The organism is Stenotrophomonas sp. CASM106, from assembly GCF_049384825.1.
Lineage (GTDB): Bacteria > Pseudomonadota > Gammaproteobacteria > Xanthomonadales > Xanthomonadaceae > Stenotrophomonas > Stenotrophomonas muris.
Genome location: NZ_JBMRFS010000001.1, coordinates 56,873 through 800,594, shown reverse-complemented (window position 1 = coordinate 800,594; position 743,722 = coordinate 56,873). Strand labels below are relative to the sequence as shown.

681 protein-coding genes, 2 tRNA genes and 1 pseudogene (1 of these 684 only partly in view) are annotated in these 743,722 nt (G+C 66.3%); 312 read left to right on the top strand and 372 right to left on the bottom strand.

Annotation, left to right across the window (positions count from 1 at the left end; genetic code table 11):
• Positions 1 to 565 precede the first annotated feature (565 nt).
• A complete protein-coding gene (locus VG556_RS03695) occupies positions 566 to 1,102 on the top strand; it encodes an adenine phosphoribosyltransferase (RefSeq protein ID WP_014646837.1) in 537 nt (178 codons plus the stop codon).
• Between the two features lie 174 nt (positions 1,103 to 1,276).
• Here VG556_RS03695 and dbpA read toward each other — a convergent pair whose 3' ends face one another.
• On the bottom strand, positions 1,277 to 2,653 hold the full coding sequence (gene dbpA, locus VG556_RS03690; RefSeq protein ID WP_014646838.1) for an ATP-dependent RNA helicase DbpA: 1,377 nt from the start codon (positions 2,651 to 2,653) through the stop codon (positions 1,277 to 1,279).
• 214 nt (positions 2,654 to 2,867) lie between these two features.
• On the bottom strand, positions 2,868 to 3,947 hold the full coding sequence (locus VG556_RS03685) for a YeiH family protein (RefSeq protein ID WP_032960449.1): 1,080 nt from the start codon (positions 3,945 to 3,947) through the stop codon (positions 2,868 to 2,870).
• Positions 3,948 to 4,048: 101 nt separating this feature from the next.
• On the opposite strand from VG556_RS03685, the gene VG556_RS03680 reads away from it, so the two are divergent.
• Positions 4,049 to 4,924 (top strand): LysR substrate-binding domain-containing protein, encoded by an 876-nt coding sequence (locus VG556_RS03680; protein WP_014646840.1) that lies wholly within the window; start codon positions 4,049 to 4,051, stop codon positions 4,922 to 4,924.
• Positions 4,925 to 5,280: 356 nt separating this feature from the next.
• On the top strand, positions 5,281 to 7,164 hold the full coding sequence (locus VG556_RS03675; RefSeq protein WP_100449891.1) for an ATP-binding cassette domain-containing protein: 1,884 nt from the start codon (positions 5,281 to 5,283) through the stop codon (positions 7,162 to 7,164).
• A gap of 154 nt (positions 7,165 to 7,318) precedes the next feature.
• On the opposite strand, the gene VG556_RS03670 is transcribed toward VG556_RS03675, so the two are convergent.
• Both VG556_RS03670 and VG556_RS03665 read right to left on the bottom strand, forming a co-directional pair.
• Positions 7,319 to 7,780, bottom strand: coding sequence for a c-type cytochrome (locus VG556_RS03670; protein WP_005416218.1), 462 nt, complete (start codon positions 7,778 to 7,780; stop codon positions 7,319 to 7,321).
• Between the two features lie 9 nt (positions 7,781 to 7,789).
• Complete coding sequence (locus VG556_RS03665) at positions 7,790 to 8,179, bottom strand: c-type cytochrome (protein ID WP_014646842.1); 390 nt, start codon at positions 8,177 to 8,179, stop codon at positions 7,790 to 7,792.
• 205 nt (positions 8,180 to 8,384) lie between these two features.
• Here VG556_RS03665 and VG556_RS03660 point away from each other — a divergent pair, with 205 nt between their 5' ends.
• Genes VG556_RS03660 through VG556_RS03650 form a run of 3 tightly spaced genes read left to right on the top strand, consistent with a single transcriptional unit; the run spans position 8,385 to position 16,131 of the window.
• Positions 8,385 to 9,530: an efflux RND transporter periplasmic adaptor subunit gene (locus tag VG556_RS03660; protein ID WP_014036886.1), complete on the top strand. Its 1,146-nt coding sequence runs from the start codon at positions 8,385 to 8,387 to the stop codon at positions 9,528 to 9,530.
• On the top strand, positions 9,527 to 13,048 hold the full coding sequence (locus VG556_RS03655) for an efflux RND transporter permease subunit (protein WP_069117150.1): 3,522 nt from the start codon (positions 9,527 to 9,529) through the stop codon (positions 13,046 to 13,048). The genes VG556_RS03660 and VG556_RS03655 overlap by 4 nt, the downstream gene beginning before the upstream one ends.
• Positions 13,045 to 16,131 carry an efflux RND transporter permease subunit gene (locus tag VG556_RS03650; protein ID WP_100449892.1) on the top strand — a complete coding sequence of 1,029 codons (3,087 nt, stop codon included), beginning with the start codon at positions 13,045 to 13,047 and terminating at the stop codon, positions 16,129 to 16,131. The genes VG556_RS03655 and VG556_RS03650 overlap by 4 nt, the downstream gene beginning before the upstream one ends.
• Positions 16,132 to 16,266: 135 nt before the next feature.
• Here the strand turns inward: VG556_RS03650 and VG556_RS03645 are convergent, their stop codons facing one another.
• The 6 genes from VG556_RS03645 to ykgO form a co-directional block, all read right to left on the bottom strand.
• Positions 16,267 to 17,487, bottom strand: coding sequence for a TraB/GumN family protein (locus VG556_RS03645; protein ID WP_014646845.1), 1,221 nt, complete (start codon positions 17,485 to 17,487; stop codon positions 16,267 to 16,269).
• A gap of 4 nt (positions 17,488 to 17,491) precedes the next feature.
• Complete coding sequence (locus VG556_RS03640; protein ID WP_100449893.1) at positions 17,492 to 18,022, bottom strand: GNAT family N-acetyltransferase; 531 nt, start codon at positions 18,020 to 18,022, stop codon at positions 17,492 to 17,494.
• A gap of 14 nt (positions 18,023 to 18,036) precedes the next feature.
• A complete protein-coding gene (locus VG556_RS03635) occupies positions 18,037 to 18,924 on the bottom strand; it encodes a carbon-nitrogen hydrolase (RefSeq protein WP_032960744.1) in 888 nt (295 codons plus the stop codon).
• 94 nt (positions 18,925 to 19,018) lie between these two features.
• Entirely contained in the window at positions 19,019 to 20,056 is a 1,038-nt protein-coding gene (locus tag VG556_RS03630; RefSeq protein WP_032960746.1) for an agmatine deiminase family protein, read from the bottom strand.
• A gap of 39 nt (positions 20,057 to 20,095) precedes the next feature.
• Complete coding sequence (locus VG556_RS03625; RefSeq protein WP_227837998.1) at positions 20,096 to 20,395, bottom strand: hypothetical protein; 300 nt, start codon at positions 20,393 to 20,395, stop codon at positions 20,096 to 20,098.
• A gap of 175 nt (positions 20,396 to 20,570) precedes the next feature.
• Positions 20,571 to 20,696 carry a type B 50S ribosomal protein L36 gene (gene ykgO / locus VG556_RS03620; protein WP_005409283.1) on the bottom strand — a complete coding sequence of 42 codons (126 nt, stop codon included), beginning with the start codon at positions 20,694 to 20,696 and terminating at the stop codon, positions 20,571 to 20,573.
• A gap of 197 nt (positions 20,697 to 20,893) precedes the next feature.
• Between ykgO and cmk the strand changes: the two genes are divergently transcribed.
• From cmk to galU, 8 genes are all read left to right on the top strand, one after another.
• Entirely contained in the window at positions 20,894 to 21,571 is a 678-nt protein-coding gene (gene cmk, locus VG556_RS03615) for a (d)CMP kinase (RefSeq protein WP_014036894.1), read from the top strand.
• A gap of 198 nt (positions 21,572 to 21,769) precedes the next feature.
• Entirely contained in the window at positions 21,770 to 23,455 is a 1,686-nt protein-coding gene (gene rpsA, locus VG556_RS03610) for a 30S ribosomal protein S1 (RefSeq protein ID WP_005416230.1), read from the top strand.
• 87 nt (positions 23,456 to 23,542) lie between these two features.
• Positions 23,543 to 23,848: an integration host factor subunit beta gene (locus VG556_RS03605; protein ID WP_005409286.1), complete on the top strand. Its 306-nt coding sequence runs from the start codon at positions 23,543 to 23,545 to the stop codon at positions 23,846 to 23,848.
• Positions 23,849 to 23,925: 77 nt separating this feature from the next.
• On the top strand, positions 23,926 to 24,210 hold the full coding sequence (locus VG556_RS03600) for a LapA family protein (RefSeq protein ID WP_014646849.1): 285 nt from the start codon (positions 23,926 to 23,928) through the stop codon (positions 24,208 to 24,210).
• A gap of 6 nt (positions 24,211 to 24,216) precedes the next feature.
• Positions 24,217 to 25,395 (top strand): lipopolysaccharide assembly protein LapB, encoded by a 1,179-nt coding sequence (gene lapB, locus VG556_RS03595; RefSeq protein ID WP_014646850.1) that lies wholly within the window; start codon positions 24,217 to 24,219, stop codon positions 25,393 to 25,395.
• A gap of 3 nt (positions 25,396 to 25,398) precedes the next feature.
• Positions 25,399 to 26,388, top strand: coding sequence for an MraY family glycosyltransferase (locus VG556_RS03590; RefSeq protein WP_046430191.1), 990 nt, complete (start codon positions 25,399 to 25,401; stop codon positions 26,386 to 26,388).
• Positions 26,389 to 26,391: 3 nt separating this feature from the next.
• Positions 26,392 to 28,305, top strand: coding sequence for a polysaccharide biosynthesis protein (locus tag VG556_RS03585; RefSeq protein WP_069117142.1), 1,914 nt, complete (start codon positions 26,392 to 26,394; stop codon positions 28,303 to 28,305).
• Complete coding sequence (gene galU, locus VG556_RS03580; protein ID WP_032960751.1) at positions 28,302 to 29,180, top strand: UTP--glucose-1-phosphate uridylyltransferase GalU; 879 nt, start codon at positions 28,302 to 28,304, stop codon at positions 29,178 to 29,180. The genes VG556_RS03585 and galU overlap by 4 nt, the downstream gene beginning before the upstream one ends.
• A gap of 475 nt (positions 29,181 to 29,655) precedes the next feature.
• On the opposite strand, the gene VG556_RS03575 is transcribed toward galU, so the two are convergent.
• The 3 genes from VG556_RS03575 to VG556_RS03565 form a co-directional block, all read right to left on the bottom strand.
• The gene (locus VG556_RS03575; RefSeq protein WP_019661304.1) at positions 29,656 to 30,864 is read right to left on the bottom strand and encodes an acetyl-CoA C-acyltransferase; all 1,209 of its coding nucleotides are present in this window, start codon (positions 30,862 to 30,864) and stop codon (positions 29,656 to 29,658) included.
• Between the two features lie 74 nt (positions 30,865 to 30,938).
• Complete coding sequence (locus VG556_RS03570; protein ID WP_100449894.1) at positions 30,939 to 33,311, bottom strand: 3-hydroxyacyl-CoA dehydrogenase/enoyl-CoA hydratase family protein; 2,373 nt, start codon at positions 33,309 to 33,311, stop codon at positions 30,939 to 30,941.
• Positions 33,312 to 33,350: 39 nt separating this feature from the next.
• Positions 33,351 to 34,004, bottom strand: coding sequence for a TetR/AcrR family transcriptional regulator (locus VG556_RS03565; RefSeq protein WP_014646856.1), 654 nt, complete (start codon positions 34,002 to 34,004; stop codon positions 33,351 to 33,353).
• Positions 34,005 to 34,364: 360 nt separating this feature from the next.
• Here VG556_RS03565 and ndk point away from each other — a divergent pair, with 360 nt between their 5' ends.
• The 18 genes from ndk (at position 34,365) to VG556_RS03475 (ending at position 60,557) form a co-directional block, all read left to right on the top strand.
• Positions 34,365 to 34,790, top strand: coding sequence for a nucleoside-diphosphate kinase (ndk, locus tag VG556_RS03560; RefSeq protein WP_005409295.1), 426 nt, complete (start codon positions 34,365 to 34,367; stop codon positions 34,788 to 34,790).
• 10 nt (positions 34,791 to 34,800) lie between these two features.
• Positions 34,801 to 36,006 carry a 23S rRNA (adenine(2503)-C(2))-methyltransferase RlmN gene (rlmN, locus tag VG556_RS03555; RefSeq protein WP_005409296.1) on the top strand — a complete coding sequence of 402 codons (1,206 nt, stop codon included), beginning with the start codon at positions 34,801 to 34,803 and terminating at the stop codon, positions 36,004 to 36,006.
• Positions 35,993 to 36,778 carry a type IV pilus biogenesis/stability protein PilW gene (gene pilW, locus VG556_RS03550; protein WP_041863329.1) on the top strand — a complete coding sequence of 262 codons (786 nt, stop codon included), beginning with the start codon at positions 35,993 to 35,995 and terminating at the stop codon, positions 36,776 to 36,778. Before rlmN ends, pilW begins: the two co-directional genes overlap by 14 nt.
• An 18-nt stretch (positions 36,779 to 36,796) precedes the next feature.
• Positions 36,797 to 37,669, top strand: coding sequence for a RodZ domain-containing protein (locus VG556_RS03545; RefSeq protein WP_032960759.1), 873 nt, complete (start codon positions 36,797 to 36,799; stop codon positions 37,667 to 37,669).
• 64 nt (positions 37,670 to 37,733) lie between these two features.
• Positions 37,734 to 38,372, top strand: a complete 639-nt coding sequence (locus VG556_RS03540) for a YfgM family protein (RefSeq protein ID WP_032960761.1) — start codon at positions 37,734 to 37,736, stop codon at positions 38,370 to 38,372.
• On the top strand, positions 38,372 to 39,580 hold the full coding sequence (gene bamB, locus VG556_RS03535) for an outer membrane protein assembly factor BamB (RefSeq protein ID WP_014036904.1): 1,209 nt from the start codon (positions 38,372 to 38,374) through the stop codon (positions 39,578 to 39,580). Before VG556_RS03540 ends, bamB begins: the two co-directional genes overlap by 1 nt.
• Positions 39,581 to 39,597: 17 nt before the next feature.
• The gene (gene der, locus VG556_RS03530; protein WP_014646861.1) at positions 39,598 to 40,995 is read left to right on the top strand and encodes a ribosome biogenesis GTPase Der; all 1,398 of its coding nucleotides are present in this window, start codon (positions 39,598 to 39,600) and stop codon (positions 40,993 to 40,995) included.
• Positions 40,996 to 41,197: 202 nt separating this feature from the next.
• Entirely contained in the window at positions 41,198 to 42,334 is a 1,137-nt protein-coding gene (gene moeB, locus VG556_RS03525) for a molybdopterin-synthase adenylyltransferase MoeB (protein ID WP_100449994.1), read from the top strand.
• A 717-nt stretch (positions 42,335 to 43,051) separates the two neighbouring features.
• A complete protein-coding gene (locus VG556_RS03520; RefSeq protein ID WP_111144249.1) occupies positions 43,052 to 44,884 on the top strand; it encodes a monovalent cation:proton antiporter-2 (CPA2) family protein in 1,833 nt (610 codons plus the stop codon).
• A 177-nt stretch (positions 44,885 to 45,061) separates the two neighbouring features.
• Entirely contained in the window at positions 45,062 to 45,940 is an 879-nt protein-coding gene (gene folD / locus VG556_RS03515) for a bifunctional methylenetetrahydrofolate dehydrogenase/methenyltetrahydrofolate cyclohydrolase FolD (RefSeq protein WP_049402332.1), read from the top strand.
• Positions 45,941 to 46,232: 292 nt separating this feature from the next.
• Positions 46,233 to 47,690: an IMP dehydrogenase gene (gene guaB / locus VG556_RS03510; RefSeq protein WP_005409308.1), complete on the top strand. Its 1,458-nt coding sequence runs from the start codon at positions 46,233 to 46,235 to the stop codon at positions 47,688 to 47,690.
• A 103-nt stretch (positions 47,691 to 47,793) separates the two neighbouring features.
• On the top strand, positions 47,794 to 49,359 hold the full coding sequence (gene guaA, locus VG556_RS03505; RefSeq protein WP_005413109.1) for a glutamine-hydrolyzing GMP synthase: 1,566 nt from the start codon (positions 47,794 to 47,796) through the stop codon (positions 49,357 to 49,359).
• A gap of 456 nt (positions 49,360 to 49,815) precedes the next feature.
• Positions 49,816 to 51,312, top strand: a complete 1,497-nt coding sequence (locus tag VG556_RS03500; protein ID WP_100449896.1) for a type I restriction-modification system subunit M — start codon at positions 49,816 to 49,818, stop codon at positions 51,310 to 51,312.
• Positions 51,309 to 52,832, top strand: coding sequence for a type I restriction-modification system subunit M (locus VG556_RS03495; protein WP_100449897.1), 1,524 nt, complete (start codon positions 51,309 to 51,311; stop codon positions 52,830 to 52,832). Before VG556_RS03500 ends, VG556_RS03495 begins: the two co-directional genes overlap by 4 nt.
• The gene (locus tag VG556_RS03490; RefSeq protein WP_100449898.1) at positions 52,829 to 54,754 is read left to right on the top strand and encodes an ATP-dependent nuclease; all 1,926 of its coding nucleotides are present in this window, start codon (positions 52,829 to 52,831) and stop codon (positions 54,752 to 54,754) included. The genes VG556_RS03495 and VG556_RS03490 overlap by 4 nt, the downstream gene beginning before the upstream one ends.
• Positions 54,751 to 56,427, top strand: a complete 1,677-nt coding sequence (locus VG556_RS03485; protein WP_100449899.1) for a UvrD-helicase domain-containing protein — start codon at positions 54,751 to 54,753, stop codon at positions 56,425 to 56,427. Before VG556_RS03490 ends, VG556_RS03485 begins: the two co-directional genes overlap by 4 nt.
• Positions 56,417 to 57,577 carry a restriction endonuclease subunit S gene (locus tag VG556_RS03480; protein ID WP_100449900.1) on the top strand — a complete coding sequence of 387 codons (1,161 nt, stop codon included), beginning with the start codon at positions 56,417 to 56,419 and terminating at the stop codon, positions 57,575 to 57,577. The genes VG556_RS03485 and VG556_RS03480 overlap by 11 nt, the downstream gene beginning before the upstream one ends.
• Positions 57,570 to 60,557, top strand: coding sequence for a type I restriction endonuclease subunit R (locus VG556_RS03475; RefSeq protein WP_100449901.1), 2,988 nt, complete (start codon positions 57,570 to 57,572; stop codon positions 60,555 to 60,557). Before VG556_RS03480 ends, VG556_RS03475 begins: the two co-directional genes overlap by 8 nt.
• Before the next feature lie 447 nt (positions 60,558 to 61,004).
• Here the strand turns inward: VG556_RS03475 and VG556_RS03470 are convergent, their stop codons facing one another.
• A complete protein-coding gene (locus tag VG556_RS03470) occupies positions 61,005 to 61,361 on the bottom strand; it encodes a hypothetical protein (RefSeq protein ID WP_100449902.1) in 357 nt (118 codons plus the stop codon).
• Positions 61,362 to 61,912: 551 nt separating this feature from the next.
• Positions 61,913 to 62,830: a LysR family transcriptional regulator gene (locus VG556_RS03465; protein WP_423179973.1), complete on the bottom strand. Its 918-nt coding sequence runs from the start codon at positions 62,828 to 62,830 to the stop codon at positions 61,913 to 61,915.
• A gap of 97 nt (positions 62,831 to 62,927) precedes the next feature.
• Here VG556_RS03465 and VG556_RS03460 point away from each other — a divergent pair, with 97 nt between their 5' ends.
• On the top strand, positions 62,928 to 63,767 hold the full coding sequence (locus VG556_RS03460; protein WP_100449904.1) for a type 1 glutamine amidotransferase domain-containing protein: 840 nt from the start codon (positions 62,928 to 62,930) through the stop codon (positions 63,765 to 63,767).
• A gap of 94 nt (positions 63,768 to 63,861) precedes the next feature.
• On the opposite strand, the gene VG556_RS03455 is transcribed toward VG556_RS03460, so the two are convergent.
• Positions 63,862 to 64,437: a 5' nucleotidase, NT5C type gene (locus VG556_RS03455; protein ID WP_423179972.1), complete on the bottom strand. Its 576-nt coding sequence runs from the start codon at positions 64,435 to 64,437 to the stop codon at positions 63,862 to 63,864.
• Between the two features lie 700 nt (positions 64,438 to 65,137).
• Between VG556_RS03455 and VG556_RS03450 the strand changes: the two genes are divergently transcribed.
• The 3 genes from VG556_RS03450 (at position 65,138) to VG556_RS03440 (ending at position 67,297) form a co-directional block, all read left to right on the top strand.
• On the top strand, positions 65,138 to 65,872 hold the full coding sequence (locus VG556_RS03450; RefSeq protein WP_100449906.1) for a hypothetical protein: 735 nt from the start codon (positions 65,138 to 65,140) through the stop codon (positions 65,870 to 65,872).
• A 79-nt stretch (positions 65,873 to 65,951) separates the two neighbouring features.
• Positions 65,952 to 66,431 carry a hypothetical protein gene (locus VG556_RS03445; protein WP_238381437.1) on the top strand — a complete coding sequence of 160 codons (480 nt, stop codon included), beginning with the start codon at positions 65,952 to 65,954 and terminating at the stop codon, positions 66,429 to 66,431.
• An 83-nt stretch (positions 66,432 to 66,514) separates the two neighbouring features.
• Entirely contained in the window at positions 66,515 to 67,297 is a 783-nt protein-coding gene (locus VG556_RS03440; protein WP_100449908.1) for a 3-hydroxybutyrate dehydrogenase, read from the top strand.
• Here the strand turns inward: VG556_RS03440 and VG556_RS03435 are convergent.
• Both VG556_RS03435 and VG556_RS03430 read right to left on the bottom strand, forming a co-directional pair.
• Positions 67,294 to 68,058, bottom strand: a complete 765-nt coding sequence (locus tag VG556_RS03435) for a hypothetical protein (protein ID WP_100449909.1) — start codon at positions 68,056 to 68,058, stop codon at positions 67,294 to 67,296. The genes VG556_RS03440 and VG556_RS03435 overlap by 4 nt on opposite strands.
• Before the next feature lie 97 nt (positions 68,059 to 68,155).
• Positions 68,156 to 68,533 carry a DUF4180 domain-containing protein gene (locus tag VG556_RS03430; protein ID WP_100449910.1) on the bottom strand — a complete coding sequence of 126 codons (378 nt, stop codon included), beginning with the start codon at positions 68,531 to 68,533 and terminating at the stop codon, positions 68,156 to 68,158.
• A gap of 145 nt (positions 68,534 to 68,678) precedes the next feature.
• Here VG556_RS03430 and VG556_RS03425 point away from each other — a divergent pair, with 145 nt between their 5' ends.
• On the top strand, positions 68,679 to 69,965 hold the full coding sequence (locus VG556_RS03425) for an alpha/beta hydrolase family protein (protein WP_100449911.1): 1,287 nt from the start codon (positions 68,679 to 68,681) through the stop codon (positions 69,963 to 69,965).
• Positions 69,966 to 70,019: 54 nt separating this feature from the next.
• Here the strand turns inward: VG556_RS03425 and VG556_RS03420 are convergent, their stop codons facing one another.
• The 4 genes from VG556_RS03420 to VG556_RS03405 form a co-directional block, all read right to left on the bottom strand.
• Positions 70,020 to 70,478 carry an SRPBCC family protein gene (locus VG556_RS03420; protein ID WP_005409329.1) on the bottom strand — a complete coding sequence of 153 codons (459 nt, stop codon included), beginning with the start codon at positions 70,476 to 70,478 and terminating at the stop codon, positions 70,020 to 70,022.
• A 2-nt stretch (positions 70,479 to 70,480) separates the two neighbouring features.
• Positions 70,481 to 70,813 (bottom strand): ArsR/SmtB family transcription factor, encoded by a 333-nt coding sequence (locus VG556_RS03415; protein ID WP_100449912.1) that lies wholly within the window; start codon positions 70,811 to 70,813, stop codon positions 70,481 to 70,483.
• A 10-nt stretch (positions 70,814 to 70,823) separates the two neighbouring features.
• Positions 70,824 to 71,279 (bottom strand): SRPBCC family protein, encoded by a 456-nt coding sequence (locus VG556_RS03410; protein WP_046430242.1) that lies wholly within the window; start codon positions 71,277 to 71,279, stop codon positions 70,824 to 70,826.
• 173 nt (positions 71,280 to 71,452) lie between these two features.
• Positions 71,453 to 71,908 (bottom strand): MarR family winged helix-turn-helix transcriptional regulator, encoded by a 456-nt coding sequence (locus VG556_RS03405; protein WP_100449913.1) that lies wholly within the window; start codon positions 71,906 to 71,908, stop codon positions 71,453 to 71,455.
• Between the two features lie 80 nt (positions 71,909 to 71,988).
• On the opposite strand from VG556_RS03405, the gene VG556_RS03400 reads away from it, so the two are divergent.
• The 3 genes from VG556_RS03400 to VG556_RS03390 all read left to right on the top strand — a co-directional run bounded on the left by VG556_RS03400 (position 71,989) and on the right by VG556_RS03390 (position 75,719).
• Positions 71,989 to 73,083, top strand: coding sequence for an FAD-dependent oxidoreductase (locus VG556_RS03400; protein WP_111144248.1), 1,095 nt, complete (start codon positions 71,989 to 71,991; stop codon positions 73,081 to 73,083).
• Between the two features lie 200 nt (positions 73,084 to 73,283).
• Complete coding sequence (locus VG556_RS03395; RefSeq protein ID WP_100449915.1) at positions 73,284 to 73,808, top strand: GNAT family N-acetyltransferase; 525 nt, start codon at positions 73,284 to 73,286, stop codon at positions 73,806 to 73,808.
• Positions 73,809 to 73,949: 141 nt separating this feature from the next.
• Positions 73,950 to 75,719 carry an oleate hydratase gene (locus VG556_RS03390; protein ID WP_100449916.1) on the top strand — a complete coding sequence of 590 codons (1,770 nt, stop codon included), beginning with the start codon at positions 73,950 to 73,952 and terminating at the stop codon, positions 75,717 to 75,719.
• A 47-nt stretch (positions 75,720 to 75,766) separates the two neighbouring features.
• Here the strand turns inward: VG556_RS03390 and VG556_RS03385 are convergent, their stop codons facing one another.
• Positions 75,767 to 76,606, bottom strand: coding sequence for an oxidoreductase (locus tag VG556_RS03385; RefSeq protein ID WP_075076784.1), 840 nt, complete (start codon positions 76,604 to 76,606; stop codon positions 75,767 to 75,769).
• A 108-nt stretch (positions 76,607 to 76,714) separates the two neighbouring features.
• On the opposite strand from VG556_RS03385, the gene VG556_RS03380 reads away from it, so the two are divergent.
• The 3 genes from VG556_RS03380 (at position 76,715) to VG556_RS03370 (ending at position 78,963) form a co-directional block, all read left to right on the top strand.
• Positions 76,715 to 77,659: an AraC family transcriptional regulator gene (locus tag VG556_RS03380; RefSeq protein ID WP_100449917.1), complete on the top strand. Its 945-nt coding sequence runs from the start codon at positions 76,715 to 76,717 to the stop codon at positions 77,657 to 77,659.
• A 123-nt stretch (positions 77,660 to 77,782) separates the two neighbouring features.
• On the top strand, positions 77,783 to 78,370 hold the full coding sequence (locus VG556_RS03375; RefSeq protein ID WP_049440761.1) for a TetR/AcrR family transcriptional regulator: 588 nt from the start codon (positions 77,783 to 77,785) through the stop codon (positions 78,368 to 78,370).
• A gap of 92 nt (positions 78,371 to 78,462) precedes the next feature.
• A complete protein-coding gene (locus tag VG556_RS03370) occupies positions 78,463 to 78,963 on the top strand; it encodes a hypothetical protein (protein ID WP_100449918.1) in 501 nt (166 codons plus the stop codon).
• Positions 78,964 to 78,974: 11 nt separating this feature from the next.
• On the opposite strand, the gene VG556_RS03365 is transcribed toward VG556_RS03370, so the two are convergent.
• The 3 genes from VG556_RS03365 to VG556_RS03355 form a co-directional block, all read right to left on the bottom strand.
• Complete coding sequence (locus VG556_RS03365; RefSeq protein ID WP_100449919.1) at positions 78,975 to 79,442, bottom strand: chemotaxis protein CheW; 468 nt, start codon at positions 79,440 to 79,442, stop codon at positions 78,975 to 78,977.
• Between the two features lie 107 nt (positions 79,443 to 79,549).
• On the bottom strand, positions 79,550 to 79,984 hold the full coding sequence (locus VG556_RS03360) for a BLUF domain-containing protein (RefSeq protein ID WP_100449920.1): 435 nt from the start codon (positions 79,982 to 79,984) through the stop codon (positions 79,550 to 79,552).
• Positions 79,985 to 80,078: 94 nt separating this feature from the next.
• Positions 80,079 to 81,080, bottom strand: a complete 1,002-nt coding sequence (locus tag VG556_RS03355) for a helix-turn-helix domain-containing protein (RefSeq protein WP_100449921.1) — start codon at positions 81,078 to 81,080, stop codon at positions 80,079 to 80,081.
• Positions 81,081 to 81,410: 330 nt separating this feature from the next.
• Between VG556_RS03355 and VG556_RS03350 the strand changes: the two genes are divergently transcribed.
• From VG556_RS03350 to VG556_RS03310, 9 genes are all read left to right on the top strand, one after another.
• Complete coding sequence (locus VG556_RS03350) at positions 81,411 to 83,987, top strand: TonB-dependent receptor plug domain-containing protein (RefSeq protein ID WP_100449922.1); 2,577 nt, start codon at positions 81,411 to 81,413, stop codon at positions 83,985 to 83,987.
• Between the two features lie 52 nt (positions 83,988 to 84,039).
• A complete protein-coding gene (gene msuE / locus VG556_RS03345; protein ID WP_100449923.1) occupies positions 84,040 to 84,621 on the top strand; it encodes an FMN reductase in 582 nt (193 codons plus the stop codon).
• Positions 84,622 to 84,777: 156 nt separating this feature from the next.
• The gene (locus tag VG556_RS03340) at positions 84,778 to 85,140 is read left to right on the top strand and encodes a DUF3088 family protein (protein ID WP_100449924.1); all 363 of its coding nucleotides are present in this window, start codon (positions 84,778 to 84,780) and stop codon (positions 85,138 to 85,140) included.
• A 14-nt stretch (positions 85,141 to 85,154) separates the two neighbouring features.
• Positions 85,155 to 86,132, top strand: coding sequence for an MsnO8 family LLM class oxidoreductase (locus tag VG556_RS03335; protein ID WP_100449925.1), 978 nt, complete (start codon positions 85,155 to 85,157; stop codon positions 86,130 to 86,132).
• A gap of 18 nt (positions 86,133 to 86,150) precedes the next feature.
• Positions 86,151 to 87,494, top strand: coding sequence for an LLM class flavin-dependent oxidoreductase (locus tag VG556_RS03330; RefSeq protein ID WP_046430278.1), 1,344 nt, complete (start codon positions 86,151 to 86,153; stop codon positions 87,492 to 87,494).
• A gap of 4 nt (positions 87,495 to 87,498) precedes the next feature.
• Entirely contained in the window at positions 87,499 to 88,719 is a 1,221-nt protein-coding gene (locus VG556_RS03325; protein WP_032960006.1) for a M20 aminoacylase family protein, read from the top strand.
• Positions 88,716 to 89,267 carry a GNAT family N-acetyltransferase gene (locus VG556_RS03320; protein ID WP_100449926.1) on the top strand — a complete coding sequence of 184 codons (552 nt, stop codon included), beginning with the start codon at positions 88,716 to 88,718 and terminating at the stop codon, positions 89,265 to 89,267. The genes VG556_RS03325 and VG556_RS03320 overlap by 4 nt, the downstream gene beginning before the upstream one ends.
• A complete protein-coding gene (locus tag VG556_RS03315; protein ID WP_080354525.1) occupies positions 89,264 to 91,009 on the top strand; it encodes an amino acid ABC transporter permease/ATP-binding protein in 1,746 nt (581 codons plus the stop codon). Before VG556_RS03320 ends, VG556_RS03315 begins: the two co-directional genes overlap by 4 nt.
• 16 nt (positions 91,010 to 91,025) lie before the next feature.
• Complete coding sequence (locus VG556_RS03310; RefSeq protein WP_100449927.1) at positions 91,026 to 92,003, top strand: ABC transporter substrate-binding protein; 978 nt, start codon at positions 91,026 to 91,028, stop codon at positions 92,001 to 92,003.
• 59 nt (positions 92,004 to 92,062) lie between these two features.
• Here VG556_RS03310 and VG556_RS03305 read toward each other — a convergent pair whose 3' ends face one another.
• Both VG556_RS03305 and VG556_RS03300 read right to left on the bottom strand, forming a co-directional pair.
• Positions 92,063 to 95,182, bottom strand: coding sequence for a discoidin domain-containing protein (locus VG556_RS03305; RefSeq protein WP_100449928.1), 3,120 nt, complete (start codon positions 95,180 to 95,182; stop codon positions 92,063 to 92,065).
• Between the two features lie 166 nt (positions 95,183 to 95,348).
• Complete coding sequence (locus VG556_RS03300; protein ID WP_100449929.1) at positions 95,349 to 96,425, bottom strand: MBL fold metallo-hydrolase; 1,077 nt, start codon at positions 96,423 to 96,425, stop codon at positions 95,349 to 95,351.
• A gap of 104 nt (positions 96,426 to 96,529) precedes the next feature.
• Between VG556_RS03300 and VG556_RS03295 the strand changes: the two genes are divergently transcribed.
• Positions 96,530 to 97,141, top strand: coding sequence for a TetR/AcrR family transcriptional regulator (locus VG556_RS03295; RefSeq protein ID WP_014646907.1), 612 nt, complete (start codon positions 96,530 to 96,532; stop codon positions 97,139 to 97,141).
• On the opposite strand, the gene VG556_RS03290 is transcribed toward VG556_RS03295, so the two are convergent.
• From VG556_RS03290 to VG556_RS03275, 4 genes are all read right to left on the bottom strand, one after another.
• Positions 97,138 to 99,084 (bottom strand): EAL domain-containing protein, encoded by a 1,947-nt coding sequence (locus tag VG556_RS03290; RefSeq protein ID WP_100449930.1) that lies wholly within the window; start codon positions 99,082 to 99,084, stop codon positions 97,138 to 97,140. The genes VG556_RS03295 and VG556_RS03290 overlap by 4 nt on opposite strands.
• Before the next feature lie 94 nt (positions 99,085 to 99,178).
• Complete coding sequence (locus tag VG556_RS03285) at positions 99,179 to 99,895, bottom strand: SDR family NAD(P)-dependent oxidoreductase (RefSeq protein WP_100449931.1); 717 nt, start codon at positions 99,893 to 99,895, stop codon at positions 99,179 to 99,181.
• Positions 99,896 to 99,923: 28 nt separating this feature from the next.
• Positions 99,924 to 100,652, bottom strand: coding sequence for a GNAT family N-acetyltransferase (locus VG556_RS03280; protein ID WP_046430294.1), 729 nt, complete (start codon positions 100,650 to 100,652; stop codon positions 99,924 to 99,926).
• A 14-nt stretch (positions 100,653 to 100,666) separates the two neighbouring features.
• Positions 100,667 to 101,332, bottom strand: coding sequence for an ArsR/SmtB family transcription factor (locus VG556_RS03275; protein WP_032959997.1), 666 nt, complete (start codon positions 101,330 to 101,332; stop codon positions 100,667 to 100,669).
• A 55-nt stretch (positions 101,333 to 101,387) separates the two neighbouring features.
• Between VG556_RS03275 and VG556_RS03270 the strand changes: the two genes are divergently transcribed.
• The 5 genes from VG556_RS03270 (at position 101,388) to VG556_RS03250 (ending at position 105,561) form a co-directional block, all read left to right on the top strand.
• Positions 101,388 to 101,894, top strand: coding sequence for a DUF2938 domain-containing protein (locus VG556_RS03270; RefSeq protein WP_100449932.1), 507 nt, complete (start codon positions 101,388 to 101,390; stop codon positions 101,892 to 101,894).
• Positions 101,895 to 101,934: 40 nt separating this feature from the next.
• Positions 101,935 to 102,738: an APH(3')-II family aminoglycoside O-phosphotransferase gene (locus VG556_RS03265; protein ID WP_100449933.1), complete on the top strand. Its 804-nt coding sequence runs from the start codon at positions 101,935 to 101,937 to the stop codon at positions 102,736 to 102,738.
• Positions 102,739 to 102,835: 97 nt separating this feature from the next.
• A complete protein-coding gene (locus tag VG556_RS03260; protein WP_100449934.1) occupies positions 102,836 to 103,426 on the top strand; it encodes a TetR/AcrR family transcriptional regulator in 591 nt (196 codons plus the stop codon).
• Positions 103,423 to 104,457 carry a DUF418 domain-containing protein gene (locus VG556_RS03255; protein WP_100449935.1) on the top strand — a complete coding sequence of 345 codons (1,035 nt, stop codon included), beginning with the start codon at positions 103,423 to 103,425 and terminating at the stop codon, positions 104,455 to 104,457. Before VG556_RS03260 ends, VG556_RS03255 begins: the two co-directional genes overlap by 4 nt.
• 99 nt (positions 104,458 to 104,556) lie before the next feature.
• Positions 104,557 to 105,561 (top strand): aminoglycoside phosphotransferase family protein, encoded by a 1,005-nt coding sequence (locus VG556_RS03250; RefSeq protein WP_032959991.1) that lies wholly within the window; start codon positions 104,557 to 104,559, stop codon positions 105,559 to 105,561.
• A 109-nt stretch (positions 105,562 to 105,670) separates the two neighbouring features.
• On the opposite strand, the gene VG556_RS03245 is transcribed toward VG556_RS03250, so the two are convergent.
• The 7 genes from VG556_RS03245 to VG556_RS03215 all read right to left on the bottom strand — a co-directional run bounded on the left by VG556_RS03245 (position 105,671) and on the right by VG556_RS03215 (position 112,416).
• Positions 105,671 to 106,558: a DMT family transporter gene (locus VG556_RS03245; RefSeq protein WP_049406338.1), complete on the bottom strand. Its 888-nt coding sequence runs from the start codon at positions 106,556 to 106,558 to the stop codon at positions 105,671 to 105,673.
• Between the two features lie 32 nt (positions 106,559 to 106,590).
• Positions 106,591 to 107,652: a UDP-N-acetylmuramate dehydrogenase gene (gene murB, locus VG556_RS03240; RefSeq protein WP_100449936.1), complete on the bottom strand. Its 1,062-nt coding sequence runs from the start codon at positions 107,650 to 107,652 to the stop codon at positions 106,591 to 106,593.
• A gap of 8 nt (positions 107,653 to 107,660) precedes the next feature.
• Positions 107,661 to 108,716: a quinone-dependent dihydroorotate dehydrogenase gene (locus VG556_RS03235; RefSeq protein ID WP_100449937.1), complete on the bottom strand. Its 1,056-nt coding sequence runs from the start codon at positions 108,714 to 108,716 to the stop codon at positions 107,661 to 107,663.
• A gap of 8 nt (positions 108,717 to 108,724) precedes the next feature.
• Entirely contained in the window at positions 108,725 to 109,495 is a 771-nt protein-coding gene (locus VG556_RS03230) for a class I SAM-dependent methyltransferase (RefSeq protein ID WP_100449938.1), read from the bottom strand.
• 4 nt (positions 109,496 to 109,499) lie between these two features.
• Positions 109,500 to 109,784: a DUF4190 domain-containing protein gene (locus VG556_RS03225; RefSeq protein ID WP_014646921.1), complete on the bottom strand. Its 285-nt coding sequence runs from the start codon at positions 109,782 to 109,784 to the stop codon at positions 109,500 to 109,502.
• Positions 109,785 to 110,044: 260 nt separating this feature from the next.
• Positions 110,045 to 110,884, bottom strand: a complete 840-nt coding sequence (locus VG556_RS03220; RefSeq protein ID WP_181452940.1) for an SDR family NAD(P)-dependent oxidoreductase — start codon at positions 110,882 to 110,884, stop codon at positions 110,045 to 110,047.
• A complete protein-coding gene (locus tag VG556_RS03215; RefSeq protein WP_014646923.1) occupies positions 110,884 to 112,416 on the bottom strand; it encodes an aldehyde dehydrogenase family protein in 1,533 nt (510 codons plus the stop codon). Before VG556_RS03215 ends, VG556_RS03220 begins: the two co-directional genes overlap by 1 nt.
• Before the next feature lie 183 nt (positions 112,417 to 112,599).
• On the opposite strand from VG556_RS03215, the gene VG556_RS03210 reads away from it, so the two are divergent.
• The 3 genes from VG556_RS03210 to VG556_RS03200 all read left to right on the top strand — a co-directional run bounded on the left by VG556_RS03210 (position 112,600) and on the right by VG556_RS03200 (position 114,545).
• Positions 112,600 to 112,676: transfer RNA gene (locus tag VG556_RS03210), tRNA-Arg, on the top strand.
• 133 nt (positions 112,677 to 112,809) lie between these two features.
• The gene (locus VG556_RS03205; protein WP_100449940.1) at positions 112,810 to 113,748 is read left to right on the top strand and encodes a hypothetical protein; all 939 of its coding nucleotides are present in this window, start codon (positions 112,810 to 112,812) and stop codon (positions 113,746 to 113,748) included.
• Positions 113,745 to 114,545 (top strand): HIRAN domain-containing protein, encoded by an 801-nt coding sequence (locus tag VG556_RS03200; RefSeq protein ID WP_100449941.1) that lies wholly within the window; start codon positions 113,745 to 113,747, stop codon positions 114,543 to 114,545. The genes VG556_RS03205 and VG556_RS03200 overlap by 4 nt, the downstream gene beginning before the upstream one ends.
• On the opposite strand, the gene VG556_RS03195 is transcribed toward VG556_RS03200, so the two are convergent.
• Together VG556_RS03195 and VG556_RS03190 are read right to left on the bottom strand one after the other, a co-directional pair.
• Positions 114,528 to 114,782 carry a site-specific integrase gene (locus VG556_RS03195; RefSeq protein ID WP_238381439.1) on the bottom strand — a complete coding sequence of 85 codons (255 nt, stop codon included), beginning with the start codon at positions 114,780 to 114,782 and terminating at the stop codon, positions 114,528 to 114,530. The genes VG556_RS03200 and VG556_RS03195 overlap by 18 nt on opposite strands.
• Positions 114,783 to 115,068: 286 nt before the next feature.
• On the bottom strand, positions 115,069 to 115,560 hold the full coding sequence (locus VG556_RS03190) for a hypothetical protein (RefSeq protein WP_146257724.1): 492 nt from the start codon (positions 115,558 to 115,560) through the stop codon (positions 115,069 to 115,071).
• A 155-nt stretch (positions 115,561 to 115,715) separates the two neighbouring features.
• Between VG556_RS03190 and VG556_RS03185 the strand changes: the two genes are divergently transcribed.
• The 3 genes from VG556_RS03185 (at position 115,716) to VG556_RS03175 (ending at position 116,365) form a co-directional block, all read left to right on the top strand.
• A tRNA-Arg gene (locus tag VG556_RS03185) sits at positions 115,716 to 115,820 on the top strand.
• Positions 115,821 to 115,898: 78 nt separating this feature from the next.
• On the top strand, positions 115,899 to 116,207 hold the full coding sequence (locus tag VG556_RS03180; RefSeq protein ID WP_321210529.1) for a hypothetical protein: 309 nt from the start codon (positions 115,899 to 115,901) through the stop codon (positions 116,205 to 116,207).
• Positions 116,195 to 116,365, top strand: a complete 171-nt coding sequence (locus VG556_RS03175; protein ID WP_321210530.1) for a GNAT family N-acetyltransferase — start codon at positions 116,195 to 116,197, stop codon at positions 116,363 to 116,365. Before VG556_RS03180 ends, VG556_RS03175 begins: the two co-directional genes overlap by 13 nt.
• Before the next feature lie 26 nt (positions 116,366 to 116,391).
• Here VG556_RS03175 and VG556_RS03170 read toward each other — a convergent pair whose 3' ends face one another.
• Entirely contained in the window at positions 116,392 to 116,751 is a 360-nt protein-coding gene (locus VG556_RS03170) for a response regulator (protein WP_111144246.1), read from the bottom strand.
• Positions 116,741 to 117,904: a two-component system sensor histidine kinase NtrB gene (locus tag VG556_RS03165; protein WP_401733632.1), complete on the bottom strand. Its 1,164-nt coding sequence runs from the start codon at positions 117,902 to 117,904 to the stop codon at positions 116,741 to 116,743. The genes VG556_RS03170 and VG556_RS03165 overlap by 11 nt, the downstream gene beginning before the upstream one ends.
• A 151-nt stretch (positions 117,905 to 118,055) precedes the next feature.
• Between VG556_RS03165 and VG556_RS03160 the strand changes: the two genes are divergently transcribed.
• The 5 genes from VG556_RS03160 to VG556_RS03140 all read left to right on the top strand — a co-directional run bounded on the left by VG556_RS03160 (position 118,056) and on the right by VG556_RS03140 (position 124,207).
• The gene (locus VG556_RS03160) at positions 118,056 to 121,169 is read left to right on the top strand and encodes a response regulator (protein WP_049406526.1); all 3,114 of its coding nucleotides are present in this window, start codon (positions 118,056 to 118,058) and stop codon (positions 121,167 to 121,169) included.
• Positions 121,166 to 121,990, top strand: coding sequence for a CheR family methyltransferase (locus tag VG556_RS03155; RefSeq protein WP_049406524.1), 825 nt, complete (start codon positions 121,166 to 121,168; stop codon positions 121,988 to 121,990). The genes VG556_RS03160 and VG556_RS03155 overlap by 4 nt, the downstream gene beginning before the upstream one ends.
• On the top strand, positions 121,990 to 122,565 hold the full coding sequence (locus VG556_RS03150) for a chemotaxis protein CheB (RefSeq protein ID WP_032957669.1): 576 nt from the start codon (positions 121,990 to 121,992) through the stop codon (positions 122,563 to 122,565). The genes VG556_RS03155 and VG556_RS03150 overlap by 1 nt, the downstream gene beginning before the upstream one ends.
• Positions 122,562 to 123,695, top strand: coding sequence for a hybrid sensor histidine kinase/response regulator (locus VG556_RS03145; protein WP_032957670.1), 1,134 nt, complete (start codon positions 122,562 to 122,564; stop codon positions 123,693 to 123,695). The genes VG556_RS03150 and VG556_RS03145 overlap by 4 nt, the downstream gene beginning before the upstream one ends.
• 83 nt (positions 123,696 to 123,778) lie before the next feature.
• Positions 123,779 to 124,207 carry a BLUF domain-containing protein gene (locus VG556_RS03140; RefSeq protein WP_049406521.1) on the top strand — a complete coding sequence of 143 codons (429 nt, stop codon included), beginning with the start codon at positions 123,779 to 123,781 and terminating at the stop codon, positions 124,205 to 124,207.
• Positions 124,208 to 124,210: 3 nt separating this feature from the next.
• On the opposite strand, the gene VG556_RS03135 is transcribed toward VG556_RS03140, so the two are convergent.
• Positions 124,211 to 124,534, bottom strand: a complete 324-nt coding sequence (locus tag VG556_RS03135) for an ArsR/SmtB family transcription factor (RefSeq protein WP_049406519.1) — start codon at positions 124,532 to 124,534, stop codon at positions 124,211 to 124,213.
• A gap of 86 nt (positions 124,535 to 124,620) precedes the next feature.
• Between VG556_RS03135 and VG556_RS03130 the strand changes: the two genes are divergently transcribed.
• The 3 genes from VG556_RS03130 to VG556_RS03120 all read left to right on the top strand — a co-directional run bounded on the left by VG556_RS03130 (position 124,621) and on the right by VG556_RS03120 (position 126,588).
• Positions 124,621 to 125,058 (top strand): YeeE/YedE family protein, encoded by a 438-nt coding sequence (locus VG556_RS03130; RefSeq protein ID WP_049406518.1) that lies wholly within the window; start codon positions 124,621 to 124,623, stop codon positions 125,056 to 125,058.
• Positions 125,055 to 125,468: a DUF6691 family protein gene (locus tag VG556_RS03125; protein ID WP_014646936.1), complete on the top strand. Its 414-nt coding sequence runs from the start codon at positions 125,055 to 125,057 to the stop codon at positions 125,466 to 125,468. The genes VG556_RS03130 and VG556_RS03125 overlap by 4 nt, the downstream gene beginning before the upstream one ends.
• Positions 125,469 to 125,535: 67 nt before the next feature.
• Positions 125,536 to 126,588, top strand: a complete 1,053-nt coding sequence (locus VG556_RS03120; RefSeq protein ID WP_014646937.1) for a linear amide C-N hydrolase — start codon at positions 125,536 to 125,538, stop codon at positions 126,586 to 126,588.
• Here the strand turns inward: VG556_RS03120 and VG556_RS03115 are convergent.
• Positions 126,585 to 127,391 (bottom strand): DUF6491 family protein, encoded by an 807-nt coding sequence (locus VG556_RS03115; RefSeq protein WP_049406516.1) that lies wholly within the window; start codon positions 127,389 to 127,391, stop codon positions 126,585 to 126,587. The two genes, VG556_RS03120 and VG556_RS03115, sit on opposite strands and share 4 nt — an antisense overlap.
• A 103-nt stretch (positions 127,392 to 127,494) precedes the next feature.
• Here VG556_RS03115 and VG556_RS03110 point away from each other — a divergent pair, with 103 nt between their 5' ends.
• Both VG556_RS03110 and VG556_RS03105 read left to right on the top strand, forming a co-directional pair.
• Positions 127,495 to 128,190, top strand: a complete 696-nt coding sequence (locus VG556_RS03110) for a helix-turn-helix transcriptional regulator (RefSeq protein ID WP_049406514.1) — start codon at positions 127,495 to 127,497, stop codon at positions 128,188 to 128,190.
• A 167-nt stretch (positions 128,191 to 128,357) separates the two neighbouring features.
• On the top strand, positions 128,358 to 129,308 hold the full coding sequence (locus tag VG556_RS03105; RefSeq protein ID WP_032957678.1) for a DMT family transporter: 951 nt from the start codon (positions 128,358 to 128,360) through the stop codon (positions 129,306 to 129,308).
• A gap of 9 nt (positions 129,309 to 129,317) precedes the next feature.
• On the opposite strand, the gene VG556_RS03100 is transcribed toward VG556_RS03105, so the two are convergent.
• The gene (locus VG556_RS03100) at positions 129,318 to 129,638 is read right to left on the bottom strand and encodes a hypothetical protein (protein ID WP_162292848.1); all 321 of its coding nucleotides are present in this window, start codon (positions 129,636 to 129,638) and stop codon (positions 129,318 to 129,320) included.
• A gap of 27 nt (positions 129,639 to 129,665) precedes the next feature.
• Here VG556_RS03100 and thrA point away from each other — a divergent pair, with 27 nt between their 5' ends.
• Genes thrA through thrC form a run of 3 tightly spaced genes read left to right on the top strand, consistent with a single transcriptional unit; the run spans position 129,666 to position 134,397 of the window.
• On the top strand, positions 129,666 to 132,170 hold the full coding sequence (thrA, locus tag VG556_RS03095) for a bifunctional aspartate kinase/homoserine dehydrogenase I (RefSeq protein WP_100449942.1): 2,505 nt from the start codon (positions 129,666 to 129,668) through the stop codon (positions 132,168 to 132,170).
• Positions 132,167 to 133,081 (top strand): homoserine kinase, encoded by a 915-nt coding sequence (locus tag VG556_RS03090; protein ID WP_049406512.1) that lies wholly within the window; start codon positions 132,167 to 132,169, stop codon positions 133,079 to 133,081. Before thrA ends, VG556_RS03090 begins: the two co-directional genes overlap by 4 nt.
• A gap of 29 nt (positions 133,082 to 133,110) precedes the next feature.
• Entirely contained in the window at positions 133,111 to 134,397 is a 1,287-nt protein-coding gene (gene thrC, locus VG556_RS03085; protein ID WP_049406510.1) for a threonine synthase, read from the top strand.
• Positions 134,398 to 134,499: 102 nt separating this feature from the next.
• Here the strand turns inward: thrC and VG556_RS03080 are convergent, their stop codons facing one another.
• A complete protein-coding gene (locus VG556_RS03080; protein ID WP_010482595.1) occupies positions 134,500 to 135,252 on the bottom strand; it encodes a Crp/Fnr family transcriptional regulator in 753 nt (250 codons plus the stop codon).
• A 127-nt stretch (positions 135,253 to 135,379) separates the two neighbouring features.
• Here VG556_RS03080 and hisS point away from each other — a divergent pair, with 127 nt between their 5' ends.
• The 19 genes from hisS to cueR all read left to right on the top strand — a co-directional run bounded on the left by hisS (position 135,380) and on the right by cueR (position 156,091).
• The gene (hisS, locus tag VG556_RS03075; protein ID WP_100449943.1) at positions 135,380 to 136,777 is read left to right on the top strand and encodes a histidine--tRNA ligase; all 1,398 of its coding nucleotides are present in this window, start codon (positions 135,380 to 135,382) and stop codon (positions 136,775 to 136,777) included.
• Complete coding sequence (locus VG556_RS03070; RefSeq protein ID WP_049440823.1) at positions 136,774 to 137,070, top strand: hypothetical protein; 297 nt, start codon at positions 136,774 to 136,776, stop codon at positions 137,068 to 137,070. The genes hisS and VG556_RS03070 overlap by 4 nt, the downstream gene beginning before the upstream one ends.
• A 198-nt stretch (positions 137,071 to 137,268) precedes the next feature.
• A complete protein-coding gene (locus VG556_RS03065) occupies positions 137,269 to 137,577 on the top strand; it encodes a YerC/YecD family TrpR-related protein (protein ID WP_005416326.1) in 309 nt (102 codons plus the stop codon).
• A 34-nt stretch (positions 137,578 to 137,611) separates the two neighbouring features.
• The gene (gene hisG, locus VG556_RS03060; protein WP_049406503.1) at positions 137,612 to 138,523 is read left to right on the top strand and encodes an ATP phosphoribosyltransferase; all 912 of its coding nucleotides are present in this window, start codon (positions 137,612 to 137,614) and stop codon (positions 138,521 to 138,523) included.
• A complete protein-coding gene (hisD, locus tag VG556_RS03055) occupies positions 138,520 to 139,815 on the top strand; it encodes a histidinol dehydrogenase (protein WP_032957995.1) in 1,296 nt (431 codons plus the stop codon). The genes hisG and hisD overlap by 4 nt, the downstream gene beginning before the upstream one ends.
• Complete coding sequence (hisC, locus tag VG556_RS03050) at positions 139,812 to 140,906, top strand: histidinol-phosphate transaminase (RefSeq protein ID WP_100449944.1); 1,095 nt, start codon at positions 139,812 to 139,814, stop codon at positions 140,904 to 140,906. Before hisD ends, hisC begins: the two co-directional genes overlap by 4 nt.
• Entirely contained in the window at positions 140,903 to 141,976 is a 1,074-nt protein-coding gene (gene hisB, locus VG556_RS03045) for a bifunctional histidinol-phosphatase/imidazoleglycerol-phosphate dehydratase HisB (protein ID WP_014646950.1), read from the top strand. The genes hisC and hisB overlap by 4 nt, the downstream gene beginning before the upstream one ends.
• On the top strand, positions 141,973 to 142,575 hold the full coding sequence (gene hisH, locus VG556_RS03040; RefSeq protein ID WP_100449945.1) for an imidazole glycerol phosphate synthase subunit HisH: 603 nt from the start codon (positions 141,973 to 141,975) through the stop codon (positions 142,573 to 142,575). Before hisB ends, hisH begins: the two co-directional genes overlap by 4 nt.
• Complete coding sequence (gene hisA, locus VG556_RS03035) at positions 142,572 to 143,306, top strand: 1-(5-phosphoribosyl)-5-[(5-phosphoribosylamino)methylideneamino]imidazole-4-carboxamide isomerase (RefSeq protein WP_100449946.1); 735 nt, start codon at positions 142,572 to 142,574, stop codon at positions 143,304 to 143,306. Before hisH ends, hisA begins: the two co-directional genes overlap by 4 nt.
• Positions 143,300 to 144,076, top strand: coding sequence for an imidazole glycerol phosphate synthase subunit HisF (hisF, locus tag VG556_RS03030; protein WP_014646953.1), 777 nt, complete (start codon positions 143,300 to 143,302; stop codon positions 144,074 to 144,076). Before hisA ends, hisF begins: the two co-directional genes overlap by 7 nt.
• Positions 144,066 to 144,686: a bifunctional phosphoribosyl-AMP cyclohydrolase/phosphoribosyl-ATP diphosphatase HisIE gene (gene hisIE, locus VG556_RS03025; RefSeq protein WP_100449947.1), complete on the top strand. Its 621-nt coding sequence runs from the start codon at positions 144,066 to 144,068 to the stop codon at positions 144,684 to 144,686. Before hisF ends, hisIE begins: the two co-directional genes overlap by 11 nt.
• A 154-nt stretch (positions 144,687 to 144,840) precedes the next feature.
• A complete protein-coding gene (locus VG556_RS03020; protein ID WP_100449948.1) occupies positions 144,841 to 146,430 on the top strand; it encodes a calcineurin-like phosphoesterase C-terminal domain-containing protein in 1,590 nt (529 codons plus the stop codon).
• 36 nt (positions 146,431 to 146,466) lie between these two features.
• Entirely contained in the window at positions 146,467 to 146,751 is a 285-nt protein-coding gene (locus tag VG556_RS03015; protein WP_005409434.1) for a hypothetical protein, read from the top strand.
• 84 nt (positions 146,752 to 146,835) lie between these two features.
• Positions 146,836 to 147,858 carry a glucokinase gene (locus tag VG556_RS03010; protein WP_100449949.1) on the top strand — a complete coding sequence of 341 codons (1,023 nt, stop codon included), beginning with the start codon at positions 146,836 to 146,838 and terminating at the stop codon, positions 147,856 to 147,858.
• A gap of 51 nt (positions 147,859 to 147,909) precedes the next feature.
• On the top strand, positions 147,910 to 148,908 hold the full coding sequence (locus VG556_RS03005) for a N(4)-(beta-N-acetylglucosaminyl)-L-asparaginase (protein ID WP_100449950.1): 999 nt from the start codon (positions 147,910 to 147,912) through the stop codon (positions 148,906 to 148,908).
• Positions 148,905 to 149,636 (top strand): copper homeostasis protein CutC, encoded by a 732-nt coding sequence (locus VG556_RS03000; RefSeq protein ID WP_100449951.1) that lies wholly within the window; start codon positions 148,905 to 148,907, stop codon positions 149,634 to 149,636. Before VG556_RS03005 ends, VG556_RS03000 begins: the two co-directional genes overlap by 4 nt.
• A 378-nt stretch (positions 149,637 to 150,014) precedes the next feature.
• Positions 150,015 to 152,972 (top strand): TonB-dependent receptor plug domain-containing protein, encoded by a 2,958-nt coding sequence (locus VG556_RS02995; protein ID WP_049404078.1) that lies wholly within the window; start codon positions 150,015 to 150,017, stop codon positions 152,970 to 152,972.
• A 150-nt stretch (positions 152,973 to 153,122) separates the two neighbouring features.
• A complete protein-coding gene (locus tag VG556_RS02990) occupies positions 153,123 to 155,624 on the top strand; it encodes a heavy metal translocating P-type ATPase (protein WP_014646960.1) in 2,502 nt (833 codons plus the stop codon).
• 11 nt (positions 155,625 to 155,635) lie between these two features.
• Positions 155,636 to 156,091 carry a Cu(I)-responsive transcriptional regulator gene (gene cueR / locus VG556_RS02985; RefSeq protein WP_049440847.1) on the top strand — a complete coding sequence of 152 codons (456 nt, stop codon included), beginning with the start codon at positions 155,636 to 155,638 and terminating at the stop codon, positions 156,089 to 156,091.
• 80 nt (positions 156,092 to 156,171) lie between these two features.
• On the opposite strand, the gene VG556_RS02980 is transcribed toward cueR, so the two are convergent.
• Entirely contained in the window at positions 156,172 to 156,366 is a 195-nt protein-coding gene (locus VG556_RS02980; RefSeq protein WP_008267227.1) for a heavy-metal-associated domain-containing protein, read from the bottom strand.
• 201 nt (positions 156,367 to 156,567) lie between these two features.
• Positions 156,568 to 159,645, bottom strand: coding sequence for a TonB-dependent receptor (locus VG556_RS02975; protein WP_053494367.1), 3,078 nt, complete (start codon positions 159,643 to 159,645; stop codon positions 156,568 to 156,570).
• A gap of 1,071 nt (positions 159,646 to 160,716) precedes the next feature.
• Here VG556_RS02975 and VG556_RS02970 point away from each other — a divergent pair.
• The 6 genes from VG556_RS02970 (at position 160,717) to VG556_RS02945 (ending at position 170,624) form a co-directional block, all read left to right on the top strand.
• Positions 160,717 to 163,182: a GH92 family glycosyl hydrolase gene (locus VG556_RS02970; protein ID WP_100449953.1), complete on the top strand. Its 2,466-nt coding sequence runs from the start codon at positions 160,717 to 160,719 to the stop codon at positions 163,180 to 163,182.
• 96 nt (positions 163,183 to 163,278) lie between these two features.
• Positions 163,279 to 164,328: a LacI family DNA-binding transcriptional regulator gene (locus tag VG556_RS02965; RefSeq protein WP_100449954.1), complete on the top strand. Its 1,050-nt coding sequence runs from the start codon at positions 163,279 to 163,281 to the stop codon at positions 164,326 to 164,328.
• Between the two features lie 60 nt (positions 164,329 to 164,388).
• Positions 164,389 to 165,702, top strand: a complete 1,314-nt coding sequence (gene fucP / locus VG556_RS02960) for an L-fucose:H+ symporter permease (RefSeq protein WP_100449955.1) — start codon at positions 164,389 to 164,391, stop codon at positions 165,700 to 165,702.
• A 7-nt stretch (positions 165,703 to 165,709) separates the two neighbouring features.
• Positions 165,710 to 166,705, top strand: a complete 996-nt coding sequence (locus tag VG556_RS02955; protein WP_100449956.1) for a carbohydrate kinase family protein — start codon at positions 165,710 to 165,712, stop codon at positions 166,703 to 166,705.
• The gene (locus VG556_RS02950) at positions 166,702 to 167,928 is read left to right on the top strand and encodes an AGE family epimerase/isomerase (RefSeq protein ID WP_049408762.1); all 1,227 of its coding nucleotides are present in this window, start codon (positions 166,702 to 166,704) and stop codon (positions 167,926 to 167,928) included. Before VG556_RS02955 ends, VG556_RS02950 begins: the two co-directional genes overlap by 4 nt.
• A 77-nt stretch (positions 167,929 to 168,005) precedes the next feature.
• Positions 168,006 to 170,624: a beta-mannosidase gene (locus tag VG556_RS02945; protein ID WP_100449957.1), complete on the top strand. Its 2,619-nt coding sequence runs from the start codon at positions 168,006 to 168,008 to the stop codon at positions 170,622 to 170,624.
• 81 nt (positions 170,625 to 170,705) lie between these two features.
• Here VG556_RS02945 and mtnC read toward each other — a convergent pair whose 3' ends face one another.
• The 5 genes from mtnC to VG556_RS02920 all read right to left on the bottom strand — a co-directional run bounded on the left by mtnC (position 170,706) and on the right by VG556_RS02920 (position 176,236).
• Positions 170,706 to 171,401: an acireductone synthase gene (gene mtnC, locus VG556_RS02940; protein ID WP_100449958.1), complete on the bottom strand. Its 696-nt coding sequence runs from the start codon at positions 171,399 to 171,401 to the stop codon at positions 170,706 to 170,708.
• A 3-nt stretch (positions 171,402 to 171,404) separates the two neighbouring features.
• The gene (locus VG556_RS02935; RefSeq protein WP_005409451.1) at positions 171,405 to 171,962 is read right to left on the bottom strand and encodes a 1,2-dihydroxy-3-keto-5-methylthiopentene dioxygenase; all 558 of its coding nucleotides are present in this window, start codon (positions 171,960 to 171,962) and stop codon (positions 171,405 to 171,407) included.
• A 92-nt stretch (positions 171,963 to 172,054) separates the two neighbouring features.
• A complete protein-coding gene (locus tag VG556_RS02930; protein ID WP_041863375.1) occupies positions 172,055 to 172,696 on the bottom strand; it encodes a methylthioribulose 1-phosphate dehydratase in 642 nt (213 codons plus the stop codon).
• Between the two features lie 555 nt (positions 172,697 to 173,251).
• Positions 173,252 to 174,679 carry an amino acid permease gene (locus VG556_RS02925; RefSeq protein ID WP_014646971.1) on the bottom strand — a complete coding sequence of 476 codons (1,428 nt, stop codon included), beginning with the start codon at positions 174,677 to 174,679 and terminating at the stop codon, positions 173,252 to 173,254.
• An 81-nt stretch (positions 174,680 to 174,760) separates the two neighbouring features.
• A complete protein-coding gene (locus VG556_RS02920) occupies positions 174,761 to 176,236 on the bottom strand; it encodes an amino acid permease (RefSeq protein ID WP_014646972.1) in 1,476 nt (491 codons plus the stop codon).
• A 132-nt stretch (positions 176,237 to 176,368) separates the two neighbouring features.
• On the opposite strand from VG556_RS02920, the gene VG556_RS02915 reads away from it, so the two are divergent.
• Positions 176,369 to 176,983 carry an NUDIX hydrolase gene (locus tag VG556_RS02915; RefSeq protein WP_080354567.1) on the top strand — a complete coding sequence of 205 codons (615 nt, stop codon included), beginning with the start codon at positions 176,369 to 176,371 and terminating at the stop codon, positions 176,981 to 176,983.
• 68 nt (positions 176,984 to 177,051) lie between these two features.
• On the opposite strand, the gene serA is transcribed toward VG556_RS02915, so the two are convergent.
• Positions 177,052 to 178,293, bottom strand: coding sequence for a phosphoglycerate dehydrogenase (gene serA, locus VG556_RS02910; protein ID WP_100449959.1), 1,242 nt, complete (start codon positions 178,291 to 178,293; stop codon positions 177,052 to 177,054).
• A gap of 168 nt (positions 178,294 to 178,461) precedes the next feature.
• Between serA and VG556_RS02905 the strand changes: the two genes are divergently transcribed.
• From VG556_RS02905 to VG556_RS02895, 3 genes are all read left to right on the top strand, one after another.
• Positions 178,462 to 179,850 (top strand): FAD-binding oxidoreductase, encoded by a 1,389-nt coding sequence (locus VG556_RS02905; protein ID WP_423179971.1) that lies wholly within the window; start codon positions 178,462 to 178,464, stop codon positions 179,848 to 179,850.
• Positions 179,851 to 179,912: 62 nt separating this feature from the next.
• Entirely contained in the window at positions 179,913 to 180,212 is a 300-nt protein-coding gene (locus VG556_RS02900; protein WP_100449961.1) for a DUF2388 domain-containing protein, read from the top strand.
• A 145-nt stretch (positions 180,213 to 180,357) separates the two neighbouring features.
• A complete protein-coding gene (locus VG556_RS02895) occupies positions 180,358 to 182,118 on the top strand; it encodes a DUF4105 domain-containing protein (RefSeq protein ID WP_100449962.1) in 1,761 nt (586 codons plus the stop codon).
• On the opposite strand, the gene VG556_RS02890 is transcribed toward VG556_RS02895, so the two are convergent.
• Together VG556_RS02890 and VG556_RS02885 are read right to left on the bottom strand one after the other, a co-directional pair.
• Positions 182,096 to 183,172 (bottom strand): ATP-binding protein, encoded by a 1,077-nt coding sequence (locus VG556_RS02890; RefSeq protein WP_100449963.1) that lies wholly within the window; start codon positions 183,170 to 183,172, stop codon positions 182,096 to 182,098. The genes VG556_RS02895 and VG556_RS02890 overlap by 23 nt on opposite strands.
• Positions 183,172 to 183,888, bottom strand: a complete 717-nt coding sequence (locus tag VG556_RS02885; protein WP_014646978.1) for a response regulator — start codon at positions 183,886 to 183,888, stop codon at positions 183,172 to 183,174. Before VG556_RS02885 ends, VG556_RS02890 begins: the two co-directional genes overlap by 1 nt.
• A gap of 129 nt (positions 183,889 to 184,017) precedes the next feature.
• Between VG556_RS02885 and VG556_RS02880 the strand changes: the two genes are divergently transcribed.
• The 4 genes from VG556_RS02880 to VG556_RS02865 all read left to right on the top strand — a co-directional run bounded on the left by VG556_RS02880 (position 184,018) and on the right by VG556_RS02865 (position 189,510).
• Positions 184,018 to 185,166, top strand: coding sequence for an efflux RND transporter periplasmic adaptor subunit (locus VG556_RS02880; protein ID WP_100449964.1), 1,149 nt, complete (start codon positions 184,018 to 184,020; stop codon positions 185,164 to 185,166).
• 36 nt (positions 185,167 to 185,202) lie between these two features.
• Positions 185,203 to 188,352: a multidrug efflux RND transporter permease subunit gene (locus tag VG556_RS02875; RefSeq protein WP_100449965.1), complete on the top strand. Its 3,150-nt coding sequence runs from the start codon at positions 185,203 to 185,205 to the stop codon at positions 188,350 to 188,352.
• The gene (locus tag VG556_RS02870) at positions 188,333 to 188,725 is read left to right on the top strand and encodes a nuclear transport factor 2 family protein (RefSeq protein ID WP_049408771.1); all 393 of its coding nucleotides are present in this window, start codon (positions 188,333 to 188,335) and stop codon (positions 188,723 to 188,725) included. The genes VG556_RS02875 and VG556_RS02870 overlap by 20 nt, the downstream gene beginning before the upstream one ends.
• Before the next feature lie 83 nt (positions 188,726 to 188,808).
• On the top strand, positions 188,809 to 189,510 hold the full coding sequence (locus VG556_RS02865; RefSeq protein ID WP_111144305.1) for a COG3650 family protein: 702 nt from the start codon (positions 188,809 to 188,811) through the stop codon (positions 189,508 to 189,510).
• Between the two features lie 119 nt (positions 189,511 to 189,629).
• Here VG556_RS02865 and yeiP read toward each other — a convergent pair whose 3' ends face one another.
• The 5 genes from yeiP to VG556_RS02840 all read right to left on the bottom strand — a co-directional run bounded on the left by yeiP (position 189,630) and on the right by VG556_RS02840 (position 193,203).
• Positions 189,630 to 190,196 (bottom strand): elongation factor P-like protein YeiP, encoded by a 567-nt coding sequence (gene yeiP, locus VG556_RS02860; protein ID WP_005409468.1) that lies wholly within the window; start codon positions 190,194 to 190,196, stop codon positions 189,630 to 189,632.
• A 49-nt stretch (positions 190,197 to 190,245) separates the two neighbouring features.
• Positions 190,246 to 191,016, bottom strand: coding sequence for an SDR family oxidoreductase (locus tag VG556_RS02855; protein WP_014646983.1), 771 nt, complete (start codon positions 191,014 to 191,016; stop codon positions 190,246 to 190,248).
• A 101-nt stretch (positions 191,017 to 191,117) separates the two neighbouring features.
• On the bottom strand, positions 191,118 to 192,014 hold the full coding sequence (locus VG556_RS02850) for a hydroxymethylglutaryl-CoA lyase (protein WP_049440083.1): 897 nt from the start codon (positions 192,012 to 192,014) through the stop codon (positions 191,118 to 191,120).
• Positions 192,011 to 192,412 (bottom strand): VOC family protein, encoded by a 402-nt coding sequence (locus VG556_RS02845; RefSeq protein ID WP_014646985.1) that lies wholly within the window; start codon positions 192,410 to 192,412, stop codon positions 192,011 to 192,013. Before VG556_RS02845 ends, VG556_RS02850 begins: the two co-directional genes overlap by 4 nt.
• A 2-nt stretch (positions 192,413 to 192,414) precedes the next feature.
• Positions 192,415 to 193,203: an enoyl-CoA hydratase/isomerase family protein gene (locus tag VG556_RS02840; protein WP_100449967.1), complete on the bottom strand. Its 789-nt coding sequence runs from the start codon at positions 193,201 to 193,203 to the stop codon at positions 192,415 to 192,417.
• 119 nt (positions 193,204 to 193,322) lie between these two features.
• Here VG556_RS02840 and VG556_RS02835 point away from each other — a divergent pair, with 119 nt between their 5' ends.
• The 3 genes from VG556_RS02835 to VG556_RS02825 are packed head-to-tail and all read left to right on the top strand — an operon-like array spanning position 193,323 to position 195,684.
• Positions 193,323 to 193,577, top strand: a complete 255-nt coding sequence (locus tag VG556_RS02835; protein ID WP_005416370.1) for a FeoA family protein — start codon at positions 193,323 to 193,325, stop codon at positions 193,575 to 193,577.
• A complete protein-coding gene (gene feoB, locus VG556_RS02830; RefSeq protein WP_100449968.1) occupies positions 193,574 to 195,439 on the top strand; it encodes a ferrous iron transporter B in 1,866 nt (621 codons plus the stop codon). The genes VG556_RS02835 and feoB overlap by 4 nt, the downstream gene beginning before the upstream one ends.
• Positions 195,439 to 195,684, top strand: a complete 246-nt coding sequence (locus tag VG556_RS02825) for a DUF6587 family protein (protein WP_032959473.1) — start codon at positions 195,439 to 195,441, stop codon at positions 195,682 to 195,684. The genes feoB and VG556_RS02825 overlap by 1 nt, the downstream gene beginning before the upstream one ends.
• Positions 195,685 to 195,811: 127 nt before the next feature.
• Here VG556_RS02825 and VG556_RS02820 read toward each other — a convergent pair whose 3' ends face one another.
• From VG556_RS02820 to VG556_RS02805, 4 genes are all read right to left on the bottom strand, one after another.
• Positions 195,812 to 196,273 (bottom strand): DUF4304 domain-containing protein, encoded by a 462-nt coding sequence (locus VG556_RS02820; protein ID WP_032959471.1) that lies wholly within the window; start codon positions 196,271 to 196,273, stop codon positions 195,812 to 195,814.
• Positions 196,274 to 196,420: 147 nt separating this feature from the next.
• The gene (locus tag VG556_RS02815; protein WP_100449995.1) at positions 196,421 to 197,002 is read right to left on the bottom strand and encodes an NAD(P)H-dependent oxidoreductase; all 582 of its coding nucleotides are present in this window, start codon (positions 197,000 to 197,002) and stop codon (positions 196,421 to 196,423) included.
• A gap of 55 nt (positions 197,003 to 197,057) precedes the next feature.
• Positions 197,058 to 197,453: a MerR family transcriptional regulator gene (locus VG556_RS02810; RefSeq protein ID WP_100449969.1), complete on the bottom strand. Its 396-nt coding sequence runs from the start codon at positions 197,451 to 197,453 to the stop codon at positions 197,058 to 197,060.
• Positions 197,454 to 197,457: 4 nt separating this feature from the next.
• Positions 197,458 to 198,219: a 3-oxoacyl-ACP reductase gene (locus tag VG556_RS02805; protein ID WP_414614088.1), complete on the bottom strand. Its 762-nt coding sequence runs from the start codon at positions 198,217 to 198,219 to the stop codon at positions 197,458 to 197,460.
• A 90-nt stretch (positions 198,220 to 198,309) separates the two neighbouring features.
• Here VG556_RS02805 and dapB point away from each other — a divergent pair, with 90 nt between their 5' ends.
• The 5 genes from dapB (at position 198,310) to VG556_RS02780 (ending at position 205,279) form a co-directional block, all read left to right on the top strand.
• Positions 198,310 to 199,029 carry a 4-hydroxy-tetrahydrodipicolinate reductase gene (gene dapB / locus VG556_RS02800; protein ID WP_100449971.1) on the top strand — a complete coding sequence of 240 codons (720 nt, stop codon included), beginning with the start codon at positions 198,310 to 198,312 and terminating at the stop codon, positions 199,027 to 199,029.
• Between the two features lie 335 nt (positions 199,030 to 199,364).
• Positions 199,365 to 200,492 carry a glutamine-hydrolyzing carbamoyl-phosphate synthase small subunit gene (carA, locus tag VG556_RS02795; protein WP_014646993.1) on the top strand — a complete coding sequence of 376 codons (1,128 nt, stop codon included), beginning with the start codon at positions 199,365 to 199,367 and terminating at the stop codon, positions 200,490 to 200,492.
• Positions 200,493 to 200,641: 149 nt separating this feature from the next.
• A complete protein-coding gene (gene carB, locus VG556_RS02790; RefSeq protein ID WP_014646994.1) occupies positions 200,642 to 203,884 on the top strand; it encodes a carbamoyl-phosphate synthase large subunit in 3,243 nt (1,080 codons plus the stop codon).
• An 8-nt stretch (positions 203,885 to 203,892) separates the two neighbouring features.
• Positions 203,893 to 204,357, top strand: coding sequence for a transcription elongation factor GreA (greA, locus tag VG556_RS02785; RefSeq protein ID WP_026347191.1), 465 nt, complete (start codon positions 203,893 to 203,895; stop codon positions 204,355 to 204,357).
• A 4-nt stretch (positions 204,358 to 204,361) separates the two neighbouring features.
• A complete protein-coding gene (locus VG556_RS02780) occupies positions 204,362 to 205,279 on the top strand; it encodes a Regulatory protein, RpfE type (RefSeq protein ID WP_014646995.1) in 918 nt (305 codons plus the stop codon).
• A gap of 142 nt (positions 205,280 to 205,421) precedes the next feature.
• Here VG556_RS02780 and VG556_RS02775 read toward each other — a convergent pair whose 3' ends face one another.
• Positions 205,422 to 206,462 carry a DUF1176 domain-containing protein gene (locus tag VG556_RS02775; RefSeq protein ID WP_049408778.1) on the bottom strand — a complete coding sequence of 347 codons (1,041 nt, stop codon included), beginning with the start codon at positions 206,460 to 206,462 and terminating at the stop codon, positions 205,422 to 205,424.
• 145 nt (positions 206,463 to 206,607) lie between these two features.
• Here VG556_RS02775 and recJ point away from each other — a divergent pair, with 145 nt between their 5' ends.
• Together recJ and VG556_RS02765 are read left to right on the top strand one after the other, a co-directional pair.
• On the top strand, positions 206,608 to 208,365 hold the full coding sequence (gene recJ / locus VG556_RS02770; protein ID WP_100449996.1) for a single-stranded-DNA-specific exonuclease RecJ: 1,758 nt from the start codon (positions 206,608 to 206,610) through the stop codon (positions 208,363 to 208,365).
• A gap of 142 nt (positions 208,366 to 208,507) precedes the next feature.
• Positions 208,508 to 211,420, top strand: a complete 2,913-nt coding sequence (locus VG556_RS02765) for a VIT domain-containing protein (RefSeq protein WP_100449972.1) — start codon at positions 208,508 to 208,510, stop codon at positions 211,418 to 211,420.
• Positions 211,421 to 211,522: 102 nt separating this feature from the next.
• Here VG556_RS02765 and VG556_RS02760 read toward each other — a convergent pair whose 3' ends face one another.
• Complete coding sequence (locus tag VG556_RS02760) at positions 211,523 to 212,722, bottom strand: acyltransferase family protein (RefSeq protein ID WP_100449973.1); 1,200 nt, start codon at positions 212,720 to 212,722, stop codon at positions 211,523 to 211,525.
• Between the two features lie 175 nt (positions 212,723 to 212,897).
• On the opposite strand from VG556_RS02760, the gene VG556_RS02755 reads away from it, so the two are divergent.
• From VG556_RS02755 to VG556_RS02720, 8 genes are all read left to right on the top strand, one after another.
• On the top strand, positions 212,898 to 213,758 hold the full coding sequence (locus VG556_RS02755) for a LytTR family DNA-binding domain-containing protein (protein ID WP_100449974.1): 861 nt from the start codon (positions 212,898 to 212,900) through the stop codon (positions 213,756 to 213,758).
• 70 nt (positions 213,759 to 213,828) lie between these two features.
• A protein-coding gene (gene prfB / locus VG556_RS02750) for a peptide chain release factor 2 (RefSeq protein ID WP_014037064.1) occupies positions 213,829 to 214,954 on the top strand; the annotation gives its coding sequence in 2 pieces (ribosomal slippage) (positions 213,829 to 213,903 and positions 213,905 to 214,954; 1,125 coding nt in all).
• A 156-nt stretch (positions 214,955 to 215,110) separates the two neighbouring features.
• A complete protein-coding gene (locus tag VG556_RS02745; RefSeq protein ID WP_423179975.1) occupies positions 215,111 to 215,893 on the top strand; it encodes a helix-turn-helix transcriptional regulator in 783 nt (260 codons plus the stop codon).
• 158 nt (positions 215,894 to 216,051) lie between these two features.
• Entirely contained in the window at positions 216,052 to 217,437 is a 1,386-nt protein-coding gene (locus VG556_RS02740) for an NAD-dependent succinate-semialdehyde dehydrogenase (protein WP_049407398.1), read from the top strand.
• Between the two features lie 62 nt (positions 217,438 to 217,499).
• Complete coding sequence (locus VG556_RS02735) at positions 217,500 to 219,140, top strand: acetolactate synthase large subunit (protein WP_014647004.1); 1,641 nt, start codon at positions 217,500 to 217,502, stop codon at positions 219,138 to 219,140.
• A 160-nt stretch (positions 219,141 to 219,300) separates the two neighbouring features.
• The gene (lysS, locus tag VG556_RS02730; protein WP_012480078.1) at positions 219,301 to 220,812 is read left to right on the top strand and encodes a lysine--tRNA ligase; all 1,512 of its coding nucleotides are present in this window, start codon (positions 219,301 to 219,303) and stop codon (positions 220,810 to 220,812) included.
• Between the two features lie 205 nt (positions 220,813 to 221,017).
• Positions 221,018 to 222,163, top strand: coding sequence for a response regulator (locus VG556_RS02725; protein WP_032959453.1), 1,146 nt, complete (start codon positions 221,018 to 221,020; stop codon positions 222,161 to 222,163).
• Positions 222,160 to 224,337, top strand: coding sequence for a response regulator (locus VG556_RS02720; RefSeq protein ID WP_046430396.1), 2,178 nt, complete (start codon positions 222,160 to 222,162; stop codon positions 224,335 to 224,337). The genes VG556_RS02725 and VG556_RS02720 overlap by 4 nt, the downstream gene beginning before the upstream one ends.
• Positions 224,338 to 224,407: 70 nt before the next feature.
• Here VG556_RS02720 and VG556_RS02715 read toward each other — a convergent pair whose 3' ends face one another.
• The 5 genes from VG556_RS02715 to betI form a co-directional block, all read right to left on the bottom strand.
• Positions 224,408 to 225,280 carry a crotonase/enoyl-CoA hydratase family protein gene (locus VG556_RS02715; protein WP_100449975.1) on the bottom strand — a complete coding sequence of 291 codons (873 nt, stop codon included), beginning with the start codon at positions 225,278 to 225,280 and terminating at the stop codon, positions 224,408 to 224,410.
• A gap of 161 nt (positions 225,281 to 225,441) precedes the next feature.
• Positions 225,442 to 227,118 (bottom strand): long-chain fatty acid--CoA ligase, encoded by a 1,677-nt coding sequence (locus VG556_RS02710; RefSeq protein ID WP_100449976.1) that lies wholly within the window; start codon positions 227,116 to 227,118, stop codon positions 225,442 to 225,444.
• 231 nt (positions 227,119 to 227,349) lie between these two features.
• The gene (gene betA, locus VG556_RS02705; protein ID WP_014647009.1) at positions 227,350 to 229,032 is read right to left on the bottom strand and encodes a choline dehydrogenase; all 1,683 of its coding nucleotides are present in this window, start codon (positions 229,030 to 229,032) and stop codon (positions 227,350 to 227,352) included.
• A gap of 101 nt (positions 229,033 to 229,133) precedes the next feature.
• Positions 229,134 to 230,606: a betaine-aldehyde dehydrogenase gene (betB, locus tag VG556_RS02700; protein WP_100449977.1), complete on the bottom strand. Its 1,473-nt coding sequence runs from the start codon at positions 230,604 to 230,606 to the stop codon at positions 229,134 to 229,136.
• Positions 230,607 to 230,644: 38 nt separating this feature from the next.
• The gene (gene betI / locus VG556_RS02695) at positions 230,645 to 231,235 is read right to left on the bottom strand and encodes a transcriptional regulator BetI (RefSeq protein ID WP_014647011.1); all 591 of its coding nucleotides are present in this window, start codon (positions 231,233 to 231,235) and stop codon (positions 230,645 to 230,647) included.
• A gap of 168 nt (positions 231,236 to 231,403) precedes the next feature.
• Here betI and VG556_RS02690 point away from each other — a divergent pair, with 168 nt between their 5' ends.
• Positions 231,404 to 232,954: a BCCT family transporter gene (locus tag VG556_RS02690; protein WP_111144266.1), complete on the top strand. Its 1,551-nt coding sequence runs from the start codon at positions 231,404 to 231,406 to the stop codon at positions 232,952 to 232,954.
• 128 nt (positions 232,955 to 233,082) lie between these two features.
• On the opposite strand, the gene acnA is transcribed toward VG556_RS02690, so the two are convergent.
• A complete protein-coding gene (gene acnA, locus VG556_RS02685) occupies positions 233,083 to 235,836 on the bottom strand; it encodes an aconitate hydratase AcnA (protein WP_049407404.1) in 2,754 nt (917 codons plus the stop codon).
• Between the two features lie 302 nt (positions 235,837 to 236,138).
• Between acnA and VG556_RS02680 the strand changes: the two genes are divergently transcribed.
• The 4 genes from VG556_RS02680 to VG556_RS02665 all read left to right on the top strand — a co-directional run bounded on the left by VG556_RS02680 (position 236,139) and on the right by VG556_RS02665 (position 241,298).
• Positions 236,139 to 236,363 (top strand): AbrB/MazE/SpoVT family DNA-binding domain-containing protein, encoded by a 225-nt coding sequence (locus tag VG556_RS02680; protein WP_005409505.1) that lies wholly within the window; start codon positions 236,139 to 236,141, stop codon positions 236,361 to 236,363.
• A gap of 6 nt (positions 236,364 to 236,369) precedes the next feature.
• The gene (locus VG556_RS02675) at positions 236,370 to 236,768 is read left to right on the top strand and encodes a type II toxin-antitoxin system VapC family toxin (RefSeq protein WP_005416402.1); all 399 of its coding nucleotides are present in this window, start codon (positions 236,370 to 236,372) and stop codon (positions 236,766 to 236,768) included.
• Positions 236,769 to 236,811: 43 nt separating this feature from the next.
• Complete coding sequence (acnB, locus tag VG556_RS02670) at positions 236,812 to 239,403, top strand: bifunctional aconitate hydratase 2/2-methylisocitrate dehydratase (RefSeq protein ID WP_049407406.1); 2,592 nt, start codon at positions 236,812 to 236,814, stop codon at positions 239,401 to 239,403.
• Between the two features lie 146 nt (positions 239,404 to 239,549).
• Positions 239,550 to 241,298: a WG repeat-containing protein gene (locus VG556_RS02665; RefSeq protein ID WP_080354546.1), complete on the top strand. Its 1,749-nt coding sequence runs from the start codon at positions 239,550 to 239,552 to the stop codon at positions 241,296 to 241,298.
• Between the two features lie 96 nt (positions 241,299 to 241,394).
• Here VG556_RS02665 and VG556_RS02660 read toward each other — a convergent pair whose 3' ends face one another.
• The 53 genes from VG556_RS02660 to VG556_RS02400 form a co-directional block, all read right to left on the bottom strand.
• On the bottom strand, positions 241,395 to 241,766 hold the full coding sequence (locus VG556_RS02660; protein WP_049477327.1) for a hypothetical protein: 372 nt from the start codon (positions 241,764 to 241,766) through the stop codon (positions 241,395 to 241,397).
• A 237-nt stretch (positions 241,767 to 242,003) separates the two neighbouring features.
• A complete protein-coding gene (locus tag VG556_RS02655) occupies positions 242,004 to 243,077 on the bottom strand; it encodes a protein-glutamate methylesterase/protein-glutamine glutaminase (protein ID WP_100449978.1) in 1,074 nt (357 codons plus the stop codon).
• On the bottom strand, positions 243,074 to 243,670 hold the full coding sequence (gene cheD / locus VG556_RS02650; protein ID WP_014037083.1) for a chemoreceptor glutamine deamidase CheD: 597 nt from the start codon (positions 243,668 to 243,670) through the stop codon (positions 243,074 to 243,076). The genes VG556_RS02655 and cheD overlap by 4 nt, the downstream gene beginning before the upstream one ends.
• Positions 243,667 to 244,536 (bottom strand): CheR family methyltransferase, encoded by an 870-nt coding sequence (locus tag VG556_RS02645; protein WP_049407415.1) that lies wholly within the window; start codon positions 244,534 to 244,536, stop codon positions 243,667 to 243,669. The genes cheD and VG556_RS02645 overlap by 4 nt, the downstream gene beginning before the upstream one ends.
• 37 nt (positions 244,537 to 244,573) lie before the next feature.
• A complete protein-coding gene (locus tag VG556_RS02640; protein ID WP_100449979.1) occupies positions 244,574 to 246,844 on the bottom strand; it encodes a methyl-accepting chemotaxis protein in 2,271 nt (756 codons plus the stop codon).
• Positions 246,845 to 247,659: 815 nt separating this feature from the next.
• Positions 247,660 to 250,035: a methyl-accepting chemotaxis protein gene (locus VG556_RS02635; RefSeq protein WP_100449980.1), complete on the bottom strand. Its 2,376-nt coding sequence runs from the start codon at positions 250,033 to 250,035 to the stop codon at positions 247,660 to 247,662.
• Positions 250,036 to 250,136: 101 nt separating this feature from the next.
• The gene (locus VG556_RS02630) at positions 250,137 to 250,520 is read right to left on the bottom strand and encodes a hypothetical protein (RefSeq protein WP_014647020.1); all 384 of its coding nucleotides are present in this window, start codon (positions 250,518 to 250,520) and stop codon (positions 250,137 to 250,139) included.
• 135 nt (positions 250,521 to 250,655) lie between these two features.
• Positions 250,656 to 251,147, bottom strand: coding sequence for a chemotaxis protein CheW (locus VG556_RS02625; protein ID WP_014647021.1), 492 nt, complete (start codon positions 251,145 to 251,147; stop codon positions 250,656 to 250,658).
• 183 nt (positions 251,148 to 251,330) lie between these two features.
• The gene (locus VG556_RS02620; RefSeq protein ID WP_100449981.1) at positions 251,331 to 252,104 is read right to left on the bottom strand and encodes a flagellar brake protein; all 774 of its coding nucleotides are present in this window, start codon (positions 252,102 to 252,104) and stop codon (positions 251,331 to 251,333) included.
• A gap of 160 nt (positions 252,105 to 252,264) precedes the next feature.
• Entirely contained in the window at positions 252,265 to 254,514 is a 2,250-nt protein-coding gene (locus tag VG556_RS02615; RefSeq protein ID WP_100449982.1) for a methyl-accepting chemotaxis protein, read from the bottom strand.
• A 372-nt stretch (positions 254,515 to 254,886) separates the two neighbouring features.
• On the bottom strand, positions 254,887 to 256,875 hold the full coding sequence (locus VG556_RS02610) for a chemotaxis protein CheA (protein ID WP_100449997.1): 1,989 nt from the start codon (positions 256,873 to 256,875) through the stop codon (positions 254,887 to 254,889).
• 45 nt (positions 256,876 to 256,920) lie between these two features.
• Positions 256,921 to 257,286, bottom strand: coding sequence for a response regulator (locus VG556_RS02605; RefSeq protein ID WP_005409521.1), 366 nt, complete (start codon positions 257,284 to 257,286; stop codon positions 256,921 to 256,923).
• On the bottom strand, positions 257,283 to 257,591 hold the full coding sequence (locus VG556_RS02600; protein ID WP_014647026.1) for an STAS domain-containing protein: 309 nt from the start codon (positions 257,589 to 257,591) through the stop codon (positions 257,283 to 257,285). The genes VG556_RS02605 and VG556_RS02600 overlap by 4 nt, the downstream gene beginning before the upstream one ends.
• Positions 257,592 to 257,876: 285 nt before the next feature.
• Positions 257,877 to 259,142: a chemotaxis protein CheW gene (locus VG556_RS02595; RefSeq protein ID WP_100449998.1), complete on the bottom strand. Its 1,266-nt coding sequence runs from the start codon at positions 259,140 to 259,142 to the stop codon at positions 257,877 to 257,879.
• On the bottom strand, positions 259,139 to 259,921 hold the full coding sequence (locus VG556_RS02590; protein ID WP_014647028.1) for a ParA family protein: 783 nt from the start codon (positions 259,919 to 259,921) through the stop codon (positions 259,139 to 259,141). The genes VG556_RS02595 and VG556_RS02590 overlap by 4 nt, the downstream gene beginning before the upstream one ends.
• Before the next feature lie 4 nt (positions 259,922 to 259,925).
• The gene (motD, locus tag VG556_RS02585) at positions 259,926 to 260,942 is read right to left on the bottom strand and encodes a flagellar motor protein MotD (RefSeq protein WP_014647029.1); all 1,017 of its coding nucleotides are present in this window, start codon (positions 260,940 to 260,942) and stop codon (positions 259,926 to 259,928) included.
• A gap of 1 nt (position 260,943) precedes the next feature.
• The gene (locus VG556_RS02580) at positions 260,944 to 261,684 is read right to left on the bottom strand and encodes a flagellar motor protein (protein ID WP_005409527.1); all 741 of its coding nucleotides are present in this window, start codon (positions 261,682 to 261,684) and stop codon (positions 260,944 to 260,946) included.
• Between the two features lie 90 nt (positions 261,685 to 261,774).
• A complete protein-coding gene (locus VG556_RS02575; RefSeq protein WP_111144308.1) occupies positions 261,775 to 263,619 on the bottom strand; it encodes a chemotaxis protein CheA in 1,845 nt (614 codons plus the stop codon).
• A gap of 2 nt (positions 263,620 to 263,621) precedes the next feature.
• Complete coding sequence (locus tag VG556_RS02570) at positions 263,622 to 264,227, bottom strand: protein phosphatase CheZ (RefSeq protein WP_100450000.1); 606 nt, start codon at positions 264,225 to 264,227, stop codon at positions 263,622 to 263,624.
• Positions 264,227 to 264,619: a chemotaxis response regulator CheY gene (gene cheY, locus VG556_RS02565; RefSeq protein ID WP_005413247.1), complete on the bottom strand. Its 393-nt coding sequence runs from the start codon at positions 264,617 to 264,619 to the stop codon at positions 264,227 to 264,229. The genes VG556_RS02570 and cheY overlap by 1 nt, the downstream gene beginning before the upstream one ends.
• Positions 264,620 to 264,676: 57 nt before the next feature.
• Entirely contained in the window at positions 264,677 to 265,423 is a 747-nt protein-coding gene (locus VG556_RS02560; protein ID WP_111144307.1) for an RNA polymerase sigma factor FliA, read from the bottom strand.
• Positions 265,420 to 266,307: a MinD/ParA family ATP-binding protein gene (locus tag VG556_RS02555; RefSeq protein WP_005416424.1), complete on the bottom strand. Its 888-nt coding sequence runs from the start codon at positions 266,305 to 266,307 to the stop codon at positions 265,420 to 265,422. Before VG556_RS02555 ends, VG556_RS02560 begins: the two co-directional genes overlap by 4 nt.
• Complete coding sequence (gene flhF, locus VG556_RS02550) at positions 266,294 to 267,910, bottom strand: flagellar biosynthesis protein FlhF (protein ID WP_100450001.1); 1,617 nt, start codon at positions 267,908 to 267,910, stop codon at positions 266,294 to 266,296. Before flhF ends, VG556_RS02555 begins: the two co-directional genes overlap by 14 nt.
• A gap of 145 nt (positions 267,911 to 268,055) precedes the next feature.
• The gene (flhA, locus tag VG556_RS02545) at positions 268,056 to 270,116 is read right to left on the bottom strand and encodes a flagellar biosynthesis protein FlhA (protein ID WP_153643679.1); all 2,061 of its coding nucleotides are present in this window, start codon (positions 270,114 to 270,116) and stop codon (positions 268,056 to 268,058) included.
• Positions 270,117 to 270,160: 44 nt separating this feature from the next.
• Positions 270,161 to 271,291 carry a flagellar biosynthesis protein FlhB gene (gene flhB / locus VG556_RS02540; RefSeq protein WP_014037101.1) on the bottom strand — a complete coding sequence of 377 codons (1,131 nt, stop codon included), beginning with the start codon at positions 271,289 to 271,291 and terminating at the stop codon, positions 270,161 to 270,163.
• A gap of 227 nt (positions 271,292 to 271,518) precedes the next feature.
• The gene (locus VG556_RS02535; RefSeq protein WP_100450002.1) at positions 271,519 to 273,765 is read right to left on the bottom strand and encodes a CocE/NonD family hydrolase; all 2,247 of its coding nucleotides are present in this window, start codon (positions 273,763 to 273,765) and stop codon (positions 271,519 to 271,521) included.
• A 116-nt stretch (positions 273,766 to 273,881) separates the two neighbouring features.
• The gene (locus VG556_RS02530; protein WP_053495135.1) at positions 273,882 to 276,017 is read right to left on the bottom strand and encodes a putative bifunctional diguanylate cyclase/phosphodiesterase; all 2,136 of its coding nucleotides are present in this window, start codon (positions 276,015 to 276,017) and stop codon (positions 273,882 to 273,884) included.
• A 237-nt stretch (positions 276,018 to 276,254) separates the two neighbouring features.
• Positions 276,255 to 277,046 carry a flagellar biosynthetic protein FliR gene (gene fliR / locus VG556_RS02525; protein WP_014037103.1) on the bottom strand — a complete coding sequence of 264 codons (792 nt, stop codon included), beginning with the start codon at positions 277,044 to 277,046 and terminating at the stop codon, positions 276,255 to 276,257.
• A 13-nt stretch (positions 277,047 to 277,059) separates the two neighbouring features.
• Complete coding sequence (locus VG556_RS02520; RefSeq protein WP_005413254.1) at positions 277,060 to 277,329, bottom strand: flagellar biosynthetic protein FliQ; 270 nt, start codon at positions 277,327 to 277,329, stop codon at positions 277,060 to 277,062.
• A 66-nt stretch (positions 277,330 to 277,395) separates the two neighbouring features.
• Positions 277,396 to 278,175 (bottom strand): flagellar type III secretion system pore protein FliP, encoded by a 780-nt coding sequence (gene fliP, locus VG556_RS02515; RefSeq protein WP_032959420.1) that lies wholly within the window; start codon positions 278,173 to 278,175, stop codon positions 277,396 to 277,398.
• Between the two features lies 1 nt (position 278,176).
• Positions 278,177 to 278,596 carry a flagellar biosynthetic protein FliO gene (fliO, locus tag VG556_RS02510; protein WP_100450003.1) on the bottom strand — a complete coding sequence of 140 codons (420 nt, stop codon included), beginning with the start codon at positions 278,594 to 278,596 and terminating at the stop codon, positions 278,177 to 278,179.
• On the bottom strand, positions 278,593 to 278,928 hold the full coding sequence (gene fliN, locus VG556_RS02505) for a flagellar motor switch protein FliN (RefSeq protein WP_005409543.1): 336 nt from the start codon (positions 278,926 to 278,928) through the stop codon (positions 278,593 to 278,595). The genes fliO and fliN overlap by 4 nt, the downstream gene beginning before the upstream one ends.
• Positions 278,925 to 279,929, bottom strand: a complete 1,005-nt coding sequence (gene fliM / locus VG556_RS02500; protein WP_014647040.1) for a flagellar motor switch protein FliM — start codon at positions 279,927 to 279,929, stop codon at positions 278,925 to 278,927. The genes fliN and fliM overlap by 4 nt, the downstream gene beginning before the upstream one ends.
• A gap of 10 nt (positions 279,930 to 279,939) precedes the next feature.
• Positions 279,940 to 280,455: a flagellar basal body-associated FliL family protein gene (locus tag VG556_RS02495; RefSeq protein WP_049441913.1), complete on the bottom strand. Its 516-nt coding sequence runs from the start codon at positions 280,453 to 280,455 to the stop codon at positions 279,940 to 279,942.
• Positions 280,456 to 280,693: 238 nt separating this feature from the next.
• Positions 280,694 to 281,863 carry a flagellar hook-length control protein FliK gene (locus VG556_RS02490; protein ID WP_100450004.1) on the bottom strand — a complete coding sequence of 390 codons (1,170 nt, stop codon included), beginning with the start codon at positions 281,861 to 281,863 and terminating at the stop codon, positions 280,694 to 280,696.
• Complete coding sequence (gene fliJ / locus VG556_RS02485; protein WP_014647043.1) at positions 281,863 to 282,330, bottom strand: flagellar export protein FliJ; 468 nt, start codon at positions 282,328 to 282,330, stop codon at positions 281,863 to 281,865. Before fliJ ends, VG556_RS02490 begins: the two co-directional genes overlap by 1 nt.
• A gap of 3 nt (positions 282,331 to 282,333) precedes the next feature.
• Positions 282,334 to 283,719 (bottom strand): FliI/YscN family ATPase, encoded by a 1,386-nt coding sequence (locus tag VG556_RS02480; RefSeq protein WP_100450005.1) that lies wholly within the window; start codon positions 283,717 to 283,719, stop codon positions 282,334 to 282,336.
• Positions 283,716 to 284,357 carry a FliH/SctL family protein gene (locus tag VG556_RS02475; RefSeq protein ID WP_014647045.1) on the bottom strand — a complete coding sequence of 214 codons (642 nt, stop codon included), beginning with the start codon at positions 284,355 to 284,357 and terminating at the stop codon, positions 283,716 to 283,718. The genes VG556_RS02480 and VG556_RS02475 overlap by 4 nt, the downstream gene beginning before the upstream one ends.
• Positions 284,354 to 285,340 carry a flagellar motor switch protein FliG gene (gene fliG, locus VG556_RS02470; protein ID WP_024958226.1) on the bottom strand — a complete coding sequence of 329 codons (987 nt, stop codon included), beginning with the start codon at positions 285,338 to 285,340 and terminating at the stop codon, positions 284,354 to 284,356. The genes VG556_RS02475 and fliG overlap by 4 nt, the downstream gene beginning before the upstream one ends.
• Before the next feature lie 7 nt (positions 285,341 to 285,347).
• Positions 285,348 to 286,994 (bottom strand): flagellar basal-body MS-ring/collar protein FliF, encoded by a 1,647-nt coding sequence (fliF, locus tag VG556_RS02465; protein WP_014647047.1) that lies wholly within the window; start codon positions 286,992 to 286,994, stop codon positions 285,348 to 285,350.
• A 13-nt stretch (positions 286,995 to 287,007) separates the two neighbouring features.
• Complete coding sequence (fliE, locus tag VG556_RS02460) at positions 287,008 to 287,373, bottom strand: flagellar hook-basal body complex protein FliE (protein ID WP_005409552.1); 366 nt, start codon at positions 287,371 to 287,373, stop codon at positions 287,008 to 287,010.
• Positions 287,374 to 287,868: 495 nt separating this feature from the next.
• A complete protein-coding gene (locus VG556_RS02455) occupies positions 287,869 to 288,285 on the bottom strand; it encodes a hypothetical protein (RefSeq protein ID WP_049407635.1) in 417 nt (138 codons plus the stop codon).
• Between the two features lie 185 nt (positions 288,286 to 288,470).
• Complete coding sequence (locus VG556_RS02450) at positions 288,471 to 289,976, bottom strand: sigma-54 dependent transcriptional regulator (RefSeq protein WP_049407633.1); 1,506 nt, start codon at positions 289,974 to 289,976, stop codon at positions 288,471 to 288,473.
• Positions 289,973 to 290,350 (bottom strand): response regulator, encoded by a 378-nt coding sequence (locus tag VG556_RS02445; RefSeq protein ID WP_010485922.1) that lies wholly within the window; start codon positions 290,348 to 290,350, stop codon positions 289,973 to 289,975. Before VG556_RS02445 ends, VG556_RS02450 begins: the two co-directional genes overlap by 4 nt.
• Before the next feature lie 14 nt (positions 290,351 to 290,364).
• A complete protein-coding gene (gene rpoN, locus VG556_RS02440; protein ID WP_049419501.1) occupies positions 290,365 to 291,774 on the bottom strand; it encodes an RNA polymerase factor sigma-54 in 1,410 nt (469 codons plus the stop codon).
• A gap of 321 nt (positions 291,775 to 292,095) precedes the next feature.
• Positions 292,096 to 292,728 carry a response regulator gene (locus VG556_RS02435; protein WP_032959406.1) on the bottom strand — a complete coding sequence of 211 codons (633 nt, stop codon included), beginning with the start codon at positions 292,726 to 292,728 and terminating at the stop codon, positions 292,096 to 292,098.
• 92 nt (positions 292,729 to 292,820) lie between these two features.
• A complete protein-coding gene (locus VG556_RS02430) occupies positions 292,821 to 293,399 on the bottom strand; it encodes a PilZ domain-containing protein (RefSeq protein ID WP_014647052.1) in 579 nt (192 codons plus the stop codon).
• Positions 293,396 to 293,689, bottom strand: a complete 294-nt coding sequence (locus tag VG556_RS02425) for a hypothetical protein (RefSeq protein WP_100450007.1) — start codon at positions 293,687 to 293,689, stop codon at positions 293,396 to 293,398. Before VG556_RS02425 ends, VG556_RS02430 begins: the two co-directional genes overlap by 4 nt.
• The gene (fliS, locus tag VG556_RS02420) at positions 293,686 to 294,102 is read right to left on the bottom strand and encodes a flagellar export chaperone FliS (protein ID WP_005416447.1); all 417 of its coding nucleotides are present in this window, start codon (positions 294,100 to 294,102) and stop codon (positions 293,686 to 293,688) included. Before fliS ends, VG556_RS02425 begins: the two co-directional genes overlap by 4 nt.
• 127 nt (positions 294,103 to 294,229) lie before the next feature.
• On the bottom strand, positions 294,230 to 295,645 hold the full coding sequence (fliD, locus tag VG556_RS02415) for a flagellar filament capping protein FliD (protein WP_014647054.1): 1,416 nt from the start codon (positions 295,643 to 295,645) through the stop codon (positions 294,230 to 294,232).
• Between the two features lie 441 nt (positions 295,646 to 296,086).
• A complete protein-coding gene (locus VG556_RS02410; protein ID WP_014647055.1) occupies positions 296,087 to 297,265 on the bottom strand; it encodes a flagellin in 1,179 nt (392 codons plus the stop codon).
• Between the two features lie 86 nt (positions 297,266 to 297,351).
• Positions 297,352 to 298,536 (bottom strand): flagellin, encoded by a 1,185-nt coding sequence (locus VG556_RS02405; RefSeq protein ID WP_005413266.1) that lies wholly within the window; start codon positions 298,534 to 298,536, stop codon positions 297,352 to 297,354.
• A 72-nt stretch (positions 298,537 to 298,608) separates the two neighbouring features.
• Positions 298,609 to 299,826: a flagellin gene (locus VG556_RS02400; protein WP_032961916.1), complete on the bottom strand. Its 1,218-nt coding sequence runs from the start codon at positions 299,824 to 299,826 to the stop codon at positions 298,609 to 298,611.
• Positions 299,827 to 300,020: 194 nt separating this feature from the next.
• Between VG556_RS02400 and VG556_RS02395 the strand changes: the two genes are divergently transcribed.
• Positions 300,021 to 300,212: a hypothetical protein gene (locus tag VG556_RS02395; protein WP_032961914.1), complete on the top strand. Its 192-nt coding sequence runs from the start codon at positions 300,021 to 300,023 to the stop codon at positions 300,210 to 300,212.
• Between the two features lie 13 nt (positions 300,213 to 300,225).
• Here VG556_RS02395 and flgL read toward each other — a convergent pair whose 3' ends face one another.
• From flgL to VG556_RS02335, 12 genes are all read right to left on the bottom strand, one after another.
• The gene (gene flgL, locus VG556_RS02390; RefSeq protein WP_014647057.1) at positions 300,226 to 301,428 is read right to left on the bottom strand and encodes a flagellar hook-associated protein FlgL; all 1,203 of its coding nucleotides are present in this window, start codon (positions 301,426 to 301,428) and stop codon (positions 300,226 to 300,228) included.
• On the bottom strand, positions 301,425 to 303,305 hold the full coding sequence (gene flgK, locus VG556_RS02385) for a flagellar hook-associated protein FlgK (protein ID WP_049439354.1): 1,881 nt from the start codon (positions 303,303 to 303,305) through the stop codon (positions 301,425 to 301,427). The genes flgL and flgK overlap by 4 nt, the downstream gene beginning before the upstream one ends.
• Before the next feature lie 8 nt (positions 303,306 to 303,313).
• Positions 303,314 to 304,513 (bottom strand): flagellar assembly peptidoglycan hydrolase FlgJ, encoded by a 1,200-nt coding sequence (gene flgJ / locus VG556_RS02380; RefSeq protein WP_049408312.1) that lies wholly within the window; start codon positions 304,511 to 304,513, stop codon positions 303,314 to 303,316.
• A gap of 1 nt (position 304,514) precedes the next feature.
• Entirely contained in the window at positions 304,515 to 305,651 is a 1,137-nt protein-coding gene (locus VG556_RS02375) for a flagellar basal body P-ring protein FlgI (RefSeq protein WP_100450008.1), read from the bottom strand.
• Positions 305,652 to 305,653: 2 nt separating this feature from the next.
• Positions 305,654 to 306,346 (bottom strand): flagellar basal body L-ring protein FlgH, encoded by a 693-nt coding sequence (flgH, locus tag VG556_RS02370; RefSeq protein WP_014647061.1) that lies wholly within the window; start codon positions 306,344 to 306,346, stop codon positions 305,654 to 305,656.
• Positions 306,347 to 306,368: 22 nt separating this feature from the next.
• Positions 306,369 to 307,154 (bottom strand): flagellar basal-body rod protein FlgG, encoded by a 786-nt coding sequence (gene flgG, locus VG556_RS02365; protein WP_005409571.1) that lies wholly within the window; start codon positions 307,152 to 307,154, stop codon positions 306,369 to 306,371.
• A 103-nt stretch (positions 307,155 to 307,257) separates the two neighbouring features.
• On the bottom strand, positions 307,258 to 308,007 hold the full coding sequence (locus tag VG556_RS02360) for a flagellar basal body rod protein FlgF (RefSeq protein WP_032961905.1): 750 nt from the start codon (positions 308,005 to 308,007) through the stop codon (positions 307,258 to 307,260).
• A gap of 32 nt (positions 308,008 to 308,039) precedes the next feature.
• Positions 308,040 to 309,263: a flagellar hook protein FlgE gene (flgE, locus tag VG556_RS02355; protein ID WP_014647063.1), complete on the bottom strand. Its 1,224-nt coding sequence runs from the start codon at positions 309,261 to 309,263 to the stop codon at positions 308,040 to 308,042.
• Positions 309,264 to 309,295: 32 nt separating this feature from the next.
• On the bottom strand, positions 309,296 to 309,979 hold the full coding sequence (locus tag VG556_RS02350; protein WP_014647064.1) for a flagellar hook capping FlgD N-terminal domain-containing protein: 684 nt from the start codon (positions 309,977 to 309,979) through the stop codon (positions 309,296 to 309,298).
• A gap of 23 nt (positions 309,980 to 310,002) precedes the next feature.
• Positions 310,003 to 310,410, bottom strand: a complete 408-nt coding sequence (gene flgC, locus VG556_RS02345; RefSeq protein WP_005416461.1) for a flagellar basal body rod protein FlgC — start codon at positions 310,408 to 310,410, stop codon at positions 310,003 to 310,005.
• 3 nt (positions 310,411 to 310,413) lie between these two features.
• Entirely contained in the window at positions 310,414 to 310,809 is a 396-nt protein-coding gene (gene flgB / locus VG556_RS02340) for a flagellar basal body rod protein FlgB (RefSeq protein ID WP_005409576.1), read from the bottom strand.
• 151 nt (positions 310,810 to 310,960) lie between these two features.
• Positions 310,961 to 311,905: a chemotaxis protein gene (locus VG556_RS02335; RefSeq protein ID WP_014037130.1), complete on the bottom strand. Its 945-nt coding sequence runs from the start codon at positions 311,903 to 311,905 to the stop codon at positions 310,961 to 310,963.
• A gap of 258 nt (positions 311,906 to 312,163) precedes the next feature.
• On the opposite strand from VG556_RS02335, the gene flgA reads away from it, so the two are divergent.
• From flgA to VG556_RS02315, 4 genes are all read left to right on the top strand, one after another.
• Complete coding sequence (gene flgA / locus VG556_RS02330; protein WP_100450009.1) at positions 312,164 to 312,820, top strand: flagellar basal body P-ring formation chaperone FlgA; 657 nt, start codon at positions 312,164 to 312,166, stop codon at positions 312,818 to 312,820.
• 75 nt (positions 312,821 to 312,895) lie between these two features.
• Complete coding sequence (gene flgM, locus VG556_RS02325; RefSeq protein ID WP_014647067.1) at positions 312,896 to 313,201, top strand: flagellar biosynthesis anti-sigma factor FlgM; 306 nt, start codon at positions 312,896 to 312,898, stop codon at positions 313,199 to 313,201.
• Positions 313,198 to 313,536, top strand: a complete 339-nt coding sequence (locus VG556_RS02320) for a FlgN family protein (RefSeq protein ID WP_014037132.1) — start codon at positions 313,198 to 313,200, stop codon at positions 313,534 to 313,536. The genes flgM and VG556_RS02320 overlap by 4 nt, the downstream gene beginning before the upstream one ends.
• A 91-nt stretch (positions 313,537 to 313,627) precedes the next feature.
• Positions 313,628 to 314,848: an ATP-binding protein gene (locus VG556_RS02315; protein WP_032961902.1), complete on the top strand. Its 1,221-nt coding sequence runs from the start codon at positions 313,628 to 313,630 to the stop codon at positions 314,846 to 314,848.
• A gap of 408 nt (positions 314,849 to 315,256) precedes the next feature.
• On the opposite strand, the gene VG556_RS02310 is transcribed toward VG556_RS02315, so the two are convergent.
• Both VG556_RS02310 and VG556_RS02305 read right to left on the bottom strand, forming a co-directional pair.
• Positions 315,257 to 317,029, bottom strand: a complete 1,773-nt coding sequence (locus VG556_RS02310) for an EAL domain-containing protein (protein WP_014647070.1) — start codon at positions 317,027 to 317,029, stop codon at positions 315,257 to 315,259.
• A 4-nt stretch (positions 317,030 to 317,033) separates the two neighbouring features.
• Entirely contained in the window at positions 317,034 to 319,136 is a 2,103-nt protein-coding gene (locus tag VG556_RS02305) for a PAS domain-containing sensor histidine kinase (RefSeq protein ID WP_100450010.1), read from the bottom strand.
• A 130-nt stretch (positions 319,137 to 319,266) separates the two neighbouring features.
• Here VG556_RS02305 and VG556_RS02300 point away from each other — a divergent pair, with 130 nt between their 5' ends.
• Complete coding sequence (locus tag VG556_RS02300; RefSeq protein ID WP_111144200.1) at positions 319,267 to 322,026, top strand: bifunctional diguanylate cyclase/phosphodiesterase; 2,760 nt, start codon at positions 319,267 to 319,269, stop codon at positions 322,024 to 322,026.
• Positions 322,027 to 322,150: 124 nt separating this feature from the next.
• On the opposite strand, the gene VG556_RS02295 is transcribed toward VG556_RS02300, so the two are convergent.
• The 7 genes from VG556_RS02295 to VG556_RS02265 all read right to left on the bottom strand — a co-directional run bounded on the left by VG556_RS02295 (position 322,151) and on the right by VG556_RS02265 (position 327,135).
• A complete protein-coding gene (locus VG556_RS02295) occupies positions 322,151 to 322,657 on the bottom strand; it encodes a hypothetical protein (RefSeq protein ID WP_111144201.1) in 507 nt (168 codons plus the stop codon).
• Between the two features lie 67 nt (positions 322,658 to 322,724).
• The gene (locus tag VG556_RS02290) at positions 322,725 to 322,940 is read right to left on the bottom strand and encodes a hypothetical protein (protein ID WP_100450013.1); all 216 of its coding nucleotides are present in this window, start codon (positions 322,938 to 322,940) and stop codon (positions 322,725 to 322,727) included.
• A 98-nt stretch (positions 322,941 to 323,038) separates the two neighbouring features.
• Entirely contained in the window at positions 323,039 to 324,229 is a 1,191-nt protein-coding gene (locus tag VG556_RS02285) for a methyl-accepting chemotaxis protein (RefSeq protein ID WP_005416472.1), read from the bottom strand.
• Positions 324,230 to 324,448: 219 nt separating this feature from the next.
• A complete protein-coding gene (hflD, locus tag VG556_RS02280) occupies positions 324,449 to 325,063 on the bottom strand; it encodes a high frequency lysogenization protein HflD (RefSeq protein WP_032961893.1) in 615 nt (204 codons plus the stop codon).
• The gene (gene mnmA / locus VG556_RS02275) at positions 325,060 to 326,202 is read right to left on the bottom strand and encodes a tRNA 2-thiouridine(34) synthase MnmA (RefSeq protein WP_049403980.1); all 1,143 of its coding nucleotides are present in this window, start codon (positions 326,200 to 326,202) and stop codon (positions 325,060 to 325,062) included. The genes hflD and mnmA overlap by 4 nt, the downstream gene beginning before the upstream one ends.
• The gene (locus VG556_RS02270) at positions 326,199 to 326,660 is read right to left on the bottom strand and encodes an NUDIX hydrolase (protein ID WP_053495616.1); all 462 of its coding nucleotides are present in this window, start codon (positions 326,658 to 326,660) and stop codon (positions 326,199 to 326,201) included. The genes mnmA and VG556_RS02270 overlap by 4 nt, the downstream gene beginning before the upstream one ends.
• Before the next feature lies 1 nt (position 326,661).
• Positions 326,662 to 327,135 carry a hypothetical protein gene (locus VG556_RS02265; protein WP_053495614.1) on the bottom strand — a complete coding sequence of 158 codons (474 nt, stop codon included), beginning with the start codon at positions 327,133 to 327,135 and terminating at the stop codon, positions 326,662 to 326,664.
• A 112-nt stretch (positions 327,136 to 327,247) separates the two neighbouring features.
• Between VG556_RS02265 and clpS the strand changes: the two genes are divergently transcribed.
• Positions 327,248 to 327,574 (top strand): ATP-dependent Clp protease adapter ClpS, encoded by a 327-nt coding sequence (gene clpS, locus VG556_RS02260; protein ID WP_005416477.1) that lies wholly within the window; start codon positions 327,248 to 327,250, stop codon positions 327,572 to 327,574.
• 161 nt (positions 327,575 to 327,735) lie between these two features.
• On the opposite strand, the gene VG556_RS02255 is transcribed toward clpS, so the two are convergent.
• Positions 327,736 to 328,548, bottom strand: a complete 813-nt coding sequence (locus VG556_RS02255) for an APH(6) family putative aminoglycoside O-phosphotransferase (protein ID WP_100450014.1) — start codon at positions 328,546 to 328,548, stop codon at positions 327,736 to 327,738.
• A 138-nt stretch (positions 328,549 to 328,686) separates the two neighbouring features.
• Here VG556_RS02255 and clpA point away from each other — a divergent pair, with 138 nt between their 5' ends.
• Entirely contained in the window at positions 328,687 to 330,972 is a 2,286-nt protein-coding gene (clpA, locus tag VG556_RS02250; RefSeq protein WP_423179970.1) for an ATP-dependent Clp protease ATP-binding subunit ClpA, read from the top strand.
• 72 nt (positions 330,973 to 331,044) lie between these two features.
• Here clpA and VG556_RS02245 read toward each other — a convergent pair whose 3' ends face one another.
• Positions 331,045 to 331,419 carry a hypothetical protein gene (locus VG556_RS02245; protein WP_229767389.1) on the bottom strand — a complete coding sequence of 125 codons (375 nt, stop codon included), beginning with the start codon at positions 331,417 to 331,419 and terminating at the stop codon, positions 331,045 to 331,047.
• On the opposite strand from VG556_RS02245, the gene VG556_RS02240 reads away from it, so the two are divergent.
• Positions 331,412 to 331,573 carry a hypothetical protein gene (locus VG556_RS02240; RefSeq protein ID WP_162292851.1) on the top strand — a complete coding sequence of 54 codons (162 nt, stop codon included), beginning with the start codon at positions 331,412 to 331,414 and terminating at the stop codon, positions 331,571 to 331,573. The genes VG556_RS02245 and VG556_RS02240 overlap by 8 nt on opposite strands.
• 55 nt (positions 331,574 to 331,628) lie before the next feature.
• On the opposite strand, the gene infA is transcribed toward VG556_RS02240, so the two are convergent.
• The 3 genes from infA to VG556_RS02225 form a co-directional block, all read right to left on the bottom strand.
• A complete protein-coding gene (gene infA / locus VG556_RS02235) occupies positions 331,629 to 331,847 on the bottom strand; it encodes a translation initiation factor IF-1 (RefSeq protein ID WP_005409596.1) in 219 nt (72 codons plus the stop codon).
• An 86-nt stretch (positions 331,848 to 331,933) separates the two neighbouring features.
• Positions 331,934 to 332,674, bottom strand: a complete 741-nt coding sequence (aat, locus tag VG556_RS02230) for a leucyl/phenylalanyl-tRNA--protein transferase (protein ID WP_014647084.1) — start codon at positions 332,672 to 332,674, stop codon at positions 331,934 to 331,936.
• Between the two features lie 65 nt (positions 332,675 to 332,739).
• Positions 332,740 to 333,864, bottom strand: a complete 1,125-nt coding sequence (locus tag VG556_RS02225; RefSeq protein WP_049406342.1) for a GNAT family N-acetyltransferase — start codon at positions 333,862 to 333,864, stop codon at positions 332,740 to 332,742.
• Positions 333,865 to 334,055: 191 nt separating this feature from the next.
• Between VG556_RS02225 and VG556_RS02220 the strand changes: the two genes are divergently transcribed.
• Positions 334,056 to 335,618, top strand: coding sequence for an N-acetylmuramoyl-L-alanine amidase family protein (locus VG556_RS02220; RefSeq protein ID WP_100450017.1), 1,563 nt, complete (start codon positions 334,056 to 334,058; stop codon positions 335,616 to 335,618).
• Positions 335,619 to 335,696: 78 nt separating this feature from the next.
• Here the strand turns inward: VG556_RS02220 and trxB are convergent, their stop codons facing one another.
• Complete coding sequence (gene trxB / locus VG556_RS02215; RefSeq protein WP_100450018.1) at positions 335,697 to 336,668, bottom strand: thioredoxin-disulfide reductase; 972 nt, start codon at positions 336,666 to 336,668, stop codon at positions 335,697 to 335,699.
• 233 nt (positions 336,669 to 336,901) lie between these two features.
• Between trxB and VG556_RS02210 the strand changes: the two genes are divergently transcribed.
• The 3 genes from VG556_RS02210 (at position 336,902) to lolA (ending at position 341,995) form a co-directional block, all read left to right on the top strand.
• The gene (locus VG556_RS02210; protein ID WP_014647088.1) at positions 336,902 to 339,262 is read left to right on the top strand and encodes a DNA translocase FtsK; all 2,361 of its coding nucleotides are present in this window, start codon (positions 336,902 to 336,904) and stop codon (positions 339,260 to 339,262) included.
• A gap of 39 nt (positions 339,263 to 339,301) precedes the next feature.
• On the top strand, positions 339,302 to 341,245 hold the full coding sequence (locus VG556_RS02205) for a DUF3857 domain-containing protein (protein WP_100450019.1): 1,944 nt from the start codon (positions 339,302 to 339,304) through the stop codon (positions 341,243 to 341,245).
• A 111-nt stretch (positions 341,246 to 341,356) separates the two neighbouring features.
• Positions 341,357 to 341,995, top strand: coding sequence for an outer membrane lipoprotein chaperone LolA (gene lolA / locus VG556_RS02200; RefSeq protein WP_005413289.1), 639 nt, complete (start codon positions 341,357 to 341,359; stop codon positions 341,993 to 341,995).
• Positions 341,996 to 342,306: 311 nt separating this feature from the next.
• Here the strand turns inward: lolA and VG556_RS02195 are convergent, their stop codons facing one another.
• Positions 342,307 to 343,479, bottom strand: a complete 1,173-nt coding sequence (locus tag VG556_RS02195) for a hypothetical protein (RefSeq protein WP_100450020.1) — start codon at positions 343,477 to 343,479, stop codon at positions 342,307 to 342,309.
• 579 nt (positions 343,480 to 344,058) lie between these two features.
• Here VG556_RS02195 and VG556_RS02190 point away from each other — a divergent pair.
• Positions 344,059 to 345,336, top strand: a complete 1,278-nt coding sequence (locus VG556_RS02190; RefSeq protein WP_014037159.1) for a replication-associated recombination protein A — start codon at positions 344,059 to 344,061, stop codon at positions 345,334 to 345,336.
• Between the two features lie 189 nt (positions 345,337 to 345,525).
• A complete protein-coding gene (locus VG556_RS02185) occupies positions 345,526 to 345,897 on the top strand; it encodes a DUF805 domain-containing protein (RefSeq protein ID WP_014647091.1) in 372 nt (123 codons plus the stop codon).
• A 74-nt stretch (positions 345,898 to 345,971) separates the two neighbouring features.
• Here the strand turns inward: VG556_RS02185 and VG556_RS02180 are convergent, their stop codons facing one another.
• Positions 345,972 to 346,346, bottom strand: a complete 375-nt coding sequence (locus VG556_RS02180; RefSeq protein WP_049403897.1) for a hypothetical protein — start codon at positions 346,344 to 346,346, stop codon at positions 345,972 to 345,974.
• A gap of 281 nt (positions 346,347 to 346,627) precedes the next feature.
• Between VG556_RS02180 and VG556_RS02175 the strand changes: the two genes are divergently transcribed.
• The 9 genes from VG556_RS02175 to VG556_RS02135 all read left to right on the top strand — a co-directional run bounded on the left by VG556_RS02175 (position 346,628) and on the right by VG556_RS02135 (position 356,719).
• Positions 346,628 to 347,656: an alpha/beta hydrolase gene (locus VG556_RS02175; protein WP_100450021.1), complete on the top strand. Its 1,029-nt coding sequence runs from the start codon at positions 346,628 to 346,630 to the stop codon at positions 347,654 to 347,656.
• Positions 347,657 to 347,778: 122 nt separating this feature from the next.
• A complete protein-coding gene (locus tag VG556_RS02170; RefSeq protein ID WP_100450022.1) occupies positions 347,779 to 349,155 on the top strand; it encodes a YncE family protein in 1,377 nt (458 codons plus the stop codon).
• Positions 349,156 to 349,206: 51 nt separating this feature from the next.
• The gene (locus VG556_RS02165) at positions 349,207 to 350,253 is read left to right on the top strand and encodes a heme/hemin ABC transporter substrate-binding protein (protein WP_069116867.1); all 1,047 of its coding nucleotides are present in this window, start codon (positions 349,207 to 349,209) and stop codon (positions 350,251 to 350,253) included.
• Positions 350,250 to 351,293 (top strand): FecCD family ABC transporter permease, encoded by a 1,044-nt coding sequence (locus VG556_RS02160; protein ID WP_100450023.1) that lies wholly within the window; start codon positions 350,250 to 350,252, stop codon positions 351,291 to 351,293. Before VG556_RS02165 ends, VG556_RS02160 begins: the two co-directional genes overlap by 4 nt.
• Positions 351,290 to 352,051 (top strand): heme ABC transporter ATP-binding protein, encoded by a 762-nt coding sequence (locus VG556_RS02155; protein ID WP_100450024.1) that lies wholly within the window; start codon positions 351,290 to 351,292, stop codon positions 352,049 to 352,051. The genes VG556_RS02160 and VG556_RS02155 overlap by 4 nt, the downstream gene beginning before the upstream one ends.
• A gap of 63 nt (positions 352,052 to 352,114) precedes the next feature.
• Entirely contained in the window at positions 352,115 to 352,864 is a 750-nt protein-coding gene (locus tag VG556_RS02150) for a hypothetical protein (RefSeq protein ID WP_100450025.1), read from the top strand.
• 428 nt (positions 352,865 to 353,292) lie between these two features.
• Entirely contained in the window at positions 353,293 to 355,329 is a 2,037-nt protein-coding gene (gene fusA, locus VG556_RS02145; RefSeq protein WP_100450026.1) for an elongation factor G, read from the top strand.
• Between the two features lie 251 nt (positions 355,330 to 355,580).
• A complete protein-coding gene (locus tag VG556_RS02140) occupies positions 355,581 to 355,853 on the top strand; it encodes a hypothetical protein (RefSeq protein ID WP_005409616.1) in 273 nt (90 codons plus the stop codon).
• Between the two features lie 110 nt (positions 355,854 to 355,963).
• Positions 355,964 to 356,719 (top strand): SapC family protein, encoded by a 756-nt coding sequence (locus VG556_RS02135; RefSeq protein WP_100450027.1) that lies wholly within the window; start codon positions 355,964 to 355,966, stop codon positions 356,717 to 356,719.
• On the opposite strand, the gene VG556_RS02130 is transcribed toward VG556_RS02135, so the two are convergent.
• From VG556_RS02130 to VG556_RS02075, 12 genes are all read right to left on the bottom strand, one after another.
• Positions 356,720 to 359,047 (bottom strand): ATP-binding protein, encoded by a 2,328-nt coding sequence (locus VG556_RS02130; protein WP_100450028.1) that lies wholly within the window; start codon positions 359,045 to 359,047, stop codon positions 356,720 to 356,722.
• Entirely contained in the window at positions 359,044 to 359,670 is a 627-nt protein-coding gene (locus VG556_RS02125; protein WP_032961138.1) for a response regulator transcription factor, read from the bottom strand. Before VG556_RS02125 ends, VG556_RS02130 begins: the two co-directional genes overlap by 4 nt.
• A 266-nt stretch (positions 359,671 to 359,936) precedes the next feature.
• Positions 359,937 to 363,410 carry a DEAD/DEAH box helicase gene (locus VG556_RS02120; RefSeq protein WP_100450029.1) on the bottom strand — a complete coding sequence of 1,158 codons (3,474 nt, stop codon included), beginning with the start codon at positions 363,408 to 363,410 and terminating at the stop codon, positions 359,937 to 359,939.
• A gap of 310 nt (positions 363,411 to 363,720) precedes the next feature.
• Positions 363,721 to 364,254, bottom strand: coding sequence for a lipocalin family protein (locus VG556_RS02115; protein WP_032961066.1), 534 nt, complete (start codon positions 364,252 to 364,254; stop codon positions 363,721 to 363,723).
• A gap of 8 nt (positions 364,255 to 364,262) precedes the next feature.
• A complete protein-coding gene (locus tag VG556_RS02110; protein ID WP_100450030.1) occupies positions 364,263 to 365,336 on the bottom strand; it encodes an SAM-dependent methyltransferase in 1,074 nt (357 codons plus the stop codon).
• Complete coding sequence (locus VG556_RS02105; RefSeq protein ID WP_100450031.1) at positions 365,333 to 366,118, bottom strand: DUF1295 domain-containing protein; 786 nt, start codon at positions 366,116 to 366,118, stop codon at positions 365,333 to 365,335. Before VG556_RS02105 ends, VG556_RS02110 begins: the two co-directional genes overlap by 4 nt.
• Positions 366,115 to 366,660, bottom strand: a complete 546-nt coding sequence (locus tag VG556_RS02100; protein WP_100450032.1) for a DUF2878 domain-containing protein — start codon at positions 366,658 to 366,660, stop codon at positions 366,115 to 366,117. Before VG556_RS02100 ends, VG556_RS02105 begins: the two co-directional genes overlap by 4 nt.
• Before the next feature lies 1 nt (position 366,661).
• Positions 366,662 to 367,921, bottom strand: a complete 1,260-nt coding sequence (locus VG556_RS02095; RefSeq protein WP_100450033.1) for an SAM-dependent methyltransferase — start codon at positions 367,919 to 367,921, stop codon at positions 366,662 to 366,664.
• Positions 367,918 to 368,685 (bottom strand): DUF1365 domain-containing protein, encoded by a 768-nt coding sequence (locus VG556_RS02090; protein WP_014647127.1) that lies wholly within the window; start codon positions 368,683 to 368,685, stop codon positions 367,918 to 367,920. Before VG556_RS02090 ends, VG556_RS02095 begins: the two co-directional genes overlap by 4 nt.
• Positions 368,682 to 369,959, bottom strand: coding sequence for an NAD(P)/FAD-dependent oxidoreductase (locus VG556_RS02085; protein WP_049405285.1), 1,278 nt, complete (start codon positions 369,957 to 369,959; stop codon positions 368,682 to 368,684). The genes VG556_RS02090 and VG556_RS02085 overlap by 4 nt, the downstream gene beginning before the upstream one ends.
• A gap of 1 nt (position 369,960) precedes the next feature.
• Positions 369,961 to 370,911, bottom strand: coding sequence for an acyl-CoA desaturase (locus VG556_RS02080; RefSeq protein WP_075075970.1), 951 nt, complete (start codon positions 370,909 to 370,911; stop codon positions 369,961 to 369,963).
• 81 nt (positions 370,912 to 370,992) lie between these two features.
• Positions 370,993 to 371,760: a hypothetical protein gene (locus tag VG556_RS02075; protein WP_100450034.1), complete on the bottom strand. Its 768-nt coding sequence runs from the start codon at positions 371,758 to 371,760 to the stop codon at positions 370,993 to 370,995.
• Positions 371,761 to 371,894: 134 nt separating this feature from the next.
• Here VG556_RS02075 and VG556_RS02070 point away from each other — a divergent pair, with 134 nt between their 5' ends.
• From VG556_RS02070 to VG556_RS02060, 3 genes are read left to right on the top strand one after another with little or no spacing between them, the layout of a single operon-like run.
• On the top strand, positions 371,895 to 372,518 hold the full coding sequence (locus VG556_RS02070) for a sigma-70 family RNA polymerase sigma factor (RefSeq protein ID WP_014647131.1): 624 nt from the start codon (positions 371,895 to 371,897) through the stop codon (positions 372,516 to 372,518).
• Complete coding sequence (locus VG556_RS02065; RefSeq protein WP_046430513.1) at positions 372,515 to 373,189, top strand: ChrR family anti-sigma-E factor; 675 nt, start codon at positions 372,515 to 372,517, stop codon at positions 373,187 to 373,189. The genes VG556_RS02070 and VG556_RS02065 overlap by 4 nt, the downstream gene beginning before the upstream one ends.
• 13 nt (positions 373,190 to 373,202) lie before the next feature.
• Positions 373,203 to 373,895, top strand: a complete 693-nt coding sequence (locus VG556_RS02060; protein WP_100450035.1) for an oxidoreductase — start codon at positions 373,203 to 373,205, stop codon at positions 373,893 to 373,895.
• Between the two features lie 2 nt (positions 373,896 to 373,897).
• On the opposite strand, the gene VG556_RS02055 is transcribed toward VG556_RS02060, so the two are convergent.
• The 3 genes from VG556_RS02055 to VG556_RS02045 are packed head-to-tail and all read right to left on the bottom strand — an operon-like array spanning position 373,898 to position 378,991.
• The gene (locus VG556_RS02055; protein WP_100450036.1) at positions 373,898 to 376,297 is read right to left on the bottom strand and encodes a response regulator; all 2,400 of its coding nucleotides are present in this window, start codon (positions 376,295 to 376,297) and stop codon (positions 373,898 to 373,900) included.
• Positions 376,290 to 376,757, bottom strand: coding sequence for a response regulator (locus tag VG556_RS02050; protein WP_100450037.1), 468 nt, complete (start codon positions 376,755 to 376,757; stop codon positions 376,290 to 376,292). The genes VG556_RS02055 and VG556_RS02050 overlap by 8 nt, the downstream gene beginning before the upstream one ends.
• Positions 376,754 to 378,991, bottom strand: a complete 2,238-nt coding sequence (locus tag VG556_RS02045) for an ATP-binding protein (protein WP_111144203.1) — start codon at positions 378,989 to 378,991, stop codon at positions 376,754 to 376,756. Before VG556_RS02045 ends, VG556_RS02050 begins: the two co-directional genes overlap by 4 nt.
• 263 nt (positions 378,992 to 379,254) lie before the next feature.
• On the opposite strand from VG556_RS02045, the gene VG556_RS02040 reads away from it, so the two are divergent.
• Positions 379,255 to 379,548 carry a hypothetical protein gene (locus VG556_RS02040; RefSeq protein WP_014647137.1) on the top strand — a complete coding sequence of 98 codons (294 nt, stop codon included), beginning with the start codon at positions 379,255 to 379,257 and terminating at the stop codon, positions 379,546 to 379,548.
• A gap of 16 nt (positions 379,549 to 379,564) precedes the next feature.
• On the opposite strand, the gene VG556_RS02035 is transcribed toward VG556_RS02040, so the two are convergent.
• Both VG556_RS02035 and VG556_RS02030 read right to left on the bottom strand, forming a co-directional pair.
• Positions 379,565 to 380,050 carry a TspO/MBR family protein gene (locus VG556_RS02035; protein WP_049405294.1) on the bottom strand — a complete coding sequence of 162 codons (486 nt, stop codon included), beginning with the start codon at positions 380,048 to 380,050 and terminating at the stop codon, positions 379,565 to 379,567.
• Positions 380,051 to 380,121: 71 nt separating this feature from the next.
• Positions 380,122 to 382,317 (bottom strand): hypothetical protein, encoded by a 2,196-nt coding sequence (locus VG556_RS02030; RefSeq protein ID WP_100450038.1) that lies wholly within the window; start codon positions 382,315 to 382,317, stop codon positions 380,122 to 380,124.
• Positions 382,318 to 382,450: 133 nt separating this feature from the next.
• Between VG556_RS02030 and VG556_RS02025 the strand changes: the two genes are divergently transcribed.
• Positions 382,451 to 382,930 (top strand): GNAT family N-acetyltransferase, encoded by a 480-nt coding sequence (locus VG556_RS02025; RefSeq protein WP_111144204.1) that lies wholly within the window; start codon positions 382,451 to 382,453, stop codon positions 382,928 to 382,930.
• 22 nt (positions 382,931 to 382,952) lie between these two features.
• Here VG556_RS02025 and VG556_RS02020 read toward each other — a convergent pair whose 3' ends face one another.
• The 3 genes from VG556_RS02020 to VG556_RS02010 all read right to left on the bottom strand — a co-directional run bounded on the left by VG556_RS02020 (position 382,953) and on the right by VG556_RS02010 (position 384,628).
• On the bottom strand, positions 382,953 to 383,282 hold the full coding sequence (locus tag VG556_RS02020) for a sensor histidine kinase (RefSeq protein ID WP_258391313.1): 330 nt from the start codon (positions 383,280 to 383,282) through the stop codon (positions 382,953 to 382,955).
• A complete protein-coding gene (locus tag VG556_RS02015; RefSeq protein WP_238381449.1) occupies positions 383,283 to 384,071 on the bottom strand; it encodes a sensor histidine kinase in 789 nt (262 codons plus the stop codon).
• A 170-nt stretch (positions 384,072 to 384,241) separates the two neighbouring features.
• The gene (locus VG556_RS02010; RefSeq protein ID WP_336324739.1) at positions 384,242 to 384,628 is read right to left on the bottom strand and encodes a DUF3693 domain-containing protein; all 387 of its coding nucleotides are present in this window, start codon (positions 384,626 to 384,628) and stop codon (positions 384,242 to 384,244) included.
• Positions 384,629 to 384,762: 134 nt separating this feature from the next.
• Here VG556_RS02010 and VG556_RS02005 point away from each other — a divergent pair, with 134 nt between their 5' ends.
• The 9 genes from VG556_RS02005 to VG556_RS01965 all read left to right on the top strand — a co-directional run bounded on the left by VG556_RS02005 (position 384,763) and on the right by VG556_RS01965 (position 389,537).
• A complete protein-coding gene (locus tag VG556_RS02005) occupies positions 384,763 to 384,990 on the top strand; it encodes a hypothetical protein (protein WP_423179969.1) in 228 nt (75 codons plus the stop codon).
• Complete coding sequence (locus tag VG556_RS02000) at positions 384,987 to 385,163, top strand: hypothetical protein (RefSeq protein ID WP_423179968.1); 177 nt, start codon at positions 384,987 to 384,989, stop codon at positions 385,161 to 385,163. The genes VG556_RS02005 and VG556_RS02000 overlap by 4 nt, the downstream gene beginning before the upstream one ends.
• Positions 385,153 to 386,259: a replication initiation factor domain-containing protein gene (locus tag VG556_RS01995; protein WP_336324736.1), complete on the top strand. Its 1,107-nt coding sequence runs from the start codon at positions 385,153 to 385,155 to the stop codon at positions 386,257 to 386,259. The genes VG556_RS02000 and VG556_RS01995 overlap by 11 nt, the downstream gene beginning before the upstream one ends.
• Positions 386,260 to 386,263: 4 nt before the next feature.
• The gene (locus VG556_RS01990) at positions 386,264 to 386,563 is read left to right on the top strand and encodes a single-stranded DNA-binding protein (RefSeq protein WP_164072161.1); all 300 of its coding nucleotides are present in this window, start codon (positions 386,264 to 386,266) and stop codon (positions 386,561 to 386,563) included.
• 3 nt (positions 386,564 to 386,566) lie between these two features.
• Positions 386,567 to 386,758, top strand: a complete 192-nt coding sequence (locus tag VG556_RS01985; protein WP_374083037.1) for a hypothetical protein — start codon at positions 386,567 to 386,569, stop codon at positions 386,756 to 386,758.
• Positions 386,759 to 386,775: 17 nt separating this feature from the next.
• Positions 386,776 to 386,913 carry a major capsid protein gene (locus tag VG556_RS01980; RefSeq protein ID WP_374083036.1) on the top strand — a complete coding sequence of 46 codons (138 nt, stop codon included), beginning with the start codon at positions 386,776 to 386,778 and terminating at the stop codon, positions 386,911 to 386,913.
• A gap of 106 nt (positions 386,914 to 387,019) precedes the next feature.
• The gene (locus VG556_RS01975) at positions 387,020 to 388,039 is read left to right on the top strand and encodes a virulence factor TspB C-terminal domain-related protein (protein ID WP_423179974.1); all 1,020 of its coding nucleotides are present in this window, start codon (positions 387,020 to 387,022) and stop codon (positions 388,037 to 388,039) included.
• Complete coding sequence (locus VG556_RS01970; RefSeq protein ID WP_024957393.1) at positions 388,039 to 388,323, top strand: DUF2523 domain-containing protein; 285 nt, start codon at positions 388,039 to 388,041, stop codon at positions 388,321 to 388,323. The genes VG556_RS01975 and VG556_RS01970 overlap by 1 nt, the downstream gene beginning before the upstream one ends.
• Positions 388,320 to 389,537 (top strand): zonular occludens toxin domain-containing protein, encoded by a 1,218-nt coding sequence (locus VG556_RS01965; RefSeq protein ID WP_374083034.1) that lies wholly within the window; start codon positions 388,320 to 388,322, stop codon positions 389,535 to 389,537. Before VG556_RS01970 ends, VG556_RS01965 begins: the two co-directional genes overlap by 4 nt.
• A gap of 111 nt (positions 389,538 to 389,648) precedes the next feature.
• On the opposite strand, the gene VG556_RS01960 is transcribed toward VG556_RS01965, so the two are convergent.
• Complete coding sequence (locus VG556_RS01960) at positions 389,649 to 389,858, bottom strand: hypothetical protein (RefSeq protein WP_423179967.1); 210 nt, start codon at positions 389,856 to 389,858, stop codon at positions 389,649 to 389,651.
• A 180-nt stretch (positions 389,859 to 390,038) separates the two neighbouring features.
• Complete coding sequence (locus VG556_RS01955; protein WP_423179966.1) at positions 390,039 to 390,389, bottom strand: DUF3653 domain-containing protein; 351 nt, start codon at positions 390,387 to 390,389, stop codon at positions 390,039 to 390,041.
• 203 nt (positions 390,390 to 390,592) lie between these two features.
• Between VG556_RS01955 and VG556_RS01950 the strand changes: the two genes are divergently transcribed.
• Positions 390,593 to 390,973, top strand: a complete 381-nt coding sequence (locus VG556_RS01950) for a DUF3653 domain-containing protein (RefSeq protein ID WP_197620881.1) — start codon at positions 390,593 to 390,595, stop codon at positions 390,971 to 390,973.
• An 890-nt stretch (positions 390,974 to 391,863) separates the two neighbouring features.
• Here the strand turns inward: VG556_RS01950 and VG556_RS01945 are convergent.
• From VG556_RS01945 to VG556_RS01900, 10 genes are all read right to left on the bottom strand, one after another.
• The gene (locus VG556_RS01945) at positions 391,864 to 393,153 is read right to left on the bottom strand and encodes a zonular occludens toxin domain-containing protein (RefSeq protein ID WP_423179965.1); all 1,290 of its coding nucleotides are present in this window, start codon (positions 393,151 to 393,153) and stop codon (positions 391,864 to 391,866) included.
• Between the two features lie 4 nt (positions 393,154 to 393,157).
• Positions 393,158 to 393,556 carry a hypothetical protein gene (locus VG556_RS01940; RefSeq protein WP_423179964.1) on the bottom strand — a complete coding sequence of 133 codons (399 nt, stop codon included), beginning with the start codon at positions 393,554 to 393,556 and terminating at the stop codon, positions 393,158 to 393,160.
• Entirely contained in the window at positions 393,553 to 394,638 is a 1,086-nt protein-coding gene (locus tag VG556_RS01935; protein ID WP_423179963.1) for a hypothetical protein, read from the bottom strand. The genes VG556_RS01940 and VG556_RS01935 overlap by 4 nt, the downstream gene beginning before the upstream one ends.
• An 82-nt stretch (positions 394,639 to 394,720) precedes the next feature.
• A complete protein-coding gene (locus VG556_RS01930; RefSeq protein WP_423179962.1) occupies positions 394,721 to 394,990 on the bottom strand; it encodes a hypothetical protein in 270 nt (89 codons plus the stop codon).
• Positions 394,991 to 395,189: 199 nt separating this feature from the next.
• Complete coding sequence (locus VG556_RS01925; protein WP_049396927.1) at positions 395,190 to 395,324, bottom strand: hypothetical protein; 135 nt, start codon at positions 395,322 to 395,324, stop codon at positions 395,190 to 395,192.
• Between the two features lie 46 nt (positions 395,325 to 395,370).
• Complete coding sequence (locus tag VG556_RS01920; RefSeq protein ID WP_049396930.1) at positions 395,371 to 395,628, bottom strand: hypothetical protein; 258 nt, start codon at positions 395,626 to 395,628, stop codon at positions 395,371 to 395,373.
• Positions 395,629 to 395,631: 3 nt separating this feature from the next.
• Positions 395,632 to 395,934, bottom strand: a complete 303-nt coding sequence (locus VG556_RS01915; RefSeq protein WP_423179961.1) for a single-stranded DNA-binding protein — start codon at positions 395,932 to 395,934, stop codon at positions 395,632 to 395,634.
• A 6-nt stretch (positions 395,935 to 395,940) separates the two neighbouring features.
• A complete protein-coding gene (locus VG556_RS01910; RefSeq protein ID WP_423179960.1) occupies positions 395,941 to 397,047 on the bottom strand; it encodes a replication initiation factor domain-containing protein in 1,107 nt (368 codons plus the stop codon).
• Complete coding sequence (locus VG556_RS01905; protein WP_197620877.1) at positions 397,037 to 397,213, bottom strand: hypothetical protein; 177 nt, start codon at positions 397,211 to 397,213, stop codon at positions 397,037 to 397,039. The genes VG556_RS01910 and VG556_RS01905 overlap by 11 nt, the downstream gene beginning before the upstream one ends.
• Complete coding sequence (locus tag VG556_RS01900; RefSeq protein ID WP_139727088.1) at positions 397,210 to 397,437, bottom strand: hypothetical protein; 228 nt, start codon at positions 397,435 to 397,437, stop codon at positions 397,210 to 397,212. The genes VG556_RS01905 and VG556_RS01900 overlap by 4 nt, the downstream gene beginning before the upstream one ends.
• A gap of 159 nt (positions 397,438 to 397,596) precedes the next feature.
• Between VG556_RS01900 and VG556_RS01895 the strand changes: the two genes are divergently transcribed.
• From VG556_RS01895 to VG556_RS01885, 3 genes and pseudogenes are all read left to right on the top strand, one after another.
• Positions 397,597 to 398,202 carry a DUF3693 domain-containing protein gene (locus tag VG556_RS01895; RefSeq protein WP_423179959.1) on the top strand — a complete coding sequence of 202 codons (606 nt, stop codon included), beginning with the start codon at positions 397,597 to 397,599 and terminating at the stop codon, positions 398,200 to 398,202.
• A 40-nt stretch (positions 398,203 to 398,242) separates the two neighbouring features.
• Positions 398,243 to 398,425, top strand: a pseudogene (locus VG556_RS01890) (hypothetical protein); the annotation flags it as partial.
• A 172-nt stretch (positions 398,426 to 398,597) separates the two neighbouring features.
• Entirely contained in the window at positions 398,598 to 399,005 is a 408-nt protein-coding gene (locus VG556_RS01885; protein ID WP_349675278.1) for an HNH endonuclease, read from the top strand.
• Here the strand turns inward: VG556_RS01885 and VG556_RS01880 are convergent.
• Complete coding sequence (locus tag VG556_RS01880) at positions 399,002 to 399,778, bottom strand: hypothetical protein (protein ID WP_032966761.1); 777 nt, start codon at positions 399,776 to 399,778, stop codon at positions 399,002 to 399,004. The genes VG556_RS01885 and VG556_RS01880 overlap by 4 nt on opposite strands.
• Before the next feature lie 538 nt (positions 399,779 to 400,316).
• Between VG556_RS01880 and VG556_RS01875 the strand changes: the two genes are divergently transcribed.
• The gene (locus VG556_RS01875) at positions 400,317 to 400,766 is read left to right on the top strand and encodes a hypothetical protein (RefSeq protein WP_141653545.1); all 450 of its coding nucleotides are present in this window, start codon (positions 400,317 to 400,319) and stop codon (positions 400,764 to 400,766) included.
• A gap of 896 nt (positions 400,767 to 401,662) precedes the next feature.
• Here the strand turns inward: VG556_RS01875 and VG556_RS01870 are convergent.
• Positions 401,663 to 402,277: a hypothetical protein gene (locus tag VG556_RS01870; RefSeq protein WP_033835133.1), complete on the bottom strand. Its 615-nt coding sequence runs from the start codon at positions 402,275 to 402,277 to the stop codon at positions 401,663 to 401,665.
• 61 nt (positions 402,278 to 402,338) lie between these two features.
• Here VG556_RS01870 and VG556_RS01865 point away from each other — a divergent pair, with 61 nt between their 5' ends.
• From VG556_RS01865 to VG556_RS01855, 3 genes are all read left to right on the top strand, one after another.
• Positions 402,339 to 402,599: a hypothetical protein gene (locus tag VG556_RS01865; RefSeq protein ID WP_049401600.1), complete on the top strand. Its 261-nt coding sequence runs from the start codon at positions 402,339 to 402,341 to the stop codon at positions 402,597 to 402,599.
• 379 nt (positions 402,600 to 402,978) lie between these two features.
• Positions 402,979 to 403,563 carry a DUF6988 family protein gene (locus VG556_RS01860; protein ID WP_407073562.1) on the top strand — a complete coding sequence of 195 codons (585 nt, stop codon included), beginning with the start codon at positions 402,979 to 402,981 and terminating at the stop codon, positions 403,561 to 403,563.
• A gap of 242 nt (positions 403,564 to 403,805) precedes the next feature.
• Positions 403,806 to 404,480 carry a helix-turn-helix domain-containing protein gene (locus tag VG556_RS01855; protein WP_005413401.1) on the top strand — a complete coding sequence of 225 codons (675 nt, stop codon included), beginning with the start codon at positions 403,806 to 403,808 and terminating at the stop codon, positions 404,478 to 404,480.
• 314 nt (positions 404,481 to 404,794) lie between these two features.
• On the opposite strand, the gene VG556_RS01850 is transcribed toward VG556_RS01855, so the two are convergent.
• The 5 genes from VG556_RS01850 to VG556_RS01830 form a co-directional block, all read right to left on the bottom strand.
• On the bottom strand, positions 404,795 to 405,253 hold the full coding sequence (locus tag VG556_RS01850; RefSeq protein ID WP_021201830.1) for a cyclin-dependent kinase inhibitor 3 family protein: 459 nt from the start codon (positions 405,251 to 405,253) through the stop codon (positions 404,795 to 404,797).
• A 1,269-nt stretch (positions 405,254 to 406,522) separates the two neighbouring features.
• Positions 406,523 to 406,954, bottom strand: a complete 432-nt coding sequence (locus VG556_RS01845; RefSeq protein ID WP_031269101.1) for an NIF family HAD-type phosphatase — start codon at positions 406,952 to 406,954, stop codon at positions 406,523 to 406,525.
• Between the two features lie 88 nt (positions 406,955 to 407,042).
• A complete protein-coding gene (locus tag VG556_RS01840) occupies positions 407,043 to 407,675 on the bottom strand; it encodes a hypothetical protein (RefSeq protein WP_021201832.1) in 633 nt (210 codons plus the stop codon).
• Between the two features lie 172 nt (positions 407,676 to 407,847).
• A complete protein-coding gene (locus VG556_RS01835) occupies positions 407,848 to 408,789 on the bottom strand; it encodes an SseB family protein (protein WP_049401588.1) in 942 nt (313 codons plus the stop codon).
• A 2-nt stretch (positions 408,790 to 408,791) separates the two neighbouring features.
• Positions 408,792 to 409,064 (bottom strand): BPSL0761 family protein, encoded by a 273-nt coding sequence (locus VG556_RS01830; protein WP_019184714.1) that lies wholly within the window; start codon positions 409,062 to 409,064, stop codon positions 408,792 to 408,794.
• A gap of 315 nt (positions 409,065 to 409,379) precedes the next feature.
• On the opposite strand from VG556_RS01830, the gene VG556_RS01825 reads away from it, so the two are divergent.
• The 5 genes from VG556_RS01825 (at position 409,380) to VG556_RS01805 (ending at position 416,202) form a co-directional block, all read left to right on the top strand.
• Positions 409,380 to 409,643, top strand: a complete 264-nt coding sequence (locus tag VG556_RS01825; RefSeq protein ID WP_021201833.1) for a heavy-metal-associated domain-containing protein — start codon at positions 409,380 to 409,382, stop codon at positions 409,641 to 409,643.
• A 137-nt stretch (positions 409,644 to 409,780) separates the two neighbouring features.
• Positions 409,781 to 410,176 carry a hypothetical protein gene (locus VG556_RS01820; protein WP_005413404.1) on the top strand — a complete coding sequence of 132 codons (396 nt, stop codon included), beginning with the start codon at positions 409,781 to 409,783 and terminating at the stop codon, positions 410,174 to 410,176.
• Between the two features lie 79 nt (positions 410,177 to 410,255).
• Positions 410,256 to 411,554, top strand: a complete 1,299-nt coding sequence (locus tag VG556_RS01815; protein WP_238381452.1) for a TolC family protein — start codon at positions 410,256 to 410,258, stop codon at positions 411,552 to 411,554.
• Positions 411,551 to 413,065, top strand: coding sequence for an efflux RND transporter periplasmic adaptor subunit (locus VG556_RS01810; protein WP_005413406.1), 1,515 nt, complete (start codon positions 411,551 to 411,553; stop codon positions 413,063 to 413,065). The genes VG556_RS01815 and VG556_RS01810 overlap by 4 nt, the downstream gene beginning before the upstream one ends.
• The gene (locus VG556_RS01805; protein ID WP_033835136.1) at positions 413,062 to 416,202 is read left to right on the top strand and encodes an efflux RND transporter permease subunit; all 3,141 of its coding nucleotides are present in this window, start codon (positions 413,062 to 413,064) and stop codon (positions 416,200 to 416,202) included. Before VG556_RS01810 ends, VG556_RS01805 begins: the two co-directional genes overlap by 4 nt.
• Positions 416,203 to 416,306: 104 nt before the next feature.
• Here VG556_RS01805 and VG556_RS01800 read toward each other — a convergent pair whose 3' ends face one another.
• The gene (locus VG556_RS01800; protein WP_033835137.1) at positions 416,307 to 417,137 is read right to left on the bottom strand and encodes a DUF4198 domain-containing protein; all 831 of its coding nucleotides are present in this window, start codon (positions 417,135 to 417,137) and stop codon (positions 416,307 to 416,309) included.
• Between the two features lie 26 nt (positions 417,138 to 417,163).
• Complete coding sequence (locus tag VG556_RS01795; protein WP_005413409.1) at positions 417,164 to 417,451, bottom strand: TonB-dependent receptor; 288 nt, start codon at positions 417,449 to 417,451, stop codon at positions 417,164 to 417,166.
• An 88-nt stretch (positions 417,452 to 417,539) separates the two neighbouring features.
• Here VG556_RS01795 and VG556_RS01790 point away from each other — a divergent pair, with 88 nt between their 5' ends.
• On the top strand, positions 417,540 to 417,728 hold the full coding sequence (locus tag VG556_RS01790) for an arginase family protein (protein WP_187756563.1): 189 nt from the start codon (positions 417,540 to 417,542) through the stop codon (positions 417,726 to 417,728).
• A 29-nt stretch (positions 417,729 to 417,757) separates the two neighbouring features.
• Here VG556_RS01790 and VG556_RS01785 read toward each other — a convergent pair whose 3' ends face one another.
• From VG556_RS01785 to VG556_RS01725, 13 genes are all read right to left on the bottom strand, one after another.
• Positions 417,758 to 418,309, bottom strand: a complete 552-nt coding sequence (locus VG556_RS01785) for a DUF305 domain-containing protein (protein WP_031269107.1) — start codon at positions 418,307 to 418,309, stop codon at positions 417,758 to 417,760.
• A gap of 74 nt (positions 418,310 to 418,383) precedes the next feature.
• On the bottom strand, positions 418,384 to 418,659 hold the full coding sequence (locus VG556_RS01780) for a hypothetical protein (protein ID WP_005413412.1): 276 nt from the start codon (positions 418,657 to 418,659) through the stop codon (positions 418,384 to 418,386).
• A gap of 28 nt (positions 418,660 to 418,687) precedes the next feature.
• A complete protein-coding gene (locus VG556_RS01775; protein ID WP_024957401.1) occupies positions 418,688 to 420,823 on the bottom strand; it encodes a copper-transporting P-type ATPase in 2,136 nt (711 codons plus the stop codon).
• 247 nt (positions 420,824 to 421,070) lie between these two features.
• Positions 421,071 to 422,000, bottom strand: a complete 930-nt coding sequence (gene copD, locus VG556_RS01770) for a copper homeostasis membrane protein CopD (protein WP_017354978.1) — start codon at positions 421,998 to 422,000, stop codon at positions 421,071 to 421,073.
• A 10-nt stretch (positions 422,001 to 422,010) separates the two neighbouring features.
• Positions 422,011 to 422,394 (bottom strand): copper homeostasis periplasmic binding protein CopC, encoded by a 384-nt coding sequence (gene copC, locus VG556_RS01765; protein ID WP_033835139.1) that lies wholly within the window; start codon positions 422,392 to 422,394, stop codon positions 422,011 to 422,013.
• A gap of 178 nt (positions 422,395 to 422,572) precedes the next feature.
• Positions 422,573 to 422,923: a four-helix bundle copper-binding protein gene (locus VG556_RS01760; protein WP_012480213.1), complete on the bottom strand. Its 351-nt coding sequence runs from the start codon at positions 422,921 to 422,923 to the stop codon at positions 422,573 to 422,575.
• A gap of 70 nt (positions 422,924 to 422,993) precedes the next feature.
• Positions 422,994 to 423,518 carry a DUF411 domain-containing protein gene (locus VG556_RS01755; protein WP_012480214.1) on the bottom strand — a complete coding sequence of 175 codons (525 nt, stop codon included), beginning with the start codon at positions 423,516 to 423,518 and terminating at the stop codon, positions 422,994 to 422,996.
• A gap of 14 nt (positions 423,519 to 423,532) precedes the next feature.
• On the bottom strand, positions 423,533 to 424,078 hold the full coding sequence (locus tag VG556_RS01750; protein ID WP_223224792.1) for a nuclear transport factor 2 family protein: 546 nt from the start codon (positions 424,076 to 424,078) through the stop codon (positions 423,533 to 423,535).
• Positions 424,062 to 424,832, bottom strand: a complete 771-nt coding sequence (locus VG556_RS01745) for a c-type cytochrome (protein ID WP_258391314.1) — start codon at positions 424,830 to 424,832, stop codon at positions 424,062 to 424,064. Before VG556_RS01745 ends, VG556_RS01750 begins: the two co-directional genes overlap by 17 nt.
• Before the next feature lie 12 nt (positions 424,833 to 424,844).
• Entirely contained in the window at positions 424,845 to 426,113 is a 1,269-nt protein-coding gene (locus VG556_RS01740; RefSeq protein ID WP_005413421.1) for a copper-binding protein CopB, read from the bottom strand.
• Complete coding sequence (locus VG556_RS01735; protein ID WP_012480217.1) at positions 426,110 to 427,978, bottom strand: copper resistance system multicopper oxidase; 1,869 nt, start codon at positions 427,976 to 427,978, stop codon at positions 426,110 to 426,112. The genes VG556_RS01740 and VG556_RS01735 overlap by 4 nt, the downstream gene beginning before the upstream one ends.
• 113 nt (positions 427,979 to 428,091) lie before the next feature.
• Positions 428,092 to 428,511 (bottom strand): transcriptional regulator CopL, encoded by a 420-nt coding sequence (copL, locus tag VG556_RS01730; RefSeq protein ID WP_012480218.1) that lies wholly within the window; start codon positions 428,509 to 428,511, stop codon positions 428,092 to 428,094.
• Positions 428,512 to 428,685: 174 nt separating this feature from the next.
• The gene (locus VG556_RS01725) at positions 428,686 to 429,036 is read right to left on the bottom strand and encodes a helix-turn-helix domain-containing protein (protein WP_043033515.1); all 351 of its coding nucleotides are present in this window, start codon (positions 429,034 to 429,036) and stop codon (positions 428,686 to 428,688) included.
• A gap of 125 nt (positions 429,037 to 429,161) precedes the next feature.
• Here VG556_RS01725 and VG556_RS01720 point away from each other — a divergent pair, with 125 nt between their 5' ends.
• A complete protein-coding gene (locus VG556_RS01720) occupies positions 429,162 to 429,920 on the top strand; it encodes a hypothetical protein (protein ID WP_223224790.1) in 759 nt (252 codons plus the stop codon).
• 20 nt (positions 429,921 to 429,940) lie between these two features.
• Here the strand turns inward: VG556_RS01720 and VG556_RS01715 are convergent, their stop codons facing one another.
• A complete protein-coding gene (locus VG556_RS01715; protein ID WP_033835653.1) occupies positions 429,941 to 430,993 on the bottom strand; it encodes a DNA-binding protein in 1,053 nt (350 codons plus the stop codon).
• A gap of 274 nt (positions 430,994 to 431,267) precedes the next feature.
• On the opposite strand from VG556_RS01715, the gene VG556_RS01710 reads away from it, so the two are divergent.
• Both VG556_RS01710 and VG556_RS01705 read left to right on the top strand, forming a co-directional pair.
• Positions 431,268 to 432,848, top strand: a complete 1,581-nt coding sequence (locus VG556_RS01710; protein WP_033835654.1) for an ATP-dependent nuclease — start codon at positions 431,268 to 431,270, stop codon at positions 432,846 to 432,848.
• A complete protein-coding gene (locus VG556_RS01705; RefSeq protein ID WP_033835655.1) occupies positions 432,826 to 433,923 on the top strand; it encodes a UvrD-helicase domain-containing protein in 1,098 nt (365 codons plus the stop codon). Before VG556_RS01710 ends, VG556_RS01705 begins: the two co-directional genes overlap by 23 nt.
• A 15-nt stretch (positions 433,924 to 433,938) precedes the next feature.
• Here VG556_RS01705 and VG556_RS01700 read toward each other — a convergent pair whose 3' ends face one another.
• The 7 genes from VG556_RS01700 to VG556_RS01670 are packed head-to-tail and all read right to left on the bottom strand — an operon-like array spanning position 433,939 to position 442,644.
• Positions 433,939 to 434,214 carry a hypothetical protein gene (locus tag VG556_RS01700; protein WP_019184735.1) on the bottom strand — a complete coding sequence of 92 codons (276 nt, stop codon included), beginning with the start codon at positions 434,212 to 434,214 and terminating at the stop codon, positions 433,939 to 433,941.
• Positions 434,211 to 437,402, bottom strand: a complete 3,192-nt coding sequence (locus VG556_RS01695; RefSeq protein WP_033835656.1) for an efflux RND transporter permease subunit — start codon at positions 437,400 to 437,402, stop codon at positions 434,211 to 434,213. The genes VG556_RS01700 and VG556_RS01695 overlap by 4 nt, the downstream gene beginning before the upstream one ends.
• 8 nt (positions 437,403 to 437,410) lie before the next feature.
• A complete protein-coding gene (locus VG556_RS01690) occupies positions 437,411 to 438,361 on the bottom strand; it encodes an efflux RND transporter periplasmic adaptor subunit (RefSeq protein ID WP_111144257.1) in 951 nt (316 codons plus the stop codon).
• On the bottom strand, positions 438,358 to 439,635 hold the full coding sequence (locus VG556_RS01685) for a TolC family protein (protein ID WP_012480227.1): 1,278 nt from the start codon (positions 439,633 to 439,635) through the stop codon (positions 438,358 to 438,360). The genes VG556_RS01690 and VG556_RS01685 overlap by 4 nt, the downstream gene beginning before the upstream one ends.
• Positions 439,636 to 439,690: 55 nt before the next feature.
• Entirely contained in the window at positions 439,691 to 440,047 is a 357-nt protein-coding gene (locus tag VG556_RS01680) for a hypothetical protein (protein ID WP_080240973.1), read from the bottom strand.
• On the bottom strand, positions 440,044 to 440,661 hold the full coding sequence (locus VG556_RS01675) for a cation transporter (RefSeq protein WP_005413376.1): 618 nt from the start codon (positions 440,659 to 440,661) through the stop codon (positions 440,044 to 440,046). Before VG556_RS01675 ends, VG556_RS01680 begins: the two co-directional genes overlap by 4 nt.
• Before the next feature lie 24 nt (positions 440,662 to 440,685).
• Positions 440,686 to 442,644: an FTR1 family protein gene (locus VG556_RS01670; protein ID WP_021201907.1), complete on the bottom strand. Its 1,959-nt coding sequence runs from the start codon at positions 442,642 to 442,644 to the stop codon at positions 440,686 to 440,688.
• Between the two features lie 90 nt (positions 442,645 to 442,734).
• On the opposite strand from VG556_RS01670, the gene VG556_RS01665 reads away from it, so the two are divergent.
• Both VG556_RS01665 and VG556_RS01660 read left to right on the top strand, forming a co-directional pair.
• The gene (locus tag VG556_RS01665) at positions 442,735 to 443,148 is read left to right on the top strand and encodes a MerR family transcriptional regulator (RefSeq protein ID WP_012480230.1); all 414 of its coding nucleotides are present in this window, start codon (positions 442,735 to 442,737) and stop codon (positions 443,146 to 443,148) included.
• On the top strand, positions 443,091 to 446,102 hold the full coding sequence (locus VG556_RS01660; protein WP_229295631.1) for a Tn3 family transposase: 3,012 nt from the start codon (positions 443,091 to 443,093) through the stop codon (positions 446,100 to 446,102). The genes VG556_RS01665 and VG556_RS01660 overlap by 58 nt, the downstream gene beginning before the upstream one ends.
• Before the next feature lie 43 nt (positions 446,103 to 446,145).
• On the opposite strand, the gene VG556_RS01655 is transcribed toward VG556_RS01660, so the two are convergent.
• Positions 446,146 to 446,424, bottom strand: coding sequence for a hypothetical protein (locus VG556_RS01655; protein WP_033835997.1), 279 nt, complete (start codon positions 446,422 to 446,424; stop codon positions 446,146 to 446,148).
• Between the two features lie 94 nt (positions 446,425 to 446,518).
• Between VG556_RS01655 and VG556_RS01650 the strand changes: the two genes are divergently transcribed.
• Both VG556_RS01650 and VG556_RS01645 read left to right on the top strand, forming a co-directional pair.
• Positions 446,519 to 446,764 carry a helix-turn-helix domain-containing protein gene (locus VG556_RS01650; RefSeq protein WP_033835998.1) on the top strand — a complete coding sequence of 82 codons (246 nt, stop codon included), beginning with the start codon at positions 446,519 to 446,521 and terminating at the stop codon, positions 446,762 to 446,764.
• A 320-nt stretch (positions 446,765 to 447,084) separates the two neighbouring features.
• A complete protein-coding gene (locus VG556_RS01645) occupies positions 447,085 to 447,402 on the top strand; it encodes a helix-turn-helix domain-containing protein (protein WP_369333260.1) in 318 nt (105 codons plus the stop codon).
• On the opposite strand, the gene VG556_RS01640 is transcribed toward VG556_RS01645, so the two are convergent.
• The gene (locus tag VG556_RS01640; protein WP_033835999.1) at positions 447,362 to 448,270 is read right to left on the bottom strand and encodes a LysR family transcriptional regulator; all 909 of its coding nucleotides are present in this window, start codon (positions 448,268 to 448,270) and stop codon (positions 447,362 to 447,364) included. The two genes, VG556_RS01645 and VG556_RS01640, sit on opposite strands and share 41 nt — an antisense overlap.
• A 93-nt stretch (positions 448,271 to 448,363) precedes the next feature.
• On the opposite strand from VG556_RS01640, the gene VG556_RS01635 reads away from it, so the two are divergent.
• The gene (locus tag VG556_RS01635; RefSeq protein ID WP_033836000.1) at positions 448,364 to 448,873 is read left to right on the top strand and encodes a lactoylglutathione lyase family protein; all 510 of its coding nucleotides are present in this window, start codon (positions 448,364 to 448,366) and stop codon (positions 448,871 to 448,873) included.
• Positions 448,874 to 449,050: 177 nt separating this feature from the next.
• Positions 449,051 to 449,419: a hypothetical protein gene (locus VG556_RS01630; RefSeq protein ID WP_229295632.1), complete on the top strand. Its 369-nt coding sequence runs from the start codon at positions 449,051 to 449,053 to the stop codon at positions 449,417 to 449,419.
• A gap of 25 nt (positions 449,420 to 449,444) precedes the next feature.
• Here the strand turns inward: VG556_RS01630 and VG556_RS01625 are convergent, their stop codons facing one another.
• A complete protein-coding gene (locus tag VG556_RS01625; protein WP_033836002.1) occupies positions 449,445 to 450,050 on the bottom strand; it encodes a hypothetical protein in 606 nt (201 codons plus the stop codon).
• Between the two features lie 150 nt (positions 450,051 to 450,200).
• Entirely contained in the window at positions 450,201 to 451,175 is a 975-nt protein-coding gene (locus tag VG556_RS01620) for a DNA-binding protein (protein ID WP_049453653.1), read from the bottom strand.
• Positions 451,176 to 451,579: 404 nt separating this feature from the next.
• Between VG556_RS01620 and VG556_RS01615 the strand changes: the two genes are divergently transcribed.
• Positions 451,580 to 452,356, top strand: a complete 777-nt coding sequence (locus VG556_RS01615) for a site-specific integrase (protein ID WP_321210527.1) — start codon at positions 451,580 to 451,582, stop codon at positions 452,354 to 452,356.
• A 101-nt stretch (positions 452,357 to 452,457) separates the two neighbouring features.
• Positions 452,458 to 454,422 carry an AAA family ATPase gene (locus VG556_RS01610; RefSeq protein WP_024956865.1) on the top strand — a complete coding sequence of 655 codons (1,965 nt, stop codon included), beginning with the start codon at positions 452,458 to 452,460 and terminating at the stop codon, positions 454,420 to 454,422.
• 168 nt (positions 454,423 to 454,590) lie between these two features.
• On the opposite strand, the gene VG556_RS01605 is transcribed toward VG556_RS01610, so the two are convergent.
• Together VG556_RS01605 and VG556_RS01600 are read right to left on the bottom strand one after the other, a co-directional pair.
• Positions 454,591 to 455,292, bottom strand: coding sequence for an adenylate/guanylate cyclase domain-containing protein (locus VG556_RS01605; RefSeq protein ID WP_197467664.1), 702 nt, complete (start codon positions 455,290 to 455,292; stop codon positions 454,591 to 454,593).
• Positions 455,293 to 455,294: 2 nt separating this feature from the next.
• Positions 455,295 to 456,215 (bottom strand): TIR domain-containing protein, encoded by a 921-nt coding sequence (locus tag VG556_RS01600; RefSeq protein ID WP_088428977.1) that lies wholly within the window; start codon positions 456,213 to 456,215, stop codon positions 455,295 to 455,297.
• 133 nt (positions 456,216 to 456,348) lie between these two features.
• Between VG556_RS01600 and VG556_RS01595 the strand changes: the two genes are divergently transcribed.
• The 9 genes from VG556_RS01595 (at position 456,349) to VG556_RS01555 (ending at position 466,801) form a co-directional block, all read left to right on the top strand.
• Positions 456,349 to 457,881, top strand: a complete 1,533-nt coding sequence (locus VG556_RS01595) for an adenylate/guanylate cyclase domain-containing protein (protein WP_033836004.1) — start codon at positions 456,349 to 456,351, stop codon at positions 457,879 to 457,881.
• Positions 457,878 to 458,756 (top strand): E2 domain-containing protein, encoded by an 879-nt coding sequence (locus VG556_RS01590; protein WP_353949944.1) that lies wholly within the window; start codon positions 457,878 to 457,880, stop codon positions 458,754 to 458,756. Before VG556_RS01595 ends, VG556_RS01590 begins: the two co-directional genes overlap by 4 nt.
• Positions 458,757 to 458,844: 88 nt before the next feature.
• Positions 458,845 to 459,225: a Pycsar system effector family protein gene (locus tag VG556_RS01585; protein WP_353949956.1), complete on the top strand. Its 381-nt coding sequence runs from the start codon at positions 458,845 to 458,847 to the stop codon at positions 459,223 to 459,225.
• A 916-nt stretch (positions 459,226 to 460,141) separates the two neighbouring features.
• Positions 460,142 to 460,381: a hypothetical protein gene (locus tag VG556_RS01580; protein ID WP_126412177.1), complete on the top strand. Its 240-nt coding sequence runs from the start codon at positions 460,142 to 460,144 to the stop codon at positions 460,379 to 460,381.
• 720 nt (positions 460,382 to 461,101) lie between these two features.
• Positions 461,102 to 461,425 (top strand): hypothetical protein, encoded by a 324-nt coding sequence (locus VG556_RS01575; RefSeq protein WP_024956858.1) that lies wholly within the window; start codon positions 461,102 to 461,104, stop codon positions 461,423 to 461,425.
• A gap of 375 nt (positions 461,426 to 461,800) precedes the next feature.
• Positions 461,801 to 462,517 carry a hypothetical protein gene (locus VG556_RS01570; protein WP_049401583.1) on the top strand — a complete coding sequence of 239 codons (717 nt, stop codon included), beginning with the start codon at positions 461,801 to 461,803 and terminating at the stop codon, positions 462,515 to 462,517.
• Positions 462,510 to 464,360 (top strand): hypothetical protein, encoded by a 1,851-nt coding sequence (locus VG556_RS01565; RefSeq protein ID WP_024956856.1) that lies wholly within the window; start codon positions 462,510 to 462,512, stop codon positions 464,358 to 464,360. The genes VG556_RS01570 and VG556_RS01565 overlap by 8 nt, the downstream gene beginning before the upstream one ends.
• A gap of 22 nt (positions 464,361 to 464,382) precedes the next feature.
• Complete coding sequence (locus tag VG556_RS01560; RefSeq protein ID WP_157806056.1) at positions 464,383 to 465,429, top strand: ATP-binding protein; 1,047 nt, start codon at positions 464,383 to 464,385, stop codon at positions 465,427 to 465,429.
• A gap of 826 nt (positions 465,430 to 466,255) precedes the next feature.
• Positions 466,256 to 466,801, top strand: coding sequence for a hypothetical protein (locus VG556_RS01555; protein WP_126412179.1), 546 nt, complete (start codon positions 466,256 to 466,258; stop codon positions 466,799 to 466,801).
• 591 nt (positions 466,802 to 467,392) lie between these two features.
• On the opposite strand, the gene VG556_RS01550 is transcribed toward VG556_RS01555, so the two are convergent.
• From VG556_RS01550 to VG556_RS01540, 3 genes are all read right to left on the bottom strand, one after another.
• Positions 467,393 to 469,135: a hypothetical protein gene (locus VG556_RS01550; RefSeq protein ID WP_100450050.1), complete on the bottom strand. Its 1,743-nt coding sequence runs from the start codon at positions 469,133 to 469,135 to the stop codon at positions 467,393 to 467,395.
• A gap of 319 nt (positions 469,136 to 469,454) precedes the next feature.
• On the bottom strand, positions 469,455 to 470,051 hold the full coding sequence (locus VG556_RS01545; protein ID WP_202909966.1) for a hypothetical protein: 597 nt from the start codon (positions 470,049 to 470,051) through the stop codon (positions 469,455 to 469,457).
• 129 nt (positions 470,052 to 470,180) lie between these two features.
• Positions 470,181 to 470,897, bottom strand: a complete 717-nt coding sequence (locus tag VG556_RS01540; protein WP_111144259.1) for a hypothetical protein — start codon at positions 470,895 to 470,897, stop codon at positions 470,181 to 470,183.
• Between the two features lie 165 nt (positions 470,898 to 471,062).
• On the opposite strand from VG556_RS01540, the gene VG556_RS01535 reads away from it, so the two are divergent.
• From VG556_RS01535 to VG556_RS01525, 3 genes are all read left to right on the top strand, one after another.
• Positions 471,063 to 471,818, top strand: coding sequence for a tetratricopeptide repeat protein (locus VG556_RS01535; protein ID WP_111144296.1), 756 nt, complete (start codon positions 471,063 to 471,065; stop codon positions 471,816 to 471,818).
• A gap of 455 nt (positions 471,819 to 472,273) precedes the next feature.
• Positions 472,274 to 472,630: a hypothetical protein gene (locus VG556_RS01530; protein ID WP_049439759.1), complete on the top strand. Its 357-nt coding sequence runs from the start codon at positions 472,274 to 472,276 to the stop codon at positions 472,628 to 472,630.
• Positions 472,631 to 473,131 (top strand): hypothetical protein, encoded by a 501-nt coding sequence (locus VG556_RS01525; RefSeq protein ID WP_100450052.1) that lies wholly within the window; start codon positions 472,631 to 472,633, stop codon positions 473,129 to 473,131. It begins immediately after the preceding gene.
• 9 nt (positions 473,132 to 473,140) lie between these two features.
• Here VG556_RS01525 and VG556_RS01520 read toward each other — a convergent pair whose 3' ends face one another.
• The 8 genes from VG556_RS01520 to VG556_RS01485 form a co-directional block, all read right to left on the bottom strand.
• Entirely contained in the window at positions 473,141 to 473,767 is a 627-nt protein-coding gene (locus VG556_RS01520) for a nucleotidyltransferase family protein (RefSeq protein ID WP_100450053.1), read from the bottom strand.
• Complete coding sequence (locus VG556_RS01515; RefSeq protein WP_100450054.1) at positions 473,743 to 474,804, bottom strand: XdhC family protein; 1,062 nt, start codon at positions 474,802 to 474,804, stop codon at positions 473,743 to 473,745. The genes VG556_RS01520 and VG556_RS01515 overlap by 25 nt, the downstream gene beginning before the upstream one ends.
• A gap of 8 nt (positions 474,805 to 474,812) precedes the next feature.
• Positions 474,813 to 477,017, bottom strand: a complete 2,205-nt coding sequence (gene paoC, locus VG556_RS01510; protein ID WP_111144295.1) for an aldehyde oxidoreductase molybdenum-binding subunit PaoC — start codon at positions 477,015 to 477,017, stop codon at positions 474,813 to 474,815.
• Positions 477,017 to 477,967: an FAD binding domain-containing protein gene (locus tag VG556_RS01505; protein WP_100450056.1), complete on the bottom strand. Its 951-nt coding sequence runs from the start codon at positions 477,965 to 477,967 to the stop codon at positions 477,017 to 477,019. Before VG556_RS01505 ends, paoC begins: the two co-directional genes overlap by 1 nt.
• Positions 477,964 to 478,611: an aldehyde dehydrogenase iron-sulfur subunit PaoA gene (gene paoA, locus VG556_RS01500; protein WP_100450057.1), complete on the bottom strand. Its 648-nt coding sequence runs from the start codon at positions 478,609 to 478,611 to the stop codon at positions 477,964 to 477,966. The genes VG556_RS01505 and paoA overlap by 4 nt, the downstream gene beginning before the upstream one ends.
• A 233-nt stretch (positions 478,612 to 478,844) precedes the next feature.
• On the bottom strand, positions 478,845 to 479,573 hold the full coding sequence (locus VG556_RS01495) for a hypothetical protein (RefSeq protein WP_032962412.1): 729 nt from the start codon (positions 479,571 to 479,573) through the stop codon (positions 478,845 to 478,847).
• A 79-nt stretch (positions 479,574 to 479,652) separates the two neighbouring features.
• Positions 479,653 to 480,075, bottom strand: a complete 423-nt coding sequence (locus tag VG556_RS01490) for a DUF1348 family protein (protein WP_219634349.1) — start codon at positions 480,073 to 480,075, stop codon at positions 479,653 to 479,655.
• 116 nt (positions 480,076 to 480,191) lie between these two features.
• A complete protein-coding gene (locus VG556_RS01485; protein WP_100450058.1) occupies positions 480,192 to 480,761 on the bottom strand; it encodes a TetR/AcrR family transcriptional regulator in 570 nt (189 codons plus the stop codon).
• Positions 480,762 to 480,929: 168 nt separating this feature from the next.
• Between VG556_RS01485 and VG556_RS01480 the strand changes: the two genes are divergently transcribed.
• A complete protein-coding gene (locus VG556_RS01480; RefSeq protein ID WP_111144294.1) occupies positions 480,930 to 481,883 on the top strand; it encodes an alpha/beta fold hydrolase in 954 nt (317 codons plus the stop codon).
• A gap of 54 nt (positions 481,884 to 481,937) precedes the next feature.
• On the opposite strand, the gene VG556_RS01475 is transcribed toward VG556_RS01480, so the two are convergent.
• Together VG556_RS01475 and VG556_RS01470 are read right to left on the bottom strand one after the other, a co-directional pair.
• Positions 481,938 to 483,134 (bottom strand): GAF domain-containing sensor histidine kinase, encoded by a 1,197-nt coding sequence (locus tag VG556_RS01475; protein WP_100450060.1) that lies wholly within the window; start codon positions 483,132 to 483,134, stop codon positions 481,938 to 481,940.
• Positions 483,135 to 483,188: 54 nt separating this feature from the next.
• Positions 483,189 to 484,088 carry a GlxA family transcriptional regulator gene (locus VG556_RS01470; protein WP_238381454.1) on the bottom strand — a complete coding sequence of 300 codons (900 nt, stop codon included), beginning with the start codon at positions 484,086 to 484,088 and terminating at the stop codon, positions 483,189 to 483,191.
• 155 nt (positions 484,089 to 484,243) lie between these two features.
• Between VG556_RS01470 and VG556_RS01465 the strand changes: the two genes are divergently transcribed.
• Positions 484,244 to 485,047: an SDR family NAD(P)-dependent oxidoreductase gene (locus tag VG556_RS01465; protein WP_032962419.1), complete on the top strand. Its 804-nt coding sequence runs from the start codon at positions 484,244 to 484,246 to the stop codon at positions 485,045 to 485,047.
• Positions 485,048 to 485,106: 59 nt separating this feature from the next.
• On the opposite strand, the gene VG556_RS01460 is transcribed toward VG556_RS01465, so the two are convergent.
• Positions 485,107 to 487,752, bottom strand: a complete 2,646-nt coding sequence (locus tag VG556_RS01460; protein ID WP_100450062.1) for an excinuclease ABC subunit UvrA — start codon at positions 487,750 to 487,752, stop codon at positions 485,107 to 485,109.
• Between the two features lie 275 nt (positions 487,753 to 488,027).
• On the opposite strand from VG556_RS01460, the gene VG556_RS01455 reads away from it, so the two are divergent.
• Both VG556_RS01455 and VG556_RS01450 read left to right on the top strand, forming a co-directional pair.
• The gene (locus VG556_RS01455) at positions 488,028 to 488,282 is read left to right on the top strand and encodes a hypothetical protein (protein WP_100450063.1); all 255 of its coding nucleotides are present in this window, start codon (positions 488,028 to 488,030) and stop codon (positions 488,280 to 488,282) included.
• On the top strand, positions 488,279 to 488,701 hold the full coding sequence (locus VG556_RS01450; RefSeq protein ID WP_014647164.1) for a low affinity iron permease family protein: 423 nt from the start codon (positions 488,279 to 488,281) through the stop codon (positions 488,699 to 488,701). Before VG556_RS01455 ends, VG556_RS01450 begins: the two co-directional genes overlap by 4 nt.
• A 21-nt stretch (positions 488,702 to 488,722) precedes the next feature.
• Here VG556_RS01450 and VG556_RS01445 read toward each other — a convergent pair whose 3' ends face one another.
• Positions 488,723 to 490,216: an FAD-dependent oxidoreductase gene (locus tag VG556_RS01445; RefSeq protein ID WP_100450064.1), complete on the bottom strand. Its 1,494-nt coding sequence runs from the start codon at positions 490,214 to 490,216 to the stop codon at positions 488,723 to 488,725.
• Positions 490,217 to 490,470: 254 nt separating this feature from the next.
• On the opposite strand from VG556_RS01445, the gene VG556_RS01440 reads away from it, so the two are divergent.
• A complete protein-coding gene (locus VG556_RS01440; RefSeq protein WP_014647166.1) occupies positions 490,471 to 490,701 on the top strand; it encodes a hypothetical protein in 231 nt (76 codons plus the stop codon).
• A 9-nt stretch (positions 490,702 to 490,710) separates the two neighbouring features.
• Here VG556_RS01440 and VG556_RS01435 read toward each other — a convergent pair whose 3' ends face one another.
• From VG556_RS01435 to VG556_RS01425, 3 genes are all read right to left on the bottom strand, one after another.
• Positions 490,711 to 491,160: a BLUF domain-containing protein gene (locus VG556_RS01435; RefSeq protein WP_049407346.1), complete on the bottom strand. Its 450-nt coding sequence runs from the start codon at positions 491,158 to 491,160 to the stop codon at positions 490,711 to 490,713.
• Positions 491,161 to 491,298: 138 nt separating this feature from the next.
• Entirely contained in the window at positions 491,299 to 493,848 is a 2,550-nt protein-coding gene (gene ligD / locus VG556_RS01430; protein ID WP_100450065.1) for a DNA ligase D, read from the bottom strand.
• Positions 493,849 to 493,861: 13 nt separating this feature from the next.
• Entirely contained in the window at positions 493,862 to 494,038 is a 177-nt protein-coding gene (locus VG556_RS01425) for a DUF3606 domain-containing protein (RefSeq protein WP_100450066.1), read from the bottom strand.
• A gap of 247 nt (positions 494,039 to 494,285) precedes the next feature.
• Here VG556_RS01425 and VG556_RS01420 point away from each other — a divergent pair, with 247 nt between their 5' ends.
• Positions 494,286 to 494,783 (top strand): ferritin-like domain-containing protein, encoded by a 498-nt coding sequence (locus tag VG556_RS01420; RefSeq protein ID WP_005416567.1) that lies wholly within the window; start codon positions 494,286 to 494,288, stop codon positions 494,781 to 494,783.
• 31 nt (positions 494,784 to 494,814) lie between these two features.
• On the opposite strand, the gene VG556_RS01415 is transcribed toward VG556_RS01420, so the two are convergent.
• Genes VG556_RS01415 through VG556_RS01405 form a run of 3 tightly spaced genes read right to left on the bottom strand, consistent with a single transcriptional unit; the run spans position 494,815 to position 496,773 of the window.
• Positions 494,815 to 495,549 (bottom strand): DNA-formamidopyrimidine glycosylase family protein, encoded by a 735-nt coding sequence (locus tag VG556_RS01415; RefSeq protein WP_100450067.1) that lies wholly within the window; start codon positions 495,547 to 495,549, stop codon positions 494,815 to 494,817.
• Positions 495,542 to 496,309 (bottom strand): DUF72 domain-containing protein, encoded by a 768-nt coding sequence (locus VG556_RS01410; protein ID WP_100450068.1) that lies wholly within the window; start codon positions 496,307 to 496,309, stop codon positions 495,542 to 495,544. The genes VG556_RS01415 and VG556_RS01410 overlap by 8 nt, the downstream gene beginning before the upstream one ends.
• Positions 496,306 to 496,773: a BLUF domain-containing protein gene (locus VG556_RS01405; RefSeq protein ID WP_100450069.1), complete on the bottom strand. Its 468-nt coding sequence runs from the start codon at positions 496,771 to 496,773 to the stop codon at positions 496,306 to 496,308. Before VG556_RS01405 ends, VG556_RS01410 begins: the two co-directional genes overlap by 4 nt.
• Positions 496,774 to 497,076: 303 nt before the next feature.
• Between VG556_RS01405 and VG556_RS01400 the strand changes: the two genes are divergently transcribed.
• Positions 497,077 to 497,400: a KGG domain-containing protein gene (locus tag VG556_RS01400; protein WP_100450070.1), complete on the top strand. Its 324-nt coding sequence runs from the start codon at positions 497,077 to 497,079 to the stop codon at positions 497,398 to 497,400.
• Positions 497,401 to 497,501: 101 nt separating this feature from the next.
• Here the strand turns inward: VG556_RS01400 and VG556_RS01395 are convergent, their stop codons facing one another.
• From VG556_RS01395 to VG556_RS01385, 3 genes are all read right to left on the bottom strand, one after another.
• A complete protein-coding gene (locus VG556_RS01395; protein ID WP_100450071.1) occupies positions 497,502 to 498,410 on the bottom strand; it encodes a manganese catalase family protein in 909 nt (302 codons plus the stop codon).
• A 36-nt stretch (positions 498,411 to 498,446) separates the two neighbouring features.
• Complete coding sequence (locus tag VG556_RS01390) at positions 498,447 to 498,968, bottom strand: ferritin-like domain-containing protein (RefSeq protein ID WP_100450072.1); 522 nt, start codon at positions 498,966 to 498,968, stop codon at positions 498,447 to 498,449.
• Between the two features lie 159 nt (positions 498,969 to 499,127).
• Positions 499,128 to 499,472, bottom strand: a complete 345-nt coding sequence (locus tag VG556_RS01385; protein ID WP_100450505.1) for a hypothetical protein — start codon at positions 499,470 to 499,472, stop codon at positions 499,128 to 499,130.
• A 203-nt stretch (positions 499,473 to 499,675) separates the two neighbouring features.
• Here VG556_RS01385 and VG556_RS01380 point away from each other — a divergent pair, with 203 nt between their 5' ends.
• Entirely contained in the window at positions 499,676 to 500,068 is a 393-nt protein-coding gene (locus VG556_RS01380) for a response regulator (RefSeq protein WP_100450073.1), read from the top strand.
• Positions 500,069 to 500,084: 16 nt separating this feature from the next.
• On the opposite strand, the gene VG556_RS01375 is transcribed toward VG556_RS01380, so the two are convergent.
• The 8 genes from VG556_RS01375 to VG556_RS01340 all read right to left on the bottom strand — a co-directional run bounded on the left by VG556_RS01375 (position 500,085) and on the right by VG556_RS01340 (position 505,904).
• Positions 500,085 to 500,483 (bottom strand): BLUF domain-containing protein, encoded by a 399-nt coding sequence (locus tag VG556_RS01375; RefSeq protein WP_423179958.1) that lies wholly within the window; start codon positions 500,481 to 500,483, stop codon positions 500,085 to 500,087.
• Between the two features lie 135 nt (positions 500,484 to 500,618).
• Positions 500,619 to 501,047 carry a BLUF domain-containing protein gene (locus VG556_RS01370; RefSeq protein ID WP_049407359.1) on the bottom strand — a complete coding sequence of 143 codons (429 nt, stop codon included), beginning with the start codon at positions 501,045 to 501,047 and terminating at the stop codon, positions 500,619 to 500,621.
• A 77-nt stretch (positions 501,048 to 501,124) separates the two neighbouring features.
• Positions 501,125 to 501,856: a glycosyltransferase gene (locus tag VG556_RS01365; RefSeq protein ID WP_080281816.1), complete on the bottom strand. Its 732-nt coding sequence runs from the start codon at positions 501,854 to 501,856 to the stop codon at positions 501,125 to 501,127.
• Entirely contained in the window at positions 501,853 to 502,440 is a 588-nt protein-coding gene (locus VG556_RS01360; RefSeq protein ID WP_049407363.1) for a class I SAM-dependent DNA methyltransferase, read from the bottom strand. Before VG556_RS01360 ends, VG556_RS01365 begins: the two co-directional genes overlap by 4 nt.
• On the bottom strand, positions 502,437 to 503,195 hold the full coding sequence (locus VG556_RS01355; RefSeq protein WP_032955969.1) for a PIG-L deacetylase family protein: 759 nt from the start codon (positions 503,193 to 503,195) through the stop codon (positions 502,437 to 502,439). Before VG556_RS01355 ends, VG556_RS01360 begins: the two co-directional genes overlap by 4 nt.
• The gene (locus tag VG556_RS01350; protein ID WP_111144291.1) at positions 503,183 to 504,124 is read right to left on the bottom strand and encodes an acyl-CoA dehydrogenase; all 942 of its coding nucleotides are present in this window, start codon (positions 504,122 to 504,124) and stop codon (positions 503,183 to 503,185) included. Before VG556_RS01350 ends, VG556_RS01355 begins: the two co-directional genes overlap by 13 nt.
• 102 nt (positions 504,125 to 504,226) lie before the next feature.
• Positions 504,227 to 504,730 (bottom strand): hypothetical protein, encoded by a 504-nt coding sequence (locus VG556_RS01345; protein ID WP_014647185.1) that lies wholly within the window; start codon positions 504,728 to 504,730, stop codon positions 504,227 to 504,229.
• A gap of 10 nt (positions 504,731 to 504,740) precedes the next feature.
• Entirely contained in the window at positions 504,741 to 505,904 is a 1,164-nt protein-coding gene (locus tag VG556_RS01340; RefSeq protein ID WP_049407369.1) for a zinc-dependent alcohol dehydrogenase, read from the bottom strand.
• 148 nt (positions 505,905 to 506,052) lie between these two features.
• On the opposite strand from VG556_RS01340, the gene VG556_RS01335 reads away from it, so the two are divergent.
• The 3 genes from VG556_RS01335 (at position 506,053) to VG556_RS01325 (ending at position 507,553) form a co-directional block, all read left to right on the top strand.
• Positions 506,053 to 506,241, top strand: coding sequence for a hypothetical protein (locus VG556_RS01335; protein WP_014647187.1), 189 nt, complete (start codon positions 506,053 to 506,055; stop codon positions 506,239 to 506,241).
• Positions 506,242 to 506,341: 100 nt separating this feature from the next.
• Entirely contained in the window at positions 506,342 to 506,980 is a 639-nt protein-coding gene (locus VG556_RS01330; protein WP_111144290.1) for a DUF6766 family protein, read from the top strand.
• 3 nt (positions 506,981 to 506,983) lie between these two features.
• Complete coding sequence (locus VG556_RS01325) at positions 506,984 to 507,553, top strand: cysteine hydrolase family protein (protein WP_111144289.1); 570 nt, start codon at positions 506,984 to 506,986, stop codon at positions 507,551 to 507,553.
• Between the two features lie 7 nt (positions 507,554 to 507,560).
• Here VG556_RS01325 and VG556_RS01320 read toward each other — a convergent pair whose 3' ends face one another.
• The 3 genes from VG556_RS01320 to VG556_RS01310 form a co-directional block, all read right to left on the bottom strand.
• Positions 507,561 to 507,794: a hypothetical protein gene (locus VG556_RS01320; RefSeq protein WP_014647190.1), complete on the bottom strand. Its 234-nt coding sequence runs from the start codon at positions 507,792 to 507,794 to the stop codon at positions 507,561 to 507,563.
• Positions 507,795 to 507,915: 121 nt separating this feature from the next.
• On the bottom strand, positions 507,916 to 508,326 hold the full coding sequence (locus VG556_RS01315; RefSeq protein ID WP_032955980.1) for a Rap1a/Tai family immunity protein: 411 nt from the start codon (positions 508,324 to 508,326) through the stop codon (positions 507,916 to 507,918).
• Positions 508,327 to 508,697: 371 nt separating this feature from the next.
• Positions 508,698 to 509,681: a LacI family DNA-binding transcriptional regulator gene (locus tag VG556_RS01310; protein WP_014647193.1), complete on the bottom strand. Its 984-nt coding sequence runs from the start codon at positions 509,679 to 509,681 to the stop codon at positions 508,698 to 508,700.
• A 157-nt stretch (positions 509,682 to 509,838) separates the two neighbouring features.
• Here VG556_RS01310 and ptsP point away from each other — a divergent pair, with 157 nt between their 5' ends.
• From ptsP to VG556_RS01290, 4 genes are all read left to right on the top strand, one after another.
• Positions 509,839 to 512,349 carry a phosphoenolpyruvate--protein phosphotransferase gene (ptsP, locus tag VG556_RS01305; protein WP_100450074.1) on the top strand — a complete coding sequence of 837 codons (2,511 nt, stop codon included), beginning with the start codon at positions 509,839 to 509,841 and terminating at the stop codon, positions 512,347 to 512,349.
• Entirely contained in the window at positions 512,346 to 513,302 is a 957-nt protein-coding gene (locus tag VG556_RS01300) for a 1-phosphofructokinase family hexose kinase (protein WP_100450075.1), read from the top strand. Before ptsP ends, VG556_RS01300 begins: the two co-directional genes overlap by 4 nt.
• An 86-nt stretch (positions 513,303 to 513,388) precedes the next feature.
• Positions 513,389 to 515,095 carry a PTS fructose transporter subunit IIC gene (locus tag VG556_RS01295; protein ID WP_049407380.1) on the top strand — a complete coding sequence of 569 codons (1,707 nt, stop codon included), beginning with the start codon at positions 513,389 to 513,391 and terminating at the stop codon, positions 515,093 to 515,095.
• Positions 515,096 to 515,108: 13 nt separating this feature from the next.
• Positions 515,109 to 516,362: a carbohydrate porin gene (locus tag VG556_RS01290; RefSeq protein WP_100450077.1), complete on the top strand. Its 1,254-nt coding sequence runs from the start codon at positions 515,109 to 515,111 to the stop codon at positions 516,360 to 516,362.
• Between the two features lie 113 nt (positions 516,363 to 516,475).
• Here VG556_RS01290 and VG556_RS01285 read toward each other — a convergent pair whose 3' ends face one another.
• Genes VG556_RS01285 through VG556_RS01255 form a run of 7 tightly spaced genes read right to left on the bottom strand, consistent with a single transcriptional unit; the run spans position 516,476 to position 528,506 of the window.
• On the bottom strand, positions 516,476 to 517,321 hold the full coding sequence (locus VG556_RS01285; RefSeq protein ID WP_041863456.1) for an aldose epimerase: 846 nt from the start codon (positions 517,319 to 517,321) through the stop codon (positions 516,476 to 516,478).
• Entirely contained in the window at positions 517,311 to 518,348 is a 1,038-nt protein-coding gene (locus VG556_RS01280; RefSeq protein WP_049439693.1) for a glycoside hydrolase family 43 protein, read from the bottom strand. The genes VG556_RS01285 and VG556_RS01280 overlap by 11 nt, the downstream gene beginning before the upstream one ends.
• A 16-nt stretch (positions 518,349 to 518,364) precedes the next feature.
• Positions 518,365 to 519,849 (bottom strand): MFS transporter, encoded by a 1,485-nt coding sequence (locus tag VG556_RS01275; RefSeq protein ID WP_100450078.1) that lies wholly within the window; start codon positions 519,847 to 519,849, stop codon positions 518,365 to 518,367.
• 59 nt (positions 519,850 to 519,908) lie between these two features.
• On the bottom strand, positions 519,909 to 522,602 hold the full coding sequence (locus VG556_RS01270) for a glycoside hydrolase family 3 protein (RefSeq protein WP_100450079.1): 2,694 nt from the start codon (positions 522,600 to 522,602) through the stop codon (positions 519,909 to 519,911).
• Positions 522,599 to 524,293 carry a glycoside hydrolase family 43 protein gene (locus tag VG556_RS01265; protein ID WP_100450080.1) on the bottom strand — a complete coding sequence of 565 codons (1,695 nt, stop codon included), beginning with the start codon at positions 524,291 to 524,293 and terminating at the stop codon, positions 522,599 to 522,601. Before VG556_RS01265 ends, VG556_RS01270 begins: the two co-directional genes overlap by 4 nt.
• Positions 524,294 to 524,346: 53 nt before the next feature.
• Positions 524,347 to 526,335, bottom strand: a complete 1,989-nt coding sequence (locus tag VG556_RS01260; RefSeq protein WP_100450081.1) for a sialate O-acetylesterase — start codon at positions 526,333 to 526,335, stop codon at positions 524,347 to 524,349.
• Entirely contained in the window at positions 526,332 to 528,506 is a 2,175-nt protein-coding gene (locus VG556_RS01255) for an alpha-glucuronidase family glycosyl hydrolase (protein ID WP_242884101.1), read from the bottom strand. Before VG556_RS01255 ends, VG556_RS01260 begins: the two co-directional genes overlap by 4 nt.
• A 92-nt stretch (positions 528,507 to 528,598) precedes the next feature.
• Here VG556_RS01255 and VG556_RS01250 point away from each other — a divergent pair, with 92 nt between their 5' ends.
• A complete protein-coding gene (locus VG556_RS01250) occupies positions 528,599 to 529,657 on the top strand; it encodes a LacI family DNA-binding transcriptional regulator (RefSeq protein WP_181452948.1) in 1,059 nt (352 codons plus the stop codon).
• A 67-nt stretch (positions 529,658 to 529,724) separates the two neighbouring features.
• On the opposite strand, the gene VG556_RS01245 is transcribed toward VG556_RS01250, so the two are convergent.
• From VG556_RS01245 to VG556_RS01200, 10 genes are all read right to left on the bottom strand, one after another.
• The gene (locus VG556_RS01245; protein WP_100450082.1) at positions 529,725 to 532,283 is read right to left on the bottom strand and encodes a glycoside hydrolase family 3 protein; all 2,559 of its coding nucleotides are present in this window, start codon (positions 532,281 to 532,283) and stop codon (positions 529,725 to 529,727) included.
• Positions 532,280 to 533,689, bottom strand: a complete 1,410-nt coding sequence (locus VG556_RS01240; RefSeq protein WP_100450083.1) for a sugar porter family MFS transporter — start codon at positions 533,687 to 533,689, stop codon at positions 532,280 to 532,282. The genes VG556_RS01245 and VG556_RS01240 overlap by 4 nt, the downstream gene beginning before the upstream one ends.
• 31 nt (positions 533,690 to 533,720) lie before the next feature.
• Positions 533,721 to 535,055: a xylose isomerase gene (xylA, locus tag VG556_RS01235; RefSeq protein WP_043395866.1), complete on the bottom strand. Its 1,335-nt coding sequence runs from the start codon at positions 535,053 to 535,055 to the stop codon at positions 533,721 to 533,723.
• Positions 535,056 to 535,098: 43 nt separating this feature from the next.
• A complete protein-coding gene (xylB, locus tag VG556_RS01230; protein WP_111144287.1) occupies positions 535,099 to 536,592 on the bottom strand; it encodes a xylulokinase in 1,494 nt (497 codons plus the stop codon).
• A 164-nt stretch (positions 536,593 to 536,756) separates the two neighbouring features.
• Positions 536,757 to 538,289, bottom strand: coding sequence for a tryptophan halogenase family protein (locus VG556_RS01225; RefSeq protein ID WP_100450085.1), 1,533 nt, complete (start codon positions 538,287 to 538,289; stop codon positions 536,757 to 536,759).
• Positions 538,290 to 538,300: 11 nt separating this feature from the next.
• A complete protein-coding gene (locus tag VG556_RS01220; RefSeq protein ID WP_100450086.1) occupies positions 538,301 to 539,323 on the bottom strand; it encodes a cupin-like domain-containing protein in 1,023 nt (340 codons plus the stop codon).
• A 3-nt stretch (positions 539,324 to 539,326) separates the two neighbouring features.
• The gene (locus VG556_RS01215; protein ID WP_075076931.1) at positions 539,327 to 540,085 is read right to left on the bottom strand and encodes a SapC family protein; all 759 of its coding nucleotides are present in this window, start codon (positions 540,083 to 540,085) and stop codon (positions 539,327 to 539,329) included.
• Positions 540,086 to 540,215: 130 nt separating this feature from the next.
• A complete protein-coding gene (locus VG556_RS01210; protein ID WP_100450087.1) occupies positions 540,216 to 543,344 on the bottom strand; it encodes a TonB-dependent receptor in 3,129 nt (1,042 codons plus the stop codon).
• 574 nt (positions 543,345 to 543,918) lie between these two features.
• Complete coding sequence (locus VG556_RS01205; RefSeq protein ID WP_032957243.1) at positions 543,919 to 544,131, bottom strand: hypothetical protein; 213 nt, start codon at positions 544,129 to 544,131, stop codon at positions 543,919 to 543,921.
• 106 nt (positions 544,132 to 544,237) lie between these two features.
• Complete coding sequence (locus tag VG556_RS01200; protein WP_238381456.1) at positions 544,238 to 545,437, bottom strand: serine hydrolase domain-containing protein; 1,200 nt, start codon at positions 545,435 to 545,437, stop codon at positions 544,238 to 544,240.
• Between the two features lie 275 nt (positions 545,438 to 545,712).
• Between VG556_RS01200 and VG556_RS01195 the strand changes: the two genes are divergently transcribed.
• Positions 545,713 to 546,960 (top strand): arsenic transporter, encoded by a 1,248-nt coding sequence (locus VG556_RS01195; RefSeq protein WP_041863460.1) that lies wholly within the window; start codon positions 545,713 to 545,715, stop codon positions 546,958 to 546,960.
• A gap of 25 nt (positions 546,961 to 546,985) precedes the next feature.
• On the opposite strand, the gene VG556_RS01190 is transcribed toward VG556_RS01195, so the two are convergent.
• The 5 genes from VG556_RS01190 to VG556_RS01170 form a co-directional block, all read right to left on the bottom strand.
• Positions 546,986 to 548,419 carry an OprO/OprP family phosphate-selective porin gene (locus VG556_RS01190; protein WP_100450089.1) on the bottom strand — a complete coding sequence of 478 codons (1,434 nt, stop codon included), beginning with the start codon at positions 548,417 to 548,419 and terminating at the stop codon, positions 546,986 to 546,988.
• 132 nt (positions 548,420 to 548,551) lie between these two features.
• Positions 548,552 to 549,328: an ABC transporter permease gene (locus VG556_RS01185; RefSeq protein WP_005409726.1), complete on the bottom strand. Its 777-nt coding sequence runs from the start codon at positions 549,326 to 549,328 to the stop codon at positions 548,552 to 548,554.
• Positions 549,312 to 550,145, bottom strand: a complete 834-nt coding sequence (locus VG556_RS01180) for an ABC transporter ATP-binding protein (protein WP_014647218.1) — start codon at positions 550,143 to 550,145, stop codon at positions 549,312 to 549,314. Before VG556_RS01180 ends, VG556_RS01185 begins: the two co-directional genes overlap by 17 nt.
• Before the next feature lie 13 nt (positions 550,146 to 550,158).
• Entirely contained in the window at positions 550,159 to 551,217 is a 1,059-nt protein-coding gene (locus tag VG556_RS01175; RefSeq protein WP_041864185.1) for an ABC transporter substrate-binding protein, read from the bottom strand.
• A 75-nt stretch (positions 551,218 to 551,292) separates the two neighbouring features.
• Positions 551,293 to 552,414 (bottom strand): 4-oxalomesaconate tautomerase, encoded by a 1,122-nt coding sequence (locus VG556_RS01170; RefSeq protein ID WP_100450090.1) that lies wholly within the window; start codon positions 552,412 to 552,414, stop codon positions 551,293 to 551,295.
• Between the two features lie 109 nt (positions 552,415 to 552,523).
• Between VG556_RS01170 and VG556_RS01165 the strand changes: the two genes are divergently transcribed.
• Positions 552,524 to 553,426 carry a LysR family transcriptional regulator gene (locus tag VG556_RS01165; protein WP_010485668.1) on the top strand — a complete coding sequence of 301 codons (903 nt, stop codon included), beginning with the start codon at positions 552,524 to 552,526 and terminating at the stop codon, positions 553,424 to 553,426.
• A 13-nt stretch (positions 553,427 to 553,439) separates the two neighbouring features.
• Here the strand turns inward: VG556_RS01165 and VG556_RS01160 are convergent, their stop codons facing one another.
• From VG556_RS01160 to VG556_RS01150, 3 genes are all read right to left on the bottom strand, one after another.
• Entirely contained in the window at positions 553,440 to 554,006 is a 567-nt protein-coding gene (locus VG556_RS01160) for a hypothetical protein (protein WP_423179957.1), read from the bottom strand.
• Between the two features lie 10 nt (positions 554,007 to 554,016).
• Complete coding sequence (locus VG556_RS01155) at positions 554,017 to 554,544, bottom strand: hypothetical protein (RefSeq protein WP_181452947.1); 528 nt, start codon at positions 554,542 to 554,544, stop codon at positions 554,017 to 554,019.
• A gap of 129 nt (positions 554,545 to 554,673) precedes the next feature.
• Complete coding sequence (locus tag VG556_RS01150) at positions 554,674 to 555,201, bottom strand: DUF6622 family protein (protein WP_100450092.1); 528 nt, start codon at positions 555,199 to 555,201, stop codon at positions 554,674 to 554,676.
• A 234-nt stretch (positions 555,202 to 555,435) separates the two neighbouring features.
• Between VG556_RS01150 and VG556_RS01145 the strand changes: the two genes are divergently transcribed.
• Positions 555,436 to 556,587, top strand: a complete 1,152-nt coding sequence (locus VG556_RS01145) for a serine hydrolase domain-containing protein (protein ID WP_100450093.1) — start codon at positions 555,436 to 555,438, stop codon at positions 556,585 to 556,587.
• Positions 556,588 to 556,593: 6 nt separating this feature from the next.
• Here VG556_RS01145 and VG556_RS01140 read toward each other — a convergent pair whose 3' ends face one another.
• Both VG556_RS01140 and VG556_RS01135 read right to left on the bottom strand, forming a co-directional pair.
• A complete protein-coding gene (locus VG556_RS01140) occupies positions 556,594 to 557,466 on the bottom strand; it encodes a methylenetetrahydrofolate reductase (RefSeq protein ID WP_100450094.1) in 873 nt (290 codons plus the stop codon).
• A complete protein-coding gene (locus tag VG556_RS01135; RefSeq protein WP_032958925.1) occupies positions 557,466 to 558,380 on the bottom strand; it encodes a LysR family transcriptional regulator in 915 nt (304 codons plus the stop codon). The genes VG556_RS01140 and VG556_RS01135 overlap by 1 nt, the downstream gene beginning before the upstream one ends.
• A 176-nt stretch (positions 558,381 to 558,556) precedes the next feature.
• On the opposite strand from VG556_RS01135, the gene msuE (VG556_RS01130) reads away from it, so the two are divergent.
• From msuE (VG556_RS01130) to VG556_RS01120, 3 genes are read left to right on the top strand one after another with little or no spacing between them, the layout of a single operon-like run.
• Positions 558,557 to 559,141, top strand: coding sequence for an FMN reductase (gene msuE, locus VG556_RS01130; protein WP_041863466.1), 585 nt, complete (start codon positions 558,557 to 558,559; stop codon positions 559,139 to 559,141).
• A 56-nt stretch (positions 559,142 to 559,197) separates the two neighbouring features.
• A complete protein-coding gene (locus VG556_RS01125) occupies positions 559,198 to 560,175 on the top strand; it encodes a DUF1852 domain-containing protein (protein WP_049406286.1) in 978 nt (325 codons plus the stop codon).
• Between the two features lie 38 nt (positions 560,176 to 560,213).
• Complete coding sequence (locus VG556_RS01120) at positions 560,214 to 561,248, top strand: methionine synthase (RefSeq protein ID WP_100450095.1); 1,035 nt, start codon at positions 560,214 to 560,216, stop codon at positions 561,246 to 561,248.
• On the opposite strand, the gene VG556_RS01115 is transcribed toward VG556_RS01120, so the two are convergent.
• The 3 genes from VG556_RS01115 to VG556_RS01105 all read right to left on the bottom strand — a co-directional run bounded on the left by VG556_RS01115 (position 561,205) and on the right by VG556_RS01105 (position 563,213).
• Positions 561,205 to 561,840, bottom strand: a complete 636-nt coding sequence (locus tag VG556_RS01115) for a hypothetical protein (RefSeq protein ID WP_100450096.1) — start codon at positions 561,838 to 561,840, stop codon at positions 561,205 to 561,207. The two genes, VG556_RS01120 and VG556_RS01115, sit on opposite strands and share 44 nt — an antisense overlap.
• 65 nt (positions 561,841 to 561,905) lie before the next feature.
• A complete protein-coding gene (locus VG556_RS01110; protein ID WP_100450508.1) occupies positions 561,906 to 562,721 on the bottom strand; it encodes a S1 family peptidase in 816 nt (271 codons plus the stop codon).
• A 135-nt stretch (positions 562,722 to 562,856) separates the two neighbouring features.
• Positions 562,857 to 563,213 carry an excalibur calcium-binding domain-containing protein gene (locus VG556_RS01105; protein ID WP_100450097.1) on the bottom strand — a complete coding sequence of 119 codons (357 nt, stop codon included), beginning with the start codon at positions 563,211 to 563,213 and terminating at the stop codon, positions 562,857 to 562,859.
• A 482-nt stretch (positions 563,214 to 563,695) separates the two neighbouring features.
• Here VG556_RS01105 and VG556_RS01100 point away from each other — a divergent pair, with 482 nt between their 5' ends.
• Both VG556_RS01100 and VG556_RS01095 read left to right on the top strand, forming a co-directional pair.
• Positions 563,696 to 564,697 carry an NUDIX hydrolase gene (locus VG556_RS01100; protein WP_100450098.1) on the top strand — a complete coding sequence of 334 codons (1,002 nt, stop codon included), beginning with the start codon at positions 563,696 to 563,698 and terminating at the stop codon, positions 564,695 to 564,697.
• Between the two features lie 51 nt (positions 564,698 to 564,748).
• Complete coding sequence (locus tag VG556_RS01095) at positions 564,749 to 566,596, top strand: hypothetical protein (protein WP_100450099.1); 1,848 nt, start codon at positions 564,749 to 564,751, stop codon at positions 566,594 to 566,596.
• Between the two features lie 45 nt (positions 566,597 to 566,641).
• Here the strand turns inward: VG556_RS01095 and VG556_RS01090 are convergent, their stop codons facing one another.
• Both VG556_RS01090 and VG556_RS01085 read right to left on the bottom strand, forming a co-directional pair.
• On the bottom strand, positions 566,642 to 568,096 hold the full coding sequence (locus VG556_RS01090; RefSeq protein ID WP_100450100.1) for a S41 family peptidase: 1,455 nt from the start codon (positions 568,094 to 568,096) through the stop codon (positions 566,642 to 566,644).
• A gap of 87 nt (positions 568,097 to 568,183) precedes the next feature.
• Positions 568,184 to 569,758 carry an alpha/beta fold hydrolase gene (locus VG556_RS01085; protein ID WP_100450101.1) on the bottom strand — a complete coding sequence of 525 codons (1,575 nt, stop codon included), beginning with the start codon at positions 569,756 to 569,758 and terminating at the stop codon, positions 568,184 to 568,186.
• Between the two features lie 161 nt (positions 569,759 to 569,919).
• Between VG556_RS01085 and VG556_RS01080 the strand changes: the two genes are divergently transcribed.
• Both VG556_RS01080 and VG556_RS01075 read left to right on the top strand, forming a co-directional pair.
• Complete coding sequence (locus tag VG556_RS01080) at positions 569,920 to 570,933, top strand: DUF4034 domain-containing protein (RefSeq protein WP_046430782.1); 1,014 nt, start codon at positions 569,920 to 569,922, stop codon at positions 570,931 to 570,933.
• Between the two features lie 334 nt (positions 570,934 to 571,267).
• A complete protein-coding gene (locus VG556_RS01075) occupies positions 571,268 to 572,008 on the top strand; it encodes a DNA/RNA non-specific endonuclease (protein WP_100450103.1) in 741 nt (246 codons plus the stop codon).
• Between the two features lie 18 nt (positions 572,009 to 572,026).
• Here the strand turns inward: VG556_RS01075 and VG556_RS01070 are convergent, their stop codons facing one another.
• Positions 572,027 to 572,932 carry a hypothetical protein gene (locus VG556_RS01070; protein ID WP_242884145.1) on the bottom strand — a complete coding sequence of 302 codons (906 nt, stop codon included), beginning with the start codon at positions 572,930 to 572,932 and terminating at the stop codon, positions 572,027 to 572,029.
• A gap of 131 nt (positions 572,933 to 573,063) precedes the next feature.
• Here VG556_RS01070 and VG556_RS01065 point away from each other — a divergent pair, with 131 nt between their 5' ends.
• A complete protein-coding gene (locus VG556_RS01065; protein ID WP_014647239.1) occupies positions 573,064 to 573,759 on the top strand; it encodes an HAD family hydrolase in 696 nt (231 codons plus the stop codon).
• A gap of 7 nt (positions 573,760 to 573,766) precedes the next feature.
• On the opposite strand, the gene VG556_RS01060 is transcribed toward VG556_RS01065, so the two are convergent.
• From VG556_RS01060 to VG556_RS01045, 4 genes are read right to left on the bottom strand one after another with little or no spacing between them, the layout of a single operon-like run.
• The gene (locus tag VG556_RS01060) at positions 573,767 to 573,997 is read right to left on the bottom strand and encodes a hypothetical protein (RefSeq protein WP_032957563.1); all 231 of its coding nucleotides are present in this window, start codon (positions 573,995 to 573,997) and stop codon (positions 573,767 to 573,769) included.
• On the bottom strand, positions 573,994 to 574,419 hold the full coding sequence (locus VG556_RS01055; protein ID WP_049403934.1) for a VOC family protein: 426 nt from the start codon (positions 574,417 to 574,419) through the stop codon (positions 573,994 to 573,996). Before VG556_RS01055 ends, VG556_RS01060 begins: the two co-directional genes overlap by 4 nt.
• 10 nt (positions 574,420 to 574,429) lie before the next feature.
• On the bottom strand, positions 574,430 to 574,891 hold the full coding sequence (locus tag VG556_RS01050; protein WP_014647242.1) for a helix-turn-helix domain-containing protein: 462 nt from the start codon (positions 574,889 to 574,891) through the stop codon (positions 574,430 to 574,432).
• Positions 574,888 to 575,814, bottom strand: a complete 927-nt coding sequence (locus VG556_RS01045; protein WP_032957569.1) for a LysR substrate-binding domain-containing protein — start codon at positions 575,812 to 575,814, stop codon at positions 574,888 to 574,890. The genes VG556_RS01050 and VG556_RS01045 overlap by 4 nt, the downstream gene beginning before the upstream one ends.
• 91 nt (positions 575,815 to 575,905) lie before the next feature.
• Between VG556_RS01045 and VG556_RS01040 the strand changes: the two genes are divergently transcribed.
• From VG556_RS01040 to VG556_RS01025, 4 genes are all read left to right on the top strand, one after another.
• Positions 575,906 to 576,946, top strand: coding sequence for a hypothetical protein (locus VG556_RS01040; RefSeq protein ID WP_049403930.1), 1,041 nt, complete (start codon positions 575,906 to 575,908; stop codon positions 576,944 to 576,946).
• On the top strand, positions 576,943 to 577,824 hold the full coding sequence (locus tag VG556_RS01035) for a TolB family protein (RefSeq protein WP_111144286.1): 882 nt from the start codon (positions 576,943 to 576,945) through the stop codon (positions 577,822 to 577,824). Before VG556_RS01040 ends, VG556_RS01035 begins: the two co-directional genes overlap by 4 nt.
• Before the next feature lie 62 nt (positions 577,825 to 577,886).
• The gene (locus VG556_RS01030; RefSeq protein ID WP_049403927.1) at positions 577,887 to 578,429 is read left to right on the top strand and encodes a GFA family protein; all 543 of its coding nucleotides are present in this window, start codon (positions 577,887 to 577,889) and stop codon (positions 578,427 to 578,429) included.
• On the top strand, positions 578,422 to 578,730 hold the full coding sequence (locus VG556_RS01025; protein ID WP_046430794.1) for a DUF6958 family protein: 309 nt from the start codon (positions 578,422 to 578,424) through the stop codon (positions 578,728 to 578,730). Before VG556_RS01030 ends, VG556_RS01025 begins: the two co-directional genes overlap by 8 nt.
• On the opposite strand, the gene VG556_RS01020 is transcribed toward VG556_RS01025, so the two are convergent.
• On the bottom strand, positions 578,731 to 580,086 hold the full coding sequence (locus VG556_RS01020; RefSeq protein ID WP_100450104.1) for a sigma-54 interaction domain-containing protein: 1,356 nt from the start codon (positions 580,084 to 580,086) through the stop codon (positions 578,731 to 578,733).
• 397 nt (positions 580,087 to 580,483) lie between these two features.
• On the opposite strand from VG556_RS01020, the gene VG556_RS01015 reads away from it, so the two are divergent.
• The 15 genes from VG556_RS01015 to VG556_RS00945 all read left to right on the top strand — a co-directional run bounded on the left by VG556_RS01015 (position 580,484) and on the right by VG556_RS00945 (position 590,254).
• Complete coding sequence (locus VG556_RS01015; RefSeq protein ID WP_100450105.1) at positions 580,484 to 581,014, top strand: hypothetical protein; 531 nt, start codon at positions 580,484 to 580,486, stop codon at positions 581,012 to 581,014.
• A 44-nt stretch (positions 581,015 to 581,058) separates the two neighbouring features.
• A complete protein-coding gene (locus VG556_RS01010; protein ID WP_100450510.1) occupies positions 581,059 to 581,628 on the top strand; it encodes a hypothetical protein in 570 nt (189 codons plus the stop codon).
• 43 nt (positions 581,629 to 581,671) lie between these two features.
• Complete coding sequence (locus VG556_RS01005; RefSeq protein ID WP_100450106.1) at positions 581,672 to 582,988, top strand: adhesin; 1,317 nt, start codon at positions 581,672 to 581,674, stop codon at positions 582,986 to 582,988.
• Between the two features lie 99 nt (positions 582,989 to 583,087).
• Complete coding sequence (locus VG556_RS01000; RefSeq protein WP_423179956.1) at positions 583,088 to 583,792, top strand: C39 family peptidase; 705 nt, start codon at positions 583,088 to 583,090, stop codon at positions 583,790 to 583,792.
• A 13-nt stretch (positions 583,793 to 583,805) separates the two neighbouring features.
• Positions 583,806 to 584,555: a hypothetical protein gene (locus tag VG556_RS00995; protein WP_100450107.1), complete on the top strand. Its 750-nt coding sequence runs from the start codon at positions 583,806 to 583,808 to the stop codon at positions 584,553 to 584,555.
• A gap of 49 nt (positions 584,556 to 584,604) precedes the next feature.
• Positions 584,605 to 585,897: a transporter gene (locus VG556_RS00990; RefSeq protein WP_100450108.1), complete on the top strand. Its 1,293-nt coding sequence runs from the start codon at positions 584,605 to 584,607 to the stop codon at positions 585,895 to 585,897.
• Positions 585,898 to 586,198: 301 nt separating this feature from the next.
• A complete protein-coding gene (locus VG556_RS00985; RefSeq protein WP_005416648.1) occupies positions 586,199 to 586,489 on the top strand; it encodes a RebB family R body protein in 291 nt (96 codons plus the stop codon).
• Positions 586,490 to 586,532: 43 nt separating this feature from the next.
• Positions 586,533 to 586,802, top strand: a complete 270-nt coding sequence (locus VG556_RS00980) for a RebB family R body protein (protein WP_005416649.1) — start codon at positions 586,533 to 586,535, stop codon at positions 586,800 to 586,802.
• Between the two features lie 26 nt (positions 586,803 to 586,828).
• Positions 586,829 to 587,095, top strand: coding sequence for a RebB family R body protein (locus VG556_RS00975; protein ID WP_006446865.1), 267 nt, complete (start codon positions 586,829 to 586,831; stop codon positions 587,093 to 587,095).
• Between the two features lie 60 nt (positions 587,096 to 587,155).
• Entirely contained in the window at positions 587,156 to 587,428 is a 273-nt protein-coding gene (locus VG556_RS00970) for a RebB family R body protein (protein WP_005416651.1), read from the top strand.
• A gap of 70 nt (positions 587,429 to 587,498) precedes the next feature.
• A complete protein-coding gene (locus VG556_RS00965; RefSeq protein ID WP_032957589.1) occupies positions 587,499 to 587,735 on the top strand; it encodes a RebB family R body protein in 237 nt (78 codons plus the stop codon).
• Entirely contained in the window at positions 587,732 to 588,316 is a 585-nt protein-coding gene (locus tag VG556_RS00960; RefSeq protein ID WP_049406879.1) for a RebB family R body protein, read from the top strand. Before VG556_RS00965 ends, VG556_RS00960 begins: the two co-directional genes overlap by 4 nt.
• A 47-nt stretch (positions 588,317 to 588,363) precedes the next feature.
• Positions 588,364 to 588,711, top strand: a complete 348-nt coding sequence (locus VG556_RS00955; protein ID WP_046430815.1) for a hypothetical protein — start codon at positions 588,364 to 588,366, stop codon at positions 588,709 to 588,711.
• Between the two features lie 20 nt (positions 588,712 to 588,731).
• On the top strand, positions 588,732 to 589,811 hold the full coding sequence (locus VG556_RS00950) for a hypothetical protein (protein ID WP_100450109.1): 1,080 nt from the start codon (positions 588,732 to 588,734) through the stop codon (positions 589,809 to 589,811).
• Positions 589,808 to 590,254: a hypothetical protein gene (locus tag VG556_RS00945; protein ID WP_229653700.1), complete on the top strand. Its 447-nt coding sequence runs from the start codon at positions 589,808 to 589,810 to the stop codon at positions 590,252 to 590,254. The genes VG556_RS00950 and VG556_RS00945 overlap by 4 nt, the downstream gene beginning before the upstream one ends.
• A 59-nt stretch (positions 590,255 to 590,313) precedes the next feature.
• On the opposite strand, the gene VG556_RS00940 is transcribed toward VG556_RS00945, so the two are convergent.
• A complete protein-coding gene (locus VG556_RS00940) occupies positions 590,314 to 591,801 on the bottom strand; it encodes an AraC family transcriptional regulator (RefSeq protein ID WP_111144285.1) in 1,488 nt (495 codons plus the stop codon).
• 660 nt (positions 591,802 to 592,461) lie between these two features.
• Between VG556_RS00940 and VG556_RS00935 the strand changes: the two genes are divergently transcribed.
• The 9 genes from VG556_RS00935 (at position 592,462) to VG556_RS00895 (ending at position 600,167) form a co-directional block, all read left to right on the top strand.
• Positions 592,462 to 592,725 carry a CD225/dispanin family protein gene (locus VG556_RS00935; protein WP_032956532.1) on the top strand — a complete coding sequence of 88 codons (264 nt, stop codon included), beginning with the start codon at positions 592,462 to 592,464 and terminating at the stop codon, positions 592,723 to 592,725.
• A gap of 132 nt (positions 592,726 to 592,857) precedes the next feature.
• Complete coding sequence (locus tag VG556_RS00930; RefSeq protein WP_014647262.1) at positions 592,858 to 593,997, top strand: SPFH domain-containing protein; 1,140 nt, start codon at positions 592,858 to 592,860, stop codon at positions 593,995 to 593,997.
• Positions 593,998 to 594,017: 20 nt separating this feature from the next.
• Complete coding sequence (locus tag VG556_RS00925; RefSeq protein WP_032956535.1) at positions 594,018 to 595,370, top strand: membrane protein; 1,353 nt, start codon at positions 594,018 to 594,020, stop codon at positions 595,368 to 595,370.
• Positions 595,367 to 595,624, top strand: a complete 258-nt coding sequence (locus VG556_RS00920; protein WP_014647264.1) for a hypothetical protein — start codon at positions 595,367 to 595,369, stop codon at positions 595,622 to 595,624. The genes VG556_RS00925 and VG556_RS00920 overlap by 4 nt, the downstream gene beginning before the upstream one ends.
• Positions 595,625 to 595,813: 189 nt before the next feature.
• Complete coding sequence (locus tag VG556_RS00915; protein WP_423179955.1) at positions 595,814 to 596,398, top strand: AprI/Inh family metalloprotease inhibitor; 585 nt, start codon at positions 595,814 to 595,816, stop codon at positions 596,396 to 596,398.
• Between the two features lie 69 nt (positions 596,399 to 596,467).
• A complete protein-coding gene (locus VG556_RS00910; RefSeq protein ID WP_100450112.1) occupies positions 596,468 to 597,427 on the top strand; it encodes a cation diffusion facilitator family transporter in 960 nt (319 codons plus the stop codon).
• 72 nt (positions 597,428 to 597,499) lie between these two features.
• Positions 597,500 to 598,135: a DNA-3-methyladenine glycosylase gene (locus VG556_RS00905; protein ID WP_100450511.1), complete on the top strand. Its 636-nt coding sequence runs from the start codon at positions 597,500 to 597,502 to the stop codon at positions 598,133 to 598,135.
• Complete coding sequence (locus VG556_RS00900; RefSeq protein ID WP_423179954.1) at positions 598,135 to 598,329, top strand: hypothetical protein; 195 nt, start codon at positions 598,135 to 598,137, stop codon at positions 598,327 to 598,329. Before VG556_RS00905 ends, VG556_RS00900 begins: the two co-directional genes overlap by 1 nt.
• A 119-nt stretch (positions 598,330 to 598,448) precedes the next feature.
• Complete coding sequence (locus tag VG556_RS00895; RefSeq protein WP_100450113.1) at positions 598,449 to 600,167, top strand: sensor domain-containing diguanylate cyclase; 1,719 nt, start codon at positions 598,449 to 598,451, stop codon at positions 600,165 to 600,167.
• Here VG556_RS00895 and xth read toward each other — a convergent pair whose 3' ends face one another.
• Positions 600,168 to 600,962: an exodeoxyribonuclease III gene (gene xth / locus VG556_RS00890; RefSeq protein WP_100450114.1), complete on the bottom strand. Its 795-nt coding sequence runs from the start codon at positions 600,960 to 600,962 to the stop codon at positions 600,168 to 600,170.
• Positions 600,963 to 601,121: 159 nt separating this feature from the next.
• Here xth and VG556_RS00885 point away from each other — a divergent pair, with 159 nt between their 5' ends.
• Positions 601,122 to 602,708 (top strand): alpha-amylase family glycosyl hydrolase, encoded by a 1,587-nt coding sequence (locus VG556_RS00885; protein ID WP_100450115.1) that lies wholly within the window; start codon positions 601,122 to 601,124, stop codon positions 602,706 to 602,708.
• Here the strand turns inward: VG556_RS00885 and VG556_RS00880 are convergent.
• Positions 602,678 to 603,664 carry a TIGR03885 family FMN-dependent LLM class oxidoreductase gene (locus VG556_RS00880; protein WP_100450116.1) on the bottom strand — a complete coding sequence of 329 codons (987 nt, stop codon included), beginning with the start codon at positions 603,662 to 603,664 and terminating at the stop codon, positions 602,678 to 602,680. The genes VG556_RS00885 and VG556_RS00880 overlap by 31 nt on opposite strands.
• 59 nt (positions 603,665 to 603,723) lie before the next feature.
• Between VG556_RS00880 and VG556_RS00875 the strand changes: the two genes are divergently transcribed.
• The 3 genes from VG556_RS00875 to VG556_RS00865 all read left to right on the top strand — a co-directional run bounded on the left by VG556_RS00875 (position 603,724) and on the right by VG556_RS00865 (position 605,675).
• Entirely contained in the window at positions 603,724 to 604,107 is a 384-nt protein-coding gene (locus VG556_RS00875; protein WP_014647273.1) for a sensory rhodopsin transducer, read from the top strand.
• A 101-nt stretch (positions 604,108 to 604,208) separates the two neighbouring features.
• Positions 604,209 to 605,075, top strand: coding sequence for a glucose 1-dehydrogenase (locus VG556_RS00870; RefSeq protein ID WP_012480369.1), 867 nt, complete (start codon positions 604,209 to 604,211; stop codon positions 605,073 to 605,075).
• A gap of 6 nt (positions 605,076 to 605,081) precedes the next feature.
• The gene (locus VG556_RS00865) at positions 605,082 to 605,675 is read left to right on the top strand and encodes a mechanosensitive ion channel domain-containing protein (protein WP_014647275.1); all 594 of its coding nucleotides are present in this window, start codon (positions 605,082 to 605,084) and stop codon (positions 605,673 to 605,675) included.
• Positions 605,676 to 605,790: 115 nt separating this feature from the next.
• Here VG556_RS00865 and VG556_RS00860 read toward each other — a convergent pair whose 3' ends face one another.
• Positions 605,791 to 607,734 carry a MacB family efflux pump subunit gene (locus tag VG556_RS00860; protein WP_100450117.1) on the bottom strand — a complete coding sequence of 648 codons (1,944 nt, stop codon included), beginning with the start codon at positions 607,732 to 607,734 and terminating at the stop codon, positions 605,791 to 605,793.
• Between the two features lie 2 nt (positions 607,735 to 607,736).
• Entirely contained in the window at positions 607,737 to 608,918 is a 1,182-nt protein-coding gene (locus tag VG556_RS00855) for an efflux RND transporter periplasmic adaptor subunit (RefSeq protein ID WP_423179953.1), read from the bottom strand.
• A gap of 237 nt (positions 608,919 to 609,155) precedes the next feature.
• Here VG556_RS00855 and VG556_RS00850 point away from each other — a divergent pair, with 237 nt between their 5' ends.
• The 4 genes from VG556_RS00850 (at position 609,156) to VG556_RS00835 (ending at position 612,688) form a co-directional block, all read left to right on the top strand.
• Positions 609,156 to 609,722 (top strand): hypothetical protein, encoded by a 567-nt coding sequence (locus tag VG556_RS00850; protein ID WP_202909967.1) that lies wholly within the window; start codon positions 609,156 to 609,158, stop codon positions 609,720 to 609,722.
• 52 nt (positions 609,723 to 609,774) lie between these two features.
• Entirely contained in the window at positions 609,775 to 610,491 is a 717-nt protein-coding gene (locus VG556_RS00845; protein WP_100450118.1) for a response regulator, read from the top strand.
• A 3-nt stretch (positions 610,492 to 610,494) separates the two neighbouring features.
• Positions 610,495 to 611,571 carry an ATP-binding protein gene (locus VG556_RS00840; RefSeq protein WP_100450512.1) on the top strand — a complete coding sequence of 359 codons (1,077 nt, stop codon included), beginning with the start codon at positions 610,495 to 610,497 and terminating at the stop codon, positions 611,569 to 611,571.
• 190 nt (positions 611,572 to 611,761) lie between these two features.
• The gene (locus VG556_RS00835; protein ID WP_100450119.1) at positions 611,762 to 612,688 is read left to right on the top strand and encodes an ABC transporter six-transmembrane domain-containing protein; all 927 of its coding nucleotides are present in this window, start codon (positions 611,762 to 611,764) and stop codon (positions 612,686 to 612,688) included.
• Positions 612,689 to 613,278: 590 nt separating this feature from the next.
• Here VG556_RS00835 and VG556_RS00830 read toward each other — a convergent pair.
• Entirely contained in the window at positions 613,279 to 614,367 is a 1,089-nt protein-coding gene (locus VG556_RS00830; RefSeq protein ID WP_100450120.1) for a DNA glycosylase AlkZ-like family protein, read from the bottom strand.
• Between the two features lie 104 nt (positions 614,368 to 614,471).
• Complete coding sequence (locus tag VG556_RS00825) at positions 614,472 to 615,056, bottom strand: TetR/AcrR family transcriptional regulator (RefSeq protein WP_100450121.1); 585 nt, start codon at positions 615,054 to 615,056, stop codon at positions 614,472 to 614,474.
• Positions 615,057 to 615,314: 258 nt separating this feature from the next.
• Between VG556_RS00825 and VG556_RS00820 the strand changes: the two genes are divergently transcribed.
• The gene (locus VG556_RS00820) at positions 615,315 to 617,510 is read left to right on the top strand and encodes a TonB-dependent receptor (protein ID WP_100450122.1); all 2,196 of its coding nucleotides are present in this window, start codon (positions 615,315 to 615,317) and stop codon (positions 617,508 to 617,510) included.
• Positions 617,511 to 617,622: 112 nt separating this feature from the next.
• Positions 617,623 to 619,020, top strand: a complete 1,398-nt coding sequence (locus VG556_RS00815; protein WP_049406608.1) for a phosphatase PAP2 family protein — start codon at positions 617,623 to 617,625, stop codon at positions 619,018 to 619,020.
• Between the two features lie 105 nt (positions 619,021 to 619,125).
• On the opposite strand, the gene VG556_RS00810 is transcribed toward VG556_RS00815, so the two are convergent.
• Positions 619,126 to 619,482, bottom strand: a complete 357-nt coding sequence (locus tag VG556_RS00810; RefSeq protein WP_032962681.1) for a hypothetical protein — start codon at positions 619,480 to 619,482, stop codon at positions 619,126 to 619,128.
• A gap of 465 nt (positions 619,483 to 619,947) precedes the next feature.
• A complete protein-coding gene (locus tag VG556_RS00805; RefSeq protein WP_049406611.1) occupies positions 619,948 to 620,613 on the bottom strand; it encodes a TraX family protein in 666 nt (221 codons plus the stop codon).
• Between the two features lie 114 nt (positions 620,614 to 620,727).
• On the opposite strand from VG556_RS00805, the gene pip reads away from it, so the two are divergent.
• Positions 620,728 to 621,675 (top strand): prolyl aminopeptidase, encoded by a 948-nt coding sequence (gene pip, locus VG556_RS00800; RefSeq protein WP_049406614.1) that lies wholly within the window; start codon positions 620,728 to 620,730, stop codon positions 621,673 to 621,675.
• 57 nt (positions 621,676 to 621,732) lie between these two features.
• Here pip and VG556_RS00795 read toward each other — a convergent pair whose 3' ends face one another.
• The 4 genes from VG556_RS00795 to VG556_RS00780 all read right to left on the bottom strand — a co-directional run bounded on the left by VG556_RS00795 (position 621,733) and on the right by VG556_RS00780 (position 626,891).
• The gene (locus VG556_RS00795; protein WP_146257720.1) at positions 621,733 to 622,944 is read right to left on the bottom strand and encodes a hypothetical protein; all 1,212 of its coding nucleotides are present in this window, start codon (positions 622,942 to 622,944) and stop codon (positions 621,733 to 621,735) included.
• Positions 622,945 to 622,967: 23 nt separating this feature from the next.
• The gene (locus tag VG556_RS00790; RefSeq protein ID WP_111144229.1) at positions 622,968 to 625,472 is read right to left on the bottom strand and encodes a TcfC E-set like domain-containing protein; all 2,505 of its coding nucleotides are present in this window, start codon (positions 625,470 to 625,472) and stop codon (positions 622,968 to 622,970) included.
• Positions 625,473 to 625,530: 58 nt separating this feature from the next.
• Entirely contained in the window at positions 625,531 to 626,031 is a 501-nt protein-coding gene (locus tag VG556_RS00785; RefSeq protein ID WP_049408751.1) for a CS1 type fimbrial major subunit, read from the bottom strand.
• Between the two features lie 125 nt (positions 626,032 to 626,156).
• A complete protein-coding gene (locus tag VG556_RS00780; RefSeq protein WP_049408750.1) occupies positions 626,157 to 626,891 on the bottom strand; it encodes a CS1 fimbrial subunit B flags: Precursor in 735 nt (244 codons plus the stop codon).
• A 358-nt stretch (positions 626,892 to 627,249) separates the two neighbouring features.
• Here VG556_RS00780 and VG556_RS00775 point away from each other — a divergent pair, with 358 nt between their 5' ends.
• From VG556_RS00775 to VG556_RS00745, 7 genes are all read left to right on the top strand, one after another.
• Positions 627,250 to 627,549: a hypothetical protein gene (locus VG556_RS00775; protein WP_049408749.1), complete on the top strand. Its 300-nt coding sequence runs from the start codon at positions 627,250 to 627,252 to the stop codon at positions 627,547 to 627,549.
• A gap of 293 nt (positions 627,550 to 627,842) precedes the next feature.
• Positions 627,843 to 628,142, top strand: coding sequence for a hypothetical protein (locus VG556_RS00770; RefSeq protein ID WP_005413574.1), 300 nt, complete (start codon positions 627,843 to 627,845; stop codon positions 628,140 to 628,142).
• A gap of 63 nt (positions 628,143 to 628,205) precedes the next feature.
• Positions 628,206 to 630,965: a magnesium-translocating P-type ATPase gene (gene mgtA, locus VG556_RS00765; protein WP_100450123.1), complete on the top strand. Its 2,760-nt coding sequence runs from the start codon at positions 628,206 to 628,208 to the stop codon at positions 630,963 to 630,965.
• Between the two features lie 31 nt (positions 630,966 to 630,996).
• The gene (locus tag VG556_RS00760; protein WP_005416700.1) at positions 630,997 to 631,734 is read left to right on the top strand and encodes an MgtC/SapB family protein; all 738 of its coding nucleotides are present in this window, start codon (positions 630,997 to 630,999) and stop codon (positions 631,732 to 631,734) included.
• A 294-nt stretch (positions 631,735 to 632,028) separates the two neighbouring features.
• On the top strand, positions 632,029 to 633,084 hold the full coding sequence (locus VG556_RS00755) for a sensor histidine kinase (protein WP_049408755.1): 1,056 nt from the start codon (positions 632,029 to 632,031) through the stop codon (positions 633,082 to 633,084).
• The gene (locus tag VG556_RS00750) at positions 633,077 to 633,718 is read left to right on the top strand and encodes a response regulator transcription factor (protein ID WP_049408746.1); all 642 of its coding nucleotides are present in this window, start codon (positions 633,077 to 633,079) and stop codon (positions 633,716 to 633,718) included. Before VG556_RS00755 ends, VG556_RS00750 begins: the two co-directional genes overlap by 8 nt.
• Entirely contained in the window at positions 633,715 to 634,230 is a 516-nt protein-coding gene (locus tag VG556_RS00745) for a DUF1697 domain-containing protein (RefSeq protein ID WP_049408745.1), read from the top strand. The genes VG556_RS00750 and VG556_RS00745 overlap by 4 nt, the downstream gene beginning before the upstream one ends.
• Here VG556_RS00745 and VG556_RS00740 read toward each other — a convergent pair.
• Both VG556_RS00740 and VG556_RS00735 read right to left on the bottom strand, forming a co-directional pair.
• Positions 634,227 to 634,619 (bottom strand): DUF3224 domain-containing protein, encoded by a 393-nt coding sequence (locus VG556_RS00740; protein WP_049408744.1) that lies wholly within the window; start codon positions 634,617 to 634,619, stop codon positions 634,227 to 634,229. The two genes, VG556_RS00745 and VG556_RS00740, sit on opposite strands and share 4 nt — an antisense overlap.
• 31 nt (positions 634,620 to 634,650) lie before the next feature.
• The gene (locus VG556_RS00735) at positions 634,651 to 635,085 is read right to left on the bottom strand and encodes an EamA family transporter (RefSeq protein WP_100450124.1); all 435 of its coding nucleotides are present in this window, start codon (positions 635,083 to 635,085) and stop codon (positions 634,651 to 634,653) included.
• Between the two features lie 302 nt (positions 635,086 to 635,387).
• Here VG556_RS00735 and VG556_RS00730 point away from each other — a divergent pair, with 302 nt between their 5' ends.
• The 3 genes from VG556_RS00730 to VG556_RS00720 are packed head-to-tail and all read left to right on the top strand — an operon-like array spanning position 635,388 to position 639,523.
• On the top strand, positions 635,388 to 636,584 hold the full coding sequence (locus VG556_RS00730) for a hypothetical protein (protein ID WP_050483604.1): 1,197 nt from the start codon (positions 635,388 to 635,390) through the stop codon (positions 636,582 to 636,584).
• 13 nt (positions 636,585 to 636,597) lie between these two features.
• Positions 636,598 to 638,085: a DUF6384 family protein gene (locus VG556_RS00725; RefSeq protein ID WP_100450125.1), complete on the top strand. Its 1,488-nt coding sequence runs from the start codon at positions 636,598 to 636,600 to the stop codon at positions 638,083 to 638,085.
• 16 nt (positions 638,086 to 638,101) lie between these two features.
• Complete coding sequence (locus VG556_RS00720) at positions 638,102 to 639,523, top strand: hypothetical protein (RefSeq protein ID WP_100450126.1); 1,422 nt, start codon at positions 638,102 to 638,104, stop codon at positions 639,521 to 639,523.
• On the opposite strand, the gene VG556_RS00715 is transcribed toward VG556_RS00720, so the two are convergent.
• Positions 639,520 to 640,698 carry a low temperature requirement protein A gene (locus tag VG556_RS00715; RefSeq protein ID WP_100450127.1) on the bottom strand — a complete coding sequence of 393 codons (1,179 nt, stop codon included), beginning with the start codon at positions 640,696 to 640,698 and terminating at the stop codon, positions 639,520 to 639,522. The genes VG556_RS00720 and VG556_RS00715 overlap by 4 nt on opposite strands.
• Positions 640,699 to 640,707: 9 nt before the next feature.
• On the bottom strand, positions 640,708 to 640,974 hold the full coding sequence (locus VG556_RS00710; protein ID WP_014647303.1) for a hypothetical protein: 267 nt from the start codon (positions 640,972 to 640,974) through the stop codon (positions 640,708 to 640,710).
• Positions 640,975 to 641,177: 203 nt separating this feature from the next.
• Here VG556_RS00710 and blaL1 point away from each other — a divergent pair, with 203 nt between their 5' ends.
• Positions 641,178 to 642,047 (top strand): L1 family subclass B3 metallo-beta-lactamase, encoded by an 870-nt coding sequence (blaL1, locus tag VG556_RS00705; protein WP_100450128.1) that lies wholly within the window; start codon positions 641,178 to 641,180, stop codon positions 642,045 to 642,047.
• 116 nt (positions 642,048 to 642,163) lie between these two features.
• Here blaL1 and VG556_RS00700 read toward each other — a convergent pair whose 3' ends face one another.
• The 3 genes from VG556_RS00700 to VG556_RS00690 all read right to left on the bottom strand — a co-directional run bounded on the left by VG556_RS00700 (position 642,164) and on the right by VG556_RS00690 (position 645,470).
• On the bottom strand, positions 642,164 to 642,703 hold the full coding sequence (locus VG556_RS00700) for a DUF411 domain-containing protein (RefSeq protein WP_100450129.1): 540 nt from the start codon (positions 642,701 to 642,703) through the stop codon (positions 642,164 to 642,166).
• A gap of 116 nt (positions 642,704 to 642,819) precedes the next feature.
• Positions 642,820 to 643,161 (bottom strand): hypothetical protein, encoded by a 342-nt coding sequence (locus VG556_RS00695; RefSeq protein WP_100450513.1) that lies wholly within the window; start codon positions 643,159 to 643,161, stop codon positions 642,820 to 642,822.
• 23 nt (positions 643,162 to 643,184) lie between these two features.
• Positions 643,185 to 645,470 (bottom strand): FdhF/YdeP family oxidoreductase, encoded by a 2,286-nt coding sequence (locus VG556_RS00690; RefSeq protein ID WP_100450130.1) that lies wholly within the window; start codon positions 645,468 to 645,470, stop codon positions 643,185 to 643,187.
• Positions 645,471 to 645,714: 244 nt separating this feature from the next.
• Here VG556_RS00690 and fdhD point away from each other — a divergent pair, with 244 nt between their 5' ends.
• Positions 645,715 to 646,563, top strand: a complete 849-nt coding sequence (fdhD, locus tag VG556_RS00685; protein ID WP_100450131.1) for a formate dehydrogenase accessory sulfurtransferase FdhD — start codon at positions 645,715 to 645,717, stop codon at positions 646,561 to 646,563.
• A gap of 39 nt (positions 646,564 to 646,602) precedes the next feature.
• On the opposite strand, the gene VG556_RS00680 is transcribed toward fdhD, so the two are convergent.
• A complete protein-coding gene (locus VG556_RS00680; protein WP_100450132.1) occupies positions 646,603 to 647,139 on the bottom strand; it encodes a carboxymuconolactone decarboxylase family protein in 537 nt (178 codons plus the stop codon).
• Between the two features lie 106 nt (positions 647,140 to 647,245).
• On the opposite strand from VG556_RS00680, the gene VG556_RS00675 reads away from it, so the two are divergent.
• The gene (locus tag VG556_RS00675) at positions 647,246 to 648,127 is read left to right on the top strand and encodes an AraC family transcriptional regulator (protein ID WP_111144230.1); all 882 of its coding nucleotides are present in this window, start codon (positions 647,246 to 647,248) and stop codon (positions 648,125 to 648,127) included.
• A 195-nt stretch (positions 648,128 to 648,322) separates the two neighbouring features.
• On the opposite strand, the gene VG556_RS00670 is transcribed toward VG556_RS00675, so the two are convergent.
• The 8 genes from VG556_RS00670 to VG556_RS00635 all read right to left on the bottom strand — a co-directional run bounded on the left by VG556_RS00670 (position 648,323) and on the right by VG556_RS00635 (position 654,949).
• Positions 648,323 to 648,880: a TetR/AcrR family transcriptional regulator gene (locus tag VG556_RS00670; RefSeq protein WP_111144231.1), complete on the bottom strand. Its 558-nt coding sequence runs from the start codon at positions 648,878 to 648,880 to the stop codon at positions 648,323 to 648,325.
• Positions 648,881 to 648,884: 4 nt separating this feature from the next.
• Positions 648,885 to 650,417, bottom strand: a complete 1,533-nt coding sequence (locus VG556_RS00665) for an MFS transporter (protein WP_049407931.1) — start codon at positions 650,415 to 650,417, stop codon at positions 648,885 to 648,887.
• 150 nt (positions 650,418 to 650,567) lie between these two features.
• Positions 650,568 to 651,314, bottom strand: a complete 747-nt coding sequence (locus VG556_RS00660; RefSeq protein WP_100450133.1) for a hypothetical protein — start codon at positions 651,312 to 651,314, stop codon at positions 650,568 to 650,570.
• Positions 651,314 to 651,934 carry a DUF3299 domain-containing protein gene (locus VG556_RS00655; protein ID WP_049407928.1) on the bottom strand — a complete coding sequence of 207 codons (621 nt, stop codon included), beginning with the start codon at positions 651,932 to 651,934 and terminating at the stop codon, positions 651,314 to 651,316. The genes VG556_RS00660 and VG556_RS00655 overlap by 1 nt, the downstream gene beginning before the upstream one ends.
• Positions 651,924 to 652,475 (bottom strand): DUF3299 domain-containing protein, encoded by a 552-nt coding sequence (locus tag VG556_RS00650; protein ID WP_100450134.1) that lies wholly within the window; start codon positions 652,473 to 652,475, stop codon positions 651,924 to 651,926. Before VG556_RS00650 ends, VG556_RS00655 begins: the two co-directional genes overlap by 11 nt.
• 2 nt (positions 652,476 to 652,477) lie before the next feature.
• Complete coding sequence (locus tag VG556_RS00645; protein WP_100450135.1) at positions 652,478 to 653,731, bottom strand: ABC transporter permease; 1,254 nt, start codon at positions 653,729 to 653,731, stop codon at positions 652,478 to 652,480.
• Positions 653,724 to 654,419, bottom strand: coding sequence for an ATP-binding cassette domain-containing protein (locus VG556_RS00640; protein ID WP_100450136.1), 696 nt, complete (start codon positions 654,417 to 654,419; stop codon positions 653,724 to 653,726). Before VG556_RS00640 ends, VG556_RS00645 begins: the two co-directional genes overlap by 8 nt.
• Positions 654,416 to 654,949 carry a ZrgA family zinc uptake protein gene (locus VG556_RS00635; protein WP_100450137.1) on the bottom strand — a complete coding sequence of 178 codons (534 nt, stop codon included), beginning with the start codon at positions 654,947 to 654,949 and terminating at the stop codon, positions 654,416 to 654,418. Before VG556_RS00635 ends, VG556_RS00640 begins: the two co-directional genes overlap by 4 nt.
• 32 nt (positions 654,950 to 654,981) lie before the next feature.
• Between VG556_RS00635 and VG556_RS00630 the strand changes: the two genes are divergently transcribed.
• On the top strand, positions 654,982 to 655,458 hold the full coding sequence (locus VG556_RS00630) for a MerC domain-containing protein (protein ID WP_100450138.1): 477 nt from the start codon (positions 654,982 to 654,984) through the stop codon (positions 655,456 to 655,458).
• A gap of 268 nt (positions 655,459 to 655,726) precedes the next feature.
• On the opposite strand, the gene VG556_RS00625 is transcribed toward VG556_RS00630, so the two are convergent.
• Positions 655,727 to 656,629 carry a LysR family transcriptional regulator gene (locus VG556_RS00625; RefSeq protein ID WP_100450139.1) on the bottom strand — a complete coding sequence of 301 codons (903 nt, stop codon included), beginning with the start codon at positions 656,627 to 656,629 and terminating at the stop codon, positions 655,727 to 655,729.
• A gap of 118 nt (positions 656,630 to 656,747) precedes the next feature.
• Here VG556_RS00625 and dkgB point away from each other — a divergent pair, with 118 nt between their 5' ends.
• The 8 genes from dkgB (at position 656,748) to VG556_RS00585 (ending at position 663,282) form a co-directional block, all read left to right on the top strand.
• A complete protein-coding gene (gene dkgB, locus VG556_RS00620) occupies positions 656,748 to 657,551 on the top strand; it encodes a 2,5-didehydrogluconate reductase DkgB (protein WP_100450140.1) in 804 nt (267 codons plus the stop codon).
• Between the two features lie 11 nt (positions 657,552 to 657,562).
• Positions 657,563 to 658,510: a TIGR03571 family LLM class oxidoreductase gene (locus tag VG556_RS00615; RefSeq protein ID WP_100450141.1), complete on the top strand. Its 948-nt coding sequence runs from the start codon at positions 657,563 to 657,565 to the stop codon at positions 658,508 to 658,510.
• 19 nt (positions 658,511 to 658,529) lie between these two features.
• Positions 658,530 to 659,468 carry a cyclase family protein gene (locus VG556_RS00610; RefSeq protein WP_100450142.1) on the top strand — a complete coding sequence of 313 codons (939 nt, stop codon included), beginning with the start codon at positions 658,530 to 658,532 and terminating at the stop codon, positions 659,466 to 659,468.
• Positions 659,465 to 659,788: a MoaF-related domain-containing protein gene (locus VG556_RS00605; protein WP_032962628.1), complete on the top strand. Its 324-nt coding sequence runs from the start codon at positions 659,465 to 659,467 to the stop codon at positions 659,786 to 659,788. Before VG556_RS00610 ends, VG556_RS00605 begins: the two co-directional genes overlap by 4 nt.
• Positions 659,789 to 659,901: 113 nt before the next feature.
• Positions 659,902 to 660,279, top strand: coding sequence for a copper homeostasis periplasmic binding protein CopC (gene copC / locus VG556_RS00600; protein ID WP_032962626.1), 378 nt, complete (start codon positions 659,902 to 659,904; stop codon positions 660,277 to 660,279).
• A 10-nt stretch (positions 660,280 to 660,289) separates the two neighbouring features.
• Positions 660,290 to 661,174: a copper homeostasis membrane protein CopD gene (copD, locus tag VG556_RS00595; protein WP_423179952.1), complete on the top strand. Its 885-nt coding sequence runs from the start codon at positions 660,290 to 660,292 to the stop codon at positions 661,172 to 661,174.
• A 45-nt stretch (positions 661,175 to 661,219) separates the two neighbouring features.
• Positions 661,220 to 661,918, top strand: a complete 699-nt coding sequence (locus VG556_RS00590) for a heavy metal response regulator transcription factor (RefSeq protein WP_053495177.1) — start codon at positions 661,220 to 661,222, stop codon at positions 661,916 to 661,918.
• The gene (locus tag VG556_RS00585; protein ID WP_100450143.1) at positions 661,915 to 663,282 is read left to right on the top strand and encodes a heavy metal sensor histidine kinase; all 1,368 of its coding nucleotides are present in this window, start codon (positions 661,915 to 661,917) and stop codon (positions 663,280 to 663,282) included. The genes VG556_RS00590 and VG556_RS00585 overlap by 4 nt, the downstream gene beginning before the upstream one ends.
• 67 nt (positions 663,283 to 663,349) lie before the next feature.
• Here the strand turns inward: VG556_RS00585 and VG556_RS00580 are convergent, their stop codons facing one another.
• Entirely contained in the window at positions 663,350 to 664,303 is a 954-nt protein-coding gene (locus tag VG556_RS00580; protein ID WP_100450144.1) for a LysR family transcriptional regulator, read from the bottom strand.
• Positions 664,304 to 664,409: 106 nt separating this feature from the next.
• Between VG556_RS00580 and VG556_RS00575 the strand changes: the two genes are divergently transcribed.
• Positions 664,410 to 665,153, top strand: a complete 744-nt coding sequence (locus tag VG556_RS00575) for an SDR family oxidoreductase (RefSeq protein ID WP_100450145.1) — start codon at positions 664,410 to 664,412, stop codon at positions 665,151 to 665,153.
• A gap of 117 nt (positions 665,154 to 665,270) precedes the next feature.
• Here the strand turns inward: VG556_RS00575 and VG556_RS00570 are convergent, their stop codons facing one another.
• Genes VG556_RS00570 through VG556_RS00560 form a run of 3 tightly spaced genes read right to left on the bottom strand, consistent with a single transcriptional unit; the run spans position 665,271 to position 670,761 of the window.
• On the bottom strand, positions 665,271 to 668,348 hold the full coding sequence (locus VG556_RS00570) for an efflux RND transporter permease subunit (RefSeq protein WP_100450146.1): 3,078 nt from the start codon (positions 668,346 to 668,348) through the stop codon (positions 665,271 to 665,273).
• Entirely contained in the window at positions 668,345 to 669,517 is a 1,173-nt protein-coding gene (locus tag VG556_RS00565; protein ID WP_100450147.1) for an efflux RND transporter periplasmic adaptor subunit, read from the bottom strand. Before VG556_RS00565 ends, VG556_RS00570 begins: the two co-directional genes overlap by 4 nt.
• Positions 669,514 to 670,761 carry a TolC family protein gene (locus VG556_RS00560; protein WP_100450148.1) on the bottom strand — a complete coding sequence of 416 codons (1,248 nt, stop codon included), beginning with the start codon at positions 670,759 to 670,761 and terminating at the stop codon, positions 669,514 to 669,516. Before VG556_RS00560 ends, VG556_RS00565 begins: the two co-directional genes overlap by 4 nt.
• A 62-nt stretch (positions 670,762 to 670,823) precedes the next feature.
• Between VG556_RS00560 and VG556_RS00555 the strand changes: the two genes are divergently transcribed.
• Positions 670,824 to 671,498: a response regulator gene (locus VG556_RS00555; RefSeq protein ID WP_100450149.1), complete on the top strand. Its 675-nt coding sequence runs from the start codon at positions 670,824 to 670,826 to the stop codon at positions 671,496 to 671,498.
• Positions 671,491 to 672,921 (top strand): sensor histidine kinase, encoded by a 1,431-nt coding sequence (locus VG556_RS00550; RefSeq protein WP_100450514.1) that lies wholly within the window; start codon positions 671,491 to 671,493, stop codon positions 672,919 to 672,921. Before VG556_RS00555 ends, VG556_RS00550 begins: the two co-directional genes overlap by 8 nt.
• Before the next feature lie 398 nt (positions 672,922 to 673,319).
• Here VG556_RS00550 and VG556_RS00545 read toward each other — a convergent pair whose 3' ends face one another.
• On the bottom strand, positions 673,320 to 675,671 hold the full coding sequence (locus VG556_RS00545; protein ID WP_100450150.1) for a GH92 family glycosyl hydrolase: 2,352 nt from the start codon (positions 675,669 to 675,671) through the stop codon (positions 673,320 to 673,322).
• A 348-nt stretch (positions 675,672 to 676,019) separates the two neighbouring features.
• On the opposite strand from VG556_RS00545, the gene VG556_RS00540 reads away from it, so the two are divergent.
• Both VG556_RS00540 and VG556_RS00535 read left to right on the top strand, forming a co-directional pair.
• A complete protein-coding gene (locus VG556_RS00540) occupies positions 676,020 to 678,329 on the top strand; it encodes an autotransporter outer membrane beta-barrel domain-containing protein (protein ID WP_100450151.1) in 2,310 nt (769 codons plus the stop codon).
• Between the two features lie 417 nt (positions 678,330 to 678,746).
• A complete protein-coding gene (locus VG556_RS00535; protein WP_032962604.1) occupies positions 678,747 to 678,989 on the top strand; it encodes a hypothetical protein in 243 nt (80 codons plus the stop codon).
• A 59-nt stretch (positions 678,990 to 679,048) separates the two neighbouring features.
• On the opposite strand, the gene VG556_RS00530 is transcribed toward VG556_RS00535, so the two are convergent.
• Positions 679,049 to 679,372 carry a thioredoxin family protein gene (locus tag VG556_RS00530; RefSeq protein ID WP_049407275.1) on the bottom strand — a complete coding sequence of 108 codons (324 nt, stop codon included), beginning with the start codon at positions 679,370 to 679,372 and terminating at the stop codon, positions 679,049 to 679,051.
• Positions 679,373 to 679,377: 5 nt separating this feature from the next.
• Positions 679,378 to 679,794 (bottom strand): host attachment family protein, encoded by a 417-nt coding sequence (locus tag VG556_RS00525; RefSeq protein WP_014037377.1) that lies wholly within the window; start codon positions 679,792 to 679,794, stop codon positions 679,378 to 679,380.
• Positions 679,795 to 680,363: 569 nt separating this feature from the next.
• Here VG556_RS00525 and proP point away from each other — a divergent pair.
• The gene (proP, locus tag VG556_RS00520; protein WP_100450152.1) at positions 680,364 to 681,854 is read left to right on the top strand and encodes a glycine betaine/L-proline transporter ProP; all 1,491 of its coding nucleotides are present in this window, start codon (positions 680,364 to 680,366) and stop codon (positions 681,852 to 681,854) included.
• Between the two features lie 72 nt (positions 681,855 to 681,926).
• Here the strand turns inward: proP and VG556_RS00515 are convergent, their stop codons facing one another.
• From VG556_RS00515 to VG556_RS00470, 10 genes are all read right to left on the bottom strand, one after another.
• The gene (locus VG556_RS00515; protein ID WP_014647342.1) at positions 681,927 to 682,556 is read right to left on the bottom strand and encodes a hypothetical protein; all 630 of its coding nucleotides are present in this window, start codon (positions 682,554 to 682,556) and stop codon (positions 681,927 to 681,929) included.
• 3 nt (positions 682,557 to 682,559) lie between these two features.
• Positions 682,560 to 682,901 carry a type II toxin-antitoxin system prevent-host-death family antitoxin gene (locus VG556_RS00510; protein WP_014647343.1) on the bottom strand — a complete coding sequence of 114 codons (342 nt, stop codon included), beginning with the start codon at positions 682,899 to 682,901 and terminating at the stop codon, positions 682,560 to 682,562.
• Between the two features lie 70 nt (positions 682,902 to 682,971).
• Positions 682,972 to 684,558: a sensor histidine kinase gene (locus VG556_RS00505; protein WP_046430927.1), complete on the bottom strand. Its 1,587-nt coding sequence runs from the start codon at positions 684,556 to 684,558 to the stop codon at positions 682,972 to 682,974.
• A 9-nt stretch (positions 684,559 to 684,567) separates the two neighbouring features.
• The gene (locus tag VG556_RS00500) at positions 684,568 to 684,960 is read right to left on the bottom strand and encodes a response regulator (protein ID WP_100450153.1); all 393 of its coding nucleotides are present in this window, start codon (positions 684,958 to 684,960) and stop codon (positions 684,568 to 684,570) included.
• A 136-nt stretch (positions 684,961 to 685,096) separates the two neighbouring features.
• Positions 685,097 to 686,551 (bottom strand): porin family protein, encoded by a 1,455-nt coding sequence (locus tag VG556_RS00495; protein WP_100450154.1) that lies wholly within the window; start codon positions 686,549 to 686,551, stop codon positions 685,097 to 685,099.
• Between the two features lie 89 nt (positions 686,552 to 686,640).
• A complete protein-coding gene (locus VG556_RS00490; RefSeq protein WP_100450155.1) occupies positions 686,641 to 687,405 on the bottom strand; it encodes a Slam-dependent surface lipoprotein in 765 nt (254 codons plus the stop codon).
• 52 nt (positions 687,406 to 687,457) lie between these two features.
• A complete protein-coding gene (locus VG556_RS00485) occupies positions 687,458 to 690,574 on the bottom strand; it encodes a TonB-dependent receptor (protein ID WP_100450156.1) in 3,117 nt (1,038 codons plus the stop codon).
• Between the two features lie 184 nt (positions 690,575 to 690,758).
• The gene (locus tag VG556_RS00480) at positions 690,759 to 691,715 is read right to left on the bottom strand and encodes a FecR family protein (RefSeq protein ID WP_100450157.1); all 957 of its coding nucleotides are present in this window, start codon (positions 691,713 to 691,715) and stop codon (positions 690,759 to 690,761) included.
• Positions 691,716 to 691,797: 82 nt separating this feature from the next.
• Entirely contained in the window at positions 691,798 to 692,301 is a 504-nt protein-coding gene (locus VG556_RS00475; RefSeq protein ID WP_100450158.1) for an RNA polymerase sigma factor, read from the bottom strand.
• A gap of 130 nt (positions 692,302 to 692,431) precedes the next feature.
• Complete coding sequence (locus VG556_RS00470) at positions 692,432 to 693,358, bottom strand: LysR family transcriptional regulator (protein WP_014647350.1); 927 nt, start codon at positions 693,356 to 693,358, stop codon at positions 692,432 to 692,434.
• A 149-nt stretch (positions 693,359 to 693,507) separates the two neighbouring features.
• On the opposite strand from VG556_RS00470, the gene VG556_RS00465 reads away from it, so the two are divergent.
• From VG556_RS00465 to VG556_RS00450, 4 genes are all read left to right on the top strand, one after another.
• Positions 693,508 to 694,374 carry a pirin family protein gene (locus VG556_RS00465; RefSeq protein WP_423179951.1) on the top strand — a complete coding sequence of 289 codons (867 nt, stop codon included), beginning with the start codon at positions 693,508 to 693,510 and terminating at the stop codon, positions 694,372 to 694,374.
• A 72-nt stretch (positions 694,375 to 694,446) separates the two neighbouring features.
• The gene (locus tag VG556_RS00460) at positions 694,447 to 695,127 is read left to right on the top strand and encodes a hydrolase (RefSeq protein WP_032962579.1); all 681 of its coding nucleotides are present in this window, start codon (positions 694,447 to 694,449) and stop codon (positions 695,125 to 695,127) included.
• A gap of 55 nt (positions 695,128 to 695,182) precedes the next feature.
• Positions 695,183 to 695,824: a hydrolase gene (locus tag VG556_RS00455; RefSeq protein ID WP_100450159.1), complete on the top strand. Its 642-nt coding sequence runs from the start codon at positions 695,183 to 695,185 to the stop codon at positions 695,822 to 695,824.
• A gap of 117 nt (positions 695,825 to 695,941) precedes the next feature.
• Positions 695,942 to 696,340, top strand: a complete 399-nt coding sequence (locus VG556_RS00450) for an OsmC family protein (protein WP_049404363.1) — start codon at positions 695,942 to 695,944, stop codon at positions 696,338 to 696,340.
• 8 nt (positions 696,341 to 696,348) lie between these two features.
• On the opposite strand, the gene VG556_RS00445 is transcribed toward VG556_RS00450, so the two are convergent.
• From VG556_RS00445 to VG556_RS00420, 6 genes are all read right to left on the bottom strand, one after another.
• On the bottom strand, positions 696,349 to 696,678 hold the full coding sequence (locus VG556_RS00445) for a hypothetical protein (protein ID WP_005409871.1): 330 nt from the start codon (positions 696,676 to 696,678) through the stop codon (positions 696,349 to 696,351).
• A gap of 98 nt (positions 696,679 to 696,776) precedes the next feature.
• On the bottom strand, positions 696,777 to 698,522 hold the full coding sequence (locus VG556_RS00440; protein WP_100450160.1) for a putative porin: 1,746 nt from the start codon (positions 698,520 to 698,522) through the stop codon (positions 696,777 to 696,779).
• A gap of 42 nt (positions 698,523 to 698,564) precedes the next feature.
• Entirely contained in the window at positions 698,565 to 699,230 is a 666-nt protein-coding gene (locus VG556_RS00435) for a cell envelope integrity protein TolA (RefSeq protein ID WP_100450161.1), read from the bottom strand.
• Positions 699,231 to 699,269: 39 nt separating this feature from the next.
• Positions 699,270 to 699,683: an ExbD/TolR family protein gene (locus tag VG556_RS00430; protein WP_032956765.1), complete on the bottom strand. Its 414-nt coding sequence runs from the start codon at positions 699,681 to 699,683 to the stop codon at positions 699,270 to 699,272.
• A gap of 10 nt (positions 699,684 to 699,693) precedes the next feature.
• The gene (locus VG556_RS00425) at positions 699,694 to 701,478 is read right to left on the bottom strand and encodes a DUF2341 domain-containing protein (protein WP_111144213.1); all 1,785 of its coding nucleotides are present in this window, start codon (positions 701,476 to 701,478) and stop codon (positions 699,694 to 699,696) included.
• Between the two features lie 38 nt (positions 701,479 to 701,516).
• Positions 701,517 to 703,133: a ShlB/FhaC/HecB family hemolysin secretion/activation protein gene (locus VG556_RS00420; protein ID WP_111144214.1), complete on the bottom strand. Its 1,617-nt coding sequence runs from the start codon at positions 703,131 to 703,133 to the stop codon at positions 701,517 to 701,519.
• A gap of 201 nt (positions 703,134 to 703,334) precedes the next feature.
• Here VG556_RS00420 and VG556_RS00415 point away from each other — a divergent pair, with 201 nt between their 5' ends.
• Positions 703,335 to 703,670, top strand: coding sequence for a hypothetical protein (locus VG556_RS00415; protein ID WP_014647358.1), 336 nt, complete (start codon positions 703,335 to 703,337; stop codon positions 703,668 to 703,670).
• A gap of 90 nt (positions 703,671 to 703,760) precedes the next feature.
• Here the strand turns inward: VG556_RS00415 and VG556_RS00410 are convergent, their stop codons facing one another.
• Positions 703,761 to 704,237 (bottom strand): general secretion pathway protein, encoded by a 477-nt coding sequence (locus tag VG556_RS00410; RefSeq protein WP_181452931.1) that lies wholly within the window; start codon positions 704,235 to 704,237, stop codon positions 703,761 to 703,763.
• A gap of 103 nt (positions 704,238 to 704,340) precedes the next feature.
• On the opposite strand from VG556_RS00410, the gene gspH reads away from it, so the two are divergent.
• The 3 genes from gspH to VG556_RS00395 are packed head-to-tail and all read left to right on the top strand — an operon-like array spanning position 704,341 to position 705,757.
• Positions 704,341 to 704,787 carry a type II secretion system minor pseudopilin GspH gene (gene gspH / locus VG556_RS00405; protein ID WP_014647360.1) on the top strand — a complete coding sequence of 149 codons (447 nt, stop codon included), beginning with the start codon at positions 704,341 to 704,343 and terminating at the stop codon, positions 704,785 to 704,787.
• Positions 704,788 to 704,795: 8 nt separating this feature from the next.
• Positions 704,796 to 705,146 carry a type II secretion system minor pseudopilin GspI gene (gspI, locus tag VG556_RS00400; protein WP_181452932.1) on the top strand — a complete coding sequence of 117 codons (351 nt, stop codon included), beginning with the start codon at positions 704,796 to 704,798 and terminating at the stop codon, positions 705,144 to 705,146.
• Positions 705,143 to 705,757 (top strand): prepilin-type N-terminal cleavage/methylation domain-containing protein, encoded by a 615-nt coding sequence (locus VG556_RS00395; protein ID WP_100450163.1) that lies wholly within the window; start codon positions 705,143 to 705,145, stop codon positions 705,755 to 705,757. The genes gspI and VG556_RS00395 overlap by 4 nt, the downstream gene beginning before the upstream one ends.
• Before the next feature lie 366 nt (positions 705,758 to 706,123).
• Here the strand turns inward: VG556_RS00395 and VG556_RS00390 are convergent, their stop codons facing one another.
• From VG556_RS00390 to VG556_RS00320, 15 genes are all read right to left on the bottom strand, one after another.
• A complete protein-coding gene (locus tag VG556_RS00390) occupies positions 706,124 to 718,507 on the bottom strand; it encodes a filamentous haemagglutinin family protein (RefSeq protein WP_111144215.1) in 12,384 nt (4,127 codons plus the stop codon).
• 199 nt (positions 718,508 to 718,706) lie between these two features.
• Entirely contained in the window at positions 718,707 to 719,882 is a 1,176-nt protein-coding gene (locus VG556_RS00385) for a substrate-binding domain-containing protein (RefSeq protein WP_100450165.1), read from the bottom strand.
• A gap of 300 nt (positions 719,883 to 720,182) precedes the next feature.
• On the bottom strand, positions 720,183 to 721,382 hold the full coding sequence (gene gspF, locus VG556_RS00380; protein ID WP_100450166.1) for a type II secretion system inner membrane protein GspF: 1,200 nt from the start codon (positions 721,380 to 721,382) through the stop codon (positions 720,183 to 720,185).
• Between the two features lie 7 nt (positions 721,383 to 721,389).
• Positions 721,390 to 722,823, bottom strand: a complete 1,434-nt coding sequence (gene gspE, locus VG556_RS00375) for a type II secretion system ATPase GspE (RefSeq protein WP_100450167.1) — start codon at positions 722,821 to 722,823, stop codon at positions 721,390 to 721,392.
• Positions 722,820 to 725,201 (bottom strand): type II secretion system secretin GspD, encoded by a 2,382-nt coding sequence (gene gspD, locus VG556_RS00370; protein ID WP_100450168.1) that lies wholly within the window; start codon positions 725,199 to 725,201, stop codon positions 722,820 to 722,822. Before gspD ends, gspE begins: the two co-directional genes overlap by 4 nt.
• The gene (gspM, locus tag VG556_RS00365) at positions 725,198 to 725,725 is read right to left on the bottom strand and encodes a type II secretion system protein GspM (RefSeq protein ID WP_100450169.1); all 528 of its coding nucleotides are present in this window, start codon (positions 725,723 to 725,725) and stop codon (positions 725,198 to 725,200) included. Before gspM ends, gspD begins: the two co-directional genes overlap by 4 nt.
• A complete protein-coding gene (gene gspL / locus VG556_RS00360) occupies positions 725,722 to 726,885 on the bottom strand; it encodes a type II secretion system protein GspL (protein ID WP_014647369.1) in 1,164 nt (387 codons plus the stop codon). The genes gspM and gspL overlap by 4 nt, the downstream gene beginning before the upstream one ends.
• The gene (gene gspK / locus VG556_RS00355) at positions 726,882 to 727,787 is read right to left on the bottom strand and encodes a type II secretion system minor pseudopilin GspK (protein WP_100450170.1); all 906 of its coding nucleotides are present in this window, start codon (positions 727,785 to 727,787) and stop codon (positions 726,882 to 726,884) included. Before gspK ends, gspL begins: the two co-directional genes overlap by 4 nt.
• Before the next feature lie 9 nt (positions 727,788 to 727,796).
• A complete protein-coding gene (gene gspG / locus VG556_RS00350) occupies positions 727,797 to 728,234 on the bottom strand; it encodes a type II secretion system major pseudopilin GspG (RefSeq protein ID WP_100450171.1) in 438 nt (145 codons plus the stop codon).
• A 57-nt stretch (positions 728,235 to 728,291) separates the two neighbouring features.
• On the bottom strand, positions 728,292 to 728,873 hold the full coding sequence (locus VG556_RS00345; protein WP_041863513.1) for a hypothetical protein: 582 nt from the start codon (positions 728,871 to 728,873) through the stop codon (positions 728,292 to 728,294).
• Between the two features lie 120 nt (positions 728,874 to 728,993).
• Complete coding sequence (locus tag VG556_RS00340; protein ID WP_049404338.1) at positions 728,994 to 729,545, bottom strand: hypothetical protein; 552 nt, start codon at positions 729,543 to 729,545, stop codon at positions 728,994 to 728,996.
• 58 nt (positions 729,546 to 729,603) lie between these two features.
• On the bottom strand, positions 729,604 to 730,584 hold the full coding sequence (locus VG556_RS00335) for a FecR family protein (protein ID WP_032961743.1): 981 nt from the start codon (positions 730,582 to 730,584) through the stop codon (positions 729,604 to 729,606).
• A gap of 69 nt (positions 730,585 to 730,653) precedes the next feature.
• On the bottom strand, positions 730,654 to 731,184 hold the full coding sequence (locus VG556_RS00330) for an RNA polymerase sigma factor (protein WP_032961748.1): 531 nt from the start codon (positions 731,182 to 731,184) through the stop codon (positions 730,654 to 730,656).
• A gap of 16 nt (positions 731,185 to 731,200) precedes the next feature.
• Positions 731,201 to 731,881: a TonB-dependent receptor gene (locus tag VG556_RS00325; RefSeq protein WP_032961746.1), complete on the bottom strand. Its 681-nt coding sequence runs from the start codon at positions 731,879 to 731,881 to the stop codon at positions 731,201 to 731,203.
• Positions 731,882 to 732,407: 526 nt separating this feature from the next.
• Positions 732,408 to 732,872, bottom strand: a complete 465-nt coding sequence (locus VG556_RS00320; protein WP_100450173.1) for an Lrp/AsnC family transcriptional regulator — start codon at positions 732,870 to 732,872, stop codon at positions 732,408 to 732,410.
• A gap of 127 nt (positions 732,873 to 732,999) precedes the next feature.
• On the opposite strand from VG556_RS00320, the gene VG556_RS00315 reads away from it, so the two are divergent.
• Positions 733,000 to 733,731, top strand: coding sequence for an AzlC family ABC transporter permease (locus VG556_RS00315; protein ID WP_049439472.1), 732 nt, complete (start codon positions 733,000 to 733,002; stop codon positions 733,729 to 733,731).
• Positions 733,728 to 734,042 (top strand): AzlD family protein, encoded by a 315-nt coding sequence (locus VG556_RS00310; RefSeq protein WP_100450174.1) that lies wholly within the window; start codon positions 733,728 to 733,730, stop codon positions 734,040 to 734,042. The genes VG556_RS00315 and VG556_RS00310 overlap by 4 nt, the downstream gene beginning before the upstream one ends.
• A 68-nt stretch (positions 734,043 to 734,110) precedes the next feature.
• Here the strand turns inward: VG556_RS00310 and glgX are convergent, their stop codons facing one another.
• The 6 genes in view from glgX to VG556_RS00280 are tightly spaced (each overlapping or abutting the next) and all read right to left on the bottom strand, a layout consistent with a single transcriptional unit that may run on beyond the window.
• Complete coding sequence (glgX, locus tag VG556_RS00305) at positions 734,111 to 736,231, bottom strand: glycogen debranching protein GlgX (protein WP_100450175.1); 2,121 nt, start codon at positions 736,229 to 736,231, stop codon at positions 734,111 to 734,113.
• Positions 736,218 to 736,388: a DUF2934 domain-containing protein gene (locus VG556_RS00300; protein WP_014647380.1), complete on the bottom strand. Its 171-nt coding sequence runs from the start codon at positions 736,386 to 736,388 to the stop codon at positions 736,218 to 736,220. Before VG556_RS00300 ends, glgX begins: the two co-directional genes overlap by 14 nt.
• Positions 736,357 to 738,930 (bottom strand): malto-oligosyltrehalose synthase, encoded by a 2,574-nt coding sequence (gene treY, locus VG556_RS00295; RefSeq protein WP_100450176.1) that lies wholly within the window; start codon positions 738,928 to 738,930, stop codon positions 736,357 to 736,359. Before treY ends, VG556_RS00300 begins: the two co-directional genes overlap by 32 nt.
• Positions 738,927 to 740,771, bottom strand: a complete 1,845-nt coding sequence (locus VG556_RS00290; protein ID WP_111144217.1) for a 4-alpha-glucanotransferase — start codon at positions 740,769 to 740,771, stop codon at positions 738,927 to 738,929. Before VG556_RS00290 ends, treY begins: the two co-directional genes overlap by 4 nt.
• On the bottom strand, positions 740,768 to 742,486 hold the full coding sequence (gene treZ, locus VG556_RS00285) for a malto-oligosyltrehalose trehalohydrolase (protein WP_100450178.1): 1,719 nt from the start codon (positions 742,484 to 742,486) through the stop codon (positions 740,768 to 740,770). Before treZ ends, VG556_RS00290 begins: the two co-directional genes overlap by 4 nt.
• Positions 742,483 to 743,722: the 3' portion of a 1,4-alpha-glucan branching enzyme gene (locus VG556_RS00280; protein ID WP_100450179.1), read on the bottom strand. Its footprint extends 995 nt past the window's final position; only the last 1,240 of its 2,235 coding nucleotides appear in the window; the start codon falls outside the window, past its right edge; it ends in the stop codon at positions 742,483 to 742,485. The genes treZ and VG556_RS00280 overlap by 4 nt, the downstream gene beginning before the upstream one ends.

Below are 743,722 nucleotides of genomic sequence, written 5' to 3'. Positions count from 1 at the left end.
AGCCGCTTGCTCGTGTGCGCTTTCCTGCGCACACGGCAAGACCGGGGTTGGGCGTCCTGCCCAACCCGCCCGAGGCATGCCTCGGGCCCATGCGGCTGACACCCCGCACTCCGACACCGCCCCACCTCCGACAGATTCCCGCGGCTGTGGGTAGGTGTCGACCTTGGTCGACACATCTGTCAGATATCGAATGAAATTCCGGGGTCAGATCCGTTTTCCTTCGTAAAACGGATCTGACCCCATGAGCAATTCCGACAGGTCGCAGGAATCTGTCGAAGGCGGGGTGGGTCCGGTTGCGGGGGCGTGAACGCCATGGATGGCGCGACCGAGCCTACGCGGACGTATCTACGGCGTCCCCCGCAACCGGGCCCGCCCCGCCATCCCTCGGGATGCAGGCAGTTGCAGTTGCAGTTGCAGTTGCAGTTGCAGTTGCTGTTGAGGTTGAGGTTGCCGGCCAGCGGCCGGCACTACCGCAGATGCCGGGCGCAGCCCGGCCGGACACCACCAGCAGGCAGGCGGCGCCCGGAACAGGTACCCTATGCCGCCATCAGATAGCCAATGTGACATGACCGACGCCATCGTCGCTCCGCAGTGGGCCTCCCGCCTGCGCGACATCGCCGACTTCCCCAAGCCCGGCATCCTGTTCAAGGACATCATGCCGCTGCTCGCCCATGGCGAGGATTTCCGCGGCGCGATCACCGCGATGGCCGACCGTTGGCGCGACCAGAAGCTGGACGCAGTGGTCGGCATCGAATCGCGTGGGTTCATCCTCGGTGCCGCGATGGCGCTGGAGCTGGGCGTCGGCTTCGTGCCGGTGCGCAAGCCGGGCAAGCTGCCGGGCCAGGTCCTGCGCGAAGAATACACGCTGGAATACCGCAGCGACTGCATCGAAGTGCATGCCGATGCGCTGCCGGCCGGCGCCCGCGTGGTGATCATCGACGACGTGCTGGCCACTGGCGGCACGCTGGTCGCTGCGCTGTCGCTGGTGCGCCGCCTGGGCGTTGAAGTGGTCGGCGCCGGTGTACTGGTCGAGCTGGACGGCCTCGGTGGCCGTGCGCGCTGGGAAACGGACCTGCCGCTGCACACCGAACTGGTGTTCTGATCGGAGGGCAGGTGCCAACCAAGGTTGGCATCTACCAGAGCGAATGGCCGGGAGCCGGTAGTTGCCAACCTTGGTTGGCAGCACTTTTCGCGACGGGTGCCATGGACGGGCCAACCAAGGTTGGCCGCTACCAGGCCAGATCGTTACCAACCGTGGTTGGCAACGCTGCTTCAATCACATCATCCGCACGCGGAAACGACGGCCCTTGATCTTGCCGGCTTCCAGCTTGGCCACGGCCTTGTTGGCCTGCTCACGCGCGATCGCCACATAGGAGCGGGTCGGGAAGATCGCGATCTTGCCGATGAACTTGCTCGACAGGCCGGCATCACCGGTCAGCGCACCGAGGATGTCGCCCGGGCGCAGCTTGTCGGTCTTGCCACCGTCGATGCGCAGCGTGCGCATCGCGGCCTGCGGCAGTTCGGCCGGGCGCGAGGTTGCCAGCGGCGTCTTCTGCCAGTCCAGCGGCTGCCCCATCTGCGCTTCGATGGCGTCGGCGCGGGTCTTCTCGCGGCCGGCCACCAGGCTGATCGCCAGGCCGCTGGCACCGGCGCGCCCGGTACGGCCCACGCGGTGCTGGTAGCTCTCCACGTCGGTCGGCAGTTCGTAGTTGATCACCGCCGCCAGCTCTTCCACGTCCAGGCCACGTGCGGCCACGTCGCTGGCCACCAGCACGTTGCAGCTGCGGTTGGCCAGCAGCAGCAGCACTTCCTCGCGGTCGCGCTGTTCCATGTCGCCATGCAGGGCCAGTGCGGAGAAGCCGAACTGCTGCAGCGAGTTGGCCACTTCGTCAACATCCTTGCGGGTGTTGCAGAACACGACCGCCGATTCCGGCGTGTACTTCAGCAGCAGGCCGGCCAGCGCCTTCTGGCGATGCGCCGGTTCCACCTCGCAGAACAGGTGGCGGATGGCCGGTGCCTGGTCGGCGCCTTCCACGGTCACTTCCACCGCGTCGCGCAGCAGGTCACGCGCCATGGCGCGGATGCTGTCGGGGAAGGTGGCGGAGAACAGCAGGCTCTGACGGTCCCTATGGGTGCGGCCGGCGATCTCGCGGATCGGCTCCTCGAAGCCCATGTCGAGCATGCGGTCGGCCTCGTCCAGCACCAGCGTGCGCACCGCGCCCAGGTTCAGCGCGCGCTTGCGTGCCAGCTCCTGCACGCGGCCGGGCGTGCCGACCACCACATGCGGATCGTGGCCTTCAAGCGAGGCCAGCTGCGGGCCCAGCGGCACGCCGCCCACCAGCAGCAACAGCTTCAGGTTGGGGATGCCGGTGGCCAGCTTGCGGATCTGCTTGCCGACCTGGTCGGCCAGTTCGCGGGTCGGGCACAGCACCAGCGCCTGCACGCGGATCAGGCTGGGGTCGATGGCCTGCAGCAGGCCCAGGCCGAAGGCGGCGGTCTTGCCGCTGCCGGTGGGTGCCTGTGCGATCACATCACGGCCATCGAGGATGGCCGGCAGGCTCTGCGCCTGCACGGGGGTGAGGGTGGTGTAGCCGAGGGCATCCAGGCCGGGCTGCAGGGCCGGGCTCAGCGGCAGGGTCGAGAAGTCAGTCATGGCGCATTGTACCTGCCTGCGCGGCCGGTCCCGCCTGATCGGATGGGGTCGGAGCCCTTTCCGCAGGAAAGGGCTCCGACCCCATCGGAGTCGTCATCCACGCAGGGCGTGAATACACCGGGGGGCATCCACGCATGGCGTGAATACACCGGGGGGCATCCACGCATGGCGTGGATCTACGGGTGGATGCCGACCTGGGTCGGCACGCTCCTGCTCAGCCAAGCACCGCCAGTACACCCTGATGGATCGCCAGGCCACCGAACAGCAGCCAGGCGAACAGGATCAGCGCCAGCAGCAGCGGCTTCAGCCCGGCCTGGCGCAGCGCCGAGACGTGGGTGGTCAGGCCCAGCGCGGCCATCGCCATCGCCAGCAGCACGGTATCCAGCTGCACCAGCCCCGCCTGCAGGCCCGCCGGCAGCAGATGCAGCGAGTTGAACCCGGCCACCGCCACGAAACCAAAAGCGAACCACGGCACCACGATGCGCGCCTTGCTGCCGTCGGCGCTGGCCTTGCCGCCACGCGCCAGCCACAGCGACAGCGCGACCAGGAACGGCGCCAGCAGCATCACCCGCACCATCTTGGTGATCACCGCCGTGTCGGCCGCTGCTTCGTTGACCGCGCGGCCTGCCGCCACCACCTGTGCCACTTCATGCACCGTCGCACCGGTGAACAGGCCGTACTGCCGCGCGTCCATTGCCAGCCAGCCGTGCGACTGCACCAGTGCATACAACGCCGGGTACAGGAACATCGCCAGCGTGCCGAACACCACCACCGTAGAGACCGCGACGGTGACCTGCGCAGCGCGGCCGCGCACCACCGGCTCGGCGGCCATCACCGCCGCCGCGCCGCAGATCGCGCTGCCGGCGCCGATCAGCATCGCCGCTTCGCGCTCCATCTTGAACACGCGCATGCCCAGCCAGCAGGCCAGCCCGAAGGTGCTGGCGACCACCAGCACGTCCATCAGCACGCCGGCCACGCCGACGTGGCCGATGTCCTGGAAGGTCAGGCGCAGGCCGTACAGCACGATGCCGGCGCGCAACAGCCAGTGCTTGGAGAAGCCGACACCGGCCGCGCTGCTCGGCGCCAGCCGCGGGTAAAGGGTGTTGCCGACCACGATGCCGGCGACGATGGCCACGGTCAGCGCGCTCAGGCCATGCGCCTGGAGCCAGGGAAGCTGGGCCAGGTACAGCGACGCCGCCGCGATCAGGCCCACCAGCAGCAGGCCGGGCAGGCGAGGCTGCCAGCGTTGGCGCAGGGCGGGCAGGGACCAGGAGGAGAGAGCGGTGGCGTTCATGGCGCGACAGGACTGGAGTGATGGGCCAAGCGTGCGCCTGTGTCACTGACCTGTAAAACGAATAATATGGGTGAAACCTACCTATAAAGCGGGTACATTCCGTGCGCCTGACCTTGCGCCAGCTGCAGGTGTTCGTCGCCATCGCCGACCATGGCACCACCACTGCCGCCGGCCAGGCCGTCGCGCTCTCGCAGTCGGCCAGCAGCGCCGCCCTGCAGGAGCTGGAGGCGCACTTCGGCACCCCGCTGTTCGACCGCATCGGCCGCCGCCTGGCGCTGAACGGGCACGGCCGCGCGCTGCTGGAGCCGGCGCGCACCTTGCTGGTCAACGCCGCCGATCTGGAGCGGCAGCTGGCCGCCGGCGGCGACCCGTCGCAGGGCGCACCGCTGCGGCTGGTGCTGGCCGCCAGTACCACCATCGGCAACTACCTGCTGCCGCCACGCATCGCCGAACTGCTGCGGCAGGCGCCGCAGGCCGAGGTCGATCTGCGCATCGACAACAGTGCCGGCGTGGTCGCCGCGGTACAGCGCCTGGACGTCGACGCCGGCCTGATCGAAGGCCCGTGCCATGAGCGTGGCCTGCAGGTGACCGCCTGGCAGCAGGACCCACTGGTGATCGTGGCTGCCGCCGATGCCCGCGCACGCTGGTCGCTGGATGAACTGCGCCGCGCACGCTGGCTGCTGCGTGAGCCTGGCTCCGGCACCCGCGAAGCCGTGGAACAGGCCCTGCTGCCGCACCTGCGTGGCTTCGCGCAGACCCTGCAGCTGGGCAATACCGAAGCGATCAAGCAGGCCGCCATCGCCGGCCTCGGCCTGGCCTGCCTGTCGCGCCACGCGCTGGAAGAGCCGCTGGCCCTGGGCCGCCTGCGCGTGCTCGAGACTCCGCTGCCGGCCCTGCAGCGCACCCTGTGGCTGGTGCGCCACCCCGGCAAGCAATGGCTGCCGGGGTTGCAGGCGTTGCTGGGGGAGGTGGGGTAGCCATCAGATTTCCAGTCGACTCCATCCATCGACCCTTCTTGTAGCGCTCATCCACGCATGGCGTGGATCTACCGTGTCGACCAAGGTCGACACCCACCAGAGCAGAATGTAGTTCCGACAGATTGCAGGAATCTGTCGAAGGTGGGATGGGTCCGGTTGCGGGGGTGTCCGCGGCATGGATGCCGCGGCCAAGCCCCCAGGGACGGGTTTACGGCGTCCCCCGCGACCGGACCCATCCCGCCATCCCACAGGAAACCAGCTTTTGACGTTGCCGTTGAGGTTGCCGGCCAGCGGCCGGCACTACCGCGGGTGCCGGGTGCAACCCGGCCGACGCCCCCAACCCGTACAATATCCGGATGCCTCTGATTACTCTGCAGAACGTCGACTTCAGCGTCGGCGGCCCGTTGTTGCTGGAAAAGGCCGAACTGTCGATCGAGCCGGGCGAACGCATCGCCCTGATCGGCCGCAACGGCGCCGGCAAATCCACCCTGCTCAAGCTGCTGTCCGGCGACCACAAGCCCGATGACGGCGAAGTCCGCGTGCAGCAGGGCGTGCGCGTCACCCGCCTGGAGCAGGAAGTGCCACACGGCGCCGCCGGCTCGGTGTTCGACGTCGTTGCCGATGGTCTCGGTGAACTGGGCCAGTGGCTGGCCGAGTTCCACCATCTCAGCCATGCCGAGGTCTTCGATGGCGAAGCGCTCGGCAACGTGCAGGCCAAGATCGACGCCGCCAACGGCTGGGGCCTGGACCAGCGCGTCAGCGAAACGCTGACCAAGCTCGACCTCGACGGCGATGCCGAATTCGGCCGCCTGTCCGGCGGCATGAAGCGCCGCGTGCTGCTGGCCCGTGCACTGGTCTCCAGCCCGGACGTGCTGCTGCTGGACGAACCGACCAACCACCTGGACATCGAAGCCATCGACTGGCTCGAAGCGTTCCTGAAGGGCTGGAGCGGCAGCGTGGTGTTCGTCACCCATGACCGCCGCTTCCTGCGTGCGCTGGCCACCCGCATCGTCGAGATCGATCGCGGCCAGGTCACCAGCTGGCCGGGCGACTGGGCCAACTACGAGCGCCGCCGCGAGGAACGCCTCAATGCGCAGGCGCAGGAAAATGCCCGCTTCGACAAGCTGCTGGCGCAGGAAGAAGTCTGGATCCGCCAAGGCATCAAGGCCCGTCGTACCCGCGACGAGGGCCGCGTGCGCCGCCTCAAGGCGATGCGCACCGAACGCTCGCAGCGCCGCGACCTCAGCGGTAACGTCAAGATGGAAGCCGCGCAGGGCGTCAGCTCCGGCAAGAAGGTCATCGACGTCAAGGACATTTCGTTCGCCTTCGGCGAGCGCACCATGGTCCGCGATTTCACCACCACCATCCTGCGTGGCGACCGCATCGGCCTGATCGGCCCCAACGGCAGCGGCAAGACCACGCTGCTGAAGCTGCTGCTGGGTGAACTGCAGCCGGCCAAGGGAGAGGTCAATGCGGGCACCAACCTGCAGATCGCCTATTTCGACCAGTACCGCGCGGTGCTGCGCGAAGACTGGAGCGCGATCGAGAACGTGGCCGAAGGCCGCGATTTCCTCGAGTTCAACGGCAAGCGCAAGCACGTGCATGCCTACCTGCAGGACTTCATGTTCACCCCCGAGCGCGCGCGTGCGCCGATCACCCGCCTGTCCGGTGGCGAGCGCAACCGCCTGCTGCTGGCCAAGCTGTTCGCGCAGCCGTCCAACCTGCTGGTGATGGACGAACCGACCAACGACCTCGACGTGGAAACCCTGGAGCTGCTGGAAGAGCTGCTGGGCGAGTACACCGGTACGCTGCTGCTGGTCAGCCACGACCGTGACTTCATCGACAACGTGGTGACCTCCACGCTGGTGATGGAAGGCGACGGCGTGATCGGCGAGTACGTCGGTGGCTACAGCGACTGGCAGCGCTATGCGGCCAGCGTGGCTGCGCCTGCCGCGGCCCCGGCTGCCAAGCCGGCGACTGTTGCACCGGCCGCTGCTGCGGCCGCGACTCCCGCAGCCCCCAAGCGCAAGCTGGCGTACAAGGAAGCGCGCGAGCTGGAGCAGCTGCCAAAGACCATCGAGAAGCTGGAAGGCGATGTCGAAGGGCTGACCTCGGCGATGAACGACCCATCGTTCTACACCCGCAGCAGTGCTGAAGTGACGGCGCACACCCAGCAGCTGGCCAAGGTGCAGGCCGAACTGGATGCCGCTTACGCGCGCTGGGAAGAGCTGGAAGGCTGAGCGTTGACCGGCGCCAGCGATCGCACCGATTGATGTAGAGCCGAGCCCACGCTCGGCTCAGCAGATCCACGCCATGCGTGGATATCCGGAACCTGTGCGGACCAACGGTCCGCACCCACCAACCGACGGTCCGCACCGACCGGGGGGCCGGCCGTCATTTGACCCCGTGCAGATCCCGCAGCTGGCTCGGCCGGCTGCCGAAGTACGCCGCCAGATCGGCGATGTCCTGATCACTCAGGTCCTTCGCCTGCGGCGTCATCAGCGCATGCTGGCGGTCACCGGCGCGGTAGGCCTGCAGCGCGTGCGCCAGGTAGTCACCGTACTGCCCACCCAGCTTCGGATAGGTCGGATCGATCGGCGCATTGCCGTCGGCCCCATGGCAGTCGATGCAGCTCTGGTTGGTGGCTTTGCCCTTCACCTTGGCGCGGGCTTCACCGGCGGCCTCGCGACCTGCCGGCAGGCCGGCGGAGGACGATGAACCGTGCTCGCCGCTGGCATGGCCCGGGTCGGCGGCCGATTTTTCGCTGTTTTCCACCTGCGACTGTGAGCAGGCGGCCAGCAGCAGGGCAACGGACAGGGCGATGGCGTGACGCATCGGATGCGCGGCTTTCGACATGGGCGGGCCTTACTTGACGGTGGACAGGTAAACAGAGAGATCGGCGATCTCCTGTTCGCTGAAACTCATCGACTGCGCCTGCATCGTCGGATGCCGGCGCTTGCCCTGGCGGTACTCGGTCAGGGCCTGGGCCAGGTACTGCTGGGTCTGGCCGCCGATCTTCGGCACCCGGTAACTGGGGTAGGCGTTCTTGTAGCCGGTGATCCCGTGGCAGCCCTGGCAGGTGTAGGCCAGGACGCGGCCATTGTCGAAGTTGCCGGTGGGTGCGGCGGGCGCTGGCGCAACGGCGGGAGCCGGGGCCGGGGCGGGTGTGGCAGGAGCAGGAGCGGGCTGTGCGGCGGCCCCAAGGGGCAGGAGGACGGCCAGAGCGAGACAAGCGGCGAGCGGCTGCGGGCGCATGGTGTCGTTTCCGGGGATTCGGGTCTGGTCGTTCCGGCGTGGGGTACGGAACGACCCGAGTATAGCCTCAGGTTTCATCTAGCTGAAATGGGGTCGGGCCGACCGGCGGCGTGAAGGCACCATGACCTTTGGGATATGGTGTTGCCGTGAAGTGGTGCATTACTTTGCTACCACACCTGTCCACGCATCCTTCAGGGACCCGACGATGTCGCACCCAACCTTCCTGTCCGGCCGTCGCAGCGGAATCTGCGCTGCCGCACTGCTGATCTCCACCTCCCTGCTGCTGGGCGGTTGCGCCGCAGGGCCCAATTCCGAAGCCAAGGCTGCCGAGACCAAGGAGGAGAAGAAGGTCGACGCAGTCCCGGTCGAAGTGGCGGTGGCCAGCCATCGTGCCGTCGCGGCCAGCTACACCGGCACGGCCGCGCTGGAACCACGCGCCGAGTCGCAGGTGGTCGCCAAGACCTCCGGCGTGGCGCTGGCGGTGCTGGTCGAGGAAGGGCAGCGGGTCACCGCCGGCCAACCGCTGGTGCGGCTGGACCCGGATCGTGCACGGCTGGCCGTTGCGCAGAGCGAAGCACAGATGCGCAAGCTGGAAAACAATTACCAGCGCGCACAGAAGCTGGTCGGCCAGCAGATGGTCAGCGCCGCCGATGTCGACCAGCTGCGCTACGACCTGGAAAACGTCCGTGCGCAGTACCGGCTGGCCACGCTGGAGCTGTCCTACACCACGGTGGTGGCGCCGATCTCCGGCGTGATCGCATCGCGCTCGATCAAGACCGGCAACTTCGTGCAGATCAACACGCCGATCTTCCGCATCGTCGACAACTCGCGGCTGGAAGCCACCCTCAACGTGCCCGAGCGTGAACTGGCCACCCTGCGCGCCGGCCAGCCGGTGACGCTGGCGGCCGACGCGTTGCCGGGGCAGAGCTTCACCGGCACCGTTGATCGCATCGCGCCGGTGGTGGATTCGGGCAGCGGCACGTTTCGCGTGGTCAGCGCCTTCGACGGCGCCGCACACGCGCTGCAGCCCGGCATGTTCGGTCGCATCCGCATCGACTACGACCAGCGTGCCGATGCGCTGGTCGTACCGCGCCTGGCGTTGCTCGACGACGGTGAGCCGGCGGTGTTCCGCGTGCGCGAAGGCAAGGTCGCACGCGTTCCGGTCAAGCTGGGTTACGCCGAGGGCCCGTGGGTGGAGATCCGTGATGGCCTGGCGGCCGGTGATCAGGTGGTCACCGCCGGCAAGGTCGCCCTGCGCGACGGCACAACGGTGCAGGTGATTGCCGATCCGAAGGCGAAGACGGTCGCTGCGGCCGCCAAGCCCGCAGACAAGGCCGGGAGCAAGCAATGACCGCCCCGGGCCACGACCACGGTGCCTCGCCGGCGAGCGACGGCGCCGCCGCCGGCATGCGCGGCGGCCTGGTGGAGTTTGCCACCCGCCGCCGCGTGACCATCGCCATGTGCACGGTCACGCTGCTGCTGTTCGGCCTGATCGCGCTGGGCAATCTCAAGGTCAACCTGCTGCCCGACCTGAGCTACCCGACGCTGACCGTGCGCACCGAATACACCGGTGCAGCGCCGACTGAAATCGAAACCCTGATCACCCAGCCGGTCGAAGAAGCGGTCGGCGTGGTCAAGAACCTGCGCAAGCTGAAGTCGGTCTCGCGCACCGGCCAGAGCGACGTGGTGCTGGAATTCGCCTGGGGCACCAACATGGACCAGGCCAGCCTGGAGGTGCGCGACAAGATGGAAGCGCTGAACCTGCCGCTGGAGGCCAAGGCCCCGGTGCTGCTGCGCTTCAATCCGTCAACCGAGCCGATCATGCGCCTGGTGCTGTCGAACAAGACGGCGCCGACCAGCGATGCCGATGCGGTGCGCGAGCTGACCGGCCTGCGCCGCTATGCCGATGAAGACCTCAAGAAGAAGCTGGAGCCGGTCACCGGTGTGGCGGCAGTGAAGGTGGGCGGCGGCCTGGAGGACGAGATCCAGGTCGACATCGACCAGCAGAAGCTTGCCCAGCTGAACCTGCCGATCGACACCGTCATCAAGCGCCTGAAGGACGAGAACATCAACATTTCCGGCGGCCGCCTGGAGGAGGGCTCGCAGCGCTTCCTGGTGCGTACCGTCAACCAGTTCGCCGACCTGGAGGAGATCCGCAACCTGCTGGTGACCACCCAGGCCGCCAATGGCAGCGCCGCGGACTCGGCGCTGCAGCAGATGTTCAACATCGCCGCGTCGACCGGTTCGGCGGCCGCCATCGCGGCGGCGTCGGCGGCACAGAGCGCGTCGTCCGGTGGTGGCTCCAGCGTGGTTGCCAACGGCGTGCCGGTGCGCCTGAAGGACGTGGCCACCGTGCGCCAGGGCTACAAGGAGCGCGAAGCGATCATCCGCCTGGGCGGCAAGGAATCGGTCGAGCTGGCCATCTACAAGGAAGGCGACGCCAACACCGTGTCCACCGCTGAAGCGCTGCGCAAGCGCCTGGAGCAGATCAAGGGCACGTTCCCGTCCGATGTCGAGCTGACCACCATCGAGGACCAGTCGCGCTTCATCGAGCACGCCATCGCCGACGTCAAGAAGGATGCCGTGATCGGCGGCCTGCTGGCGATCCTGATCATCTTCCTGTTCCTGCGCGATGGCTGGAGTACGTTCGTGATCAGCCTGTCGTTGCCGGTCTCGATCATCGCCACGTTCTTCTTCATGGGCCAGCTCGGCCTGAGCTTGAACGTGATGTCGCTGGGTGGCCTGGCATTGGCCACCGGCCTGGTGGTGGATGACTCGATCGTGGTGCTGGAGAGCATCGCCAAGGCCCGTGAGCGTGGCCTGGGCATCCTGCAGGCGGCGATTGCCGGCACCCGTGAAGTGAGCATGGCCGTGGTCGCCTCGACCCTGACCACCATCGCGGTGTTCCTGCCGCTGGTGTTCGTCGATGGCATCGCCGGGCAGCTGTTCCGCGACCAGGCGCTGACCGTGGCGATCGCCATCGCGATCTCGCTGCTGGTGTCGATGACCCTGATCCCGATGCTGAGCTCGCTGAAGGGGCGGCCGCCGCTGGCGTTCCCGGAAGAGGCGCCGAACGCAGCATGGCAGCCGCAGAAGCGTTGGCAGAAGCCGGTTGCACTGGGCCGCCGTGGCGTGCTCGCCAGCGTGCGCTGGAGCTTCTACGCGCTGGCCTGGCTCGTGGTGCGCCTGTGGCGCGGCGTGGTCGCGGTGGTCGGCCCGGTCATGCGCAAGGCCAGCGACCTGGCGATGAAGCCCTATGCAGGCGCCGAGCGAGGCTACCTGCGCCTGCTGCCGAGTGCGCTGGCGCATCCCGGCAAGGTGCTGGGCGTGGCAGCCATCATTTTCGTGGCGACCATGGCGCTGGTGCCGATGCTTGGCGCCGATCTGATCCCGCAGCTGGCGCAGGACCGTTTCGAAATGACGGTGAAGCTGCCGGCCGGCACGCCGCTGAAGCAGACCGATGCGCTGGTGCGCGAGCTGCAGCTGGCGCATGGCAAGGGCGAAGGCGTGGCCTCGCTGTATGGCGTCAGTGGCAGCGGCACCCGGCTGGATGCCAGCCCGACCGAAAGCGGCGAGAACATCGGCAAGCTGACCGTGGTGATGGAAGGTGGCGGCAATGCGCACACTGAAGCGGCGATCACCGAGCGCCTGCGCGGCACCATGAGCCAGCACCCGGGTGCCCAGGTCGACTTCGCGCGGCCGGCGTTGTTCAGCTTTTCCACGCCGCTGGAAATCGAACTGCGCGGGCAGGACATGGCGACCCTGGAAGTGGCCGGCCAGCGCCTGGCGGCGATGCTGCGCGGCAACGCCCACTACGCCGACGTGAAGTCGACGGTGGAAGAGGGCTTCCCGGAAATCCAGATCCGCTTCGACCAGGAGCGCGCCGGTGCACTGGGCCTGACCACCCGCCAGATCGCCGACGTGGTGGTGAAGAAGGTGCGTGGCGACGTCGCCACCCGCTACAGCTTCCGTGACCGCAAGATCGACGTGCTGGTGCGCGCCCAGGAAGGTGACCGCGCCAGCGTGGAGAGCATCCGCCGGCTGATCGTCAATCCGGGCAGCACCCGCCCGGTGACCCTGGACGCGGTGGCCGACGTGGTCGCCACCACCGGCCCCAGCGAGATCCATCGTGCCGATCAGACCCGGGTCGCGGTGGTATCGGCCAACCTGCGCGACATCGACCTCGGCGCCGCCATGCGCGAAGTGCAGCAGATGGTGGCCGAGCAGCCGCTGGGCGCGGGTGTCGGCCTGCACATCGGCGGCCAGGGCGAGGAACTGGCGCAGGCGGCGAAGTCGCTGATCTTCGCCTTCGGCCTGGCGATCTTCCTGGTCTACCTGGTGATGGCCTCGCAGTTCGAATCCCTGCTGCACCCGTTCGTGATCCTGTTCACCATCCCGCTGGCGCTGGTCGGCGCGATCCTGGCGCTGATGCTGACCGGAAAGCCCATCTCGGTGGTGGTGTTCATCGGCCTGATCCTGCTGGTCGGCCTGGTCACCAAGAACGCGATCATCCTGATCGACAAGGTCAACCAGCTGCGCGAGGCCGGCGTGGCCAAGCATGAGGCGCTGGTGGAGGGTGCGCGCTCGCGCCTGCGGCCGATCATCATGACCACGCTGTGCACGCTGTTCGGCTTCCTGCCGCTGGCGGTGGCGATGGGCGAGGGCGCCGAAGTGCGTGCACCGATGGCGATCACCGTGATCGGTGGCCTGCTGGTGTCGACGCTGCTGACGCTGCTGGTGATCCCGGTGGTGTACGACCTGATGGATCGTCGCGGCGACGCCTACTACCGTGAGCGCGGCCGCAAGCACGCCGGTGAGGGCCTGCATGGCGACGAGGGCGGCACAGCGGGTGTGGAGGAACCGGCATGAGTGTTGCCGAGTTCTCCATCCGCCGTCCGGTCACCACCATCATGTGTTTCGTGTCGTTGGTGGTGATCGGCCTGATCGCTTCGTTCCGACTGCCGTTGGAGGCGCTGCCGGACATCTCCGCGCCGTTCCTGTTCGTGCAGATTCCCTACACCGGCTCGACCCCGGAAGAAGTGGAACGGACCATCATCCGTCCGGTCGAGGAATCGCTGGCGACGATGACCGGCATCAAGCGCATGCGCTCGTCGGCCACCTCCGAGGCGGCGCTGATCTACATCGAGTTCAGCGACTGGGACCGCGACATCGCCATTGCCGCGTCGGACGCGCGCGAGCGTATCGACGCGATCCGCAGCGACCTGCCCGACGACCTGCAGCGCTACAACGTGTTCAAGTGGTCCAGCAGCGACCAGCCCGTGCTGAAGGTGCGGCTGGCCAGCACCACCGACCTGACCACCGCCTATGACATGCTCGATCGTGAGTTCAAACGGCGCATCGAGCGTATTCCCGGTGTGGCCCGCGTTGATATCACCGGTGCGCCGCCGAACGAGGTGGAGATCGCCATCGATCCGAACCGGCTCAACGCGCATGGGTTGAGCATCAACGAGCTGAGCGAGCGCCTGCGCACGCTGAACTTCTCGATCTCGGCCGGGCAGATCGACGACAACGGCCAGCGCGTGCGCGTGCAGCCGGTAGGCGAGATCACCGACCTTCAGGAGATGCGCGACCTGGTGATCAACGCCAAGGGACTGCGCCTGGGTGATATCGCCGATGTCCGCCTGAAGCCGGCGCGGATGAACTACGGGCGCCGCCTGGACGGCAACCCGGCGGTGGGCCTGGACATCTTCAAGGAACGCAGCGCCAACCTGGTGGACGTTTCGCGTGCAGCGCTGGCCGAAGTCGAGGCGATCCGCGCGCAGCCGTCGATGCGCGACGTGCAGATCAAGGTGATCGACAACCAGGGCAAGGCAGTGACGTCCTCGCTGCTGGAGCTGGCCGAGGCCGGCGCGGTCGGCCTGATCCTGTCGGTCACCGTGCTGTTCTTCTTCCTGCGCCATTGGCCGTCGACGCTGATGGTGACGCTGGCTATTCCGATCTGCTTCACCATCACCCTCGGCTTCATGTACTTCGTCGGGGTGACACTCAACATCCTGACCATGATGGGCCTGCTGCTGGCCGTCGGCATGCTGGTCGACAACGCGGTGGTGGTGGTGGAGAGCATCTACCAGGAGCGCGAGCGCATGCCGGGGCAGCCACGGCTGGCCTCGATCATCGGCACCCGCAACGTGGCCATCGCGCTCAGCGCCGGCACGCTGTGCCACTGCATCGTGTTCGTGCCGAACCTGTTCGGCGAGACCAACAACATCAGCATCTTCATGGCGCAGATCGCGATCACCATCTCGGTCTCGCTGCTGGCCTCGTGGCTGGTGGCGGTCAGCCTGATCCCGATGCTGTCCGCGCGCATGGCCACGCCCAAGCTGGTGCACTCGCAGACCGGCCTGATCGCGCGCCTGCAGCGACGCTATGCGCAGCTGCTGGACTGGTCACTGCATCACCGCGGTTGGAGCCTGCTCGGCATCCTGCTCGTGGTGCTGGTCAGCCTGGTGCCGATGAAGCTGACCAAGGTCGACATGTTCGGTGGTGAGGGTGGCAAGGACATCTTCATCGGCTACATGTGGAAGGGCGCCTACACCTACCGCCAGATGTCCGAGGAAGTGGCGCGGGTGGAGAACTGGATCGACCAGAACCGCGAGCGCCTGCACGTGAAGCAGGTGTATTCCTGGTACAGCGAGCAGGAAGGCAGCTCCACGGTGGTCACCCTGGACGAAAAGTACGCCAAGGACATCAAGTCGCTGCAGGAGGAACTGCGCAAGGGCCTGCCGAAGTCGGCCCGCACCGATTACTTCGTCGGCAACCAGGGCGGCGATGGCGGTGGCGGCAGCAACCAGGGCGTGCAGGTGCAGCTGGTGGGCGACTCCAGCTCGATGCTGCAGGAGATCGGCCAGGAAGTGGTGCCGTTGCTGGCGCAGCGTGCCGAGCTGCGTGACGTGCGCATCGACAACGGCGACAAGGGCGGCGAGCTGAAGGTGCGCGTCGACCGCGAGCGTGCCGCAGCGTTCGGCTTCAATGCCGAGCAGGTGGCCAGCTTCGTCGGCCTGGCGCTGCGCGGCGCGCCGATGCGCGAGTTCCGCCGCGGTGACAACGAAGTGCCGGTGTGGGTGCGCTTTGCCGGCGCCGAGCAGAGCAGCCCGGAAGACCTGGCCGGTTTCAGCGTGCGCACCGGCGATGGCCGCAGCGTGCCGCTGCTGAGCCTGGTCACCGTGGACGTTGGTTCGTCGGCCACCCAGATCGGCCGCACCAACCGCCAGACCACGTTGACCATCAAGGCCAACCTGGCCGAGAAGGTCACCGCGCCGGACGGGCGCAAGGCGATCGAAGCCGTGCTCAAGCCGATGAACTTCCCGGCCGGCTATGGCTTCACCTTCGACGGCGGCGACTACGGCAACGACGACGAGGCGATGCAGCAGATGGTGTTCAACCTGCTGATCGCACTGGTGATGATCTACGTGGTGATGGCGGCGGTGTTCGAGTCGCTGCTGTTCCCGGCGGCGATCATGAGCGGAGTGCTGTTCTCGATCTTCGGCGTGTTCTGGCTGTTCTGGATCACCGGCACCTCGTTCGGGATCATGTCCTTCATCGGCATCCTGGTGCTGATGGGCGTGGTGGTGAACAACGGCATCGTGATGATCGAGCACATCAACAACCTGCGGCGCAGCGGCATGGGCCGCACCCAGGCGCTGGTGGAAGGCTCACGCGAACGCCTGCGCCCGATCATGATGACCATGGGCACGGCGATCCTGGCGATGATCCCGATCTCGCTGACCGATACGCAGATGTTCGGCAATGGCCCGGAGTATTCGCCGATGGCGCGCGCGATTGCGGGCGGCCTGGCGTTCTCGACGGTGGTCAGCCTGCTGTTCCTGCCGACGATCTATGCGGTGCTCGATGACCTGCGCAATGCCGTGACGCGGTTGATCCGCCGTGCACGCGGGCTGGAGAGGATGGAGCCGGGCGCTGCCCGGCTGTAATGCGCGCCAACGTGTTGTGGTGTGGGGGAGGCCGGTCGTAGTGGGGCGGTCTCCCCCTTTTTTTCTGCTCGCCGCGTCGCCGCGTCGCCCGAGCATGGGCTCGGGCGCTACAGATTCTGTGGCCGGTTGAGAGGCTTACCCCGCCACCTTGCCCCACACCTTGAAGGTGGTCAGCCACAGGCCGAGCATGCTGCCGATGTTGGTCAGCATGAAGGTCAGCACCACGCGGGTAACGCGATTGCGGTACCAGCCCTTCAGGCTCTGCGCATCGTCGCGCAGCTTCAGGAAGTCCTCGTAGGCCGGCTTGCGCAGGCGCGCTTCCACCAGCGCCGAGAATGCGCCGGTCGGGATGCTCAGGCGGAACGGCTTGAACGGGGCCACCGCGATCGCGGTGAGAATGCTCAGCGGGTGACCGCCTGCCAGCAGGCAGCCCAGGCCCGCCAGGCCGCCGGTATACATTGCCCAGGTCGCCAGCAGCTCGGTGCCCACGCCCAGGCCGCCGCGGTAGAAGCCCACACCGATGCCGGTCGCCACGATCGCCAGGATGCCGAGCGTGAACCACGGGATGTTGCGCTTCTTCGGCACCGCCTCCAGCTCGGCGCGCAGCGGCGCCGGTGCCTCGGTATCGGTTTCCAGGTAGCGCGCCAGCCCGGCCAGGTGACCGGCACCGACCACCGCCAGCACTTCACGCTGCTGCGGGGTGTGCTCCTCGCGCAGGCGCGTGGCCATGTAACGGTCGCGCTCACCGATGATGGTCTCGTACAGCGCCGGGCTCTCGCTGGCGAACTCACCAAAGCTCGATTCCAGCATGTCGCCCTGCTTGAGCTTTTCGATCTCGTTCTCGCCCACTTCCTCGGACGAGAACAGGCCGGCGCCCAGCCCGGCAACCAGCTTCAGCTTGCCGAAGAACCCAAGCCGCTGCGACGCCCGGCGGAAGGTCAGGCCGACCTCGCGGTCGATCAGGTGCACCGGCAGGTCGCGTTCGCGCGCCAGTTCCACCGCGCGTTTCAGTTCCGCGCCCGGCTCGATGTCGAGCTGTTCGGCCAGGCGGCGCTGGTAGGCGGACAGGGCCAGGTTGGCGGCGAACAGGGCGACGCGGCCCTTGCGGATCACCTCGACCAGGTCGAGCTTGGCCAGCGTGTCCGGGTCGCTCAGTGCCTGCAGGCGCTGCGGGTCCAGTTCAACGGCCACGGCGTCGAAGCGACCGCTGTCGATGGCTTTCTCCACCGCCTCGACGCTGGCGCGGGAGACATGGGCGGTGCCCAGCAGGGTGTAGCGCACGCCGTCGCGTTCGACGACGCGTACCGGCTGGCCGGCGAACAGGTCGTCGCCGGTCTCGGGAAGGGTTTCGGTCATGGGTTCATTCATTGGAAGGTGCAGTGTCGGCGCCATCGCCGAGCGCGCGCTGCATCTGCACGGTATCCAGCCAGCGGCCATGCTTGCGGCCGAGGCCACGGAACACGCCGACCAGCTCGAAGCCGAAGCGTTCGTGCAGCTTGATTGAAGCGGTATTGGTCGGTTCGCCGATCACCGCCACCATCTGCCGGTAGCCACGCGCCACGCAGGCGTCGATCAACGCCTGCAGCAGGCCGGTGCCGACGCCCTGGCCCTGGAACGCGGCATCGACGTAGACCGAGTTTTCCACGGTCCACTGGTAGGCAACGCGGGTGCGGTAGGTGTTGGCGTAGGCATAGCCGGCCACCTGGCCGTCAATCTCGGCGACCAGGTAGGGGAAGCCGCGGTCGACGATGTCGCGCATGCGGCGCAGCATCTCGGACGCGTCCGGGATGTCGTACTCGTAAGTGTTGACGAAGTCGGTCACTTCCACCGCGTAGATCGCGGTGATCGCGTCGATGTCGGCCGGGCCGGCATCACGGATGAGGACGGCCATGCGCGGGCTCCGGCTCAGTCGATGTAGCGCTTGAGCAGGTCGCCGTAGGCATCGATGCGGCGATCACGCAGGAACGGCCAGATGCGGCGCACGTGCTCGCTGCGCTGCAGGTCGACGTCGCACAGCAGCACGGTGGCCTCGGTGCCGGCCTCGGCCAGGAACTCGCCCTGCGGGCCCAGCACGTGGCTGTTGCCCCAGAACTGGATGCCCGACGCGCCCAGCGGCGAGGCCTCGTGGCCGACGCGGTTGCAGCTCAGCACCGGCAGGCCGTTGGCCACCGCATGGCCGCGATGGCTCAGCACCCAGGCGTCGCGCTGGCGGGTCTTCTCGTCCTGCACGTCGTCCGGATCCCAGCCGATCGCAGTCGGATACAGCAGCAGCTCGGCGCCGGCCAGCGCCATCAGGCGCGCCGCTTCCGGGTACCACTGGTCCCAGCACACCAGCACGCCCAGGCGGCCCACCGAGGTATCGATCGGCTTGAAGCCGATGTCGCCCGGGGTGAAGTAGAACTTCTCGTAGAAGCCCGGGTCGTCCGGGATATGCATCTTGCGGTACTTGCCGAGCAGCGTACCGTCCTTCTCGAACACCACGGCGGTGTTGTGGTACAGCCCGGCAGCGCGGCGCTCGAACAGCGAGCCGACCAGCACCACGCCATGCTGCTTCGCCAGCGCGCCCAGGCGCTCGGTGCTCGGGCCCGGAATCGGCTCGGCCAGGTCGAACTCGTCCACCGATTCGTGCTGGCAGAAGTACGGGCCGTTATGCAGTTCCTGCAGCAGCACCAGCTTGGCACCCTGCGCAGCCGCCTCGGCCACGCGTGCTTCGATCACCGCCAGGTTGGCGGCGGCATCACCGTGGTTGCGCTCCTGGATCAGGGCGACGGTAAGGGGGCTGCGCGAGTTCATGCGGGGCGTTCCTGCGGGGGAAAACCAGCATGTTAGCGCGGATGGGCGGCGACGGCGTGTCGCGCGCTGAATGGCGCAGCGGCCGGCACGACCGTTACGCCTTCAACAGCCCGGCCGGCAGCTGCATGGTGATGCAGTGCAGGCTGCCGTTCTGCCAGATCAGCGAGCGGCAGGGCACCTGCACGATCTCTCGGCCCGGGTGCGCCTGTGCCAGCACGTCGCGGGCCAGGTCATCGGCCGGGTCGCCATAGGCCGGCATCAGCACCGCGCCATTGACGATCAGGTAGTTGGCGTACGAGGCAGCCAGGCGACGGCCTTCGTCGATCACCGGCCGGGCCCACGGCAGCGGGAACAGGCGGTACGGCTGGCCATCCTTGGTGCGTAGCGCGGCCAGCTCATTGCCCATCGCCTGCAGTTCGGCGTAATGCGAGTCGCTCTCGTCGTCGCAGGCCTGGTAGACGATGCTGTCAGCGGAGGCGAAGCGGGCGAGGGTATCGATGTGCGCGTCGGTGTCGTCGCCTTCCAGGTAGCCGTGGTCCAGCCACAGCACGCGGTCCTGCTGCAGCCAGTCGGCCAGGTCGGCGCTCAGGCTGGCGCGGTCGCGGTCCGGGTGGCGCTCGTGCAGGCACTTCCAGGTGGTCAGCAGGGTGCCTTCACCGTCGGTCTCGATGCCGCCGCCTTCCAGCGCGAACGGAATGCTGCGGACCGGCGCATCGTTGAATACGCCGGCCTGGTCGAGCACGCCCACCAGCTGGTCATCCAGGGTGGCGTCGAACTTGCCGCCCCAGCCGGTGAAGCGGAAATCCAGCAGCTGGAAGCCGCCGTCGGCACGGCGCAGGGTGATCGGGCCGGAGTCGCGCAGCCAGGTATCGTCGTAGGCCGCCGTGGTGAAGTGGACCTTGTCCATGTCGATGCGGTTGGAGCGCAGTCGCATCTCGGCGTAGGTCTCCACATCGTCGTCGGCCACGCAGATCAGCACCGGCTGGAAGCGGGTGATGGCCGCGACCAGGGCGATGTAGGTCTCTTCCACCTGGCCCAGGCGGTCAGCCCAGTCGGTATCGGCGGTGGGCCAGGCAATCAGGACGCCGCTCTGGGCTTCCCACTCGGCAGGAAAACGAAGGGTCTGGTTCATGGTCTCGCTACACAGGCCCGCCCACGGCGGGTAATGGGATCAACGGATCGGCGGTTTCGGGCCGATTTCGTTCGGGTCCGCCTGGTTGGCCACCACGTCGATCACCTTCTGCTTCTCGAAGTAGACGGTGAACTGCGGGTACACCCAGCGGTTGATGGTCGGCCATTGCCGTTTCTGCCCGCCACGCGGCTGCAGCTGCTCGCTGGGCGCGCCGAACTGCGCCTGCACCTGCTGCATGCTCTGGCCGCGCACGGGCAGGGCACCGGCCGGCTTCTCGCGGGCGCGGTCGACAAGCAGGGTGTCGGCCAGTGCCGGTGTGGCGGCGGCCAGGGTGGCCATCACGGCCAGGGCGGACAGGTAACGCTTCATCTCGATCTACTCCCCAGTGGTCAAGAAAGGCGATTACAGCAAAAACGGCAGGAAAAAGCCGCATAAACAAAAAACCGCCCGAAGGCGGTTTCTTGCATCGGGTCGGCCCCGCGTAGGGCCAGCCGCAGCCGGAAGGCTGTGAGGCTTAGCGCTGACGCGCCTTGAAACGCGGGTTCGACTTGCAGATGACGAAGATCTTGCCACGACGACGCACGACCTTGCAGTCACGGTGACGGGCCTTCGCCGACTTCAGGGAGGACAGGACTTTCATGGCATACCTCGGCGTAAACAGTAGTTGTTCGGGTGGAGCGTGGCCGCGATATGCGAAAGACAATCGGCAGTTGACGCTCGTTCAAGCCCGCCATTCTACCGGGCTTTTCCTCGTGGTTTCAAGTGGTTGCACAAAAGATCCCGCTGGGGGCGTCTGGCAGGGGCTAGAATGGCCTCTTCACACGCTCTGGGACCCCCATGAATCCACTCGCTCCCGTCCTGACCATCGACGGCCCATCCGGGGCCGGCAAGGGTACCATCAGCCGCATCATCGCGCGCCGGATGGGCTGGCATTACCTGGATTCGGGCGCGCTGTACCGGGCGGTGGGCGTGGCCGCAAGCTGGGCCGACATCGATACCTCCGACGCCTCGGCGCTGGTGCGTTGCACCTTCGACACCCACGTTCAGTTTGTCGAGCAGGGCGATGCCATGCGGGTCATGGTCAACGGCACCGATGCCACCGACGAGCTGCGCCTGGAGACCACCGGTGCGCTGGCCTCGGCCATTGCCGCCATTCCCGAGGTCCGCGCTGCCCTGAAGGAGCGCCAGCGCGCATTCAGGGAGCTGCCGGGCCTGGTCGCCGACGGCCGCGACATGGGCACGGTGATCTTCCCGGACGCCTCCTACAAGGTCTTCCTGACCGCCAGTGCCGAGGAGCGCGCCGAGCGCCGGCATAAGCAGTTGAAAGACAAGGGGGTTTCTGTTAACTTTGATGACCTCCTGCGCGAGATCATGGCCCGCGACGCCCGTGATGCCCAGCGTACCGTGGCGCCCCTGAAGCCGGCAGACGATGCTGTCCTCATCGACACCACAGGCATCGGCATCGATGATGTCGTTGCCAGAGTGATGGATCTGCTTCCGGTTCCGGCTGCCTGATCCGTTCGCGCGGGAGCGCTGCCAGCAGCATCGGCGGTGGTCGCGCATAGCAGTGCTGTACCAGCTCCGTCGCGCAATGATGCGTGGCGGTTTTCCTACTACACACGACCTGCGTTTCCGGGGTCGACCAACAGGCGGGCGGTCGCCATTCCCCTGAAGGGGACGCCACCGACCCATGTGTCCAACAGAGTAAATCTAATGACCGAATCATTTGCCGAACTGTTTGAAGCCAGCCAGGCCAATCTGGCCAAGCTGAAGCCGGGCGCCATCGTCAGCGGTACCGTTGTTGAAGTCCGCGGCGACGTCGTGGTGATCAACGCTGGCCTGAAGTCCGAAGGCATCGTGCCGATCGAACAGTTCCGTAACGACGCTGGCGAAATCGACGTCGCCGAAGGCGACATCGTCAAGGTCGCCCTCGACTCGATCGAGAACGGCTTCGGCGAAACCGTCCTGTCGCGCGAGAAGGCCAAGCGCGCGATGGTGTGGGACGAGCTGGAAGAAGCGTTGGAAAAGAACGAAACCATCACCGGCCGCATCAGCGGCAAGGTCAAGGGTGGTTTCACCGTGGACATCAAGGATGTCCGCGCCTTCCTGCCGGGTTCCCTGGTCGATGTGCGCCCGGTGCGCGATCCGGCCTACCTGGAAGGCAAGGAACTCGAGTTCAAGCTCATCAAGCTGGACCGCAAGCGTAACAACGTCGTGGTCTCGCGCCGCGCTGTCGTCGAAAGCGAGCACTCGGAAGAGCGCGAGCAGCTGATGGACAAGCTGCAGGAAGGCGCGATCCTGAAGGGTGTCGTCAAGAACCTGACCGATTACGGCGCGTTCGTGGACCTGGGCGGTATCGACGGCCTGCTGCACATCACCGACATGGCGTGGAAGCGCGTGCGTCACCCGTCGGAAGTCGTGAACGTCGGCGACGAGCTGGACGTCCGCGTGCTGAAGTTCGACCGCGAGCGCAACCGCGTTTCGCTGGGCCTGAAGCAGCTGGGCGAGGATCCGTGGGACAACATCGGCCGTCGTTACCCGGCCAACAGCCGCGTCTTCGGCAAGGTCTCCAACGTCACCGATTACGGTGCGTTCGTTGAGATCGAGCCGGGCGTCGAAGGCCTGGTGCACGTCTCGGAGATGGATTGGACCAACAAGAACGTCAACCCGTCCAAGGTTGTCCAGGTTGGTGATGAAGTCGAAGTGATGGTGCTGGACGTCGATGAAGAGCGTCGCCGTATCTCGCTGGGCATGAAGCAGGTTGCCGCCAATCCGTGGGAAACCTTCGCTGCCACCCACAAGAAGGGTGACAAGGTGTCGGGCCAGATCAAGTCGATCACCGACTTCGGCATCTTCATCGGCCTGGACGGCGGCATCGACGGCCTGGTCCACCTGTCCGACATCAGCTGGAACACCACCGGCGAAGACGTCGTTCGCAACTTCAAGAAGGGCGATACCCTGGACGCCGTCGTCCTGGCTGTCGATCCGGAGCGCGAGCGCATCTCCCTGGGCGTGAAGCAGCTGGAGCAGGATCCGTTCGGCCAGTACATGGCTGCCAATCCGAAGGGCTCCAAGGTCGAAGGCGTGGTGAAGGAAGTCGACGCCAAGGGCGCGATCATCGAGCTGGCTGACGGCATCGAAGGTTACGTCTCGGCCCGCGACATCGCCAACGAGCGCGTTGACGACGCCACCCAGCACCTGAAGGTCGGCGACAAGGTCGAAGCCAAGTTCGTGGGCATGGACCGCAAGGGCCGTACCCTGCAGCTGTCGATCAAGGCCAAGGACGACGCGGAAATGCGCGAAGTGCTGGAGGAATACCAGTCCTCTTCGGCTTCCAGCGGCACCACCCAGCTGGGCGCGCTGCTGCGTGCACAGCTGAACGGCAACAAGTCCGAGTAATCGGCCTTACGCTGTTCGTTGTTTCCTGGACGGCCCGGGCATTGCCCGGGCCGTTTCAGGCTGAGATGCCCCTGATGTGAGCCGGTAATGACCAAATCCGAACTGATCGAAATCCTTGCGCGCCGCCAGGCGCACCTGAAGGCCGATGATGTCGATCTGGCGGTGAAGTCGTTGCTGGAAATGATGGGCGGATCGCTGTCCGCCGGGGATCGCATCGAAATCCGTGGATTTGGCAGCTTCTCGCTGCACTATCGTCCGCCGCGCCTGGGTCGCAACCCGAAGACCGGCGAATCGGTTGCCCTGCCGGGCAAGCATGTCCCCCATTTCAAGCCGGGCAAGGAACTGCGCGAGCGGGTCAGCAGTGTGCTGCCGCTGGACGCCGATCCGGCCTGAGCCTTCCGTCGCGCCACCGCGTGCGAATCCAGCCGCGAGTCGGATAAGCTACGGACTCCTGCCACTGGAGCTGTCGCATGAAGGTTTTTCGTCTGCTGGTCCTGCTGGCGGTACTCATTCTTGGGTTGATCATCGGTGCCATGAACATGGACGAGATGACCATCAACCTGCTGTTCACCCAGCTTAAGACCTCGGTCGGCGTGGCCATCATTGCCGCGTTGCTGATCGGCGTCATCGTTGGCGCTGGCCTGGTGCTGGTGAGCGTGGTCATTCCGCTCTACAGCCAGCTGCGCCGCGCCAACAAGTCCGCTGCCGCCACGCCGGCACCGGTTGCTTCCCCTCAATCTTTTGATGGACGCTGATCGAAGATGGATTTCGTCACCGAGTGGTTCTGGTTCTTCCTGTTCGTTCCGCTGGCCGCCCTGGCTGGGTGGGTGATCGGGCGGCGCGGTGGTCAACGCCACGGTGACAGCCAGGTCAGCCGCCTGTCGAGCACCTATTTCCGTGGCCTGAACTACCTGCTCAACGAGCAGCCGGACAAGGCCATCGAGCTGTTCCTGCACATCGCCGAGCTGGACAAGGAAACCTTCGAGACCCAGGTCGCGCTGGGCCACCTGTTCCGCCGCCGCGGCGAAGTCGACCGCGCCATCCGCCTGCACCAGGGCCTGGTCAACCGCCACGACCTCAGTGATGCACAGCGCGTGCAGGCCCTGCTGGCGCTGGGCGAGGACTACATGAAGTCCGGCCTGCTGGACCGTGCCGAGACCGTGTTCACCGAGCTGGCGCAGCTGGATCAGCGTGCACCGCAGGCACTCAAGCACCTGATCGGCATCTACCAGGCCGAGCGCGACTGGGAAAAGGCGATCGACAACGCGACCCGTTTCGAGGACGTCACCGGCGAGCCGATGGGCAAGCTGATCGGACAGTTCGAATGCGAACTGGCCGAACGTTTCCGTGGCGCCGGCAAGCTGGAAGAGGCGAGGGCAGCGATCGCCCGCGCCTACCAGGCCGACGCGATGTCGGTGCGCGCCGGCATCATCGAGGGCCGTCTGGAAACCGACGCGGGCAATCCAGAGGCCGCTGTGCGCGCCTTCGAGCGCGCCGCGCGCAACGATCCCGAATACCTGCCGGAACTGCTGCCGGCACTGATGCAGAACTATCGCAGGGTCGGCGATCTGGCAGGTGCACGCGCGTTCCTGTCGGAGATGACCGAGCACTACCGCGGCATCGCCCCGGTACTGGCGCTGACCCGGTTGATGGAAGAGCAGGAAGGCGTGGCGCCGGCCCGTGCCTACCTCGGTCGCCAGCTCAAGGATCGCCCGTCGGTACGTGGCGAATCCGCGCTGATCGACTTGACCCTCGCCGAGGGAGCCGATTCCACCGCCACCCTGCATGACCTCAAGCACATCACCGACCAGCTGCTGGTGCGCAACCCGGCCTATCGCTGCACGCGCTGCGGCTTCGGTGCGCGTACCCACCACTGGCAGTGCCCGAGCTGCAAGGAGTGGGGAACGGTCAAGCCGCTGCTGAACTACGCGGTGCTCTGATCCATGCCCTGGCTTGTGATGGGCGCGCTGCTGGGGCTCGCCCTGCTCAGCGCGTTGCTGACCTGGGCTGCGCGGGGCTATGCACTGCGCCAGCAGTTGATGGACCAGCCGGGCGAGCGTCGCAGCCATAGCGTTGCCACCCCGCGCGGTGGCGGCATCGCCATCGTCATCAGCCTGCTGGTGACCGCCGGCGTGGCCATCTGGGCCTGGCCCGAAAGCACGCCGACGGTGCTGGTGGCCAGCCTTGGGCTGGTGCTGGTGGCCGGTATCGGCTGGTGGGACGACCACAAGCCCCTGCCGGCGATGCGTCGCCTGCTGGTGCATTTCATCGCCGCAGCGCTGTTGGCCGGCCTGGTCAAGGTGAATGGTGGCAGCTGGCTGTTGGCGGTGCTGGTGCTGCTGTTCACCGCGTCGCTGATCAACATCTGGAACTTCATGGACGGCATCAATGGCATCGCCGCCAGCCAGGCTGTCGTGGCGATGCTGGGGCTGGCGCCGGTGCTGCCGTGGCCCTATTCACTGGCCGCCGTGGCCCTGGGCCTGGCATGCCTTGGATTCCTGCCGTTCAACTTCCCTCGCGCCCGGATCTTCATGGGCGATGTCGGAAGCGGTGCGCTGGGGTATGCGGTCGCAGTGGTGCTGGCGATCGCCAGCGTGCGTACCGATATCAACTGGATCCTGCTGCTGGTACCGGTTTCGCCGTTCCTCGTGGACGCGGGCTTCACACTGCTGGCGCGCATCATTTCCGGACAACGCTGGATGGAACCCCATACCCAGCATGTCTACCAGCGCGCGGTGCAGGCAGGAGCCAGTCACCCGCAGGTGACAGGGATGTACTTTGCTTTGGGTCTGTTCAGTATTACAGTGTTCAATGTCTGCTCCAATTTGCAGCCGAGGTGGGAGGCTGTCGTGGCGATCGCGTGGTTCATCGCGCTGAGCGTCCTCTGGCTCCTCCTGCGCAATGGAATGCGCCACCGACAAGGAATTACCTGAATTATGGCTTCACCCTGGCGGGACAGAATCCTCGGCCTGATGCCGCGTTCGGCCATCGTCTGCCACGACCTCTTCATGGTCTGGGCATGCTGGCAGCTGCTCCATGCAGGGCGTTACTCGATCCTGCCCAACGCCCCGGCGCTGCCCCTGTGGAACGTCGATACCACCCTGGTCCTGCTGCTGCAGGGCCTGGTGTTCTGGCGCGTGGGCCTGTACCGCGGCCTGTGGCGGTTTGCCAGCGTCAGCGACCTGCTGAACATCTTCAAGGCCAGCTTCATCGGCATGGTGGCCATCATCCTGGTGCTGATGTGGAAGCGCTTCGACGGCGTACCCATGTCGGTGCTGGTGATCTACCCGTTCGCGCTGTCGGCACTGCTCGGCGCGCCGCGCCTGCTGTACCGCGCCTGGAAGGACTACCAGGCACTGCAGTCCGATTCCAGCGCCCGCCGCGTGCTGATCCTCGGCGCCGGCCAGGCGGCCGAGACCCTGGTGCGCGACCTGCGCCGCTCCGGCAACTTCGAGCCGGTCGGCCTGCTCGACGATGCACCGCACCTGCGTGGCGCCAAGCTGCAGGGCCTGCCGATCCTGGGCACGCTGGATGACGCGCCGACGGTGGTCCGCGAGACCGCTGCCAAGCTGCTGGTCATTGCCATGCCGTCGCTGGACGCCGCAGGCATGCAGCGCGTCGTCGCGATCTGCGAAAGCACCGGCGTGCCGTTCCGTACCGTGCCCAAGCTCAGTGACATCCTGCAGGGCCAGTCGCTGCCGGGCCAGCTGAAGGAAGTGGCGATCGAGGACCTGCTGGGGCGCAAGCCGATCATGCCGGACTGGAACCTGATCCGCGGCTGGTTGGGTGGGCGCACCGTGATGGTTACCGGCGCCGGTGGTTCGATCGGCTCGGAGCTGTGCCGCCAGTGCGCGCGGCATGGTGCCGGTCGCATCATCCTGCTGGAGATCAGCGAGCTGCTGCTGCTGACCATCGAGGGCGAGCTGCGTCGCAGCTTCCCCGATGTCGAGATCGAGGCGGTGCTGGGCGACTGCGGTGACCCAGCGGTGATCCGCCACGCGCTGTCGCTGCACCCCGTCGATACCGCTTTCCATGCGGCCGCCTACAAGCATGTACCGGTGCTGGAACGCCAGCTGCGTGAAGCAGTGCGCAACAACATCCTGGCGACCGAGAACGTCGCGCGCGCCTGCCTGGAAGCCCGCGTGGAGCATTTCGTGTTCATCTCCACCGACAAGGCGGTCGACCCGGTCAATGCGCTGGGCGCGAGCAAGCGCTACGCCGAGATGATCTGCCAGAGCCTGGACCAGAAGTCCACGCATACCCGTTTTGTCACGGTGCGCTTCGGCAACGTGCTGGCGTCGGCCGGCAGCGTGGTGCCGCTGTTCCGCGAGCAGATCCTGCGCGGTGGCCCGGTCACGGTCACCGACCCGGAAGTCAGCCGCTACTTCATGACCATTCCCGAGGCCTGCCAGCTGATCCTGCAGGCGGCCGCATCGGCGTCGCATGGTGCGATCTATACCCTCGACATGGGCGAGCCGGTGCCGATCCGCGTGCTGGCCGAACAGATGATCCGCCTGACCGGCAAGCAGCCGTACAAGGACATCCAGATCATCTATACCGGCCTGCGTCCGGGCGAGAAGCTGCACGAGACGCTGTTCTATTCGGACGAAGATTACCGCTCCACCGCGCACCCGAAGATTCTTGAAGCCGGCGTGCGTACGTTCTCGCGCGACCTGGTGCTGGGCAACATTCCGCGCCTGCGCGAGGCGATTGCCAGCTACGACACCGCCCGCATCCAGGAAATCCTGTTTGCGACGATGCCGGAATTCTCGCCAATCGAACAGGATGCTTACATTTCATCCGCTAAAGTCGTGCCTTTTCCGGCACGTGAGGCCAACAGGCACCAATGAGCAAGCGAATTCGCAAAGCAGTTTTCCCGGTGGCAGGATTGGGGACGCGTTTTTTGCCAGCAACCAAGACTGTGCCGAAGGAGATGCTGCCGATCATTGATCGGCCGCTGATCCAGTACGCGGTGGATGAGGCGATCGAAGCCGGCTGTGACACGCTGGTGTTCATCACCAATCGCTACAAGCACGCCGTTGCCGACTATTTCGACAAGGCGTACGAGCTGGAGCAGAAGCTTGAGCGCGCTGGCAAGCAGGAGCAGCTGGAATTGATCCGGCACGTGCTCCCCAATGGTGTGCGCGCGATCTTCGTGACCCAGGCCGAGGCGCTGGGCCTCGGGCACGCGGTGCTGTGTGCCAGGTCGGTGATCGGTGACGAGCCGTTTGCCGTACTGCTGCCCGACGACCTGATCTGGAACCGCGGTGCGGGCGCGCTGAAGCAGATGGCCGACCTCAACGAAGCCAGTGGCGCCAGCGTGATCGCGGTGGAAGACGTGCCGCACGATAAGACCGCCAGTTACGGCATCGTCGCCACCGACGCGTTCGATGGCCGCAAGGGCCGTATTTCGCAGATCGTCGAGAAGCCGAAGCCGGAGGACGCGCCGAGCGACCTGGCGGTGGTGGGTCGTTACGTGCTCAGCCCGAAGATCTTCGAGCTGCTGGAACAGACCCAGACCGGTGCCGGCGGCGAGATCCAGCTGACCGATGCGATTGCCGAGCTGCTGAAGACCGAAGAAGTCGATGCCTATCGTTTCGAGGGCACCCGCTTCGACTGCGGCACGCACCTGGGCCTGGTGGAGGCGACGATCCGCTTCGCGCTGGACAACCCGAAGCTGGCTGGCCCGGCGCGGGAGAAGCTGGCGGCGATGCTGGCGGAATAAGGGTTTTATCAAGCGCTCCGTGCGGCGCCTTGATTGATACGTGGGGGAGGGGGCGGGTGGCCCTCTCCAAAACACGCCAAAGCCCTTCCATGGTGCTCGATGGCGCCATCCATGGCGCCAACGGTTTTGGAGAGGGCCATCCGCCCCCTCTCGACAGTTTCCGTGTGGCGCGGACGGGAAGGGCGGAATCAAAGGCAGAAGCAAAAGCAAAAAGGCAGCCACTGGCTGCCTTTTTTCGTGGGTTGGGGTCAGATCCCTTTGCGCAGCAAAGGGATCTGACCCCAGCCTTTGACCCTGCCTTTGCTCATCCCTCCGCCGCGGGGAGGCTGGAAGGGCCGGGTTGGCAGGGCTGCCCGGGACCGTTGGCGCCATGGATGGCGCCATCGAGCCCCCATGGAAGGGTTCACGGCGTGTCCCGGGCAGCCCTGCCAACCCGACCCACGCCATGAAGCCCAACGAGGCAACGCCTTGAACCTTACAGCGCCTCGAAAATACCCGCCGCACCCATGCCGGTGCCGATGCACATCGTCACCATGCCGTACTTCTGCTGGCGACGACGCAGGCCGTGCAGCAGGGTTGCGGTACGGATCGCACCGGTCGCACCCAGCGGGTGGCCCAAGGCAATCGCGCCGCCCAGCGGGTTGACCTTGGCCGGGTCCAGGCCGCAATCGCGGATCACCGCCAGCGACTGCGCGGCGAAGGCTTCGTTGAGCTCGATCCAGTCCAGCTGGTCCTGGGTCAGGCCGGCCTGCTTCAGTGCCTTCGGGATCGCGGCGATCGGGCCGATGCCCATCACTTCCGGACGCACGCCGGCTACCGAGAAGCTGACGAAACGCGCCAGCGGGGTCAGGCCGTAATCCTTGATCGCCTGCTCGGAGGCCAGCAGCACGGCGCCGGCGCCATCGCTCATCTGCGACGAGTTGCCAGCGGTGACGGTGCCGCCGAACTGGCCGTTGCGGAACACCGGGCGCAGCTTGGCCAGGCCTTCGGCCGAGGAGTCCGGGCGGGGGCCTTCGTCGGTGTCGGCGATCTTGTTGCGGGTGATGATGCGCTGGCCGTCGGCCAGGTCCGGCAGGTGCGAGACGATCTCGTACGGGCTGATCTCGTCCTTGAACTCGCCGTTCTGGATCGCGGCCATGGCCTTCTGGTGCGAGGCCAGGGCAAAGGCGTCCTGGTCTTCGCGCGAGACCTTCCACTCTTCGGCGACCTTCTCGGCGGTGATGCCCATGCCGTAGGCGATGGCAACGTGGTCGTTGTCGAACACGCTCGGCGCCATGGCGATCTTGTTGCCCATCATCGGCACCATCGACATCGACTCGGTGCCGCCGGCCAGCATCAGGTCGGCGTTGCCCAGGCGGATCGCGTCGGCGGCCTGCGCCACGGCCTGCAGGCCGGAGGAGCAGAAGCGGTTCACGGTCTGTGCGGCGATGGTATTGGGCAGGCCTGCCAGCAGCACGCCGATGCGGGCCACGTTCATGCCCTGCTCGGCTTCCGGCATGGCGCAACCGATGATGGCGTCATCGATGCGGTTGACGTCCACGCCCGGGGCCTGGGCGACGACGCTGCGCAGCACGTGCGCAAGCATGTCGTCGGGGCGGGTGTTGCGGAACATGCCCTTGGGCGCCTTGCCAACCGGGGTACGGGTGGCGGCGACGATGTAGGCGTCCTGGATTTGCTTGGTCATTGCAGTGATCTCTTGAATTTTTTAGCCGGAGTGCCGACCAACGGTCGGCACCCACCGGAAGCAGGGATGGGCGATCAGTTACGCAGCGGCTTGCCGGTCTTCAGCATGTGCGCGATGCGGGCCTGGGTCTTTTCCTGCTGGGCCAGTTCGACGAAGTGCTTGCGCTCCAGGGTCAGCAGCCACTCTTCGTCGACCAGGGTGCCGCGGTCGACCTTGCCACCGCACAGCACGGTAGCGATGCGCTCGGCGATCTCGTAGTCGTACGGGCTGATGAAGCGGCCTTCCAGCATGTTGACCAGCATCATCTTGAAGGTGGCGATACCCACGTCACCGGCCACCTGGATGCGGCGTGCCGGCAGCGGCGGGCGGTAACCCGCTTCGGCCAGGGCGCGTGCTTCGGCCTTGGCGATGTGCAGGGCCTCGTAGCTGTTGAACACCACCTTGTCGGTGCTGCGCAGCAGGCCCAGTTCCTTGGCGTTGACCGCCGAGTTGGACACCTTGGCCATCGCCACGGTCTCGAAGGTCTTCTTCAGTTCGGCGAACACGTCGCCGCCCGGGCCCGCGGCCTGCGAGGCGCGCACGGCCAGTTCCTTCAGGCCACCACCGGCCGGCAGCAGGCCGACGCCGGCCTCGACCAGGCCGATGTAGCTTTCCAGGAAGGCCACGGTCTTGGCGCTGTGCATCTGGAACTCGCAGCCGCCACCCAGGGCCAGGCCGCGCACGGCAGCCACCACTGGCACCAGCGAGTACTTGATGCGCTGGCTGGTGCGCTGGAAGTTGGCAACCATTTCTTCGAACTGGTCGACCTTGCCGGCCTGCAGCAGGCCGAGGGCACCGGCCAGGTCGGCACCGGCGGAGAAGGGTTCCTTCTGCTGCCAGATCACCAGGCCCTGGAAGTCCTTCTCGGCGCGGCTCACGCATTCCTGCAGGCCGTCCAGCACCTGGTCGGACACGGTGTTCATCTTGGTCTTGAAGCTGACCACGGCGATGCCATCACCGTCGTGCCACATGCGCAGGCCGTCGTTCTCGAACACGGTCTCGCCCGGCGCGAACGTTTCGCCCAGCAGCGGATCCGGGAAACGCTGGCGCTGGTACACCGGCAGCGACGAGCGCGGCAGCTTGGCGTTGCGCGACGGGCTGTAGCTGCCCTCGGCGGCGTGCACGCCATCGCGGCCATCGAACACCCAGTCCGGCAGCGGCGCGCTGCTCATGCTCTTGCCGGCCACGATGTCATCGGCGATCCACTGTGCGACCTGCTTCCAGCCGGCAGCCTGCCAGGTCTCGAACGGGCCCAGCGACCAGCCGTAGCCCCAGCGGATGGCCAGGTCGACGTCGCGCGCGGTCTCGGCGATGTCGGCCAGGTGGTAGGCGCTGTAGTGGAACAGGTCGCGGAAGGTCGCCCACAGGAACTGCGCCTGCGGGTGCTGGCTCTCGCGCAGCTTGGCGAACTTCTCGGCCGGGTTCCTGATCTTCAGGATCTCGACCACTTCCGGCGCGGCAGCGCGATCGGCCGGACGGTAGTCCTGCTTCTCCAGGTCCAGCACCACGATGTCCTTGCCGACCTTGCGGAAGATGCCGGCACCGGTCTTCTGGCCCAGTGCGCCCTTGGCGATCAGCGCGTCCAGCCACTTCGGCGACTTGAAGAATTCATGCCACGGGTCGTTCGGCAGGGTATCGCCCATGGTCTTGATGACGTGGGCCATGGTGTCCAGGCCGACCACGTCGGAGGTGCGGTAGGTGGCCGACTTCGGGCGGCCGACCAGCGGACCGGTCAGGCCGTCCACTTCATCGAAGCCCAGGCCGAACTGCTGGGTGTGGTGGATGGTGGACAGGATCGAGAACACGCCGATGCGGTTGCCGATGAAGTTCGGGGTGTCCTTGGCGTACACCACGCCCTTGCCCAGGGTGGTGACCAGGAACTCTTCCAGGCCTTCCAGCACGGCGGCGTCGGTGGTGGTGGCCGGGATCAGCTCGGCCAGGTGCATGTAGCGCGGCGGGTTGAAGAAGTGCACGCCGCAGAAGCGGTGGCGCAGCTGCTCGGGCAGCACGTCGGCCAGCTTGTTGATGCCCAGGCCCGAGGTGTTGGAGGCCAGCACCGCGTGGTCGGCCACGAACGGCGCGATCTTCTTGTACAGGTCCTGCTTCCAGTCCATGCGCTCGGCGATGGCCTCGATGATCAGGTCGCAGTCCTTCAGCTGCTCCAGGCCGGACTGGTAGTTGGCCGGAGTGATGGCTTCGGCCAGCGACTTGCTGGCCAGCGGTGCCGGGCTCAGCTTGCCCAGGTTGGCGATCGCCTTCAGCACGATGCCGTCGGCCGGACCCTCCTTGGCGGGCAGGTCGAACAGCACGGTGTCGACGCCAGCGTTGGTGAGGTGGGCAGCGATCTGGGCACCCATGACGCCGGCACCCAGCACGGCGGCGCGGCGGACTAGCAGGGAATTGGACATGGTGTAGGGCCTTTGTTGGTCAGCAGTTACTGGGTGGAATCAAAGGGAAGCGGGCAGGGCGCTGGCGCGAGCGGCGGCGCGGAACCCGGCTTCGGCGAAATGGATCAGTTCGTGGGCGGCATGGGCACGATGCGCCGCTTCAGTGACACCGGCGGGACGCTTGATCAGCCCGAAGTCGGCCATGGCATAGGTGAGCGAGCCGGCCAGGAAATCCAGGCGCCAGTACAGCTCTTCCTTGCTCAGGTCGGGTACGCACTCGCCGATGGCCTTGCCGAACGCACGCAGCACGTGGCCGTAGTGGTCGGACAGGAACTTGCGCAGGTTGTCGTTCTTCTCGGCGTAGGCGCGGGCGATCACGCGCACGAAGGCACCGCCGTTCTGGCGGTCCTGGGCCAGCGCCAATGCCGGCTCGACGAAGGCGGCCAGCACCGGGCGCAGCTGCCCGGGGTGTTCGCTGCGGGCGCGTTCGAGCTGCGACAGGCGGGCGCCGGTCATCTCGTCCATGCGGCGGCGGAACACCTCGTTGACCAGGTTCTCCTTGGAGCCGAAGTGGTAGTTGACCGCTGCGATGTTGACGTCGGCCTGGCTGGTCACCTGGCGCAGCGAAGTGCCGGCGAAGCCGTGCTGTGCGAACAGCTCCTCGGCCGCGCCGAGAATGCGGTCCTTGGTCGAGAAGTGGGCGGGTTTGGCCATCGGCGGGCGGACCTTAATCAAACGATTGTTTGATACTAGGACCAGACGGTAGCGTATGGCATTTTGCAGTGCAGCAAAAATGGCCCGGACGGTCAGAATCCACTCAGCTGGGTGAATGGGGTAGGGGTCGGATCCCCGCAGGGGCTCCGACCCCGACACTGGGCCGGAATGGGGTCAGAGCCCCTGTGGGGATCTGACCCCTGCCATGAGGGTTTGCCGGCCGGCGACCGGCACTACCATGCCGCCGCTTTATCTTTTACAATTCGCCTACGTTTATCAGGCTAAGCCCGCGTCCCGACGCGGGTTTTTTTCATGTTACCCTTCGGGCCATCAGCGGCCCGATTCCATTGGAGACATCCCATGGCGCTGGAGCGCACCCTTTCGATCATCAAGCCGGACGCCGTTGCCAAGAACGTCATCGGCGAAATCTACGCCCGCTTCGAGAAGGCCGGCCTGAAGGTCGTGGCCGCCAAGTACAAGCAGCTGTCGCGCCGTGAAGCCGAAGGCTTCTACGCCGTGCACCGCGAGCGTCCGTTCTTCAACGCGCTGGTCGAATTCATGATCTCCGGCCCGGTGATGATCCAGGCCCTGGAAGGCGAGAACGCCGTCCTGGCCCACCGCGACCTGCTGGGCGCCACCAACCCGAAGGAAGCCGCGCCGGGCACCATCCGCGCCGACTTCGCCGAATCCATCGATGCCAACGCCGCCCACGGCTCGGACTCGGTCGAGAATGCCGCGATTGAAATCGCCTACTTCTTCGCCGCCACCGAAGTCGTTTCGCGCTGAGAGTAATGCCGTGAACGAGGTCGTACAGTCCCCCGCCATCCAGCCGCTGCCGAAGTCGGCACCCACGGCTGGCAAGCAGAACCTGCTCGACCTCGATCGCGCGGGCTTGGAGAAGTTTTTCGTCGAGGTTCTCGGCGAAAAGAAGTTCCGTGCCCACCAGGTGATGAAGTGGATCCACCATCGCTACGTCACCGATTTCGATGAAATGACCGACCTCGGCAAGGTCCTGCGCGCCAAGCTGCAGGCCCATGCCGAGGTGCTGGTTCCGAACATCGTGTTCGACAAGCCCTCCGCCGACGGCACCCACAAGTGGCTGCTGGCGATGGGCGTGGATGGCAAGAACGCCATCGAGACCGTGTACATCCCGGACAAGACCCGCGGCACGCTGTGCGTGTCCTCGCAGGTCGGTTGCGGCCTGAACTGCACGTTCTGCTCCACCGCCACCCAGGGCTTCAACCGCAACCTGACCACCGCCGAGATCATCGGCCAGGTGTGGGTTGCTGCACGTCACCTGGGCAACGTGCCGCACCAGATGCGCCGCCTCACCAACGTGGTGATGATGGGCATGGGCGAGCCGCTGATGAATTTCGACAACGTCGTGCGCGCCATGAGCGTGATGCGCGACGATCTGGGCTACGGCCTGGCCAACAAGCGCGTGACCCTGTCGACCTCCGGCCTGGTGCCGCAGATCGACCGCTTGTCCGCCGAGAGCGACGTGTCGCTGGCGGTGTCGCTGCATGCGCCGAACGATGCGCTGCGCGAGACCCTGGTGCCGCTCAACAAGAAGTACCCGATCGCCGAGCTGATGGCCTCGTGCGCACGCTACCTGCGCGCCAACAAGCGCCGCGAATCGGTCACCTTCGAATACACCCTGATGAAGGGCATCAACGACAAGCCCGAGCATGCCCGCGAATTGGCCCGCCTGATGCGCCAGTTCGACAACGCGGTGCAGGCCAAGGATTCGGGCAAGGTCAACCTGATTCCCTTCAATCCGTTCCCGGGCACCCGCTACGAGCGTTCGGAAGAAGCGCACATCCGCGCCTTCCAGAAGATCCTGCTCGACAGCAACGTGCTGACCATGGTCCGCCGCACCCGTGGCGACGACATCGACGCCGCCTGTGGCCAGCTCAAGGGCCAGGTGATGGACCGCACCCGCCGCCAGGCGGAGTTCAACAAGACGCTGCAGGCGGGGAAGGGGAGCGATGCCGCGGCCTGACCGCCTCTGGCTGGCGCTTCTCGCAGGCGTGCTGGCCGTTGCGGTCGGCGGCTGCAAATCCCATCCCAAGGCCAAGCTCGGTCCGAGCCAGGCGCCGGTCTATTCGGTAGGTGACCCGGAAAGCGTGCGGCGCGAAGTGCGCTGGCGCGACCTGTTGACGCTGGCGACCCGCGACATGCAGGTCGGCAATCTCGATGCCGCCGAGCGCAAGGTGCGCGAAGCACTGAAGCTGGCGCCCGAGGCGCCCGATGCGCTGGTGCTCCAGGCCGGCATCGATGACCGTCGTGGCCGCACCCGCCAGGCCGGCGAGAACTTCCGCAAGGCCGCCGAACTGGCGCCGCAGCGCGGCGACGTGCTCAACAACTACGGTGCCTGGCTGTGCCAGCAGGGCCAGCCGGCCGAATCGCTGGTCTGGTTCGATCGCGCGTTGCAGGCGCCGGGCTATGCCACCCCGGGCGAAGCCCAGGCCAATGCCGGCAGCTGCGCACTGGATGCGGGCCAGCTTGAACGTGCCGAACGCGACCTGCGTGCGGCGCTCGTGGCGGCCCCGGCCAACCCGGTCGCGCTGGAGTCGATGGCCCAGCTGAGCTACCGCCAGGGCCGCTACATGGAGGCCCGGGCCTTCGCCGAACGTAGGATTGCGGCTGCACCCGCAACGCGTTCCGTGTTACAACTTGCGTCTCAAATCGAAGTGAAGCTGGGCGATCGGGCGGCATCTGATCGTTATCTGCAGCGGATTCGACAGGAATTTCCGCAGGACGCGGGCTCCTAACTCCAGGGTTGATGCATTGTGATTGATGACCAGACTGTGAGCGCTCTCGAGACTGCGGCCGGCTGCGGCACCCGCCTGCGCCAGGCCCGCGAAGCGGCCGGACTGACCCTCGAAGATGTCGGCTCGCGCCTGCGCATGCCGGTCCAGGTGGTCAAGTCGCTGGAAGAGGAACAATGGCAGAAGCTGGGGGCGCCGGTGTTCGTGCGTGGCCAGCTGCGCAGCTATGCGCGCCTGCTCGACGTGGATGTCGGCCAGCTGCTGGAACAGGCCCAGGTCGGCCCGGTGGTTCCGCCCACCCTGGTCAGCCATACCCATACCCCGCGTGCGCGCCGCATCGCCGAGAACCTCGGCCGGCGCGTGCTGTATGTCGGCATCACCGCCGTGCTGGCGGTGCCGGTGTGGTTCGCCACCCGTGGCCACTTCGACGGCAGCGCGACCCCGTCGCCGAGCACCGCCTCGCTGGATGTGATCCCGGCCGCTGTGCCGGTCACCCCGTCCACGGCCGGTGCCGAGGCTGTTGCGCCGGCCGAAGCGGCCACTGCCCCGGCCAGCAAGCCCGCGGCCACCCCGTACGTGGCCTCGCTGGCCCCGGTGCCGCGCCCGGCGCCGGCTCCGGCGGCTGCCGGCAACGCGCTGGAAATGCAGTTCAGCGGCGACAGCTGGGTCGACATCGGCGGCCCGGACGGCAGCACCGTCGAGAAGGCGCTGATCAGATCCGGCGAGACCCGCAGCTTCACGCCGGGCCAGGTGACCCGGGTGACCCTGGGCAACGCCTCGGCGGTCCAGGTTCAGCAGAACGGCGCTATCGTCGATCTGACCCCCTACCAGCGAGCCAACGTGGCACGCTTTCAGGTATCCTCTGAAGGCTCCGTTGTCCCGGTTTCGCACTGAGGCGCGGTTTCACCACCTTCGATAATCCCAATGGTCCCTCCCGACGGGCGGGGCGAGAGTACGCATGGCGATCGACGATCTGCTCGACGAGCACGAACAAAGTGAACGCGTCCGCAGCTGGCTGCGGAAGAATGGCGCCAGCATCCTCGGTGGCGTAGTCATCGCCATCGGTGCCATTGCTGGCTGGCAGTGGTACCAGAAGGATCAGGGCGGCAAGCTGGCCTCGGCCAATGTCGAGTACCAGAAGGCCCTGCAGGGCCTGCAGCAGAACAAGCTTGACGACGCCGCCAAGGCGGTCAAGGCGCTCGAAGCCGGCCCGTCCAGCATCTACGGCGACCTCGCGGCGCTGCAGCTGGCCAAGGCCCAGGTCGACGCCGGCAAGAATGAAGAGGCACTGGCAACCCTGCGCAATGTGAAGGTCGAAGGTGACCTGCAGCGCGTGGTCGACCAGCGTGTGGCCCGCCTGCTGGTGGCCACCGGCAAGAGCGACGAGGCCATCAAGCTGCTGGGCAGCGCGACCGACAGCAGCAGCCTGGAAATCCATGGCGATGCGTTGATGGCGCAGGGCAAGCGCGATGACGCCCGTGCACAGTACGAGAAGGCGCTGAAGACGCTGGACGTGGCAGCGCCGCAGCGGCGCCTGCTGGAAACCAAGGTTATGGACGCCGGCGGCACCGTCGCCGCCCCTGCGGAGTCGGTTTGATGAGTCAGAAGGTCATGATCACCCGCGTCGCCACCGTGCTCCTGATGGGCATGGCCCTGACCGGCTGCAGCACCATGAAGGGCTGGTTCGCCGGCAAGGACGCGGCCGCGAAGAAGGCACAGGAACCGGCTGAGCTGGTCAAGTTCGAGCCGACCCTGAAGGTCAGCAAGGCCTGGTCGGTCAACCTCGGCAAGGGCGAGCGCCGCATCGGCGTGCGCCAAGGCCCGGCGGTGGCCAACGGCCACGTGTTCGCTGCGGCGATCACCGGTGGCGTGCACGCCATCGACCTGCAGACCGGCAAGAAGGTCTGGACCTGGGAGCCGAAGAAGGAGAAGAAGAAGGCGAAGCTGCGCCTGTCCGGCGGCCCGGGTGTCGGTGAGAACCTGGTCGTGATCGGCACGCTGGATGGCCAGGTCATCGCGCTGGATATCAACGATGGCAGCGAGAAGTGGCGCGCCCGTGTTCCGGGTGAAGTCATCGCCGCGCCGGCCGTTGCCCAGGGCATGGTCTACGTGCGCAGCAACGACGGCCGCGTTACCGGCTTCGATGCCGGCAACGGCACCCAGAAGTGGTTCAACCCGAGCGAGCTGCCGGCGCTGACCGTGCGTGGCAACGCGCCGGTGGTGACCGGCCCGGGCGTGCTGTTCATCGGCAAGGACGAGGGCGCGGTTGCGGCCCTGGCCCAGCAGGATGGCCGCACGCTGTGGGAACAGAACCTCGGCAACGGCGAAGGCCGCACCGAGCTGGAGCGCATGGCCGACGTCGACGGCGCTCCGGTGCTGGAGGGCAACACCCTCTACGTGAGCAGCTTCAAGAACCAGACCATGGCCATCGAGGGCCCGACCGGTCGCCCGCTGTGGGCGCGCGACCATGGCGGTGCCGGTGGCGTGGCGGTGTCGTCGGGCAACGTGTTCGTCACCGACAACAAGGGCGGCGTGTTCGGCCTGGACAAGGCCAGCGGCGCGGCCATGTGGTCGCAGACCGCGCTGGCCCGTCGTTCGCTGACCGGCCCGGCGCTGCACGGCGACTACGTGGTGGTCGGCGACTACAAGGGATACGTGCACTGGTTGCAGGCGTCCGATGGTGCGATGGCGGCACGGGCAAAAAGTGGCGGCGACGCCCTGCTGGCCCAGCCGGTCGTCGCAGACGGGGTGCTGCTGGTGCAGAACGTTGATGGCAAGCTGACCGCCTTCCGGTTGGCAAATTAAAAATTGGAGTAATCGCGATGCTGCCTTTGGTCGCCCTGGTTGGACGGCCGAATGTCGGCAAGTCGACTATTTTCAATGCGCTTACGCGCACCCGTGACGCGCTGGTCCATGACCAGCCGGGCGTCACCCGCGACCGCAACTACGGTGTCTGCCGTCTGGACGAGGACAATCATTTCCTTGTCGTCGACACCGGCGGTATCGCGGAAGAGGAAGAGGGGCTGGCAGGGGCTACCACCCGCCAGGCCCGCGCCGCTGCGGCGGAAGCCGACCTGATCCTGTTCGTGGTCGACGCCCGTGAGGGCACCTCGGCGATGGACGATGAGATCCTGGCCTGGCTGCGCAAGCTGTCGCGCCCGACGCTGCTGCTGATCAACAAGATCGACGGCACCGACGAGGACACCGTGCGTTCGGAGTTCGCCCGTTACGGCTTCGGCGAGATGCTGACCGTCTCGGCCGCGCATCGCCAGGGCCTGGACGACCTGCTGGACGAAGTGATCCAGCGCCTGCCGGAAGAAGGCAGCGGCGAAGAGCTGGACAACGATCCGAACCGCATCCGCATCGCCTTCGTCGGCCGCCCGAACGTGGGCAAATCGACCCTGGTCAATCGCATCCTCGGCGAGGAGCGCATGATCGCCTCCGACGTGCCGGGCACCACCCGCGACTCGATCGCGGTGGACCTGGAGCGTGATGGCCGCGAGTACCGCCTGATCGATACCGCCGGCCTGCGCCGTCGGTCGCGCGTGGACGAGGTCGTCGAGAAGTTCTCGGTGGTCAAGACCATGCAGTCGATCGAGCAGTGCCAGGTGGCCGTTCTGATGCTCGACGCCACCGAAGGCGTGACCGACCAGGACGCCACCGTGCTCGGTGCCGTGCTCGATGCCGGCCGCGCGCTGGTGATCGCCATCAACAAGTGGGATGGCCTGACCGAGTACCAGCGCGAGCAGGCCGAAACCATGCTGTCGCTGAAGCTGGGCTTCGTGCCGTGGGCCGAGTCCGTGCGCATCTCGGCCAAGCATGGTTCCGGCCTGCGCGAGCTGTTCCGTGCGGTGCACCGCGCGCACGAATCGGCGAACAAGACCTTCACCACCAGCGAAGTGAACAAGGCGCTGGAAGTGGCTTACGAGACCAACCCGCCGCCGACCATCCGCGGCCATGTCTCCAAGCTGCGCTACGTGCACCCGGCCGGTTCCAACCCGCCGACCTTCATCGTGCACGGCACGCGCCTGAAGGAGCTGCAGGAATCGTACAAGCGCTACCTGGAGAACTTCTTCCGCAAGCGCTTCAAGCTGATCGGCACGCCGGTGAGCTTCATCTTCCGCGAGGGCACCAACCCGTATGAGGGCAAGAAAAACGTCCTCACCGAGCGGCAGGTCAAGGCCAAGCGGCGCTTGATGAAGCACGTCAAGGGCAAGTGATTCAGGAGAAGGCGGCCGCAGGGCCGCCTTTTTCGTTGCGGAGAATGGGGTCAGATCCCATTTCCTCCGGAAAAGGGATCTGACCCCGGGTGCAGGGCGGGCGCTACCGCAGGCCTGCGGTGGATCCGTAGAGCCGAGCATAGGCTCGGCTCTACAGATGCTGGTCAAGGCGGCCTGCCGCCACGTGCGCGATAATGCGGCCATGAGCATCCAAGAGATTTCCCCCGCGCAGGCACGCGAGCGCCTGGCCCATGGCGCGGTGCTGATCGATGTGCGCGAGGCGCACGAACGGGCCGGCGGCATGGCCGAGGGCGCGCGCGGCGTGGCCAAGGGCGAGCTGCAGGCCGACCCGGCCGCGCATCTGCCGCGGCACGACCAGGAAATCCTGCTGATCTGCCAGAGTGGCAAGCGCTCGGCCGATGCCGCGCAGTTCCTGCTGGAGGCCGGCTACACCCACGTGGCTTCCGTGACGGGCGGCACCGTGGCCTGGCGCGAGCAGTCGCTGCCGCTGGTGCAGCCGCTGGCCAGTGCTGCCGACCGTGACTTCTACGATCGCTATTCGCGCCACCTGCTGCTGCCACAGGTGGGCGAGGCCGGCCAGCGCCGGCTGCAGCAGTCGCGCGTGCTGGTGCTGGGCGCGGGTGGGCTGGGCGCACCGGCTGGGTTCTACCTGGCCGCCGCCGGGGTAGGGCACCTGCGTTTTGCCGACCACGACCGCGTGGAGCGCAGCAACCTTCACCGGCAGATCGTGCATACCGAAGCCAGCGTCGGCCAGTTCAAGGTCGATTCGGCGCGCGAGCGGCTGCTGGCGTTGAACCCGTTGATCGACGTCGAGGCGGTGCCTGAGTGGGTCACTTCCGAGAACGTGGATGCGCTGCTGGAGGGCGTGGACGTGGTGCTGGATGGGTCGGACAACTTCCCGCTGCGCTACCTGCTCAACGACGCCTGCATCAAGCACACCACGCCGCTGGTGTATGCCGCCATCGAGCGCTTTGACGGCCAGGTAAGCGTGTTTGACGCTGGCCGCCAGCGCGGCGTGGCGCCGTGCTACCGCTGCCTGTTCCCGGAGCCACCGCCGCCGGAGTTCGCGCCGAACTGTTCCGAGGCCGGTGTGCTGGGCGTGCTGCCCGGCCTGGCGGGCGTGCTGCAGGCCACCGAGGTGCTGAAGCTGCTGCTGGGTATCGGTGAGCCGCTGGTCGGCCGCCTGCTGCGCTTCGACGCGCTGGGCATGCGATTTCGTGAGACCGGCATCCGGCCGGACCCGCAGTGCCCGGTGTGCGCGCCGGGCGTGCCGTTCCCGGGATATATCGATTACGCCGCGTTCTGCCGGGGCGGGTGAGGCTGGCCGGCGAATGCCTTGGTAGATCCGACCTTGGTCGGCGTTTTCGTGCCAACCAAGGTTGGCACCTACCGAAGCGGGGGCATGGGTTCGGGATCCGGCATCCGGCCGGACCCGCATTGCCCGGTGTGTGCGCCGGGCGTGCCGTTCCCGGGGTATATCGATTACGCCGCGTTTTGCCGGGGTGGGTGAGGCTGGCCGGGGAATGCCTTGGTAGATGCCGACCTTGGTCGGCGTTTTCGTGCCAACCAAGGTTGGCACCTACCGAAGGCGGATGCATGGTTGGCAGCTAACGAAGCGGGTGCATGGGTTCGGGATCCGGCATCCGGCCGGACCCGCAGTGCCCGGTGTGCGCGCCGGGCGTGCCGTTCCCCGGATATATCGATTACGCCGCGTTCTGCCGGGGTGGGTGAGGCTGGCCGGCGAATGCCTTGGTAGATGCCGACCTTGGTCGGCGTTTTCGTGCCAACCAAGGTTGGCACCTACCGAAGCGGGTGCACGGTTGGCACCCACCGAAGCGGGTGCATGGTTGGCACCCACCGAAGCGGGTGCATGGTTGGCACCCATTGAGGCGCATACATGGTTTCGGGATGATGCTGGGGGTCACTCCCGGTATCGTTCCATCTCCAAGACAATCCGGCACAACATGCGTGCTATTGCCGTCATCGGCATTGCTCTATTGTTGAACCCGATTCTGGATCTTGGGGAACACACCGCATGGCGGTAGAAGCAGCGACCAGCGAGCTGGTCAAGGTCGTCGCCCTGTTGGGCGCGGCGGTGGTGATGGTGCCTTTGTTCCGTCGGGCCGGCCTGGGCTCGGTGCTGGGCTACTTCGCCGCCGGCCTGGCGATCGGGCCGTTCGGGCTGGGCTGGTTCTCCGACCCGCAGGCCATCCTGCATACCGCCGAGCTTGGCGTGGTGATGTTCCTGTTCGTGATCGGCCTGGAGATGCGGCCCTCGCACCTGTGGAGCCTGCGCAAGGAAATCTTCGGGCTGGGCACGCTGCAGATCGTCACCTGTGCGCTGGTGCTGACCAGCATCGCCAAGCTGTTCGGCCTGCCGTGGCAGGTGGCCTTCATCGGTGCCACCGGCTTTGTGCTCACATCCACCGCAGTGGTGATGCAGCTGCTGGCCGAGCGCGGCGACATCGCACTGCCGTCGGGGCAGAAGATCGTTTCGATCCTGCTGTTCGAAGACCTGCTGATCGTGCCGTTGCTGGCGCTGGTGGCCTGGATGGGCCCGAGCGCGGGCAACGCCGATGGCGAGGGCTCGCGCTGGCTGTCGGTGGCGATCGGCGTCGGTGCCATCGTCGGCCTGGTGCTGGTCGGCCGCTTCCTGCTCAATCCGTTGTTCCGCGTGCTGGCCGAATCGAAGGCGCGCGAGGTGATGACCGCCGCCGCGCTGCTGGTGGTGCTGGGTGCAGCGCTGCTGATGCAGCTGTCCGGCCTGTCGATGGCGATGGGCGCGTTCCTGGCCGGCGTGCTGCTGAGCGAGTCGACCTTCCGTCACCAGATCGAAGCGGACATCGAGCCGTTCCGCGGCATCCTGCTGGGCCTGTTCTTCCTCAGCGTCGGCATGGCGCTGGACCTGGGCGTGGTGGCTGGCAACTGGCAGCTGATCCTCGGGCTGGTGCTGGCGTTGATGGTCGCCAAGGCGCTGTGCATCTACGTGGTCGCGCGCATCATGGGCAGTGACCACGCGCAGGCGCTGGACCGGGGCGTGCTGATGGCGCAGGGCGGCGAGTTCGCCTTCGTGCTGTTCTCTGCCGCGGCATCGGCCGGTGTGATCAACCTGGAGATCAATGCCAACTTCACCGCCGTGGTGGTGTTGTCGATGGCGCTGACCCCGCTGGTGGTGCTGGTCTACAAGCGCATCGCGCCGAAGCCGACGGTGAACATGGACGGCGTGGACGAGGCCGAGGGCCTGTCCGGTAGTGTGCTGCTGATCGGCTTCGGCCGCTTCGGCCAGGTCGCCAGCCAGTCGCTGCTGGCGCGCGACGTGGACGTGACCATCATCGACAACGACGTGGAGATGATCCAGAGCGCCGCGCGTTTCGGTTTCAAGATCTACTACGGCGACGGTACGCGACTGGACGTGCTGCATGCCTCGGGCGCGGCCACCGCGCGTGCGATTGCGGTGTGCGTGGACAAGGCCGAGGCCGCCGACCGCATCGTCGAACTGGTGTCGCACGAGTTCCCGCAGGCCAAGCTGATGGTGCGCTCGTTCGACCGCGAGCATTCGCTGCGGCTGATCCATGCGGGTGTCGATTTCCAGATCCGCGAGACGTTTGAGTCGGCGGTGCTGTTCGGCCAGGCCGCGCTGGTGGAGCTGGGCGCGGACGAGGATGACGCGGTGGAGATTGCCGAGCAGATCCGTCGCCGCGATGCCGAGCGTTTCGAGCTGGAGATTGCCGGTGGTGGCTTGAATGCCGGCGCCAAGATGGTGTTCGGCAACTCCGGCCAGGGCGTGCCGACGCCGACGCCGTTCACCGCGCCGAAGCGGGCGAGCAAGACGTTGAACCCGCAGGACGTGCCGGAAGAGGAAGAATAACGTTTGCGGGTCGGATCCCTTTCCAGCGGAAAGGGCTCTGACCCGCTACGTCGTGCTGGGGTCAGAGCCCTTTGCCTGTGGCAAAGGGATCCGACCCCGTCAGGACCCCATCCTGCGGTGGGCGAGGGGGCCTGAATCAGGGACAATAGCGTCCCCGCCGCCCCACGCCTGCTCCCGATGACCGATTCCGCCCCCCAGCATCCTGCCCGCATCCTTGACGGCCGCCGCATCGCCGAGGACCTGCTCGACAGCCTGAAGGTGCGCGTCGACGCCCGCGTGGCCGCCGGTGGCAGCCGCCCGGGCCTGGCCGTGGTGCTGGTCGGTGGCGACCCGGCCTCGACCGTGTACGTGCGCAACAAGCGCCGTGCCGCCGAGAAGGTCGGCATCGAGGCACACGACTACGATCTGCCGGCCGGTACCACCGAGGCCGAGCTGCTCGACCTGATCGATCAGCTCAACGCCGACCCGAAGATCAACGGCATCCTGATCCAGCTGCCGTTGCCGGGCATCCCCGACGCGCGCCGGCTGATCCAGCGCATCGACCCGCGCAAGGACGTGGACGGCTTCCACCCGGAAAACGTCGGCCACCTGGCCCTGCGCGAGTTCGGCCTGCGCCCGTGCACCCCGCGCGGCATCACCACGCTGCTGGGCCACACCGACCAGCCGGTACGCGGCCGCAACGCCACCATCGTGGGCGTGAGCAACCACGTCGGCCGCCCGATGGGCCTGGAACTGCTGATTGCCGGCTGCACCGTGACCAGCTGCCACAAGTTCACCCCCAAGGACGTACTGGAACAGGCCGTGCGCAACGCCGACATCCTGGTGGTGGCGGTGGGTCGCCCGGGCATCGTGCCGGGCGAATGGGTGAAGCCGGGCGCGGTGGTGATCGACGTGGGTATCAACCGGTTGGACGACGGCCGCCTGGTGGGTGACGTCGGGTTTGAAGCGGCCGCCCAGCGGGCGAGCTGGATCACCCCGGTGCCGGGTGGCGTGGGCCCGATGACCGTGGCTACGTTGATGCAGAACACCCTGGAAGCGGCGGAAGCGCTGAGCTGACCATTTTGGGTGGGTGCCGACCGTTGACCCGCTCCTGGTAGGTGCCAACCTTGGTTGGCACACATTCATCGGGGCCATCGGCCCATCTGGGGTGTCGGTGCCGGACGGATCGTGCCAACCAAGGTTGGCACCTACCAAAGGCGGTTCCGTGGGGGTTCCCAAGCGGCGCGTGGCCCCGGTCCGTCGCCCTGAACCAATCGCCGCCGGCGCGACACTGCGTCGCATCTACCCCCTGCCATGCGACGCGAAAACAGGGTAAAATGTCGCGCTTCCCCACATCTCGGGTATGCCGATGCTGCGCATCCAGGCTGAAGCACTCACTTACGACGACGTCTCGCTCGTCCCCGCCCACTCGACCATCCTGCCCAAGGACGTCAACCTCGAAACGCGGTTGACCCGAGACCTGAAGCTGAAGCTTCCGATCCTGTCCGCCGCGATGGACACCGTCACCGAAGCCCGCCTGGCCATCGCCATGGCCCAGCTCGGCGGCATGGGCATCATCCACAAGAATCTCAGCCTGGAACAGCAGGCCGCGGAAGTGGCCAAGGTCAAGAAGTTCGAGGCCGGTGTCATCCGCGACCCGATCACTGTCGGCCCGGAAACCACCATCCGCGACGTGCTGGCCCTGACCCAGGCGCACAACATCTCCGGCGTGCCGGTGGTGGGCAGCGACGGCCTGCTGGCCGGCATCGTGACCCACCGCGACATGCGCTTCGAGACTGAGCTGGACGATCCGGTCCGCCACATCATGACCAAGAAGGATCGCCTGATCACGGTCAAGGAAGGCGCCGCGTCTGATGAAGTGCTGCAGCTGCTGCACCGCAACCGCATCGAAAAGGTGCTGGTGGTCAATGACTCGTTCGAACTGCGTGGCCTGATCACCGTCAAGGACATCCAGAAGAACACCGACTTCCCGAACGCTGCCAAGGATCTGTCGACCCGCCTACTGGTCGGCGCTGCCGTCGGCGTGGGTGGCGATACCGATCGCCGCGTGGAAGCGCTGGTCGCCGCCGGCGTGGACGTGATCGTGGTCGATACCGCGCACGGCCACTCGCAGGGCGTGCTGGACCGCGTCAGCTGGGTCAAGAAGAACTTCCCGAACGTGCAGGTCATCGGTGGCAACATCTGTACCGGCGAAGCCGCACTGGCGCTGCTGGACAGCGGCGCGGACGCAGTGAAGGTCGGCATCGGCCCGGGCTCGATCTGCACCACCCGCGTCGTCGCCGGCGTCGGCGTGCCGCAGGTCACCGCCATTGATCTGGTGGCCGAAGCGCTGCAGGACCGCATCCCGCTGATCGCCGACGGTGGCATCCGCTACTCGGGCGACATCGGCAAGGCGCTGGCCGCCGGTGCCTCGACCATCATGGTCGGTGGCCTGCTGGCCGGTACCGAGGAATCGCCGGGCGAGACCGAGCTGTACCAGGGCCGTTCGTACAAGAGCTACCGCGGCATGGGGTCGCTGGCTGCCATGGAGAAGGGGTCGAAGGACCGCTACTTCCAGGACGCCGCCACCGCCGACAAGCTGGTGCCGGAAGGCATCGAAGGCCGCGTGCCGTACCGCGGCCCGGTGGGCGGCATCATCCACCAGCTGATGGGCGGCCTGCGCGCCACCATGGGCTACGTGGGCTGCGCCACCATCGAAGACATGCGCAGCAAGCCCAAGTTCGTGAAGATCAGCGGCGCCGGCCAGCGTGAGAGCCACGTCCACGACGTGACGATCACCAAAGAGCCGCCGAACTACCGCGCCTGACGCGGGCCGAGCAAAGAGGAACGGGGAAGCACTTCCCGTTCCTCTTTCTCCATCTGCCGCCGTAAATCTGATTTCGTTTTCCCTACTGCATTGCCGGGGCGCCATGACCAACATCCATAACGACAAGATCCTCATCCTCGATTTCGGCGCGCAGTACACGCAGCTGATCGCCCGCCGCATCCGCGAGCTGGGCGTCTACTGCGAAATCTGGGCGTGGGACCACAACCCGGCCGAGATCGCGGCGTTCGGCGCCAAGGGCATCATCCTGTCCGGTGGCCCGGAATCGACCACGCTGCCGGGTGCCCCGGCCGCGCCGCAGGAAGTGTTCGACAGCGGCCTGCCGATCTTCGGCATCTGCTACGGCATGCAGACCCTGGCCGCGCAGCTGGGCGGTGCCACCGAAGCGGCTGACCAGCGCGAGTTCGGCCACGCCGAAGTGAACGTGATCAACCCCGATGCACTGTTCAAGGGCCTGAGCGACCACGGCGGCGAGCCGAAGCTGAATGTCTGGATGAGCCACGGCGACCACGTCTCCGTTGCGCCGCCGGGCTTCACCATCACCGCCACCACCGACCGCATTCCAGTGGCGGCCATGGCCAACGAAGAAAAGCGCTGGTACGGCGTGCAGTTCCACCCGGAAGTGACCCACACCCTGCAGGGCCAGGCGCTGCTGCGCCGCTTCGTGGTGGACGTGTGCGGCTGCCAGACCCTGTGGACCGCCGCCAACATCATCGACGACCAGATCGCGCGCGTGCGCGAACAGGTGGGCGACGACGAAGTGATCCTGGGCCTGTCCGGCGGCGTCGATTCGTCCGTGGTGGCTGCGCTGCTGCACAAGGCCATCGGCGAGAAGCTGACCTGCGTGTTCGTGGATACCGGCCTGCTGCGCTGGCAGGAAGGCGACCAGGTGATGGCGATGTTCGCCGAGCACATGGGCGTGAAGGTCGTGCGCGTGAATGCCGCCGACCGTTACTTCGCAGCGCTGGAAGGCGTGAGCGACCCGGAAGCCAAGCGCAAGATCATCGGCAACCTGTTCGTTGAGATCTTCGACGAAGAGTCGAACAAGCTGAAGAACGCCAAGTGGCTGGCGCAGGGCACCATCTACCCGGACGTGATCGAGTCGGCCGGCAGCAAGACCGGCAAGGCGCATGTGATCAAGAGCCACCACAACGTGGGCGGCCTGCCGGAGCACATGAAGCTGGGGCTGGTGGAGCCGCTGCGCGAGCTGTTCAAGGACGAAGTGCGCCGCCTGGGCGTGGAGCTGGGCCTGCCGCGCACGATGGTCTACCGCCATCCGTTCCCGGGCCCGGGCCTGGGCGTGCGCATTCTGGGTGAAGTGAAGCGCGAATACGCCGAGCTGCTGGCCAAGGCCGATGCCATCTTCATTGATGAGCTGCGCAAGGCGGATCTGTACGACAAGACCAGCCAGGCGTTTGCCGTGTTCCTGCCGGTGAAGTCGGTGGGCGTGGTGGGCGACGCGCGGGCTTATGAGTGGGTGATCGCGCTGCGGGCCGTGGAGACGATTGACTTCATGACGGCGCATTGGGCGCATCTGCCGTACGAGTTCCTGGGGACGGTGAGCAACCGGATCATCAATGAGCTGCGGGGGGTGTCGCGGGTTGTTTATGACATCTCGGGGAAGCCGCCGGCGACTATTGAGTGGGAATGAGTTGAAAGAACGAGGGCGCCGAGAGGCGCCCTTGTTGGAGAGGGTGAGCCTAGGCTGTTTTCAATTGTAGGATGGCATTTGCCATCCTAGGACATCACAGGGCTTGTCTCACTGGCCTAGAATAAGGGGTAAACCTCCCTGAACTTGAGATTCGCGTGTTCCAGCGCACGGGCGGCTTGGATTTCGCGGCGATTGAAGTAGGCGGGGAGTGGCCGACTGAATTGGGCCCATCATAAGGGCATAGATAGTTCGTCTGGCCACATTAATTTGCTCGTCGCTTCTCTTTGGGAAGTGAGTTTTCAGCGCGCTGGAATCCAGTTGCTCCAGCAGCTGGGGCGTGATTGGAGGAGTTCCTTGACCTCCTGTCTGACTGCGTAATCCCGAGGAGAGCTTCAAGCGCATCATTGTTTTGAATCAGCTATCAAGCTGATGTGCACATCATAAGAAAGGCGCATTGTGAGCGAACAGAAACTCACCCTCAGTCAGCTCGAGGGCCACCTCTGGGAGTCCGCCAACATCCTGCGCGGCCCGGTGGATGCGGCTGACTTCAAGACCTACATCTTCCCGCTGCTGTTCTTCAAGCGCATCTGTGATGTCTGGGATGAGGAGTACCAAGACATCGTGGACGAGACTGGCGACGAGCAACTGGCCTGGTTCCCGGAGTCGCATCGCTTCCAGATCCCGGAAGACAGCCACTGGAACGACATTCGCACTAAGGCCAGCAATGTTGGGACGGCCCTTCAGCGTGCGATGCGCGAAATTGAGAAAGCCAACCCCGAAACCCTGTACGGCGTGTTCGGTGATGCCCAGTGGTCAAACAAGGAGCGGCTGTCCGATGCCTTGCTCAAGGACTTGATCGAGCATTTCTCCAAGCTGCCGTTCGGCAACACTAACGTCAGTTCGGACCTGCTAGGCGATGCGTACGAATATTTGATCAAGAAATTCGCCGACGCCACCAACAAGAAGGCTGGCGAGTTCTATACACCACGCAGCGTCGTGCGGCTGATGATCGACATGCTCGATCCCAAGGAAGCCGAGACCATCTACGACCCGGCTTGTGGTACCGGGGGGATGCTGCTGGCTGCCGTGCAGCACGTGAAGGAGCAGCATGGTGACGTCAAGCGGCTATGGGGCAAGCTCTACGGTCAGGAAAAGAACCTGACCACCTCATCTATCGCCCGGATGAACCTGTTCCTCCACGGCATCGAGGACTTCCAGGTGGTGCGCGGCGACACGCTGCGCAATCCAGCTTTCTTCGAGGGCGACCGACTGGCCACCTTCGACTGCGTGATTGCCAATCCGCCTTTCTCGCTGGAGAAGTGGGGAGAGGATCTCTGGGTAAACGATCCCTACGGGCGCAACTTCGCTGGCCTGCCGCCGGCATCCAGCGGTGACTTTGCATGGGTGCAGCACATGGTCAAGTCCATGGCAGTGGGCAGCGGGCGCATGGCTGTGGTGTTGCCGCAGGGCGCGCTGTTCCGCAAGGGCGCAGAAGGAAACATTCGCCAGGCACTGCTGGAGATGGATCTGGTCGAGGCCGTGATCGGGTTGGCGCCCAACCTTTTCTACGGCACCGTTCTGGCCGCGTGCATCCTGGTCTTGCGCAAGCGAAAGCCGGCCAAACACAGGAAGAAGGTGTTGATCGCCGATGCGTCGCGCCTGTTCCGTCGTGGGCGGGCGCAGAACTATCTGAAACCCGAGCACGCCACCGAGATCCTCGGCTGGTATCGCGGCTTTGCTGACGTGCAGGACGCAGTCCGCGTGGTCAGTGTCAACGAGATCAAGGCCGAGGACTGGACGCTGAACATTTCGCGTTATGTCCTGCCGCCATTGCAAGAAGACATCCCACCCCTGCCCGATGCTATCGCGACATTCAAGGACGCGCTCACCCGCTGCCGTAAAGCCGAAGAGCGGCTCGCGCAGGTCATGACTGAAGGGGGATGGCTGCAATGAGTCACCCAAGCAAACGCATCAGCCAACAAGATCTCGAAAGCTACCTGTGGGGCGCAGCCGTGCTGCTTCGCGGCCTCATCGACGCGGGTGACTACAAGCAGTTCATCTTCCCGTTGCTGTTCTACAAGCGCGTCTCTGACGTTTGGGACGAGGAATACCAGGCGGCGCTGGCCAACTCTAAGGGCGACCTCTCCTACGCCCAGTTCGCCGAGAACCACCGCTTCCAGATCCCCCAAGGTGCTCGCTGGACCGATGTGCGTCAGACGCCGAAGAGTGTGGGCGCAGCCATCAAGAAAGCCATGCGCGCCATCGAGACGGCCAATCCGGATCTGCTCGACGGCATCTTCGGCGATGCCCCCTGGACCAACCGCGAACGTCTGCCCGACGAAACGCTGAAAAACCTGATCGAGCATTTCTCGACCCAGACACTCTCGGTGGCCAACGTCCCCGAGGACGAGTTGGGCAACGCCTACGAGTATCTGATCAAGAAGTTCGCGGACGACTCAGGCCACACGGCGGCCGAGTTCTATACCAACCGCACCGTCGTCCACTTGATGACGCAGCTTCTGGCGCCGCAGACCGGCGAGTCGATCTACGACCCCACCTGCGGTACCGGCGGCATGCTGATCTCGGCGCTGGACGAAGTGAAGCGCTCGGGTGGCGAATACCGCACGCTCAAGCTTTACGGGCAAGAGCGCAATCTCATCACCTCATCCATCGCCCGCATGAACCTGTTCCTGCACGGCGTGGAGGACTTCGAAATCATCCGGGGCGACACCCTGGCCGAACCCAAGCACATCGAAGGCGACCGCTTGCGTCAGTTCGATGTGATCCTGGCCAACCCGCCGTACTCCATCAAGCAGTGGAATCGCGAGGCCTGGAGCAGTGACAAGTGGGGCCGCAACTCGCTTGGCACGCCGCCGCAAGGTCGCGCCGATTACGCCTTCCAGCAGCACATCCTGACCAGCCTCACCGCCAAGGGGCGTAGTGCTGTGCTCTGGCCGCACGGCGTGCTGTTCCGTAACGAAGAACAGGCCATGCGCGCCAAGATGGTCGAGCAAGACTGGGTGGAGGCGGTCATCGGCCTGGGTCCCAACCTGTTCTACAACTCCCCGATGGAGTCGTGCATCGTCATCTGCAACCGCAAGAAGGCCGCCGCTCGCAAGGGCAAGGTGATCTTCATCGACGCGGTGAGCGAGGTCAGCCGGGAGCGGGCGCAGAGCTTTCTGAAGCCCGAGCATCAACAGCGCATCCTGACCGCCTACAAGACCTTTGAAGATGCGCCTGGATTCGCCAAGGTCGCCACCCTGACCGAAATCGGCGCCAATGCGGGCAATCTCTCGATCCCACTGTACGTGAAGCGCGCTGCCGCCATCGTTGCCACTGACAGCAATGGTGACGCGGTTTCGCTGCGTTCAGCCTGGGATCAATGGCAAACCGATGGTCGCATCTTCTGGCAACAGATGGACGCGCTGGTGGAAACGCTGGATAGCCTTTCCAAGGCTGAGGACACCCAATGAAACTCCAAACAATTCGGCTGTCGAACTTCCAGTCATTCGGTGAAGATCCCACTGAAATCACGCTCGAAGACATCACCTACCTGATTGGCCCGAATGGCTCAGGTAAAACGGCTGCACTGCAGGCCTTATGCCGACTCTTCGCCTTCGACCCGTCGCTGCGCAGGATTCTGCGTTCAGATTTCCATGTGCCCAGCAGTGAAGAAGAAGCTCCAGTCGAACGACACCTCTGGATCGAGGCCGACTTCCTTTTTCCTGAGCTGGCAGAAGATGCAGACAACACGACCGTTGCCCCAAATTTTGCGCACATGCGACTGGACGAGCCCGACGGTATTCCGCGCGTTCGTTACCGTCTCAGTGCAACCCTAGGAGCAGATGGCGATATCGAAGAATCCATGGCGTATGTACTGGACCTGAATGCTGACGGTGAGCCACTCAGTACTGCGCACGTCCCGCGCGCCGAGCGTAACCATATCCACGTTCACTATCTTCCGGCACAGCGTGATCCTGCCAGCCACATCGCATACGGTGCCAATGCCCTTCTAGGAAGAATGCTTCGCGCAGTGAAATGGGATGCGGAGCGCGAGGCGATCAGAACGCTGACCGATCAGATCAGTGACAGCTTGGCTGCAAATCCGTCGGTCAATACGCTGAGTGAGAGTCTGAAAACAACGTGGGCCACGCTGCACAAAGGCAAGTTCTTTGCCGATCCGAAGATCACCTTTGCGGCCTCTGAGATCGAAGCCTTGCTTCGCCACATGTCAGTCTCATTTTCGCCTGGGCACGATGAGAGTCTGGTCGATTATTCCAGGCTGAGCGATGGTCAGAAGTCGATGCTTTACCTGTCTCTCGCACTATCGTCTCAAGCCATTGGGCGCGCCGTGCTCGCCGGGCAAGACACTTCGTTTGACCCAGATAAATTACGCCCTCCCATCTTCACGCTTGTAGCTGTTGAAGAGCCCGAAAACAGCCTCTCCCCGTACTACCTGGGACGGATCGTCAGTGCCTTGAACAACATGGTTCAGAACCCGGACGCCCAAGCACTCATCGCTACGCATGCGCCAACAATGCTGCGGCGAGTCGCGCCAGAGTACATCCGCTATCTGCGGCTGAACGAAGTACGGCAATCACGCGTCAATGAAATTCAGTTGCCCGAAAGCACGGACGAAGCGCACAAATTCGTGCGGGAAGCCGTCCAAGCATTTCCGGAAATCTATTTCTCGCGGCTGGTCGTTTTGGGCGAAGGCGATAGCGAAGAGATCGTGCTGCCACGCATGTTGCAGGTCAAAGGCGCTCCAGTAGATGAATCCGCTGTCACGATTGCTCCGCTGGGGGGCAGGCACGTCAATCACTTCTGGCGCCTGCTCTCGGCATTGCAGATTCCGTATCTGACGCTCCTTGATCTGGATGTAGCTCGCTACGCTGCGGGCTGGGGAAGGATCAAGTACGTCAACGATCAGTTTGCAAAATTTGCTCCCGCAGAACGTCTCCCATCCTATTGGAAAATATCTCAATGGGATGACGATGAAGTGCCGGTACGGACTCATCACTTCTTTGAAGACGGGACAAAGAATGTTTTCGAAAGACTCGAAAACAGCAACGTATTTTTCTCGTACCCCATGGATCTCGACTTCGCCATGCTGCTCGCCTTTCCCGAAGCCTACGGCGTCGAAGAAGACGTGCCGGATGACTCAACGATCAAGGCCGTGCTTGGGAAAAGCCACCACGACGCTAGCCAGTACAGCCCTGAGGAACAGAAACTGTTCAACACCTACCACCAGCGCTTCAAGCTGGGTAGCAAACCCGCTGCCCACATTGATGCACTGGCCCAACTGACGGATGCAGAATTGCTGGCAAACATGCCCGCTTCGCTGAGCAGGCTGGCTGATGCCGTTATCGCCAAACTGGCGGAGCTGCCCGAGTGATTGCCGTTGACGCCTGGCAGCCTGCAGATGGGCTGACGCTCGAACCGAATGCGCTGCTTGCCGCGAAAGAGAAGGAGCGTTGCCTTGCACTCACGGCCGGGCCCGGCGCGGGCAAGACCGAAATGCTGGCGCAGCGCGCAGACTTCCTCTTGCGCACAGGCACCTGCAGATATCCCAAACGAATTCTGGCGATTTCGTTCAAGGTTGATGCCAGCAAGAATTTGAAGGACCGCGTACAGCGTCGTTGTGGCGCTGATCTCGCTTCACGCTTTGACAGCTACACCTTCCACGCCTTTGCCAAGCGCATCATTGATCGTTTTCGACCCGTACTGACTGGCAAGGACGCCCTTGAGGCGGGCTACACGCTTGGCAGCCCGAAGGTGACGCATAAACAGATTGATTTCGGCGAATTGATCCCTCTTGCCATCCAGATTCTTCAGAATTCAAAGCTTGCCCGCAACGCTATTCGCCAGACCTACAGTGACGTTTTCCTAGATGAGTTTCAGGACTGCACAGACAAACAATACGAGTTCGTGAAGCTTGCCTTCCAAGGTACCAGCATCCGGCTGACGGCAGTCGGCGATACCAAGCAGAAGATCATGGGCTGGGCCGGTGCACTCGATGGCATCTTCCAGACCTTTGCAGCCGATTTTGCGGCGACTCCGCTCAACTTGTACCGTAACTTTCGCTCGAAGCCGCGACTGCTGCGCTTGCAGAACGAAATCATCCGCGTGCTTGACCCCGGATCGGTCATGCCGGAAGAGCAAATTGCCGGGGATGGAGGACAAGTTCTTGCCCGGGGCTTCGAAGACAGCCGACAAGAAGCTGACTATCTGGCTGAGCAGATCGCCGCGTGGGTCGAGACTGAACAGACACCTCATTCGGAAATCGCTGTACTGATCTCCAAGCAACCGGATCTCTACGCCAACCATCTGATTGCGGCGCTGGAGGCCAAAGGCATCCCCTACCGCAACGAACAACAGCTGCAAGACATCACCACGGAGCCTGCAGCGCGCTTAGTGGTCGATTACTTGTCATGCATCTACGGCAAGCGTGAGCCCAAGTCATGGGTGCAGCTGATGAACTTGCTGGTGCCTTTCGCCGATGACGAAATCCAGGTGAGTACCCGCCGGGACTTTGATCGCCTGATCAAGGCGCAGCGCAAGAGCGCATCACTTCTGGAGTTGATTGATGAGCCCTACTCAGGTTGGTGGGAGTCGGCGCGAGCATTTTTGAACAAAATCCCCCGCGAAACCTTGGTAGCGCTCTCGCCTGACTACGAATCGCCAGATCGGCTCAAAGAGGTAGTGCGCGACACCAAGGCACGTATCGAAGAGCTGCTCAAAACTGAGCCCGAGTTGCCTAAGGCGCTTGAACGCTTTGCGGATGACAAAACGGTGCGCATTCTGACCATCCACAAAAGCAAGGGCCTGGAGTTCGACTCGGTCATCATTCTAGGTGTTGAAAATCAGACTTTTTGGGGCAAACCCGACGAAGAGCGCTGCGGTTTCTTCGTCGGTGTTTCGCGTGCGAAACGGCGGCTGGTTGTCACCATGAGCAAGCGCCGGGAAGCCCCGCCCTCTAATCCAAATCGCTGGCGGGAAATGCGAACTCCACACACGGAGTTCTTCGGTTACGTCATGCCGTTTGTGAGCAAAGAAAATGAAGAATGAATCCCTGAAGCCCGGCTGGAAAGTTTGGCGGTTCGATCAGATAGCGACCAATGTCAATGTCCGTATCGACAACCCGTCCGAGTCCGGGATGGAGCACTACGTTGGCCTCGAACATCTGGATGTTGACTCACTGAAGATTCGTCGCTGGGGTACACCGGGTGACGTGGAAGCAACCAAGCTGATGTTCAAGAAGGGCGATATTATTTTCGGTCGCCGTCGCGCCTACCAGCGCAAGCTTGGCGTTGCCGAGTTTGATGGTATCTGCTCGGCCCATGCAATGGTGCTGCGGGCCAAGCCTGAAGTCGCGCTGCCCGAATTCCTGCCGTTCTTCATGCAGAGTGATCTGTTCATGAACCGGGCGGTGGAAATCTCGGTGGGTTCGCTGTCTCCCACCATCAACTGGAAGACGTTGGCGACCCAGGAGTTTGCTTTGCCTCCTAGGGATGAGCAGGAGCGTGTCGTTTCTGCGATCAAGTCGGCGCTTGAATGCGAACTGGCTTATGAGGAAGCACGCAACGCGGCCTTAGCCTTGTTCCGCTCAGCCTCCGATGAACTTCTCAATCCTGCAGGTACATGGAAACAGACTATGCTGCAGGAGGTGGCAAATGTCGAGCGCGGAAAGTTCAGTCATCGACCTCGAAATCTCCCGGTTTTTTTTGGAGGTCCATACCCCTTCGTGCAGACGGGTGACATCGTTGCATCGACAGGTGATTTACGTGGTGCATCACAGATGCTTAGCGATGAAGGGCTGAAATATAGCAAGTCGTTTCCTAAGGGCTCGATCCTCATAACCATTGCGGCCAACATAGGCTATACGGCGATAACGACGCAGGAGACGTGGTGCCCGGACAGTGTTGTGGGGATCGTTCCAAGAGATGGCACAAATGTTCGCTTCCTTGAGTACGTGCTCCGGACAAAGCAAAAGCACCTTGAAAATCATGTGGCCACCCAAACTGCGCAGAAGAACATCAATCTTCAGGATCTGAGACCACTTCGATTGGACATGCCCGATCCTGTGATCCAGCAGGAGATCGCGGATCAGCTTTGCACATTAGAAAAGGCGGCTGCCGATTTGGACCGCCGCTTTGGAGCGGCGCGCGACTTCCGAGTGAGGCTCGCTAACCAGAGAATCGGAGTTGCTGATGTTTAACGAATCAAACACCGTCGAAGCCTACGTCCGCGACTTGCTCGCCGGCCCGATCACGGCTGTCGCAACCAACGCCGTTCAGGAACCTCAAGCCAGCTACGGTCCGAGTGCCAAGGGCATCGGCTGGCGCTACGCCGCCACGGCTGAGGTGCCGCGCCAGATTCAGGAAGTGCTGGTTGAACCCTGGCTGCGCAATGCGCTTATTCGCATTAACCCCGAGATTGCCGCTCAACCCGACCGCGCCGATGAAGTGCTCTACAAGCTGCGCGCCATCGTGCTCTCGGTGCGTTCAGATGGTTTGATTCGCGCCAACGAAGAAATGACGGCGTGGATGCGTGGCGAGCGCTCGATGCCCTTCGGCGATAACAACGAGCATGTGCCGGTGCGACTGATCGACCTGGACGACCTCGCGCAGAACCAGTACGTCGTCACCCAGCAGTACACCTACCGTGCTGGCCCTACGGAGCGCCGGGCCGATCTGGTGTTGTTGGTCAACGGGTTGCCGCTGGTGCTGATCGAGGCCAAGACGCCGGTCAAGAAATGCATCAGCTGGGTGGATGGCGCGGTGCAGGTGCACGACGACTACGAGAAGTTTGTGCCGGAGCTGTTCGTTTGCAACGTGTTTTCGGTGGCCACCGAGGGCAAGGCCTATCGCTACGGTTCCATCGGTCTGCCGGTTAAGGACTGGGGCCCGTGGCATCTGGATGGTGATGGGGATGATGGTCAGCACCATCCGCTGAAATCGCTCAAGCTGTCTGCCGAGAGCATGCTGCGCCCGCATGTGGTGCTGGACATCCTCGGCAGTTTCACCCTGTTCGCCACCAACAAGAAAAAGCAGCGCATCAAGATCATCTGCCGCTACCAGCAGTTTGAAGCGGCCAACAAGATCGTCGAGCGCGTGCTGATGGGTTACCCCAGGAAAGGGCTGATTTGGCACTTCCAGGGTTCGGGCAAGTCGCTGCTGATGGTGTTTGCCGCGCAGAAGCTGCGCATGCATGCTGGCTTGAAAAATCCCACGGTACTGATCGTGGTGGACCGGGTCGATCTCGACAGCCAGATCACGGGCACTTTCACTGGGGCGGACATTCCCAATTTGGAAAAGGCGGACAGCCGCGAGAAGCTGCAACAGCTGCTCGCGCAGGACGTGCGCAAGATCATCATCACCACGATATTCAAGTTTGGTGAGGCTGCGGGCAGTCTGAACGACCGCAGCAACATCATTGCGCTGGTGGACGAAGCCCACCGCACCCAAGAAGGTGGGCTGGGCCGCAAGATGCGTGAGGCCCTGCCCAATGCGTTTCTGTTCGGCCTGACCGGCACACCGATCAACCGTGCCGACCGCAACACCTTCTATGCCTTTGGTGCCGACGAGGACGAGAAGGGCTACATGAGCCGGTACGGCTTCGAGGAGTCGATCCGCGATGGCGCCACGCTGAAGCTGCACTTCGAGCCCCGGCTGATTGACCTGCACATCGACAAGGCGGCGCTGGATGCCGCTTACAAAGACCTGACCGGCGGCCTGTCGGATCTGGACAAGGACAACCTCGCCAAGACCGCCGCCAAGATGGCCGTGCTGGTCAAGACGCCCGAGCGCATCCACAAGGTGTGCGAGGACATCGTCGAGCATTTCCAGACCAAGGTGGAGCCCAACGGCTTCAAGGGTCAGATCGTTACCTTCGACCGAGAGTCCTGCCTGCTGTTCAAGGCCGAGCTGGACAAACTGCTGCCGCCCGAGGCTACAGACATCGTGATGTCGGTGCGGGCGTCCGACAAGAAGGAGCATCCAGAGTACGCGGCCTACGACCGTTCACGCGATGACGAAGAACGGCTGCTGGACCGCTTCCGCGACCCGGCCGATCCGCTAAAGCTGATCATCGTCACGGCCAAATTGCTGACCGGCTTCGATGCGCCGATCCTTCAGGCCATGTATCTGGACAAGCCGCTGCGCGACCACACGCTGCTGCAGGCCATCTGCCGGGTGAATCGCACCTACTCCGAGCAGAAGACCCACGGACTGATCGTGGACTACCTCGGCATCTTCGATGATGTCGCAGCAGCGCTGGAATTCGACGACCAGAGCGTGAAGCAGGTGGTCAGCAACATCCAGGAATTGAAGGACAAGCTGCCCGAAGCCATGCAGAAATGCCTGGCCTTCTTCGCTGGCTGTGATCGCAGCTTGCAGGGCTATGAGGGCCTGATCGCCGCGCAGCAGTGCCTGCCCAACAACGAGGTGCGAGACAACTTTGCTGCTGAATACAGCGTACTCAACAAGATCTGGGAGGCGCTGTCACCGGACACCGTTCTGGGTTCCTTCGAGAAGGACTACAAGTGGTTGTCGCAGGTGTACCAATCGGTGCAGCCCTCGAGTGGCCACGGCAAGCTGATCTGGCACTCGCTGGGCGCCAAGACCATCGAGCTGATCCACCAGAACGTGCATGTGGACGCGGTGCGGGATGACCTCGACACCCTGGTGCTGGACGCTGATCTGCTGGAAGCGGTGCTGTCGAACCCAGACCCGAAGAAGGCCAGGGAGATCGAGATCAAGCTCAAGCGCCGGCTGCGCGGACATGGCGGCAACCCCAAGTTCAAGAAGCTGTCCGAACGGCTTGATGCGCTGAAGGACCGTTTCGAATCCGGACAGATCAACAGCGTGGAGTTTCTGAAGCAGTTGCTGGAGATCGCCAAGGAGACGCTGCAAGCGGAGAAGGATCTTCAGCCCGAAGAGCACGAGGATCGTGGTAAGGCTGCGCTTACTGAGCTCTTCAACGAGATCAAGACTTCTGAGACGCCCATCATCGTCGAACGCGTTGTCTCGGATATTGACGAGATCGTGCGGCTCGTTCGCTTTCCGGGCTGGCAGAGCACGCAAGCAGGCGAGCGTGAGGTCAAGAAAGTGCTACGAAAGGCTCTCTTCAAGTACAAGTTGCACGTGGATGAAGAGCTGTTCGAGAAAGCGTATAGCTATATCAAGCAGTATTACTAACGTTCACAGATGCGTCGAGTGAAGTCTTGCTGGCATCACTAGTTGGGCTGGCTGCCAGAAAGATCTGCTAGTACAGGTGCGTAGCAATTTGGTTGATTAGGTGATGCCTATTGAGTTTTGGCTAGGATTAGCTACAGCGACTTGCAGCCAATATGCGTTATACGGGGATGTTCGGCCGCTGGGGATTAGGGGATATGGAGGCAGATATCCGCGGCTTTGATGTCCTCAATAATCCTAGCTGCTCATCGATAGCGATTACGCAGGCAGAGGCAGACAGGGGCTTTGGGGCGTGAAACTGGCTGGGATCTGCGCTCCGCCCAGAGGGACACTTACTGACCTCTAGTTCTCCGATAGCGGACCCTGGGCGAGAGTCGCAGCGCAGGTGCCCGGCAACACGCGGCGGCACCTCGGCTGCCATTACGGCATGTGTGTTCGTGCAGTTGGGAGTTACTCTGGCCTCACTTCGTGACAAGCCCACTCAACCAACCCCCGGCAAGCCAGAAACAACCCATCCACAACCCCCTCATCCAAATGCCGCTCTGGCTCCGCTGCCACCCGGCAGCGGTCGGCCGCGTGCAATAGTTCCAGCACTGTCAGCGCCCCGACCATCGCGCGCTCGGTCCTCGCCAGGCTCACGCGGCGGCCGGGTGACACGTCGGTTTCTGGCCAGGGGTGCCCATCCGCCCCCTCGCAGCCGCGCATGCGCTTGAGGATGCCGAGGAGGGAGTTCAGGTCGGGCAGGGGAGTGTCGTCGTTGATGGGCTCAACAACGGTGTACGAGGAGAAGGTGTCGGATTCGTTCATGGCGTCGGCTTCCGTGGCTGTGCTTAACAGCGCCACCGCGTAGCGGGGTGGCGGACGATGCGTGGCTGCAAACCGGGATGAAGCAACGAATGACCGGTGGGTCCGAAGACCCCCACGCACCGCCCGCCAGAAAGGCCGACGGATTGCCCGCCGGCACCGGTTAAGGACGGTGCCGACGGGCAAGCGTAAACAACAGTCGTTGCTCATCGCGGGTTTGCAGACCCGGAGCCACCCGTTGTCGGTGGCACGTCATGGTGTTTACGCCGTCGCTTCGAATGCCAATAGAAATTCGCGAAGGAATCGCTGAATCCGAGAGCGAAGAACTATTGTTGCACGCACCATTCGTGCAGCACGCGACGTCAGCAGACGCATTCGCGCAGCTGCTCTGCGGATGACGAATCAAAGTGGCGCAATCGCCCATGCCACAAGCGAATAGCGCGACGGCCTTCTTTGCAACAGTTCTTACTTCGCCGCAGCCATCAATGGTGCGCGATCAGCTGCATAGCCCGAAAAGCGGTTCAAACCCGACATCGACAGCGCGCGTCGCGGCTTCAACCAACGCCAGCCTCAGCCGCATTCCCCACCAGCAACTCAATCATCGCTCGCGCCGCGGCCGACTGCCGCCGATGCGGCGCATAGATCACCGAGAACGGCCGCGACCGCCCCCGCAGCTGCGGCAGCACTTCCACCAGCTGCCCGCGCTGCAACCGCTCACGCACGATGAACGCATAGCTCTGGCAGATGCCGATGCCCTGTTCGGCCAGCGACACCACGCCCAGCACATCGTCGGAGGTCTCGATGGACAAACGCGGCAGCCAGTCCACGTCGCGCCCACCGTCGCGGAAGATCCATGGCGCCAGCCGCCCGGTGCGCGGCATCACGAACGGCAGGCACAGGTGCTGCTGCAGATCGTCCAGCGTCTGCGGTGTGCCGCGGCGTTGCAGGTAGTCCGGCGCGGCCACCAGCACCAAAGGCGCATCCTCCAGCTTTCGCCCCACCAGCCCGCTGTCCGGCAGCTGGCCCAGGCGGATGGCCAGGTCGAAGCCTTCGGCCACCAGGTCCACGTTGCGGTTGGTGATGTTCAGTTCCACCTGCACCTGCGGGTACTGCTGCGCAAAGCGCGCCAGCACGGGCGGCAGCCGGTAGTGGCCATAGGTGGTGGGTACGCTCAGGCGCACGCGTCCGGCCAGCGCACCGTCCTGGGCCAGTACGTCGCGCTCGGCGTCGTCCAGCAGGCCGAAGGCGGTGCGCACCTGTTCCAGGTAGAGCCGCCCGGCGTCGGTCAGGCCCACGCGGCGGGTGGTCCGCTGCAGCAGTTGCCGGCCCAGTCGCGCTTCCAGACGGGTGACTGCGCGGCTGAGCACCGAGGGCGTGGTGGATAGCGCCACCGCACCGGCCGTGAACGAGCCGTGCTCGACCACCGCCAGGAACACCTCCACATCGCCCAGGTAGTCGAACTTGCGGCTCATTTGGCTCTCCGGGGAACAGATGTTTTGCGATGGGGCCAATTTATCGCCGCTGGGGCGATGAATAAAGTGGGGGCCATTCCCTGATTAGGAGCTCCCCATGAACCTGATGACCCGGCTGGCCGCAGCGCTGGCCCTGACCCTGGCCGCAACCGGCGCGCATGCCGCCAACGTGCTGGTGGTGCTGTCCGACGAAAACCACCTGGACCTGAAGGACGGCAAGATGCTGTCCACCGGCTTCTATCTCAACGAGCTGATGCAGCCGGTCAAGCTGCTGCTGGACGCGGGCCACAAGGTGACCTTCGCCACGCCGCAGGGGCGGGCGCCCACGGTGGATGCGTCCTCGGTGACGCCGGCGTACTTCGGCAACGATGCCGCGCAGCTGACGCTGCACAAGGACCTGCTGGAGAAACTGGCGCTGACCTCGCCGACGGCCTCGCCGGTGGTCAGCCTGGCACGCATCGAGCAGCAGGGCTACGCGCGTTTCGATGCGGTCTACATTCCCGGTGGCCACGCACCGATGCAGGACCTGCTGAAGAGCCCGGCGCTGGGCCGGCTGCTGGCCGACTTCCACCAGCGCAACAAGACCACCGCGCTGGTCTGCCACGGGCCGATCGCGCTGCTGTCCACGCTGCCGGATGCTGCGGGTTTTGTGGCAAAGCTGGAAGCGGGTGCGATGCCGGCCATGCCGAAGTGGATCTACAGCGGCTACCAGATGACGGTGATCAGCAACCAGGAAGAAGAGCAGGCCAAGCCGCTGCTGGGCGGCGGTGAAATGAAGTTCTACCCGCAGACCGCGCTGCAGCAGGCGGGTGCGAAGTTCAGCAGCAATGCCACGCCGTGGACGGGGCATGTGGTGGTGGACCGCGAGCTGATTACCGGGCAGAACCCGGCTTCGGCGCTGGAGGTGGGGCAGCGGTTGGTGGAGCGGTTGAAGTAGGGCAGGGCTGCACAGCAGGTTGCCAGCCTTGGGGCCGAGGGGCCAGCGCCTCGGCCTGTCTATGGAAGTGCCACCGTGGTCGGCAGAGAGGGCATCAGCCCTTCGCGAGCGCTATTCCTGACAGATCTTCAATCTGGGAAAGCGCGCGACGCGTCGCGGCCCAATCGCCGGCATGCCTGATCGCCACGCCTCCGGCCGCTGTCCAGGCATCACAGTTCGCTTCGAAATCGTCGATCAGAACATCGCCCGGCTGGTGCATGAAAAGAGGCTTGTGCCTGCCGCCGAGTACCGGCAACACCAGGCAGGTTGCTGACAGGTGTTCGCGGACCCACTGTCGCTTCTGCATCGCGGCGAGCGGATAGTTCGATTTCGGGCAGGCCGTGAGAATCACCGGGTCCAAGTGGTGGATGCTGTGGAAGAACTCCACTGCACCGTGCATCGGCGGAAGGTCGCGGAAAAATGACGGGTGGTTGTTGATGTGCCCCCACATTTCATCGTCGGCAAGCACGCGGTGGTCCAGGCCAAACAGAGCGGGAAATGCCGCGTCGAATTCGGCCATCACGCCATCAAGATCTACGTAGATGGTGCGTCGGGATGCACTCGATCCACCGGTGTGCCAGTTCGCGAGCGGGTCCATCATCGGTATTGACTTCACATCATCAGCGTTCATTTACGCGCTCTCCTCTCAAGAGTGGGCTTTCATCTTCATCCGTTCCCCAGGAGCGGCGCAAAGTGTTTGGCGATCGCGACAGATATGGCAGCAATCGCGATGCTGCCGGCGTCGGTCCAGAGCGAAAGAGTGATGGCCTGCAACCCCGCCAATGCGGAACGCCAGAGTGACTTTTGAGTCCATCAGGCGCTGCTGCAGCGGGACGGTGCACCGCGCCGTAACAAAACAATATGGGCGCCACCAACCAGAATTGAAACTGAGATGGGCATCGCCTCACGGCGACTCCGGGCGGTTGAAACCGCAACCGGCACGCTTGAAACGCGGTATATATCGCGGCGATTCTTCAAAGGCATGCCGAGTGGCTGCTCTGGCCGTTGGCCAAGACGCATGGCCCCAGCCACTGGTTCATTTCGCCAACCAAGGAGCAATCTGGCGCGCTGGTGATTGGATAATCCCAACGCGCTACGGAAAGGCCGAACGGGGATATGCCTGTGGCGCTCGTTCCAGACTGATCCAGGAACGTCACTGAACATGCATGTCCAGGCGCACTCAATATATCACGCCGACCAGCGCCAGCGGCTTGAACCCGCTCGATCTCCAGCAGTTTGATTGGGCAGGGCAAGGCCGGCATGGCACCATGATGGGCTGGCCTCGTCCTTCCGGGCGGGGCCGGTTTTCCAGGGAAGCCCACCAACACGACATGCGAACGTCCATCCTCTTCACCTTCTCCGCCCTGTGCCTTGGCCTGCTGTCCGGCTGTGCCAGTGGCCCGGAGGAGCACGCCTCAAGCCGCGAGATCACGAGTGCATTCGTGGCCGACGACGGCCAGTTGTACCTGTTGCCGCGCTATGACGAGCCGATGCGCTTCAATGCCGCGCCGTTCCGCGAGTACCGCGCGCTGATGGATAGCCCGCTGCGCGAGGCGGTGGCCTGCGCGCAGATGTACTTCCATGAAGATTGGCGCGACCCGGCCAACAAGGCCAAGGTGCACGGCAGCTATGCGCTGCTGCTGCGGCCGGAGCAGGTAACGGCAGAGCAGGCCGCACAGTTCAGGCTGGAGCGGATTGAGGTCCCCCCGCGTGAGGCAAAGGCCGTGGAGGAGCGGTCGCGCTACTACCTGCCGATGGACCGGACCCGCTACGCGCTGGCGTTTGACCGCGCCTGCAATCTTTCAAGGAAGGGCGGCAGCTATTACAGCGCGCTGTTCGAGGGCGACGGCGAGCGGGTGCAGTTGCCGGATGCTGCGGCACTGGCGGAGAAGGGGAAGCTGGCACAGCCGATCAATGCGCGGGCGCAGCGGATCCTGCCGGAGAGGGAGGACAAGCCGGGTGTGGGTTCGGCGGCGGGCAAGGTGCTCGGCGCGGCGTTGATCCCTGTGGCGGTTCCGGTGTTTGTGTTGAGCCTGCCGTTCCTGGGGCCGGATCACTGGAAGTGAAAGGGCGTTGGGGGAGAGCCATCCACGCGTGACGTGGATCTACTTGGGTATCGCCTGAAAGTTCATCCTGGAGATCTGTGTGCCCAGCACGCTGGAAACTGTTTTGAAGACTGCAGGCTTCATTGTCGTTGCGGCGCTTCCGTTGGTGATCCTTTGGCTCATCCTTCGGCGAATGTCAGCGACCGCGCGTTCTGCATTGGGATCAGGGCTGCGTTTGAAACCTCCTCGCCGGATCTCCGGAACATCCATGACCCTGGTGATGGTGGATGGGAAAGAGGATCGGGAGCACTACCTCTTTGATGCGGCGTCCTTTTACCTACGGCGTGGGCCGGTGCCCACGGCGGTTCCGCTTTCGCAGATCACCTCAGTCACTCGCACCTCCGACAAGATCTACGGGCGCTATGTGTGGCAGGTGTGCTTCAGCAAAGCATCGGGCAGAAAGTGCGTGACATTCACCAACAACCTGACCCTGTTCAACCGCGATTTCCTGCTGTTCCTGGAGGCGGTGCGGAAAGCCAATCCGTTGGCGACCGTTGATCGGGCAGGCATCCGCTTCTAGCTGTGGGCCGACCTGAGGGTTTCAGTTAAAGCGGCGAGCCGGTGACGCTACACTGGCCGCCTGTGCCCAATGGAAGCTCGCGCATGCTCAGTGGAAAGGTTGCAGTAGTCACCGGCTCCACCAGCGGCATCGGTCTTGGCATTGCCACCGCCTTGGCCCGGCAAGGCGCCGATATCGTGCTGAACGGCTTCGGCGATGCGGCGGAGATCGAACGCATCCGTTCCAAACTGGAAGCCGAGTTCGGCGTGCGCGTGGCGCATGACGGCGCCGACCTTTCCCATGGCGAGGCGGTGCGCGGGATGATCGATCGCGCCGTCGCGACGATGGGGCGCATCGACATCCTGGTAAACAACGCGGGCATCCAGCACACCGCGTCGATCGAGGAATTCCCGGTCAAAAAGTGGGATGCGATTCTGGCGCTGAATCTCTCGGCGGTGTTCCATGCAACGGCGGCGGCCTTGCCCCACATGAAGCAGCAGGGCGCCGGCCGCATCATCAACATTGCGTCGGTGCACGGGCTGGTGGGCTCGGTGAACAAGTCGGCCTACGTGGCGGCCAAGCATGGCGTGGTGGGGTTCACCAAGGTGACCGCGCTGGAGAATGCGGGTACGGGCATTACCGCCAATGCGATCTGCCCGGGCTGGGTGCGGACGGCGCTGGTCGAGCAGCAGATCACCGCGTTGGCCGAGCGCGAAGGCACGGATCAGGAGACCGCCGCGCGTGCGCTGTTGGCTGAGAAGCAGCCGTCGTTGCAGTTTGTGACGCCCGAGCAGCTGGGAGAAATGGTGGTGTTCCTGGCTTCGGACGCTGCGGCGCAGATCACCGGCACGGCGCTGCCGGTGGATGGGGGATGGACGGCGCGCTAGCTGGCTAGCTGCGCTTTGCGCTGCAACATCGGCAGTGCCACGAGTGTGGCGAGAATGGTGAACAGCACCAGCGACGAGCCGACTGTGCCGAAGCCCAGGCCTCCCTTTTCCAGCGGTTTGGTGAGCAGGTCGCCGAAGGTGGCGCCGAACGGGCGGGTGAGCACGAAGGCGATCCAGAACAGGATGACCCGGTTGATGCCCTTGATGCGGCTGGCCAGCGCAGTGAGCGCGATGAGGCTGCCGATCAGCAGTGCGCCGCCGGTGAAGCCCAGCCCGGAATCGTCGGCGAGGAAATCACCCAGCGCGGTGCCGAGCGTGTTGGAGAACAGCACGGCGGTCCAGTAGAAGCCTTCGGCGCGGCGCGATGCGATGTTGCTGACCGAGATCGACTTTTCCGACATGCGCCAGGCCAGCAGCACCAGCGCCAGGCAGCCGGCCAGCAGACTGGCGCCGGTGGCGTAGCCCAGGCCGAGCGTGCGGTCGATCAGGTCGGACATGGTGGTGCCAGCGGTGCTGGTCGCCAGCACCACCGACCAGAACAGCACCGGATGGAAGCGCCGCGCCGACAACTGCATGCCCAGCAGGCCGGCAAAGATCGCCAGCAGGATGGCCGAGCTGGCCACGTAGCCGAGGTTGAGCGTCATCGACAGCAGGTCACCCGCAGTCTCGCCGAGGGTGGTGGCGGCGATCTTCATCACCCAGAAACCGAGGGTGACAGCCGCCACTTTGCTGTGCAGGGAATCTGCGTCTGAAGCACGCATCGAACGTCGCCCGGGGAGCCTGCCGGTGATGCTGTGGCGGGCGGCGTCGGAGCGCGGTCGGAACCGGGTTTGGCGAGGATGAGCGTGGGGGCGGCGTTCAGCCGGCGCTGGCGGGGGCCGAAAGGCGCGCCAGCAGGGCGTCCCAGTCGGCCACGAAGCAGCCGTCGCGGCCGCGGTTGCATTCGGTGATCCACGCGTCCAGCGATTCGCTCTGCGCGCGGTAGTCGCTGACATCGCCCAGTACGGCGAAGTGCAGGCGGTAGTTCACCAGCATCTGCAGCCATTGCCCGGCCATGCCGGAGCGCAGCTCGAAGAAGTCTGCCGAAAGGCGCTGCACCGGCACGGCGATCCACTCGGCCTGGTGCCCAAGGGCATCGCCGACCAGGTCGCGTAGGGCGTTGCCATCCAGCAGCGGGCCTGTATCGGCGCTGCGCAGGACGCGGGTGCTGCCGATCTGTTCTACATGTGTGTGCATCGTGCGCTCTGAAGTTCGTATCGTCCGCCTAGTATGGCCATGGGAGAGGCCGACAGTAAGCAGATGCAGCATGAATCTGGCGAACGAACGCGCTAGGCTGCGCCGGGCGCCCGCACGAGGCGGGTTCACGATACCGGGGACGGGCATGGAAGGGTGGAAGAGTCGTTCGTTGTTGAGCGCGGTGCTGGTGTGTTCTGGCCTGCCGGTTGCAGCCGCCGAGCTGTGCACGGTCAGTGCCTACGGTGACGGGCAAGGCAACATCGTGGTGCTGGGCGCACCCGCTGCGGCGCCGGCCACAGGCCAGCGCTATCTGATGCTGGACGGGCGACGTGGCGCCACCGGTGATGCCAACGCGCCGGTGAGCTGCAGCGACGATGTGGTCAGCTTCAGGTCGCCTGCGGGAGCGACGCAGCGCTGGCAGCGACTGCCGACCCGCGATACCGAGACGACCTTCAGCAGTGCCGGAACAAAACTGGTCGGGCAGCTGATCGAACCAGCCGGTCCGGCCGACCCCAAACGGCCGTTGGTGGTGCTGGTGCACGGCTCGGAACGCACGATGGCGGCGGCGGCCATCTACCAGCGCATGCTGGTGGCGCAGGGGATTTCGGTCTTCGCTTACCAGAAGCGTGGGACCGGCGATTCGGAAGGCGAGTACACACAGAACTTCGAACTGCTGGCCGACGACGCGGCGGCGGCGCTTGCCAAGGCGCGCGAACTGGCGAGAGGCCGGTTCGGCCGCGCCGGCTACTTCGGTGGCAGCCAGGGCGGGTGGATCGCACCGCTTGCGGCGACGCGCTCGCAGGCGGATTTCGTGGCGATCGGTTTCGGGCTGGTGGTGTCGCCGATCGAGGAGGACCGCGAGCAGCTGTTCGACGAGGCACGGCGCATGCAGCTGGATGCGGCGGCGTTGGCGCAGGTCGGGCAGCTTTCAGACGCAACCGCGCAGTTGATGCGCACGCATTTCACTGAAGGGTTCGAAGCGCTGGCCAGGGTGCGTAGCCAGATCGGTGCCGCGCCGTGGGCAAAGACGATCAACGGCGAGTACAGCGGCGACATGCTGCGCATGAGTGACGCTGACCTGCGCCGGATCGGTCGCGCGCGCTTCGACAACCTGGAGCTGATCTGGGACTACGACGCCGAAGCCGCGCTGCGCCGCCTGAAGGTGCCGTTGCTGTGGGTGCTGGCCGAGCAGGACCGCGCCGCGCCGATTGCCGCCACGCGTTCGATCCTGTCGCGCCTGCGCGCGTCGGGGCAACCGATCGACACCTACCTGTTCCCGGATACCGACCACGGCATGGTCGAGTTCCGCACCGATGCCGAGGGCAACCGGGTGTCGACACGGATCACCGACGGCTACCTGCGCCTGCTGGCCGATTGGATCAAGCAGGATGTGCGTGGCAGTTATGGGCGTTCGCGCAGATTGAGCGATTGACCGGCCAGGGAGCGCTGGCGGCGGATGGCGCTCCGCCGCCGATTGCGGCACGACTCAGTTCGGCTTCGCAAACACATCCAGCCCCTTGCCGGTCTCCAGCAGCGACTTCAGGCTGGACAGCACGATCGGCCAGCCCTGGCGGATGCCGGTATCCATGCCGCTGCCGGGTTCCAGTTCCTCATGGGTAACCGTCAGCCGCACCATGTCCTGGTAGGGCACGATGTCGAAGGTCACCCGGCTGTAGGCGTCCGGGTTGTCGGCCTGCGAGGCGGCGGCCCAGGTGATGACCAGGCGCGAGGGTGGCGTGCTTTCCACCACTTCGCCGACCAGCTCGACCGAGCGCGTTTCGTTGGCGCGCACGTGCTGCCAGCGCGAGCCCGGTTTCCAGTCCGAGACGTTCTCGTGACCCCAATAGCGACTGGCGATCTCGGGGCGGGTGATGGCCTCGAACACCTTCTGTGGCGTGGACGCGATATAGATCACGTGGATGAAGCGGGTTGACTCTGCAGACATCGTCATTCTCCTTCCAGTTCGCGTTTCAGGTCATGCAGCAGGCTCAGGCGCTGCTGCTCGAACTTGCGTACCCAGCGTTCGTAGACTTCATGCAGCGGCACCGGGTTGATGAAGTGCAGCTTCTCGCGGCCACGGCGAACGGTGCTGATCAGGTTGGCGTCTTCCAGCAGGCCCAGGTGCTGGGTGACCGATTGCCGGGCCATCTCCAGGTGTTCGCACAGCTGGCCCAGCGTCTGCCCGTTGTCCTTGCAGAGCAGATCCAGCAGCGTGCGGCGCGTGGGATCGGCCAGTGCCTTGAACACCTTGTCTGCGTCGCGCACGTGGTCTACCGCCATGGGGATGTCTTCAATTCCAGTTGTCGATCCTGACGTCGTGTGGGTTGGGCTGGCCCTTGCCGGTTTCCAGCAGTGCCTTCAGGCTCATCAGGAACACCGCCCATTTGGTGCTGCAGTGGGAGGTGAACTCGACACGTTCCTTCCAGCCTTCGTGGGTGAACAGCACGATGCAGTAGTCGCCTTCCTGCTTCAGCGCGAAGCGCGCGTGGGTGCCGATCCATTCGGCGGGGCCGGCGAGGAACCGCCACAGCACGAGCTCGCCTGGAACAAGCTGCTCAAGCTTCATTTCCATGGCGCCGATTTCCTGGCCGTTGTTGGTGAAACGGACCTTGACCGTGCCGCCGGCTTCGCGGTCGCCGTGCGCGTCTTCGGCCCACCAGGCGGCCACGCCTTCGGGGGTGGCCAGCGCCTGATACACCTGGCTTGCGGGGGCCTTGATGCCGACCCTGTGTGCGATATCCACCATTGCAGATTCCTCGCGATGGGCCGGCAGGCGCCGCCCTTGAGTGGACTATATGCAGGTAAATGCCTGCATGTCAAACCCCGCCACGAACGCCCGTGCGTGGTAGTGCCGGCATGCCAGTGGCGTTGGGTGACTGCAGTTGCCGGCCAGCGGCCGGCACTACCGGGGGCGATGCTTCAGTTCTCGCCGTCCTGCAGGGCGGCATGCAGTTTGTCGGTGATCCGCTGCAGTGCGGCACGATCATCCGCGGAGAGATGGTCGAGAAAATACCGGCGGACACCGGCGGCGTGTACCGGCCGTGCCGCGCGCAGCTGCGCGTGACCTTCTGTGGTCATGCGGATCACTACGACGTTTTCGCTGTCGGTATCGCGTTCGATCAGGCCACGGCCCGCCATGCGGGTCAGCTGGTGCGAGAGGCGCGTCTTGTCCCATTCCAGGTAGTCCAGCAGTTCGCGCTGGGGGCGGCAGCGATCCTTGGACTGGTTCAGCTCCATCAGCACGATGAAGTCGGCCCTTGAGAGCCCGGTGCTGCGGGTGATGTCCTGGACGATGCGGCCGGAGGTGATTTCTGCCATGCGCCGGAAGCCGCGCCAGGTGGCCCATTCGTCGGGTGTGATGCTGGGGGAGGTCATGGCCGAACGTTGCCGGGCAATGGTTGACATGTCAACCCTTGCGGCATACGGTTGACGTATCAACTAACCTGGATCGCGCCATGCAGCACCCTCCCCGTATTGCCGTCATCGGCGCAGGCCCCGCTGGCCTCACCGCTGCGCTCATCCTGCATCGGGGCGGTCACCGCGTGAGCGTGTACGAGGGCGAAGCATCCGGGCAGCAGCGCACACAGGGCGGCACGCTGGATCTGCACGACGATTCCGGGCAGGTGGCGCTGCAGCGCGCGGGCCTGCTGGAGGCCTTCCGTGCGGTGGCGCGGCATGAGGGGCAGGAGGCGCGGATGGGCGACCCGTGGTCCGGGGAGATCACCACCGGCGGGTTCGGGCCGGAAGGGAGCAAGGACAAGCCGGAGATCGACCGCGGCGACCTGCGCCAGCTGCTGCTGGACGCGCTGCCGGCGGACACGGTGCAGTGGGGCCACAGCCTGACCGCGCTGGTATCTGCACAGGCGAACGGCCACGGCCTGCGATTCGCCAACGGCGTGCAGCGCGAGGCGGACATCGTGATCGGTGCCGATGGTGCGTGGTCGAAAGTGCGCGCGGCCTTGAGTACGTGCCAGCCGCTGCCCACCGGCATTACCTTCTTCGAAGGTTGGATCGCACAGCCTGCTGCGGACATCGCAGCGATGGTCGGGCAGGGCAGCCTGTTCTGCTTTGGCGGCGAGGAGGCCCTGTTCGTGCAACGCAACAGCCGCGATCGGCTCTGCGTGTATGCGGCGCTGAAGCGCTCTTCCGAGTGGCTTGATGCGCAGATCGCGCAGCACGGCATACGGACGCTGGTGACAGGCTGCTATACCGGGTGGGCCACGAACCTTCGGCGCCTGCTGGAGGCCTGCACGGACTTCGTGCGGCGGCCGATCTACAGCCTGCCAGCGGATTTTTGCTGGGCCCCGCGCGATGGCGTGACCTTGATCGGCGATGCGGCGCATCTGATGCCGCCGGTGGGCGTGGGCGTGAACCTGGCGATGCTGGACGCGTCGGATGTGGCGATGGCGTTGTGCGCGCGGCCGGATGCGATCAGCGCGATGCGCGACGCCGAAGTGCTGGTGCGTGAACGCGCCCGCGCCCTGATGCCGGATGCGATCGAGGGGTTCCAGCGCTGGTTCATTACCGGAGGGGATGCTCCACGCGGTTGATGAAGCATCGAGTCTGTACGCACCTGCGACACTGGGAACAGCAGCAGATTCCTGGCGGCGTGCTGGAAGTCACATGGACTTCCGACTGCTTTGGTCCGGTACAGGTGGCCACGCTGGGGCACGCGCTAGACTGGTTGAACCGGCCGACGCTCCCCCTGTTTTCCAGGGTTGGGGAGCGTGGTATGACAGGAGCGGAACGCATGACTGAAACCGGAAAGGACGCCTTGAACATCCGCCGCGCCAGCGCGGCCGATGCCCCCGCAGTGTTGGGGCTCTTTGACGAGGTGATCGAGTGGTTCGTGTCGATCGGCAATGTGCAGCAATGGGGCAGCGAACCGTGGTCGACGATGCCGCGCCGGATTGCCCAGGTCACCGAGGCGTGTGCACTGCCAGGCGCATGGGTGGCGCAGAACGAGCAGGGCGACGTGCGGGCGTTCCTTGCACTGGGCGAGTCGATGCCCTATGTGCCGGCGCCCACCGGGCCGGAGCTGTATGTGCGGGTTCTGGTGGCCTCGCGTGATGTGGGCGTGCGTGGCATCGGCCGCCGCCTGATGGCGTTTGCCGACGAGCAGGCGCGCGCTGCCGGTGTCGACCATCTGCGTGTGGACTGCTACGCCGGAGGCAGCGGCGACCTGGTGCGCTTCTATGAATCCTGCGGGTATACGCGCATCGCGCCGTTCAACGTGGACGGCTGGCCAGGCATGCTGCTGGGAAGGACGCTCTGACGCGGCTGCGTCATTCCGTCGCAGCCTGCGTGCAGGAAACGATACATCGGATCGGCGCTAGAGTAGGGTCATGACCTGCATCGGATGGCTGTGTCATTCCGCTGCCGGTTCCTGATGACCCCCTCCAGGAAGGTGCAACGCATGTATTACAGCAGTGGCAACTACGAAGCTTTCGCGCGCCCGCGCAAGCCGGCCGGTGTGGATGGCAAGCGCGCCTGGTTTGTGGGCTCGGGCCTGGCCTCGCTGGCCGGCGCCGCATTCCTGGTGCGCGACGGGCGCATGGCCGGTGAACGCATCACCATCCTTGAACAGCAGCAGATTCCTGGCGGCGCGCTGGATGGCCTGAAGGTGCCGGAGAAGGGCTTCGTGATCCGCGGCGGCCGCGAGATGGAAGACCACTTCGAGTGCCTGTGGGATCTGTTCCGCTCAATTCCGTCGCTGGAGATTGAAGATGCCAGCGTGCTGGACGAGTTCTACTGGTTGAACAAGGACGACCCGAACTATTCGCTGCAGCGTGCCACCATCAATCGCGGCGAAGATGCGCACACCGATGGCCTGTTCACGCTGACCGAGCAGGCCCAGAAGGACATCATCGCGCTGTTCCTGGCCACCCGGAAGGAGATGGAGAACAAGCGGATCGACGAGGTGCTGGGCCGCGACTTCCTGGACAGCAACTTCTGGCTGTACTGGCGCACCATGTTCGCGTTCGAGGAGTGGCACTCAGCGCTGGAGATGAAGCTGTACCTGCATCGCTTCATCCACCACATTGGCGGCCTGCCGGATTTCTCGGCGTTGAAGTTCACCAAGTACAACCAGTACGAATCGCTGGTGTTGCCGCTGGTGAAGTGGTTGCAGGAGCAGGGTGTGGTGTTCCAGTACGGCACCGAGGTGACCGACGTCGACTTCGATCTGCAGCCGGGCCGCAAGCAGGCCACGCGTATCCACTGGATGCGTGATGGTGTAGCCGATGGCGTGGATCTGGGCGCGGATGATCTTGTTTTCATGACGATCGGTTCGCTGACCGAAAACTCGGATAATGGCGATCACCACACCGCGGCGCGTTTGAACGAAGGACCGGCGCCGGCCTGGGACCTGTGGCGCCGCATCGCCGCGAAGGATGCGGCGTTCGGGCGCCCGGACGTGTTCGGCGCGCATATCCCGCAGACCAAGTGGGAATCGGCGACAGTGACGACGCTGGATGCGCGCATTCCGGCTTACATCCAGAAGATCGCCAAGCGCGACCCGTTCAGTGGCAAGGTAGTGACCGGCGGCATCGTCAGCGTGCGCGACTCGCGCTGGCTGATGAGCTGGACGGTGAACCGCCAGCCGCATTTCAAGAACCAGCCCAAGGACCAGATCGTGGTCTGGGTGTACTCGCTGTTTGTGGATACGCCGGGCGACTATGTGAAAAAGCCGATGCAGGAGTGCACCGGCGAGGAGATCACCCGCGAGTGGCTGTACCACCTGGGCGTGCCGGTGGAAGAGATTGATGCGCTGGCCGCGACCGGTGCGAAGACGGTGCCGGTGATGATGCCGTACATCACGGCGTTCTTCATGCCACGCCAGGCCGGTGACCGCCCGGACGTGGTGCCGGACGGTGCGGTGAACTTCGCCTTCATCGGCCAGTTTGCCGAATCGAAGCAGCGCGACTGCATCTTCACCACCGAATATTCGGTGCGCACGCCGATGGAAGCGGTGTACACCCTGCTGGGGATCGAGCGCGGCGTGCCGGAGGTGTTCAATTCCACGTATGACGTGCGCTCGCTGCTGGCCGCCACCGGTCGCCTGCGCGATGGCAAGGAACTGGATATTCCCGGGCCTGCGTTCCTGCGCAATCTGCTGATGAACAAGCTGGACAAGACCCAGATCGGTGGCCTGCTGCGCGAGTTCAAGCTGGTGCAGGAAGACTGAGCGGGCAGGGGGAGGCCGCCGGTGAGGGCATCGGCGGCCTCAAGATCTCACGCTACGCCGTCGGTCGAACGGCTCAGCTGTTCCCACGCGTCGATGCTACCGGCCATCGATGCCAGCTTTGCCCTCACCAGCTGCAGTGCATCACTGCCCAGCAGCAAGTGGCGGGGAGGAGCGTCGCTGTCGATGACCTGCAGCATGGCCTGCGCAGCCTTCACTGGATCACCGGGCTGGTGGCCACTCTTCGCCTCACGCGCGCTGCGGATGGGATCGAACAATGCGTCGTAGTCGTCAATGCTGCGCGGTGCCCGCACCATCGAGCGGCCTGCCCAGTCGGTGCGGAAGGAACCCGGCGCGACGGCCGTGACGTGGATACCAAACGGCGCGACTTCCTTGTCAAGCACTTCACTGATGCCCTCCAGCGCGAACTTGCTGCCGCAGTACCACGCGATGCCCGGCATCGTGATGAAACCGCCCATGGAGGTGATGTTGAGGATATGGCCGCGGCGCCGGGCGCGCATGTGCGGCAGCACGGCCTTGATCAGCGCGGCCGGAGCGAACACGTTCACCTCGAATTGCTGCCGCAGCTCGGCGAGCGTGGATTCTTCGAGGATGCCTTCGTGGCCGTAGCCAGCGTTGTTGACCAGCACGTCGATGCTTCCGATGTTGGTTTCGATATCGGCGACGAGCGCATTGATGGCGGCGGTATCGGTTACGTCCAGCAGGCGACCGAATGCGCGGCCGGGAGCGAGCGCTTCGAGTACCTGGCGGTCGGTTTCGTTGCGCACGGTGCCGACCACGCGGTGGCCGGCCAGCAGGGCCTGCTGGGCAAGGGCGCGGCCGAATCCACTGCTGACACCGGTGATGAGGAGAAAGCGGGAAGGGGGCATGAGGGGGCGTTCGTGGTGGGCAGGGCTTGCACGTTAGTTCTTGAACGACCGGGGTCACAGGCCTAGGATTCGGCCATTCTTGCCTATTCCTCTGGAGTGCCTGTGCCTGTGGTCGATTCCCTGCAACGGCAGGTGCAGGCGCGCATGGTCGGCCTGCTGAAGACGCTGGCGGTGGAGGAGGGCTATACGCTCACGCGCCTGCCGGGGGTGCGGTTGCTGCGATCGGACCGGCCACTGGCGCGCACGCCGGTGTTGTACGACCCCGGCATCGTGATCGTCTGCCAGGGCGTGAAGCGTGGCTATCTGGGCGGGCAGGTCTACCAGTACGACGCGCAGCACTACCTGGCAGTGTCGGTGCCGGTGCCGTTCACGATGGAAACCGATGCGTCGGCCCAGGCGCCGCTGCTGGCGATCTACCTGCATCTGGATCTGCAGCTGGCGGCGGATCTGCTGATCGAACTGGGTGAACAGGAGGGCACCCCGGCGACACCGGCGCAGGGCATGATGTCCAGCCCGATGCAGGCGCCGATGCAGGCCACGGTGCTGCGCCTGCTGGAGGCACTGGCTGAACCGTTGGAGGCTGCCGTGCTCGGCCCTGCGTTGGTGCGTGAGGTGTACTTCCGCGTGCTGACGGGTGCACAGGGCGGCGCAATGCGCGAGGCGCTGGCCCTGCGCGGGCGCTTCGGCAGCATCGGCAGAGTGCTGCGGACGATCCATGCCGGATATGCCACCGCCCTGGACGTGGGGCAACTGGCCACCGAAGCGGGCATGAGTGTGGCGACCTTCCACGACCACTTCCGCGCGATTACCGGCACGTCGCCGATGCAGTACGTGAAGTCGACCCGCCTGCACCAGGCACGGTTGCTGATGCTGCGGCAGGGGATGACTGCCGAAGCGGCATCGCTGGCGGTGGGGTATGCCAGCCCGTCGCAGTTCAGCCGTGAGTTCAAGCGCCTGTTCGCGTTGCCGCCGGCGGCCGAGGTCGCGCGGATGCGGCGCAGTTTCGCGCTGCCACCTCCGCCAGCCGATGCGGTGTACGTATCTTCGCATTGAGGGGCAATCAAAGGCCGCGTTGCCAGCAAGCCGGCCAGCGGCCGGCTCTACCGGGAATGACGCCTGGCGAGTGCAGCAGAGAGGGGGTTGACAGGATGTCTACCTACTAGTAGGTTTATTGCCATGAAGGAATCGCTCTCGCCCAAGGCCCAGGAAATCCTGGCCCATGCCCGTGCGCTGCTGGAAGCCGGTGGCTACAACGGCTTCAGCTACGCCGACGTGTCGGCGCGGGTGAACATCAGCAAGGCCAGCATCCATCACCACTTCCCCAGCAAGGCGGATCTGGTGCGCACGGTGGTCGAGCTGTACCGGGCCGAAGCGCGCGAAGGCCTGGCGCTGCTGGACCGGCAGTTGGCCGACCCGCTGCAGGAGCTCAACGCCTATGTGGATTACTGGTCCAGCTGCATTGCAGGGGGTACGTCCTCGTTCTGCATCTGCGCGATGCTGGCCGCCGAAGCGCCGATGATTCCGGCAGAGATCGCTGAGGAAGTGCGCGGCCATTTCGAGGACCTGAGCGGCTGGCTGGCAGTGACGCTGGAGAAGGGCGTTTCGATGGGCCAGCTGCAGTTGCAGGGCTCGGCGGCCGATGAGGCCAAGGCGTTCATGTCATCGGTGCACGGCGCGATGCTGGCCGCGCGCGGTTTCGGTGATGCGGCGACCTTCGCGGCACTGGCGCGGTTGGCGATCGCGCGGGTGAGCGCGGCGTCCTGAGAAATGTGTGGTGGGCCTGCGGCGACGCGGGCCTTCTTTTTGAGTCCTATGTCTACCTACTAGTAGGTTCACTCTGTCCCTGGAGATGTCCCATGTCCCACCCTCTGTCCACACTTGGCGTGATCCATACCGCTGTCAGCCTGATCCCGGTGTTGAGTGGCCTGTATGCCTTCATTCGCCATCGCGCAATCGATCCCGCCACGCGCGCGGGCGAGCTGTACCTGGTGGGGTTGGTGCTGTCGGTGGCCACTTCCTTCACCGTGTCCAGCACGGGCGGGATCAACCCCGGCCACGCATTCGGGGTGATCGTGCTGCTGGTGGCATTCGGCGGCGTGCTGGCCGCGCGGCTGCGCTGGCTGGGGCGCGCCGCGCGTTACCTGTCGACCTTCGCACTGTCGTTCAGCTTCCTGCTCTCGTTGGTGCCCGGCGTCAACGAAACGCTGACCCGCCTGCCGGCAGCGCATCCGATTGCGGCGGCACCGATGGCCCCGGTGGTGCTGCACACGCTGCTGGCCTGCCTGGTGGTGTTCGTGATCGGCTTTGCCGCGCAGTGCTGGAGGCTGCGAAACCGTGCTTTTGCAGGACGATCCTGAGACGCCGCCGGTCACCCCGGCGCGGCAAGTGCGCCCAGCAGTGCCGCCGGTTCCATCAGTGCAGCCGAGCGCGCCGGATCGAGTTGAATGTGCCGGCTGCAGAAGCAGAACGATTGGCCCGCTGCAGGCTCGGGGGTGTTCGCGCTCGCGTCCGGCGTCTCGATCTCCAGCACTTCGTCCACGGCCAGCGCCAGGGTTGCGGTGCCGGCGTTGATCAACAGCATGGCCGGGCTGCCACCCTCGAATGCCGGTTGGTCGCTCATGCGGCGCAGGTCGACGACGGGTAACGGTTGCCCACGGACCTCCAGGGTCGGCCTGCCGTTGCGGTCTGCAGGGCCGAATGCCTCCGGACCGCGGATTTCGACCGCCGCCTGGATGTCGATGGCGAACAGGACGGTGCCTGCACGCACGACGACGATCTCGAACAGGTCGGCAGGCGATGCGCGTGTTTCCGTTGCAGGGTGGGCGGGTACGGGCATGCGATGGGCGTGGCGAAGACGATGGGAAAGGAGATCTGGATGATGACGCCGGAACGCAGCGCGCGGCCGCGTCGGCGTGCGCGTGCAAGGCGATGGTTCAGTGTGTATCAGGCGGCTGCGCGTGGCGCGCCGACGCTGCCGACGCGTGGAAAATGCGGACGCAGCAGGCCGACGAGCTGGTCCATGCCCGGAATGGAATGGCCGAACTCGTCCCAGCGCGCATTCACCAGGCCGGACACCACGATCTGCCCGGTCTCGATGTGGGTCATTGCCCAGTACGGAACGGCACGCGCGCTGATGGACATGTCCAGTACCGGCACGACGGCAGCATGCGAGCGGCTGTCATGGATGCGGCGCTTGACTGCTTCCAGGGCGTCGGGCGGGCCTTCGATGTACTGGAAAAACCGCTGCCCGTCGACGATCAGCGCACCGGTAACGTCCACCCGGCGATTGAACGTGGCAGATTGCGAGACGATCTGGTGGAGGGCTTGATTGGACAGCCCAGCCGACATGCGGCTGGAGTAAGCAAATGCATGGAGCATGGAAGGGGCTTCTTGTGACGCACGTCACTATACGCACGCAAGCACGGACCGTCGTGAGGCTTTGCTCACGCCACGCCTGGCTCCGCGCACTGGATCAACAGCCCACCAACCGGTCGGCACCGAGACCGCCGCGATGCTGGCTGCGGTACTCGGTAGGGCTCGCGTCGACCTGACCGCGGAAGTGCCGACGGAACGATTCCTGCGAACCAAAGCCGGCCTGTTCTGCAATCCACTGCAGCGGCCGGTCAGTGGTTTCCAGCAGCTCGCGCGCGAAAGCCACGCGCTCGCGGATCAGCCAGTCGATCGGCGACAGGCCGGTGGCGTCCAGGAACTGCCGCTGCAGCGTGCGTTGGCTGAGCGCGGCCTGCTCGGCGAGGCTGCCCAGTGAGTGGGGCTCGCGCAGGTTGCGGCGCATCCATTCCATCAGCTTTGCCAAGCGGGTGGGCTCGCCGTGGGGAATGGCGCGGCTGACGCGCTGGCTGCGCTCGGCATCACGCCATGGTGCCAGGACCAGCCGTTCGGCCACCAGGTTGGCCACGCGCGCGCCGTAGTCCTTGCGCACCATGTGCAGCATCATGTCCATGCCGGTGGCCGAGCCGGCCGAAGTGATGATGCTGCCGGTATCCACGTACAGCGCATCCTCGCGCACATCGATGCGTGGGAACTCGCGTGCCAGCGCTTCGGTGAGGCGCCAGTGGGTGGTGGCCTGGCGGCCATCGAGCAGCCCGGCCCAGGCGAGTACGAACGCACCGGAGCAGATCGAGGCGATGCGCGCGCCGCGTGCGTGGGCACGGATCAGTGCATCGAGCAGTGCCTGCGGTGGGCGCTCGCTGGGTTCGCGCCAACCGGGGATGACGATGATGTCGGCGTCATCAACCGCGCTGAGATCGTAGGGAAGCTGCACCTGCGCATTGCCGAGCATGCGCAGCGCACCGGGTTCGCCTGCGCACAGCTGGGTGCGGTACCAGGCCACGCCGAGTTCCGGCCGCACCGGCGCGAACAGGCCGACCGCGCAGCCGAATTCGAACAGCCCCTGGCCGTGGCAGGCGACGATGGCAACGAGCGGCGCGGTGGGATCGGCGGGTGGGCTGGGCATGGCTTGATGCTACGGGTGGCGGTGCGGGGCGTTGCGTGATGCGCGGGCATGAGGTGATGCCGGGCGGGCATATGGGAACCGGGGTCGGATCCCTTCCGCAGGAAGGGCTCTGACCCCGTGGTGGGGAGGCGTGCGTGGGGTCAGAGCCCTTTCCTATGGAAAGGGATCCGACCCCGTGGGGGACCCCGTGCGTGTGCGCCGCCTAACGTCATTACCAGCGGTCATGTGGGTGGCCGGATGTTACGGCTGGGTGACGCGATCCCGCCTGTCGCACCAGGTGAACAGGCCCTTGAATGGAAGCGTGTTTCCGGCCCACCCCCACGAGCCCCCATGCCTGCCGCCCACGCCCCTGTCCTGAGCACTCTCGCTGTTCTGATCACAGCCATCCTTGCCGCCTCGCCCAGCCATGCGGCTGAAGCAGACGCAGATCCTGCTGCCACCGCCGCGACGGCCAACGTGGCCGCGTCCACGCTGGATGCGGTGGTGGTGACCGGTTCGCGTACCAGCACGCGCACGGTGAAGAACAGTTCCACGCCCATCGATGTGATCTCTGCAGAGGACCTCGCCGCGACCGGGCAGGGCAACCTGCTGGAAGCGCTGCAGCGCAGCCTGCCGTCGCTGAGCCAGATCGGCGGCTACCAGAGCGACCAGGAGAGCCTGATCCGTGGCTACCAGCTGCGCAACCTGTCACCGGGCTACACGCTGGTGCTGGTGAACGGCAAGCGCCGCAATGCCAGCGCTTACGTGAGTGGCGCAAACGGTGGCGGCTTTCCGGGCCATGCCTGGGCCGACCTGGCGTTGATTCCGGTCTCGGCCATCGACCACGTGGAAGTGTTGCGCGATGGTGCGTCGGCCATCTATGGCTCGGACGCGATCACCGGCGTGGTCAACGTGATCCTGAAATCGCAGGCGCACGGTGGCGATGTGTCGGTGGAGAGCGGGCAGAGCATCGATGGTGATGGTTCGCGTACCAGCGTGCGCGCCAATGTCGGCCTGCCGTGGGGCCAGGATGGCTTCGTCAACCTGTCCGGCGAGAACACGCGGCAGCACCACGCGATCCGCACCCGCCGCTACATCGATGGCTACCTGAGCTATCCGGCAGTAGATGCCAACGGCAACCGGGTCGCACTGCGCCCGAACAATCGCTTGCCGGCGGGTGCATCGCCGAACCCGGCCGAGGCCAACCGCGATGCCGAGGCCAACACCATCCTCAGTTCGCCGTCGTACGCGTTGATGGCTTTCGCAGTGAATGCCGGCCATGGCCTGGGCGAGAGCGCGCAGTTCTACGCCAACGCCACGGCCAGTGACCGCACCGCGCAGGCGATCCAGAACTTCCGCCTGCCGGCGACCATCTTCACCACCTACAAGGCACCCGGCGTGCTGAGCGTGTTTCCCGATGGCTTCCTGCCGGTGCTGGAGACCAAGGAAAAGCAGTACACCGGCACTGCGGGCGTGAAAGGGCAGATCGCGGGCTGGGATTACGACGCCAGCCTGACCGGCAACCGCAGCACGGTGCGCACCTATACCCGCAATTCGGTGAACTACTCGCTGCCGTATCCCGGTTCGCCCACTGACTTCTATGACGGCAAGCTGGACTACCAGCAGGGGATCGCCAACCTGGACCTGCGCCGTGGCTTCGAGGTGGCGGCGTTGGCCTCGCCACTGGAAGTGAGCGCAGGCGCCGAGTACCAGCACGAACAGTACGAACGCGGGGCCGGGCAGTGGGAGTCGTACACCGGCTTCGGTGCAGCCGCGTTCGTGGGCTACTCCACCGCCGATGCGGTGAAGGCGACGCGCAACAGCAAGGCGGTCTATGTGGGCGCGGCCAGCAACATCACCTCGCGCTGGTATCTGGATGCAGCGGCGCGCTGGGAAGATCATTCCGACTTCGGCAGCGTGTCCACTGGCCGCCTGACCACGCGCTTCGACTTCACCGATGCGTTGGGTGTACGCGCGACGGTCAGCAACGGCTTCCATGCGCCCAGCCTGGGCGCACAGTTCTACCAGGCCACGGGCAGCTGCCCGTGCGGGACCACGCTGGTGGCGCAGGTGTCTTCGCCGGCGGCGGTTGCGCTGGGTGCCACGCCGCTGAAGCCCGAGAAAGCCACCAACTACAGCCTGGGCGTGACCTGGGACCCGAGCCCGGCGTTCCATCTTGCCGTGGATGCGTACCAGATCGACATCCGTGGCCAGCTGGGCCAGTCCAGCCAGATCGGCTACAACGCGCAGGATCCGGCGCGCATCACCGACAACAGCGGTACGGTGCTGAGCGCGGCGCAGAAGAACATCATCGATGCGCTGCTGGGTTCCGCCGGCATCAGCATCCTGCCGGGTGATGCGTTCTACGCCAGCTACTTCACCAATGTAGGCAATACCCGCACGCGCGGTGTCGAGCTGACCCTGGAAGCCAACCAGGACACTGCGTGGGGCAAGCTGCGCTGGAGCTACGCGGCCAACGTCGGCCGTACCACCATCCAGAAAGTGAGCGACATTCCGGCGGCGCTGCAGGGGCTGCCGAACATCAACCTGCTGACCAAGAGCAGCGAATACGCGCTGCGCTTCCGCACGCCCAGCTACACCCAGGTAGCCGGGCTGGGCTGGCAGAACGGGCGCTGGCGCTCGAACGTCGATTTCACCTACTACGGCCCGATCAAGCGCCTGAACAACGGCGTGGAGTACAAGCAGCCGCCGGTGCTGGTGACCAACCTGTCCGGCGGCGTGGAGCTGGGGGCGGGCTGGAGCGCGGCGCTGGGGATCAACAACGTGTTCGACAAGCGCACGCGCAAGGTGCCGGAGTACGCGCGCAGTGCTACCGATGTGGCCAGCATCGAGACGACCTGGGACAACGGCGATGTGCTGGGCAACGTCGGGGCGTATTGGTATGGGCGGATCAGTTACCGGTTCTGAGGTTCACGCCAAAGGCAGCCGAGCATGGCTCGGCTCTACACGGGAGCAGTTCATGTCTTCTGCATTGAAGGTGGTTGCATTGGTGGGGTCGCCGACCAGTTCGGCGACATCGCGCACGTTGCTGCTGGTGCGGCATCTGCTGGCGTCGCTGCAGCAACGCGTGCATGCCAGCGTGGAGCTGGTGGAGCTGGCGCCGATCGCGCGCTCGCTGGGCCAGTCGTTGTCGCGCGATGAGGCGGGGCCGGAGGTGGAGCAGGCGCTGCAGAGCATCGAGGCCGCAGAGCTGCTGGTGGTGGCCGCGCCGGTCTATCGCGGCTCGTATCCCGGGTTGTTCAAGCACCTGGTCGACTTCGTCGGGCTGGAGGCGCTGGTGGATACGCCTGTGCTGCTGGCAGCGACCGGTGGCAGCGAGCGCCATGCGCTGGTGATCGACCACCAGTTGCGGCCGTTGTTCAGTTTCCTGCAGGCGCACACGCTGCCGATCGGGGTGTATGCCACGCCTGCCGACTTCGATGGCGAGCAGATCAACAGTGCTGCCTTGCAGGCACGCATCGCGCTGGCAGCCGAGCGTGCGGCCGGCCACCTGGCGACGCAGGCGCTGGCGGTAGCGGCGCCGCTGCGACGCATCGCCTGACGCCATAACCGGCGGCGCTTTGCTTATGGCCACGCCGCATCTGCATGGCCGGATCTGACCGCCGATTGTCGCCAGGCGTCGCTGCCGCAGCCGCCGGCATCTCTAGCATCGATATCGAAGCGGCATCGCATTGCCGCCCCCGATGAGGACGACCCCGTGAGTCTGGACGCAACCGATAAGCCCATCCTGTTCCTGCTCGACCGTGAGTTCGAGGACGGACAGATTCCCGGCCAGCGCTTCTTCTGCCGGCACAGCCTGTTGCTGGAAGGTGCACTGTCGAGCATCGAAGGCCTCGACGCGCAGCTGGACGTACGTCGCATCGGCTTCGCGCGGCCGCGCCGCGAGGTGATCGCCGAGATCGGCGAGCAGGACCAGTCGTTGCCCAAGCTGGTGCTGCCGCAGGGCGTACGCAGCGACCTGGCCAGTGGCGCGCACCAGGACCGGCAGTACATCTCCGGTGCCGAACCGATCCTGGCCGCACTGAACGGATTGCTCGGCATTCCCGTGGCCCACCCCTGAGCGAGGACGCGACCGTGAGCTATCAGATCAGCGTGCTGGACAAGAGCCCGGTAGCCGAGGGCGCTTCGCCGGAGCAGGCGCTGCGCAACAGCCTGCAGCTGGCGCAGCGCGCCGAACAGCTGGGCTATCACCGCTACTGGTTTGCCGAGCACCATGCCGCACCGACGTTGGCCAGCCCTGCACCGGAAGTGCTGGCGGCCTGGGTGCTGGCGCAGACCCGGCGCATCCGCATCGGCAGTGGCGGGGTGATGCTGCGCCACTACGCGCCGTACAAGGTGGCGGAGAACTTCAACCTGCTGGCGGCGCTGGCGCCGGGGCGCGTGGATCTGGGCGTGGGCAAGGCCCCCGGCGGCCTGCCGGCCTCGACCGCCGCGCTGGCAGCCGGGCGTCCGCCTTTCGCCGACTTCGACCAGCAACTGCGCGACCTGGAGGGTTATCTGGCCGGCGCCGAAAGCGAGGCGCTGGCGCGGCCGGTTCCGCAGCAGGCGCCGGAGCGTTTCCTGCTCGGCGCAAGTCCACAGAGCGCAAAGCAGGCGGCCGAACTGGGCTGGCGCTTCGTCTACGCCGCGCACTTCGATGGTGACCCGAAGCACATCGAGGCCGCGTTCGACGCCTATCGCAGCGTCGCCTCGCAGCCACCGCTGCTGGCCACGGTGGCCTTCGCCGCACCGACTGCTGAAACCGCAGCGCGTCACATCGGTGCGCTGCGGGTCTACAAGCTGCACCTCGGTCCCGGGCAGGCGGTGAACCTGCCCAGCGCCGAGGCGGCTGCCGAATACGCGCGCCAGGCGGGCGTGGCCGACTTCCGCATCGAGGAAACGCGCCCCAGCGTGCTGTCCGGCGATGCGCAGCACGTGCGCGGCGAACTGGATGCGCTGCACCGGCGTTTCGGCGTGGGCGAGTTCATCCTCGATGCGCCGGTGGCCGACCTCGACGCACGCCTGACATCCCTTGAACTGCTGTCGCCCGCGCCGCGCGCGGCGGTGGCCTGACCTGCAGGAGCGTTTCCCATGAGCACGACCCCGCGCCACATTCCGTTCGGCATCATGCTGCAGGGCCCCGGCAGCCACATGCATGCCTGGAAGCACCCGTCCAACCCGGCCGATGCCAGCGTCAACCTGCAGTTCTACATCGACATCGCGCGCACCGCCGAAGACAACGGCATCGCCTTCGGCTTCGTGGCCGACGGCCTGTACATCAACGAGAAGTCGATCCCGCATTTCCTCAACCGTTTCGAGCCGATCTCGCTGCTGTCGGCGCTGGCCACGGCCACGAAGAAGATCGGCCTGGCCGGTACGCTGTCGACGTCCTACAGCGATCCGTTCACCGTCGCCCGTCAATTCGCCTCGCTGGATCTGCTCAGCGGCGGCCGCGCCGGCTGGAACGTGGTGACGTCGCCATTGGAGGGCTCGGGTCGCAATTATGGCCGGCCACACCCCGAGCATGCCCTGCGCTACCAGATCGCCGACGAGTACCTGGAGGTGGTGCAGGGGCTGTGGGATTCCTGGGATGACGATGCCTTCGTGCGCGAGCGCGACAGCGGTACGTTCTTCGCGCCGGAAAAGTTCCGCCGCCTCGACCACAAGGGCCGCTTCTTCCAGGTGGAAGGCCCGCTCAACATCCAGCGTTCGCCACAGGGCCAGCCGGTGATCTTCCAGGCCGGTTCGTCCGACGATGGCATCGCGCTGGCCGGCAAGTACGCCGATGCGGTGTTCACCCATTCGCCGTCGCTGGAAGAAACCCGCGCGTTCACCCAGAAGGTGAAGAACTCGGCGATCGCGCATGGCCGCAGCGGCAACGACGTGAAGATCTTCCCGGGCATCGGCCCCATCGTCGGCCGTACTGTCGAAGAGGCCGAAGCCAAGTACCAGGCGATCGCCGCACTGGCCACGCTGGAGGATGCACTGGCCTACCTGGGACGCTTCTTCGACCACCACGATTTCAGCCAGTACGATCCGGATGCTCCCTTCCCGGACCTGGGTGAGATCGGCAGCAACTCGTTCCGTTCCACCACCGACCGCATCAAGCAGGATGCGCGGGAGAAGGGGCTGAGCCTGCGCCAGGTGGCATTGGAAGCCGTGAGCCCACGACCGAACTTCATCGGTACGCCGGAGCGCGTGGCCGATGAGCTGATCCGCTGGTTCGATGCCGGTGCCAGCGACGGCTTCATCCTCGGTTTTGCGGCGCAGCGCGAAGGCCTGGACGATTTCGTGACCCAGGTGCTGCCGATCCTGCAGGCGCGCGGCTACCACCAGCGCGAGCTGGAGGGGCAGACCCTGCGCGAACATCTGGGCCTGCCGTACAAGGCCAGCCGTCATTCGACCGATGCCGAGCCGGCGCGGAAGGCGGGGTAGGGCAATGAGCGGAGAAACTGCGGCAGCACCGGGCCATGTCCGGCGGGATTCCCAAACGACGGGCGTATTGCCCGAGATCGCGGCACGCGCCGAGGCCACCATCGCGATCCGCCATGACCTGCACCGCCACCCGGAGCTGGCCTTCGAGGAGCACCGCACCAGCGCCCGTGTGGCCGAGTTGCTGCAGCAGTGGGGCTATGAGGTGACCACCGGTCTCGGCGGCACCGGCGTGGTCGGCACGTTGCAGCGTGGGCAGGGCGGCCGTCGGCTGGGGCTGCGTGCGGACATCGATGCCTTGCCGATCCACGAAGACTCGGGGCTGGCCTACGCCAGCCAGACCGACGGCCTGATGCATGCCTGCGGCCATGATGGTCACACCGCCATCCTGCTGTCCGCCGCGCATTACCTGGCCCATCACGGCACTATCGACGGCACCTTGCAGCTGGTGTTCCAGCCAGCCGAGGAAACCGGCTCGGGTGCATCGAAGATGATTGCCGACGGCCTGTTCGAGCGCTTCCCGGTGGATGCGATCTATGGGCTGCACAACTGGCCCGGCGTACCGGTCGGCCACTTCGGCTTCGTCGACGGGCCGGCGATGGCGTCGGTCGACTGGGCGCGGCTGAAGGTGATCGGCAAGGGCGGCCACGGTGCCGAGCCGCAGGGCAGCGTGGACCCGATCCTGGTCGCCGCGCACATCATCACTGCATTGCAGAGTGTGGTGTCGCGCAATGTCGACCCGCGGCAGATGGGCGTGGTCACCGTCGGTTCGATCCACGGTGGACAGGCCGCCAATGTGATTCCGGACGTGGTCGAGCTGAAGCTGACCGTGCGCGCCTACCTGCCCGAGGTGCGCGACACGCTGCGCCGCCGGGTGACCGGGATTGCCGAGCAGACCGCTGCCGCTTTCGGGGCACGCGCCGAAATCGAGTTCCCGCGTGGCTTCCCCAGCGTGATCAACCACCCGCAGCAGACTGCCTACATCCGCGACGTGGCCATACAGGGCTTCGGCCACGAACAGGTGGTGCCGGAGTTCGCGCCGCGCACCGCCAGCGAGGACTTCGCTTTCCTGTTGCAGGCACGGCCCGGGAGTTTCGTGTTCGTCGGCAACGGCGACAGCGCACCGTTGCACAGCCCGCGCTATGTGTTCAACGACGCCGCCATTGCACCCGCTGCCAGCCTGTGGGCGCGGCTGGCCGAAGACTATCTGGTGAAGGACGTGGCATGAGCAACAACGAACGCTTCCTCTATACCTCGGTGGATGATCCATTGGCGCGGCCGCTTTTCGATGGCCTGGAGCAGGAGTACGACAGCCGCTATGCCGACGTGCGCCGACGCATCGGCGGCAGCGCCCGCGAGGAGCTGCAACGCTATCCGGCGCAGGCCTTCGCGGCGCCGGTAGGCGCGTTCGTGCTGCTGCTGCGCGATGGTGTGGCGATCTCCGGCGGCGCCTTCATGCCGCACCGCGATCCGGACACCGCCGAATTCAAACGCATCTGGACGCTGCCCGGGCTGCGCCGGCAGGGCATCGCGCGTCGCGTGCTTCAGGAACTGGAAGACCAGGCGGCGCGGCAAGGGTACCGGCGGGTGTTCCTGACCACCGGCTTCCGCCAGCCTGAAGCCGTCGGCCTGTACCTCAGCCACGGCTATACCGCGCTGTTCGACCTGCAGGCCGACCCGGAAACCATCGCGCATCTGCCGTTCGAGAAGCATCTACGTGCGCCGGCGCCAGTGCTTTCGCCGTCGCAGACCGTGTTGCACGGAGCCCACGCATGAGCACGCCTTCGACTGCGCTGGATGGCATTGCCGCACCCCCCGCGCCAGCACCGGCGCTGAAGATCGTGCCGGCCCGGCATCCGCTGCAGGTCTTCGGCACGGTGCTGGCACTGGCGCTGATCCTGATCGGGCTGCAATCCGTGCTGGGCAATCCGCGCTGGGGCTGGGGCACGTTCGCCGAGTGGTTCTTCGCACGGCCTGTACTGGAAGGCCTGGGTCGCACGCTGCTGCTGACCGCGCTCGGTACCGGCCTCGGCTTCGCACTGGGTACCTTGCTGGCGCTGGCCCGCGTGTCCGGCTCGCCGCTGCTGTCGGCGGTGTCGTGGGGCTATGTATGGCTGTTCCGTTCGATCCCGCTGCTGGTGCTGTTGCTGCTGCTGAACAACCTGGGCTACCTGTACAGCACCATCGAACTGGGCGTGCCGTTCACCGGCATCAGCCTGTTCTCGTACCCGACCACGCAGCTGATCGGCGTGTTCACCGCCGCAGTGCTGGGCCTCACCTTGAATCAGGCCGCGTTCTCGGCCGAAGTGATCCGTGGTGGCATCCTCTCGGTCGACCATGGCCAGTACGAGGCGGCAGCGGCACTTGGCCTGCCGCGTGGCCGCCAGGTGCGCCGCATCATCCTGCCGCAGGCGATGCGTTCGATCCTGCCGGCCGCGTTCAACGATGTGATCGGCCTGGCCAAGAGCACCTCGGTGGTCTACGTACTGGCGCTGCCGGAGCTGTTCTACACCGTGCAGGTGATCTACCGCCGCAATCTGGAAGTGGTGCCGCTGCTGATGGTGGCCACGGTCTGGTACCTGGTCATCCTTACCGTGCTGTCGCTGTTGCAGCGGCGCGTGGAGCAACGCTTCGCGCGCGGCCAGCTGCAGCGCGAGCGCTCGGTGTCGCGGGTGTCATCGCCCCCGCGTGTGCAGAGCGAAGCCGCACCGCGCGTAGCAAGCCGCCCGCGTATCGCCCCCCAGGTTGAAGCGGGCGAGGGCGCGGCGGTGTCGCTGCATGGCGTAGGCAAGGTGTTTGGCGACCAGCCGGTGCTGGAAGACGTGAACCTGGACCTGCGCGCCGGCAGCGTGACCGTGCTGATCGGCCCTTCGGGCGCCGGCAAGTCCACGCTGCTGCGGCTGATCAACCACCTGGAACGCGCCGACGGCGGTTACGTGACTGTCGGCGGCCAGCTGATCGGCTACCGCCGCGAGGGCGACACCCTGTACGAGCTGCCCGAGCGCGAGATCCGACGCCGCCGTGCAGAAGTGGGCATGGTGTTCCAGGGCTTCAACCTGTTCCCGCACCTGACCGCGCTGGAGAACATCATCGAGGCACCGATCGCGGTGCGTGGCGTGCCGCGCGCGCAGGCCGAGCAGCAGGCGCGCACGCTGCTGGAACGGGTCGGCCTGGCCGACAAGGCCGATGCCTTCCCGCGCCAGCTGTCCGGTGGCCAGCAGCAGCGCATCGCGATTGCCCGCGCGCTGGCCCTGCAGCCGAAGGTGCTGTTGTTCGATGAACCGACCTCGGCGCTGGACCCGGAGCTGGTAGCCGAGGTGCTGAGCGTGATCGAGGAGCTGGCCCGCTCCGGCACCACGCTGGTGATCGTCACCCATGAGCTGAGCTTCGCCCGCCGCGTAGCCGATCACGTGGTGATGATGGACCAGGGCCGGGTGATCGAGCAGGGCACGCCCGAGGTGCTGTTCGAACGCCCGCGCCAGCAGCGCACCGCCGATTTCCTGGCCAAGACCCTGTAACCGAGAAAGGAACACCATGAGCCCTGCAGCACCGCGTCGTCCCTCGCGCAGCACCCTGTTGATCGTGGGCGTGCTGGTCATCGGCATCACCGGCATCGTCTATTCGCGCGTGCGGCAGGCACCGGATGCCGGCACCGTGGCCGCGACCAGCCTGGCCGGTGCGAACACGGTGGTGTTGAAAGGCACGTTCGATCCAAAGGCGCAGGCATTGATCCCCACGGGGTATCGCTTCGTCACGCCCGGGTCGTTCACCGTGGCCACCCATCCAGGGCAGCTGCCGCTGGCCGATTACGGGGCCGACAGCAAGGACGTTGTGGGCATCGAGCCCGACATCGCGCGCCTGATCGCCGATGCGCTGGGCCTGAAGCTGGTGATCGTGCCGGTGGCCTGGGCCGACTGGCCACTGGGGCTGGAGTCGGGCAAGTACGATGCGGTGCTGTCGAACGTGACGGTTACCGAGGAACGCAAGAAGAAGTTCGATTTCTCCAGCTATCGTTACGACCTGCTGGGCATCTACACGCGCAGCGACGGGCCCATCCAGAAAATCGAAAAGCCCGCCGATGTGGCAGGGCTGAAGGTGGTGGTCGGTGCCAGCACCAACCAGGACCAGATCCTGCGCCAGTGGGACCAGCAGAACATCGCAGCGGGATTGAAGCCCGTGGAATACCAGTACTTCGATGACGCCGTGGTCGGGCGGCTGGCGGTGATCACCGGCCGCGCCGATGTGTCGTTCGAGCCCAACGCCACCGGCGCCTATTCCGCACGCGACGGTAAGGTGCGGCGCGTCGGCCTGTTCCCCGGTGGCTGGCCGAACGCTGCGGCGATCTCGGTGACCACGCGCAAGGGCAGCGGCCTGGCTGATGCAGTGACGCAGGCGCTGAACACCCAGATCGCCAGTGGCACCTACGCGCAGGCGCTGAAACGGTGGAACGTGGCCGAGGAAGCCGTGCCGCAGTCGCAGACCAACCCGCCGGGATTGCCGACGTTGCAATGACACCGGGCGTGGCCCGGCGCGACCTCCGCTTTTGTAGAGCCGAGCCATGCTCGGCTGCTTTACCAACGCGCCTCCAGCGTTCTGAACGGTTTCGCCAGGCGCACGCCCTCGGCGTCGAAGTCGGAAACGCTGCGTCCGTCCACACGCACCGTCTTCGGCATCGTGCGCGCCGGCCACCAGACTTTCACCGCCGTTCCGCCGCGCAGCCCTTTGCCAAGCCCCACCGTCAGCACCCCGTCGCGCTGCCGCGCCTGCATCTGCAACGTGCCATACGCCGTCGGCAGGCGTTCCACCGCCAATCCATTCCCCGCCACCCACGAGGGCGGTGTGCCCGGCAGCAGCGAGAGCGCATCATCGTCTTCGCGCATCAGCATGCCGAACAGGGTGCGGCCGTATTCGGCGCCGATCCAGGTATGCGGCATGTCGCCGAGGTAGCGTGGGAAGCGCAGCCGTGAATGCACTACTTCGGCCAGCACCTGCCATTCAAGCGGGCGCCGGTCATGAAGCAGGCCCTGCAGCAGCTCGTCAGCCACGTCTGGCTGGCCCAGGTGCACATAGCTCAGCACGTTGCGGATCTCGTACGGCGTGTAGGCATACAGCGCACCGGGCTGGCTGCGCTTGCGCACGTCTTCCAGGTAGCGGGCGAAGGTGGTCCGCAACGCATCTGCCGGCAACACGCTCTGCGCGCCGGTCGGGTCCAGGGCGATCGACACGCCCGTGGGGTCACCATCGCCAAGATCGGCCGATGACGGAATGAAGTCGATGCCCTTCCACGCCATCGTTGCGCGGATCGAGGCACGCAATGCGTCGTACAGCGCTTTGTACTGCTCGCGCGCCCAACGGGCGGTTTCGTGGTCGCCCAGCGCCTCGGCCAGCCACGCGCCGTCGTGCCACCCCTTCAGGCCCCAGTAGTCATCCCAATAGCTGTGGGTGGGTGATGGATAGCCCTCATGGCTGATCGATGGTGCAAGGATGCCCGCAAAGCGTTCCGGGGCAGGCTGGTCAGCCTTGTAACCGGGCACCAGCGTGCGCTCGCGCAGTTCCTGCAGGAAGTGCAGCGCGGCCTTCACCTTCGGCAGGTAGTCACGCACCGACTCGGGTCCGCCATCCAGCCGTGCAACGTCGGCGACCAGCGCCACGTACTGGCCCTGGCTGTCGTACTCGATGTCCGAACCGAAGCCGGTGTTGACGCTGCCATCGTCATTGAGGATCGGCGAGACCAGGCCGTTGGCATGTACGCCGTGTTCGCTGTACCAGGCCAGGTAGTCGCGCGCGACCTTGGCCTCGCCCATGCGCAGCAGCACGGCCGAGGTGGCCATGCCGTCGCGGATGAAGGAGCGGTTGTAGTTGCGCGGGCCGGGCTGCATCGCCGGGCCGGTCTGGTTGATCAGCATGTAGGCGGCCTGCGCGCGCAGCATGTCCACCAGTGATGGGTCGGGCAGGCGCAGGCCGACCTGGCCCAGCCGTGCCTGCCAGTCCGCGGACGCCTGCGTGGCCAGTGAATCGAACGCCGCATTGGCATCGCGGGGAAGCGTGGCCAGATCCAGCGCAGGCGCTTCGGGCAGCACGCCATGGGCATCGGCGGCGGTGGTGCCCAACGGGAACGCGACCACGATGGCATCGCTGGTTCCCGGCGCCAACGAGACGCGGTAGTCCAACGCAGCCGAGGCAAGACCCTGGTCATCATGCGCCTGTTGCGCGGAAGGCAGTTGGCCGGCAGCGATGTCCGCGGTGATTTCCGTTGCGCCATCCCTGCCGAACGGCGCCGCGCCGGACGCAGCCACAGGCGTGAGCGAGTGCAGCAGCGTGCGCCCATTGATGCGCACGGATTGCCTGTCGATGGCCACATCGCGGATCGGCGACAGCCCGCCGTTCTGCCATGGCGGGTTCATCTGCATCGGGCGCACGACCAGACTGAGCGTGCCGTCGATCCGGGTTTTTCCGGTGTTGTGCAGGCGATGGCGCAGGAACGTTACCGGCTGGCCGTTGCGCTCGATGGCGAATACCTCGCTGCGCAACTCCAGCCCGGGCTGCGGTGACCACGTAGCGGAGGGCATCGGCTTCCAGCCATCCCGCAGCGCGTGCTGTATCCGCTGTCCTGCCGCGCCAGCGGCGCGGCCGTCAGCACTTCGCCAGATCGGCTGCACCAACGGCGCGCCCTTGAAGGCTTCCAGATTGCCGTATTCGTCGAAGATCGACTTCTGCCGGCCCGCATGCACGCCCACTGCGGTCCAATAGGTCTGCTGCATCTGCAACGACGCCGGGAACAACGCGCGCTGCGCGCCGCTGGCAGCGATCTGGTAGCGCTTCATCGGCGTCATCACGGCTTTCGGGCCGAGCAGGCGCAGGCGTGCCACCGTTGGTGCAGGACCATCCACGCTCAGGCGGAATGCACGCACGGATTGCGCGGTATTGGCCGCGAGCCAGCTCTGCTTGTGATCTGCCGCCTGCGCATCGTGGGCCAGTTCCTGCCAGCGGCCTTGGGCGTCCTGTGCCTGCAGGCGGGCCGCACCGCGTGCGCCATCCGCCCATTCCACCAACAGGCCGGCCGTGGACTGCGCACGTGGCAGGGTGAGTTCGAGCGTGTGGCTGCCACCTCTCCCGGCCGGCAGAGCGACCGCACTGCCGCCTTGCCACAGCGCCGCTGCCTGCGTTGCATCCACACCGCTGATGCGTGCGCTGAGCGTGCTGTCCAGTGGCTCCATCTCGAAGATCGACACGCCCCAATCGGAGGTGCGCTGCGGGCTGGCCAGCCGCAGGTAGCGTGCCTTCCGCGGCGCGAAGTACAGCGTTTCCACGTCGCCCAGCGAATCGGCCATCGTGTACGCGGTCTGCCACTGCGTGCCGTCCAGCGAGGTCTGCAGCGAATAGCCTTCCGGGTTGGAGACATCCCAGGTAAGGCGCGCACCGGCCAGCAGGGTGGGCGCGCCCAGATCGATCTGGAACCAGTGGCCCGGACTGAAGGCGCCGCCGGTGACGGTCTTCGGGTCGCCGTCGATCAGGTGGCCGATCGCCATTGCCGGCACCTGCTGCGAGGAACTGCTGGCCTGCCATTGGCTGCGCGGTGGCAGCGTCTGTGCCTGTGCGCTGGAGGCCAGGGCGGCCAACAGCAGGGCGGCGGCAGATCGCCATGGGATAGCTGAGCGGGAGACCTTGGAGCGTTCGGCGCGCAACGTCATTACAGACAGCCTCGCAGGTTCGACCGGAATCGGGCGAGCGCTACGCTAGCAAGGGATGTAATCGGTTACATGACGCACTGCAGCGCCGCAGGCCGCTTCCGTGGTTGACGCAGCCGAGCATGGCTCGGCTCTACATGGCTTCCGGCAGGTCAAACGGCATCCCCCGCTAAAGCTCCACCGTCTCCCACCATCGCGTACCCGCCTGCGGTGCCTGCATGTCCAGTGCTTCGCCCATCATCGGCGTGGCCACCGGCACATTCTTTGCGGCCGCCAATGCCGTGATGCGCTCGAACGGCTGCTGCCATGCGTGCAGAGCCAAGTCGAAGGTGCCGTTATGGATCGGCAGCAGCCACTTGCCGCGCAGGTCCAGGTGCGCCTGCAGCGTCTGCTCCGGCTGCATGTGCACGAACGCCCAGCGCGGATCATAGGCACCGGTCTCGATCATGGTCAGGTCGAACGGTCCGTACTTCTCGCCGATGGTCTTGAAGCCATCGAAGTAGCCGGTGTCGCCGCTGAAGAAGATGCGGAAGTCGCCGTCCTGGATCACCCATGACGCCCACAGGCTGCGGTCGCTGTCACCCAGCCCGCGGCCGGAGAAGTGCTGGCCCGGGGTCGCGGTCAAGCGCAGGCCACTGGCTTCAGTCGACTGCCACCAGTCCAGCTGTTCCACCTTGCTGGCGTCCACACCCCATGCAATCAGCTGGTCGCCGACGCCGAGCGGTGCGATGAAGCGCGCGGTCTTGCCGGCAAGCTGCATTACCGCGGCATGGTCGAGATGGTCATAGTGGTTGTGCGAGAGGATCACGCCGGCGATGGGCGGCAGTTCGTCGATGCTGATCGGCGGTGCGTGGAAGCGCGCCGGCCCCATCCACTGCACCGGTGAGGCGCGCTCGGAGAACACCGGGTCGGTCAGCCAGTACTGGCCACGCAGCTTCAGCAGGATCGTGGAGTGCCCAAGCCGGAACAGTCTGCGATCCGGCGCAGCATCCAGGGAGGCGCGGTCCAGCGGCTGCACCGGAATCGGGTGGGCGGGCACGGTCCCCTTGGGCTTGTTGAACAGGAACGTCCACCAGATCTCCGCACCGTCGCGCAGGCCCATCGCCGGACGGGGCAGGGCATTGCGGAACTTGCCGTCGCGGTACTGCGGCGAATCGGGGAAGTCGGGGAGGGACCAGGACTTGCAGAAGGTGTAGGCGGTCACGGCGAGGATTCCAAGCAGGAGGACAAGGAGCAGGCGCTTCATGGGTGACGTCCGCTGGGTACACTGCACAGTGTAGTTTCGCATTTTTCAAAAGTACACTACTGGGTGTAAAATGGTGGCGTCCGTTCAGCTATCCGGTCTCCGCCATGCCCCGTGCCCCACAACGCCTGACCGACCGCAAACGCGAGGCCATCGTGCGCGCGGCGGTGGAGGAGTTCCGTGCATCGGGTTACGAGGCGACCAGCATGGACCGCATCGCCGAGGTGGCCGGGGTCTCCAAGCGCACCGTCTACAACCACTTCCCGAGCAAGGAAGCGCTGTTTTCTATGATCCTTGAGGAGCTGTGGGAACGCAGCGTGGCCAGCGACGCACTGCCGTATCGCGCGGACCAGCCGTTGCAGGCGCAGCTGCTGCAGTTGCTGGGCCAGAAGCTGGAACTGCTCAGCGATGCCAACTTCATCGACCTGGCACGGGTGGCGATGGCCGAGGTCATCCACTCACCGGAGCGGGCGCAGGCCATCGTCTGCCGCATGGGCGAGAAGGAAAGTGGCGAGAGTGCGTGGATCCGCGCAGCGATCGCCGATGGCCGGTTGCGAGAGGTTGATCCGGAATTCGCCGGCCACCAGCTGCATGGGCTGGTGAAGAGCTTCGCGTTCTGGCCGCAGGTGACGATGGGGCAGCCACCGTTGACCGCGCAGGAACGTGCACGCGTGGCCGAATCGGCGGTGGCGATGTTCCTGGGTTTCTACGCGGTCTAGCTGGCGGCGAAGCGGCGGAACTCGTCGGCCGGCAGCGCCGCCGAGTACAGATAGCCCTGGCCGACATCCACGCCCAGTGCACGCAGTTGCTGTTCCTGCGCCAGGGTTTCGGTACCTTCGGCCACCACGATGGCACCGCAGCGGTGCGCGACTTCGACGATGAAGCGCACGATCGACTGCGACTTGGCGTCGGACAGCGTGGCGATCAGCGCCTGCTCAATCTTGACCTCGGCGATGGCCAGCTGCGAGAGCAGGATCAGGGTCGAATAGCCCGCGCCGAAATCATCCAGCGACAGGGTGACTCCGGCCGCCAGCAGCTGTGCGATGTTGGCATCGACCAGGTCACGCTCGACGATTTCGGTCCATTCGACGATTTCCAGCCGCAGCATCGCGCCGGGGATGTCGTGCAGCTGCAGCAGTTCCTGCAGGCGCAGGCCGAAGTCGGGCAGGCGCAGGGATTCGGCTGACACATTGACTGCGATGGTCAGCGCCGCGCCGTCCTGCCGGCAGTGCTGCAGGAAGTGCACCGCCGACTGCAGCGTGGCCCATTCCAGGTCTGCCAGCCGGCCCTGCCGGCGCAGCAGCGAGATCACCCGCATCGGTGCGATCGGCCGGCCTTCGCCATCGCGCATGCGCAGCAGCGCTTCGGCGCCCACCAGCTGGCGGTCCTGCAGGCGATGCTTGGGCTGGTAGCACAGCGGTGCGTCGCCCTGCTGCAGCCAGCGTTCGAGGGCGACTTCGATCAGGGCGTCGATCTCGCCGTCGCGCTGGATCGGGTCGTCGAAGAACACGACGCCGGATTCGATCGCGCTCAGTGCCACGGTGATCGCGCGGAACGGAAGATGTCCTTCGTCGACATCAACGGGGGGCTTCAATTCAACCACCGCACAGCGGAACAGCGGCCGGAAGCCAGGCCAATCGCGGCCGACCCGATCGGCCAGGTTGCTGGCCAGCTCGGTGATCTGCGGTTGTATGCGCAGTTCGGACAAGGTCATGCCGCGCACCAGGATCGCCAGCGCGGCATCACCGAACTGGTAGACCTCCACGTCGTCCACCGCCAGCGATGGCAGCAACCGGTGGACGTCGGCCGGTGTATCGCGCTGCCACAGGCCGTTGTCCTGCAATGGCCCGTAGCGCAGGCGCAGATCGCGCAGGTTGCCCATCTCGGCCACGATCAGGCAGGCCTTGCCGATGCCGTCGTTGTCGCGCCAGTACCGCTGCAGGCGTTCACCGAGCGCACGCATGTTGGGCAGGCCGCTGATCGGATCGATGCGCAGCCACGCCTGTTCGCGCTGGCGCTGCGCATCGATCTGGGCATCGTTGTAGACCAGCGCGAACACTGCGCCGAGTACCAGCAGCGAGACCGGCAGTGCCAGCACACGCTGGATCGCCAGTTCGGCCACCGGTAGTTGATCGGCCCCAATGATCGCCACACCCAGCGCCAGGCCCAGAGCGGTCATCCCGATACGCACGGACCACGCCTGCAGGATCATGCGTGGCGAGAGTTCGTTGAGCATGCGCGGGTGCAGGCGCCTGCGCAGCCAGACGCCGGCCACCATCTGCAACACGGCCTCGAGGCTGGCAGGCAGGAAGAACTGGGTGCCGACGAACTGGTAGCGGGCGAGCAGGCCGGCGGCCAGGCAGGCCAAGCCGCCGCGCCAGCCACCGAGCAGGCCACTGACCAGCAGGATGTCGAAGCCGAGGTGCAGCTTGACCACACCCTGGGTGTAACGGGCCACGAACCAGGAATTGAACAGGTAGATCAGGCCCAGCGCTACGCCGACATACAGGCGCCGTCCTTCAATGGCGTGCCCGGCGCGACGGGTGGCGATCAGCAGCACGCCGATCATGCCGATCACCGCCGTGGCCTGCAGCAGGTACAGCGGCAGGCTGGGCAGGGCGCTGTCCAGGACCTGGGCCGAGACCCGTGAAAGCGCATCCATAGCAGGTTCCCGCCTGTGACCGACGGCCAGTGACGAGCAGGGTAAACCACAGGCGCCTGTGCGGCCACCAAGGGCCAGGCCAAGGTCCCTGCGGTCAGTAGCGCGGGTCGGCGATGGCGGGCAGCACCAGTTCGCGCACGAAGGAGGACGGTGACAGCTGCAGCAGGGTGCGTACCATCGCCACGACATCATGGACCGGCACCAGTTCGCCGTCGCCGCGCGCTGCGGCGTCCGCTACCGGCACTGACAGTGCATCGTCGGTGTTGAGGTAGCCCAGCTGCAGGCTGGTTACCGCCAGGCGCCGATCCCGGAAGCCTTCGCGCAGCGCATCGGCGATGCCGTTGAGCGCGAACTTGGATGCGCCGAACGCCACTTCCGGGCGGCCGCTGCGCGGCAGCGCCGAGGTCGAGCCGGTCAGCACCAGCTGTGGACGTACTGCGCCCAGTACCCTCGGCAGCAGGCGCCGCAGCAGCACCAGGGTGGCAGTGATGTTGACGTCGACCAGCTGGGTAAGCGCGGCATCGCTTTCGTCGAGGAAGGCGTACTCGTCGCTGAAGGCCGTCTCTTCCCAGATGCCCAGGTTGTGGATGAGCACATCCAGATCGGCCGGCGCCTGCGCTGCGATGTGATTGGCAGCAAGGGTGGGCTGGGACAGATCCGCTTCGATCCACTGCAGGGTGACGCCCTCGGGGCATTCGAGGTCGTGCGGGCGGCTGCGCGAAACGCCGATGACGGTGTCGCCCGCACTGCACAGGCCTTCGACGAACGCTCGACCGAGGCCCCTGCTGGCGCCGATGACCATCAATTTCATGTGGCTTCCTTGTTGTGCTGCGGCGGCCTCAGTCGGCCGCCAGAATGGTGTCCCAATCGGCGAACGCGCGCAGGCCGCTGCGTCCGGCGGTGATGATCGAGGCGGTGTTGTCGAGCTGGCAACGGTATTGCGGCTGCAGCCCGGACGCCCGCGCGGACACGGCCATGGCGTGTACCAGCTGTCGCGCGTGACCGCGACCGCGGGCCTCGGGCAGGGTCAGTACGCCCATATCGGCGAAGGCTGGATCCAGGCTCCAGGGGTACATGCTTCCCGCAGCGACCAGGCGCTCGCCGTCGAAGGCACCGAACACCTGCCAGTGATCCAGCTCGACCCATGCGGCATCGAGATCGTCCTCGCTGGCGGTGGCCTGGAACGCGTTGAACGCTGCCGCGTCGGTCGCGCCGAGGCGGCGGATATGTGGTGGGGCAGGGTGTTCGGCGAGGGCGGCGAGTGTTGCGGTGGGGAAGTAGAAGACACGATCCGCGCCGTGCGTATGCTGGCCGAGCTGCTGCAAGCGCTGTTGCAGCTGCGCCAGTGTCCAGTGCGGTTGCGCACGCAGTTGCAGGCGAGCGGCCAGGGCAGGACGCAACAGCGCTCGGGCGGGGCCCGCGACCGGCTGTAACAGCATGCCGTCCTCACCCTCATCGACATCATCGCTGCACGCCAGGTGCAGCTGCGGCCCCTGCTGCAACGTGCGCTGGCCGGCGAACACGCGCTGCCAGGCAGCATCGATCAACGGGGAAATCGCATCATCCATGACAAACGGTTCGCTCAGTGTCGGGGCAGTTCAACCTGCAGGCCTGCGGCCTTCCATTCGGGATAGCCGGCGGCCAGTCGCTGCGCGCTGAGGCCGGCTTCGCGCAGCATCATCACTGCATCGTTGGACAGCACGCAGTAGGGCCCGCGGCAGTACGCGACAATGTGGACGGCGCGCGGCAGTTCGTCCATCCGCGCGTGCAGTTCCGTAGCGGGAATGTTCAGCGCGCCGGGCAGGTGGCCCAGATCGAATTCCTCGCGCGGCCGCACGTCCAGCAGTACCACGCTGTCGCGTTGCTCCAGCAGCTGCTCGACGGTCAGCCCTTCCAGTGCATCGCGGCGCTGCAGGCTGTCGGTGAGGACGCCCTGCATTTCGCTGCGCTGGTGGTCGGCATAGTCGCGCAGCGCGGCCAGCAGGTTGGCCAGTGGGCCGTCAGCGCTGCGGTAGAGGATGCGCTTGCCGTCACGGCGGGTCTGCACCAGGCCGGCACGACGCAGCTGCTGCAGGTGCTGGGAGGTATTGGCCACCGACAGGCCGCTCAGTTCGGCCAGGCGCTCGACCGCACGCTCGCCCTGGGCGATGTGCTCCAGCAAGGCCAGGCGGTGCGGGTGGCCCAGGGTGCGGGCGATCTCGGCCAGCGCTTCCAGCGGGGACGGCGGCAGCTCGGTTGCAGCGTTCATGCCGGGCACGCTAGCATCGCTCCATCATTCAAGCAAATAATTGAAGGTAAGCGGAATGAGTGGCTGGGCGACGACATTGGTGATCGATGCGGTAGTGATCGGCGTCGGCGCGACCGCGCTGACGGATCTGTGGGCGTTGCTGCAGCGCAGGCTGCTCGGCATTCCGTCGCTGGATTTTGCGATGGTCGGCCGCTGGCTCGGCCACCTGCGGCGTGGGCGCTTCCGCCATGAGGGCATTGGTCGTTCGCTGCCGGTGGCCGGCGAGCGCGCGCTGGGCTGGACCGCGCATTACGTGATCGGTGTGGTCTTCGCCGTGTTGTTGCTGGCCGTGGTCGGGAACGGTTGGGTGCAGGCACCGACCCTGTGGCCGGCGCTGGCCTTCGGCGTTCTCAGCGTTGCCGCGCCGTTCTTCATCCTGCAGCCGGGCATGGGCGCCGGCATTGCCGCTTCGAAGACCCCGGCGCCTGGCAAGGCGCGGCTGCGCAGCCTGGTGGCACACAGCGTGTTCGGCGCAGGCATGTACCTTTCCGCGCTGCTGTTGGCCGGGGTCCGTGCAGGATGAGCGAGAATCCGTGGGTCACCGGCAGCAGGAGCATCCCGCCATGGAAGCACCCGATCCCTTCACTGATGGCATGCCGCTGCCGTGGGCGTGGCGGGAAACATTGGCCGATGCGCGCATCGAGCGACAGTCGATCGGCGTATCGCGCGCAGACGTCGCCCGTGTGCATCGCCCGGGACAGGCTGACGCCTTCCTGAAATCGGAAGTGATCGATGCCTTCAGTGAGCTGGGCGATGAGATCGCGCGCCTGCGCTGGCTGCAGGCGCAGGGCCAGCCGGCACCAACGGTAATTGCCACCGCCGAAGAAGCGGGCCGGCGCTGGTTGCTGATGAGCGCGCTGCCCGGCCGCGACCTGGCCTCGTCGCCTGAGCTTCCGCCCCAGCGCCTGGTGGAACTGCTGGCCGATGCGCTGCGGGGCCTGCATGCCATACCAGTGGCGGCCTGTCCGTTCGACCAGCGGCTGGCCTCGCGCCTGCAGGCCGCGCAGGCACGGGTCGCGGCGGGCCTGGTCGACGCCGATGACTTCGATGACGAGCGCCTGGGGCAGAGCGCACAGCAGGTGTTCGCCGAACTGCGCGCTACCCGGCCCAATCACGAGGATCTGGTGGTCAGCCACGGCGACGCCTGCCTGCCGAACCTGCTGGCAGCCGAAGCCCGTTTCAGCGGTTTCATCGACTGTGGCCGGCTGGGTGTGGCCGATCGCTACCAGGATCTGGCGCTCGCCGCGCGCAGCCTGGTCCACAACTTCGGCGACACGCGCTGGGTCGCGCCGCTGTTCCGGCGCTATGGCGTTGTGCCCGACGAACGGCGGCTGGCGTTCTACCGTCTTCTCGACGAGTTCTTCTGAAACCGCACAGGGCAGCGTAGGGCAGGGCTGAACGGTGCCCTGCCAGCGGATGCGTGCGCCCTTAAAAAGGGACGAACGTTCGTTCACTATTTATGGCATGAACCGAACCGACCGCAACGAGCAACGCATCGCGCAGATCCTGCAGGCCGCCCTGCAGTGTTTCCTCGTGAAGGGCTTCCACCAGACCAGCATGCGTGACATCGCGCAGGCGGCCGGCGTCAGCCTCGGCAATCTCTACAACCACTTCCCGGGCAAGGAGGCGATCATCCTTGCGGTGGCCGTGGCCGAAGGCGAGGAACTGGCACCGTTGCTGCAGCGACTGGCCGCGTCCGATGGCGAGCGCGCACGGGTGCTGGTTTTCCTTCAGGACTTCCACGCACTGTGCCGGCAACCGGAGTGGGCAACGCTCGCCGTCGAAGTGCTGGCCGAGAGCGCACGCAATCCGGCCGTGGCCGAGGCATTTGCGGCCAATCGCAGGCAATTGCAGGCGACGCTGGCCGAAGCCCTGCAGCAGGTGGCACGGCGCGAACGTCGGCGCCCCGTGCTGGCCCCGGCACTGCAGGCACAGGTGCTGCTGGATGCCATCGAAAGCGATGCCCTGCGCCGAGGGCTGGGCGAAGCCGGGGGCACCGATGAGGCATCGCTGGATCTCGGCCTGCTTGCGCTGCTGCTGGGCGCACGCGCATGAGCGCCGTCGACCGGCGACTGCACGGCGTTGATCTGGCGCGTTACCTGGCCTTGGCCGGCATGGTGCTGGTCAACTTCCGCCTGGCGATGGCCGTGCCGGCAGAGGGCGCCGGATGGTTGGCAGGCGTCTTCCACTTTCTGGAAGGCAAGGCTTCGGCGACGTTCGTTACGCTGGCCGGGTTGGGCCTGGTACTGGGCACGCATCGGCAGGGTTGGTGGCCGGCCAGTGTGCAGACCTGGCGGCGCGCACTGTTCCTGCTGGTGCTGGGCCTGCTCAACCTGACGCTGTTCCCGGCCGATATCCTGCATTACTACGCGGTGTATTTCGCGCTGGCCGTGCTGTGGCTGCGGGCCTCGCCGCGGGTGTTGCTGGCCAGCATCGTGGGGATCGCGGCCTGTTCGTTCTGGGCGTTGCTGCACTGGGACTACAGCCAGGGATGGAACTGGCAGACGCTGGAATACGCCGGTCTGTGGCAATGGCCGGGCGCGGCCCGCAACCTGCTGTTCAACGGGTTCCATCCGCTGCTGCCGTGGCTGTGCTTCTTCCTGCTGGGCATGCTGCTGGCGCGGCTGCAACTGTCGCAACCGCGGGTCCAGCGCGCGCTGCTGGTGCTGGGCCTGATGCTGATCGTGGCTGGACATGGCGTGCAGCAGCTTGCGCAGGGGACGTCCTGGCAGGCGTGGCTGGGAACGCAGCCGATGCCACCGGGACCGGCCTACGTACTCACAGGCGCGGGCGCGGCCTGCAGTGTCATTGCCGCCTGCCTGTGGCTGACGCGTGTACGACCGGGTGACTGGCTGGAACCGTTCACCGCGGCCGGGCGCATGACCCTGACCCTGTACGTCGGCCATATCCTGCTGGGCATGGGCACGCTGGAAGGCCTGGGCCTGCTTGATGGCAGCGCGTCGCTCGCGTCGGTGCTGCTGTGGGCATTGTTGTTCCTGATGCTGGCCACGAGCGCAGCGTGGCTGTGGTCCTGGCGGTTCGCGCGGGGCCCATTGGAAGCGGTGATGCGACGCGTCGCCGGCTAGCACTTTGGTCGCGCAGGCACGATGTTGTGACGGACATGTCTGTGTCGCGGCCCGCGCATCTGCGATAGTGGCGGCAGGTAATACTCTCCGCTTGCATCCATGTCATTCGCTTCGGCGCAGCATCTCGGCGAAGTCCTTCAGCAGTCCTATGGCATCACCGCCAATGCCGTGGTGCCACGCCCGGTTGGCGCCGATGCCAACGCCAGTGTGTATCGCATCGATGCACGGCGCGGGCAATGGTGGTTGAAGTGCCGCAGTTACCAGGTTGCCCCTGCCGTCTGGGACACCCTGCATTGGCTGCGCGGCACGCTGGGCATCGAGGAAATCGTCGCGCCCTGGCCGGCCCTGACCGGTGGAGCGTCAGTGCAGCGCTGGGGCCTGCAGTTCACCCTGTTCCCGTATGTGGAAGGCCAGTCCGGCTTCGAGGCGGCGTTGAGCCGCACGCAGTGGCAACGATTGGGCGAGGTGCTGCGGCGCCTGCACGAGGCGTGCCCGCCACCGGCGCTGCAGGAGGCGCTGCCGAGCCTGCGGATGGAAACCGCGGCGCTTGATACGGTCGGGCAATGGCTGGCCGGCGAGGGCCTGGCGGCCGCCAGGGATGGGCTGGGCCGCGCCTTCGTATCCGTCTGGGACCAGCAGCATGCGCGCATCGCGGCGCTGCATGCGCAGGCACTGCAGCTGCACGCGGCGTTGCAGGATGTCCCGGTGCGGCTGCACCTGTGCCACACCGACCTGCATGCCGGCAATCTGCTGATGGGCAATGACGGCAGCCTGCACCTGATCGATTGGGATGGCCTGTCGCTGGCCCCGCGCGAGCGCGACCTGATGTTCATCGGTGGCGCGGTCGGTGGGCGCTGGGGGCGCGAGAACCCGTTGGGATTCGAGGAAGGCTATGGCAGTGACCGCGGCGATCCACGCTGGATCGCCTGGTACCGGCACTGGCGCATCCTGCAGGACCTGATCGAGTTCCAGCAGGTCCTGCTGGGCAGTGATGGAGAGGACCGTTCGCCGCAGCTGCGCCGGCAGTCGCTGCATTTCCTCAGCGAACAGTTCGCACCGGGCAATGTATTCGACGCGGCAGAGCGGGTGTATCGCGCGCTGTAGATCCACGCCATGCGTGGATGGCATTTCCACGATGAACCCTCACGCTGCGCGATGAGTCGAGCATGGCTCGGCTCTACAGGGGGCCGCGGTGTCTGCGCGGGGTGTGGATCTACTCTGCGGGCTTGGCCGCTGCAGAGGCCGCCGCGCTTGCAGCGCGGCGTGACAGCACGGCTTCGCGGTGGGCGATGTAGGCGTTGGCGGCGAGGATGATGCCGGCACCGATGATCGTCCAGCGGTCCACCGTTTCGTTGAACAGCAGCCAGCCGAACAGCGTTACCAGTGGCAGCTGCAGGAAGCTGATCGGGGTCAGGGCGGAGACTTCGCCCAGCCGTAGCGCGCGGGTCCACAACAGCTGGCCGACGGTGCCGAGCACGCCGGTGGCCAGCAGCCACAGCCAGGCCGACCCGGTTGGCCAGGCCCAGACGAACAGCGCCGGCACCAGCGACAGCGGCACCCAGAACACGTAGGTATAGAGCACCACGGTATCGGCACTGTCGACGCGGGTCAGCTGCTTGATCTGGATCGCCACCAGCGAGCTGAGTACCGCCGCACCCACCGCGACCAGGCTGCCGGCGGTGAAGCCGGCGGTGCCGGGACGCACGATCACCAGCACGCCGATGAAGCCGACCACGACCGCGGCCCAGCGGCGCACGCGCACGGTTTCACCCAGCCACAGCACGGCGGCAATGGTGACGAACAGCGGCGTGGAATAGGAGAGCGAAACCGCCTGCGCCAACGGCAGGTGACCCAGCGCCCAGAATGCGCACAGCATCGAGCCCAGGCCGATTGCACTGCGCACGAAATAGCGTGGCAGCTGCTGCGTCTTCAAGGGCGCACGGCCGGGCCGCAGCAGCATCGGCAGCAGCGCCAGCAGGCCGAAGGCGTTGCGGAAGAACGCCACTTCCTGGGTGGGCACGTAGCGCGTGGCATAGCGGATCGCCACCGCCATCAGGCCGAACGCCATCGTGCTGCCGAGCATCAGCAGCGCCGCCCGCATCGGGGTGGCGCTGGGGGAAAGGGTGGGGCTGTTCACCACTGTGCGCCGAGCAGGCGGGGCTCCGGTTCGATCGGCACGCCGAATTTTTCCAGCACCGAGGCCGAGATGCGGCGCGCCAGCGCCAGCAGTTCAGCGCCGCTGGCATTGCCGTGGTTGACCAGCACCAGCGCGTGGCTGGGGGCCACGCCGGCATCGCCGTCGCGGAAGCCCTTCCAGCCGCAGGATTCGATCATCCAGGCCGCCGAGACCTTGCGCTTGTCGTCCTGCTCGGCCGGGAACACCGGCAGGTCGGGGAAGTGCTGCAGCAGCACGTCGACCTGCTCCAGCGGCAGCACCGGGTTCTTGAAGAAGCTGCCGGCATTGCCGAGTACCTCCGGGTCGGGCAGCTTGCGGCGGCGGATCGCGATCACCGCATTGGCAACGTCCACCGCGCCCGGCAGCTCCACGCCCTGTGCCTGAAGTTCCTCGCGGATGCCGGCGTAGTCCATGCGCAGATCGTGCAGCAGTGGCAGTTTCAGTTCGATGGCGGTGATCAGGTAGCGATCGGGCTGTTGCTTGAACACGCTGTCGCGGTAGGCGAAACCGCACTGATCGTTATCCAGGCGCACCCAGGCCTGCTCCTGGCAGTCCCAGGCTTCGACCGCCTGGATGAACTCGCCGACCTGCGCGCCATAGGCGCCGATGTTCTGGATCGGTGCGGCACCGGCGGTGCCGGGAATCAGCGCCAGGTTTTCCAGGCCCGACAGGCCTTCCTGCAGCGACCACATCACCAGGCCATGCCAGGGCACGCCGGCGCCGGCGCGGATCACGGCATGGTCGGCGCGGTGTTCAAGGAAACTGATGTCGCGGTTGCCGAACACCAGCACGGTACCGGGCAGATCCTCGGCGATCAGCACGTTGCTGCCGGCGCCCAGCACCAGCAGCGGGCCGTTGGCCACCTCGGGCAGTGCCAGCACCTCCGGCAGCAGCGCGGCATCGTGCAGTTCGAGCAGCTGTTCCGCATTGGCCTGCACGTGGAAGGTGTTCAGTGCCTGCAGCGGCGCATTGCGGGTGAGTGTCCAGCGCAGCGGGGCGTTGCCGTCGATGGTGTCCATGGGCGCGCTCACAGTGGGGCCACCGCGCCGCGGCTGGGCGCTTCGCGGCGGCGACGGATCGCTTCCACGCATTCGGAAACCAGCGCCGGTCCACGGAAGATCAGGCCGCTGTAGCACTGCACCAGCGCGGCACCGGCCGCCATCTTGGCCACCGCGTCGGCACCGGACAGGATGCCGCCGACGCCGACCAAGGGCACCGACTCGGGCAGGCGCGAGCGCAGGCGGCGCAGCACCAGCGTGGACTGCGCCAGCACCGGCGCACCGGACAGGCCACCGGCCTCGTTGGCCAGCGGATCGCCGGCCACCTTGCTGTGGTCGATGGTGGTGTTGGTGGCGATCACGCCGTCCACCTGCAGCTCGCCCAGCACGCGGGCGGCGGCATCGATGTCGCGCTCGCTGAGGTCCGGCGCCACCTTCACCAGCATCGGCACGCGGCGGCCGTGCTGGGCCGCGAGATCTTCCTGGCGGTCGCGCAGTTGGCTGACCAGCTGGCGCAGCGCGGTTTCTTCCTGCAGTTCACGCAGGCCGGCGGTGTTGGGCGAGGAAATGTTGACAGTGATGTAGTCGGCCAGCGGGTACACCTTGTCCAGGCAGGCGATGTAATCGTCCACGGCCTGTTCGTTCGGAGTGTCCTTGTTCTTGCCGATGTTGATGCCGAGCAGGCCGCGGCGGTTGCGCGCGCGCTCGACGTTGCGCACCAGCGCGTCCACGCCCGCATTGTTGAAGCCCATGCGGTTGATGATCGCGTTGTGTTCCGGCAGGCGGAACAGGCGCGGCTGCGGATTGCCGGCCTGCGGGCGCGGGGTGATCGTGCCGATTTCGACGAAGCCGAAGCCGAGCGCGAACAATGCATCGATGTGCTCCCCGTTCTTGTCCAGGCCGGCGGCCAGGCCGACCGGGTTGGGGAACGTCAGCCCGAACACCGTGCTGGGCATCGGCGCGATGCGTGCGGCCAGCAGCGGCGTGGTGCCGGTGCGATAGGCCAGGTCCAGTGCGGACAGGCCAAGGCCGTGGGCGCGCTCGGCGTCGAGCGAGAACAGGAAGGGGCGGGCAAGCGAATACATGCGTCGGTTCAGTCCAGCGTGCCGAGGAAGGCTCGGGTTCGATATTCAAAGGCAACCTGGCCGTCGACCGCGTGGGCGGCGAACAGGTGCTGCAGAGCGTCGATCATCGGTGCGTGGCGCGGATGACCGGGTTGAGGGGCGTAGGAGGAGGACAGCAGGCGCCCGCGCAGGGCGTCGAAGTCCAGGTGCTGCACGTTCGGCAGCTCCACCCTGCCGCGCAGGCCAGCGCCGAACCAGGCCTGCATGGTGGCGTCGTCCTGGTAGCGCTCGGCCACGGCGGTATAGTCGGTGCCGTAGTCCAGCAGCAGCTGTTCGTAGCCGACCAGGAACGGGCTGGCATCGAGCAGGCGAGAATTCCAGTAGATGAGGGCCTGGCCGCCGGGGCGCAGGATGCGCTGCCACTCGGCGCGTACCGCCACGGTGTCGAACCAATGGAAGGCCTGCGCGACGCTGACCAGGTCGATGCTGGCATCGTCCAGCGCGGTGGCCTCGGCGCGGCCATCCACCGCACGGAACTGCGGGTACTGCGGTGCCAGCCATTCTTCGGCCGCGCCCCGCATGGCCGCATTGGGCTCAACCGCGACAACAGGATGGCCGCTGGCCAGGAACAGGCGGCTGGAAATGCCGGTACCGGCGCCGATGTCAGCCACACGCGCCTGCTGGCTGACACCCATCGGGCCATGCAGCCACTCCAGCAGCGCGGGTGGGTAGTCGGGCCGGTAGCGGACGTAGTCGGCGACGCGGCTGCTGAAGCGTTCAGTGCTGTCGGAGGCGGTCATGGCGTCAGTTCGACACCGCCGCCAGCCACGCCAGGCCGCCGAAGAACAGGATGAAGACCACGATGGCGGCAAGTGCCGCGCCGACCATGACCCAGCCCAGCACCAGGCCGGTGACGGCCAGGCCATCGCCTTCCAGTTCGTGCGGGCGGCGGCGGATTTCGGCGCGGGCCATGTGGCCGGTGATGATGGCGACGATGCTGGCCACGAAGGGCAGGACGGTCCAGCTGGCGATGCCCATGACCAGGCTGACCACGGCCAGGGCGCTTGTCTGTCGGGGTGCCACGCTCATCGGGGTCCTCCTTGGCAGTGTGCACATGATAGTGCCTCTGCCCCGGCAATCCCATGCCCGGCGGATGCGATGGCAGGCGTCGACCCTGGCCGACGAATGGGATATCGGCCCTGGTAGGCGTCGACCTTGGTCGACGAAAGGGATATCGGCCTTGGCAGGCGTCGAGCTTGGTCGACGAAGGGATTTCGGCCCTGGTAGGCGTCGACCTTGGTCGACGAAAGGCATGCCAACCAGGGTTGGCGGCTACCGAAGTGCCGGTATCAGCCCATCAAGACTTGGCCGCCATCCACATTGAGCACGCTACCGGTGACCCAGCGCGCCAGCGGCGAGCACAGGAACAGCGCGGCGTCGGCGATCTCGCGCGGGTGGCCGAAGCGGCCGAACGGAATCTTCGCCAGGGTGCCGTGGTACAGCGCGGGGTCCTCGACGCGACGACGGTCCCAGAGGCCGTCATCGAACTCGATCGAGCCCGGGGCGATGGCATTGACCCGGATCCGGTCCTTGGCCAGCGCCAGCGCCTGTGACGTGGTGTAGTGCGAAAGCGCCGCTTTGGCCGCAGCATACGGCGCGCCACCGGGGCGCGGCTGCTGCGCGGCAATCGACGACAGATTGAGGATGCAGGCGTCGCTGGAGGCACGCAGCCATGGCAGTGCCAGGCGCGAGGCACGCACGGCCGCCATCAGGTCGATCTGCAGGCTGGCGGCCCAGCCGTCCTCGTCATCGGCCATGCCGTAGCCGGTGGCATTGTTGACCAGTACATCGATACCGCCGAGGGCATCGGCAGCGGCCTGCAGCCAGGCCTGGATCTGGCCGGGATCGGCCAGATCGGTGGAAAACGCGTGCAGTTCGAAGCCCTGCGCCCGTGCATCGGCACGCAGGGCATCCAGGCCGGCCTGGCCGCGGGCGCAGGCCGAGACCTGTGCGCCGGCGCCGGCAAAGGCCAGCGCCATTTCACGGCCAATGCCCTTGCTGCCGCCGGCGATGAGCACGCGGCGGCCGCTGAAATCGAGGGTCGGAGCCCCTGCGGGGATCCGACCCCTCGCTGGGGCCAGATCCCCGGAGGGGCTCTGACCCACGGACGTGTCCTCGTCGTTCGCCATCACAGGTCGAACTTGATGCCCTGGGCCAGCGGCAGCGAATCCGAATAGTTGATGGTGTTGGTCTGGCGGCGCATGTAGACCTTCCACGCATCCGAACCGGACTCGCGGCCACCGCCGGTGTCCTTCTCGCCACCGAAGGCGCCGCCGATCTCCGCACCGGACGTGCCGATGTTGATGTTGGCGATGCCGCAGTCGCTGCCGGCGGCCGACAGGAACTTCTCGGCAGTCTTCAGGTTCTGGGTGAAGATCGAGGACGACAGGCCCTGCGGCACGCCGTTCTGCATGTCGATGGCTTCATCGAGGGTGTCGTACGGCATCACGTACAGGATCGGCGCGAAGGTCTCGTGCTGGACCACGGCGTCGCTGTTCTTCAGGCCGGAGACGATGGCCGGCAACACGAAGTTGCCCGGGCGGTCGATGCGGCTGCCACCGGTCTCGATGGTGCCGCCGGCCGCCTTGGCCTGGGCGATCGCATCGAGGAACTGCTGCACGGCGCCTTCGCTGTTCAGCGGGCCCATCAGGTTGGCCGCATCGGTCGGGTCGCCGATCTTGCCTTCCACCTGCTTGTAGGCCTTGACCAGGGTGGCCAGCACATCGGCGTAGATCGAACGATGCACGATCAGGCGGCGGGTGGTGGTGCAGCGCTGGCCGGCGGTGCCGACGGCGCCGAACACGATGCCCGGCACGGCCAGCTTCAGGTCGGCGGTTTCGTCCAGGATGATGGCGTTGTTGCCGCCGAGTTCCAGCAGGCAGCGGCCGAGGCGGCGCGCGACCTTCTCGTTGACGGTGCGGCCGACCTGGGTCGAGCCGGTGAAGCTGATCAGCGGCACACGGCGGTCATCGACCATCTTTTCCGACAGCGCGGTGCCGGCATCGTTGATCAGGAAGAAGATGTCCGGGAAGCCGGCTTCGCGCAGGGCGTCGTTGCAGATCTTCAGCGAGGCGATGGCGGTCAGCGGCGTCTTGTTGGACGGCTTCCAGATGCACACGTCGCCACAGATGGCGGCCAGGAACGAGTTCCAGCTCCACACCGCGACCGGGAAGTTGAAGGCTGAGATGATGCCGACCAGGCCCAGCGGGTGGTACTGCTCGTACATGCGGTGGCCGGGGCGCTCGGAATGCATGGTGTAGCCGTACAGCATGCGGCTCTGGCCGACGGCGAAATCGGCGATGTCGATCATCTCCTGCACTTCGCCATCGCCTTCCGGCTTGCTCTTGCCCATTTCCAGCGCAACCAGCGAACCCAGGGCGTCCTTGTGCCTGCGCAGTGCTTCACCGCACAGGCGCACGGCTTCACCGCGGCGCGGGGCCGGCGTGGTGCGCCAGACCTTGAAGGCTTCCTGGGCGCGGGCAACGACGGTCTCGTACTCGGCCTCGGTGGTCGCGCGGACCTGCGCGATCGGCTCGCCGGTGGTCGGGTTGACCGGGGTGATCAGCTCACCGCTGGTCGCGCTCGACCACTCCCCGTTGCCCAGGTACGTGCCAGCGTTGATCGCGTCCAGGCCAAGGGACTTGAGCAGCTCGGAAGACATGCAGACTCCTGTATTTCGTTACGTTGTTTGGCGCCATCGCGGGCAGGTGGGGGACGCGATGAACTGAATCGCCGATGGTAGCAGAGCGCCCCGGCCGACCATGGTGCAACGCGCCAGCCAGGCCTGGCCGAACATGAATGCTTGGAGGGCAGGGCACGTTGCCTGTAAACTTCCCGGCTGCATGGCCCCGTAGCTCAGCTGGATAGAGCGTCCCCCTCCTAAGGGGAAGGTCGCCCGTTCGAATCGGGCCGGGGTCACCATAAATCAAGAGCTTAGCTTGGCGTTCGGCAGTTCTGGTAGCCATATCTAGGACGCTTACGTCAACAGAATGGCACACTTGGCACACCGATCAGCCGCCACCCGTCGCATGCTGTGCGACGACAGGAGTGCATAGTGCTGCAAGTGGTGACGGTGAACGCGGACGAGCTTGACACCTTTGAGCAGCTTGGTAGTAAAGACAAGTTCTGGTACGACGACCGGAAGTACTTGTTCAAGGCCCGGCGCAAGGACACTGGAGAAGACTGGGCCGAAGTCGTTGCCGCGTTGATCGCCAAGGAGTTGGGACTACCCTTCGCGTTGTACGACCTTGCCGAGGCCATCAATCTTCCCGACCCGGTGGTGGGTGAGCCGGAGAGAGAGCCGAGAGGTGTGCGAAGCCTAAACTTCACACCGGTGGATGGCGGACGCCTTGTGGTTGGAAACGAGCTGATCGGGCCGCCGCCTGGCACCTCTGCTGCCAGGGCGGTGAGAGCCGCACAGCGCAAGCTTTTTCACACGGCCGCACGCATCCATAGGCTATTGGTAAGTCTGCCTTCTCTTGAGCTTCCACTCGGATGGGCTGCGCCAGTGTCAACCATGACCCCCGTAGGGGTTATGGCCGGGTACTTGATGTTAGATGTACTGATTGGAAATCAAGATCGCCACGAGGAGAACTGGGGCATTGTGACATATGAGCGAAGGATCTATTTGGCTCCGACTTTTGACCATGCATCCAGCCTAGGTCGTGAGCTCATGGATGCTCGCCGTGAGATCAAGCTTGCCCATAAGGACGACCGCCACAATGTTGTGGGCTATGCCTCCAAAGCACTCAGTCAGCTGTTCGATAGGAAAACGGGGGAACGGCTAACAACAGTGAGCGCGTTCCTGGATTTCGCTGGCTATAGTAGGGAAGATGCTCTTTACTGGTTACGGCAACTTCACAGGTTAGATGAAAAATTTTTCCGTCAGCTTTTTTTGCTCATTCCTGACTCGCATATCACGAATATAGGTCGCGAGTTTGCAGTTCAGCTCTTGATGGAAAATAGGAAGAGGTTGCTGGCGTTGACGCTATGAAAAAAGTCTATCTGGCATTGCAGGATTCTGTCTCGCGTTCATGGTTTCCGGTTGCATGTGTTGATCACATTAGGCCGCCGAACCTGAGTGAAGATATCTATTTGCTGCGTTACACCAAGGGTGTAAATAGATTTGACCATTTTAGTGGTTTTGGTCGCATGGGCGATCTTAAAGCTGCCTACTTCTCGGTCGGACTGTTTCCGCTGCTAAAGAATCGAGTTATCTCCAGAAACAGGGCTGATTTTTCATCCTTTGCTCGGTGGTTAGGGAAGAAGGAGTCTGAACTCACCTTCTTCGATGAGCTTGCCGTTACGGGTGGTCAGCGGGGTACGGATTCGATTGAGCTAATTCCTGTTCCAGAGCGCTCGTCTGACGGGATGTATCGGGTATCTTTTTTTGTGCATGGTGTTCGTTACCTTTCTCAAAGGGAGCAATTCGAATTTTCTCACTTGCAAGACGGGGATGAGCTGGTTCTTGTTCCCGAGTTCAATAACGAGTCGGATCGCCATGCTCTTTTGCTTAAGAGGCACGGATCGGCCCACCATGTTGGCTATGTTCCTCGCTATTTCTCCAAAGACTTTAGCTTTCTGATGAAGAAGGCTAGCCAAGATGTTAGCGTCACTGTTCAAAGGGTTAATCCCGATGCGCCGTTCGCGTTTCGTGTTCTGTGTCAATTTGAAACGCGTTGGCCCGATAGTTTTGATGCATGCAGAGGTGGCGACTTTGAATTGCTTGTTGATTTGCCTGATCAGGTCCACCCCGTCCCTCAGGACGCTAATTCAAAATTTGAGATTTGACACTGTATCGTGATCTCCATCGGGCGTGAGGTGTGCGTAGTATTTCTCTGGAGTTGCGTAGTCTGCATGTCCTGCCAAGATTTGCACGCGACGAAGTGGCACTCCGGCCATGACCATGTGAGCGCCCAATGTGTGGCGGAGCCTATGTGGCTGCGCGCCAATTCCGACAAACGCGGAATCCTTCTTGAACCATTCCGAGACAGTGTCCTTGTGCACCCTTACGAGGGGATCTGGCATGGTGTAACGCCCACTTGGCATAGCGGTTGAGGGGAACCCCCCGCCACTTCTCGGACTTCGTCCGGCCTTCGCCGCTCTCGTCCGGGTCGCTCTCCGCTGGCAGGCGACCGGCGACGACCCAGCTTTTCTCCAGGCCGATGATCTCGCCCCGCCGAAGCCCCGTGTGCGCCATGAAAAGTCACAGCGGCGCCCGAGCAGGGTTCGCCCGGTACAGCCGGCGCATTGTCACCCGGGGATAGAACTTTATGGCCAAGCTTCGCGCGATCTATGTCGCCGTCGCCCGGGACTAGTGACCCGCGGTCGAGGCATCCAGCTCTCGTTGAACACTATCCTTCCTGATACTGTCGATGGCCTGCTGCTTGCTCTCCAGCAAGGCTTCGCAGCGCTGCAATTCAGATCGCACCAAGTCGATTTTTCCATGCTCCGCCATGGCAGCGGCTCTGATAGCTGCCCCCTCCCGTAAGGGCGCGACCATTGGTAACCAAGCCCGGTAGCGGGCAGGTTTGGTCGCGGTCAACGCATATGCCTGACCATGCAGCCACAACGCTGCAGTCTGTGCACCGTTTCCGAGGTTTTTGAACTGCTCGGCAGAAGCCGGCCGACCGGCTGATCGCTCGTGGGTGGCCATGAAATCCCACCAACCAGCACAGTTAGCAAAGATATTGGCTGATTCAGCCGCTTCGGCAGCGGCGACGGCAATCTCTTCTCGGGCAACTCCGGAGGTAGCCGGCGGAGTGGCGTCCTGGCCGAGCAAAAGTAGCAATCCAAGCAGATACATTCCGCTCACGGGTGTAGCCTCTGGGGCCAGCTGAGCCTCAAAACTATATGACTCTGGCCTGCCGCGCAAACCTGCAAACTCTTGAGGCGCTGGAGGTTGAGCCACCTCGCGAATCATCCGAATGCGTCCGGCGCGGCACAAATTTCGAGCTGATTGGCATAGCTTTGGCAGCCGGTGCCTGAGCCTTTGCTACTCCTGCTGCCGCCGTCGCCCCCCTCCTAAGGGGAAGGTCGCCCGTTCGAATCGGGCCGGGGTCACCATGTTTGCGGCGCCACGTCCGCGCGCTGCCCGCCAGGCCGCTCGGATATGCTGGCGCCTCGCCACGCGATCCGCCCGCCATGGACCACCGCCTGCAGCCCGTGCAACCCCAGGACTACGCGAGCATCGCCGGGTGGCTGGATTCGGCCGCAGCCACGCTGCGCTGGGCCGGGCCGCGCGTGCCCTATCCACTGCCACCCGATCGGTTCGAGCACGTATTGCAGCTGCGCGAACGCCCGGGGTGGCTGCTGCTGGACGCAAGCGACCAGCGCGTGGGTTTCGGCCAGGCCTGGCCCACGCAGCCGGGCACCGTCCATCTGGGCCGCCTGCTGGTTGCGCCGCAGGCGCGCGGGGCCGCGGTCTCGGGCGTGGGTTGGTGCAGGCGCTGATCGCGCAGGCGTTCCAGGCTGCTGCCGTTGAACGGCTGACCTTGCGGGTCTATCGGGACAATGCCGCCGCAGTTGCGTTGTACCGCTCGCTCGGCTTCGAGCCGGTGGACGCTGCATCCACGCCGACGCTGCTGTTCATGCAGCGGGCCCGGCGCTGAGCATGGCCACGCAGGCCGGTACGCCTTCAGTCCTGCTTGAGCAGTTCAACCAGCTGGCGCAGGCGATAGGGCTTGGGCAGGAACTCCACCTGCTCCGGCAGCGGCGGCAGCTGCGAGCGCGCGTAGCCGGAGGACAGGATCATGCGTGCCTGCGGCTGTTCGCGGGCGACGTGCTCGCTCAGTTCGATGCCGGACATGCCGTTGGGCATGCTGACATCGCTGAACACCACGTCAAAACGCGCCTCGCCCTTGAGCAGCTCCGCCGCCTCGTGGCAATCGGCGGTGGTGGCGACCTCGATGCCGAAATCGCGCAGGGCCAGGCCGATCATCTCGCGCAGATCGTTCTGGTCCTCCACCATCAGTACGCGGATCGGTTCATCGGTCATGGGTTGCTTCCTCTGATGCGGGTAACAGCAGGCTTACCGTCGTGCCGACACCGGGCGTGGTGGACACATCGACGAAGCCGCCGCTCTGGGTAGTGAATCCGAACACCTGGCTCAGGCCCAGGCCGCTGCCCTTGCCGATGTCCTTGGTGGTGAAGAAGGGCTCGCTGGCGCGCTCGGCGATGTCGGCCGCCATGCCATGGCCTTCGTCACAGACGCTGAGGGTGACATAGCCGCGTTGCAGCGTAGTGTCCGCATCCGGGTCGAGCCGATGTTCCAGCGCGGTGCCGATCAGGATGCGCCCGCCATCGATGGTGGCCTCCACGGCATTTGCCACCAGGTTGGCCAGGGCAGCCTGCAGCTGCATCGCGTCGGTGCACACCTGCGGCAGGCCCGGCGTGAGGCAGGCGTCCAGCGTCACCGTGGGCGGGCAGGCGCGCTGCAGGCCCGGCAGCCATTGCTGTACCAGCGTGTTGATGTCCAGCGGTTCGCGGATCAAGGTCTGGCCCGTGCTGAAGGCCAGCAGCTGGCGGGTCAGCAGGGCGCCGCGGTCGGTGGCCGCCTGCGCAGCGTCCAGCAGCTCGGCGGCGCGTGCATCGTCACCGCGGACGCGTAGCGACAGCAGGTCCAGTGCGTTGCCGATGGTGGTCAGCAGGTTGTTGAACTCGTGCGACAGGCCGCGGCTGAGCCGGCCGACCGTCTCGAACTGCTGGGTGTTGCGCAGCGCACGCTGGGCATCGCGCAGCAGTCGCTGTGCCTGCCATTGCTCGGTGATGTCGCGGGTGATCTTGACGAAGCCAAGCAGTTCGCCCGCTTCGACGACCGGCTCGATGACCACGCTGGCGCGGAACGAGGAGCCATCGCGGCGTACCCGCCAGCCCTCGCTGGCAACATGGCCCTGCTGCGCCGCGAGGCGGAGCAGGCGCTGCGGTTCGCCGGCCTCGCGCTCGGTGGCCAGGTAGAAACGACCGAAGTGCGTACCCACCACTTCATCGGCTGAATAGCCCTTGATGCGCTCGGCGCCCGGGTTCCAGCTGCAGACGATGCCTTCAGGATCAAGCAGGTACAGCGCATGGTCGCGCACGCTGTCGATCAGCAATCGCAGTTGTCGGGAAGGGTCCGTCAGCACGGACATCGTAGAGGCAGCTGCGTCCACGTGTAGATAAGTGTTACCCCTGTGAGGGACGTGAAGCTAGGCATTCAAGTGTGAAGGATGCGTGCACACCTGACACGTGCCATTTGTCCTGTGCGGCTGAATGCGACACGGAGTACCATCTTCCACCCTTTGCCTTCTGGAACCGACCTGCATGCGTCCTGGTGCGACTACGCGTGACCGCTGGATCTGGATGACCTCTGCCGTATTGCTGGCGGCGACCATCGCGCTGGAACTGGTGGTGCCGCTGGGATACGCGGTCTGGCTGGCCTATTTCCTGGCCGTGGGCGTCACGGTGTTCCAGCGCAGTGCGCGCGCGCCGTTCGTGGTCGCGATGATCGCCTGTGTCCTGCTGGTGATCGGCTTCAACGTGGCGCCCGCCAGCAACAACTCGTCGTTCTCGTTCGTCAACCGCACCATCGGTGGCTGCGCCTTCCTGATGATCGCGCTGATCGTCTCGCGCGCCATCCAGGCCCGCCGCCAGGCCATGCGCGCGCTCTGGCTGCAGGAGGCCGAGAACACGGTGGCGTCGAGCCTGCGCGGCGACCTGGGGCCGGAGCAGATCGCCGAGGCGGCTGCGACGAGCCTGGCCGGGCAGCTGGACGCGGAGGTCGGTGCGGTCTATCGGCTGGAAGGCGGACGGCTGCAGCTGACCGGTGGCATGGCGCTGCCTTCGGGAGCGCCGGCCTCGCTGGCCCTGCACGAAGGGCTGGCCGGGCAGGTCGCTCGTGATGAACGGATCCGCCACCTGCATGGCGACGATGCCGCCGTGCTTGAACTGCAGACCAGCCTGGGCCGGCTGCCGGTGCGCGAGCGCATCCTGGCGCCGCTCAGCAGCGACGGTGCCGTGGTCGGCATCATCGAACTGGGCCGCGCCCGGGTCGGTGAACAGCGTGATCTGGATCGCGAGCTGCTGGAGCGCTGTGCCGAGACCATCGGCTTGGCGCTGCGCGCATCGCTGTTGCGTGCGCAACTGGTGGTGCTGCTGGAAGAGTCGCAGCGCCAGGGCGAGGAGCTGCAGGCCCAGCAGGAAGAGCTGCGCGTGGCCAACGAGGAACTGGAAGAGCAGAGCCGCAGCCTGCTGCAGTCGCAGAGCCACCTGGAAGAACAGCAGGCCGAGCTGGAACAGAGCAACGTGCAGCTGGAAGAGCGCACCCACGAGCTGGAGGCGCAGAAGCAGGCGCTGCTGGTCGCGCAGAGCCAGCTGGTGCGCAACAGCAACGAACTGGCCGCGACGTCGCGCTACAAGTCCGAGTTCCTGGCCAACATGTCGCACGAACTGCGCACGCCGCTGAACAGCTCGCTGATCCTGGCCAAGCTGCTGGCCGACAACAAGGACGGCACGCTCACCGAAGAACAGGTGAAGTACGCCCGTGCGATCCTCTCGTCCAACAACGATCTGTTGGCACTGATCAACGACATCCTCGACCTGTCGCGCATCGAGGCCGGCCATGTCGAACTGTCCGATGAAGTGGTGGTGGTCGACAGCGCGCTGCAGCGCCTGCGCGAGACCTTCGAGCCGATGGCGCGGCAGAAGGGCCTGGCCCTGCAGATCGAAGCCGATGCGCTGGCACCGAGCCAGCTGGTGGTCGACAGCCAGCGGCTGCAGCAGATCCTGAAGAACCTGCTGGCCAACGCGGTGAAGTTCACCGAGCACGGAAAGGTCAGCCTGCACGTGCGTGCGGCCGGCAATGGCCGCATCCGGTTCGAGGTCTGCGACACCGGCATCGGCATCGCCCGCGAGCAGCTGGACGTCATCTTTGAAGCCTTCCGCCAGGCCGACGGCAGCACCCGCCGTCGCTACGGCGGTACCGGCCTGGGCCTGTCGATCTCGCGCGATCTGGCCGAGCGCATGGGCGGCCAGATCCAGGTCGACAGCGAGCCCGGGCGCGGCAGCTGCTTCATCCTGGAGCTGCCATTGCAGGGCGCCCCCGCGGCGAGCGCAGCCGAGGCTGCCGAGGCCCCCGTGGCAGTGCCGGCGCCGGCACGGACACCGGCCGTGCTGCCGCCCGCGCCGGTGCGCGCTGCCACTGCGTCGGCGCCGGCCACTGCGTCGGCCGGCGTGGCCGACGACCGCGGCCGCCGCCAGCGCGCCGGGCGCCTGATCCTGGCGGTCGAGGACGATGCCACGTTCGCCGAGGCACTGGTGGCCCTGGCCCATGAACTGGACTTCGACTGCGTGGTGGCGGGTACGGCGGAAGAAGCGCTGACACTTGCCAGTGAGCTGCGTCCGAACGGCATCCTGCTTGATATCGGCCTGCCGGACGTGTCGGGCCTGAGCGTGCTGGAGCGCCTGAAGCGCAACCCCGAAACCCGGCACATCCCGGTGCATGTGGTCTCGGCAACGGACCGCAGCCAGGTGGCGCGCGAGCTGGGCGCGATCGGCTTCGCGATCAAGCCGACCACGCGCGAGCGGCTGGTGACGGCCATCGAGCAGCTGGAACAGACCAGCCAGCGCGACGTGCGGCGCCTGCTGATCGTCGAGGACGACAGCGAGCTGCGCAGCAACCTGGAACTGCTGCTGGGCCGCGACCAGCTGCAGATCGTCGCGGTGGGCACCCTGGCCGGTGCACTGGAACAGCTCAGCACGGTCACGTTCGACTGCATGGTGATGGACCTGTCGCTGCCCGACGGCAGCGGCTACGACCTGCTTGAACACATGGCCGGCAACGATGAGGTCGGTTTCCCGCCGGTGATCGTCTATACCGGCCGCGCGCTCAGCCGCGAGGAAGAGCAGCGCCTGCGCCGCTATTCCAAGAGCATCATCATCAAGGGTGCGCGTTCGCCGGAACGCCTGCTGGATGAAGTGACCCTGTTCCTGCACAGCGTCGAGGCCAGCCTGCCGACCGACCAGCAGCGCCTGCTGCGCGAAGCGCGCCGTCGCGACACCGTGCTCGATGGCCGTACCGTGCTGCTGGCCGAAGACGATGTCCGCAACATCTTCGCGCTGTCCAGCGTGCTCGAACCGCTCGGCGTCACGCTGGAGATCGCGCGCAATGGCCAGGAAGCGGTGGATCGCCTGGCCGAGCGCGAGGTCGATCTGGTGCTGATGGACATCATGATGCCGGAGAAGGATGGGCTGGCCGCGATGCGCGAGATCCGCGCGCAGCGCCACCTGCAGGACCTGCCGATCATCGCGCTGACTGCCAAGGCCATGCCGGACGACCGTGAGCGATGCCTGCAGGCCGGTGCCAACGATTACATCGCCAAGCCCATCGATGTCGACAAGCTGGTCTCGCTGTGCCGTGTCTGGTGCTCGCGGCAATGAACGAGCAGGCGCTGTTCGACCTGGAACTGAAGGTGCTGCTGGAAGCGCTGTACCAGCGCTACCACTACGACTTCCGCAGCTACGCGGTATCGTCGCTGCGGCGGCGCATCCGCCAGGCCATGCAGCGCTACGAGTGCGAGCGGCTGGCCGACCTGCAGCACCGCCTGCTGCACGAGCCGGACCTGTTCGCGCAGGCGATGCAGTTCTTCACAGTGCAGGTGTCGGAGATGTTCCGTGACCCGGCCTATTTCCGTGAGCTGCGCGAGCAGGTGGTGCCGGTGCTGCGCACCTATCCCTCGGTGAAGCTGTGGGTGGCTGGCTGCAGTACGGGCGAGGAAGTGTGGTCGCTGGCGATCCTGCTGCACGAGGAGGGCCTGCTCGAGCGCAGTATCGTCTATGCCACCGACATCAATCCGGCAGCGCTGGCCACCGCCGAAGCCGGTGCCTATGGCATCGACCGCATGGCCCAGTTCAGCCGCAACTACCTGGCGGCCGGCGGCACCGCTTCGCTCTCCGACTACTACGCCACGGCCTACGATGGCGCGGTGTTCAACCGCCAGCTGCGCCGCAACGTGGTGTTCGCCGACCACAGCCTGGCCACCGACACCGTATTCTCCGAAGTGCACCTGGTGTCGTGCCGCAACGTGCTGATCTATTTCAACCGCGACCTGCAGGATCGCGCGGTGGGCCTGTTCCGTGATGCGCTGGTGCATCGCGGCTTCCTTGGCCTGGGCAGCAAGGAGTCGCTGCAGTTCGGGCGCTACCACGGTGCGTTCGAGGTCTGCTCGCGCGAGCATCGCCTGTACCGGAAAGTCGCCTGATGAGCCTGCCGATACGACCGGCCGTGCTGGTGATCGGGGCCTCTGCGGGTGGGGTCGCAGCGCTGCAGACGGTGCTTGGCGCGCTGCCTGCGGCACTGCCGGCGCCGGTGCTGGCAGTGCTGCACCTGCCACGCGATCGCAGCAGCCGCATCGCCGAAGTGCTGGCGCCGTACTGCGCGCTGCCGGTGCGCGAGGCCGAAGACAAGCAGCCGCTGCAGCCTGCCACGGTGACCTTTGCGCCACCGGACTATCACCTGCTGGTGGAAGACGCCGGTTCGCTGGCGCTGTCGGTGGACGCACCGGTGCTGTTTTCTCGCCCGGCCATCGATCCGCTGTTCGAGTCGGCGGCGGCGGTGTTCGGCGCGCAGGTGCTGGCCCTGCTGCTGACCGGTGCCAGCAGTGATGGCAGCGAAGGCGTGGCCGCCGTGCGCGCCGCTGGTGGCCGCGCCTGGCTGCAATGTCCCGAGGAGGCCGAGGCATCGATGATGCCGGCCTCCGCCCTGCAGCACGCTGGCGCCGATGCCGTGCTGCCCCTTGAACTGATGTGCCGTCGCCTGAAGGAGTTGTTTGCATGAACCTGTTGCCACCGGACCCTGCGCAGTCGCAGACCCCGGTCAACCTGCTGATCGTCGATGACGTGCCGCAGAACCTGGTAGCCATGCAGGCGCTGCTGCAGCGCGAGGGCGTGAACCTGCTGCTTGCGGGCTCGGGTGCGCAGGCGCTGGAGCTGCTGCTGGAGCACGAGGTGGCGCTGGCATTGCTGGATGTGCACATGCCGGAGATCGATGGTTTCACCCTGGCCGAGCTGATGCGCGGTTCGCACCGCAGCCGCGATGTGCCGATCATCTTCCTGACCGCCTCGCCGGATGACCCGGTGCGTGCCTTCAAGGGCTACGAAACCGGTGCGGTCGATTTCCTGCACAAGCCGGTCGCACCGCAGGTGATCCTGAGCAAGGTCAACGTCTTCATCGAGCTCTACCAGCAGCGCCAGCTGCTGAAGGCGCGCAACGAGGCGCTGGAACGTTCGCTCAAGCTCAACGAGACGATGGCGGCCGTGCTCACCCATGACCTGCGCACGCCGCTGTCGGCGATCCTGCTGTGTGCCGACAAGCTGGCGCTGGAGCTTCCAGAGGACAATGCCGGTGCGCAGCAGACCCTGAAGCACCTGGAAGCCAGCACCCTGCGCATGGCGCGGATGGTCGAGCAGCTGCTGGACTTTTCGCGGATCCGCAGCGGCGGCCTGCGCCTGCAGGCAAGTGCCTGCGATCTTGCGGAAGTGACGCGTGCCGTGGTGGCCGAAGCGGGCAGCGCCCACGGCCACGCACGGGTGCATCTCGACATGCAGGGCGATACCCGCCTGCAGGGTGATCTGGATCGGCTTGGCCAGGTCGCCGCGAACCTGGTCGGCAACGCGCTTACCCATGGCAGCGAGGCGAGGGTGGAGGTGGACGGCCGCGATCCGCGCAGCGTGCTGCTGCGGGTAAGCAACGCCGGGCGGATCGACGACGCGCTGCTGCCGCGATTGTTCGAGCCGTTCAAGGCCAGTTTCCACCCCAGCAATGGCCTGGGGCTGGGCCTGTACATCGTTGATCAGTTCGTCCGCGCGCACGGCGGCCACATCGGCGCGCGCAACGAGGCGGGGCAGGTGGTGTTCGAGGCGACGCTGCCACGGCGCTCTGAAAGCCCGGCAACGGCGGCCAGCTGAATCCTTCAGCAAGCGACGCGTGGATCTGAGACGGGCTCGTCCGCAACTGCTACCGTGGCGGCAGATATTGCCAAGGAAGCACCATGCCACTGCGTGCGATCGCCTATGTCAGCCGGGCGCTGCCGGATCTCTCCGCTCGACGGCTGCAGGCGCTGGTCGACGATGCGGCCCGCTTCAACAAGATGGCCGGCGTGACCGGCGTGCTGCTGCACGACGGCGGGCGTTTCCTGCAGTACATCGAAGGGCCGCCGGATGGCATCGGTTCGGTCTACGAACGCATCCTGCAGGCCGGCAGCCATATCGACATCATTGAACTGGCGCGCGGCCGCTTGGGCCAGCGCCAGTTTCCGTACTGGTCGATGCGCGCGCTGCCGGTGGAGGAGGCGCTGTTGCGCCAGCTGTCATCCTGTGACTGGTCGGGCTTTACCCGTACGCTGCAGGGTGATCGCTCCGCGCCGACGCCGGTGGACCTGCTCGACAACGTTGTGCAGCCAGCACTGCACGCCGGCTGAGCGTCAGCCCGAGGCGCCGCCGCCGCAATAGGCGGCATGCAGCGCCTGCAGCACGCCCAATGCGGGCCCTTCCTGCATGCGGTAGTGGATGGCCTGTGCTTCGCGCCGGGTCGCCACGATGTCCATATCGCGCAGCACAGCCAGGTGCTGCGACAGCGCGGACGCACTCAATCCGGTCAGCGCCTGCAGCTCCGGTACCGGCGCTTCGCCTTCGACCAGGCGGCACAGCACGCGCAAGCGGGCAGGATGGGCCAGGCGCTTGAGCAGGGCAGCGGCCTGCGCGGCGTGCTTGGCCATCGCGGCACTGTCGAGCGGGGTGCTGGGCATGGTTGACCTTTTTGTTTAGACGTGTCTAATTTAGATAAATCTAAATAAAAGGACAATCCCATGAAGGGCGTGAATGAGGGCAGGGCATGAACCTGCCGTGGACTGCGGTGGCCGGCGGTGGGTTGATCGGCGCCGCCGCAGTGCTGTTGCTCGCCACCCTCGGGCGTGTGGCCGGTATCAGCGGGATCGCCGCAGGCAGCCTGCGCGCAGCGGAAGGCGAGCGCGGATGGCGCTGGGCCTTCCTGTCTGGCCTGCTCGCGGCGGCCGGGCTGGTGCTGTGGTGGCAGTCGCTGCCCGAAGCGTTGCCGCGGGTACAGTTGCGCGATGCCTCGCCTGCCTGGCAGTTGATCGGCGCCGGCCTGCTGGTGGGCTTCGGCACCCGCTTGGGCAGTGGCTGTACCAGTGGTCACGGCGTCTGTGGCATGGCTCGCGGCTCGAAGCGCTCGCTGCTGGCGGTGCTGGTGTTCATGGCCTGCGCGATGCTGACGACGTTCCTCATCCGCCACGGCGGAGGCCTGGCATGAGCCGCGCGACAGGGGCCGCGGCAGCGGCGGGTGCGCTGTTCGGTGCGGGGCTGGCGCTTTCGGGGATGACCGACGCGCGCCGTGTGCTCGGCTTCCTCGACATTGCGGGTGATTTCGATCCCACCCTGGTGTGGGTGCTGGGCTCGGCGCTGCTGGTCAGTGCGGTCGGCCAGCGCTGGGTGCTGCGCCGCGCGCAGCCGTGGTTCGCGGTGCGCTTCCAGCTGCCCAGTGCGCGTGATGTCGATGCGCGCCTGCTGCTGGGCGCCGCACTGTTCGGTATCGGCTGGGGATGGGCTGGCTATTGCCCGGGACCGGCCATCGCCGGGCTGGCAGTCGCATCGCGTGAAGCGCTGTGGTTCGTGCCTGCGATGCTTGCAGGTTTCTGGCTGCACGATCGGGTCGTACGCTGAGGCTTCACCCCTGTGTCACCCTGCGTGCGGTCAGATCCGGGGTTCACGGGGAAAGGAGCACAACGACATGGTACGGATGAAGTGGACGGGCAGGGCAATGCTGGCGGTCGCACTGGCCGCTGCGGTGGCACCGGCGCTGGCCTGCACGCGCGCGGTGTACCTGGGTGACAACGGTGATGTGATCACCGCACGCTCGATGGACTGGAAGGTCGACGTGGCCACCAATCTCTACGTGCTACCGCGCGGCATCGCGCGCACCGGCCAGGCCGGACCGAAGTCGCTGGCCTGGACAGCGCGCTATGGTTCGGTGGTGGCCACCGGCTACGACGTGTCGACCACCGATGGCATGAACGAGAAGGGCCTGGTGGCCAACCTGCTGTGGCTGGTCGAATCGGAGTATCCGCAGCAGCGCGGCAACAAGCCGGGACTGGCGATTTCGCTGTGGGCGCAGTATGTGCTGGACAATTTCGCGACCGTGGATGAGGCAGTGGCGGCGCTGAAGCGTGAGCCGTACTCGATCGTCACCGACAAGGTGCCGGGCGAGGACCGCCAGGCAACGCTGCATCTGTCGCTGTCCGACGCGAGCGGCGACAGTGCCATCGTCGAGTACATCGGGGGGCGCCAGGTGATCCACCATGACCGGCGCTACCAGGTGATGACCAACTCGCCGATCTTCGAGCAGCAGCTTGCACTCAACAGCTACTGGCAGCAGATCGGTGGCACGGTGATGCTGCCAGGTACCAACCGCTCGTCCGACCGCTTCGCGCGTGCGTCGTTCTACATCAATGCCATTCCCAAGGCCGAGGACCCGGTGGAAGCGCTGGCCAGCGTGTTCAGCGTGATCCGCAATGCGTCGGTGCCGTATGGCATCACCACGCCGGGCGAGCCGAACATCTCATCGACGCGCTGGCGCACGGTGGCCGACCACAAGCGGCGGTTGTACTTCTTCGAATCGGCGCTGACCCCCAACACCTTCTGGATCGATCTGAACAAGGTCGATTTCGGCGGCCAAGTGCTCAAGCTCGACCTTGGCAAGGACCAGCGCAACACGTTCGCCGGCGATGCATTGGGTCACTTCGTACCCAGTGCACCGTTCGCCTTCCTCGGCGTGGACGGCTAGCGCGAGGCCTGGTCCGGCGCGTCCTTCGGATAGACCGCCAGCACGCTGCAGCCCGGGCGGGCGAAGCGCGGCGTGCTGGCGCGCATGTCGCCGGGGATTCCGGACGGCGTCTCCACGATGCGATCGCCCGGATTGCCACAGATCAGGCCGTTCTGGAAACCGGACTGGAATTCCACCGAGGTCGCCCCGGCCAGGATCGAGCAGCTGCCGGCCAGTTCGACGCGGTAGTAGCGATTGCCGCCATTGCGGCGCGGATTGGTCTCCACCACCACGCCTTGCGGATCCTCGTTCCAGCTGCGCACATGGCGGGTGGCGAAGCAGAACGCTGGCGAGGCCTGGAAGGTATGGCGCGGGCTGCTGCCGCCACGGCTGGGCTTGCCTGTGGCGGTCACGTTCACCGGCGGCAGGGTGGCCGCGTACAGGCGGCTGCTCTGGCGAGCGGTGCTGGCGAACTCCCGGTTGTCGATGGGGGTGACACTGCCGACGCCGCAGCGGCGGCCATCCACCATCACCTGTTCACTGGGGCGGCCGCAGGCCCAGCCCGAAGGCGCCTCCAGCCGCAGTGCGCTGGCTTCGTTGACACCCGGGCAGGCTGCGCTGAAGTCGATGCGGAAGGCCTGGCCCCTGCCATCACGGACCGCGATGGCGGTCGGTGTCTCCTGCTCGACCTGGCGTACGTCACGTGCGTCCAGGCAGTGCGGTGCAGGTGCGATGCGCTCGGCGGCCGATGGCGCGGATGGCGCCTGGGCCAGGGCGGCCAGGGGTAAGGCGCTGGCCAGTGCCAGCGGAAGCAATCGGATCATGCTGTTCATCCTGCCATCCCTGCGTCTGTAACTGGCTGGAACATAGCATGGCCGGTGCCGGGGCCGCGTTGCAGGGAAATGCCAGCACGCGCACACTCGTCATATGGGCGCGATCTTCCACCTGCGGCACTACGGCCAGGCCACCGGCCTGGACCGTCATGACTACGCGCAGTGGGTGCTGCCGCTGCAGGGCGAACTGCAGTTCGAGATGCAAGGCCGCGGTGGTCGCCTGGACCTGCTGCAGGGGGCCTTCGTCGCGGCTGGCGAAGCACACGACCAGATGGCCGATGGCCCGAATGCTTTCGTGATCGTCGACTGCCCCCCGGGTGTGCTCGATGACGGTACCCAGGAACACCTGTGCCGCCAGCGCTGGCTGCATCTGCCACTGGCGCTGCGACAGCGCCTGGCGCAGGTGTGTGAGGGCCAGGCACTGCCGGCCCTGTTGCCGCAGCTGCTCCAGGTGTTCGCACCGGCGGGCAGTGGTGCGCGCCTGCAGGGCCTGTGCGCGGCGGTGCAGGTTGATCCGGGCCAGGCGTGGCCGGTAGCACGCATGTCCGCCTTCGTCGGCGTCAGCGAAAGCCGGTTGCATGCGCTGTTCCAGCCGGAGTTCGGGCTGAGCCCGCAGGCCTGGCTCAGTGCAAGCCGGTTGCGTTGGGCCAAGCACCAGCTGCGTACCAGTGCGGCGCCGATCAGCGATATCGCGCTGGCGGCAGGCTATTCCGAGCAGAGTGCACTGACCCGTGCGCTGCGTCGTGAGTGCGGGCAGACGCCGGCCGCCTGGCGCAGGGGCGCCATCTGACCTGTAGAGCCGAGCCCACGCTCGGCTGCCCTTATCTGCACAGCGGCCAATCGCAGCCGAGCATTGGCTCGGCTCTACAGAGATGACAAGGCAATAGCCTCGGTCAAGAGCGCCCGCTGGCCAGCGCTTACACTGCGCGGCCCGTTCTCTTCCCCCGAAGAACCCGAATGCGCAACAACCCGATGGCCCTGGGCATCGCCAATGGCGTTGCCGCTGGCGCGCTGTGGGGCGTGGTCTTTCTCGCGCCCGCCGTGCTGCAGTCGTTCAATGCCCTGCAACTGTCCGCCGGTCGCTACCTGGTCTATGGCCTGATTGCCATCGCTCTGCTGCTGCCGCGCTGGAAGCGGCTGGCACCGCGGCTGGGCCGCGCCGAATGGTTCGGGCTGCTGTGGCTGAGCCTGGCCGGCAACCTGGTGTACTTCCTGCTGCTGGCCACGGCGGTGCAGTGGGCCGGTGGCGCGGCGGCGTCATTGATTGTCGGCCTGATTCCGGTGGTGGTCACTGTGGTTGGCGTGCGCGAGCAGGGCGCGGTGCCGTTGAAGCAGCTGCTGCCGGCGCTGGGCCTGTGCGTGCTCGGCGTGGCGCTGGTGGGCTGGGAAGCATTGATGTCCGAACACCTCGCAACACCGTGGCGGCAGCGCCTGATTGGCCTGCTCTGTGCGTTCGGCGCGCTGTTCTCGTGGGCGCTGTACTCGATCGGCAACAGTCGTTGGCTGGCGCGCCGGCCGGACCTGTCCAGCCACGACTGGTCGTTGCTGACCGGCGTCACCACTGGCGGCCTGGCCCTGCTGCTGGTGCCGATGGCCTTCATCGGCCACAGCGGTACCCACACCGCGGCGCAGTGGAGTGGCTTCTGGGCGATCAGCGCCGGCGTGGCAGTGGTGGCCTCGATCCTCGGCAACGCGTTCTGGAACCGTGCCAGCCGCCTGCTGCCATTGACCCTGACCGGGCAGATGATCGTGTTCGAGACGCTGTTCGCGCTGGCGTATGCCTTCGCCTGGCAGCAGCGCTGGCCCTCGCTGCTGGAGGCGCTGGCGATCGTGTTCCTGGTGGCCGGCGTGATGCTGTGCGCGCATGCCCATCGCTCGCCACGGGCGATCGCCGAACATGCAGGCTGAATGTGGGCGTCAAGCGTGCTGATACCGGCTTGGTCTCAGATGCAACCAAATGCCGGCACGTTGGCCGATGATCGCCGCAATGATTTTTTGCATCGCAGCACTTGACAGCGGACCGGCGCACAGTGTTTTCTGTGCGTCATGGTCCTTGATGCCGCCCACGCCAGCCTGATCGCCCCCGCCATTGCGGGCCGTCCGACTGCGCCGGTCGCCACCACCACCATTACCACCACCACCGTCACCACTGCCCTGGTGCGGCCCGTCGTCTTCGTGTAACTCCCGAAAACCACGGCCCCGCACCATCCAGGTGGCGGGGAAACTCGACACCTGCATGCGACGGGGCCTCCTACCGAGGTCTGCATGTCTTCCCACGCCCCCGCCCATCCCGTTGCCCCGGCCGATCTGGCTGCACCGTCCACTGTCGTGCACAAGTTCGGCGGCACCTCGGTGGCCGATGCCGAACGCTATCGCCATGTTGCCGGCCTGCTGCTGGCCCGTCCTGAGTCGCTGCAGGTCACTGTCGTCTCGGCGATGAAGGGGGTCACCGACGCGCTGATCGATCTGGCGCAGCTGGCGGCAAAGGGTGACCAGGGTTGGCGCGAGGCCTGGCATGCCCTGCGCGCGCGCCACCGTGGCGCCGCCGTGGCGCTGCTGGGCGAGCAGGTCGGCGAGACGGTCGAATGGATCGACGCCCGCTTCGATCAGCTGGCCGAAGTGCTGGCGGCGCTGGCGGTGATCGGCGAGCTGCCGCGCGAGGTGCTGGACCGCGTGCAGGGCCTGGGCGAAGTGTTCTCCGCGCAGCTGCTTGGCACCCACCTGCGCGCCTTGGGCGAAGACTGTGCGGTGCTCGATGCGCGCGATGTGCTGGTGGTCGGGCATGGCGAGCTGGGCGTCGATGTCGACTGGGAAGCCAGCGCCGACCGCCTCGCGCAATGGCGCCTTCAACATCCTCAGCCGCGCCTGGTCGCCACCGGTTTCGTCGCGCGTGACCGTGATGACCGCATCACCACCCTGGGCCGCAACGGCAGTGACTACTCCGGCGCGATCTTCGCCGCGCTGTTCAATGCCGATGAACTGCACATCTGGACCGACGTCGACGGCGTGCTGTCAGCCGACCCGCGGCTGGTACCCGAAGCCGTGCAGCTCGAATCGCTCAGCTACGACGAGGCCTGCGAACTGGCCTACTTCGGCGCCAAAGTGGTGCACCCGCAGACGATGTCGCCGGCGATCCGCCTGGGCCTGCCGATCTTCATCCGCAATACGTTCCAACCGGCGCATCCGGGTACGCGCATCAGTGCCGAGCGCTCGCCGCGTGGGCCGGTAAAGGGCCTGACCCTGAGCCCGGGCCTGGCCCTGTTGAACCTGGAAGGCACCGGCCTGATCGGCGTGCCAGGCACTGCAGAGCGCGTATTCGCTGCCCTGCGCCAGGCGCAGGTGTCGGTGGTGATGATCTCGCAGGGTTCGTCGGAACATTCGATCTGCTGCGTGGTGCGCGCCGCCGAAGCTGCACGTGGCCGCGAGGCGCTGCTGCATGCGTTTGCGCATGAGCTGTCGGTGGGCCAGGTGCAGCGCGTGCAGGTCAGCGAGGGCGTCAGCGTTCTGGCGGCAGTGGGCGACGGCATGGCCGGCCAACCTGGCGTGGCGGCGCGCCTGTTCGAGGCGCTGGGCCGCGCGCAGGTGAACATCCTGGCAATCGCGCAGGGTTCGTCCGAGCGCAACATTTCGGTGGCGGTGGACAGTGCCGATGCCACCCGCGCCCTGCGCGCCGCGCATGCCGGCTTCTGGCTGTCGCCGCAGACCTTCGCGGTGGGCGTGATCGGGCCTGGCAACGTCGGTGCCGCGCTGCTGGACCAGCTGCTGGCCGCGCGCCCGCAGTTGCTGGCCAAGGCCAATGTCGACCTGCGCCTGCGCGCACTGGCCTCGCGTTCGCGCATGCGGCTGGATGCGGATGGGCTGCATGCCGACTGGCGCGAAGCCCTTCAGCAGGCGGGTGAGCCCAGCGATCTGGATCGCTTCACCGAACACCTGCTGGCCGCGCACCTGCCGCATGCGGTGGTGATCGACTGCAGTGGCAGTGCCGAGGTGGCCGAGCGCTATGAGGGCTGGCTGGCAGCCGGCATCCACGTGGTCACCCCGAACAAACAGGCCGGCGCCGGGCCGCTGCCGCGCTACCAGCGCATCCGCGCCGCCGCGGCGGCCAGTGGCGCGCGTTTCCGCTACGAGGCCACGGTGGGCGCGGGCCTGCCGGTGATCACCACGCTGCGTGACCTGGTCGATACCGGTGACGAGGTGCTGGCCGTCGAAGGCATCTTCTCCGGCACGCTGGCCTGGCTGTTCAACCGCTTCGATGGCAGCCAGCCATTCTCGCAGCTGGTCGCGCAGGCGCGGTCGATGGGCTACACCGAGCCGGACCCGCGTGACGATCTTTCGGGCGTGGACGTGGCGCGCAAGCTGGTGATCCTGGCCCGCGAAGCCGGCCACGCGCTCAGTCTTGAGCAGGTGGAAGTGGAAAGCCTGGTGCCGGCGCTGCTGCGCGAGGGCAGCGTGGATGACTTCATGGCGCGGCTGGGCGAGTCCGACGCCAGCCTGCTGCAACGCCTGCAGGATGCGCGGGCGCGTGGCGCGGTGCTGCGCTATGTGGCACAGCTGGGTGCCGACGGCGCCTCGGTGGGGCTGCAGGAACTGCCGGCCGATCATGCCTTCGCCAACCTGCGGCTGACCGACAACGTGGTGCAGTTCCGCACCCGTCGCTACTGCGACAACCCGTTGGTGGTGCAGGGGCCGGGTGCGGGTCCGGAGGTGACGGCAGCGGGTGTGTTCGCGGACCTGCTGCGGGTCGCCGCCGGTGAAGGAGCGCGGCTGTGATCGCACGTGCGTTCGCGCCTGCCTCGGTGGCCAACGTGGCAGTGGGCTTCGACATTCTCGGCCATGCCATTGCCGGTATCGGCGATACCGTGAGCGTGCGCCGCATCGACGAGCCGGCGGTGCGGATCGATGCGATCCGTGGCAGTGCTGTCGCGCTGCCACTGGACGCCGCCGGCAACACCGCCGGGGCTGCGCTGATGTCGCTGCGCGAAGGCCTGGGCCTGGATTTCGGTTTCGCGGTCGAGATCGACAAGGGCATCCCGTTCGGTTCCGGCATGGGCGGTTCGGCAGCGTCGAGTGTCGCGGCGCTGGTCGCCGCCAATGCGCTGCTGCAGGCCCCGTTGCCGCGCGAGGCGCTGTACCCCTACGCGCTGGACGGTGAGGCGGTGGCCAGTGGTGGCCGTCACGGTGACAACGTCGGCCCGCTGCTGCTGGGTGGCCTGGCGCTGTGTACGGCCGATCGCCTGTTGCCGGTCCCGGTGCCTGCCAGCTGGCACAGCCTGCTGGTGCATCCGCACGCGGTGCTGGAAACGCGCCGTGCCCGCCAGGCCCTGCAGGGCAGCTATGCGCTGGGCGAGTTCGTGGCCCAGAGCGCGAACCTCGCGCTGGTGCTCAGTGGTTGTCATCGCAGTGATGCGACGCTGGTACGCGCGGGGCTGCGCGACGTGCTGGTCGAACCGCGACGGGCCGGATTGATTGCCGGCTTCGAGGCCGCCCGTGATGCAGCGCTGTCGGCCCATGCAATGGGCGCGGGCATCTCCGGTGCCGGACCCAGTGTGTTCGCCTGGTTCGAGGATGCCGACCAGGCCCGTGCCGCCGTGGCGCCGGTGCAGGCAGCGTTCGCTGCGGCCGGCTTCGACAGTGACGCCTGGGTATCGCCGCTGGATGCGCCGGGAGCCCGGCTGTGCTGAATCCTTCCCCTTCTCTGGAAACCGATCCCATGCAATTTGTTTCGACACGCGGGCAGTCTCCCGCCGTTGGCCTCAGCGCGGCGATCGCCGCTGGATTGGCGCCCGATGGCGGGCTGTATGTTCCCGCGCATCTGTCGGCCGCGCGCAAGCTGCAGGCCGGGGCGACCCTGGCCGATACCGCCGCCGATCTGCTGGCACCGTTGTTTGCGGGCGACGCACTTGAGACTGCGCTTCCGGGGATCTGCCGCGAAGCGTTCGACTTCCCGGTGCCGCTGCGTGCACTCGGCGAGGGTGACCATGTGCTGGAGCTGTTCCATGGGCCGACGGCGGCATTCAAGGATATCGGCGCGCGCTTCCTGGCCGGTACGCTGTCGCGGCTGCAGGTCGGCAAGGATCGCGATCTGACGATCGTCGTCGCCACGTCCGGCGATACGGGTGCCGCCGTTGCGGCGGCCTTCCATCGCCAGCCGGGCGTGCGCGTGGTGGTGCTGTATCCGGAGGGCCGCGTGTCTCCGCGCCAGGCGCATCAGCTCGGTTGTTTCGGCGACAACATCCAGGCCCTGCGCGTGACGGGCGTATTCGACGATTGCCAGGCGATGGTCAAGCAGGCGCTGGCCGACCGCGAACTGCAGGCGCAGGTGCCGTTGAGCTCGGCCAACAGCATCAGCCTGGGCCGACTGCTGCCGCAGATGAGCTACTACGCGCATGCAGCGTTGACCCACTACGCCGCGCATCGTCGCCGGCTCAACCTGGTGGTGCCGACCGGCAATCTGGGCAACGCGATGGCGGCCGTGCTGGCGCGCGCGCTGGGCGTGCCGATCGGCCAGATCGTGCTGGCCACCAATGCCAATGCCGTGCTGCCGGCGTACTTCAATGGTGGCGACTACCAGCCGCAGGCCAGTGTGGCGACGGTGGCCAATGCAATGGACGTGGGTGCGCCGAGCAACTTCGAGCGACTGCGCTGGCTCTACCACGGCGACGACGCAGAGCTGCGTGCAGCTTTCCGCGCGTTCGCGGTGGATGACGTGACCATCCGCGCGACGATTGCCGCAGCGCATGCCAGCCGCGGCGAGCTGTTCTGCCCGCACACGGCGACGGCGGTGAAGGTGCTGCAGGATCTGCGCGCGCGCGGTGCCAAGGGCGACTGGGCGGTGGTAGCTACGGCGCATCCAGCCAAGTTCGAGGCTGTGGTCGAGCCGCTGATCGGCGAAACGGTGGCGGTGCCGCCTGCGCTGGATGCGTTGCTGCAGCGACCGGCGCACGCCGAACCATTGGCGGCGGATTACGCGGCGTTGCGCGAGGTGTTGCTGCGTTGATCGCAGATGGAGGCGGTTGCCGGCCAGCGGCCGGCACCACCCGTGTTGCATCCTTCCGGTAGTGCCGGCCGCTGGCCGGCAACCCAACCAACCGCGATACGGTCAGATCAACCCTTCACCGGCCAGCGTGCGCAGCCCATCCTCGTCGAGGATCTCCACCACGTTCAGGTGGGGCAGGGCGATCAGCCCCTGCTGGCGCAGCTTGGTGAAGGTGCGGCTGACCGTTTCCATGGTCAGGCCCAGATGGTCGGCGATATCGCCGCGGCCCATCGGCAGCGACACGCGCAGGCCGTCGCCCCCCAGCTTGGCCTCGCGCGCGGCCAGGCGCAGCAGGAAATCGGCCAGCTTCTCGGCCGGCTGCAGGCGTGCCAGCGCCAGCGCAGCATCCTGTGCGGCATCCAGTTCCTGGCAGGCGCGCTGCAGCAGCTTGCGCTCCAGGTGCGGGAAGCGGCTGCGCAGGGCCTTCATCTGTGGCAGCGCGACACGGCACACGCGGCTGTCGGCGATGGCCTCGATGTCGTAGCGGTGGTGGTCGCTGCCGCTCAGGCCCAGGTAGTCGCCGGGCAGCACGAAACCGTTGATCTGGCGCCGGCCGTCGGCCAGGGTGCGCACCAGGCGCAGTGCGCCGGCGGTCAATGTATAGACATGGTCGCGCTCTTCGCCGGTGCGGGCCAGCGTGCTGCCCATGCTGACCTGCTGCGAGACGGTGACCTGTTCCAGCGCCTGCACTTCGTCTGGCGACAGCGCCGAGCACACCGCAAGGTGCCGAACCGAGCAGTGCAGGCAGTCCAGCGTGGTGCAGGACGGCGAGGCGGGATCGTTGGTGGCGGGCGGAGCGCCGGAAGGCCGTGACATGTTGCGGGGGGCGTATCGCGGGCGGGGAGGGCCTTATGATACTTCAAGCGGCCGTTCGACCCTGCCCGAGGCGGGGGCGCTAGAATGTTGCCCCCTCCCACGTCCCGTTCCAGCAGGAGTTCCGCCCGTGATCAAGCCCCGTACCCCGCCCGGCACCCTTGAGCTGCTGCCGCGCGAGCAGATTGCGTTCCAGCGCATGCTGGACGTCATCCGCCGCAACTACGAGCGCTTCGGGTTCCTGCCGGTGGAGACGCCGGTGTTCGAGCTGTCCGACGTGCTGCTGACCAAGTCCGGTGGTGAGACCGAGCGCCAGGTGTATTTCGTGCAGTCCACCGGCGCGCTGGCCAACGCGGCCGAGTCGGGCGACCGTTCGCTGCCGGAAATGGCGCTGCGCTTCGACCTGACCGTGCCGCTGGCACGCTACGTGGCCGAGCACGAACACGAACTGACCTTCCCGTTCCGCCGTTACCAGATGCAGCGCGTGTACCGCGGCGAGCGTGCCCAGCGCGGTCGTTTCCGCGAGTTCTACCAGTGCGACATCGACGTGATCGGCAAGGACAGCCTGAGCGTGCGGTACGACGCTGAAGTGCTGGCGGTCATCCATGCGGTGTTCTCGGAACTGCGCATCGGTGACTTCAGCATCCAGCTGAACAACCGCAAGCTGATGCGCGGCTTCTTCGAGAGCCTGGGCGTGGCTGAAGGCGAGCGCCAGCTGGCGGTGCTGCGCGAAGTGGACAAGCTGGACAAGCGTGGCGCCGATTACGTTCGCGAGACGCTGGTGGGCGAGGGCTTCAACATCCCGGCAGAACAGGTCGAGAAGATCCTGGCCTTCGTCGCTGTGCGTTCGCAGGGCCATGCCGATGCGCTGGCGCAGCTGGCCACGCTGGAAGCCGGCGCCGGTTCTTCGGAGATCCTGCGTACCGGCGTCGCCGAACTGCGCGAAGTGCTGCAGCTGGTGCAGGCGCTGGGCGTGCCGGAAACCGCATACTGCCTGAACTTCTCCATTGCGCGCGGCCTGGACTATTACACCGGCACCGTCTACGAGACCACGCTGACCGACCACCCGCAGATCGGCTCGATCTGTTCGGGCGGCCGTTACGAAGACCTGGCCAGCCACTACAGCAAGTCGAAGCTGCCGGGCGTGGGTATCTCCATCGGCCTGTCGCGCCTGTTCTGGCAGCTGCGCGAGGCGGGCCTGATCGACGGCATCGAAGCCAGCAGCGTGCAGGCGCTGGTGGCGCTGATGGACGAGCAGGGCATGCCGCAGTCGCTGGACATCGCGCGCCGCCTGCGCGCCGGTGGCATCAATACCGAAGTGCAGATGGAGCCGAAGAAGATCGGCAAGCAGTTCCAGTACGCGGCCAAGGCCGGCATCCGCTTCGTGGTGCTGGCCGGTGAAGACGAGCTCGCGCGCGGCGTGGTGGCGGTAAAGGACCTGCTGCGTGAGCAGCAGTTCGAAGTGTCGCGCGACGAGCTGGCCAGCACCCTGCTGGTGGAGCTGGAGCAGTCCAGGGCGATGGTGTGAAGCCGGCCGTCGCAGGGGTACTCACCGTGCTCCTGTTGGCGGGCTGCCAGAGTGACCCGGTGCTGCGCAGTGATCGGCTGGGCCCGGCGCAGTACCGGCTGCAGGTTGATCGCTGTCACGTGATCGACCGCGCGCAGCTTGAGGGCGACCTGCGGGCCCTGGCCTCGCGGACGTGCCCGGCGGGTGCAGGGGCGTTGCAGAACATCCAGTCCCTGCCGAGCCGGCAGGGCAGCCTGTTCGGGGAGTGCCCGCGGCGCGGGACGCTGCAGGCGGAGGTGCGTTGCCTGCCCTGAGTCGAGCCAGGTTGTTGATTTGAAAGCAGAACGCCCGCCCTTTGGTGGGCGTTCTGCATTTCCGGCATCCGGTCCAGGGGTCAGATCCGTTTTCCTCTGGAAAACGGATCTGACCCCATGAGGCTCCGATTTGACGCACTGCGCAAGAATGCGTTAATGTACTAACGCGCTATTACATTGATGCATGGACCCGACCCCGTGAAAGCCCGCCCCGAGATTGCCGCCAAAGACCCGAAGGCCGACCTGGAAGCCCTGGCCCGGGCCTTTGCCGCGCTGCGCGAGCCGGAGCAGGTCGAGGCATTCCTGCGCGACCTGTGCACCCCGGCCGAGCTGGAGGCCATGGCCGACCGCTGGAAGGTGGTGCCGCTGCTGCAGCAGGGCGTGCCGTACCGCGAGATCCACGAGCGCACCGGCGTCAGCGTGACCACCACCGGACGGGTGGCACGCACGCTCGAGCACGGCCATCGAGGCTATGCCGCCGCCATCGACCGCCTTGCTTCGCGCTGATCCGCGCCCCGTTCCGAACTTCGAGACCTCCCCCATGAGTGCATCCCAGGCAGCGCCGGCACGAGACCGGCTGCGTATCGCCATCCAGAAGAGCGGCCGGCTGGCCGAGCCCGCCCGCAACCTGCTCAGCGCCTGTGGTCTGAGCTGGCGCGAGAGCCGCGACAAGCTGTTCTGCTACGGCGAATCGCTGCCGGTGGACCTGTTGCTGGTGCGCGACGACGACATCCCCGGCCTGATCGCCGATGGCGTCTGCGACCTCGGCATCGTCGGTCGCAATGAACTGGACGAGCAGGCCGCAGCACGCCGCCAGATCGGCCTGCCGGACGCCTACCAGGCGCTGCGCGGGCTGGGCTTCGGCCAGTGCCGGCTGATGCTGGCGGTGCCCGAGGAATGGCAGTGGCAGGGTCCGGCGCAGCTGGCCGGCACCCGCATCGCCACCAGCTACCCGGCCATCCTCAAGCAGTGGCTGGCGGAGCAGGGCGTGGACGCGCAGGTGGTCGAGCTGTCCGGGTCGGTGGAAATCGCCCCGCGCCTGGGTACCGCCGACCTGATCTGCGATCTGGTCTCCAGCGGCGCCACGCTGCGTGCCAACCAGTTGACCCCGGTACACAACCTGCTCGACAGCGAGGCGGTGCTGGCTGGTGCGGTGCGCGTGCCGGATGACGCACGTGCATCGCTGCGCGCGATGCTGCTGCGCCGCCTCGACGGCGTGGTGCAGCGCCAGGACCGCAAGCTGCTGATGTTCCGTGCCAGCGAAGATCGCGTCGACGCGCTGGCGCAGCTGCTGGCCGATGCCGAGCCGCTGGTGCGGCTGCCGGCCGATGGTGGCGCGCTGCGCCTGCAGACCATGTGCCCCGGCCCGCTGAGCTGGCAGCGCATGGAAGAACTCGAGCGTGCGGGCGCGCAGGGCCTGATGGTATTGAGCGTGGAGCGGTCGCTGGCATGAACCGTCTGATCTGGTCCCGACTTGATGAGGCCGCGCGCAGCGCGGCATTGACCCGCCCGGTGCAGGCCGTGGCGCAGCAGACCCGCGATGCCGTAGCGGCCCTGATCGCGCAGGTGCGTGCACAGGGCGACGACGCGCTGCGTGCAATTACGGCGCGTTTCGATGGCGTCGAGCTGGCCTCGTTTGAAGTTTCCGAAGCCGAATTCGCCGCTGCCGAAGCCGCCGTGCCCGCCGAACTGCGACAGGCGATGGTGGACGCCGCCGAACGCATTGCGCGCTTCCACGCCGCTGGCATGGGCAAAGGCTATGCAGTTGAAACCGCGCCGGGCGTGGTCTGCGAACGCATGCTGCGGCCGATTGGCCGGGTGGGCCTGTACGTACCGGCTGGCAGCGCGCCGTTGCCGTCCACCGCGTTGATGCTGGGCGTGCCGGCGCAGCTGGCCGGTTGCCCGCAGGTGGTGCTGTGCACCCCGCCGCGCGCCGACGGCAGTGCCGATCCGGCAGTGCTGGTAGCCGCCCGCCTGACCGGCGTGCAGCGCGTGTTCAAGCTGGGCGGCGCGCAGGCGATCGCGGCGATGGCCTATGGCACGGCCAGCATTCCGGCCTGCGACAAGCTGTTCGGGCCGGGCAACAGCTTCGTTACCGAAGCCAAGCAGCAGGTCGCACAGGACGGCGCCGCCGCCATCGACATGCCTGCCGGTCCTTCGGAGGTGCTGGTGATTGCCGATGCTGGCGCCAATCCGGCGTTCGTCGCCGCCGACCTGCTGTCGCAGGCCGAGCACGGTCCGGATTCTCAGGTGCTGCTGCTGACCGACGACGCCGTGATGCTGGCGGCGGTCGAAGCCGAGGTTGAGCGCCAGGTGGCCCTGCTGCCGCGCCAGCAGATCGCGCGCCAGGCACTGTCGGCATCGCGGCTGGTGCAGGTCGATGCGTTGGACGAGGCGTTCGCGATCAGCAACCGCTATGCACCAGAGCACCTGATCCTGGCCCTGCGTGATCCGCGCGCATGGCTGGACAAGGTGCAGGCGGCCGGCTCGGTGTTCCTGGGCGATTACACCCCCGAAGCACTGGGTGACTACTGCAGCGGCACCAACCACGTATTGCCCACCGCCGGTGCCGCGCGTGCCTACAGCGGCGTGAGCGTTGCCAGCTTCCAGAACCTGATCAGCGTGCAGAGCGCCAGCGCCGCCGGCCTGGCCGCGATCGGCGGCTGCGCGCGCATCATCGCCCGTGCCGAAGGCCTGGATGCGCACGAGCGTGCCGTTGCGTTGCGCATGGAGGTGGCGGCATGAGCGCGGCGATCGATGAGGTGCTGGCACTGGTGCGCCCGGACCTGCAGGCCTTCGCCGGCTACAGCTCGGCACGCAGCGCGGCGGTGCAGGGCGAGGTCTGGTTGAATGCCAATGAGTCGGCCTGGGCCAATGCGGCCGATACCGCAGGCAGCAGCCGGCGCTATCCGGAGCCGCAGCCGCTCGCGCTGCGCGAGGGACTGGCGGCGCTGTACGGCGTGACGCCACAGCAGCTGCTGATCGGTCGCGGCAGCGACGAAGCCATTGATCTGCTGGTGCGTGCGCTGTGCGTGCCGGGTCGCGATGGCGTGCTGGTCACGCCGCCGGTGTTTGGCATGTACGCCGTCTGCGCACGCCTGCAGGGTGCCGCCTTGATTGAAGTGCCGCTGGTGGACAGCGAGGATGGACTGCGCACCGATCTGGATGCGGTGATCGACGCGGCCAAGGCGCAGGGTGCCAAGCTGGTGTTCCTGTGTGCGCCGTCGAACCCGGCCGGCAGTGACATCGCCCTGGATGAGGTCGAGCGCGTGGCGGTTGCGCTGCGCGGGCAGGCGCTGGTCGTGGTGGACGAGGCCTATGTCGAGTATGCACAACGGCCCTCGGCGACCACGTTGCTGGCCGCGCACGCCAATCTGGCGGTGCTGCGCACGCTGTCGAAGGCGCACGCGCTCGCGGCCGCCCGCGTTGGCACGCTGATCGCTGCCCCGGAGCTGATTGCCCTGCTGCGTCGCTGCCAGGCGCCGTACCCGGTACCGACGCCGTGCGCGGAACTGGCCGTGCAGGCACTGCAGCCGGCCGCGCTGGCGCGCACCGCCGAGCGCGTGACCACGGTGATCGCCGAGCGCGAGCGCCTGCGTGCAGCTCTGGCCGGCCTGCCCGGCGTGTGCCGGGTGTATGCCTCGGCCGGCAACTACCTGCTGGTCCGCTTCGCCGATCCCCAGTCCGCGTTCGATACGCTGCTGGCTGCAGGCGTGGTGGTGCGCGACCAGCGCGCTGCGCCGCAGCTGGGTGATGCGCTGCGCATCAGCATCGGCAGCCCCGAAGAGAATGGCCGCGTGCTTGCGGCCCTGTCGGCGCGGAGGGCCGCAGCATGACCCCGATCCTGTTCATTGACCGCGACGGCACCCTCATCGAGGAGCCGTCCGACTTCCAGATCGACGCCTACGAAAAGCTGCGCTTCGTGCCGCAGGTGATCCCGGCGCTGCTGAAGCTGCGTGATGCCGGCTACCAGTTCGTGATCGTCACCAACCAGGATGGCCTCGGCAGCGACAGCTACCCGCGCGCCAGCTTCGATGGCCCCAACGACCTGATGCTGCAGATCTTCGAGAGCCAGGGCATCACCTTCCGTGACGTGCTGATCGATTCCAGCTGGCCGCAGGACAATGCGCCGACCCGCAAGCCGGGCATCGGCCTGATGACCGCCTACCTGCAGGACCGCAGCATCGACTGGGCACGCTCGGGCATGGTCGGTGACCGCATCACCGACCTGCAGTTTGCCGCCAACCTCAACATCCGTGGTTTCCAGCTGCGCACCGCGCAGTTTGGTGGGGAGTGGGACTGGCCGGGCATCGCCCATGCGCTGGCCGACGCGCCGCGCACCGCCGTTGTCCAGCGCAACACCAAAGAAACGAAGATCCGCGTTGAGCTGGACCTGGACCGCGCGGGTGATGCACGCATTGCCACCGGCCTGCCGTTCTTCGACCACATGCTGGAGCAGATCGGCAAGCACGGCGGCTTCGCGCTGGACATCCAGGCCGAGGGTGACCTGCACATCGACGAGCACCACACCATCGAGGACACCGGGCTGGCCCTGGGCCAGGCCCTGCGCGAGGCGTTGGGCGACAAGCGCGGCATTGGCCGTTACGGCTTCACCCTGCCCATGGACGAGACCCTGGCCAGCGCTGCGCTGGACTTCAGCGGCCGCCCCTATTTCGTGTTCGAGGGCGAGTTCAAGCGCGAGCGCGTGGGCGATATGCCGACCGAGCTGGTGCCGCACTTCTTCCGTTCGCTGTGCGATGCCAGCGGTTTGAACCTCAACCTGCAGGTGCGTGGCGACAACGATCACCACAAGGTGGAGGCCTGCTTCAAGGCGCTGGCGCGCGCGCTGCGTCCGGCGCTGGCCCGGCAGGGCACGGCACTGCCGAGTACCAAGGGGGCGTTGTGAGCGATGTTGCGCTGATCGATGCCGGTGGCGCCAACCTGGGCTCGGTGCGCTACGCACTGGAGCGCCTGGGCGCGACGGTGCGGCTGGTGCGCGATGCGGACGGCCTGGTTGGTGCGCGGCGGGTGATCCTGCCCGGCGTCGGCGCCGCCGGTCCCGGCATGCAGCGCCTGCACGCTCAGGGCCTGGTGGAACCGCTGCAGCGACTGGAGGTGCCGCTGATGGGCATCTGCCTTGGCATGCAGCTGCTGTTCGAACGCTCCGAGGAAGCGGGCGTAGAGACACTGGGGCTTGTTCCAGGCGTGGTGCGCAAGCTGGTGCCAGCCTGTGGCATCCGCGTGCCGCACATGGGCTGGAACCGCCTGCTGCCGCTGCGCGAATCGTTGTTGCTGCAGGGCGTGCCGGAACGCGCCAGCGCCTACTTCGTGCACAGCTATGCGGCGCCGCTCAATACCCACACCGTCGCTGCCTGCGACCACGGTGGCCTGTTCACCGCCGTGGTGGAGCAGGGGCGCTACTACGGCGCACAGTTCCATCCCGAGCGCTCCGGCGAGACCGGCTCGCTGATGCTGCGCAACTTCCTCGAGGGCACTGCTGCATGAGTTTCATCGTCTACCCCGCGCTGGATATCCGCGACGGCCGCGTGGTGCGGCTGCGCCAGGGCGACTACGCGCAGGAAACCTCCTATGGGGATGACCCTGTGCCGCGCGCGCAGGCCTTCGCCGCGCAGGGCGCGCAGTGGATGCACCTGGTCGACCTGGATGCCGCACGGGCCGGTGGCTACACGCTGGCGCCGCTGTTGGCATCCATTCGCGCGCAGACCCCGCTGCAGGTGCAGACCGGCGGTGGCGTGCGCGGCCGCGACGATGTGGCGCGCATCCTCGAAGCTGGCGCCGGCCGCGTGGTGGTGGGTTCGCTGGCGGTGCGTCGTCCCGATGAAGTGGTCGGCTGGCTGGAGGAATTCGGCGCCGATCGCATCACGATTGCGCTGGACGCGCGCCAGGACGCACAGGGGCAATGGCAGCTGCCGGTGCACGGATGGACCGAGAACGCCGGGGTGACCCTGGATGACCTGGCCCGGCGCTACGCGCACGCCGGCATGCGCCATCTGCTGTGCACCGACATCGCCCGCGACGGCATGCTGGCCGGGCCCAACATCAGCCTGTACCAGCACCTGTCGGCGCTGTTGCCGGGTGTGGCGGTGCAGGCGTCCGGTGGCATCCGTGACGTGGCCGATGTGGCCGAGGCGCGTGCTGCCGGCTGCGGCGGTGCCATCCTCGGCAAGGCACTGCTGGAGCAGCGCATGGACCTGAGCGAGGCGTTGGCATGTTGAGCCGCCGCATCATTCCGTGCCTGGACGTGCGCGATGGCCGCGTGGTCAAGGGCGTGCGCTTCCGCGATCACGTCGACATGGGCGACATCGCCGAGTTGGCACAGCGCTATCGCGACCAGGGCGCGGACGAGCTGGTGTTCTATGACATCGGCGCCAGTCCCGAGGCACGGTCGGTTGACGTCGCCTGGATCGAGCGCATCGCGCGCCTGATCGACATTCCGTTCTGTGTGGCCGGTGGCATCGACAGCGTGGAAACCGCGCGCCGCGTGCTGTTCGCCGGTGCCGACAAGGTGTCGATCAATTCGCCGGCGCTGGGCCGGCCGGAGCTGATCACCGAGCTGGCGGACGAGTTCGGCGTGCAGTGCGTTGTGGTGGGGGTCGATTCGGTGCGCGAGGCCGACGGGCAATGGCGGGTGCGTCGTTTCAGCGGCGATCCGGACAAGACCCAGGCGGTGCCGCTGCGCACGCTCGACTGGATCGTCGAAGCGCAACGGCGTGGAGCCGGTGAGATCGTGCTGAACTGCATGGACAGCGACGGTGTGCGCCGTGGCTACGATGTCGTGCAGCTGCAGCAGGCGCGGGCGCTGTGCCAGGTGCCGCTGATTGCCTCCGGTGGTGCCGGAGCGATGGAGCACTTCGCCGACGCCTTCGACCAGGCCGACGTCGACGGTGCGTTGGCGGCCAGTGTGTTCCACAGCGGCGCCATCGCCATTCCAGAATTGAAGCGCTACCTGCGCGGACAGCAGATCGAGGTGCGGGATGTCTATTGAAGTGAGGCCATCGCTGGATGCGCTGCAGGCGCTGGACTGGGGCAAGGACGACGGCCTGCTGCCGGCCGTGGTGCAGGATGCCGATACCCTGCAGGTGCTGATGCTGGGCTATGTCAGCGCCGAATCGCTGGCGGCTACGCTGGCCATCGGCCACATGACCTTTTTCAGTCGCAGCAAGCAGCGGTTGTGGACCAAGGGCGAGCAGTCCGGCAACGTGCTGGTGGTGCAGTCGATCCGTGTCGACTGCGACGCCGATACGCTGCTGGTGATGGCGCGCCCGGCCGGGCCGACCTGCCACACCGGTGCCGAGAGCTGTTTCGACCAGGCGCCGAAGGATTTCCTGGGTGGGCTGGGCCAGCTGGTGGCCATGCGTGACGCGCAGCGCCCTCCCGGCAGCTACACCACCAGCATGTTTGAAGGCGGCATCCGCCGCATCGCGCAGAAGGTGGGTGAGGAGGGCGTGGAGACCGCATTGGCCGCCGTGGCGCAGGATGATGAGGCATTGCTGGGCGAGGCGTCGGACCTGCTGTACCACCTGCTGGTGCTGCTGCGCGCGCGCGGGCTGTCGCTGGATGATGCGCGCGCGGTGCTGGAAAAACGCCATCGTTGAAGCGTGGTAGTGCCGGCCGCTGGCCGGCAACCAGCCGATGCCCGACGATCATGAGGTTGCCGGCCAGCGGCCGGCACTACCGGGAATGCGTCACCGCGTGCGCGATGTCATCAACGGAATCTACAATAGGCGGTCTTTCTTTCCCGGACCGCCCATGAAACTGCCTGCCGCCTGGCTGTGCTGCCTGTTGCTGACCTCGCCGGCCTGGGCCGCGGACACCGTGGTCAGCGGCAAGGTCTATCTGGAGCGTGACGGCAAGCCCGGCCGCGGTGCGACCGATCCGGGCCTGGCCGGGGTGCAGGTTTCCAACGGCGAGACCATCGTCAAGACTGCCGCTGACGGCAGCTACAGCCTGCCGGTGCGCGACGGCCAGACCGTATTCGTGATCAAGCCCGATGCCTACGCCTTCCCGAAGGCGGCGGACGGCCTGCCTTCGTTCTGGCGCCACTACCGCCCGACCGGCTCGCCGGCGCTGAAGTACGGCGGCATCGCCGCGACCAGCGACGTCACCCGCAACTGGGACTTCGCCCTGCAGTCGGATCGCCATGACAGTCGCCGTGGTTTCCAGATGCTGGTGTTCACCGATTCGCAGACCGCCAGCCTGAAGGACATCGGCTACTACCAGCAGTCGATCGTGGCGCCGCTGGTCGGCCAGACCAGGGCACGCATGGGCACCACCCTGGGCGACATCGTCAACGACGACCTGACCCTGTACCCGGCGATCAACAAGGTCACCACCGAACTCGGCGTGCCGTGGTTCCACGTGCCGGGCAACCATGACCTCGACTTCGATGCGGCCAGCGACGAACACTCACTGGACAGCTGGCGCAACATCTACGGCCCGGACACCTACGCGGTGGAAGAGGGCGGCGCCAGTTTCGTGTTCCTGGACGACGTGGTGTACGACCCCAAGGCCAGGCCGAAGTACGTCGGCGGTCTGCGCGAAGACCAGTTCGCCTTCCTCGCCAGCTACCTGAAGGGCCTGCACAAGGACCGCCTGCTGGTGCTGGGCATGCACATCCCGCTGTTCGACGCGGCGCCGGGGCGCGAGACCTTCCGCCATGCTGACCGCCAGCGCCTGTTCGACCTGCTGAAGGACTTCCGCAACGTACTGGTGCTCAGCGGCCACAGCCACACCCAGCAGCACGTCTACCACGGTAAGGCCGAGGGCTGGAACGGCGACAAGCCGCTGCACGAATACAACGTCGGTGCCAACTGCGGTGCGTTCTGGTCGGGCGTGAAGAATGCCGCTGGCGTGCCGGACAGCACCATGAGCGACGGCACGCCGAAGGGCTATGCATTGCTCGACGTGGCCGGCAACGGCAGCTATCGCCTGCAGTACCGCGTGGCCGGCAGGCAGGCCAGCGAGCAGATCGGCCTGCACGCGCCGAAGGTGCTGCGCCAGGGGGCCTACCCGGCGTGGGGTGTCTACGCCAACGTCTACATGGGCGAGGATCGGAGCGTGGTCGAGTACCGCGTCGATGGCGGCGCCTGGCAGCCGATGAAGCAGGTCAGCCAGCCCGACCCTCGCCTGATGGTGGAGAACGTGGCCGATGATCTGGCCAGCAGCCTGCGCGGCTACGACCGTTCACCGGAGGCCACTGCATCGCCGCACCTGTGGCGTGGCGCGCTGCCGACCGATCTTGCAGTGGGCAGCCATAAGGTCGAGGTACGCTCCACCCAGCCTGATGGCGCAGTGTTCACCGCCACCACCAGCTACAGCCTGCAGACTGCCCAGCCCTGACCCCCGCGCACCAGCGCTCCAGCGAAAGGACCCCGCATGGATATCCGCTTCATGGCCGGCACCACACCGGTGACCCTCAGCCGCCACTGGTTCACCGGCGCGATGCTGCTGCAGAGCGCCACCGAGAAGGTCTGGGTGCAGCACCCGCTGCATCCGGGCACCCACTTCTCGTTCTCGCTGGTACAGTCGTGGCTGCGCCACATCGCCGGCCACGAAGTGCTGGTCGAGCGCACCCGGCCGCTGCTGTTCGCCGGCTTCCGCCCGCAGCGCCTGCGCGTGCTGGTGGATGGGGTGCAGGTGGCCGAACAGGAAGGCATGTAGGTTCACCTGAACCACCGGCGCGCTAGGCAAAGCCGTCCCGATGCCTGAGAATCGGGGCGATTCAATCGATCCAAGCAGGCCAGCGTGACCATCGCAGCAGCGTCAACGGTTTCCTCCGACTCCGCCCGCGGCGGTCTTCCGCGCCGTCTGGTCGTCGCCGATGTCGGCGGCACCTTTGCCCGGCTCGCGCTGGCAGAAACCCGACCCGGCCAGACGCCGCTGCTGGGCAGCCACCGTACCTATGCCTGTGCCGAGCATTCCAGCCTGGCCGCGATCCTGGCCGATTTCACCGCCGGCCTCGGCCAACCGGTGCAGACCGCGGTGGTCGCCATCGCTGGCCTGCTGGATGGCGATGTGCTGATCAACTCGAACCTGCCGTGGACGGTCTCGCTGTCGGCCACCCGCGCGCAGTCCGGGCTGCACGAACTGCAGCTGATCAATGATTTCGAAGCGGTGGCGCTGGCCATCCCCTACCTGCAGCCGGAAACCCTGGTGCCACTGAACGGCGACGCCGATCCGGCGCAGGCCTTCCCGGCGCTGGTACTGGGCGCGGGTACCGGGCTGGGCGCCGCGCTGCGTTTCGCTGATGGCGAGCGTCCGGTGCTGGCCAGCGAGATCGGTCATGCCGCGCTGGGCGCCGGCAACGCGCTGGAACTCCAGGTGCTGGGCCGCCTGCTGCAGCGTTGGCCGCACGTGGACAACGAACGCGTGCTGTCCGGCAGCGGCCTGATGAACCTGTATCCGTGCCTGTGCGAACTGCGCGGCGTCACCCCGGTGTGGAACAGTACGGAGGCGCTGATCGGTGCCGCGCGTAGCGGTGAGGATGCACTGGCGGTGGAAACGTTGCAGGTCTTCTGTGCGTGGCTGGGCAGCCTGGCCGGCGACGCGGCAATCGCCGTCGGCGCGCGCTCGGTGTACCTGGCCGGTGGCATTTCCGCGCATGTGCAGGATTTCCTGGCCGATGGCCGCTTCCGTGAGCGCTTCCTCAACAAGGGCGTGCTGACCGAGGTGCTGCGCCAGGTGCCGGTGTGGCGCGTGGAGCATGGCCAGCTGGGCGTGCTTGGCGCAGCGGTCTGGCACGCCGCACGGCAGCCCACGCACGACTGATCGGCAGGGTTGGCATCGGGCCGGCCGTGCATTGCAGACTGGGAGGGGAAAATGGTGGATCGCAGGCAGTTCCTGCAGGCCGGTGCACTGGTCGCAGGCATGGCGGCATTGCCGGGCGTGCAGGCGCGCACGCAGGGTGGGGCCCGGGTGGTCTCCACCTGGGACTTCGGCGTACCGGCCAACCAGACCGCATGGAAGGTGCTGGCGCAGGGGGGCAGCGCGCTGGATGCGGTGGAGGCGGGCGCACGCTGGGCCGAGAGCGAGCTGTGCAACCCCACCGTTGGCCATTGCGGCAATCCGGATCGCGACGGCGTGCTGAGCCTGGATGCGAGCATCATGGACGGCGATGGCCGTTGCGGTGCAGTGGCCGCGCTGGTGGACATCCTGCATCCGGTGTCGGTGGCCCGCAAAGTGATGGAGAACAGCCCGCATGTGCTGCTGGTCGGCGAGGGCGCGCAGCAGTTTGCGGTGCAGCAGGGGTTCGAGCGCAAGCATCTGCTGACGCCGCAGGCCGAAGCGGCCTGGCGCGAGTGGCTGAAGACCGAGAAGTACCAGCCGCAGATCAATGCCGAGCGCCGTGGCATTCCCGGCAACAGCGACAACCACGACACCATCGGCATGCTGGCACTGGATGCCAAGGGCCGGCTGGCCGGTGCCTGCACCACCAGCGGCATGGCGTGGAAACTGCACGGTCGCGTTGGCGACAGTCCGATCATCGGCGCCGGCCTGTACGTCGACAACGACGTCGGCGCGGCCACTGCTTCGGGTGTGGGTGAGGAGATGATCCGCAACGCGGCTTCGTTCCTGGTGGTCGAGCTGATGCGCCAGGGGCGTTCACCGGCGCAGGCCTGCCGTGAAGCCATCGACCGCGTGGTGCGCAAGCGCCCGGAAGCGAGCAGAACGTTGCAGGTGTGCTTCCTGGCCATGAACAAGCAGGGCGAGGTCGGCGCCTACGCGCTGCATCGTGGCTTCGTCTATGCGGTGTGCGATGCGCAGCGCCAGGATGACCTGCGTGACTCGCCGTCGATCTACACGAGCACCCAGGCGTGAGTACGCGGCGGACCCTGGAGATCGCCAGCAACTCGCTGGCCTCGGCGCTGGCTGCGCAGGCTGGCGGCGCCGACCGCATCGAACTGTTCGACAACCTGGCCGAGGGCGGCACCACGCCGTCGTTCGCCAGCATCGCGATGGCCCGCGAGCGCCTGTCGATTCCGCTGTTCGTGCTGGTGCGGCCACGCCCGGGCGACTTCCACTACGACGCGCTGGAAACCGAACTGATGCTGCGTGACATCGCGCAGTGCCGCGCGCTGGGTTGCGATGGTGTGGTGATCGGCGCGCTGGACGTGCAGGGCGGCATCGACCTGGCGCTGTGCCGGGAACTGGTGCAGGCCGCCGGGCCGTTGCAGGTGACCTTCCATCGCGCCTTCGACGCCGCCCGCGATCTGCCGGCGGCGCTGGAGCAGGTGATCGGGCTGGGCTGCCAGCGCGTGCTGACCTCGGGCGGGCAGGCCAGCGCCGAGGCCGGTGCCGATGTGCTGGCGGGCCTGGTCACCCAGGCGGCGGGGCGCATCACGGTGATGGCTGGCGCCGGATTGGCCCCGGGCAACATCGCAACCGTCGCGCGGCAGACCGGCTGTACCGAACTGCACGCCTCCGCAAAAGGCCTGCGCCGCTCGGCGATGCAGTTCCAGAACCCGGCGCTGCGCGGTCTGGACCCGGACTGGAGCCAGACCGCCACCGCTACCGTGGCCGCGCTGCGGCAGGCGCTGGACGGCTGATCGAATCCGTCGGGCATGGCCCGGGGTCAGATCCCTTCTGCGAAGGGATCTGACCCCTGTCGCAACCCCGGCCGCAGGCACGCGACGGACAAAACCGTTCCGCGCGCGATTGTCGTGATCATGTCACTACTTCGTGCGCCGTTCTGTCAGCGATGCGTCGCAACTCTTTGATTGTTCTGGACACCGGCAGCCGATAGCGACAATCCGCCGGCTGTTGCTGCATTGCCGCATGCCGGGCGTGGTTCAGCTGTGCTTTAGTTTGGATCGATCCACAGGGGAGGTGCCATATCGGTCGTGAACCGATCCAAGCGCCTGGATCCGTTGTAGTGCCGCGCCACCGCCCGCCCGTGCGTCCACATCTTCGAAGAGCAACCACCCATGGCTCAGATCGTCCACAAGCGTCGCCACCTGCTGTCCCAGGCCCTGATCCTGGCCCTGTTGCCGCTGGCAGCCAGCGCGCAGGAAGCTGCCAGTTCGTCCACCAAGGATCTGGACGCGGTCACCGTCACCGGCTCGCGCATCAAGCGCGCCAGCGTCGAGGGCCCGGCGCCGGTCAACGTGATCACCGCCGCGCAGATCCAGAAGGAAGGCTTTGTCAGCGTGTACGACGCGCTGAAGACCCTCACCGAGGCCACAGGCACCGTTGAAGCCGCATCGCAATGGGGCTCGCATACGCCCAATGCCAGCGGCCTGAACCTGCGCGGGATGGGCCCGAACCGCTCGCTGCTGCTGGTCAATGGCCGTCGTGTAGCGGATTACCCGCTGCCCTACGGTGGCGAAACCAACTTCTCCAACTACGGCAACATTCCGGCCGCGGCGGTGGAGCGCATTGAAGTGCTGACCGGTGGCGCCTCGGCCATCTACGGTTCGGATGCGATCGCCGGCGTGGTCAACGTCATCCTCAAGACCAACTACGACGGCGACGAAGTGCGCGTGCGCGGCGGCACTTCCACCGAAGGCGGACGTGATACCTGGGATCTGTCCTGGGCCGGTGGCAAGACCGGCGACAACTGGAGCGTGACCTACGCGCTGCAGTACACCAAGCGCGACCCGCTGTTCGGGCGTGATCGCCCGCAGATGGACGATGCCGACGATGCGCCGTACCCGTCCTGGAACATGGAACAACGCAAGGTCGGCTTCCGTCCCACCGCCGGTCTGGCGCTGATCGATCCGACCACGGGCCAGCGCCTGGCGCCGCCCACCGGCACCTGCGAAAAATTCGACGGCGAGTATTACACCGCCGATCGATTGGTCTACAACTACGCCGCCAACCGCATCACCAACACCGGCCGCCTGTGCGGCATGAGCGCCGACTACGCCAACTGGCTGCTTACCGGCGGCGCCGAGAACGTGTCCGGAAACCTGTACGCCACCTTCGATTTCAGCAATGACCTGCAGGTCTGGACCAACCTGGCGGTGTATCGCTCCGAAGCGATCTGGGGCACCAATCCGCCCGGCGTGTCGCTGATCGACGATGACAACGGCTATTACTGGGATGCCAACCGCAACCGGCCGATCCTGGGCGTGCGCCAGTTCACCCCGAACGAAGTCGGGGGCCTGGATACGCTGCGCAACACCAACCGCGAACTGTCCTGGGACTGGAGCGCGGGCCTGCGCGGGCGCCTGGCCGACCGTTTTGACTGGAGTGCCACGGTGGGGCGTTCCTATTACCGCGTGGAAGAACGGCAGAACGTGGTCGACAAGCAGAAGTCGTATGACTACTTCCTTGGCCCGCGCCTGGGCACCACCGCCGATGGCGAGGCGATCTATGCGTTGAACGAATCGCGCTGGTGGAACCCGCTGACGCCGGACCAGTACTGGCAGATGGGGACCGTGGCGAAGAACCGCGCGGCGTCATGGGTCAACCAGGCGTCGGCGGATATCACCGGCGAGCTGTTCCAGGGCTGGGCCGGCCCGATTTCGTTTGCGGCGGTGGCTGAAGTCGCGCAGCAGGGCTATCACCTCAGTCCGGACCCGCGCGCTGGCATCGACTTCGACCTGCAGAATGTCGATCGCGGCGGCGGTGAGCGTACCCGCTACTCGGCCGGCGTCGAGTTCAAGATCCCGCTGTTGGACAGCGTGACCGCCACTGCGGCCGCGCGCTACGACCGCTATGGCAACTACAAGGCCGATGACAGCAGCGAAGCGCTGGACATCGGCAGCCAGAAGGAAACCACCTGGAACGTCGGCCTGGAATGGCGCCCGGTCGAATCGCTGCTGGTGCGTGGCTCATACGCCACCAGCTTCCATGCGCCGGACATGCATTACCTGCTGGGCCAGCCGAGCAGTTCGGAAGTGCAGACCTATGACCGCCTGCGCTGCATCCAGAGCGGCGCGTACCTGGTCAACAACTGTGGCGTGGGCAACACCGACGTCTGGTACACGTTCGACGTGAACCGGCGTGGGACGCCGCTGCTGCGCTCGGAGACCGGTGATTCGTGGACGGTCGGCTTCGTCTGGGACGTGCTGCCGAACCTGTCGGTCAGTGCCGACTACTGGGCGATCAAGCTGGAAGACATGATCGTCGACGTCGGCGCCGATGAGGTGCTGGCCAGCGAGGCCGGCTGCCTGACCGGCAAGAACATGGACGGTACGCCATGGGCCAACCCGGCCGGTGGCGAGTACTGCGCCGGCATCCTGGCCCGCGTGAACCGTGACAGCAACGGTCGCCTGGTATCGATCGAGCGCGGCCCGTTCAACCTGGCCAGCCGCGAGGTGCGCGGCATCGACCTGACCGCGCGCTATCGCCTGGAAACCGCGCGGTGGGGCAGCTTCCAGCTGGGCGTGAACTACACCAACCAGATCTCGACCAAGGAGCAACGCTACGCCGCCGACCCGAATCCGGAACGCCGCGATCGCGACCTGCGCAGCAAGCTGCGCGCGAGCCTGGCCTGGCAGCGCGGCAACTGGAACGCCAACGTCTATGCCGACCGCATCGGTTCGGTGCCGGGCGTGCGCTACCACTGGGGTACCGACCGCCTGGACAACCCCGGTGGCTGCCTGCCGTTCGCCGATGGCTACGTGCCCAGTGACAGCCCGTCGCTGAACTGCCTGGAGCCGGCACGGCTGCCGGATGGTTCGGTGAACCCGAACCCCAACGCCGGGCAGCAGACGGCGCGCTACTACGGTCGAGTGGGGCCGTTCATCACCTGGAACTTCAACGTGGGCTACCAGCTGACCGAACACGCGAAGGTAAACGTGTACGTCAACAACGCCTTCAACGCCGCCAGCTGGAACCACAAGGACCCGTACAAGCTGGATTACGACTTCGCTCCGACCCGCCTGCTGGGCGCGGTCGGCCGCGAGTTCGCGTTGGAGTATGTGTTCACCTTCTGAGGTGACCTGCCTCCGCCGGTAGGTCCACGCCATGCGTGGATATGGACACCCGGGTGCCCATTCAGGAAATGCGGACAGGCTGGATTTGACCTTCCCACGATGGCAAGGTTTAGCCTGTCCGCATCCAGAAGGAGCCCCGGGAATCCGATCATGAGCACGCCCCGCGCCACTGCAGCCCCCGCAAGCCCTGCCACCATCAGCCTGCCCATCGAGGGCATGACCTGTGCCAGCTGTGTCGGCCGGGTCGAGGCGGCGCTGTCCAGGGTCGAAGGCGTGGGCAGTGTTTCGGTCAATCTGGCCACCGAGCGCGCGGATATCCGCCCGTCCGGTCCGGTCGATCGGGCCGCGTTGATCCAGGCGGTGGAGCGGGTGGGCTACGACGTGCCCGCTGCCACCACCGAGCTGTCGGTCGAGGGCATGACCTGTGCGTCCTGCGTGGGCCGAGTCGAACGTGCGCTGTTGGCCGTGCCCGGCGTCAGCCAGGCCAGCGTGAACCTGGCCACGGAGCGCGCCACGGTGCGTGGCGTGGCGGAAGTTGCAGCGCTGGTCGCCGCGATCGACAAGGCCGGCTATGACGCACGCGTGATTGAAGCCGGCGTGCAGTCCGATGACGAGGCCGCGGAAAAGAAGGATGCCGAGCGCGCCGAACTGAAGCGCGACCTGATCGTGGCGTCCGCGCTGGCGCTGCCGGTGTTCGTGCTGGAGATGGGGTCGCACCTGATCCCCGGCATGCACGAATGGGTGATGTCCACCATCGGCATGCAGGCCAGCTGGTACCTGCAGTTCGTGCTGACCGCGCTGGTGCTCGCCATCCCGGGCCGCCGCTTCTACCAGAAGGGCATCCCCGCGCTGCTGCGGCTGGCGCCGGACATGAATTCGCTGGTGGCGGTGGGCACTGCCGCAGCGTTTGGCTACTCGGTGGTGGCCACGTTCCTGCCGACGCTGTTGCCGGCGGGCACGGTGAACGTCTACTACGAAGCAGCGGCGGTGATCGTTGCGCTGATCCTGCTCGGCCGCTTCCTTGAGGCCCGGGCCAAGGGCCGCACCTCCGAGGCGATCAAGCGACTGGTCAATCTGCAGGCGAAGGTTGCCCACGTGGTCCGTGACGGCCGGACGGTGGATGTCCCGGTCAATGAAGTGCTGAGCGGCGACGTGGTGGAAGTGCGCCCGGGCGAGCGCGTGCCGGTCGACGGCGAGGTGGTCGAGGGCCGCAGCTACATCGACGAGTCGATGATCAGCGGCGAGCCGATCCCGGTCGAGAAGCAGCCGGGCAGCAGCGTGGTGGGCGGTACGGTCAACCAGAAGGGCGCACTGACGGTACGTGCCACGGCGGTGGGCGCGCAGACCATGCTGGCGCAGATCATCCGCATGGTCGAACAGGCGCAGGGCTCGAAGCTGCCGATCCAGGCGGTGGTCGACAAGGTCACCCTGTGGTTCGTGCCGGCGGTGATGCTGGCCGCGCTGGCGACCTTCGCAGTCTGGCTGATCTTCGGGCCCTCGCCAGCGCTGAGCTTCGCGCTGGTCAATGCGGTGGCGGTGCTGATCATTGCCTGCCCGTGCGCGATGGGGTTGGCGACGCCGACCTCGATCATGGTCGGGACCGGCCGTGGCGCCGAGATGGGTGTGCTGTTCCGCAAGGGTGAAGCGCTCCAGTTGTTGAAGGATGCACAGGTGGTGGCGGTGGACAAGACCGGCACGCTGACCGAAGGGCGCCCGCGCCTGACCGATCTGGAGATTGCTGCCGGCTTCGATCACAACACGGTGCTGGCGGCAGTTGCCGCAACGGAGTCGCGCTCGGAGCATCCCATCGCCCGCGCGATTGTTGATGCCGCGACCGGCCAGGGCATCGCGTTGCCGGGCATGGTCGACTTCGAATCGGTCACCGGCATGGGCGTGCGGGCCAGTGTCGAGGGTGCACGCGTGGAGGTCGGTGCCGATCGCTTCATGCGCGACCTGGGCGTGGACATCACTTTGTTTGCGACGCTGGCGGCAGAGCTGGGCATCCAGGGCAAGTCGCCGCTGTATGCCGCCATCGACGGCCGCCTGGCCGCAATCATCGCGGTATCCGATCCGATCAAGCCGAGCACGCCGGCCGCAATCGCGGCACTGCATCAGCTTGGCCTTAAGGTGGCGATGATCACCGGTGACAACGCTGGTACCGCGCAGGCGATCGCGCGCCAGCTCGGCATCGACGACGTGGTGGCCGAGGTGCTGCCGGAAGGCAAGGTCGAGGCGGTGCGCCGCTTGAAGGCCACACATGGCCATGTCGCCTTCGTCGGCGACGGTATCAACGATGCGCCGGCGCTGGCCGAGGCCGATGTCGGCCTGGCCATCGGCACCGGCACCGATATCGCGGTCGAGTCGGCCGATGTCGTGCTGATGTCGGGCAACCTGCAGGGCGTGCCGAATGCCATTGCACTATCGAAGGCGACGCTGGGCAACATCCGCCAGAACCTGTTCTGGGCCTTCGCTTACAACACCGCATTGATTCCGGTGGCGGCCGGCGTGCTGTATCCGGTCTGGGGCGTGCTGCTCTCGCCGGTGTTCGCGGCCGGTGCGATGGCACTGTCCAGCGTGTTCGTGCTGGGCAACGCGCTGCGCCTGCGCCGCTTCCAGCCGCCGATGGCGGACGCCCCCGCCGCGATCCATTGAGGGAGAACCGCATGAATATCGGTGAAGCCGCCAAGGCCTCCAGCGTGTCGGCGAAAATGATCCGCTACTACGAACAGATCGGCCTGATTCCTGCGGCTGATCGCACCGAGTCGGGCTACCGGGCGTACTCGCAGGCGGACATCCACCGCCTGCGCTTCATCCGCCGCGCGCGCGACCTCGGCTTCCAGGTGGCCGAGATCACCGATCTGCTGGGCCTGTGGAACGACACCTCGCGGCACAGCGCCGACGTCAAGCACCTGGCCGAACAGCACATTGCCGACCTGGAGCAACGCATCGAGCACATGCGGCAGATGGCCGACACGTTGAAATCGTTGATCAGTTGTTGTGCGGGCGACGAGCGCCCGGAATGCCCGATCCTGGAGCGGTTGGGCGAAGACCATGATGCCCCGGTGCCGGTCGTCGCCGCCAAGACCGGCGCGGTGCGGCGACGCGCACAGAAGCATTGAATCGATATCGCGTGCATGAAAAAGCCCGCCGGGTGCAGCAGCACCGGGCGGGCTTTTCTGTGTGAGACGGGGGCAGGGGATCAGGCAGTACGCGGCGGGAAGCCGGCATCGTTCACCGCGGCGAACACCTGTTCCTGCGACGCGGTGGTCTGCACCTTGACCAGCCCGGTCGGCGGATCGGCCACCACGCTGGCGTTCGGATCGATCTGCTGGATCGCACGGGTCACGCTGCGCGCACAGCCGCCGCAGGTCATGCCGTCGACATGGAATTCCATCTGTAGCTCCTTCGCTGCTCTTGGGATGCGACCAGTGTGCACCTTCCAACGATGGCAGGGTCAAGCGCCGGGCTGAACGACAGGCAAGGCGCCGACAAAAAACGGCAGCCACCTGTACCAGCGCGGCTGCCGTGGAGGAACGTCCCCGCCAGGGCGGGGCGTGGGGTGCACCGGGGCGCGCCCGGGCAACCCGGTGTTGCCTTAGAACTTCCAGGTAGCGCCGAAGTACAGCTGGCGGCCTGCATAGGTATTGGAGATCAGGCGTGCCTTGGTGTCGCTTCCCAGGTGCACGCGCTGCTCCGACTTGGTGGCATTGATCACCGATGCGGTCAGGGTCCAGTCCGGGGTCAGGTTGTAGGCCACGTTCAGGTCCAGCTGGTCATACGGCTCGGTGTAGACGGTGAGGCCATTGTTGAGCCCACCGACCACCTGGCCGCGACGGTTGAACGAGGCGCGCGCGAGGAACTTCTCGTTCTCGTAGAAGACCGTCACGTTGGCCTGGTTCTTGGCGCTGCCGACCAGCGGCGAGGAGCCGATTTCCTGCCCGTCCAGAACAATGGAAGCCAGGTTGGTGTCGTTGTAGGTGTAGTTGGCCTGCACGCCGAAGCCGAAATCGAAGGTGTACTGGCCATACAGCTCGACGCCCTGCGACACACCATCGCGGCCATTGGCCTGGGTCTCGTAGCGCTGCACGTTCACCGCTTCACCGTTGATGACCATGGGCGTGTCGCGCACCACCGGCAGGGTGAAGTTGTCCACGTTCTTGCGGAACAGGCTGACGCCGGCGACCGCGCCCGGCTGGAAGTACCACTCCAGGCCCAGGTCGAACTGGGTGGCCTTGAACGGCTCCAGCTGCTTGTTGCTGCCCTGGCCGACCCAGCCTGCGGTCGATGCGCCACCGGCAACGCGGCGATCATTGACGTACTCCTCGCTGTAGTAGCTCAGTGCGCCCGGTGCTGCGATGTCGGTGTAGCCAGGGCGGGCGATCACCTTCGATGCGGCACCACGCAGCACCAGCGTGTCGGTGATGTCCCATGCAATGTTGAAACTCGGCAGCACGTCGGTGTAGGTGCGGTCCACGCCGATCAGGCTGTAGGTCTTGCTCTGCGCCAGGTCATGCGGCAGGCGCACGAAGCCGCTCTCGCAGCTGTAGGTCGGGTAGGCCGCAGCGGCGGGGTCGGTGCACGCCATCGGCGCGCCGGACGCGTTGTCCAGGAAGTAGTCGTTGAACTTCTCGATCGAGTCGGAAGACTGCGCGAACTGCTTGGTGCGCACCACACGCACGCCGACATTGCCGCGCAGGCGTTCGGTGCGGAAGTTGGCCTGGAAGTAGCCGGAGTAGATCTTCTCGTTGACGTTGTAGACGAAGTCTTCCTCGGTACGGTTGTGCGAACCACCGTAGGTCTTGTTCAGATAGTCGATGTACGCCGGGTAGTTGATGCCCGGGAACACGTTGGCATTGAAGCCACCGGCAATGTTGCTGATCGGGTTCGACAGGAAGAAGCCGGGCTGCGCATCGCCGGCAGTCGGATCGCAGCCACTCTGGTAGCGGCTGTTGTCATAGTCGGCCGGGTCACGGCCCGGGCATACCCAGTAGGTGTTGCCCGTGTTGCGGTGGACCTTGCCATCACGGTATTTGGCACCGAACTGGATCGAATCCAGCCAACCGGACTCGAACAGCTTGGTCACGTCGGCCTGGAAGTAGTTCTGCTTGACCTCGGTGCGCTTCCACGACGAATCGGTCGAGCCGGTGTCGACTTCGGCGATGCCGTTCATCAATTGCTGCTGCAGGTCGGGCGAGAAGGTGGCAGACGGCGTGCCGGTCAGGTCCCATGCGCTGTACTGGTTACCGGACAGGTAGTCGTTGCCGACCTTGCGGCGCGGCTTGGCCGACATGCGGAAGTTCATCGACGGACCACCTTCGGACCAGGTGCGGCCACCGGTGAACGAGGCCTTCCACAGCGGGCTGATGTCCCAGTCGATGGTCAGGTCGGCGGTCTGCGACAGCGCCTTTTCCTTGCTGTAGCCACCGGTCAGCTGCGGTGTCGGAATCGTGCAGTCGTCCGGGCCCCAGCCGCCGGGCTTGAGGCCGGCGGCCTTGGCCTGGTCTTCGCTGCAGTAGTAGGTCTTTCCAGCCAGCTTTTCGAATTGGGCACCCGTGACGGTGTTGCCGCTGGCATCGAAGTCCAGGCCATTGAGAAGGCGGCCTCCGGCCCAGTTGCCGTCCTGGTTGTAGCGCGCCATGCTCCATTCCGGAATCTTCAGCATGTTCTGGGTGTAGTCACCCTGCAGCTCGAAGCGGAAGTAGTTGGCGGTCATCGTGACGTTGTCGACCGGCTTGAACTGGAAGGTCAGCTGGCCGCCCTTGCGCTCGCGCTTTTCTTCCTTCACCGCGAAGTTCACCGAGGTCGGCATGAAGAAGTCGCTGTAGTTGCCGCCGGTCTGGTTGTTGAAACCGGACTTGCCCCACCAGTAGTGGATGCCATCCTGCTGCTGCACGTTGCCATAGGCGTCGCGTGCCTTGCCGGCGCCGTACCACTGGTAGTCCTCGGTGCTGGCCTCCATGGTGCGGGTGGTGCGCTTCTGCTGGGTGACGCCGACCAGCACGCCGAAACGCTCATCCTTGCTGTGCCACGAATACAGGGCCGAGGCCTGCGGGTCGATATCGTGGTGGGTATCGGAGGAGGTGCCCTCGAGCGTGACGAAGCCCGAGTTGGACTCCATGTCCAGCGGACGGCGCGTGTGCAGGATGACCGTGCCGCCGATGCCGCCTTCGTCGATGCGGGCTTCCGGCGACTTGAACAGCTCGGCGCTGGACAGCATGTTCGACGGCAGCAGGGTGTAGTTGAACGAACGGGTGGCTTCGTCGTTGGTTTCCGACGTGGCCACGTAGTTGCCATTCAACTGGGTCAGGGTCAGGTCCGGCGCAAGGCCGCGCACGCTGACACTCTTGCCTTCACCACCGCTGCGGGTGATGACCACGCCGGGCACGCGCTGCAGTGCGTCGGCCACGTTCTTGTCGGGGAACTTGCCAACGTCCTCGGCGGTGATCACTTCGACAACGGCGTTGGCGTCGCGCTTCTGCTCAAGGCTCTTTTCGATGGCGTAGCGGTAGCCGGTGACCTGGACGCTGTCCAGAGTCGTGGCGTCCTGCGAGCCGGTGGACGTGGCCTGCTGCGCGGCGGCGCCTGCCGGAATGACGGCGGCAGCCAGGGCCAGCGCGATGGCCAGCGACAATGCGTCCTGGCCGTGCGTACGTGTTGAATGCTTCATTCCCATCTCTCCCTCTCTCCTGGATTGATCCGGTGACGTGGCACGGACAACTTGAATCGATCTAATTTGAAGTGAATTTGTCGCTGTCGCCATGCAGTGGCAGTAGCACCGCACGCGTGGCCTGGTGTACGTCCTGTTGCTGCTCCCCCAACTCCCGGCCATCGCAGCGTCGTCTTGGATCGATCTAAGCGATGGGCGGGCGATTTTTAGCATGGGTCGCCCTTGGGCGCATGCTGCTCCGCAATATGGTACTGGCGTGGCGTAGGGATGACGGTTTGCTGAAATCAGTGAAATCGTTTTCGTGCGCAGGGGAGGGTGGGTCGGCAGGGCTGCGCCCTGCACCTGCGGGTAGTGCCGGCCGCTGGCCGGCAAGAGCCAAAGCCAAAGCGGCTCGGGGTTGTCTGGGTTTGGCGGTGCGGTGTGGACTGGCAGGACACGCCGTAAACCCTTCCATGGGGGCTCGATGGCGCCATCCATGGCGCCAACGGTCCTGCCAGCCCACACCGCCCCACCTTTGACAGTTTCCCGGTGACGGTTGGACTGATCCTGGAACGACATGGGGTCCTGGGGTCAGATCCGTTTTCCTTTGGAAAACGGATCTGACCCCCGATTGATTTCGATATCCGACAGAGATTTATCCACGCATGGCGTGGATCCACAGATCGCGAAAATCTGTCGAAGGCGGGGTGGGTCCGGTTGCGGGGGTGTCCGCGGCATGGATGCCGCGGCCAAGCCCCCAGGGATGGGTTTACGGCGTCCCTCGCAACCGGACCCACCCGCCATTCCACGGATCGCCGGCTTTTGCTGTTGCTTCGGCTGTTGCTTCTGAGGTTGCCGGCCAGCGGCCGGCACTACCGCAGGTGCAGGGCGCAGCCCTGCCCACTACCCCCTCATGCTGCGCCGCAGAATGCATTCGGCTGAACCTGCATGCTCTACTTGAATCGATCTAAATCCACGGTCGCGTGGGTCGGGCGTCATTCCAGGGGGAGCCTTCTGCCGGTCCAGGCAGAGCTCAGCGGAAGGGTGCCGGAAGGCCCGGGCCGTCTGTCTCTGCGTCATCGACTACAGGAACCCGACATGCGCCCAGTGCCGTCCGCTCCCGCCGTCCCATCATCCTCGCGCCCGCTGGTGCGCCTGGCCTGCCTGCTTGCGCTGTCGGCGGCGCCGATGCTGCTGCAGGCCGCGCCGGCAGCGCTGGAGCGCGAGGTCAATACCTTCATCGGCAGCAAGGACGACGGCAATACGTTCCCGGGCGCGTCGGCGCCGTTCGGCCTGATCCAGGTCAGCCCGATCGGCAGCCACTATTCGGGTTGGCGCTATGACGACGAGAAGATCCGTGGCTTCGGCCACTCCTTCATCTCCGGTGCCGGCTGCTGGGAACAGGGCGGCCAGGTGTCGGTGCTGCCGGTCACGGGCTCGATCGGTCCGGGCGGCGATTTCGATACCGGCAACGCCAGGCAGTTCGACCACAAGGCCTACGCTGCGTCCTACACCCACGATGGCGAGGTCGGCCAGGCCGGCTACTACAAGGTGCGGCTGACCAGCTACGGCGGCATCGATGCCGAGGCGACCGCGCGTACCCGTGCCGCGGCCGAGCGCTACACCTTCAGCCAGCGCAGTGGCGATGGCCACGTGCTGGTCAATGTCGGCCAGGCCAACGAGCGCCATTCGGTGATCGGCAGCGTGGTCGATGTGGTCGGCGACCGCGTGGTCGAGGGCAAGCTGGTTACCAAGAGTTTCTGCGGCGGCCATCAGTACACCACCTGGTTCCGCATCGAGTTCGACCGTCCGTTCAAGGCGCATGGCACCTGGGGTGAGGGCGGCGGCCTGCCGGGCGCGCGCCACAGCATGGAAGGCGAGCAGAAGCCGAACGGTGCCTGGCTCAGCTTCGACCTGGCCAAGGGCCAGTCGGTGACGGCGGTCAGCGCGATCTCGCACGTGGATGCCGAAGGCGCGCGCACCAACCTGCGTGCCGAGGGCATGCAGGGTGGGTCGCTGCTCGGTTTCGACCGCATGCGCGCGCTGTCGCAGCAGGCCTGGCGTGAGCAGCTGGGCCGTGTACGCGTGCAGGGCGGCACCGCCGATGACCGCACCGTGTTCTACAGCGCGGTCTACCACGCGCTGCTGCAGCCGATGACCGGCAACGATGCCGATGGCCGCTACCGCGGCTATGACGATGGCATCCACCGTGCCGATGGCTGGACCTATTACGAGTACTTCTCGCTGTGGGATACCTATCGCGCGCAGAACCAGTGGCTGGCACTGACCCGCCCGGACGTGGCGCGCGACATCGGCCGCACCCTGCTGGCGATCGATGAGCAGGGCGGTTGGCTGCCGCGCTGGGGCTATGCCAACTTCGAAACCAACATCATGACCGGCGATCCGGTCACCCCGTTCATGGTCGACCTGTGGCGCTTCGGTGCACTCAAGGGCCGTGAATCGCAGGCGTGGGATACGCTGCGCCGCAATGCCTTCGGCACGCCGCCGCTGAACTCGCGCATGGCCGGCCGCTCCGGCAACCCGACCTACCTGGACAAGGGCTACGTGGCCTATGACCGTGCATTCCCGTCCAAGGGCATGGACGTCGATCCGCACCACGGTGGTTCGGCCACGCTGGAGTACGCGCTGGCCGACTGCGCGCTCTCGCAGATGGCCGACGGCCTGGGCCATGCCCAGGATGCGGCGACGCTGCGCGAGCGCGGCCGCAACTGGCGCAAGGTGTGGGACCCGCAGGTGCGCGACGCCGAGACCGGCTTCACCGGGTTCCCGCGCCCGCGTACCGAGGACGGCCAGTGGTACACCCCGTCCGACGGCCAATACAGCCCGCGCTCGCACCATGGCTTCCATGAAGGCACCGCGTGGCAGTACCAGTGGCTGGCGCAGCAGGACGTGCCGGGCCTGGTCGAAGCGATGGATGGCCGCGAGCAGGCGGGCCGCCGCCTCGATGCGTTCTTTGCGATGGACGCGCTGCAGGCCGACCCGCTCAATGCCGCCCGCAAGGCGTGGGTGGTCGGGCCGTACAGCTACTACAACCAGTTCCGCTACAACCCGAACAACGAGCCGGACCTGCACTCGCCGTGGCTGTACACGCTGATCGGCCAGCCGTGGAAGACCGCGGCCGTGGTGCGTGCCGCGCAGCAGCTGTTCACCAATGCCCCCAACGGTGTGACCGGCAACGATGACCTCGGCACGATGTCGGCCTGGTACCTGTTCAGTGCCATCGGCGTGTACCCGGCGGTGCCGGGCAGCGGCCAGTTCCTGCTGCACACCCCGCGCTTCAGCAAGGTGGAAGTGGACATGGGCAATGGCCGCACCCTGCGCATCGACGCGCCGGGCGCCGATGGCCGCCGCCTGCAGTATGTGCAGGGCGTGCAGGTCGATGGCCAGGCGCATGCACCGGTGTGGCTGGACTGGAACCGCCTGCAGCAGGGCCCGCGCGTGCGCTTTGCGCTGGATGCGAAGGTGCCGGAGCAGGGCTGGGGCACGGCGGTGAAGGACCTGCCGGTATCCTGGTGCGCGGCACCGGGCAGCCAGCTGCGCTGAGCCGGACTGTGCCGTTCGCGGTGACCCAGCGAACGGCACGGCACGACACGGCCCTGATCCATTAGGCTTGAGCCTCCAGCGGAGTCCGGGAAGACGATGAACGACAACGGCAGCAGTCCCAGCAAGCGCGCCGGCAAGGCGGTGACGGTGACCGACATCGCGCGTGCGATCGGCGTGTCACGGGCAACCGTGTCGCTGGTGCTGCGCGGCAGCCCGCTGGTCAATGTCGATACCCGCGCCAAGGTCGAGGCCGAGCTGCGCCGCCAGCGCTATGTCTACAACCGCGCGGCGGCCAACCTGCGCCGGCGCACCTCGTCGAGCATCGCGCTGGTGATCAACGACCTGTCCAACCCGTTCTTCGCCGAATTCGCGTCAGGCGTGGACGAGGCGCTGGGCGGGCGCGGTTACGTGACGTTGCTGGGCAGCACCGGGGAATCGCCGGAGCGCCAGCAGGCCGTGCTGTCCACGCTGATGGAGCACACCCCGGCCGGCCTGATCCTGTCGCCGGCCGAGGGCAGCGACACCGCGCAGTTGCGGCAGGCGCTGGGCGCCAATGCCAACGTGCTGCTGTTCAACCGCGAACTGGCCGGGGCTGACTGGGACTTCCTGACCCTGGACAACCAGCACGGCGCCTATCTGGCCACGCGCCACCTGATCGAGCGCGGCCATCGCCAGATCGCCTTCTTCGGCGGCCACGCCGCATCGAGCTCGTGCCACCAGCGCCGTGCCGGTTTCCAGCAGGCGCTGGCCGAGGCCGGTCTGCCGCTGCCGCCGGGCTGGATGATCGAGTCGGCACCGAACCGCCTGGAAGCCGCAGCGCGCACTGATGAGCTGTTTGCCGATGGCCATCGGCCGAGTGCGGCGGTCTGCTACAACGACACCGTCGCGCTGGGCCTGATGCTGGGCTTGAATTCACGGGGCATCCGTCCGGGAGGTGACTTTGCCGTTACCGGCTTCGACGATATTTCCGAGGCTGCGGTGGCGGTGCCGCCGTTGACCACGCTCACCGCCGATCCGCGCGAGCGGGGCCGGCAAGCTGCGGCGCTGCTGCTGCAACGACTGGACGAACCGGACGCCCCGCCACGGCGCACGGTCGCGCCGGTGCAGTTGCGCATCCGCGAAAGCAGTGCCGCACGACCGAACTGATTTATTCCATACACCCCTTCCACGCAACAACGACCTTCCGCGCATCGAGGCGCGTACCGCATGCCGATCTCCGCAACGCCCCGTCCAACGGGATCTTCGGGCAACGCACCTGCCGTCACCAACGGCAAGGCGCTGGCCGTGGTCACCACGATCTTCTTCATGTGGGGCTTCCTGACCTGCCTCAATGACATCCTGATCCCGCACCTGAAGGCGGTGTTCGAGCTGAACTACGCCAAGGCGATGCTGGTGCAGTTCACCTTCTTCGGCACCTATTTCCTGATGTCGCTGCCGGCGGGTCGGCTGGTGGCGGCGCTGGGCTACAAGAAGGGCATCGTGGCCGGCCTGGTGATTGCCGGTATCGGTGCGCTGGGCTTCTGGCCGGCGGCCGAACTGCGCGTCTATGGCGCCTTCCTCGGCGCACTGTTCGTGCTGGCCACCGGCATTACCGTGCTGCAGGTGGCCGCCAACCCCTATGTCGCGCTGCTGGGCCCGGAGCAGACCAGCTCCAGCCGCCTGACCCTGGCGCAGGCGCTGAACTCGCTGGGCACGGCCATCGCCCCGATCTTCGGCGGCATGCTGATCCTGTCCAACACGGTCAAGAGCGCTGACGACATCGCGGCGCTGCCGGCCGCCGAGCAGCTGGCCTACCGTGCCGCCGAGGCGCAGGCTGTGCAGGGTCCGTACGTGGGCCTGGCGGTGGCGTTGGTGCTGCTGGCGCTGTTCGTATTCCTGTTCCGCCTGCCGGCGCTGAGCGACGCCACCGAGCAGGCCGACCAGGGCCACCACCACAGCTACCTGGATGCGCTGCGCAAGCGCCACCTGCTGCTGGGCGTGCTGGGCATCTTCTTCTACGTCGGCGCCGAAGTGTCGATTGGCAGCTTCCTGGTCAACTACCTGTCGATGCCGAACATCGGTGGCTTCAGCGAGCAGCAGGCCACGCATTACGTGTCTGCCTACTGGACGATGGCGATGATCGGCCGCTTCGCCGGTTCGGCGCTGCTGGCGCGCTTCTCGCCCAGCCGTCTGCTGGCGATCTTCGCGCTGGTCAACGTGGCGCTGCTGGTCACCACCATGCTGAGCTCCGGCAACGTCGCGCTGTACTCGGTGGTGGCCATCGGCCTGTTCAACTCGATCATGTTCCCGACCATCTTCGCGCTGAGCATCGAGCGCCTCGGCCCGCTGACCAACAAGGGGTCCAGCCTGCTGATCATGGCCATCGTCGGCGGTGCCGTGGTGCCGTACCTGCAGGGCGTGCTGGCCGACCACATCGGTGTGCAGGCCAGCTTCATCCTGCCGCTGCTGTGCTACGGCTACATCATTTTCTACGGACTGGTCGGCGCGCGTACGCCGGCCTCCGCAACGCAGGGAGGCTGAGTCCGGAATGGGTGCCATCGTTTGCTTCGGCGAAATTTTGATCGATCTACTAGCACAGCCGCCGGCCTCGGCCGATACCCCGCGTGCGTTCCTGCAGTACGCCGGTGGGGCGCCGGCCAACGTCGCGGTGGCGGCTGCGCGGCTGGGTGCGAAGACCCAGTTCGTCGGCATGCTCGGCCGCGACATGTTCGGTGACTTCCTGGCCGACAGCCTGGTCGAGCATGGCGTGGGTACCGACTACATCGTGCGTACCGACGCGGCCAAGACTGCACTGGCCTTCGTGGCCCTGGATGCCAATGGCGAGCGCAGCTTCAGTTTCTACCGCCCGCCGGCGGCTGACCTGCTGTTCCGTGACAGCGACTTCCAGGCGGCGTGCCTCGACAGCGCGCAATGCTTCCACGTCTGTTCCAACAGCCTGACCGAGCCGGCCATCGCCGAGGCGACCTTTGCCGGCATGGACCGTGCCCGCGCTGCTGGTGCGGTGGTCAGCCTGGACCTCAACCTGCGTCCTGCCCTGTGGCCGGCGAACGAGGACCCGGCGCCGCGCCTGTGGCAGGCGCTGGAACGCGCCGACCTGGTCAAGCTGTCGCGCGAGGAGCTGGACTACCTGGCCGCGCCGCTGGGCGCCGATGGCGAGGCGGCGGTGCTGCGGCGCCTGCTGGCCGCGCGGGCGCGCTGGGTGATCGTCACCGATGGTGCAGCCACGCTGCACTGGTACACCCGCGACAACCACGGCACCGTCACCAGCTTCCGCGTGGCCACGGTCGACACCACAGCGGCCGGTGATGCCTTCGTCGGTGGCGTGCTGGTCGGCCTGCTGGAGCGCGGCGGGGCCGGTGCCGGTTTTACCGCCTTCTGCCAGGACCCCGAGGCGATCACCGCCACGCTGCGCTTCGGCGCTGCGGTCGGCGCGCTGGCTGTTACCCGCAAGGGCGCGTTCGCCGCGATGCCCTCGCTCTATGAAGTGCAGCAGCTGCTGCAGGCACAGGACATTACCGCATGAGCACCTCGCCCGATTTCCGTTCGCCCGCGTTCCTGCGCGCGCACATCGCCGACACCATGGCGTTCTACCACCCGCGCTGCATCGATCCCAATGGTGGCTTTTTCCACTACTTCCGTGATGACGGCAGCATCTACGATGCCAGCCACCGCCACCTGGTGAGCAGTACCCGTTTCGTCTTCAACTACGCGATGGCCTACCGCGAGTTCGGCAATGCCGAGTACCGCGACGCGGTCGAGCACGGTGTGCGCTACCTGCGCGAGGTGCACCGCAACCCGGCCACCGGTGGCTACGCCTGGACCCTGCGTGATGGCAAGGTCGAGGACGACATGAACCACTGCTACGGCGTGGCCTTCGTGCTGCTGGCCTACAGCTGCGCGCTGAAGGCAGGTATCGAGCAGGCGCGCGCGTGGATGGACGAGACCTGGCAGCTGCTGGAAGCGCGCTTCTGGGAGCCGCAGCACGGGCTCTACAAGGATGAAGCGGACGGCCAGTGGAACTTCACCGGCTACCGTGGACAGAACGCCAACATGCACATGTGCGAGGCGATGCTGGCCGCGTTCGAGGCCAGTGGCGAGCAGCGCTATGTGGAGCGCGCGCTGCAGCTGGCCGACAACATGACCCGCCGCCAGGCGGCCAAGGCCGGCGGGCTGGTCTGGGAGCACTACGATGAGAACTGGGAGATCGACTGGGACTACAACCTGGACGACCCCAAGCACCTGTTCCGCCCGTGGGGCTTCCAACCGGGGCACCAGACCGAGTGGGCCAAGCTGCTGCTGATCCTCGATCGCCACGTGCAGGCCGACTGGCTGGTGCCGACCGCGCAGCACCTGTTCGACGTGGCCGTGGCGCGCAGCTGGGACGACGCGCGAGGCGGCCTGTACTACGGCTTCGCACCCGAATCGCGCCGGCAGCCGGGCATGGATGGCGCGCCGATCGGGGGCGACAGCTTCGTCTGCGACGACGACAAGTACTTCTGGGTGCAGGCCGAAACGCTGGCTACTGCCGCGCTGATGGCCAAGCGCACCGGTGATGACCGCTACTGGCAGTGGTACGAGCGCATCTGGGCGTACGCGTGGGAGCACTTCGTCGACCATCAGTTCGGCGCCTGGTTCCGCATCCTCGATGCCGACAACCGCAAGTACAGCGACGAGAAGAGCCCGGCCGGCAAGGTGGATTACCACACCATGGGCGCGTGCTACGAAGTGTTGAACGTGGTGCGTTGAGGCGCGTGTCGCCATACGCATGATGAATCGGAATCAGTAGCGCCGGGCCACGCCCGGCGGAAGAACAGGAGCTCCGCGTGCATCGTCTTTCCCTCGTTGTCCGTCTGCTCCTGCTGCTGGTCGCAACGTCGGCCTTCCCGGCAACTGCAGCGCCCCTGCAGGCACAGTGGGAGTTCCGCATGCTGCCCGGCGACGCGCAGGGCGCAGCTCATCCAGGCCTGCAGCAATGGCGTACGGCGACGGTGCCGGGCAGCGTGCACACCGACCTGCTGGCGCATGCGCTGATCCGCGACCCGTACGTGGGTGCGCCCGAAGCGGAGCTGCAATGGATCGGCCTGGCGGCCTGGGAGTACCGCGCGCGCTTCGACGTGGACGCGGCGATGCTGGCCAAGCCCAATGCCGAACTGCGCTTCGACGGGCTGGACACTTATGCCGAAGTCAGCCTCAACGGCAAGCCGCTGCTGCGCGCGGACAACGCGCACCGGACCTGGCGCGCGCGCGTGGAAGGGCATCTGCGCGCCAGGGGCAATGAACTGCAGATCGTGTTCCGTTCGCCAATCCGCACCCTGTTGCCGGGCGTGGAGGCAATGCCACACAAGATCGCTGGCAACTACCCGTCGCCGTATGGCGATGAGCCGAAGGACGCGATGGTCGGCAACTTCGCGCGCAAGCCGGCCTACCACTTCGGCTGGGACTGGGGCCCGCGTTATGTCACCGCCGGGGTCTGGCGCGGGGTCGACCTGCAGGCCTGGGATACGCACCGCCTGACCAGTCTTGCCGTGCGCACCGATGCATTGAGCGCGGAGCAGGCGAAGCTGGCGGTGCTGCTGCAGGTGGAGCAGGGCGCAGCGGCCGGCTCCGCGGTGGTGAACGTGGATGTGCGCGATCCGCAGGGCCGCAACGTGGCCCAGGTACAGCGCACGGTGCTGCTGAAGCCCGGCCAGAACACGGTTGAACTACCGATTGAACTGGCGGAACCGAAGCGGTGGTGGCCGGTCGGCCATGGTGCGCAGGATCGCTATACCGTGCAGGCGCGCCTGGATGGCGGTGCCGACGCAACGCTGGTGCGCGAGCAGCGCATCGGCCTGCGCACGGTCGAACTGCGCCGCGAAGAGGACGGCAAGGGCGGGCAGGGCTTCGCCTTCGTCATCAATGGCGTGCCGATCTTCGCCAAGGGCGCCAACGTTATTCCGTTCGATGCCTTCCCCGCACGCGTCGACGCAGCACGCCTGCGCCAGGTGCTGACCGCCGCGCGCGACGCCAACATGAACATGCTGCGCAACTGGGGCGGTGGCTACTACGAGGACGACGCGTTCTTCGACATCGCCGACGAACTGGGCCTGCTGGTCTGGCAGGACTTCATGTTCGGCGGCGGCATGCAGCCGGGCTACGATCCGGCCTTCCGTGCCAGCGTGGTGGCCGAGGCGCGCGACAACGTGCGCCGGCTGCGCCATCACCCCAGCATCGTGCTGTGGTGTGGCAATAACGAGGAAGAAACCGCCTGGAAGGACTGGGGTCACGGCCGCGACCTGAAGGCGGCCGACCCGGCATTTGCGGCAAAGGTCTGGCAGGGCTATGTCGACCTGTTCGGCAACGACCTGCGCCAGGTGGTGGGCGAGGAAGGACTGGGCGTACCGTACTGGTCCAGTTCGCCCAGCAACGATCTGGACGAGAAGGCCAACGATTCCACCCGCGGCGACAAGCACTACTGGCAGGTCTGGGGCAATCCGGCGCTGCCGGTGCAGGCCTACCTGCGTGAGACGCCGCGCTTCATGTCCGAGTACGGGCTGCAGGCGTGGCCGTCGGTGGCGACGGTGGATCAGATCGCCACCCGCGCCGAGCAGCGCATCGACAGCCCGGTGATCCGCGCGCACCAGAAATTCATGGCCGGCGAGGGCAACAGCCGCCTGCTGCACTACATCGAACAGGGCTATGGCACGCCGAAGGACTTCGAGGACTTCGTCTACCTCAGCCAGGTCATGCAGGCCGATGGCATTGCACTGGCGGCGCTGCATCATCGCGCCTCCCGGCCATACACGATGGGTTCGCTGTACTGGCAGCTCAACGATGTCTGGCCAGGCGCCTCGTGGTCCAGCGTGGATTATTTCGGCCGCTGGAAGGCGCTGCACTTCGCCGCGCGGCGTTTCTTCGCGCCGGTCACGGTAGCCGCGCTGCGCGATGAGGGCAGCACGCGGGTGCGCCTGATCAATGACGGTGCGGCGCTGGATGCACGTTGGCGGCTGCGGGTGATGGACGTGGAAGGGAAGGTGCTGCGCCGTCGCGAGGATGCGGTGACGCTGGCGGCGTCGGGTGTGACCTCGATCGGTGATTTCCGCGATGCCGAGTTGCTGGCCGGTGCCGACCCGAAGCGCACGGTGGCGGTGTTTGAGCTGCTGCAGAACGGGGCGGTGAGCGCGCGGCAGGTGGTCGGATTCGTCGAAGCCAAGGACCAGGTATTGCCGCGGCAGAAGCTCAAGGCTACGTTGTCCATCGAAGGCGACCACTATCGACTGCGGCTGGAAAGCGCGGCTTACGTGCGCGCGACGTGGATCGACTTCGGTGCGCTGGACGTGCAGGTCGAAGAAAACCTGCTGGATCTGCTGCCGGGCGAAACCCGCGATATCGCGGTGCGCGGCCCGGTGGATCTGGTTACCCTGCGCGAGGCGCTGAAGGTGAAGACCCTCAACGACCGTTGAGGGATATCCCGCTTTGGTAGGTGCCAACCTTGGTTGGCACACCAGGAGCCTGCCAACCAAGGTTGGCCTCTACCATTTTGCTTACAGCTGGATCTGCTGGAAGTTCTCGACCCGCTCGTGGCCGTTGGCGGCCTGGCCGGTACGCGGCATCGGGTAGTCATCCAGGCGATCGATCAGCCGGGTCTGCAGGCCGGCTTCGCGGGCAGCATCCAGTTCTTCGACCACATCGGACAGGAACAGGATCTCGCCGGCCGGCACGCCAATGGCCTGCACGATGCGGCGGTAGCTGTCGGCCTCACGCTTGCCACCCATCTCGGTATCGAACCAGCCCGACACCAGCGGGCTGAGGTCACCGGCATCGCTGAAGCCGAAGAACAGCTTCTGCGCCGGCACCGAGCCGGAGGAGTACACGTACAGCGGCAGGCCGGAGGCATGCCAGCCCTTCAGCACCGGCGCCACTTCCGGGTAGAAGTGCGCGGTGTAGTCGCCGCGGCGGTAGCCTTCATCCCAGATCAGGCCCTGCAGCGCCTTCAGCGCGGTGTGCTTGCGGTCCTGGTCGACCCAGCCCTGCAGCGTCTCGGCCACCAGGCTGTCCTGGCAGGCGCCGCCGATCTCGGTAGCCACCGCGTCCAGCCAGCGGCGGACCTCCGGCTGCTGGCCATGTTCGGCAACGAACGCCGGCAAGGCCTGGCGGGCATAGGGGAACAGCACGTTCTTGACGAACGAGATGCTGCTGGTGGTGCCTTCGATGTCGGTCAGGATGACGCGGGGCTGCATGGATCAGGACGCCTGGGTAGGTACGTAACGGGGGAACTTCTGCGCGATGTCGGTGCCGGTGAAATGACCCACCCAGCCGTCCGGCTCGGTGAAGAAGCGGATCGCCACGAAGCTCGGTTCATCGCCCATGTCGAACCAGTGGGTGGTGCCATCGGGCACGGCGATCAGGTCGTCCTTCACGCATTCGATCTCATAGACCTTGTCACCCACGTGCAGGGTGAACAGGCCGGAGCCTGCGACGAAGAAGCGCACCTCGTCTTCCTTGTGGAAGTGCTCGTCGAGGAACTTCTTCCGCAGCTCGGCGCGGTTCGGGTTGTCCGGGGCGATCGAGGCGACGTCCACGCTCTTGAAGCCGCGCTCGGCGACCAGGCGGTCGATGTCCGCACGGTAGGCAGCGAACACTTCCTCCTGGCTGGCGCCCGGCGCGACCGGCGCGGTGGCCTGCCAGCGCTCGAAGGTGACGCCGATCTTCTGCAGCTCGGCAGCGATGACCGCGCCGTCCTGGGTGTCCAGCAGCGGCGATTCGGGGCGGGTGTCGTCGTAGATGCGCAGTCGGCTCATGGCGGCAGCTTGAACGTCTCGGGGGGAAGACAGGGTAGCAGGGTGGGGGCGAGGCGCAGATTCCGGATCGGCATCTGCACCTGCGCGCGGGCTCAGCCGCGCAGCTTGCGCAGCTCGAGCTCGCAGTGGAACAGGAATTCGAAGGCTTCCAGGTGCCGGCGCGCCTCGGCCATGTCACGGCCCCAGGCATACAGGCCGTGGCCGTCGATCAGGTAACCCCACAGGTTCTGCCGGTCGAGCAGGTCGTCGACCTGCGCCGAGAGCACGTTCATGTCCTGGGTGTTGGCGAACACCGGCACGTCGATGGCCATTTCATGGGTGCTGTTGCCGGCGAAGGCCTTCAGCAGCTCGTAGCCTTCCAGGCGGATATGACCCTGCGGCGCGTACAGGCGCGAAGCGATGGTCTGCACCGGCGAATGCGTATGCAGCACACAGCCGATTTCCGGGAAGCGGCGGTACAGCTGGGTGTGCAGCAGGGTCTCGGCGGACGGGCGCAGCGGGCGACCGACGGCCAGGCCGTCGAAGTCCACCACCATGATGTCGTCCTCGATCAGCCGGCCCTTGTCCTTGCCGGACACGGTGATCGCGGCGTGGCGGTCATCCAGGCGGTGGGAGAAATTGCTGCTGGTGGCCGGGGTCCAGCCGGCGTGCGCCAGTTCGCGGACGTTGTCGATCAGCAGCTGGGCCAGTTCGCTCAGGCGCGCGGTGTCGTACGGGAAGGTGGGGGCGTTCATGCCGGCGATTTTACTGGATTCGGCCAGCGGCTGAGCCCCTCGTGGCGGGTCGTGTAGAGCGGTTCATGGGCGGGGCGGGGCGGGTGGGCCGTGCAGGGGACGCTGCAAGTACGTCCCTGTAAGCTCGATGGCGCCATACATGGCGCCAACGCCCCTGCACGGCCCACCCACCCGCCTCGGACAGGTTCCGGCGTGCGGGCAGCCACGGAGTGAAGAAGGAAAAGCGAAAAGCGGGTCGCGGCGCTGGCTTGCTCGGAGCCGAGCATGGCTCGGCTCTACAGGGGATTCATCGACCGGAGAGAATTCATCTCTCAGACGCAATTCATCCACGCATGGCGTGGATCTACCGGACGTGCCAGGAGACTGTCGGAGGCGGGGAGGGGGGAGGTTGCGGGGGCGTGAGCCGCATGGACGCGGCGACCGAGCTTACAGGGATGTACTTGCAGCGTCCCCCGCAATCTCCACCCTCCCCGCCAAACCCTCAGCCCAGCTCTTGCCGTCGCTCCGGCTTCAAAGGCGGGTGCAGGGCCGCAGGCCCTGCAATACAAAAACCCCTTACTGACCCCGCAGGCGGCTGTGCCGGAACCCGTAGCAGAAATAGATCACGAAGCCGACGAACGTCCATACCCCCATCAGCATCCAGTTGTGCATCGTCATCGCCGACAGCAGCGCCAGGCAGCTCAGCACGCCCAGGCTGCAGATCAGCCACGCCATCGGCATGCGGAACGGGCGCGGCAGGTCCGGCTGGGTGCGGCGCAGGATCAGCACGCCGGCGCAGACTGCGGCGAACGCGATCAGCGTGCCCATCGAGGTCAGCTCGCCGAGGATGTCCAGCGGGAACAGCGCTGCCAGCAGCGCGATGCCGATGCCGGTGATCACGGTGTTGATGTGCGGCGTGCGGTACTTCGGGTGGATCCGGGTGAACACCGGTGGCAGCAGGCCGTCGCGCCCCATGATCATGAAGATGCGCGGCTGGCCGATGATCATCACCAGCACCACCGAGGACAGGCCGACCAGCGCACCGACCTCGACCACCCAGCGCAGCCAGCCCAGCTGTGGGTGCGCGGCCACGGCAGTCACCACCGGCTCGTCGGTGCCCAGCAGCTGGAACGGCACCAGGCCAGTCATCACTGCGGCCATTGCGATATACAACACGGTGCAGATCACCAGCGACAGCATCATGCCGATCGGCATGTCACGCTGCGGGTTCTTCGATTCCTGCGCCGCCACCGATACCGCCTCGAAACCGATGTAGGCGAAGAACACCATCGCCGCGCCACGTAGCACGCCTTCCATGCCGTACTTGCCCGGGCCTTCATTGGCCGGAATGAACGGGGTCCAGTTGCTGGTGTCCACGTATTTCCAACCGACCACGATGACCAGAACGATCAGGCCGGTCTTGAGCACGACCATCGCCATGTTCATCGCCGAGGACTTGCTGATGCCGACGTAGCACAGCCAGGTCAGCAGCAGCACCAGTGCGGCGGCGGGCAGGTTGGCGATCGCGCCGGTGGGGCGCAGCTGCGCGTCCAGTGGCGCGCTGACCAGTGCCGCCGGTAGATGGATGTCGAACTGGCTGAGCAGGCTGAGGAAATAACCGGTCCAGCTGACCGCCACCGCCGAGGCGGAGACGCCGTACTCGAGCACCAGCATCCAGCCGATGAACCAGGCCGAGAGCTCGCCGAAGGTGGCGTAGGTGTAGGTGTAGGCGCTGCCGGAGACCGGCACCATCGAGGCGAATTCGGCATAGGCCAGCGCGCAGAAGGCGCAGCAGATGGCGGCCAGCACGAAGGACAGCATGATCGCCGGGCCGGCGTGGTTGGCGGCGGCCTGGCCGGTGATGACGAAGATGCCGCCGCCGATCACCGCGCCGATGCCCAGGGCGGTCAGCCCCCAGGGGCCAAGGTGGCGACGCAGGCTCAGGCCGTTGGCGTCTTCATGGGCGGCATGCGGATGCTTGGTGGCCCACAGTTGCTTGAACATGTGTGGTGGTCTTGTCGAAGCGCGCCATGGGCGGCGCGCGGGAAAACGGACGGGCCGGCGCGAGGCCGGCCCGAAGGCGGATCAGGGCGACTTGGCGAGCTTGCTGTTGCGGATGCCGTAGCCCAGGTAGATCAGCAGGCCGAGCAGCGTCCAGCCAACGAACAGGTGCCAATGCACCACGAACGCCTGCCAGAACAGGAACAGGCAGGTGGCCGCGCCGAGCGGGCAGATGATCCAGACCATCGGCACGCGGAACGGGCGGTGCAGGTCCGGCTTGGAATAGCGCAGCACCAGCACGCCGATGCAGACCGTGGCAAAGGCCAGCAGGGTGCCCATCGAGACCAGCTCGCCCAGCACGTTCAGCGGCACCAGGCCGGCCAGCGCGGCGGCGATAACGCCGACCACGATGGTGGCGACGTACGGGGTGCGGAATCGGGCATGGACCTTGCCGAAGAACTTCGGCAGCAGGCCGTCGCGGGAGATGGTATAGGCGATGCGGGTCTGGCCCATCATCATCACCAGCACCACCGAGGACAGGCCGGCGATGGCGCCGACTTCCACGAACGTCTTCAGCCAGGACAGGGTCGGGTAGGGCTCCAGGGCGGTGGCCACCGGCTTGTCGGTGCCCAGCAGGTGGTACGGCATCATGCCGGTCAGCACCGCACAGACGATGATGTAGACGATCGTGCATACGGCCAGCGAGCCGAGCAGGCCGATCGGCATGTTGCGTTGCGGGTCCTTGGTCTCGCCAGCAGCGGTGGAGACCGCATCGAAGCCGATGTACGCGAAGAACACGATGGTGGCGGCGCGGAAGATGCCGCTCCAGCCGAACTCACCCGGCACCCCGGTGTTTTCCGGAATGAACGGGTGCCAGTTGGCCGGGTCGATGTGGGCCGCGCCGATGCCGATGAACAGGCAGATGACGGTGACCTTGATCGCCACGATGATGGCGTTGACGAACGCCGACTGGGTCACGCCCACGTACAGCAGGCCGGACACCGCCGCCACGATCAGCACCGCCGGCAGGTTGAACAGCTTGCCGGAGGAGACGAACTCGCTGCCGGTCCAGGCGATGGGCGCGGCGCTGAGCATGTCCGGGAAGGGCATGTGCAGCGTGGTGGTGATGAAGCTGATCAGGTAGGCCGACCAGCCCACCGCGACCGAGGCCGAGGCGAACAGGTACTCCAGCACCAGGCACCAGCCGATGAACCAGGCCATGCCTTCGCCGAGGGTGGCGTAGGAATAGGAGTAGGCACTGCCGGAGACCGGCATCATCGCCGCGAACTCGGCATAGCACAGGCCTGCCAGCGCACAGGCGAAACCGGCCAGCACGAACGACAGCATGACCGCCGGGCCCGCGTGGTTGGCTGCGGCCTGGCCGGTCAGCACGAAGATGCCTGCGCCGATCACCGCACCCACGCCCAGCAGGATGAGGTGTTTAGCCGTGAGGGTCCGTTTCAACGTGGCTTCGCCGTCCAGGCTGCCTTCGATGGGTTCGCCGGCATCGACGTGCCCGGCCGGCTCGACCGGCTTGACCCTCAACAGAGCTTTCAGCATGCAGTACTTCCTAGTGATCGGATGGGGTGGGCGGCCGATACGTTGCCGGCTGCCTTGAATGGTGAAGGCCGTGCGAACGGCCCGCTGTACCTTAGCCAAAGCTGAAGCCAACGCACAAGCGCAATCGCAACAATGAACGGCGATAATGAGCAGTATTTTTCCGAACCGCCCCCATTCATGAGCCAGACCGCCGAAACCCTTGCCGCGCTTGACGATCGCCTGCGCGGCCTGCTCCGGGACTACGCGCGCCGCGAACCCGCCCACGACGCCCTGGCTGCCGAATTCGGCACATTGCTGGATGATCCGGAAGATCCGTTCCGCCGCGAGCGCCTGGCCGGCCACTTCACCGCCAGCTGCTGGCTGGTCAGCGCCGATGGCCAGCGCCTGCTGCTGACCCACCACCGCAAGCTGCAGCGCTGGCTGCAGCTGGGCGGCCACGCCGACGGCGACCGTGACCTGGCCCGGGTGGCGCTGAAGGAAGCCGAGGAGGAGTCGGGCCTGAGCGGCCTGGTACTGGAAGACCCGGCCATCTTCGATCTGGACAAGCACTGGATTCCGGAGCGCAAGGACGTGCCGGGGCACTGGCACTACGACGTGCGTTTCGTGATACGGGCGCTGGGGGGCGAGGCCTTCGTGCTCAGCGAGGAATCGCTCGACCTGGCCTGGCGGCCGGTGACCGAGGTCGCGGCCGACCCCGAATCGGATGAATCCATGCAGCGCATGGCGCGCCGTTGGCTGGCGCGTTGAAAAAAGGGGACGGAGGGGATTAAGTCGTTAATGCATAAACGACTTAATCCCCTCCGTCCCCTTTTTACCTAGTACAGGATGCGCGTCCGCAGCGTGCCTGGAATCGCGGCCAGTTCGTCGCGGACGGCGGCGGCCTGCGCCTCGCTGGCGGTGATGTCGATCACCACGTAACCCACCTTCGGGTCGGTGCGCAGGAACTGGCCGTCGATGTTGACGTTGTGGCGCGAGAAGATCTCGTTGACCCTGGACAGCACGCCCGGCACGTTCTGGTGGATGTGCAGCAGGCGCAGGCTGTCTTCGTGTTCGGGCAGGGTCACTTCCGGGAAATTGACCGCCGACAGGGTGCTGCCGTTGTCGCTGTAGCGCACCAGCTTGGCCGCCACCTCCACGCCGATGTTGTCCTGCGCTTCCAGCGTGCTGCCGCCGACGTGCGGGGTCAGGATCACGTTGTCGTGGCGGGTCAGCGGCGATTCGAAGATATCGCCATTGCCCTTCGGTTCGACCGGGAACACGTCCAGCGCGGCGCCACCGACGTTGCCGCTGGCCAGGGCCGCATCCAGTGCATCGATGTCGACCACGGTGCCGCGCGCGGCATTGATCAGGTGCGCGCCCTTGCGCATCTTCGCCAGCTCGGTGCTGCCGATCATCCATTGCGTGGCAGGGGTCTCCGGCACATGCAGGGTGACGATGTCAGCGCGTGCCAGCAGGTCGTCCAGGCTGGCCGCTGCACGGGCATTGCCCAGTGCCAGCTTGGTTTCCACGTCGTGGAAGATCACCTGCATGCCCAGCGATTCGGCCAGCACGCCGACCTGGGTGCCGATGTGGCCGTAACCGATGATGCCCAGCGTCTTGCCGCGCACTTCATGGCTGCCGCTGGCCGACTTCGACCAGCCGCCGCGATGGCATTCGGCGTTCTTCTGCGGAATGCCGCGGGTCAGCATGATCGCCTCGGCGATCACCAGCTCGGCCACGCTGCGGGTGTTGGAGTAGGGCGCGTTGAACACCGGGATGCCGGCCAGCTCGGCTGCGTCCAGGTCGACCTGGTTGGTGCCGATGCAGAAGCAGCCCACCGCGATCAGGCGCTTGGCCTCGGCCAGCACCTCGGCGCTGAGCTGGGTGCGCGAGCGGATGCCGACGATGTGCGCCTCGGCGATGCGCGCCTTCAGTTCGTCCTCGGGCAGCGCCTTGGTGTGCGCCTCGATCTGGCTGTAGCCGGCGGCGCTGAACACCTCCACGGCGGTCTGGCTGACCCCCTCCAGCAACAGTACGCGGATATCCTGCTTCGGGAACGAGGTCTTCTTCGGCGACATGGGGCAACACGGCCAGTGGGACAGGGGCTGACCACTATGCCAGATCGAAGCGCCCATGGTGCAGTGCGCAATTGGTTGCATCCGTAGCTATCTGTATCGCTGCGGGGCTGGACGCTGGCGCGTACCGCTGGCACGCTTGCCCGTCTTCACGCACCGCGTTGGACCGTCATGACCGATTCCCGCATTGCCTCGCTGCAGCAGGCCTGTCCCGGCCTGAAGCTGAAGATCGACCCGGCTGACCTGGAGCATTACGGGCGCGACTGGACCCGGCGCTGGACGCCAGCGCCGCTGGCGATCGCACTGCCGGCCACGGTCGAGGAAGTGCAGGTGGTGATGCGCTGGAGTGCGGGCGAGGACGTGGCCGTGGTGCCGTCCGGCGGACGTACCGGCCTTTCCGGTGGCGCGGTGGCCGCCAACGGCGAGCTGGTGCTCAGCCTGGAACGGATGAACAAGGCACTGGCCTACGACGCGGTCGATCGCACCCTGGTGGTGCAGGCCGGCATGCCGCTGGAGGCCGTGCACAACGCCGCGCTGGACCACGGCCTGATCTACCCGGTGGACTTCGCTGCGCGCGGGTCGTGCACGATCGGCGGCAACATCGCCACCAATGCCGGCGGCATCCGCGTGATCCGCTATGGCAATACCCGCGAGTGGATCGCCGGGCTGAAGGTGGTTACCGCCAGCGGCGAGCTGCTGGAACTCAACAAGGGCCTGATCAAGAACTCCAGCGGCTATGACTTCCGCCAGCTGCTGATCGGTTCGGAAGGCACGTTGGGCGTGATCGTCGAGGCGACAGTGAAACTCACCGATCCGCCGCCGGCCAGCAACGTGATGCTGCTGGCAGTACCCAGCTTCGAGGTGCTGATGCAGGTGTTCGCCGCGTTCCGCGCGCGCCTGCAGCTGCAGGCCTTCGAATTCTTCACCGACCGGGCGCTGGAGCACGTGCTGGCGCATGGCGCGCAGGCACCGTTCGACGAGGTGCATCCGTACTACGTCGTCACCGAGTTCGCGGCCAACGACGAGGCACAGGAAGCCGCGGCGATGGCGGCCTTCGAGGACTGCATGGGCAACGGCTGGGTCAGCGACGGTGTGATCAGTGCCAGCGATGCCCAGGCCGCCCAGCTGTGGCGCCTGCGCGAAGGCATCACCGAGTCGCTGGCGCGCTACAAGCCCTACAAGAATGACGTCTCGGTGCGGATCTCGGCGATGCCGGCGTTCCTGGCCGAGACCCAGGCACTGATCGGGCAGGCCTACCCGCACTTCGACGTGGTCTGGTTCGGCCATATCGGCGATGGCAACCTGCACATCAACGTGCTCAAGCCGGACGACACCAGCGACGCCGACTTCGTGGCGCAGTGCGAGCACGTGACCAAGCTGCTGGCGCAGGTGCTGGCCCGCTTCGATGGCAGCATCTCGGCCGAGCACGGCATCGGACTGGTCAAGAAGGGCTACCTGGACAGCACCCGCGGCCCCGCCGAGATCGCGCTCATGAAGGCGGTCAAACGCGCGTTCGATCCCCAAGCGCGGCTGAATCCCGGCAAGCTGTTCGACGCCTGAGCCGGGCAAATCCTTCACGTACCCGTTACGCTCCACGCACCTTCACAACCGGCTTCGAACCGATGACCCGTCCGCTCCTGCTGCTCGCCCTGCTGTCCCTGCCGCTGGCCGGCTTCGCTTCCAGCTTCGCTGGCACCTCGGCCGGTTCGGCGACCGGTGCCTCCTCCGGTTCCTCGGGCAGCAGCTCGGGCGACGACAAGGTGGTGCGGGCCGCGCACGACGATGCCGCTGCGTTCGTCGCCAGCGACGGCCAGATCCGTGGCGCCCGCCTGCAGGCCGCGCTGGTCCACCTGCGCGAGCAGAGCGCTGCCGCACAGCAGCAGAGCGACCTGGAACTGGCCCGCGCGCTGCTGGCACGTTGATGCGGGCTGCATGACCTCGGCGTCATCGCTTTCTGCAGAGCCGAGCCATGCCCGGCTGGATGCCCGGCGCACCCGGATCGCAACAGCAGCCGAGCAAGGCTCGGCTCTACGGAAGCACAACGGGCGGTGCGGGTGGATCGCCGCATTGGCATGGCTGCTCATCCCTTCCGTCCACGCGGCTGATCGGCTGCAGCTCGATCCCTCCGGTCTCGATCCGGCGCAGCAGCAGCTCGCCAGCCAGACCCTGGCCGACGTGCAGTCCCTGCTGCCGGAAGGCCTGCTGCGCGTTTTGCCGGCTCAGGTGCAGGTGCGCTGGAGTGATGACCTTCCCGCCGAGGTGCACGGGCGCGCTTTCGCCGGCCGCATTACGTTGCGCCGCACCCTGCTGGATGACGGCATGCCCGGCAACCGCCGTGCGCGCCGCAGTGCGCTGGTGCATGAACTGACCCACGTCGCCGACCGTGGCGGTGCGAACTGGTCGCAGAGCGTGCGATGGCGTGACCTTGCGGGCTGGCAGCGCAAGCCCTGGCACCTCGGCCGGGGCGACAACGATTTCCGTGATCGCAGCCCGGATGTCTATGAACTGACGAACCCGGCCGAGTACCTGGCCGTGAATGCCGAGCATTTCGTCCTCGACGGCGAGTTCGCCTGCCGGCGGCCCGCATTGGCGCAGTGGTACCAGGCGCATTTCGGAACGCCACCGTCGCTGCCACAGCCGCGGTGCGCCACGACGCTGCCCCTGCTGCAGGCCGAATCGGAGGAGGGCGCTGCATCGCTGCTGCAGCTCGACCCGGCGCGCGTCTACGCGGTGGACTACCTGTTCGCCGAAGGCAGTGCGCAGCCGATGAGTCGCTGGGGCCACAGCATGCTGCGGCTGGTGGTCTGCAAGCCGGGCCGCGTACCTGGGCCGGACTGCCGCCTGGACCTGGAGTACCACCGCGTGCTGTCGTTCCGCGCGTTCGTGGGCGACGTGCAGATATCCAACTGGCGTGGCCTGACCGGCGGCTATCCGTCGCGGCTGTTCGTGCTGCCCCTGCAGCAGGTGGTGGACGAGTACACCAAGGTCGAGCTGCGCGGGCTGCAGTCGCTGCCGCTGCAGCTGGGCCGCAGCGAAATCGCCAGCCTGCTCGAGCGCACCGCGCAGGTGCACTGGAGCTATGACGGGCGCTATTACTTCGTCAGCAACAACTGCGCGGTGGAAACCGCCAAGCTGCTGCAGGCCGGGGTGCCGCGCCTTGGCGAGGCGGGCCTGGCCCAACTGAGCCCGCGCGGCCTGAAGCGGCGACTGGTGCGGCTGGACGTGCTCGACGAGAGGGTACTGGCGGACCGCACTGCAGCGCAGGCGCAGGGCTACTACTTCGCCTCGGCGCGCGACCATTACCAGCAGTTGTTCGCAGTGGCCGCGGCCCAGCTGGCCTTGCCCGCTCGTGATGTGCGCGGCTGGTTGAAGCTGCCTGCACAGCAACGCGCACCGTGGCTGCTGCAGGGTGACCTGCGTGCCAGCGCCGGCCTGTTGCTGCTGGAACAGGCCGCGCAGCGGCGCGCCGAGCTGCGCGCACGCGATGTGCTCAAGCGGCAGCTGCTGGCCGCACCGGACAGCGCTGAAACGCGCAGCCTGCGCGGGTTGCTGGAACAGAGCGGGCAGTGGCTGCGCCCGGGGACGCTGCTGCAGGATGACGGCTATGGATTGCCTCTGGGCGACGAGCAGGCGCTGCTGTCCGCGGCCGTGGCCACTGCCAGTGCGCAGGCGGTCCCGGCGTGGCAGGCATTGCGCGTCCAGCTGCGCCAGCAGCTGCCGATCCGCCAACGCGAGGAAATGGATGCGATCGACGCCAATCTGGCCGCACTCGGTGCACACCTGCGTACGCAGGCAGCCCGCCCGGCTACTGGCGCGGCAGTTCGATGACGAAGCGGCTGCCGCCGGCGCTGCCCGGGCTGCAGTAGACGCGGCCACCGTGCGCGTCGGCGATGGCCTTGACCACCGCCAGGCCGAGCCCGCTGCCGCCGCCCTGGCGCGAGCGCGAACCGTCGCCACGCATGAACGGGGTGAAGATATCCGCATGCAGTTCCGGGTCGATGCCCGGACCCTCGTCTTCGATCGCCACCTGCACGTGGCCGGGCGTGTCATGCACTGCAATCCGCACCTTGCCCGGGCTGGCATAGCGCCGCGCGTTCTCCAGCAGCGCCAGCAATGCCTGGCGCAGGCGGGTCGGGTCGCAGTGCGCGTTGTGTTCCTCGCGGCTGGTTTCCAGCTCCAGCACGAAGCCGGCGGCGCGGAACTGCGGATCGACCAGGGTCATCACCGAATGCACCTCGGCCACCACGTCGGTGCGCGCGCGACGCACGTCCAGCCGCGCGTTGTCGGACAGGCTCAGCACGCGCAGGTCCTCGATCAGCCGTGACAGCCCTTCGACCTGGGCCAGCAGGCTGCGGAACTGCGACTCGTCTGGCTGGAACACACCCTCTGCCAGCCCCTGCAGGCGGCCACGCAGGATCGTCACCGGCGTGCGCAGCTCATGGGCGATGGCCGCGTGCCACATCGCGCGCTCGCTCTCCATGTGCTGCAGGCGGCGCGCCATCGCATTGAAGTCCTCGACCAGGGTCGCCACTTCGCCCGGCGAATTTTCCTCGACGCTGGCGCGTGCACCCAGGTCGCCGCCCGCGAGCGCACGCACGCTGTCCACCAGTGAATTCAGCGGCGACAGGATGCGGTGGGCGAGGCGGAACGAGGCGGCGATGGCCAGCGCCAGCCCGGTCAGGATCACGCCCACCATCCATGCCAGTTCCGGGCCGGTCGGCAGCCAGCTTTCCGGCTCCTCGGCACTGCCGGGGAAGAACTCGACCAGCACCGCGTACAGCAGCCACGATGACAGGATCATCATCACGATGACGCCGATCACCATCAGCGACATCGAAACGATGATGTGGCGGCTCAGCCCGGAGCGGCGCAGGGAGGGCATCAGCGATCGGCCATCAGCCGGTAGCCGACGCCACGCACGCTGGCTGGGACGTTGACCATGCCCACTTCATCCAGCTTGCGGCGCAGCTTGCTGACATGGCTGTCGACGGTGCGCTCCAGTGCTTCGCTTTCCGGCAGGCATTCGTGCATCAGCTCGCTGCGGCTGAAGATGCGCGTCGGCGCCAGCGCCATGCAGTGCAGCAGCTTGAACTCGGTGAGGGTGAGCAGCACTTCGTGGCTGTAGCCTTCGCCCTCCACGTGCACCGCGTGGGTGGCCGAGTCGATCAGCAGCGGGCCGACGCGCAACGCGGTGGGTGCGTCCACGCGCGCGGCGCGCAGCGTGCGCCGCAGTACGGCGCGCACGCGCGCGGCCACCTCGGCCGGGTTGAAGGGCTTGACCACGTAGTCATCAGCGCCCATCCGCAGCGCGGTCAGCTTGTCCAGGTCCTGGTCCAGTGCGGTCAGCATGATCACCGGCGTCTCGCCGCGCTGGCGCAGCTGGGTCAGCACGCTCCAGCCGTCCAGGCGCGGCAGCTGCACATCGAGCAGGACCAGGTCGGGCCGGGCGCTGCGGTGCAGGTCCAGTGCGCTGTGGCCATCGGCGGCGCGCAGCGTGCGCAGTCCTTCGCGTTCCAGGTAGGCGCAGAGAATGTCAGCGATCTCGGCCTCATCCTCGACGATCAGGACGAGGGCGGCGAGGGCAGGGGAGGCATGCATGCAGGGGCGGGGCCGTAAGGTGCTTGCCTCCATCGTATCTCCACAGTTCCTCCATCGAAACCCCATCATCGCCACGCAGACTGCGCGCTTCAGAACCTATCCGCCGCCTGCGCGGCATTGTGCACAGCAATGAGAACCTTCAGGACTCCGGTCGCGTTGATCGCGGCCCTCGCCTTGGCCATGACGGCCTGCTCCACTCCCGAAGCCACCCCCGAGGCGGCGCCGCGCGTCAGCGTGATCAGCGTCGGCCCGCAGGTGGTGCAACGTGACGACGAACTGCCAGGCCGCGTCGCGGCGGTGCGCACCGCGCAGATCCGCGCACAGGTGGGCGGCATCGTGCAGCGGCGCCTGTTCGACCAGGGGGCGGAAGTCAGGGCAGGCCAGGCCTTGTTCCAGATTGACCCGGCAGCGTTCCGGGCCGACGTCGATTCGGCGCTGGCCGCACTGCAGCGCAGTGAGGCGGCGTTGGGCCGCAGTCGCGTGCAGTCGCAGCGCCTGCACGCCCTGGCTGCCGCGCAGGCGGTCAGCCAGCAGCATCGGGACGACGCCAGCGCCGAGTACGAGCAGGCACGCGCGGCAGTGAATGAAGCGCGCGCGATCCTGTCCCGTCGCCAGCTCGACCTGCGCTATGCCACGGTCAGCGCACCGATTGCCGGTCGTATCGATCAGGCATTGGTGACCGAAGGTGCGCTGGTCGGCGTGGCCGATGCCGAGCCGATGGCCGTGGTACAGCAGATCGACCAGGTCTACGTGGATGTGCGCCAGCCGGCGGCGCAGCTGGAGTCGCTGCAGCGCAGTGCGGCCGGCGGCGACAAGCTGCCGGTGACCATCATCGGTGCCGCCGGCAAGCCGCTGCCCGAGCGTGGCCAGCTGCTGTTCTCCGGTATCAATGTCGATGCACGGACGGGTGATGTGATCCTGCGCATCCTGGTGGACAACCCGCGGCGGCAGCTGCTGCCCGGCATGTATGTGCGCGCGAGGGTGCCGCGGGGTGCCCCGGCCAGCGCGATGACCGTGCCACAGCAGGCGGTGCTGCGCAGCGCCGGTGGCCAGGCCTATGCCTGGGTGATAGGCGCCGACGGCAGGGCGGTGATCCGCACGCTGGAGGTGGACGGCAGCGTCGATCGCCAGTGGCTGGTGCGCGCGGGCCTGAAGGCCGGCGAGAAAGTGGTGGTCGAGGGCCAGGAGCGCCTGCAGGAAGGCGTGGTGGTCGATGCGCGCGACTGGCAGAAGCCGGTCGCCAGCGCCGGTGCGGTGCAGGCCGGCAGCAAGGGCTGAGCCTTTCCCGGGACAGCCCCTCCAGGAAAATCCAACATGGCACGTTTCTTCATCGATCGCCCGGTGTTCGCCTGGGTGCTGGCGATCTTCATCATCCTGGCCGGCGCGCTGGCGATTCCGCGCCTGGCCGTGGAGCGCTATCCGGCGGTCGCGCCGCCCAGCGTCAGCATCTATGCCAGCTACCCGGGTGCGAGCCCGCAGACGTTGAACGATGCGGTGGTCGGCCTGATCGAGCGCGAGCTGTCCAGCGTCAAGCATCTGCTTTACTTCGAATCGTCGGTGGACACCTCCGGCGAAGCCTCGATCACCGCCACCTTCAAGCCCGGCACCAATCCGGAACTGGCCCAGGTGGACGTGCAGAACCGGATCAAGGCGATCGAGCCGCGCCTTCCGCGCAGCGTGCGGCAGAACGGCCTGTTCGTGGAGGCCGCCGATTCCGGCTTCCTGATGCTGGTCGGCCTGCGTTCGCCGGATGCCAGCGTCAGCGAGGCCGCGCTGGGCGATTTCATGGCGCGCAACATCATCGAAGAGCTGCGCCGCATCGATGGCGTCGGTCGCGTGCAGTTGTTCGGTGCCGAGCAGGCGATGCGCGTGTGGCTGGACCCGACCCGGTTGACCGGCTACGGCCTGACCATGGGCGATGTGGCCACTGCCATCGAGCAGCAGAACCTGGAGATCTCGCCGGGGCGCATCGGTGATTCGCCGGGTGTTCCAGGCCAGCGCATCACCGTGCCGCTCAGCGCCGACGGCCAGTTGTCCACGCCGGAACAGTTCGCGGCGATCGTACTGCGCGCCGGGGCCGACGGTTCACGGGTGGTGCTGGGTGATGTCGCCCGCGTCGAACTGGGCGCGCAGAGCTATGCCTGGGGCACCCGCGAGGATGGCCATCCGGCCACCGCCGCCGGGGTGCAGCTGCGGCCGGGCGCGAATGCGGTGCGCACGGCGTCGGCGGTCCGTGAGCGCATGGCGGAACTGGCGCCGCTGTTGCCGCGCGGCGTGGAGGCGAGCATCCCGTTCGACACCGCGCCGTTCGTGAAGATCTCGATCCAGAAGGTGGTGCAGACGCTGCTGGAGGCGATGCTGCTGGTGTTCGCGGTGATGTACCTGTTCCTGCAGAACTGGCGCTACACGCTGATTCCTGCGCTGGTCGCACCGATCGCGCTGCTCGGTACCTTCGCGGTGATGCTGGCGCTGGGCTTCTCGATCAACGTGCTGACCATGTTCGGCATGGTGCTGGCGATCGGCATCATCGTCGACGACGCGATCGTGGTGGTCGAGGGCGTGGAGCGGATCATGGCCGAGGAGGGCCTGCCGCCGCGCGAGGCGACCATCAAGGCGATGCGCGAGCTGACCGGCGCGGTGATCGGCATCACCCTGGTGCTGACCGCAGTGTTCATTCCGATGGCCTTGGCCAGCGGCTCGGTGGGCGCGATCTACCGCCAGTTCACCGTGGCGATGGCGGTGTCGATCCTGTTCTCGGCGCTGCTGGCACTGAGCCTGACACCGGCGCTGTGCGCCACCCTGCTGCGCCCGAACACCCACGGCCATCATGGTCGTGGCGGGCTGTTCGGCGCCTTCAATCGTGGCTTCGAGGCGTTGACCGGGCGCTACCAGCGTGGCGTGGCCTCCGCGCTGCAGCGAAGCGGCCGGGTGATGGGCGTGTTCGCCGCGCTGGTGGCGGCGCTGCTGCTGGGCCTGCACTGGCTGCCGGGCGCGTTCCTGCCGGATGAGGACCAGGGCTATTTCATGACCTCGATCCAGCTGCCGGCCGAAGCCACCGCCGAACGCACGCTGGCGGTGGTCGAAGCCTACGAACGGCACGTGGCCTCGCGCCCGGGCATCGGCTCCAACCAGTCGATCCTCGGTTACAGCTTCTCCGGTTCCGGCCCGAGCGCGGCGCTGACCTACACCATGCTGAAGGACTGGGGTGAGCGTGCTGGCGCCACCGCGGCCGGCGAGGTGGAGGCCGCGCAGCAGGCGATGGCCACGGTTGCCGAGGGTGAGGTGATGAGCGTGATGCCGCCGGCGATCGACAGCCTGGGCCGTTCGTCCGGGTTCTCGCTGGCCCTGCAGGCGCGTACCGGGCAGAGCCAGGCCGAGCTGCGCGCAGCCCTGCAGCAGCTGCTGAAGCTGGCCGAGGCCAGTCCGCTGCTGTCGGAGGTGCATGCCGATGGCCTGCCGGCAGGTATCAGCGTGCGGCTGGACATTGATCGTGCCAAGGCCGAGGCGATGGGCGTGGGCTTCGAGCACATCAGCAGCACGCTGTCAGCGGCGATGGGCTCGCAGTACGTCAATGATTTCCCCAACAAGGGCCGGTTGCAGCAGGTGATCCTGCAGGCCGACGCGCCGCATCGCATGGAATTGGAGGACGTGCTGAAACTGTACGTGCGCAACAGCGAGGGCGGCATGGTGGCGTTGTCGGAACTGGTGACCCCGAACTGGACCGAGGCGCCGCTGCAGCTGCAGCGCTACCTCGGCTTCCCGGCGTTGAATCTGTCCGGCGCACCGGCCTCCGGCGTGTCGACCGGCCAGGCCATGGCGGAGATGGAGCGGTTGGCCGGGAAGCTGCCGTCCGGTTTTGCCCTGCAGTGGACCAGCCAGTCGCTGCAGGAGCGTGAGTCGGGGGCGCAGGCGCCGTGGCTGCTGTTGTTGTCGATGCTGGTGGTGTTCCTGGTGCTGGCGGCGCTGTACGAGAGCTGGTCGATTCCGCTGGCGGTGATGCTGGTGGTGCCACTCGGCCTGCTCGGTGCGGTCGCCGCGGTGCTGTTGCGTGGCATGCCCAACGATGTGTTCTTCAAGGTCGGCATGATCACCGTGATCGGGCTGTCTGCGAAGAACGCGATCCTCATTGTCGAGTTCGCGCGGCAGCTGCAGCAGCAGGGGCGCGGCCTGGTCGAGGCGGCATTGGAGGCAGCCAGGCTGCGCCTGCGCCCGATCGTGATGACCTCTCTGGCATTCGCGCTGGGCGTGGTGCCGCTGATGCTGGCGCAGGGCGCGTCGAAGGAAACCCAGCAGGCGATTGGAACCGGTGTGTTCGGCGGGATGGTCAGTGCGACCGTGCTGGCCGTGTTCTTCGTGCCGGTCTTCTATGTAGTGGTGCAGGGCGCGCGGCAGTGGATCGCGCAGCGCCTGCGCAGGCGCCGGCCGATGCCGGGAGGAACCGTGGATGGAACGGAACATCGTTGAAGATCTGCATGAGCAACAGTTGATGGCGCTGGAGCAGCGCCTGTGCGCGGCGCTGCTGGAAAATGACCACGATGCGTTGAACGCGCTGGTATCGCCGGCCTTGTTCATGATGGAAGGCCACGGCGGCCGCATGCTCGATCTGCCATGGCTGGGCGATTGGCTGGCCGGCAGCCTGCAGGTGCGAAGCCTGCAGCTGCACGCGGTGGAGACGCTGCTGTGTGGCCGCCTGGCGTTGCTGTCCAGCGACGTGCGGTTGTCCGTGTGGCGGCAGGGCCGGGAGCGTGAAGTGAAGCTGCGCCTGCTGCGGGTCTGGACCTGCAGTTCCGGCGGCAGCGGTGCGCAGCTGTTGTCGATGGCGGTACTGGCCGCGTGAGTACGGTCAGGCCGCTTTCAGGCCGCGCTCACCGGCAGGTGGTAGGGTCGAAGGTCTCTGTAGTGTCGACAAGGAGTCGAGCCATGCGTGTAGTTCCCAGTCTGTTGGCAGCCTCGCTCGGGTTGGTGCTGGCCGCGTGCCAGCCGGCCCAGGCACCCGCTGCGGGCGGCACCGATGCCGCGCCGCCGGCGGCGCCCGAACCGGCTGCCAGCACCAGCGCCGGTACCGGCAGCCAGACCACGTACCAGTGTGGTGATCTGAGCGTGCGCGCGACCTTCAATGGCGAGGATGCGGCCACGGTGGTGATCGGCGAACGTACCTTCGCCATGACCTCCGAACGTGCGGCGTCGGGTGCCAAGTACGGTGATGGCCAGGGCAACAGCTTCTGGACCAAGGGCAGCGATGACGGCCTGTTGAGCCTGAAGGGCGAGGCGGACCGCGAGTGCCATGCGGTCGAAGCGACCGAAGGCGATGGCAGCGCGGGCACGGCCGCGTTCCGCGCCACGGGCAACGAGCCGGGCTGGTTGGCGGTCGTCGATGGCGACGCGCCGGGCCTCCAGGTTGAAGTTGACTATGGCGAGCGTCGCTTGGACGTCGCCACGCCCACCGAAGGTGCTGACGGTTGGAGTGGCAAGGCGTCCGACGGTACCGACGTCAAGCTCAGCTTCCAGCGCACCACCTGCCAGGACGACATGAGCGGCGAGGCGTTCGATGCCAAGGTGAACCTGACCATCGGCACCCGCCAGTATCACGGCTGCGGCAACTTTGGCGCGAAGCAGCCGTAAGCCTTCTGTAGAGCCGAGCCCACGCTCGGCTCTACACGATCGCTACATCCGATGCGCTGCCCGCTGCCTGCGGCGAGCACGCCGCAAGCAGGGACAGGCAGCCGATCAGCGCAAGGCGCTTAGTCGGCACGGCCGGCGAATTCGCCGGTGGCGGTGTTCACCAGCACGCGTTCGCCGTTGACGATGTATTCCGGCACCATGATCTCGATGCCGGTGTTGAGCTTGGCCGGCTTCGGGCGCTTGGTGGCAGTGCCGCCCTTCAGTTCCGGCGGGGTCTCGATCACTTCCAGCACCACCGAGGCCGGCAGCTGGATCGCCACCGGCTGCTCGTCGATCACCTGCACGTAGATGCCGGTCAGGCCGTCGGTGATGTAGCCAGCGTCATCGCCGATCACGTCCGCGTCCAGGGTGTAGGGGGTGTAGTCCTCGTCATCGAGGAACACGAAGGCATCGCCGTCCTTGTACGAATAGGTGGACTGGCGGCGCAGCAGTTCGACCTCGACCAGGTTGTCGTCGGCATCGAAGCTGGCGTCGAGCTTGTTGCCGCCCGGCACGCTGTACATGATGAAGCGGAAGCGGACGTTGCCGCCGCGACCCTGCGGCGAGCTGCGCTCGATGTCGCGGATCTGGTACACGCCGTTGTTGTACTCGACGACGTTGCCCTTCTTGATGTCGTTGGCTTTCATGGTGATCTAGGTCGTTGGGGGAGGGCGCCGTCCCGGCGCCCGGGGGGAATCACTTCGGAGCGAGGCGGGTAGCGCCGTCCAGGCGGATGGTCTCGCCGTTGAGGTAGGTGTTGCCGAGGATGAAGCCGACCAGGCTGGCGAAGTCTTCCGGCTTGCCCAGGCGCGACGGGAACGGGATCGAGGCGGCCAGCGACTGCTGCACGGCTTCGGGCATGCCATCGACCATCGGCGTCCAGAACACGCCAGGAGCAATCGTATTGACGCGGATGCCGAAGCGCGACAGCTCGCGCGCCATCGGCAGCGTCATCGACACCACGCCGCCCTTGCTGGCCGCATACGCGGCCTGGCCGATCTGTCCTTCATAGGCAGCGATGCTGGCGGTGTTGATGATCACGCCGCGCTCGCCGTCTTCGCCGGCGTCGTTGTGCTGCATGCGGTTGGCCGCGGCCTTGGCGACGTTGAAGCTGCCGACCAGGTTGACCATCACCGTGCCCTGGAAGCCGGCCAGCGGCATCGGGCCTTCCTTGCCGAGCACGCGACCGGCGCCGAGGATGCCGGCGCAGTTCATCGCCACGTTCAGGCCGCCGAGGAAATCGTGGGCCTGGTCGATGGCTGCAGCCACGGCCGCCTCATCGCTGACATTGACATTGAAATAGCGGGCCTTGTCGGCACCCAGCCCGGCAACGGCAGCTGCACCCTTGTCGTCGTTGAGGTCGAACAGAGCCACCTTGCCGCCCTGGGCGACGAGGTGCTGGGCCACGGCCAGGCCGAGGCCGGAGACGCCGCCAGTGATCACGGCACGTACGGAAGACAGCTGCATTGCACGGTCCTGCAGGTTCGAGAACCGCCGATTCTAACGGAAGCGGTGACCGTCGCCGTTGTGCGCTGCGCCGCCCGAGCGGGAGCGGCGCAGCGGGGTGCTCAGCCGGTCGCTGCGAGCGCCTGGCCGGTGCGGCTGGCGGTGGCGCGGCCGAGCAGGCCGGCCAGCCAGCGGCCGGTCTCGGCCAGTGCCGGCAGGTCCACGCCACTGTCCAGGCCCAGGCCCTGCAGCAGGTAGACCACGTCCTCGCTGGCGACGTTGCCGCTGGCCCCCTTCGCGTACGGGCAGCCACCGGCGCCCGAGACTGCACTGTCGACCACGCGCACGCCTGCTTCCAGGCAGGTGGCGATGTTGGCGATGGCCTGGCCGTAGGTGTCGTGGAAGTGCACGGCCAAGGCTTCCATCGGGATCTCGGCAGCGACCGCCTGCAGCATCGCCCGTGCCTTGCGTGGGGTGCCGACGCCGATGGTGTCGCCCAGCGAGATTTCGTAACAGCCCATCTGGTGCAGCGCGCGCGCCACCCGCACCACGTCGGCCAGCGGCACCTCGCCCTGGTAGGGGCAGCCGAGCACGGTGGAGACGTAGCCGCGCACGCGCACGCCATCGGCGGCGGCGCGGCGCAGGATCGGCTCGAACCGGGCCAGCGATTCGTCGATGCCGGCATTGGTGTTGGTGCGGTTGAAGGCCTCGGACGCAGCGGTGAACACCGCCACTTCCTCCACGCCCACCGCGCGGGCGCGGTCGTAGCCCTGTTCGTTCGGCACCAGTACCGGGTAGTGGATGCCCGGCCGGCGCTGGATGCCAGCGTAGACCTCGGCGGCATCGGCCAGCTGCGGAATCCACTTCGGGCTGACGAAACTGGTCGCCTCGATGCTGCGCAGGCCGGTGGCCGACAAGCGGTTGATCAGTTCGATCTTGTCGGCGGTGGACACCGATTGCTTTTCGTTCTGAAGGCCGTCACGCGGGCCGACCTCGACGATGCGGACGTAGTCGCTCATGCAGCCACCTCACCGATGGGGCGATGGCAGACCGCTTCGATGTTGTTGCCGTCCGGGTCGAGCACGAAGGCGGCGTAGTAATCCGGGTGGTACCACGGGCGCAGGCCCGGCGCGCCGTTGTCGCGGCCACCGGCGGCGAGGGCGGCGGCGTGGAAGGCGTCCACCTGCGCGCGGCTGGCGCAGGCGAAGGCCACGTGCACGCCGTGGCTGGCGGTGCCGCCATTGCCGAGCCAGAAGAACGGCTTGCCGTCGCTGCCGAAGCCGATGTGGTCGTGGTCGCCGGTCTGTTCGGCGCTCACTTCCATCACCACGCCGATCTGCAGCGGCGCCAGCGCCTGCAGGAAGAAGGTCTTGCTGCGCGCCAGGTCGGCGCTGGTCAAACCAAGATGATCGAGCATGTTCAGGCTTCCGTGACCCAATGGGGGGCGCGCTTGTCGAGGAAGGCACCCAGGCCTTCCTGGCCTTCGGCGGACACCCGCAGGCGCGCGATCAGAGCGGCATTGTCCCGATCCAGCGCATCGCGGTCATCGCTGTCGCGGACCTGCCGGACCAGCTGCTTGGCGGTGGACGAGGCGATCGGGCCGGCCTTGTCGAGCAGGGCCAGCTGGCGCTCCAGCGCTTCGTCCAGGCGCTCGGGCTCGACCAGCTGGTGGACCAGGCCGATGCGCAGTGCGGTATCGGCGTCGAAGTGCTCGCCGGTGGCGAACCAGCGCCGCGCCTGGCGCGGGCCGATGGCCTCGATCACGTAAGGCGAGATCACCGCCGGCAGCAGGCCAAGGCGGCTTTCGGTCAGGCCGAAGCGGGCCGAGGTGCTGGCGATGGCAATGTCGCAGCAGGCAACCAGGCCGACGCCGCCACCGAAGGCCGCGCCGTGGACCCGGGCCAGGGTCGGCTTGGGCAGCTCGTCCAGGGTGCGCATCAGCCGTGCCAGTGCCAGCGAGTCCTCGCGGTTGTCGGCTTCGCTGGCCGCCGCCATGCCGCGCATCCACTGCATGTCGGCACCGGCCGAGAAGGAGGCGCCGTGACCGGCCACCACCACGGCCCGGACCGAATCATCGCGGCCGGCGGCTTCCAGCGCGGCGGTCAGCCGGGCGATCAGGCTGGCGTCAAAGGCGTTGTGCAGCTCCGGCCGGTTCAGCCAGAGGGTGAGGACGGCGCCACGGCGCTCGATCTGCAAAGCATCGTTCATGGGATTCCAGGGTCACTCCATACCTGTATGGATCATAGCGGGCCATTGGTCATGGGCCATGACGCGACGCGGGAATGTTAGAATCGAGAACCATTTACATCCAGCAGAGAACACGCTAGATGACGCTGTCCGAACTGCCGCTGCACACCTCGGCCGTGGTCGAGTCCGTGCAGGACCTGCATGCCAACGATGCCATTGCCCGTCGCCTGCGCGAGCTGGGTTTCGTGAACGGCGAGGAAGTGCGCCTGGTGGCCAAGGGCCCGGTGGGCGGCGAGCCGCTGCTGGTGCAGGTCGGGTTCACCCGGTTCGCGCTGCGGATCAGTGAAGCCAAGCGGGTCGTGGTCGACGCCGCCAGCCAGGAACGACGTGCATGACCGCAATCGCTGCCACCGCCCCCCTGCGCATCGCGCTGGTCGGTAACCCCAACAGCGGCAAGACCGCGCTGTTCAACCAGCTGACCGGCAGCCGGCAGAAGGTCGCCAACTACACCGGCGTCACCGTCGAGCGCAAGGAGGGCCGCCTGCGCGCGCCGTCCGGCCGTGAATTCGCCGTGCTCGACCTGCCGGGCGCCTACAGCCTGCATCCGGCCAGCCTGGACGAGGCAATCACCCGTGACCTGTGCCGGGGCTTCTACCCGGGCGAGGCCGCGCCGGACGTGCTGCTGTGCGTGATCGACGCCACCAACCTGCGCCTGCACCTGCGCTTCGCGCTGGAACTGCGCGAGCTGGGCAAGCCGATGGTGGTGGCCCTGAACATGGTCGATGCGGCCCAGCGCCGCGGCATCCAGGTGGATGTGGCCGCGCTGGAGCGCGAACTGGGCGTGCCGGTGGTGGAGACCGTGGCGGTGCGCAAGCAGGGCGCCAAGGCCCTGGTCGAGCGCCTGGACGAGATGGTGCCGCACCTGGATGCACCGGTGCCGGGCCCGGAAAGTGGCATCGATTACCACGCCAAGGTGCGCGGGATCCTGTCAGTCGCCGTGCGCATGCCAGCACGGACCGCGAAGATCGACGACGCGCTGGACCGCTGGCTGCTGCACCCGGTGTTCGGCCTGGTCAGCCTGGCGATGGTGATGTTCCTGATCTTCCAGGCGGTGTACGCCTGGGCGACGCCGCTGATGGACGGCATCGAGGCTGGCTTCGCCTGGCTCGGCACCTTTGTTGGCAGCGTGCTGCCGGAAGGCCCGCTGGCCAGCCTGCTGACCGACGGCATCATCGCAGGCGTCGGCGGCGTGGTGGTGTTCCTGCCGCAGATCCTGATCCTGTTCTTCTTCATCCTGGTGCTGGAGGAGTCCGGCTACCTGCCGCGTGCGGCGTTCCTGCTCGACCGCATGATGGCGGCCGCCGGCCTGTCCGGCCGCTCGTTCATCCCGCTGCTGTCCAGCTTCGCCTGCGCGGTGCCGGGCATCATGTCCACGCGCAGCATCCAGGACCCGCGTGACCGCTTGGCCACGATCCTGGTGGCGCCGCTGATGACCTGCTCGGCGCGCCTGCCGGTGTACGCGCTGCTGATCGGTGCGTTCATTCCGCAGAAGACGGTGTGGGGCGTGTTCAACCAGCAGGGCCTGGTGCTGTTCGGCCTGTATGCGGCGGGCATTCTCAGCGCGCTGGCGATGTCGTGGATCATGAAGAAGTGGCGTCGCGACAAGAGCGAGCACCCGCTGATGCTGGAGCTGCCGTCGTACCGCCTGCCGCATGTGCGCGACCTGGCGGTGGGGCTGTACGAGCGCGGCATGATCTTCCTCAAGCGCGTCGGCGGCATCATCCTGGCGCTGACCATCCTGCTGTGGGTGCTGCTGTCGTTCCCGGCGGCACCGGCCGACGCCACGATGCCAGCCATCGACTACAGCTACGCCGGCCAGATCGGCCATGCGATGGCGGTGTTCTTCGCGCCGCTGGGCTTCAACTGGCAGATCTGCATCGCGCTGATCCCGGGCCTGGCCGCGCGCGAGGTGGCGGTGTCTTCGCTGGCCACCGTGTATGCGCTGTCGGCCGCCGATGACGATGCCGCCAGCCAGGCGCTGACCCCGCTGATCAGCGATGGCTGGTCGCTGGCGACCGCGCTGTCGCTGCTGGTCTGGTACATCTACGCCCCGATGTGCATCTCGACGCTGGCCACCATCAAGCGCGAGACCAATTCGTGGAAGCAGATGGGCTTTGCCGCGTTCTACCTGTTCGCAGCGGCTTATGTGGCCGCACTGATCACCTACCAGGTGACCAGGGCGCTGGGAGGCGGCTGATGGATACCGGCCTGCTGATCCAGTACCTGATCATCGCGGTGGCTGTGCTGGTCAGTGCCTGGGTGGTGCTGAAGAAGCAGTTCCCGGGCACCGTGCGCACGCTGCGCGGTGCGTTGGCGTTGGCCCTGTTGAAGCCGGGCCGCGCCGCCTGGCTGCAGGCGCTGGGGCGGAAGATCGCGCCGCCGGCAACGGGCGGTGGTGGTGCCTGTGGCGGTTGCGACAGCTGCGGGCCGACCAAGAAGTAGCGTCGAGCCATGCTCGACGGCGGCCGGCCGGTGGGTGCGAACCTTCAGCCGGTGGTGCGGGCCTTCGCCCTGTGGGTGCGAACCTTCGCCCTGTGGGTGCGAACCTTGGTTCGCACGCTCTCGGGGTTCAGACTTCTCTGCGGATGATTGCCCGGAAGCTCCCGTCCCGGTTCAATCGCCGCACCGATTCCCTGTTCCCATGGGCTGCCGCGAAACCCGCCACGTCGGCCAGGGCATCGAGCAGCAGGGCCTTCAACGCGTCGCGGTTACCGGCCTCCAGCAGATCTTCAAGATCCTGCTGGATGAAGGTCCGGCGCAGGCCCGGCGTTTCTTCGATCCGCCAGTCGACATGGGGCGTGGGGATGCTGGAGCGGTACCGGAAAGCCGTTTCAAGATCGTCAGGCGCGAGCGGATACGCGAGCAGTTCCGGAAAGTAGAGTCCAGCATTCACATAGAAGCCGCGGCTTTCGCTGGCGCGCTGGTGATTCACGACAAGCAGCGCGGCATCCAGCAAGCGGTAGCGGGTCGTCGACGTCCCGGCAAAGCCGGTCTTCCTGGCGCACTTGCTGAAGACGGTCGAGGATTTCATGGGCTTTGCCTGGGCCGTAACAAGGGCCCACAGCCTTGAGGCGCAGTGCCTGACGGTCAATTGGCAAACGCGACACCCGCAACGAGCGCCGCAGGTGGGTGCGAACGCTCCAGGTGGGTGCGAACCTTGGTTCGCACGCTCTTCCAGCTAGTTGGCCCGTGAGCCCAGCTCCGCTGCCAACGCCAGCCACCGGTTGCGTTGCTCCGGCGAGCTGCTGCGCACCGCACCGAGTCGGCTGACCCGCACCGGGCGGATGCCGCAGAATTCCAGAATAGTGGCGCGGATCTGGGTGATGCCCGGGTCGCGGTAGATCCAGCGGTAATACCAGGGCGGCGTATCCAGCGTGGTGATCACCCGTGCGCTGCGACCGGCCAGCAGCCGGTCCCACCACACTGAATCGCGCCGGTAGCGGAAGGCGTACCCCGGCAGCAGCACGCGATCGAAGAAGCCCTTCAGCAGCGCCGGCATCGCGCCCCACCAGGTGGGATAGACCAGCACCAGATGGTCGCAGGCCTCGATCGCATCCGCAGTGTCCTGCAGGTCGGCTTCCAGCGGCTGGATCTGGCGGTAGCCATGGCGCAGCACCGGATCGAACTCGAGTTCGACCAGTGCGATCAGGCGCACCCGATGGCCAGCATTCTCGGCGGCGGTGGCGTAGCGCTGGGCGAGGGCACCGCACAGGCTGTCGCGGTCGGGATGGCCGAGCAGGATCAGGATGGAACGGGACACGGCAACCTCGGGCAATGGAAAGTGCGCGAGGTTGGGCTATGCCCTTGGGGCAGAGTCAACGACCAGCGGCGCAGCCGCTGGGTTCCGGGATGCAGTCACCGCTACCGGAGTGCAGCCACTGCCGCAGCTCGTCGCTGACCTGCTGCAGGTCCAGCTCGACCTGCGCCAGCCGTGCCCGCTCGCTGGCGATGCGGCTGCGTTGTTGCTCAAGCAGGGCCAGCACCGCGGGCCAGTCGAGCCGTCCGTCGCGGCCCTGCAGGCGGGAGATCGCGGCCAGGGTGATGCCCAGCGCCAACGCCTGGCGGATCAGCTGCACCCAGGCCACATCCTGTTCGCTGTAGTCGCGATAGCGGTTCAGCCGAGGCACCGGCGGCAGTAGCCCGCGCGCCTCGTACAGGCGGATGGCCTTGGCGCTGGCGCCGGTCAGGCGGCTGACCTCGGAAATGCGCATTGGCTCAGTCCCGCACCAGCCCGCCATCGACCACCAGGTTCTGCCCGGTCACCGCGCGCGACCAGGGGCTGGCGAAGAACAGCGCGGCATCGGCGAATTCTGCTGGCGTGGTAACGCTGCGCAGTGGCGTGTTGGCGGCGATGTAGTCGAACACTGCCTCCGGCGTGGCAGCGCTGGCATCGGTGGTGCGCAGCAGGCCGCCGGACAGCATGTTCACGGTGATGCCATGTGGGCCGAGGTCGCCGGCCAGCGTGCGCGTGAGGGACAGTAGCGCGGCCTTGGCGGCGGTGTAGTCGTGGTAGGGCACGACCGGGTTCTGGAACAGGTTGGTGCCGATGTTGATGATGCGGCCGAAGCGGCGGGCCTGCATGCCGGGCAGGGCGGCCTGCACGGTGTTCAGCGCGCCGCGCACGCTGCCCTCGAACTGCGCCTGGAAGGCCGGCCAGCCGATGGTGGCGGCACCATCGCGGGCATCACCATTGAACGAGAACGCGGCGAGCGCGTTGTTGACCACGGTGGTGACGCCCTGGCCGAAGTGGGCCAGGGCGTGCTGCAGCATTGCATCGACCTGGCTGCGGTCGGTGACGTCGGCCGGCAGCGCGATCGCCTGTCCGCCCAGCTCGGCGGCCAGCGCCCGTGCGGGGCCTTCGCTGCGGTGGTAGTTGACGATGACGCGCGCACCCTGCGCCGCGAACGCGCGGGCGATGTGCTGGCCAAGGCCGCGGCCGGCGCCGGTGATCAGCACCAGCTGTTCGCTGATCTGCATGAAGGGGCTGCCATCCATTGCATGAAAGGGCATGCAGCGTAGCAGTGATGGCGCTTGCCGGAGCAGGCGTGCTGCCGCTAGCCTGCAGGCATGAACCAGACTCCCCTGCGATTGCTCATTCACGGCGCCTCCGGGCGCATGGGACAGGCCCTGCTGCGGCTGGCCGCCGAACATCCCGAAACCCTGCAGATCGTGGCCGCAGTGACCGGCCGTGCGCCGGCACAGCGCGTGGTCGACGGCGTGCCGTTCTTCGGCGCCAGTGAGCTGCCCGGCGCGCCGGGGTTCGATGTGGCGATCGACTTCAGCCTGCCGGAGGGCTTCGACCCGATGCTGGCGCTGTGCGTGGAGCGGGGTGCCGGGCTGGTGTCGGGCACCACCGGTATCTCCAGCACGCAGCGCCAGGCGCTGGAGGCCGCGGCGGCGAAGATCCCGCTGGTATGGGCCTCGAACTTCAGCCTGGGCGTGGCGGTACTGGACGAGCTGGTGGAGCGCGCGGCGCAGGCGCTGGCCGGCTGGGACTGCGACATCGTCGAATCGCACCACACCCAGAAGAAGGATGCGCCATCGGGCACCGCGCTGACCCTGGGCGCGGCCGCGCAACGGGGCGGGGCGGAGCCGCACTACGCCAGCCTGCGTGCCGGTGACATCGTGGGCGAGCACCTGGTGCAGTTCACCGGTCTGGGCGAGCGCATCGAGCTGGTGCATCGGGCCACCAACCGCGACATCTTCGCCCGCGGCGCCCTGTTCGCCGCCCGCCAGCTGCAGGGGCGGGCGCCGGGCAGCTACCGGGTGCGGGACCTGCTGCAGTAGGGCGGGCTGATTCGTGGGGTCGGATCCCTTTCCTGCGGAAAGGGCTCTGACCCCATCCGAGGGCGCCTGGGGTCAGAGCCTTTCCCATTCGGGAAAGGATCCGACCCCGCCTCCGGCCTGCATACGCCGCCGGATTGAAATGAATGCGCAATCGCCTGTTCATGAAGCGCGATAACCGCTGGCGCGAGCGCCCCGGCAGCGCTACAATTCGCACTCGCCGAATCACGAAAGCCGGACCGGTCCCAGACCGTACGTCCGCGCTTTTTTGCAACCGGATTTCCGTGAAGCGCAGGCGTGACTTCGGCAGCCCCCTCGGTAGCCAAAGTGAGATTCCCGTGACCCAAGCCGCAATCCTCGTCCTCGAAGACGGCACCGTATTCGAGGGCGAATCCGTAGGCGCGCCCGGCCTGTCCGTCGGTGAGGTGGTGTTCAACACCGCCATGACCGGCTACCAGGAAGTGCTGACCGACCCGTCCTACGCCCGGCAGATGGTCACGCTGACCTATCCGCATATCGGTAACACCGGCATGACCGACCAGGACAACGAAGCGTCCAAGGTGTGGTCGGCCGGCCTGATCGTGCGCGACGTTCCGCGCCGCCCCAGCAACTGGCGCAGCCAGGTGTCGCTGCAGGACTGGCTGATCCAGCGTGGCGTGGTTGCCATCGCCGGCATCGACACCCGCAAGCTGACCCGCATCCTGCGCGAGAAGGGCGCGCAGAACGGTGCGCTGATGGCCGGCGACATCGACGTGGAAAAGGCACTGGAAGCCGCCCGCAAGTTCCCGGGGTTGAAGGGCATGGATCTGGCCAAGGTCGTCACTACCGAGAAGACCTACACCTGGACCGAGGGCCAGCTGGACCTGGATGCCAACGCTTTCGTCAGCGTGCCGGCCCGGTTCAAGGTCGTGGCCTACGACTTCGGTGTGAAGACCAACATCCTGCGCATGCTGGCCGAGCGTGGCTGCGAAGTGACCGTGGTACCGGCGCAGACCCCGGCCGCCGAAGTGCTGGCCCTGAAGCCGGACGGCGTGTTCCTGTCCAACGGCCCGGGTGACCCGGAGCCGTGTGACTACGCCATCGAAGCGATCAAGACCTTCATCGATGTGAAGATCCCGACCTTCGGCATCTGCCTGGGCCACCAGCTGCTGGGCCTGGCCTCGGGCGCGCAGACCATGAAGATGGGCCATGGCCACCACGGTGCCAATCACCCGGTGCAGGACCTGGACAGCGGCCGGGTGATGATCACCTCGCAGAACCACGGTTTCGCGATCGATGAAGCGACCCTGCCGCCGACCCTGCGCGTGACCCACCGCTCGCTGTTCGACGGCACCAACCAGGGTGTCGCCCGCACCGACGTGCCGGCGTTCTCGTTCCAGGGCCACCCGGAAGCGTCGCCGGGCCCGACCGATGTCGGTCCGCTGTTCGACCGCTTCGTGGTGCTGATGGAGCAGGCCAAGGCGTGATCAGTACGCCGCCGGCCCCCCGGTGGCGTCGCGATGGACCGTAAACCCCGCATCGCTGCTGCCCCCGGCGCGGCGCTGCGGATCAAGATTCCTGATCGACAGCGTGCGATCACTCCCCCTTGTCACGCTGTACTGACTTAGAGAAGAAAATGCCCAAGCGCACTGACCTCAAGACCATCCTCATCATCGGTGCTGGCCCGATCGTCATCGGCCAGGCCTGCGAGTTCGACTACTCCGGCGCCCAGGCCTGCAAGGCCCTGCGTGACGAGGGTTACCGCGTGGTGCTGGTCAACAGCAACCCGGCAACGATCATGACCGACCCGGAGATGGCCGACGCCGTCTACATCGAGCCGATCAACTGGCAGACGGTCGAGAAGATCATCGCCAAGGAAAAGCCCGATGCGCTGCTGCCGACCATGGGCGGCCAGACCGCGCTGAACTGCGCGCTGGACCTGGCCGACAACGGCGTGCTGGAGAAGTACAACGTCGAACTGATCGGCGCCAAGCGCGAAGCGATCCGCATGGCCGAAGACCGCGAGCTGTTCCGCGTCGCCATGGGTGAGATCGGCCTGGAATGCCCGACCGCCGCCGTCGCCCACACCCTGGACGAAGCGCTGGAAATCCAGACCCGCGTCGGCTATCCGACCATCATCCGCCCCAGCTTCACCCTGGGCGGCAGCGGTGGCGGCATCGCCTACAACCGCGAAGAGCTGGTCGAGATCGTCAGCCGCGGCCTGGAGCTGTCGCCGACCACCGAAGTGCTGGTGGAAGAGTCGGTGCTGGGCTGGAAGGAATTCGAGATGGAAGTGGTCCGCGACACTGCGGACAACTGCATCATCGTCTGCTCGATCGAAAACCTGGACCCGATGGGCGTGCACACCGGTGACTCGATCACCGTGGCGCCGGCGCAGACCCTGACGGACAAGGAGTACCAGCGCCTGCGCGATGCCTCCATCGCCGTGCTGCGCAAGATCGGCGTCGATACCGGTGGCTCGAACGTGCAGTTCGGCATCAACCCGAAGACCGGCCGCGTGGTCGTCATCGAGATGAACCCGCGCGTGTCGCGTTCCTCGGCGCTGGCCTCCAAGGCCACCGGCTTCCCGATCGCCAAGGTCGCCGCCAAGCTGGCCGTGGGTTACACCCTGGACGAACTGAAGAACGAGATCACCGGTGGCCTGACCCCGGCCTCGTTCGAACCGTCGATCGACTATGTCGTCACCAAGATCCCGCGTTTCGCCTTCGAGAAGTTCCCGGCCGCCGACGCCCGCCTGACCACCCAGATGAAGTCGGTGGGTGAGGTGATGGCGATGGGCCGCACCTTCCAGGAGTCGGTGCAGAAGGCCCTGCGTGGCCTGGAAACCGGCAAGGTCGGCTTCGACCCGACCGGCCTGGACCTGGCCAACGAAGACGACCTGCAGACCCTGCGTCGCGAGCTGAAGGCGCCGGGCCCGGAGCGCCTGTTCTTCGTCGCCGATGCGTTCCGCGCCGGCATGAGCGTGGAAGAGATCTACGCACTGTCGTTCATCGACCACTGGTTCCTGGACCAGATCGAGGAAATCATCGCTGCAGAAGGCGAAGTCGCGGCCGGTGGCATCGACGCGCTGGACGCCGCACGCCTGCGCAAGCTGAAGCGTGCTGGCTTCTCCGATGCGCGCCTGGCGCAGCTGACCGGCACCAATGAAGCCGCCATCCGCGCGCTGCGTCGTGCGCACAAGGTGCGCCCGGTCTACAAGCGCGTGGACTCCTGTGCGGGTGAATTCTCCACCGGTACCGCCTACCTGTACTCGACCTACGAGGACGAGTGCGAGGCCGCGCCGAGCAACCGCGACAAGATCATGATCCTGGGCGGTGGCCCGAACCGCATCGGCCAGGGCATCGAGTTCGACTACTGCTGCGTGCACGCGGCACTGGCGCTGCGCGAGGATGGCTATGAAACCATCATGGTCAACTGCAACCCGGAAACCGTGTCGACCGACTACGACACCTCCGACCGCCTGTACTTCGAACCGCTGACCCTGGAAGACGTGCTGGAGATCGTCGAACTGGAACAGCCGAAGGGCGTGATCGTGCAGTACGGCGGCCAGACCCCGCTGAAGCTGGCGCGCGCGCTGGAAGCCAATGGCGTGCCGGTGATCGGCACCAGCCCGGACTCGATCGACCTGGCCGAAGACCGCGAGCGCTTCCAGCAGCTGGTCGACACGCTGGGCCTGAAGCAGCCGCCGAACCGCATCGCCCGCAACGACCAGGAAGCCCTGCTGCTGGCCCGCGAGATCGGCTACCCGCTGGTGGTGCGCCCGAGCTACGTGCTGGGCGGCCGTGCGATGGAAATCGTCTACGGCGAAGCCGACCTGGCCCGCTACGTGCGCGACGCGGTGAAGGTGTCCAACGATTCGCCGGTGCTGCTGGACCGCTTCCTCGACAACGCCGTGGAGTGCGACGTCGACATCATTGCCGATGCCCAGGGCAACGTCCTGATCGGTGGCGTGATGGAGCACATCGAAGAAGCCGGCGTGCACTCGGGCGATTCCTCGTGCTCGCTGCCGCCGTACTCGCTGTCGGCTGAAACCCAGGCCGAGCTGCGCCGCCAGGTGGTGGAGCTGGCCAAGGCCCTGAACGTGGTCGGCCTGATGAACACCCAGTTCGCGATCCAGACCAGCGACGAGGGTGCCGACACCATCTACCTGTTGGAAGTGAACCCGCGTGCCTCGCGCACCGTGCCGTTCGTGTCCAAGGCCACCGGCATGCCGCTGGCCAAGATCGCCGCCCGCTGCATGGCCGGCAAGACGCTGGCCGAGCAGGGCGCGACCAAGGAAATCGTGCCGGACTACTACTCGGTGAAGGAAGCGATCTTCCCGTTCGCCAAGTTCCAGGGCGTCGACCCGATCCTCGGGCCGGAGATGCGCTCCACCGGTGAGGTGATGGGCGTGGGCCGCACCTTCAACGCCGCCTTCGCGCGGGCGCAGGAAGCCGGCGGCATCAAGGCCCCGCCGGTTGGCAAGGCCTTCGTCTCGGTGCGTGATCCGGACAAGAAGCGCGTGCTGCCGGTGGCCAAGGCGCTGCTGGCGCGTGGCTACAGCCTGGTCGCCACCCGTGGCACCGCCGCCTGGCTGCAGCAGCACGGCATGGACTGCGAGATCATCAACAAGGTGGTCGAAGGCCGTCCGCACATCGTCGACTCGATCAAGAACGGCGAGATCGTCTACATCGTCAACACGACCGAAGGTCGTTCGGCGATCAACGACTCGTTCTCGATCCGTCGCGAGGCGCTGCAGCATCGCGTCACCTACTCGACCACCATTGCCGGCGCCAAGGCGCTGGTGGATTCACTGGAATTCCGCGGCACCGGTCCCGTCTGGTCGCTGCAGGAGCTGCACAAGGAGTTGAATGCATGAGAGCCCCCATCACCATGAAGGGCGCGCAGAAGCTGCGCGACGAACTGGATCACCTGAAGTCGGTCAAGCGCCCGAAGGTGATCGCCGCCATCGCCGAAGCGCGTGAGCATGGCGACCTGAAGGAGAACGCCGAGTACCACGCCGCGCGCGAGGAACAGGGCTTCATCGAAGGCCGCATCAAGCAGCTGGAAGGCGAGCTGTCGCACGCCGAGATCATCGACGTGAGCAAGCTCAACGCCGGCTCCAAGGTGGTGTTCGGCGCCAGCGTGACGCTGGCCGACGTGGAAACCGACGAAGAGAAGAAGTACCAGATCGTCGGTGACCTGGAAGCGGACATCAAGCTGGGCCTGATCGCGATTTCCTCGCCGGTGGCGCGCGCGATGATCGGCAAGCTGGAAGGCGATTCGATCGTGATCGACGCCCCGGCCGGCCAGCGCGAGTACGAGATCGTCAGCGTCAGCTACGTGGACTGACACGGTGGCAACGGCGACCCTGCTGTTGCCGGCCCGCAGCCGCTTTGCCGCGGCTGCGTTGCCGGACGATGTGGCACGTGCGCTCGGCCGTGCCACGACCGTGCAGGTCGCGCCGGGCGAACGCGCGCAGCTGACGCGCCATTTCGCGGTTGCCGCGCCGCACTGGCCGGTGGCCGCGTTGACCCGCCAGCGCGACGTCGGCGATGCGGCCGGCGCCAGCTGGCTGCGTGCCGATCCGGCCTGCATGGTGCCGGACATGCATGGCGCGCGGATGATGGCCTACGGCGAAACGCTGCGGCCGACGCTGGCCGACAGCCTGGCCCTGCTGCCGGTGCTGCAGCCCTTGTTTGCCGATGCCGGGTTCGTGCTTGACGCACCGGACCCGTCGCGCTGGTACCTGCGGCTTCCAATCGACCTGGTGCTGCCGGACTTCAATAGTCCGGACGAGGTGCTGGGCGATGACCTGTTCTCGCATCTGCCGGAGGGCGAGGGCGGCCGTCGCTGGCGGGCGCTGATGACCGAAGCGCAGGTACTGCTGCACAACCATTCCTGGAACCAGCAGCGCGCCGCGCAGGGACAACAGCCGATCAATTCGCTGTGGTTCTGGGGCGGTGGCGTGATGCCGGTGTCGGTCAGCACGCCGCACGCACAGGTGCGCAGCCGCGATGCCCTGCTGCAGGGCCTGGCCCTGGCGGCTGGCGTAGCCGTGGATGGCGAGCAGGCGGTGGATGCACTGGTCGACCTGCGCCAGCTGCGTTCGCTGCAGCAGCTCGGCAATGATGCAATCCGGCCGCTGCTGGCCGCGCTCAAGCGTGGCGAGCTGCAGCGGCTGGTGCTCGATTTCGAGGACGGCCTGCAGTTCCAGCTGGACCGCGGCCAGCGCTGGCAGTTCTGGAAGAAGCCGCGGCAGCTTCACGATTGATCGGGGTCGACCGATCGGGGTCGGATCCGTTTTCCATCGACCGATCGGGGTCGGATCCGTTTTCCATCGGAAAACGGCTCTGACCCCCAGGGTTTGTCGGGGTTGCCGACCAGCGGCCGGCACTACCGCATGTAGCGGCGCCTCAACGGACCTCGCTGACCACCGTCGGCAGTGTCCAGTGCCCGCCGAGCATATTGCGACACTGGCCCGTCGTGAAATCGCTGCTCTTCACGAAGCGCTCCCCGTCCCACACCCAGTCATTGGCGGAGATGCAATCGCCGACACCGCGGCCTCGGGAGCGGCCTCGCAGCGTAGCGTCATCGCGGTCAAAATCTTCGGCCAGGTTGGTGACAAAGGTCGCCTGGTACGGCGATCTGTCTCGCACCACCCAGTAGGCGTTGCTCATGTTGTAGGCACCCACGAAGCAACTGGTGCTTGCCAGTACATGCTGGGCGTCCAGTCGCTGGATCTCGATCTCATCTGTCCCGCCATCGCTCAGGCGGCCGCACTCATCCGGCTTCGGCAGGCTGGCGATCAGCGCCTTGCGCAGGCCCGTTGCCTTGGCCAGCGCCGCGTCCGAGGCGCGCGGTGCCATCAGCGTGCCGCGCACGATCACTGGTACCGGCAATGCCGCAGGCACGCTCGCTTCGGGCTTGTCGCCACGCCGCACCAGCGCACCGGGCGTGCCCAGCCGGCCCTGGGCCTCGTCCATCTTCAGCAGTACGGCCGCTGCGCCGCTGTCGGAGATCGGCCACGCCTTGCCCTTGCCGTCGATGATCTCGATGCGTGCCTGGCGCGGCAGTGCGGCGACCAGTGCATCGGTCTGTGCCTGCTGCAACAACACGTTGTCCCCGTCGCCGGTGTCGTGCACCGGGCCCAGGTCCTTGCCGTTCAGGCGCAGGCGCAGCGCCCCGGTCGGCGTCGGGCTTTCGCCATCCTCGCCATTGCGCAGCCGCGCGAGCACCTTCGTACCCGGGCCGCCCGCGCGTTCCAGCATCAGGCTGAGCAGATTGCCGGGTTGTTCCGGACTGTAGCCGGCGGCGCGGCAGGTGCGGGTGTTGTCACAGGCCAGCGACCAGTCGTTGTGCTGGAACTGCACGCCGGCCTTCGGTTCGGGCGTGGCGGCGTGGACGGCCGGGGCCAGGGCGATGCCCAGCAGCGCGGGAAGGAGCGTGCGATGCATGCGTTGAAGTCCATTTCCGGGCCGACAAGCATGGAAGATATGCTGGCAGATTCCAAATGCTCGCGATCGGGGTGGAGCCTCCTGCGGGCAGAGAGATCCGACCCCGCGCTATCATGGGGATGTCTTCCGCAACCCGGCGATGCCGATGTCCCTTGCCGCCGATGCTGCGCACTCCTCCTCCGATACGCCGATGATCCGCCGCCGCGATGCGGTCGTACCCGGCAGCTGGCCAGAGGGCACGCTGCCACTGCTGGCGCGCCTGTATGCCAGCCGTGGCGCAGGTACGCCAGAGCTGGCGCTGCCGAAACTGGGCAGCCTCCACGCGCCCGAGTTGCTGACCGGCATCGATGATGCGGTGGGTCTGCTGATCGAGGCCATCGCCAATGACAGGCGCATCCTGGTGGTCGGCGATTTCGATTGCGATGGCGCCACCGCCTGTGCGGTCGGCGTGCGCGGCCTGCGCATGCTCGGCGCGCAGCACGTCTTCCACGCGGTGCCGAACCGCATGGTGCATGGCTATGGCCTGTCGCCGTCGCTGGTGGAGGAACTGGCCGCGCTGCAGCCGGACCTGCTGGTGACTGTAGATCACGGCATCGCCTGCCATGCGGGCGTGACCGCCGCCAAGGCGCGCGGCTGGCAGGTGCTGGTCACCGACCATCACCTTCCCGGGCCGCAGCTGCCGCCGGCCGATGTCATCGTCGATCCCAATCTCGACGGTGATGCCTTCCCCAGCAAGTCACTGGCCGGCGTCGGCGTGATCTTCTACGTGCTGATGGCGCTGCGCCGGCACATGCGCGAGGCCGGCGTCTTCGCCGATGGCAAGGGGCCGGACCTCACCACGCTGCTGGACCTGGTGGCGGTCGGCACCGTCGCCGACTTGGTGGCGCTGGATCCGAACAACCGGGCACTGGTCAGCGCGGGCCTGCGCCGTCTGCGCGCGGGGCAGGGCTGTGTCGGCCTGCGTGCGCTGATCCAAGCCAGCGGCCGTGATGCCGCGCGGCTCACTGCCACCGACATTGGCTTCGCGCTCGGCCCGCGCCTGAATGCCGCGGGCCGGCTGGAAGACATGGCGCTGGGCATCGCGCTGCTGCTGACCGAAGACCCGCGCCAGGCGCGGGAGATCGCGCAGACGCTGGAGCAGATCAACGCAGAACGCCGCGCGGTGCAGCAGTCGATGACCGATGACGCCGAGCAGGCGTTGACCCGCGTGGTGCTCGACATGTCGGGGCAGCGACCGGTGGCGGCCTGCCTGTTCGATGCCGACTGGCATCCGGGTGTGGTTGGCCTGGTCGCATCGAAGATGAAGGATCGCCTGCATCGTCCGGTGATTGCCTTCGCCCCGGCCGAACCCGGCGCCGACACCCTGCGAGGCTCGGCGCGCTCCATTCCCGGCCTGCACATCCGTGACGCCCTGGCGCTGGTCGATGCGCGCCACCCGGGCCTGATCGAACGCTTCGGTGGCCACGCCATGGCGGCCGGCCTCAGCCTGCGGCGTGACCACATCGATGACTTCAAGGCCGCCTTCGTCGCGGTGGTGCTGGAGATGCTCGATCCGGCGGCACTGCAGCAGCAGGTCCTCAGTGATGGCGAACTGGCGGCGGACGAGCTGGACCATCGCCACGCCGATGCGTTGCGCCTGGCCGGGCCGTGGGGCCAGGGCTTCCCCGAGCCGCTGTTCGACGGCCACTTCGAAGTGGCCAACTGGCGCGTGCTGAAGGAGCGTCACCTGAAGCTGGAACTGCGCCTGCCCGGCGTACCCGGCACGATCAACGCCATCCATTTCGGCGGCTGGCACGGCAACGCGCCCGGTCGCCATGTGCATCTCGCCTATCGCCTCGCCTGCGACGACTATCGTGGCGGCAGCGCCATCCAGCTGATCGTGGAGCACTGCCTGCCCGCATGAAAAAAGGGGACGGAGGGGATTAAGTCGCTTGTGCCTTGTTTGCCACTTGCGACTTAATCCCCTCCGTCCCCTTTTTGGGGGCGCCAACCCCATTACGGTTGCTGGTGCGTTCAAAGGTTCACGATCCCACTGGAGTCCGCTCATGGTCTTCGTCCGTTGCTGCACTGTGTTGTTGCTGGCCCTCGCGGCCTGGCCCGCTGGCGCGCAGTCGCCGCCGATCTCCCGGCCGCAGGCCAGCATGCCTTTGCTGATTGCCCCGGCCGCCGAGCAGGCGGTGCAGCTGCGACACGCCCACATCGAAGGCGAAGTCCAGGCCGGCATCGCCCAGACCCGGATCACGCTGGAATTCCACAACCCCAACCGGCGGGTACTGGAGGGCGAGCTGCAGTTTCCACTGGCCGATGGCCAGCAGATCAGCGGCTTCGCGCTGGATATCAACGGCGAGATGCGTGACGCGGTGCCGGTGCCCAAGGATCGCGGCCGCCAGGTGTTCGAGGAGATCGCCCGTCGCGGGGTCGACCCGGGCCTGCTGGAACAGACCGCTGGCAACCAGTTCCGGTTGCGCATCTACCCGCTGCCGGCCGGCGGTAGCCGGCGCGTGGAGCTGGTGATTCGCGAGCCGTTGGCCTTCGCCGGCCAAGGCTGGCAGTGGACACTGCCGCTGCAGTTCGCCGCCGGTGCAGCCTCGGTTGAGCTGAAACTGCAGGCCCCCGACACGGCCACCGCGGGTACGGCGCCATTCCGCATCAGCGCGGGCCAGCTGCAGTGGCAGGGCAGGGGCGCGCAGCTGCCGCAGCAGCTGCAGTGGAGCCTGCCGGCAGCCCGACAGGCACAGGTGCAGGTGGCGCCCTGGCAGGACGGCCATTACCTGTTGGCGCAGCTGCCGGTGGTGGCCAGCAGCACGCCGCGCACGTTGCCCAGCGAGATCGGCCTGCTGTGGGACGGCTCCGGTTCGGCGGGACAGCGCGATCGCTCGCGTGAGTTCGCCCTGCTGGATCGCTACTTCGCTGCGATGGGTGACGGCACCGTGGCCTTGACCGTGCTGCGCGATCGCGCCGAGCCGGTGCGTCGATTCCGCATCCGCGCCGGCAACTGGAACGAGCTGCGCGCAGCACTGCAGGCCGTGCGTCCGGACGGCGCCAGCGCACTGGCGCAGTGGCAGCCGCAGCCGGGCGTGAAGGAATACCTGCTGGTCAGCGATGGCCTGCTGACCTATGGGCCGGAACAGCTGCCGGCGATGGCGCCGGACCAACGCCTGTTTGCGGTCAGCAGCGCCGGTGCGCGCACCGATGCCGTGCGACTGCGTGGCTGGAGCGAAGCGCATGGTGGTCGCTTCGTAGCGCTGGGGAAGGATGTCGAATTGGCCGCCCGTGAGCTGCTATCGTCGCCGATGGATGTGCAGGTCGATGCAGGGCGCGGCGTGCAGGACGTGGTGATCGATCGTCGCAGTGAAGCCCAGGGCTGGTTGTGGCTGCATGCACGACTGGCGGCCGACGGTGTGCCGATGCGGGTGCGCGTGGGTGGCGGCGAATGGCAGGCGCTGCCCGCCACGCAGAAGAGCAACGACGGAGAACTGCTGGCGGGCTTGTGGGCGCAGGCGCGCCTGCAGCAGCTGGCCGCCGATCGCCGTGGCAACCGCGAGGCGATGCAGCGCCTGTCACAACAGTTCGGCCTGGTCGGGCCGGATACCTCGCTGATCGTGCTGGAGACGCTGGAGGACTACCTGCGCTATGCGATCCGCCCTTCGGGCACGTTGCGCGCCGAGTACGACGCCAGGTTTGCAGTGCAGGTAAGTGATCGCGCCGCAGCCGATCGCCAGCGCCTGGATGAAGTGGCCGCTCGCTGGAAGGAGCGCCAGCAGTGGTGGAACCGCAGCTGGCCGAAGGGTGTGCCGCCGCAGCCGAAGGGCGGGGCACTCGAAGTGGCCTCCGCGGACTACGCGATGGAATCAGCGCCGGTGGCGATGCTCGCCGCGCCGGCCCCGGCGGCACCACCCGCCCCGGCACCGATGGCCGCCGCCGCCGAGCAGCGCATGGAAGCCAGCAGCGCGCGTGCGCGTCGCTCAGCGCCTGCATCGAACAAGGCCCTGGATTCAATCACAGTCACTGGTGGCCGTGTCGCTGCGCCCGCTGCTGCCAACGACGGCCAACTCGGCATCCAGCTGGCGGCCTGGCAGCCGGACTCGGCCATCGCCCGGCGCCTGCGCCAGGGTCCGCCGTCGCAACTTTACGACCGCTATCTGGCCGAGCGCGATGCCCACGCCGACAGCAGCGCGTTCTTCCTCGATGTGGCCGACCTGCTGCTGGAGCAGGGCCAGCGCGAACTGGCACTGCGGGTACTGTCGAACCTGGCCGAGATGGATCTGGACAACCGGCATCTGCTGCGCGTGCTCGGCTACCGGCTGATGCAGGCTGATGCCCCGGCACTGGCGGTGCCGGTGTTCGAGCAGGTGCTGGCGATGGGCCAGGAAGAACCGCAGAGCTTCCGCGACCTGGGCCTGGCGCTGGCAGCGGCCGGCAAGCCGCAACAGGCGCTGGCGCCGCTGTACCAGGTGGTGGTGCGGCCGTGGGACAGCCGCTTCGATGGCATCGCCCTGATCGCATTGGATGAGCTGACCAACCTGGTGGCGCGCAGCACGCCACGGCTGGATACCTCGGCCATCGACCCGCGCCTGCTGCAGGCAATGCCGCTGGACCTGCGCGTGGTGCTGTCCTGGGATGCCGACAACAGCGACATGGACCTGTGGGTGACCGACCCGAACGGCGAGCGTGCCTACTACGGCAACCGCCAGACCTACCAGGGCGGGCGGATGTCGCAGGACTTCACCGGCGGCTATGGCCCCGAGCAGTTCTCGCTGCGCAACGCCAAGCCGGGCAAGTACAAGGTCGAGGCGAACTATTTCGGCAGTCGCCAGCAACTGGTGACCGGTGCGACGACGCTGATGCTGCGCCTGACCACCCACTGGGGCACGGCCAAGCAGAAGGACCAGATGGTGACGATGCGGCTGAAGGATCGCGCCGAAACCGTGCTGGTGGGCGAGTTCGAGGTGCGTTGACCGCTCGGACACCCGTGTAGAGTCGAGCTGGCTCGACTGCCTTGATGTAGCGCCGGGCACATGCGCGGCTCATGGCAGAGGCAGCCGAGCGCGGGCTCGGCTCTACACTACTGCGGTGCGCGCCATTGGCGCCGCCGGCGGATTCGCACGCAGGCCGAACAGGGGCCGCAGCCAACGCACGCGACGGATCAGCAACTCATGGATCAGCAGGCAGCCGCCGACAGTACCGGCCAGCAGCAGGGCCGGTTCCATCCACGGGCCCAACTGAAGTGGCTTGAGCCAGAACAACAGCACGATGATCAGGCTCTGGTGCAGCATGTACCAGGGATAGATCGCCTCGGTGCAGTACGGCAGCCAGCGGAACGGGCGATCGAGGAAGACCTTTCCCCAGCCGAGGATGGCCAGCAGCGCGGTCCATACGTAAAGCGACTGGCTGGCCCGGCCCTGCAGGTCCCAGAACGGTTCGGGCCATTGCCGCAGCGAGGAGTCAGCTGGCAGTACCTGGCCAAGGATGCGCAACCCCAGATACCAGCCGACGGCAGCCAGCGCCAGCCATAGCGTCGTGCGGCGCAGGGCGACCACGCGCTCCCAGAACACCGGTTCACGACCCAGCAGGTAGCCGGCCAGGAACACCGTCGCGTACTTCGCGTGCTGGTACCAGTCGCCGAGCAGGGCATTGGTGGACGGGTAGATCGGCTCCAGCCAGATCACCCAGGCCAGCAGCAGGACGGACGGAAGGCCGATCAGCAGCATCGGCGATGCTGCGCAGAGCGCCATCGCGCGGCGAACCACCGTCGTTCCCAGCAATGGCATCAACAGGGCCAAGGCCAGCGTGTAGTTCCACAGATAGGCCAGGTACCACAGGTGGTTCCAGGTGATGCCGTACTGCCAGCCGGCGAAGCTGCCTTCCGGCCACGGCCGCACCTGCCAGTAGCGCAGCAGGAAGTGGCCGAAGCCGGGTGCCACGTGGCCGTTTGCCACGCCTTCGCAATAGGGCTGGATCGGCACGATCACGAACATGCCGAACAGCAGCGGCAGCAGCAGCCGCCAGGTGCGCAGGCCGGCGAAGCGCAGCAACCTGCCTTCCGGCCGCATCAGCGCGATGGCGATACCCGAGATCAGGAACAGCAGCGACATCCGCCAGCGGTTGACGAACAGCATCGGCCACTGCAGCCATTCGGCGGTATGCACGCTCTTGAGGTGAAAGCCCCAGTCGTCCACGTAGGCCATGGCGGTGTGGTAGAGGATCAGCAGGGCGAAGGCGAACACGCGCAGGGCGTCGATGTCGTAGCGTCGGGTCATGGTGGTGGTGTGCCGGAGAGTCGAGCCAAGGTGACGCCGCCCGGTCCGTGCGGCGACTGGCAAGGGGCCGCTGGAACCGACGCAGTGACCAATGGCGGGGGTTGTGGGACCAATGGAGCCGCTACCCTTTGTCCCTTGAGGCAGGCTGGAGCACCGCAACGACATGGATGCAGCAATGACCCAGGGCCGACCATCGCGCTGGCGTACTTCAACCCGCCTGCTGGTATGGGCGGCGATCCTGTCGGCCTCGGCAGTGACCAATGCGCTGGTGGAAGTGATGGACGCCAGTCGCCGCGGCGCCGATCTCGGGCTGTGGGAGCCGATGATCTGGGAGTTCAGCAGCCTCGGCCTGGTCCTGTTGACCCTGCCGCTGCTGTGGTGGGGCTGCGAGCGCTGGCCGCTGCATGCCGATACCTGGAAGCGGCGGTTGCCGCTGTATCTGCTGGCCAGCGTCGGCTGGTCGCTGCTGCACGTGGTGGGGATGGTGCTGCTGCGGCACCTGGCCTACGGGTCGCTGGGCCATCGCTACCAGGATGATGCCGGCTGGCTGGAGCGTTTTGCCTACGAATACCTGAAGGATGTACGCACGTTTGCGATGTTCGTGGCACTGGAGCACTTTGCCAGCTGGTTCGGCCGGCGCAGGCAGGGCGAGGCGAGCCTGCTGGCCGAGCCGGACGTCGGCCCGCCGGTGGAGCCGGTCGAGCGCCCCCAGCACTTCCTGGTGCGCAAGCTGGGCAAGGAGTTCCTGGTCGCCACGGCCGACGTGGAGTATGCCCAGGCCGCGGGGAACTATGTGAACCTGCGGGTACGCGGCCACGACTATCCGCTGCGGATCACCATGGCGGTGCTGGAGCAGCGGCTCGACCCGGGCGAGTTCCTGCGCCCGCACCGCAGCTGGCTGATCCATCGGGGCCAGCTGCGCTCGATCGAGCCGCTGGACGGTGGCGAGGCTCTGCTGCACATGGCCGACGGGGCGAAAGTGCCGTGCAGCCGGCGCCAGCTGCCGCTGCTGCGGCAGGCGCTGGGGACAGGGTGAGGCCCTCATTCCGGGCACCCGCAGCCTGCGGTATCATTACCAGTCATCTTTTGAATGCATAACCGCCGACATGATCGAACTGAATCCTGTCCGCCAGCGCATCACCGATCTGACCGATCGCGTGCTGTCGCTTCGGGGGTATCTTTGACTACGACGCCAAGAAAGAGCGTCTTGAAGAAGTAACGCGGGAGCTGGAAAGCCCCGACGTCTGGAACAACGCCGAGTACGCCCAGAACCTGGGCCGCGAACGTTCCAGCCTGGAAAAGACCGTGGGCGGCATCGCCTCGGTGCTCGATGGCCTGAACGATGCCACCGAGCTGCTGGAGCTGGCCGAGTCCGAGCAGGACGAGGACACCGCCCTGGCCGTGGTCGCCGACCTGGACAAGCACCAGGCCCACGTGGAGAAGCTGGAGTTCCAGCGCATGTTCTCCGGCGAGATGGACAATGCGGCGGCGTTCGTCGACATCCAGGCCGGTGCCGGCGGCACCGAAGCCCAGGACTGGGCCGAGATCCTGCTGCGCATGTACCTGCGCTGGTGCGAGTCGCGCGGCTGGAAGACCGAACTGATGGAAGTGTCCGGTGGCGACGTTGCCGGCATCAAGTCGGCCACGCTGCGCGTGGAAGGCGACTATGCCTATGGCTGGCTGAAGACCGAGACCGGCGTGCACCGCCTGGTGCGCAAGTCGCCGTTCGACTCGGACAACCGCCGCCATACCAGCTTCACCTCGGTGTTCGTGTCGCCGGAAATCGACGACAACATCGACATCACCATCAACCCGGCCGACCTGCGTACCGACGTGTACCGTTCGTCCGGTGCCGGTGGCCAGCACGTGAACAAGACCGAGTCGGCGGTGCGTATCACCCACATCCCGACCAACATCGTCGTGGCCTGCCAGACCGGCCGCAGCCAGCACCAGAACCGCGACAACGCGATGAAGATGCTGGCCGCCAAGCTGTATGAACTGGAGATCCAGAAGCGCAACGCCGAGAAGGACGCGGTGGAAGCCACCAAGTCCGACATCGGCTGGGGCAGCCAGATCCGCAACTACGTGCTCGACCAGAGCCGCATCAAGGACCTGCGCACCGGCATCGAACGGTCGGACACGCAGAAGGTGCTGGACGGCGACCTGGACGAGTTCGTCGAGGCCAGCCTGAAGGCCGGCCTGGCCGTGGGCTCCAAGCGCGTCGATGCCTGATCGGCGCGCCTGCGCGGATATCGTCACCCTCGTGCGCAACGCCGAGGGTGGCTGATCACGCTTCCGGTGTGGGGCCGAGACCATGCTCGGCTGCTGTTGGCGCAGTAGCAGATGCGTCGAGCATGGCTCGACGCTACAACGGGTACGGCGGTAGCGATGATGCGCAGCGAAAGTGAACGCAAAGAACTCGGCGGCTTTCTCAAGGCCTGCCGCGTCCGTGTCGATCCTGCCACGCTCGGCCTGCCGGCCGGGCGCCGGCGGACCCCGGGCCTGAAGCGCGAGGAAGTCGCGCTGGCGATCGGGGTGAGCGTCAGCTGGTACACCTGGATCGAGCAGGGCCGTGAAGTGCGCGCCTCGCCCGAGGTGCTGGAGCGCCTGGCGCAGGTGCTGCGCATGAGCGACGACGAACGCGCCTACGCGTTCGCGCTGTCCGGCTACGGCGTGCCGCTGGAATCACCGGACGAGAGCGTGACTGACGGCTTGCGCCAGCTGGTGGAGGCGATGCAGCCGATCCCGGCCTATGTGCGCAACACCCGCTTCGACATCCTGGCCTGGAACCCGGCCATCGCCGATCTGTTCGTGGACTACAGCCAACTGGCGCCGCATGAGCGCAACACGCTGCGGCTGATGTTCCTGTACCCGCCGTACCGCACGCTGATCCTCAACTGGGAAGAAATGACCCGCGGCCTGCTGGCAGGCTTCCGTGCGGCGATGGCGCAGGCGCCGGACAAGGCGCCGTTCCTGGCGCTGGTCGAGGACCTCGCCGCGCACAGCGAGGAATTCCGCCAGTGGTGGCCGGAGCACGACGTGCGCCGGTTCGATGAGGGTGCGAAGAAGCTGAACCATCCCACGCGCGGGCTGCTGGACCTGCAGTACGTGGCACTGGTGCCGGAGAGCCGGCACGATCTTTCCCTGGTGACTTACCTGCCGCGTAGGTAGGTTGGTCGGCAGGGCTGCGCCCTGCCAAGAGCCCCCATTCAGACAGGTAAGTGCAGGTCACAGGATAAGCAGACGCCTTGTTGCCTCCGCCAATCGGGTCCACATTCCTGTGCAGGAGACGGGCCGCCCGCCCGTCGTCGAGACACCAGGAGACCTGCATGTCCGCTGCCCCCACCACCGCCATTTCCCGCGATCCGGCCACCGGCCAGCAGATCGCCAGCCATCCCTTCGCCACGGATGCCGAGCTGGAAGCGATCCTCGATCGCGGTCAGGCCGGTTTCGCCGCCTGGAGCGCCCGCAGCCTGGAACAGCGAGCGCAGGTGTTGCGTGCGATGGCGGGCGTACTGCGCCGTGACCGCGAGACGCTGGCTGCCCTGGCTACCGCCGAGATGGGCAAGGTGCAGGCCGAAGCACTGGCCGAGATCGAGAAGTGTGCCGTGCTGTGCGACTGGTACGCCGACCACGGTGCGCAGTTCCTGCGCGACGAGCCGACCCAGGTGCCCGACGACAAGGCTTACGTGTCCTACCTGCCGCTGGGCGTGGTGCTGGGCATCATGCCGTGGAATTTCCCGTACTGGCAGGTGATGCGCGCGGCGGTACCGATCCTGATGGGCGGCAACGGCTTCCTGCTGAAGCCGGCCGAGAACATCGTCGGCACCGCGCAGCTGCTCGATGCCGCCTGGCGTGATGCCGGGCTGCCGGAAGGCACCTTCATCGCCGCCAACATCAGCCGCGAGGGTACCAGCCGTGCGATCGCCGATGACCGCATCGCTGCCGTCACCCTGACCGGCAGCGTAGCCGCAGGCCGCAGCATCGCCGCCCAGGCCGGGCAGGCGCTGAAGAAGGTGGTGCTGGAACTGGGCGGCTCGGATCCGTTCATCGTGCTGGCCGACGCTGACCTGGATGCGGCCGTCGATGCGGCGGTGACCTCGCGCTTCCAGAACACCGGGCAGGTCTGCATTGCCGGCAAGCGCATCATCGTTGAAGACGCGGTGTACGACCGCTTCGTGGCGCAGTTCTGCCAGAAAGTGCAGGCGCTGACCATCGGTGATGGCCGTGAAGCGGGCAATCGCATTGGTCCGATGGCACGCCAGGACCTGCTGGAACAGTTGGACGCGCAGGTGCGCGCCTCGGTGGACGCAGGCGCGAAGCTGCTCGTCGGCGGCCATCAGCTCGATCGCCCGGGCGCGTTCTACGCGCCCACCGTACTGGCGGACGTAGAGCCGGGCATGCAGGCCTTTGACACGGAAACGTTCGGGCCGGTGGCCTCGATCAGCCGCGCCCGCGATGCCGACCACGCGGTGGAACTGGCCAACCAGAGCGAGTTCGGCCTCAGCGGCAACCTGTGGACCGGTGACCGCGCGCGGGCCATGCAGCTGGCGCGCCGGCTGCAGACCGGCGGTGTGTTCGTCAACGGCTTCTCCGCTTCCGACCCTCGCGTGCCGATCGGCGGTGTGAAGAAGAGCGGCTTCGGCCGCGAGCTCTCGCACTTCGGCATCCGTGAATTCGTCAACGCGCAGACAGTGTGGTTCGACAAGCATTGACGCGCGGCTCTCATCCTTCCTGCAACGATCCACCATCAGTCCAGCACAAAGGACGGCATCCGATGTCCAAGGGTTCAGATCTGCTCGTCGCCGCACTTGAGAACGAAGGCGTCGAGCGCATTTTCGGCATTCCCGGCGAAGAAAACCTCGACGTGGTCGAGTCGCTCCGCCATTCCAGCATCGAACTGGTCATCACCCGCCACGAACAGGCGGCGGTGTTCATGGCGGCCACTTACGGCCGCCTGACCGGCAAGCCGGGCGTATGCCTGGCCACGCTCGGCCCGGGCGCGCTCAACTTCACCACCGGCGCCGCCTATGCGCTGCTGGGTGCGTGGCCGGTGATCATGATCACCGGCCAGAAGGGCATCGTCGCCAGCAAGCAGGCGCGCTTCCAGATCGTCGACATCGTCGGCACGATGAAGCCGCTGACCAAACAGGCGCGGCAGATCGTCTCGGCACGCACCATTCCGACCATCGTCCGCGAGGCGTTCCGTGTCGCCCAGGAAGAGCGCCCGGGCCCGGTGTTGCTGGAGCTGCCCGAAGACATTGCTGCCGATGAGGTCGAGGGCGTGGCGCTGATTCCGCCGCACGCGGTGGACCGTCCCATTGCCAGCCCGGAGGCGCTGGATCGGGCAGCAGAGCTCATCCGCAATGCAAAGCGGCCGCTGCTGATGATCGCTTCGGCGGCCTCGCGGCCGCAGTCCAGCGACGCGCTGTCCGCGTTCGTGCTGCGCGCCGGCATCCCGTTCTTCACCACGCAGATGGGCAAGGGCGCGGTGGCCGGTGGTTCAGGCCTGTACATGGGCACCGCGGCGCTGACCGAGCGCGATTACGTGCACATGGCGATCGACCAGGCCGACGTGATCGTGACCATCGGCCACGAGGTCACCGAGAAGCCGCCATTCGTGATGCGCCCGGGTGGGCCGACGGTGATCCATATCGGGTACTCGCAGGCGGCGGTGGAACAGGTGTATTTCCCGCAGGTGGAGGTGATCGGCGATATCGGTCGTTCGCTGACCCAGCTGGCCGACCGCATCGAGGGCGCGGTGCCGAATGCCGCTGCGCTGCTGCCGCTGCGCGCGACCATCCTCGAACACCTGGCCGACCGGGCCGAAGAGGCCGGGTTCACCCCGCAGCGGCTGGTGCACGACGTGCGCCAGGTGATGCCGCCGGATGGCATCGTGGCGCTGGACAACGGCATGTACAAGATCTGGTTCGCGCGCAACTACCGCACCCAGGTGGCCAACACGCTGCTGCTGGACAACGCGCTGGCGACGATGGGCGCGGGCCTGCCGTCGGCGATCATGGCCTCGATCCTGTATCCGCAGCGGCGGGTGCTGGCGGTGTGCGGCGACGGCGGCTTCATGATGAACAGCCAGGAGCTGGAGACGGCCCGCCGGCTGGGCCTGAACCTGGTGGTGCTGATCCTCAACGACGGTGCCTACGGCATGATCCGCTGGAAGCAGGCCGTGGACGGATTCACCGACTACGGCATGACCTTCAGCAACCCCGATTTCGTGAAGTACGCCGAGGCCTATGGCTGCAAGGGCCACGAGGTGACGGCCATCGAGCAGTTCATCCCGACCCTGGAAGCGGCCTTCAACGAGGGCGGGGTGCACCTGGTGTCGGTGCCGGTGGACTATTCGGAGAACCAGCGGGTGCTGGTGGATGAGTTGCGCCAGGCGTTCCCCGGCAACAGGTAGACATCCAGGGTCCAGGTGGGGTCCCGGTCGGGGTCAGATCCCTTTGCGCAGCAGAGGGATCTGACCCCTCTCCCGGCTGGGGCTGGGCGGTTTTGGTATGCTGGGCAACCGGCTGTGCCGGGCGCTGCATCCCCCCTCACTACACGATTCCCGCAGATCCATGAGCGAAGCTACCGATACCCCCCCCGTCGACGAAAACAAGTTGATCGCCGAGCGCCGTGAGAAACTCAAAGCGCTGCGTGGGCAGGGCATCGCGTACCCGAACGACTTCCGTCGCGAGGACTTCGCCGGCCGCCTGCAGGAAGAATTCGCAGATGCCGAAACCTGGACCGCCGAGGCCCTGGAAGGCAACGGCCGCCAGGTGAAGATGGCGGGCCGCCTGATGGCCAAGCGCATCATGGGCAAGGCCAGCTTCGCGCAGATCCAGGACGAGTCCGGCCGCATCCAGCTGTTCCTGCAGGGCGCGGTGCTGGGCGATGCCTATACCGCCTTCAAGGGCTGGGACGTGGGCGACATCATCGCCGTCGAAGGCGGCCTGACCCGTACCAAGACCGGCGAGCTGTCGGTCAAGGCCGAATCGATCCGCCTGCTGACCAAGTCGCTGCGCCCGCTGCCGGACAAGTGGCATGGCCTGGCCGACGTCGAGCAGCGTTACCGCCAGCGTTACGTCGACCTGATCGTGACCCCGGAGTCGCGCGCGGTGTTCATCAAGCGCTCGAAGATCATCCGCGCCATGCGCGCGTGGCTGGACAACCGCGACTTCCTGGAAGTCGAGACGCCGATGATGCATTACATCCCCGGCGGCGCGGCGGCCAAGCCGTTCACCACCCACCACAATGCGCTGGACCTGGACCTGTACCTGCGCGTGGCGCCGGAGCTGTACCTCAAGCGCCTGACCGTGGGTGGCCTTGAGCGCGTGTACGAGATCAACCGCAACTTCCGCAATGAAGGCGTCAGCACCCGCCACAACCCGGAATTCACCATGATGGAGCTGTACGAGGCCTATGCCACGTACAACGAGATCATGGACCTGACCGAAGGCGTGATCCGTGACGTGGCCAAGGCCGTCAACGGTGGCACCGAGGTCGAATGGGACGGCGCGAAGATCGACCTGGGCCCGGCATTCCGCCGCTGGCGCATGGACGAGGCGGTGCGCCACCACAATCCGGAAATCTCTGCGGCGGACTGCACCGACCGCGACGCGCTGCTGCGCCATTGCGAGCGCTTGAAGATCCGCGTCAAGCCGTCCTACGGCTGGGGCAAGCTGCTGCTGGAGATCTTCGAGGCCACCGTCGAGCACACCCTGATCCAGCCGACCTTCATCACTGACCATCCGGTGGAGGTCTCGCCGCTGGCCCGTGCCAACGACAATGACCCGGGCTACACCGACCGCTTCGAGCTGTTCGTCAACGGCAAGGAGCTGGCCAACGGCTTCTCCGAGCTGAACGATCCGGAAGACCAGGCCCAGCGCTTCCAGGCCCAGGTGGCGGCGAAGGAAGGTGGCGATGACGAGGCCATGCACTACGACGCCGACTACATCCGTGCGCTGGAGTACGGCATGGCACCGACCGGCGGCCTCGGCATCGGCGTGGATCGCCTGGTGATGCTGCTGACCGGCAGCAGCTCGATCCGCGATGTACTGCTGTTCCCGTACATGCGTCCGGAGCAGTAAGTCGCCTTTTTGACTCCCGATTGTGCGCGCCGTCCCGAAACGAGACGGCGCGATTGACGCGTCCCGCACTCGGCGTATCGTAATTGCACTACCTTGACGCCTGTTATGGCTTGATCGGCGCCAGGGGGAGGGCACGGTGTGGGGAGTCCGCTTCACATTGTGATGACGATCATGAATCGGGACGCATGACACGGGAGTCAGGCCGATGCAGGGTGCGAGCGTTCGCAGCGGCAGAGTATCCTCGCCTGCTGATGATCCAGCGTGGTCGAGAAACCAGGCAGAGTACGCGTTGAACATCGTCATCGTTGACGACCAGACTTCGGCCCGGACGATGCTGCGTCACGTCATCGAAGACATCGCGCCGGAACTGAGCGTGTATGACTTCGGAGACCCGCTGACCGCATTGGCCTGGTGCGAAGCCCATCCGGTCGACCTGCTGCTGCTCGATTACCGCATGCCGGAGATGGATGGGCTGGAATTCGCCCGTCGTTTCCGTCGCCTGCCCAAGCACCGCGACATTCCGGTGATCCTGATCACCGTGGTCGGTGACGAGCCGATCCGGCAAGCGGCACTGGAAGCAGGCGTCATCGACTTCCTGGTCAAGCCGATCCGCCCGCGCGAGCTGCGGGCGCGCTGCTACAACCTGCTGCAGCTGCGCCAGCAGACCGAGAACGTGAAGCAGCGGGCGCTGTCGCTGGAGCAGCGCCTGCTGGCCAGCATGCATGAGGTCGAAGAGCGCGAGCGCGAAACGCTGTCGCGGCTGGCACGCGCGATCGAGTTCCGTGATGCCGGCACCAGCGCCTACCTGGAGCGCATGGCGCGCGTGGCCGGACTGATCGCCGAACAGCTCGGGCTGCCCGAAGAGGAGGTGCGCCTGATCGAAATGGCTGCGCCGCTGCATGACATGGGCAAGATCGCCATTCCCGATGCGGTGCTGCTCAAGCAGGGCAAGCTCAACGAGGAAGAACTGGCGATCATGCGCCGGCACCCGCGGATTGGCCATGAACTGCTGAGCGGCAGCCAGAATCGCTTCATCCAGGTTGGCGCGTTGATCGCACTGCGTCATCATGAGCGCTATGACGGCAGTGGCTATCCCGATGGGCTGGTCGGCGACGCGATTCCGCTGGAAGCGCGCATCGTGGCCGTCGCCGATGTCTTCGACGCCCTGATTTCGCCCCGTCCGTACAAGGAAGCATGGACCATGGAAGCCACCCTGGCTTATCTCTACGCTCAGCGTGGCCGCCTGTTCGATCCCCGATGCGTGGACGCGCTGCTGCGCGGCCGCGAACAGCTCGACCAGATCTGCGCCGAGCATTCGATGGCGTCCGCGCGCCCGGGGCTGGGCGCGTGAAACGCCTGTTGTCGCAGCTGCGGCTGCGCCTGTCCCAGCGCCAGGACAGCGAGCACGGCCAGCAGATCGTCCGCATCGTGCTGATCAGCCTGATCCTGGCCTACGTACTGTTGCCGGCACCGCGCCACGATCTGCCGCACACCCAGTACGTCGGTGTGCTGGCGATCGTGCTGACCGGCCTGAGCCTGTCACTGTTGCTGTTCGGCTGGCTGCTGTGGCGGCCGGCGCGTTCCGATCCCCGCCGCGTGCTGGGCATGCTGGCTGACTACGGCCTCATTGCTGCCGGCATGGTGCAGATGGGTGAGCCGCTGGCCTGGGTCTACATCGTGGTGATGTGGGTGACGGTCGGCAATGGCATGCGCTTTGGCAACCACTATCTGTACGTGGCGGTGGCCATGGCGATGGTGAGCTTCGGCTGCACCGTGATGCTGACGCCTTACTGGCAACAGAATTTCCGCCTGGCCATCGGCCTCTGGCTGGGCCTGGCAGCGGTGCCGCTGTACTTCTCGACATTGCTGCGGCAGCTGACCGAAGCGATGGCCGAGGCGCGCCGCGCCAGCGAGGCCAAGAGCCGGTTCCTGGCCAACATGAGCCATGAGTTCCGCACGCCGTTGAACGGTCTCAACGGCATGACCGAAGTGCTGGCCACCACGCGCCTGGATGACGAGCAGCGCGAGTGCCTCAACACCATCCAGGCGTCGTCGCGCAGCCTGCTGGCACTGGTGGAAGAAGTGCTGGACATCTCGGCCATCGAGGCCGGCAAGCTGCGCGTGGTGGCCGAGGACTTCGCCGTGGCCGACGTGATCCAGGCGATCGGTCTGATCCTGTTGCCACAGGCCAAGGCCAAACGGCTGGATTACCGGGTGAAGGTGGCCGATGGTGTGCCGCCACGCGTGCGCGGCGATGTCGGGCACCTGCGGCAGATCCTGCTGAACCTGGCCGGCAACGCGGTCAAGTTCACCGACCATGGCCGGGTCGAGATACGTGTCGGCGTGGTGCAGGCCGATGCCAGCGGGGCGGTGCGGTTGCGCTTCGACATCCTCGACACCGGCATCGGCGTGCCACCTGCCATGCGTGCACGGCTGTTCGACGCGTTCGAGCAGGCCGATGTCAGCATGGCGCGCCGCCACGAGGGGACGGGGCTGGGCACGACCATCGCCAAGGGCCTGGTCGAGGCGATGGACGGTGACATCGGCTATCTGGAAAACCCGCCGCGCGGCAGCCACTTCTGGGTCGAGCTGCCGTTCGCGCCGCCGCAGCCGCAGGTGCCGGGCGCGGTGCCGAGCCTGAGCGGCGACGAAGACGCGGGCCCGGGCGGCAACGTGATCGCTTTTGCCGATCCGTTCCTGCGCCATCGCGCCCGCGTGCGCAGCATGCAGATCCTGGTGGCCGACGACCACGAGGCCAACCGCATGGTCCTGCAGCGCCTGCTGCAGAAGGCCGGCCATCGCGTGCTGTGCGTGGACGGCGGTGAGGCGGTGCTGGATGCGCTGGCCGACAGCGAGTTCGACGCGGTCATCGTCGATCTGCACATGCCGGGCATGAGCGGGCTGGACATGCTCAAGGAACTGCGGGTGATGCAGGCCGGCGGCGGTCCGCGCACGCCGGTACTGGTACTCAGTGCGGATGTAACGCCCGAGGCGATCCAGCGCTGTACCCAGGCCGGCGCACATGCCTTCCTGGCCAAGCCCGTCGTTGCGGTGCGCCTGCTCGATACGCTGGCCGAGATCGCCAGCAATGCCCAGCTGAAGACCATGGCCGCACCGGTGGTGCGACCGGCGGCGCCGCTGCAGGATGGCGTGCTCGACAGCAGCGTGCTGGACGAACTGGCTTCGCTGGGCATGGGCGAGGGCTTCGAACGTGAGTTCATCCGCCAGTGCCTGGAGGACGTGGCGAGCTGCATGGGCAAGGCCGAGCAGGCCGGCGAGGCCACGCAGTGGGATGTGTTCCGCGAACAATCCCACGCGATCAAGGGCGTGGCCAGCAACCTCGGCCTGATGCGCGCGTCCAACCGTGCCGGCGAGCTGATGCGGATGGCCGACTGGCAGCTCAAGACCGAATGGCGTCAGCGCCTGGGCATCCTGCAGGAGGCGATCAAGGAAGGCCGGCGGGCGCTGGACGCGCGGGCCGAACGCCGCATGCGCGGCGCCGCCGATGATGGTGAAGCGCGCTGAGGCGTGGCGTGAACCCAAAAAAAGCCCGGTGGCCAGCCGGGCTTGAACCCATCCTGGGGGAGGGGAGGAATCAGGCCGCGTCGAGACTGGCGCGACGGGTCTGGGCCTTGATCAGGCGATCCATGGTGCGCAGCGAGCGGTCGCCGAGTGCGAGGGCGGAATCGACCCATACCTTGGTGATCTCCAGCAGTTCGTCGTAGCTGACCGGCTGGGCGATGGCGCGTGCGGCATTCATCGCCAGATAGGACTGCGGCGTGCGCTGCTGCTGGCGGATCAGTTCCTCGACCGCCGCCCGGCCTTCGCCCTTCTTCACCAGCACGTCGACCACGCCCATGGCATGCATCTCCTCGGCACTGTAGACCCGGCCGTCGAGAATGATCTTCTCGGCCAGATGGGGGGACACGCGCCGGCACAGGAAGGAGTACGCACCCATGCCCGGGAACAGGCCGAACAGCACCTCCGGCAGGCCCAGTCCGCTGCCTTCCTCGGCGACGATGGCGTGGCAGGCCAGGGCCATTTCCAGGCCGCCGCCGAGGGCGTCACCCTGGATCAGCGCGATCGAACGGACGTCGCCGCCGAACCCGGTGTGCAGGTGGTGCACGCCCTCCACGCAGCGCTGGGCGTAGTTCAGCAGGAGGTCGCGGTTGCCTTCGCGGATCAGGCGGGTGAACAGGTCCAGGTCGCCGCCCAGGTTGTAGGCGACGGCATCGGAGGCCAGCACGAAATGCCGCAATGTCCCGTTGTGGCGTTCGGCAGGGCTGCGGGTGATGGCCGCCATGTAGCTCCACATTTCGTCGAGCATGTCCTTGCGGCAGCAGGGACGGATCCCGGTGGCGGCATCGGCGTGCATGAACAGCCAGTGGGCAGCGCCGTCGGCGCTGTCTTCGGTACGGATGGTGGCGAACGGTGAGCCGCTTGAAGGCAGCTTTTCGATGGTACTCATGGAAGGGTCCTCGGCATGCGGCCCGCAGTGTCAGGTGGGTGGCCGGCGGGCCGAACGGTCCACACACGCGGCGATGCTACACCGCCTCAGCGGCGTCGCATGCGAAAGGGCCCGGGACGTTTCCGCCCCGGGCCCTGCACTGTCCAGATTGCCGCAAACCCTTACTGGGCGGGCGTATCGCGGAGTTCGCGACGGAGGATCTTGCCGACGTTGGTCTTCGGCAGCTCCTTTCGGAATTCAACGATTTTGGGGTGCTTGTAGCCGGTCAGGTTGGCCCGGGCATGCTCCTTGACCATTTCGGCGGTCAGGTTCGGGTCCTTCTTCACGATGACCACCTTCACCACCTCGCCGGACTTGTCGTCCGGGACGCCGACCGCGGCCACTTCCAGCACGCCCGGCATCATCGCGATCACGTCCTCGACTTCGTTCGGGTACACGTTGAAGCCGGACACCAGGATCATGTCCTTCTTGCGGTCGACGATGTAGAAGAAGCCGTGTTCGTCCATCTTGGCCATGTCGCCGGTATGCAGCCAGCCGTCCGCGTCGATGGCCTTGGCCGATTCCTCCGGGCGCTGCCAGTAGCCCTTCATCACCTGCGGGCCCTTGATGCAGAGCTCGCCGACCTCGCCCAGCGGCAGGATGGCACTGTTGTCATCCTTGATGCAGGCATCGGTGGAGGGGATCGGCAGGCCGATCGAGCCGTTGTACTCGGTCAGGGTAAGCGGGTTGATGCAGGCTGCCGGCGAGGTCTCGGTCAGGCCATAGGCCTCGACCAGGGTCACGCCGGTAACCTTCTTCCAGCGCTCGGCGACGGCGCGCTGCACCGCCATGCCGCCGCCCAGGGTGACCTTCAGCGAGGAGAAGTCGACCGTGTCGAAACCGGGGGTGTTGAGCAGGCCGTTGAACAGCGTGTTGACGCCGGTGATGGCGGTGAAACGCACCGACTTGAGCTCCTTGACGAAGCCCTTCATGTCGCGCGGGTTGGTGATCAGGTGATTGCAGCCACCGAACTTCATGAAGACCAGCCCGTTCGCGGTCAGTGCGAAGATGTGGTACAGCGGCAGGGCGGTGATGATCCACTCCTTGCCCATCTCGATGCCGGACGCACTGATCCAGGCCGAGGCCTGCTGCATGTTGGCGATCAGGTTGCGGTTGGTCAGCATCGCGCCCTTGGCCACGCCGGTGGTGCCGCCGGTGTACTGCAGGAACGCGATGTCGTCGTGGTCGATCTCGACCTTGGGCAGGCTGTGGCGGCTGCCGAGCTTGAGCGCCTGGCGGAAGCGCACCGCGCCCTTGAGATGGTAGTTGGGCACCATCTTCTTGATGTACTTCAGCACGAAGTTGACGATCACGCCCTTGGCGCCGAGCAGGTCGCCCAGGCCGGTGGTGACCACATGCTTGACCGGCGTATCGGCGATGACCTGCTCGACGGTGTCGCCGAAGTTGTCGACCACCACCAGCGCGGTCACGCCGGCATCGACCAGCTGGTGCTTGAGCTCGCGGGCGGTGTACAGCGGGTTGACGTTGACCACGGTCAGGCCGGCTCGCAGCACGCCGAAGGTGGCCACCGGGTACTGCAGGCAGTTGGGCATCATCAGGGCGACGCGGTCACCCTTCTTGAGCTTGAGCTCACCGAGCAGGTAGGCCGCGAACTGTTCGACCAGCGCGTCGGTCTCGCCGTAGGTGAGGACCTTGCCGAAGCTGGAGTAGGCGGGACGGTCGCGGAATTTCGCGACGGAAGCGTCGAAGACCGAAGCTACCGAATGGAACTCGTTGACGTCGATCTCGGCGGGAACGCCTTTCGGATAGCTCTGCAGCCAGGGACGATCCAGACTCATATTCCCCCTCCAGGAATCGTGATGTATTAGGTCCGGCCCTGAGCGTATCGACAACGGCCGGTCATTGCAGCATACCCCGCCGTAGGGAAAACGCGAAGAGGGTTTCGCGGAGGCTGCAACGGTAGGTGCCGACCTTGGTCGGCACAGGATGGCGAGGGGCGCTGTGAGGCGTGCCCACCAAGGTGGGCACCTACCGATTCGGGGTGTGGGACGGCCGAAGAGCCGGCTGCGTCAACCCTGCTTGCGAACGGGTGCGCCGTTGGCCTTGTAGTACGGCGCGGTGCTACGGGCGAGCGGGGTGCGGCCGCGGATCACGTCGGCCAGCTTCTCGGCCATCATGATGGTCGGCGCGTTGAGGTTGCCGGTCACTACCTGCGGCATGATCGAGGCATCGACGATGCGCAGGCCTTCCAGCCCGTGTACGCGGCCCTGGCCATCGACCACCGCCATCGGATCGTCGGCATGGCCCATCTTGTTCGAGCACGACGGGTGATAGGCAGTCTCGGCGTGCTCGCGCACGAACGCATCGATCTGCGCGTCGGTCTGCAGCGCGCTTCCCGGCGAGATCTCGCGGCCGCTGTACGGGGCCAGCGCCGGCTGCGCGAAGATCTCGCGGGTGATGCGGATCGCCGCACGGAACTCGCGCCAGTCCTGGTCGTGCGACATGTAGTTGAACAGGATGCTCGGATGTTCGCGCGGGTCCTTCGAGCGTACGTGGATGCGGCCGCGGCTGGGTGAGCGCATCGAACCGACGTGCATCTGGAAGCTGTGCGCCTTGATCGGGTTGGAGCCGTTGTAATTGATCGCCACCGGCAGGAAGTGGTACTGCAGGTTCGGCCAGTCGAATTCGGCGTCGCTGCGGATGAAGCCACCGGCCTCGAACTGGTTGCTGGCGCCGATGCCGGTGCCCAGGAACAGCCACTCGGCACCGATCGCCGGCTGGTTGTACAGCTTCAGTGCCGGCGCCAGCGACACCGGCTTCTTGCACTCGTACTGCAGGTACATTTCGAGGTGATCCTGCAGGTTGGCGCCGACGCCCGGCAGGTGGTGCACCAGGTCGATGTCCAGGCTGCGCAGCAGGTCGGCCGGGCCGACGCCCGAGCGCTGCAGGATCTGCGGCGAGGCGATGGCGCCGCCGCACAGCAGCACTTCGCGGCGGGCGGTGGCGCGCTGCGGCTGGTCGCTGTGCAGCCACTGCACGCCCACGGCGCGCTTGCCCGAGAACAGGATGCGGTCGGTCAGCGCGTGGGTGACGATGGTCAGGTTCGGGCGCGGCTTGGCCAGGTCCAGGTAGCCGCGGGCGGTGCTGGAACGACGGCCCTTCGGGGTCACCGTGCGGTCCATCGGGCCGAAACCTTCCTGCTGGTAGCCGTTGAGGTCGTCGGTGCGCGGGTAGCCGGCCTGCACGCCGGCTTCGACCATCGCAGCGAACAGCTCGTTGTTGCCGGCCTTGGGCGTGGTAACGCGCAGCGGGCCGTCGCCACCGTGGTAGTCATTGGGGCCGATATCACGGGTTTCGGCCTTGCGGAAGTAGGGCAGGCAGTCCAGGTAGGTCCAGTCTTCCAGGCCCGGCATGCTGGCCCAGTTGTCATAGTCCATCGCGTTGCCGCGGATGTAGCACATGCCGTTGATCAGCGACGAGCCGCCCAGGCCCTTGCCGCGGCCGCAGTCCATGCGGCGGTTGTTCATGAAGGGCTCCGGATCGGTCTTGTACGCCCAGTTGTAGCGCTTGCCCTGCAGTGGGAAGGCCAGTGCCGCCGGCATCTGGGTACGGAAGTCGAGCCGGTAGTCCGGGCCACCGGCTTCCAGCAGCAGCACGCTGACATCGGCATCTTCGGTGAGGCGGGTAGCCAGCACGTTGCCGGCCGAACCGGCGCCGATGATGATGTAGTCGTACTCGTTGTGGGTGCTCATGGGTGTCTCCTGCAGGCCGGGGCGCGCTGCATGCAGGCGTCCCGGCGGGATGTCGGATCGGCGCGGTGGCCGGACGATGGGGCGTGCTGGCGGCGCGCCGGTCAGAACACGCTGGCGTAGTCGCCCAGCTCGACCTGCACCGACTTGATGCGGGTGTAGTGGCCGAGGGTCGAGATGCCGTTCTCGCGGCCGACGCCGGATTCCTTGTAGCCACCGACCGGCATTTCGGCCGGCGATTCGCCCCAGGTGTTGATCCAGCAGATGCCGGCTTCCAGGCGGTGGATGATGCGGTGGGCGCGGCTGACGTCCTTGCTGACCACGCCGGCGGCGAGGCCGAAGGTGGTGTCGTTGGCACGACGCACCACTTCGTCTTCGTCGTCGTAGGCGAGGATGCTCATCACCGGCCCGAAGATCTCTTCCCGGACAATCGTCATGTCATCGCGGCAGTCGGAGAACACGGTCGGCAGCACGTACGCGCCATTGGCCAGCGCGCCTTCGGTGGCACGGCCGCCGCCGGTCAGCAGGCGGGCGCCTTCGGCCTTGCCGCTTTCGATGTAGCGCAGCACGTTTTCCATGTGCGGGAAGCTGGTCAGCGGGCCGAAGTTGGTCTCGGCGGCCATCGGGTCGCCGATGCGGATGCGCTTGACGCGCTCGACAACGGCGGCCTCGAACGCGGCCAGCATGCTGCGCGGCACGAACACGCGGGTGCCGTTGGTGCAGACCTGGCCGGAGCTGAAGAAGTTGGCCATCACCGCGATGTCGGCGGCGCGGTCCAGATCGGCGTCATCGCAGATCACCAGCGGCGACTTGCCGCCCAGCTCCATGGTCACTTCCTTCAGCGACGAGGACGCCGCGCTGGCCATGACCTTCTTGCCGGTGGCGACGCCGCCGGTGAAGGAAATCTTCTCGATCACCGGGTGCTCGGTCAGCCACTGCCCGATCTCGCGGCCCGGGCCCTGCACGACGTTGAACACGCCGGCCGGCACGCCGGCTTCGGTGTAGATCTCGGCCAGCCGGATCGCGGTCAACGGGGTCACTTCGGACGGCTTGAACACCATCGCATTGCCGGCGGCGAGGGCCGGGGCCGACTTCCACATGGCGATCTGGATCGGGTAGTTCCAGGCGCCGATGCCGGCCACCACGCCCAGCGGTTCGCGGCGGGTGTAGAAGAAGCTCGATTCGCGCAGCGGCAGCTGGATGCCTTCGATGGCGGTGGCCAGGCCAGCGTAGTACTCGACCACGTCGGCGCCGGTGACAATGTCCACGGTGGTGGTCTCGGCCAGCGCCTTGCCGGTGTCCAGGGTTTCCAGGTGGGCCAGTTCGTCGTTGCGCTCGCGCAGGAGCTCGACGGCGCGGCGCAGGATGCGCGAGCGCTCCATGGCCGTCATCGCGGCCCACACCCTCTGGCCTTCGGCCGCGCTCTGCACGGCGCGCTCGACGTCGGCCTGGCTGGCAACCTGCACTTCGGCGATCACCTCACCGGTGGCCGGGTTGACGGTCTTGAAGGTCTTGCCGCTGGTGGCATCGACGCGCTGGCCGTGGATGTAGAGCTGTTGGACGGGCAGGGTGGTCATGGGGCGTACTCCTTGGAAGGGGGCGGGTGCTGAAGCGCTTATAGCGCGGCAGCCTGCAACTGGAAGTCGATGTAGCCGTAGGCGATGCGCCGGGACTTGTCGGCGTTGAACTGGCCGCCGACCAGGCTGCCACGCAGCCACAGGCCGTCGATCATCGCGGCCAGGCCACGGGCGGCCAGGCGGGCCTGCGGGTGGGGCAGCAGGCGGTTGAACTGGTGGCACAGGTTGGAGAACAGGCGCTGGTCGTTGGCGCGCTGCAGCCGGGCCAGTTCCGGCTGGTGCATGCTGGCGGCCCAGAACGTGAGCCAGACGCGCATTGCGGTACCGTTGATCTGGCTGTCGTCGAAGTTGCCATCGACGATGGCACGCAACTGCTCGCGGGGGTCATCGCTGGCCTCGGCGCGGTAGCGGGCGACGGCGTCCTTCAGCTCGCGCAGGATCTGCCGCATTGCAGCATTGAGCAGGCCGTCCTTGTCGCCGAAGTAGTGGGCGACGATGCCGCTGGACAGCCCTGCCTTCTTCGCGATGGTGGCGACGGTCGCGTCGGCCATGCCGATCTCGTCGATGGTCTGGAAAGTGGCCCGGATCAGCTGTTCGCGCCGTACCGGTTCCACGCCTTTCTTCGGCATTGTCTCTCCACGGATTGCGACCCGAAGGATCGGCTGCCCGCCATTATGCTTTTTATTGATTGAACGTTCAATCAATAAACCCTAGGATGCGCTCGCGCCCCACGCCATGGGCCCGGTTTACCGGTCCGGCCCCGCCCATGTGCTCCCCCGGACTGATGAGACGATCCCATGTCTTCCCTGGCTCATCCCAAGCGTTCGCCCCTGCGCTTGAACCGTTTTGTCTTTCTCAGCTCCTCGGTGTCGATCGGCATCCTCGGGCTGCTCACCGTTCTCTATCCCGAAGGCAGCGAGCACTGGCTGCAATGGGCGCAGGCCGAGGTGTCGGCCGCGTTCGGCTGGTGGTACATGCTGCTGATCGTGCTGTGCCTGGGGTTCGTGCCGTGGCTGGCGTTCTCGCCGTATGGCCGCATCCGCCTGGGCCACAACGAGGAGTCACCGGCGTTTGGCTACGTCGCCTGGGTCTCGATGCTGTTCTCGGCCGGCATCGGCATCGCGCTGCTCTACTACGGCGCCTACGAGCCGCTGGACCATTTCCTGCATCCGCCCGGGCAACCCGGCGGGACCGTGGCCGCCGGCCGCGAAGCGATGGTGCTGACCTTCCTGCACTGGGGCCTGCACGGCTGGGCGCTGTACGCGCTGGTCGGCGTGGCGCTGGGCTACTTCGCGTACCGCCGCGACCTGCCGCTGGCGCTGCGCTCGGCGCTGTACCCGATCTTCGGTGAGCGCATCCACGGTCGCATCGGCGACATGGTCGATGGTTTCGGCATCCTGGCCACGCTGATCTCGATGGTGACCAACCTCGGCATCGGCGCGCTGGTGGTGCAGTCCGGCCTGGTCTACCTGTTCCACATCCCGGATACGCCGCAGGTGCTGGTGGCCATCGTGCTGGTGATGATGGTGGTGGCCACCATCGGCGTGGTCGCCGGTGTGGAAAAGGGCATTGCCTGGCTGTCCAACCTCAACGTGCGCCTGCTGTGTGGCCTGCTGCTGTTCGTGCTGGTCACCGGCCCGACCCTGCACCTGTTCGACGGCCTGATCCAGAACACCGGCGATTACCTTGGTGCGTTCGTGCGCAAGAGCTTCGACATGTACCTCAACGACCCGAAGGGCCGTGAGTGGATGGGGTCGTGGACGCTGTTCTACTGGGCCTGGTGGATCGCCTGGGCGCCGTTCGTCGGCCTTTTCGTGGCGCGCATCTCGCGTGGCCGCACCATCCGCGAAGTGATCATGGGCGTGCTGCTGATCCCGCTCGGCTTCACCCTGGCCTGGCTGTCGATCTTCGGCAACACCGCCATCGACCTGGTGCTCAACCACGGCCAGGCGATCCTGGGTGAGGTGGCCCAGCACGATGCGGCGATGACGCTGTTCAAGCTGCTGGAATACCTGCCCGGCGCGCCGTACGTTGCCGGTGCGGCGGTGGTGATCGGCTTCGTGCTGTTCCTGACCCCGGTCGACTCGGGCACGCTGATGATCGCCAACCTGTGCACCCGTCGCGTTGACGATGGTGTGGAAGACGGCCATGACGCCCCGATCTGGCTGCGCGTGTTCTGGGCGGCCGGCATCACCGTGGCCAGCGTCGGCCTGCTGCTGGCCGGCAATTTCAGTGCGATGCAGACGGCGGTGGTGCTGTGTGGCCTGCCGTTCTCGTTCACGCTGGCGTTCTACATGTGGGGCCTGCTGAAGGCGCTGCGCACCGACCCGGACGCACCCCGCCGCTGAGTGCCTCTGTAGAGCCGAGCCCATGCTCGGCTGCTGTTGGCGCAGAAGCAGCCGAGCGCAGGCTCGGCTCTACAGGGGGGCATCGCAGACGGAAAGGGCCGGACCCGCAAGGATCCGGCCCTTTTCCGTTACTTGGCTGCCAGCTGGCGCAGCACGTACTGCAGCAGGCCGCCATGACGGAAGTACTCGACTTCCTTCGGGGTCAGCAGCATCACCGAGACCTCGAAGGTCTTCTTCGTGCCATCGGCCTTGGTCGCGGTGACCGTGGCGCGCTTGCTGGCACCGTCCTGCAGGCCGGTGATGTCGATCACTTCCGAGCCGTCCAGGCCCAGGCTCTGCGCGTTCTCGCCGTTGCGGAACTGCAGCGGCAGCACGCCCATGCCGACCAGGTTGGAGCGGTGGATGCGCTCGAAGCTTTCGGCGATGACCGCCTTCACCCCCAGCAGCAGGGTGCCCTTGGCCGCCCAGTCGCGCGACGAACCGGTGCCGTATTCCTTGCCGGCCAGCACCACCAGCGGCACCTTGTCGGCCTTGTACTTCATGGCCGCATCGTAGATCGCCAGCTTCTCCGGCTGGCCACCACCGGCGGGGTAGTACAGGGTGTTGCCGCCTTCCTCGCCACCGAACATCAGGTTCTTGATGCGGATGTTGGCGAAGGTGCCGCGGACCATCACGTCGTCGTTGCCGCGGCGGCTGCCGTAGCTGTTGAAGTCGGCCGGCTGCACGCCGCGTTCCTGCAGGAAGCGGCCCGCCGGCGAGTCCTTCTTGATGTTGCCGGCCGGGGAGATGTGGTCGGTGGTGATCGAATCGCCGAACAGGCCCATCACGCGTGCGCCGTGCACGTCGTCGATGCTGCCGGTCTGCATGGTCATGCCATCGAAGTACGGCGGGTTCTTGATGTAGGTGGAGGCATCGCTCCACGCGTACAGGTTGCCGTCCGGCGAGGCGATGGTGTTCCAGCGGGTGTCGCCCTTGAACACGTCGGCGTAGTTCTGCTTGAACATCTCCGGGCCGATGGTGGCGGCGATGACATCGCCGATTTCCTTGTTGCTCGGCCAGATGTCGCGCAGGAACACCGGCTGGCCATCGCTGCCGGTGCCCAGCGGCTGGGTGGTCAGGTCGATGTCGGTGGTGCCGGCGATGGCATAGGCCACCACCAGCGGCGGGCTGGCCAGGTAGTTCATCTTCACTTCGGGGTGCACGCGACCCTCGAAGTTGCGGTTGCCGGACAGCACCGAGGTGACCACAAGATCGCCGGCGGCGATGCCGGCGCTGACTTCGGTCGGCAGCGGGCCGGAGTTGCCGATGCAGGTGGTGCAGCCGTAGCCGACCACGTAGAAGCCGATCTTCTCCAGCTCCTTCAGCACGCCGGCCTTTTCCAGGTAGTCGGTGACCACGCGCGAGCCCGGCCCGAGCGAGGTCTTCACCCACGGCTGGCGGTTCAGGCCCTTGGCGGCCGCATTGCGGGCCAGCAGGCCGGCACCGATCATCACCGCCGGGTTGGAGGTGTTGGTGCAGGAGGTGATGGCGGCGATGACCACCGCGCCATCCTTCAGCCGCACCTTTCGGCCTTCGATCTCGATGTCGGCGAAGCCCTTGGCCAGCTGCTCGTTGCCGACCGCCGCGCCGCCGCCTTCATTGACGAACGAGGAAACATCATCACTGCGCTTGTCGCGGTTGCTGGTCATGCCGACCAGTGCTTCGCGGTAGTTCTTCTGCACGTCTTCCAGCAGCACGCGGTCCTGCGGACGCTTCGGGCCGGCCAGCGACGGCTTCACCGTGCCCATGTCCAGTTCCAGCGTGGTGCTGTACTGGGCATGCGGGCTGCCCGGTTCGTGCCACAGACCCTGTGCCTTGGCATAGGCTTCGACCAGGTCGATCTGCTCTTCGCTGCGGCCGGACAGGCGCAGGTAGTTCAGCGATTCGGCGTCGATCGGGAAGATGCCGCAGGTGGCGCCGTACTCCGGGGCCATGTTGCCGATGGTGGCACGGTCGGCCAGCGGCAGGTGCTGCAGGCCGTCACCGTAGAACTCGACGAACTTGCCGACCACGCCGAGCTTGCGCAGCATCTGGGTGACGGTCAGCACCAGGTCGGTGGCGGTGGCACCCTCGGGCAGCTTGCCGGTCAGCTTGAAGCCGACCACCTGCGGGATCAGCATCGACGACGGTTGGCCGAGCATGGCGGCCTCGGCTTCGATGCCGCCCACGCCCCAGCCAAGCACGCCGATGCCGTTGATCATGGTGGTGTGGCTGTCGGTACCGAACACGGTATCGGGGTAGGCGACCGCCTTGCCGTCCTTGTCGGCGGTCATCACTACGCGGGCCAGGTTCTCCAGGTTCACCTGGTGGACGATGCCGGTGTTCGGCGGCACCACCTTGAAGTTGTCGAAGGCCTTCTGGCCCCAGCGCAGGAAGCCGTAGCGTTCCTGGTTGCGCTGGAATTCGATCTTGCCGTTGAGGTCCAGCGCGTCCGGCTTGCCGAACACATCGACCTGCACCGAGTGGTCGATGACCAGTTCGGAGGGGATCTGCGGGTTGATCTGCTCCGGCGAGCCGCCCAGCTTGACGACCGCGTCGCGCATCGCGGCCAGGTCGACCACGCATGGCACGCCGGTGAAGTCCTGCAGGACCACGCGCGCCGGCATGAAGGCGATCTCGGTGTCCGGCTCGGCCGCCGGGTTCCAGCGGGCCACGGCTTCGATGTGGTCCTTGCCGACGGTGATACCGCCGTCCTCGTGCCGGAGCAGGTTCTCCAGCAGGATCTTCATCGAGTAGGGCAGGTGGGAGATATCGAAGCGCTGGCCCAGCGTGGGCAGGCTGAAGTAGTCGTAGGTCTTGCCGCCGACGTTCAGCTGGCTGCGGGTGGAGAACGAATCGCTCATGCGGGGTAACTCCTTCTTGCGGATGGCTTGCAGTGGCCCGCGCATGGGCGGGCCTGCTTGCGGTCGCCGCGGGCCTGGCGGCCCCGGTCGTCCCAGTATGAACCTCAGACTGAATGGATTCATCCGGGCCGGGTTCCGGCCTGCGGCATCGGTTCCAGACTACAGGGGAAGGTGTATGGCGTATGTCACGTTTGTGGCCGATCCTTTGCGAGGCAAGGGCTGGCGGGGCGCCGGTCCTGTTCAGGGTGGAAGTATGCCCGGGGAAGTATGTATAATTTGTGCATACTCTGGAGGGCCTACCCATGGAAGCCACTGTTGCAGAACGCGGACAGATCACCCTGCCCAAGGCGGTGCGTGATGCCCTCGGCCTGACCAAGGGCACGCTGCTGAAGGTCGAGCTGGACGGCAGCCGCATCATCCTGCGCAAGAGTGTTGACGATGCGATTTCACGGGCGCGCGGCAAGTTTGCGCTGGACGGCTTCGAATCGTCCGACGCAGCGGTACGCGCGGTGCGTGACGAGGAATAAGCCGTGATGATCGCCGTCGATTCACCGGTGCTGGTCGAGCTGCTCAGCAATGGTCCGCAGGCCGATGCCGTGGAAGCCATCCTGCGGCAGAGCCTGGTCGGTGGCCGCGTGGTGGTCTGTGGCGCGACCCTGGCCGAGGTCTGCGCATCGCTGCGCGGCGGCGCCGAGGTGCTCGAAGCGCTGGAAGAAATGGGCGTGCACTTCAACCCGATGGAAGCCAAGTCGGCGCTGCGCGCCGGCGAGATGCACCGCCGTCATCGCCAGCGCGGCGGCAGCCGCCGCAGCCTGGACGAATTCATGGTCGGCGCCCACGCACTGCTGCAGTGTGACGGCCTGATCACCTGGAACGACACGTTTTACCGCGACTACTTCAAGGGCCTGAAGCTGATCGTGCCGCACGCCTGAGCCCACTTTGTTATTTCAACCTACGCATTACCCGGGAGTTGTCATGTTGGAAGCCTACCGCCACCACGTCGCCGAGCGCGCTGCGCTTGGCATCCCGCCGCTGCCGCTGAGCGCGCAGCAGACGGCCGATGTCATCGAACTGCTGAAGAACCCGCCGCAGGGCGAGGCCGAGTTCCTGCTCGACCTGCTGACCCACCGCGTGCCGGCCGGCGTCGATGACGCGGCCAAGGTCAAGGCGTCGTACCTGGCGGCGATCGCCCTGGGCAGCGAGCAGAACCCGCTGATCAGCCGTGAGCGCGCCACCGAACTGCTGGGCACCATGCTCGGCGGCTACAACGTGGCCCCGCTGGTGCAGCTGCTGGACGACGCCAGCGTCGGCACCATCGCCGCCAACGGCCTGAAGAAGACCCTGCTGGTGTTCGATGCGTTCCATGACGTGCAGGAAAAGGCCAAGGCGGGCAATGCCAACGCCCAGGCCGTGCTGCAGAGCTGGGCCGATGCCGAGTGGTTCACCAGCAATCCGGAAGTGCCGCAGAGCCTGACCGTCACCGTGTTCAAGGTGCCGGGCGAAACCAACACCGACGACCTGTCGCCGGCACCGGACGCGACCACCCGCCCGGACATTCCGATGCACGCCCTGGCGATGCTGAAGAACAAGCGCGACGATGCGCCGTTCACCCCGGAAGAAGACGGCAAGCGCGGCCCGATCCAGCAGATCCTGTCGCTGAAGGAAAAGGGCCACCTGGTTGCCTACGTCGGCGACGTGGTCGGCACCGGTTCCTCGCGCAAGTCGGCCACCAACAGCGTGCTGTGGTGGACCGGCGATGACATTCCGTTCATCCCGAACAAGCGCGCCGGTGGCGTCTGCCTGGGCGGCAAGATCGCACCGATCTTCTACAACACCATGGAAGATGCCGGCGCGCTGCCGATCGAGCTGGACGTATCGAAGATGGAGCACGGCGACGTCATCGAGCTGCGCCCGTACGAAGGCAAGGCGCTGAAGAACGGCGAAGTGATCGCCGAGTTCCAGGTCAAGTCCGACGTGCTGTTCGATGAAGTACGTGCCGGCGGCCGCATTCCGCTGATCATCGGCCGTGGCCTGACCGGCAAGGCGCGCGAAGCGCTGGGCCTGGCCCCGACCGACCTGTTCCGCCTGCCGGTGCAGCCGGCCGATACCGGCAAGGGCTTCTCGCTGGCGCAGAAGATGGTCGGCCGCGCCTGTGGCCTGCCGGAAGGCCAGGGCATGCGCCCGGGCACCTACTGCGAACCGAAGATGACCTCGGTCGGCTCGCAGGACACCACCGGCCCGATGACCCGCGACGAGCTGAAGGACCTGGCGTGCCTGGGCTTCTCGGCCGACCTGGTGATGCAGTCGTTCTGCCACACCGCCGCTTACCCGAAGCCGGTGGACGTGAAGACCCACCACACCCTGCCGGAGTTCATCTCCACCCGTGGCGGCGTTTCGCTGCGCCCGGGCGACGGCGTGATCCACAGCTGGCTCAACCGCATGCTGCTGCCGGACACCGTGGGTACCGGCGGTGACTCGCACACCCGTTTCCCGGTGGGCATTTCGTTCCCGGCCGGTTCGGGCCTGGTCGCCTTCGCCGCAGCCACCGGCGTGATGCCGCTGGACATGCCGGAGTCGGTGCTGGTGCGCTTCAAGGGCAAGATGCAGCCGGGCGTGACCCTGCGTGACCTGGTCAACGCGATCCCGCTGTACGCGATCAAGTCCGGCCTGCTGACCGTGGCCAAGGCTGGCAAGAAGAACATCTTCTCCGGCCGCATCCTGGAAATCGAAGGCCTGCCGGAGCTGAAGGTCGAACAGGCGTTCGAACTGTCCGACGCCTCGGCCGAGCGTTCGGCCGCCGGCTGCTCGGTGCGCCTGAACAAGGAACCGATCATCGAGTACCTGACCAGCAACATCACGCTGCTGAAGTGGATGATTGCCGAGGGTTACCAGGATCCGCGTTCGCTGCAGCGTCGCATCGAGAAGATGGAAGCCTGGCTGGCCAACCCGCAGCTGCTGGAGCCGGATGCCGACGCCGAGTACGCCGCCGTCATCGAGATCGACCTGGCCGACATCCACGAGCCGATCGTGGCCTGCCCGAACGACCCGGACGACGTGAAGACCCTGTCCGAAGTGGCCGGGGCCAAGATCGACGAAGTGTTCATCGGTTCGTGCATGACCAACATCGGTCACTTCCGCGCCGCGGCCAAGCTGCTGGAAGGCAAGCGTGACCTGCCGACCCGCCTGTGGGTGGCCCCGCCGACCAAGATGGACGCCTCGGAGCTGACCAAGGAAGGCGTGTACGGCACCTTCGGCGCCACCGGCGCGCGCATGGAAATGCCGGGCTGCTCGCTGTGCATGGGCAACCAGGCGCAGATCCGTGAAGGCTCCACTGCGATGTCGACCTCGACCCGCAACTTCCCGAACCGCCTGGGCCGCAACACCAACGTGTACCTGGGTTCGGCGGAACTGGCGGCGATCTGCTCGCGCCTGGGCCGCATCCCGACCAAGGAGGAGTACATGGCCGATGTGGGCGTGATCGCCGCCAGCGGCGCCGAGATCTACCGCTACATGAACTTCGACCAGATCGAGGAATACCAGGACGTGGCCAAGACGGTCGCTGCCTGATCCTGCTGATCGGTTGATGATGTGAACGAAGAACCCCCGGTGAAAGCCGGGGGTTTTTTGTGGACAGGACACTTTCGTAGAAGTTGTATTTCTCTAGCGAAGCATGGCGCCTACCTTGGCTGCTCTCCTTTGCGGTTCTGTCTGAGATGCGCCGTTCATTTCTGCTGACTTCCAGTCCTACCCATCGCCGCAGCGTCATCGCCCGGGCCTTGGGCGCTCTGCTGGCCTCTGCACTTCTGACTATGGCGCCATCAGTCGGCGCAACGCCGGCGTCTGCGATGCCGCTGTCTATCAAGCCGCCGCCACGTCTCGACAGGACTACACGCCACAGCCTCTGTCATGAGGGTCGATGCGTGGTGCTGGATGGCACGGGCCGGCAACTGGCCGAGCATCGGGGAATGCAATACCTCCGCCCCTTCAAAAATGGGGTGGCGGTCTTCGAAAGGGGGGAGAACAGGGGCATCATGAATTCAGAAGGGCGTATCGTCCTTGAAGCGCATTACGATTCGGTTGAGGTACATGGCAACGGGGTGATCGAAGCCAAGGTATTGCTGCGGAAACCGCCCAAGGCGTACACGCGAATTGACTTCTTCAATGCACGGGGCCGATTGGCGCGTCGGTTTGAGGAGAAAGGCGAGAACGATCTCCTGCGCTCTGCGTCCTGGGCTGGAAACCCGGCTGTAGAACTCTGCAACAAAGAGAAGCAGCGCTGTACGACCCGCTTCCTTGACGCGAAGGGTAAGTCCGGTCCCGTTTTCAGTGTCTTTGGTAGTTTTGGTCCCGTGGGTCATGAGGGGGAAGTGGCCATCGCTTCGCGCGATGGTGTCCACTTTGGCCTGGTTGATCGATCACTGGCAGGCATAGGGCGCCAGGACTACGATCAGATGACCTTCAACAGTTCGGGTTTCGCGCTCGCCACCCAGGGCGGGAACGACACGGTGCTGGATCCCCACGGGGTGCAAGTGGCGCCCATGGGTCGATATCGGTTCAAGTTTGGTCGGGGTGGGTACCTGCTTTCTGCGGTAGCCGAAGACGGCCAGTGCCTGCATTTCACGCGCGCGGGTTTGATGTTTCCGACGCCTGCAGGCCACTGTATGAAGACAGATGAGTTCGCTGAACGAGTGGGGTATGTAATCTTCAGTTCGGAAGATGATGAATACGTTGTAGGCCTGGATGGGTCGCTGCGCTCCCTGCAACGCGCTGCAGGCCTGCATCCGCTGAACCGCAGGATCGTCGAGTATCAAAAGCCCGGCGAAGCGGGGGTGCGTTTCATGATGCTGGAAGATGGCAGCATCTCGTCTTCCCTGTACTACCGACTTGCGCCTTTTCAAACCGCGGAAGGACTGGATGACCAACTGCTGTTGGCCCAAGCCGATGGAGGATGGGGTGTAATAGATGCTACGGGTGCTTGGCTGATTCCTCCTCGCTACCGTCGGATAAAACCATTGGGTCCGAATCTGGTCGCCGCATTCGAACGGCCGGGATATGACGCCGGGTATCACATACTCGATCTGCGCGGAAATGCGCTGGCTGATTTCACTCCGCATACTCCCTCAGCAGAGCTTCTGGCGGATGGAACAAGAGTCTATGCGCTCTCGTTGCGGGGTCGCTGGGGCCTTCTGGATGAGTCGGGGCGGTGGAGGCTGGCGCCCCGCTACGGCTACGTGAATGTTTCGAAAGGCCGAGTTTCCGTGCGTGAGCGAAACAGTGCCGGTGAGGTTACGGTCAATTTTCTTGACCCAGACACAGGAACGACGCTGTTCGAACAGGGATTTCTATCGATTCATTCTCGACCGGATGGTCTGTTTGAGACGTTGAAGACAGATCAGACCATGGAGCTGATCAAGCTTGACGGGACCGTTCTGGGGCGTCTGCATCCTCGTCCCAGCCAATAGTCGGACCATTGACTGCTTGGTATGGCTGGAGCCTGGTGCGATCCAAATGGAAGATCTGGGCGTGTTTGAAACAACGGAATGCTCAGGCTTCCGGCGCTACTGCACGGTCCAGTCTGCGCTGCCTTCCAACCGACGGCCTGCTATGAGCACGTTGCCGCGCTTGCCGGAGACGTCCATTTCGAACCAGGGCAATCCGTCGTGGCGGAGCGGACGCACATAGGCCTGGCGGCGGGCGCGGTCGAATTCGATGTAGTAGCGGCGTTGCACGTTGGGGTACGGCGGGATCGACGTGCCTTTCCAGCTGACGCTTACCGCGCCGGGGTCTTCGCGACCCACCAGCATCAGCATGAAGAACACATCACCCAGCTTGGCCTCGAAGTAGAACAGATCGCCACTGGCGCTGGCGGGTGCCAGTGGCAATGAAAGCAGTACGGCCGCCAGGGCGGCCTTCCATATGCCTTTGATCATGTGCAGCATTCCTTGTGCAATACCGCTATCAAAGCACACATGCGGGTAGCGCGTTGAAACGAAGAACCCCGGTGAAAGCCGGCGCCTTTTTTTGTTGCCTGATGGCCTGTAGCGCCGAGTCCATGCTTGGCTGCTGTTCGTGCGATGCGCGATGAGTCGAGCGTGGTTCGACTCTACAACGGCAGCCACGTATGGCGTGGATCTACTGCGCGCGCGCCCTTGAGCTGCGGCGCGCAATCAGCCGCGGGCGAGCGCCAGCAACCGCTCGGCAATCCGTTCCAGCGGCACCTGTTCCTCGGCGGCGCCGAGCTTGCAGGCGGCACCGGGCATGCCCCAGACCACGCTGGTGGCCTCATCCTGTACCAGGGTCGGGGCGCCGGCCTGGCGCATCTCCAGCAGGCCACGTGCGCCATCATCACCCATGCCGGTGAGGATGGCACCGATCGCATTGCCACCGGCGTTCTGCGCGACCGAACGGAACAGCACGTCCACTGCCGGCTTGTGCCGGTTCACCGCCGGGCCGTCGTCGACGCGGCAGCGCCAGCGGGCACCGTCGCGGATGATGCGCAGATGCTTGCCGCCTGGTGGCAGGTAGGCATGGCCAGGCAGCACTGCCTCGCCGTCGCTGGCCTCGCGTACGGCCATGGCCGAGTGGCGGTCCAGGCGTTCGGCGAAGGCGCTGCTGAAGCTGGCCGGCAGGTGCTGGGTCATCACCACGGCTGGGCCATCGGCGGGCATGCCTTCCAGCACCACGCGCAGGGCTTCGGTGCCACCGGCTGACGAGCCGATCGCGATCAGGCGGTCGGTGGTACGGAACTGCGGCGCGGCGGGGCGCATCGCAGGAGCGGCTTCCAGCAGGAGCTTCGGTGCGGCAGCGCGCACCAGCGGACGTACCCGCGAGCGCGCTGCCATCTTGACCTTGGCGATGATCTCGTCGGCGTAGGCCTGCAGGCCGCGCGCCACGTCCAGCTTCGGCTTGGAGACGAAATCCACCGCGCCCAACGCCAGTGCCTGCAGGGTGGTGTCGGCGCCGCGCTCGGTCAGCGAGGAGATCATCACTACCGGCAGTGGGTGCAGGCGCATCAGGTTTTCCAGGAACGCCAGCCCGTCCATGCGCGGCATTTCCACGTCCAGGGTGATCACGTCCGGGGCCAGGCGCTTGATCTTCTCGCGCGCCAGCAGCGGGTCGGCGGCGGTGCCGACCACGTCGATGGCCGGATCGCTGGACAGGATTTCCGTGAGCATCTGCCGCACGACGGCGGAGTCGTCGACGATCAGGACCCGACAGGGGGCGTTGCCGGTCAAGGTCATTCGAACAGCTCCACGCCGCCGGTGACCGGGGCCTTGGACAGGCGCGCACGCACCGCCGATTCGGTCGCAGCCACTTCTGCCTCATGGGCATGCGGCAGGCGCTGCACAACCACGCGGCCGGTATCGGCGAAGAACCAGATCTTGCGCGGATGGATGCCGCACAGGTCCTCGGCGATGATCGGGATGTGCTCGGCCTGCAGGTACTGGCGCACGAACTCGGCGTTGCGGGTGCCCACTGGATTGCTGGTGAAGCCCTTGAGCACGTTGGCGCCGCCGAACACCTTGGCTTCGATGCGCTTGCGGTGGGCGCCCCGCTTGAGCATGTCGTTGATCAGCAGTTCCATCGCATAGCTGCCGTAGCGTGCGGGTGCGCCGTCACCGGCGTTGCCCTCCGGCAGCAGGAAGTGGTTCATGCCGCCGATCTTCAGCACCGGGTCGCGCAGGCACGCCGCCACGCAGGAGCCCAGCGTGGTGGTCAGCGCAGTGGTGTCATCGACCACCAGGTACTGGGTCGGCAGCAGCTTGGCGGCGATGGTCTGGAAGCGCGCATCCTGGTAGCGCATCACATCGTCGGTACGCAGCGAGGCATTCATGCGCCGGCCTTTGCCGCACGGCGGTACAGGGTGCGGCCGCAGGGCTGGATCAGGTCGGCGGCGTGCAGGTAGTTCTCCGAGTGGCCGGTGTAGAGCAGGCCGTCATCGGCCAGGTGCTGAACCAGGCGACCAAGGATGGCGCGCTGGGTCGGCTTGTCGAAGTAGATCATCACGTTGCGGCAGAACAGCGCGTCGAACGGGCCGCCGACGTCGTAGCGCGGGGCGAGCAGGTTCAATGGGCGGAACTCGATCAGTTCGCGCAGCGCCGGCAGCACGCGGCACTGGCCCTCGTTGGGGCCGCTGCCGCGCTGGAAGTAGCGGCGGCGCAGGTCCGGATCGAGGCTGGCGACGCGATCGATGTTGTAGACGCCGCGGCCGGCAGTGGCCAGCACCTGGGTATCGACGTCGGTGGCAATGATGCGTACCGGCGGCTTCAACGTGCCGAAGGCCTCGCAGGCGGTGATCGCCATCGAGTAGGGCTCTTCGCCGGTGGACGCCGCGCACGACCACAGCAGCAGTGGGGCGCGGCTGGAGCGCTGTTGGAGTTCCTCGCGCAGCTTGTCGAAGTGATGCGGTTCGCGGAAGAACGAGGTCAGGTTGGTGGTCAGCGCGTTGGTGAACGCCTGCCATTCGTCACCATCTTCCTGCTCCAGGTGGTCCAGGTACTGCTGGAAGCTGCGCATGCCCAGCGTGCGCAGGCGGCGCGACAGGCGGCCATAGACCATGTCGCGCTTTGCCGGCGCGAGGGCGATGCCCACGCGCTGGTAGATCAGGTCGCAGACGCGGCGGAAATCGCGGTCGGCGAACTCGAATTCGCGCGGGCCGGTGACGATGGGGGTAGGACTTTGCACGGGGGACGTGTCCATCGGCAGAGGCGGCGGCCGCAGCCGCCGCGGGTGGGTCTCAGAATTCCTGCCAGTCGCTGTCGCTGGCGGCGAAGGTGCTGGCGTTGCTGCTGCGGCGGACCGGAGCGGGCGTGCTGGTCGGCTGCGGGCGTGCCACGGTGGTGACACGGGCCGGCTCCGCGCGCGCGGCCACGGCCTTCACTGCGGCGGACACCTGGTTGTCGAGGCGGAAGATCGCCACGGCGTCAGCCAGCTGGCCGGCCTGGTCCTCCATTGCGCGTGCCGCAGCAGTGGCTTCTTCCACCAGCGCAGCATTCTGCTGGGTGGTTTCGTCCATCTGCACCACGGTCTGGTTGACCTGCTCGATGCCCGCCGACTGTTCCTGCGAGGCCGCAGAGATCTCGGCCATGATGTCGGTCACGCGCTGCACCGAGGCGACGATCTCGCCCATGGTCGCGCCGGCCTTGTGCACCAGCGCCGAGCCGTCGTTGACCTTGCCGACCGAGTCGTCGATCAGGCCCTTGATCTCCTTGGCGGCGGCGGCCGAGCGCTGGGCGAGGGTGCGCACTTCGCTGGCGACCACGGCGAAGCCGCGGCCCTGTTCGCCGGCACGCGCCGCTTCCACTGCCGCGTTCAACGCCAGGATGTTGGTCTGGAAGGCGATGCCGTCGATCACCGAGATGATCTCGGCGATCTTCTTCGACGAGGCTTCGATGGCCGACATGGTGGTGACCACCTGGCCGACCACGTCACCGCCCTGCGAGGCGACACCGTGCGCGCCGATGGCGAGCTGGTTGGCCTGGCGGGCGTGCTCGGCGTTCTGGCGCACGGTGGAGGTCAGTTCCTCCATGGAGGCAGCGGTTTCCTCCAGGTTGGCGGCCTGCTGTTCGGTGCGGCGCGACAGGTCGCTGTTGCCGGAGGCGATCTCGCCGGCGGCCAGGGTGATGCTGGAGGCGCTGGCCTGGATCTGGCCGACGATCTGGGTCAGTTGCGTGACGGTGGTGTTGGCATCGTCGCGCATGCGTGCGAACACGCCCTGGTAGTCGCCGTGCATGCGTGCGGTCAGGTCACCTTCGGCGATGGCCGACAGCAGCTGCGAGAGCTTGCCGAGGTTGTCATCGCTGACCGCCATCATCGCGTTGAGGTTCTCCAGCATCAGGCGGAAATCGTGATCGAAGCGCTGCGCATCGCCACGGAGGCTGAAGTCGCCGGCCGCGGCGGCGCTGGCCAGCTGCTTGATCTCGGCATTGATGCGGCCGAGGTTGGCCTTGACCGTATCAACGGTGGTTGTCATCGCGGCCTTTTCGCCCGGGTAGCGTGCAATGTCGCGGCTGAGATCGCCGACCGCGTATTGCTGCACCACGTCCAGCACGTCGTGCAGGGTCTGCACGTGGCCGCCGACCAGGGCGTTGGTTTCCTGCACCATCAGCCCGTACTCACCGGGGAAGGCGCTGGCGTCGATGCGGTAGCTCAGTTCGCCGCCGTCATGACGGCGCGCCATTTCGCGCTGGCCGGTGATGACCGCATGCAGCTGCTGCTGCATGCCGGCCATGGCCTCCAGCAGGCGGCCGGTTTCGTCGTGCGGCTGCGGGCCGATGTGGCTGTCCAGCTTGCCGCCGGCGATGCCTTCGGCCACGGCGGTGGCCTGCTTCAGCGGCACGGCGATGCGGTTGCCGATGACCCAGCTCAGGGCCAGCACGATCAGCACCAGTACGCCACCAGAGACCGCCATGATGGCGGTGAACACCAGCGCCTGTTTCTGCACGTCGTCCATGTAGACGCCGCTGCTGACCACCCAGTTCCAGGGCGCGAACAGGCCGGCATAGGCGACCTTCTCGACCTCGCCCTTGCTGCCCGGCTTGGCCCAGCGGTAGTTGACGAAGCCGCCGCCGGCGCGAGCCGCTTCGACCTGGTCGTAGTAGATCCGGACGCCGTCGTCGGTGCGGAAGTCCTTCATGTCCTTGCCGACCAGGTCCTTGCGGAACGGGTGCATCAGCAGGCGGTAGCCGGTGTCGTAGATGTTGAAGTAGTAGGTATCGTTCCCGGCGCGCATGACCTCCAGCGCCTGCAGCGCGGCGCTCTTGGCGGCCTCTTCGCTGAGCTCGCCGGTACCGGCCAGGCGGTGGTAGTGCTGCAGGATGCCGTAGCTCAGTTCGACCTGGGTCTTCAGCGCGCTCTTGCGGGTTTCGGTCAGGTCCAGGTACTGCATGCGGGCGGCGATCACCGAGAGCGCGATCACGCCGAGCGCGATGAGCAGCGTCAGCAGGTTGAGCTTGCGCCGGACGGAAAGATTGCGGAAGTAGTGTTGCCAGCGATGCAGGAGATTCATCGAGCAGGACCAGGTCGAAGCGGGCGGGCGGCGCCGTGCCGGTCAGCGGCGGGATACGCCGTGACAACCCCGTTATCGGCCGCGCGGGCGGGGGATTGAGGTGCGGTGTCCGAACGTATTCAGGTTTCCTTGCAGCGGCGGCTGCGGCGCTGCCTGCGGCAGGCTTTTGAAGCAACGGCAACGGCAACGGCAACGGCAGGTCATGGCGATGGGTAGCTACGGGTTGGCCGGGTCGGGGTGGGCAGGCAGGACACGCCGTGAACCCATCCATGGGGGCTCGATGGCGCCATCCATGGCGCCAACGGTCCTGCCTGCCCACCCCGACCCGGCCCGCCAGGGCTTCACTTCGGCGGACGGCAAGAGCATTGGGTTTCCAGGTGGAAAGAGGGGTCAGATCCGTTTTCCTGCGGAAAACGGATCTGACCCCGGAAGTGACCTGGCTTTTGTCTTTTGCTCTTCTTTCTTCAATCCGGGGTGGACGCGCACGGGAAGTGTCCGTGGCCGGGAGGGTGGGTTGCGCAGGGGCGTGAGCCGCATGGGGTCGAGACATGCCTCGGGCGGGTTGGGCAGGACGCCCAACCCCGGTCTTGCCGTGTGCGCAGGACAGTGCACACGTGCAAGCGGCGACCAAACTTACAGAGACGTACTTGCAGCGTCCCCTGCGCAACCCATCCTCCCGGCCAAACGAAGGAAGTCCGCCGCTCTCAGCGACCACCCCGAGGGGCTTCGCCGTTGGCTGGATAATCAGATACCCCGTAAACAAAAACGCCCCAGCACAGGGCCAGGGCGTTCTCGTAACTCAGGTCAGGCAGGCATCAGAACTCCTGCCAGTCCCCGTCGGCCAGTTCGGTGGCCATCGGACGACCACCGGCGGTGCGGCGGGCCGGCGTGGCAGCCGGGGCCGGGGCAGCCGGTGCAGCGGCGCGCGGTGCCGGGGTGGTGACGCGCGGGGCGGCGACGACCTCGGCTTCGTCCACCACGAAGATCGACACGGCCTCGCTGAGGTGGCCGGCCTGTTCTTCCATCGCACGTGCGGCGGCGGTGGCTTCTTCCACCAGCGCGGCGTTCTGCTGGGTGGTTTCGTCCATCTGCACCACGGTCTGGTTGACCTGCTCGATGCCGGCGCTCTGTTCCTGCGAGGCGGCGGAGATCTCGGCCATGATGTCGGTCACGCGCTGCACCGAGGCGACGATCTCGCCCATGGTCGCGCCGGCCTTGTGCACCAGCGCCGAGCCGTCGTTGACCTTGCCTACCGAGTCGTCGATCAGGCCCTTGATCTCCTTGGCGGCCGCGGCCGATCGCTGGGCGAGGGTGCGCACTTCGCTGGCGACCACGGCGAAGCCGCGGCCCTGTTCGCCGGCACGGGCAGCTTCCACTGCGGCGTTCAGCGCCAGGATGTTGGTCTGGAAGGCAATGCCGTCGATGACCGAGATGATCTCGGCGATCTTCTTCGACGAGGCTTCGATGGCCGACATGGTGGTGACCACCTGGCCGACCACGTCACCGCCCTGCGAGGCGACACCGTGCGCGCCGATGGCGAGCTGGTTGGCCTGGCGTGCGTGCTCGGCGTTCTGGCGCACGGTGGAGGTCAGTTCCTCCATCGAGGCGGCGGTTTCTTCCAGGTTGGCGGCCTGCTGTTCGGTGCGGCGCGACAGGTCGCTGTTGCCGGAGGCGATTTCACCGGCAGCGGAGCTGATCGCGCGGCTGGACTGCTTGATGCGGGTGACGATCTCGCTCAGCTGCGCGGCGGTGGCGTTGGCGTCGTCGCGCATGCGGGCGAACACGCCCTGGTAATCGCCGTGCATGCGCACGGTCAGGTCGCCCTGCGACAGCGCGGCCAGCAGGCCGGAGATCTGCTCGATGCTGCCGGCATTGGCGTCCAGCAGGCCGTTGATCTGCTGGGCCAGCTGCAGGAAGAAGCCTTCCTTGTCGCTGGCATCGATGCGGCCGGACAGGTCGCCAGCGGCGGCCTGGGCGATCACGCGGGCCACTTCGGCTTCGACCTGCGCTTCCTGGGTACGGTCGCGCCATTCCACCACGTAGCCGACGGTGTCGCCGCCTTCATTGCGGATGGTCGAGACCACCTGGGCGAACTGGGCATCGCCGTACTGCATCGGGCGACGGGCGACGCCGTGTGCCTTCAGGTTGCCCAGCAGGGTCTGGTCCATCTCGCCGCGGTGTTCGAGCACGGTGACCGGCTTGCCGATCAGCGAAGCCTGCGCATCGAAGTCCGGCAGGTCGCGGCGCAGTTCGTCCTGGTACTGGCTCAGGGTCTGCTGCAGGGCGCGGTTGCTGTAGACGATGGTGTTGCTGGTGTCGGTCAGGTAGACGCCGGTCGAGCTGTAGTCCAGCGCGGTACGGATGCGCAGGTTCTCGCGGGCGATGGCCTGGTCGGTCTCGATGCGCTCGCGCAGGTCGCGCTGCATGCGCTGCATGGCCTGCATCAGTTCGCCCACTTCATCCTGGCGGCTGACGTCGATGTGGCCATCGAGCTTGCCGCCGGCCACGTCGTTGGCCACCGAGACGGCGCCACGCACGCTGCCGACCAGGGCGCGGGCAAACAGCCACACCAGCACCAGGCCGAGCGCGGCGCCGCCCAGCAGCGCGATCACGGTCAGCACGGCCGAGGCGGAGTAGGTGGATGCGGCCTCTTCGCGCGAGGCGCGGGCGAGGCGGTTGTCTTCGGCGATCAGCGCCTCCAGCGCGGAGGCGGCCTTGCGGTGCTTGGTGCGGGTTTCGCCGACGAAGGTATCGATGGCGTCGTCCGGCAGGTCCAGTTCCAGCATCTCGGTGACGCTGTCATAGGATGCCAGGGCGTCCTTCCATTCCTTGGCGAAGGCGTCGAACAGCTTCTTCTGCTGCGGGTTGTCGACCAGCTTCGGATACTCCTTGATCGACTTGTCCATGCTGGCGCGCAGGTCGACACCCTGCTTGCGCGCATCGGACTTGACGTCATCGCTGGCGCGGATCAGCTGCTGGTAGGCGGCATTGCGGTACTCGCCCAGCATGCCGCGCATCTCGCCGGCCATGCGGATGCTCTCCATGCGTGAACCGGCCAGCTCGGTGGTCACGTTGTTCAGCGAATGCAGGCCGCGATAGGCGACGATGCCCTGCAGCAGCATCACCAGCAGGAGGACGCCGAAGGTCAGCAGCAGTTTCGGCATCAGTTTCAGGTTGTTGATCCACGGCATGGGCGTTGCGAGCTCCTAAGGCAGACGCGCCCGGGCATCGGGCCCGGTTGCAGCAGAAACCACGCCAGGACCAGGCCCGGCGTGGTCCGACGAACGGCGGATTACTTGATGTTGGCCAGCTTCAGCCCGGCCGGCGAGCTGACTTCGATTTCCGCACGCGAGGCGTCGCGCTGGATCTTGCCGATCACGCACACGGTCTTGCCTTCCAGGGTTTCCAGCGGGAAGGAGAACTTGCCGCGGTTCTCGCCGGCGATACGCGCCGAGAAGGTGTGGCGCGGGAAGGCGCCGCCCATGTACAGGAAGGTCGGCTGGCCTTCGGAGCCTTCTGCGTAACGGGCCTTTTCGACCTTGCCACAGACCATGCCGTCCTTGCCGACCGAACGCGGCGCCATTTCCGGCGGGATCATGTCGGCCGACTGGGCGAAAGCGGAGGCGGCGGTGGTGGCCAGGACAGCGGCCGAGACGAACGCAAACAGGGACTTCATCGAGGGTATCTCCGGGGATGGTAACGATCGGGCCGGTCCTGCGCGCTCCTGCGCGACCGGCTTCTGTCCCCCTATCGGCACCGCCGAAGGGAACTGAAGGGTTTTGTGACTGGAACGTGAAGCAGTTCCGTTTGCTCAGGCAGCGACGTCTTCGGCGAGGTTGGCCTGGCCCATGTCGGCGCTGTCGAGCAGGGTCTCGATGTCCAGCAGGATCAGCATGCGATCGTCGTGGGTACCGATGCCGGAGATGAAGCGGGTGTCGACGGCGGCGCCGAATTCCGGGGTCGGGCGGATCTGCTCGGCCGACAGCGGGATCACGTCGGAGACGCTGTCGACGACGATGCCGACCACGCGGTCTTCCACGTTCAGCACGATCATCACGGTGAAGGCATCGTAGCGGGCGTTGTCCAGGCGCAGCTTCAGGCGCAGGTCGATGACCGGGACGATGGTGCCGCGCAGGTTGATCACGCCCTTGATGTAGTCCGGGGCGTCCGGCACGCGGGTGACGGCGTCGTAGCCGCGGATTTCCTGCACCTTGAGGATGTCCACGCCGTAGTGCTCATCACCAAGGGTGAAGCTGAGGAATTCGCCACCGGCGCTGGCGGCGGAGCTGGTCTTGTCGTTCATCGAGGGGTCCTGGTTCTGCCGGAAGTCCCGGTGTCAGGCTCGATATCGGCCCCGCCGGGGGGGACTTTAGGTGCCGGGCAGTGCCGTGGATGGGGTCAGATCCCTTTTCAGGGAAAAGGGATCTGACCCCGGCATGCGCTCCAGGGTTGCCGGCCAGCGGCCGGCACTACCGGTCGGACGGCCTCAGAGCTCGCCGTTGCGGCGGGCCTTGCGCTGGCGGTCGATGCGGAAGATGTAGCGCTGGATGGCGCTGTCGGCGCCGCGTGGCAGGCTTTCAAAGCGCATGCCCACGCGCTTGACCTCGATGCCATTGGGCTGACGCTGCGGCAGCAGGTTGCAGACCACCAGTTCGATATCCAGGTCGGGGCCGTCCGGCAGCGACAGCCGTGCCGGATAGCGCTTCTGCAGACCAAACACCGCGCAGTCATTGGGCACCACCACGGCCAGGCCGCCACCGCTGATGTCCACCACCCGCATCGACAGCGCTTCGGCCCGTGCTTCGCCGGGTGGCAGCAGCAGCTGCGGTGAATCAGTGACTGGCGTCTCCAGCCGGTACAGCTCGCGGCGCTGCAGGTGCACCAGTTCGTCAGGCAGCGGCGCACGGAAGGCCACATGGCCGTCGTTGTCCACGCGCTGCAGTTCGTGCAGCCGGAACCGTACCAGCACGCGTTCGAGCTGGGCGAAGCACAGCAGGTGATCGGCCTGCTCGGCGGCGCGGTTGGAGGCTTCCTGCGGGCTGCCATCGAGCAGCAGGAAGTCCTCGTCTTCGTCGAGGTCGAGCAGGGCGGTCGGGAAGGAACGGTCGCGGCCGTCGATATGGGCGTTGATCAGCGATCGCTGGTCGATCAGCGAGCGCAGCAGCTGGCGCAGCTGGCGCGGGTTGCGGACCAGGAATCGTTCGTCCGCGGCATCGGCCGCGTGGACATCATGCACTGCAGTGTCGTTGCCGTCGGACATGGAATCTACGGTCAGGGGCGGGCGCCAGCACGCATTGGCGCGAGGCTCGATGGGGATATCGGCTCCTGCACCGGATTATGAAGTGGGATTTGCATCACTTTCCACGCGTAAGGGCTCAGATCCCTTTCCCGCAGGAAAGGGATCTGACCCCGTGGTTCTGTCAGAATTCCTGCCAGTCGCCGTCCGCGGCCAGCGCCGGCTGGGCCGTTGCCGTGCGCAGCGCACGTGCCGGGGCCGGCTTTGCCGCAGGCGCGGCGGCTGCGAGCTGTCGCGGTACCGGTGTGGCCAGCGGGCGTGCCGGGATGGCCATCGTGCCCTGCGATGCCAGCCGGAAGCGGGCCACGGCTTCACCCAGCTGCACGGCCTGGTCTTCCATCGCGCGCGCCGCAGCAGTGGCTTCTTCCACCAGCGCAGCATTCTGCTGGGTGGTTTCGTCCATCTGCACCACGGTCTGGTTGACCTGCTCGATGCCCGCCGACTGTTCCTGCGAGGCCGCAGAGATCTCGGCCATGATGTCGGTCACGCGCTGCACCGAGGCGACGATCTCGCCCATGGTGCTGCCGGCCTGGTGGACCAGGCTGGAGCCTTCGGCAACCTTGCCGACCGAGTCGTCGATCAGGCCCTTGATCTCCTTGGCGGCGGCGGCCGAGCGCTGGGCAAGGGTGCGCACTTCGCTGGCGACCACGGCAAAGCCGCGGCCCTGTTCGCCGGCACGGGCGGCTTCCACTGCGGCATTCAGCGCCAGGATGTTGGTCTGGAAGGCAATGCCGTCGATGACCGAGATGATCTCGGCGATCTTCTTCGACGAGGCTTCGATGGCCGACATGGTGGTGACCACCTGGCCGACCACGTCACCGCCCTGCGAGGCGACGCCGTGCGCGCCGATGGCCAGTTGGTTGGCCTGGCGTGCGTGCTCGGCGTTCTGGCGCACGGTGGAGGTCAGTTCCTCCATCGAGGCGGCGGTTTCTTCCAGGTTGGCGGCCTGCTGCTCGGTGCGGCGCGACAGGTCGCTGTTGCCGGAGGCGATCTCGCCGGCGGCCAGGGTGATGCTGGAGGCGCTGGCCTGGATCTGGCCGACGATCTGGGTCAGCTGTGCAACGGTGGTGTTGGCATCATCCCGCATGCGCGCGAACACGCCATTGAACTGGCCTTCCATGCGCGCGGTCAGGTCGCCGGCGGCGATCGACTGCAGCAGCTGCGAGAGCTGGCCGAGGTTGCCGTCGGCCACCTGCATCATTGTGTTGAGATGCTCGATCATCAGCTTGAAGTCATGCTGGAAACGCTGTGCGTCGCCGCGCTGGCTGAAGTCACCGGCAGCGGCCGCCGCGGCCAGCTGCTGGATCTGCGAATTGATCGCCAGCAGGCTGGCCTTGGCCGCGTCCATCGATTCGTGCAGGATCGCGCGGCTGCCGGGCAGGCGGCGTGCATCCGGGGTGAGATTGCCGATGGCGTACTGGTTGAGCACGTCGATGGCATCGCGGATCGCATCCAGGTGCTCGAAGATCACCGTATTGATGCCGCCGGCCAGCTGGCCATAGACACCCGGGAAATCTTCCGGAATGCGATGGCTGATGTCCGGTCCCGCGTGCATCTGTGCCATCAGCTGGGTCTGCTCGCTGAAGCGGCGGAGCATTGCGGTCATCTCGGTCGTGGCGGCCAGCATCCTGCCGGCTTCGTCCTTGCTGGTGGCCTGGGTGCTGACGCTGAGGTCGCCGCGGGCAACCGCCTGGATGGCATGCACGGCCTTGCCCAGCGGGCCAGTAACGGCGCGCGAGATGACGATGGCCAGCGCGGCGGCCACCAGCGACAGCAGCACGATGCAGCCGATGATGGCGATCATGCTGGTGCGATGGGTGGCGTTGGCGTCGGCGATCTTGCCGTCCATCTGCCCGGCGATGTGGGTGCCCAGTGCCTTCATCGCAGCGAACAGGTCGCGGCGCGCCGGGCGTGACTGCTCATCGGAGATCTGCTGGGCCTGCGTGCCATCACCGGCGGCCACGGCGTCGCGCATCGCCTTGTTGGCGGCGAAGTAGCGATCCAGCTGGGTGCTGGCGGCGCGATACAGTTCGCGCTCCTTGTCCAGCGCCGGCAGCGCCGCGTACGCCGCCAGTTCGTCATGTACGGCCTTGGCGGTATCGTCCATGCGCTTGTTGTAGTCGGCGACCTTCTCCGGCTGGTCGAGCATGCTCAGCTGGGCCAGTTCGTATGTGCGGAACTCACCGAGCTGCGAGCGCGCCTCGCCCAGGTGCTGGACCGAGGGGATGTCGTTGCCGGCCATCTCGCGCAGCTGCGCGTTGGCTTCGCTCAGTCGCAGCAGGGCGAACGCGCCGAGGACCAGGGTCATCAGCGTGGTAAGGGTGAACCCCACGGCCAGCTTGCGGGCGATGGGCAGATCTTGGAACCACTTCATGCAGGGTGCTCCAGGTGGGCAGAGTGCCGGCGTCTGTGCGCCGGTTTGGGGGTGGTTGCAGAGCGAACGGTGGTGCCCGGTGGGGTTCGGTGACGGCCGTCAAAGCGAAATAGCGGCGCAGTCCGGATGGACTTTATGGACGCATGTCACATTCGGTGGCGTAGGGATGACGGCGCGGAAGTGGCGCAGCGGCGGGGCTTTCGCTTGCATTGCGTAGTTGCGCGCGAAACCATCGCGTCGACGGAGTTCACAGAACGGCTGGGGCCGGATCCCTTTTCCCCGAAAAGGGATCCGGCCCCGGCCGGAATGGAGCGCGCAAACAAAAACCGCCGCCCCGAAGGGCGGCGGTCCAGTACACGCATGCAGTGTGGATCAGGCGGCCTGCGGCATCCGCAGTGAACGCACCAGCCCGCCGATGTCGACGATCAATGCGACGCGGCCGTCGCCGAGAATGGTCGCACCGGACACCCCGCCGATGCGGCGGTAGTTGTTCTCGATGTTCTTCACCACCACCTGCTGCTGGCCGACCAGTTCGTCCACTTCCAGGGCGATCTTCTGGCCATCGCCTTCGACCACCACCACCAGCGATTCGCTGCCGGGTGCACGGTTGCCGTAGCCGTAGTACTCGCTCAGCGACAGGATCGGCAGGTATTCACCGCGCACGCGCAGCACGCGGCCTTCGCCGGCCATGCTGCGGATGTCCTCGGCTTGCGGCTGCAACGCCTCAAGCACATAGGCCAACGGCAGGATCAGGGTCTCACCGGCGACCGCCACGGTCATGCCATCGAGGATGGCCAGGGTGAGCGGCAGGCGGATCAGCGTGCGGGTGCCAGCGCCGAGGCTGCTTTCAATCTGCACCTCGCCCCCCAACGCCTGGATGTTGCGGCGGACCACGTCCATGCCGACGCCACGACCGGACAGGTCAGTGACCGCATCGGCCGTGGAGAAGCCGGGCTGGAAGATCAGGTCCCAGACCTGCGAATCGGTCGGGTTGTCCGGCACCGCCAGGCCGCGCTCGGTGGCCTTGGCCAGGATCTTGGCGCGGTCCAGGCCGCGACCGTCGTCGCTGACTTCGATGACGATGTGGCCGCCCTGGTGCGAGGCCGCCAGGGTGATCGTGCCGGTTTCGTCCTTGCCTGCACCGCGGCGCACGTCGGGCATTTCCAGGCCGTGGTCGATCGAGTTGCGCACCAGGTGCACCAGCGGATCGGCGATCTTCTCGATCAGGCCCTTGTCCAGCTCGGTACCTTCGCCGACGGTGCGCAGCCGCACCTGCTTGCCGAGGCGGCTGGACAGGTCGCGGACCAGGCGCGGGAAGCGACGGAACACCGCATCGACCGGCAGCATGCGCACGCCGATCACCGCTTCCTGCAGGTCGCGGGTGTTGCGTTCAAGCTGGTCCAGGCCAGCGAACAGGCTCTCGGCGTGGACCGGGTCCAGCGCATGCGAGACCTGCTTGAGCATGGCCTGGGTGATGACCAGTTCGCCGACCAGGTTGATCAGCGCGTCGACCTTGTCGACGCTGACGCGGATGGAGGTTTCCGCTTCCTGGCTGGCGCCACCGCTGGCGGCAGGCGCGGCGGGTGCCGACGGCGACGCTGCCGCCGGAGCGGGAGCAGCCGCGGCCGGCGCCTGGGTGGCCAGGCTCGGCGGTGCGGCCGGACGGATGTCCAGCTCGCAGTCGTCCAGTACCCACGCGAAGGTGTCTTCGATCTTGCTGCGCGGCACCTTGCCGACCAGACCCAGGTCCCACGCCAGGTGGGCTTCGAGCGGATCGAGGTGCGCGAAGCCCGGCAGGCGGTCCATGCGCGCGGCGACCTGCAGCGAACCGAGGTGTTCCAGTTCGCGGATGATGCGCAGCGGGTCGTTGCCGCTCATGAACAGCGACGGCGCCGGGGTGAAGCCGATCTGCCAGGCTTCCGGCGTATCGTCCACCTTGGCTGCGGCGGTCGCCGGGGCGCTCGCTGCGGCCTGGCCGGACAGAACCGCCTCCAGGCGTGCCTTCACCGCAGCGACGGCAGCCGGATCGGCAGCCTGGCCATGTTCGGCTTCGCGCAGCAGGGCGCGCAGCACGTCCACCGAAGACAGCATGGCGTCGACGGCGTGGCCTTCCAGTGCCCGCTTGCCGGCGCGCAGCTCATCGAGCAGCGTTTCCAGCACGTGGGTCAGGCCGGCGATCGCGTCGAAGCCGAAGGTCCCGGCGCCGCCCTTGATCGAATGGGCAGCGCGGAACACCGAATTGATGATCTCCGCGTCCTGCTGCCCCGATTCCAGGGCCAGCAGGCCAGCCTCCATCGCGTCGAGGCCTTCGCGGCTCTCCTCGAAGAAGGTGGCGTGGAAGCGTTGCAGGTCCATGCTCATGGCAGTGGTGGTCCGGAAGCGAAGAGGGGGAGCGGTGCCGGGCGATCAGCCCAGCACTTTCTGCACGGTGGCGACCAGCTGTTCGGGATTGAACGGCTTGACCAGCCAACCCGTAGCGCCAGCGGCCTTGCCTTCGGACTTCTTGTCGGCGGCAGATTCGGTGGTCAGCATCAGCAGCGGGGTGAACTTGTAGTCCGGCAGCTGGCGCAGTTCGCGGATCAGCGCGATGCCATCCATGTTCGGCATGTTGACGTCGGTAACCACCGCATTGAAGCGCTGGCCCTTGGCGCGACCGAGCGCGACCGCGCCGTCTTCAGCTTCTTCGACGGCAAAACCGGCCGAGGTGAGGGCGAAGGACACCATCTGGCGCATCGACGCCGAATCGTCCACCACCAAGATACGTGCGCTCATGCAGCGTTCTCCACAGATTTCAGGTTGTCATGGGTTACGTCCAGGCCGAGGGCCTGGGTGACGCCCAGCAGGCGCGCGGCGTCACGGAAGGTTGCAGTGCAACCGTGGAAGCCGGTGCCCAGGCCTGCCTCGCGGCGGGCCTGCACGAACGCACACAGCACCTGCACGGCGGCCGTGTGGATGCGGGCGACCTGGCTGGCATCCAGGGTCAGCTCGCCTGCCTGCTCCACCAGGGGGGCAAGGCGGTTCTTGAGCTCGGTAGTGCTCTCGATGCCGAGATCCCCACCCAGTTCGACAGTGCTCATCGTTGCTCCGGACAAACGGTTCCGTGATCCATAACGGCACCCCGGTGGGGTTCTTTAGAAGAATCGACGCGGTGCGTCGATGCGGTCGCTGTTGAAAAGGGGACGGAGGGGATTAAGTCGCAAGCGACCTGGCTCTGCCGCAGCCCCCTCGGCAACGGCGACCGCGCAGTGGGGATGTAAGGTGTTGATCCAACGGATCAACTCCTTGCGTCCCCGACAGGCACCGCTTCGGCGCCAAGCGCCGAGCCACTTGCGACTTAATCCCCTCCGTCCCCTTTTTGGGGGTCAGCTCAACAGCCGTGTGGCGTCCAGCAGGATCATCGGGCGCTGGCTGACGCGGGCCACGCCGCGGAACAGGTCGTTGGAAATCTGGCAGATGCGTGCGGTATCGGGAGGTTCGATCTGTGAATCGGTGAGGTTGGCGACATCTTCCACTGCCGACACGCGCAGGCCGATGGTCTCGCCGTCTTCTTCCAGCACCACGATGCGGGTCTGGGCGTCGTCCTCGGCGGCAGCCGCGCCCAGGTGCAGGCCCAGATCCATCACCGGAACCACCTGGCCGCGCAGGTTCATGATGCCGAGCATGGCGGCAGCGGTGCCGCGCAACGGCAGTAGCGGCACCGGCAGCACGACCTCCTGGACCTTCAGCAGTTCCAGCGCATAGGCCTGGGTGCCACAGCGCAGGCGCAGCCAGCGCGAGGTGCGTTCACCGGCGCGACGGTTCTGCGGATGCGGGCTGCGGGCCGGTTGGTGGGCCTGCGCCTGCAGCTCCTGCCAGGTGCCGGGGCGGTTGCCTGCGGGTGCATCGACGGCGACGCGCGGCGGCGGCGTGGCGGCGCGTGCGGCCGGGGCCGGTGCAGGGCGTGCCGCCGGGGGGGGCACCGGCGCTGCGACCACGGCGGGCGGCGGCGCAGGCACGTCTTCGCCACCAGCGGCCGCCTCGAAGGCGGCCTGCAGGCCGGGGCTGTCGGTGTGGGCGAGACGATGGCTGTCCGCCGGGTCGGTCTCGTAGATCACTTCGTCCGGCAGATCGTCCCAGGTGGGTTCCGGGCCGGTGTTCGCAGCGGCCGCAGCGGAGGCCGGCGCGGTTTCGTGGATGACCTCGTCGGGCAGGTCATCCCAGGTCGGCTCGCGTTCAGTGGACCCGGCGCTGGCCGGCGCGGCGGCGGCCTCGAAGGCGGCCTCCAGTGCAGCCTCATCCTCGGCCGGGGCCGCGACGACGGCATCCGTTTCGTAGACCACTTCAGCGGGCAGGTCGTCCCACGTGGGTTCGCGTTCGGCATCGATCACGCTGACGGGCGCGGACGCGGCATCGAAAGCGGCTTCCAGTGCGGCATTGTCCACGGCAGGGGCAGCGGCAACGCTCTCGGTTTCGGTTTCGTAGATCACCTCGGCCGGCAGGTCATCCCAGGTGGGTTCGCGTTCGGCGGCGGCTTCGGTGGCCGTGGCCGGGGCGGTGCTGATCGGCGCGGGGTGGGGAGCGGCGGCCGGGGCGATCGCCTCGCCCAGCAGTTCGTCCAGGTAGTCGTCGAGGATGCCGGTGCTGTTCATGCGGCCTGCTCCAGGGCGCGGGCATCCTCGCCGAGGATCCAGTTCAAGGCGCGCCGGTAGGCAGCCAGGCCACGCCCCGGGTAATCTTCGCCGACGCTCGGCAGGGTCAGCCCGGCGGCGTTGCTGATGCGGGTGTCGATCGGAATCGCGTCTTCCCAGACGCGGCTGCCATGGCGGTCCTGCATGGTGCGCAGCGATTCGTTGCCGGCGCGGGTGCGACGGTCGAACAGGGTTGGCAGGATCGAGATCGGCAGCGGCCGGCGGCGCGAACGCTCGACCATCTCGCCGGTGCGGACCATGCCATCCAGGCCGTGCAGCGCCAGCGGCTCGGCCTGGGTCGGAATGATCAGGCGATCGGCGGCAGCCAGTGCGTTGATCATCAGCAGGCCGAGCGTCGGTGCGCAGTCCAGCAGGATGTAGTCGTGCTGGCCCTGGTGGCGCGCCAGCGCGTTCTGCAGGGCCAGGCCGAGGCCGGGTTGGTTGGCGCTACGGCGTTCCAGCGTGGCCAGCGCGGACTGCGCGCAGACGTAGTCCAGGCCCTGGATGTTGCTGGCATGGCACAGGCCGGACAGGTCCGCCGGCGGTGCGCCGAACAGCTCCAGCACGCCGGCCGGCGGCGGGTCCACCGGCACGCCGAAGGCGCGGCTGAGCGAAGCATGCGGATCGAGGTCGATCAGCAGCACGCGATGGCCGAGCGCGGCCAGGCCGCGGCCGAGGGCGAGGGTGGTGGTGGTCTTGCCGACTCCGCCCTTCTGGTTGGCGACTGCCCAGATGCGCATCGGATTACTCCTTCATTGCCGGGGGAACGGCGGCGCCGACGCGGCTGCCAGCCGGCACCGGTGGCAACGTCACCGGTGCGATGGGGGAGGTGGGGGCGCTGGCCGGCGTTGCGGCGGCCTGTTCGGTGACGGTGCTGCCGGTGGCGCCGGTGGCTGCGTTCAGGCGCTGGCCGAGCGGGTCCACCGAATGCGAGGTGTCGGCCAGGATGATGACCATCACCCGGCGGTTGCGGTTGCGGCCCTGTGCGCTGTCGTTCTCTTCGCGCGGGCGGAACTGGCCATAGCCGACCATCGCCAGCCGCGACGGCTGCACGCCCTGGTCGGCGAACAGATGCACCACGCTGGCGGCGCGTCCGGCCGACAGCTCCCAGTTCGACGGGAAGGTGGCGGTGGCGATCGGCACGTTGTCGGTGTGGCCTTCCACGCGCACGCTGTTGGGCACGTCGCGCAGCACCTCGGCCAGGCTGGCCAGGGTCTGCCGCGCATGTACGTCCAGTGCGGCCGAGCCGGTGGGGAACAGGATGTCGCTGTTGATCTCGACCTCGATCCACAGTTCCGTGCGGCGCACGCTGATCATGCCGCGGTCGATCAGCGGCGCCAGGGCGGCGGTGAGGCGGTCGGCAATCGTGTTGAGCTGGCGCTCGGCACGGGCGATCTGCTCCTGGTTGTGCACCGACACCGGCATGCGCATCTGCGAGGCCATCGACGGCAGCAGCGTCGGGTCGTGCGAGGGCGCCGGCGCGGACGGTCCGATCTTGGTGCCGGACTTGATCACCGACGGGCTGTCCCAGCCGCCACCCTGCACCTGCTTGTTGCCCACCTGCACCGGATTGATCGTGCGCGGCGCGCCACCGAAGGCATCGGTGAGCGCGTCGGCCATGATCCGGTACTTGCCCTCGTTCACCGACGAGATCGCGTACATGACCACGAAGAAGGCGAGCAGCAGCGTCATCAGGTCGGCATAGGGGATCGCCCATGCTTCGTGGTTGGCGTGCTCTTCGTGGTGCTTGCGGCGGGCCATGTCAGTGCAGGAAGCCGGAGAGGTTGGTTTCGATGTTGCGCGGGTTCTCGCCCTGGGCGATCGAGATCAGGCCTTCGATGACCATTTCGCGGTCGCGCGTGTTGTGCGAGATCACGCTCTTGAGCTTGGCGGCGATCGGCAGGAACAGCAGGTTGGCTGAGGCGATGCCGTAGATCGTGGCGGTGAACGCCGCAGCGATGCCGTGGCCGAGCTTGCTCGGGTCGGCCAGGTTCTTCATCACCGCGATCAGGCCCAGCACGGCGCCGATGATGCCGAGCGTCGGTGCGTAGATGCCCATCGCTTCGAACACCTTGGCGCCGGCCTGGTCCTGGTGTTCCTGGCTGCCCAGTTCGATTTCCAGCATGTGCCGCATCGATTCGGGCTCGACACCGTCCACCAGCAGCTGCAGGCCCTTGCGCAGGAACGGGTCCTGCTGCGCTTCCACCTGCGATTCCAGGCCGAGCAGGCCCTGGCGGCGGGCGATGTTGCTCCACTCGACGATCTGCTGGATCAGTTCGCGGCGATCGCTGTGCGGCGGGCGCACGACCCAGCGCACGATCTTGAACGCATGCTTGAACACCGCCGGCGAGGTGTGCAGCAGGATCGCGGCAACGGTGCCGACGATGACGATCACGAACGCCGCAGGCGACCACAACGACGCCAGGCCGGCGCCCTTGAGGATGCTGCCACCGACCAGCGAGGCCAGGGCGAGAAAGAGTCCAATGAGGCTGAGTCTATCCATGGATCCGGTATCGGCTTGTATGAATGGGACTTGAGACACCGGTACGGGCTACTGGTGCGACTTCACGGTTTTACGGGTTCAGCAAGCGGGTCAGTCGTGCGGGCTGCGCAGGCCATCCACATCCAGGATCAGCGCCATGCGACCATCGCCGATCAAGGTTGCACCGGCGTAACCGCGCAGGCCGCGCAGGGCCTTCGGCAGTGGCTTGATGACCACTTCCTCGCGCCCACGGACCTGGTCCACGACCAGGCCGAAGCGCGCTTCGCCGGCCTGCAGCACCACGATGGTCAGCAGGGTCGATGCGGCCGGCGTCACATCCAGCCACTGCCGCAGATCGACCAGCGGCAGCGTGTGCGAACGGCGGTCGAGCACGGCACGGCCATCGAACCAGCCCAGCGAGGTGCGCGGCGCGTGCAGCACCTCCATCACGCGCGCCAGCGGCAGCGCATAGACGTCCTCGCCGGCCTGCACCAGCAGGGTCGGCAGGATCGCCAGGGTCAGCGGCACGCGGATCAGGAAGCGGCTGCCGCGGCCCAGCTCCGACTGGATCTGGATCTGCCCGCTGAGTTCGCGGATGCGCGACTGCACCACGTCCATGCCGACGCCGCGCCCGGAAATATCCGTGACCTGCTGCTTGGTCGAGAAGCCGGGCAGGAACACCAGGTGCAGGCACTCCTCGCTGCTCAGGCGGGCGGCGGCTTCCGGATCGATCAGGCCCTTCTCGCGTGCCTTCGCGCGCAGCTTTTCCGGATCGATGCCGGCGCCATCGTCCTGCACCTCGATGCTGACGTAGTCACCTTCCTGCTGCGCCGACAACCGCACATGGCCCATCCGCGGCTTGCCCTGCGCTTCGCGCAGGTCGGGCATTTCCACGCCATGGTCGATGGCGTTGCGGACCAGGTGCACCAGCGGGTCGGCCAGCGCTTCGACCAGGTTGCGGTCGAGCTCGGTCTCGGCGCCGATCAGCTCCAGGTCCACTTCCTTCTTCAGCGAGCGGGCGACGTCGCGGGCGACCTTGGGGAAGCGCGAGAACACCTTGCCCACCGGCTGCATGCGGGTGTGCATCACCGCCGACTGCAGGCGCGCGGTGGCGATGTCCAGGGTGGACACGGCGCGGTCCAGCTCCTCGTCGCGCAGGCGCGCACGCAGGGTCTTGAGCCGGTTGCGCGACAGCACCAGTTCGCCGATCAGGTTGACGATCGCATCCAGGCGCTTGGTGTCCACGCGCACGGTGTGTTCGGCTTCGGCCAGCGGCTTGGCGGCCGGCTTGGCCACCGGTGCCGGTGCGGCCGCCGGGCGCGGGGCGGCGATCGGTGCCGGCGCCACCGCAGCTGCGGGCCTGGCGCCGGGTGCGGCGCCGCCGTGCAGCTGGTCGAGCAGGGCTTCGAACTCATCTTCGCTGATCAGGCCGTCGTCGGCCTTCTTTGCCGGCGCCACCGCAGTCGGTGCGTTGCCACCGTGCAGCTGGTCGAGCAGCGCCTCGAACTCGTCATCGGTGATCAGGTCGCCGGCACCGGCCGTCGGTGCCGCGGCAGCGGCGGCAGGCGCTGCTGCACCGCCATGCACGTCGAACTGGGCGATCAGGTCCGGCGGTGCATAGCCCGGCTCGGTGCCGGAAGACACGGCATCGAGCATCGACTGCAGGTAGTCCAGCGATTGCTGGGCGGCGTCGAAGTGATGGGCCTGCAGCACGGCCTGGCCGGCACGTGCAGCGCCCAGCGCTTCTTCAGCGGCGTGGCACAGCTCGACCATGGCGGTGACACCGAGGAAACCCGCGCCGCCCTTGAGCGTGTGGTAGCCCCGGAACACCGCGTTGAGCTGTTCGGTGTCCTGCGGTGCCTGCTCCAGCGACACCAGCTGTTCGCCGAGGCGATCCAGGATTTCCTGTGCCTCGATGATGAAATCGGCAGTGATGTCGTCGGATACCGCGCTCATGCTTACAGCCCCAGATCCGACAACAGGTCGTCGGCGTCGTTCTGCGAGACCGCGTGGCGGTCCAGTCCCTTCAGTGCGGGCCCGGCCAGTTCCGGGTCGGTGCGATGCTGTTCCGGCGGCAGGCCGAGCGCGCCGAAGCCTTCATGCACGCGGCGCACGATGCCGACCACGCGACGGATGATCTGCCCGGTCAGGTCCTGGTAGCTCTGGGTCAGGGCGATCTCGGTCAGGTTGTGGCGGATGCGCTCCAGCTGCGCGTCTTGGCCTGGCTGCAGGCCTTCGGCGCGCAGCTGCTCGGTCAGGCTGCGGCATTCCTCGGCCAGGTCCAGGGTGCGGTGGGTGGCCTGTTCGGTCATCGCCACCACGTGGTCCAGGCGTGCGCACGCATCGTCCAGTTCGCCGGCCTCGCTGGGCACGGTCGGCAGTTCGCCCAGGGCCTGCCCCAGCTCGCGGGCCAGCCGCGAGAGGCCACTCATCATCGGCTGCGTGCGTAGCGCGACCAGTCCGTCGATGCGTTGCCGCCAGGCGGCTTCGTCACCGGACTCCAGGGCATCCAGGGCTTCCTGCAGGCGCAGGGCGAAGGCGTTCTTGTCGACCGTGGTATCCATCAGGCGCTGGCCGCCAGGCGTTCGAAGATCTTGCCCAGCTTCTCTTCCAGCGTCTGCGCGGTGAACGGCTTGATGATGTAGCCGTTCACGCCGTTCTGGGCCGCTTCGATGATCTGCTCGCGCTTGGCTTCGGCGGTGACCATCAGCACTGGCAGGGTCTTCAGCTTGGCGTCGGCACGGATCGCCTTGAGCAGTTCGATGCCGGTCATCACCGGCATGTTCCAGTCGGTGACGACGAAATCGAAGGGCTGGCTCTGCAGCAGCGACAGCGCGGCATGCCCGTCCTCGGCTTCGGCGGTGTTGGTGAAGCCCAGATCGCCCAGCAGGTTCTTGACGATTCGACGCATGGTCGAGAAGTCGTCGACGATGAGGATGCGCATGTTCTTGTTCAAAGCAGAGTTCCTTTGTTGTTCATTCCGGGCGGCCGGGGGCAGTCGCCTCGGGGATGTTCATTCTTCCAGGCCGGCGTCGACGGCCTCGAAAATCTTCAGGCGGCCGCGCAGGCGCAGCACGGCCTGGCCATGGATCTGGCAGACCCGCGACTCGCTCACGCCGAGCACCGCGCCGATCTCCTTCAGGTTCAGCTCCTGCTCGTAGTACAGCGAGAGCACCAGCTGTTCGCGCTCGGGCAGGTGGCCGATGGCCTTGCCCAGCTCGCGACCGAACTCGCCGCGCTCCAGCACCTGCTGCGGGGTCGGGCCGCCCTGGGCGACGGTATCCAGTTCGCCCTGGTCTTCGATGCGCGACTCCAGGCTCAGCACCTGGCCACGTGCGGCGTCTTCCGTCAGCCTCAGGTACTCGGGCAGCGGCATCTCCATCGCGGCGGCCACTTCGGTGGCGCTGGCGGCACGGCCCGTGCTCTGTTCCAGGCGGCGGATGGTGGCGGCGGCATCACGGGCACGGCGGTGCACCGAGCGCGGCACCCAGTCGCCACGGCGGATCTCGTCGATCATCGAGCCGCGGATGCGGATCGAGGCATAGGTCTCGAACGAGGCGCCCTGGTCGGCGTCGTAGCTGCGCGAGGCTTCGATCAGGCCCATCATGCCGGCCTGGATCAGATCATCGACTTCGACGCTGGCCGGCAGGCGCGCGGCCAGGTGGTGGGCGATGCGTCGCACCAGGTCCGAATGCTGGGCGATGACCTCGTTGGCCGCCGAGCGCTGGACTTCCCTGTACTGGTGGGCTGCGCCTTTCATGCGGCCACCCCACGCTGCTTGAGGATGCGTTCGAGGAAGAACTCGACGCCACCGCGCGGTTCGGTCGGTGCCTGCCAGCGCGCGGTGCGGCGTGCGATCTCGGTGATCGCCAGCGCCGACGGGCTGGATGGATAGGCCTTCACCACCGGCTGCTGGCGCTGCACCGACAGGCGCAGCCAGTCATCCTGCGGCACGCAGCCCAGGTAGTTCAGCGAGACATCGGCGAGGAACTTCTCGCAGACGCGGGTCAGCTTCTCGTACAGCACGCGGCCCTCGTTCGGGTCGCGCACCATGTTGGCCACCACCTGGATGCGGTCCACGCCGCGCTCGCGCGACAGCACCTTGATCAGTGCGTAGGCGTCGGTGATCGAGGCCGGTTCGTCACAGACCACCACCACGGTGTCCTGCGCGGCCTGGCAGAAGGTCAGCACGCCGTCGGTGATGCCGGCGGCGGTATCGACCACCATGATGTCCAGCTCGCGTTCCAGTTCGGAGAACACGTTGACCAGGCCGACATGCTCGGCCGGGGCCAGCTCGGCCATGTGCCGGCGGCCGGAAGCGGCCGGGACCACCAGCACGCCGTTCGGGCCTTCGACGATGACGTCGTCCAGCGAGCAGCGGCCGGCCACCAGGTCGGCCAGCGTAAAGGTGGGGTTCAAGCCCAGGATCACGTCGATGTTGGCCAGGCCCAGGTCGGCGTCCAGCAGCAGCGTGCGCTTGCCCATGCCGGCCAGCGCCACGGCCAGGTTGGCGGACACATTCGTCTTGCCCACGCCGCCCTTGCCGCCGGTCACCGCGATGGTGCGCACAGGGCCGAGCGGCTCGCTGCGGGTGGCCGACAGCGGGAAGGTCTTGGTCAGCTTGGCGTACTCACGCGACGGCATGGTTCAACTCCGGGTTGCAGGGCATATCGGCCGCTCGGCGCAAATCTTCAAGGCGAAGTACAAGATTGGCTGCACTGGCCCGGTGCAGATCCTCCGGGACGTCCTGGCCATCGGTCACCCAGGTGATCGGCAGGGCGTGGTCCACGGCCACCGACAGGGCGTTGCCGAAGCGGCCGGTCTCGTCCAGCTTGCTCAGCACCAGGCCCTGCAGGTTGGCCGCACCGAAGCGGCGCACCACCTCGTCCATGTCGCCGAAGCTGGTGTTGGCCGGCAGCACCAGCAAGGTGCGCACCTGGCGCGCGGCGCGCAGCCACTGCAGCTGGGCGGCCAGGGCACGGTCGCGCGGGCCCAGGCCGGCGGTATCGATCAGCACCAGCTTGTAGTCCTTCAGGCGTTCCAGCAGCTGGTCCAGGTCGGTGCCGCTGTTGGCCTCGTGCACGGCGATGCCGAGCTGGCGGCCGTAGCCATACAGCTGTTCACGGGCGCCGATGCGGGTGGTGTCGGTGGTGACCAGGGCGACGTCACGCGGGGCGTGCTTCTCGGCGAAGCGCGAGGCCAGCTTGGCGATGGTGGTGGTCTTGCCGGCGCCGGTCGGGCCGACCAGCGCGATCACGCCGCCTTCCTCCAGCGGGTCGACCGGGGCGATCGGCAGCTTGCGCGAGATCAGCCCCAGCATCAGGCCGCGGCCACGATGGGCTTCGGTTTCCAGCGGGATCTGCATGGCCACGTCGCGGGCCAGCCCGGCGTCGAAACCGTACTCGTCCATCAGGTCCAGCGCGGTGGCGCGCACCGGGCTGCCACGCAGGCGCTCGTCGGTGAAGCGGTTCATCTCGCGCTCGATCACCTGGCGCATGCCGGCCACTTCCTGGCGCAGCTGGCGGATCTCGGCGTCGTCCTGGGCAACCACGGTCAGCGTCGGTGCCGGGGCCAGCATGGGGGCCGGGCTGGCCTCGATAGCGGCTTCGACCGCTGCCGGTTCGCTGGCGGCGATCCCGGGCTGCGCGTCGATCACGGCAGCGGTCGGCAGCGGCGGCGGCAGCACGGCCGGGGCCACGCTTTCGTGATGCGCCTCGTGCGGCGGGTCGATCTGGAAGCGCGCGCGGTTGGCCGGCACGGTGGCGGCCGGTGCAACGATGGCCTCGGCGAACGGGGCGAAGGTCTGGTCCGGCGGTGCCGGTTCGTTGACGGCGGCGCGGGCCAGGGTGGCGGCGAAGCCGGTGCTGCCCCGGGTCGGCACGATCTCGTCGGCGCTGTCCAGGGTGCGGCCGGTGGCACCGACGGCGGCGCGGGCGAGGGCGGCCACTGCCGAGGTGGTGGCCGCGACCGGTTCCGGCGCCGGGGTGCTGCTGCGGCGGCGGGTGACGGCGGCGATCACCGCGTCGGCGGCGGTGCGCGGCTTGGGTGCCGGCGGCGGTGCGACGTCACGGCGCGAGGCTTCCAGTGCACGCTGCACGGCGCTCTCGTCGTAGTTGGCGGCGGCGACGATCTCGATGCCTTCCTCGATCCGGCGGTTGGACAGGATCACGGCGTCAGGACCATGTTCCTTGCGCACCAGGTTCATGGCCGAGCGCATGTCGGCGGCGACGAATCGTTTGATTTTCATGCTGTGGTCACGGGGCGAAGACGGCGGGGTGGCGGTCGGAGAACTCGGGTGGTCGGTGGTCTGCACGGTGCGGGTTCCCCTTGGTATCTGTCTGTTGCGTTGGTTCGAAAGTGGTGTCTGTTTTCTGGCGCATCGCAGGGCGGCGTCAGCTGATCGTTCCGACCAGCTTCAGGCGCTTGTCCTCCGGCACCTCGCTGTAGGCCAGGACCGACAGCGACGGAACGCTGTGGCGGACCAGGCGGGCCAGCGCGGCGCGCACCGGGCCAGGTACCAGCACGACCGCGGGCTCGTTGCGGGCTTCCTGCTTGCTGACACATTCGGCCAGGCTCTGGTGCAGTCGCTCAGCGAGTCCGGGTTCCAGCGCGGCGCCGTTGCCCTGCGTGGACTCCTGCAAGACACGTTCCAATTGCGGGTTGAGGGTGAACACCGGCAGCTCCGCCGACATTCCGGCGATCTCCTGCACGATGAAGCGGCCCAGTGCGGTGCGAACAGCGGCGGTCAGCACGGCCGGGTCCTGGCTGCTGGGCGCATGTTCGACCAGTGCCTCGGCGATCTTGCGCAGCTGGCGGATCGGAATGCGCTCGACCAGCAGGTTCTGCAGCACGCGCACCACCGCCGACAGCGGCAACGCCTTCGGCGTCAGATCTTCGACGAGCTTGGGCGCGCTCTTGGCCAGGTTGGCCAGCAGGTGCTGCACTTCTTCGTGGCCGAGCAGTTCCGGCGCGTGCTCACGGATCAGGTGCGACAGATGGGTGGCGACCACGGTGGCCGGATCGACCACGGTGTAGCCCAGCGTTTCGGCCTGGGCGCGCTGGTGCGGCTGGATCCAGGTGGCGTCCAGGCCGAACGCGGGGTCCTTGCCGGCGATGCCTTCCAGCGCGCCGAGCGCGCTGCCCGGGTCCAGCGCCAGCTCGCGGTCGGGGTGGATCTCGGCGGTGGCCACCGGCACGCCGTGCACCAGCACGCGGTAGCCGTTGGCCGGCAGTTCCAGGTTGTCGCGGATGTGCACCGACGGGATCAGGAAGCCGACATCCTGGGTCAGCTTGCGGCGCACGCCCTTGATGCGCGCCATCAGTTCGCCGCCCTGGTTGCTGTCCACCAGCGGGATCAGCCGATAGCCGACCTCCAGGCCCAGCGGATCGACCGGGCGCAGTTCGTCCCAGCTCAGTTCGGCAGTCGGTGCCGGTGCGGCCGGGCGGCCGAGTGCGTTGAGTGCGGCGGCATCGGTGCCACCGCCTGCCGCATCGGCAGCCGGCGCCTTGCCCTTGCGGTACAGCTTCCAGGCGATGAAGCCGAGGATCGCGGCCAGCGTCAGGAAGGCGACGTTGGGCATGCCCGGCACCAGGCCGACCACGCCGATGATGCCGGCGGTGATCGCCAGCGCACGGTACTGGCCGAACACCTGGCCGGTCATGGCCTGGGCCATGTCCTGCGAGCGTGAGGCGCGGGTAACCAGCATGGCCACGGCGCTGGAGACCAGCAGGGCCGGCAGCTGCGCTACCAGGCCGTCACCGATCGACAGCAGGGTGTAGGTGGCGGCGGCCTCGCCGAACGGCATGCCATGCTGCAGCACGCCCACGGCCAGGCCGCCGAGCATATTGATGAACAGGATCAGGATGCCGGCAATGGCATCGCCGCGGATGAACTTGCTGGCGCCGTCCATCGCACCGTAGAAGTCGGCTTCCTCACGCACTTCCTCGCGGCGCAGCTTGGCTTCTTCACGCGTCAGCAAACCGGCGTTGAGGTCGGCGTCGATCGCCATCTGCTTGCCGGGCATCGCGTCCAGGATGAAGCGCGCGGTCACTTCCGAAACGCGGCCGGCACCCTTGGTAATGACCACGAAATTGATGATGGTCAGGATCGCGAACACCACGATGCCGACCGCATAGTTGCCGCCGATCACGAATTCACCGAAGGCGGCGATGACCTTGCCCGCGGCATCATGGCCGTTCTGGCCGTTCAGCAGGATCACGCGGGTGGAGGCCACGTTCAGCGCCAGCCGCAGCATGGTGGTGATCAGCAGCACGATCGGGAAGATGGTGAAGTCCAGCGGGCGCTTCACGTAGACCACCGCCAGCAGCACCATCAGCGAGATGGCGATGTTGAAGGTGAACAGCGCATCGAGCACCGGCGCGGCCAGCGGCACCACGACCATGGCCAGCAGGGCCAGCACGATCAGCGGCGCGCCAAGGCCCTGGCGGATCATTTCCAGGGCGCGGCGGGTGTTGAAGCCGGCGGAGGGCTGGGCGCTCACGGGCGGCCTCCCTTGCCGAATTCATCCACCTGGATGTGCGGGGCGTCCGGCATCGGGCCAGTGCGCCAGGCGCGCAGCTGGTAGACGTAGGACAGGACCTGGGCGACGGCCGAATACAGTCTCACGGGGATTTCCTTTCCGAGTTGGCCTTCCCGATACAAGGCGCGTGCCAAAGGCGGGGCGGAGACGATCGCCACCTTGTTGCCGTCGGCCACTTCACGGATGCGCAGGGCGGTTTCGTCCACGCCCAGCGCGACCACGGTGGGGGCGTTCATGGCGCCGCCCTCGTACTTCAGGGCCACCGCGTAGTGGGTCGGGTTGACCACCACCACGTCGGCAGTGGGCACCGCTTCCATCATCCGGCGGTTGGCCATCTGCTGCTGCAGCTGGCGGATGCGGCCCTTCACCTCGGGGCTGCCCTCGCTTTCCTTCATTTCCCGGCGCAGCTCTTCACGGGTCATCTTCAGCTTGCGCATCCAGTTCCAGCGCTGGTACGGCGCATCGATGGCGGCCAGCACCAGCATCGCGCCGGCGGTGGCCAGCAGCAGGCGCAGGGTGAAGCCCAGGCCATCGGTGATGGCGGTTTCCAGCGGGTGGTGGATCAGCCCGCGCAGGGTGTCGAAGCCGGTCCAGACCACCAGCCCGGCGGCGACGCCGACGAAGGCCACGCGCAGCAGCGATTTGGTGAATTCGGCAATCGCCTCCGGGCCATACAGGCGCTTGAGCCCGCTCATCGGGTTCATGCGGTTGATGTCGGGCAGCAACGCCTTCTGCGACCAGCGCAGGCCGCCCATCACCAGCGGGGCGACGAAGCTGGCCAGCAGGCAGACCAGCACCAGCGGTGCGATCACCAGCATGAACTGCAGCAGCAGGTCGCCGAAGTGGCCGAACAGTTCCTTCGGGTTCTGCCGCAGGCTCTGTTCGGGGCTGAGCGCGTGCTTCATCCAGGCCGTGGCGCCACGGCCGATCGAGCCGCTCATGGCCATCACCGCCAGCACGCCGGCGCCGAACACGGCGGCGGTGCCAAGTTCGCGCGAGCGCGGCAGGTTGCCCTGTTCACGGGCATCGCGCAGGCGTTTTTCGGTCGGTTGTTCGGTCTTTTCGCCGGCGGATTCGTTCTCGGACATCACGGGCACTGCGGCAGGGGGTGCCGGGGTGCGTGCAAGAACCGTTCCACGCATGGCGTGGATCTACCGATGGCCCGTTCTGTAGAGCCGAGCCCACGCTCGGCTACGGTTGGGGCCAGGCGCGAAGCACAGCCGGGCATGAGCTCGGCTCTACAGGAGAGTGCCGCAGGAATCGTTCCGTGATGGCCGGCGGCGGCACGGGCAGCGCCGGGCCGTGCCTGGCGCAATCATCCGCCCGGCGTTACCGCCTGCAGCGGAATCGTCAGAACACTGTCGCTGTGCCAATCCACCTGCAGCGGGGTGCCCGCATCAGCGGCCGATTCGTCGCTGACATCGCGGCCGGTGCCGTGGTTGACCTGATGCATGGCGTCCTTCAGCACATCCACCTTCACCAGCAGGCGGCTGCCTGCCGCCAGGCGGCGGGCGACCATGCGCGTGCGATCGAAGGGCAGGTGGGTCCATTGGCCTGGCTGCAGCAGCTGGCGCGTGGTGGGGTCGCGTACGTGGCTGGCCCGGCCCATGTAATAGGACAGCTGCATGCGGCGTCCATCGGCGAGCAGCTCGTACAGGGTGACGGTGAAATCGAAGTCGCGCTTGTTGATCCGCACCTTCAGGTCACCGGAGAAGCTGCCCACCAGATCCATCGGTCCGGTGAAGGGGTCCGAGACATAGGCCAGCGCGGTGTCGGCTTCATCCTGTGCTGCGACGATGGGGAACGGGTAGTAGCCGTGCCGCATTTCGTTGCGGTCGGCCATGTCCACGGTCTGCTCCAGCTGGCCCGGCGCTGGCGGCTGTTCCTGCAGGCGGTGGTAGCCATCGGCCGAAGCGGGTGCGGCCGACAGGTGGTAGCGGCGATGGGCACCCGCGGCGGCGTCCAGCGTTGCCGCATGCCCCCAGCGATTGGCGCCCATCAGCTGGTAGTTCACGCGGTCAGGCACCAGCGCAGGGCGCGGCGCGCCGCGCAGCACATGGTCCAGCCACTGGAAGGTGACTGCCGGGGTATCGAACTGCGCGGCAGGGTCGACCGCGTAATCGCGCAGCTGCATCGGTTTGAGCGCCGACTGCGCGCCACGGTGGTCGTAGGGGCCGATCAGCAGCGCATGGTCGGCATCGGGACGGTGCCGGAGGTGCTCCTTGAAGTACTTCAGGGCCGAGATCTGGCCATCGTCGTAGTACCCGGTGATGGTCAGCACCGGGATGCGGATGTCGTTGAACTGATCGCCATAGGGGACCATCGCCTGCCAGTAGGCATCGTAGGACGGATGGGCCAGCCAGCGCTGCAGCCACGGGTTGGCCGTGCCATCGACCTGGTCGATCTGCCGGTAGGGGCGGCCGGAGGCATACCAGCGGCGCGGCAGCTGCGACCAGCGCTCGTCCTGGTCGTAGGTGTCGTTGTCCAGCATCGGGCCATTGGCCACATAGAACGCCCAGCCATAGTTGGCACTCAGGAACACGTTGTTCTCCATCGGCAGGCCCTGGCCGGGGATGGCGGCAACGTAGGGCACGATGGTCTTCAATGCGGGATGGTGATGGCGCGCCGCCGCCCAGGCAGTGAAGCCCTCGTAGCTGCCGCCATACATGGCGACCCGGCCATCGCTCCATGGCTGGTGGCTGATCCAGTCGATGGCCGCGTTGGCGTCCGCGCCGTCATGTTCGTAGGGCGCGATGGTGCCGGTGCCCCGGCCTTTGCCGCGCGCATCGACCACGATGCCGGCGTAGCCATGAGCAGCGGCCAGCAGCATCTTCTGCCGGTTCTTGGGTGGATCGGTGTAGATGGTGAACAGCATGGCCGTCGGCAGGGGTACCGATGCGGCGCGAGGGCGGGCCAGCTGCGCCGACAGCACGACGCCATCGCCAACGGGGATGCGCAATGCGTCGTCGATGGCGAAGCGGCGCTGCTCCTCCGCCGCGACCAGCGGAGGGGCCAGTGCGGCGGCAAGGCTCTGTGCACGCAGTACCGCCCGCAGGCGCAGCAGTTCCAGGGCGATGGCCTCGGCGACGGTCGCGGCCCCCGCCTGCGCCGCGATGGCCTGCTCCAGTTGGGCGCGCACCGGGGCCGGCTCAACCGAGAGCGCGGCATCGGCCTGCACCGCGGCGATGTCGTCCAGGGCAGCGAAGGTGCTGTGGAAGGCGCGGACATAGGCAGCCGTGTCCCGCTCGCCGGCGGTGGCGAGCAGCAGCATGGGCACCCAGCGCTGCATCGCCGCGGTATCACCGTCGCTTGCCAGCGATGCCCGCGCCTGCTGGATCGATTGCCGCGCTTCGGCCGTCTGGCCTGTCGCGAGCAACGCGTGGCCGCGCTGTGCATCGGTCAGGCTGGGGGACTCCAGCACGCCCTTGCCCAGGGCCCGCAGGGCAGCGTCGACCTGGGCCGGGGAAGCATCGGCTGGCAATGACCACGGCAGATCGGCGGCGGTGGCGTGGCCAACAGGAAGGGCCAGCAACAGGCCGGCAAGGGTGGTGCGTAGGGCCACGGACGCTTCCTTGGATGACAGGGGAACGGTGCATCCACGCAGGGCGCGGATCTACCGAAGGCCAACCCATGGTAGCGCCGGGCCGTGCCCGGCGGGAGCCGGGCGCAGGCTCGGCTCTACAGGGGAGCGTTGCCGCTGGGCGGCGGGCTCTGTGCCAGTTCCACCCGCGGCCGCGGCAGGTCGTGCAGCTGCATGAAGCGCGCCGCGTCGACCGGGCGGCCCAGCAGGTATCCCTGCAGGAAGTCGCAGCCCAGGCGTTCCAGGTAGGCGCGCTGCGCGGCGGTCTCCACGCCCTCGGCGACGATGTCCATGTCCAGCGCATGGCCCAGCGCCACGATCGCCGAGACGATCACCACGTCTTCGGCACTGTGTTCCAGGTCGCGCACGAACGCATGGTCGATCTTGATCTCGGTGGCCGGCAGCCGCTTCAGGTACAGCAGGCTGGAATAGCCGGTTCCGAAATCATCGATGGAGATGCCCACGCCCAGCGCCGACAGCGCCTGCAGCAGGCGAAGACTGGTATCGGTATCGCGCATGACGGTGCTTTCGGTGATCTCCAGCACCAGGTGGCGCGGGGCAATGCCATGGCGCTCGATCACCTCGCGCACATCCTGCAGAAGGTGCGGCGAACTGAACTGCACCGGCGACAGGTTCACCGACATCGACCAGCTTTCATGCCCGGCGTCGTGCCAGCGCCGCAGCTGCTGGCAGGCCTGGTCCAGCGCCCAGCGCCCGATCTCGTTGATCGCACCGCTGCGCTCGGCCAGGCGGATGAAGCGGTCGGGGGGAATCAGGCCGTGTTCCGGATGGCGCCAGCGGATCAGCGCTTCGGCGCCGGCCACCTTCTGCGTGGCCACGCGGATCTTCGGCTGATAGTGCAGGAACAGCTGCTCGCTGCCGATGGCGCGGCGCAGGTCGGCCAGCAGCCGGAACTGCTGCTCGGCGCTGTCGTTCATCCAGTCGGCGAACAGCACGAAGGCGTTGCGTCCGGACTCCTTGGCCTGGTACATCGCCGCATCGGCGAAGGCCATCAGCTGGCGCTCGCTGGCGGCGTGGTCCGGGCAGATCGCCACGCCGATGCTGGCGGTCACCTGCAGTTCGTTGTCCGGCAGCAACGGGCCGCTGCCCACCGCCTGCAGGATGCGCCGGGCCAGGGTCGGCAGGTCCTCGTCGTGCTCGATGCGCACCACCAGCACGAACTCGTCGCCGCCCAGCCGTGCCAGCATATCGTGCGGGCGCAGCAGCTGGCGGGTGCGTTCGGCCACCGCCACCAGCAGCGCATCACCGGCCTGATGGCCATAGGCATCATTGACCTGCTTGAAGCCGTCCAGGTCCATGAACATCACCGCGAAGCGGTTGCCGCCCTGTTCGGCCTCGGCCAGTGCCTGCACGATGCGCCGCTGCAGCAGCAGGCGGTTGGGCAGGCGGGTGAGCGGATCGTGCAGCGCGGCCTGGGTCAGTTCCTGCTGCGCGTCGGTCAACGAGGTGCTCAGCATCGAATTGCGCAGCCGCAGCAGTTGCGCTTCCACGCGCTGGTCCAGCCATGAGACCACCAGCACCACGGCCAGGATCGCCACGGTCAGCACTACCACCAGCATCGCCAGCCACTCGTTCTGCAGGCCATCGCCGACCGCCGCACCGCAGACGCTGCCTTCCGGGAAGCGCGCAGCGGCCATGCCGGTGTAATGCATGCCGACGATGGCCAGGCCGAGCAGGCCCGCCGCTGCAAGACGATCACCGATGCGGGTGCGCTGCGCGCGCAGGCGGAACGCCACGTACAGCGCGGTCCAGGAGGCAGCCACCGCCACCATCAGCGAGAACAGCAGCCAGCCCGGGTCGTAGTCGATGCCCGGCTGCATGCGCATTGCAGCCATGCCAACGTAATGCATGCCGGCGATGCCGGTGCCCATCAGCAGGGCGCCGACCGCCAATCGCGGGTGGGGCAGGGTGCGCAGCGAGACCAGCCACAGCGCGAACACCGATGAGGCGATGGCAAGCGCAAGCGAGAGCAGGGTGATGGGAAGGTCGTAGCCCAATGGAATGGGCAGGTCGAAAGCCAGCATGCCGATGAAATGCATCGACCAGATGCCCAGGCCCATGGCGAAGCCGCCGCCCAGCCGCCACCACCAGGCCGCGCCCCTGCCCGGTGCGGTCACCGTGCGCCCGGCCATCGCCAGCGCGGTGTATGAAGCCATCACGGCGACCAGCAGCGAGATCGCCACCAGCCACGGGTTGTACGTGCCTACCAGCATTCGTCAGTCTCCCGGACCTGCCTGTCGACGGAAACCACGGTGGGGCATGCATGAGGCAGGCCGACGCACGACGCCGGCCATGTGCGGCATCCCCCCGGTTGCCGCGCATTCACTCTAACGCGCAGACCGGGGGGGACTTCAAGCGGCAATACGTGAAATTGCGCCCCTGTAGAGCCGAGCCCATGCTCGGCTCTACAGAAACAAATGCATGGCAAGCAGTAGAACGTGATGATCGGGTCAGTGTGTGACCGCGTCCGCAGCCTGGAAGGCGGCGTCGAACAGGCGCTGTACCGGCGGCCCCATTTCCCCGGCCAGCAGGGCCAGCAGGAACAGGCCCAGCAGCAGCGAGACCGGCAGGCCCAGCTGGATCGGATTCAGCGCAGGGGCGGCACGCGCCAGTACGCCGAAGGCCAGGTTCACCGCCAGCATCGCCACAGTGAGCGGAATGGCCAGCGTCAGCGCGCCGCGCAGCACGGTCAGCAGGAAGGTCGGGGCGATGCTGAAGAAGGCGTGCGGGTCCGGCAGCGGGGCGCCGATCGGCAGTGCGCGGTAGCTGTCGACCAGCAGCGAAATCAACGCCAGGTGGCCGTTGGCGGTGAAGAACAGCAGGCCGAACAGCAGGTAGAACCACTGGCCGATCACACCCGAAGTGCCACCGCGCAGCGGGTCGCTCATCTGCGCGAAGGCCAGGCCGGTGCCCTGCGCGATCAGCTCGCCGGCCATCGCACCGGCTTCGAATACCAGCCGCAGCATGAAACCGATGGAAACGCCGATGGCCAGTTCGCGCGCGATGGTCAGCACCGTAGCCGCGTCGAAGCCGGTCCAGTCCGGTACCGGTGGCAGCAGCGGTGCCAGTGCAATGGCCAGGGTGCCGGCCAGTACCACGCGCACCCGCGACGGCACCGCACGCGTGCCGACCATGGGCATGGCCATGGCCACCGCGCCGATGCGCAGCATGGTCCACAGCACGGTGCCGATCATGCCGAAGGCCTGCAGGCCGTCGGCCGCCATCTGTGTCGCGGCATCCATCGAAGCGCGTGTCCTAGCCGATCAGGTGCGGAATGCGCTGGAATAGCAGCGTGGTGAATTCAACCAGGTGGCCGATCAGCAGGCTGCCCAGCGCGAACAGCACTGCGGTCAGCGCCGCCGCCTTGGCGACGAAGGCGATGGTCGGTTCATTGAGCTGGGTTGCAGCCTGCACGACACCGACCACCACGCCGACCACCAGTACGGTGAGCAGCAGCGGGCCGGCCACCCACAGCACGGTGATCAGGCCGCCACGCAGTTCGGTCAAGGCAAGTTCGGGAGACATTCGGGTTCCACCTTCTTATATAGAGTCGAGCCATGCTCGACTGTCTTTCAATCGCGCCGGATCGCGTCACGCGGGATTGAAGCTGGCCGCCAGCGTGCCCACGGTCAGCACCCAGCCATCCACCAGCACGAACAGCAGGATCTTGAACGGTGCCGACACCAGCATCGGCGACAGCATCATCATGCCCATGGACATCAGCACGCTGGCGACGACCAGATCGATGATCACGAACGGAATGAAGATCAGGAAGCCGATCTCGAAAGCGGTCTTCAGTTCGCTGGTGACGAACGAGGCGACCAGCACCGGGAACGGGATCGCATCGGGGCTGGCGTAGGTGCCGTGCCCGGCGATGCCGGCGAAGGTCATCAGGTCGGTCTCGCGGATCTGCGCCAGCATGAACCCGCGCAGCGGCTGCGTGGTCAATGTCCAGGCGGTCTGGAAGTCAATGTCGCCGTTGAGATAGGGCGCCATGCCCGTGCTCCACGCCTTGTCCCAGGTCGGCATCATCACCATCGCGGTGAGGAACAGGGCCAGGCCCAGCAGTACCTGGTTGGACGGCGTCTGGCCGGTACCCAGTGCCTGGCGCAGCAGGCCCAGCACGATGATGATGCGGGTGAACGAGGTCAGCACCAGCAGCATCGACGGGATCAGGGTGATCGCGGTCATCAGCAGCAGGGTCTGCAGCGGCAGGCTGACCGGCTGGCCGCCGATCTTGCCGACGTTGACGTCCGGCAGCGGGGTGGCCGGGGCGCCGGGCGCGGCGAACGCCAGCGCCGGCAACAGGCACAGGGCAAGCAACAGCAGCCACGGCATCAGGGTGGCAACACGGGTACGGGTGACACGCATGTCAGGGGTCCTTGCGCAGCCGCTGCTGCAGCAGCTGGGCGAAATTCGGCAGGTTCTTGAAGTCCGGCACGCGCACCGGCGCCGGTGGTGGCAACGGTTCGGGCAGGGTATGCAGGGTGTTGATGCCGCCGGCAGTGACGCCCAGCAGCAATTGCTGGCCGTTGACCTCCACCACCACCACGCGCTCCTTGGCGCCGACGCTGAGGCTGGCCACCAGCTTCATGCCTTCGGCCGGGCGGAAGCCGCTGCCGGGCATGCGCTTGAGCAGCCAGCCCAGGCCGATCACCAGCGCCAGCACCGCCAGCAGCGCCAGCACCGCACCGAACAGGCTGGGTGCGGCGGCCGCGTGCTGGCCGACCTGCGGGCCGATCGGCGCTGCGGTGTTGCCGACCGCCAGCAGGGTGGAGGCCAGCAGGCTCAACGCAGTCTCCGGATCCGCTCGCTCGGGCTGACCACGTCGGTCAGGCGCACGCCGAAGCGGTCATTGATCACCACCACTTCGCCATGGGCGATCAGGGTGCCGTTGACGAACACGTCCAGCGATTCGCCGGCACCGCGCTCCAGTTCCACCACTGAACCCTGGTTGAGCTGCAGCAGGTTGCGGATCGGCAGGCGGGCACGACCGACTTCCAGCGACAGGGTCACCGGCACATCGAGGATCACGTCCAGATTCAGGTCCGGACCGTTGGCCTCGTCGGCCTGCAGGCTGCTGAACTGGGCCGGGGTCGGTTCGAGGGCGTCGATATCGTTCATTGCGGGTCTTCCTGGATGACGGGTACGCGCGGGCGGGTGCCCGGCGGATGGGTAGCGGTGATCTTCACGGCGTTCATGCCGTTGGCGATGCCGAACTCGCCGGTGAACACCGGAATGTTCTCCACGCACAGCGGCACCTGCGGGCTCAGCTCGATCGGCAGGATGTCGCCGACCTTCAGCTGGGTCAGGTCGCGCAGGGTCATGCGCTTGCTGGCCAGCACGCTGGACAGGGTGACTTCGGCGATGTTGAGCTGCTCGCGCAGGGTCTTGCCCCAGCTCTCGTCGCGGTCGTTGCGGTCGCTCTGGATGCCGGCGTCGAGCAGTTCGCGGATCGGTTCCAGCATCGAGTAGGGCAGGGTGACGTGGATGTCACCGCCGCCGCCGTCGAGCTCGACGTGCAGGCGGCACACCACCACGTACTCGCGCGGGGTCACGATGTTGGCGAAATGCGGGTTGATCTCCGAGTTGATGTACTCGAAGTCGACGTCCATCACCGGTGCCCACGCTTCGCGCAGGTCGGCGAAGGTCTGCTTCAGCAGCAGGTGGATCACCCGCATTTCGGTGGCCGTGAATTCGCGGCCCTCGATGCGGGTCGGGTAGCGCCCGTCGCCGCCGAAGAAGTTGTCGACGATGGCGAACACCAGGGTCGGCTCGAACACGATCAGGCCGGTACCGCGCAGCGGCTTGAAGCGGATCAGGTTCAGGTTGGTCGGCACATACAGCGAGTGCATGTAGTCGTTGAACTTGATCAGTTCGATGCCGCGCACCGACAGCTCGGCCGAGCGCCGGATCAGGTTGAACAGGCCGATCCGCCACAGGCGCGCGAAGCGCTCGTGGACCATTTCCAGGGTCGGCATGCGACCACGGATGATGCGGTCCTGGCTGGCGAAGTCGTACGAGCGCGCTTCGCCTGACGGGGGTTCCGCATCGGTCTCGACCGCGCCGCTGTCCACGCCGTGGAGCAGGGCATCGATCTCGTCCTGGGACAGCAGATCATTCATCGGGGGGCCCTTACTGGGTCACGAAGCTGGTGAACAGCAGATCGTCGGCGCCGTTGCTGCCGGTCTCGGCCTTGAGCACCTTCTGCACCTCGGCCAGCGAACTGGCCTGCAGCTTCTGCTTGCCGGCGACATCGGCGATCTGGTCCGGGCTGACCTGCGAGAACAGCATCAGCAGGCGCGCGCGGATGGCCGGGGCATGGGTCTTGATCGCTTCCAGCGCGGCCGGGTCGCGGGTCATCAGCTGGACCTCCAGCTGCAGGTAGCGCGGGCCGTCGACCGGGCCATTGAGGTTGACCACGAACGCCGGGTCCAGCGCGAAGTACTGTGCCGGGGCCGGCGTCGCGCTCTTCTTCGGCGCCTGCGCGGTCTTCTCTTCGTGCTTGGACTGGGTGAAGAACCACACGCCGCCACCAGCGGCAGCGGCGGCCAGTACGGCCACCAGTGCGGTGATCAGGATCGGACTACGCGGCTTGGCGGCCTTGTCCTTCTCGGCGGTCTTCTTGGTTTTGTCAGCGGCTGCGGCCACGGGGTGAAGCTCCTGAGGGTTGCTTCACCGGGATATGCAAGGGGTGTGCCGAAGGCCGGGCCCGCAGGGTGCGACGGAATTCCGTCGGGGTGCAGGTAGGGCCGTGCGGAGCAAGCTCCGCACCCACCAACGCAATACGGGGGGTGCCGACCGCCCGCCTTGGTGGGTGCCAATTGCCCCGCTCCGGTAGGTGCCAACCGCCCGCTCTGGTGGGTGCCAACCTTGGTTGGCACACCTGTCAGGCGTAGGCGTCCAGCAAGCCGCGCTGGTGGATCAACTGCGCGGACGACACGCTGGCATCGCCCGGCGTCGGTTCTCCGTCGCCGGTCATGCCGCCGCCACCCGGTTGTCCCGACGCATTGCCGTCACCACCAGACGCGTGATGGCCGACATCGGCGTGAGCCAGCTGGAAGCCCTGTTCGCCCAGCAGCTCGCGCAGGCGCGGCAGGCTGCTTTCCAGTGCCTGGCGCACGTCCACGTGCGGGCTGCTGAAGCTGGCATGCACCTTGTCGCCGTTCAACTGCAGGCGCACGTCGACCGGCCCCATGTCGTCCGGGCTCAGGCGGATGTGGGCATGGCCGATCTTGTGGTCGGCCAGCCAGCCCAGGCGTGCGCCGATGGCCTGGTCGAAGCCATCGTCACCCAGCACGGGCTTGGGCGTGGGTTCGCCATTGAAGATCGCGTTGCCGGTGGCGAGCGCCGCCTTCAGGTCCTGCACGGCGGCGGCTGCCGGTGCGTGCAGCAACGGTGTATTTGCGCGGTCGCCAACGGCGGCCACGTCACTGCCTTCGCCGCGCTCGCTGCGCTTGCCGGGCAGGATCATCGCCGGCAATGGCAGCGCGGTGGCATCCTCCGCGCTGGTCGCCGCCGGTTTGCCGTCGGCCGCCACGGGGGCTGCGGTTGCCGCTGCCGGCGCGGCTGCAGGCAGTGTCGGGGTCGCGGCGGGGGCAGTGGTGGATAGCGCCGTACCGTCGCTGGCCAGTGACGGTGCAGCGCTGCCCGCCAGAGCGACGGCCGGATCGGCAGGCGTCGGCATCGCCAGCACCAGGCCGGCCAGGCCGATCGGTGGCCACGGGGCGTCCTCGGTCGCGGCGGGCTTGTCCTTGTCGGTGCCGGGTCCAGCCGGGGGCAGGGCAACGGGCGGTAGCGGCGGCGTTTCGGCAGTTGCCGCTTCCGCGTCCGCGCTGCGTTCGCCCGGTGCCTGGCCATTGCTGTCGGCGGTCGATGGCTGGCTGGGCGTGGACGGCGTCGGTGTGGTAGCGCTGCCCGCAGGCGCGGGCGCGGAGGGCGCACCGCCCTGCAGCAGCTGGCTGAAGTCCTTTGCGCCTTCGCTGCGCGCGGCGCGCGCGGCACTGTTGCTGGTGGCGGGCGGGGCCGGGTTGGCGCTGCTGGCGAGCGGGGCGGGCATCACGGGCGGCCTCCCTGCTCGGCGCCGTCCTGGTCTTCGGCCTGCACCAGGCGCGCGCGCCGCGCGCCAATGTCGTCCATCTCGCGCTGGTCGCGGCGGTCGGTCACCACCTTTTCCTGCGCGCGGTAGCTGGCGGCCAGCTGCTCCAGCACCGCCTTGTCACGGCTGGCCAGGATCAGCCGCGCGCGCTCGGCCTCCACTTTTTCGCGGTTGCCGTTGACCGTGGCCTGCTGCTGCTCGACCGCACTGTCCAGGCGATCAAGGAAGGCGCGGCGGTTCAGCAGCTGTGCCGGGCTGGTCGCTGCCATCTGGGCGTTGGCGTACTCCTCGGCATAGCGGCGCAGTTCGTCCAGGCGCGACAGATGGGTGTCGAGCACGCGCTGGCGTTCGGCCAGGTCGCGGGCGACCGCGTCCTCGTGTTCCTGGGCCCGCTTGAGCAGGGGATCGATGCGCTTGGACTGGTTCATGGCTTAACTCTCTTGTTCCACCAGGCGCTGCAGCGCCGCCTGGCTGTGCGGGAGATCTGCGGCCTTGGCAACGTCCTGGCCGAGGAACTCCATGATTTCCGGCCAGCGTTCCAGGGCTTCGTCGGTGGCCGCGTCGTTACCACGCTGGTAGGCACCGATCGCGATCAGGTCACGGTTGGCCGAGTACGCCGCGACCAGTCGCTTCAACTTGCGGATGCGCAGGCGCCACGGCTCGTCGGCGATTTCCGTGACCACGCGGCTGACCGACGATTCGACGTCGATGGCCGGGTACAGGCCGCTGTCGGCCACCCGGCGCGAGAGCAGGATGTGGCCGTCGAGGATCGCGCGTGCGGCGTCGGCGATCGGATCCTGCGGATCATCGCCTTCGGTCAGTACGGTGTAGAACGCGGTGATCGAGCCGCGGCCCTTTGCGCCGTTGCCAGCGCGTTCGACCAGCGCCGGCAGCTTGGCGAACACCGAGGGCGGGTAACCGCGGGTGGTCGGTGGTTCACCGACCGACAAGCCGATCTCGCGCTGCGCCTGGGCGAAGCGGGTCAGCGAGTCCATCAGCAGCAGCACGTTCAGGCCCTGGTCGCGGAACCACTCGGCGATGGCGGTGGCACGGTAGGCACCGTGCAGGCGCGCCAAGGGTGGCCGGTCGGCGGGGCTGGCCACCACCACGGCGCGGCGCAGGCCTTCCTCGCCCAGCGTGGTCTCGACGAAATCGCGTACTTCGCGGCCTCGTTCACCAATCAGGCCGACCACGATCACGTCGGCAGCGGTGTAGCGGGTCATCATGCCCAGCAGCGTCGACTTGCCGACGCCGGAACCGGCGAACAGGCCGACACGCTGGCCGCGGCCGATCGGCAACAGCGCGTTGATCGCGCGCACGCCCACGTCCAGCGGCTGGGTGATCGGTTCACGCGCCAACGGATTGATCGACACGCCGGCCATGCCGACATGCCCTTCTGCGCGGATCGGGCCCTTGCCATCCAGCGGCACGCCGTCGCTGTCGATGACGCGGCCGAGCAGGCCTTCACCCACTTCCACGCCGCCACGCCGCGCCGACGGTACCACGCGGGCGTTGGGCAGCAGGCCGTGCAGTTCGGCGCTGGGCATCAGGTAGGTGCGCTCACCGGCAAAGCCGACCACTTCGGCATCGACCCAGCCACCATCGACCACTTCCACCTTGCAGCTGGCGCCCAGCGGCGCCTCGCAGCCGACCGCTTCCAGGGTGAGCCCGACCGCGCGGCGCAGCACGCCCTCGCGGATCAGCCCACGGCCATGCGCGGTATCCACGCGCAGGCCGTCCAGGCGCCGGGCCAGGCGCAGGTTGCGGGCCACGGCCCAGTCGGCCGGCGGCGGCGTCGTTTGCGGTGCGGCGCTCATGCCGTCGCCCCGGTCTGGCGGATCACCGCATCCAGCGCACCGCGCAGGCGGGCCTCCAGGGTGCCGTCGATGCGCACGGCTTCGGCGTGCACGCGCAGGTCGCCACGGCTGAGGCTGGTATCCGGTACCAGGCGCTGCGCCGGCGACAGGTTCAGCAGCGGGGCAAGCGCGGCGATGTCATCCGGGTGCAGCCGCACTTCCACCTCGCGGGTGCTGCCGCCCACGGCGTCAATCGCTTCGCCGACCAGCTGCGCCAGCAGTGCCGGCTCGGCCTCGTAGGCGCGGCCGACCAGCGCGCCGGCGATGCGCACCGCCAGTTCACCAAGGGCGCCGACCACTTCGTTCTCCAGCCGCACCAGCGGCCGGCTGAAGTTGTCGAGGATGCCTTCGATCTGCGCGGCGAGGCGACGCACCTCCGCCTGGCCCTGGCCGTAGCCTTCGGCATGGCCCTGATCGAATCCTTCCTTCTCCGCGCTGTCCTGGATCGCCTGGATTTCCTCCAGGGTCGGCAGCTGCAGCGGCGGCTCCGGTTCGTGTTCCGGGTCCGGCTCGGTGAGTTCGAACGCGTCCTCCTGCTCCAGCGCCGGTTCGGGCTGGGCCAGCAGGTCCGGGGCAAGCCAGCGCACGACGTTGCTCACAGCATGGCCTCCGCGCTGCCGCCGATGGTGACGGTGCCTTCATCGGCCATGCGCTTGACGATGGCCAGGATCTCGCGCTGCGCGCCTTCCACGTCGGACAGGCGCACCGGCCCGCGGGCTTCCATGTCTTCCAGCAGGATCTCGGCCGCGCGCTGCGACATGTTGCGGGTGATCTTGTCGCGCACCTTGATGTCGGCGCCGCGCAGGGCCAGGCCCAGGCGCTCGCCGCTCACCTCGCGCAGCACCAGCTGCATCTCGCGGTCGTCCAGGTCGACCAGATCGTCGAACACGAACATCAGGTCCTGGATGCGGTTGCTCAACGGCGCATCGATGCGGGCGATCTCGCCCAGGATCGCCTGGTCCTGGCCGCTGTCCATGAAGTTCAGGATGTTGGCCGCGCACTGCACGCCACCGATGTTCGACGACTTCAGGTTCTGGTTGCCGGCGAACTGGCGCTCCATGATCTCGTTGAGTTCATTGAGTGCGTTCGGCGGAATGCCGTCGAGGGTAGCGATGCGCAGCAGCACGTCCACGCGGGTACGGTCCGGCAGCAGTTTCAGCGCGTCGGCGGCCTGGTCGGTTTCCAGGTGCGCCATCACGATGGCGATGATCTGCGGGTGCTCGTTGCGCACCAGGTCGGCCACCGCACGCGGGTCCATCCACTTCAGCGCGTCCAGGCCGGTGGTGTTGCGGCCGAGCAGGATGCGGTCGATCAGGTTGCCGGCCTTCTCGCTGCCCAGCGCCTGCACCAGCATGTTGCGGATGTAGTCGTCCGAGCCAACGCCGAGTGAGGTCTTCGAGCCCAGCTCCTGGCCGAACTGGTCCATCACCCGCTCCACCTGCTCGCGGGTGATGTCGGTCATGGTGGCCATGGCGATGCCGATTTTCTGCACCTCCTTGGGCTCCATGTGGCGCAGCACTTCGGCCGCGTCCAGCTCACCCAGCGAAAGCAGCAGTACGGCGGCGCGCTGCACGCCAGTCAGTGCGGCCTCAGTCATTTGCCACCCAACCCTTGACCACCTGGGCCACGCGCTTGGAGTCGGTCTTCACGGCTTCACGCGCCATCCGCAATCGTTCCTCATATGAATCCACCGGCAGGGCCAGTGCTTCCGGCCCGCCCAGGCTGGCCCGGTCAGCGCCCAGCGCCGGCAGCGGCATGCCATCGTCATCGACCAGCTGCACGTCCGCGGTATGCGGCTCGAGTGCCTGTTCGTCGTTCTTCCTGCTCTGGCCGGTGATCGCGCGCAGCGCCGGGCGCAGCACGCCGAACAGCAGCGCCAGCACCACCACCGCGCCAAGCAGCATGCGGCCGGCATCGTGCACCCACGGCAGCTCCCACCACGACGGGCCTTCGACCGGCGTGGTGTCACGCACGAACGGGGCATTCATCACCGACACGGTGTCGCCACGCTCGGCGTTGAAGCCGACGGCCTGCTTGACCAGCGCTTCGACGCGGGTCAGTTCGGCAGCCGACAGCGGCTGCGGGCTCATCTTGCCGTTGGCGCCGGCGCGCGGCACGTTGTCCACCAGCACCGCCACCGAGACGCGCTTGATGCGGCCGGCCGGCTGGCGGGTGTGCTGCAGGGTGCGGTCCAGCTCGTAGTTGCGGGTGGCGTTCTTGCTGCTTTCGGTCGGGGCCTGCGCGGTGGCCGGTGCGGCCTGCTGGCCCGGCGGGCTGTTGCTGGTCGCGCCCGGCACGCCCTGCGGGCCCGGCGTGCTGGTGGTGTTCTCGCTCATCTGCTCGCTGCGCAGCTTCTGCGGCTCGCCGTTGTAGAGCTCGCGGGCTTCCTCGGTCACCGAGAAATCCATGTCCACGCTCACTTCCGGATTGACGCGGCCGGGGCCGGTCATCGGTTCCAGCAGTTCGCGGATGCGCTGGTTGAACGAGGTTTCCTGGCGGCGCACCTGCTCGAACTGGGCCGCGTTGACCGCCGCCTCGCTGTTCGGGTCGGTGATGCTGAGCATGCGCCCGCTCTGGTCGACCACGGTCACCCGTTCCGGCGCGAGGTCCGGAATGCTGGCGGCGACCATGTGCACGATGGCGTCGACCTGGCTGCGTTCCAGCTGCTGGCCGCCACGCAGTTCCAGGGTGACCGAGGCGCTGGCCACGTCACGCTGGCGGGTGAACGCGCTGGGCTTGGGAATGGCCAGGTGCACGCGCGAATCGCGCACCGGGCGCAGCGTGTTGATGGTGCGCGACAGCTCGGTTTCCAGCGCGTGCTGGTAGCGCGCGCTTTCCACGAACTGGCTGACACCGAAGCCCGGGTCGCGTTCCATCAGCTCGAAGCCCAGCTTGCCGCTGTCGGTCAGGCCGGAGCCGGCCAGCTTCAGGCGGGCATCGTGCAGGTTCTTTTCCGGCACGGTGATGCCACCGGTGGCCGGGTCGAGCGCGAACGGAATCTGCGCGGCGCGCAGCAGGTCGGTCGCTTCAGCGGTCGCCTTCTGGTCCAGGCCGGTGTACAGCGGGACCATGCCCGGCTTCTGTGACCAGAAGAACACGGACAGGCCTGCCGCCACCGCCACTGCGATCATCGCCATCAGGCCCAGCCGACGGGTGATCTGCAGACTCTGCAGGCGGTCGAACCATTGCCCGGCCTTCTCGGCGTTCAGGCTGTCCTTGGAGAGCGTCAGTGCCATGCGTCAACGTTCCTTACAGCGGCATGTTCATCACGTCCTGGTAGGCCTGGACGAGACGGTTGCGGACTTCCACGGTGGCGCGGAAGGCGATCTGGGACTGCTGCGAGGCGACCATCACCTTGGCCAGGTCGGCGCTGGGGTCGCCCATTTCGAAGGCCTTGGCGAGGGCGCCGGATTTCTGTTGCGCGTCGTTGACGCCGGCAATCGCACCACGCAGGGTTTCGGTGAAGCTGGCCGGCTGCGCCTGCGGCGCATCCAGCACCGTGCCCGGCAGGGCATTGCTGCGCGGCGTTTCGCCCAGCGGGTTGAGCGCCGGCTGTCCCATCTGGGTCTGATAGGAGCGGATCTGCGAAAGGATCGAAGTGACGGAGTGGGACATCTGCAACGGTTCCAGAAACAGGGATGGGGTTGTCTGCTGGAGCCAGTGCAAGTGCCGTGCCGAAACCGGTTTTCGATTCAGTGAAGTGAGGAGGTTGGATGTGCGTGCGGGGTTGCACCCCGCGCCCCGCGGTAGTGCCGGCCGCTGGCCGGCAACCTCAACGGCAACGGCGGAAGCCGAAGCCGAAGCCGAAGCCGAAGCCGAAGCCGGAGCCGGAGCCGGAGCCGGAGCAACAGCAACAGCAACAGCAACAGCAGAAGCGGGTCTACTGAGGGGTGGCGGGCTGGGTCCGGTTACGGGGGACGCCGTAAATCCGTCCATGGAGGCTCGGTCGCGCCATCCATGGCGCTCACGCCCCCGCAACCGGACCCACCCCGCCTTCGACAGGTGGCCGCGATCTGTTGGAACCTGCTGCTGATGGTGGGTGCCGACCGTTGGTCGGCACGGGCTCTGACCCCATTGGCGGCGCCATTTAACCGGCGTCGGTTTTCTGGCCTATGGCTGCAGGGTCCATCGGCCGGAATTCTGGCGCTGGCGCGGTGCGATGGGGCCGTCATGCTGGGTGTAGATGAAGCGGCCCTGGCGGTCGCTCTGGCAGGTCAGCAGCAGGGTGTAGTGGGCGGGGCCGGCCGGGTGGGCCTCGGTCATCTGGATTTCCGCGATATGCGGGGCCAGGCGCTGGTAGCGGTAGCTGCCGCCGATGCGGAGGTCGGTGCCGAGGATGTCCAGCACGTACTGGCTGCCAGCAAAGCTGAGCTGCACCATGCGTCCGGCGTTGGGGTTGTCCGGCGCGTACAACGGGTCGCTGAGGTTGGTGAACCGGCGTTGGTCGAGCGCGGCGGGCAGTGTGCAGTTGGCCGCGGTGGCCAGGGCCGGGCAGAGCAGGACGGCGAGCAGGATCAGGTGATGCATGGTGGGACCTCCTTGGGATGTCCCTGCCATGCTCCGCAGTGCGATTCCGTTGTCTCTAGGAAAACGTGCAAATGCAATGGGGTCAGATCCCTTTCCGCAGGAAAGGGATCTGACCCCGGGCACCACAAACACCAACGCCCGGGCAAGCCCAGGCGTTCGTGCCCCCTTCATGCTGGTAGCGCGCGTCAGCCGGCCAGTTCGGCCTGCTCGCGCTCGATGCCGTACTTGCGCAGCTTTTCCACCAGGGTGGTGCGGCGCAGGCCGAGCAGCTGGGCGGCGTGGGCGACCACGCCTTGGGTGCGTTCCAGTGCTTCGTTGATCAGGCCCAGTTCGATGTTGGCCATGTGGTTGCGCAGGTCCAGACCGTCGTCGGGCAGTGCCGCCGGGGCGGCTGTGCGATTGACGGCGATGCCGTGCTCCAGCGCCGGCTGGCCGCCGCTGCCCGGGGTATGGAACGAGAAGCTGCGCAGGTCCAGGCGTTCTTCGCTGGCAATCGGCGCTGCCGGTGCCGCTGCGGCCACCGCTGCCAGCGTGGCATCGCCACGATAGCGAGCCGGCAGGTCCTGCACGCGCACCGAGCCGCCCGGATGCAGCACCGCCAGGCGCTCGACCAGGTTGGTCAGCTCGCGCACGTTGCCCGGCCACTCGTAGCCGGCCAGGGCCTGCAGGGCTTCCGGGGTGAAGCGCACTTCGCCACGGCCGGTGCGGGCCAGCTGCGCGGCGATGGTTTCCACCAGCGCCGGCAGGTCTTCGCGTCGTTCGCGCAGCGCGGGCACGTCAATCGGGAACACGTTGAGGCGGTAGAACAGGTCCTCGCGGAACTTGCCCTCGGCGATGCGGGTCTCCAGGTCGCGGTGGGTCGCGGCCACCACGCGCACGTTGCAGCGGATGGTCTGGTTGCCGCCGACGCGCTCGAAACTGCGTTCCTGCAGCACGCGCAGCAGCTTCACCTGCATCGGCAGGCTCATGTCGCCGATTTCGTCGAGCAGCAGGGTGCCGCCCTCGGCCATTTCAAACCGGCCCTTGCGCGCGGTCAGTGCGCCGGTGAAGGCGCCCTTCTCGTGGCCGAACAGTTCGCTTTCCAGCAGGTCGGCCGGAATGGCGCCACAGTTGATCGCCACGAACGGGCCATCACGGCGGGGCGAGCGCTGGTGGATGGCGCGCGATACCACTTCCTTGCCGGTGCCGGATTCGCCCAGCACCAGCACGGTGGTGTCGAACGCGGCCACCTGCTCGATCATGGTGCGCAGCGCGGTGACCGCCGGGCCGTTGCCGGTCGGGCCTTGATCCTGCGCGGCGCCGGCCTGGTGCTCGGCATCCAGGCGCTTGAGGCTGGCGCGGCGCAGCAGGGCTTCCATCTGCGCATGGCGCAGCGGCGTTTCCAGCGGCCAGATGTTGGCTTCGTGCAGACCGTGCTGCTGGGCAAACGCTGCAGCATCACCATCGGCCAGCAGCACCGGCGGCGGCAGGCTGCTGCCGCCCAGCCAGTGGTACAGCGCGGTACTGGCGGCGCTGTCGTCCAGGCTGCCGACGATCACCGCCATCCAGTCGTTCTGGCGCTGGCGGCCCAGGTCGAAGTCGGCCGCGTCGGACACCCAGCGCGGGTTGAAGTCCATGAATTCCAGCAGGGCAACGGTGCGCTCTGCGCGCACGGCGTCGTTGTCCAGCACCAGGATGCGCGATTCGCTCACGATCGATCCTCCCTGAGGCCTTCCAGGATCGGCATGACTTCCTGGATGTAGGACAGCTTGCTGACAAAGTTGTCGGCGCCGGCGCGCAGCGCGTGTTCGCGGTGCTCGGCGTCGTCGAAGTGGCTGGCGATCACGATGTACGGCGCATCGTCCTGCGACTTGATCAGGCGGGTGGCCTGCAGGCCCCCCATTTCCGGCATGGCCAGATCCATCAGCACCACCTGCGGGCGCAGCGTTTCCGAGCGCTCGATCGCTTCCAGGCCGTTGCCGGCGCTGCCGACGATCTGCAGCCAGTCGATCTTGCGGAAATGGCGCATCGCCGCGTTGATGAAGCCCTCGTGGTCATCGACCAGCAGGACCGTGAGCTTGTTCATGTCCAACATCCTTTTCAGCCCACCCGGGCCAGCTGGGGTTGCCTGGCGCTGAGCCGGCGCCGTTCGCGGGCCGGGGCGATATCCAGTTGTTCTCGGTATTTTGCGACGGTTCGGCGGGCAATGTTCACCCCCTGGCGTGACAGCAGGCCGGCAATGGCCTCATCGGCCAGCGGGCGGCCGGCCGGTTCGGCGTCGATCAGGCGGCGGACCATGGCCTTCACCGCCTGGCCGGAGACGCTGGCGCCTTCCAGGCGCACGGCGAAGAAGTGCTTCAGTTCGAAGGTGCCGCGCGGGGTCTGCAGGAACTTGCCGGTGGTGATGCGCGAGACGGTGGACTCGTGCATGCCGATCTCCTCGGCCACTTCCTTCAGGGTCAACGGCGCCATGGCCTCTTCGCCACGGACCAGGAAGGCGGCCTGGCGCTCGACGATCACCCGCGCGGTGCGCAGCAGGGTGTCGTAGCGCATCGACAGGCCGCGGCTGAACCAGCGCGCCTCCTGCAGCATTTCGCGCAGTGCCGGGGCGGCGTCGCTGGTCTCGGCCAGGGCCTGTTCGTACTGGCTGTTGATCGACACGCGGCGGCTGGTGGCCGGGTTCAGTGCGACCTTCCACTGCCCATCAGCGTGCCAGGCGACCACGTCCGGCACCACCACGGCGTTGCGTTCGGGCAGCAGGCTGTCGCCCGGGCGCGGCTGCAGCGAGAGGATCAGGCGCACCGCCTCGCGCACGTCGTCGATCTCGGCGTCGTGCTGGCGGGCGAGGGCGGGGTAGTCGTGGGCCGCGAGCGCGTCGAGCGCGCCATCGAGAATGCGTGCGGCCAGGTGGCGGGCCGGCACCACGCCATGCAGGCTGCGCAGCTGCGCCTGCAGGCCTTCGCGCAGGTCCTGCGCGGCCATGCCGGCGGGTTCGCCATGCAGCAGCTGCTGGCGGATGGCTTCCACGCCGTCGGCGGTGATGTCGAACTGGGCACTGGCCAGCAGCTGCAGCTGGGCCAGCGGCGCCTGCAGGTAGCCGGCTTCATCGCAGTGGTCCAGCCAGAACGCGGCCACCGCCAGCTGATGGTCGTCCATGTCCAGCGCCAGGCGCTGCAGCACGCGCAGCTGCGGGTCGGTCGACTCGCCGGCGGCGATGCGTGCCATGCGGTCGTCATCACCGTCCTGCCAATTGGCACCGGCCACATCCCACATCGACGGCTCGGGCAGCTCGTCGAAGGCGGCGGTGTCGAGGGTGGTGGCGCTCGCTTCGGTGGCTTCAGCAGCGGGCGCTTCGGCCTCCTCGATCTCCAGCAGCGGGTTGGAGTCCAGCAGGCGCTGGATTTCCTGCTCCAGGTGCAGGCCATCGAGCTGCAGCAGCCGGATCGACTGCAGCAGTTGCGGGGTGAGGTGGAGTTGCTGGCCCAGCTGGGTCGAGAGTGCAGCCTTCATCGTGGTTCCCCGGCACCGCTCCCCGGCGCCTTGTGGAACGCATCTTGCTTTTGATCCGGCGGGGGCGGAATCGGGGGGTTCCTGATGCATTTCGTGGAACTCCCGACAGGGTGTAGGGGAATTCCCTACACCGACGCGGGAAATTGACGAAATGCGTCGCCAAGTCATTGATTTGTGGTGGCGAAGCCGCTGGGCGCGCGGCGGTCGGGGCACGGATTCCTGTCAGGGAATGTCGGGGTGACGGGATGTCGTCGCCAACGCAGGGTGTCGCGGGGTCAGATCCGTTTCCACGGGAAAGGGATCTGACCCCGATACCGGCGCTTACTCGAGCTCGTGCTGATGGCGCGCGGCCAGCAGCAGCAGGTCATTGGCGCGGCGGCAGCCCAGCGATTCCATCATCCGTGCGCGGTGGGTCTCCACCGTCTTGACGCTGATGCCGAGATCGGCGGCGATTTCCTTGTTGCTCTCGCCCTTGCCGATGCGGCGCAGGATCTCGCGCTGCCGTGGTGAGAGTGCGGCGATGCCGGTGGGTTTCTCGCGGCCCAGCATCGGCGCCAGCATCTTGGCCGAGATCTGCGGGCTCAGGAACACCTGGCCGGCGTGCGCGGCCCGCAGTGCCAGTTCCAGTTCCTGCGGTGCGGCGTCCTTCACCACGAACCCGACCGCGCCACGATCCAGTGCATCGCGCACGTGGGCGGCATCGTCGTGCATGGTCATCATCACCACCCGGGTACCGGGGGCACGCAGGCGGATGTCGCTGAGCGCTTCCAGGCCGGTGCGGCCCGGCAGCGAGAGGTCCATCAGCACCACATCCGGTGCGTGCTGCAGGGACAGTTGCAGTGCCTGTTCGGCGTTGCTGGCCTCGGCCACGAGCTGCACGTCGGCAAACCCCTGCAGCAGCCGCGCCAGGCCGGCGCGGACAAGGGTGTGATCGTCGACGATGAGAACTCGCACAGGCACGCAGCAGATCCGTGTAGGGGCATCCACCTTAACTTAGCTGAACGGGCGCGCCAAGGGTCGGCCGTACAGCGCCAAGGGGGCGGGTTTCAGCGTGCGCGGCGTGCCTCGGCCACCTGGCGGCGGTGCAGGCGGAACAGGTGCCGCTCCATCGCCATCTCCAGGCCATCGCCCAAACGCTGGAAGCGCAGCCACAGGAAGTGCCCGCCGCTACCGTCGGCGGCTTCTGCGACGACCTCCACCGGCAGGTCGATGTGGTCGGGCAGCCAATCGCTGGGCTGCAGGCGCACCACGCCGGCCTGGCCGGGGCTTGCGCCACTGCGCGGGCCCAGCTGCAGGCGGATGCCACGGCGCGACCAGCGCACCGGGCGCAGGGTCAGCTCCTGGCCCTGCTGGCGCACCAGCCGGCCGAGCAGCACCATCGCCAGGTCCAGCTTGGCTTCCAGGCGCTGCAGCTGCAGGCTGGCTTCGTTGCGTTCGTCGTGCTCGTCGCCGCGGCTGTCCTCGACCAGTGCCAGGCTGCGCAGCAGGCCTTCGGCGCTGCTGGTGCGGCCGGCCGCGCTGCCCGCCTGGAACTCGGCCGGCAGGGCCAGTTCGCAGCTGAGCGTCTCGTCGAACAGCTCGCTTTCGGCCGGGTGATGCAGCGAGGTGGTCGGCAGCGAGGTCATGCCAGCGATTCTGCCTGCAGATAGGCATGCGCCGCGCGAAGGGAGCGCTGGCCGTCGTTCATCAGTGCGGCCACGGCATCACGGCGCTGGCGCAGCAGGCCGAGCAGACTCTGCTGGCGCTCGAACAGGGCGCTCAGCGGCGCGTGGTCCGCAGCGGTCAGCGGCTGGCTGAGCAGAGCGTGCAGGGTGCTGTCGTGGCCGTCGAGCAGGCTGTCGGCCTGGTCGAGGGATTCTTCGCCCAGTGCCTTCTCGAAGGCATCCAGCTGCGCATGCAGTTCCTGCAGGCTCATGGCGCCACCGCGGCCGGGCGGCGCTGTTCGTGCGGGATCGCGTTCCAGGCGCTGTCGATCTCGCCCAGCAGCTGCAGCGATTCATCCAGCGCGGCACGGTCGTTGTGCAGGTTGGCCTCGGTCAGGCGCTGCAGCACGTAGTCATAGAGTGCCGACAGATTTCCGGCGATCTCGCCACCGGCCTCATGGTCCAGCGAGCCGTTGAGGTGGCCGACGATCGCGCAGACTTCGCCGATCGCCTTGCCCTTGCCGGCCTGGTCACCGCGTTCAAGGCTGGCCAGGGCGCGGCGCACGCGCTCCAGCGCGCCGGCCAGCAGCATCGCCACCAGCTTGTGTGGATCGGCATCGGCGACCGCACTGGTCACCCCCACCTGGCGGTACTGCTCGGCATATTGACGGCTGGAACCGTACATTCGTGATTCTCCTTGCGCGGGGTGCCGTCGGGTGATCGCGGGGACCGGTGCCGACGGCGCGGCGATGATTGCTGTTGCGTCCGTTATCGGTGCATTGCGCGGCAAACTTGAGTGCCGTGCATGTCCGTCAGCGGTTCAACTGGGCCAGCTGCTGCTGCAGCGCGGTGTTGCTCTGCTGCAGCTTGCCCATCAGGCTGTCCAGCGCCAGGAACTGCTTCTTGTAGCGCTCTTCCACGCTCTTCATGCGCGTGTCGAGGTCCTTGCGGCGCTTGTCGATGTTGTCCAGCGTGGTGTTCAGGCCCTTGGTGCGGGCAACGAAGGCGCCTTCCTTGCCGACCGTGGTGCTGACATAGCCGTCGACCAGCGTGTACAGCTTGCCGGCACCGCCGGTATCACCGGTGATCGCCTGGCGCATCTTCTCCGGCTGGCTGGCCAGTGCGGCGGCGAACTTGGTGGTGTCCAGGATCAGCGTGCCGTCGGCATTGGGATACCCACGGGTATCCAGGCCGATCGCCTTGGCATCGAGCTTGTCACCGGCCAGGTCCTTGAGCACGCTCGACATCACCGAGCGCAGCTGGCTGGTGGCGCCGCGCATCTGCGCATCGCCGGTCAGCGTGGAGGCTTCCTTGGTCTTGGCGTCGTACTTGGTTTCGGTGTTGATGGCGGCCAGTGCAGCGTTGTAGGCGGTGACGAACTCCTGCATCACCTTGGTGGCTGCCGCAGTGTCCGTGCTGATGGTCACCGTGCTGGTGCCCGGCATCTTCAGGTTCAGGGTCAGGCCCGGAACCGCATCGGCCACGGTGTTGCTGGCGCTGACGACCTTCACACCATCGATGGTCAGCTCGGCGTCGGCGGCGGCGGTGTTCTGCTTGAGGCTGTTGACCAGGCCGCCCAGTTTGGCGTCGCTGCCGGCGTATTCGAGCTTGATCGCGTTGGCGGCACCGGTCTTCTCCTGGGCGATCGACAGGTACTGGTTGTCGCCGGAGCTGATCAGGGTGGCCTGCACGCCTTCCTTGCGGCCGGCCGCATCGATCTTGTTGCGGATGGTGGTCAGCGTGTCGCCGTCCTCCACCTCCACGTTCATGGTCTTGGCCTTGTCGCCCACGCCAACGGTCAGCGTCAAGGTTCCGGCAGCAAACGTGTCGGTCTTGGGTACCGAGGTATCGGCGATCAGTTTGTGCGCTGTCGCCAGCGAGGTGACATTGACCACGTGCGTGCCGTTGGAGGCCGCAGCCTTGGTGGTGCCAACGTCATACAGCGCGACCGACGCCGTCAGGATCTCGTCGGTGCCCTTGTCGCCGCCCTTGCTGGCGGTCACCGTGCGCGTGTCGAACGCCGTGGTGGCCTTCAGTGCGGTCAGCGCCGTCTTCAGCTTGTCGAAAGCAGAGGTGATGGTGCCGATCGACGACAACTGCATCTTGGCCTTGGACTGCTGCAGGTTCAGCGCATTGTCGGCGGGCTTGCGGTCAGCTGCGACCAGCTGGTTGACGATGCTGGAAATATCCAGTCCCGAGCCAATGCCACCGTATCCAAAGTCTGCCACGTCGTTTCTCCTGGTATCCGGGCCCGGCCGTCGTGCGGTGGCCCGTCGTCAACGAAAATAGCGGCCTGCGCCGCTGGGTCTTGAGGACTTCGTCGATGCACGTGCCGTGCCAATCGCCTGGCGCGGGTTCTGGCACGCGGGTTGCAGGAGGGCTGGGGCAGGGTGCGGGTAGGTTCACCGCGGGCTGCCGGGAGTCTGCAAAAAGCCCTCCCCCAATGCAGGGGAGGGATCAGGCTACTGACAATCGGGGGGAGACGAAGCCGCCCGGTACGTACAGTCAAAGGTACAGCGCTGAAAGAGAGGTCCGCAGGAGCGGGCGATGCCAAGCCGGTTCGGGAGTGATCCCGGGCCGGGCATGGCCCGCGCCTTCGTGCATCGTGGCTTCCCGGTTGCCGCTACCGTCGGTTCGATCCGACGGTAGCGGCGCCTTCTTGCCGTGGATCAGCGCAGCAGGCTGAGCACGCCCTGCGGCACCTGGTTGGCCTGGGCCAGCATGGCCGTACCGGCCTGCTGCAGGATCTGGGTGCGGGTCAGTTCGGCGGTTTCCTTGGCGAAGTCGGTGTCCTTGATGCGGCTGCGCGACGCCGACAGGTTTTCCGACGAGGTCTGCAGGTTGGCCACGACCGAGGTGAAGCGGTTCTGGATCGCACCGAGGTCGGCGCGGGTGCTGTTGATCGCACCCAGGGCCTTGTCGACCACTTCCAGCGCCTGCTGGGCGCCGAGCACGGTGCTCACGTCCAGCTTCTGCACGTTGGCCGAGGTATCGGTGCCGGCAGTGTAGGCGCCCGCAGCTGCCGCGGTGCCCCAGGTCTTGGCGGTCGCGTCGTAGTCGCTGCGCATCAGGGCGATATCGGCGGCGGCGACAGCCTTGCCTTCCTTCACCGAGCTCAGCTTCAGGGTGCCGTCGGCATTGGCTTCGGCGTAGATGCCGGCCTCGCCGATCTTGGCGTTGATGGCGGTGGCGACGGCCTTGGAGGCATCGGCCGTGGTGGCGCCGGCCTTCACTTCAACCGTGCCGATGTCCACGCCCATCACGGTGCCGGAGAAACGGGCGCCGTCGGTGCTGGCAGCCAGGGCGGCAGTCGCGCCGGTGGCGAAGGTCGAGGTGCCCAGCGAGCCGGCCTTGGCATCGATGGTCTTGTCGATGGCGATGGCCTGGCCGGCATTGGCGCCGACCTGGAACAGCTGGCTGGAGAAGGTGCCGTCCAGCAGCTTGGTGCCGTTGAAGTCCGACTGCTTGGCGACGCGGTCGATTTCCGAGACCAGCTGGGTCACTTCGGCCTGCAGCGCCTTGCGGTCGCTGGCCGAGTTGGTGGCGTTGGAGGCCTGCACCGACAGCTCGCGGACGCGCTGCAGGTTGTTGCCGATTTCGGTCAGCGAACCTTCGGCGACCTGGGCCAGCGAGATGCCGTCGTTGGCATTGCGGATGGCGACGTCGGTACCGCGGATCTGCGTGCCGAAGCGCTCGGAGATCGCCAGGCCGGCGGCGTCGTCCTTGGCGCTGTTGATGCGCGAACCGGAGGACAGGCGCTGGATGGTGGTAGCCAGCGAGCTGCCGCTGGTGCTCAGGTTGCGCTGAGCATTCAGGGACATCGTATTGGTGTTGATGACTTGTGCCATGGTGCTTTTCCTTTGGCGAAGGTGGAACGTGTTTCAGGATCCGGGCGCCGCGTCATGCGGCGCCCGGAGGTCGATCAGCGAGCGGATCAGCGCAGCAGGCTGAGCACGCCCTGCGGCACCTGGTTGGCCTGGGCCAGCATGGCCGTACCGGCCTGCTGCAGGATCTGGGTGCGGGTCAGTTCGGCGGTTTCCTTGGCGAAGTCGGTGTCCTTGATGCGGCTGCGGGACGCCGACAGGTTTTCCGACGAGGTCTGCAGGTTGGCCACGACCGAGGTGAAGCGGTTCTGGATCGCACCGAGGTCGGCGCGGGTGCTGTTGATCGCACCCAGGGCCTTGTCGACGATTTCCATCGCCTGCTGGGCACCCTTCACGGTGCTGACGTCCAGGTCGCTGGCGTACTTGGCGGCCGGCGCGGCCGTCGAGGCGGTGAAGGTCGGCGCGGTAGCGCCGGTCCAGGTGCCCGGGGTCGCGGTGATGGCCTTGAACGAGCCATCGGCGTTGACGCTGTCCTTGACCGAGGTCAGGGTCACGCCAGCGGTGCCGTTCACTTCCGCGAACACGCCGGTCTCGCCGATCTTGGCGTTGATCGCGGTCACCAGTGCTTCACGCGAGGCCTTGCCGGTGGCAGCGGCGTCGGCGCCCTGCTTGACCGAGACATCGGCAATGGCAACGCCATTGATCTGCAGGCCGCTGGTGCTGAAATCAGCGTTGGTGCCCGGGTCGGCCAGGGCCAGCGCGTTGGTATCGAACTTGGCGCCGCCCAGGGCGTTGGCCTTGGCATCGATGGTCTTGTCGATGGCGATGGCCTGGCCGGCGTTGGCACCGACCTGGAACAGCTGGCTGGAGAACGAACCGTCCAGCAGCTTGGTGCCGTTGAAGTCCGACTGCTTGGCGACGCGGTCGATTTCCGAGACCAGCTGGGTCACTTCGGCCTGCAGCGCCTTGCGGTCGCTGGCCGAGTTGGTGGCGTTGGAGGCCTGCACCGACAGCTCGCGGACGCGCTGCAGGTTGTTGCCGATTTCGGTCAGCGAACCTTCGGCGACCTGGGCCAGCGAGATGCCGTCGTTGGCATTGCGGATGGCGACGTCGGTACCGCGGATCTGCGTGCCGAAGCGCTCGGAGATCGCCAGGCCGGCGGCGTCGTCCTTGGCGCTGTTGATGCGCGAACCGGAGGACAGGCGCTGGATGGTGGTAGCCAGCGAGCTGCCGCTGGTGCTCAGGTTACGCTGAGCATTCAACGACATCGTATTGGTGTTGATGACTTGTGCCATGAGGAGAGGTCCTTGAGCGGTTGCACGTGAGTTGGGTTAGACGCCCCCGACGTGCCCCGGGGGCGGCTCATGTCAGCGCTGCAACAGGCTGAGCACGTTCTGCGGTACCTGGTTGGCCTGGGCCAGCATGGCCGTACCGGCCTGCTGCAGGATCTGGGTGCGGGTCAGTTCGGCGGTTTCCTTGGCGAAGTCGGTATCGCGGATGCGGCTGCGCGACGCGGACAGGTTCTCCGAGGAGGTCTGCAGGTTGGCCACCACCGAGGTGAAGCGGTTCTGGATCGCGCCGAGGTCGGCGCGGACGCTGTTGACCGATTCCAGGGCCTTGTCGACGATCGACATCGCCTTCTGTGCGCCTTCGGCGGTGGTGACGTTCAGGTCCTTGACGAAGCTGGCCGCTGCACCGGTCAGGGTGCCGCCGTTGGTGCTGGTCTCGGTCAGGCCCAGGCCGGCGAGGGTCGCGGCGGTGGCGCCGGCCGGCGGAGTCGCCGCGCTGACACCCAGGGCGAAGGTCTGGCCATCCTTGACCGAGGCCAGGCTGACGACGCCGGCATTGACCGAGGCAACCACGCCGGTTTCACCCAGCTTGTTGTTGATCGCCGCTGCGGTGGCCGAGGTGATCGATTCGCCGGCCTTCACCGTGAAGTCGCTGATGGTCACCGTGGTGGCGGTGCCGCCCGGCGGGGTGACCGAGACCTGCAGGCCGGAGTAGGTGGTGTCGGCCGTCGCCTTGTCCACCGCCAGTGCGGTGCCGGTATAACCGTTGGCGAAGGTGGCCGCGCCCAGCGAATCGGCCTTGGCGTTGACCACGCTGTTGATGGCGATGGCCTGGCCGGCGTTGGCGCCCACCTGGAACAGCTGGCTGGTGAAGCTGCCGTCCAGCAGCTTGGTGCCGTTGAAGTCGGCCTGCTTGGCGACGCGGTCGATCTCGCTGACCAGCTGGGTCACTTCAGCCTGCAGGGCCTTGCGGTCGCTGGCCGAATTGGTGGCGTTGGAAGCCTGCACGCCCAGTTCGCGGATGCGCTGCAGGTTGTTGCCGACTTCGTTCAGCGAACCCTCGGCGACCTGGGCCAGCGAGATGCCGTCGTTGGCGTTGCGGATGGCCACGTCCAGACCACGGATCTGGGTGGTGAAGCGCTCGCTGATGGCCAGGCCGGCCGCGTCGTCCTTCGCGCTGTTGATGCGCAGGCCGGACGAGAGGCGCTGGATGGTGGTGGCGAGCGAGCTGCCGCTGGTGCTCAGGTTGCGCTGGGCGTTGAGCGACATCGTATTGGTGTTGATTACCTGTGCCATGGGGTCGTCTCCTCTTATATGGAACCCGTTGGTGAATGAAACGAAGCGCCGCCTGTTTTTTTGTGTGGCTGTGTGCTTCGCCGTTGCCAAATGAATAACGGCGCTTTGTCAACAACCTTTAGCCGTGAATTCCGTTGAAGCCAGAATTCGTTGCCTGAAGCTGTTTTCCCGGGGTTTTCAGCCCTGTTGCCAGGGTGGAAGCGGCCCCGGGAGGGGCGGTCGGGCAGGGCCTGACCAGCGCTGATGAAGGTATCGGCGGGGTCGGGCCGGGCTTGATGGAGAATCACGGAAAATCGGTCGGCGACGGCCAGGTGGCCGCGCAGCGGCGGGCAGGCGCGCAAACGAAAAAGGCCGCGATGCAGGGCATCGCGGCCTTTCGGGACTGACGCGGGCGGCGCGTCAGCGCAGCTTGTTGAACAGCGACATCGACTGCATCTGCGAGAAGATCGTCTGCGCCGCCTGCAGCGCGGTGCTCTGCAGCTGGTACTGGCTCAGCGCATCGGCGTAATCCAGGTCGCGCATCTGCGACAGCGTGGTCTTCAGGGTCACGCCATTGGCCTCGCGCATGTCGGCGGCATTGTCCAGCGCCTTCAACTGCGCACCGCCTGCGGCACGCGAATCGATCATCCGCTCGGAAGCGCGCGCCACGTCGCGCAGTGCGCTCTGCAGCTGGTTCTGCTGCGCGGTCATCTGCGCGGTGGTACCGGTGTCGGCACCCAGCGCCGCCACCAGGTTGTCCATGGTGGAGAAGATGTCGCGGCTGCTCGCGGCCTGTACGCTGAAGCTGTCGCCCGCTGCCGGTGCGCCGGTGATGCGCAGGCGCACACCGTTCACTTCCAGATCGTCGCCGGCCTTGTAGGTGCCGGTTCCGGTCACGTTGCCCGCACCGTCCACCACCTCGTATTGGTTGCCAGTGGTGAAGCGCACGCTGAAGCCCTGGCCGTTCCAGCTGTCGCTGCCGTCGCGGGTGATGTTGGTGAGCACGCCGTTGCCGGTGTTGCCGGCCGCAGCGCTGCCGTCGACGAAGCCATCGCCGGTGGGAATGCGCATGAAGATCTCGCTGCCGGGCAGCGCGTCCTTCACGTAGGTATCCGGACCGACTTCAACCTGGCGCTGGGTCTGGTCGCCACGGTAGACCACTTTGCCGTTGATCTTGGCAAACGGCGGGTCGCCGTCGTTGGTGCCACCGAACACGTAGCGGCCGGTGCCATCATCGGCGTTGGCCAGCGACAGCAGGCCGTCGCGTATCTGGTTGACCTCGGTGATCAGCGTCTTCTTGTCCGCCGCGCTCAGCGCCGGGTTGCTGGCCTGGATGGTCAGATCGTTGACGCGTGCCATCAGGTCGTTGACCTGTGCCAGGGTGTTTTCCTGCACGCCCAGGCGGTTCTGCACGTTGCCGGCATTGAGCTTCATGCGGTCCAGTGCAGCCAGGCTGCGGTCAAGGCCGACCGCAGTGCCGGCGGCAACCGGATCGTCCTTGGCGCTGACGATCTTGCTGCCGGTGGCAATCTGCTGCTCCAGGTGGCTGAGCTTGGCCTGCTTGGCCATCATCAGCGACACCGACTGGTTGAACATCATGCTGGTGGAGATGCGGCTGCTCATCGGCGGACGGCTCCCAGGATGGTCTGGAACATGCTGTCGGCGGTCGAGATCAGCTGCGAGGCGGCCTGGTAGGCCTGCTGCAGGCGCAGCATGTCCGCCGCTTCCTCGTCCAGGTTCACGCCGGAGACTTCGTCGCGGGCTTCCTGCGCCTTGTCATTGATCACCAGCTGCGCGTCGAGCGAGTACTCGGCCGAGCGGGCGGCGGCGCCGACCTGGGTGGTCAGGCCACCCAGCGCGCCGTTCAGTGTCACCGTTCCGGCGTTGAACGCCTTCGCGCTTTCCACCTTGGCCAGTTTCGACGCGTTGCTGTTGTCCGACGAACCAGCCGGGGTCGGGGTGATGTTGAAGGTATCGCCCACCTTCGGTGCACCGTCCAGCACGAAGCTCCAGCCGTTGGCGCTGATGGTCTGGCCGGGCGTGTAGGTCTGCGGCGGCCCACCGTCGATGGTGTAGGTGGTGGCCGAGGTGAACACGATCGCCGACGGATTGCGCAGGTTGGCGTTGGTCGAATCGGTGACGGTGACACCGCTCAGCTTGCCGGTACCGGTGTTGGCGGTGGCGGCCGCGCCCTTCACCGCTGCAGCGGCGGCGATGCGCGACGGATCGGTGATTGCCACTTCCATGCTGCCGGCCACGCCCGCGGTCGGCTGCAGCAGGAAGCGGTCATTTGCAGCCGGCGTACCGCCGACGACCAGCTTGACGCCGTTGATCACCAGCGGATCGGCGGCGGTGCCGGTGCCGGTCAGCGGGATGCTGGCGCCGGTGTCGGCGCGGCTGGCCTTCCAGTTGGTGCCATCGAACTGCAGCACCACGTTCTGCGCGTCCAGCTTGCCCAGGTCGCCGTAGGTTGCGCTGAGGCTGGCGGTGCCGGTATTGCTGTTGTTGCCGGTGACGCGCGGGTTGCCGATGGTGAAGAAGTCCCCGCCCAGCTGGCCATACAGGTCCACGCCCTGGTGGTGCGCCTGGTTGAAGCTCTCGGCCAGGCCCACCGCCAGCTTGCCCAGTTCAGCCTGGGCAGGGGTCAGCACGGTGTCGCGGAATTCCAGCAGGCCACCGATCTGGCCGCCGACCGCCTTCGGGTCGAGGCGGATGGTGTTGCCCTGGGTCTCCAGCGCCAGCTGCAGGCGCTCGGGCTGGTACGGGTCGGCCACGGTGGTGACCTTGGTCGCCGTGGTACCCACCACCAGCGCGTTGCCGCCGGCGGTGTAGACATTCATGATGCCGCCGTCCTGGATCACCGCCGTGCCACCGGTGTAGCCGATCAGCTGGGTGATCAGCTGGTCGCGGCGGTCGAGCAGATCGGGCGCCGCGGTGGCGACGTTGGTGCCGATGGCGCCGTTGATCTGCGCGATTTCCTGCGCCAGGCGGTTGACCTCGGTGGCACCGGCCAGCAGGCCGTTGTTGACCTCGCTGTTGAGGTTGTTCAAGTGCGTGTTGAGCTGCACGAAGCGGTTGGCCAAGGCCTTGCCGCCGTCGAGCATGTTCTGGCGGTCGGCGGTGCCGGCCGCGTTGGACGACAGGCCACTGACCGAATCGAAGAAGTTCGACCAGACGCCGGCCACATTGGTGGCCGCATCGGAGAACAGCGCGTTGACCCGGTCGGCCATGCCCGAAAGCTGTTTCAGGCGCGCCAGTTCACCGCTGCTGTCGAGCAGGCGCGAGATCGCCAGCTGGTCGGCCGTGCGGCGGATGTCAGTGATCCGGGTGCCGTTGCCGACCGTGCCATAGCCGTAGTTCTGCGGGTCGGCGGTAGCGAAGTTGACCTTCTGCCGGCTGTAGCCGGGCGTATTGAGGTTGGCCACGTTGTGGCTGGTGGTCGCCAACGCACGCTGGAAGGCGAGCAGGGCACCGGTACCGGTGGAAAGTACGCTGGACATGGGGTTCCTCAACGACGGGTGATACCCAGCGCCGCGGTCGCGGTGCTGGCGAAGGTCTGGCCAAGGCGCGCGCCGGCGTCGGTCACGGCCGCTACGGCACGCTCGATGGTCGGGCCACCGGCGATCGCGGCGATCTTGGCCGCATAGCGCGGGTCGGTGGCATAGCCGGCGCGCTGAAGTCCACGGGCGAAGCCCTGCACGTCGGTGCCGGCCTGCAGGGCCTGCTGGTAGCGCGGGCTGGTCTTCAGCAGGCGCACGTAGTCGGCGAAGCTTTCGGCCGGCGAGCTGTAGGCACGGAAGCTGGCGGTTTCGTTGCGGCGCACGCCATCCACGTATTCGTGGGTGCCGGCTGCAACGCGCTGGCCGCTCCAGCCGGTGGCCTTGATGCCGAACAGATTGTGCGAGGTACTGCCGTCGGACTGGCGGATGTGGCGCTTGCCCCAGCCGGTTTCCAACGCGGCCTGGGCGACCAGCGCACGGGCATCCACGCCCAGTTCCCTGGCCGCGCTCTGCGCGTGCTGCCAGATGCTGGCGACGAAACCTTCCGGCGTGTGCGGCCCCAGCTGGGCCACGGCGGTGCGGGTAGCCATCGCATCGGCCTGGCTCATGGCCGTACCGCGGTTGCTGGCCGTCGCCGACCACTGGTCGTTGTTGGTGGACCAGTCCTCGCCCTGCAGGTTGCCGATGTACGGATCCTCGGTGCCCAGCGAGCGGTGCAGGCTGCTGCTTTCGCGACCGGCGATCAGGTCCAGTGCCTGTTCCATCGGTGCCAGCGCGGCCTGCGCGCCGTGCTGTGCGCCGGCCGCCATCTGCTGCAGCATGCGCACGGCCTGGCTGCCATCTTCCAACGGCAGCGACGGTGCCGGCTTGTCCGGCGCGTTGAGCTGGTAGGCGCGGCTGGCCTTGGCCGGATCCACGCGGGTATCCAGCGCGGGGCCGTCGGCGGCCTGGCCGGACAGCTGGCGGCTGATCATGCCGGACAGGCCCAGCCCCTTGCCGCGGGTCATCGCCTCGGCGATCTTCTGGTCGTACATGTCGCGGAACATCTTGTTCTCGCCGGGAAACAGCGAGTCGCCGAAACTGGCATCACGCATGCTCTTGACCAGCATCTGTGCGAACTGGCCTTCCAGCTGGCGTGCGACCTTGTCGATCTTCGCCGGGTCGTTCTGCTGCGCCGGGTGCAGGTCGAATGCGGGATTGATGCGCATGTCAGATCACCTCGAGCTCGGCACTCAATGCGCCGGCCTGCTTCAGGGCTTCCAGGATCGCGATCAGGTCGCCCGGCGCCGCGCCCACGGCGTTCACCGCGTGCACGATCTCGTCCAGGGTGGTGCCGCCGCTGAACTTGAACATGCGGCTGCCGTCGTTGGTGGCGGTGATGGTCGACTGTGGGCTGGCCACGGTAAGGCCACCGGACAAGGCATTGGGTTGGCTGACGTTGGTGTTCTCCTGGATCGTCACCGTCAGCGAACCATGCGAGATCGCGGCAGGGCCGACCCGCACCTGCTGGCCGATGACCACGGTGCCGGTGCGGGAATTGACCACGACCTTGGCCGGGGCGCTGCCCGGGGTCAGCTCCAGGTTCTCGATGCGGGCCAGCAGGCCGATGCGTGCGCCCGGATCGGTCGGCGCAGTCACGGCCACGGTCACGCCGTCGACCGCACGCGCGGCGCCTTCGCCGAACGCGTTGTTGAGTGCGGCGACCATGCGCGAAACGGTGGTGAAATCGTTGTTGTGCAGGTTCAGCGTGATGTCGCCGCCATTGGCCAGCGGGTCGGGCAGGGCACGCTCGACCGTGGCGCCATTGGGAATGCGGCCCACGCTCGGTACGTTCACCGAAACCCGCGAACCATCCTTGCCCTGCGCACCAAAGCCGCCGACGATCAGGTTGCCCTGCGCGATCGCATAGATCTGGCCATCGGCGCCGCGCAGCGGGGCCATCAGCAGCGAGCCGCCGCGCAGCGAGACGGCGTTGCCGATCGACGACACGGTGATGTCGATCGGCTGGCCCGGCTTGGCGAACGGCGGCAGCTCGGCATGGATCGCGACGGCCGCAACATTCTTCAGCTGCGGATTGACGTTGGCCGGTACGTTCACGCCCAGCTCGCCGAGCAGGTTCTTCAGGCTCTGCACGGTGAAGGGCGCCTGGCTGGTGCGGTCGCCGCTGCCATCCAGGCCGACCACCAGGCCGTAGCCCACCAGGGCGTTACCACGCACGCCGCCGACCTGGGCCAGGTCCTTGATGCGCTCGGCGCTGGCCGGGGCTGCCACGACCAGCAGCATCAGCGCGACGAACGACGCCACGCGGCGATGCCAGGAAGAAGAGGGGAGGAGTTTCATGGCCATACTCAGAACGGCGTCAGGCCGGAATTGAAGAAGCGGCTCAGCCAGCCCATCGCGTTGGACTGCGCGACCGGGCCGCGGCCGCCGTAGACGATGCGGGCTTCGGCCACGCGGCTGGAAGGAATGGTGTTGTCCTGGCTGATGTCGCCCGGGCGCACGATGCCCTGCACCTGTACCAGTTCATCACCCTGGTTCAGCCGCAGGTTCTTCTGCCCCTGTACCACCAGGTTGCCATTGGGCAGGCGCTGGATCACCGTGACGGTGACACTGCCCTGCAGGCGGTTGCTCTGCGCGCTGTTGCCCTTGCCGGTGAAGTCACGCGCGCCCTTGGCCGTCGCACTGAGGATGTCCTTGCCGCCCAGGGTGACCGGCGCACCGAGGATGGACGGCGTGCCCAGGCTCAGGTTGGATTCCTTGTTGGTGGCCGTGTTGGCGCTGGTCTGCGCGGTGGTGTTTTCCAGCAGGGTGATGGTCAGCAGGTCGCCGACATCGCGTGCGCGGCGGTCCGAGTACAGCTGCAGGGTCGGGCCGGCAGCGTAGATCGCACCGGCGGTCGGCGCGGCCTGCGGCGGCATGATCGGCTGGATCGGTGCCATCGCCGCGTAGGGGCGCACGTCGCCGGCGATCACGCAGCCACCGAGCAGGGCGACCACGGCGCAGGCGAGGGCAGTGCGGGTGAATCTGGAAATGGGCGACATGGCGGTTTCCCGGTTGGGCCGGTCAGAGCTTGTTGTTGAGATAGCCGAGCATCGAATCGGTGGTGGAGATCGCCTTGGCGTTCATTTCGTAGGCGCGCTGGGTTTCGATCATCGACACCAGCTCTTCGACCACATTGACGTTGCTGCCTTCCAGCGCGCCCTGCACCACGGTGCCGAGGCCGTTGAGCCCGGGATTGCCGTTCTGTGCCGGACCGGAAGCGGTGGTTTCCAGGAACAGGTTCTCGCCGCGCGCCTGCAGGCCGGCCGGATTGACGAAGTCGGTCAGGGTCAGCGCACCCACTTCCACTGACGCCGCGCCGTCGGCCATCTTCACGCTGATGGTGCCGTCGGTACCGATGGTCACCGACTGTGCGCCCTCGGGAATCTGGATGCCCGGCTGCACCGGGTAGCCGCTGTTGGTGACCAGCTCGCTGTCCTGGTTGATCTTGAACGAGCCATCACGGGTGTAGGCCGAGCTGCCGTCGGGCATCTGCACTTCGAAGAAGCCGCGGCCGTTGACCATCACGTCCAGCGCGCGGCCGGTCTGCTGCTGGCCACCCTGCTCGAAATTCTTGGCGGTGGCGACCACGCGTACACCGGTACCCAGCTGCAGGCCGGTCGGCAGCTGGGTCTGCGCCGACGAAGAGCCGCCGGGCTGGCGTACCTGCTGGTACAGCAGGTCCTCGAAGCTGGCACGGTCCTGCTTGAAGCCGGTGGTGTTGGTGTTGGCGAGGTTGTTGGAAACCACCGACATGCGCATCTGCTGCGCATCCAGTCCGGTTTTCGCGATCCACAATGCCTGGTTCATCTTCGGTGTCCTGTCTGGGTAAAGCCGGCCGCGCGATGCGGCCCCTGGTAACGGGTGTGCAAGAGGTGTGCCAGCGCCGCGCCCGGGCGGCGCCGGAATTCCGTCAGCTGCCCAGGCGCAGCAGGCTGTTGGCACTGCGCGCGTTGTCGTCGCCGTGCTTGATCACCTGCACCTGCATTTCGTACTGGCGCTGCAGCTGGATCATCTGCACCAGTGCACCGGCGGCATCGACGTTGCTGCCTTCCAGCTGGCCGCTGTGCACGGCCGTGCCCTGTGCCGGTGCGAACGGCTGCAGTGGGTCGGTGTTGCGGAACAGGCCATCCAGGCCACGCTCGAGGCGCTCGTCCGGCGCCTGTACCACCTTGATCCGGCCGATCTGCGCCATGGTCTGCGGGCCTTCGCCCTGCGGGATGATCGAGAGCGTGCCGTCGGCACCGATTTCCATCGCCTGGTAGGGCGGAATGGCGATCGGGTTGTTGTTGTCATCCAGTACCGGACGGCCGCTGGAGGTCACCAGCTGGCCGTTCGGGGTGACCGACAATGCAGCGCCGCGCGTGTACGCCTCACTGCCGTCGCTGGACTGCACGGCCAGCCAGGTGCCGGTCTGCAGGGACAGATCCAGCGGCTTGCCGGTGATGTGCTGCGAGCCGGGCGTACGGTTGAAGCCGGCGTCGACGTGCAGCGCATCCACCCGCGAGGCAAAGCCCGGGCCCTTGATCGGGAAGGCTTCGGTGTTGGCCAGCGCTTCCTTGAAGCCAGGGGTGTCCGAGTTGGCGAGGTTGTGGCTGAGCGTTCCCTGCGCCTGCAGGGAGGCGCGGGCACCGGTCATCGCCACGTAAAGGGCTTTATCCATGCGGGGAGTTCCGTGACAGGGTCAGCAGCTCATCAACGGATGTTGATGACGGTCTGGGTGATCTGGTCCTGCGTGGTGATCATCTGCGCGTTGGCCTGGAAGTTGCGCTGCGCGGTGATCATGTTGACCAGCTGCTCGGTGAGATCGACGGTGGACGCTTCCAGCGAGCCGGCCTGGATCTTGCCGAGGTTGGAGGTGTCCGGCATGCCGGTGCGCGGCGTGCCCGATTCGAAGGTCTCCACCCACAGGTTGTTGCCCTTCGATTCCAGGCCCTGCGTGTTGTTGAAGGTGGTCAGGGCGACCTGGCCCAGCGGCTTGTCGTCGCCGTTGGAATAGCGGGCGTAGACCACGCCGGATTCGGACACGGTCACTTCGTTGAGCTTGCCGGCGGCATAGCCGTCCTGCTGGGTATTGCGCAGGGCGAACTTCTCGCCGTACTGGGTGGAGCCGCTGATGTCCAGCGTCATGTTCAACTGGCCGGCACCGGTGGTCGGGGTGAAGGTGCCGAGGCTGACCTTGCCGTTGGCAGGTGCGACCAGCTTGCCGCTGTTGTCGAAGGTGACCGGGGTCGGTGCGCCGGCCGGCTGGCCATCGACGTAATTGCGCACGGTCCATTCGTTGGGGTTGGCGCCCTTGACGAAGTACGAGACCTGGATGTGGCTCACGCCCAGCGAGTCGTACACGGTGATGCCACCGCTGGAGTGGTTGTAGCTGTTCGAATCGGCCGGGTCGAAGGTCGCCACCGTCGGCTGCTTGGCGTTGGCCGGCAGGGTGAAGCCAACCTTCACTTCGCTGGTCTGCTTCGGCGGGCTGTCGGTGGTCAGCAGCTGCAGGTCGACCAGGCGGCCGGCATCGAAGTTGGTGCCATCGGCATTCGGCGCGAACACCTGCAGGCGCGCACCCTGCGGGTTGACCACGTAGCCGGCCGAGTCGGTCTGGAAGTTGCCGGCACGCGAGTACACGCGCGAACCATTCATGTTCATGGTGAAGAAGCCTTCACCGGAAATGGCCATGTCCAGGCTGCGCCCGGTCTGCTCGTTGTGGCCCTGGATGAACTGCTGGGCGACGTTGGAAACGCGCACGCCCGAGCCGGTCTGGTTCTTCGACAGGCCGTAGCTGGTCGAAGCGAACAGGTCGGCGAACTCCGCGCGCGACTGCTTGAAGCCGGTAGTGTTGACGTTGGCGACGTTGTTGGCGGTGACGCTCAGGTCGGTGTTGGCGGCGTTGATGCCGGACAGCGAGACATTGAAGCCCATGGGATGCTCCTGGTTGATGCGGAAGGTGCGGCTCAGCTGACGCGGAGCACGTAGTCGATCGGGGCCGTGCCCAGGCCCTTGAGGTTCAGGTACAGGCCGTCGGAACCAACGGTCACGCTCTCCACCGGCGCCTGTACGTAGGTGGACAGCTTGGTGCTCTTGCCGGCGGTGTCGACATGGTTGGCGACGATGGAGTACTTGCCCGGCTCCATGCGCTTGCCGTTGGCATCCTTGCCGTCCCACTGGAAGGCGGTTTCGCCGGCAGCCTTGGCTTCCACGCTCAGCGAGGTGACCTTGGCGCCGTTGGCGTCGGTGATGTCCACGGTGATGATGCCGGCCGACGGTGCAGCCACCGTGCCTTCGACATTGCCTTCCTTCTCCAGCACCAGCTTTTCCGACGGCACCAGCACCTGGTGGCCGACCAGCGCAGCGCCACGCAGCACCTGGTCGCTGGCCATCGACTCCTGGAAGCCCTTCACCGTCTTGTTCAGATCGGTGATGCCCTGCACGGTGGACATCTGCGCCATCTGCGCGACCATCTGCGTGTTGTCCATCGGCTTCAGCGGATCCTGGTGCTGCAGCTGCTCGGTCATCAGGCGCAGGAAGTCGGCCTGGTCCAGCGTGTTCTTCTTTTTCGTGGCGTTGCTGTTGGGGGCGTTCAGGCCCAGCGCGGAATAGACGTCCTGGCTGGTCTGGTTGTTGACGGCGGTGGTCATGGCGGTATCCGGTGCGGCGGGCCTCAGCGGCCCATGGTCAGGGTGGCCAAGGCCAGTTCCTTGGCGGTGGTCAACATCTCCACGCCGGCCTGGTAATTGCGCGAGGTCGAGATCAGGTTGACCATCTGCGCCACCGGATCGACATCGGGCTGGTAGATGTAGCCATCGGCGTCGGCCAGCGGGTGGCCCGGCTCGTAGCGCTTGATCGGTGCGGCCTCGCTCTGGGTGATCTCCTTCACCTTCACCGAGGTGATGTTGGGATCGTTCTTGCTGGTGACGGCCTGGAAGATCGGTTCCAGCGGCTTGTACACGGCGTCGGCGGAACCGGCGACGGTGTCGGCATTGGAGAGGTTGGAGGCGATGGTGCTCATGCGCACCGACTGCGCCTGCAGCGCGGAGCCGGCGATGTCGAAGATCGGCAGGTTGCTCATGGCTTATTGCCCCGTGATCGCGGTCAGCATGGAACGCACCTTGCTCTCGACGAAGCTGAGCGAGGCGCGGTATTCCAGTGCGGCGCGGCCATAGGCGGCACGCTCGGCATCGGGGTCGACGGTGTTGCCGTCCAGGCTGGGCTGCACGCCTTCGCGCGCGATCTGGAACGGGTTCAGGCCACTACTGATCTCGTAGTGCTGCTCATGGGTGGTGGCCATCAGGCCATTGGCATCCTGCCCCTGGGCGTGGCGCAGGGCGGCATCGAAGTCCAGGTCCTGGGCCTTGTAGCCGGGAGTGTCGGCATTGCCGAGGTTGCTGGCGATCAGCTTCATCCGCTGTTCGCGCAACGGCATGGCCTGGGCGTGGACGCCCAGGTAGTCGGTAATCAGGTTGCGCACGGTGCACTCCCACGGGAACGTTGCCCGGGAAGCTGCAAGGGGTGTGCCAAATGGAGAGGGGGTCAGATCCCCGCAGGGGCTCTGACCCCGTGGTTGACGCGTTGCGATGCGGGGTCGGAGCCCGTCCCGGGATCCGACCCCTCGGCGGGCCTTACGCCGCCAGCGCCACCTTGCGCAGGCGGTCCAGCACGAAGTCGGCCAGCTCGTGCGGCGAGTACTTGGCGACGAACGCATTGGCGCCGACGCGCTCGACCATGGCGTTGTTGAAGACGCCCGACAGCGAGGTGTGCAGCAGCACGTACAGGCCGGCCAGGCCCGGGTGGCGCCGGATTTCCGTCGTCAGCGTGTAGCCATCCATGGCCGGCATCTCGATGTCCGAGATGACCATGGCATAGCGCTCGGCCGGGTTTTCCCCCGAGGCGTGGACCTGCAGCAGGTGGTCCAGCGCCTGCTTGCCGTCGGAAAGCAGGGTGGCACCCACGCCCAGCTGGTCCAGCACGCTGCGGATCTGCTGGCGGGCCACGCGCGAGTCGTCCACCACCAGCACCTGCAGCTGCGGGCCGTCGGCGGGCATGGCCATTGCCGGGTCGAGTACCGCTTCTCCGCGCACCTGGGCGATATCGGCCAGCACGCTCTCAACGTCGATCACCTGGATCAGCTCGCCCTGGAAGCGGGTCACCGCGGTCAGGTAGCTCGACTCGGCGCCCAGCTCCGGTGGCGGGTGGATGTCTTCCACCGCGATGTTGACGATGCGTTCGACGCCACTGACCAGGAAGCCCTGGATCGAGCGGTTGAATTCGGTGACGACCAGGTAGCCCGGCGAGGTGTCCGCGTCCGGTTCGCGCTCGGGGTGGCCGATCGCCAGGCCCAGGTCCAGTACCGGCACCGAGCGGCCGCGCACGTCGGCCACGCCGGAGAACTGGCTGGGCAGGCCGGGCACCTGGAACAGCTCCGGGCGGCGCAGGACTTCCTGCACCTTGAAGACATTGACGCCAAAAAGCTGACGTCCGCCGAGGCGGAACAGCAGCAGCGCCAGGCGGTTGTGGCCGGCCAGTCGGGTCCGCTGGTCGATCCGGTTGAGCAGGTCATGGGACATGGCTGCTGTATCGGCGTGGTGGGGGCGGAACTTGAGGGCGCTCTGTCGTCTGCGCGCTCCACACCGCTTTTGTAGAGCGACTGTTGGTCGACTGCTCTTCGATCCGATCAGGGGAAACCCCGCGCTTCGCGCGAAAGTCGACTGGCAGTCGACTCTACCCATCCGGTCGAATCCCCATCCCGGATCCGATCAACGGGACCCGGGCTCTGGCACACCCCTTGCACGCTGCTGGGCCAGATCCCATCGACAGGAGGCGCCATGCGCCGGATCACATCCCTACTGGCCCTTGCACTGGCCGTTGCTGCGCCGTGGGCCGCCGCTGCCGACTGGCAACCGGTGGCCAGCATCCGCGCGGCCGCATTGTCGACACTGCCTGCCGGCAGTGAAGGCGAGGCGCAGGTGGCCGATGCGCTGCGCCTGCCGAAATGTGGCAGCGCGTTGCAGGTGCAGCCCACCGCCAACACCACGGTAGAGGTGAGCTGTCCCGATGCGGGCGGCTGGCGCCTGTTCGTGCCGGTGAAGGTGCGGCGCAACCAGACCGTGCTGGTGCTCAACCGCGGAATCGGCACTGGAGAAACCCTCACGGCCGCCGATATCACCACTGCCCAGCGTGACGCTGCCCGGATTGCCGGCGCGGTGCTGTCCGATCCCAATGCAGCGATCGGCCGCATCGCCCGCCGTCCGTTGCAGGCCGGCGCCCTGCTGTCGAACAACGATCTGGTGGTCCAGCGTCTCATCAAGCGAGGAGACAATGTAGCCCTGGTATCGCGTCGCGGCTCGGTCGAGGTGCGCATTGCCGGCCGTGCGATGGGTGATGCCGGTGAGAACGAGCGGGTCTCGGTCGAGAACCTGTCCTCGCGGCGGATCGTGCAGGGCACGGTCGACGCCGCAGGTGACGTAATCGTGGCGCGTTGATTTACCGCAAAATATCCCTAAAGATCACGGCCCTGCGGCCGTTATCCCTTGTGAACGGCAACTCCAGGACACCCCATGAGCCAGAAAATCGACGGCAACCTGCAGGTCCCCCAGGCACTGCGCAGCGTGACGACCCCGGCCAGCAAGCCCGGCGTCAGCACCGATGCGGCGGCGCGCCCGGTCGAGGCGGCCGACAGCCTGCGCCTGACCGGCGAGGCCACCAATCTGCAGGCCATCGAGCGTGAGCTGACCACCGCCCCGGCGATTGACGCCCAGCGCGTGGCGGCCGTGCGCGAGTCACTGCAGAACGGCACCTACAAGATCAATCCGGACGCGATCGCATCGCGCATGCTCGATCTGGACCAGCAGCTGCACGGATGACTGCGGCGATGAGCGAGCCGCTGCAGCGCCTCGCCCAGGCCCTGGACGTTGAACGCCAGGCCTTGGTCGAGCACGACGTGCACGCCCTGATCCGGGCCACCGGCGCCAAGCTGGAAGCGCTGCGTGCGCTGGAAGGCGCGCCGCCGGTGGGCGAGGGCGAACAGCTGCAGGAATTGGCCGAGCGCAACCGCGCCAACGGCGTGCTGCTGTCGCGCCGTCGCCGCGAGGTGAACTGGGCGCTGCGCCAGCTCGGCCGTACCGAAGATGCCTCGGCCTACGATGCCAAGGGCCAGTCGCACACGGTCAGCATCGGCCGGCCACTCGCCGTCGCCTGACGCGACGGCGGTCGCACACCCCCTCCCGGTGGGCTGAAGCCCGCTGCATGACCGCGTATATTGGGCGCCTGTTCGAACGCCCCGAGTCGCCGTGTCCGCTGCCAACGCCCTGGTTACCGCCCCCCTTCCGCCGCAGCCGGTGCTGCAGGCCCTGCTTGAGCGCCTGCGCGAAGGCCTGCTGCTGTTCACTGAAGACGGGCAGGTGGCACTGGCCAACCCGGCCGCGCAGAACCTGCTGGCCAGTGGCGAGGACGGCGGATTGCCGCCGCCGCAGCGGCTGCGCGAACTGCTGCCCCCCGATGCACTGGAGCAGGCCCGCCAGCATGGCCACTGGAATGGCAGCCTGCCGCTGGGCGAGGGCGTGGTCATCGCCCACCTGTACCACCATGGTCCGGTCGGCGAAGGGCATTTCCTTGCGTTGTTCCGCCACATCGAAGGGCAGGAAGACTACGAGCGCGAACTGCAGCAGCGCCACGCCGAGCTGCGCCAGGCCTACCTGCGCCTCAATGGCACCCAGGAAAAGCTGCTGCAGTCGGAGAAGATGGCCTCGATCGGCCAGCTCGCCGCCGGCGTCGCGCACGAGATCAACAACCCGATCGGTTACGTGCACTCCAACCTGGGCAGCCTGCAGGAGTACCTGCGCAGCCTGTTCACCGTGATCGAAGCCTACGAGCGCGCCCTGCGCGCGCCGGACCCGAAGGCACTGATCCCGGAAATCGATGACATCCGTGACCGCCTGGACATCGACTTCATCAGCCGCGACCTGCCGCAGCTGATGGCGGAATCGCGCGAAGGCATCGAGCGCGTTACCCGCATCGTGCGCGACCTGAAGGACTTCTCGTATTCCGGTCGCGACGAATCGTGGAAGCTGGTCGACCTGCACGCGGGCCTGGAATCGACCATCAACATCATCTGGAACGAACTCAAGTACAAGGTCACCCTGGTACGCGAATTCGGCCAGTTGCCGCTGGTGGAGTGCCTGCCGTCGGAGTTGAACCAGGTCTACATGAACCTGTTGCTCAACGCTGGCCATGCCATCGCCGAGCGCGGCACGATCACCGTGCGCACCGGCGTTGATGGCGATCACGTGTGGGTTGAATTCGAAGACACCGGCGGCGGCATCTCGCCGGAACTGCGCCAGCGCATTTTCGATCCGTTCTTCACCACCAAGCCGGTCGGCAGTGGCACCGGTCTGGGCCTGTCGATCTCCTACAGCATCATCAACAAGCATCACGGCCGCATCGACCTGGACAGCACCCCGGGCGTGGGCTCGCGCTTCCGCGTGGTGCTGCCGGTGAAGCAGCCGCGCTGACCGCTTCCGGAGTGGAACCGGACACCCAGAGCAGCCGGCCAGCGGCCGGCTCTACCGGGGCCTATCGGTAGTGCCGGCCGCTGGCCGGCAACCTCACGGAAACCGGACACCCAGGGCAGCCAGCCAGCGGCCGGCTCTACCGGGGCCAATCGACGGTAGTGCCGGCCGCTGGCCGGCAACCTCATTGAAGCCGGGCACCCAGAGCAGCCGGCCAGCGGCCGGCTCTACCGGGGCCAATCGGTAGTGCCTGCCGCTGGCCGGCAACCTCACGGAAACCGGACACCCAGGGCAGCCAGCCAGCGGCCGGCTCTACCGGGGCCTATCGATGGTAGTGCCGGCCGCTGGCCGGCAACCTCATTGAAGCCGGGCACCCAGAGCAGCCGGCCAGCGGCCGGCTCTACCCGATCGTCACCGCAGCGGCCGATCCTCGCCACCATCCCCGGTTTCCACCGGTGCCGGACCGGCATTGCTGCGGCGCTGTTCTTCGTACGTGCGGAACGCCTGGTGGATGTGCTTGCGCAGCTCGTCGTCGTTCCACGGCTTGGTCAGGAAGCGATAGATCGCGCCGCGGTTGATCGCATCGGTCACCGTGTTCAGATCGGTGTAGCCCGACAGCACCAGGCGGATCGTATCCGGGTACAGCATCTTCACCCGGCCCAGGAACTCGGTGCCGCTCATATCGCTCATGCGCTGGTCGGACAGGATCACCTGCACGTCGTTGATCGCCAGCAGATCAAAGGCGTCACGCACGTTGCCAGCGGCCAGGATGCGGTAGCCGTCGCGGCGGAACAGGCGCACCAGCGAGCGCAGCACGTTCTCCTCGTCATCCAGCAGCAGCAACGTGCGGTCCGGGCGCGTTTCGGCGAAGGCTTCCGGGCGCAGGTAGCGGCGGCGCAGGGTCATGCCGGCGGCATCGGCCGACATCGGCTCGCCGAACAGGTAGCCCTGGAACACATCGCAGTCGTTGCGGCGCAGGAAGCCCAGCTGGGCCTGCGATTCCACGCCGTTGGCAATCACGGTCATGCCCAGCTGGTGGCCCATGGCAATGATCGCGCGGGCAATGGCTGCTTCGCGATTGCCAGCCGGTGCGCTCTTGATGAAGCTGCGGTCGATCTTCAGCTTGTCCACCGGGTAGCGCACCAGCGCGCTGAGGCTGGAATCGCCGGTGCCGAAGTTGTCCAGGCTCAGGCTGATGCCTTCGTTGCGCAGGTTGGCCAGCGTTTCATGGACGAAATTGACGTTGTTGGTCAGCGCGCTCTCGTTGATCTCCAGCGTCAGCATGTGCGCCGGCACGCCTGCGGCCTGCAGCAGGGACATCACCTCGGCGAAGAAGTTCGGCCGCAGCAGCTGCAGGGTGGACACGTTCACCGCGATGGTGAAGTCATCAAAGCCCTGGTCGCGCCACAACCGCGCCTGCTTCAATGCGCCTTCCAGCACCCAGGTGCCGATCTGCACGATGATGCCCAGGCGCTCGGCGGTGCGCATGAAGCGCTCCGGCACCAGCATGCCCAAGGTCGGCGACTGCCAGCGCAGCAGCGCTTCCATGCCGACCACGTGGCCGTCGCGGGCGCTCACCAGCGGCTGGTAACGCAGCTTCAGCTCGCCATTGGGAATGGCATCGACGATCTGGCGCGCGATGATGCTCTCGCTGTGCGCGCTCGGCGGGGTATCCACGGCATGGATGCGCACGGCATTGCCGCCTTCGCGGGCGGCCTGGTACAGCGCATCTTCGGCATGGTCGAGCAGGCGCGAGGCGCTGCTGGCATGTTCCGGGCACAGGCTCACGCCCAGCTTGCCGGTCATGAACAGCGTGTATGGAAGCACCGACAGCGGCAGTTCCATCTGCTGGCGGATCTCTTCAGCGAAGTCCTCCGGCAGCGGCAGGTCCGCGGTGCGGGGCACCGCGATCAGGAACTCGTCGCTGCCATGCCGCCACAGCTTGCCACGCCCGCGCAGGTAGGACTGCAGGCGCTGCGCCACCAGTACCAGCGCCTGATCGCCCACTTCGGCACTCATGTTCTCGTTGACCGATGCGAAGTGGTCGATGTCCACGTGCATCAGCATCAGCGCAATGCCGCCGGAGGCCGCCTCGGCAACCATCGCCTGCAGCTCGGGGTTGCCGGCGCCAAGGCGGTCGGGGGCATCATCGATGCTGACCGGGGGCAGGTTGGGATTCCACATAGGCTCAGTATTCCGGTGAATCGACGGCGGCCATGCTGGTCGCCTGGTAGGGGAGGTGGACGTCGATCAGGGTGCCTTCGCCATGCGCGGATTCGATCCGCACGTGGCCACCGACGCTCTGCGCGCGCTCGCGCATCACGATCAGGCCGAGGCCACGTGGGCCGTCCGGATCGAAGCCTTCACCATCATCGCGGATCTGCAGGTGCAGGCCACGCTGGCTGACGTCGCGCAGCTGCAGCAGGACCTGGCTGGCGCGCGCATGGCGCAGCGCATTGGTCAGGCTTTCCTGTGCGATGCGGAAGCAGGCCTGTTCGATGCTGTTGTCGGGGCGGTGCGGCAGCGGCTCGATCTCGGCCAGCAGCTCCACCGGCGAAGAGCGGAACAGCACCCGCGCCTGCCAGCTCAGCGCCGCCTCCAGGCCCAGTGCATCCAGCTGCGGCGGGCGCAGCAGGGTGGAGATGTCGCGCAGCTTGGCCACGGTGGTGTCAGCCAGGCTGACGATCTGCGCCAGGTCCTCGCCACGACGCTTCGGATCGTCCTCATCCTGCGCCGCATGCGCCGACAGCTTGATCGCGGTAATGGCCTGGCCGATGTCATCGTGCAGGTCGCGCGAGATCGCGCGACGCTCGTCCTCCTGCAGCGAGAACAGCCGCCCGGCCATCGCCTGCAGCTCGCGATTGCTGGTTTCCAGCGCCCTGCGGGTGCGTTCGGAATCGCTCAGGTCGCGTACGATCAGCAGCTTGCAGTCACGACCGCCGTAGCGCACTTCGCCCACCGCCAGGCCGGCATGGAAGCTGCGGCCGTCGGCACGCTGCATGGCCACCACGCTGCTGTGGCCCGGTCCCAGGTGGGGCTGGCCGGCGCGCAGCTGGCTGCGCACCCGTGGCAGGTCGGCGGCAGCGACCAGTGCCGACAGCGGCTCGCCCAGCAGGGTGTGGCTGCCGTAGCCGAACAGGCCGGCGGCCCAGGCGTTGGCGTACAGCACGTGCTCGTCGGAGAGGATCACCACGCCGTCGGGCAGTACCCGCACCAGCTCGCGGAACTGTTCCTCGCGCTCGCGCAGCAGGCGCCGCGACTGCTCGCGCTCGGTCATGTCCTGCAGCGTGCCCAGCACGCGGCTGCGGCCGGCTTCGTCGATACCGCTGGCCGCCCGCAGGTGCACCATCAATGCACGGCCGTCCATCGACAGCAGCGGCAGCAGCACGTCCATCTGTACCGGCTCGCCGGAGCACAGTTCGGCCAGCAGCTGTTCGGTCTGGGTGGCGGTGGCCGGGTCGGCCGGCACCAGCAGCTCATCGAAGCGGTGCCAGCGCCGGGCCTCGGGCGGGCGGCGGCCGAGCAGGCGATAGACCTGGTTGGAATAGCGGCCCATCCCGGTGGACGGGTCCAGTTCCCAGGCGCCGATGCGGGCCAGCTCATGGGCTTCCTCCACCCGGGCCAATGCCTGGTCGCGGCGCAGCTGGGCCAGATCCTCGGCGGTGCGGTCGATGGCGATCAGCAGGCGGGCGTTGTGGCCGTCGTAGCTGATGGCGTTGGAGCGCAGCTCCATCTGCCGCAGCGCGCCATCGCGCAGCTGCAGCTGAGCGCGCAGGATGCACAGCTCCTCGGGCGCCTCGCGGATCGCCTCCAGCTTGGTCTGCAGGGCCTGGTCCTGGCCCGGCGGCCACAAGGCGTCGATGGTCTGTTCCAGCAGCTCGTCGCGGTCCCAGCCGAAGGCGCCGCAGGCGGCGGGGTTGGCATCGAGGATCGCCAGCGTGTCCAGGTCGTAGACGAGGATCGGCCCGGGGTTGCCCTCGAACATCTGCCGCAGGCGCAGCTCGGAGGCCTGCTGGCGCGCATGGGTATGCAGCACGTGTTCGGCCAGCGGGCGCAGCAGCAGATAGAGCAGGCCCGCGCTGGCCAGCGCGAAGAACGAGCCCTTCAGGCCCTGCCACAGGGCCGCCTGCTGCGGATCGGGCACCAGCGCCTGCACCACGCTGTCGGTGGAGATCATCCAGGCCAGCGCCATCACCAGGTAGCTCAGCACCACCCGGCGCCGGTCACGGCTCAGCGCCTGCGCCATCCGCGGGTCGGGAACTGGGGCGTTGCCGGTCGGTTCTGCGGGCATGGACGGGGCGGGTGACAGGGGCGCCGGTCATCTTACCCCGCAGCGTGCCGTGACCACTCAATTATCCGCCGCAGGCGCCGTTAACCACTGCGTGCCCCGCTGACGGGCGTGTCATCCGGAGCAAGATCGCGTGGACCAAGGGATCATCGCCAGCCTGCTGCAGCACCCGCTTGCGTCGGCGCTGGTCATCGTCGACCGTGCCGGGCGCCCGCTGGCGGCCAATCCGGCCGCGCGCGAGCATGGCCTGCCGGCCACCGTGGCGGCCTATGCGCCGATGCTGGAAGATCTGCGCCTGATGGCCGCCGATGGTGGCATCGTTGCCTGCACGCTGCCGGGCGGCCCGCGGGGGCACTACGACGGTCACCTGCGTGCGGTGCACGACGGTGCCGGCAACCTGCTGGCGTTCACCCTGAGCATTCCCGAGCCGGTGCCGGTCGATGCGGGCGGGCGCTGGGAGCTGGCACTGGACAGCGCCGGCCACAGCCTGTGGGACTGGGACATCCCCAGTGACCGGGTGGCGCGCACGCCGGCGCTGGGCGACGAGACCGCCACTGAATTGCTATCTCGCGTGCACGGCGAGGACATCGCCCAGGTGCGCGCCGCGCTCGACGAGCACCTGCGCGGGCACAGCGAGCAGTACAGCGCACAGTTCCGTTTCCGCCAGGCCGATGGCCAGTGGCGTTGGGTGCTCGATCGCGGCCGCGTGGTCGCTCGCACCGCCGATGGCCAGCCCCTGCGCATGGTCGGCACGCATACCGATATCGAGCAGCAGAAGCAGCTCGAATCGCTGCTGCAGGAACAGCAGCTGCACCTGAGCGAGGCCCAGCGCATCGCCAGCATGGGCAGCTGGTCGTTTGATCCCAACAGCGGGCATTTCTGGTGGTCGCCGGAACTGCGTTCGCTTCTGGCACTGGAGCAGGGCGCCGTTCCGGGCCAGCGGCGGTGGCTGAAGCAGCTGCATCCACGCTCCCGCGGCGCGCTGCGCGCGGCATGGCGGCGGTTGTGGCGCGATGGCCGCGCTGCCAACCTCGAGCTGGAGCTGACCCGCGGCCATGAGCCTTCGCAGCACCTGCGGCTATGGATGCAACCGCTGCTGGACATGGACGGGCAACCCAAGCGCCTGCTCGGCCAGGTACAGAACATCACCGAACAGCACCAGACCGATGCGTTGATCCGCTGGCGCACCGAACTGCTGAACCGGGTCTCCGCGCTGGGCCGCATCGGCGGCTGCGAGATCGAAGTGCAGACCCGCAGCATGCAATGGACCGAGGAGTGCTACCGCATCCATGGCCTGCGCAAGGAACCGATCACCCTCGACCAGGCGCTGGCGCTGTACACGGAGGACTCGCGCAACGCGTTCGAGGCGGCGCTCGCCCGTATCGCCAACGGCGGCCTGCCCGAGCAGCTGGACCTGTGCTTCTACCGCCAGTCCGGCCTGCGCGTCTGGGTGCAGGTGCTGATCGAACTGGACCGCCGTGACGGCCTGCCGCCGCGGTTCGTTGTCCTGTTCCGTGACATCACCCGCGAGCGCGAAGCCAACGAGCGCATCGAACTGCTGGCCCACTACGACCTGCTGACCGGCCTGCCCAATCGCGTACTGCTCGGCGAACAGACCGCCGAAGCCATCGAGGAAGCACGCGACCGCGGAACCTCGCTGGCCATGCTGTTCATCGACCTGGACGGCTTCAAGACCATCAACGACAGCTTCGGCCACGCCACCGGCGATGCGCTGCTGAAGGCCGCAGCCACCCGCCTGCACCAGAACCTGCGCAACAACGACCTGTTCGGCCGCTTCAGTGGCGATGAGTTCATCGTGGTGCTGCGCGACCTGGCCGAGCCGGAAGATGCCGGTCATGTCGCCCGCAAGCTGATTGCCTCGCTGGCTGAGCCGCTGCGCCGTGGCGAGACCACGTTGAAAGTCGGCGCCAGCGTCGGCATCGCGATGCTGGGCGATGCGCAGACCGATTTCTACTCACTGCTGCGCGCGGCCGACGCCGCGATGTATGCGGCCAAGGAAGCCGGGCGCAACACCTACCAGTACTACAGCCAGGACGCCCTAGCCCGCATCCAGCGCCGGCTGGACGTCGAGCATGCCCTGCATGGGGCGATCGAGCGCGACGAGTTCAGCCTGGCCTACCAGCCGCTGCTGCACGCCCACCACGGCGAGCCACCGGCGATCGAGGCACTGTTGCGCTGGCACCGCCCCGGCATCGGCTACTGCAGCCCGGCCGAGTTCATTCCCATTGCCGAAAAGTGCGGCGAGATCGTGCGCATCGGCGACTGGGTGCTGAACGAGGCCTGCCGCCAGGCGACCGCCTGGGACCGTGCCGGACTGCACTTTGATCGCATCGCGGTCAACGTGTCGGCGGTGCAGCTGCGTGATCGCGGCTTCGCCGAGCGCGTGATCGAGATCTGCCATGCCCATGGCTGGCCGCCGCAACGGCTGGAACTGGAGCTGACCGAGTCGGCGCTGATCCGTGATACCGACATCCTGCGCCATTGCTTCGACGTGCTGGAACGGCACGGCGTGCCGCTGGCGGTGGATGACTTCGGCACTGGCTTCTCCAACCTCAATTACCTCAATCGCTTCCCGGTGGGGCGCCTGAAGATCGACCGCAGTTTCGTGCAGGGCATGCTGCATGATTCGGGCACGGCCGAAGTCACCCAGGCCATCGTCCACCTGGGCCACGCGCTGGGCATGAAGGTGGTGGCCGAAGGCGTGGAAACCCACCAGGAAGAAGACATGCTGCGCCGCCAGGGCTGCGACGAGATCCAGGGCTACCTGTACTCGCGCCCGCTCAGCCCGCGTGATCTGGCGCAGTGGCTGCGCCAGCAGCGCCCGGCGCCGATGCGCACCGACGCCAGCGGCGAAGCGGTGCTGGTGCGCTGAGGGTCTGCGCTGGCGGATGCCGGCGCGGTGTGGCCTGACTCTGGTGCGCCCAGGTCTGGTGGGTGCCGACCGTTGGTCGGCACGGATGCCCTGGCGCTCGCGATCATCCACGCATGGCGTGGAACTACCTGGGAAACTCCGCCTTCAACTGCATGCGCAGGGCCTCGACGATGGCCGCATAGCGCCGCTTCTGGACCAGATAGCTGGCCAGGAACAGCGGCAGCACCAGCAGCATCGGTGCCACCATCGGGCGCATTGCCACCAGTGGCAACAGCAGCAGCGACAGGATTGCCACGAACCAGCTGCACAGGCCGATCACCCGCACCTCGTGCCGTCGCGCGTTGAGAACGATGCGTCCACGCATCACCGGGAAGTAGCGCAGGCCGAAGCTCGGCGCGAAGCTCTCGCGGAACGCCATGCTGCCATCGGGCAGCGCATGGAAGGCCAGTCGCAGCCACCTGTCCTGCGGCAGGTCACGTTCCAGGCTGCCCAGCGAGAGCCGGGCCTGCATGGCCGGTGACGCCGCGATGCGTTCGTTGAACAGGGTGATGCCCCAACTGAAATAGCCGGCCACCCAAGCCATCAGGAGCACGGCTTCGATCAGGAGCACTGCGATGAGGGCGATGGCCATCGGTCTTCCATGAACGGGACCGGTGGATCATGCCATGCGGGACGGCCCTTCCACGCAGGACGTGGAACTACTTCAGGGCTTCGCCATCCAGCCCCAGGTCCCACGCCAGTCCCAGCAGCGCCTCGTCCGCCCGTGACGGGGCGGGGCGCGCATCGGCCAGCTGCTGCAGTTCGAGCAGTTCCTCGCGGGCCACGTCTTCCAGCCGCTGCAGCTGCTCACGCACGCTCGCGTTGCGCGGGCGCTCGGTATCGGTGAGGGAGGGCAGGGCGCGGATCAGGGTCATGGTGCGCGTACAGAATGCATCCAATGGCGGGTTACAGGCAAAGGCCCCGGACGAACCGGGGCCTTGCGGGCTGCCGGCGAGGGCAGCGGACATCAGGATCAGAACAGCTCGACCGTGCCGGCGCCCATGCTCTGCTGGGCAACCGGCTTGTGCGGCGGGCGTTCCCATTCGCTGCGCAGCTCGCGCAGGCGGTTGCCGGTGCGCTGCAGCGCGGTGGCAATCTCTTCGTCGAACACGCCGCCATTGCGGTGCAGCAGCTCCTGCAGGGCCACCGCTTCGCGATTGATGGCGGTCAGGCGGTCCAGGTGGGTGTGCACGCCGCCCAGTGCCTGGGTGGCGATGTCCTCGAACTGCAGGGCGCGCACGGCTTCGGCCACGCTGCCATCGATCGCACGCGCGCACTCGGACACTTCGCGCATGCCGTCGCCCAGCGAGGCGTTGATCTGCGCGACGTTGTCGAGCATCGCTGCTGCTTCCTGGCGGGCTTCGCGGGAGCGGTCCATGTCGCGCGAGGCCATGTGCGAAACCGTCTCGCGCACCTTGGCGATGGCGTCCTTGGAGCTGTGCGCCAGCTTGCGGATCTGCTCGTTGAAGGTGGTCGAGCGCTCGGACAGGTTGCGCACTTCGTCGGCGACCACGGCGAAGCCACGACCGGCTTCACCGGCGCGCGCCGCTTCGATGGCCGCGTTCAGCGCCAGCAGGTTGGTCTGGTCGGCGATCGACTTGACGTCTTCCAGCAGCGCGAAGATGCCATCCAGGTGCTGCGCCATCTGGTCGATGTGCTGCACGGTGGTGCTGCTCTGGCCGCTCACCTGTTCCAGCGCTTCCACCAGCTGTTCCATGCGATGGCTGGCGTGCTGGGCGAAACGGGCGACGTCGAGGCCGGCATTGCCTTCATCACCGGCGCGGTCGACGATGCGCGACAGGGCCTGGCTCTGCTGGCGCGACTTGCGGTTCATGGCATCGAAGCTGCCGCCCAGGCTGGAGACGGCCTGGCGGATCAGGTCACGGGCGCGTTCCACTTCGCCACGCGAACCGTCGATCTCGTTGCCGACGAAGTTGCGCAGCTCGGTCAGCAGCTGGTCCTGTTCGCGCAGGACACGGGCGTGCTCGGGGGAACGATGTGCCTGTGCGCGGGTGGTCCACCACGCAAAGCCGAGCCAGCTCAGCGTCATCGTGGTCAGGATCGCCCAGCGCAGGGCGGCCGGCCATTCGAAACCGATGGCGAAGGGGAGCAGCAGGGTCAGAGCCAGGGGGGCGGCCAGACGGATGAAAATGCGTGAGTACATGGACGTTCTCGGGAGGTGCACGGAGGATGTATCGGCCGTACCCCCTTTCTCTTTAACGTCGATGTGCCTCGAAGTGCATTCTGAATGCGCCGGTTTTCCGGCGCCTTGGCGGCCTCGGGGTCAGAGCCCTTTCCGTGCCGGAAAGGGATCCGACCCCTTGGGCAGGCAGCAACGGGGTCGGATCCCTTTTCCATGGAAAAGGGCTCTGACCCCACACCCTCAGGCCAGCAGGCGGTCCACGGCCTCGATCATCGCCTTGCGGCTGAACAGGAAGTCCCAGTAGCTGCCGCCCAGCTGGCGCCACAACACCGCCGAACGCACCGCGGCCAGCAGCAGGGCACGGATCTCGGCGACCACGCCGGCCTGGCCCAGGTAGTGCGGGTTGCCCTGCACCATCACCCGCGGTTTCAGGTGGCTGATGGTGTCGGCATACAGGCCGCCGAGGTTGGCCAGTACGTCCGGGTGGCCACTGTCGCCCAGTTCGGTGGCCTGGCGCTGGGCGCGCTCGATGCCCGAGGCGACCTTGTTCACGGTCGCCCCATCCTGCACGAAGCGGCGCTCCAGCTGCAGCACCGACAGGGCCAGCTTGGGCAGGATCGGGTCCTGGCCCTGGCTGCGGAAGTAGTTGTGCAGCAGGCGCAGGCCGGACTTCAGTGCATGACGGTCACCGAACACCGCCTGCGGCGAGGACGCATCGACGCGGAACACGCTGTCCACGGCGGTGCGCACGGCGGCGGCGTCGGAATGGCCGGTATCGGCGATGCGGCGCACCTGCTGCAGGGCCTGGGCAATGCCGGCCAAGGCCAGGACGCGGTCGTCGACAGTGAAACTCATGCAGCGATTACCTCAAAAGGGGAGGGGGTGGTGCGCAGGCGTTGTTCCAGCGGCGCATCGGTGGCGGCGATCACCGCGCCGCCCAGGCACACATCACCGTCATACAGCACCAGCGATTGACCGGGGGTAACGGCACGCTGCGGGCGCGCAAAGGTGACCAGCACGCTGCCATCGTCCAGCACCTGGACCGTACACGGCTCGTCGGGCTGGCGGTAGCGGGTCTGGGCGGTGCATTCGAAGCGCCGTGCCGGCGGTGAGCCGGCGATCCAGTGCGCGGTTTCCGAACGCAGGCGGTCGGACAGCATCCACTTGCTGTCGCGGTCCTGGTCCACGTACAGCACGTTGCTGGCCACATCCTTGCCAACCACGTACCACGGCGCGGCCGGGCGGCCACGCACGCCGCCGATGTTCAGGCCCTCGCGCTGGCCCAGGGTGAAATAGAACACGCCCGGGTGTTCGGCAATCACGCTGCCGTCGGCCGGGTCGAGGATCTGGCCGGGCTTGGCCGGCAGATAGCGGCCGAGGAACTCACGGAAGTCGCGCTCGCCGATGAAACAGATGCCGGTGGAGTCCTTCTTGGCGTGGGTCGGCAGGCCGACGTCGCGCGCGATCCGGCGCAGGTCGCTCTTTTCAAGGTCGCCGATCGGGAACAGGGTGGCTGCCAGCTGTTCCTGGCCCAGTTGATGCAGGAAGTAGCTCTGGTCCTTGGATCGATCGGCGCCGCGCAGCAGCAGCCACTGGTGGCCGCGCTGGGTCACCCGTGCGTAATGGCCGGTGGCGATGCGCTCGGCGCCCAGCTCGCGGGCGGCGTCCAGGAAATGCTTGAACTTCACTTCACGGTTGCACAGCACGTCCGGGTTCGGCGTGCGGCCGGCCGCGTACTCGGCCAGGAAGTGCTCGAACACGCCCTGCCAGTACTCGCTGGAGAAGTCGCGGAAGTGGAACGGGATGCCCAGCAGGCCGCACACGGCCACCGCGTCGCGACGGTCATCCTCGGCACGGCAATCACCGCTGCCATCGTCGGCCCAGTTCTGCATGAACAGGCCGGCCACGGCCTCGCCCTGCTGTACCAGGCGCCAGGCGGCGACCGAGGAATCGACGCCGCCGGAGACGCCCACCATCACACGCGGAGTGCTCATGCGACCTCCCGGACCAGCGAAAGCGGGTGGCGCTGGCCACCCAGGTAATCCGCTACCACCTGCCACACCAGCGGGCTGCGCTGGCGCTCGCCGGCGGCCTGCAGCTCGGCCGGGGTCAGCCACAGCGCGCGGTCGATGCCGGTGTCCAGCGGCTGCGCCGGATCGTGCGAAACCGGGTGCGCCGCGTAGCAGAAGCGCAGGAAGGCCGTGCCGTCGCCGGCAGTCCACTGGTAGCAGCCGATGAAGTGGGTCAGCTGCACCGTCCAGCCGGTTTCCTCGCGGGTCTCGCGCAGGGCGGCCTCGGCCAGGCTTTCGCCCGGCTCGAGGTGGCCGGCCGGCTGGTTCAGCACCTGGCGGCCGTCAATGGTCTCTTCGACCAGCAGCACGCGGCCGCCGTCGATCACCACGGTGGCAACGGTGGCGTGCGGTGCCCAGCGCGGGTCCGGCGTGGCGTTCAACTCAGAACTCGTCCTTCTTGGTCAGTTCCAGCTCCATCGCGTCGGCGGTGCGGATGGCCGCATCGATGGCGTCGCTGAGCTGGTCGGCGGTGGCATCGGCGTCGATCTTCACCACGAACATGGCGGTGGTGTCCTGCTTTACCCAGCCGCCCATCTTGGCGTCCTGCGAATCTTCCAGCAGGCGGTTGGCCACGGCCACCGGGAACTGCTTGGTCTTGGCGCTGTAGGCCGGTGACCAGATCTCGCGGATGTTGTGGCTGCCGAAGTCTTCCACCGCCGAGCGCACGTAGACCATCTGGGTGCGGTCGCCCTCGACGTCGAAGACCATGCGGTAGTCGCCATCCTCGTCGACTTCGTAGGTATAGCCCAGCTTGTCCAGGTGGCGGGCCACGGACTTGTCGGCGCTGGTCGCCGCGGCGGCAGAACCGGCAGCAGCCAGGGTGATCAGCAGGGTGGAGAGAAGGGTCCTTTTCATGAAGATCCTGTGAAGCAACGTTGAAAGAAGGTGCAATTGTGACGGGGGGCGTGCGTGCCGTCCAATCCGCGGCGGGCCGACGCAGGTCCGGCGCTACCCCTATAATGCAAGGATGCCCCATGAGTCCTCCCCCGATTCCCAGCACGAGCACGGCGTTGCCGTGGAGCCCGCGCGCCCGGAAGTGGCGCCGCCGCCGTTCTATCAGGTGATGCTGCTCAACGACGACTACACCCCGATGGATTTCGTGGTGGATGTGCTGCAGCAGTTCTTCAGCATGGACCTGGACAAGGCCACGCAGGTGATGCTGCACGTCCATACCCGCGGCCGCGGCGTCTGCGGGGTGTTCACCCGCGAAGTGGCCGAGACCAAGGTTGCCCAGGTCAACGAGTACTCGCGGATGAACCAGCACCCGCTGCTGTGCACAATGGAAAAGGCCTGACCGGCTGCCGATCCTCGTCCGGGTACATCGACTCCGAACACGGCGTGCCCACCAAGGTGGGCACCTACCAAGGCAGAAACCTGTAGAGCCGAGCCCATGCTCGGCTGCTTTTCGTCCCGGCGCAATGATCCCGGATGGAGTGCGCCCACCACGCGCGGAGGTCACGCCTCCGCCAACGCCTCCAGCGCCATCCGCGCCACCGTCTCGTCGACGTCGGCGGGGGCGCCGTCATCCCTGAACCACACTGCCGACAGCGCAGTGCTGGCCGCGATCCAGCGCAGCAGGCGCGTGCGTTCCAGGCCGGCCAGTGCGCTTACCTGTTGCAGCCGGGCGGCAAACCGCTCGGGCCGGGTGGCCACATGGATGCCCGGGCCACAGAGGTCCGGGTTGCTGAACATCGTCGTGTAGTCGAACGCGCGGTCGCCCAGCAGCCGCTTCGGGTCGATCGCCAGCCAGCCACGCGCGCCGAAATCCAGCACGTTGTCGTGGTGCAGGTCGCCGTGCAGCGGCCGGATCTCGCGTTCTTCCTGCAACACCCGCTCCGCCAGTGATCTGCACTGTTCCAGCAGTGGCGGCAGCGCGGCCCTTGGCTGCAGCAGGTCGGCGAACCATGTACGCAGGCAGACCAGTTCCGCTGGCGGCGCGCTCCGTGGCCGGTGCAGCTGCCGCAGGACCTGGCACAGGATCGTGGTACACGCATCATCGTCGCCCTCGATCGAACGTTGCCGCAGCGAATCGCCGCCGGCACGCTCGATCAGGATCGCCGGCCCCTCGTGGGCCAGCAGGCGGGCGGCACCATCGCCGTCCCACCAGCGCAGCAGGCGATGGCCGTTCTGCTCCTCGGTTTCGCTGCTGACCTTCAGCATCGCCGGTTCGCCGTCGGCGGTCAGCACCGGCCAGAGCTGGGCGTGGGGCGTCTCGATGGCCGCGCCATCACGCCGCAATCGCCAGCGGCTCAGGTAGGGTTCGCTCATGCTGGGTGGGCTGTCCTGGAGTGAATGAAGATCAAGCGATCTGCACTGCTAACGCCATCTGAACGCAGCAATCCGCTAGGGTGATGGAAATCGCGTAGTCAGGCCGCATATTGTCCCCATCTGCCGCCGGAGTAATCCATGTTCAGCAAAGACCTCGAACACACCATCGGCCAGTGCTACAAGCGCGCCCGTGAGGCCCGGCATGAATTCATGACGGTCGAACACCTGCTGTTGGCACTGCTCGACAACCCGTCCGCCCAGGCCGTACTGAAGGCCTGTGGTGCCGACGCCGAACGCCTGCGCCAGGAGCTGGAGCAGGCCATCGAGGCTTCCGTGTCCCGCCTGGCCGAAGATGACGGCCGTGATACCCAGCCGACCCTGGGCTTCCAGCGCGTGCTGCAGCGGGCCGTGTACCACGTGCAGTCCTCGGGCAAGAAGGAGGTCACCGGCGCCAACGTGCTGGTCGCCATCTTCGGCGAAAAGGACTCCCATGCCGTCTATTACCTCAACCAGCAGGACGTGACCCGTCTGGACGTGGTCAATTACCTGTCCCATGGCATCGCCAAGCTGGGCGAGGAAGGCGAGCAGCCGTCCTCCTCCTCCGATGGCGAAGGCCGCATCGAAGGCGGGGAGGGCGAGCCGAAGGGTGATGCCCTGACCGAGTTCGCCAGCAACCTCAACGAACAGGCGCGGTCCGGCCGCATCGATCCGCTGGTCGGCCGTGCCGACGAGATCGAGCGCACCATCCAGGTCCTGTGCCGCCGCCGCAAGAACAACCCGCTGTACGTGGGCGAGGCCGGCGTGGGCAAGACCGCGATTGCCGAGGGCCTGGCCCGCCGCATCGTCGAGGGCTCGGTGCCCGACGTGCTGGCCGACGCGGTGATCTACTCGCTGGACCTGGGCGCGCTGGTGGCCGGCACCAAGTACCGCGGCGACTTCGAGAAGCGCCTGAAGAGCGTGCTGACCGCACTGAAGAAGGTCCCCAATGCGGTGCTCTTCATCGACGAGATCCATACCATCATCGGTGCCGGTTCGGCCTCGGGTGGCACCATGGATGCGTCCAACCTGATCAAGCCGGCGCTGGCCTCCGGCGAGCTGCGCTGCATCGGCTCGACCACCTTCCAGGAGTACCGCGGCATCTTCGAGAAGGACCGGGCGCTGGCCCGCCGCTTCCAGAAGATCGACATCGTCGAGCCGACCGTGGGCGAGACCTACGAGATCCTGCAGGGCCTGAAGTCCAAGTACGAGCTGCACCACGGCGTGACCTATTCGAACGAAGCGCTGCAGGCGGCGGTGGATCTGTCGGTGAAGCACATCGGCGACCGCCTGCTTCCGGACAAGGCCATCGACGTGATCGACGAGGCCGGTGCCCGCCAGCGGTTGCTGCCGGAAGCCCAGCGCAAGGAGCTGATCGACGTCGAGGAAGTGGAGGCGATCGTGGCCAAGATGGCGCGCATCCCGACCAAGCAGGTCAGTGCCACCGACAAGGATGTGCTGCAGCACCTGGAGCGCAACCTGAAGATGGTGATCTTCGGCCAGGACCCGGCCATCGAGACGCTGTCCTCGGCGATCAAGCTGGCCCGCTCGGGCCTGGGCAATCCGGAAAAGCCGATCGGCAACTTCCTGTTCGCCGGCCCGACCGGTGTCGGCAAGACCGAGGTGACCAAGCAGCTGGCGCTGCAGCTGGGCATCGAGCTGGTCCGCTTCGACATGTCCGAATACATGGAGCCGCATTCGATCAGCCGCCTGATCGGTGCCCCTCCGGGCTATGTCGGCTTCGACCAGGGCGGCCTGCTGACCGAAAAGATCGTCAAGACGCCGCACTGCGTGCTGCTGCTGGACGAAATCGAAAAGGCGCACCCGGACATCTTCAACATCCTGTTGCAGGTGATGGACCGCGGCGTGCTGACCGATACCAACGGGCGTGAGGCCAACTTCAAGAACGTAGTGCTGGTGATGACCACCAATGCCGGCGCGGCGCAGGCCTCGCGGCGTTCGATCGGTTTCACCAAGCAGGATCATGCCACCGACGCGATGGAGACCATCCGCCGCAGCTTCACCCCGGAATTCCGCAACCGACTCGATGCGGTGGTGCAGTTCCAGGCGCTGGGCTTCGAGCACATCCTGCGCGTGGTCGACAAGTTCCTGATCGAGCTGGAGATGCTTCTGCAGGACAAGCACGTCAGCCTGTCGGCCACGCCGACCGCGCGCGACTGGCTGGCTCACCACGGCTTCGACCCGCTGATGGGTGCGCGCCCGATGGCCCGCGTGATCCAGGACAAGATCAAGCGTCCTCTGGCCGACGAGCTGCTGTTCGGCAAACTGGTCAACGGCGGCAAGGTGAACATCGATGTCCGCGACGACGAGCTGGTCGTCGAGACCCAGGCCGAGCCGGAGCGCCTGCTGCCGGTCACCGTGGAGTGAGCTGACGCCGGGCCTGGCCCGGCGGACCTGAAATGACAAGGGCGGCTTCGGCCGCCCTTGTCATATGCGCCATCAACGGCCGCGCTGGCGGGCCTTCTTCTGGAAGGTGGCTTCGTCGATCGGTTCGATCTGCGCCACCCGGCAGTGGTCGGCATCGGTGCGCAGCTGGCTGCGGCCGGCGCTGCACAGCAGGCCCTGCTGGCCTTCGGTGATGAAGCTCAGTTTCCGCGAGTAGCCGGCAGTGGAGCAGTCGTTCTGGAAGTGCACGACATAGTGGTCCTGGCCATTGCGCAGCAGGATGTTTCGCGAAACGCCGGCGCGCACGATCTGCTGGTCGCTGCCCAGCTGGATGCAGTCACTGGCCGTGGAAGGGGGCTCGGCGGCGCGCACAGGCGATGCGCTGGCGGACGCGGCAACGGCGACGAGCAGGGCGGTCAACGTGAGCATGTTCATGGCGGGGCAGGGGAATGGCGATCCGGACTGGATCGGGTCCCACGATGCCGCCACGGATGAAGATGCGAATCTGCCGCAAGCAGGGCTGACCGACGCCACGGTGCGTTCGGTCACGATGACCTCCGGCAGGGCCGGATTGCACCCATGACAAAAGGCCAGCAACCAGGGCTGGCCTTGTCGAAGTGGCGCAACGCGCCGACCGCTTACTTCATGCGGTAGGTGATACGACCCTTGGTCAGGTCGTACGGGGTCATTTCAACCTTGACCCGGTCACCGGTGAGGATGCGGATGTAGTTCTTGCGCATGCGGCCGGAAATGTGGGCGATGATTTCGTGCCCATTTTCCAGGCGAACGCGGAAAGTGGTGTTCGGCAGCGTCTCGCTGACGGTGCCCTCGAACTCGATGGAATCGTCTTTCGACATGTAGTCCTGTGCGGTTCAGAAAACGGCCACGCTGGGCCTAAGGCGCAGTATTTTACGCGTGACCGGCCCAGCTTGCAAAGTTTGTGTTAACCCCCGGCCAAACGCTGTGCCGGCAGGCGTCCGACCGCCTGCGTCCACGGGCCTTCACGGCCGTCATGGCGCACCGCGTGGCGGACGTGCTGCAGGAACGCCGCGCGCGGCAGGTGCTCGGCGCCCATCCGCAGCAGGTGCGGATTCTCCACCTGGGCATCGATCAGCGCCCAGCCCCAGCCGTGAAGCGTGGATGCCAGCGCGGCCAGGGCGATCTTGGAGCCGCCGCTGGCGCCACTGAACATGCTCTCGCCGAAGAACATCGTTCCGATCGCCACCCCGTAGATGCCGCCGACCAGCGTCTGCCGGTCCCAGACCTCGAAGGAGTGGGCAAAGCCGAGGTCATGCAGCTGGCTGTAGGCCTCGACCATGTCGGGGCTGATCCAGGTGCCGTCCTGGCCAGGCCGCGGTGCCGCCGCACAGGCGCGCATCACCCGGCTGAAGGCGGTGTCGGCGGTGACCTCCCATGTGCTGCCGCGCAACTGGCGTCGGAAGCGGCTGGACAGATGCACGCCATCGGTACGGAACACCATGCGCGGGTCGGGCGACCACCACAGGATCGGCTCGCCCTCGCTGAACCATGGAAAGATGCCGCCCGCATACGCGTTGAGCAGGCGCGCCGGGTGCAGGTCGCCGCCCACGGCGAGCAGGCCGTCGGGCTGGCGCAGGGCGGTCTCGGCCGGCGGGAAGGGGGCGTCCGGCGCGTCGGCCAGGCGCCAGGGCAGCTGGCGGGTCATGCCGGCATTGTATTCGTCGCGGCCCCGCGTGAATGCTGCGGTAGATGCCAACCTTGGTTGGCAGGTCACCCGTCCGCGCGGAATGGGCTGTGCCCCAGCAGCTCCTGTTGGTAGCGCCGCACATCCCGTCGCTCCTGCCGGCACCACTCCTGCAACGCCTCGGCGAACTCCGCATCAGCCACCCAGTGCCGGCTGCGCACCAGCGTCGGCAGGAAACCGCGCGCCAGCTTGTGCTCTCCCTGTGCACCCGGCTCGAATCGGGCCAGGCCTTCGCGTAGGCAGTACTCGATGCCCTGGTAATAGCAGGCCTCGAAGTGCAGGCCGGGCAGGGTGGCGCCGCCCCAGTAGCGGCCGTACAGCGTGTCACCGCCGCGCAGGCACAGCGCGCCGGCAATCGGCTCGCCGTCCTGTTCGGCCAGGAACAGCACCAGCCCGCGACCCAATGAAATGGCCAGATGGCGCAGGAAGGCCTCGGTCAGGGCCGGGGCATTGCCGTATTCCAGGAAGGTCTGCAGGTAGAAGCGGTACATCGCCTGCAGGTCGGCGCGGCTGGCCTCGTCGCCATGCACCACGCGGAAGCTGATGCCCTGGCGGGCGACCTTGGCCCGTTCCTGGCGGATGTTCTTGCGGTGCTTGTGGTTCATCGCGCCGAGGAACTGGTCGAATGTCGCCCAGTCACTCGGGTTCTGCCACTGGAACTGCACGTCCTCGCGCAGCAGCCAGTCATCGCCGAACAGCGCCTCGTCCGCTGCGGCGTGGAAGTTGATATGGGCCGATGACACGGCCAGTGCCGGCAGTGCATCGCGCAACGCCGACAGCAGCGTGGTGCGCTCTGAATCGTGACGGGCCAGCAGGCGCGGCCCGGTCACCGGCGAGTACGGAACTGCGCCAAGCCACTTCGGGTAGTAGTCGCGGCCATGGCGGGCGTAGGCGTTGGCCCAGGCATGGTCAAACACGAATTCACCGTGGGAGTTGGTCTTCAGGTAGCCCGGAATGGCGCCGACCAAGGTGTCGCCTTCCCAGAGCGTGAAGTGCCGGGGCTGCCAGCCCCAGTCCTCGCGCAGGCAGCCGTGCTGTTCCAGGCCGGAGAGGAAGGCGTGGCTGACGAACGGATTCTGGCCGTCGTGCAGGGCATCCCAGTCGGTGGCGGGAATGGACTGCAGGGAGTCGAGGAAGCGGGGGGAGGGCATGGTTGGCAAGGATAGGCCAGGTGGATCGCGAACGGTGCTGGCGGAGCTGGGTTGGTTTGTTCCGGTCGGGGTTGAGGAAAGTTTGAATTGTCCATCCGTGTGCGCTTGGTTGCGGAATGCCTGAATGCACAGGGGCAGAGTGAGCTGCGCCGCTGGAGCGGTGCATTCACTCTTTGCATGGAGTAGCCAAAATGAACCAGAAATTTCGCCTTGGATCCCTTTCTGTCCTGCTGTCTCTTCTGGGTGGCGGACTGTTGATAAGCCCCGCGCAGGCCGTTGACGCTCCTCCTGCGGTGGAGCAGGACACTGGGCTCGACATCCTCTTGACCCAGAAGGCGCGCGACATTCTGGAGCGCGTTCGTCTCGTGGATGGCCAGGCACGTAGTCGCCGGGTTGAGGTATCAGCAGATATCGCCAACGGTGTAGTGACCGTGGCGCTGGATCGTGACTTCGTTCCTGCCGATTACGGACCGTCGTTCGAGGATCAGCGAAGCGAGATCAGTTTTGGACTACTGCATTGGGCCGAGCAGGTGGCGCCGTTCAGTCGTGTCGTTTTTCTGTATGACGGGAAAGAGATCGAATACTACTTTCCTGAGATAAAGGCTGCGGACGATGCGGCGCGGAAAGCGGGGGATGCGCTGAGGCGGATGCGTGGAACGCCTGGGTCCGGGATGGCATTTGTCGCAGCCGGCCATGGGTATTTCTACAGCTACAAGGACAACCGGTGGGTGACCTCAAGGGATGAATGGAATGGCGTCTCCGAGGGGTTGTTGACTCCGTCGTACGCTGCGGAGCTGAAGGCGATGATCGAGCAAAGGAGCCAAATGCCTGTCGTCCGTCCGCGCGTTCAGATCACGGGAACGACTCATCCTCCGAGTGGTGAGGAGTGGTGGACCATAGCTGCGCGCTACGCGATTGCCGAGCAGTATCCGGCCGAGACAAAGATATGGAACACGTACGCAGGCAGTACGCTTTGGGATCGGGAGGAGCGTGAAGACATCAACAGTCGGCCGCTTCTCGCAAACCACCACGGAGCTGAGGTAGCGATTCATCTGCACAGCAATGGAGAACCCTCGGGGGCCGCGCGCGGTACTCGTGTGATCGTGCAACCTGGTAGGCCGATGGATGCTGCTCTTGCAGAGAGTGTCCTGTGCTCGATGAAGGAGCTGATTCACTCGCTACCTGAGTATGCGGCATTCACCGTGGCTCCCGCTCCGCACGCGCTGAACAAGGGGGAGAACCGAGAGGCGCACATGCCATCGATCATCGTAGAGACGGCGTTTCACACGAATCCGGATGATGCCAAGGCGCTGCAGGACCCCGTCTTCCGCTCGGCGTCGATGAAAGGGGTGGAGAAGGGCTATCGCCTGTGGGCAACAGGAAAGACGTGTGAGCCGCTGTCCGGGCAGCCGATCGCAGATGTCGACGTTCCATCCGGCGACTCGCGCGAGGTGGACGTGGCGTTTGCGGGCCATCCGCAATTCCCGATCAGCCTGATCACCCGCAATACGCTGTGCCCATCAGGGTGGAACTGCAGCGGACGGACGGTGGTCATCGATTCGCCTGACCAGCCCAGCAGGATGCAACTAAGCTGCGGTCGCGACAGCGTGGGGACGCTCGGCTGGGAGACGCATGTGTTGGATGCGGATGGGGTCAAGTCGCAGCCCGTGCCTCACACCGTTCGTTGTGTTCCCGATGCGGCCGGCCCTGATCGAAATGGCTTGCCTGAGAATACGGCTGCCGCAGGGATGTAACGAGAAAGGCCGACGCTTTCGCGTCGGCCTTTCTCCTGAGTCGAGCATGGCTCGACTCTACAGAGCATAATCAGCGCTTCAGCTGGCCTTGCCCTGCGCGTCCAGATAGCGCTCGGCGTCCAGAGCGGCCATGCAGCCGAAGCCGGCCGAGGTGATCGCCTGGCGGTAGTGTTGATCGGCCACGTCGCCGGCGGCGAACACGCCTTCCACCGAGGTCTGGGTAGCGTTGCCGCCCAGGCCCGAACGGATTTCCAGGTAGCCGTTGTTCATCGCCAGCTGTCCGTCGAACAGGGTGGTGTTCGGGTGGTGGCCGATGGCCACGAAGAAGCCGTGGGCGTCGATGTCGCGGGTGCCGCCGTCCAGGGTGGACTTCACGCGCACGCCGGTCACGCCGGCATCGTTGCCCAGCACTTCCTCCACCTGGTGGTGCCAGACGGTCTCGATCTTGCCTTCGGCCACCTTCCTGAACAGCTTGTCCTGCATGATCTTCTCCGCCTTCAGGGTGTCGCGGCGGTGGACCAGGTAGACCTTGCGGGCGATGTTGGACAGGTACAGGGCTTCTTCCACGGCGGTGTTGCCGCCGCCGACCACGACCACGTCCTGGTCGCGGTAGAAGAAGCCGTCACAGGTGGCACAGGCGGACACGCCGCGGCCCTTGAACTGGTCTTCGGTCGGGATGCCCAGGTACTTGGCGGTGGCGCCGGTGGCGATGATCAGCGCGTCGCAGGTGTACTCGTGGCTGTCGCCGATCAGCTTGAACGGGCGCTGCGACAGGTCGGCGGTGTGGATGTGGTCGAAGATGACCTCGGTCTCGAAGCGCTCGGCGTGGGCCTGCATGCGCGCCATCAGGTCCGGGCCCATCAGGCCGTGGGCGTCACCCGGCCAGTTGTCCACCTCGGTGGTGGTCATCAGCTGACCGCCCTGCTGCAGGCCAGTGATGACGACCGGCTTCAGGTTGGCACGGGCGGCGTAGACGGCGGCGGTCCAGCCGGCCGGTCCGGAACCGAGGATGACGAGGCGCTGGTGGCGGGAGGGCAGGCTGGTGCTCATGTAGACTCGCGAAAAGGTAGATGGGACAAGGCGCTGGCGATGTTTGCGCAGCATCCGTGGCTGGTCATAGAGTGGCGGCTGGGGCAGGGCGATTCAAGCCGATGAACAGAACGCCGTCATCCAGCGGTGGTTTCGGCCCTGTCCGGGCCCGGTCAGAAGTCGCATAACTGAAAACTGACGCCGTCTCATTTATTATCAATCACTAACAGCGCATTCCAAAGGTATGGTCTAAGGTGGCGAAGCAGGTCCCTGAACGCTCCAAGTCGGACGACAGCAAGGCGTCACGTCGCACGGCCGCGGCGGCGACGACCGACAATCCACGCCGCCAGCGCCTCTGGCGCGACCTGGGCCTGATCGCGATCGCGCCGGCCCTGCTCTATCTGGCGGCGAGTCTTTTCACCTATTCAGCGACGGATCCGGGCTGGTCGCATACCGGCAGCGTGGTCGCGCCGGTGCACAACCTCGGTGGTCGCGCGGGCGCCTGGATCGCCGACGTGCTGCTGCAGTTGTTCGGCTACATCGCCTTCCTGCTGCCGGTGGTGCTCGGTGCGCTGTCGTGGATTGCCATGTTCGGCCTCAAGCGCGAGAGCAAGGGCGAGAACGACCTGGACCCGGCGCTGCGCCTGGTCGGCCTGGTCGGTTTCCTGATTGCTGGCACCGGCTTCCTGCATGTACGCCTGTTCAGTGGCGATGTCTCCAGCGCCGGCGGCATTCTCGGCAAGCTGGTTGGCAATTCGCTCACGGTGGGCTTCGGTGCGCTGGGCGCGAACCTGTTCGTGCTGGTGCTGCTGCTGGCCTCGATTACCCTGGCCACCGGGCTGTCCTGGTTCACGGTGATGGAAAAGATCGGCCGTGGCGTGATGTCGCTGGCACCGTTGCTGGCGCGCAAGAAGGAAGAAGTCACCGAGTGGCAGCAGACCCGGGTGATGCGCGAGGAGCGCCAGGAAGTGCGAAAGGCCGATGCCGAGGTCCGCGCCAAGCGCGAGCCGGTGAAGATCGAGCCGCGTCCGGAACCGGTGATCGAGAAGAGTGACCGGGCCAAGCGCGACACGCAGATCCCGATGTTCCGTGGCGTCAACGGCGACGGCTCGGACCTGCCGCCGCTGGCCCTGCTGGACGACCCCAAGCCGCAGCCGGTGGGCTACGACAAGGAAACCCTGGACGCGCTGTCGCGGCAGATCGAGTTCAAGCTGAAGGACTTCCGCATCGACGCCCAGGTGGTCGGCGCCAATCCCGGCCCGGTCATCACCCGCTTCGAGATCGAGCCCGCGCCGGGCATCAAGGTCAGCCAGATCAGTTCGCTGGACAAGGACATCGCGCGCGGCCTGTCGGTGAAGTCGGTGCGCGTGGTCGACGTGATTCCGGGCAAGTCGGTGATCGGCCTGGAAATTCCCAACGTCACCCGCGAGATGATCTACCTGTCCGAGCTGTTGCGCTCGAAGGAATACGACAAGTCGGCCAGCGTGCTGACCCTGGCGCTGGGCAAGGACATTGCAGGGCGCTCGACCGTGGCCGATCTGGCGCGCATGCCGCACCTGCTGGTGGCCGGTACCACCGGTTCGGGCAAGTCGGTGGCGGTCAACGCGATGGTGCTGAGCCTGCTGTTCAAGGCCTCGCCGAAAGATCTGCGGATGCTGATGATCGACCCGAAGATGCTCGAGCTGAGCGTCTATCAGGGCATCCCGCACCTGCTGGCGCCGGTGGTCACCGACATGAAGGAGGCTGCCAACGGCCTGCGCTGGTGCGTGGCCGAGATGGAGCGCCGCTACAAGTTGATGAGCGCGGTGGGCGTGCGCAACCTGGCCGGCTTCAACAAGAAGGTGAAGGAAGCGCAGGATGCCGGCCAGCCGCTGATGGACCCGCTGTTCAAGCCGAACCCGGAGCTGGGCGAGGCGCCGCGTCCATTGGAGACGCTGCCGTTCATCGTCATCTTCATCGACGAATTCGCCGACATGATGATGATCGTCGGCAAGAAGGTGGAAGAGCTGATCGCGCGCCTGGCACAGAAGGCGCGTGCGGCCGGCATCCACCTGATCCTGGCCACGCAGCGCCCGTCGGTGGACGTGATCACCGGCCTGATCAAGGCCAACATCCCGACGCGTATCGCGTTCCAGGTCAGCTCCAAGATCGACTCGCGCACCATCCTCGACCAGTCCGGCGCGGAAACCCTGCTGGGCCACGGCGACATGCTGTACCTGCCGCCGGGCACCGCGCTGCCCGAGCGCGTGCATGGTGCGTTCGTGTCCGATGACGAAGTGCACCGCGTGGTCGAGCACCTCAAGGCGATGGGCCCGGCCGACTATATCGACGGGGTGCTGGACGAGGTGCAGACGATGGGCGACGGCGTGGTCGTCGGTGCCACCGGCCTGCCCGAGACCAGTGCGGCCGGCGACGAGTCCGACCCGCTGTATGACGAAGCGCTGCGGGTGGTCACCGAGACCCGCCGCGCCTCGATTTCCGGCGTGCAGCGCCGGCTGAAGATCGGCTACAACCGTGCAGCGCGACTGATCGAGGCCATGGAAGCGGCCGGCGTGGTCAGCCCGCCCGAGCACAACGGCGACCGCACGGTGCTGGCACCGCCGCCGCCGAAGTAAGGCCCGACGTATCCCCCACGACGTCCAAGGAACCGACGCATGCTTCACCCCGTACCAAGCGCGCTGGCGCTGGCGCTGGCAGCCTTCCTGGCTGCCGGCCCGGCACTGGCAGAAACCGCCACCTCCGCGCCCGCCACGGCGCCGCCTTCCACCAGCGGCGATACCGAAGCCAGCAATAATTTCAGCATTGTCCGTTACCGCGCCGACTACCAGGTGCGGCCGGATGCGGGCAATGTGCAGACCGAAACCTACGAAGTCCTGCTCAAGACCAAGGCCTCCGTCGAGCAGTTCAGCCAGGTGCGGCTGAGCTACAGCGAAAAGATGGAGACGCTGGAAGTGCTCGGTGCCTACACCATCACCGCCGATGGCCAGCGGCGCGACGTGCCGGCCGATCGCATCTACACCCAGGAGAGTTACTCCAGCGCCTCGGCGGCGATGTATGCCGACCGCAAGGTGCGGGTGATCGTGTTCCCGAACCTGGCCCCGGGCACGCGCCTGTACTACCAGGTGCGCCGCACCCAGGCCACGCCGTACTTCCCGGGCTATTTCGGCCTGTGGGAGACCTTCAACGTCTTCACCGAGTACGAAGACGCCGAGGTCACCCTGACTGCGCCGGCCAACCTGCCGATGTTCGTCGACAGCCGCGGCGTGCAGGGCAGCGATCGCCCGACGGTGAAGAACGGCCAGGCGCAGTGGCGCTGGCGCTACCAGCGGCGCGAAGCCATGCCGGCACAGAACTGGTCGGCGGCGGGCTGGGAGTTCGGCCCGAACATCATGGCCAGCACCTATCGTGACTGGTCGCAGATGGGACGCGCCTACCAGCTCAAGGCCGGCCCGGCGGCCGACGTGACCCCGGCGCTGCAGGCGCTGGCTGATGAAATCACCGCTGGCATCAGCGACCGGCGCGAGCAGGCCGATGCGCTGTACCGCTGGGTGGCGCAGAACATCCGCTATGTGGCGGTGTACCTGGGCAATGGCGGCCTGGAGCCGAACAGCGCGCAGAGCATCCTCGACAACCACTATGGTGACTGCAAGGACCATGTGACGATCCTCGAGGCACTGCTGGCAGCCAAGGGCATCGCCAGCTCGCCGGTGCTGATCGGTGCCGGCGGTGGCCCGACGCTGCCGAAGATTCCGGTGCTGGGCCGCTTCAACCACGCCATCACCTACATCCCGGAATTCGATCTGTACCTTGATTCGACCACCGCGTGGGCCCGCTTCGGGCAGCTGCCGGAAGGTGACCTGGGTGCGCCGGTGATGCGTACCCGCGACGCCACGCTGGCACGCACCCCGGCCAACACGCCGCAGCGCAATGCCACCTCGATGGAAGTGCGTTTCACCTTCGACGCCAACGGCAACCTGCGCGGCGAGACCATTCCGAAGCTGGGCGAGAACGCCGAGATCGGCATGCGCGCCCAGTTCTCCCAGCTCAACGCGCAGAATCGTGCGCGCGCCGAGGAGCAGATCATGGCCGCGTCCGGTTTCGACGGGCGAGGGCAGCTGCAGATCCAGGGCGTGCCGGTCGACCTGACCCGGCCGTTCGGCTATCGCATGGCCTTCCAGGCCGAGGACTACGCCGACTTCAGCGTGGCCGGCGGCATGGCCGTGCCGGATCCGCCGGGCGGCGAGTCGGTGCGTGGCCTGTACGCCACCGCTTCTGCGCCGGCCAACGAGACGCCGTTCTACTGCAATGCCAGCCTGCGCGAGGAAACCTATCGCCTGCAGTTCCCTGCCAATGCGCCGATCATCGCCATCCCGGCCAACCAGCGTTTCACCAACGCCGCTGGCGAGTACCGCGTGGACTGGAGCCGCGAGGGGCAGGACGTGATCGCGCGCCATCGCCTGCAGCAGAACGCGGTGCGTGGCCCGGAGGCGCTGTGCCAGCCGCAGGACTACACCGCATTCCGCGCGTTGTATCGCGAAGTGCGGCGTGGCTTCCGTGGCCAGGTGCTGTACGGCAAGCTGCCGGGCTCGGGCGGCTGAATCGCCGATGGACGTTCAGGGCGGCATAATGTCGCCCTGATCGCCCATTCATCTTTCCCCGGGCACACTGGCAACCACCTTTCCTGGCGCCCGCGCCCACAGGATTCCCGCATGAACTTCCGCTTCCGCCGTTTCCTTGCCACCACCACCCTGGCCGTGGCCTGCGCCGCCGCCGGCAGCGCCTGGGCAGGCGCCCGCGATGACCTGAAGACCTTCACCAGTGGCCTGAAGGGCCTGGATGGCCAGTTCAGCCAGCAGGTGTTCGACAGCCGCGGCAAGGTGAAGGAATCGACCAGTGGCCGCGTGGCCCTGTCGGCGCCGCGCCTGTTCCGCTGGGAATACGTGCGCCCGCACGAGCAGTTGATCGTGGCCGACGGCAAGAAGGTCTGGATGTACGAACCGGACCTGGAGCAGGCCACCGTGCGCGAGCAGGGCAAGGAAGAGCAGAACAGTCCGCTGACCGCGCTGATCAACCCGGCGCTGCTGGAACAGCAGTACGACGTCAGTGAAGAGGCTGCGCAGCGCGACGGCCTGCAGTGGCTGTCGCTGTCGCCGAAGCGCGAGACCGAAGCCAGCTTCCAGTACGCCGCGCTGGGCTTCAATGCCCAGGGCCTGGCCAAGATGGAAATCACCGATGCGGTTGGCCAGCGCACTGTGATCAGCTTCAGCGGCTGGAAGCGCAACCCGGGCTTCGCGGCCGGCACCTTCAGCTTCACCCCGCCGAAGGGTACCGACGTCATCGGTAATTGACCTGTGGGCGGAGGCGCTTTGGTGGGTGTCAACCTTGGTTGACACGCTTTTGATCTGCCGGCCAGCGGCCGGCACTACCGATCCTGTGGCCTGATCTGCCGGGCATGGCCTGGCCCTACCTGCTCTGGTGGGTGCCAACCGGGACCGCCTTGGTGGGTGTCAACCTTGGTTGACATGTTTTGATCTGCCGGCCAGCGGCCGGCACTACCGACCCTTGCGGCCTGATCCGTCGGGCAGGGTTCGGCGCTGCCGCAATCCGACCTGACCCGCTCTGGTGGGTGCCAACCTTGGTTGGCACGCGCTCGGCCAGCTCATCCGTTGTCCGGGTGAACGATCACCTGCCACGCGGTGCCATCAAATCGAATCAGGTCCCAGGGCGTCAGCACCCACAGCACGCTACCGACGGAACTGATATCAACAATCGTTGCATCTCTCAGTTCTTCGGGGATGCCTTCCAGCAACGGTTCAACTACGCCGGTTTCTAGACTGTAGACGTAGAGGCCGCCATTCTCAGAGCCGATGTAAACCTGTTGCTTGTACTGGCACACAGAGTTGAAGTTGATGCCTTCGCCGACCTCGTGTTGGAGGCACTCGAATCCAGTGGAGATGTCGCCCGTAACGATGGTGCCGTGCATTCCTACAAGGACGAGGCGGCCCTGGTCGGTCCTGCAAGCATGAAGCAGCTCCGCAGTAGTGACTTGTTCGGGCACGGTCCAGCTCGAGCCATCCCAGTGCGCAATCAAGCCTTGGGATCCGATTGCGTAGAGGTCAGCAAAGCCCGTTCCGCAGAGGTCGTTCACGCTGCCCACGCGGAACTCAGCGAGTAGCTGGTTGAATCGCTCATCCTCCCGGACATGGGTCATGTGGGCGCGCCAATCGGCGAATCTCCGGCGAAGCTCTGCGTCGCGTTCCATCGGATCTCGAGGAAGTGCGGGAGCATCGCCCAGTTCGAGCAGGTGGCCGAAATCTTCGAGCCAACTGTCGAAGTCATCCAGATCCGACTCGTCTTCGCCCTCCTCGCAGAAGGCAGTCGCGAATTGGGTTGGAAGCTGCCGCCATCCGCCGTCGCCCCGATGATAGATCTGTCCTCTTGGGCCCGCGCAGAAAAGGGCGTCGCCCAGCAGTCGCAAACGGGTAAGACCTCCGGGGAAGTCGGCGCCTTCCGCCGAGACGTACTCGATCGTGGCCCCAGCACGGGAGTAATCTTCCAGCTGCCCATAGAAATCAAGGGCAAGCACACGACGGGGGCGACCGCCTTCTTCCTCTGGGACAAGCTCTGTGGACATGACCTGGAAGTCCTGCAGGTCATGGTAGAACCACTCCTCTTTGGGGGTGCGGCCAAAGACGAACATGCGGGTGGGTGGGCCGGGATCCGGGTCGTAGTATTCATGCCCAGGGCCAAGGGCTGCAGCCAGATAGTAGATGTCCGCATCGACCGCGCAGCCAGCAATGAACTCAAGGACATTGGATTCGGGATCGCGCACGAGTGGGGCCTGGATGGTTGAGCTGCAAATTCTCGGCTACTGATGAGGATGCATGGCCCCCGGGAAAGGGTGTTCCATGTGAATCAGTGGCTTACCTATGAATTGGTTGCGGCGGTTTCGGCTCATTTCCGACACATTGGCGGGCTGCCGGCCAGCGGCCGGCACTACCGATCCTGTGGCCTGATCTGCCGGCAGGGTTCGGTGCTGTCTGCTCTGGCTGGTGTCAACCGGCACCGTCATGGTGGGTGTCAACCTTGGTTGACACGCTCTTGATCTGCCGGCCAGCGGCCGGCACTACCACCCGTGCGGCCTGATCGCCGGCATGGCCCGGCGCTTTCTGTTCTGGTGGGTTTCAACCGGGACCGCCTTGGTGGGTGTCAACCTTGGTTGACATGCTTTTGATCTGCCGGCCAGCGGCCGGCACTACCAGACACCGCGTCCCGCCCGCCGGGCACGGCGCGGCGCTACCGTTGGGCGGCGCGGTACAATGACCGGGTGGCAAGACATCGTTCAACTTCCTTCCCTGGTCCCGATCTGCTGAGCGTCGATCGGGAACACCTGCGCCCGCTGGCCGAGCGCATGCGTCCGCGCACTCTCGACGAAATGGTTGGGCAGAAGCGCCTGCTGGCGCCGGACAGCGCGCTGCGTCGCGCGGTCGAATCCGGTCGCGTGCATTCAATGATCCTGTGGGGGCCGCCAGGCTGTGGCAAGACCACGCTGGCGCTGTTGCTGGCCGAATACTCCGACGCAGAATTCCGTGCCATCTCCGCCGTGCTCTCCGGCCTGCCGGAGGTGCGCCAAGTGTTGGCCGAGGCCGCGCAGCGTTTCGCCGAAGGCCGGCGCACCGTGCTGTTCGTGGATGAGGTGCATCGCTTCAACAAGGCGCAGCAGGATGCGTTCCTGCCGCACATCGAGCGCGGCACCATCCTGTTCGTCGGTGCCACCACCGAGAATCCGTCGTTCGAGTTGAATTCCGCATTGCTGTCGCGTTGCCGCGTGCATGTGCTGGAAGGCGTTTCGCCCACCGACATCGTCGAGGCGCTGGAACGTGCGCTGGGTGATCGCGAGCGCGGCCTGGGCGAAGAGGGTATCGAGGTCGCCCCCGAACTGCTTCTGGAAATCGCCACCGCTGCCGATGGTGATGTGCGCCGTGCGCTGACCCTGTTGGAAATCGCCGCGGAACTGGCGGGCGGGGAGGGAGGGCGCATCACGCCGCAGACCCTGACCCAGGTGCTGGCCGATCGCACCCGTCGCTTCGACAAGGGCGGCGAGCAGTTCTACGACCAGATCTCGGCGCTGCACAAGTCGGTACGCAGCTCCAACCCGGATGCCGCGCTGTACTGGCTGACCCGCATGCTCGATGGTGGCTGCGACCCGTCCTACCTGGCGCGCCGGCTGACCCGCATGGCCATCGAGGATATCGGCCTGGCCGATCCGCGCGCGCAGAGCATGGCGCTGGAAGCCTGGGACATCTACGAGCGGCTGGGCAGCCCGGAAGGCGAGCTGGCGTTCGCGCAGCTGGTGCTTTACCTGGCCAGCACCGCCAAGTCGAACGCCGGCTATGCCGCCTTCAACCAGGCCAAGGCCGACGTGCGCGAGAGCGGCACCGAAGAAGTGCCGCTGCACCTGCGCAATGCGCCGACCAAGCTGATGAAAGAGCTCGGCTACGGCGCCGAGTACCAGTACGACCATGACGCCGAGGGTGGCATCGCGCTGGACCAGACGGGTTTCCCGGATGCGATGGGCGAACGGGTGTACTACAACCCGGTGCCGCGTGGCCTGGAAATCAAGCTGAAGGAAAAGCTGGACCGGCTGCGTGCCGAGCGCGAAGCGGCGAGGGCGGCAAAGGGTCGCTGACCCGGTTTATGTAGCGTCGAGCCGCGCTCGACTCCGCTCTGGACCGGGCCAGCAGCGCCTGCGGCAACGGCAGCCGAGCATGGGCTCGGCTCTACAGGGCCAATGGCAGCCGAGCATGGCTCGGCTCCACATTGTTCCCGGCGGCGGTCTTTGGCACACTGCGCGGCCACTTTTTCAAGGATTGATGCCGTGCAGGAAATGATTCTGCCGTTGAAGCGCTACGCCCAGTTCGAGGGGCGTGCCAACCGTCGTGAGTACTGGATGTTCCAGCTGTTCATGCTGATCGTCTCCGCCGTCCTGATGGTGCCGCTCGTTGCCGGGCTGGTGATGCAGTCCGACGTCCTGGGCATCGCGTCGATCATCCTGTTTGTCGTGTTCTGGCTGGCCACGTTCGTGCCGGTCATCGCCGTCACCGTGCGCCGCCTGCACGACTGCAACCAGTCGGGCTGGATGTACCTGCTGGCCTTCGTTCCGTTCGGCGGCCTGGTGATCTTCGTATTCGCGCTGCTGCCGGGCACGCCGCAGGAAAATGCTTATGGTCCGGTGCCTTCGGGGCCGTGACATTTCGCGAGTCGGGCATGGCTCGACTCGACAAGAGGCAAAGAAAAGAAGCCGGCATTTCGCCGGCTTCGTCTTTACTTGATGGTGCAGTCGCCGAAGGACAGGTAGTCCGTGCCGGAACTGAACTGCAGCGTGCAGCTGGCGGTGAACGTCGCGCCTTCTTCCAGTGCGCCCAGCTTGGCCGCCTGCTGTTCGTCGTCGCTGGTCAGTCGGGCCAGGACATTGCCCTGGTCGTCGCCGGCCTCGATCAGCGGCTCGCCCGCCAGGTTGCTGGAAACGCTCAGGGCTACGGCAGTGAATGTCACCGTCTGGTTGAGTTGGTCCATGCCCAGTGACGAATTGCCGGCTTCTTCAAAGGCCTGGTAGAGCGTTGACAGGTCCTGTGCGGCATGGGCGGCCAGCGGCGCAAGCAGGCCGAGGGAGAGGGCGATCAGGGTGGTGTGCTTCAAGGGAGTCTCACAATCATGGGATCCAATCCCATGCCGGTTGTGTGCAGATGAACGCGACCCGGATGGCGGCAAGTGCCCGCCATCCATGGCTGCGCTGGAAGCGGGGCGATCCAATGCCCCGATGGGCGGCAAAATAGGGGAATTGCTGCCCCTTGCGCAACCCGGGCATGCGCGCGCGTGATACACAGCGTGACGTTTGATCGATGTGATAATCATTCGCGTTTAAGGTAGACTGCGGTCCCTTGTGAACCGGCGGCCCTGGGCCGCTTCTGCCGCCGCTGATGAAGCACTTTGTTCCGCCTTCGCGCCGTGGTCCGCTGGCCCGCGGCCTGGTCGCCTTGATGATGGGTCTGCTCCTGGCCACCCCATATGCCCATGCACAGCAGCGCAACCCGCTGCAGAAGATCGGCCGCACCGTGCTCGACGAGCCGGCGGCCAGCTATCGCTTCGAGCATTTCGTGGTGGACAGCCCGGACCAGCAGCGCCGTTGGCGGGTGAACCTGGCGATCCCGGCCAAGGCCGGCAAGGTGTCCTCTCCGGTGCTGTACGCGCTGGACGGCAACGCCGTCGCGATGGTCCTGGATCAGCCGTTGCTGGCCGAGCTGGCCGCGCGCAAGGCGCCGCCGGTGCTGGTGCTGATCGGCTACGACAACGACCTGCGCATCGATTCCAAGGCGCGCACCCGCGACTACACCGCGTGGATCGACCGCGCCGACGATGAGAGCGGTACGACCCAGGCGGTCGGCGGTGGGGCTGCCGCGTTCCTGGATGTGATCGAGCGCCGCATCAAGCCGGAAGTGGAGCGTCGCGCACGCATCGACACGCAGCAGCAAGCGCTGTGGGGCCACTCACTGGGTGGATTGTTCGTGCTCAATGCGCTGTACACGCGTCCGGCCGCCTTCCAGTCCTATCTGGCCGCCAGCCCGTCGCTGTGGTGGAGCCAGGGTGCGGCGCTGGGGGATCCGGAACAACAGTTCGTGCAGAACGTGCACGGCCAACCGGCAAGGCTCTGGCTGATGCTGGGCGGTGCCGAGCGTGTCGGTGATCGCGGCAAGCGCGACATGAACAATCCGCGCGTGGTCGCGCACCTGCGCCGCATCGGTGGCGCCACCCCGGATGCGGCGATGCAGCTGTCCGAGCGCTTGGGCAAGGTGCCGGGCCTGAGCGTGCAGTACCGCGAGTTCCCCGGCCTTGGCCACGGCCCGATGCTGCCGGCGTCCTTCCATGCGGCGCTGCATGAGCTGTACGGCGTGACCGATCGCAGCGCCGGCGATGGCGCGCCCAATGGCGGTGACAACGCCGCCGAATGAATCCCTTCGCACGCGCTGCCGTGCGACCCCACTACCCAGGCGAGGCTGCCGACGTGCAGCGGCCCAGGCAACCGATGACCCCCGCGCCACGTGGCGCGGCCTACGTGTGCAAGGAGCCTGCCATGTCGTTCCGTCCGTCTCTCCGTCTTACCTCTCTCGCTGCCGGCCTGCTGCTGGCAGTGACCGCCACCGCGCAGCCGGTGTTCGACCAGCCGGCCAACGCCACCTTCAAGGGTGAGGTCGTCTCACGCGGTGAGAACGTGGTTCCCGGCAGCACCGCCGACGTGGTCGGCCGTGGTTTCGTGCCGGGCCAGAAGGTCAGCCTGCTGCGTGGCGACAGCGTGCTCAACGCACAGCCGGTGGTGGTCGATGCCGATGGCAACTTCAAGACCCAGCTGAGCATTCCGGCCGACGCGGTGCCGGGCACCCACCCGGTGGTGGTGCGCGCCAGCCAGCCGGCTGCGGCCACGGTGCTGAAGCTGCGCGTGTCGCCGCAGTTGCCGCTGTCCGGCCAGGCGCAGTTCGCCACCCGGTCCAGCAAGCTGGTGCCGGGCCTGTACCAGTCCGCCTACAGTGCCGCCAGCAACGCAGTGTTCGTGACCTCGGCGGTGGGTCGCCCGCCGGTGACCCAGTCGCAGCTGCTGAAGCTGGACCCGACGTCGCTGAAGGTGACCAGGGCGATCACCCCGGCGCAGGTACCGGGCAGCACCAATGGCGCGGTCTATGCGGTCTACGGCGTGGGCGTGGATGACACCAACGGCAATGTCTGGGTGACCAACACCCGCCAGAACTCGATCGCGGTCTACCGGCAGAAGGACCTGTCGCTGGTCCACCAGTTCCCGGCCGACGCTGTGCCGCACGCGCGCGACGTGGTGGTCGATGGCACCCGCGGCAAGGTGTTCGCCTCGGCGACGGGCGAGGACCACCTGTCGGTGTTCGACGCCAGGACCTTCAAGGAGCTGCCGGCAGTGACGCTGGAATCCGGCGTGGACGACGGCACGTTCACACCGATGAGCCTGGTGCTGGACGAGAAGGGCGGCAAGCTGTTCACCGTCAGCATCGGCACCCCGGAAGCGGCGGTGATCGATGTGGCCAGCGGCAAGGTCGAGAAGGTCATCGATCTGGGTAATTCGATCAGTGCCTCGGGCGTGGCCTTCGATGCGGCACGCAACCGCCTGTACGTCGCCTCGCAGGGCACCGACAACCTGCTGATCGTCGACGTGGCTGCCGGCAAGGTGCTGCATGACGTGCCGGTCGGCGCCGGTGCGCTGAACGTCGCCTTCGATGATGCCTCCGGCCTGGCCTATGTCAGCAACCGTGGCGCTGGCACGGTCACCGTGGTGAATGGTGACGGCAAGGTGGTCGCCAATCTTGATGGCGGCACGCTGCCGAACCACGTCCGCGCCGATGGCAAGGGCAACGTGTTCGCGGTGAACAAGTCGCGCGGCGCTGAGGACCCGAAGGGTGACCGCATCACCCGCATCACCCCGAAGCAGTAAGTCACACGGTGGGGCGGCGTGCGCGCCGCCCTGCCAGCAAGGAGAACGAGCATGAACATCGCGTCCCGTCTGCGCCTGTGTGCGCTTCCGTTGGCTGTTTCGCTGGTACTGGCCGCCTGTGGCGGCGCGTCGACACCGCCTGAAGGCCAGAAGGCCGCCGAGCCGCCCGCCGCACCGGCCGCTGCCGAAACCGCGTTGCCGGCAGGCTGGCAGCGCGTGGCCGGTGCCGAGCTGCCGGCCGTGCATGACCAGAAGGCGGTGCTGCCGGCCAAGGTGCATTCCGATGACGGCGCCGATATCGAGGTGACCGATACCAGCCGGATCATTGCCGGTGGCGACGACGTCATCGCGGTGATCGAAGCACTTGGGTTGGGCACGCAGGTATTCGCCGCGCCGACCAACACCACCACCCAGGCCGGCCTGGCCGCGCCGCACCAGTTCCTGTTCAACCGCACCACTGGCGTGGAGGGCGTGCTGAGCCTGCAGGGCTCGCTGTTCCTCGGCAACAGCCTGCGCCGCCACACCGAGCTGGCCAAAAAGCTGCGCGAAGTCGGTGAGCCGGCGGTGGTCATCGATGATCTGCAGCCGGCGCCGGACAAGGTGCGCAAGGTCGCCGCCGCACTAGGGCTGGCCGAAGCGGGGCAAACACTGGCCACGCAGGTGCAGCGCCAGCTCGACGAGGCTGCAGCGATTGGCAAGGGCCTGGGCCATGCGCCACGACTGATCCACGTATCGGCCACCGGCGCTGGCGGCTCGCCCACTGTTGCCGGTGCCGACAGCGCGTCAGCGCAGCTGATCGCGCTGGCCGGCGGCATCAACATCGGCACCGAGGCCGGGGTGAAGAACTACTCGCAGCTGAGCAACGAGGGGGTGGTCGCCGCGGCACCGGAGGTGATCCTGGTGACCGAGCATGACCTGCAGCTGTTCGGCGGTGCCCAGGGTTTGTGGAAGGCGTACCCGACGCTGAAGCAGACGCCGGCCGGGCAGGCCAATCGGGTCTGGGTGATGCCGGATGTGCAGCTGAAGTACACCAGCGTGGGTTCTGGTGCGGGCGCGCTGGCGCTGGCCAAGGCCCTGGCAGCCTTGCCGAAGGCATGAGTCCGGCGGATCGGCGCCGCCGTCGCGGGCGGACGATGTTGATGGTGGCGTTGCTGGCGCTGCTGGGGGCAGTGCTGGCGTCGTTCGCCGTGGGTCCGTTGCGGTTGCCGCCGCTGGAGGTGATGCAGGCGCTTGCGGTGAAGTTGGGCCTGCTTGACCCAGGGGCAGTCCGCAGCCGTGATCTGGCCGTGGTCTGGCAGCTGCGCATTCCGCGCGCCCTGTTGGGCGCGATGGTCGGTGCGTCGCTGGCGATGGCCGGTGCCAGCCTGCAGGGCCTGTTTGGCAATCCGCTGGCCGACCCCGGCATCGTCGGTGTCAGCCAGGGTGCTGCGCTGGGTGCGGTGGCTGCCATTGTTCTCGGCGCTGCCGGTGCGGCCGGCTGGCTGGTGCCGGTGGCAGCCTTCGTCGGCGGCGCGCTGGCGATCGGCCTGACCTATGCGCTGGCCCGGCCCGGCAAAGGCAGTGGGAATGCCACGCTGCTGCTGGTCGGCATCGCGATGGCCGCGTTCTGCTCGGCGCTGATTGGTTTCCTTACTTACATCGCCAGCGAAAGCGAGCTGCAGTCGCTGGTGTTCTGGCAGATGGGCTCGCTGGCGCGCGCCAACTGGGCCGACGTGGCCGCGGTGGTGCCGCTGTTTGCGCTCGGCGTGTTTGCGCTGCAGCGACTGGCCACGCCGCTGGACATGCTGGCGCTGGGTGAGCGCCAGGCGCAGCACCTGGGGCTGGACGTGACCCGTACGCGGCGTCGCCTGGTCGCGTTCAGTGCGCTGCTGGTGGGCGCAGCGGTGGCGTTCGCGGGCTCGATCAGCTTCGTCGGCCTGGTGGTGCCGCACGTGGCGCGACTGCTGGTCGGCCCGGGTCATCGCTGGCTGCTGCCGTTGTCCGGGCTGCTCGGTGCGCTGCTGATCGTGGTGGCCGACACCGCCGCACGCACGCTCGATCCACCTGCGGAGATTCCGCTGGGCCTGTTCTCGGCCGCGCTGGGTGCGCCGTTCTTCCTCTGGCTGGTGCTGCAGCAGCGCCGCAAGGCGGCGCCATGAGCGTGCTGCTGAAACTGCACCAGGTGGTGGTGCGCCGCCAGCAGCGCGAGATCCTGCATGGCATCTCGCTGGCGTTCGAGCCGGGCACGGTGACCGCGCTGGTTGGCCCGAACGGCGCGGGCAAGTCTACGTTGCTGGCGGTGGCGGCCGGTGACCTGCGCGCCGATGCGGGGGAGGTGAGCCTGCTGGGCAAGCCGTTGGCCAGTTACAAGGCGGGGCCGCTGGCACGCGAGCGCGCGGTGATGCCGCAGGAACATGGCGTGCGCTTCGCCTTCAGCGTGGAAGAAGTGGTGGCGATGGGTCGACTGCCGCATCCGCCCGATCCAGCCGTGGACGACGCCCAGGTGGAAGCGGCAATCGATGCCGCCGAGCTGCAGGCGCTGCGCCTGCGCGAGGTGCAGCAGCTGTCCGGTGGCGAGTCCGCCCGCACCACGTTCGCGCGTGTGCTGGCACAGGACACGCCGTTGCTGCTGCTGGATGAGCCGACCGCCGCGCTGGATCTGCGCCATCAGGAGCGCACGCTGCGCAGTGTGCGCGCCTGTGCCGAAGCCGGTGCGTGCGTGATCGTGGTGCTGCACGACCTCAATCTGGCCGCCGGCTACGCCGACCGCATCGTGCTGCTGGAGCAGGGCAGGGTGGCGGCCGATGGCACGCCGCTGCAGGTGCTGACCGAAGACAACCTGCAGCGGGTTTACCAGCAGGATGTGGTGGTGCTGGAGCATCCGCGGCGCGGGGTGCCGCTGGTAGTGGTGACATAGGCCGGATCTGCCGCCGTCGCCGCGTATCATGTCCGGCCGGTATTCCCTCAATGGACTGATGCAATGATCTGTAGCATTTCGCGCGGCACTGTGCTGGCCGTGTTGGCTGGCTTCGCAGGCGCTGCGACTGCGGCTTCCACCTCACCGGTTTCGCTGACCGATGCAGCGGAGAATGCCTCGCTGATCGAGATCCGGCATTCCGCTGGCGCGGGCTCCCCTGTTGCGTCCATCCGGACGCAGTACTTCGCCAACGAGGAAATGTCCGTGAGCTGGGACGACCAGCAGGTGCTGGTGCTTTGCAAGGAGGCGGCGTACCTGCAGATTCCCCCTGCCAAGCTCAAGGCCGCTGCGTTGAGCACCGAGCAGCGGCAGATGATCGTCTACCAGGCGCTGATGTCCGGCCTGGGCGCCGTCGCGGGCGTAGTCGGCCCGGCGGGCGAGGTGGTGGCGGTGGCGGATGACGGAAGCGAGACCCGCAGCGTTGGCGAAAACCCTTGGGCGTACGGTATCGAGCGCTACGACGTCACCACCCAGCGCATGCCGGGCGGCGCGCTGCGCGTGCATTCCCGCAAGACCGCGACCGTGAACACGACGCCCCCGGCGAGCCCGGACGACACGTTCAGCACCGAGGATGACCAGGCGGCACGCCTGTCCGAACTGGCCCCGGTCGGTAGCTGGACCGAGCTGGTGATCCATGGCGGCCCACGGCTGCCGCACATGGACCCGGCGACGTCGCTGAAGGGGTGGATGTCGATGGGTGATGACCAGGCGGCGACCGTGGCCGAGGCGCGCACGCTGCACGGCTGCAAGTAAAGGCTGAGAGGGGTCAGATCCCTTTGCCGTCGCAAAGGGATCCGACCCTGATGCCCGCCGGCCTCATCGTTCCATCTGTGTGTGCAATATTCACTTGCGCACCAGATTGGCAGGTCTACAATGCGCCCCATGAACCGGATGCCGCTCCTGAAGTTTTTCACCCTGACCCGCGCAAGCGCGGAACGGGCGTGTCTGCCTGGAGCCCCACGAGGCCGTTGAAGCGGCCATCGCTGGACCTTCGACAGAGCGCCCCCCGGGGCGCTCTTTTCGTTTCTGTTTCTTGTGAGTCGACTGACAGTCGACGCTACCCAGTACTGCAAAGGAGAACGTGCCATGCACCAGATCGCCGAGACCGAACGCTAGCCGCGCACCCTGTCGCCAACCGGGGGGGCGCGGCCCCCGAAGTTGGCTTTGCAGGAACCTTTCTCATGAACACCCAAGTCCTTTCCCGCCGTCGCAACCTTGGCATCATTGCCCACATCGACGCCGGCAAGACCACGCTGACCGAACGCCTGCTGTGGAAAAGCGGCGAGATCCACCGCGTCGGCGAAGTACACGACGGCAACGCGACCACCGACTTCTCGGCGATCGAGCGCGAACGTGGCATCACCATTGGCGCGGCCGCCGTGCAGGCGCAGTGGGCGCCGCGCGACCTGCCGCCGCATCGGCTGACCCTGATCGACACCCCTGGCCACATCGACTTCGCCATCGAGGTCGAGCGTTCGCTGCGGGTGCTCGACGGCGCCGTGGCCGTGTTCTCGGCCGTGGACGGCGTGCAGCCGCAGTCCGAGACGGTGTGGCGCCAGGCGCGTCGCCATCGCGTGCCGCTGATCGCTTTCGTCAACAAGATGGACCGCGTCGGCGCTTCATTCGAGCGCGTGCTGGAGCAGCTGCAGGACAAACTGCGGGCGCGGCCGTGGGCGCTGGGCGTGCCGTTGGGCAGCGAAAGTGGCTTCCACGGCTGGGTCGATCTGGTCGATGAGCGCGTGCTGCAGTGGCAGGATGGTGCCGCAACCACGGTGACCCCGTGGGACCAAGCGGCGCGGGCCCAGTGGCAAGCCCAACGCGATGCGCTGGTCGAGGCCGTGGCCGATCACGATGAGCAACTGGCCGATGCCTGGCTGGAAGGTCGCGTGATCGATGCCGGGCAGCTGCGCGCGGCGATCCGCCGGGCGACGCTGGCGGGTGCGGGCGTGCCCGTGCTGGCCGGTGCTGCGTTCAAGGACAAGGGTATCGAGACGCTGCTGGACGCCGTGGTCGATTACCTGCCGTCGCCGCTGGATCGCCCTGCCGTCAGCGCCGAAAGCGATGAGGGCGAGGTCGTGCTGCCGCCGGACCCGGACGGTCCGCTGGCCGGCCTGCTGTTCAAGATCACCCACCAGCAGCACGGCGCGTTGAGCTTCGTGCGGCTTTACTCGGGCACCTTGAAGGTGGGCGATGCGGTGGCCAGTTCGCAGCATCCGCAGGGGCGGCGTGTCAGTCGCCTGGTGCGGGTGCAGGCCGACCAGACCCACGACATCGAACAGGCCGTGGCCGGTGACATCGTTGCAGTGCTGGGCTGGAAGGATGCGGTCAGTGGTGAAACGCTGAGCGGTCGTGCGCAGCCGCTGCGCCTGGAGAACATCCAGGCACAGGCACCGGTGCTGGCGTGGCGGTTGGAGCCGGCGCGTGCGGCCGACCTGATCCGGATGGCACAGGGTTTGGCCAGCCTGGCCCAGGAAGATCCGTCGTTCCGCGTCGAGACCGATCGCGACACGGCGGAGACCCTGGTCTGGGGCATGGGCGAACTGCACCTGGAGGTGATGGTCGAGCGCCTGCGCAGCGAATGGAAGGTCGACGTAGGCGTAGGTGCGCCGCGCGTGGCCTACCAGGAGACGCCGATGCGTGCGATGACCGGCGTCGTCGGGCGGCTGGTCAAGCAGACCGGCGGCCAGGGCCAGTTCGCGCACGTGGTGCTGGATGTATCGCCGCGCGAGGACGACCAGGTCGTATTCAACGACCGCATCGTCGGTGGCGTGGTGCCGCGCAGCTTCATCGCGGCGGTGGAGAAGGGCGTGCGTGCTGCGCTGTCGGAAGGCCCCCAGGGCCATCCGGTGGTCGGCATCGAGGTCAGTCTTGTCGATGGCCAGACCCATGCCAAGGACTCCTCGGAGATGGCGTTCCATCGCGCAGGCGCCGAGGCGATCAAGGCGGCGCTGGCCGAAGGCGGCACGCAGCTGCTGGAGCCGGTGATGGCGGTGACGGTGCATTCGCCGTCAGCGTCGGTGGGTGATGTGGTCGGCGACCTCAACCGCCGCCATGGTCGCATTGCCCGCATCGACGATCAGGATGGTCGCGCCGAGGTCAGTGGCTTCGCACCGCTGGCGCAGCTGGTGGGCTATACCACCTCGCTGCGTTCGCTCAGCCAGGGGCGGGCCAGCAGCGAGGCGCACCTGCATGGCTACGAGCCGGTGCGCGCTGCATGAAGAAGGTGAGGGGAGCCCGTTCGCGGGCTCCCTTTTTTGTGGGTTCGGGTTTCCGCATCCATGCATGGCGTGGATCTACCGGGTGACCGGGTCGCGAGCTCTGCACTAGATCCACGCCATGCGTGGATGGGGCCCTGCGATGCGTTTTTTTGCATTGCGATGCAACAAAACTGCAGAAAAAGCTGGATTAAAGTGATGCCTCACGATAAATTGCGCACCCCCCGTTGCTCGCCGCCGCCCGCACCCTTCTCATGCGTGATGACAAAGACCCCGGAACCCTGGAGCTGACCCTGCCGCGCAAGCGCGGTCGTCCGCCCAAGTTCGGGTATGCGATGAGCGATGCGCAGCGGGCCGCACGCTATCGTGCGCGCCGGGCAGGGCAGGCCAACCACGCCGATGTGCGCTCCTGCAGCGACATGGTGCTGCTGGACAAGATCCGTGCAGCGGTGAGCGCGCGCGACACCGAACTGGCCGGATTCCTGGTCCACGTGCTCTGGCAGCGCTACCCCCTGCAGCTGAAATAGTTCGCTGGCGGGGTGGCCGTTGTCATCGAGCTTGTTGATAATGCGGGATTCAGGTTGTTCCCGCTGGCGTGCCCGGGATGGCAGGCGCGCATGATCGAACGGTTCCCAAGATGACCACCACCAGCGACACCACCACCGAAGCGGCGCCGAGCGGCGCTCCCCTGTTCTATACCCGTCCGGTGCCGCTGCAGGCCGATGTGCACGCCGATCTGCGCATCCTGCCGGGCAAGCTCGAGTTCGCCGCCGGCAACAACGCCATTCCGCTGGTGCTGGGCGAGTTCTCGCTGGCGCTGCATCATTTCCCGATCCTGTTCGCCGGCCCCGGTGCGGTTCCGATGGCTGCCGTCGGCGTGTCCGACCAGAACCTGTTCATCAAGGACGGCCTGTGGGAAGACGAGGCCTATATTCCGGCCTACCTGCGCCGCCACCCCTTCATCTTCATCGACACCGGCGCGGAGAATGACTTCCTGCTGGGCATCGACGAAGAAAGCCCGCGCGTGGTCAAGGGCGGCGAGGAAGGCCAGCCGCTGTTCGTTGACGGCAAGGCCACCGAAATGGTGCAGCAGGCGCTGGAGTTCTGCGGCCGGTACACCCGCGAGCACGAACAGACCCTGGCCTTCTCCAAGGCCCTGACCGACAACGGCCTGCTGGTCGAGCGCAACGCCACCGTGCGTACCCCGGATGGCCGCGAGTTCAACCTCAATGGCTTCCTGGTGGTGGACGTCGAGAAGTTCGTTGCGCTGCCGGAAGCCACCGTGGTCGATTGGCACCGCAGCGGCTGGCTGGCACTGATCCACCAGCACCTGATGTCGCTGGGTCGCTTCAATGACCTGACCCGTCGCCAGGTCGAGCGCCTGGCCGCCTGATCAAGGCATTGGCAGGGTTCCCGCTGGGCGGGAGCCCTGTCCGGCCTTCAGCACGTCCAGCAGGCGCCGCGCATCGGCCCAGTCCGGCGCGGCGTCATGCGCCAGGTCGACCAGCTCCGCCGCGATGGCCGCATGCTCGCATTGGCCCAGCATCTGCAGCGTGCCCTGCAATCGGTGCGCGTGATGGCCCAGTGCCGATGCATCCGCTCGATCAATAACCCGCTCCATGTTGCCGAGCTCATCGTGGATGTCGGCGATGTAGGCCGCGTCCATGTCAATCGTCTGCGCGGCTGCGCCCAGGCCCTCTGGTCGCGCAATGCCGAGCGCAGGCAGCAGCTGGGCGGCGCGCAGCGGCTTGGCCAGCACCGCGTCGAAGCCCGAGCGGTGGCAGCGTGCGCGATGACGCCGTCCGGTGCGGGCAGACAATGCGATCAGGCGAACGGTGCGCCCGGCAGACCCGCGTAGCTCGCGCGCCAGCACGTGACCATCGGCGCCAGGCAACCCAATGTCGATCAGAGCAACGGAGCGGGGCTGTCGTGCCTGTTCGGCCAGGGCACTGGCCGCATCTTTCACGGCGCACACCTCTGCGCCCCAGCGCCGCAGCTGTTCGGCGATCACGTGGCGATTGAGCTCGTGGTCCTCGACCAGCAGCAGGTGCAGTCCGGCCAGTGGCGTATCGCCCACGGGCATGTCCTGGGCATCCACGCCGGTGCCAGCCGGGCACACCGGCAGGCGCAGGATGAAGCGACTGCCACGGCCCAGCACGCTGTGCACGGTGAGGTCGCCGCCCATTGCGCGGGCCAGCTCGCGCGCGATGGAAAGCCCCAGCCCACTTCCGCCACGCCGCTGTCCGCTGCTGCCTTGCTGGAAAGGCTGGAACAGGGTGGCTACCTGCGCCGGCGCGATGCCGATGCCGCTGTCGATCACCTCCAGCAGCAGCGCCCGCGGACGCGCCGCCGGCATCAGTTGCAGGCGCAGCTCGATTCGGCCGGAATCGCTGAACTTCACTGCGTTCGCCAATAGATTGCTGGCAATCTGGCGTAGCGCATCGGCGTCCACCAGGATGTTCGACGGGGATGCGCCCTGGGCATCGAGATGCAGCTGCAGGCCTTTCCGCTGGGCCTGTGGCCGGATTGCCTCCAGAGCCTGCCGGCACAGCTGGGTTGCATCGCAGGGTTGCGCATGCGGCTTGAAAGCGCCGCTCGCAAGGCGCGAAAAATCCAGTGCGCGATTCAACAGGCTGCGCAGGGATTGGCTGGCGCTGCTGGCAGCGGCGAGCAGGTCACGCTCGCCCTTGGGCAATGTCGATTGCCCCAGCAGCTCGATCGAGGTCAGCACGGCCTGCGCCGAGTTGCGCATCTCGTGGCTGATCACGCCGATGGCATGCGCGCTGCTTCGGTCACCGCGCGCCCGCAGGTGGCGCATTGCGAGCCACAGCAGCGGCAGGGCAATCAGCAGTGGGGCCAGCAGCAGCCACCCGCGCGGGGGCGACGCCTGCATCCAGTCCAGTGCATTCCCGGCCGCGGCAGGCAGGGTCTGGCCTGCCCATAGGTGGAGCAGGCCTGCGTGCTCTTCCAGTGTGATCTCCCGCAATGCCTGTTCGATGCGCCCAAGCAGTTGCTGGTCTTCCCGGCGAACCAGCAGGTAAAGGTCGGTGGAGAAACCGCTATCGAACGGCTGCAGGCGCAGGCTGCCATTGAAATGGCGTCGAACCAGGGGGCGCAGCGTGGGCTCCAGGCCAATCGCCACGTCCGCCAGGCCGGCTTCGACTGCCGCCAGTGCTGCATGCCGGTCTGGCAGCTGCCGCAGCCGGACCTGCGGGTGATGCGCGTGCAGCCAGCTGGCGTAGGGCCCGCCTTCAACGACGGCGATGACCCGGCCGTCGAGTTCGCGCATCTCCCGTGGCAGCCACTCGCCGGCGCGTCCGGCCAACAGGGTGGCGCCGCCACGGAACGGGGTGGACGCGGCAAGGCCGGGGCAGGGCAGCGCCTGGTGCCTTGCGCCGCCAAACACCATGACCAGGTCAGCCTCGTGATGGCATACAGCGAGGATCGATGCGGCGGTTGTCGGGTAGGGGTGTTCCAGGAAACGGAATTGGGCGTGCCGCGCCACCAGGTTGGCATAGCCATGGGCGAGCGTTGGCGGTGATGACGGATCGGCCAGGGCCGCGGGCAGGGGGCGCAGGGAGGGAGTCGTGGCGACCCGTACAGTGCTGCCCGGCAGCCAGCGTGGCGAGCGGATATCTTCGGCCGAGGCAGCCGGCAGGAGAAGGAGCGCCAGCAGCCCCGTGGACAGGAAGCGGCGGCGCAACGGCGGCTGGCGCCTCACGGTGTCTCCAGTCGTTCGCGCAGTGCGTAGATTTCCACGTCGCTGCGCAATCCCAGCTTGCGCAGCACAGCAACCTTCTGCGTGCTGACAGTCTTGATGCTGCGGTGCCGCCGCAATGCGATCTCGGAGACCGTCAAGCCTTCCAGCAGCAGGCCCAGCACTTCGCGCTCGTTGCGGCTGAGCTCGCCGCGGTCGCCGGCCAGCCTGACGTCCGGTGGAACCCGGGTCAGGCCCTGGGAAACACGTACGATGGCGTCGGACAATGCAGCAAGCGGTTCGGCCTTGCTGACGAATCCGTTGAGTCCGGCATCGATCAGGCTGTTGAGGTTGGTGGTGGGGCAGAGCGTGGCGAAGGCCAGCAATGGCGTGCGCGGGAATTCCCGGCGCAGCAGCGCAACCAGCTCGAGGCTACCCAGGTCGTCACGGGCAAGCGTGAGATCGATGATGGCCACATCCACTGGTGTGCGTTGCAGGCTGCAGAGCAGTTCGTTGCTGCAACCGTGGCTGGCGACGATGTCGAAGCGGAGATCGCCTGACAGGTGCAGGGCGGTGCCGCGACGGACGACTTCGTGATCGTCCAGGAGCGCCAGGCGAAGCCGACGCGGTGCAGGAAATCCATTCATGCGCGGGAGGTGGTCGGCGCCCATGGGCGTGGCCGCCATTCTGGCGCCGCTGTCGCGTCGAACATCGAATTCGTTGCGTTTTTACGACTATTCCTAAAGATCGATGGATGCAGTTGATCGGCCGGGGCTTACGCATTCGTGACGTAAATGGATGGGGTGCTGCAGGCGTCCCGTCGTGGCTGCCGGAACCATTAATGTGACGCGTCACGCCGGCGTGGCCCTGCGCCCCTGACCTGACTGGTTGACGCCGTCAGGGCAGGGCAGGGCTATCGAGTCTGCACGCGGGGGATCGACATGCGACCCAGGAACTGCGCCGGGGTGATGCGGGGCAACTGTTTGGCATGGGCGTCTGAGAAGTGGCGCAGGCCGCCCCAGAGTGCGGTGTCTCCGATCAGGAAGCAGCGGTGCTGGGCACGGGTGACGGCGACGTTGAGCAGATTGGGCTTGCTGGAGGCCCAGTGCGCCGCGCCCACCGTGTCCGTGTCGCAGCCCAGGACCATCCAGACAATGCTCTCCTCCTTGCCCTGGAAGGTGTGCACGGTGCCGACGCGCTCCCTGCACCACGTGCGCAGTTCGGTGGTGCGTGGCGCCTGCGTGCCGGGTGGGGCATCCGGGCCAAGCCAAGCGTCCTGGCTCCGCAGTCGCTCGAGCAGGGCATTCTTGATGCGCTTGAAGGGCGAAATGATGTAGACCGGGGGAAGGCTTCCGGTGCTGTGATAGAGCGCGGCCAACGCCTGCTGCACCAGGTCGATCTGGCACGGCACGACCTGCTTGTCGCTGGTGCGGCCGGGGGCGTGTACCCAGGCGCTGCTGCCGATGTCCAGGCTGTCGGCGGGTGGCCGCGCCGCACTGGGTTCCCAGGGGTTGGAGAAGATCATCTTCCCCTCGTAGGCAATCGTGTTGGCAATGGAGAACATCGGTTCGACGCAGCGACGATGCACGCGCAGCGGACTGCCGATCCAGAGCGGCGAGCCGCCCGACTCCATGCGGGCACCGAGCGGGTTGGCCTCGTCGGCCAGTACCTGTACGGAGGTCTTGTCGGGCGAGACGTTCACGCCTGCAGGCAGTGCGCTGGTTCGGCCCAGCGCCTGCAGCAGCTTGACCGGCACGGTGAACACCGGCTCGATCTGCAGCGGATCACCCACCACGACCGCGCGCCTGGAGCGCAGCAGTGCACCGACTGCCGCCTGCGGCACGGCCTGGCCAGCTTCATCGATGAACAGCCAGCCGATCGAGTCCGGCCCCAGGTGGCGGAACTGGCGTGCGACCGAGGCGAACGTGCTGGAGACAACCGGCACGATCATGAACAGGCTCTGCCAGATGGCCAGCGCATCGCGTGGCTCCTGCAGCCGCTTGCCACTCAGCAGGTGGCACAGTGCAATGACGTTCTGGGCGAAGCCGCCGCCCTTCTGCACCACTTCGTGCAGCCAGGCCTGGTGAAGCTGCAGTGCCGCCACGAAGAGGTTGGCGCGCTGCTCGTTGAGCTGCTCGCTGTTCCAGACTCCCTTGATCTGCCAGTCCTGATCTTCCAGTTCGGCCGCGTTGGCGGGATGGGACGCGGTGCCGAATTCGGCTTTCAGTTGTTCGAGCTGTTGCGTCATTCCAGCCCATTGCTGCGCCCGTGCCTGCGCGGCGGCCGATGCCTCGGCCAGGGTGCTCGCGGTTCGGCCCAGGTGCTGTTGCGCCGTATCACATTGCGTCCCGAGTTCGAGCCCGCGCTGGGTCCATCGGTGTTGATGATCTGCGTTCTGCACCATTGCGGCCGCATGGCTGTGCGCGCGCTGCCGGTCAAAGATGCGGGCCCACCAGCCAGGCTTCTCTTCCTTGAGCAGGATGCGTTGCGCCTTGAGCAGGGCGAGCTGTTCATCGGATCTGCTGCGCTGGCCCTCGAGTGCACGGCACTGCTGTGCAGCTTCCTCATGCGCGCGCTGTGCATCGCGAAGCTGAGAAGTCGTTTGCCGGCAGAAGCTCTCCTCATCGTTGCCGCTGATTTCACGGCTGAGCGAGGCAAGCCGATCCAGCTTTTCGACCAGGCCATTGACGATCGCATCGGCCTTGCCGAATTCCTGCCTGGCCTGCTGGAAGCTCATGGCTGCTGGGTTGTCCCGCCACTCCCAGAGCGACTGGTGGCGGGCGCGGTCGTAGCCCTTCGGGGTTTTGCCATCTTTTGGGGCGCTCCTGCTGATGGCCCGCACAAGTGCCTCGCGGTTGGCCTTCCTGCCCAGCGCGCAGCTGATCAACCCCCAGGCATCGCTGTCTGCCGCCGGTCGTTCATAGGCGCCCCTGCCGTTCCATTCGAGCAGGTTGCGGGCCAGTGGCCGCAGGTAGTCGAAGGTCACGTCCCCTGTGCTGTTGCGCCAGCGCGACCCTCCGGGCTTGCCCAGTGACCGGCGCTTCGGCAGGTCACGCGAAATATTCTCCACGGCGGCATTGTTCGACGATGCGACCACCATCTCGAAGCCGGTCAGGTCGGCCTTCAGTGGCGAGACCCTGCACGGCTTCTCACCTTCGAAGTTCACTTCGCGGGCTGGGCCGAGCGCACCGGCTGGCGTCGCGTACTGTGACAATGCACGTGCACGCCGCACGATGTTCTCAGCGAAGACCTCACGCAACAGCGTGGTCTTTCCGGTTCCGGGCGGGCCATTGACCGAGAAGATGCCTGAATCGCGCACCTGCTCGAAGATGCTGTTCACAGCGAACTGCTGCATCAGGCTCATCGTGTGTGCAGGATCGCCGGGCCAGTGGCCCCGATTGATGTGGCGCGGGCGCAGCCGGTCGGCAATCAGTACATGGCCTTCTGGGGTGTAAAGGTCTTCGCGTCGGCTTTCAGGCAATGGGCTCAGATAGGCGCGTAGCGGCGCACTGGCCTTGCCCTGGTCGAGTGCGCCGATGGCCCGCGCGATATCCTCGACGAAGAAACTGTTGAGGATGCTGATCTCCGCGTCCTCTTCGGGCTGGGCCTCGTCGTCCTCGGCGTCGTCCGCTTCCGCCGTTGACTCGTTGTCGGGCCCTGGGGGTGTGGCTTTTGGTGCTTGTTCCGGCTTCGGCTTGTCTTCAACGCTTTTCGCCCGGATGACCAGCAGCGGAGCGGACGCGTCGCCCGCGGAAGGGTCATGACCCGACCAGTTGCACAGGATGTCGAGCAGGCGCAACAGGTCGTCGGGGCTGCAGGGCGTTGGGCCCTCACCCTGTCCGGCGGGGGTGGCAGCGGCGCTGCGGAACGTTGCTACGTCGCGCTTGAGTGCTTCAAGGCTTGCCTGGAAGGCGTCGAAGTCCAGGCCCTGCAAGCCACGCCTGGAGATCGTGCCCAGTGCCCACGGAACGGTCGATACCGAGATTTCACCCAGCTGCAGCACGCCCTCGGCGCTTGCCCGCAGGCTGGCCGCGCAGGTCAGGCCTTCCAGTTCGGCCCGTTCGTCCTGTTCCAGCGACTCGTCTCCGCTTGGCGTCTCAGCCAGTACCCGCTGGGTGATATCGGCCAGCTGGGCTTTGTCGAATATGCCGAGGTAGACATCGAATCCGCTCAGCCTGCGACCGAATGGCAGGGGTGGGGACCACAGATCCTTCGGGTCCAATCGCTCGAGCTGATCCCTGGACAGCTGCCGTACGCTCCAGTCCGCGTCCTTCGACTCAAGGACCTGGCCCTGCAGATCGTAGGGGATGAAGAACTCAACCCTGTGCCAGAAGCTGAGGATCGCGCGATGACTGGCCTGCAACGCGTTGCGTCGTTCTTCCTTCAACTGCCTGTTCCTTCCATTGTGAAATCGGCCACGACCGGAATGCACCCTTCGTCGGCCATTGTGGCCGGCGCGCACAGCCCTGCATTAGCCATTAGCGGCCGCCGCGGTCCAGTCTTGAGTGTTCGCGACCCCGGCGCCAGCTACTGCAGGCAGGGCAGGGGCGGCGCCGCTGTCTGTACGCACGGGTCCGGCAGCGGCTGCGCGCGTGCCGGATGAACGATGCGGCAGCGGTGATGAATGCGACATCCGGCGCAAGCAGATGTCGACACGCCCTGCCGTCAGCAGGTGCTGCGTGGGGATGACCGATGGCTCAGCGCACCGACTGCGGCACGCGCCTCAGCTTTGCGGTGTCGTAACCCATGGCCGCGATGCGCTGCACGGCCTGCTGGTAGTCGCTCTCGGACACCTGTGGCGTGCGTGCCATGTACCACACGTAGTCGCGCTTGCTGCGCGCGACGATGGTCTGGCCGTAGTCATCGCGCAGCCAGGCAATCACATACTCGGCCTGGATCGGCCAGATGAACTGCATGCCCCAGATGGCGCCGTTGCCGTCCTTCTCGACCCGTCCAACAGGGTGCATCGACTTCTGGGGGGCGTCGAAGCTGCCCTTGCGATAGGTGAACGTGGTCTGGATGCGCCCGTCGGGCTTCAATGCGTAGCTCTCCACCGCGTCGAAAGCTTCGCGCTCCGGCCATGAGGGGATGTGGGCGATCACATACCAGTCACCCATGAAACGTGGCACGTCCACTGAGGGCGGGCGGGGCAGGGGACGGGTATCGGTGGAACTGCAGCCGGAACCAAACAGGCTCAATGCCAGCAGGGGAAGCAGCGAGCGCATGCGCATGTCACACCTCAACGGGGGCGGAACAGATAGTGGGCGACCAGCCACTGCTGGCCGTCGTCGTAGCCGAACAGCTCGGCGCATGCCATCCAGAACATGCGCCAGCGCTGCCACCAGATCTTCGCGGCGGCCTGGCCGTAGGTCGCGACCAGCACCGGCATCACCGCCTCGCGTGCTGCATCCTGGTTGGCCAGCCAGTGGTCGGCCGTGCGCTGGTAGTGGGTGCCGTCCAGCAACCAGCGCTGGTCAAGCCGCAGGTCGCGCTGGAAATGCAGCAGCGTGTCGGCCGCCGGCATCAGGCCACCAGTGAAGAAATGGCGGCCCATCCAGTTGTCGCCGCCCTCGGTCTCGAACGGGTACATCAGCGTGCGGTGGGCGAAGATGTGCACGAACAGCGCGCCGTCGGGCTTCAGCCACTGGCTGATGCGCGCCAGCAGGCGCTCGTAGTTGCGCACATGCTCGAACATTTCCACCGAGACGCAGCGGTCGAAGCGTGCGGTTGGCAGCTCGAGCTGGTTGACGTCGCGGGTGATCACCTCGACGTTGTGCAGCCCCCGGGCCTGGCACTGCGCCATGATGTGCTGGCGCTGGCTGTGCGAATTGGACACGGCGGTGATCGCGGCGGTGGGATAGCGCTCGGCCATCCACAGGGTCAGCGAACCCCAGCCGCAGCCCAGTTCGAGGATCTGCTGGCCATCGGCCAGTCCGGCGCGCTGGCCGTACAGCTCCAGCATGGCGTCCTCCGCCTGGTCCAGCGTTTCGCGCCCGGTGGGGTAGTAGCAGCTGCTGTACTTCAGGCGCCTGCCCAGGCAGGCCTGGAAGAAGGCCGCCGGAACCTCATAGTGCTGGCGGTTGGCCGCGTCGGTATGCAGCGCGAGCGGGCTGTCGGCCAGCTCGGCGATGCGACGGCCGAAGCGTGCGGACTGTGCTTCGATACCGCCCAGCATTTCCTCGTGCAGGCGTTGCGCGCACAGGCGACGGATGCCGGCGCGCAGCGCGGCATCGGGAACCAGGCCGCGTTCGGCCCAGGCGATCAGCCCGGTTTCCGCGTCGTCGGCCGGGGTCAGTGACGGAATCGCGCTCATGCGGAATGCTCCTTGGAAGGACGAGGGAACCAGGGGAAGAACATCGGCGTACTGCGCTGGTAGGCGCGGTAATCGTCGCCGCGGCTGCGCAGCGCCTGCTTTTCGGTGAACGGAATGCCGCTCAGGTAGCGCAGGAACACATACATCAGCAGCGGGCCGGACCACGCCAGCCACCACAGCGGCGAGCCGACCGCGAGCAGGACATAGCTGAACCAGTGCAGCCACTCGAAGAAGTAGTTGGGGTGGCGGGAGTAACGCCAGAGCCCGGCGCGGCAGGTGCGACCCTGGTTTGCCGGATTCGCGCGGAACCGGGCCAGCTGATGGTCGGCCAGGCTCTCGCCGCCGACGCTCAGCAGCCAGACGAGTGCGGCGGCCACGACCCACAACGTCATGCTGGTCTGTGGATTGGCAGCCACCGCGACGAAGGGCAGGGCGAACAGCACGACCAGCAGTGCCTGGGCCATGAAGAAGCCGAAGATCTTGGCTTGATGCCCTTGCCAGTAATCGCGCAGATAACGGTAGCGACCGTCTTCCTGTTCGTGGCGGACCCGATGCCACAGGTGCAGTGCCAGTCGGCTGCCCCACAGGCCACCGAGCACGCCCAGTGCAATGCGTGGCGCCGCCGCACCATCGCCGAGCCACGCCAGCAACAGGGCCGAAGCACCCACGCCCTTGGCCCAGAGCACATCGACCACGCCGATGTTGCGGTGGCGCCGCTGCCAGGCCCAGCCCCAGCTCATCACAAGCACGGCATACAGCAGTACCCACACCAGATTGATCATGACGGCGCTCCGGCCAAGGGCGGTGGAATGGTGCGGGAGCCGCGACGAGCGGCCATGCACAGCAGCGAAAGCGCGATGCTCCAGCCCACCCCCAGGACCAGCAGGCCCTGCCACAGCGGCGCAGTGAATCGAACCGCATCGAAACCGCGCGCTGCGGAGAGATAGGCCAGCGGGGCCAGCAGCAGGCCGAACGCGGCTGGCAGGGCAGGGTGGCGCAGCAGGAAGCGCGTCGAAGTGGTCAGCGTCATCGCAAACGCGGCCCACAACGCCATGATCCAAAGGGGTGGCGTCCAGCCCAGCGGGGCCGCGGCGTAGCGCACGGTGCCGCTGGCGGCGGCACTGGCGTCGACCAGCCACGCGCAGGCCATCGCCAACAGCATCAGCCGAAGATCCAGCCGAGGTTGCGGCGAGGTCAGCAGCTGGCTGCCGATGTAGAGCGACGCTGCCAGCAGCGCCGGCCATTGCCAGCCGCGCCCGGCGCCGGCCACGGCGCACAGCCAGACCAGCTGGTTGCCAAGCAGATTGGCCCAGAACCGGCGCACCTCAGCCGCCTTGACCCGATGCGCCAGCGGGACGATGCCCGGGGCGCGCCAGCAGCAGATGCGAAACGCCGATCGAACGCTCCAGGAAGCCGCCCTCGCAATAGGCCAGGTAGAACTCCCACATCCGGCAGAAGCGCGTATCAAAGCCCTGTGCCTGCACAGCGGGCAGCTGGGCAAGGAAGCGTTGGCGCCAGGCGCGCAGGGTCAGTGCGTAGGAGTGACCGAAATCCTGCTGGGCGACCAGCTGCAGGTCACTGGATCGGGTCTTGGCCGCCACCATCGCGTTGATCGACGGAATGAAGCTGCCCGGAAACACATAGCGCTTGATGTAGTCGACGCTGCGCCGTGCCTGCTCGTAGCGGTGATCTTCGATGGTGATGGCCTGCAGCAGGGCGACACCATCGGGCTTGAGCAGGCGCTGCAGCGTTGCCATGTAGGTGTCCAGGTATTCGGCGCCGATGGCTTCGATCATCTCGATCGATACCAGCTTGTCGAACTGGCCCTGCAGGTCGCGGTAGTCCTGCATCAACAGCGTGACCTTGTCCTGCAGCCCGGCTACGCGGACGCGCTCGCTGGCCAGTGCATGCTGCTCGGCGGAGATCGTGGTGGTGGTGACGTGGCAGCCGTAGTGCTGCGCCGCGTGCAGCGCAAAACCACCCCAGCCGGTACCGATCTCCACCACGCGGTCGCCCGGCTTGAGCTGCAGCTGCTGGCAGATGCGGTCCAGCTTGCGCCGCGAGGCGGATTCCAGCGACTCGCCCTCTTCGGCGAACAGGGCCGAGGAGTACATCAGGTCCGGTGACAGGAACAGGGCGAAGAAGTCGTTGCCGAGGTCGTAGTGCGCGGCGATGTTGCGGCGGCTGCCTTCGCGGCTGTTGCGGCGCAGGCGGTTCCAGCCGCGCAGCAGCCAGCCTCCCACGCGCGCCGGGCCGTGTTCCATGCTGTCGAGCAGATCGCGGTTGCGCACCAGCAGCCGTATCAGGGCGACCAGGTCGTCACAGCGCCATTCGCCATGGATGTAGCTTTCGCCGGCGCCAACGCTGCCCTGGGCCGCCACCTTGCGATAGAACGCCGGGTCCTCGATGGTGACGGTGACATGCAGCTCACCGCGGGCATCGCCCAACCAGACTTCGCCCAGCGCGTCGCGCACGCACAGGCGGCCGTCGCGCATCGGGGCGAGCTGGGCCAGCAGGCGGCGGCGCAGGAAGGCATCCAATGCGCCGGGGCGCGGCAGCGCGACCGAAGGAATCATCGAATTCATCGCGGTTTCTCGGCAAGGGTAGGGTGGTCGTGTACGGGATTGCGTTTCAGCCACAGCCGCAACGCATGCCAGTGGATGGCGGCCACCACCTGGGTGGTCATCAGTGGATAGCAGGCCAGGACGCGGGCCAGCCCGCGGCCATCCAGGGGGTGTCGTTGCATGACCTGGGTGGCATCAAACTGGCGCGCGCCGTCGCGCCAGACCTGCATGTGCACGCGCAGGTCCTCATCAGGGCAGTTGAACCGCCAGTCGTAATGACAATCCATCGGCATGAAGGGCGAGACATGGAAGCATTTGTCGAACCGCCAGCGCAGCGAGGTGCCTTCCTGCGTGGCCGTTGCGACCGGCAGCACGTAGGCGTGACGTTCCTTCCAGGGTGTGTTGGTGATCTCGGCGACGATGCAGTCCAGCGTGCTGCCATCGGCCCGGTAGCAGTAGTAGAAGCTGACCGGGTTGAACACGTGACCGGCGAAGCGCAGATGGGTGAGCAGGCGGACCGGGCCGGTGGGCCGGTAGCCCAGGGTTGATGCAGCGTGGTCGCGCACTGCATCGGCCAAGGGCCGCGCGGGATCGCCGAAGTAATCGCTGCGACGGAACTCGGCCAGATTGCGGCGATTGATCGACCACAGCCAGCGCCCGGCGAACACGCTGTCGAGTTCATCCAGGTCGAGCAGCAGCTGTGCGATCGGATAGCGGAACGCATGCGGGTGTGGCAGGTGCCTGCGGTGCGCCACCTGCCCGAAGTAGAGCGCACTGGCGCTCATGCGGCCACCTCGCCGGGAGCCGCCATGACGTGGTGCGGTTCACAGGTGCGCAGTGCATCGACCACGCGGCGGGCGCTGCGGATGCCGTCCTCATGGAAGCCCCAGCCCCAATAGGCGCCTGCGAACCAGGTGTGGCGGCGGCCCTGCAGCTCGGCCCAGCGCTGTTGCGCGCGCACTGCGGCATGGTCGTGCACCGGGTGCGCATAATGCAGGGTGCGCAGCACCTTGCCCGGGTCGATTGCCTCGCTGCGGTTGAGCGTGACCACCAGGGGCGTGCTGCCGGGCAGGCCCTGCAGCTGGTTCATGCAGTAGCTGACCGTGCAGGGCGCGGCAGGGTCGCGGGGCACATGGGCATTCCATGCCGCCCACGCCTTGCGGTTGCGCGGCAGCAATGACGCGTCGGTGTGCAGCACCGCTTCGTTGGCCTGGTAGCGGATGGCGCCGAGCACGTCGCGTTCGATGGGGTCGGCGTCACGCAGCAGCGCCAGGGCCTGGTCGCTGTGGCAGGCCAGGATGACCTCATCGAAGCCTTCCACGCCGGCCGCGCTGTGCACGCGAGCGCCCCACGGCATGCGCTCGACCGACTGTACCGGGCACTCCAGCCGCTCATGCACCCGCCAGCGGGCGCGCAGGGCATCGACATAGCGGGCCGATCCACCGCTCACCACCCGCCACGGTGCACGCCCGGTCATCTGCAGCATCTGGTGGTTGGCCATGAACTGGGCCAGATAGCGCGCCGGGAAGTCCATCACCGTGGCCGTCGGGGACGACCACAGCGCGGAGGCCATCGGCAGCAGGTGCTCGTCGATGAAGGCATCGCCGTAGCGCTGGCTGCGCAGGTACTGCCCCAACGTTGGGCCCTCGTCTTCTGCCAGCAACAGGGGGGCATCGCGGTAGAACCGGCGCAGGTCGGCCAGCATGCCCCAGAACCGCGGCGACACCAGGTTGCGGCGCTGGCAGAACAGGCCATCCAGCGAGGTGGCGTTGTACTCCACGCCGCTGCGCTCGCTGTGCATCGAGAAGCTCATCGTGGTCGGCTGCGAGGCTACGCCCAGCTCGTCGAACAGTGCGGTCAGCAGCGGGTAGTGCTGGGGATTGAACACGATGAAGCCGGTGTCCACCGCCATGCGGACGCCATCCACCCGCACGTCGTGGGTGTGGGTATGGCCGCCCAGATAGTCGTTGGCCTCGAACAGCGTGACGTCGTGTTCGCCGTCCAGCCACCAGGCGCTGGCCAGTCCTGCAATGCCCGAACCGATGATCGCGATGCGCATCTCAGTACCTCGCCTTGGCCAGCACCCACTCGGGAATCGGCTTGAGCCCTTTGACCAGCCCAAGCGCCGCCATCGCGCGCAGTCCATACCAGGTCAGGTCCACTTCCCACCAGCGGAAGCCCTGGCGGACGGTGCCCGGGAAGAAGTGGTGGTTGTTGTGCCAGCCTTCGCCGAAGGTGAGCAGCGCCAGCCAGAGATTGTTGCGGCTGTCATCGCGGGTCTCGAAGCGGCGGCGGCCGAAGCGATGGGCCAGCGAATTGATGGTGACCGTGGCGTGGAACAGCACGATCGTGGAAATGAAGAAGCCCCACACCAGCAATTGCGAGCCGGAGGTATGCAAGCCTGGCGCCCAGCGCTCCAACCCGGCGCCCAGTGCATACAGCGCTGCAGCCAGCAGTACCGGCACAGCCGTATCGAAGCGGTCCAGCCAGCGCAGCTCCGGGTAGCGCGCCAGGTCGGGCACCCGCGACAGGTCGGTGGCAAAGGCCTCGCGGGTCAGGAACCAGCCCATGTGGCTGCGCCAGAAGCCGCCCTCACGGGGGGAGTGCGGGTCCAGCGGCTGGTCGGCGTGACGGTGGTGGTGGCGATGGTGGGCGGCCCACCACAGCGGCCCGCGCTGTACGCTGGAGGCGCCGATCACCGCGAACACGAACTGCACCGGCCGCGATGCCTGGAAGGTGCGATGCGAGAAGTAGCGGTGGTAGAACGCCGTGATGGCGAACATGCGCACCGCATAGAGTGCTGCAGCCACGATCACCGCTGTCCACGAGATGCCCACCCAGATCACTGCGATGCAGGCCAGGTGCATCAGCGCGAAGGGCACGGCGCGCACCCAGTCGATCCGCCCCGGCCGCTCGCCGGTGGCCTCTGCGGCGTTGCCGGTATCGAACCAGCGCTGCAGCGTGCGCAGCAGGCGCCAGCGTCGACGGGGGAGGGGCGCTACAGAGGCCATGGCGGATCTCGGCGGGTTTCGTGTCTTCCTCTACGCGGCAGAAGGCCCACTGGATGCGGAGCGCGGCAGGAAATTTAGATTTCACCTGGCCGTAACGGTGCAGCGATCTGTCAGCGGCCGCGCCCAGGCCTGCTGCCATTCGCTGGCGGGGCGACCAGCCGCTGCGGCGATGAAGCGCACCGTCACCTGTGGATAGGCACCGCGTTGATCGCGCAGGTTGCTGGTGCCACGGAACTCCAGCAGGCGCTGGTCAGCGCTGGCATATACCAGCGCAAGGCGTGGCGCGATGCCGCCGTACCAGGTGTCCAGGCTGACCTCGATCGACTGCGCATCGATCCCCTGCCAGCGCTGCGGGCCGATGCGCCTTACCTGTACCGGGAAGTAGCGCTGCCGCGCTGGAACCAGGAAGGGCAGGGTCACACGCTCGCCGCGCATGAGCGCCTGCCAATGCAGGCGCACCGCCGCGTCGAACCCTGCGTCGATGACCGCGCCGGTCGGCAGGTCGAGCTCGCGCTGCACCGGTGGGCTGCCGGCATCCTCCTTCCACGCGATCGAGACCCTGCCGCTGGCGGCCTCGACGTCGGCCTTCTGGCCGCTGCGCCGGTCCTCCAGGGTATAGCCGCGCGCCTGTGGGTCCGCGCTGGCCGGCAGGTGCTTGCGGGCGAAAGGCCGCCCGTCCGCGCATTGGTACAGCACCCAGCGCTCGGCACCCTCGGCCGCATCGCGTCGCCAGTGCACCTCGCGGTAGAGCAGGTCGCCGCGCGACGACGTTGCTACCCCCTCGCTTCGCAGCCAGGGCGCGGCCAGCGCGACATGGGGCAGGCACAGCAGCAGCCAGGCGGTACGCATCGCGTTCATCCGGGAAAGGAGGGCTGAGGTCATACGGCGGGGATGGGCGGTTGGATGCGTCTGCAGCGGCTGCATCCAATCACGGCCCCTGCGCGTACAGAGGACAGACCTTCACCCGCCCGCCGCGAACGCCGATGTACCCTGACGCCGCCAGCAACCCCCTCAACTTCGATACCGCACGCATCGTGTCCAGTTCCCAGCAGCCGAGCAGCGAGCCGACGAACTGGGCCGGTGACATGGACGGCGTGGCACGGCTTCGTGACCGCGACTGTTTCATGCGGATCTACGACTACTTCATGCCGCGGCTGTGCGTATACCTGCGGGGCCTGGGCGTGCCTGACGCAGTGGCCGAGGAACTGGCGCAGGAGAGCCTGCTGCGGCTATGGCTGCGCGCGGCCGATTTCGATCCCGCGCAGGGTGCGCTGAGCACGTGGCTGTATCGCATCGCCCGTAACCTGCACATTGACCGCATCCGCCGCGAGCGCAGCTGGATGCAGGTGCAGGCAGCCGTCGAGGACGCAGCAACCCTGGATGTGATCGAACGCAGCAGCGCCGAACAGTTTGCCGACCAGGCCCGGCTGCGCCAGCGCATCAACGAACTGCCCGCCGTGCAGGCGCGCTTGGTGCGCATGTCCTATTTCGAGGCCAAGAGCCACAGCGAGATCGCCGAGGCGATCGGCATGCCCTTGGGCACCGTCAAGTCGCATCTGCGGCGCGCGTTCCTGCAGCTGCAGGCCAAAGTGGGAGGTGCGCTGTGAACCCGCGCCACCACCTGCACGAATCGACGTTGATGAGCTATGCCGCAGGCGCGCTGCCCGCGCCACTGAGCGTGGTCGCTGGTACGCATCTGGAGCAGTGCCCGCACTGCCGCCAGCGCCTGCGCGAGGCCGAGGCGATCGGCTCGGTGCTGCTCGAGCAGACCCAGCCGCCCGCGCCTGATCCACGCCGCGAACAGCTGCGCGAGGCCATGCTGATGCAGCTGGCTGCGGAAATGCCGATTGCCATGGACCAGGCCGCGCGTCCCGTGCCGAAGGAGCGGCCCGAGGCCGACCCGGACCATCTGCCTGCCTCGCTGCACCCCTACTTCGGGGCATCGCTCAGTGGGTTGCGTTGGCGCTGGATGGCACCCGGCGTGCACTGCATCCGTGCCGAGCAGATGCCTTCGCTGATCATGCTGAAGATCGCCCCGGGCAAATGCCTGCCCATGCACAGCCATGGCCGCAGCGAGCTGACCCAGATCCTGCGCGGTTCCTACAACGATGCGCTGGGGCTGTTCGCACCCGGCGACGTGGCGGACCTGGATGAAGACGTGGAGCATCAGCCGGTGACCGCGCCGGGGGTGCCGTGCATCTGCGTGTCGGCGCTGGATGCACCGCTGGTGTTCAGCGGGTGGCTGGCGCGCAAGATCCAGCGGTTCGTGAAACTCTAGCGCGGCCCTGGCCATGGCTCAGGCACGGACATTTCGGATTCTCCTGACCGGCGCTGCAGGCCTGGTGGGGCAGGGCGTTGCCCTGGCCTGCCAGCGCTCGCCGCAGGTTGCCGGCTTGACCGCGCTGGTGCGGCGCCCGGGCAGCCTGCGCGGACCCGGCAGCGAACGGGTAGTCCCGGACTTCCTGCACATCGACGCGCAGCGTGATGAACTGGCCGGGTACGACGCATGCTTCTACTGTGCCGGTGCGCCACCGGTTGGCACTGCCGAGGCCGAGTACCGGCGCGTGACCCTGGACACCACACTGGCAGTGGCCCGCGCCTGGGCTGCGGTGAATCCGCAGGGGTCCTTCCTGTATGTCTCCGGCGCAGGCGCGGACCCGCAAAGCCGGCTGATGCCGCTGCGGGTGAAGGGCGAGACCGAGCGGGCGTTGCAGGCGCTGCCGCTGCGCGCGGTGATGCTGCGTCCGGGCGGGGTCCGGCCGGTGCCGGGGACAGGTACCCGGCATGCCCTGTTGAAACCCCTGTACTGGGGCGGCGCACCGTTGATGAAACTGGCCGGTGCGCTCGCGCCCTCGCTGATGACCAGCAACCTGGCGCTGGGCATGGCCATGATCGCCCTGGCCGGAAGAGAAAATCCGCCGGCCACGATCGAGTGCGCGGATATCAACCGGATCGCGGCAGGCATGCGCGATGCGTCCGCCTGACCTCAGCGCGGCGCAGCCTCCAGCGCGGTGCGCACTGCCAGCGCAAGGTCACTGCGGGTAAATGGCTTTGGCAGCAGGGCGGCTGCACGCCCCAGCGCGCCAACCGCATCGTGGTCGCGTGGATAGCCTGACGTGAACAGGACCGCGATTGCCGGCCAGCGTTCACGCACCTCACGCACCAGCTCCCAGCCGGACATGCCCGGCATCACCACGTCCGAGAACAGCAGGTCGACCTTGGTGTCCGGCCGTTCCAGCAGCCGCAACGCCGAGGGGCCGTCGTGCGCTTCCAGCACGCGGTAGCCCAGCAGGCGCAGCGCATCGACTGTATGCGCACGGACATCGTCGTTGTCCTCGGCCACCAGCACGGTTTCCTCGCGTGGCGAGTAGCCGGCCAGGCCCGTCTGCGGGACGCGAGCCTCGCAAGGCAGCGCCAGAGGCGAGCGCGGGAACATCATGGTGATGCTGGTACCGCCGCCTTCCACCGAATCGATCAGCACGTGGCCACCGGACTGCTTCACGAAGCCGTGCACCATCGACAGGCCGAGCCCGGTGCCGCGACCGACCTGCTTGGTGGTGAAGAACGGCTCGAACACGCGCGCCAGGGTGGCCGCGTCCATGCCGTGGCCGTTGTCGCGCACCCGCAGCATCACATACTCGCCGGGGGAAGCATCCGGGAACAATGCGGCGTAGTCGTGGTCGAGGTGGCTGTTGTCGACTTCGATCACCAGGCGGCCGCCGTGCGGCATCGCGTCGCGCGCATTGACCGCCAGGTTCAGCACCGACGCTTCCAGTTGGCTGATGTCGATCTCCACGCACCAGATGTCCTCGGCGGTGCGGATGTCCAGTTGCACCAGTTCGCCCAGCGCCCGCCGCAGCATGTCCTGCATGTCCAGCAGGCACTCGTTGAGGTTGGCTGCCTGGCTGTGCAGCGGCTGGCGCCGGGCAAAGGCGAGCAGGCGCTGGGTGAGGCTGGCGGCACGGCCAACCCCCTTCAGGGCATTGTCCAGGGCACGGCTGGCCATCGCGCCGGCTTCGCCGGCCCGTTCGCTGAGCAGCATGGCGTGCTCGATGTTGCCCGAGATCACCGTCAGGATGTTGTTGAAATCATGCGCGATGCCGCCGGTGAGCTGGCCGACCGCCTCGATCTTCTGCGACTGGCGAAGCGCATGCTCGGCCTGCCGCCGCGCAGTGGTTTCCACCGCCTCCGATACCACGGCGGTGGCCACGCCGTCGGCGTCCAGCAGCGGGCGCAGCGAGACATCGAAGCTGCGCCGGCCGGTGGGCAGTTCCAGCTCGAGGGAATGCAGCGAGTTGCGACCCTGCGCCGCCGCGGCGACGGCCTGGTCAACCACCGTGCCGACGCCGTCGGTGTTGGCGAACCACAAGGATTCGCCGAAGCGCTGGCCGACAATGTCCTTCTTGTCCGCCAGCACGGCGGCCAATGAAGCGTCATTGGCATCGACCACGCGCCCGGACAGATCCAGCAACACCTGATGCTGGAAGCTGGATTCAAAGATTGCCTGCAGCCGCCGTTTGCTGGCCCGCAGTTCGGCGGTGCGCGCCTGCACCTGCTGCTCCAGGACCTGGTTGTCCTCACGCAGGGCCAGTTCGGCCTGCTTCAACACCGATACGTCGCTGCCCATGCAGATGTAGCCGGCCACGCTGCCATCGGCGGCATGCTCCGGCACGCAGTCCATCTGCACGAATCGTGACTGGCCGCTGCGATGCACGAGCTCGACCTGGAAGCTGGTGCGCTCGCCCTGCAGCACGCGTTCCAGGCTGGGGAGGGCACGTTCGAAGGCGCTGATGCCGCTGACATCGCGGGCAAGGCGTCCCAGCAATTCGGCCTGGCTCACGCCATGCCAATCCAGGAATGCCTTGTTCGCGAAGCGGTAGCGGTGGTCCTTGTCGAGCCGGGCGATCAGCGCCGGAACGGCGTCGGTCACCTGCTGCAGCTGCGCCTGGCTCTCATTGAGCGCAGCCTGCGCCTGCACCAGCTGGTTGCGCTCGTGGGCTTCCTGCCGCGCGCGACGGATGGCATCCGGCAAGCGCTGCAGGCGCTGCTTCACCACATAGTCGCGTGCGCCGCGGGTCAAGGCCTGCACGGCCAGCTCTTCGGTCAGGGTGCCGGAGACGAAGATGAAAGGCGTGTGCGGGATGCGCTCGCGCGCCAGCGCAAGGGCGGCATCGCCATCGAATCCGGGCAGTACGTGGTCGGCCAGGATGATGTCGAAGGGGCGATTGTCGATCGCCTCGATGAACGCATTGCGGGTCCACAGCCGCTCGGCCTCGAAGTCGAGGCCTGCGCGCTGCAGCTGTGCGCTGATCAGCTCCGCGTCAAGCGCGCTGTCCTCCAGCATGAGGATGCGCAGGCGCTCACTGCGGCGCGATCCATCACGCATGGCGCTGTCCCGAACCGTTGGGCCGGTGCGGCGGTGGTTGGTTGGTGATGCCCCAGAACATGCCCAGCCCCTGGATGGCATCGAAGAATTCCTTGAAATCGACCGGCTTGACCACGAATGCATTGACGCCCAGTTCGTAGCTCCGCACCAGATCCTGTTCCTCGCGTGAGGAGGTCAGCATCACGATCGGGGTGCTGCTCAGCTGCGCGTCGCCACGGACCTGTTCGAGCACTTCCAGGCCATTGACCTTGGGCAGCTTCAGGTCCAGCAGCACCACGACCGGGCCGCCGTGCATGGCGCCGGCGAACTTGCCTTCGCAGCGCAGGTAGTCCAGCGCCTCGGCGCCATCGCGCACGTGGATGACGTCGTTCAGCAGCTGGCAGCGTGACAACGCGGCCATCGTCAGCTCGGCGTCTTTGGGGCTGTCCTCGACCAGGAGGATCGGCCGCAGGTCCCTCATGGGTGATCTCCTGTGGAACGGGGTAGGGTGAAATGGATCGTGGCGCCCTTGCCGGGTTCGCCCTCGGCCCAGGTGCGGCCGCCGTGGCGGCCGATGATGCGGCGCACATTGGCCAGGCCGATGCCGGTGCCTTCGAATTCCTCGACGTGATGCAGGCGCTGGAACACGCCGAACAGCTTGTCCACGTAGCGCATGTCGAAGCCGCAGCCGTTGTCGCGCACGAAGAAATGGTCTTCGTCGTCGTTGCGTTCGTGGCCGACCTCGATAACTGCCTGCTCGCGCTCGCGGGTGAACTTGATCGCGTTGCCCAGCAGGTTCTGCCAGACCAGGCGCAGCATGGTCGGATCGGCCTCGACTTCCGGCAGCGGCGCCAGCGTCCATTGCACCTCGCGGCCGGCATAGTCCAGGGCCAACGTCCTGCGCACGTCCTCGGCCAGTGCAGCCATGTCCAGCCGCACCCGGCCCACCGTCGAGCGGCCCATCTGCGAGAAGCTGAGCAGGTCATCCACCAACGTGCCGGCCGATTTCGCCGATTCCACGATGGTGTCGAGGAAGCGGCGTTCGGTGTCGTTGAGGCGCTCGCCCGCAGAGCTGCCCAGCAGCTCCGAGTAGCCGACGATGTGGCGGAAGGGAGCGCGCAGGTCGTGGCTGACCGAATAGGAGAACGCTTCCAGTTCCTTGTTGCTGCGCACCAGCTGTTCGTTCAGCTCCGCCATTTCCTCGGCCTTGCGCAGCACGATGTCGACAATGGCGGTGCGCATTTCGTGCGCGGCATCGCAGTCGGCATCACTCCACGGCAGGCTGCGCCGCTGCACGGTCTCCTTCCACGCCTCGAACGAGTTGCGCGGCGACAGGGCCACGCCGGGCGCATCGGTCTTGCGCGGGTCGCCCCCCCAGCGCACGGTGCGCACGACCTCCGGCCGGAACCACATCAGGTAGCTGTGATGGAGCTGCGAGATCGACACCGCCAGCAGGCCACTGGCCACGTCGGTCAGGTGCGCGGCAGGCGACCAGTCGGCGGCGAGATGATCGGTGCAGTACATTTCCTGCCCGGCGTGCTGGTTGGCCAGCCAGTCGGCCAGGGCCAGCACCTCGCTGGGGGGCGGGCACTGCCCTACGCGCATGCAGTCCCCCTTGTGCACGATGGCCGCGCCGGCCGCGCCGGTCAGGGAGAGCAGGCTGGCCTCATCGTGGCGCAGCGCCGCCATGAACTCTTCGTCCCCGGCCATGCGTGCCAGCAGCTTGACCAGCACCGAGCGACGGGCCACGCGTTCCTCGATCGCGCGCGCGCGCTCCTTCAGCGCGATCTGCAGTGACAGGATCTGGCCCATGAACTCACAGGCCGTACGCACGTGGTACGGCAGGCGGCGCGGCTGCACCGCGTGGCAGGACACCAGGCCCCACAGCCGCCCTTCGTGCACCAGCGACACCGACATTGATGCCCCGGTGCCCATGTTGCGCATGTACTGCAGGTGCACGGGCGAGACGCTGCGCAGCACGGCCAGGCTAAGGTCGGTGGGCGGCGCGTCGCGATGCGCTTCCGCGCGCAGCAGCGGTGCAGGGGTGTAATCGCTGTCCGCAATCAGGCGCACCCGGTTGCGGCGGTACAGCTCACGCGCCTGGGCGGGGATGTCCGATTCGGGGAAGCGCAGGTCCAGATAGGATGGCAGCAGGCCGTTGCCGTCCTCGGCCACCACCGTGCCATTCCAGCCTGCATCGAACTGGTAGACCAGGGTGCGGTCGAAGCCGGTGAGGCGTCGCACATGCGCGGCGGCCAGCCTGCACAGGTCTTCCACCGTCGTGGCGGTCTCGATGCCGGACATCAGCTCGCGGATCGCCGGGTACAGCTCTTCCAGCGAACCGGGCTGGCCCGGAACCGGCGCCTCCAGTTCAACCAAAAGGTCGGTTGCAGACCGGTGCACGAGCAGCTGGTGGCGGCCATGGCCATCCAGATGCACCGCGCCCACGTGTGCGCTGCTGCCAACCGTGGCCTGCTGCAACACCGCCTGGAACGGCGCCAGCACGCCACCCATCACCTCGGCGACGTGTTGCATCAACGGCTCGCCGAACTGCTGCAGCAGGGCGGGGTGGCTGATGGCGCGCTCACGCACCTGCAGCGAGTGCGGTTCCACCACCAGAAGCACACCGTACGGCTGGATCGCGCCGGGGGTATGGATCGGTTCGCGCGCGCAACGCGACAGGGCAGCGTCGTGCGTGGGCTCAGCAGAAGGCATCAAGGGCGGGACTCATCATTCGTGAAGGGCAGGAACGACCCAGCGGTGTATCCGGTAACCATGGATGGTGAAGCAAAAGAGCGTATCCGCCTACCTCCCTGTGCATGTGGCGTGTCCTCCATCTGAAACTGAATTCTTCATACAAGCAGCGATGCGCATGCGGCAGGCGTCTCTGCCGGCTTCGCGGCCAGTGCATCTGCGCTGCACGCCGGCTCGACAGCGGCTGCCCTAGGGTGGCTCGACTTCCGTCGGATACCACGCCCGTGAACCTGCAGACCCTGCCTTCTACGCCGTACCGCATGCTGGCTGACAGTTGCCAGTTCGAACTGCTGGATGTGGATGCCCTGCAGGACCCCGCCAGTGGCCGGTTGCTGCACCTGTATTCGCTGGTGGCCCGTTGCCTGTCCTGCGAGACGGTGTTCAAGGCCGAAGAAGGACAAGGGCTGGTCAGCCATTCGTCGGCGCGTGTGGTGCGTTGCCCCACCGGCTGCGGGCAGCAGGCGTTCAAGCCGGCGCTGTTGAGGAACTGGCGCCCACAGGTCGTGGCCCAGGCGTAAGCGATGCGGCGCGCTATCACAGCAGGCCGGGGTTGGCACGCCAGACTGCGAAGTTGAGCGCCGAGGCGAAGCAAATCCAGGCCAGATAGGGCAGCAGCAGTATGGCTGCCATCGTGCGGACGCGCACGAACGCGAGCATCGTCGCGCACACCAGCGCCACCAGCACCAGGATGTCGACGAAGGCGAGGGCGCCCAGCTTCCAGCCGAAGAACAGCCAGCTCCACAGTGCATTGATGGCCAGCTGCACCAGATAGAGCCACAGCGCAGGCCGCGCGCCGCGCCAGCCGCGCTCCCGCCAGACCAGCCACGCCGCAATCGCCATCATGGCGTACAGCAGGGTCCATACCGGGCCAAACAGACCGGCAGGCGGCGCCCATGCCGGCAGGACGAGCGTGGCATAGAAGCTGGCGGCGGACGTCGAGGCCCACGCGCCCAGTGCGGCGGCGGCGAAGGTGATCGCCCCCCATCCCAGAAGGCCATAGGCCTGTGTGCGCTTGTTCATTGCGTGCAACTCGTCGATTGGGGCGTCGGTGTATACGCACCGGGGCCGCCAATGGATGCAGACGGTTGCCTTCAGTGCGACGAGCCTGCAGCACCCGTGCCCTGGCCCGCTGGCAGCAGCGAAGGCTGCTGGTCAAACCACTCGCGTGCCTTGGCCAGATGCCATTGGCGCTGGTCGCCGTCCAGCTCGATGCCCGCACCCAGCAGCCCCCACCGTAGATACAGATCACCGCGCTTGCGCTGTTCCAGCAGATCCAGCCGCGCGCGCACCGAAAGGCGATCGTTCTCGGCCTGCAGCCCGTCGATGACCAGATGGCCCGGACGCCAGCGCAGCGTCGCCTGGGCCTGCACCTGGCCGGAATCCAGCAGGGACAAGGTCCAGCGCGGGTAATCGGTGCGCTCTGCGAACAGCGCCAGCAACGGTCGTGCATCGCTGAGATCCAGGTCCGTGGTCGCATCCACCTGGAACGGCGACTGCGCATCGATGCGCCCACGCTTGAAGTCCACGCGGCCTTTCCATGCCGTCGAGCCCTGCGTGCCCGCCACCTGCACGTTGCGCAGCTCGACCGTGGTGCCGGACAGATCGAAATGACGCTGGTTGAAGTCTCCCCGGCGCAGTGTTGCGTTCACGTCGATATCGCCGCCCATGTCCAGCCCTGCCACCTTTGCACTGGCGTTGCGCCCCAACAGCCGGGCCGTGCCATGGCCGACGCGCCCGTCGGTATCGAGGGTCGCATCACCACTCACGGTGCCGGTGCCACGGAGCAGTCGCACCTGGGGCGAGCCCAGGTAACGGTTGTAGGCGGTCAGATCAGGGATGGTGGCTTCACTGAAGCGCAGCTGCGCGCGGACGCCTTTGCGCAGTTCCTGCAGGCGGCCATCGCCGGTCAGGTCCAGGGCCAGATCCCGGCCGTCGAACAGGCGCACGTCCTTGGCATCGCCTGGCCGCGCGGTGAAGCGGGGCAACCGGACGGCCAGCCGCGCCTGGCTGGGCGTGCCGGCCTTCAGTTCGCCGTGGGCGCTGGCCGTGCCCGCCAAGCGCACACCCGCCACCTCGGCCACGGCTTCGGCCGCAGGAATGTCCACGGTGCTGCCTTCGGTCAGCTCGCCGTTGCGAAGGCGCAGGTCTGCCTTCAGCGTGCCGCCGCCATCCAGCTGCAGCCACGGCTTGCGCACGAACAGGGCAGGGATCCAGTTGAGCGAGGTGAACGTCCATTCGCCGCGCACTGTGCCAGAGCTGCGTTCCAGCAGCAGTGCGGGCTGTTGGAAAGGAATGTCCCGGCCACTGATATGCAGATCGGCATCCACCTCGCTGCCTGAACCGGACTTTGGCGGCAAGCGGGCCTGCAGGCGCAGATCCCTGGCCACATTGAGTTGCAGCGCCAGCATGCCGCGATCGGGGGCGCCGTCGCCCAGGTAGAGCGGCACCTGCCACAGCGCGTGGTCGCCGGGCTGCAGTTGGCCATCGATCAGGTGGAGTGCGGCCTGCAGTCGTCCGGGCACTGGTGCGCTGGAGATCTTCGGCGTTGTGGCATTGGTGTCCATGCGCAGGCCCTGGCTGCGGGCATCGACCTCGAGCTGGGCATGCAGCAGCTTCAACTTGGCCAGGCCGGGCGCCTGGTCCCGATAATGGCGCGGATAGCTGAAGCGCGCGGTGAGATCCATGTCGCCCAACAGCTGCACGCCGTCAAAACTGGTGTCCGCATCGCTGAATGCAACCTCGGATTCGAACAGTTCCGACGGCCCGCCGCGCAGCTGCTTGAGGAAGCCCACCGTGCCCTGCCCCTGGCCGATGATCAGCAGCTTGCCGAAACGTGCGCTGCGGATACTATCGCTGTGGATGGCGTCGAAGCGCAGGGTCCAGCCCCGGTCGCTGCGCGGCGGTGGCGGGATGGCCTCTTCCACGCGGCTGATCTCGGCCGAAACCCCGGTGGCCTGCAGCCGGGGCACCCGCACTTCGCGCTGGAACAGGGGCAGTACCGCCAGACGAGCGCTGGCGCGGTCGGCGTGCAGCACGTAGACCGTGTGGTTCACATGGCCGCGCATGTGCACGTTCCAGGCGATGACATGGCCTGGCAGCACGGTAATGGCCGGCCCAGTGGTCATCACGAACTTGTGCGGCTTGCGGTTGGTGACCTGGTCAAACAGCGGTGTGTTGAGGAAGATGTTGCCGGCCAGCAGGTACAGCAGGTAGATGCCCAGCAGGACGCAGGCAGGAACACGCCACCGTCGAAGCCGGTGCGGGATGTGCGCGGAAACAGGGGGCATCTACTGCTCTGAAGGCCGGAATATCTGCAACTATTGCCGAGCCGATGGCGGTGGCGCGTGAAGCAGCTACGGAGCAGGCGTTGGATTCTGGTAGTGTCCGGCCTGGTCACCACCACAGATCTGCAGGAGTCGCATGGATATCCGGCCCGCCCGTGCAGGCGATTTCGACGTGATGTGGGGCATGTTCGAGCAAGCCATTGCGACGCAGGATGCGCTGCCCTTTGCTGGCTCTTTCGCTGTCGAGACGTTTCGCGCGCATTGGTTTCAGGCCCAGGTACCTCATGTAGCTGTGCTGGAGGGCCGGGTTGTGGGCATGTACAAGATGGGCCCGAATTTCCCTGACCTTGGGGCGCATGTGGCCAGCGCCACGTATGTGGTCGACGCCGCGACACAGGGGCGGGGCGTGGGCCGAGCCCTGGTGGAACACAGCCTGGAGCGGGCGAGGGCGGAAGGGTTCCTGGCCATGCACTTCAATTACGTGGTCAGCACCAACGGCCCGGCGGTGGCGCTGTACCGGAAGCTGGGGTTTGCGGTGGTTGGAACGCTGCCAGAGGCCTTCCGGCATGGCAGGCGCGGGTTGGTCGATGTCTTCGTGATGCACAGGTTCCTGTAGTGCCGTCGCCAGGTCGGCCGCATCAATCAGCATTCTTCGGGAGTGTGATGACGAATGAGGTGCGGCCATCACGCCATCGTCCATGGACAGTGCCGCGGTGCGCGTGGCAGATTTCCCGCACCAGGAACAGGCCGAGGCCAAGGCTCGCGTGTTCTCCCTGTGACGCGTTGTGCGAGCCTCGGCGCAAGGGATCGAACAGGCTGTTGAACGCTTCGTCCGACAGTTCGGCCCCCGTGTTGCTCACCGTGATCAGGATCTGGTCGGCGAGGCCCTCAACGCTGATCCGCACATCGGTGCCGTGTTCGCCGTACTTTGCGGCGTTGGTCGTGAGGTTGTGAACCGCCTCGCGCAACTAAGAGGCATCGAAGCAACCGCGGGCATCGCCTTCAACCTCATACGTGATAGGGACGTGGGGCAGGGCAGCGCGAAGCAATTCGACTTCCTCGCCAAGCGATTGGGCAAGATCGCAGTCCACCGGATGAATGGCCATCCCATCGCCCAGCTTGCTGCGGCTGTAAGCCAGCAGGTCGTCCAGCAGCTTTTTCATGCGCATGCTGCCGTTGATGATCCGCTCGGCCTGCTTGGCCAAAGCTGGGTCCCGCAGCCCACTGGCCAGGGTGTCTGCCGAGAAGATGATCGCTGCCAAGGGGCCTCGGAGATCATGCCCGAGCGCCGCGAGGAAGATCTGCCGCCAGGATTCGACCTCGGCAGAGAACTGAGCAAGGGATTCGGCCACCGCCTGGTCGATGGCCTCATTGAAACGAAGGATGTCATCGATCGATGAAGTGACCAGCCGCTGGTCGGATGCCCATCGCCGAAGTACCGAAGCCCGAAGCGCTCGATACTCAGCCACCATCTGGTTGAGGCCAAAGCCGGCGATGGCGCGGGTTCGGCCATGATAGGACGCGGCGGACTCGGGGCCGGGTTTCAACGGTGCAAGCCCGTGGGACTTCGCGAGCTGCTGGGAGTCTGTCTGCGGCGATCTGAGATCGTCTATGACCGCCTGAAGAATCTGGGGAAGATGATTCCGAAGTTGCTTTGCGCTGAACTCGACGGTATCGGGTGCCTGCGTTTCGGCGAATGCCACCGCGTCGTCGAGGATTTCCCGCGCATTCTGTTCGATAAAATCAGCCAGGCGCATCGCCAAACCCGTCCTTAAGTGGTGCGCCGAGCCTACACGAGGGCGTTTGGATACGGGGTGAGAAAGGCTCGGCCTGTGGGGCGCGGTTCTGCCGGTGTTGGGGCGGCCATTTGAAGGGGGAGCCTGCAGCGCGGGTTGGGCCCGGGCGGCGGTCGCCCGGGCCAGTCTGGCTAGAACATAATATACATACCGCCGTTGTCGGCAGCGCTAATCGCCTGAATTTGGGCGGTTTTTGCGTTTGCGAGGCCCGGCATTGACAGCGCTACCAGCGCGACGACCGCAGCCGCCGCGCTGATCCTGTCCAGCATGAGACGCCAGATCTTCCGCTCGACCGCCGACGTTGCGCGCTCGGCGTGGATGAGTGCCATCCAGAGCGGCCCATCCAGCTTTGCCATGTCGCACAGCTGCGCAATTCGTTCGTCCGGGACGGGGTAGTTCCCGTTCCGCCAGCCGCTGATGACGGCGCGCGTGATGCCGAGCCGTTGGCTCAAAACGTTGTCGGACGGGATGTTCGCGGCATCCCGCACTCGGTCCAGCAGATCAGACGTGGCTGACATGTCTAGAAATCCCTTGACAGTGGTGTATGGCCACCACTATACATGCGTCCGTGTATCGGGATTCCTATACACCCCGCCAGTCGCTCCCCAAGACCGCTGGCGGGTCCTCTTGGGGCTTGGGGCAGGGGATAGGGATGATCAACCCGCTCGTTACCTTCGTGCTGCTAGCGGCCATCGTGGCCGTGTCGATTGGCGGCGCTCGCATCGTTTCGTGGCTGCTCGACAGGCGTGACTACACCGCCTCGCAGCGGTCCCGCGAAGCCCAGGTGATCGCACTCGCACAGGCTGAGATTGCCGCCACCAAGCGCGGTGATCTGCACGCTGCAGCTGAGCTGGCCGATGCACAGGAGCGAGTCGCATGAGCATTCATTCCTTTGCCGCCGAGCTCGCGGAGACCGATATGGGCCTCTTCGCATGTGCGGTGCTGATTGTCGTCTGCCTCGGCGGCGCGATGGCTTCAATCGTGATTGAGCAGGCATGGCTTGTGATCCGCCGCCTGTGCAAGACCTGGAAGGACCGCGCCAATGGTCGGTGATCGCGCGGTGCTGGCCGGGTCGGGACTCCCCTCGTCTAACAGGGGAGTCAGTGAATTCAGGAACCCCGAGGGAACCCTGACGGTCGGCATTGACTGGTTCTCCGCTTCCATCGATCTGCGCGCAGCGCTGGACGAGATTGCGTTCCGTGATGGCGACAGCTTCGAAGAGGTCCGCCAGTGGATCGAGTTCTCCCCGGACAACGCCCGCATTGCGGCCTTGCAGGTGTTCTGCTGGTTCTTCGCCGGTCTGGGTCTTGAACTGGATGAAACGGCCGGCGGCGGCCGCTTCTACACGTGGCGAATCAAGATCATCGACGCGGCCAAGAAGTTCGTTGGGATGATCGAACTCGGTGGCGAAGAGTGCCGCCGCGCAGATGGTACGTATACCGCCCGCATCGAACTTACCGGCGATGGATGCAAGGCGATTAGCGCAGCGCGCTGCGGCCATGCGCAGCGGTGGCTGGAGCTTCGAGCGAAGCTCGAAAGCTGCGCCGGGAGGATCACCCGTGTCGATGTGTGCGCCGATGACCTGGTGGGCGATTACCCATTGCGCATGGCACAGAAGTGGTACGCCAATGGCGACTTCGACAACCGTGGTCAGCGCCCCAAGGCGCAGCTGGTGGACGACTACGACAGCGGCGACGGCAAGACGTTCTATGTGGGCGGCAAGAAGTCGGAAAAGCAGCTGCGGGTCTACGAGAAGGGCAGGGAGCAGGGCGATAAGAGTTCGCCGTGGGTGCGCTATGAGGCGCAGTTCCGCAACTCCAATCGCAAGGAACTGCCGCTCGACATTCTGCGCGATCCGGCCTCCTACCTGCTCGGGGCTTATCCGGTCCTGTCCTTTCTGCGCTGTGTCGCCACGCGCATCGAAATCACGAAAGCCGCCGTTGAAGCGACTTGGAAGAGCGTTCGCCGCCACATCCGCCGCCAGTACGGCGCGGCCCTCAATTTCATCGCCAAGAACTGCCCGGACGATCAGTCCCTGCGGTCGGTAATCGAATCCTGCACTTCGCCATCGCTGCCGAAGTGGGTCACAGGTGACACAGCAGCGCACTGGCCCGAAATCGCGGCCGTACAACCAACCTCAAAGGGGTAACGAAATGATCAAGGTCACCGTACTGGATTCGCAGATCAACGAGCGTGGCGGAAGCTTCACCAACGACCGCAACGAGAACGTTGAATTCACCACCCGCAAGCAGCGCGCCAAGCTGGAGGCGGACGGTTTCGCCTATCCGTTCGATGTGCGCCTGGACAAGGGTCAGCCGGGCTATCAGGCGGGCGAGTACGAGCTCGACGTCCCGGCCATGCTGCAGGTCAACAAGGGCGTTGCAACCCTGAGCAAGTTCACGGTTCTGCGCCCGCTGCAGAAGGCTGCACCGCGCCCGGCAGCGCAGGCCTAAGTCATGGCGCGGTACGTCTACGAATGCCTGCAATTCAACCAGCAGACCGGCACCTGTGAGCAGGCTGGATTCGTGCCGCGCACCGAGATTCCCGACCTTTCCACTGCCGAAGTGTCGGGAATTCTGTCCATGGTCGCAGTGTGTTTCGCCGTGGCGTGGGCATACAAGCAGTTAGGCAGAACCATCCGCAACTAACGACAAGGGGTAGCAATATGAATCTCGACGCAACTGCAGCACTGGAAATTCTTGGCACTCTGGCGGCCACCATCGGCCTGATCGGTGCTGCCAAGCTGGCACCGGCCGCGATCTCGGTCGGCTTCAAGTGGATCAAGGGCGCGATCTTCGGTTGATCGCTGTAACACGGGGCCGGGCAATCCGGCCCCTTTTCATCGGGGGCTGTCATGCTCGGTCTATTCGTTCTCTGCGTAGGTAGTGCTGCGCTCTACATCGCGTTTGGTGATTGAGGTGCGCTGGCTCGTCATCATCCTCGCATGGGCTTCGTCCATGGGCATTGCCCCAGTGGCTCACGCACAGTCGTCGGGGTACGGCATGTGCGGTACCAATGCCACATGGGAGACGGGGCAGATTCCAGCTGGTTGCGATCAGGGCATTGCCTTCTCTGAGTGCAAGGCTAAGGAAGACGAAGCGGCTTCATCGCTTGAGCAGCGCTACGGAATGCCGGGCAAGGCGGAGAAGCTCGGTTGTCCGGCTGTGGGTCAGAATCCAACCTACTTTCGCTGCTATGCCCGCATTCCTGGAATTGGCGACACTGAGTGCGGCAAGTACTACTTCGGTGAGCGCTGTAGCGCCCGACCTTACGAGCTTGGCTGGCAAGGTGGTGGCACTGCTGCCACTGTGAACGTTTGCCACAAGGGCTGTATGTATTCCAGTTCGCTCGATGCTGAGGCCACCTCCGGAATCGGATATTCACCGACAGGTGGGACCTGTACTGAGTCGGATGCTCCGGAGCCGAAACCTGTAGGGGACGGCGGTGGAGATGATGGTGGCGGTACTGGTGGCGAGACTGGCGGCGGGGATGGTGATGGCGGTAGTGATGGCGGAGGCGACGGTGGCGGCGACGGTGGTTCAGGTGGTGGTGACGGCGGCGGTGACGGAGAAGGGGACGGGGACGGTGACGGTGACGGTGACGGTGATGGCGATGGGGACGGCGATGGCGGGCCCGGTGATGGCGGTGAGAACCCCAGCCTTCCGGGCGATCCGCAGTATCCGGGTGACGTTCCGATGCCTTACATGGACCCTCCCATCCCGAGCAGCTACTTGGGCCAGTGGTCCAGCGGTCTAGGCAATGGGTCTTGCCCAGCGACCAAGGTCGTGACAGTCGCCTTGGGAGGCATCAGCACCAGTGTCAATTTTGAGTTCAAGCCGCTCTGTGACTTCGCGCTGATGATTCGAGGTCTTGTCATCGCCTGCGCTGGCATCGCAGCGGCTTACATCGTCGCGGGAGTGCGCAAATAATGCCCTGGTTAGCAGCGTTCCTTGTCCAACTGTTGGGCAACTCTCTTGCTCGTGTACTCACCGGAGCCGGCCTTGGCCTCGCGACGGGTGCAGCATTGCTCCCGCTGGTGAAAGGCGCACTTAATCTGATTACGCAGAAATGGTCGGGCATCGCCGCCGACCTGGCTAACGTCATGCTGATGGCGGGAGCAGGGGAGGCGATCACCCTCATTGGCTCTGCCATCGTCACCCGCGTTGTGATTGACGCAGGCAAGGTGGCTGTACAGAAGGCGGCTTCCAAATGATGTATCTCATTTCCGGACAACCGGGCAACGGTAAAACCCTGCGTGCCATGTCGATGGCTCACGAGTTCTATGAGCAGAACCAGCAGCAGGTCAAAGAGGGCAAGGCGCAGCCGCGGCGCTTCTTTACCAACATCGCGGGGGCTACGACCGACGAGAATCCGCAAGCCTTCCCATGGCTTGAAAAGCTTCCAGAACACAACGACTGGACCCAGCTTCCGGATGGTTCGTTCGTGCTGTACGACGAAGCTCATTCTGATGGCAACACGCAGGGGCTGGAGCGTTACGGGAGGCTGTTTCCATCCACCGGCAAGCCCGGTGAATCCGACGATCCTCGAATTCGCTCAATGTCCACGCATCGCCACCGTGGTTTCGACTTGGTTTTCATCACCCAGTGGCCGAGCAAGATTCACCACCAGGTGCGGAGCCTGATTGGCTCGCATACTCACATGAACCGTACGTTTGGTATGCAACGCGCAGGCGTGCTTACGTGGTCGCGTGTCCAGCCAGATCCGTATGACGAGCGTGTGCGCGATAAGGCTGAGGAAGAAATATGGTCTTACCCGAAGGCACTGTATGAGCGCTATCGCAGCGCCACGCTCCATACAGCCAGCCACAAGTTCAAAGTGCCCAAGCGTGTTTGGCAGGGCCTATCTATGGCAGTAACGCTGATTGTCTGCCTGTGGCTGATCTGGATTTTCGTCGTCAAGCCTTCCACCGCATCACCCAAGAAGGAAGAGCAGGGGGCCGGTGCTTTGCCGACCGCCGCTGCCCTGGCGCCCTTGGGCGCGGGCATGGCGGCGGCACGGCCCCTCTCCCGCGAAGAATACGTGGCGAAGCACAAGCCGCGAGTCGAGTTTCAGCCTTGGTCGGCGCCCGCCTTCGATGAGCGCACAGTGCAGTCGCAGCCTGAGCTGTACTGCATGGCATCCGGCACGACTGAGCAGGACACCACCTGCACGTGCGTGACCGAGCAGGGCACCAAGGCCAGTATTTCGGTCCCAGTGTGCGTGGCGATCGCGCGCGATGGCCCGGCCTACAATCCCTATCGGGCACCCCGGCAGGAGGCTGACCCGCGTCGGGATGATCCGGCCCGGAGTGTCGCTCAGTCCGAACCATCCAGCACGCGTGAACCGTCTCCGCACGCGCTCGTTGAGGTTGGCAAGCGCCCAATGGGCACGTTCCCCGAATCGCCGCCTTATCCGGCCAGCTTCTGACAAAGCGTCTCAGGCCGGCCTATACTCGGCGCATGAACTCGCGTCTAGACATTCACTACTGGGTTGCCCGATGGATGGATTGGGCCTTCTCGCGCTGCAAACTGTGATGCGTCACGGCGTGCAGGAAGAAGACACCTGCACCCAGCCGTTCTCCACGCGTCGAAATCCTTGTCCATTGATGCATCGGTATCCCGGTGGAATCCTCTTGGGGGCTTCTTCGCGCAGCAGGCTTTCCCGTTTCGACCGCGCTTCTTCGACTGGCATGGACTTGGGGTAGAGCTGGCGGGCGAGGGCCTCCCCGGCGCGCTCCTGCTCCTTCATGGCGGCGTGTCGCGCTACGCCCAGGACGCCGCATGTCGCCAAGAGCAATGCACTTCCGCCCAAGAACACCCCTAGGGCCACCTTCCACACCAGTCCCGTCGAACTCGCCATCTATGGCACCCCCAAGTGATCCAGCGGCCATTCTACGGGGTGTAGGGGCAGCGCCCCTACGGAAGCGCCTTACACGCGCTGACGAGGTCTCGGCCCCGGTGCTGGTGGGACACCTATCGATAGGTCGGCGTCGGGACCAGCCATCACCCCGGATAACCGCTTTTCGGTGCGTCGCCGGACAGCATCTCGGAGATCTACAATTTCGGCAGCCTTGTACGCCAAGGGTTTCCGGCGATCTCGAGCTCGAATCTTCGAGCTCGAAGCATCCTCCATCAACCTTCGCCATTCCTGCGCCTGCGCAGCAGTGAGCGACAGCCAGGCCAGATCTTCGGGCAGCAACTCGCGGCCTTCGGGTGTGACCAGTCGGCCAGCCTTAAACGAAAAACCGGCCCAAGGGCCGGTTAGGTTCCGATCACGCACAATCAGGCTCCATGCCGCAACAGGGTCAGGGGGCGAGGCAAGAGCCGTGCCAGCCACCCCCTCAGGAGCTTGAACATAATATACATTATGCGAAATGCTGTATCGACCTTGGCACGGTTCGTCGGCTCCGCGTGGCAATGGCTGGGCCTCTGGCTCGGCTCTTGCCTGCGTCCTCAGTCCCCGACCAAGGATGAGATCGCGGCATGATTGAGTTCGACCCGCACCACCGTATCGACTTGACCGGCCCTTGGGCCGGTTTTTCTTTCATCGGTGATCGTCTGATCACGCCCGAAGGCCGCGAGTTGCTGCCCGAGGATCTGGCGTGGTTGTCGCTCACCGCCTGTCAGGCGCAGGAATGGCGCCGAATGATGGAAGCTGCCCGCTCGGCGCCGTCGATCGACAGTTCCAGAAATGTGCGCAATCGCGATGCCAGCATTCGCCATCATCCTGCCACTGTCGTCAATCTGCGGGACGTTGTGAGCCAACGCAAACAGCGTTCGGCGGTGGCGATGGCTGGCCCTGACGCCGAACCCGCGCTAAGTGTCCTGCCGCTCCCGGGGCCTAGACCTCGCCAGCGCGGGTGAGGCGTTTTCCGTAGGGGCGCCGCCCCTACACCCCCGCTCGTAACCAAGCGCCCCGTAGTCCACCATTACTCTGCGCCCATCGGGCAGTACGCCGGCATCCGCGCTCTTCGGCTCAAATGGTGTGCACCGGCCAACCACGTGTGGCCAATCATCCGAATCGAACCACTCGTCGAATTCGGCATCTGACATGCTTCTTGCTCGGGCCATCACAAGCAAGAGTGGCCCTGGAGTCGCCCAGAGCAGTGGGCAAAGGTTCGGGTAATGCTGCTGTCGCCACGCGTCGACCTCGGCTTGATTGCAGTTCAAACCCTGCTTGATTCGTGACGCCCCTGACAGCCGCGGGACCTTGACCGCGTACCGCCCGATGAGGAGGACGATTCTTGACATCCCGCTGTGCACTTCGAACCATTTGGACGGCACGGTCTATCCCTCACGGCAACGTAGCCATTCACCTCTGGAGTTCCGCAGCTGCTCCCAGCCGTTGTTTAGTCGACGCATTGCGGTCCCCCCCATGCAGGCAGCGCCCAGCCGCTTTGCCTCGGCACTCCCGTAAGCAGGCATGCGAACAATTTCGCTCGATGGCGTTGGGAGGCCTTGACGACGCGCCTGCCCTTGTATCAGGGACCGCTCAATCTCGGCGCAATAGAGGCGGATGCGCGGATCGAGGTGCTGCTGGCATTTCAGCGGCTCAGCGCCAAGGTTGCTCGCCTTCGGTGTTGGTGGCGTGTACCTGGGCACTGGCTGCGGGCCGGTGGCCGAGCGTAGCTGTTGCGCATGTACAGGTGCCGAAAGCAGCAGAGCCAGAAATAGGCCTGGTCGAATGTCCATTTCGCCCCCTTTGGATGGAGGGATGGTACTCGATACTCGCCATTTGTGTGACGCATCACGCCTCAAAAGCTGGCCGGATAAGGCGGCGATTCCGGGAACGTGGCCATAGGCCGCTTCCCAACTGCAATTAGCGTGCTTCCGCTGGCTGCGGCGGTGGTCGGCTGTGTCTCGCTCGCGCTCGTCACAGGCGACCCCGCCGCAGCCTTTATGCGCGCGGTCGTAGCATCGGACTGCTCGCCAAACGGGTCCACGGGCCAAGTCGTGGCGATAATCTCGTGCCCCTTAGCGCTCAGTAACACGCCGAATTCGGTTCGCTTCACAGACCAGCCCAGCGCCCACAGCTGCTCAGTGGTGAATCGATCGAGCACTTGCCCGCCGCCTGACGCGCGAAACTCCACGATGTCGCGCTGACCGTACCACCCGGCGTGCCTCGCCCTGGCATTGGCCGCCATGTCCAGAATGTACTGAACGCCCGCAGGAAGCTTCTCCTTCGCCTTGGGTGTCTCGACCTTTGTGACCACCGTGGCCGGCTGAGCACCCGGCGCGTGCGCTATCGCGGGAATTGCGGCCTTCTGCGTCTTGACAACTTCCTTTAGCTTGCTCTCCTCGCCTGTGGAACCTTCTGCGAAGAAGAACCGCAGGAACATCACCACGCCGATGACAAGCGCGAGGCCCATTACGATTGATGGGCCGCGCAGGGTCTTCCACAAAGTGCGCGTGTTTCCCTTGTAGACCTCATTGGACTCGATGCCAGGCTGCACGCCGTGGTACAGCTCCCATATGGCCGGATCATACTTACGCACCTCGGTGCCAACGGTTTCGTATTTGCCGGTGCCGGTGGCAGCGTAGAACCTCACCGAGTAGCGCTGATCGGACCCCAGCGCGTCGAGCTTGGTATACGTGTTCTTCTTCGCCATGCGGCGGATGATCAAGCGATGCAGGTCTTTGCAGTCCTGCGAAATGATCACCATGTCCAAGCTGATATGGCCGTGCTTGGCGAAGAAGTTTGCAGTGCGCTCGGGCAGGTTGGCGCGATTGGTAGGCCAGTATTCGTGTGCCTCATCGATCACGATCAGTGCGTGCTTCTCGATATGCGGAAACGAAATGGCGCCATCGTTGTCGGTGTCGCATACGCACCAATCAACCACTTCCTTGTCGCCCATCACGTGCACCAGCTCGCGCACCTCTTCTTCAGGCATGCCCAGGTGCGCGGCGATCTTGTCGAGGCTCTCCCCTACCCCGTTTAGGCGCACGTAGACATGGCGCTTAGCGCGCAATGCAGGAAGGATGTGATGCAGAACCGCCTCGTAGCTCTTGCCGCTGCGCGGCAAGCCTTCATGGCCGAAGATCATTTCGTTACGTCCACTGGAAGAGAGTGAGGAACACCCGCACAAGGCGGAATACAAGTGCAGCCGTCAACACAGCGATAGCCTCACCTACGCGCAACTGGGCAACGATGAAGGCGGTCCACGGTCCCGCAGCGTTGAGCATTGCGCAGAAGCTGATCTGCGATAGGAAATCAGGCGCTGGAATCAGGTACACGATGGCCTTGACGAACGACAACACCAGCTCGATGAAGTCGGTCTGCAGATCCGTCATGAAGTCGGAGAAGTCTGCCCACAACGACGTGATCTGTTCCTTTGCCCACGTGGTAAGGGCGGTGACCGGCCCTACCCCATCGGCATATGCCCACGAAGCTGACAGCACAAGCACAAGCAGCGCAGCAGCCAGCACGATCAGATGATTACGCCTCATAGCAGTGCCCACCTCAGCGCCACGATGCCCATGCCTGCAAGGAAGATGAATCCGGCGTACTGGAATAGCTGTAGCAGTGGGCCAGAGCACAGCGAGGCCAGGTCAAACTTGCCCGCGTACTGTCCACCATCCCACGTTGCAGTCGGACAAGTGCCACCGCCTGTGCAGTTGCCGAAGAAACCTTTTACCTTCGACAAGATCGGGGCGCCTTCGATGGCCGTCTTGAACTCCGCTATCACCTGCTGAACCGTCTTGCCGGACTTCTTGTAGAGGCGTCCCGTTGTAGGTCCCGGCGCACCTCCGTCACTGCCGCCGCCCTCACCCGGTCCCGGTCCCGGTCCCGGTCCGGGTCCCGCACAGCCGTCCGGATCCTTGCAGTCGCCGTCCCCATCTCCGTCCCCGTCCCCGTCCCCCGGGCCGGTGCCACCGCCACCATCACCACCCCCGCCGTCACCACCGTCGCCGTCACCGCCCCCGTCACCACCCTCGCCGTCACCGCCCCCATCACCGCCACCATCACCGCCACCATCACCGCCGCCATCGCCCCCGCCTTCACCCGGATCGGGCGTGGTGGGGGCAGGATGATCGTTCTCCGTGCACGTTGCACCAGTGGGCGTAAAGAGGCGACCCGTTGGCGCCTGTGCATAGAGCGAGCCGCTGTAAACGCAACCTTTGCTGCACACGCTTTCAAGCCCATTGTTTCCGCCGCCCTTCCAGCTGGTCTCTTCTGGGCGTGCCGAACACTGAGAGCTGAAGTAGTACTTTCCACACTCTGTTTCACCAACAGATGGAATGCGAACGTAGCAGCGAAAGTAAGTGGGGTTTAGCCCCACCGCTGGGCAATTGAGCTTCTCTGCTTTTCCTGGCATGCCGTAACGCTGCTCGATTGCGGCCGAAGCCTCAGTCTCCTTTGCTTTGCACTCGGAATATGCGATTCCCTGATCGCAGCCAACGGGCACCTGTCCGGTTTCCCATGTGGCGTTCGTGCCGCACATGCCGTACCCCGTGGACTGGGCAAACGCGGCATGTGGGACAAGACTGCCCAGCGCGAGTGCTATGAGAAGAAGAGCCGTGCGGGTCACTGACTGGCCTCATTGAATGCCAGGGCGACCGCATGACCAGCAAGACCACCAATGAACGCAAAGACCATGCACACAAGCATCGTCACTCCCCCCTTTCCGGTGCGCCGCAAAAGACGCACTCGCCACCGTCATAGTCATGGCCGGTGTCAGCGCACACGACCTCTTCAACCTCTCCCGCCTCATCGTCAGCGTGTTCGTCCGCGTCCTGGTCCTCGCGGTCCTCAAAGAAGCCTGCGATCTTGTCGACACACCATCGTCCGAACCAAGGGAGCGCCATCAACGTGCCGGCACCAACAATCGCTGCCACCACCTGTGCGACGGATAGCCCGAGGAACACCCCACTGAAGTCCATCAACCGCCCCCCTAGTAATCAACGACGGCGCGGCACTCCGTGCACCACAGATTGCCGTCGTCCAACACGATCACGTCATCGCCACCACACTCTGGGCACCAATCGTCCTGGCACTCGTCGGCGCTCACGTCATCGGGCTGTGTCTGCATAGGAATCGGGGCCGGTTTCCCAGCCCCTCCCCGTCACAATTCTCCCGCGATCAGCGGAAGAAGGTGGCGACCTTGTTGGTCGCCCAGCGGGCGAAGCCCGGGGATGCCTTGATGGCACCTGCGCTGATGATCGCGCTGACTGCGCTGGCGGCTGCGAGGCCGGTCAGAATGTCGCCGAAGTCCATTGCACTGCTCCTTTGTTGTGCGCGTTGTGCGCGTTAGATGGGGTGGTCAATCCCGCTCTGTACTGACCGACTTCACGACGGCGCCCACGATGTAGCCCAGCACGTTCAGTGCGAGCACCAGCGTGAACACCCCCGAGAACCAACCAGTTGCCACTTCCGGCTCGGGCCACTGGAATAGATCGATGAGAATTGAGGCCTGTGCGTGTTCTGCCGCCGACACAAGCACATACCCACCACACTGCGATGCAGGCTCCCCGGTGGGTACAAGCGTCCCCTCAGCTGTCAGAGACACGCACACGGCCATGGCTTAAACCTGAGCAGCCGGGCGCACGGGCGCCTTCGACAGCGGGCGCAGCACGGTGAACTTGCTCAGCGAGGCCACGCCCTTGTTGATCTGGAGCATGGACTCGACATCGAACTCGTAATCGCCGGGCGGGTAGCCGGGCTGGCCGTCCTGGAGGCGGACGTCATACGGGTAAGCGAAGCCATCCGATTCAAGGCGTGCCTTCTGCTTGCGAGTGGTGTAGCTGATCTGCTCACCCTTGTTGCCCTCGAACGTGCCGCCGCGCTCTTCGATTTCGGCTTTCAGGACGGTTACCTTGATGCTCATATGTAGTTACCCCTTTGAGGTTTGATGTACGGCCGCGATTTCGGGCCAGTGCGCTGCTGTGTCACCTGTGACCCACTTCGGCAGCGATGGCGAAGTGCAGGATTCGATTACCGCCCGCAATGCCTGATCGTCAGGGCAGTTCTTGGCGATGAAATTGAGGGCTGCGCCGTACTGGCGGCGGATGTGGCGGCGTACGCTCTTCCACGTCGCCTCAACGGCGGCTTTCGTGATTTCGATGCGCGTGGCAACACAGCGCAGAAAGGACAGCACCGGATAGGCCCCGAGTAGGTAGGAGGCCGGATCACGCAGAATGTCGAGGGGCAGTTCCTTGCGGTTGGAGTTGCGGAACTGCGCCTCATAGCGCACCCACGGCGAACTTTTGTCGCCTTGTTCCCTGCCCTTCTCGTAGACGCGCAGCTGCTTCTCCGACTTCTTGCCGCCCACATAGAACGTCTTGCCGTCGCCGCTGTCGTAGTCGTCCACCAGCTGCGCCTTCGGGCGCTGCCCACGGTTATCGAACTCGCCAGCGGCGTACCACTTCTGCGCCAGACGCAATGGGTATTCGCCCACCAGGTCATCGGCGCACACGTCAACACGGGTGATCCTTCCGGCGCAGCTTTCGAGCTTCGCTCGAAGCTCCAGCCACCGCTGCGCATGGCCGCAGCGCGCTGCGCTTATCGCCTTGCATCCATCGCCGGTTAGCTCGATGCGGGCGGTATACGTCCCATCGGCGCGGCGGCACTCTTCGCCGCCCAGTTCAATCATGCCGACGAACTTCTTGGCCGCGTCGATGATCTTGATTCGCCACGTGTAGAAGCGACCGCCGCCTGCTGCTTCATCCAGTTCGAGGCCCAGCCCTGCGAAGAACCAGCAGAACACCTGCAGGGCCGCAATACGTGCGTTTTCCGGGGAGAACTCGATCCACTGGCGGACTTCTTCGAAGCTGTCGCCATCACGGAACGCGACCTCGTCCAGCGCTGCGCGCAGATCGATCGAAGCGGAGAACCAGTCGATGCCGACCGTCAGGGTTCCCTCGGGGTTCCTGAATTCACTGACTCCCCTGTTAGACGAGGGGAGTCCCGACCCGGCCAGCGCCGCGCGATCACCGACCATTGGCGCGGCCCTTCCAGAGCTTCCACAGGCGACGGATCCCAAGCCATGACTGCTCAATCACGATTGAAGCGATTGCGCTGCCGAGCCAGACGACAATCAGTACAGCGCATGCGAAAAGGCCCATATCGGCCTCCGCAAGTTCAGCGGCAAAGGTATGGATGCTCATGCGACTCGCTCCTGAGCTTCGGCCAGCTCAGCGGCAGCGAGCAGATCACCGCGCTTCGTGGCAGCAATTTCGGCCCGCGCGAGTGCGATGACCTGGGCTTCGCGCAGCTGCTGCGCGGCGGTGTACTCACGCCGGTCGAGCAGCCACGAAACGATGCGGGCGCCGCCAATGGACACGGCCACGATGGCCGCCAGCAGCGCGAAGGTAATGAGCGGATCGATCATCCCTGTTCCCCTACCCCAAGCCCCAAGGAAACCCGCCAGCGGCCTTGGGGTGCCGGTGGCGGGATCGTCTACATCCGTAGGCGATGGGGCTTTATACGCGCCTACATCCGTAGGCGTCAACACCTGTAGGCTACACCCGTACATGAACCCGAGGCAGCTATGGACTGGAATGACTTCTTTGAGCGGACCCGCGTAGCGGCCAAGGTCGAGAGCTATTCAAAGCTGGCGCCGCTGCTGGGAATCACAGATGGCGCAATCGGCCACTACCGCATGGGTAGGCGTGTGCCGCAGGTGTGGGTGGTGGCGGATGCACTCCGTATCCAAGGGCATCCGGAGCCTGAAAAGCAGGCAATTGAGATCATGAAACGTGCGGCGCTGACCTCGCCGGAGCGTACCTTCTGGAAGCGCTTAGCGGCGACGGCAATGGCGCTATGCCTGGCTGTTGGCTTCGCTCTGCCCCATAAGGCTCAGGCGGCAGTCACGGGCTTCGATAACGCCCACGTTGTATACATTATGCGAAATGCTGTATCGACCTTGGCACGGTTCGTCGGCTCCGCGTGGCAATGGCTGGGCCTCTGGCTCGGTGACTGCCACAACGGAAACGCCCCAGATCCCACAGCTGTCCGCCCGTATTTCCCCACAAGGACGCCCGCGATTTCCAGATCTCCCCCAAAGATGCCCTTGATTCCTGGATCCGCACCTAAGACGCCCTCGATTTCTGGCTCCACATCCAGCTCGCCCTTGAGTTCCCAACTGCGCACCTGATCGGTCAGAGCTTGTCGCCTGCACTTCCCAGTTCCGCCAGTCGCGACATTGGTCGCAAGAACAATTAGACGAGATCTCGGGCCTGAACGTGCGAACAGTTCAGCGGGTTGAGCAGGACTACAACACCGCGACTTCCCTGGGTGACGCGCCACGCCCCGCTCCACCTGCTCAAGCGCGTCGCTCGCCCCCTGACCAAGCTTTGACCTTAACTGGGCGTCGGTGACTCCCTCCCGTTCTGGTCGGCATCTGGGCCTTGTAGCGGCTCAAGCGCTGAGCTATAACGCCTTAGCCAGTCGCTATAAAGCGCCGGTGTTGTGCCCGCATAGCCAATAGGCTCCGGGTGCCCGAGGTCCACCCAATGGGGGCACGGGAATCCTTCGATTCCGGAGCCATCCATGACCGCCAAACGCCGCAGATCCCTTCGCACTTCTGCCTTCTACGCCCAATCGGGCCGTTGCTTCTATTGCGGCCTGCCGATGTGGCTCACTGCACCCTCAGAGCTCGGGCTGAAGGCCAGTAAGGCCCGAGCCTTTCAATGCACCGCCGAGCACCTGGTGGCCCAACAGGACGGGGGCAGAGACGTGTCCGGGAACGTGGTGGCCGCGCATAGCCGGTGCAACCAGGGGAGGCACCAGCGGAAGGGACCAGCCCCTTCCGCTGAAGCGTTCCGGGCGCTGGTTCAGACGCGGCTGGCAATGGGGAGATGGTGGTCCCGACTGCCATCAGGGATTGCACGTGCTTCCGTATGGCCAATTGAATTGAATCTTTGCAAGGAATCGGCAGCTGCTTGCCTGATTCGCTAGTCCACACTAGTGGCGCCCGGTTGCGGTGCTAGAACGGCGAGTCTGCTGCGAAATGGTCGCGCATTGGGCCTAACAAGGTCTGCGACCCTGTCAACACGTCCGAGAATTCCACCTGTCGCCACCTTCTCGTTCCAATATCGTTCCATCCACTCGGCTTTATCCAGGATCTTACCCGGAGCGCCTAGCAGCCTCTTGGCGATGAAATGCCGGATGAGAGCGGCCTGGCTATCGAGAATCACGACGCCCGCCCTTGGATTAGAGTCATAAGCGCTGTACGAGATCAGATAGTGGACATAGTGGCGGTCTGGCTCTTCGTCATCCCACGTCAACAGGTTGCTTAACCCCGCAGCGCGAGCATCCGATCGCACCTCTTCGCTCACGAGCACCATGGGATTGCGTGCTTCCTTACATTCCATGCGATAGGCGTCCAGCATCGCCGGTCCGAAGATCATCTGAGAATCATGATGAATGCTTCCAACTGTGAGCCCTCCACGTATCAATATATCAACCACTAGCAGGTTCTCGGCCAACATTCTGATGCAGCTCAGGATGTCGGCAAGGCCAGCAGGAGAGCGGCTGCTTGATATGACGATGCAGTCGCTGAAGTAAGTGAACAAAAGTCCTGTTGCTGGGTTGCAGCACGCTGTGTTCTTTAGTCTGTCGATGGCCTCTGCTATTTCATCAAGCTTGCTCATGTCGGCTGCCGACTCTTGGACAAGTGCGGAGAACCCGAGCATGTCGATGAAGGCGACGTACTTATCTTGGTAGAGCATGAAGAACTCCTTAGATGGTCGTGCCCATGGTGCCGAGGGCGGTTCCATTTGACCAGCGGGTGCGGGGCACGTCATAGGCCATGGAGCAATGTCAGCGACCTGGCTCGCGCACTAGTCTCGCAGAGGCTTGTTACGGCGCATCTTCGCATCGGATAGAAGCGAGCGAACGAGAGAGTTGAAGTCCATCCTGGCCCTAAAAGTTTCCTTCACCCTTGGTTAAACGAATGTCCGCTTTCGGTCAGAAGCGGACCAAAGTAGCCGGTGCTCTTCGCAGCCCGTACGCGACTTGGAGTCATATCATCAATCTGTATCAGGGCTCAGACCTAAGTGCCTGATGGTCCAATTCAGCGACACTATCCAGCTTCGGCGTCATCGCACACTTCGGGATACAGCCAGCGCGATCCGCTTATGGAACCAAACCGCACTGTGCCTTACTCTTAAGGAACATTGCCAACGGCAACCTTCGGCAATTGAATTTAGAGAATCCGGGCGGTTCATCCCGCGCGGCCCGTTAATGTCTACAGCTGTGGAGTTGTGAATGGCAGAAGATCAAGGTGGTGAAGAGGTAATTAGGGAGATAGGGAAGGCGCTAGCCCTTGCGTCTGAGCTTGATCCACAAATTGTTAGATCGCTTCGCTCCGCGATTGTTCAGGCGATGTCTGATTACGAGGACGACACGAATGCACAAGCTGCAGCCGCACTTGCGGCGGTTCTCGATTTTAGACCTGTGACGACCCAAGACGCCCTCTCGCAAACCTTGGGTGAGATCGGGAAGCTGGTCGAAGGTCTCACCGGACTGGAGGACGTTCATTACACTGTTGAGACACCAGAAGGTCGCCGAGTTCGCTCAATCCGGTCACATCTACCAACTGTATCACCCCAGCGTTTGACGGATCACGAGCAGGCAGATCTTGAGGCCTATATCGCTCGATATCTGCCACCGGACGACCCTCGCGAGGAACACGCGCCACGAGGACCGCGACTGTGACGATCAGTAAGTTAGCAATCCTCAACGCTGTGAAAGCAGCCATTTCGCGTGCTAAGGCGAGCGGGTCTCCCTACGCGCAAGGAAAGGCTTACGAACTTCGGGTGCTGCTTAGGCTTCTGCGAATCATCGATAGTGCGGGCTACAAGCTCACGTGTACCCCCAAGATGGCAGGCGTCCTGACGTTTGGAGGATCTCCATGCAAAGCAAACCATCCGGATCACGATTACATCAGTGGATCTACGTCTACTGAGAAGCTCGAGATTAGGATTTCAGTGCAGGTCACCACACTAAGCCATAGCTGGAAAGGCACGACGGTGGTCAAAGCGGCTGACCGTCACGAGATTGACGTCGGTGTATATCGTCCGATTAAGACCCGTCGCTATCCCGCATTTACGGAGTTACTTCTTGGGGTCTCGTGCAAGACTGGCGGCTGGAACAAGGCGTACGTCCGCGAGGCGCTAGGTATGCGTAGGGAGCTAGGATTCCTCACATCACCTAGGACGAGCTTGACGAGCTCAGCTCCGTGGTTCATCGCAACAGTTCCCTGCGATCCTCCGGTTCCCTTTGCCTTGTACGCGACCAACGCTGGGTCCGCCGTGTATGCGTCGTTGGCAGCTTTGGGGCTCTACGTCGAGCACTACAAGGGGTAGCGGAAACAGGCTTTGGAGTACGGATCAACTCAGGTGTGTCGAGAACGATGCCCGCTTTGGGTCGAAGGCGGATGCCATCACCGGGCCGGTCGCCGCCCAATGTCCGCTTCCGGCCAGAAGCGGACATCCACCCTGCCCTCGATAAACATCCCAAATCCACGGACGACCTTGGTCTGCTTTGGCCTTCTGCCTTAGGGCCAGACCTGAACTTCGATTTCAGCCCCTAGCGTATTTGACTCCCGCGACCTAGATCTCTCCTAGATCCTTGAGCAGGGCTTGCCCCTTCTGCAGAAACCCAACTAGCAGTCGACCTCCTGCTACTTTCCGGCCCAATTGCCCATTGAGGTAGCTGACCTGGAGACGCGCATGGGCCAGCAGATCCACCTGGGCCATGCTAGGGGTCGCGGCCTGGAGCGGTTCGCCCGGCGACGCCATCTGCCCCCCGATCGGCTGGACAACGCAAGGGCGCCGGCTGTCACTCTTCGCATACGCCGTGGCCATCATCCGGCCGTTCTTCAACGACCATCCACCAAGCACCAACTCGGTCCCGAGTTGCTCGATCGGCAATCCCGCTTCGCTAACCGCTTTCTCAAAGTTCGGCCAGAGTTGGTCCACCACCAGCCCTAGCTCGGCAGATAGCTGTTCTATTGTGAAATCTGCGCGGAAGCTGGCCTGCAGTGCAAGCTCGTAGATGCGGAGGAAGAATTGCGTAGACCCGCGCGCAGCAAGCACTACGTTGTGCTGAGGGATCAGCAGCAGCTTTGCCCCCGCGGAATACGCCCCTGTGAGAGCATCCTCTGCCAGGGTATCCGCTGCGACGACGAGGTGGTCACGAGTGAGGAGAACGTTGAGGATGCTCATTGCGGGATCGTCTAGACGTTTGCAGACTATCGCCTTCCCCTCCCCTCCTGTCCAGACTGCTATGGCCTCCGCGATCACACAAATTCTTGGTCGCCCCAATGCTTGCGAGAACGCACTTGAGATACGCCGCGGCTACCTCAAGGCGATGGAAGATGCGCTGCGGGTTTCGCTTCTGATCCACCAAGATCCAAGGCTTCTGTTCGACACGTGGGCCAGACTGCTCCCCTTGATCGCTCAAAGCCACGAGAGTGACGGCAGCCAGCCATTTGCGACCGGGATCGTCCGCTCGCGCGATCATGGATCCCGGCGGTTGGCTGGCTGAGCGTATGGTTGCAATATAGGAAGCAATCGCGCGCGGACCAGAACGCTGTTCATCGCAGACATTCTTAGGGTGCCATTGCAGAGATTTCAGCTTTTGAGGAATAAAATTTCAGTGCAAGACGGTCCATTGCAGAAAAATTTGACTTGCGACTGACGCAACGCAGAAATTGCTGATGCACGGATGATGCAATGCAGAGATTACCGGCTAACAGATGCTGCAGCCCAGCCGGCCAACTGAGGGCTTTGCCCGATGGACGAGCCGTTACTCTTGCCTGCAGATCACGATTCTAGGATGACTTGTGCCTCAATCGGCTGACCAGGATCGGGCGTCTGTGCTGGAGGGCTCCTTAGAGCTCTTGGGTGAAATTCGAGCCGCTTGGATGGAGATAGAGCATGGACGTGACCGAAGATCGACGGCGGTGGCGGCACTTTGCCAGATGTCCCTTGATCACGCCGTGGCAGTACAGTCCCTGATCGCTACTCTGCCCCAGTCAGCAATCTCGCTGGTCCGGTCCCAGTATGAGGCCCTCGTGCGTGCAACCTGGGCATGTTATGCAGCTACCGACACCGACATCGAGAAGCTTCTTGCGCCCCTGACTCTGGAGAGTCAGCAAGCGGCAAAGAGGCTCCCTGGCGTTCAGGACATGCTCGTAAAGCTTGAGTCCTCTGGGCCCCGAGGAGCATCACAGTTGTTGGGCAGAGCCAGACAATGCCTTTATGTCGGCTTGAACTCCTATCTCCATGCCGGGATTCACCCCTTGGCAAGGCAGTTAAATGGCTACCCGGGCGCGCTTCTGGCGGGGGTGGCCATGAACAGCAATGCGCTTGCCATGCTAACCCTTCTGAATCTGGCGCACCTGTGGCCAGGCGAACCAGTTCTGGCATGGATGAATGCACTGCATCATCAATTTGGGGGTGTTTTGCCAGAGTTGGAGCCATTGACCCCCCATCAGCCCTCGCCATAGAGCTGTCCCGGATCGCCTGCGCGTCTAGGGTGGGGTCTGTGGTGAGTGACTAGGCAGTTGGGCCTCGCCCCCCTCTGGGGGCACGGGGAGAACATCACGGGCGCATAAGCAGTTGCCCCGGATTTCTCGTTGGGGCAAGTCCTGGCAGTTGATCTGTGTCGGGGGCCTGTCGGGCGACTGTCATGTTTCCAAGTTCGGCACCCTCCTAATCTGGGCTCCCTACCCCTCCGGAGTTATCTTCTATGACCACCAAGACCCCGCCTCGCCTGCTTACCGCTGCTGAGGTTGGCGCCTGCATTCGCCAGTTCCGCCAGTTGCGTCATTGGTCGCAAGAACAATTGGCCGAGATCTCGGGCCTGAACGTGCGAACAGTTCAGCGGGTTGAGCAGGGTGACTCGGCCAGTTTCGACACCCGTCGCGCACTGGCGCGCGCCTTCGATTTCAATGACATCGATGCACTCAACAAGCCTTTCTCGCTGCCGACAGACGAGGAACTGCAGGCGGCGCAAGCGCAGTTTGAGCGCGACTACATCACCCTGGCGGTGTCCCCGCTTGCTGCTGGGCGCGAGCTGGCCAGCCTGATCGTTTCGTGCGACATGGATCTGTCCGAACCGGCTTTCGAGCTGTCGCGCGAGGCGGCGAGCGAGTTTGCTGCACTGGTCGACTACTACCGTGAGTATCGCGACTGCCAAGACCTGTATTCAGAAGTCGACAAGCTAGACATCTACGACGGGCTGCAGCAGCGCATTGAGGTCCTGCGGGAACTGGGAGTATCACTGTCGCACGGTCAGCGTAAGGTCGTCATTCGGATGGGCTCAGGTATGCCGATGGATGCCACGGTCCTGTACGTCGTGGCGTTTCGCCTCGGCCACGAGTGCAGTCAGATCGTAACTCCTAAGGCAGCACGCATCGGCTGAGTCAGCATTCATTAGATCGATAGTGGTGGCGATACATCTGACAGATGTCTATTGATCGCGCCGTCGCAGTACAGTCCCTGGAGGTTGCCCTGCCTTAGTCAGCGATAGCGCTGGTCCGGCCCCAGCACAAGACCCTGATTCGTGCGACAGCAAGGTTCTTAGCTTTCGAGGCAGCGAATTTTTGATGTGCCCTGAACCCTCGCGAAGATCCACTATGGAGACGCCGTCGATTTCTGGATCCAGACCTAAGAAGCCCTCGAGTTCTGGATCCACAGGCAACTCGTCCTTGAGTTCCTGACTGCGCACCTGAGTGGTCAAGCTCCGCCCGGGTGAAGGCTCTGCGCCCAGTACTCTAGGAACTCCTCTTGAGCAATCGTTTCGATTGCGCCTGGCCTGGCATGCCGCACCATGTGGATGGCATCCGATGCCCGCTTGGCCTCGCCAGACTGCAGCAAAAGCATGGCAGCGACCGTTCCCGCGCGTCCCAACCCCCCCTTGCAGTGGACCACGATCCTTTGACCGCTCAGCATGTCAGCGACGAGCTCAGCACTTAGCTGTAGCCAATCTTTGAGGAGTCTGTCGTCTGGTGCGGCTCCATCAGTGATTGGCAGTCCATGCCAAGAGATGCCCTTCCCCGCCACTATCGCCGGTAAGCTCTCGATTCGAAGGTCCTTGAGCTCCCAAGGCTCAAGCAAGGTGACTAGGTGAGTGGCACCCCAGTCCTGAATAGCCGAGACGTCCACATCTAGGTCTCTCGCCCATGCTCCAGTCATGGCGACTTCCTGGTACTTGCCTGGCGCAAATGTCACCCCTATGCCGCCTCCATGGGCTCCAACAGGCAACTCTGCAATCAGTAACGGGTGGCTAGCGCTGGTGCGCATCATTTCGGCTCTCCCAACATGCGGTAACGTTCTGCGTCGTGCGCCGGGGCGCTCCCCGCTCATTCGCTGCACGGCTAGGATATCGGATGTTCAGATATCGTTGAACTGGAGAGAACACCTAAGGGTCAATATCGGAAAGTCAGATAGACAGTCTGTGGGCAGGTTGATATCCTGACAACTGGTATCGCGATTTGAGGGCTGTGTGGCCTATGTCGTTAGCCAACCGACCCTCATCGCGCCCTGGCCAGAACTGGACAATTTCGTTCGTTCAATAGGTCCCTTTCTTGCGTGCGCGTGGTGCGCGCTAGAGCGCTCAAGAACGGCTAGTTCGCCGGTAGCTGCTGAGGGGTTGGCCTCGCAGGCACTTGACACGCTTGCGACGCTGCGCGTCCTCCATCGCGAACCAGTCGAATGTTCTCGGCTTGCCGCAAGATCTCTGTATGAGCCCCTGGCTTGGTCCTACAAATCTCCGTGGTCTCGCAGTGACTTGAACCTTGAGTCGGCATTGACCCGGTCGCTCACCCAGTGGGCGGCTGAGTGCACGCCCAGTGCGAGGCGGAATCTCGGAATTTCACTGGCATCCACCGAAGCTCGAGCGTACTTGGCAAACCTTCTGCGGAAGCATCGGTTGGACCCGAAGCTAGGCGACGGGCTTCAGTCGATTGGATCGCCTGAATGGAATGCGCTCAGCTTGGGGCGTAAGCGCTACGTGCTGTGGGCGAGCATGCGAAATTCTGCCTCGGAGTTCATACAAAGCGGTTTGGATGAGCATGCCGCGAGGCGAGCACTTGATCGCGAGATAAAACGCAGATGCATCTGGTTAGCTGGACGCGAGCAAGCTGGAACCCTCGCCCGGAAGGATTTTTGCTTCTTGCCTGGTCAGGGTTGGCGTCAGCCGTTGATCCTGGACGTTGCAATGGAGACTTTCCTGCCGCTGGGCATGGCGTACTGGCTGGAACCTAGCGGCAGTTGGCAGCTTTAGCTTCTAGTCTGAGTAGACCGACCAGCTGCCACGGGTCCATGAGATGGTTTGAGGGGGCTCAGGACTCTATCGCGGTAAACGCCCCCCCAGGTCTATATCGACGGTTCTCCAACGAAGCGCTGGACCTTGGTTGACCGGCGAGCCTGTGGCCCATTGGACGCTGGCCAAGAGATGGCCCTCTAGTACTCGTTCAGTCGCTTACGGATTGCCTCGATGGCATCGTCCAGTCCCGCGTCGTCCTCGGGGTAAGGAGAACAAAACAGTTGAACCGGGACCCAGCAATGTTCCTGTCCCGGTTGTACATAGGGGGCGTAATCATCTAGTAGCCATGCAGAGCCGATGGGCTGGGAAACGTTGGCAAGATCCTTCGTCGGCCCAGTCCAGTCTATGTATGGCAAGCGGGCAAACCAACCCGGGGCCGCTCCTTCGCAAGCCAATAGGTCGGCAATCTCGCGAAATCTAGGCTCCGGAACTGTGGTGAAGATGACTAGACCCTCAAAGAGCGACTTTGCCGACTCCAGAAATTCGTAGAGGCCCGGGCGCGGGATCTGGCTTACAGCGTTGGAAATCAGCGTTCCTTCTAAGTCCAAGGCGAGGATGGACGGGCGCATTGTGTAATGGTCCTCTTTGGCGGGGGTGAACGTCGGTACCGCTACCAAGCCCCGCCGGAGGGTGATCCGCCGGCGGGGCTTGGTAGCATCAGACATCTTCGAACTCGCTCGCTTGCTTGAGTTGGTTCTCAAGGAAATCAATGCGCTTCTGAAGATCGGCACTTAGATAGGCTTTGTCCGTAAAGTCCATTGCTGTCTCAGGGATCATCTCCAGCTCGACGCGTGTGGATGTAGCTTGACGAATCGCCAAGGTGGTCCAGGCCTTATCGCCCTTGACGAATCCGACAGTGAATCGAGCCGTAACATGGTGTTCGGGCTTGAGGCCTTCGATGGAACGGAAATCGCTGCGCACCTTCGACGTGGCTACAGGCTGTACATCGCCATTGATGTACAGCGCCGCATTCCAGCTCGCTTCGCTCAATGGCAGTGTTGAGCGGTTGATGATGCGGGCGGTGATGACTGGCTTGGGCCCAAAGAAGCTGTTTTCCATCCGGAACTCTGGATCAACCGCACTGACCCTCTTTAGCTCGGCGATAGTAGGAAGTTGATCGTTGGCCTCCTGTCGTAGCGCTTCTATCTCCTTGGGATTGCTATCCCTGATGTGCTTAACCTGCCCTCTCACCACCTGCCTTACGGAAGCGTTTGGGTAGGTCTGGTTCAGTTTTTCAAGAAGGTCGGCAGGGATTCGTGAGAAAAACAGCCGAATCGTCTCTAACACCATGATTCAACGAGGAAACACCCCTCGACGTCAGGCAGTTCGTGGATTACAGACCTAGGCTTGATTGAACCAGAAGCCGCGTGACACAGGCATTCCTGGAGTACTGCTCAGGCACGCGTGCCCTTCTTGAATATTGGATTCAAGAGTTTCCACGCTCCTGACCCAACGGAAACCTTCAAGAAGGCTCTGACCGTCGCCTGATCCATTGCAGTAGTTCCTCGTGCGGGATCGTACGTCCAGCGTCGACGTCGGCCATACCCTCGCGGGTCCGCCGTTCCTTCTCTTCCTCGGTCAATCCCGGAAGGAGTGCTAGTAGCTTATCTTCAGGGCTCATAGGCCGATGAGCTGTGCTCAAGTTGGCTTGATTCTCGTGAAAAAATATGGGCAGGATCTGGGGATCATCCAAGCCCGCCGGCAAAGGCAGCGATACGTCGTGGACCGCCAAGTCGATGATGACGTCCAAATCTGAGCATAAGGGCTGTATGGCGGTGGTCACCAGACGAGCCGCCCGCTCGGCGAAAGCCAGGTCCACCACCAGCCAGATCAACAGACCGGGAGGCTGTTCGACGCCCCCTGACGAGTGAGTTTCCAGGAGATAGGCCGACGAGACGAAGTCGGCGTGCTCAAGGCTGCCGCTGATGGCCGGAGCGAGCCAAGCCGGCGCGGCCTGGGCAGGTCTCACCGCGAACTCCGCCGGCGCCAGACGTTCCACCCTGGCCAGAAAGCCCGTATCCAACAATGTCGCAACCTCTTCCGGGTACAGGACAACGCCGCCGTAGTTGGGATTGAGCATCAACGTCGCGCCGCGAGTACCGGTTAGCAGCTCACGGCCTGAAACTCCCAGAATTCTGACAGCAGACGAGCTGGCCGCCTGCGCCTTGTCGAGCGAGGTAAAGAAAGGGATCGCATCGAAACCGTCAGGATGGCGGAACTGGACCAGCCGCAGTGTCTGCGCGTCGTCCGAGATGGGCGCATGCACGTACACGATCGCATCCATCAGTCGCTTGAAGAATGCGCGTTCCTCGGCCGCACTGTCGCGGGCCCGTTCAAAGGAAGCCTCCAGCGCTGTCTCCGCAGACGTAGTCCCTCTTCCACGCGGCCTGCTCGGTTGCTTCATGGTCAGATGCGATGAGGGCCAAGCGGGTACCCGGAGAACCAATCCGCCTCGATCTCGCTGCTCAGGTAGGGTCGTACGAAGGCCGACTGGGTCAGCGCTCGCAGCCGCTCTTCGTGCTCAGCAATCGCCTCGATGTCGCTGACGGTTGGATAGTGCCGCAGCAGTCGATATGCCTCTTGCCGCACCTCTTTAGGCACGGCTTGGCTGGCCGCTAGCTGCCTGAGGAACGCGCCCGCCTGCAGCACATTGCGGGTGCGCTCAGATGGCATCGTCATGACATCAAGAATGACTAGCACTAAGGAATGCTTAGCTTATCGCGTTTGTGGCCGGCCAGGGCACGGTGCAACTACAGACCTTGCGATTCCTGTATTAATGTAATATAATCAATAACTTAATTCGCATAAGTGAGCGTTATGTCCATGGAGTGAGGGCCAATAGGAACGAGCAGGTAGCCTGAGCCTTCCCATGATGGGAAGGTCAACAACGCGGGACGGATTACCACTCAACTTGCCTGTCGTTTGACCTTCCCACCGTGGGAAGGCTCATCGTCACGCCGTCGGCAAACCGCCGATGCTTTTGGAGGGTTGTCCATGAATCTCGTTGTTGAAGGTATGACCTGTGGTCACTGTGTCCGAACGGTCACCCAAGCCATTCAGGCCCTTGACCCCCACGCCCAGGTGGACGTCGATCTGGGCAGTGGCGTGGTCAAGATCGAGGGCCTGCTTGCCGTAGAACAGGCGGTTGAGGCTATCCAGCGGCAAGGCTATGTGATCGCTGCGGTGCTCCCTTCTGAGGCTGGTACGCCGGCCGCCCCGGCCGTCGCATCCTCCTGCTGCGGCGGATGCCACCGCTGAGTCCGCGCGAGGGCTTGATCCTGATCAATGACAGTCGGCCCCAAGAGGGCTAGACTGGCCATCATGAGAGCTCGCACGTCCCCTGCCCTGATCTGCCCAGCGTCCGCAGGCGCTGCTTCGGGCGTGCGGGAGCTGTCATGGTGAGGCTGCTGAGGCGATGGCGGCGACCCCGTTCTCGTGCCCGACTGGCATGGCTGGGACTGTGGGCGCTGCTGCTGCAGCAACTCGCGCTGGTGGCTTACGCCTGTCCGCTGGAATCGGTGGAAGCTGGACAAGCGACCCTGATGGTCGGTTGCGAAGAGATGTCCACGCCGGATCCCGATGCTCCGGCGTTGTGCGACCAGCATTGCCAGCGCGATCACATCGCCACGGCCGATGCGAAGGCCCCTCAAGTGCCTTACCAGCCCGCGCTGGCCGCCTTCGCGCTGGTGCAGGCTCTGTTGCCACCGGTACACGCGCAGTTGTATCGGGATGTTCCGGTGTGCGTGTCCGATCCGCCTCCCCTGCAGCGCTTCTGTAGCCTGCTGATTTAAGCCCCCTCCTGGATTGACCCGTGCTCGTGCTGCATGCGTTGCAGCGCGCTCGTTGTCGTTTCCCGGAGGTCTTATGGAGATGTCTTTCTTCTTGCGTGCAAGGCGCAAGATGGCGTGTGGGTTCGTGTTTGCCCTGGCGCTCAGTGGTCCTGTGCTGGCGGCATCGCCCGCTATCCCGATCAGCTACACAGAAGCCCTACAACGGGCGCTTGCTAACGCCCCAACCCTGCAGGTGCGCCGATCGCAGATCGATGCCAGTACCGAAGAAGCCACGCGTGCTGGCGCGCTTCCCGACCCACGTTTGATCGTGGGGCTGGCGAACTGGCCCGTCAGCGGACCCGATGCCTTCAGCTTGCGGGCCGATGAGATGACCACCCAGCAAATCGGTCTGATGCAGGAGTTTCCTGCGCGTGCGAAACGACGTGCCGAGCACGCGTTGGCGCAAGCGACGCTGGCGCAAGCGCGCTCACTGTCGATGGCCGAACAGCAGATGGTGGCCCAAGCGGCCGCGCTGGCCTGGATCGAGCTGTGGAGTACGCAGCAAGCCGTAGATGCGTTGGAAGGTCTGCGCGAGCCGGCCCGTATAGCCGAGCGTGCGGCGCGTGCTCGCTTGGCAGGCGGCACGGCCGGGGCCAGTGATGTGCTTGCCGCCCAGGCCGCCCTACTGCAGTTGGACAATCGCCTGGAGCAGGTACATGCGGAGCACGCCGCCGCGCAGGCCGGCCTGGCGCGGTGGTTGGGTATTGCACCAGAGGCGATCTTGGCCAGTGGTGCGGCACCGGATTTTTCGCAGTTGCCATTGGAGCCCACCCAACTGCTGGCCAAACTGGACCAACACACGCCACTACTGGGCTGGGAGGCACGCGAGAGCTTAGCCCAGGCCCAGGTGGATGCGGCCGTGGCCGAAACCCGCCCGGATTGGAGTGTGGAGCTCACCTACGGACGTCGCGAGCGCGCACCCGACGGCATGGCGCGCAGCGACATGCTCATGGTGGAAGTGGGTGTGGGCCTGCCGCTGTTCCAGAAGAACCGCCAAGCACGAGGCATCGCGGCACGGCGGGCCGAGCTGGAGGCGGTGTCCGCAGAGCGCGATGAGGCCCGGCGCATCCAAGCCGAGTCGGTGCAACGCGCGATAGCGCGATGGCGCGGGTTAACCGGCCAGTTGGAGCGCCAGAACACGCAGAGCCTGCCTTTGGCGCGCGATCGTGCACGCACGGCGTTGGCCGCCTACGGCGCCGGTGCCGACCTGCAGCCGTGGCTGGAAGCGCGGCGCGATGAGATCGAATTGCACCTGGAGAACGCCCGTCTGCTGGGCGAACAGGGCCGTGCCTGGGCGGCACTGGCCTATCTGCTACCCCATGAGGAGAACACGCCATGAGCCCGACCAAGACGCGTCTCACACAGCTCGCCGTGGCCCTCGGGTTGCTGGCGCTCGGCTTTGCCGGCGGCTACGCCTGGATGACTCGAACCTCTGATACCACCCCGCCCCCCGGCACGAGCGTCGCAGATCAAGCACGCAAGGTGCTGTACTGGTACGACCCCATGGCGCCGGAGCAGCGATTCGACAAGCCGGGCAAATCTCCGTTCATGGATATGGAGTTGCTGCCCAAATACGCAGATGAGGCCATAGGGGGCGGAACGCAGATCGATCCGCGCCTGCAGCAGAACGTGGGCATACGCACTCAGGAAGTGACGGTAGAGTTACTAGGGACTGCCGTACGCGTGCCGGGCACACTGACGTGGGATCTGACCCAGGAAAGCGTGATCAGTGCGCGCATGGAAGGCTTGATCACCCACGTGCAGGTAAAGGCGCCGTTTACCGAGGTTCGTCGTGGTCAAACGCTGGCCACCGTGCAGGCCCCGGCATGGAACGCGGCCATCGCCGAAGCACATGCCCTGAGCCAAGCTCAGTCCGCGGGCGCGCGTGAGCTGCAGGGTGCGGCGCAACAACGGTTGCGTTCGTTGGGTGTTCCTTCTGGCGCCTCGGCCAGAAGTGGCGTCGTGCTTAGCGCAGACCACAGTGGTGTCGTGACCGAGATCCTGGCACGCGAGGGACAGACGGTGATGCCCGGTACGCCACTGTTCAAGATCAATGGGCTGGACACGTTGTGGCTGGAGGCCTCGGTACCCCAGGCAGCGCTGGGCACCTTGCGGCCGGGGACCTCAGTGCAGGCCACGGTCAGTGCCTGGCCGGCAGAGCGCTTTGCCGGACAGATCCAGGCGTTGCTTCCCCAGGTCGACATGGCTAGTCGCACGCAGCGGGCGCGAATTGTGCTGCGCAACCCGCAGCGTCGGCTGGTGCCGGGCATGTTCGCCGAGGTTCTGGTGCAGCCCGACGCCGAGCAGGCCCTGCCAGTCGTTCCCACGGAGGCGCTGATCGCCACCGGGCGGGACAGCCGGGTCATCGTGCAGGATCCGGACGGGAGCTTCCGGCCAGTGCGGGTGAGTGTGGGACGTAGCGTGCAAGGGCGCACGCAGATCGTGGCAGGCTTGGCCGGTGGTGAACGCGTGGTCGTCTCGGGTCAGTTCTTGCTCGACTCCGAAGCCAGTCTCTCCGGTGCGTTGGAGCGCCTGGGTGCTGCACAACCGACACGCCCTGCCAGCGCATCAGGTGTGCACGAGCGCCATGACGCCGGGCACGAACCACGCACTGTCGTGCCGTCACCGTCCAGACAGCCGGCGCCTGTCGCGCCAGACACCTCCACCTCTACGCCGCCGCGCTGCCCGGTGCAGTACTGGTATGACCCGATGGTGCCGGAGAAGCATTTCGACAAGCCGGGCAAGTCACCGTTCATGGATATGCAGTTGGTACCCAAGTTCGGCCCCGCCGCAGCCGCTGATTGCCAGGCAAGCGAGGTCATGTCCGAAGCGATGGAGGGCACACCATGATCGCGCGCCTGATCCATGCTTGCATCGCCAATCGCGTGCTGGTGCTGGTTGCCGCCGCGCTGCTGGCGGTGGTCGGTATCTGGTCGGTAAAGAACACGCCGCTGGATGCGCTGCCGGACCTGTCCGATACCCAGGTCATCATCCGCACGCAATGGGCGGGGCAAACCCCGCGCATCATCGAAGACCAGGTCACCTACCCGTTGGCCACCACGATGTTGTCCGTGCCGGGCGTGAAGGCGGTACGCGGCTTCTCCTTCTTCGGTGATTCATTCGTCTACATCCTGTTTGACGATGCCACTGATCTTTACTGGGCGCGCTCTCGAGTGCTCGAGTACTTGAGCCAGGTACGCGATCGACTTCCGCCGAATGTGAATCCGGCGCTGGGTCCTGATGCGACAGGACTGGGCTGGATCTACCAGTACGCCTTGGTGGATCGGACAGGTCAACGTGATGTGGGGCAGCTGCGTGCGTTGCAGGACTGGTTTCTTCGTTATGAGCTAAAAACCGTGCCGGACGTGGCTGAAGTAGCCAGTGTGGGCGGTGCGGTGCGCGCCTGGCAGATCCAGCCCGATCCGCAGGCGTTGGCGGCCCGTGGACTGACGGTGGCCGAGCTCATCGAGGCGGTGGATGCGGCCAACGGCGCTACCGGGGGCTCGGTGATCGAACAAGGCGAAGCCGAACTGATGGTGCGCAGCGAAGGCTACCTGCGCACACAGGAGGCGTTCGAACAGGTGCCGGTAACCGGCAACGACGGCATCCCCGTCCTGCTCGGCGAGGTGGCCACGATCAGTCGCGGGCCGGTCTTCCGTCGTGGTATCGCAGAGTTGGATGGTCAAGGTGAGGTGGCCGGCGGCGTGATCGTCCTGCGGACCGGCAAGGATGCCTTGGGGGCCATTCGGAACGTCAAAGCGCGACTGCAGGCGTTGCAATCCAGCTTGCCCGAGGGCGTGGAAGTGGTGCCGGTGTACGACCGCTCCGAGCTGATCCAGGATGCGGTACGCAACCTCACCCACAAGCTTGGCGAAGAGTTTCTGGTCGTAGCGCTGGTATGCCTGCTGTTCCTGTGGCACCTACGCTCGGCGTTGGTGGCCGTCATCACCCTGCCTTTGGGTATCCTGGCGGCCTTCATCGTGATGCACGCCCAGGGGATCTCCGCCAACTTGCTGTCATTAGGCGGTATCGCCATCGCCATTGGTGCGATGGTCGATGCAGCGGTGGTGATGATCGAAAATGCACACAAGCATCTGGAGCACTGGCGGGAGGCGCACGGCCGGGAACCTCAGGGTGAGGAGCGCTGGCAGCTGATGGCCCGCTCGGCGGCCGAGGTCGGACCGGCCCTGTTCGCCAGCTTGCTGGTCATCACCCTGTCTTTCGTGCCGGTTTTTGCCCTGCAGGCGCAGGAAGGGCGATTGTTCTCGCCTCTGGCCTACACCAAGACCTACGCGATGGCCGCCGCAGCAGGGTTGTCGGTGACCTTGATCCCCGTCTTGATGGGCTACCTGATCCGCGGCCGCATCCGCCCGGAACAGCAGAACCCCATCAATCGCATCCTGATCGCTGGCTATCGGCCCATCCTGCTGTGGGTCCTCAAACATCCCGGTGTCACCTTGCTGCTCAGCGGCCTGCTGCTAGTGCTCACCTTGATCCCCTTTAGCCGGTTGGGCAGTGAGTTCATGCCGCCCTTGGAAGAAGGCAGCCTGTTGTACATGCCCACGGCCCTGCCCGGCCTGTCCGCCGACAAGGCCCGTCAGTTGCTCCAGCTCTCGGGCCGGATGATCAAGACCGTACCGGAGGTTGAGCACGTGTTCGGCAAGGCGGGCCGTGCCGAAAGTGCGACCGATCCGGCACCGATCGAAATGTTTGAGACCACCGTGACCTTCAAGCCGCGGGATCAATGGCGCCCGGGCATGACCCCCCAGAAGCTACGCCAGGAGTTGGACGCAGCGGTCAAGATTCCCGGTCTGACCAACCTATGGGTCCCGCCCATTCGCAATCGCATCGATATGTTGGCCACCGGCATCAAGAGCCCGATTGGGATCAAGGTCTCCGGACCCGATGTGGAGCAGATCGAGCGCCTGAGCCAGCAGATCGAGCAGGTGGCCAAGACTGTGCCCGGCGTGAGTTCGGCACTGGCCGAACGCGTCACGGGTGGGCGCTATGTCGATGTACAGGTGCGCCCGGAAATCGCTGCACGTTACGGATTCACTCAAGGCCAACTCCAGCAACTGATTGCCACGGTCGTTGGCGGTGATCCAATCGGGGAAACGATCGAGGGGCGCGAACGCTATCCCATCGTCTTGCGCTACCCCCGTGGCCAGCGTGACTCGTTGCAGGCCTTGCAGGATCTGCCGCTGATCGCGCCAGGCGGTGTGCAACTGACCTTGAGCCAGGTGGCGGAGCTGTCAATCAGCCCAGGCCCGCCGATGCTCAAGAGCGATAACGGCCGGTTGGTGGGCTACATCTACGTGGATGTGGCCGATCGCGACTTGGGATCGGTGGTCCAGGAACTGCAAGCCGCGGTGCAGACCCAGGTGAGTTTGCCTGCCGGCTATGGTCTGGCGTGGTCGGGGCAGTACGAGTATCTGCAACGGGCTTTGGCACGCCTGCAATGGGTGGTGCCCGCGGCGTTGGCGATCATCTTCCTGGTCATCTGGATGGTATTTCGCCGGCTTAGCGATGTATCCATCATCCTGCTCAGCTTGCCCTTGGCGTTGGTGGGCGGTTTCTGGTTGATCTGGGGGCTGGGCCATGCGATTTCGGTGGCCAGCATGATCGGATTCATCGCCCTGGGCGGCGTTGCGGCTGAGTTCGGCGTCATCATGCTGCTGTACCTGCGTCATGCCTGGGAGCAGCGCTTGGCCAGCGGTGCGCCGGAAGATGTGTCTACCCTGCAAGAGGCTATCTACGAAGGCGCCGTGCAACGGGTGCGCCCGAAGGCGATGACGGTAGCCGTCATCCTGGCCGGGTTGTTTCCGCTTTTCGTCGGTGCCGGTGCCGGCTCGGAGGTCATGCAACGTATCGCCGCGCCGATGCTGGGTGGCATGCTCACCGCACCGGTGCTCTCTATGGTGGTGATTCCCGCAGCGTTCTATCTAGTGCGGCGACGTGGATTGCGCGCGGCGCGGGGCGACCAATGAGAGACAGACTGAGCACTTGAGGTAAGTCCCCACAAAAAGACGCCAGTCATGGAAGAAGTCATGACTGGCGTCAAAGGGGAGAGTACCGCCTACATGCTTACTTATCAGTGCCCGGCGTGCGGGGAAATCTCAAAGCTCAGCGACGCCCGATCCGACACAAAATCCAAACCCTTTTGTGTAGAGGGCACCATGTGATTGGTGTGGATGTACCAGGTCTTGGCGGTGGTCACCTGGAAACTGGCTTGGCCTTGGGCATCGGTGCGCAGGAGCGTAGCGCTACCGTGCCCACCCTTGACCGGTGCGTCAGCACGATGACCGACGTACACGCGTAGGTTGGGCACTGGCGTGCCCTGCTGCAGCACCTGGAACGACAGCTGTTCGCCGACCTTCACGCTTCCAGGATTGCGGGCCAAGCGGATCTCCAGCGGATAGCCCAGCGAGGCAGCGAAATCGTCGGTCAGTTTTGTGCCCACCTGTCCAATGGTACGAGCATGCTTGGTATAGCTATAGGTGACCCCTTTGGGAAACTTGCTCGCATCATAGGTGGCCAGGGTATCGGGCAAGTCTTCCAACTCCAGGTACTTGCCGAACTCGCTGGCCGTACGCGTGCTGGTGGAGGCCATCGTCGAGACCCCCAGCAGATAGGTGCCCTCGCCCGCCGGATGCACGGTGAGCTGGCTCTGCTTGCCGACCTCTTTCCAACTGGCCAAGTCCGGTGCAGTCTTAGCGCCGCCCTGACTCAGCGAAACGTCCTGTAGACGCGCTCGGGTGACTGCACCTGCACTTTCATCGAAGGTGCCATTGTTCACCAACGCTGTGTTCGCCTCGCCCGCTGCGGTGCCAGGCTTGGAGAAAGCGACAAACAGGTCGTGCGCACCGGCACTGCCGGCCACAGCGAACAGCAGTAGTGTGGCGGATAGTTGCGTGTTTCTCATGATGTGTAGCTCCTCGTGATCGTGGCTTACCAGTGGTAACCAAAGCGGACATTCCAGCGACGACCCAGCAAGTCGTACGTCATGGTGTCGGTGTCGGTGTTGGGGTTGTTCTTCACGAACGGCGCCTTCTTATCGAGCACTTTTTCAACGCCGGCGGAGATATCCCACTTCTTCTTGATGCCGTAGCTCAGTTGCAGGCTGTGGTACACCACGCTGGACACATGCGAGCCGATCGTGTCGGGCACGGCGATGATGTCGTCCGCGCTGCCGATGTACTGCGCCGAATAGACGCCGGTCCAACGGTTCTTGCCCATACGCAGTGAGCCCAAGCCACGCCACTGGGTGTAGCTACCCAAGCCGCTGGTGATCTTGCCGGCGTACTCAATGGTGGTGGCCCCGGGCGTGAGCGCCCCCAACCCACGCGGGGTGAGTCTGGAGGTCCTGGAAGCCCTGCTGGATCTGGTCATGGCCTCGGGCAAGGTACGTGTGGTCGACGTGGCGGAACTGTGTCCGCCCCTGGATCCGGATCAAGCCACCGCACGTGTGGCCGCGCGTTTGATCCACCGAATGGTCAGTGCGCAGGCTCAGTGAAGTGATATCGGCTGGCAAAAGGCAGTGAGCTAATGGGAACGCTCAGCCAGCAACTGCTTCATTTGCGCGATCTCCTGTGTCTGCGAGGTAATAATGTCCTGGCAGAGCTTCACCAACTCAGGATCCTTCAGACGATTCTCCTCACACATCAGGATGGCGCCAGCGTGGTGGGGAATCATCGAACGGATGAACTGTTTGTCAGTGACCGCTGCTTGAGTGCGAATGCCCCACCAGCAGAACAGCATGAACGCCACCGTCAGACCAGCCAGAATCAGATTGCGTCGGCGATCGGGGTACATGCTGGACATTAGCCACAGCTCGATCAGCAGCATGGGAGCGGCCATCAGGCCCGCCATGTAGAACTGGTTCACGTTGTTATAGACGTTAGCCCACTGATCGACCATTGCGTACATCAATGCGTACATGGCCACGAAAGACAGGCCCATCATCAACAACAGGCGGCCGTAATGGCCTTGATGCCCTTGTTGTGCCTGGTGGGCAGGTTGGTGTGAGGCGTGCGGTTTTGCGTGCTGGGACTGCGGGTCTTGCGCGTTTTCGTGCGTACCGTGCGAAGAGGACATAACAATCTCCGTGGGAATGGCAGAACGGCGGAAGAACCCGCGAACTGTTGGAACAGCTCCCGGGCTGAGAACACTTACATACCCTTGCCGGCAGCGAATTCCTGCGGGCTCAGCTTGCCATCTTTGTTGCTATCGAGCATGCCAAAGTGCGGCGCCAGCTTGTGCTTGGCCAGTTCTTCCTTGGACAGCGAGCCGTCCTTGTTGGCATCGAGCTTGGTGAAATCGGCATCGGCCGCCGCCGGCTTGTGCTGACCGTGGTCGGTGGTGGGCGTGGTGGTCTGGCCGCCGGCGAAGGCCGCGCCCGCCATCAGGAACAAGGCCATCATCGAGAGGGAGGCATAACGCTTCATTGCAGTACTCCTTGTGGGATATGAGCCATCAGTGACAGGAATGGCCGCGCGCAGGCTCATCGGCGCGGTCAGGGTGGGGGGTGGCAACAACGGTGGAGCCGGACAAACGCAGGGCATTGGTGACCACCGAAACCGAGCTCAGGCTCATGGCCAGGGCCGCCATCATCGGACTGAGCAAAAGGCCGAAGCTGGGATACAGCAAGCCGGCGGCGATAGGCACGCCGATGGCGTTGTAGACGAAGGCGAAGCCCAGGTTCTGCTTCATATTGGCCACCGTCAAAGACGAGATGGCACGGGCTTGCACGATGCGCCTCAAATCACCCTTGACCAGGGTGAGCTGGGCGCTGGACATGGCCACATCCGTGCCCGTCCCCATCGCGATGCCCACATCGGCTGCCGCCAGGGCCGGCGCATCGTTGATGCCATCGCCAGCCATGGCCACGCGACGACCCTGGGCTTTGAGTTGCTGGACCAGGTCGGCCTTGTCCTGCGGCTTGACGCCACCACGCACATCCTCGATGCCCAGCGTGCGCCCCACGGCCTCGGCCGTCGCCTGTGCGTCACCGGAGGCCATCACCACGTGCAGGCCATCGGCACGTAGCAGGTTCAAGGCAGGCAAGGTCGTGGCTTTGATGGGATCAGCCACCGCAATGGCGCCGGCCAACCGACCATTGACCGCCAGGAACATCACGCTAGCGCCTTCTTTCCGAAGACGCTCGGCGCTGCTTTGCAAAGGTGCTACATCGGCGCCAACCGACGCCATCAGGCTTTGGTTGCCGAGCACGACATCCTGATCGGACACGCGCCCGCGGACGCCTTGGCCGGTGAGCGAATCAAAATCTTGGGCGGCCACCAGGTTCAAGCCACGTCGCTGGGCTTCAGCCACGATGGCCTCGGCCAAGGGGTGCTCACTGCCCTGCTCCAAGCTGCCGGCCAAACAAAGGATCTGATCGGCGTCGAAGCCGGCGTTGGAGAGCGTGTCGCGAAAGGCTGGACGCCCCTCGGTCAACGTACCGGTCTTGTCCACGATCAACGTGTCGATCAGACGTAGCTGCTCGATCGCCTGAGCATCGCGGAACAGGACCCCGACCTGCGCAGCGCGGCCAGTGGCGACCATGATCGACATGGGGGTAGCCAAACCCAAGGCACACGGGCAAGCAATGATCAGAACCGATACGGCATTGAGGACGGCAAAGGTCCAGGACGGTTCGGGTCCAAACAGACCCCATCCGAAGAACGTGAGCACCGCCGTGGCCAGCACGGCCAGGACAAACCAGTACGCCACCTTGTCCGCCATACGCTGCATCGGCGCGCGGGAGCGCTGGGCTTGGGCTACCAACTGCACAATCTGCGCCAGTACCGTCCCGGATCCGACTTTGTCCGCCCGGATGACTAAGGCGCCCGTCCCGTTGAGCGTGGCGCCTATAACGTGATCACCGACAGCCTTCTCCACCGGAATGGGTTCACCGGTCAGCATCGACTCATCGACACTGGCGCGGCCTTCGATGACTTCCCCATCGACCGGCACCTTCTCGCCCGGTCGTACGCGAAGCAGATCACCCACGTGCACGTGATCCAGCGCAACGTCCTCTTCGCCCCCATCGGGTTTGACGCGGCGAGCCGTCTTGGGCGCCAATCCCAGCAGGGACTTGATGGCCGCCGAGGTTTTGGAACGCGCCCGCAGTTCCAGCAGCTGTCCGAGCAGGGTGAGCGAGACGATGACCGCTGCCGCCTCGAAGTAGACCCCTACCCGTCCATGCTCGCGGAAAGAGTCCGGAAACAGGTCCGGTGCCACGGTGGCCACCACGCTGTAGCCAAACGCGGCGGCCACGCCGATGCCGATCAGCGTCCACATGTTGGGGCTGCGATTGCCGATGGACTGTAGGCAGCGCTCAAAGAAAGGCCACCCCGCCCAGAGCACCACCGGGGCGCTCAGCACGAGCTCAATCCAGGTGCGCGCCTGCGTGGACAAGCCGGGCAGACGGTGTCCCAGCATGGCCAAGACCAGGACGATCAACGTCAAAGGCAACGTCCACCAGAACCTTCGGGTGAAATCGCGTAACTCTGGATTGTCGTCCTCCTCCAGCGAGGGCATCTCCGGCTCCAGCGCCATGCCGCAGATCGGACAGGTGCCGGGACCTGGCTGACGAATCTGCGGATGCATCGGGCAGGTGTAGACCGTGGCGTGGGTACCGCTGGGTTGGGCCACCGCTGCTGGGGCGGTCACTTCAACTTGCTGGGGAGCATCGTCCGTATAGCGGACGGGATTGGTGATGACCCGTCCATCCGCAGCCTCGACAGGGGCTGCGCCTGCAGAATGGTGATGGTCATGGGACGACGGTGAGTTCATGCCGATGCTCGCTTTAGTGGGGATGGACTGCCAAGGCAGTGTGCCATTGCGGGTTACACAGCTATTCGGGGCTGAGCGTCCCGAGCACTGAAACAACAATCAGGATCAAGATGGCCAGCGCGGCCTCAGCCGTAACACTCTGCCGCAAAGCCCGCACCTCCTGCGCGGGATCTCCGCTGGTCAGCGCTCGTTCCAAGCGCGGCACCAGCGTCCATCGGTGCAGCGCTCCCAAACCCAGCATTCCAGCGAACAGGGCCAGTTTGAAAAGCAGCAACTTCCCGTAGGTGCTCTGGAACAGGGCCGAAAACGACCACGCGGTGAGATCCCCGTAGTGCGCGATGCCGGACACGATGAGCGCACCAACGAAGATCGTTCCCAGCGTCGAAAAACCATGCAGAAAGTCATGCGTTGATCGCAGACGCCCGCTGCCGTTCGTCTCTTTGCCGCGCAGCAGCATGGCAAGGAACATCAGGACCGCTGCGATCCAGCCGCCTGCCGCGAGAAGATGGACGATGCCTGCAGCAAGCCGGACCGCGCCTGCCAAGCCCTCGCCAGCGGCGGCGTGGCCGTTCCATGCCAGCGAAGCGAGTGCGCCGCCCGCCAGCATCGCCCCCAGCGGGAAGGCGGTCTCCACCTTCCCGCGGCGACGATGCCATCCGAGCACGAACATCAGGGCGACCAGCAGCGCGCCTCTCGCCATGGCTGCCCGGCCCGCGGACGTCTCGAGCAGATACCAGCCAAGCGATGCGCGATCAACCTCGGCAAGCGGCATTCCCATGATGCCCGCGGTCTTGAAGACGACATCGAGCCCGGTGAGCACGAGACCGGCTACGGCACCCGCCAATAGAACGCCCATGAGTGACCACCCGGCCAAGGCGTCGGCGAGTGCCGATCGACGCGACCCGTACCAACCGAAGAGTGGAACCCCGAAAAGAACCATGATGACAAGGTATTCCAAGAATCTCAGTGCATAAGCCGACAGGTCGAACATTCGCGACTCCTCAGCGCACCGTGAAGCTGAAGCTGCCCGGCATGGGGTGGTTGTCACCACCGACGGCGCGGTATTCCACGGTATAGACGCCCGGAGCCAGCGGTCCAGGCAACTTGGCACGCAGGGTCTTGCCGTTGTTGACGATCTCGGTCGTGAAATTCTCGATCGGCATGGTGGAACTGCCGTGCTTCATGAGCAACTTGAGACGCGACGCCCGCGAAATCAATGTCTCGTTGAACACGAGATCGATCTGGCCTGGCGAGGCCACCACCGCATTTGCCGCCGGTGTGGACTGCTGCAGCGCGGCGTGGGCGTGCGCGACCTGCAGCGAAAACTGCCCGGCCGCGATTGCGAGGACGAGCGCGAAGGAGCGAATGACGTTGGACGACTTCATATGGATAAATCCTCATTGGAATGTGATGCAAAGCCCGTTCGGGAGGGGCCGCGCTGTGTTCGATGCGACAAGCGTTAGATGTCGGACTGTCACTGAAACCACGATTTGTCGGATTTTCTTGATACTTCCGCTTTCGCGAGACGAGGATCCCACCGGCTCAGGCGGGATCCTCGACGCATTACGCTGCCATGGCGCTGCAGCTTTCCGCGCAGCGGCGACAAACTTCGGCGCAGCGCGTCATCTCAGGGTCGTTCATGGCGTCGCATGCATCGGCGCACTGGCGGCAGATCTCCGCGCAGGCACCGCAAACCACGTCGTGAACGCTGGCACCGCGCAGCATCGCGTCGGCACTGGTTGCGCAGGTATCGGCACACGTCGCCAACAGGGCGATGTGCTCCGGGGCCGCGTGAACACCTCCTTTGGTCAGGCAGTAGTTGATGGTCTCCAGGCAGATCGCATGGCATTGCGTGCAGTTGTCGATGCACTCGTTCATGGCCTGGGGCCGGTGTGCTGCGGAATGGTGAGTCATGTAGTTCTCCTTCTTCCTCGCGGGCGAGAATCGGCGCGCCCGCAACACCGTCCCCTGTTGCTGCGACGGATCAGTGCTGTGCGAACGGTTCAGTGGTTCCGTCGCGATGTATCAGCTCGACCGTGAACGGCTGCTGGCGTCCCTCCGGGACCTCCATGCCCGGAGAACCAAGCGGCATCCCTGGGAGGACCAGGCCGCGTGCGTTCGGCTTTTCTTCGAGGAGACGCTTGATGTCCGCGGCCGGAACGTGGCCTTCGATGACGTATCCGCCGATCTCGGCCGTGTGGCAGGAGCCCTTTGCATAGGGGACACCCAACCGCTCCTTGACCAGACCCAGGTCATCCATGTCGTGCACATCCACGGTGAATCCCGCCTTCTGCACGTGGTCGATCCAGACACCGCAGCACCCGCAGGTCGGGGTCTTGTGGACGGTCATGCGTGGCAGGGCTGCTGGAGTCGCGTCGGCTGATTGGACGACAACCTGTGCGGAGGGCGAGGTTGTGGGTTGCGCGGATGAAGCATCCTGGGTGCAAGCACCCAGACCAGCCACGGCAAGGACCACAAAAGTCAGACGGTGCAATGTGAGCGTAGTCATTTCAATCTCTCGACTCAGCGCTTGGTCCGCGAGGACCAGTGGATGTGGACGATCCGCCAGCCGTCCGCGGTCTCCTTCAGCACCATCGTCTCGTCGCTCTGGACGGTCAGTGGCTGGCCATCCTTCTGGGCATGCAACTCGCTTTCGGTTCCGACCCACGCGAACTCGCCAGCGGCTCGTGCGCGCTGACGGAGCAGCTGGCGATGGGCGCCCTTGAGGAACGCCGCATCGCTGACTGCGTGATGGCCCATGTATTCCTCGCGGCTGCGTTCGGCGCCCCCGGACTCGAGGATGAGAACGTCGGCAGCGAGCAGGGCTTCGACCGTGGCCAGATCGCCGCTAGACAGGGCCCTGTTGAAACGCTCCGCTACGGCGACCGCGGCCTCTGCAGTGACTGGGACGTCGACGTCCGCAGATGCCGCGGCAGCGGGGTGATGTGCGTGCGGCTGTGTCGCCTGCGCCATTGCGGGGGACACGACGGCCAGTGCCAGTGCGAGGGTGAACGAGATTGCTGTTGCGTTCATTGCGTGGGCTCCAAGAAGATCAATGGGGGTGCGCATGGCCGTCATCGGCCACGGGCGTGTGTGGTGCAGGGTGCGACTCCACCTTGCCGTCGGGATGGCCGTGGCTCACCAACCCGACTTCCGTGTCGCTGGGTGTCGGGCCGTGGTGATCGTCGTCCACGCCCGGCGGGTGCGCATGCGGCATGGAGTTGTTGCCCGGCTCGAATAAGGCAGGGTGATCCTCGGCCTTTTCGTCGTCATGGTGGCCTTGCGTCTCGCCGCCGCCATGCGAATGGCCCTCGCTGCTGTCGACAAGTTCCTTGTACGCAGTCGCGTCCAGCGTGGGCAACTTCTGCAGGAAGGCCGACATGTTCCATATGAACTCATCGTCCATGCTGCCGCCCCAAGCGGGCATGCCGCTGGCCTTGATGCCGTGCTTGATCACCCAGAACGCCTCAGCTGGAGCGACCGGCTGTTTGCTTAGGTTCGGTGGCGTGGGGTACAGGCCCTTGCTCATCTCGGTGGCCGCCGCGTCTGGTGAAAGATGGCAGGTCACGCACATGGCGTTGTAGTTGCCCGCACCCTGGCGGATACGCTCAGGATCATCAAGGTTCGTGGGTAGCTGAAGCTTGGCGGCGCGCACCTCAATGGAACGCTCGCGCGCCGTTTCAAGTAGCGCATACACCGGGCGACTATGCGGATCGTCGGCGGCCACGTTGTACACGCCCAGAGAGAGCGTGGCGGTTGCGACCACCGCAACCAATGCCACGCCGGCACCGAGCCATACCCACATCTTTTTGTTGGATTTCATTGTCAGTTCCCCTTAGAACCAGGTACGAAGGCCGATGACCAAGCGCGTGTCTTCAAAGGACTCGCCATGCTCGCGTCGCATGTCTGCGGTATTGCCAAACGCGCGCTCGTACACCACGCCGATGTAGGGAGCGAACTTTCGGGTGAACTCATAGCGAAGTCGTAGCCCCGCCTCAGCGGCACTCAGACCCGAACCTATCCCGCGCAATGGATCGTTCTTGCCATAGGCGGTGACTTCCACCAGCGGCTGCAAGATCAGCCGGTTGGTTAGCAGCAATTCGTACTCGGCCTCGACATTGGCGGCAGTCTGGCCCCCTTCGCCGAGATAGGCTGTGGCGGACACTTCGAACTTCATCGGCGCCAAGCCCTGTACACCGATAGCGGCGAAGTTCTGCGATGCCCCAGGCTTGAAGTCATGACGCACACCGGCCACCACATCCCACCACGTGGAGATACTGCGGCCGTAAAGCACTTCCAGATCAGCCGACTCGGTCTGACCATCCGTGCGTTCGCCTTCACTGCGGAGCCAGACGCGATTGAGGTCCGTACCGATCCAGCCCTGGCCCTCCCAGCCCAGCCCGGTGCCCGGATCGGCATCCCAGGTTTCCAGGCGATTGAGCAGCACGTAGCTCTTGATCGAGTTGTCATGCACCGGATGCGCGTGTTCCGGCGCGATGGCCGCCTTGCGATCCGCGTCCGTCACCGCGGGAATCGGGGTGCGCGGCTGCGTTGGCGCTGCAGGCCCGTGTCCCATCTGACTGTGGTCCATGCCCTCCATCGATTGCATTCCCGCTTCTGGTGTAGCGGGCGCGGGCGAATCATGGCCCATCTGCGAATGGTCCATCCCCTGCATCGCAGGCGTGGCCGTGCCGGAGGTGTCGGCTGCAGCGGGCTGTGCCATCTGACTGTGATCCATGCCCTGCATCGACTGCGCCTGCGCTGTGGGCGCCGCAGGTGTGCTCGCGGGCGAGCCGTGCCCCATCTGCGAATGGTCCATGCCCTGCATGGCAGGCTCGGCTGCGTTAGCCTGCGGCTCGGCGTGGCCCATCGCCGCATGATCGATCGTCGCTTCGCTCGTCTTGGCCGGTGTTGCAGGCTTTTGGGCTGGCGCAGGTTTTGATGTCGGTGCCTGATGTGCAGAGTGATCCTGAGTCTGGGTCTGCGCGCCCTGCTCCATCTGCATGGAGCCGTGCTGCATAGATTGGGCGCTGGCCGCATTGGCCAGGGCCAGCGAGATAGCCGTCAGCGCAGTCAGGGTGGTATCGCGTCTATTGATGTTCATTCGTCGACCCTCACCGTGCGCATCATTCCGGCTTCCATGTGATAAAGCAGGTGGCAATGGAACGCCCAGCTGCCCAACGCATCGGCACGCACGCGATACGTGCGTCGGCTACCTGGCGGCATATCCACCGTGTGCTTGCGCACCATGAAGTTGCCGTTGTCGTCCTCCACGTCACTCCACATGCCGTGCAAATGGATGGGATGGGTCATCATCGTGTCGTTAACCAATACGATGCGCATACGCTCGCCGTAGTTCAGCCGCAGCGGCTCGACATCGGAAAACTTCTGACCGTTGAAGCCCCAGGAGAATTTCTCCATGTGTCCGGTCAGATGCAGCTCGATCTCGCGACCGGGGTCGCGTCCGTCAGGGTCTTCAAAGGTGCTCTTGAGCATGGAATACGTCAGCACATGACGGCCGTTATCGCGCAGGCCATTGCCCGGATCATCCAAGCGCGAACTCACGCTCATGGCTTGGTTGTCCAACAGGGGATTGTTGGTCTCGCTAGCAGGGTGTGATTGCATGCCCCCGTGCTGCATGCCTGCCATGGCACCATCGCCGGCGGCGGGCATCGCATGGCCTGCATGGGCCGAGGTCGCGTTACCGCTGACAGGTGGGGTCATGCCAGGCATGCCCATGGCCGCACCACAGCCGCCTTCCATGCCCTTGCTGCCGCCAGACATATCCATCGACCCATGATCCATGCCCATGTCTGCCATCGTCAGCAGCGGCCGGGGATCCACAGACGGAACGGGCGCGCGTAATCCTTCGCGCACAGCGAGCGTGCCGCTGATGTAGCCGGTGCGACCGGAGTCTTGGGCAAAGATGGTGAATGCGTCCTGCCCGGAGGGCTCCACGATCACATCGAAGGTTTCTGCTACCGCGATGCGGAACTCGTCGACGGAAACCGGATGGACATACAAGCCATCTGCCGCCACCACGGTCATCTTCAGCCCCGGAATACGCACATCGAAGTACGTCATGGCAGAGCCATTGATGAAACGCAGGCGCACCTTCTCGCCACTGCGGAACAAACCGGTCCAGTTGCCCAGTGAGGTCGTGCCGTTCATCAGGTAGGTGTAGGTGTTGGCGTTGACGTCGGACAGGTCCGTGGGCGTCATCCGCATCACGCCCCACATCTTGCGATCTTCCAACGTGGCCGACAGGCCGTTGCGCTTCACATCGCGCGCAAAATCGCCGACCGTGCGCTTGTAGTAATTGTCATGGCCCGGCATCTTCTTCAAACGATCGAACAGGGCCGTCGGGTCCAGGTCTGTCCAATCGCTCAGCATCACGACGTAGTCGCGATCGAAACTGAAGGGCTCCGGCTCCAATGGGTCGATGACGATCGGGCCATAGAGCCCGGCTTGTTCCTGGAACCCTGAGTGGCTGTGGTACCAGTAGGTTCCGCCCTGATGCAGGGTGAACCGGTAGTGGTAGGTCTCACCACGTCCGATACCGTCAAAGCTCAGACCCGGCACGCCGTCCATGTTGGCCGGCAAAATGATGCCGTGCCAATGGATGGAGGTGTCCGCGCCATGGATGGAGTTAGCGGGCAATGCATTAGAGACGCGCAAGTTGACCGTGGTGCCTTCCCGCCACCGCAGCAACGGCGCCGGAACGGACCCGTTGACCGTGATCGCGGTGCGGGTCTTGCCGGTGAAGTTCATCGGCGTCTCGCCAATGGTCAGGTCAAACTCAGTGCCCGATAGTACGTTGGGTTGTCCCGGCCCCTTGAGCGCCCAACTGGCTTTGGGCCAGAAACCTAATCCTGCGACTGCGCCTCCCAAGGCCAAGCCTTGGACAAATCGCCGCCGCGAAGGCAGCAGCGGTCCACCGCGTGGACCACGAAAATCATCATGCGACATGAAAATGCTCCAAGCGTCGTGTTGCCACCGGCGGGCGGTGGTACAGAGCGGGCGGCTGGCCTAAACAGGCATGCAAGCCACACCAACGGCGCCATTGCGGCGCCTAGGGACGCTTAGCCGATCGGTGGTCGGATCAGATGAGGCAAGGCAGGTGCCGCATGCCCTAGGGGCAGCGGCATGACATCCAGGCCCAAGGCCAGTTGCACCGAAACATGCAGGCGCGCAGGAAGTGCGCTCGCGCAAGCGTGTACGCAGGCGCACCGGCACGCAGAAGACTTGCAACAGTCGGGACCGGCATGGTCGCCATGCCCAGTGCCAGCCTTTTCAATCGATGTGGCATCGGGATGATGCTCAGCACTGTGATGGGCGAAGCAGTCTTCGTCGACTTGCACCGCGGCAGCCACTTCGCTGGCCTGCTCTTCCATGACCGGGTTCATACTGACGGACGCAAACGCCGACCACGCGCCGTTAAGCACGAGCATGGCGATCAGGAACAGTCGCAGTAGAAGTGAGGAGGCTGACACGGGCGACATGGTATATCACTTTAGACAAGGCGCGTGTGTATCGGTCGTGAACAAAATCTCAAGTAAGCCTGAGATGTCGCGACTTGTCAGTCGCACTAGCCGCGGACACTGCAGCTCCCTCCAGAAGCGCCCAAAGGGCGGGTTGAGGCGAAGAGTTGCCCATAGGGCGAGCGCTTGTTCGGTTTACTTCTCGGGCGTGGCCTCGATCAGCTTCACCAACTCGCGCTTCTGCTGCTTGCTTAGCGAGCCCCAGCGCAGGAGCAACTTGGCCAGCAGATCATCGTCGGTGTAAAGGAAGGCGGCGGGGATCCCCAACGCTTGGGCCAACCGCTCAGCAATCTCCAGCATGGGCTCGTGCTTGCCACGCTCGTACTGGTTGATTCGGGGGCTGGCCACGTGAGGATCCAGACCGGCCCGGATGCCCAACTCCTTCTGCGACAAACCCGTGTGCAGGCGGGCTTGTTTGAGGCGTCGAGCGAAGGTCGGTGTTGAGTCGACGGACAAAGTCACGCGCGCACCCCATGGAGACCCCATAAGGATGGCGGATGTGCCCTGCCTTGCATACTAAGATATTCTTAGCTTTGAGGCAACCGGCGACACCGGTAGCGCCGCCACCCCCCCCCCAGGAGCCACGCCGCTCCCTCATCCCCGGAAACCGCATGCCCGGAACCTCGTCAATGACGCCATCTGGGGTCGCCAGCATCGAGGAGTTGGGCCTTCGTGGCACCCTTTTCCTAGCCGCACTGTTAGCCGCGCAGCTACGACGCCTACCGGTGGCGCCCACACGCCGCTCCACCTTGCTGGTGCTGGACACGCTGCGAGACTTGGCCTTGATCCAAGTTCCCTGGCCAGCGGATCGATGGCAGATCCGCCCCGATGCCGAGGTCACGCCCATCGAAGATCTGCAATGGGCTTTCGCCTGGTCTACCCACGAGCGCAGGCACCTGCTCCCGGTGCTGGAAGACCAACTCGGCGATATGGCACACGATGTAGACTTGGCGGACGCGAAACTGGAGCTGTGGGATGAACTTGCACTCTGGGAGACCGAGCAGTTTCTGGAGCAGCAATTGCTCAAACATCACTTCGACCCAGGCTGGGCACGTGATGTGGGGTTCGTCTTTCAATCCGGACCGCGGGGCTTGCCGATCGCGCGGTGGCGTTACTGCTGCTGGGCGGCGGTACGCCAAGGTGCCTCGGTGGCGATGCGTCTTGGCGTGCACGACAGCGCCCATGTGCGGGAAGCCATCTTTCAGGAGGTCCAGAAGCGCCTGCGCTACCTGATGACCAGTTCGCCCGAGCAAGGCATGTTCAAGCCCTATCATTTGGCACCGGAGTCCTCAGTAGCCAAACTGTTTGTAGATTGGGTCGTCCCTATGGAATGGGCGTACTGGACAGGTGAGCGCCACCCCAGCCGCTAGCAGACAAACGAGCAGCCTCGTCAGTCGGCTCCCCCATCTTGCGCATGGCCGCGCCGAGTTTTCTTCACCGCATTTTGTGCTGGCGTCAGTTGATTCAGTAGAGGCTCTAGCGCTTCAAGACGTGCATTGGCACGCAACGCATCGGCTTCAGCGCTCTCGCGGCGCTCACGCTCCCGCGCAAGGGTGTCTTGAACTTGAGCTAGCTCGTTGCGCATGGTATCCAAGGTCTTGGCGTCAGTCTTCCAGCGCTCCTGCAGTGCCAAATAGTCCGTCGCGGTCTGGCGCAACGCCACGACCTCGCTGTGTTGGCCTTCGTGGGCCTGTCGTAGCTGGGCAAGCTTACGCTCAATCCGCCCGTGGCGCTCCAGCCATTGACCATTGTCGCGGTTCAGCACCAACAGCTCCTGATTCTTCGCGCCCAAGGCTTCATTGGCCTGACGTAAGGCTACTTGCAGCTCTTGGACCTGATGCTCGTGACGGCGAAGCTCTTGCTCACGCTGCTCTTTGGTTGAAGTGCGGTAGTGCTCAAGCGCTTCCCGGGCATGGGCATGCTTGTCCTCCAGAGAACGCGTATGCGCCTCATGATCAGCCAGCCGCACCGTCATGCCAGCGATGCGCTCGTTCAACTGGGCGATTTCCGCGATCCTGTCACCTAGATTCTGTTGAAGGAGGGCGTGAGCAGCTTGCTCTTGGTGCAGGCTTGCTTCGGTGCGCTGCAGCCGACTGCTCAAGGCGGCAGCCTCCTCTTGGGCACCGGAAAGCGCCTGTTGCCGACTGTGGAGCTCAGCCTGATGGCGCTCACGCTCCTGGGTGAGGATGGCCTCTGCTTCCTCCTGGAGCCGCGAGGCCAAGCGCGCAACCAAGTCCTGCAAAGCATCACTAACGGCTACCGTCCTCGCCGGACCGCCGCCTTCCTCTCCTTCCAGTTCACGCAAGTAGCGGTGGATCGTGGTCTTGGAGCCCGTGTTGCCCAAGGCCACTCGCACCGCGTCGACTGACGGCTTCTTGCGTTGGGCCAGCAGCGCGTCGCGCGCCTTCTGGACGTCACTCTTATAGAGTCCTGCGCGCGCCATCGTGCCACCTCACTTTATTTCGTAATGTATTACATACCATGTAATTACATACTATTAAAGCAGGTAGACGACCGCTCGTCGGCGAAAATAATTATACGGGATAATATTGAATTATCCCGCGTAAGGCGGATTCTGACCCTTCCCCGCGTCCCAAGCAGTACGAAACCGCCCAGGGCCGGCGATCGCTGGGTAGTATGGCCCAGAGCGGAAAGGAGGCCAGCCAGGGTGCAGGCAGGCTCCGCCACCGAGCCCGTTGGCCATCAAAGGACTGTGCATGCCGATCGAACGTATCGTCATCGACAACTTCAAGTCGTTTCGCCATCTGGACCTGCCCCTCAATGCCCACATGAACCTGGTGGTGGGCGACAACGAGGTCGGTAAATCCACCCTGCTGGAGGCCATCCACGCGGTGGTCACCGGCCAGCTGCATGGGCGCAATCTTGCCTACGAGCTCACGCCCTACCTGTTCCACCAGCCCATGGTGCAGGAGTACTTGGGAGCGCTTGCCACGGGCACGCCGGCCTCGCCGCCACGGATCTCCATCGAAGCCTATTTGGGCGCCGACGCCGCGCTGGCGTCGTTACGCGGCACCAACAACTCCCTGCGTCTGGATACCGCCGGCATCCGGCTGCTGGTCGAGCTCAACGACGACTACCGCGAGGAGTTCAACGCCTACCTGCAGCAGCACCAGGGCGCGGTCAGCCTGCCGGTGGAGTACTACACGGTGCGCTGGTACTCCTTCGCCAACAATGGCGTCACCGCCCGTAGTATTCCGTTCGACTCGACCATCATCGACACGCACGGCATCAAGACCTTGTCCGGTGCCGATCGCTATATCGCCGGCATCATCGAGCAGGCACTGACGCCTGCGCAGCGCGTCTCGCTGTCGCTGAGCTTCCGCCGCATGCGGCAGAGCTTTTCCGAAGAAGCGGATGTGGCAGCGATCAATGCCTACTTGACCGAGCACACCGGGGACATCAGCCACAGGGCATTGACGGTAGGCGTGGACACATCGCCGCGCTCAACGTGGGAAACCAGCCTGTCACCCTACCTGGATGAGCTCCCGTTCATCCAGGCCGGCAAGGGCGAGCAAAGCGCGGTGAAGATGAAGCTGGCGATGCACGCGGCCGGCGCGGCTCACGTGCTGCTGATCGAGGAGCCGGAGAACCATCTGTCCTATTCCAGCATGACCCAGCTGATCGACAAGATTGCGGCCCACTCCACCGCCCAGCAGGTGATCATCGCCACCCACAGCAGCTTCGTGTTGAACAAGCTGGGCGTGGACAACGTGATCCTGTTCAGCGCGCAAGGCCAGATGAAGCTGGACCAGCTGCCCAGCGATACCCACGACTATTTCATGAAGCTGCCGGGCCACGACACGCTGCGGTTGATCCTGGCCAAGCAGGCGATCCTGGTGGAAGGCCCTTCCGACGAACTGATCGTGCAGCGTGCCTACAGTGACCATCACGGCGTGGCGCCGATGGCTCACGGCGTAGACATCATTTCGGTCAAGTCGTTGGCATTCAAACGCTTCTTGCAGATTGCCGATCGACTGAGGATTCAGGCCAAGGTGATCACCGACAACGACGGTGATATCGCAGTTGTGCAAGAGCGCTATGCCGAGCACATCAACGCGATCTATTACGATTCCGACGAGAGCGCCCCTTCGCTGGAAGAGCAGCTGATCAAAGCCAACTCGCTGGCCGAACTCAATACCGTGCTGGGCAAGGCCTTTGCCGATGAGGTGGCGCTGCTCAAGTACATGAAGGGCCATAAGACCGATACGGCCTTGGCGATTTTCAATAGCCCGCACTCGATCAGGTTCCCGGACTATGTCCAGCGTGCCATCACCTAACCGGGTCCTGCTCTCGGCAGCCGGCTCGGGCAAGACCACGTTGCTGGTCCGGCAGGCCTTGGAGCGACCTGGGCGCCGCATCGCGATTGTCACCTACACGCTGGAAAACCTAGAAGAGATCCGGCGCTCGTTTGAGGCCCACGCAGGCGCGGTCCCCGCGCATGTCACCTTGCACAGCTGGTATGGCTTTCTGCTGCGCCAGTGCATTCGCCCGTACCAAGCTGCGCTTTGCCCTGAGCCTCGCATCGAGACCATCCTGTTCGTAGAAGGTGTCACCAACAACCGCGCCCCACGCACCCAGGTGGCGCGCCACTACCTGGCGGGCAACCGGATGTATTCGGACCGAGCGGCCGATTTCGCTGTGCGCTGCGATGAGCTGACCCAAGGCCAGGTCGTGGCGCGATTGGCGGCGATGTACGACGAGCTCTACATCGACGAAGTCCAGGATCTGGCCGGCTTTGATCTGGATCTGGTCGAACGGCTGTTGAAGAGCGAGATTGCCATCACGTTGGTAGGCGATACGCGCCAAGCCACGTATGCCACCAACTATGCGCAAAGGTACAGCCAATACCGTGGTCCGAATCTGGCAGCGCTGTTTCAGATTTGGGAGGCCGACGACTTATGCCGGCTGGATCACCGCCTCACCAGTCTGCGCTGCGTCCAGGCCCTGTGCGATATGGCTGACACGCTCTATCCGCAGATGCCGCGGACCCAATCAGGCAATGGCGAGGTCACCGGACACGATGGCATCTACCTCGTCGCTCCAGGGGATGTGGCCGCGTACATGCAGGAGTTCGCCCCCACCGTGCTCCGGCATGACCGGCGGCAGGCGTGCGACGGACTGCCGGCGGTGAACTTTGGGCAGTGCAAGGGCCGCACCTACAGTCGGGTCCTCATCTTTCCGAACGGGCCGTTGACGCAGTACCTGCGCACGGCCGATGCAGCGCGTATCACCGCGCCGCCGAAATACTACGTGGCCTTCGCCCGGGCGCGGCAAAGCGTGGCCTTTGTGTATGCCGGCGCGTGCGCGTTGCCGGGTCATCAGCTCTATGCGCCTGCCAGCGCAGACGCATAGAGCCAGGGGCTGCGATCACATCTTCTTTAACGGCGCCGCGGTGGGCGGCGGCGGTACCGGGCCCGGGTCGTTGAAACACAGCATGATCTGATCGATGCCGAATTGATCGGCCAGGACCTGGGCAATCACAGCATGTACCAGGTCCAGGTCGACCGAGGGCGCCGCGACCGTGATGGTGGCCGCGATCGCACGGCCATGCTCACCGGCGACCAGGCGCAGGTCGTCCACCGCTTTCACGCCCGGGTCGGTAAACATCGCCGCACGGACCTGTTCCAGGTTGAGCTCGTTCATGGGGACTCCAAAGCAGTGCTACCGGCGCGGGGAGCTCGGTCGCGATGCAGCCAACGATAGAGCACCGGCAGCACCAACAAGGTCAATGCGGTGGATGAGACGATGCCGCCGATGACGACAGTGGCCAGCGGCCGCTGCACTTCCGAGCCAGCACCGACATTCAAGGCCATGGGTAGGAAGCCCAGCGAGGCTACCAGGGCGGTCATCAACACCGGTCGCAGGCGTCCAAGGGCGCCGTCGCGCACAGCGTCGTCTAGCGGATCGCCCTGTTCGCGCAGACGGCGGATGAAGGCGATCATGACCAGCCCGTTGAGTACGGCCACGCCCGACAGCGCGATGAAGCCCACACCGGCAGAGATCGACAACGGAATCCCGCGCAGAGCCAGTGCCAGCACACCGCCGGTCAGCGCCAGCGGCACGCCACTGAACACAATGGCCGCATCCTTGGCCGAGCCGAAGGCCATGAATAGCAGAGCGAAGATCAACGCCAGTGTCACCGGAACGACCACGCCCAGGCGTTGGGTGGCCGAGATCAGCTGCTCGAAGGTGCCGCCGTAATCGATCCAGTAGCCCTCTGGAAGCGCGGCATCCTGGCCGATGCGTGTGCGCAACTCGCCGACGAACCCGCCCAGATCGCGCTCGCGCACGTTGGCGGTGATCACCACGCGGCGCTTGCCGTTCTCGCGGTTGATCTGATTGGGCCCGCGCTCTACCTGGATCTTCGCCACTTCCCGCAGCGGCACCGTGCGAGGCCCCCCATTGGCGCCGGCGGCCAGACGGCTGGACTCATCGACACTGGTGCTTGCCGGCAGCGGAATGGGCAGATCTGCCAGCACAGCGGGGTCTTGGCGCTGCGCTTCGGGCAGGCGCACGACCAGGTCGAAGCGGCGGTCGCCCTCGATCAACTGGCCGGCAACACTGCCCCCAATGGCGGTGGCCACCGTTTCCTGCACATCGCCCGGGTTCAGGCCATACCGTGCCAATGCCGCCGGATCTGGCATGATGGTCAGCAGCGGCAGGCCGGAGACCTGCTCGGCCTTGACGTCTTCGGCGCCGGGGACGCTACGCATGACCCGCTCGACCCGGCTGGCCAGGCGCGTCAACTGGTCAAGGTTGTCGCCGTAGACCTTGACCGCCACGTCCGAACGGACGCCGGAGATCAACTCGTTGGTGCGCATCTGGATGGGCTGGGTGAACTCGTAGTTGCTGCCCGGGATTTCCTTGGCCGCCGCCTCCAGCTCTTCCACCAGCTCGGCCTTGGGCTTGCGCGGGTCGGGCCACTGGTCGCGGGGCTTGAGCATCAGGAAGGTGTCGGCCATCGACGGCGGCATAGGATCGGTGGCCACCTCGGCGGTGCCGATCTTTGAGAAGATGTTGGCCACCTCCGGGAACTGGGCCAGGCGCTTCTCCAGCGTTTCCTGCATGGCCACCGACTGCTCCAAGCTGGTGCCGGGAATACGCATGGGCTGCAAGGTGATGTCGCCCTCATCCAGGCTCGGCACGAACTCCGAACCCAAGCGGGTGGCCAGCACGCCACAGCCCACCACCAGCACGGCCGCGCCGGCCAGCACCACCACGCGCCGACGCAGGGCCCAATCCAGCAGCGGCGTATAACGGGCACGCGACCAGCGCATCAGGCGGTTGTCGTGCTCAGCCACACGGCCGCGCAGGAAGCTGGCGATCGCCGCCGGCACGAAGGTCAGCGACAACACCATGGCGCCGGTCAGGGCCAGCACCACCGTGATCGCCATCGGGTGGAACATTTTTCCTTCTACCCCGGACAGCGCGAAGATCGGCAGGTAGACCGCGGCGATGATGCCCAGGCCAAACAAGCTGGGACGGATCACCTCGGCGGTGGCCGAGGCGGTCAGGTCATAGCGCTCTTCATCGTTGAGCTGGCGGCCCAGCGCGTGCTGCGCCTCGCCGAACCGGCGCAGACAGTTCTCGATGATGATCACCGCCCCGTCCACGATCAGGCCGAAGTCCAGCGCGCCCAGGCTCATCAGGTTGCCCGACACGCCGCCACGCACCATGCCGATGATGGTGAACAGCATCGCCAACGGGATCACCGCCGCGGTGATCAACGAGGCGCGTACATTGCCCAGCAGCAGGAACAGCACCACCACCACCAGCAGCGCGCCCTCGATCAGGTTCTTGGACACCGTGCCGATGGTGCGATCCACCAGTGCGGTGCGGTCATAGACGGCCTTGGCATGGACGCCGGCAGGCAGGCTGGCGTTGGCGGCATCCAGCTTGGCCGCGGCCGCCTGGGAGACTTCCCGGCTGTTGGCGCCGAACAACATGAAGGCGGTACCGACCACGACCTCGTGGCCATTCTGGGTGGCCGCGCCCGTGCGCAGCTCCTTGCCTTCGCCCACGCTAGCGACGTCGCGCACCCGAATGGGCACGCCATCGCGCCGGTCCAGCACGATGTTGCCGATTGCCTCCAGATTGGCTAGCTGGCCCGGCACGCGCACCAGGAACTGCTGTCCGTTGCGCTCGATGTAGCCGGCGCCGATGTTCTGGTTGTTGCGCATGACCGCGGCGACCACGTCGTTCAACGTGAAGCCCAGCGCCACCAACTGAGCTGGATCGGGAGTGATGTGGATCTGCCGCTCGAAGCCGCCGATGGTGTTGACCTCGGTGACGCCGGGCGTGGTGCGCAGCTGCGGCCGGATCACCCAGTCCTGCAGGGTGCGCAGGTCCGTGGCCGTGTACGGGGTGCCGTCGGGCTTGCGAGCGTTGGGCTCGGCCTCCACGGTGTACATGAAGATCTCGCCCAACCCGGTGGAGATCGGCCCCATTTCCGGGTCCAACCCTTCGGGAAGCTGGGAGGCGATCTGCTGCAGGCGCTCGGCGACCTGCTGGCGGGCAAAGTACAGGTCGGTGCCGTCCTTGAAGACGACGGTGACCTGCGAAAGCCCGTAGCGCGACAGCGAGCGGCTGTAGTCCAGCTTGGGCAGACCGGCCATGGCCGTTTCGATGGCAAAGGTGACCCGTTGTTCGGCCTCCAGCGGCGAGTAACCCGGGGCCTGGGTGTTGATCTGGACCTGGACGTTGGTGATGTCGGGTGTGGCGTCAATGGAAAGGTGACGGTAGCTCCACACGCCCAGCGCAACCAGCGCAGCGGTGAGCACTAGCGTCAGCCAGCGATGGCGGATGGACAGCCCAATGAGGCGTTCGAGCATGGCGGGCCTCATTCTTCTTCCACGGTGGACTTTTCGATGTCGGCCTTGATCAGGAAGCTTTGGGCCACCACCACCTGTTCACCGGCCTTGAGGCCTTCCAGCACTTCGGCGCGTTCGGCGTCGCGGCGCCCCAGCTTCACCGGCCGGGTGTGGTAGGTTTCGCCCTGCTGCACGTAGACCACGTCCTGGTCTTCTGCGGTCTGCAGCGCCGTGATCGGCACCACCAACGCTGCCGATTGGCGATCCACGGTGACCCGCGCCTTGACCGCCGACCCCGGCCGCCACAGGCCATCGGTGTTGGCCACCGTGCCGCGCGCAATGGTGCTTTGGCTGGCGGTGGCGGTGCCGGGCAGGACGCGCTCCAAGGTGGTCTGTGCGGTGACGCCATCGCTCAAGCGGGTAACCGTCACCGGCACGCCAGCACCGATGTGCTGGGCGTCGGCGCCGAAGATGTGCAGGTCCACCCACAGCGTGGACAGGTCGGCGACCTCAAACAGCGGCGCGCCCTCAGCGGCGGCCATGCCTACGGCGGCCGTGCGCGCCATGACCACGCCACTGATCGGCGCGGTGACGGTATAGGTGGTCAGGCTCAGGTTGCTCTCTACCGTGGCCAGTGCCTGGCCGGCCCGTACCTGATCACCCACGCCCGCACGCACGGAGCGGACCGGTCCGGGGAAGCGTGCCGTGACCTGCGCGATGCGACCGTCAATCGGGGTCAACAGCCCTTGCACCTGATGCTCGTCAGCAATCTCACCGGGGCCTGCCGGTGCGACCTGGATACCCGCTGCCTGCGCAGCTTTGGCGGCAATCTTGGTTTCCAGCGGCGCTTCCTCGTGCTCGCCGTGCTCTTCGCCCTCAGCGGCGGCGCCGCCTTCGGACGCTTCGTTGGGGGCCGACGCGTTGCAGGCGGCCAGCATCATCAGGGCCATGCCCAGTGCGGTCCAGGAAAAGCGATTCATGGGGTCTCTCCGGTGGAAGCAGCCGCCGGCGGCGCGACAAGCGCCTGGCCGGTCAGGCGTTGAATTTCGATCAGGGCGCGCTGCGCATCGAGCGCCACGTCCAGCTGCTGCTGGGCCATGGCCGTGCGTTCGGACTGCAGCTGTGCCCATTCCAGGTAGCTGATCGCGCCGGCGCGATAGGCGCGCTCGGCGGCCTGCTCAGCCCGGGCCAACTTCGGCAGCACCTCGCCTTGCAGCCGTGCCACCTCGGCCTGCGCCACGGTGTAGCGACCATGGGCTTCGACCAGCGTGGAATACAGCGACAGGCCCTTGGCCTCGCGCTCGATCGTCAGAACCTCCAGCTCGGCTTCGCCGGCGCGGATCTCCGGCTGCGCGCGGCTGCGGCTGCCCAGTGGCATGGACAGGCTGGCCACCAGCGCGGTGTCGTCAGTCTCCTGCAGGCGGCGCACGCCCAGCTGCCACGACAAGTCCGGCGAGGCCGCCGAACGCGCCAGCTGCAGTCGTGCCTGCGCGATCCGGCGGGCATCGGCAAACTGCGCCAACTCGGGAGTGCGCTCCAATTCCTCGGCCAGCGACTGCATGGACGCGATCGCCGGCAGGGTCATGGGATCCGCCGCGGCCACCTCGAAGCTCGGAGCACGTTCGCCCCAGAGGGCAGCAAGGTGCTGCCGGGCGGCAATGCGCTGCTGCTCGGCCCGATCACGGGTCAATTCTGCTCTCGCCAGTGCTGCTTGTGCGGTGAGCATCACCGATTCGGGAGACGCGCCAGCCTGCAGGCGCTGCCGGGCAGCGGCGACGGTCCGCTGGCGCTGGCCGACATCCATGTTCGCCAGGCTGCGTTGCCGGTCGGCACCGACAACGGCCAAATAGCGCTGCGCCGTCTCGGCGAGCAGGTCCAGCCGCCCGGTCTCGCGCTGCACGGCCAGTGCATCAATCCGGCTTTGGGCCAAGGTGCGGCGGGCGTCGAGCTTGCCGCCGCGCTCCAGGACCGAGCTCAGGCTCAAGGTCAACTCCGCGCTGTCCAGGCCACGGGCCGCGCCCGTGCCCAGCGCATTTTCAACCTCCGCCCCCAACGTCCACGGTGGCCGCTGCACGGCCTGGTCGCGCTCGGCAGCGAGCACCGTGGCTCGCGCATCGACCAGGCGCAGCTCGGGGTGGGTTTGGGCCACGCGTGCAAACGCGTCGTCCAAGGTCATCAGCTCTTCTGCTGTCGCCGGCGTTGCCGCCGCGCTCAACAGTAGCCACGCGGCCAGGGCCGCCAATCGCACATGCATGAAGTACTCCAGAATTTTCGATAGCCAACAGGGATCCGGCGCACGCCGGCGCGCATCACCCTGCGACCGGCGGCCGGAACGGCGCGAGCAGGTGCTCATGCCGATATCTGTCCGCATGGGCTGTCGCCGACGGCCAATGCCGGCCGATATGAGCAATGGCCAACACTATTTCTGGAGCCGGCGCGGCCTGGCTACAGCACAGCACCAGCTGCTGTAGCCGGTGCAGCGCGGCGTCTACGCCACGCTCGGAAGCTGGTGATGCCACTGCCGGGTCATGGTCGGCCGCGGCCAGATGGGTTTGAGCATGGAGCTCGCCAACCACTGCCAGCACCGGCTGCGTCACAAGGCCCACGGCCAAGTGCGCCAGCAGCAGCCAGCGCAGGCCACAGCTCAGCCGGCCAAGCGCTGTCATGCAGGCGTTTTGCGCGCGTCGGCACGCGCCCGGCGAGCATCACCCAAGATCTCGAAAGCCTCCTTGATCACATACAGGCCGATCAGGGCGCCGATCACGAAATCCGGGTAGGGGCTGGCCAGCCACCACACCAACAGGCCGGCCAGAATCACCCCAACGTTGGCCACCACATCGGCGCGGGTAAACAGCCAGGTCGCTCGCAGATGCACTTCGCCAGACTTCAAGGGGGCGAGCATACGGAGCACCTTCAGGTTCACGGCCAGCGAGACCAGAGCGGTACCGATCATCCAACCGCTGACCGGCTCGGCGCCGTACATCACCCGGCGGCCGACTTCGACCAGCACGCCTACGCCCAGCACCAGCAGCACGCTGCCACTGACCCACGCGGCGTTGGCCTTGAAGCGCGCCGTGCGCCCGATAGCGACCAGGCCAATGGCATAGGCGGTGGCGTCAGACAGCATGTCCAGCGCGTCAGCCAGCAGCCCGGTGGAATGGGCAATCCAGCCGGCAATGCCGCCGATCACGGCCATCGCTGCATTCAGGACCAAGGCGATCCAGAGGATGCGTCGCTCCTCCTTGTTCTTGGCTTCGTGGTGGCACCCGCAATCACTCATGTCTTGGTCCTCTGCTGTGTTGTTTCATTGCTTGTTTGCGCCTGGCTGTCTACGCACACCGGAACGGGCATTGGCGAGGAACCCCACGATGGCGGCGGTGCCTACCAATACCTGCGCCAGCAGCGACTGCCAGGTGGGATACAGGCCGATCCACTCGATGCGCGGCAACGCGAGCGGTGTTTGAGAGATCCAGCCCGCTTCCTGCAACGCGGCCACGCCTTTACCGATCAGGATGACCGCCATCACCGCGATGAGAATCGAGCTGATCGAAAAGAACCGGCCAATCGGCAGCCGCCTGCTCATGCGCAGCATCCAGTACGCCACCGCAGCCAACACCGCGATTCCCGCCACCAGGCCTGCGAGGATGGCGGTGGACGCCTGATCGCTCCACATCGCGATGTAGAACAAGATCGTCTCAAACACCTCGCGGTACACCGCGACAAAGGCCAGCATGAACAGGAAAACAGCCGAGCGCCGTGTCAGCGCAGTCGTCAGCTTGGCGTGCAGGTACTCCTGCCACCGCCCTGCAAGGCTCTTTTGGTGCATCCAGATGCCTACGCTGAGCAGGACAGCGGCAGCGAACAAGGCCGAGACGCCCTCAGTGACTTCCCGGTTCGCACCGCTGATATCAACAAAGTAAGTGGCCACTGCCCAGGTAGCTGCGCCTGCCAACAACGCGCAGATCCAACCCGCATGCACATACGGCAACACATCAGACCGCTCGGCTTTACGCAAGAACGCCACGATACCAATCACGATCAGCAGCGCTTCCAGTCCTTCGCGTACCAAGATGGTAAAGCTGCCTAGAAACGCGGTGCTGGCGCCTATTCGGGTGTCCTGCAGCGCCACGTCCGCGCGATCAAACAGCTGGGCAATTTGCGCTGCCTGCCCGGCAACGTCAGCCGCGGGCGCATGCTGATCCAGCTGCGCGCGGTAGCCTGCCATGGCCGTCTCGATCTCTCGCAGCAATGACGGATTGCGCGTGGCCAGCGTGGGTTCAAGCGGCTCTACACCATCCAGATAGGACGAGAGCGCAAGCTTTTTGGCTTGAGCCAGGTCCTCATCAGCGTAAGCGCGCTGGCTGGCGGCCAGTCGCTGCCGCGCCACCGCAAAGCGATCGGCTCCTGGTACCGCTTCGTTTACTGCCTGTGGCTGCGAACGCAGGTAGGCGATGATCGCGTTTGCCTGATCGGCGGGCATCGTGGTGGCAAGATCGGCCTCTCGCGTGCGTGTCAGCGCTTCGAGCGAGGGAATGTGCGTATGGGCCTCGGCACTGGTGCGCCATAACGCCTCACCTTGAGCCTTGGCTTGCGAGGAGTACCCCAAGCTGCCCACATAGAATGCCAACGCCCAGCGATCACTTTCTGACAGCCCAGAGAAGCTGACCATGCCGGTACCCGGCACACCCTGGGAAATGACCTCGTACAACGACAGCGGCGTTCGCTGCGCGGCGCGAGTGGCATCGGTGAACGCGATCGGCGGCGGACTTAACGCTTGCGCGGCGGGGCCATCACCGTGACCTGTGGGGCCGTGACAGGCCGCGCACTGCTGGCTGTAGATGGACGCGGCCTGGGAGGTCTTCGGCGCGCTCGCCGGAACAGCGCCGATCGGGTAGCGGGCCAACAGCGTCGTGCCGAGCCCGCGCGCCAACGTTGCCACTTGCGCCGGGTCGGCCTTCTCTGCCACCGCCTGGACCAGGCGGTCGGCCTGGGCCGTCAGCTCCTGCTGGTTCTGGCCACCGGGCAATGCTGCCAGCTGACTGCGCACGGCGCCGGCAAACTCGCTCATTTCGGCGTATTCGTTGGGGGCAATTACGCGACCGGCCTGGACCGCGCCGGGGTAGTCGACCGCGATGTAATCGAGCATCTGCCAGGTTTGGCGCAGGTCTGCTGCGGCAGGCTCCGCCTGAGCAGAAGCGGGCAGAACCCAGCCGATCAGCAAGGCAATCAGGCAGTAGCGAATCAAGGCGATGGGCAGTGGCATGGTCGTCACATGCAGCGCCGCGGCCGGAGTGGCGGCGGATACGGGTTCAGCGTAAAGTCCGTAGCTACTACGGAGTCAAGCGTACTACGAATGAAAATCAGTGAGGCTGCCGACGCCAGCGGATGCCACTTGGAGACGATTCGCTATTACGAGCGGATCGGGTTGCTGCCGCGCCCGGGGCGCACGGGCAACGGCTACCGGGTCTATGGCCCGGCCGACATCGAGCGGCTGCGCTTCATTGCGCGTGGCCGGGACCTGGGCTTCAGCCTGGAGGAGGTCCGCAGCCTGCTGCAGCTGGCCGGCGATGAGGAGCTTTCGTGCGGGGACGTGGACCGGTTGGCCCGCAGCCATCTGGCCGACGTGCGCGCCCGCATGGCCGACCTGCAGCGCATGGCCAGCGAGCTGGAACGGGTGATTGCCAGTTGCCATGGCGGGCAGCGGGCGGAATGCACCATCCTGTCGACGCTGCGCCAGACGACCTCGGTGGAGGCCACGCGCCAGTGACCGAACTGGACCGCTACCTCGATGCGGCCACGCGCCAGAACACGGTGCGCAGCTATGCGTCGGCGCTGCGGCACTTCGAGGTTGAATGGCAAGGCCACCTCCCAGCGACACCTGACAGCGTGGCCCGGTACCTGGCCGCTTATGCGCAGACCTTGGCGACCAGCACCCTCCGCCAACGTCTGGCGGCCATCGCCTCTTGGCACCGCGACCACGGCTTTGTCGACCCGACCCGATCGCCGCTGGTGCGCAAGGTGCTCAAAGGCATCCAGACCCTGCACCCGGGCCAGGTCAAGCAAGCCGCGCCGCTCCAGATTCGGCGGCTGGTCGAGCTCGATGACTGGCTGGCCGCGGCGATCGCTGCGGCACATGCCCGGGGTGATGGGCCGGCGGCGCTGCGCCATCAACGAGACCGAGCGCTGGTGCTGCTCGGGTTCCGCACTCTGGAGCTGGCCGCCATCGGCGCCCGTGAGCGGGTCAATCTGGGCTACTACCGCAGCATCAGCCACGCGCTGACGCCTGCCACGCGCACGCTCATCGACGAACTGCTGCGCGCACCGGAAGGGTCCAGGTTCACCGGCTGGCAATCACTCAAGCGCGAGCCCGGCCGGCCCACCAACAAGGAAGTTCGGTTCTACCTGCAGCACATCCGCATGCTGCAGCAGTTGGCCGACCAGCTGCCTCCCATCGATGTGCCGGTGCCCAAGCTCAAGCAGTTCCGTGCAATGGCTCGGGCCTATGACGCCAGCGAGCTGGCCGAACTGGCTCCGGACAAGCGCTATGCGCTGGCCACCATCTTCATTCGCGCCCAGCATGCCAAGACACTGGATGATGCAGCCGAGTTGTTCATCAAGCAGGTGCGCGGGCTGGAGAACACGGCCCAGCAGAAATTGCTGGCCTACCAGCTCGAACATGCCAAACGGGCCGACTTCCTCATCGGCCAGCTCAAGGAAATCCTGCAGGCCTATCAGCTAGACGGCAGCGATAGTCAGCGCGTGGATGCCATCGACAACAGCCTGGAAGCGGAAGTGTCGACCTTGCTGGCCGAATGCGAAGAACATATGGCCTACGCCGGGAAGAACTACCTGCCTTTCATGCTGCAGCCCTATGGCGCGGTCAGGCCGCTGCTGTTCAATGGGCTGGAGCTGATGAAACTTCGGGCGACCAGCCACGACGCCGGCATGGAGCCGCTGATCGCAGCGGTGCTCTCGCTGCGCAACCAGCGCCGTGAGCTGATCGAGGTCGCCTCCCTCGGTTTGGACCCGGAAAAGGACTTTGACTGGATGTCCAAGCTCTGGTGTCAGCACGTGTTCGGCAAGCGGGCCAGTGCAGCCGGCGCCGGCTGGATGCACCGTAAGTACTTCGAGCTGGCCGTGCTGGTGCAGGTCAAGGACGAACTGAAGTCCGGAGATCTCTTCATTCCCAGCAGCGAACGGTTTGATGACTACCGTGAGCAGCTGGTCGATGAAGCCACCTTGGCCCAGGAACTGGAAGCCTACGGCCAGGTGTCAGGCCTGCCCACCGACGCCGAGTCTTTCGTGGCGGGATTACGTGCACAACTGACCTCCCTGGCCGATGAGGTCGACGCGCGTTTCCCGGAGAACGTACATGCGGACATCCTGGATGGGCGCCTGGTGCTGCGGAAGGGGCAACGCGCCGAAGTCTCCAGCGCGATTACCACGGTGGATCGCCTCATCGCCGAACGGCTTCCAGAATCCAGCATCGTCGATGTCCTGATCGATGCCAGCCAATGGCTGGATCTGCACCGTTTCTTCCGCCCGATCGCCGGCACCGAGAGCCAGGTCGAAGATCTGCCCCGACGTGTGATCACCACGCTATTCTGCTATGGCTGCAACCTGGGGCCGACGCAGACGGCGCGGTCGATCAAGGGCTTCAGCCGGCGCCAAGTCGCTTGGCTCAACCTGAAATACGTGACCGAGGATGTGCTTGAGAAGGCCATCGTGGAGGTCATCAATACCTACAACAAATTCGACCTGCCTGGCTATTGGGGCAGCGGCAAGAGCGCATCAGCTGATGGCACGAAGTGGAGCGTCTACGAGGACAACCTGCTGTCGGAGTATCACATCCGCTACGGCGGCTACGGTGGCATCGGCTACTGCCACGTGTCCGACAAATACGTAGCGCCGTTCAGCCACTTCATTCCCTGTGGCGTGCACGAGGGCATCTACATCCTCGACGGTCTGTTGGCCAACACTTCCGACATCCAGCCTGAGATCGTCCATGGCGACACGCAGGCCCAAAGCTATCCGGTCTTCGGCCTGGCCCACATGCTGGGCATCCAGCTGATGCCCCGGATCCGGAACATCAAGGACCTGACATTCTTTCGGCCCGAACCGGGTAGGGCTTATAAGAACATCCAGGCACTGTTCGGGGACAGCATCGACTGGCAACTGATCGCCACCCATCTCCACGACATGCTGCGGGTGGTGATCTCAATCCGATTGGGCAAGATCACCGCGTCCTCGATCCTGCGCCGGCTGGGCACCTACAGCCGGAAGAACAAGCTGTACTTCGCCTTCCGGGAACTTGGCAAGGCCGTTCGAACGCTGTTCTTGCTGCGCTACATTGATGACAATGAGATCCGCAAAACGATCCATGCTGCCACCAACAAGAGCGAGGAATACAACGGCTTCGTGAAATGGGTGTTCTTTGGCAGCCAGGGGATCATTGCTGAGAACGTCCAACACGAGCAGCGCAAGATCATCAAGTACAGCCAGCTGGTGGCCAACATGATCATCCTCCACAACGTGGAAGGCATGAGCCGGACCTTGGCCGAGATGAGGAAGGAGGGGATTGAACTGACGCCCGAGATCCTGGCCGGCCTGTCGCCTTATCGGACCAGCCACATCAATCGCTTCGGCGACTACCACCTGGATCTTGAAAGGGAAGTGGCGCCGCTGAGCTACACAGCCAAGGTGCTTGAACAGACCCCATAGATGGGGAGAACCTGATCGAGAGACGAGCAATCAACTTTGAAATTCAGTCGCTTAGGCAGCTTTTGGCCCTGTACGTAATGATTCCCTGCCGACCCTCTTCAAGGTTCATCCCAGCGACTGCCCAGTTGAAGGCCGCTCTTTCGTGGGCATTGAGTTCCGCGTCGATAGCGTCAATTGACTGCCGGTATTGCTGCTGGGTTCCATTCGTAACCATCTTCTTGTCTGTCGGACCGCTGCAGGCAGCTAGCAGTGCTGATGCTGCCAGGATCAGTGTTGCTCTGCTTCTGGCCGCGGTGATGAAGCGGTATGGCTGTTCGCTCATGCGTCCCCCTGTCAATGAAGAAGACAGAATATCGGGTTTTTAGATATCGGAGAACTGGATATAGCTTTCTAGGCCGCTCAGCCAAGGCGCGGTCGTGTCGAAGTCCATCCATCGAAAAGAGTACGCTGCCCTCATTGAGGCTGTTCGCGAGGCGCGGCTAGCTGCCGGTCTGACCCAGGCCCAGGTGTCCAGCATGCTGGGCCGCAGCCAGTCATTCATCAGCGACGTCGAAACAGGCAAGAGAAGGGTTGATGTGGTGGAGCTGAGAGATATCGCCCGCCTGACAGGCCTTTCGCTGGGCAAGTTGATCACAAACTTTGAGAAGCGAATCAAAGGCTAAAGCCCCTTAGGGTGTAGCGGTAGGTTCGCGCTTCTTGCCGGCCGGTCGGGACCAGGCGCACACGCCAGTGACAGACGGCCAACCGGATGGAAGGGGCACGCCCTGCCGGAAATCCCTGACGTAGATCGGCCTCGGCGTGCCGGGTCGAAACTTTAGGCTGTTTTGTGGAACCGTGGGGTCTGAACCCTCGTGTAGATCCGGGTGAAGCGACGTCTTTACAGTTGTTGATGTGAAGACATTTCTCCGGCCCACTCCACAGCAGCTCCACAGGTCGCTAAAGCGAACCCCTAAATGCCTCCGATGGGCTTGTCGCGGGGCCTATACCCTTTCGGCGCGACTGTCTGACGTGGAGGATTGCGCCCTACACAAGCTTCGAGACGCAAAGGCTATCGCTTGAGCGCTTGGCAAAGCGCGAGCTAGGGATGGGGTTCGGAGAGTGGCGCAGTCGGCTTCGTTTTCTGAGGGCAATTGATGCCTTGGGTTCAGACCGATCAATTACGCAGATTGCAGACGATCTGGGCTATGCAAACTCAACGTCTTTCAGTGAGATGTTCAAGCGACACTCTGGCCGGACCCCAGACCAGTATAGAAGGGGCCTCAGTCCGCTCCAGCGAGAGGTGGAGCCCTCCTCCCGCTGAATCGAGGCAGGCCTCGAAGCTGTTGGGTCAACCATTTAGCTGGCCCAGACAGTGGCCATTCGGATCGATGGATCATCCAGAGGGTGTCAACCACCGGAGATCCACAGTCAACCACCTCAATTGCGTCTTGCCGAGCGAAGGATTCACGGGCGTGTCGCGGAATGACAGTGAATCCCAGCCCGAGCGATACCGGCTCAAGGATGAGCGCAACCTGATTGGTGAAGCCGTGTATAGGAAGCGCGCGTACGCCTGGATTTCCTGGGAACTTGCGGGCGAGAAGGCGGGTGGCCATAGCCTGGCCATCTGGATGATCAACGAAACCCAACTTTTGAAGATCCGCCCAGCTGTCCGCGCAGGCACCTCTCGGAACTACCAGCTCAAGCGCCTCCTCGGTGAAGGGCTCAGCCCGCAGCCGAGGGTCATCCGGCCGAAGTGCAAGTAGACCCACCTCGTACTTCTTCTCCAGTACCGCCGATAGGATTTCTGGGTCCGGCGAGAAGCGATGACGAATGATCAAGCCGGGATGGGTGCGCTGGAAGTCCAGCAACACCGGGTAAAGAGCAAGGCCAACACTCCCGGGGGTTATCAGCGCAAACTCCCCCTGATCGCTGTCCGCGCTCGCGAGCTTGGCTTGAAGCCGGCGATCGGCCGAATCCATCTCTTGGCAGTACTGCAATAGAGCCATTCCCGCCGGCGTCAGTTCAATAAATCGTGGTCTGCGCAGAAACAGGGCACCCAGCTGTTGCTCAAGATGACGTACATGCTGACTGACCGCAGCCTGGGTGAGCTGCAGCTGGCCTGCGGCCCTGGTAAAGCTCCCGACCTCTGCGATAGCCCGAAAGGATCGGAGCCAATGCTCATTCAGCATAAGAATATTTTATCAATCTGATAAAAATGGATCAGATCATGGTTGAGTTGCAGGGTCTAATCTTGCGGCTACCCCTCTCTTCAGTGGTGTGCCGTGCCTGCCCTACCCCCTCCCTACCCTCGCGCCTTCTCCCACATCGGCCTGTCTGTTACCGATCTCGATGCCGCGGTTTCCTTCTATACAGAAGTCTTGGGCTGGTACCTCGTCATGCCGCCGACCAGGATTGCTGAAGACGAAAGCGCAATTGGCGTGATGTGCACGGATGTGTTTGGGCCTGGATGGGGCAGCTTCCGCATTGCACATCTATCCACTGGTGACCGGGTTGGAGTCGAAATCTTCCAGTTCAATAACGCCGAGCGTCCCGCGAACAACTTCGAGTACTGGAAGTCGGGCGTCTTCCACTTCTGTATTCAGGATCCGGACGTTGAAGGCCTGGCCGCTCGGATTGTGGCAGCTGGTGGAAAGCAGCGAATGCCGGTTCGAGAGTACTTCCCAGGGGAGAAGCCCTATCGGATGGTTTACATGGAGGATCCGCTGGGCAACATCCTGGAGATCTACAGCCACAGCTACGAGCTTACGTATTCAGCTGGCGCGTACGTCTAGCTCCACGCACACCCTCAGCCAGCTTTCGACTGCCAGGCAGTCCTCGCCAAACTGAGACACGACGGTACGGAGCAAGTGTCTCGGCTGTAGAAGTCAGAGGTCTGCAAGTTAGAAGCTGGCGAACGTAATTTTAACGATTCATCGGCGAGCCGCGCCGCTAGCCCTAAGGAGCATATGATGAAAATGAACGGCATTCGTTGGCCGGAAGGCTACCTTCCTGGTTACACCGAAAACTTTGTCTCGAATGAGCTGATCGTCCTCGGCCTTGCCGCAGCTGATGTTTGGCCGTTGCTTGAAGAGCCACGTCTGTGGCCGACCTACTACGGAAATTCAGCCAATGTGCGCTTCCACGATGGCGCCGGCCCTCTGTTGCGAAACGGGGATCGATTCTACTTTGAAACCTTTGGCTTCCCCGTGGAGGCTCAATGCGTCGAGCATGAGGCTCCTACCTCCGAGGGTCCGGGCCGGATCGCTTGGCATGGCTGGGCCGGTGAGCCCGGGTCTGCCGATCGACTTGACGTTCATCATGCGTGGATTACCGCGTAGTTGTAACGAACAGCATTTGCATGGGCTATTCATTAGGCAGCACGATTGTGTCGTAGTTGAAGTCTCGAGGCCGCTGACCGGTTGCCTTGATTGCTTCTTCGACGGCTCTATCGAGCATGAGCAGGTACTTTTTAACGATCTCGCTCCCCCGCCCCTTTTTCATCTCTTCTTTTCTCAGAAAGAGTTCCTGGATCTCCTTAAGTGCACTCACAGCCGTTGCTGATTGCTGCAGCGCAATCGCCAAGGATCGGTTCGGCACGTCAACATAGTTGACTGAATCGAAAGCCTTATGAAGCTGGGTCAGATGCGCCAAGATCAGCCGGGGGCCGCCGAATCCTCCCTCGAACTGCGCCAGCATCAGTGTCGCTGGAAATCGCGCATAGGAAATCAGCTCTATGAGGGACTGTGTGACCTCCCGTCTCCTGACTCTGGCGTGCCAAAGGGGGATCAGTCCCGCGGCGATGATGGCTGCGATGCTGCCGATCGCTTGCACCCACGCCGGCCAGTCAAGCGCTAACGTGGCGGATTTGGGACTCGGCTTGCTCATGAGTGCCCAAGTCAAGACGGCTCCTGCGGCAAAGGTCATCACAGCGACCACCGCCCAATCTCTGTCAGTTCTTCCCTGCTTCATGGCGTTCCTCCTCCGGCGTGCTGGTTTCTACCGTTCGTACGGGGCCTGTCGCGCCGTGCTCTCGGGCGCGGTCGAGGATGAACTTTGGGGGGGGGGCGTGTACGTCCTCCAAGTCTTTCGGGGAAAGAAGCCTTGATCGAATGGATGGCCTCAAGTCTTAGATTTCCTGCTATTGGATTCTTGTGTCGGCTCGCCCACTCTTCTGGGCGCGGTGCGGCGTGGCTTGCTTTGCCTGCTTGGCGTTGCCGTGTTCGCTCTCCCTTGTCGGAGTGCCTCGGTAACTTGCCGAGTGGTTTCCTTCAGTGACGTCAGCTGCGCCTCCAAGCCATCAGCCCGCGCGTTCACGCCTTCCAGTCGGCGCAATGCCTGTTGCTCGCGGTTGGCAGCAGCAATGGCTTGTTGCTCGCTCTCTCGCAATGAGGTGGCCAAGGCCATGCGCTCCCGCCCCCACTCCTGCTCGGCTGACCGCAACGCCTGGCGATGCCGGTCAACCTCCGTATGGGCACGATCCTCCACTGCCCTGACGTGCGCCTGGAGCGCCCTCCTCTCTTCTTCGTGAGCGGCCGCGGCCTCGCCCAGACTGCGGCGTACGGCATCCAGTTCCTGCTCGAGTCGCTCCGCCCGTCCATAGGCTCCATCGCGTTGGCGCAGCAGGTCTTGTACTTGTGCCGTCATCTGGGAGACCTGTGCCGCCAACTGCTCCGCGGTGGTGGCGGCGGCCTGAGTCTGGACCTGAGCCTCCCTTTCGCGCTTCTGGCTGGCCTCAATCGCCAGCGTCAGGGCCACCCGGTCCTCCTCCAGCAGGCGCTCGCGTTCCTCCAGTGCGTGCCTGGTCGACTCCAGCTGGGTCTGAGCGAGCTCGCCGGCATCCTGCAGCGCGGCCTGCCACAAACGCTGGCTCAGGTGAGCTACCCGCTCTGGGATGCCTGGAACCGCCGCCTCAATGGCGCGCTGGCGCAGGCGAAAGCCTACGGTCTGCCACCAGGTCTCCAGCCAACGCGTGACGGTGTTGGGCGAGCCGGTGCCCAAGTGGGCTCGGATTCGCTCGACGGTGGGACGTTCGCCGGCGGCGATGATGTCGTCCGCTGCCTGGTGCACATCCAGTTCGCTGATGCCCTTGGCCATTGGGTGTCCTTCTGCGGAACGGTGAGAATTGGCAGGCCATGTCTGATAAGGCATATTTATCAGATGTAGCTCAACCTAATCATAGTGCACAATACATAGTACATATGAATAATATCACTGCTGCGTCAGGGGAACTCGTTTCGGGGCTGGTTCCGGAGCGGCTGGCCACTTCCGCCGCAGAAGCGGTGCGAGACATCCTGCAGGAGGCCGAAGCGCCTAACACCATTCGCAGCTACGCCGGCGCCCTGCGCTATTGGGCGGGCTGGTTCGAAGGGCGCTATGGCAGGCCCATCGCCCTACCCGTCCCCCCGGCGGCAGTGGTTTAGTTCATCGTGGATCACATGGGGCGCTCAGGCGATTTGGGGCTTCGTTGGGATCTGCCTGCAGACTTGGATAGTGCCTTGGTGCATGCGGGCCTGAAGAAGAAGCCTGGGCCGCTGGCGTTCTCCAGCCTGGTCCACCGGGTGGCGGTCTTGTCGGCGGCCCACAAGCAGGCCCGCCAAGACAACCCTTGCGAGGATCGCGCCGTGAGGACCCTACTGTCCAAGGGGCGCAGGGCTTCTCACAAACGAGGCGAGCGCCCGGCCAAGAAGACCGCGCTGTCAGCCGCAGATCTGCGCGCAATGGCGGCCACCTGCGACACCTCGCTCAAGGGGAAGCGCGATCGCGCCCTGCTCTACTTTGCCTTTGCTAGCGGCGGGCGCCGCCGCAGCGAAGTCGCCGAGGCGACGGTGAATCACCTCACCCGACTGCCCGAAGGCGGCTACACCTATCGCTTGGATCACGGAAAAACCTTGCAGTCCGGGCCAGTGGTTGGCAGCAGCCCCGACAAGCCCATCCTGGGAGAGGCAGCCACCGCACTGCAGGACTGGCTGGACGTGGCCGAGATTACCGACGGCCCCCTGTTCCGGCGCGTCTGGCCACGGTCATTGGGCGGCGCGCTCAGCGGCAAGGCGGTCGCCGCCATCGTTAAGGACCGGGCGCGGTTGGCCGGTCTGGACGGGGACTTTGCCGGCCACAGCCTGCGCTCGGGCTTTGTTACCGAAGGTGCGCGGCGTGGGGTGGCCCTGCCGGCGCTGATGGCGATGACCGATCACCGCTCCGTGGCCAGCGTGATCGGATATTTCCAGCAGGGCGGCGTCGGCAGCAACCCCGCCGCGCGCCTGATGGATGAGGACTGAGCCTCCGGCCCGAGCTGCCAGCAGTGCGCGTTGAATGTGCCCCGCTCGGGCCCTATCCTGCACAAGACGCGCACCATCCACGGCAGGAATCAGGGGGCAGCATGAAGCTAGTCAAGGCACGGATCCGAAACTTCCGTTCTGCAGAGGATTCCGGAACGTTCGATGTCGGAGAGCTGACCTGCTTGGTCGGTAAGAACGAGGCGGGCAAGACTGCAATTCTGACGGCGTTGTTTGGTACCCGTCCCATCGCCGACCAGTTTGCTTACGACACGGTGCGCGATTACCCCCGCCGCTTCCTCACGCGGTATGAGGAACGCCACGACGACGAACCCGCACCGGTTGCCACCCTGACCTGGGAGCTCAGCCACGAAGACCAAAAGGCGGTCGCCGACGTCCTGGGTGCCGGCGCGTTAAGTAGTACGACCGTTGACGTAACGACAGATTACAGTGGCCACAGCACTTGGAGCATTCACGTCGATCCCAACGTGGTGCGCGCGTTTCTGCTCGACCAGCACGGTGTGGCAGGCGAAGAGCGGGAGAAGTTTTCCAAGATATTGCTGGATCGACTCGTGGTCGAGATAGATGCGCACCCCGAGCCGTCTGACCAATTGCAGGCGGTCAAGCGGTCCATCAGCGGCTTCCGCAAGGGGAAACCAGTGCTGGCGGCCATCGATATCCTGCAGAAAAGGATGCCGGCGTTCTTCTATACCTCTCACTTTGATCGCATGTCCGGGGAGATATCGCTGGACAAGCTGTCTCGTGACACCCAAAGCGGCGCGACGATCTCCCCGGGTGACCAGATTTTCCTCGACTTCCTCGAGTACGCCGGGACGTCGGTCAGCGAATTGCAGTCCAGCACACGCCTGGAAGAGCTCAACGCACGTTGCCAAGCCGCCTCCAATGAAATTACCGATGAGATCTTCGAGTTTTGGAGTCAGAACGACGCGCTCAGTGTAGAGATAGCGCTTGCCCAAGGCCTCTCCGAGGATCCCGCCCCCTTCAATAGCGGGACTGTTGCCAAAATCCGCATTCGGAATGACAACCACAAGGTTTCGGTGCCCCTGTCTGAGCGCAGCGCCGGATTCGTCTGGTTCTTCTCCTTCCTGTCGCAGTTCAAGCAGATGCGAAAGAGGAACCCCGGTGCGATCATCCTTCTGGATGAGCCTGGATTGACGCTACATGGAAAGGCGCAAGCTGATCTGCTCCGCTACATCATTGAGCGTCTACTCCCCGACCACCAGGTCATCTACAGCACCCACTCGCCCTTTATGGTGCCGGCCGATCGTCTTGCGGACGTTCGCGTCGTCGAGGACGTTGTCACCTACGACCAGCGTCGCCGCCCCACCGTTAAGGGCACACAGGTCTCCGCGGACGTCCTGAGCGTCGATCAGGACACGCTGTTCCCCCTTCAGGCCCATCTCGGTTACGAGGTTACCCAAAGCCTGTTTGTGGGAGCGCATACCCTGTTGGTCGAAGGACCTTCGGATGTGCTCTATCTTCAGGCGGCATCGCACGCGCTCAAGCAACGCAAGCGCCAAGGCTTGGACAGCCGGTGGGTGATCTGCCCCACAGGCGGCATAGACAAAGTGCAATCGTTCGCCTCGCTCTTCTCTGGCAAGGGCATCCACATGGTCGCCTTGTGTGACTACGGCAATGGCGATAAAGGCAAGGTGCAGCGGCTGAGGGAGTCTCAGATCATGAAGACTTCCGGCGTCTTGGTAGCCACGGATTTCACCGGAAAGGCGGAGAGCGACATTGAGGACTTCTTCGCACCCGCCGTCTTCGCCGACATCCTCAACGGTGCCTACGGTCTGAAGGGAAAAGGGCAAATTTCCGCCCGGCAGTTCAGCCAAGACGGTGCCCTGACGCGCCAGGTCAAACAGGCCGAAGCACTGTTTAATGTCATGGGGGCTTCCGTTCCGCCCCTGGATCATTTCACTCCCGCCAACTGGCTCATCCAGAATCAGCACGTGCTGGCCGCGGAAACTACGGCCATCAATGAAACGCTGGAGCGCTTTGAGAAGGCCTTCGCTGAGATCAATGCGGCGCTAGGGGCCGGTGCGTAGATGAACCTCTGCCAGAGCTCCGCAATGGCAGCGGGTTCCTCTCCCGGCGCGCACTCATCGGAGGGCAGGACTCGGCTGCCTGACTCCCGCGCCATGAAATCGGCCTCTAACAGTGCGCCCTTTCCCTGCCATGCTGGCCCTGCGAATGCCGGGTCCGCAGAGGGCGCTTTAGACGCGCCAAGCCCAGTCTGATCCGTGAATGCGGCGACCACCCTGCCGGTTCCAGCGGAACGCCTCCCACATCAGAGTCGGCGGCGTTCCACCGTACTTCAACTCATCAGCCAACCGGATGAACACCTCATCGGTAATCCAGGTTGACGGGGCAAGGTCCAGGTCCGTGAGCTTGGCCGCATGATTGGCCGCGCGTCCAACCCAGACGATGTCGTTGCCGCCTCGAATACCCGTGCGAGCAGCTCGGATTGGGCTGCTGTCGATTCCGACGACATGCCTCACGGTACCTGTCCAGTCGGGGTACTGCTGTTTCAACGCTGGCATGACGATCATCTTGACCGCATAGTTGATTTTCAACCCGGCCTTAGCCGCCGGCGTGGCTTGCCGGTCACCCACCCAGATGCCCATGACACGATCTCCGTCGTAGGAGGTGATCTTGCCGCCCTCTTTCCTGATGATCGTCGCTGCACAGTGCAGGAACGCTTTGTAGATCTCTGCACTCAACTGCCAGGCTTCGGTGTCGACCATATTCGTTGAGCCGTTCAGGTCCGCGTACAAAACAGTGGCACGATCAAACTCCACTGCGTCATTGCCCAATCGCACATCTTCTGGATCGGGTACAACTTGACCTCTCCGTGTAGACCATCGGGTTTGTGCTATCGCCTGCACGGCGGCCGTCATCTCTTCCAGCAGTGCCACCGTCAGTCCCTCGGCCCAGCTTCGAGAATGCGGGAGCGAATTTGTTCGCATGCCGGTGCAATCAAAGCCCGGGCGTCCGGGCCAGGGGTGTATCGGTAGGGGACGGTCGTGAGCCCCGTGAGATCACTGGGAAGCTTCAGCTTGTCTTCGCGCGGCTCCATCAAGAAGGCGCGCCGACGCCCCAGGAATCCAATGAACATACCCAGTTCAAAGACGACGTTGTCGCGCATGACAGGCCACTCGTCACCGCGGCTGATGACCATGTCATCCGCGTGGGCCACGGCAATGGCAAAGTCTGCCTGTTCCAGCTGGCGCTCGAGCTCGTCAAGTGTGTAGTTGGCGGCGCGGAACACCCCGTGGTCCCATACCACCGTCAGGAACGGGTCGTGCTCGAAGTGCTGTACCAGCAACCGCGTGACAGGGAGCGCCTCCACCGACGACATCACAAAGACCCGGACCTGTCCGCGAGGTTGGGTAATCATGTGATTGCGCTCTTTTAGACGGCGCGAAAGGGTCGCGGCCAGCCGCCGCCAGATGACGGGGTGTGAATCCGCAATCCTGCTGAAATCGATTTCCGGCACCTTTAGCACTACGGTCGGCTCGCGTGCAGTAACAGTTGCCGCCCGCAGTTGCGCCGGTTCGATGGCTGCCATTTCGCCGACGTGGTCCCCAGCCCTTCGGGTATTAACCACTTTGCCGTTGACCAGCACGTCCACGGAGCCGGAGACAATGAAGAAAACGTCGGTCTCTGGGGCGCCCTGAGTGATAAAGGCCTGCCCTGTCCCCACGTCGAGCAATTCCCCGGCCTGTGCCAGCTGGGCTGCGGCCGCGTCCAAGCCGGCCAGCAGGCGGAACTCAGCCAAGGCGGCGATCAGTCGCCTGCCATCATCCGCCGCGAGGCGCTCGACGATCCCAGTCCCCATACTGCCCCCTTGAAAGTGTGAACTGGGTCCCAATATACGCCCAAAGGAGCTGGAATGAATCCGGCTGCCAGCCACGCCGTAGGCGACGCGACCCGCCCGGCCTGGCCTCCTCTTGGGCGCAGGGAGTAGCACGATGGGACACAGCTGGAAAAAAGATCGCACCAAGAAGCGCATTGCCACCCGTTACGCCGAAGTCCGCGACGTGGACATCCGCGATTACAAGCGGGAAACCTCGCTGGTGGATATTCCAGTCAATCGCGCCTATCGCGTCCAAGGGGCGCATGTCTACATCGACATCGTCAATCTGGCGGACATGCTTAGCTGCACTGACATCGAAGGCGAAACCTGCCACAAGCGGGCCCTTCGATTCCTGAATCAGCACTACCGCGCCGTCCATCGCATCCTCGTTGAAAGTGATGCCATCCGTGTGGACTTTCACAACCAGCGGCTGCATGCGGTTGTGACCAAGCCGTACGGCGATGCCAACGAACGCGCCCGGATCGAGCGCGCGGTTGCGATCGCCCAGCTCGCCATCGATGTGCTGGCTGAAACGGGCGACTCGGACGCGCACATCCCCAATGCCCAGGTTCGTGTCGGCATTGACAGCGGGATGGCGTTGGCCGTCAACAATGGTCGTCGCGCCAGCCAAGAACCTCTTTTCTTAGGCTCCCCAGCCAATCAGGCGGCCAAGTGTGCCGGGCATGGAGGGGCTGAAGGCATCTACCTGACGCACGGCGCACGTGCCGTGCTTGAACTGCCTACCTTGACCGGCAACAAGGACCGCACCACTTCGCTGACCGATGCTCAGATTTCCGCATGCGTCGAGGCCGCTGCACTCGGCATTTCCAAGTCGCGCATCATCGAACTCTGGAAAGATGAACAGGCCGAGCTCCCTATCGGCGAATTCAAGTTCAGTCGACCGACGCCTCCGCTTTCTGATCTGGACTTCTCCCTGCTCAGCGCGGCGAACTCAAGGCGATTTGATGGCGTTTCGATCTATGCCGACATTGACGGATTCACCGACTTCGTGGACAAGCACTTAGAGGAGGATCCCGAACATCTGGTTCGAACACTGCACGTATTGCGCTCTGAGCTGGATGCGGTCGTACACGAGGATTTTGGAGGGCGTCGTGTCCGTTTTATTGGCGACTGCCTTCATGGGGTGCTGCTGGAGGGCACGTCACAGACGACAGATGCGCAGGACACGGTCAGCACCGCTGCCCAGTGCGCGGGTGCATTGCGCAGCAGTTTCTCCACTGCCCTAGAGCAACTGAGCGCCGAAGGCGCGGAAGTGGCAGAGCTGGGATTGGCCATTGGCTTCGAACTTGGCCCCCTTGCCATTTCCCGCCTGGGCATGAAGGGGAGCCTTCTGCGGTGTGCCACGGGGCGAGCGGTGTTGGAATCTGAAGCCCAACAACGACTCTGCGACGGTGTGGAGACGGCCATTGGTGAAAATGCCTACAAGGCCGCCAGCGCCGCGATACGGACCGTCTTTACCGACAAGCGAAAGGCGGCGAACCTAGACTATGCCGCAGCGGTGGAGGAACTCGCCGCATCCGGGGACCGCGTGGCGAAGGCAACACTGGAGGCACACTACGCTGAAGTGGCACCCGCAGTGGCTCCTGCGCTCGCGCAGCCGATCCGTCCTCATGTGGCCGCGACGTGACGCCAAGGCCTTTGGAGCTGCTGCAGCGCGTGGCACCGGACTACGGTGCCACGTTGATCGTAGACCCTGTCGGGGGGCTGGTTGGGATCACAGTGGTTCGGGCCGGCGGAGCCGAGTACGCATTTAGATTGCTCGTCTCCGTTGCAGGCGAGCACGTCTCAGTGCGCGAGATCGCCGACCCCGGCATGCTGCCGGGGTTCTGTCCCGATCGGCATATCAACGGTGACCGTAGCTTCTGCCTCGGCTGGGGAGAAGACAATCCGAGCCGGATCCAAGACGAAGCAGCAGCGAGGCATTGGTGGGCCACGGTCTACCAGTACCTGACCTACCAGATCGGCGCGAACGCCCGCCGGGTCTTTCCTGGAGCGGAGAACGGCCGCGCGCACGGTCGTGCTGCGCAGCATCAGGCCAATGCTGAGCAGGCAGCCGAACGACTGGGTCCGGCATTCAAGGCAGATGTGCTCGCGGGGCAGTTCATGGTCCGCAAGGATTCGCGCCCTCAGAAGCGGAGGCTCGAGCTCTGGCACGGCAAACTACTCCTTGCTCGGGTGTCGACGCGCACTGAAACCTTGGTCGGGAGACCCCCAGTCTGCCCATGTGGCCGCGATCCTGACGGTGCGATCACTGCATGTGGCGACCACGCTGCGGCCCTGGTCACTTTCATCTTGGAACAGCACCGATGTGCGCTGGCCGACACAGCTTTCCTTGAGGATTGTGCGGCTGCAGGAGCGCGCTGCTGCGGAACGCTGGACATCTGCGGTCTTCGATCTGCCATCAAACGAACACAAACCGTATCCCTCAAGACAGAGAACTCACCCCGTGCAAGAACCTCAAAATTCTGGCGGCCACCCGCCAAATCAAAGCGACCGCGTTAGTGCCGCTTGGCAGCAGCTGAATTTGGTCTTGGGCTTCTTCTCCCGTGTAGACACAAAACTCTCGGTCGGCCTGGGTATCAACCTGGGCATGCTTGCCATGATCGCGACGCGGCTGCCGAAACTTGATGAACTAACGGCCCTGATCTCGGTTGTGGGCGTTTTGTTCCTTACACCGCTTACTGTTAGCTTCTGGCACCTGTGGTACGGATATTTTCCGGAACTGCGAGGCGGGTCAAATTCGCTCATCTTCTTTGAACGGGTGTCGAGCATGGCCGAGCACGAGTTCTTGCAGAAGTGCGCGGAGCGTACGCTGATGGAGTTCGAGGAAGACCTCCTGGGTCAATGTTGGCGCAATTCCAAGATTCTCTCGTCAAAATTCAGCTGTTTGAAGTACGCGTACATTGCCACTGTTCTGGCAATCGCCCCATGGATGGCACTCATCGTTGTGCTGCCTCCGCCGGCAAAGTGACACACAAGTGGCTTCTGCTCATCCAGTTGTTGAGCCGGAGCCCCGGGCAGCGCTGACAGGGCCGGGCCTTCCGGCCCAAGTCGGCCCAAGGTGAGAAACGGTGCTGGCCATTGCCGGAGTTTGGCCATCGGCTATCACACGCACGTCGCAGTTAGCTCCCTTTCGGAAGGGGATGCCAGCCTAGACGTGCAGCAAACTCACGACGATAGACGGTGTCAATCTGGGGCGGGGCTCGCCGGACGTACTCTTCTGCGAGCGTCGCAGTTTGCCCTGAGAGGCTTGCGAGGTAGGCAACTGCTTCTTCCACTGATGGGACGCGTTGATTTTCCCCGTTGAACTTCGGTGGCAGCGCCGTCCATAGCACAGTGGTAATCCCGCGAGCAGCGGCCCAGTCAGCGAGCCCAGGAATACTCGCCGGTGCTGGACAGCCATGTGTCCAGACCCCCAAGTGTCGCTCCATGTTCTTTGAGGGAATGGCTTCCCGCTCACGCAAGGCTCGCTTGGCGTCGCCCTCGTCGTCGGTACCAGCCTCAACCCAGAAGGAGGTGACAGCAGACGCGGCCGCATGCATGACCAACGTAAGCCGTCCATTGCCGGATTGCCTTAAAAACTCTACGCAAACCGTTGGCCCGTCTGCCAGCCACTGTCCACGAACCGGTAGACCGTCGGGTTGCCATACCAGCGACCCCCAACCAAGATAGGCAATCATCTTGAGCCTCTACTCGACTGCGACAGCCGTGCCGCCCACCACAAGCGGCTCATTTCGTAATCGGTCGAGCCTTTAGTCTCTGCGCTCACCATCCTGGATGCCTCCTCGTCTCAACAAGACTCTGTATTGATAGCGCTACCGCGCCATCTGCCGCGATGTTGCGCTGCAGGGTCCGACGCCGGGCGAGAAGAAGCGCGAAGACGGAGCATGCTGCTGATTGCGGACTACCCGCAAGAGCGGGTGACGCATGCCTGGGAGATAGTCGAACCCGCTGTCTTCAAGCTCAAGTACGAGGCGGGAGAGAACCTCATGCTGCAGGAGCAAGCGGCGTCGCGACGATGCAATCCGAACACCCCGGCACCCTGTGAAAGGAAGCACGAAATGGCTGAAGTACCAGAACAGCTCTTCGGCAATAAGCTGGATGGGACTATCCTGCCCCACCAGTAGCAGGCAATCGTGCAGTGCACGCCCCAAGGCAAAGCAGTCATGCCGTCTGCCCTGCTCATGGGCGACCCTCAACATCACCACTAGTGCCGCCAGGCTATCCAGAGTGCCCAGCCCGCACAAGCCCTCGGTGATCTCTCGTAACCGACGGTCTCGGCGGACAAACATGCCGGCTCGCAAGCTCGCTCCGCTGAACACTTCCAGTTGCACAGGTGCACTGAGCGACATGAGTATTGATTCTCCACAACCGCCAAGTGCCTCGTGGACATTCAGAGCGGCCCAGACCGGTGAACATAGAACCATGCGGGAGCCGGGATAGCGCGCCTCGGCTGCTGCCTGCGTCGCCTGGGACGGGACGTGTTCCGCATGGGCATATTTCACCCACACATTGGAGTGGCAGCCGGGACGCTCCGGGGATATCGACTGTCCGAGCGCGTATGCGCTGGATAGGCCCATTCGGCTTCGCAAGCATTCAAACCACAATCCGACACTGAGTGATCGCAGGCAGTACGGCACGGCTCGGTTGGCGGGAAGTATGCTCGTGCTTGCACGCATGCGGGCAAGTCGCGCCTCGCCGTAAAAGGGTATCTCTTTGAGCGCCATGGCCGTGCCCCTCCCCATTCACCTTTGATGGGTAACGAAACGCGAGTTTGTTACTCCTTCCACCATCCGTATTAGAGGGGCAGAATCAGGAGGACACAAGCGACGGGGTGTGACCACGCCATGACGGAGCGGACCAACGAATCAATCCTGGCCCCGGAACGCCGTGAGATCGAAAGAGAATTGACCTTTCATTTCGGGCCTCTCATCGGCTATGAAAACTTGCCGCGAGCTCTTGGCTATCGCTCCAGCCACGCGCTCCGCCAAGCAGAGGCACGCGGAACCTTGCCCGTGAAGATATTCAAAGTGCCCGGCCGCCGCGGCAAATTTGCCTTTGCGATGGACATCGCCGACTGGATGGTTGGGCTGAGGGCCGCAATCAGTCCGCCGGCAGTATCTGGCACCCCGCAAGATGAAGCGGCTGCTCTGAAGCCCAACCAGGAATGACGCCCCACAACCCAAACTCAAGGGGCCGGGCTTGTAGCGTTTCAAGAACAGACTCAAGACGTCCCCGAAGATGCGCTCGCCGAGCGCCGAGGAGAGTACCAAGAGCCGGAAACTAACATCTCCGAACCCTGGAAATGACTTGCCCCCGTTGGCGCGGGGGCAAGTGACATCTGTTGGAGCAGATGGTGGTGAAACTCAGCCTGTACCCTGAGGCTCACCCTTTTCCTTGACAAAGTCAAGCGACTTCCCGTTCGCGCGGAGGGGTGCGCCCATTTCCTCCCCATCTCATATGGCGGAGGCGAACCTGAATGGGCACCTTGTTCCAATCTCGAGACCGGGCAGACGTTCGCAAGCCGACGGCTGAGGAGCAGGATGATGACCGCAGGAAAAAGCGCGACCGCCAAACCGACGGACGAAGACCGCCGTGAGGGGCATCTGCCCCATTCCCCTCTCGAGCTAGCACGCGGCAAGCGCGACCGCCGCGAAATCTTTGTATTTCAGTCCCCGAAGAATGGGCGGACCGTAACGGTGGCCGACCTGGTCAACTTTTGCCAGGCGCTGATGCTCGAATTTGACCCCCAGGTGGAGATGTATGTTGAGAGGCCGCGTCGAATCACGGTAGGCGAGAAGCGCGACCTTGAGTTGAGCTTCTGGGTCGGGCGGAGGGATGGCACCCAGCACTACCAGTTTGTAATCCCTACAAAACGGGTGGCTTCACTGAGCGTTGGCTTAGTCAAGCTTCCCGCAGATGACGAGCTCATCCACATGGCCTTGAATCAAGGGCTCGTATTGCGACTTGTCCACGAAAACTCTTTGGCATCTCGCGCCAGCGAGGTCGCTGTTGCCTACGAACTACTTCCGCTTGTCTGGGCCAATGCAAAGATCGCGGGGGCCAGGCAGTTGGAAGTGAGGATTGAGGACATGCTCCAGAACGTTGAGCGCCTCACCATGAGCGCATTACAACTGCAGACGGGCCAGGCCCGGTTCGCAGTGGCTTGCGCAGTGGCAAGCCTCGTCTACACCGGCCGCGTACAACTCGTGGACTATCGCCCAGGGGATCCGGATGCCCTCGTGGAGGTGCGTCATGGCTAGGTACGAAATCTATGATCAGGCGACACTCGACGAGTGGTACTCCCCACATCCGGTTGATATTGCACCAGATCATCTCTCCAAGTTCCGCGTGGCCAAGGAAGCACTCACCGCCTTGCTTCTGGGCCGTTCCACCATCACCGCTATATCCCGGAGATATGGAATCTGCCACAAACGCCTGAAGCGCATGGCAATGAAAGCGCCCACGATAGCCCACGATGGCATGCCGCACGGATTTCGCGTATGCATTCCATGGGGCAGTTACTCGACTGAGCTTTCCTTCGAACCCGCGGAATTGCCGCTGGTTCCAGGAAGATTTGCGTGGCACAAAGTCTCCGAAGCTGTGCCAAGTGTTAAAGCCTTGATCGATGGCTTTGCAACCCATCTGCCGCCGGGCCGCCCTCCAAGCGCGTTCGTAAAATTGCACCAACGAGTCCTTGCGGAGCTGAAGCAGCACAACCTGGAGGACAAATTCCCCCTGAACGATCCTGGCAAGGGGAAGCGCTCGCTGCTTGCTTTGCTCAAGCGGCGGCAGTCGGCAGTAGCCGACGTGGACCTTTATGAACCTCAATCGGCATCGAACGCTCCTGTCGCTTTGGAGCAAGCAGTACGGATGGGCCTGTTCGCCAGAACGGAGTTTGACGCGCACCAAATCGATGTTGAATGCAAGATCTCCATCGATATGCCCAATGGCGCGCGTGTTACGCGCAAAGTGTCACGGCTATGGCTTCTCATCGAAATAGAGACTGAATCCAGGGCGGTAACGGGATGGCTTCTCTGTGTCGGCCAGAGCTATGACAATCTTGATGTAGCGCTCTGCTTGTCCAAGTCAATGGAACCCTGGGCTCCCAGGGACCTGACGATCCCGGACCTCTTCTACGCACCTGGCGCTGGAATGCCCGTCTATCAGGCAGCAACGCCGATAGTCACGCGCTCGGCCGCTGTCGCACTGGACAACTTCCTTGCGCACTCGGCCCATGCACTCGAAGCAGCATTCTGCAGGGCTCGGGGAGGTGTGATGATCTTCGGAAAGTCGCACACACCGCGCTCACGACCCATTGTAGAGCAATTCTTCTCGCGCTTGGAACGTGGTGCGCTGCGTAAGATCCCCGGCGGTTTTGAGCCCGCCAAACGGCTGGGGGAAAACAAGATCAGGATCAGCAACTTCTCTCCGGATGCCCATCCCATCCAGATGCACCTTCTCGAGGAGCTCCTGGACGTCATCATAGCCAACTACAACGCGACGCCTCACTCCGCACTCGGACAGATGACGCCGCTAGCGTATCTCACGAATCGCAAAGAGTCAGCGTTTGCGTTTGCGCCGGAAACCTGTGGCCTGGATGCTGCAGATATGGCTTCGACAATCGTAAGCCTGCCCGTAAAAGGCAACAAGGATAATGGGGAGTTGCCCCATGTCACCTACTTGTATGCGGACTACCGATCCCCTTCCCTTAACGATAAATGGGGACTGATTGGCACCAGGATTCTTGCGCGCGTGAATAGGCGCGATCTTCGTTCAATCGTGCTACTTCAAAGTGCCACCGTGCCATTCGGAGTGGCTACCGCGCGAGCGCCTTGGTCGCGCGCGCCGCATGACGAGAGGACGCGAAGGATCATCTGTCGTTGGTCCAAACAGCGCAGTGATTTCTCAATCGCTGGCGTGGAGTGTGCAATTGAAGCCTTCATAGCGCATCTTCGATCTACTGCAGACACGTCCCAACCCGCAGTCGACCAACTTGCGCGCTTGCAGCAGTTGCACTTCGGCCGTCTGCCCGACATTCGGTCCCAGCCAGCTCACATCCCGGTAAGAGTCCCCCGGGGAGGCAAGGTGAATCTTGATGACTAGATCGGACCTTGCGGAGGCCATCATGGCCGTCCGTCGCCTTGACCCCGACCATCCACTTTTCATTGAGTCTGGCTACCGTATCAACACGAAGCCTGTCGAACGCATGGCGGATTTCGTTCTGTACAACATTCAGCAGGGTCATCATGGGTGCTCTCTTTATTCAGAGAGCGGGGTTGGCAAATCCACGGCGCAAGACTATCTAGTCGAAACCGACTGGCGCTGGCTCGTGGAGGACGGACGCCGCGCAGGTGTGGCCAGGGCAATCGTCGCAACCTCAGATGCATGCAGGAGCCCGCTGAGCTTCTGGCACGCGCTTTCACATCAACTGGGAATGCCGCGCTGGTCATCGGCCAGGCCTCACGAGCTGAGGGCACGAATACACAATCACATGCGCGCCGCGTGTGGGCACGCCGACGTACGCAGGTACGTATTGTTCATCGACAGTGCTCAACGGCTCACCAATCTTGAGTTTCAGTGCTTAGAAGATCTTGATAACTTGATGAGCAAGGACAAGCTTACTCTCTTTTTGGTCTTTGTGTACCAAAGTGACCAGCAGGGCATCGAGCTTGGCGACATGTGGCAGCACCATCCGTCACATGTTGTTCGCCGGTGGTTTCTGGACTCAGCCCCATTTCTTCCTCTTGCGGCGCGAGATGAGGTCAGGCATGCCCTGTCGCGCTACGACGGCGCAGCATGGTGGCCGACAGAGGACATGCCATTTTCTAGATACTTCGCCACCGACGCATTTGATCGCGGATGGCGGCTGGAATCTGAAACGGAGATGATTTGCGATGCTGTGTCCGCCCTCCGGAGGGAGGTGGGACTTCCCGAACATAGTGGCTGGCCGATGTGCTCCTTCACATCGACCGTGCGGAATCTGCTAACGAACGCTTGGTTTCAGCAGAGTTTCGAACGCTTCACTCCATCTGACGTCCGTGCTGCGCTTGTGCATGTCGGGTACCTGCGAACCGAGTTCATTCGCATGCGCGAGAAGATGTCCGACAAGGCAATCGCCATCATTGAGAAGATACAGAATACGGCAAACCAGGTAGGGGGAAGCAATGAATAGCTCTCGCGCCGTAAATCCTTCTACGCCTCGGATTGTCGGCGCAGAGCATGAGTTCTATCCATACATATCGGGCTACGGCGTGCTGCAGCGGATCGTTGCACTGGGCATGCCAACAAGTGAGCAACTCATGATCATGGGGGTGAGGCGTAAGACTGGGCGCTCCATGCTCCGCCCTTTGCTTCTGCCGGGCCGGGTGCAGGATACTTTTGCGTCAGCCATCGAAGTCCGTGACGTCACAACGAAGAATCTATGGAATCCGGCCGCGTGGCTTCCAGTTCAATCACTTCGACTTCTCGCGGGTAGTGAGCTTCCATATATGCGGTGCCCCGCATGCGCACTTCACGGCTACCATTGTTCACTATTTCTCCTTCCTTCCATCTCTGCGTGCCCTTGGCATGGCGAGAAGCTCATCAGCCACTGCGAGGCATGCGGAAGGACGCTGGGCACCAGTTTTGACCACTCCGGTGGTCTCGGGACTTGTACTTGTGGATTTCAGCCAATCGACGCCCACACAGCGCTACTGGACGTCAGGCAATTTCCCGCTCGTGAAGTGTCGCAGTGGGTGGATGACTACCTTCATTGGGCATCACGCCAGCGGGCAGGCCGAGTGATTCACTTCCCCAGTGATGCGCAAAGCTGGCCTTCAGCTCTGGCGCGCCTGATTGATAGAACGACTCCTATGCCGCCCGTCCACCAGGACGATGGCAATGCTCACGTAAGGTATGAGGCTTTCCAGCCATCCGCTGACGATCCGGAGCCAGGGGCGTTCTGGGGCTGGGCAATGATTGGCGGCAACTCGGGCCTCATGTGCGCTCCGCTCCCATTGATGGCCTACGATGCTTTGACGCGGGCCACTGCAGCGGCATGCGCCAGGGTCGGACTTGAAGGCCTATCTGTCCTGAGCTTCCGCTCAACGCACTACGACACCCAAGGACCCACTGAGGTAGAGCGGCACGAGTCGTTCCTAGCTCCCTATGGTGTTTCTGCCAGCGGCGCGACTTGGCTCAATCTCTCGGTTGTCGACCCGATGGTAACGTTAGCGTGCGGCACAGCGCTGGAGCTGGCCGCTGCGGCCTTTGGTATCGCGAACGACAAGCCGGATAGGTCCCCTTCCGTAATCGTCGCTTCGGTATTGGACAGCATTAAGGGAAGATCCGCCTTGGTCGACGCGCTTGTGTGGGTTCTGGCAACCGCTTATGAGGAAGGCTTGGCGTTGACGCTTGCAAGGGTGTTCAAGCTGAATCCGAAGGATGTACTGCCTTCAGGTGGGTATCCGGTCATCGAGCTTCAGGGTTCCGCCCGTTCCTTGAGAGAAGTCCGGGTCGCCTGGGTGACACCTCGAAAAACAGCTAGAATCCAGCAGAAATCCTAAGGCAGGCAGTTCTTAGCAATTTTTGCCATCATTGGGGCAACGGCACTGTCTCGTGCCGGACTGCGAACGGCAGTAGCCTTCATGCGAGTACGCAACACAAGGGGAGGCTTTGCCGCCGCGTGGGCTAATTGGCAATTCTAATGAACCCCCGGCAGTCGTGGGCGTGTTTTATGGGCTTCCGGAACTGTTGGGCGTTATTTATGTACTTCTGGAAATGCCGGGCGTCTTTGGTGAACTTCCGGGAATATCGGGCATCTTTGGTGGACTTCCGGAAATATCGGGCATCTTTGGTGGACGGAAGCTGCCAGGAAGAGGCTAAGCTCACCCCATCCATATCTTCTACAATCAATGCGTTAGAGGCCGGGCGTTTTCGGTGCGGCAGACACTCGGCTCTTGCCTGCGCGCTCAGTCCCCGGCCAAGGATGAGATCGCGGCATGATTGAGTTCGACCCGCACCACCGCATTGACTGACCGGCCCTTAGGCTTGTTTTTCTGTCCTCGGTGATCGTCTGATCACGCCCGAAGGCCGCGAGCTGCTTCCCGAATATCTGGCCTGGCTGTCGCTCACCGCCTGCCAGGCACAAGAGCGGCTTACTCCCTTACGCTCTCGATGAGCATATGGCGAATAGTCCGATTCTCCAGCTTAGAAACAATGGGGCTACTGTCATCTACGTTTTCGTGAACGTGCATGCCCTCGTTGTAGATAATTCCCAGGAGGTAGATCGTGTCGTCAACGTCGACACCGTTCTCGACGGCAAAATCCAGCTTCTTCTTCGTGATGAACTTGTCGAGGAAATCCGCTTTCCGAGCCTGACCTTGGATCGCGTCATGGGTAATCTTCTCAATTCTGACACGAACAAAGCAGCAGACGGCAAATGGATCATAGTTGTCCGATTCGTTGACGTACTTGTTCCACTCCGCTTCTGTGTAAGCATGAAATGCGATCGAATCTCCCCAGGACTCGTTCAGGCCAAGAGCCTGGAACTGTGCCGTTACGTCAACCGGCGACGGATCATAGTGCAGATAATAGCGGCCAATGTCTTCTTTAATGGATGGATCTTCACGCTTTGCGATAAGGGCGCGAAAGTCCTTGTTGATGGTCGGTTTGGACTTCTTTAGGAAATAGATCTTCTGACTAGCGAACGTGAAGTTCTTAAAGTAGTAAGGATTCAGGTGCGTAAGAATCAATGGATACATGTTCCTTTGTTTCTCGCGGACCTTCTTGATAAGCCTGGTGATGTAGTACTGAACCGCTACGAGATTGGCGTCGTCCAGGTAGTCAAACACCTCGTCAATAACGAGGATGATGTCGCGCGACGAGATGGATCGCTCAATCTTCCTCAGCTCCGCCGCAAAGCACAGAGAGTCACGCTGGCCATTAGATATATGCAGGGCTGGCGGGAAGGAGACGACGAGACTCCCACTGCGCTCAGCAGGCCTGACCCTCTTCCATGTGGAACCGAACGCCTTGATGATGTCCTCAAAGCTCTCCTTTTCGTTGACATACGAGAGATACTTGCACGCTTCCTTGAAGGCCTTCTTGTTACCTAGGTAGGTCAGCGCCACTTGCAGGCCCGAGAGCAGAGCGTCGATACGGGCTTGGGCGGGGCCGGCAGCCATCGCCAAGAGATCAGCCAACGCCTTGACGGCGTCGATCGCTTCAAGGCGTAGCGCGAGGGCATCACTAGCCCATGCTCGTATTTCGTCGACGGTTCCGGCCTGAGCCTGAAGCAACGCAGTTACCTCTTCTATGTCATTTTGAATGCGGACACCCGTCATCTTGTCCATCACGCCATACAGATCAATCAAGCCGTCGGCTAGCGCTGGGTTCCCGAGTGTCTTGCTGAGGTTCTGGAAGGCCTTGCCGGATGGCCCAAAGCGAGTGCGCATCTCCGTTACGTCGTAGGCGTGTTTTGCCTTGGCGGGAATGGTCTGGACCAGCACCAAGTCGCTGATATCCAGTGACGCTGTTGCGGTCGTGAACCTGCCTAAGTTGTGCTTGGTGACCTTCGCCCGAAGCCGGCTGGCGATCACATGGACATCAAAGGATGCCGCAATTCCGTTGCAGCCCCCATCTGCAACGAGGGTGGAAATTTCGCCATTCTTCCTAATCGTGAGGGTCAGTTTTGGGGCGAGCGATTCATCTCCAAGGTGGAACTGATCTTTTGGAAGCTCTAACCTCTTGGTCTTGAGCGCGGCGAACGCCGCGGCAAGCGAGCTTTTGCCGAATCCATTTGGAGCGACAAGGAGTGAAGGCTTGTTAGGAATAATGTCGAGTTGAAACGTGGAGTCCTTGATGCCCCTAATGTTCTCTATGGCTACAGATTTAATCATCGCCCCCTCTCTGTGAATGACGTAAGCCTTCGGTCCAACTATCGCGTGTCAGGCCTTCATTGCAACAAAAGATAGCCAGAACGCGCCGCCATAAATTCCTCAAGGGCGCGATAGGCGCTCATCCCCAAAACGCCGATCGCCTCGAGCCCTCAGAGTGGCCTGTCTGCTACGGTTCGACAGAGCCCCTTACCTACCCCGATAGATCTTGCTAACCCCCTGCCCGGCCAGGACTTCCCTGCCCAGCTAAGAGCCTATTGCCTTAAAGGTGCGTAAAGAAGAAATGCTGCGGAGCAATGGCTAGGTGCCGTGCCATTCGCCATCAACGAGCGAAGTGAGTCACGTAGTCTTGCCTCTTCTCGTTCCACTCAAAGCTGATACTGGTGGCCGCAGACGATTCATCAGCAAATACGCTGAAGATGCATATAAGGTCTTCGATCAAGAATTCGTAGGCCCACTTGTGCCGCATGTAGTCGGAGAAGACGAGCATGCCCTTGAATTCAGTGCCCTCTGACCATGTCTGCATCCAATAGTAGTGAATAAGCTGATTGCAAACATCGAGAACGCCTAGATCAACAGCCTCAGGGTTCGCAATATCAAATCGATCTTCCGGAAATCCTGCGCCTAAAAATGTGAATGGCTTGATGCCGATCTTCTTGTAGCGAATTGCAGGTAGTCGAACGCTTCGAGCACAATCGTTGACCTTGGGGCGCTCAAGCAAGGAGCGGACCTGGAAGGCTACTAGCATTAGACGGCGTTCATACAGGACCAGCTGCTTCTCGGACCATCTTCGATAATTTCGATGCCGCTTAAGCCACAGCACTTCTGCGCGCAGCTCTTGCCGCCAATAAGTTGACTCGATCATCCGTTTGAGGCCTGAGGTAGTTCCAGCTAGATTGTCACCCATTGCAGAGTTCATCAACGGGAAATGCCATCAGTCAGTGGCGTCGTCGGCCAAGTGCGATCTCAAGCCTTGATTCTGGCCTATTCCCCGTACCAGCGCAGTCGGCTTGAAACATGATGTCTTCGACACTCCCAATAAAATCCCCTATCGCGACTGAGCTGATTTGGCAGGCGGAACGGATTTTTGCGCAATCTCCAGCCTACTCACGTCTTCCACTGGCACAAGAACTGCAGCTTTCTGTACCGGGTCCCAAAGCACATAGCTGTCACCCAAACGCCCCACTAAGCCCAGGCTGCCTTGCACCTTCTCATCAATGGTCACATTGACCGTGTGCTTGCTGCTGCCAGAAGTAATCGCCTTGGCGCGTTCGAAGCCAAGCCAGTTTGACGAGATCGGGACATAGACAATCATCACGAGCGCATAGACCAGCCACGGCGAGTTCTTCACGGCGGCCGGCAACACTGGGGACAGGCGTACTGCCATTGCACATATGCCCGTCAGCGCCACACCTATCAAAACTGGCCAGGCATTGGACCACCAAAGCAAGGCGCCCATTCCAACAAGACAAAGAGCCAAGGTCAGCCACATCAGCAGATTGGCTGGGGACGGCGTCGCTGTCACCTTCCCCTCGACCCACCCTCCAAGCAGCAGCGCAATCAGTATGAAGAACAACACCATGCCGATCCCCGCAAGCCCTGCCAGCGCAAGCTCGCTTACGGCGACAAACTGAAAGGGATCCAGGCCGAAGTGCCCCCAATACGCCTTCAGATAAAAGGCCCCTTGAATCAACCCGAACGTGATGAGCGCCGAACCCCATCCAGCAACATCAGCCATCGTTAGCGTCTTCTGCGTACGTTCCATGTATCCCCTTCCATCAATGCAGCCCCGCCACATAGTGGCATGCAGCGCTCCACCTCGCAGAACCCACTCTATTAACGTGACGCGTCACGCCCGATCACCCCGCCCATTGGCGCCCCTCCCCTCCCCCACTATAGTTCCACCCCTCACAAGGACGAGGCGGCACACATGCCCTATATCGGAATCGGACTCCACATACTGGCGGCCATCTACTTCGCGGTGCACGCCATCCGCTCGGGCCAGAGCCTCTATTGGCTCATCCTGCTCTTCTCCTTCCCACTGCTAGGCAGCATCGTCTACTTCCTGGCGATCTACTTCCCGGAAGCCCGCAACTCGCGCGGCGCGCGGCAGGCAATCCGCTCCGCCAAGCAGCTCATGGACCAGGGCCAGGACCTGCGCAACGCGCGTGCCGAACTGGCGCGTACGCCCACCGTGCAGAATCGGGTTCGCCTGGGCATGACACTGCTGGATGCTGGCCAGGCGGAGGAAGCCAGAACCCTGCTTGAGCAGGCAGCCAGCTCGCCGCTGGGCGACGATCCCTACATCCTGACCGGCCTTGCCCGTGCCCGCCTCGATTCCGGGCAGCCCGCGCGTGCGGCGGAGACGCTGGACGGCCTGTTCGCCCGCCATCCGGATGTGCGCCGCAAGCCGGAACAGACCCTGCTTTACGCACAGGCACTGGCGGCTGCCCAAGCGCCCGGCACCCGCGCCGCGTTCGAGCGCGCCGTCGAATGCGGAAACGATGCGGCCGCTCGCTGCCTGTACGCCGAATGGTTGATGGCGCAGCCGCAGCCCGACGATCGTGAGCAAGCCCGCAGCCTGTTCGCCAGCATCATCGACGATGCGCAGCACTGGTCGCGGCACGCGCGCAGCCACAATGCCGCATGGTTGGAGCGAACCAAGGTCGCGTTGAAGGGCTACTGACGCCTGGCAGCCTCTGGCAATTCTGTCGTATCCGCCTCGCTCACGGCCTCGCCGGGCGGATGCCGACACTCGTCAGGCGTGCACCGCCGACATCGACAACAGCCTTGCGGCGCAAGGCTCCAGGCCCGTTGCGCCATATGCAAGGATTCTGAAAATGTTGAATGTGGTGACGGCATCGGCCTTACTGCATTGGCATCGCGCACAGCCGGGCGTATTCCTCTCCGTGCCACCGAAAACAGGTGGCCGGGATTCGAAACCCCGGTAGTTCGCTGAAGTAAACGCTTGCCAGCCGGCATCACCCTGTGTGGTGCCGGCTGGCAATCCGTCGGCCGGCTATGGCGGGCGGTGCGTGGAGGCCTTGTGCCTGCCGGTTTAGCGAACACCGGGTTTCGAACCTCGCACCGTCCGCCACCTTTATCGGTGGCGGCTTCTGCATGCACGCAAGGAGCCCAGCCATGACCCAGCCCCACTCCCCTGCCCCGCACCCGATTCGCGACACGCCTGCGAATGGCCCTGCGCTGGACCCGAACACCCTCATCGCCCTGCTGCACAGTATCGGCTCGGGCGCCGCCTCCGATGGCCAGCCGTGGCCGGAACGCCATCAGATGCCCGGCCGACGCATCGCCCTGGCAGATACCGATTGCTCTCTGGCGGGCCTTCGGGTGGTGCTGGAGATCCTGCTGGCCGCGCAGCGCGCCCGCGAGAACGGCGAGCTGGAGCAGTATGTTGGCCCTCGCGTCATGGAGGGCCTGATCATGGCCGGCATCGGCCTTACCGCACACGCCAGTACGCGCCTGCATCCGGAGGGGTGAGTGGCGTGGTGCCGCTGGGCGGCCAACGCGCTCTGTCTTGTGGTGGTGGTTGCGGCACGGACGCAGTGGCCGGCGACGCCGGCGCCCTCGCCTGTCGCGTTCCAAAACATCAACGACGATCGACTCTCACAACTGCGCCGCCAGGCGATGCAGTTCGTGGAGTCTCAGCCACGACAGGGCTTCCAGTTCGTCGAGCGGCGCCGAGATGCCGAGTTCCAGGTTCATTGCCGGGGCATACCCGTGCTGTGGCTGGAGGGGCGCTCGCACCATCTGCTGTTGCAGGTCTCACTGGACGCGGAGCAGCGGGCGCCCGCCGTTGTGCAGCTTGGTACGTTGCTTCAATGGCAGCTGGAGCCGGTGGGCTATCTGGAGCAGGTGCTGGCTGACGTGCCGGAACCTGTTCTGTCGGATCGGGTGCTGCAGATGTTCGGGGGCGGGGTGCCTGAGGGCGCGCGATGTGGCCCACACTGGTCACCTGCGAGCCAGGCATTGGCCCAGTGACCATGCGGGTCACCTCCCGGCATCGATCCAGCCCGCATCGCGCGCACGCGCAAGATCTTCTGGCGTATCGATATCCAGGCCCAGTTCCGGTGCCTGCAGGACATGCACCGTATCGACAGGAAGTTGCCGCAGGCGCGCTCCGAAGCCCCGGTCACCGGATGCACCGACAGCGGTGAACCAGGCGCGCGGCACGACTGCGGGAACGCCAAGCGCATTTCCGTGGCGGGTGCCCGCGCACGTTGACGCTGCGGCGCGGGCACCCGAAAGCAGCGCCTGCAGATGCGAGCTCTCGATTGCGGGCTGGTCGCATGCCACGATCATCACCGCGGTCACCGTGGGCAGCAGGTGTGCGCCGGCAACCTGCAGACTGCTCGCCAGGCCACGCTCCCAGTGGTGGTTGGTTACCGGAGTGGCATCCAGCCCGGCAACGCTGGATGTCACGGCCTGTGCGTTCGCGCCCACCACGACCAGTACCTGCGCTGGCGCAACCTCCCCCGCCAATCGCACCACGCGGTGTACCAGGGTCTCGCCCTGCCGGGTGAGAAGCTGCTTGGGCTGGCCAAGTCGGGTGCTCCCGCCGGCAGCAAGCACGACGACCGCATGCGCGTCAGTCACCTGCCGTGCGCGCTTCGCCATTGCTGCAGCTGCGCGGCGATGCTGAGCGAAATCGCCTCTGGCCCTCGGCCGCCGATGCTCAGGCCGACCGGTGATCGAAGTCTGGGGGAAAGGCGGTGGCGCTGATCCGGTGTCAGCAGCTTGAACAGGTCCTCGCGCCTTCGCCGCGGACCCAGCAGTCCAATGAACGCGACGTTGGTATCAGCCAGGGCCACCAGCGCCTCCCGGTCCAGTTCGAAATCGTGATGCATCACCAGTGCCGCGTCGCAACAGTCGCCATGAAGGGCCTCGGCCGGGCTGGTCTGAAGATGCGCATCCGCGCACTGCCCGGCTGAGGCCCAGCGCGCTCGCCGTTCGGCTACGCTGACCCGCCACCCCAGGCCGCGCAGCAGCGGAACCAGGAAGGGCGTTTCGGGACCGCCCCCCAACACCAGGGCCCGCGGAAGCCGGGGCAACGGCAAACGCCACGCACCCTCGCCAAAGGGCTGCGTACCCTCCATCGGATGCAGCTGCCACGCCTGCTCGCGATGGCCGGCACGGAAAACGACCTGCCCCGACGTGCGAAGGTCGCGCTGGAGTGACACGCCCTCGCGCAACCAAGCCTCGATCACGTCGTCGATGCCTGCCATGGCACGCAATGGCAGCAGCGCAATCCGAAGCCGGCCGCGGCAGCCGAGCGCGGATCCGCTCAACAGGTCGTCGTCACTGCGGGTGTCGATCTCGATCCAGTCGACCCGCCCTGCCGCGCTCACCTGCTCCGCGCGTCGCGCGAGCTCGGGCTCCAGGCATCCGCCGCTCAGCCAGCCGACCTGGCCGCCGTTGCAGAACAGCACCATGTCGCCGGCACCGGCGTAGGTGGAGCCATCGGTTTCCAGCACCAGCGCGAGCACGGCGTGCTCCCCCGCGCGCATGCGCGTCAAGGCCGTCTCGAGCACGCCGCGCGGGCTGCCTTCGGCGAGGAAGCCCGGCGCTGCGGACAGGTCCTCGGCAAGATCGCCGGGCTCCCCTCCGCCTGCGGCGGAGACCTCCAGAGTGGGCGAGGCTACGGGTCGGTCCATGCGCACCGTCAGCCTATGTCGGGCAAGCCGGGCAACAGCTTGTCCAGGGTGATGGGATAGCTGCGCACGCGCACGCCGGTTGCGTTGTAGATCGCATTGGCGATCGCGGCGCCAACCCCGCAGATGCCCAGTTCACCCACACCCTTGGCCTTCATCGGCGAGATCACCGGATCCAGCGTGTCGAGGAAGACCACTTCCTGGTACGGAATGTCGGCGTGCACGGGAACCTCGTAGCCGGCCAGGTCGTGGTTGATGAACAAACCAAGCCGTTTGTCGACCACCAGCTCCTCCATCAGGGTCGCGCCCGCACCCATCACCATCCCGCCGATGACCTGGCTGCGTGCTGACAGCGGATTGAGGATCCGGCCGCCATCGCATACGGCAAGCATGCGGCGAATGCGCGTCTCTCCAGTGTAGGCATGCACGGCGACCTCGCAGAAATGCCCTGCATACGTGCCGACGTCGTAGCCTTGTTTGAAGTCGCCGAAGGCAATGCCGTCCTCCGCTGACAGTGCCCCCGCTTCCGCCAGCGTGATGGTCCGCCCATCCGCCTGGATGCGGCCATTGGCGAAGTCTGCGGTGTCGCCGTCGAAGCCGAGTTTCTCGCCCACCTTGCGGCGCAGGCTGACGCACGCCGCGTACACGCCCGCGGTGGAGCTTGCCGCGCCCCACTGGCCGCCGGAACCGGCGGAGGCGGGATGACGGGAGTCACCGAGGGTGACCTGGACCTGGTCCAGCGGCACGCCCATGGTCTCGGCTGCCGTCTGCGCGATGATCGTGTAGGAGCCGGTGCCGATGTCGGTCATGTCGGTCTCGACAACCACCCCGCCCTGGCCGTCAAGCCGGACCCGCGCCGCCGACTTCATCGTCGGTGCGCCGCGATAGCCCGCGGACACGCCCATGCCGACCAGCCAATGCCCTTCCCTGACCTGCGCCGGCTTGGCATTGCGCTTGTTCCAGTTGAAGCGCTCCGCGCCTTCGCGCAGGCAGCGCACCAGGTTGCGGTCGGAGAACTTCTTGGACGGATCGCCGGGCACGACCTCGGGCTCGTTGAGGATGCGGAACGCGATCGGATCGAGGCCCAGCTTCTCGGCCATTTCGTCCATCGCCACTTCCAGCGCCATGTGGCCCGGTGCTTCACCCGGTGCGCGCATCGCATTGCCTTCGGGCATGTCGAGCGTGGCGATGTAGTTGGCCACCAGGCGGTTGGCGCCTGCATAGAGCTTGGGCGTCTGCAGGGTGCCGTTTTCGCCATCCTCGCCGTTGATGTTGCCCGACCAGTTTTCATGGGCGATGGCGGAGATCCGGCCATCCTTTCCGCAGCCGATCCGCACGCGCTGGAGGGTGGCGTGCCGGTGCGTGGTGTTGTTGGGCATCAACGGGCGTTGCAGCGCGATCTTCACCGGTCGCCCCACCTGCTTGGCCGCCAACGCGGCCAGCACCGCGTCGGCGCGGATGAACAGCTTGCCGCCGAAGCCGCCGCCGACATAGGGCGAGTCCACGCGCACCTTGGCAGGATCGATGCCGAGGATCGCCGCCATGCCCTGCCTGGCCCAGTCGATCATCTGGTTCGCCGTCCACAGCGTGAGCGTGTCACCCTCCCAGGCGGCGATGGTGGCGTGCGGCTCCATCATCGAATGACTTTCGTCGGAGGTGTGATAGGTCTCGTCGAGCTTGACCGCGGCGCTCGCGTAGGCGGCGTCGAAATCGCCCAGCGCCTGCCGGTCGGGCTTGCCGTCACGCCCCTTTGCCAGCGGTGCGGACGGTGCCAGGGCCGGGAAATCGAAGCGGCCCTTGCCGCGCTCGTAGCGCGTGCGGATCAGCGCCGCGGCGGCGCGGGCCTGCTCGAAGGTCTCTGCCACCACGCAGGCGATGGCCTGGTGGTAGTGGGCCACTTCGGGTCCGCCGAACAACGGCGCGTTGTTCCAGTTCGATTTGCCGACCGGCTTGGTTTCCGGTGCGGTGATGACCGCCAGTACGCCGGGCGCGGCACGTGCGCGGGAGGCATCCATCGAAATGATGCGCCCCTTGCCGATACCCGCACCGACGATGTAGCCGTAGGCCTGGTTCGGCGCCACGTCATGGCGCTCGTAGGCATAGGGGGCGGTGCCGGTGGTCTTGCGCGGACCGTCGATGCGCGGCGTCGGTTTGCCGACGACCTTGGCCTTGTCGAACAGGTTGTCGCCGGCGGGGGCGTTGAATTGAAGGGGCATCAGCGCTCTCCTTCCACCAGCACGGCCGCGAGGGTGCGCTCGGCGAGCGCGATCTTGAACGCGTTCTCCGGCGTCGGACGGGCGCCGGCGAACACCTGCCGGGTCGCGGCCTTTACGCCATCGCGCAGCAGCGGTTCGGCTGCCTCGACGCGCCACGGCTTCGGCGCAACTCCACCGAAGGCGAACCGCGCCGAACCGTCTCGCTGCACGACCGCGGCGACCGACACCAGTGCGAACGCATAGGACGCGCGGTCACGTACCTTGTGGTACACGTGCCGACCGCCCAGAGGCTTCGGCAGCGTGACGTGGGTGATCAGCTCACCGCGCTGCAGCACGTTGTCCTGCTGCGGCCTGTCGCCGGGGGAACGATGGAAATCGGCAATCGGGATGCTGCGCGTACTGCCGTCACCGCTGACGGTCTGGATCGAGGCGTCCAGCACCCGCAGGGCCACCGCCATGTCGCCCGGATAGGTCGCGATGCAGCTGTCCGAGGTGCCGATCACGCCCATCTGCCGGGAGAACCCCTCGAGTGCGCCGCAGCCCGACCCGGGCAGGCGCTTGTTGCAGGGCAGATGGGGATCGTAGAAATACGGGCAGCGCGTGCGCTGCAGCAGGTTGCCGCCGGTAGTGGCTTTGTTGCGCAGCTGCCCGGAGGCGCCTGCCACGATCGCGCGGGTCAGCACCGCGTAGTCGCGGCGCACGCGCTCATGCGAGGCCAGCGCGGTATTGGTGACCAGCGTGCCGATGCGCAGGCCGCCGTCGTCGGTGGGTTCGATCCTGTCCAGGCCGATGTCCTGCACATCGACCAGGTGCGCTGGCGTCTCGACCTCCAGCTTCATCAGGTCGAGCAGGTTGGTCCCTCCGGCCAGGAACTTCGCGCCCTCGGTACCGGCGACGGCCTTGGCGGCCTCGGCCGGGGATTTGGCGCGTTCGTAACTGAAGGCCCTCATGAGCGCCTCCCTGCAGAGGTCACGCCAGCAACCTCTTCCATCGCCTCGGCAATGTTGGAATAGGCCCCGCAGCGGCAGAGGTTGCCGCTCATGCGTTCGCGCATCTCCATGTTGGTGGCCCGGGGCCGTGCGCTGACGTCTGCCTGCACATGGCTGGGGACACCCCGCTTGATCTCGTCCAGTACCGCCACCGCCGAGCAGATCTGCCCCGGCGTGCAGTACCCGCACTGGTAGCCGTCATGCTTGATGAAGGCGGCCTGCATCGGATGCAGGTCATCGGGGGTTCCGAGTCCTTCGATGGTGGTGATGGCATCGCCCTGGTGCTGCACCGCCAGGCTGAGGCAGGCATTGATGCGCTCACCGTTGACCAGCACGGTACAGGCACCGCATTGACCGTGATCGCAGCCCTTCTTGGTCCCGGTCAGCTTCAGATGTTCGCGCAGGGCATCGAGCAGCGTAGTCCGCGTGTCGAGCTCAAGCTCCCGCCGCTTGCCGTTGATGGTGAAGGCCACCGTGCTGATGACCGGCGGCCTGGGCGGCGGGGGCGTCGCCAGTTCGGCGGCGAGCGATGACGCCCCCGGTGCGGCGGACATTGCCACGGTCGTGACGCCGCCGGCGATCACCTGGCGACGCGTCAACTTCATTCCTTCATCACAACTTGGCACAGTGACCTCCTGGCGTTCGGGAAAATCCCGTGGCTGGATGGACGCGCTCACACTACCCAAGGGGCACTATGCCCATCTGCGGGGTACAGGTCTGTGAAGTCGGGAAAATGTACGACCCTACCGATGCAGGCAACCGAGACTTTTACTCTTCAGCGCGGCACTCTTGAGCCATGCGCATGCCTCATTGGATGGCTCACAGTTCTGTTTGTCCCTCAAGGCGCTGGCTTCGAGGGTTCGGGCTCGTGGATAGAGCCCTCCAACAATGCCACGTAGGTATCCAGCCTGGTGCGAAGGCCGATCAGCATCCAGCCCAGCAGGTACAGCAGCACCATGGCGAAGATAAGCAGTGCGCCTAGCAATCCAACATCGAAAGCGCCCGCCCAGTCGCCCCATTTCCATCCGCGGAACTGCAGGTAGAGGGCAATCAACAGCGGGAATGGCCCGAGCCGCTGCAGCCCGCCATACATCATGCCCATGCGCTCAATCATGTTTGTGCGCAGGTGACTGACGTACTTGAGGCGCCGCTCGCGCTGGACGCGCGGAAATCCGCGAAGCTCGGTCACCACCGCTTGCCAGTGCGCGAAATCGCCATCCATCTCCCGCGCGTGCGAGAGCCGAGGCTGGCTGAACTGGCGAATGCCCCTGCGGGCGGCCAGGACGCCACCGACAATGAACCCTCCGATTTCGATTGCCAGGCAGGCAACAACCACCTGGAGCACTGCGCCAACAGGCAGCCATCGATCCGGAAGCTGGCCAGTGAGAATGCCGATGATCGCCGCACCCATGCCGATGCGGAACGCCCACGTCTCCACCCTGCCCGCCTTCGGGTAGATGCTGTGCTCAACCAGTCCCTGCACCCGCTGATAGAGCCAGTGGAATGTCAGTTCCTGCGAATCGGTCGTTGCCGGCGGATCGACGCCGCCCCCTGCCTGCATGTCCATTGCACCCCTGCCCCGGCCGGCGCAGATGCCGGCCGCCCCATCGTACCTGAGCACGCTTCGGAAGGCGCCTCAGCGGGAATCACATGCCCAGCTCCGACAACCCCGGGTGATCATCCGGGCGACGCCCCAGCGGCCAATGGAACTTGCGGTCGCTTTCCTTGATCGGCAGGTCGTTGATGCACGAGAAGCGGCGCTGCATCAGGCCATCCGCGCCGAATTCCCAGTTCTCATTGCCATAGGAACGGAACCAGTTGCCGGAGTCGTCGTGCCATTCGTACGCGTAGCGGACAGCAATGCGGTTTTCGGTAAAGGCCCACAGCTCCTTGATCAGGCGGTACTCGAGTTCCTTGTTCCATTTGCGTGCCAGGAACTGCCGGGCTTCCTCCCGGCCATTGGTGAATTCGGCACGGTTACGCCACTGGGTGTCGAGCGAATAGGCAAGCGACACCTTGTCGGCATCGCGGGAATTCCAGCCATCCTCGGCAAGGCGCACCTTCTGCATGGCCGATTCAAGGGTGAACGGAGGAAGTGGCGGACGGGGTTGTTCTGCGGACACGGGGAGACCTCCAATCGAAATGGATATACGGGTTGCTTCAAAGGATCTGGCGTACCCAGGCGCTAACGCTTGGCCTGTTCCAACAACAGCTTCGCAACGTCCTTCGCGGTGTCTGCGGCGCCGTAATCACCCATCACACGCGACAGGGTGATGGCGCCTTCCATCAGGACCAGCAGCTGGCGAGCCAGGTCCGCCGGCTGCTCCACATCCAGTTGTTCGGTAAGTTCCAGCGTGTAATCGAGCAGCTTCTGCTTGTGATTCCGCGCGATTTCCCGGATCGGATCGGCCGCGTCGCCGACCTCCCCCGCGGTATTGATGAACGCACACCCGCGATAGCCCTCGGACTGGAACCAACCCTTGAGCACGGTGAACATGCCGAGGATGCGTGCTTCCGGGCTGTCCGCCTTCTCGCACGCATGCCGGAACCAGGCGAGCCAGCGCACGTCGCGCGCCTTCAATGCAGCGGCGGCCACGTCGTCCTTGTTCTCGAAGTGGCGGTAGATGCTCTTCCGCGCTACGCCCGAGGTCTTTACCAGCAGGTCCATGCCGGTGGCGTGGATCCCGTTCTGGTAGATCAGCGCCTCGGCCGTGGCCAGGATCTTCTGTTGGGTGTCGGTGGTGAGCTTGCTCATGGCTGCAAGGTAGAACGCGCGTTCTACTCTGTCAACAGGCGATCGCGAGCGATTGGTGTGCGCACATCCATGCAAGACGATCTATCAAGAAATCCGGACACTTAATCACCCGGACGCCTGATTGCAGGCGCAAAGTACGTCTCACCACCCACCCATGAGAGTTTCCGCATGAACACCTTCGCCCGTACCGTGGCCGTTGCCGCCCTCGCCCTCTCGGTCCAGGCCGGCCTGTCCGCGCAGGCCGCCGAACCAGCCAAGCGGGCTCCGGTCACCGCCATCGCGCGCACTGCCAGCTACATCACCACCGCCGACGGCGTGCAGCTGTACTACAAGGACTGGGGCCCGAAGGACGGCCCGGTCGTGACCTTCAGCCATGGCTGGCCGTTGAATTCGGACAGCTGGGAGTCGCAGATGATCTTCCTGGCCAACCATGGCTACCGCGTCATCGCGCATGACCGTCGCGGCCACGGGCGCTCCAGCCAGCCGTGGGACGGCAACGACATGGATCACTACGCCGATGACCTGGCCACGGTGATCAACACACTGGACCTGCACGATGTGACCCTGGTGGGCTTCTCCACCGGTGGTGGCGAAGTGGCGCGCTACATCGGCCGGCATGGCACCGGCCGGGTCAAGAAGGCCGTGCTGATCAGCTCGGTGCCGCCGTTCATGCTGAAGACCGCCGACAACCCCAACGGCCTGCCGATCGAAGTGTTCGATGGCATCCGCAAGGCACAGATGGATAACCGCGCGCAGCTGTACCGGGACATCCCCTCGGGCCCGTTCTATGGATTCAACCGTCCGGGCGCGAAGGTGTCGCAGGGGCTGATCGATGCGTGGTGGGCGCAGGGCATGCAGGGCGGCCACAAGAACACCTACGATTCGATCGCCGCGTTCTCGGCCACCGATTTCCGCGCCGACCTGAAGAAGTTCGATGTCCCCACCCTGGTGATCCACGGTGACGACGACCAGATCGTGCCGATCGATATCTCTGGCCGCCAGTCAGCGAAACTGATCAAGGGCGCCAGGCTGATTGTCTACCCGGGTGCGCCGCATGGCCTGACCGACACCCACAAGGACAAGGTCAACCAGGACCTGCTGACGTTCCTGCAGGAAAATTGAGTGGCCAAGGCTCCGGCGCGGCGCCGGAGCCCTTCTGTTGCCTGGCGCCCACCTTCATGGACGCGCCGCGGTCGGCATCTGGAATGTGAACACGGTGCCGTCGCTCTCACTCGACTGCACGTCCAGTGTGCCGCCGTGGGACTTGGCAATTTCCGATGCAATGTAGATGCCCAGGCCAAGCCCTGGCCTGGGCAGCTCGCCCTGCTCACGCGAAAACGGGCTGAAAATCGTCCCCAGCCGCTCAGGCGCAATGCAGCCGGCGTTATGCACATCCAGCGTGAGGCGATGGGATGCGGCCTGAACCCTCAGCGTGACTGGGGTGGAACGCTCGCCGTGCTGGGCTGCGTTGGTCAGCAGGTTGGCCAGCAGCTGCGACAGCCTGCCGGTGTCGCAGACCACGCCACCTTCGATCCGCATCTGGACGTTGATGTCCTGCCGACCGGTAGCGATCGCCACTTCTTCTGCAACCTGTTCAAGCTCCGCCTGCAAGGTGTGGCTTTCCTGGAGCGAGACCGGAATGCCTCCTCCCAGCCGCCCCCTGGCGAAATCAAGCACATCACCGATGAGGCCATCCATCCGGGTGACGCCGGCGGCGATGTGCGCGAGCATCCGCTGCTGGCGCTCGGATGTTGCCTCACGTTCCAGTGAATCGGCGGCCACACTGATGGCCTGCAGCGGGCTGCGAAGGTCATGGCCCAGCACCGCGATGAACTGATCGCGCAGATCGGAAACACGCTGTGCCGTTGAAAGGGCTGTCTCTGCCTCCAACAGCTGATCCTCTTTGTCGAGGTAGTTGCCAACGAGGTCGGCAAGCAGCTCCATGGATCGTTGGACATGCGCCTCATCAAAGTTGCCCGGCGACGAATCAATGGCACACAGGGTGCCGAAGAAACTTCCATCCGGCCGATGGATCGGCACGGAGGCGTAACTCTCCAGCCCATAGATCCTGGGCGTATGGTGTTTGGAATACAGCGGATGTGCACTGGCGTGCGCGAACACCACCGAGGTCGATGACCGCCTGATCTCGTCACAGAGGGTGGTTTCGAGGACCAGCTGCCCGCCCGGAACGAGCCCGAACCCCAGGGTGTCCAGGGTGGCGCAGGCGGTCCACGTGGTTTCTGTCACCCGGGCAATCGCGGTGAATCTTGAGCCTGTGATATGGGCGACGGTTTCAAGGATGCGCGGCACTGCTTCAATACGGCCGATCTCAGCGATGTCATTCAGCAGGTGGGGATCGGTCAGTGTGTGCATGTAGTGGCAGTCGGGCGCAGTGGTGCATCATCCCATGAATCCAGCCATGAACACTCAGTCCGCCCCGCCCCGTGCGTTGCGCCGCAGCGATTGCGGCGGCTGGCCGAAGGCGCGCAGGAAGGCACGTCGCATGCGTTCGGTATCACCGAAGCCCGTTTCAGTCGCCACTTCATCCATCGTGTAGCGGCTCTGCTCGATCAACACGCGAGCGGCCTCCACCCGCAGGCCCTCCACTGCCTTGGCGGGGGATTGCCCGGTTTCCTCGCGGAACGCGCGACTGAACTGGCGGGTGCTCAGATGCGCTGCCTGCGCCAGTTCTTCAACCGACAAGGTGGCGCGCAGATTGCGGCGTGCAAAGGTCAGCGCGTTCTGGATGCGATCAGACCGGGCATCCAGCTCGAGCAGCACCGAATGCTGGGACTGCCCGCCTCCGCGCCGATGGTAGATCACCAGCTTCCGGGCCACCGCCCTGCACAGATCCGCACCGAAGTCCTGCTCGATCATGCCAAGCGCCAGGTCCAGCCCCGCGCTCATGCCGGCGGAGGTCCAGATCGGGCCATCGGTGATGAAGATGCGGTCTTCCTCCACCTGCGCGGCGGGAAAGCGCTGCCTGAGCGCACGTGCGTGGAACCAGTGCGTAGTGGCGCGGCGCCCGTCCAGCAACCCCGCTTCGCCGAGAAGGAACGCGCCGGTGCACACCGACGCGGTCCTGCGCGTGCGGGCGGCCGCGTGACGGATCGGATCGATCAGCGCGCCGCTGGACGGGGCTGGCTCCAGCAGGCCGGTCACGATCATGGTATCCAGCGGCTGCTGCGCAAGCGGCGCTGTCTGCATGGCCATGCCAAGCGAGCTGGGCACCAGCCCGCCCTGTTCGGACAGCATGTGCAGATCGTAAAGGCGCGCGCCTTCGGTGGCATTGGCCAGTTCGAAGGCGGACGCCGCGGCGATCGCCATGGTCTGGAATCCGGCGGGCAGGACAAATCCAACACTGAGCATGACGGTTTTTCAGGGGTGGCCGTAAACGAGGTATATACGACATTTACGACACGTACAAGCCGGCCTAGATTTCCCCTGACCCCGGCGACGTTCGCCGGTTCGGACTGACCTCTGTGAACGACCCTACCCATCACGGCACCGCACTCATCACTGGCGCATCGTCCGGCATCGGGGCGATCTATGCTGATCGCCTGGCCCACGCCGGCCATGACCTCATCCTGGTCGCGCGACGCGCCGACCGCCTGCGCCAACTGGCCGAAGCGCTGGCCCGCAGCACCGGCCGCACGGTGGACATCGTCGCCGCGGACCTGACCACCTCTGACGGGCGTGCCGAGGTTGAAAAGGTCATTCAAGGCCGAGCGGACATCCAGGTGCTGGTCAACAATGCCGGCATCGGCGCTACGGCGCCCCTGCTGCAGTCGGACATCGGCGAGATGGAGCGCATGATCACGCTCAACGTGAACGCCGCGATGCGCCTGGCCTATGCTGCAGCGCCGGTGTTTGTGGCACGTGGCCGGGGCACGATCATCAACATCGCCTCCATCGTCGCGCTGGCACCGGAGCTGCTCAACGGGGTCTACGCGGGAAGCAAGGCGTTCGTGCTGGCGTTCTCGCAGTCGCTCCACCATGAGCTGGCCGACAAGGGCGTGCGTGTCCAGGTCGTCCTGCCGGGCGCCACCGCAACCGACTTCTGGCACCTTTCCGGCCTGCCGGTGGAGCACCTGCCACAGGGCATCGTGATGAGCGCCGAAGACATGGTGGACGCGTCCCTGGCCGGGCTGGCGCAGGGTGAACTTGTGACCATTCCCGCGCTTCCGGACATCGCTGAGTGGGACGCCTTCGAGCAGGCACGCAAGGCAATGGCACCGGGCCTTTCGCGTGCGCAGCCGGCGCCGCGCTATGTGAGCGGCGCCTGATCGGCGAACGGCGTGCAGATGCCCGGCGTGGTGGAGTGCGATAGCCGGGGATGACGTCGCTACAGCGCCAGTTCCCTGGCAAGGAACGGCGCCGTCCTGCTGCCCTTGGCGCGGGCCACCTGGCGTGGCGTACCCTTCGCCACGATGGTTCCACCTGCGCCGCCTGCGCCCGGGCCGACGTCAATCACCCAGTCGGCCTGTGCGACAGACCGCATGTCGTGCTCGATCATCACCACGGTGTTTCCCGCGTCCACCAGCCGCTGCAACTGCACCAGCAGCCTGTCTGCGTCCAACGCATGCAGGCCGGTGGTGGGTTCGTCCAGCACATAGAGCGTGCGGCCGCGTTGGCTGCGCTGCAGCTCGGTCGCCAGCTTGATGCGTTGCGCCTCGCCCCCTGAAAGCTCCGTGGCCGGCTGGCCGAGCCTGAGATAGCCCAGGCCGATCTCCTGCAGCAGCTGCAGCGGCCGCGCGATGGCTTCCTCACCGGCGAAAAATGCCTGTGCCTGGTCGACCGTCATCTGCAGGACTTCGGCAATGTTGCGGCCGTTCCACAACACCTTCAGCGTGGCCTCGTTGTAGCGGGCGCCATGGCAGGCGGGGCATGGCGCATAGACACTGGGCATGAACAGCAGTTCGACGCTTACGAAACCCTCGCCTTCGCAGGTCTCGCACCGGCCCTTGGCCACGTTGAACGAAAAGCGGCCGGCGTCAAAGCGGCGGCGTCGCGCGTCGGGGGTCGCAGCGAACAGCTTGCGGACGTGATCGAACAGGCCGGTGTAGGTGGCCAGGTTGGAGCGTGGCGTGCGGCCGATCGGCTTCTGGTCCACCTGCACCACGCGCTGGATGGCGTCCACGGCTCCGGCAAGCTGGCCCCGCGTCGCTTCGATCACGGTTGGCCCGTCCTCGGGCGTGCTGTCGGCGCTGTCGTCCACGGGCTCGTGCCCCAGGTGCAGCAGCATCAGCTCGGGCAGCGCCTGCGCCATCAGGCTGGACTTGCCCGATCCGGAAATGCCGGTCACTGCGGTCAGCACTCCCAGCGGCAGCTGCGCGTCCACGCCCTGCAGGTTGTGGCGGTGGATGCCCTTCAGCTCCAGCCAGCGGTCGGCGCTGCGTTCCCGGCTGGCAGGCGCAGGCACCTGGTCGAACAGGTACCGCGCGGTGCGCGAGTCCTCGATGCGGCGCAGGCCGTCGGGCTCGCCACTGTAGAGAACGCGCCCGCCGTGCTCGCCCGCTTGCGGTCCCACGTCCACCAGCCACTGTGCACGTCGCATCAGGTCCAGATCGTGTTCAACGACGAACACCGAGTTGCCGCCATCGCGCAGCCGGTCCAGCGCGTCGTACAGCGCCTGGCTGTCGGCCGGATGCAGGCCGGCCGAGGGCTCATCGAGCACGTACAGCACACCAAACAGCAACGAGCTGAGCTGTGTGGCCAGCCGCAGGCGCTGCAGTTCGCCGGCCGACAGGGTGGGCGTGGCGCGATCGAGCGAGAGATACCCCAGGCCCAGCTCGCGCAGCTGCCGTACCCGCGCCACGACCCCACCCGCCAGTCGCTGCGCGGCCAGGCGTTTCTCCTCCGACAGGGCCGAGGTCAGCCGCACATCGGGCGCGCCCTCGTGGGTCGCACGGCCAGTGGCTGCCCGCTTGGCGCGATCGCGGGGCGTCGCACTCCTGCCGGTGCGTGCGCCGTGGCTGTGTGCACTGAAGTCGCCCTGCGCGATGGGCTCGAGCAGCCCGGCCAGTTGATCCAGCGGCAGCCGCATGAACTCACCGATGTCCACACCGGCAAAGGTGACCGAAAGCGCTTCGGGCTTCAGTCGCTTGCCCTGGCAGGCGGGGCACAGCTTGCCTTCCATGTAGCGCGAGACACGCTTGCGCATCAGCGCGCTCTGGGTATTGGCAAAGGTGTGCAGCACGTAGCGGCGGGCGCCGGTGTAGGTGCCCATGTAGCTGGGCTCCAGCTTGCGCTTGAGTGCGGCACGCGTCTCGGCAGGCGTGAAGCCGGCATAGACGGGCACGGTCGGCGTGTCCTCGGTGAACAGGATCCACTCCCGGTCCTTCTTCGGCAGCTTCTTCCACGGCACGTCGATGTCGTAGCCCAGGGTGACCAGGATGTCGCGCAGGTTCTGGCCATGCCAGGCCGGCGGCCAGGAGGCGATGGCGCGCTCGCGGATGCTCAGCGATGGGTCCGGCACCATCAGCGCTTCGGTCACTTCGTAGACGTGGCCCAACCCATGGCAGGTGCTGCACGCCCCCTGCGGCGTATTGGGCGAGAAGTCCTCGGCGTACAGCATGGGCTGGTGGGCCGGGTACGCGCCTGCACGCGAATACATCATGCGTACCAGGCTGGACAGCGTGGTCACGCTGCCCACCGATGAACGTGCGTTGCTGGCACCGCGCTGCTGCTGCAGGGCCACCGCCGGCGGCAGGCCGTCGATGGCATCCACGTCGGGCACGCCCGCCTGGTCGATCAGGCGGCGCGCATACGGTGCGACGGATTCAAAGTAGCGCCGCTGGGCCTCGGCGAAGACCGTGCCGAACGCCAGCGAGGATTTGCCCGAACCCGATACCCCGGAGAACACCACCAGCGCATTGCGTGGAATGGAGACGTCGACGTTCTTCAGGTTGTGCTCGCGTGCGCCGCGGACCTCGATGCAGCCGCTGGCCGCGGCAGCGCATGACGACTCGCCAAAGGGGGTGTTGGACATCTTCGCGATCCTGCTGCCAATCAGTGGAATACGTGCATGCGCACACGGGCGGTTATTGTCGCTGTTGCAGGGTGAATGGAGTGAGGGGATGTGTGATTGCGTGCAACGTCGGAACACCAGGTGACCGACGCCAACCGCGCTACGCGGCTGATTGTTAACCTGCATTGGCTGAAGGCTTGACGCCACGTTGCCGCACCCTTGATGCAGCCGCTCACAGTGCGGCTCCTATGCTGGGCCCGCCACTACGGCAGTGGGAACCAACCTGGAGATTCACCATGCAACGCGATCAGAAAGACCTGCCCCACCCGGACCCGGAAGCACAGCGCACCGATCCGGTCAGCCCGCTTCAGGCCAAGCTGCATAACCATCGCAATCATGAAGAGGCGTTGCAGGAGACGTTCCCGGCCAGTGACCCGATCTCGCCCTTCGTCGCAGCCCCGACGGCCGACGAGCAGGCCGCGCGCCTGGGTGAGCGGGTCAAACTGCCAGACCGCCGAACGGATGAGGAGGCCGGCGGAGGTGAGCAGTGATCCGGCGCGGCTTTGCACGCGTCGCGGCGGCCACGGCGCGGTTGTCCGGCAGTCTTGGGGCATTCGTCGCGGCACTGGGGGTGATCATCGCCTGGGCCGCCAGCGGCCCGGCCTTCCACTTCAATGACACCTGGCAGCTGGTGGTGAACACCGGCACCACCATCGTGACGTTCCTGATGGTATTCCTGATCCAGCATACCCAGAACGCTGACACCGCTGCGCTGCACATCAAGCTGGACGAGCTGATCCGGGTCAGCAAGGACGCCAACCAGGAGCTGCTGAACCTGGAATCGATGGAGCCGGCCCATCTTGAAGAGATACGCCAGCGCTACGAGGCACTGGCGAAGACCGCGGCGGACATCAAGTCCAAGAAGGAGCGCTGCATGCCCTGCGAAGCGGATGCAACCGCCGAAGCCTGAGGTCACCGCTGCGGCGGCGGCCTATAGCGCCGCCGGTGTGAGGCCCTGCCTGGCGGGGCCCTCCAGCAGGGCCCCGGTGGCGGAAAAGCGGCTGCCGTGGCACGGGCAGTCCCATGTGCGTTCATGGCCATTCCATTGGACGACGCACTTGAGGTGCGGGCACAGCGCCGACATTGCGTGCAGCTGGCCATCATCATCGCGGTAGATCGCGGTGCGCTCTCCGCCCACGTCCAGCAGCCCACCGCACCCGCGGCCCAGCTCGCTGGGAGCGCGCGACCCCGCGGTTTCAAGGCGATCGCCCACCATGTGCCGCGCAACCGTGGCGTTGGTGCGGGCCCAGCCTGCAGCCGAGCGCAGCGGAGTAAAGCGCATGGGGCTGAGCAGCTGCTCGATCTCGCTGGTCGTTCCGGTGATTCCCTCCGTGATCGCGCGCGCGGCCACGCCCGCCCAGGTCAATCCGTCCGGCCCATAGCCGGTAGCGACCCATACATTGTCGTGCGCACTGCTGCCGATGTAGGGCAGCTGATCCGCGGCCCGGAACTGCTGCGCGGACCAGCACAGCGGCTTGCCCTGCACGCTGAAGTTGCGACGCGCGTCGGCGACCAGATGCTGGGCCGGATCCATCGCCGGGGTTTCGCCAGTGCGATGTGTCTCACCGACCAGCACCAGCCAGTCGCGGCCATCAGCGCCATGCACCCCGCGCAGCGAGCGGTGCCGGTCGGCGATCCAGTGAATGCCTGCCGCTGGCGGGTTGGCCACCGGTACCGCTACGCCGTATTCGCGGTACACCTCCATCTCGGCCTGCACCAGGTTGAATCCTGCTGGCGAGTGGGTGGCCAGCACAAAGTGCCTGGCATGGATGCGGGCACCAGGGGCCGTCGCCACTCCGGCTGAAGCCTCGATGCGGGTGATCCGGGTCCAGTCGTGGATGCGCACGCGGCCCACCAGATGACGGGCCAGTTCCCTGCAGAACGCCGCCGGATGCAACTGCGCCTGGTCGGGAACGCGGAAAGCGTGGCCCAAGGCGAACGGCAGCCCGGATTGGCGGTGCTCGCATTGCAGGCCAACGCGCTGGTAGGCCTGGAGCTCGCGTTCGAACTGCGCCGTGGCCTCGCGCGAACGCTCCTGCACGCCGTACTGCATGGCCACGCGCTCGAAGCCACAGTGCAGATCGTAGCGGTGGACCAGTGTTTCGATGGAACGCAGCGCGTGTTGCCGCCACTGCACGACACGACGTGCCGTGTCACCGCCCCAACGCGCGATCAGGTCTGCCAGCCGGGACACGGGAGCGTAAAGATTGCCGGTTGACATCACCGTGTTGCGTCCGCCGATGGGGCCGGCATCCACCACCACCACATCTAGGCCGCTGTCGGCCAAGCGGGCGGCGGTCAACAGGCCCGTCATTCCTGCACCGACCACGAGCACGTCCGCGCGCGTGGTCCCGGCGAGCGGGCGGAAGCCGTGCGGATCGGAATCAGCTGACCATAAGCTGGCGCGCGGGGACGGGTCGGCCATGAAAAGGATCCTTGCAGGTTCATCGGAGAGCCTTCCCTGATACGCCCTGCCGGGTGAAACGGCGGTGGCGTGCCCGTGCAGGAAACGCTCACGTGCGTGGCAGTGCCGCGGTGAAGATCAAGACGGGGTGAGTGCCGCGGTGAGGATCAAGATGGGGTGAGTTCCGCATGGACACGATGCCTGCGTCGCCAGTGCGAACCGCGACCCTCTGCTTGCAGCGTGATTGCTAACGTGGCTGCATGGAGGGCCAGGCAGTGAGCACGCACCTGGAAATCGACCTGATGATCGCGCAACTGGAGGAAATGCTGCCCACCTGGGCGGCGTTCTATCCCGAGCCGCAGTTCATCCGCATGCTCGCCGAGGCGCTGGACTACATCGCTGCCAGTGCGGACCCGGATGCCCGCCTGTACTGCGTGATGCGCACCGGGCACCTCGATTCGTGCAGCGGCGAGATCCCCTGGGCGGCGCGCTATGGGGGCCGCTAGGCCGATCAATCACGCCGCGACGGCATAGGGTTCCACCAACCTGGCCAGGACATCCATCGCCGTCTCGGTTGGCGCATCGTCACCGGTCCGCTGGGCGAACCCTGACCAGTCCGCGCGGGCAAGACTCTTCAACTGCTCGGGTTGCGTCGGCAGCCAGCGCATCGGCCAGAACGGGAGACGCCGGTTGCCTACCCTGCCGCGCTGCAGTTCGATCAGTCCCGTGTGGCTTGTAGCACCGAGTACCCGCGAGTACGCCACATTCAAGCCATCTTCGGGTCCTTCCATGTACTGCAGGAAGCGGGCGCCATCGAACAGCAGTACGCCGGTAACGCCGGCATTCCGGTTGAAGCGCGCGGCATCATCGACCAAGTCGTCCAGCTTCCCGCTGCGCAGGCCCAACGGGTCACCCGCAACGGCCGGGCCCGCCTCACTTATGTATGCGACTGCCCTGATCGGCATTGGCTGCTCCTGTAGCGAATCCCCCCAGATTCCGTACCGCAAGCATAGGCCAACCGCGCCGACGATATGTTCCGGCCCTGTGTATTCTGCGAATCAGTTGGGTTCGGGCTGACAGACGGTACGCAGCACGGGCCTGGCCTACGGGTCTGCCCGGGCCCATCGGGCGAGATTCTGCTTCACTTCCGCGATGCCGGCCCAAGGGTCCTTGCGGCGACATCTGAGCTTTGCGGGCACGTCCTTGATCGTGAAGGCGTCGGCGCGCTTGAGTTTCGCCAGATCACCCCAGGCGATCGGCAGTGCCACCGGTGCGCCCGGCCGGGCGCGCAACGAATAGGACGCGACCGCCGTTGCACCGCGCCCATTGCGCAGATAGTCGACGAAGATCCGCTTGTTGCGCAGGCTCTTGGTGGCGGTTGCCAGGAACCGCTGCGGTTCGGACTGTGCCAATGCATCGGCGAAACCCTTCGCAAAACGCTTGGTCAGGTCCCAATCGCACCCTGGGTTGAGCGGCACGACCACGTGCAGGCCCTTGCCGCCGGAGACTCGCAGGAACGATTCCAGCTCCAGCTGCGCCAGCAGTTTCCGGATATCGGTTGCCGCTTTCTTGACTTCGGCAAAGGGCACATCCGGTCCTGGATCCAGATCGAACACCACGCGGTCGGCCCTGTCGGGCGCCTCGGCGTGGCTGCCCCAAGGGTGGAACTCCAACGCGTTGAACTGCACCAGTTCCAGCAGGCTGGCTGCGTCCCGCACCACCAGGTAATGGGCGTTGATGCCGCTTTCCTCCTTCAGCCTTACCGGATCGACCAGCGCCAGCCCGGCCGTATGGTGTTTCTGGAAGAAGCAGGGTTTTGCGGTGCCACTGGGGCAGCGGATGATCGACAGCGGACGATCCACCACCTCGGGCAGGAGGTGCTCCATCACTGCTGTGTAGTAATCCCACACGTCCTGCTTGGTGTAGCCGTCGCCGGGAAACAGGATCTTGCCCGGGGACGACAGCACGGGGGGCGCACGATCCGTTGCCGGCGCCCTTTCCACCCGGCGCCCACGCCGCGCGGGCGCTTGCGACCGCGCTGAGGCCGGGGCCGCTCCGGCGCGATCGGAATCGGCGAGGTCGGCGATATCCTTGTCCGCCCGCACCGCCTTCAGCGACGCCTGGCGCAACAGTTGCTGCCCACCGATTCCGCGGTAGAAGACCTCCACCACGAAACGCGGTTGGAACCAGGTCGCGGCGCGCAGATCGGTGTCCTGCGTGGGCACGTACGCGGTTGGCTTGCGGCCGCCGCCGCCCTTGATGCGCTTGCTGATGTCGCCAATCAGTTCATCCGAGAACCCGGACCCGACGCGCCCTGCGTAGAGCCAGCCATGCGTTGCGTCTGGCCGGGCCAGCAGCAGCGAACCAAAGCCGGTGCGGCTGCCTTTGGGTGCGGTGTAGCCCACCACCGCGAACTCGTCGCTGGCCAGCTGCTTCGTCTTGCGCCAGTCCTCGCTGCGGCCGCTGTGGTAGCTGCGATCGGCGCGCTTGGAAATGATGCCCTCGAAGTGCTGCTCACCGGCCAGACGATAGGCCTGGTCGCCATCCCCCTGTACATGCGAACTGAAGGCCAATGGGCTGCCCTGCCCCTCCAGCACCGATTGCAGCAGGGTCTTGCGCTCAAGCAGGGGCGCATCGGCCACATCCACGCCATCAAGATGCAGCAGATCGAACAGTGCATACGTCAGGACGCCCTGCCGCTCGCCGGAAAGCGTGGCCTGCAGCAGGTTGAAGTCTTCCTTGGTGCCGGCGCCGGCGATCAGCTCGCCGTCCAGTGCCGCCGAAGTCAGGCCCAGGGCCGCGATCGCGTCACGTATTTCGGGAAGTTTGGCGGTCCATTCCAGCGCGTTCCGTGACCACAGCTGCACGTTGCCCTCAGCCACCGTAGCAAGGATGCGGTACCCGTCCCATTTGATCTCATGCACCCACTGCCCGCCCTGGGGCGGCGCTTCGCCCAGCTTGGCCAACTGCGGCTCAAACGGCCCGGACGGCGCTGCGGCCCTTTTCGCCTTGCTGAGCGCCAGGGCCTTCTTCGCCCAGTTCTTTCGCCGGGCGCGTCTGGCAGGTACCGCCGTCAGCCGCTTCTTCGCGGCCTTGCCAGCGCCGGCACGCTTCAGATCCTCCGGTGGCGCTTCAGCGACGTCCCCCAGCAGATCGTCTGCCTCGATATCGCTGGCAAATTCGTCGTCGTCCTTGAACAGCAGCCACTGTGGCTGGCGCGCGGGCTTTCCCGACCGGACCAGATGCCAGCCGCCTTTCAACTTGGTACCGAACAGCTCGAAGCGCAGATGGCCCTTGGCGAGCTGGGCTTCCGGATCGCCCTGCGTGGCCCATACACCGTGGTCAAACTGGGCGACATGGCCGCCGCCGTACTGGCCCTTGGGAATATCACCCTCGAACGCCGCGTAGTCCACCGGGTGGTCTTCCACTTCCACCGCCATGCGCTTGACCTTCGGGTCGTAACTGGGGCCTTTGGGCACCGCCCAGCTCTTCAGCGCATCGCCAACCTGCAGGCGGAAGTCATAGTGCCTGCGGCTGGCATGATGCAGCTGCACCACGAAAATGGCGCGCTGGCCTTTCGGCAGCGCCTTGCCCGGCTCGGGCTCCTTGGTCTGGTCAAAACGACGCTTGCGGCGATACTCGACCAGGGACATGGCCAGCTCCGCGCTATTTGCCCAGGTGCTTCCGGACAGCAACCGCCGTGGGCCCGACTGCCGCGACGGCCGCGCGAAGTTCGTCGGAGGACACGCCCAGCGTCGTGGTCCAGTACCGCAGTTCGTAATCCTCATTGACGTTGATGCGGTCCCGGTCCGGGCTGCCGGCGTTGTTCTTGTCATCGCTCATGGGAGTCTCCAGCGTGATCGGGGGTGAACTGACCGTACCGGCCATTCCATGGGCACGGAGCGATGCCACTGTGAAGCCATGGCGAAGGCCGCCGGCACGGCGTCCTGCCGATGCGCGAAAGACGCTGCTTCGTGAAGGCAGCGCGCAGGGTCCGCGTGGGAATTCACATGCCGCCTTCACTCCTTCCCCGCCTGATCGCAACCGGACGGGACCTACTCTGGGCACTCCATTCACAGCGGAGCCCAGCATGGCTATCAAGACGGCGGAAGATCTGTTCATCCACGAGCTCTCGGACATCTACAGCGCCGAGAAGCAGCTGACCAAGGCGCTTCCGCGCCTGGCCCGTGCGGCCGAGAATCCGGATCTGGCCGCAGCGTTCGAAACGCACCTGGAAGAAACCCAGGGGCAGATCGAACGCATCGACCAGGTGGTCGAGGTGCTCGGCATCCGCCTGAAGCGCATCAAGTGCGCGGCGATGGAAGGCCTGGTCGAGGAAGGCAAGGAGGTGATCGACAGCATCGACAAGGGGCCGGTGCGCGATGCTGCCCTGATCGGTGGCGCGCAGAAGGTCGAGCATTATGAAATTGCCTCCTACGGCACCATCGCCGCGCTGGCCAAGCAGCTGGGCTACAAGGATGCCCTGCCGTTGCTGCTGGAGACGCTGGAGGAAGAAAAGGCGACCGATGAGAAGCTGACCCTGCTGGCCAAGGGCGGCGGCAATGCCAAGGCCGCGCAGGCCGCCTGAGTCGAATCGCAGGCCGCCATGGACGGCGGCCTCACGGCGGGTAGAGTACCTGATCGTCTGGGCAGAAGAACGTGCGTCGCCGCGTCGTACCCATGTACAGCTTGCTGACCGGGCCACCGCAGAGCGGGCACACCTTGCGCGTATGCACCTGCCAGTGCTTCTTCAATTCGAAGCGCCGTTTCCACTCCAGGAAGTCGAAGCTGTAGGCACGGGCCTGGGTGATCAGGGCGGTGAGCTTGCGCGGTGGCAGGTCGCCCAGTCGCGTGGCCGGATGCACGCGGATGCGGAACAGCACCTCATTCTTGATGATATTGCCGACGCCGGCGAAGATGGTCTGGTCCAGAAGCGCATCACAGACCAGGGTGTCCGGCAGTGCCTTCAGCTTGCGCCGGGCCAGCTTTGGATCCCAGGCGTCGTTCATCACGTCCGCCCGCCAGTCGTAGACGTCGTCCAACGGCTCGTCGATCAGCCGGACGGAACACGCGTAGAAATTCAGTTCCCCGTTGTCGAATGCCAGCGACACCCGTGCAGGAGCTGGCTTCCGTTCGTCGATGCGCCAGCTGCCGAACATCATCAGATGGATGCGCAGCGTGTGGTGGCTGAACTCCAGCAGGAAGTGCTTGCCCCAGCTGCGAACCGCCTTGACCCTGCGTCCCTGCAGCGGTGACAGGTCGATGCGGCTGTTGCCGGAGACGCCGCGCACGACGTGACCCTTGAAGCGGCTGGCGGCTTCGCGCAGCAGGACAATGGACGGGCCCTCAGGCATGCGCGTTCTCCTGCAGCAGTGCCTGCAGGTGCAGGGCGTTGCCGGTCGCGTGGCCCAGCGCGGTGTTGTCCAGTACGCACCAGGCGCGGCGCTGCGCAGCGGCTTCACGCTGCAGGTGCTGGGCCAGCCCCGCCAGCGCCTGTTCGCTGTAGGGGCTGCGATAGATCTGCGGCTGCCCGTGCCAGCGCCAGTAGCTCCACGTGCGGTCACCGCCCGGGACCGCTGCTGCCGGCACCCGGGCCGGGTCAGCCGCGACCCGTGCGATGCCATGGTCGCTCAGCAGCGTGTCGACGTCCGCAGTGAACCAACTGGGATGGCGCGGTTCGCAGGCGACATCAACCGAGGTGCGTGCGCGCAGTCCGTGCAGGAATGCCGTTACGGTCGCCGGCTCATACGCCAGGCTGGGCGGCAGCTGGAGCAGCAGCGGCCCCAGCCTGTCCCCCAGCGCGATCACGCCATCAAGGAACAGCGCCAGCGGCTGCATCGCGTCGCGCAGCCGGCGTTCATGGCTGATCACGCGCGGCAGTTTCACCGCGAAGCGGAAACCCGCGGGCACGCTCGCCGCCCACCGGGCGTAGGTGGCCGCCTGGTGGGGGCGGTAGAACGAGGAATTGATCTCGACCATCGGCAGGCGGGTGGCATAGCGCTGCAGTACGCTGTCGCCTGCGCCGAACGCCGCCTGCGCCGCGCGCGACAGCGACCAGCCTGCGCAGCCGATGCGTACCTGTCCTGGCGTGCCCGGGGCGTCGGCTGCGCTCATCGTGCCACCGGTCCGTCCGGTTCCAGCAACCGGCCATCGCCGGCGCCTGGCGGCGCCTGCGCCACCGATTGCAGTCGATCAAGCGCACTGGTGCCAGGGGCGAGCGCGGAGGCGCTGCGCACGAAGCCGGTCCAGTCGGAGATCGCGATCTTTCCCAGCGCCAGCTCATCCACGCGCACGCTGTGCATGCGCCAGTGCGGGAACTGCCGCCGCCCCACCCTGCCCCGGTTGAGTTCGACCAGACCGTTGTGGCTGCCGGCCGCCAGGATGCGGGTGTACGCCGCGCTGACACCGGACTCCGGGCCTTCGAGATATTGCAGGAAGCGCGTGCCGTCGAACAGGAGGACGCCGGTCACATCAACCGACTCGTTGAACAGCATCGCGTCCGTGACAAGCTGCTGCAGCCGTTCTGCAGTCAGGTTTCGGGTGGCTTCACTTACATATGCAATGGCACGAAGAGGCATGACAGCACCGGGTTGTTGCAGATGGCTCTACCTTAGCGATGCGGATCAAACGCGCGGTGACACCGGCGTGGAGGCGGCGTTGAACCTGTACGTACCGACGCCGCGCTGCGTTGACACCCGGCTCGAGCCCCACGGCCGGCATGCCGTGTCCCCCGCCGATGGATTTGCTTTCGTGGAGAATGCATGAGGAAGCGCGTGCCTGCGCATGACATCACGTTGGCAGTGGTGCCACCGCCGTCTAGCGGCGGATCTGGAAGATGGTCGCTGCCGCCAATCGGGCGGCTCACTCCAAGGAGACTTTCCATGGCCAACCAGAACCAGAACCAGGGCAGCAGCAACCGCGGCTTCGCTTCGATGGACGAAGACAAGCAGCGCGAGATCGCCGCCAAGGGCGGCCGCGCCGCGCATGAGTCGGGCAACGCCCATGAATTCAGCTCTGAAGAAGCGCGCGAAGCCGGTCGCAAGGGCGGCGAAGCGGTGAGCCAGGATCGCCAGCACATGGCCGACATCGGCCGCGAAGGCGGCCAGAACAGCCATGGCGGCGGCAACCAGGGTGGCAACCAGGGCGGTCGGCAGCAACAGCAGGAACGTGGCGGCAACAACAATCGCGGTGGCCAGCAGTGTTGATCGAGACTGACCGGTTGCACCCCATGTGGGCGGACAGCGTGTCCGCCCACTTTTTTTCCACGCGAAACGTGGGGCGGAGGCCCGCCCCGGCCTGTCCCGCGTCAAGGCTCCCGTGGCGGCAGGTCGAGCGCACCGGCGCCCGGCCCGGCGCCCAGTTCGGCACCGGTTGTCGGCCGTGCTTCGGGATCGGAAAGCGTTCGCAGGGTCATGGCCTGCACCGCCGCCTGCTCGCGTGGGTCCAGGCCCACCGTGGCGCTGCCGTCACCGCCGTCCACAGCGGCCTGGGCCTCGCGGTCGCTGACCCGCTCCCACAGCTCGCCGCTGTTCCAGCTGCCCAGCAGGTCATCGGCGCCGTCGCCCTGCGACATGTCCATGTACAGGTCGGTAAAGGCGGGGTCACCCGGCTGCTTGCCCGGCGGGAAGTTGGGCTGGATGCTGTGCAATGCCTTTTCGAAGGACTTCTGGTGGGCGATTTCGCGCGTCATCAGGAAGCGCAGTGCGTCCTTGATGCCTGGATCATCGGTCACCGTGATCAGTCGTTCGTAGACCAGCTTGGCGCGGGCTTCGGCGGCGATGTTCGAGCGCAGGTCGGCGGTGGGCTCCCCGATCGAATCGACGTAGGCCGCCGTCCACGGCACCCCGCTGGAATTGACCAGCGCCGGGCCGCCCCCATACAGGATCTGTTCGGTATGGCTGGTGCTGTTCTGGCCCAGCAGCCGCATGTCCTCGGCTTCGGCAAGACCCTCGGACTGGATGGCCTTCGGACCGCGGTTGAGCATGGCGATGATGGTGCCGATGATCTCCAGGTGGCTGATCTCTTCGGTGGCAATGTCCATCAGCAGGTCCTTGCGGCCCGGATCGCATTCACCGAGTCCCTGGGTGAAGTAACGCATTGCAGCCGCCAGTTCGCCTTGCGGGCCGCCAAACTGTTCCAGCATGAGGCTGGCAAGCTGCGGGTTGGATTCGCGCACGCGCACGGTGTACATCAGCTTCTTGTGGTGAAAGAACATGGGACTGTCTCCTGTGTATGGCAGGCGGGATCGGGATCAACGCTTGGCTTGGGCGCCAGGCGTTTCGTCACGGTTGAGGAAGGCGCCGACCAGGCTGTCCTGGTGCTCTTCCAGCCAGCGCGCCATGGCGATCTCTTCCTGCAGGATCTGGCCGCACACGGCCGCGATATCCGGCGCGGCGGCCCGCTCGGCCGCGATCACCAGTGCCCGGTAGGTGGCGATCTCGGTGTTCTCGAAGCCAAAGGAGATGCCGATGCTCTTGACGACCTCGTCCTCCATCAGGGTGTTGCCGGCGGCGTGGATCGCTGCGGTCATGCTCGCGAACAGCCCCTTGGCGGTGGGCACGCCTCCGCCGAGCGCTTCAATGCACTCGCGCAGGGAGGCGGCCTGCTGCTGCGTCTCCAGCACGTGCTGGCCGATGCGTGCGGCAAGATGGGGATAGTTCTGGATGCGCGAAGCCATGGCCTTCATCATGGTCTCCGCCTCCTGCTCCATGGCGTAGGCATCCTGCAGCCATTTCAGCAGGCGCTCGCTGCGGACGGTGTTCTGGTCTGCCATCACGGTCTCCGGTAGTGGGGCGACATGCCTCCGGAGACCATGGTGGCGAGGCAGCAATCACTGCCTCGTCGGCCGGCGTGAGCCGGCGGGCGTGCGCGCTGCACCTGGCGCTGATGCGGTCATAACATCCGCGGGCGACTGGCAACGCCGACCGTAGGGTCAGGCGGGCATCGCGCCGGACACTACAGCGCTGCCGGCGTCGCGACGGGGGCTTGCTGCGGGTGCGCGCGCGCCTGCGGACGCCTTCAACGCCTGGATCACCCGGTGCTGCGCACGGTGCGCGCCACCTTCCACGCCCACGACGTAGACAAAGCGGCCATCGAACTTGGCCTGGGCACCCTCCAGCACGTCATCTTCCTGCAGGGCGCGCTTGAGCGATTTCATCCATGCCCGTTCGGGGGTGCGATCCAGCTCCACGACGATCGCAGCGCCGCCGCAATCCAGGGACATGCACTCCACGCGCAATGCGCAGGGGGCGGTGGGGTCGGTGGCGGATCGAGGCATGGTCATGGCTCCAGTGCTGGGGGACGGCGGCAGTATCCATGCCCGCCGCCAACGCGCTGTCAAAAAAGGCGCTGCGCCTTCCACGCCGCATCGACGGCACCGGGTGCGCAAGGCGGCTTCGCGCTGGGCTGACACGGCCCACGCGCGCCGTTGATGCAATACAGCACACACTGCAGTTCCCAAGGCAACACAGGCATGCGCGCATGCAATCGGAAATGAACCAGCGCAGGTGCAACCTGCTGCTGGTTGAAGACCAGCTCGATCTGGCTGCACTGATGGAACAGGCGCTGGAAGACGGTGGCGGCCGGGTGACCCACGCCTACAGCGTGTTCGATGCGCTGGGGTTGCTGGATACGCAACGTTTCGATGGCGCGGTTCTGGATGTGGAGCTCCGCGATGGCGTGGTGTTCCCGGTGGCCGATCGACTGGCGGAACTCGGCATTCCCTACCTGTTCGTGTCTGCGGTCTATGACCAGCTGGTGCCGCTGCGCCACCGCCGGGCAACCTTCGTGGCCAAGCCGTTCCACATCGACCAGTTGCAGGAAGCCGTCCAGCAGGTCGTGGGAGACGCCTGCGCGCCCCCTGCCACGCATTGAGCGGCAGACGCCGGGATTATGCCAGGTGTGGGGCTGCCACCTGGCCCAGCTGGCGCAGCGCACCACCACGGGAGAGCCCGCTCCAGTTGCCACGAGCGACGCTGCGGATGTCGGCAGGGTCGGTCCAGAGCAGCCGCATCGACCAATAGGGAAAGAACCGGCCGGACACCCTGCCCCGGCCCAGCTCAAGCAGTTCGCAATGGCTGCGGGCACCGAGGATACGGCTGTACACCACGTTGATGCTGTCTTCCGGTCCCTCGATGTACGGGAGGAAGCGGTGCCCATCGTAAAGAAGCACACCCGTCACGCCTGCTTCGAAGTTGAAGCGGGCAGCGGCCCTGGCGAGGTCGTCCACAGGGTCCATGGAAAGCCCCGGTATCGCCTCACTTGCGTAAGCGATTGCGCGGAGGGGCACGTTGATTCCTTCTGACGCAGGAAGTGTCCTGCCCTTCCATGATGCTGCCCTTGCCGTAGCGCCAAATGAGGCGGTTCACAACCTGCCTCGCTCCATCCTCTCCCCTGCGGCACACTGCAGTAACAGGTTTCCGGCTCAGGCGGCCTTTGCGTAGGGCTCGACAATCAGCAGCAGCTTGCCCATCGCCGTGGCATCGGCCTGTTCGGTCGCTGCCCGCTGGATGAAGCTGGTCCAGTCGGCACAGGCGATCTCGCGCAGCTCATCTGCAGTGACGGACAGGCAACGCATGGGCCAGAACGGCAGCCGCCGCTGGCCGACACGCCCCCGCGCAAGTTCGATCAGGTGGATGTGACTGCTGGCGCCGGCGACACGGGAGAAGGCCACATCCAGTCCATCGGCAGGGCCCTCCATGTACTGCAGGAAGCGTTCGCCGTCGAACAGCAGCACCCCGGTCACCCCTGCGCCCCGATTGAAGCGCGCGGCATCGTCCATCAGCGCTTTCAGACGTTCCGGCGAGAATCCACTGACGGCCTCGCTGACGTAGACGATGGCTCGATTCGGCATGGTGCCACTCCTGCTTCCCAGCGCTTCACTCTAGAACGGGCATCGTGGCGAAACCGTAAACGCCGGCCGGGAAAACATCACATCATGCCCAATTCAGCGTGGTTTTCGAGGCGCTTCCAGCTCCCACCTTCCGCCGATCTGCCGCCGTGGCGGGGGCGCGCACCCTCCATTCCGGCCAGGTAGGCCGAGAACCCTCCGGTCGCGCGTCCCACCAGGCGGGCACTGGTCATGACGATGGGAGCGCCGGCCCACCTTACGTCAGCGCCGAGGCGTTGCAGCCTCCTCACCAGTGCAACATCCTCTCCACAGCGCAGGGGAGCAAATCCCCCGGCCGCCAGATAGGCCTGGGCGGAGACGCCGAAATTGGCACCGTGGATGCGCCCATGATCGTCGCCCCACTGCTGCCGTTTCTGGAACGCGCGTCGCAGGCGCTTCTCCGTCCTGGAGGTGGTTGCTATGTCCACCAGTCCGCAGAAGGCGTCGCACCGGCCCTCAAGCTGGGCAACCAGCCATTCGGGAGGTACCTCGCTGTCGGCATCGGTGCTCGCCAGCCATCTCGCACCGCGTCCGAGCAGCTCAGCGGCGGCCGCTGCCCTGGCAACGCCGACGCAGCGTGCTTCCAGGCGCACCGTATCGACCCGCTGCTGCTGGCAGATGGACGCGGTGGCATCCGAGCAGCTGTCCAGTGCAACCACCACCTGCACTGCTTCGCCGTGCAGCCCGGGATGCAGGGCTGCCCTTCGGATCGATTGCAGGCAGCGCTCCACGCTGGCTGCCTCGTCATGGGCCGGAACCAGGATGCCGATCATCGCAGGCCCTCGTTGCGGGCCAGCGATAGTGCGCTGCGCGTCCAGCCCTGCAGCACGAAGTCCGCATCACGATAGTGGAAGGCTTCGTGCAGGCCTTGGCCAAGGCGCCGATGCACGACGTCGGTGCGACTTGCGCGCCCATGGAACGAAGGCAACCAATGGCAGGCGACCAGCAGTCCGTCGTCGCGAAGGGCCGAATCGATGCCGGCGCGCAGCTCGTGTAGCGCTGCTGCACCCAGGTAGTAGCCCATTTCCCCGCAGACGATCAGGTCGAAGCGGCCCGGCGGCCATTGCTCGGGATGGCTGGCGCAATGGACCTGCACATGCGGCAGGTGGGCCAGGTTGCGGCGGGCCCGGAACGCTGCGCGTGGGCTGATGTCGGTGGCCAGCAGGCGCTCGCAGCGGGCGGCCAAGGCCTCGGTCAGCACGCCGTTGGAGCATCCCAGCTCCCAGCCCCGAATGAACTGGCGCTGGCTCAGGCTGGCCAGCAGCAGCGCACGCTTGCGTTCTTCATACCATCGGCTGCGATAGCCGAAGGGATCCTCCTGCTCATGCAGTTCATCGAAGTACGGTTGCGCGCTCATGCCAGGAATACCTCGTAGTTCCGGAAGAATCGGGTCAATACATGTGCGGGCAGCACCGGCGGGCTGTTCAATTCCGGCACCTCGCCGGTCTGGGTCCGGAAGTGCGCGATGGCGTTTCGTTTTGCGGCAGCCACTGCTGAAATGTCGATCAGCCTGGGAACCTCCCACGCCATGTGTGCGCAGGCGGGGTCAAGCCAGTGCCAGCCCCACACCGGGTACTCCAGGCGTCGGCAGCCCACTGTCCGCACCGCCCTGCAGGCAGCACGCCCTGCGGCTTCATGATCGGGATGCCCATCAAAGCGCCAGGGTGCCAGGACCAGGTCGCTCGGCTGGAGGTGCTGCTGCAGCCAATCTTCCAGGCCCTGTTCGTGCGCACTGACCGCGCCGTCGGCGATGCCGAGATGAAACGCGGATCCAGGCCGGATACCGAGTTCGCCCAGCGCTGCGGCAAGCTCGGCGCGTCGCGCCGAGCGCAGGCGTTCTGGCGTCCACCAGTGCTCGTCCGGATAGCACGCTTCGCCATCGGTCACGGCGACGACGCGTACCTCCATGCCCTGCTCCGCAGCGTGACGTAGCAGTCCACCACAGCCGAGGATCTCGTCGTCTGGATGGGGTGCGACCACCACGACGCGATCATGGCCGGCGCACAGGGCATTGGCCGATGTTGCCGGCCGCTGCCACAGCCAATCGCAGCGCAGCCATGCCTGCTCCTGCGTTCCTTCCCCCTGCAGGGGTGTCCTGGCTACAGCGCCCATGTCGCCTCCTGGCTCGCCCGCTGGCCGCCCAGCCATTCCCAATCGCGATCTGCGTGGCTCTGCCGAAGGAACACGGTCAGGTCCGCGCAGCGACGGGCGTGGGCATCTTCCAGGCACATCGGCGCCGGGCCCAGTGCGCGCCCCGCCAGATCCAGGACACGCGTCGCCGCGCGCTCGACCACGCAGCGCAGGCGTACGACCTCTTCGCGGTGCGCCGATTCCGGCGCGGCGTCGATGCGCGCCGCCACTTCGCGAAGCAGCGCCGCCGCCGGGCCCAAGGCGAGGTCCACTTCACCCAGTAATCGCGCGCGATTCCCCTCGGTGCAGGCTGGCCGCATGCGCTCGGCCAGGGCGGCCGCCGCGCCGAACCAGACTGCCGCGATGCCCGCACCGCCGTGCCAGAAACCCGGTCGCTGCAGGTACTCATCGCGCGTTCCCAGAAGCGCCATCGGTGCGCCGTCGAACCGCACCGTGGTGGACGGAACGCCGGCCATGCCAACGGCCGGCCAGGGCTCATCTGCAAGCGTGCGCCAGTGCTTCGCTGCCACCTGGCACAGCCACACGCCCTGCGCGTTGCGGACGGTTACCAATGCCGCATCCACCCACGCGCTGCCGGAACACCAGGGCTTGTCACCATGGAGCTGACCGTGAACATCGAAGCGGAGTGTGTTGGCTGGACCTTCCGCGGCCCAGACCGCCAGTAGCTGGCCTTCAGCCAGGGCGGGCGCGTTCAGTTCGGCAATGATCGCTTGGGCGTCGTAGTGCGCCTCAAGCACTTTGGCCAGGCGCAGGTCTTCCGCCCCCCATGCCGCCAGCGCCTGCCACCGCCGCAGCGTGAGGCCGCTTCCGGGCAATGGCAGGTCGGGCCGCTGGACCACTACCTCGCGAGCGCGGCTCTCCAGCGGGGATGGCGGCGTCACATGCTGCATGAAGGGGCCTGAAATGGAGAGACATGTCGAACGTAGGCGGCAAGCGGTCACATCACTGTCTGGGAGGCGTAGCCGGCGCATGAATTCTCTGCGCGATGATCCTCACGCGCTCGCTTGCCCGCGCTGCCGTCGTGCGCGCAGGCACTGCAGCAGCTCCCACAACCATGGCAGCACGACCACGCCCAGCGCCGGCAGCAGGACCAGCCACCAGACGCCCGGTGCTGCAGGCTTCACTTCGAGCGACCACCGGGGGTGGACCTGCCAGCCCACCCAGCCCAGCAGGACCCACGGCGCGGCATCGAGCACGCTGTGCACATGCTGCTCTGCCGGGCTGATGCGTCGTCTGCCGTCCGCGCTGACGGTGTCGAAGTAGCCGGCGATTGCGTGCGCGAGGACCAGAAGTGCCAGAAACGTGACGAGCGACAGCGTGTTTTCCAGCAGGAGCCATGCGAGCACCCCGCTTCCGATCAGCAGCAACTGCACCCCATGCAACAGGCTTTCGCGCATCGCAGAGGTGTGTGGAAGGTCGGTCCGCCGGTGAAAATGGAAGTCCAGCCAGCCGGCAGCCAGCCACAGTGCGTAGACACCGGCGGCAATCGCGCTCATGGCAGCATGCTCAGGGTGTCAGCACGATCTTGCGGCAGTCGTCATCCTTGGCATCGAATATCGCGTAGCCCTGCGCAGCGTCGGCCAGGCGCATCCGGTGCGAGATGATGTCACCCGGATCCAGCTTTCCTTCCATGATTGCGTCAAGCAGTTCCGGCATCAGCCCCTGCACATGGGTCTGGCCCATCTTGAATGTCAGACCTTTATCGAACGCATCACCCAGCAGAAAACCATGGATGAAGCCGGCATAGACGCCTGGAATGCTGACCACGCCGCCACGGCGCGTTGCCGCGATGCATTGCCGTATCGCCACGCCACTGCTGCCTTCCAGCTTTACAGCGGTCAACGCTGACTCCAGCGCACTGCCCTCGGCCTCGAAGCCTACGGCCTCGATGCAGGCGTCTACGCCCCGCCCACTGGTCTGGGTAAGGATGTAATCGGCCGGGTCTTCTATCTCCTTGAAGTCGATGGGGGTCACGCCGTAAGCACGGCGTGCATAGTCCAGGCGGTAACGAAGGTGGTCGACCATGAAGATGGTCTCTGCTCCCAGCAGTCGGCAACAGGCCGCGCTCATCAGCCCAACCGGACCGGCGCCGAAGATGGCCACCGTCGAGCCGGGCTTCACACCCGCGTTCAGCGCGGCCTGATAGCCGGTCGGGAGAATGTCAGACAGGAACAGCACCTGCTCATCGGCCACGCCTTCCGGAATGCGCAACGGGCCCACGTTGGCCTTCGGCACGCGTACGAATTCGGCTTGGCCACCGGCTACGCCGCCATACAGATGGCTGTATCCGAACAAAGCAGCTGGAGGCAGCAGCCCTTTCTGGTTCAGCGCCGCGCCCTTGCCAGGATTGGTGGTCTCGCATGCGGCATATTCGGCCAGCCTGCAGTGGAAACACTCGCCACAGGCGATCACGAAGGGAATCACCACGCGATCGCCCGGCTTCACCTGGGTCACGCCGCTGCCGACCTCTTCCACCACGCCCATGAATTCGTGGCCCAGTACATCGCCATCGTGCAGATCAGGAATCTTGCCGCGGTAGAGGTGCAGGTCCGAACCGCAGATGGCGGTGGCGGTCACCCGCAGTATCAGATCGTCATCCGCCGCCAGTACCGGGTCGGGCACAGTCTCGACGCGCACATCCCTGCGGCCGTGATAGGTCAATGCCTGCATCGTGCTGCTCCAGGAGCTCGGGTCTTCAGAATCGCAAGGCCGCCATCCGGCTGCAGTGACATCCCGGTGTGCGCGGCGTTCATTCTGCAGCGTCGTGGCGTTAACCCGGCGCGGCGCAGGCTTCACTCTCTCGCCGCAGGAGCTGCCCATGAACGACAAACTGCCCTTCAATCCAACGACGGATGTGGACGATCAGTCAAAAGCGCACACGCCGGACAAACGGCGCAACGATCGAGCCAGATGGAAGGAGCACGACATGCCCGACGACGGCGACGGCCCCAAGGCGGTACCGGAGGACTACGAGCGCCCTGATCCCGATCCGACGGGAAAGCGTTGAGTCCGCCTCACATCCCGGATGCGCAGCAATCACGAGGCATGGCCCTTTGCCCACGCAAGCTTCATGGACGATCTTTGGAACAGCCTGAACGAGGTGTTGCATGTGGAAACGCAACGGTCTCTCGCTGGTGCTGCTTGCGCTCACGTTGGTGTTCATTGTGGGGCAGGCAGTTGCGGGGCATCACGTGCACAACCAGGAACTGGTCGAGCACGGACGTATACCGATCGATTTCTGGCACTACCTGGCTACCGGGCACTTCGTCAGCGCCACTTTCGAGAACTGGGAGAGCGAATTCCTGCAGATGGGGATGTACGTTCTGCTGACGGTCAGCCTGCGCCAGCGCGGTTCGGCCGAATCGCGGCCGCTGGACCCTGCGCAGGAAAAGAATCGCATCGAACCCGGCCGCACGCCCTGGCCGGTCAGGCGCGGTGGCCTGTGGAAGATTCTTTACGGTCATTCGCTGGCGATTGCGTTCGGGCTGTTGTTCCTGTTCAGCTTTACGCTGCATGCATTGGGAAGCTGGCGCGCCGAGGAGGCCGAACAGCAGTTGAAGGGATTGCCGCCGCCAGGCTTTGTGGAGCACCTCGCCAGCAGCACATTCTGGTTCGAATCCATGCAGAACTGGCAAAGCGAATTCCTGGCCGTGCTGTCTCTGGTGGTGCTGACGATCTTCCTGCGCCAGAAAGATTCGCCGCAGTCCAAGCCGGTCGAGGCGCCGCATACCCAGACAGGAGATTGAACCATGGCAGATGATCCGTCGACGGCCTTGCTGATCATCGACATGTTCAGCCGTTTCGATTTCCCGGGCGCGCAGGAGCTGGCGCCCGCGGCAGAGCGGGCGGCCCGGCAGATCCGGCGCCTGAGGGATCACTTCGACGAACGCGGGTGGCCGGTCATCTACGCCAATGACAATTTCTCGGATTGGAAGCGCGATTTCCGCCAGCAGGTGGAACAGTGCCGGCGCGACGGCGGTCCGGCGGGGCGAATTGCCAGCCTTCTCTCGCCCTTGCCCGGTCATTACTTCGTGCTCAAGCCCAAGCACTCGGCGTTCCTGGCCAGTCCCTTGCCGATTCTGCTGGCCAAATTGGGCGTGCGCCGCCTGTGCCTGAGTGGCATGACGGCCGATTCGTGCGTTCTGGCCACCGCGCTGGATGCCAACGCCAGAGAGTTCGACGTCGTGTTGGCACCGGAGGTCGTGGCGGGGCTGCCTTCCCGGAAGCGGCGCGCACTGGCGCTGCTGACTGATTCGGGCGCAGCCCGGATCGCGCGGCTTTCTTCGCTTGTCTCTGGGCAGGAAGCAGGAAGGCGCTGAAGGCAGCTCAGGCCCGGTCGGCTATACCCTGCACGCCGGCATGACCGGCGCAATGTGCACAGCAGAAGATCTGGCCATTTCCTTCAACGCCATGCCCAATGACCGCGCATTTGCAGTGTGCGCAGCGGGGTGCGAATGCGTGGATCGCGCACTCGAACGAATCGAACGTGCCGCTGCGCCCGCCCTGCTGCAGGGTAAAGCTCTTGTCGTAGTTGTTGCCGCAGACATCACAGGTAGCCATGGGGCACCTCGTGCTGTGGAAGGAACATGCAGTGTGGCAGCGCGAATGTCGGTGGCCGTGAATGCACCGTGTCGCGAGGGTGTAGGACGTCCGCATCGTCGCCAAGCGGCCGCGGCATGCTTCATTGGTCATTGCCGGGCTCGGCACTGTTGCCACGTGGTGTGCCGCGACCACAGGGAAACGCCGTGCGCAGCCCTTCGACAACCAGTGGCGACGCATCCTGCTGCAATCGCTCGCGGGGCAGTTGCCGGAGATGGGAAGACACATGGTCGACCAGTTCATGCGGAAGGATCTGGCCCTGCCCGCACCACTGTCCGCGGCTGGCATCGGCGACGCCCAGGATATAGCCGCTGGCGCGAGCGCTGGACAGGCTCCGGCACTGTTCACCGTCGCAGAACCCGTCATCGCCTTTCCCCTGCAGGAGGGTGATGAGTTCCGTGCCGCTGACAAGCCAGGTCCGTGCCGGCTGCGTTGTTCCGGCCACGGCGGACCCAGCCAGCGCACAGAGGCCAAGTGCGAGGAGCCGAGGCATGACGCGGCGCGCCTGGGGTTGGTGATGTCCCTTCATGTTGAGGCCCTGGCTGTTGCTTTCATGGATGCCACGCGGCAGAGGTCAAAGCCGATCAAGCTGGCCGAGAAACGCGATGAGATCGTAGAGGCTTCCAGAATACGTCGTATTGGCCGTTTTCCATGCGCCACTGCCCGGAGATGCGTCGCCGGTCGGACCAGCGGGATGCTGAAGGCACGGGCGCTGCCAGCCATCTGGAAGGATCGTGGTGGGATGCCTGCAGGCGGAGCAGTGCTCTGACAAGGCGATCCTCCACTGTGTCTGCGTACAGTTGGCTTGTAGCAGACAACGCATGACCCGCCAACATCTGGCGGCTGCCGCAGGCCGGTGCCGGACTATCGCCCAGCCGTCGACCCTCTCACGACGCACCTTCCCGTCATCACCAGCCTGCGCACGGGCAGCTCCGGCATGCGCAGGCGTTCCAGCAACAGCGACATCGCAGCGCGCCCCATGTCTTCAACCGGCTGCTCGACCACGGTAATGCCAGGTTCGACCAGCTCGGTCCAGCGCTCGTTGTCGAACCCTGCCAGCGCCAGCTCTCCTGGAATGGCGAGACCGGCGCTGCGTGCCGCCTTCAATGCACCCATGAGCAGCAGGCTGTTGCTGGTGACCAGCGCGTCGGGACGCGAAGGGCCGGCCAGCCATTGGTCGACCGTTGCGATGGCGGCCTCGGCCGTTGGCTCGACTTCACGGTAATCCGGCTCCAATCCGTGCGTGCGCATCGCAGCAAGATAGCCGTCGCGGCGCTCGGCCGCCGTGGTGCTGGTGCTGCCGAACAGGCCGCCGATGCGGCGATAGCCACGCTCGACGAGATGCTCGACCAGCGCGCCCATCGCCGCGGGATTGTCCAGCACCACGCTGTCGATCGACCCGCTGGCCGCGGCGCGGTCCACCAGTACCGTCGGGAAGTCCAGCGTGAGCCGTTCCAGCCGCCCCACCGTGGTCCGTGTGGGCGCAAAGATCAGTCCACTGATGCGCTCCTCGTGCATCAACTGCAGGTACAGCGCCTCGCGCTCGGGGTCTTCGTCGGTGTTGCAGAGCGTGACGCGCAGGCCTTCGCGATAGGCGACCTCCTCCACCGCACGGATAAGCGCAGTGAAGAACGGGTTGCGGATATCCGCAACGATCAACCCGATGATGCCGGTGTGCCGGGAGCGCAGCCGCCTTGCCTGCAGGTTCGGCCGATAGCCGGTCTGGCGGATCGCCACCTCGACCCGGCCGCGAACCTCTTCGCTGACCGGGCCGCCCCCGAGCACCCGCGACACGGTGGACTTGGATACCCCCGCTACACGCGCGACGTCATTGATGCTGATACTCATTGGAAACGTTCCCGGAAAAGTGCGCCTGCCATGGCCCGGCGGCTGTTCAGGACAATGCTAACGCCAAAGAGCTATTGGCATTTTGTGCAGTGCACATTGAAATAGGCGGTGGGAACGTTCCCAATATGCCCAGCCATCCTTTTGCCGGAGCCGCCCTTTGTCGCGCCAGACCTTCCCCTCCCCCGTCAGCCGGGAACTGATCCGCCTGGACGCGCGGGCGCAGGACAAGACCGATGCGATCGCCCAGGTCGCGCAGATGCTGGTCGCGGCCGGCTGCGTGGCGCCGGGGTACGAGGCCAGCATGGGACGGCGCGAAGCGCTGGCCAACACCTTCCTCGGCCATGGCGTGGCAATCCCGCACGGGCTTGGCGAGGACCGCCATCTGGTGCGCCGCGATGGCATTGCCGTGCTGCAGTTGCCGGAAGGCGTGGAATGGAATCCGGGGCAGGTCACCCGTCTGGTGGTTGGCATCGCTGCCCAGTCCGATACCCACATTACCCTGCTGCGCCGCCTGACCCGGCTGATCCAGGATGAGGCAACGCTGCAGCGCCTGTTTGCGACCACCGATGCGGGTGAGATCGTCAACGCGCTGACCGGCGACATTGCGATCACGGCCACCCAGGTACCGGCCACCGATCTGGCCGAGCGCTTTGACTGGACCATTGCCTACCCCAGCGGCCTGCACGCGCGCCCGGCCACGCGCTGGGCAGAGACGGCGCGCCGCTTTGCGGCCCGCGCCCAGGTGCGTGCCGGCGACCAGGCAGCGGACGCCAAGAGTCTGGTCGCGCTGCTGCAACTTGGCCTGCGTCATGGCGATGCCGTCAGCGTATCTGCCGAGGGGGCGGATGCCCCTGCCCTGCTGACCGCGCTGCGCAGGGTCATGGAGGACCTGGTGGCACAGGAAAAGGCCGACGCCGAACGCGCAGCACAACGCAAGGCCACGCCGGTGGCAGGCTGGAATCCGCCCGAGGCACAGGCTGCCATCGTCGGCATCGGTGCCAGCCCTGGGCTGGCAATCGGCCCGGTGCATGTATTGGCCAGCACGCAGGCCGAGGTCGCCGATCGCCCGGCCCCGCTCGGCGAAGGCGGGGCGCGTCTGCAGGACGCGCTCGCACGTACCCGCCAGCAGTTGGCCGCGCTGCAGGATGACACCCAGCGCCGGCTTGGCGCCTCGGACGCCGCCATCTTCAAGGCCCATGCCGCGCTGTTGGACGACACCGACCTGATTACCCGTACCTGCCAGCTGATGGTCGAAGGCCATGGCGTCGCATGGTCCTGGCACCAGGCCATCGAACACATCGCCTCGGGCCTGGCCGCGCTGGGCAACCCGGTGCTGGCCGGGCGCGCCGCCGACCTGCGTGACGTTGGCCGCCGAGTGCTGGCGCAGCTTGATCCGTCGGCCGCCGGTGGCGGCCTGGCCGACCTGCCCGCGCACCCGTGCATCCTGATCGCGGCGGACCTGTCGCCGTCCGACACGGCCAACCTCGACACTACCCGCGTGATTGGCCTGGCCACCGCGCAGGGCGGGCCGACCTCGCACACCGCCATCCTCTCGCGCACCCTCGGCCTGCCGGCGCTGGTCGCCGGGGGGGGCGAGCTGCTCGCGATCAGCGCCGGTCGCGAGGCGATCATCGACGGCAGCAGCGGGCGGCTCTACCTGTCTCCGTCCGAGGCCGACCTCGCCTCGGCGCGCGCGTGGATCGCCGAACAGCAGCAGATCCGCGAGCGTGAAGCGGCGCAACGTGCGCAGCCGGCACAGACGCCGGACGGCCACCGCATCGACATCGGCGCCAACGTCAACCTGCCCGAGCAGGTGCCGCTGGCACTGGAGCAAGGCGCGGAAGGCGTCGGCCTGATGCGCACCGAATTCCTGTTCCTTGAACGTGGCAGTACGCCCAGCGAGGATGAGCAGTACACCACGTATGTGGCGATGGCCAAGGCACTCGGCGGCCGCCCACTGATCGTCCGTGCGCTCGATATCGGTGGCGACAAGCAGGTGGCGCACCTGGAGCTGCCGCATGAGGAAAACCCGTTCCTGGGCGTGCGCGGCGCGCGCCTGCTGCTGCGCCGGCCGGACCTGCTGGAACCGCAGCTGCGTGCGCTGTACCGCGCGGCGAAAGACGGCGCGCGCCTGTCCATCATGTTCCCGATGATCACCTCGGTGAGCGAGCTGGTCGCACTGCGCGCCATCTGCGAGCGCCAGCGCGCAGCACTGCAGGCGCCCGGGGTACCGATCGGCATCATGATCGAAGTGCCGGCCGCTGCGGCGCAGAGCGATGTGCTGGCCCGCCACGCCGACTTCTTCTCGATCGGTACCAACGACCTGACCCAGTACGTGCTGGCGATCGACCGCCAGAATCCGGAACTGGCCGCCGAGGCCGACAGCCTGCATCCGGCCGTGCTGCGCGCGATCCGCGCCACGGTGGAAGGCGCACGACTGCATGGGCGCTGGGTGGGCGTCTGTGGCGGGCTGGCCGGCGATCCGTTCGGCGCACTGCTGTTGGCCGGCCTGGGCGTGGACGAACTGTCGATGACCCCGAACGACATCCCGGCCGTGAAAGCACGCCTGCGTGGCAGCGCGCTGGCCGATCTGCGAACGCTGGCTGCGACGGCGCTGGACTGCGAAACCGCTGAGCAGGTGCGTGCGCTCGATGGAGCGCGCGCATGAGTTCCCGCGCCGTCACCATTACCCTGAACCCGGCAATCGACCAGACCGTGCGGCTGGCGAACCTGCAACCGGGTCACGTGCATCGCGCCCGCAGTTCCCGCGACGACGCTGGGGGCAAAGGCATCAACGTGGCCGCCTGCCTGGCAGACTGGGGCGTGCCGACCACTGCGCTGGGCGTGCTCGGCGATGGCAACGACGGCGTGTTCAGCGCACTGTTTTCCGATCGGGGCATCGCAGACGCGTGTCTGCGCATTCCGGGCCGTACCCGCACCAACATCAAGCTGGTGGAAGATGCCAACGGCGAGACCACCGACATCAACCTGCCCGGCCTGTCACTGTGCGACGCCGATCTGGACGCGGTATCGCGCCGACTCGACGCACTGCTCCAGCCGCAGCTGCCGGTGGTGCTGTCCGGCAGCCTTCCGTCCGGGCTGCAAGCCGATGCATGGGCCCGACTGCAGGCGCAGGTGCGCGCCGCCGGCGCGCGCGTACTGCTGGATACCAGTGGCGACGCGCTTGCCGCGGCGTTGAGTGGTGCACAGGGTGCACTGCCCTACGCGGTCAAGCCCAACCGCCATGAACTGGAGGCCTGGGCCGGCACGCCGCTGCTGGATCGCAGCGCCCTGCGCGCCGCGGGCCGGGCCCTGGTCGAACGCGGAGTTGCACTCGTAGCGATCTCGATGGGCGCCGACGGCGCGCTGTTCATTGATTGCAGCGGCGCCCTGGTCGCACGACCGGCGCGACTGGCGCAGGGCAGTACGGTCGGTGCCGGCGACGCCATGGTCGCCGGCATCGCCGCCGCCTTGTTGGAGCCCTCCCCCGACCTGGCCAGTTGTGCGCGACTGGCCACGGCGTTCTCGATGAGCCGGCTGGAGAGTGGCGACGCGCGACGGCTGGACCCGGCGCAGGTGCGCGCGTGGGCCGGCGATGTACTGATCGAGCGGTTGGATTGAAACCCCTGCAGAGGGGGCTGCGGCTGGCCTTGGGCCACCGATGGCCCCTGCTGCAAGGACGAACCCGAAGAATTCCAGGAGTTGCCATGCAAGCTTCCACCGTAGTCATCGCCGCTGGCGAACGCAGCATCGAGGCCGTTCTTGCCGCCGAAGCGCTGCGCCGCGCCGCACGCCAGCAAAGGGTCGAATTGGCGATCGAAATCCGCAGCAATCAGGGCGTGACCGGGGCACTGTCCGACGCGCAGGCTGCCGCCGCAACGCAGCTGCTGCTGGTGGGTGACGGCGAGGCGGACAGCGCCCGCTTCGGCAATGCCCAGATCGTGCGCGCCGGCCTCGGTGAAGTGCTGGACGACCCGCTCGCCGTGCTGGCGCAGCTCGCCGCAGCATCGGCACCCCCTTCCAGGGATGACGCGGGCAAGCGCATCGTCGCCGTCACCTCCTGCCCGACCGGCATCGCCCACACGTTCATGGCGGCCGAAGGCCTGCAGCAGGCGGCCAAGGCACTGGGCCACGCGATCCGGGTGGAAACCCAGGGCTCGGTCGGCGCCCAGGACGCGTTGAGCGACGACGAAATCGCCGCCGCCGACCTGGTGCTGATCGCCGCCGACCGCGAAGTCGATCTGTCGCGCTTTGCTGGCAAACGCCTGTTCAAGAGCGGCACCAAGCCGGCGATCAATGACGGCCAGAACCTGATCCGCAAGGCGCTGGCCGAGGCTGGCGTGCAGACCGGCAGGGTGGCTTCAGGTCGCACCACCGAGAAGGCCAGGGTCACCGGCCCCTACAAGCACCTGATGACCGGCGTGTCGTTCATGCTGCCGTTCGTCACTGCCGGCGGCCTGCTAATCGCACTGGCGTTCGCGCTCGGCGGCATCTATGCCTTCGACGATGCACACAAGGGCACGCTGGCCTGGTCGCTGTTCCAGATCGGCGCCAAGTCCGGCTTCATGCTGATGGTGCCGGCACTGGCCGGCTACATCGCCTACTCCATCGCCGATCGCCCGGGCATCGCCCCGGGCATGATCGGGGGATTGGTGGCAGTCAACATGGATGCGGGCTTCATCGGCGGCATCCTGGCCGGTTTCATCGCCGGCTACGGCGTGCATTGGATCAACCGTGCGCTGCGCCTGCCGCGCAGCCTGGAAGGCCTCAAGCCGGTGCTGATCCTGCCGGTGCTGGGCACGCTGCTGGTCGGCCTGTTGATGATGTATGTGATCGGTACGCCGGTGGCTGGGCTGCTGGCCTGGCTGACCGACTGGCTGCGCGGCATGCAAGGCAGCAGCGCGATCCTGCTTGGCCTGTTGCTGGGCGGCATGATGGCGGTGGACATGGGCGGCCCCGTCAACAAGGCGTCCTACGCCTTCTCTACCGCATTGATTTCCAGCCAGGTCTACACGCCGATGGCGGCGACGATGATCGGCGGCATGACGCCGCCGCTGGGTATCGCACTGGCGACATGGCTGTTCAGCAACCGCTTCACTGCCGAGGAGCGTGGCACGGCCGGTGCCGCTGGCGTGCTTGGTCTCAGTTTCGTGACCGAAGGCGCGATCCCCTATGCCGCGCGTGATCCGCTGCGCACCATTCCGGCGCTGATCCTTGGTTCTGCCGTGGCCGGTGCGATCTCGATGGCCGCAGGCGTCGAACTGAAGGTGCCGCATGGCGGCGTGTTCGTGCTGCCGATCCCGAACGCAGTCACCCACCTTGGCATCTACCTGCTGGCACTCGTGGCCGGCGTCGCCGTCACCGCGATCGCGCTGCGCATGCTCAAGAAGCCGGTCACGGCTCCCACCCTGTAAAAGGAACCCGCCCATGACCTCCCCTTCCCGCCGCCTGCTGCCGACAGTGATCCTGCTGGCCCTGCCATCACTGGCCGCAGCCGCCGACGCGAGCGACGTCTTCGCTCCGAAGCTCGCCTACACCGGCGAAGCGGCCGCCACGCTCGACGGTGGCAAGCGCAGCGGCACGGCCTATGCCGGCCAGCTGATGTTCGGTGCCGACGTGGACCTGGACGCGGCGTTTGGCTGGCGAGGTGCGACGGTCAAGGCCTACGGCATCAACCGCCATGGCACCAATCTCGCCAACAGCAGTACAGGCAACAGCACCTCGGTGCAGGAAATCTACGGCGGCCAGGGCACGCGCCTGGCCAACCTGACCCTCGAACAGAAGCTGTTCAACGACCGGTTGGTGCTGGAAGCAGGGCGCAGCGTCGCCAACATCCACCACCTGGGTTCGGACCTGTGCCAGTACTTCCAGGGCAACTCGGCCTGTGGCAACCCGACCTACGTATTCCGCACCAGCAGTTTCACCTGGTGGCCGGTATCGAGCTGGATGGCCGATGCCACGGCCTGGGTGACGCCCGATGTCTATGTCCGCGTCGGCGCCTACCAGGTTGATCCCAGCCAGGCCGAGGATGGCCAGCATGGCCTGAAGTGGAATACGAACCAGGCCACCGGCTGGATCGTGCCCTACACGATCGGCTGGCGCAGCCCTGCTTCGGCACGACTGAAAGCCCGCTACGAACTCGGTGGTTGGCAGGACAACTCGACCTATCGCGATCCGCTGCGCGATGCCAACGGCATTCCCGCGCTGCTCAGTGGCCAGGAGTACGCGACGCGTCACGGTCGCTCCGGTGCGTTCGCCCGCTTCGAGCAGCAGCTCACCAGTGATGGTGCCGGCCGCGGCGTGACCCTTTTCGGTGCGGCGCTCAAGGGCACCTCCGGCCAGTTGATCGAGGATCATTTCCTGCAGGCCGGGCTGGTGCAGAAAGGCACGTTCGCCCGGCGGCCGCAGGACAGCATCGCTTTCGTCGTGACCCAGCAGAAGTACAGCAGCATCGCGCTGGAAGACCTGCGCCTCGCCCGCGCCGCAGCCGGTGGCAGCGGCACCCCGCACGGGAGCCAGGTGATGATGGAGCTGAGCTACGGCATCCAGCTCACCCCGCAGCTTCGTGTTGCACCGAACCTGCACTACATCGTGCACCCCGACCAGTTCAATGAGCCCGCACGCCAGCACGACCTGCCGGATGCGCTGATCGCGGGCATGCGGATCGACTGGAACCTGTAGGAAATGTCAGGTGGTCCTGGGGCGCGGCCCGTGTCAGGCACCGGGTCCACGGCCGGTCCAGGCGGCGTACCGACCGCCCGGCACCCGGGTGATCGCCTGCCCTGGCCGGGGTTTCAGGTGCTGTCCGCCGCCCACGCCAGTTCGAATGTCAATGCGAGGCGCTGGCCGGGCTCCAGCCGGTGCGGTGCCAGGGTGTAGCCATCTGGCGGGCCGCTCTGCGGCTCGACACAGGTGGCGTGCGGCGTACCATCGTAGACCACCCAGTGGTCGTGGTCCGACCTCAGCCGCAGGTGCTGGCCTTCGCGTATCAGCGTGACGTCACCGTCGGCGATGAAGCAGTCATCCCAGGGGCCGGTGGTGGGCTCCACGCGGGGCAGCGTGGCAATACCTTCCCTGTCCCGCGGATACATCGAGCGAGGACTGAACAGCAGTCGTTCCGGCTTCCGGAACCAGGGGTGCCAGCCCAGCACCGCCGGCATCGCCTGGCCGCCGGCCTGGACCGAGAGGTCCATCTGCAGGCTGTGAGCCTGCAACTGCAGGTCCAGCACGGCAGCGCCACCGAAAGGCCAGTAGCCGTCGCTCGGCAGCTCCAGCGACAACCGGGCTGCCGCCGCGTCCAAGCGGTCGATCCGCCAGGGTCGCGAGAAACCCACCCCATGGATGGCGTGCCCGTCGAAGTTGAGCGGCAGCCGATGCGGCCTGCCGTCAAAATGGAACTGTCCACGGCGGATGCGCCCGGCCCACGGCACCATCGGGTAGCAGCCCCACGCGATCGCCGCCGGGCCTGCCTGCTGCGCATCCACCAGCCATTCCACGCCCTGGTAGCGCAGGTGCGCCACGCGCCCGCCCGCCCCTGCGGCGAACGCAACCTCCAGTTCGCCGCACCTCAGCCAGTGCAGCTCGCCGGCTGGCAGCGGAGCCAGCGCATCATCCACCGGCAGCATCCGCTCAGGCCCCATACGGGTTGATCGTGCGGATGCTTCCGTCCGGCTCCATGTGCAGCGGCGTGCACTTGGCCGAGCGCAGGTGGGTGATGCCGCCGGACATCAGTGCATCGTGATAGAACAGGTACCACTGTCCTTCGAACTGGCAGATGGAGTGGTGGGTGGTCCAACCGACCACGGGGGTGAGGATCACGCCAGCGTAGGTGAACGGTCCATACGGGCTGTCGCCGATGGCGTAGCACAGCTGGTGGGTGTTGCCAGTGGAGTACGACAGGTAGTAGCGACCCTGGTACCTGTGCAGCCACGGACCTTCGAAGAAGCGGCGCGCATGGTCGTCCGCGCGCAGCGGCTGGCCATGCTCATCCAGGATCTGCACTTCGCGGGTGGGTTCGGCCAGCTCGGTCATGCCGGCATCCAGGCGGCCCACGCGCGGGCCCAGCGCCGGTGCGCTGCCCTCGGGCTCCTCGTGGGCCTCGCTGTACTGGTTGTCACGATACTTCTGCAGCTGCCCGCCCCATATGCCGCCGAAGTACAGGTAGTGGCTGCCATCCTCGTCTTCGAACACGGCCGGGTCGATCGAGTACGCACCCTTGATCGGCTCCGGCTGGGGCACGAACGGGCCCTCCGGCCGCGCACCGATCGCCACGCCGATGCGGAACCGGCCCTCGGCATCCTTGGCCGGGAAGTAGAGGTAGTAGCGGCCATCACGGCAGGCGGCATCGGGGGCCCACATCTGTTTCCGGGCCCAGGGCACGTCGCGCACATGCAACGCCATGCCGCAATCGACGGCCGTGCCGTCGGGCGTATCCATCTTCAGCACATGATAATCCTGCATGCCGAAGTGGCCACCTTCGTCGTCGAATGGCTGGCCGCCGTCGATGTCGTGCGACGGATAGATGTACAGGCGCCCCTCGAACACATGCGCCGAAGGGTCTGCGGTATAGATGTGGGTCACCAGCGGTTGCGAAATGGCGTGCGCGGTGAGCTGCGCAAGACGGGCTTCGCTGGCCTGGCCGTCTTCGCCGGCAGAGAGGTCGATCATGGTCGTCATCTTGGAGTTACACGGAGGCGTCGGCGGAACGGCGACGCAGGTGGAGGTCCTGCTCGATGCGGGTTTCGGTGCGCTTGTCGATCCTGTAGAAGACCAGCAGCGCCACGGCGAGCAGGAAAGGAAGGGAGCAGTAGACGCTCACGGTCAGGCGGATGCCCTGCACCACGGCCTCAGGCTGCTGCGCCAGGCCGGCCTGGTAGCCGTAGTGGGCGAGGATCGCGGCGACCAGCGCGCCGCCCACGCTGAGGCCGATCTTCAGCCCGCACAGCATCGCCGAGAAGATGATCGCGGTTGCCCGCCGATGGTTCTTCCACTCCGAGTAGTCCGCGACGTCGGCGATCATCGCCCACAGCAGCGGGATAGTGATGCCATAGCAGAAGCCATGCAGCATGAAGGCGCCGAACGCCACCGCCACCGCCGTGGGTGGAAACAGGTAGAAGGCAAGCAGGAACAGGGTCGAGACAAACAGGGCGCCACCGAAGACGTCGCGCTTGCCGAAGCGGTCCGCCAGCCGTCGCGACGCGCCGATACCCAGGATCATGCAGAGGATGCCGCACGCGTTGAACAGGCTGAACGCCGAGGTGGCCGCGTCCTTCGGCCAGGTGAACGCCGCGAAGCCGGCGCTGGCCAGCGCAGCATTCAACGCGCTGACCAGGCCGTTGAACCCCGAGTTTTCAAGGAAGCCGGCCAGCGCCGCTTCACTCATGTAGTACTGGAAGTAATAGATGTAGGTACCGCCTTTCAATGCCAGGTTGATGAACACCAGCACGGTCAGGGCCAGCATCACCTGCCACGGGCGGTTGTGCAGCAGGTCCGACAGGTCCTGCACTATGCCGCCAGTCTGTTCACGCGTCGGCACGATGCGTTCGCGGGTGGTGGCGAACGTGATCAGGAAGAACGCCGTGCCGATGATGGCGAATGCGGTCATGACCTGCTCGAAGCCGCGCACCCGGTCGCCGTCACCCAGGATCAGCACCAGCGGCATCAGCAGCACCTGGATGATGAACTGCGCGATCATCACGGCCACGAAGCGGTAGGCCGAAAGGCTGTTGCGCTGGGCCATGCTGCCGGTCAGCACGCCGCTCAGCGCCGAGTACGGCAGGTTGTTCGCTGCGTACACGCACACCAGCAGCGCGTAGGTGGCCAGTGCATAGATCACCTTTCCGCGCTCGCCCAGGTCCGGCGTGCTGAACGCCAGCAGGGACAGTACGCCAAAGGGAATGGCCGTCCACAGGATCCACGGCCGGAAGCGGCCCCAACGGGTGGACGTCCGGTCAGCCGCGATGCCGATCAACGGCGTGAACACGAACGCACCCAGCAGGCCCACCACGAAGATGATCGTGGCCGCGGTCGCAGCTGGCAGGCGGTAGACGTCGGTGTAGAAGAACGCCAGGTAGGTGATCAGGGTCTGGAAGATCAGGTTGGCGGCGAGATCGCCCAGGCTGTAGCCGAGCTTCTCGCGTATCGATAGCGCGTGTTCAGTGCTTGCCATGCAGCGGACGTCCTGGAAAAGGGATCTGGGCGGAGGGAAATCGATGCCGGCGAGAGCGATCAGTCATGCGCGGACACCACCGTGAACCTGCCCTGCGCGCGTGCATCGGCACTGGACGCCCCCACCCTGACCTCGTAGGCACCGGGCCGCACCTCATACGCGGCGCGCGCTTCGTCATAGTGGCGCAGGGCCTGCGCTGCCTCCAGGGTGAACGTCACCGTGCGGTGTTCGCCCGGGGCCAGATGGATCCGCTGGAAGCCACGCAGCTCCTGCACGGCATCGCCGCTGCCAGCGTGCTCGCGCCGCACGTACAGCTGCACCACTTCGTCACCGCTGCGCGTGCCTGCGTTGGTCACATCGACCGCCACGCCCAGGCGGCCATCGGCGCGGAGGCTGTCTGCATCGAGGCGGAGCGTTCCATAGTCGAACCGCGTGTACGACAGGCCGTGACCGAACGGATAAAGCGGCGTGCCGCGGAAGTAGCGATAGGTGCGGCCCTCCATGGCGTAGTCGTCGAATGCCGGCAACGCTTCGCTGGCCTTGTAGAACGTCACTGGCAACCGGCCGGCGGGATTGACGTCGCCGAACAGCGCCTGGCCGACGGCGGTGCCGCCGCGCTGCCCGGGGTACCAGCTCATCAGGATCGCCGGCAGATGCGACTGCGCCCAGTCCACGGCGATCGCCGAGCCGCCGGTGAGCACCATCACCACCGGCTTGCCGGTAGCGTGCAGGGCCTCCAGCAGGGTGCGCTGCGGGGCGGGCAACCGCAGGTCGGTACGGTCGCCACCGGCAAAGCCTGGATAGTTGACCGTCATTTCCTCGCCTTCGACATCGCCGGTAAGGCCACCGACGAACACCACCACATCGGCTTCGCGTGCGGCATCGAGCGCTTCATCGAACGGCGCCTTGGCGCCGGGCATGCGCCAGCCCAGGCGCACGCCGGCATCGCGCTCGTCGTCGTAGTACTCCAGCGTCAGCGCGTAGGCACGCCCGGCCTGCAGCTCCAGTTCGATGCCCTCGGCATGCAGGCGATCTGTGTTCACCCAGTGATCGATCACGCGCTTGCCGTCCAGGTACAGGCGGTAGCCATCATCGCCGGCCACCTCCAGCCGGTAGCGGCCGGACACGGGTGGCAGCAGTTGGCCGCTCCAGCGGATGCTGAAGCGGTCGTTCGGGATCCCCTGCCCCGGTGCCGCTTCGCCGCGTGCCAGCAGGTTGTCGGTCGGCGAGCCGCGGTCCCAGCGGAAGCCGATCTGCGCGTCGGTACGCACCAGGGCCGGCGTACCGGACAGGTCGGGCGTGCGGAAGTACTCGCCACGCAGGCCACGCTCGGGCGAGTCCGCCGAAGGCCGCAGGAAGGTCGGCTCGATCAACGGCGTGGCACCGGGATCGTCGCGGCCCTCCACCAGGTCCACGCCGCGGGCATAGCGAACCTCGACGCCCTTGGCCGCCTCGCGTATGCCCTGCAGGATCGTGACCGGCGCGGCCGGTGTGCCGAAGTAGTTGCCGAGCAGCGCCATGGTGTCGTCGGCAGTGGGTCCGACCACGGCAATGCGCTTGATGTCGCGTGACAGCGGCAGGATGCCGTCGTTCTTCAGCAGCACCAGCGACGCCTGCGCGGCCTTGAGCGCCAGCGCATCATGGGCCGGGGCCTGGTTCACCGAGGCCGGAATGCGCGCCCAGCGCACCCGCTCCGGCGGGTCGAACATGCCCAGGCGCATCCGTGCGGTGAACAGACGGGTCACCGCATCGTCGATCTCCGCTTCGCTGATCAAACCCTGACGCACGGCTGACGGAAGCGTGGCGTACTCCTGGCCGCATTCCAGCTCGGTGCCATTCCTGACCGCCAGCGCCGCAGCGGCTTCGCGCGTGGTCACGATATGGTGGTGCTTCCAGATGTCGACGATGGCCCAGCAGTCCGAGACCACGTAGCCCTTGAAGCCCCAGTCGCGTCGCAGCACATCGCGCAGCAGGAAACGGCTGGCACTGGCGGACTCGCCGTACACGCGGTTGTAGGCGCCCATCACAGCATCGACGTCGCCCTCCTTGACCAGCGCCTCGAATGCCGGCAGGTAGGTGTCATACAGGTCGCGCCGGCTGGGCCGTGCATCGAAGTGATGGCGGTCGGCCTCCGGCCCGCTGTGCACGGCCAGATGCTTGGCGGTGGCGTCCAGCTTGCGGTAGACGGGGTCGTCGCCCTGCAGGCCACGTACGAAGGCCACGCCCATGCGCGCGGTGAGGTACGGGTCCTCGCCATAGGTTTCCTGTCCGCGGCCCCAGCGCGGGTCGCGGAAGACGTTGACGTTCGGCGACCAGAAGGTCAGCCCCTGGTAACGGCCGTGCGCGCCTTCGCGGAGGAACTGGTGGTGCTTTGCGCGGGCCTCATCGCTGATCGTCGTGGCCACCTGCCCCATCAACGGCACATCGAAGGTCGCGGCCAGGCCGATCGCCTGCGGAAAGACCGTGGCCTGCCCTGCCCGTGCCACGCCATGCAGTCCCTCATTCCACCAGTCGTAGGCGGGCACACCCAGGCGTTCGATTGCCGGCGCGGCGTTCTGCATCTGCGCGGCTTTCTCTTCCAGCGTCATCTGCGCGACGAGTGAGGCAGCCCGTTGCTCGAAGCTGGCCGAAACGTCCAGCCAGGGCCGCGGCGCGGCTGCGGATGCGGCCGCCGCGATGCAGGTCAGAACGAACACAGTGAGCCCGCGGCGCAACGTGCGGCGACGGGCGTTGGACGACAGCGACAGCCTCATTTGCTTCTCCCGGTGCGCTCATCGCGCGCGAAGGGACCCAGCAGTGCGCCTACGAAGCCGCCCGCCCGGTCCGTGCTCAGAACGGTGCCATCCACCTTGCCTGCAAGCAGTTGCCAGCCCTGCCCGTCGCCGGTATCGAACGAGAACGCGTAGTCGCCCTCGTTGCCGGCGATCTTCAGGCGCAACGCATCCGGTGCCCGCACCTCGCGGGTCGCCACGATGCGCGTACTGCCACCGCCATCACGCACTTCCAGGAAGAGCGAAAGTCGCTCGTCCGGAAGGCTGCGAACGCCAAGGAAGTACCAGTACGCCTCGCTCTGGAACGCCGCCAGGCCGGCCGCCACGCCAGGCCCCGGCCGGCTCATCGCGGCGCTCGCCTCGAAGCGCAGGTGCTGCTGGCGTCGGCCAAGGAACGCGGGATTGCGCAGCGTGTCCAGATCCTCGGCAAGCGGGTGCACGGCCAGCATTCCCGGGCGCGTGGCGAGGTCGGCCCAGGCGTGCTTGGGCACCCGCACGCGCAGCCACTGGCGATCGAGCCTCGGGCCATCGAAGTTGTCGCGCTCGACGAAGTTGCCGGTCGAGGGGGCCTGGGATGCCTCGCCCTGCATCCACGACGGCGCCTTGACCACATAGGGGATGGGCTGGTCGGCCGGCAGGATCCGTGGCCAGCCGTCCTGCCAGCGCACCGGCAGCAGATAGGTCTCGCGCCCGGTGTTGTAGTGCCGCGTCTGATAGTTGCGGCTGGCCAGGAACACCGCCCACCACGAACCGTCCGGGCCTTCGACCAGGTCGGCATGGCCGGCATTGGTGATCGGTAGCGGTCGGTCGTCGGGCAGCTCGCGCTGGGTCAGGATCGGATTGCCCGCGTAGGGGTCATACGGGCCCCACACGGTGCGGCTGCGCAGCACCACCTGGGAGTGCTGCGGCCCGGTGCCGCCTTCGGCATCGGACAGGTAATACCAGCCCTGGCGCTTGTAGATGTGGGGGCCTTCGATCCAGATCGGGTTCTTCGCCGGCTCCACGCCCGCGTCGACCAGCACCCGGCGCGGCCCCACCGGCTTGAAGGCAGCCAGATCGATCTGCTGCATCCAGATGGCGCGGTGCCCGTCGTAGCGTGGTGTGCCGGGCGGCGCGTCGTTGTTGACCAGGTACACCTTGCCGTCGTCATCGAAGAACAGTGATGGATCGATGCCATCGATGCCGGGCAGCCAGTGCGGATCGGACCACGGACCGGCCGGGTCGCGCGCGGTGGCAATGAAGTTGCCACCACTGTCGGTGGCCGTGGTCACCACGTAGAAGACCCCATCGTGGTATTCGATGGTGGGCGCGAAGATGCCGCGCGAGACGCTCAGCCCGTCGAAATCCAGCTGCGTGGCGCGGTCGATCACGTTGCCGATCTGCTTCCAGTGAACCAGGTCGGCACTCTCGAACACCGGAATGCCCGGGAAATAGGTGAAGCTGGAATTGACCAGGTAGAACCGGCCGTTCGCGCTCACGATGCTGGGATCGGCATGGAAGCCGGCCAGCACCGGATTGCGGTAGTGGCCGGCCGGCAGCGGCGTGTCGAAGGCCGCGTCGTGGCCGCGGTATTCGAACCAGTCGAAGTACACCGGCGGTGCGTCCGGCGGCGCGCTGGCCGGGCTGGTTGCGGCCGACAGCAGGAGTGCCGCCGCCAGCAGGTGGCGCGCCATCGACCTCAGGCCGGCCCTGTCGCGGACCGGAGGGGACTGCTTGGACAGCGTCATCATCGTCGCGTCTCGGCTTCGGCAATGGGAAGTTCGAACGGGCCTGCCGGTGCCCCGCTGCCGTCGCGCAGCGTGCACACCGGGCCATCGGCCCAGCAGTAGCGGACATGCGTTGCGTGCGTCGACAGCGGGCCGCGCAGCAGGATCCGGCGCCCATCCAGTTCAGCGTCGCCGTAGTCGCAGTGGCCGCTATCACCCCTGGTCTCGCACAGTTCAAAACCAATCGGACGCAGCGCGCCGGTCGCGGTGAGCACGCCTTCGACATCCTCGAACGCAATGGCCACGCCAGCGGGCGTGCGCACGGCCGTTACCGCTCGCGGACCCGACGGCGCCACGTCCTGCTTGCCGTACACCACGTGGCGCGCCAAGCGCGCCAGGCGGCGCCCGAGCTCCTGCTTGTTCGGCGGATGGATGTCATAGGCGTCGCCGATGTCGATGGCAATGGCGAGCCCGCTCAGCGCGTCCTCGGCGGCGACGCGCCGCTGCGCCTCACGCACCTGCGCCCAACCGCTGGCGGCGGGCGCCACCGGCGGCTGGCCGTAGCCGGCCAGCTGCACCAGCAGCAGTGGCGTGCGCGCACCGAACTGCCGCCGCCAGTCCTCGCGCAGCGCACGCAACCGCATCGCATACGTCGCACCATCGCTGGTGTTCGATTCACCTTGATACCAGAGCATGCCGCGCAGCCCGAAGCCCCCGAGCGGTGCGATCATCCCGTTGTACAGCGTCGACAGCCCGGTGGCGGCCTGCCATGGCGCGAAAGGCGGCGCCTGCTGGCCCGCCGCCACCCGGTATTTCCAGGGGCCCTGCAGTGCCACGCGCTCGCCGTTGTCGAACTGCAGGCCGTATGCCGTTGAGGGGCCGGCCAGGCCGCCTTCGCCGTAGGTGTCCAGCACATTGACCGCAATGCTGTTGGATCCCGCCTTCAACAGGCCACTCGGCAACGGATAGCGCCTCTGGCCGGCGCCGTACTGGCTGCCGACGGCGACCCCGTTCACCCAGGTCACGTCCACCTCGTCGGCCGATGCCAGCTCCAGGGTCGCGCCGCGTGCAGCCTGTTCAGCGCTCAGCACCACCTGCGTGCGATACCAGACCATGCCGTTGTAATCGGCAAGCGCGGGCTCGTTCCACCGCTCCCATGCGCCCAGTGTGGCCGGTGCGTGCGACCATGCGCGGTCATCGGTATCCGCGCGCCAAGGTGCGTCGCCCGGCAGCGCCCCTTCGCGCGTCTCCCACCAGTGCTGCCAGTGGCGGCCCCAGGCTGCGCGTGCCTCCAGCGGATCACGGGCAGAGCGCGCGAGAATATCGAGGGCCTCGTCCATGCCACCTTGCCCGCGCAGGGCATCGGTACTGGTCCAGGTCTCGATCCGCGAGCCGCCCCACGCTGCCTGGATCAGCCCCATCGGTACGGTAACCGTGCGCTGCAGTTCGCGGGCGAAATAGAAGCAGGCTGCAGAGAAGCCGCGCACCGAATCGGGCGTTGCCCGCGTCCATCCAGGGTCACCCTTGAAGCTCTCCTGCGCCTGCACGGCCGCGTCCTTCGGCACGCTGAACAGCCGGATCCGTTGCAGCGTGGCCGAGGCGATCTCGCTGGCTGCGTTGAGCGAGCGCCAGACCGGCAGCTCCATGTTCGACTGCCCCGCGCACAACCAGACGTCGCCGACCAGAAGATCCCGCGCCGTCTCACGCCGGGTCCCGGCGGTTGCCTCGAGGGTGTACGGGCCGCCTGCGGCGATGGCGGGGAACATGGCCTGCCAGCGGCCTGCCCTATCGGCCTGTGTGGCCACCGCCTGGCCCGCGAAGGTGGCCGATACCGCCTGCCCAGGGCTTGCCTGGCCCCAGACGGTGATCGGCCGGTCGCGCTGCAGGACCGCATGGTCCTGGAACAGCGGGTGCAGCAAACCCGTCGTTTCGCCGGCCGCCACCGGTGCGGCAAGCCACGCCAGCACCATCAACGCCGCCGCGCGGGCGGACCATCCGAACCGGTTCATCGCCCATCTCCGGGTGCGAAAGGAAACTGCAACGCCTGGTAGTACGACAACGGCTGTGGCGGTGGCCGTTCTCCCGCAGGCAGCGGTCGGCCGCTGACTGACTGGAAGTACGCCACACTGGCATCGCGCCACCACTGCGCTTCCTCGCGCTGGATCTGCAGGAACGCCGCCACCTGCTGGTGCCGCTGCGGATCGATCCGATCGCGCAGGCCCGCCCAGGTCGCCTGCATCGACTGCACCTGGCGCACACCCCGCGAATAGCGCCCGACCAGTTCGTCCCACAGCGTCCTGCCCGAGCGCATGCGGCGGTCCCACGGCACGTGATGGAACCACAGCAGCAGCGACTCGGGCACCCGCGCCGGATCGCCATAAACCCCGGCAACCGGCGGGAAGTACTGCCCCACGGCGTTGCTTCCGCTTGCGCTGCGGTCAAAACCGATGCCGTTGCGGTCTGCACGGTGGTAGTAGACCGACGTCCAGTCCGCACGCGGGCCGCCGTCCACCCAGGGGCCGGGACCGTAGTGATGGCCGCGTGCCATGAGGTGATGCAACCCGAGCGGCGTCATGTAGTCCACTGCCGCCTCGCGCGAGTCCATCATCATCCGCACGATCGGGCCGGTCACCTGCGGGTCGGGCGAGAAGGTCAGCGCAGCCCAGTCCTCGGCAATGCCGCGCGCGGACTGCTGCGGATTCCATGCCAGTCGCCCGAACGCGTACCAGTTGGCCTGGTCGAAATGCGAGCCGCTCCAGGTGCGGTCTACGCCAATGTTCGCAACGCCGGCGATGCCGGTCAGTGCATGACCTTCCAACGAGCCGTCGACCACGCGGGCGACCGTGGAGCCCTCGCCACGTGCATGGGTGTCGGCCTGCAGCACTTCTTCGTAAAGCGTTCCCAGGTACACCAGGTGCGTCGCAAAACCCAGGTACTCCTTGGTGATCTGCAGTTCCATCATCAGCGGCGTGCGTGGCATGGCGCCGAACAGCGGATGGAACGGCTCGCGCGGCTGGAAGTCGATGGGACCGTTCTTCACCTGCACGATCACGTTGGGGCGGAAGGCACCGTCCAGCCCTACAAACTCGCTGTACGCCTGCTTGGCGCGATCTTCGGGAACCTGGTGCGAGTACACGAAGGCGCGCCACATCACTACGCCGTTGTAGGGCGCCAGTGCCTCGGCCAGCAGGTTGGCGCCGTCGGCATGGGAACGACCGTAATCCTGCGGGCCGGGTTGCCCCTCCGAGTTCGCCTTGACCAGGAAACCGCCAAAATCCGGAATGCGCGCATGGATCTCATCGACCTTGTCGCGCCACCAGCGCCGCACAGCCGGATCCAGCGGATCAGCCGTTGCCAGGCCGCCAAGCTCGATCGGCGCACTGAAGCGCGCGCTCAGGTAGACCCGGATGCCATAGGGCCGGAACAGGTCGGCCAGCGCGGCGGCCTTGGCCAGATAGGCCGGCGACAGGCTCAGCGCACTGGCATTGACGTTGTTGAGGACGGTGCCGTTGATGCCGAGCGAGGCGTTGGCACGGGCGTAGTCGGTGTAGCGCGGGTCACGCCACTGCGGCAACGTCTGCCAGTCCCACAGCGAGCTGCCTGCATAGCCACGCTCGACGTAACGATCCAGGTTGTCCCAATGGTTGAGCACACGCAGTGCGACCTGCGGCGACTCACGCACATCCAGCGCCTGCAGTGGGGTGCCACGCTGCAGCAGGCGCAGCAGATGGAACATGCCATACAGCACGCCGACATCCTGGCGTGCCGCCACAAGCAGCACATCGCGCGCCTCGATCCGGACCCGCCGGATCAGGAAGCCCTCGTTGCCCAACGTGGCGATCTCGTTGCCGTACGCGGCGACGAGTGTCGAAGATTGCGGCGTGCCCAGCACCAGGGCACGCTCGGTACTGATTGCCGTTCGCATCGGCGGCGCCGCTCCCAGCAATCCAGGGAGGCTGCGCGCAAGCTCGTCGCGGGTGGCGCGCTGCATCGGCGTGCGATCCGGGGCCACCACTTCGGCCAGTTGCCGCCGGTAATCGGCAGCGACCGTTGCGGCAACCGGCTGGTAGCGCATCCACAGCGCATAGCCATCCTCCGCCCGTGCCCCGCCAGCACAGGCCAGCAGCACGAGCAGGGCCCACAGGTGCGTGCCGACAGCGCGCAACAACGGCGTTAACATGCGCCTTTGTAGACTACGTCCGGGCCCGGGGCAGCGCATCATCGTCCTTCGCACCCGCGCGGCAGCGCCACCAAGAACAAAGGGATCGTGCATTGGACAAGCCGAAGAAATCGGTTCGCCGCAGAACCGCAGGCGTGACGATCGACGAGGTTGCGGCCCTTGCCGGCGTTTCGCCGATGACCGTGTCGCGGGTAATCAACCAGGGCAAGGTGCGCGACGTCACCCGAGAGCGCGTGCTGCGCGCCGTGCGTGAGCTGGGCTATACGCCCAATCTTGCCGCCAGTTCGCTGGCCGCTGCACAGCACACGCGCATTGCGCTGATCTACACCAACCCCAGCGGCGCCTACCTGCGCGAACTGCTGGTGGGCCTGCTGCGCGTCGCCTCCAGTTCCGCCATCCAGCTGGTCATCGACTACTGGGACAACCTGGATGCCGAATCCGAACGCAGGGCGGCGCGTGCGCTCGCCGGACGCGTCGACGGGGTGATCCTGCCGCCGCCGCTGTGCGAATCGCAGGCCGCCGTAAGCGAACTGGTCAAGGCTGGCATTCCGGTGGTGGCCATCGCATCGGGTCGCCTGAGCGAGGCCCTGTCCTGCGTCCGCATCGATGATTTCAGTGCGGGCAGGGAAATGACCGATCACCTGCTCCGGCAGGGACACACCCGCATCGGTTTCATCCGTGGGCGCGATGACCTGAGCGCAAGTGCGCTCCGCTACGACGGCTTCGTCACCGCCCTGCGCGAGGCCGGGCTGGCGGTGGAGCCCGGCCTGGTCCAGCACGGTGACTACACCTACCGGTCCGGCCTGGCCGCGGCCGAGAAGCTGCTGTCCCAGCGCCGGCCACCGACCGCGATTTTCGCCAGCAACGACGACATGGGCGCCGCCGCCATCTCCGTGGCGCATCGGCGCGGGCTGGAAGTGCCACGCGACCTGTCGGTGGTGGGTTTCGATGACACCTCGGCCGCCACCACCGTGTGGCCGGAACTGACAACGATCCACCAGCCCATCGCCTCGATGGCCAACGCGGCCATCGACATCCTGCTGCGCACCATCCGCCGTCCTGCGGGGGACGCAACGGTGCTGCGCGAACATATGATGCCGCATCGGCTGATCGCTCGCGGTTCGGTAGCCGCACCGCCCACGCGCCGGTAGCGCAGGCCCCGCCCTCATGCCTGCGCCTGCGCAGTAGGCGGCAGGGTGCCGGTCAGGCCGGCAGCAATCATGCGCCGCATCCAAGGGCGACCTCGGCTTCGTTCAGTGCGCCCAGCGCGACGCGTGACACGGAGATCGTCATCGCATCGGCCGTCACCACCGACCACGGTCGGTCGATCGCGTCCAGCTTTGCACCCGCCTTGGCCAGGCACTTCAGCGGCACGCCAACGCGCTTCCACTGGCCTTGTGGAAGCGCCGCCAGCGACGGCCCGATGGCGATGCGTGCCGAGCAGCCCACGCCGCAACCGACCGACAGCCACGCCTCACCCTCCGGCGCAGCGTCCACGCGCAGCGTGGTCAGCAGCATCAGGTCACCGTTGGATTCGCGCTGCAGGTCCAGCGCCGTGTGCGAGTGCAGTGCAGCAACGGCCTCGCCCTTGCCCGACCAGGCCAGGCGGCGCCCATCCTCCTGCGCCAGATGATCCACGCCGGTGATCTTCAGCCGATCATCGGGCAATGCGTCCGGCACGCGGGTCACGGTCAGGCCCTGGCCTGCGGCCTGCTCAAGGCGCAGCGCCATGCTGGGGCCTGCATGACCGCGCGCGAAGAACACGCCGGTCGCACCCTCGTTGCCGGTCACACCCGATGCCTCCGGCAGCGCGGCCAGGTCGCCGTTGTCGGCGTAGGTCAGGCCGAAGCCGAACGCAAACAACGGATCGTAGTCCTTCTGGCCGACGTTGTTGGCGTACTGGGTGGCGGTGCGCGGCCAGCTGAAACTGAGCTTGCCCTTGAAATCGTGCTGCACCCGGCCATCGCTTCCGCGCAGCAGTACATCGGCAATGCCGGCGCCTTCCGAGCCCGGCAGCCACGCGGCCACGAAGGCATCGGCGGCATTGATTTCCCGGTTCACCCAGAGCGGACGCCCGCTCAGGAAGACCGCGACGACCGGTATGCCATCGGCCTTGAGCCGCTTGAGCAGCGCCAGATCCGTTTCGTTGCCCGGCTTGTAGGCCAAGGTGGGCCGGTCCCCCTGGAACTCGGCATAGGGGTCTTCGCCAAACACCACCACCGCCACGTCGGGTTTCACTGCATAGCGACCGTCAACGGCAAGCACGGCTTCACCACCGGCCGCCCTGGCCTGGCGCGCGATGCCCTCGTAGATGGAGTCCGCATTGGGGAAGTCCTTGCGCGTGGTGCCGGTGCCCTCCCAGTTGAGCGTCCAGCCGCCGGCCTGCTTGCCGACATCGTTGGCACCGTCGCCGGCCACGAGGATCCGCTGCTTCGGCGACAGCGGCAGGACGCCGTTCTGGTTCTTCAGCAGGACCAGCGATTCGCGCACGGCCTGCCGGGCCACCGCGCGATGTGCCGGCGCGCCGATCAGTGCGAACTGCCCGCCAACGGCCCGCGTGGACGGCCTGCCGGCCTCGAACAACCCCAGGCGGAACTTGACCCGCAGGATCCGGCGCACCGCATCGTCCAGGCGCTGCGGCGTTATCCGGCCGTCCTTCACCGCAGCCAGCGTCGTCTCGTAGAAGCCTTTCCAGCTGTCCGAGGCCATCGCCATGTCCAGGCCCGCGTTGATCGTGGCCGGGCAGTCCGTGGTGGTGCAGCCCTTGACCTGGCCATGACCATTCCAGTCGCCCACCACGAAGCCACCGAAGTTCATGCGTCCCTTGAGCACATCGGTGAGGTAGTGCCGGTGCCCGTGCATCTTTTCACCGTTGACGCTGTTGAACGATGCCATCGCGGTCTGCGCGCCGGCGGCGATGGCCGGCGGGTATCCGGCGGCGTGGATGCGTACCAGGTCCGGCTCACTGATGCGGGTGTCGCCCTGGTCCTTGCCGTCGGTGGTGCCGCCATCACCGAGAAAGTGCTTCACCGAGGCGATCACATGGCGGCCATCGAGGAACTCCGGTGTTCCCACCCTGCCCTGCAATCCCTCCACCATGGCGCCGGCATAGCTGGCCACCACCTCGGGCGATTCCGAGTAGCCCTCGTAGCTGCGGCCCCAGCGATCATCCTGGGGTACCGCAACGGTCGGCGCGAACGTCCACTCCATGCCGGTGACGCGGGTTTCCAGCGCGGTGATGCCACCGATCTGCCGCAGCAGCTCCGGATTGCGCGTGGCGCCCAGCCCGATGTTGTGCGGGAACAACGTGGCGCCAATGATGTTGCTCTGCCCATGCACGGCATCGATGCCGAACAGCAGCGGAATGGCCTTGCCGCCTTTCGACGTGTCCATGGAGGCGTCGTAGAAGGCGTCTGCCAGCGCCAGCCACTCGGCTGGCGACGCATCGTAGCGGCCACCGGGGTCGGAATTGCCGCCGGCCAGGATCGAACCAAGGCGGTAGCGCCGCACGTCATCGGGGGTGAGGCTGGCGATGTCGCCCTGCACGAGCTGGCCGACCTTTTCCTCCACCGTCATGGCGGCCATCAGGTCGGTGATCCGCTTCTCCAGCGCAGGATCCGCGGCCAGTGGCCAGGTGACCTGTGGCCACGGGCCGCTGGCGGCTCCCGCAGTGGCGGCGGGCCGGTCCTGGCCGTGGCAGCCCAGCAACGCCAGCGTCAGCACGGCGACCAGCACGCCGCTGCGGGATAAGGAGGTCTGCGATGTCATGGCGCTCATCCTTCCATCTGCTCCAGTTCCTTGCCCTTGGTCTCGTGCACATGCCGGACCACGAAAATCACCGAGATGATCGCCGCCACCAGGTAGATGCCGTAGGTGGCCGCCAGCCCTGCCGCGGCCAGCAGCATCGGGAACGTCACCGTCACCACGAAGTTGGAGGTCCATTGCGCTGCGCCGGCGACCGCCAGTGCCGAACCGCGGATCTGGTTCGGGAACATCTCGCCCAGCATCACCCACATCACCGGCCCCCACGACAGGTTGAAGAACACGACATAGGCATTGGCCGCCACCAGCGCCAGCGTGCCCATGCGCCCGGGTAGCTGCAGATGCCCGTCGGCCAGTGAACCACTTGCAAACGCGACCACCACCAGTGCAAGCGACAGCGACATCCCGGCCGAGCCGAACCACAGCAGGGGCTTGCGGCCGATCCGGTCAATCAGCAGCACCGTGACCACGCAGGCACCGATGCTCAGCGCGCCGGACAGCACGTTGATCAGCAGTGCGTCGTTCTCGGAGAACCCGACCGCCTGCCACAGCACGGCGCCGTAATAGAACACCACGTTGATGCCGACCAGCTGCTGGAAGCAGGCCAGCCCGACGCCGACCCACACAATCGGGCGGATCCGCCCGGTCGCCCGGCTCTTCAGATCGGACAGGCGCGGGCGATGGTGGTCGTTGGACAGCGAGGCATCGATCTCTTCGAGCGTGGCGCGGGCCTTGTCGCTGCCGAGCAGCCGGGTGAGCACGCGCAGCGCGTCGTCCTTGCGCCGCTTCACCACCAGGTAGCGCGGGCTCTCAGGAATGGTCAGCAACAGCAGCAGGAACACCAGCGATGGCGCGGCCTGCATCCAGAACATCCAGCGCCAGGCAGCCTGCCCGGCCCACAGCGGCTCGGTCGACGCGCCCGCTGCGGCCGCCAGCAGGTAGTTGGACAGGAAGGCAGCGGTGAGCCCGGTGATGATCGCGATCTGCTGCACCGTGGCCAGGCGGCCGCGATAGCGGGCCGGAGCGACCTCGGCAATGTAGGCCGGCGAGATCACGCTCGCCGCGCCTACCGCGAACCCACCCACCACCCGCGCCGCAATGAACCAGCCCGACGAGGCCGCCGCCCCGGCACCGAGTGCCGACAGCAGGAACATCACCGCCGACAGGATCAGCACGTTGCGACGGCCGAGGCGGTCGGCCAGGCGGCCGGCACTGAACGCGCCCACCGCACAGCCCAGCAGCATCGACGCGATCTCGAACCCCTGCATCCATTCACCGGACCGGAACGCCTGGTGCAGGCCGTCCTGGGTGCCGTTGATCACGCCGCTGTCGAAGCCGAACAGAAAACCGCCAATCGTCGCTACCACGCTGATCAGTACGATCAGCCGGGTGTTCTCACCGCTGCCTGCTGCCTGGTTCATTCCCGTCCCCTTGCGTGCACCGTTGCCGCGCTCAGCGCAGCAGGTACTGGTTGAGCAGGTTTTCGTAACGCTCCTGCTTGCCGCTGGCCTGGTGCGGTTCGCCGAGGCGGGCGGCCAGGCCCGCCAGGTCCGGCAGGCTGAGCGTGCCACGCTCGAACTCCTGGCCGGCGCCGCTGTCGAAACTCGCGTAGCGCTCCTTGCGCCATTGCTCCCAGGGCGACTCGGTCAGCAGTGCATGGGCGACCTCCAGTCCGCGTGCGAAGGCGTCCATGCCGCCGATATGGGCAATGAACAGATCCTCAAGGTCGGTCGATTCGCGGCGCACTTTGGCATCGAAGTTCAAGCCTCCTTCCAGGCCGCCCTGACGCAGCACGACCAGCATCGCACCCACCGTGTCGTACAGATCGCTGGGGAACTGGTCGGTGTCCCAGCCGTTCTGCGCGTTGCCGCGGTTGGCATCGATGCTGCCGAGCAGGCCATGGTCGGACGCAACCTGCAGGTCGTGCTCGAAGGTGTGCCCGGACAACGTGGCGTGGTTGGCTTCGATGTTGAGCTTGAAGTCCTTGTCCAGCCCATGCTCCTTCAGGAAGCCCACCACCGTGGCACTGTCGAAGTCATACTGGTGCTTCATCGGCTCCATCGGCTTGGGCTCGATCAGGAAGTTGCCCTTCAGGCCGATGCTGCGGCCGTAGTCGCGGGCCATGGTGAGGAAGCGCGCGAAATGTTCGATCTCGCGCTTCATCTGGGTATTGGCCAGCGACGCATAACCTTCGCGTCCGCCCCAGAACACGTAGTGCTCGCCGCCGAGTTCGACCGTGGCCTCCAGCGCGGCCTTGACCTGCACCGCTGCGCGCGCGACCACCGCGAAGTCGGGGTTGGTCGATGCGCCGTTCATGTAGCGCGGGTGCGAGAACAGGTTCGCCGTGCCCCACAGCAGCTTGACGCCGGTGGCCTCCTGGCGCGCCTTGGCCAGGGCCACCATATGCGAGAGGTTCTTCTGGTACTGGCCGATGTCGTCGGCATCCGGCGCCAGGTCGATATCGTGGAAGCACCAGTACGGCACGCCCAGCTTGGTGAAGAACTCGAACGCCGCGTCCACCTTCGCTTCGGCCGTGGCCAGTGGCGAGGCTGCCTCCCACGGGAACTGCCGGGTACCCGGGCCGAACGGATCGTGCCCGGCATTGCAGAAGGTGTGCCAGTAGCACACGGCGAAGCGCAGATGCTCCTGCATGGTCTTGCCACCGATGACCCGGTTTGCATCGTAGACCTTGAAGGCAAGCGGATTGTCCGAGCCCTTGCCCTCGAACGGAATGCGGCCGACGCCGGGGAAGTACTCCTTGGCGCCGATGAAGGGCTGCGTGCTCATGGTGCGTGCTCCTGTCGTTGTACGAGGTGTCGTGGAGGAGCCATCAGCCGCGCTGCAGCGGCGTGATGGCATCAAGATGGCTGAGGAAGCGTGCGTAGGCCCGTGCATAGGCATCGCTGCGGGCCGGATCCGGCCGTGCGGACAGCGCGGGATCGACGGTGACGTGGCGCGCGGTGATGTCGCTGATCGAGGTGGCGTCTCCCCGCGCCCGGGCGAGCGCCCACAGCGCCTGCAGTGCCGCACCAAACGCCGCGCCTTCGGCCTGTACCGGGACGTCCACCGGCAGGCCGAACACATCAGCCACCAGCTGACGCCAGGCCGCGCTGTTGCTGCCGCCGCCGGTGAGCACGATGCGATCGAACTGCATGCCCGCGCGGACGAAGGCGTCGTAGCCGTACTTCAGGCTGTAGGTCGCGCCCTCCATGGCGGCGCGGTAGAGGTGCGCCGGGGTGAAATTGGCGATGTCCAGGCCTGCCAGCACGCCCTTGCCGAGCGGCAGGTCGGGGGTACGTTCGCCATTGAGGAACGGCAGCATCACCAGCCCCCCTGCGCCCGGCGGCGTCGCGTGGAGGTGCGCATCGCCGTCGCGGGTGCTGAAACCGAGGGCGCTGGCCACGCGTTCGGTGGCCACGGTGCAGTTCATGGTGCAGATCAGCGGCAGCCAGCCACCGGTGGACGAGCAGAACGCCGCCCACGCACCGTCCGGATCGATCACCGGCGAGCCGGAATAGGCGAACAGCGTTCCGGAGGTTCCCAGGCTCATCGCCAGCCGACCTTCCGTGACGCAGCCGGTGCCGATCGCCGCCATCATGTTGTCGCCGCCGCCAACGGCCACCTTCACCGCCGCTGCAAGCCCGAGCGCGGCCGCGGCCTTCGGCGCGATATCAAACAGGGCGTCGGGTGCTGCGATCGGCGGCAGGCAGGCGGCAAGATCACGATCAGGATCGGTGGCGCGCAGCAGTTCCTGCGTCCAGGTGCGTGTGCGCACGTCCAGCCAGCCGGTTCCGGACGCATCGCCAAGCTCGCAGAACCGCTGCCCGGTCAACACGAAATTCAGGTAGTCGTGTGGCAGCAGGATGGTCGCCAGCCGCGCATAGGCGTCGGCACGGTGGATCCGGGTCCAGGGCAGCTTGGACGCTGTGTAGCCGGCCAGGATCGGATTGCCCGCCAGCGCGATGGTCCGTTGGAACCCGCCCACGGCGTCCATGATCTGGATGCATTCGGCCGAGGTGCTGGTGTCGCACCACAGCTTGGCCGGCGCCAGTACCTCGCCAGCATCATCAACCGGCACGAACCCATGCTGCTGCCCCGATACCGCCAGCGCGACGACGCGAGCGCGCAGCGAGGGATCGATCCTGGCAAAGCAGTCGCGCAGGGCCGACACCCAGTCGGCAGGCGCCTGTTCACGGCTGCCGTCGGCACCGCTGTCCAGCGCGAGCGGCACGCTGGCCGAGGCCACCACCACCTGCGTCCGCGGGTCATAGACCAGCACCTTCAGGCTCTGCGTCCCTGCATCGATCCCTGCAACCAGACCCATCGAAACCGCCTCCGATCAAAAAAAGGTAGCGCTAACATTCCGTGGACTCAAAAAGGGGGCGTGGTGTCCGGCCCCCTCGTTGCCACCGCGCGCGTCATCGCCAGCGGTGTTGCCGCACTGTAACCAGCTGCAGCGGAAAAAGCGTGCTGCAACGCAAAACCCTGCTACGCGCTTGCTGCCGTCGAACGCCACACGTCCACGCCGGACCTGCAGTACTGCGCGATGAACTCCGCCTGCGCCGGCATCTGCGCGGCAGCCTGCTGCACGGGCTGTTGGATCCCCCTCAACAGGGTGCGCAGGTCGGCGTCACTCACGGCCCGCGCCAGCGGGTGGGCGGGACCGGGCGCGATGCCCTGCCCAAGCAGCACGCTGGTCCAGGATTCCACGCGGAACAGCTCGCCGGGGTCCTGCCACGCATGTGCACGCTCGCGCCACGCCTGCAGCCGCTGCTGCAGCGATTCGGGCACGCGCATCTCGCGACAGGCCTTCCACATCGGTTCGCTGCGCTGCGTGGCGTGGTAGTGCAGGATGATGAAGTCGCGCACGTGCTCCATTTCCTGCCGGCTGACATCGTTGTACAGCTGCACCAGCGACGCACTGATGCCGTCGAACGGGAACAGCTGGATCAGGCGCACTACCGCGCTGATCGTCAGATGGATGCTGGTCGACTCCAGCGGTTCGATGAAGCCGCTGGCCAGCCCGAGCGACACCACGTTCCTGTTCCAGGCCTTCAGCCGGCGCCCGCTGCGGAACGGCACCTTCCATGGATCGCGCAAAGGTGGAGCCCCGGCATCGCGCAGCAGCTTCGCTGCGGCCTCGTCATCGGACAGGTGGCGGCTGTCATACACCAGCCCGCAGCCAACGCGGTGCTGCAGCGCGATGTGCCAGCGCCACCCCGCTTCGTGGGCGATCGCCCGCGTATAGGGCACCGGCGGCGCCACCGCTTCGGTCTGCACCGCCACAGCGCGGTCGCACGGCAGCCATTCGTGCCAGTCCTCGTAGCCGGTGCCCAGCGTCTGCTCGATCAGCAGGCCACGGAAGCCGGTGCAGTCGATGAACAGGTCACCCTCGATCACCTGGCCGTCGTCCAGTACCAGCGCCTGCACCGAACCGTCGTGCGCGTGCTGCCTGACCTGGGCGATCCTGCCTTCGATCCGGCGCAGGCCGTGGGCCTCGGCCCTGCGGCGCAGGAACCGCGCATACAGGCTGGCATCGAAATGATACGCATAGCTGGCCTGCGGCTGGGTGTGCAGCGAGAAGCGGTCGCCATGCGATGCGATGCTCTCCAGGCTGAAGTCGCCCAGCTCCGAGGGCATGCCGCGGCGCAGGCTGTCCAGCCAGAAGTGATGGAAGGGTGCCGCCCAGGTGCCGTGGCCGATGGTGCCGAACGGATGGAAGAAGCGATCCCCCGGCAGGCGCCAGTTCTCGAACGAGATCGACAGCTTGAAGGTGCCGGCCACCGCGCGCAGGAACTCCTGCTCGTCAATCTGCAGGAAGCGATGGAAGGTGCGGATCGGCGGCACGGTGGACTCACCGACGCCGACCGTGCCGATCTGCTCGGACTCGACCAGCGTGATCTGCAGCTGGTCACGGAACTGATGCGCCAGCGCGCAGCCGGCCAGCCATCCCGCCGTACCGCCACCGGCAATGACCACCTTGCGGATGCGCCCTGCAGGCGTGCTCTGGGTATCCAACACGGTGCCCTCTCTCAACGGTTGAGCCTGCCCAGCAGCATCGCGCGCATGCGGCGGGCGCGCTGCTCGTCGAACGGTGCCAGATCCCCGCGCGCCGTCTCAGGCAGGTGCTGACCGGCGCGCTCGCCGGGGCCGAATACGTAGTAACGGAAGAGCCCTTCCCAGGCCTGCTTCTCACGCGCTGGCAGGTCGCGCACGGACCACATCGCATGCTGCAGCGCCGCCAGCGGCGACCCCAGCCAGGCCGGTGAGCTTCGCCACCAGTAGTTCACCAGCACGTTGAACGGTTCCAGGCTGCGTACATGGTGCCACCACATGCTGGGAATGAAGATCGCATCGCCGGGCCCAAGTACCGCGCTGCGTGCATGCGCCAGCGCCTCGCGGAAACGTGGATGCCGATCGAAGTCGGGGCGCTCGAAGTCCACCACGCTGACTACCTGCCCCCCCGGCGTGGGTTCGAGCGGGCCCGGATAGAGGTTGTCGACCTGGGCGGGCGGGAACAGCGTGAACTCGCGCTGCCCCACCGCACAGCAGGCGAGGTTGTCGGGTGTGTCGAAATGGCACGAGGCCGTCACCCGGTTGCCGATCCAGATGCTGGCGGCGGCATCGATGCCCTGCTTCGCCAGCCCGGCGTCGTTGGCCTGCGCGAATGCCGGCAGCAGTGCCCGCGTGATCGGCAGCGAGGCCACGTAATAGGTTGGCGGCCGCGGCGCATGCAGCGCCGCGGCGATCTCTTCCAGCACCTGGGCGAGCACGCCACGCCGCACTTCGAAATTCAGCCGGGTGAAGTCCGCGCTGTAGAACGGGCGGCCCGCGATCTCGGCGCCGCCGAACGAGTACTGGATGGGCGCACCCGCATCGACGCTGCACAGGTACGCCATCGCGTCACGCACGCCGCCCAGTCCGGCCTGGACCAGTGGCCAACCGCTGGCGATGCCGCGCAGTACGACCGGCTCACCGGCCTCCACCAGGGCGGCCAATGGCAAGGCAGCAGGATCGATGCCTTCCAGGCTCCGTATCGGCAGGCAGGCTTGCACCGGTCAGTTCCTGACCGCCTGCGCGTTGCCGTCCTGGACGCGGAGACGGCGCTGCTTCTCGGCGATCAGGCGGCGCATGTTATGCAGCGACGCAAGCATCAGGTACGCACCTTCCAGGTAACCGGCGCGGTTCAACGCAGCCAGGCGTGAACTGTCCAGCGCCGCCAGGCGCTCGCGGTCGATGCCGTGCAATCCGCTCACGCCCACGCGGTGATGCGGCGCGAGCTGCACATCAAGCGTGACCGGCTGGATGAGCCCACAGTCGTCGAGCATTGTGAACATACTGGCCGCGAAGGCACTGCCCTCGTGGATGCCGCGCAGCACGCCGGCGATGTGGTCCAGGTAAGGCGTGTTTCCACCCTGCGGCAGGAACACCGGCTCACCGGCGCCGGAGGTGACACGCGGATGGTCCAGGTCGACGTGCATCACCGCGTCCTGGGTGAGCAGGCCGTCCACGTAGTGCTCCTGGAAGCCGATCAGGAACGGCCCTTTTGCGGCCGCGCCGGGCAGGTAGGAGGCATTCCAGCGTCCGTCCTGCAGGTACAGGTTCTCGTGCTGCTCGAAACCCAGTAGGGCCACGGACTGCCACGCCCCGGTCCCGGCCTCCCGGCGCAGGAAGATCGGATACTCGCGCTGCAGTTCGGCGAACTCGCTGGGATAGGCCGGCACCATGCCCACCGCATCGCCGAACTGCGGCCCGAATCCGGTGGCGACCCTCAGGTCCCGATGCGCGATGTTGTTGAGCATTTCATAGCGGGCCATCGAGGTATCCAGTCCAGTGCGGGGTGGCTGGCCAGCAGGGTAGCGCAGGCGCGCGACAGGTGCGGCGACTCGGCCCCGGGCGGCACCGCCGCGGACAGCGGTGCCGTGCCGGGCACATCGGCAACCAGGCTCAGAACTTGTAGCGGACGCCCAGCATGTAGCGCGGGCTCTGGTCGGCCAGCTTGACGATCATCTGCGAGGTGCGCGAGCGCCACCGCACATCCTCGCCGGTCAGGTTGATCGCCTCCAGGCTGAAGGACCAGTGGTCATCCAGCGCGTAGTTGACGCTGAGATCCCACTGCTCGTACGGCTCCACGTAGTACGGATTGCGGCTGGAACCTTGGTTGGCCAGGATCAGGTACTGGTCGCGCCAGTTCCATGCCAGGCGCACCGACCACCCGTACTTCTCGTACATCAGCATGGCGTTGGCAGTGTCGCTCAGGCCGGTGAGCGAGAACTGGTCGATACCCGGATCGCCGCCATTGTTGTAGCCGACATCACCTTTGACCACGGTGTAGTTGGCCAGCACGCCGAAGCCGGTGTCACCGAAGAAGTACTGGCCGCCCAGTTCCCAGCCATGCAGCTTGGACTTGTTCTGGTTGATCGGGCGATTGACGTTGAACTGGTACAGCGGGTCGTTGGCCTGCCCATACAGATCGTAGGCCGCTTCGGTGGCCAGTACCTGCGCATCGGTGCCGTTGTAGGCGCCCAGGCCAGCTGGATTGTTGCGCAGCAGCGCCAGTGCGGTGAACAGCGAGGTGTCGTTGGCCGAGCAGGCGGCCGCATTGGCCGGCCCGACCTGGGCCACGCAGGCGCCGCTGGTCAGGAAGTCCAACGCCGCCCGCGCATCCGGCCCGGAGGTCGGGTCGGTGAGGCCGTACAGGCTTTCCTGGACGACCGTGTTGCCGATGAAGTTGCTGACCGACTTGTTCCAGTAGGTCAATGACACATAGCTGGCATCGGCGAAGTACCACTCCAGCCCCAGGTCGAGGTTGTCCGATTCCAGCGGCTTCAGGCTCGGGTTCTGCGAATTGCCGCTGGCGCGCGACGACGGATCGATCAGCACCGAGCCGAACGGCTGCTGGGCACCGGGCCCTGCATACAGGTTGCCGTACGGCGCGCGGGCGATGCTCTTGCCGAACGAAACGCGGCCCTTCAGTTCCTCGGTGAGGTCGATGCTGAAATCAAGGTTGGGCAGGATGTAGCTGTACCGCGCCTTCTCGGTGAAGGGCTGCTGCTCATCGGACAGCACGATGCGGAAATCGTTGTTGGCCTGCCACTCGATGGACTCGGGAACGGCAATGACCGAGGTCGACACCACGTCGGTGGTTTCATAGCGCACGCCCAGGCGGGTATTGGTGCGCATGCCGCCCAGCTCCCCGTCCAGTTCCACCTGGAAGTACGCCGCCTTGGTCTTCTCTTCCACGAAGTTGTCGGCCGCGCGTTGCGGGTTCACACCCAGGCCGACGCCGTACTCGCGCGATGCCCATTGCGCGAGCTGCCCGGCATTGCCGCGCCAGGCCGGCCAGCTGTTGGCACTGTAGTCATCGAACAGGCCGACGATGCTGACCGGCTGCAGCAGGTCCATCAGGCCGGCGGCGGTATCCCGGTCCACGTTGGCCACGCCCCAGTCGCCCAGTGTCGAATAGGCCTCGGCGGCCTGGATGCGGTGGGTGGTGGACTTGTTCGTATCCACGCCGAACTGGAAGCGGCCGTGGTCGAAATTCCATTCGCCGTCGACACGCGCCTGCTTGATCTTGCTGATCTGGGTCTGCGCGTTGACGCGCAGCACCTGGGTGCCGATCTCGCCTTCCTGGAAGCCCGGATTGACCACGCCATTGGTCCCGGCGATCGCATCGGCAGTGCTGGGATACCAGACCTGGGTGCCGACCGGCAGGCCATTGTTGAAGTTCAATTCCTGTACCCAGGAGCCACCGCAATGCGGGCCACGGGTGCAGTTGTTGGTGCCGGCAATGCTCATGAAGATGGAGCCGCCGCCGGTCAGTGGGTCATTGGGGCGGCTTTCATTCTTCGAATTGTGCGCATCGAAGCTGAGCTTGAAACGGTCGCTGACATTCCACACCGCGTTGAAGCCCAGCGAGCCCAGCTTGTACTCCTGCATGCTGCGCTGCTGTTCCAGCCCGAAGTCCTTGGTGCCGGCGATCTCGCGGATGTAGACCGGGGTGGCGACCGCACCGGAGGTGTCGAACTGGACATTGGTGTAGTTGCTGTTCTGCAGCCACATGCCCTGCTCGCCACGATTCTCGGTGATCTCGTTGGTCGAGTAGGTGTAATCCATCGTCAGGGTCAGGCTGTCCGTCGGTGCGAACTGCAGCACTGCCTGGCCATTGACTCGCTCGCGCTCGAATTCGGAGAACGCGTAGCGCAGGTCGTTGGGCCGCGCATAGAGCTGGCCGACGGCCGGGGCGTTCACCACGGTCGGGTTGCCCGGCATCGACCCCGTCCAGGGCTGCACGTTCCAGTAGTTCTCCGTGGCCTGCACCGAGCCGCCCTTGCGCTTCTGCTGGCTCGCGCTGAGGCTGACGCCAAAGGTCTTTTCCGGATTGCTGTAACTGAAGATGCCCGACAGCTCCGGCGTCAGGTCGTTGTCGAACGGCTGGCTCTGGTCGGAGACCAGCTTTGCCCCGGCATTGGCCACGATGCCGGCGTGGTCGAGCGGGCGCGAGGTCAGGATGTTGATCGTCGCGCCGATGCCACCGCTGGGCACCTGTGCCTGGCTGGTCTTGTAGACCTCGATGCCATTGATGGCCTCGGCGGCCAGCTGCGCGAAATTGAAGGCGCGAGTGCCGCCGTCGACACCGCCGATGGCCACCTGCCCGGAGGCACCGAATGCATCGGCGCCGGGCATCTGGCGACCATTGAGCGTGACCATGTTGAACTGCGGACCAAAGCCACGCGCGGTCACCTGCGCGCCCTCGCCGTCACGGCGCTCGATGGAGATGCCGGTGATGCGCTGCAACGACTCGGCAAGATTGGTATCGGGGAACTTGCCGATGTCCTCGGCGCTGATCGCATCGACCACGCCCGCCGAGTCGCGCTTGATGTCCATGGCCTGGCTCAGGCTGTTGCGTATGCCCGTGACCTGCACTGCATCGAGCTGGGTGGGCTGCGACTGGCTCTGCGGCTGCTGCCCGGTTGCCGGTGCTGCGTCCTGCGCAAACGCAGGATTGATGACCAGGGCGCCACCCACGAAGGTGAACATGGCCCGGGACCGGAACTTCGCCAACGCGCGGCTCATGAACCGGACCTCGGGCCCGGGGTGCCACGGAAACTGCAAGTGCTCATGAAAGTCCCCTCTGACATACGATCGAATGGATGTACCGCCCCCTCCCAGGGGCACGCACGGGCGTGGCCCGCATTCCAAACCGAACAGCACGGCTGCTGGAGCACGCCGCGACTTACACTTGCTTCTCAAGCCTGCCAGGACAAACACGCGGCAAAGAAGGCAGCCCCTGGACCTTGGATCCCCGTCCGACTGGTAGCGCTACCATCGCGTTGCAGCGGAGAGTAATCACCCGGGTTCGCGCTTGTCACCATGCAGCGCAGCAAATCGGCAGCGCGCGTAGCGGCGCTGGAATCACCCCGCTACTGATGACCGGGCTGCTGCTGCATCCGGTCACCGCTCACCCGCCGCAGGAAAGATGCCCGCGCCTGCGGGTCATCCAGAAAGGAACGGACCGTGAATGCTCTCCAGCGCATCGCCGCCGCAGTCGGCTCGCCGTACTCGTTCCGTCCGGCTCCGCCGTTTTCGCGGCCAACGCCGTGATCGTGGACGGAGCAGATGAGCCGCTCACCGTGGTGCTACGCAGGGGCTACCACTCTGGTCCCAGCAGCTTCATCACTTCGACCTCCAGTTTCTGCGCGGCCTCGTCCTGGGAGGCGACCTTGATGCACAGCCCCGACTGCGCCGGCCCGGGCATCAGCTGGTATCGGTTGATGGTGCCGCCCCCGTCGCCGTCCAGCGCCACGCGCGCCACCACCGTGCGCCCATTGGCGTGGAAGGTCCAGTCCTGGTAATCAAACATGCTTCAGTATCCCGGCGGCCAAGGGGTCATCCCACCTTAGGCGGCACGACAGTGAAGAAGGCTCCAGGAAGTTGTTCAGAGCGCGTGGACATGATGATGGCAGCACCTACTGCAGTGCCCGCGCCAATTGCATGACATCGGCGAAGAAGGACGCGTAGTCGTCCTGTGGGGCGCGGTGGCTCTCGCGCCGATGGATCAGGCGCACTGCGACGACGCGTTGTTCCGGAACGATCATCAGGTATTGGCCCAGGTAGCCGTTGGCGGCAAAGCCGACGACCGGTCCCCGTGTGATGTCGTAGAGATCGGCGAGCTTCAGGCCGCGCGCGGTGATCTGGCTGGCGTAACGTTGCGGCCCGTCTGCGCCCAACCGTTCGGTGAGGAATGCGATCAACTGCCCCCGGCTGTCGAATGTGCGCCCCGCGCTGGCCTGCACGGCGCGGCGCACGTCATCGTCAACGCCGTGCCCGGCCAGCAGGTCATCCAGCCGGGGTTTGAGCTGATAGCGTTCCCACGCTGGTATCCGCCACCACAACAGGCCCACGTCAGGCGAACGGGCACTTTCAGCAGTGATCAATGCCACTGACCGTTCACTCAACAGTCGTTTGCCATCCGGCGCCACGCCTCCATCCAGCAACAGTTGCCCGATGGCGGCAAGATCGGCGGCGCGCAGGGACAGGCCCGCCATTCCCAGCGGAGTGCCTGCCTCATCCTTCATCCAGGTGTGGTGGGCAATGCCCAGCGGCTTGAACAGGCGCGCATCCAGGTAGGCATCCAGCGGCTCGCCCGCCAGGCGCTCGACAATGCCGGGCAGCAGGTTGGTGGCCTTGTTGTTGTAGGAAAACACGGCGCCCGGGTCGTCACTCAGCTCGGCTGCCAGTGCCAGTTTGACCAGGTCCGGGGCCCCTTCCAGTTCGGCGCCCGCGTTGGCCACGTTCTGCAGGCCGGAGGTGTGGTCCAGCAGCATGCGCACGGTGATGCGGCTCTTCCTGCCCTGTTTCCATTCCGGATAGATCTGGCTGACCGGTACGTCGATCGAAGCCAGCTTGCCTTCGTCCAGCAGCAACGCAATGCCCAGCGCGACGACGGACTTGGTTGCCGACATCAGGTGCACGGATTCCTGCGCGGGGGCGGGCTTCAGCTCAAGCAGCGTGTCCCGGTCATGCATCACGAGCACCGCATCGGTATGCGAGGCACGCGCGTTGCGCTCGATCGTGGCGAGGGCGTCGGCAGGCGGCGTCGCATGGGTGGGCCCCGCGATGCCGATCACGAGGGCCAGGGCGCAGGACAACCAGCAGGACGTTGGCATTGCGTTCTCTTCCAGTGAGTGTGCGTGCAGTGTGACTACAAATGTAGTCACACCGCAGTGCCTGAAGTCATGCCGCGCTTGATTGCCTATCCGCACCGGACACCGGGTTCGTCACCAACGCGCCCGGCCCCCCAGCAGTCGCCATGCCAGTGCGCACGGTATGATGCGGCGATCCCGGAACCTGCGATGATTGCAGCGGCCGCCCATCCGCTGATCGCGTGCGCCAGGAGCACCTGCGCCGGGGTCGCTGCCGGTGCCGCTGAAGCCCCCACTCCATGCTCGCCCCCCATTCCCCCCTCGTGATCTGGGCAGCGGTCGCCGTTGCCACCATCGGCCTGCTGTTCCGTCCCTTCCGCATCCCCGAGTATGTGTGGGCGCTGGGTGCTGCCGCCCTGTTGCCGCTGCTGGGCGCGGTATCGCTGCAGACCGCATGGGGCGCGGTAGCCGAAGGCCGCGACGTCTACCTGTTCCTGGTCGGCATGATGGTGCTGGCCGAACTGGCGCGGCGCGAAGGCCTGTTCGATTGGCTGGCGTTGTACGCGGTGCGGCATGCGGGCGGATCGGGGCGACGCCTGTTCGACCTGGTGTTCCTGGTCGGCACGCTGGTGACGGTATTCCTGTCCAACGATGCAACGGCCGTGGTGCTGACACCGGCGGTCTACGCGGCCTGCAAGGCGGCGCGCGCCAATCCCCTGCCCTACCTGTTCGTCTGCGCCTTCATTGCCAATGCGGCCAGCTTCGTGCTGCCCATCTCCAACCCGGCCAACCTGGTGGTGTACGGTCAGCACATGCCGCCACTGCTGCAGTGGCTGGCGCAGTTCGCGCTGCCGTCGGCGGCGGCGATCGGTGCCACCTACCTGGTGCTGCGCTGGGTACACCGGCGCGAAATCGCGCAGCCGCTGGTCGCCGCACCGGAACATCGCCCGCTGACCGAGGGTGGCCGACTGAGTGCATTGGGCGTGCTGTTCACCGGCAGCGTACTGCTGGTGACGTCCGCGCTGAACGGACCGCTGGGCCTGGCCACGTTCTGCGCCGGCGCGCTGAGCGTGGCGGTCGTGGTGATACGCCAGCGCCATAGCCCGCTGCCGCTGCTGCGGCATGTCGCCTGGGGCGTGCTGCCGCTGGTGGCCGGTCTGTTCGTGCTGGTGGAGGCGGTGGCGCAGACCGGCGTCATCCAGACCGCGGCAAGCGCGCTGCAGGCCATGGCGCAGGCTTCTCCCCACCAGGCCAGCTGGCTGGCCGGTGGCGCCGCTGCACTGCTGAGCAACGTAGCCAACAATCTGCCGGTCGGCCTGGCCGCCGGTTCGCTGGGCCAGATGGCTGAACTGCCCGCACAGACCCGTGCCGCACTGCTGATCGGCGTGGACCTGGGCCCGAACCTGTCGGTGACCGGCTCGCTGGCCACGATGCTGTGGCTGGTGGCGCTGCGCCGCGAGGGCGAGCATGTCAGCGCGCTCGACTTCCTGCGCGTCGGCGCGCTGGTGATGCCGCCTGCACTCATCGCTGCGTTGTTGCTGCTGTGACCAGAATGCAGGCGGCGGCCCGGCCCTAGAAGACCAGCTGCAGACGGGTATTGAAGGTGGTGCCTTCATCCCTGCCCGCAGCACTGCCGCTGCGGTGGCGGGTCTGCCAACGCACGGCTTCGAACATCACCCGGCTGAAATCGTTGAGGTACCAGTTCGCGCCCAGTGTCCACGCGTGACCGGTACCACCACTGGGCAGTTCGGCATAGTCCACGTCCTCATAGCGGCCCTTCAGTTCCCACGCGCCACTGCCGCCGCGCGTCACCGGATCGGCCACCTTTACCTTGCCCCACGTGCCGGCCTTGCCCGAGTAGGACGGCAGCGCGCCCGCCAGGAACCAGCCGGCCGAGATCGCCCACGCTTCGTGGTCGCGATCATAGCGCCCGCTGGCATCGGCCCCGCGCAGGCTTCGCGTACCCCACTCGCCGGTTGCCCACGCCGGGCCGAAGAAGCCGGCCAGTTCCGCGCCGTAGGCGGTGCTGCGCTCGGCGCCCACCAGCGTGCCCGGTGTGATCCTGACCAGATCGTTGAAATGCCCCGCGATGGCCGAACTGCGCACCACGCCGCTGGCCCCGGCGGGAATCTTCTCGTGGAAGGCCCATGCGCCCAGATGCACCGTGGCGTCGGCGGTGTCCAGCGGATTCCAGTGGACGCGGGTGGCCCAGGTCTGGCTGTCGTTGTCGGTGCCGGCGTTGTTGAGGTCGTTGCCGGCCACCGACAGGCTGGCATGCCAGCCCCTTCCATACACCCGCTCGGTGAGCCCGACACCAAACAGGCCCCGCTGCGGCAGCAGCAGCGTGCCGACCACGTTGCGTTCCTGGAACGGCGTGTTGGAGGTGCTGCTTGAGCCATCGATACCGCGATCGTTCAAGCGGTTGCCGAGCGTGAGATCGGCCGGCAGGCCGAACAGCGTGTGGTCCAGCGTGGCGTAGACCGACTTCCACGCCACCGCGTTGTCGGCGAAGTCGCCCTCCACGACCCAGCCCAGGGTGCCGTAGCGCCCCTCGGCCCCCAGGCGCACCGAACGGATCTCGGTACCCGAAACGTTGCGGTCGGCGACCGCCGAACCGTCGGTGCTGGAGGCATCGACGAACAGGCGGCCACGGGGGCGGAACACCGTCGTGCCGTCGGCACTGCTGAACTCCGGTGCACCCTTGGCCCAGGAGACCTTCGGCAGCTTGGACTGGCTGGTTTCCAGTGCGGCCACCCGCGTTTCCAGCGCAGGCGCGGGCGGCGTTGACGGTGCCCTCGCACTGCCCTGCCCGCCCTCGACGGCGCGGAGGCGTGCTTCCAGTTGCTGGATCTGCAGTGCCTGCTGCTGCACCAGGCGTGACAGCTCGGCCTGGCTCAGCGGCGCGGGCAGCGACGACGTGGACTGTGCGTCGGCATGGCCACTGGCCAACAGCAGGCCGAGCGCGACCGACAGCGCTGCCAGCGGCAGCACGTTGGAATGGTTCATGGGCTCTCTCCGGCCAGCCGGCCCCCTGGCCTGGCGCTGGCCCGTTGCGGTGGTGCGGGGGAAGATCGGGGAAGGAAGCGCGCGCCGCCGGATCGGCCCGGCGGCGCGGCAGGCGGGCTCAGCCCGTCCGGGTCAGCTGGTGGCCTGTGCCTGGGCGTTGGGACGCCAAGTGATCAGCTTGTTCTCGACCACGTCCAGCAGCGCGTCGATGACCAGCACGAAGGCCGCCAGGATGATGATGCCGGCGAACACACCCACAGCGTTGAAGTTGCCTTCTGCCTGCGCGATCAGGTAGCCCAGGCCCGCCGAGGCGCCGAGGTATTCGCCGATGATCGCACCGACCACGGCAAAGCCGACCGAAGTACGCAGCGAAGACAGGATCCAGCTCGCCGCTGCGGGGAAGTAGACATGGCGCAGCAGGTCACTGCGGCTCGCCCCCAGGATGCGGGCATTGGCCAGCACCACCGGATTCACCTCGCGCACGCCCTGCATGGCATTGAAGAACGTGGTGAAGAACACCAGCGTGACCGCCAGCGCCACCTTCGACCACAGCCCCAGGCCCAGCCACAGCACGAAAATCGGCGCCAGCACCACGCGCGGAATCGCGTTGAAGCCCTTGATGAAGGGATCGAGGATGCGTGCCGAGCGGCGGCTCAGGCCGAGCCAGACGCCGCCGGCCACACCCAGGCCGGTGCCGATGATGTAGCCCAGCGCGGTTTCGGTCAGCGTGATGTAGACATGCTGATAGAACGACGTATCGGACAGCCAGGTCCAGGCCTGCTGCACGATGGCGGTTGGCGATGGGAAGAAGAACGGATCGATCACGCCCAGCGCGATGCCGCCTTCCCAGCCACCGAACACGGCGACCACCAGCGCGAGCTGGATGAACTTGTCAGTCTTGGCGTGCATAGCTCTTCTCCACTTCGCCGCGCAGGCAGGCCCAGATGTCGCGGTACAGGTCGGTGAAACGGTCATCCAGCTTGATTTCGGCCACGTTCCTCGGCCGTTCCAGATCCACATCGAAACTGCGCACCACCCGGCTGGCCGGGCCGGAGGACAGCACCACCACGCGGTCGCCCAGGGCGATCGCTTCTTCCAGATCGTGGGTGATCAGGATCACCGAGCGCCGGTCTTCCTGCCACAACCGCAGCAGCTCGTTCTGCATGAGGTGGCGGGTATGGATGTCCAGCGCCGAGAACGGCTCATCCATCAGGATCACCTTCGGCTCGACGATCAACGCCTGGGCCATCTGCACACGCTTGCGCTGGCCACCGGACAGCTGGTGCGGGTAGCGATGCTCGAAGCCGGCCAGGCCGACCTTGGCCAGCCACGCGTTGGCCTTGGCCTTGCGTTCGGCCTCGGGCACACCACGGAAGCGCAGGCCGAGTTCAACATTCTGGTACGCGGTCTTCCACGGCAGCAGCGCGTCCTGCTGGAACAGGTAGCCGACCGACTCCTGCACGCCGCTGACGGCACGGCCATCGATGCTGACCTGGCCCGACGACGGCTTCAGCAGGCCCGCCACGGAATTGAGGATGGTGCTCTTGCCGCAGCCGGTGGGTCCGACGATGGCAAGGAACTCGCCGTCACCCACCTGGATGTCGACATCGCGTACGGCGGTGAATTCGCCGAAGGACATGGTCACCTTGTTGATGGCGACCATGGTCTGTGCAGGCTCCAGCTGCGGCGCGCCATTGAACTGGCGCACGGTGGCATTGAGGGCCATGGTTTACCTCCGCTTACGGTTGGGCAGCCGGCGCCGCAGCGTTGGCACGCTCGACGAAGGCATTGGTATAGGTCCGGGACAGATCGATATCGGCCTTGGCGACATCCGTGTTGAACTCACGCAGCACCTTCAGCGGTGTTTCCAGATCGGCAGGCGTGAAGTGACCGTCCCGGGTGAAGATCGCGCGCGCGTTCTCCACCGCGCGGGCATAGGTGGCGCGGTCACCGGAGACGTAGCTGTCCGGCAGCGCGGCCACGATGTCTTCAGCACTGTTGTCGGCGATGAACTTCAAGGCCATCTGCTCGGCGCGGGCGATCTTCTCGGCCGCTTCGGGTCGCGTGTCCAGGAAGCTCTGGTTGGCGTACATCACCGAGGTCGGGTACAGGCCGCCATAGACTTGGCGGGCGCCGTCGTCGCTGCGCGCGTCGAGGATGATCCTGCCGACCTTGCGCTCGGTGATCAGGGTGGCGGCAGGATCATAGTTGACGAGCAGGTCGATCTTGCCCTGCTCGAGCGCGGCCACCGCTGCGGCGCCCGAGCCGACGCCGATCAACGAGATGCTGTCGGCCGGAATATCGTGCTGGGCGAGGAAGTGACGGACGAAGAAGTCGGACGAGGAGCCCGGCGCGGTGATCCCGACCTTCTGGCCCTTGATGGTCTCCGGGCGCGCCGGATCGAAGGTGGCATCCTCGCGGCCGGCCATCACCAGGCCGGAGTTGCGCGAGAGCAGTACGAAAGCCACCACGTCCTTGCCCTTGGCCTGCATCTGGATGGTGTGGTCGTAGAAGCCGACGGCCACGTCGGTGGAATTGGCCACCAGCGCCTGCAATACCTTGGAGCCGCCCTGGGCGAAGTTCTCGGTCTTCACCTGCAGGCCGACGTCCTTGAAGTACCCCTTGGCGTCGGCGATGAAGAACGGCAGGTTGTTGAGGTTGTAGGAGCCGACGCTGATGCGTACCGGTGCATTGTCGCCACCGCCGGCGGATGCGCCTTCGCTGCGCCCGCTGTTGCTGCATCCGGCCGCGGCCAGACCGGCCGCGCACAGCGCGGCCAAGAAGAACTGCTTGTACATCATCCCTCCCAGGAGTGAAGCATCTACGTTGTAATGGCGGGCATGCGCGTCTACGCAGGCCCGTCCGGGTTCAGATCATGCCGCTGACGTCCATTGGCGGGCTTGGGTGGCACTGGCCGTGGCGGGCGCGGGCGAAGTCGCGTACACGCGCCCCTCGAACAAGCGGCGTGCGGTGCGGACCACGCTGGCAATCACCGGCGAATCGCCCGAGCTGCGACTGAGGCCCACCTCCAGGGCCCCACTCGGATGTTCGAGGGTAATGCTGCCGGGAACGGACCGGCATCCGACCAAAGTGTGGACCAGCGTGCCCGGCGTGACGGCGGCGGTGGCCAGGCCGACCGCACCGGTAATGGCCAGTGCGGTGTGGCATTGGTGCGGCATGAAATAGCGCACCTGCAGATCGCCGCCCTGTTGCGGTGCCGACAGCAGCACCGGCTTGGGAATGACCTTGTTGCCGGCGTCGGTGATGCCCATGCGGGCGCCCGCTTCGATGCGCAGCGCTTCCAGCCGGCGCATGAACGCCGCGTCCGCGTTCAGTTCGGCGGGCGAGGCATCACCGCGCACGCCCAGGTCTTCGGCACGCACCAGCATCATCGGCATGGCGCAGTCCACCAGGCTGGCCGGCACGCCATTGATGGTTTCCTGCGCATGCCCGCTGGGCAGCAGCTTGCCGGTGCGGGCGCCTGCCGCATCAAGGAAGGACAGCCTGACCGGCGCGGCTGAGCCCGGCGCGCCGGCAATGCGCGTATCACCGCGGTAGGCCACAGTGCCGCCCGGCGTTTCCACCGTGGCGATGATCAGCTTGCCGGTATTGACGTTGTGGATGCGCACCTCGGTCTGCGGATCCTGCGCCTGCACCAGCCCACGCTCGATGGCATATGGGCCCACGGCCGCCAGCATGTTGCCGCAGTTGGGCGAGGTATCCACCACCTGCTGCTCCACCCGGACCTGGGCGAACAGGTAGTCCACGTCGGCGTCCGCCCGGCTCGAGCGGTCGATGATCGCCACCTTGCTGGTCAGTGCGTTGCCACCGCCGATGCCGTCGATCTGCAACGGATGGCCCGAGCCCATCACTTCCAGCAGCAGGCGATCCCGTTCGGCGGTGTCCGCCGGCAGGTCGCTGGCCAGGAAGAACGGGCCCTTGGAGGTGCCGCCGCGCATGAGCACGCAGGGAATGCTGAGCAGATCGTTGGACATACGTGTGCTAGATTGATGCGTATAGGGGATGAATGACCCCTCTGTGATTCGATACTGGCATGACCCTAATTGATCTGTGAATTGCTGATTTTTGGATGATTGATACCCAATGAGCATCAATTGCGAAATCCTGGATCTACGCGCGTTCCTGCTGGTATCGGAGACACGCAGCTTCCATCGCGCCGCTGAAATCCTGCACGTCTCCCAGCCGGCGCTCAGCCGACGGATACAGAAGCTGGAGCAGGCCGTGGGTTCGCCGCTGCTGGAGCGCACCACGCGCAGCGTCAGTACCACCGCTGTCGGCGAGAACCTGCTGCCACTGGTGCGCCGCATGCTGGAGGAATTCGATGGCTCGCTGTTCTCGCTGCGCGGCCGCGAAGACACCCGCGGCGCCACCGTGACCATCGCGTGCCTGCCGACGGCGGCGTTCTACTTCCTGCCCAGCGTGATGGCGCGTTTCCACGAAGCACACCCGAACGTGCGCTTCCGCATTCTGGATATCCCGGCCACGGAGGGTCTGCAGGCAGTGGAACGTGGTGAAGTCGAGTTCGGCATCAACTTCATGGGCGCCAACGATCCGAATCTCGACTTCGACGTGCTGGCCGAGGATCCCTTCGTCCTCGCCTGCCGGCGCGATCATCCGCTGGCCCGCAAGCGCAAAGTGGAATGGGCTGATCTGGCCGAGCACCAGCTGATCACCGTGCATCGCACCAGCGGTAACCGCACGCTGCTGGACGGCGCGCTGGCGCGCGAGAACCTCAAGTTGAGCTGGCACTACGAGGTGACGCACCTGTCGACGTCACTGGGCATGGTCGAGGCCGGCATCGGCGTGTCGGTGCTACCGAAGATGGCCACGCCGGACGGGGATCACCCCACCCTGGTGACGCGCGCGATCGGCAACCCGGTGGTGTCGCGCACGATCGGCATCGTCCGCCGACGGGGTGCCCTGCTCTCGCCCACCGCAGAGCGATTCCTTCAGATGCTGATGAGCCAGTGGCGTGGGGAGGCGTGAGCAACCGCGCGGTTCACGCGCTTGTGCTGTCCTGGCTCCAGGCGAATGTGCTGCTGCCACCCATCAATCGGGTCGTCTGCATCGACCATTCCTGCAGAAGCTGCCGCGCGCCTGATTCGCCACCTCGCCCGATTGCCTCCAGCATCCTGTCCAGTCTTCCGCGGATCGCGCTGGACACCGGCAGTGCGAGCAGATTCTCCAGTGCAGCGTCTGCGGCCGGGAAATCGTCCAGGCGAATGGTGGACAGGTACTTCACCCATTGGCAGTAATCGCCCTCGAAACCGGCCTCTTCAACATACATCAGAAGGTCCGCAGCTGTTCTCACCCCTTCGAGCATTGCGAGGTGAGCCTCGTGCGTGCCGCGGAAAAAGTCCTTTGGATCTTCCGGGCAAGCGACCCTCTGGCCGAGAGACATATGCAGGTGTGGCAGGCCGTCATAGACCGGAAGTGCGAAGGTCCACACATAGATGGAGGACGGCGCTGGGTCGATGGCAAACCCGGAGATCACATCGCGCGTGTACGAAGCAATCAGAAAGTTGCCAACCACCCGCAACCCAGCCTTCCTGGCGTTCCGTTTCATTGTCCACAGATCAATGGATCTCATGCGTGCGCCCGACGGTTGGCGACGGCACAGGACTTTCAATGTTCAACTGGATGCCCTGCACCATCCGCCTTCCGTCGCGCAGGACAACAAGGGCTCGATCCAGATCGCGCCTTGCAATGGAAATCGATCTCAGACCAAGCGATTGAGCGACCTCGCACTGCGAGAAGAAGATGTCATAGGTCTCCATCAACTCGGCATGAAACAGCTGATTGGGGGCGTTGTCGATCACCCTGGAGAGGTCCGTCATGAAATTCCATGCATCCACGACCTCCCCGGGGTCGACCTCCCGCCCTGAATCTACAGACGAGATCAGCCAGTCGAGGTCAATGACGGACTCTCCTTCCCAGTCCAGGACTCGGCCGCGCGCGGCAACCTGACCCTCCAGCCCTTCCTTGCTGCTATCGCAGACAGGCCTTCCATTGCTGGACATCACCCGATCATGGTCACCTGATACCCAGGCAAACCAGATGATCCGCATTCCCCCTGCAACGCCGACCGGATATATCGCTTCCACTATCGATTCCTGCTCAGATGGTTCCATCCATCCCGGGCTCTCACGGGAGGTACAGCCGCTCCGATGGTAACGCCAAACTCGATTGCCGATGACCTGCGGAGCCTCCAGCGACCGGCACTACCAGGTCAATCAACCTGCGGTTTCCAGCCCCTTCCCCGCCGCATCCGTCCGCAGCGAGGCCAGGTAGCGACAGTACTTGCCCACGAAGACGCCAGTGAACCCGCCGGTCAGCAGCAGGTAGGCGGCGCTGAAGCCGGCACTGGTGGTCAGCGTCGGCGACACCGCAAATGCGACCTCGAAGCCGTACTTCACCAGGAAGGTGACCAGCAGCAGCGGCAGCAGGCTGAAGTCCGCGCTGCGCCAGAGCTTGCCGGTGCTGCGGTCCAGCGTCAGCTTCAATCGACTCAACAGCAGCCAGGCAAGCGCGGCCCCCGTGGCGATGCCGGCCAGCCACTCGCTCCAGGCGATCAGCGACGCGCCGAAACGATGGCTGATCGACCACGCACCCCAGACGGCAAACAGGCCGGGCACGATCGCCAGCTTCTGCAGGGAGGTCTGGGCCGGCTTCATGGCGGCAATGCCACGGGTGACCAGGAAGGCCAGGAGCAGCCAGACCCAGATCGGCGTCTGCGAGGCGAGTTGCTGGAGCATGTTCATGAGCGGTCCCCCTGGTGAGTGGTGGCTGAGTGGTGGCGAGGTGTCCTCGCCTTGGCGCTCACTATTCGCTTCCGCCCGGGTTGCAGCCAGTGACAGCTGTCAGCCATCGCGGATGACCCGCCGGCATGCTGCGCGTCCCCGGCAGCTGTCGGGGTGGATTCACCCGGTTCACCCTGAGCGGGCCGGCTCTCGGTCCGCGCTACCATCACCACGACGCCGCTGCGAGCCACGTGCATGTACCACGACCCTGTTCGACGCCGCCTGTGTGCGGCGCTGCTGGCTACCGGCTGCGGCCTGTCAGCACCATCGGCGCTGGCGAGCCGGGCGACGTTGGCGGGATGCGGTTCGCTGACCGCATTGCTGCAGGCCGAACGGCAGCCTGGCATGGCGGCCGTTCTGGTCGATCACGGGCGCATTGCCGCGCTGTCCACGACCGGGCGGCTCAATGACACCCGGCCTGCACCGATTGATCGCCATACCGTGTTCGAACTGGGGTCGATCACCAAGCTGTTCACGGCCCTGCTGATATTCCGGCTCCAGCAGCGGCATCTGCTCGACGTCACCGCGCCCATCGGCGAGTACGTCGAAGGGTTGCCTTCCGTATGGGCATCCACTTCGCTGCTGCAGCTGCTGAGCCATACCTCAGGCATTCCCAACTATCTGAATGAAGACAACTTCCTGCGGTTGATGCCGACGAATCCAGCCCCCCGTGAATTGCTCGCAGAGGTGGCCGAGCGGCCGCTGGCGTTTGCGCCCGGTGCGCGGCACGCCTATTCCAATACGAACTACATCCTGCTCGGCCTGGCCATCGAGCATGCAACCGGCATGGACTACTGGCGGGTTCTGCAGGAGGAGATACTGTCGCCGCTGGGCATGCGCGATGCGGGACCGCGTCGTGCCGACGATCGGCGCCGTGTTGCCCAGGGGCATCTGTTCCAGGACGGCCACTGGCGCGCACCGCCACCCACTGCTCCGGGCTCGGCATGGGCCGCTGGCGGCCTGCTCGCCAGCATCGACGACATGGCGCGCTTTGCTGTGGCGCTGGACCAGCATCGACTGTTGCCCGAGTCGGCCCTGAAGCGGATGTGGTGCGACACACTCCTCGCCAATGGCAGCAAGGCGGGCTGGGGGGCCGGCTGGGAAGTTTCCGATGGCGGAAAGGTAGTCGGCCATGGCGGCGGGACCGCAGGCTTTACCGGGTATCTCCGGCACCGTCCCACCGATCGAAGAACGCTCGTCGTGCTGATCAATCGCGCCGGAGATATCAACCCGCAGGGCATTGCAGAGCGCCTCGACCTGGGCATGCGTGGCTGCAATGGGAGGCTTTCCAGGCCGGCGCCTTCGCTGGATCAACCCGGCACCCGGACAACGCGATCCGTGCCATGACGCAGATCATCGGCGCTGGCTGATGGAAATGTGGTGCCGGTACTGCGCCACCCACTCCAGCGACGGCGCAATACCGCCGAACGGGAAGAAATGCGGGCTGACCTGGCCATGGGCGCGGGTCAGCCCCTTCACCAGGCAATCGACGAACACCTCCGGCCCTGCCGTGCCGAGCAGCCGGCCGATCGAGATGCCATACCGGGCCAGCATCGATGCACTGGCGCCCACGCCGCACATCGCGGCGTAGCGCAGCAGGCGAGAGACGCTGGCCGGGCCCGGCACGCCGACCAGCACCGGGACGCTGATGCCACGCGCGCGCAGTGCCTCCAGCCAGGCCAGCACGGCATCGGCATCGAAGGCGAACTGGGTGACGATCAAGGGGGCCATGCCGCGCGCTTCGATGCTCTGGCATTTACGCTCAAGCGCCTGCCAGCGTTCGTCACTGCTCATTACCGGATGCCCTTCCGGGTGTCCGCCGATACCAACGACCTTGATCCCGGAGTGCTCCAGAAGACCGGTCTGGATGATCGAAGCACTGTCGGCAAACGGCCCAGCGGGCGTGGCCAGGTCGCCCGCGATCAGCAGGCAACGCGCGACCCCGGCGTCGCCGGCCGCACGCTCCAGGAAGCGCGCAAGCGATGCGGCTGACCGGATGCGGCGGGCAGAGAGATGCGGCATCGGCTCGAATCCGAGCGCGCGCACGGTGCGCACGGCGGCCAGGCGGGCGTCGTCATCCTCGCTGGCCAGCCAGGGAATGGAGATGACCGTACCGCGCGGGATCCGATCCGCCTCGGCGCGCAGCGCAGGCATGGCCTTCGCGCTGACTTCCAGTGAAAAGGCGTTGATGAAGGCTTCCGCCCGCAGTGACAGGCCTGCCGACATCAACGCGCTCCGCCCACATTGCCGGCAAGCGGCGAGCTGTTGCGGGCCAGTTCGATGAAGGCCTGCAGGTAGTCGATACCGGTATCGGCCTCGCGCGCACCCAGGTAGATCTGCTTGGGGATGCCCTTGGCGCCCAGCCGTACGGGCACCACGTCCATGCGCGTGGCGTACTCCTCCACCAGCCAGCGCGGCATGGCAGCCACGCCGCGGCCGCTGGCCACCATCTGCATCATGATGTCGGTGGTTTCGATGGCCTTGTGGCGCCGCGGGGTGATGCCGGCCGGCAGCAGGAACTGGTTGTAGATGTCCAGGCGCTCGAACGGCACCGGGTAGCTGATCAGCACTTCCTGGCCGAGCTGGCGCGGCTTTACGTGGTCCACCTTGGCCAGGGCGTGGTTGCTGGCCACCACCAGCACCTGCTCGTAATCGAACACGGGGATGAACTTCAGGCCCGGCTTCAGCAGTGGATCGGGCGTGACCAGCAGGTCGATCTCGTAACCGAACAATGCGCCGATGCCACCGAACTGGAACTTCTGCTTGACGTCCACATCCACGTCCGGCCACGCCGCCAGGTAGGGAGAGACGATCTTCAGCAGCCACTGGTAGCACGGATGGCATTCCATGCCGATGCGCAGCGCGCCGCGCTCGCCCTGCGCGAACTGGCCCAACCGCTCCTCGGCCAGGTCCAGCTGCGGCAGTACCCGGTTGGCGACCGCCAGCAGGTACTGCCCGGCCTGGGTCAGGCGCAGGCTGCGGCCTTCGCGCAGCCAGACATCGGTGCCCAGCTGCTGCTCCAGCTTTTTCATGCTGTGGCTGAGCGCCGACTGGGTCAGGTTGAGCACGCCGGCGGCCGCGGTGAGCGAGCCCTGCTGTTCGACCTGCTGCACGATGCTGAGGTGGATCCGTTCCAGCATGACGATGAATCTCATTCATGGATTGGTGAAGTAATACCATTTTACGTCATGGAAGGGCATGACTAGGATCGGGTCATGCCTTCGGTTGCCTGCCAGCCTGCTGACCCAGCCGGCCTGCAGGGCTGCGCACCTGCAGATGCCCGAAGGCGCTCCCCTCCCCCGCTGATAGCGAACAGATGACCCGCCCCCTCCGTATCGTCGCCGTTTCCGGCGGACTGCAACGCCCCTCCCGGGCCGCCGCCCTGGCCGAGCATCTGCTGGACCTGATCGGCGAGGACATCCACAGCGAACAGCAGCTGATCGAACTCGGTGAGCTGGCACCGCAGCTGGCCGGTGCGCTGTGGCGCTCGCAGCTGCCCGAGGCCGTGGAGCGGCAGCTGGTTGCGGTTGAACAGGCCGACGTCCTGGTGGTGGCCACGCCGGTCTACCGCGGCTCCTACACCGGCCTGTTCAAGCACTTCTTCGACTTCATCGACCAGGATGCGCTGGTCGACACCCCGATCCTGCTGGCCGCCACCGGCGGCAGCGAGCGCCACGCCCTTGTGATCGACCACCAGCTGCGCCCGCTCTTCAGCTTCTTCCAGGCCCGCACCCTGCCCCTGGGCGTCTACGCCACCGACCGCGATTTCGCCGAGGGCCGCGTGCACAACGACGCACTGATCCAGCGTGCGCGACTGGCCGTGCAGCGGGCGATGCCCCTGCTGGCGCTGTCCCATCGCGCCGCGCCTCCCGCTACCGCAGAGGCCACCGCAACGCTTTGAATGCCAGACGCCGCCGACCTGCATCTGGATGTCCCCCCGCAACCCGGAACGCCGCCATGACGACCGATACCTTCACCTTCAGCATCACGCGCATCCCCTTCAACGAGGATTACCAGCCGGCCGAGGGCACGCGCATCACCACCAACTTCGCCAACCTGGCCCGTGGCGCGTCGCGGCGGGAGAACCTGCGCAACACGATCAGCATGATCAACAACCGCTTCAACGACCTGGCACATTGGGACAACCCGAATGCGGACCGCTATGCGGTCGAGCTGGACATCATCTCCGTGGAGATGCACATCGACGGCGCCGACGGCAGCGATCCGTTCCCGTTGATCGAAGTGCTGCGGCCGACCATCGTCGATACGCAGACCGGCGTGCGCAGCGAGGGCATCGTTGGCAACAACTTCTCGTCCTACGTGCGCGACTACGACTTCAGCGTCGTGCTGCCGGCCAGCAACGAGGGCAAGGACACCTTCGGCATTCCGGAGGGCTTTGGCGACCTGCACGGCAAGCTGTTCCAGCACTTCCTGCGCTCGGACGCCTACCGCGCCAACTTCAGCAAGGGGCCGGTGATCTGCATCAGTGTTTCCAGCAGCAGGACCTACCACCGCACCGAGAACCATCACCCGATCCTGGGCGTGGAATACCGCCAGGGTGAGTTCTCCCCCACCGACCAGTACTTCGACAAGATGGGCCTGCAGGTGCGCTATTTCATGCCACCGGGCAGCGTCGCGCCGCTGGCGTTCTACTTCCAGGGCGATCTGCTGGGCGATTACTCGAACCTGGAACTGATCGGCACCATCAGCACCATGGAAGCCTTCCAGAAGATCTACCGCCCGGAGATCTACAACGCCAATTCCGTGGCCGGCAAGGTCTACCAGCCCAGCCTGAAGCACCAGGACTACTCCTCCACCCGCATCGTCTACGACCGCGAAGAGCGCAGCCAGCTGGCGGTCAAGCAGGGCAGGTTCACCGAAGAGCACTTCATCAAGCCGTACCGCGCCGTGCTTGAGCAGTGGGCCGCCCGCTGACCCATCGATTTTCCAACCGCCCCAGGACACACGACACAATGCCGACGAAGACGCTGCTCCCCACCTCCACCGCAGGCAGCCTGCCCAAACCCTCCTGGCTGGCAGAGCCCGAAAAACTCTGGTCACCCTGGAAGCTGCAGGACGAAGCCCTGCTTGAAGGCAAGCAGGACGCCCTGCGCCTGTCCCTGCAGGAACAGCAGCACGCCGGCATTGATATCGTCAGCGACGGCGAGCAGACCCGGCAGCATTTCGTCACCACCTTCATCGAGCATCTCAGCGGCGTCGACTTCGAGAAGCGCGAAACCGTGCGCATCCGCAACCGCTACGACGCCAGCGTGCCGACCGTGGTTGGCGCGGTGAGCCGCCCGAAGCCGGTGTTCGTGGAGGATGCGAAGTTCCTGCGCCGCCAGACCACGCAGCCGATCAAGTGGGCGCTGCCGGGCCCGATGACGATGATCGACACGCTGTACGACGCGCACTACAGGAGCCGCGAAAAGCTGGCCTGGGAGTTCGCGAAGATCCTCAATGAGGAAGCGAAGGAACTGGAGGCCGCCGGCGTTGACATCATCCAGTTCGATGAGCCGGCCTTCAATGTGTTCTTCGACGAGGTGAACGACTGGGGCGTGGCCGCCCTGGAGCGTGCGATCGAAGGGCTGAAGTGCGAGACGGCGGTGCACATCTGCTACGGCTACGGCATCAAGGCCAACACCGACTGGAAGCAGACGCTGGGTTCGGAATGGCGCCAGTACGAGGAGTCGTTCCCGAAGCTGCAGACCTCCAGCCTCGACATCATCTCGCTGGAATGCCACAACTCCCATGTGCCGATCGACCTGATCGAGCTGGTGCGCGGCAAGAAGGTGATGGTCGGTGCCATCGACGTGGCCTCCACCACGGTGGAAACCCCGGAGGACGTGGCCAACACCCTGCGCAGGGCGCTGCAGTTCGTGGACGCCGACAAGCTCTACCCGAGCACCAACTGTGGCATGGCGCCACTGGCGCGCGACGTGGCCAGGGGCAAGCTGCGCGCACTCAGCGCGGGGGCGAGGATCGTTCGCGAAGAACTCTCGGCATAACCCTGGCTGGGGAGGAATTGTTGTTCGAATGTCGGTTTGACGGAGCCTGGCCGGGTATCGACCAGGCTCCACCCCGCCCCTGCACTTCCGGTCGGGTCTTCATCGCGGGCTGTCGCGGCGCCAGTGCCTGCTTGATCCGTACCACCTCCCCCGCCCCGGCCTCGGCCAGGCGGCGGGCCTGCTGCCGTTGTTCCCGCGAAAGCGCGGGCGACGGCGCAGCGCCTGTTTCCGGCGCTACGTCCACCAGGCGTGCCACTGCCTCGCGCAGCCGCAGCTGTGGGCAGAGCCGCGCAGCACACCAGCGCTCGGCGTAGCGCTTGGCCTGCCGCACATTCGTGGCGGCCACCACCTTGGTCTGGGACATCCTGCGTGCATCCAGGTAGACCCGGAAGCCAAGTTCGGCATGCGGCACGACGTTGGCCACCGAGCGCCCGTTCCACCACAGGTCCCAGCGCTCGCCGCTCCGTACCCAGCCGGAGGGCCGGGTGACCGTCATGAACTCTGGAAGATCGAAGGGAGGACTCATGTCGGGAAGGATACGAGCGCCCGTCGCACCGGCTGAGATCCGCACCGTGCGCTTGTTCGAGACCATGAATCGTTAAGGCGCGCTTGCTTCCGCTACGCCTGCTCCGCACCGCCGGGCTACGGGAACAAGAATTAAAGTGACGCGTCACGCTCGATGATGCTTTCGATCCAGTCGATGTAGCGGGACACACGCACGTTGTAGACCACCTGCCCATAGAAACCCGCTTCCAGCGCATGCTCGGGTACGGCGGTGATCCAGGAACCGAGGCCCACCAGCTGCCAGGCCCCATCTTTCTCGATCACCAGCGGGCCGCCGCTGTCGCCGTTGCCGAGCACGCCTTCAAGCGGAAGGCCCTGCGGAGGCGGATCAAACCGGTACCAGAGATAGCGCGTGTTGCCGCCGGTGATCGCGTTGCAGGCCCGCCGCAGCGTCGTACGATGCGGCCCGCCGGGCACCAGGCCAGTCGCACCATTGCCGGTGGCGCCTCTCCCTATCAGGGCGGCGACCTGCGTGACCTCGTCGGCGCCCCGGTAGAGTGCGGCCGGCGGCACATCGCTCACCGGTGCGGCAAGTCTGATCAACGCAATGTCATCCGATGCTGCCAGGAACGCGTGGATTTTCGACGCGCTCCCGGTTGCCATCGCTTCCTTGCCCAGCGCCTCGGGCATCTTCCGGTAGCCGGGGTGCAGGAAGACACGCTCGACGCCGTAGCCGTTCCCATTGATGGTGATGGTGGCGCCCCTCCCTTCCATCGGCGCGGCATGCGCGGCGGTCAGCACCCAGCGCGGCGCGATCAGGACGCCGTGCCCCTCGCCCGGCATGTCGGCCAGCGCGGGGAAGGCCGATGCATCGATCTGATACCGGGTGTCGTCCACATCATCACGGATGACCACGGCACCGGCAGTGAACGGGAGCGTGGCCAATGCCAGGAAAATCCAGCGCTTCATGGTTGCTTGCATCCCAGTAGTTCAATCACAACAGCCTAGGGCATGGCCCTGCCATACGGGGAGATCGTGCGACCGATCCCCGGCGATGGCCGACGAATGCGGGGAAACGGGAGTTGAAGCCAGGCGGGCCATGCCCTACCTGCGGCCCCGATAGGGTTCGCAGCCCACGCCATCATTGTCGCGATCGAGGTGCGGGCCATAGCCCGGATCACCACGCCGTACCGGCGCCGCCCCGGCGGCGCGGGCCTCCGCGCAGTTGGCAAACACCCGGGAACCGCGCGCGGGCGCGGGGGCGAAACTGCTGCGCGGAGTGTCGACGTATCGAGGTGCCGCTGGAGCGCCTCGATGACAGTGATACTCACCCGTTTTCCGGTTGGTGTGGCACCCCTGCTTGTCGAGCCCGCCCGGATGCGCGAGCGCATTGGCGGACAGTGCCAGTGCGAGCATGCCGGATGCAGTCAATACGCTGGAAACGCGGCGTCGTGTGTCCATGCCTTCCCCCTGTCAGGCACTCCTCTGCCAAGGGCAAGGCTAGCATGGTGTCTCGACCGCCAGGCTTGACGCTGCAGCGGCTGCCACTCAACGCAGGTAGTGCTTCAGGAACAGCCAGGTGATCAGCGTCGGCAAGATCAACAAGAAGAAGCTGCGCGTGCTGCACGACCCGGAGGCAGGCGCCGGCAGTCACTGATCCCTGGGCGGCCACGGGCTCTGCGCCAATGCGGGGAAATCAATGCACCCGCGCTCCTGTTCCGTCGGTTCCGCCGCATACATCGTGGCTGGCGCCGATCCTCCCTCGCCCCTCGCTCCTACAGTGGATTCGCGGCGACGCATGGCCTGCACCCCCGATGGCAACGCCGCCGCCCCCACTTTTCGAGCCCACAGGAGCGAGACATGGCATGCCTTTCCCGGACTATCGCTGGCACAGCGGCAATGCGCCCAGCCCCCTCCACGCAGGTTGAACGGAGGGGTGCACCATGAACCAGGTCTACGTCGCAGTCTGGGATGGAGCCCACTATCTGGTCGTCCGCAAACGGGTGCTCAACAGCTGGTGGGGCAGCAATTCCGTGGTCGTACTTTCTGCCGAGGCGATGGCCGCTGTGCTGGCCATCCGCAACGCGTCCGGCGGTGGCACAGAGCAGGACTGGGATCTGGTGAAGAAGCTGCTTTCCGGCGCCTGGCGCGCCGCAGGGTCAGTCGCCTACCGCGGCGAACGCACGCTGCCCCGCACCATGGACGCACTGGACCGGGCGCTTGAAAGCGCCGAACGCACGCATCCGCAAACCGATGACATCGCCATGGAGACGCTGGCCGCTCTGCAGAGCCTGTTCCGCGAGGACGCAAGAACCCCTCCCACGTTCAGCGCTGCGCGTGCAACCTTGCGGGAGCTCTCCATCGCGTTGCCGCCGCCCACCCGGGGTGCGCCGAACTGGGCCGCTGCGTTGATACTGGCACAACGCCTGGTGGCGGAAGTCGGGGCGTGGTCGGATGGCCTGCCCCCGGCGCTGGTGAACCAGGCGGGGCAATGTGCCCTGCCCGGCGGCGGCCGCCTGAACAACGAACGCAAGGAGCGCGCCGCGCGCCGCGAGTTCGAGGAGGAGCTTGGCATCTGGCTTGGGCAGGGACGCGCCGCATGCGATCTGCGTGCCCGGCTGTTTCCGGATGGGGGAGGCAGCTTCTCCCTGGTTCGCTTCCGCACCACGGCCGAGGAGCTCCTGCGGATGGCGCAGGAGGCCGAGAACAACGTCCAGGCCAGTGCCAGCAGCCCTGCGCGCCCCCAGTCCTGCCTGGTGACCGACTGGGAGGTGGCGAGCATCGGACGGGTGCCGGTGGCCAATCTGCGCAATGTCCTCGGGGCACGTGTGGAGGTTCCGGGCGAAGGAACACTGGAGGTTGACGAGGCCCTGGCCAGCGCCAGGCCCGGTAGCCAGGAGATCGACTGGTACCGGGAGATCGCCGCTCTGCTGTCACCCGCCTGAGTCTCCAGCGCGCACCCGTGTGATCCCCTGCAACCCCAGCGAGGCCCCTCCATGAAAGAGAGCACGCCCGAGCGCGAGGCCCGGCGCCACATCAGCAAGCAGCTCACCGCGCAGATCAACAACGCGCAGGCGTATCCCGACGTCCGCTCGGTCGTGGTCAAGGCCCTGTCGGACATCAAGGACCAGCTGCGCAGCCTGTCCAGCAAGGTACGGCGCGACTACAGCCTGAAGCCTGACGAGCCGCTGATGTTCTTCTACGTCAAGGGCGGCAACGCACTGGACGCACTGCTTGAACGCCCGGCCCAGCCGCCACCGACGCTGTTCGATTTCGGCCGGTCCGACTGGGATACGCAGGTGGTGATCAATCCCTGGATTCCGATCCCGGCCCAGGACGCCCTGCACGGCGGCGTGGAGGACATCGTGATCGAGGTGATGCTCGGCGCCGGCCTCAACATCGCATTGGAGATCAGCGTCTTCCCACCCAACCAGAATCCGCTGGCCGGCCAAGTGGTGGATCTTGCACCGGTGGACATCCATGTGCCGCCCGGCCAGCAGTGCCTGGTGACCTGTGACACGCCGCAGGCGTTCCGGAAGGTCTACCAGCGTGACCGCGCGGGCCTGCATCTGTTCACCAGTGAACCGCTGAAGGGCATCGGCACCTCCACGGCCTCGGCCAGCCCGTCCGTGCTGCCACCGCCGCAGCCGCCACTGCCCGTGCAGCCGCCACCTACCCCTCCGCCGCCACCCGGCATCATCCTCAACGACGGCATCAAGCCGTTCGTGCTGTACCGCATGGGCTACACCTGGCACGCGCGATGGGTGAAGGATCCGAAGGCGCCTGCCGGCGACGACCCGGTGACGCCGCGGCCGATCCTGATGGAACTGATCGATGTGACCACGCCGCGCCGCGATACCGTGGAGGCCGTGACAGTGTGGTCGGACATCATCCGCAACCATCTGGTGATTGCCGAGGATGCCGGCGCGGAAGAGCGCTGGCGGCTGCCCCTGCCCAGCATGGAGTACCACCTGTGGGAAGGCCTGACCATGCTGTGCGAGATCGCCGCCTATCCCGGCTGGCCGGGTGCGGACAAGCTGGAGAAGCGTCGTCGCAATGTGCAGCGCATCCACGACTGGTACCGCGACCAGCAGGGCGACCTGGCGACGTTCGGCAGGGTGATCGATGGCATCTCGGCGGCGCCGGTGTTCGCCGATGACAGGGACTGCATCCAGCAGGTCGATGCCTGCATGCGTGAGGTCAAAATGCGCATGCAGGCGTCATCTTCCGGATTCGATCACGGCGCCTTGTCGGCCACCCACACGCATCGCCTGCGGCAGGGGCGGCAGTGGGTCGCGCAGCGGGTCGCAACGCTGCTGCAGCGCCTGCAGACATCTGCCGCATCCTGTGGCTACAGCGACGATCTGGCGTTGGTCGGGACGCTGGCGCAGAACCCCTACCTGGATGTCACCCAGGTGCCGATCTCCGACGTCGACTGCGCGATGATCATCCGCACCGACCCTGCAACGCTGCGCAGGGCGACGGCGACCAACTGCTTGAATGCGCTTGCCCAGGATCTCGGCGCGCACATGACCATCGAGGATTCCCTGCACTCGACCGTACGTGCGACGGGTATCAGTTACGAGCGAACGCTGGTGATCTTCGATGCGCCGCGTTCGCCGTCGGCGCGCGTAGCCAAGGCGATCCTGACATTCACCACGGCTGGCCCGGTCGGTTGCCCGTTCCGGGACAGCCCCGACGGTTCCGGGCAGGCCATCGCACCGTTGCTGGACATGGACAACCAGCGCAAGGTGGCAGCCTCGATCGTCCAGGGTTTCGTGCAACGGGCGAATCTGTCCAGGCAGCACGAGATGATTCGGGTGCTGTTGCCACAGGGGGAATGATCCTCCATCAGCGCAGCGCGGGCGGCGGGTTCCGATCAGGTCCGATCAGTCGCTGCCCTCCAGGATCCATGCCTCCAGCGCCTGCGTGTCCCGCATGTCCCCCGCGTAGCGGCGATCCGGCACGTAGGGCTCGTTCGAACCGCGCCCGCGACCGCGGTAGACCTTCATGGGTACCGAAATCCGGCTCAGCCCACTGGGCAATGGCTGAGGCCTGATATCCATGTAGACACTGTCGGCGGACGTCTCGACCCCCACCTGCAGAGCGCCCAGCCGCCTCCATAGATCCAGTGCATCCAGGCAGGCTGAGCCGCAGGAGGCGTCCGCCACGATCACCACCCTGCCGCTGCGATCCGGAACGGCTGCAGCGGGCGGACGCATCGGCCCAACCGGCGCGTCCGCCGGTTCGCGCCACAGCGCCTCACCGTTCGCACCGGCACGGGCCATCCCTGCGGTGACCGTTTCCAGCATGTGCAGCAGTTCGGGCGACGCGTCGTGTGCTGCCTTCAGCTTCTGCCGGAAGCCGCGCAGCTGCGCGATGTTGGCCTCCGACGTCCGCCATTCCGCCCAACTCTCGTCACGCAATGCATCCACCGCTGCAGGCCCCCAGATCAAACGGGCCAGCGCGATGCTCCAGTGCGACGCACCTCCGGTATTGCCGCGCACGTCCAGCACCACCCGCGGTGCCTGCTGCAGTGCGTCGGCCACCGGGGTGAGTTGCTGCAAAAGCTCGGTCAGCTGCTGGGCATTGCGCGTGGCTGGATCGGCATTGAAGCTGCTGGTGGTGATCCAGTAGCCGCCACCGGCCAATGTGTGCCAGCCATTGGCTGGGCGGAAGCTGCGACGGGTATCGGCCAGTCGCGCTTCGCGTGTTGCCGTATCAATCGGAAGCCATTGCAGCGTGTAGGCGCTCTGGCGCCCATCCACCCAGAAGACGCAGCTGTGCAACGTCGGCACGAACGGGTTGCCCTGTTCAAGCAGCACCTCGCCGCCAGCGTGGATACGGCTCGCCTGCAGGTTCCAGCGCCCGTTGAAGTCGCCCACGCGCCACTCAGCCAGTGCCTGTGCATCGACGCCATCACAGGACAGCAATCGCGCGCCCATGGGCGGCCGACCGGGGCGTCCATCCACGACCATCACCACCTGCGCGTCACCTTCGAAGCCCGTCAGGAACCCGGGCCATCGGGCCGGCAGCATGGGGGCGCCCGCCAATGGATTGAGACTCACGTGGCCATCGTTGAACGTGGCCGCATAGCCCTTCATCGCCCACCAGTAGCCGGCGAAACTGTCGACCTGGCGCGCGCGCGACCGTGCAAGTGACAGGGCGCCGTCCATCTGGGCGACGAAGCCGGGATTGTGCGGGTCAACCACCCCGGGATGGCTGCCGCGCAGGGCCGCGTCAGCAGCCTCCAGATCCATCAACAGCGTGCTCGGCCAATCTGTGGCACAGCCTTGGGTGCCTGCTGCCAGTACCGCACCGACCAGCAACGATGCGAGCGCCATCGATTCACCTCTCGACTGGATTGCGCTCCAGTCTGGCAACTTTCAGGTCTGTCGTGCCGCGCCCGCCGCAACGGGCGCGGCGCCACGTCAATGCAGGGGCACCTTCAGCACCGAAGGCGCGTTGGCCGGTGAGCTGAAGGTCACCGCACCGCCCAGCTGGCTGATGCCCGCATAGCGCAGGTCCACGGTATCGACCACCAGGGTCAGGCGGCTGCCGGCCGGGAGGTTCCAGCTGCTGGCTTCCAGGCGGAGATCGATTGTCTTCGGCTGGCCGGGCGTGGCCCCGCGCAGGGTGTAGGGCTTGTGGCTGACCAGCTGGCCGTTGCCCAGCACGTCTTCGGCATACAGGTAGGCATACAGCGTGGTATTGGCGCGGCTGGGCGTCACCGTCACCCGCACTTCCGGTGCGCCATCCAGGCGACGTGCGCTCCAGTAGATCGGGCCCTGCCAGACGCCGGCGGCGTTGCGGCCGACGAACGGTACATAGGCGCCGGGCGGCAGGTTGATCATCTGCAGTGCACCGGAGGCCATCACCACGCCGGAATTGGCAGCCGTCAGCAGCCCGCTGCCGATGCGGTAGCTCCAGCCGGTAGCGCCACCGTTCTCTGCCAGGCCGCCGGTGGGCAGCAGCAAACCGGAGGGTGCGGTCAGGCCGTAGCTGACGGCGCCCGCATTGGTGGCCTGCCAGTCCGGATAGCGGCTCCAGCTGCCCTTCTGCGACTTCAGCTGCACCGCTGCCTGGCGATCGATGCCATTGGCCACGCCCTTCAGGTAGTGGTCGAACCAGTTGCCCACGGCGGCATAGACCTCATTGGGAATGCCGAGCGCACCGAAGGCCTCGTTGAGGGCATGGTCGCCGTGGCGCAACTGCAGCTGCTTGGGCCCCTTCAGGCGGTTGAAGAAATCGACCAGCTGGCCCGGCGGGAACAGGCTGTCATTGAAGGCATTGGCGAGGAATACCGCCGGCTGGTTGGCGTTGATCTCTTCAAGGCTGCTGGCCGGGCTGCGCTGTGCGGCCACCGGCAGCAGCGAGTCCACCGCCCCCTGGTAACTGCCGACCAGCACATTGCGGTTGATGGTGGCCAGCTCCGCGCCGGGGCGGCCGGTGGCCAGGCCCGCCGCCACCAGCAGGGCGATGCCCTGGGCGCTGGGTGTGTCATGGCTGTACAGCGACGCCTGCAGGTCGGCCCAGCCACTGAGTGCGGCAACGGCCTTGATGCGGGGGTCGCGCGCCGCCGCCAGCAGGCTGGTGCCGGCGCCATAGGAGATGCCCGAGACCCCGATCCTGGCCGGATCGGCGCGGGTGTTGTCCAGCGCCCAGTCGATCAGCGCGCTGACATCCTCGACCGTGGCGGGCCCGGCGATGTCGATGCTGCCACCCGACTCCCAGAAGCCGCGCGAGCTGTAGCTGATGACCACATAGCCGCGCTGCGCCAGCGACTGTGCCACGCCCACGTACTCCACGCTGGGCACCGCCCAGCTGCTGGGCATGACCAGCAACGGATAGCGCCCGCTGCCGGCATCCTGCGGCTCGATGACGAAGGCCCCGAGAGGCGTGCCATCCCAGCTGGGAATGGTGCGATGGGTGGTCTTGACCGTGGCGGCCCAGGCGGTGGGCGCCAGGCCGGTCAGCAGGATCAACAGCAGCAAAAGCTTGCGCATCGTCGTCTCTCCCCGTCGGTGGTGGTGCAACGGGTCGGACCGTACCAGTGCGAATGGTGGCTGGCACCTTGCGACGCAGCATGGCGCAAAGCGCAACTTGGTATGCTTCGCGGCACTGCGGTCCTCCGCAGGCTCCCATCAATGCAAGGATGCCCCCCCCGATGCGCAGGACGCTCTTCGTCGGCACGCTCTTGAGCGTGGCCAGTCTGTTCGCCCCTTCAGCCGTGGCGGCCCGGGACCCCGACGTCACGGATGACTGCAGCGAAATCGCGCAGTTGATGTCCAACGACGACTTTCCGGCACTGGACGCGATGGCCGCGCGCCTCCGCACGGGCGAGCTCAACGCCGCCGGCGAATCCCGGCTGGGCCGTTTCTATCTCTGCATGTCGCGTGCAATCGGCACGGCGCGGCAGGAGGTGGAGGCCTGGAACCGCTGGTCGGCCTGGGCGGCGCGCTGGGTTCAGCATGCGCCAAAGTCGCCGGCAGCCCACCTGATGACTGCACGGATTCCGCTCAACCTGGCCTGGAGCTACCGCGGAAATGGTTACGCCAACACCGTCAATGCCGAAGACTGGGCTCAGTTCCATGAGTACAACGCGGCTTCGCAGGCCTACCTGCAATCGCATGAGGGCGTTGCCGGCGGCGACCCGTTCTGGCACGAGATGAGCGTGCTGATCGCGCTGCGCGAGGGCGCGGATGACGAAGAACTACTGACGCTCGTCGACCGTGCAGCGAAGGCCTTCCCCGACTACGAGCCGCTGCACTTCATTGCCCTGCAGCACTTCACGCCGGCCTGGGGCGGCAGCGCACAGAAGATGGAAGCCTTCGCACGGCGCTCGATGGCCAGTATCCCGAAGAAAAAGCGGGCCATGCGCTACGCACGGCTGTACTGGTCAGCCACCGCGTATTCGGCCGATCACTTCCGCGCGGCGACACCCGATTGGCCGCTGATGCGCCAGGGGCTGGACGAAATCGCACAGCGCTACCCGACCATCGACAATCTGGAGACCATTACGCGCTACGCCTGTTGGGCGCGTGACGGCGATGCCCTGGATCGGTGGAATCGCCTGTACTTGAGCCGAAGTGGTTTCAGCGAGGCGGTCATTGCGGACTCGAGCGAGCAAAGCAGGGCCGCCTGCCTGGCGCCGGATGCTGGGCAAGAGGCTTCCTTGTAGAGCCAATCGGTGCGGAACCGGGCCGCGGAGGATGCGCGGTCCAGCATGCACTTCACACCTGCAGGGTGCTTAGCACGTACGTATGTCAGCCACGGACCGCGTGATCTGACACATCACCAGTGCTTGCACCCGGTCACAGCTTCGCGTTCTCGTCGTTGACCAAAAGACGACAGCTTGTGACGCTTGCGACACCGCGCGGCCCTCCGGGCCTCCTCATCGCGGCCTCGCTCTACTGCACTCCGCATCACCCGTATCCGCAACGCCTTCACATGACACAGGCCCGGCCTGGTCGTGGCGGGCAGCTGCGTCCTGAACTCTTTGCTGGAGAATCGCAATGCGCCTTGCAAGCTTCGTCTTTGCCTTCGTCCTCAGCGCCTTTGCCGGCGCAGCCCAGGCCCAGGTAGTCACCCTCAACAAGGGCGGCTTCGTGCTCACCTACGACTGCAGCATCCACAGTGCCACCCGCTACGAGTACACGCTCACCGCCGATACCGGTTCGGCCGCACGGCCGTCCAGCTTCTACAAGGACCCGGACCTGCCGGCCGGTTGCCTGGGCCAGACCAGCACCGCGTCCTACGCCAGCATCAAATCCGGCTATGACCGTGGCCATCTGGTCACGTCCAACCACATGGATTACAACGCGACCTACATCCGTCGCGCCAACTACATGACCAACATCGTGCCGCAGGTGTCCAGCTTCAACCAGGGCATCTGGGTGAAGGCCGAGAACGTGGCCGAGTGCTACCGCGACATCGCGCCGGTGGACGTCTACGGTGGCGTGGTCTACGGCGATGCCGCCAACGATTATTTCCTGGCCAGCCATGGCATTCCGACGCCGGAGTTCTTCTGGAAGACGATCATCACCCGCGACCCGAACACCGGAACCGCCAAGGCGATCAGCTGGATCATCCCCAACGAGGCCAACCTGGGCAGCCTGGACAACTACCTGGTGACGATTGCGGATCTGGAGGAACTGCTGGGCGCCAGCTACGTGGCGATCAACGCGCCGGCCTCGCTGAAGAACATGCTGCCGGCCACCACCTGGCCGCAGCCGGCCGGGTGTGACCTGGGCTGATCGGGGGGCAGAGGAACGTCACGATGCCTGTGCGCGCAGCCATCGTGACGCCAGCACTCTGGCCAACAGGAACTGCACTGCGGCGCCGACGGCGGTGGCAACGACAAGCCCGCGACCTGTCGTCGGCGCCCCAGCGGACAGCGCTCGCAGCAGATGAGCCATGCTGGCCAGGATGATCAGCAGCGCCGTGGCAAGCAGGATCAGCGACACCACCATCGTGCGCGCCGTCGATGCGGGTTTCGGCGACGGCGCGCCGGCCCACAGGCCGGCAAACGTGGCCAGCGCGCAGGCCACCAGCAGGATCAGGCTCGCAATCTGCAGCTGCGCGGCGCCGTCGGCAACGGGCATGATGAACTCGCCGGGCGAGAATCCCACCGGCAGCTGCGCCACCAGGATGGGGAGCAGGCAGCTGCCGGCCACCAGCGTCACCGCGCCGGCGATGCTGGCACTGATGAGGTGATGGTGCCCGCCCTCGGCAGGGATGCGCCGCTGCATCAGCAGCGCCGGCACCAAGGCCAGCAGCGTGAGGACCAGTGCATGCGCAAGCATGCCCAGACTGATGGCGGCGACGCCGTAGACGGGAAACTGCGCCTGCGCCAGTGGAATGCGTATCGCGCGATCAAGCACGATCAGCAACCCGAAAAAGGCGACCGAAGCGATCACCGGATGCCGGATCCGCAGCGCGCCGCGACGCCCGAACAGCAGCATCGACACCAGTACCGCCGCTCCGGCAGACAGACTCAGGTGGAAACCGAGCTCAGCCAGCGCGTAGCCGATTTCACCTGAGGCCTCGGGCGGGCCCAGACGGCGCCCGAATTCGACCAGGCGGAGGGCTACGGGCAGATATAGGCAAAGCACGTAAAGCTTGGCGGCCATCGCGAACTGGATGGGGTACGCACTGAAGAATGATCGCAATCGGTTCAAGGCGGATTCCCGTGCAGGCGCTGGGCGGGGTGGCCCGGCAGTCTAGCGTTCCTGTGGCCCGCGTGCCCCGCCCGACCCGCTATGGGAAAATAGCGGGCACGTCGCCCCTTTGGCGGTTCCCGGAGTAGTAGATGTCCCGTTTCCCCTTCGATGCCGTGCTGTTCGACTGCGACGGCGTACTGGTCGATTCCGAGCCGCTGGTGGCCCGTGTGCTCTCGGAAATGCTGACCGCACGCGGCTGGCCGCTGACCCCAGCGCAGGCGGGCGAGGTCTTCCTCGGCCAATCCGTGGCTCATCTGGCCGGGCTGATCGCAGAGCGCACCGGCAAGCCGTTCACCGAGCAATGGCTGGAGGAATTCCGCCAGCAGCGCAACCGTGCGCTGGAGCAGGACCTCGAGGCGATCCAGGGGGCGCCCGAGGCCGTGCGTGCGATTGCCGCGGCCACCGGCGGGCGGATTGCCTGCGCCTCCGGTGCCGACCTGTTCAAGGTGAAGCTGCAGCTGGGCAAGGTCGGCATCCTTGATGCCTTCGGTGCCCATGTGTTCAGTGGCCAGGACATGCCGAACACCAAGCCTCACCCGGATGTCTATCTGGCCGCCGCCGCAGCGCTGGGCGTGGACCCGAAGCGCTGCGCGGTGATCGAAGACACCGTGACCGGCGCCACCGCCGGCGTCGCGGCAGGTGCGACCGTGTTTGGTTTCAGCGAGGGCGGCCCGCACCACAGCACGCCGGAGGCCCTGCGCGCTGCGGGCGCGAAGGTGATCTTCCAGCGCATGGAGCAGCTGCCGGCAGTGCTGGCGGCCTACGCCGCCGACGCAGCCGCCTGAGGCGGCCTCAGCCCGCAGCGCCCAGCGCGGCGCCGCGGCGTTTCCCGGCGTAATGCAGCACGAACAGGTACAGGCCGGTGAACAGCTGCAGGAACAGTGGCGGCAGCGGCGAATAGGTGATCCACGCTGCAGGCTCGCCCTGCCCCAACCCGCGGACGACGAAGTTGGCGATCACCGCCAGGGTGAAGACGATCGAGGTCCAGCGATGTACGGGCCGCGCCCAGCCACCGCGGCTCATTGACGGTGCCTCGCTTCGGAGCGCGCTTCGATCATCTTCCAGCCATTGCCGGACGGGTCGCGGAACCCCGCATCGATGGCGCCGTAGCGTTCGACCGGCTCCTGGGTGAACTCCACGCCCTGCGCCAGCCATTGCGTGTAGCGCGCCTGGCAGTCATCCACGGCCAGCACCAGCGGCGGCATTGCGCCCTTGGCCACCAGCTGCTGCAGCGCCTGCGCGGTGGCCGCATCGTGGGTGGGCGGACCGGGCACGAACAGGCCCAGCTGGAATCCGTCCTGGCCGGGGCTGCGCACCGTCAGCCAGCGGTAGCTGCCATTGCGCACGTCGGTATGCACTTCGAAGCCGAGCGTGCCGACGTAGAACGCGAGCGCCTCATCCTGGTCGCGCACATACAGGCCGACCGTGTTCACAGTGTTTGTCATGGGACCTCCCTCAGGTGGGATCCACGTTAGCAACCGCCTCGCGGCGGCGCTTCTCCAAAACTGCGATGTTCAGGTCCGGTCGCTGCGCGGCACGTGCGTGGCATTCCGGCACGCTGGCCGGCGTCGCCTCGCCGGCGCGCTCGCGCTGGCGCACATTGCCCGGGCTGTCGCCGGTGATGTCACGAAAGATGCGCCCGAAGGTGCCCAGGCTGCTCCAGCCGGTCTGCGCGGCGATCTCGGTGACCGGCAGCTCGGTGTCACGCAGCATCGCCACGGCCCGTTCGATGCGGCGGCTGAGCAGGTAGCGGTGCGGCGGCAGGCCGAATGCCTGCTTGAACGAACGCGCGAAATGCGCAGGCGATACCGCACTGACCTCGGCCAGGCGGGCCACCGGCCAGTCCTCGTGACTGGCGTGGTCCATCCGGTCCTTGGCACGCAGCAGGCGCCGCAACAGTTCCGGGCTCTGGTTCATGGCGTCACCGCGTGTGCCAGATGATGTCGCGACGCACGCCTGGCCTGCGCGGCCTGCTCGCCCAGCCAGTCACCGAATGCGATGACCTTGGCGCTGCGGCTGCGCGCCGTCGGTGCCACGAACCAGAAACCACGCCCGTCGCTGGCCACACCGGGATGTGCCTGCACCAGGCGCCCACTGTCCAGTTCGGCCTGGAACAGGATCGGCGAGCCGATGGCGATGCCCTGCCCGGCAATGGCAGCACCGACATCCAGATGCTCCATCGCAAAGGGGGTGACGAAGCTCTCCGGGTCCGGTGGCCGAACAGCACCATGTGCGGAAAACCACAGCGCCCACCAGTCAGGCCTGCCGAGCAGTGGAACCTCCAACGCCCGCCGACCGAGCCCGTCTGCCGCCGGCAGCAGCGCTGGCGCGCACAGCGGAGTGAAAATGCTGGGGAACAGGGGCGTGGCCTGCAGCCCGGGCCACGCACCATGCCCGTTGCGGATGGCGGCATCGAAACGCCCGGCGGCCAGGTCCTGCGGCTCTGCCGACAGGTCCAGTTCCAGCACGATGCTTCGATGGCGCGCGCGGAAACTGCCCAGGCGCGGCGTCAACCAGCTGGTGCCCAGCGTCGGCAGAACGGACAGGCGCAGTCGTGCCGCATCCATGTCAGCGGCGCGCATGAAACTGGCGCGCAGCGCGTCGAAGGCCCGGGTGGCCTCCACTGCGACGCTCGCACCGGCGGCGGTCAATTCCACATGCTGGGCGTGGCGCAGGAACAGGCAGGTCCCGGTCTGGGCCTCCAGCCGGCGCACGTGGTAACTCACCGATGCCGCACTGGTATCGAGCTCCTCGGCGGCGCGGGCGAAACTGCCCAGCCGTGCCGCCGCCTCGAAGGCGCGGATGGCGACAAGCGATGGCAGCTGACGTTGGGTCACCATAAGTGTGGCTTAGCCTGAGCCCCGATTTCCGCGTGGTCAATCCCCCTCGCACGCGCAACGATGGAGGCACCTCCGGCAAGGGATCACGCACATGGATCGACGGCAGTTCCTGGCCACCCTGGCCGCCACGGCAGCGTCCACCGCCCTGCCCTCCGGGTGGGCCCTGGCCAGCCCCAGCGCAGACTGGAAATGGTTGCAGGGCAACTGGCAGGTCCGGCACCAACGCCTGAAGGAGCGCCTGGTGGGCGATACCCGCTGGGACGCCTTCACCGGCGCCAGTGCGGTCTGGCTCACCCTGGGCGGGCTCGGCACCATCGATGACAACGTCATGGCACTGCCTTCGGGCCCCTACAGGGGCCTGGGCGTGCGTGCCTTCGATCCGGTGTCTTCCACCTGGTCGATCTGGTGGATCGATGGGCGCACCCCTGCCCATATCGAAGCGCCCGTGCGCGGCGCCTTCGCAGGCGATGGCGGCAGCTTCCGTGGTCGCGATGACTTCGAGGGACGCCCCATCGAGGTCTGGTTCCGCTGGCATGACATCCACGGCGATGAGCCGTGGTGGGAGCAGGCGTTCTCCGACGATGCCGGTGCCCATTGGGAAGTGAACTGGCGCAACTGGTTCCGCCGCACTGCTGCGATCCCCACTCCGCTTCCGAAGCTGCCGGATGCACCGGGCGATTTTGATTTCCTGGTGGGCCATTGGAACGTGCGCCATCGCCGCCTGCGGGCTCGGCTGGCAGGCAGCGATGCGTGGGACGCGTTCAACGGCACCCTGCACAACTGGCCGGTACTGGGCGGATTCGGCAACGTGGGCGACAACCTGATGGACGTGCCTGGAGCACCGCTGCGCGGCATGGGCATCCGCGCCTGGAATGCGGCCGAGCGGCACTGGCTGAGCTGGTGGCTGGATGGCCGCGCGCCGACCCGGATCGGCGCGCCACTGCGTGGGGGATTCGAGGCCGGTGTCGGCCGCTTCTTCGGCGAGGACCAGCACGAGGGACGGGCGATCCAGACGCGGGTGATCTGGTCACGCATCACCCCGCGTTCGGCGCGCTGGGAACAGGCGGCCTCCGCCGATGGTGGACGCAGTTGGGAAACCAACTGGGTCAGCGACTTCGAGCGACAGGCATGAAGGCGCTTCTGGCCGTGATGCTGCTGGCATCGGCATTGCCCGTGCCCTCCCCGCCCGTGGTGCTGCGGATCATCGGCCCCGCCGAGCGGTTCGCCCCCGGCATTGCCTCCACACAGCATGACGAGATCCGGCTGACCCTGAGTCCGGACGGCAATACCGCCCTGTGGTTCAGCCGCAACCGGCCGGGGGGGGCTGGGGGCTACGACATCTGGATCTCGCACCGCGAAGGTGACCGCTGGCGGCCGGCCACGCCAGTGCCGTTCAACACGCCGGGGCGCGACTTCGATCCCGCATTTTCCGCAGATGGGCGCGTGGTGTATTTCTGCTCGGACCGCGCAGGCGGCCGGGGCGGTGACGATCTGTATCGGGTCAGCATGGGGAGCGACGGTCGATTCGGGGAGCCAGTCAATCTTGGCCCCGCAGTGAACAGCGCGGCCGATGAGTTCGCGCCGATGCTCTCGCCCGACGGTCGTACGCTGTTGTTCTCCAGCGATCGTGCGGGCGGTGCTGGCGGCCATGACCTCTACAGCGCGGCGATGATCGGCGGCGTCGCGCAGCCGGCACGGCCGCTGGCGGGAGACCTCAATACCGCAGCGAAGGAGTTCGATGCCACCTTCCTGGGCGACGGCCGAACGGTGGTATTTGCCCGCGCCCAGGACTTCGGCAGTGCACCGGTGCGCCAGTTCATTGCCTACGAACGTGGAGGCCGCTATGACGCAGGCCATGCTTTGCCATCGCCCGTGAACGCGCCCAGCGGCGACAGCTACGGCGCGATGCTGGATGGCTCGCGCCGCGACACGCTGACCTACTCGGCGCGACGCGCCGGTGGTGAGGGACTGGACCTGTACCGCGTCCGCTACCGGATGATGCCGCCCTGAAGGCAGTGGGTGTCGATTTCCCACGCGCCCGTTCGTCGAGAGGTTGAGTACCCCAGGAGAAAATGCAGATGCCTTCCCAACAGTCCCTTGCCTGCGCCTGCGGCCAGGTCCGCCTGACCACCACCGGCAGCCCCATCGCCAGCGTCGAATGCTGCTGCGACAGCTGCCGCAGGGCCGGCGCCCGGATGCAGGCGATGCCCGGCGCACCGCAGGTGCTGGGGCCTCAGGGCCAGACGCATTTCGTAATGCAGCGCAAGGATCGCGTCCGCATCGATGCCGGGCATTCCCGGCTGCACGCGTGGCGGTTGTCCAGCACGGCCGGCAGCCGCCGCGTCGTGGCGGGCTGCTGCAATACGCCGCTCTTCCTGGAGTTCAGCGGTGGCCATTGGCTGAGCCTGTATGGGCTGTTGTGGCCGGACGCGATACGCCCCGCCGTGGAGATGCGGACGATGGTCAACGATCTTCCCGACGCGTCTGTCCTTCCCGGCGATGTGCCCAACCTGAAGACCCACTCGCTGCGGTTCTATGCCCGGCTGTTGAAGGCGTGGATCTCCATGGGCTTCCGCAGCCCACGCATCGAGATCACGGGAGACAGCCATGCCTGAGCCCGAGCGGATCGAGATCGAGAGCATCACCACGCCCGGGCACATCCAGCGCGTGGATCGCGCCAAGTACATGGCCATGCGCGCGGCCCTGCTGCGTGCCTTGCCCAGGCAACCTCGCGGGATGACGGTGGCGCAGGCGAAGCAGGCGCTGTTGCCGCACCTGCCCGCATCGCTGTTTCCGCAAGGCGCCACGGCCGGTTGGTGGCTGAAAGCCGTGCAGCTGGACCTGGAGGCCAAGGGCGTGATCGAGCGTCTTCCAGGCACGCCACTGCGCCTGTTCAAGCACGTGCCGGCCGGCTGATCAGCGCTGCGCCGGCAGCTCCAGCCGATGCTTGCGGCACAGCCGATACACGGTCACCCGCGAGATCTGCATCTGCCGCGCGCACTCGGAGACGTTGTAGCCGGTCTGCCGCAGCGTCTGCAGCAGCACATCACGTTCGGCCTGGCCGCGGGCATCGTGCAGCACCGCCCCCGGCGGCGCATGCACGCGCCCTCCCAGTTCGAGGTCACGCTCGCTGATCAGCTCGCCTTCGGCCATGATCGCCGCCCGCTGCACCCGGTTCAGCAGTTCGCGCACGTTGCCGGGCCATTCGAAACGCCGCATCGCCTGCAGCGCAGCGGGTGCAAAGCCACGTGCACGCACGCTGTGGCGCAGGCGGAAGCAGCGCAGGAAATGCTCCGCCAGCAGCTGCACATCAGCGCCGCGCTCGCGCAGCGGTGGCATCAGCAGGCGCAGCACGTTGAGGCGATAGTAGAGATCGCTGCGGAACCGCACCTGCGCCACCGCGTGCTCCAGTTCCACATGGGTGGCAGCCAGTACACGCACGTCCGCCCGCAGCGGCTGGCTGCTGCCGACCCGCTCGAACGTACCTTCCTGCAGCACGCGCAACAGGCTGGTCTGCGCTTCGGCCGGCAGGTCGCCCACCTCGTCAAGGAACACGGTTCCGCCGGATGCGGCCTCGAATACGCCGATCTGGCGCTTGTCGGCACCGGTGAACGAGCCACGCTCGTGGCCGAACAGCTCCGACTGCACCAGGTTCGCAGGGATGGCACCGCAGTTGACCGCGATGAACGGCTTGCCCGCACGGCCGGACAACGCGTGCAGTGCATGTGCCGCCAACTCCTTGCCGGTGCCGGTCTCGCCGGTGACCAGCACCGGCAGATCGACCGGCGCGAACTTGTGCAGTACGGTGCGCACCGCATGCAGCGCAGGACTCTCGCCGATCAATGCGCGCGGCCCCTGCCCGCCGCACACTTCGTCGGCAGACGTATCCTCCGCGTCGAACTGCTGGCGCATCGCCGCCACCAGGTCCAGCAGGCCGAAAGGCAGCGTGAACCGCGAGATGCAACGCTGCAACAAGGGCAGCCACGCTGCAGGCGTGGGCCCTGCGCCAGGCGGCAGCACCGCCAGCCAGGTCAGATGCGCGTGCTGTTCGATCCACGGCGCCAGCAATTGCTGGGCTGGCGCATCCAGATGGCGAAGATCCAGCACGGCGAGCAGCCGGTCGCGCCCGCGCAGGCCGATGGCCATCGCCGGGTCGGGATGGATGCGACGCACGTACCAGCCTGCGGCCGCCAGCGCGCTGCGCTCGTTCGCCAGCGGCTCGCCGAACCAGAGCACGCATCGTGACGCAGAAGCCTCCGGGACCGCTGCCATGCTTCCCCCAGCATCCGGACACCGTCGGCGGACTGTCAGGCAATCACCGGCGTGCCGCCCCTCCGCCGGGACCTCTACGGCCACCGCGGCGGCCTTTGTTGCGCGGATCCTAGCGCTGCGCTAAACGGCGGCGCAATGAGCGGCGCGTCAAGAAAGCACTGGCTGAAGCGGCATCGTTACAGTCCGCGGCGGCACCTGTAACACCGGTGCGACAGTCGGCCGCCTGCCTTGCCCTGCGGCGCTTGGCGCTGCGCAATCCCAACATTTTTTCCACACGGCTGTATCAGTGCAGCAGCAACGCCCCACGCCCGCCAGTGCCCGCCCCCCTGGCGGCCAAGCCTTTCAGGGTTGGCACGGATGATGCGTGGTTCCGCCGCACCCATCACGGGAGATCGGCATGGACGGCATCACCCCCATTCGCGGCCTGCTGGCAATGCTGGCCGTGGCCCTGCTGTCGGCAGCCGCGGGCGCCCCTGCCTCCGGTGCCCGCCAGGGCGTGAAGGCACAACCGGGCGAAATCGTCCTGTTGCGGGATGTGGCCGCGCGACCGGCCTATCGCATGGCGCCCCCGGGCATGGCGCTGATCGCCGATCCGAAACCGCAGCGCGAGATTGCGTTGGCGCTCGGTGCGGGTACCCCGGCAAACGCGATGGATGAGCTGAGCGATGAGGACTATGCCGGCATGGGGGCGGGGCACACGGCTGCGACCGCGACCCCCACTGGCACCACCGTCGAACGGGTCGCCCAGCAGGCCCTGGGCGGCACGCTGGGACGCAGCAGTGACGGCATGCTCGGTAGCAGCCTCGGTGGCGCACTGGGTGGCCCACTGGGCGCGGTCGGGAACAGCACCCGCGGCATCGGCGATACCGTGCGCGGCGCGCTCGCCCAGTTCCCGTTGCAGGGCCCGGCCCCGGCAGGTGGCAAGTGAAGCGGGCACGTTGGCTGCTGCTGGTCCTGTTTGCCACGCCGTTGATGGCGCAGGCCGACGACTACAGCGGCATGCTCGCCTACCTCGACGTGGCCCGCATCGACGGTCACGCCCTGGCGGGTGCAAACGGCGCCATCGCGGTGAACCAGGCGGCCGGTGACCTCAACCTGCAGGCCAACCTGCATGGCATCGCCACCGGCGAACGCGCCGACGTGTCGATCGGCAACCGGCAACTGCGGGCCGGCAACCGCGTGCTGAGCGCACCGGCGCACGCCACCGCCGCCATCGGCGGCAACGCACTGGCAGGCGCCAGTGGCATCGCATCCATCAACCAGGCCAGCGGCATCGCCAACACGACGCTCAACGTCGTCAGCGCGACGCTGGCCAGACAGGGCATACGCGAATCCGACGATACGGCCTTGGCCGCCGAAGGTTCCGCGTTGGCAGGGGGGCGGGACGACGCCGGTCGCGGCGTCGCGACCGGCACCCGCAGCGCCGGTGTCACCAGCACCGCGCTGCGGGGATTCGACGGGGTCCTGCAACTCAATCAGATCGCGGGCAACGGCAACGACACGGCCAATGTGCTGGGCCTGGTCGTGCAGGACCGCCCGTGACAACCACCCAACCGATGCACCACCCGATGAGAGAGAGGGCACCATGAAAGCGACCGTCAAACGGACCATGCTCGCCATGGCGATTGCCACTGCCTCGACCGCCGCTGCGGCCAATGGCTGGGACAACCAGAACGCCAACGCGAACATCAACCACAACCATACCGTCAGCGAAACCCGCAACGACACCCACAACCACACCGACAACGACGTACGCATCCGCACCGTCAACGTCAATGTGCAGAAGCACAGCACCATCCAGGCCGACGAGCGCAAGGAAAAGAACAACCACGGCGTCGACGTGAACCTGGAGAAGGACCTGCGCCTCAGCACCGACGTCAATTTCTCCGGCGACCCCACCATAACCGGCGACATCGACCTCGACTCGGCGGCCATTGCGGTGATCGACAACCGCCAGTCGATCAGCAGCAACGCCACCAGCAACAGCCTGGTCACCAACAGTGCCTCCATCGGTGACAGCGTGGGTGCCGGCGCCTCCGGCAACCTCGGCTTCAACGTGGTATCGGGGGACAACAACGCCCAGGACAATGCCGCGTCATTGTCCGCTGCCGATGCGTCCTTCAGCTTCGGCATGGCCGACGCCGAGGTGTTCGTCAACCAGGCCGGCTTCGGCAACGCGACCATGAACTCCGGCGTCACCAATGCCGCAGGTCTCGGTGGCAATGCCTTCGGCGGTGCGTCAGGCAACATCGGTGTCAACATTGCTTCGGGCAACAACAACGAGCAGAAGAACGCGCTCGCGGCCTCGGTCGCAACCACGGCGGTGGCGCAGTCGAGCATCAGCTCCAACCAGGTCTCCACCGGCAACACGGTCAGCAATGCCGGCTTCGTGCAGTCCTACACCGATACCGTGCAGGTCGGCCTGCATGGCGGCGTCAGCGGCCTGACGTGGGGCTATGGCGCCGGCACCTACCGCGGCACCGGCAATGCCTACCAGATGGCCAACTATTACCTGGATACGTGGAACGGCGCACTGCCGCACCCGGGTGGCAACAGTACCGGCCACATCGACCTGGACAACGAGATCCAGAACGCCACGATGAACCCCAACCGGCCGGGGGTGGGCGGCCTGGGCTTCGATACGCGTGAAAGCGGCACCAGCCAGTTCGTCGAACTGGGCGTGGCCGATCTGTACGCCAGCCTGAGCGGCACGGTCAGCACCACGCGCTGGGTGAACGTCAACGCCACCAACACGTCGGCCTTGTCCGGCAGTGCCTTCTCCGGCGCCTCCGGCAACATCGGCGTGAACGTGGCGGCGGGTACCGGCAACCTGCAGGCCAACAGCCTGGCTCTGGCCGTAGCCCAGCCCAGCACCGGCGGTGGTGGCGGCAACGGCGAGTAAGTGCACCACCCCGGCCGTCCGCCAATGGCCGGGTTCCCGGGAGCCCCTGTTCCTCCTCCCCCTTGGGGCAGGGGCTCCCTCCTGCTGCTGGAGAACGTGATGATCGGCCACCGTCTGTCGATATGCCTGCTGGCCTGCCTGCTGCTGCTGGGCGGTGCATCGGCGCGGGCGGGCGACGTCGGCTTCGCCGCCGTGCTGCCCAATGGCGCACTGCTGCACCAGAAGGTGGAAAGCATGCAGGAACGGCGCTACCGCAACGTGGTGCGGCAGCACACCGATTACAGCTGCGGGGCGGCCGCACTGGCAACCATCCTGCGCCATGCCTATCACCTGCAGACCGACGAAGCGACCGTGATCGAAGGAATGATGGGGGTGTCCGATCCAGCGCTGGTGGCCGAGCGTGGTTTCTCGCTGCTCGACATCAAGCGCTACGTGGAATCGCTGGGCATGCGCGGGCGCGGCTATCGTATCGATGAAACACGCCTGCGCACGCTTCGCGTTCCCGGTCTTGTGCTGATGGACGTGCGCGGCTTCCGCCACTTCGTGGTGCTCAAGCAGGTGCGCGACGGTGTGGTCGAGGTGGCTGATCCCATCCTCGGCAACCGCAGCCTGGCGCTGCCTGAATTCCTCGCTGCGTGGCCATCGCGTGCCGTCTTCGTGGTGATCGGCAGCGATTTCGATCGCAACACGGTTCTGCTGCAACCCAGCGAACGGCCCAGTGCCCGCGCGCTCTACGCGCGACAGGGGCCGATCACCGATGCCGAACTGGTCGACTTCGGCTTCAGCCACGCCGACCTGTTCTGAAGGAGGTTCCGCCATGTTCCGTCACCGCCTGTTGATGGTCCTGCTGCTGGCCTGCCCCGCCCTGCCCCTGCAGGCGGCGGACGCGGCGCCCGGGCGCGGCCTGAAGGAAATCCCGGATCCCGAACTGAACCTGATGCGGGGCCGTTACACCGTGGGCGGCAATACCGTCGCCTGGTTCGGGGTGACGATGGTCTCGCAGTGGCAGGCCAGCAACGGAAGCGTGTTGCAGGGTGCGTTGACCCTGGGCATGGACTTCCGCGGCGGGGGCAGCCCGAAACTGAGCTTCCAGCCCAGCGTGCACGTCACCGCCGCAGATGCGCCGCTGCCGGACACGCAGGGTCGCCACATCGACAGCAACGGCCTGGCCAACGCCAGCGGCGTGGTGCAGAGCGTGCAGGTGGCCGGCGATGGCAACGTCGCCCGCAATGCCACCACGCTGGTGGTACGCAATGGCGCGGTGCCGGCCCTGCCGGGTGACGGTGCCCATTCGATCAGTGCACACGCCGCAGGCGTCTCGGCCTCTGCGGTGCTCGACGGCAACCAGGCACGCCTGCTGTTGCAGGTAGATGGCCAGGGCCTGGTCCAGCAATGGATACGCAACGGCAGCGTCGGCCAGGGCATCGCCCTGGCCGGTGACGGCCAGATCGCCAGCAACCAGCTGCGGCTGGAGCTGGTGCGGGATACCGCGGGCGGCAACCTGCCGTTGAGCCAGAACGTGGCCCAGGCGATTGCGATGAACCGCGGCATGGGGCCGGGCCGGTAGTACCACGGCACGGCGTTGGGGGAAGCGTTCCACAACGCAGGACACGAACATGCGCACCCTGATGAGGATCACCCCGTTGGCGCTGGCGGCGTTGGCGGGCACCGCCTTCGCCGCGCCACCCGCGGCGGATGATGGCGCCGACGTGCAGGCGCTGGCCAACCAGCTGGAGCAGCTCAAAGCCAACTACGCGCAGGAAGTGCGGCGGCTGCGCGAACTGGACATGCAGGTGCAGGCGATGCAGGCGCGCCTGAGTGGGAAGGTTGGCCCGATGGCCCCGTCTACGACTGCGCCCGTCGGGCATGGCTCGACCCTACAGACGTCGCCGGGCAGCGAAGGCTATGCCAGCAGTGCCGCCGAGGCGCAGCAGGCAAAGCAGGAATCGCGGCGCAGCGTGGATGATGTGAAACAGCAGCAGTCGGCGCTGTTCTCGCGCCGCTTCACCGTCGAGAACAGCCTCACCTACGCCCGCTACGACCGCAAGCAGCTCACCCTCAATGGCTTCCTGGCGCTGGATGCGATCTTCCTCGGCAACATCGCCATCGAGAACGTCGAGTCCGATTCGCTCACCTACAATCTGGCCGCGCGCTGGGGCGTCAGCCCGAACCTGACGCTCAACCTGGACGTGCCATACCTGGCGCGGCGCACCGTCTACCAGAAGGGCGGTGCCGGCGGTGCGGCGGCCGCGATCGCGCAGGAACAAACCAATGGCAACGGCCTGGGCGATATCGGCCTGAGTGCGAACTACCGCTTGTTCGGCGAGCGCGGCTGGCGCCCGGAAGCCGTACTCACCGCCGGAGTGACCGCACCCACCGGGCGTGCACCTTACGGCCTGGACTGGAAAGTGATCGAGCGCGATGACGATGACTACATCCGCTTCGCCGTGCCCAAGGAACAACCGACCGGCAATGGCGTGTGGCAGGCCAACGTCGGGCTGTCGATGGTCAAGACAGCCGATCCGGCGATCCTGTTCGCCAACCTCGGCTACGTGCATTCGTTCCCGCGTGGTTTCAGTGACATCGACAGCAACCCCGACACGGTCAACCCGGGTGACGTGAAGCTCGGCGGCTCGGTCTACTTCGGCGCCGGCGTGGCCTTTGGGTTCAACGAGCGCACCAGTCTCAGCCTGTCCTTCAGCGACCGCATCAGCGCCCGCGCTTCCACCCGTTTCCAGGGCGGAAAGTGGATGAAAGTGATTGGCAGCGACGCCAACGCGGCGTCACTGAATCTGGGTGTGACGTATGCGCTCAACCAGCACACCACGCTGGTGACCCTGCTGGGCATCGGGCTGACCCCGGATGCACCGGACTTCACGCTGGCGTTCAAGATCCCTTACATGCTCTGACCCGCCCGATCCGGCGACGCCGTGGCCGACAGCCCCTCGCCGCCGGATCGCGCTGCCCACGCGCAGGCCCTGTGTGTGCTCCAGGGCAACGCGCCAGCGCTGGCGACGACGGCGATGATCATCAGTTCCGCCGTATTCACGCCGCACCTTCACGGTGATCCGCCCGCATTCTCCGTCGATTCCGCCAATCCGGCGGCGGCGCCATTTCCTACTCTGGCCCCACGGTGAAGCCCAGGCCGCTGCAGGCAACGCACCGTGACACTGGATACCACGCACTTCCACCCTTTCGCAGGAGCAGGACATGGCATTTCCAACCGCGGTAAACGACCAGATCACCGATTCGGTCACCCAGGCCAACACCAAGGTGCTGGGCGACGCGCCCGCCGTGGCAGTGGGCAATCTGTACCAGGCCACCGCACAGGCGCTGGCCAACGCCGCCCACAACGCCACCAACGCGCAGCAGCAGTCCTACGTCACCGCGCAGTCGGCCACCACCATGGGCGTGGCCACCCTGTACTCGATCGATACCGCCACCACGGCGGTAGCGAGCAAGGAAATCCTCAGCACCCGCGTCCGCGGCCTGGGCTCCTGATCTGTCGTTCCATCGCTGACCCGCCAACCTCAAGGAGATCGACATGGCATTCCCGACCGCTGTAAACGACCAGATCACCGATTCGGTCACCCAGGCCAACACCAAGGTGCTGGGCGACGCGCCCGCCGTGGCCATGGGCAATCTGTACCAGGCCACTGCGCAGGCGCTGGCCAACGCCGCCCACAACGCCACCAATGCGCAGCAGCAGTCCTATGTGACGGCGCAGGCGGCCACCACCATGGGCGTGGCCACGCTGTACTCGATCGACACCGCCACCACCGGCGTGGCCACCAAGCAGATCCTCGGCGCGTGATGCGCCGGCAGGCAAGGAGCTGAGCCATGGCGTTTCCCACGGCCGTCAACGACCAGATCACCGACTCGGTCAGCCAGGCCAACCTGCAGGTGCTGGGCGTGGCGCCTGCCACGGCAATGGGCACGCTATACCAGGCCACCGCGCAGGCGCTGGCCAATGCCGCCCACAACGCGACGCTCGCCCAGCAGCAGATGTATGTCACGGCGCAGGCCGCGACCACGATGGGCGTCGCGCTGCTCTACGCCGTCGATACCGGCGCCACCGGCGCCGCCACCCGGAAGATTCTCGGCTGATTCCATTGAGTGCCGGCAATCTCCGTTCCTGTAGTGCTGTCCACCCTAGGAGCTTCCACCATGGCATTTCCCACCGCCGTCAACAGCCAGATCACCGATTCGGTCTCGCAGGTCAACACCAAGGTGCTTGGTGATGCGCCGGCCATCGCAATGGGCAACCTGTTCGTGGCCACCAGCCAGGCGCTGTCCAACGCCGCGCACAACGCCACCAACAACCAGCAGCAGTCCTACGTGACCATGCAGGCGTCGACCACCCAGGGGGTGTCCACGCTGTATGCGATCGACACCGCCTCCAACGGCGTGGCCACCCGCGAAATCCTGGGCCTGCGCTGACGTGTCGGCCCGGCGTGACGCCAACCACCGCGCCCCCGCCCAGGGCGGCGTCACGTCGGGCCCCTGATCGATGGCCGCATCGCCCGCCACCGGCTACCTGCTGGCAACCACCAGCGCCGGATCCGGTGTGGCGATCGCCCTTGCCCCCTCGTTCGCGATGTCCGCCACCTACCTGGCGATGGCCGACAGCCTCGGCCTGGCAATGCAGAACGCGGTGGCCAACCAGCAACGCGGCCAGGTGACCGCCGGCGCAAGCCTGGCCCAGGTCCTGGCCCTGATCATCCAGAAGGGAGCCGTTCCGTCATGAGCAGTGAGAACACCGTCAACAGCCAGATCGTCGACAGCGTCAGCGCCGCCTCGACGTTGCTGGTGGCCCAGGGTCCGGCGCAGTCCTTCAGCATGCTGGACATGGTGATGCTGGAGACGCTGGGCACCGCCATGCACAACGCCGTCGCGCGCCAGCAGGGTGCAGGCATGGTCAGCAACGCAGCGGTCACCGCCACCTGCGCGAAGATGATCAACGCTCCCTGGCCGGTGCCGCCACCCGCTCCGGAACCCCCTCCGCCGCCGCCACCGCAGGTCATCCCCCTGCCCGGCCCGGTGCCGGCGCCCCCTTCGCCTGCGGCGGTGATCGCCGCGGCCACCGCAGAAGGAAAGACCGCCATCAGCGTCCTGCAGGCACAGACCCACGGTGCCACTGCCGACGCTGCGGCCGCTACCAGCAGCCTGCATGCACTCCAAACGCTTGCAGGCAATGCGGCAGCGCCCGCGCCCGGTCCTGCGCCCGACCCCGCGTCCGGTCCGGATCCGGACGCAGGTCCCGCCCAGGATCCCGCGCCAGACTCCCCTTCCCCTTCCCCGGCGGACGACGCTGACGCCGGGGCCTGACAGACTGCAGGCCGCCTGCGGCCCCACCCGCCCATCAAGGAGCCCGTATGGACCCGAGCAACGTCAACGCCCAGATCATCGATGTGATCAACCAGGTGCAGACGGCCACCATGTCAGCGACCGTCGTGACGACCAGTGGTGCCGGCAAGGCCTACCAGTCGGTGGCCCAGTCTGCGGCGATCGCCGTACAGGATGCCGCCGACGCCCTGCGCAATGTCTCAACCATCGCGACCACCGCGGCCGGCGTGGCCATGGCCCAGTACCTGGCGACGGGGGACGAAAAGTACGCAAGGGTGCTCACGCAGGCGCAGAACATGATGCAGGGGGCCACCGCCGACTTCAACCGCGTCGGCAATGCCGCTGCGACCGTCCTCAAGGAATTTCCGGCCCAGTGAGGCCGCCAGGAGATCCACGCATGAGCATTTTCATTGCCGGTCGTTCCATCCCCCAGGCCAACCTGATCAGTCAATCCTGCAGGCATGTCCTTCAGTTCATCGACGGCGGCGAGCACTGGTTGAAGTGGGCCATGGAATCGCATGAGCACCGCTACGCCTTCTCCGACGAGGGCACGATGCTTGATGGGGTGCAACAGGGCCTGCACGGTTCGCGCATGACATGGTTGCCGCGCACCGGGTTGCAGATCGGCCCGGTCAAGCTGCTCAGCCTTGGTGCCAGCGACCTCGGTGCCCTGCGCAACATGGAGTTTGATGACGAGACACGCCTGTCGCACAACGAGGCACAGCGAGTGCTGGAAAAACACCGGCTGCTGACCAACGCCGAGCTCGGCGCCTCGCGCGCGTTCCTGGCTTCGATCGGCGCGGCCGACGCACCCCTGCTGCAGCAGCTGGACTTTCGCGAATCGGTGGCGCTCCACCAGCTGGCCCGTGAGGTGGACATGTCCGCCGCAGGGCGCGACGACCTGGCCGACGCTGCCGGCTTCGCGCTGCTGCACGCGCGCAGGCCCATCGAGTTTGCCGACTACTTCCGCTTCTACCAGCGGGTGAGCACAGGGGGTGGCAGCCGCGAGCATCGGCTGGCGCGTGCCACCCGTGCGTTGCAGCAGGTGCTGCCGATCCTGTTCGGCTTCCTGGACGGGCCGCAGCTGCCACAGTTGCCGTCGCCAGAGCAGGTGCGCGAGGCGATCGACGCAAGCCTGGCCGCGCACCGGCAGATCGGCTATGCCCGCATCTCGCTGGCCGCCCAGCAGATGGCGGCCTGCTTCGACGACGAACCCGAACTGCTGCAGGATGACAGCCGGTTGCGCGAGGCCGCGCGGTGGCAGCTGCGCGATGCACAGGAATTCCTCAACGAACATCCGGTTTCCCGTGGCCGGCTGGGCCAGGACGGTGCCAGCGTGCAGTTCGCGATCGATGGTTCCAGAGCGAAGGCGCTGATACAGGTGGAGGACAATGTGATCACCCTGCAGGATTACCGCCGAACCCGCCGCTACCTGGGCGATGAAGCGCGGGTGGATTATCAGAAGGATGCAGTGTGAACCCGGCTCCGGCGCCAGATGGCGATGGCGTGCAGGCAGCAACAGAGGCCTTTGCTTCGGCAGCCGGCGCGGCCGTTGCTGCCGGACGCCTGGCGGCCCGGCAACAGGCGCAGAAGATCCTGGCCGATGCCCAGGCGGCATTGCGCCACATCCTGGGGGAGCGCAGCGACGGTGTTCCCCCCTCATCCCCAGCAGGAGCACCGACGATGACCTTCCCGACCCCGCTTCCCGGCAAGCCCACTCCCGCCCATCCGGCGGGCAGAACCCCGATGGAGATCGCCCAGGAACTGGCGGACGCCGCAATGGCTGCCAGTGAAGAAGGCATCCGCGCCGCGATGAAGGTTTCGCAACGCGCGGTCGAGGCCGCCGCCGAGGCAGCGCGACGCGCGGACGAAGCGGCCGAACAGGCCGTGCAGCGCGCTGCTGAAGCCAACGCGCGCTGACGCCGCATCTGCCATCCCAACGCCCCGGGCAGGCCCGCGCCTGCACCGGGGCAATGCTCTTACTGGTACGGGCTTCGCCGGTAGCTGCGCGGGCTGACCCCTACCGCGCGCCGGAAGCTCTTTTCGAAGTGGCTCAGGTCACCGAAGCCGACCTGCAGTGCGACATCGGTAATGCGCAGACGCTGCCCATCCCGCAGCAGCTGCTTGGCGTGCTCGATGCGCAGTTGCTGCAGCAGCAGCTTGAACGTCGTGCCCAGCTCGCTGCGGAACAGGAATCCCAGGTGTGACTGGCTCACATGGGCCTGACGGGCAAGGTCGCCCAGCGTGAGCGGCTCTGCGGCATGGTCCTTCAGGTAGGCCAGGGCGCGCTTCAGGCCGTCGTGCAGGCCTTCATGCGCTGCCCGCGGCGTATCCGGCTGCGCGGGCGCAGGACCGACGGTCTGCTCAACCGCGGGCAGCCGTTGCGGGGCGCGCCCGGCATCGCTGGCAACGTGGCCTGCAGCCAGATCCGGCGCGTGGCGTGCGAGATCCTCACGACGGATGCATCGGCCACCGGTCATCACCGCCAGCCGGACCACCACCCGCTCCATTTCCAGCAGATTGCCGGGCCAGTCGTGCGCGCACAGGGCTTCCAGCACATCGTCGCCCAGCACGCGGGGATTGAATCCATGCAGCTCCAGCGAACGCGCCGCCAGCGCGCCGATGTCCTCCACCCGTTCGCGCAGCGGTGGAATATCCACGGTCAGGAATTCCAGCCCGGCCAGCAGGGCGCGCGAGAACTGCTTCTCTCTCACCCGTTGTTCCAGGTCCGCGCTGGTCGACGCGATCACCCGTATCGGGCCGGCCGCCAGCGCTTCAGCATGAGCGGCAGGCAGCCCACGCATGCGATGTGACAGCTGCCCCTGCAGCGGCACCGGCAGTTCGTCGACTTCGTGGAAGTACAGCGTCCCGCCCTGCGCGCGCGCGAACCAGTCGCTGGCTTCGCCCAGCGGGTGAACACAGTTCACTTCCACAAACGGGCCCTGCCGGGAAGGGCCGCCACTGTGCAGGGCGGCGGCCAGCTCCATCTTCTCGGTACCAAACTCGCCGCGCAGCAGGACCGGCAACGGGCTGGCCGCCGCGCGCTCCACGAATTCATCCATCTGCTTCAGCGCCTCGCCGGCGCCGACCAGCAACAGCGGCCGGCTCAATGCCTGTTCGGCCCAGGCCTTGGCTTCGTAGCGCTTGATCAGATGCGCGCAACGCTGGGCAAACTGCTCCCCCAGCGCCAGGGCACTGCCATCCAGCCGGCCCTTCTCGCCTTCCAGGTGCAGCTCACCCAGCACCTCGCCGCCATAGCGGATGGGAACCCGCTGCAAGGAAACCTCTTCCCCGGACGCAGCTGGCAACCCCGCAGCTGCCCCTGCCACCGCACCACGCAACCGCACTTGGCCACCCCGCATCACCTTGTGCTGGGACAGCTCCTTCACGAACGCGCCCAGCAGTTCGGGCAATGACGGATAGGGCCGATAAGCGCGCTGCAGCATCTCACTGACTTGCCTGTGCATCGAAACTCCCCTTTGGAATGGCGACCCGATGCATCTGCAACGGGCGATCTCGCGATGCAGGCCCTCCGGCATCATCGCGGGATGCTGCGACGTCCACGCCGCATGCCGTACCCGCTGGTCGCACCGCTGGTGCCGTGCACGCTGCCCGCTCCCGCAGTGCCGGGAACTGCCATCGCTGCTGGAGGTCGGCAAGGCGGACGTCGTCCAGGCCGGGGTCGTGCGCCACAGGGCGGCACTGCCTGTGACGCGGCGCTCCCTGTGTTCCGGCCATCGCGTCCCTGGATTATGGGAAACGAGTTTCCAGAAAATAAGCATGATAATGACGTGAATATCCGCGCCGGATATTTGTCGCCCGCGTTTCCGTGCGCGGCGCACTGCAAAGCAGGTGAAGGCAAGGCGCCGGGATTCCATCCACGCTGATGATCAACGCGTGTGAGCGAACCAGGGACGGGCACGTATTGCGCCGCCGTGACGGCTGCACCGCCTGCTCGCCCAGGCCCGCAGGCCACCGCGCCTGCCTGCCGCGGCGCCGCCCCCGATCAATGACCCATCGACCAGCAGAAGATTGCGCACCACGCACGGGTGGCATGCCTTCCGCTGCACCTGGCCTGTCGGCATACTCGCGCTCCCGACCGCAGCACGATCAAGGAGATCGACCGCATGGACCGCACCCCGCCACCCGTGCCCCCCAGGAACTACCTGATGTGGGCCATCCTGAGCATCATCGCCGGCTTCTGGCCGTTCGGCATCGTCGCCACCGTCTACGCCAACCGCAGCACGTCATTGGTCGCCAGCGGCCAGATCGGCGCGGCCACCGAGGCTTCGCGCAAGGCGCTGCGCTGGATGATCGCCTCCTTCGTCACCCTGCCACTGTGCCTGGCACTGATGATCGGCTATGCCCTGATCGCGCGCGGCATGGCCTGAAAGCCTGCCGTCGCCGTCGCGCCATGATGAATGGCAGGCGCGCGCGGCGGTGGCGGCGGCCCATCCCGCTCCTCTATAGTCAGTCCAGCTCGGCAGGCATGGTGCCTGCCCTCGAATCACAGGGAGTTGGACATGGGTCTGGTACAGGCGGTGAAGGGTGCGGTGGGTGGTGTGCTGGCCGACCAGTGGAAGGACTTCTACACCGTGCCCACGGGCCTGCCCTCGACGGCGGCCCTGTTCGCGGCGGTACCGCGCGGCACCAATGCCGGCCGCGGCTCCAATACCAGCGGCTCGTCCAACATCATCACCAACGGCTCGAAGATCATCGTGCCGGAGGGCTACGGCCTGCTGCTGTTCCAGGACGGCGCGATCACCGCGTTCGTCGCCGAACCGGGTGGCTACGAGTGGCGTTCGGATGATCTGAACTCGCAGTCGATCTTCGCCGGCGACGGCCTGGTCAGCACCTTCATCAAGCAGAGCTGGGAGCGCTTCAAGTTCGGCGGCCAGCCGGGTTCGCAGCAGGCGGCGTATTTCGTGTCGCTGAAGGAACTGCCGGACAACCGCTTCGGTACCCAGTCGGAAATCTACTGGGACGACGGCTTCCTCAACACCCAGGTGGGTGCGGTCACGCGCGGCTCCTACACGCTCAAGATCGTCGACCCGATCCTGTTCGTGAAGAACTTCGTGCCGGCCAGCTACCTGCAACCTGGCCAGGTGTTCGACTTCACCGACCTGGACAACGCCGCCGCCAGCCAACTGTTCAATGAAGTGGTCGGTTCGCTGGCCCCGGCCTTCAGCCTGTACACGAACGACCCGGGCAAGGGCAACCGCATCACCAAGCTGCAGCAGGATTCGCTGGGCTTTGCACAGAGCCTGTCTGCCGCCGTCGAGCAGGGCTACCAGTGGAAGTCCGACCGCGGTCTGGCCATCGTCAAGACCGCCATCGTCTCGATCGAGTACGACGCCAACACCCGCGAACTGCTGAAGACCGTGCAGCGCGCCGATGCCCTGTCGGGTTCGCGCGGCAATTCCAACCTGCAGGCCAGCGTCGCCCAGGGCATCCAGTCGGCCGGCGAGAACGGCGGAGCGGCTGGCCTGGTCGGTGTCGGCATGGCCTCGGGCATGTTCGGTGTCGGCGGCATGCAGCAGCCGGTCGCCCCGGCTGCCGACGACCCGGTGGCCAAGCTGAAGAAGGCCAAGGAAATGCTGGATCTGGGCCTGATCACCCAGGGCGACTATGACGCCCTGAAGGCCAAGGCACTGGGCCTGTAACAGCAGGACGCACAACGAACATGTCCGATCCCCGAAACGGCCCGCCGCCGCTGCCCGGATCCGCGCCCGCGACGCCGCCGCCCTTGCCGGCGGCGTCGTTGGATGGGCCCGGTTCGCCGCAGGACGTCCCTCCCCTGCCCGGCAGCTTCCCGCTGGACACCTCGAAACTGCCACAGGCCATCCGTGATGAAGTGGAAGCGCCCGACCCGGTGGCCATCGATACGTCGGCCAGCGAGCTGAAGGACGGCCTCAACCGCTGCCCGAAGTGCGGTGCCACCGACATCCGGCCCAAGGCCGGCACCGACATCCTGGTCTGCCTGTACTGCCGTCACGAATGGCATGGCGCACGCGTCGAGGAAGAGTTCGGCCTGGGCGAGGCCATCGACCAGCTGCGCGGTACGGTCATTGCCTCTGGCGCACGTGACATCGACGCCGACACCTCGGCACTGATGACGTTCAAATGCACCGGGTGCGGTGCTGAAGTCACGGTCAATACCGAGAGTACGATGACGGCGCGCTGCCACTGGTGCCGCCATGTGTTCGGCGTCAACGAGCAGATCGCCAACGGCGCGGTGCCCGATGCAGTGCTGCCCTTCCATATCAGGAAGGACGATGCGGTCGCGCGCATCCGCCAGTTCGTCGACAAGCGCCGCATGTTCGCGCTGAAGGCATTCAAGGACCAGTTCACCCCGGAAAACGTGGTGGGCGTGTTCCTGCCCTACATGATCGTCGACAGCAATGTCAGCGCGGCCGTGGCCGGCAAGGGTGAGATCCAGACCCGGCAGTACACCGTGGGCAGCGAGAAGAACAAGCGCACCCTGTACGACGCAGACGTCTACCAGGTCGAGCGACAGGTCGACTTCACGGTCGATGACCTGCCACTGGAATCCTCGGCCGAGCGCGGGAATCTCGATACCCGCGCCAATACGAACAACATCATCAACACCATCCTGCCGTTCGACACCAAGAACGCGGTGAAATGGAACGCCTCGTACCTGGCCGGCTTCACCTCCGAAAAGCGCAACCTGGATGTGGAAAAGCTGCGGCCGCGGCTGGAAGACCAGCTGCTGTCGATCGCCCGCGCACAGGTGGAAGGTTCGGTGAAGCGCTACAACCGTGGCGTGCGCTGGGAACAGGAGCAGCTGGAGGTGCATGGCACCCGCTGGGTGTCGATGTACCTGCCGGTGTGGTTGTACTCCTACCACCAGCCCGGCAAGAACGGCGGCATGCTGCACTACATCGCGGTGAACGGCCGTACCGGCGAAACCATGGGCAGCGTGCCCGTGCAGCAATGGAAGATGCTGCTGGCGGCACTGGCCACCGGCACCGTCATTGAAGCCCTCGCAATTGCCTTCCTGGTGGCATCGACATGAGCGACGACAGTGGCCTCTGGCTGTTGGCGGCAGGTCCGGCCGGCGCAACCGCGCTGTACTGGGCGCTGTACCGCTATTACCGCAACACCGACAAATCGCACTCCTTCGAGCACGAGACCGCCATCGAGGCCAAGCCGGTCACCGGCTCGGACCAGCAGGTAGGCCGGGTTACCGGCACCGAGGAAAAGCGTATCCGCGGTGACAATGTGTATGAGTACCGGAAACGGGTGGTGCGGGTAAAGCCCGACCCGTAGCGCCAGGCCCTGCCTGGCTGCGGGTAGTGCCGGCCGCTGGCCGGCATTCCTTCGGTTCCTGGGTGCCAAGTGGGAGCCGGCCAGCGGCCGGCACTACCCTTCGCTGGGCTGCCGCCGCGCACACCCTCACACCGTCTCCCGCCCCACCGGTTCGATACTCGCGCGGTCCACCCTTCCGAGGATGCTGCAATGGCTGCCGTGCTCGCCCGTACCTGCCTGTCCGCGTTGTGCTGCCTGGCCCTGCCCGCCCTGGCCCAGGACGCCTCGTTCGGCTTCGGCGAACAGACCACCCACACCGACCAGACCACGCAATCCAGCAGCACCCGGACCCAGAGCAGTGGCGCGGTGACCGCCCAGACCACCACCAGCGGGAGCTCGCAGTCCGGGTCACGCAGCGAAAGCAAAGAGATCGACGTGGGCTTCGGTTTGCACGACGACAACGACGACTGGGGCCACGACCGCCACCGTGGCGGCCGCGATGTGCGCGACAGCGATCTGTTCGGCAGCTGGACGCTGGGCCAGGAGAACGGCAACACCTGCTCCATCGAGCTGAAGAACATCGAGTGGTTCGGCGGCTACAGTGCCTACGTGCCCGCCGGCTGCCCGGATGGCTTCTTCTCGGCCAACCGTTGGGTACTGTCGGGCAACCAGCTGCTGCTCACCGACACCAGCAACACCGTGTTCGGGCGCTTCCGCGCGTCAGGCGGTGGGCGCTGGACGGGCTACCGTGAATCGGATGGGGCGCGTTTGTACCTCAATCCCAAGGGGCACTGATCGCGCCGTGCACGCAATGGGCACGCGCTGATCGGGAAGATCAGGCGTCCGCCCCGCCCCGCCGCCGAAATGTCCGCTCCCACCGGTTCCCGTCTGGTCATCTATGCCGCCCTCGCGGGCAACCTGGCCATTGCCATCGCAAAGTTCATCGCTGCCGGCATCTCCGGCAGCTCGGCCATGCTCAGCGAGGGCGTGCATTCGCTGGTCGACACATTGAATGAACTCCTGCTGCTGTACGGGCTGCGCCGGGCCGGCAAGGCGCCAGACCCGGTACATCCATTCGGCTATGGCCGCGAGCTGTACTTCTGGAGCTTCATCGTCGCCCTGCTGGTGTTCGCCGCTGGCGCCGGCGTCTCGGCGTACGAGGGCATCCAGCACATCCGCCGGCCGGAGCCGGCCACCAACCACGCGTTGAGCTACAGCGTGCTGGGCATTTCCATCCTGTTCGAGGGGGCCTCCTGGTGGGTGGCGCTGCGCGAGTTCCGGCGTACCAAAGGCAGACTGGGCTACTTCGAAGCCTTCCGCCGCAGCAAGGATCCGTCCACCTTCACCGTACTGCTGGAAGACAGCGCTGCGTTGCTCGGGCTGGGCTTCGCGTTGATCGGCCTGGTGGCCGCGCAGGTGCTGGATATGCCGGTGCTTGATGGCGTGGCGTCGCTGTGCATCGCCGGCGTGCTGGCCGCAACCGCCTTCCTCCTGGCCCGTGAAACCAAGGGCCTGCTGGTTGGAGAGCCTGCCCACCCTGCGGTGGCCGAGCGGATCATGGCGGTGGCCGAAACCGATCCGGACCTGCGTCGCGCGAACGGCGTGACCACCATGCAGATGGGACCGGAACAGGTCGTGGCCATGCTCAGCGCCGAGTTCGAGGACGATCGGCAGACCCCACAGATTGAAGCCTGCATCACCCGCATCGAAACGGCGGTAAAGCGCGAGTATCCGGAGCTGGTGGCACTGTTCATCAAGCCGCAGACGCCGGAGGTCTACGCCGCCCGGCGCGCCACGCTGGCGGCACCGTCCGCGCCGGAATGACGCTGCGTCTGCGCCCGTTTCACCAGTCCAATGCCACAGTGCCACCAACATCTGCCCGAGCCTGCCTCTACCGTGCCGGATTGGTTGCCCGCCTCTCTTCAGATCCTCCCGCGCAGCTTCTACCGGCGCCCGCCCGTCGAGGTTGCGCCCGAGCTGCTCAACAAACTTCTGGTCCGTGACGATGGCCGAACGGGTCGCATCGTTGAAGTCGAAGCGTACGCGGGCAGCGTCGATCCGGCGGCGCACTCCTATCGCGGGCAGACGCCGCGCACGGCCAGCATGTTCGGTGAGGCCGGCCACCTGTATGTCTACTTCACCTACGGCATGCACTGGGGCAGCAACGTGGTCTGCGGAGAGGTCGGTGAAGGCGTGGCGGTGCTGCTGCGGGCTGTCGAGCCATTGGCGGGCCTTGAGCGCATGCACGAGCTGCGCCCCGCCGCGCGCCGGGATCACGATCTGGCCAGCGGCCCCGGCAAGCTCTCGCAGGCATTCGGGCTGGACCGCAGTTTCGACGGCGCCGACCTGGTGACTGGCAGCCATGGCATCGTGATCGCAAGCGATGGGACCCCACCTCCGTCCGACCCGGTAATTGGTCCACGCATCGGCATCACCCGCGCGGTCGATTTCCCTTGGCGCTGGCACATCCGTGACAATCGTCACGTATCGATTCAGCCACGTCGTACTGCCGCCCCTGCGAGGAAACGATGATGACCCCGCTCGACAAACCACTGCGACGCGAACTGGACATCGATGGCCGGCCCCATACCCTCACCGTGGACCCTGAAGGCCTCAAGCTGGTCGAAAAGGGGCGACGCAAGGGCATCACGCTACGCTGGCAGGACCTGGTATCCGGCGATGCCGCACTGGCCACCGCCCTGCAGGCATCGCTCCAGCAATACTGAGCGGGCGCGGCACCTCACATCGGCATCACTCCGCCATGGCGATACATAACGCCGTGCGCACTAGCGTAGCGCCAGCCAGCCGCCGCAACCGCCCTCGCCACCCAGCCCTGAAAAGCGCCATGGACGAAGCCGAACGTCTGCTCGAAATCGAACGACTGCACCTGCTGGATACGCCCCCCGAGCCGGTGTTCGATGCCATCGTCGCCGCCGCCCGCGCCGCGACCGGCATGACCATGGGACTGATCACCGTGGTGGCCGAAGACCGGCAGTGGTTCAAGGCCAATATCGGGCTGGAGGGCGTCACCGAAACGGCCCGCGAGATCTCCTTCTGCACGCATGCGATCCGCCACGACGAGCTGTTCGAGATACCCGACGCGCGCCAGGACCCTCGCTTCTCGACCAATCCCCTGGTGACCGCCGGGCCGCGCATCCGGCATTACGCCGGCATCCCGCTGGGCTCGGCCCATGGTGCACGCATTGGCACGCTGTGCCTGCTCGACCCGATGCCCGGCGTGCTGTCCCCCTCCCAGCGCGAACTGATGGTGCATCTGGCGCGGGTCACCACCCAGGTGCTGGAACAGCGCAGTACCCTGATGGCGCAGGTTGGCCAGGCGAAAGCGCTGCATCGCGAGCTGAAACGCAGCGAAGACTTCCTGGAGCGGACCAACCGCGCCGCCCGGGTGGGCGGCTGGGAGATGGACCTGGTCACCAACGAAGTGCGCTGGACCCGCGAGACCAAGCAGCTGCACGGCGTGCGCAGCAACTTTGAACCGACGCTCGACACCGCGCTGTCCTTCTATCGCGAAGACAGCCGCAACATCATCCGCGCGGCAGTGCAGCGTTGCATCGACGAAGGCACGTCCTGGGAGGTGCAGCTGCCAATGACCACCGCCGACGGGCGCGCGATCTGGACCCGGGTGGTCGGCAGCCGGCAACAGGTCGACGGCCATCCGCGTCTGGTCGGGGCGATCCAGGACATCACGGACGAGCGAGCCGCGCTCGACGCGCTGGAAGCGAGCGAGACCCGCTACCGGCGACTGTTCCACTACAGCCTGGGCCTGATCTGCACCCACACGCTGGACGGGACATTGACCTCGGTGAATCCCGCGGCGGTGCAGTCGCTGGGCTTTGAGGAAAGCCAGATGGTCGGGCGCAGCCTGTGCGACCTGATGCCACCGGAAAAACGCGAGGGCTTCAAGGCCTACCTCGCTCGGATCCAGGCAAACCACACCGACGCTGGCGTGATCGAGCTGATCGCCGCCGACGGTACGCGCCACTACTGGGCGTACCACAACGTGCTCGACAGCGAGGCCAGCCCGCCCTACGTGCTGGGGCATGCACAGGACGTCACCGCGCTGAGGATGCAGGAGCAGCAGCTGCGCGAAATGTCCTTCAAGGATCCGCTCACGCAGTGCTACAACCGGCGTTACCTGCACCGGCTGGATGAACTGATTGATGAGCGCTGGGCCTGCGTGATGTTCGATCTGGACCACTTCAAGCACATCAACGACACCCAGGGCCACCGCCGCGGCGACGCCGTCCTGGTCGAGTTCGCCACCTTCCTGCGCTCGCCGCTGGGCAAGGAGGAGACGGTGGTGCGGCTGGGCGGCGACGAATTCATGGTGGTACTGGTCGCGCCCGCGGATGGCCGGTTGAGCGAACTGGAGCACTGGTACCAGGACCACGCTGCGCTGTCGCCCAGCGCTTTCTCGATGGGTGCAGCCATCAACACGGCCGGTGAGCCCGTGGCCGACACCATCCAGAAGGCGGACAGCCGCCTCTACCGGACCCGCGCGCGCGTGCGCCGCGAGCGGCGCGAAGGCCCTGCCGTGCGTTGATCACGCCGCCCGCACCGTCACCCACGTCGGCGCGTGGTCGCTGGCCTTTTCCTGCAGACGCACCCAACGGTCGACGCCAGCGTCCTTCAGTCGCTCCGCCAGTACCGGATTCAACAGCAGATGATCGATGCGCAGCCCACGGTCGCGCTCGGCATGTTGGCGGAAATAGTCCCAGAAGGTGTAGATCGTGGCGTCGCCGTGCACCTTTCGCAGCGCATCGGTCCAGCCCTGCGCGAGCAGCCGCTCGAAGGCATCGCGAACCTCGGGCTGGAACAGCGCGTCGCGGCGCCAGGCCTTGGGGTCGTAGACGTCGGCTTCGGTGGGAATCACGTTGAAATCACCCAGCAGTAGCGCCGGGTGCGGCAGTTCGACCAGGCTGCGCGCATGCCGGATCAAGCGCTCCATCCAGCGCAGCTTGTAGTCGAACCTGGGCCCGGGCTGCGGGTTTCCGTTGGGCAGGTAGAGGGCACCCACGATGACCCCGTGCACCGCCGCCTCCAGGTAGCGGCTCTGCGTGTCGCTGGGCTCGCCGGGCAATCGGCGGCGGCTCTCGACCGGCGTGGTCCCCCGGGCCAGCAACGCCACGCCGTTCCAGCGCGCCTCACCTTGCCAGAGCGCACCGTACCCAGCCTCCTCCAATGACGCGGCCGGAAACGCGGCGTCGGTCGCCTTCAGTTCCTGCAGGGCAACCACGTCGGGCGATTCCCTGTGCAGCCAGTCCAACAGCTTTGGCAGGCGCGTGCCGATGCCGTTGACGTTGAACGTGGCAATACGAAGCGTCTTGCGTCGGGCCATGCAGGAAGCCTCCTCGGTGCCGGAAATGAGCATTCACTCTGCGCGCCCGGGCATGCACGGGCCGTGGATGCCACGTCATGATGCGGTGCCATTCGTTTCACGAACCGCTGCCACGCGCGACAGCAGGCTGGTCACCCGTGAACAGTGCCGGAGAAGCCCATGGCGGTGCGTCCGCTGCGCGCCATCTACCAGATCGACCCCTACCTGTTCCGCGACAGCGACGGCCGCGGCTGGGGCACGCTGGATGGCATCACGGAAAAGCTGGACTACCTGCAGTGGCTTGGCATCAGCCATGTCTGGCTGCTGCCGTTCTACTGCAACGCCGGCCGTGATGGCGGCTACGATGTCACCGATCACTACCGCATCGATCCACGCCTGGGCGACCAGGCCGCCTTCCAGCGCCTGGTCGATGCCGCCGACGCGCGCGGCATCGGCATCATCGTCGAACTGGTGATGCAGCACACCGCCAGCGCGCACCCGTGGTTCGTCGCCGCACAGCAGGGCGACCCGGCTTGGCGCCGCTGGTACCTGTGGAGCGACCACATGCCTGACGACGGCCTGCAGCCGATGTTCCCGCCGATCGAGGCCGCTGTCTGGACATGGGATGCCACGGCCGGCGAGTTCAACCGGCACATGTTCTACCGGCACGAGCCAGACCTCGACCTGGCGCATGCGCCGGTACGCGAGGAACTGCTGCGGGTAATGACGTTCTGGCTGCAGCGCGGCGTGGCCGGCTTCCGCGTCGACGCGGTCCCGTACATGGTCGAGCGCGCCCGCCACGCGGACCCGCGCGACGACGGGCTGTGGCTGCTGGAGGCGATGCGCGCGACGGCAGACGCACAGCAGCCAGGGCTGCCGTTGATCGGCGAAGCGGATGTCCGCGCGTCCCACTACGGTGACTTCCTGTGCCACGGGCGGCGGCTTTCGCACCTGCTGGATTTCCACCTCAACAATCATTTCTTCCTGGCACTGGCACGCGGCGATGCCAGCGAAGTGGCGCGGGTCATGGCCGAGTACGGCCCGCACGCGCCGCCGGACACACGCATTGCCTGGCTGCGCAACAATGATGAACTGGACCTGGAGCAGCTGGAGCCGGATGAGCGCGAAGCGGTGATGGAACGCTTCGCTCCTGAGCGTGGCATGCGCATCTATGGCCGTGGCATCCGCCGCCGGCTGGCACCGATGCTGGACGGCGACATCGCATGGCAGGCCATGGCCTGGGCGGCGCTGCTGTCGCTGGGCCAGGTGCCGGTGATCCGCTATGGCGAAGAGATCGGCCTCGGTGATTGCCTAGAACTGCCCGAACGCAATGCCGTGCGCATGCCGATGCACTGGCATAACGGCCCAGGGGCTGGGTTCACCGACGAACCGCGGCATGCCTGGCGCGCGCCACCGTCGGACGGCCCCTACGGTTACCGCACGGTGAATGTCGAGGCGCAACGTGCGATGCCGGACTCACTGCTGCTGCGGGTGCGCGAGCTGCTGCAGCAACGCAATGCCCATCCCGTGCTGCAGCAGGGGCCACACACGCTCGACCCACCCTCACCCGCGCTGCTGATGCTCCGCTTCGGTGAGGCACCCCATCAGGCACTGGCACTGATCAACTTCGGCGACAACCCGGTTGAGGTGGACGTACCCCTGCACGGCCCGCTGCACACGCTGGTGGGCCACGGCGCCAAACTGCAGGGTCGCCGCTGCTACCTGCAGGGCCATGGCTATACGTGGCTGGCTGCCGAGGGTGCCTGAGTGCGCAGCGCAGGCAGTACGTGTTCGGCGAAGTCGTCGATGAAGCGTTCCTGCTCGCGGTTCACGTTGTGCAGGTAGATGCGATCGAACCCCAGGGACTGCAGCTCCTGCAGCCAGGCCCGATGCTGGCCCAGGTCTGCCGAGACATGCACGTGCTCGCGCACCACCTCGGCGCTGACCGATCGGGCCTGTGCTTCGAACTGTTCGGGCTGGTCCAGGCCTTCGGCCAGTTCCGGCGGCAGCACGTTGGCGCTCCACTGCTCCATCGCGCCTTCCAGCGCCGCCTGTTCGGCGCGCGCGTAGGAGAGCTTGGCCTGCAGGTACATCGGCTTGCCCCTGCCGCCGCCGTCCTCGAACGCCGCCACCACACGCCGCAACTGCGCCAATGGCTGGCTGATGGTGATCAGGCCATCGGCCCAGCCCCCCATCCAGCGTGCGGTTTCCTCGGTGACGGCCGCACCCAGCAGCGGCAGGGGAAGCGCCGCGCGACTGTAGAGCCGTGCCTGGCGCACCCGGAAGCCACCGTCGTGGTCGACCTGCTCGCCGCCCCACAGCCGCCGCATCACCTCGGCCGCATCGCGTAATGCCTTCTGCCGCTCGCGCTTGGCTGGCCACGGCTGGCCGGTGATGCGCTCGTTCAGGGCCTCGCCGGTACCCAGCGCCAGCCAGATCCGGCCCGGCGCCAACTGCTCCAGCGTCGCCGCTGCCTGTGCCACCAATGCCGGGTGCTGGCGCAGCATCGGGCAGGTCACCATGCCTAGGGTCAATGCGCTCTGCACCGCCAGCGCGCCGGCCCATACCCAGCTGTGGCCGGACTGCCCTTGCGCGGTCGTCCACGGGTGGAAATGGTCCGAGCACATCAAAGCCTCGAATCCCGCCTGTTCGGCGCGCAGCGCCAGGCCCAGCAAGGTGGCGGGCGGGAACTGCTCATGCGATGCGTGGTAGCCGATGGTCATCACGGATTCCGTGCGGGGACTGGACACGATGGCAACACCCCTCCAGCTAAAACGGCGTCATGGAAACGAACACTTCCTGCATCGGGCATCGACGCTGGGCTATCGCCGAAGGCTACATTCCAGCCTGGAGCAACGGCCCGTCGCCGGAGATGCAGAGTCACGAGACCTGCTGCGTCCTCAATGCGGGCAACGAGGACGCGCATGTCACGCTGACCCTCTACTTCGAGGACCGCGATCCTGTCGGTCCCTACCGGATCACCGTGCCAGCACGACGCACCTGCCACCTGCGCTTCAACGACCTGCAGGATCCGGCGCCGGTACCACGCGGCACCGGCTTCGCCACCCTCATCGAATCCGACCAGCCGATCATCGTGCAGCACACGCGGCTGGATTCACGGCAGCCGGCCAACAGCATCATGACCACGATCGCCCATCCGTTGTGAAGCACCGTGCGCAGTCGTCCACGCTGCCACGACACCGCGCCCTCCGGCCGTTTACCCGCTCCGAGCGAGACTGCCGCCAGGTTCCCTTTCGGAGAGTGACGATGGCCCTGCCCGACTACCCACGTCCGCCCTTCCCGGCGCAGCAGCAATCCTTCCCCGGCAAGACCGCGCAGATGCAGCCGCGGCCGGACCACGGCGAGGACAGCTACCGCGGCCATGGCCTGCTGCAGGGCAAGAAGGCACTGATCACCGGCGGTGACAGCGGCATCGGCGCAGCGGTGGCCATCGCTTTCGCGCGCGAGGGTGCCGACGTCGCCATCGCCTTTCTTGATGGCGAGCAGGACGACGCCCGCCATGTGCAGCAGCAGATCGAACAGGCCGGGCGCAAGGCCGTGCTGGTGCCCTGCGACATCAGCGACCCGGCGCAGGCGCGCTCGCTCGTCGACCGCGTGGCCAGCGAGCTGGACGGTCTCGACATCCTGGTCAACAACGCGGCCTACCAGCGCTACTACGAGCACTTCGACGACATCACCCTGGATGACTGGAAGCGGACGTTCGATACCAATGTCCATGCCGTGTTCAATCTGACGCGGTTGTGCGTGCCACACCTGCGCGGTGGCGGCGCGATCATCAACACCGCATCGGTCAATTCGAAGCGACCGACCCCGAACATCCTTCCGTACTCTGCGACCAAGGGCGCCGTCGCCAACCTGACGCTGGGGCTGGCGGGCCTGCTGGCCGAGCACCAGATACGCGTCAACGCCGTGCTGCCCGGCCCGATCTGGACACCGTTCATTCCGGCAGGCATGGCCGCCGAAGAGGTCGAGCAATTCGGCTCGCAGACGCCGTTCGGCCGACCCGGGCAGCCCGCGGAACTGGCCTCGGCCTACGTGATGCTGGCTTCGGACAGCGCCAGTTATACCTCCGGTGCCTTGCTGACCATCTCCGGCGGCGCGGCAACGCTGTGACCGCCCATGGCCGGACTGCCTGCCTGGATCGCGGATTGGCTGCTGGTGGTGGTGCCGGTGGCCGAGGTGCTGGTCATTCTCGGGGTGGCCTGGCTGATGGTGCGTGCACTGGCGTGGCTGCTCGTGCAGGCCCGGCAGCGCGGCAGGCTGGCTCCAGAGCTTCATGTAGGCCTGCGCCGCGGCGGTGCTTTGCTGCTGTATCTGGCGGCTGCGCTGCTGATACTGGAGCGACTTGGCGTTTCGCGCTCGGTGCTGTGGACCGCGCTGACCGGGTTCATGGCGGTCGGTGCGGTGGCGTTCTTCGCAGCATGGAGCGTGTTGTCCAACCTGTTCTGTTCGTTCCTGATCGTGGCTACGCGCCCGTTCCGCATCAACGACACGATCGAAGTGCTGGAAAGCGTGGACAAGCCGGGCCTGTGCGGCCAGGTGGTGGACATCAACCTGATCTACACCACGCTGAGTGACCGTGGCGAAGGCGCGCGCGGTTGCCTGCTGCGCGTGCCGAACTCGTTGTTCTTCCAGCGCATCACCCGGCACTGGGGTGACAGCGGCTATTCGCAGCTGCCGGGCAGCCTGCCGATAAAGGGCAAGGTGCGCTGAGCAGCTGTAGCGCCGAGCCCATGCTCGGCTCGCTGCGCGCAGCGCAGGGTGCGTCGCGGCCGAACGGAGCGCAGCCGAGCGTGGGCTCGGCTCAACAGGTGCCACAGCGGGCGCCCTACTCCGCCGCCAATGCCTGGATCGGGTCCAGCTGTGCGGCATTGCGGGCCGGGAAGTAGCCGAAACCCAGCCCGATTGCCGACGAACATGCCAGCGCGGCGAGCACCGGCCCTGGCGTGAACAGGAACGGCACCCCCAGCGACAGCAGGCTGGACAGCGCACCCACGGCGAAGGCCAGCAGTACGCCCAGCACCCCACCGAACAGGCAGATCAGCACGGCCTCGATCAGGAACTGGCGCAGGATGTCGCCCTGCCGGGCCCCCACTGCCAACCGCACGCCGATCTCGCGCACGCGCTCCTTCACCGACACCAGCATGATGTTCATCACGCCCACGCCGCCAACCACCAGCGCCACCGCCGCGATCGCCGAAACCAGCGCCGCCATGGTCTGGCTGGATTTCATCACCGCCTTGCGGATCTGGTCCGAGTTGTAGATGAAGAAATCGCGACGACCATGCAGGCGCTCCAGCTCGGCGCCCAGCGAGGCCTCGGCGGCATTGGTGGGTACGTTGTCGCGTACGCGCACGGTGATGCTCTCCAGGCGCTGGCTGCCCAGCAGCCGGGAGGCAGCCGACGTATAGGGAACGTAGACGGTTGGCGTGGCCCCACCGGCGAATGCATTGGCACCCACCACGCCGATCACCTCGACCGGCATGCCGCCCAGCAGCACCGTGCTGCCGATAGGGTTGCCAGCGAACAGTGCCTTCGCTGCCTTCTGGTCGACCACGCCCACTGCCCGATGCGCCTCCACCTCGGCATCGGTGAAGAACCGGCCGGCCCTCAGGCGCAGCCCGCGCACGCGCGGCAGATCGGCACCGGCGCCCAGTACCTGCGTATTGGCTCGTCGGCCGCCCTGCAGTGCTGCTACCGAACCGCTGAGGTTGGGGCTGACACTGTCCACGTAACTCAGGGCGGCCAGGTGATCGGCATCGCCTACCACCAGCGTCTCGATCTCCGCCGAGCGCGGGTCACCGAAATCGGCGCCCGGGAAGATCTCCAGCGTGCTGGCGCCCAGCTCGTTTATCTGCGCCTCGACCTGCGCCTGCGCGCCTTTGCCCAGCGCAACCACGGTCACCACCGCGGCCACGCCGATGATGATGCCGAGCATGGTCAGCAGGGTGCGCAGGCGATGGGCCAGCATCGAACGCACTGCCATGCGCGTCGCCTCGCGCACGGCATCGATGCGGGCGCGCCGCTCGGTAGCCGCCGTGGATGTGCGCGCCGGTGCGTCCGAACGCTGCCGCACCGAAGGGCCTCGCTCCTGGCGATCCGCCACCACACGCCCATCGGCGATCTCGATCACCCGTGACGCGTGGGCAGCAATCGCCGCATCATGGGTGACCAGGATCACGGTATGGCCCTGCGCATGCAGGCGCTTGAGCTCGGCCATCACCTGCCTGCCACTGGCATGATCCAGCGCGCCGGTCGGCTCATCGGCCAGCACGATCGCGCCGCCGTTCATCAGCGAGCGTGCGATGGAGACGCGCTGCTGCTGGCCGCCGGACAACTGGCTGGGCCGGTTCGCGGTCCGCTCGCCCAGGCCGAGCGTTTCCAGCAGCAGGCGGGCACGCGTGGTGCGCGCATCGGCCTCCACCCCGGCATAGACGGCGGGCAAGGCCACGTTCTCGGTGGCACTGAGGTTCTCCATCAGGTTGTAGCGCTGGAAGATGAAGCCGAAGTGCTCGCGGCGCAGGCGCGCCAGCTGGTCAGGCGACATCTGCTCGGTCGCAGCCCCCTCCACGCGGTAGCTGCCTTCGGTCGGCCGATCCAGGCAGCCCAGGATGTTCATCAGCGTGGACTTGCCCGAACCCGAGGGGCCGATGATGGCGATGAACTCGCCGGCATCGATGCGCAACGAGACCTCCTTCAGCACCACCACCTCGCCGGCGGCCGAGCGATAGGCGCGCGATACGCCCTTCAATTGCAGCAGTGCGTCGGCCATGCTCACATCCCCAGCAGGCTGGTGGGTTCGGCATCGCCACCGCTGGGCGCCTGGCCGACCACCACGTTCTCGCCCGCTTCCAGGCCAGAGAGGATCTGCACGGCGGTGGCGGTGCGCAGGCCGGTAGTCACAGCGCGCTCGTGGGCGCGGCCTTTCGCATCGACCACCCGCACGGTTGCGCCGTTGCCGTTCTTGTCGTCGGACTCGCCCAGGGCGGTCAGCGGCACCTGCAGTGCATTGGCCACGCGTGCCAGCTGGATCGTCACTTTCACCGTCATCGAAGGCTTCAGCATCAAGCCCGGATTGGCCACGTCGAACAGCCCCGCGTAGTACACCGCTTTCGGCGTCTGCGCCGATCCGCCGCTGTTGCCGCTGGACGCGTCGGCAATCGACGACGGCGCTGGCTCAAGCTGCTGCAGGTGCGATTCATAGCGGCGCCCGCTCGGTCCCAGCGTCGAGAACCACAACGGTTGGCCGGGTGCGATCAGTTCCACGTCAGCCTCGGCGATCTCGGCGCGCACCGTCATCGTGTCCATCTGTGCCAGCATCACGATGGTCGGCGTGGTCTGCATCGAGTTCAGCGTCTGCCCCGCCTTGGTGACGATGGCCACGATGTAGCCCTCGGACGGCGACACGATACGGGTGTAGCCCAGGTTGATGCGGGCGGTTTCCACCTGGGTCACCGCCTGATCGATCTGCGCCTGCAACGCAGCGGCATCCGCGCGCGCCGCATCGCGCGCCACACGTGCCGCTTCGAAGCCTTCCTGCGAGACCAGCCGCGACGCCACCAGCTGCGATTGGCGATCGTACGTGCGAAGGGCCTGGCGGTAGCGCGCCTGGCTGGCCGCATGTTGCGCACGCAGCGCGTTGGCGGCGGCTTCGGCACTGCGCAGGGCAATGCGCTGCGGTTGTGAATCCACTTCGGCAATCAGGTCGCCGGCCTGCACGTGCTGGCCCAGCACCACATGCAGGCGCGTGACCTGCCCGGAGACCTGCGCGCCCACGGCCACCAGTTCTTTCGGATTGACCCGGCCGACCGCCTGCACGGTCTTTTCCAGACCGGCGACCCTTGCCGGTGCGGTGATCAACGCGGCATCCTCGCCATCGGCAAACGCCCACCAGCAACCGCCGCCGGTAAGAACGGCCAGCGTTGCGGCAATGATCCAGGTCCTGCGGTTGTTCATCGAAACTTCCGGGGGTGCGTGCAGTCGCCCGGTGCGACCGCCAGGGCCGCAGTCTGGAAGCCCCAGGTGGATGTTTCTTGGAGCCGCTGTGGAGATTGGATGGAGACGCGACCGCCGTTCAGGGACCGCGTCGGCCGCTGAATCCATGGCGCGGCTCCACGCAATCTCGACACAATCTCGACCAAGTCTCCATCAACGGTCGCTAGCCTCGGCGGCCTCGCCGACTGCCAGCCTGCCGTGCCCCTTTCCTACCCGGACCTGCCACCCCTCGATGTGCGCCGTGCCTACTTGGCGTGGTGTGCGCCATCGCCGTGGTTGATCGCACTGGTGCTGGCATCGACCAGCACATGGATGTGGGTCGCACCGTATCCGCTACTGCCGTTGCTGGCCGGCTTCGGGGCCGCCGCCCTGCTGGGGTTCCGCAGTGACGGGCCCGGACGCACCCGCCGCTCCGGGTCGCTCGCATCGCTGGCCTTGATCGGCCTGGCGTTCTGGTCGGCAACACCTCCGGCCGCCAACGTCAACCTGCATCTGCTGCTTGCGCCCGCCACCGCCGTGGTCGCCGCCCTGCTGGCAGTGCGCCTGCGCGCCATCGTGGGCATGGCCTCGCGGCTGCAGGCCCGGGTGAACGCCACCCCCATGGCCTCGCGCTGGAACGCGCTGCCTGCCGCGGTGTCTACCCTGACGCTGCAGCAGCTGCGCGGCGCGGGTTCGGTGGACCCCAGCCTGCAGCGCTCGTTGGTGCTGGCCACGCTGGCCTGGGCGGCCAACGAAGAGGCGCAGGCCAGGGAACGCCGACGATGACCCCGTCCCTGTCCCGCCCTGCCCGCCCTTGGCCTCGAACCTGCCGCTCGCAATGAAACACCAACTCCGTAACCGACAGCCGCCCTTGGTGCTGATTGCCGAAGATGAGGGCGAGATCGCCGACATCCTCGGTGCCTACCTGGCCCGTTCGGGCCTGCGCAGCGCACGCGCCGCCGACGGTGAGGCGGCGCTTGCCAGCCACCGCCAGCTGCGCCCGGACCTGGTGCTGCTGGATGTGCAGATGCCCAAGCTGGATGGCTGGCAGGTGCTGAGCGAACTGCGGCGTCGCGGCAACACGCCGGTGATCATGCTCACCGCGCTCGACCAGGACGTGGACAAGCTGACCGGCCTGCGCGTGGGCGCTGACGACTACGTGGCCAAACCATTCAATCCCGCTGAGATCGTTGCGCGCATCCAGGCCGTGCTGCGCCGCAGTGCCCGCAGCGTGGCCGAAGAACCCACCGGGCTGATCCGCCAGGGCCCATTCGAGATCGACCTGCGCAGCCACGAAGTGACGGTCCGCAACGGCGAGCAGGTGCACGCACTGAACTTCACCCTCACCGAATTCCGGCTGTTGGTGCACATGGCGCGCGCGCCGCGCCAGGTGCATGCGCGGGTGGACCTGCTGCACGCCTGCCTGCCCGAGGGCGATGCGCAGGAGCGCACCGTCGACAGCCATGTCAGCAAGCTGCGGCGCAAGCTCGAGGATGTCGGCGTGATCGGCATTCCCGCCACCATCCGTGGCGTCGGCTACCGCTTCCTGGACTGAATGATGAACCCCAAAGGCAAGAGCATCGGCCGCCAGATCAGCCTGTCGATCACCGTGGCCTCGCTGTGTTCGACGGTGCTGTCGATCAGCGGCTTCTACCTGTTCTACTACCTGCTGGAGGTGTTCTATCCGCGCTGGTATGACGAGCCGAAGTCCATGATGCCCTCCGGGCTGGAGTGGCTGTGGATCGGCCTGACCGCCACCGTGGTGGTGGCACTGGCCACGTTGATCGCCTCGCGCCTGACCCGGCGCATCATCACCCCGCTGAACTCGGTGGCCGAAAGCCTGCGTCGCGTCGCCAGCGGTGATCTTGAGGCGCGTGCGCGCGGCGGCGACACCTCGATGACCGAGGCCGCCACACTGGTCAGCGACTTCAATTCCATGGCCGAGCGGCTCAGCCGGATGTCCGAGAACCGCGTGTTCTGGAATGCAGCGATCGCACACGAACTGCGCACGCCGATGACCATCCTGCGCGGCCGCCTGCAAGGCATCGCCGAAGGTGTATTCGAGCCGGGCCCTGAGCAGTTCAACAGCATGCTCACCCAGCTGGAGGGCCTGACCCGCATCATCGAGGACCTGCGCGTGGTCAGCCTGGCCGAGAGTGGCCACCTGGATCTGCGCATGCAACGCAGCGACGTCAGCGTGCAGGTGGCGGCGGTGGTGGAGGCGATGTCCGAGGCGCTGACCGAAAGTGGCTTCTCGGTGAGCCTGGACGCGCGGCCGTCGCTGGCGGACTGCGATCCGGCCCGCATCCGCCAGGCGGTGCTGGCATTGCTGGAGAACGCCCGTCGCCATGCCATCCCCTGCCCGCTGCGGGTGCGCGTCACCCTCGCTGAGGGGCACTGCGCGGTGGCCGTGGAAGATGGTGGCCCCGGCGTGCCGGACGACCTGCGCGACAGCATTTTCGAAGCCTTCCAGCGCACCGATGTGTCGCGCTCGCGGCAGAGTGGGGGCTCAGGTCTCGGCCTGGCGGTCGTGCGTGCGATTGCCGTGGCCCATCACGGAACGGCGCAGTGCCGAGCTACCGAGCGTGGCGGCAGTTCGTTCGAGATCCGCTGGCCGGTGCACGTGCGCCGTTGAGGCGGTAGACGCTGCCCTGGTAGCAGCCCACCTTGGTGGGCACCACGCGCGTGGCTGAACGCCGCCGATTTCTCCACGCAATCTCCATCATCCCTCCATGCCCGCTCCAAAGGGCTGCAGATACTGGGCGCTACCCGGCAGATGGCAGGCATCCGTCCCCTGCCCTGTCCCCGAACCCCCCAGGCATCCCATGCAACACCCCCACGATCCAGCGGCCGCCGCCGGCAGCATCGGCCAGCAGAATGCGGCCGCCACGCTCAAGGCCATCCTGCGCACCTACCCCTGGCAGCTCACCGGCACGTTCTCGCTGGTGGCGCTGGAGAACACCCTGCTGCTGGCCTATCCGTTGTTCGCCGGCTTCGCGGTAGACGCGATCATCAGCGGCAACATCGGCCATGCCATCTCCTATGCCGGCGTGGTACTGCTGTTCTGGCTGGTGGGCGCCGCCCGTCGGGCGGTGGATACGCGCACCTTCACCCGAATCTATGCCGATCTGGCAGTGAGCGTGGTGCAGGCGCAGCGCCGGTTGGGCCAGGCGACGTCCACTTCGGCGGCACGCGTGGTGCTGGCCCGCGAGTTCGTCGACTTTTTTGAAAAGCACGTGCCGATCATCGCCACCGCGCTGGCATCGATGTTCGGTGCAGTGGCCATGCTGCTGGCGATCGAGCCGATGGTCGGTGCCGCTGGCCTGGCCACCCTGCTCGGCGCCCTGCTGGTGCTGCCCTCGTTCGCACGCCGCAACGAGCAGTTGCACGGCCGACTGAACAACCGCCTGGAACACGAAATCCGGCTGGTCGACCGGGTCAGCCCCTGGGTGCTGCGCCGCCACTACACCACGCTGTCGCGCCTGCGCATCCTGCTGTCCGACCGCGAAGCCGGCGCCTATGTGGTGATCGGCCTGGCTGCCGCGGCATTGTTCGCGCTGACCATCGGCCGCCTTGCCACCAGTGAAGGCGTTACACCGGGCCACGTCTACGCGGTGATGACCTACCTGTGGACCTTCGTCGGCAGCCTGGACGATGCGCCGTCAATGGTGGATCAGCTTGCGCGGCTGAAGGATATCGGCCGCCGCGTCAGCCCCGGCATGGACGATGCGGACCACAAGGGCGTCGCTTGACCGGTCGCTGCTCACCTTGGTGGGCACCGACGAGAGCAGCGCCAACCAAGGTTGGCGGCTACCAGGCCTGAGCAGTGTTGCCCTGGTAGCTGCCCACCTTGGTGGGCACCGATGGAAGCCAGCGCCAACCAAGGTTGGCGGCTACCAGGCCTGAGCGGTGTTGCCCTGGTAGCTGCCCACCCTGGTGGGCACCGACGAGAGCAGCGCCAACCACGGTTGGCGGCTACCAGGCCTGAGCGGTGCTGCCCTGGTAGCTGCCCACCTTGGTGGGCACCGACGAGAGCAGCGCCAACCCAGGTTGGCGGCTACCAGGCCTGAGCGGTGTTGCCCTGGTAGCTGCCCACCTTGGTGGGCACCGACGAGAGCAGCGCCAACCAAGGTTGGCGGCTACCAGGCCTGAGCGGTGTTGCTCTGGTAGCTGCCCACCTTGGTGGGCACCGACGGAAGCCAGCGCCAACCAAGGTTGGCGGCTACCAGGCCTGAGCGGTGTTGCCCTGGTAGCTGCCCACCTTGGTGGGCACCGATGGAAGCCAGCGCCAACCCAGGTTGGCGGCTACCGGGATCGATAGATACCCATGCGCCGCTTGGCGCTACAGGAACTCCGCCATGCGCTGCAGCTCGTCGTCCAGCGCGCCACGAAATACCTTGTCGCGGGCCAGCGACTTGCCGGCATAGCCCACGCTCGACACCAACTCACCCTCGCGCACGCTCAAGTTGGCCCAGCCCACCACCTGCTCATGCCACAACACCGGCAGTGCGTAGTAGCCGTACTGGCGTTTCGGTGCAGGCGTGTAGGCCTCGAACTTGTACACCCAATCCCACAGCAGTTCGAAGCGGCGGCGGTCCCACACCACCGGGTCGAACGGCGCCAGCAGGCGCACCTGCTCATCCGGTGCATGGCGGCGCGAGCGCGGATTCTCGTCCGCCGGCCAGTACCAGGTGGTGCCTTCCAGCGTGCAGCTGGCCAGTTGTTGCTTGGCCAGCGCCAATGCCTTGCGGGTCTGCTCGGCCAGGTGCGGCGCGCCATAGCCCAGCAGGCGCACCAGATAGGTCAGGCTGGCCGAGGGCAGCGGCGCGTACTTGCGCACCACCAGGTCGATCAGGGCGGCGGCACGTTCGATCTGCACCTGTTCGCTGGAATCGGGCTCGGCATGATCGGCCACCGCGTAGATGCGCGTACCGCTGTCGCGCCGCTGCACGCGCAGCAGGCCACGGTAGTGCATGCCATCCAGCAGATGCGTACTGGCGTTGCTGGTGCCGCCCCAGTAGTTGGTCACTCGCCCATGCGCGAACGCCTGGTCGACCTCGCGCGGGTGCACGCTGCCACGCTCGCGCACAAAGGCCAGCACGTCGGCCGCACGGCGATGGGTCTCGGCATCCCACTCGCGCTTGGAAACCCGTGGGTGCATCAGCGCCAGATGCTCGCGCGGCAGGAAGCCGTAGTTCACCAGGCAATCCTCTTCCACCGGCAGACGCGTGTAGCGGCGCTCAAGATCGCCCGCGCGGTAGTCCTTCACCCGGTGGCGCAGGGTCAGGTCCTGCGCGCGAGCGGGTGCGCGGATCGGGTCGGCCTGCACGAAGCCCAACCGCCGGATCGCGGTCAGCAGCGTGGTCGGCTTGAACAAGGTGCGCGCCACCGCGTAGCGGCGAAGGTCATCGAGAGTGGGCGTGGCAGGCATGGCCGCATTGTATTCTCGACACTACGCGATCCGTCCAGTAGAGCCAGGCCACGCCTGGCTGGCGTCATGGTGAACGGCCGCGATCACCCACGCATGGCGTGCATCTACCGAAGCCGCGATACCTCCAGCGAACCGATCACCAACGCCCGCATGCCCTGCTTGAACTCGGTGATCACCTGCCCTTCTTCGTCATCCGCAAGCGCGTAGATGGTGTCGGCGCCGGCGATGCAGTAGAACGCGATCGTGGCCAGCAGCCAGCGCGCCTTGTCCACCGGCAGTCCGAACACCTCAGCCACGTGCGCCTGGTGCGAGGCGATCTTTTCCAGCATCGGCGCGGTCGCCACCGTGCGCCGCAGCAGGTAAGGCGGCAGCCCGGGATGCGCCTTCACCACTTCGCACAGCGACTCCACGAACCCCATCAGATAGGCCTCCAGCCCACCCGGTGCGTCGACCGACGCGCGCGGAATCTGCCAGCGCTGGAACACCGCCTCCGCCACCAGGCGCTTCAACGCCTGCAGGTTGGCCACGCGCTTGTACAGCGCTGCCTGGGTCACCGCCAGTTCGGCGGCCACGTTGGCCATGGTCAGGTTGGGCAGGCCCAGGCGGATGCCGATGTCGGCCAGACGCTCCGGGGTGATGGTGGGCGGGCGGCCACGGGTCGGCGCCGTTGGATCGGGGTGCGTGCTCATACGGTGCCTGCTCTTACGGTGCGCGTCCATACCCTGCTGAGGGTGCCAGCAAAAGGACCCTCTAGTCCGCTTCGACTGATTTAGTTTACTTTACTCAACTAATTCGGAATGCGTCCGCCGCGCACCCGTAACCGAGCCCATGGCTCACCTCCCGCCAGGTCCCCACCCAGCCAACAACCCTACGCTGCGCCCTTTCCCCGTGCTTGCCGTCGGCAGCGCGCCAGGCGCGCTCGCGCCTGCGATTCACAGGACTCTGGCATGACCGTTTTCAACTTCACTTCTGCACAGCATCGCGCTGCCGCCGCATCCTCCGGCCTGATGTATTCGCCGGGCATGGTCCGGCGCTACCGGGTGTCCGCCCTCGCGCTGGGGCTGCTGGCCTCGTTCGCCGCGCTGGCCGACGCCGCGCCGTCCACCCTTCCGTCGGTGCAGGTGCAGGAACAACGCCGGGTCACTGCAGACTATGCGGGCGGGCAAGTGGCTGCCGGCAGCCGCGTCGGCCTGCTCGGCGACAAGGATTTCATGGACACGCCGTTCAATACGGTCAGCTACACCGAGTCCTTCATCCGCGATCGCCAGGCCAAGGACCTGACCGACGTCATTGCCGCCACCGACCCCACGGTGTTCAGCAACGGCGTCACCGGTGCCTGGAGTGAGAACTACGCGATCCGCGGCTTTGCCTCCAACGCCAGCGACACCACCTTCAATGGCCTCAGCGGCATGGCGCCGTACTACCGCACCTCGCCGGAAATGTTCGAGCGCATCGAGGTGCTGAAGGGACCGTCTGCGCTGCTCAACGGCATGCCGCCGGGCGGCTCGGTCGGTGGCAGCGTCAACCTGGTGCCCAAGCGCGCAAGCGAGCAACCGCTGCTGCGGGTCAGTGCCAACTTCGCCTCCGATGCGCAGTTCGGCACCCACGTGGATATGGGCCGTCGCCTCGGCGCCGACAGGCAGTTCGGCATCCGCTTCAACGGTGCCTACCGTGATGGTGACGGCGCCGTCGGCAAGCAGCGCAAGAAGGTACAGCTCGGTTCGCTGGCACTGGACTGGCGCGGCGAACGTATGCGGCTGTCGGCCGATCTGTACAGCGCCGACGACCGCGTTGACGGCCCGGCGCGTGGCGTCGGCCTGGCACCGGGTGTGGCCATTCCACGCCCGCCACGCGGGGATACGCTGATCAACCCGGATTGGGCCTACGTGGACAGCCAGGACAAGGGCGCGATGGTGCGCGGCGAGCTGGATGTCAACGATAGCCTGATGGCCTACCTCGCGTACGGCACCAGCAGGACCGACTACCGCTACAACGGTTCGATCAGCGCGCAGATCCTCAATCCAGCCGGCGACTTCACCACGGTGATCGGCCAGCTCGCCTTCGACATCAGGAAGCAGTCCGCAGATGCCGGCCTGCGCGGTTCGTTCCACACCGGCAGCGTCGGCCACCAGTGGGCCGCCAACGTGACCCACTACCAGCACACCCAGAACGACTACGGTCGCCGCAGCGTGCCGGGCTGGGACTGGACCACCAACCTGTACAACCCGGTGTGGGGCCCGGCCGCGCCGTTCGTGGCACCGCACATCTCGCATACCGAGCTGACGCTGGACAGCATCGGCGTCGCCGACACCCTCGCCTTCGCCGATGACCACGTGCAGCTGACGCTGGGCGTGCGCCGCCAGCAGGTGGTCAGCGAGACCTTCAACGTGTCCACGGGTGCACGCACCTCGCGCTACGACGAGAGCGCCACCACGCCGGCAGCGGCCCTGCTGGTGAAAGCCACCGACACGATCGCCCTCTACACCAACTACATCGAAGGCCTCAGCCAGGGCGCCACCGCGCCGATGACCGCTGCCAATGCCGGCGATGTGTTCGCACCGTTCCGCACCAGGCAGAAGGAGCTGGGCCTGAAGCTGGACCTGGGCAGCTTCGCGCACACCTTCAGCATGTACGAGATCAAGCGACCGAGCAGCTATACCGACCCGGTCACGAATATCTTCTCGTTTGGCGGCGAGCAACGTAACCGCGGCGTGGAATGGGGCTTCTTCGGCGCACCGCTGGACGGCGTGCGCCTGCTCGGCGGCGTGGCCTATGTACGGCCGAAGCTGACCCGCACGGCAGGCGGCGTGAATGAGGGACGCATCGCCACCGCCGTGGCGCAGCGACAGGCCAAGCTGGGCGTGGAGTGGGATGTGCCGACCTTGCAGGGCCTGACCTTGACCGGCAATGCCACGGCGATGTCGAAGCAGTACATCAGTGCGGACAATAGCCTGTCGGTGCCGGGGCGCACGTTGTTCGATGTGGGGGCGCGTTACAGCACCACCGTGGAGGGTCGACCGCTTGCGCTGCGGGCCAGCGTGAACAACGTGACCAACAAGGCCTATTGGGGCATGCCGTTGTTGTCGAGCCTGGCACTGGGTGCGCCGAGGACGGTGTTGCTCTCTGCGACGATGGATTTCTGAAAGGCATCCACGCATCGCGCAGCTTATCTGCCATCGGATTCGTACGAATCCGATGGCGGTTGCCTTTTCACGGTCGCACCATCGTCACGAATCCACCTTTTGCGATGGCCCCATGACCGTTGGCGTACGTCCGTCAATCATCACCTGGCTGGCCAGCACGTCTCGATACGCGCTGCTGGCCGGCCTCCTGCTGGCGCCCCACTTCGCCAACGCCGCTGCGGTGTGTGTCATCCGATCGAGCCACCGCATGCTGCTGGTGCAGGACCTCGCTTCGCGCTGGCAACTTCCCGGTGGCGGCGCCGAGCCCGCTGAAACACCGCAGCAGAATGCGCTGCGGGAAACCCTGGAGGAGACCGGCATTGAAGCCACGATCTCCGGCGTGCTGGCGACCGAAGGCAGCGTACACGTCTTCGGCTGCCAGGCCCGAAGCCCGCTGCAGGCGCAGGGCCACGCCGTCAATGTACTGGGCGCGCCGCACCTTGGGCGCGAGACCATCCAGGCGCGACTGGTCACCCGCGACGAAGCACGCCAGCTGCGGACCCGTTTCCCGGACCAGCTTGAGCGCGCTTTCGAACGTTTACCCGATGTGCCCGATACCGCGCTGCAGCCCGTGGCTGGGTTTGACCCAGCAACGCCTTTCCGTGAAGCAGAGCTTCAGCGGGTCAAGCAGACGCAGCAATGGCCGCTGGGCCCCGTCGCCACGGTCGGCAACGTACTGGGCGAGTTCTGGTTCTACCTGCTGACCATGCCGGTGCTGTGGGTCGTCTTCGGCGCGCGCGTCGCGCGATTGATGCTGATGACGCTGATGCTGGTGACCGTGGTCGTGCAGGGCTTGAAAGCGTGGGTGGCAGTGCCGCGGCCTTTCAGCTTCGACCCCAGCCTGAGCCTGTCCGGCGCCGGCGGCCCGGCCATGCCCAGCGGACATACGGCCAGCGCGACGGCGTTCTTCCTGCTGATTGCATTGTGGCTGGCAGGCAGGAGCGCCGGCAAAGGCCGCTATTGGCGGCACCTGGGGCTGGGGGTGCTTGCACTGATGGCCGGGTTGCTGGCCGGGCTGTCGCGGGTCTGGCTGGGCGTCCATTACTGGTCGGACGTAGGCGTCGGGTTGTTGCTGGGCGTACTGTCCGCAGTGGCAATTCGTGAGCTTGAGCGCCGGCTGTCCTGCAGCCAGAAGCCCGGGCGCGACGAGCGCGCAGGCTGGGCGGTGTTGGCGGTCGCCAGCCTGGCGGCGGGCCTCTCTTGGTGGACCATGGCCATGCTGCTGCCGCTCAGCGTGGCCGTTGCCTGCGCATTTGCACCACGCCGGGCGCAGGAGCTGTCCTCAGCGCGCTCTGCCGCCGTGCTGCTGGCCGGCCTGTTGCTGTTGGCGGGGTTCTGCCTGCCCGCTGCGCAGCGCGCCGAACCCTTTGTGTTCGCTGCCAGCCTGCAGGCCATGGTGTTCGCCGCCATGGGCCTGTGGATCGCGTGGGGTGCCGGTGCCGTGGCGACCTGGCGCTCGAAGAACCCGTAGAGCCAGGCCATGCCTGGCTGGCGCCAGGCCGATCCGCCAAGAGCATCCACGCATGGCGTGGATCTACTGAAATTCCCGGTAGAGCCGGGCCATGCCTGGCTCGTTTCACTCAGGGTGCAGGCGATAGATGGCGTGGCTGGTCAACGCCAGTGCGGCCAGCTTCAGACCTTCCATCACGCGATCGCCCACGTACTGTTCCGGGCCACCGTTCTGCCGGGCGCGTTCGGCCGCCAGCAGGATCTCCTGCACGATACGCAGCCCGGCCAGTGCGCCATCGGCGTCGGCCAGCGCCAGGCACCGGCCCGGCAGCTGATGACGCTCTGGCCAGGGCTGGCCATCGGCGGCGGCGCCCAGCCCGATGCGATGCAGCAGGGCCGTCAGGTTGTTGGGATCGGGCGGGATGTCGTGTCCTTCATCGGCATTGGCCGGGGCGCGCTGATGGGGGAACTCCGATGCATTCATGGCGGGTCTCCGTGCAAGGCATGCGGGACCACCGCCCTTAACAATCAAGGCGGCGGACGGTACGTGGCTGGAAATCCGGTGGTCGCGTAAGCACTGACCGGCAGGTGGGTTTTCACCCACCTCCACGCACCGCCCGCCATAAAGCTCGAACGGAATGCCAGCCGACGCCGCACAAGGCGACGCCGGCTGGCGAGCGCAAACTACATGCGACCAACGGGGTTTCCAGGCCCCGGCCATCCTTTATCGATGGCAACCCATCATGTGCACAACGATGTGGCAGGCGCCAACAACCCAAGTGCAAAGACAGCAACGTTCACGCAGCCGCAGCATTGTCGCATATCGATAATCGAGCCGAAAATTCAACAACTTGCACCATGCCGATGGCAGCATGCTCCACCCGCATCGGCACCGCGCGTTCCTTGACCGCGTCCGGCTTTCAAGACAGGCGACATGCCAGTTCCGACATTACGCAAGCAGATGGGCAACCAGCGCCAGCACCGCCAGATGCCCCACGTAGTACCCGTAGAACATCCAGCGCCAACGCGGCAGTTGCCACGTCATCCGCGTCGCCAGCAGCACTATCGGAATGGCCAGCAGCGCCCAGCCGTTGTGGTTGGCCCAGCACACCGCCGCAAGCGCGAGCAGGCGCAGCAACCATGCTCGATGCCGGAACGCGATCCAGGCCAGCAGCACAGCGCCAACGCCGGCCCACTGGTAATCCACGAGCATCGGCAGCACGCCGGCAGCCAGCAACAGCAGCACAGGCCGATTGTTCGCAAGCGCATGCACGGCCACCGCCGCCAAGGTGAAGGTGAGCAGGATGTTGAGCGGCAGCCAGGAACCGAACGCGAAGGCGTGCAACGGCTGCGCGATCAGCCCCCATAGCGCGAGCCGGCGGATCGATTTGCGCAGGTCGGCGCCCGGCTGGGCCAGGTTGCAGGCCATCACCAGCGCGAACAGCGGGAAGGCGATACGCCCCAGTTCGCTGACCACCGGCACGTAGCCCCCGAACACCACCTTGGCCACGTGGTCGCCGGTCATGGCCAGCAGCGCGATCCACTTCAACAGCTCGCGCGCGCCGCTGCCGAGGCTGAGGTTGAACGTGGACGTCCCGGTCGTGGTCGCTTGCATCGCGGAAGCTTATGCGCATCGGCCAGCGCATTTCCAGCGCCGCGCAGGAGCCCGCCACTGCAAGCCGGAGATGGCGGCGCTATGCTGGCCGCCCCTGCTTGTGAGATACCTGCCATGCGCACCCTGTACCCGGCCATCGAGCCCTACCGCGAATTCACCCTGCCGGTGAGCGATCTGCACACGCTGCATATCGAAGAGTGCGGCACGCCGGAGGGCATTCCGGTGGTGTACCTGCACGGTGGCCCGGGCGCCGGTATCTCGCCGACCCATCGGCGCTTCTTCGACCCGGCGCGCTACCGCATCGTGCTGATCGACCAGCGCGGCAGCGGCCGTTCCACGCCGTTCGGCGAGCTGCGCGACAACACCACGCAGGACCTGGTGGCGGACATCGAAAAGGTGCGTGAGCACCTGGGCATCGAGCGCTGGCTGGTCTATGGCGGCTCCTGGGGCTCCACGCTGTCGCTGGCCTACGCGCAGGCGCATCCGGAACGCGCCACCGGCCTGATCGTGCGTGGCGTATTCCTCGGTCGTGAGATCGAGAACCGCTGGTTCGCCGAGGCCGATGGCGGTGCGCGCTGGATCTTCCCGGAGCGCTGGGACCGCTACGAGGCTTATATCCCGGAAGCCGAGCGTGGCGACATGATCGCGGCCTACTGGGCGCGCATGGATGGCCCGGATCAATCAACCCGCATCGAAGCCGCGCAGGCCTGGTTGGGCTGGGAAGACAATGCGGCCACCCTGCAGCACGACGTGGATACCGAATCCACCGATGATCCGCTGGATACCCTGGCGAAGGCCCGCATCGAAGCGCACTACTTCCGCAACGGCATCTTCCTGGAGCCGGACCAGCTGCTGCGCAACATCGAACGCATCCGCCACCTGCCCGGCGTGATCGTGCAGGGGCGCTACGACATCATCTGCCCGCCGCGCAGCGCGTGGGACCTGGCGAAGGCCTGGCCGGAAGCGCGCCTGGAGATGGTGACCTCCGGCCACAGCGCCAACGAGCCGGCCACGGTCGATGCGCTGGTGCGGGCGACGGATGCCTTTGCCGACCGGTTCTGAACGCCTGGGGTAGTGCCGGCCGCTGGCCGGCACCCCGCAACACACTCCCGCGTGCGACTACGGGTTGGCGTCAAACACCACGGTCATGTTGCCCTCCCAATGCGAGCCTGGCGCCTTCAGCATCTCTGTTACGGCGTCCCGTCCTGCGGTGAACCGCAAGGTCGACCGCCGCTGCATCAGATAGCCATCCGGTGTGAAGCGCGGCGCCTGTGCGTCGTCGGGCGACAGCGGTGTGTCCTGCGCCGGGCGCCCATCGCGCAGATTGCGCATGCCGGGCAGGGTGACGTCCACATCCACCGGTACAACCTCCCCAAGCGTCTGATTGCGAATGCCGCAGCGATTGCCCGCGTCGTGCTCACACCGCAGCTTCATGCTGAAGTCCATCGACGTAGTCAGGTAGAAAGGGAGCTCCTGATAGAGGCGTGCCGGGGTTAGGCCATGATCGTTCCACTGTGCCCAGCCTCCTTCCGGGGCAAGCTTGACGGTTGGACGCTCGCTTGCAAAACGCACCTTGAAGTCGTGGACCACGTCCAGCAACAGCTGCAGTGTCAGCTCCGAGTCGGAATAGTCACCCTGCCCCAGGTCGATCTGCTGCCCGTTGCCAACCGTGTACGTCACGCTGCCGCTGTACTGTCCATCCTGCGCCCGCAACGGATTAGGGGTTTCAAGGTGATAGCCAATGGAGAATCGCAGATAGTTCGCGACGGAATCGGTGGTAGCACGCGGATTGCGCGCGCAGACCGCACTGCGCTCTGGCACTTCCCAGGCGTATCGATAGAACGTCGCATTTCCAACGCCCGTTCGTCCGGCGCAACCTCCTGTAGATGATCCATATAGCCCGGGTGACGTGCCATCGTGAGCCAAACCCCACTCCATGCCGACGAGGAACAGTCGTATGCGCGCCTTCAGTTCATGGCCTGCGGCGTTGACAACCGTCACGTCGCGCCAGTTTCCATCGGCGCCGAGGTACCACTTCTCGCGCGCCTCCTCCCCCCCCCCGAACAGCCGCCGCTGGCTGACGTTCAGGCCCGTGTTGATGGTGAAGTCGCCTGGCTTGCAGTAGCCCGAGTGCTGGGCACAGTACCCTGATTGCGGTGTGGTATTGACGAAACGGTTGTGGGTGGGATCAAGCGCCGTCGGCCTGAACTCCGCGGTAATCTGCAGATCTACCGCACGCGCAGGCGGCAGCGGCAGGAACAGCAGGAGCCCAACGAGGTAGAGTGCGATGGATGATTGGAATGTTCGAGAACGAAGTACAGTGTTTGCCATGACGTAGTTTCTCCTGCGTTCGCTCACGGACCTGCCAGTGGGGCTGGACATCCGACGGTGCCCACCATCAACACATCCCCTTCCCTGGGGTAGCGCCCCTCCTCCATCGTCAGCGTGCAGCTGACCAGGTTGGGGTAACGCAACTCCACCACCGGCGCACGGGCGCTCAGTTCCAGGGTAAAGAAGCCGTCCTCCTGGCTGACGCTGCGGCCGGCGTGGTTGATCACCTGCACGCCGCGCACGCCGTTGCCGTCTGCATCCAGTACCTGGCCCATGACGGTGAAGGTGCGCAGCACGTCCAGCGTGGCATGCATCACGCCGCCCTTGTTGAGGTGATAGCTGACGACCGAGGGCTGCAGCGTTGCCGACGGCGCATGCCGGCCCTGGAAATCGAACTGCACGTGGCCTGCGCGATACGCGGCCACCGGAACGAAGTTGCGGCCCGGGCGCAGCGCAACGCCGCCACCGTGGCTGTCGTCCGCACGCAGGGCAAGATCGGGATAATCGCTGCGGACATCGACAATCAGCCCGGTATCGGCGCTTCTGCCGCGCCCCTGCCCCAGCACGGCGGCGCGCCCACCGCCAATGACCACGGTGCTGTCGAGGTTGGCGGTGCCGCTGATGCGACCCGACGCCGCGCCGCGGTAGACCTGCATGTCACCTTCCACAAACGCGCCCTGCAGCGAGGCACCCGCGCCTGCGCCCAGCCCGCCCCGTTCGGCGGTGACCGTGCCATTCACGCTCTGCAGTACCGCTCCGTCCACGCGCTGTGTGGCGGTCGCGGTCACATAGGTGTCGCGGCGTCCGGCTTCGCCGGTGCGGCTGCCCAGGCTGCCGCTGTAGCTGCGTCGATCGCTGCCCAGCGACACACTCACCGTCAGGTCGATGCCGCGTTGCCGCCGGTACCCCGTGTAGCGGGCGCCGGGGCGGTCATAGGCGGAAACGCGCCAGTTGACATCATGCTTGCCGAACACCGTCTCCCGGCGCCCGTACGAGACATCGATGCCGGTCCCGCGGGTGAAGCCCGAACTGCGGGCCACGCGCAGGCTGGCAGTGTCGCGGTGCCCGAAACGATGCGTGATCGAGATGGCCGTGGTCTCCTGCCAGCCGCCGCGGGTCTCCCAGCGTGGGGCGCTGCTCGCATCCGCCACGACGCGCTCGCGCTGTTCCACCCAACCGCGCGCATGGTTGGCCACCACCGAGCCGGCACGATAGCCGTACAGGCCCTGCAGGTCCACGCCGCGCCCGGCGTCGCTGGAGGTATAGACATTGGTGTAGGTGCTGAAGCGGTCACTGGCCTGCCAGTCCATCGACACACCCGCCGCATGCCGCGCGCCGATCCGCTGCACGGTGGCCCCGGCCACCGCACGGGAATGCAACAGGTAATTGACCACGGCACCGGCCGCGGCGCCGCCCTCGCGGGCGCTTCCGGCGCTGGCCAGCAACCCGCGCTGCTGCCCTGCGAACGCGCTGTAGCGCCACCGCCGGCTGGGATCCTGCCAGCGGCTGGGCTTGTGGATGGAGGCGCTTTCGCGGGACGCTTCGCGGCCGTCCTGGACCACCCGCAGTTCCACATCGTAGATCCCGCCGGGTAGCCGGCGCGTATCGATTTCCTGGATGCCGGGCTTGACGGCCTGCGTGGACAGCAGGTTCCCGTCGCGGTAGATCTCCACCACGCCTTCGCCGCTGGCGGTGACATAGACGGGATAGACACTGGGGCTTCGCGTATCGGCCAGCAGCACGTCCGAGGATCCGAACAGCAGGCCCAGCGCCGTATCGTTCTGCGTACCCGGCGCGCGGGGCTGGCGCACAATGCCCTCGAAGCTGGGCAGGAAGTAGCCGGCGCGAACGAAGTGATCTCCCAGTTCGCGCTGGGCATACAGGGCACTGAGGTAGTGCTCGCTGCTGCCGGGCTGGGCGTAGTATTGGTAGCTGCCAACCGTGCTCCAGTGGCCGGCACTGCCGCGCAGTTCGGCGCTGTAGCGTACGGTGGCCTGCTGTTCCTGGCCGCCGTGCACGGCAAGACTGTTGCGCACGATCAACCCCCGGCTGCCCGCGTCCGGCAAGGCGATGTGGCGCCGCTCCTTCTGCGCGCCGGCAGGCGTCAGCACGCTCAGCAGCGAGTTGGACAGACTGTAGTGCAGCGCTGCCATGCCCCGGCACTGCTGCCTGCATACGCCCAGCGCCATCGGTTCAGCGAGCTGCTCGCCCCAACGGGCACGCTCGGTCTGTGCCAGCCGGCTTTCGTGGCTGTCACCAAAGCCGATCACCTGCACCCGGTTGTCTTCGTGCAGCAGAACCTCGGCGTCACCCAGATACTGGCCGTCCAGCTCCACGCGCACGGTGAGCGGGTTGCCAAACAGGTGCTCGCGGAACTCGGCCGGCATGCGTTCGCGCTGCTGCAGCAGGCTGGGCAGCTCGCCCGGCGCGAGGCCGGCCGCATGCGCTGAGGTGGCAAGGACCACGGCACCGATCGCGGTCGCGAGCCGGGCCAGTCGGAATCGACGGTGGTTGGAGGACGAGAGCATGGGCGCTGTTCCGGCGTCCCCGCCGCATCATTGGATGCGACGGGGCGCCTGAAAGGACTCAGGGGGTGATGTCGCTTTCGAAGATCATGTGGAACTGGCCGCCGTAGCTGCCCTGCTTGTAGCCGCCCGTCGGCGCAGTCGGCGCAATGGCGAAGGCCAGCGACTTGCCCGCGGCGGCCTGGGCCGCGTTGGCAACGGTGATCTTGGCGGCGGCGGTTGCCGGAACCTCCACGTTGTCCAGCTTCACCACCAGGTCCACGACGTCTGCGGCCGACGCCATCTGTGCCGGCGACGTCAGGTAGGCGGTGATGGCAGCCGGCGACTTGATGTTGATGACGCGCCCGGTCAGTTCGCCCAGGGTTTCGCGCGCGGTGTCCCACGGCAGGTTCTGCGGCAGGCCTTCCCAGCCGTCAGGCGTGGACACCTGCAGGCCAGCGGTGTTCGGGACGTCGGCGGTCACGTTGACGGTGATCGACTTGGATTCGGTGGCTGCCAGGCTGACAGCCGGTGCGATGAGGGCTGCAGCGGCTGCAGCCAGGGCGTACTTCTTCAGGGACATGGAAATGCTCCGGGATCGGTGGATGGATACGATGGGATACGACGCCAGGACGAAGACACAGCCTCCCCGCCGGGCGCCTGGCGAACCCGGTGGGGACGTTGCAGAAAGGGGAGATGGGCGGACGATCAGCGGCGCGAGTCGATGCTGCGGCGGTCGTCGCCCTCCCTCAGGTCGTAGCGGGCGAACCGGCTGTCGTCGGCCTGCAGCGCATAGGTTCGCCCGGGCCGGACATGGACGATGATGCCGGGCGTGCAGGCATCCGGACTGCTTCGCTCGCAGTACCGCAGGTTGTCCAGCACCACCGTGGCGTTGCCACCGTTGTGCACGTGACCGTCCTGCACACGGGTGTCATAGCGCGTGTTCCGCGGTGCCACGAACAGGATGGTGCCGTAGCCGGTGAACACGCGAACTGCCGAAGTCAGCCCGGTGATCTCCTGCACCTGCGCATCACTGAGCGAAAACTCCTCGGCGCTCGGCACCACCGGAATGAAGCGCAGCCGGTAGTAGCGCTCCTCATCGCGGTCACCGCGATAGACCAGGCGCGTCGCCTGTTGGCCATTGGCGGCAATGATCAGGCGGCTGGGGCTGGCGATCACCCCGTGCGCGCCAGGTGCATTGCGTACCAGCGCCACGGTGTCCACTGGCGTTTCGACAACCTTGCCGTCTGCATCGAAGTGCATCTCGGTGACCTCAACGCGCACGTATGCGGTCACATCACCGGTATTGCGTATGCGCTTGAGCAGGTTGCTCTGCGCGGGCGCAAGATGATCGAACAGGAGACCCACGTTGATCTGTGGTGTCGTGGCATGGGCGCTGCTGACGAACAGGGCCAGCAGGATCAGAATGAGTGCGCGTTGCATGACGAACTCGCGGGGGAGAGGCGAGCGGTTAGTTTCACGGCAGATTTACAATCAGGCCATGCAACAACTTGCAAAAAGGTCAGATATTTCCGACCTTCCAAAGCGACTCCGCCTGGGTCAGCCCGGAAATCCTGTTCGCGCACTCGGCCGCGGCGCACCGGCCCGTTGCACGTTTCGCTACGGCACGCCCTGGAACAGCATCGACGGCCGGTACACGCATGGGGCGTGCGGGTGAACGGTGGCCCACCGCCATCTGGTGACCCGGTCGGTTCTTCGCAGCTCGCTTACCGATCCGGGCCGAATATCCGGCCGTGGCCATCCACAGCCATGGCCCGCGCCCCCACTTCTGGAGCCTGTCATGACCGGTATTCGCTGCGTTTCTGCTGTCCTCCTCATCACCATCGGCCTGCTGCTGGGCGCCTGTTCCAGAACCCAGGAGGCGAGCAAGGCCACCGCCGCCGAGGACGTCACCGAAGTGAAGCTGATACCGCCGTATGAGTCGCTGGACAAGGACAAGGACGGCATCGTCACGCTGGCCGAAGTGGATGCCGTGGCACCCGACTGGGCCGAGCGCCTGCATGCCTGCGATACCGACCGTGACAAGACGTTGACCCGTGGCGAGTACGACGTCTGCAAGCAGACCAGCGGCGCGCATTGACCCACCACTGAACCCTCGATCGGCACCGCATACGCCCGGCTATACCAAGGTATAGCCGGGCTAACCCACGGGCCTCTAGGCCTGCCCCATTCAGGGGCGGACAATAGCGCCACTGGCCAGGGCAACCCTGGCTGGCCCCCTCCCCTCATGGAGACGCAGATGGACCCCGACCCTGCCGGGCGCACCGCGCCCCGGATGCCCGCTTGTTGCCTGTTCCTGGCGCCTGCCCGCCGGTCCCTGCCTGCCTGAGTGACGGGGGATCGCCAGGCGCCGCCTGCCTGGAGATCACCCCCATGTCCTACAAGATCCTCTACATCACCCTGCGCCGCCTGATTGGCGAGCGCGATGTTGCCGCCCTGCGCAGCCAGTTGCTGCAGCACGGCCCGGTCATGTTCGCCCGTTCGCTGTCGCTCGGTTCGCCGCGCGTGGTGGCTGACGCGCTGTCGCTGCTGCCGATCAGCGAGCGGATCACCGTGCTGCGCCATCTGCCCTACCCACTGCGCGATGCGATGAAGCCGCTGTGCATTGGTGGCAGCCAGCGCCTGCACATGCAGCCGTGGTCGCCGGCGGTGCTGGCGATGCGCCACGCCTGAACTGTCTCACCCATTCCGTTCGTGTTCCGGCTGCGGCCGGCTCTGACATTCGAGGAGCGTCCCATGAGCCTGCTCAACGCCTGGTTCAATGCCTTCCTGCGCAGCCGTCGCGCAGGCAACCTGTTCCGCCGCCGCGCGATGCCCGAAGCCGGCTTTGGCCCGGGCAGCGCCGAGGCCGCGCCGTTCGCGCTTACCACCGGCCTGGTCACCCTTGCCCAGCAGGAGGAAGCCGAGCTGCTGGCCACGCTGGAGTCGCATGCCGATGGCCTCAGCCCGCATGAAGCCGAGGAGCGGCTGGCCACGCTCGGCCCCAACGAGGTGGATCACGAAAAGCCGCTGCCGTGGTGGCGGCACCTGTGGCAGTGCTACCGCAACCCGTTCAACCTGCTGCTGACCGTACTGGCCGCGGTGTCCTGGCTGACCGAGGACATCAAGGCCACCGTGGTGATCGGTGCGATGGTGCTGCTGTCCACGCTGATCCGCTTCGTGCAGGAAGGCCGCTCCAACCGTGCCGCCGAGCGGCTGAAGGCACTGGTCGGCAACACCGCGCGCGTGCTGCGCCGCAATCCGGGCACCGAGGCCGCCGATGTGGCCGACCAGTACTTCGGTGCGCACCTGCACAGCCGTCGCCCGGCACGCCTGCTGGACCTGCCGATCCGTGAGCTGGTGCCCGGTGACCACATCGTGCTGTCGGCCGGCGACATGATTCCGGCCGATTGCCGCGTACTGACCGCCAAGGACCTGTTCGTGGCACAGGCCGCAATGACCGGCGAATCGCTGCCGGTGGAAAAGTTCGCGCACCCCGGCGATGGCCTGGCCGGCCTGCTGGAGCAGCACAACCTGCTGTTCATGGGCACCAACGTGGTGTCAGGCACCGCCACCGCCGTGGTGCTGGCCACCGGCAACCGCACCTACTTCGGCACGCTGGCCCAGCGCAGCACCGCTACCGACCGTGCGCCCACCGCGTTCCAGGCCGGCGTCAACAGTGTCAGCTGGCTGCTGATCCGCTTCGCGCTGGTGATGGTGCCGTTCGTGCTGCTGATCAACGGCTGGACCAAGGGTGACTGGACCGAGGCGTTCCTGTTCGCGCTGTCGGTAGCGGTGGGCTTGACGCCGGAAATGCTGCCGATGATCGTCACCTCCACCCTGGCCAAGGGTGCGGTGCTGCTGTCGCGGCGCAAGGTGATCGTCAAGCGCCTGGATGCGATCCAGAACTTCGGCGCGATGGAAGTGCTGTGCACCGACAAGACCGGCACGCTCACCCAGGACAGGATCGCGCTGGAGCGCCACACCGATGTGTTCGGTCACGATTCGGAAGACGTGCTGAAGTTCGCTTACCTCAACAGCCACTTCCAGACCGGGCTGATCAACCTGCTGGACCGCGCGGTGCTGGAGCACGTGGAGCTGCAGAGTTCGCTGCGGCTGTCGCAGGACTACCACAAGGTGGATGAGATCCCGTTCGACTTCGAGCGCCGCCGCATGTCGGTGGTAGTGTCCGAGCGCGAGGACCATCATGAGCTGATCTGCAAGGGCGCGGTGGAAGAAATGCTGGCGGTGTGCAGTACCGTTCGCGAGAACGGCCGGGACATGCCACTGGACGAGCACCGCCTGGCCCGCGTGCGGCAGACCACCGAGGAACTGAACGAGCAGGGTCTGCGCGTCGTGGCGGTGGCGATGAAGGAGACCGCTGCCAGCCAGACCACCTATTCTCAGGCCGACGAGTGCGACCTGACCCTGGTCGGCTACGTGGCCTTCCTGGACCCGCCGAAGGAATCGGCAGCGCAGGCGCTGCAGGCGCTGGCCGCGCATGGCGTGGAGGTCAAGGTCTTCACCGGTGACAACGAACTGGTGACCGCCCGCGTCTGCGCACAGGTGGGGCTGGACGCGGACACCATCCTGACCGGCCCGCAGATCGAGCGCATGGACGACGGCGCGCTGTCGCGGGCGCTGCACCACCATCGCGTGTTTGCCCGGCTGACGCCGCTGCACAAGGAGCGGCTGGTACGCGAGCTGCGGGCGCAGGGCAAGGTGGTCGGCTTCCTCGGTGACGGCATCAACGATGCGCCGGCGCTGCGCGCAGCCGATATCGGCATCAGCGTGGACAGCGCGGTGGACATTGCCAAGGAGGCGGCCGACATCATCCTGCTGGAAAAGAACCTGATGGTGCTGGAGGAAGGCGTCATCCAGGGCCGGCGCACGTTCAACAACATGCTGAAGTACATCCGCATGACCGCCAGCTCCAACTTCGGCAATGTGTTCTCGGTGCTGGTGGCCTCGGCCTTCCTGCCGTTCCTGCCGATGCTGCCGCTGCAGCTGCTGGTGCAGAACCTGCTGTATGACATCTCGCAGATCGCCATTCCGTTCGACAATGTGGATGAGGAACTGGTACGCAAGCCGCTGAAGTGGAACCCGGCGGACATCGGCCGCTTCATGGTGTTCTTCGGGCCGATCAGCTCGCTCTTCGACCTGAGCTGTTTCGCGCTGATGTGGTACGTGTTCGATGCACGCACGCCGGCCGACCAGGGCCTGTTCCAGTCCGGCTGGTTCGTGGTCGGCCTGCTGACCCAGACCCTGATCGTGCACATGATCCGCACGCCGAAGGTGCCGTTCCTGCAGAGCATCGCCGCGCCGCCACTGCTGCTGATGACCGGCCTGATCATGGCCATCGGCGTGGCCCTGCCGATGAGCCCGCTGGCCGGCTACTTCAAGCTGCAGGCGCTGCCGGTTGGCTATTGGCCGTTCCTGGTGGCGATCCTGTTCGGCTATGCGGTGCTGACCACCGCGCTGAAGAAGTTCTACACCCGTCGTTACGGCTGGCAGTAAGCGCCCGCCGCTTTGTCTAGGGAGAAACACAATGGACATCAATCCGAACCTGCCGGCGTTCAACGCCGGCGCAACCCTGAGTTCGCTGATCAGCCTGTCGGTGGCGTTCGTGCTGGGCACGGTCATCGGCCTGGAGCGGCAGCTGCGGCAACGCACCGCCGGCCTGCGTACCAATACGCTGGTGGCGGTGGGTGCGGCAGTGTTCGTCGATCTGGCGGTGCGCTTCCATGACCTGTACGGCGGACCACCCTCGCCGCTGCATGTGGTGGCCTATGTGATCTCCGGCGTCGGCTTCCTCGGCGCCGGCGCGATCATGAAGGACGGCGCGCAGGTGTCCGGCCTGAACACCGCCGCCACCCTGTGGGGGTCGGCGGCGGTGGGAGCATGTGCAGGTATCAAGCTGCTGCCGGAAGCGGTGCTGGCCGCCGTCTTCGTGCTGGCCGCCAATACCCTGCTGCGGCCGGTGGTGAACCGCATCCAGCGGCAACCGCTGCCGGAAGCGTTCAGCGAGGCGACCTATGCGATCAACGTGGTCTGCCAGCGCGAGCAGCAGGCCGAGGTGCTGGACCAGCTGTTGCTGCTGCTTGAGCAGGCGCAGTACCCGGTGCGCGCGGTGGACCAGCGCCCGTTCGGCGAGCGCGATGTGGAGATCGAAGCGGTGTTGTATGCCACCACCGTGGATGCCGGCGAACTGGACGCCGTACTTGCGACGCTGGCGACCACGCCCGGTGTGCTGCAGGGATTCTGGAACGCCAGCCTGGAGGAGTAGTGCCGGCCGCTGGCCGGCAACACCGTGCACCGCTTTGGTAGGTGCCGACCTTGGTCGGCAGAGAACCCTCAGAGACCGTGTCCATCCCTGCGGTAGTGCCGGCCGCTGGCCGGCAACCTCATGCGCTCCGGCAACACCGTGCAGTTGCCGGCCAGCGGCCGGCACTACCAGGCATCGTTCTGGCTTGTGCCGACCAACGGTCGGCACCCACAGCAAAAGAGCCTGCCGACCAAGATCGGCATCTGCCGATGGCGGCTTTGCTATCCTTTCACCCCACGCCAGGGAGCCGTCCCGATGCCATCGCTGTCGCCCCGTCGCCCGCTGGTGCTGCTGGCCCTGATCGTCGTGATGGCCGCGATCTTCCTGATCGACACCGTCACCGATTACGCGGTTGCTGCTGCCTGCTTCTACGCAGCGGTCATCCTCGCGGCATCGCGCGTGCTGGCCGCCCGCGGCCTGATCACGCTGGCCATCGCCTGCATCGCGCTGACCGGGCTGAGCTTCTTCCTGACCCGCTTCGGCACCTACCGCATCGGCCTGGTCAATTCGGTGATCGGCATGCTGGTGATCGGCATCACCACCTACCTCGCCCTGAACATGGAAGCGGCCAAGGCCGCCGTGCAGGAAGCGCAGGGTCGCCTGCTGCGGGTCGCCCGCGCCTCCACCGTGGGCGAACTCACCACCTCCATCGCCCATGAAGTGAACCAGCCGCTGGCGGCCATCGCCAGCAGCGCCGAAGCCTGCCAACGCTGGCTGGCCCAGGACCCGCCCAACGTGGACAAGGCCCGGCAGACCGTAGCCCGCATCCTGGCGGACGCGCACCGCGCAGGCGATGTGATCGCCCGCATCCGCGGCCTGACCCAGGGCGCGGCACCGGAACGACTTGCCTTCGACCTGAACCAGGCGGTGGAGGAAATGCTGGCGTTGTCGCGCAGCGAACTGGACCGGCATGGCGTGGCCGTGGCCCTGCTGCTGGACGCCGACCTGCCGCCGGTGCAGGCCGACCGCGTACAGGTGCAGCAGGTGATCGGCAACCTCATCCTCAATGCGGTGGATGCAATGGAAGCCGTACCCGCAGGCGACCGGCGTCTGTCGCTGCTGACCCGGCGTGAGGGCCAACGGGTCAGCCTCAGCGTACGCGATCGTGGCGTCGGCCTGCCCGCCGAGCATCCCGAGCGCGTGTTCGACGCGTTCTGGACCACCAAGTCGCACGGGTTGGGGCTGGGCCTCAGCCTGAGCCGCTCGATGATCGAGGCCAACGACGGCCAGGTCCGCGCCGAACGACCGGCAGGCGGCGGTGCCTGCTTCGTCTTCGACCTGCCCGTCGCCACGGATGTCCACCATGCGTAAGCCCACTGCACCCCTCGCCGATCCGGCGCCCATTGTCTATGTGGTCGACGACGATCCGTCGGTGCGCGCGGCGCTGGAAGACCTGCTGGCCTCGATGGGCCTGCAGGTGCGGGCCTTCGCCTCCACCCAGGCGTTCCTCGAACACGACCTGGAAGACGCGCCGGCCTGCCTGGTGCTGGACGTGCGCATGCCCGGCCAGAGCGGTCTTGAATTCCATGGCACGATGGGCAGCCATGGCCTGCAGCTCCCCGTGGTGTTCATCACCGGCCACGGCGACATCGCGATGGGTGTCAACGCGATCAAGGACGGTGCCATCGAATTCCTGACCAAGCCCTTTCGCGACCAGGAACTGCTGGATGCGATCCACAAGGGCATCGAGATCGACCGCCAGCGCCGCCGCGAGGGCGAGGCGCTCGATGCCCTCCAGCAGCGCTGGAACACGCTCAACACGGGTGAGCGCGAGGTGGTCGATGGCGTGGTGCGTGGCCGCCTCAACAAGCAGATTGCCGGCGACCTCGGCGTCAGCGAGATCACGGTGAAGGTGCGCCGCGCGCAGGTGATGCGCAAGATGGGCGCGCGCACCCTGGTCGACCTGGTGCGCATGTACGACCGCCTGCAGGCGGGGACGCCATGAACGTCCACGTCGCCTTGCTGCGCGCGGTCAACGTCGGCGGTACCGGCAGGCTGCCGATGCGCGAACTGGCGGCGATGTGCAAGGACGCAGGCTTCGCCGATGTCCGCACGTACATCGCCAGCGGCAACGTGGTGTTGCGCAGCTCGCTCGACGAGGCGGGCGTGCGCCAGGCCCTCGGCCAGCAGCTCCAGGAATATGCCGGCAAGCCGGTAGGCGTACTGGTGCGATCGGCCAGCGAGATCGCAGGTGTGGTGGCACGCAATCCGTTTCAGCAGGCCGCCGGCAACCGTGTGGTCGCCCTGTTCCTGGACGGCAGCCTGCCTGCGGACCCGCTTGATGGCGTGACCGGCCGGCGCGACGAACAGCTTGCACTCGGCACGCGCGAGATCTTCATCCACTACGGCGCCGGCATGGCCGACTCGCGCCTACGCATTCCCGGCACGGCACAGGGCACGGCGCGCAATCTCAACACCGTCGCTAGGCTAGCGGCGATGGCAGCGGAACTCCGCTAGGGTTCTTCCGGCAGGCTGTAGACCAGCCGGTAGTCATGGCGGCCCTCGCTGATGGTGATCTCCAGCGTGCCGCTCAGGCCGAGCAGTCCTTCACTGCCCGAGTCGGGCACCACCACCACGCTCAGCTGCGGCGTGCCACGGGTCATCAACCCGTTGTGCTGCAGGGTGAACCCACCCTGGCGCCCGGCCAGCGTGGCCGTTACCCGTTCCATCGCCACGTAGCCGGCCGAGCCCTGCACCGGCGTGCGGAAGGCCAGCATCTGGCCGACGCTGCTGCCGTGCAGGTCGCCGGCGAAGGTCTTGTTGATCGACATCACCGCAATCGGGCCGTCATTGCCACCGATCGGCCGCAGATCCACTTCAAACGTACCGTGTGCTTCGCCCTGCATCCTGCTCTCCCCTCTGGTCGGTTGAACGCTGCTACTTCTTCGTGGCCAGCACGATCACCCCGGCCAGCACCAGGCCGATGCCGCTCCACTCCCGCAGGCTGGGCCGCTCGCCCAGCAGAAGATAGGCCAGCACGATCACCAGCACCACGCTGAACTTGTCCACCACGGCCACCTTGGCCAGCTCACCGCTCTGTAGTGCGCGGAAGTAGAACAGCCACGACGCACCGGTGGCCAGCGCCGACAGCACCAGGAACAGCTGGGTGCGCCCCGGCAGCAGCAACGGGTTGGACCATTTGCCGGTGGCCACCACCAGCGGCAGGATCACCGCCGCCACCACCAGGGTACGGATGGCCATGGCCAGGTCCGGATCGACACCCTTGACGCCGACCTTGGCGAACAGCGCGGTCAGCGCTGCGAACACGGCGGACAGTCCCGCCCAGAGCAACCATTGCGGTACGTTCTGCACGAAGCCCTCGCTTGCCGCAACCGATGAGCGTGCGCCAACGCTACTCCACCCTGCCATCGGTGGGGCTTCACCTGCCCATCACCGCCGCTACAATGGGACGGAATCGCCAGGGGGGCGATCTGCAGGGAATGCGCCATGCTTGAACAGGACACCACCCTCGCCCATACCGGGCCGTCGGCCCTTGACCGGGCCCGCCTGTCGTGCGCCGCACGGCTGCCGCTCCCCTTCCCCTTCGTTTCGCAGCAACCTGCCCGTTCCGCGCGGCAGGTTCCTCATTGCCTGCCCTGACCGGAGCCGTCGAAATGTCCGAGAACACCCTCCTTGCCACGCCGGCCGCTACCGCGCCGATCAAGTACCTCGACCGCGCCATGGCCACGCTGCGCAGCCTGGGCCTGGCCGCTCCCCAGGACAACAACGCTCCGGCCATCGCGCTGGTCTCGCAGCTGTCCACCCTTGACCAGGGCCGCGTGGTGGCCATTGCCCGCGTGCTGCAGCAGTCCGGGCATTTCAATGCCGTGATGCGTGATGAAATCAGCTCGGCCAAGGTGTCCGACCGCTATACCGAGATCATCCGCGCCTTCGACAGCATCCGTGACGATGCCAGCACCATGGTCGAGCAGGTGCGCGACGGCAGGATCGACATGGGCGAGCGCCTGCAGAACCTGTGGATGAAGGTCACCCGCGGCGACATCCCGAGCCGGTTCGAGAAGATCCGCCGCACATTTCTGGAAGTCAGCCGCGATTCGGCCGAGCAGCTGCAGCGCGAGTCGCGCGTGCTGGAGATGTACGGCGACTTCCGCCTGTCGATCAAGGATGCCGAGATCCAGGCCCATGAGCTGTTGAAGCTGCAGGAGCAGGCGCTGGCCGATGCCCGCGAGGCGCTGAAGCAGGCGCAGCAGCGCGTGGAGTCGGCCGATCCGGCCGCCGATGCCGCCGACACCGGCCGCCTGGTCATGGCCCGCGATGAGGCCCTGCGCAACAACCAGGCCGAGGAGTCGCGCTACCAGCTGGCCAAGGACCTGGCCGAGAACCTGCAGGTGAACTACGCCACCTCCGAGGCGATCATGCTGCGCGTGCACCAGTCGCACGAGATCAAGCGCCGCGTCAACGAGCGCTCGGTGGTGTTCTTCTCCACCAATGAAACCAGCTTCACCGCCTTGAACCTGGCCTTCACCACGCAGATGGGCCTGCATGAGTCCACGCAGGCGCTCAATGCGATGACCGAGGGCACCTCCAAGGGCCTGGAAGCGGTGGCCAACATCGGCGATGACGTGCTGCACGAGGGCCTCAAGGCCGGCTACGGCGCCACCATCGGCGTCGATTCGGTGCGCAAGCTGGTCGATGCGGTGGTGCACTTCCAGGAGACCTCGCTGCAGGAGATCGAGCAGCTGCGCGGCCAGGCGACCCGCGACTCGGCCGAGATCGCCGAGTATGTCGAACAGGGCAAGCAGCGCTTCGCCGCCCTGCTGCAGGCGCCGCCGAGCCCGGAGTCGCGCTGAGGTGAGTGCGACGATGGCCCCTGCCGAGCTGCAGGATGCACTGCTGACCATGGATGTGGTCGACCAGCTGCGCTACCGCAACGCCGAAATGAAGGCGCTGGCCGACAGCGGCCATGACAAGGCGACGCTGAAGCAGCGCCTGCTTGAGCTGTACCGCTCGCAGGGCATCGAGGTCTCCGACGAGATCCTTGAGGCCGGCATCCAGGCCCAGCGCGAGCAGCGCTACCTCTACACCGCGCCGCGTGGCTGGAAGGCGTGGCTGGCGCGGCGCTGGATCGATCGGGCCCGCCTGTTGAAGTGGGCGCTGCTGGCGGCCTTCCTGCTGCTGGTGCTCGGCATGCTGCTGTTCATGGCGCGCAGCTTCGGAGCGTTCGTGCACGAGAGCAACGTGCAGAAGAACGTGCAGGTGCTGAACGACAAGGTGGCCGCGCAGCAACAGGAGGCTGCTGCAGCGCGCGCCCTGCTGGCCGCACAGGAACAGGCCCTGCAGGGGCTGCTGCCACGTGCCACCGCCAGCGGTGGGCGCCTGCAGCCACTGGCCGAAGGCGCACAGGCCGCGCTGGCCGAAGCACAGCGGCGCTTCGCCGGGGTTCCCGCCGCACTGGCCGCACAGCCGACCCTTGTGCGCAAGGACAAGCTCACCCGGCTCAGCAGTGGTGGCAGTGCCACCGGCGAGCAGGCGGCCGCGCAGGTTGAGCAGCATCGGCAGGCCGCCGCGCAGCTGCTGGCGAATGCCAGGGAAACCCTGCCGCCGCTGACCGAGCGGGTGAACATTCTCGGCCAGGCGATCGAGGCCAGCGAGCTGCTGGATACCACCAACGCCGCTGCAAAGGCGGCACGCCTCGCGCCGGATGCAGAGCAGGCGCACGCACGCGCCTACACCGGCGGCGACGTGGCACTGCGCGCGGGCGACATCGCCGCGGCCGGCCAGGCGGTAGCGACCCTGAAGGAGCTGATCGGCAGCGCCGCCACGCTGGCCGCGCTCAACGAGCGGTTGGCCGAGCTCAAGGCCGACGGCCTCGCCACCGGTGTCGCCGGCGAAGACCGCAAGCGCTTCGAACGTGCGCTGGAGCAGGCCGCCCGCCTGATCCGGGTCGAGACGCTGGCCGAAGCCGGGCCGGCCCTGGACGAGGTCAGCCAGCTGGTGGGGCTGCTGTCGCAGACCCTGGTCTACCGCATCGTCAACCGTGACGATGAACGCACCGGCGTCTGGCGCTACAACGAAAAGGCCAATGGTGGCCGCAACTACTATCTGGTGACCGAAGCGCTGGACGAGGCCGGCAATGCTGCCGAACTGCCGATCCGTAACGAGGAAACCGGCAAGGAGGAACGGGTCTCGGTGTTTGCCGTGCGCGTGCCCGAGGCCACCTACAACCGGGTTGCCGCCGACAAGCAGGACAACGGCATCATCGAAGATGACCAGATCGGCAGCAAGCCGCGCGGCAGCCTGTCGCCGCGGTTCCGCATGCCCGCCACCGGTGGCTACATCACCCAATGGTGATGGGTAAGGAACTGACATGAGAGACCTGAACGACGCGATTGCCGATGTCGAAACCGATATCGGCCAGGTGCAGGCACAACTGGCCGCGCGTGGCGACCAGTGCCGGGAGCTGATCAAGGAACAGGAAGCGCTGCACGGGCGGGTCCGCGACGACTTCAACGCCCTGGCGCGCCTGCAGGCCGAGGCCGCCACCGATGCGCCGCCGATGCTGGCCCGGGACCTGCTGCAGCAGTCCAGCGCCGATCTGCAGCGCCGTGACCGCAAAGCGGCGGTGCTTAACGACGAACTGCAGGCGCTGCTGGACATCGAGCAGTCGTTGCAGCAGCGGTCGCAGGAGGCCGTTGCCGCACGCGACGCCGGCGGCGGACGCTGGCAGGCCCTGCAGGACCAGGTGGACACCACGCTGGAAGCGGAACCTACCTACAGGGCGCTGCAGGACGACCTGCAGCTGGCCGTGGCGCGTGCCGACACGGTCGAGCGCATGGCTTCCTCTGCCCAATCGGAGCATGACGCCAAGGCCGGCGCCTATCAGGCCGACCCGATCTTCATGTACCTGCACCGGCGCAGCTACGGCAGCACGGCCTACCGCGGCTGGCCACTGGTGCGCACCGTCGACGGCTGGCTGGCCGAACTGTGCGGCTTTGACCGTGCCCGTCGCGAGTACGCCACGCTGGTCGAGCTTCCGCCCTATCTGCAGGAACATGCCCGACGCGCCCGCGACGACGTGGAGGCGGCCCGCCAACCGGTACAGCAGGCCCGCGATGCCGCCCTCGCCCGCGCCGGTGGCGACCCGCTGCGCCAGCAGCTGCAGACGGCACAGGGCGCAGTAGCGCAGGCGCTGCTGGCCGAGCAGCTGCATCGTCAGACCGTGGATGCCAAGCAGGCACAGATCGACGGCTTCCGCAGTTGGACCGATGCCGAAGGCAGCGCCCTGCTCACCGCGCTGGCGCGCACGCTGTCGGCCAAGAGCATGGACGACCTGTACCGGCGCGTGGCCGCCACCGCCTCCGGCGAGGACGATGCCGTGCTCGAGCGCATCCATCGCAGTCGCCTGCGCCTGGGCGAGATCGATGGGATGGTAGGCGAGCACACCCGCGAAATGGCCGTGCTGAAAAAGCGCCTGGACAGCCTGCAGGCGGCGCGGAGGAGCTACCAGGCGGCAGCAGACATCGAGCGCCAGGCCTACGAGGCGCCGAGCTACCGGGCCGCCGCGCCGGCCACCGTCGCCGCATCCTTCTTCAGCACCACCAGCAGCCGAAGCACCACCCGCTCCTCTGGCAGCCTGTTCGACCTGCTTTCGGGAGGCTCCAGCAGTTCCGGCTCGGGTTCGAGCTCGAGTTCGAGTTCCAGCTCCAGCTCCAGTTCCAGCGGCAGCAGCTTCCACAGCGGCGGTGGTATCAGCGGCGGCGGTGACTTCAAGACCGGCGGCGGGTTCTAGCCCGGCAACGGCCGGGTGCGCCGCTTCAGCCGCGCATCCAGCAACCCCACGCCCAGCAGCACCAGGCTGGTCAGCCATCCGGCGGCCAGCAGGTGCGTCCAGGGCAACACCAGGCCCAGCACCAGCAGCGCCACCGCGCCCAGCAGGTGCGAGCGCGGCGCGCGCCCGTAGACCACGCGCTTGTACAGGGCACTGCCCAGCAGATAGATCAGCGGGCCCGCCACCATCACCGTGGCGTAGACCGTGGTGACGGCCGCCCCCGGATGGTCCATGACCAGATCGTTGCCCACCGCGGTGGCGATGATGCCGGCGATCAGCAGGGCATGCACGTAATGGAAATTGGCGCCCATCCGGCCCGGGTCTTCGGCGTGGGTGATGGCCTCTGTGGCATCGCGGCTGGAGATGCCGAAGTACAGCCACCACATGGCAATCGTGCCAGCGAAAGTGGCCAGCACCGCCGAGATCACCTGCAGGCTCCAGTGCTCGACGTCGCTGAGCACGCCCCCGGTGGCCAGCAACGTCTCGCCCAGTGCGACGATGACGAACAGCTGGCAGCGTTCGGCCAGGTGACCGCCCTCGATGGTCCAGTCGCGGGTGTGCGACCGGCCCATGCCCGGGAACGCGAAGCCGAACATCGGCGAGATGTATTCGCAGGCCACCGCCATCGCCCACAGTGCCAGCCGCAGGTGGCCCTCGGCCGCCGCGCCGGCCAGCCAGAAGCAGGCCGACACGCTGACCCAGGCCAGCATGCGGCGGAAGTTCGGCGCCAACGTATGGTTGCGGCCGACTTCCAGCAGCACGAAGGCGGTGCGTCCGACCTGCATCGTGGCGTACGCCCCGGCGAAGATCCAGGCACGATCGGCGAACGCCTCGGGAATGGACGAGGACATCAACAACGCCAGCAGCATGGTGGCGAACATCACGCCCCGGATGCGCGGCGCCTCCGGGTCGAACCAGTTGCTGACCCAGCACGCGTACTGCCAGCCGAGCCAGACCGCGAACCACAGCACCAGGGTCTGCAGCACGCCGGCCAGGTCCAGGTGGTGCAGCAGATGGTGGCTGAGCTGGGTGACCGCAAACACGTAGACCAGGTCGAAGAACAGTTCTTCGTAGGTCACGCGGGCATGATGGCCATCGCGGTGGCGCAGCGCGGGCAGGCGCAGTCGGGTACTCATGGAACTCCTTCAGCGCGCCAGGCGCCAGTACAGGAAACCGGCAAGTAGCGCCGGCACGGCGAATACCAGCAACAGGATCGGCAGCTCCTCGCGTACCGCGTAGCCGGCCTTGCTGACCCCTACCCACATGTTGGCCACGGCCACCAGCAGCCAGGTGGCGATGAAGGCGATCAGTGCCGTGGGCAGCTGCGAGGTGCCCGTGCTCCAGAGATGGCCAAACAGCACGAATACCCCCAGCAGCAGTACGCCACCCAGCATCACCATGAGCACGTGCATGGTCCACCTCCTTGAGCCTGGTAGCAGGCTAGCCCCGGCCGATTCTGCGCTCCAGCCCGTGGAGGTGGATTCACAATCCATGGCCAGCGAACAATCCCTGGGCAGGCTGCGGCGCACCTTATTGCAGCCATGAATTATTCGCGAAACGGTCCGCCCCGCCCGCGTGCTAGTTTCATCCGACCCTGCCCAGACACCTCTCCGCCATGCGCCTTTGCCTGACGACCCTTGCCCTGACTGCCACACTTGCCTTTGATGTGACTGCCGCCGACGCACCGCTGCCGCAGCTGCAGGCCTACACCGTGGACGCCTCGTGGCTGCAGCCGATGGCACCGCTGCAGATTGCCGACCACACCTGGCAGATCGGCACCGAGGACCTGACCGCGCTGCTGGTGCAGACCGCCGACGGTGCGGTACTGCTCGACGGCGGCATGCCGCAGATGGCCGGTCACCTGCTGGACAACATGAAGGCACGCGGGGTGGCAGCACAGGATCTACGGCTGATCCTGCTCAGCCACGCACACGCCGACCATGCCGGGCCAGTGGCGGAGCTGAAGCGCCGTACCGGCGCCAGCGTAGCGGCCAACGCCGAATCGGCGGTGCTGCTGGCGCGCGGCGGCAGCAACGACCTGCACTTTGGCGACAGCATCACCTTTCCGCCGGCCAGCGCCGACCGCATCATCATGGATGGCGAAGGGGTCACCGTAGGCGGCATCGCGTTCACCGCGCACTTCATGCCGGGGCACACCCCAGGCAGCACCGCCTGGACCTGGACCGATACCCGCGATGGCCAGCCGGTGCGCATCGCCTACGCCGACAGCCTGAGTGCGCCGGGCTACCAGCTGCAGGGCAACGCCCGTTATCCACGCCTGGTCGAGGACTACCGGCGCAGCTTCGCTACGGTGCGCGCCCTGCCCTGCGACCTGCTGCTGACGCCGCATCCGGGCGCCAGCAACTGGAACTATGCCGCGGGTGCAGAGGCCGGAGCCAACGCCCTGACCTGCAAGGCCTACGCGGATGCGGCCGAGAAGAAGTTCGACGCACAGCTGGCCAAGGAAACAGCCACGGCACGCTGATCCTGTAGAGCCGAGCCCATGCTCGGCTTGCCGGCCAAACACAGCCGAGCATAGGCTCAGCCCTACACAGGACGCGTCGAAGGGTGCCGGTCAGGACGACCGGCACCCGCCTTCCATCAGCCACCCTGCCCGTGCTGGGCAAACGGCTCGGTGCTGCCGTCGGTCCGCACCAGCTCGACGGTGTACGACTGCACGTAACCATCCGGCATTTCCATGCCCGGCGAACCGGCCGGCATGCCGGGCAGCACCAGCCCGCGTGCGGCCGGGCGTTCGGCCAGCAGGCGCTTGATGTCCTCGGCCGGGATGTGGCCTTCGACCACATAACCGCCGATCTCGGCGGTATGGCAGGAGGCCTTGCCGACCGGCACGCCCAGGCGGACCTTGATCGGATTCATGTCATCGGTATCGCGCACGTCCACCTGGAAGCCCGCGGCCTTCAGATGGTCGACCCAGATACCGCAACAGCCACAGCTGGCGGTCTTGTGCACGATGGCCACCGGCAGGGCCGGATCGACCTTGGCCGGGCTGGCCTGGATCGGTGCTACCGGTGCCTTGCTGGCGACCGGTGCGGCGGCGGATTCTTCGGCGGCACGTCCACAGGCGGTGGTGGCCAGCACGATGCCCAGCAGCAGGCCGAGGGAGAGAGAACGGTTCATTGAGTGATTCCTTTGCTGAGGCGGGCAACGCGGCCCGCCGCCCGCGCATCGAAGGCGCAGGCAGAGGCGAGAAAGAGCCGAACAGTCATGGCAGGCGCTTGAGCGCCTGCAGGACATCACACGATGGGGGGACGCAACGGGTCCGGCATCGGCGGCGATGCGCGTTGCTGGGAACGGGCAGCTACAGGCGCCTCACGCCACGGCGAGGCGGGCGTTCCACTCAACGTGGCCAGCATGCCAAGGCAGGCCGGCGGGCATTCGCATTCACCACTCTGGCAGGCCGACGGAGCCGCATCATCGCAGCAGCCGGCTGCGGCCAGCGCAGCCGCGTGCGGTGCAGCGCAGTGATCCTGGTTGGCCGACCCGCCGTACGAAGACGAGCCAAGCGCCAGCGCCGGTGCATTCAGCACCAGGGCAACGAGCAGCATCCATCGCAGCAGCAGGCCAGGCAGGTTCACCCGCCGATGATAGCCGATGCGCGTCACGCAATCGCCGCCGCCATCGCCCGCATCCGCACCGGGATCGACTTCGCTGCGGGTGTGCCGCTGATCCGGTCGTAGTAGTCCAGCGGCAGCAACGGGTTCAGTTCCGGGTAGTAACCGGCCAGCGCGCCGCGCGGCATCGGGTAGTCCAGCACGGTCAGGCCCTCGATGCGGCGCTGCACGCCATCGCCGCTGATCGTCTCCAGGCTGACCAGCGCCTCCTTCTCCAGCCCGCGCGCCAGCCGGTCCTCGATGTTCATGAACAGCACCATGCGATCGTTGTACACGCCGCGATAGCGATCGTTGTAGCTGTAGATGGTGGTGTTGTACTGATCATGCGAGCGCACGGTGGCCAACCGCAACATGTCTGGATCGTGCACCGGATCGTCCACGTCCAGGCCGGGCATCACCAGGATGTTGGCCTTGCCATTGGGCGTGGGCCACACCCGGCGGCGCGGCGGAATGTCCAGATGGAAACCGTGTGGCTGCTGGATGCGCTCGTTGAAGCCGGTGTAGATCTCCGGATACACCGCAGCAATCAGCTCGCGGATGGGTGCGTAGTCGTGCATGCAGCCGGCCCAGTCAACCCTGCTGTCGGGCAGTGTGGCCAGCGCCATGCGGCAGACGATTTCGACCTCGGGCAACACATCGGCGCTGACCGGTTCGAGCACGCCGCGCGAGGCGGTCACATTGGACATCGCGTCCTCGATGGTGACGAACTGCTCACCGGCCGGTGTAACGATGCGCTCCGAGCGCGCCACCACCGGCAGGATCAGCGCATCGCGGCCATGAACCAGGTGCCCACGGTTGAGCTTGGTGGCGATGCCCACGGTCAGGTCCAGGCCACGCATTGCCTCGTACGCGCGCGGCGTATCGGGCACCGCATGGATGAAGTTGCCACCCAGGCCGATGAACACCTTGGCGCTGCCATCCAGCATCGCCTCGATGGACTCGACCACGTGGTGGCCATGCTCGCGCGGCGGGTCGAAACCGAACACCTGCTGCACGCGGTCCAGATAGGCCGGCTTGGGCTTCTCGTCGATGCCGACGGTTCGGTCGCCCTGCACATTGGAATGCCCACGGATCGGTCCGATGCCGGCGCCGGGCTTGCCGAAGTTGCCACGCAGCAACAGCAGGTTGGCGACCTGCTGCAGCAGGCGCGAGCCATACTGGTGCTGGGTCAGCCCCATGCCGTAGCAGATCACGGTGGCCTTGGAACGGATGTAGATCTCCGCACAGCGGCGGATCTGCGCCTGCGAAATGCCGGACACCTGCACGATCTGGTCCCAGTCCTGCGCCATCACGTCTTCGCGCAGCGCCTCCAGGCCCACCGTGTGTTCCGACAGGAAATCATGGTCGAGCACGCGCTCGCCCTGTGCCTCACGCTCGAACATCACCTTCATCATGCCCTTGATCAGGGCCAGGTCGCCGCCGATGCGGATATGCACGAACTCGCTGGTGATCTCGGTCGAACCGAACGTGGCCATCTGCACCACGTCCTGCGGCTCGGCGAAGCGGATCAGCGCACGCTCGGGCATCGGATTGACCGCCACGATCGGGATGCCGCGTTTACGCGCCTCGACCAGGTTGCTCATCATCCGCGGTGAATTGGTGCCGGTATTCTGGCCGATCACGAAGATCGCCTCGGCATGCTCGAAGTCCTGCAGCACGATGGTGCCCTTGCCCACCCCGATGGCCGGCGGCAGGCCACGGCTGGTCGGCTCGTGGCACATGTTCGAGCAGTCCGGGAAATTATTGGTGCCGAACTCGCGCACGAAGATCGAATACAGGAACGCGGCTTCATTGGGCGTGCGGCCGGAGGTGTAGAACTCGGCCTGGTGCGGGCTGTCCAGCGCCTGCAGGTGGCGGCCGATCAGCGCGAAGGCATCGTCCCAGCTGCACGGCACGTAGTGGTCGGTGGCTGCGTCGTAGCGCATCGGCTCGGTCAGCCGGCCCTGCATCTCCAGCCAGTAGTCGGTCTGCGCCATCAGTTCGGTCACGGTGTACCGGGCGAACAGTTCGCGGCCGGCGCGGAACTGGGTGGCTTCCCAGGCCAGTGCCTTCGCGCCGTTCTCGCAGAACTCCAGCTTCTTGCGTTCGTCGGCATCGGGGAACGCGCAGCTGGGGCACTTGAAGCCACCGGGCTGGTTCATCGCCAGCAATGCCTTCGATCCCTTGCCGATCACACTCTGCTGCAGCAGCACCTTGGCCGTGGCGCCGGCGGCCCCCCAGCCTCCGGCGGGCTGGTTGTAGGGCTTGTAACGCGGCGGTTTCTGCTCGGACATGTTCGGGAACCTGGCAGTAGGAACGCAACAACGAACGGCACAACGCGGTCCGGCGGTGCATTCAGTGGCACGACCAGCCGCACAGTCAAGCACGGCCCACGGCGCTTCGCCAGAGGGCACAGGCTGATTTCAGCACAACCTGCCATGGCAACGGTTACAGCCGCGTCTGCGCGCGACCACTGCGCTATCCTCGAAACCGCAGGCGGTGGCCCGCCCGCGTTTCTCCCTTGTCCGGACGCGCTGCATGCCTGATTCGATCCCGCCGCACACCCCGCCTGCCGGCACCGCCCAACGCCCGTTGCAGCGCTGGCGCGGCGGCACGCAACAGCAGCAGCTCGACGTGGTGGCCGAGGAAGTGCCGGTGGCGCTGCGCTACAACGATGCCGCCTTTGCCGTGATGATGGCCACACCCTGTGATCTGGAGGACTTCGCACTCGGATTTTCGCTCAGCGAAGGCCTGATCAGCGCGCCCTCGCAGCTGCTGTCGATCGATATCCACCCACAGCTGGAAGGCATCGAGCTGCAGATGACCGTGGACGAGGCTGCGCCCGGCGCAAACCTCGACCCCGACAAGGGACGCCTGCTGCCCGGCCGTGGTGGCTGTGGCCTGTGCGGCACGCGCCAGCTGGAAGAAGTGCTGCGCCCACTGCCGCAGATCCGCGAACGCCGCAGCTATTCCGCCACCGCCCTGCAGCGGGCGTTGGCCAGCTTGGCGCAGCACCAGCCGATGAATGCGGCAAGCGGCTCGATCCATGCCGCGGCCTGGGCCGACGCCAGTGGGCGCATCGGCTGGGTACGCGAGGACGTCGGCCGCCACAATGCACTGGACAAGCTGATCGGCGCCCTGCACCACAACGAACACGCCATCGAAGGCGGCCTGCTGGTGATTTCCAGCCGGGCCAGCTACGAGATGGTGAGCAAGGCAGTGCGCGCCGGCGCCAGCGTGCTGGCGGCAGTGTCCGCGCCGACCGCGCTGGCGATCGATCTGGCCCGCAGCGCCGGCCTGTGCCTGGTCGGGTTCGCGCGGGAAAGCGGGTTCAATGTGTATACCCATCCGGAGCGGCTGCAGGCGCACGACGGCCACGCCCGCTGAGGATGGCCGGGAGCACTGCGTCCCCCGGCCCGGTACGCCTCAGCGCAGCGCGACCTTCGGGAAGTCCACCGGCACGTCGAACGCCACGTTGACGTAGTTGGTGAACAGGTTGAGCGCCACATGCGCGAGGATCTCGACGACCTGCTCATCATCGAAGCCGGCCGCGCGCAGCGCCTGCACGTCGCCGTCGGCGATCTGCGCACGCTGCTCGACCACCTTCAACGCGAAGTCGAGCGCCGCCGCAGTGGCCGGGTCGCTGGACTGGCCGATCTGCGCGGCAGCCATCTGCTCACCGCTGGCGCCGGCCTTGCGGCCCAATGCCGTGTGCGCGGCCAGGCAGTACTCGCAGGCGTTGCGGTTGGCGATGGCCACGGCGATCTGCTCGCCCATCAGCGGCGACAGGCGACCGCCGCCCAGCGCGCCGAACGAACCCCACATGCTCTGCAGGGCAGCCGGCGAGTTGGCCACGGCGCGGAACATGGCCGGGGTGGCGCCGAAGGCAGCGTGGACCTGGCCCAGCAGGGCCTGGCGGTCGGCGGTGGTGTTGGCGGCATCGATCAGGGGGACACGGGACATGGTGGATCTCCTTGGGAAAGCGCCCGGGATTGGACGACCCGCTCATCCTAGGTAGACTCCCTGGACGCAACATCCTCAATTCGCCACATATGTTGTCCATGCGTCCATGAGCGTGCGCGCCGCCACCCCTGCGCCAGATCGACTCTCCTCGCTGCTGGAACGCTTCCGGGTGCAGGCGGCGCTGTTCCACAGTGGCCCGCTGTGCGGGCAGCATGTCTTCGAGCCGCAGCCCGGTCGTGCGTTCCTGCACATCCTGCGCCAGGGTGAGATGGAAGTCCGTCATCCTGGGGGCGATAGCGCGCTGCCCCGGTTGAAGATCGATACACCCAGCCTCCTGCTGTATCCGCAGCCGCTGCACCATGTGTTCTTCAACGCTCCGCTGGACGGCCCGGATTTCACCTGTGCCACGCTGGATTTCGATGGTGGCGCGCGCAATCCGATCGTGCAGTCGCTGCCACCGGTGATGGTGGTGCCGCTGGCCGCGATCACCGAACTGGATGACACCCTGCAGCTGCTGTTCGCCGAAGCCGATCGCCAGCGCTGCGGGTCACGGCTGCTGACCAACCGCCTGTTCGAGGTGGCGCTGATCCAGATCCTGCGTTGGGTGGTCGACCACCCGGATGCAGCCGGCGTCAGCCACGGGTTGATGCGGGGGCTGTCCGATGCGCGGCTGGCACGCGCGCTGGTGGCGATGCACCAGGCACCGCAGGACGAATGGACGCTGCCGCGCATGGCTGCGACCGCCGGCATGTCGCGCAGCGCGTTCGCGGCCGTGTTCAAGGACGTGATGCAGGCAACGCCAGCCAGCTACCTGCTGGACTGGCGGCTGAGCCTGGCCTGCGCGCAGCTGCGGGCCGGCGTGGCGGTCAAGCAGGTGGGGATCGAGGTGGGGTTTGCCGATACCGCATCGTTGTCGAAGGCGTTCCGCAAGCGGCTGGGGGCTTCGCCGAGGGCGTGGTTGGCCGCGGGCGCCGCGCAGGCTGGGTAGATGGATGAGGGGTAGAGTCGACCGCTGGTCGACTATCGCGCGACGCGCGGGATTTTCGTTGTCCGACCGAAGGGCAGCCGACCAGCGGTCGGCTCTACCACGGGCGATCAAAGCGGCATTTCCGTGGCCTGACCGAACGGCAGCCGACCAGCGGTCGGCTCTACCACGGGCGATGTCGGCGCGCCGGCTGCCCGCTCAACTGGTCGTTCCATCGGGCTTCGCCAGCAGCCCGGCGATCCGTTCGGCCACCTGGGCGCGCACGCTTTCATCCAGCTGCCCCTCGTACATCGCCTCGTAGATCCACAGGCCGTCGGCGGCCAGCCGTGCCACGAAATTGTCGAGCGCGGCCGGGTCGCTCTGCCCGGTCGACGGCGGCAACGGCGCCCAACGCCGTACCGCCGGCCCCCACGGGCGCTCATCGGCGTCCGGGTCGGCCGATTCGAGCATGAACATCAGCTCGGCACGGGTAGCGCTCTGCGCCGAGACGCGCACGAAGGTCTGGTAACGCTCCAGCGCCGAGGCTTCGTCTGCACGCTTGCCCAGCAGCGTTTCCATCGACGTCTCCCAGGCCTGCACCAGGTGCTCGTCGATGCCGCGCAGCAGCGCCTCGCGCGACGGGAAGTGGTACAGCAGGCCGCCGCGGGTCAGCTTGGCCTCGGCCGCCACCGACTCGAAGGTCACTGCGCGCACGCCATCACGATTGATCACGTTGACGGCGGCGTCGAGGATGCGGTCGCGCTTGCTGGTTCTCATCGCGTCATTTTACGCGATCGGCCGCACCCTCGCGGCTGCCGACGCGCCCGCGCAGCAGGCGCGCAATGATCGACGCGCCCAGCGCCAGCACCACCGTGATCACCAGCAGCACGATCTGGTAGCCGCGGTCATACGCGGCCGTGGCCAGTGCGAACCACTCGCCCTGCCCGCTTTCACGTGCCACGTGCAGCGCCTGGGTGAAGCCTTCCCGTGCAAGCGCGGGCATGTCGGCCGAGACCGGCAGGAATGCGCCATACATCGCCGCGCTCAAGCTGCCCAGCATCGCCACCGCCAGCAGGCCGCCGAACTCGTAGGACACCTCTTCCACCGACGAGGCCATGCCCGCACGGTGCGCCGGTACGTTGTTGAGGATGGCGGTGGACGCCACCGAGATGGCCGAACCCATGCCGAAGCCGGTGATCGCCATGCCGGCGACCACCCAGCCGAGGCCGTGCGGGAAGCCGAATGCCACCACGCCGACACCCAGCGCACCTGCGGCCAGGCCGCCACAGATCAGCGGGCGCAGGCCCACCCGGTGCAGGATGCTGCCGCCCAGCAGCGCACTGGGCAGGCTGCCAAGCGCGGCCACCGACACCAGCAGGCCCGCCTGCAGCGGCGAAAAGCCCGCCACCAGCTGGAAGCGCTGGGTGGTGACCAGCTGCAGGCCGGCCATCGCAAACAGGGTGAACACCGCCGACAGCGTGCCGGCCAGGAACGCCGGATTGCGGAAGATCGCGAAGTCCAGCAGCGGGTACGGCAGCTGCTGCTGGCGGCGCGCGAACGCCGCACCACTGATGGCGGCCAGCAGCAGCGCGCCTGCACCCAGCGCATACGACGGCGGCGTAGCGATCAGTGACTTGATCGCCAGCACCAGGCCGGACAGTGCAGCCAGAGCCAGCAGCGACGAAACCAGGTCCCACGGTCGCGAGGTGTCGCGCTGGCCTTCCGGTGCCAGCAGCAACGTGGCCACGAACGCGACCACCACCACCGGCACGTTGATCAGGAACACCGAGCCCCACCAGAAATGCTGCAGCAGCCAGCCACCGATGATCGGGCCAAGCGCCGCACCGACGATCGCCACCGAACCCCAGATCGCGATGGCGATGTTGCGTTCGCGCGCTTCGTGGAAGCTCAGGCCGATCAGCGCCAGCGTGGCCGGCATCATCGCGGCCGCGCCGACCGCCAGCAAGGCGCGCGCGGCAATCAGCTGCCCTGCGGTGTCGGCGAACGCCGCTGCCAACGATGCCACGCCGAACACCACCAGGCCGATCAGGAACATGCGGCGGTGGCCGATGCGGTCGCCCAGCGTACCCGCGCCCAGCAGCAGGCCGGCCATCACCAGCGGATAGGCGTTGATGATCCACAGCGCCTGGCCGGCACTGGCCGAGAGTTCTTCGGTCAGCGTGGGCAGGGCGGTGTAGAGCACGGAGTTGTCGAGCGTGACCAGCAGCAGGCCGGCGGCAACGGTGAACAGCAGTGCCCAGCGACGGGCACGCGACAGGGCCGGAGCACCGGCCAAGGGCTGGGACAAAGCCATGGGAGAACCTGATGGGGGTGGATTACGATCACAACTATACCGGATGTCCTGTATAGTTATGAAGGCGGCGACAGCGGTTCAGATTGCGGTGCGGGCAATGTTCATGTTGCCGTGCCCCTCATGCCGGGTCGTGGCTGGTGTCCGGGATCTTCACCGGCAGTCTTCCGGCAGCGCAGCAATCGCCGCTACCACCGCCGCCTGCATGCCCTGCCTCACGGCCATGTCCAGCTCCCCGCCCGTTGCCCCGTGCTGGCGCCGCAGCTCGTCCTCGCACAGGCCGCGCACCCGCGCGCGGGCATTCGCGCGCAGGCTGCTGCACCGCCAATCGGTGCCACCCAGTGGCAACACCGAATACACCACGCTGTTGCAGGCGTTGCCAGCGCGCTGCTGCAACGACCGTCCACCGAAATCCCGGGGTTCACTGCTGCGCTGCGGGTCGAAGTAGCTGTCCGGGAAGGTGCGCGCGTACTGTTCGATGTCCAACGCCATGCTGCGCCCACCGGCCAACGGCATCTGCAGCGGCTGCCCGCACCGCGTCGCATCGGCGCGATGCTGGATGTACTGGTAGATCGGCCGGTCCAGCGATGGATCCTGCTGGGTCACCGCGCTGACTCCCGCCAGCACCGGCAGCGATGCACGATTGGCCATGCGCGCCAGCAGCCCCGCCTGCGCTGGCTGGCAGCGGTCGCGCACTGTTGCCGCGAGCAGGAACAATACGTCGTTGCGGAACGCGTGATCGTCACCCAGGCGCTGTTCGATGCGCTGGCTGGCATCGGACGCCGGTGCTGGAAACGCAACCGCCGGCGGCGCGGTGGGTGCGCGCTGCCGCTGCCACCACACCAGCAGCACCACCGCGACCAGCAGCACCCCGGCAGCCATGAGCCATCGCCGGCGCATCAGTTGCGGATCGCCGTCAGCGTGGCCGCCGCAGCATCGTAGGACGCGCTGGCGATGTCCGCGTCGAAACGCTTCACCTGCAGGCGGCCGGCAAGCCGGTACGGATCCCACAGGTCGCCCAGCGCGATCGGCGTGGCCAGGGTCACGTGGATGATCTGGTTCGGCGGCGGTGGCGGCACGTGGATGCACGCCCCGTAGAACGGTACGAACAGCAGTTCATCGACCAGGCCTGCATCGTTGGTGCCGAGCGGTACCACGTAGCCATCCAGATCGACCGCGCGACCGTCGACGGCGTCGACCACGCGCGAGGAGCCGAACTGCTTGGCGCGGTCCGGGCTGGAGTGGTCGATCTCCTGCCCCGGCGGCGTGCCGGAGCCGGTGTCGTCGATCAGCCCGCCCACATCATCCATGCCAGTGCGTGACAGACCGATCTGCGGCGGCGGGCGCTGATAGGTGACTTCATCGGGCCGCAGTGCATCCCAACGGTCGATGGCGGCAGCGTCCGTAGCGACTGCAGCCGGCGTGTCCTTCGGCGTGACCACCACGGCATCGCCGCCCGGCGACGTACAGCCCGCCAGCCACAGGCATCCCAGCACCAGCAACAAGGGGCTACGGTTCATAAGGCCTCAGCTGTGCATCGCGCATGGTGTAGGCGGAGCCGGCCAGATCATCATCCAGCCGTTCGGCACGCAGGGTGCCGGCCAGGAAGAACGGCGAGTACATGTCCGGCATCGCGATGGGGCGTGGCAGCACCACGTGCACGATCTGGTTCGGTGGCGGCGGTGGTACGTGGATGCAGGCGCCGTAGTACGGCACGAACAGGAATTCGGTCAGCCGCCCGTCCTGCGCAGTGGCCAGCGGCACCACGTAGCCGGGCAGGCGCACCGGACGCTGCAGCACCGTATCCACGGTACGGAACGTGCCGAACTGCGGCATGCGCCGGTTGCCGTTGTGCTCGACCTCCGGGCCCTCTCCGCGCTCCAGCGCGGCCAGCTCGTCCTTGGGCATCATCTGCAACCATTCCAGTTCCTGCTCCGCCGCATCCACAGCGCCAGCGTGGTCGACAACCGGCGAAGGTGGCAACGCCTGCACACCGGTATCCGCCGGCCGCTCGCAGGCTGCCAGCGCCAGCACCATCGGCAATGACAGCATCCAGCGCATGCTCAGCCTCCCGGCGACAGGCCATCGGCCAAGGTGCGCCGGTAGGCCAGCAACGCCGGCACCAGCCCGGCCACCGCGCTGATCGCCAACACACCCGCCACCCAGGCCAGCTCGCGGCCATCCGGCCAGACATGGGTGATGGATAGGCCGAAGGTGGCCAGGGCCCAGCCGCGTCCGGCCATGCTGGCGGCCACCAGCAGCGCCAACGCCAGCACGCAGGCCACGGCACTGGTCGCCACCGCTTCCACTACCAGCAGGCCGGCGATGTAACCCGGCCGCGCGCCGGTCGCACGCAGGATCGCCATCTCGCGCCGCCGCTGCTGCAGCGTCGAGACCAGCAACGCCACCAGCGAGACCATGCCCAGCAGCACCACCATCGCGCTGATCAGCTGCAGGGCGCGCTCGGCCGTGCCCAGCGACTGCCACAGCTGCTGCAGCGTCACCCCGGGCAGGATCGCCAGCATCGCCTCTTCGGGATACTCGTTGATCCTGCGCTGCACCGAAAAGGTGGCGATGCGGGAGTTCAGGCCGAGCATGAAAGCGGTGATGCTGGTCGGGGTCAGATCGAGGTGGCGCGCCTGCTCGGCACTGACGCTCTGGCTGCGCAGCTGCACACCCGAGCGCCAGTCGACGTGGATGGCCTCGATCGCCGGCAGCGAGACCAGCAGCGACGAATCCACTGGCGTGCCGGTGCGCTGCAGGATGCCGGAGACCCGGAACGGCTTGTCGGCATGCGTGGCCAGGGTGACCGCGCCGGTGCCGTGCGCCAGCACGATCTGGTCACCGAGACCGACCTTCTGTGCCTGTGCCACCTCGGCACCGATCACCACGTCATACAGGTCATCGAACGGCCGTCCGCTCGCAAACGCAAGCGCGTGCCCGGCGCCGTAGCGGTAGTGCTCGAAATAGCCATCGCTGGTACCGACCACGCGGTAGCCGCGCCAGGAATCGCCCAGCGAAAGTGGCACCGCCCACTTCACCTGCGGCAACGCGGACAGCTCCTGGTAGGACTGCCAGGACACGTTGTTGGTCGGGTCACCGATATGGAACACCGAGTACAGCAGCAGGTTCACCGGCCCCGAACGCGCACCGACGATCAGGTCGGTACCGGACACGGTGCTGGCGAAGCCTTCGTGTGCCTGCGTGCGCACGCGCTCGACGCCCAGCAACAGCACCACGCTGAGGGTGATGACCAGCACGGTCAGGCCCACGCTCAACGCACGGCTGCGCAGGCTGGCCCAGGCAAGCTCAAGCATGGCCGGCACCTGCCTGGTTGATCTGAGACAGGGCAATCGTGCGGTCGAACAACCGCTCCAGGCTGTCGTCATGGCTGACCGCCAGCACGGTGGTGCCGGCTGCCTGGCATTGCGCCGACATCAGCTTCAGGAACGCGGTCGCCGCGTCGCGGTCGAGCGCCGAGGTCGGCTCATCGGCCAGCAGCAACGCCGGGCGGCCGATCAGGGCGCGTGCCGCCGCCACGCGTTGCTGCTGGCCAACACTGAGCGTGCCTGCGCGCCGCTGCATCAGCGCCGGGTCCAGCTGCAGCGCCTGCACCAGGCGGGCGATCTCGGCATCCAGCGGGCCGCTGATGCGTGCGCTGCGCAGGCGCGAGAAGCGCAGGCCCAGCGCGATGTTGTCGCGCACGCTGAGAAACGGCAGCAGGTTGAACTGCTGGAAGATCACGCCCAGGTGGTCGGCGCGGAAGCGGTCCCGCGCGGCACCGCGCATCGCCTGCAGCGCGTGGCCGGCGACTTCGATGCGGCCCTTGCCAGGCAGCAGCACGCCCGCCAGCAGGCCCAGCAACGTGCTCTTGCCACCGCCACTGATCCCGCGCAGCAGCACGCTGCTGCCCTGCTCGATCCACAACCGCGGCACGTCCAGCACCAGCCGCCGGCCATAGCCGAACTGCACGCCATCCAGCGCGATCACCGGTCGCATGCTCACGGTGCCAGCACCACGCGCAGGTTGTCCGGGGTCAGCACGCTGCGGTTCTGTCCTCGGGCGGTGGCGCTGTTGACGATCACTTCGTGCAGGCCCGGGAACAGCACGGGCAAGCGCACCACGATGGCCCGCAACTCGGCCGGCTTGGCGCACTGGTACCGCAGCGTTACGCTGAACCCCGCGTGCCGGTGCTCACCTGATGGCGGTGCGGCAGCCGTCGCATCGAATCCCTCGGCCTTGGCATCGTTGCCTGAAAGGCGGCAGCCCGCGGCGGTGGGCAAGGTGACCCAGCTGCCGCCCTTCAGCACTGTCGTAGCCCGTGTCAGCGCGGCCTGCTCGGCTGCATTGGCCGGCGGTCGCTCGTAATCAAGGATGCCGATGCCGGGTGCCTGCAGGGCGAATTCCAGCGTCTGCTGGTCAAGCGCAAGATCGACGGTGGCCTGGCCGTGCACGTGCGGTGCGTGCTGGCGGATGTCATGGGCCTGCGCGGCACTGGCAGCCTGCAGCAGGAAAAGAGCAGCAGAACGCTTCATGGGGGAGGCTCCAGTTGTTACTATGTAACATTATGGACCACATCCCCACGACGCCCGCAAGGGCCCTGACCCAGCCGCCAACTTCGGCACGCTGGCACCCCCGCTTCGATCTTGCCGGGGCCTGGCTGTCCCTGGCCTGCGCCGCCCACTGCATTGCCCTGCCCCTGCTGCTGGCCTTCGTGCCGGCTGCGATGATGGCGCTGCGCTCGTTCCAGCATCCCGGCCATGGCGCGATGACACTGCTGCTGATGATGTCGCGCTGGGAATGGCTGTTCGCGCTGCTGGCCTCGTCGCTGGCCTTGGCGAGTACCTCGGCCGGGGTGCACCGGCACGGGCGCTGGCGGCCTGTGCAGCTGGCCTGCACCGGCGCGATTCTGCTGCTGTCGGCCTCGCTGTACCTGCCGCTGAAGGAATCACTGCTCTGGCATGGCGTGGCGACAGCTGGTGGTGGCGTGCTGCTGGCATGCGCGCACATCGGCAACCGGCGCGCGCTGCACAACCGCCGGTAGTGCCGGCCGCTGGCCGGCAGCTGCGGGATCCCGGCAGCCGGCCAGCGGCCGGCTCTACCCCCTCCATGCATGGGCCACGCATCAGGTGATACACAGCTGGTAGTGCCGGCCGCTGGCCGGCAGCCCCAGAGACCCGGCAGCCGGCCAGCGGCCGGCGCTACCCCTCCATGCATGGGCCATGCATCAGGGGATACGCAGCTGGTAGTGCCGGCCGCTGGCCGGCAGCCCAGAGACCCGGCAGCCGGCCAGCGGCCGGCTCTACGCCGCCTTATTCGTCAAACGGACGCTGGCCGAGCGTCTGCGTCACGTGGTCGACGAAACAGGTAATGCGCGCGGCCAGCGCGGTATTGCGGTAGTACACCGCGTTGATCGGCTGGCGCACCTCCTGCGTCTGCTTCGCGAACAGCTGCACCAGGCGGCCATCACGCCGGTCCTGGCGGGTCAGGAAGTCGGACAGGCAGGCGATGCCCAGCCCGGTCACCGCCATCTGCCGCAGTGTCTCGCCACTGGACGAAGCAATCGCCGGCTCAATCACGAAAGGGCCGCCATCGGCATCCTGCAGCGGCCATTCGTTCAATGAACTGGGCTGGGTGAAGCCCAGAAGGTCATGTTCGTGCAGCTGCTCCACGCGCGTGGGCGTGCCGTGCCGTCGCAGGTACTCGGGGCTGGCCACCACGCGGATGCGGCTGTGGCCGATCGGCCGCGCATGCAGGGTCGAGTCGCGCAGCACGCCAATGCGGAATGCTACGTCGGTGCGCTTCTCGATCAGGTCGGTGATGCCTTCATTGGAATTCAGCTCCAGCTCCACCTGCGGGTAGCGCTCGCGGAAGCCCTCCAGCAACGGCACGATGACGTGCAGCATGAACGGCGTGGCGGCGTCTACGCGCAGGCGCCCGACCGGCTGCAGCCGCCGCGCGGCCATCTGTTCCTCGGCCTCGTCCACCGTGGCCAGGATCGTGCGCGCGTACTCCAGGAATGCGGCTCCCTCCTCGGTCAGCTCCAGCCGCCGCGTGGTCCGCCGCAGCAGCGTGGTCTGCAGCTTGTCCTCCAGCCGCGCCAGGGTGCGGCTGGTGGCGGAGATGGTCAGCTCCAGCTCTTCGGCCGCCGCCGTGATCGAACCACTGTCGACCACGGCCACGAAGGCCTTCAGCTCATCCAGGGTGGTTTTCATTTTTTACCTCGGCGCAAAAGCGTTTCCCGTATACACGGCTTAATCAACAAATGTAAAGCGCCCACACTTCGCCCTGTCCCGAGCCCACCGGCTCTCAACGAAGTCCCTGGAGTCCATCATGAGCGTTCCTTCCTTTGGCGTCGGCACCTTCCGCCTGACCGGCCAGACCGTCATCGATTCGGTGCGCAACGCCCTCGACGTCGGCTACCGTGCGATCGATACCGCGCAGATCTACGGCAACGAAGCCGAGGTCGGCCAGGCCATCGCCGAATCCGGCGTCCCGCGCGACGAGCTGTTCCTGACCACCAAGATCTGGGTGGACAACTACGCCGCCGACAAGCTGATCCCGAGCCTGCGCGACAGCCTGGCCAAGCTGCGCACCGGGTACGTCGACCTGCTGCTGATCCACTGGCCGGCGCCGGGCAATGGCGTTGAACTGCGCGAGTACATGACCGCGCTGGCCGAAGCCAAATCGCTGGGCCTGACCCGTCAGATCGGTGTGTCCAACTTCAACATCGAACTGACCCGGCAGGCCATCGAGGTGGTCGGCGCCGGCGAGATCGCCACCAACCAGATCGAACTGAGCCCCTACCTGCAGAACCCGGCACTGACTGCCTTCCTGCAGGAACAAGGCATCACCGTCACCTCCTACATGACCCTGGCCTACGGCAAGGTGCTGAAGGACCCGGTGCTGGCCGCCATCGCCGACAAGCACCAGGCCACCGTCGCCCAGGTCGCGCTGGCGTGGGCGCTGCAGCGGGGTTACTCGGTCATCCCGTCCTCGACCAAGCGCGAGAACCTGGCCAGCAACCTGCTTGCCCAGGACCTGCACCTGGATGCCGATGACATGGCCGCGATCGCCGCGCTTGAACGCAACGGCCGCGAAGTCGATCCGCCGGGCCTGGCCCCGGCCTGGGACTGAGGAGCCTCGCCATGGGCAGTGCGTTGACGCGGCTGCAGGCCGGTGGTTTCAGCATCGGCATCGAAGCACCGCTGGACAATGACTGGACGCCGCTGGGCGAACAGGCACGACACGCCGCGCGACGCCTGCCCGGCGAACCGGACCTGCAGCGCCATGCGGAGCTGGCACGGTTGGCCGACCGCCTTGGCTTCCGTGCGCTGTGGGTACGCGACGTGCCGGTGTACGACCCGGCCTTCGGCGATGCCGCACAGGTGTTCGAGGTGTTCAGTTACCTCGGCTATCTGGCCGGCATCACCGAGCACATCCTGCTGGGTACCGGCGCGGTGGTGCTGCCGATCCGCGAGCCGTTGCTGACCCTGAAGTCGGCACGCAGCGTGCAGCGGCTGAGCGGTGACCGCCTGCTGCTGGGCGTGGCCAGTGGCGACCGCCCGGTGGAGTACCCACTGTTCGGCCGCGACTTCGACAGCCGTGGCAGCCGCTTCCGCGAGCACATCGCACTGCTGCGCGAAGGCGCCGCCCCGCACCTGCCGCAGGGCCTGGACGTGCTGCCCGCGGATGGCCCGGCCCTGCCGCTGTTCGTGGCCGGCCTGGCCCAGCAGCAACCGGCGTGGATCGGCCAGCACATGGATGGCTGCCTGGCCTACCCGGGCACGCCGCAGGACCATGTACAACGCGTGGCGGCCTGGCGCGCCGTGGCCGGCAACAAGCCCTATGCCAGCTTCATCCACCTGGACCTGGTGGCCGATGCCGATGCTCCTCTGCAGCGCTGGCGCTTCGGCCTGCGCGGCGGCCGCAACGCCCTGCTGGCCGAGCTGCACGCCATGCAGGCGGCTGGTGTCGATCACATCGGCCTGCAGTTCCGCCGCAACGAACGGCCGTTGGCCGAAACCTTCCACGAAATCGCCGAGTACGTGCTGCCGCACTTCCCGGCCCATGCCGGCGCCGCTGCGACGGCCTGACAGTTACCGGAGCTTTGCCATGAAGATGAAGACCCTGGCCGCGCTTGCGCTGGCCACCCTGCCGCTGTCCTTCCAGGCCACTGCCGAGGACTGGTATCCCTCTGCCTACGGCGCCAACGACGAGATCGGCGCGGCCAACCTGCTCACCGCTGACGTGGTCAAGCACGCGGTCTCGCTGGTCAGGACCGGCAAGACCTATCCGCTGGCGGTGCCGGTGGACAAGAACCTGCCCGCGTTCCGCCACCGCAGCTTCCGCCTGTACAACGTGCAGGTCGGCCAGCAGGCTGGCAAGTCGCTGGGCCCCAACAGGTTCACTTTCAACGATGAACTGGTGAACGCCTGGACCGGCGTTGGCACCCAGCTCAACGGCATCGGCCATATCGGCATCGACAACGTCTACTACAACGGCAACAAGGCCGCCGACTTCGTCACCGTGGACGGGGTGCGCAAGCTCGGCGTCGAGAAGGTGCCGCCGATGGTCACCCGTGGCGTCGTGCTGGACATGACCGCGTACTACGGCAAGGCGATCGTGCCCGGCGGCACCGAGTTCACCGTGGCCGACATCCAGGCCGTGCTGAAGAAGCAGGGGCTGCGCCTGCGCAAGGGCGACGTGGTGCTGTTCAACACCGGCTGGCTGGAACTGATCGGCAAGGACGACAAACAGTTCCTGGAAGTGGAACCGGGTATCGGCATGGAGGCGGCGAAGTGGCTGGCCGACCAGGGCATCGTCGCCTTCGGTGGCGACACCTGGGCCTCGGAGGTCTACCCGAACCCGAACGGTGCCGAGGAGTTCCCGATCAACCAGTACATGCTGGCCAAGCGTGGCATCTACAACCTGGAGCTGATCGACAGCCGTGCCCTGGTGCGCGACAAGGCCTGGGAATTCCTGTTCGTGCTCGGCCAGCCGCTGTACGTCGGTTCGACCCAGGTCAACATCAACCCGGTGGCAATCCGATGAACACCGCCGCTGACCTTCCCGTGTTCGCCGGCCGCCGCTTCCGCGTCAGCTATGACGGCCTGGCCGCCGACAATGTCTACAGCGCCGATGGCCGCCACGTGCAGTACGCCATCGTCTCCGGCGCCTATGCCGGTGCGCGGGGCGAAGCCGCCTGTGAGTGGCAGCGGATCAGCGACGGGGTCTATGCCATTTCGTGGCAGGAAGCCGATGGCGCTACGGTCGTGCATGTCGATGACTTCGCGGGCGGGCATTCGCTGGCCTGGTTCACCGCCACCGATGGCAGTTTCCATCGCATGCAGGGGCCGCTGCACGCGCTGTGATGCGGGCCAGCGGCCGGCGGACGAAACATTACAGATCGGTAATGCACGGGTCAGGGCAGCGAAAGGCGCTGCCCTCCACCCTGTGGGCCATGTCTTCCACAGGTGTCCCACGCATGGCCCGTCCCCTGCTCCGCTCCACCGCCCTTGTTGTCCTCGTCTCCGGCCTCGCGGTTGCGCCGCTGGCCCTGGCCCATCCCAGCCTGGTACGCTCGACGCCGGCCGCCGACGCGACCGTGGCGCCGGCCAGCCAGATCGAGCTGCAGTTCAGCGAGAAGGTGATGCCGCGTGCCACCCGCATCGAACTGAGCATGGACCATGGCCGCATGAAGATGGCCATGCCCACCACTGCGCAGGAGCTCTCCGAAGATGGCCACACCCTGCGCGCACGCTTCGCCAAGCCCTTGCCGGCAGGCAGCTACGCACTGCAGTGGCGCGCGGTGGGCCAGGACAGCCACCCGATCACTGGCACGTACCGTTTCACCGTGAAATAAGGCTGCCATCGTGGCCGAGCTCTCGCCGTATGCGCTGCGGCTGGCACTGTACCTGGTGCTGATGCTGCTGTTCGGGCGGATGCTGTTCGTCCGTCCGGGGCTGCCGCGCGGCGTCTCGCTGGCGCTCGCCCTGATCGCGTTGGCCGTGGTGGTCACCGATGCCATCACCCGCTTGACCGGTGTGCTCGGCATCGCACCGGCCGACATCGACCCTGCAACGGCGCACTGGTTCCTCACCGGTACGCCGGTGGGTAAAGCCGGCCTGCTGCGTACCGTGGCGGTGCTGGCGATGCTGCCCCTGCTGGCATTCGCCACGCCGCTGCCGGGCCTGCGCCGCGTGGCCCTGCTCGCTTTGTCTGCCACGGCGTTGGCCAGCCTGTCCTGGAACGGCCACGCCGCTGCGGGCGATGGGTTCGGCGGCACCTTGCGGCTGCTGGCCGGCATCGTGCACCTGCTGGCCGCCGGTGCCTGGGTCGGCGCGATCGCCGCCATCCTGCAGTTGGCGCTGCGTCCACAGGGCCTGCGCCTGCGCGAGCGCACCTACGAGTTGTGGCGGGCCGCGCACAGCTTCGCCCTGCCGGGCACGGTCATCGTCGCCCTGCTGGCAATGACCGGCACCTATACCTATGTCGATCTCGGCGGTTCCGTGCAGACCCTGACCGGTACCGCGCATGGGCGCTGGCTGCTGCTCAAGCTGGCCCTGGTGATCGGCATGCTGGGGTTGGCGGCGCTGCATCGCTGGCGATTGGTGCCGGCCTTGGCCACCTCCATCCGCGACGGCTGGCAACCGCGGCCGCTGCGTTCCCTGCGCCACAGCCTGGCCTGCGAGTCGGTGCTGGCCGTGCTGGTGCTGGCCTGCGTGGCGGTGCTTGGTACGCTGGACCCGTTGGCGTGAGCCTGCGCAGCCAGCCCACGTGCAAGCTGCGATGATGGGCACATCATGAAACTGCTGATCGTCGAAGACGAACCCAAGACCGGCAACTACCTGCGCCAGGGCCTGATCGAGGCCGGCTACGTGGTCGATCTCGCCTGCAACGGCGTGGACGGGCTGCACCTGGCCGGCAGCGGCGAGTACCAACTGGTCATTCTCGATGTGATGCTGCCCGGCATGGACGGATGGAACGTGCTGTCGCGGCTGCGCGCCGCCGGATGGCAGGTGCCGGTGCTGTTCCTGACTGCGCGCAGCAGCATCGCCGACCGCGTGCAGGGCCTGGAACTGGGCGCCGATGACTACCTGGCCAAGCCGTTCGCCTTCGCCGAGCTGCTGGCGCGGGTACGCACCCTGCTGCGTCGCGGCCAGGCACAGCCGCAGGCCGAGCGCATCATCATCGCCGACCTGGTGGTGGATACCCTGCGCCGCCGGGTCGAACGCGGCGGCCAGCGCATCGCCCTCAGCCAGAAGGAATACACCCTGCTGGAGCTGCTGGCGCGTCGCCAGGGCGAAGTGCTGCCACGCTCGCTGATCGCCTCGCAGGTGTGGGACATGAACTTCGACAGCGACACCAATGTGATCGACGTGGCGATCCGCCGCCTGCGCGCGAAGATCGACGATGACTTCGATGCCAAGCTGATCGTCACCGTGCGCGGCATGGGCTATGTGCTGGAGGCGCCGGACGACGGTGCCGTGCACAGCGGATGAGCCTGCGTCGTTCCATCGCGGTACGGCTGACACTGCTGTTCGCCATCGTGGCCACGCTGGTGCTGGCCGCATTGGGCGTGGCAATCTATGTCAGCGCCCGCCATGATCTTGTTGCCCAGGACTTCATCGAACTGGAAAACAAGGTCGCGTTGATCCGCGACCTCGCTGACAATGGGCCTGCCGCCGCGCGCGGACCGCGGTTGGCAGAGGCGCTCGGCCATCATCCGGATATCGCCTTCCACATTGTTGATGGGAGCGGAACCGTACTGTTCTCCACTGCGCCGGCACTGCTGCGCGAGCATGCACGCAGCCAGCCCATCGACGCCGCGCCACGGCGGCACGACTGGATCCTCACCGATGGTCGCTGCATGCATGCCCTGCACCTGCGCCAGACGCTGGCCGACGGCAGCCAGCTGGTGACCCTGCTGGCCATTGATGACAACCGTCACGCCGACTTCCTGGAGCGCTTCCGCCACCTGCTGGCAATCGCCATCATCGGCGCCGCCGTGGCCAGCAGCCTGCTCGGCGGCTATGTGGTGCGGCGTACGCTGCGGCCGCTGCGCACGCTGGCCGATGAGGCCAGGCAGATCACCGCCGGTCGCCTGCAGCGGCGCCTGAGCGCGCGCAGTGCACCGGCCGAACTGGAGCAGCTGGCGCAGACCCTCAACGGCATGCTGGCACGCCTGCAGCGGGACTTCGCGCGGCTGACCGAATTCTCCGGTGATCTCGCCCACGAGCTGCGCACGCCCATCACCAATATGCTCACCCAGGTGCAGGTGGTGCTGGCGCACCCGCGCAGCAACGAGGCCTACCGCGAGACGCTGGCGTCGTGTGCCGAGGAACTGCAGCAGCTGGCACAGACCGTGGGCGACCTGCTGTACCTGGCGCAGGCCGAAGCACCGGGCGCGCTGCCTTCGCGCGAGCCGGTGGCGCTGGATGGGGTGGTGGATTCGCTGCTCGAGTTCTACGAGCTGCTGGCCGAGGACCGGCAGTTGACCCTGCGCCGCGAAGGCGTGGCGAGCGTGGAAGGCAACCGCTTGATGCTGCACCGGGCGATCGCCAACCTGCTGTCGAACGCGTTGAAGCACGCCACTGCCAGCAGCGAGGTGCGGGTACGGCTGGCCGAGGCCGATGGCGTGTGCAGGGTCAGCGTGCACAACGTCGGCACGCCGATTTCCGCCGAAGCGCTGCCGCGCCTGTTCGATCGTTTCTACCGCGGCGAGCGTGGCCGCCACGAAGGTGCGGGGCTGGGGCTGGCGATCACCCGCGCGATTGCACAGGCGCATGGCGGCAGCGTGAGTGTTGCGTCCGATGACACCGGCACCGTGTTCGAGTTGGTGCTGCCGAGCGCCGCAGCCCGGTAGTGCCGGCCGCCGGCCGGCCCCCCCGGGGTACATCAAGCGCATTGCGGTTGCCGGCCAGCGGCCAGCACTACCCCCTGCGGTCGGACAGCTTCGCGTGCCGCTCCGGTAGTGCCGGCCGCTGGCCGGCCCCCCCGGTCTGCTCGAACACCCCGGCCACCCAGTCGATGAACACCCGCAGGCGTGGCGACGGCGTGCGGTTGCGCGGGTAGACCAGGCTCAACGGGCTTGGGGTCGGCGGCGCGTCCGGCAACAGCTCCACCAGCTGCCCGCGCGCGATATACGGGTCCATCCGGTAGCGCGGAGCCTGGATGATGCCCAGGCCCGCCAGCGCGGCGCCGAGGAACGCATCCGCACCGGACACACGCACCCGCACCGGCAGCGGCACGTAGAGCACCTGCCCGCCCTGCTGAAACTCCAGCGGAATCAGCTGGCCGGTGGCGCTGGAGCGATAGCCCACCATTTCATGGCCGCCCAGTAGGGACTCGATGCTGCCTGGCACGCCCTTGGCCTGCAGGTAGCCCGGCGCGGCCACCGTGACCTCGCGCAGCATCGCCAACCGGCGCGCCGCCAGATCGCTGTCGGCCAGCGTCCCCACCCGCAGCGCCGCATCCACGCCTTCGCGCAGCAGATCGACATAGCGGTCGCCTTCGCTGACCTCCAGTTCGATCTCCGGGTAGCGCTGCAGGAACCCCGGCAGGTGGGGAAACAGCAGGTGCCGGCCCAGCGTGCCATGCACCTCAATGCGCAAGGGGCCGCGCGGCGGCGCGTCACGGAAGGCGGCCTCCGCGTCGTCCATGTCGGCGATCAGGCGCAGGCAACGACCATAGAAGGCCTCGCCTTCCAGCGTCGGCACCACCAGCCGCGTGGTCCGGTGCAGCAGGCGCACGCCCAGCCGCTGTTCCAGCGCCTTGATCGCGTCGGTCACCGTGGCCCGCGGCAGGCCCAGGTCCTCGGAGGCCCGGGTGAAGCTGCGGCGCTCGACGATACGGACGAAGGCGCGCATGGCCGTGAAGCGGTCCATTGTTCGGCTATCCGGATGATGTTGGCGGATTATGCAGGATTATCCGAAAGCGCGATTTCGCGAAGATGGCGCTGCGCCACTTCGGCGTGTCCCCGTGGAAGCCACCATGACCCTCTCCCCCGCCCGCTCTGTCGCCCTGGTCACCGGCGGATCCCGTGGCATCGGTGCCGCCATCTCGCGTCGGCTCGCCGCCGATGGCCACGCGGTCGCGATCAACTATGCGGGCCGCCGCGACGACGCCGAAGCCTTGGCGGCCGAACTCAACGCCGCCGGCGCGCAGGCCACCGCGCTGCAGGCCGATGTGTCCGATCCGCAGGCGGTGCGCCAGCTCTTCGACGCCATCGAAGCCCGTTTCGGCGGCATCGACGTGGTGGTCAACAGCGCCGGGGTGCTGCAGCTGGCACCACTGGCCGATACCGACGACGCCCTGTTCGAGCGGGTGATCGGCATCAACCTCAGGGGCGCCTTCAACGTGCTGCGCGAAAGCGCGCGACGGGTGCGCGACGGTGGCCGGCTGATCACCCTGTCCACCAGCGTGGTCGGCATCCGGCTGGAGAACTACAGCGTGTATGCGGCCAGCAAGGCGGCGGTGGAGACGATGGGCGCAATCCTCAGCAAGGAGCTGCGCGGACGCAATATCACCGTGAACGCCGTGGCGCCGGGCCCGACCGCCACCGATCTGTTCCTGGATGGAAAATCGCCCGAGCTGATCGAGCGGTTGGCGAAGATGAACCCCCTGGAGCGGCTGGGTACGCCGGAGAACATCGCCGGCGCGGTGGGGTTCCTGGCAGGTGCCGATGGCGGATGGATCAACGGCCAGGTGCTGCGCGCCAACGGCGGGATGGTGTAGATCGGACAGGTGGCATCCACGCATGGCGCGACGCCCTTGTAGAGCCGAGCCCATGCTCGGCTGCTCTTCGCGCAAAGGCCAGAAGCAGCCGAGCGTGGGCTCGGCTCTACAGGTAGGTCAGGCGATGCGCGCCTCGCGGCGGCGATGCACCCAGTAGTACAGCGTCGGCAACACCAGCAGGGTCAGCAGCATCGCCGACAGCAGACCACCGATCACCACCACCGCCAGCGGCTTCTGGGTCTCGGCACCGATCGCATGCGAGGTGGCCATCGGCAGCAGGCCGAACATCGCCAGCAGTGCGGTCATCAGCACCGTGCGCAGGCGCTGCAGCGAACCCTGCACCACCGACTGCAGCAGGTCCATGCCCTGCTCGCGCAACTGGGCGAAGCGGCTGAGCATCACCACGCCGTTCAGCACCGCTTGCCCGAACAATGCAATGAAGCCGATTGCCGCCGACACCGACAGCGGAATGCCGGTCAGCCACAGGGCGAGGATGCCGCCGATCATCGCCAGTGGCACGTTGGCCAGGATCAGCGCGGCGCTGCTGATGTCCTTGAAGGCATCGAACAGCAGCACGAAGATGATCAGCACCGACAGCGGAATCACCCAGCCCAGCCGCTTCATCGCACGCTGCTGGTTCTCGAACTCGCCGGACCACTCCAGCCGATAGCCTTCCGGCAGCTGTACGCTGGCATCCACGCGCTTGCGCATGTCAGCCACCACGCTGCCCATGTCGCGGCCGGCGATGAAGATGCTCACCGCCTTCACCCGCTGTGCGTTCTCGCGCGAGATGTTGATCGCGCCGCTGGCCATGCGGAAGTCGGCCACGTCGGACAGCGTCACCGTGTGGCCATCGCCGATGCCAACCGGCACCGTACGCAGCCGCTGCAGGTCACGATCGGCATCGTTCAGGCGCAGGGTGATGGGGAACCTGCGGTCACCCTCCCACAGCTCGCCGACCTGGCGCCCGCCCAGTGCGGTCTCGATCACTTCGTCGACGTCGCGTACGTTCAGGCCATAGCGCGCGGCGCGGTCGCGGTCGATCTCGATCTGCAGCTGCGGCAATGACCCGTCGCGGTCGATGAAGGCGCTCTCCACGCCCTCCACGCCGCGTACCTGGCCCAGGATCGCCTGTGCCTGCTGGTTCAGCACGTCCAGATCCGAGCCGCTGACCTTGATCACCACCTGGCCCTTGATCTGCGAGATGCTCTCCAGGATGTTGTCGCGCACCGGCTGCGAAATCGAGAACTCGGGCCCCGGAATGCGCTGCTCCAGCGTGCGCTGCAGGTCGCTCACCAGCTGTCGCTTGTCCACGCCTCTCGGCCATTCCTTCTCCGGCTTCAACGCCACCAGCGCCTCGATCTGGTTGGCGCCCTTGGCATCGGAGCCGTCTTCCGGGCGTCCCAGCTTGGCCACCACCGTCGATACCTGCGGAAAGCTGCCGACCAGCTCTCGGATGCGCCGCGACTGCTGCTGCGCTTCGCCCAGGCTGGTGCTCGGGTCGAGCGTGGCCGTCAGCCAGATCGATCCTTCGTCCAGCTCGGGCAGGAACTCCGAACCCAGCCGCGTGCCCAATGCCAGCGTGCCGACCAGCAGCGCAACCGCGGTCAGCACTACCGCACGCGGGCGGGCCAGTGCGCGCTCCAGGACCGGCCGGTACCAGCCGGTCAGGCGGTCCATCAGCGGATTGCCGTCGCGCATGCGGTCGCGCCGCAGCCACCAGTAGCAGAACAACGGCACCACGGTCAGCGCCAGGATCAGCGCGCCGATCAATGCCGAGGTTACCGAGTACGCCATCGGCGCGAACATGCGGCCCTCCTGGCGCTGCAGGGTGAAGATCGGGATGTGCGCGGCGATGATGATCAGCATCGAGAAGAACGTCGGCCGGCCCACTTCCGACGCTGCCGAAAGAATGGTCGAGAACCGTGTCTTACGGTCGGCCGCAGGTGGCAGCTTCGACAATCGCGAGACGATGTGCTCGGTCACGATCACCGCGCCATCGATGATGATGCCGAAGTCCATCGCACCCAGCGACAGCAGGTTGGCCGGCACGCCCCACAGATGCAGGCCAAGGAAGGTCGACAGCAGCGCAAGCGGCATCATCGCCGCCACGATCAGCGCGGCACGGGCGTTGTACAGGAACAGCCACAGCACCAGGAACACCAGCACCGCGCCTTCCAGCAGGTTGCTGAAGACGGTTTTCAGCGTGGTCGAGACCAGCCACGAGCGGTCGTAGAACGGCTCGATGCTGACCCCGGCCGGCAGCTGATTCGCTTCGATCTCGGCGATGCGCGCATGCAGGGCGTCGAGCACGTCGGACGGGTTCTCGCCCTTGCGCATCAGCACCATGCCGAACACCGCGTCGTCGTTGTCATCCTGGCCGACCAGGCCCTGCCGGGGCAGGCCGGTATCGGCGATGCCGGCCAGGTCGCGCACCAGGATCGGCGTGCCACTGCGCTGCGCCACGACCACGTTGCCGATGTCGGCCGGCGAGCGCATCAGACCGACGCCGCGGATCAGGAACTGCTGCTGGCCACGTTCCACGTAGCCGCCGCCTGCGTTCGAGCTGCCCTTCTCCAGCGCCTCGGCGAACTCACCCAGGCTGATGCCGCGGTCACGCAGCTTGTCCAGGTCCGGCTTGACCTGGAACGTACGCGCGAAGCCGCCGAAACTGATCACATCGGCTACGCCCGGCACGGTGCGCAGGCTGCGCTCCATCGTCCATTCCTGCACGGTGCGCAGCTGGGTCGGCGTCAGGTGCGGGCCTTTAAGCACGTACCGGTAGATTTCGCCCACCGCCGAGCTCATCGCCTCCAGCTCCGGCGTCACCCCTTCGGGCAGCTCCACGCCCTGCAGGCGTTCCAGCACCTGCTGCCGCGCGAAGTAATCATCGGCCTTGTCGTCGAAGGTCAGGATGATCATCGACAGGCCGAACTGCGTATGCGAGAACACCCGCACCGAATGCGGGATGCCGGACAGTGCCACTTCCAGCGGCATCGTCACCTCGCGCTCCACCTCTTCGGCGGCCCGGCCCGGGTGCAGCGATACCACCGTCACCTGGGTGTCGGACACATCCGGAAAGGCTTCCACCGGCAGCACGCGGAACGCGGCAATGCCAGCGCCGATGAACAGCAGCAGCGCCAGCATCACCATCAGCGGCTGGCGCAGGCAATAGGCAATCAGGCGATCGATCATGGCGCGGCATGCCCCGTCCCGGTGCTGGCGGCAGCGGGCGCACTGTCGACCAGCTGCTGCAGCAACAGGCCCCCTTCGACCACCACCCTGGCGCCCTGGGCCAGGCCCTCGCGCACCCACAGGCGGCCATCACCTAGCTCCTCGGCACGCACGGCCCGGCGCGCGAAGCGGCCCTTGGCCTCCTCCACGAACACCACCTGCTTGCCGTCGATCAGCAGTACCGCAGCATCGGGCAGCGAGACACCGCCCTCGGCCGGCACTGCCACCTGCGCACGCACGTACTGGCCCGCCTTGAAACCGCGCGCACGGTTGTCCAGTTCGGCGCGCGCCTGCACCACGCGGCGCTCGCTGTCGACGAAGTCATCCACGTGCTGCAGGGTCGCCTGCTGCGGCTGTCCATCGGCGCCGGGCACGCTCACCTGCATGCCCGCCTTCAGGCGTCCGGCCAGGCTCTCCGGTACATCCAGCAGCAACCACAGGCGGTCCGGATCACCAATCACCGCCAACGGCTGTTCGCTGTCCGGGCTGACCGCCATGCCCGGGCTCATCCGTCGCTCCACCAGCACGCCATCGATCGGCGCGCGCAGCGGCAGGCGCTGGTCGACGCGCTGACCATTGCCATATGCCTTGGCGAAGGCGGTTGCACGCGCATGATCGGCCTGGCTGCCGGCGAAGTTGGCCTCGGCCTCGTCCAGTTCGCGGCCCGACGCCACACCCGCCGCATGCAGCTCGCGGGTGCGCTCCAGCTCCTTGCGCGCCTGCTGCAGCTCGGCGCGGCCACGCACGCCCTCCGCCTGGGCCTGGCCGAACTCGGGCGAGGTGATCCAGGCAATCACTTGGCCGGCCTTCACTTTCTGGCCCGGCTGCGCCTCGATGCGCGCCACCTGCCCCGCCAGCGGGGTGCGCAGCGCGCTGGAGCGGGTCTCGTCCCAGACCACCCGGCCCGGCAGCTGCAGGCTGGCGCTGGCACCGGCGGTCACCAGCTCGCTGCGCAGTACATCCAGCTGGCGGCTGCCGGCCGGAAACAGGATCTGGCCGGCACTGATCTGCGGCGCATCCTCGGTGTAGGACGCCGGCTCACGGCCGCAGCCGCCCAGCAAGGCCAGCGCCAGCAAGGCCGGCAGCAAGCCGTGTCGCGCCCGCGGGCGATGGGCGACGGGGGACTTCATCGGGACTCTCCTTCAGCAACGGATGTGGCCGCTTCCCAGCGCGCCAGGGCAATGGCATGGTCGGCGCGCGCATCGATCAGCGCGGCCTCGAAGTCGCGCCAACTGCGGCGCGCATCCAGCAGATCGGTCAGGCTGGCGGCGCCGCGCCGGTACGCCAGTTCGATGCCCTGCACCGCCTTGCGTGCGGCGTCGGACTGCAGCCCCTCGTAGTCGCTGCGGCGCTGTGCGGCGGACTGCGCGCTGGCCTGCAGCTGGTCCAGCTCGGCGCGTGCTTCGCGCTGCAGTACCTGCAGCTCCAGCGCGGCGCTGTCACGGTCGGCCTCGGCACGCTGGATCGCGCCGCGTGCGCGCGACGGGCCGCCCAGCGGAATGGTCAACGACACGCCCCAGGTGACACCGCTGATATCGGTGGGCTCGCGCTCGGCCTCCACACCCAGCTGGATGTCGCGGTGGCGCTCGCTACGTGCCAGGGCCACGCCAGCGTCGGCGGCGGCCAGGCGCGAGCGTGCCGCGCGCAGGTCGGCACGCTGCTGCGGATCGAACGCGCGCACCTTGGCCACGCTGCTGGCATCCGGCCAGGGGTCATCGGCACTGAGGTCGCGGCTGTCATCGCTGCCGAGCAGCAGGCCCAGCGCATGCCGCGCGTCACGCAGATCCAGGGCCGCCTCGCGCGCCGCATCGGCCACCGCCAGATGGTCCACCGCCATCCGCGCGCGATCCACCGGCGCCATCGCCCCGGTGGCCACCTGCTTGTCGGCCGCCGCCATCTGTTCGGCCGAACTCTGGCGGTTGGCCTCGGCAATCTGCGCCCGCTCCTGCGCGCCCTTCAGGCCGAAATAGGCTTCATGCAGTGCCACCTGCTGCCGGCGCCGGGTATCGAGCATGTCCAGCCCGGCCACTTCCAGCAGCGCGTCCGCCTGGCGGATGCGCAATGCGCGCTTGCCGCCGCGCTCCCAGGTCCAGCCCAGGCCCAGCGTGCTGTCCACCCGCTTGTCCTGCCAGCGCCCCGGGCCGATGCCGTGCTTCGGGCTGATCTTGCTGCTGCCGATCGACAGCTCGGCCGCTGGCCGCAACGCAGCGGTCAGCGCATCGCCCTGCACCCCACGCAGTTCCAATGCCGCCGCGTGCAGGTCCGGGTTGTGCGCTTCCATTGCACGCTGTGCATCCTGCAAGGACAGCGCCGAAGTCGCAGGCGCGCACGAAAGGGCGGCCAGCAGGGCCGCAAGACGACGGGAGAAATTCATGCACGTCACGGTAAGGTGACGCACTTGCGCCAAACTTGCCCCAACCTTGCACGAAGCTTGCAATGCGAATCCTGCTGATCGAAGACGACGCCGCCCTGGCCGATGGACTGATCCGCGCCCTGCAGGGTGCCGGTCATCTGTGCGACCACCTCTCGCGTGGACTGCACGCGCCGGCGGCATTGGCCAGCGCACCGTATGACGTGATGGTGCTGGACCTTTCATTGCCCGACGTCGATGGCCTGGACCTGCTCTCGCGCCTGCGCAACGACGGCGCCACCCTGCCGGTGCTGATCCTGACCGCACGCGATGGTGTGGAGGACCGCATCCTCGGCCTCGACCGCGGTGGCGACGATTACCTGGCCAAGCCGTTCGCACTCGGTGAGCTGGAAGCCCGCCTGCGTGCGCTGTCGCGTCGCCGCAGCGACGCACCGGCGCAGAAGCGGTTGGGCCGGTTGTGCTTCGACAGCATCCGCAATGAAGTGCAGGTGGAAGGCCAGCGCATCGAACTGACCGCGCGCGAGCTGTCGCTGGTCGAGGCACTGATGCAGCATCCTGGCCGCACCGTCACCAAGCAGCGCCTGTTCGACGCGCTGTACAGCTGGGATCACGAGGCCAACCTGTCAGTGATCGAAGTGCATGTCAGCCGCCTGCGCCGCAAGCTGGAACAGGCGCGCGCCGGCGTCGGCATCCGCATGCTGCGTGGCCTGGGCTATCGGCTGGAAGCCGGTGGTGACTGAGCGTGTGCACAGCCTGCGTGGCCTGCTGCTGCGCCGCCTGTGGCTGCCCCTGCTGGTGCTGCTGCTGTGCAGCGCGATCGGTTCATTCGCGTTGGCCCGCTTCTATGCCGGCCAGGTCTATGACCGCTGGTTGCTGGACTCGGCGATGTCGTTGTCCGAGCTGGTGAAGGTGCAGGACGGGCGTGCCTCGATCGAGATCACGCCCGCGGTGTCGCGCATGTTCACCTGGGATACCGCTGACGAAGTGCATGGCGAAGTGGTCGACGCTGCGGGCGGGCGCCTGTATGGGGACCTGCCCGAAGCGCTGCCCCGCCCCGCGATCGCTGCCGGCAGCGACGATGCCGTCTACTACGACGCGCGCCTGCGTGGGCAGCCGGTGCGCATGGTCGAGGTCGTGGTCAGCGCTGGGCCGGGCCACGATATCCGCCTGCGCGTGGCCGAGACGCTGCGCAAGCGGCACCGGCTGGAGCGCAAGCTGCTGCTGGCCAGCATCCCGTTCCAGGCCGCGATCCTGGCGCTGGCCGCGTGGCTGGCCTGGTCCGGTACCGGCGCGGCTGCACGCCATGCCAACCAGGTGGCGCGGCGGCTGGCCAGCCCGCGTCCGGACCCGCTGGCGCCACTGGAGCCCGCGCAGGAAGCCCCACGCGAACTGTGGCCGGCGGTCGAAGCCTACAACGCACTGCTGCAACGGCTGGACGCGATGCAGGCCGCGCAACGGCGCTTCGTCAGCAATGCGGCGCACCAGCTGCGCACGCCGCTGGCGGCAATGCAGGTGGAGCTGGAGAGCTCACTCCGCCAACAGGATCCGCAGGCCCAGCAGCTGGCGCTGTCCGGCACGCTGGCCGGGCTGGCACGGCTGCAGCACCTGGTCAACCAGCTGCTGATGCTCAGCCGCTCGGAAGATCCACAGGGCAGCGCACTGCCGCTGCAGCCGCTGGATCTGGCCGCGTTGGCACGGGGCGTGGTCGAGCGCTACGCCGACCGTGCGTTGGTGGCGGGCGTGGACCTGGGTTACGACGGACCCGACGACGGCGTGAAGGTACAGGGTGATCCGCAGTTGCTGCGCGAGGCGCTGGGCAACCTGCTGGACAACGCGCTGCGCTACGGCGCCGTGCCCGGTGTGATCACCCTGGGACTACAGCGGGATGCCGAGGGCGTGCAGGTGTGGGTGGACGATGACGGTACAGGTATCGCCGAAGCCGAGCGCGCGCGCGTCACGGAACGGTTCTACCGGACCAGCAGCGAGGGAGATGGCTGCGGGCTGGGGCTGGCGATCGTGGCCGAGATCGCGCAGCGGCATGGCGCGATATTGATGATCGAAACGGCGCCACTCGGTGGCGCGCGCGTGGGGTTGCGTTTCCGTTCGCGAAAGCACCCCGACCCACGGATTCCGGTAGACGCCCACCTTGGTGGGCGCCGTTGATGTCCTGCGTGCCAACCAAGGTTGGCACCTACCAAAAGCGCCGCGACCCACGCGTTCCGGTAGAGGCCCACCTTGGTGGGCGCCGTTGACGTCCTGCGTGCCAACCAAGGTTGGCACCTACCAAAAGCACCGCGACCCACGGATTCCGGCAGAGGCCCACCTTGGTGGGCGCCGTTGACGTCCTGCGTGCCAACCAAGGTTGGCACCTACCAAAAGCACCGCGACCCACGCGTTCCGGTAGAGGCCCACCTTGGTGGACGCCGTTGATGTCCTGCGTGCCAACCAAGGTTGGCACCTACCAAAAGCACCGCGACCCACGGAGTCCGGTAGAGGCCCACCTTGGTGGGCGCCGTTGATCTTCCGCGTGCCGGCCAAGGTCGGCACCTACCACGTGCGCATCACCGGCTCATCGAATACGGCGCCTGCGCGTCCTGCCCCGGCCAGTCCTTGTTCGGCTCGGCCTGCATGCTGAAGCGCAGCTCGCCACCGGCCAGGATCTCGTCGTGGCGCAGGAAGGTGCGCTGCAGCGGCTTGCCGTTGAGGCTCACGCTGCCCACATAGGTGTGCCTGTCATCCAGGCCATCGGCCACGATGGTGAACGTCTTGCCGTTGGGCAGGCGCATCGCGGTCTTCGGCAGGAATGGGCGGCCGAGGATGTACTCGCCCGAACCCGGTGCCACCGGGTAGAAGCCCAGCGCGGTGAACACATACCACGCCGACATCTGGCCGACGTCATCGTTGCCGGCCAGGCCATCCGGACGGTCGGCGTACTGGGTGTCCATGATCTGCTTCAGGCGCGCCTGGGTGCGCCACGGCTGGCCAGCGTACGAGTACAGGTAGGCCACATGGTGGCTGGGTTCGTTGCCATGTGCATACCAGCCGATCAGCCCGGTGATGTCTTCCATGTGCTCGAAGATGGACGGATCCACCTTGGCGTTGAACACCTCGTCCAGGCGCGCGAGCAGCTTGTCGCTGCCACCGTGGGCTGCCGCCAGGCCGGCAACGTCCTGCGGCACGTACCACGAGTACTGCCAGGCGTTGCCCTCGGTGTAGTCGGTGCCGTAGCCGCTGGCGCTGGGGTCGAACGGCGTACGGAAGCTGCCGTCGCGCTTGCGTGCGCGCATGAAGCCGGTGTCCTTGTCGAACGCATTGCGCCAGTTGGCCGCGCGCTTGTCGAAGGTCGCCGCGATATCGCCCTTGCCCATCGCCTGCGCCATGCGTGCGATGGTCCAGTCATCAAAGGCGTACTCCAGCGTCTTGCTGGCCGCTTCGCCTTCCTCGTCGATCGGCACATAGCCCAGCTCACGGTACTGCGCGATACCGTCATACGGGCCGTAGTTGGCGGTCTCGACCATCGCCTTCAATGCCTTGTCGGCGTCGAAGCCACGAATGCCCTTCACGTAGGCATCGGCGATCACCGGCACGGCGTGGTAGCCGATCATGCACCAGTCTTCCAGGCCATGGAACGACCACACCGGCAGCATGCCGTACGGACTGTGCTCATGGTGGGCCAGCATCGAATTGACGAAGTCGCTGTTGCGCTTCTCCGGCTGCACCAGCGTCAGCAACGGGTGCAGCGCGCGGTAGGTGTCCCACAGCGAGAACGTCGAATAGTGCGTGAAGCCGTCGGCCTTGTGCACCGCGTTGTCCGAACCGCGGTACTGGCCATCGGCGTCCATGAACAGCGTCGGCCCCAGCATCGTGTGGTACAGCGCGGTATAGGCACTGCGCCGCGCATGCTCGGGGGCATCGATATCGAGTACCGACAGCGCCTGCGTCCAGTCCTGCTTCGCCTGTGCACGCACGCGATCGAAATCGAAGTTGGCCACTTCCGCGTCGAGGTTGGCAATGGCGCCGGCCTCGCTGACCGGCGAGATGGCTACCTTCACCACCAGCGGTGCGTCCAGCTTGCCGAAGTTGAAGGTGCCGACCAGCTGCCGGCCTTCGATCTGGGCGCGCTGCGCCGGATCCTTCTCGCCCGGCGGCGGGAAGCCTTTATAGACGATGTCCTGCTCGGTGTTGTGCAGCTCATGGCCGGCCAGCGGCCGCGAGAAACGCATCGCGAAATACAGCTGGCGGCCCGGTGCCCAGCCGCGCGTCTCGCGGAAGCCGGTCACCGTGCCATCGGCGCGCACCCGCACCCGCGACCACAGCACCTTGCCCGGGTAGTCGTACATGCTGGTGCGCATGTCCAGCAGCACCTTGGCGTCGGTGCCCTTGGGGAACGCATAGCGATGCACCCCCACGCGGGTACTGGTGGTCAGCTCGGCACGCACCTTGTAATCGTCCAAGGTGACCGCGTAGTAGCCCGGCTCCGCTTTCTCGTCATCATGGCGGAAGCGGGAGGCATAGCCGCTGCGCGGCTTCTCGGGATCGCCACGCTCCAGGCCGGGACTGCCGGTGAACGGCATCAGCAGGATGTCGCCCAGATCGGAATGGCCAGTGCCGGAAAAATGGGTGTGCGAGAAGCCGACGATGCTGCTGTCGTCGTAGCGGTAGCCGGCCGCCCAACCGTAGGCCTTCTCGCGCGGCTGGATACGCGTATCCGGGCTGAGCTGGACCATGCCGAACGGCACCGTCGCCCCCGGGTAGGTATGGCCTTCCCCGCCGGTACCGATGAACGGGTCGACCGAGCCATAGGCGCGTTCGGCGGCGGATGTCGACGGAGCCGCCAGCACCGCCCCGGAGGCAAGCATGGCGGTCGCGGCGAAAGCGATCAGGAGACGACGGTCCAGCGTGGGCATCGGCATTTGGATCGATTCAAGTGGTGGTCAGATCCTAGCACCCGCGTTCTGGCACCGCATGTTGCGGTGCGGCTGAACGGTTCCAATCACACAGCCTATGGCGAATGAAGACTGCAATTAATTGCATGGATCGATCCATCCCCCTTCACCACACTGTCCCCGTGCCCAAAACGGCGCGGCAAAGCGAGTGACGACATTTCCTGCCGTTGTGTGATCTCTCGCGCAGTTTGCGTCGGGCGGGCCGGAAAAGGGCACGGGTATCACCTGGGCTTCACAACATCTCGGCGTCTCATTAACGCTGACGAGTGAACGCGGTCCCCTTTCCTGAGGTTCTGATTCCAACAGGAGTACGTCATGAAGATCGCTGTTCGCCGTTCCCTTGCGCTGGCCATTGCCGCCGGCCTTGCCGTTGCCGGTCCCAGCCAGGCCGGCACCCTCAACCCGGGTGAAAGCGCAACAGTCAATGCTGGAGACCCCATTGAAGGCTGGTCTGCCCACGGTGCCACACTGACGTTCAACACCGGCAGCGCCGCCACATCCGTAGGCATCAGCGACGGATCCACGCTCGCCATGACGGGGGCAGCAGCCACCGCCACCGATCCGTTTGCCGCCGTCCAGATTGCCTCCTCCAGCGCAACGATCGCCGGCACCCGGATACAGAACAGCCGCGCCGCGGGATTGGCGGTAACCAATGGCATCTCTGGTGGCGCTGCCGGCACCGCAACTGTCACTGACTCGAGCATCATCGGCCAAGGAATCGGAGGCTATGTTCAAGGTGGCGTACTGACCCTGAGCAACACGACGATTGATGGAACCGGCATCGGAGCCGGCCTCCTACCGTCCGAAATCTCGTCCGGTCTGGCAGTCTTCTCGAACTCAAGCGTCAACATCACCAACGGATCTTCCGTCATGGGGGATGAGAACGGCATCGTTGTGAAGGACATCGGGGGAACTCCCACCAGTCCGATCAGTGACAACGTCCTCACCATCGACAAGTCACGCGTCGCCGGTCGAAACGGCTCGGGCATTGTTGTCAGCGGTGCAGGGATCATCGCCCCAACCACTGTCAACGTTCTAAACGGCAGCACTGTAAGCGGCGGCAATGGCGTGATTGCTGAAGCCGTCGATGGCGGTACGCTGAATCTGAACGTCGGCGCGTCACAACTGCAGGGTACGCTTCGTGCCGATGCAACCTCGCAGCTGCACGCCAAGCTTTCCAATGGCGCGGTACTGACCGGCGTCATGACCAACGTCACCAGCGCCACGCTGGACTCGGCCAGCTGGAACATGACCGGCAATTCCACGATCGGTGCGCTAAGCCTCGGTAACGGCACCATCTCCCTCGGCGACGGCTCCGCCTTCCACACTCTCAACGTGGCCGGCAACTTCAGCGGCGCCGATGGCACGATCATCTTCAACACCGTACTGGCCGGCGACGACGCAGCCACCGACAAGCTGATCATCGGCGGTGACACCAGCGGCAGCGCCAACGTGCGCGTCAACAATGTCGGCGGCGCGGGGGCGCAGACCGACAAGGGCATCGAGCTGATCTCCGTCGGCGGCGCTTCCAACGGCCAGTTCAACCTGGCCGGGCGTGCGGTGGGTGGCCAGTACGAGTACTTCCTGCACAAAGGCACCGGCGCCGACGGCAACTGGTACCTGCGCTCGCAGCTGCCGACCCAGCCGGACCCGTGCGTGGTCGATCCGAGCCTGCCCGAGTGCGATCCGGTCGATCCGGAGCCGGTGCTGCGCCCCGAGCCCGGCGCCTACCTGGCCAACCTGCAGGCGGCGCAGACCATGTTCCGGCTGGGTTACCACGATCGCCATGCCGGCCAGAATGCCGGCCGCGCCTGGGCGCGCGTGGATGGCTCGCGCAACGGCTTCGATGCCATCAGCCGCCAGCTCGACATCCGGGGCAACAGCCAGGCACTGACCGTCGGTGCCGATCTGTGGCGTCACGATTCGGGCAGCAGCGTGGGCGTGATGCTGTCCAGCGGCAACGCCAGCAGCACCTCCACCAATGAGCTGACCGGCTACTACGCCCGCGGCAAGGTGAAGGGCGAGGCGCTGGGCATCTACGCCACCTGGCGCGGCGGCAACGGTGCCGACCCGTATGCAGGCTTCTATGTGGACGGCTCGGTGCAGCGCGCGCAGTTCCGCAATCGCGTGGAAGGCATCGGCCTGGATACGGAACGCTACGACAGCCGTGCCTGGCAGGGGGCGGTGGAAACCGGCTACGCGTTCCGCGTAGGCGGTGCCAACAACGGCGGCATCTACCTGGAGCCGCAGCTGCAGGTGGGCTACAGCCGCTGGGACAGCAACCGCCACACCGAGGCCAACGGCACGGTGGTGAGCACCGAGAATGCCAATGGCGTGTTCGGGCGTGCAGGCCTGCGCCTGTCCGGCGTGACCCGCTGGGGCAATGGCGCGGCGGAGGTGCAGCCGTACCTGGCCGCCAACTGGCTGCACACCCGCGCCGAATCGCAGATCCGCATGGATGACGAGATCGCCGATGCGCGCGTGCCGCGCAGCCGTGGCGAGTTCAGTGGCGGCGCGTCGGTGAAGTTCAGCAACGGCATCGGCGCCTGGGGCGGGCTGTCGCTGCAGAAGGCCAGTGGCTATCACCAGACCAGTGCGCAGGTGGGTGTCAGTTACAGCTGGTAATCGGTCGCCTTCAGCCCGCGATCGATTCGATTGCGGGTTGATATCAAGGCGGGAGGTGTGGCTGCCGGACTGGGGTTCGCGGCCACGGCGTGAAGGGCGCGACAGGGATTGTCGCGTCAGACACTTGTTTGCCGGGATCTGCAGCGGGGAGTGACGTGACCTTTCGATTCTGCCCGTTTGGCAGAAAGCATCAATGAGCATTCCACGTCGTGACCCATACAAGATGGCGCCGCAGCGGACATCCCGCTGCCGGGATTGGAACCCCGTTTTGAGCTACGAGATTTGCTTGCCGTAACTACGGCGGGCGGTGTGCGGCGGCCGCATGGCCCTCCGGCTTTTCTCGTAGCTCAGCCGAAGTTCCAACCTCGCACCGCCCGCCACCCTTGCGGTGGCCCTCGCTTCCCAAGGAGTTCCCGCATGACCCAACGTCCACTCAGTCCGGCCATGGAGTCGCTCTTCCAGCGCATCGAACACGCCCTCAACAGCGCCGAAGGCATGGCCATCCTCATCGGCGAACAGTACGGCCCCGAGCCGAAGCCGCCCGCACCGATGGGCTACAACGCCAAAGAGATCGCCAACGCGATGGTCATGCTGAGCCAGCATGGGCGGTGCCTGTTGCAGAAGCTGCGTGCGGAAGCGGAGAAGGTGACCTATCACTAGACCGCGATGCAGCCGAGCCTGCTCGACGCCGTGCGCACCGCACGCAGCGATCGCTGCCCTCAATCTGGCAATGCGCCCTGCAAGGTGGCGAGGTCGGCGCTGTCGACCGGCCTCACCACGCGCGCCACTTCCTGGCCGTCATGCAGCAGCACCACGGTGGGCCACAGTTTTACCTTGAACGCACGCCCCAGCGGCTTTCCCTTGCCATCCTCGATCTTCCAATGCACAAGATCGTGGGCGTCCACAAACGCCTGGAGTGCAGGCTGCGCAGCCTGGCAATGGCCACACCAGGGTGCACCGAACTCCAGCAGCTGCCAGCCCGCCTGAGCTTCCACGTCCGCGCCCGCAGGCTCCGCCGCCGGGTAGTCACGCATGAACGGCATGCCGGTTACGCCGCCAGCGCTTTCTGGATATCCGCCAGCGGGGCGTTGGTCAGGTCCTTGGCGATATCGCCCAGCAGGCGCGCCTGGACCTCCTTGTGCAGCAGCGGGCGGATACGGCCCAGCGTGGTCGGGTCTGCCACCAGCACCAGGTGTGCATAGCGGTTGTTGAGCGCATCTTCGTTCAACTGCTCCGCTACCTGCTTGGCAAACGTCGCCTCGTTGAGCTGCGAAATGGACATGTCCTTCGGCACCGCGCCAGCCGGGCCCTGACCAGAGACGCCCTGCTCGCTGATGTCCTGCAGGCGCAGCTCACCTTCCTGCTTCAACGCCAGCTGATGTTCGCTGCCGACGTTGGTGAACACGCGGGCCGAACCGCCATCGGCGACGATGATCAACGTGCCTTCGGGAATGCGACGGGTCATGCAATGCTCCTTCTCGATTGCGTTCAGCGCTACCGTAGACAGCGTCGCGTGAGCGCCGCGGCCAGAGTTCGTTCAACACTTGTCATTGCATGCCGCGCGGATGAACAGGCGCGATGGAACACAGCGTGCAGATCAGTCCGCTTCGCTGCATGCTCACGCCGATGCCGCTATGATGAACGTATGATCGACACGACCCACTACGTGACGGGCGCACCTGTTACGTGGGAAGCACTGCCGACCGGCGCTTCGCTTGCCACGATGGCTCCCGCCCTGCCGTTCCACCGCCTCGCGCTGGATCCTGGCGGATGACGCCCGCAGGCCCTCGGCCTGCACTCCCCACGCTGCTGTGACCGCCGGCCGCTGACTGCGCGACCGCTGTGATCCTGTTGCTGCGTTTCCGCCGTTGCGGCGGTGCTTTGCCGTGCGCGTGGCGTCGTGCCTGCACACATTCCCCGGCCCCCACGCCACTCACCGATGCCCCTGCGCCACCTGCGCCTGCATCGCCGTTTCCGATTTCCGGGACCTACCTCACCGCTCATTTCCCCTCTTCTGCCTACAAGGGAGCCCCCATGCAGGACACCCCCGATGCACATGCCCATTTCGGCTGGTTCAAACGCCGCCGCCACCTGAAGGTCGATGAGATCACCGTCGTCGACAAGCCCATGCTCAAGCGCGCTGTCGGCGCGGCCGCACTCGGCAATGCCATGGAGTGGTTCGACTTCGGTGTCTACGGCTATCTGGCCGTCACCATCGGCCAGGTGTTCTTCCCCTCCAGCAACCCCACCGCGCAGGTGATCGCCGCGTTCGCCACCTTCACCGTGGCGTTCCTGGTGCGGCCACTGGGCGGCCTGGTGTTCGGCCCGCTGGGTGATCGCTACGGCCGCCAGAAAGTGCTGGCGTTCACCATGATCCTGATGGCGCTGGGCACGTTTGCAATCGGCCTGATTCCCGCCTACGAGCGCATCGGCATCTGGGCGCCGGTGCTGTTGCTGCTGGCGCGCGTGGTGCAGGGCTTCTCCACCGGCGGCGAGTACGGGGGCGCGGCCACCTTCATCGCCGAGTATTCCACCGACCGCAACCGCGGCCTGATGGGCAGCTGGCTGGAGTTCGGCACGCTGGGCGGCTACATCGCCGGCGCCGGCACCGTCACCGCGCTGCACATGCTGCTGAGCAGCGAGCAGATGCTGGACTGGGGCTGGCGCATTCCGTTCCTGGTGGCCGGCCCGCTGGGCCTGCTCGGCCTGTACATGCGCATGAAGCTGGAGGAAACCCCGGCGTTCCGCGCCTTCGCCGAGGAAGCCGAGAAGCGTGAGCACGAGCGGCCGGGGCTGGGCGCGCTGTTCCAGGTGCATGGCCGCCAGCTGCTGGTGTGCATGGGCCTGGTGCTGGTGTTCAACGTGACCGATTACATGCTGCTGACCTACATGCCCAGCTACCTCAGCGTCACGATGGGCTATGCCGAGAGCAAGGGCCTGCTGCTGATCATCATCGTGATGCTGGTGATGATGCCGCTGAACATCGTCGGCGGCCTGTTCAGTGACCGGCTGGGCCGGCGCCCGATGATCATCGGTGCGTGCATCGCGCTGCTGGTGCTGGCCATTCCGTGCCTGCTGCTGGTCGGTAGCGGCAACGACGGGCTGATCTTCCTCGGCCTGATGCTGCTGGGGCTGGCGCTGGTGTGCTTCACCAGCTCGATGCCGTCCACGCTGCCGGCGCTGTTCTACACCCCGGTGCGCTACAGCGCGCTGTCGATCGCCTTCAATGTGTCGGTGTCGCTGTTCGGTGGCACCACGCCGCTGGTGACCGCGTGGCTGGTGGAGCGTACCGACGACCCGCTGGTGCCGGCCTATTACCTGATGGGCGCGGCGGTGATCGGCCTGGTGACCATGCTGTTCGTGAAGGAAACCGCCGGCCTGCCGCTGCGCGGTTCACCGCCAGCGGTTGGCAGCGACAAGGAAGCAGCCGCGCTGTTGAAGAGCGATGTGCCGGTGACGGTGGACCCGACCTTGCCGCCGCTGCCGGACGTTGCCGAGCCCGAGCAGGCGAAGCCGGCGTTGTAGAGCCGAGCCCGTGCTCGGCTGACTTCCAGGGGATCAGCCGAGCATGGGTTCGACTCCGCACCCCGTGCGGCATCAATCACCCGGGGTGTCCAATTCCATCGCGCGCATCACGATGGGCTTGGCCCAGCCCGGCGTGTGCAACAGGTCGGCCACTGCGACCGGGTAATGCAGCTGGCCTGCAGCCATGGCCAATACCGGCAGCGGCACCACGCAGCCGTCAGCATCGGCCGGCGCGCTGTTGTCGTAGACATGCAGCTCGGCCAGGTGCGGCAGCAGCTCCAGCAGATTTGCGCGCGCCGAATCGAAACGCGCGTGGATCTTCTCCACCGGAATATCGTGGCCACCGGCGGCCACCCGCGCGGCCACACGGGCGACGTGCAGCCCGACATCGGCCAGCCCACAGAACCAGATCGCCACCTGGTGCCGCTCGCAGGCCTCACGCAGCAGACGCGGAATGGTGTTGCCACCGAGCGTGGTCTCGAAGGCGAAGTCGGTGCCATCGGCCATGGCCTGGCGCAGGCGGCGGGTGCCTTCCTGCCAGGCCTCGGCATTGGCGTCCGGCAGCGGCCAGCCGGCGTCGACCAGGCGGCGGGTGAACGAGTCCGGGTTGAACCAGCTCAGCCCTTCGGCGTCCAGCCAGGTGCCCAGCAGCGAACTCTTGCCGGCGCCATTGACACCGGCCAACGCCAGGATGCGTCCCATCGATCAGAGCGGACGGCCAAGGGTGACCTTGCGGCCGCGCCGGATCGGCTGGCCCAGCACCTTGCCCAGCCCTTCCCCGCGCTGCAGCCCGGCCAGGGTCTGGTCGAACTCGCTGCGCAGGCGCTGCAGCTCCTCGCTGCGCTCACCGGCATCACCGCCGGCGGCCTTGGCCAGCAGTTCCTGGTAGGTGCGGATGTCCACGATCACCGCTTCCGGGTGGTTGTGGTTGGTGATGACCAGCGCCTGCTTTTCGCGCACGGTGCGCATCAGGCTCGGCCAGCCCCGGGTCTTCACCGACGAGGCCGGGGCCTTTTCAAGGCCAGGCAGATCCAGCGGCAGGGTCATGGCACGGCTCCAGGCGGGGTGGATGAGCGACACTATACCCAATTTGGCCAAATTGGGGATAAATCCCCTTTTACCGCAGGGGCGCGGTGTCCGGAGCGTCGGTCTGCAGCAGGCTGTCGCGTTCGCGCAGCGGGAAGCGGATCCACGCATCCAGCCCCTGTGGGCCAAAGTGCAGCTCGCCGCTGCCAGCCAGCTCGTAGGGCACGCGCTGCTCGATCAGCGCCCGGCCCAGGCCACGCTGGCGTGGCATTTCCCAGCCCTCCACGTCGGCATGGCGCTCGCACCAGTGCAGGCCCAGCCACGGTTCGGCGTCCTGCACCTGCAGATGCCAGGACACCTCGATCCGCCCCGCCTCGCGCGCGGCCGCGCCGTAGCGCAGCGCATTGCTCGCCAGCTCATGGATGGCCAACGACAGCACCTCGGCCGCTTTCGGTGGCAGCAGCACGTCCTCACCGTGCAGTTCGCACAGGCCCGTGCCCGGCATCTGCGCCGACACTTCCTCTTCGATCATCCCGCGCAGGCAGACCCCGGCATTGCCGCCGCGGGTCAGCAGGCTCTGCGTGCGCGCCAGCGACATCAAACGCCCGCACAGCCGCTCGGCGTACTCGTCCACGCTGGCCACGGTGCTGCGCGTCCGCCAGGCAAGGGCATGGATGGTGGACATGATGTTGCGGACCCGGTGCTGCAGTTCGGCCAGCAGCACCGCCTGGCGCTCGGTGGCGCGCTTGAGGTCGTCGATATCCACCGCAATGGCGAACACCCCGGTCACCTCGCCGTCTGCATCGCGCAGCGGCGCAGCGGCGACGCGTGTCCAGCGGGCGCGCCCGTCGTCATGGATGAACTGGAACTCCAGGCCGGGGACCACCGTCTCCCCCCGCAGGGCGCGGGCGATGGCGAAATCATGGGGCTCGATGCGCGAGCCGTCGGGGTGCCATCCCTGCCAGCGGTAGTGGTTGGGACGATCAGTGGACGGCACCTTGCCGGTGGGCAGATAGGTCCGCATCCGGTCGTTGGACAGTTGCAGTCGGCCTTCGGCATCGACAATGCAGACGCCCACCGGCAGCACCTTGAATGCCAGCGCCAGGCGCCGGTCGCTCTCACGGCGCTTCTGCTCCTCGCGCTCGCGGGCCGCCTGCGCGACATGCGCGGCGGTCGTTTCGAACATGGTGACAAGCACACCGTTGATGCGCCCTTCCTCACCGCGGATGGGGCTGTAGGTGATGGTGAACCAGACATCCTCCAGCCGCCCCCGCCGCGCCAGCGGATAGAGCTTGTCCTCGTAGGTGATGGTCTCGCCCTGCCACACCCGCTGGTAGATCGGGCCGTTGATGTGCCAGACCTCAGGCCAGCACTCGCGGGTGGGCTGGCCAAGCCCGCCCGGATGCTTGTCGGCGAGGATCTCGGCATAGCCATCGTTGTAGAGCTGCACCAGCTGCTCGCCCCACAGCACGATCATCGGGAAGCCGTGGGCCAGCATCAGGTCGACAGTGGCGCGCAGGTGCGGCGGCCATCGCTCGATCGCACCCAGTGGCGTGCCTGACCAGTCGTGGCGGGCAATACGGGCGGCCATGCCGTCATGGCGCGCATGCGCCTGCAGCGGCGGCGGCATGCCCGCCGGGCGCTCAACGGCCGGGAGACCCTGGATGCGGTGTGACATGCCGCGCAATCAGGCGATGCCCGCAGCAGCCTGCGGGCCTGCCACCAGCCGTGCCAGCTGCTGCACCAGTGCCTCGATGTGATAGGGCTTGGTACAGCGGGGCGCGCCAGCGAAGCGGCTGGGCAGATTGTCATCGTAGCCGGAGGTCAACATGAACGGCGTGCCGGCGTCCGCCAAGCGGTAGACCAGTTCACCCCCCAGGTTGATGTCCAGCAGGGCGACATCGATGGGGTTCTCATCGACCAGACGCCCCAGCGCCTGCAGGTCACCGGCCGGTCCCACCACCTGCGCCCCCTTCAGTTCCAGATAGTCCACCAGGAACATCGCGATGGCGAATTCATCTTCCGCCACCAGCACCCGCAGCCCTTTCAGGCCCTCTGGCTTGTTGCCCGCTTCCAGCACGACCCGCGCTCCTCGATACACGCGGCGCACCTCTGCCGCAACGCCTGCAGGATGCGCGAAACGGGCTACAAGGGCGCGTGATGATCGATGAAGATCGCCGCCACGGCCCGTTCACCCGGGCATTGCAGCGGCGCGTTCAGAACGCACGCTCCCATTTCAGGCTGAGCAGGCTGCGGTCGTGGCTGTACAGCCAGCCGACGTTGCTGTCGATGCGGGCGTAGCGCAGGCCCAGGCTGGGCACCAGCCCGGCCAGCGCCAGCCGCTCGCTGCGCACGATGGCGATCAGGTTCTGTTCGTCGTCCTGCCTGCGCGCCTCCAGCAATGGACTCCAGGCGTCGTAGTCGCGGCGGCGCAGCGACACGAACACCGTGGCCGTGGTGCCGCTCCACTGCCGCGCCGCGCCCAGCCGCAAGCCGCGCTGGCGGTAGCCGTTGGCCGGGTCGGCAGCGCTGCTGCCGGTGACATCCAGCCCGGCGAAGACCGTCCAGCGCGGATTGAGCGCACGGAACCAGGTGGCATACACCGATGCCAGTTCGCCGTCATAGTTGCTGGCCAGGCCCTGTTGGCGATACCGCTGGCGCTTCCAGTCGGCCTCCAGCTTGAGCAGGCTGCGTGCATCCGGGGCGTACTGCCATTCGCCGTGCACGCCACTGCCGCCCTGCAGCGCATGGTTGCCCAGGCCCTGGACGTCATAGCTGGGGGCAAGCAGCACGGTCTGCCGCGCACTGCGCCAGCTGTAACCTGCCTGCACATTGGCATTGAGCTCGTTGTAGGCACGGTGCCCGCGCCATGCCTGACCGAAGGCGAGACCGCGCACGTACAGCCCATGATGCCCGTCGAGGACCCAGCGCCGTTCCAGGCTGGCGTCGTAGTCGAGGCCCCCTGCGCGCTGGGCGTCGGGCAGTTTCCGTTCGATGATGCAGGCGTCGCCTACGCCGAACAGGCAGGTGCGGCTGGCCGAGCTGCGGTTGATGTTGTCACTCCATGCGGGGCCGGCGGACAGCGCGCCTTTCCAGCGCTGGCGCGCCTGCAGGGCACCCAGGTAACCGTCCACGCGCGCGCGGACGCCGGCCGTGGCCGGATCATCAGCATTGATGCCTGCAGCGATGGCCGTGAACAGCGCGACCGCATCGCGATCACGCTGGTCTTCCGCATAGACACGTGCCAGCTCGAGTCGGGCCGGCAGGAAATCCGGCTGCGCCGCCAGCAGCGCTTCGTACTCCTTCGCCGCGCGACGATGGTCGCCGGCCACGCGGGCCAACACCCCCTGCGCGTAATGGCGCAGCAGCGGGTCATGCCCCTGCAGTTCGATGTACTCCTCGAGGAACGCCGCGGCGGCCCGCCATTGCTGATGCTGCAGTGACAGGTAGAGGGCCTGGCCGAGATCGTCGACGGTGCGCTCCACGCGCAGCGTCCTGCCATCGATGGTGATGGTCGGCCGCTCCGACTCGGCCTGTTGCAGGCGCTGCCGGTCCTGCTGCTGGTGGCGCAGTTCGCTGCCCTGTTCAAGCACGCGGCGCAGATCGTCCTGCTGGGCGCGCACATCAGCGGCAGCCAACAGCAGTACGACAAGGAAGGTGGAATGGCGCATGGTCGATCCGTGGTGGTGCATGCAGCGGCCGAAGCAGGGACTGGCGGATCGCGGCTTGTCCCTGCCCTGCCCCGTCAGGGGCGTGGCGATCAGTTCTTGCTGCCGCCGAAGGCGGTGTCGTACTGGCTGTTGCCGGCGAACGTGGCGATACCGGCGAGCGTGGCCGCGTTGGCGCCGAAGAACTGGCCCTGGCTGTTGCCGGTGACCGAGCCGTTGGCCACGGCGGTGCCGGCGAAGGATGCATCGGCGCTGTTGATGTTGGCGCTGATCGCCAGGGTCTGGCCACCACCGGTCAGGCCGCCGGTCAGCTTGCCAGTGCCGAAGTTCGCCGCGAACGTGCCGCTGAGCAGGTTGCTGCCATTGAACCGGTTCAGGCCGGCCACCGCGTAGGTGGCGGTACCGCTGGGCAGGGTGGTGCCGGCGCGGTCACCAGCGAAGTACACCTGGCGGTTGTTGAAGCCACCTGCGGCGCCGTCCTTGGACCATTCACCGAACCACACATCGCCACTGCCCACCTTGACGAAGTTGAAGTGGCCCATGCCGGAATGGCTGCCCGGCGTACCGGTGATCGGCATGGCCAGGGTACGCACGGTAACGCCGTTGACGGTGGTCGGGGCCGAGTAGGCCGCCAGCCCCTGGAAGTCGACCGGCTTGCCGTTGGAGACGGCGCCGACGCCGATGCCGGCCTTGCCTGCGCTGTGCGGGCCGCCGTTGACTTCGGAGGCACCGACCTTGACGTACAGCTGCGAATCGGTGGCCGGGCTGGCCGCACCGACGATGTCGGCGGCCTGGGCGGCACCGGCCAGGGCGAAGGTGGCGGCCATGGCCAGTACGGAACGGGAGATCATCTTCATGGAACTACTCCTTGGGTTGAGGGAACAACGGGTACAACAACAGAACAGGTGATCAGAAGCGCGCAGTGACACCGAGCTTCAGCGTGCGCCCCGGCGCCGGCAGCGTGGAGCGCGTGGCCGGGTCGACGTAGTAGCGGTTGCCTAGGTTGGTGCCGACCAGCTCGACGCTGGCGTGGTCATTGAAGCGCCAGCGCGCGTAGGCATCGACGGTGGTGATGTTTCCCCAGGTGAACGGCACATTCTGCCAGATCAGGCCACCGCTGCCGGCGTACAGGCGATCACGGTAGGCCTGCAGGTCCGGGTTCTGGTGGCGCTGGTAATGCACGATGCGGCTGCCCAGCTCCAGGCGCTCATCGAACAGCCGGGTGCCCAGCGACACGTTCACCGACAACCGGGGAATGGCCTGGGTCAGCAGGTAGCCACTGACGAAGCCGTCCTGCACGCAGTTGGGCACCTTGCCGGCCAGCGCATCGAGCTGCACCGCCATGCTTTCGTCGCAGACCTTGTTTTCCAGCGTACGGGTGATGCCCAGGTCGGTGAAGAAGCGCCGGTTGTCGAACCGCGCCTGCAACTCCAGGCCGCGGATGCGCTGCTTGTCCAGGTTGTCGAACAGGAAATTGCCGTCGCGCTCGATCACGTTGCGGGTCTTGTGCACGTAGTAGGCCAGCTTCACGTCGGCATCGGCGGTGTTGCCGAACAGCGCCGACAGGTTGTGCACGTAGCCCACTTCGTAGTTGTAGGCGTGTTCGGGCTTGAGCGGGTACAGCGGGTTCAGGCTGCTGGAGAACGCGATGGTGCTCTCGAACATGCTGGGGAAACGCACCGCCTCGCTGTAACGCACATAGGCGCGCGCATTGGGCGAGAAATGCGCGGTGGCCGAGAAGGTCGGCAGCCAGGCATGGTCGCGCCTGCGCTCGTTGCGGCCGGCCACCGTCTGCGACCGCCCGCTCTGGATGCTGCACAGGATCTGCGCGCCCTGCACCGGCAACAGCCCGGGAATGGCCGCCACCTGACCATTCAGGCACGGGTTGCTGGCACGGCGGTAGTTGCCGTCCGCATCCGGCAGCCACGGAATGCTGTGCTCCACCGCCACCGGCGTCTCGTACCTGCTCAGCAGGCCCTTCAGCAGATCATCGACGATGAAGCCCATGCCGATGCTGTCCCAGAACGCGCGCTGCGCCTCGATGGCGTCGATCTCGCCCTGCAGGCTGGCCGGGCGTTCGGGCAGTTCGTTGACCCGGTAGCGGGCTTCCCTGGGGAACACAGAGGTGGTCATCAGCTCCGGGTGTTCCTGCAGGAAATCATCGAAGGCCCAATAGCGCGCGTAGCGCACGCCGGCGCTCAGGGAGAGGAAATCCACCGGCCGCCAGTCCAGCACCAGGTAGCCCTCGCCTTCCTGGCGACGCCCGGCGCGCGGGTACATGCGCCAGCCATCGCTGACGCCAAAGTACGGGTCCGCCGAGCGCAGTTTCTCGAACTGCCAGTTGCCGCCCACGGTCAGGTCCAGGGTGGAATGCAGCGCGAAGCGGTTGCTCAGGGTCAGGCCGGTGCGGTCGTTGCGGGCATTGGCCAGCGCGGTATTGCGCAGGATCGGGCTGCTGCCGGGGTTCCAGTCGGGGTTGCTGGCAAAATTGGGGAAGCCGCCGGCGGTGTAGGTATCGCTGGTGGTTTCGGTGCGCCACAGGTTGGCACGCAGGTCCAGCCAGCGGCTGCCGGCAGGCTGCCAGTGGTATTCCAGGTTCCAGGCATCGGCATCGACGCGGCTGAGCGGCCACTGGATGCGACCGTAGTCGGGCGCGGACAGGATGCGCGAGGGCATGATCTCGCCGTAGTGGGAGAGCGTACGCCGCCAGGTGGCGCGCAGCTGCTGGTCATCGTTGATCTGCCAGGTCGCCTTCAGCAGCCACGATTCCTGCTCGCTGGAGGTGTTGGGCACCTCGTCGCCGGGCTTGAAGTAGCGCGCCAGCGTGGTGATGTAGTCCAGGCCCTTGTACTCGAACTGCTCGCGCGGGTCCTGGTCGTAGTACGCCGTGCCCTGGGTGCCGGAGAAGTAGTTGCCGCGCTTGCGCCAGGCATACGCGGCCATCAGGTCCACGTGTTCGCCGCGCAGGCCCAGCGCCAGCCGCCAGGCCTGGTCCTCGCCGGCGAACACATTGGCTTCCGAACCGCGCGACTTCACCGGCACCAGCAGCGTGCTGTCGGCATACGGTGCCGAGGGCGAGCCCTGCGGGAACCCGGGCACCGTGCGGTAGTCCTCGCCGGTATGCAGCCGCGGCAGGCGTGGCGCCACCGCATTGCTGCTGCCTTCGATCTTCAGCTCCCCGCCGAAGCGCTCACCCGCTTCCACGATGTCATCGACGTCGATGGTCTTGATCACCAGCGCGCCACCGATCCCGCTGTGCACATCGCGCACCAGCCCCGGCCCCTTGATGACCTGGATGCCACCTATCAGGTTGGGATCGATGTAGTTGCGGTTGCTGACGCCGTTGTAGCCGCGCCAGACCGTAAGTGCCTGCTCGCCGCCGTCGATGCTGACCGGCACCCGCCCCGGCCCCTGGATGCCGCGGATGTTGATGTCCAGCGCGCCACTGTTGCGCGCATCGCCGCTGAACACACCGACCAGATCCTTGACCACGTCGGCCGGATTGGAGCCGCGGTAGCGCTCCACCCGGTCGCGCCCCGAATACGCCGTGGCCATGTCCAGCGCGAACACATCATCGTAGCCGCGCCGATCGCGGGCCTCGCCCCCTTCCGACTGCAGGCGACCGGCCACGTCCAGTGTCTCGGTCACCCGCACCCCTTCCCCTTCACCCGCCTCCGCTGCGGCACGCAGGCTCCAGGTGCCGTCCATGCCACGCTGCGCGCGCACGCCGCTGCCACGCAGCAGCAGCTGCAGGGCCTGCATCTGGCTGTACTCGCCGCTCACCGCGCTGGAGCGACGGCCTTCCACCAGGTCACTGCGGAACACCACCTGCACATCGGCCTGGCGGCCAAAGGCACGCACGGCGGCGGCCAGGGGCTGTTCCGGAATGGCGTACTGGCGCAGCGGCGCGACGACCGCCGGTTGCGCCTGCCCGGCCGGCACCCAGGCCAACTGCAGCAATGCGGTGGAAACAGCCAGGGCCAGAGCGGTGGCGCGACGATGACAGGCGGATGCCGTGGACGGCATGGACAGGAACTCCTCAAGCGGGGCGGGACAACGGACACGTCCGGTGCCCGGTGGTGTGTCTGGCTTGAGAAGAAACGCTGTTTCGCTCTGGCTATACCTCTATAGACAGCGGGCTGCGACGACTGCCCACGGTTTTTTCATGTTTTTTTTCATGCGACCGGTTCGTCCATGTTCCGCGGGTGCTTCACCACAGCAGCAACGCACCACCGGGCAAGCGCTGCACGCGCAGTCCCGCCTGCGCGGCCACGGCGACGATGGCCGTGTCCGGTTGCTGCAGGTGGAACAGGCCACTGACCCGTATGCGTGCGCCCTGCCCGCCCAGTACCCAGACCGGGCCACGACGGTAGCGCGCCAGGTCGGCGATGGCCTGCGCGGCCGGCCGATCATCGATCACTACCTCGCCACGCCGCCACGGCGCCATGCTCTCCGGATCTTCCAGCTGCACCGGCTGCAGCCAGTGCCCGTCACGGAACACGCGTGCCTGTCCGGCATGCAGGCGCTGCACGCTGCCATCGCCCGGGCGCACATCGACCACACCCGCGCTGACCTGGGTGGTGACCGTGGTATCCAGCATCGACACGCTGAAGGCGGTACCGATGTCACGGACCAGGCCGCCCGCTGCCTCGACCTGGAACGGGCGAACCTCGTGCGCCACCTGGAACCAGGCCTGCCCGCGCAGCAGGCGTACGCGCCGCTGCTGGCCATCGAACGCAAATGCCAGCGCGGTGCCGGCATCGAGTACCGCCGTGCTGCCATCGGCCAGCTGCACCACTCGTGGCGCATCGCTGCTGCGCACATCACTGCGCGCCAGCAGCAACGCATGCGGAGCGGCCGCGACCATCAGCACCACGGCCGCGGCCGAAGCCAGCAGCCACGGCAGGCGACGGCGCGGTGCGATCGGACGCAGCCCCTGGCGGTCGGCGGTCAGCTCGGGCAGCGCGGCCAGCACCTCGGGCCCGGCAGCGTCCAACCGCTGCCAGAAGGCCTGCTGCTGGCGCCAGGCCAGCGCATGGCGCGGATCGGACTGCAGCCAGCGCTGCAGGGTGCGTTGCTGGCGTCCCGGCAACGGGCCTGCACTGCACCGTATCACCCAGCGCAACGCCTGCCTGGCCTGACGCGGCGAGGGTTCGGACGTGGTCATGGTTGTGGCCTGCCGCACCGCGAATGGGTGCGCTTTCCTGTTGTGACAACGGCGGGCACGATCTGCCCACGGCAATCGCCGCTCATCGGCCCATTCCCCGCTGCTGTTGCTGGATCAGCAGCGCTGCGCGCAGCACATGCTTGCCGACCAGGCTCTTGGAGATCCCCAGGCGCGCGGCAATCTCGCGTTCGCTCAGGCCCAGGTAGCGGTTGAGCACGAAGCACTCGCGTACCTGGGCCGGCAGGGCCAGGATGGTCTGGGTGATCTCGCGCAGCTGCGCCTGGTCCAGCGCCCGCGCCTCGCCGTCGTGGCCTGCCTCGGCCATGCCGGTGGCGTACTCGGCCATCGCGCGCCGCTCGCGGGCGTCGGCCTGGCTGCGGTTGAGCGCGTGGTGGTAGGCCATCCGGTACAGATAACCGCGCGGCTCCAGGATCGGTGGATCACCGGGCACGCTGCTGGCCTTCAGGTAGAGGTTCTGCAGGGTGTCCTCGGTGCTGGCCGGGTCGAGGTAGCGCGCGACGAAGCGGGACAACGCACGGCGCTCGCGGATCAGCAGCTCGACCAGCGCCAGGGCATTGGGAGACATAGGTGCCAAGGCCGGACCGGGGAATGATGGGCGTGATGGCGACGGTCCGGACGTGGATTGTGGGCTGCGGGGCCGCAGGCGGCAAGCCGCGCCACGAAAGCATCATCGACGCATGGCGTGGATGGAGGATCTACGGTTCCTCCAGCGCCTCGAAGCGTTCGGCGAGGTAGTCGATCAGCGCACGCACCGCAGGCAACAGGCCGCGTCGCGACGGGAACACCGCGTGCACGATGCCGTGCTTGGGCACCCACTCCGGCAGTACAGGCACCAGCGCGCCACTGGCCAGCTCGTCGCTGATCATCATCCGCGGCAGCATCAGCAGGCCCACCCCGGCCACCGCGGCGGTGCGCAACGCGATCATGTCATCGCTGACCAGCCGCGGGCGATGGTGCACGCTGGCCAGCACATCGCCCGGCCCGGTGTATTCCCAGGCATGCTGCTGGCTGGGCGATGCCAGATCCACGGTCGGCATCATCGCCAGGTCGGCCGGCACCTGCGGCGTGCCCAGCCGCTGCAGCAGCGCCGGGCTGGCACTGGTGCACCAGACCCGGCGCGCCAGCACGCGTACCACCAGGTCACTGTCCTCCAGCGGCGGCGGCCGCACGCGGATCGCCACGTCCACACCCTCGCCCACCACATCGACGCGCCGGTTGGTGGCGTCCAGCTGCACCGTCACCTGCGGGTGCAGGGCCAGGAAATCGGCCAGCATCGTGCCAATGCGCGCGTGCAGGATCGCGATCGGGCACGCCAGGCGGATGGTGCCGCGCGGCTCGGCGCGTGACATCGCAATGGCTTCCTCGGCCGCTTCGGCTTCGACCAGCATGGCCTTGCAGTGGCGGTAGTAGTCCTGGCCGACCTCGGTGACCGAGAAACGCCGGGTCGAACGCTGGATCAGGCGCACGCCCAACCGTTCCTCCAGCAGCGCGATGCGCCGGCTCAGTTTCGACTTCGGCATCGCCAGCGCCCGGCCGGCCTGCGAGAAGCCGCCATGCTCGACCACCATGGCGAAGTAGAACAGGTCGTTGAGGTCACAACGGCGGATATCTGCGATGAACACGGGGCGATCTCCTGCGGCCACGGCCTGCAGACATTGTTCACCAGATAGGACTATGACGGCAAATATTGGCGTCTACCGGCCTTATTGTCACGGCGATATCGTCTTCGCAACGAAGAACAGCGGCCGGCAGCCCCGGCCAGGAGATCGCCATGAAGCGTGTCACCGGTACCTACAGCGCCCCGCGCCCGCACTGGGTGGGCGACGGATTCCCCGCCCGCTCGATGTTTTCCTACAACACCCACGGCCCGCACCTCAGCCCGTTCCTGCTGCTGGATTATGCCGGCCCGTACACCTTCGCCCCCAGCAATACGCCGCGTGGCGTCGGCCAGCATCCGCATCGCGGATTCGAGACCGTCACCATCGTCTATGAGGGTGAGGTCGCCCACCGCGATTCGACCGGGGCCGGCGGCACCATCGGCCCGGGTGACGTGCAGTGGATGACGGCTGCCTCCGGCATCCTCCACGAGGAATTCCACACGCCGGAATTCAGCAGGCGCGGCGGCACGCTGGACATGGTCCAGCTGTGGGTGAACCTGCCGGCGCGCGACAAGATGGGCGCACCGGGCTACCAGACCCTGCTCGACGCAGAGATTCCCTCGGTGGATCTGCCCGATGGCGCCGGCCGCGTGCGGGTCATCGCCGGCCGCTTCCACGGTCATGCCGGCCCGGCGCGCACCCACACGCCGATGGATGTCTGGGACATCCGCCTGCAGCAGGGCCACCACACCGACCTGCCGGTGGCCGAGGGCCGCACGCTGGCGCTTGTGGTGCTGAAGGGTACGGTGCGGATCAACGGCGGCCAGCCGGTCGGCGAAGCGCAGCTGGTCACCTTCGACCGCAGCGGCGAGGACGTGTTCGTCGACGCCGACAGCGACGCCACCGTACTGCTGCTCAGCGGTGAGCCGATCGACGAGCCGGTGGTGGGCTATGGCCCGTTCGTGATGAACAGCCAGGCCGAGATCGCGCAGGCGGTCAACGACTTCAACAGCGGCCGCTTCGGCCAGATCGCGCACTGATCGTTTCAAAGCGGCGGGCGATGGCCCGCCGCACCCTCCGGGCCATCGCCCGCTTTTTCCAGGAGACTGACCATGAGTACCCCCGCCAACTTCAACGGTGCCCGCCCGGTGATCGATCCGGACAACGCCGCGATGCTGCTGATCGACCATCAGAGCGGCCTGTTCCAGACCATCGGTGACATGCCGTTCACCCGCGTGCGCGCCCACGCCACCGCGCTGGCCAGGATGGCCACGCTGGCAAAGATGCCGGTGATCACCACTGCCTCTGTTCCGCAGGGCCCGAACGGCCCGCTGATCCCGGAGATCCACGACGCAGCCCCGCATGCCCGGTACGTGGCGCGCAAGGGCGAGATCAACGCCTGGGACAACCCGGAATTCGTTGGCGCGGTGAAGGCCACTGGCCGCAGGCAGCTGATCATTGCCGGCACCATCACCAGCGTGTGCATGGCCTTCCCGTCCATTGCCGCCGTTGCCGATGGCTATCAGGTGTTCGCGGTCATCGATGCCTCGGGCACCTATTCGAAGATGGCCGAGGAGATCACCCTGGCCCGGGTGGTGCAGGCCGGCGTGGTGCCGATGGACACCGCCGCGGTGGCCTCGGAGATCCAGCGCAGCTGGAACCGCGATGATGCCCAGCAGTGGGCCGAGGTCTACACGAAGATCTTCCCGAACTACCAGCTGCTGATCGAAAGCTACCTGAAGGCGCAGGACGTGCAGAAGAACCACGAGCCGCTGGATTCGCAGCGCAGCTGACCTGCGCCCGGGGTGCCGGCCCGCTGTCGGCACGCCTCTCAACCGGAGACCCATCATGTCCAGTGAACCGATCCGCGCCCCGGCCAGCGATCATCTGCTGACCCCGCAGAACTCCGCCTTCATCATCATCGACTACCAGCCGGTGCAGGTGAACTCCATTGCTTCGATGGACCGCCAGTTGCTGGTCAACAACATCGTCGGCACTGCCAAAGCCGCAGTGGCTTATGGCCTGCCGATCGTGCATTCGACGGTGAACGTCAAGACCGGCCTGAACAAGCCGCCGATTCCGCAGCTGCGCCAGGTGCTGGGTGACTATCCGACCTACGACCGCACCACCATCAATTCCTGGGAAGATGTCCAGTTCCGCAGGGCGGTGGAAGCCACCGGCCGCCGCAAGCTGATCATGACCGCGCTGTGGACCGAGGCCTGCCTGACCTTCCCGGCCTTGGATGCGTTGAAGGAAGGCTATGAGGTGTATGTGGTGGTCGACGCCGTCGGCGGCACCTCGCTGGCCGCGCACGATGCCGCGCTGCGCCGCATCGAACAGGCCGGCGGCCAGCTGATCAGCGTGCCGCAGCTGTTCTGCGAGCTGCAGCGCGACTGGGCCCGTTCGGAAACGGTGCCGGCCTTCATGAACCTCTTCATTGAAACCGGCGGTACGGCGGGCATCCAGTTCTCGTACGATCGTACCGAGTAACCGGGTGGCGGCGCCGGTCCTGGCTGGCGCCGCCTTTGGGGAGCCGTCGAGCATGGCTCGACGCTACAGTGGGTTTAATCGAGCGTGGCTCGACGCCATGGATAGATGGAGAATGTGATGGCCTACGCACGCATTGTTTCGACCGCCGACAATTACCTGCACCACATCAGCAATGGCAGCTTCGATGTGGATGCGGACGAGCCCGCCTCGTTGGGCGGCCAGGGCAAGGGCTTCGCGCCGTTCGACCTGTACCTGGCCTCGCTGGCGGCGTGCACCGCCATCACCCTGCGCATGTACGCGCAGCGCAAGGGCTGGGACCTGGGCGAGTTCCATGCCGAGCTGCGCTCGGAACGTGACGAGGACGGACGCCTCCACGTGCACCGCGTGCTGCATGCCAGTGCCGAGCTGAGCGATGCGCAGTGGCAGCGATTGCTGGAGGTGGTGGAAAAGACCCCGGTGACCCTGGTGATGCGCGAAGGTGCACGCATCACCAGTGAGCGTGGGGCGGCGGCGTAACAGAAGGCTCAGCGCCGTGAATGCAGCACCGTGCGCTGGCGCATCGCGTTGAATTCCTGCTCCACCTGCTGGATGTCTTCGGCCTGGAACCCGGCGGCATCCAGCAGCTGGTCGGCGGCCGCGGCCGCCAGCGGATCATCGTCACGCTGGCGCCAGCAGCGGGCCGGCAGGAAATAGCCCACTTCGCTGCGCCCGCGCATGATCACCACCGGCCGGCCCGCGTACAGCAGGAACTCGGCCAGGTGCTGCCGCAGGCCCTCCACGGAAACATAGGCCGGTCCAACACCCAGCATCTGGCTGGACGGTTCGGGACTCTCGAACAGCTTGCGACGGCTCATCCACTCCTCCTTTTGAACAACGCGTGGTCTCCTTTCCCTAGACGGGCGCATCGCTGCGCCCCCGCCACGTACTACGTGATCCGCATCACGCCCGCTACTCAGAAGCCGGTGTTGAACTCCAGCTGGAACACGTCGATCGACAGCGGCGCACCGGACACTTCCTTGGCCGCCATCCACTTGCCGCTGATCCAGCTGCGCGCGTCCAGCGCATAGGCACCGCCCACGTAGTAGCCGCGGGCGTTGGTGCCACCGAGGTGGAAGTTCGGATCGTTGTAGGCATCCGGCAGCGCATCGGCCTCGATGTGCTTGTAGCCCAGCAGCGCCTGCCACTGGCCCTTCTCCTTGAGCTCGGTGGCACCGAAGGTGGCCTGCAGCATCCATGCGGTGTCGCCGCTGCGGAAGGTGTCGATGCTGGCGGCACCACCGGCACCGTAGTTGTTGACGATGCCGTTGTTGGCGCGACTGAACATCGCCTGCTTGTCGTAGGCCAGGTTGCGGATGTAGTCGCCTTCAAGGCGCAGGCCGACGTCCTGGGCCAGCTGCGTATCCCAGCGCAGGTTCAGCGTGGCCAGGCGGAATGCCGAGGCCAGGCCGACATACTGCGGGGTGGGCGTATTGGCCGGATCCAGCGGATTGCGCGCGATGTCGCGGATCAGCATCAGGGTGTTGCCCTTCTGCATGAACGCCGGACGCGACCAGTCGGTGTCGCAGCCCACCGCGCCCGCATACAGCGCGCACGGCGAGGACAGGTGGCCGCTGATGTTCTTGAAGTCGTAGTAGCCCAGTGCCGCGCGCAGCGCGTTGTCGTCATTGAAGCGCCAGTTCACGCCCACCTGCGCACCGGACAGCCACTTGTTCTCGTTCGGGGTCTTGACCCGGCTCTGGCTGGGCGAGCTGTCGGAGGTGTACTCCAGCGGTACCACCGCCAGATTACCGAACAGGCCGAGGTCACCGCCGCCGAAGTCGTACTGCAGGTTGGCGGCCAGGCCGTCGAAGTTGAGGTCGTTGGAGAACAGCGTGTCGCTGGTCCAGAACGGATTGCCGAAGCGGCCGCCACGCACCGTCACCCAGTCGGCCGGGCTGTAGGCCAGCCATGCCTGGTCCAGCCATACATCCTTCTTGCTCAGGCCGCCACCCAGCTGCTCGGTGGTCGACACCGGGCCATTGCTGCTGCCGCTGGCCAGGCGCACACCGGCCGTGGTGTGCTGGCCGATGGTCGCCTCGATGCCCAGGCGGGCGCGGATGCGCCACAGGTTGCGGCGGTCCTGGCGGGTGTTCAGCAGTGGTGGCAGCTGCAGGTTGGTGTTGGTGTTGGTGTCGAAGCCGTTGCCGGAATTGATCGACGACCAGTTGCTCACGATATCGCTGTTGCGTTCGGAAAAGAAGCGCGATTCGCTGCGCACGCGCATGTCACCGGTGACCTTGATGCGCTTGGTCCACTCAGCCACTTCGTTCGGTGCCGCCCAGCCCTCGGACCTGGCCTGCGCCATCACGTCCTGGCGTACTTCGTCACGGATGCCGTCGCGCACGCTCTGCGGCACGTAGGGCACGCGCACGTCGCCGGCTTCCAGGGCGACACCGCCACTGGCGGCCGAGGTCGCGGTGGCTGCGCTGCGCTGGGCGGCCGCCGCTTCGGCCTCGGCCTGCACCAGCAATGCCTGGCCGTCTTCTGGTTTCAGTGCGCCGCTGGCGATCAGGCCCTTGATCAGCTTGACCATGGTGGTTTCAGCGGCCATCGCACCGGCCGGGGCGGCCAGGCTGAGCAGCACGGCGCAGCACAGCAGCGCCCGTCGGGCCGGCCGCGGGCGGTGGGAATCGGTTCGTGCGCGGACGTGGTCGTTCATCACGGTTCTCATCGAAAGAAGGGAAATCACGGAGGTCGGGAATCAGGCCCCGGGCCGGCGGCCCTGGATCAGGACGCGGGCGGGGAAATCAAGCGACGGTGGGGGTGCCTGGTCGACCTTGCCGATGCGACGCAGTGCATCGAGCACGGCCGCGTCGGCCTCCTCGTTGCCACTGCCACGCACCAGCTCGACCTTTTCCAGGCGGCCATCGCTGGCCAGCCACACATTCACCTGCAGCTGGAACGCCAGGCGCTTGACCTTGTCGTCGCGCGAGATTGCCTGCTGCATCAGGTAGCCGAGGTAGCGCCCATAGGTGGCATTGCCGGCACCGCCGCGACCGACGCCGGACGAACCGCCACCATTGCCGGACTGGATGCCGAAGTTGTCACCGCCGGCCTGCGCATCGGCGTTCATCGTCACCGGGTCAGCGTTGTCGGGGGTCGGCGTCGGCTCTTCGGCCGGCGTCGGTTGATCCAGCGGCTCCGGCTCAGGCATCGCTTCTTCCGGCGGCGTTTCCGGTTCCGGGGGCTTTTCCGGCGGCGGCGGGGGTGGCGGAGGCGCTGGCGGCAGCGCCAGCATCGGCGGCTGCACCACCGGCCGACGGGTGCTGGCGGTGTCCTTGAACAGCATCCACCACACGGCGATGCCGAGCACCAGCAACGCGGCCAGCACCAGCGCGACAGTCACCAGCAGCTGGCGACCGCGCATGCCGGGCTCCGGCCGAGGGGGTTGATGGGCCGTCATGCCTCAGCCCTGCGCCTTGCCGGTGACCAGACCGACCTGGGCGAGCTCCAGGCGCCGCAGCAGGTCCAGCACCTCGACCACGCGGGCGTACTGCACCTGCGCGTCACCGCGCACGATCACCGGGAAATCCGGCGTGGTCGCGCGCTCGGTGCGCAGGCGGTCTTCCAGCTCCGCCATCGTCACCGGGTAGGCATCCAGAAACACCTGGCCACCGGGGTCGATGGTGATCGCCTTGGTCTTGGGCTTCTCCAGCGCGACGCTGTTGCTGGCCTTCGGCAGGTTGACCTCGATGCCGGGGATGGAAGCGTTGCTGGTCAGGATGAAGATCACCAGCACCACCAGCAGCACATCGACGAAGGGCGTCACGTTGATGCCCTTCTCGCGCTTCTTGATGCCGAACTTCGCCTTCTGGCCCATGGCGCGCCCCTCAGCCCTGGACCGCGGCCGGGCCGCGCCCGTCCTGCTCTTCGGCCAGGCGCGCGGCGAATTCGTCGATGAACACCGCCATGTCCGCACCGATCGCTTCGGCACGCGCGCCCAGGTAGTTGTAGCCGAACAGCGCCGGGATCGCGACGCCGAGGCCGGCGGCGGTACACAGCAGCGCCGCGGCCATGCCCGGTGCCACCGAGTTGATGTCCACCGCGCCGGCCATTGCCGCAACCACGAACACCAGCATGATGCCGATCACGGTGCCGAACAGGCCCACGTAGGGCGCGCCTTCGATGGTGGTCGACAACCAGTTCATGCGCCGCGCCATCGCTTCCTGCTCGCGCACCATCACTGCATCCATCGAGGCGCGGATCGCCGCGATGGTGGCACCACTGAGGTAACCGCTGTTGCCATCGCGCTGGTGGCGTTGCTGCATTTCATCGATGGCCACCTGGTAGATGCGCCACAACGAGCCATCGTGCATGGCGGTCGGCGCCTTGCCCTGGCGGTCCATGTCGGACAGGGTGCGCAGCGGTACGCCGGACAGCTTGCCGAAGCTCTCGGTGAACACGGCATTGGCCTTGCTGGTACGGCCGAAGTGGCGGCTCTTGGCGATCATGATCGCCCACGACAGCAGCATCATCAGGCCGAGGATGGCGACCACCACCCAGGCATCGAACGGCATCGCCTTGAGGATGAAGGCGAAGTGGCTCTGCCCGGCGGACTGCTCGTCGGCGCCGTAGCTGACCAGGCGCGAGTCGGCGCCCTGAGCGGTGGCGTCGGCCAGCAGCAGCGCGGCCGGGCGTGCCACCCGCGAAATGCGCAACTCGTCCAGGGCACCTTCGAAGTTGGCCAGCGGCTGCGCGGCGCCCGGCGCATCGGCGCCGACCACCGGCGCGGTGGCCAGCGCCGGCAGCGCACCGCTCAGCTGGGCAGCTACGCGCCCATTGAGGTACAGCTGCAACGCGCCCTTCTCTGCCGTCAGTGCAACATGCGCCCACTGCCCTTCCGGAATCGGTTGCGCCGGCGTGCTGCGCTGGCCATTGAGCTGCACGAACGGCACGCGGTTCTCGATGCCCAGCACCAGTTCGGAAGCACCATCACGGCGGGCGTAGATGGCTTGAGCCGCATTGTTGCTACCCGGCTTGATCCAGGCCGAAACGGTGAGCGGCGCGCCCGCTTCCTGCGCCAGCGACGCGCTGGCCGGCAGCGGCAGCGGGCCGGCGCCCAGCTGCACGCCGCGGCCGATCACCGCGCCTTCCGACGGCGGCACCACCGCACCGGCATTGTTGCCATAGGCGGTGGTGTCGCGTGCCGGCGCATTGGCCTCGGCAAAGTGATAGACCAGCGTGTAGTCCGGATCGAACACCTGCTGGCCGTTGCCGCTGGCCGGGGCTTTTTCATTGCCGTAGTACATCCAGATGGTCTGCGGCGCGGCGGCACTGACCGCCGGCAGGTCCACCCAGACCAGGGCCAGGCCCAGCGTGGGATCGAACTGCTCAATCTGGTGGGCCAGCACCGTACGGCCATCACCCGAGACGAAGCGAAGGTCGTTGCCCGCATCCTGGGTGCCGTCGAAGCCGAAGTTGCCGGTATGCAGCCGCAGCAGCAGTGGCGTGCGGCCCGGGTCACCGGCCAGGCCCGCGCCCTGCGGGCCGGCGTCGACGGTGATCGGCTTGCGGTATTTCCATTCGGCCTGCCACCAATTGGCATCGGCCGCAGCCGCAGGCAACGCAACCAGCGCGGCCAGCAGCAGCAACACTCGGGAAAGCAAACGGTCCATGCGAAGGGTCTCCGGAGAACGCATGTTCAAGGGAAGGGTCAGTAGCTGGTGCTGATGTTGAAATGCAGGCGCGGGTCGTCCTTGCGCGTGACCGGGCCATCGGCATAAGGCCAGGCGTAGTCCAGGCGCAGTTGCAGGTGTTCACCCAGGCGCAGCTGCGCGCCCAGGCCGACCGAGGCCAGGTTGTACTTGTCACGCTGCTCGGGCAGCGGCCGGCGCAGGCGCAGGTAGGCCGCGTCGGCGAAGCTGTAGACACGCAGATCGGTGCCGCTCCACAGCGACCACGCCGGGGTGCGCCATTCCAGGCTGGCCAGGCCGCCGTAGTCGCCGATCGCCTCGGCCGACAGGTAGCCACGCACGGTGTACATGCCGCCAGCAGCGAACTGCTCGGCCGACACCAGTGGCGCATCGGTTACCTGCAGCGAGCCACGCGCATACCACTGCCAGTCATTGCTGAAGGTGTGGGTGTTGGCCACGTCGGCCTTGAAGGCCACGAAGCTCGGGTCAGCCCAGTAGCGCTTCTGCCCGAACGCGGTGGCGTCGCTGCCGTAACCGAACAGGCGGCGGGTACCGGCCACCAGCTGGGTGTTGATGCTCAGCTGATCCTGCTCGCCCTGGCGCACGCCGACGAAGGCCAGGGTGATCGGCGCATACTTCAACGGTGTCTTCAGGCTGTCCTTGCCCATCTGCGTGTCTTCCTCGGTGTCCTTGAAATCCACACCGAGGCTGAGCTGGCGCCACCACTGGCTGCTGCCGGCAAGGCGGTAGTTGAGCTTGAGGCCGATCGAATGGCCGTTGCCGATCACGTTGGTGCCGGTGCCGGTACCGACCTGCCCGCCTGCATTCAACACGCGGCTGTCGGATCTGTAGCCGGAGGCTTCCAGGCTCCACGGCGTGCCTTCGAACGGCATCGTGTACGAGGCCGAGAACACCTTGGCCTGCTTTGTATCTTCCGGCGCCAGGTACACGCCGATGTTGGCGCTGTGCCCGCGCTTCCACAGGTTGTCGTAGGCCAGCGACGCACTCAGGCGCAGCTTCTCGGTGTCGGCACTGTGGTCGTTGTTGAGTGACGCGCTGGCACGCCACGGCGACTTCTCCTCGACCTGCAGGTCCACATCCATCGTGCCCGGCACCTGGCCTTCGCGCACCAGCGGCATCACCTGGCGACGCCCGCCTTCGTTCAGTGCGGTCAGTTCCTTCTGGGCCTGGTCGAAGTCCGGCACCTTGCCCTCGGCCAGTGCCGGTACGCGATCGCGTATGCGGTCGGGCGATTCGTAGCGGGTGCCGACCACGCGCAGCTGGCCGATCGGCGTCTGCTGCACCTTCAGCAGCACCACGCCGCCACTGACCTGCTGCTCGGGGAGTTCGACGTAGACCGACTGGTAGCCCGCCTGCTGGTACAGCGCGTGGACCGCATCGCGCGCCTTCTCGACATCGGCCAGGGTCCTGCCCGGGCCGAGGAACGGCTCTACCACCCGTTCGATCTGACGCGGATCGAGCACGGTGTTGCCGCGCACGATGTATTCATTGATGTTCACGCTGGGCGCAGGCGCCGCCTCCTGCGCGAACAATGGCAGCGGCATCGCGGCCAGCGCCAGCACCAGCGGATGCAGGCGCAACGGAAAGCGGACGGCTCGGCACGGAACAGGAGTCATCGAAGGCATCGCGTCGTATCGGAGGGAGGGGCCAGGGAGCGGCGCGTGGGTCTACCAACAGGACGTGCACGTCGCGTCAAAACCGCCACCAGTTTTGTGACAGCACTGTCATCTTCTGACCGCGCCGGTGCACTCGCGGGCGGAGACTGCCCTCGCCACACGTCTTCATTGCAGAGCGTCGGTTGTTGCAGGAGATTCGCGATGAGTGAGCCATTGAAGGCGGGCCTTCGCCCTGCCCTCGCCCTTGCCTTGTTGCTGGCGTTGCCATCGGCCTGGGCCGGAGAGGCGAAGAAGCAGGACGGTGCTGCGCCGTGCATCGAAGTACAGGTCAACGGCGAGCGCATCCCCGCGTGGGAATGCCTGCAACGCAGGCTGGCGCCGGCGCCGAAATCGGCGAAGTCAGCGGCGCTGCCGGATGCCGAACGCCTGATGCGGCAGCCCGGCAACCAGCTGATGCAGTACAACCTGGAAGGCACGCGGCAACGCATGGGCGATGCCTTCGGGCGGTCCGTGGTACCGCAGCGTCCGGCGCGATGAACCCATGCATCTGCAGAGCCGAGCCCACGCCCGGCTGCGCCTGCACACCGTTCAACAGCCATGCAGAGGCAGCCGAGCGCGGGCTCGGCTCTACCGAGCGCCGCCGTGCGGAGCGGCCGGCACGATGCCATCGTTCGGCACCGGTGGCAGCGCGGGCACCGGCAGGCTGCGCGATTGCCCAGCCTGGTTCAGTTCCACCGCGTTGGCGCTGATGCTGGCCAGCACCGTACAGGGCCCCAGCCGCTGGCCGGGCGCGTAAGCCTCCGGCGGGCGTCCATCCACCGACAACAGGGCCAGGGGCGCGTGGTCACCCGCCATCACACCCAGCACGACCACCTCGGTCTGCACCGCACCGGGCGACAGCAGCCGCACCAGCGGCAGACTGGCCACCGCATCGAACAGCGGCCGGGCCGGCGCATCGGCATGCGCTTCGCTGGCCGCCGCCGCAGGCGCCACCGCAGACAGGGTGACGCTCCAATAGGCCACCACCGCCAGCAGCAGGGTGGCCGCCAGCAGGGTCAACATCCGATTGCGATCCCAGCGCCTGCCATCCATGTTCCGCACCATCGCCACGTTCGTGTCCGCCCACGCTAGCAGCCGCCGCTGACGCTTTTGTTTCATCATGCGGGCCTACGCTGGCAGGCATCGACCTGGACAGGAGGCAACGTCGATGCAGCACGTGCCGCGTGGTTTCACCCTGCTGGAACTGATGGTGGTGCTGGTGATCATCGGTATCTGCACGGCGGGCATCGGCCTGGGCCTGGGCAGCCTGCTCGACCCCGCGCGCCAGCTGCGGCAGGAGGCCGAACGACTGGCGCAGCGCCTGCAGGTGGCGCGCGACGAGGCCCGCATCGATGGCCGCCCCCTGCGCTGGCAGGCCGACGCCGCCGGCTACCGGTTCAGCAGGCGCGAAGGCACCCGCTGGGTGGACGTGCAACGCGACGACCTGCTGCGCCCACAGTCATGGCAACCGGCCGGCATCGTGGTGCAGCCGGCCACCCCGGTTGAACTGAGCCCGGAGTGGATCGGCGTGGCATGGGAACTGACGTTGTCGTTGCAGGGCCGCCAGCTGCGTCTTCGTGACGATGGCAGCGGACAGTTGCAGGTCGTGCAGTGAAGCGGAACATGCGCGGATTCACCTTGATCGAAGTGCTGATCGCACTGGCGATCGTTTCGATTGCGCTGGCTGCGGTCATGCGCTCGGTCGCGGTGGCCATCGACGATCAGTCACGCCTGCGCGACCGTCGCCTGGCGCTGCTGTGCGCGCAGGACCGCTGGCAGGAGCTGCGCCTGGCCGGGCAGCCGCCGCAGGATGCACGGCTGCGCTGCGTGCAGGGGCGAAGCAGTTTCCTGGTGCTGCAGCATATCGGCACGGGGGGTGACGGACAGCCGCAACTGGAACTCAGCGTGGCTGCCGAAGATGCACCGCGGCAGTCGCTGGCGCGGATGCAGCTGCCGTGGACCGCGGCGCAATGAAGCGTACCGCAGCAGGCTTCACCCTTATCGAGGTGGTGATCGCGATCACCATCATGGGCGTGCTGGCGCTGATCTGCTGGCGAGCGCTCGACAGCGTGGCCAGCAGCGACCAGCGCCTGCGCCGGGCCGATGCCGAGACCACGACGGCACTACGCGTGCTGCAGCAGTTCCAGCGCGATATCGAGATGCGTGCCGACGATGCGCTGATGAACGGCGCGGTGCGCCCGGCGGATCGTCCGCAGCGACTGCTGCCGCCTTCGCTGGTGAGCGAACGGTACCCGGATGGCAGCTTTGCGCTGGAAATCACCCGCAGCGTCGACAGTGATGGGCTGCGCTGGCAGCGGGTGCGCTGGTGGCGGCAAGGCAACACGCTATGGCGCGCCAGCGGTACGGCGAAGGACCGCTATCCCCTGCCCGCGCCGGTTCCTTCAGAAGGCATTGCAGTGGCAAAGGATGTGCAGCGGTTCGAGGTGCGCGCCTGGCAGCCCGGGGCCGGCTGGGCAATGCTGCCGAGCGAGGGCGAGGTGCTGCCGGCCACCGGGCTGGAACTGCGGCTGGGCCTGCGTGACGGGCGTGGACCGCTGAGCTACCGGCGCGTGCTGGAGCTTTAGGATTCCTCCCAGGCAAAGCACCCACGCATGGCGTGGATCTACTGCCGAGCGGCTTCTACTGCCCGGCCTGCCCTGGTGGGTGCCGACCGTTGGTCGGCACTGAGGCTGGTCCGGGCATCCGCGCATGCCGTGGACCTACTGCCGAGCCTGCCGCCGGGCGCGCTCCTGCACCCGGCGGCGCCGTGTCGGTGGTCCTCACCGCTGATGGCCGCTCCCTGCCGTCCGCGCCATCCTGGCTGGGGCCGCTGCCGTTCCGTGGCGGCTGGCCCGATGCTGTTCGTTCTTTCGGCCCGGTCGCATCCACGCATGGCGTGGATCTACTGCCGACCTTGGTGGGCAGCAACATGTGCCGACCAAGGTCCGCACCTACCGGCGCTGCGTGCCCTCGTCGCGACTTGCCTGCGGGAACTGGAAGGCACTGTTGGCGTCATAGCCGCTGTTGGCAGTGTTGCCACGCGCCGGCGGATTGATGGTGCTGGTGCCACTGCCGAAGCCGAGGATCTGCACGCTGATCACCGACGGCTGGTTGCGCCGTGCCTCGTCCTGGCTCTTGCGCATCACATCCTGTGCCGCCTGGCTGGCGCTGTTGGCTGCCGCACTGGCCGAGGCCAGCGCATTGACGTTCACCGATGCCAGCACCGGCAGGCCCTTGCTCTCGCCCTGTACCTGGATGTTGGCGGCATTGAGCACCTGCAGCGCCGCCAGGTTGATGTTGCCCGAGACGCGGATACCGGCCTCGCCCGCGTCGATGGTGCCAAGCGGTGCGATCAGGTCGACGTCGCCCGGTCGTACTTCGGCGATGGGGTTCAAGGTCGCGATGCCGGCGCCACTGGCGGGAGCCTGCGGCGACAGGATCACATTGCCCCAGCCGTCATAGACGCGACGCGGTGGCGTGTACAGCAGCGTCGTCTGCGAACCGCGACCGGCATTGATGTCACCCTGCTCCGACCACGCCAGGATGTCGCCGCCGAAGGTGGTCATCACCCGCGACAGGCCGAGCAGCACGCTGTCCTGGCTGAACAGCCGGATATCACCTTGCCCCTGGGTGACAAGGCCGGCGCTGGCGGGTGGCACCACGCCCTGCACACCGATCACGATCTGCCCACCCGGTGCCATCAGTTCGATGTTGCCGCCCGCCTCGGTACGCACGCCGGAGCCACCGTACATCACGATATCGCCGGTACGGTCGATCGTCGCACCGGCCGCATTCCTGTCCGGCATCAGCGTGGCGATGGCTTCGCGCCCGCGCAGGTAGGAGCCGAAGCGGGGCCCTTCTGCATCGGTATACTCGCGTCCACCTTCGCGCAGCTCTGCGTAATAGACCTGGCGCAGGAAGATACGCTGCTGTTCCTGCGGCAACGCATCGAACGTGGCCAGCGCCCCGTCGCCCTCGGCCGCCACGCCGAAGCGTCGCTGCAGCCACTGCTTCAGTTCCTGGTCGTACACCTTGGCTGCCTTGCCCGGCTGCGACGCAAGCGATTGCGCGGGATCGGCAAGGTTGGCAGGGTCCAGATAGCGTGCACGCAGGGCCGCGAAATCGATCTGCTGGTTGCCGGCCGTCAGCGCGATGCTGGCGCCGGGACGGGTGTCGCCCTGCACGATGCCACCGAGGCTGGCGATGCTGCCCGCATCCTCCTGGCGCAGCTGGCGGCCGGCACTGATCTCGGTGTTGCCGGGGCCAGCGATGGTCGCGTTCAGATGCACGATGTCGCGGCCCGCCGCCGCCACCGTGATGTCGGTGGGCGCGGTGTTCAACGCGGTCATCGACACCCCGAGGATGTCCCGGCCTGCCCGCAGTTGCACGGCGCCGGCGGCCTCGAACCAGTTCAGCTGCGTGCGCTGCCCCGCGTTGACATTCAGCGTGCGCTGGGCGCCGGTGGCCAGACCCATGATGTCGCCCTGCACCGCGTAGAAGCGGCTCGGCGCCAGTGCCGCAGACACAGTGGACAGCGGCGTATTCGGACCGAATGCGAACAGCGGAAGCGACGCGTCCGGCGATGCAATGTTGCCGTCGACCGACAGGTTGCGCCGCGTGCGGGTCACATTGCCTGCGGAATCCCCCTGCTCGGCCATGAATGCCGGGTCGAAGGGTCCCGGCAGGCGCGCGTCACTGGCCGAGCGCGCGATCTGGGTCGCGCCAGGCTGGGCGAAGATGCCTCCACCGGCCAGGACGTCCAGCCGTCCTGTCGCCGAGGGTGCCAGCAGGATCACATCCTGCGTCCCCGGCGTGGCGCTGATCCGGTCCAGCTTGATGTCACCCTGAGCAGCAATCGCGCTGAAGCGCGAAGGATAGAGCCAGTAATTCAGCAGATCATCGCCGCCACGCACAACAAGCTGGACCTGCTCCCGCCACAGATTGCTGCCCGTCACGTTTTCCGGCCCGGCGAGGCCTGGCGCGAGGTCACCACCGGCACTGAACAGATCCACGGCCGTGTTGGCGGTCCACAGGGAGAACCACGTACTGCCTGCAGCGCGCGCGCCATCATCCTGCAGCACCGCGCTGTAGTTGGCCAGCGGAACCCGGCCCGCATCGGCGACGCCGCCGAGCACCACATCGCCCCGCGCCTGCAGCTGCGCGGCGGCGTCGCCCAGCACCAGCACCGGCCCGCCCATCGCGCGGGCGGCGTCAGGCGCAAACAGGTCTGCCGCCCGCTGCTTACCCAGCGTCGCGTAGCTTTCCAGGGTGACGCCCATTGCACCGATGCGCCCTGCATCGAGCTGCAGGCTCCCACGCAGGTTGCTGAAGGTACCGTTGAGGTCGAGATTCTGTCCCGCCCTGGAGGGGTTGAGGCTGGAGATCGTCGCCTGCAGGTTCGGATTCAGCGCGCCACCGATACGCACCTGCAGGTCGCCGCCGCCGGTCAGGTGCAGCTGGCCATCGCTGACCCGGCCGGTCGATCCCACCGCAGCAATGATCGCACCCGAGCGCGGTGCGATCGTCGAGACCAACGCGTCACCTATCGCATCGCGCACGCCGGCGTCACGCCCGGCCTCCAGCGTCAGGTTGCCCCCGCCCAATGTGCCGAAGCCGGTGAAACCAACCATCCGTGGAGAAGCGCCGGCGGCAGCGGACACGTTGGTGTAGGCGCCAAAGTTCACCCACCAGCTGGTCGGCACCGGCTCCACCCCAGTGGTGCCGCCGGTACCCTGCCGCCACAGCCAGTTGCCGACCGCGGCACTGGAGTACAGCGCCCAGTCGCGATCGCTGCTGCCCGACTCTGCGCGCGCGGTCCAGGCGTCGCCGACGATATCGCGCCCGGCTTCGACGCGCAGGTTGCCACCATGATCCGGATACCAGGCCTGGTAGCCTGCCATCGCGGCGTCATAGCTGCCCGGCACCAGGTTCGGTCCCAGCACTGCGGTGTTCCAAGGGGCCGCTGCACGGTGCGAATTGAAGGCAGCGTCGCGGCCCCCACCCAGCGCGGCGGGAGTGCCGGCGGTGTAGACGCCAAAGCCTGACTTCATCACGACGTCAGCGGCCGCGAGCAGCTCCATGTCACCCTTGCCGGTGCGCAGTACGCTCCACGCCGGCGTGCCTGCGCGCTTGCCGTAAGTGGTCACTTCGGTCTGCGTGCCGCCGCCGGCGCAGTAGGTAGGCGCGGTGCTGCAGAACTCGTCTTCGGTCATGCCAAACATCGCGGCGAAGTCCTTCGCAGGAGTGCCTGCGTAGGACTCGTCGCCCCAGTAATCCAGCGAGCCCTGCGCGGCCACCTGGCGGGGTGCCGGCCCGCAGTAGTCGGCCGACATCGCGCAGAACTCGTCTTCGGTGAAGCCGAACATGTCGGCCAGCTCCGCGATCGGACGGCCTGCATAGGAGGTGTCGCCGATCCAGTCCAACGATGCCTGCTCGGTCAACGCGCGATCCCCCACCCAGATGATTTCCGTCTTGACCGTGCCGATCGAGCCCTGGTGGGTATCGGCCAGCACGACGCTGCCTTCGCTGCCCCAGCGCCGGCTGCGTGGGTCGGCTGCCCCGGCATCGGCACCGGCAACAACGGTCAGGTCCCAGGAGGTGGTGCCCTCGGCCAGCATCGGCGCCAGCGCCCAGTTGCGCCCCTGGTTGCCGCCGGCATCGGCCGGCCTCAGATTCACCGGCGCGTCGCCGGGCAGCTCCACCTTGGTCAACGACGGGATGTACGCGCCCACCTTGAGCGCGACTTCGCGTGCCAGGCGCAGCGCAACCGGCAGCACCGCGCCGGCGGGCCACTCCTGTGCCGCCATCTGCACCGCACTGCGCAGGCGGAAGCCGGCTCCCAGCCGCGCACCGGCCGCCAGCATCAGCGGCTCCTGCAGCACGGTGCCCGCGGCCAGCGTCTGCCCGGAGTCGGTGGTCACCGCCGCACCCAGCACCGTGCCTGCAGGCAGCCGCAGGTTCTGCGAGATCACCATCGGCGCGGGCAGCACGGTACCGACCGGAAGCGTTACCGATTCGACCGGCACGTCATAGTTCAGGCGGGTGCCGGCCTGGAACTCGGTGCCGGGCTGCAGCTTCACTCCGTCCACCGGCACCACCAGCCCACCGCCAAAGGGGGTGTGCCCCGCGCTGCCATTGCGGCCCTCGTACAGCTGCCAGCCGCCCTCATCCGGCGTGGACGGCGGCGGTGCGAACCCATCGTTGATGCTGCCGTAGACGTTGATGTTGCCTTCGGCGCGCAGCACCAGCGAGGCCGATTCGCCGAAGCCACGCCGCGATGGATCGGCGCGGTTGGCATCGGGGCCATAACGGTAGCCGGACAGATCGATGTCGCCGGCGATGGTCAGGTCGCCGTCCGGGTTGGCGTCGCTGCGCCGCGCCAGCACCTGCACGCCGGGACGAAGGCGCACATCGCCCAGCGCCCGCGTGCGCTGCTGCAGATCCGCGTTGCCCAGCGCACCATCGATCCAGGCCACGCTGTGCGGATCGACCACCTGGTCCAGCCACTGCTGGGTGACCAGCTGCGCGCGGTTGCCGCGCACGTCAGCGGTGGTTGCCAGGGGCGCATCGTCGTAGCGGCGAACACCATTGAGCTGGATGTCGGCCGCGCCATCGATGCGCAGGCCGGTGGCCGCGGCAATCGCCGCGTCGTTGCTGCCCAGCCGCGGCACATCGATCTTCAGCGTGCCGCGCGGGGTGCCATCGTTCTGGCCAGGACGTCCACCGACGGTAACGTCGCTGCCCGCACGCAGGTCCAGCTGCGCCGCGCTGCCCAGGCCGACGGCACCTTCGGCGCTGCCCAGCGTGATGGTGGCCCGGTTTGGACTGTCGATGATCTTGCCATGGCTGTCCACGCGCAGGCCGGTACCGTGCGCGTCCAGCGTGCCGTCCACCTGCAACTGATCGCGGGCGTACAGGCGGATGCTGCCGACCTGCTCGCCGCTGGCATCGATGCGGCCGGCCACGGTCAGGCTGCCCGCGTCGACGCTGATATCGACCCGGCGCGCCTTCACTTCGTCGCCGATCCGCAGATCGCCCTCACCGATCTGGAAGCTGCGACCGCCGACGACGCCGCCGGCGGTCAATCGCTGGTTGAGGCCGGCGAAGTCCTGCAGCTGGCGTGCCCGCACCACCAGTTCGCCACCGTCGTAGGGCACCAGCGTGCCACCGGCATCGTAGCGACCAGTGGCGGCACCCTGCAGAACACCGGCCAGATCGGCTCGGCCGGCCATTGCGGTGACCGTCAGGCGTCCGCCGCGGTTGTTGCGTGCGGAAACATCGATGCGGGAGGCCGCATCGGCGCGGATGTCACCCGTGTCGCTGGACAGCAGGACATCGCCGCCCCAGCTGAACTTGTCCACGTCGTACAGCGAGACCTTGCGCCCGGCCAGGTCCAGCGCGGCCCGGCTGCCAAGCGTGATGCCCTGGCGCGCGTTCGCCGACAGCCGTCCGGACGCCAGCGCGATCGTGCTGTCCAGCGCGATCCGGTTGGCGTCGATGCTCAACTCACTGCCCAGTGCATCGCCACCCGTCTTGCCGGCGCCCCCCTGCAGGCGGAAGTCGCCGCCGGTGCGCACGCGCAGCCGCGCGGCGGGATCGGCGGCCAACAGCGGTGTATCGATACCGAGGTTGCCTCCGCTGTACTGCCACCCCTTGTCGGCCAGATAGTCGCCACGCTGCTGGAATACGTCCAGCGTGCCCTGCGCGGAGAACGACAGCTGCTCCGAGGCACTCAGGTTCAGCGCACTGAAGCCGAGCACCTGCCGGTTCGCAGGTACTTCAGAGCTGGGACGGCTGAATGGCGCCCGCCCCAGCTGCAGCTGCCGGGTGACGATGTCCAGTTGCCCGGCCCCGAGCCGGTCCACCATCGGCTCGGCCGGCGGCACCGTCGCGTCGCTGCCCGGCGCCTGGCCCGCCGCCAATGAGCCGTCCCAGACCAGCGTGTCCACCAGGATGCGCGCGCGGTCGGTCGCCGCACCGTACCCGCGGATGGCCTGCGCACCGAGCACAAGCGTCTGCAGGCCACTGCGGCCGGTGGCACTGTCGCGCGCATCCAGGTCGACGCTGCCGAACACGTTGACAGACTCCCGCGCGACCAGGCTCAGCGTGTCCAGCGCCGGCGCGCCGGTCGCATCATTGCCGCGCAGCAGTTGTTGCAGCACGGACTGGTTCATGGTCATGCCACTGGGCAGCGCCCCGGCCGCAGCGGCCTGGGCGATCGCTTCGGCACTGCCGAGGTTCAGCGCCGCCATGCTCAGGCCGAGCTGGCGGGTGCCATAGCTGGCCGAGTCGCGCATCTGCAGCGCGCCATCGGTCGCTACCGCGATGCTGCCATCGGAAACCAGCCGCGTCTGGCCGTCGCACGCCGCCTGGCATCCGCCGATGTCGATCGCCACCGGACCGGCCTCCACCCCGGTGGTGCCGGTGATCAGGTTCAGGCGCTGGTTGGACACCGCCAGCAGGCCGCCGGAGACCTGGTAAGGCAGGGTCGCGCTGGCATTCGCGTTGGCGGATGCGAACGGCAGTGTATCGAGGGTCGCACCGGCCTCGACCAGCACGCCGCTGCCACCGGAGGCCGCTGCCACCAGCACTTCCGGTGCGTTCAAGGTGACGCCGGAACGGATCGCCACGCTGCGCGCCTGGCCGGTCACCGCAACCTGCGAGGCCTCCTGGTTGAACTGCCCGCCGATCATCATCCGCGCCGGCAGGAAGGCATTGAGCGCGTCGTCGCTGAAGGTGGCGCCGCGATCACGCGCCTGCGATTGCGTGGTGCCATCGACGATCTCCAGCGAACCGACCGCCGGGCTCGCCAACGTGGCTGCCAGCGTGCCACCACGCCCCTTGTCGGTGGCAGCCGCGAACCGCGCGGTGCCGGCGAAGTGGATGGCAGGCGTGTCTGCACGACCTGCACCTTCGCCCAGCGCAAGGGTCAACCCGAGCGCATCGATGGTCTGCCAGCCACGCGACTCGCCGCGGCGGTCAGCTACCGATTGCGCGAAGCTGTTGTAGGAGGTTTCGTTGTAGCCCGAGTGCCGGCGTACCACGGCCGCGGGAGTCAGCAGGATGTCGGTGAGCAACGGCGAGATTGCCGCGCCCAGCGCCGTGCGCTGCTGCCCGGACACACGCCAGGTGCCGGTGCCGGTCGCAATCGGTTGCACGATGCCGGAGGTGCCGGTGGCGCCCAGCTCCACCCGGAATGCGCCGGGCTGCAGCGCATAGCTTGCCGGCATCAGCGTGTAGGTGCCGGCCGCCAGGCCGGGCACGCCAGCCGGCACCGTGATCTGCTGGCCCACCGCCGGAGCTGCGAACCCTTCTTCGCCACTGGGGGCGAACGCCCCGGCGCGTCCCGGTACGATCGCGTACACCGGGTTGCCCGACGCACTGAACCCGTAGCGCGGGTTGGCGTCGGCCAACGCCGTTCGCCGGACGTCGACAGAGCCACCGCGTCCTGACACGAAGGCGGCGCCGGTCAGCTCACCACCGCCGGACATGTCCAGCAGGGCCCCCGGCGCCACCTCGATCTCGTTGGCCTTCAGTGTCACCCCCATCGAGGAGATACCGGCCGGCGTCAGCGAACCCAGGCTGCGCGTACCGACCCGCCAGTCAACACCATCGACGGTGCCACCATAGGGCAGCGACAAGCCGGCGCCACTGGTCGAGGTTACGCTGCCTGGCAGCAGTTCCACCCGGCTGCCGACGGTTCCGTTCTGGATCAGGCCACCCAGCTGCAGCGTGCCCATCGGCGCCTGTACGTTGCCGCCCTGCTGCACCGTGGCGGCCACCAGGCGAAGCGTACCCAGCGCCGATTCCGGCGCCGGCTTCGTGGCCGCACCGGTGCCGTGGATGCGCAGCACGGCATCCGGATCGGACCAGTAATCAGCGGTCTGCACGGTCTGCGCCGACGCGCCGGCCACCAGCGTGCCGACCGCGCCTGTGGTGGGATACAGGCGCGCAGCGGTCACGTCCATCGAACCAGCCGTCATCAACGCGCTGGTGTTGCCACTGCTGGCAATGCCGTTGGTCAGGCGCACGTCACTGCGGCTTTCCAGCGCCACATGCTTGAAACCCGGCAGCCAGGTGACGTCGCGGATGTCGATCAGCCCGGCCTGCACCGCCAGCGCGTGATCTTCCGGCCCGGACGAAGCGACCGCGGCGGTGCCCTGCAGGTTCTCGCCCGGCATCTGGCGCCAGCGTGCCTGCGCCAGGCGAACGTAGGGCGCACTCAGTCGCAGCCCCGACGATGGCCCGGCATCCACGGCCATGCCCAGGCTCGAAGTACCCTGGCCGTGGATGCGCAGGCTCTGGGCCAGGCGCAGGTCGACGTCGCCGACCGCGCGGATGTCACCGAACACGGACAGATTGTCGAAACCGCCAGCCTGCAGCTGCTCGACCGACAACGCGGCGTGGCCATACTCCAATGTGGTCGGCAGTGGCTGCCCCGGCGCGCTGTGCTGGCTGAGGGTGATCGCACGTGACCGCAGTACCTCCTCGCTGGCGCCACGTGCATGGATGCTGCCGCCAAAGGCCAGCCCCAGGGTGCCGCCGCGTGCGCCGGCACCGCCGGCGGCCGCATCCATCCCGCCGTCCAGGTACAGCGCATTGGCCGAGCGCAGCACGATCTGCCCGCCATCGCTGTCCACGCGCACGCGGCCCTGGCCGTCGACGTCCAGCTCGGCCGACGCACCCCGCGCCTGCAGGCGCGCACCGCGTTCGACCACCACGAAGGCTTCCGGTGGTCGGTTGTCGACGAATGCTGTGGTCTCCCAGTCCAGCGCCCCGCCGATCTCGATGCGTCCACCCGCGCGCACCTGCCCGCGCAGACGGCCGCTGGAATCGGGCAGCGAAATCGCGTCTGCATCGGCATCCAGCAGCGCGCCTTCGGCGAAACGCCAGGTGCGTTCGGTGCGCTGCCCGGCGTACAGCGCGTTCTCCGGGCGCACATCGTCGATCAGGATGCGTCCGCCCTTCGCGCGCAGCGTGCCTTCAACATCGATGTTGCCCGCACCAAGCAGCGAGATCGTCTGGCCTGGATCGACCGCCACCAGTGCATCCTTGCCGACCCGCAGGTCACCGCCCACGCTGTTGCGCTCCGAACGCAGGCTGATGCTCGCACCCGCGCGCTGGCTGACGCGCCCGCTCGACGGATCGGCGCTGTACAGCGGTTCGTCCCACGCCGCCAGTGCGGACGCCCGGTCGGTCGCCATCGGCGCGTCCTGGGTCAGGCGCAGGCCTGGCAGGGCAGCGACCAGCCGCGCGCCATCGGCCACCTCCACGCCGTGGTGGCCATTGATGTCGTACTGCGCGAAGCCACTGCCGAACAGGCCGGGGTCCAGTCGCAGCGACGCGCCCGCCAGGTCCGCATCGCCCACCCGCACCTGGCCACCGGTACCCAGCGAGAAAGAACCACCGCCCTGTCCTCGACCACTGAACCGGCTTCCCTCACCCAGTTGCACCCGGCCACTGCCGTCGGTCGTCACCGTACTGCTGTTCGCCTGCAGGGTGACGCTGCCGCCTTTGCCGATATGGGCCTTGCCGCGCAGGTCCAGCGCAGCACCGGCCTCGACGTCAACCGTTGCCCTGGCGCCCACGGCCACGTCATGACTGTTGCCCAGGCTCAGGCGGCCGCCATCCGTCCAGGCACCGCTCGCGTCGCGCGGCATCGCCAGTGAGGCGTTGCTCCATTCGCCGGAGAGGTCGATCCGCGTTCCGTCGGCAATGACGGTGCGGGCGCGGCCATCGTGCAGCAGCGCCGTCGGCCGGCCCTGGACATCCAGCAGGTTGCCCGCCGACAACTGGCCGCCGGCAATGCCGATGTCGCCTGCCAGCTCCACCTCGCTGCCGGTCAGGTTGAGCTGCCCGCCGGCCTGAAGCCGAAGGCTGCTGTCGATGCGGATGCGATCGGCGGTCGCCAGGTCGATCCGCCCCCACTGCTGGGCACTCAGCTCTGCGATATCCAGCCACACCGTGTCACGCCGCTCCTCGTTGACCGGAGCCGCCAGCGACCACGCCGTCTTCGTCGGAGCCTTGTCACCCAGGCGCACATCCGAGCCGAACACACCACTGCGGCCCTGGCCGTCGTAGCGCCCCAGGTACAACTGCGCATTGCGCGCGACCGCCGTCTGCGCCTGTGCATAGCCATCCAGCGCGGCATCCGGCCTGCGGTTCTGCTGCGCGCCCTGGAAGGTTGCAGTCTCAACCTTTCCATCCAGCACCGCGGTCGGTGCGGAGACGATCAGCCGTCCTGCATCGCGGCCGACCGTGTACCCGTTATCGACCCGCTGCGCCGCGAATACGATCGGATCACGGAAGGTCTCGGTGATGCCCCAGCGTTCCTGCTTCACTTCATGGCCGCTGTACAGGCCATCGAACAGCATCTCCGCTGGCGCCTCATCAAGACGGTAGACCTGGCCATCAACGCCGCGCACCCAGCTCTGCCGGACCACGCCGCTCTGCACATCCAGGCTGCCGCCGGCAAGGTTGATGCGTGAGCCACCTTGCGTGATCACTTCCCTGCCGCCCAGCAGGACGGTGCCTCCCTGCGCAGCCCATTCGCCGATCGAGTGCCCCTGGTTGTCGAGGTAGCCCCCCACTTCCAGCAGGCCGCCTGCGGCGTACCAGCGCTCACCCTCGTAGCCCCCGGTACCGGCCGGAACGTGGACCAGCCTGCGGCGGTCGACCCAGACTTCGCTGCTGGTCAGCTTGCCGCTGTCGCGGTTGTCCAGGGCATCGCGCAGTTCGTTGCCCTGCACCTTGACCTGGACATTGTTGCTCTCCATCGACACCCGCACGCCCACTGCGCCGGACACGTCCACGCGCGCGGCATCGTCCACGTAGCTACGGGCCGCCGCATCGGCGATGATCTGGCCGCCCGTGGCAACCGTCAGCGAATCCGCGCTGAAATGGATGTTGCCCCCCGAGACGATCTCCACCCGCGACTGGTCCCGGCGATCATTGTGCTGGGACAGATTGTCGAAGGTTGCCGAACGCGCGCCAGCGCGGATCGCGTCCTGCTCGGCCGATTCCTTGATTAGGGCGTCGCGCTGCGTATCCAGCACCGTGGTCTTGCCATCGTCCTCGATCAGCACCGCCGTGGTGGCTCCGTCAGCAAGCGTGACGCTGCTGCCTGCATCACTGGCCGAGGCCAGAAGATGCACGGTGCCGCGCTGTGCAAGCGTGGTGCTGGCCACGGCCACACCGGCCTGCTCGACGCTGCGTCCGGCCAGGGTCACGTCCCCCTCGAGTGCGCGCAGCAGGCCGGTATTGCGCACGCTGCCAGCCGTGCTGCCAGCGATAAAGCGCGGCGCGATTTCATTGCCGCGGGTGGTGGAACTGGTGTTGGCGGCCGTACCCACGCCGCGCCGGATCACGAAACTGTCACCGGCTGCGAGCTGCACTTGGCCCTTGCGCGCTTCGATCTGGCCAGCATTGTCCACGCTGTGCCCGGCCAGCAGCACGTAGCCACCGCCGCGCGTCGCACTGGTCGGCTCATGGGTCGCGATGCGGGCGCCCCGCTGCACCATCACCTTGCCGAATGCATCGCTGAGCGCGCTGCTGCTGGCGTCGGGGCTGTACAGGCCGTTGTCGCGGAACTGCGCATCGCTGATCCGTGCTGCAGCCGCCAGCAGATTGCGTACATTGACCTGGCTGTTGTTGCCGAACACCACGCCGTTGCGGTTGGCCACGAACACCGTGCCACTTGCCTTCAGCTGGCCCAGGATCTGGCTGGGCCGCGCCTGCGGATCGTTGACGCGGTTCAGTACGGCCCAGTCAGGGTTCTGCAGGAAATTCAGCGTGGTGTTGCCGCCGATGTTGAAGGTCTCCCAGTTCAGGATCGCCTTGTCCGCGGTCTGCTCGACCGTGACCTGCACCCTCCCGTCGCTGCCCTGCGACTGGATCGCGTCGCGCGCATTGAGCCAGCCACGGGTCAGCGGGTTCTGGTCGACGCTCAGGCCGTCCTTGCCGAGGCCATCGGCAACGATGAAGCCAGCCTCGCGGCGCGCCTGCCGGGCTTGTTCCTGCAGGCGCTGCTGCAGGGCAATCGCCTGCGCCGCAGTGCCAAGATTGTCGATCGACTGCTGCAGCTTCTGCCGTGCCGCATCCTGCTGCTGGGCCGGCAACTGGAACTGGATCGGCACGCCGTTGGGCATCCGGCCACTCTGTGCCGCGCTGCCCTGGGCCGCGCCCCGTTCGGCGAACCAGCCCGGACTGAACGCCTGCTGCGCCTGGCTGGCCGGGGCCACCATGCTCCCCAGTGCGACCGCGATGGCCCACGCCATCGGATGATTGCGGCGCATCGACGCGGCCGGATGAACAGCGGACGGGAGCGGGTGCGACATCGGAACCTCATCAACCTGGTGGGCCGCAGCTGCGGCGACGATCGGGGAGGCACACGCAACGCATGCCCTGCCACTGATAGACGGTTCACGCGAGACGAAGCCGACAGCCAAACGCTGCAACCGCGGCACCGTCGCGGAAATGGCGACGCCGGCCCAGAGGCCGGCGTCGGGTCAAGCAGGATTCAACCCGTGCTGCGGATTACAGCGGACGGCCGATGCCGGCGCAGGTGCTGGGGTTGTTCAGGCCGGCAGTGCTGCTGGCCAGCACGAAGCGGTTGCGGATCGCATCGCGCCAGGCCTTGGTCAGCGGGATGAAGCCGTGGTCGGTGATCGACTTCTCATACGCGACGGTGTAGGTCGCCGGATAGTGGCGGGCCAGGAAGCCGCGCAGGCTGGTGGCGACGCTCGAATCCTTGTAGCACTGGCCGATCACCAGGTTGGTGTAGCCGGCGATCGGATAGCCGGCCGACGGGTTGCCGAACACCGGCACCCAGTTGGCGGGGTTCTCTGCATCGGTGCCGGTCGGCGGAGCGACGGTGTCCAGGGTGGCCTGCACGCTCACCTGGTCCGGCGAGAAGCCCTTGACCTTGGCGACCTTGGTCGCATCGGTCAGGTTCGGAATCACGTCCGGGCCAACGTAGCCGATACGGCCTTCAGCCGCGTAGACAGCGTTGTACAGCGAGGTGCCGCCGGTGGCCGGGGCGGCCACCAGGAACGCCGGCAGGTTGCCGTTGGCATCGCGCTTGTACAGGTCGGCGAAGGTCGACTTGATGGCGAACTTGCCGCCCACCAGCTTCGAGGTGTCAGCATTCTCAGCGGCACAGGCCGCGGTCAGGAAGCGGCTGAACATTTCGCTGGTGCCGCTGCTTTCCGCGCGGTACACCACCTGGATCGGGCCGCTGCGGTTGGCATCGATGGTCGACCAGTCGCTGATCGCGCCCGAGAACACGCCGCAGATCTGCGCCACGCTCAGGTTCACCGCCGAACCGGCCTTGTTGAACGGGATGGTGACCGAGGTGGCCACCGACGGCACCTGGATCAGCGCGCCGTAGCGGTTGGCATTGGTCGGCTGGTTGAAGTTGGTGGTGTAGGTGTTCAGCTCGGTGCCGCTCAGTACCGAATCGCTGCCGGCGAAGTGCACGGTGCCGGTGGTCGAGAACAGCAGCGAGTTGTTTTCCAGGAAGGCCTTCTTGCCGGTGCCCGAACCGGTCACGGCGTAGCTGAAGTTCGCCGGCAGGATGCTGTCGGACGAACCCTTGTAGAGGTCGGCCGGCAACGAGGCACCGCCGCCGGTCACGGTCTGCGCCGAGGCGGCGCCCACGGTAGCGAGCAGCGCGGTGGCAACCAGCGCGGCCAGGGTCTTGTACTTGTTCATGATCTTCTCCTGAAGGGTTTACTGCGAAGGGAAACACCAAGGGAGGAACGGTCACTACACGCCTGCTGCCGCCGAGGGCCTCCCAGCCCACTCTGCGGCGACGTGTCCATGCTGGTCCGCGCCGATGACAGGCCGCTTAAGAAACCTGTGGAAGATCGGAGAAAGGTGTGGAGGATTGTGTGGAGAATCGAAGACGGCGACCGGGTAGAGTCGACTGTTCGTCGACTGGTGCACGGAGCGCTGGTCGTGTCGAAGTGCGCTTGGGAAGCAGTCGACTCCACCCGTGATGCGCGTTGCGCATCACTGCACCAGCTGGTTCATTTCCATGATCGGCATCAGCACCGCCAGCACGATCGTCAACACCACGCCACCCATCACCAGGATCATGGTCGGTTCCAGCAGTGCGGTCAGCGCCATCGCGCGGCGCTCGATCTCGCGCGAGATCGTCTGCGCGGCGCGTTCGAGCAGTGGCGCCAGCGAACCGGTCTTCTCGCCGCTGGCCACCAGATGCACCAGGATCGGCGGATAGACCTTCTGTACCTTCAACGCAGCACCCAGTGCCGCACCTTCGCGTACGCGAGCAGCCACATCATCGGCACAGCGCGCCAGCAGCGCATTGCCAAGCGTCTGCCGCGCCGCTTCAAGCGCACGCAGCAGCGGCACACCGGCATCCAGCAGGATCGCCAGCGTCGAGGCAAAGCGCGCACTGTTCACACCCAGCACGAAGCGCCCGACCATCGGGACCCGCAGCAGCATCGCGTCCCAGCGCAGGCGCAGTTCCGGCCGGCGCAACGCCAGCCGCCAGGCCACCACCAGCGCAGCCATGCCCAGCCCTGCCCACACGCCCCAGCTGCGCACGAACGCGCTGGCGGCCAGCATCACCTGGGTCAGCATCGGCAGCGTCTGCCGTGCCTGAACGAACGCGGTCACCACCTGCGGCACCACATAGCTGAGCAGGAAGATCACGATCGCCACCGACACCAGGCTGATCGCCGCCGGATAGATGAAGGCGGTCAGTACCTTGGCCTGCAGCGCATTGCGTTCTTCGATGTAGTCGGCCAGGCGCTCCATCACCCGTGCCAGGTCACCAGAGTCTTCACCAGCGCCCACCAGCGCCCGATAGATCGGCGGAAAATCGCGCGGCCGCGCTGCCAGCGCCACGGTCAGGCGCTGGCCGGCACGCACGTCGGCGCGTACTTCGGTGAGCGCCTGGGCCACGTGCGGGCGTTCGGCCTGCTCGATCACCGCACTCAAGGCGCCTTCCAACGGCAGGCTGGCGGCCAGCAGGCTGGCCAGCTGGCGCGTGGCCCAGGCCAGCTCGCTGGCAGACAGCCGCCGGGCAGCCCAGCCACTGCCGGCACTGCGCGCCACGCTGACCTGCACGGGTGTCAGCCCACGACCGCGCAGCACCTGTCGCGCACCGCGCGGGCTGTCAGCGTCCAGCTGGCCCTTCTCGATGCGGCCCTGCGCGTTGGCGGCCTGGTAGTCGAACAGCGCCATGCAAGCCTCAGTCGTCGCCGGTGACGCGCAGGATCTCTTCCAGCGTGGTCACCCCGCTGTCGATCCAACGCTGGCCGTCCTGACGCAAGGTCCGCATGCCGGCACGCCGCGCCGCCTCGCGCAGTGCAGGTTCACCCTGCCCTTCATGGATCAGCGTACGCACGCGATCGTCCACCACGAACAACTCGTGGATGCCGGTACGCCCCCGGTAGCCGCTGTTGGCACAGGCCGCGCAACCCACCGCGCGCCATACGGTACGGCCGTCCCCATCCACCTCGGCACGCCGGCATTGGGTGCACAGCCGCCGCACCAGCCGCTGCGCCAGCACACCGCGCAGCGACGAGGCCAGCAGGAACGGTTCCACGCCCATATCGGCCAGGCGCGTCACTGCCGAGATCGCGTCGTTGGTATGCAGGGACGCCAGCACGCCATGGCCGGTCAGCGACGACTGCACCGCAATCTGTGCGGTCTCCAGGTCGCGGATCTCGCCGATCATGATGGTGTCCGGGTCCTGGCGCAGGATCGCGCGCAGCGCGGTGCCGAAGCTCATGCCGATGCGCGCGTTCACCTGGATCTGGCCGATGCCGGCGAAGTCGTACTCCACCGGGTCCTCCACGGTGAGGATGTTGCTGGTGCTGCTGTCGAGCTGCCCCAACGCGGCGTACAGCGAGGTGGTCTTGCCACTACCGGTCGGGCCGGTGACCAGCACGATGCCATGCGGCTGCCGGATCAATCCAGTGAACGTGGCCAGGGTGTCATCGGCCATGCCCAGGCGCTGCAGCTGCAGACGGCCGGCATCCTTCTCCAGCAGTCGCAGCACGGCGCGCTCGCCATGCCCGGTCGGCACCGTGGAGACTCGTATATCCAGCGGACGCCCACCCACGCGGATCGCGATGCGCCCGTCCTGCGGCAGGCGCTTCTCGGCGATGTCCAGGTGGGCCATGATCTTGATGCGCGATACCAGCGCTGCGTGCAGTGCGCGCCGTGGCTGCACCATGTCGCGCAGCGTGCCGTCCACCCGGTAGCGCACCACCGAATGGGTCTCGAACGGCTCGATGTGCAGATCGCTGGCGCCATCACGTGCGGCCTGCGCCAGCAGCGCGTTGATCATGCGGATCACCGGCGCATCATCCTGCGCGTCCAGCAGATCGGTGACTTCCGGCATGTCCTGCATCAGCCGGTCCAGATCGACTTCGCTCTCGGCGGCACCGACCACGGCAGCGGCGTCGCCGCCGTCACGGTACTGCTCAGCCAACCGCTGCTGCCACGTCGCGGCATCCAGTGCCTGGAAGGGCAACGGTCCATGCCGGCGGCGCAGTTCGGCCACGGCCCACGCTGCGGTATCGACGGTACCCAGCAGCACAGGCTCACCGCCAACCTCGGACAGCATCACCCCATGGCTGCGCACCCAGGCGTACGGCAGTGACGCGGCGGCGCTCACGGTCCGATCACCAGTTCCGGCGTGTAGCCCAGCCCGCGCAGTTGCTGCAGTGCCGGGTCCAGCGTCGCCGGGTCGCGCGGCAGCCGCACCCGCAGGCGCTGGCCACTCTCGCCAGGCGTCGCCTCGGCATAGGCCTGCAGGCCCAGCGCCCGCACCTGCGCCACGCCCTGGCGGGCACGGGTCGGGTCCAGCCCCTGTGCGAACTGCACCAGCTGCGCATCGCCGTCACCGGCCGGATACAACGCTGCCAGGCTGGTGTTCTGCAGCGGCTGGCCCTGGCCATCGCGCGCATTGCCCTGGCCGAGTACAGACAGGTCCTGCGGCGGCAGCTGCGGTGCCGACAGCGCCGGCAATGCCCAGCTCTGCACCGGTTGCGCGCCAGCCTGCGCGTTGCGCATGTAGTCATAGCGGTCGCGGGTCAGGCGCTGGCCGGCGGCCGGGTCACGCACCACGTGCGGACGCAGGAACACCATCAGGTTGGTCTTGGCGCGCCTGCGCGTGTCGCTGCGGAACAAGGCACCCAGCACCGGAATCTTCCCCAACCCCGGCACCGCGTCACGGCCATGGCTGACGCTGTCTTCCAGCAGGCCACCCAGCACCATGATCTGGCCATCGTCCAGCAGCACGCTGGTATCCAGTGCGCGCTTGTTGGTGATGATGCCGGCCGTGCTGTTCGCGCTCTGCGCATCGATGCTGCTGACTTCCTGGTAAATGTCCAGCTTCACCGTGCCGCCCTCGGAAATCTGCGGGCGTACCCGCAGCTTCAGGCCCACGTCCTCGCGCACGATGGTCTGGAATGGATTGTTGCTGCCGCCGCCACCGTCGGTCACGTAGCGGCCGCTCACAAACGGCACGGTCTGCCCGACCATGATGCTGGCCGCCTCGTTGTCCAGCGTCATCAGGTTCGGCGTGGACAGGATGTTGGCACCGCCCTTGCTCTGCAGCGCGTTGGCCAGCGCCTTCATGTTGAGGATCTGGCCGACGCCGGGCAGGTTGATGGTGCCGTCGATCACCCCGATCTTCAGGCCATCCTTGGGCAGCACGTCCAGGGTCGTGCGCGCGGTGGTGTTCAGCCCGCTGCCACCGCTGGTGCCGCCGAAGTGGGTGCCGCCGAAGGTGCGGCCATTGCCCAGCATCCACTGCACGCCCAGTTCGGCCGCGTCGGTCTGGTTGACCTCCACGATCAGGCTTTCCACCAGCACCTGTGCACGGCGCTGGTCAAGCTGGTCGATCACCCGTCGCAGGTTGCGGTACACCGGTTCCGGCGCCGAGATCAACAGCGTGTTGGTGGCCACGTCCGCCTGCACCGAAATGCCGTTCTGGCTGAAGCCGGTGCTCCCGGCGTCGATCGGGTCGCGGCGGTTCGGATCCAGCCGCTGCGATTCCAGCGCATTGCTGCCGGTCCTGGCCTGTTGTGGCTGCGACGGCTGCGCCGGTGCGGAACGGCTTGCATCGCCAGGCAGTGGCGTGATGCCTTCATTGCTGCCCACTGCCGGCGCATCGCTCTGCCCCGCAACCACGCCGCGCAGCACGCCGGCAAGCTGATTGGCCTGGGCATTGCGCAGGTAGACCACATGCAGGTTGCCGGACTCGTCCTGCGCGCGGTCCAGCTTCTCCACCAGCTGCCGGGCCAGACGGGTGCGCCCGGGACTGCTGGAACGCAGCAGCACGCTGTTGCTGCGGGGGTCGGCCATCACCACTACCTTCTGGCTGGGCTCTGCGCCCTGCGCATCCAGCAGCGGCGCGACCATCGCCGCGACGTCTACGGCGATGCCCTGCTGCAGCTTCACCACATCGGTGTCCATGCCGGCCGGCGTGTCGACGCTGGCGATCACCCGCGCGATGCGCTCCAGGTTGTCGGCATAGTCGGTGATCACCAGGGTGTTGTTGCCCGGGTTCGCCGTGATCGGATTGTCCGGGCTGATCATCGGCCGCAGCACCGCCACCAGCGCGGCGGCGTTCTCGTAGCGCAGCGGAAAGGTGCGCGTGGCGATCTCGCCCCCTGCACCGCCACTGCCCACCCGGCCACCGAGCAGCTTGGCGTCGGCCTGCGGCACCACCCGGCTGACGCCGCCATTCTCGACCACGGCGAAGCCGCGCATGCGCAGCGCGCCCAGCAGCAGCTGGTAGGCCTGGGTACGGCTGACCGGGCCATCGGAGACCACCGTCATCTTGCCGGTCACCCGCGGGTCGACCAGGAACTGGCGGCCGGTGAACCGTGCCGCCATCCGCAGCACGCCACCGATATCGGTATCCACCAGGTTCAGCTGCACCGGCTCATCGCGTGTGTCCTGCGCTGCCACCGGCGCCGGCACGTGGGCCATGCCCACGATCAGGGCCAATGCAGTACTGCAGGCAAGGCTGCGCATCGCCCTCATGGATGGGCACCCGCAGTGGCCACCATCACGATGTTTCCGGAAATCCGTGCCGCCGGCATGTTCGCGTCCCCTGTGCGTGTCAGTTGCAGCTGCTGCAGCTCGATGGCCGGGTCGGCCAGCAGCGGCAGCAGCCAGTTCCATAGCGCATCGGCGGGCACCGCCTGTACCTGCAGGTGCCAGCGCCCGTCGCGCGTTTCGATATGCAGGCCGTCGGCAAGGCCGGCGGTCTTGATTCCATCGCGCAGCCCGGCCAGTGTCGGATGCTGGCCCTGCGCCAGCTGCTGGCGCTCACGGACGCGCAGCAGCGGTGCCAGTGCGCGCCACTGCGCCTGCAGCCGCGGTAGCTCGGCCTGCCAGTGCGTGCGCTGCTTCAGCAGTGGCTCCAGCCACAACGACCACAGACCCGCCACCAGCAGCGCCACCACCATCACCCACAGCATCCGCCGGTCGCGCGGTGGCAGGCGTTGCCAGCGCTGCTGCAGGCCGGCCAGCCCCCCGCCCAGCCGCAGGGTCCGGGCCGTCACTGTCCCGCTCCGCTCACCCGCAGGCGCCCACCGGCGTCGCGCGCCAGCAGCAGGCCCTGCACCTGCAGCGCCTGCTGCCAGTGCTCAAGCCGCTGCGGATCGTCGGCCAATGCCTGGGCATCGGCATCCAGCTCCATGTCGAGCTGGCCGGGCTGGTAATGCAGGCTGCGCACCTGCCCGGCCAGTTCCGGAACCGCCAGCAGCGTGCTGGCTACCTGCCGTTGCAGCGGCGGCAACGGTGGCGCCGGTGGCGGCACCGCCAGAGCACGCCTTGCCTGCAGCACCGGATCCACCACATCGGTGATCTCCGGGAAGCGTGCGCTGAACTGCCGCGCCATGTCCTGTTGCAGCGCCTCGCCCTCGATCCGCCAACGCCAGACCTGCAGCTGCAGGCCGAGCGCGGCCAGCAGCACTGCCGCCAACGCGAGGCCGATTGCCAGGCGTGGCGCTTGCCGACCCGCACCGGGCAGCGGCAGTGACCACCCCGGCAGAGGGCCACATGCCTGCCGTTCCTTCATGACGGCGGTGGCCGGCAGGCTGTCCGGCCACGCCGGCGGTACGCTGCCGATCCATTGCACGGCCTGCACGCCGGCCTGTCGCAGGCGCACGGCCAGCGCCTGCATGACTGCACACGCATCACGTCCGCCATACCACTGGACGAACCCCCGATCGCGCCCGCTTCGCACCAGCAGGTGCTCGCCGCTGACCTGCAGGGTGGCCTGTCCGTCCTGCCAGGGCAGCAGCAGCGGCGTCGGATGGAGTGCCTGCAGCTGCAGTCCGCACGAAGCCAGCAACTGCTGCGCCTGCAGGACCGCCTGCTGGCCGAGCCAGGCCACCGGAACCGTGCCGTCAGCCGCCTGCGCACCGTGGGCCAGCGCGACGTCCTGCAGGTCATCCAGCAACATCGCCTCCACCTCACCCTGCAACGCCAACTGCAGGCGGCGCCCGGACAACGGTGGCAGCTGCAGTTCCAGCAGGATCAGGTCGCTCGGATCGAGGCAGGCATGCACCGCAGCCCGCGGATGCCGCAGACCCAGCGCCGCCAGCGTGGCGCAACCGTGGGCCAGCACCTCGCCCTTGTGCAGCTGCGCCCAGTCCACCGCGCTGTCGGCGTGCAGACCCTCAAGCGTCGGCAGGCGCACCCGAAGCTGCCCGTTCATGCGCCGATCCTCGTCCACACGCGTTGCACACGCACGCCATCGTCGCGGTACTCGCGCCAGAGCAGCGCGCGGAAATCAACCGTGCTGCCGTCAGCCTGCACCCGGCCGACAGCCAGGAACCACTCGCTATGGATACCCAAGGGAAGTACCGCCATCTGTTCGTTGCTCAGTTGGAGTCGGTTGGCGATGTCGCCGCGATTGAGCAGCCAATGGCCAGCGTCGCGCTCACCGAGCAGCGCCTGCAGCCGTGCCGGCTCGACCGCAGGCGTCACCGCCTGCAGAACGCGCAGGTCGCTGGTGTTGGCATTGACCAGGGTCTGTGCCGGCAACACCACGGTGCGTCGCGCCAGCGCCTGCAACGCCGCCGGATCGGCACCCGGCAGCACCTGTTCGATCAGTGATTCGCGCGGCAGCGGCGCCTGCGCCTGCATGTCGCCATCGCGCAGGCGCGCCTGGATGTGGTCCGCGGCGGATGTGCAGGCGCCCTGGCCCAGCCCCTGCCCGGCACACAACGCGATGAACGCGCGCCGCGCCTCGGGGTCCGGCCTGCCATGCGCAAGCAGATTGCGCAGGTTGAACATCGACTGCGCATCGACCAGCTGCAGCTGCACCGGCAACGGCGCCTGCAGCTCCAATGGGCGCGCCCAGCGCCCGCTGCGCACCGTGGTCAGCTGTTCCTTTGCGTCCTCACGCAGCTGCTGCGCCGCACGTTCCAGCGTTGCGTCCACGGCCATGCGTACCTGTGCGCGCAGCTGGTCACCACGCAGCGCGCGCAGCTGGGCCGACTGCCGGGTGAGCAGTGCAGTGGCAATCACTGCCACCAGTGCCACCACCAGCAGGGCGACGATCACCGCCATGCCACGTTGACGGACACTCGAAACAGACCGCATCCGGGCTGACATCGGCCTGCCTCACAGCTGCCACGAGCCGATGTCCGCGTTCCCGGCGTCGCCACCGGGCCTGCTGTCCGCACCCAGCGAGAACACATCGATGTCGCCATGTGTGCCAGGCACCTGATATTGGTACGGATGGCCCCACGGGTCATTCGGCAGGCGATCCAGATAGGGCGTGACCGGCATCACGCCACTGCCCTGCGGCGGCTTCACCAGCGCCTGCAGGCCCTGCTCGGCGCTGGGATAGCGACCATTGTCCAGCTTGAACAACTTCAGCGCCTGCATCAGCGCCGCGATGTCCTGGCGCGCCGCCACCACGCGCGCCTGGTCGGGACGGTCCATCAAGCGCGGCACGATCAATGCCGCGAGAATGCCGATGATCACCACCACCACCATGATCTCGATCAGGCTGAAACCCTGCTGCCGAGCCCTGCGACCACCCACCTGCCTTGCCATTGTTCCGCCCTCGTCATCCTGGAAGAGACCGCTGCGCCATGGTCAGCGGTGCATGTGTCAGTACGATAAACATCCGCCGGCAATTCGCTGCGCATGTGCCTGCGCAGGCGCCGGCGCAGCCGGTACGCGTGCCGCCTCGAGCAGGTGTGGCGGCACACTGGACAGCGTTTCGTCGATGCAGCCGCGCAGCAGCGGAAGCGCGCACGCCTGCAACAGGCGCACGCACTGCATCGGCGACCACGCGGTGCCATGGTCGAGGCCGATGAACGTGCGGTAGGCCTGGTGATAGCGCAGATCGTCGTACACGCGCTGCGCACTGTTGAGATCACGCACGACCACCAGCAGGGCCGCACGTTGCAGCAGCCGCGCATCGCCTGCGTCAAGCGGCAGCGCGTTCATGGCTGCTTCGGACCACGGCCGCAGCTGCAGATCAAGGGCGCGCCGCAGCGCCGCCAATGGATGCGCGCTGCTGTCCAGTGCCGCCCAGCGCGCCGCATCGGCCCAGGCATCACTGGAAAGCACCCAGACCCACGAGTGCCCGTAGCGTTGCACATTCAAGGGCGTGTGCCGCGCCTGCTCCAGCGACCGGCTCAGGTGGCGATCCAGCTCCAGCATGCTGATCCTGCGACTGTCTGCCATCTGCGTCGCCCGTGCTCCGCGACGCGTGGTGCGTCGTACTCTGGAGAAGACGTCAGCAAGGCAGGTGAAGCGACAGCGCGAATGCCGCTCTGTGCGCTGGGTGGTGCTTCATCGGCAACGTTATCGCAGCGTCATCCGCCTGCAGGCTTCGCGCTGCAGGCGCGGTGCGTCACCCCCGCAGCGGCGGGCCAGTACCGCAACGTCGCTGCGCGCGGCGAACGCGATCAGTGCGTCGGTCATCTCCACGTCATCGCACCATGACGCCATCGCAATGCGCACCGCCGGCAGCTGCCAGCCGTCCATCAGCCCGCGGGTGCCCGCCACGAACCAGTGCCACAGCCGATGGTGCAGCACCTGCTCGTGCAGCTGCGCGAGATCCCTGATGCCATGCATGTCCATCAGCAGCAGTGCGCGTGCCAGCGCCGCAGGCGGCAACACACCGGTTTCAGCCAGCGGCAGCACCTGCTGCTGCAGGCGCAACAGCATCGCCAACGGGTGCGACTGCGGATCGAAGTCCAGCAGCACGGCCTGTTGCTGCCACTGTGCGTCCGATACCACGCATACCCATGGCGAGCCGTAGCGGTGCACCATCAACGGCCGTCGCTGGGTGGTTTCCAGCAACGCCGACAGATTGCGGCGCAGATCCAGCACACCGATGGTCTCGTTGCGCATCCTTGGCGTCTCCTTGCTTGCAACAGCCCTGCGCGGCGCGCACGGCCAGCGTCTTCACCTAACCAAGGACGGCAATGCCACCTGGAAAGCGACGCAGATCCAGCGACATCGTCAGTCGCAGCTGCTCCAGCGCCGCATCCGGATCATCGATGCGGAAGCGGCCGCTGACCGGGGCGCGCGCCAATGCCGATTCACCCAGCAGCACCTTGCCGCGGCGGTAGCGGTTGATCTCCTCCACCACCTCGCGCAGCGGCGCCCGGCGGAACACCAGCATGCCTTCGGTCCAGGCACTCACTTCCGAGGCCACGGCTTCGGCCACCACGCCACTGAGGCGCTCGTCGTACCGGGTCTGCTGGCCCGCCTGCAGCTGCAGGCGGCCCTGCGGGTGCTCGATCCGGGCGCTGCCCTGCAGGCAGGTCACCCGTACCTGGCCGTGGGTGTTGCGCACGTCCAGGCGCACCGCCCCTTCATCGGCAATCACGCAGCCCGCCCCTGCGAACAGGGCCAGGCGCAGACCGGCCCGGGTCTCGATCGCGGCCTGGCCCTGCACCAGCTCGAAGCCTTCGCCCTCCGTGTCCGCACGGCGGCGCAGACTGCTCTGAGTATCCAGCTCGATCTTCAGCTGTGGCGAAGGTGCGATCTGCAGCCGTTCACCGGTACCGGTGTGGAAGTCGGCCGTCATCGCCGTCACCGAGGGCCACAGCCCCAGCGGCGGACGGATCGCCGCCACCACTGCCAGGCTGGCCGGGGCGGCAATCGCGGCACCCAGGAAGGCACGCCGGCTCCAGCGCTGGGTCGGCGTCGGCACGACCGGTTGGCGTGCAGCGGCAGGCAGCTGCTCGCCGGCCAGGCGTACCTGCTCCCATTGCCGGCGCGCACGGCCGAATGCTTCGCGATGACGGGGATCAGCCTCGCACCACGCGCGGAAGCTGCGCCCGTCGGCCGCGGTAGCCTCGCCCGAGGTCAGCCGCACCACCCACGCGTGCGCCTGGCGCTCGACGGCATCCAGCGGGCGTTGCGGGCGATCGTCAGGATCCATGGGGGCTCATGCCGGACCCGCACGCTGCGGGGTTCTGCTCGGCGTCAAAGTGTAGACGGTTGCCGCCGCTCAGAACCGCACCTGGCGCCCCTGCCCGCTGCGCTCTGCCAGGTAGTCCTGGGCCGCCTTCAGCTCACGCTGCACCAGCCGCAGCGACACGCCGAGGTGATCGGCGACGTCACGCTGCTGCAGGCCATCGACGCGGATTGCCAGCAGGATGCGGCGACGCCGCTCGGGCATGCGCTGCAGCAGGCCCACCATGTCCTCCAGCGCGAAGTCCAGTTCGGCCGCCTGCGCCGGCCCAGGTGCAGGGTCGGCCATGTCCATCAGCGTCTCCACCTCTTCCAGGCTCAGCAGGCGATGGTCGGCACGTTGGCGGTCGATCACGGTATTCATCGCCATGCGCAGCAGGTAGGCCGCAGGGTTCTGCACGGCGTCCAGGCGGTCACGGCGCGCACTCAGGCGCATCCAGGTGTCCTGCAGCGCGTCACCGGCCAGCTCCTCCGATCCCAGCTTGCGCACCAACCGGCGTTTCAGCTCGTCGTAGGCCCCCAGAAGGTGGTCCATCAGGTCAACTGCGCCAGCCGTACCGTTGCTCATGTTCGAATCCTTGAAGTCATGGAAGGGGCGCGCGCCCGCCACAGTCGTGGTCGGTGCCGGAAGGACGGATCTGCAGGGTCACCGGCTGCGCCAGCGCGGCGGCCTCGGTCGCCAGCACCAGGCCCTGCAGCGCCTGCAGCAGGCGTGCATCGCGGCGGGCACTGCCACTGCCGGACAGCAGCTCGGGCTCGCGCACCCGGCCCGCGCCGTCGATGCGGAAGCGCAGCGTCGCGGCGTAGCGGCCGGGCGCGATCTCCGGGTCGTCACAGAACGCCGCACGCAGGCGCTGCTGCAGGCCACCGTAGCGACGCCGACGCTCGGCCTCAGGGAGTTCAGCACCAACATCGGGGCCGGTCGCCAAGGGCGTGCCCCGGCGCAGCACCACACGCTGCTCGCCGATCACCTCGGCCTCGATACCGGAGTCCTGCAACAGCACCTGCAGTGCCGGCAGCGGCGGCAGGTTGGCGTGCAGCGGATAGCTGCTGCGCCCGGCGGCAAGGTCGCCCGGGTACATCACCGACCACCCGCTGATGACGCTGAAGCGCTCGACCGCCTGTTCCAGCGGCTGCGCAGGGATGTCGTAGGCATGAACTCCGTCCTGCCCGGCAGCGGCAAAGGACAGCAGCAGCCACGCGACGATGGCCACCTTCCAAGTTCTGACCGCATGGTGTCCATTCAGCCCCCTGACGTAGAACACATGACCCTCGGCAGCGACAGCAGCTGCAGTGGACGCGCACCAGGACCGGAACCCCGGCCCGCGCGCGACCCGCAAGCGGGCTCAAACCGTAGCGGGGCCACATGTCATTGCGATGACCGCCGCCTACGGCCGACGTGAAGCCAGTCACCCATCAGGAATCAATAAATCGAACAGACCACCTCATCCACGCCTGGGGTCAGAGCCCGTTGCGAAGCAACGGGATCCGACCCCGTGCCGGCCCAAACGTGTCGACCAAGGTCGACACCCACCAGGAGCAGTTCATGCCGTTCCGGCAGATTGCGGGGAACTGTCGAAGGCGGGGTGGGTCTGGTTGCAGGGGCGTCCGCGCCATGGATGCCGCGGCCAAGCCCCCATGGAAGGGTCTACGGCGTCCCCTGCAACCGGACCCACCCCGCCATCCAACGGAATGCACGCTGTTGCTTCGGCTGTTGCTTCTGGGGTTGCCGGCCAGCGGCCGGCACTACCTGCGGGTGCCGGGCGCCACCCGGGCGGAAACCCCCGCCCTTCACAGCGGCAGCTGGGTCGTCTGCTTGATCCGCTGCATCGGAATCTCGGTCTTGGTGTTCTGCACGCCGGCGATCCGGTTCAGGTGCTGCATCTGGAACTGCCGGTAGGCATCAAGGTCGGCCACCGCCACCCGCAGCAGGAAATCGCAGTCACCGGCCATCAGATGGCATTCAAGCACTTCCGGGAACGACTTGATGCTGTTGATGAAGTAATTGGTGGTGTCCTCGTCCTGCCCGCGCAGCCACACGCGGACGAATACCGTGAAGCCACGGCCCACCTTGGCCTCGTTCAACAAGGCCACGTAGCGGTCGATGTAGCCGCCTTCCTCCAGCAGCCGCACCCGACGCAGGCAGGCCGACGGCGACAGCCCGACCAGCCGGGCAAGCTCCAGGTTCTGCAGGCGGCCGTCGCGCTGCAGGGCGTCGAGGATACGCCGATCGAGGTTGTCGAGCTGATACTGCATGGGATTTCGCCCTTGTCACTTTTGGCCGCATGAAATATCAATCATCCAGAATCCAGTGGCATCAACGCAACCCGATTTCGCGATCGGACCGCTAGCATGGGCCACCCCCACCTCGTTGTGCCGTTCCATGGACGCCCGTACCACCCTCCCCCTGCCCGACACCTGCGATACCGCGCCGCGTGCCGAATTCCTGCGCGGCCTGCGCGCCGCCGTGCCGGTGATGATCGGTTTCATTCCCTTCGCCCTGGTGCTCGGCGCGCAGGCCGCGCAGAAAGGCCTGAGCGCACTGGAAGTGCCACTGATGACGGGCCTCAACTTCGCTGGCGGCTCGGAGTTCGCCGCCGTCGAACTGTGGACCTCGCCACCGCACATCGCACTGATCGTGGCGATCACCGCACTGGTCAACAGCCGCCATCTGCTGATGGGCGCCAGCCTGGCCCCACTGCTGCAGCACCTGCCGCGCCGCCGGGTGCTGCCGGCGTTGTTCTTCATGTGTGACGAAAGCTGGGCGATGGGCGTGGCCGATGCGCGCCGCCGTGCGCTCGGCTTCAGCCTGGCCTATTACCTGGGCGTCTCCGCGGGCCTCTACACCGTCTGGGTGGCCTGCACCGCGCTGGGTGCGATCGTCGGGCCGCTGCTGGGCGACATCCACGCCTACGGCTTCGACATGGCCTTCCCCGCCGTGTTCCTGGTGCTGCTGCGCGGCATGTGGCAGGGCATGAAGGCCGCGCGCCCGTGGCTGGTCAGCCTAGTCGTGGCCGCCGCCACCTATCTGCTGATCCCGGGTGCGTGGTACGTGGCCAGCGGCGCATTGGCCGGCCTGGCCGCCGCCTGGCTGCTGGCGGAGGACGCAGCATGATCTGCAACGGCCTGATCCACTGGTCCTCGGTGCTGACCATCATGCTGATGGCCGCCGCCACCTACCTGACCCGCATCGTCGGCTTCCTCGCGCTGCGCAACCGCACGCTGGGCAAGCGCGCGGTGAGGGTGATGGAAGCCGCCCCGGGCTGCGTGCTGATCTCGGTGATCGCTCCGGATTTCGTCGCCGACAAGCCCGCCGACCTGGCCGCGCTGGCGATCACCCTGCTGGCCGCCACGCGGCTGTCGATGCTGCCGACGGTGCTGATCGGCGTGGCCTCGGCCGGGCTGCTGCGCTACCTGATGGGCTGACTGCGGTGCGCCGGGCAAAGGCCCGGCGCTGGCCAGTCATCGCAGCACCGCCTGTACGCGCGCTGCCGTCAGGCGCTGCTGCTGGCCGCCAGCAGGCACAGGCTGCGCGGCGGCAGCGTCCAGGCGCCTTCCTCATCCGGCTCCAACGGCGTTTCGTCGGTCTGCAGCAGTACGCGCCGGAACGACAAGGCTTCATCCGACACACTGAACCGCTGCGGCTGGTCTCCGGCGTTCAACAGCAGGGCCAGGCTGACATGCCGCCCGGGCTCGCGCAGGCCGCTGTCCGGGCTGCGGCCGTCCAGCACGATCAGCAGCGCACGCAGCCCTGCGTCATGCCAGTCCGCTTCCTCCATGCTGCGGCCATCAGGATGCCGCCAGTCGATATCGCGCAGGCCCAGCGCTTCATCGTATTCGCCGCGCAGGAACCGGTTCCTGCGCAGCAGGCCATAGCGTCGGCGCAGCGACAGCGCCCGGCGTACGAACGCCACCTGCGCCTGTGCAGCCGGCGATGCCGCACGCTCCCAGTCGATCCAGCTCAGCGGGTTGTCCTGGCAGTAGGCATTGTTGTTGCCCTGCTGCGAATGGCCGAACTCATCGCCGGCCAGCAGCATCGGCGTGCCCTGCGCGAACAGCAGCGTGGCCAGCAGGTTGCGCATCTGCCGCGCACGCAACGAGAGGATCGCCGCATCATCGGTGTCGCCCTCCACACCGTGGTTGCTGGAGAGGTTGTGCGAGTGGCCATCGCGGTTGTCTTCGCCGTTGGCCTCGTTGTGGCGATCGTTGTAGCTCACCAGATCGTGCAGGGTGAACCCATCGTGCGCCGTCACCAGGTTGATGCTGGCCGAGGGCCGCCTGCCATGATGTTCGAACAGGTCGGCCGAGCCGGTGAAGCGCGTGGCGAATTCCGGCAACTGGCCGCCATCGCCGCGCCAGAGCGCGCGCACCGTATCGCGGAAGCGGTCGTTCCATTCCGCCCAGCCCGGCGGGAACTGGCCCAGTTGATAGCCGCCCGGGCCGATGTCCCATGGCTCGGCAATCAGCTTCACCTGGCTCAGGATCGGGTCCTGGCGTACCGCATCAAGGAAACTGCCCGAGGCATCGAAGCCATGCCGCTCGCGGCCAAGGATGGTGGCCAGGTCGAAACGGAACCCATCCACCCGCATCTCGGTCACCCAGTAGCGCAGCGAGTCCATCACCATGCGCAGCGCGCCGGCATTGGTCAGGTCGAACGTGTTGCCGGTGCCGGTATCGTTGATGTAATAGCGGCGATCATCGGCCAGGCGGTAGTAGCTGGCATTGTCGATGCCCTTGAAGGACAGCGTGGGGCCCAGCTCATTGCCTTCGGCGGTGTGGTTGTAGACCACGTCCAGGATCACTTCGATGCCGGCACTGTGCAGCCGCGCGACCATCTGCTTGAACTCGGCCACGGTGCCCAGCGAGAGGTAGCGTGGCTGCGGCGCGAAGAAGCCGATGGTGTTGTACCCCCAGTAGTTGCGCAGCCCGCGTTCGAGCAGCTGCTGGTCATCCACGTAGGCATGCACCGGCAGCAGCTCGATGGCGGTCACCCCCAGATGGCTGAGGTGGTCGACCACCGCGTCGTGGCGCAGGGCAGAGAAAGTGCCGCGCTCGGCCTGCGGAACATCGGGGTGCTGCATGGTCAGTCCGCGCACGTGCGCTTCGTAGATCACGGTCCGGTCCCAGGGCGTTGCGGGTGCACGTTCGACACCCCAGCTGAAGGCCGGATCGATCACCGCGCAGCGTGGCATGTAGCTGGCGCTGTCGCGGCGGTCGAAACTGAGATCGCCATCGCGGTGGCCCAGGGTGTAGCCGAACAGGTGCGGCGCCCACTTCAGCTCGCCGACGATCTGCTTGGCGTAGGGGTCCAGCAACAGTTTGTTGGGATTGAAGCGATGCCCCTCCTCCGGCGCATACGGGCCGTGCACCCGATAGCCATAACGTTGCCCGGGCCGCACGTCCGGCAGGTAGCCGTGCCAGATCTCGTTGGTGTACTCAGGCAGGACGATGCGCTCGACTTCACGGTTGCGCGCATCGAACAGGCACAGCTCCACCCGGGTGGCATGCCGCGAGTACAGCGCAAAGTTCACGCCCAGCCCGTCCCACGTCGCGCCCAGCGGGAACGGCCGGCCTTCGCGCACGCGCGAGGTCTGCGTCCACTTACGGCTGGCCATCGGTGCCCTCCTCGCCGCGCGCCGCGGCAATCTCGGCCTCCACCAGGCGCTCGGCCATGTGCCAGTGCCGCTGCTGCTGGTCGTCCGGGCGCCCCTCCGCTTCCCAGATCTGGTGGGCCAGTGCCTCAATCCGCTGCCGTCGTTCCCTGCTGTCCATCCCTACCTGTCTCCTCGTTGATCCATATCGCCAGCGGGCTGCCAGCCAGAAGCCTGCCCACGTCCGCGGTTGCGTTGAAATGTTCGATGCGCCCGTCCAGGAGGTTGCGCATGGGGCCTGTCGGCACACCGTGCAGTGCTACGCCGGTGCCGACGTCGTGCGCGGCGTGCAGGCTGGGCCCAGGCACGGCGGCGGGCGAACCCCGGCGCACGATCACCAGCAGCACCTGCGCCTGATGCCTGCGCGTGAACGCCAGCCACGGCGAGCGCGCAGGCGCGGACAGCGGCTGCAACTGGCCATGCAGGAACAGGTGCGGGTGCCTGCGGCGGCACTCCAGCAATTGCCGCAGCAGGAATGCCTTGATGCCACCGTCCCGCCAGTCTTCCAGCAGCGCGGGCCACCCGCGCGTATCGCGCAGCCACGCCTGCCGCGTTGGATAGTCCACGGCACGCCGGTTGTCCGGGTCCACCAGGCTCAGGTCCCAGCCTTCGCCGCCCTGGTAGAGGTCGGGCACGCCGGGCAGGCAGTGCTGCAGGCACAGCTGCGCCAGGCCGTTGCAGGCGCCGGCCGGCGCGATGCGCGCCACGAACGTCGCCAGCGCCTCGCGCACCGGCTGCAAGGGCGCTGCGTCCAGCAGCGCGTGCAGCCACTGCGCGGCGGCCTCCTCCACGGCCACATCCGGGTCTGACCAGCTGCTGACCCGCTTGCCCTCGCGCAATGCCTTGGTCAGCCATTGCACCATCCTCGAGGCGAAGTCGGCGCCAGGGGCACCGTGCATCGGCCATGCGGCCACGAGCGCCTGCCACAGTGCGTAGGCCTCGGCACCCGGCAACGGCATCGGCGCGCCGGCGCGGGTCGACATCCGGTTCCAGCGCCGCACAGCGTCCCGCCATTCGAACGTGCAGGTACTGAGAACCGCCAGCCGTGCCCGGCTGTCGGCGCCGCGCTTGTGATCGTGGGTCGCAAGCGCAAGCAACGCCCTGGGATGGCGACGCAGGCGCGCGGCGGCGTGTTCCAGCAGCGCGCGCCCCTCCATGCCCAGCCGCTGCGGATCACTGCCGACGTCGTTGCGCGAGAGCAGCCTGAAATAGCGATAGAACCCGGTGTCTTCCACCGACTTGGCATTCAACGGCGCGGCCAGTTGACCGAAACGCGCACGCAGCACGCGCTCGGCCTGCGCCTCGCCGGCAAGCGCTGCCAGCAACAGGTCCAGCGCCGCGCGTGCGGCACCGTCCAGTGCCTGGCACGCTGCGGCGGAAGCGTCCGCCAGCGCCTTTCGTTCACCCGCCCCCTGCAGCGAATAGGGCCGGTAGGTGCGGTAATGCCCCAGCACGGAAGCCAATGCGCGGGCCAGCGCAGCCACTCCGATATCGGCTTCGGCCAGCCGCGGCTGCAGGACCTGCTGCGCGCTGCGCAGCAGCCGCTGGAAGTCGGCATGAAGGCCCTGGCGCAGCAACATGGCGCGGGCGTCCTGCTGGATCCGGTCGAAGCTGCGCGGGTCACCACCCAGCGCCTGCCACGTGCGCGAGAGCGCGGGTGCAGCCGCCGGATCGTGCAACCAGGCACCGGCCTGGTCCATGAAGTCATAGCCGGTGGTGCCGTCGCAGGCCCAGCCGTCGGGCAGCTGCTCGCCCTCGGCCAGTATCTTCTCCACATGCAGGCTGACGGTCTGCGGCTCACGACCGCCGGCCGCGCAGGCGGCGTCGAGCGATTCACGCAGGCGCTGCAGGTACGCGCCCGGGCAGGACAGGCCATCCACGTGGTCGATGCGCAGGCCGTCCACCCATCCCTCGCGTACCAGCCGCAGCGGCAGCGCATGCACTGCCTCGAACACATCCTCGCGCTCCACCCGCAGCGCGGCCAGTTCGTTGATATCGAAAAAGCGCCGGTAGTTCACCTGATCGCCGGCCGTGCGCCACCAGGCCAGACGGTAGTGCTGCCGCTGCAGCAGCGTGTGCAACCGTTCAACGCTGCGGTTGCAGCGTTCGGCCCACGCCGGCCACTGCGCGGGTTCCAGCGGATGGCTGCGCGGCGACAACGGCAATGCCAGGCCATGGTGGCGCAGCACGGGCCGCGCGTTGTCCACCACCACGCGCACCACGCCGTCGCGTACCGCGTCGTGCAACGGCCGGTCCAGTACCGGCAGCCAGAGCCGGCCCTCGCAGCCCGGCGCCTCCCACTCGATGTCAAACCAAGCTGCGTGCGGGCTTCGAGGCCCGTGCATCAGCACATCGCTCCACCACTGGCTGTGCGGGGACGCCGCCAGATGGTTGGGCACGATGTCCAGGATCAGGCCCATGCCGTGCGCGCGCGTCACTTCCGCCAGCTGCAGGAAGCCCGCTTCACCGCCCAGTTCCGGATTGATGCGAGCCGGGTCGACGCCATCGTAGCCATGCGTCGACCCGGGCACCGCCGCAGCGATCGGTGACAGGTAAAGGTGGCTGACGCCCAGCGCGGCGTAGTACGGCACCTGCGCGGCAGCCGCTCCGAGGTCGAAGCCTGCGTGCAGCTGCAGGCGCGCGGTGGCACGCAACCCCGTCATTGCCAGGTCCTGCGGCGCGTGGCACTCAGGCGCGCCACGCGCGCATCGGCCGCGTCAGCATCCCACGTCGGCGGCAGGCGGCGGCGCCAGTTGGGATGGCCGCCGACGGTGCCTGGCAGGTTCACCTGTGCGCGACCGCCCAGCGCGTCTTCCAGCGGCAGCAACGCCAGCCGGGACGCCGAGTGGGCGACCAGTGACAGCGCCCTGGCGTCCAGCGGCGCGCCCTCGCCGCCGGCCACCGCAGAAAGTGCCTGCGCGTCGCTGGCGCGCGCGCGCAGTGCCGCTGGCAGATCCGCCAGCTCACCCAGGCGTGCACGCCAGCGCAGGTCACGCCCGCGCAGCCAGCCGGCCAGCGGTGGCAGGTCATGGGTGGAGGGCATCGCCACTGCATCGCGGCGCCACTGCGGCGCCGGCAGGAAGCGCGCGCCGTTTCGGGCAAACGGCAGCACCTCGATGCCCAGAATGCCCCGGGCTGCCAGCCGCTGGCGCATGCCCGGCGGAACCACGCCCAGGTCTTCGCCGATCAGCACGCAGCGATGCCGCCAGGACTCCAGCACCAGCAGGTTGATCAGATCATCGAACGGATAGCGCAGGTACACGCCCTGCCCAGCGCCCGCGCCACGGGGCAACACCCACAGCCGCAGCAGGCCCAGAATGTGATCGATGCGCAGGCCTCCGCGGCCGGCCATCACGGCGCGCAGCACGCGAAGGTAGGGGGCGAAGCCCTCGCGCAGCAACGCCATCGGTGACCAGCTGGTGATGCCCCAGGCCTGGCCGAGCGGATTGAACGCGTCCGGCGGCGCCCCCAGCTCAAGTCCCTGCAGCAGATCAGCCCCCCCGGTGCGTGCCTCCACGCCCTGCGGCGCGCAGCCCACGGCCAGGTCGGCAATCAACCCGATCGAAGCGCCCTCGTCGCGCAGCGTGGCGTGTACCTGCGCCCAGCCCTGCTGTGCCAACCACTGCGCAAACGCATGGTCGTCCGCGCTGCCGGTGAACCGGTCGGCGGCATGCTGGCAATAGTGCCGCAGCGGATCGCCCTGCATGGCACGCCAGGTTTCGATCTGCGCGTGCTGCGACGGTGCCTGCGCTGCAACCCATTGGCGAACCTGCCGTATCCAGCGCCACTTCACTGCCGCCGAGTGCGGCCAGTCGATGCGACGTGCGGCAGTCCCCGCTTCCACCGCCGCCGCCAGCGCCTCGTCCCCGCCCAGCACGCTGTTGGCGGCATCGGGCAATACCTGCGGCAGGGAGACCTGCAGCGGGTCGAGCCAGCGCCGGTCGCTGGGCGAATAGGGGCTGTAGCCTGGGCCCGGTGGCATGCCCGCGTGCAGCGGGCTCAACGCCAGTGCGTCGCCGCCGTGCCGGTGCAGCAGCTCGCTCCATCGTGCACAGCCGGCACTGTCACCGATGCCGGCATCACCGGGCGCGCGCAGGCTGTAGACCTGCGCCGACAGGCCCCAGCCGCGCAGCGTGCCCCGCGGCCACCAGGCACGCTGTGGCGCCACCGCAACCGCCTGTTGCTGGTCGCCCCGGCGCCACTGCCAGTAACCCGGCTGGTCCGGCACGCGCCAGCGGCCCTGCGCATCGGCACGGGCGGGCAACGCTGCGCCCTGCTCATCCACCCAGCACGCTGCGCCGGCTGCCTCCGGCATCACCAGCAGCTGTCCGCAGCAGGCCGTGCGCAGGCCAGCGTGCTCGGGCACCGCCTCGCACTGCAGCCCCTCCAGCACGGCGCGCAGCACGTCCGGCGCGACCTCGCGCGCGGCACCGGCCACGTCGGTCCAGCGGACCAGCAGGCCCGCACGGCGGGCCGTCTCCCGCACCGCTGCATCCGTATTCATGCGGCGACCCAGCAGGCCAGCACGCCGCCGCCTGCCGGCAGCATCCCGGCAGCGTCCGGCCCCACGACGCACTCGCCGGCCGGCACCGCATGCGCCACCGGCACAGGGCCCACGTTGATCGCGATCCACCATTGGCCCGATGGCAACTGCCAGCCCGCCTGCACCGCGCCTTGGCCCAGCACGCGCGCGCCCAGCGACCGCGCCTGCAGCAGGCCCGGCTGCAGATAGCGCCTGCGCAGGCCGAGGAACTCACCCGTGCAGCGCAGCCAGTGCTGCGACCAGGGATCATCGCCGGGCGGCGGCGTGTACGACGCCTGCAGGGTCGCCGCATCGTTCGGGTCCGGAATACGCGCGCGCGCGGCGGCGTCGGCAAAGGCGCTGAAACCAGCGAACTCACGGCGACGCCCTTCACGCACCGCCTCGTCCAGCGGCGGCGCGTAGTCGGTGAAGAACAGGAAGGGCGATTGCACCTGCCACGGCTCGCCCATGAACAGCAGCGGGATCATCGGCGTCAGCAGGGTCAGGGCCAGCGCCGCGCGCAGCGGCGCAGGATCGGTCAGCATCGACAGGCGCTCGCCGAAAGCGCGGTTGCCCACCTGGTCATGGTTCTGCGCGAATACCACAAAACGCGCGGGCGACAGGTCGGCGCTGGGTTCGCCGCGGGGATCGCCGCGCAGGTCCGGTTCGCCCTGCCAGGCGAATCCCTCGGCCAGGCAGCGCGCCAGCAGTGCTTCGGCGCGACCGGCATAGCCCGCGTAATAGCCCTCCTGCTCGCCGGTCAGCATCACGTGCAGCGCATTGTGAAAGTCATCGTTCCACTGTCCCTGGTAGGCGCCGCGCAGCCACCGCGCCTGGTTGCGTTCGTTCTCCAGCACCAGGTGCGCGTGCGGGGCCACCGCACGTACCTCATCGGCCAGCTGCTGCAGGAAATGGTCATCGTCAATGGCGTGCACCGCGTCCAGGCGCAGGCCATCGAAGCCGTAGTCGCGCAACCACATCAGCGCGTTGTCGATGAAAAAGCGCCGCACCCAGGGCTGGCGGAAGTCGATGGCCTCGCCCCACGGCGTGCTGCGGTCGTCACGGAAGAACCCGCGCGCGTAGTCGCGCAGGTGGTTGCCCTGGGGTCCGAAGTGGTTGTAGACCACATCCAGCAGCACCGACAGCCCTGCATCGTGCGCCGCTTCGATGAAGGCCCTCAGCGCTGCCGGCCCGCCATAGGCATGGGCCGGCGCATACGGGAACACGCCGTCGTAGCCCCAGTTGCGCTGGCCGGGATACTGCGCGACCGGCATCAGTTCAATGGCGGTGATGCCCAGCGCGGCCAGCATCGGCAGTTGCGCGGTCAACGCCGCGAAGCCGCCCCCGGCCTCGATATGCACCTCATAGATCACCAGGTCCTGCCAGGCATGCCCCTGCCAGGCAGGCCGCGCTGCCTCCGTATCCAGCACCACCGCGCTGTCGCCGTCGATGCCGTCCGGCTGCCAGCGCGAGGCCGGGTCGGGCACGTCCTGGCCAGAAGGCAGGCGGAACCGGTAGCGGTCGCCATGCGATGCCGGTATTCGCAGCCAGTGGCAGCCGTCCGGGTCGCGCTGCATCGGCCGCTGGGTGCCTTGCAGGCACAGCGCCATCGTTCTTGCGTCCGGTGCCCACACGCGGAACTCCACCCCGTCACCGGCCACCGGCCAAGCGCCCAGGCGCGGGGCCACTGTGGTCATGCATCAACCTGCAGGTAGAGCGTGGACAGCGGCGGCAGCGTGAGCCGCAGCGACTGCGCGTGGCCGTGCATCGGCCTCGGCTCGGTATGCACTGCGCCGAGGTTTCCCGCATTGCCGCCACCGTAATACGCGCTGTCGGTGTTGAGCCGTTCGCTCCAGCGCCCCGGTTGCGGCACCCCGACCCGGTAGCCGTCGCGACGCAGCGGGGTGAAGTTGCTCACCACCAGCAGGGTGCGGCCGCTGCCGGCAGGATCCCGGCGGATGAAGGCGTAGACGCTGTTGCGACTGTCGTCCGCCACGCTCCAGTCGAAGCCGCGTTCGTCGCGTTCGTCGCGATGCAACGCAGGTTCGGCGCGGAGCACGTTATTGAGGTCGCCCACCAGGCGCGACAGGCCCTGGCCCTCGTTGCTGGCCGCCCGTGCCCAGTCCAGTGCCGCATCGTGCGACCACTCATGGCCTTGGCCGAACTCGCCGCCCATGAACAGCAGTTTGCTGCCCGGGTGCGCCCACATGAAGCCGTAATACGCGCGCAGCTGGGCCAGCCGCTGTGCCGGCTCGCCCGCCATCTTGGCCAGCAGCGCGCCCTTGCCATGCACCACCTCGTCGTGGGACAGCGGCAGCACGAACCGTTCGGAGAAGGCGTAGACCAGGCCGAAGCTGATCTGGCTGTGGTGATGCGAACGATGGACCGGATCGCGCCCCAGGTACTGCAGGGTGTCGTGCATCCAGCCCATGTTCCACTTGTGGGTGAAGCCAAGCCCGCCCTCCTCCACCGGCGCGGTCACCCCCGGCCACGCGGTGGATTCCTCGGCGATCACCAGCACGTCCGGGAAGCGCTCCCGCAGCGTCTGGTTCATCCGCCGCAGGAAAGCGACCGCCTGCAGGTTCTCGCGCCCGCCCTGCTCGTTGGGTACCCACTCCCCCTCGGCACGGCTGTAATCCCGGTACAGCATCGACGCTACGGCGTCCACGCGCAGACCGTCGACATGGAAGCGCTCCACCCACTCCAACGCACTGCCGATCAGGTAGGCGGCCACTTCGTTGCGGCCGTAGTTGTAGATCAGCGTGTCCCAGTCGGCGTGCACCCCTTCGCGCGGGTCGGCATGCTCGTACAGCGCGGTGCCATCGAACCCGGCCAGGCCATGCGCATCGTTGGGGAAGTGCGCGCTCACCCAGTCCACGATCACTCCCACGCCGGCCTGGTGACAGCGGTCCACGAAGCGTGCGAAGGCCTGT

Bases quoted from the DNA above. Each gene is read 5' to 3' on its own strand.
- VG556_RS03695 (WP_014646837.1), top strand. From the start codon at position 566: ATGACCGACGCCATCGTCGCTCCGCAGTGGGCCTCCCGCCTGCGCGAC.
- dbpA (WP_014646838.1), bottom strand. From the start codon at position 2,653: ATGACTGACTTCTCGACCCTGCCGCTGAGCCCGGCCCTGCAGCCCGGC.
- VG556_RS03685 (WP_032960449.1), bottom strand. From the start codon at position 3,947: ATGAACGCCACCGCTCTCTCCTCCTGGTCCCTGCCCGCCCTGCGCCAA.
- VG556_RS03675 (WP_100449891.1), top strand. From the start codon at position 5,281: ATGCCTCTGATTACTCTGCAGAACGTCGACTTCAGCGTCGGCGGCCCG.
- VG556_RS03670 (WP_005416218.1), bottom strand. From the start codon at position 7,780: ATGTCGAAAGCCGCGCATCCGATGCGTCACGCCATCGCCCTGTCCGTT.
- VG556_RS03665 (WP_014646842.1), bottom strand. From the start codon at position 8,179: ATGCGCCCGCAGCCGCTCGCCGCTTGTCTCGCTCTGGCCGTCCTCCTG.
- VG556_RS03660 (WP_014036886.1), top strand. From the start codon at position 8,385: ATGTCGCACCCAACCTTCCTGTCCGGCCGTCGCAGCGGAATCTGCGCT.
- VG556_RS03655 (WP_069117150.1), top strand. From the start codon at position 9,527: ATGACCGCCCCGGGCCACGACCACGGTGCCTCGCCGGCGAGCGACGGC.
- VG556_RS03650 (WP_100449892.1), top strand. From the start codon at position 13,045: ATGAGTGTTGCCGAGTTCTCCATCCGCCGTCCGGTCACCACCATCATG.
- VG556_RS03645 (WP_014646845.1), bottom strand. From the start codon at position 17,487: ATGACCGAAACCCTTCCCGAGACCGGCGACGACCTGTTCGCCGGCCAG.
- VG556_RS03640 (WP_100449893.1), bottom strand. From the start codon at position 18,022: ATGGCCGTCCTCATCCGTGATGCCGGCCCGGCCGACATCGACGCGATC.
- VG556_RS03635 (WP_032960744.1), bottom strand. From the start codon at position 18,924: ATGAACTCGCGCAGCCCCCTTACCGTCGCCCTGATCCAGGAGCGCAAC.
- VG556_RS03630 (WP_032960746.1), bottom strand. From the start codon at position 20,056: ATGAACCAGACCCTTCGTTTTCCTGCCGAGTGGGAAGCCCAGAGCGGC.
- VG556_RS03625 (WP_227837998.1), bottom strand. From the start codon at position 20,395: ATGGCCACCCTGGCCGCCGCCACACCGGCACTGGCCGACACCCTGCTT.
- ykgO (WP_005409283.1), bottom strand. From the start codon at position 20,696: ATGAAAGTCCTGTCCTCCCTGAAGTCGGCGAAGGCCCGTCACCGTGAC.
- cmk (WP_014036894.1), top strand. From the start codon at position 20,894: ATGAATCCACTCGCTCCCGTCCTGACCATCGACGGCCCATCCGGGGCC.
- rpsA (WP_005416230.1), top strand. From the start codon at position 21,770: ATGACCGAATCATTTGCCGAACTGTTTGAAGCCAGCCAGGCCAATCTG.
- VG556_RS03605 (WP_005409286.1), top strand. From the start codon at position 23,543: ATGACCAAATCCGAACTGATCGAAATCCTTGCGCGCCGCCAGGCGCAC.
- VG556_RS03600 (WP_014646849.1), top strand. From the start codon at position 23,926: ATGAAGGTTTTTCGTCTGCTGGTCCTGCTGGCGGTACTCATTCTTGGG.
- lapB (WP_014646850.1), top strand. From the start codon at position 24,217: ATGGATTTCGTCACCGAGTGGTTCTGGTTCTTCCTGTTCGTTCCGCTG.
- VG556_RS03590 (WP_046430191.1), top strand. From the start codon at position 25,399: ATGCCCTGGCTTGTGATGGGCGCGCTGCTGGGGCTCGCCCTGCTCAGC.
- VG556_RS03585 (WP_069117142.1), top strand. From the start codon at position 26,392: ATGGCTTCACCCTGGCGGGACAGAATCCTCGGCCTGATGCCGCGTTCG.
- galU (WP_032960751.1), top strand. From the start codon at position 28,302: ATGAGCAAGCGAATTCGCAAAGCAGTTTTCCCGGTGGCAGGATTGGGG.
- VG556_RS03575 (WP_019661304.1), bottom strand. From the start codon at position 30,864: ATGACCAAGCAAATCCAGGACGCCTACATCGTCGCCGCCACCCGTACC.
- VG556_RS03570 (WP_100449894.1), bottom strand. From the start codon at position 33,311: ATGTCCAATTCCCTGCTAGTCCGCCGCGCCGCCGTGCTGGGTGCCGGC.
- VG556_RS03565 (WP_014646856.1), bottom strand. From the start codon at position 34,004: ATGGCCAAACCCGCCCACTTCTCGACCAAGGACCGCATTCTCGGCGCG.
- ndk (WP_005409295.1), top strand. From the start codon at position 34,365: ATGGCGCTGGAGCGCACCCTTTCGATCATCAAGCCGGACGCCGTTGCC.
- pilW (WP_041863329.1), top strand. From the start codon at position 35,993: ATGCCGCGGCCTGACCGCCTCTGGCTGGCGCTTCTCGCAGGCGTGCTG.
- VG556_RS03540 (WP_032960761.1), top strand. From the start codon at position 37,734: ATGGCGATCGACGATCTGCTCGACGAGCACGAACAAAGTGAACGCGTC.
- bamB (WP_014036904.1), top strand. From the start codon at position 38,372: ATGAGTCAGAAGGTCATGATCACCCGCGTCGCCACCGTGCTCCTGATG.
- der (WP_014646861.1), top strand. From the start codon at position 39,598: ATGCTGCCTTTGGTCGCCCTGGTTGGACGGCCGAATGTCGGCAAGTCG.
- moeB (WP_100449994.1), top strand. From the start codon at position 41,198: ATGAGCATCCAAGAGATTTCCCCCGCGCAGGCACGCGAGCGCCTGGCC.
- VG556_RS03520 (WP_111144249.1), top strand. From the start codon at position 43,052: ATGGCGGTAGAAGCAGCGACCAGCGAGCTGGTCAAGGTCGTCGCCCTG.
- folD (WP_049402332.1), top strand. From the start codon at position 45,062: ATGACCGATTCCGCCCCCCAGCATCCTGCCCGCATCCTTGACGGCCGC.
- guaB (WP_005409308.1), top strand. From the start codon at position 46,233: ATGCTGCGCATCCAGGCTGAAGCACTCACTTACGACGACGTCTCGCTC.
- guaA (WP_005413109.1), top strand. From the start codon at position 47,794: ATGACCAACATCCATAACGACAAGATCCTCATCCTCGATTTCGGCGCG.
- VG556_RS03495 (WP_100449897.1), top strand. From the start codon at position 51,309: ATGAGTCACCCAAGCAAACGCATCAGCCAACAAGATCTCGAAAGCTAC.
- VG556_RS03490 (WP_100449898.1), top strand. From the start codon at position 52,829: ATGAAACTCCAAACAATTCGGCTGTCGAACTTCCAGTCATTCGGTGAA.
- VG556_RS03480 (WP_100449900.1), top strand. From the start codon at position 56,417: ATGAAGAATGAATCCCTGAAGCCCGGCTGGAAAGTTTGGCGGTTCGAT.
- VG556_RS03475 (WP_100449901.1), top strand. From the start codon at position 57,570: ATGTTTAACGAATCAAACACCGTCGAAGCCTACGTCCGCGACTTGCTC.
- VG556_RS03470 (WP_100449902.1), bottom strand. From the start codon at position 61,361: ATGAACGAATCCGACACCTTCTCCTCGTACACCGTTGTTGAGCCCATC.
- VG556_RS03465 (WP_423179973.1), bottom strand. From the start codon at position 62,830: ATGAGCCGCAAGTTCGACTACCTGGGCGATGTGGAGGTGTTCCTGGCG.
- VG556_RS03460 (WP_100449904.1), top strand. From the start codon at position 62,928: ATGAACCTGATGACCCGGCTGGCCGCAGCGCTGGCCCTGACCCTGGCC.
- VG556_RS03455 (WP_423179972.1), bottom strand. From the start codon at position 64,437: ATGAACGCTGATGATGTGAAGTCAATACCGATGATGGACCCGCTCGCG.
- VG556_RS03450 (WP_100449906.1), top strand. From the start codon at position 65,138: ATGCGAACGTCCATCCTCTTCACCTTCTCCGCCCTGTGCCTTGGCCTG.
- VG556_RS03440 (WP_100449908.1), top strand. From the start codon at position 66,515: ATGCTCAGTGGAAAGGTTGCAGTAGTCACCGGCTCCACCAGCGGCATC.
- VG556_RS03435 (WP_100449909.1), bottom strand. From the start codon at position 68,058: ATGCGTGCTTCAGACGCAGATTCCCTGCACAGCAAAGTGGCGGCTGTC.
- VG556_RS03430 (WP_100449910.1), bottom strand. From the start codon at position 68,533: ATGCACACACATGTAGAACAGATCGGCAGCACCCGCGTCCTGCGCAGC.
- VG556_RS03425 (WP_100449911.1), top strand. From the start codon at position 68,679: ATGGAAGGGTGGAAGAGTCGTTCGTTGTTGAGCGCGGTGCTGGTGTGT.
- VG556_RS03420 (WP_005409329.1), bottom strand. From the start codon at position 70,478: ATGTCTGCAGAGTCAACCCGCTTCATCCACGTGATCTATATCGCGTCC.
- VG556_RS03415 (WP_100449912.1), bottom strand. From the start codon at position 70,813: ATGGCGGTAGACCACGTGCGCGACGCAGACAAGGTGTTCAAGGCACTG.
- VG556_RS03410 (WP_046430242.1), bottom strand. From the start codon at position 71,279: ATGGTGGATATCGCACACAGGGTCGGCATCAAGGCCCCCGCAAGCCAG.
- VG556_RS03405 (WP_100449913.1), bottom strand. From the start codon at position 71,908: ATGACCTCCCCCAGCATCACACCCGACGAATGGGCCACCTGGCGCGGC.
- VG556_RS03400 (WP_111144248.1), top strand. From the start codon at position 71,989: ATGCAGCACCCTCCCCGTATTGCCGTCATCGGCGCAGGCCCCGCTGGC.
- VG556_RS03395 (WP_100449915.1), top strand. From the start codon at position 73,284: ATGACTGAAACCGGAAAGGACGCCTTGAACATCCGCCGCGCCAGCGCG.
- VG556_RS03390 (WP_100449916.1), top strand. From the start codon at position 73,950: ATGTATTACAGCAGTGGCAACTACGAAGCTTTCGCGCGCCCGCGCAAG.
- VG556_RS03385 (WP_075076784.1), bottom strand. From the start codon at position 76,606: ATGCCCCCTTCCCGCTTTCTCCTCATCACCGGTGTCAGCAGTGGATTC.
- VG556_RS03375 (WP_049440761.1), top strand. From the start codon at position 77,783: ATGAAGGAATCGCTCTCGCCCAAGGCCCAGGAAATCCTGGCCCATGCC.
- VG556_RS03370 (WP_100449918.1), top strand. From the start codon at position 78,463: ATGTCCCACCCTCTGTCCACACTTGGCGTGATCCATACCGCTGTCAGC.
- VG556_RS03365 (WP_100449919.1), bottom strand. From the start codon at position 79,442: ATGCCCGTACCCGCCCACCCTGCAACGGAAACACGCGCATCGCCTGCC.
- VG556_RS03360 (WP_100449920.1), bottom strand. From the start codon at position 79,984: ATGCTCCATGCATTTGCTTACTCCAGCCGCATGTCGGCTGGGCTGTCC.
- VG556_RS03355 (WP_100449921.1), bottom strand. From the start codon at position 81,080: ATGCCCAGCCCACCCGCCGATCCCACCGCGCCGCTCGTTGCCATCGTC.
- VG556_RS03350 (WP_100449922.1), top strand. From the start codon at position 81,411: ATGCCTGCCGCCCACGCCCCTGTCCTGAGCACTCTCGCTGTTCTGATC.
- msuE (WP_100449923.1), top strand. From the start codon at position 84,040: ATGTCTTCTGCATTGAAGGTGGTTGCATTGGTGGGGTCGCCGACCAGT.
- VG556_RS03330 (WP_046430278.1), top strand. From the start codon at position 86,151: ATGAGCACGACCCCGCGCCACATTCCGTTCGGCATCATGCTGCAGGGC.
- VG556_RS03325 (WP_032960006.1), top strand. From the start codon at position 87,499: ATGAGCGGAGAAACTGCGGCAGCACCGGGCCATGTCCGGCGGGATTCC.
- VG556_RS03320 (WP_100449926.1), top strand. From the start codon at position 88,716: ATGAGCAACAACGAACGCTTCCTCTATACCTCGGTGGATGATCCATTG.
- VG556_RS03315 (WP_080354525.1), top strand. From the start codon at position 89,264: ATGAGCACGCCTTCGACTGCGCTGGATGGCATTGCCGCACCCCCCGCG.
- VG556_RS03310 (WP_100449927.1), top strand. From the start codon at position 91,026: ATGAGCCCTGCAGCACCGCGTCGTCCCTCGCGCAGCACCCTGTTGATC.
- VG556_RS03305 (WP_100449928.1), bottom strand. From the start codon at position 95,182: ATGACGTTGCGCGCCGAACGCTCCAAGGTCTCCCGCTCAGCTATCCCA.
- VG556_RS03300 (WP_100449929.1), bottom strand. From the start codon at position 96,425: ATGAAGCGCCTGCTCCTTGTCCTCCTGCTTGGAATCCTCGCCGTGACC.
- VG556_RS03295 (WP_014646907.1), top strand. From the start codon at position 96,530: ATGCCCCGTGCCCCACAACGCCTGACCGACCGCAAACGCGAGGCCATC.
- VG556_RS03290 (WP_100449930.1), bottom strand. From the start codon at position 99,084: ATGGATGCGCTTTCACGGGTCTCGGCCCAGGTCCTGGACAGCGCCCTG.
- VG556_RS03285 (WP_100449931.1), bottom strand. From the start codon at position 99,895: ATGAAATTGATGGTCATCGGCGCCAGCAGGGGCCTCGGTCGAGCGTTC.
- VG556_RS03280 (WP_046430294.1), bottom strand. From the start codon at position 100,652: ATGGATGATGCGATTTCCCCGTTGATCGATGCTGCCTGGCAGCGCGTG.
- VG556_RS03275 (WP_032959997.1), bottom strand. From the start codon at position 101,332: ATGAACGCTGCAACCGAGCTGCCGCCGTCCCCGCTGGAAGCGCTGGCC.
- VG556_RS03270 (WP_100449932.1), top strand. From the start codon at position 101,388: ATGAGTGGCTGGGCGACGACATTGGTGATCGATGCGGTAGTGATCGGC.
- VG556_RS03265 (WP_100449933.1), top strand. From the start codon at position 101,935: ATGGAAGCACCCGATCCCTTCACTGATGGCATGCCGCTGCCGTGGGCG.
- VG556_RS03260 (WP_100449934.1), top strand. From the start codon at position 102,836: ATGAACCGAACCGACCGCAACGAGCAACGCATCGCGCAGATCCTGCAG.
- VG556_RS03255 (WP_100449935.1), top strand. From the start codon at position 103,423: ATGAGCGCCGTCGACCGGCGACTGCACGGCGTTGATCTGGCGCGTTAC.
- VG556_RS03250 (WP_032959991.1), top strand. From the start codon at position 104,557: ATGTCATTCGCTTCGGCGCAGCATCTCGGCGAAGTCCTTCAGCAGTCC.
- VG556_RS03245 (WP_049406338.1), bottom strand. From the start codon at position 106,558: ATGCGGGCGGCGCTGCTGATGCTCGGCAGCACGATGGCGTTCGGCCTG.
- murB (WP_100449936.1), bottom strand. From the start codon at position 107,652: ATGGACACCATCGACGGCAACGCCCCGCTGCGCTGGACACTCACCCGC.
- VG556_RS03235 (WP_100449937.1), bottom strand. From the start codon at position 108,716: ATGTATTCGCTTGCCCGCCCCTTCCTGTTCTCGCTCGACGCCGAGCGC.
- VG556_RS03230 (WP_100449938.1), bottom strand. From the start codon at position 109,495: ATGACCGCCTCCGACAGCACTGAACGCTTCAGCAGCCGCGTCGCCGAC.
- VG556_RS03225 (WP_014646921.1), bottom strand. From the start codon at position 109,784: ATGAGCGTGGCACCCCGACAGACAAGCGCCCTGGCCGTGGTCAGCCTG.
- VG556_RS03220 (WP_181452940.1), bottom strand. From the start codon at position 110,884: ATGGCGAACGACGAGGACACGTCCGTGGGTCAGAGCCCCTCCGGGGAT.
- VG556_RS03215 (WP_014646923.1), bottom strand. From the start codon at position 112,416: ATGTCTTCCGAGCTGCTCAAGTCCCTTGGCCTGGACGCGATCAACGCT.
- VG556_RS03200 (WP_100449941.1), top strand. From the start codon at position 113,745: ATGAAAAAAGTCTATCTGGCATTGCAGGATTCTGTCTCGCGTTCATGG.
- VG556_RS03195 (WP_238381439.1), bottom strand. From the start codon at position 114,782: ATGCCAGATCCCCTCGTAAGGGTGCACAAGGACACTGTCTCGGAATGG.
- VG556_RS03190 (WP_146257724.1), bottom strand. From the start codon at position 115,560: ATGTATCTGCTTGGATTGCTACTTTTGCTCGGCCAGGACGCCACTCCG.
- VG556_RS03180 (WP_321210529.1), top strand. From the start codon at position 115,899: ATGGACCACCGCCTGCAGCCCGTGCAACCCCAGGACTACGCGAGCATC.
- VG556_RS03170 (WP_111144246.1), bottom strand. From the start codon at position 116,751: ATGACCGATGAACCGATCCGCGTACTGATGGTGGAGGACCAGAACGAT.
- VG556_RS03160 (WP_049406526.1), top strand. From the start codon at position 118,056: ATGCGTCCTGGTGCGACTACGCGTGACCGCTGGATCTGGATGACCTCT.
- VG556_RS03155 (WP_049406524.1), top strand. From the start codon at position 121,166: ATGAACGAGCAGGCGCTGTTCGACCTGGAACTGAAGGTGCTGCTGGAA.
- VG556_RS03150 (WP_032957669.1), top strand. From the start codon at position 121,990: ATGAGCCTGCCGATACGACCGGCCGTGCTGGTGATCGGGGCCTCTGCG.
- VG556_RS03145 (WP_032957670.1), top strand. From the start codon at position 122,562: ATGAACCTGTTGCCACCGGACCCTGCGCAGTCGCAGACCCCGGTCAAC.
- VG556_RS03140 (WP_049406521.1), top strand. From the start codon at position 123,779: ATGCCACTGCGTGCGATCGCCTATGTCAGCCGGGCGCTGCCGGATCTC.
- VG556_RS03135 (WP_049406519.1), bottom strand. From the start codon at position 124,534: ATGCCCAGCACCCCGCTCGACAGTGCCGCGATGGCCAAGCACGCCGCG.
- VG556_RS03130 (WP_049406518.1), top strand. From the start codon at position 124,621: ATGAACCTGCCGTGGACTGCGGTGGCCGGCGGTGGGTTGATCGGCGCC.
- VG556_RS03125 (WP_014646936.1), top strand. From the start codon at position 125,055: ATGAGCCGCGCGACAGGGGCCGCGGCAGCGGCGGGTGCGCTGTTCGGT.
- VG556_RS03120 (WP_014646937.1), top strand. From the start codon at position 125,536: ATGGTACGGATGAAGTGGACGGGCAGGGCAATGCTGGCGGTCGCACTG.
- VG556_RS03115 (WP_049406516.1), bottom strand. From the start codon at position 127,391: ATGATCCGATTGCTTCCGCTGGCACTGGCCAGCGCCTTACCCCTGGCC.
- VG556_RS03110 (WP_049406514.1), top strand. From the start codon at position 127,495: ATGGGCGCGATCTTCCACCTGCGGCACTACGGCCAGGCCACCGGCCTG.
- VG556_RS03105 (WP_032957678.1), top strand. From the start codon at position 128,358: ATGCGCAACAACCCGATGGCCCTGGGCATCGCCAATGGCGTTGCCGCT.
- VG556_RS03100 (WP_162292848.1), bottom strand. From the start codon at position 129,638: ATGCAGGTGTCGAGTTTCCCCGCCACCTGGATGGTGCGGGGCCGTGGT.
- thrA (WP_100449942.1), top strand. From the start codon at position 129,666: ATGTCTTCCCACGCCCCCGCCCATCCCGTTGCCCCGGCCGATCTGGCT.
- thrC (WP_049406510.1), top strand. From the start codon at position 133,111: ATGCAATTTGTTTCGACACGCGGGCAGTCTCCCGCCGTTGGCCTCAGC.
- VG556_RS03080 (WP_010482595.1), bottom strand. From the start codon at position 135,252: ATGTCACGGCCTTCCGGCGCTCCGCCCGCCACCAACGATCCCGCCTCG.
- hisG (WP_049406503.1), top strand. From the start codon at position 137,612: ATGAGTGCATCCCAGGCAGCGCCGGCACGAGACCGGCTGCGTATCGCC.
- hisD (WP_032957995.1), top strand. From the start codon at position 138,520: ATGAACCGTCTGATCTGGTCCCGACTTGATGAGGCCGCGCGCAGCGCG.
- hisC (WP_100449944.1), top strand. From the start codon at position 139,812: ATGAGCGCGGCGATCGATGAGGTGCTGGCACTGGTGCGCCCGGACCTG.
- hisB (WP_014646950.1), top strand. From the start codon at position 140,903: ATGACCCCGATCCTGTTCATTGACCGCGACGGCACCCTCATCGAGGAG.
- hisA (WP_100449946.1), top strand. From the start codon at position 142,572: ATGAGTTTCATCGTCTACCCCGCGCTGGATATCCGCGACGGCCGCGTG.
- hisF (WP_014646953.1), top strand. From the start codon at position 143,300: ATGTTGAGCCGCCGCATCATTCCGTGCCTGGACGTGCGCGATGGCCGC.
- hisIE (WP_100449947.1), top strand. From the start codon at position 144,066: ATGTCTATTGAAGTGAGGCCATCGCTGGATGCGCTGCAGGCGCTGGAC.
- VG556_RS03020 (WP_100449948.1), top strand. From the start codon at position 144,841: ATGAAACTGCCTGCCGCCTGGCTGTGCTGCCTGTTGCTGACCTCGCCG.
- VG556_RS03015 (WP_005409434.1), top strand. From the start codon at position 146,467: ATGGATATCCGCTTCATGGCCGGCACCACACCGGTGACCCTCAGCCGC.
- VG556_RS03005 (WP_100449950.1), top strand. From the start codon at position 147,910: ATGGTGGATCGCAGGCAGTTCCTGCAGGCCGGTGCACTGGTCGCAGGC.
- VG556_RS02995 (WP_049404078.1), top strand. From the start codon at position 150,015: ATGGCTCAGATCGTCCACAAGCGTCGCCACCTGCTGTCCCAGGCCCTG.
- VG556_RS02990 (WP_014646960.1), top strand. From the start codon at position 153,123: ATGAGCACGCCCCGCGCCACTGCAGCCCCCGCAAGCCCTGCCACCATC.
- cueR (WP_049440847.1), top strand. From the start codon at position 155,636: ATGAATATCGGTGAAGCCGCCAAGGCCTCCAGCGTGTCGGCGAAAATG.
- VG556_RS02980 (WP_008267227.1), bottom strand. From the start codon at position 156,366: ATGGAATTCCATGTCGACGGCATGACCTGCGGCGGCTGTGCGCGCAGC.
- VG556_RS02975 (WP_053494367.1), bottom strand. From the start codon at position 159,645: ATGGGAATGAAGCATTCAACACGTACGCACGGCCAGGACGCATTGTCG.
- VG556_RS02970 (WP_100449953.1), top strand. From the start codon at position 160,717: ATGCGCCCAGTGCCGTCCGCTCCCGCCGTCCCATCATCCTCGCGCCCG.
- VG556_RS02965 (WP_100449954.1), top strand. From the start codon at position 163,279: ATGAACGACAACGGCAGCAGTCCCAGCAAGCGCGCCGGCAAGGCGGTG.
- fucP (WP_100449955.1), top strand. From the start codon at position 164,389: ATGCCGATCTCCGCAACGCCCCGTCCAACGGGATCTTCGGGCAACGCA.
- VG556_RS02955 (WP_100449956.1), top strand. From the start codon at position 165,710: ATGGGTGCCATCGTTTGCTTCGGCGAAATTTTGATCGATCTACTAGCA.
- VG556_RS02950 (WP_049408762.1), top strand. From the start codon at position 166,702: ATGAGCACCTCGCCCGATTTCCGTTCGCCCGCGTTCCTGCGCGCGCAC.
- mtnC (WP_100449958.1), bottom strand. From the start codon at position 171,401: ATGCAGCCCCGCGTCATCCTGACCGACATCGAAGGCACCACCAGCAGC.
- VG556_RS02935 (WP_005409451.1), bottom strand. From the start codon at position 171,962: ATGAGCCGACTGCGCATCTACGACGACACCCGCCCCGAATCGCCGCTG.
- VG556_RS02930 (WP_041863375.1), bottom strand. From the start codon at position 172,696: ATGAACGCCCCCACCTTCCCGTACGACACCGCGCGCCTGAGCGAACTG.
- VG556_RS02925 (WP_014646971.1), bottom strand. From the start codon at position 174,679: ATGTTCAAGCAACTGTGGGCCACCAAGCATCCGCATGCCGCCCATGAA.
- VG556_RS02920 (WP_014646972.1), bottom strand. From the start codon at position 176,236: ATGCTGAAAGCTCTGTTGAGGGTCAAGCCGGTCGAGCCGGCCGGGCAC.
- VG556_RS02915 (WP_080354567.1), top strand. From the start codon at position 176,369: ATGAACGGCGATAATGAGCAGTATTTTTCCGAACCGCCCCCATTCATG.
- serA (WP_100449959.1), bottom strand. From the start codon at position 178,293: ATGTCGCCGAAGAAGACCTCGTTCCCGAAGCAGGATATCCGCGTACTG.
- VG556_RS02905 (WP_423179971.1), top strand. From the start codon at position 178,462: ATGACCGATTCCCGCATTGCCTCGCTGCAGCAGGCCTGTCCCGGCCTG.
- VG556_RS02900 (WP_100449961.1), top strand. From the start codon at position 179,913: ATGACCCGTCCGCTCCTGCTGCTCGCCCTGCTGTCCCTGCCGCTGGCC.
- VG556_RS02890 (WP_100449963.1), bottom strand. From the start codon at position 183,172: ATGCCCTCCCTGCGCCGCTCCGGGCTGAGCCGCCACATCATCGTTTCG.
- VG556_RS02885 (WP_014646978.1), bottom strand. From the start codon at position 183,888: ATGCATGCCTCCCCTGCCCTCGCCGCCCTCGTCCTGATCGTCGAGGAT.
- VG556_RS02880 (WP_100449964.1), top strand. From the start codon at position 184,018: ATGAGAACCTTCAGGACTCCGGTCGCGTTGATCGCGGCCCTCGCCTTG.
- VG556_RS02875 (WP_100449965.1), top strand. From the start codon at position 185,203: ATGGCACGTTTCTTCATCGATCGCCCGGTGTTCGCCTGGGTGCTGGCG.
- VG556_RS02870 (WP_049408771.1), top strand. From the start codon at position 188,333: ATGGAACGGAACATCGTTGAAGATCTGCATGAGCAACAGTTGATGGCG.
- VG556_RS02865 (WP_111144305.1), top strand. From the start codon at position 188,809: ATGCGTGTAGTTCCCAGTCTGTTGGCAGCCTCGCTCGGGTTGGTGCTG.
- yeiP (WP_005409468.1), bottom strand. From the start codon at position 190,196: ATGAAAGCCAACGACATCAAGAAGGGCAACGTCGTCGAGTACAACAAC.
- VG556_RS02855 (WP_014646983.1), bottom strand. From the start codon at position 191,016: ATGCAGCTGTCTTCCGTACGTGCCGTGATCACTGGCGGCGTCTCCGGC.
- VG556_RS02850 (WP_049440083.1), bottom strand. From the start codon at position 192,014: ATGAGCGACTACGTCCGCATCGTCGAGGTCGGCCCGCGTGACGGCCTT.
- VG556_RS02845 (WP_014646985.1), bottom strand. From the start codon at position 192,412: ATGCTCGATCATCTTGGTTTGACCAGCGCCGACCTGGCGCGCAGCAAG.
- VG556_RS02840 (WP_100449967.1), bottom strand. From the start codon at position 193,203: ATGAACGATGCTTTGCAGATCGAGCGCCGTGGCGCCGTCCTCACCCTC.
- VG556_RS02835 (WP_005416370.1), top strand. From the start codon at position 193,323: ATGACGCTGTCCGAACTGCCGCTGCACACCTCGGCCGTGGTCGAGTCC.
- feoB (WP_100449968.1), top strand. From the start codon at position 193,574: ATGACCGCAATCGCTGCCACCGCCCCCCTGCGCATCGCGCTGGTCGGT.
- VG556_RS02825 (WP_032959473.1), top strand. From the start codon at position 195,439: ATGGATACCGGCCTGCTGATCCAGTACCTGATCATCGCGGTGGCTGTG.
- VG556_RS02820 (WP_032959471.1), bottom strand. From the start codon at position 196,273: ATGAAATCCTCGACCGTCTTCAGCAAGTGCGCCAGGAAGACCGGCTTT.
- VG556_RS02810 (WP_100449969.1), bottom strand. From the start codon at position 197,453: ATGCGCATTTCCGAGGTCAGCCGCCTGACCGGCGCCAGCGCCAAGGCC.
- VG556_RS02805 (WP_414614088.1), bottom strand. From the start codon at position 198,219: ATGCAGATCAGCGAACAGCTGGTGCTGATCACCGGCGCCGGCCGCGGC.
- dapB (WP_100449971.1), top strand. From the start codon at position 198,310: ATGAACCAGACTCCCCTGCGATTGCTCATTCACGGCGCCTCCGGGCGC.
- carB (WP_014646994.1), top strand. From the start codon at position 200,642: ATGCCCAAGCGCACTGACCTCAAGACCATCCTCATCATCGGTGCTGGC.
- VG556_RS02775 (WP_049408778.1), bottom strand. From the start codon at position 206,462: ATGCATCGCACGCTCCTTCCCGCGCTGCTGGGCATCGCCCTGGCCCCG.
- recJ (WP_100449996.1), top strand. From the start codon at position 206,608: ATGTCCCTTGCCGCCGATGCTGCGCACTCCTCCTCCGATACGCCGATG.
- VG556_RS02765 (WP_100449972.1), top strand. From the start codon at position 208,508: ATGGTCTTCGTCCGTTGCTGCACTGTGTTGTTGCTGGCCCTCGCGGCC.
- VG556_RS02760 (WP_100449973.1), bottom strand. From the start codon at position 212,722: ATGACCCGACGCTACGACATCGACGCCCTGCGCGTGTTCGCCTTCGCC.
- VG556_RS02755 (WP_100449974.1), top strand. From the start codon at position 212,898: ATGACCCAGGGCCGACCATCGCGCTGGCGTACTTCAACCCGCCTGCTG.
- VG556_RS02745 (WP_423179975.1), top strand. From the start codon at position 215,111: ATGATGCGCAGCGAAAGTGAACGCAAAGAACTCGGCGGCTTTCTCAAG.
- VG556_RS02740 (WP_049407398.1), top strand. From the start codon at position 216,052: ATGTCCGCTGCCCCCACCACCGCCATTTCCCGCGATCCGGCCACCGGC.
- VG556_RS02735 (WP_014647004.1), top strand. From the start codon at position 217,500: ATGTCCAAGGGTTCAGATCTGCTCGTCGCCGCACTTGAGAACGAAGGC.
- lysS (WP_012480078.1), top strand. From the start codon at position 219,301: ATGAGCGAAGCTACCGATACCCCCCCCGTCGACGAAAACAAGTTGATC.
- VG556_RS02725 (WP_032959453.1), top strand. From the start codon at position 221,018: ATGCAGGGTGCGAGCGTTCGCAGCGGCAGAGTATCCTCGCCTGCTGAT.
- VG556_RS02715 (WP_100449975.1), bottom strand. From the start codon at position 225,280: ATGAGTACCATCGAAAAGCTGCCTTCAAGCGGCTCACCGTTCGCCACC.
- VG556_RS02710 (WP_100449976.1), bottom strand. From the start codon at position 227,118: ATGAGTCTGGATCGTCCCTGGCTGCAGAGCTATCCGAAAGGCGTTCCC.
- betA (WP_014647009.1), bottom strand. From the start codon at position 229,032: ATGAGCACCCACAACGAGTACGACTACATCATCATCGGCGCCGGTTCG.
- betB (WP_100449977.1), bottom strand. From the start codon at position 230,606: ATGACCACCCTGCCCGTCCAACAGCTCTACATCCACGGCCAGCGCGTC.
- betI (WP_014647011.1), bottom strand. From the start codon at position 231,235: ATGCCGAAGAAAGGCGTGGAACCGGTACGGCGCGAACAGCTGATCCGG.
- VG556_RS02690 (WP_111144266.1), top strand. From the start codon at position 231,404: ATGTCTTCCCTGGCTCATCCCAAGCGTTCGCCCCTGCGCTTGAACCGT.
- acnA (WP_049407404.1), bottom strand. From the start codon at position 235,836: ATGAGCGATTCGTTCTCCACCCGCAGCCAGCTGAACGTCGGCGGCAAG.
- VG556_RS02680 (WP_005409505.1), top strand. From the start codon at position 236,139: ATGGAAGCCACTGTTGCAGAACGCGGACAGATCACCCTGCCCAAGGCG.
- VG556_RS02675 (WP_005416402.1), top strand. From the start codon at position 236,370: ATGATCGCCGTCGATTCACCGGTGCTGGTCGAGCTGCTCAGCAATGGT.
- acnB (WP_049407406.1), top strand. From the start codon at position 236,812: ATGTTGGAAGCCTACCGCCACCACGTCGCCGAGCGCGCTGCGCTTGGC.
- VG556_RS02665 (WP_080354546.1), top strand. From the start codon at position 239,550: ATGCGCCGTTCATTTCTGCTGACTTCCAGTCCTACCCATCGCCGCAGC.
- VG556_RS02660 (WP_049477327.1), bottom strand. From the start codon at position 241,766: ATGATCAAAGGCATATGGAAGGCCGCCCTGGCGGCCGTACTGCTTTCA.
- VG556_RS02655 (WP_100449978.1), bottom strand. From the start codon at position 243,077: ATGACCTTGACCGGCAACGCCCCCTGTCGGGTCCTGATCGTCGACGAC.
- cheD (WP_014037083.1), bottom strand. From the start codon at position 243,670: ATGAATGCCTCGCTGCGTACCGACGATGTGATGCGCTACCAGGATGCG.
- VG556_RS02645 (WP_049407415.1), bottom strand. From the start codon at position 244,536: ATGGACACGTCCCCCGTGCAAAGTCCTACCCCCATCGTCACCGGCCCG.
- VG556_RS02640 (WP_100449979.1), bottom strand. From the start codon at position 246,844: ATGAATCTCCTGCATCGCTGGCAACACTACTTCCGCAATCTTTCCGTC.
- VG556_RS02635 (WP_100449980.1), bottom strand. From the start codon at position 250,035: ATGCCGTGGATCAACAACCTGAAACTGATGCCGAAACTGCTGCTGACC.
- VG556_RS02630 (WP_014647020.1), bottom strand. From the start codon at position 250,520: ATGAAGTCCCTGTTTGCGTTCGTCTCGGCCGCTGTCCTGGCCACCACC.
- VG556_RS02625 (WP_014647021.1), bottom strand. From the start codon at position 251,147: ATGAACGACAAGACCAGCTCCGCCGCCAGCGCCGGTGGCGAATTCCTC.
- VG556_RS02620 (WP_100449981.1), bottom strand. From the start codon at position 252,104: ATGTCCGACGGCAACGACACTGCAGTGCATGATGTCCACGCGGCCGAT.
- VG556_RS02615 (WP_100449982.1), bottom strand. From the start codon at position 254,514: ATGAAGTGGTTCCAAGATCTGCCCATCGCCCGCAAGCTGGCCGTGGGG.
- VG556_RS02610 (WP_100449997.1), bottom strand. From the start codon at position 256,875: ATGAGCATGGACCTGCAACGCTTCCACGCCACCTTCTTCGAGGAGAGC.
- VG556_RS02605 (WP_005409521.1), bottom strand. From the start codon at position 257,286: ATGAGCGCACGTATCTTGGTGGTGGACGATTCGGCGTCGATGCGCCAG.
- VG556_RS02600 (WP_014647026.1), bottom strand. From the start codon at position 257,591: ATGAGCACTGTCGAACTGGGTGGGGATCTCGGCATCGAGAGCACTACC.
- VG556_RS02595 (WP_100449998.1), bottom strand. From the start codon at position 259,142: ATGAACAGCACCGGCATCCTCGACGACTACCTGGACGAACTGCTGGGC.
- VG556_RS02590 (WP_014647028.1), bottom strand. From the start codon at position 259,921: ATGCGCATCTGGGCAGTCGCCAACCAGAAGGGCGGAGTCGGCAAGACC.
- motD (WP_014647029.1), bottom strand. From the start codon at position 260,942: ATGGCCCGCCGCAAGCACCACGAAGAGCACGCCAACCACGAAGCATGG.
- VG556_RS02580 (WP_005409527.1), bottom strand. From the start codon at position 261,684: ATGGATAGACTCAGCCTCATTGGACTCTTTCTCGCCCTGGCCTCGCTG.
- VG556_RS02575 (WP_111144308.1), bottom strand. From the start codon at position 263,619: ATGAGCGCGGTATCCGACGACATCACTGCCGATTTCATCATCGAGGCA.
- VG556_RS02570 (WP_100450000.1), bottom strand. From the start codon at position 264,227: ATGGATACCACGGTCGACAAGAACGCCTTCGCCCTGCGCCTGCAGGAA.
- VG556_RS02560 (WP_111144307.1), bottom strand. From the start codon at position 265,423: ATGAAAGGCGCAGCCCACCAGTACAGGGAAGTCCAGCGCTCGGCGGCC.
- VG556_RS02555 (WP_005416424.1), bottom strand. From the start codon at position 266,307: ATGCCGTCGCGTGAGTACGCCAAGCTGACCAAGACCTTCCCGCTGTCG.
- flhF (WP_100450001.1), bottom strand. From the start codon at position 267,910: ATGAAAATCAAACGATTCGTCGCCGCCGACATGCGCTCGGCCATGAAC.
- flhA (WP_153643679.1), bottom strand. From the start codon at position 270,116: ATGATCCGCCAGGGCCTTGGCGCGCCGCTGATCGTGCTGGCCCTGCTG.
- flhB (WP_014037101.1), bottom strand. From the start codon at position 271,291: ATGTCCGAGAACGAATCCGCCGGCGAAAAGACCGAACAACCGACCGAA.
- VG556_RS02530 (WP_053495135.1), bottom strand. From the start codon at position 276,017: ATGCTGGTAGGCACGTACAACCCGTGGCTGGTGGCGATCTCGCTGCTG.
- fliR (WP_014037103.1), bottom strand. From the start codon at position 277,046: ATGGATGCCGCGACACAGATGGCGGCCGACGGCCTGCAGGCCTTCGGC.
- VG556_RS02520 (WP_005413254.1), bottom strand. From the start codon at position 277,329: ATGTCTCCCGAACTTGCCTTGACCGAACTGCGTGGCGGCCTGATCACC.
- fliP (WP_032959420.1), bottom strand. From the start codon at position 278,175: ATGCGTGTCACCCGTACCCGTGTTGCCACCCTGATGCCGTGGCTGCTG.
- fliN (WP_005409543.1), bottom strand. From the start codon at position 278,928: ATGAACGATATCGACGCCCTCGAACCGACCCCGGCCCAGTTCAGCAGC.
- fliM (WP_014647040.1), bottom strand. From the start codon at position 279,929: ATGAATGATCTGCTGTCCCAGGACGAGATCGATGCCCTGCTCCACGGC.
- VG556_RS02490 (WP_100450004.1), bottom strand. From the start codon at position 281,863: ATGCCCGCCCCGCTCGCCAGCAGCGCCAACCCGGCCCCGCCCGCCACC.
- fliJ (WP_014647043.1), bottom strand. From the start codon at position 282,330: ATGAACCAGTCCAAGCGCATCGATCCCCTGCTCAAGCGGGCCCAGGAA.
- VG556_RS02480 (WP_100450005.1), bottom strand. From the start codon at position 283,719: ATGAGCGCCGCACCGCAAACGACGCCGCCGCCGGCCGACTGGGCCGTG.
- fliF (WP_014647047.1), bottom strand. From the start codon at position 286,994: ATGGCACTGACGCTCTCCAAGGACAGCCTGAACGCCGAGAAGGCCGGG.
- fliE (WP_005409552.1), bottom strand. From the start codon at position 287,373: ATGTCCCACTCCGTCACTTCGATCCTTTCGCAGATCCGCTCCTATCAG.
- VG556_RS02455 (WP_049407635.1), bottom strand. From the start codon at position 288,285: ATGCATCACCTGATCCTGCTCGCCGTCCTGCTCTGCCCGGCCCTGGCC.
- VG556_RS02445 (WP_010485922.1), bottom strand. From the start codon at position 290,350: ATGAACAAGCTCACGGTCCTGCTGGTCGATGACCACGAGGGCTTCATC.
- rpoN (WP_049419501.1), bottom strand. From the start codon at position 291,774: ATGAAGGCTGCACTCTCGACCCAGCTGGGCCAGCAACTCCACCTCACC.
- VG556_RS02430 (WP_014647052.1), bottom strand. From the start codon at position 293,399: ATGACCTCGCTGCCGACCACCTCGCTGCATCACCCGGCCGAAAGCGAG.
- VG556_RS02425 (WP_100450007.1), bottom strand. From the start codon at position 293,689: ATGAGCCTGCAGGAACTGCATGCGCAGCTGGATGCCTTCGAGAAGGCA.
- fliS (WP_005416447.1), bottom strand. From the start codon at position 294,102: ATGTACGGTTCCAGCCGTCAATATGCCGAGCAGTACCGCCAGGTGGGG.
- VG556_RS02410 (WP_014647055.1), bottom strand. From the start codon at position 297,265: ATGGCACAAGTCATCAACACCAATACGATGTCCCTGAATGCTCAGCGC.
- VG556_RS02405 (WP_005413266.1), bottom strand. From the start codon at position 298,536: ATGGCACAAGTCATCAACACCAATACGATGTCGTTGAATGCTCAGCGT.
- VG556_RS02400 (WP_032961916.1), bottom strand. From the start codon at position 299,826: ATGGCACAGGTAATCAACACCAATACGATGTCGCTCAACGCCCAGCGC.
- flgL (WP_014647057.1), bottom strand. From the start codon at position 301,428: ATGAGCAGCCGCATCTCCACCAGCATGATGTTCAACCAGTCGGTGTCG.
- flgK (WP_049439354.1), bottom strand. From the start codon at position 303,305: ATGTCCAGCGTACTTTCCACCGGTACCGGTGCCCTGCTCGCCTTCCAG.
- flgJ (WP_049408312.1), bottom strand. From the start codon at position 304,513: ATGCGCATCAATCCCGCATTCGACCTGCACCCGGCGCAGCAGAACGAC.
- VG556_RS02375 (WP_100450008.1), bottom strand. From the start codon at position 305,651: ATGGCCATGAAACTCCTCCCCTCTTCTTCCTGGCATCGCCGCGTGGCG.
- flgH (WP_014647061.1), bottom strand. From the start codon at position 306,346: ATGTCGCCCATTTCCAGATTCACCCGCACTGCCCTCGCCTGCGCCGTG.
- flgG (WP_005409571.1), bottom strand. From the start codon at position 307,154: ATGAACCAGGCATTGTGGATCGCGAAAACCGGACTGGATGCGCAGCAG.
- VG556_RS02360 (WP_032961905.1), bottom strand. From the start codon at position 308,007: ATGGATAAAGCCCTTTACGTGGCGATGACCGGTGCCCGCGCCTCCCTG.
- flgE (WP_014647063.1), bottom strand. From the start codon at position 309,263: ATGGGCTTCAATGTCTCGCTGTCCGGCATCAACGCCGCCAACACCGAC.
- VG556_RS02350 (WP_014647064.1), bottom strand. From the start codon at position 309,979: ATGACCACCGCCGTCAACAACCAGACCAGCCAGGACGTCTATTCCGCG.
- flgC (WP_005416461.1), bottom strand. From the start codon at position 310,410: ATGAGCAACCTGCCGATCTTCGACATCGCCGGCTCCGCGCTGCAGGCG.
- VG556_RS02335 (WP_014037130.1), bottom strand. From the start codon at position 311,905: ATGTCCCATGACCTGCTCAACCGGATCGACCAGCGGACCCGACTGGCC.
- flgA (WP_100450009.1), top strand. From the start codon at position 312,164: ATGCGCCGGATCACATCCCTACTGGCCCTTGCACTGGCCGTTGCTGCG.
- flgM (WP_014647067.1), top strand. From the start codon at position 312,896: ATGAGCCAGAAAATCGACGGCAACCTGCAGGTCCCCCAGGCACTGCGC.
- VG556_RS02320 (WP_014037132.1), top strand. From the start codon at position 313,198: ATGACTGCGGCGATGAGCGAGCCGCTGCAGCGCCTCGCCCAGGCCCTG.
- VG556_RS02310 (WP_014647070.1), bottom strand. From the start codon at position 317,029: ATGTGGAATCCCAACCTGCCCCCGGTCAGCATCGATGATGCCCCCGAC.
- VG556_RS02305 (WP_100450010.1), bottom strand. From the start codon at position 319,136: ATGCCCGCAGAACCGACCGGCAACGCCCCAGTTCCCGACCCGCGGATG.
- VG556_RS02295 (WP_111144201.1), bottom strand. From the start codon at position 322,657: ATGGCCATCGCCCTCATCGCAGTGCTCCTGATCGAAGCCGTGCTCCTG.
- VG556_RS02290 (WP_100450013.1), bottom strand. From the start codon at position 322,940: ATGACCCTGATCCGCGCCCTGCCCTCCCTCACCGATACCGAGCGCCCG.
- VG556_RS02285 (WP_005416472.1), bottom strand. From the start codon at position 324,229: ATGTACTCACGCATTTTCATCCGTCTGGCCGCCCCCCTGGCTCTGACC.
- hflD (WP_032961893.1), bottom strand. From the start codon at position 325,063: ATGAGTTTCACTGTCGACGACCGCGTCCTGGCCTTGGCCGGCATTGCC.
- mnmA (WP_049403980.1), bottom strand. From the start codon at position 326,202: ATGAGCACTCCGCGTGTGATGGTGGGCGTCTCCGGCGGCGTCGATTCC.
- VG556_RS02265 (WP_053495614.1), bottom strand. From the start codon at position 327,135: ATGAAAAGGACCCTTCTCTCCACCCTGCTGATCACCCTGGCTGCTGCC.
- clpS (WP_005416477.1), top strand. From the start codon at position 327,248: ATGCCCCATGAGTCCTCCCCCGATTCCCAGCACGAGCACGGCGTTGCC.
- VG556_RS02255 (WP_100450014.1), bottom strand. From the start codon at position 328,548: ATGAGCGAACCCTACCTGAGCCGCTGGCGATTGCGGCGTGATGGCGCG.
- clpA (WP_423179970.1), top strand. From the start codon at position 328,687: ATGTTCAGCAAAGACCTCGAACACACCATCGGCCAGTGCTACAAGCGC.
- VG556_RS02245 (WP_229767389.1), bottom strand. From the start codon at position 331,419: ATGCTCACGTTGACCGCCCTGCTCGTCGCCGTTGCCGCGTCCGCCAGC.
- infA (WP_005409596.1), bottom strand. From the start codon at position 331,847: ATGTCGAAAGACGATTCCATCGAGTTCGAGGGCACCGTCAGCGAGACG.
- aat (WP_014647084.1), bottom strand. From the start codon at position 332,674: ATGACCCGCCAGCTGCCCTGGCGCCTGGCCGACGCGCCGGACGCCCCC.
- VG556_RS02225 (WP_049406342.1), bottom strand. From the start codon at position 333,864: ATGCCCTCCCCCCGCTTCCTCGACTCCCTGCAGTCCATTCCCGCCACC.
- VG556_RS02220 (WP_100450017.1), top strand. From the start codon at position 334,056: ATGAACCAGAAATTTCGCCTTGGATCCCTTTCTGTCCTGCTGTCTCTT.
- trxB (WP_100450018.1), bottom strand. From the start codon at position 336,668: ATGAGCACCAGCCTGCCCTCCCGCCACCAGCGCCTCGTCATCCTCGGT.
- VG556_RS02205 (WP_100450019.1), top strand. From the start codon at position 339,302: ATGCTTCACCCCGTACCAAGCGCGCTGGCGCTGGCGCTGGCAGCCTTC.
- lolA (WP_005413289.1), top strand. From the start codon at position 341,357: ATGAACTTCCGCTTCCGCCGTTTCCTTGCCACCACCACCCTGGCCGTG.
- VG556_RS02190 (WP_014037159.1), top strand. From the start codon at position 344,059: ATGCGTCCGCGCACTCTCGACGAAATGGTTGGGCAGAAGCGCCTGCTG.
- VG556_RS02175 (WP_100450021.1), top strand. From the start codon at position 346,628: ATGAAGCACTTTGTTCCGCCTTCGCGCCGTGGTCCGCTGGCCCGCGGC.
- VG556_RS02170 (WP_100450022.1), top strand. From the start codon at position 347,779: ATGTCGTTCCGTCCGTCTCTCCGTCTTACCTCTCTCGCTGCCGGCCTG.
- VG556_RS02165 (WP_069116867.1), top strand. From the start codon at position 349,207: ATGAACATCGCGTCCCGTCTGCGCCTGTGTGCGCTTCCGTTGGCTGTT.
- VG556_RS02160 (WP_100450023.1), top strand. From the start codon at position 350,250: ATGAGTCCGGCGGATCGGCGCCGCCGTCGCGGGCGGACGATGTTGATG.
- VG556_RS02155 (WP_100450024.1), top strand. From the start codon at position 351,290: ATGAGCGTGCTGCTGAAACTGCACCAGGTGGTGGTGCGCCGCCAGCAG.
- VG556_RS02150 (WP_100450025.1), top strand. From the start codon at position 352,115: ATGATCTGTAGCATTTCGCGCGGCACTGTGCTGGCCGTGTTGGCTGGC.
- fusA (WP_100450026.1), top strand. From the start codon at position 353,293: ATGAACACCCAAGTCCTTTCCCGCCGTCGCAACCTTGGCATCATTGCC.
- VG556_RS02140 (WP_005409616.1), top strand. From the start codon at position 355,581: ATGCGTGATGACAAAGACCCCGGAACCCTGGAGCTGACCCTGCCGCGC.
- VG556_RS02135 (WP_100450027.1), top strand. From the start codon at position 355,964: ATGACCACCACCAGCGACACCACCACCGAAGCGGCGCCGAGCGGCGCT.
- VG556_RS02125 (WP_032961138.1), bottom strand. From the start codon at position 359,670: ATGAATGGATTTCCTGCACCGCGTCGGCTTCGCCTGGCGCTCCTGGAC.
- VG556_RS02115 (WP_032961066.1), bottom strand. From the start codon at position 364,254: ATGCGCATGCGCTCGCTGCTTCCCCTGCTGGCATTGAGCCTGTTTGGT.
- VG556_RS02110 (WP_100450030.1), bottom strand. From the start codon at position 365,336: ATGAGCGCGATTCCGTCACTGACCCCGGCCGACGACGCGGAAACCGGG.
- VG556_RS02105 (WP_100450031.1), bottom strand. From the start codon at position 366,118: ATGATCAATCTGGTGTGGGTACTGCTGTATGCCGTGCTTGTGATGAGC.
- VG556_RS02095 (WP_100450033.1), bottom strand. From the start codon at position 367,921: ATGAATTCGATGATTCCTTCGGTCGCGCTGCCGCGCCCCGGCGCATTG.
- VG556_RS02090 (WP_014647127.1), bottom strand. From the start codon at position 368,685: ATGAGCGCCAGTGCGCTCTACTTCGGGCAGGTGGCGCACCGCAGGCAC.
- VG556_RS02085 (WP_049405285.1), bottom strand. From the start codon at position 369,959: ATGCGCATCGCGATCATCGGTTCGGGCATTGCAGGACTGGCCAGCGCC.
- VG556_RS02080 (WP_075075970.1), bottom strand. From the start codon at position 370,911: ATGGCCTCTGTAGCGCCCCTCCCCCGTCGACGCTGGCGCCTGCTGCGC.
- VG556_RS02075 (WP_100450034.1), bottom strand. From the start codon at position 371,760: ATGCGTACCGCCTGGCTGCTGCTGTGCCTGCCCCATGTCGCGCTGGCC.
- VG556_RS02070 (WP_014647131.1), top strand. From the start codon at position 371,895: ATGTACCCTGACGCCGCCAGCAACCCCCTCAACTTCGATACCGCACGC.
- VG556_RS02060 (WP_100450035.1), top strand. From the start codon at position 373,203: ATGGCTCAGGCACGGACATTTCGGATTCTCCTGACCGGCGCTGCAGGC.
- VG556_RS02055 (WP_100450036.1), bottom strand. From the start codon at position 376,297: ATGCGTGATGGATCGCGCCGCAGTGAGCGCCTGCGCATCCTCATGCTG.
- VG556_RS02050 (WP_100450037.1), bottom strand. From the start codon at position 376,757: ATGAGGGACCTGCGGCCGATCCTCCTGGTCGAGGACAGCCCCAAAGAC.
- VG556_RS02045 (WP_111144203.1), bottom strand. From the start codon at position 378,991: ATGCCTTCTGCTGAGCCCACGCACGACGCTGCCCTGTCGCGTTGCGCG.
- VG556_RS02035 (WP_049405294.1), bottom strand. From the start codon at position 380,050: ATGAACAAGCGCACACAGGCCTATGGCCTTCTGGGATGGGGGGCGATC.
- VG556_RS02030 (WP_100450038.1), bottom strand. From the start codon at position 382,317: ATGCCCCCTGTTTCCGCGCACATCCCGCACCGGCTTCGACGGTGGCGT.
- VG556_RS02025 (WP_111144204.1), top strand. From the start codon at position 382,451: ATGGATATCCGGCCCGCCCGTGCAGGCGATTTCGACGTGATGTGGGGC.
- VG556_RS02015 (WP_238381449.1), bottom strand. From the start codon at position 384,071: ATGCGCCTGGCTGATTTTATCGAACAGAATGCGCGGGAAATCCTCGAC.
- VG556_RS02010 (WP_336324739.1), bottom strand. From the start codon at position 384,628: ATGTCAGCCACGTCTGATCTGCTGGACCGAGTGCGGGATGCCGCGAAC.
- VG556_RS02005 (WP_423179969.1), top strand. From the start codon at position 384,763: ATGATCAACCCGCTCGTTACCTTCGTGCTGCTAGCGGCCATCGTGGCC.
- VG556_RS02000 (WP_423179968.1), top strand. From the start codon at position 384,987: ATGAGCATTCATTCCTTTGCCGCCGAGCTCGCGGAGACCGATATGGGC.
- VG556_RS01995 (WP_336324736.1), top strand. From the start codon at position 385,153: ATGGTCGGTGATCGCGCGGTGCTGGCCGGGTCGGGACTCCCCTCGTCT.
- VG556_RS01990 (WP_164072161.1), top strand. From the start codon at position 386,264: ATGATCAAGGTCACCGTACTGGATTCGCAGATCAACGAGCGTGGCGGA.
- VG556_RS01985 (WP_374083037.1), top strand. From the start codon at position 386,567: ATGGCGCGGTACGTCTACGAATGCCTGCAATTCAACCAGCAGACCGGC.
- VG556_RS01980 (WP_374083036.1), top strand. From the start codon at position 386,776: ATGAATCTCGACGCAACTGCAGCACTGGAAATTCTTGGCACTCTGGCG.
- VG556_RS01970 (WP_024957393.1), top strand. From the start codon at position 388,039: ATGCCCTGGTTAGCAGCGTTCCTTGTCCAACTGTTGGGCAACTCTCTT.
- VG556_RS01965 (WP_374083034.1), top strand. From the start codon at position 388,320: ATGATGTATCTCATTTCCGGACAACCGGGCAACGGTAAAACCCTGCGT.
- VG556_RS01960 (WP_423179967.1), bottom strand. From the start codon at position 389,858: ATGAAGGAGCAGGAGCGCGCCGGGGAGGCCCTCGCCCGCCAGCTCTAC.
- VG556_RS01950 (WP_197620881.1), top strand. From the start codon at position 390,593: ATGATTGAGTTCGACCCGCACCACCGTATCGACTTGACCGGCCCTTGG.
- VG556_RS01945 (WP_423179965.1), bottom strand. From the start codon at position 393,153: ATGATCTTCGGCCATGAAGGCTTGCCGCGCAGCGGCAAGAGCTACGAG.
- VG556_RS01940 (WP_423179964.1), bottom strand. From the start codon at position 393,556: ATGAGGCGTAATCATCTGATCGTGCTGGCTGCTGCGCTGCTTGTGCTT.
- VG556_RS01930 (WP_423179962.1), bottom strand. From the start codon at position 394,990: ATGGACTTCAGTGGGGTGTTCCTCGGGCTATCCGTCGCACAGGTGGTG.
- VG556_RS01925 (WP_049396927.1), bottom strand. From the start codon at position 395,324: ATGGACTTCGGCGACATTCTGACCGGCCTCGCAGCCGCCAGCGCAGTC.
- VG556_RS01920 (WP_049396930.1), bottom strand. From the start codon at position 395,628: ATGGCCGTGTGCGTGTCTCTGACAGCTGAGGGGACGCTTGTACCCACC.
- VG556_RS01915 (WP_423179961.1), bottom strand. From the start codon at position 395,934: ATGAGCATCAAGGTAACCGTCCTGAAAGCCGAAATCGAAGAGCGCGGC.
- VG556_RS01910 (WP_423179960.1), bottom strand. From the start codon at position 397,047: ATGGTCGGTGATCGCGCGGCGCTGGCCGGGTCGGGACTCCCCTCGTCT.
- VG556_RS01905 (WP_197620877.1), bottom strand. From the start codon at position 397,213: ATGAGCATCCATACCTTTGCCGCTGAACTTGCGGAGGCCGATATGGGC.
- VG556_RS01900 (WP_139727088.1), bottom strand. From the start codon at position 397,437: ATGATCGATCCGCTCATTACCTTCGCGCTGCTGGCGGCCATCGTGGCC.
- VG556_RS01895 (WP_423179959.1), top strand. From the start codon at position 397,597: ATGGACTGGAATGACTTCTTTGAGCGGACCCGCGTAGCGGCCAAGGTC.
- VG556_RS01885 (WP_349675278.1), top strand. From the start codon at position 398,598: ATGACCGCCAAACGCCGCAGATCCCTTCGCACTTCTGCCTTCTACGCC.
- VG556_RS01880 (WP_032966761.1), bottom strand. From the start codon at position 399,778: ATGCTCTACCAAGATAAGTACGTCGCCTTCATCGACATGCTCGGGTTC.
- VG556_RS01875 (WP_141653545.1), top strand. From the start codon at position 400,317: ATGGCAGAAGATCAAGGTGGTGAAGAGGTAATTAGGGAGATAGGGAAG.
- VG556_RS01870 (WP_033835133.1), bottom strand. From the start codon at position 402,277: ATGAGCATCCTCAACGTTCTCCTCACTCGTGACCACCTCGTCGTCGCA.
- VG556_RS01865 (WP_049401600.1), top strand. From the start codon at position 402,339: ATGGCCTCCGCGATCACACAAATTCTTGGTCGCCCCAATGCTTGCGAG.
- VG556_RS01860 (WP_407073562.1), top strand. From the start codon at position 402,979: ATGGAGATAGAGCATGGACGTGACCGAAGATCGACGGCGGTGGCGGCA.
- VG556_RS01855 (WP_005413401.1), top strand. From the start codon at position 403,806: ATGACCACCAAGACCCCGCCTCGCCTGCTTACCGCTGCTGAGGTTGGC.
- VG556_RS01850 (WP_021201830.1), bottom strand. From the start codon at position 405,253: ATGACTGGAGCATGGGCGAGAGACCTAGATGTGGACGTCTCGGCTATT.
- VG556_RS01845 (WP_031269101.1), bottom strand. From the start codon at position 406,954: ATGCGCCCGTCCATCCTCGCCTTGGACTTAGAAGGAACGCTGATTTCC.
- VG556_RS01840 (WP_021201832.1), bottom strand. From the start codon at position 407,675: ATGGTGTTAGAGACGATTCGGCTGTTTTTCTCACGAATCCCTGCCGAC.
- VG556_RS01835 (WP_049401588.1), bottom strand. From the start codon at position 408,789: ATGAAGCAACCGAGCAGGCCGCGTGGAAGAGGGACTACGTCTGCGGAG.
- VG556_RS01830 (WP_019184714.1), bottom strand. From the start codon at position 409,064: ATGACGATGCCATCTGAGCGCACCCGCAATGTGCTGCAGGCGGGCGCG.
- VG556_RS01825 (WP_021201833.1), top strand. From the start codon at position 409,380: ATGAATCTCGTTGTTGAAGGTATGACCTGTGGTCACTGTGTCCGAACG.
- VG556_RS01820 (WP_005413404.1), top strand. From the start codon at position 409,781: ATGGTGAGGCTGCTGAGGCGATGGCGGCGACCCCGTTCTCGTGCCCGA.
- VG556_RS01815 (WP_238381452.1), top strand. From the start codon at position 410,256: ATGTCTTTCTTCTTGCGTGCAAGGCGCAAGATGGCGTGTGGGTTCGTG.
- VG556_RS01810 (WP_005413406.1), top strand. From the start codon at position 411,551: ATGAGCCCGACCAAGACGCGTCTCACACAGCTCGCCGTGGCCCTCGGG.
- VG556_RS01805 (WP_033835136.1), top strand. From the start codon at position 413,062: ATGATCGCGCGCCTGATCCATGCTTGCATCGCCAATCGCGTGCTGGTG.
- VG556_RS01800 (WP_033835137.1), bottom strand. From the start codon at position 417,137: ATGAGAAACACGCAACTATCCGCCACACTACTGCTGTTCGCTGTGGCC.
- VG556_RS01795 (WP_005413409.1), bottom strand. From the start codon at position 417,451: ATGGGCAAGAACCGTTGGACCGGCGTCTATTCGGCGCAGTACATCGGC.
- VG556_RS01785 (WP_031269107.1), bottom strand. From the start codon at position 418,309: ATGTCCTCTTCGCACGGTACGCACGAAAACGCGCAAGACCCGCAGTCC.
- VG556_RS01780 (WP_005413412.1), bottom strand. From the start codon at position 418,659: ATGAAGCGTTATGCCTCCCTCTCGATGATGGCCTTGTTCCTGATGGCG.
- VG556_RS01775 (WP_024957401.1), bottom strand. From the start codon at position 420,823: ATGCATCCGCAGATTCGTCAGCCAGGTCCCGGCACCTGTCCGATCTGC.
- copD (WP_017354978.1), bottom strand. From the start codon at position 422,000: ATGTTCGACCTGTCGGCTTATGCACTGAGATTCTTGGAATACCTTGTC.
- copC (WP_033835139.1), bottom strand. From the start codon at position 422,394: ATGAAGTCGTCCAACGTCATTCGCTCCTTCGCGCTCGTCCTCGCAATC.
- VG556_RS01760 (WP_012480213.1), bottom strand. From the start codon at position 422,923: ATGACTCACCATTCCGCAGCACACCGGCCCCAGGCCATGAACGAGTGC.
- VG556_RS01755 (WP_012480214.1), bottom strand. From the start codon at position 423,518: ATGACTACGCTCACATTGCACCGTCTGACTTTTGTGGTCCTTGCCGTG.
- VG556_RS01750 (WP_223224792.1), bottom strand. From the start codon at position 424,078: ATGCGCACCCCCATTGATCTTCTTGGAGCCCACGCAATGAACGCAACA.
- VG556_RS01745 (WP_258391314.1), bottom strand. From the start codon at position 424,832: ATGAAATCCAACAAAAAGATGTGGGTATGGCTCGGTGCCGGCGTGGCA.
- VG556_RS01740 (WP_005413421.1), bottom strand. From the start codon at position 426,113: ATGAACATCAATAGACGCGATACCACCCTGACTGCGCTGACGGCTATC.
- VG556_RS01735 (WP_012480217.1), bottom strand. From the start codon at position 427,978: ATGTCGCATGATGATTTTCGTGGTCCACGCGGTGGACCGCTGCTGCCT.
- copL (WP_012480218.1), bottom strand. From the start codon at position 428,511: ATGTCGCCCGTGTCAGCCTCCTCACTTCTACTGCGACTGTTCCTGATC.
- VG556_RS01725 (WP_043033515.1), bottom strand. From the start codon at position 429,036: ATGGGGTCTCCATGGGGTGCGCGCGTGACTTTGTCCGTCGACTCAACA.
- VG556_RS01720 (WP_223224790.1), top strand. From the start codon at position 429,162: ATGCCCGGAACCTCGTCAATGACGCCATCTGGGGTCGCCAGCATCGAG.
- VG556_RS01715 (WP_033835653.1), bottom strand. From the start codon at position 430,993: ATGGCGCGCGCAGGACTCTATAAGAGTGACGTCCAGAAGGCGCGCGAC.
- VG556_RS01710 (WP_033835654.1), top strand. From the start codon at position 431,268: ATGCCGATCGAACGTATCGTCATCGACAACTTCAAGTCGTTTCGCCAT.
- VG556_RS01705 (WP_033835655.1), top strand. From the start codon at position 432,826: ATGTCCAGCGTGCCATCACCTAACCGGGTCCTGCTCTCGGCAGCCGGC.
- VG556_RS01700 (WP_019184735.1), bottom strand. From the start codon at position 434,214: ATGAACGAGCTCAACCTGGAACAGGTCCGTGCGGCGATGTTTACCGAC.
- VG556_RS01695 (WP_033835656.1), bottom strand. From the start codon at position 437,402: ATGCTCGAACGCCTCATTGGGCTGTCCATCCGCCATCGCTGGCTGACG.
- VG556_RS01690 (WP_111144257.1), bottom strand. From the start codon at position 438,361: ATGAATCGCTTTTCCTGGACCGCACTGGGCATGGCCCTGATGATGCTG.
- VG556_RS01685 (WP_012480227.1), bottom strand. From the start codon at position 439,635: ATGCATGTGCGATTGGCGGCCCTGGCCGCGTGGCTACTGTTGAGCGCG.
- VG556_RS01680 (WP_080240973.1), bottom strand. From the start codon at position 440,047: ATGACAGCGCTTGGCCGGCTGAGCTGTGGCCTGCGCTGGCTGCTGCTG.
- VG556_RS01675 (WP_005413376.1), bottom strand. From the start codon at position 440,661: ATGAGTGATTGCGGGTGCCACCACGAAGCCAAGAACAAGGAGGAGCGA.
- VG556_RS01670 (WP_021201907.1), bottom strand. From the start codon at position 442,644: ATGCCACTGCCCATCGCCTTGATTCGCTACTGCCTGATTGCCTTGCTG.
- VG556_RS01665 (WP_012480230.1), top strand. From the start codon at position 442,735: ATGAAAATCAGTGAGGCTGCCGACGCCAGCGGATGCCACTTGGAGACG.
- VG556_RS01660 (WP_229295631.1), top strand. From the start codon at position 443,091: ATGCACCATCCTGTCGACGCTGCGCCAGACGACCTCGGTGGAGGCCAC.
- VG556_RS01655 (WP_033835997.1), bottom strand. From the start codon at position 446,424: ATGAGCGAACAGCCATACCGCTTCATCACCGCGGCCAGAAGCAGAGCA.
- VG556_RS01640 (WP_033835999.1), bottom strand. From the start codon at position 448,270: ATGCTGAATGAGCATTGGCTCCGATCCTTTCGGGCTATCGCAGAGGTC.
- VG556_RS01630 (WP_229295632.1), top strand. From the start codon at position 449,051: ATGAAAATGAACGGCATTCGTTGGCCGGAAGGCTACCTTCCTGGTTAC.
- VG556_RS01625 (WP_033836002.1), bottom strand. From the start codon at position 450,050: ATGAAGCAGGGAAGAACTGACAGAGATTGGGCGGTGGTCGCTGTGATG.
- VG556_RS01620 (WP_049453653.1), bottom strand. From the start codon at position 451,175: ATGGCCAAGGGCATCAGCGAACTGGATGTGCACCAGGCAGCGGACGAC.
- VG556_RS01610 (WP_024956865.1), top strand. From the start codon at position 452,458: ATGAAGCTAGTCAAGGCACGGATCCGAAACTTCCGTTCTGCAGAGGAT.
- VG556_RS01600 (WP_088428977.1), bottom strand. From the start codon at position 456,215: ATGGGGACTGGGATCGTCGAGCGCCTCGCGGCGGATGATGGCAGGCGA.
- VG556_RS01595 (WP_033836004.1), top strand. From the start codon at position 456,349: ATGGGACACAGCTGGAAAAAAGATCGCACCAAGAAGCGCATTGCCACC.
- VG556_RS01585 (WP_353949956.1), top strand. From the start codon at position 458,845: ATGCTTGCCATGATCGCGACGCGGCTGCCGAAACTTGATGAACTAACG.
- VG556_RS01580 (WP_126412177.1), top strand. From the start codon at position 460,142: ATGCTGCTGATTGCGGACTACCCGCAAGAGCGGGTGACGCATGCCTGG.
- VG556_RS01575 (WP_024956858.1), top strand. From the start codon at position 461,102: ATGACGGAGCGGACCAACGAATCAATCCTGGCCCCGGAACGCCGTGAG.
- VG556_RS01570 (WP_049401583.1), top strand. From the start codon at position 461,801: ATGACCGCAGGAAAAAGCGCGACCGCCAAACCGACGGACGAAGACCGC.
- VG556_RS01565 (WP_024956856.1), top strand. From the start codon at position 462,510: ATGGCTAGGTACGAAATCTATGATCAGGCGACACTCGACGAGTGGTAC.
- VG556_RS01560 (WP_157806056.1), top strand. From the start codon at position 464,383: ATGGCCGTCCGTCGCCTTGACCCCGACCATCCACTTTTCATTGAGTCT.
- VG556_RS01555 (WP_126412179.1), top strand. From the start codon at position 466,256: ATGGCCTACGATGCTTTGACGCGGGCCACTGCAGCGGCATGCGCCAGG.
- VG556_RS01550 (WP_100450050.1), bottom strand. From the start codon at position 469,135: ATGATTAAATCTGTAGCCATAGAGAACATTAGGGGCATCAAGGACTCC.
- VG556_RS01545 (WP_202909966.1), bottom strand. From the start codon at position 470,051: ATGAACTCTGCAATGGGTGACAATCTAGCTGGAACTACCTCAGGCCTC.
- VG556_RS01540 (WP_111144259.1), bottom strand. From the start codon at position 470,897: ATGGAACGTACGCAGAAGACGCTAACGATGGCTGATGTTGCTGGATGG.
- VG556_RS01535 (WP_111144296.1), top strand. From the start codon at position 471,063: ATGCCCTATATCGGAATCGGACTCCACATACTGGCGGCCATCTACTTC.
- VG556_RS01530 (WP_049439759.1), top strand. From the start codon at position 472,274: ATGACCCAGCCCCACTCCCCTGCCCCGCACCCGATTCGCGACACGCCT.
- VG556_RS01520 (WP_100450053.1), bottom strand. From the start codon at position 473,767: ATGGCGAAGCGCGCACGGCAGGTGACTGACGCGCATGCGGTCGTCGTG.
- VG556_RS01515 (WP_100450054.1), bottom strand. From the start codon at position 474,804: ATGGACCGACCCGTAGCCTCGCCCACTCTGGAGGTCTCCGCCGCAGGC.
- paoC (WP_111144295.1), bottom strand. From the start codon at position 477,017: ATGCCCCTTCAATTCAACGCCCCCGCCGGCGACAACCTGTTCGACAAG.
- VG556_RS01505 (WP_100450056.1), bottom strand. From the start codon at position 477,967: ATGAGGGCCTTCAGTTACGAACGCGCCAAATCCCCGGCCGAGGCCGCC.
- paoA (WP_100450057.1), bottom strand. From the start codon at position 478,611: ATGAAGTTGACGCGTCGCCAGGTGATCGCCGGCGGCGTCACGACCGTG.
- VG556_RS01495 (WP_032962412.1), bottom strand. From the start codon at position 479,573: ATGGACATGCAGGCAGGGGGCGGCGTCGATCCGCCGGCAACGACCGAT.
- VG556_RS01490 (WP_219634349.1), bottom strand. From the start codon at position 480,075: ATGCAGAAGGTGCGCCTTGCCGAGGATGGCTGGAATTCCCGCGATGCC.
- VG556_RS01485 (WP_100450058.1), bottom strand. From the start codon at position 480,761: ATGAGCAAGCTCACCACCGACACCCAACAGAAGATCCTGGCCACGGCC.
- VG556_RS01480 (WP_111144294.1), top strand. From the start codon at position 480,930: ATGAACACCTTCGCCCGTACCGTGGCCGTTGCCGCCCTCGCCCTCTCG.
- VG556_RS01475 (WP_100450060.1), bottom strand. From the start codon at position 483,134: ATGCACACACTGACCGATCCCCACCTGCTGAATGACATCGCTGAGATC.
- VG556_RS01470 (WP_238381454.1), bottom strand. From the start codon at position 484,088: ATGGCGATCGCCGCGGCGTCCGCCTTCGAACTGGCCAATGCCACCGAA.
- VG556_RS01460 (WP_100450062.1), bottom strand. From the start codon at position 487,752: ATGTCCAACACCCCCTTTGGCGAGTCGTCATGCGCTGCCGCGGCCAGC.
- VG556_RS01455 (WP_100450063.1), top strand. From the start codon at position 488,028: ATGCAACGCGATCAGAAAGACCTGCCCCACCCGGACCCGGAAGCACAG.
- VG556_RS01445 (WP_100450064.1), bottom strand. From the start codon at position 490,216: ATGGCCGACCCGTCCCCGCGCGCCAGCTTATGGTCAGCTGATTCCGAT.
- VG556_RS01435 (WP_049407346.1), bottom strand. From the start codon at position 491,160: ATGCCGATCAGGGCAGTCGCATACATAAGTGAGGCGGGCCCGGCCGTT.
- ligD (WP_100450065.1), bottom strand. From the start codon at position 493,848: ATGTCCCTGGTCGAGTATCGCCGCAAGCGTCGTTTTGACCAGACCAAG.
- VG556_RS01425 (WP_100450066.1), bottom strand. From the start codon at position 494,038: ATGAGCGATGACAAGAACAACGCCGGCAGCCCGGACCGGGACCGCATC.
- VG556_RS01420 (WP_005416567.1), top strand. From the start codon at position 494,286: ATGGCTATCAAGACGGCGGAAGATCTGTTCATCCACGAGCTCTCGGAC.
- VG556_RS01415 (WP_100450067.1), bottom strand. From the start codon at position 495,549: ATGCCTGAGGGCCCGTCCATTGTCCTGCTGCGCGAAGCCGCCAGCCGC.
- VG556_RS01410 (WP_100450068.1), bottom strand. From the start codon at position 496,309: ATGAGCGCAGCCGACGCCCCGGGCACGCCAGGACAGGTACGCATCGGC.
- VG556_RS01405 (WP_100450069.1), bottom strand. From the start codon at position 496,773: ATGCCTCTTCGTGCCATTGCATATGTAAGTGAAGCCACCCGAAACCTG.
- VG556_RS01400 (WP_100450070.1), top strand. From the start codon at position 497,077: ATGGCCAACCAGAACCAGAACCAGGGCAGCAGCAACCGCGGCTTCGCT.
- VG556_RS01395 (WP_100450071.1), bottom strand. From the start codon at position 498,410: ATGTTCTTTCACCACAAGAAGCTGATGTACACCGTGCGCGTGCGCGAA.
- VG556_RS01390 (WP_100450072.1), bottom strand. From the start codon at position 498,968: ATGGCAGACCAGAACACCGTCCGCAGCGAGCGCCTGCTGAAATGGCTG.
- VG556_RS01385 (WP_100450505.1), bottom strand. From the start codon at position 499,472: ATGCCTCGATCCGCCACCGACCCCACCGCCCCCTGCGCATTGCGCGTG.
- VG556_RS01380 (WP_100450073.1), top strand. From the start codon at position 499,676: ATGCAATCGGAAATGAACCAGCGCAGGTGCAACCTGCTGCTGGTTGAA.
- VG556_RS01370 (WP_049407359.1), bottom strand. From the start codon at position 501,047: ATGCCGAATCGAGCCATCGTCTACGTCAGCGAGGCCGTCAGTGGATTC.
- VG556_RS01365 (WP_080281816.1), bottom strand. From the start codon at position 501,856: ATGATCGGCATCCTGGTTCCGGCCCATGACGAGGCAGCCAGCGTGGAG.
- VG556_RS01360 (WP_049407363.1), bottom strand. From the start codon at position 502,440: ATGAGCGCGCAACCGTACTTCGATGAACTGCATGAGCAGGAGGATCCC.
- VG556_RS01355 (WP_032955969.1), bottom strand. From the start codon at position 503,195: ATGGGCGCTGTAGCCAGGACACCCCTGCAGGGGGAAGGAACGCAGGAG.
- VG556_RS01350 (WP_111144291.1), bottom strand. From the start codon at position 504,124: ATGCAGCATGTGACGCCGCCATCCCCGCTGGAGAGCCGCGCTCGCGAG.
- VG556_RS01345 (WP_014647185.1), bottom strand. From the start codon at position 504,730: ATGAGCGCGATTGCCGCCGGTGTCTACGCACTGTGGCTGGCTGCCGGC.
- VG556_RS01340 (WP_049407369.1), bottom strand. From the start codon at position 505,904: ATGCAGGCATTGACCTATCACGGCCGCAGGGATGTGCGCGTCGAGACT.
- VG556_RS01335 (WP_014647187.1), top strand. From the start codon at position 506,053: ATGAACGACAAACTGCCCTTCAATCCAACGACGGATGTGGACGATCAG.
- VG556_RS01330 (WP_111144290.1), top strand. From the start codon at position 506,342: ATGTGGAAACGCAACGGTCTCTCGCTGGTGCTGCTTGCGCTCACGTTG.
- VG556_RS01325 (WP_111144289.1), top strand. From the start codon at position 506,984: ATGGCAGATGATCCGTCGACGGCCTTGCTGATCATCGACATGTTCAGC.
- VG556_RS01320 (WP_014647190.1), bottom strand. From the start codon at position 507,794: ATGGCTACCTGTGATGTCTGCGGCAACAACTACGACAAGAGCTTTACC.
- VG556_RS01315 (WP_032955980.1), bottom strand. From the start codon at position 508,326: ATGCCTCGGCTCCTCGCACTTGGCCTCTGTGCGCTGGCTGGGTCCGCC.
- VG556_RS01310 (WP_014647193.1), bottom strand. From the start codon at position 509,681: ATGAGTATCAGCATCAATGACGTCGCGCGTGTAGCGGGGGTATCCAAG.
- VG556_RS01300 (WP_100450075.1), top strand. From the start codon at position 512,346: ATGAGTTCCCGCGCCGTCACCATTACCCTGAACCCGGCAATCGACCAG.
- VG556_RS01295 (WP_049407380.1), top strand. From the start codon at position 513,389: ATGCAAGCTTCCACCGTAGTCATCGCCGCTGGCGAACGCAGCATCGAG.
- VG556_RS01290 (WP_100450077.1), top strand. From the start codon at position 515,109: ATGACCTCCCCTTCCCGCCGCCTGCTGCCGACAGTGATCCTGCTGGCC.
- VG556_RS01285 (WP_041863456.1), bottom strand. From the start codon at position 517,321: ATGGGGCCTGAGCGGATGCTGCCGGTGGATGATGCGCTGGCTCCGCTG.
- VG556_RS01280 (WP_049439693.1), bottom strand. From the start codon at position 518,348: ATGATCGACCTCTCTGCCGGCGAAGACGGCCAGGCCAGCGAAGCCCGT.
- VG556_RS01275 (WP_100450078.1), bottom strand. From the start codon at position 519,849: ATGGCAAGCACTGAACACGCGCTATCGATACGCGAGAAGCTCGGCTAC.
- VG556_RS01270 (WP_100450079.1), bottom strand. From the start codon at position 522,602: ATGAGGCTGTCGCTGTCGTCCAACGCCCGTCGCCGCACGTTGCGCCGC.
- VG556_RS01265 (WP_100450080.1), bottom strand. From the start codon at position 524,293: ATGGCGCGCCACCTGCTGGCGGCGGCACTCCTGCTGTCGGCCGCAACC.
- VG556_RS01260 (WP_100450081.1), bottom strand. From the start codon at position 526,335: ATGAACCGGTTCGGATGGTCCGCCCGCGCGGCGGCGTTGATGGTGCTG.
- VG556_RS01255 (WP_242884101.1), bottom strand. From the start codon at position 528,506: ATGTTAACGCCGTTGTTGCGCGCTGTCGGCACGCACCTGTGGGCCCTG.
- VG556_RS01245 (WP_100450082.1), bottom strand. From the start codon at position 532,283: ATGAGCGCCATGACATCGCAGACCTCCTTATCCCGCAGCGGCGTGCTG.
- VG556_RS01240 (WP_100450083.1), bottom strand. From the start codon at position 533,689: ATGAACCAGGCAGCAGGCAGCGGTGAGAACACCCGGCTGATCGTACTG.
- xylA (WP_043395866.1), bottom strand. From the start codon at position 535,055: ATGAGCACGCAGCCCTTCATCGGCGCCAAGGAGTACTTCCCCGGCGTC.
- xylB (WP_111144287.1), bottom strand. From the start codon at position 536,592: ATGGGTCTGGTTGCAGGGATCGATGCAGGGACGCAGAGCCTGAAGGTG.
- VG556_RS01215 (WP_075076931.1), bottom strand. From the start codon at position 540,085: ATGGCCCGCTATGAAATGCTCAACAACATCGCGCATCGGGACCTGAGG.
- VG556_RS01210 (WP_100450087.1), bottom strand. From the start codon at position 543,344: ATGAGCCGCGCGTTGGCGAAGTTCCGGTCCCGGGCCATGTTCACCTTC.
- VG556_RS01205 (WP_032957243.1), bottom strand. From the start codon at position 544,131: ATGTTTGATTACCAGGACTGGACCTTCCACGCCAATGGGCGCACGGTG.
- VG556_RS01200 (WP_238381456.1), bottom strand. From the start codon at position 545,437: ATGCCAACGTCCTGCTGGTTGTCCTGCGCCCTGGCCCTCGTGATCGGC.
- VG556_RS01195 (WP_041863460.1), top strand. From the start codon at position 545,713: ATGCTCGCCCCCCATTCCCCCCTCGTGATCTGGGCAGCGGTCGCCGTT.
- VG556_RS01190 (WP_100450089.1), bottom strand. From the start codon at position 548,419: ATGAACCATTCCAACGTGCTGCCGCTGGCAGCGCTGTCGGTCGCGCTC.
- VG556_RS01185 (WP_005409726.1), bottom strand. From the start codon at position 549,328: ATGCACGCCAAGACTGACAAGTTCATCCAGCTCGCGCTGGTGGTCGCC.
- VG556_RS01180 (WP_014647218.1), bottom strand. From the start codon at position 550,145: ATGGCCCTCAATGCCACCGTGCGCCAGTTCAATGGCGCGCCGCAGCTG.
- VG556_RS01175 (WP_041864185.1), bottom strand. From the start codon at position 551,217: ATGTACAAGCAGTTCTTCTTGGCCGCGCTGTGCGCGGCCGGTCTGGCC.
- VG556_RS01170 (WP_100450090.1), bottom strand. From the start codon at position 552,414: ATGTCCAACGATCTGCTCAGCATTCCCTGCGTGCTCATGCGCGGCGGC.
- VG556_RS01165 (WP_010485668.1), top strand. From the start codon at position 552,524: ATGAGCATCAATTGCGAAATCCTGGATCTACGCGCGTTCCTGCTGGTA.
- VG556_RS01160 (WP_423179957.1), bottom strand. From the start codon at position 554,006: ATGAAACGGAACGCCAGGAAGGCTGGGTTGCGGGTGGTTGGCAACTTT.
- VG556_RS01150 (WP_100450092.1), bottom strand. From the start codon at position 555,201: ATGAACATGCTCCAGCAACTCGCCTCGCAGACGCCGATCTGGGTCTGG.
- VG556_RS01145 (WP_100450093.1), top strand. From the start codon at position 555,436: ATGTACCACGACCCTGTTCGACGCCGCCTGTGTGCGGCGCTGCTGGCT.
- VG556_RS01140 (WP_100450094.1), bottom strand. From the start codon at position 557,466: ATGTCGGCAGGCCTGTCACTGCGGGCGGAAGCCTTCATCAACGCCTTT.
- VG556_RS01135 (WP_032958925.1), bottom strand. From the start codon at position 558,380: ATGCTGGAACGGATCCACCTCAGCATCGTGCAGCAGGTCGAACAGCAG.
- msuE (WP_041863466.1), top strand. From the start codon at position 558,557: ATGACCCGCCCCCTCCGTATCGTCGCCGTTTCCGGCGGACTGCAACGC.
- VG556_RS01125 (WP_049406286.1), top strand. From the start codon at position 559,198: ATGACGACCGATACCTTCACCTTCAGCATCACGCGCATCCCCTTCAAC.
- VG556_RS01120 (WP_100450095.1), top strand. From the start codon at position 560,214: ATGCCGACGAAGACGCTGCTCCCCACCTCCACCGCAGGCAGCCTGCCC.
- VG556_RS01115 (WP_100450096.1), bottom strand. From the start codon at position 561,840: ATGGTCTCGAACAAGCGCACGGTGCGGATCTCAGCCGGTGCGACGGGC.
- VG556_RS01110 (WP_100450508.1), bottom strand. From the start codon at position 562,721: ATGAAGCGCTGGATTTTCCTGGCATTGGCCACGCTCCCGTTCACTGCC.
- VG556_RS01105 (WP_100450097.1), bottom strand. From the start codon at position 563,213: ATGGACACACGACGCCGCGTTTCCAGCGTATTGACTGCATCCGGCATG.
- VG556_RS01100 (WP_100450098.1), top strand. From the start codon at position 563,696: ATGAACCAGGTCTACGTCGCAGTCTGGGATGGAGCCCACTATCTGGTC.
- VG556_RS01095 (WP_100450099.1), top strand. From the start codon at position 564,749: ATGAAAGAGAGCACGCCCGAGCGCGAGGCCCGGCGCCACATCAGCAAG.
- VG556_RS01090 (WP_100450100.1), bottom strand. From the start codon at position 568,096: ATGGCGCTCGCATCGTTGCTGGTCGGTGCGGTACTGGCAGCAGGCACC.
- VG556_RS01085 (WP_100450101.1), bottom strand. From the start codon at position 569,758: ATGCGCAAGCTTTTGCTGCTGTTGATCCTGCTGACCGGCCTGGCGCCC.
- VG556_RS01080 (WP_046430782.1), top strand. From the start codon at position 569,920: ATGCGCAGGACGCTCTTCGTCGGCACGCTCTTGAGCGTGGCCAGTCTG.
- VG556_RS01075 (WP_100450103.1), top strand. From the start codon at position 571,268: ATGCGCCTTGCAAGCTTCGTCTTTGCCTTCGTCCTCAGCGCCTTTGCC.
- VG556_RS01065 (WP_014647239.1), top strand. From the start codon at position 573,064: ATGTCCCGTTTCCCCTTCGATGCCGTGCTGTTCGACTGCGACGGCGTA.
- VG556_RS01060 (WP_032957563.1), bottom strand. From the start codon at position 573,997: ATGAGCCGCGGTGGCTGGGCGCGGCCCGTACATCGCTGGACCTCGATC.
- VG556_RS01055 (WP_049403934.1), bottom strand. From the start codon at position 574,419: ATGACAAACACTGTGAACACGGTCGGCCTGTATGTGCGCGACCAGGAT.
- VG556_RS01050 (WP_014647242.1), bottom strand. From the start codon at position 574,891: ATGAACCAGAGCCCGGAACTGTTGCGGCGCCTGCTGCGTGCCAAGGAC.
- VG556_RS01045 (WP_032957569.1), bottom strand. From the start codon at position 575,814: ATGGTGACCCAACGTCAGCTGCCATCGCTTGTCGCCATCCGCGCCTTC.
- VG556_RS01040 (WP_049403930.1), top strand. From the start codon at position 575,906: ATGGATCGACGGCAGTTCCTGGCCACCCTGGCCGCCACGGCAGCGTCC.
- VG556_RS01035 (WP_111144286.1), top strand. From the start codon at position 576,943: ATGAAGGCGCTTCTGGCCGTGATGCTGCTGGCATCGGCATTGCCCGTG.
- VG556_RS01030 (WP_049403927.1), top strand. From the start codon at position 577,887: ATGCAGATGCCTTCCCAACAGTCCCTTGCCTGCGCCTGCGGCCAGGTC.
- VG556_RS01025 (WP_046430794.1), top strand. From the start codon at position 578,422: ATGCCTGAGCCCGAGCGGATCGAGATCGAGAGCATCACCACGCCCGGG.
- VG556_RS01020 (WP_100450104.1), bottom strand. From the start codon at position 580,086: ATGGCAGCGGTCCCGGAGGCTTCTGCGTCACGATGCGTGCTCTGGTTC.
- VG556_RS01015 (WP_100450105.1), top strand. From the start codon at position 580,484: ATGGACGGCATCACCCCCATTCGCGGCCTGCTGGCAATGCTGGCCGTG.
- VG556_RS01010 (WP_100450510.1), top strand. From the start codon at position 581,059: ATGGCGCAGGCCGACGACTACAGCGGCATGCTCGCCTACCTCGACGTG.
- VG556_RS01005 (WP_100450106.1), top strand. From the start codon at position 581,672: ATGAAAGCGACCGTCAAACGGACCATGCTCGCCATGGCGATTGCCACT.
- VG556_RS01000 (WP_423179956.1), top strand. From the start codon at position 583,088: ATGATCGGCCACCGTCTGTCGATATGCCTGCTGGCCTGCCTGCTGCTG.
- VG556_RS00995 (WP_100450107.1), top strand. From the start codon at position 583,806: ATGTTCCGTCACCGCCTGTTGATGGTCCTGCTGCTGGCCTGCCCCGCC.
- VG556_RS00990 (WP_100450108.1), top strand. From the start codon at position 584,605: ATGCGCACCCTGATGAGGATCACCCCGTTGGCGCTGGCGGCGTTGGCG.
- VG556_RS00985 (WP_005416648.1), top strand. From the start codon at position 586,199: ATGGCATTTCCAACCGCGGTAAACGACCAGATCACCGATTCGGTCACC.
- VG556_RS00980 (WP_005416649.1), top strand. From the start codon at position 586,533: ATGGCATTCCCGACCGCTGTAAACGACCAGATCACCGATTCGGTCACC.
- VG556_RS00975 (WP_006446865.1), top strand. From the start codon at position 586,829: ATGGCGTTTCCCACGGCCGTCAACGACCAGATCACCGACTCGGTCAGC.
- VG556_RS00970 (WP_005416651.1), top strand. From the start codon at position 587,156: ATGGCATTTCCCACCGCCGTCAACAGCCAGATCACCGATTCGGTCTCG.
- VG556_RS00965 (WP_032957589.1), top strand. From the start codon at position 587,499: ATGGCCGCATCGCCCGCCACCGGCTACCTGCTGGCAACCACCAGCGCC.
- VG556_RS00960 (WP_049406879.1), top strand. From the start codon at position 587,732: ATGAGCAGTGAGAACACCGTCAACAGCCAGATCGTCGACAGCGTCAGC.
- VG556_RS00955 (WP_046430815.1), top strand. From the start codon at position 588,364: ATGGACCCGAGCAACGTCAACGCCCAGATCATCGATGTGATCAACCAG.
- VG556_RS00950 (WP_100450109.1), top strand. From the start codon at position 588,732: ATGAGCATTTTCATTGCCGGTCGTTCCATCCCCCAGGCCAACCTGATC.
- VG556_RS00940 (WP_111144285.1), bottom strand. From the start codon at position 591,801: ATGCACAGGCAAGTCAGTGAGATGCTGCAGCGCGCTTATCGGCCCTAT.
- VG556_RS00935 (WP_032956532.1), top strand. From the start codon at position 592,462: ATGGACCGCACCCCGCCACCCGTGCCCCCCAGGAACTACCTGATGTGG.
- VG556_RS00930 (WP_014647262.1), top strand. From the start codon at position 592,858: ATGGGTCTGGTACAGGCGGTGAAGGGTGCGGTGGGTGGTGTGCTGGCC.
- VG556_RS00925 (WP_032956535.1), top strand. From the start codon at position 594,018: ATGTCCGATCCCCGAAACGGCCCGCCGCCGCTGCCCGGATCCGCGCCC.
- VG556_RS00920 (WP_014647264.1), top strand. From the start codon at position 595,367: ATGAGCGACGACAGTGGCCTCTGGCTGTTGGCGGCAGGTCCGGCCGGC.
- VG556_RS00915 (WP_423179955.1), top strand. From the start codon at position 595,814: ATGGCTGCCGTGCTCGCCCGTACCTGCCTGTCCGCGTTGTGCTGCCTG.
- VG556_RS00910 (WP_100450112.1), top strand. From the start codon at position 596,468: ATGTCCGCTCCCACCGGTTCCCGTCTGGTCATCTATGCCGCCCTCGCG.
- VG556_RS00900 (WP_423179954.1), top strand. From the start codon at position 598,135: ATGACCCCGCTCGACAAACCACTGCGACGCGAACTGGACATCGATGGC.
- VG556_RS00895 (WP_100450113.1), top strand. From the start codon at position 598,449: ATGGACGAAGCCGAACGTCTGCTCGAAATCGAACGACTGCACCTGCTG.
- xth (WP_100450114.1), bottom strand. From the start codon at position 600,962: ATGGCCCGACGCAAGACGCTTCGTATTGCCACGTTCAACGTCAACGGC.
- VG556_RS00885 (WP_100450115.1), top strand. From the start codon at position 601,122: ATGGCGGTGCGTCCGCTGCGCGCCATCTACCAGATCGACCCCTACCTG.
- VG556_RS00880 (WP_100450116.1), bottom strand. From the start codon at position 603,664: ATGACCATCGGCTACCACGCATCGCATGAGCAGTTCCCGCCCGCCACC.
- VG556_RS00875 (WP_014647273.1), top strand. From the start codon at position 603,724: ATGGAAACGAACACTTCCTGCATCGGGCATCGACGCTGGGCTATCGCC.
- VG556_RS00870 (WP_012480369.1), top strand. From the start codon at position 604,209: ATGGCCCTGCCCGACTACCCACGTCCGCCCTTCCCGGCGCAGCAGCAA.
- VG556_RS00865 (WP_014647275.1), top strand. From the start codon at position 605,082: ATGGCCGGACTGCCTGCCTGGATCGCGGATTGGCTGCTGGTGGTGGTG.
- VG556_RS00860 (WP_100450117.1), bottom strand. From the start codon at position 607,734: ATGGCCGACGCACTGCTGCAATTGAAGGGCGTATCGCGCGCCTATCGC.
- VG556_RS00855 (WP_423179953.1), bottom strand. From the start codon at position 608,918: ATGAACAACCGCAGGACCTGGATCATTGCCGCAACGCTGGCCGTTCTT.
- VG556_RS00845 (WP_100450118.1), top strand. From the start codon at position 609,775: ATGAAACACCAACTCCGTAACCGACAGCCGCCCTTGGTGCTGATTGCC.
- VG556_RS00840 (WP_100450512.1), top strand. From the start codon at position 610,495: ATGAACCCCAAAGGCAAGAGCATCGGCCGCCAGATCAGCCTGTCGATC.
- VG556_RS00835 (WP_100450119.1), top strand. From the start codon at position 611,762: ATGCAACACCCCCACGATCCAGCGGCCGCCGCCGGCAGCATCGGCCAG.
- VG556_RS00830 (WP_100450120.1), bottom strand. From the start codon at position 614,367: ATGCCTGCCACGCCCACTCTCGATGACCTTCGCCGCTACGCGGTGGCG.
- VG556_RS00825 (WP_100450121.1), bottom strand. From the start codon at position 615,056: ATGAGCACGCACCCCGATCCAACGGCGCCGACCCGTGGCCGCCCGCCC.
- VG556_RS00820 (WP_100450122.1), top strand. From the start codon at position 615,315: ATGACCGTTTTCAACTTCACTTCTGCACAGCATCGCGCTGCCGCCGCA.
- VG556_RS00815 (WP_049406608.1), top strand. From the start codon at position 617,623: ATGACCGTTGGCGTACGTCCGTCAATCATCACCTGGCTGGCCAGCACG.
- VG556_RS00810 (WP_032962681.1), bottom strand. From the start codon at position 619,482: ATGAATGCATCGGAGTTCCCCCATCAGCGCGCCCCGGCCAATGCCGAT.
- VG556_RS00805 (WP_049406611.1), bottom strand. From the start codon at position 620,613: ATGCAAGCGACCACGACCGGGACGTCCACGTTCAACCTCAGCCTCGGC.
- pip (WP_049406614.1), top strand. From the start codon at position 620,728: ATGCGCACCCTGTACCCGGCCATCGAGCCCTACCGCGAATTCACCCTG.
- VG556_RS00795 (WP_146257720.1), bottom strand. From the start codon at position 622,944: ATGGCAAACACTGTACTTCGTTCTCGAACATTCCAATCATCCATCGCA.
- VG556_RS00790 (WP_111144229.1), bottom strand. From the start codon at position 625,472: ATGCTCTCGTCCTCCAACCACCGTCGATTCCGACTGGCCCGGCTCGCG.
- VG556_RS00785 (WP_049408751.1), bottom strand. From the start codon at position 626,031: ATGTCCCTGAAGAAGTACGCCCTGGCTGCAGCCGCTGCAGCCCTCATC.
- VG556_RS00780 (WP_049408750.1), bottom strand. From the start codon at position 626,891: ATGCAACGCGCACTCATTCTGATCCTGCTGGCCCTGTTCGTCAGCAGC.
- VG556_RS00775 (WP_049408749.1), top strand. From the start codon at position 627,250: ATGACCGGTATTCGCTGCGTTTCTGCTGTCCTCCTCATCACCATCGGC.
- VG556_RS00770 (WP_005413574.1), top strand. From the start codon at position 627,843: ATGTCCTACAAGATCCTCTACATCACCCTGCGCCGCCTGATTGGCGAG.
- mgtA (WP_100450123.1), top strand. From the start codon at position 628,206: ATGAGCCTGCTCAACGCCTGGTTCAATGCCTTCCTGCGCAGCCGTCGC.
- VG556_RS00760 (WP_005416700.1), top strand. From the start codon at position 630,997: ATGGACATCAATCCGAACCTGCCGGCGTTCAACGCCGGCGCAACCCTG.
- VG556_RS00755 (WP_049408755.1), top strand. From the start codon at position 632,029: ATGCCATCGCTGTCGCCCCGTCGCCCGCTGGTGCTGCTGGCCCTGATC.
- VG556_RS00750 (WP_049408746.1), top strand. From the start codon at position 633,077: ATGCGTAAGCCCACTGCACCCCTCGCCGATCCGGCGCCCATTGTCTAT.
- VG556_RS00745 (WP_049408745.1), top strand. From the start codon at position 633,715: ATGAACGTCCACGTCGCCTTGCTGCGCGCGGTCAACGTCGGCGGTACC.
- VG556_RS00740 (WP_049408744.1), bottom strand. From the start codon at position 634,619: ATGCAGGGCGAAGCACACGGTACGTTTGAAGTGGATCTGCGGCCGATC.
- VG556_RS00730 (WP_050483604.1), top strand. From the start codon at position 635,388: ATGTCCGAGAACACCCTCCTTGCCACGCCGGCCGCTACCGCGCCGATC.
- VG556_RS00725 (WP_100450125.1), top strand. From the start codon at position 636,598: ATGGCCCCTGCCGAGCTGCAGGATGCACTGCTGACCATGGATGTGGTC.
- VG556_RS00720 (WP_100450126.1), top strand. From the start codon at position 638,102: ATGAGAGACCTGAACGACGCGATTGCCGATGTCGAAACCGATATCGGC.
- VG556_RS00715 (WP_100450127.1), bottom strand. From the start codon at position 640,698: ATGAGTACCCGACTGCGCCTGCCCGCGCTGCGCCACCGCGATGGCCAT.
- VG556_RS00710 (WP_014647303.1), bottom strand. From the start codon at position 640,974: ATGCACGTGCTCATGGTGATGCTGGGTGGCGTACTGCTGCTGGGGGTA.
- blaL1 (WP_100450128.1), top strand. From the start codon at position 641,178: ATGCGCCTTTGCCTGACGACCCTTGCCCTGACTGCCACACTTGCCTTT.
- VG556_RS00700 (WP_100450129.1), bottom strand. From the start codon at position 642,703: ATGAACCGTTCTCTCTCCCTCGGCCTGCTGCTGGGCATCGTGCTGGCC.
- VG556_RS00690 (WP_100450130.1), bottom strand. From the start codon at position 645,470: ATGTCCGAGCAGAAACCGCCGCGTTACAAGCCCTACAACCAGCCCGCC.
- fdhD (WP_100450131.1), top strand. From the start codon at position 645,715: ATGCCTGATTCGATCCCGCCGCACACCCCGCCTGCCGGCACCGCCCAA.
- VG556_RS00680 (WP_100450132.1), bottom strand. From the start codon at position 647,139: ATGTCCCGTGTCCCCCTGATCGATGCCGCCAACACCACCGCCGACCGC.
- VG556_RS00675 (WP_111144230.1), top strand. From the start codon at position 647,246: ATGAGCGTGCGCGCCGCCACCCCTGCGCCAGATCGACTCTCCTCGCTG.
- VG556_RS00670 (WP_111144231.1), bottom strand. From the start codon at position 648,880: ATGAGAACCAGCAAGCGCGACCGCATCCTCGACGCCGCCGTCAACGTG.
- VG556_RS00665 (WP_049407931.1), bottom strand. From the start codon at position 650,417: ATGGCTTTGTCCCAGCCCTTGGCCGGTGCTCCGGCCCTGTCGCGTGCC.
- VG556_RS00660 (WP_100450133.1), bottom strand. From the start codon at position 651,314: ATGCGCCGGCGATGGCTCATGGCTGCCGGGGTGCTGCTGGTCGCGGTG.
- VG556_RS00655 (WP_049407928.1), bottom strand. From the start codon at position 651,934: ATGAACCGTAGCCCCTTGTTGCTGGTGCTGGGATGCCTGTGGCTGGCG.
- VG556_RS00650 (WP_100450134.1), bottom strand. From the start codon at position 652,475: ATGCGCTGGATGCTGTCATTGCCGATGGTGCTGGCGCTGGCAGCCTGC.
- VG556_RS00645 (WP_100450135.1), bottom strand. From the start codon at position 653,731: ATGCTTGAGCTTGCCTGGGCCAGCCTGCGCAGCCGTGCGTTGAGCGTG.
- VG556_RS00635 (WP_100450137.1), bottom strand. From the start codon at position 654,949: ATGAAGCGTTCTGCTGCTCTTTTCCTGCTGCAGGCTGCCAGTGCCGCG.
- VG556_RS00630 (WP_100450138.1), top strand. From the start codon at position 654,982: ATGGACCACATCCCCACGACGCCCGCAAGGGCCCTGACCCAGCCGCCA.
- VG556_RS00625 (WP_100450139.1), bottom strand. From the start codon at position 656,629: ATGAAAACCACCCTGGATGAGCTGAAGGCCTTCGTGGCCGTGGTCGAC.
- dkgB (WP_100450140.1), top strand. From the start codon at position 656,748: ATGAGCGTTCCTTCCTTTGGCGTCGGCACCTTCCGCCTGACCGGCCAG.
- VG556_RS00615 (WP_100450141.1), top strand. From the start codon at position 657,563: ATGGGCAGTGCGTTGACGCGGCTGCAGGCCGGTGGTTTCAGCATCGGC.
- VG556_RS00610 (WP_100450142.1), top strand. From the start codon at position 658,530: ATGAAGATGAAGACCCTGGCCGCGCTTGCGCTGGCCACCCTGCCGCTG.
- VG556_RS00605 (WP_032962628.1), top strand. From the start codon at position 659,465: ATGAACACCGCCGCTGACCTTCCCGTGTTCGCCGGCCGCCGCTTCCGC.
- copC (WP_032962626.1), top strand. From the start codon at position 659,902: ATGGCCCGTCCCCTGCTCCGCTCCACCGCCCTTGTTGTCCTCGTCTCC.
- VG556_RS00590 (WP_053495177.1), top strand. From the start codon at position 661,220: ATGAAACTGCTGATCGTCGAAGACGAACCCAAGACCGGCAACTACCTG.
- VG556_RS00585 (WP_100450143.1), top strand. From the start codon at position 661,915: ATGAGCCTGCGTCGTTCCATCGCGGTACGGCTGACACTGCTGTTCGCC.
- VG556_RS00580 (WP_100450144.1), bottom strand. From the start codon at position 664,303: ATGGACCGCTTCACGGCCATGCGCGCCTTCGTCCGTATCGTCGAGCGC.
- VG556_RS00575 (WP_100450145.1), top strand. From the start codon at position 664,410: ATGACCCTCTCCCCCGCCCGCTCTGTCGCCCTGGTCACCGGCGGATCC.
- VG556_RS00570 (WP_100450146.1), bottom strand. From the start codon at position 668,348: ATGATCGATCGCCTGATTGCCTATTGCCTGCGCCAGCCGCTGATGGTG.
- VG556_RS00565 (WP_100450147.1), bottom strand. From the start codon at position 669,517: ATGAAGTCCCCCGTCGCCCATCGCCCGCGGGCGCGACACGGCTTGCTG.
- VG556_RS00560 (WP_100450148.1), bottom strand. From the start codon at position 670,761: ATGAATTTCTCCCGTCGTCTTGCGGCCCTGCTGGCCGCCCTTTCGTGC.
- VG556_RS00555 (WP_100450149.1), top strand. From the start codon at position 670,824: ATGCGAATCCTGCTGATCGAAGACGACGCCGCCCTGGCCGATGGACTG.
- VG556_RS00545 (WP_100450150.1), bottom strand. From the start codon at position 675,671: ATGCCGATGCCCACGCTGGACCGTCGTCTCCTGATCGCTTTCGCCGCG.
- VG556_RS00540 (WP_100450151.1), top strand. From the start codon at position 676,020: ATGAAGATCGCTGTTCGCCGTTCCCTTGCGCTGGCCATTGCCGCCGGC.
- VG556_RS00535 (WP_032962604.1), top strand. From the start codon at position 678,747: ATGACCCAACGTCCACTCAGTCCGGCCATGGAGTCGCTCTTCCAGCGC.
- VG556_RS00530 (WP_049407275.1), bottom strand. From the start codon at position 679,372: ATGCCGTTCATGCGTGACTACCCGGCGGCGGAGCCTGCGGGCGCGGAC.
- VG556_RS00525 (WP_014037377.1), bottom strand. From the start codon at position 679,794: ATGACCCGTCGCATTCCCGAAGGCACGTTGATCATCGTCGCCGATGGC.
- proP (WP_100450152.1), top strand. From the start codon at position 680,364: ATGCAGGACACCCCCGATGCACATGCCCATTTCGGCTGGTTCAAACGC.
- VG556_RS00515 (WP_014647342.1), bottom strand. From the start codon at position 682,556: ATGGGACGCATCCTGGCGTTGGCCGGTGTCAATGGCGCCGGCAAGAGT.
- VG556_RS00510 (WP_014647343.1), bottom strand. From the start codon at position 682,901: ATGACCCTGCCGCTGGATCTGCCTGGCCTTGAAAAGGCCCCGGCCTCG.
- VG556_RS00505 (WP_046430927.1), bottom strand. From the start codon at position 684,558: ATGTCACACCGCATCCAGGGTCTCCCGGCCGTTGAGCGCCCGGCGGGC.
- VG556_RS00495 (WP_100450154.1), bottom strand. From the start codon at position 686,551: ATGCGCCATTCCACCTTCCTTGTCGTACTGCTGTTGGCTGCCGCTGAT.
- VG556_RS00490 (WP_100450155.1), bottom strand. From the start codon at position 687,405: ATGAAGATGATCTCCCGTTCCGTACTGGCCATGGCCGCCACCTTCGCC.
- VG556_RS00485 (WP_100450156.1), bottom strand. From the start codon at position 690,574: ATGCCGTCCACGGCATCCGCCTGTCATCGTCGCGCCACCGCTCTGGCC.
- VG556_RS00480 (WP_100450157.1), bottom strand. From the start codon at position 691,715: ATGACCACGTCCGAACCCTCGCCGCGTCAGGCCAGGCAGGCGTTGCGC.
- VG556_RS00475 (WP_100450158.1), bottom strand. From the start codon at position 692,301: ATGTCTCCCAATGCCCTGGCGCTGGTCGAGCTGCTGATCCGCGAGCGC.
- VG556_RS00465 (WP_423179951.1), top strand. From the start codon at position 693,508: ATGAAGCGTGTCACCGGTACCTACAGCGCCCCGCGCCCGCACTGGGTG.
- VG556_RS00460 (WP_032962579.1), top strand. From the start codon at position 694,447: ATGAGTACCCCCGCCAACTTCAACGGTGCCCGCCCGGTGATCGATCCG.
- VG556_RS00455 (WP_100450159.1), top strand. From the start codon at position 695,183: ATGTCCAGTGAACCGATCCGCGCCCCGGCCAGCGATCATCTGCTGACC.
- VG556_RS00450 (WP_049404363.1), top strand. From the start codon at position 695,942: ATGGCCTACGCACGCATTGTTTCGACCGCCGACAATTACCTGCACCAC.
- VG556_RS00445 (WP_005409871.1), bottom strand. From the start codon at position 696,678: ATGAGCCGTCGCAAGCTGTTCGAGAGTCCCGAACCGTCCAGCCAGATG.
- VG556_RS00440 (WP_100450160.1), bottom strand. From the start codon at position 698,522: ATGAACGACCACGTCCGCGCACGAACCGATTCCCACCGCCCGCGGCCG.
- VG556_RS00435 (WP_100450161.1), bottom strand. From the start codon at position 699,230: ATGCGCGGTCGCCAGCTGCTGGTGACTGTCGCGCTGGTGCTGGCCGCG.
- VG556_RS00430 (WP_032956765.1), bottom strand. From the start codon at position 699,683: ATGGGCCAGAAGGCGAAGTTCGGCATCAAGAAGCGCGAGAAGGGCATC.
- VG556_RS00425 (WP_111144213.1), bottom strand. From the start codon at position 701,478: ATGGACCGTTTGCTTTCCCGAGTGTTGCTGCTGCTGGCCGCGCTGGTT.
- VG556_RS00420 (WP_111144214.1), bottom strand. From the start codon at position 703,133: ATGACTCCTGTTCCGTGCCGAGCCGTCCGCTTTCCGTTGCGCCTGCAT.
- VG556_RS00415 (WP_014647358.1), top strand. From the start codon at position 703,335: ATGAGTGAGCCATTGAAGGCGGGCCTTCGCCCTGCCCTCGCCCTTGCC.
- VG556_RS00410 (WP_181452931.1), bottom strand. From the start codon at position 704,237: ATGGTGCGGAACATGGATGGCAGGCGCTGGGATCGCAATCGGATGTTG.
- gspH (WP_014647360.1), top strand. From the start codon at position 704,341: ATGCAGCACGTGCCGCGTGGTTTCACCCTGCTGGAACTGATGGTGGTG.
- gspI (WP_181452932.1), top strand. From the start codon at position 704,796: ATGCGCGGATTCACCTTGATCGAAGTGCTGATCGCACTGGCGATCGTT.
- VG556_RS00395 (WP_100450163.1), top strand. From the start codon at position 705,143: ATGAAGCGTACCGCAGCAGGCTTCACCCTTATCGAGGTGGTGATCGCG.
- VG556_RS00390 (WP_111144215.1), bottom strand. From the start codon at position 718,507: ATGTCGCACCCGCTCCCGTCCGCTGTTCATCCGGCCGCGTCGATGCGC.
- VG556_RS00385 (WP_100450165.1), bottom strand. From the start codon at position 719,882: ATGAACAAGTACAAGACCCTGGCCGCGCTGGTTGCCACCGCGCTGCTC.
- gspF (WP_100450166.1), bottom strand. From the start codon at position 721,382: ATGGCGCTGTTCGACTACCAGGCCGCCAACGCGCAGGGCCGCATCGAG.
- gspD (WP_100450168.1), bottom strand. From the start codon at position 725,201: ATGAGGGCGATGCGCAGCCTTGCCTGCAGTACTGCATTGGCCCTGATC.
- gspL (WP_014647369.1), bottom strand. From the start codon at position 726,885: ATGAACGGGCAGCTTCGGGTGCGCCTGCCGACGCTTGAGGGTCTGCAC.
- gspK (WP_100450170.1), bottom strand. From the start codon at position 727,787: ATGTCAGCCCGGATGCGGTCTGTTTCGAGTGTCCGTCAACGTGGCATG.
- gspG (WP_100450171.1), bottom strand. From the start codon at position 728,234: ATGGCAAGGCAGGTGGGTGGTCGCAGGGCTCGGCAGCAGGGTTTCAGC.
- VG556_RS00345 (WP_041863513.1), bottom strand. From the start codon at position 728,873: ATGGCAGACAGTCGCAGGATCAGCATGCTGGAGCTGGATCGCCACCTG.
- VG556_RS00340 (WP_049404338.1), bottom strand. From the start codon at position 729,545: ATGCGCAACGAGACCATCGGTGTGCTGGATCTGCGCCGCAATCTGTCG.
- VG556_RS00335 (WP_032961743.1), bottom strand. From the start codon at position 730,584: ATGGATCCTGACGATCGCCCGCAACGCCCGCTGGATGCCGTCGAGCGC.
- VG556_RS00330 (WP_032961748.1), bottom strand. From the start codon at position 731,184: ATGAGCAACGGTACGGCTGGCGCAGTTGACCTGATGGACCACCTTCTG.
- VG556_RS00320 (WP_100450173.1), bottom strand. From the start codon at position 732,872: ATGCAGTATCAGCTCGACAACCTCGATCGGCGTATCCTCGACGCCCTG.
- VG556_RS00315 (WP_049439472.1), top strand. From the start codon at position 733,000: ATGGACGCCCGTACCACCCTCCCCCTGCCCGACACCTGCGATACCGCG.
- VG556_RS00310 (WP_100450174.1), top strand. From the start codon at position 733,728: ATGATCTGCAACGGCCTGATCCACTGGTCCTCGGTGCTGACCATCATG.
- glgX (WP_100450175.1), bottom strand. From the start codon at position 736,231: ATGGCCAGCCGTAAGTGGACGCAGACCTCGCGCGTGCGCGAAGGCCGG.
- VG556_RS00300 (WP_014647380.1), bottom strand. From the start codon at position 736,388: ATGGACAGCAGGGAACGACGGCAGCGGATTGAGGCACTGGCCCACCAG.
- treY (WP_100450176.1), bottom strand. From the start codon at position 738,930: ATGACGGGGTTGCGTGCCACCGCGCGCCTGCAGCTGCACGCAGGCTTC.
- VG556_RS00290 (WP_111144217.1), bottom strand. From the start codon at position 740,771: ATGAATACGGATGCAGCGGTGCGGGAGACGGCCCGCCGTGCGGGCCTG.
- treZ (WP_100450178.1), bottom strand. From the start codon at position 742,486: ATGACCACAGTGGCCCCGCGCCTGGGCGCTTGGCCGGTGGCCGGTGAC.